This window comes from Streptomyces sp. YPW6 (genome assembly GCF_018866325.1).
Taxonomy (GTDB): domain Bacteria; phylum Actinomycetota; class Actinomycetes; order Streptomycetales; family Streptomycetaceae; genus Streptomyces.
The window spans coordinates 3,243,576-4,157,988 of the sequence record NZ_CP076457.1 but is presented as its reverse complement, the minus strand read 5'-3'; the positions used below and the strand labels follow the sequence as shown (position 1 = coordinate 4,157,988).

Genomic DNA, 914,413 nt, shown 5'->3' with positions numbered 1-914,413 from the left:
AGTACGCGATCCTGCGCGACCGGGTCGCGGCGAGGCTCGGGCGGGGCTGAGCCCGAAGTACCGGACCGTTCCTGATCCGTGGCCGATCCGTGCCCGGCCGGGGCGGTCCGAGCACCCCTCGTACGCACTACGGTGAGCCCATGCCGTCACACCGTCCGCGGCGGTATCCCCCGGGGCAAGGAGATCGAGGAGAGCGATCATGGGTGAGTCTCTGAAGACCTTCGTCGGCGGTACCGAGGTCGAGGTGCCCAACAGCATCCCGGACATCCGGGCGACGCTCCCCGAGGAGAGACGCGAGGAGTTCGACCTCGCGATCAACGAAGCGGGGGTGCACGAGATCCAGGCCGTCATGCGGCACTGGATGCTGGAGGCCGTCCCCGATCCCGAGGCCGAGAAGATCCTGGACCGGCTGGCGCGGGACGAGGCCGAGAGGCGGAGCGTAGCTTGAGCTTCCGCATCTCCTACGCACCGCCCGCCGACGACACCCTGGCCAAGATGCGCGGCGGCGAGTCCTTCCGCGACGCGATGGTCCACACCCTCGGCGAGGAGCCGTACGGACACGCCTCCTCCGCCGTCAAGAGCGAACGGGACCGGCGTGAGGCGACCGTCGCCGGGGCCATCGTCCTCTACTACGTCTCCCGGTCCGTCCTGACCGTGACCGTCGTCCGGCTCGTCCCTCTGCCCTGATCCCCCACGCACGCGGCGCCCCTGCCCCGTGGCGGACCGGGACAGGGGCGCCGCAAGCGCACGTCAGGCGAGCTTCTTGTCCTGCGCCGCCACGACCTCCGCGGGCACCTCGAACGTCACGTCGCTGCCGCCCGCCGCCGCCAGGTTGAAGGCGAAGAACGTCGCGACGGAGCCTTCCTTGCGCAGCGCCACCAGCTTGAAGGGCGCGGTGGTGCCGTCGTCCTCGGACGTGACCGTCCAGGCCATGGCCTCGTCGCCGCCGGTGATCTTCTCCTCGGTCATCGAGACGACCTTCGTGGGCGTCCCCGCGACCGTGGCGGTGAAGCCGCCCGCGCAGTCCGCCGCCGCCTTCTTCAGCGCGGCCATCGCGTCCGGGCCGGCCGTCCCGTCGTAGGAGTGCAGCGCGACGAAGGTGGACGTCAGGTTGAAGGCGTCCTTGAAGGCGTCGGCGCCCTCCCCCTTCGCCGCGTCCTCCAGGGACTTCTTGCCGTCGGCCTTCGGCTCGTCGATGACCTTGCGCTTCGCGGTGGCCACCACGCCCTCCTGGGCCACGCCGAACATGGCGTGCGCGACCGGCAGGCAGGCTTCCTTGTCGACCTTGACGCCGTCCGCCGGGACCTCGTCGTCCGGGCCGGCCTTGGTGACCTTGGCGCCCTCGACGTCGCCCTGGGCGAGGGCGGCCTTCTCCAGCTCGGCGGCGGTGAGCGCCTTGGCCGGGGCCTTGGGTGCCGAACTGCTCCCGCTCGCGGCGCCCTTCTCGTCCTTGCCGTCCTTGCCGTCGGCGTCGGACGAACCGCCGCAGGCGGTGGCCAGGAGGGTGAGGGCGGCCGCGGAGGCGGCGAGGGCGGTACGTCGTACGGCAGTGGCGCGCATGGTTCTTCTCTCCGGTTCGGTGAGCAACCGGCCTGCTTCCACACGACACTTCGAGGCCGCCTGGGACGGGCCGTCGCAGAGATCCACACTCTACGATCGAACCCGCGAGCGAAGGACGGTCGGGCAGCACCCGTCCGTGATCGTGATTCCGCTGTGATCATCCTGTGAACGCACGGTGCGGAACGGCTGTGCAACCTCTCCGGGACGCGGGCAGGAGGCTCCAGGCCCCGGAGGCTCCCGCCGCGGACGAAGGGACGTCACGGGAGTCGGTCGCTCCTCGCCCCGTCGCCGCCCCGGACGCCGTACGCCCCGGGTCGGGCGTCAGCTCTCGGACGCGCCCCGGGTCAGATGGCGGAACGCGTCCAGGTTCCGGGTGGACTCACCGCGCGCCACCCGCCACGCGTACTCCTTGCGGATGGAGCTCGCGAAGCCCAGCTCCAGAAGGGTGTTGAACGCCCCGTCGGCCGCTTCGAGGACCACACCGAACAGCCGGTCCAGTTCATCGGCGGTGACCACCGACAGGGGGAGCTTGCCGACCAGGTAGACGTCGCCGAGCGAGTCGATCGCGTAACTCACGCCGAACAGGCGGAGGTTGCGCTCCAGCAGCCAGCGGTGCACCTCGGCGTCGTTCTCGTCCGGGTGCCGGACGACGAACGCGTTGAGGGAGAGGGAGTGCTTGCCGACGATCAGCGAACAGGTCGTCGACAGCTTGCGGGTGCCCGGCAGGGTCACGACGTAGTTGCCGCGTTCCGGGCTCTCCCATGCGAGCCCGGCATCGTTCAGCGTCGCCTCGATGACCTGGGCCGCTGCTGTCTCGTCGGGTGCGTCAGCCATGCAGCGAGCGTACGGCAGCCTGGCGCGGGCGGCAGGAGGGGCCCGGGTGTGCATGGTGGCCCCGGGCGGTCGGGCGTGGCGCGCCCACGGAGGTCGGGCCCGGTGCGCCCCAGGGCGGTCGGGCGCGGTGCACCCCAGGGCGGTCAGCCGTGGTGCGCCCTCGCGCGGCGGCGGTGGTCGCAGAGCGCCGCCGTGTAGACGTCGGCGGTCGCCGAAGCGGCCGTGTCCCAGCCGAAGGACTGGGCGTGCGCCGCGGCGGCCGCCCCCATGCGGTCGACCAGCTCCGGCGCGTCCGCGAACCGCCCGAGCGCGCGGGCGTACGCCTCCGGCTCGTGCCCGGGTATCAGGAAGCCGCTGACCTCGTCGCGCACCGCGACGGGCAGCCCGCCCACGGCCGCCGCGACCACCGGCGTACCGGTCGCCTGCGCCTCGATGGCGACCAGGCCGAAGGACTCGCTGTACGACGGCATGACCAGCACCGACGCGGCCCGGAACCAGTCCGCCAGCAGATCCTGGCCCACCGGCGGACAGAACCGTACGACGTCGGCGATACCGAGGCGCGCGGCCAGCTTCTGGAGCCCCTCGGGCTTGGCGAGCCCGCTGCCGCTCGGCCCGCCGACCACCGGCACCACGATGCGCGAGCGCAGCGACGGGTCCCTCTCCAGCAGCACGGCCACCGCGCGCAGCAGCACGTCCGGGGCCTTCAGCGGCTGGATGCGGCCCGCGAAGAGCGGGATCAGCGCGTCCTGCGGCAGACCGAGCCGGGCGCGCGCGGCGGCGCGGCCGTCGGCGGCGCGGAAGCGGTCCAGGTTGACGCCGGGGTGGACGACGGCGACGGCGGCCGGGTCGGCGTCGTAGAAGCGGACGAGTTCGTCGGCCTCCTCGGCGGTGTTGGCGATCAGCCGGTCGGAGGCGTTCACGATCTGGGTCTCACCGATGACCCGGGCGGGCGGCTCGGGGGTGTCGCCCGCGGCGAGCGCGGCGTTCTTGACCTTGGCCATGGTGTGCATGGCGTGCACGAGCGGGACGCCCCAGCGCTGCGCGGCGAGCCAGCCGACCTGGCCGGAGAGCCAGTAGTGGGAGTGCACCAGGTCGTAGTAGCCGGGGCGCTGGCCGGCCCAGGCCTGCATCACACCGTGGGTGAAGGCGCAGAGCTGGGCGGGCAGGTCCTCCTTGGCGAGGCCCTCGTACGGTCCGGCGTCGACGTGCCGGACCAGAACGCCGGGGGCCAGCTCGACCGCGGGGGCCAGGGAGCCGGTGGTCGCCCGGGTGAAGATCTCGACCTCGATGTTGATCGCGGCGAGGCGCTTGGCCAGTTCGACGATGTAGACGTTCATCCCGCCCGCGTCGCCGGTGCCGGGCTGGTGGAGCGGGGAGGTGTGCACGGAGAGCATCGCGATGCGGCGCGGCTTGCGGGAGGCCCCGGGGAAGCCTCCGGGGAACCTCAGGCGCGCGGCCGTCCGGGTGGAGCCGAGCCGGGAGACGTACTGGCTCACCTCGTCGGTCCTCCTCGATAGGGGCATGCTGCGGGGAAGGGCGTGAGGTCCCTCCGAAGGCCGCAACAGTGGAATGCCGTCTTTCATTTCCGCTTTGCCAAATCATTACGCGACCCGCGCGGCGCGTCGCACCGCGTGCCCGCCCGGCCGGCGGGGCCCAGGTGGGAGCGGGTGTCCCCGCCGCGTCGCCTACGCTCGACCCATGCGCCAGCGCCCCATCGGCACCACCACCCGCGGGACCACCAACCCGAACCGGCTGCGCCGCATGGACCGCTGGATCGCCGACGCGCACGGACCCTCCCTGCGCCGCGCCGGGACGCCCGTGGCCGTCGATCTCGGGTACGGGGCCGCCCCGTGGACCGCGGTCGAGCTGCTGGACCGGCTGCGCACCGCCGAGCCGCGCACCGCCGTGGTGGGGATCGAGATCGACCCGGACCGGGTCGCGGCGGCGAAGCCGTACGAGCGTGCGGGGCTCACCTTCGCGCACGGGGGCTTCGAGGTGCCTCTGGCGGTGCGGCCCCTGCTCATCCGGGCGGCGAACGTGCTGCGCCAGTACGACGAGGACCAGGTCGCCGAGGTCTGGGGGCGGCTGTGTGCCCGGCTCGACGCGGACGGGCTCCTGGTGGAGGGGACCTGCGACGAGATCGGCCGCCGGCACGTCTGGGTGGCCCTGGGGCCCGAGGGGCCGCGCACGGTCACCTTCGCGACCCGGCTCGGCTCGCTGGAGCGCCCCTCCGACCTGGCGGAACGCCTGCCGAAGGCGCTGATCCACCGCAATGTGCCGGGCGAGCCGGTGCACGCGTTCCTGCGGGACTTCGACCGGGCGTGGGCCACCGCCTCCCCGTACGCGTCGCTGGGCGCGCGGCAGCGGTGGATCGCGGCGGTGCGGGCGGTGGCGGCCGACTGGCCGGTGACGGACGGCGTGCGGCGCTGGCGGCAGGGCGAGATCACCGTGGAGTGGGACGCGCTGCGCCCCGGCAGCCGCTGAGCGCCGGCCCCCGAACGCGCACCTGAACACGTATCCGGACTTCGCGCACGCGAACGGCACGTACCTCAACTTCTCGTGACTGAACTGCACGTACCCGAACGTCTCGTGACCGATCCACACAGAGCCGTACTGCGCGTGGCCGGACTTCTCGTCGGCCGGGCGGAGATTGCCCGCACCGGGAACGCCGCGGGGGCATCGCTCGTCCCTGTGAGGGGGATGGCGGGGTAGTCCTGTGCAAGCGCTGTGTGACGTGCCCGGTGCCGCCGGCCTCTGTTGCTTTGGAGGACGACGTGGCACGATCGCGACGTCGTTGAAAAGTTACTGACGGTAAGTCAGATGTGCGCCCGGAGGGGGAGCCCGTGAACCGACGCCACTGCGCCACGGCCGCCATCACGCTGGTCTGCGCGCTGGCCCTGCTGACGTCCACGGGCCAGGCCTCGGCAGCCCCGGTTCCGGAGCCCTCGCCCTCCTCGTCCTCCGCCGCCCCGGGCGGCCCGCCGCAGCGCTACTCCAACGCGGAGCTGGAGAAGGTCCGCGCGCAGATCGAGACGCTGTACCGGAAAGCGGGCGCCGCGACCGACGCGTACAACCTCGCCGAGGAGCAGACGAAGAAGCAGTCCGGCGAGATCGTGAAGCTGGCCAAGGCGATCGTCGACGGTCAGGCCCGCATCGCCGAGCTGAAGGACCGGGCCGGCGCCCAGGCCCGCGAGCAGTACCGCAACGGCGGCCTGCCGCCCGGCGCGCAACTGGCCCTGAGCAACGACCCGAAGCTCTTCCTGGACGGGATCAACCAGGTCCGCCAGGGCCAGCAGGCCTCCAAGTCGCTGCTGGCCGAGCTGAACCAGACGCAGCAGGACCTGGAGACCTACACCCAGGACGCCAGCGCCAACTGGGAGAAGCTGGAAGCGAACCGGGTCAAGCAGGCCAAGGCGAAGAAGAAGATCAACGCCCAGATCAAGGCGGCGGAGAAGCTCGAGTCGCAGCTGGAGAAGAAGGAGCGCGACCGGCTGCGCCAGTTGGAGCAGGACGCGGCCGACGCGGCGCAGACGGCCTGGCTCTCCTCCGGCGCGATCAAGGACGTGAGCGGCGAGGCGAGCGAGGCCGGAGCGGCGGCGGTGGCCTTCGCGACGGCGCAGATCGGCAAGCCGTACGTCTGGGGGGCCGAGGGCCCCGGTTCGTACGACTGCTCCGGTCTGACCTCCCAGGCCTGGCTGGCGGCGAAGCGGCCGATCCCGCGCACCTCGCAGGAGCAGTGGCGGCTGCTGCCCCGCATCGACATCCAGGACATGCGCCCCGGCGACCTGATCATCTACCACGCCGACGCCAGCCACGTCGGGATGTACGTCGGCGACGGCACGATCGTGCACGCCCCGCGTCCCGGCCGCAACGTCACGCTGGCGGGCGCGGGCTCGATGAAGATCCTCGGCGTGGTCCGCCCGGACAAGTAGCGGCCCGCCCGGTCAAGGTAGCGGCCCACCCGGACGAGCGCGGGCCAGCCGGGGTGCCCCGGGGCCGTTCGGAAGAGAAGGCGCCCACCCACCCAGACATGCGGGAGGCCCGCCCGGACAAGCGGGGGCGCCCGCCCGGACGAGAAGGCGCCCACCCGGGCGAGCGCGGGCCCGCCGGGGTGCCCCGGGCCGCGGGAACGGGCCCGTGCCGTCGGCCGTCCGGGCGTCTGTGAGCGGGGCCACGCCGCCGTCCGCGGGCGCGTGATGTTTGTCATGGGCCCTTCCGCCCCCGTACCGCAGCCCATCGCGCCGGATCCGTGCCGGGACGCGGCTTATGGCGGCGTACACGACCGGCGCCGGTCCCCGTGTGCCATTCCGTTCTCCCACCGCGGACCGCTATCGTCCCCGACTGGCGGATCGTCGATCGTCGACCCGCCGCGCCCTCGGGGGGAGGGAAGGAAACCAGAACCGATGCCCGTACCCGTACCGCAGCAGCGCTCCGTGCCCGCTGCGGAGACCTCCCACGGCGACCTCACCCTGCTGGTGATCGAGGACGACCCGGCGGGCACCACCATCACCGTCCCCGAACTCTCGGCGGCGGCCGGGACCCGGGTCCGTATCCGGACCGCCCGCAACCTCACCGAGGCGGCGCGGCTGCTCACCGACGACGTGGACTGCATCCTGCTGGACCTGGGCCTGCCGGTCACCGGTTCCGACGGCGGCCCCGGCGACGTCCCCGGCGCCGGGCGGGCCGACGAACTGGCGGCCCTCACCCACGTCCTGCGCATCGCCCCGCTGCACGCGGTCCTCGCGCTGACCGCCGAGGACGACACGGAGCTGGCGGCCGAGGCGGTACGCGTCGGGGCGCAGGACTACCTCTGCCGGGGCGAGCTGGACGCCCGGGTGCTGAGCCGGGCCATCCGGTACGCCGTGGAGCGCAAGCGCGCCGACATGGCGCAGCACCAGCTGACCGAGTCCCGGCTGCGCGCCCAGGAGAACGCCCGTCTGGAACGCGGCCTGCTCCCCACCCCGCTGCTGGACGGCTCCGGCCTGAGCTTCGCCGCCCGCTACCGCCCCGGCCGCAGCCGCGCCCTGCTCGGCGGCGACTTCTACGACGTCGTCCGCACCCCGGACGGCACGGTGCACGCGATGATCGGCGATGTCTGCGGCCACGGCCCGGACGAGGCGGCGCTCGGCGTCGAGCTGCGGATCGCCTGGCGGGCGCTGACCCTGGCCGGGCTGTGCGGGGACGAGCTGCTCTCCACGCTCCAGCAGGTCCTGGAGCACGAGCGGCAGAGCGAGGAGATCTTCGCGACGCTCTGCACCGTCGACATCGCGTCCGACGGGCGGCGGGCCGGGCTCTGCCTGGCCGGACACCCCGCGCCGCTGCTCGCCCGCCACGGCCGGCCGGCCCGGCTGCTCCCGTACGAGGACGGCGGCCCGGCGCTGGGGCTGCTGCCGCGGGCCCGGTGGCCGCGCCGCCAGGTCGAGCTGGGCGGCGCCTGGAGCCTGATGATGTACACCGACGGGCTCATCGAGGGGCGGGTGGGTACCGGCGGCAGCGAGCGGCTCGGCCAGGACGGCATGGTCGCGATGGTCAACGGCCGGCTGGACCAGGGCCTGGCGGGCGAGGAACTGCTGGAGGCGGCGGTCGCCGAGGTACGGAAGCTGAACGGCGGCGAGCTGACCGACGACGTGGCGGTCCTGCTGCTGGGCCGCGATCCGGAGCGGACACGACGAGGGGGCGGCAGCGCACCGCGCTCCCGCCCCGCGTCATCCCTCGTCGCACGCCCCCTGGGCGTTCAGCGCCCGCCGTTGTAGGGACCGTACGGGCCGTCGCTGCTGGAGCCGCCCCGGCGACCGCCGCCACCCGAGACCTCCTTGAGCGCGGGGCGCACGTCGACCATGAACACGATCGACGCGACGACGCCCGCGAGCTGCAGGAAGAGCAGCGGGATGAGGAGGTTCACCGCGACGGCGACACCGAGAATGATCAGCCAGAAGGACTTCTTCTTCTTGTCGGCGGCACGGTAGGCGTCCTCACGGGCGGTCGCCGCGAAGACGAACGCGACCACGGCCAGCACCAGCATCGCCAGATAGAGCAGCTGGAGGAGTGAGCCGAATGCTGAGAGCAACATGCTGTGTACCGCCTAGTGAGTGGATGAGCGCCCTGCGGCCGGAAGGGCCAAGGTACCGGGACAACGAACCGGCCCCCCGTAAAGGTGCCCGCCCCGCGTCCCGGTCACGCGTACCGCCTCGGTCAAGGACCCGTGAGAGTCACTTGCCGTCGGCCGGCGGGGTCTTCTTCGCCGCGGGCTTGCGGGGCGCGGGCGTCTTCTTGGCGGGCGCGGCCTTGGCCTCGGCGGGCTTGGCCGGGGCGGCGGGCGCGGCCTTCGTCGCGGCGGGCTTGGCCGGGGCGGTCTTCGCGGAGCCACCGGCGGCCGGGGTGCTCCTGGCCCCGCCCTTGGGAGCGGCCTTGGGCGTGGCCTCGGAGGCGGGCCCGGGAGCGGCCTTCGGCTCGGCCTCGACGACGGCGGCGATCTCGACGATCTCCTCGGCCGTCTCGCCGCGCCAGGTCCGGACGGTCTGCTCGCCGTGCTCGGCGACCTTCTCGTACGTCTCACGGGCCTTGATCGCGTACTCGGCGGCCACGCCCACGCTGCGCAGCGCCAGGTCCTGAGCGCTCTCGCCGAGCTTCTTCAGGTCGGCCGCGTCGAACGAACCGAACACCTCGGTGACCTTCGCCTGCACGGTGGCCTGGGCCTCCTTGGCCTGCGTGGTCACCTTCTCCTGCACGGCCTTGGGGTCGGTGTTGCGCACGGCGTCGATCCGCTCGGGCGCCTCGGCCCGCAACTGCTCGATCAGCGCCGGAACCTTGCGGGCCTGCTGGACGGCCAGGTCGGCCGTACCGGCGGCGAAGTAGAGGGGGGTGGGGTCGGTGAGGGTCTTGCGCAGGTCATCGGTGATGGCCATGACTGTGGTCCTCCCGGATCATCAGAACCAGCTGTTAGCTGTGAGGGTCTTGGTCTGTGGTGGTCCGCGTACCGGCGTCGTCGCCGTCACGGGACCGGGCATCGCCGCCCGCGTCGCTCCCGGTGCCGGGGTGCGCGTCCGCACCGGCGTCGGCGTTCGCACCGGAGTCCGCCGTCATCCCGGCGTCCGTTTCCGCGTCCGCGCTCACGTCGGCGTCGGGCCCGGGCGCGAATCCGTTCTCGTGGCGGAAGGAGTCGTAGATCTGCAGCAGCACGTTCTTCTGCCGCTCGTTGATCGACGGATCGGCCAGAATGACCGCCCGCGTCTCCAGCTCCTCCCGCTCCCGCTCGTCGAGGATCCCCGCACGGACGTACAGGGTCTCGGCCGAGATCCGCAGCGCCTTGGCGACCTGCTGGAGCACGTCCGCGCTGGGCTTGCGCAGACCGCGCTCGATCTGGCTGAGATACGGGTTCGACACCCCGGTGGCATCGGCGAGCTGCCGCAGCGAGAGCTGCGCTGCACGGCGCTGCTCCCGCAGGTACTCGCCGAGATTGCCGACGTTGAGTGATGCCATGACCCGATGGTGCACCACCTCTGCTAACTTTTGCAAGCAGGCGCTTGCAAAAGTGTCACGTGTCGCGGGCGGGGGCGGGTGTGGGGGTGCGGTGCCCCCGGGAAGGTGCTCCGGATGTGAGCAGGGGACTCAGAGCCCGCGCGAACGCCGCCGGCTCGGCGCCCGCGCCGAGGTGGTTGCCGGGCATGTCGATCAGCGGCAGGCCGAGGAGTCCGGCGAGTGCCTCGGTCGCCCGGCGCGCCATCTGGTGGTGGCTCAGCGCCCCGGCGCACAGCGTCACCGGTACGCGGCGGACGGCCTCGATGTCGGGGAGATAGAAGACCGAGGGGCCGGCCATCCGCCCCAGGAAGTAGCGGTTCTTGGCGAGTTCCTCCGCCGGTAGCGGGGGGAGCGCCATGGCGGCGGGGGGTGTCTGATCCGGCCCTGTGCGGTGGGCGGCGCCGCTCAGGTCGAAGAACTCCTGCACGGCCCGCTGAGGGTCGGCCTCCGCCACGCCGAACGCCGCCGCGGCCCGGGCGGCCATCTCCGCGTCGTCCAGCAGCGACACCAGGGGCGGCTCGTGCAGGACGGCCCGGCCGACCATGCCGGGGTGCCGCCTGCCCAGCTCCAGCAGCGTCACCGCACCGCCACTGGTACCGACGAACAGGGCGGGCCCTCCGGTGAACCTGTCGACCAGTGCGGCGAGGTCCTCCGCCAGGACCTCGGGCGTGGGCGCGGCCATCCCCGGGACCGCACGGCTGGCGCCGATACCGCGCGGATCGTGGGTGACGACGGTGAACCGGGCGGAGAGCTCCTGCGCCAGCGCCGCGAAACCGGCCCGCCCGACGGGCGCGCCGACCAGGAACAGCAGCGGGCCCTCGCCCTGGACGCCGAACGCGATCGTGCAGTCGGGTCGTTCGAGCAGGTCCACGGGGCTCGGGATCCGGTCGCTGAAGTCCGCGATCTTCCGGGTGATGACGTCGAGCGCACGGTCCAGCTCAGCGCGCCTGTCGTGGATGCGACGGCGATGCGCCGTCAGCAACTCCACCCGGAGCCGCGCCGGATCAGCAGCCTCCCCGTCGGCCCCGGTGAACTGCGCGATGTCGGCCAGGGGCATCCCCGTCTCACGGAGATGGACCAGCATGCGGATCAGCTCGATGTCGGCCGTCGTGTAGCGGCGGCGTCCCGCAGCGTCGCGCTGTGGGGACGGTACGACCCCCTGGCGTTCGAAGTACCGCAACGTGTCGGGCTCCAGACCGATCGCGGCCGAGACCTCCGCGATGCCGGACAGCTCATCTGCCTCACTCATGCCGCAAGCCTGTCCCCTGGACCTCGGTCCAGGTCAAGCAGGACGGAAGGCCCCCTGTGCGCCTCCCCATGCACCCCTCCTCGCGCTCCCCCATGCACCTCCCCTTGCGGCCCTTGTCCCGAAGATCGTTCTGTTGGAGGCTGAAGCATGCAGAATCCACCGACCTTCGTCCTCGTCCACGGCGCCTTCGCCAACTCGTTCTCCTTCGCGCCGCTCCAGGCCGAACTCGCCCTGCTCGGGCACCGATCGGCCGCCGTCGACCTTCCGGGGCACGGCTTCGCCGCCACCTACCCCGCCGCCTACCAGGCGCCCCAGGATCTCGGTGCGCTGGCCGCGGAACCGGGGACCATCAAGGGCGTCACCCTCGCGGACAACGCGGCCCACGTGATCGAGGTCCTCGAACGCGCCAAGCGGAACGGCCCCGTGATCCTCGTCTGCCACAGCCGGGGCGGGGCCACGGCCACCGCCGTCGCCAACGCCCGGCCGGACCTCATCGACCGGATCGTCTACGTCTCCGCCTGGTGCCCCGTCGATCTGGACGTGAACGACTACTACGCCGAGCCGGAGATGGCCGACGTCGACGCGGGAGCACTGGCCCTCGCACTCGTCGGGAATCCTGCCGAACTCGGGCTACTAAGGGTCAACTTCCGTACGGCCGATCCGGCGGCACTCGCCGCGTTCAAGCAGGCCTTCGCTGCCGATCTCACCGATGACGAGTTCCGGACCTTCCTCAACTCCTTCCAGCCCGACGAGAACCTCGACGCCGGTACGTCGGCCGACCGGGCGCAGGCCGCGACCTGGGGCCGGATCCCCCGGACCTATGTGCGCCTGGACGCCGACACCAGCCTCCCACCCGCCCTGCAGGACCGCATGATCCGCGAGGCCGACGCACTCACCCCCGACAACCCCTTCGACGTCAGGCCCTCGAAGGCAGCCATCTGCGCTGGCTCGTCCGCCCGAAGCCGGCGGCCGAACTGCTCGCCGGACTCGCCGGGCTGTGAGACCCGCACCCGCCGGCCGTGCCTTCGACGCCGTGCTCTGCGACCTCGACAACGTCATCCGCTTCTACGACACCGCCCCTCTCGCCGCCCTGGAGCGGGCCGCCGGACTGCCGGAAGGCACCACGACGGACATCGCCTACGCGCCCGAGACCGACCTCCCGCTGCTGCTCGGCCGGATCACCCCGGACGCGTGGGTGGAGTCCATCGCCGCCGTTCTCACCGAGCGGGTCGGCGCGGAGCGGGCCCATGAGCTGGGCCGGGCGCTCGCGGACGCGCCGTTCCGGGCCGACGAAGAGGTGGTGACGCTGCTTCGCCGGGCCAGGACCCACGTCCCGCTGGTCCTCGTCACCAACGCCACTCTCCAACTGGACGCGGACCTGGCGCTGTTGGGCCTGACCGATCTCGCGGACGCGGTCGTGAGCAGCGCGGTGGAGCAGGTGGCCAAGCCCGACCCGGCCATCTACCGCATCGCGGCCGGGCGGGCGGGCGTACCGGTGGAGCGGTGCCTGTTCGTGGACGACCGCCGGGAGAACACCGACGCGGCGGCCGACCTCGGTATGGCCACCGTCCTCTACCGCGAACCGGCCGATCTGCGGGAGGCGTTGGGACCCTGCGCGGAGGTGGCGACCGGGGGTGCTGCGGTGGGAGCGCAGCGCGCCGGGCGGGAGCCGTGAGCCCCGCGAGCCGCGAACCGGAAGAGCACCAGGTTCCGGAAGCGGAACGGCATACGGAGGCGGACGGCGAGCCAGAAGTGCTGTCCGGCGGACTGGCCAACGCCGGGGCCGTCCTGCGCCACGGCGATACCGTCGAGCGTCCCGCCCCACCGCACGTCGCCCTCCTGCACCCCCACCTCCGGGCCCTCCGGGAGCGAGGGTTCCCCGGCGTGCCCGTGCCCCTGGGAGCCTCCGGGCACCGCGAGCGGCTCTCGTACGTTCCCGGCGAGGTCGCCGTCACTCCGTATCCGGAATGGGCCTGGACGAACGGCACCCTGCGCTCCGTGGGGGCGCTGATCCGGCTCATGCACGATGCGGCGGCGGACGTACCGTTCGATCGCACGGCCGGCTGGCCCGACGACCTGGCCGATCCGGAGGGGGCGACGGCTTCCGGCACGGTGATCTGCCACAACGACGTGTGCCTGGAGAACGTGGTGTTCCGGGACGGTCGTGCGGCCGCTCTCATCGACTTCGACCTGGCCGCGCCCGGCCGTCCGGTGTGGGACGTGGCGATGGCGGCGCGTTACTGGGCGCCGATGCGCGGCCGCCCCGGCCTCGACCCGGCGCACCGCCTGCGTGTCCTGGCCGACGGCTACGGACTGGGGCGCGTGGACCGGGCCGCCCTGCCCCAGGTGATCGAGCAGGCGACCGCTACGTGCCGGGCGTTCGTCGAGCGGCGGGTGGAGCGAGGGGACGTGGCGTACACGACGGCGTACGAGCGGAGCGGGCGTGCGGCGTGGGACCGGCACCAGGACTGGCTGGCGGATCACCGCTCCGCCCTCACCGCCGCCCTGCTCACCGGCTGACCACCGCCCCGCGCACACCGCGGCCCCGGTCGCCGACTGAGCAGCGTCGCGGCCGCGCGCCGCCGCCCCGCCCGCCGGCCGATCCAGCCTCACTTCCCACGTTCAGGGGCGCCGGTTCCGCCGTGGCTCCGGCCGCCCGCGCCCCTCAGCCGCGCCGCTGCGACAGAGGCTCCAGGCCCGTCCGGAGCTGGACGAACGCCTCCTCGGCCGCCTGGACCGCTCCCGCGTAGACCCGGTCCGCACTCTCCCCCGCGTCGATCCGCCGCCAGTTCTCCAGGGCCAGGATGCGCAGCACCGCGATGATCTGCCCGGCCGCGAGCCGGTCGGCCGGTCCGCCGCCGAGCGCGCGGGCGAGGGCCGCCTCGGAGCGGCCCTGGTAGGCGTGCAGGCGGGCGACCAGGGACGGCGTTCCGTACAGCAGGCGGAGGAACGCCAGCACGTGGGGTACGTCGCAGAGGCCGGTCACCGGGTCGCGGCGGTCGAGGCCGTCGAGGAAGTGGTGGCGCAGCGCGTCCAGCGGGGTCTCGCCCGGGGAACGCCCCGTGACCACCCGGGCCGCCTCGTCCTCGTGGTCGGCGAACCGGTGCAGGACCAGGTCCTCCTTGGCGGGGAAGTACCGGAACAGCGTCGGCTTGGAGATGTCCGCCGCGGCGGCCACCTCCGCCACCGACACCTTGTCGAAGCCCCGCTCCAGGAACATCGTGATCGCCGCGTCGGAGACCGCCTGATAGGTCAGCCGCTTCTTGCGCTCCCGCAGACCGACCGGGGCCTGCCCTTCGCCGGAACCAGAACCGGAACTGAAACTGGAACTGGAACCAGAAACGGAACTGAAACCGGACCCGGACCCGGAACTGGAATCGGAACGGTTGGCGTTCACGGGGTTCTCTCCGTTCATGACCATGAAGCGTACGCTCCCGGCCTCAAGCGGACTCGACGCCGTCGGCCGGGCCGCCGGAGCCACCGTCCGTCTGCCTGATCAACGCCTCCACCCCGTCCAGCAGACGCTCCAGCCCGAAGGTGAACTCGTAGTCCGGGTCGCCCGGTTCACTCATCACCCCGGACTCCAACAGCCGGGAGATCCCGGGGTGGCGGGCGGGGTCGACCAGGCGCTTGAGGGTGCGCTCGTAGGACGCCGTCACCTCCTCGGGCGACACCCCCCGCGCGGCCACGGCGGCGGCCAGGTCGGCCATCAGGCCCGCCTCGCTGCGGACGAAGCCGGACACCAGCAGGACCACCGAGATCTTGTCGCCCTCCCCGAGCCCGCTGCCTTCCAGCGCCTGTAGCCCCTGCTCCCACCAGGCCAGCGAGTTCGGGGTCGCCGGCGGGCCCCCGACGGGGATCCGGAGCAGCCAGAGGTGGGCGTGGAACCGGTCCCGCTGCGCGGACGCCCATTCGGCGAGCGCCTCCCGCCAGCCCGCGCCCGACTCCAGGGCGGACAGCGGTTCCGGGGGGCCGAAGGCGGCCTCCTGCATCAGGACGTACAGCTCGTCCTTGGCGGATACGTACCGGTACAGGGACATGGTGGAGGCGCCGATCTCCTGGGCGACCCGGCCCATCGACACGGCGGCGAGCCCGTCGGCCGACGCGACGTCCACCGCCGCGGCCACGATCCGCTCCAGGCTCAGGCCGGGCCTCGGGCCCTTCGCCGGGCGGTCCCGCAAGCCCCAGGCCGCTTCCAGGCTGGGCGGCAGATCGCCGTCGCCCGAGCTGCTCCTCCGCGCCACCGCATCCCCTTCCGCCCGGCTCCCGGCCGGGCCGGCGCCCTGCGCCGCACCCGCGTCCGCCTTGACCCCATCCTAAAGATGCGTAAGGCTTACGCAGTAACGCGTATGGCATACGCAGAAGGAGGTCCGGGCCATGACCGACCCGATCCGGCCGAGCGGACACGCCACCGCCGCCATCGAGGCACACTGCCTCACCAAGTCCTACGGAAAGCCCGCCGTCCGGGTTCTCGACGGCCTCGATCTCCAGGTCGGGCGCGGCACCGTCTTCGCCCTGCTCGGGCCGAACGGCGCGGGCAAGACCACCACCGTGCGGATCCTCGCGACGCTGACCGCTGCCGACTTCGGAACCGCCCGGGTCGCGGGCTACGACGTCGTGGCCGAGCGGCGCGCGGTGCGCCGCTCCATCAGCCTCACCGGCCAGTTCGCCGCCGTCGACGAGACCCAGACCGGCGAGGAGAACCTGCGGATGATGGCCCGGCTCACCGGGCAGACCCGGGGCGCCGCCCGACGCCGGGCGGCGGAGCTGCTGGAACGCTTCGGCCTCACCGCGGCCGCCCGCCGCCCGGTCCGGACGTACTCCGGGGGGATGCGCCGCCGGCTCGACCTGGCCGCCGGACTCGTCGGATCGCCGGAGCCCGGGGTGTTCTTCCTGGACGAGCCGACCACCGGCCTCGACCCGCGCAGCCGCCGGGAGCTCTGGGAGGTCGTCCGCGGGCTCGCCGCACGCGGGGCGACCGTCCTGCTCACCACCCAGTATCTGGAGGAGGCCGACCACCTCGCCGGCCGGATCGCCCTGCTGGACCGGGGCCGGATCGCCGCCGAGGGCACGCCTGCCGGCCTCAAGTCCCGCGTCGGCGGACACCGTCTCGACGCCGTCCTCAGCAGTAAGGAGGCCTACCTACGCCTCGCCGGCCGGGCCGTCCACCACTCCCCCGAGACCCTGACGCTCGGCATCCCCACCGACGGCTCGGCGGCCCGGGTGCGCGCCCTGCTCGACGAGATCGACCCGGCGGGCCGGGACATCGAACGCTTCAGCCTGCACAGCGTGACCCTCGACGACGTCTTCCTGGCCCTCACGTCGAACGCGCCCGCGACGGACGGGACCGGGACGGACAGGACCGCGAGGGACGGGACCGCGACGGACAGGACCGGCACGGACACTCCCTCGGCGCATGTGCCCTCCCCGAGCGGGCCCACGCCGAACGCGACGACGAGCGCGACGGACACGACCACCCCGGACACGACCACTCCCCCGGAGGCATCCGCCCATGTCTGACACCGCCGTTCCGCGAAGCAGCCCCAGCCGGCTTCCTGAGCGAGCCCGCACCCCCGGGCACGGGCCCGGCCCCTTCACCCGTACCGCCGTCCTGGCCGCCCGCGCCCTGCGCATCAGCAGCCGCCATACCGATGCGCTGATCACGTCCCTGGCCCTGCCGATCCTGCTGATGCTGATCTTCGTCCACTTCTTCGGCGGCGCGATCGACACCGGCACGGACCACGCCTCGTACGTCATGTACGTCGTCCCGGGTGTCCTGCTCCTGTCCGCCGGCTTCGGCGCCGCGACCACCGCCACCGCCGTCAGCGAGGACATGAAGGGCGGCATCATCGACCGTTTCCGCACCCTGGACGTCAGCGGTACGCCGGTGCTCGCCGGACATGTGGCGGCCAGCACCGTCCGCAATCTCTGCTCCACCGCCCTCGTCTTCGGCGTCGCGCTGCTGATCGGCTTCCGCCCCGCCGCCACCGGGAGCGGCTGGCTCCTGGTGGCCGTCGTGCTGATCGCCTACATCGTGGCCCTGTCCTGGATCTCGGCGGCGATCGGGCTGCTGGCCCGGACCCCGGAGGCGGCGAGCGGCTTCACGTTCTTCATGTCGTTCCTGCCCTACCCGAGCAGCGCGTTCGTCCCGACCGACACCATGCCGGACTGGCTGCACGGCTTCGCCGACCACCAGCCGATCACTCCGGCCATCGAGTCGCTGCGCGGGCTGCTGCTCGGCCAGGACGTGGGCAACACCCCCTGGGTCGCGCTCGCCTGGGCGGCGGGGCTGCTCGCCGTGGCGGCCGGCGCCTCGGGGACGCTGTTCCGGATCCGGACGCGCTGACCTCGGGGCGCGAGGGCGGCGCGGTCACGGCTCCGGACGCGCCGGCTCCGGGCGCCGGACATCAGAACACGTCCGGGCACCACGGCCGGCGGCCCGTACGGAACACCGCGTCCGCCGTCGTCGCCGCCCCCGGCCGCAGCTCCTCCACCCGGCCCAGGTCCACCAGCCGACGCACCGACTCGTCGCCGAGGTACAGCGTGGACAGCTCCGCCACGTCCAGGGCGAGATCGGCGCTCCGGGTGGTGGGGGTGCACCGTGCGCCGGAGTCCGAGACGTCCAGCAGGAAGCGGCCCCCGGCAAGGCCCGCCACGTCCCGGACGTCGAGGACGAGCGAGGCCCCGACGGCGTACGTCCGGGCCTCCAGGGCGCGCGGCACGTCCAGCATCCGCAGCCACAGCCAGTCCGCGTGGGTGACGATGCGGGCCGCACGCGGGTCGGGGAGCAGCAGCGGGAGCAGGTCGTCGGGGGCGCGGTAGCCGGAGCGGACCGTGGTGATCCAGTCGACCGAGCAGAGGTAGTGCCACAGGGCCCGTTCCGCCGCCGGGTTCAGCGCGATCATGTCCCGTACGGATGCGGTGTTCAGCGGCTGCTTGGAGTCGCCCCACTTGTCGTCCACGCCGTACACCAGCAGGCCGTCGGCCTCGCCGTTCGCGGCGCGGTGCACGACGTAGAAGGGCTCGGTCCACGTCTCGTGCGGCGCGCGGGGCGCGACGCCCGTACGCATCCGCCACCAGCGCTCCCCGCGGCCGACGATGCCGGGCTGCCGGGCCGCCAGCGCGGCGTGCACCTCGGGACCGGTCTTGCGGACGTCGGCCCCGTCCACCAGCTCGATCCGGCCGCCGTCCGCGGGCTGCCCGGAGCGGCGCGGGTCGAGCCCGGCCCGGTGCACCGCGATCTCCCACTCGGCGGCCCAGGCGGCGGGGCCGAAGCCGTACCGGCCGTAGATCGGGTATTCCGCGGCGATCAGCGAGGCGACCACCTCGCCGCGCTCCTTGGCCGCCGCCAGGTCCGTGGCCATCATCCGGCTGAGCAGTCCGCGGCGGCGGTGCGTGGCCGACACGGTCACCCCGGTGACCGCGTCGGCCGTCACGGTGGCCCCGCCGACCACGGTCAGCTCCTGGGCGAACGAGCGGAACGTCGCCACGCACCGGCCGTCGTCGAAAGCGGCCTGCATCCGGGAGAGGTCGGCGTCCCCGAACCGGTCGGCGACGAGCTCCTCACCCGGCTTCTCCGCGGTGGGAGTCAGGAAGCCGGTGCCCACCGCCTTCATCCAGTCGGCGATCTCGGAGCGGGTGACGGGGCGGACATCGAGGCTCATTCCCCCACGCTAGGCAGGCACGGTTCAGAATGTCGCGCGAATTTCCCCGACCTCGGCAGCCCCGCCGAGCAGCGGCGACCGTCCGATCCTGGCGACCACGGGGGCGTCCACGCCCAGCAGTTCCAGGGCGCGGGCCAGCACCGGGCCGAGCGCCCGCGCCGACCCGTCGTCGATCTTGAAGGCGAGGGCCCGCCCGTCGGCCAGCGCGACCGCCTGGACGGCCTCGGCGCCCATCTTGGAGAGCGTCCCGGGCACCTCGCGCATCAGCCAGGTGTCGGGGCGCCGGGTGCCCGCGACGTACTGCGGGTGGGCGCGCATCGCGTCGGCGACCCGGCGCTCGGCGCTGTCGGGCTCCGCCAGCACGAAGGAGCGGAACGCGCGGGCCAGGCCGGTCAGCCCGATCGCCATCAGGGGCGCCCCGCAGCCGTCCGTGCCGACCGACGCGACCGGCTCGCCCGCCGCGTCGGCGACGACCTGGCCGACGAGCTGCTGGAGCGGGTGGGCGGGGTCGAGGTAGGTGGCGGTGTCCCAGCCGTTGCGGACGCAGACGGCGAGCATCGCGGCGTGCTTGCCGGAGCAGTTCATGGTGATCCGCTCGCGTACGTTCCCGGCCGCCAGGTACGTCTCCGCCTCGACCGGGTCCAGCGGCAGGTCGGGCGGGGTCCGGAGGTCGGCGGTGCTCAATCCGTGCTCGGCGAGCATCTTCCGTACGAGGTCGAGGTGGAAGGGCTCCCCGGAATGGCTCGCGGCGGCCAGCGCCAGCCGTTCGCCCGACAGGTCGAGGCCGGCCCGCAGGATCGCGGCGGCCTGCATCGGCTTGTTGGAGGACCGGGGGAAGACCGGAGCCGCCGGATCGCCGATCGCGCGCTCCACACTGCCGTCGGCGGCCAGCAGGACCAGCGCCCCCCGGTGGTGGCCCTCGGTGAACCCGGAGCGCACGACCTCGGCCAGGACGGGCGGGGCGGGTGCCGGGGCGGAGGATATGGCGGACGGGGCGTCGCTCGACGTCATGGGTGACCTTCCGGGGACGGGGGTGCGGGACCCGCGCCCGGAAGGGTCGCTTCAGGCGAGCAGGTCGTCCACTTGTGCTTCCCCGTCACGGTACCTGCGGGCGATCTCCGCGCCGCAATCGTCGGCCGTGCGCTGCAGCTCGTGACGGCGCCGGGAGACCTGCTGCTCGTAGCGGACGAGCCGGCCCATCGCCGTGTGCAGCTCCTCGTCCGTCCGGGCCTCCAGGTCGGACAGTTCGACCTCGGCGAGGTTCTCGGCGGCGAGCTGCCGGAACTCGTCGCCGCGCGGCGTCGTCAGCGTGACGTGCCGGGCGGAGGAGCGGTGCCGGGACGGGGTGTCGGCCAGGATCTCCGAGAGCCGGCTCACCACCGCGGCGTCCTCCACCGGGGCCTCCGGGTCCCGGCGGCGGGCCAGTTCGGCGCGGAGGATGTCGATCCGGCCCTGCACGAGCCGGCGTACGTAACTGAGATCGGCCTCGTCGCGCTGGGCGTCCCGGCGCAGCGTCCGCAGCTCCGGCAGCCGCAGCCCGCCGAACCCCGCGTCACCGCCGGCCTGCTCCGGCACGGTGGTGGTGGGCGTGGCGGGTGGCAGTACGGGAACATGTCCCGGCAGACTGCGCTGTACGGGTGACCTCAGGGTGCTGGTACGGGCCCCCGGTACGGCACCGGGAGATTGTCCGGCTCCAAATGTGCTCATGCTGTTTTGTCCCCTCGACCGGTGCGTCGGCACACCGACATCGTGCATCGTGCCACCCATCGCCGTGCCCCCGCTGGCACCTTGTACCCGTTCAGCCCAAGATAGGTTGGTCTGTATGCGTGCAGTGGTACAGAGAGTGGACGGGGCGAGCGTCGCCGTCGCCGGGGCGACGGACGACCCGGCGGCCCCGGGCACCGTCGGGGAGATCATCGGCGAGGGCCTGTGTGTGCTGGTCGGCGTCACCCATGACGACACCCCCGAGAAGGCGGCCCAGCTGGCCCGCAAGCTCTGGTCGGTCCGCATCCTGGAGGGCGAGAAGTCGTGCTCCGATGTGAACGCGCCTCTCCTGGTGATTTCCCAGTTCACCCTCTACGGGGACGCCCGCAAGGGTCGCCGCCCCACCTGGAACGCCGCCGCGCCGGGCGAGGTCGCCGAGCCGCTGGTGGACGAGGTGGTGGCGCGGCTGCGGGCCCTGGGGGCGCACGTGGAGACGGGCCGCTTCGGAGCGGACATGCGCGTCTCGCTCACGAACCACGGCCCGTTCACGGTGATCATCGAGGTGTAGCCGCACGCCGCCGGAACACGACTCCCGGCGCACGCTGTCGGCACACAGCCCTCGGCGTACACCGCCGGAGCGGGGCCCCTGCCGTACGCCGCCGGAGCGGGGCTCCGGGCGCGTGCCGTCGCCGCGACGGAGTCCCTACGGCTCGACGACCGTCTCCTGGGCGGCCGCCGTGTCCCCGGCGATCAGCTCCGCGTCGACGGCCACGTTCCGCTTGACCAGGGCCAGGGCGATCGGGCCCAGTTCGTGGTGGCGGGCCGAGGTGGTGACGAAGCCGAGCTGGCGGCCCTCCTGCCCGTCGGCGGCCAGCCGTACCGGCGTGCCGTGGCCGGGCAGGTGCACCTCGCTGCCGTCCAGGTGCAGGAAGACGAGCCGGCGCGGCGGCTTCCCCAGGTTGTGGACGCGGGCGACGGTCTCCTGACCCCGGTAGCAGCCCTTCTGGAGGTGGACGGCGGTGCCGATCCAGCCCAGCTCGTGCGGGATGGTGCGGTGGTCGGTCTCGAAGCCGACGCGCGGCCGGTGCCCCTCGACGCGCAGCGCCTCGTACGCCAGGATCCCGGCGGCGGGCCCGTGGGCCCCGGCGAACGCCTCCAGCCCCTCGCGCGGCAGGAACACGTCCCGGCCCTGCGGGGTCTCCCGTACGGTCACGCCGTCCGGGACCTCCGCGATGGAACCGGCCGGGAGGTGGACGACGGCGATGTCCGGGGTGCGGTCGGCGACCTCGACCCGGTAGAAGAACTTCATCGACTCCAGGTAGGCGATCAGATCGGCCTGGGTGTCGGGTTCGACGTGCATCCACACCGTCGTGCCGTCGTCGACCAGGTACATCGCGTGCTCGATGTGCCCGTTGGCGGAGAGGATGAGGGCCTCGGTGGCCTGGTGCGGGGCGAGATCGCTGACGTGCTGGGTCAGCAGCAGGTGCAGCCAGCTCAGCCGGTCGTCGCCGGTGACGGTGACGACGCCCCGGTGGGAGAGGTCGACGAAGCCGTTGCCGTCGGCGAGGGCGCGTTGCTCGCGGAACAGGTCGCCGTAGTGCGCGGCGACACCTTCGTCGCGGCCTTCGGCGGGGACGGCGCCGGGCAGGGACAGCAGGGGGCTCTTCATGCGCCCAGCCTACGACTTGGCGGAGATGTCCTTCACGGCGTCCTGCGCCGTCGCCTGCGCCATCGCTTGTGCGGTCGTCCGCGCCTGGGCCGCCGTGCAGTCCGCACAGCGGCCGAAGATCGCGAAGTGCTTCATGTCGGTGTCGAAGCCGAAGTCGGCACGCAGCTTCCGCGTGAACTCGGCGACGACGGAGAGGTCCGCCTCGATGACGTCCTTGCAGTCCCGGCAGACCAGGTGGATGTGGTGGTGCCGGTCGGCCAGGTGGTACGACGGGGCGCCGTGGCCGAGATGCGTGTGGCTGACGAGCCCGAGCTCCTCCAGGAGCTCCAGGGTCCGGTACACCGTGGAGATGTTCACGCCGGACGCCGTCTTGCGCACCTCGCACAGGATGTCGTCCGGAGTGCCGTGCTCCAGGGCGTCGACCGCCTCCAGGACAAGCTGCCGCTGGGGCGTCAGCCGGTAGCCGCGCTGCCGGAGGTCGGTCTTCCAGTCGGTGGTCACCACACGCCCAGTCTAGGGCGTGCGGTCAAACCCCGGCCGGGTCCGGCCTGCGGGCGCTTGTCGGACCTACTTGAAGAAGGCGATGCCGTCGTCCGGCATGTCGTCGAGGTTCCGCGCCATCTCGGCGACCTCCTCGGGGGTGACGACCTTCTTCAGGTGCGCCGACATGTAGGGGCGCAGCTCGACCTCGGGGGTGGCCTTCTCGCCGACCCACATCAGGTCGCTGTTGACGTACCCGTAGAGCCGCTTGCCACCGCTGTACGGGCCGGAGGCCGCGGTGCGGGCGACCGCGTCGGTGACCAGGTCGATCTGCGGCTTCTGGTCGGCCAGCTCGCCGTACCAGATCTCGATGACGCCCTGGTCGCGGGACATGACGACCTCGACCTTGCGGTCCTTGTCGATGCGCCAGTAGCCGCTCTCGGTCTCCAGCGGCCTAACCTTCCTGCCCTCCGCGTCCAGGACCCAGGAGTGGGAGACGTACTCCAGGAAGTCCCGGCCGTCGTGGCTGAAGGTGACCTCCTGGCCGAAGTTGCACTTCTCCGCGCCGGGGAAGTCGGACACGCCCGCGCCCGCCCAGTTGCCGAGGAGGAAGGCCAGCGGGACGAGGTCCGGGTGGAGGTCGGACGGAATCTCGATCATGAGCGGCTCAGACGATCTGTGAGGGTGCGGGGTGGGCGGGGAGTCCGTTGCGCGACGAGGGTCAGCGCTGGCCCTGGTACAGCTTCTTCACGGTGATCGCGGCGAAGGCGGTGACGCCCACGCAGACCAGGACCAGCAGGGCGGTGAAGAATGCCTCAAGCACAGGGGGCTCCTCGTGACGAGCGGTTGGCGGCGGCCACGCGGCCGGGCCCCCAGCCTAATGGGTGGGGGCCCGGTCCTCTCGTTCAGGTGCCGGTCGCGGGCCGCGCCCGCGCGGCTCAGGCGAGCAGCTGGTTCTGCAGGATCAGCGTCTGCTGGAACGGGATGCGGGCCGTCTCGCGCTTTCCGGGACGCTCGTGCACGACGAGGGCCAGGGTGTCCCCCGCCAGGGTGTACGCCTGCCGGACGTGCTCGGCCCCGAAGGGCGCCTGCTCGGTGAAGACGAACGAGGACAGGTTCTCGATGTCGTTGGCCGAGCCCCAGGTGGGGTCGAGGTCGGTGGTGTCCGTACGGGCCAGGGGCGTACCGGCCGACGACCCCACGTTCAGGTCGTCGACCATGCGGCTCGCGAACGCCGTCGAGTTGAACCGCACCAGGTAGACCCGGGAGGTCGTGCCGTCCGGCATGGTCCAGCCGCGGGCCGCGATGTGGCGCGGGGCGGTGTCCTTCAGGAGCTGGGCCACCGACCGCCGGTTCTGCTCCCGGTAGGCGTCGAGGAAGGTCTCCGTGGAGATCCAGCCGCCGGTCAGCTTCTTGTCGGGCTTCGCTCCGGCGGGGGCCGGAAGGAGCAGTTCACGCAGGTCGGCGTGGTGGATCTCGCCCGGGTTGCCGGGCGAGAACGGCCGCGGCGAGCCGGCCGGGAGCGCGGGCAGGGACAGTTCCGGGTAGTCCCAGCGGCCGTCGCCCTCGGTGGCGAGCCCGGGGACGTCGGTGCGCTCCAGCGAGGCGATCCCGAAGGCCGTACCGGTGCCGAGCACCCCGAACGCCAGCGCGGCGGCCGTCCACCGCGCCACGGCCCGCAGGACCCGCCGGGGCGGCGCGGACGCCGCGCCGACCGCACCGGCCACCACGGGCGGGGTCCCGGGCAGCGGGGGCGCCTTCGGGCAGCGGGTGCGGGACGGGCGGCACGGCCGCCCCGGGCACGCCGGGCGCCTGGGGCACGTCGGCCGCCCGGGACGCCTCGGCACCCTGGGGTGTCACGGCCGCCTCAGACGTCACGGCCGCCCCGGGCATCACGGCACCCTCCGGCGTCACGGCACCCTCGGGCGTCCCGGGCGTCTCCGGCGCCACGGCACCCTCCGGCGCGGCGGGCGGCTCGGCACCCTGAGGCGTCACGGTCGCCTCAGGCGGCACGGCACCCTCCGGCGTCACGGCACCCTCGGGCGTCCCGGGCGTCTCCGGCGGCACGACACCCGCCGGCGCGACGGGCGTGACGGCCGGCTCGGTCTCCCCCGGCTCCTCGGGGGGCACTCCCGCCCCCGGGGTCACCGTCTGCTCGCTCATATGTACTCCCCCGGGGACGCGATGTGGTCGAGCTGGTCCTTCACCAGGTCCCCGACCTCGGACGGGCTGAACGGCTTGCTGCCGCTCGCCGAGACGGAGACCGAGACCTCACCCTCGTACGCGAGGCAGAGGACGCCGTCGATGGTGTCCTCGTCACCCTTGGGCAGCCGGTAGCAGGCAGCCTTCTTGTGGCCCTCGACCGACGGCCCCTTGCGGAACGCGTCGATGCCGTCCAGCAGCTTCTTGCGGTCCGTGTAGTTCCGGTGGACGGCCCGCTTGTCCCGCATCTTCACGACCTCGACGTTCACGAGGAGGTCGTTGGAGTCCGCGAGGTACGAACGCTTCGCGATGCCCTGGATGCGCAGCTTCTCGACGAACGTGTCCAGCTCCCGGCGTTCCTTCCCCGCCAGGCCGCGCCCCAACTCCTTCATCGCGGCCGTGGCCTTGGCGCCGCTCGTCTCGCTGTCGTTGCCGAGGTCGCCGATGTCCGGGCCGAGCCGGTAGCCCTCCGGCACGGGGAGCAGCAGCTTGGCCAGCTCGGTGTCGTGGCGGCCCCGGGACGGATCACCCGCCGGGTCCTTGCCCTTCGGTACGTGGTCCTCGTCCCAGATCGTCGTCGTGACCGTCCGGTCGGCGGAGTCCACGGTGTTCTTGGTGTAACCGGCCGCGCCGCCGATCGCGCCGAGCACCAGGACGACGGGCAGCGCGGTCAGCACCACCCGGCGTACCCGGCGCCCCCGGTGTTCCCCGTCGGAGGCGGGCCCGGTCACGGCGTCGGAGGCGGGCCGGGGAACGGCGTCGGCCACCGGCCCGGTGACGGGGTTCGTGTTGCTGTCGTCGTCGGTCACAGCCGCTCCAACTGTCGCTCGGCCAGCGCCCGGATGTCCTTCTTGCTGATCGGGGAGGTGTCGAAGATGGTGATGTCGAGCGCGATGTCGCCGCGTACGGCGAGGGCCCTGGCCTGGTAGGACGGGAGGTATCCGGCCTTCCGCTCGACCGGGTAGAGGAAGTAGCGGCCCTCGCGGCTGCCCTTGATCGCGTCGCCCGTGTTGCCCGCGGCGTCATCCCAGGGCATGTACATGATCTGGTTGTCGAAGTGCGCCGACGCGCCGTGCTGCTCCCCGGACCGGAACTGGAGCAGCCAGACCTCGGTGTGCCGGTTCTCGCCCTGCTCCCAGGCGGCCGAGGCGACCCGGCGCAGGTCGAGCCCGGCCAGCGTCTCGAACATGAAGTGCGGATCCTCGTAGTGCCCGGCGTACGCGTCGAGGGGCTTCCAGCCGTCCCCGATGCCCAGTGCGTCGGTGGCCGCCTTCCGCGCGCCCTTGGGCCGGTCGACGAGCAGCGTGCGCAGGTCGCCGTCCGTCCTGACCCGGCGGTCCTGGGCGGCGGGCAGGGGGGCGGGGACCCGGTCGGCGGAGAGCGGCTTCGCGGGGTAGCCGAGGCCGGGCTGCGACAGAGCGGTCAGCGGCGTCGGCTCCCGCTCCGCCTGGACGCCGTAGCCCACGGCGACCCCGCCCGCGATCCCGAGCAGCGCCGCCGCCGCGATGATCAGCGTCGTACGGCCACGGGGCCGACGGCGTACGGGCGTTACGGACGGTGAGGGTGGTGCGGTCAGTACGGGTGGTGCGGGTATGTCCGGCGTTGCGAATGCTGCCGGCACGACGGGTGTTGCCGGCGGTACGGGCGTCGCGGGCGGCCCAGCCGGCCCGTCGGCGCCCGGTGGTACGGCAGGACTGGTGTGGTCCGGTTGCAAAAGTTTCCCCCCAGGAGGCCTGACACACGGGTTCTCGTTACCCGCGCGCACAGGTGACCCTCAGCGCGGCGAAGAGGTTGCCTCCTGGACGATTACAGTTCGGCATATGCCGAAGAAGCTTGTGATCAAGGTGACCGCCGGGCCGGAGGCCGCCGAGCGCTGTTCGCAGGCCTTCACCGTGGCGGCCGTGGGCGTCGCCAGCGGGGTGGGGGTCTCGCTCTGGCTGACCGGGGAGTCCTCGTGGTTCGCGCTGCCGGGCCGGGCCGCCGCGTTCGAACTGCCGCACGCCGCCCCGCTGCCCGACCTGCTGGACTCGATCCTGGCGGGCGGCCGGATCACCCTGTGCACCCAGTGCGCGGCCCGGCGCGACATCGCGGAGAAGGACGTGCTGGAGGGCGTACGGATCGCCGGTGCGCAGGTGTTCGTGCAGGAGGCCCTGGCGGACGACACTCAGGCGCTCGTCTACTGACGGCGGGAGGCGGGCCGCGCACCGAGCAGGGCCGGCCTCAGCGGCGCTTCTTGCCGTCCAGCTCGTCCCACCAGGCGTCGGACTCGGGGTCGCCGGAGGGGTCGTCCCACCAACGGTCCTCCGGGCCCCGCCGGTTGGCGACCATCGCGGCGATCGGCGGGATGACCATGGCGACGACGCACATGGCGATGGCGGCGGGCATGGACCACAGGCGCACCACGGCCCAGGCGGACACGAAGAGCACGATGCATCCGCCCATCATCAGGAAGTAGTTCCTCCTGCGTCGGGCGTACATGCTTCCAGCGTAGGGCTCCGGCCGCCGGACGGCACGAAGGGCCGCACCCCGCGTCAGGTGGCGTCCAACCCCCTGGGGTGCGGCCCTCCGGCCGTTCGGTGTGCCGTGGGAAACGGCGTGGCGTGCGCGACCGGTGCGCGGTGCGCGACGGCGCGTCGCCCGTACGGCGTGCCGCTCCCGGACCGTGGTCCGTCCGGAGCGGCGGTCGTCGGTCCCGGAGGATCAGACGGCGATGGCGACCTCGGAGAGTCCGCCGGTCTGCGCGACGACCGTGCGGTCGGCGCTGCCGCCCGGAACCAGGGCGCGGAGCGTCCAGGTGCCCTCGGCGGCGTAGAAGCGGAACTGTCCGGTCGCGGAGGTCGGGACCTCGGCGGTGAACTCGCCGGTCGAGTCCAGGAGGCGCACGTAACCGGTGACGGGCTCGCCGTCGCGGGTCACACTGCCCTGGATGGTCGTCTCACCGGGCTTGATCGTCGAAGCGTCGGGGCCACCGGCCTGTGCTCCACACATGTCGTGTCCTTCGGGTCGTCGTGGTGCTGGTCGATGGGGTTACTTGTTGGCGCCGAGCTCGATCGGCACGCCGACGAGGGAGCCGTACTCGGTCCAGGAACCGTCGTAGTTCTTGACGTTCTCCTGGCCGAGCAGCTCGTGGAGCACGAACCAGGTGAGCGCGGAGCGCTCGCCGATGCGGCAGTAGGCGATGGTGTCCTTCGACAGGTCGACCTGCTCGGCCTCGTAGAGGGCCTTCAGCTCGTCGTCCGACTTGAAGGTGCCGTCGTCGTTGGCGTTCTTCGACCACGGGATGTTGCGGGCGCTCGGCACGTGGCCGGGTCGCTGCGACTGCTCCTGCGGGAGGTGGGCCGGGGCGAGCAGCTTGCCGCTGAACTCGTCGGGCGAGCGCACGTCGACCAGGTTCTGGTTGCCGATGGCCTTGACGACGTCGTCGCGGTAGGCGCGGATCGACTCGTCCTGCGGCTTGGCCGTGTACTGGGTGGCCGGGCGCGTGGGGACGACGTCGGTCAGGTCGCGGGAGTCCAGCTCCCACTTCTTGCGGCCGCCGTCGAGGAGCTTGACGGGTCCGTGGCCGTACAGCTTGAAGTACCAGTAGGCGTAGCTGGCGAACCAGTTGTTGTTGCCGCCGTAGAGGACGACCAGCGTGTCGTTGGCGATGCCCTTCTCGCTGAGCAGCTTCTCGAAGCCGGCCTGGTCGACGAAGTCACGGCGGACCGGGTCCTGGAGGTCCTTGGTCCAGTCGATCCGGATCGCGTTCCTGATGTGGTTCTTCTCGTACGCCGAGGTGTCCTCGTCCACCTCGACGATCGCGACCTGCGGGTCGTCGATGTGGGCCTCGACCCAGTCGGCGTCTACCAGGACGTCGCTGCGGCTCATGCTGTTCTCCTCCGGGGCAGTCTGCGGCGGGGTGGTGCGAGATGCGGAGTTGCTGGGTGCGGCTGTACGCGCGGAGGCACGGAACGCGGCGCGTACGGGCACGGGGTCGGCCCTGGCCGACGGCCGAGGGGCGACGGTCGGAGGGCCGGGGAAAGCGGGGGCTGCGACGGTGCGAGCGGTCCCGCTCAGACGGTGCGACAGAGCATGGCGGCGACGCGGCACAGGTCTACTGCCCGCCGCTTCGTGAGATCCGCCTGTCGCTTCATGGGTCCGATCGTAGGGAGGTACGGACGGAGATGTCACCGTTGTGTCGCATGGTGAGACACGATCATCCGTGATGCGAGACGCGGAAGCGGTGATTCGGCCCGGGATCCGCTGCCGGGCTCCCTGGGACCTTCCCCGCATCTGCGGACCGGACACGGGTGTCTCACCATCCGGATCGGCCGGTTGGATCGGCCGATCCGGCCGACTGCCCGACCACCGCTCCGTCCGGCTGACGACCCGGCGGCCCGACCCGCTGACGACCCGGCCGGCCGATCGGCTCGTCAGCCGGTCAGGGAGACGTCCGAGCCGGTCACCGAGATCTCCAGGCCCTTCTCGGTCACCTCGACCTGCTGGAGCTCCAGGCCCCGGGGCAGCCCGTCGATGTCGCCCTCGAAGTCGGTCCTGCTGCGGACGAGCTCCTCGACGCCGGGGATGCCCGAACCCGGCACCTCGTCCGCGCGCACCTTGATCGTGTGGCCGTCGACGCGGGTCACGGTGGACAGGACGCTGCGCGAGATGGGCCGGCCGAGGACCTCGACCGTGCCGGTGACCTTCGCCTTGCCCTTGCCGCCGTACTCCACGGCGACGCCGTCGCTGGCCGCCGCCGTGAGGTCCTCGTAGGTGACGAGCGCGGTGCCGGTGGCGCGGGCGGCGGTCGCGCTGCGGTAGCCGGAGCCGAGCTTCACGTCGTACAGCCGGGCCCGGACCTCGCTGACCCGGATCGCGCGGCCCGCCGCGCTGGTCTGCATGCCGGTGAGGCTGACGTCGACCTGGTCCAGCTGTGATCCGGCGAGCTGGGTGAGGAAGGGGAAGCCCTTGATCGAGATCTCCGTCGTGGCGGGGCCGCCCCCGCTGATCGTCACCCGGTCCTCGGCCTCGGACTCGGCGTACCAGAGGGCCGCGCGGTCGACGGCGATGAAGAGGCCGCCGAGCACCACCACCAGGACCAGCAGTATTCGCAGTGCGCGCATGTCTCGATTCCCCACCCTGAGCCGATCGGTCCCCCTGGCGCCCGTGAGCCCACTGCGGCAGGAGTGGACGCCCCGGATGATCGACGAGCGACGGCCCCCCGGTGGTTCCCGGGGGGCCGTCGGCGGCCGTGCGGACCACGGGCCGGCGCGAGCCGGCCAGCCGGCGGTCCGGCCGTGCCGAGCGGGGGCCGCGCAAGCCGGTGGGCCGGCCGTGCGGAGCAGCGGTCGGCGGTCAGAGGAGGGCGCGGCCGACCAGGTGGACGGCCGGGGCCGCCAGGGTCAGCGGCAGCGCCACCCCGGCGGTCATGTGGACGAACCGGGACGGGTAGTCGTAGCTCGCCACGCGCAGCCCGATGAGCGCGCAGCCGCCCGCCGCGAGACCGAGCAGCGCGCCCTGCGCGCCGAGGTCCGTCAGCGCGCCCGCCACCGCGCCCACGCCCGCACCCGCGAGCAGGGCAACCGCGAGGGAGGCCGCACCGGGCAGCGGAAGAGCACGGACGAGCGTGGCCGCCGCGACGGCTGCCCCGCCGACGACCACCGCGTCCGGGGCCGCCGCGAGGTGCCCGCCCGCGAGCACCGCGAGGGACGCGGAGACGACGGTGGCCATCAGGCCGTACATCCGCTCGTCGGCTCCCGCGTGGCTGCGGAGCTGGAGGACCACGGTGAGCAGCACCCAGACGCCCAGGGTGCCCAGCAGCGCGGCGGGGCCGTGCTCCCGGCCCGCCGCGAGCAGGGCGACATCGGCGACCACGCCCCCGGCGAAGGCGAGCGCGATGCCCTGACGGGCGGGCCACATGCCGTTGAGGCGGAACCAGCCGGCGGCCGTCACCGCCTGGAGGAGCACCACCGGGACGAGCAGGCCGTACGTTCCGATCGCCGCGCCGCCCGCCAGCAGCAGGCCGAGCGCGGCGGTGAGCGCCGCGGGCTGGATGCCCGGCGCGATGATCGGCGAGCGCCCCTCGGCGCGGGCCCGCTGGGCGTCGGTGATCCGGGCGTTGCCCAGCGTCGTGGGCGCGCTGTAGCCGGTGTCACCCGGGCCCGGCCCCGCAGTGGCGGGCGCGGTGACCGGCTCGGACACGGCGGCGGCCGGAGCGGGAGCGGAAGCGGCCGGCGGGACGGAAGTGACCGGGACTTCGGGCGGCAGCGGGTAGGAGCCCGAGGCCCCCTGCGGCGGCAGGTAGGCGGTGTCGGCGGCCGAGGAGGGGGACGCCTGCTGCGGCTGCTGCCCCTGGTACTGCTGGTGCCTCTGGTGCCCCTGGTGCCCCTGTTCCCCCTGGTGCTGCTGGTGCTGCTGGTGCTGCTGCCCCTGGTACTGCTGTTCTCCTTGGTGCTGCTGCCCTTGGTGCTGCTGGTGCTGGTGCTGCTGCTGGTGCTGGTACGGAGGGTCCGGCTGGGGCTGAGGCGTCCCGTACGGATCGGGCGCGGGCTGCTGCTGTACGTACGACGGGGACTGCCCGTACGACGGAGGCTGCTGCTGTGCGTACGGCTGCTGCCGTGCGTACGGATCCGGCTGCTGCTGCTGCCCGTACGACGCGGGCTGCGGCTCACCGTGGCCGTGGCCCTGCCCGTACCCCTGTGTCTGCCCCGGGTCCCCCTCCGGCCGGATCGCCGGCTGGTACTGGGTGTCCCAGGTCGGCGCCTGCCACGTCTGCGTGCCGCCCTGGTCGAAGGCGGCCGGGTCCTGGGGCGGGGCGCCGACGGGGTGCCCGGCCGTCCCGTCGGGCCAGTGCGGCGGCGCGGGCCGCTGCGGGTGCTCGGGGTCGTGCGGATACGGGTACTGCTGATCGCTGCTGCTCATGGCCTGCGGTTCACCCTCCTGCGAACGGCGGGAGCACCTCGACCGTGCCGCCCTCGGCAAGGCGTACGGTCTCATGCTCGCGGGTCCCCACGGGGTCCCCGTCGATGAGGAACGAGCACCGCCGGAGCACCTGGCTCAGCTCGCCGGGGTGCCGCTCGCGCACCGCGTCCAGCGCCTCGGCGAGGGTCGCCGCCGCGTACGGCTCCTCCGCGGTGCCCGCGGCGGCCTTCGCCGCGGCCCAGTAGCGGATCGTGCCCGCTGCCATGGCGCCACTCCTTCGGTCGGTCGGTTCGTCGGACGCCTCGTGCGTCAGCTCTCCATGATGGGTCACGCGGGCGGCGTGTCCGTCGCCCAGTCGGCGATGCGGGCCAGGAGGGCGTCGCCGGCCGCGTTCTCCGCGTGGCCCATCCCCCGCTCCACCCACAGCTCAGCGCCGCCGGGTCCGGCCGCCTCCGCCAGCATCCTCGGGTGGTCCAGCGGGAAGTACGGGTCCCGGTCGCCGTGCACGAGCAGCAGCGGGGCCGGGGCGATGAGCGGGACCGAGGCGACCGGGGAGAGCGGGACGGGGTCCCAGTCCTCGGTCGCGATACGGGTACGGAATCCGCAACGGCCGACGAGGCGGCCCGAGGGGCGGGTGACCACCCAGTGCAGCCGGCGCATCGGGGCCGTCCCCCGGTAGTACCAACGGGCGGGCGCACTGACGGAGACCACAGCGTCCGAGTGCGCCCCCGTGCCTCTTGTGCGCCCCTCGCGCTCCGGGACGCGGCCGGGGGCGTCCCCGATCCCGGATTCCGGCCCTCCGGCGACGGCCTGAGCCGTATACAGAGCGCCGTGCCGCAGCACCACCGAGCCGCCCATCGAGAACCCGACCGTCACCACGCGGGTGTGCCCGAGCCGCCGCGCCCAGGCGACCGCCGCCGCCAGGTCCAGCACCTCGCGGTCGCCCACCGTGGAGCGCCCGCCGGACCGCCCGTGCCCCCGGAACGAGAACGTGATCACGGCCGCACGCTGCGCGAACACCCGCGCGGCACGGCGCACGGCGGGCCGGTCGGCCGACCCGGTGAACCCGTGCGCGACGACGATCACGGGGGTCGCCGCCGGGGGCGCGGGAAGGCCTCCGGCCGCCTCGCCGCCCGGGGCTCCGGAGCCCGCCGTACACGGTTCGTACACCGCTTCGACCGGCACGCCGTCATCCGTCAGCAATGTGGCGAATCGTGGAGGTGGCGTGAGCAAGGGAACAGAGGAAGCCCGGAATCGACCCTCGGACACGGAACTCATGTGGGCTATTCTGCTGCGAAGAGGATCCGGGCAGTGCAGCCCCCGGGTCCTTTTGTGCTTTACGGGCGTTGTTACGACGACGTTTCCACAAGCTCAGCGGTCCCCGGGGCGCGGGACCGCACGCAACACCCGCTTGACGTACGAAGCAGTGCCGCATACTCCCCCGGGTCCGGCCCGGGAGTGCCCCTCTCGCAGGGAACGAGGAGGACCGACGTAATGGGCGAGCGAACCGTGCAACACGATCGACCGAACCAGGCAGGTGGGCGGCGATGAGTTCTCTGCTGCTCCTCACGAACGCACTCCAGCCGTCGACGGAGGTGCTCCCCGCTCTGGGGCTGCTGCTCCACAGCGTGCGGGTGGCGCCCGCCGAGGGCCCGGCCCTCGTGGACACCCCGGGCGCCGACGTGATCCTCGTCGACGGGCGGCGCGACCTTCCGCAGGTCCGCTCGCTCTGCCAGCTGCTGCGGTCCACGGGCCCCGGCTGCCCGCTGATCCTCGTCGTCACCGAGGGCGGTCTCGCGGCCGTCACCGCCGACTGGGGCGTGGACGACGTCCTGCTGGACACGGCGGGACCGGCGGAGGTCGAGGCGCGGCTGCGCCTGGCCATGGGCCGCCAGCAGATCACCTCGGACGACTCCCCGATGGAGATCCGCAACGGCGACCTCTCGGTCGACGAGGCGACGTACAGCGCGAAGCTCAAGGGCCGGGTCCTGGACCTGACCTTCAAGGAATTCGAACTGCTGAAGTACCTCGCCCAGCACCCGGGCCGGGTGTTCACCCGCGCCCAGCTCCTCCAGGAGGTCTGGGGGTACGACTACTTCGGCGGTACGCGGACGGTCGACGTCCACGTGCGGAGGCTGCGCGCCAAGCTCGGCCCCGAGCACGAGTCGCTGATCGGAACCGTCCGCAACGTCGGCTACCGCTTCGTCGTGCCGGAGAAGGTGGAGCGCGCGGCGGAGGAGGCGAAGGAGCGGGCGGGCGGACGGCCGAAGGCGGACGGCGCCGGCGCCCGGGACGTCGCCCGGTCGGAGCAGTCCTCTTCGGCCACGGCGGAGGAGGAAGCCCCGGTCCGGGCTGCCAAGGGATAGGTCCATCCGCGTAGACTGCCGCGCGTGGCCAAGGTGACGCGGGACGATGTGGCGAGACTGGCGGGGACGTCGACCGCGGTCGTCAGCTACGTCATCAACAACGGACCCCGGCCGGTCGCCCCGGCCACGCGCGAGCGGGTGCTCGCCGCGATCAAGCAGCTGGGCTACCGGCCCGACCGGGTCGCCCAGGCCATGGCCTCGCGCCGCACGGACCTCATAGGCATGATCGTGCCGGACGCCCGGCAGCCGTTCTTCGCGGAGATGGCGCACGCGGTCGAACAGGCCGCCGCCGAGCGCGGGAAGATGGTGCTCGTCGGCAACTCCGACTACCGCGACGAGCGCGAGGTCCACTATCTGCGGGCCTTCCTCGGCATGCGGGTCTCCGGGCTGATCCTGGTCAGCCAGGGCCCCAGCGAGCGCGCCGCGGCCGAGATCGAGGCCTGGGACGCCCGGGTCGTCCTGCTGCACGAGCGCCCCGAGGCGATCGACGACGTCGCCGTCGTCACCGACGACGTGGGCGGCGCCCAGCTCGCCACCCGGCATCTGCTGGAGCACGGCCATCCGTACGTGGCCTGCCTCGGCGGTACGGAGGAGACCCCGTCGGTCGGCGACCCGGTCGCCGACCACGTCGAGGGCTGGCGGCGGGCGATGCAGGAGTCGGGCCGCTCCACGGAGGGCCGGCTGTTTCAGGCCCCGTACAACCGCTACGACGCCTATCAGGTCGCCCTCGGCCTGCTGTCCGGCCCCGACCGGCCGCCGGCGATCTTCTGCGCCACGGACGACCAGGCCTTCGGTGTGCTGCGGGCCGCCCGTGAGCTGCGCATCGACGTGCCGGGCGGGCTGGCGGTGGCCGGCTTCGACGACGTGAAGGAGGCGGGCCTCACGGACCCGCCGCTGACCACGGTGTACTCCGACCGCCCGGCGATGGCGCGGGCGGCCGTGGACCTGGTGCTGGACGACGCGCTGCGGGTCTCGGGATCGCGGCGGGAGCGGCTGAAGCAGTTCCCCTCGGCGCTGGTGGTCCGGCGCTCGTGCGGCTGCGGGGAACCCTCCGCGTCCGCCTGACCGCCCACCGCCCCGGCCCGCTCGACACCGTCTCCGGCCCGCTCGACACCCTCTCCGGCCCGGCCGCCTCCGAACCGGCTCCGCACGCCCCGGCGCATCCGGCCCGTCCAGCCCCCGTCCGGCCCGCGCTCCGGACCGCTCCGGCCCGCCCGCCTCCAACCCGCTCAGCACGCCCTCCGGCACGCTCGGCACCGCCTCCGAGCCGCCTCCGCCCGCCCCGGCCCGCTCGACACCGCCCCGGCCCGCTCGACACCCTCTCCGGCCCGGCCGCCTCCGAACCGGCTCGCGCACGCCCGCCTCCGGCCCTGCGCCTTTACAGCGGGCATACGCGGTTCTTCCGGGCTTCTCAGGACGCACTCAGGCCGCTCTCATCTTCGCCGATCAGCCTGATGGACATGACGGAGAACCTTCGCCCGAGCGGCGCGCACTCGACGGACCAGGACCCGACCTCGTACCCGTACACCTCCCCGTCGTACCCGCACTACGGAACGGCGCACAGCGGAACGGCTCACGACGGCACCGCGCACACCGGCACCGCGTACACCGGTGCCGCCGGGGGCTACCCTCCGCCGCCCCCGTACGCCCCCACCACCGGCAGGCGCAAGGCGAAGCGGCCGGTGGCCCTGCTGGCGGCGGTGGCGATCGCGGCGGGGGTGATCGGCGGCGGCACCGCCACCCTCGTCGGGCAGCTGAACGGCCAGAACACCGCCGCCACCGGATCGGGCGGCGCGGTCAACGGCACCAGCGTCTCGCAGAGCAGCAAGGGCACCGTGGCGGGCGTCGCGGAGGCCGTGTCGCCCGCGATCGTGGAGATCGGCGCGGCCTCCTCGGCGGGCAGGTCCACCGGATCGGGTGTGGTGATCACCGAGGACGGCGAGATCGTCACCAACAACCACGTGATCTCCGGCGCGCAGGAGATCCAGGTCACCCTCTCCACTGGCAAGACGTACACCGCCGACGTCGTGGGCACCGACCCCGACAAGGACCTGGCGCTCATCAAGCTCCGGGGCGCGAGCGGGCTGAAGACGGCGACGCTGGGCGACTCCTCGAAGGTCAAGGTCGGCGAGGAGGTCGTGGCGATCGGTTCGCCCGAGGGCCTGACCGGCACCGTCACCAGCGGGATCGTCTCCGCGCTCGACCGGGACGTCACGGTCGCCAAGGACGACTCGGGCAGTTCGGGGCAGGATCAGGGGCGGCAGGGCGGCGGCCGGGAGTGGCCGTTCGAGTTCGGCGGGCAGCAGTTCAACGGCGACACGGGCGAGGAGACCACCACGTACAAGGCGCTCCAGACCGACGCCTCGCTCAACCCCGGCAACTCCGGCGGCGCGCTGATCAACATGAACGGGGAGATCATCGGCATCAACTCCGCGATGTACGCTCCCAGTTCCTCGGCGGCGGGCAGCGGCTCCTCGGCGGGCAGCGTGGGGCTCGGCTTCGCGATCCCGGTGAACACGCTCAAGGCCGACCTGGACACCCTGCGCGCGGGGAACGGCTCCTGATCCCGCGCGGCGCCCCCGCCGTGCAAGGCTGAGAGCGCGCCCGCGCAGGGCGGCCGGACCCGGTCGACACGAGATGAGGACGAGACAGCGATGAGCCCCGCCGAAGACGATCCCCAGCGCATCCTGATCGTCGACGACGAGCCGGCCGTGCGCGAGGCGCTGCGGCGCAGCCTCGCCTTCGAGGGGTACGGGACCGAGGTCGCGGTCGACGGGTACGACGCCCTGGCGACGGCCGAGGCGTACGCCCCCGACCTCATCGTCCTGGACATCCAGATGCCCCGGATGGACGGGCTCACCGCCGCCCGCCGCATCCGCGCCACCGGCTCCACCACTCCCATCCTCATGCTCACCGCCCGCGACACCGTCGGGGACCGGGTCACCGGTCTCGACGCGGGGGCGGACGACTACCTGGTCAAGCCGTTCGAGCTGGACGAGCTGTTCGCCCGGATCCGCGCCCTGCTGCGCCGCAGCTCGTACGCGTCGGCAGCGGCGGCGGGCGCCGAGGCCCCCGACGACGACATCCTGTCCTTCGCGGACCTGCGGATGGACCTGGCCACCCGCGAGGTCACCCGGGGCGAGCGGCGGGTGGAGCTGACCCGCACCGAGTTCACGCTGCTGGAGATGTTCCTGTCGCACCCGCGCCAGGTGCTGACCCGGGAGCAGATCCTCAAGTCCGTCTGGGGCTTCGACTTCGAGCCGAGCTCCAACTCCCTGGACGTGTACGTGATGTACCTGCGCCGCAAGACGGAGGCGGGCGGCGAGCCGCGCCTCGTCCACACCGTGCGCGGGGTGGGCTACGCGCTGCGTACGGGCGGGAGCGGAGAGGCGTGAGCGGGCCGGCGCCCGTCGCGGGCGGGCGGGAGCAGGCCGGCGCCGGCGGGTCGACGGCCGTCGCGGGCGGGCGGGGCCGGAACCCGCTGCGCCGGTTCCGGGCGCTGCCCCTGCGCTCGCGGCTGGCGCTGCTGGTGGCCACGGCGGTCGCGGTGGCGGTCGCGGCGGTGGCTGCGGCGTGCTGGTTCGTGACCCGGGAGCAGCTGGAGGACCAGCTCGACGACTCGCTGCGCAACGCGAAGATGGACAACGCGCCGATGCGCGATCTGCTGACCTCGTGCCTGAGCGGCGGGCAGCTGCCCGCCCAGGAGTTCCCCGGCCAGTACACCGTGCAGATCGTCGCGGCGAACGGCGACTACTGCACCGCCCCGAACACCACGCCCGTCCCCGCCCAGCCCAGCGACGTCGCCGTGGCCGCGGGGCGGAGGACCGACGCGCTGCACACGACGGAGAACGACGCCGGGAGGGAGATGCGGGTCTACACCCGCAAGCTGCCGCCGGTGGTCAGCTCCGGCCAGGCCAACAACGAGCTCGCCGTGTCGGTGGCCCGCCCGCTCAGCGAGATCGACGCGCCGCTGTCCACGCTCGCCTGGGTGCTGGCCCTCGTCGGCGGCATCGGCGTCGTCGGCGCGGGCGCGGCCGGGCTGTGGGTGGCGCGGGCGGGGCTGCGCCCGGTGGACGAACTCACCGAGGCGGTCGAGCACGTGGCGCGCACGGAGGACCTGACCGTGCGCATCCCGGTCGACGGCGAGGACGAGATCGCCCGGCTGTCGAACTCCTTCAACTCGATGGCCGCCCGGCTGGCCTCCTCCCGCGACCGCCAGTCGCAGCTGATCGCGGACGCGGGCCACGAGCTGCGCACCCCGCTGACCTCGCTGCGGACGAACGTGGAGCTGCTGGCCCGCAGCGACGAGACGGGCCGGGTGATCCCGCCGGAGGACCGCAGGGCCCTGATGTCCTCGGTCAAGGCGCAGATGACGGAGCTGGCCGCGCTGATCGGCGACCTCCAGGAGCTGGCCCGCCCGGACGCGGCCGGGCCGGGCCCGCTCCAGGTGGTGGCGCTGCACGAGATCACCCGCACCGCCCTGCGCCGCGCCCGCCTGCGCGGCCCGGAGCTGACGATCACGGAGGACCTGGCCCCCTGGTACGTACGGGGGGAGCCGGCTGCGCTGGAGCGGGCGATCGTCAACGTCCTGGACAACGCGGTGAAGTTCAGCCCGCCGCGCGCCACGATCGACGTGCGGCTGCACCGGGGCGAGCTGACCGTACGGGACCGGGGCCCCGGCGTCTCCGCCGAGGAACTCCCCCACGTCTTCGAGCGCTTCTGGCGCTCCCCGACCGCCCGCCAGCTCCCCGGCTCGGGCCTGGGCCTGTCCATCGTGGCCCGTACGGTGCACCAGGCGGGCGGCACGATCGGCCTGCGCCCGGCCCCGGACGGGGGGCCCGGCACGGTGGCGGCGCTGACGCTGCCGGGGGCGCCTACGCCGCCGCCGGAGATGTGAGGGGCCGAAGACCGCGGGCTCACCCCGTCGGGTTGTGCCGGATCAGCGACTCGACGAGCCCGGACCGGCGGGGCGGCCCGGGCTCTCAGGGACGGCGGCGGAACTCGGCAGCGAACTGGGGCGCTCCGCCGACGCTGATCCGGTCGAGCAGGCCATGCAGATCGCGGGGCTCACGCCGGTAGCTGTTCACCTGCGCACGCAGGACGATGCCGACCTCGACGGGAGCAAGGTCGAGCATGTCCAGCAGGAACTCGTCGGGGTGCAGCACCTCGATCCCGTACGGATCAGCCGCCGCCGGGGGAAAGTCCCGCAGGTTCAGCGTGACGACAGCATGGGCGTGCCCACCGATCGCCGCTGCCAGGACATGCCGGTCCTTGGGGTCGTTCGTCATGGCGGGTATGAGCGCCGCGTAACCGGAAACCAGGCTCTCGGGGAACGCACCCGCCATGACATCGACGAGTCCCTTCGCCCTCTGATCCCCGATCCGCTCAGCGACATTCCTGGTCGGCTCGTCCAGGATGTCGGCCGACCAGAGCGGCTCGTAGAGCTCGGCCTCGGCGAGCCGGAGCAGAGTGTCCCTGAGGTAGTTCGGGTACAGGACACAGGTGTCCAGGAGGACGCGCTGCACATCGCTCCAGTCAGCTCGGTGGATTCGGGCGGTCAGTCGCCATAGAGGCCGGACTCCTCGGTCAGTCCGGCCAGCTCGTCCAGCCCTCGGCGACGTTGTGTGCGCCGCTTCTCCTTGTAGTCCAGGACATCTGCCAGGAGGACCCTGCGGTGCCGTCCCGGACGGTTGAACGGCAGGCCCCCCTCGTCCAGGATCTTGACGAAGGTCGGTCTGCTGACGCCGAGCAGGTCTGCGGCCTCTTGCGTCGTCAGCGTGGTGTTCACAGGCGCGACGGTCACCGCCTTGCCTTCCGCCAGGGCGCGCACCACGACCATGAGCGCCTCGTAGACCTCCGGGGGGAGGCTGTGCGTCGCGCCGTCGGGGCCCCGGAGCAGAGCAGGCTCGGCAGCCGCCGGCGTCCGGTCGAGGAAGGCTCGGAGTTCGGCGACTTCCTCACGGTGCTCAGGCAGAAGCGTGCGGTCTTCCGCAGTGCTGTGCATAGCTCTGTCTCCTTTGAGAGTGAACCCAGCATCGCAGAATTCGAAAGAAACGCAAGCCGCCGGCCGGGGATGAAGGGCCCCGGGCCGACAGCCCCCGGCTCTCCACCCCCGCGGGATCACCCCGTCGGGTTGTGCCGGATCAGCGACTCGACGAGCCCGGACCGCTGGTTCGGGTAGTCCATCGGGACGATGCCGAGCCCCGTCCACCCGGCGGTCTCCGCGCGCTCCAGGAAGGAGTGCACCTGCGGGTTGAGCCGGTCGGCGTTCCAGCGGGGCGGCATCAGGGCGGCGGTGGAGACGTAGTTCATGTAGAAGGCGCCGAGCTGCGCGGCCGCCTTGCGGAACTGGGCTTCGATCTTCGGGTACTTGGCGAACGGCTCGGCCATGTAGTCGTCCTGGATGTCGAAGAGCGCCGGGTCCGCGTACCGCACCCCGGGCAGCCCGCCGTTGTCCGCGAGCAGCACCACCCTGCCGCGGGCCCCGCCGAGGTCGGGGAGGGTGGAGTCGAGGCGGAACAGGGAACGCCAGCCCCGCCGGTCCAGGTAGTCGTCGAAGACCGCCCGGAACGCGGTGTCGCTCTCGGAGGAGTACTCCTGCTTGACCCGCATCAGCACGGTCTCGGTCGGGCGCGCGGCGAGGAAGTCCCGGCAGGCGATGAGGACATCGCCGAACATCATGCGCTGGAACGACGCGCCGTGGTGGATCGCGAACGAGCCGTCGATGAGTCGGCACCGTACGTCGAGGAAGCGGATGCCACTGGTCAACTGCTGGGCGATCGTGGTGTTCTGGCACTCCGACCAGGGTCCTCCGAACCGGGCCCCCGAGTCGTGCGTCCCCGGGATCGTCAGCCGCCGCAGCGCGGTGCCGTCGGGCAGGGCGGCCATCCAGTCCTGCGTCCCCCGGACCGCCCGCGCCTGCTTCCGGGTGGCGGCGACGGCGGGTGCCGTGCCCACGACCGCGGTGGCGGACACGGCGAGGGCACCGGCCAGAAAGCCTCTGCGGGAGGGCCGGGACGGGGACGCGGGCATGCGCGCGGGAGTGGACATGCGGGGTGCCTCCAGGAGCCGTGGGGAGTGGCGGACGCCCGGTCGGACCGGGCCGTACCCGACCGGGCGGGAACGCCTTGATTCTGTCGGGTACACGTCATGCAGAGAAGAGGACGTACACCCTCCCGACCCGACGGCGCGTCGCGTCGCGTCGCGTCGCGTCAAGATGAACGGAATGCAGCGGAACGGGATATCCACTGCGCTGCGGACCAGAATGAGCGAAGTCGCATGAAATGAACTGCCAGGAATGGCGAAACGCCTTTACTCCGGGCCCACTTGCCCGGTCGGTTCGGCCGCCGGCGCCGCAGGGGAAAGGCCCTTCGGGCAGGCCCGATGCGCGCTGAACGGCCGCTTCGTCGCCATGGAGAACAACTACACGGGCCCGCTCCGGTACGCACTGCGCGCGCGGTCCCCGGAGGTCAGCGGATCCTGGGAGCAGTTCGAGCTCTTCGAGATCGGCGGCCGACCCCGCAGCGGCCGTAACGGCCGGGCCGCCGCGGACAGCGGCGCCTGCCCCTGCCCCTGCCCCTGCCCCTGCCCCTGCCCCGGACGGTGACGGCCGCCCGTTCTCAGCCGGCGGCCACCGCGAGCGCCCCGGCCCCCGGCCCCTCCAGATCGTCGAGCGCCACCCGTCGGCCGGACACGGCCAGGAGCAGGGACAGGGCGGGGCCCGCCGCCTCCGGTCCCTCCCCGATCGACAGGCCGGCGTCCGTCGCCGTCAGCCGGACGGACGCCACCGCCTCCTTCGCTCCGCCGAACGACGCCGGAGTCCGTACCTGGAGGCGCAGCGCCCGGACCACCGCCTCCTGCGGATAGGAACGGACCAGACCCACCGCCCGCCGGATGTCCTCGCCGTGCACGACCTCCTCGACCAGCCGGGTGTCGAGCGGGGCCGGAGGCGTCGTCGTGCGCGGCACCACCCGGCGCAGCCGCTCCAGCGTCTCGGCGGGCGACGCACCGCGCCGGAGATCCACCCCACGCGCGTTCTGCCGGTCGAAGTCGAACCGCGCCCGTACGAGCCCGGCGACGAAGCCGATACGGGTCGTGAGCGCGGTGTCCACGAGATGGGCGGCCACATCGTGCACGGTCCACCCCGCACAGAGCGACGGCGTCGCCCACCGGCCGTCCTCCAGCCCCGCGAGGTCGTCGACCAGCGCCGCACGCTCGGCATGCACCAGGTGCCAGATCCCGCGCTTCTCGTCTCTCTTCACGACTGCCTCCACCCGAACCCCGAATCGGTGACCACGTCTGCCGTAGGAGACTCCGGAGGCGGCCGGAACTCATCGCCGCCGCCCGCACACCCGTCACGCCCGCACCGGCCGCCGTCGGGCACGGGTGGCGGTCCGGCACCGGGCGACAGCGGCCCGCCGGAGGCGTGCGCGCGCACGCCTCCGGCGGGCTGCGGCGGATCACTCCCGGGGCCGGGGCGGGGGGCACGGGGACGACGGCCGGCGCCGCGACTGCGGTGCGTCCTGGGGCCTCGTGGGCGTCGCCGTCGGGACGCATGCTCCGGGCAGGTCCGGCGTGACGTACCGGGGCGGAAGGTCAGGGGTGAGCAGTTGGCGTGCGGTCATGGGTCCCACCTGCCGTACGAGGGGAGCCGGTCGGTCTCTCACCAGTGATTCGTAGCCGCACGGCAGACGGATGGGGCCCGCCCCGGCCGTCCGGTCCCCTGTTCCGGGCGGGCGGGGCGGGCCCCCGGCTCCGGCAACCGGCCCGGGGCTCAGGCACTCAGACACCTCAGGCACTTCAGGCACTTCAGACACACAGGCACTCAGGCGCTCAGGCGCTCAGGCGCTCAGGCGCTCAGCAGCGAGATGCCCAGCATCCGCGCCCCCGTCTCCGTACGGGGGCGGTGTTCGCTGCCCGGCGCGAACACGACGTACGCCCCCGTCCCATGGCGCTCGCCGCCGTCGATGACCTCGCCGCTCAGGACGAAGTACCGCTCCTCCGTGTCGTGTTCGTCGGTCTCGGGCCACTCCGTGCCCGGGGCGAAGTCGATCAGCCAGCCCCGGGCGTACGCCGTGCCGGGCAGCCGTCGGCGCCAGATGCCCGGGGCCACCTCGTGCGGCTCGACGTCGTCGACCTGCACGACGGTCTTCAGGGCGCTGGCCCTCCGAAGGTCCGCCCTCGGAGGGCCGGGCCTCGGGGTGTTCACCGCGTTCGTTCGCGTGTCCTCACTCATGGCTCCACCGTCGCCCGGGGCGATCCCCCGGGGCGAGTGTCCGTCCTGACATCCTCGGGTACTTTCCTGCCATGTCCACACCGCTGCCCGCATCCCGGCGCCACCACGTGGTGGCGCTCCTCAACGACCCGCAGACGCCGTTCGAACTCGCCTGCGCGGCCGAGGTGTTCGGCGTCCACCCGGAGGTGCCCGCGCGCTACGCCTTCGAGATCTGCGCGCGGCGGCCCGGCCCTCTGCCGACCACCACCGGGTATCCGCTGCTCGTCGAGAGCGGGCTCGACGCCCTGCGGAGGGCGGACACCGTCGTCGTACCGGGCTGGCAGCCGCCCGGCGGGCCGGTGCCGGACGACGTCCTCGACGCCCTGCGGGCGGCCCACCGGCGCGGGGCTCGTGTCGTGTCGATCTGCACGGGCGCCTTCGTCCTCGCCCGGGCCGGCCTGCTGGACGGGCGGCGCGCGACCACCCACTGGCGGCGGACCGGACAACTGGCCGCCGCCTTCCCCGAGGTGAGCGTCGCCGAGGACGTCCTGTACGTCGACCACGGCGATGTGGCGACCAGTGCGGGAAGCGGCGCGGGCATCGACCTCTGCCTCCACCTCGTACGGTCCGACCTGGGCTCCTCCTACGCCGCCCAAGTGGCCCGGAGCATGGTGCTGCCGCCGCACCGGGACGGCAGCCAGTTGCCGTACGCGCCCCCGCCCGCCGCCACGGGCCCGGGCACGCACACGGCCACGGGCGGGGGCGCGTCCCTGGCCCCCGTCCTGGAGTGGGCCCTGACCCGGCTGGCGGCAGACCTCTCCGTCGGCCGGCTGGCCGCGTACGCCGGTCTCTCCCCCCGCACCTTCGCCCGCCGCTTCGTCCGCCAGGTCGGCGTGAGCCCGGGTCAGTGGCTGCTCCAGCAGCGCATCGACGCGGCCCGGTCCCTGCTGGAGCGGACCGATCTGCCCGTCGAGACGGTCGCGGCGCGGGTGGGCCTGTCGTCGGCGGTCAACCTGCGGCGGCGGTTCCGTACCGCTGTGGGCACGACGCCCGGCGCGTACCGCCGCCTCTTCGGCGAGGCGGCAACGACGGCGAACGGCCCGGCGGGCCACTGAGCCGACCGCGCTCCCGTCGGCCCGTCGGGTGGCCCGCGGGGCGTCGCACGGCATCGCGCATGGCCTTCGTCACAGCGAAAACACAGAAAACGAGGGCAACTGCGCACTTTGGCGAAGTCTGTCCGCTCCGCGGGACGCCGGCCCGCCCCCGGGCTGCCGGATATTCACCCGGCATCGTCACGGAATCCCCTTACGATCGGCGCAGGCCGCCCGCGTGATCCACACCGCCGAGGCAGCCGTCTCTCTCGGTGCCCGCGCACTGACCGCCGGCCACCGCCGCTCCACCTCCTTCCGGAGCCGACCCAAGGGACCCTGTGAAGATTCGCCGCGTACTCGCCACCGCTGTCGCCCTCGCCGTGACCACCCCCGCCGCGCTGCTCTCCGTGAGCCCCGCGTACGCCGACGCCAAGCCGGCGGCGCAGACGCAGGACCGGCAGAGCAAGCAGACCGTCGAGGAACTGGAGAAGGCGGCCGCCGAGGCGCAGAAGGCGTACGACGAGGCCACCCGGGCGAAGGCCGCCGGGTACGCCGAGCTGGAGAAGACGCTCAAGGCTCTCGAGGACGGCGGCACCCACCCCCTCGCGGTGGCCTCCGCCGCCGCCCAGCAGGCCGCCAAGGACGCCGCCGCCGCGAAGACCGCCGCCGACCAGGCCGTCACCGACGCGAAGGCCGCCCTCGACGCCCTGTCCGAGACCGCCACGAAGGAGGAGAGGGCCGCGGCCGAGACCGCACTCTCCGAGGCCGAGGCGACCGCGGCGACGGCCGCCACCACCAAGACCGCCGCCGACACCGCCGCCACCGAGGCCAGGGACAAGGTCCACGACGCACGGATCGCGGCGCTCCGCGCCCAGAACGTGCTCGCCAAGGCGGCGGACGACGCGCTCGCCGTGAAGGTCGCGGCCGACGCAGCGCTGGCCAAGGCCATCAAGGAGGCCGAAGAGGGCGAGGAGGGCGGGGACTGCGAGCCCGAGCTCGACCTCACCTCCGAGGTGACCGGCCTGCCGGACAAGCTCGTCGCGGGGACGACCACCGACTTCTCCCTCCGGGTGACCAACGGTTCCGACCGGCACATGGACGAGGTCTTCGCATTCGCCTCGGTCCACGCGACCGACAGGACCGGCCTCAAGGACACGGGCAAGTTCTTCCGCCTCCAGTGGTCCACCAAGTCCGCCCCGAAGTGGCAGAACGTCGACGCGGACGACTACATCGACGGCGTGGGCGCGCTGAAGCCCGGCGCGCACGCCGATGTGAAGATGCGCCTCACCCTCGACAAGGCAACGCCGGCCGGCAACGGCGTCGCGTTCATCGCCGCCGACTTCTTCAACGAGGACGGCACCTGCGGCGGATCGCCCGACCTGGACATGTACGAGTTCGACGTCAAGGCCGCCGGCAGCAAGCCCGGTAAGACGGAGGACGCCAAGCCCTCCACGACCACGAAGCCCAGCACCGGCAACACCGGCACCACCCCGCAGGGCTCGTCCTCCGGCACCCCGGCGACCACCGGTAGCAACGGCAGCCTCGCCGCCACGGGTTCGTCCTCCGCCACCACGTCGATCGCTCTCGCGGGCGGTGCGGCCGTGCTGCTCGGCGCGGCGGCGGTCTTCGTCGTCCGCCGCCGGAAGACGGGCTCGGACGCCTGATCGCGAACACCGCACGAGGGCGGTGAGGGGGCGGGGTCCTGCGCGGGCCCCGCCCCCTCCCCCTTGGTCAGAAGGTGGGCTGCCGCTCTCATGGTTCTCAGGTCAGCCCCTCCTCTGCACCGCCGTGGTTCCGCAGGACGTTCACGGCCCGGTCGAACGCCGAGTCCTTCTTCCCGTCGAACTCGTCCTTCGTGAAGACCGGTTCGGTCAGGTGCGGCAGAAGGCCGGTCCCGTCGAAGGTCCGGCCCGAGTTCGTCAGGTACTCCTCGTTCGGCAGGAAGGCCGTTCGGCCGCCGGGTCCAGGTGGGCGGCCACGTCCCCGACCGTGTCCTCAGGACGCCGCCCGAAGGTCAGCTCCCACACCTTCTCCGGGTCCAGGCCCCGCGCCACCGACCACGCGTCCCAGACCCTGCGGTGCGCGCCCGCCGAGTCCAGCAGGACCCCGTCCACATCGAAGAGCACCGCGGAGATCTTCATACCCGCATGCTCGCAGAGGCCCGGCCCGGACCGGCACCGGGTCGCGTCGGCGCACGATCCGGGGCGGGCCACGAAAAGCCCGCGGAAGCCCCGAAAGACCCTGGGAAGCCCCGGGAAGCCCCCGGCCGGGTCGCGCGCGGGCGCGATCCGGGACGGCCCCACCGGGTCGTGCGCCGGCGCGACCCACGGCGGCGCGACGTCAACTACCCAAAGAACCAAAGAAAGAACCCAACCCCACCCCACCCGACCCGGTGGGAACCTGACGCGTCCCAGGGCTCCCGGGCGGGTCCGGCAGCCTGCGCGGGCTTCGTCACTCGCACGGGTGACATTTCCCAACTCAGCTCGCTTTTCAGCAGGTTGCCCGGCATATGCTCACGCCAGACCGCAACCGACACACTTCGGCCCCCGGCCGGGACTGCAATCCCGATCGAGGGCCTGGCCAACAAGGAAGAACGGACTTCCCCGATGGATACCCAGCAGAATACTGCCCTGACCCGCGCCCTGGCAGAGGTTCCCGGACCTCTCCCCACCCGTGGCGTCATCCACGTCGTCATCCCGCACACCGACCGCTTCACCGTCGTCGGCAACCACCTCGCCCAGCACCCCGACCTCAGCTGCACCGCCATCGGGATCGCCGTACTCATCCAGTCCCTGCCCCAGGGAACCGAAGTCAGCATCAAGGCACTCGCCGCCCGCTGCCGCGAAGGCGAGAAACGCATCGCCGCCGCCCTCCGCGAACTCGAAGCCCACGGCTACCTCCAACGCATCCGACACCGGCTCACCGACAGGAAAGTCATCACCCGCACCGTCTTCTGCAACCAACCCACCGCTCTCCCACACCCCCACCACCCGGCAGCACAGCCACACCCACACCCCTGCCCCCGACCCGCATCGACGGCACCCGAACCCGCATCGGCAACGGCATACGCACCAGCACCCGCGCCAACGCCCGCACCCGCACCCGCACCCGCACCCGCACCCGCACCCGAGCAGATCTCGGCACCCGCACCCGGGCAGATGCCCGCGCCCGCGCCCGTACCGCCCGCTGCTCCGCTTCCGCCCCGGGCCCCCCTCGCCCTGCCCGTGCAACCGCCGCCGCCCGCCCCGCCCTCCGTGCCCCTCGTCCCGCCCCCGACCGCCCCCAAGCCGCCGCGTCGCCCTCTCCCCCGGCCCGGCACCCCCACCACTGAGCTCGACCGCGCCGCCACCGCGCTCCTGAGCGATCTACGCAGTCACGCACCCCGGTTCACCCTCTCCGAGGGCGACATCCGTCAGCTCGCCCCCGCGGTCGCCGCCTGGCTCGAACGCGAAGCTCACCCGGACGCCATCCGCCGCACGCTCACCGACGACCTGCCCCGGCCCCTGCGTCATCCCGTCAAACTTCTCCGGCACCGGCTGACCGCTCTGCTGCCCCCGCCGCTCCCCGGGGCGTGCGACCTCGTCGTCCCCGCCCGGCCCCGCGTCGTCGTCACACCCTTCCAGACCTGCGACGACTGCGACCGCGCCTTCCGCTCCCCCGCCCCCGGCCACTGCCGCGACTGCCGCGAAACCCGCGAGCACCGGGGCGCGGACGTCCACACCGCGGCCTGATCCGCCGGGCAGGCACTCCGGAAAGCAGGCACTCCGGCACTCCGGCACTGCGCCGTGCGCCCACAGGAAAGGGGCGACCGGCCCGCAGGCCCGCCGCCCCTCCCGTACCTCGGACTCCTGCTACTGGACGACCGTGATCCGGCCCGTCGCCGGCGGGGCCAGCGGGGCGTCGGCCGTCGAGTGGGCCGCCAGGTAGGCGTTGAACAGGTCCAGGTCGGACGGGCCGACCAGCTTGTTCGTGCCCTGGCCGAGGACCGAGAAGCCGTCGCCGCCGCCCGCGAGGAACTCGTTCATCGCGACACGGTAGGAACGCGCCGGGTCGATCGCCTCGCCGTTCAGCTCGATGGTGTCGGCGACCACGCGGTCCGCGCCGGTCTTCGTCAGGTCGAGGGTGTACGTGAGGCCCTCGGAGACCTGGAGGATCTTCGGGCTGGCCTCGTTGCTGCCGCTGACCTGCTGCTGGAGGGCGGTGATCAGCTGCGCGCCGGTCAGGTCGACGACGTTCATCATGTTGGTGAACGGCTGCACGGTGAACGCCTCGCCGTAGGTGACGACCCCGTCGCCCTCACCGCCGGACGCCTTGTACACCAGGTCCGCGCGGATACCGCCCGGGTTCATGAACGCGACTTCCGCGCCGCCCTTGTCGGCCGGGGCGAGTCCTTCGAGCTGGGCGTCGGCGATGACGTTGCCGAGGGGCTTCTCGGGGGCCGTGGAGCCGCGGCCGTTGATGTCGGCGCTGATGTAGCCCTGGGGCGCGTTCGCGACCGGGGCCGCCAGCTTGTTCCAGCGGTCGATCAGTCGGGTCATGTCGGGGGCCTTGGGCTGGTCCCGGGTCACCACGTGGTTCGCGGACTTCACCGACGTACGGACGATGTCCTTGGTGCGGCGGTCGTAGGTGAGCGTGGTGTCCGTGTAGAGCTTGCCGAAGGACGAGGCCGACGTGACCATGCGCGGCTTGCCGGACGGGTCCGGGATCGTGCAGACGTACGCCTGGTGGGTGTGGCCGGTGACCAGGGCGTCGACCTTCGGCGTGATGCCCTTGGCGATGTCCACGATCGGGCCGGAGATACCGTCGCCCGCGCCGGGGCTGTCGCAGTCGTAGTTGTACGCGGTGGAGGCCGGGGCCCCGCCCTCGTGGATCAGGGCCACGATGGACTTGACGCCCTTGCGGTCCAGCTCGCGCGCGTACTTGTTGATCGTCTCGACCTCGTCGTGGAACTTCAGGCCCTTGACGCCCTCGGCGGTGACGATGTCCGGCGTCCCCTCCAGGGTCACACCGATGAAGCCGATCTTGACGCCGTTCTTCTTCCAGACGGTGTACGGCTTCAGCAGCGGCTTGCCGGTCTTCTCCTTGGTCACGTTGGCCGCGAGGTAGGGGAAGTCCGCTCCCCGGAACTTCTTGCCCTTCTCGTAGCAGCCTTCGACCGGGTGGCAGCCGCCGTTCTGGAGGCGGGCCAGTTCCTTGGCGCCCTCGTCGAACTCGTGGTTGCCGACCGCCGTGACGTCCAGGTCGAGCTTGTTCAGCGCCTCGATCGTCGGCTCGTCGTGGAAGAGGCCCGACAGCAGCGGACTCGCGCCGACCATGTCACCGCCGGCCGCCGTGACGGAGTACGGGTTGCCCTTGCGCGCGGTGCGCAGCGAGGTCGCCAGGTACTCGACGCCACCGGCCGGAATGGCCTTCACCGTGCCGTCGGGCTGCTTCTCGGAGACGTTGCCCGCCGAACCGGCCGGCGGCTCCAGGTTGCCGTGCAGGTCGTTGAACGACAGCAACTGCACGTCGACGGTACGGGGCTTGTGGCCGTGCCCCTGTCCGTGCCCGTGCCCGTGGCCCCGGTCCTGGGCCCCGGCCGGCATCGCGGCGACGAGCGCGCCCACGGTGGCCAGACCGGCCGCGGCGGCGAGCATCCGCCGGGACGCGCGCTTCTTCTGTGGAGTCGCTGACATCGGTCCCCTTGTGGTGTCAGTGGTCATCAGCCGGTCGTGTCACTGGTTTCACACGACTGCATCCTGCGTGCCGCAGCCTAGAGTCAACGCGCGTAGCGCAACAGGTGTTCGGGGTTACGGACTGGTTGCCATCCGGCCACATGGCTCCATACGGCCCTTCCGCGACGGCTCTTCGGCGATGACTCTTCCGCGACGGCTGCTGTGCGACGGCTCCCGCGCGCCCCGGTGGCGCTCGGCGGGCCGAACTCCCCGCCGCGGAGGCCCCCGGCCGCGCACCCGCCCCGCCGCAGACGCCCCCGGCCGTGCACCCGCCCCGCCGCGCCGTCACCGGGCGCGCCCTCGCCGTACGCTCTCAGGCATGACGACTGACGCACCCCTCCCCGCTCCCGGACGCGAGATTCAGGCCCTCGACGCGCTCGACCCCGCACAGGCCGAGGCCGTCCTCACGCTGCTCGCCGACGCGGCCGCGTCCGACGGCCGGCAGGCGGTCTCCGAGCAGGGAAGGCTCCGGATCCGGGGCGGACACCGCGACGGCGTACGGCACTTCCTGCTCACCGTCGACGGCACGCTCGCCGGATACGCCCAGCTGGAGGACACCGACCCGGTCGAGGCCCCGGCCGCCGAGCTGGTCGTCCACCCCGACCGGCGCGGCAGCGGACACGGCCGGGCGCTCGGCGCCGCCCTCCTCGCCGCGACCGGCAAGCGGCTGCGGGTCTGGGCGCACGGCGGCACCTCCGCGGCCCGCCACCTCGCCCAGGTGCTCGGCCTCTCCCTCTTCCGCGAACTGCGCCAGCTGCGGCGGAGCCTGATCCCGCTCGACCTGGCCGAGCCGGTCCTGCCCGAGGGCGTCACCGTACGGACCTTCGAGCCGGGGCGGGACGACGCCGCCTGGCTGGCCGTGAACCGCGCGGCGTTCGCCCATCACCCGGAGCAGGGGTCGCTGACCCAGCAGGACCTGGACGACCGCAAGGCGGAGCCCTGGTTCGACCCGAAGGGCTTCTTCCTGGCCGAGCGGGACGGGGAGATCGTCGGCTTCCACTGGACGAAGGTGCACGCCGAGGAACAGGTCGGCGAGGTGTACGTCGTCGGGGTCCTGCCCGAGGCCCAGGGCGGCGGCCTCGGCAAGGCGCTGACCTCGATCGGCCTGCACCACCTGGCCGCCGAGGCGCTGCCCACCGCGATGCTCTACGTGGACGCGGACAACACGGCGGCCGTGACGGTGTACGAGCGCATCGGTTTCACCACGCACGAGGTGGACCTGATGTACCGCACGGAGTCCTGAACACTCCGTCAGTCAGGGCAGGGGCGGCGCCACTTGACGCCGCCCCTTCTTTGCACCACCCTTTCACTACTCAATTAGTGAAAGGGTGGTTCTGCGCATGGCAGCCGAGCCCGCAGCGGTCGAGTTCCGTATCGACCGGCGCAGCGGTGTCGCCACCTACCTCCAGATCGTCCAGCAGACGAAGCAGGCCCTGCGCCTGGGCGTACTCGAACCGGGCGACCGGCTGCCGACCGCCCGCGAGGTCGTGGAAGCCACCGCGATCAACCCGAACACCGTCCTCAAGGCCTACCGGGAGCTGGAGCGCGAAGGGCTCGTCGAGGCCCGCCGGGGGCTCGGCACCTTCGTCCGCCGGACACTGGGCGGCGCGCCCGACGCGACCGCCGCCGACGCCCCCCTGCGCACCGAACTCGCCGACTGGGCCCGCCGGGCGCGGGCGGCCGGGCTGGAGAGGGACGACGTCGGCGCACTCTTCACCGCCGTAGTGGACAGCACGTACAGCACGAACGGCGCGGACACCGTGGACCGTTCGCACAAGGGGGACCAAGAACGATGACCGGCGTCGCGATCGAGGCACACGGCCTCGGAAAGACCTACGGGCGCAGGGGCGGCGGCCACCGCGCCCTGCACGACTGCTCGTTCCGGCTGCCCGAGGGGCGCGTCTGCGCCCTCGTCGGTCCCAACGGTGCCGGGAAGTCGACCCTGCTGAACCTGGCGGCCGGCCTGGACCGCCCCGGCGCCGGGTCCCTCGCCGTGCTCGGCTCCACCGATCCCGCCGCCGTACGCGACCGGATCGCCTTCGTCGCCCAGGACAAGCCGCTGTACCCGCAGCTCACCGTCGCGGACACGCTGTGGGCCGGCGCGGAGCTGAACCCCGGGCGCTGGGACCGCGCCACCGCCGACCGGATCGCGGGGGCGCTGCCGGCCCGCGCCCGCGTCCGTACGCTCTCCGGCGGGCAGCGCACGCGGCTCGCGCTGGCCCTCGCACTCGGCAAGCGGCCCGAACTGATGCTGCTGGACGAGCCGATGGCCGACCTCGACCCCCTGGCCCGGCACGACCTGATGGGCGTGCTGATGGCGGAGACCGCCGAACGCGGCACCACGATCGTGATGTCCTCGCACATCCTCACCGAGCTGGAGGGCGCCTGCGACTACCTCCTGTTCGTCGACGGCGGCCGCGTCCGGCTCGGCGGCGAGGCCGAGGACATCGTCGACGCCCACGCCCTGCTCACCGGCCGGGCCCGCGACCTGGCCCCGCACACCGTCATCGAATCCCGTACGACGGGGCGTCAGCTCACCGCGCTCGTCAGGAAGGAGGGCCCCGTGGACACCGCCGCCTGGGCCGTCACCCAGCCTTCCCTGGAGGAGCTGCTGCTCGCCCACCTGCGCTCCCCGGACGCGCCGCCGCTGCTGACGCCGAGCGCGTCGGCCGGGGTGCGGGGGGAGGTGGCTTCGGCGTGAGCACGCTCGCGAACGTCCGCACACTGCGGGGGCCGTCCCGCGTGCTGCTGCGCGTACACCGGCGGACCCTGTGGGTCGCCGGGGCCGTCGCAGCCGCCGCGGTCATCGGCATGATCGCCGTGGCGCTCCGGGCGGACCAGGTGTCCGGGGACTTCGCCGGCACCGGATGCACCCTGAGCAGCACCGTCGATGCCTGCTTCCAGCCGGCGCGCGACTACTCCGACCGGATGCTCGACCTCAGCCGGCTGCTGACGGACACGGGGCTGGCCCTCATCGCGCTGCCCGCCGTCGTCGGGGCCTTCGCCGCGGGCCCGATGGTTGCCAGGGAGTGGGAGAGCAACCACGTCAAGCTGTCCTGGACCCAATCGTCCCCGCCCGCCGCGTGGCTGACGGCGCGGCTCGCCGTGCCCGCCGTGCTGGTGGTCTGCGGGATCACCGTGCTGTCCGCCGTCCTCAGCTGGTCCCGAGGCAGGCTGGGGAACCCGTACCCGGCCATCTGGCACGACATATCGGTCTTCGGGGCCTCGGGAACGGTTCCGGCCGCCGGTGCTCTGATGAGCCTCGCGCTCGGTGTCCTCGCCGGCCTGACACTGCGGCGCACGGTTCCCGCGATGGCGGCAGGCCTTCTCGTCTCCGGACTGGTGACGGTGTTCCTGGGCGTGCTGCGCGACCGCTTGTGGCCGACCGCGAGGGACACCTTCACCCTGGGTGACGACTACGTCTGGCCCGACGGGGCCGCCATCGTCGAGTGGGGCTGGGTGACGAACCGAGGCACGGTGCTGCCCGCCGACATCTGCGCCCACACCTCCGCCGACCCGGAAGTCTGCCTGCCGGAGCACGGCGTGGACCACGGCTACCTCGACCACCACCCCGCCTCCCACTACTGGCCCCTCCAGCTCGTCGAGACCGGCATCCTCCTCGCCCTCGCCGCCCTCGCCGTGTTCGCCGCCTTCCGGGTGCTGCGCCGCCTGCACGGCTGAGCGCACACCTGCCGGAAACCCGCCGTCCGGGCCCCGCGAGGGGTGGGCCCGGACGGCGTACGCCTCCATCGGCCCACCGCCCGGCCGGCCGCGCCGAACACGTACAGTGACCGCGAGGCCCACCCGCAGGCACACCGCTTCCTGGACGTCATGTCGCCGTTACCGGCCATTCAGACGCTCTTGCGACCCTCGCGGGATGCAGCCAGCTGTGCCCGCCCCCCGCCGCAACGGAAGAGCCCGTGACCCGGGGTTCCCCGGGCCTTCCGCGATCTTTCAGGGCTCCGACGCGCCTGAGGGGCGCTCCGCGCGGAACAATAGGTCCATGAGCCAGCAGCCCAGCTCCGAGGTCCCCGTCCAGCCCGCCGCCCAGCCGTCCGTCGGCTCGCTCGCCGCGCACCGGCCGCACGCCACCGCCGCGTCCCACGGGGCCGGCTTCTCCACCGCCGTCGGCCTGGATCCCGACCTCGACGCCGACGCGGACGCCTACGAGCCCGACCGGGACGGCGACGAACTGCCCCAGGGGCGCTTCCTGGACCGCGAACGCAGCTGGCTCGCGTTCAACGAACGGGTCCTGGAGCTGGCCGAGGACCCGTCCACGCCCATCCTGGAGCGGGCCAACTTCCTCGCCATCTTCGCCTCGAACCTGGACGAGTTCTTCATGGTCCGGGTGGCCGGCCTCAAGCGCCGCATCGCCACCGGCGTCGCCACCCGCTCCGCCTCCGGTCTCCAGCCCCGCGAGGTCCTGGACCTCATCTGGACCCGCTCGCGCGAGCTCATGGCCCGGCACGCCGCCTGCTTCCAGCAGGACATCGCCCCCGACCTGTCCGACGAGGGCATCCAGCTGATCCGCTGGCCGGACCTCACCGAGAAGGAGCAGGCCCGCCTGTTCACCTTCTTCCGGCAGCGCGTCTTCCCGGTGCTGACCCCGCTGGCCGTCGACCCCGCGCACCCCTTCCCGTACATCTCCGGGCTCTCCCTCAACCTCGCCGTCGTCGTCCGCAACCCGGTCAGCGGCCACCGGCACTTCGCCCGGGTCAAGGTCCCGCCGCTGCTGACCCGCTTCCTGGAGGCCTCGCCCCAGCGGTACGTGCCCATCGAGGACATCATCGCGGCGCACCTGGAAGAGCTGTTCCCGGGGATGGAGGTGCTGGGGCACCACATGTTCCGCGTGACCAGGAACGAGGACCTGGAGGTCGAGGAGGACGACGCGGAGAACCTGCTCCAGGCGCTGGAGAAGGAGCTCATGCGCCGCCGCTTCGGCCCGCCGGTCCGGCTGGAGGTCGAGGAGTCCATCGACCCGTACGTGCTCGATCTGCTGGTCCGCGAGCTGAAGGTGTCCGACGCGGAGGTCTACCCGCTGCCCGGCCCGCTCGACCTGACCGGGCTGTTCGCGATCGCCTCGCTGGACCGGCCGGAGCTGAAGTACCCGAAGTTCGTCGCGGGCACCCACCGGGACCTCGCGGAGGTGGAGTCCGCGTCCGCGCCCGACATCTTCGCCGCCCTGCGCGAGCGGGACGTGCTGCTCCACCACCCGTACGACTCGTTCTCCACCTCCGTCCAGGCGTTCCTGGAGCAGGCGGCGGGCGACCCGGACGTGCTGGCCATCAAGCAGACGCTGTACCGCACCTCGGGCGACTCCCCGATAGTGGACGCCCTCATCGACGCCGCCGAGTCCGGCAAGCAGGTCCTCGTCCTCGTCGAGATCAAGGCCCGCTTCGACGAACAGGCCAACATCAAGTGGGCCCGCAAGCTGGAGGAGGCGGGCTGCCACGTCGTCTACGGGCTCGTCGGGCTGAAGACCCACTGCAAGCTCTCGCTCGTCGTCCGCCAGGAGGGCGACACGCTGCGCCGCTACTCCCACGTGGGCACCGGCAACTACCACCCCAAGACGGCCCGGCTGTACGAGGACCTCGGCCTGCTCACGGCGGACCCGCAGGTCGGGGCTGACCTCTCCGACCTGTTCAACCGGCTCTCCGGCTACTCCCGCCGCGAGACCTACCGCCGCCTCCTGGTCGCGCCGAAGTCCCTGCGCGACGGGCTGATCGCCCGGATCAACAAGGAGATCGCCCACCACCGGGCCGGCCGCCCCGCCCATGTCCGGTTCAAGGTCAACTCGATGGTCGACGAAGCGATCATCGACGCCTGCTACCGGGCGGCCCAGGCGGGCGTCCCCGTCGACATCTGGGTGCGCGGGATCTGCGCGATCCGCCCCGGCGTCACCGGGCTCTCCGAGAACATCCGGGTCCGCTCCATACTCGGCCGCTTCCTCGAACACTCCCGCGTCTTCGCCTTCGGCAACGGCGGCGAGCCCGAGGTGTGGTTCGGCAGCGCCGACATGATGCACCGCAACCTCGACCGCCGGATCGAAGCCCTGGTCCGGGTCACCGACCCCGCCCACCGCGCCGCACTCAGCCGACTCCTGGAGACCGGTATGGCCGACACGACGTCCTCCTGGCACCTGGGCCCCGACGGGGACTGGACCCGGCACGCGACGGACGCGGACGGCCAGCCGCTGCGGCACGTCCAGGAAATGCTCATCGACGCCCGGAGGCGCAGGCGTGCGACGCCCTGACCAGCAGACGACGACCCGGCCCGCGGCGGATCACGCCCCGGGGACCGGTACGGACGCCACCGGCGCCCCGGTGGGCACCCCGCCGGACGGGGCAGCGCCGGGCACGTCGCGGGACGGGGCCGCAGAGCGGGGCAGCACCGCCAGAACCGGCCCCTCCACAGCCCGCACCGCTCCGGTGCACCCAGCCGGGGACCCGACCACGGAAGCGGCCCTCGCGCCCTACCTGCGCGGGCAGGCCGCCGACTTCCTGCGCAGCCTGCGCCTGCACCACGAGCACAGCGCGCCCGCCGAATCCGGCGGCCACGACGCCGCGGCCGCCACCCGGGCCCTGCGCCGCGCGGCCCGCCGGATCAGCGGCTCGCTGCACACCTTCCGGGTCGCCCTCGACCCGCACTGGGCCGACCAGCTCCGCGCCGAGCTGTCCTGGCTCTCCGGCGTACTCGCCCGGGAACACGCCTACGCGGGCCGCCTCGCCCGGCTCGTCGAGGCCCTGCACCAGCTCTCCGGCCCCGCCCTCCCCGCCGCCCGGGGCGCGAGGGCCACCGGGGACAGTGCCGCGTCCGACGCCCAGGGCCGCGCCGCCCTCGGGGTCGGGGCCGCGCGCGCCGGGGCACTGCTGGAACGCCGCCTCACCCTCGCCCGGACCCGGTCGCACTCCGCGGCCCTCCAGGCGCTCGGCTCCTCCCGGTTCCACGCGGTCGCCGACGCCGTCGCGCTCCTGGCCTCCGACGTACCGCTGGCCCCCGGCACCTCGGCCCGGACCGCCGAGGCCCTCCTGGAACCCGCCGAACACGCCGAGCAACGCCTCCTCGCCGCGGTGGCGGCCCTCCCGCCCGCCGACTCGGAGCCGTACAACGAGGCGCAGGACGCGGCGTGGCACCAGGCCCGTCTGCTGCTGCGGCTCCACCGGTACGCCCACGAGGTCGTCCTCGGCGCGGCCGCCCCGGCCCTCGCCGCCTGCGGGCACGCCCTCGACCTGCACCGGGACGCGGTGGAGGCGGCCGCGGCGGCGGCAGCGGCGGCCCGCACCCCGCGGATCGCCCCGGCCACGGCGTACGCGCTGGGCGTGCTCCACGCGGACCAGCGCCACGAGGTGGAGGCGGCGCGGTCGCGTTTCCGCGAGACCTGGCCGTACGCCACGGCCCTGACGGCCTCGTGAGCGGCGACCCCCGGGAGCCCGTGATCCGCGCCGCGGGCTGCGTGCTGTGGCGGCGCGGACCGGGCGGCGGCGTGGAGGTGTGCCTGGTGCACCGCCCGAAGTACGGCGATCTCTCCTTCCCGAAGGGCAAGCTCAAGCGCCACGAGGAGCCGCTGGCCGCCGCCGTACGGGAGGTGCTGGAGGAGACCGGGCACCACTGCGCCCCGGGCGCCCGCCTGCCCAGCGCGCACTACGTGGTGGACGGCCGCCCCAAGATCGTCGACTACTGGGCGGCCGAGGCCACGGGCGGCTCGTTCTCCGCCAACGACGAGGTCGACCGGATTCTGTGGCTGACTCCCGATGCCGCCCGCGCCCGGCTCACCCAGCCCCGTGACGTGCGGCAGCTGACCGCGCTGCTGGACGTTCTGCCCGCGTCCTGACCAGCGCCGCGGACCCGCCCGCACCCGCCTGCCGGACACGGTTCACCTGCCGTTCACTCTCCCCCGTCGACGGCTTCACCTGTTCTGCCTAATTTCGGACGTACAAGGTGCACGGCGGCAAGCCGCAGCACGCCTCCCCATCGCACGCCGTCGTAGAACGAGATGACCACGGCGGCTCCTGGAAGGAACACCCGAAAGTGAAGCTTCAGCGCAAGAACCGGCTTCGTGCCACCGCGCTCGGTGCCCTCGCCGTCTCCGGCGCCCTGGTCCTCACGGCGTGCGGTTCGGACGACAACACGGGCGGCAGCGCGTCCGGCACCGGCGAGAAGACGACCGCCGCGTCGAACGTCGACTGCGGCAAGGCCGAGGGCCAGCTGCGCGCGTCCGGCTCCAGCGCGCAGAAGAACGCCATGGACCTCTGGGTCAAGAACTACATGGCCGCCTGTTCCGGCGTGGAGATCAACTACAACTCGTCCTCCTCCGGCGAGGGCATCGTCGCCTTCAACCAGGGCACCGTCGGCTTCGCCGGCTCCGACTCCGCGCTGAAGCCGGAAGAGGTCGCCGAGTCGAAGAAGATGTGCAAGTCCGGCCAGGGCATCAACCTGCCGATGGTCGGCGGCCCGGTCGCGGTCGGCTACCACCTGGAGGGCGTCGACAAGCTGGTGCTGGACGCCCCGACCCTCGCCAAGATCTTCGACACGAAGATCAAGAAGTGGAACGACCCGGCGATCGCCAAGCTGAACGAGGGCGTCGACCTGCCGGACAAGGCCATCCAGGCCTTCCACCGCTCCGAGGACTCCGGCACCACGCAGAACCTCGGCAAGTACCTCGGCGCCGCCGCTCCGAGCGAGTGGAAGTACGAGGCCGAGAAGAAGTGGCCCGCCCCAGGCGGCCAGGCCGCCTCCGGTTCGTCCGGCATCGCCGCCCAGGTGAAGCAGGTCGACGGCGCGATCGGCTACTTCGAGCTCTCCTACGCCAAGTCCCAGGGCATCTCCACCGTGGACATCAACACCGGTGGCTCCGCCCCGGTCCAGGCCACCTCGGAGAACGCCTCCAAGGCCATCGCCGCCGCGAAGATCAAGGGCACCGGCAAGGACCTGGCCCTGGAGCTGGACTACACCACCAAGGCCGAGGGCGCCTACCCGCTGGTCCTGGTGACGTACGAGGTCGTCTGCGACACCGGCAACAAGCCCGAGACGCTCGACACCGTCAAGTCCTTCCTCTCCTACACCGCCTCCGACGACGGCCAGAAGATCCTGACCGACGCCGGCTACGCCCCGATCCCGGCCGAGATCAACGCGAAGGTCCGCGAGACCATCGGCTCCCTCTCGTAACACCCCGGGGCGGCCGGGCACCCACCCGGACCCGGCCGCCCCGACCATCCGGTGCACCGCCGCCAGGGGAGCCACGGCTCCCCCACACAGACCGGAAAGACCATGGCTTCCACCACACCCATAGACATGCCGCCGGCCTCGCCGGCCCCGCCCGAACCAACCGGACTCCCCAAGTCCACCGGGCGCATGGGCGACAAGATCTTCCTGGGCCTCTCCCGCGGCTCGGGCATCCTGCTGCTCGTGATCATGGCGTCGATCGCCGCGTTCCTCACCTACCGCTCAGTGATCGCCATCTCGAAGAACGAGGGCAACTTCCTCACCACCTTCGACTGGAACCCGGCCGGCGACCCCCCGGTCTTCGGCATCGCCGTCCTGCTCTTCGGCACGATCGTCAGCTCGATCATCGCGATGGTCATCGCGGTTCCGATCGCTGTCGGCATCGCCCTGTTCATCTCGCACTACGCGCCGCGCAAGCTGGCCGCCCCGATCGCGTACGTGGTCGACCTGCTGGCCGCCGTGCCCAGCATCGTCTACGGCATCTGGGGCGCCCTCGTCCTGGTGCCGTACCTGGAGGGCCTCAACCTCTGGCTCGACCAGTTCTTCGGCTGGACGTACATCTTCGACAAGACCGAGGTCGGCGTCGCCCGCTCGCTCTTCACCGTCGGCATCCTGCTCGCGATCATGATCCTGCCGATCGTGACCAGCGTCAGCCGCGAGGTCTTCCTCCAGGTCCCGAGGATGAACGAGGAGGCCGCGCTCGCGCTCGGCGCCACCCGCTGGGAGGTCATCCGCCTCTCCGTGCTGCCCTTCGGCCGCTCCGGCATCATCTCCGCCTCGATGCTGGGCCTCGGCCGCGCGCTCGGCGAGACGATGGCCGTCGCCACGGTCCTCTCCCCGAACTTCCTCATCTCGCTGCACCTGCTCAACCCGGGCGGCGGCACCTTCGCCCAGAACATCGCGGCCAAGTTCGGCGAGGCCGACTCGTTCGGGCGGGACGCCCTGATCGCCTCGGGTCTCGTCCTCTTCGTCCTCACCCTGCTGGTCAACGGCGCGGCCCGGCTCATCATCGCCCGCCGCAAGGAGTACTCGGGGGCCAACGCATGAGCCACGCACCCACCGGCGTCATGGAACGCCCGTCGCCCGCCTCGCCCTCCCCGAAGACCAGCCTCGGCAGCCGTTCCCTGCCCCGCTTCGCGCCGCTCGGCTTCGCCGCCGTCGCCACCGTGCTCGGCATCGGCCTCTCCCTGGCCGCCGGCTGGGAGAGCCGCATCCAGTGGGGCCTGATCTCGGCCCTGTTCTTCCTGGCCATCTCCTACGTCGCCACGACCGTCGTCGAGAACCAGCGCCAGGCCCGGGACCGGCTCGCCACCAGCGTGATGTGGGTCTGCTTCCTGCTGGCCGTCGTCCCGCTCGCCTCGCTGCTCTGGACGACGATCGTCCGCGGCGCGGAGCGCCTGGACGGCTACTTCCTCACCCACTCGATGGCCGGCGTGCTCGGCTCCGAGGCCAGCGGCGGCGTCTACCACGCGCTGATCGGCACCCTGGAGCAGGTCGGCATCGCCACGGTGATCTCCGCCCCGCTCGGCCTGCTGACCGCCGTCTACCTGGTGGAGTACGGCAAGGGCTCGCTGGCCAGGGCCGTGACCTTCTTCGTCGACGTGATGACGGGCATCCCGTCCATCGTCGCCGGTCTCTTCATCCTGTCGATCATGCTGATCGCCAACCTGGAGCCCTCCGGCCTGATGGGCGCCCTCGCCCTGACGATCCTGATGATCCCCGTCGTGGTCCGCTCCACCGAGGAGATGCTCAAGCTCGTCCCCAACGAGCTGCGCGAGGCGTCGCTCGCCCTCGGCATCCCGAAGTGGCGCACCATCCTGAAGGTGGTCCTGCCGACCGCGATCGGCGGCATCACCACGGGCGTCATGCTCGCCATCGCCCGTATCGCCGGTGAGACCGCCCCGATCATCCTGCTGGTCTTCGGCAGCCAGCTGATCAACGCGAACCCCTTCGACGGCGCCCAGTCCTCGCTGCCGTTCTACATCTACGAGCAGTACAAGATCGGCGAGGCCGCGTCCTACGACCGCGCCTGGGCAGCGGCCCTGGTGCTGATCGCCTTCGTCATGATCCTCAACCTCGTGGCCCGCGGCATCGCCCGCTGGAAGGCCCCGAAGACCGGTCGCTGACGCGGCCATCAGCGACCCCCCGAAAGAAGCAGTGATTCCCATGGCCAAGCGCATCGACATCAGCGGCCTCACCGCCTACTACGGCAGCCACAAGGCCATCGAGGACATCTCGATGACCGTGGAACCCCGCTCGGTGACGGCCTTCATCGGCCCGTCCGGCTGCGGCAAGTCCACCTTCCTGCGCACCCTGAACCGGATGCACGAGGTCACCCCCGGCGGCCGCGTCGAGGGCAAGGTGCTGCTGGACGACGAGAACCTCTACGCCTCCAACGTCGACCCGGTCGCCGTGCGCCGCACGGTCGGCATGGTCTTCCAGCGCCCGAACCCCTTCCCCACCATGTCGATCTTCGACAACGTGGCGGCGGGCCTGCGGCTGAACGGCAGCTACCGCAAGAGCGAGCTGAACGACATCGTCGAGAAGTCCCTGCGCGGCGCGAACCTCTGGAACGAGGTCAAGGACCGGCTGAACAAGCCCGGCTCCGGACTCTCCGGCGGCCAGCAGCAGCGTCTGTGCATCGCCCGCGCCATCGCGGTCGAACCGCAGGTCCTCCTGATGGACGAGCCGTGCTCGGCGCTCGACCCGATCTCGACCCTCGCCATCGAGGACCTGATCGGCGAGCTGAAGGAGCGGTTCACGATCGTCATCGTGACGCACAACATGCAGCAGGCGGCCCGCGTCTCGGACCGCACCGCGTTCTTCAACCTCGCGGCGGTCGGCAAGCCCGGCCGGCTCATCGAGATAGACGAGACGGAGCGGATCTTCTCCAACCCGTCGGTCCAGGCCACGGAGGACTACATCTCCGGCCGCTTCGGCTGAGCCGCCCGGCGCCTCGCCCCCCGATACGGCCTTGCGGTGCTGCATGGCGGTGCCACCACAAGGCGAAAGGGTCCGCCCCCGTACTCGTACGAGTACGGGGGCGGACCCACACGTGTCAGCAGCCGGTTTCCGCCATCCGGCCGGAAACGGCGGCCGGGAGCGTCAGCCGAAGAGCAGCAGGATCGCCCCGTAGCTGAGGGCCGCGACCAGCGCCGCGGCGGGCATGGTGATGAACCAGCCCAGGATGATGTTCTTCGCGACGCCCCAGCGCACGGCGTTGACCCGCTTCGTGGCGCCGACACCCATGATCGCGGAGGTGATGACGTGCGTGGTCGAGATCGGCGCGTGGAAGAGGAACGCCGAGCCGAACATGATCGAGGCGCCGGTGGTCTCCGCCGCGAAGCCCTGCGGCGGGTCCAGCTCGATGATCTTGCGGCCGAGCGTCCGCATGATGCGCCAGCCACCCGCGTACGTACCGAGCGAGAGCATCACGGCACAGGCGATCTTGACCCAGACCGGGATCTCGTCGTTCGGGCCCTCGATGTCGGCGATGACCAGGGCCATCACCACGATGCCCATCGTCTTCTGCGCGTCCTGCAGGCCGTGGCCGAGCGCCATGCCCGCCGCCGAGACCGTCTGCGCGATCCGGAAGCCGCGCTTGGCCTTGTGCGGGTTGGCCTTCCGGAATATCCACATGATGCCGACCATCACCAGATAGCCGAAGATCAGGCCGATGAACGGGGAGAGGAACATCGGAATGACGATCTTCTCCAGCACCCCGGTCCAGATGACGTCCGTCCCGCCGGCCAGCGCCGCCCCGACCATGCCGCCGAACAGGGCGTGCGAGGACGAGGAGGGGAGACCGTAGTACCAGGTGATCAGGTTCCAGATGATCGCGCCGACCAGCGCCGCGAACAGGATGCCCATCCCCTTCTGCCCGACGGGCGTGGCGATGAGGCCCTCGCTGACCGTCTTGGCGACCCCCTGGCCCAGGAAGGCGCCGGCCAGGTTCATCACCGCCGCCATGGCCAGGGCCGCACGCGGGGTCAGCGCCCGGGTGGAGACCGAGGTGGCGATGGCGTTCGCGGAGTCGTGGAAGCCGTTCGTATACGTGAAGCCGAGCGCGACACCGATGGTCACGACCAGCGCAAAGGTGTCCACGAGGTTCAGGACTCCTTGACCGCGATGGTCTCCACGGTGTTCGCGACGTGCTCGAACGCGTCAGCCGCCTCCTCCAGCACATCCACGATCTGCTTGAGCTTCAGCACCTCCATGGCGTCGTACTTGCCGTTGAAGAGGTGGGCCAGCAGCTTGCGGTGGATCTGGTCGGCCTGGTTCTCCAGACGGTTGACCTCGATCCAGTACTCGGTGAGGTTGTCCATGGTCCGCAGCCCCGGCATGGCCTCGGCGGTCAGCTCCGCCGCCCGGGCCAGCACCTCGATCTGCTGCTCGACGCCCTTGGGGAGTTCCTGGACCTGGTAGAGGACGACCAGGTCGACGGCCTCCTCCATGAAGTCCATGATGTCGTCGAGCGAGGACGCCAGGTTGTAGATGTCCTCGCGGTCGAAGGGCGTGATGAAGGAGGAGTTCAGCTGGTGGAAGATCGCGTGGGTCGCGTCGTCCCCCGCGTGCTCCGCTGCCCGCATACGCTCCGCGATCTCGACTCGGGAGGCAGAATCCGCCCCGAGCAGTTCCATCAGGAGTTTCGAGCCCGTGACAATGTTGTCCGCGGAGGCGGAGAACATGTCGTAGAAGCTCGTCTCCCTGGGGGTCAGACGAAAGCGCACGTGGGGTCCTCGGGATGCTTTGGATTCGGTCAGGCTGATGCTAGGCGCATCATCCGGCCACGGCTAACCGGCGTTCTTCAGTGTCGCCCATAGGACAAGGCGATCAGCACGGACCCCCGGTCACGTTTCGACAGGATTCGTTACGATATACCCGGCAGGGGTATATCAGGACAACGGGAGGACGCAGATGACCACGACCGGAGCCGGGGCCGGGGCCGGAATCACGGGGACGGAAACGGCGGGCGCCGCCGCACCGGACCCGCAGGCGAGCGCACCTGTGGACATCGTCACGGACCACGACCGCGGCATCCACGGCTACCACCACCAGAAGGACGAGCACCTCAAACGCCTGCGCCGGATCGAGGGCCAGATCCGCGGTCTGCAGCGCATGGTCGACGAGGACGTCTACTGCATCGACATACTCACCCAGGTATCGGCGTCCACGAAGGCCCTGCAGTCCTTCGCCCTCCAGCTCCTGGAGGAGCACCTGCGCCACTGCGTCGCCGACGCGGCCGTCAAGGGCGGCGAGGAGATCGACGCGAAGGTCGAGGAGGCCACGAAGGCGATCGCCCGCCTGCTCCGCACGTGACACGCGGCCGCGCGGGCGTCACCCCCGGCGGGCGGCCTGCCGGGGGACCGCCGCCCACGACTGCGCACCCCGGACGTCGAGCACCTCGTCGATACGGTCGGGGCTGAGGCGCTCCTCGCCCGCGGCCGACGCGGCGATCATCAGCTCGCCGCACAGCTCGATCTCGGCGAGGGCCACACAGTCCTGAGCGTTCGGAGCGCTGAGCGTCACCACGTGCGTCACCTCTCTCTGCCGTCCTCCCGGCCGTCACCGGCCTCTGGCACACCGACTCCCCAGCGTAAGGAGAGCGACGGGTGCCGCGCATGGCACGGACGGACCATTTTGGGCTCCTCCCAACCGGCCCCACCCCCGGCCCGTCCCGGTGGCCGCCCCTCCCCCGCCGGGTCGCGGACCGGTCGAAGGCGGACGCCCCGGAGACACCGGCGGCGCGGGCGGCCGGAGATCCGTCGCCCGCGCCCCCTCCCGCGACCCCGGCGGCCCCGCCTCCGCTCGGCCGAATCTGCCTCAGCCTCGCCGCATCTGCCTCAGCCCCGCCGGATCACGCCTCAGCCCTGCCGGATCTCGCCGGTGTAGATGGCGTCCTCGTCCGGGAGCGTCACCGTGACCGGCAGCCCGAACCCGTACAGCAGCAGCGTCGAGACCACCGACACCTCCGGCCCCCGGGCGTCGGAGGAGAAGGTGAAGCGGTGCCGGACCTTCCGCAGCAGGCCGTCCTCGTCGAGGTAGGCGTCGAAGGGCACGGTGTCCTTGCTGAACCCTTTCGCCGCCGCGCTCAGCGCCCCGCGCGACTGCGGCGAGGCGGCGCGGGCGGCCCGGCCCAGATCGGCGACGCCCCGGTAGTGGTGCACGGTCACCCCGGCCAGTTCGCTCGTGCCCGCGTAGGTCACATCGGCCGCGCCGCGCAGCAGTTCGGCCGCCGCCATCGGGTCGGTGACCCCGCCGCTGACGAGGTTGCCGTCCTTCAGCCCGGTCGTGTCGATCCTGACCCACTTGTCGTCGGGCACCCCGGCGCCGCGGTTCTTCATGTACAGCGCCCCGGGGGCCAGCAGCTCGGTGATCGGCCGGTGCCCCTGCGCGCCCGCGGCGTCCTTGCCCGCGGCGTCCTTGGGCAGCACCACCCGGAGCTGCCCCATCTGCTTGCGGAAGTCGTACGCGCCCTGCCCCCGGATCGTCACCCGGGTACCGCCGGCCGCCGTCTCCATCGACGTACGGGTCTCCGCGCCGCCCGCCTCGACGAGGGCGTCCGCCGCCCGCCCGAGCAGGTCGAGCGGCCGGTCGGCGGCCACGGAACGCCGCCCGGATCCGTCGCCCGCGCCGCCGTCCGCGCCGAGACACCCGGCGGTGACCGCGATCACCCCGGCCACGGCGAGGGCACCGACAGCGCGGGCCCCGCCTCCGTCCCTGTACTGCTGCACCACCATCGCCTGCCAACCCCCAACGACTGCCGCCCGGCCGAGCCCTGACCCGCTCCGCATAACGACTGCCGCCGTCCACCGTCACGCCACGGGGGGGGGCCGCGGCCAGTACCGTGGACGCGTGCATGAGGACTCCCCCGCAGCGGCCCGCACCACCGCCGCGCCGCGCACCGCCGTCCGGCCCTCCCCCGCCCTCGCGGAACCGCTGCCGGAGGCTCCCGCTCCGGGCCCGCGGGCCGAACACAGCACCACCACCGTCGAACGGGGCTCGTTCTGCCTGGCCCGCTGCAGCTGCGGCTGGTCGGGCCCCGCGCGCAGGTCCCGGGACCGGGCCCGTACCGACGCCGCCGAACACCTCGCCGCCCCCTGACCCACCCCGCGGATCCGCCCCCGTACAGCACGAACCCCCAGGCGCCGGGGGCACCTGGGGGGAGAGAGGGCGGAGCGGGCGGGAGGGGGAGGAGACCCCGGGGCCGTCAGGCGGCCAGGTCCTTCTCCCCCGGGTCGCCCCGCCGGGAGCCGGGCCGCGGCTCGGGGATGCCGGCCGCCTCGCCGCGCTCGTCCGCGTACACCACGGCCGCGCTCTTCGACCGGACGAACCAGCCCACGCGCGGCGAGCGGGCGACCGCCGCCATCAGCGGGGTGAGCAGCGCCATGGCCGGCGGGGCCAGCAGGAGGGTGACGGCCGTACCGAGGGCGAATCCGCCGATCACGTCGGTCGGGTAGTGGACGCCCATGTAGACCCGGCTGAATCCGGCGAAGAGCGCGAGGCCGATCGCATAGAGGCCGAACTTCCGGTTCGCCACGAAGATGCCGACGGCGATGCCCATGGCCAGGGTCGAGTGGTCGCTGACGAACGAGAAGTCCGTCTTGCCGTGGATCAGGACTTCCAGGCCCTCGTGGTCGTTGAAGGGGCGTGGCCGTTCGACGAAACCGCGGATCGGGATGTTGATGAGGATGGCGATGGCGGCGGAGAGCGGCGCCCAGACGATGGCGGCGGCAGCCGTCACGGCGTCGTCGGCCGTCCCGCGCCCTCGCATGCTCCACCAGCACCACAGGCCCACCAGAACGAGACCGACCATGATCCCGTACTCGCCGACGTACTCCATGACCCGGTCGAACCAGGTCGGAGCGGCCTTCGCGAGGCCGTTGATGTCGTAGAGCAGACTGACGTCCGGGTTCGACCCGTCGAGTTCGAGTCCAGCCATCTGCTGCGGCCCCTTGCCTTGTCTGCTTCTCTGCCGCGACGCGCGTCCTTGCGCGCCGCCCTGGTCGAACCCCCGTGTCCGATGCGATCCGTTACCGCACTGCACCGCACCGCCGCACCGCATCGGTGCCGCGTCGCCGTGCCGGCACCCCGCGGTGCCACTGCCCCACGGGGACGCACGGCCGGTGCGCGCGGTGTTCCCGTTCCCGTCCAGGGAACGGCCTGGGCGGCGCGTGCGTTCCGCTCTCCACCGAATGATCACTATGACGTTATCGAAGAGTGACTCGTCGTCGCAGCTCAGGGCCCAGGCTTCACAGAGAGTTCCCGCCAGGGCCGACTGCCCGTCAGCACCCTTCGCCGCTCCGGAAGCCCGCGCGAGACGTACGTCACCCCGCGGGCAGATCGGTCGGAAGGGCGGCGGCCCCGTCCTTGGTCACCCGCGTCGCACCGAAGTAGTCCGGCGTATCGATCTTGTCGAACCGGATGACCGCCCCGGTGAACGGCGCATTGATCATATAGCCGCCCCCGACGTACAGCCCGACGTGCCGGATGGCCCGCGAATTGGTGAGGTCGTCGGAGAAGAACACCAGATCCCCCGGGAGCAACTCGTCCCGCGAGGGGTGCGGCCCCGCGTTGTACTGGTCGTTGGCGACCCGCGGCAGCTCGATGCCCACCGTCCGGTACGCGGCCTGCGTCAGCCCGGAACAGTCGAACCGCCCCTGCTGCTCGGGCGTACCGTTGCCACCCCACAGATAGGGCGTGCCGAGCTTCTTCTGCGCGAAGTAGATGGCCCCGGCGGCCTGCTGGGAGGGCGCGACCCGGCCGACGGGCCGGGCGAAGCTCTTCTCCAGGGACCGAATGATCTTGACGTAGTTCTGCGTCTCCTTGTAGGGAGGCACACCGCCGTACTTGATCACCGCGTAGGCGCCGGCGTTGTACGCGGCGAGCATGTTGTTCGTCGGGTCGCCCGGCACCTTCTTCACGTACCCGGCGATCTCGCAGTCGTACGAAGCGGCCGAGGGGATGGCGTCGGCCGGGTCCCACACGTCCCGCTTGCCGTCGCCGTTGCCATCGATCCCGTGCGTGGCCCAGGTGCCGGGGATGAACTGGGCGATGCCCTGCGCGGCGGCGGGACTCTGCGCCCGCGGGTTCCAGCCGCTCTCCTGGTACAACTGCGCGGCCAGCAGCGCCGGGTTGATGGCGGGACAGAGGTTGCCCCACTTCTGCACCAGCGACTGGAAGCGCGCGGGCACCGCCCCCTTGGCCAGCGCGACGGCACCGCCGCCCCCCGCCCCGGCGAGCCCGGCGGCGGCCGAGTACGTACCGACGACGAGCAGCGCCAGGAAGCACATGACCATGCCGACGCCGATGCCACCGAACACCCAGAATTTCCGCACCCCTCAACCATCCCCCATCGGGACGCGCTTCAGGAGTGTTTTCGAGGGTGTGTACGAGTCATCCGCGGCACACCACCGGCGCACCCGAAGCACACGGGGGCGTCGACGGCTCACCGGCACCAGGGCTGACGTCCGGTCAGTCCTCTCCTCCGGACCAGAAGTCGGACCGGACGTTGGGCCGGGGCAGCGGATAGACGTCCTCGTAGGCGGGACCGTTCGGCTCGGCGGTGGGGGCGGCGACCTTCGACTCCTGCACACAGGGACTGTCGGCCTCCAGGAAGGCCTGCCCCTTCCCCCGGAAGGAGACGCTGACACCGAATCCGCTTCTGGTGACCGCGTAGACCGCCGGGAACGTCTCGTCCTTGTTGACCGCCTTGATCCGGTAGCCGTTCTTCCGCCAGAACGTCTCGGCGCGGTCCAGGAACGTCTGCCGGCGTTCGGGGGAGACGATGGTCATGACGGTACGCCGACGGGTCACCCCGCAGGCCCGGGTGGTGGTGGGACCATGAGCCCACCGCACATCCGGATCGATGCCCTCCAGCACGGCGTCGAGCATGGCGTCGGACTGCTCGGCAGCCTCCTGCATGTCCATCGTCGTCCCGCTCTCCTTCCCGGCGCTCACCTCGTCCCCCCGCGAGCCGCTCGCGCCCCCGCACCCGGCCAGCGGAACCCCGAGGACCAGCACCAGAACCACCGCGACGGGGGGCAGGGCCCGCTTCGCACGCCTCACTTCGGTTCCTCCATCTTGATCCGGTCGGCGTTGCCCGACACGATCAGGGCGATGCTGTCCGCGGACACGGCGTCGCGTTCCGGGCTGAAGTAGTTCGAGTGCGCGTCCAGACTGATGCCGCTCCCGCTGACGAGCGGCGGCCCGTCGGCCACCGGGAAGCGCCGGGCCCCGAACGCCTTGCTCGCGGGATCCTTCCCGAACCAGAGGTCGTCGTCACCCGGATCGGCCAGATCGCCGGCGACGTACGCCCCGCCGGGTCCGCCCAGGGCCAGCCCGAGCCCGCCCACCACGACCTGGGTCTTCGAGGGCAGCTGGGTCACCGGGTCGTTGGCGGCGGCCCCCACGAAGACGTGCTCGCTGCCGACGCCGAGGTCCACGGCGTGATCGACGCCGACCCCCGGACTGCCGACGAGGATGATGTCGTCGACGCCGGGAATCCCCCCGGGCCGGGCCGCGGCCGCACCCACCGTCCGGGACCCGTAGGAGTGACCGATGGCGGTCAGGTGCGGGTCCTCGTTCCGGTTGGTCACCCGGATCCCTTCCATGAAGTCGCGGTAGGCCGCGCCGCCCTTCTCGGCACGCCCGGTGCCCATGACGGCGAAGTAACCCGCCACCCCGTCCCGGTCCGGCAGCTGCGGGGCGTCGTACCCGAGCCAGACGATCGACGCCGTCGACGTGTCGTACCCCTGCGCCCCGATCGCGGTGTCCCGGGCGCGCCCGAGGTCGTTCTTGGCGAACTCCTCGTCGAGGGAGGTGTTGAGCCCCGGCACATAGGCGGACACGTGCTGCGAGGCATCAGGATTCCCGAACGACACGATCGCCCGCCCGTTCCCCTCGTCCCCGATCCCGATGAGATACATCGGCGGCTTGCTGTCGCCGTTCAGCTGCCGTTCGATCTCGCGCAGCCCGGCCAGCTGCTCACGGGCCTTGTCGGTGTCGACGCCCTCCAGCTCGTCGATCAGCGCCGGAAGGTTGCGGCGGTTGGCGGCGTCCCGGGCGAGGACCGGAATGCCGTCGAGATTGCCGATCAGCTCCGGGACGAGCTCGACGTACCGCTCCCGCTCCTCGGGCGAGAGCCCGTCCCACCACGCCTTGCGCTGGGCGGGGGCGGCGTTCCGCGGGATCCGCTCGCTCAGGTGCGCGCGCTCGGCGTCCCGCACCTCGGCGTCGACCCGCGCCCCGGACCCGGGGATCGCCAGCCCGGCGCCGGCCCCGCCGACGGCCTTGTTCCAGTCCCAGGCCGCGCCGATGTAGTCGCCCCGCGCCCACTTCCCCTCCGCGCCACGGGTGTCCCGCCTCCACTGCTCGGCGATGCGCCGCCCGGCCTCCCCCGGCCGCAGAACGGCGTCGACGACCCCGCGGACATCGCCCCCCAGCCCGTCCCCGAGAAACCCACCGAGGAAGCCGCCGCCGTCGGGGCCTGCGGGTCTACTCGCGTCGACCGTGGTGATGGGGTCGCGCTGGAGGAAGGGCGTGCGGGCTTGGGGGGTGGTGGGGGTGGTGGGGGCTCCGGTGGTGCCTGCGGGGCCTGCGGGGCCTGCGGAGTTGGGGGCTCCGGTGGTGCCGGTGGTGGCGGTGGTGGCGGTGTCACCGGGGCGACCGGTGGTGCCACTGGTTCCGGTGGCACCACTGGTCCCGCCGGTGTCACTGGTTCCGTTCCCACCCCCGGTGCCGGTGCTGCCGACACCACCGGTAAGGCTGGAATCGCCCTCACCCTCACCCTCGCCCCCGCCTCCGTCGGCACCAGCGCCCGCAGGGTCATGGGGCCCGCCGGCGGTACCGTCGGCGCCCCCGTCACCGATCCCTTCACCGGCCAGGGCATCGCGGCCAGGAGCCGGGCACGAACTACCGGTCAGTTCACAGATCGCGCTGCGGATCTCCGCGGTGAGCTGCTGACCGGTGCCCGTGGCCATGAGCCCACCGACGAGCGCGACGACGACCAGGACGAGGCCGAGGTACTCCAGCGCGGTCTGCCCGCCGTCGCGCCGGAACTTCATCATCCGGGCGAAGCTGAACACCCGTTGTCCGGCCCGCTGCTCCGGGCCGCTGCGGAACCAGCGACGGCTCTCCGGGCGGCACAGCAGGACGATGCCGGCCAGCGGTACGGCCAACCGCGCGACGCCCAAGCCCTCGGCCCCGCCGCCCAGCTCGGTGAGGGCGCCGAGGGCGACCCAGGCCAGCACGCCGAGGAGCGCGTACCGGACGCGAACCCCGCCCCGACGGACGTAGAGCGACAGCACGAAGACGGCGACCCCGGGTAAGGACGCGTACAGCAGCAACCCGAGGAGATACCCGTCGACCGCGTCCACCGAGGCAGCCGTCGACAGGGCCCGGAGAGCGCCCACCAGGGTGGCCACGAAGAGAACGTGCAGCAGGATCAGGGCCGCCTGCAACGGCCGGGGCATGAGCCGGCCGCCCGCATCCACGTCGGCAGCGCTTACATCGACGCCAACAGGGACCGCGCTTCTTCGTATGCCGGACAAGAGCAGTCCCCTACCTCGTGAGTGGGCGGAACGGGCGACGGTTCAGTCACTCCGCGCATGCGACCACATGGACGAGGGAGGCGACATGGGCCCCAGGGCCCAATGCGGGGCTCAAAGCCCCTGGTTGGCAGTGAAGTTGAGCCATCGTGGCCAGATCAGGACCCGGTTGCCGACCAGAACTCGGAGTGGATGTTGGGGCGGGGGATGAACTCCGCGTCGGGGGCGAGATGCGCGGTGGCCGGGCTGGTGGAATCGGCCACCTCGGAGTGGCGGACGCAGGGGCTGTCGACGTCGAAGTGCACTTGGCCCTTGTCGGCGACAGTCAGGCTTACCTGAAATCCATCGCGAGTCCGCACGAAGATCGCGGGGGCGTCGACATGACTGTTGACGGCTGTCACGCGGTAGCCGCTCTTCCGCCAGAACCTGTCCACCACGCCTAGCAAGCTACCTCGCCGTTGGGGCGACACCACTGTCATGACTGTTCGCCTGCGAGTGACGACGCAACCCCCCGTCGTGGTCGGGCCATGCACCCAACGCACACCTGGCTCGATTTCGCCCAGAACACGGTCGAGCATCTCATCCGCGCGCTCAGCGGCATCCTGCATATCCATACCTTCACTCCGCCCCTCGGCGCACCCCGCCAGCAGAAAGCTCACCAGAAGAAGCGAAACCATCGATTGAAATCGGGCCATCAACGCGGCACTTCCCTCTTGATTCTTTCCGCATGCCCCACAGCGATCAGTGCCATATTTTCGACCGACGCCCTGTCGATTTCAGGATCGAAGTACTCCGAATGCGCATCGACATTAAGCTTTCCCTGTCCGATCAAAGGTGGCCCATCCCCCACCTCGAAACGCCTTGCCCCGAACGCTTCACTGGCCGGGTCCTTGCCGAACCAGATGTCATCGTCCCCTCTGTCGGCCAGGTCGCCGAAGACATAGGAAGCCGCAGGGCCGCCGTATAACGTCCCCACCGCCCCGACCGCAAACTCCTCCCGGGATGGCATTTTCGTCACGATGTCGTTGGCAGCCGCTCCAACGAACACATGCTCCCTCCCGACACCCAGATCGTCGGCACTATTCACGCCCACGCCGGGGCTTCCGACGAAAACAATATCGTCTACACCTGGAATACCACCTTCTCCCTGGGCAGCAGCACCCACCGTCCGAGATCCATAAGAGTGACCAATGGCCGTCATATGCGGATCCGCGTTTTGATTGGCCACTTGCATACCGTTCATGAACTCACGGAAAGCCAAGCCACCTTCGTTCGCCCTGCCCCCTCCAGCAACAGCTAGGCTCCCACGCCCGTCCGGCGACTGCGGTGCGTCATATCCGAGCCAAGTGATCACAGCAGTCGGTGCTCCGTGTCGATTCGCCGTAATGGAAAGATCACGCGCTCGCTTCAGATCCCCGTCGGCAAAATCCTCGTCCAACGAAGTATTCAACCCCGGCACATAAGCTGCCACATTCCGCGCCGTATCCGGATTCCCGTACGACACGATCGCCCGGCCGTTCCCCTGATCCCCGATCCCGAGCAAGTACATCGGCGGCTCCCCCGCCTTCGGCCCCGCCCGCAGCTGCCGGTCGATCTCCCGCAGCGCCGCGAGCTTGGTCGCCGCATCGTCGTCGTCCCGCCCCGACAGCTTCCCCATCAGCAGCTGAAGGTTGTCCCGGTTCGCCGCGTCCCTGACCAGGGCCGGAATCCCGTCCAGGTTGCCGATCCGGTCCGGGTACACCGCGAGGTACTCCTCGCGCTGTTCGTCCGTCAGGCCGGCCCACCATGCCTTGCGTTCCGCCGGACTCGCATCGTGCGGGATCGCGTCTCTCAGGTAGCCGCGCGCCGCAGCCCGCACCGCCGCGGCATCGGCCGCCGCGTCGGTCCACGTCGCCACCGGAACACCCAGCCCCTCGTGCGCCTTCAGCGACCGCAGGATCCTGGTGTACCGCCAGTCCGCATCGGCCGCCGCCCGCACCGCCTGGGCCACCCGGTCCGCGATGTCCTGAGCCTTGCCCGCGTTCGGGTTGGGCGCGACGAGCCCCGAAGACGGGACCATGCCCGGGTTCGGGACCCCCGACACCGTCCCACCCGCCAACGGCTTCCCGTCGACCACCCCCTCGCCCGCCGCCGGATACGTCACCGAACCATCCGCGTGCACCGTGAACCTCGACGCCGCCGCATCGTCCAGCGCCCCCTGCAACACCCGCTGCTGGGTCTTGATCTCATGGGCGAGACTGTTCAGCGTGGTCCGCAGCAGTCCGCACTCGGTGTAGATGTACTGGAAGTTCTTCCCCAGCCTCCGCAGTCCTCTCACGGCCGCGTCCGGCGCCTCCCCCTTCTGCGTATCGCGAAGCCCCGGCAGGAGCTGCCCCTCGATACGGTCGCGGGCCGCGTCCGCCCGGTTGCTGACCCGTCCCCAGCCGTCCGCCGCCTGCTCCAGTTCGGCACACTTCACCTCACGTAACGCCGACCAGGTCAGAACGGAAATCCCCCCACCGCTCCGCCCGCTCACCGCACACCACCGACGCCGGGCGTCCTCACTCCGTCGAAGCCGCTCCTCACCGCCTCGTTCGCCTGCGCCTGGACCTGGACGACCGCACGCATCTTCCCGCCGAGGCTCCCGCATTCCCGACGCGCGTCCTGAATCCGGCGCTCCCACGAGGCCCGCACAGCGGCCAGTTCCGCCAGCGCGGACAGCGCTCCGGCCCCGGCGGTCACGCCTTGGTGCGCCACCTCCAGTTCACCCTTCACCGGGCCGAGGAGCGTGACCAGCTGGTCGGCCCCACCGGCGGCCCGCAGCCACGGACCACGACTGTGCCGGAGATCCCCTGTCCTGACCTCGCCCCCCGATCCTGCGGAAACCCGCGGTTCGGCCGACATACCCACCGCCCCTTCGACACCCCGCGGTCCGGCCGACGCACCCGCAGACCCTTCGGCACCCGCCGGTCCGGCCCCGGCCCCCGCCCGCTCCAGGGCATCATCCGGCTGCCCGGCCACGGTCACTCCGCCCACACCGCTCACCCCGTTCTCCTGATCGTGGAGCGGCACTGTGCCAAATCCGCCGTACGCGACATGCCGGATACCAGCACGCGTGGCCCCGGCGCCCGACCCATCCGGTCCCCGGGATTCCCGGCCGGGGCAACGAGAGGTCCCGTTCCGGCGAAGCCGACCCGGTTCACCCGAACGAAGGGGGAGGCGGACACGGGCACACACCCCGGCGCACCGCGGCGCCCCCGACCCCGACCCCAGGCCGGGCCCCGGCTCCACGCCCCAGCCCCGCGCCCGGTCCCGGCTCCCGGCCCCACCGGACCGACCGGACCTACCGGGCGGCACCCGGCGCACCGTTCCCCCGCACACGACGGGCGATGCATCGAACGGGATGCCGACCGGCGCACCAACGGCTCTCGAACGGCGCATACGAACACGCCGTGCCCCGCGAACGCTGCGACCGCATCAGAACCCATGGCCACCGTCGTTGCTCCTGGTCACAGCCCGTGATACACAGAGTAACCAGTCATACACACGAGGAGTGGACGAGCCGCAGGTCAGGGCGGCCGCCCCGGTCAAGCGTGCGAGATCCGGGTAAAGAGACCCGGGAAGGCGTCGTGCGAGCACGGTTTCATCAGCGAAGATAGAAGGCGACCCATGCCGGACGGCACGGGCGGCGAACTACCCAACAGGGGCGGTGACTTACATGATCCTGGCAGCAGAGAAGGGCGACATCACCACCATCATCGGCGGAATCGCCCCGGACTGGGGGCCGTTCGGGACGCTGGGAAACGAGGCGCGCATCATGATCGAGGTGGTGATGGCCATCGCCATCCTGCTCTGCCTCGGCATCGCGATCTGGGGTGCCGCGAAGCAGCGCATCGGAGCGACGGCACTGCGCGACACCTTCAGCGCGGAGCAGGGCAAGGGCCTGATCGTGGCAGGCCTGACAGGGGTCTTCATCATCGGCTCCCTCGGAACCCTGTTCACCATCGTGTACGGAATGGCCGTCTGACCCACCGTCGGCCGACTCCCACCGGGCCGTCCCCGCCCGCTCCCCACCATCCGTCCGTCGTGCCCACCGGCTGAGGTTGCGTTTCCCTGATGTCAAGTCACCACACCGCGTTCGAGCGGCACCCAGCACAGCTACCGTCGGCCTGCGCGGATCCGCACACGACCGAGGGGGCGAGCGCGGCATGAGTCCCGGTGACGAGCACGACTACCGCGGCAGGGATCAGGGGGGCCGCGGTGACGACCCGTACAGCACGCTCGGCGGCACCCGTCAGACCCGTACCCGTCTCCCCGACGGAGACCCGGGCGACCCTCACGCGCGCCGCCCTGTCCGCAACTCCCGCTCGCTCGTGATGGTCACGGGCGTCGTCGTCCTGCTCGTCGCCGCCATCGCCTTCGCCAACCGGGGCGGTGGCAGCGACGACGACGCGTCCCCGGGCGGCAAGAGTTCGAGGGCGGCGGGAAGCGCCCCCACCGCGGCCACCGGCACCAAGCCCGTCGAAGGCAAGAACGGAACGATCCCCTCCGGCTTCGCCCGCGACGAGCAGGGGGCCCAGAGCGCGGCGGCGAACTACGCGGTGGCGCTGGGTTCGGCGGAGATGTTCACGAAGGAGAGCCGCCACCGCATTCTCGACACCGTCTACTCCCCCGCGGCGGCGGAGGAACTGCGGTCGCCCCAGGACCGGGCCTACTCGGCCGAGTTCCTCTCACTCCTCGGTCTCGACCCCGACGGCAAGGCCCCGCAGGGCAGCACCTTCATCTCACGGACCGTTCCGGTGGGCACGAAGGTGCTGGCATTCGAGAACGACACCGCCAAGGTAGCCGTCTGGTACACCGGGCTCCTCGGCATGTCCGGCGAGGACTCCACCAAGCCCGTGAGCACCACCTGGAAGACATGGACCGCTGACCTGTCATGGTCGGACGGTGACTGGAAGGTGACCAGCGCCTCCGAGAGCGACGGCCCGGCGCCCGTCCCCGGCGATGTCGCGGCTTCGAAGTCCGACACGATCAGCAAGGCCGTAGAAGAGTACGGAGGCTTCACTTATGCCAGGTGACCCCAAGTACCGCTTCCGTTCGGTGGCGACCTCGCTGATCGGACTGCAGGCAGCCGCGCTGGCGTTCGCCGGACGTGCCGCCGCGGACCCGACCCCGACCCCGAGCCCGACCCCGACCCCTTCACCGAGCGCCAACGAAGACTGCAGCCTGCTGTTCGGCGAGGTCAAGAAGTTCTGCGAGGAAGGGGACGGCGCGAGCAGTCCCGGCAGCGTCCCCGGATCTCCCGACCCCGCGGAGTCCCTCGACCCCCTCTCCTCCCTGGCCCGAGGCTGCGCCGACGCCGCCTCCTGGATCGTCGGCAAGCTCAGCGAGGCCGTCGACTCCACCGCCAACGTGGACTTCACGAACCCGAAGTTCCTCCAGCAGTACGCCGTCATCTTCGCGGCCTCCACCATCCTCACCCTCGTCCTCTGGCTCCTCGCGGTCGCCAAGCGGGCCATCCGCGGCGTCCCCCTCACCACCGCGATCTCCGAGGCCGTCGGCTTCCTCTGGCTCACCGTCCTCGCCTCCGCCTTCACCCCGCTGATCCTCTACACGATCGTCTCCGCCACCGACGGCGTCACCGAGATCATCTCCTCCGCCACCGGCGGCCAGACCGACGTCTTCTTCGGCTCGTTCGCCGAAGCGCTCAAGAAGGGCGAGGACATCGGCGGCGGCCCCATCATGCTGATCGTCGTCTCGCTCGTCTCGATCCTCGCCGCCGGCATCCTGTGGCTGGAGCTCGTCATCCGCGCCGCGCTGCTCTACGTCGGCGCGCTCCTCGGGATCGTCGTCTACGCCGGACTCGTCGACAAGAACATGTGGGGCCACGTCCGCCGCTGGGCCGGCATCATGATCGCGGTGATCATGGTCAAGCCGGTCATCGTCATCGTCCTCGGCCTCGCCGGCGCACTCTCCTCGGGCGACGGCCCCGACGCCTTCTCCGCCGTCGTCTCCGGCCTCTCCATCATCCTCCTGGCCATCTTCGCCTCCGCCATGATCTACCGCTTCGTCCCCGGCTTCGGCGACGAGATCCAGGGCGCCCGCACCAACCGCAAGCAGGCCACCGACGGCTCCCAGGCCGCCGCCCTCATCAGCTCCCCCGCCGCCCTCGTCTCCCAGGGCATCAAGACCCACAGCGGCCGCAACGACCAGAACAGCGGCGGAGGCGGCGCCCGCCCCGCCAACCCGGCCAGCGGCGGCGTCGCCGCGCACAGCTCCCGGACCTCCGGCGGAAGCGGAGGCGGCGGCGGGGCCGGCGGCGGATCTGTCCCCTCCGCCGCCCCCTCGCCCCGCAGCGGCTCCGCACCCACCTCCGCCACCCCCCACAGCAGCCGCTCCCCCCGAGGCGGAGGCGGCTTCGGCACCACAGGTAACTCGAGCACAGGAGGTGGAGGGCGTTGACGACCCAGTCCCACACGATGACGCCCCGCCGCACGTATCTCATCGGCCGCGCCCGGCCGAACGCGATCGTCGGCAAGAACCGCGAGACCGGCGAGATCGCCCTGATCATCGTCGGCGCGTTCCTCGGCATGATGAGCGGACTCCTCGTCCCCCTCCTCTCCCTCCGCATCGTCTGCCTCGTCGGCTTCCCGATGCTGGCCCTCGCCATCGTGTACGTCCCCTACAAGGGCCGCACCTTCTACAAGTGGTTCGAGATCAACCGCACCTTCAAGCGCTCCCTGCGCCGCGGCACCGCCTACCGCTCCGGCGCCATGGAGGCCGGTGTCCACGCCGACGGCCGCGAGGTGGAAATCGGCCCGCCCCCCGGCATCGGCCGGATCAGCTGGCTCGCCGCTCCCTTCGGCCCCGACGAGATCGCCGTACTCCTCCACGCCGACCGACGCACCGTCACCGCCGCCATCGAGATCGAGGGCCCCGGCGTCGGCCTCCGCGACAGCGAGGACCAGGAAGCCCTCGTCGACCGCTTCGGCACCCTCCTCAAGCACGTGGCCAACGGCGACGGCTTCGTCACCCGCCTCCAGATGCTCGCCCGCACCCTCCCCGCCGACCCCGACGCCCACGCCAAGGACGTCGCCCAGCGCGGCGACAAGGGCGCCCCCCACTGGCTGCAGGACTCCTACGATCAGCTCCAGTCCATGGTCTCCACCTCCAGCGAGCAGCACCGCGCGTACCTCGTCGCCTGCATGCACTACAGCCGCGAGCTCGCCGCCGAGGCCAACGCCATGGCCCGCGCCGCCCGCCCGCACGGCGGCCGGAAGCTCGACCGCGACGCCGGCCTCGCCGTCGTCATGGCCCGCGAGCTCACCGACATCTGCGCCCGCCTCGCCGAGGCCGACATCCGGGTCCGCCAGCCGCTCGGCCAGAGCCGGGTCGCCTCCCTCGTCCATTCCATGTACGACCCCGACCACCCCATCGACCACATCCAGGCCATGACCAAGCGCAACGCCTGGCCCGCCGAACTGGACGCGGTCGAGCCCACGTTCCTCCAGGCCAAGACCCGCGAGTCCACCACCCGTGCCCCCTGGTGCCACGCCACGGCCTGGGTGAAGGAGTGGCCGATGACCCCCGTCGGCGTCAACTTCCTCGCCCCGCTGCTCGTCCACACCCCCGACGTCATCCGCACCGTCGCCGTCTGCATGGACCTCGAACCCACCGAGATCGCCATCGAGCGCATGCTCACCGAGAAGACCAACGACGACGCCGAGGCCAGCCGCCAGGCCAAGATGAACCGCACGGTCGACCCCCGCGACATCGCCGCCCACGGCCGGCTCGACCAGCGGGGTGAAGATCTCGCCAGCGGTGCGGCCGGAGTGAACCTCGTGGGGTACATCACGGTGTCGTCCCGCTCACCCGAGGCCCTCGCCCGCGACAAGCGCACGATCCGCGCCTCGGCCGGCAAGTCGTATCTCAAGCTGGAGTGGTGCGACCGCGAACACCACCGCGCCTTCGTGAACACGCTCCCGTTCGCCACCGGCATCCGCCGCTGACACCACCCCCGCGTCCCGCCCGGCCACCACGTCCTTCGCCGCGTCACCACCGTCCACCCGCAGGAAGCACCCCAACCAGAGAGGGCACCCCACCATGCGTGACCCCCTGTCCGCATTGTCGGATGCCTTCACCTCCTTCCTCTTCGGCAAGGTGGAGACGACCCGCCTCCCCGTCCGTACGTCCACGGGCCAGGCCCAGGCCGTCTACCTCCCCACCGCCGCGCCGGGCCTCGGCGACTCCGGCGTGATCATCGGCCGCGAGGTCTACAGCGGCAAGGGCTACATCTACGACCCCTTCCAGCTGTACGGTCAGCAGCTCCCCGCCCCGCACTGGCTGGTCCTCGGCGAGTCCGGCAACGGCAAGTCGGCACTGGAGAAGACCTACGTCCTGCGCCAGCTCCGCTTCCGCGACCGCCAGGTCGTCGTCCTCGACGCCCAGGGCGAGGACGGCGTCGGCGAGTGGAACCTCATCGCCCAGGAGCTGGGGATAACTCCCATCCGCCTGGACCCGACCGCCGCCCTCAACGGCGGCATCCGCCTCAACCCCCTCGACCCCTCCATCACCACCACCGGCCAGCTCGCCCTGCTCCGCACGATCATCGAAGTCGCGATGGGCCACGGCCTCGACGAGCGTTCCGGCTTCGCGCTCAAAGTCGCCCACGCCTACGTCACCGCGACCATCACCGACCGCCAGCCGGTCCTGATGGACATCGTCGAGCAGCTCCGCCACCCCAAGCCCGAATCGGCAGAGGCGATGAACGTCGACATAGACGATGTACGGGCCTGGGGCCTGGACGTCGCCCTCGTCCTGGACCGGCTCGTCGACGGCGACCTGCGCGGCATGTTCGACGGGCCCACCACGGTCGGCATCGATCTCGACGCGCCCCTCATCGTCTTCGACCTCTCGCACATCGACCGCAACTCGATCGCGATGCCCATCCTGATGGCGATCGTCGGCGTCTGGCTGGAGCACACCTGGATCCGGCCCGACCGCAAGAAGCGCATCTTCCTGGTCGAGGAGGCGTGGCACATCATCAACTCCCCCTTCGTCGCGCAGCTCTTCCAGCGCCTGCTGAAGTTCGGCCGCCGCCTCGGACTCTCGTTCGTCGCCGTCGTCCACCACCTCAGCGACGTGGTGGACGGGGCAGCGGCGAAGGAAGCGGCGGCCATCCTCAAGATGGCCTCCACCCGCACGATCTACGCGCAGAAGACGGACGAGGCCAGAGCGACGGGCCGGGTGATCGGCCTGCCCCGGTGGGCCGTCGAGATCATCCCGACGCTCACCCCGGGCATCGCCGTCTGGGACGTCAACGGCAACGTGCAGGTCGTCAAGCACCTGATCACCGAGGCCGAACGCCCCCTGGTCTTCACGGACCGCGCCATGACCGAGGGATCGGCCGCCGACCCGGACGACCTGCTGCCCGATGACATCCGCGCCGCCGAGTGGGAGACGGAGCAGCGGGCGGCCCGGATCGAGCAACAGCAACGGACGAACGAGTCGTCAGAGTCCACGGTGGCCTGACATGGCACGGCAGCCGGCGCCGGGCCGGGGCAACGGTCCCGCCCGACACGACAACGGGTACGACAGCCGGTCCCGGGGCGGCGGGGGCATCCCGGACGGCCTACTGATCGGCCTCCTGGCCCTCCTCCTCGCGGCCACCCTGGTCACGTGGACGGCCACAGGCCTGGCCGGTCTCCTCTCCCACGGGGCCTGGCCGGACGGCGTGACGTTCATCCGCTCCCCGCTTGCCCTGCGCGAACTGGCCGCCACCCCCCAGGACCTCACCGCGGCCTGGCCGGAGACACCTCCGGCCCAGCTCTCGGGGTACGGCCTGTTCTGGGGCCTGTTCATCGGCGAACTGCTGGTGCTGCTGGTCCTCACGGTGTTCACGCTCGGGGTGGTGTCCCGTGGTCGTGCCGTACGGGAACGGCGCCGCGAGGAACGGGCCGTCGAGGCCCACCAGCCACCGCTCGCCCAGGACAAGCCGGCACAGACGACCCCCCGTCAAGAACAAGCACGGCTCCAGGCCCCCGCACAAACACAGGCCCACGCACAACCACAGGCACAACCACCGAAACAGGCCGAGGCACCCACACCCCCAGCACACCCAGCGCCCCCAGCACTCCCCGGAACCCCAACGGCACCACCCCCACCAGCAGTCCCCCACCCCCCATCCATCCCCCCTCACCCGGCCCAGGGAACGCCCCCTCCCCCCGAGCCGAACACGGCGCTTCTCCCCTCCCCCCGCACCCCTCTCCTCGTCTACGCCCCGGCCCCCACCCGGCGCCCCACCGTCGTGCAGGCGATCAAGGACGCCGAAGGCCCCGCCCTGGTCGTCACATCGGACCCCACGGTCTGGGCCGAGACGAAGGACGCCCGGGCCAAACTCGGCCCGGTCCTCGTCTACGACCCGGGCCACCTCTGCGACACCCCCGCCCGCCTCCACTGGTCGCCCACCGCAGGCTGCGAGCACCCCGACGCCGCCGCCGTCCGCGCCGCCGCACTGCTCGCCCCGGTCCGCCCGCAGGCCAGGATCGACGCGGCGATGGCGGACACGGCGCAGACGCTCCTCCAGTGCTGGCTGCACGCAGCCGCGGTGGACGGCCGCCCGTTCCGCCAGGTGGTCCGCTGGGCCTCCGGTTCCGCAGCCCACGAAGCGGTACGCCTCCTGCGGACGCACCCCGGGGCAGCGTCGGGACTCGCCGGACTCCTGGAGTCCGCACTCACGGCGTACCCGGAACGGCGCGAAGTGGCACAGGAGTTGACCGTACGGGCTTTCTCGGCGCTCTCCTCGGTGCACATCCGGGAGGCCTGCACGCCCAACCGGTCCGATGCGGCCGCGCTGGAATCTTTTGCCCGCGAAGGGGGAACGCTCTACCTGGTGGGCGATCCCATCGAGGATCCCCGCTCACAGCCGGGCGCGATGCCCCTCCTCACCGCGCTCGCCGCAGACGTGGTCGAGCACGGCCGCCGCATGGCCGCACGGTCAACCGACGGTCGGCTCGACCCACCAATGACGCTCGTCCTGGACGACGTCGCGGCCGTGGCGCCCCTTCCCCAGCTCCCGGAACTGCTGGCGACCGGCGAAATCCGGGGCATGCCGACCCTGGTGCTGCTCCGCTCCCGGGAACAGGGGCGCGCCCGCTGGCGGGAACCCCTGCACGCCCCGGCCCCGGGCATCGGCTGACCCAGCGGGAATCAGACCGGACAGGCTGGCCAGACCAGGAGGACGGACACACGGCGGACAAACCAGGAGGACGGACACACGGCGGGTAGACCCCAGCGGGAGAAAGACCGAGACCCCCAGCCCGCCGGCCACCCGCCACACCCCCGGCCAGGGCAGCGCCTACCCCTCCCGCCCAAGGACGTACTCCACCTCCTGCTCACCCCGGTCACCCGGAGCCGGAATCCGCTGCCCTGACGGGACGAAGCCGAACTTCCGGTAGAACGCGGCGGCCCGCGGGTTCTTCTCGTTCACATAGAGGCGCACCCGCTCCATCCGGGGCGCTGACAGCGACCAGGCCCACGCGACGGCCTCGCGGAACAACGCCTCGGTCACCCCGGTCCCCCGCACCTCGGGCCGGACGAACACACCGACCAGGTGCGCCTGGTCCACCGATGGAGCCTCCCCGAAGCGCACCTCGTCGTCCCGGCTGTCGACGAGCTCGACGAGTACGGTGACCGACCCCACCCACTCCCCCTCGGGCGACTCCGCGACGAACTGGCGGACCTGGCCGGGTCCGTCATCGGCGGCGTCGGCGGCGCGCTGCTGCCAGAACACGTCCGGCTTCGCCACCGCGTCCTCGTACGACTCCAGAAACGCCACCGGGGCCGCCGGATCCTGCAGAGCGTCCAACCGCAACTGCCTGACCTGCGGCCATTCGTCGGCCCGCACCACACGCGTCACATAGTCCATACCGCGATCCTCACCCGCACGCGTCCCACGCTCAACCGAGTAATCCACAGCACCGACACGAACCACCAGACACCGAACACCCACCCGGCTCCCAGCTCCCGGCTCCCAGCTCCCGGCTCCCGGCTCCCGGCTCCCGGCTCCCGGCTCCCGGCTCCCGGCTCCCGGCTCCCGGCTCCCGGCTCCCGGCTCCCGGCTCCCGGCAAAGCACTGCCACACCCCCACGCCCCGTCGTACCCGGGTACTACGCCCGCCCCCACATCCCGCCCCCGGTCGGACGACCGGCTGCGGCCGGCTCCGTAGCGTCCTCGGCATGATCACAGCACACGGCCTCACCAAGCGGTACGGCGACAGAACCGTCGTCCGGGATCTCGACTTCACCGTCCGCCCCGGAACAGTCACCGGCTTCCTCGGCCCCAACGGCGCGGGCAAGTCCACCACGATGCGCATGCTCCTCGGCCTGGACAGCCCGACGCGGGGCCGCTCCACCGTCAACGGCCGCTCCTACGTCATCCACCCCGCGCCCCTCACCCAGGTCGGCGCCCTGCTGGAGGCCCGCTCCGTCCACCCCGGCCGGTCCGCCTTCCACCACCTGATGGCCCTCGCGCACACCCACGGCATCCCACGCCGCCGCGTCGAGGAGGTCATCGACCTCGCCGGGCTGACCGACGCCGCCCACCGCAGGGTGAAAGGCTTCTCCCTCGGCATGGGCCAACGACTGGGCGTCGCCGCCGCGCTGCTCGGCGACCCCGCCACCGTCATCCTGGACGAACCGGTCAACGGCCTGGACCCCGAGGGAGTCCTGTGGATCCGTACCCTCCTGACCTCCCTCGCCGCCGAAGGCCGTACGGTCCTCGTCTCCTCCCACCTGATGAGCGAGATGGCCCTCACCGCAGACCATCTGATCGTCATCGGGCGCGGCAGACTCCTCGCCGACACCACGGTGGCCGAGCTGATCCGTTCGGCGGGCGGGGCGTCCGTCAGGGTCGTCACCCCGCAGCCGGAGGAACTGGAAGCCCGCCTCTCGGCCCCGAACGTGACCGTCACCGCGGCCCCCGGCCCCACCCCGGAAGCCCACGAACTCCTGATCCGAGGCGTGGACGCGGCACACATCGGACGGGTGGCCGCCACGCACGCGCTCACCCTGCACGAACTCACGCCACAGACCGTGTCGCTGGAGCAGGCGTTCATGGACCTCACACAGGAATCCGTCGAGCACCGGCCGCACCGACAACAACAGCAACAGCAACAGCAACGACTGCAACAACGACTGCACCGAACGACACCGACCACCGGAGAAGCAGCATGACGACCACTCACCCCACCGCCCCTTCGGCATACCGCATCACCCCGCGCCGCGTCATGCACGCGGAGTGGCACAAACTCCGTTCTCTGCGCTCCTCCTGGATCACCGTCATCGCGGCCGTCGTCATGGTGCTCGGCGTCGGCCTGATCATGGGCGCGACCTACACCTCCGGCGGCGGTGACTCCGACGTCGACACGGTCGTCCTGTCTCTGTACGGGAGCGTGCTCGCCCAGATCTTCCTGGTCGTCCTGGGCATCCTCATGACCGCCGGCGAGTACACGACCGGCATGATCCGCTCCTCCCTCACCGCCGTACCCGCCCGGCTCCCCGTCCTGTGGGCCAAGGCCGCCGTCTTCACCGGCACGGTCTTCTCGGTCATGCTCGTCACGGCGGTGGTCACGTTCGCCGCGGCGCAGGCGTTCCTCCAGGACACCGACCAGGCCGCCTCGTTCACCGACCCGGGCGTCCTACGCGCCCTGACGGGCAACGCCGGAGCGCTCACCCTGCTGGGCCTGCTCGCTCTCGGCCTCGGCGCACTGCTGCGCTCCGTGCCAGGCGCGATCGGCGCGTTCATCGGCGGGATCATGATCCTGCCGGAGATCCTCGGGATGCTCCCGTACGGCATCGTCGAGCGCGCGATCATGTACTTCCCCACCCAGGCCGCCGGAGCCCTCGGCTCCGCCACCCCCATCCCCGGCACCATCTCCCCCGGCCCCGCCCTGCTCGCCCTCTCCCTGTGGACGGGTACGACACTGGCCGCGGCGGCGCTGACACTCAAGCGCCGCGATGTCTGACCCCGAGGAGCGACCAGGTGAGCACCGAGCCGAGGCCCCAGAACCAGCACAGGTACCGGGACTGGGACAGGGACCGGGACCGGGACACGGACAGCGAAACGGCTGAGGACAGCGGTCAGGACAGGGCCGGGGACAGAGCCAGGGCCAGCGGCCACGGTCGGCGGCGGGACCGCGGTCAGGACCGGCGCACCGAAGGCACGGTTCCTCCCCCCACCCGGATCGTCCGCGACGGCCTGGACCGGCTCCGCGCCTTCGACCGCCGCCGGCCACGAGTCTGGGACGCGGCGGTGACCGGGTGCTGGACCGTGGCCGCGGTGCTCGACTACACCTCCGGCGGCTGGCGGACCACCGCGCACGACGACGTCACGGCCTCCGAGTCCCTGGTGCTCCTGATGAGCCTGGGGTTCTCCCTGCCGCTGCTCTGGCGCCGCACGCACCCCCTGGCCGTACTCCTGCTCATGACACCGGTATCCGTGGTCAACATCTGGACGGGGGCCGTGGTGCAGGCCTCCCTCCTCCAGCTGATCCCGGTCTTCCAGATCGTCCTGCGCTCCTCGTTCCGTACGGTCGCGGCATCGGCCCTCCTGTTCGTCGTCCCGGTCCTGTCGGGCGGCGTCCGCATCCCCTCCACCTGGGGTCAGGAAGTGGTCTCGTCCATCTGGGGCCTGGTCCTCGTCATCCTGCTGGGGATCGCGGTCCGCACACGGCGCGAGTACACCGAGGCCCTCGTCGAACGCGCCCACCGGCTGGAGCGTGAACGCGACCAGCAGGCGCGGCTCGCGGCCGCCGCCGAACGCACCCGTATCGCCCGGGAGATGCACGACATCATCGGCCACAACCTGTCCGTCATCACGGGGCTCGCGGACGGCGGAGCGTACGCGGCCCGGACGAGCCCGGAACGCGCGAGCCAGGCCCTCGAGGCCATCGGTACGACCAGCAGGCAGGCCCTGTCCGAACTCCGCCGCCTCCTCGGCGTCCTGCGCGACGACCACCCCGACGCCGAGCGCACCCCGCAGCCGACGCTCGATGATCTGGCTCCCCTCGTCGAACGCGTACGCAGGGCGGGGCTGCCCGTCCATCTGGAGCTGAACGGCGAACCCGGCCCGCGGCCCCTCACTCCGGGCCGCCAACTCACCGTGTACCGGGTGATCCAGGAGGCCCTGACCAACACCCTCAAGCACGCCACCGGCCCCACGTCCGCGACGGTGACCCTCACCCACTCATCCACGCATCTGGACGCCCGCGTCACCGACACCGGCACCGGAGCCGGCAGAACCGCGCCCGCGGATACGGAGGAAGCACCGTCGGCAGCCCAGGGCATCATGGGCATGCGGGAACGCGCCGCACTCTACGACGGCTGCCTGGAAGCGGGCCCACTGCCCGAGCACGCCGGATGGCAGGTAAAGCTCCGCCTTCCTCTGGAGGACACACACCCGTGACGACCGTACTCATCGCCGACGACCAGCCGATGCAACGCTTCGGGTTCCGCATGCTGTTGGAGAGCCAGGACGACATGACGGTGGTCGGCGAAGCGGGCAACGGCACCGAGGCCGTGCATCTGGTCGCCCGTCACCACCCGGACGTCGTGCTGATGGACATCCGCATGCCCGGTCTCGACGGCATCGAGGCCACCCGGCGCATCATCGCCTCGGGCGCCCGCACCCGCATTCTGATCGTCACGACGTTCGACCTCGACGCGTACGCGTACGACGGCCTGCGCGCCGGCGCCAGCGGCTTCCTGGTCAAGGACGCCCTGCCCGAGGAACTCCTCTCCGGTATCCGTGCCGTGGCCGTCGGCGACGCGGTGGTGGCCCCGACGCTGACCCGCCGACTCCTCGACGCGTACGTCCACCACCTCCCGGCCGTACCCGGCGCCCGGGTTGCCTCGGACCCGCGTATCACCGCCCTCACGGAACGGGAACGCGAGATCCTCACCGTGATGGGGCAGGGCTGGTCCAACACGGAGATCGCCGCCCGCCTCCACCTCGCCGAGTCCACCGTGAAGACACACGTCACCCGCATCCTCGCGAAGACCGGGGCAAGGGACCGCGTCCAGGCCGTCATCCTGGCCTACGACACCCGCCTGGTCACCCCGGCGTAGGCGGGGCCGGCGGTGCCGTGCCGGTCTGCGGGACCGGGACCGGGCCCGGAACGCAGAAAAGCCCCGCACCATCACGGTGCGGGGCTCTCCCACAATAATTGTTCGGCGGCGTCCTACTCTCCCACAGGGTCCCCCCTGCAGTACCATCGGCGCTGAAAGGCTTAGCTTCCGGGTTCGGAATGTAACCGGGCGTTTCCCTAACGCAATGACCACCGAAACACTATGAAACAATCAAACCAACCGGACAACAACACAGCCGTTCGTTATTTCAGAACTAACACAGTGGACGCGAGCAACTGAGGACAAGCCCTCGGCCTATTAGTACCAGTCAGCTCCACCCGTTACCGGGCTTCCACATCTGGCCTATCAACCCAGTCGTCTACTGGGAGCCTTAACCCCTCAAAGGAGGTGGGAACACTCATCTCGAAGCAGGCTTCCCGCTTAGATGCTTTCAGCGGTTATCCTTTCCGAACGTAGCCAACCAGCCATGCCCTTGGCAGAACAACTGGCACACCAGAGGTTCGTCCGTCCCGGTCCTCTCGTACTAGGACAGCCCTTCTCAATATTCCTACGCGCACAGCGGATAGGGACCGAACTGTCTCACGACGTTCTAAACCCAGCTCGCGTACCGCTTTAATGGGCGAACAGCCCAACCCTTGGGACCGACTCCAGCCCCAGGATGCGACGAGCCGACATCGAGGTGCCAAACCATCCCGTCGATATGGACTCTTGGGGAAGATCAGCCTGTTATCCCCGGGGTACCTTTTATCCGTTGAGCGACAGCGCTTCCACAAGCCACTGCCGGATCACTAGTCCCGACTTTCGTCCCTGCTCGACCCGTCGGTCTCACAGTCAAGCTCCCTTGTGCACTTACACTCAACACCTGATTACCAACCAGGCTGAGGGAACCTTTGGGCGCCTCCGTTACTCTTTAGGAGGCAACCGCCCCAGTTAAACTACCCATCAGACACTGTCCCTGATCCGGATCACGGACCCAGGTTAGACATCCAGCACGACCAGAGTGGTATTTCAACGACGACTCCACAACCACTGGCGTGGCCGCTTCACAGTCTCCCACCTATCCTACACAAGCCGAACCGAACACCAATATCAAACTGTAGTAAAGGTCCCGGGGTCTTTCCGTCCTGCTGCGCGAAACGAGCATCTTTACTCGTAGTGCAATTTCACCGGGCCTATGGTTGAGACAGTCGAGAAGTCGTTACGCCATTCGTGCAGGTCGGAACTTACCCGACAAGGAATTTCGCTACCTTAGGATGGTTATAGTTACCACCGCCGTTTACTGGCGCTTAAGTTCTCAGCTTCGCCACCCCGAAGAGCAGCTAACCGGTCCCCTTAACGTTCCAGCACCGGGCAGGCGTCAGTCCGTATACATCGCCTTACGGCTTCGCACGGACCTGTGTTTTTAGTAAACAGTCGCTTCTCGCTGGTCTCTGCGGCCACCCCCAGCTCAAGCAGCACGTGCTATCACCAGAAATGGCCCCCCTTCTCCCGAAGTTACGGGGGCATTTTGCCGAGTTCCTTAACCATAGTTCACCCGAACGCCTCGGTATTCTCTACCTGACCACCTGAGTCGGTTTAGGGTACGGGCCGCCATGAAACTCGCTAGAGGCTTTTCTCGACAGCATAGGATCATCCACTTCACCACAATCGGCTCGGCATCAGGTCTCAGACTCCATGCACGACGGATTTACCTACCGTGCGTCCTACACCCTTACCCCGGGACAACCACCACCCGGGCTGGACTACCTTCCTGCGTCACCCCATCGCTTACCTACTACAAGTCTGGTTCATCGGCTCCACCACTACCCTCAACTCCGAAGAGATCGGGCCGGCTTCACGGACTTAGCATCGCCTGATTCAGTACTGGGCGTTTCAAAGCGGGTACCGGAATATCAACCGGTTGTCCATCGACTACGCCTGTCGGCCTCGCCTTAGGTCCCGACTTACCCTGGGCAGATCAGCTTGACCCAGGAACCCTTAGTCAATCGGCGCACACGTTTCTCACGTGTGTATCGCTACTCATGCCTGCATTCTCACTCGTGAACCGTCCACAACTCGCTTCCGCGGCTGCTTCACCCGGCACACGACGCCCCTACCCAACCCAACGGGCGTTGGCCCTCATGCTGGATTGACACGACTTCGGCGGTACGCTTGAGCCCCGCTACATTGTCGGCGCGGAATCACTTGACCAGTGAGCTATTACGCACTCTTTCAAGGATGGCTGCTTCTAAGCCAACCTCCTGGTTGTCTCTGCGACTCCACATCCTTTCCCACTTAGCGTACGCTTAGGGGCCTTAGTCGATGCTCTGGGCTGTTTCCCTCTCGACCATGGAGCTTATCCCCCACAGTCTCACTGCCGCGCTCTCACTTACCGGCATTCGGAGTTTGGCTAAGGTCAGTAACCCGGTAGGGCCCATCGCCTATCCAGTGCTCTACCTCCGGCAAGAAACACACGACGCTGCACCTAAATGCATTTCGGGGAGAACCAGCTATCACGGAGTTTGATTGGCCTTTCACCCCTAACCACAGGTCATCCCCCAGGTTTTCAACCCTGGTGGGTTCGGTCCTCCACGAAGTCTTACCTCCGCTTCAACCTGCCCATGGCTAGATCACTCCGCTTCGGGTCTAGAGCGTGCAACTCAAACGCCCTGTTCGGACTCGCTTTCGCTACGGCTTCCCCACACGGGTTAACCTCGCTACACACCGCTAACTCGCAGGCTCATTCTTCAAAAGGCACGCAGTCACGACTGACAGCACAAGTGCTGCCAGCGACGCTCCCACGGCTTGTAGGCACACGGTTTCAGGTACTATTTCACTCCGCTCCGCGGTACTTTTCACCATTCCCTCACGGTACTATCCGCTATCGGTCACCAGGGAATATTTAGGCTTAGCGGGTGGTCCCGCCAGATTCACACGGGATTCTCGGGCCCCGTGCTACTTGGGTGTCTCTCAAACAAGCCGCTGATGTTTCAGCTACGGGGGTCTTACCCTCTACGCCGGACCTTTCGCATGTCCTTCGCCTACACCAACGGTTTCTGACTCGTCTCACAGCCGGCAGACCATGACAGAGAGATCCCACAACCCCGCATACGCAACCCCTGCCGGGTATCACACGCATACGGTTTGGCCTCATCCAGTTTCGCTCGCCACTACTCCCGGAATCACGGTTGTTTTCTCTTCCTGAGGGTACTGAGATGTTTCACTTCCCCTCGTTCCCTCCACACTGCCTATGTGTTCAGCAGCGGGTGACAGCCCATGACGACTGCCGGGTTTCCCCATTCGGAAACCCCCGGATCACAGCTCGGTTGACAGCTCCCCGGGGACTATCGTGGCCTCCCACGTCCTTCATCGGTTCCTGGTGCCAAGGCATCCACCGTGCGCCCTTAAAAACTTGGCCACAGATGCTCGCGTCCACTGTGCAGTTCTCAAACAACGACCAGCCACCCACCACCCCGCCCTTGCAGACGAGTTCACTGGGACCGGATCAGAAGGCTGCCTTACGGCCGTACCCTCAGACACCCAACAACGTGCCCGACACAACCGATCCCTCACCACGTTCCACGCCGAAGCAGTACTAGTGACAACCAGATCATCGTGCCGAATAGTCAACGTTCCACCCATGAGCTGACCACCGTCGGACATCTGCCGACGTAGTGGCTCTGGATTCCTTGCGGAATCTAGATGCTCCTTAGAAAGGAGGTGATCCAGCCGCACCTTCCGGTACGGCTACCTTGTTACGACTTCGTCCCAATCGCCAGTCCCACCTTCGACAGCTCCCTCCCACAAGGGGTTGGGCCACCGGCTTCGGGTGTTACCGACTTTCGTGACGTGACGGGCGGTGTGTACAAGGCCCGGGAACGTATTCACCGCAGCAATGCTGATCTGCGATTACTAGCAACTCCGACTTCATGGGGTCGAGTTGCAGACCCCAATCCGAACTGAGACCGGCTTTTGAGATTCGCTCCGCCTCGCGGCATCGCAGCTCATTGTACCGGCCATTGTAGCACGTGTGCAGCCCAAGACATAAGGGGCATGATGACTTGACGTCGTCCCCACCTTCCTCCGAGTTGACCCCGGCAGTCTCCTGTGAGTCCCCATCACCCCGAAGGGCATGCTGGCAACACAGAACAAGGGTTGCGCTCGTTGCGGGACTTAACCCAACATCTCACGACACGAGCTGACGACAGCCATGCACCACCTGTATACCGACCACAAGGGGGGCACCATCTCTGATGCTTTCCGGTATATGTCAAGCCTTGGTAAGGTTCTTCGCGTTGCGTCGAATTAAGCCACATGCTCCGCTGCTTGTGCGGGCCCCCGTCAATTCCTTTGAGTTTTAGCCTTGCGGCCGTACTCCCCAGGCGGGGAACTTAATGCGTTAGCTGCGGCACCGACGACGTGGAATGTCGCCAACACCTAGTTCCCAACGTTTACGGCGTGGACTACCAGGGTATCTAATCCTGTTCGCTCCCCACGCTTTCGCTCCTCAGCGTCAGTAATGGCCCAGAGATCCGCCTTCGCCACCGGTGTTCCTCCTGATATCTGCGCATTTCACCGCTACACCAGGAATTCCGATCTCCCCTACCACACTCTAGCTAGCCCGTATCGAATGCAGACCCGGGGTTAAGCCCCGGGCTTTCACATCCGACGTGACAAGCCGCCTACGAGCTCTTTACGCCCAATAATTCCGGACAACGCTTGCGCCCTACGTATTACCGCGGCTGCTGGCACGTAGTTAGCCGGCGCTTCTTCTGCAGGTACCGTCACTTGCGCTTCTTCCCTGCTGAAAGAGGTTTACAACCCGAAGGCCGTCATCCTCACGCGGCGTCGCTGCATCAGGCTTTCGCCCATTGTGCAATATTCCCACTGCTGCCTCCCGTAGGAGTCTGGGCCGTGTCTCAGTCCCAGTGTGGCCGGTCGCCCTCTCAGGCCGGCTACCCGTCGTCGCCTTGGTAGGCCATTACCCCACCAACAAGCTGATAGGCCGCGGGCTCATCCTTCACCGCCGGAGCTTTCAACCCCGTCCCATGCGGGACAGGGTGGTATCCGGTATTAGACCCCGTTTCCAGGGCTTGTCCCAGAGTGAAGGGCAGATTGCCCACGTGTTACTCACCCGTTCGCCACTAATCCACCACCGAAGTGATTTCATCGTTCGACTTGCATGTGTTAAGCACGCCGCCAGCGTTCGTCCTGAGCCAGGATCAAACTCTCCGTGAATGTTTACCCGTGATCGGGTGCACACACACGAGAGCGGAACAACCGGTCGGAATAAGACCCGTTGTTCACAGCGTCCTCGCTGTGTATTTCAAAAGGAACCGCGTCCCGACCAAAACGGCCGGAGACGGGGTATCAACATATCTGGCGTTGACTTTTGGCACGCTGTTGAGTTCTCAAGGAACGGACGCTTCCTTCGGTCCCGTATCACCGGGGCCCTCCGGGCGCTTCCCTTCGTTTTCTTCTTTGTCCTGCTGTCTTGCGTTTCCGACTCTATCAGACTCTTTCGTGTCCGATTCCCGGTCGAAGCGGGCCGTGCAGTTTCGCTTTCCAGGTCCACCGCTTTCGCGCTTTCCCTTTCCGGCGAGTCCGACTCTATCAGATCCTTTCGGGCCTGATTCCCAGTCAGCGGGGTTCGTCTTCCCGGCTGTTGGGCCGTTCCGACGCTCAAACTCTAGCGGATTGTCCCGGCGGCTCATAATCGAGCCATCGTCATGAATTCCGGCATGCCGAAATCATCCCGAGTGGGAGATCGTGCTGAAGTTTGGTTGCCGCGTTCGCGGCGGGATTGGCTGCCCCGGAACCATCCGGCTCCGTGACAACTCGGAGAAGTTTACGGATCCACCAGGGGTGTGTCAACCCTCCCCCGGTGACCTCGTCGACCCCCGGCGAACTCCGCGCCGCCGCTGCCTGAGCCCTCAGTCAGTCCAGGTCCGAGAGCCGGCCGCCGGCGTCCGGCTGGGCGTGCTCCACGCGGCGCAGGAGCCGGACCAGCAGCTCGCCGAGCACACCGCGCTCGTCGCCGGACAGGTCCTGGAGGAGGTCCTCCTCGAAGTCGGTCGCCATGCGCATCGCCTCGAGCCACTTGGCACGCCCCTCGTCGGTCAGCTCGACGATGACACGGACCCGGTTGTTCTCGTCGCGGTCGCGGGTGACCAGGCCCTCCCCGGCCATCCGGTCGATGCGGTGGGTCATGGCGGCCGGGGTGAGGCCGAGGCGCTTGGCGAGCTCACCGGGTCCCAGCCGATAGGGGGCGCCGGAGAGGACCAGGGTCTTGAGGACCTCCCACTCGGCGTTGCTGATGCCGAGCGCCGCGACCTGCCTCCCGTACGCGACGTTCATCCTGCGGTTCAGGCGGCCCAGCGCGGAGACGACCTGCTCGACCTGGGGGTCGAGGTCGCGGAACTCGCGCTGGTAGGCGGCGATCTGTTCGTCGAGGCTCGGCTCGCTGGGGCCGGGCTCCTCGGTGCTCTCGGACATGGCGGGCAGTATGGCACGCCCCACCACCCTTGAAGTCCTTCAGATTGAAGTTTTCACCTTCGAAGTTTAGTGCTAAAGTCTTCGAGTCTGATTCCTTCAAGATCTTGAGGTAGGTGAGTGTGACCAGGGAGATGGGCGCAGCGCTGCGGCGGATCCAGCTGGGCAGCGCGCTGAGCGCGTTCGGGCTCGGGTTCACCGTTCCGTATCTGTACGTCTACGTGGCGCAGGTACGGGATCTGGGCGCCGGGACGGCGGGAGTCGTCCTGGCGGTCTTCGCGATGGCAGCGCTGGCCGTTCTGCCGTTCACCGGGCGGGCCATCGACCGGCGGGGGCCCCTGCCCGTGCTGTTGGCGGCGTCCGCCCTCGCTTCCGTGGGTGCGGCTGCTCTGGGGTTCGCCGGCAGTGTTCCGGCCGCCGTCATGGCCGCCGCGGTTCTGGGTGCTGGCACCGCTGTCATGCAGCCCGCCCTCGCCACGATGCTCGTGTGGTGTTCCAGCACCGCGACCCGTACGCGCGCCTTCGCCATGCAGTTCTTCCTCCAGAACCTGGGGCTCGGCCTCGGCGGGCTCGTCGGCGGACAGCTCGTGGACGTGGACCGTCCGGCGAGCTTCACGATGCTCTTCCTGATCGAGGCCGCGATGTTCGTGGTGCTCGGCGTCGTCGTCGCCACGGTGCGGATGCCCCGTACGGCTTCCCTCGGCGGTGACCGGCCCTCGGGCGACGCCGCTGCCCCGGGCGGCGGGCTGCGGGCGCTGCTCTCGCACCGGGCCATGGTGCAGCTGTGCGTGCTGGGTTTCGTGCTGTTCTTCGCCTGCTACGGGCAGTTCGAGTCCGGGCTCGCCGCGTACGGCACGGAGGCCGCCGGGATCGAGCCGTCGACCCTCGGCTTCGCGCTGGCCGCCAACACCGCGGTCATCGTCGTCGCGCAGTTCGTCGTGCTGCGGCTCGTGGAGCGGCGGCGGCGCACCCGCGTCATCGCCGCCGTCGGGCTCATCTGGGCGTTCGCCTGGGTCGTGGCGGGGTACGCGGGGCTGGGCCACGGCAGCCAGGCCATGGCGACGGCCGCGTTCATCTCGACGTACGCGCTGTTCGGGCTGGGTGAGGCGATGCTGTCGCCCACCGTCGCCCCGCTGGTCGCCGATCTGGCGCCGGAGTCGATGGTCGGGCAGTACAACTCGGCGTTCGCCCTGTGCAAGCAGCTCGCGCTGGCGGTCGGTCCGGCCGTCGGCGGGCCGATGGGGGCTTCGCTGCACGGCCCGTACATCGTGACGTTCGTGCTGTTCTCGCTGGGCATCACGGTGCTCGCGCTGCGGCTGGGGCGCCGGCTCACCCCCGTACAGGATCAGCCGTCGCTGGCAGTTGTTCCCTCGCGGGTCGTGGCGGTGTCCCTGCCCGCGGGGCCGGATGCCGCGGTGGCCACCGGGAGCACCTCGTCCTCAGACGCTCCCGCTCCCACCCCCGCTTCCGCCGGTCGCTGACCTGACCTGCTGAGGGTTCGCCCTGTCGTCCTGTTCCGTGCGCCCTGCCGCCCGGTTCAGCGCGGCAGGGCGAACTCGCACCAGACCGCCTTGCCGCCGCCGGGTGTGCGCCGGCTGCCCCACGAGGTGGCGATCGTGGCGATGATCGAGATGCCGCGTCCCGCCTCGTCGGCCGGTTCTGCCTGACGGCGGCGCGGCAGGTGGTCGTCGCCGTCGGTGACCTCGATGATCAGCCGCCGGTCCGTACGGCGCAGCCCCAGGCGCATCGGCGGGGTGCCGTGCTGGAGGGAGTTCGCGACGAGCTCACTGGTGGCGAGGACGCCGAGATCGCGGAGTTCGACCGGGAAGCGCCAGGAGGTCAGGACTCCGGTGGCGAAGGCGCGGGCGCGCGGGGCGGCTTCGATGCCGCCGAGGAGTTCGAGCGCGGCGTTGTGGAACAGCTCCGCGTTCGTCCCCGTACGGGCGGGGTGCTGGACGACCAGGACCGCCACGTCGTCGTCGTGCTCGGCGGTCACGCCGAGGGAGCGGATCAGCCGGTCGCAGACCACCTGGGGTGACCCCTTGGCGCCCGCGAGGGCCCGGGACAGGGAGTCGACGCCCTCGTCGATGTCCTCGCTGCGGCGTTCGACCAGGCCGTCCGTGTAGAGGACAGCGGTGGAGCCGGGTGGCAGCGCGATGGTGCCCGAGGTGTGGACCCAGCCGCCGGTGCCGAGGGGTGGGCCGGTGGGGTCGGCGGCGCGGTGGACGGTGCCGTCCTCGTCGCGGACGAGGATCGGGAGGTGTCCGGCGGAGGCGTAGACGAGCTGCCCCTCGTTCGGATCGTGGACGGCGTAGACGCAGGTCGCGATCTGGGTGGCGTCGATCTCGGCGGCGAGGCCGTCGAGCAGCTGGATCACCTCGTGCGGCGGGAGGTCGAGGCGGGCGTAGGCGCGGACGGCGGTGCGGAGCTGGCCCATCACGGCGGCGGCCCGGACCCCTCGGCCCATCACGTCGCCGATGACGAGGGCGGTGCGGCCCGCGCCGAGGGTGATGACGTCGTACCAGTCGCCGCCGACCGCGGCGTCGGTGCCGCCGGGCTGGTAGGTGGCGGCGATGCGCAGGTCGTCGGGCTGTTCCAGCTCCTGGGGGAGCAGGGAGCGCTGGAGGGTGACGGCCGTTTCGCGCTGGCGGCGCTCGCTGGTGCGCAGCCGCTCGGCGGCTTCGGCGTGGTCGGTGACGTCGGCGGCGTAGACGAGGACGCCGTCATCTCCGGCGATCGGGGTGCAGGTCACCGTGTACGAGCCGCCCTCGGTGGTCCTGCGGGACTTGACCGTACGGGGGGTGCCGCTGCGCAGGACCTGGTCGAGCAGCGGGAGGACGCTGAGCCGGTCGAGCTCGGGCAAGGCCTCCGCGGCGGGGACACCGGAGGGGCGGGGGCCGAACGCGGCCTCGTAGGCGTCGTTGACGTACGCGACACGGTGGTCCGGGCCGTGCAGCAGGGCGACGGGGGCGGGCAGCCGGCCGAGGATCTCGCGGGCGGAGAGGTCGTCGAGGGCGGGCCCGGGGAGGCCCTCCGTCGTGGCGGTGCCGGAAGGCGCCGGGGCGGTGTCGTCCGGCTGGGCGGGCGTGCCCTCCGGCCGGGCGTGCTCGGCTCGGGCGGCCGGCACGGGACTGCGGTCGTCCCGCGCGGCGGCTCTGCGCTGCGTTCCGGGGAGGCGGGCGCTCCAACGCGTGAAGTTCACGGTATTTCTGGCCTCGTGTGTCGGTCTGGTCCGCTCGGGCGGGCTGCTTCTTCTGCCGTTTCCTCGGCCGTGTTCGGGGCTCCGGGGGCCGTGCCCCCGGGAAGGCGCAGCCGGGCCTCGTCGTGCTGTTGGTGCGTCGCTGCTGGTCACTGATGGTTACTGCCGACCGGGTCACTCTGTGCAGGTGTGGGCCCACCTATGGTCACACGTCCAGTGTGACCGACCGTACTGACAGTTGCCGCCGGGCCGCTCGGTGAACGGTCCGTCAGCTGTCGTTCCGGCAGGGCGGTCAGCCGTCGGTCCGGCCGTCTCCCGGGGGTTCTCCGGCGTCACTCGACGGTTGTCCGGGGCCTTTCGGCGGTCCGCCAGGGCCGTTCGGCGGTTCTCCGGGGCCTTTCGGGCGGCTGGGGCCGGGCAGTCCGGGGGTGCCGGAGAGGCCGCCGCCCGCCGCGAGTTCGAATTCGGCGCGGGGGTGCTCCAGCGAGCCGAGGGAGACGATCTCGCGTTTGAAGAGTCCGGACAGGGTCCATTCGGCAAGGACGCGCGCCTTCCGGTTGAACGTCGGTACCCGGCTGAGGTGGTACGTACGGTGCATCAGCCAGGCGGGGTAGCCCTTGAGCTTGCGGCCGTAAACGTGGGCGACGCCCTTGTGCAGGCCGAGGGAGGCGACCGAACCGGCGTACGCGTGGCGGTACTCCGTGAGCGGCCTGCCGTCGACGGAGGCGAGGACGTTGTCGGCGAGGACCTTCGCCTGGCGCACGGCGTGCTGGGCGTTGGGGGCGGTCTCGCGGCCGGGTTCGGATGCGGTCAGGTCGGGTACGGCCGCGGCGTCGCCGGCGGCCCACGCGTGCGGCATGTCCTGGACGCCGAGGGTGGCCGTGCAGTGGAGCCGGCCGCGTCCGGTGAGAGGCAGGTCGGTGGCGGCGAGCAGGGGCGCCGGTTTGACGCCCGCGGTCCAGACGAGGGTGCGGGTGGGGAAGCGGGAGCCGTCGCTGAGGACGGCGACGCGGTCCTCGCAGGTGTCGAGGCGGGTCTCCAGGCGTACGTCGATGTTCCGGCTCCGCAGCTCGCCGATGGCGTAGGTGCCCATGGCCTCGCCGACCTCGGGGAGGATGCGCCCGGAGGCCTCGACGAGGATCCATTTCAGGTCGGCCGGCTTGATGTTGTGGTAGTAGCGGGCCGTGTAGCGGGCCATGTCCTCCAGTTCGGCCAGCGCCTCGACGCCCGCGTAGCCGCCGCCGACGAAGACGAAGGTGAGCGCGGCGTCGCGGATCGCGGGGTCGCGGGTGGCGGAGGCGATGTCCATCTGCTCGATGACGTGGTTGCGCAGCCCGATGGCCTCCTCGACGGTCTTGAAACCGATGCCGAAGTCGGCGAGACCGGGGACCGGCAGGGTGCGCGACACGGACCCGGGGGCGATGACGATCTCGTCGTAGCCGATCTCCAGGGCCCCGGTGCCGTCCTCGCCGGTGGCGAGGGTGGTGACGGTCGCGGTCCGTTTGGCGTGGTCGACGCGCTGGGCCTCACCGATGACGATCGTGCAGTCCTTCAGGACCCGGCGCAGGGGCACGACGACGTGGCGCGGGGAGATCGAGCCGGCCGCCGCTTCGGGGAGGAAGGGCTGGTACGTCATGTAGGGCTCGGGCGTGACGACCACGATCTCGGCGTCGCCGCTCCTCAGTCTCTGCTTCAGCTTCCGCTGGAGACGCAGCGCTGTGTACATCCCGACGTAGCCGCCGCCGACGACGAGAATGCGCACACCTGGCCGGGTGCCGGGGGTCGTCCCCCGGGAATCTGGAGCCATCACCACCCCATGACGCAACGGAGTCCTTGGTTTGTCCACAGGCCCGGCAAATTGTGTGACCGGAGGTCCGGCCCCGGAGCTCGGGGTCAGCCGGTGGTGGGGGGTGGCAGCCGTGCAGGTCAGGCGCTACGCACGGGGTGGGTGACGGGGCGATGGCCCGGCGCCGACCGGATCGTGGTCCGATCGGGGGGTGTCCCCTGCGGAACAACCCCCTTCTGAATTGACGCGGGCTCAACTATGTTCGTAACCCGTCGGGTGCCGGGTGCGGATTTCGTTGTGCTCAGCTCCCCGGCTGAAACGGCGGGAAGTCTCCCGGGGGGGAGACGTCATAACCGGGGGAATTTATGCATATTCAGGATACTCATGGCCAGACCGCCCTCTCGCGCGCTTCCGAGGACAGAGGACGCCTCGGCTCGGTGGGCGCGCTGGGCGTCATGAGCTCGGCCGACGCTGTTCGTTCCGCGGCCGCGGTGAGTGCGGCGACGCTGGGCTCGGCCCCTGCCGAGCCGGGCCCCAGCGGGGCGACGACCACGGGAACGGCGACGACGGGAGCCGCGGGCGCTCCGCGCTCGGCTCCGCTGCGGGTCGACGCACAGCGCAATCTGGAGCATGTGCTGCGGGCGGCCCGCGAGGTGTTCGGGGAGCTGGGTTACGGCGCCCCGATGGAGGACGTGGCCCGTCGCGCACGCGTCGGCGTGGGCACCGTCTACCGGCGGTTCCCGAGCAAGGACGTGCTGGTGCGCCGGATAGCCGAGGAGGAGACGGCCCGGCTGACCGAGCAGGCGCGTACGGCGCTGGGCCAGGAGGAGAAGCCCTGGGCGGCGCTGTCCCGCTTCCTGCGTACGTCGGTGGCGTCGGGCGCGGGCAGACTGCTGCCGCCGCAGGTGCTGCGGGTCGGGGTCGATGGTGAGGAGCAGCCGGGTGTGCCGGCGGCTCCGGTGCCGGACTCGGTGGACGAGACCCGGGTTCCGCAGCAGCGGCAGGGCGTGGGTCAGGGCGACATACGTGTCGCCGACCGCCGCCCGGCCGGGGGCGGTGACGGGCTGGACGGCCTCGGCGAGGAGACCGGCGCGGTCGAGCTGCTGGAGGTCGTCGGCCGGCTGGTGGACCGGGCGCGGGAGTCGGGTGAGCTGCGCCGGGATGTGACGGTGGCCGATGTGCTGCTGGTCATCGCCACGGCGGCGCCTTCGCTGCCGGACGCCGCTCAGCAGGCCGCGGCTTCGGCCCGGTTGCTGGACATCCTGCTGGAGGGCCTGCGGTCGCGGCCGGCGTGACGGCCGGGGCCTGAGGCCCGCTCGTACCGGCGGCCCCTCTGTCCCGGCGGTCCGGTTGCTCCAGCCCGGTGGCCCGGTGGCCCAAGTTCGCTCGTCCCGGGCCCGCTCGTCCCGGGCCCGCTCGTCCCGGGCGGCCGGGTTGTCCCGGTCCGTTCGTCCCGGTCCCGGCCCGGCCGGTCCCTGCCCGGCTGGTCCCCGCCCGGCCGGGGTCCGTCACCGGTGGCCGGTGCGAGCGGGGGCGAGCGGCGGCTGTGCCGCCCACTGCTCGCCCCGGTCCGTGCTCCTCCCTGCCGCTCGGAGGAATCAACGGGCAGTGATTCCCCGAAAGAGGGGTCTCCCGTACTCACATTCGGGGAATCTCCCCGGATGAGTGGTTGGCGGGACGGAAAGGCCAACACGATTGAGCCATGTGGCAGTCTTGGCCGGTATTCGGGTCCGAGGGTGTATACGGGGGCTTCCGCGATGAGCGGTAACGAGCAGCAGGAAGAGCCGCTCGGCGAGATCGCTGCGGCCGACGGGGACACGAAGGCGGACGGACTGTCCGCCGGGCAGGTGCCGGTCCAGTCCGGGCGCGGCCCGTCGGGTGGTGAGGCCGAGGGCGGCACCGTCCTGCCCGGTCCGTGGCCCCCCGTCGCCGAGGAGGACCCGTCCGGCGAGGCGGGTGCGGGCGTCGGCGCGCACGCGGTTCCGCAGCAGCGCGCCGGTCGCAGCGGGGCACCCGAGGCCGGGCTCTCCGACGCCCGGCTGATCGAGGACATGCGGGCGGGCGACGACCAGGCCTACGAGGAGCTGTTCCGGCGGCATGCGGGCGCCGTGCTCCGCTACGCCCGCAGTTGCTGCCGGGACGCGCACACCGCCGACGACCTGACGGCCGAGGTGTTCGCCCGCACGCTCCAGGCCGTACGGGGCGGGAAGGGGCCGACGGAAGCGGTCCGGGCCTATCTGATGACCGCCGTCCGCCATGTCGCCGCAGCCTGGACCAGGAGTGCCAGGCGGGAGCATCTGGTCGACGACTTCGCGGTGTTCGCCACGCAGGCGACCCGCTCCTCCGAACTCTCCGACGACGACACCCTCGAACTCGGCGCCGACGTCCTGGCGATGCACGAAGCCGAGCAGACGATGGCGATGCAGGCGTTCCGGAGCCTCCCGGAGCGCTGGCAGGCGGTCCTGTGGCACACCACGGTGGAGGAGGAGTCGCCGAGCGAGATCGCCCCGCTGTTCGGCCTCACCGCCAACGCCACCGCCGTGCTGGCCAGCCGGGCCCGCGAAGGGCTCAAACAGGCGTATCTCCAGGCCCACGTCAGCCAGGCGCTCACCACGGGCGGGGACTGCGCGCAGTATGCCGACCGGCTCGGTGCCCATGCCCGGGGCGGACTGCGGACCCGGGCCGAACGCGGGCTGCGCAAACACCTCGACGCGTGCGCCCGGTGCCGGGTGGCCGCAGGCGAGCTGGACCATGTGAACGCGGGCATTCCGGCGCTGCTGCCTGTCGCCGTCATCGGCTGGTTCGCCGCCGGGTATTCGCTCAAGGCCGCGGGCATCGCGGCCGGCGGTGCTGCCGGGGCCGCCGGGGCGGGAGCCGCCGCTGCGGCCACCGGGTCCGCCTCCACCGGCGGGGCCGCCGGCGGAGCCGCCGCCTCCGAGGGCTCGGCGCGCCCGCCAAGGCGGGGATCGCCGCCGCCGTGGCGGTGGCCGCCGCGGCCGGTCTGGTCTGGGCGCTCGTCGGCGATGACCGGCCCGAGCCGGAGCCCAAACCGGTCGCGAAACCCCGGCCGCGGCACCCGCGGTGCCAGCTCCGGAGCCACCGCCGCCGTCCCCGGTGCCTGCTCCGGAGCCTCCGGCCGCCCCGCGCCGTCCTCCTCCGGCCGCGGCCGCGCCTGCCCCGAAGCCGACGCCCACGCCGAGCCCCCCGTCCTCGCCGGAGCCGCCGCCGAAGCCCGCACCCCCGGCGCCGACCCCGCCGCCGTCCCCGAAGCCGACGCCCGAGCCGCCGGAGCCGAAACCGAAGCCGCCGCCACCCGCTCCGCGGGTGTACCAGGTCAGCGAGTTGGCGTACTCCGTGTTCGGCGACCGAAGCGAGCCGGAAGTCGTGATGGGGCGGAGCAGCTGGATCTGGCAGCGTTCGAACGTGTCGATCGCTTCCACGCGTTACGCGCACGGGGTGACCGTGCACGCCCGCTCCTCGGTGACCATCCGGCTGAACCGGCCGTGCACCCGCTACGAGGCCATGGTCGGGGTGGACGACCTGACGCTCGGCCTCGGCGCGGTGCGCTTCTCCGTCTTCAACGGGGACGGAGCGCGGCTGTGGCGCTCACCGGTGATGAAGGGCGGCGAGCCGGCCGTCCCGGTGAGCGTGGGCATCGCGGGCCAGTCCTCGATCCGCCTCGTGGTGGAGCCGCAGGGGCCGATGGGCGGCGTGGCCCTGGCCGACTGGGCGGAGTCCCGGATCAGCTGCGCCTGAGCCGTACGCACGCCACGGGGCGGCCGTACGGGTCCACCGGCGGCGCGCCCGGTCAGCGCGCCCGGTCAGCCCGGTCAGCGCGGCCGGTCAGCGCGGCCGGGTGCCGGGTTTCTCCGGTGGCCCCTCCGGGCGCCGGGCCCTCTTCGGGCGCGCAGCGCGGCGACTCCGATACGGACCCGGCGGGCGTCGGCCTCCTCTGCGCGTGCGCCGGGCATCGCCCCTCCCTCGCGGGCTCACCGGGCATCAGCCTCCTCGCAGGCCTACCGGGCGACTGTCGTCAGGCGGTCCCGAGCAGCCGTTCCCGGCCTGGGCCCACCGAACATCAGCCTCCCCGCAGGTCCACCAAGCGACTGCCGTCAGGCGCTCCCGAGCAGCCGTTCCCGGCCTGAGCTCCCGGGCATCAGCCTCCCCGCAGGCCCACCAAGCGACTGCCGTCAGGCGCTCCCGGGCAGCCGTTCCCGGCCTGGGCCCACCGAACATCAGCCTCCCCGCAGGCCCACCAGGCGACTGCCGTCAGGCGCTCCCGAGCAGCCGTTCCCGGCCTGGGCTCCCGGGCAGCCGTTCGCGACCCGGGGTCTGGATGACGGGTTCCGGCTCGGGTTCCGGGTGGCGGGTTCCGGTCAGGGCTGGAGCGTCCGCCGGGCGGGGATCACTCCGCCCGCGACCGCGCGCTGGCGCGGGGCTGCCGTGCCCGTCCAGCAGGTGCCGCGGCGGGTCACCAGGCGGCGCAGCCACAGTTCGGTGGAGGCCAGGTCCGCCAGGCCGTCCAGGGGCAGCGGCTCGCCCTCCGAGGCGGCGCGCAGGGCCTTGCGGACCACCCGGGCCTCGACCAGGCCCGCGTCGGCGAGCAGCGGGGCGTCGAAGAGGGCCATCAGCTCGGGCAGCGCGGTGCGCAGGCCGGTCCGGGTGACGGCGGTGGAGATGCCCGGGGAGGGAGTGCCCCAGCCGGGCGGCAGATCGTGGATGCCCGCCCCGCCGAGCACCCGGCGCAGGATCGCGGCCCGTGCGCCGGGCTGGACGCGCAGGGACTCGGGCAGGGCGCGGGCCGCCCGGACGACCTGGTTGTCGAGGAACGGGGCGTGCAGCCGCTGGCTGCGGATCTCGGCGGCCTGTTCCAGGATCCGGTGGTCGGCGGCTCCCCGGGCCAGAGCGGCGCGGGCGCGGGCCTCCCCCGGGCGCTGAACGGAGGTGGGCCGGATCGCCGCCTCCTGGAGCCGAACCGATACTTCGGCCAGCGCCTCGCCCGTCAGCCAGCGCGCCGCCGGCCCCGGGCGCGACCAGGCGAGGGCGGCGAGCGAGGCGTCGGCGGGGGTGGCGAGGTCGGGGGCGTGGCGGTTGGCGTCGGGGAGGAGCCCGGCGGCGGACTCCAGGCCGGTGCGGTACGACGTCCGGGCCAGGCGGCGGGCGGCGCGGTAGACCGTCAGCGGGACGAACAGCGAGTGCGCCGTGGGGCCTTCGGCCTTGGTCAGGGCGGCGACCGGACGCAGGAGGTGGCGTCTGCGCCGGTCCATCAGGAGGTCGGCGAGGCGGGCCGGGTGGGCGTCCAGGACCTGCCGGGCCCCGGTCCCGACGAGGTGGTCGGCGCTGCCCGCGGAGAGCCGGCGGCGGTGGCGTTCGGCGAGGACGAGGGAGGGAGCCGGTTCGTCGGTGAGCGCGCCGGTCTCCAACGATGCGTAGGGCAGGGCCTCTTCGCCCGCCGCGACCACGACGTGGTGCAGGCGCGGATTGGCGGCGATGGAGCGGGCCCGCTCCATCTCGCCCTCGTTGCCACGGGTGGTGAGGTCGTTGAAGGTGACGGCGAGCAGCCGCTCCCCCGCGCCGGTGCCGTGGCCGAGGAGGGTGCCGGGCAGTCCGGGCAGCCCGGAGGCGAGCAGGGCGAGGGTGGCGGACGCGCTGCCTCCGGAGAGGTCGGCGCCGATGCCCGCCACCGGCCCGCCCCGGGCGGCGCGCCGGTCGGCGGGGCCCATCCCGGGGACGGGCCCCGGGTCCTGCGGCATGCTCTCCGGCGCGTGGCGCGGGGCCGTGAGCCGGGCGCGTACGGCTTCGACGAGCGCGTCCCGTACGCCCTCCACCGCGTGCACCGGGTCGGCCTGGGGTGCGGCGACGGCGAGCGAGGCGACGGCCTCGTACCCCGTGATCTCCCGCGAGCCCTCGCGCAGGATCAGCGCGTGGCCCGGCGGGACCCGCCGGACGCCCTCGTAGGGGGTGCCGTCGCCGAGGGCTTCGGGGGTCTCGGGGCAGGCGAGCAGGGCGGCGAGGTGCCCGATGTCGAGCTGGGCCTCGATGAGGTCGGCGAGCGGCAGGGCGGCGGTGGCGTAGGCGGTGCCGCCGGCCCAGGGGGTGTGGAAGACGGGCCGGGCTCCGGCGAGGTCGCCCGCGACGGTGATGCGGCGGCCGATCTGGACGACGGCGGTGTAACTGCCGGGCCAGGCGGTGAGATGGCGCATCGCGCCGCCACGGGCCGAGAGCAGACCGACGCGCAGTTGTTCGTCGGTGGCGCCGCAGCAGCCCAGGACCGCGAGGCGGGCGGTGGGGGCGCCTTCGGGGGTCGCGACGCCGATGACGCGGATCTCGTCGGGGCGCCAGTCGCCGACCGCCCACAGCGGATCCGGGTCGCCCCACAGGAGTTGGGAGCCCACGGGGTGGACCGTGCGCCCCTCTCCGCTGTTTCCGACGGCGCCGACGGTGCCGAAGCTCGCGGCGATACTGCTCCATCCCACCAACCAACGCATCGCCGCCTCCACAGGCTGTGGACAAACGGCGCACGAGATGAGCGAGAACGCCGCTGCGGGACATGCTGCCACGACAACGCCGCAGGAGAGGGTGTACAGGCAGCGCACGCCGGAAGAGCATGCGCCCCTGGCAAAGGCCCGACGCGGTCTTCACCGCGGCGACAGCAACGGAAGTGCCCGTTCCGGGAGTTGCGCGGGCCTATCCGTGCGGCCCCCGCGCCGCCCCGGCCCGCCCCCCGAGGAGGGGGAGGGGCCGGCGCCGCCCGGAAACAGCGTCGATATCCAGCCATAGTCGGACCGTTGGCCAGACCCTCACCGGACCGTCGCTATTCGGCCATTCTCTCGAAGTGCCGCCCCGCACGCATACCGTGCCGCGCCCCCCTGGCGACCCCTCCACGCACAGTCCGGGAGGTGGGCCTCACCTCCCGGACCGGTCCGCCGCCCGCGGGGAATGGAGCGGCGGTTTCCCCCAGCCCACTGAGTCCAGTGCAGCGGGCCGACCCACGCAGGACTCAGCCAAGCGCCACGCGACGGGGCGGGCCAGAGCGCACGGCCGGGCGCACGGCCACACGCCGGGAGCACACCCCGCCCCGGCCCACCCCCGTCGCCCCGGCCCCCCGGACCGGCCGCACCGACAACAATCCCGCCATCCGGACGTCCGCCCCTTAACGGTAGGGATAGGGAGAACTACGCTGGGTTTACTGGTGTTCTCGACAGGGGGGCATATTCCTCGGGGCTCGGCCACATGCGTGTGCAGGCGGAGTACGAGGGTTCGAACCTGGGGAGGCATCGGTACGAATGCCGCGCGCCGTCCTCGGTGACGCGGCGGCCGTCTGTGTGTCGAGGGGTGGCGCATGTCCAGGGAGCAACGCGGGCCGAACGAGAAGCTCGGCACGGTTCTCGCCCTCGCGGGAATCAGCAACGCCGGGCTCGCCCGGCGGGTCAACGACCTCGGAGCACAGCGCGGTCTGACACTTCGCTACGACAAGACCTCGGTGGCCCGGTGGGTCGCCAAGGGGATGGTGCCGCAGGGCGCGGCTCCGCATCTCATCGCGGCGGCGATCGGGGCCAAGCTCGGCCGCCCGGTCCCGCTGCACGAGATCGGGCTCGCCGACGCGGACCCGGCCCCCGAGGTCGGCCTCGCCTTCCCCCGGGACGTGGGCGAGGCGGTCCGGTCGGCGACCGAGCTGTACCGGCTGGATCTGGCCGGGCGGCGGGGCGGCGGCGGGATCTGGCAGTCCCTGGCGGGATCCTTCTCGGTGAGCGCCTACGCGACGCCCGCTTCCCGCTGGCTGATAACCCCCGCCGATCCGTCGGTGGCCCGGGATCCGACGGCGGCGCAGGCGGCGATCCTCGGGGCGCGCGACGGCGGCCCCCACGGCCGCGGAACGGCCGGTTCCCCAGGACCGGGGACCGCACCGCACACCCGGGGCGCACAGATCCTCCACACCCCCGGCGCGGCCGGCTCCGTTCCCGTACAGCCGGGTCCGGAGGCGGTGGCGGACGCCTCGCCGCTGCGGGTCGGCCACAGTGACGTGTCGAAGCTGCGCGAGGCGGCCCAGGACGCGAGGCGCTGGGACTCCAAGTACGGCGGCGGCGACTGGCGTTCCTCCATGGTTCCCGAGTGCTTACGCGTCGATGCCGCGCCCCTGCTGCTCGGCTCGTACACCGACGAGGTCGGACGGGCGCTGTTCGGCGCCTCCGCCGAGCTGACCCGGCTGGCCGGCTGGATGGCCTTCGACACCGGCCAGCAGGAGGCCGCCCAGCGCTACTACATCCAGGCCCTGCGCCTGGCCCGGGCCGCCGCCGACGTCCCGCTCGGCGGCTATGTCCTCGCCTCGATGTCCCTCCAGGCGACCTACCGCGGTTTCGCCGACGAGGGCGTCGACCTCGCCCAGGCCGCCGTCGAGCGCAACCGGGGTCTCGCCACCGCCCGCACCATGAGCTTCTTCCGGCTGGTGGAGGCCCGCGCCCATGCGAAGGCCGGCGACGCACCGGCCGCGGGGGCCGCCCTCAAGGGCGCCGAGAGCTGGCTGGAGCGGTCCCGGGCGGGCGACGCCGACCCGTCGTGGCTCGGCTTCTACGGCTACGACCGCTTCGCCGCAGACGCCGCCGAGTGCTACCGGGACCTGAAGGCCCCCCGCCAGGTGCGCCGCTTCACCGAACAGGCGCTGTCCCGGCCGACCGAGGAGTTCGTCCGGAGCCACGGACTGCGGCTCGTCGTCTCCGCCGTCGCCGAGCTGGAGTCGGGCAACCTGGACGCGGCCTGCGCCGCGGGCACCCGGGCGGTGGAGGTCGCCGGCCGGATCTCCTCGGCCCGCACCACGGAGTACGTACGCGACCTGCTGCACCGCCTGGAGCCGTACGGGGACGAGCCCCGCGTCGCGGAGCTGCGGGAACGGGCCCGCCCGCTGCTGGTCGCCCAGGGCTGAGCCACGGGACGGCGGGTACGTTCCATGCGCCCGCCCGCCGCCGGTCCCCAGGGCTGAACCACGGGACGGCGGGTACGTTCCGTGCGCCCGCCCCGCCGCCGGTCTCCCGGGTTCCGGGCCTGACCGGGACGGCGGGGCCGCCCTGGGGGTCCCGCGGGGCCGTCGGCTGACGGGCGGGCTGTGCGCCACGCCCCGCCCGTCCCGGGTTTGAGCCGGTTGTCAGTGGGTCAGTGCACTATCGGGGTGGGAGGTGGCGTGATGATGACGCACGCGGCGTACGACTGCGATGTGCTGGTGATCGGCGGCGGGATCGTCGGTCTGTCGACCGCGTATGCGCTGACCCGGGCGGCTCCGGGCACCCGGGTCACGGTCCTGGAGAAGGAGCGCGGCCCCGCCCGCCACCAGACCGGCCGCAACAGCGGTGTGATCCACAGCGGCATCTACTACCGCCCCGGCTCCCTCAAGGCGCGGTACGCGCTGCGCGGCTCGGCGGAGCTCGCGGACTTCTGCGCGGAGCACTCCGTCGCGCACGCCACCACCGGCAAGCTGATCGTCGCCACCGACCGCTCCGAGCTGCCCCGGCTGCACGCCCTGGTGCAGCGCGGTCGCGAGCACGGGCTGCCCGTGCGGGAGCTGGGCCCCGCCCAGATCGCCGAACACGAACCGGAGGTCCGGGGCCTGGCGGCGATCCGGGTCGGCACGACGGGCGTCTGCGACTTCACCGCCGTGGCCGCCCGCTTCGCGTCCGAGGTCACGGCGGCGGGCGGCATCGTGCGGTACGGCGCGGAGGTCACCGCGGTGGACCGGCGCCCCTGGGGCGTCGCGGTGCGCACGGCGGACGGCCTCGTCGTCCGGGCCAGGGTCCTGGTCAACTGCGCGGGGCTCCACTGCGACCGGGTGGCCCGGCTGGCCGGGGACGACCCGGGGGTGCGGATCGTGCCGTTCCGGGGTGAGTACTACGCACTGGCCCGCCCCGAGCTGGTGCGCGGTCTGGTCTACCCGGTACCGGACCCGGCGTTCCCCTTCCTCGGCGTCCACCTCACCCGGGGCTTCGACGGCTCCGTCCACGTCGGGCCGAACGCGGTCCCCGCCCTGGCCCGCGAGGGGTACTCCTGGCCCCGGGTCCGGCCCGCCGACCTGCTGTCCACGCTGAGCTGGCCGGGCACCTGGAGCATCGCCCGCCGCCACTGGCGGTACGGGGCCGGTGAGGTGCACCGCTCGCTGTCCCGGGCCGCCTTCACCCGGGCCGTCCAGCGGATGCTGCCCGCCGTCACCGAGGACGACCTGCGCCCGTCGCCCGCCGGGGTGCGGGCCCAGGCGGTGCTGAAGGACGGCACGCTGGTCGACGACTTCCTGATCCGCGAGGCCCCGCACACCGTGCACGTGCTCAACGCCCCGTCGCCCGCCGCGACGGCGTGCCTGCCCATCGGACGGGAGGTGGCGCGGCTCGCGCTGCGCCGGGCTCGCGGGACGGGGTGGAAGCCGCCGGCCGTAGAATCCGGTCATTGTGTCTGAGCAGCCCCTGAACCCCACCCCCGCCGGATCCGACGACGCCGACGCGACGCCGGCCGGCCCCGCGCGGACCGGCTCCACGGCGGCCGACGCGCTCGCCCGCACCGCGGCCGACGACGCCGCCGCGGGCGTCACGGCCGCCGCCGGCCCGACCCGCGAGACGACGCCCGGCGAGGCCACGCCCGACGGCACCGCGCCCCCCGGTGACGTCACGGCCGACGGCTCCACGCCCGGCAGCTCGATGCCCGGCGACGTCACGGCCGACGGCTCCACGCCCGGCAGCTCGATGCCCGGCGACGTCGCGGCCGACGACGACGCGCTGCGGGCCGCCTCCTTCGAGCGTGCCCGGAGGCTGCGCATGGAGCCGCGCTTCCCCGGCGGCCCGGCCGCCGACCCGGCCGGTTCGCACCACGAACGGCGGATCCGCAGCTTCCAGCCGCGCCGCAGCCGGGTCACCACCGGCCAGCAGGAATCCCTGGAGCGGCTGTGGCCGCAGTGGGGCCTGGACATCGACGGCAAGCGCGTCCTCGATCTCACCGAGCTGTTCGACGGGCTGCCCGTGGTCCTGGAGATCGGCTTCGGCATGGGCGAGGCCACCGCGCAGATGGCGGCCGACGACCCCGGCACCGGCATCCTCGCGGTCGACGTCCACACCCCCGGCCAGGGCAATCTGCTGGGCCTCGCGGACAAGGCCGGCTCGACGAACGTCCGGGTGGCCAACGGCGACGCCGTCATCCTGCTCCGCGAGATGCTGGCCCCCGAGTCCCTCGACGGTCTGCGGGTCTACTTCCCCGACCCGTGGCCCAAGGCCCGCCACCACAAGCGGCGCCTCATCCAGCCCGCGTTCCTGGACCTGGTGGCCCCGGTGCTGAAGCCCGGCGCGATCGTCCACTGCGCCACCGACTGGGAGCCGTACGCCGAGCAGATGCTGGAGGTGCTCACCGCGCACCCCCGCTTCGAGAACACCGCGGCCGACGGCGGATACGCCCCGCGTCCCGCCTTCCGGCCGCTCACCCGCTTCGAGGGGCAGGGCCTGGACAAGGGGCACGTCGTCCACGACCTGCTGTTCGCCCGCGTCTGACACACCCGTCGGACGCGCGGGGCTCCCGCCTCCGACGCACGGGGGCGCACGACGGCGTACGGCCATGTCCTGGCCGGATGCGCCGTCGCCGGGTGTCGGTGCTCCTCGTTAGGGTCGAGAGGTGTCCGACCCCTCCGTGCAGCAACAGCAGGCGCACCCGGCCGTCCCGGTCCTCCACGAGCAGCGGCTCGACGAGGTCCTGGGCGCCGTGCCGGAGCGCGGCCGGGCACGCTACCGGCCGCACCGCGTCGGCATGGTGTGGCGCAGCAAGGTGTTCCGCGCCGGGGCCGTGATCGTGGCGCTCCTGCTGTGCGGTCTGGTGATCCTCGCGCTCGTCCGGGAACAGACCGGGCCCGAGGGGTTCCTCGTCGGCCTGGGCCTGGCGGTGCTGCCGGTACCGCTGCTGATGGCCGCCTTCCGCTGGCTGGACCGGGTCGAGCCGGGACCCTGGCGGAATCTGATCTTCTCCTTCGCCTGGGGGGCGTGCGCCGCAGCGCTCGTCGCGATCATCGCCAACTCCTTCGCGACGCGCTGGATAGCCACCGCGACGGCCGACCCGGCGAGCGCCGACACCCTGGGAGCGACGGTGATCGCCCCCGTGGTCGAGGAGAGCGCGAAGGCGGCGGCCGTGCTGCTGATCTTCCTGTTCCGCCGACGGGAGTTCAGCGGAGTGGTGGACGGCATCGTCGTCGCCGGGTTCACCGCGACGGGCTTCGCGTTCACCGAGAACATCCTCTATCTGGGCAACGCCTTCGGCGAGGACCAGCAGCTCGGCAGCTCCGGGTTCGCCTCGGTGACGGCGGGGACGTTCTTCGTGCGGATCGTCATGTCCCCGTTCGCGCACCCCCTGTTCACGGTCCTCACCGGCCTCGGCTTCGGCTTCGCGGCCGTCAGCGCCCGCCGCCACCGGACCCGCCGGATCGCCCTGCCGATGCTGGGTCTGCTGCTCGCGATGGGACTGCACGCCCTGTGGAACGGCTCGTCGGCCTTCGGCCCGTACGGCTTCTACGCGGTGTACGGGATCGTCATGGTCCCGGCGTTCGGCCTGGTGACCTGGCTGGCGATCTGGTCGCGCCAGCGGGAGCTGCGGACGCTCGCCGCCGAGCTGCCCGCGTATGCGGCGGCCGGCTGGCTCACCCCCGCCGAGCCGTCGGCACTCTCCTCCATGCGGGCCCGGGGTATGGCCCGCGACCTGGCCCGCCACTGGCAGCAGGACCGGGCCCGGGGCCGGGCGGCGGCCCGCGCGGTCGCGGAGTACGAGTCGTTCGCGACCTCGCTCGCGGGCCTGCGCCGCCGGGCCCGCCACGGCGCGGTGGGCCCGGACTTCGGCGCCCGCGAGCGGGAGTTGCTGCACCACCTGTGGCAGCGCCGGGGCGTCGCGGCCCCGGCCCTGACCCACGCGGCCCGTCTCACGTCCCACCGGGGACCGCACCACGGCCACCACGGCCACCACGCGCCGACGCCGTACGGCCGGCCCCCCTCCCAGCCGTACGCCCCCGGGTACGGAAGCGGTCCGGGGCAGGGCCACGGCGCCGCACCCGGATACGGTCCCGGCTACGGCGCGCAGTACGGGCAGCCCCAGGCCCATCCCTACGGATACGGGCACGGGCACGGCGACCCCGGCTCCGTCAGGCCGACGCCTCGGTGAGCAGGGCGATCTCCCGGTCCGTCAGCCGCAGGTCGGCGACCGCCATGAGGGCGGGGAGCTGTTCGACGGTCCGCGCGGAGGCGATCGGGGCGGCGACGGTCGGCTGCGCGGCGAGCCAGGCGAGGGCGACGGTCGCGATCTCGGCGTTCCGTTCCCCGGCCACCTGGTCGAGGGCGGCCAGCACCTTGCGTCCCCGCTCCGACTCCAGGTGGCCGCCCGCCTTCGCGGAGCGCGCGCTCTCCACCGTGGTACCGGCGCGGTACTTGCCGGTGAGGAAGCCGGAGGCGAGCGCGAAGTACGGGAGGGCGGCGAGGCCCGCGGCGGCCGCGGTGTCCTGGAGGGCCCCCTCGTACGTGTCGCGGGAGACCAGGTTGTAGTGCGGCTGGAGCGCGACGTACCGGGCGAGGCCCTCGCGCTCGGAGAAGTCGAGGGAGGCGGCGAGGCGCTCGGGGCTGATGTTGGAGGCGGCGATGTGGCGCACCTTGCCGTCCTTCACCAGCTGGTCGAGGGCGGTGATGATCTCCTCGACCGGAACGGTCTCGTCGTCGAAGTGCGTGTAGAAGAGGTCGATGTGGTCGGTGCCGAGCCGGCGCAGCGATGCCTCGGCCGCGCCCTTGATGGTGCCGGCCGACAGGCCCCGGAACGCGGGGTGGGCACCGGCCTTGGTGGCGACGACGATGTCGGACCGGTGGGAGCGGGAGGCGAGCCACTTGCCGATGACGGTCTCCGACTCACCGCCCCGGTTGCCCTCGACCCAGGCGGAGTACGCGTCGGCGGTGTCGATGATGTTGCCGCCGGCCGCGACGTAGGCGTCCAGGACGGCGAAGGACTGTTTCTCGTCCGCCGTCCAGCCGAAGACGTTGCCGCCGAGGGCGAGGGGGAAGACCTGGAGGCCGGAGGTGCCGAGAGGGATGCGCGCTGACGTCATGTGAGGGTTCAACGGGCCGGGCGGGAGACGGTATTCCGTCGCCTGCTCCATCCGGGCGCGTAGCCTCTCGTTCCCCGACGCCAGGGCTTCCGCTCCGTCCGGGGCCGTAGCTCCACGCCCGGATGCCACCGCTCGGTCGGGCCCGTGGCCCCTCGCCCGGATGCGACCGGCTCGGTCGGGCCCGGCGTGCCCTCGCGCCCATGCCACCGGCTCCTTCCGTCCTCGGCGCCGCCTCCCCCGGACGGACCGGCAGCCCTGACGTCGGGGGGTGTGCGTCAGGGCTGCCGGGGTTTCGGGGCGGGGGCCGCACAGGACGGCCCCCGGGGGGCCGGCGAGGGATGCCGGCCCGGGAGGGGGCGGGCCGGCGACGGGCGCCGGCCCGAGGGGCTCAGACCTGCAGGCCCTTGCTGTTCAGCCAGGCCATCGGGTCCATCGCGGAGCCGCCCGCGGTGCGGACCTCCAGGTGGAGGTGGACGCCGGTCACGTTGCCGGTCGCGCCCATGCGGCCGATGGTCTCGCCGGTCGTGACCTTCTGGCCGACCGAGACGTCGATCGAGGACTGGTGCGCGTACCAGATCTCCGTGCCGTCGTCGAGCTGGAGCACCGTGCGGTAGCCGTACGAACCGGACCAGCCGGCCGACGTGATCGTGCCACTGTGCACGGCCTTGAGCGGCGATCCGGCCGCGCCGGCGAAGTCGAGGCCGGTGTGCTGGCCCGAGGACCACATCGCGCCGGACTGACCGTAGGTGGAAGTGATCGTGTACGAGGCGGCCGGCAGGGAGAAGCTGGCGGCGAGCTTGGCGAGACGCTCCTCCTCCGCCTTCTTCTTCGCCGCTTCCTCTGCCGCCTTCTTCTTCGCGGCGGCTTCGGCCTCGGCCTCGTCCTGCTGCTTCTTGGCCTCTTCCGCCGCCTTCTCGGCAGCCGCCTTCTCGGCCGCCGCCTTGGCCTCGGCGTCGGCGCTCGCCTGCTGCTGCTCGGCCTGCTGGAGGATCCGGGCGCGCAGTGCCTCGCCGGCGTCGGCGCCCTGCTCGGCCTCGGCGCTGGTGAGCCCGGCGGTGGTGAGCGGCGCGGCCGCGGCGACCGGGGCGGCCTCCGCCTCGTCGGACATGAAGGTCCCGACGCCGGGTAGGGACTTGGCGTCGGGGAGATTGTCCGCGATGGAATCGGGAAGAGAGATGGAGACGGGCGCCTTGTCCTGAGCGGTGGCCATGCCACCGGCTCCGACGGCCGCTATGACGCCGACCCCGAGGACGGTGGAGCTACGGGCCAGACCACGCTGCTTGGCGACGCGGTGCCTGCCGCGCACGGGACGGATGGAGTCCTCGGTGGGATTCCACTCCCCCACGGACCGCTCGGCGCCACCGTAGCTGTCGGTGCTGAAGGGTGACGGGGCCTCAGGGGCAGGCTGGTTGGACGCCACGTGGGCGCACTCCTTTCCTTCCTTCTCGCCTACCGGGTTAGCTGACGGGTTCGGAGCAGGAAGGTCTCCTACGGGCCCCTCCGCCTCTCACGAGACGCAGGCGTCCGATTCACCCCATGTAGGTGGTTCCCCGGTTCCCTTGCGGAATTCGGCGCTCGCGCGCGGCGCCGTCCCTGACGACGGCTGTGACGACCGCGCTGCGTTATCGAACGTTAATAGACGCACGGGCCCGATTCCAAGCCGTTCCTGTTGATCATTAACGAACAGGAGTGGGAGGTACGGTGCACAACCGGGCGGAATCGGGCTACTTGACCGGGGCTCAGTCACACGCCTTTTTCTGACGGTGTGTCATCTGTTATGCGGAGCGGTTTCCTTCGATTACGCACCGTGTCATCGCCCGTGGTCCACCCGGCTCCAGGTAACGGCACGGACCCCCGCGGGCGCGTCACATCAGCGGGCCGCGTCCTCGCCGCCCCGGCCCACGATCTTCACCGTCGTCCGCCGCGCGGGCTGCCCCTCCGCCGGCCGGCCGACCGCGATCAGCGCCATGTCGTCCGTCGCGTGCCCGCCGGTGTGCAGCCGTACGTCATCGGTCAGCGCCGACAGCAGCTCCTCCGGCCCCGGGAAGATCCGGCCGCGCAGCCGGGCCGCCGGATCGTAGAAGACCCCGTTCGCGTCCCGGGCCTCGGACAGGCCGTCCGTGAAGGCGAGGAGCGTCGCCCCGGGAGGCATCGCCCACTCGTCGGCGCGGTCGGGCCAGACCCCGAGGTCCATGCCCAGCGGCAGGGCGGGCACCGAGGGCGCCAGCACCTCCAGGGCGCCGTCCGCGTGCAGCAGGATCGGCTCGGGGTGGCCGCGGTTGACCAGGCGGACCGTGGCCGCCCCGGGCGGGATCTCGGCCAGCACGGCGGTGATGAACCCCTCCATGGCGTCCAGCCCGTACCGCCGCGTCTCCTCCCGTGCCAGCGCCCGCTCCAGCCGCTGGGCGACACCCTCCAGCGAACGCTCCTGCTCGGCGGCCTCCCGGAACGCCCCGATGATCACCGCCACCGCCTCGACGGCGCCCAGCCCCTTGCCGCGGACGTCGCCGACCACCACCCGCACGCCGTAGGGGGTGTCCGCGACGGCGTACAGGTCGCCGCCCACGAACTCGTCCGCCTGCGCCGCCTCGTACCGTGCGGCCACCTGGAGCCCGCCGATCCGCTCGACCGGCGTGGGCAGTACGGCCCGCATGGCGGTCTCCGCGACGGCGCGGGCCGAGGCCAGCTGCTCGTTGCCGCGCCGCACGACGCCGTTGATGACGATGGCCAGCACCGAGCCCGTGAGCACGGTGACCGTCTCGATGACCGGGACCACCTGGGTGGACGTCCCGTCGGAGATCCGCATCACGATGACCGAGATGATCGCGGCGATCCCGGTGCGGACGGTCCGGGACAGCGAGAAGAACGGGGCGGCGATCAGCGGGGCCGCGACGAACAGGGGGACGGCGGTGAAGTTGGGCGGGGCCAGCGAGTCGAACAGCAGCCCGCCGAGGATCAGCAGGGCGGGCAGCATCCGGACGAACCGGCCGGTGCCCCGTCCGCCGCCGGACGCCAGCTCCCCCTCCCGGGACCCGAACACCGCGCGGCCCACGGCGTCCATGCCCCCCGCCGCTCCGCTGCGCCGCCTCTCGGCCATCCCCACCTGTGCACTCCTGCCCGGTCCACCCACGGCTGCGGACGGTACCGCGCCCCGTCCATGCTTCCCGGAGCCGCGCCGGACGGCGAGCGGGCATCGGCCGAATAGGGGGAAAAGGCGGTGGCGGCCCGGCCGGTCGCGGTCAGTCGGAGAGCCGGTGCCGCGCGTAGGCCGTCAGGGCGTCCCGGACGAAGGCGGCGGTGCCGTCCCCGTGGCGATCGTAGTTCTCGCCGAAGCGCGGATCGGCGACGTACATCTCCCCGAGCCCGATCACATACGAACGGCTGGGCTCCTTGATCGAGGAGAGCCAGGCGCAGTGCCGCCGGGCGAGGTTCTGGGCCTCGGGCCCGTCGGGGGCGAGCCCGGCCTCCCTGGCGCGGCCCCAGTCGCGCGCGATGGCCTCGTGCTCGTCCCTGAAGGCCTTCCTCTCCCCGTCCCCGAGCGAACGCCACCAGCGGTCGCCCTCCTCGTACGCGCCCCGGCCCCAGCGCTCGGTGACCTCCTGCTCGTGTGCGGTGTGGTCGAAGCCGTCGAACACCTCAGCGGCCATGAGTTCCATCCCCTCCCGGGTCTTGTGGAGCGTGGTCCGCACCGAGGCGATCTGCCGTCCGATGCGCGCCTGCTCCTGTTCGAGCAGCCGCAGATGCGCCCGCAGCGCCACCGCCGTGTCCCGCTGCCCCTCCAGCACGTCCTTGATGGCGGGCAGCGACAGCCCGAGCTCCCGCAGCAGCAGGATCCGCTGCAGCCGGACGAGGGCGTCCTGGTCGTAGTAGCGGTAACCGTTGCTCCCGGTCCGGCTCGGCGCGAGGAGGCCGATGTCCCCGTAGTGCCGGAGCGTGCGGCTCGTGGTGCCGGCCTGCCGGGCGATTTCCTGAATGGACCACTCCATGCCGGAAACGCTAGATCTTTACGCTGCGTCAAGGTCAAGCGTCGCCGGGCGCCGCCCCGGGTAACGACCCGGACTCCGGAAACGACTCGGGCCCGGCACGCTGTCTGCGTGCCGGGCCCGGATCTTCAGTAGCGGGGACAGGATTTGAACCTGCGACCTCTGGGTTATGAGCCCAGCGAGCTACCGAGCTGCTCCACCCCGCGTCGGTGAATACAACTGTACGGCATTCCAGAGCGTGCTCTTGACCAGGAGGCGTCCCGACCACCGGCTCCCGCTTTGCCGGCGCCGAAGGAGGCCCCGTACGCGGTCTCCTTCTCCGGGCTGGAGTACGCCGCGCCGCACCCGGCGGCCGACCCGGCGCGAGCGGTACGTACGTCGGCGGGCGCGGCCGGCCCGCGCGTCGAGGACCGGCCGCCCCTACCCGGGCGCCGCGTCCACCTGGACGGCAAGTCCCCCTGCCGACCGGCCAGATGGTCCGGGGCAGTCCTGGCGACCGGGCCCGGGGCGAAGGAGGCGGCCCCCGGCCCCGCGTCAGTTCCCGGGCGGCAGCGCGGCGTCGCCGGAGGGGTCGATGACGTTCCCGTTGGAGCAGTTGTTGCGGTGGTCGCCGCTCCAGTCGCCGGTGACGGGGACCACGGCGACTTCCTGGAGGCACACAGCGGCGGCGGTGAAGTTCCAGTTGTTCGCCGCGTCGACCCCGCTGCCGAAGTTGCTGTCGCTGTCGGCGAAGGCGGGCGTGGAGGCGGAGAGAGCCGCGGCGGCCAGCAGGCCGCAGGTGATGATCTTTCGCATACGTTCGTGAACGCGCCCCGCTCGCACAAGTCACGCGGCGATCGGCCGAAAGGGAGAGACCTGGCCCCGCACCTGCCCGGGTACGACGAAGTGCCCCGACCGGCCGAGACCTGTCGAGGCACTGAGGAGCAGCTCGGAGCGGATTCCCCGCCCTGCTGTCGGTAGGCCGTGTGGGACTCGAACCCACAACCAACGGATTAAAAGTCCGCTGCTCTGACCAATTGAGCTAACGGCCCCTGCAACATCACCCCCCGAGCATAGCCCGCCCGGTCCCGGCAGCCGATCCGGTATCGGTCTTGGGCCCGTCGCGGCTGTTGCGGAAGTGCGGAGCGCGGCCCGTACGAGCACGCCAGGGGGTGTCCGGAACGGCAACAGGGCCCGTACGTCACCGAGTCGGTTCGGTGGCGTACGGGCCCAGCCGGTCTGTCAGGCGGACCTGCTCGGCCGGGGGCCGGCCGGGCCGGGGTCAGCCGTTGCGCTTCCAGCGCGGCTTGTCGTCGCGGCGGCCGAACGAGGAGCCGGAGCCGGCGCCGCGGTGGTCGTCACGGCGGCCGCTCGGGCGGTCGCCGCCGCCGGAGCGGAAGCCGCCCGAGGGACGGTCGTCGCGGCGGTCGCGGTTGAACGGGCGGTCGCCGCCGCCGGAGCGGTAGCCGCCGGAGTGGCGGTCGTCGCGGCGGTCGCGGTTGAACGGGCGGTCGTCACGGCGCTCGAAGGAGCGGCCGCCACGGTCGTCACGGCGGTCACCACCGGAGCGGAAACCACCCGACGGGCGGTCGTCACGGCGGTCACGGAACGACGGACGGTCGTTGTCACGACGCTCGAAGGAACGGCCGCCACGGTCGTCACGACGGTCACCACCCGAGCGGAAACCACCCGACGGGCGGTCGTCACGGCGGTCACGGAACGACGGACGGTCATTGTCACGACGCTCGAAGGAACGGCCGCCACGGTCGTCACGACGGTCACCACCGGAGCGGAAACCACCCGAGGAGCGGTCGTCACGACGGTCGTTGCCCCGGTAGCCGCCACGGTGGTCGCGGCGCTCGTAGTTGCCCCGCTCGTCGCGGCGCTGCTCGTCGCGCGCGGCCGGCTGCTCCGGGACGGAGACGGCGGCCACGAGGGCGGCCTCCGCCTCGGCGGTGACCTCGGCCACCGCGGCCTCCGGGTCGTCGCCCCGCTCGCGGGCGGCACGGGCGACCAGGCGGTCGGCCTCCTCGCGGAGTTCGACGGCGCGGCGCTGGACGCGCTCCAGCTGCTTCGTCAGGTCGGCGGCCTCGCGCTCGGCCTGCTTGGCGGCGTTGTTCGCGGAGTCGGCCTGGACCTCGGTGAGCGAGCGAGCGCCGGTGATCTCGGCGACCTCGGGGTCGAAGACGCCCGCGCCCTGGACGATGTGGCGCGAGGCGTCGACGCCCGCGTCCTCCATCAGCCGGAAGATCTGGCGGCGCTGGTGCGGGAGCGCCAGCGAGACGACGACACCGGACCGGCCGGCGCGGGCGGTGCGGCCCGAGCGGTGCAGGTAGTCCTTGTGGTCGCCGGCCGGGTCCACGTTCAGGACCAGGTCGATGCCGTCCACGTGGATACCGCGGGCGGCGACGTCGGTCGCGACGAGCGCGTTGACGTAGCCCTTCTTGAAGTCCTCCAGGACCCGCGTACGGGCGCCCTGGGTCATGCCGCCGTGCAGCGCGTCGGCCTTCACGCCGGACTCGATGAGCTGCTCGGCGATGCGGTCGGCGCCCAGCTGGGTGCGGACGAAGATGATGGTGCGGCCCTTGCGGGCGGCGATGGCGGCCGTCACCGGCGCCTTGTCCTTGGGCTTCACGACGAGGACGTGGTGCGACATGGTCGTGACGTTGCCCTGGGCGCTGTCGACCTCGTGCGTGACCGGGTCGGTGAGGTAGCGCTTGACCAGCGTGCTGATCTCGTTCTCCATGGTGGCGGAGAAGAGCATCCGCTGACCGCCGGCCGGGACCTGGTCGAGCAGTTCGGTGACCTCGGGCAGGAAGCCCAGGTCCGACATCTGGTCGGCCTCGTCGAGGACGGCGACCCGGACGTCCTCCAGGGAGCAGGCGCCACGGTTGATGATGTCGCGCAGCCGGCCCGGGGTGGCGACGAGGATGTCCACGCCGCGCTCCAGGGCGTAGATCTGGTTGCCCATCGACGTACCGCCGCAGACGACCTTCATCTTCAGGTTGAGCACGTCGCCGTACGGCTGGAGCGCGTCCGCGACCTGCATCGCGAGCTCACGGGTCGGGGTGAGGATGACGGCGCGGGGCTTCTTCTTCTCGGTGCGGCCACCGGCCAGGGCGGCCAGGGTCGGCAGACCGAAGGAGAGGGTCTTGCCGGAGCCCGTGCGGCCGCGGCCGAGGATGTCCTTGCCGGCCAGGGCGTCCGGGATGGTCGCCGCCTGGATCGGGAAGGGGGTGGTCACCCCGTTCTGCGCGAGCTTGCGGACGATGCCCTCGGGCAGGCCCAGGTCGCCGAAGGTGACGGTCGGCTCGGCGGCGGCCTCGGACGCCTCGGCCTCGGGGGCCTCGTCGGTCTTGTCGGCGGCCGGGGCGGTCGCACCGGCGGGGGCCTCGGTCACGGCGGACTCGACCAGCTCGGCGAGCTCGGCGTTGTCGACGTTCTCGGGCATGACGGTGCGGTCAGAACTGGAAACAGACATGCGAAATGCGAAACCTTCCGGAGTCTCGGCACGCGCCCATAACTCCGTGATTCGCAATTTCGACCGCCTCAATGCGGTCCAGCCACGGCAAGGGAGAGTACGCGCCACACGGCGCTCTTCTGTGTCGGCGCCGGGCAAGAGGATCAAACGATCTACCACCATACGCACTCTCACCCGTCTTGCGCAAACCCCCCGCGCTGTGACCCGGGCTACACCGGCCCCGTCTGCGGCGATGCCTCCGGCGTCCGCTGCGGCCCGCCCGCCTCCGGTCCGCCCATCGCCTGGGCCCGGAACTGCGCGGCGGGCGAGGCCGAGGGGGGCGGCTCCGGCGGATCGGTGGGCTCCGGCTCGGGGTCCGGGTCCGGGGCGGGCGTCGGCGGGGCCGGCGGCTCCGGGGTGACCGGCGGCGGCTCCCCCGGCCCCGGCGTCGAGGGCGTCGGCGTGGGCCGCGGCACGGAGCCGCTGCGGGTCGGCTGGCCGGGGGCGGCCGGTTCCGGGCGGGCCTCCTCGGGGGTGGCCGACGGTGTGGTCCCGGAGGCTTCCGGGCTCGGCGTGCTTCCGGGAACGCCCCGGTCCGAGTGGGGGTGGGCGCCCCCTGAGCCGCGCCTCCAGGACTGCCCGGAGCCGGGCACCGTGTCCCCGGCCGGATCGGCCTCGGAGCCCTTCGGGCCCGCGGACCGCGAGGGCCCCGGCGCTCCGGCTCCGTCCTCGCCGACGCTCATGCAGCCGGTGGACGCGGCGATCGTCAGCGCGGTGACGGCCGCCCAGCGGACAGGGGCGGGGAACTGGCGCACGAGGGGCACCTCCGGGGCGAGGGAGCGGGAGCGTGGCGAGGGGCGGAGCCCGCGACGCCGGAGCGAGGCTTCGCACCGTGCCCAACTCCCCCGACCCCGCCGGAGACACGCCCGAAACCACAACGCCCCGCCGCACCCCGCGCGGCACCCGCCGGAGCCGGCCCGCCCGGCCCCGCCGCACGACGCCCCGCTACACCCCGAACCCGCCCGCCAGCTCCGCCCCCAGGAACACCGCGCCCAGCCCCGCCAGCAGGGACGCCAGCACATTGGCGGCGGCCAGGAAGGCGCGGCCCGTCTCGGCCAGGCGGAGGGTCTCGTACGAGAACGTCGAGTACGTCGTCAGCGCCCCGCACAGGCCCGTCGCCAGCAGGGCGTGCACCGGCGAGGAGACCGCCGCGCCGGTCAGGACGCCGAGCAGCAGGCTGCCCGCGATGTTCGCCGTGAAGGTGCCCCACGGGAAGACGTACGGGACGCCCGGCCCCTGGTACGTCTGCACCGCACGGTCCGTCAGATAGCGCAGGGGCGCGCCCACCGCGCCGCCGATCGCCACCAGCAGCCAGGTCATACCGCCCGCCCCTCGCTCCGCGTGTCCCGGGAGCCCCGTGTGCCCCGCGGACCGGGCCGCGTGCCCCGGTCGAGCCAGGTCCGCGTGGCCACGGCCGCCGCCCACACCGATCCGAGCGCGGCCACCGCCGTCCCCGCCGCGTACGCCATCGCCACCGCGGCCTCCTGACGGGCCAGCAGGCCCGAGACGTCCACCGCGTACGTCGAGAAGGTCGTGTAGCCGCCGAGCACCCCGACGCCGAGGAAGGGCCGCACCAGCATGTGGGTGATCCGGCCCCGCTCCACGGTCAGCACCATCAGGACGCCGATGAGGGCGCAGCCGGTCACGTTGGCGACGAACACCGTCCAGGGGAAGCCGTGGCCGGGCGCCGGCCACAGCACCATCGCCCCGTGCCGGACGAGGGCTCCGAGCGCGCCGCCCGCCGCGACCGCCGCCAGCACCCGGCCCTGCGGTGCGGACGGCGGGCCGGGCTCCGGGAGTTCCCGCGGTTCCTGCTCGCTCATCCGTACCCCAGGGCGTGCAGCCGCTCGTCGTCGATGCCGAAGTGGTGGGCGATCTCGTGGACCACGGTGATCTCGGTCTCCGCGACGACGTCCTCCCGCGTCTCGCACATCCGCAGCGTCGGGCCCCGGTAGATGGTGATCCGGTCCGGCAGCACTCCGGCGTACCACTCGCCGCGGTCGGTGAGCGGGGTGCCCTCGTAGAGCCCGAGCAGGTCGGGGTCGCCGGGGTCAGGTTCGTCCTCGACGAACACCGCCACGTTGTCCATCAGCCGCGTCAGCTCCGGCGGAATCCGGTCCAGAGCCTGGCTCACCAGCTCCTCGAACTGTTCGCGCGTCATCTCCAGCACCCGGCCATTGTCCCGTACGGGGCCCGGTGCGGGCAGGCGGCGGGGGTCCGGGCCCGTCACCGGGCGCGGCCGTTCCGGGCTCCGGGGCCGGGGACCGGCAGGTGGCGGGCGCGCGGCATCGCGGCGACCCGGCCCGTACGGACTCATGACCGGTGGTGCTCCCCGGCATGGCCGGGGCCGTGGCGGGGCATACGCGCCCAATGGTCAGCGCCCCGTTCCGTGCAGCAGCCGCCCGCGTCCGGCACCGTCTCAGCCGGCCCGTCCGCCCGTCGTCCCGGCGCCGCACCGCGCCGAAGGCTCCTCGCGCGACGGCCCCCGGCGACCTGACGGCCCCCGCCCGCAGCCCCTGGCTCCGTGCCCTGGGCATGCTCGCCGTCGTCGTCCTGGGGGCCTGGCTGGGACTGCTCGCCGTGGGCTCCATCCGTACGCCGGTCGGCCCCATGGACACCAACATGACGCTCCGCCCCTCCCTCACCGGCGGCAGCAGGATCAACGTGGCCCCGCTCGGCGCGCTGGAGCTGGACTCGCACATCGCGCCGCTGAGGCTCGACGTGGAGGTGGACCGGCTGGACCCGGAGCGCTCCCAGATCCTGGTCGACCAGCCGGAACGGTTCTCCGGCCTTGAGGACGAGGTGACCCGGGACGTCGCCGCCGGGACCGAGGAACTGGCCATACGCTCCTGCGTCGCCGTGATCTCCGGCGCCACCGCCCTCGGCCTCGTCGTCTACCGCCGCCCCCGCCGCGCCCTGGCCGCCGGCGGTCTCGCCCTCACCCTGCTGGCCGCGTCCGGTGTCAGCGCGTACGCCACCTGGAACCCGAAGTCCGTCCTGGAGCCGAGGTTCTCCGGGCTGCTCACCAGCGCGCCGTCCCTGGTCGGCGACGCCCGCTCGATCGTCACCGAGTTCGACATCTACCAGCAGGAACTGGCCCGCCTGGTCACCAATGTCACCAAGCTGTACGACGCGACCTCCACGCTCCCCGTCTACCGGCCCGACCCCGGCACCATCCGGGCCCTGCACGTCTCCGACATCCACCTCAACCCGGCGGCCTGGCACATCATCGCCTCGCTCGTGAAGCAGTACGAGATCGACGTGATCATCGACTCCGGCGACACGATGGACCACGGCTCCGCCGCAGAGAACGGCTTCCTCGACCCGATCCGCGACCTCGGCGCGCCCTACGTCTGGGTGCGCGGCAACCACGACTCGACCGTCACCCAGGACTACCTGAAGAAGTTCAAGAACGTCCGGGTCCTCGACGACGGCAAGGCGGTCGACGTCGGCGGACTGCGGATCGCGGGCACCGGTGACGCCTCCTTCACCCCGGACCGGACCGCCCCGGTCGGCGGCAAGGCGGCCGCGCAGCTCGAAGGCGCCCGGCTGGCCTCCGCGCTGCGCGACCAGGAGCGCGCGGGCACCCCGGTCGACATCGCCGTCGCCCACGACCCGAACACCGCCCGGGAGACCGACGGCACGGTGCCGCTGGTGCTCTCCGGCCACCTCCACCGCCGGATCAACGAGCAGCTGAAGCTCGGCACCCGGCTGAAGGTCGAGGGCTCCACGGGTGGCGGCGGGCTGCGCGCCGTCCAGAACGAGAAGCCGGAGAGGGTGCACGCCTCGGTGCTCTACCTGGACCGCCCCACCCGCCGGCTCCAGGCCTGGGACGAGATCACGCTCGGCGGTCTCGGACTGACGACCGCCGAGGTCAGCCGCCATCTGCCGGAGGAGAACCTGGAGAAGGACTCCCCCGCCTCGCCCACCCCGTCACCGTCGTCCGCGTCCCCGTCGCCCTCCGCGACCCGCTCCCCGGGCCGCCCGACCCCGTCGCCGTAAACCGTTTTGGCGATAGCTCCACCCATCCCATATGCTTCTCACGTCCCCGACGCGCTGCAAAGCGAACCGGCGGGCCAATAGCCCTCATCGTCTAGTGGCCCAGGACGCCGCCCTTTCAAGGCGGTAGCACGGGTTCGAATCCCGTTGGGGGCACGTTTCACCGTGTGCGAGACTTGTTTCGCACATTGCTTGGTCCTGTGGAGCAGTTTGGAGTGCTCGCCACCCTGTCAAGGTGGAGGCCGCGGGTTCAAATCCCGTCAGGACCGCTTGCAGCCCCAGCGGCTGCGTGGCTGGGTAGCTCAGTTGGTACGAGCGATCGCCTGAAAAGCGATAGGTCGCCGGTTCGATCCCGGCCCCAGCCACCAGAGGTGGGAACGTCCCGGACGGCATGCCGTCCGGGACGTTCTCGTATGCGGACCCGGCGAGCTCTGCCCCGGACACGCTCTAGAACGCCAGGTCCTCCCAGGTGACACTCAGGGTGAAGGGCTCGGGGAACTCGATACCGAGGCCGTCCGGCTCCCACTCTCCGACGGCGACGTACACCGAGGGGCGCAGCGGCTTCACGGCGAGCCCGGACCGGTCGATCGTGACCCGTTCGTACGCGCGCACGGAGGTGACGTCCCAGGTCGCACCCGAGTCGAGCTCGATCTCCCAGTACCAGGGGATGGCCGCCTCCGCGTAGCGGTCCATCTTCCACTGCCTGCGCCGGGGGGTGTCCGAGCCGGAGAGCACCTCACCCACGAGGACGGTGTCCGTGGCGAAGGTGTCGGCTCCGCGGGGAAGGCAGCGGCGGACCAGGAAGTCGGGGGTGAGGAAGCTCGACCTGTCGGGGGTGAAGAAGACGTTGGTCTCTACACCGACCTGCCAGCAACGCTGGTCGCCTCCGCCGGTCTCCTCCCGCATGGCGCGGCGGGCCGCTGCCTCGAGCGCGTTGCGCATGCGTACGGCGAACTGCTGGTGCTCCAGCGGGCCGCGCCTGTTCCACACCACCTTGCCCTGCCAGAGCTCGACCCCCTCGGCGATGCTGTCCGGAAGCTGCTCGAGCTCCTCCCAGCTCAGCGTCTCCGGCAGGTGCAACTCGGACCCCCCGGCCGCGCTCGCTGACATGCCGCCTCCACTGATCGCGCTGCCCGCCAAAAGCCAACGTAGCGGACCGTATACCCGCCGGAAACCCGCTCCGTGCAGTTCGGGCGGCATGCCGGGGGTTCACCCGATCCCCTTGTGCCGACGCGTGACGAACACGGGGGCCGCGCCGTGTCACCTCTTCCCGGTCTCGGTCCGCTCCGTCTCGGTCCGCTCCTTCTCCTCCGCCGGTACGCCGGTGTCGCGCCGCCGCCAGGCCCGTGCGCCCAGGACCAGCAGCGCCACGAGCACCACCGCGACCAGTGCCGCCCCGTCCGGCACCCGTTGGCCGAGCCGCTGCGCCCACTGCTCGACCGCGAACGAGTCGTCGACGCCGAGCAGGCCGGGCAGCGCGGTCGTGCCGTCGTAGACGAGGAACAGCGCGCCGAGGCCGATGAAGAACAGCCCCGACAGCAGGGACGTGGTGTGCAGCTCGAACCGGCCGAGCCGGACGGCCCGGCCGCGCAGCCAGGTCCGGCGGCCGAGGTCGAAGCGTTCCCAGAGCAGGGCGAGGACGAGGAGCGGGACGGCCATACCGAGCGCGTAGACCGCCAGCAGCAGCCCGCCGTAGACCGGGCTGCCGCTGACCGCGGCGACGGTCAGGACGCTGCCGAGGATCGGGCCCGCGCAGAACCCGGCCAGACCGTAGACCGCACCCAGCGCGTAGACGGAGAACACGGTGGTGGGGCGGATCCGGCCGCTGAGCGCGGCCAGCCGCCGGGAGGCGAAACCGAGGCCGACGATCTGCGCGAGCCCGAGCACGATGATCAGCCAGCCCGCGCCGGTGACGAGGGCGTCGCGGTGGCCGTAGAACAGCCGTCCGGCGTACGAACCGGCCGCGCCGAGCGGGACGAGGGTGGTGGCGAGTCCGGCGTAGAAGATGCCGGTACGGGCCAGCAGCCGGGACGTGGAGTCGATGGAGTACGCGAAGAACGCCGGCAGCAGCAGCGCGCTGCACGGGCTGACCAGGGCGAGCAGCCCGCCGAGGAAGGCCGCGAAGTAGCCGATGTCCGCCGTCACTTGGCGGACTCCCCGCCCTGGCCCGCCGTAACCGTGCCCTTCGCCTGCTCGGCGGCGGCCTCGATGGCCCGGGTGAACGTCTCCTCCGGCTGGGCGCCCGCGATCGGGCGGCCGTTGATCAGGAACGACGGGGTGGAGGTGGCGCCGATCCCGTACGCCTGCTCCTGGTCCTTCTTGACCGCCGCGCGGGCCGCGTCGCCGTCGAGATCCTCCATGAACCGGTCCAGGTCCTTCACCCCGGCCTCCTGCGCGAGCGCCTTCACCCGGTCCTTGCCGAAGCCCTTCTCCTTCGCCCCCTCGGCGTAGGCGGCGCGGTGGAACTCCCAGAAGCGGTCCTGCTGCCCGGCGGCCCAGGCACCGCGCGCGGCGTTCTCGGACTCCTCGCCGAAGATCGGGAAGTTGCGCCACTCGATGCGGAGCGTGCCGTCCTTCACGTACTTCTCGACGAGTTCCGGCTCGGTGTCCCGGGCGAACTTGCCGCAGTAGCCGCACTTGAAGTCGGCGTACTCGATCAGGACGACGGGGGCGTCCGCGGGGCCGATGGCCAGCTTGTCGTCGGCGTCCCGGCGGGCGAGCTTCTCGAGTTCCGGGTGGACGCCCGCGTCCGGTTCGACGGAGACCTCGGCGGCGGGGCCGGTGGCGGCGGTGTCCTGGGAGGTGGGGTCGGGGGCGGTGGCCCTGTACGAGGCGAAGCCGAGGAGACCGGCCGCGACGACGACCACCGCGCCGTAGACGAGGGGCTTGCGCGCGTTCGCGGACTTCGAGGACGTGGGGTTCTTGGGCGTGGGCATGGGGCGCTCCGTGCTGGATGCGGAAGGGAAGGGGTGGACGGCGCGGGCGGACGGGTGCCCGCCGGACAGGCCCTACACCCGCAGCACGGAGAGTTCGACCGGGGTCGGGGTGTACGGGACGGGGGCGCGGGCCCGTATTCCCGGCGTCGGCTCGGCCGACGGCGCGCCCGTCGCGGCGGGCAGCCCCCAGGACGCGAGGCCCGGCACGTGGTCGTGGGAGGACCGGGCGCGGGAGGGCACGGCGGGCTCACCGTCGTGATCACGGAGCTTTCCGCAGCCGGGGACCGGGGCGCGCTCGCCTGCGGCCTCGGCCACGGCGGGCCCGGTGACGGCCTCGGGTGCGGCCCGAGTCGCGGCCTCGGATACGGCGGCCTTGGTCGCGGCCGGGATCACGGTTCCAGTCACGGCGGACCCGTTCACGGCCTCGGGTACGGCGGACCCGGCCACGGCGGCACCGGTCATGGCCCAGGTCGCAGCCTCGGGTACGGCCCGGGTCGCGGCCTCGGATGCGGCGGCCTTGGTCACGGCGCCAGTCACGGCGGCCCCGGTGACGGCCTCGGGTACGGCACCGGTCACGGCGGGCCCGGCCACGGCGGCACCGATCATGACCCGGGTCACGGCCTCGGGTACGGCACCGGTCACGACCCGGGGGTGGCCCCGGTGCCGCGTCCGGTCCGGGGCGGTGCCCTCGGCCTCCGCCCGGCCCGGAGCCTCCGCCCCGGTCGCGGCCCGGCCTCGGGCCCCGGCGTCCTGCGCCTGGGCTGGGCCCCGCGCCACCTGCGTCACCGGCGCGGACGTCCCCGGGCCGGCGGCGGACGCCCCCGGCCCGCACAGCAGCCCCAGCACCACCGCGAGCAGCGCCGTCAGGCTCCACCAGTGCGTACGGGACACGGGGCCGGGCCTTTCTCGCGTGAGCGGCGATCGCGGGGTGTTCGACTGCCGGAAATGGTACGTGCCGCGTGACGCAGCCCGCGCGAAATGAGGTCGCCACCGGCCGGGCCCGGGTGAGATCCTGGGATCCGTATGTCTACTTCCTTCGCCGATCTCCAGTCCCAGCTCGGTCAGCTCTCGCTCCGCGATGCGAACCGGCTCGGCCGGCGCCTCGAAGGAGCGCGCCGCATCCGCAAGCCCGAGGCCCGCCAGTCCGTGCTGGACGAGATCGCGGCCGAGGCGGGCAAGGCGGCCGACCGGCTCGCGACGCGAGCGGCCCGGCTGCCGGCCCTGTCGTACCCCGAAGAGCTGCCGGTCAGCCAGAAGAAGGACGAGATCCTGGAGGCGATACGCGACCACCAGGTCGTGATCGTCGCCGGCGAGACCGGGTCCGGCAAGACCACGCAGCTCCCGAAGATCTGCATGGAGCTGGGGCGCGGCGTCCGGGGCATGATCGGGCACACCCAGCCCCGGCGGATCGCCGCCCGTACGGTCGCGGAGCGTGTCGCGGACGAGCTGAAGACGCCCCTGGGCGAGACGGTCGGCTGGAAGGTCCGCTTCACCGACCAGGTGAATCCGGAGTCGACGTATCTGAAGCTGATGACGGACGGCATCCTGCTCGCCGAGATCCAGACGGACCGCGAGCTGCTGGCGTACGACACGATCATCATCGACGAGGCCCACGAGCGGTCCCTCAACATCGACTTCCTGCTCGGCTATCTGGCCCGGCTGCTGCCGCGGCGCCCGGACCTGAAGGTTGTCATCACCTCGGCGACGATCGACCCGGAGCGGTTCGCGCGCCACTTCGGGGACGCCCCGATCGTGGAGGTCAGCGGGCGGACGTATCCGGTGGAGGTCAGGTACCGCCCCCTCCTGGAGGAGGACAGCGATGACTCCGACCGGGACCAGATCACCGCGATCTGCGACGCCGTCGACGAGCTGGGCCACGAGGCACCCGGCGACGTGCTGGTCTTCCTCTCCGGCGAACGCGAGATCCGGGACACGGCCGACGCGCTGAACAAGCGCAACCTCAGACACACGGAAGTGCTCCCGCTCTACGCGCGCCTCTCGCACGCCGAGCAGCACCGTGTGTTCCAGCGCCACACCGGACGCCGCATCGTGCTGGCGACCAACGTCGCCGAGACCTCGCTGACCGTCCCCGGCATCAAGTACGTGATCGACCCGGGCAGCGCCCGGATCTCCCGCTACAGCCACCGCACCAAGGTCCAGCGGCTGCCGATCGAGCGGATCTCCCAGGCCAGCGCCAACCAGCGCAAGGGCCGCTGCGGCCGTACGTCGGACGGCATCTGCATCCGGCTCTACTCCGAGGACGACTTCCTCACCCGGCCGGAGTTCACCGACCCCGAGATCCTGCGGACCAACCTGGCCTCCGTCATCCTCCAGATGACCGCCGCCGGGCTCGGCGACATCGAGAAGTTCCCCTTCATCGACCCGCCGGACCACCGCAACATCCGCGACGGCATCCAGCTCCTCCAGGAGCTGGGGGCGCTCGATCCCGCCGAGAAGGATCCGAAGAAGCGGCTCACCCCGCTCGGCCGGAAGCTCTCCCAGCTGCCCGTCGACCCGCGCCTGGCCCGTATGGTCATCGAGGCCGACAGGAACGGCTGCGCCCGCGAGGTCATGGTCATCGCCGCCGCGCTCTCCATCCAGGACCCGAGGGAGCGGCCCGCGGAGAAGCAGACGCAGGCGGATCAGAACCACGCCCGGTTCAAGGACGAGACGTCCGACTTCCTGGCGTATCTGAACCTCTGGGCGTACATCCGCGAGCAGCAGAGGGAGCGCGGTTCGTCCTCGTTCCGCCGGATGTGCAAGCAGGAGTACCTGAACTTCCTGCGCATCCGCGAATGGCAGGACATCTACGCGCAGCTGCGGACGGTCGCCAAGCAGATGGGCATCACCGTCGAGGAGCCCAAGGCGGAGGCGTCCGTTCCCGAGCAGGCGGTGCACACCTCGCTGCTGGCCGGGCTGCTGTCGCACATCGGGCTCAAGGACACCGAGAAGAACGAGTACCTGGGCGCGCGCAGCGCCAAGTTCGCGATCTTCCCCGGCTCCGCGCTGTTCAAGAAGCAGCCCCGGTTCCTGATGTCGGCGGAGCTGGTGGAGACCTCCCGGCTCTGGGCGCGGGTCAACGCCAAGGTCGAGCCCGATTGGATCGAGCCGCTGGCCCAGCATCTGGTGAAGCGCACGTACAGCGAGCCGCACTGGGAGAAGGACCGGGCGGCGGTGATGGCGTACGAGCGGGTCACCCTCTACGGCGTGCCGATCGTCGCCCAGCGCAAGGTCAATTTCGGACGGATCGACCAGGAGGCCTCGCGGGACCTGTTCATCCGCAACGCCCTGGTCGAGGGCGACTGGCGGACCCACCACCAGTTCTTCCACGACAATCGCAAACTGCTGGGCGAGGTCGAGGAGTTGGAGCACCGGGCCCGTCGCCGCGACATCCTCGTGGACGACGAGACCCTGTTCGACTTCTACGACCAGCGGATTCCCGAACACATCGTGTCCGGGGCGCACTTCGACTCCTGGTGGAAGCACAAGCGGCGCGAGGAGCCCGACGCGCTGGACTTCGAGCGCTCCATGCTCATCAACGAGAAGGCCGGGGCCGTCACGAAGGACGACTACCCGGACTCCTGGCGGCAGGGGAAGCTCAAGTTCAGGGTGACGTACCAGTTCGAGCCCGGCGCGGACGCGGACGGTGTGACCGTGCACGTACCGCTCCAGGTGCTGAACCAGGTCACCGCCGAGGGCTTCGACTGGCAGATCCCGGGGCTGCGCGAGGAGGTCGTCACCGAGCTGATCCGCTCGCTGCCGAAGCCGGTCCGCCGGCACTACGTCCCCGCGCCGAACTACGCGGAGAAGTTCCTGGACCGGGCGGTCCCGCTCCAGGAGCCGCTGCCGGTGACCCTGGCGCGTGAGCTCCAGCGGATGGTCGGTGTGCCCGTCACGGCGGACGACTTCGACCTCTCGCGGGTCCCGGAGCACCTCAAGATCACGTTCCGGATCGTCGACGAGCGGCGGCGGAAGGTGGCCGAGGACAAGGACCTGGAGGCGCTGAGGCTCACGCTGCGCCCGAAGGCCCGCCAGGCGCTCTCCCAGGCCGCTGCGGCGACCGCGGGGCCCTCCGGCGAGTCCATCGAGCGCTCGGGCCTCACGGACTGGACGATCGGTTCGCTGAGCAAGGTCTTCGAGACCCGTCGTGCCGGGCAGCCGGTGAAGGCGTATCCGGCCCTCGTCGACCAGGGCGAGACCGTGGCCGTACGGCTCTTCGACACCGAGGCCGAGCAGCAGCAGGCGATGTGGCGCGGCACCCGGCGGCTGATCATGCTGAACATCCCGGTGAACCCGGCGAAGTTCGCGTCCGACCGGCTGGGCAACCAGCAGAAGCTGGCGCTGTCCCGCAATCCGCACGGTTCGGTGCAGGCCCTCTTCGAGGACTGCGCGACCGCCGCGGCCGACCGGCTCATCGCCGCGCACGGCGGGCCCGCGTGGGACGAGAAGGCGTTCCGGACGCTGTACGACAAGGTGCGCGCGGACCTGGTGGACCTGACCGTCCGCACCATCGACCAGGTGCAGCAGATCCTCGCCGCGTGGCAGGCCTGCGAGCGCCGGCTGAAGTCGACGAACAGCCTGGCGCTGGTGGCCAACGTCACGGACGTACGGGACCAGCTGGCCCGTCTCGTACCGCCCGGTTTCGTTACGGCCACCGGGCTGCGCCGGCTGCCGGACCTGATGCGCTACCTCGTGGCGGCCGACCGGCGGCTCCAGCAGATGCCGACGGCCGTCCAGCGGGACACCACGCGGATGGAGAAGGTCCACGAGATGCAGGACGAGTACGCCTGGCTGCTCGAACAGTTCCCGCAGGGCAGGCCGGTCCCGCAGGAGGCGCTGGACGTCCGCTGGATGATCGAGGAGCTGCGGGTCAGCTACTTCGCCCACGCGCTGGGCACCGCGTTCCCCGTCTCGGACAAGCGGATCGTGAAGGCGGTCGACGCCCTCGCGCCCTGACGCGGGGCCCTGCGGAGGGGGCCGGGAGGCGGGTGACGGAGTCACCACCAGGAGTGAAGTCGACCTGGGCCTCCCACCTCCTGTACAGTCTGGTTTCGCAGCAAGCCGCAAGGCAAGCGGCGAAAACCTGGTCCTGTGGAGCAGTTTGGAGTGCTCGCCACCCTGTCAAGGTGGAGGCCGCGGGTTCAAATCCCGTCAGGACCGCAGTAGGAGAAAGCCCGGATCGTTTCGATCCGGGCTTTCTCGCGTCTTGACGGGCCCCACCCGTCGCGGGTACCCCGAAGAAGCAGAGGCCGTGTCCGTACCCTCGGCGCTTCTCACGGCGGGGGACGGCCGGGCCCACCGGGAGGTGGCTCGTATGTCCGCGTCCGCAGCACGACACGAGACCCGCGCGCTGTTGCGCGCCCATCTGGCGGCCGCTTCCGCCTACGGCCATCTCACCCGGCACTGCGCGGTCTGCCATCGCCTCCTGCGCCTCGCCATGGAGCCCGGGGCGGCCGCGGAGTCCGGAGGGGCGTCCGAGCCCGCTCCGGACGCCACCGAAGCCGCCCCGGACGCCACCGAGCCCGCCCCGGACGCCACCGGGGCCGCTCCGGACCCCGCCGGCGCCTCCGCAGCCCGTGCGGGTGTCCGCGGGCGGCCGGGCGGGCACGAGGACCAAAGGCCCCCGGCGACACGACCATCGGCCGGGTGACTCCGCGTTCGGGCAGTGGCAGGCTCGTAGTTGGCAAGCTTCGGGCGATGTGACGGTAGTCACTGAAAGAGTTTTCAGACCGGGGGATTTTACGCCTCCCCTACAACTGGTGAATTTAATATGTGCAATTGCACGGAGCCCGTGGAGTCGCCCGGACCGTTCCGTCCGGGGCTGTCCCACCGCGTCCAGGACGCTCACCCACACTCCCGCACAGACCCGCGCACAGACCCACGAACGCCCCCGCCGGCCCCGTGAAGCCGACCGACCGCCCGGTTCTGACCGCGGGCCGGTCCGGGCGCGGGAGCGGCGCGGAGAGCGCCGTACAGGGATCACCACGGGCCCCGGGAGGCGGCCGGAGAGGCCCGTCCGGGCACAAAAAAGATCGCGCTGGACCCGGCGGAGTCCAGCGCGATCGATACGACGAAAACCCGTGAACACAGGTGTGACGCCCGTTGGGGCAGGCGTCCGTCGAGTGGAGCTATGGGCGGGCGACCGAGGTTGGGGGACCTGGCGGCTGCCCGGGTGTTGTGCTGTGCTGCGGTACTGCTGTGCTGCTGTTGTTGCTGGTCGGCAGGGGTGTGTCAGGCCTCGCTGCGCTGCTGCGGAATACCCGCGAGCAGTGCGCGGACCTCTGCCTCGCGGTACCGGCGATGTCCACCGAGCGTGCGGATGGACGTGAGCTTGCCAGCCTTGGCCCAGCGAGTGACCGTCTTCGGGTCCACGCGGAACATCGTGGCAACCTCAGCCGGGGTCAGCAGCGGCTCGGCATCAGGGGTGCGAGCGGTCATGAGCGGCCTCCTCGGGAGAACCGAACCTTCTCGGTTCTTTCCTCTAAATTCTGCACCTTGACCCGCGTTGCCCGAAATGGCGGACGCGGGCCGAGTCGGTTATAGGACGAACGGCTTGTCCTCGGCACTACAACTACACCATCCGTCCAGCCACGTCGGCCAAACCGATGGAATTGCCCTCCCAGGTGTTCATCAGCGACGGAAGCCGATGGACCATGCCATAGCGGACAGTCACGCCCCGGTGACGATCAGTCACAGAGCGATCAGGAGTCGTCAGACCCCCCATAGAGCGCAAGGTCGATCATTCTGCCCTTACGTGGACAGAAGGAGCCCTCCCCGGACTCCTTGTCCTATTTTGGCATGAGGGTTAGGGATAGGCGCAAGAGCCCCGTTAGTGCTGTCCATCACGCTTGGGGTAAAGGCCCGGTTCGGGACGTAGGTCCCGGACCCAGTGATGTACGCCCCTGCCCCGCACGCCCCATGAGACATCACGGGTCACACGGAACGCCGGTTCACAGAACCACGGTTCACGGTCCGTCCGCCGGTTCACGGTCCGTCCGCCCCGTCTCCTCCCTCCTCTTCGCGTCCCGGCCCTGCGTCCTGGATGAAGGATGCCCCGGTTCCGTCACCTTGATGCCGCTGTGGGCCTTTTCACGTCAATTGGTGAACTGGAGGTCCCGGACCGCCCGCCAGCGCTCCGCGAGCCGCGCGTACGCCTCCCCCGCGCCCTCGCTGTCACCGTCCCGCAGCGCGGCGAGCCCCTCCGCCACGTCCGCCGCCGACCGGTCCCCGGCGAGCCGTTCCGCCGGCAGCGCGTGGACCAGGCCCCCGTAGTCCAGCTCGACCAGCGAGCGCGGATGGAACTCCTCCAGCCAACGCCCCACGTCCACCAGCCCCTCGGTCAGCGGCCCCTCGGGAACGCTCTCCCGGAGCGTCCGCAGTGCCCGCGCCAGCCGGCGCCGGGCCTCGACCATCCGCGTGCGGTACCGCAGGACGGGCGCCGCCCCCTCGTCGTCCGCCGCCGCGTACTCACGCTCCTCGTCGTGGAAGAGGACGAACCAGCGCACCGGGACCTGCCACACCGTGGTGCGGATCCACGGCCGCGCGTCCGGGTGGAGCCGCCGCCAGCGCTCGTGGTCCGCCGCCGCCTGGCCGCGCACCACCGCGGGCAGCACGGCATCGAGCACGTTGGCCGGAAACATGTCCCCCAGTTCCTCCAGGGCCAGCCAGCCCCGCAGCCGGGTCCGCCACGGGCAGACGCACACCGCCCCGTCCAGCTCCGCCACGAACGCGTCGCCGCTCTCGTGCACGGGCACCCCGACCGGCGGCGTCGACACCAAGTCGGCCAGCGAGCGGCGCAGTTCGTCCTGGGCCGTGGGGAGCTCCCCGCGTTGCGCGTACCGCGCCCAGTGACTGCGCTCGGGCTCCGCGAAGGCGGCGAGCGGCTCGTAGATCCGGAGGTAGGACGTGTAAGGGACGCGCACCGAAGACACCACCGACATGGAGCGCATCGTGTCACGGCCGGTCACCCGCAGGGGGTGATCCTCCGCACGGGGGCAGATCCACGGCGCCGGAGGACTTACGCTCTTGCCCATCGGACCGGCCGTGCCGGTCGGTCCGGGGCTCTCCCCACCCCCAGGAGGGCCTCCCCGCCGCTTCGTACTTGGGAGTCACCACAGTGACCGATGTGACTAACGGCGTCCTGCACACCCTGTTCCACTCGGATCAGGGAGGCCACGAGCAAGTCGTGATCTGCCAGGACCGCGCCAGCGGCCTCAAGGCCGTCATCGCCCTCCACTCCACCGCCCTGGGCCCGGCCCTCGGCGGCACCCGCTTCTACCCGTACGCCTCCGAGGCGGACGCCGTCGCCGACGCGCTCAACCTGTCGCGCGGGATGTCGTACAAGAACGCGCTGGCCGGCCTCGACCACGGCGGCGGCAAGGCCGTCATCATCGGTGACCCGGAGAAGATCAAGAGCGAGGAACTCCTCCTCGCCTACGGCCGGTTCGTCGCCTCGCTCGGCGGCCGCTACGTCACCGCCTGCGACGTCGGCACCTATGTCGCCGACATGGACGTCGTCGCCCGGGAGTGCCGCTGGACGACGGGCCGCTCCCCCGAGAACGGCGGCGCGGGCGACTCCTCGGTGCTCACCGCGTTCGGCGTCTTCCAGGGCATGCGCGCCTCGGCCCAGCACCTCTGGGGCGACCCGACGCTGCGCGGCCGCAAGGTCGGCGTCGCCGGGGTCGGCAAGGTGGGCCGCCACCTCGTCGAGCACCTGCTCTCCGACGGGGCCGAGGTCGTGATCACCGACGTCCGTGCGGAGTCGCTGCGCGCGATCACCGACCTGCACCCCGAGGTCACCGTGGCGGCGGACACCGACGCCCTGATCCGTACCGAGGGCCTGGACGTCTACGCGCCGTGCGCGCTCGGCGGCGCGCTCGACGACGACACCGTCCCCCTGCTCACCGCGAAGGTGGTGTGCGGCGCGGCCAACAACCAGCTGGCGCACCCCGGTGTGGAGAAGGACCTGGCCGACCGGTCGGTTCTCTACGCACCCGACTACGTGGTCAACGCCGGCGGGGTGATCCAGGTGGCCGACGAACTGCACGGGTTCGACTTCGAGCGGTGCAAGGCGAAGGCCACGAAGATCTTCGACACCACGCTGGAAATATTCGCACGTGCGAAGGCGGACGGGATTCCGCCGGCCGCGGCGGCCGACCGGCTCGCCGAGCAGCGGATGGCGGAGGCGCGCTCCCGCTGACCGCCCGGCCGCCCACGACCGCCGGCCGGCGAGACAAGACTCACGCCGGTCGGCGGGTCGTACCTCCACAAGAGGTTAAAATCGCAGTTGACCAGCGAGGACGGGGCTCCTCACTGGCCCTGTGCCGGGGACCGGAATGCGGGCGGCGTACCGTATGGCCACGGAAGCAGGTACCGTTAAAGCTCTACGGGCGCGGTCTCTCTGCCGAGAGTCCGTCCTGAAACATGAACGCGTGTCAAGACTCTGGGGCCGTCGAGCCCCGTCACCGAGGGGGTCGAGCCATGGGGCGCGGCCGGGCAAAGGCCAAGCAGACCAAGGTCGCCCGCCAGCTGAAGTACAGCACCGGCGGGACGGACCTGTCGCGTCTGGCCAATGAGCTGGGCGCATCGCCTTCGAGTCAGCCACCGAACGCGGAGCCGTTCGAGGACGACGACGAGGAAGATGACCCGTACGCACAGTACGCGGATCGCTACAATCAGGACGATGACGACGATCAGGACGATCAGTCCGGTCCGTCGTCACAGCGCCGCGGCGCTTGACCTCGCGCTGACACTTCGACCCGGTCCGGGCTTGCCCCGGGCCGGGTTCTGTGTGTCCCGGTCCGGGCGCTCCCTGGGTACGGGCCGCGTTTCGCGGCCGACCCAGGCGAGCGGCCCGGCTTCCGTTCCTCCGCGGCCGACCCGGCGGGCGGCACGCTTTCCGTTCCGTGGCCGGTGCGCCGGACGGACCGCCCGGCGCACCCGCGTGCGACGTGACTACCGCGCGTAGGACCCGGTCAGCTCCGCGCCCGTCGTGCGGTCACCGCGGTCGGTGATCTCACCGGCGACCCAGGAGTCGACCCCGCGGTCGGCCAGCGTCGTCAGGGCGGCGTCCACGGAGTCGGCCGGGACGATCGCGATCATGCCGACGCCCATGTTCAGCGTCTTCTCCAGCTCCAGCTGCTCCACGTTCCCGGCCGTGCCGACCACGTCGAAGACCGCGCCGGGCGTCCACGTGGAGCGGTCCACGGTGGCGTGCAGACCGTCCGGGATGACCCGGGCCAGGTTGTTGGCGAGACCACCGCCGGTGACGTGGCTGAAGCCGTGCACCTCGGTCGTGCGGGTGAGGGCCAGGCAGTCCAGGGAGTAGATCCGGGTGGGCTCCAGGAGCTCCTCGCCGAGCGTGCGGCCGAACTCCTCGACCTCGCGGTCCAGGGACCAGCCGGCCCGGTCGAAGACCACGTGGCGGACGAGCGAGTACCCGTTGGAGTGAAGACCGGAGGAGGCCATGGCGATGACCGCGTCACCCGTGCGGATACGGTCCGGGCCGAGCAGGCGGTCGGCCTCGACCACGCCCGTACCGGCGCCGGCGACGTCGAAGTCGTCCGGGCCCAGCAGGCCCGGGTGCTCTGCCGTCTCGCCGCCGACCAGGGCGCAGCCGGCGAGGACGCAGCCTTCGGCGATGCCCTTCACGATGGCCGCGACACGCTCGGGGTGCACCTTGCCGACGCAGATGTAGTCGGTCATGAACAGCGGCTCGGCACCGCAGACGACGAGGTCGTCCACGACCATGCCGACGAGGTCGCGGCCGATGGTGTCGTACACGCCCATCTGGCGGGCCAGGTCCACCTTGGTGCCCACACCGTCGGTGGCGGAGGCCAGCAGCGGGCGCTCGTAGCGCTTCAGCGCCGAGGCGTCGAAGAGTCCGGCGAAACCGCCGAGTCCGCCGAGACCGGCGACCTCGGGGCGCTGGGTCTTCTTCACCCACTCCTTCATCAGCTCGACGGCGCGGTCACCGGCTTCGATGTCGACGCCGGCCGCCGCGTAGGAAGCACCTGTTGTCTCAGACATGGCCTGGGATCTTTCGTGTGGAGATACGGGGCTGGTGGGAGGGGGCGCGGCGCGTCCGGGTCACGGACGGCGCAGCGCGTCGGCCGCGGCGGTCGCCGCGGGGCCCGCCGCCAGCTCGGTCTCCAGCAGCTGCTTGCCGAGCAGCTCCGGGTCCGGGAGGTCCATGGGGTACTCACCGTCGAAGCAGGCGCGGCAGAGGTTCGGCTTGTCGATCGTCGTCGCCTCGATCATCGAGTCGATCGAGATGTACGCGAGCGAGTCCGCGCCCATGGAGGTGCAGATCTCGTCGACGGTCATGCCGTTGGCGATCAGCTCGGCGCGGGTGGCGAAGTCGATCCCGAAGAAGCAGGGCCACTTCACCGGAGGCGAGGAGATCCGGATGTGGATCTCGGCCGCACCGGCCTCGCGGAGCATCCGGACCAGGGCGCGCTGGGTGTTGCCGCGGACGATCGAGTCGTCGACGACCACCAGGCGCTTGCCCTTGATGACTTCCTTCAGCGGGTTCAGCTTGAGCCGGATACCGAGCTGGCGGATGGTCTGCGAGGGCTGGATGAAGGTCCGGCCGACGTAGGCGTTCTTGACCAGTCCGTTGCCGAAGGGGATGCCGCTGGCCTCCGCGTACCCGATCGCGGCGGGGGTGCCGGATTCCGGGGTCGCTATGACGAGATCCGCCTCGACGGGGGCCTCGGCGGCCAGTTTGCGGCCCATCTCCACCCGGGAGAGGTAGACGTTCCGGCCGGCGATGTCGGTGTCGGGGCGGGCCAGGTAGACGTACTCGAAGACGCAGCCCTTGGGCTTCGCTTCTGCGAATCGCGAGGAGCGCAGACCGTTCTCGTCGATGGCGACGAGCTCGCCCGGCTCGATCTCGCGTACGTAGCTGGCGCCGCAGATGTCGAGCGCGGCGGACTCCGACGCGACGACCCAGCCGCGCTCCAGGCGGCCCAGGACCAGCGGGCGGATGCCCTGCGGGTCGCGGGCGGCGTAGAGCGTGTGCTCGTCCATGAAGACGAGGGAGAACGCGCCCTTCACGTCGGGGAGCACCTGGGCGGCGGCTTCCTCGATGGTGAGCGGTTTGTCGTTCTCGTCGCGCTGCCCGGCGAGCAGCGCGGTCACCAGGTCGGTGTCGTTGGTCGCGGCGACCTGGGTGGCGCGGCCGTCCTTGCGCGGGAGGTCGGCGACCATCTCCGCGAGCTGGGCGGTGTTGACCAGGTTCCCGTTGTGGCCGAGGGCGATCGAGCCGTGCGCGGTGGCACGGAACGTCGGCTGCGCGTTCTCCCACACCGAGGCACCGGTGGTGGAGTAGCGGGCATGACCGACCGCGATATGGCCCTGGAGGGAACCCAGAGACGTTTCGTCGAAGACCTGCGAGACCAGTCCCATGTCCTTGAAGACCAGGATCTGGGACCCGTTGCTCACTGCGATGCCCGCGGATTCCTGTCCGCGGTGCTGCAGGGCATACAGTCCGAAATAGGTGAGCTTGGCGACCTCTTCGCCCGGAGCCCAGACACCGAAGACGCCGCAAGCGTCCTGGGGGCCTTTCTCTCCGGGGAGCAGGTCGTGGTTGAGTCGTCCATCACCACGGGGCACGGCACCGAGTGTAGGCGAGATCGACCACTGGTCCGAATTGGGGACCGGGAAGCAAACGCGCGGTGGAGCGCGGGAAACGGGCCCGCCCGCCGCCCGGGGCGGGCGATTCGCGGGACTTCGGCCGGTGACCCTGCGTGACGCCCGCCCGGCGGGCGCGGAGCGTCCGGGGCGGACGCGGCGCTCCCTTCCGGGCCGAGCGGCTGGTTACCGACGGGTAGCCACGCTGGGCGGCAGGCGGACGGCCGTGGCGCTCGGTGAACGCGGCCGATCTTCGCCGCAGCTGCTGGCCGAACGCTCGTTTCGTGGCGAGCCTCACACCGAGGGGCCGGGTTCAGCCGTGCTCCGAGCTGTTCTCGGCCCCGGCGGGTGCGGCGGTGGCGCCGATCCCCCTGCCGTCGTCGGCGCCGACGGTGAGCGTGCCGCCCTTGATCGTGTACGCCTTCGTGCCCTTGAGGGCGGCGAGCACGGCACGCTCGGTCCCCATCTCGGCCTCCGGGCACATCTTGCGGGTGCTCGCCATCGGTCCGAAGACGATCGTGGACCCCTCGACCGTGGCCTTGCCGCTGAAGGAGTTGCAGCCGGCGTTGCCGTTCACGGTGCCGTCCTCGGTGAAGGTCAGATGCGGTGTCCGCTCCTTCGGGAGATCGGCCGGCACGGTCGTGGCCGTCTCGCCGTCGAGCAGCGTGCCGACCGTCCACCGGGTGCCCACCAGATCGGCGGGCTTCTCCTCGCTGAGGGCCATGGTGTCCCCCTTCTCCGTGGTGAGGGTCAGCCGGTCCCCGGACAGCTTCGCGGTGTGCTCGCCGCCCATCGCGTCGATGGCGGCCTTCTCGAACTTCTCGATGTCCTCGTCGCACGCCATCTGGGTGGTGACGGGCTTGCCCAGGGTGATCCGGTCGCCCTCCACCCGGGCGTCTGCACTGATGTGGTTGCAGCCGAAGTGGGCCGTGGCCCGGCCGCTCGGGTCGATCTCCAGGCGGGCCCCCTCCGGGGCCTCGGTCCTCTTCCCGCCGACGGTCACCGAGTCGACGCTCCACGCCACGCCGGTGACGGGGACATCGCTCTGCACGGTGTCACCGCCGTCGCCGGATCCCCGGCCTGAGCCGGAACCCGACTCCGTACCGCAGGCGGCGAGGGCGAGGAGGGCCAGGGCACTGACGCTGAGGGTCATCCGTTGTGTGTGCATGGCGATGTGACGGGCCGAGGGCCCGATCCGGTTCCGCCCGCTCCGCTGCGGGGCGTACGGCAGCGGGTCATCCCGCCGCGCCGCCGGCCGTCCGGCTCAGCGCAGCAGCGGGAGCAGCGCGGCCAGGTCCGCGCGCTCGCCGCTGGCGACGGCCTCGGCCTCCTCCAGGGCGTGCGCCCACTCCGTACGCCCGGTGGCGAGCCGGATCCAGGTCAGCGGGGAGGTCTCCACGACGTTGGGCGGGGTGCCCCGGGTGTGCTTGGGGCCGCCGATGCACTGGACCACCGCGAACGGCGGGACGCGCACCTCGACCGAGCCGCCCGGCGCCCGGTCCGCGAGGGTGTCCGCCAGCAGCCGGGTGCAGGCGGCCAGGGCCTGCCGGTCGTAGGGGATCTCCAGTCCGAGCGCATCGTTCAGGTCGTCCGTGTGGACGACCAGCTCGACGGTCCGGGTGACCAGGTAGTCGGCCAGCCGCATGGAGCCGACCCGGGTGGGCAGCAGCCGGTCCCCCGTGCCGGAGGCGGGGACGTCCGCGCGGAAGGCCGCCTCCACCTCCCCGTAGAGCGCGAGGAGGTCGGGACGGTCGGCCGCCGGGGCCGGGGCCGCGGGGTCCCTCACGACTGCCGCGACGGCCGGCGGCCACTCCAGGAGGGTGGTCGCGGGCCCGGGGCCCGGCGGCTGCGGCAGGGCCAGGTCCCGGCTGACCGAGCCGAGCCCCAGAGCGATGTGCGCGGCCAGATCACGCACCGTCCAGTCGCCGAGCCGGGTCGGCCGGGCGAGCTGCTGCGGCGTCAGCGCGGCGACGGCGTCGCGCACATGGCCGTACTGGGCGAGGACCGCCGTCCGGGTCCTGAGGTGGTCGTAGGCGCGCGGGCGCTTCTTGGCCGGGGGCATGGGCCCGAGACTAACCGGCCCCACCGGCATTCCGCGGCCGGGCCGGTCCGGCCCTGTCCCCGGCGCCTCCGCCACCGTCCCCGGCCGCGGAGGCGTCGGAGGCGTCGGAAGCGGCGGAAGCGGCGGAAGCGGCGGAGGCGGCGGAAGCGGCGGAAGTGCCGGAAGCGCCGGCCACGGTGAACGTCTCGCCGTTCGCCGGGACCCCGACGCCCCGCCAGGTGAACGGGACGCCCCGGGCGTCGTCGGGGTCCGGGCCGTCCATCAGGTGGAGGTGGAGGTGCGGTTCGGTGCTGTTGCCGGAGTTGCCGCACTGCGCGATCCGCTGTCCGGCCCGCACGGTGTCCCCGGCCCTCACCCGGAGGGAGCCGCGCCGGACGTGGGCGTAGACGGCGTACGTGCCGTCGCCGATGTCGAGGATGACGTGGTTGCCGATGACCTGGTGCACCCCGGCGATCGAGCGGACGTTGCCCTCGACGAGCAGCAGGTAGACGAAACCCGCGAGCGAGTTGCGGCTCAGGTGGTCACGCCGGCCGTCGCTCGCGGCCACGACCGTGGCATCGGCCACCGCGAGCAGCGGGGCGCCGAAGGCCGGAAAGGAGCGGTTGCGGCGGAAGAGCGGCCAGAGCCACCGGAACTCCGGCCGGGCCGGGGGCTCGCCCTCTCCGGCCTCCGGGTCGGCCACGATGTCGATCGCGTACGTCTGCCCGTACACGTGCGTCCCGTGGCTCGGCACCTTGTCGGCCGGGCTGTTCAGCGCCGTCCAGCGACCGGTGACCGGCGGGTCGACCTCGACGGGGGGCCTCGGCTCGCCCCGGGGCGCGGCGGCGCGGGCCTGGAGCGTCGTCGTGGCCGCCATGAGGGCGAGCACGACCATGGCGGGCAGGACGGTGGTCGCCCAGCCGGGCCCCGGCAGATCCGTGACGAACTCCGCGATCATCAGCGCGAACAGGACCAGCCAGGACAGCCGCATGGCGACGGGCACGGCTCTGCGGACGGACATGGTCGACTCCCCCTGTGTGACTGCCCCTGTGTGGTTGCGGTGCTACGGCCGGGCCGCCGTCAGCATCACCAGCAGCGGTACGACCCGGGCGGGCGGCACCTCGTATCTGCCGCGCCCCGCCGCGTGCAGCCAGCCCGCGCCGGTCAGCTGGCGCAGGTGGTGGTAGATCTGGCCGGTGGTGCCCGCCCCGTCGAGCGCGGCCAGCTCGGCGGCCGTCCTGAGACCGCCGAGGATCTCGCGGAGCAGGCGCAGCCGCACCGGATGGCCCAGCGCGGCGAACGACTCGGCGGTATCCGCCCAGTCCCCGTCGAGCAGGGCCTCGGTGAGGGCGCCGTACTGCCACTCGTAACTCTCACCGGTGGGCGACCGCACGGCACCCGTGTAGAGCACGCCCCCGTCGGCGGCGGCCTCCCCGACACCGGCGAGCTGCTGCTTCAGCCCGTCCAGCGCCCAGAAGCCGCCGTCGCCCAGTCGGGGGGATTCGGGGTCCTGCCGTTCCAGCGCCGTGAGCCGCCGCTCCAGCTCGGCGACCCGCTGCTCCAGCTCCATGCCCCAAACTTACGTAAGGACGTAATTTCCATCAAGGGGCTGCGGGGCAAGGCCGAAGCCCCCGCCCGGACGACCCGGGCGGGGGCTTCTGCAACGCCGTTCGGCGCGCGGCTCAGGCGAGCAGCGCGGGGATCGTCGCCTCGTGCGCGGTTCGGAGCTCGCTCAGCGGAATGCTGAACTCGCCCTGGACCTCGATCTCCTCGCCGTCCACGACACCGATGCGGGTGACGGGCAGACCGCGCGCCCCGCACATGTCGGTGAAACGCAGCTCCTCGCTGCGCGGGACCGCGACGACCGCGCGGCCGGCGGACTCGGAGAAGAGGAACGTGAACGCGTCCAGGCCGTCCGGCACGACCAGCCGGGCGCCCCTCCCGCCGCGCAGGCAGGACTCGGTGACCGCCTGGACCAGACCGCCGTCGGACAGGTCGTGCGCGGCGTCGATCATGCCGTCGCGCGAGGCCGAGATGAGGATCTCCGCGAGCAGCTTCTCGCGCGCCAGGTCCACCTTGGGCGGCAGGCCGCCGAGGTGGTGGTGGACGACCTCGGACCAGGCCGAGCCGCCGAACTCCTCGGCCGTGTCCCCCAGCAGGTAGAGGAGCTGGCCCTCTTCCGCGAAGGCGACCGGCGTACGACGGTTCACATCGTCGATCACACCGAGCACGGCCACGACCGGCGTCGGGTGGATCGCCGTCTCACCGGTCTGGTTGTACAGCGAGACGTTGCCGCCGGTGACCGGGGTGCCCAGCTCCAGGCAGCCGTCCGCGAGACCGCGGGTGGCCTCGGCGAACTGCCACATGACGTCCGGGTCCTCGGGGGAGCCGAAGTTCAGGCAGTCCGAGATGGCCAGCGGCTTGGCGCCGGAGGCGGCGACGTTGCGGTACGACTCGGCCAGAGCGAGCTGCGCACCGGTGTACGGGTCGAGCTTGGCGTACCGGCCGTTGCCGTCGGTCGCCAGCGCCACGCCCAGGTTCGACTCGGCGTCGATGCGGACCATGCCCGCGTCCTCGGGCGTCGCGAGGACGGTGTTGCCCTGCACGAAGCGGTCGTACTGGTCGGTGATCCACGCCTTGGAGGCCTGGTTCGGGGACGCGACCAGCTGGAGGACCTGCTCGCGCAGCTCGGCCGCGTCGGCCGGGCGGGGAAGCTTGCCCGCGTCGTCCGCCTGGAGCGCGTCCTGCCAGGACGGGCGGGCGAACGGGCGCTGGTAGACCGGGCCGTCGTGGGCGACCGAACGCGGGGGGACGTCCACGATCTGCTCGCCGTGCCAGAAGATCTCCAGCTGGGAGCCGTCGGTCACCTCACCGATGACGGTGGCGATGACGTCCCACTTCTCGCAGATCTCCAGGAAGCGGTCCACGTGCTGCGGTTCGACGATCGCGCACATGCGCTCCTGCGACTCGCTCATGAGGATTTCCTCGGGCGAGAGGGAGGAGTCGCGCAGCGGCACGGTGTCCAGCTCGACGCGCATGCCGCCGGAGCCGGCCGAGGCCAGCTCGCTGGTGGCGCAGGACAGCCCGGCGCCGCCGAGGTCCTGGATGCCCGCGACGAGCTTCTCCTGGAAGATCTCCAGGGTGCACTCGATGAGGAGCTTCTCCTGGAAGGGGTCGCCGACCTGGACGGCGGGCCGCTTGGCGGGGCCGGTCGACTCGAAGGTCTCGCTCGCCAGCACGGAGACGCCGCCGATGCCGTCGCCGCCGGTGCGGGCGCCGTACAGGATGACCTTGTTGCCGGGGCCCGAGGCCTGCGCGAGGTGGATGTCCTCGTGCTTCATCACGCCGATGCATCCGGCGTTGACCAGCGGGTTGCCCTGGTAGCAGGCGTCGAAGACGACCTCGCCGCCGATGTTGGGCAGGCCCAGGCAGTTGCCGTAGCCGCCGATGCCCGCGACGACGCCCGGCAGGACGCGCTTGGTGTCGGGGTGGTCGGCGGCGCCGAAGCGCAGCGGGTCCACGACCGCGACCGGGCGGGCGCCCATCGCGAGGATGTCGCGGACGATGCCGCCGATGCCGGTGGCCGCGCCCTGGTAGGGCTCGATGTACGAGGGGTGGTTGTGCGACTCGACCTTGAAGGTGACCGCGTACCCCTGGCCGACGTCGACGACGCCGGCGTTCTCGCCGATGCCGACGAGCATCGCGTCGTTGACGGGGACCTTCTCGCCGAACTGCTTGAGGTGGACCTTGCTGCTCTTGTACGAGCAGTGCTCGGACCACATCACGGAGTACATGGCGAGCTCGGCGCCGGTGGGGCGACGGCCCAGGATCTCGCGGATCCGGGCGTACTCGTCCTCCTTGAGGCCGAGTTCCTTCCAGGGCTGCGCGGCGTCCGGGGTCTCGGCCGCGTGCTTGACCGTATCCAGGCTCATGCGTTGACCAGCTTCTTGATGATCGAGGTGAAGAAACCGAGGCCGTCGGTGCGGCCGGTGCCGATCAGCGGCTCCACGGCGTGCTCCGGGTGCGGCATCAGGCCGACGATGTTGCCCGCCGCGTTGGTGATGCCCGCGATGTCGCGGAGCGAGCCGTTGGGGTTGCCGTCGAGGTAGCGGAAGGCGACGCGGCCCTCGGCCTCCAGTGCGTCGAGCGTGCGCTCGTCGGCGGTGTAGCGGCCGTCCATGTTCTTGAGCGGGACGCTGATCTCCTGGCCGGCGCTGTAGTCCGAGGTCCAGGCGGTCTCCGCGTTCTCCACCCGCAGCTTCTGGTCGCGGCAGATGAAGTGGAGGTGGTTGTTGCGCAGCATCGCGCCGGGCAGCAGGTGCGCCTCGGTCAGGATCTGGAAACCGTTGCAGATGCCGAGGACCGGCATCCCGGCCTTCGCCTGCTCGATGAGGGTCTCCATCACCGGCGAGAAGCGGGAGATGGCACCGGCGCGGAGGTAGTCCCCGTAGGAGAAACCGCCGGCCAGGACGACCGCGTCGACCTGGTGGAGGTCCTTGTCGCGGTGCCACAGGGACACGGGCTCGGCGCCCGCGATACGGACGGCGCGCAGGGCGTCCTGATCGTCGAGGGTGCCGGGAAAAGTGACGACGCCGATACGGGTGGTCACTTCTCCTCCTCCACCTTCACGACGAAGTCCTCGATGACGGTGTTGGCGAGGAACGTCTCGGCCATCTCGTTAATGCGGGTGAGGGCGGCGTCGTCGACCGGCCCCTCGACCTCCAGCTCGAAACGCTTTCCCTGACGAACGTCCGCGATTCCCTCGAAGCCGAGACGGGGCAGTGCGCGCTGCACCGCCTGTCCCTGCGGGTCGAGGATCTCGGGCTTGAGCATGACGTCGACTACGACGCGTGCCACTGGCACTCCCGGTGTGGTGGTGTGGTGCGGCTGTCTCTCCGGGGGGCTCCCCAGACCCCCGCTGGTCCACTCAGCGTACCTGGCCAAAATTTCTACGCGGGTAGATATCGGACGGGGCGGGCCCGGCGGGGACGTCGCGCAGATCACGTCCGCATATCGGCCGCGACACCGAACGGAAAAGCTCCGGGAAAAACCCTCCCGGATTGCACACGGATTACACACGGACACGCGCACGTAATTGGACGGGCTTCACAATGGGGTGCCGACCGCTGTACAAATGATTACCGGGGAAAGCACCATTGCCCCGGAACAACGGAACACCGGGAACAACGGACCAGTCGACATACACGTCGACCCCCATCCGCCCGCCTGGCAGCCGGAAGGCAGGCATCCGCGCACGCATTATGCGCCGATGCCGTAGGAAAGGACCGATATCCGTGGCTCAGCGCGTAGTGGTGACACTCTCCGACGACATCGACGGGGGAGCGGCGGCGGAAACGGTGACCTTCGCCCTGGACGGGAAGACGTACGAGATCGACCTCAACCCCGCCAACGCGAAGAAACTGCGGAAGACCCTGGCGCCCTACGTGGCCGCCGGGCGAAAGCAGACACAGGCCGGCAGGCGCGGCAGGACGCCCGTGTCCTACCGCCACACCTCCCTGGCCCCGGACCCGGCGGCCGTGCGCGCCTGGGCACGCTCGCACCGGATGGACGTGCCGGCCCGCGGCCGCATCCCGAAGAAGGTCTACGAGGCGTTCGCGGCGGCGGGCTGAGCCGGGGCGGCGCACGGAGTCCGGCCGGGCCGGTCACGGAGGCGGGCGGACCGAGGGGGCGGACCGTGAGGGGCGGACCGCGAAGGCGGCCGGACCGGGTGCGCGGCTCCGACCGGGGGCGGCCGGACCGGGGTGGGGCGACTGACCGCCCCGTCCTCCCGGCCCGCCCGGCTCCCCGGCCCGTCCGGCGCCGCCCGTCCGACGGAGACCGCCCGGCCCGGCGGACACCGCCCGGCCACCCGGCGCGGACGGTCCGTCAGGCGGCCCCGGACGCCCCGCAGGACGCCCCACCGGGCGGGCTCGCGGGTCCGCCCGACGAGCTCCGCGGGGAGCCGACTTGCGCGACACCCCCGCAGGTCGGATAGAGTCTGGAACACGCCGAGGGGCGAGGCCGCAAAGCCGAATCCCACGCAGCGTGCGGGTGTAGTTCAGTAGTAGAACAGCCCCCTTCCAGGGGGAAGGCGCAGTGTGCAATTCCTGTCACCCGCTCTGCACGACTCTTCTGACCACTTCGTGGGATCAGGTAGAGTGGTGCTCGCTCCACCGGTGAAAGCCGAGTGGTCGCACTGCGGACGTAGCTCAGTTGGTAGAGCGCAACCTTGCCAAGGTTGAGGTCGCCAGTTCGAACCTGGTCGTCCGCTCAGAGGCAAAGGCCCCGATCGTTTTCGATCGGGGCCTTTGGCGTTCCCCCACCACCTCATGACGTTTGTCATGGGCACTGGTGACAGCGCGCACTGCCCGCGGGCCCGGTCCGGCGGAAGCCTGGAAGCATGACCAGCGACGACATGCTCAGCGACCGCGCGAACGGTCCCGTGATCGAGGCGAACGGGGTCCGGCGCCGCTACGCCGACGGCTTCGAGGCCGTGTCCGGGATCTCCTTCTCCGTGGCCCGCGGCGAACTGTTCGCCCTGCTCGGGACGAACGGCGCGGGCAAGACCTCCACCGTGGAACTCCTGGAGGGTCTGGCGGCGCCGTCCGACGGCACGGTACGGGTCCTCGGCCACGACCCGTACCGCGAGCGCGCCGCCGTCCGCCCCCGTACCGGCGTCATGCTCCAGGAAGGCGGCTTCCCCTCCGACCTCACCGTCCTGGAGACCGCCCGCATGTGGTCGGCGTGCACCACCGGCGCCCGCCCCGCCGCCGAGGCCCTGGAGACGGTCGGCCTCACCGGCCGGGCCACGGTGCGGGTCAAGCAGCTGTCCGGCGGCGAGAAGCGGCGCCTGGACCTGGCGCTGGCCCTCACCTCCCGGCCCGAGGTGCTCTTCCTGGACGAACCGACCACCGGACTGGACGCCGAGGGGCGGCGCGACACGTGGGACCTGATCCGGGCGCTGAGGGAGTCCGGCACGACCGTCCTGCTGACCACCCACTACCTGGAGGAGGCCGAGTCCCTCGCGGACCGGCTGGCGATCATGCACCAGGGACGGGTCGTGACGGCCGGGACGACCGCCGAGGTCACCGCCGCGCATCCGGCCCGGATCCGCTTCACCCTGCCCGACGGCGTACCGGCCGCACACCTTCCGCTCTCGCTCCAGGCCGGGGCGGAAGGGCAGCGGGTGGAGATCCGCACCCCCACGCTCCAGGAATCCCTGTACGAACTCATCGGCTGGGCACGGGAGTCGGGCGTGGAACTGCTCGGGCTCGACGCCCGCTCCGCCTCCCTGGAGGAGGCGTTCCTGCAGATCGCGAACACCCAGCTCCGCTCACGGGCCGACGATCCGCGCAGGGCAGGGCCCCGGCACGGATCCGCCGGGGTCGTGGACGGCGGCACCCCCAACGAGACGAAGAAGGTGACGGCATGACCACGCCCACCGCCCTCGCGGACGGCCGCACGTCCCCCGAGCGGCCCCCTTCCCCCTCCGGCCGGTCCGCCTCCTTCCGGCGGTTGAACGCCCTCGCCCGCGCCGAACTGATCCTGCTGATCCGCAACCGGTCCGCGATCTTCGTGGCCCTGGTGCTGCCGATCGTGATGATCTTCTCGATCCGGGCCTCGCTCGAACAGGTCGACCTCGCGGGCACCGGACTCTCCGTCGCGGGCGCCGCCCTCACCGGCGGTATCGGCATCGTGCTGGTCCAGGTCGTCTACATGAACCTCGTCACCGGCTACGTCACCCGGCGCGAGGAACTCGTCCTCAAGCGGCTGCGCACCGGCGAGGTCACCGACCAGGAGATCCTGGTCTCCACGGCGCTGCCCTCCGTGGCGCTGGCGGTCCTCCAGAGCGTGCTGCTCGTCGTGGCGGGCGCGATCGCCTTCGACCTGAGTACGCCGAAGCGGCCGGAGCTGTTCCTGCTGGGCCTGCTCGTCGGCTTCGTGATGATGTCCGCGCTCGCCGCCGCGACCTCCGCGGTGACCCGGACGGTCCAGACCTCGCAGCTCACCACACTGCCGCTGTTCTTCGTCTCGCTCTTCGCCTCCGGCATCTTCGTCCCGCTGGACGTCTTCCCGGACCGGCTCGCCGCCGTCTTCGAGCTGCTGCCGCTGACCGGCGTGATGACCCTCGTACGGCACGGCTGGCTCGGCGGGGTGGAGGGCGGCGACCTGGTCACGGCCGTCGTGGCGGCGCTGGCCTGGACCGGGTTCGCGGTGTTTGCTGTGCGACGGTGGTTCCGCTGGGACCCGCGCGGCTGAGATGAAGGGGCTGAGGGGCGTGATCGGTCGGGTACGGGGCTGGCGGCGCGGCTGGCACGAGCGCAGCAAGCTCCAGCGCATCGACCTCTACACCCGGGCGACGCTCTGCTCGTTGGTCTGGCTGTTCCTGCTGACCTGGGGATTCCTGCCGCTGGGCACGGCCCTCGACCGGGGCGCCTGGGCGGTGGCCATCGGTGCGGCCCTGTTCGCCGTGAACGTCGCCCAGTCCGTGCTGAGCACGGTCAACGTGCGGCCGGCGTTCGACCACTACCGGGGGGCCGAGCCCTTCCCCCGGCGGCGGCTGCGGCTCCCGGCGGTGCTGCTGGTGGCGCTGTCCGGGCTGCTGATCGCCCTCGTGGCGGTGGACGGCCTGGACGACCGGGCGCTGCCGGTGCTGGCGATGGACGTGCCGGTCGCGTTCGCGATCCCGTACGCCCTGCTCGTCCCCGCACGCCGGTTCCTGCTGCACGCGGCGGCCTACATCGCGGCCCTCGTGGCCCTGCTGGCCGCTTTCGGGCGAGCGGGGACCCCGCTGCTGGGCACCGCCCTGACCATGGCCCTCGCCGCCGTGCTGGTGCTCGGTTCGGTACGCCCCAGCGGCTGGAGCCTGTCGGTGATGTGGCAGGCGGAGGAGGCGCGCGACATGCAGGCCCGCCTCGCGGTGGCGGAGGAGCGGCTGCGGTTCGGCCGGGACATGCACGACGTGCTGGGCCGGAATCTGTCGGTGATCGCCCTGAAGAGCGAGCTGGCGGTGGAGCTGGCCCAGCGCGGGAACCCGGCGGCGGTGGACCAGATGGTCGAGGTGCAGCGGATCGCACGGGCCTCGCAGCAGGAGGTCCGCGATGTCGTACGCGGCTACCGGGAGGCCGATCTGCCCACCGAACTCATGGGAGCGCGGGGCGTGTTGCAGGCCGCCGGGATCTCCGTCACCGTCGAGGGCGCGGACGGCCCCGCCGGGATCGGAGCTCCGGCCGCCGTCCAGGCGGCGCTGGGCTGGGTGGTGCGCGAGACCGCGACGAACGTCCTGCGCCACGGAGACCCGCGCCACTGCTCGATCCGGCTCGCCCGGACGCGGGACGCGGTGGTCCTGGAGGTCGAGAACGACGGGGCCGGCACTGCGGACCCGCTCGACGGCGGGGGCGACAGCGGGGGCGACGGCGGCGGTTCGGGCCTGGCGGGGCTCCGCGAACGGCTCGGGGCGCTCGGCGGCACCCTCACCGCCGCACCCGCCGGGGACGACCTCTTCCGGGTGACGGCGACGGTGCCGCTCACGGCCTCGGGCCCGGCTCCGGGCGGGCCGACCACGCCGGCCGGCCCCACCGCCCCGGGCGAACACCCCGCCCCGGGCCGGAACGCGGCAGCGGGCGGGAACACCAACCCCGGCGGAAGCACCACCCCGAGCGAGAGCACCACCCCAGGCGGGAACACTGCCCCAGGCGGGACCACCACCCCGAGCGGGACCACCGCCCCAGGCGGAAGCACCACCCCAGGCGGGACCACCGCCCCAAGCGGAAGCACCGCCCCGGCCTCGGCCGGACGCGCGGCTCCCTCCGCCCCCTCCCCCGCCCCTTCCGACCTTCCGGAGGAACAACGATGACCGCCGCGCGGCCCCTGCGCGTCCTGCTGGCCGACGACGAGCACCTGATCCGGGGCGCGCTGGCCGCCCTGCTCGCCCTGGAGGAGGACCTCGTCGTGGTGGCGGAGGCGGCGAGCGGCCCCGAGGCCCTGGCGATGGCTCTGGCGCACCGGCCCGACGTCGCCGTCCTGGATCTCCAGATGCCGGGCGCGGACGGTGTGAAGGTCGCCACATCGCTGCGGGCCGAACTGCCCGCCTGCCGCACCATGATCGTGACCAGCCACGGCCGCCCCGGGCACCTCAAGCGGGCGCTGGCCGCCGGCGTGCGCGGCTTCGTGCCGAAGACCGTCAGCGCCCGGCGGCTCGCCGAGATCATCCGTACCGTCCACGCCGGAAACCGCTATGTGGACCCGGAGTTGGCCGCAGACGCAATCTCCGCCGGGGACTCCCCGCTGACCGCTCGGGAGGCCGAGGTGCTCGAACTCGCGGCGGACGGGGCGCCGGTCGCGGAGATCGCCGAGCGGGCCTCGCTCTCCCAGGGGACCGTGCGCAACTACCTCTCCTCGGCCGCCTCCAAGATCGGTGCGGAGAACCGGCACACGGCAGTGCGTCTCGCCCGCGAGCGAGGATGGGTATAGTAGGCATCGCGCTTCGGCGCACTGCGGACGTAGCTCAGTTGGTAGAGCGCAACCTTGCCAAGGTTGAGGTCGCCAGTTCGAACCTGGTCGTCCGCTCCACGAGATGAAGGCCCCGGACCTTTCGGTCCGGGGCCTTCTCCGTGTCAGCCGGTCGTCACGCCCAGCTGGTGCCGGTCAGCACCTCGAACGCCTCGATGTACTTGGCGCGGGTCGCGTCCACGATCTCCTGCGGCAGCGCCGGGGGCGGCTGCTCGCTGCCGCGGTCCCAGCCGGAGGCCGGCGAGGTCAGCCAGTCGCGCACGAACTGCTTGTCGTAACTGGGCTGCGCGCGGCCGGGCTCCCAGGTGGCGGCGGGCCAGAAGCGGGAGGAGTCCGGGGTCAGCACCTCGTCGGCGATGATCAGCCGCTCGGTCCCGTCCTCGGTGGTCTCGAAGCCGAACTCGAACTTGGTGTCGGCCAGGATGATCCCGCGCTCGTGGGCGATGTCCCGGGCCCGGCGGTAGACGTCGAGCGTGGTGCGCCGCAGCTCGGCGGCGGTCTCCACACCGACCTCGCGGGCGACGTCCTCGTAGCTGACGTTCTCGTCGTGGTCGCCGACGGCCGCCTTGGTGGCCGGGGTGAAGATCGCGCCGGGCAGCTCGGACCCGTTGACCAGGCCCTCGGGCAGGCCGATGCCACAGACCGTACGGGTGGCGTCGTACTCGACGAGCCCGGAGCCGGTCAGATAGCCGCGGGCCACGCACTCGACCTCGACCATCCGCAGGGACGTGCAGATGAGCGTGCGCCCCGCCCAGTCGGCCGGTGCGCCCGGCGGCAGCTCGGTGGAGATGACGTGGTTGGGGACGAGGTCGGCGAGCTGGTCGAACCACCAGAGCGAGAGCCGGGTGAGGACGCGGCCCTTGTCGGGGATCTCGGTCGGCAGCACCCAGTCGTACGCGGAGATGCGGTCGCTGGCGACCATCACGAGGTCGCCCGCCTCGTTCCGGTACAGGTCACGCACCTTGCCGGTGTGCAGGTGGGTGAGGCCCGGAACCTGTACGGGCTCGGGCTTTTCTACAAAACCGGACACGGTGCCTCCGCGTAGATTGATCCAGGAGCGGTTCCGATTGTCCCGTACGCGGGGCGCGGAGCGCGCGCCGGGCCCTCGCGCGCTGCGTGCCGCGCGTCGCACTCGCCCGTCGCGCCCGTCACAGGAACCCCGTCAGCCGCACCCGTCCGTCAGTTGCGCCCGTCAGTCGCGCCCGTCAGTCGCGCTTGCAGATCCGGTCGAGGAGGTTGGCGGTGGCCTGCTGGATCCGGGGGTCGGTGTGTCCGGGGCGGTCCAGGGCCGGGGACCAGGCGAAGGTGCCGGAGGCGAAGACGAGGGCGCCGGAGGGGGCCTGGTAGAGCGAGGTCTCCTGGTGACGGGTGGCGCCCTCGGAGTCCTCGTACGGAGAGTGGGCGAGCAGGATCCTGGTGTCGTGCTCGGGCAGGCTGGTGCGCGGGAAGTAGCGGTCGGCCTCCCCGGCGACCAGGCCCGGGACCTCGTCCCCCTCGACCGCGCCCGTGGCGTCCCAGAGCCAGTGCTCGGCGTTGCGCACGACGAGCGGGCGGGGGTCGGGGACCCGGCCCGCGTACTGGATGCCCAGGAGCTGCTGCTCGGGCCGGTCCACCTCGCGCCACAGGGCAGACTTCCCGGGCCCCCGGCGCTTGCGGCAGGTCAGCAGCCGGTCGGGCGCACCGGACGCGGAGGGGGCGAGGCCCACCTGCCAGTACATGGTGTTGGCGGAGAGGAAGACGAGCGAGGTGCCGGAGTCGCGGGCGCGCTCGGCGGCCCGGCGCATCGGCAGCGACCAGTACTCGTCGTGGCCGGGGAAGACCAGGCCCCGGTAGCGGCTGGGGTCGACGCGGCCCGCGTGCAGGTCGCGGGCGTCGGCGTAGGCGAGGTCGTAGCCGTACCGCTCGGCCCAGCGGATGAAGTCGTACGCGTGCCCCACGTGCAGCGGCAGACCCGATCCGGCGTACGGGCGGTCGAAGGAGATCGTGACCGCGGCGTCCTCCTCGCCGAGCAGCCGCCCCCGCTCGTCCCACGCGTGGTAGAGGCTCGCGCCGGTGCGGCCGTCCTCCGGGTAGAGGTTGTACGCCTGCCAGGTGATGTCGGGCAGCAGGAGCAGCAGATCGGCCGGGTGGTCGTGGCGGACCGTGAAGGGGATGTGGGAGCGGTAGCCGTCGGCGGTGGTCAGGACGGCCACGTACGCGCCGACCGACCAGTAGCTCGGGATCTGGAGCCGCCAGGACATCCACCAGTGGTGGCAGGAGACCGTCCGGTCGGCGGCGAGCGGCGGGGGCTGGACGATGCCGGAGAGCCGCGGACTCGTGGTGATCTTGGCCGCGCCGTCGCCGCCGTAATGCCCGATGCGGTAGACGTCGACGGAGAACTGCTGGGGCGGGTCGACCGTGATGTGGAAGTCGATGGCCTCGCCGGGGGCCGCCGCACCGGGCGAGACGAAGCCCTTGATCTGGCGGTGCACGTCGTCGGCGGTACGGGTGCCGCCGCCGGTGGAGCGGGCGAGGTCGGCGTACCAGGGGACGACCTGGCCGGTGTCGTCGAAGTAGTTCTCACTGCCGCGCAGCCAGGGCAGCGGGCCCTGGCCGAAGGGATCGCTCACCGCGTGCGCGAGAGCACCCGACTCCCACCGGCGAATCTGCTCCGCCCCCATGCCGCGCCCCTCCCTGGGATCTCCCGGACGACTCGGGTGACCCTCCGGACAACTCTGGTGCGCCGGATGTCAGCGCCGATCCCCAGCACATCACATAACGCACGCAGCCCGTCACCCTTCGTCGCGAATTGACGGGAACGGAACCACTCCTTCCGAACAGCGGGCTCCGCACTCCGGACAGGGCGGTACGAGCGGTGGCATCGGCCCTGTACGGCGGCTTCGGGGCTCCGCTCTCCGGCGCGGGGGTGCGAACGCCGGCGTCGGGTCCGTACGGCGCCGTCCGCGTGTTCGGGCGGGGTGCCGTGCGGCCGCGTACGGGGCGTAGCACCCGCGTACGGGGCGTACGGGGTAGCAGCACGCCCGTAGCGCTGTACCGGCAGGGGTGCCGCTGTGCCGTGCACCCGCACACAGGATCACAGCGGCCGGACCGGTGTACCGGGACCGCACGAACGGGACCGCACGAACCGGCCGGCGTACGGGGTCACACCAGCCGGACCGGTTTGTCGGATCGCACCCCCACCTCGGCGAGCCAGGCCAGCAGCGGGTCCGGATCGCCGTCCTCGACGAGGCTGAGGACGGGGTCCGCGAGGTCCGCCCGGCGCGTACCGCCGACGAGCAGCGCGGGACCGTCCAGCCAGTCCAGGCCGGGGGCCGCGCCCGCCGTGTCCACGGCCGCGCAGCACACCATGGCGGCGACGTGGTCGACGAGCAGTTCGGTGCCCGTACGCGGCGGCTGGAGCGGGAAGAGGGGCAGCGGGCCGGGCCCCCAGGCGTCGAGGGGGTCGTCGGCCGGGCCGCCGAACGCCTGGCCCTGACCACCGGCTCCCTGCCCGCCGCCGGGCGCCGGGGCCCCGGCCTCCTCGCGGGCGACCGCGGCGCCGATGCCCGCGGCGAGCGCCTCGCCCGGCCCCTCGGGTCCGCCCGGCCCCGACAGGTGCTCCATGACGCGGGCCAGCGTGGGGACGGCCGGGTCGGCGGCGGATGCGCGGGGAACGCCCAGGGTGTCCAGGACGCGGTGCAGCCGGGCCGCCTCGCTGCGCCACTTCCGGTCGACGACCTCGTCGGGATACTGCTGCCAGTCCACCGGCGCCCAGCCCGGACCGCTCTCGGCGGGGCCGCCGTGGAAGAGCCGGGCGGCGAGCAGGGACGCGGCCTCGTCGGCCGCCCCGGGCTGCTCCAGCAGGTCGCAGGCGGGCCGCTCGCCCAGGCGCAGGGCGAAGCCGTCCGCGAGCCGGTCCCGACGGGAGAGCTCGGTGAGCGCGGAGACGACCCCGGCGTCCAGCCGGGAGGGCCAGCGGCCCATCCGCCAGGCGGGCAGCGCCACCCGGGTGAGCAGCCGGTCCCAGCCGGCGTAGGCGAGACCGACCTGCTCCTGGGCGGCGATGCGCAGCCCGTAGTCGACCGTCTGGGCCCGCAGGGACGCGGCGGCCGCCACACAGCGCTCCATCTCGGCGGCATGGTCCCGGCAGGCCCGCAGCAGCAGCCGGGCGACCCAGCCGGCGAAGGCGAGCGGCGCCCCGCGCACCGGCCCGCGGCCGGGGGCGGCGGCGTCGGCGATCACGGCGTCCAGACCGCGGACGAAACGGCGGGCGGCGGCTATGTCGGGATGCGCGGACGGGCCCGTGCCCGCCACGACGGGGGCGAGGACCGCGCGGAGCTCGGCGACCCGCATCCACCACAGGAACGGCGAGCCGATGACGAGCACGGGAGCGGTGTCCGCGCCCTCCGACGAGGCTCCCAGGCCCTTCTCCGACGACGCTCCCGGCCCCTTCCGGAGCGCGGCTCCCGGGCCCTTCCGGAGCGCGCGGTGCGTCCGGTCCTCCAGCCAGCTATCGCAGTCCGGGGTGAGCGCTATGGCCGAGGGCGCGGGCACGTCGAGCCGGTCCGCCAGGTCGCGGACCAGGCGGTAGAGGTCGGGGGCGCCTTCCTCCGCCACGGGCACGGTCGGGCTCATGGCGGGCCGCGCGCGGGCCACGGCGACGGCGACCAGGACGGACACCAGCAGCACGAGGACCGCCACGCCGAGGACCGTCCACCGCACGGCGTCCCAGGCGGGACCGGCCAGATGCCCCTGCGCGTCCGCCGCGAACAGCACGACGGCGACGGCCGCGGGCAGGATCGCCACGGCCAGGGCCCTGCTGCGGATCCGCAGCAGGGCGAGCGCCCGGGCCTGCGCGGCCCGCGCACCCAGCTCCTCACCCACGTCGGTACCGGACACGGCCGGACGTCACCCCCTCTGCCCTCATCACGGCCCTCTGGGCCCTCGCGGCGGTGTTGCTCACTCCCCCACTGTGGCACCCGTCACCGACATCGCAATGCCGGTGGGCCAAGTGCCGGACCGCTTGCGCCGCACCCTAGTTGGGGGTCCGGCGGCCGTCATCCGGATAGCCCAGCCGTCACCCGATGGAATGGCTTTGGGCAAAGCTGCTGACGTGTTCGCACCCATGGGGCAGGCCAGGGAACGGGCTGGTGGTACGGGACAGCCCCTCGCGCCCGCCGCGTAAGCCGGTGGCGTACGGGGGCGGGCACGCCGGTGGCGTACCCGGGCGGGCGCGAGGGGCTGCGGAGGCGCGCGGACGCAGCTACAAGAGGCGAGGGGGTGCTGGTGAGGGCCGGGCGGGGTGCCGTGACCCGGGGCGGGGGTACCGGGGCGGGGGTAACGCCCCGGGGCCCGACCCAGGGCCCAGGGCCGCCCCGGGTGGGGGCCGCCCGGGGCACGGATCAGCCTGGGCGCCGGGCGAGGACGGCGTGGCCGAGGCGAAGGGGTGCCGCCCCGGGGCCCGGGGCGGCGTTCCCGGGCGCGGGTCAGCCCCGGGCGGCCTTCAGGGCGATGTCCGTACGGTGCTGGGAGCCGTCGAGGCGGATCCGGCCGAGCGCGGTGTAGGCGCGCTCCCGGGCCGCCGTGAGGTCCTTGCCGGTCGCGGTCACCGAGAGAACCCGGCCACCCGCGCTGAGCACCGCGTCGCCCTCGGCACGGGTCCCGGCGTGCAGGACGTACGCGTCGGGCGCATCCTGCGCCGCGACGTCCGCGAGCCCGTCGATCGGGTCGCCGGTCCGCGGGGTGTCGGGGTAGTTGTGCGAGGCGATGACCACGGTGACGGCGGCGTCGTCGCGCCAGTTCAGCGGCGGGAGGGCGTCGAGGGTGCCGTTGGCGGAGGCGAGCAGGACCCCGGCCAGCGGGGTCTTCAGCCGGGCCAGGACGACCTGGGTCTCGGGGTCGCCGAAGCGGGCGTTGAACTCGATGACCCGGACACCGCGCGAGGTGATCGCGAGGCCCGCGTAGAGCAGCCCGGAGAAGGGGGTGCCGCGGCGGCGCAGCTCGTCGACGGTGGGCTGCAGGACCGTTTCGAGGACCTCGTCGACCAGCTTGGGGTCGGCCCAGGGAAGCGGGGAGTAGGCGCCCATGCCGCCGGTGTTCGGGCCCTCGTCGCCGTCCAGGGCGCGCTTGAAGTCCTGGGCGGGCTGGAGCGGCACCACGGTGGTGCCGTCGGTGATCGCGAAGAGGCTGACCTCGGGGCCGTCGAGGAACTCCTCGATGACCACGCGGTCGCAGGAGAGGGCGTGGGCGCGGGCCACGTCCACGTCCTCGGTGACGACGACGCCCTTGCCGGCCGCGAGGCCGTCGTCCTTGACGACGTACGGGGCACCGAAGGCGTCGAGGGCCTCGTCGACCTCGGCGGGGGTCGTGCAGACGTAGCTGCGGGCGGTGGGGACCCCGGCGCCGGCCATGACGTCCTTGGCGAACGCCTTGGAGCCTTCCAGCCGCGCGGCTTCACCGGAGGGGCCGAAGCAGGGGATGCCGGCCGACCGCACGGCGTCGGCGACCCCGGCGACGAGCGGCGCCTCCGGGCCGACGACCACCAGCCCGGCGCCCAGCTCGGTCGCGAGGCGCGCGACGGCGTCACCGTCGAGCGCGTCGACCGGGTGCAGTTCGGCCACCTCTGCGATGCCGGCGTTACCGGGGGCGCAGTACAGAGCGGTGACATCGGGGTCGAGGGACAGAGAGCGGCACAGGGCGTGTTCGCGGGCGCCGCCGCCGATGACGAGGACCTTCACGGGATGCAGCCTAGCCCCCGGGCGCGGGGAGCCCCGACGGGCGCCGGTGGGTGGACGGCCCCGCCGGTACCCGTGGCTGGCCTGGCCGGTACGGGTGGGGGGACGGCCTGACGGGTGCGGGGTGGGCCGCAGGGCCGGTCCCGGGTGGGCCGCAGGGCCGGTACGGGGTGGGCCGCAGGGCAGGTACCGGGGCGCCTGGTAGCCGGGGCCCGTACCGGCCCGGCGGGGCGGAACGCGGTGGGTGGCCGGCGGGCGGGTACGGGGCGCCGGAGGCCGCTGTCCGGCGGGGCGGGCCGCGGTGGGTGGCGGACGGGTACGGGGCGCCCACGAGAGGTGGCGAGGCCGGGGCGCCGCTGGCGGCACGCGAGGGGGGCTCACCGGCCCGGGGACGCCCGGCAGCCGGGGCCGAGCAGCCGCTGTCCGGCGGGCGGGACGCGGTGGACGGCAGGACCGACACGAAGACGCCCGGTAGACGCCCGGTAACCGGGGGCCGGGCCGTCGCTACCCGGCCGGGCGCCTCACTGCTCGTTGGCGAACTCGTCGATCACCGTGGCGCCGAGCTCGCGGACGATCAGGTCGTGGCCGGAGAGCGCGGAGTCGACGAGATCCGGATCGTCGTCCTCCGGGACGTCGTCCTCCAGCGAGACGGAGCGCGGCGGCTCGGCCCCGTACGAGGAGGAGAGCGCCTCCGGTGCCGGCCCGGAGTCCCGGCCCTGCGGCGGCGCGGCGGGAGGCGGCTGCTGGGCCGACGGGCCGGACTGCCCCTGCGGCGTGGGCGCGGACTGCGGCGGCGGGGTGTGCTGGGGCCGGGGCTCGTACGCGACCGGGGCGGCGGGGGCCGCCGGGGCGGGCTGGTACTGCGGAGCGGGACGTCCGCCACCGCCACCGGACGGCCCGGGCATGCCGCCGCCACCGGAGGCGTCGACGACCGCTTCGATGCGCCACTGGGCGTTGAAACGCTCGGCGAGGGCCTGCTTGAGGACCTCCTCGCTGCCGCTGCTCGCGAAGTTGTCGCGGGCGCCCGCGTTGAGGAAGCCGAGCTGGAGCGTCGTCCCGTCGAATCCGGCGACCTGGGCGTTCTGGCTGAGCAGGATCCAGGTGAAACGGCGGCGGTTCTTGACCGCCTCCAGGATGTCGGGCCACATGTTCCGCACCTGGGCGGCGCCCTGGGCCATGTTCTGTCCGCCCTCGGGCGCGGCCGGTGCGGCGGGGGCGACAGGGGCTGCGGCGGGGGTGTGGGTGTGGGGGGGGGCCGGTCCGCTGCCGGGGGCCGACGCGGTGGGCCAGCCACCGGGACGACGGGCCTGCTCCCCGGGTGCGGACCCCGCCCGGATCCGGGGCCCGCGGCGGTCGGCCAGGAACCGGGCCGCTGGCCGGGCTCGGGTGCGGGCGCCGGAGGGCCTGCGGGGCGGGCTCGGCGACGGGCGGTGCGTAGGCGGCCGGGGCGGCGGGCGGTGCCTCGCCCCGTACGACGGCACGGGCGGCGTCCGGACCAGCGGGAGCCACCGGCGCGGGGCCCTGGGGTGCACGCGCCTGGGCCTGCGGCGCGTGGGCGTCCGGGCCCGGTACGTACCCCAGGGGGGCGGCACCGGCGGGCGGCGCGGCGAAGGCGGCGGCATTGGCGGCCGACGCCCCGCGCTCCAGCCGGTCGAGCCGGGCCTGCAGCGACCGCTCGTCGTCGTAGGCGGCGGGCAGCAGGACCCGGGCGCAGATCAGCTCCACCTGGAGGCGCGGCGAGGTCGCGCCGCGCATCTCCGTGAGCCCGTCGTTGACGAGGTCGGCGGCGCGGCTGAGCTCGGCGGCGCCGAAGACGGACGCCTGGGCCTGCATCCGCTCGACGACATCGGCGGGGGCGTCGATGAGCCCCTTGTCCCCGGCGTCCGGCACGGCGGCCAGGATCACCAGATCCCGCAGCCGCTCCAGGAGGTCGGCCACGAACCGGCGCGGATCGTTGCCGCCCTCGATGACCCGGTCCACGACCTCGAAGGCGGCTGCTCCGTCACCGGCGGCGAAGGCGTCGACGATCGAGTCGAGCAGCGAGCCGTCGGTGTACCCGAGAAGAGCGGTCGCCATGGCGTACGTCACACCGTCGTCGCCCGCACCGGCCAGCAGCTGGTCCATGACGGACATCGAGTCACGCACGGACCCGGCGCCGGCACGCACGACGAGCGGGAGGACGCCGTCCTCGACCGGGCTGTTCTCCCGTCCGCAGACATCGGCGAGATAGCTGCGCAGGGTCCCCGGGGGCACCAGCCGGAACGGATAGTGGTGCGTACGCGACCGGATCGTCCCGATGACCTTCTCGGGCTCGGTCGTCGCGAAGATGAACTTGAGGTGCTCCGGCGGCTCCTCGACCACCTTCAGCAGGGCGTTGAAGCCCGCCGGGGTGACCATGTGGGCCTCGTCGATGATGTAGATCTTGTAACGACTGGAGGCGGGCCCGAAGAACGCCTTCTCGCGCAGATCACGGGCGTCGTCCACACCACCGTGGGAGGCGGCGTCGATCTCGATGACGTCGATGGACCCCGGCCCGTTCCGCGCGAGGTCCCGACAGGACTGGCACTCCCCGCACGGGGTCGGCGTGGGCCCCTGCTCGCAGTTCAGACAACGCGCGAGGATGCGCGCGCTGGTCGTCTTTCCACAGCCGCGCGGCCCGCTGAACAGGTACGCGTGATTGACCCGGTTGTTCCGCAGGGCCTGCTGGAGCGGGTCAGTGACATGCTCCTGACCGATGACCTCGGCGAACGACTCGGGGCGGTAGCGGCGGTACAGCGCAAGGGACGACACACCTACGAGGTTATCGGGGCGGACCGACACCCGGCCCCCCACGGCTCACACGGAGGCTTCCACCACAGCTCGCGCCGCCGGAACCCCGGGCCACCGAGCGCTGCCCGGACCGACGCCCCGGAAACGCAAGGACCCCCCACGCACCCGCCAGAGCCAACCTACCCTTGCTGCCTTCCGGCCCTGGGGGAGTTCAGTCAGATAGCGCCACGTGAGGGGCTGACGCCCACCTTAGCGGATCCCCACCCCCTCCGGTCCACCCGCCCTCGACCGCCGCCCCACCTCGCGAGACCTCCGCGAGCCGCCCTCGGCACATCCGCGGACCCTCTCAGGACGATCTCCGGGGATCGTGTTCGCGAGCACCCTCCAACGTCTTGTATTGTTTGCGGCGGAGGATTCGCCTAGTGGCCTAGGGCGCACGCTTGGAAAGCGTGTTGGGGGCAACCCCTCACGAGTTCGAATCTCGTATCCTCCGCCAGTGCCTCACCGGGCACGATGTCGAAGGGCCCCACTGTTCACAGTGGGGCCCTTCGACATGCGTGGTCTCAGTTTTGGTCTCAGTTGCGCGGGGCGGAGCACCCTGGACCTCGACGGACAGACTTCGGCTGCTCTCTGCCAACGATCAGAGCAACCGAGGTCGTGATCGTCGATCGCATCGAGACCATCCTCCTGGGCGACCCGCATAGGGCTCCGCGGCAACGTGCATGGCTGCAGCAGCCCAGGCCCGCACCGCCCGCGAACACCTGCGCACCACGGTACGCACCGCCGTGGCTGCCGCCACCAGCACCGAGGATTTCCTGCACCTGCTGGAGCGCACCAACGGCATCCTCCTCGACGTCAAGCACTTCCCGTCCGGCGACGTACGCGGCTACACCGTCGCCCTCCAAGGCGACGCCAACGCCAAGCAGGAACCAATCTGGTACTCAGGCTCCGGGCTCTCGCCGGACCTGTCCTTCCCCAAGATCCGAACGCGTCTCGAAGCTACCGAACAGCAGCAAGACCCGCGCAAGACCAACCCGTGGCATCAAGCCACCGCCGCTGCGGAACGCATCCCTCACCGCCTTGAGCACGGTGATGACGCATCTGCTCAGGCCCATCTGGCCGCCTTCGGTGAGGCCCTCGACGCCCTGCCGCTCCTCGCACCCCGAGGTGTCCAGCCTGATCTTCATCAGGCTGCGGAGGCGTTCGAGCGCGCCACCCGCTCCCGTATCCAGGCCGAGCACCAGCACGCCCGCGCCCTGCGCGGCGCTGTAAGGGCCATGGTCCACGAGCCCGCCCCCAGGGACGGCGCTCTGCTGGCGATGTTCCTTGACGCAGCGATCCTCGCTGTCATCGCCGCCGCGCGCTGGCGCCAGCTCCGCCATCACAACCAACAGACGGCCGCAGCCCACCAGGCCCTCATCCATCTGCAAGCCGCCTACGAGCAGGCGGCCGTCACGCCTCTGACCGTGCTCGCCCAGCGCCGCCCACCCCAGCAGGTGGTGGAGCGACACGTCCTCCTCATCCAGCAGACCCTGCCCGAACACGCAGAACAGATCCTGAAGGATCCCGCCTTCGACGCATTCGCAGCCGTCCTCGCCGACGCCGAGAAAACCGGACACGACCCCAAACAGCTCCTGCTGCAGGCCGCCGACCAGCGGGCGCTGGACGATGCCCGGCGTCCCGCACGCGTCCTGACCTGGCGCCTCGAACGCATCAGCGCGAGGCCGGTGCCCAGTGCCCGCGCCCGTGCGGCACTGGCACGAAGCACAAGCCGGCGCCCGAGCACTCCAGGGCGGCCACCACTGGCCGCTCCACCCGCTCAGCCACAACCGTCCCGGACCCGACGGCGCTGATCACGACCGCATGGACGCGACGTCAAACGGACGCAGCTTCAGGGCTGGCATCGATGTGAGGGTCTGGCTGGATGAGGGGGCAGACGCGGAGGGCGCCTGAGGAGGACCCCAGATCACCAGGTGGCGGCGCCATCGTGCAGATACAGCGGCCGGCCTTGGTGCAGTGCTGTCATGGCGGCGTCCAGCCGCCGCCGCATACGGTCCCTGACCAGCTCAAGTGCCTTGTCCAGCGGCACGAACCGCGCTTCGGACAGTTCCTGGTCGTGAGGCCGCAGCACCTGGGAACCGTCGAGGGTGCCGCCGTCGAAGATGAAGGCAATCTGGTCGTCCCACGGACCGTGCGGGGCGATCCAGTCCACGACCAGGAGCCCGCGCAACGCAACGTCCTGGCCCAGTTCCTCCCGTAGTTCGCGCCGGGCGGCTTCTTCGGGGGGCTCATTCGCTTCGGCCATGCCACCCGGCAGGTCCCAGCCGGGCTTGTAGGTGGGGTTGACCAGGAGTACCCGCCCCGCGGGGTCCCGGAGGAGCACGTCCGCCGCCACGCGTTTTCGGGCCTGCTTGGCGTTGCCTTCCGCGAGGTACGCGTTCCAGGCGTCGGGGTCGGCAGGCGTCGGAGTCATGGGGCGTCTCCCCTGGGCGTGATGATGTCGGCCAGCAGCAGCATTCTTGCGCGCCGCGCCTCGCCGAATCGCGCCAGGTAGTCCCGTACGGGCCTGTATCCCTTGTGGGGCTCCAAGAGCTTTCGCAGATCGTCGAGTTGGCGGGCAACGCGAACGGAGCCAAGAGTAGGGCTTGTGCTGAGGAGGTCGTTGCCGACGCTGATCGCCGCGTCAAGGTCCGACCGGCGTATGTGAATGTCGGCGAGCGTGATGCGGCCCAGCGCGAGGGACCGTGCTCGGCCGTCCTCGCGGAGCCGGACGGCGTTCTCGGCGTGTGACAGCGCCTGGTCGTGCCGTTCCAGGTCACGCATGATGAGGGCGGACTCGCTGGCCAGCGCTGCATGGTCGAAGGGGCTCAGCCAGGGATGGTCGGTGTCGGCGGAGTCGCTGACTGCGCGGTGGGCCTGTTCCAGGGCGTGGGATGCCGGGGTGTGCTGGGAGGCCGCGGCGAGGGCTCGGGCGTGCATGGTGTGCAGTCGGGCTACGAGGGCCGGGATACGCGGGCCTCTCCAAGCAAGATCGAGGCCGGTCATGGCCCAGTGTGCGGCCTGCGAAGCTTCTCCGGCCTGCAGTGCGAGGTGGCTGCTGCTCGCGGCGACGTGCGCGGCCAGGGGCAGGTCACCGGAGGTACGGGCCAAGGGAAGCGCGCGCGTGAAATGCCGTGCGGCCAAGGCATCCTGGCCCGAGTCGTGCGCCATCCAGCCGGCCATTTCCGTCAGGGCCGCCGCTGCGGCAAAGATCTGCGGCCCGCTGTCAGCGTCGACCAGGCGCGGGGCCACGCGGTCACTGAGGTGCCGCACGACGGCCTGGTACAGCCGCCCGCCACCGGTCTGCCGATCGGCGGTACGGAAGGCATCCATGGCAGCCAAGTCATCGCCATCGGGCGGCACTTGAGCAGAGTGATGAACTTCTCTCGCCTCCGCCGGCTCCCACGCTCGTCGCGCCAGCCCAAGAAGCTGACCAGGAAATGTGGAAGGCATCAGCAATCTGCTCGAACAGGACGAGCTTCTCGACCCGGCTCTTGCCGTTCATGTAGTCGTAGAGCCGCCCCTGGGTGATGCCAACATCTGCGGCAAGGCGCCGGGTACTGACACCCCGGTGATTGAGCAGGCGGAACAGCGTCCCCATGTCGCGCTCGGCAAACGCGGCAAGCAGACGAGGGTCGTCGAGCATCCCTGCGACGACATCGCGCGGATCCGTTGCCTGGCGGTCCATCGCCCTCCCCCCTACTGCACGTTGGTCAGATGCTGCGTGCAGCAATCTCTCGGTGACTCCGTCTTGGAGTCATCTCTCGGAGTCCCTTTATGCCCCGCCGAGACCGTTGACTGAACATCGGCCGACGGGCGGATTCGCAACTTCCCAAGCTCGACGGCTCGGAGAGAGCCCGACCCTGCCACCTCCGTCAGGGCCGGGCGCCCCACCTCCCGAGGAGAGAGCTCCATGACGACGACCGGCGCCAGACCGAACGCGACGGGTGCACCTGGCTACAGCGAGACCCTGCCATGCGCATCCGAATCCGCCCGCCGCGCTCGCATGCTGACCCAAACAGCCATGCATACATGGGGACTTGCATCCCTGGCCGAGGATGGCAAGCTGATCGTTTCCGAGCTGGTCGCCAATGTCATCGTCCACACGCGATGCCACCTGACCCGCGTCGCCATCACACGTGTCGGCGACGACACTGTCCGGATTGCCGTCGCCGACACATCCCCGCTGGCCCCGGCGATCTCAACTTCAGAGGACGACTCCGGCAGCGGCCGAGGTCTGTTTCTCGTCGACGCGCTGAGTGACCGCTGGGGGTACGACCTGCACCCCGCCAGCAAGGTCGTCTGGGCAGAGCTGCGCGTCAGAGCCGACGGGTCCGGGCGGTGACCCGGTCGGTGAACGTCCGCAGGATCGCCTTACGTCTCCTGCCCGCAGCGGAGCTGGCCGATGCCCCCCACCCCGATGCATGTGTCGAGATCGACTTCGGGCCGTTGCGCCCGCCTGGCGATCCGGACCTGATTGTCCTCCCTGAGCCTTTGCGTATCACTCCAGCTGACCTTGCCCGCCTCCGCGTGGAAGCGGAGCTCGCGATGAGCGAGATCCGCGCCGAAGTCATGCAGGCGGAGATCACCTGGCAGAAGGCCCTTGGCCATTGGTACGAGGAGGGCCGGGCCGCTGTCGAGTCCCGGGAGCCCGACGTGGCGTTGCTCGCACGTGTCCTGGAGGGACTGCGGAATAAGGACCTCGCTCCCGTGTGACCACTAAGTCTCCGCACGGCCGGCGCGTACCGGTACGTGCGGATTGCCTCGGACTCTCGTACAGCGGGAGGCCGAGGGACCTCCGCCCGAGCCCGGGCGGAGGAGAACTCGATGAAGGAAGGAGCACGAAGTGGCAGAGAATGCAACGCCGCCTCCGGCACAGAGCGGCCTTCTGGTGGCGGTCGAGGAACTGACCGCCGTGCACGACCGGTACGACAGCCTCCGGTCGGACAACCAGGGGAGCTCCGGCGACTCACCGTGGCCGGGAGGCGACGGAAACCTGAACGACATCGAGTAGCACCCGAAGAAGGCGGGGCCGACGCGGCCTGCCGTGTCGGCCCCGCTGAGCGTCTGCATCACGAAGCCGAACTCATCTGGAGGTAGCGGTGGAACATCGACTGATCCAAGCCGTCGAGAAGGCGCTGGGGTGGAACGGAGCCGAGGCACTCGGTACCAAGTTTGTACGCGGACACGTGGACGATCCAGACCTCGCCTCCCGCATCTTGACCCCGAACCGCCTGCTCGACATCGCCATGCGCAGGAGCCTGTACCGACCCCAGTTCCGTTGCTTCCGCAAGGGCGAGGAAGTGCATCCCGCCGTCTACTACACCGACAGCGTCAGCCCGCGCGGCCAGAGCATCTCCATGGTCAACATGCGTAGCCTCGGATCGCTGTTGCGCGAGGGTGCGACACTCATCCTCGACCAGGCCAATGTCTTCGACCCGACGATGGAAGTCACCTGCCGGGCCCTGCAGTGGTGGTCGCACGAGCGAGTGCAGGTGAACGCATATCTCACCACGAACGACGCGGCGGGTTTCCCGCTCCACTGGGACGACCACGACGTCCTGATCGTCCAGCTCGCCGGCGAGAAGGACTGGGAGGTACGCGGTACCTCGCGCACGGCCCCGATGTACCGGGACGCGGATCCCAACACCACGCCGAGCGAGGATGTCGTCTGGTCCGGCACGATGACACCTGGCGACGTCATGCACATCCCCCGCGGCCACTGGCACCAGGCCACCCGCACCGGCAGCGGAACGGGCAAGAGCCTGCACGTCACGTTCGGGATCACCAAGCGCACCGGAGCGAGCTGGCTCGCGTGGCTGGCCGACTGGTCCCGCAAACACGAGATCTTCCGGCACGACCTCGACCGCACCGTCGCAGCCGATCACCAGGCCCTTACCGGGGCCGCGGCCCGACTCGCTGCCGAGCGTGCCCCCGCTGACTTCCTGAGGACGTACGAACACGAGACGACGCCCGCTCGGCAGGTGCCCTTCCTCGACATCTTCGGCGACCTCGAAGCCGTCGTCTGCACCACGCACTTCCCGCCCCGGATCGAGGAGAACGGAGCGACAGTCGACGTCGTGACGTCCGGCAGGAAGCTCACGCTCAGCGCCAAGGCCCTCCCCGCACTCCGCCTCCTGCTGAGCGGGAAGCCTGTCCATCTGGGCGAGGTGGCCCCTGCGGTGGGCACCGAGGTGACCGAAGTAGCAGCGATCCTGGTGGAGGAGGAGATTTGCGCACCACTCACCCCCGACTTGTCCTCGGGCTACACCGGTCTCGTCACGAACGCTCTCTCCTGACGGCTGCCGCGGACCTCGGCATCACCACGATCGACACCAGTACCAACTACCTGGACTTCCACTCGCACCAGGTCCTGGCCGAGGTAGCCGGCGATCTGCTGCCGAAGTTCACAGTGTCCACGAAGGTCGGCTACTTCCCGGCAGGAAGCACCTCGGAACACTCCCTTGACCCCGGCCGGCTCCACACTGCTTTGGAACAGGCCGCTCGGGACCTGGGCCGCGAGCCGGACCTGGTGTTCCTGCACAACCCCGAGCACAGCCTGGCCGACGGCTCCCGTACTCAGCGGCAGGACCGCTTGGAAGCCGCCTGCTCCGTGCTCGTGGACGCCACCGCAGCAGGGCTCTGCGGCTCCTGGGGGATCTCCTCCTGGGATCCCCGGCCGCTGACAGAACTGGCCAGACATCCGCTCCCACGCCCCGACGTGCTGATGGTCCGCGCCGGCCTCGTCGTCGGAGCCGAGATCCTGGACGCGAGCGAGACGCTCGTCTCCCGCTGGCAGCCATCAGCGCTGTGGGGCATGAGCCCTTTCGGCGGCAGCACAACGGAGCCCATCTGGAAGCGGTTCGATCCACGCATCTTCATGGGCACAGGTCAGGACTGCAGCCCAGGACAGGCGGCCTTCCGTGCCGCGTTCCACCTGCCCGAGGTCGACGCAGTGGCGGCAGGTACGAGCAAGACCGCACACCTGGAGGAGCTGATCAACTCACTCGCCCGCGAAGTGAACTTCGAGGCCATCACTCAGTACCGTCAGCTCCTGGCACGTAACGATCAGACGGGCTGAAGCCCGGCGACAAGATGAGCAGCCGCCTTCCGCGCAGGCTCCAGCCTCGGATCGGCGTCGTGAGCGTACGGACCCACAACCTTCGCGCAGAAGAACAGCGCCATCAGGCGGCCGGACCTACTCTCCAGGTCCGGCCGCCGCTCTGCCCAGACCCGATCCGCAAGGGCGGGCACAGCAAGCGCGTTGCCCCACAAGGTCGCCGCATCAAGCCCCCGAGGCGCCATCCCCCAGTCCTCCCAGTCGATGATGCAGAACTCCGGGCCCATGACATTCGCCCAAGTCAAGTCCGCATGCGCAGAAGCCCATTCATCAACCATGAGGTCCGGGATCCCAGGGAAGACCGGCCGGATGGTGGCCTCCACAAGGTCCTGCGTCATCGACTCAGTGTCCGAAGTCGCTACACGAGGGGTGGGCTGTGCAGCGAGGGCATCCAGCGAAGCGTTCAACCCGTCCCACCAGGTGTCAGGCAGCCGGGGATCCTCGATCACCAAGGCTGCCTCACCCACCGGCGGATCGTCCACCAGTCCCGTCTCATCAGCGCGCCACATGACAGGCTCAGCCTCATCGCGCCAGGTCACCGCTCCGCACCAGCGCGGCATGGCCACCCCACGCAGAACGGCCGCCGCCTCTGGCCCATTACCGCCCTGGGCTTCGATGCGCTTGAACGTCCGCCGCTCCACCCGCACCCATGTACCGCGGTTCGTACGGACGCCCACAGAGCGGCGCTTACGGATCACCGTGTCTCGATCAAAGCGGACCTGCAAAGACCGTTCCACCCGATCAAGCAGGTCATCAACCGACTCAACCCGCAGATCAACAGCACGCGCAGAAGGCACCGGCAACGTCATGGACGGACCGTAGCAAGCCTTGTCACATCAGCGACGCATGTTGGCCATCACCGGCAGCCCCGATAAGGGACCGCCTCGGCGACGAAATCAATCACCCGTGATGTCAGCTGCTTCCTGGTGTGCCCGCGCGCCCTGGACGATCTGCCGTTCCATCGTGAGCAGAGCCAAGGCTGCACCCTCCAGCGCGTGCTGTGCGCCTCGAAGAGCAGTGAGCCGGGATGCCTGCGCAGTCGTGGGGTCCGAGTCGTTGTAAGCGTCCTGCAGCAGATGGACGGCTCTCCTGACACTGGACTGGCCCGCAAGGTCGGCATCTGCAGTGGACGGGTCGGCGCCCGGGTCGAGTACTTGCCCCGTGGCCCGAGCCAACAGCACCGACAGCTGTCCGACGGCACTGCCTACAAGGCCCACGAGATGTCCCAGGTCATCCATGTCGGCCGCCTCATCGGCAGACACCCGTACGGCATCCCAGCCCGTGACGGGGGCAGCGGCCCCGACGCCGGAGGAAGCACTGCCAACAGGAGCAGGCACGACGCGCACAGGCGAGGTCGGCAGCAGCTCTTCCAGCGGCAGGAGATCGCCGTAGAGGCCCGCGTGCATGGCGGCAGCAACGGAGCGCGCCAGCACTTCATCCTTCAGGCCGGACACTGTGAAGTAGTCCGGGCCCGTGGTGCCAGTGCGCGCCGAATCCTGGGCCACAAGCCCCACGATGACCTTGTCCAGCAGATCCTGACGCTCTTGCGAGACAGGCCAGGCAGCAGCGCTCAGCACGTCGACTTTGGCCGTCCATGTGCCTCGGCTACCGGTTGATACGCACACGAACGGCACACGCTCTCTCTTGGCCTTCCGATATGCGGCGTTGAAGTCCTCCAACTCGGTACCATCAGGGATGAGTTCGGCAGACAAAGGTCCAGGCTTCGGCATACAACCAGTGTTGCCGATACGGTCCCCTCCTGTGCCGCTGTCGCGATTACTGAAGTTGAACTCGTGATGTCGTGGGGTTGCTCAGGCGGGCCTTATGGTCAGGCCGGTCTCGGCGAGGCAGCCGTCGATGAGGTGACTGCGGTACTGGATGTGCCGTAGGCCGCGTCGGATGCGCCGGGCGAGGTGTTCGGGGGTGGAGAAGGCGACGTTGGAGAGCCAGCCGCGTCGCAGGAGGGACCAGATCCCTTCGACGGGGTTGAGGTCGGGTGCGTAGGGCGGCAAGTAGTAGATGGTCAGCCAGTCACGTGATTCGGCGAACTTCCGCAGGTCGGCGGCCTTGTGGACGTTGAGGTTGTCCCAGATGAGCACGATCGGGCCGTCGAGCTGCTGGTGGGCGGCGATCAGCAGGTCCCGGTAGTCGCGCCAGGAGAAGCTCTTGCGTCCGTCGCGGTTGCCGTCGTCCCGGCGCGGCCGGTAGATCAGTCTTGAGCGGTGGCCGGCTTTGTAGCAGGTCAGCGCGGCGATGGATATCCGTCTGCGGGAGCGGCCGCGGACTCCCACCACCGGGGTTCGACCGCGCTGTGACCAGGTCTTCGCCTGCGGCGGCGTCATGGAGAATCCGGCTTCGTCCTCGAAGACGAGCCAGGCTCCACGGGCCGCCGCGAGTCTTCCGCGCACGGCCACACCTCCTTGACCCACCCGGCCACCGCCTCGTCGTCCCGCTCGATCGCACGTCGGGCCGGCACCTGGCACGACCAGCCATTACGGACCAGGAGCTTGCGCACACCCTGGATCGTGTAGGTCAGGTGGAAGCGTCGGCCGATCACCGTCTTCACACGGCTCAGGGTCCAGCGCTGGTCCTCCCAGCCGTGCGCGGCCGGTCCCTTGGCCAGCTCCGCCTCCAACTGGGCGAACTGCTTCTCGCTCAGCCTCGGCAGCGACGCCGGCCCCTGCGACCGCAGAGCCCGCGGACCGCCCTCGTCCCACAACTGCCGCCATCGCTGCACCGAACGAACGCTGCCCCGTAGGTCCTCGGCGATCACCGAGCTCGCCTCGCCCCGAGCGAACATCTCGGCCGCCTTGAGCCGTAACTCCTGGCGGAACTGCTGCCGTTCGGCGGTCAGCCCGCCTCCTTGTGGATACCGCATGTCCCGGTGATACCGCACAGGCGACGAGCCGTCAGCCCCTACGACACCACGAGTTCAAACTCAGTGCCCGTTTCAACAGACGAGTTGTGCTACCCAACGCCTGCCCAGACACCGAACGCGGACAGCTCCGCAGAGGGGTGCGCGTCCATCCGCACCAGCGAGCCGAGCGTTTCGCGTACGGATGGGTGGAATCGCGTGTGGTTCGGAGCGATCTTCCTCGCCCGCTTCAGCTCGGCGAACGCACCACTGCGGTCGCCTTCCGCCAGACGTGCCGAGGCGACATCGATGTGGTGGTGGCTGGATCGCTCACCGACCGTCGAGGCCGGCGGCATCCATCCGGCGCCGCCCTCGCCCCATTCGGCAAGCCGGACCAGGGCCTGCGCGTTGTCCCCGGTGTCAATCAGCGTGTGCACCGTATGGATCTTGATGTTCGTCGGCCCGAAGCTCATCTCGTAGGCGAGGCTGTCCCGGTTGCCTGCCATCCCCGCGAGCTGCTCGGCTTCCCGCAGCAGCTCTTCGGCTCCCTCGGGGTTGTTCTCCCGCGAATCCACCACCGCGAGCTTCAGGAGCAACGCCCCGTCCACGGACAGCGCGTCGTCGCTGTACGCCCCTTCCGGCTGGAGTCGCTCCAGCTCCGCGCGCAGTCCGGTGAGCTTGCGACGAGCCGTCTTGGTCGCCCCCTGGCGGAGCATCGACCCGGCCACCAGGAAGCCGGCCGTGACCTGCATGAGCGGATCGCCGGTACGGTCAGCGGCCCATCGCACCCGCTCCAGCGCTGTGTTGCCCAGGTCATGGTGCCCCATCTTGTGCGCCAGGCTGTTGACGGCCCGGTAGGCGCGGGCCAGGTGCCAGAACGCCTTCTGCTGTCCCTCACCGCGTGCGCCGAGCGCTACATGGGTCAGCTCGGTGATCACCGGGGGAGCAGCGGCCTCATCGGCACGTACCGGGCATCACGTCGCAGTGCAGCAATCTGGTCCACCTCGGAGGCCAGAACCGGCAGAGCACGTGGGCGGGTCTCCAGTTCGTCGGGGGTGTCGAAGCACAGCAGGATCCGCCGGAGCTCCGGAATGACGGTGTGGACCCCGTCCTCGGCCTCCGCTTCCCCGTAGTACGGCTGACCGGTCAACACCTCCGGTCCGAAATGCAGCGCTCGTGCCGGGGCCAATATGAGACTCGGCGTCGCCTTTCGAGCACCGGACTCCAGCTTCTGAAGCAGGCTGACGGAGATCGCGACCCGCTGGGCAAGCTGCGCAACGGACAACCCTCGCGTCTTGCGTGCCACCCGGAGGCGGTCTCCCAGCATCAAGCTCTCACCCATGTCGAGATCCCGGTCGCTGATCGGATCATTGTGGCCAGAGTACGGACTGCGAACGACGTCCAGAAGGGCCATCGCCAAGAGTTGACGCGACAGCCGTCCTGCTTACGCGCTGTACTTCTGTCCCGGCGTGAGGGCGAGCCCAACGGCGTTGTCACCAGCGACTGTCAGGCGGAACGGCCACTTCACACCATCTTCTGGAGGACTGCATGAACGGCAATCTCGGGCCACTGGCCGTCACGCGGCTCAGTGGCGCTGAGCCGATCCAGACCAACGGCGAAACGGTCGGCAGCCTCGGCGGATTCTGGAGCTGGGCCTACTCCGACGTGTCCAACAACGCCCTGCGCGGCGTCCTGGCTGAGTACATCGTGGCCATGGCTCTGGGTGCCGCCGCCGGAACGCGTATCGGGTGGGACGCGGTCGACATCCGTACGTCCGAGCAGTGGAGCGTCGAGGTGAAGTCGACGGCCTACCTGCAGTCGTGGACGCAGGCGCGACCGTCGGCGCCTTCATTCGACATCGAGCCAAAGGGCAGCTGGGACCCCGAGACAAACACGACCTCGACCGAGAAGCGGCGCCACGCAGACGTGTACGTCTTCTGCCTGCTGCACCACCAGAACAAGCTGACCCTCGACCCCCTGGACCTCGGCCAGTGGACCTTCTTCGTTCTGCCCACCCGCGTCCTGAACGATCGGCATCCGCATCAGAAGACCATCACGCCCTCCAGCCTCCAGCGCCTCGACCCGCTCCAGGTCGACTTCGCGGGGCTGGCGAAAGCGGTCGCCCTGTGCGCCGAAGACACGCGGTAGCCGCCGTGCGTCGGGCTCAGCCCGCGCGGTGCCCCTTGCCGACGGCATTCGCCGCGTCAGCGTCGACCAGAGCCGGACTGTCGGAGACGATCACCAACAGGACGCCGCCGCGGACCGCCGTCTGCTTGACGACGCTACGCCGCCCGCTGTCGGAGTAGGCGAGCAGGTGATTCCTTTGCTCATCCCCCAATCTCAGGGCCTTCGTCGCCTCGGCCGGCACGTCGATCACGGTGCTGCCCGATGCCACCTGGCAGGTGGGACAGGAGACCACCGGTCGGTGCGAAGTGGGCGGTCCGACTGGGCCGGCCACGCTGCGGCCAACCTCTGCTCGGGTGCCGGGCATCGGCTCTTTTAAGCGCCGACAGAACTTGCAACAGCTGATCACGCAGGCCAGTAGTGGGATCGGTTACGTGACGGTGCTCAAAGCCGGACACGACGGCGACTTCGACAGGCACGTCCGAGAGTGGCGGCCCGGCCTGTTCGAGGATTGGGCCGCAGATCGGCGGCCGGAACGAGAACACCTCCGTGGTCTCGTTCACCGGCGTCCAGCACCGTTCAGAAGCCCCGCCTGGACCAGCTGCTCCGCAGGTCAGGATGTTCCCGTACGCCCCGGCCGCTCCGGACGAAGAGGTGGAAAGCGTGTTGGGGGCATCCCCTCACGAGTTCGCATCTCGTGTCCCCCGCCATTGCCCTCACCGGGCAATACGAAGAAGGCCCTGAACCGTTTCGACGGGGCAGGGCCTTCTTCGCGTGTCGGCCCGAGAGTCGGACCGGTCTCGGTCAGGCGGGGACCTCCGCCGGCTTCGCGTGGGCGAAGCCACGGTGGTGCCAGACCAGGCCTCCGGCCGGGCGGCCCAGGCAGTCGGACGCCGTGACCCGGCCCACCAGGATCGAGTGGTCGCCCGCCTCAATGACCTCGTAGCGGGTGCAGGTCAAACGCAGTGCGCAGTCGGCCAGTTGGGGTGCGTGCAGCGAGGTCGGGCCGGAGGTCAGGGGGACGTTCTCGAAGCGCTGGTCGGTCGGGCCGGCGAAGCGTTTCGCCAGCGCCTCGTTCTCCGGGCCGAGCAGGTGGAGGGCGAAGGCGTCCGCCGAGACGAGCACGTCATGGGTGCGGGAGTTCCGGTCGAGGCAGACCAGCAGCAGCGGCGGGTCCAGGGAGAGCGAGGAGACGGCGCTGGCCGTCAGTCCTCGCGGAGTGCCCGTGGCGTCGTAGCAGGTCACCACCGTGACCGGGGCCGCGAGAGAGGCCATGGCGGAACGGAACTCGTCGGCCGCCAGGTCGCCGGACGTCAGCGGGGCCGGGGCCGCGGGTCCGGTCACCGGGGAGCCGGCTTCCGGCCCGGGGGCTGTCGGTGCGGAGGCTGTCGGTGCGGAGGCTGTTGGGGCGGAGGCTGTCGGGGCGGGCGCTGCCGGTGCGGAGCCTGACGGGGCGGGCGCTGTCGGGGTGGAGGGTCGTGGTGTGGGGGCGGGGCGGGTCCTCGGGGACGCGGTCAGCAGGGAGGTGGCGTTCATCGGGTCGCTCCTTCCAGTTCGCGGACCGGCTCGGGGGTCGGGGACTCCTCGGCCGAGGGGGCGGGGGCGGACGGGAGCGGGCCGGTCAGCCAGCGGCCCAGCGGCTCGCCCAGCGTGCCCCGCTCCAGGTCCCAGGCGATGTGCCCGCCGCGTACCACGGTGGTGAACCGGCCGGTGAACATCCAGCCCTCGTACGCGGACCAGCCGCACAGCGACTCGACGTGGGAGGCCGAGAGCTGCCAGCGGGCGGCCGGGTCCAGGAGGGACAGATCGGCGTCGGCGCCGACCGTCAGCCGGCCCTTCCCGGCCAGGTCGAACAGGTCCGCGGGGCCCGTCCCCATCAGCCGGGCCAGGTGCACGGCGGCGTCGTCGGGGGCGATGCCGCGGGCGAGCATGCCCGTCCAGACCGACACGGCCAGTTCCTGGACGCCGGGGAGGCCGGGAGGGGCCTCGGCCGGCGGCCGGTTCTTCTCCTCGACGGTGTGCGGGGCGTGATCGCTGCCGATGGTGGACGCCTCGCCGCCGAGCACCGCCTGCCAGAGCCGGTCCCGGTCGCGGGGGGCACGGATCGCCGGGGAGAGCCGGGTACGGGGGCCGCGCAGGGCGGTGTCGTGGTCGGTGAACGCGAGGTGGTGTCCGGTGACCTCGAAGCTGATCGGCAGCCCCTCGGCGGCGGCGGCCACGAGCAGGTCGGTCTCCTCGGCGGACGACACGTGCAGGATGTGCGTCTTCGTGCCGTACGTGCGGACCAGTTGGACGACCTTGGCGACCGCGACGATCGCCCCGGAGCGCGGCCGGTGGGGCTCGTAGGCGTCGTACGACTCGGGGTCGCCGGCGCGGGAGTCGAGCAGGTCGAAGACGTGCTGGTCCTCGGCGTGCAGCACGAGGCGCACCCCGCCGCGCGCGGCGGCGGCGAACGCCGCCTCCAGCTGGTGCGCCTCGCGGAACACCACGGGCGCCGTGTGGTGGCCCGCCATGAACGCCTTGGCGGAGGTCGCCACCTCCGGGGCGAGGTCGGCGAGCACCTCCGGGTGGTCGGGGTCCGCTCCCATGTGGAACCGGTGGTCCACGTGGGAGCGGCCCGCGATCAGCGCCGCCTTCGCCCGCAGGGTCGCCGCGTCGAGCGACGGGGGGCGGGTGTTGGGCATGTCCATCACGGTCGTGACGCCCCCGGCGAGCGCGGCCCGACTGCCGTTCTCCCAGGTCTCCTTGTGCTCCAGGCCCGGTGTGCGGAAGTGCACATGGGAGTCGATGAGGCCCGGCAGGACGTACCTGCCCGCGGCGCTCAGCCGGGGGCCGGCGGGCAGCGGGGCGCCGGGGGCGACGATCGCCGCGACGCGGCCGTCGCGGACGACGACGCTGCCCTCGGTCACTCCCTCGGGGGTGACGAGGCGGCCTCCTTCCACCACCAGGTCGGCCGGGGAGGAGGGTATGGAGGAGGCGGAGTTCATCGGTTCCACGGCAGGCTCACCAGTTCCTTGCAGAGGTCGTTGGTCGGTCCCATCAGGGCGACGGCGCGGGCGTCCCGCCCGAGCCGGTTGATCGGATGCGTCTCCACGTAGCCCGCCGATCCGAGGAAGCGGGCCACGTCCGCCACCACCCGCTCGGCCGCCGCGGAGGCGGCCAGCTTGGAGTGGAGCGTGGTCATCCCGGGGTCGGCGGCGGTGCGCCGGCCGGCCCGTTCCACCACCGCGCGGGCGGACTCCACCTCGGTGGCCAGGTCCACCAGGCGGTGCCGGACCGCCTGGTGGGCGTAGAGCCCCCGGCGCTCGGCGTGCGCGTGTGCGGCCTCCAGCGCGGCCTGCGCGAGGCCCACGGCGACCGCGCCGAGGGAGGCGCCGCTGTCGCGGACCCGGCTGATGATGGACGCCGCGACGCCCGTCGCGCCGAGCCGTGCGGAGTCCGGTACGACGCACTCGCGCACCGAGACGAATCCGGTGGCGGAGCCGCGCATCCCGGTCAGCCGCATCGAGGTGTCGGGGACCAGTCCCGGGTGGTCGCCCGGGACCAGGAAGAACGTCTGCCCGGCCGCTCCGTACCCGGTGTCCCGGGAGGAGGCGTCCGCCGGGGTCTCGTCCGGCGTCTGGGCCAGGACGAGGTAGACGTCCGCGAGGCCCGCGCTGGTGGTGAAGGACTTGGCGCCGTCCAGGAGCCACTCCCCCTCGGGCGTGCGGTCCGCCCGGGTGGCGAGGTTCTTCTTGTCGGCGCCGGCCCCGCTCTCCGACCAGGCGGAGGCGGCCAGCCAGCGGCCGTCGGCGAGCCGGGGCAGCACCTCCCGGTGCTGGGCGGGCGAACCGTTCTCGACGATGCGGCTGGTCACGGCGCAGTGCTGGAACAGCATGATCGCCGCGGACGCGTTCACCGAGGCCACCTGCTCCACACAGGTGTTGAGGGCCACCGCGTCGGCGCCCGCGCCGCCGTAGCACTTGGGTACGACCAGGGCCAGCAGGCCGCTCTCGCGGAGCACCGCGACGGCTTCGCGGTCCGGTTCGCCGCTGAGGTCGGCCGCCTCGGCGCAGGCCGCCAGCCGCTCCAGGACCGGCGGGGTGGGCAGGAGGGGTGCGGGGCGCGCGGAGAGGTCGCGGGCGGCCCTGCGGCGGCCTCCGGGGAACGGGTCGATGGCGAACGGGTCGGACAACGCCCCGGGGCCGATGTCGTCGCGTACGGCGGTCAGGCTGTCAGCGGAACCCACGGGTTCTCCTCGGATAGGGGGGCGGACGGGGTGAGGCGGGGGCCGGCGGAGAGGTGCTGGGCGTCGGCGGCCCGGGGGCGCGGCAGCAGTCCCCGGTACTCGACCTGCTTCTCGGCGACGGACACCCAGGCGAGCTCGCGCCGCCCGTCGGGGCCGGACGTCGAGTGAGCGGCCACCCGGACGCAGCCGCCCGGGGTACGGACCTGGAGCAGCGCGTCGGGGTCCCGGGCCGCGCTCCCCGCCAGCGACCAGGGCACGGTGCCGGTGATGCCGGCGGCGGCGCCCAGGCAGATGGCGCCGGTCAGCGCGACCGTGGGGTGCCAGGAGGGCACCGACACGGCCCGTACGTGGAGTCCGCCGCCGTCCTGCGGGAGCACGGCCGCGATCTTGGGGAAGGCCCCGAAGGTGTCCCAGCCCTGCGAGGCGCAGACCGCGATCCGCAGCCGGGTCATGGTGTCGAACAGAGCGGGGTCGTCGCCGAAGAGGGCGTTCGGCCCGTCGACGCCGAGCTGCGTCGCGTCGACGAAGGCGTACGGGTTGCCCATCGACACCAGGGAGACGGGCACGGTCCGGTCCTCGAAGGGGACGTACGTCACCGGCTCCCCGGTCATGAGGAGTTCGGGCAGCTCCAGCGGCGGTGAGCACAGGAAGTGCGCCGTGAACCGGGTGCCGTCGCCGAAGGTCTCCTCGGCCTCGCACACCACGTTGTCGCCGTTGTTGAGGACGTTGACCCGGACCCGGCACCCCGGCACCAGTGGCTGGATCATGCCGGTGCGGGCGGCTGCCTCGACGGCGGCCAGGATCGAGTGACCGCAGGAACCGCGCAGGTCGAAGCTGTCGTGGCTCTGCGGCAGGGACTGCACGAACCGGTAGTCCAGGTCGAAGAGCGGGTGCCGGGAGGGGCGCACGATGGCGTTCTTGAGGACGTCGGCCGAGCCCTGGCGGGTCAGGTCGGCCCGCAGGCCGGCCAGCGCGCTCAGCAGCTGGGGACCGGACTCGGGGAGGTCGCGGCCGTCCAGCACCGCGGTGGGGCAGGGTGCGCCGGTCGCCTTGACCAGGGAGACGATCATCCGGCCATCACCGCCAGTTCACGGGTCTGCCGGGTCGCACCGGCGGACGGGCCGAAGAACTCCTCGCGCCACATCTGGTGCGACATGAGGGCCCACAGCGCCAGCGAGGTGCCGTCGGACGGCCGGGCCTCCTGCTCGGCGAACAGGGCGTCGACCACCTCGTACCGCAGCCGCCCGTCGGCGCGCAGGGCCTGCGGGGACAGGACGTCGCGGGCCATCGCCCACAGCCGCTGCCCCGGGGCCAGCATGGCCGTGATCGGCAGGGTGAAGGGCTGCTTGGGCCGGTTCAGGACGCTGTCGGGCAGGAGCCCCTCGGCGGCCCGGTAGAGCGCGCGCTTGACGCCGACCCCGGGAACCGTGCGGTGCTGGTCGGGCAGGGACGCCGCGAAGCGCACCACGCTGGGCTGGCAGAACGGCAGCCGGGCCTCCACCGAGCTGGCCATCGACAGGTGGTCGACGCGGCGGAGGTGGTAGGCGGGCAGCCGGTAGCGCTGCTCGACGCGGGTGATCCGCTGGAGCCTGCTGCCCTCGCCGTGGGCGAGGATGTCGGTCAGGCCGGGCGGCAGCGGGGACGCGCCGGGCGCGAGGACCCGGGCGGCGTACTCGGGGGTGTACAGCTGCCGGCGCAGGGACTCCGGGACCGCGGCCAGGTGGTCGAGGTAGGGGCCGGCCCAGTCGGCCCCCGCGGGGGCGGCGAGCGCCTGGGTCATCCGGCTGTATCCGCCGAAGAGTTCGTCGGCGGCGTCCCCGGTGAGGGCCACCTTGAAGCCGGCGTCGCGGACCGCTCGGAACAGCGAGAAGGTGGAGAGGGTGATCGGGTCGGCGTTGGGCTGGCCGAGATGGCGCACTACGTCGCCCATCAGGTCCGGGAAGGTGGCCGGGTCGATCTCCACCTGGTGGTGCACCGTGCCGGTGTGCCGGGACACCTCCGAGGCGAACGCCCGCTCGTCACCGGGCCAGTTGCCCGTGTAGGCGATGTTGAACGTGTGCAGCGCCTCGCTGGAGCCGCGGTCGAACAGGATGCGGGCCGCGAGCGCGGTGACCAGGCTGGAGTCGAGACCGCCGGAGGTGATGGCGGCGACCGGGGCATCGGCTATGAGCAGCCGGGAGACCTCGCGGGACAGCAGCTCGCGCAGCGACTCGCCGGCCCGGGTCAGGCTCCGCTCCTCGTCGACGGGCGGAGCCGTCTCGTACCCCATGCGGCGGGAGGTGAGGCGCAGGCCGTCCTCGCGGGTGACGACGGCGGTGGTGGCGGGCGGCAGCACGTCGATGCCCTCGAACATGGTCCGCTGGCCGAAGGGCGTCTTGGCCGACAGGTAGGTGTGCAGGCCCAGTTCGTCCTCGTAGGGGCGTACGCCGTCGAAGCCGAGGAGGGCGGGCAGCTCGGAGGCGAAGTGGAACCGGCCGCTGCGCTCGTCCCAGTGGTAGTAGAGCGGCTTCATGCCGGAGGCGTCGGTGGCGACCACCAGGCGCGGTGCGCGCCGCAGGTCCATCACGGCGAGGGAGAACATGCCGTCGAGGTGCTCGGCGAACCGGTCCCCGTACGTCAGGTAGAGCGCGGGGAGAATCGATCCGTCGCAGCGGTCGTCGAAGTGGAAGCCCTGGCGCATGAGTTCGGTGCGCAACCGGTCGTGGTTGTAGATCTCACCGTTGAAGACGACGGTGATGTCGCCCAGGCGGTAGGGCTGGTCCCCGCCCTCCGGGTCCATGATCGAGAGCCGGTTGTTGCCGAGCGCCCAGCCGGACTGCCGGGCGAAGGACTGGGCGTCGGGGCCGCCGTGGTGCTGGAGCGCGGCGACCCGGCGCATCTCGTCGTCGGTGGTGCGGGCGTGGAAGGATCCGTGGATTCGGCACATGGCTCAGATCACCTGACGTCGGAGGAGAGGCCGGCGGCGGAATAGAGCGCCGGGTCGTAGGGGCTGGGGCCCCCGCAGGTCACGAAGCGCCGGGCGTCGGGCCCGGTGTGGGGGTTGCGGGCGCCGTGCAGGACGCCCGGCGCGGCGTACAGGACGTCCCCGGCGGCGACGTCGATCCAGCGGTCGCGCAGGTACATCTGGCCGATGCCCTCGAAGGCGATGAACGCCTCGTCGCTGTCGGGGTGCAGGTGGACGTTGAAGGTCTGGCCCGGCTGCTGGATGCCGCAGTGCAGGCAGAGCTGGCTGCTGCCGTTGCCGGGCCAGAAGACGAAGTTCATGGTGGCGCGGTCGGCGTCGGGGGCGATCTGGCCGGTGCCGCCGAACCCGCGCAGCTGGGTGGTCTCGTCCCAGAGCGTGGAGAACGGCTCGGGGTCGGTGCCGGGCCGGCGCCCCGGTGCGAGGGGGGTCCGCCAGATGTAGACGGTGAGTCCGTCCTGGCCGGCCGTGAGGCTCAGCGCCTGTCCGGTGGGGGCGTAGGCGGCGTGGGACCGTTCGACGGGCCGGCTGCGGGAGCCGACCGTGGCCGTGCCCGCGCCGTCGAAGACGACCGCGGTGTTCTCCTCCTCGACGCTCGACTCGGGGCTGAACGACTCGCCCGGGGCGATCCGGACGACGTGCAGCGTGACGTGCGTGGAGCCGGCGGCCGGGCTCACCGGGGTGGCGACCTCGGTGAGCCGGCCGGCCAGGGGGGCGAAGACGAAGTCTCCGGCGGAGATGATCCGCGCGTCCCCGAGGGAGGGAGCGGTGGGAGACGGCGAGGTGGTGGTGCGCGCCATGCGAGATGCTCCTTGAGGAGGGAGAGGGAGGGGAGACGCCAGGGGCGGTCGAGGCGGGTGGGCCTGATGGCGCCTTGTGCAGAAAGACTCGCGCCGGGCGGTCCCGTCGCCCTCCCGCCTCGCTACCGGGACCGGGGAGGTGGCCGGGAACCGATCCGTAATCCGGCCACCTCCCGGGCGGCACGCCGGCTCCGCGGCCGGACGGCCGGGGTGGGCTCCCCGGTCGGGGGCGGTGCCCCCACGGCAACGAGCCGGGGCCGGCGCGGCCCCTGGGAAGGGTGTCCGCGCCGGCCCCGGCTCGTTGAGACCTGGCTGCGCTGTGGTGCTGCCTGTGCGGTGGTGCCTCCTGTGCGGTGGTGCCTCCTGTGCTGTGGTGCCTCCTGTGCTGTGGTGCTGCCTGTGCTGTGGTGCTGCCTGTGCTGTGGGTGTTTCCCGTGCGGTGGGTGTTCTCTGTGCCGGTCCGTCGTACGGCGGTGCTACGAGCGGCTCTTCGCCGGTACGCGGTCGGGGGCGACCGGTGACGTCGGCCGGGGCTTCCCGGCCCGGGACAGGGACGAGATCCGGCCTTCCGCGAGGGCGAGCGCGGCGATGACGATGACCCCGCCCACCGGTACGTTCCAGGACAGCGGTTCGCTCAGGGCCAGCACGCCGACGACCACGGAGAACACCGGCACGAGGTAGTTCACGCCGGAGGCGGTGGTCGGACCGGCGTCCGCGATCAGGCGGTTGAGCAGCGCGAAGGCGATACCGGTGGAGGCCGCGCCGAGGACCAGGAGGGCGAACAGCGGCTTGGCGGTCAGGTCACCGTGCAGGCTCCAGCCCGTGACGAACGTGGTGAGCACCACGGTGATGACGGCGGCGGCACCCAGCTGGGCCGCGGTCACGGAGAGCGCGGGCAGCTTGTGGGGGCCGATGAAGCGGCGGATGTACACGAAGCTGACGGCGTAGCTCGCGGCGGCTCCCACGCAGGCGAGCTGGCCGCCGATCGAGCCGAAGCCGTCGGTGTTCCACGGCCCCACCACGATGATCAGCCCGACGAACCCGCCGACCAGGCCGGCCACCTTGCGGCGCGTCGGCTTCTCCTCGGAGAGGGCGAGAGCGGCGACGCCCAGGGTGATGAGCGGGGTGGCGCCCTGGATCACCCCCGCGATGGTCGCGGTGGTGTGCTGCTCGCCGATGGCGAAGAGCGTGAAGGGGATGACGTTGCCGAAGACGGAGGCCACGGCGATGTGCCCCCAGAGCGGGCGCCCCGGCAGGGGAAGACGCTTGACGGCGAGGATGGCGAGGACGACCAGCGCACCGACCACCAGCCGGCCGGAGGCGAGTTGGAGGGGCGCGAACGCCTCCAGCGACATCTTGATGAAGGCGAAACTGCAGCCCCACAGGGCGGCCAGCAGACCGAAGCGGCCCCAGTTGGCGAGGTTCATGCGGTGATCTCCTCTGAAGAGGTGGCGGAAGGAGGGAAGGGGAGGACGGGGCGGGCGGCCGGCGGGGCCGGGCGGACCCGCCGGTCAGTCGTGGTGGTGCGGGGCGGTGTGCGCGCCGTCGGGGCCGTGGTGATGGTGGTGGCCGGAACCGGGGTGGTGATGGTGGCCGGGGCCGTCGCCGTGCGGAGGCCCGTGCGGGTGGTCGTGATCGGTGTCGGGGGCGTCGACCTCGAACTGGTCGTACTTCTCCATCAGCGCGACCATCTCCTCGCGCGAGGGGCGGTTGCCGTCGGCGAGCAGGGCGGCCAGGCCCTCGAAGTAGCCCTCACGGTGTTCGGCCGGGGTGAAGATGATCAGCATCTCCACGAGCGAGTCGCTCTCGTTGCGGAAGCCGTGCACCGCGTTCTCCGGCACGTGCAGGAAGTCCCCGGCGCGGGCGGTGCGCCAGCCGGTGCCGTCGTGGAGCCGCACCTCGCCCGTCAGGACGTAGAAGGACTCGGAGATCCGGGAGTGGTAGTGCGGGTCCGCCCCGCCGGCCCCCGGCAGCATCGAGTGGTGGAAGAGCCCGAAGCGCCCGTCGGTGGTCTCCGCGAGAGCTATGAAGCGGGTGGTCGTGGCGGTCCCGATCTCGGCCTTCACCGCGTCCGCGTAGGCCCGGAACATCGCGTGGCTCATGCCTGGTCCTCCCACATGCTCAGATAGCGCTCACCGGTGTCCGGCAGGAGGGTCACCACGATGCCGTCGGAGAACTCCGGCCGGTGGGCGACGCACTCACTGGCGTACGCGGCGGCGCCGGACGAGACGCCGGCGAAGAGGCCCTGACCGGTCGCCAGCCGGCGCGCGGTCAGCAGGGCGTCCTCGTCCGAGACCGTCACGACCTCGTCGATGAGGGAGACGTCGGTCGTGTCGGCCACGAAGCCGCCGTTGAGCCCGGGGATGCGGTGCTGGCCCGCGTAACCCCGGGACAGGACGGGCGACTTCTCCGGCTCGACCGCTATCACCCGTACGTCCGGATCATGCTCCTTGAGGGCGCGGGCGACACCGGTGAGGGTGCCGCCGGTGCCCACCCCGCAGACGAAGGCCGCGACGCGGCGGCCGAGGGAGGACACGGCCGCCTGGATCTCCGGGCCCGTGGTCTCGTAGTGCGCCCGTACGTTGTCGAGGTTCTCGTGCTGGCAGGGGAACCAGGACCCCGGCGTCGCCGCGTGCAGCCGCTCGGCCTCGGCGATCGCCCCCGGGTAGCCCAGCGAGCTCGGCGTCTGGACGATCTCGGCCCCGAACGCCCGCAGCAGCCTGACCCGTTCGGCCGTGGCGTTGTCCGGAAGCACGATCACGCAGCGGTAGTCACGGGAGGCGGCGAACGCGGCCAGGGAGATCCCCGTGTTCCCGGAGGTCGCCTCGATGACGGTGCCGCCGGGCCGGAGCGCGCCGCGCTCCTCGGCCGCGCGCAGCATGTAGAGGGCCGCGCGGTCCTTGCTGGAGGACATCGGGTTGGCGGACTCCAGCTTCGCCAGCACCCGGGCGCCCGGTGCCAGATCGCGCAGCCGCAGCTCCAGCAGCGGCGTGCATCCGACGAGGTCCTCGATCCGTGAGGCGACGGCCGGGCGGGCGGGGGCGAGGGAGGTGAGCGGGGCGGGAACGGTGGTGGTCATGGCTGCATCACTCGCAATCGGGAAGGTCGGGGGCGGAAGGCCCTGGGGGTCACCGGGAACGGGCGGAGCGCTGCCGGCGGGAGCCGGCGGAGGGCTGGCACCGGGATCCGGCGGAGGGGTGTCACCAGGAACCGGCGGAGGCGATGACGGTGAAGACGTCCTCCAGGAGTTCCGGCCGACGGCCGGGCTCCTTGATGACGGCGGTGGGCGCGAGCACCCGGGCACCGCCCGGGACGTCCTTGTTGACCAGGGCCTGGGCGCCGATGACCGCCCGGTCCCCCACGGTCACCGGTCCGAGGACGGTGGCGTTGGCGCCGAGGATGACGCCGGCCCCGACGACGGGATGGCGGCGGTCGCCCTCGGGCCGCTTGTTGTCGCTCCACCAGCCGACGGCGCCCAGGGTGACCTGGTGGTACAGGGTCACGTCGTCACCGACGACGGCGGTCTCCCCGATCACGACCCCGGCGCCGTGGTCGATGAAGACCCTGCGGCCCAGCACCGCCCCGGGGTGGATCTCGACCGCCGTCACCCGGCGGGCCCAGCGGGCGAGCAGCCTGGCCGGGATGCGCAGGCCGCGACCGTGCATGCGGTGGGCGACACGGTGCGCCCACAGCGCGGTGAGCGCGGGGTGGAGGATCGCTTCCTTCCTGCCCCGTACGGAGGGGTCGCGGGCCACGACGACGGAGAGGTCCTCGCGCAGCGCGGCGAGCAGACGGAGGGTGGGTGACGCGGGGGTGGCCGTCGATGCTTCGGACTCACCGGCGGACGCGCGGGTGGCCGTCGGCGCCTCGGGCTCACCGGCGGACGCGGAGGAGGACGCGGAGGCGGTGCCGGGGGCGGGGCGCAGGGCCGGGTTCGATTCCGGTTTCGTCGCACTGAGCAGGCTCATCGTGGCTCCAGGGGCGGGGTGGGCCTCATGACAGGAACCGAGCGTGCCCGGGGGGCTTCCCGCTGCGGTCCCGCCGCGTTCCCACCCGGCGGGAGCGTCTCGGGCTGTGCGGAACGAGAGGGGAACGGAGCGGGAAACATTCAGGAACGCCCCGGCCCACACTCACCTGAGCGCCACGCGACCGTACGCCGGGCAGCCGGTCCGGTCCCGCGGTCGCGGACGCCGCAGTCGCGGACGCCGAGGTCGCCGACGCCGCGGTCCCGCGCCCCGCCCCGCCCCGCCCCGCCCCGCCCCGCCCCGCCCCGAGCAGAAGGAGCTTCCCGTGCCTGTGATCGCCGTTGACTGGTGGAAAGGGAACGATCGCGCCCAGCGCCAGGAACTGGTCGAGGAACTGACCGCCTGCGTGTCCCGGATAGCCGGATGCCCGGAGGAGGCCGTCACCGTCATCGTCCGGGACGTGGAGACCGACCACTGGGGGAAGGGCGGCGTGCTCGCCGACGCCCTCCTCGCGGGCGCCGCCTCGCGACCCGGCCAGCAGGACACCGGAGGACAGCAGCCATGACGGAATCGGCCGGATCCGGCACCGCCGATCCCCGGCGCCTCCTCCTCGTCGCGCCGTCGCCACGACTGGCGGCCGCGGCGACGGAGGCCGGCTTCCACGTCGTCACCGTCGCGGACACGGCCGGATTCACGGACGAGGAACTCCGCGCGCACCTGCGCAAGACCGTGCTCACCCATCGGGTGGGCAGGCTGGTCGCCTGCGGGGACGCGAGTACCCACCCCGTTGTCCTGGAGACCGCGGAGGAACTCGGCGTGTCCCCGAATCCCGCCTCCGCCGCCCGGCTGCTGGCGGATGCCGCCGAGGTCAGGAAGCTGCTGAACGTCAGTGGCCCGCAGTGGCAGGCGCTGGCCCTGCCGGACGAGCCGGAGCACCGGCCGCCGCTGTGCGATGTCGGGTACGGGGTGGAGACCCTCACGGTCGACGGGATGCACCGGGTCACGGGCATCGTGGAATTCCGCTCCGACGGCGGGGACTTCGGCGACCGGGGGGACCTGGACGCCGGGCTCGGACCGGACGGGGCGGCCGGCGCTGCCACGATGCCGTGGGGCTCCGGCCCCGCCGTCCACACCTTCCCCGCCCCGATCACCGGTGCCGAGGAGGCGGAGATCCGCGCCCTGGCCACGGGCCTCCTGGACCTGGTCGGTTACGAGTTCGGGTACGCGTTCACCCGCATCGCGCGCACCGGGCGAGGGCCGCGGGTGGTGGACGCGGTTCCCCGGGCCGCGAGTTGGCCCGTCTGCCGGCTGATCGAGCTCACCACGGGACTGGTCGCCGAACGGGAGCTGGTCCATGCCCTGTCGGGGAAGCCGCTGAAAGCGGCGGTGCCGGTGGGGTGTGCGGCCGCCCTCCCGGTGGCGGATCCGCCCGGAGCACCCGGACGGACCACCGCACCCGAGGACGTGCGGGAGGCGCGGGACGGGTATGCCGTCCTCACCGCCCTCACACCCGCCGAACTCGCCTCCCGTACGGCCGCCGTGCTCGGCTGCCCCATCTGACCCGCATCCGTTCGACGGAAGGGCCCACCGGTGTCGCCGGTGGGCCCTTTCGTGTACGTCTCCCCTCGGCCGCGACAGGCCCGGAAGGCGCTTCCCGCGTCCGTGGACAGGGGTTTCCTGTCGCGTTCCCGTCCGGCGCGCGGGGGGCGGTAGCGGAAGTGGAACGACCGGGGAGCAGCGCCCGCGAGAGTCATTCCCGTCAGCAGGAACGTCCCGGCAAGACCACTCCAGAAGGCGGTAGACCATGCGGAACTCGGTGTCGACAATGGTGGGAATTCTGACGGCCGCCGTGCTGACGGCCGGAGGTGCCGCCGCTACCGCGGTGGCGGCGGACGACGCTCCTTCCGCCCGGTCGGCCACCGTACGCTCCGCGGTCCTCGGCGGATCGGACACCGGCGAAGGCCCCAACCTCATGGCCGCCCGGCCCGACACCGGCGAGGGCCCGAACATCGTGACCGCATCCGCCGACACCGGCGAAGGCCCGAACATCGTGACCGCGCCCGCCGACACCGGCGAAGGCCCGAACATCGTGACCGCATCCGCCGACACCGGCGAAGGCCCCAACCTCATGGCCGCGCCCGCCGACACCGGCGAAGGCCCCAACACCGCGACCGCCCGCCCCGACACCGGCGAGGGCCCCAACCTCGCCCCCGCCTCCGGCGGCGAAGGCCCGAACGTGGCCTGAACGTGGCCGGAAGGACTCACCGCGCTCTCGTCGCCCCCCTGGCGTCGAGAGCGCTCTCATGTCTGCCGGAGAACTCCGCGTCGGCATCACGCGTACACGTCACACCGCCCGAGGCGTCGGGATTCCCATGGCGTCGAAGGCCGCACGGGCCGACTCCCGCAGCTCCGAGGCCTCTTCCTGCCCGCCCAGCCGCTCCAGCGCGTCGGCCATGCCGGCCAGCGCGCGGGCCTCCTCGACCCGGTAGCCGATGCGCGAGGCCGCGTCACGGGCCCGCGCGTGGAGTTCGAAGGCCGCTGCGTACCGGCCGTTGCGCGTGTGGAACCGGCCGATGATGTTGCCGACGGCGGCCTCGCGCATGGGGACACCGCTGAGGTCGCCCAGGCCCAGCGCCGACTCCCCCCACTCCTCGGCCTGGGCGCTCTCGCCGAGCCGGTCGGCGACTTCGGCGGACAGGGCGAGGACCAGCGACAGGTCGGCGGGCGACATGGTCTCCCCCGCCAGCTTGCGGGCGCGGGCCAGGAGCTCCGAGGCCGCGGCGATCTCTCCCAGACCGATCCTCGCCACGGCCAGATCGGTCAGCCCCTCGACCTCCTTGTCGACCGAGCCGATGGAGCGGGACAGGGCGACGGACCGGGTGGCCGCCTCCACCGCCTCCGGGTAGCGTCCCCATTCCGCGTACAGGCTGCTGAGGTTGGTCAGGGACTCGGCCTCGGCACGCTCCGCGCCCAGCTGCCGCTTGATCTCGATGGACTGCCGCAGCCGCGGCAGCGCCTCGTCGTACCGCCCCAGGGTGCTGAGCAGCAGCCCCAGGACACCGGTGTCCTTCGCCTCGCCGCGCCGGTCGTCGAGGCCGATGGCCAGGGCGAGGGCCTCTTCCGACATCGCGATGCCCTCGGTGAGGCGCCCGAGCTTCCAGCAGGCCACGGCGAGGTTGGAGAGGCTGAGCCGGAGCAGCGCGTCGTCGCCGAGCCGGCGGGAGGCGGCCACCGCGACGCGGGTCAGCTCCCTGAACTCCTCCAGGCGCCCGCGCAGATCGAGCGGGAAGACCACGTTGGCGGCCAGCAGCCCCACGTGCCGGTCCATCTCCCAGCGGTAGGCCAGGGACACGGCGGCGAGCAGCGAGTCCTGTTCGCGCTCCAGCCAGTCGCGGGCCTGCTCGACGGTCTCCAGCGGCGGCAGCTCGGCCGACCGCGTCGGGGGCCCGGCGCGGCCGACCCGGACCCGGCCGGGAAACAGCAGGTCGCAGGCCGCGTCGGTGGCGTCCAGGGCGAAGTCGAGCAGCCGGGCCACGGCGCGCTTGATCTCGTCGTCCCCGTCGGCCGTGGGGCGCGGCTCCGCACCGGCCTCCGGCGGCCGCAGGGCACCGCCGCGCGAGAGGTTCTGCGCGAAGCTGCGGACGAGGTCGTGGAAGGCGTAGCGACCGGTCTCGTGCTGCTGGAGCAGGTGCATGTCGAGGAGGTACTCCAGGACGTCCTCCGCCTCCCGGGAACCGGTCCCGAGCAGGGCTCCGGCGGCGTAGGTGTTGATCTCGGACCCCGGGTACTGGCCGAGGAGCCGGAACGCCTCGCGGGTCTCGGCGGCCAGGCCCTCGTAGGAGAGCCGCAGCGTCACCTCGACGCTGCGTTCCCCCGAGTTGAGTTCGGCCAGCCGGTGGGCGTCGTCCCGGAGCCGGTCGACCAGGTAACGGACGGTCCAGCGGGGCCGCTTGCGCAACCGGGCGGCCGCGATCCGCAGGGCGAGCGGAAGGTGGCCGCAGAGTTCCGTGAGCTGGGCGACGGCCTCCGGTTCGTTCTCCGCCCGCGTCCGGCCGAGTACACCCTCGACGAGCGCGACACTGTCGCCCGGCGGCATGACCCCCAGGGACACCGTGTGGGCCGCGTCCAGGTCCATGAGCGGCACACGGCTCGTGACCAGGACCAGTGTCTCGGTGGGGGAGGTGAGGAGCGGCCTGACCTGCGCATCGTCCAGGGCGTTGTCGAGCAGCAGGATCATCCGGTGGGTGCTCATCGTGCGCCGCCACAGGGCGATGCGGCCCTCGGCGTCGTCCGGGATGCGGTCGCCGGGCACACCGAGCATGCGCAGGAGGGACTCGGCCGCCGCACCGGGACTCAGCGGCCGGCCGTCGGGGGTGAAACCGCGGAGGTCGATGTAGAGCTGGGCGTCGGGGTAGTCCTCCGTGAGCCGGTGTGCCGCGCGCACGGCCAGTGAGGTCTTGCCGCTTCCGCCCATGCCGTCGATAGCGACGATCAGCGGTCCGGACCCCGGGGCCTCCTCCACGAACCCGAGCAGTTCGCTGACCTCCGCCTCCCGTCCGGTGAAGTCGCGCAGATCGTAGGGGAGGGTGGAGGGCTTGCCCTCCGGGGTGAACGTAGCTTCCGTGGCGGGCAGTTGAGGAGCAGCGAGTTCCGGGCTGTTGCGGAGCACCGCGTTGTGCAGCTCCGCGAGCGCGTCGCCGGGGCCGATGCCGAGTTCGTCGATCAAATAGTCGCGGACTTTCGCGAACTCCTCCAGCGCGTCGGCCTGTCGACCGGAACGGAAGAGCGCGAGCATGAGCTGGCCACGCAGTGTTTCCCGCAGCGGATGCGCATCGATGAATTCTCGTAATTCCCCGATGATCTCGCTGCTTTCACCGTTCGCGAGCCGCAGGTCGAAAAGCTGCTCAACGGCGGTGAGGCGGCGTTCTTCCAGGGCGGCGGAGGCGGCGGACAGAACCGATCCGCCGGTGCCCGCGAGCAAAGGCCCCCGCCACAGTGCCAGCGCCTCGCGAAGTGTCGTCATGGCGTGGGTGCTTTGCCCGGCGGCAGCGGCTTCTCTGGCCTGTTTTAATCCCTCGGTGAATCGGGAGAGATCGACCTGCTCCGGCGTGGTGAGGGCCCGATAGCCGGGCCCCTCGGTGACGATCAGATCCCGTCCGCCGGGAATGCGCTGGCGTAGCTCCGCGACGGCCTTGCGCACCTGATGGGCGGCGGTGGCGGGGGCGTTCTCGTCCCAGGCGGCTTCCACCAGCCGAAAGACCGGGAGGACGCGGTGGGGTTCCAGCAGGAGCGTGACCAGAACCTTTTCGTGGACCGGTCCGCCGACCCGGATTCGGTCGTTGCCGTCCCAGCATTCGAACGAGCCCAGGATCCGGAACTGCACTCTGCTGTTCTCCGCGATGTCATTCACGATGCTTCCTCCTCCGGCGGCCACGGATGGGGTTTCCGCCACCACCCACGCATAGCCGACGCTCCGCGTTCCTGCCGTCCAGATGAGTCTGTGACAGCCATCTCACCAGTGCTGCGTATCGGGCGGCAAGACGGCCCCGGAACGTATCGCTCCCTGGAACACCGCCCTGACAAGATTGATTAGCCGCCGCGCCGGGACCCGGTTCCGCCGCGCGCCCGAACGGGCCGTCGGACGGCCCGGAATGTGCCCGAGCGGTCGGTGGCCGCGGGCTCGCCTTTCGGACAACCCTGCGCCATTCGGGGGACCGCAGACAACCCGGGGCCGGGGGACCGGCTCTCACAGGCCGGACACAGCGTCGCCACAGGTGAGTTGCGCTGGGGCCGTGCTGCCCGTCCACGTTCCATCACGCACTCGGAAACCGGAAGTACGAGGAATGATGACCAGATCCCCGCAGGGCCGCCCCGGCCGTCTCGCCCGCCCCTCGCTCGCCGTTGCCGCGGCCGTCGCCCTGACGGCGGGTGTCGTGGCCGCCGCGCCCGACGCCAGGACGGCGGAGCCGTCGCCGAAGCTCAGCCTGATCGCCGCCACCACCTCGGTGACGCTCGACTCGTGGAAGGACGATCCCGGTGTCTACCTCGACCTCGGGACCTATCTGACCTCGGAGAACGGCGCCTTCGAGCTCAAGGTGACCCGTAAGTCGTACAAGGATCCGGTCGTCGCCACGCAGGTGCTCCGCAACGGCAGGAAGACCACGGCCAGGGCACTTCCCGCCGGGCTCGTGAAGGACTTCTCCGGGCTGCCGGGCTTCGCGCGGATCACCGTCACCGACGCCGCCGGCAGGACCGTGCTGAAGCGGACCGAGGACTTCTGCCCCAACAACGCCTCCGGGCGGATCCGGCCGGACGCACCCGCCAACTCGACGTATCCGCAGAGCTGCCCGGTGAACCCGTTCACCCTCGGCTCGGTGTGGGGCGTCGAGAACGGCTGGGCGTCCAACACCTACGCCGGGTACTACGCCAAGCCGGTCCAGCTCGCGGCCGGGACCTACACCGCCACGATCTCGGTGACGAAGACGTACCGCGACCTCTTCGGCATCGCGAACAAACCGCAGACCGTCAAGGTCACGGTGCGCGAACGCAGTTGGGAAGAGGACCAGGAGTCGGCACCCGCCGCCCGGAGCGCGGCTCCCCGGTCCGCCGCCGGGCGGCAGGGATACGACCGGCACGCGGTCCAGCACGGGCATGAGGGACACGGACAGGCCCCCGACGCGCCCGCCGCCCCCTCCGGGCACACACCGGCCGCCCCCTCCGGGCACACACCGTCCGCCCCCTCCGGGCACACCGCGGCCTCCGCCCATGCCGCGCACGGTGCTCCCGCCCGGCCCGAGGCCCCCGCCGCCCCGACCACCGGCGCCGCCCCCACCTTCAACATCGGGCACGGGCCCTACCCGCCGGCGCCGCCCGCACTGCCCTGGGCACTGAAGAAGGCGTCCCTCAAGCGGCAGGCCTTCTCCGCCGCCGAGGCCGGCGACCGGCCCGGACAGACGGACGGTTCGCGGCAGGCGCCCGCGGCCCGGCCCAACGCCGAGCGGCCCACCGGCAGGGCCACCGTGCCCGACGTGCCCAAGCCGGACCTGCGCTCGCTGCCCGCCTACGGCATCACCGTCAGCGACGGCTACGAGGACATCCCCGGCAAGGACTACCTCGCCTTCAGCGCCAACGTGTGGAACGCGGGCCCGGCCAAGCTCGTCGTGGACGGTTTCCGCACCCCGGGCAAGGAACTGATGGACGCCTACCAGTACTTCTACGACGCCCGGGGCAAGCAGGTCGGGTACACCCCGACCGGCACCATGGAGTGGGACCCGCGCCCCGGCCACGAGCACTGGCACTTCACGGACTTCGCCAGCTACCGGCTGCTGAAGGCCGACAAGAAGGAGTCGGTGCGCAGCGGCAAGGAGGCGTTCTGCCTGGCCAACACCGACGCCGTCGACTACACGGTGAAGAACGCCAACTGGCATCCGGACAACACCGACCTGTCCACCGCGTGCGGCCAGGAGAACTCGATCTCCGTCCGCGAGGTGCTCGACGTCGGCTCCGGTGACACCTACACCCAGGACCTGCCCGGCCAGTCCTTCGACATCACGGACCTGCCGAACGGCACGTACTACATCCAGGTCCTCGCCAACCCGGAGAACCGGCTCAAGGAGACCGACCACACGAACAACAGCGCCCTGCGCAAGGTCGTCCTGGGCGGCAAGAAGGGCGCCCGGACCGTGCAGGTCCCCGCCCACCACCTGGTGGACGCCAACTGACCCTCCCGGCACGAGCGCCGCTCCACGCGGCGGCGCACCTTCCGCCGGCCCCGGGGAGGCCTGTCGCCCGCCTCCCCGGGGCCGGTCGCATGCGGGGGGCCAAACCCGAGTTCTCGCCAAGTCGCCCGTGCACCCGTAACCCCGGCGCCGTATCGGCGTGACGGCGCGGCCGTGGCCCCTCCGCGCCGGGACTCCCCCGGTCAGCGGCCCGGCCGAGGGAGGAGACGGGGACGCCGCGCCGCGGAGGGCTTCCTTCCTCCATGCCCGTACGGGGATGGGGTGTACGGCCGCCACCGCCACGACCAGGCCATGCATCGGTTACCTATGCGTAGCGCACAGGTGGCGCGATCCACGCCCCTCCAGGGGCGGTTCTGGAACCATCTACGCCAACGAGATCGGGCCATACATACCGCCGCGGGGGGAGTGGCCATGGGGCTGCTCGGCGATGAGCTGGCGTTCGGGCGGGCGCTGACCGCCCCGGAGTACGAGAGCGTCATAGCCCTGGGACACCGCAAGCAGTACCCGGCCGACGCCCCGCTCCTGACCGAGGGCGACCGGACCGGCCATGTGGTCATCATGAACCGCGGCTGGGCGACCGTCTCCCGCACGACCGACCGGGGCACCACCCGGCTGATACTGGGGCTTCGCGGTCCGGGCGAACTGCTGGGGGAAATGGCCGCGTTGGACAACCATCCGCGCAGTGCCACGGTCCGGGCCCTGGGGACCGTCGAGGCGACCGTCATCGGCGGCGACGCGTTCCGCCGCTTCCTCGCCACCCACCCCCGGGTCAGCGGGCTGGTGATCCGCCAGCTGACCTTCCGGCTGCGCAGCGCCGACCAGGAGCGCTCCGCCCTCGCCTCGCTGACCGTCCTCCAGCGGCTGGCGAGCCGGCTCACCGAACTCTCCGGGGCCACGGCCCCGGGCCCCTACGCGCCGCCCGTACCGGGTACCGGGCACCACGGCGTCGTCGTCCACCTCGCCCAGGACGAACTGGCCGCCACCGTCGGCGCGACCCGGGAGGCGGTCGCCAAGGCACTGCGCCTGCTGCGCGCCCAGAACATCGTGCGCACCGGTACCCGCATGGTGGAGATCCTCGACCCCGAACTGCTCGCCCTCCTCGCGGAGGGACATCGGGAGTAGAAGCTCTGCCCCGCCGTGTGTAAACGGCTACAGACGGCCTACGTCCCGGGCCGGAAGCTGTACGGGACGGCAAGCGGAGAGAGAGCGGGGCACGGGGTGGAACACGGGGCGCAACACAGGGCGGCACACGAGGCGTTCGGTGCCGACGAGGCACGCTACGAGTTGGTCATCAGCGTGGACGCCAGGCGTTCCGGGCAGTACAACGACGCGGAGAAGCCGCGGATGCGGCAGCGGATCTACCGGGTCCTGGAGTCCGCGCTCGCCCAGTCCGGGGTGGCCCGGGACGCCGTCCACAGGGAGGACCGCGGGGACGGCGTGCTGATGTCGGTCCCGGGCCGGATCCCGGTGTCGCGGCTGCTCGGCCTCTGGACGGTGGAGGTCCACGAGAACCTCCGGGAGGAGAACGGCTCCCTGCTCGTACCGCTCGGGCTGCGGGTGGCGATGCACGTCGGCCCCGTACGGCACGACAGCCGGGGCATCAGCGGGCGCGCGGTCGACCTGACGTGCCGTCTCGCCGACTCCTCCGTCGCCCGGGAGCTCCTGGACCGCGAGCGGGCGGATCTGGTCCTCGCCGTCTCCGACTCCCTCTACGCCGATGTGGTGCAGGCCGGGGGCAAGTTCATCGATCCCGCCCGCTTCGCCCCGGCGCGGCTCGCCCTCAAGGAAGGCGCCGTCACCGCCTGGTTCCACCTGCCGGGACGGCCCGCGCCGGACACCGGGGCGCTCGGTCCGCGGGAGGCGGGGGGCGACGACGCGCCGGGGGCGGCCGGGGCCGGCGGTGCGGCGGAGGCGGCCGTGCCCTCGGCGCAGCGCCCGCGCGGGGACGTGGACGGCGGGGACTCGGACGGCGGTGACGTCGAGGACCGCGAGGACGGCGAGGACGGCGGCGGGTCCGTCCGGTACACCGCGCGGGGCGACCTCTCCGTGCACCGGCACAACGTCTACCAGCAGCCCGTGCACATCGGCCGCGTCACCGGCACCGACAAGGGGAAGGACTGAGCATGGCCGACGAAGCAGTGGCCGACGGCCCCGCCGAGCCCGTACGCGTCCAGGCCAGGGACGACCGCTCGCCCGACGCCCCGGCGCGCGGAGGGGCACGGAAGGACGACCGGTCCAAGGACGCCCCGGACGGTCCCGACGCACCCGACTCCGCCGACGACGAGGGCGCCGAGCGGGAGAAGGAGCGCGAGCGCGCCGCCGACCGCTTCAAGGAACTGACCCGCGACCCGCTCGCCGACGAGGAGGGCGAGAAGGAGCCGACCGACCTCGCCGCCGCCGCGCGCGCCCGACGGGCCGGGCAGAAACTCCTCACCAGCGGACGGGACTTCACCAGCTTCGACCGCTCGCGCATCGGACACGCCCACGTCGGGGACATCAACGTCACGCTCGACGCCCGGCGTTCCGGGCTCACGATGCGCGACGGCCCGGTTCCCGAGGAGGAGTTGCGGCGACTGCGGCGGGCCCACATCGAGCCGGCGGGGTACGTACGGCTGCGCCGGGCGCTGGAATCGCGGCGCCTGCTGGTGCTCGGCGGCGCCCCCGGCACGGGCCGGACCAGCACCGCCCTCGCGCTCCTGGAGGAGGTCACCCGGAACGGCGAGGGCGCGGGGAGCAGCGAGCGGGTGCGCCGCGCCGCCCCGGAGGAAGGGGTCCGCACCCTGGTCGGCGAGGTGTCCGCCGGGGAGGGCGGACACCGGCGCGGTACCGGGTATCTGCTGGAGCCCGCGCTCGACCGGCCGGGCACACTGCCGCCCGACGAGACGGACCTGGACCAGCTGGCCTCGGCGCTGGCCGCACGGGGCTCGTACGCGGTCGTCGTGGTGAGCGTCGGCTCGGCGGCGAACCCGCTGCTGGCCGGGCGGTACGGGGCGATCTGCCCGCCCGCCCCCACCCGTGATCTGGTCGCCGTCCGGCTGCGGGAGCGGCTGGAGGAGGAACACGGCGACACGGGACGGCACGGGGGCCACAGCGGCGGCGGGGACCGGGACGGGGCCCGGTTCCCGCACCGGGACGGGAGCCGGGACGAACGCGAGGGCCGGACCGGGGACGCGGGCCGGGACGAACGCGAGGGCGGGACCGGGGACGCGGGCCGGACCGGGGACGCGGGCGAGGACCGGGGCGGAGGCGCAGGCCGGACCGGGGGCGCAGGCCGGGACGGGGACCCCCGCGAGGACCGGGGCGGGGCGTTCTCGCGGCTTTCGGCGCGGGCTGCCGAGCTCCAGGAGGATCCCGAGGTCACCGAGGCGGTGGGGCTCGACGACCTGCGCCCCGCCGAGGCCGAGGTGTTCGCCTCGCTGCTGGCCGGGCACCTCCTGGGCACCGTCGACCGCGAGGAGTTGCTGTCCGGATGCCGCGGGCTCGCGGCCGTGCAGGCGTACGAGTGGTTCGCCGGGGTGGACCGGGCCCTGGCCGCCCCGCCCCCCGGCGACGGCCGGACGCCCGTGCGCTCCGGTGTCGCCGCGCTGTTCCACCCGGTCGCGTTCCGGATCGCGCTCGCGGTGCTCGGCGGGGCGTCGCACAGCGCGGTGTCCGCCGCCGCCCATCTGCTGACCTGGGAACTGTCCGTACAGAGCGATCCGGACAACACCCCGGCGCGTCCTCTGTTCTGCGACGACCCGGAATCCGACCTGGCGCTCTCGCGCGCCCGGCAGGTCGACGGCACCGTCGACGTGGCGGGCACCGAGGTGAAGGGGCGGCTGGTCTACTACCGGGGAGCCGCACTGCCCGCCGCCGTGCTGGCCGAGGTCTGGGACCGGCACTTCCCGGTCCGGCTTCCGGTCGTCCGCTGGCTGCGGCTGCTCGCCGACGATCCCCGGCCGGATGTGTCGATGCGGGCCGCGGTGGCCGCCGGAGAGCTGTCCGTACGGGACTTCGAGCACGGGTACGGCGAGCTGGTCCGGCCGCTCGCCGAGGCGCCCACACAGCGCCGCAGGGTGTTCGCAGCCGCCGCGCTGGACCAGGCAGCCGGGCACGCCTCGCACCGCAAGGCGGTGCGCAAGGTGGTCGACGACTGGTCGCGGTACGGCTCGGTCCCGCTGCGCTGGACGGCGGCGATGGCGCTCGGCTACGGGCGGTCCGCCGACTCGACGGACGAGACCCTGGACACGCTGGCCCGGATCGGGATCCACGACGACGGCGAGCTGCTGGCCGTGGCCTCGCTGAACGTGGTCCGGCTGCTGCTGCTCCCGGAGTGCCCCGTCGTCCTGGGGCGGCTGGCCGACTGGACCGGGCATCGCGGCGAGGAGTACCAGGACCTCGCCCTGGCGACCATCGTCCGGCTGGCACTGATCGACGTGGACGACGTCCTCGACGAGGACCCCGGCACCCCGCTGGCCGACCGGGGCGACTGGCCGCTGCTGCTCGCCCTGGCCGCGACCCGGCCCGAACTGATCGGGCGGCTGGCCGACCTGTTCTGGACCGCGCTGAACACCGCACGGTCCCAGGGCGTGGCGCTCGACGCCCTGGAGCACATGCTGCGCTCCGCGACACGCAGGGACGGCCGCGCCTGGACGCGGCCGGGACTGGCCGCGCTGCTGCCCGCACTGATCGCCGAGGAACGCGACCAGCGGCGGCTGGACTGGCTGCTGCGCCGAATGATGAGAGATCAGGACCGCCCGCTCTCCGCCGGAACGGCCCGCGACCTGTGGCGGCTCGCGGTGCCCGGACGGCAGCGGCGGCCCGACGAGGAGGAGAGTCATGGCTGAGGAGTACGGTCCGGGCGCAGGCGGCACGGCCGGGGACGACCCGTCGGCGGGACCGAGGCCCGCGGGCCCGTTCCTGCGGGAGTACCAGCCGACGGGCCCGTTCCGGCAGGGCGGCGCGCGCACCACGTCGGTGCTGTTCTACCGGCGGGGCCACAGCGTGGCGGGCGTCTCCGGGATCACCCATCACGACAAACCGCCGCTGGCCCGGCCGCACACCATCTGCGAGATCGCCGCCGGCACCTACGTCACCACGCTGCGGATGGAACTGCCGGCCGCCGGCGGGGCGACGTTCTTCAAGGCGGAGGTGGACATCCACTGGACCGTCGAGGACCCGCACCTGGTGGCGGTGGAGGTGGTCACCGACATCGCCGAGCGGCTCACCGCGCCGACCCTGGAGCGGCTCCGGGACATCTCCGCGCAGTACCCGGTGCACCAGGCGGAGCAGGCCAACACCGCCATCACCCGGACCTGCGTCTCCGGCCGGTGGAACGACCTCGGCGCGGACCTCGGGCTGCGGGTGCGGCTGTACGTACGGCTGCGGGTGGACGACCGGACGATCGGCCACACGGAGGCCGTCCGGGAGGAGGCGTCCGGGGCCGAGCTGAACATGATCCGCCAGCAGCGCTACCTGACGATGCTGCGCGGCGGTGAGCTGGAGCAGCTCAGCCACATGCTGGCCGCGGACCCCGAGGCCGCCAACAGCTTCCTGGAGCAGATCCGCCAGGAGGGCCGGCAGGACGAGAAGGACCGCGTCGACCGGCTCTTCGACCTGGTCGCCAGCGGCCAGATCCCCTCCAGCGAGATGGACGCGCAGGCGCTCGCCTATCTCAACCGCGAACGCCTCAGCATCCAGGGCCCCGTGGGCGGGCGGCCCGCCCGCAGGACGCCGCGGGAGCTGGAGCCCGCCCGCGACGAGCCGTTCAGCCCCGACTGGGTGTCGGACGAGCCTCCGGTGCGGCGGCCCCGGCCCGACCGGGACCGGCGCCGGGACCAGGACCGGGACCAGGACTGGGACCGGGACTGGGACCGGGACCGGGACGAGAGCCGCGACCGGGACTGGGACCGGCGCCGGGACCGGGACTCCGGCCCCGCGCCACGCGCCCGCGCCCGTGACGACGGCTGGGGCTGGGCGGAGGACGAGGGGTGAGCGCCGACGGCGGTACACAGACCTCCCCCGCCCCGACCGCGCCGGTGCCGGACGGGGGTCAGCACGGGCCGGACGGGGCGGGGGAACGCATCGCGGAACGGCTCCTGGTGACGGTCCGGGAGGACCTGGGCAGGGCCGACTCCAAGGCGGCGGTGCTGCTTTCGGGGGCGCTCGCCCTGCCCGCCTTCCTCATCGGGCGGCACGGCTCCCCGGGCTGGCAGGGCCCCGGCGACCTGGCGCTGGTGGCCGCCGGGCTGCTGTGGGTGATCGCCGTGGCCGCCCTGGTCCGCACGCTCATGCCGCGTACGGGCACGGTCCGCGACCGGGCGGGGGTGACGTATTTCGGGGACCTGCTGGGCCCGTACGACCACGACGTGCTGACCGCCCGGATCGACGAGGCGGGCCGCGATCCGGTCGGCTGGCTGCTCGTCCAGGCCGTGGACGTCAGCGCCATCCTGTCCGCGAAGTACCGGGCGATCCGCTGGGCGGTCGCCACGCTCGCCCCGTCGGCCGCGCTGGCTCTCGCCTGGAGCCTGGCCGCGCGCTGACCGGACCCGCGGAGGTGCTCCCCGTCCAGAGGCGCACCACCGGCGACCACGAAGAGTAATCGAACGCACACTCCATGCTTCACCCTCACGGCACCACGCAGACACACGACACACCAGACACGCGACACGCACACGCAGACACGCAGACACGCAGACACGCATCGACAGCAAAAGGGGACGGTCGTGCGAACTGACCGAAGAAGAGGCCCGGCCGGCACCGGCCGGGCCGGACGGGCGGCGCTGTCCGCCCTGGCCGCCGCGGCCGTGTTCATCTCCTTGACGGCACCCGCCGCCCCCGATCCGGAACCGGCGGCAGCCGCCGCGCCCGCCTTCGCCTCCGTCAACTACGCGGTGGCCGTCGACCAGTCGGCGAGCCTCGCGCCCGAGGACATCAAGGCGGAGAAGGCGGCCGCCGCCCGGATCGCGCTGGGCGACGTCTCGGCGGCCTCGTACATCACCGTGTTCGGCTTCGCCGCCGCCGAGTCCGCCGACCAGCGTGCGGTGGACCCCGCCTGCCCCCGTACGCGACTGGACGCGGCCGGGCGGGAGTCCATCGGGGGCTGCGTGGAGAAGCTGCGCGGCCGCAAGAAGAGCGAGGGCACCGGCACGGACTTCCCGAGCGCGATCCGCCAGGGCGTGCACGAGCTGAGCTCGGGCACCGACCCGTCGGTCCCCCGGGTGCTGTTCCTGCTCACGGACGGGGAGATGGACGTCACCGGCAGCCCCCAGTACGGGGATCCGGCGCACCGCGCGGCGGAGGGCAAGCGGCAGCTGGAGCTGGAGCTGAAGAACGCCGCCGCCGAGAACGTGCAGATCTGGCCGCTCGGCTTCGGTCCCGCGCCGGACAAGGAGCAGCTCGACAGGATCGCCGCGGGCGGCTACCAGAAGGGCTGCGTCGACCTGCCGTCCGCCCGCCCCAGCGCCCGTAAGGTCTCCGGGGCCAAGGACGTCGGGCCGGTGCTGGAGCGGATCTTCGCCGCCGCGCACTGCCTGCGCTACCAGCCGGGGCCGAGCAAGCGCCCGCCCGCCACCCTGCCCGTGACCATCTCGCCGCTGGCGACGGTCGGCTCGATCGTCGTCGACAAGGGCACCCCCGAGGTGACCGTCACCTACACCGACCCCCTCGGCAACAAGGTGCCCACCACGGGAACGTTCCGGGACTCCACCTTCGAACTCGCGGGCGGCGGCAACACCGTGGAGGCGCTGAAGATCATCGACCCGGTGCCCGGCCGCTGGAAGGTCGACGTGAAGGCCCCCGAGGGCCACCGCTCGCTGCCCGTCGGCGTCAGCGTCCTGTGGCAGGGCGAGCTGCGCGGCTCCATCACGATGGACCCGCCCTCCCCGCAGGCCGGGCAGAAGGCGACCGTCACCATGCGGCTCCAGACCCGCGAGGGCTACGAGATCAAGGACCCCGCCGACTACGCCGGTCTGAAGGTGAGCAGCGAACTCACCGGCGACGGCTTCGCACCGCTGCCCCTGCGCCTCGCCGACGACGGCAAGGGCCCCGACCCCAGGAAGAGCGACGGCTCCTTCAGCGGTACGGTCACCATCCCCGAGAGCGCCGACGGCGCCCTGAAGGTCAGCGGCACCCTCACCGCATCCGGGCTCAGCGCCGACACCCGCAGCGAGGGCGGCCAGGTCGCCCCCGGCACCCTGCCCGTCACCACGGCGCTCTCCCCGGTCCGGGGCGAGGGCCACCCCGGGGACACCGTCACCGCGCGCCTCTCCGTCACGAACAGCACCGACGCCCCGCACACGCTGCGGCTCTCCCTCGCGGACGTCCGGGCCGGACTCCTCGGTGTGAGCCCCGCCGAGATCGTGGTGAAGCCCGGCGCGTCCAGCACCCACGAGATCCGGGTGCGGATCGGCGAGGCGAAGTCCTTCGACGGGCGGCTCGACGACGGGCCGCTCGGCATCGGCGGCACCGTCACCGTCCAGGACGCCACCGACGGCGACCGCACCCTGGTGCGCACCCCGCTCTCCGTCCAGGTCACCGCCGAACCCAGCCTGCTGGACCGCTACTGGTGGGTGCTGGTCGGCGCCGTCGCGCTGATCGTCGTCGGCGTCCTGCTCGCGCTGGCCTGGCTCCGGCAGCGGCGCGGCCGCCGCGACCCGTACGGGCTGATGCTCCATCTGATCTCCGAGGACGGCGACGTACTCGGCGTCCACAAGGCCGGGCACGGCCAGAAGCAGTGGTACGCGTTCGACATCGCGGAGGCGCACAGCAACCCGCGGATCGAGCGCCGCGCCCACGGCCAGTACGCCGTGCAGCGCAGCCCCGAGGGCGGTGCGGTACTGCGCAGGCGGAGCGGCGGCCGCCCGGCCCGGCTCACCGCGAACGGCCGGGTGGAACTCACCGACCGGCTGAGTCTCGCCCTCGGCGAGGACTCCGTACGCCCCACCACCCCCGGCCGGCCCGATCCGGTGAGCACCGGCGGACACGACGACTACCTGTGACGCCCATCGACGTACCGGCCCCACCCCGGCCGGCAACGGGAGGAACCCCATGAAGATCTTCCAGCCGATGCTCTTCGTCGGCCTGGGCGGGACCGGCGGCCTCGTCGGCGCCGAGCTGGAACGCCGGCTGCGCGTGGACCTGTGCGGCCCCGACGGCACCGCCCTCCAGCACATCGGCGGCCTCGCCCCCTACCAACTGCCCGACTGCCTGCAGTTCGTGTACGCGGACTTCAGCGAGTCCGACCTCCAGCGACTGCCCCAGTTCAACGTGGACTCCTCGCTGCGCGCGGCGTACTCCCGCACCTCGCGGGCCACCCACAACCTCCTGCCGAACTTCGACAGTTCGCCCGAGGTGACCCAGATGCTGCGGGCCAGTCTGCGCGACGAGGTCGCGGGCTGGCTGCCCCCGCGCGACGGCGAACCGCGGGTCACCCCGCTGCACAACGGCGCGGGCCAGCTCCCCACGGTCGGCCGCGCCGCGCTCTTCGCCACACTGCGGCACTCCCTCCAGCCGGTCCTCGAACCCCTCCTCCAGGCGATCGACGCCATCGCCAAGTCGGCGGGCGAGCTGAGCGAACTGGGCGGCGGCCGGGTCACCGGCTGCGACGTCTTCGTGGCGTTCTCGGTCGCGGGCGGCACCGGGGCCGGGATCTTCCTGGACTACCTCCACCTGATCAACCAGGCGTTCAAGATGCGCCGCTTCAACGGCGTGAAGATCTACCCGCTGGTCGTCATGCCGTCCTCGTTCCCCGCCTCCACCGGTGGCGGCCGCGAGGCCGAACTCAACGCCGCACGTTCGCTCGTCGACCTGTTCCGCCTCGTGGACGGCCAGAACGCGCCCACCGCCGGGGCGGAGATCGGCGACCTCGATCAGGAGACCGGCCTCGGCATCCGCTACCCGGGCACCACCCCGGTCCGGCTGCGCACCGGGATCCTGCCGACCGCGTTCCTCTTCAGCCCGACCGCGGGCATCCGGCAGGAGGACCTGCGCCGCTCCATCGTCTCGCTGGTGATGTCGCTGATCGGCACCGAACTGGGCGACAGCCGCTCGCAGGGCCGGTCGATGGCCGGCGACGACGACTTCCAGACCTTCGCCGCCAGCTTCATCAACCGGGGTGTGCACCGCAGCGCCCTGTCCCCCACGGGCATCGGCCGCCAGGGCGTCTCCACCAGCCTGGTCGCCTCGATGACCGCGCCCATGGACCAGCTGGCCGATCTGGTGGCCGGGCGGCTCCTGCGGGTCGCGGTGACGGAACTGGTGGAACGCCCGCGCAACCCGGCGAAGGACGACGCGGTGCCGTTGATCCGCCGGCTGTTCGCCGACTCCCATCTCGAAGAGCTGTGGGAGCGCAAGCAGTTGCCCGTGGAGGACCCGCAGCCGCTGCCGCGCGGCGGCAAGGCGATCGAGGAGGCGCTCAACCACAGGATCGGGGACATGCAGCGGCTGCTGTCCGAACTCCAGGGCATCGCCGACCGCCAGGCCGCCGCGATGGCGGGCCGCTTCAGCCCGCGCCCGGCGATCGAGAAGCTGCTCCAGAGCATCGATCCGTTCCTCGCCGAACGCCTCGTCCGGGGCGTGCCCGACAGCGAGGACGAGATCACCCGGCTCGGGTTCCTCGGCATGCTCTCCGCCCGCGCCCGCTCCCCGAAGCGGCCGCCGGGCGTCAGCGACCAGCCGCCCAAGACCCCCCGGATCAAGGGCCGGATCGCGGGGATGTCCCCGGCCCGCTGGGGCGACGACGACGTACGGGCCGCCCTCCAGGCGCAGGACAGCTGGTACCGCTGGCGCAGCCGGGCCGTCTGGCACGAGGCCTGGCGCGAGCAGCAGCAGCGCTGGCAGTCCCAGGCGGAGACGGCGGGCACCGACCTCGGGCGGCTCGTCAACGCCTTCCGCAAGCAGGCCGACCAGGAGCGCAAGTCCGCCGAGCAGAAGGGCATGGAGCTGTACGCGGAGCGCACCGGCATCTCGTACCTCCTGCCGCCCCAGCGCAGCCTCAACCACTTCTACGAGGACGTCGTGACCCGCCTCGTCCGCCGCGAGGGCCTGCGCGAGGGCGACGACGAGGCGTCGCTGCTGCTGCGGCTCGTCGACGGGGACACCTGGCGGGACGTCCACGCGCGCAGCCACCGCAGCCCCGACGGGGCGGTCCAAACGGTCAAGGCCCGGCTGGAGGGGCGGATCACCCGGCTCTTCGCGGAGAGCGGGGCACAGGTGGAGGAGCGGCCCCTGCTGCCCTCGATGAGCACGCTGCTGGCGGCCGCCGCCGGTGACGCCGACGCCACCGACCAGGTCAGCAAGGAAGCGCTCGACCTGTTCAGCCGCAAGCTCACCGGGCTGCTGCCGGTCGGCTTCACCCCGGAGGGCACCGGACCGCTGCGGGTCCTGGTCACGCATCCGCGGGTCCATGCGGCGGAGGAGGTGCAGGAGTACCTCGCCAAGGCGCTGCGCCTGCCGTCCGACGCGAAGAACGCCGTCGAGTACCGGGGCGTGGAGAGCGACTCGATCACCGTGGTCCTGTTCCGCAGCGAGATGAGCCTCACCCAGGTGCCCGAGGCCCGCAAGGTGCTGCGCCAGTGGGCCAGGGCCAAGGACGACGAACAGGCCCACGACGTCCTGCGCTGGCGGCAGCGCCTCGGCTTCGAGGACGACTGGATGGTCAGCAGCGAGGAGGACCGGCGCACGATCCTGCACCGCCTGCTGTGCTGCCTGTGGAACGGCCAGGTGGACGTGCTGGAGGGCGACTCCTCCTCGCCCGCCCGGGTGCGGCTGCGGCTGTTCCCGGAGACGGGCGCGAGCGTCCCCGGCGTACGCCTGCGGCTCGGCGACTTCCCCGGCGGCATCTCCAGCTGGTCGGAACTGCTGCGCTCCTACGAACGCTGGACCGTCCTGGACGACGAACGGACCGTCGAGGACTACTGCCGCAGACTGATGGGCGCCCAGCCCCTCGGCCTCGCCCGCGCGGGCACCGAACCGCACCCGCTCTTCGTCGAACTGGTCGAACACATCGCCCCGCGCCAGCTGCGCCTCCTGGAGGAGCGCCGGGAGCACGGCGGAGAACGCGTGGACGGCTGGATCCGGCCGCTGTGGGAGTTCTGGGCGGAGACCCTGCCCGCCGCCCTGGACACGGAGTTCGGCGACCAGCACGCGATCCAGCCCACGCTGCGCACTCTGCTGGACCACGCACGCGGCGGCACCCCGGGCCCCCGTCTCTCCCGCCCCGCCCCGGAACGCCGACGCACCCCGGTGGACGACGAGGACTGGGGCACGGCAGCCCCGAGCACCGACGCACACCCGCCCGCCGGGGAGCGGCCCCGCGAGAGCGGCCTGCCCGCGCCTCGCTCGGCGCACGCCGCCGTCCCGAACGACACGTACGGGGCCTACGGGACGGAGGAGCGGCACGCGTCGGAGAAGCGGTACGGGACCGAGGAGCGGTACGGGACCGAGGAGCGGTACGGGACCGAGGAGCGGTACGGGACCGAGGAGCGGTACGGGGCCGAGGAGCGGTACGCGTCGGACACGCGGTACGCGCCGGAGGAGCGGTACGGGGAGCCTCGCAACGGACGGGAGCGCTACGGCTCCGGGGAGGAGCGCTACGGGGTCGGCGCCTCGCGGGACGAGCGGGCGCGGGACGCGGCGCGGCGGGTCGACGACCGGTTCACGGACGAGGAGTTCACCGACCCCCGGCCCTCCCGCGACCGCTTCTCGGACGAGGGCTTCAGCGAACCCCGGCCCACCGGCCCCCGGCCGGTCCGCGACGACCGGTTCACGGACGAGGAGTTCACCGACCCCCGGCCCTCCCGCGACCGCTTCTCGGACGAGGGCTTCAGCGAACCCCGGCCCTCCCGCGACGAGCTCTTCACGGACGACCGCCCGACCGGCCCCCGGCCGGTCCGCGACGACCGCTTCAGCGACGACCGGTTCGGCGACGACCGGGCGTGGGGCGAAGGCCGCCGGGACGACCGGTTCGGCGACAACCGGGCGTGGGGCGAAGGGCATCGGGACGAGGAACGCCCGGACGAAGGGCACCGGGGCGAGGACCGCCGGGACGAAGAGCGCCGGGGCGACCGGTTCGGCGACGGACCGGACGGGATCGGGGGACACGACCGGCCGCCGGTCCGTCGGCCGGCGGCGGACGGCTGGGACGGCGGCGGGTGGGACGCGGACGAGGACGCCGCCGGGCGCTCCAGCCGGAACGGGGGCGCGCTGTGACACCGCTCGACGACAGCACCGCCGTGGTCCGGCTGGACCTGCGCTCCGGGGCCGCGGCCCTGGCCACCGCGCAGGCCGTGCGCGACCGGGTGGCCGAACAGCTGGGCCGGGCCGGACTGCCGGAACCCGACTACCCGCTGTTCCTGGTCACCGACACCCCGGCCGGGCTGACCGACCACCAGCTCCAGTACGAACTGCTCTCCGGCTACCGGGCGGTGGGCGAGACCAGGATCCTGGTGCTGCTGGTCGGCAGCTCCCCCGGGTCGTACGCCGGCGGAGATGAGGCGTATCTCCCCGACCGCCGGCTGGTGCGGCCCACCACCCTGCGGGCCTCCTCGACCGGGCTGGTGTGGGCCGGTGATCTGCGTTCCGCCCGGACCGCCCTGGACCGGCCGGAGCCGGACGACCCTGCCTCGCTGGCCGTCCTGGTGGACCTCCTGTCGGTCCCGGACGTCTTCGTCCGGGTCCTGGAGGGCCTGCGGAAGCTGCCGGACTCCGTCGCCGCCCCCGGGGTCCGGCTGCTGGAACAGGACCTGCCGGCGGAGGTCAGGGACCGGGCCTGGCGGGACGCGCTGACCCGCTTCGCGGGGGAGGAGACCGGGTCCGGCGACCCGGTCGACATCACCCCGGACGCCCGGCTGCCCGAACCGCTGCGCGCACTCGTGGCGGGGCGGGACGCCCGGGGCCAGGGGCACCGGCGGCCGGACGGCCGGGTGAACCTCGCGCACCGGGCGTGCGCGGAGTCCCTGGACCGCGCGGACGAGGATCTCCTCGCGCTGCGGGCCTTCCCGGGCCTGCTGCACCCGGCCCGGCGCGAGGCCCTGGAGAGTGATCTGCGCCAGGCCCGCGAGGACCTGGACGCGTTCCGCACCCTGGTGGAGCAGGCTCTCCAGGGCGGCGGCGGTGCGGCGGCGCCCACCGCGGAGGCCACCGCCCGGCTCGGCGCGCTCGGACTGCGGGTGCCGTCGGCCGACAGCGCGGGGGAGCGCGTCGGCGAGGGGCTGCGCGAACTGGCGGGCACGCTCCTCGGCGACGGGCTCGCCCTGCGTTCGGTGGCGCAGCACTTCACCGCCCTGGCCGGCCGGGTCGAGCCGGTGCCGGGCACCGCGCTGCTGCACCGGCTCGCCGACCACTCCGAGGAGTCGGTGAACCGCGGTTCCGCCACCGAGTACGCCGCACCGCCCCGTACCCCGGGCGCCGTGCTGCTGATGGCGGGGGCTGCGGGGCTGCTCGGCGGCCTGTGGCAGTGGCCCGCCGTCCTGGCGGCCCTGGTGGTCCCGGTGGTGTTCGTGGTCGTCGCGGTGCTCGGCGCGGGCCGGCTGCGTTCCGGCCGGCGCACCGCCCGGTGGCCGGCGGGGCCCTGGGTCGCCGCCGTCGCCGGTGCGGTGGCCGGGGCGGCGGTCGCGTACGCCGCCGACCCGCCGCTCTGGCTCGGCGGGACCGGTCTGCTCGTCGGTCTCGGACTCACCGCCGAGGCGGTCCGCCGGCTCTGGCGGGACGCGGCGGACGCCTGGGCCGCCGGGCGCGGCACGACCGCGCTGCGGACCGCGCTGGACGGGCTCGACGCCCTGCTGGCGGAGCTGGTCCGCGAGCACTGGGCGGCCGAGGAGCGGCTCTACTGCGCCGACGCCGCACGCTCGGTGGCCGGGATGCTGCGGGCGACCGCGCAGGCGGCCGACGCCCAGGCCGCCCCGGAGACCGTCGCCCCGGCCGCGACGGGCGGCGCCGATCCGTACGCGGACGACGACTGGCTCTCCGCACCCTCCGCGCTGGAGACCCTGGACTCCGGCGCCGCCGACGGGGGCGCGGACGACGGCGACTGGGCCGCCGCCTACGCCTGGGACAACAGCCCCCTCCAGAACGGCGAACGGGCCGGCGACCGTACCGGCGACGGATACGACGATCCGTACGGGGACGGCGATCGCCACGGGGACGGCGAGGGCCCCGGCTCGTACGGCGCGCCCGCACCGGCCGCGTACCCCGCCGGTCCGGACGACGCCCCGTGGGCCGACGGCGGGAGCGACCGGGCGCCGCGCTGGCTCGACCGGGAGGTCGGCGAGGGCGGCCCGGACCTGGTCGCCACCCTCGCCGGGGATCTCCGCAACACCGCGATGGCCGCGATGGACCCCTACTGGGGCGCCGTCGAACGCGGTCAGGCCGGTGCACTCGCCGTCTCGCGGACCGAGCAACGCGTCCGTGAGCTGTTGTCGGCCGCCCGCCACCACCTGTGGCGCTACGGGGTGCTGGCCCCGCCGCCGTACCCGGCCGACCACCGGGCCCGCACCACGGCCGCCGGGCTGCTGGGCACCGACTCGCTGCGGGTCGCCGAGCTGGTGGGGCGGGAGGCGGACCGGGGGGCCGTCGTGCAGTTGTCGTCGCCGGAACAGGGGGCGCTCCTCAGCCGTGACCCGGAGGCCGCCCTGTGGATCCGGTTCGCCCCGGCGACCCTCCAGGGCGAGGTCGAGGCCGCCTGGCGCAAGAGCGGTACACCGCCGGTGGAGGACGCCCTGTGGACCTCCACCGGGCGGTACGCCGGGCTGATCCGGCTCACCCCGCTGCGGATGGGCGTGGTCGACACGGTCCTGCCCCGGCAGAACACCGGCACCCCCCGGGCCGACGGCGACGCCGGCCGCGCCGGGACCACCGTCCGCGCCGAGTTCCGGGAGGACGACCGGTGGTGAGCCCCACGCCGCTGGGCCGGCCCGTGTCACCGGGGGCGCCGCGCCCCCACCTCGCCTTCACCGACCCCGCCGGGCGGCGGCGCACCACCCCGGCCCGCTTCGGCCGGGCCTCCCGGCGCGATCCGGCGCTGCCGCAGCAGATCCGCAACGCGCTGCTCGACGACCAGGGGCAGCAGTGCGTCCAGGTGTTCCTGTCGGCGGCCGACGCCGCCCATCCGGCGGCCAGGGCCCTGCTGGACACCGAGGCGGGCACCGCGCTGCACCTCGGCCGGACTCTGGAGAACACCCCGTACGCCCCGCTGTTCCCGACCGTCATCGGCTACGAACTCGACACCACCGAGCCGTTCCTGCTGTACGCCGCCCCGCGGGGCACCGCCGCCGGGCGCACCCATGTGATGTCCGCGTCCGACCAGCGGGTGTTCGCCCGGGACCTGACACTGGCCCTGTGCCTGCTGGACGCCCGGGGCCTCGTGCCGCGCGGGATCTCCCCCGCGACCGTGCTCTGGGACGGTACGTCGGTCCAGTTCTGGGGGCTTGAGGGAGTCGCCCGCGCCGGGCGGCCCCGGACGCCGTGGGGCCGGGCTCCGTTCGCCTCGCCCGAACAGCGCCGGGGCGAGGGCCTCGTCGACTCCCGGGACGCGGTGTGGAGCGCCGCCCAGGTGCTCTACCAGCTGGTGACCGGCCACCCGGGCCCCGCCGACCGGGCCCCGGCCGACCTCGACCGGCACCGGGTGCTCGCCGGGACGCTGCCCCGCGCGTTCGCCCCCGCGGCCGCCGGCCGGCCCACCCCCGGGTCGCTGCTGGAGCTGCTGGCGCCCGAGGAGGCGCGACGGCTGCGGTCCGCGGCTCCGGGCGACGGAACAAGCCCGCACCAGGAGGCGTTCGCCCGCGCGCTGGAGGCCAAACGGCGGGCGCCGGCCCCCGCCGAGGACACGGCGGGCGGGGCGTCCGACGGCCGTGCGCCCGGCGAGGTGCTCTGCCCGTACTGCCTGGAGGGCATCCAGTTCGATCCGGGCAGGCTGTATGTGACGGACGACCAGATGCTGTACCGGTCGCTGGACCTCTCCCGGATCGGCAACCCGGTGCGGCGCGATGACATCATGCGGGGCGCGGTCCAGCAGTGCACGGCCGATCCGGACTTCCCCGAGCACCACATCCCGGTGCCCTACCTCACCCACGGCCGACCGCTGACGGTCGCCATGATCGGGCAGTCCAGCACCGGCAAGAGCCATCTGCTGACCCAGATGATCGCCGAGATCACCGACGGCGGCCTGGAGCGGTACGGGGTGGGCTGGCAGTCCGTCAACCCCGAACAGCACAGCCGCTTCGTCCGCGAACAGGTGCAGCCGCTGCGCAGCGGCAAGGTCCTCGACCACACGAGCGGGCTCGGCCGGGACGGGTTCGCCCGGTTCGTCGAATCGCTGCTGCTCACGGACGCGCGCGGGCGGGTACGCCCGGTCGCCTTCTTCGACCTCGGCGGCGAGGACCTGGTGCGCACCGACGGGGCGTTGCGCTTCCTGCTCGGCATCGACGCCCTGGTCTTCGTCGTCGACCCGGCGCTCGCCCTGCCGCTGCCCCAGCTCGACGAGGTGCGCGAACGCTGGGGCACCGAGGTGGACCGGGACGGCGACGCGGCGTTCGGCACCGTGCTCGACCGGCTGCCGCGCACGGGCCCCTATCTGGAGACCCCGGCGGCGATGGTGCTCGGCAAGTCCGACCTGCTCCGGTTCCAGCCGCCGGTCGACCGCTGGCTCGGCGAGGAGCCGCCCGCCGCGGTCGGTCCGGACCAGTTCCTGGAGGAGAGCGGGGACGTCTACGCACTGCTGCGGCAGCACGCCGGAGCGGCCTGGCTGCGCCCCTTCGACGCGTTCCGCCGCTGCACCCTGCACATCGCCTCGGCCACCGGTGGCCGGGAGAGCCAGGGCCGCTACCCGGCGGGCACGGGTCCGCGCCGGGTGCTGGAACCCCTGGTGTCGCTGCTGGCGATGCACGGGATCATCGAGGCGCCCGGGAGCGCCGCATCATTCGGCGTGGGAAGGGAAGCGCAGTGAACGACGACGCCCTCGATCGGCGCGCGGCGGGCGACCGCGAGGACCGGGCCGGCCGGTGCGAGCCCCCCGAACGTTCCGGTCGGCTCGACCAGGTGGTCTTCCGCTGGGACGGGAACCAGGGCCGCTCCAGTTCGGGGATGGCGGCGGTGGCGCACTCCTGCTCCGCCGAGCGCGCGGATGCGCTCCTGCGCGATCTGGGTTCACTGCTCTGGGTACCGAACACCGGCCCGGACCCCCGTCGGAGCAGCGTCCGCGTCCCGTCCCGCACCGGGGGGACCGTGCTCCTCCAGCGGTGGCCCACCCGGGACCGGGGCGGCCGGCCCAGCACGGCCTGCCACGCGGTGTTCGGCGACGCGGACACCCTGACGCCACTGAACTGCCTGGGCCTCGGCGGCAAAGCCTGGAGCGACCCCGACGTCGTCACGACCGCTTCGGGCCCCCTGCCGCCGCTGGACGGGGCCGAGCTGCGGGCAGCGGCGGCCGAACGGCTGCGCAGGATCGCCCACGACCTCCCCATGGTGAAGAAGCCGTTGACGGTGGTCACCGCCGCGTGGCTGCGCTCCCCCTCGCGGCGGCTCTCGCTGCTCGCCGAGGAGCCCGAACTGCCCGGCTGGCCGGACAGCAACACCGCTCCCCTGCTCTATTTCGGGCTGATCTCGTTGTTCGGCGACTGGTTCGGCACGGAGTGGAGCTACGCGACGTACGACACGGTGGACACCCACGCGTTGCGCCTCACCTGTGTGCCGCGGTGGACGTCCCAGGCGGCGGGGGCCGGGGCGCCGGCCCGGGTCCGGCTGCGGCTGCCCGCCGAGAGGGACATCGAGATGGCCGCGGCGAAGGAGATGGTCGAGTACGTGCTCGCCCGCCCGGACGCGGCTGCGGGCGTGCCCCATCTGACCGGCGAACTCCGCGCCGGGGCCCGCATGTCCGGACAGGACCGGCGCGATGCGCTGCGCCGGATGCTGAACACCCTGCACGGACCGGCACCCGCACCGGCGCCGGCGTACGAGGCGCGGTACGCGCGCGAGAACCGGACGGACCCCCGGGATGACGACCGCGGCCCCGGCCACCGCCAGGAACGCCCCTACCGGGAAAGCCACCACCAGGACCTCCCCCGCCAGGACCACCACGAACACCGCCGGCAGGAATCTCCCTACCAGGAACGTCACCAGCAGGAACGCCAGCAACAGGAAGTCCGGGTCCTGCGCGACGAACTGGCGGCCCACGACGGCGCCGACACCGCCCGGTCCGCCCGGCTGGCCGACCGGCTCCAGGACCTCCGGGACGCCCAGCTGCTCACCCTCCTGAGCTCCGAGCGGCTGCCGTGGGGCTCCCGCGATCTCGTCCTGGCCGAGCTGGGCCACCCCGGCCGGCTGCGGTCCCGGGACTCCGGGACCAGGCACGCGCTGTGCTCCGAAGTGCTGCGGCACAACCTGTACTTCAGATCCGCCCGGACCGAACCGGATGGTCCGTCCACCGCCGAGATGCGGGAGCGTGCGGCCGACCTCTTCGCCTGGGCCGTCGCCCCGCTCGTACGGGACCCCCACCAGGCCCCCGATCTCCGGCCGCTGTTCAACATCTTCCTCAAGGACGGCCGCGGCAGTGACATGGAGTGGCTGCGCCGCGTCCTGGTCACACCCCCGGGCGGCCGGGCGCCGGACCTGCCCCCGGAACTGTGGCAGCAGATCGTGACGGATCTCCTCGCCCACCCGGCCCCGGAGCCCGCACCCGCACCCGCACCCGCACCCGCACCCGCACCCACAATGGCGCCCGAACCAGCTCCCGGGCCCTCGCACGCCACCGGACCCGCGCAGCCCGCCGCCGCACCCGCTCCGACGAAGCCCCCGGTGCGGCTGCCGCCCTCGTACACGGCGGCGTCGGCCGCATCGGCCCCGGCGGCCCCCGCTGCCCCGGCGTCGGCGCAGCCGGCGCAGGGCGGCGGGCACGCCCGGCCGCCGTCCGGTCTCTCCGAGCTGCTCTACAAGACCTGGTTCGTGCCCACGTTCGCCGGGGTGGTCGGCATCGGGATCCTCGGCATCCTGCTGATGATCGCCCTCAACTGACCACCGCCGGGCGGCCGGTGGGGCGACGACGGCAGTCCGGCGGCCGGTCCTGGTACGACCGGTCCTGGTACGGCGGGGCCCGTCAGTCCTCGCCCTCCAGGTTGCCCTCCGTCTCCAGGTACACCTGGCGCAGCGCTTCCAGGACCGCCGGGTCCGGCTTGGCCCACATACCGCGGGACTCGGCCTCCAGCAGGCGTTCCGCGATGCCGTGCAGGGCCCAGGGGTTGGCCTCCCGGAGGAACTGCTGGTTCTCCGGGTCCAGGACGTAGGTCTGGGTGAGCTTGTCGTACATCCAGTCGGCGACGACGCCGGTCGTGGCGTCGTAGCCGAAGAGGTAGTCGACGGTGGCGGCCAGCTCGAACGCGCCCTTGTAGCCGTGGCGGCGCATCGCCTCGATCCACTTCGGGTTGACGACCCGGGCGCGGAAGACGCGCGACGTCTCCTCGACCAGGGTGCGCGTGCGGACGGTCTCGGGGCGGGTGGAGTCCCCGATGTACGCCTCCGGGGCCGTGCCCTTGAGCGCGCGCACGGTCGCCACCATGCCGCCGTGGTACTGGAAGTAGTCGTCGGAGTCCGCGATGTCGTGCTCGCGGGTGTCGGTGTTCTTCGCGGCGACCTCGATGCGCTGGTAGGCGCTCTCCATCTCGGCGCGGGCCGGGCGGCCGTCGAGCTCGCGGCCGTAGGCGTAACCGCCCCAGACCGTGTAGACCTCGGCGAGGTCGGCGTCGGTGCGCCAGTCCCGGGAGTCGATGAGCTGGAGGAGGCCCGCGCCGTACGTGCCGGGGCGGGAGCCGAAGATGCGGGTGGTGGCCCGCCGTTCGTCGCCGTGCTCGGCGAGATCGGCCTGCGTGTGCGCCCGTACGTAGTTGCGCTCGGCCGGTTCGTCCAGCGAGGCGGCCAGGCGTACGGCGTCGTCGAGGAGGCCCACCGTGTGCGGGAACGCGTCACGGAAGAAGCCCGAGATGCGGAGCGTGACGTCGATGCGGGGGCGGCCCAGCTCCTCGTACGGGATGGGCTCCAGGCCGGTCACCCGGCGCGAGGCGTCGTCCCAGACGGGGCGGATGCCGAGCAGCGCGAACGCCTCCGCGATGTCGTCGCCCGCCGTGCGCATCGCGCTGGTGCCCCACAGGGAGAGGCCGACCGAGGTGGGCCAGTCGCCGTTGTCGGTGCGGTAGCGGGTCAGGAGGGAGTCGGCCAGGGCCTGGCCCGTCTCCCACGCCAGCTTGGAGGGGACCGCCTTCGGGTCGACCGAGTAGAAGTTGCGGCCGGTGGGGAGGACGTTGACCAGGCCGCGGAGCGGGGAGCCGGACGGGCCCGCCGGGACGAACCCGCCGTTCAACGCGTGGACGGCGTGGCTGAGTTCGTCGGTCGTCGCCGCCATGCGCGGGACGACCTCGGTGGCCGCGAAGGTGAGGATGTCCGCCACGGCGTCGGGGAGGCCCGCCGCCACGGTCGCCACCGCCGCCGGGTCCCAGTCCGCGTCGTCCATCGCCTGGACCAGGGCGCGCGCCTGCTCCTCGATCGCGTCCGCGTCCGTGCGGGTGGCCGCCGACTCGTCGAGGCCCAGGGCCTCGCGGAGGCCGGGGAGGGAGGCCGTACCGCCCCAGATCTGGCGGGCGCGGAGCACGGCGAGGACCAGGTTGACCCGGTCGTTCCCGGCCGGGGGGTTGCCCAGGACGTGCAGGCCGTCGCGGATCTGGACGTCCTTGATCTCGCAGAGCCAGCCGTCCAGATGCATGATGAAGTCGTCGAAGCCCTCGTCCTCCGGGCGGTCCTCCACCCCGAGGTCGTGGTCGAGCTTCGCGGCCTGGATCAGCGTCCAGATCTGGGCGCGGATCGCGGGCAGCTTCGCCGGGTCCATCGCGGCGATCTGCGCGTGCTCGTCGAGGAGCTGCTCCAGGCGCGCGATGTCGCCGTAGCTGTCGGCGCGGGCCATCGGGGGCACCAGGTGGTCGATGAGCGTGGCGTGGACGCGGCGCTTGGCCTGCGTCCCCTCGCCCGGGTCGTTCACCAGGAACGGGTAGACGAGCGGGAGGTCGCCCAGGGCCGCGTCGGGGCCGCAGGCGGCGGAGAGGCCCGCGTTCTTGCCGGGCAGCCACTCCAGGTTGCCGTGCTTGCCCAGGTGGATCATCGCGTCCGCGCCGAACCCGTTGTCCTCGGCGGAGGCGGCGATCCAGCGGTACGCGGCCAGGTAGTGGTGGGACGGCGGGAGATCGGGGTCGTGGTAGATCGCGATCGGGTTCTCGCCGAAGCCGCGCGGCGGCTGGATGAGGATGAGCAGGTTCCCGCGCCGCAGGGCCGCGAGGACGATGTCGCCCTCCGGGTTGGCCGAGCGGTCCACGAACATCTCACCGGGGGCCGGGCCCCAGTGCTCCTCCACCGACTCCCGCAGCTCCTGCGGGAGTTCGGCGAACCAGCGGCGGTAGTCGGCGGCCGGGATCCGGACCGGGTTCTTCGCCAACTGCTCCTCGGTGAGCCACTCCTGGTCGTGGCCGCCCGCGTCGATCAGCGCGTAGATCAGCTCGTCTCCCTCGCCGGAGACCAGGCCCGGGATGTCCTCCTCGGGGCCGAAGTCGTAGCCCTCGGCGCGCAGTCGGCGCAGCAGGGCCACGGCGCTGGCGGGGGTGTCGAGGCCGACGGCGTTGCCGATGCGGGAATGCTTCGTCGGGTAGGCGGAGAGGACCAGCGCGATGCGCTTCTGGGCGTTGGGGATGTTGCGGAGCTTCGCGTGGCGTACGGCGATGCCGGCGACCCGGGCCGCGCGCTCGGCGTCGGGGACGTACGCCGGGAGCCCGTCCTCGTCGATCTCCTTGAAGGAGAAGGGGACGGTGATCAGCCGGCCGTCGAATTCCGGGACCGCGATCTGGGTGGCCGCGTCCAGCGGGGAGACGCCCTCGTCGTTCTCCTCCCAGGCGGTGCGCGGGCTGGTGAGGCAGAGCGCCTGGAGGATCGGCACGTCGAGCTGGGTCAGCGCGCCCGCGTCCCACGACTCGTCGTCGCCGCCGGCCGATGCCTCGGCCGGCTTGGTGCCACCCGCCGCGAGGACGGTGGTGACGATGGCGTCCGCGGCGCGGAGCTGGTCGATGAGGTCCGTCTCCGGCGTACGGAGAGACGCGACGTACAGCGGCAGCGGGCGGCCTCCGGCGTCCTCGACGGCCGTGCACAGCGCGTCCACGAACGCGGTGTTCCCGCTCATGTGGTGGGCTCGGTAGTAGAGGACGGCGACGGTCGGCGCGCCCTCGGGCACCGCGCGGGCCTCCCGTTCCAGCGGGCCCCACGCGGGGGCCGGGGCGGGCGGCTCGAAGCCGTGGCCGGTCAGCAGCACGGTGTCGGAGAGGAACCGGGCCAGCTGCTCCAGGTTGGCGGGGCCGCCGTGCGCGAGGTAGGCGTGCGCCTCGGCCGCGATGCCGATCGGCACGGTGGAGGCGGCCATCAGCTGGGCGTCGGGGGCCTGCTCACCGGTCAGCACGACGACCGGGCGGCCGGTGGCCAGCACCGCGTCGAGCCCCTCCTGCCAGGCCCGTACGCCGCCGAGCAGCCGGACGACGACGAGATCCACCCCGTCCAGCAGCCCCGGCAGTCCGTCGAGGTCGACGCGGGAGGGGTTGGCGTACCGGTAGCTGACGGGTCCCCCGGAAGCGCGGGCGCTCAGGAGGTCGGTGTCGGACGTCGACAGGAGCAGGATCATGCTGCGTCAGGCCTTCCTCGGGGTGTCCACGCCCCGGGCGGTGTCGGAGGGTCTCTCCGTCGGCCCGGCGGCTACCGGGCCCTCGGAGAAGGGAGTTCCTGACTCGCCCGGCAGCCGGTGGTGGCGGCGGCCGGACTCACAGTGGCGGGACCGCGCCGGAATCTCACCGGGCTTCCTCCCCTGTCGCCGTCTGGCGATGGCGGCCTGAACGGACCACCGCCTGCATCCTAAGCGGCGGAGGTGGGGGCGGGGCAGGGGGCGGGGGTGCGGTGGTGATCACTGTCCGGCGCGGTCGGGGACGTCCGTGGGCGCGGTCGCCACGTCCGTGGGCGGGGGCGGGCACTCCCGTGGGCGGGGGTGGCGGTCGCCGCCCGGGGGACGGGGTGGTGGCGGCACCTTCGTGGCACCACCGCCCTGTCCGCCATCCCACCGTCCTGCTGTCCCGCAGGTCACAGCGGCGGGCCCCTCGCCGGGAGCGGCCCGGTCGGTATGCTCGCCGCCATGCCCGATTCCGCCCCCTCGCCCCTTTCCGCGGGCGGCCCAGCCCTCCGCTACAGCGGCGACGCCTGCCCGGGGGCGCTGCGGCTGCACCGGGCCGACGACGGTGCGCTGGCCCGGATCCGGGTGCCCGGCGGCGTGCTGAACGCGGACCGGGCGGACGCTCTGCTCGCGGCGGCCGACCGGTTCGGGGACGGTGAACTGCATCTCACCTCGCGGGGCAACGTCCAGTTGCGCGGCCTCGACGCGGCGTGCGGCGGCGCTCTCGCCGAGCTGCTCACCGCGGCCGGGCTGCTGCCGTCCGCCGCACACGAGCGGGCCCGCAACATCGTGGCCTCGCCGCTCGCCGGGCTGGACGGCCGGCCCCCGGTCAACGGCTGGTCGTCCGAACTGGACGGCCTGGTCTGCGGATCGGCCGCCGCCGCCTCGCTCTCCGGCCGCTTCCTGTTCGCCCTGGACGACGGCCGCGGTGACGTGGACGCGCTGGGTGCGGACGTGACCCTGATCGCGGCGGGCGACGGCTGCCTCCTGCGGATCGGGGCCGAGGACGAGGTGTTCCGGCTGCCGGCCGGGGAAGGCCCGCGCGCCGCGCTCCTGGCCGCCGAGACGTTCCTGCGGGCCGCCCGGGACACCGGCGCGTGGCGCGTGAAGGACCTGCCCGACGACGCCCGGACCGCAGTACGCGGCGACGTACGGGCCGAGCTGGTCCGGACCGTCGGGCAAGCGGCCGGTCGCGCCCTCTCCCTCCCCCGCCCCCGTACGGCGACGCCGCCCGCGCCGGGCCCGCACGGCTCCGCGAACACGATCAGCGTCGACGTCCCCCTGGGGCGGCTCACCCCCGCACAGTGGCGGCTGCTCACCGGAACGGCCCGCCGGCACGGCGACGAGCTGCGGCTCACCCCGTGGCGCGGGGTCGTCGTGCCGGGGCCGTTCGGGCGCCCGCAGGACGCTGCGGAGGTGCTCGGCGACCTGGCGGCGACCGGACTGGTCACCGCCCCCGACTCCCCCTGGACCGGGGTCGGCGCGTGCATCGGCCGCCCGGGCTGCGCCAAGTCGCTGTCCGACGTCCGGGCCGAAGCGGGGGCCGCTGTCGGACCGCCCGGGCGGCTCCCTGTGTACTGGTCCGGGTGCGAACGCCGCTGCGGCCACCCCCACGGGGAGTGGATCGACGTGGTGGTCACCCCCGAAGGGCACCGGATCTCGCACGTACGCGGAGAGCGGCGGGACCCCCGGCAGACGGTCCGGGACGACCCGGCCGCGCTGGCGGCGGCGGTGGCCGCGGCCCGCGCCCGATCCCTCTGATCCACCTGATCCACCAGCTTCTGACCATCAGCTGAAGAAAGCGACAGCACTGTGCACCAGTACGAGAAGGACGGACCGGCGATCTACCGCCAGTCCTTCGCCACCATCCGCGCGGAGGCGGATCTCGCCGGGCTGCCCGCCGACGTCAGCCAGGTCGCCGTCCGGATGATCCACGCCTGCGGCATGGTCGACCTCGTATCGGACCTCGCCTTCTCGCCGAACGCCGTGGCCGACGCCCGTGCCGCTCTGCGCGCCGGCGCACCGATCCTCTGCGACGTGGCGATGGTCGCCAGCGGGGTCACCCGCAAGCGGCTGCCCGCGGACAACGACGTGGTGTGCACGCTGTCCGACCCGTCCGTGCCCGGACTGGCGGCGCGGATGGGGACGACGCGCAGCGCGGCGGCCCTGGAGCTGTGGCGGGACCGGATGGAGGGCGCGGTGGTCGCGGTCGGCAACGCCCCGACGGCGCTGTTCCGACTGCTGGAGATGATCGAGGAGGGCGCCCCGCGCCCCGCCGCCGTCATCGGGGTCCCGGTCGGCTTCGTCGGCGCCATGGAGTCCAAGGAGGCCCTGGCCGAGCACCCGTCGGGCCTGGAGCACCTGATCATCCGCGGGCGGCGCGGCGGCAGCGCGATAGCGGCGGCGGCGCTCAACGCCATCGCGAGCGAGGAAGAGTAGTGAGCGAGAACACCGCGAACGGCGGCGGCAGGCTCTACGGTGTCGGGCTCGGCCCCGGCGACCCGAACCTGATGACCCTGCGGGCCGTCCAGGCCATCGGCGAGGCGGACGTCATCGCCTACCACAGCGCCCGGCACGGCCGCTCGATCGCGCGGTCCATCGCCGCCGCGCACCTGCGGCCCGACCACATCGAGGAGGCCCTGGTCTACCCCGTCACGACGGAGACCACGGACCACCCGGGCGGCTACCGGGGCGCGTTGGAGGAGTTCTACGAGAAGGCCGCGGCCCGGCTCGCGGCCCATCTGGACGCGGGGCGCACGGTCGCGGTGCTCGCCGAGGGCGACCCGATGTTCTACGGCTCGTACATGCACATGCACAAGCGGCTGGCGGACCGGTACGCGACCGAGGTCGTCCCGGGTGTCACCTCCGTGAGTGCGGCCGCCGCCCGGCTCGGCACTCCCCTCGTCGAGGGGGAGGAGATCCTGACGATCCTGCCCGGCACGCTGCCGGAGGAGGAGCTGACGGCCCGTCTCGCCGCCACGGACACGGCGGTGGTGATGAAGCTGGGGCGGACGTTCCCGGCGGTGCGCGGGGCGTTCGAGGCGTCGGGCAGGCTGCCGGAGGCGCGGTACGTCGAGCGGGCCACGATGGCCGGGGAGCGCACGGGCGAACTGGCGGACATCGACCCGGAGTCGGTGCCGTACTTCTCGGTGGCGGTCCTGCCGAGCCGGGTCGACGCGCCGCGCCCCGCCCCCTCGGCCTCCGGAGAGGTGGTCGTGGTCGGCACCGGCCCGGCGGGCCCGCTGTGGCTGACGCCCGAGACGCGGGGCGCGCTGGCGGCGGCGGACGACGTCGTCGGCTACACCACCTACCTGGCGCGGGTGCCGGTCCGCCCCGGGCAGGCGCGGCACGGCTCGGACAACAAGGTGGAGTCGGAGCGGGCGGAGTTCGCACTGGACCTGGCCCGGCGCGGTCACCGGGTCGCGGTGGTCTCGGGCGGCGACCCCGGGGTCTTCGCGATGGCGACGGCGGTCCTGGAGGCCGCCTCGCAGGACGCCTACGCCGACATCCCCGTCCGCGTGCTGCCCGGCGTCACCGCCGCCAACGCCGCCGCCGCCCGCGCGGGTGCGCCGCTCGGCCACGACTACGCCACGATCTCCCTCTCGGACCGGCTCAAGCCGTGGGAGGTCATCGCGGAACGGCTGCGCGCGGCGGCCTCGGCGGACCTGGTGCTGGCGCTCTACAACCCGGGCTCCCGGTCCCGGACGTGGCAGGTCGGCCAGGCCCGCGACCTGCTCCTGGAACACCGCTCCCCGGACACCCCGGTCGTTCTGGCACGGGACGTGGGCGGGCCGGCGGAGTCCGTCCGCACGGTGCGGCTGGCCGACGTCGATCCGGCGGAGGTGGACATGCGGACGCTGCTGATCGTGGGCTCGTCGCAGACGCGGTGGGTGGAGCGGGGCGGGGCCGGCCGGGGCATCGTCTGGACACCGCGCCGCTACCCGGAGACGCAGAGCCCCCGGGACCGCTAGCCGGAGGCGCGGAGCCGTGCCACCCAGCGCACGGCCTCGTCGGGCGTAGCGGCCACCGGCACCCCGTCCGGTACCGGTGGCCGCCGGACGACCACGACCGGGATGCCGGCCTCGCGGGCGGCGGTGAGCTTGGGGGCGGTGGCGTCCCCGCCGCTGTCCTTGGTGACGAGGACGTCGATGCGGTGGCGCCGGATGATCTCCCGCTCCCCGTCGAGGGAGAACGGCCCCCGGTCGAGGAGCACCTCCATCCGGGCCGGGCCGGGCGGCTCTGGCGCGTCGACGGACCGTACGAGGAACCACAGCGCGTCGAGGCCCGCTCCCGCGAAGGCGGCGAGCCCCATCCGCCCGGTGGTGAGGAAGACCCGCTCGCCGAGGGCGGGCAGCAGTCCGGCGGCCTCGGCCAGCGATCCGGCGGAGTGCCAGCGGTCACCGTCCCGGGCGACCCAGCCGGGCCGGCGGAGGGCGAGGAGGGGAACATGGGCCAGGGCGGCGGCCTCGGCCGCGTTCCGGCTCATGGCGGCGGCGAAGGGGTGAGTGGCATCGATGAGCACGTGCACGTCGTGTTCCCGCATCCAGGCCGCGAGCCCCTCGGGGCCGCCGAACCCGCCGACGCGGACCGCGCCGGGCGGCAGCCGGGGTGCGGCGACGCGGCCGGCGAGCGAGGTGGTGACCCGGACGCCGCGGTCACCGGCCAGGCCCTCGGCGAGCCGGCGCGCCTCGGTCGTACCCCCCAGGAGCAGAACATGCACGGCAGCAGGCACAGGCATCGGAACGGACTCATCTCATGAACGCTGAGGCGCGGGGCGCGGGGGACGGCGGCCGGGGTGGCCGGGACGCCCAACTCAAGCACACCGGCCTGCGCCCCGGCTGGACGACCGGCGCCTGTGCGACGGCGGCGACGACGGCCGCGTACACGGCGCTGCTGACCGGCGACTTCCCGGACCCGGTGTCCATCACGCTGCCGAAGGGCCAGACGCCGGCGTTCGCGCTGGCGGTGGAGGAGCTGACGGCGCAGGCGGCGAGCGCCGGGGTGGTGAAGGACGCGGGCGACGACCCGGACGTGACGCACGGGGCGCTCGTGCGGGCGACCGTTCGGAAGCTGCCGCCGGGCTCCGGTGTGGTGTTCCGGGCGGGCCCGGGGGTGGGGACGGTGACGCTCCCCGGTCTGCCGCTGGACGTGGGGGAGCCCGCGGTGAACCCGGTGCCGCGCCGCCTGATGCGGGAGCACGTGGCGCGGGTGGCGGCGGAGCACGGTGCGGCGGGCGACGTGGAGATCACGGTGTCGGTCGACCACGGCGAGGAGATCGCCCGCTCCACGTGGAACGGCCGGCTCGGCATCCTCGGCGGCCTGTCGATCCTCGGCACCACGGGGGTGGTCGTCCCCTACTCCTGCTCGGCGTGGATCGACTCGATCCGCCGGGGCGTGGACGTGGCGCGGGCGGCGGGCCTGACGCATGTGGCGGGCTGCACGGGCTCGACGTCGGAGCGCACCGTGCGCGCGGAGTACGACCTGCCGGACATCGCGCTCCTGGACATGGGGGACTTCGCGGGCGCGGTGCTGAAGTACGTACGCCGGCACCCGGTCGACCGCCTCACGGTCTGCGGCGGCTTCGCCAAGCTCTCCAAACTCGCGGCGGGCCACCTGGACCTCCACTCGGCCCGCTCACAGGTGGACAAGCCCTTCCTGGCCGGCCTGGCCCGCCGGGGCGGCGCGGACGAGGAGCTGGCCTCCCGGATCGCCACCGCCAACACGGGCCTGGAGGCGCTGCGCCTGTGCGAGGCGGCCGGCGTCCCCCTGGGCGACCTGGTGGCGGCCCGCGCCCGCGACGAGGCCCTGGCGGTGCTGCGGGGGGCGCCGGTCGCGGTGGACGTGCTCTGCATCGACCGGGCGGGGGCGGTGGTGGGACGCGGGTAGCCCGCCCCAGCGCCGCTCCCGGCCGCCCGGCGCCGCCACCGCCCCCCGGGGGATGTCCGGGCGGGGGCGTGCGGAGCCCGTCGCCCCGCACGGCCGGGCGGATGGTCCGCCGCCTACTCCTCCCGCTCCCCCTGCTCCTCCTCCACCTGCGTCAGCGCCTCCGTGATCATGCGGGTCGCGAAGTCCTGGTCGTCCGTCATGCGGTTGATGTGTTCGGCGAGCAGGAACGCCGTCGCCTCCAGCGGGGTCAGTTCCGCCTTCGTCCAGTCGCCGTACTGCTTGCGCCAGAGGGTGGGACTCAGGCCCGTGGCCGCCGCGATGGCCAGGCCGGCCATCATGGGGACGGCCTCGGGCGGGACGCTCCTCGGCAGCATCTTCAGGGAGGTGACGAGGGTCGGCACCACGTATTCGACGACGTCCTTCTCGTGCGCCTCGTGGGCCTCCCGGAGCCACTTCATGAACAGGTAGATGAGCGTGCAGGTTCCGTCCAGCACGTCGTCGACGCCCTCCGGGCCGAGCGACGTGAGGAGTTGCTGGACCAGCTGTTCCTGTTCGGGGTCGGTCCCGCTGCTGTCCGCGTGGACGGCCTTCAGCCGGGAGTCGATCAGCATGATCGCCGCGCCCACATCGCCGGCGGGAGCGTATCGAGGTTCGAAGGGCGACAAGGCGGAGGTCCTTTTCGGGGTGGCTGCGGGTGAGCAGCGCGCGGTGTCCGCGTGCGCGCCGTACCTCTGCGCACGCGGACGACTACGCAACCGACTCTCCACGATCCCCGGCGGCGACGCCCGGCGTTTCACGGATCCGGCCGCCCGCCCGCATCACTTTCGCCAGAACAGGTGGTGTGTCATGCCGCTCGGGCTCGGGACGACGTCCAGGTGGTACCGGTCGCGCAGGTCGTCCGGCGAGTCCCACAGGCTCAGGCCCGTGCCCAGCGTCACCGGGGCGACCGCCACGTGCAGGGTGTCGATCAGGCCGGCGTCGAGGAACGCGCGGAGCGTGGTGACGCCGCCGCCGAGCCGGACGTCCTTGCCGTCCGCCGCCTCCCGCGCCCGCTCCAGCACCGTCGCCGGGTCGGCGTCGACGAAGTGGAACGTGGTGTCGGAGAGCGTGAAGGAGGGGCGTGTGTGGTGGGTCATCACGAACACCGGTGTGTGGAAGGGGGGTTCGTCGCCCCACCAGCCCTGCCACTCGTGGTTCTCCCACGGACCCCGCTGCGGACCGAACTTGTTGCGGCCCATGATCTCCGCCCCGATGCCGTGCGCGAAGTCCCGGGTGAAGTAGTCGTCCAGGCCCCGGCTTCCCCCTGGTTCCGTGCGGTTCGGCCAGCTCGCCGTGGCGCCCGCCCAGGAGAAGAGCCGGCCCGGGTCGACGTGACCGAACGGCCGCTCCAGCGTCTGGTCCTCACCGGCCGCGATGCCGTCACTCGACACCGTGAAGTTCTGCACGCGCAGCAGTTGAGCCATGTCGTCCTCCTGAGTTCGCGACGTTCTCCGTGGGTGGACCGGGATCGCCGCCCCGATTCATCGGTCCCGGCCGTGCCCATCGTGCTCTCCTCCACTATCACCGCCCGCCCCCCGTACGCTGCTGAGCCGCACCGCCTCAGCGATCAACAGGGGAGCCCATGAGTGATCAGCCGGACCGACCGGACCACCAGCCGTTCCTGTACGTCGTCGTCTGCGCGGCCGGCGTCGCCCGTGACGTGGACCGGCTCCTCGCCGCGGCGCAGGACGCCGGCTGGGACGTCGGCGTCGTCGCCACCCCGCAGGGGCTCGGTTTCCTCGACGCGGCGGCCGTCGAGGCGCGGACCGGCCATCCGATCCGCTCCGGCTGGCGCGCCCCGGGCGACTCCCGGCCGTTCCCGGACCCGGACGCCATCGCTGTCGCGCCCGCCACGTTCAACACCGTCAACAAGTGGGCGGCCGGCATCGCGGACACCCTGGCCCTCGGCATCCTCTGCGAGGCGTACGGGCTCGGCGTGCCCATCGCCGTGCTCCCGGCCGTGAACGCGCTCCTCGCCCAGCACCCCGCGTACGCCGAGAGCCTCGCCAGGCTGCGGGACATGGGGGTCCGGGTCGGCACCCGCGTACCGCACACCCCGCCGTCGGGTGAGACCGCGGCGTTCCCCTGGGAAGAGGCCCTGGAACTGCTGGCCCGGCAACCGGATTCGGCCCCTCGATAAGGTCATGACCGGATAAAGAGATCACCCAGTACGCGGCCACCGCCGCACGTCCCGGGAGGAAGCCATGGGAACCCGCCGTACGTCGTTGCCCGGAGTGGGTGCTCAGTACGACTTCACGACCGAGACGGGTCAGCACATCTCGGTCGTGATCCACCACGACGGACGCCGGTTCATCGGGTTCTACGAACAGGACGACCCTGATGCGTGCCGGCTCTCCGTCCCCCTGACGACGACCGAGGCCACCGCCCTGGCGCACCTCATCGATCCGGCGCCCATCGACGCCGTACGGACCGAGGGCATCGATCTCGTCACCGAGCACATCCCGCTCGGGGCCCGCTCCCCGTACGGCGGGCGGCTGCTGGGGGAGACCCGGGCGCGGACCCGGACCGGGGCGTCCATCGTGGCGGTGCTGCGCACCCACAGCGCGCACCCGTCGCCGGACCCGGATTTTCGCCTGGCCATCGGGGACACACTCGTCGCCGTCGGTACGCGTGAGGGCGTCGACGCGCTCTCCGAGATCATTGCGGAGGGCTGACCGTGCACGACACGACCGCGTTGCTGGTGGAGCTGGGGGCCGTCATCCTCGGGCTCGGTCTCGTGGGGCGGCTCGCCGGGCGGATAGGTCTCTCCCCCATCCCCCTGTACCTGCTCGCCGGGCTGGCCTTCGGACACGGTGGGCTGATCCCGCTCAAGGCCAGCGAGGAGTTCACCATGGTGGGCGCCGAGATCGGCGTCATCCTGCTGCTGTTGCTGCTGGGGCTCGAATACAGCGCATCGGAGCTGGTCACCAGCCTCAAGACGCAGTACCCGTCCGGCGCCGTGGACTTCGTCCTCAACGCGACGCCCGGGGCCGTCGCCGCCCTGGTCCTCGGCTGGGGACCCGTGGGCGCCGTCGCGCTCGCCGGTGTCACCTGGATCTCCTCGTCCGGGGTGATCGCCAAGGTCATGACCGACCTCGGCCGGCTCGGCAACCGCGAGACCCCCGTCGTCCTCGGCGTCCTGGTCATGGAGGACCTGGCGATGGCGGTGTACCTGCCGCTGCTCACCGCCATGCTCGCCGGGGTCGGCCTGGCCGGGGGCAGCCTCGCGCTCGTCATCGCCCTCGGGGCGGTCGGGCTCGTGCTCTACCTGGCGATCCGCCACGGCCGCCTGATCAGCCGCGCGGTCTCCTCCGACAACCCGGAGATGCTGCTCCTGGTCGTCCTCGGCCTCACCGTCCTGGTCGCAGGTGTCGCCCAGCAGCTCCAGGTGTCCGCCGCCGTCGGGGCGTTCCTCGTCGGCATCGCGCTCTCCGGGGAGGTGGCCGAGGGCGCCCGCAAGCTGCTCACCCCGCTGCGGGACCTGTTCGCCGCCGTGTTCTTCGTCTTCTTCGGGCTCTCCACGAACCCGGCGGACATCCCTCCGGTGCTGCTGCCCGCGGCCCTGCTCGCCCTCATCACGACCTTCACCAAGATCGGCACCGGTTACTACGCGGCCCGCCGTGCCGGAATCGGCTCGCGCGGACGCTGGCGTGCGGGCGGCACGCTCGTGGCGCGCGGTGAGTTCTCCATCGTCATCGCCGGTCTGGCCGTGGCCACCGAGCCGCGCATCGGCCCCGTCGCCACCGCGTACGTCCTGATCCTCGTCATCATCGGCCCGCTCACGGCCCGCTGGACGCAGCCCGTCGCGGCGCGGATCGAGGCCCGCCGCGGCGCGGGCGGCGGCGGCACGGCCGCGGGCGTCGACGTGGGCGTCGTCGGCACGGAGGCCGAGCCCGTCGCCAAGTCCGCCCCCGAGCGCCGGCTGGGCTCGCACGACGACCTCACCCCGGAACCGGCGGGCGAGAAGCACGAGTAGGCACCGCCCGCCTTCGGGGCGCCGGGACCACGGCCGGGCCCCGGACCCGTGGTGCGGGTCCGGGGGCCCGGCCGTGGTCCGGGGCGTCACAGCTCCTTGGCCGGCCAGTCCAGCAGCCGGGCGCCGATGACCGCCGTCTGCAGGGTGTAGCGGTGCACCGGGTCCGAGGGGTCCGACCCGGTCAGCTGGTGGATGCGCTCCAGACGGTACGTCAGCGCCCGTACGCTCAACGCCAGCCTGCGGGCGGTCTCGGCGGCCACGCAGCCCGCGTCGAAGTAGGCCGCCAGCGTGTTCAGCAACGGTTCCGCGCCGCCCCTGGCCTGCTGGAGCGGTCCCAGCTCGCTGCGCACCAGATCGGCCATCGCCTGCCGGTCCCGGGTCAGCACCGGGTAGACCAGCAGGTCCGAGGCGTACAGCACGGGGTCGTCCATCCCCATCCGGTCCGCCAGATCGAGGGCTTCGAGCGCCTCGTCGTAGGAGTGGACCACCCCGCCGGGGCCCTTGTGCGGGCGGCCGATCGCCACCTGCCCGCCGTCCGTCGCCGCGTGCGCCTGCTTCGCGAAGTACCGCAGGACGTCGGGCTGGCTGCCCGGCGCGATGCAGACGATCCGGCCGTCCTTCGTCGTGAGCAGGATCTTGCGCCCGCTGAACCGCGTCAGCAGCGCCGTCTCCACGCTGCGCGGCACCGCGTCCGTCTCCGTGTACGCCTCCGGGCCCGACGCCACCGCGACCGCGTGCGCCCGGGAGAGCCGCAGACCGAAGCGGGTCGCCCGCTCGGCGAGCCGGACCAGGTCGCTGCGCCCGTAGAGCAGATCGTCGATGAACTCCCGGCGTGCCGCCTCCTCCCGCCGCACGGTGAGGCGTTGGGCCCGCTCGAACCCTTCGGCGAACGCGTCGACCGCCTGCTCCACCGCGGCCAGGACGGCATCGGTGGCGGAAGGGGAGTTTCCGGCAGCGGCCAGGGGCCAGGCTTTCCGGGTCAGCGCCAGATGCATCGTCACCAGAGCCCGCAGCTGATGGCCCGCGTCCGCCGCCGCACGGCCCAGAGCGCGGCGCTCCTCCAGTTCGTTACGGGTCAGCCGTCGGCCGGTGAGGGCGACTTCACCCAGAATATGGGCATAATCGCCCAGTATTTCCTCGGGAATCCTCAGCTCGGCCATGCGCTCCCCTTCAGCCCCGCAACAGTCCTGTCATTCCCCCGGCACATCCGGGGTGATGCCGGTGCCCGGCATGAGCACAGCGTAAAGATTGCCGGGATCCGGCAATGCGTCGGGCCGGTCCCGGATGACAGGATCAGGTCAGCAACAACACGGGGGAAACACACGGGGGAAGTACCCGGGGGAACACGGGGGAACAGGGGAACAACCCGGTCACCGCGGCAGATCACGACCACGCCGCGGTCGCCGGGCCCCGTCGCCCGCGGACCCGGCCTCACCGGTGGGCAACCCGTCGGACGGCCGCCCGCCGACCGGCGCCCGCCTTCCCCGTACCGGAACACGCAAGCGCACGCCTCAGGGCCCGCGCGCCGAATCGCAGGGGGTGGGATCGATGGACGAGTTCGTGAGTGCGGCAATCGGATTCCCCGCCGTCATCTTCGGCGCCGCTCTGGTGGTCATCGTCTGCTTCTGGCTGCTGGTGCTCGTCGGGGCCGCCGGACACGACTCCTTCGACGCCGACCTCGACACCGGTCCGGCCGGCCTCGGCGGTGTCCCGGTCTCCGTCTCGGTCTCCCTGCTGATCGTCTTCGCCTGGTTCGGGAGCCTGACCGGCACGGTCCTGCTCCGCCACAGCGACACCGGCAGCACCACCCGCGCGGTGCTCGCGGTCGCCGTGTTCGCCGGATCGCTGCTGCTCGCCTGGGGGGCCGTCCGCCTCCTCGTGCGCCGCTTCCGCAGCTGGTTCCCGGCACAACCTCCGCCGTCCCGGCTGGACTTCGTCGGCAGCGTCTGCACGATCCGCACCGGCTCCGTGACCGCGACGTTCGGCCAGGCCGAAGTCCTCTCGCGCGACGGGTCGACAGCCATCGTGCAGGTCCGCCAGGCGGAATCCCTCCCGCCGCCCTCCCGGGCCCCGCGGCCGGGCGCCGAGGACGCACCGCTCGTCATGGGCGGCACCGGGCTCCTCTACGCGTACGACGCGGACGGCGAGTTCTTCTGGGTCTCGTCCTACGACACCGCGCTCGATCCCGGCCCGAACGGCTGACGCCCGTCCGGCCGTCCCCGTGACCGCCGCCGCTCAGCCGCGCCACTTCCGTACCAACCAGCCGCCAAGGACTCTTCTATGGATGCCATCTCCCTGGGCATCGGCGTGCTCGTCGCCGTTGTCCTGCTCATCGTCATCGCCATCGCCTTCGTCGTCACCCGGCTGTTCCGCAAGGTCGAGCAGGGCAAGGCGCTGATCATCTCCAAGACCAAGAAGGTGGACGTCACCTTCACCGGAGCCGTGGTCCTGCCCGTGCTGCACAGGGCCGAGACGATGGACATCTCGGTGAAGACGATCGAGATCCACCGCGCCGGGCGCGAGGGGCTCATCTGCCAGGACAACATCCGCGCCGACATCCAGATCACCTTCTTCGTCCGGGTCAACAAGACCGTCGAGGACGTCATCAAGGTCGCCCAGGCCATCGGCACGGAACGGGCCAGCGACAAGGACGCCATCCAGCAGTTCTTCGCCGCGAAGTTCTCCGAGGCGCTCAAGACCGTCGGCAAGCAGCTCGACTTCGTCGACCTGTACACCAAGCGCGAGGAGTTCCGGGACCGGATCATCCAGGTCATCGGCACCGACCTGAACGGCTACCACCTCGACGACGCCGCGATCGACTTCCTGGAGCAGACCCCGATGGCCCAGCTCGACGGGGCCAACATCCTCGACGCGCAGGGCATCCGGAAGATCACCGAACTGACCGCGATCGAGCACGTGCGGACCAACGAGTTCCAGCGCACCGAGCAGAAGGAGATCACCCGGCAGGACGTCGACGCCCGCGAGACGATCCTGGAGCTGGAGCGCCGGCAGTCCGAGGCGGAGATCAAGCAGCGTCGCGAGGTCGAGACCCTGCGCGCCCGTGAGGAGGCGGCCACCGCCCAGGTGCAGGAGGAGGAGCGGCTCGGCGCGCAGACCGCGTTCATCAGGACCGAGGAGCAGCTCGGCATCCAGCGCGAGAACCAGGCCCGCGAGATCGCGGTCGCGCAGAAGAACCGCGAGCGGGTCATCGCCGTCGAGAGCGAGCGCATCGAGAAGGACCGGATGCTGGAGGTCATCGGGCGCGAGCGCGAGACCGAGCTGAACCGGATCGCCGCCACGAAGGAGGTCGAGGCCGAGCGCCGCGAGGTCGCCGACGTCATCCGCGAGCGGATCGCGGTGGACCGCACGGTCGCCGAGCAGGAGGAGTCGATCCTCACCCTGCGCGCCGTCGAGGACGCCGAGCGGGCCCGCAGGTCGGTCATCATCGCGGCCGAGGCGGAGGCCCAGGAGAAGCTGGTCAAGGACATCAAGGCGGCCGAGGCGGCCGAGGCGGCGTCCTCGCACCTGGCGGCCGAGCAGCTCACGCTCGCCGAGGCGCGCCTCAAGACCGCGGACCTCGACGCGCAGGCCAAGCTGCGGCTCGCGGAGGGCATCCAGGCCGAGACGGCCGCGCCCGGTCTCGCCGCCGTACAGGTGCGGGAGGCGGAGGCGGACGTCACCGAGAAGGCCGGTCTCGCGGAGGCCGAGGCGACGGCGGCCCGGCTCAAGGCCGAGGCGGAGGGCGCCCGGCTCAAGGCGCTCGCCGACGCGGAGGGCACCCAGGCGCAGGCGACCGCGGACGCCGCCGCCATCGGCGAGAAGCTGAAGGCGGAGGCCGCGGGGCTCACGGAGAAGGCGGCGGCGATGGCGGCGCTGGACGAGGCGTCCCGCACGCACGAGGAGTACCGCCTGCGGCTCGACGCGGAGAAGGAGATCCGGCTCGCGGGACTCGACGTGCAGCGGCAGGTCGCCGAGGCGCAGGCGTCGGTCCTGGCGACGGGCCTGGAGAACGCCGACATCGACATCGTCGGCGGGGAGTCCGTCTTCTTCGACCGGCTCGTGTCGTCGGTCTCGCTCGGCAAGGCGGTCGACGGGTTCGTCGACAACTCCCAGACGGCGCAGGCGCTGGCGGGGTCGTGGCTGGACGGTTCGTCGTCCTTCACGGACGACCTGAGCCGGGTGCTCGGGTCCGTCTCCACGGGCGATGTGCAGAACCTGACGGTGTCGGCGCTGCTGATGCGGCTGATGGGGGCGCCGGGTGCGGCCTCGGGCCAGGTGAAGCAGTTGCTGGCGGCGGCGAAGGAGCTGGGCCTGGCGGATCTGCCGGTGGCTTCGGCGGCCGGTGGGCAGGGGGCTCCCGCGGTGTCGCTGAACGGGGCCGGGGCGCAGGGGTAGCCCGGCCCGCACCACCACAGCCCCGTCCGGCGTTCGAGGACGGAACCCTTGGCCCGGGGGGCCGGAAGGTCCGCGTGTGCGTCCCACGGGGGTGGGCGCACCAGGACCCGGCCGCCCGGGTGCGTCCCACGGGGGTGGGCGCACCAGGACCCGGCCACCCGGGTGCGTCCCACGGGGGTGGGCGCATCAGGGCCCGGCCGCCCGTCAGGGCGGGCCCTCCGGGCCAGGGGTTTCGTCCTCGAACGCCGCCGGGCCGGAAGTCCCGGGCCTCGCCCCGCACGCCGGGAGCGGGCCCGCCGGGACGGGGGCCCGTTCCCGAGCGCCGGACGGTCCGGAACTCCGGGCCGGCGGGGCGGACCCGACAGCCCCGGGGCCGGGTCCCCGAACGCCGGGCCGGCCGGAACTCCCGGCCCACCCCGCACACCGGCCGGGCGGGGGCGGCCGGCACATGACGCAACACGTAGGGAGCCGTACGCATGGACAGCGACATCACCGCCACCGCCACCGAGCCCCAGGACGCCCACAGCGGCCGGGGCGAGGTGGACGCCGGTGCCTACGAGGTGCTGCGGCGGCGGCTCTCCGCGCAGGCCGGGGAGCTCGTGCGGCGGGCCGAGGCGCTCAACGCCCGGCGGACCGAGGAGTTCGGGTCCACCGGGCTGCGGCTGCTGGCCACCGAGCAGGTGCGCACCGAGCACGCCTCGGTGCCGCGCGACCTCGTCGCCGTCGGCGGGAAGCTCCTCTTCGGGTTCGAGCGGGGCCCGGGGGCGCGCGGAGAGGCCGCGGTCCGGGACGTCCTCCTCCTCCGGGACGCCGGACCCGGCGACGGTGCCTCCACGGCGGGAACGGGGGCCGGCGACGACGGCGCCGCGCCGGAGACCGGGGCCGGGGGCGGCGCCCCGGAGGCCGCCGGGACCACGACGGCCGCGGTCCCGGACGGCACCCTGCTCGACGACGAAGGGTTCCGCCGCGAGTTCGGCTCCCTCCACCGCTACTTCCGCGACGCCCGCCTCCTGCGCCTGCGCCGGACGGGCGGCAAGCTCCTCGCCGTCTTCCGCACGGGCGAGCGGGCCGAGGACATCCGCGTACTGCGCTGGGCCCTGGGCGCGGACGGGTCGCCGGGGGCGTTCCTGGACGCGCAGGGCGAGCGGGACCACGTCTTCCCGGCCTCGCACGACTTCGAGTGGACCGTCGCCGGGCGGGAGGACCATGTCCCGGGGCGGCACCCGCACATCGCCATCGGCAAGGGCGGCGGTCTCTTCGTCGACACGCTCGGCGGGACCCTCACCGTCAAGGTCACCGACGACACCGAGTCGCCGGACGGGATCTACGAGGAGCCCGTCGACGAGCCGTTGCAGTCGCTGGCCGACGCCGACGTGGCCCACGCCGAGGTCGGACCGCTGGTGCTGCTGCGCGTGCGGCCGTACAAGGAGACGGACTGGCGGTACCTCGTCTTCAACTCGCTGCTGGGCAGCGTCCAGCGCCTCGACTCCATCGGGCCCGCCTGCCACCGCCTCCCCGAGGACCAGGGGATCATCTTCCCCGGCGGCTACTACCTCACCACCGGCACCGCGAAGACCTTCGACACCGCCGAGGAGCTGACCGAGCCGGTCTTCGAGGGCGCCGTCCGCTCGCCCAACGGGGAGGACGTGCTCTACGTCTTCCGCTCGCGCGACGGCCTCCGCAGCCTCCTCCTCCCCTACAACCTGATCCGCCAGGAGGTGGCCACCCCGCTCACCGGGCGCGGGCACGCGCTGCTGGACGACGGGACGCTGATCCTGCTCCGGGACACCCCGGACGGGCCGGCCCGCGTGCACCCGTTGCAGCGCTGGCAGACCCCGTACGTCTCCGAGACCTACGCCGCCGCCCGGCCGGCCGGGTCCGGGCCGCTCGCCCGGACCGGCAACGCCGATCTGGTGCGCGGGATCTCGGACTGCCTCGCGCTCGCGCACGGCGTTCAGGACATGACGCCCACGACCGCGGTGTACGGGCAGCTCGCCGCCGACTGCGCGCGTGCCCAGGACCGCTACCACTGGCTGTCCGACCCGGAACTGGGTTCGCTCGGTGAGCCGTTGGCCGAGCTGCGGGCGACCGCGCAGCAGGTGCTGGCCGAGTTCACGGCCGTACAGGATCTGACCCGGCGGGCCGCCGACGCGCTGGAGGAGACCGCCGGGCGCATCACCGCGCTGGTGCGGCGGGTGCGCGGCGAGGTGCCCGGTTCGGCGTCCGTGTGGGTCGAGCGGCTGACCGAACTGCGGCAGGCCCACGGTCACTTGGCGACGGTCGGCGAGATGCGGTACGCCGACGTCGAGCGGATCGCCGAGCTGTCGGCCCGGACCGAGGGCGACATCGCCTCGGCCGCCCAGCGGGCCGTCTCCTTCCTCGCCCGCGAGGACGCGTTCGACGGGTACCACGAGGACATCGCGAAGCTCGTGGCCGAGGCGGGGGCGCTGGAGACCGTGCGGGACGCCTCCGCCGTGACGGACCGGCTGGCCGCCATGACGGACGGGCTGGCCACCGTCACGGACGTCGTGGCCGGGCTCGACATCGGCGACGCCACCGTGCGCACCTCGATCCTGGAGCGGATCGCGGAGGTGCTGGGCGGGGCGAACCGGGCCCGTGCCACGCTGGACGCGCGCCGCAGGGAGCTGCTGTCGAAGGAGGGGCGGGCCGAGTTCGCCGCCGAGTTCGCGCTGCTCGGGCAGGCGGTCACGGGCGCACTGGCCGCCGCGGACGCACCGGAGGCGTGCGACGACCAACTGGCCCGACTGCTACTTCAGTTGGAGAACCTGGAGTCGCGGTTCGCGGAGTTCGACGACTTCCTCGCCGAGCTGGCCGAGCGGCGCACCGAGGTGTACGAGGCGTTCTCCGCCCGCAAGCAGACCCTCCAGGACGAGCGGGCGCGGCGCGCGGAGCGGCTGGCCGGGTCGGCGGACCGGGTGCTGGAGACCATCGCCCGGCGGGTGGCCGCCCTGGACGATCTCGACGCCGTCCACACCTACTTCGCCTCCGACCCGATGGTCGCCAAGATCCGGCGGACCGCGGACGAGCTGCGCGAACTCGGTGACCCGGTACGGGCCGAGGAGCTGGACGGGCGGCTGAAGGCGGCCCGGCAGGAGGCGGGCCGGGCCCTGCGCGACCGCAGCGAGCTGTACGCGGACGGCGGGTCCGTGATCCGGCTGGGCCGCCACCGGTTCGCGGTGAACACCCAGCCGTTCGACCTGACGCTCGTCCCCTCCGGGGAGAGCCTGGTCTTCGCGCTGACCGGGACGGACTACCGGTCCCCGGTCAGCGACCCGGCGTTCACGGCGGCCCGGCCGTACTGGGAGCAGCTGCTCCCCTCGGAGAACGCCGCCGTCTACCGCGCCGAGCACCTCGCCGCCCGGCTCCTCGACGAGCACGGGGCGAGCCGTCTGGCCGCCCTGTCCGATGGAGAACGGGTGCGGCTGGTACGGGAGTCCGCCGCCGAGGCGTACGACGAGGGGTACACGCGGGGCGTCCACGACGAGGACGCCGCCGCGATCCTGGCCGCCCTGCTGCGCCTGCACGCGGACGCCGGGCTGCTGCGCCACGAGCCCGGGGTGCGGGCGGCCGCCCAGCTGTTCTGGACGTACGGCGTGGACGCGGGCCTTCGCACGTCCTGGGCACGGCGGGCGGTGTCGCTGGCCCGCGCCCGCGACACCTTCGGGCTGGCCCCGGCCATCGCCGTGCTCCAGGAGGAGTGGGCGGCGGCGATCGCGTCCGGCCCGGCGGCAGCGGACGGGGTACGGCCCAAGGCCGTCGCCGCGTACCTCTTCGAGGAGCTGACGAGCGGTCCGGCCGGGTTCGTGCGGTCCGCCGCGGCCCGGACGTTCCTCGACGGGTTCCACCGGGCCGCCGGGCCCGACGGGTACGCGGAGGACCTGGCGGCCCTGGGCGACGACCTGGCCGCCCGCAAGCAGCTCGTGGAGGGCTGGCTCGTCCCGTACGCCGAGTCCGTCGGGGCCGCCGGGACCACGGGTTCCGCCGGGACCACAGGTTCCTCCGGGACCGGGGCGGGAATCGGTGGCGGCGATCTGGCGGAGGCCGTCGCGGTGGAGCTCTGCCCCCAGCTGGAGCGGTACGCGTGCGACGCGCCGCTCACCGAACGTCTTGAGGGTCTCCTCGGCGATCACCCGCGCATCGCGGACGGCGGGGCCCTCACCGTACGGATCGACGAACTCCTGTCCCGTACCGCCGAGTTCCGTGACACCACCGTGCCCGGGTTCCGCGCCTACCAGCGGCTGCGCACCTCCCTGGTGACCGCCGAGCGCGGCCGGCTCCGGCTGGACGACCACCGGCCGCGCGTGATGTCGGCGTTCGTCCGCAACCGGCTGCTCGACGAGGTGTACCTGCCGCTGATCGGCGACAGCCTGGCCAAGCAGCTCGGCACCGCCGACGCCGACCGGCGCACCGACTCGCAGGGGCTGCTGCTGCTCGTCTCGCCGCCCGGCTACGGCAAGACGACGCTGATGGAGTACGTCGCGGACCGGCTCGGCATGGTCCTGGTCAAGGTCAGCGGGCCGAACCTCGGCCACGACGTGACCTCCCTCGACCCGGACCGGGCCCCGAGCGCCACCGCCCGGCAGGAGGTCGAGAAGATCAACTTCGCGCTGGAGGCGGGCAACAACACCCTCCTCTACCTCGACGACATCCAGCACACCTCGCCCGAACTGCTCCAGAAGTTCATTCCGCTGTGCGACGCCACGCGCCGGATCGAGGGTGTCCGGGACGGCGAGCCGCGCAGCTACGACCTGCGGGGCAAGCGGTTCGCGGTGTGCATGGCGGGCAACCCGTACACCGAGTCCGGCGAGCAGTTCCGCATCCCCGACATGCTCGCCAACCGGGCCGACGTGTGGAACCTCGGCGAGGTGCTGAGCGGCCGGGAGGACGTCTTCGCGCTGAGCTTCGTGGAGAACGCGCTGACCGCCAACCCGGTCCTCGCCCCGCTGGCCGGCCGTTCCCGGGACGATCTGGCGCTGCTGGTGCGGCTGGCGGGCGGCAGCGACCCGGCGGCACGTGCCGAGCACCTGGAACACCCGTACTCCGCAGCGGAACTGGACCGCGTCCTGGCGGTGCTGCGGCACCTCCTCACGGCCCGGGACACCGTGCTCGCGGTGAACGCCGCGTACATCGCGTCGGCCGCGCAGACGGACGCCACCCGTACCGAACCGCCGTTCCGGCTCCAGGGTTCGTACCGCAACATGAACAAGATCGCCGAGCGGATCGTGCCCGTCATGAACGACGACGAGCTCTCCGCCGTGATCGACGACCACTACGCGGGCGAGGCCCAGACGCTCACCACCGGGGCCGAGGCGAATCTGCTGAAGCTGGCCGCCCTGCGCTCCGCGCTCACCGCCGAACAGGCCGAGCGGTGGGCGGCGATCTGCGGCGGCTACGTCCGTACGCAGGCACTCGGCGGTCCGGAGGGCGATCCGATGACCCGTGCCGTGGCCGCGCTGGGACTGCTCGCGGACCGGATCGCCGCCATCGAGACGGCGATCCAGCGGGCGGCGGACCCCCGGTATCCGCTCGCGGGATCTGCGGGGGGCGTCAACGGCGGCGGGGGCGACGGCCGGCCCGCTCCCGGCCGCCATGCGAAGATCGTCGACGCCCCGTACCGATCGACGCCCCCGCACTGATCAACGCCCCACGCCGATCGGGAAGACCGAGCCGGAAGGATCACGGCATGCTGGGTTTCGTGCCTCCACTTCCTCAGCAGCCGGGACGGCCGCCGTCCGCCGGCCACATGATCGTCTGCGGGGACGACGCCCTCGCGCGCCGGCTCGCCGTGGAACTGCGCTACATCTACGGAGAACGGGTCACGCTGCTCCTGCCGCCGGGCCGCGACGCGAACAGCCCGGAGACCCCGCTGACCCAACGGGGCCGGGCGGCAGCCCTGTTCGGCCGGATGTCGGCGGCGATGAACCGCGCGGGCAACGGCGGCGGCGCCACCGGCGACAGCGGCGACAGCGGCGACACCAACGCCGGGGTCGAGGCCGTCCGCATCATGGAGGCGCCCGAGCCCTCCGACGACGTCCTGGAGGAGGCGGGCATCGACCGGGCCGCCGCCCTCGCCCTCGTCTACGACGACGACGAGCGCAACATCCGCGCGGCTCTGACCGCCCGCCGCCTCAACCCCCGGCTGCGGCTGGTGATCCGGCTCTACAACCGCAAGCTCGGCCAGCATCTGGAGGAGCTGCTCGACCAGGCGGCGGCCGTCGCCATGCCCGGGATCGACCGGGCGCTGCTGGACGCCTCCACCACGGTCCTGTCCGACGCCGACACCGCCGCCCCGGCCCTCGCCGCCACCGCCCTGACCGGCAGCAGCAAGGTCATCCAGGCCGAGGGGCTGCTGCTGCGCGCCGCCGAGCGCCCGCCGCCGGCCTCCGGGGAGAGCGCCGACCCCGGACTGTGCACCCTCGCCCTGCTCTCCTCCACCACCAACGACCCGGCGGGCGCGGAGGGTTCGGACAGCAGCGGCGACGAGGCCCCGCGGCTCCTGCCCGACGAACGCGCCGTCGCCGGGGCGACCGGCCGGGGCACGGTGGTCCTCGAAGCGATCAGCCGCGCCGACCCGGACCGGCCCGCGACCCGGATGGGAGGCAGGGGCGCACCGCTCGCCCAGATCTTCTCGCGCCGGCTGCGCTGGTCGGCCCTGGGCTTCGCGCTCGCCGCGGTGGCGCTGGTGGTCGCCTCGCTGCTGACGACCGAGGACACCGCGCTCCACTCCGCCTACCTGACCCTCCTGGACCTGCTGGGCATGAACGACCCGGCCGAGGACGCGTCGGCGGCCCGGCAGATCATCCAGATCCTCTCCGGCATCGCCGGTCTGCTCCTGCTGCCGCTGCTGATCGCCGCCGTCCTGGAGGCGTTCGGCACCCTGCGCACGGCCTCGTCGCTGCGCCGCCCGCCGCGCGGTCTTTCGGGGCACGTGGTGCTGCTGGGGCTCGGCAAGATCGGTACGCGTGTCCTCGTACGCCTGCGGGAACTCGGCATCCCCGTGGTCGTCGTGGAGGAGGACTCCGACGCGCGCGGCATCCCGCTGGCCCGCGCCCTGCACGTGCCGACCGTGATCGGCGACGTCACGCAGGAGGGCGTTCTGGAGTCGGCCAAGGTCTACCGCGCCCGCGCCCTGCTCGCGCTGACCAGCAGCGACACGACGAACCTGGAGGCGACGCTGTACGCGCGCTCGGTGAAGCCGGACCTGAGGGTCGCGCTGCGGCTGTACGACGACGAGTTCGCCACCGCCGTCTACCGCACCCTGCGCACCGCGCACCCCCAGGCCCTGACCCGCTCCCGCTCGGTCTCCCATCTGGCCGCCCCGGCGTTCGCGGGCGCCATGATGGGCCGCCAGGTCCTCGGCGCGATCCCGGTCGAGCGCAAGGTGATGCTGTTCGCCGCCCTGGAGGTGGCGGGGCACCCGCAGTTGGAGGACCGCACGGTCGAGCAGGCGTTCCGGGCGGGCGCCTGGCGGGTCCTGGCCATCGACGCCACCCCGCCCGCCGACCGCACCCCGGACCTGGCCGCCCTGCCCCCGTTCGACCCGGAGGGCGACGCGACCCCGCCGCCCTCCAGCCTGGTCTGGGACCTGCACCCCGGGTACGTCCTGCGCGCCCAGGACCGGGTGGTGATCGCCGCCACCCGCCGGGGCCTGGCGGAACTGCTGCGGCGACAGCGGTCGGCGGCGCCGAGGCAGTAGCTGCCACGGCGGTGGTCGGCGGCGCGGGGACGGTGCCGAGGCAGTGGCTGCGGCAACAGCGGTCGCAGCGCGGGGACGGCACCGAGGCAGTGTCCGCGACGGCAACGGTCGGCGGGCGGGGCGGCCCCGGGGGGGGCGGGCTGCCCCGTTGCTCGGCCGGTCGCTAGCGGACCGCGCCCATCGCCTCCCGCACCTCGTCCAGCGTGGCCTCCGCCAGGGCGTTCGCCCGCTCGTTGCCCGCGCGGAGCACCGACCGTACACCGGTCAGGTCCTTCGCGTACTCCGCCCGCCGGGCCCGGAAGGGGGCCAGGTGGCTGTTGACCGCGTCCGTCACCGTCCGCTTCAGCGCGGCAGCCCCGCCGCCCCCGATCTCCGCCGCGACCTCGTGCGGGTCCCGGTCGAGGCAGAGAGCGGCCAGCAGCACCAGGGAGGAGACGTTGGGGCGGGCCACGGGGTCGTAGGTGATGTGCCGGTCGGCGTCCGTGGTCGCGCCCCTGAGGAGGCGGACGGTCTCGTCGGCGGTGGCGGAGAGCGGGACGGAATTGCCCCGGCTCTTGCTCATCTTCGTACCGTCCGTGCCGAGCAGCAGGGGCGCGGCGGAGAGCAGCATGTCCGGTTCCGGGAAGACGGGGCCGTACCGCTCGTTGAAGCGGCGGGCGATGGTCCGGGTGACTTCCAGGTGGGGCGCCTGGTCCCGGCCGACCGGGACCAGGTTGCCCTTGCAGGACAGGATGTCGGCGGCCTGGTGGACCGGGTAGGTGAGCATCAGCCCGCTCACCGTGGACTGCCGGGAGTGCGCGATCTCGTCCTTGACCGTGGGGTTGCGGTTCAGCTCCGCCACGGAGACCAGGCTCAGGAAGGGCAGCATGAGCTGGTTCAGCGCGGGGACGGCGCTGTGGCAGAAGACGGTGGACCGGGCGGGGTCGATACCGAGGGCCAGGTAGTCCAGGAGCAGCCCGTCGGTGTACTCCCCCAGCCGCTCCGCCGTGTCCCGGTCGGTGATGACCTGGTAGTCGGGGATGAGGACGATGACGTCCACACCGAGATCCTGGAGGCGGACCCGGTTGCGCAGGGAGCCGAAGTAGTGGCCGAGGTGAAGGGCGCCGGTGGGTCGGTCCCCGGTGAGGACCCGGAAGCCGCCGGGGTCCTGGGCGATGCGGCGCTCCAGCTCGGCGGTGCGGCTCTCGGAGCCGGGGTGCTCGGTGCGGGGGTGCTCGGTGCGGGCGGGTCCGGTGCTGCGGGGTCCGGCGGTGGTCGCGGTCATGGTGGGTGCTTCTCCTCGCGTGAGTGATCCGTGAGGGACGGCCCCGCCGGTGAGCACCGCTGCGCTCTCCGTCTTCCCTGTCCACGCCGTACGAGGGCAGCGAAAAGGGCCGTCCATGTCGAACGGCCCTGGTTCCGTGCAGATGCTGTGGCCGCTCCTAGGAGGAGCGCCACCAGTTCCGGCACGGAAGGGAGGTCATGGGCCGAGTGTACGCACCGGCCGGAAGACACGCCGGGACAGGTGACCGGAAGCCCGTGGAATAGGCGGGAGGGGGGTGCCGTTGTAGGGTGTAGTTCAACATTCAACCAAATCGGCGAGGGGCGTCATCCCCGGCCGGGACTCAGGAAGGCGGACGCCATGCAGTTCGGGATCTTCACCGTCGGGGACGTCACGACCGACCCGACCACCGGCCGGACCCCCACCGAGAACGAGCGGATCAAGGCGACCCTGGCCATCGCGCAGAAGGCCGAGGAAGTCGGGCTGGACGTCTTCGCGACCGGCGAGCACCACAACCCGCCGTTCGTCCCGTCGTCCCCGACAACGACGCTCGGCCACATCGCCGCCCGCACCGAGAACCTGATCCTGTCCACGTCCACCACGCTGATCACCACCAACGACCCGGTGAAGATCGCCGAGGACTACGCCACCCTCCAGCACCTCGCGGACGGCCGCGTCGACCTGATGATGGGCCGGGGCAACACCGGACCGGTCTACCCCTGGTTCGGCAAGGACATCCGCCAGGGCATCCCGATGGCCATCGAGAACTACGCCCTGCTGCACCGGCTGTGGCGCGAGGACGTCGTGGACTGGGAGGGCAGGTTCCGTACGCCGCTCCAGTCCTTCACCGCCACGCCGCGCCCGCTGGACGGCGTCCCGCCATTCGTCTGGCACGGCTCCATCCGCTCCCCGGAGATCGCCGAGCAGGCCGCGTACTACGGCGACGGCTTCTTCCACAACAACATCTTCTGGCCCATGGAGCACACGAAGAAGATGGTCGGCCTCTACCGGCGCCGGTACGCCCACTACGGGCACGGCACCGCCGAACAGGCCATCGTCGGGCTCGGCGGCCAGGTGTTCATGCGGAAGAACTCGCAGGACGCGGTACGGGAGTTCCGCCCCTACTTCGACAACGCACCGGTCTACGGCCACGGCCCCTCCCTGGAGGACTTCACCCGTGAGACCCCGCTGACCGTGGGTTCCCCGCAGGAGGTCATCGAGCGGACGCTGACCTTCCGGGACGCGGTCGGGGACTACCAGCGCCAGCTGTTCCTGATGGACCACGCGGGGCTCCCGCTGAAGACGGTCCTGGAGCAGCTCGACCTCCTCGGCGAAGAGGTCGTACCCGTCCTGCGCAAGGAGTTCGCCAACCTGCGGCCGGCCGGAGTGCCGGAGTCCGCGCCCGTCCACCCGGCGGTGACCGCGGCCCGCGCCCCTGAGCAGAAGAAGGAGGTCTGACCTCGATGACCGCCACCGCACCGCAGCGCATCGTCGCCGTATCGGCCGGGCTGAGCCGGCCGTCCTCCACCCGGCTGCTGGCCGACCGGCTGGCCGCCGCCACCCGTGAGCGCCTCGCGGCCGGGCAGGACGGAGACGTCGAGATCCGCGTCATCGAGCTGCGCGATCTCGCCGTGGACATCGCGAACCACCTGGTCACCGGGTTCCCGCCGGCCGGGCTGCGCGAGGCGATCGACGCGGTCACGGAGGCCGACGGGCTGATCGCCGTGACCCCCGTGTTCACCGCCTCGTACAGCGGTCTGTTCAAGTCGTTCTTCGACCTGATCGACCCCGCCGCGCTGACCGGCACGCCCGTCCTGATCGCCGCGACCGGCGGCACGGCCCGGCACTCGCTGGTCCTGGAGCACGCCCTGCGCCCGCTCTTCGCCTACCTGCGGGCCGTCACCGTGCCCACCTCCGTCTACGCGGCCTCCGAGGACTGGGGCTCCTCGGGCGACGAGCACACCGAGGGCCTGCCGTCCCGGATCCGGCGCGCGGGCGGGGAACTGGCCTCCGCGGTCCTCGGCCCTGCGGTCTCCGGGGCCTCGCGGACCGTGGGCCAGGACGACGGGGAGGACGCGGTCGTCCCCTTCGAGCAGCAGCTCGCGGACCTGCGGCTGGGCTGACCACCCTGGCGGTCCGCCCCGGGCGACCGTCCGCCCCGGGCAGACCGCTGTCGGGGCGCGCTGACCGGAGCCGGGCTGACGGGGCGAGCGAGCCGGGGGCGAGCGAGGGGGCGAGCCGGGGTGGGAGGAGGGCGAGCGAAGGGGCAATCCGGGGCCGCGCGGGGCGAGCGAGGGGGGCGAGCCGGGGCGAACCCCGGTGGCACACCGCCCCACCCCGATTGCCCTATTTGATTACAGTGAGACCGGATGCTGTACCGAGCGCGACCGAGCTGGAGGCAGATATGGGCAGGATCGTTGTGGGCGTCGACGGATCCGACTCCTCGATCAAGGCACTGCACTGGGCCGTACGCCAGGCCGAGCTGACCGGAGCCACGGTGGAGGCCGTGAACAGCTGGGAGTACCCCGCCACCAGCTGGGCTTCGATGATGCCGGGCATGCCGGAGGACTTCGACCCGCAGGCCCTGGCCACCGTCTCCCTCAACGAGGCGCTGGAGGAGGCTCTCGGCGCCGCGGGGGCCGCCGCGGTCAGCAAGATCGTGGTCATCGGCAATCCGGCCCAGGCCCTGCTCGACCGCGCCCAGGGCGCCGACCTTCTCGTCGTGGGGGCCCGGGGCCACACCGGCTTCAAGGCCACCCTGCTCGGCTCCGTCAGCCTCCACGTCACCCAGCACGCGCCGTGCCCGGTGACGGTGGTCCGCGACTGAGGCAGGGGCGAGGCGGTACGGAGCCGTCGCACCGCCGAGCGGCAGCCGGGACGAGGCTGACGCAGAGCAGGACGACGGGCCGGGACCGGGCAGACAGGGGGAGGTGGACAGGCCGGGGCGGGACCGCCAGTGGCGGGGCGACAGGCCGGGGCGGCACCGACGGAGGCGGGGCGGGGCGACAGGCGGGAGCAGGGCGACAGGCCGGGGCGGAGGGGGCTGACACGGGCAAGGCGACGGGCCGGCCCGCTTCATGGCCCCCCGCCCCTGCAGCCCCACCCCCGCTCCGCGAAGAAACAAGGGGCCGTTGTCAGTGGGTGCTCCTATCGTGTGGTCATGACCCCTGCTCTCTTCGGGCGCGACCACCCGGCAGGCGTTCTCCGCTCGGAGATCGCCAGGGCCACGGACAGCCACGGCGGTCTCGTGCTGGTCACCGGAGAGGCCGGGATCGGCAAGAGCACCCTCGTCACCGACGCCGCGCACGAGGCGCGGCGGCGCGGGGCGCTGGTGGTCGGGGGTTCCTGCTGGGACTCGGACAACACCCCTGGCTACTGGCCCTGGGTCCAGATCCTGCGCGGCCTGCGCCGGTCCGCCACGGCGACGGAATGGGCGGCCGCCCAGGAGGCGGCGGACGGCCGGCTCGCCGTGCTCCTCGGTGACCCGTCCGGTGCCGCCACGGCCGGTGCTCACGGGGCCGGGCCCGGCGCGGAATCCGGTGCGCCGGGCGGGGAGCCGCCCGGCGGTGACCGGCCGGGCGGGGGGCCGCCGGGCTGGGGATCCCCGGAGGGCGCCGAGGCGTTCGGACTCTTCGACGCGGTGACCACGGCCCTCGTCACGGTCTCCCAGAGCAGGCCGCTGGTGGTCGTGCTCGACGATCTGCACAGCGCCGACCCGGCCTCGCTGCGGCTGCTCGAATTCGCCGCGCAGCACGCCTGGTTCGAGCGGCTGCTGCTCATCGGCACCTACCGGGACGTCGAAGTGGAGGCTCCCGGGCACCCGCTCCAGCCGCTGATCCTGCCGCTGGTCTCCCGCGCCGCCACGACCCTCACCCTGACCGGCCTCGGCCGGGACGAGGTGGGCGCGCTGATGACGGTGACGGCGGGCCACGAGCCCGCGCCGGAGCTCGTCGACGAGGTGCACCGGCGTACGGGCGGCAACCCCTTCTTCGTCGAGCAGACCGCCCGCCTCTGGCACAGCGGATCCCCGGTCTCCACGATTCCGCCCGGCGTACGGGAAGCGGTCCGTCAGCGGCTCGCGCTGCTGCCCGAGCCGGTCGTCTCGCTGCTGACCAGTGCCGCCCTGCTCGGCCGGGAGTTCCGCCGGCAGGTGCTGGCCGTCGTGCACGGGGCGCCGGTCCCCCACGTGGACCGGCTGCTGGAGTCGGCCGTCGTCGCCCGGGTCGTCGTTCCCCGCCCCTCCGGCCGGTACGCCTTCGCCCACGACCTCCTGCGCGAAACGCTGTACGCCTCGCTGGACGACGCCGAGGCCCGCGCACGCCATGCCGCCGCCGTACGGGCCCTGGACGCGCACGGCGGCCTCGGCAACGCGGTGCCGACCGGTGCTCTGGCCCGCCACGCCCATCTCGCCGGGCACGCACTGGAGCGCGACCGCCGGATCGACCTGCTGCTGGCGGCCGCCCGGGACGCCTCGGGGCGCCTGGCCGACGAGGAGGCCGTCGGCCACTACCGGCGCGCCCTCGCGGTGGCCTCCGGCGAGGATCCCGACCTCCGGCGCGCCGTGCTGATCGGCCTCGACCTCGCCGGACAGCTCCGGCACGCGGGCGAGACCGCGGAGGCGCAGCGCCTGCTGGACGGGTCGGTCGCCCGGGCCCGGGAGCTGGACGACCCCGAGCTGCTGAGCCGGGTGGCGATCACTCTCCACCGCGACGGGTTCCCGGGCGACGGCGGCGCTTCCATGAGGAGCCTCCTCACCGAGGCACACCGCAGGGTCACCGGCAAGGAGGGCCAGGCGAGCCTCTCCGACGACCGGCTCGCCCAGGAGCTGGCCATCAACTTCATGGCACTGGCCCGGAACGGCTCGGACGACGAAGCGCTCGCCTTCTCCCTCTGGGCGCGCCACGACTCCGTGTGGGGCCTCGGATCGGCGGCGGAACGGCTCGGGCTGACCGACGAGATGACCGTCGTCGGCCGGCGCACCCAGCACCACGACATGGAGCTGCACGCGGCGTCGATGCGCTGGGTGGCGCTGCTGGAGCTGGGCGACCCGGCCTTCCTCGACCAGTTCCGTACGTTCGCCGGGCTCGCCGAGCTGACCGCGCTGCCCCGGTTCGCCCTGGGGGTCGCCGTCGACACCAGCCTGATCGCCGCCCTCCAGGGCCGGTTCGCCGAGGCCACCACCGCGCTGGCGGACGACGCGCTCGACCCGGAGAACAACGACCACCCGGCCTTCGGCTTCATGGGTCACCATCTGCGCTGGGCGCTCCATCTGCTCCAAGGCGACTTCGCCGAGGCCGAGGAGGTTCTCGCCGAGCTTCCCGCCTCCGGGTATCCCTGTCCCGGGCTGCTGGAGGCGGTCACCGCGGTGGAGCAGGGAGACGCCACGCCCGCGTTGCGCCTGATCGCCGAGCACGCGGACCGCGCCGCCCCCTACCCTCGGGCGTTCATGCCGCTCTGGCTCAGGCTGCTGGCCCAGACGGCCGCGGTGACGGGCGACCCGCGCCTCATCGCCCGCGCGGAGGACGAACTGACGCCCTACACGGGCCAGTGGGTCGTCTCGCTGTACGGGTGCGACATCAGCGGCCCCGTCGACCTCTGGCTCGGGATGCTCGCCGCCGCACGTGGCGACCAGGACGCGGCGGAGGCGGCGCTCACCGAGGCCGCCGCCTCCTCGGACCGCCTCGGCGCCCGCCCCTGGGCCGTACGCGCCCGGCTGAGCCTGGCCCGTTCCCTGCTCGCCCGCTCCGGCGCGGGCCAGGGCTCCGGGGCGAGAGGAGACTACGGCCCGGACGAGAGTTACAGCGCGGGCGAGGACTTCGGGGCGGGCGAGGACTGCAACGCGCGCCAGGGCTCCCGTGCGGGCGAGGAGTCCGGGGCGAGCGACGCCGGACAGGCCCGGCGGCTGCTCGGTGAAGTGATCCGGGAAGCGGGCGAGTTGGCCCTGGGCCACCTGGAGACCGAGGCCGCAGCCCTCCGTGCGGCCCCACCCCTGACCGCCTCCGCCCCCGCGACTGTCACCCTGGCCCCGGCCACCGCGGCGGCCGACGCCTCCGCAGCCACCTCCGTCTCACGGTCGCGGGGCCCGGTCCCGGCGGCGGCCCGGAGCGAAGCCGAGGACAGGAGCCGGGCCGGGAACGAAACCGGGGCCAGGAGCGAGACCGGGAGCACGAGCGAGACCGGGAGCAAGAGCGAGGCCGGGAGCACGAGCGAGACCGGGAGCAAGAGCGAGGCCGGGAGCAGCAGCCGGGCCGGAGTGGCGGCCGGCCGGGACACGGCAGCAACGGCCCCGGGGCGGGGCGAGGCCGCCGCGCCACACGAGCCGCCCGCGGAATTCCGGCGGAACGGACCGGTGTGGCAGCTGCGGTGGGACGGGGTGACCGTGCACGTCCCGGACGCCAAGGGCCTGCGGGACCTGCACAGCCTGTTGGGGCTCCCCGGCGCCGACGTCCCGGCCGTCCGGCTCCTCGCCCCCGAGGGCGGGGACCTCGTCGCCGCCGCCGGGCAACTCGGCGGCGATCCAGTGCTGGACGAGGAGGCCAAGCGCCGCTACAAGGAGCACCTGGAACGGCTGGACGCCGAGATAGACCGAGCAGCCGCCCGGGACGACACCGAGCAGGTGGAGAAGTACGGCCGGGAGCGGCAGGCCCTCCTCGACGAGCTGCGCACCGCGGCCGGACTCGGCGGCCGGACCCGTCGACTGGGCGACCAGACCGAGCGGGCCCGCAAGACGGTCACCGCCCGGATCCGCGACACCCTGCGCAAGCTGGACCCCCTGCATCCCGCGCTGGCCGCCCACCTCAAGGCCTCCGTCACCACCGGCACCACCTGCGCCTACCGCCCGGAGCGCTCCCCCGACTGGCGGCTCTGACCCCACCACCTCCGCCCTCCGCAACACCGGGGTCCGCCGCAGCACCGCAGCCTCCGCAACACCCCGGGGCTCCGGGGCACCCCGGCTTCCGCAGCACCGCGGCCTTTACAGCGCCCGGGTCTCCAGAGCACGGCGGGCCTCTCCGCCGGGGCACGGCCGACTTCTCCGCGCCGCAGGCCTCCGGAGCACAGCGGGCCTCCGCAGGCAGCGCCTCAGCCCCCGCAGCACCTCAGTCCTCCGCAGCACCAGCGTCCGCCGGGGCGCCGCGGCCCCCCAGAGCCCGGGGCCGGCCGTTCGCCCCGCGCCCCGTGGCGTCCGGCCCCGGGCCCACCGACCGCTCGGCGGCTCCGCTTCTCACTCCTCGACGACCACGTCGGCCACGGCACAGGCCACGTTGTCCGGCCCGCCCGCCTCGCGGGCCAGGTCGACCAACCGGCGGACCGCCTCCTGCGGGTCCTCTGCCGCGACCACCGCCGCCCGCAGATCCGCCGCGTCCACCACCGCCGTCAGGCCGTCCGAGCACAGCAAGTAGCGGTCCCCCGCCAGCACCTCCTGCAAGCGGACGTCCGGGCGGCACGCGACGGCCACCGCTGCCGGTCGCTCCTCGCCGACCAGCGCCTTCAGCAACAGAGCGGGCTCCGGATGGGAAGCGGCCTCCTCCGGGCTCAGCGAACCGTCATCGATCATCGACTGGACCAGGCTGTGGTCGTGCGTGATCCGGAACAGCTCACCGCCCCGCAGCAGATAGGCCCGCGAGTCCCCGATGTGCACGAGCCCGAGCCGCGAACCGGTCCAGAGCATCGCGGTGAGCGTGGTCCCCGAACCGTCCGGAGCCGCACAGGATGCGACCGCGTCCCGCACCGCCCCCGCAGCCGAATCCGCCGTGTCCTCCAGGGCGTTGAGCAGGTCGGCGGCGGACAGCGCACCGTCCCGGCCCCACGTGGAGGGCTTGAGCGCCTCGATCGCCGCCGCACTCGCCTCGGCCCCGCCCTCCCCGAAGCCGTCGGCGACCGCAAGCAGCCGGGGCCCCGCGAACGCCGCGTCCTGGTTCGTCGTACGCACCACTCCGATATCGGTCAGCGCGGCGCACCGGATCGCGAGGGCCACCGCCCCCGCACCCGCACCCGCACCACCCAGCTCCCCGGGCCCGACCGACGCCCCGGGCCCCACCGATGCTCCGGGCCCGCCCAAGACGCCGGGCCCACCCGCCACGCCCGCACTCCCCGAACGTCCCGCACCCTCCACGTTGGCCGCATGACCCGCGTTGCCCGCGTTGCCCGCGCTGCCCGCGCTGTTCGCCACCCGTGACATCGTCCTGCCCTCCGCTGACAGATGGTCGACGAGGTACATCGCCAGATCGCGCCGGGCCGCCGTCTCGGCCTCCACCCGTGCCCAGTAGGCCCGGATCTCCACAGCCGCAGCACCAGCGTCGAGCGCCACGACCCGGCCGATCCGGTTCAGCGGCATCCCGATCCTGCGCAGCCACGCCACGAGCCGGGCCCCCTCCACCTGCGCCGGGTCGTAGTACCGGTAGCCGTTCAACGGGTCGACCAAGGCGGGCCGCAGCAGGCCCAGTTCGTCGTAGCGCCTCAGCGCCTTGGCGGAGAGCCGGGACAGCCGGGCGAACTCCCCGATCGTCACCAGCTCCCCGCTCCCGGCACCCGCCGAGCGGCCTTCGCGTCCCACCCCGTACCTCCTCGTACCGGGCGCCTTCCGCCCGGCCCCACCGATGCTGGGGCTTCCCCCGCGGGGAAGGTCAAGGATGCCCGGACGAACCCGGCCGGGACCCCACCGGTGGGGGGCTCGGGGCCACCGGCAGGCGCGGCGGGGAGTCACGGTGGATGCGCGCGCGGGTCCCACCGGCAGGCGCCCCGGACCCGTCGATGGGCCCCGGGGTACGCGGCGGTCACTTGCGGTTGTACAGCCGCATCGTCACCGGACCGAAGACCGCCGCGAGGATCCCGGCCCACCCCAGCGACCAGGCGACGTCGGCGGCCGGCCAGTTGCCCGCCATCAACTCGCGCACCGCCGTGGCGAGGTGGGTGACCGGGCTGTTGTTCACGAAGGCCTGGAGCCAGCCCGGCATCGTCCTCGGGTCGACGAAGACATTGCTGAGGAAGGTCAGCGGGAAGATCACCATCATGCTGACGCCCATCACCGACTTCTCGGAGCGCAGCAGCAGCCCGAACATGGTCCAGATCCACGAGAACGCGAACGCGAACACCATGAGCAGGGCGACGCCCGCCAGCACGCCGAGCACGCCGCCGCCGGGGCGGAACCCGATGAGCATGCCGACGGCGAGCATGACCGCCGACGCCAGGAGATAGCGCAGGACGTCGCCGAGCAGATAGCCGACCATCGGGGCGGGCCGCCAGATCGGCAGGGTGCGGAAACGGTCGAAGACGCCCTTGGCGATGTCCGTGTTCACCGCGACACCCGTGTACATCGTGATCATCACGACGCTCATCACCATGATGCCGGGCAGCAGGAACTGGATGTACTCCTCCGTGGAGCCGGCCAACGCCCCTCCGAAGAGGTACGCGTACATCAGGACCAGCATGATCGGGAAAGCCGTCACGTCGAAGAGCTGCTCGGGCACATGCTTGATCTTCAGCATGGCCCGCCAGCCGAAGGTCAGCGATGCCGACAGGGCACTGGGCCTCGGCGGGCGGTCCCGGCCCACCAGGAGCGCCGAGAGGCGTTCCTGGTCGGGCGCGGCGAGTACGACGTCCTCGGGCTCCGTCCTGGCGGTCGCGGTGCTCATGCCGCCACTCCCTTCTTGTCCGTGAGTGCGAGGAAGACCTCGTCGAGGCTGGGCTGTCCCAGCGAGAAGTTGTCGACCGTGATGCCGCACCGGGCCAGCTCGGCCAGGGCCCGCCCGGCGTGCTCCGCCGCTCCCTGCTCGGTGCTCTGCCCGTCGACCCGGGCGGTCAGCGCCACCGGGTCCGCGTCCGGCTGGACGTCCGCGTTCAGTGCGCGTGCCAGCACGTGCTGCGCCTCGGCCCGCTGGTCGGCGTTCCGCAGGCGCAGATGCACGGTGCCGGCGCCGACGGACGCCTTGAGCTCGCCCTTGGTGCCCTCGGCGATGACCTTGCCGTGGTCGATCACCGCGATCCGGGAGGCCAGTTGGTCGGCCTCGTCCAGATACTGGGTGGTCAGCAGGACCGTGGTGCCGTGGGCGACGACCGCTCGCACGATGTCCCACACCTGGTTGCGGCTGCGGGGGTCGAGACCGGTGGTCGGCTCGTCCAGGAACAGCACGTCCGGGGTGTTCAGGATGGACGCGGCGATGTCGATGCGCCGCCGCATGCCTCCGGAGTAGTTCTTCACCTGCTTTGACGCCGCCTCGCTCAGCCCGAACCCGTCGAGCAGTTGCTCCGCCCGGTGCCGGGCCGCCGGCTTGGAGTGGCCCAGCAGCCGGGCGAGCAGGACGAGGTTCTCCGTACCGGTCAGGTCCTCGTCCACCGAGGCGTACTGGCCGGTCAGGCTGACCCGGCTGCGAACCGCGTCGGCGTCCTTCACGACGTCCTTGCCGAAGATCCGGGCCGAGCCGCCGTCGGGGCGCAGCAGGGTCGCGAGCATGCGGACGGCGGTGGTCTTGCCGGCGCCGTTGGGTCCGAGGACGCCGTAGACGGTGCCCGTGGGGACCGCGAGGTCGATGCCGTCCACCGCGCGGTTGTCGCCGAAGACCTTCACCAGCCCCGTGGTCTCGATGGCCAGTTCAGTACTCATGATCCATTCCTTGGTGGTCGTCGGTGGAAGTCCCGTGATCCGCGCCGGAGCCCCACGCCCTGCTCCAGCTGCTCGTGCGGCGTGGCCACTCGTGGGCTGTGGCTGCTCGTGAAGCGTGGCCGCTCACCAGCTGTGGTTCCTCGTTGGTCGTGGCCGCTCGTGGTTCCTCGTGAGTCGTGGCCGCTCATGAGACGTAGGGGCGGGCGGCGCGCGCCTCGCGCAGGGCCCAGCCCCACCAGCTGAGCTGGTCGAGCATGAGCGCCACGGACCGGTCCCTTCCGGTGTCGCCGGGATGTCTCTCCAGCGGCTGCCGGAGGACGTCGAGCGCGATCCCGTTCCGCAGGGTCACCGTGTGCAGCTCGGTGAAGACCGAGCGCAGCTGCTCCACGGCGTACAGCCCGGCGGAGCCGTGTCCGTAGCTCACGAAGGCGACCGGTTTGGTCTGCCACTCGTCGTAGGCGAAGTCGATGGCCTGCTTCAGGGAGGCGGGGAACGAGCGGTTGTACTCGGGTGTGACCACGACGAAGGCCTCCGCCCTCTCGATCTCCTCGGTGAACGCCGTCATCTGGCCGGTCGCCCGCCCCGGGTAATGCACGGGGAAGTCGAAATCGGCCAGGTCGAGCACGGCGAGCTCCAGCTCGCTCCGGTGCCGGGCACGCTCCACGAACCAGCGGGCGACCGCATCCCCGATGCGGCCCTCGCGGGTACTGCCGATGATCACCGCCACCCGCAGCGGAGCGCTGTCCGTCGTCATCGCCCGTTCCTCCTCCCGCTCTCACTTCTTGGGCGCGAGACGGAGAGGCGCGGCCGCCAGATTGAATCTGGCGGCCGCGCAACAGCCGGAGAAGCCCCGGACGCCCGACGGGCCTCAGGTCTCCCGCGAGTAGAGGTAGTAGTACGACACGACGAGGACGCCCGCCCCGACGGCCAGCCCCAGTCCGGTGGACCGCAGCACACTGGTGTCGGTGAGGCTCACCAGGAAGCCGATCGCGCACGCGGTCAGCGCGCCGTAGGCGGCGGCCCGCAGTTCGCGGGGCAGCGAGTGCTGGATCCGGCCCAGCGCGAAGCAGAGGGCTGCCAGAGCGACCCCGGAGACGAGACCGAGCAGGACCTGTCCGCCGGTGCTGGGGCCGCCGTCGCGGCGGATGAACGCCGCGTAGAACCCGTAGATCACGCCGAGCACCAGAGGAAGTGCCCAGGCGAGCGAGGTGTGATGCGGGGTCCGCGCATGGGCGCGGGGCCCCCTTCGGCCGGGCATGGCTGCGTGTGTGGCCATCGCGGACAGCTCCTTCCGTCGCCCCCGTCGCACGCCCCCGTTTCTCCAGAGCACACCCGGCCGCGCGTCCCGGCAACTCGAATGGCGTACGGTCCGCAGCGGCCCGGCTCCGGACGGGATTGTCTGGAGGGGTGCGGACCTCTTCCTCGGCCACCTCCCCGGCCCCGTCGCCCGCCCCGGCCTCGACGATCTCGGCGGTCTCGGTGGCCCTCTCGGCGGTCCTGCTCGTCCTGCTCACCGTCCTCGTGCCGCTGAGCGCGCTCTCCGCCTGGGTCGACCTGGAGATCGACGACACCGACCGGTATGTGGCCGCCGTGTCCCCGCTCTCCTCCGACCCTGCGGTTCAGGCCACCGTCGCGGACCTGGTCACCGACGAGGCGATGGAGCGGATCGATCTCGGTCCGCTCCAGGACACGGTCCGGGAGTTCCTGCACGAGACCGTGCGGTCGTTCACCACCACCGAGGCCTTTCGCGCCGCCTGGGACACCGCGAACCGCGCCGCCCACGAGGCAGTGAAGGCCGCCCTGGACGGCGACAGCGGTCAAGCCGTCACGATCGACCTGGCACCGGTGATCGACCAGGTCAAACAGAACCTGGTGCGCGACGGGGTGCCGTTCGCGGACCAGATCCCCGTGGAGCGGACGGAGATCACCCTGCTGGGCCCCGGTCAGGCCGACGAACTGCGGGACTCGTTCCACTGGCTCCGCTACTGCAGCATCTGGCCGGCCGTCGCCACGCTGGTACTCCTCGTCCTGGTCGTGGGCATCGCCACCGTACGGGGCGGGCTGCGGGCCGGGCTGTGGGCCACCGCGGTGGTGGGCGCGGGGTTCGTGCTCGGTGCGATTCTGCTCCGGGTCGTGGTCGCGGTCGGCCGCGGCCGGGTGCTGGACGAGGTGCCGAGCAGCGACCGGGACGCGGCCGCGGCGGTCGTCGACGCCCTGACCGCCTCACTGCGGACCACCGTGTGGTGGGTGCTGGCGGTCGGTGCGGTCCTGCTCGTGGGAGCGGTGCTGGCCCGGGTGCTGCGGCGGCGCGGGAAGACCTCCGCCGTAGCGCGCTGAGACGTCCGCCGACGTGTGACGAGGGCCCGGCCGACGTGCGACGGGGCGGCGCCCGGGTGAGAGTGGGATCCGTGATCGCCACCGCGCGACGACCACCGCCGAACGAACCCGAAAGAGGCGTCATGGCCGACAGCGACATCCTGGAGCACATCGACGAACTGGTCTCCGAGGAGCGCGACCTGCGCGACCGCTCCGTGGCGCAGATGGGCCTGTCCACGGGCGAGAAGGCCCGGCTGCGGGCGGTGGAGGTCCAGCTCGACCAGTGCTGGGACCTGCTGCGCAGACGTCGGGCGCTCAGCGAGTACGGCGAGGACCCCTCGACGGCGAAGGTCCGCCCCGCCGACGAGGTGGAGGGGTATCAGGGCTGACCCGGGTTTCAGCCGACCGGGTCTTTCGGCCCGCTCGCGTCTCAGCCGACCTGGTGTTCCGGCCGGGCCGGTCCTTCAGCTGACCGGGTGTTTCACGTGAAACACCGGACCGGAGTCCGCCCTGGCCTCAGTTCTCCGGTGCGCGGCCCTGAAGTCGCTCCATCTCCCGGCGGTCGCGCTTGGTCGGGCGGCCCGCGCCCCGGTCCCGTACGGGCACCTGGATCGCGATCTCGCGGGGCGGCGGGGGCGGACTGTTGTCGACGAAGCACTCCACAGCCACCGGCGGACCGACCCGCTTCTTCACGATCTTCGAGACGACGACCACCCGGTCCCGCCCCGCGTGCCGGAGCCGCACCTCATCGCCGACGCGTACGGCCTGTGCGGGCTTGGCCCGGTCGCCGCCGACCTTCACATGCCCCGCCCGGCAGGCAGCGGCCGCCTGGGCACGGGTCTTCGTCAGCCGGACCGACCAGATCCACACGTCGACCCGGACGCTGCCTTCCGCCTGCGGCGCGTTACCGGAAACCATGCCGTCGACTCTAATGCGGACCGGGCGGCTAGCGAGAGGCAATAAATCCCCGCAAGCCGCCCGGCCTCCTGCTACCTGCTACCTGCTACCTGCCGGACCTCACACGCCGATGTCGCGCCCGTCCTTGCGCCAGACGGCGACGACGGAGGGACGGACGATCTTGCCGGGCCCATCAGGCCAGACGCTCGCCGGATTCTCCACGGAGGCCCCGTCGATCTCGCCCGGGTGCTGGACCGCCACCAGGACCCGGCGGTCCTGGATGACCGGGCCGCAGGTCTCGGCCCCGGCCGGAACGGTCAGGAACTGCTTCAGCTCGCCACGCCGGTCACCATGGGTCGCCACGCCGAACAGCCCGTCGTGGGAGCCGAGCGCGTTGCCGTCCGTCGAGATCCAGAGGTTGCCGTGGGCGTCGAACGCCACGTTGTCCGGGCAGGAGATGGGGCTGACGCTCTCCTTGGGGAAACCGGCGAAGTACGTCGCCGGGTCGTCCGGGTCGCCCGCCACGAGGAACAGCCGCCAGGCGAAGCCGTCGCTCGTCGGGTCGTCCCAGTTCTCCGCCAGCTCCAGGATCTGCCCGTGCTTGTTGGCGTTGCGCGGGTTCGCCTCGTCCGCGGCGGGCTTGCCCGCCTTGCCGCGGTCCGAGTTGTTGGTGAGCGCGACGTAGACCCGGCCGGTGCGCGGCGAGGGCTCGACGTCCTCGGGGCGGTCCATCTTGGTCGCGCCGACCTTGTCGCCGGCGAGCCGGGTGTAGACGTACACCTCCTCGGCGGTCATGCCCGGGACGTGCGAGGTGGTGCCGGTGGCCAGCGGGATCCAGACGCCGCTGCCGTCGAACTCCCCGTCGTTGGGGAGCTTTCCGGTGCCGTCGATCTCGTCGACCGGCGAGTCGCCGGTCAGCTTGGCCACGTACAGCGTGCCCTCGTCCAGCAGCGTCAGGTTGTGCTCGCGGGCGGCACGCGAGTTCCCCTTCTTCATGCGCTTGCTGGAGACGAACTTGTAGAGGTAGTCGAACTTCTCGTCGTCGCCCATGTAGACGACCGGGCGGCCGTCGGAGGTGAGCCGGGGCTGCGCGGCCTCGTGCTTGAACCGGCCCAGCGCGGTCCGCTTGCGCGGGGTGGAGTCCGGGTCGTACGGGTCGAGTTCGACGACCCAGCCGAAGCGGTTGGCCTCGTTGGGCTCCTTCGCGAGGTCGAACCGCCGGTCGAACCTCTCCCACTTGCGTCCCGTGGCGCCCGTGCCGATCCCGTACCGCTTGTGCTCGGCGGTGGTGCCGTTGGCGAAGTACTGGTTGAAGTTCTCCTCGCCGTGCAGCGTGGTGCCCCACGGAGTGGTGCCGCCCGCACAGTTGTTGAGGGTGCCGAGCACCTTGCGGCCGGTGCGGTCGGCGGACGTGCGCAGGAGGGCGCTTCCCGCGGCCGGACCCGTCATGCGGAACTCGCTGGTCGCGGTGAGCCGGCGGTTCAGCGGGTGCCGGTGGACCGGGCCCAGCTTGCCGGTGCGGTGCTCCTCCTGGACGACGACCACGGAGAGTCCGTGCGCCGCCCAGGCGATCTCGACCTGCTCGCGGGTCGGGTTGGCCGGATCGTAGCCGCGGAACATGAGGATCTCGTCCGTGTACTCATGGTTCGCGACCATCACCTGTCGGCCGCGCTCGCCGCGCAGCGGGAGCAGGGACAGGAAGTCGTTGTTGTAACCGAACTGGCCCGCCTGCGCCTTCGCCGTCTGCTTGTCCGGGTCGAAGGCGGGGGCGCCGCGCAGGATCGGCTCGCCCCAGCGGATCACCACGTTCTGGGCGTATCCGTCGGCGACGGTGACCTTGTCGTCCCTGTTGGGCGCGACCGGCGAGAACCTCAGGCCCCGCGCGCCCGACGCCCCCGGTTTCTGCGGACGGCCCGGTTTGCCGCCGTGCCCGGCGAGCGCGGCGGCCTCGGCCTGCGGGGCGTTCGGGCCGGTCAGCGCGGCGGTTCCGGCGGCGGTGGCGACGGTGACCACGGCGGCGGCGCGCATCATCGAGCGGCGCGACACGGCACCGGCGATGATGTCGCCGGCGTACTCGTTGTCGCTGGTGTTGGGCGTCTCCTTGAAGCAGGCGTCCCCACAGCGGAAGCGGCAGGTCAGCGCGGAACGCCCACCGGGATGCGAGCTGATGAACGGCAGCAGATTACGCACGTGGATTCCCTCCGTCTGGTGTCGTGCGTGACGGTAGGGGCGCCTCCACCCGGTCCGAGGGACTCCCGGTGAACGCCGGGTGAAGTCCGGGCCACCGCTGTTCCCTTGAAGGCCGGCGACGGATCCCGCCGAAGGACCGTGGTACATGCCGCGATGAACTCGGTCCGGGAACGGTTTCGGCTCGGTTGACGCAGGGGTGGGCCGCACCGGCGAACGGCCGGATCCGGCCGCTAACCTTACGTATCCGTCCTGGCCAGGGAGGAATTCACCCCAGGTCGGACATTCACCGCACCCAACTCATGCGAAAGGCCTCGCCCATGGGCATTCGGAGCTTGCTGCGTAAGGTGTTCGGCCGCACGGAGCAGGACGAGCCGGCCACGGCCACCGTCCCGCCCCAGGCCGAGCGCACTCAGCCCAAGGAGACGGAGCCGGAGACCACTTCGGCGGCGGAGCCCGCGGCGGAGCCGAAGGCATCGATCCCGGCCCCGGCCTCGCCCTCTTCTCCGGCCGCGGAATCCACGGACCGTGACGGGTCGCTCGCCGCCGACCTGGTGGCGGACGCCTTCGACAAGGCGGCCACGCCGGCGTCCCCGAGCGTCCCCGCGCAGGGGTCGGCTCCGCAGGACGCTCTCGACGACACTCCGGCAGACGCCCCCGAGCAGTCCCCGAAGGCGGAGCAGCCCGAGGAGCCGGTGGCCGCCGAGAAGACCGAGGCGCCCGCCGCGGCCGAGGAGCCGGTGGCCGCCGAGGAGCGCGCCGAGAAGACCGAGGCGCCCGCGTCGGCGCCGGAGCCGATCACGATCGACCTCGACCTCGACGAGGCCCCGACGACCGCGCCGGCTCAGGAGGTCACGCCCGAACCGGCACCGGCGGAAGCGGAAGCACCGGCGGAGAGCCCGAAGAGCGCCCCCGAGGCACCCCAGGCCGCCGCCGAGACCCCGAAGGCGCCCGAGCCCCCCACGGGCTCCGAAGCCTCGACGGCGCCGGAGGCCGCAGAGACTCCTGCCGTCCCGGAGACCCCGGAGCCCATGGGGACACCGGTGGTCGCGGAGACCCCGGAACCCGAGGACACCGCGGCAGTCGCAGAAAGCCCGGCGGCCCCCGAGATCCCGGCCGTCGTGGAAGCCCCCGCCGTCGCGGAGACCCCGGCAGCCCCCGCCGCACCGGAGCCGACCGTTCCCGCCGCAGCGCAGGTGCCGGTCCCGGCCGCGTCGGAGCCCGCCCCCGGCAAGCCCGCCACCACGCTCGCGCGCGTCAAGTCGCGTGCTCCGCAGCTCGCCGCCCCGTACAAGGCGGCGCAGGCGGCGCTCAAGGCGCACGGGCTGACCGGGCTCCGCGCCCGCGTCTACCTGGTGCTCGACCGCTCCGGCTCGATGCGGCCCTTCTACAAGGACGGCAGCGCGCAGCACCTGGGCGACCGGACGCTCGCGCTCGCCGCGCACCTGGACGAGGACGCCACCGTGCAGGTCGTCTTCTTCTCGACGGACATCGACGGCACCGGCTCCCTGGAACTCTCCGGCCACGAGGGCCGCGTCGACGAGCTGCACGCGGGGCTCGGACGGCTCGGCCGGACGCACTACCACCGCGCGGTCGAGGAGGTCGTCGCGCACTACGAGAAGACGGAGGCCACCGGTCCGGCTCTCGTGATCTTCCAGACGGACGGTCCGCCGGACGCCAAGCAGGCCGCCCGGCAGGCTCTGGCGGACGCGGCGCGGCTGCCCCTGTTCTTCCGGTTCGTCGCCTTCGGCGAGCAGGACGCGAAGGGCTTCGACTTCCTGCGGAAGCTCGACGTCCCGAACGCCGGGTTCTTCCACGCCGGACCGGCCCCCCGCGAGATCGCGGACGCCGAGCTCTACCGGGAGATCCTCGCCGGTCTGCCGGACTGGACCGCCGCCCGCGAGGCCGGCTCCGAAGCCTGATCGACCGGCAGCCGTACGGTCACGGCGAGACCGCCGCCCTCCGGGCCCGGTACCGCCGTGACCGTACCGCCGTGAGCCACCGCGATCGACCGGACGATCGACAGGCCGAGGCCCGACCCCGGGCCCATCCGGTCGCGGCCCTCGCCCCGCCGGAACGGCTCGAAGAACCCCGCGACATCGGCCTCGGAGACCCTCGGTCCGGTGTTGCGCACCAGCAGGGCCCCCTCCCCGCTCAGCGCGACCTCCACCGAGCCGCCCGGCACGTTGTACGTGACGGCGTTGGCCAGCAGATTCGCCACCAGCTGGGCGAGCAGCAGCCGGTTGCCGCGCACGGAACAGGCGGCCACCTCGACGTTCACCACCGGGCCGGCGCCGCCCGCTCCCCGGCCTTCCGGGCCTGCGCCGCCCGGCTCCCGGTGCTCCGGGCCGTCGCCGCCCCCTCCCGCCGGATACCGCGCCGCCTCCTCCCGGACCACATGGTCGAGTCGGAGCACCTCACGTTCGTCCGTGGCCAGGCCCCGTTCGCTGCGGGCCAGCACGAGCAGCCCCTCGATGAGCCGCTCACTGCGCCGGTTGGTGTCCAGCAGGGTCTGCCGCGTGCGGGCGAGTTCCTCGGGCGACGGCTCCTCCAGGCCGATCTGGATCGCGGCGCGCTGGGTAGCCAGCGGGGTCCGCAGCTCGTGCGAGGCGTTCGCGATGAATCTGCGCTGGCTGTCGAACGCCCTCTCCAGGCGGCCCAGCAGCGCGTCCAGCGTGTCGCCCAGCTCCTTCAGCTCGTCGTCCGGGCCACTGGACGCGATCCGCTCGTGCAGCGTCTTCTCCGAGAGCCGGCGGGCCTTCGCGGTCATCGCGTGAACGGGCCGCAGGACCCGGCCCGCTATCCACCAGCCCACCCCGACCGCGCCCGCCGTCATCACGAGCAGCGCGGCGAACGACCAGTTCAGGAGCTGCTCGCCCGCTGCCTCGCTGACATGGTCGGTGAGCTCGTAGGCGGTGGGCGAACCGGTGAAGCCACGGGCGACGAAGGGGCCGTCCACGGTGTACCCGGGCGGGACGACGACCACAGCCGTGGAGGCGATGGCCCGCGCCTCGGTCTCCGTACCGGCGCGGGAGGCCAGGTTGACGGTGGCCAGCAGGGCCGTGCCGAGCACCAGGAAGACACCGCCGTACACGAGGGCGATGCGAGTGCGGATCGTCGAATGCGGCAGCTTCGAGGCGTCCAGCAACCGCCGCGGCCAGGACGGCCGCTTCACAGCGCGTACCCGACGCCCGGCACGGTGCGGATCAGCGCGGGCTCGCCGAGCTTCGCGCGGAGCTCGCCCATGCAGACACGCACGGCATCGGGGTGGGGTCTCCCCTGCTCGAACGAGGGCTGAGAGCTCGGGGAAGGAGCGGCGTTGGCGTCCCAGGCCCGCTCCAGCAGCTCTTGCGCGCCGACCGTGCCGCCGTCGGCCTCCAGGAGCAGTTGCAGCACGGTGAACTCCTTCGGGGAGAGATCCAGGTCCCGGCCGTCGCGGAGCGCCGAGCGCCGTACGGTGTCGAGCCGGATGCCGTGGCGCTCCAGCTGGGGCGGTACGGGGCGGGCGGTGCGTCGGCGCAGGGCGCGTACCCGGGAGACCAGCTCGGGGAACTCGAACGGCTTGGCCACGTAGTCGTCGGCCCCCAGGTCGAGCCCGGCGACCCGGTCCTCCATGGCTCCGGAGGCGGTGAGCATCAGGATCCGGGTGCGGGATCCGGCGGCGACCAGGCGGCGGGCCACGTCATCGCCGTGGACCCGGGGGAGGTCGCGGTCGAGGACGACGACGTCGTAGTCGTGGAGGCCGAGGTAGGCGAGGGCCGCGTCCCCGCTGTAGACGGTGTCGACCGCGAAGCCCGCCCGGCGCAGTCCGGTGGCGACCAGCTCCGCGAGGACCTCCTCGTCCTCGGCGACCAGTACCCGCATGGTGATGTCCCCTGCCTCGTGCCCGCTTGTCCGCTCCCCCCAAGGATGCGACTTTCCCGCCGGAACCATGACGCGGGGGGCTGTTTCGCGAAACCCCCCGTCGGAGGACCGCCCTCCGTCCGCGCACGGGCCGCCGCTCATCGATGTGAGTGGATCTTGATCGGGCCGTTAGGATTTCGACCATGGCGGCCACTGGATCCGAGAAGCAGGGGGCGACGGCGTACTACGTCTCGACCCCCATTTACTACGTCAACGACGCTCCTCACCTGGGCCACGCCTACACGACCGTCGCAGGCGACGTGCTCACGCGCTGGCACCGCCAGCGCGGCGAGAAGGTGTGGTACCTCACCGGCACGGACGAGCACGGTCAGAAGATCATGCGCACGGCCGAGGCGAACGACGTGACTCCGCAGGCCTGGGCGGACAAGCTCGTCGAGGAGGCGTGGAAGCCCCTCTGGGAGCACCTCAACATCGCGAACGACGACTTCATCCGGACGACGGAGAAGCGGCACACCGACCGGGTGCAGGAGTTCGTGCAGGACCTGTACGACAAGGGCGAGATCTACAAGGGCGGGTACGAGGGCCCGTACTGCGTGGGCTGCGAGGAGTACAAGCTCCCCGGCGATCTGGTCGACGGCGAGGGCGAGTTCGCCGGTCAGAAGCTCTGCCCGATCCACAAGAAGCCGGTGGAACTCCTCCAGGAGGAGAACTACTTCTTCAAGCTCAGCGCGTACGGCCCGAAGCTGCTGGAGTTCTACGCGGCGAACCCGGACTTCATCCAGCCCGAGTCGGCGCGCAACGAGGTCGTGAACTTCGTCGAGCAGGGTCTGCAGGACCTGTCGATCTCGCGCTCGACGTTCGACTGGGGCGTCCCGGTGCCGTGGGACGACAAGCACGTCATCTACGTGTGGGTCGACGCGCTGCTCAACTACGCGACGGCGGTCGGCTACGGCGCCAACCAGGAGAAGTTCGACGGTACGTTCCCGGCGAACGTGCACCTGATCGGCAAGGACATCCTCCGCTTCCACTCGGTGATCTGGCCCGCGATGCTGATGGCGCAGGGGCTGCCGCTGCCGGGCAAGGTCGTCGCCAACGGCTGGCTGATGGTCGGCGGCGAGAAGATGTCCAAGTCGAACCTGACCGGCATCAAGCCGCAGGACCTGACCTCGCACTTCGGTGTGGACGCCTACCGCTGGTACTTCCTGCGGGCCATCTCCTACGGCAGCGACGGATCGTTCTCCTGGGAGGACTTCTCCGCCCGCTACACCTCCGAGCTGGCCAACGACTACGGCAACCTGGCCTCGCGGGTGGCGGCGATGGTCGGCAAGTACTTCGGCGGGGCCCTGCCGGAGGACAAGGCCGCCGGTGCCGCCGAGCAGGCCGTGCGGGACGGTCTGGCGAAGGCCGTGGCGACGGCCGACCGGAAGATCGGCGAGGAGCTGGACTTCCAGGGCGGCATCCTGGCGATCTTCGACTTCGTGAAGCAGGTCAACGGCTACATCACGGAGCAGGAGCCGTGGAAGGTGGCCAAGGACACCACCCTGGAGGGCCAGGCCCGCCTGGCGACCGTCCTCTACACGGCCGCCGAGTCGCTGCGCGGGGTCGCGGTGCTGCTCAACGCGGTGATGCCGGAGACCTCGCAGAAGCTCTGGGAGTCCCTGGGCGCCGAGGAGTCCCTGGGCGCGCTGGCCGGCCAGAGGGTCCAGGACGCGGGCGCGTGGGGCATCCTGCCCGCGGGCGCGACGGTCACGAAGGGCGCGGTGCTGTTCCCGCGTCTGGAGGAGAAGCCGGCGTAACGCCCCCGTACGTACGCCGGGAGCCCGGGACCGCTGCTCGCGGTCCCGGGCTCCTCACGCTGCGGCGCGGGCATGCGCCTTGGCCGACGAAGGCGTCGGCAGGAGCGAGACCGGCATCGGGGCGAGCATGGCCCGTACGCCCGGTCACCACCTCACCGCCTCAGCGTCTCCCCGTCGCCCATCACGATCACCGGGTTCATCTCGGGGTCCAGGGTGCGCAGGAGTTCCTCCATGCGCTCCTCGGGGACGGAGACACAGCCCTGGGTCGGGCCGCCGTGGTCGACGTGGATCCAGATGCCGCCGCCGCGTTCGAGGCCGAGTGGACGGGTGCGGTCTAGGGGGCTGACGCCCTCGGTGCGGTTGTAGTTGATCGCCACGACGTAGTCGAAGGAGCCCTCCAGCGGCTCACCGAAGAAGCCCTCGCCGTCGACGGCGAACCGGGGGTGCTCGTCGTACGGCAGCAGCGCGCCGGGGTCGGGTAGCCGGCCGCCCGCGTCGGTGAGGGGGTAGACGCCCGTGGGCGATCTGCGGTCGCCCGCCACGTGGTAGTCCGTCCAGCCGTCCATGCCGTTGTGGGCCGGCCAGGGTCCCGCGACCGGCTCCCAGCCCTGTGCCGGGTCCGCGCGGCTGTACAGGACCGCGCGGGAGCGGTACGAGTCGGTCTCCTCGCCGGTCACGACGAAGGCCTGCCGGGCCTCGGCGGGGATCTGGGCCAGGGTCTGCGGTCCCAGGTCCGGGATCTCGGCGGGGCCCGGCGCGAGCGTCGGGCCGGGGGAGGACCGAAGGGCGGACGCGGCGTCGGACTGTGGGCCGGCGGCACCCTGCCCCGGAACGCCGGCCGGGGTCTTCTCCGGAGCGGCGCCGGAGGAGCAGCCGGTGAGCAGCAGGGCCAGGGCGAGGAGGGGCGCGACGAGCAGGGCGGGGGGACGGCGGGGGAGGGACACGGCGGTGGGGCTCCTCGGATGGCGGCGGGCGGCGCGCGGGGCGGGCTGCGAGAGGGGGGTCTCGGTGCCAGTCTTTGCCGGGTCCGCCCCGGCCGAACCCGAACCGGGGCCATCCGGCTGTACCACGTCGCCCGGCCGTCACCGGCACTCGCGGGCAGGCAACGAAACAGCCCCCGATCAGGTGATCGGGGGCTGTTTCACGTGAAACATCCGGAGAGCGGCACGACGCTCTCCGGGCGCCTACTGGTCGGCGGCGGGCTTCTCCGACGCGCCCTTCGCCGCGACCGGCTTGCGCAGCTGGATGTTCAGCTCGCGCAGACGGGTCTCGTCCAGCTCGGTCGGGGCGCCCATCATCAGGTCCTGGGCGTTGCCGTTGAGCGGGAAGGCGATGGTCTCGCGGATGTTCGGCTCGTCCGCGAGCAGCATGACGATGCGGTCGACGCCGGGGGCGATGCCACCGTGCGGCGGGGCGCCGAGGCGGAACGCGCGGAGCATGCCCGCGAACTCGTGCTCGACGGTCTCGCGGTCGTAGCCGGCGATCTCGAAGGCCTTCAGCATCAGCTCGGGCTCGTGGTTGCGGATGGCGCCCGAGGACAGCTCGATGCCGTTGCAGACGATGTCGTACTGCCAGGCGAGGATGTCCAGCGGGTCCTTCTCCTCCAGGTCGGCGAGGCCGCCCTGGGGCATCGAGAAGGGGTTGTGCGAGAAGTCGATCTTCCCGGTCTCCTCGTCCCGCTCGTACATCGGGAAGTCGACGATCCAGCAGAACCGGAAGACGCCCTCCTCGAAGTGACCGGCGCGCTTGGCGGCCTCGACCCGGACCGCCGACATGATCTTGGAGACCTCGTCGAATTCGCCCGCACCGAAGAAGACGGCGTGGCCCGGGACCAGCGAGAGGCGCTCGGTGAGCGTCTTGACGTCGGTCTCGGTGAGGAACTTGGCGATCGGTCCGGCCAGCGTGCCGTCCTCGCCCACACGCACCCAGGCCAGGCCCTTGGCGCCGTGCTCGACGGCGTACTCACCGAGGCCGTCGAAGAACTTCCGGGACTGGCCCGCGGTGTCCGGGACCGGCAGCGCGCGGACGTGCTTGCCGGCGAACGCCTTGAAGCCGGAGTCGGCGAAGACGTCCGAGATGTCGACGAGCTCCAGCTTGGCGCGCAGGTCCGGCTTGTCGTTGCCGTACTTCAGCATCGACTCGCGGAACGGGATGCGCGGGAACGGCGAGGTGACCTCGCGGCCGTTGCCGAACTCGGTGAAGAGCTCGGTCATCAGCTTCTCGATCGGCTGGAAGACGTCTTCCTGCTCGACGAACGACATCTCGACATCGAGCTGGTAGAACTCGCCCGGCGAGCGGTCCGCGCGGGCGTCCTCGTCGCGGAAGCAGGGCGCGATCTGGAAGTAGCGGTCGAAGCCCGAGATCATCAGCAGCTGCTTGAACTGCTGCGGGGCCTGCGGCAGCGCGTAGAACTTGCCGGGGTTCAGCCGGGACGGGACGACGAAGTCACGGGCGCCCTCGGGGGAGGTCGCGGTGAGGATCGGGGTGGCCATCTCGTTGAAGCCGAGCGCGACCATCTTCGAGCGGATGGCGGCGATCACGGACGAGCGCAGCATGATGTTGCGGTGCATGCGCTCGCGCCGCAGGTCCAGGAAGCGGTACTCCAGGCGCCGCTCCTCGTTGACGCCGTCCTCGGCGTTGATCGTGAACGGCAGCGGGGCGGCCTCGCCGAGCACCTCGACCTCGGAGACCTCGATCTCGATCTCGCCGGTCGGCAGCTCCGGGTTGACGTTGTCGGCGCCGCGCGCGGAGACCTTGCCGTCGATCCGGACGACGGTCTCCTTGGTGAGCTTCGCCAGGGCCTCGTTGCCGGGGGTGCCGGGGCGGGCGACGAGCTGCACCAGACCGTAGTGGTCGCGCAGATCGATGAAGAGGATGCCGCCCAGGTCTCGGCGATTGTGCAGCCAGCCGCTCAGCCGGACGTCGGTGCCGACGTCAGAGGCGCGGAGCTCGCCGCAGGTGTGGGACCTGTACCGATGCATCGTCGTTCATCCAGTCTTCGCGGTTAGGGGTGGATTGAGCCTCCCCAGGCTACCGCCCAGGGGCGGGAGCCTTCATTTCCCTTTGCGCGGCCGCACTCGTCGCCCCCGGGCAGGTGGCGGGCTCTCGGTGGCGTCCATCGAGCAGATCTTCCTAAAGTGGGGCAATGCGCACCGAGGAAGTCCTGGCCGCGATCGCGACGGGCCTGTGGCGCTGGGACAACGCAGCCGGCACGGTCACGCTCGACGCGGAGGCGGCCCGGCTGCTCGGCCTGCCTCCCGAGCCCGGCAGCTACCGGGAGGCGGCGGTGCGCTCCCGTTTCCACCCGGTCGACTGGAACGAGATCTACGGGGTGGTGAACCTCGCGGTCGCCGAGGGCAGCCTGGCCGAGGCGCGGCTGCGGATCGTGGACGAGCGCGGGCAGGTCCTGCGTACCGTGCGCAGCCGCTCCAAGCCGGTCCTCCCGGCCGGCGAGGACGTCGACACGGGCGCCTATGTCCTCTACGGCACGCTCCAGGAGGTCGCCGAGCCGCAGCCCGGCTCCACCGCTGCCGCCCACACGCCGATCACCGGGGACTGGCGGCGGTCCCGGGAGGCGTTCCTGCTGGACGCCGGGCGGGCGCTGGCCGAGGCCCGGTCCACCGCGGAGGTGCTGCGGGTGGCCGGGTCGCTGTCCATGCCGGGGTTCTCCCCGGACGGCCTCGCGGTCTTCGGCTCCGCCGGGGAGCGGCTGACGATCATCGGGCACCACGGGCACAGCCTGGGCGACGAGGAACCCTTCACCGACATGCCCCTGGACACCGACTATCCGGCCGCCGAGGTGGTCCGGACCGGCCGCGCGATCTACCTCCCCTCCCCCGACGAGTACCGCCGCCGCTATCCGGCCACCTGGCCGCTCGCCCGGCGCTTCGGGCGGCAGTCCTGGGCCTTCCTGCCGCTGGTGTCGTCCGGCCGCACGATGGGCGCCTGGATGGCGGGGTTCCAGCATCCGGTGAGGTTCTCCCCGGACGAGCGCGCGGTGCTCTCGACGGTCGCCCGGATGCTCGCGCAGGCCCTGGCCCGCGCCGGGGTCGCCGAGACGGAACGCGAGCTGTCGCTGGGGCTCCAACGGTCGATGATGCCGACGCTGGGTCCGGAGATCCCCGGGATGACGGTGGCCGCGCGGTATGTGCCGACCGGCGGCGGGCTCCAGGTGGGCGGCGACTGGTACGACATGATCCCGCTGCCCAACGGCCGTATCGCCCTGGTCATCGGCGACGTCCAGGGCCATGACGTACGGGCCGCCGGACTGATGGGCCAGCTCCGCATCGCCCTGCGCGCCTACGCCTCCGAGGGGCACCGCCCGGACGCCGTGCTCGCCCGGGCCTCGCGCTTCCTGTCCGGGCTGACCGACGCGTACGAGAACGTCGAGGGCGACGAGGAGCCCGCGGCACCCCGCTTCGCGACCTGCCTGTACGCGGAGGTCGACCCGGAGGCCGGGACCCTGGACATCGCCCGCGCCGGCCACCCCGACCCGGTGGTGATCAGCACGGACGGGACCGCGGTGATCCGGCAGACGGCCGGTGGGCTGCCGCTCGGTATCGAGACGGACACCGATTACCCCACCACCCGGGTGGTCCTGGAACCCGGCGAAACGATCATGCTGTGCACGGACGGCCTCATCGAGACCGGCGGGCACGACATGGCGACCGGCTGGACCCGGCTGCGCCCGGTCCTGGAGAAGCCCGTCGAAGACCTGGAACAGCTCGCCGACGCCTTGGTCCAGGCCGTGCACGGGCCGACCTCCCACTACACGACGGGACCGCTCGCGGACCGGCGGGAGGACGACATCGCGGTCCTGGTGCTGCGGCGCGAAAGCGCCCCGGCCCCGGAGGCGCCGCCGCGTCGCAGCGTCCTGACCATCGCGCAGGCCGAGCCCGAGCGGATCTCGGTGGGACGGCAGCTCGTGCGGGAGCTGCTGCACGACTGGCGCGATCCCGAGCAGGTCGACTCGGCGGTCCTGATGGTCTCCGAGATGGCCACCAACGTGCTCGTCCACACGGACGGGGACGCGCTGATGGTGGCGGAGATCTCCGGTGAGCAGGGAGAACGGCGGCTGCGCGTCGAGGTCGCCGACGCCAGCGACGAGCTCCCGCACAAGCGCCGTCCGGGCGAGATGGCGTCCAGCGGGCGCGGGCTGGTGCTGATGGAGATGCTGGCGGACGCGTGGGGGGTGGATCCGCGGGGGGAGGGGAAGTCCATCTGGTTCGAGCTGTACGAGTCGGATGAGCCGGGGGAGTTCGCCGGGCTGGCGGCGACCTAGGCGGGAGAGCGAGCGCACCAGGCCCCGGCGCCCTGAGCAGACGGGCGAACCCACCAGGCCCCGGCGCCCTGAGCAGACGGGCGAGCCCACCAGGCCGCGGCGTACTGAGCAGACGGGCGAGCTCACCGGGGCGGCGGTGACCTGAGCGGATGGAGGGGGAGACCCCGGGCCCCGGTCTGCCCGCGTGCGCCGGCCCGCGACCGCCGCGGTTGCGTCCTCAGACCCCGGACGGGCCGGGAGGGGCGTCCGTCGGGCCGGAGCGGCTGCCCGGCGGGGTGGAGCCCTGAGGGCCACCGGGTCTCCCGCGCAGTTCGCCCAGGACGCCGAAAGCCGCCGCGCAGAGCGGGACCGCCAGCAGCATGCCCAGGAGTCCGGCCACGCTCGCTCCCGCCGTCAGGGCGATCATGATCATCGCGGGGTGCATCTGGACCGTACGGCTCTGGATCATCGGCTGGAGCACATGGCCCTCCAGCACCTGGACCGCGAGCACCACGCCCAGCGCCCACAGGGCGATCACGAACCCCCGGTCGGCCAGCGCGACCAGCACCGCCACCGCACCGGAGAGGAACGCCCCGAGGTAGGGGATGTACGCGCCGACGAAGACGAGCGCGCCGAGCCCCACCGCCCCCGGCACGTCCAGGATGAGCAGGCCGACCGTGATGCAGACGGCGTCGATCAAGGCGATGAACGTGGTGCCGCGCATGAAGCCCTCGACGGCCTCGAACGCCCGCCGCCCCATGGCCTCCACCAGGTCCCCCGTGCCGCGCGGGGCCACCGCGTGGGCCAGGTCGACCGCCCGGTCCGAGTCGCGCAGGAAGAAGAAGGTCAGGAGCAGGGCCAGCACGCTGGTCGCCACCAGTGAGCCGATCAGGCTGATGCCGCTGAGCAGCCCGCCCGCCGCGCTCGCCCCGAACCTGTCGACCAGGCTCTTCGCGTTGTCGGCCAGGTCGTCGACGTCGGTGGTCCCGGCGATCTCCAGGTGGTCGACGATCCACTGGCCCGCGTCCTTCAGCGAGGCGACGATCTGGTCGCCGGAGTCGACGAGGGCGGTGACGACGATGTACCCGGCGCCGCCGACCACCGCGACGAGGGCGGCGCAGGTCAGCCCCGCGGCCAGCGAACGGTTGAGGCGGCGCGCGATCAGCAGACGGTGGACGGGTCCGAGCAGCGCGGTGCCGAGCAGGGCCAGCAGCACCGGGGTGACCGCGGTCTTGAGGGCGACGACCAGCCAGATCGCCACGGCGGCCACGCCCACGACGAGCAGGACCACACCGCACCAGGCGGCGGCGCGGCGGGCGCTGTCGGGCAGGAGGGGCTCGGGTGCGGGCACCCTCCCAGCCGATCACGGGGTGCGTCGGCGGGCCCGCCGACGCACCCCGTACGGGTGACGAGGCGTCACATGCCGTGGACCGCGGGGACCGTACCCAGGCGGCCGGCCTGGAAGTCCTCGAAGGCCTGCTTCAGTTCGGCCTGACTGTTCATCACGAACGGCCCGTAGTGCGCCATCGGCTCCCGGATCGGGCGGCCGCCGAGAAGGACGACCTCCAGATCCGGGGTGTTGCCGTCCTGCCGCTCGTCCGAGCGGACGGTCAGCGAACCGCCGGCCCCGAACACCGCGGTCTGGCCCATCGCGACCGGACGGCGCTCCGCGCCGACCGTGCCGCGCCCGGCCAGGACGTACGCGAGGCCGTTGAAGTCCTCGCGCCACGGCAGGGTCACCTCGGCGCCGGGCCGGACGGTGGCGTGGATCATCGTGATCGGGGTGTGGGTGATCCCCGGGCCCTGGTGGCCGTCGAGCTCACCGGCGATGACACGGAGCAGCGCGCCGCCGTCCGGGGAGGCGAGGAGCTGGACCTCGCCGCCGCGGATGTCCTGGTAGCGCGGGTCCATCATCTTGTGGGCCTTCGGCAGGTTCACCCAGAGCTGGAGGCCGTGGAAGAGGCCGCCGGACAGGACGAGGGACTCCGGCGGGGCCTCGATGTGCAGCAGGCCCGAGCCGGCGGTCATCCACTGGGTGTCGCCGTTCTCTATGGTGCCGCCGCCACCGTTGGAGTCCTGGTGGACGAAGGTTCCGTCGATCAGGTACGTCACGGTCTCGAAGCCGCGGTGCGGGTGCCAGGGGGTGCCCTTGGGCTCCCCGGCGGCGTACTCCACCTCACCCATCTGGTCCATCATGATGAACGGGTCGAGGTGCCGGTAGTTGATCCCCGCGAACGCGCGGCGGACGGGGAAGCCCTCGCCCTCGAAGCCGCTGGGCGCGGTCGTGACGGCGAGCACGGGACGGGCCGCGGCGTCACCCGAAGCGGCCACCTTGGGCAGGGTCAGCGGGTTGTCGACAGTCACTGCGGGCATGGGAGCCACCTCCGGGCGAGTGTTCTGGAATCAATTTAGTTGAATGATGAACATCCAGCAAGGCGTCCCGCATTCCCGCCGGACCGACCACGGCGCGCACCCCGCACCTCCAGCCCCCGCAGCAACGGCACGAGGGCCCGCGCCATCCCGGCGCGGACCCTCATCCGACAGAAGAAACCGCAGGTCAAAGACGTGCGGACAGAGACTCCCTACCCGTACATACGACGCATCGCGAAGTCGACCATCTGCTCCACGGCCTTGGCGTCGAAGACCATCCGGTGCTCACCCTCCATGTCCAGGACGAAGCCGTACCCCGTCGGCAGCAGATCGATCACCTCGGCCCCGGTGATCACGAAGTACTTCGACTCCTTGCCCGCGTACCGCCGCAGCTCCTTGAGCGTGGTGAACATCGGGATCACCGGCTGCTGCGTGTTGTGCAGCGCCAGGAAGCCGGGGTTGTCGCCACGCGGGCAGTAGACCTTCGACGTCGCGAAGATCTGCTGGAAGTCCTCGGCGGAGAGGGAGCCGGTGGTGAAGGCCCGGACCGCGTCGGCCAGGGAGGGCGGCGACGGTTCGGGATACAGCGGCTGCTCCCCGTAGCCGCCGCCCATCTGACCCATCTGGCCCATCTGCCCCATCTGCTGCTGAGCACCAGGGTTCTGGTCGTAGCCGTACATGCCGCAAAGAGTAATCGGACACATCTACGGCTTGAGGGGTTGCGCCTTATTACTGACGGGTAGCATCATCGGAGAGGTCAGCTGATAGAGCTGCGCCTGCCTGTCGCCCGACCCGCATCACTCCCCGGGGCGCTGTGGCGCCACTGCTATGGATTACGGAGCCTTCCCATGGGGCACTACAAGTCGAATCTCCGCGACATCGAGTTCAACCTGTTCGAGGTTCTCGGGCGCGACAAGGTGTACGGCACCGGTCCGTTCGGTGAGATGGACGTCGACACCGCGAAGAGCATCCTGGAAGAGATCGCCCGCCTCGCGGAGAACGAGCTCGCCGACTCCTTCGCCGACGCCGACCGCAACCCGCCGGTCTTCGACCCGGAGACCAAGACCGCTCCGGTCCCGGCGAGCTTCAAGAAGTCGTACCAGGCCTTCATGGACTCGGAGTACTGGCGTCTGGGCCTGCCCGAGGAGATCGGCGGCACCACCTCTCCCCGCTCCCTGATCTGGGGCTACGCGGAGCTGCTGCTCGGCTCGAACCCGGCCGTGTGGATGTACTCCTCCGGCCCGGCCTTCGCCGGCATCCTCTTCGAGGAGGGCAACGAGGAGCAGAAGAAGATCGCGGAGATCGCCGTCGAGAAGCAGTGGGGCTCGACGATGGTGCTGACCGAGCCGGACGCCGGCTCGGACGTCGGCGCCGGCCGGACGAAGGCCGTGCAGCAGGAGGACGGCTCCTGGCACATCGAGGGTGTGAAGCGCTTCATCACCTCGGGCGAGCACGACATGTCCGAGAACATCATCCACTACGTGCTGGCCCGCCCCGAGGGCGCCGGACCCGGCACCAAGGGCCTCTCGCTCTTCATGGTCCCGAAGTTCCACTTCGACTGGACGACCGGCGAGCTGGGCGAGCGCAACGGCGTGTACGCGACGAACGTCGAGCACAAGATGGGCCTCAAGGCGTCCAACACCTGCGAGATGACGTTCGGCGACCAGCACCCCGCCAAGGGCTGGCTGATCGGCGACAAGCACGACGGCATCCGCCAGATGTTCCGCATCATCGAGTTCGCCCGCATGATGGTCGGCACGAAGGCCATCGCCACCCTCTCCACGGGCTACCTGAACGCCCTGGAGTACGCCAAGGAGCGCGTCCAGGGTCCGGACCTGGCGAACTTCATGGACAAGACGGCGCCCAAGGTCACCATCACGCACCACCCCGACGTGCGCCGCTCGCTCATGACGCAGAAGGCGTACGCCGAGGGCATGCGCTCCCTCGTGCTGTACACCGCCACCGTCCAGGACGCGATCCAGGAGCAGGAGGCCGCGGGCGAGGACGCCAAGGCGCTGAACGGCCTCAACGACCTGCTGCTGCCGATCGTGAAGGGCTACGGCTCCGAGAAGTCCTACGAGCAGCTCGCGCAGTCGCTCCAGACCTTCGGCGGCTCCGGCTACCTCCAGGAGTACCCGGTCGAGCAGTACATCCGGGACGCCAAGATCGACACGCTGTACGAGGGCACCACCGCGATCCAGGGCCAGGACTTCTTCTTCCGGAAGATCGTCCGCGACCAGGGCGCCTCGCTCAACACGCTCTCCGAGGAGATCAAGAAGTTCCTCGCGGGCGCCCAGGGCAACGAGGAGCTGGCCCCCGCGCTGGACTCGCTCGCCAAGGCCGCCGTGGACCTGGAGGCGATCGTCGGCACGATGATCACCGACCTCACCGCGACCGGCGAGGACGTCAAGAACATCTACAAGGTCGGCCTCAACACGACCCGCCTGCTGATGGCCTCCGGCGATGTCGTCGTCGGCTACCTGCTGCTCAAGGGCGCGGCCGTGGCGGCCGAGAAGCTGCCGACCGCCTCCGCCAAGGACACCGCGTTCTACCAGGGCAAGATCGCCGCCGCGAAGTTCTTCGCCGCGAACGTCCTGCCGGGCGTCTCGACCGAGCGCGCGCTCGCCGAGTCCATCGACAACTCGCTGATGGAGCTGGACGAGGCCGCGTTCTAGGAACTCGCTCGCCCGGCCCGTGGGTCAGCCAGCGCCGCCACCCGGAATTCTTTCGGGTGGCGGCGCTGTCGTATCAGCTGGGTACGCTGAGTGCACGGCCCAGAATCCCGTCCATGGGAGGAACCATGACCGCCGAGGCACTGCCCGAATCGCTGCACCGTCAGTCGGACGGCTCCAAGTGGCCGGTCCCGCCTGCGGACGGCTACACCGTGGACGCATTCTTCACGCTTGACCTCCCGCCGCACACCGAGCTGATCGACGGGAGCCTGGTTTTCGTAACTCCGCAGCAAGAGTTTCACACGCTGGCGATGTATCTGCTGGAGCAGGGCCTGCGCGTCCATGTGCCCGGCCATCTGCGCGTACGCCGGGAGATGGCGGTCGTCCTCGGCAAGCGCAACGCCCCGGAGCCCGATCTGCTCGTGGTGACCGCCACCGCGGACGGAGACCAGCGCACCACCCGCTACCAGGCATCGGACGTCCTCCTCGCCGTAGAGGTCGTCTCCCCCGACTCCGAGGACCGCGACCGGGACACCAAGCCGCACAAGTACGCGGCGGCGGGCATCCAGCACTTCTGGCTGGTCGAGATGACCGGCGAGAACGACCGCCCCATGGTCATCACCTACGAGCTCGACCCGGTCAACAAGACCTACGTCTCCACCGGCGTCCACCACGACCGGCTCAAGCTCTCCGCCCCGTACGACATCGACATCGACCTGACCGCGATCGACGAGCTGTAGGCGACGGCCGCACCGGTCCACGGATCGCGCGGTCACCGGATACCGGACCCCGGGTCCTCGTTACAGTGAAGAACATGAGTTCCCCTCTCCGGTTCGACCGTGCGCACACCGATGACCTGATGACCTTCCTGGCGGCCAGCCCGTCCCCGTACCACGCCGTGGCCAACGCCGCCGCCCGGCTGGAGGAGGCCGGCTTCCGGCAGGTCGAGGAGACCGCGGCCTGGGACGGCTCGGCGGGCGGGAAGTACGTGCTGCGCGGCGGAGCGATCGTCGCCTGGTACGTGCCGGAGGGCGCGCAGGCGCACACCCCGTTCCGCATCGCGGGCGCGCACACCGACTCCCCGAACCTCCGGGTGAAGCCGCTGCCCGACACCGGGGCGCACGGCTGGCGCCAGATCGCCGTCGAGGTCTACGGCGGCACCCTGCTCAACACCTGGCTCGACCGGGACCTCGGCCTGGCCGGGCGGATCTCGCTGCGCGACGGCACCCACCGGCTGGTCAACATCGACCGGGCGCTGCTGCGGGTGCCGCAGCTGGCCGTCCACCTGGACCGGTCGGCCAACACCGAGGGGCTCAAGCTCGACCGCCAGAAGCACATGCAGCCGATCTGGGGACTCGGCGATGTGGAGGAAGGCGACCTGATCCGCTTCGTCGCGGAGGAGGCGGGGGTCGACGCGGCGGACGTCACCGGCTGGGACCTGATGCCGCACGCCATCGAACCGCCGTCCTACCTGGGCCGGGACCGGGAGCTGGTGGCCGGGCCCCGGATGGACAACCTCCTCTCGGTGCACGCCGCGACCGCCGCCCTGGCAGCGGTCTCCGGGCAGAGCGACGCCGACATCCCGTACATCCCGGTGCTCGCCGCCTTCGACCACGAGGAGAACGGCTCGCAGTCCGACACCGGTGCCGACGGGCCGCTGCTGGGCTCGGTGCTGGAGCGCTCGGTCTTCGCGCGCGGCGGCACGTACGAGGACCGCGCCCGTGCCTTCGCCGGGACCGTCTGCCTGTCCTCCGACACCGGTCACGCCGTGCACCCCAACTACGCGGAGCGGCACGACCCGACGCACCACCCGGTCGCCAACGGCGGGCCGATCCTCAAGGTCAACGTCAACATGCGGTACGCCACCGACGGCAGCGGCCGCGCGGTGTTCGCCGCGGCCTGCGAGAAGGCGGGCGTGCCGTGGCAGAGCTTCGTGTCCAACAACGCGATGCCCTGCGGCACCACCATCGGCCCGATCACCGCGGCCCGGCACGGCATCCAGACCGTGGACATCGGCGTGGCGATCCTCTCGATGCACAGCGCCCGTGAACTGTGCGGCGCGGACGACCCGTATCTGCTGGCCAACGCGCTGGCGGCGTTCCTGGCGGGCTGACGGTCACCGCCACAACCGACCTCGCACACATGCTTGTTGCCGGGCCGGGTACGCGCCTCGTACACCGGCCCGGACTCACCGGGCAGTCGAGGAGGCGGAATTCATGGGACTCGGAGGATGCATTCTCCTGATCGGGGCGGGCGCGATCCTGGCGTTCGCCACCGACTGGAAGGTGGACACCGTCAATCTCGACCTGGTCGGCTGGATCATGATGCTCGTCGGCCTCGTCGGGGTCTTCGTCTACATGAGCATCGCGCGGCGCCGCCGGATGGTCGTACCGCCCAGCACGACCGTCGTCCAGGACGACCAGCAGCACTACCACTGACAGCTCGCGCTGCGGGTCGCCCCTCGCTCGGGGCGACCCGTCCGGCGTGTCAGGCCTGTTCGTCCATCCCGGCGAGCACCAGTGCCAGCCGGGCTGTGCCTTCCGCCGTGACGCGGACCGGCACCCCCCAGTCCTGCTGGTGCACATGGCAGGCCGGGTACTCGTTGGCCGGGTCGTCGTCGCAGGACGCCGCCATGGCGGAGACGTGCAGGACGCCCTCGGTGGCCCCGTCCGCGAGGACCAGGTCGCGCCCGAGGTCCGATCCCGCGCCGGAGCCGTCCGCCAGCAGCTCGGGCGGGGTGGCGGAGACCAGGAGCCGGGTCGAGGGCCCGTAGCGGGTGTCCAGCTTCTGCCCCGCGGGCGCCTGGAAGACCACGTCGAGGCGGAGGGTGCCCGGGGCGATCTCGGTGGCGGCCCGCTGGGTGCGGTGCGCCTGATCCGCGACCCGGACGGCCTCCTCGGGCAGCCGGAGGCGGGTCAGCCGGTGGCGGGCGGACTCGACGACGACGAGGTCGCCGTCGGCCAGCACCGCGTCGCTGGGCTCGCGGACATCGGTGGCCAGCGTGGTGACCTCGCCGGACGCCGGGTCGTACCGGCGCAGGGCATGGTTGTACGTGTCGCTGATGGCGACGGACCCGTCGGGCAGCGCGGTCACGCCGATCGGGTGCTGGAGGAGCGCCTGGCCGGCCGCCCCGTCCCGGTGGCCGAAGTCGAAGAGGCCGGTGCCGACGGCGGTGTGGACGTGCTCGTCGCGGTCGACCCAGCGCAGCGCGGAGGTCTCCGAGTCGGCGACCCAGAGCCGCTCCCCGTCGGCGGACACGGCGAGCCCGGACGGCTGGGCGAACCAGGCCTCGGCGGCCGGCCCGTCGACCAGGCCCTCGTTGGTGGTCCCGGCGGCCACGCCCACGGTCCCGCCCTCCGGGTCGTACGTCCACAGCTGGTGCACGCCCGCCATGGCGATCCACAGCCGGTCGCCGAACCAGGCGAGGTCCCACGGCGAGGAGAGGTCCACCTCGCGCGCCGGGCCGCTGGTCGGGGTGCCCTGCCACCACTGGCGGCCGGTCCCGGCGAGGGTGCTGGTCGCCCCGGTCGTGAGGTCCAGGGCGCGGATCGCGTGGTTGACGGTGTCCGCGACGGCGATGCGGCCGTCCGGGAGCACGGCGAGCCCCTGCGGTTCGCTGAACCGGGCCTCGTCCGGGCCGCCGTCGCTCAACCCGCGTTCGCCCGTGCCGAAGTGGCGTCGCACGGTCTCACCGTCGGCGTCCAGCTCGACCAGGCGGTGCCGGGTGGTGTCGGAGACCAGGAAGCCGCCGTCCGGCAGGAGCAGCGCCTTGCCGGGGAAGCGCAGATGCGTGGCGACGGGCTCGGGCGCGACGTAGGGGCCGTCGCCGCGGCGCAGCGTGCCCTTGGCCCCGTGCTCGGCCTCCAGCTCCTCGACGAGCTTCTCGATGGCGTGCGCGTGGCCCTCGCCGGCGTGCTGGGCGACGACATAGCCCTCGGGGTCGATCACGACGAGTGTCGGCCAGGCGCGGACCGCGTACTGCTTCCAGGTGGCCAGCTCGGGGTCGTCGAGGACGGGGTGGTGGACCTCGTAGCGCTCGACGGCGTCGACGACGGCCTGGTGCTCGGCCTCGTGGACGAACTTGGGCGAGTGGACGCCGATGATCACCACGGTGTCGCGGTGCTTCTCCTCCAGCTCGCGCAGCTCGTCCAGGACATGCAGACAGTTCACACAGCAGAACGTCCAGAAGTCGAGAATGACGATACGTCCTCGCAGGTCAGCGAGGGTGTACTGCTGGTCGCCTGTATTGAGCCAGCCGCCCTTGCCGATGAGTTCGGGGGCGCGGACGCGTGCACGTGTTGCCATGTCACCAGTCAACACCGTCCCGGCCTGCGCGCATTCCGCCGGGCCCCGGGGGAACCTGTGCTCCATGAGACTTCTCGTGCGTGAGCGGATGTTCGCCATCGGCGACGACTACTGGATCGAGGACGACGGGGGCCGGAAGGTCTTCCTGGTCGACGGCAAAGCGATGCGGCTGCGCGACACCTTCGAGCTGAAGGACGCCGACGGCCGGGTCCTGGTCGAGCTGCGGCAGAAGCTGGTCAGCCTGCGGGACACGATGCTCATCGAGCGCGGCGGCGAGGAGCTGGCCAAGGTCAAGCGCAAGCGGCTGTCGCTGCTCCGCAACCACTACCGGGTGACGCTGGTCGACGGTACGGAGCTGGACGTCAGCGGCAAGATCCTGGACCGCGAGTTCGCCATCGAGTACGACGGCGAACTGCTGGCCCAGATCTCACGCCGCTGGCTCACCCTGCGGGACACGTACGGCATCGACATCGTCCGGGACGACGCCGACACCGCGCTGCTCATCGCCGTGGCGATGTGCGTGATCGTCCTGGCGGACAAGGAGAACGGGGACTGACCGCGCTCCCGGACACGACGGTCCGCTGTTTCACGTGAAACGTGGGGCCCGCCGGGCGGGGACGGTCAGGGCGCGACGCGGCCCGCCTGTCGCGCGGCCGCCCGCCGGTCCGCCTGGACGAAGGCCGCCGCCGTGAGGGCGACGGTGGCCGCGAAGGAGACAGCGAGGGCCGGGTTGAGCCAGGACGGGACGACCCCGCTGGTGAACAGCCGGCCGTCGGCGGTGCGGCACAGAACGTTCACCGGGATGAACCGCACCTCGTGCGTCTCCACCCGGGCCCCCTCCGGCAGGCCGGACGCGTACCGGCACTGGTGCATGGGCGTCGAGTCCGCCCCCGACCCGACCTCGCTGACCGCGAAACCGGCCAGGAGCAGGCCGAGAAGGTAGAGGAGCACCGTGGTCGAGGCGGCGAAGACCGCCGTGCCACGGAGCAACGTCGATTCGGCACTGCCCTGTTCAGCCATGGCGGTCACGGTACACAGGGCGCCTTGCGGCCCCGATCCGCACGGGTGCCCCCGGAACGCCGTCGCACGGCCCTCAGAGCGGGGACGTGAGCCCCAGTCGGCGGTCCTTCAGGGCCGGGAACTGCTCCCGGGTCGCGCGCACCTTCTCCGGGTCCAGCTCGACGGTCAGGACCTCCTCGTCCGCGCCCGCCTGGGCCAGCATCTCGCCCCAGGGGTCGACGACGCTGCTGTGCCCGGCCTGCTGCACGCCTGCGTGCGTGCCCGCCGTTCCGACGGCGAGCACATACGCCTGGTTCTCGACGGCGCGGGCCTGCGCCAGGAGCGTCCAGTGGGACCGGCGGCGCTCGGGCCAGCCCGCCGCGACGACGAGCGTCTCGGCACCCGCGTCGACGAGCCCCCGGAACTGCTCGGGGAAGCGGAGGTCGTAACAGGTGGCGAGGCCCAGGGTGGTGTCCGGCAGGGCAACGGTCACCAGTTCCTCGCCCGCGCCCATCATCACCGCCTCGCCCTGGTCGAAGCCGAAGCGGTGGATCTTGCGGTAGGCGGCCGTACGCTCGCCCGCGGGCGAGAAGACCAGGCTGGTGTTGTAGAGGGTGCCGTCGTCCGCGCGTTCGACGAAGGAGCCCGCGTGCAGCCAGACACCTGCCTCGGCCGCCGCCTTCGCCATCGCCTCGTGCGTGGGCCCCTCCAGCGGCTCGGCCTCCGCCTCGAAGACGGTGTAGGCGAACGCCCCGACCGGCCAGAGTTCGGGGAGGACCACCAGGTCAGCACCGCGCTGGGCGACCACCAGGGAGGCGGCTCGCGCCCTGCGGGCCTCGACGGATTCGTCCGGGTCTACTGCGATCTGGATGAGGGAGGCGCGCACACTACCACCGTCCTGGCATTCAAGCCGTCAACACGGGCCTACGATCGTCACACGAAAGCACTGCCGGGGTGCCTGCTCGCAGCGTAACTTGGACCCACCGTAGATCGGGGGGTGGAGGAAGGAGCGGGGCTGGGTGCGTGCAGCTGCAAGGCGGAGGATCGAGGCATGGCGGAGCCATGGTGACTGACGACAACGCCGCAGACGCACGTGCCCGGCCCCGCGACGCCGCCCCCCGGTCGCCGGTGGGTCCCAGCGGACGAACCTCCCACGCAGCTCGCCGACAGCGCCGTCAGAGCCGGTCCACCCGCCGGTCCTCCCTGCTCTCCCCAGCCCATGCACCGCAGAACCGCACGAGGGGTCCCGTGACCGTCCATCCCAGTCTCCAGCCCTACACCGATGCCGCGACCCAGTGCATCGAGGCGATAGCCGAGCTGGTGAAGCCTCTCGCCGAGAGCGAGTGGAACCGCCGTACGCCCTGCCCGGGGTGGTCGGTGCGCGACATCGTGTCGCACGTCATCGGCATGGAGTGCGAGATGCTCGGCGATCCCCGGCCGATCCACACCCTGCCGCGCGATCTCTACCACGTGCAGAGCGACTTCGCCCGCTACATGGAGATGCAGGTCGACGTCCGGCGGCACCACACCTCCCCGGAGATCCTGGCGGAGCTGGAGTACGTCCTCATCCGCCGGGCCCGCCAGATCCGCAACGAGTCGCGCAGCCCCGAGACCACGGTCCGCGCCCCCCTGGGCGCCGAGCAGACCCTCGAAACGGCGCTGAACCTGCGGGCCTTCGACGTGTGGGTGCACGAACAGGATCTGCGCGCCACGCTGGGGCAGCCCGGCAACCTGGACTCCCCCGGCGCCCTCATCGCCCGGGACATGCTGCTCGCGGGGCTCCCGAAGGTGGTCGCCAGGAGCGCGGGCGCCCCGGCCGGCTCGGCGGTCGTCCTCGACGTGCACGGCCCGGTCGAGTTCCTGCGGACGGTCCGGGTCGACGCGGAGGGCCGCGGTTCGATAGACGGTGCTCCGTCGCTGGGCCCCGCCGCGACGCTGTCGCTGGACTGGGAGACGTACGTCCGCCTGGCCTGCGGCCGGGTCCGTCACGCGGCTGTCGCCGACCGGATCAAGGTGGAGGGCGACCAGGAGCTGGCCACGGCCATCCTGGACAACTTCGCCGTGACCCCGTGACCCCCGCGGCTCCGTTACCGCTCCACGGGCACGTGCCCGCGCCCCGGGGTGGGGGTCACGCGGGCACGTGGACGGCCTCGACACGGCTGAGCACGTGGTGGTCGCGCTCCCGGAGGGCGGCTCGGCGGCGCAGCCGCAGGATCTGGGCGACGCCGAGCGCCTCCAGGACGAAGACCGAGGCGAACGCGACCCGGTAGTTGTCGCCGGTGGCGTCCAGCAGGACCCCGACGGCCAGCAGGGTGGTCATCGAGGCGACGAATCCGCCCATGTTGACGATGCCGGAGGCGGTGCCCTGGCGCTCGGGCGGGTTGGCCGGGCGGGCGAAGTCGAAGCCGACCATCGAGGCCGGTCCGCAGGCGCCCAGCACCAGGCACAGGACGACCAGCAGCCACATCGGCGTGTGATCAGCCGGGTAGAAGACCGCGGACGCCCAGAGCAGCGCCGTCGTCGCCACCGTGCCGAGCGCGATCGGGATACGGGCCCCGTGATGGCGGGCGATGATCTGCCCGTAGACGAGCCCCACCACCATGTTGGACAGCACCACCAGGGTGAGCAGCGTGCCCGCCGTGCCCCGGCTCAGCTCCTGCGCCTCGACCAGGAACGGCATCCCCCACAGCAGCAGGAACACCATCGCCGGGAACTGGGTGGTGAAGTGCACCCACATCCCGAGCCGGGTCCCCGGCTCCCGCCAGGCGGCAGCGATCTGCCGGCGGACGTACGCGGCCCCGGCGTGCTCGGCGGGCGGCGGCTCGTGGCCCTCCGGGTGGTCCTTCAGGAACAGCAGGAGCAGCACCAGCACCACCACGCCCGCCAGCGAACTGCCCACGAACGTCGTGGTCCAGCCGTAGCTGTGCAGCGCCCGTGCGATGAACAGGGTCGAGACGAGGTTGCCCGCCATGCCGAACAGCGCGGCGACCTGCCCGATCAGCGGCCCGCGCCGGGCCGGGAACCAGCGGCTGCCGAGCCGCAGCACGCTGATGAACGTCATCGCGTCGCCGCAGCCGAGCAGGGCGCGTGCGGCCAGTGCCATCCCGTACGAGGGGGAGAGCGCGAAGCCGAGCTGCCCGACGGTGAACAGCACGACCCCGATGGTGAGGACCCTCTTGGTGCCGAGCCGGTCGACCATCAGGCCCACGGGTATCTGCATGCCCGCGTAGACCAGGAGCTGGAGGATGGAGAACGTGGAGAGCGCCGAGGCGTTGACGTCGAAGCGGTCCGCGGCGTCGAGTCCGGCGACGCCCAGGCTCGTCCGGAAGATGATCGCGACGAAGTAGACGGCGACGCCGATGCCCCAGACCCAGGCGGCGCGCCGGCCGCCGGGCGGGTCACCGGGCAAGGAGAGCGTGGGGGCGGCCGAACTCACCGGTCCTCACCCCGCACCAGCTCCCGCACCCGGCCGACGTGGCGGCGCACGACCCGGGCCGCCCCGTCGGCGTCCCCGGCCGAGATCGCCCCCAGCAGCTCAGCGTGCTCGGTGATGTTGGCCTCGATCCTGCCCGGGTGGGCCTCCATCACCGCGACGCCCATGCGCAGCTGACGGTCGCGCAGCTGGTCGTAGAGGCGCGAGAGGATCTCGTTGCCGGCGTGTCTGACGATCTCGGCGTGGAAGCAGCGGTCCGTGACGGCCACCGCCGCCAGATCGCCGGCCTCCGCCAGCTGCCGCTGTTCCTCCAGGAGCTGCTCCAGCCGCTCGATCAGCCGCGGGGAGGCGGGGACGGCTTTGCGCGCCGCGAACTCCTCGACCAGCAGCCGGGTCTCCACCACGTCCTTGATCTCCTGCGCGGAGACGGCGAGGACGAGCGCGCCCTTCTTCGGGTAGAGCTTGATCAGCCCCTCGACCTCCAGCCGCAGCAGCGCCTCGCGCACGGGCGTCCGCGAGACCCCGACCGCGTCCGCCAGATCGCCTTCGGTGAGCAGCGTCCCGCCCTCGTAACGCCGGTCCAGGACGGCTTCCTTGATGTGCGTGTAGACCCGCTCGGCGGCGGGCGGGCGCTTGAGGGAGGCGGACGTGGACCGAACGGGGGCGGAGGAGGACGCGGCAGGCATGCGCACAGCATAGATACAACATGCACGCATGGGTGCGGGCGTCCGGATTCTGGACCTCCGGGAGCGCATCGACGTCAACTCGAACGCTTGTGAATTCACCCGTCGGGGAGCGCATCCCTTTCCCCCGCTCGACCGTCTCACTTGGCGAGCGGCCCCCTTATGCGGCCGCGTATCAGGGGCATTGGGGAGCGTTCAGTTGAAAATCGGCATCCAGCGCGTCCATCGCGTCTCCGTCACGGCCACCGTGACGCTCACCGCCGGTGCGGTGCTCGCAGGCGGCGCCTTCGCCTCCACGGCACACGCCGCCGCACCGCCGGCTCCGAAGATCGTCGCCAAGGGCGGCTTCCTGATGGACGCCGGCACGGGGAAGACCCTCTTCACCAAGTCCGCGGACACCCGCCGGGCCACCGGGTCGACCACGAAGGTCATGACGGCGCTGGTCGTCCTGTCCCAGAAGAACGTGAACCTGAATTCCAAGGTCACGATCCAGAAGTCGTACAGCGACTACATCGTCTCGAAGAACGCCTCGTCCGCCCGGCTCATCGTCGGCGACAAGGTGACCGTGGGCCAGCTCCTCTACGGCCTGATGCTCCCCTCCGGCTGCGACGCCGCGTACGCCCTGGCCGACAAGTTCGGCTCCGGCAAGACCCGCGGGGACCGGGTGAAGTCGTTCGTGGGCAAGATGAACTCCACGGCGAAGGGCCTCGGGCTGAAGAACACCCGCTTCGACTCCTTCGACGGCATCGGGAACGGCAGCAACTACTCCACCCCCCGCGACCTGACGAAGATCGCCGCCAAGGCGATGAAGAACTCCACGTTCCGCTCGATCGTCAAGACCAAGTCGACGAAGCAGAAGGTGACCACGAAGAACGGCGGCTACCGCTACATGTCGTGGACGAACACCAACAAGCTGCTGGGCAGCTACAGCGGCGCGACCGGCGTCAAGACCGGCTCCGGCCCGACCGCCAAGTACTGCCTGGTCTTCTCGGCGACCCGCAAGGGCAGGACGGTCATCGGCACGGTCCTCACGTCGTCCTCGGAGGCCAACCGCACCGCCGACGCGAAGAAGCTGATGGACTACGGGTTCAAGAAGTAGCCCGCGCGCGGCCTGCTTCCGCCAGGCGGCCGACTGCTTCTCGTCCTCGCCGGTCCGCTTCCCGCGCGGACCGCGCGGGAAGCGGCTTCCCCGCCGTCCGGTGAACAGCCCCGGACACAGCAGTGGGCCCGTACGTCACCCAGACGTACGGGCCCACCAGGAAGAACGCGTTACGCCCAGGTGATCAGGCGCTTCGGCTGCTCCAGGATCGCCGCCACATCGGCCAGCACCTTGGAGCCCAGTTCGCCGTCGACCAGGCGGTGGTCGAACGACAGGGCCAGCGTGGTGACCTGACGCGGCTTCACCTTGCCCTTGTGGACCCACGGCTGGAGCTTGATGGCACCGACCGCCAGGATCGCGGACTCGCCCGGGTTGAGGATCGGCGTACCGGTGTCCACGCCGAAGACGCCGACGTTGGTGATGGTCACCGTGCCGCCCGCCATCGCCGCCGGGGACGTCTTGCCGTCCCGGGCCGTGGTGACCAGCTCGCCCAGCGCCTCCGCGAGCTGCGGCAGCGTCTTGTCGTGCGCGTCCTTGATGTTCGGCACGATCAGACCGCGCGGGGTGGCCGCCGCGATGCCCAGGTTGACGTAGTGCTTCTGCACGATCTCCTGGTTGGCCTCGTCCCAGGCGGCGTTGACCTCGGGATTCCGCTTGATCGCGACGAGGAGGGCCTTGGCGATGACGAGGAGCGGGTTGACCCGCACCCCCGCCATGTCCTTGTCCTCCTTGAGCTCGGCCACGAGCTTCATCGTGCGCGTCACGTCGACCGTGACGAACTCGGTGACGTGCGGCGCGGTGAAGGCCGAACCCACCATCGCCTGCGCGATGGCCTTGCGGACGCCCTTGACGGGGATACGGGTCTCGCGAGCGGAGTCGGAGACCACCGCCGGGGCCTCGGCGTCCGTCACTGCGGGGGCCGCAGGAGCCGCGGCGGGAGCCTCGGCCGGAGCGGCTGCCGCGTGGACGTCCTCGCGCGTGATGATGCCGTCCTTGCCGGTCGGCACCACCGTCGCCAGATCGATGCCCAGGTCCTTGGCCAGCTTGCGGACCGGGGGCTTGGCCAGCGGACGCGCCGACGGAGCCTCGGGCTCGGCAGCCGGCGCCCCGTGCCCGTTCAGCTCGGCCTGCACCGCCGCGGCGGCGGCCGCGGCCTCCGGGGCGGGAGCCGCCCCCTTGCGCGGGCGGCGCTTGGTGGAGGTCTCGGCGACCCCGTAGCCGACCAGGACCGGCGTACGGCCCTTCGGCTCGGCCTCGGCCTCCGGCGCCTCCACCGGCTCCTGGGCCGGAGCGGCGGCGGCCGGGGCGGGCGCGTCACCACTGCCCGGGGCCACGTCGACCGTGATGATCACCTGGCCGACGTCGACGGTCGTGCCCTCGGGGAAGCGCAGCTCGTGCACCACCCCGTCGAACGGGATCGGCAGCTCGACGGCCGCCTTCGCGGTCTCGACCTCGCACACGACCTGGCCGTCGGTGACGGTGTCGCCGGGCTGGACGAACCACGTGAGGATCTCGGCCTCGGTCAGTCCTTCGCCCACGTCGGGCATCTTGAACTCACGGAAGCGAGCAGACGTTTCGGTCATCGTCGTCACGAACCCTCTCCTCAGAACGCCAGCGAGCGGTCGACGGCGTCGAGCACCCGGTCCAGGCCGGGCAGGTACTCGTCCTCCAGCCGGGCCGGCGGGTAGGGGACGTGGTATCCGCCGACCCGCAGCACGGGGGCTTCGAGGTGGTAGAAGCAGCGCTCGGTGATCCGGGCGGCGATCTCCGCGCCGGAGCCGTAGAAGACGGGCGCCTCGTGGACGACCACGACCCGGCCGGTCTTCTCCGCCGACTTCTGGATGGCGTCGAAGTCGATCGGGGCCATCGAGCGCAGGTCCAGGACCTCGATCGACTTGCCCTCCTCCTGGGCGGCCGCGGCCGCCTCCAGGCAGACCTTGACCATCGGCCCGTACGCGACGAGCGTCAGGTCGCCGCCCTCGCGGACGGTCGCGGCCCCGTGCAGCGGACCGGGAATGGCCTCGGTGTCGACCTCGCCCTTGTCCCAGTAGCGCCGCTTGGGCTCGAAGAAGATGACCGGGTCGTCGCTCTGGACGGCCTGCTGCATCATCCAGTAGGCGTCGCTCGCGTTGGACGGCGAGACCACCTTCAGGCCCGCGACATGCGCGAAGAGCGCCTCGGGGGACTCGCTGTGGTGCTCGACCGCGCCGATGCCGCCGCCGTACGGAATGCGCACGACGACCGGCAGCTTGACCTTGCCGAGCGCGCGGGCGTGCATCTTGGCGAGCTGCGTGACGATCTGGTCGTACGCGGGGAAGACGAAGCCGTCGAACTGGATCTCGACGACGGGGCGGTAGCCGCGCAGGGCGAGACCGATCGCCGTGCCGACGATGCCGGACTCGGCGAGCGGGGTGTCGATCACCCGGTCCTCGCCGAAGTCCTTCTGGAGCCCGTCGGTGATCCGGAAGACACCGCCGAGCTTGCCGACGTCCTCACCCATGATGAGGACCTTGGGGTCGGTGTCGAGGGCGAGGCGGAGCGACTCGTTGAGCGCTTTCGCGATGGACATCTTTTCCACGGCCATGGCTACTTGCCCTCCTCGGCAGAGTCGGCGAACGATGCCTGGTAGGCGGCGAACTGGGCGCGCTCCTCGTCCACGAGGGAGTTGCCGTCGGCGTAGGCGTGCTCGAACAGGGCCATCGGCTCCGGGTCGGGCATCGCGCGCACCGCTTCGCGGACCCGCTTGCCGAGGGTCTCGCTCTCCTCGTCCAGGGCGGTGAAGAAGGCGTCGTCGGCGTGGCCGGACTTCTCCAGGTACGTCCGCAGCCGCAGGATCGGGTCCTTGGCCTCCCAGGCGGCCCGCTCCTCGTCGGCCCGGTACTTCGTCGGGTCGTCGGAGGTGGTGTGGGCGCCCATGCGGTAGGTGAACGCCTCGACGAGGGTCGGGCCCTCGCCGCGGCGGGCGCGCTCCAGTGCGGAGCGGGTGACGGCGAGACAGGCGAGGACGTCGTTGCCGTCGACGCGGACGCCGGGGAAGCCGAAGCCCTGGGCGCGCTGGTAGAGCGGCACCCGGGTCTGGCGCTCGGTGGGCTCGGAGATGGCCCACTGGTTGTTCTGGCAGAAGAAGACGACCGGGGCGTTGTAGACCGCGGAGAAGGTGAACGACTCCGCGACGTCGCCCTGGCTGGAGGCGCCGTCGCCGAAGTACGCGATCACGGCGGAGTCCGCGCCGTCCTTGGCGACGCCCATGGCGTAACCGGTGGCGTGCAGGGTCTGCGAGCCGATGACGATCGTGTACAGGTGGAAGTTGTTGCTGTTGGGGTCCCAGCCGCCGTGGTTCACGCCGCGGAACATGCCGAGCAGATTGGTCGGATCGACACCGCGGCACCAGGCGACGCCGTGCTCCCGATAGGTCGGGAAGACGTAGTCGTCGTCGCGCAGGGCGCGGCCACTGCCGATCTGGGCGGCCTCCTGGCCGAGCAGCGAGGCCCACAGGCCCAGCTCGCCCTGGCGCTGGAGGGCGGTCGCCTCGGCGTCGAAACGGCGGGTGAGCACCATGTCCCGGTACAGGCCGCGCAGCTCTTCCGCGCTCAGGTCGATGCTGTAGTCCGGGTGCTCGACGCGCTCGCCCTCGGGCGTCAGCAGCTGTACGAGCTGGGGCTCGGCGCTCTGCGCCTTCTTAGCGGCGCTGGTCCGCTTGCTGGCGCGTCGCGGTTTACGCGCGGCGGCACTGCTCTCCACGGTCACGTGCGTGCTCCTCCGTCGGTCCGGCCCCCGGGGTCTGCCGGGGACCAGTGCGGCTCGCCTGAGTCCGGAGCCGTGCACGGGGTGGGTGCCGGTCGGGCCGGGATCAGGCGTGACAGGTGCCCCGGCGAGTGCCCTGTCCTAGGCACGTTACCCAGTGCTTCGCATAACTGCGAAACCCTATCTGACCTGCGATTTTGCTTGGATTTCCAAGTAAATCGAAGAAACTGCGAAGCACTGCTGGTCAGGGCACTGGAAACAGCCTTGCAGGCCGCCGGAACAACGGCACGTTATCCCGCGGATCAGCGCCAGGGAAGAGCGGAGAGGAGGCGAGTATGTGAGACTGCGATCGTGCGCGAAGATGGAAAAATCACGGTATTTCTGCTTGACGATCACGAGGTCGTCCGGCGCGGCGTCCATGAGCTGCTCGCCTCCGAGCCGGACATCGAGGTGGTCGGCGAGGCCGGCACTGCCGCGGACGCCCTGGCGCGGATCCCGGCGACGCGCCCCGACGTGGCGGTGCTGGATGTGCGGCTGCCGGACGGCAGCGGGGTGGAGGTGTGCCGCGAGGTCCGCTCCCAGGACGAGGACATCGCCTGCCTGATGCTCACCTCGTACGCCGATGACGAGGCGCTCTTCGACGCGATCATGGCGGGCGCCTCGGGTTATGTGCTGAAGGCGATCCGCGGCAACGAACTGCTGAGTGCCGTACGGGACGTGGCGGCCGGAAAGTCCCTGCTCGACCCGGTGGCGACCGCCCGGGTGCTGGAGCGGCTGCGCGACGGCGGGAGCGCCAGGGGCGACGACCGGCTGGCGGGCCTCACCGAGCAGGAGCGCAAGATCCTGGACCTGATCGGGGAGGGACTGACCAACCGCGTCATCGGGGAGCGGCTGCACCTCGCCGAGAAGACCATCAAGAACTACGTCTCCAGCCTGCTGTCCAAGCTGGGCATGGAGCGCCGCTCGCAGGCCGCCGCGTACGTCGCACGGCTCCAGGCCGAGCGCCGCTGAGCCGCGCCCGGCCCACCGGGCACACTGCCGCCTGCCCCGGGCGGCACGGGACTTAGGTCCCGTGCCGCCCGGGGCAGGCGACTCTTACGCGGTCCCTACGTCCGGGGGACAGTGGAAGCCATGTCCTTCGACTCCCACGGCTCCCCCCGCGAGCGCCGCGCGGTCGGCACGATCGAGCGGACCGCGGCGGCCGGGCCGCTCGATCTGCTCGGCCGGGTCCCGTACGGCCGCCTCGCGACCAGCATGCGGGCCCTGCCGTTCCTGACGGTGGCCCGGCACATCGTGAGCGACGGCCGCATCCTGCTGCGGATGCACCGCGGCTTCGGCCACCACGAGGCGTGCGACGGGAGCGTCGTCGCGTACGGGGCGGACAACTACAACGACGCGGCCTCGGGCGACGGCGGCAACCTGTGGTCGGTGCAGTTCACCGGGCCCGCCGAGGTCGTGCGCCTCCGCCCCGAGCAGGAGGAGCTGTTCGGCGCGGCCCCCGTCAGCGTCAACGGGGAGCCGTACGCGCCGGCGTACCTGCGGGTCGACCCGCACTTCGTCACCGAGCACCGGCTGGACTTCTGAGGCGCGGATGAGGCACCGGGGCGGACACCGCAGCTCTCCTTAGCGCAGTCACGGGTGTCACCGCAAGTCCGCAGAGCGACCACGCAGAGTGATCTAACATCTGGTAAGTGCCGCGCTCATATGTCACCCACCCGCCCGTTCCCCCGGTCGGCGAGGTGCTGCGCCGATACCCGGGCGTGGGCGAGCCGCTCGCCTGCGAGCCGATCACCAAAGGCCTGCTGAACCACGGATACCGCGTCTCCACGACGAGCGGTTCCTACTTCCTCAAGCACCACCTCGACAAGAAGCACCTGGACGACACGAGCGGCGAACGCGCCGCGATCGTGCGCCAGCACCGGGCCACCCAGCGCCTGCAGTCGCTCGGCGTGCCCGTCGTCCCGCCGCTGGCCGACACCCGGGGCGACACCGTCACCGTGATCGGCGAGCGCTGCTACGCCCTGCATCCCTGGGTCGACGGCCTCCACCGGGTGGGCGCCCAGCTGACCCTCGCCCAGTCGCGCCGGCTCGGCACCCTCCTCGGCACCGTGCACACCGGCCTGGAGCAGGTGATGGCGCCGCGCGACGGCCCGCCGTCCCGGACGGGGCACCGCAGCGCGGACGCCGCCGACACCTTCGCCCTGATCGACGATCTGCTGGCCGCCGCGCGCGGAGAGGACGGCCGGAACACCCCGCGCGACGCCTTCGACGAACTCGCCGTGCACCGGCTCGTGGAGCGCCGCGCCCTGCTCGAACAGCACGCCCACCGTCGCCCGCCCACCCCGGAGGGGCCCGCCACCGGCTGGGTGCACGGGGACTTCCACCCGCTGAACCTGCTCTACCGGGGCGCCGACCCGGTCGCGATCGTGGACTGGGACCGGCTGGACGTGCAGCCGCGCGCCGAGGAGGCGGTACGGGCCGCGGCGATCTTCTTCGTCCGGCCGGCCGGGGAGCTGGACCTCGCGAAGGTACGCGCCTACGCCCGTGCGTACCGGCGGGCGGCCGGGGCGGGGGCCGGGGAGCTGGCGGCCGCGGTGCACCGGGTGTGGTGGGAGCGGCTCAACGACTTCTGGATACTGCGCTGGCGCTACCGCCTGGACGACCGCAGGGCCGACCCGCAGTTTCCCGCGGTGTCGGCCCTGGCGGTGTGGTGGACGCGCGCGTACGAGGCGGTGTGCGCGGCCTTCACGGAGTGAGGCGCGGCACGGAAACGGGTGAGCCCGGCGCACGCCACGTGGGGGCGCGCCGGGCTCGTGCGTGTGGTGCGGTGGTGGCCGCCTACGGCGTGGCAGCGCCGCCCGACGCCTCGCCGGGCGTCGTGCCCGAGCCGCCGTCATCGCCGCCGGCTCCGCCGTCGTCACCGGATCCGCCCGGGGTTCCGGGGGCGGTCGTCGGGTCCGTGGGATCGCCCGTGGGCTCGCCGCTGCCGCCCTCGCTGGTGGCGCCGTCCGACGTGCCGGCGTCCGTGTCGGTCGGCGTCGGGGACGGGCTGAACGTGGGCTCGCTCGGGGTGGGGTCCGGGGTCCACGGCGGAGGGTTCGGCTGGGTCTGGCCGCCGTTGGAGGTGTCCGGCTCCTCCGGCTCATCGCTCTCGTCCTCGGACGGCTCGTCCGAGGGCTCCTCCTCGGACTGGCTGACCGAGGTCGACGGCGTGACCGGGTCCTTGTCCTTGTCGCCGTCACCCTGTGCCGCGTTGAGGGCGAAGGCGACGCCCGCGCCGATCGCGACCAGGGCCAGCAGCACGAAGAGCCACATCTTGCCGCGCCCGCCGGGACGCCCCTGGCCTCCGTCGTACCCCCCGTCGTCCGGGTTGTACGGGGGCAGGATCGGGCCCTGCGAGGTGTCGCCGTGCACCGGGTGCCCCGAACCCATCACCTGGGTGGAGCCGGCCATCCCGTGCGGCGGGGTCCGGCCCCCGTCGTGCAGCGCGACCGGGCCGGTGTTCCAGGTACCCGTGTGGCCGCCCTGCACCTGGAGCATCTGGAGGCTGTACTGGACGAGCCCGCGCATCTCCTCGGCGCTCTGGAACCGGTCGTCCGGCTCCTTCGCCAGCGAACGCATCACCATCCCGTCCAGCTCCGGCGGCACCACGTCCGAGACCTCGGACGGCGGCACCGGGATGTCCTGGACGTGCTGGTAGACCACCGAGAGCGGGGTCTCGCCGGTGAACGGGGGCCGCAGCGCCAGCAGCTCGTAGAGCAGGCAGCCGGTGGCGTACAGGTCGGACCGGTGGTCGACGGCCTTGCCGAGCGCCTGCTCGGGGGAGAGGTACTGCGGCGTGCCCATGACCATGCCGGTCTGGGTCATCGTCGACTGCGCGCCGTGCAGCGCGCGGGCGATGCCGAAGTCCATGACCTTGACCGCGCCGGAGTCCGTGATGATCACGTTGGCCGGCTTGATGTCGCGGTGCACGATGCCGTGCTGGTGGGAGTAGGCGAGGGCCTCCAGCACTCCCGAGACGATGATCAGCGCCTGCTCCGGGGGCGGGGCCTCGGCCGTCAGGAGCAGATCGCGGATGGTACGGCCCTCGACCAGCTCCATCACGATGTACGGCACGGTCTGGCCGCCCACGACGTCCTCGCCGGAGTCGTACACGGCGACGATCGCGTGGTGGTTCAGGCCCGCGACGGACTGTGCCTCGCGGGTGAAGCGGGCCTTGGACACCGGGTCCTCGGCGAGATCGGAGCGCAGCAGCTTCACCGCGACCGTGCGTCCGAGCCGGACGTCCTCCGCCGCGTAGACCTCTGCCATGCCGCCCCGGCCGAGCCGGTGGGTCATCCGATAACGGCCGTCGCCCACGACGCCGCCGACGCCCCAGGAGTCGGTGCCATCCGAGACTCCGCCGCCGTTTGCTTCGGAATCGGGTGCCATCAGTCCTCGCCGTCGTATCTGTCCGCGCGTCCGCGGGTTCTCACGGTGCCTTGCTGCGTTGCGACGTCACGCTACAGCCTCCGGCGGACACCACGGTTCCGCTCCGGCAGGATCATCTGACCGCTCGGCGCGCCCTCCTCAGGGATTCGATGCGTTTCCTGTAACGCTTCCGAGACGCTTCTTGTGCGTAGGGTCACGGAACGGGCACCCGGCTTGACGTGTCGGACCCCTACGGCAGACTTGGCGCGTAATCGCGTTGTACGGGAACCGCGTCGCACGCCATCACGTCAGACAAAGACACGTCGGACAGAAAAGCCGTGTGCGACCGCGCGCCGCCGAGGGGGATGCAAGTCATGAGCCAGGACGGCGCACAGGGCCGCTATGCGGGCGGAGCGGTCGCGGGCGGCCGCTACCAGCTGCGCGACCTGCTCGGCGAGGGTGGCATGGCTTCCGTCTACCTGGCCTACGACTCCGCCCTGGACCGGCAGGTCGCGATCAAGACCCTGCACACCGAGCTCGGCCGCGAGCAGTCCTTCCGCGAGCGCTTCCGCCGCGAGGCGCAGGCCGTCGCCAAGCTCCAGCACACCAACATCGTGTCCGTCTTCGACACCGGCGAGGACGAGCTCGGCGGTGCGCTGATGCCCTACATCGTCATGGAGTACGTCGAGGGGCAGCCGCTCGGCTCGGTGCTGGCCGCCGACATCCGGCAGCACGGCGCGATGCCCGCCGACAAGGCCCTCAAGGTGACGGCGGACGTGCTGGCCGCCCTGGAGACCAGCCACGAGATGGGCCTGGTCCACCGGGACATCAAGCCGGGCAACGTGATGATGACCAAGCGCGGCGTCGTCAAGGTCATGGACTTCGGCATCGCCCGCGCCATGCAGTCCGGCGTCACCTCGATGACCCAGACCGGCATGGTCGTCGGCACCCCGCAGTACCTCTCCCCCGAGCAGGCCCTCGGCCGCGGCGTCGACGCCCGGTCCGACCTGTACTCGGTCGGGATCATGCTCTTCCAGCTGCTCACCGGGCGGCTCCCGTTCGACGCGGACTCGCCGCTGGCCATCGCGTACGCGCACGTCCAGGAGGAGCCGGTCGCGCCCTCCGGCGTCAACCGGTCGGTCACCCCGGCGATGGACGCCCTCGTCGCCCGCGCGCTCAAGAAGAACCCGAACGAGCGCTTCCCCGACGCCGCCGCGATGCGCGACGAGATCGCCCGCGTGCTGAACGCCTCGGCCGGCCAGACCGGCGCCCCGATGATCGTGTCCGGCGGCGGGCCCGCCAACAGCGGTTCCGGCGTCGGCTCGGCGGTGTTCCCGCCGGTCGACCAGAGCACCCCCGCGCCGCACGGCGTCCAGATGCCGTACCAGCCGCAGCCGCAGACCCACCAGCCCGGCCCGTACGGCGCGCCCACGCCGGGCTACGGCTACCCGCAGTCCGGCCAGGTCCAGGGCTACCCGACGCCGGGCCCGCTGTCCCACCAGACCCCGCCGCCGTACGCGGTCAGCCCGCAGCACGCGACGGCCGTGGGCACCACCGGTGGTGGCGGCTCGAAGCGGAACATGCCGGTCGTCGTCGGCTCGATCGTCGTGGCGCTGCTGGCCGTCGGCGGTCTGATCACCGCCATCGCCCTCCAGGGCGGCGGCGAGAACAACGACGAGGCGGGCAAGGGCGGCGGGACGGGCACCGAGCAGGTGGAGGGCTACCGCCCGCCGGAGCGCAACCGGACGATGAAGGAGACGGAGTGCTCGAACGCCTCCGAGGACTCCAACGACCCGAAGAAGGTCCGCGCGCCGAACTTCATCTACAAGGACATCCTGTCGGCGAAATCGTGCGCGGCCGCCGCGGGCTGGACGATCAAGGTGATCGAGGAGCCGGGCAACACCTACGCCGAGGACCAGGTCGTCGGCCAGTTCCCGTCCTCGGGTGCGGCGGTGGACGAGCGCGGCGCCCACTTCGAGCTGAAGGTCTCCACCGGCAAGCCGGCCTGAGCCGCCGGGCAGCCGTCCCGAGCCCCCGGTATGCGGGCCCGGACGCCGCCGTGCCGCCCCGCAGCCCCGGTACGGCGTCCTCGGAGGCCGGTGCACCGTGCTGAAACGCCGGTGTCCGAAGGTGATCGATACGGTTCACGGATCTCGCCGGATCTTCGCCGTGGACCGGTACACGGACCGCTGACCGGCCCCTGCCTTTCGGATACCGCGTCCGGGATGCCGGATGCGGGGGCCCGTGTGACGCTGATCTCATGGCTCCAGGACTTCCGGCCGGGTGGTCGTCGCGGTGTGCGGTCTGTCTGCTGGCGGCGGCCGGAGCGGCGCTGGGGCCGTCGGCCGCCTCCGCCCACGCCTCGGCGGCGCCGGGCGGTCCGCCGTCCGTGACGACCGCGGCCCCGCAGGCGTCGAGCCCCGCGGCCACCGCGTCCGGCGCCCCGTCCTCTCCGGCCGCTCCGCCGCCCGTCCCGCCGGCCTCCGCATCGCGCTCGGCATCCCCTTCCGTGCTGCCCCTGCCCCTGCCCCTGCCGTCCGGCGTCCCGGTTCCCGGGGCGTCGGCGGCCGACCCGGCACCGTCCACCCCGACCGCGACCGGGATGGACGCGCGGCCCCCCGCCGGAGCCGGTTCCGGGCCCGGGGCCGACGCACCGGAGCCCTCTTCCCCGCCCTCCGCTTCCCCCGACGTGTCCGGGTCGACCGCTCCCCTGGCCGGGCGCGAGGCCGGGGCGGGCAAGGCGCGTCCCGGGCGGTCGCTGTCGCCGGTGGAGCAGGCGCGGGCCGGGGATCCCGTCGAGGAGGACCCGCGGGAGGAGACCGCCGAGGGCCGCGCGGACCCCGTCGGCCTGCCTGCCTCCTCGCCGCCGCCCGAGGCCTTCAGCGATCCGGGACAGCGGTCCGGGCAGGCACTGGACGCGGCGGCCGTCCGGCGGGTGCAGGAGGTCTCGCTCGGTGCGGGCATCGCCCTGGTCGGGCTGGGACTCGGCTTCCTCGCGTTCCGTATGCGCCGCGCGAACTGACCGTAGTGCCCGCGCGAACCGACCGTCACGCTCACACGAACCGACCGTAACGCCCCGCGCGACCGGAGGGCCGCACCCTCCGGTTCCGGCTCCGGCGAGACTTGCCAGAACGAACATACTCGGTATACATACTCGGTATGTCCATTCGCCACGGCCTGCTGGCCCTGCTGGAACGGGGCCCTCGTTACGGGTCCCGGCTCCGCACCGAGTTCGAGTCGCGCACCGGCTCCACCTGGCCCCTGAACGTCGGCCAGGTCTACACGACGCTCAGCCGTCTGGAGCGCGACGGCCTGATCGTCCAGGACGGCTCGGACGACGCCGGGCACGACCTCTACGCGATCACCGACGAGGGACGCACCGAGCTGCGCACCTGGTTCGAGACCCCGGTGGACCGCACCAGTCCGCCCCGCGACGAACTGGCCATCAAGCTCGCCATGGCCGTGGGCGCCCCGGGCGTCGACATCCGGGACGTGATCCAGTCCCAGCGCCACCACACGCTCAAGGCGATGCAGGACTACACCCGGCTCAAGGCCCAGGCCCTGGCCGACGTCCCCGCCAACCGGGACGAGGTCGCCTGGCTCCTCGTCGTGGAGCAACTGATCTTCCAGGCGGAGGCCGAGGCCCGCTGGCTCGACCACTGCGAGTCGCGGCTCGTCCGCCTCAAAGAGGCCGCCGCGACCGAGCCCTCCACCGAGCCCGGCCCCGCGGCCACCCGCGGTCCTGCCCGTGCCCTGGCCGGCCGGACCCGCTCCCAGCGCTGAGACCGGCGCCTGACGACCCGGGCGGCGGCGGGACCGTCGTCGCCGTCCGGATGAGACCCAGTACGTTCCGAGGGGGAACCACCCGCCATGCCCACGTCCGCCACCCAGCCGCCCCCGTCGTCCTCCGGGACGCCCGGCGGCAGCCCCGTACTCGAACTGCGGGCGCTGACCCGTACCCACGGCTCCGGCGTCGCCGAGGTGCACGCCCTGCGCGGGATCCACCTCGCGGTGTACCCGGGCGAGCTGGTCGCCGTGATGGGCCCCTCCGGTTCCGGCAAGTCCACCCTGCTGACCCTGGCCGGGGGGCTCGACACCGCCACGAGCGGCCAGGTCGTCATCGAGGGCCAGGACCTCGCCGCCCTCGGCCCCAAGGGCATGGCCGCCCTGCGCCGCCGCAGCGTCGGCTACGTCTTCCAGGACTACAACCTCATCCCGGCCCTGACCGCCGCCGAGAACATCGCGCTGCCCCGGGAACTCGACGGCGTCTCCGTGCGCAAAGCCCGCAAGGAGGCCCTCGCCGCACTGGCCGAGATGAAGCTCGAAGCGATCGCCGACCGCTTCCCCGACGAGATGTCCGGCGGCCAGCAGCAGCGCGTCGCCATCGCCCGCGCCCTCGTCGGCGACCGGCGCCTCGTGCTCGCCGACGAGCCGACCGGAGCGCTCGACTCCGAGACCGGCGAGGCGATCCTCGCCCTGCTGCGCACCCGCTGCGACCAGGGCGCGGCCGGGGTCATGGTGACCCATGAGCCCCGGTACGCGGCCTGGGCCGACCGGGTCGTGTTCCTCCGGGACGGCTCGATCGTCGACCAGACGGCGACCGCGGGAGCCGACTCCCTGCTCGCCGGAACGACCGAGGCCACCGCGTGAGCCCGCTCCCCGGCCGGCGCGCGGCCTTCCGTATAGCCCGGCGCGACGCGGCACGGGCCAAGGGCCGCAGCGCCCTGGTCGTGGCGATGATCGCCCTTCCGGTCCTCGGCGTGACCGCCGCCGACCTCACCTACCGCAGCGCCCTGCCCACGAAGGCCGAGGAACTGACGGCGGAACTGGGGTCGGCCGACGCCCGGTTCATGCCCACGAGCGTCGGCCCGGTGAAGCTCCAGCAGATGCCCGACGGCGTCAACTGGGGCATGCCCGAGGGCGCCCCCGACCCGACCCCCGAGGAACAGGCGAAGCCGGTCGACGTGCCGGCCGCCTTTCCCGAGGGCTCGCGCCATCTGACCGAGCGGAGCGTGCCCGCGTCGGTGACCACCCGGCACGGCATCGCCGACACCGAGATCAGCGAGCTGCGCGTCGCCGATCCGATGCTCCGCGGCCGGATCGAGCTGACGGACGGCGCCTTCCCCCGCAAGCCGGACGAGGTCGCCGGAACCGCCGACTTCGTCAGGGCGGCGGGGCTGTCAGTCGGCGACCGCGTGACCGTGCGCGGACCCGAGCAGACCTACACGCTCACCGGCACGGTCGAACTCCCCGCCGACCTGCGGGCGGACCACCTCTACGCGCTGCCCGGCGCGGTCATCGACCCGTGGCAGAAGACCGCCGACGGCGACCGGACGATCCTGCCGCCTCAGCCGAGCGACCCGAAGTGGCTGGTGAAGGGCCCGGCCGGCGCGGGTGTGACCTGGCAGGACGTCCTCGCCGCCAACGAGAGGGGGGTGGTGGTCAAGTCCCGCCAGGTCGCCCTGGACCCGCCGCCGGACTCCGAGGTCCCGATGGCCTCGGAGTCCGGCGGCGGGTACTCCACCGAGCCGGAGACCACCGCGGCCGTTCTCACGGTGGCCGCCATGGCCGTCCTGGAGATCGTGCTGCTGGCCGGTCCGGCGTTCGCCGTGGGCGCGCGGCGTTCGCGCCGCCAGCTGGGCCTGGTCGGCTCGTGCGGCGGCAACCGGGGCCAGGTCAGAGCCGTGGTACTCGCGGGCGGTGCGGTGCTCGGCGGGGTCGGCGCGGTGGCCGGGGTAGGGGCCGGATTCGCTCTGACCGCCCTGTTCCGCCCGATGATCGAGGACTACACGGGCAGCCGTTTCGGCGAACTGACCGTACGGCCCTGGGAGATCCTCGCCATCGCCGCGCTCGGCCTGGTCACCGGCGTCCTCGCCGCGCTCGCCCCGGCGATCGTCGCGGGCCGCCAGTCGGTCCTGGAGTCGCTCACCGGGCGGCGCGGCACCCGTCGCAGCTCCCGCCTGCTGCCCGTGATCGGCGTCATCACGCTCACGGCGGGTGTCGGCGTCGCCGTCTACGGCGGGGTGGCAGGCGACACGGTCCTCGTCGCCGGCGGTTCCGTCCTGGCCGAACTGGGCGTGCTCGGCTGTATCCCGGTGATCGTCGGCTTCCTCGGCCGGCTGGGCCGACGGCTCCCGCTGGCCCCCCGGATGGCACTGCGCGACGCGGCCCGCAACCGCGGCCGTACCGCTCCCGCCGTCGCCGCCGTGATGGCGGCCGTCGCGGGCAGCGTCGCCATCGCCACGTACACCAGCAGCAGCGCCGTCGAGGCCGCGTACGACTTCGAGCCCAACATGACCCCGGGCACCGTGGCGGTGGCCGCGTCCGACGTCGGCGCGGACGCCGAACTCCCCCGCTCCCGGGCGGCCGTCGAGCAGAACTACCCGGTCAGCGGCAAGCCCGCCGACTTCGGGCGGGTCTGGGCCGGCAGCGACTGCTCGGTCTACTACGAGGAGGAGAACGGCTGCGGCACCCTCGAACTCGTCAAGCCCACCGGCAAGGGCCACAGCTGCGCGCTCAAGGGTGCGGGCGCCAGGGAGCTCGCCCTGCGGCTCTCCGCCGACGAGCACAAGCGGATGATGAACTCCCCGGCCTGCGTCGACGAGAGCTCCACGATGGTCGCGTTCGGCACCGGCGAACACAAGATCGTCATCGGCGGCGCGGACGTCCTCGCCACCTATGTGAAGCTCGACGACCCGGCGGCGGCGAAGGCCCTAGAGGACGGCACCCCCGTCCTGCTGAACTCGGCCTACGCGAAGAACGGCGAGGTCACCCTCAAGGCCACCCACCTCTACAACGACCGGGACGAGAAGATGCGGGCCCGGCATCCCGGCAAGGCCCGCACCACCACCGACCGGCTGAAGGTGTACGTCGCGCCGGACCGGTTCGCGGCGACCCCCGGCATCCGCATGGTCATGCCGCGGGAGACCGCCGAACGGCTCGGCCTGCACGTCGAGGACTACGGCAGCTTCTACGCGCTGGGCCGCGACGCCACGGACGCCGAGGCCCAGGCCACCTACGCGGCGATCGACCAGGCCGGGAACCGCGCGTACCTGATGAGCTCGAACGAGAGGTTCCGGACCCAGGACGACACGATCCTGCTGATCCTCGCCCTCTTCGCCGGTGTGGTGACCCTGGGCGCGGCGGCCATCACGACCGGTCTGTCCAAGGCCGACGCGGAGGCCGACCTCACCACGCTCAGCGCGGTGGGCGCGCCCCCGGGAGTACGGCGTTCGCTGTCCGGCTTCCAGTGCCTGGTCGTCGCGCTGACCGGGGTCCTGCTGGGGACGGCGGCGGGACTCGTTCCCGCGGTCGCCCTGCGCCTGACCGACCTGCGCGCGGCGCTGGCGGAGATGCGCGCGGATCCGATGCAGTCGGCGTACACGCCGATCGTGATGCCGTGGGAGACCATCGGGCTGCTGGCCCTGGTCGTCCCGGTGCTCGCCGGTCTGCTGGCCGCCGCTCTCACCAGCTCCCGGCTGACCCTGGCCCGGCGCGCGGGCTGAACGGCCCGTCCGGGCCTCACGGAAGGGTTCCGGTGCCTCCGAAGACGGTGGATCTTCCGTTTTCGGGGGCACCACCGTGGTGTACGGCATGTGTGCGAGACAATGGCGGCATGGAAATGCCGAGGAATGACCGGTCGCAGGAGCACCCGCAGGTCCTTGTCGTGGGCCAGGACGGAATGGCTATCGGCGGCGGTGCCAGTGACGACGAGTCGCGCGAGGTCCCGGTGACGGAGATGGTGGAACAGCCCGCGAAGGTCATGCGCATCGGCAGCATGATCAAGCAGCTTCTGGAGGAGGTCAGGGCGGCGCCTCTCGACGAGGCGAGCCGGGTCAGGCTGAAGGAGATCCACGCCGGCTCCGTGAAGGAGCTGGAGGACGGCCTGGCGCCCGAGCTGGTCGAGGAGCTGGAACGGCTCTCCCTGCCGTTCACCGAGGACTCGGTGCCGTCCGAGGCCGAGCTGCGGATCGCCCAGGCTCAGCTCGTGGGCTGGCTGGAGGGGCTCTTCCACGGCATCCAGACGGCTCTGTTCGCCCAGCAGATGGCGGCCCGCGCCCAGCTGGAGCAGATGCGCCGCGCCCTGCCGCCCGGTATGGCCCACGAGGACGAGGAAGGCGGCCCGGACCCGCACGGCCCGATCCGTTCGGGCCCGTATCTGTAGATCCGCGTCCGTTCCCGGTCCGGGCCACGCCCGGACCGGGAACGTGCCTGATCAGCCCGCCGACGGAACGGTCAGCAGCACCTTGCCGATGTGCGCGCTGGACTCCAGCACCCGGTGCGCCTCGGCGGCGTCCGCCATCGGCACCACCCGGTCCACCACCGGCTTGACCACCCCGTCGCCGATCAGCGGCCACACGTGCTCGCGTACGGCGGCGACGATGGCGGCCTTCTCCTGGAGCGGACGGCCCCGCAGGGAGGTCGCGGTGACGGCCCCCCGCTTGGCGAGCAGGGCGCCGAGGTTCAGCTCGCCCTTGGCGCCGCCCTGCAGGCCGATGATCGCGAGACGGCCGTTGACGGCGAGCGCCTGAACGTTCCGATCCAGGTACTTGGCTCCGATCAGGTCCAGGATGACGTCGGCCCCCGCTCCGGCGGTGTTCTCCCGGACCTCCTCGACGAAGTCCTGCTCGCGGTAGTTGATGAGGATGTCCGCCCCCAGCTCCGCGCACCGGGCCAGCTTCTGCGGGCTGCCCGCCGTCACGGCGACCCGGGCCCCCACCGCCTTCGCCAGCTGGATCGCCATCGTGCCGATACCGCTGGAGCCTCCGTGGACCAGGAACGTCTCGCCGGGGCGGAGATGGGACACCATGAAGACGTTGGACCACACCGTCGCGGTGACCTCGGGCAGTGCCGCGGCTTCCACCAGGTCCACGCCGTCCGGTACGGGAAGGAGCTGCCCGGCCGGAACGGCGACCTTCTCCGCGTAACCGCCACCCGCCAGCAGCGCGCACACGGCGTCGCCGACCGCCCATCCGGTCACCCCGGGACCGAGCGCGGCGACCCGGCCCGCGCACTCCAGGCCGGGGTAGGGGGACGCGCCGGGCGGCGGATCGTAGAAGCCCTGCCGCTGGAGGACGTCGGCACGGTTCACGGCTCCGGCGACGACCTCGACGAGGACCTCGCCTTCACCGGGTACGGGATCGGGCACCTCGGCCCATACGAGCGCCTCGGGGCCACCGGGTTCGGGAATCGTGATCGCATGCATGGCGGCGAGGCTACTCCCGTGGCGCTCGCCCGCGCGGACGCCTCGTCGGTCAGGGTCGCGGACGCGGGGGCATCGGGTTCTCCGGGCGCCTCGTGGGTCAGGGTCGCCGACGCGGGGGCATCGGCTTCCGCGGACACCTCGCCAGTCAGGTGGCTGACGCCGAGGCATCGGGCCTCCCGGACGCCTCGTCGGTCAGGTCGCTGCCCCGGAGGCACCGGGTCTCCCGGACGCCTCGTCGGTCAGGTGGCTGACGCGGAGGCATCAGCTTCCGCGGACACCTCGTGGGTCAGGGTCGCTGGTGCGGAGGCATCGGATTCTTCGGCGCCGCGCCCGAGCCGGAGCTCGCCCGCACGATGGTGATGACCCGGTCCGTCAACTGCAGCGGGCTGGCCGCCGGATCGTCGTAACCGAGCAGCCGGTGTCCGCGCAGCACACTGACGACCAGGTCCTCGGTCTCCCGGACGTTCTTGCCCACCTCGGCCTTTATGACCGGCCGTTCGACGAGATCGAGCCCGCTGCCCTGCTGGATCAGGTCCTCCATCACCGTGCCCGCGCTCGGGCTGAGGACGGAGAGGCCGAGGAGTCGCCCCGCGGCACTGGCACTGGTGATGACCGCGTCCGCGCCGGACTGCCGCAGCAGGGGCGCGTTCTCCTCCTCGCGGACCGCCGCCACGATCTTCGCACCGCGGTTCAGCTGACGTGCGGTCAGGGCGACCAGCACGGCGGTGTCGTCGCGCTGGGTCGCGATGATGACCTGACGCGCCTTCTGGAGTTCGGCACGCAGCAGCACATCGCTGCGGGTCGCGTCGCCGAGCACGCCGGTGAAGCCCTCGGCGTTGGCGGCCTCGACCACCTTCGATGCCGGGTCGACGACGACGATCTGCTCCTTCGACAGGCCGGTGGCACAGAGGGTCAGAATGGCCGAGCGGCCCTTCGTACCGAAGCCGACGACGACGGTGTGGTCACGCAAGTTGGCTCTCCAACGCTTCAGCCGGAAGTCCTCCCGGGTCCGCTCCGTGAGGACTTCGAGGGTGGTACCGACCAGGATGATCAGGAACATCACGCGCAGCGGTGTCACGAGCACCACATTGATCAGCCGCGCCCCGTCGCTGGACGGGGTGATGTCCCCGTACCCGGTGGTGGAGAGGGTGACCGTCGCGTAGTAGACCGCGTCCAGCAGGTCGACCTTGCCGTCCGCGTTGTCGCTGTAACCGCTGCGGTCGAGCCAGACGATCAGCACGGTCGCGGCCAGCACGAGCAACGCCATCAACAGGCGCTTGGCGACCTGGCGCGCCGGACCGACGGCCACCCGACGGGGGAGCATCACCCGCGTCGGTACGACCAGTTCGTCCGCTCGCCTGGCCATCGCATCGTGGCCGGGAAGTTTCACGTGAAACACCCTTCCGTCCACGGCGTCGCCGGGGCCCATGGGAGATCAAGAATCTCCACCTCGGTGCCGGACCGTACCCCGCCCGGTGGCACCACGGCCAGTCCGTCCGCCGCGGCGATGCCCCGGAGCATCGCGGGCCCGTTGTAGCGGAGCGGCGCGACATGGTCCCGGCCGCCCGCCAGGCCCGGTCGGTGGACCACGGGGACGAGGCGGGTGTCCTGCGGATGGCCGGGCACCTCGGCATGGACGAGCGCCCGGTACGGATCCTGTGCGGGGCGGCCCGCGATGCCCGCGAGCAGCGGCTCAGCGAGCGTCAGCAGACCCGATACGGCCGCGAGCGGATTGCCGGGCAGCCCGACGAGATACGGCCCGTCGGACGACAGCCGGGCCAGCAGCATCGGGTGGCCGGGGCGGACCGCGACCCCGTCCACGAGCAGTTCGGCCCCGAGGGCGTCGAGGACCGGGTGCACATGGTCGACCGGACCGGCGGCGGTGCCCCCGGTGGTGACGATCAGATCGGCGTCGGAGGAGGCGAGGGCGGAACGCAGCGCCCCGGCGTCGTCACCAAGCCGGCGGGGACTGGAGACCTCGGCTCCGTGGGCCCGGAGCCAGGGGCCGAGCATCGGGCCGAGGGCGTCCCGGATCAGCCCGTCGTGCGGCAGACCGGCGTTGAGCAGTTCGTCGCCGAGCACGAGGATGTCGACGCGCGGACGGGGCACGACGGGCAGCGCGTCGTACCCGGCGGCCGCGGCGAGGCCGAGCACCGCCGGGGTGACGAGCGTGCCGGCCGGGACGAGCTGCTCGCCCGAGCGGCATTCCTGCCCCCGGGGCCGGATGTCCTGCCCGGTGACCACGGGTCGCCGGGCGTGCAGCAGCCCCCTGGCCTCGTCGGCGTGGGCGTGCTCGCTGCGGATGACCGCCGTGGTGTCGGGCGGTACACGGGCGCCGGTGGCGATCCGTACGGCGGTGCCGTCGGGCAGCACGGCGGTCGCGCCGCGTCCGGCGAGAAGGCCCGCCCCGGCCTCGAACGCCCAGGGGCCCGGACCGGCGACCGCCCAGCCGTCCATGGCCGAGGTGTCGAAGGACGGCAGATCGGTGAGCGCACCGAGCGCCTCGGCCAGCACATGACCCAGCGCACGGTCGAGCGGCAACCGGATCGTCGCGGGCGGACCGCCCCGCCCCGCCCTGGCCGCAACCGAGCGCGCCCGGTCCCAGGAGGGGGGCGCGGGCAGGCGCTTCGCGGGGTCGCCGGGGGCGGCCTGATCGAGGAGGGGCGACCACCCGCTGCCGGGCGCCGCGCCGGCGGCCGGGGCGGGAGGAGCGGGAGAACCGTCGTACGGGTCGTCACCGCGGCCGTTGTACGAGTCGTCATCGCGGGCGTCGCGCGGGGCGCCACCGGGGCCGTCGTAGGGGGTGCCGGCGCTGCTCCGGCTCTCGCCCGGGTCGCTGCGGCCGTCCCGGCCGTCGCGTGGGGCGCTGTGGCTGTCGTGTGGGGCGCTGTCGGCACTGCAACCGTCGTACGGGGCACGGTCGGCGCTGCGCCCGTCGTACGGGGCGTTGCTGCCGCTGCCGCCGTCGTACGGGGAACTGCCACCGCTGTGGTCGGCTCTCCCGTCCTCGGCCCGGGTGCCTCGGTGGCCCCGGGAGTCCTGGCCGCGGTTCGGACGCCCGCCCGCCCCTCCGGACCGGTCGAGGCGGCCCGACCCGCCGACCAGGGCGAGTGCCTGCTCGACGGCCCGTTCCTCGTCCTCGCGTGCACGTTCGCTCGCGGACCCGACGGCACGGGCGTCGCCGCCGGGTTCCCGGTGCGGTCCCTCGGAGCCGGTCACGGTGTCCCGGTCCCCTCGCGGCCCACGTCGGGCTTCGCCCCGCCCGTCGCATCGCCGCCCTGACCCGCCGCCTCCGCTTCCCAGCGCAGGGCGAGGGCGGTCGCCTTCCGCGCGGCTTCCGCGACCGCCGCAGCGGCCTCGTCGGGGCCCGCACCGGCGCTCGCCCTGGCTGCCGCGTACCCGACCAGGAAGGTCGTGAGCGGGGCCGCGGGCCGGGCGACCCCGTGCGCGGCGTCACGGGCGAGGTCGAGCAGGACATCGGTGTCGACGTCGAGTTCGATTCCCAGTTCGTTCTTGACCGAGGTGATCCATTCGTCCAGCACGGCCCCATGCTCCCTGATCCGGGCTCGGGCGGCAGCGATGTCGTCCCAAGTGTCGCAGTCGAACGCGGCGTCAGGACCTGCCTCGATCCGGGCGAGATCCAGCTCGGCCGTCAGAATCCGGAGCGGCAGACCGGCGAGGCTCCCGTACTCGGTGGCGATCAGCGCCAGCTCCCTGCGGAGCGGTTCGGCGCGGTACACGGCCACGAGCGGCTGGTCGCGCCCGTCGGGGTCGATGCACAGGGCGCCTTCGCGGCCGGGCTGTCCGGCGGCGGCGAGCAGCGTGTCGACCGTGGCCCGGCCGAGGAAAGGCAGGTCGGCGGAGAGCACGAGGACACGGTCCGCCGTCGTCAGCCGCAGCCCTGCGCCCAGGGCCGCCAACGGGCCTCCGCCCTGCGGCACTTCCCGGGTCCAGGCAACCGGTCGGACGGTCGCGCGGCGGTCGCCCACCACGACGCTGCGAGCCGCTCCGTCGCATGCTGCGAGGACCCGGTCGAGCAGCGACCGGCCGCCTACCCGGACTCCTGGCTTGTCAGCGCCGCCGAGCCGCTTCGCGGCCCCTCCGGCAAGGACGATCACGTCGTAGGCGGTCATACGTCGAGTATGGGTGGCGTCCCCGAGCGAGGACGCCGCCGGGGTGGCCGGTGGACCAGCCACCCCGGCGGCGGCGTGGCAGGCGCTGCGCAGGAGACCGCAGGCGCCACTGCCCCACGCCCTGCCCCCAGGCCCCGCACCCGCGAGCCCGCGCCTCCGCGAGCCCAGGCCGCGCCTCCGCGCCTCCGCGCCTACAGCGTGCGCAGGAGGACCGCCGGCTGCTCCACGCAGTCCGCCACATATCTCAGGAAGCCGCCCGCCGTTCCGCCGTCGCACACGCGGTGGTCGAAGGTGAGCGACAGCTGGACCACCTGACGTACGGCCAGTTCTCCCTGGTGCACCCAGGGTTTGGGCATGATCCGGCCCACACCGAGCATCGCCGCCTCCGGGTGGTTGATGATCGGCGTGGAACCGTCGACCCCGAACACCCCGTAGTTGTTCAGCGTGAACGTGCCCCCGGTCAGCTGCGCCGGGCTGAGCTTCCCGGTGCGCGCCAGCTCGGTCAGCCGGGCGATCTCGGCCCCGACCGACTCGGCGTTCCGGGTGTGCGCGTCCCGGACGACCGGGACGACGAGGCCCCGCTCGGTCTGGGCGGCGAACCCGAGGTGCACGCCGGGCAGCCGGACGATCTCCCGGGCCTCCGTGTCCACGGTGGCGTTGAGCTCGGGGAACCGGGCCAGCGCCGCCGTGCAGATCCTCGCCAGCAGGGCCAGGACCGACACCTTGGGCCCGGCGGACGGGCCCGTGGCGGCGTTCATCGCGGCCCTGACCGCCATCAGCTCGGTGGCGTCGGCGTCGACCCAGCACGTGGCGTCGGGGATCTCGGTCCGGCTGCGCGACAGCTTGTCGGCGACCGCTCCACGCACCCCGCGCAGCGGAATCCGCTCGGCGTCCGCAGCGGCGGCCACGCCGTTCGGAGCCGCGGCCACGGCTGCCGCCGGCGCCTGGGCCTGCGGCTGGGCAGCGGGTGCCGCCGTCGTGGTCTCCTCCGCCGCCCGGATCGCACGGTCGACATCGGCGCGCAGGATCAGCCCGTGGGGGCCCGAACCCGCCAGCCGTCGCAGATCGATGTCGTTCTGCCGGGCCAACCGCCGTACCAGCGGAGAGACCACCGGCACGGGCCCCTCGGACACCGGGGCTTCGGCGACCAGGACCTCGGCCACCGGCGTCCCGGCCACCGGAGCGCCGGAGACCGGGGGATCGGCCACCACCCGGTCGGGCCGGACCGGGCGAACGCGCCGGCGGCGGGCGGCCGGTGCGCCGGTCCCGTACCCCACGAGCACGTTCCCCGAGCCGCCCGAGGACTCCGTGCCCGAACCGGGGTCCGTGTCGGAGCCGGAGGACGAGGAGGCCGACGGGGCGGCGGAAGAGGAGGACGGGGAGGAGACCTCTCCGTCCGGTGCTCCGACGGCGACCGTCAGCAGCGGCGCGCCGACGGGCAGTTCCGTGCCCTCGTCGCCGAACCGTGCGGTCACCACGCCCCCGTAGGGGCAGGGCACCTCCACCATGGCCTTGGCCGTCTCGACCTCGACGACGGGCTGGTCGATGGCGACGACATCGCCGACCTCCACCAGCCAGCGGACGATCTCGGCCTCGGTCAGCCCCTCGCCGAGGTCGGGCAGCTTGAATTCGAGCACCTGGGCCATCAGCTGTCCGCCTCCCACTGCAACCGGGCCACCGCGTCGAGCACCCGGTCCACTCCCGGCAGATGGTGCCGCTCCAGCATGGGCGGCGGGTAGGGGATGTCGAACCCGGCGACCCGCAGCACCGGAGCCTCCAGATGGTGGAAGCACCGCTCGGTGATCCGGGCCGCGATCTCGCCGCCGGGCCCGCCGAAGGCGGGGGACTCGTGCACGACGACCGCCCGCCCGGTGCGGCGCACCGACGCGGCCACCGTCTCGTCGTCGAACGGCACCAGCGAGCGCAGGTCCAGCACTTCGAGATCCCAGCCCTCGGCGAGCGCCGCTTCGGCGGCCTCCATGCAGACCGGCAGGGAGGGCCCGTACGTGATCAGGGTGGCGCTGCGTCCGGGTCGGCGCACCACGGCCTTGCCGATCGGCTCGACCGCGGCGGGGGCATCGGGCGACCAGTCGGCCTTGGACCAGTACAGCCGCTTCGGCTCCAGGAAGACCACCGGGTCGTCCGAGGCGATCGACTCCCTCAGCAGCCCGTACGCGTCGTCGACCGTGGCGGGCGTGACGACGTGCAGGCCGGGGGTGGCCATGTAGTACGCCTCGGAGGAGTCGCTGTGGTGCTCCACCCCGCCGATCCCGCCGCCGTACGGCACCCGCACGGTGATCGGGAGCGGCATGGCCCCGCCGGTGCGGTTGCGCATCTTGGCGACATGGCTCAGCAGCTGCTCGAACGCCGGGTAGGCGAACGCGTCGAACTGCATCTCCACCACGGGCCGCAGCCCGTACATCGCCATGCCGACGGCCGCTCCGAGGATGCCCGCCTCGGCCAGCGGGGTGTCGGTGCAGCGGTCGTCACCGAACTCCTTCGCCAGCCCGTCGGTGATCCGGAAGACCCCGCCGAGCGTGCCCACGTCCTCACCGAGCACATGGACGGTGGGGTCCTCGGCCATCGAGTCACGGAGCGCGCGCCCCAGCGCCTGCGCCATCGTGGCCGGTTTCGCCTTCACGGGGCGGCCGTCGGCCGTCACTGCCACGGTGGTCATCGTCCTGCCTCCGGGCCGTGCTCGTCGTGGTCCTGCTCGGCGTCCAGCTCGGCGCGCAGGGCGGCCGCCTGCTCCCGGAGCTGACTCGTCTGCTGGGCGTACACATGGGTGAAGAGGTCCATCGGGGCCAGCTCCGGATCCGCGTTCATCCGGTCGCGCAGGGCGGCCGCCATGTGTTCGGCGGCCTGCTTCGCCTGCTCGACGCCCGCGTCGTCCAGCAGCCCGCGCTCCGTCAGCTCACGCTCCAGCAGCCGCACGGGGTCGTGCGCCTTCCACGCCTCGACCTCGCTGTCGACCCGGTAGCGCGTGGCGTCGTCGGCGTTGGTGTGGGCCTCCATGCGATAGGTGACCGCCTCGACCAGCGTGGGCCCCTCGCCGCGGCGGGCCCGCGCCACGGCCTCGCTCAGCACCTGGTGCACCGCGGCCGCGTCGTTGCCGTCGACCAGACGGCCCGGCATCCCGTACCCGACGGCCTTGTGCGCCAGGGAGGGGGCGGCGGTCTGCTTGGCCAGCGGCACGGAGATCGCGAAGCCGTTGTTCTGGACGAAGAAGACGACCGGGGCCTTCCAGACGGCCGCGAAGTTCAGCGCCTCGTGGAAGTCGCCCTCGCTGGTGCCGCCGTCCCCGACCATGGCGAGCGCCACCACGTCGTCGCCCTTGAGCCGGGCGGCGTGCGCCAGCCCGACAGCGTGCGGCAGCTGTGTGGCGAGCGGGGTGCACAGCGGGGCGATGCGGTGCTCGCGCGGGTCGTAACCGGTGTGCCGGTCGCCGCGCAGCAGGGTCAGCGCCTCGACCGGGTCCAGGCCGCGCGCGACGGCCGCGAGCGTGTCGCGGTAGCTGGGGAACAGCCAGTCGCGCTCCTCCAGCACCAGGGCGGCGGCGATCTCGCATGCCTCCTGGCCGGTGCTCGACGGGTAGACGGCCAGCCGTCCCTGCTTCGTCAGCGCGGTGGCCTGGGCGTTGTAGCGACGGCCGCGCACCAGCTCCGTGTGGAGCCGGAGCAGCAGCTCGGGGTCGACGTCGGCGACCGCGTCCGTACCGAGCACCCGGTAGGGCTCCGGGTCCGGGAGCAGCGGGGCGGGGTCGGTGATCGGCTTCCAGGCCGGGGGCGGCGTGGGCCGGTAGGCGGCCGCGCCGGGCAGCTCTTGGACCGTCATGAGAAGCACCTCCTGGCATCGAGGGAGATCGAAGGGTGTCGATCGGCGGTATCGGGGGTGTCGATCGCGGTGTCGAGGGGTGTCGACGGGTACCGATCGGCGGTGTCGAGGGTGTCGATGGGTGTCGATCGGGCGCGGGACGTCGAGGGCTGGACGAGGCACGGGTGTGGCGTGCCTCACCTACCGATTGTTCGGTCGCAAGCGCATTTTGGCTACAGGTGCCACCAGCCTGTGGACAAACGGTTCTCCACAGCCTGGGATGGGTACAGGTCGTCCACGACAGGGAGGCGCGGGCCGATGGCAGCTGAACAAATGGCCGACAGGGCCGAGGAGCAGGACCGGACCCCGCCCACCGCGCCACCGTCGGCCGCCGCCCCCGCGGGCTCGGCACCGGAGCCTCCCCCGGCAGCCCCCGCGCGGCCGCTGGACGCCATCGACCGCGACATCCTGCGGATCCTCCAGACGGACGGCCGCGCCTCGATACGGTCCGTGGCCGAGCGGGTCCACGTCTCACGGGCCAATGCCTACGCCCGGATCAACCGGCTCGTCGAGGACGGCGTGATCCGCGGCTTCGGCGCCCGCGTCGACCACGAGCGGGCCGGCCAGGGGGCGTCCGCGTACATCACGCTGAAGATCGTGCAGAACTCCTGGCGGACCGTGCGCGAGCAGCTCCAGGCGCTCCCCGGGGCCACGCACATCGCCCTGGTCAGCGGTGACTTCGACGTACTGCTGCTGGTGCACACGCCGGACAACCGGGCGCTGCGCGAGCTGGTGCTCACCCGGATCCAGTCCATCCCCGAGGTGCTCTCGACGCGCACGCTGCTGGTGTTCGAGGAGACGGACCTGGGACCGCTCCCGGACCGGTCGGCCGAACTCACCTGACCGGGGCCGGCCCGGTCAAGGCCACCGGGCCGGGCACGGAAGCCGGACGGCACCCGCACGGAAGCCGGACAGCCCCTGCAGTGAAGCCGGACGGCCCGACGGGCTCAGCGGGCGCCGCCGGCCCGCAATCCCTCGAAAGCCAGCTGGACGACCGTGTCCGCGAGCTGTTCCTCCCCGGGGAAGCCGCCGGGCTGCGGCCGGTACCACTCGACCAGCGAGTTCACCATGCCGAACAGCAGCCGGGTCGCCAGCCGTATGTCCACGTCCGCCCGGAGGTCGCCCTCGGCCACCGCGGCCTGGAGCAGCTCCGCCACCCGCTGGTCGAACTCCCGGCGCCGCTCCAGCGCCCAGCGTTCCGTCTTCGTGTTTCCGCGCACCCGCAGCAGCAGAGTGACGTAGGGGACCTCCGCCATCAGCACGTCGACGGTCCGGCGCGTGACGTACTCGACCCGCTCGACCGCGCGCCCGCGCTGCGCCCCCGGCTCGTCGAGGACCGCGAAGAGCCCGTCGAGCGCCCGGCTCACGGCCCGGCGCAACAGCTCCTCCTTGCCCGCCACATGGTGGTAGATCGAGGATTTCGAGATACCCGCCGCCCGGGAGAGGTGCTCCATGGACGTGCCGTCGTAGCCGCGCTCGTTGAAGACACGGACGGCGACGGTGAGCAGGGTCTCCGGTGTGTACGTGTCCCGCTTGGCCGTGGTCATGTCCGCGATCCTCCCCCATGAGGGATCAGCCCCGCACAGGCGGGGACCATCGAAGTTGTCCACAGGTTTCCCGGTGCCCCTTGTCCCGACCGATCGTTCGGTTACTCTAACTCCGTCCGCACGTCCCCGCCCGGCTCGATGAGGAGTTGGTCCGCCATGGCCTCCGCGCTCACCCCCCAGCAGCTGTCCGAGACCCACCGGCCCACGCTCGACCAGGCCCTGGACGTGATCCGTACCCGCGCCTACTGGTCCCCGCACCCCGAGCACCCGAAGGCGTACGGCGAGGGCGGCGCCCCGGGCAGCCTCGGTGCGGCCGAGGGCAAGGCCGCCTTCGACGCGCTGCTGGGCACCCGGCTCGACCTGGGCCAGCCGGGCGCCGACGGCTGGGTCGGCGGCGAGATCTCGCCGTACGGTCCGGAGCTCGGCATCGAGTATCCGCACGTCGACCCGGACGTCCTGCTGCCCGCGATGAAGGCCGGTACGGCCGCCTGGCGGGCGGCGGGACCGGAGGTCCGGGCCCTGGTCTGCCTGGAGATTCTCGCGCGGATCAGCGCCCGCACCCACGAGCTGGCCCACGCCGTGATGCACACGAGCGGTCAGGCCTTCATGATGGCGTTCCAGGCGGGCGGCCCGCACGCCCAGGACCGCGGCCTGGAGGCCGTGGCGTACGCCTACCAGGAGCAGGTACGCACCCCTGAGAGCGCCGACTGGTCGAAGCCGCAGGGCAAGCGCGACCCGCTGAAGCTGCACAAGTCGTTCATCACGTCCGGCCGCGGCGTCGCACTGGTCATCGGCTGCAACACGTTCCCCACGTGGAACGGCTATCCCGGCCTCTTCGCCTCGCTCGCCACGGGCAACCCGGTGCTGGTCAAGCCGCACCCGCGCGCGGTGCTGCCGCTGGCGCTCACGGTCTCGATCGCCCGCGAGGTCCTGGGAGAGGCGGGCTTCGACCCGAATCTGGTGGCGCTGGCCGCCGAGCGGCCCGGCGAGGGCATCGCCAAGGCTCTGGCGGTCCGCCCCGAGATCCGGATCATCGACTACACGGGCTCGTCCGCGTTCGGCGACTGGCTGGAGGAGAACGCCCGCCAGGCACAGGTCTACACGGAGAAGGCCGGCGTCAACACGATCGTCGTCGACTCCACCGACGACTACCGGGGCATGCTGGCCAACCTGGCGTTCTCCCTCTCGCTGTACAGCGGCCAGATGTGCACCACCCCGCAGAATCTGCTGATCCCCCGGGACGGCATCACCACCGACGACGGCGCCAAGTCCTACGACGACGTGGTCGCCGACCTCTCGGCCGCCGTCACGGGACTGCTCGGCGACGACGCCCGCGCGTCCGCCCTGCTGGGCGCCCTGGTGAACCCCGACGTCAAGGGCCGGGTGGAGGCGGCGGGAGAGCTGGGGGAGGTCGCCCTGCCCTCGCGTACGGTCGCCAACGCCGAGTTCCCCGACGCGGTCGTCCGTACGCCGGTCGTCGTGAAGCTCGACGGCACCAAGCCCGACGACGGCGCGGCCTACTTCTCGGAGTGCTTCGGACCGGTGTCCTTCGCCGTCGCCGTCGAGTCGACGTCCGCCGCACTGGACCTCCTCCGCCGCACGATCCGCGAGAAGGGCGCCATGACGGTCGGTGCGTACACCACCTCCCCCGAGGTGGAGCGCGCGGTCGAGGACGTCTGCCTGGACGAGTCCGCCCAGCTCTCGCTGAACCTGACCGGCGGGGTGTACGTCAACCAGACCGCCGCCTTCTCCGACTTCCACGGCTCCGGCGGCAACCCGGCGGCCAACGCGGCCCTGTGCGACGCGGCCTTCGTCGCCAACCGCTTCCGCGTGGTGGAGGTCCGCCGCCAGGCGTGACTAGCGGGTCTCCCGCGGGTCCGGGATGTCGGCGTAGCGCTGGATCCACGCGTGCATCGCGATGGCCGCGGCGGCTCCGGCGTTGATGGACCGGGTCGAGCCGAACTGCGCGATGGAGCACACCGCCGTGGCGTGCTCCCGCGCCTCCTCGGTGAGGCCGGGCCCTTCCTGCCCGAACAGCAGGACGCAGCGGCGCGGCAGCTCGGTGCGCTCCAGCGGTACGGCGCCGGGGAGGTTGTCGATCCCGATGACCGGCAGCCCCTCGGCCGCCGCCCAGGCGGTCAGGTCCGCCGTGTCGGGGTGGTGGCGCACATGCTGGTAGCGGTCGGTGACCATGGCGCCGCGCCGGTTCCAGCGCCGCCGGCCCACGATGTGGATCTCCTTGGCCAGGAAGGCGTTGGCGGTCCGGACCACCGAGCCGATGTTGAAGTCGTGGGTCCAGTTCTCCACGGCCACGTGGAAGTCGTGCCGCCGCAGGTCGAGATCGGCGACGATCGCCTCCCGCTTCCAGTAGCGGTACGCGTCACCGACGTTGCGCCGGTCGCCCTGGGCCAGCAGCTCGGGGTCGTACCGCTCGTCCTCGGGCCAGGGCAGCGGGTGCGGTCCGACACCGATCGGCTGGGCGTAGCCGTCGTCGTACTGGACGGGTTCAGCGGGGGTTTCTTGGGTTCTGCCGGTCTCACTGCTCACCCGACGAGCGTATGGCCCCCGCCGCCGCCCTGGAGCCGGGGCTCGTCCGTACCGCCGTGACCGCCCCGGGCCGGGCCGTCCGCCGGCCCGTCGTCCGGACCGTCCGCGCGGGCGGGCGCCCCAGGGCTCCCCGGCGTACGGGACCGGCTGGGCAGCCGGGAGAGCAGCAGCCGCCTGCCGATCGTGGCCCGGCCGCCCAGCCACACGAGGAAGGCCGTCGGCAGGAACACCGCGTCGGCCGCGATCATCGCCATGGAGAAGAAGGGCAGTCCGAGCAGCAGGGCGATCCCCGCATGCTCGCAGATCATCACGACCAGCAGGACGTTCTTCACCCGCCGGTTGAACAGCGTGAACGGGAAGGCGACCTGGACGATGACCGTGCCGTACGTCAGCACCATCACCATCAGCCCGCTCGCGCCCAGGATGTCCGACAGGGCCGGCCACGGAGTGAAGTAGTCGAGGTTGAGCGGGTAGTAGAGCGCGGTGCCGTCCTGCCAGCGCGAGCCCTGGATCTTGTACCAGCCGGCCGTCGCGTAGATCAGGCAGACCTCGGCCATGATCACGGCGAGCGCGGCGTTGTGCGTGAGATTGGCCAGCACGTCGAGCAGGGTGCGGGGCTCGCTCCGCGGCGCGTACCGGTTCACCGCCCACCAGGCGGCGGCGGAGAGCCAGAGGACCCACAGCAGCGTCCGCAGCCACCAGGTGCCGCCGAGCCCGCCCATCAGGGTGGCCGTCGCGAGAACGGGGCCGAGGACTGCCCAGAGCGCCGGGCCCGCGATGTCCCGGAGGGGCGGCAGACCTTCGGCGGCACGCTGGGCGTTGCGCGCCGCACGCCGGGCATCCAGCGACCAGACCTGGGCGCAGCGCGTCAGCACCAGGTAGATCGCCATGAGGTGGACGACGTTGTCGCCGCCGTCGCCCATGAAGATGCTGCGGTTCTGCAGCGAGAGCACGCCGACCATGAAGAGGACGGACATGGTCCGGGTCCGCCAGCCGACCATCAGCGCCGCCGCGGACAGCAGCGTGAGGACGTAGACCGACTCGAACCAGAGCGTGCTGTCGGTCCACATCAGGACCGAGAAGGCCTCGTTGCCGTCCGTGAGCCGGCGTGCCAGGTCCCAGTGCCAGGGGCTGTCCGGACCGTACAGCTCATGGCGGTGCGGCAGCTCGCGCAGCAGGAAGAAGAGGTAGGTGGCGGCGAAACCGATCCGGACGACAGCGCTCTGGTACGGGCCGAGGGCTGAGGCGGTGACACGCTGAAGGCCGCGGGCCGGACCACCGGCGGGGCCGCCGGAACCCGGGGTCCGTGGCCCGCTCGGCTGGGGCCCGGCCGGCGGCGGCCCGCTCGGCTGCGGGGCCAAGTCCTGCGGGGCCGGGTTCTGCGGGGCCGGGTTCTGCGGGGCCGGGTTCTGTGGCGTCAGGTTCTGTGGCGTCCGGGGCGAGGGGGTGGTCACTGGTTCGCCTCCGCACGCGCCGCGTCGCGGCGCTCTTCCGCCGCGTGCTCGGGAAGATCGTCGGAGGTCACGGTCCACCACGGGAGTACGCGGTAGGCGGGGCGGGTGCTGATCTTCTCGGTGCTCCACGGGGGCGGGGCGACCGAACTGGTGGCGGAGCGCAGCTGGATGCGCTCGATCGTGCCGCCGTAGTCCCGCTCGCTCAGCCTCAGCATCGCGATGCGCCGCACGTACCGCTCGGAGAGCTCCCCGCGCAGGCCGTTGGGGCGGTTCTCGCTGTCGTGGGAGTTGACGTAGAAGTCCCAGCCCCGCCGGAGCTCGTTCTGGTGCACATGGCTGGGGAAGAGGTTGCCGCGTATCCCCTTGGCATCCTCATGGGTCAGGTTCATCCACCGGGTGGTGCGGCGGCCGTCGGCGGCGTCGACCACTTCGGCCCGCACATGGACGGCGACGTTCTGCTGGAGCGGATTGGGCGCGAAGAGCTTCCAGTTCTGCTCGAACTCCGGGTAGATCCAGCGGTCGACCGTCTTCCCGTGCTCCTTGGTCAGGGTGTTGGACGGGGCGACGTGCAGGAACACCATGGCCACGTGCGTGCAGGCGAGCAGCCCGATGAGGGACAGCGCGAGGGCCGCGACCACCTGGTAGGGGAGCGACAGCCCGGCCATGCCCCGGCCGGTGGCCGAGGAATCCCGCGACGGCACCGGCCACGGGGGCGTGGCGGCCGCGTGGTCCGGCGCTGGGGCTTCGGAGGTGCCGGGCGCCTCCGCCGGCCGGTTCGACGCCTGCGGCCAGGCGTCCTTCCCCCCGCCCGCAGAGCTCCTGTCGTGGTCCGAATCCATCCCGCCCCGATCACCGTCGATCACCACTCAGTTATCCACAGGGTTGACACCCTACGGGCCTCCGACTCACCATTGAAGTCAAGGAACCGAACGATCGGTCGGTAGGGAGCCCGGGATGGCGGCAGTGACTGCGGACCAGACGACGCAGAAGACGCTCGGCACGGCGAGCACGGCGGGCGGAACGGGCTCGACGGGTGCGACGGACGTAACGGACGCCGCGGCTGCGGGGCATCTCGCGGCCTTCGACGCGGCTGTGGCGGCGGACGAGCGGATCGAGCCGCGTGACTGGATGCCGGACGCCTACCGGGCGACGCTCATCCGCCAGATGGCCCAGCACGCCCACTCGGAGATCATCGGCATGCAGCCCGAGGCCAACTGGATCACCCGCGCGCCGTCGCTGCGCCGCAAGGCGATCCTCATGGCCAAGGTGCAGGACGAGGCAGGGCACGGCCTGTATCTCTACAGCGCCGCCGAGACCCTGGGCACCAGCCGCGAGGAGCTGCTCGACAAGCTCCACGCGGGCCGCCAGCGCTATTCGTCGATCTTCAACTACCCCACGCTGACCTGGGCCGACGTCGGCGCGATCGGCTGGCTGGTGGACGGCGCGGCGATCACCAACCAGGTGCCGCTCTGCCGCTGCTCCTACGGCCCCTACGCCCGCGCGATGGTCCGCATCTGCAAGGAGGAGTCCTTCCACCAGCGCCAGGGGTACGAGCTGCTGCTCGCCCTCAGCCGTGGCACCGAGGCCCAGCACGCGATGGCCCAGGACGCGGTGAACCGCTGGTGGTGGCCCTCCTTGATGATGTTCGGCCCGCCCGACGACGCCTCGTCGCACTCCGAGCAGTCCATGGCGTGGAAGATCAAGCGGCACTCCAACGACGAGCTGCGCCGGCGCTTCGTCGACATCTGCGTGCCCCAGGCCGAGGCGCTGGGCCTGGAGCTCCCGGACCCCGACATCCGGTGGAACGAGGAGCTGGGCGGCCACGACTTCGGCGCGATCGACTGGTCGGAGTTCCAGGAGGTCCTCAAGGGCAACGGCCCCTGCAACGAACAGCGGATCGCCCAACGGCGCCGGGCCCACGAGGAGGGCGCCTGGGTACGGGACGCGGCGGCCGCGTACGCCACCAAGCACGCCCCGGCCCGGACATCGCCCCGGACACCGGCATCGGCACAGACCAGCGCGTCCGCGCAGCATGTGGAGGAGACGGGATGAGCAACTCGACCGACTGGCCCCTGTGGGAGGTGTTCGTGCGCTCACGGCGCGGACTGTCCCACACCCACGCGGGCAGCCTGCACGCGCCGGACGCCGAGATGGCCCTGCGCAACGCCCGCGACCTCTACACCCGCCGCTCGGAGGGCGTCTCGATCTGGGTGATCCCGTCCACCGCGATCACCGCCTCCTCCCCCGACGAGAAGGACTCCTTCTTCGAGCCGGCCGGCGACAAGCCCTACCGCCACCCGACGTTCTACGAGATCCCGGACGGGGTGAAGCACCTGTGAGCGCCGCACTCGCCCTCGGCGACGACGCGCTGGTGCTCTCGCACCGGCTGGGGGAGTGGGCCGGTCACGCCCCTGTCCTGGAGGAGGAGGTGGCGCTCGCCAACATCGCCCTGGACCTGCTGGGGCAGGCACGGGTGCTGCTCTCGCTCGTCGGCGACGAGGACGAGCTGGCCTACCTCCGCGAGGAGCGCGCCTTCCGCAACCTCCAGCTGGTCGAGCAGCCGAACGGGGACTTCGCCCACACCATCGCCCGGCAGCTCTACTTCTCGGTGTATCAGCACCTGCTGTACGAGCGACTGGCTGCCGGTGAGAGCGAGTTCGCCGGTCTGGCGGCCAAGGCCGTGAAGGAGGTGGCCTACCACCGTGACCACGCCGAGCAGTGGGTCCTGAGGCTCGGGGACGGCACGGAGGAGAGCCACCGCCGGATGCAGAGCGGGCTGGACGCGCTGTGGCGGTTCACCGGTGAGATGTTCCAGCCGGTCGAAGGGCTCGATTCCCCGGAGTCCGGTGTCGACCGGCAGGCACTCCAGAGCAGCTGGCTCGCCGCCGTCACCGACGTCGTCGAGCGCGCCACGCTGGATCTCCCCTCGGGCCCGCAGACCGGGGGCTGGGCGGCGGGCGCGGGCCGGCAGGGCCTGCACACCGAACCGTTCGGCCGCATGATCGCCGAGATGCAGCACCTGCACCGCAGTCACCCGGGGGCGTCATGGTGACCGGCACCCTGCTGGAGGCAGAGCTGCGCGAGCTGGCCGGCGCGGTGCCCGACCCCGAGCTCCCGGTGCTGACCCTGGCCGAGCTGGGCGTCCTGCGGGATGTTCACGTGGAGGGGCCGGGCCGGGTGACCGTGCGGCTCACCCCGACGTACACCGGCTGCCCGGCAATCGAGGCGATGTCCGCCGACATCGAGCGGGTGCTGCACGATCACGGCGTGCCGGAGGTCTCCGTGGTGACGGTCCTGGCACCGGCCTGGTCGACGGACGACATCAGCGCCGAAGGACGCCGCAAGCTCGCGGAGTTCGGCATAGCGCCGCCGCGTGCCCACAGCACCGACGGCGGTCCCGTGCCCCTGACGCTCTCGGTGCGCTGCCCGCACTGCGGGTCCACGGAGACGGAGCTGCTCAGCCGGTTCTCCTCCACGGCGTGCAAGGCCCTGCGCCGCTGCGTCGCCTGCCGTGAACCGTTCGACCACTTCAAGGAGTTGTAGATGTTCCATCCGCTCCGGGTCAGCGCGATCGAACGGATCACGGACGACGCGGTGGCCGTGACCCTCTCCGTGCCGACCGAGCTGCGCGAGACTTTCCGCCACATCCCCGGCCAGCATCTGAACGTGCGCTACACGGTGGACGGCCAGGAGGTCCGCCGGTCGTACTCGATCTGCGCACCGGCCACCGAGCAGCCCGGCGAACCGGTGCTGCGGGTGGGCATCCGCATGGTCGAGGGCGGGGCGTTCTCCACGTACGCCCTGAAGGAACTGGCCGTGGGGGACCAGGTGGAGGCCATGCCTCCGATGGGGCGGTTCGTCCTGCAGCCGCGTCCGGGCCTGTTCGCGGCAGTGGTGGGCGGCAGCGGCATCACCCCGGTGCTGTCGATGGCGGCCACCCTGCTCGACCGGGAGCCGACGGCCGCCTTCTGCCTGATCCGCAGCGACCGCACGGCGGCCTCGACGATGTTCCTCGACGAGGTGGCCGACCTCAAGGACCGCTATCCGGACCGCTTCCAGCTGGTCACCGCGCTCTCCCGGGAGGAGCAGTCGGCCGGACTCCCCTCCGGACGGCTGGACGCCGAACGCCTCACGGGTCTGCTGCCGGCCGTGCTCCCCGTCGACGAGGTCGACGGCTGGTTCCTGTGCGGCCCGCTCGGCCTCGTACGGGGCGCGGAGCAGGCTCTGAAGGCGCTCGGCGTCGACCGCTCCCGGGTCCACCAGGAGATCTTCCACGTCGACGAGGGACCTGCCGATGTGACGGTGGCCAAGGTCGCCGCCCCCTCCGACTCCGTGCTGACCGCCACCCTCCACGGCCGCTCGGGCAGCTGGCCCGTGGAGAACGCGGAATCCCTGCTGGAGGCGGTGCTGCGGAGCCGCTCGGACGCTCCCTACGCGTGCAAGGGCGGGGTCTGCGGGACCTGCCGGGCGTTCCTCGTCTCGGGCGAGGTCCGGATGGACCGCAACTTCGCCCTGGAACCGGAGGAGACGGAGGCGGGATTCGTGTTGGCCTGCCAGTCGCATCCGCTCACACAGGAGGTGGAGCTGGACTTCGACCGCTGAGGAGGGAGTCTGCCGCTGCCTCCGCCGCACTGTTCCCTTCCCGTGGAACCTGCCCTATCTTGACGACCCGTCAGCTAGCTGAGGGTCAACGGGAGGCTCGGACAGTGGACTTCACCTTCACCGAGGAACAGCAGGCTGCTGTGGAGGCGGCCAGGGCTGTCTTCTCAGATGTCACACCCGACCGCGCACCCAGCCCGTCCCTGACCCGGGGTGCCGTGGCGGAGGACATCGACCGGCGGCTGTGGCACGAGCTGGCGCGCACGGATCTGCTCGGGCTCACACTCTCGCCGGACCACGGGGGCGCGGGACTGGACCCGATCGCGCTCTGCCTGGTCCTGCGGGAGTCGGCCAGGGTGCTGGCCAGAGTTCCCTTGCTGGAGAGCTGTGCGGTGGCGACGGCCCTCCAGCGGTACGGCGATCGCGCCCTCGCGGCGGAACTGCTGCCCCGGGCGGGCCGGGGTGAGCTGATCCTGACCGTCGGCGCCAACGGACGCACCGGCCACGACCCGGCCGAACTCGCCGTCTCCGCACGGCCTTACGGAGACGAAGACGGCGACGGCGACGGAAGGGACGACGGTCCGGACGGCGGGGCCTCCGGCTGGGTGCTCGACGGGGTGCAGACCGCGGTCCCGTGGGCCCAGGTGGCCGACTGGATCGCCGTGCCCGCACACACCGCGGGGGGCCGCCCGGTCCTGGCCCTCGTGCCCCGCACCCGCGACGGCGTCACCCTGGCGGATCAGGTCTCCACGAACGGTGAGCGCCTGGCCGAGGTACGGCTGGAGGCGGTGCGCGTGGAATCACGCGAGCTGATCGCGGCTGCGGGCTGCTGGGACTGGCTGCGGTCCCTGCTCACCACGGGGACGTGCGCCCTGGCGCTCGGGCTGGGCGAGCGGGTGCTGGCGATGACCGCCGATTACACCGGCAAGCGCGAGCAGTTCGGGTTTCCGGTAGCGACGTTCCAGGCGGTGGCGGTCCAGGCCGCCGACCGGTACATCGATCTACGGGCGATGGAGGCGACCCTCTGGCAGGCGGCCTGGCGGATCTCCACCGGCTCCGGGGGCCCGCTCCCGGCGGCGGGTGATGTCGCCGTGGCGAAGATCTGGGCCTCCGACGGGGTACGCCGCGTCGTGCAGACCGCACAGCACCTGCACGGCGGCTTCGGCGCGGACACCGATTACCCGCTGCACCGCTACCACGCCTGGGCGAAGCAGATCGAACTCTCCCTCGGCCCGGCAGCGGCCCACGAGGAGGCGCTGGGAGACCTGCTGGCCGCCCACCCACTCGGCTGACACCGGACCGGGCACCTCGGGTCCGGCAGACCGAGCCCCGGCCCCGAACCGAGGTCCGCACCCGAACCGGCCCGACCGCCCTCGCAGGACCGACCTCGACCCCGCAAGGCCCGACCCCCCGGCCCCAGCGAGGCATGCAGGGCTCCACAAGGCCCCGCAAGGCTCAGAGGACGAAGGCGGGCGTCCCGTTGTCCGTGACCATCGGACGGCCAGCGCCGTCCCAGGCATGCATGCCGCCGTCGATGTTGACCGCGTCGATGCCCTGCTGGACCAGGTACTGGGTGACCTGGGCCGACCGGCCGCCCACCCGGCACATCACATGCACGCGCCGACCGTCCTCGGCCGCCTCGGTCAGCTCGCCGAACCGGCCCGTGAAGTCGCTCATCGGAATGTGCAGAGCACCCTCGACGTGACCGGCCGCCCACTCGTCGTTCTCACGGACGTCCAGGACGAAGCCGTCCGACGGCACCGCCGCGGCGTCCACCGAGGGCAGCGGGGCGAAATTCATGGGTCATGCCTTCTCTCGTACATACGCGGAAGAGTCGTCCACTCGCGGAGGAGTCTTCCGGAACGCTACTGCACCCGCCCGGCGGCTACCGGACCATCTCCGCAAGCTCGGCCTCACGCCGGGACACCTCGCCCAGCAGCTGCTCCGCGATGTCCTCCAGCAGCTGGTCCGGGTCGTCCGGGGCCATCCGCAGCATCGAGCCGATCGCGCCGTCCTCCAGCTCCTTGGCGAGCACCGTCAGCAGCTCCTTGCGCCGGCTGAGCCACTCCAGCCGGGCGTAGAGCTCCTCGCTCTCGCTCAGCGGGGCCGGCGGCTGCACCGGGCCTGCGTCCCACTCCGCCACGAGTTCCTTGAGCAGCTCGACGTCGCCGCGGCCGTAGGCGCCGTTCACCCGGGCGATGAACTCGTCCCGGCGCTGCCGCTCCACCTCGTCCTGGGCGAGGTCCGGGTGTGCCCGGCGGGCCAGCTCCCGGTAGAGCCTGCGGGCCTCCTCGCTCGGCCTGACCCGCTTCGGCGGGCGGACCGGCTGGTCGGTGAGCATGGCCGCGGCCTCGGGGGACAGCCCGTCGGTGTCCATCCAGTCGTGGAACAGCTCGTCGACCCCGGGCATCGGCATGACGACCGCCCGCGCCTCACGCGCCTTGCGCTCGTCCTCCGGGTCCCCGGTCCTGGCCGCCCGCGCCTCCGCGATCAGCGCGTCCAGCTCGTCGAGACGCGCGTACATCGGACCGAGCTTCTGGTGGTGCAGCCGGGAGAAGTTCTCGACCTCCACCCGGAAGGTCTCCACCGCGATCTCGAACTCGATCAACGCCTGCTCGGCGACCTGCACGGCCCGTGCCAGCCGGGCCTCGGGGCGCTCGTCGGGGTCCTCGGGCCCGGCGGCGTCCCCGGCCTCGCCCTGCCGGACGTCGTGGACGTCCTGGACGTCGTCGCCGTCCTGAGGGACGTTGTCCTGCCGGTCTTCATCGTTCCGGGTGGTCGGCACCCCGGCGGCTTCGTGGCTCACCCGTCCAGCGTATGGCCACAGCACGGCGCCACGGCACACGCGGTGGGCCCGGACCGGACCCACCGCGACCCGGGCGCGCCGGACACAGCCCGTTCAGACACCGAACTCGGCGGCCAGTCTGCCCGCCTTGATCCCCCGCAGCAGCTCGGCGTGATCCGCTTCCGTACGGTCGGCGTACGTCACCGCGAAGGCGGCCACCGCCTCGTCGAGTTCGTCGTTCTTGCCGCAGTAGCCCGCGAGCAGGCGCGGGTCGGCGCTGTGGGCGTGCGCGCGGGCGAGCAGCGCGCCGGTCATCCGGCCGTAGTCGTCGACCTGGTCGGCGGCGAGCGCGGCGGGGTCCACGCTGCCCTTGCGGTTCCGGAACTGCCGGACCTGGAACTGCCGCCCGTCGACATCCGCCCAGCCGAGCAGGATGTCGCTGACGACCTGCATCCGCTTCTGCCCGAGCACCACCCTGCGGCCCTCGTGCGGCACCTCCGGTACGTCGAAACCGACCGCGGGCAGGTAGGGGGAGAGCACCGAGGGCCGGGCCTCCTTCACCTGGAGCACCAGGGGTTCGCCCCGGTGGTCGAGCAGCAGCACCACGTACGACCGGGTCCCCACGCTGCCGGTGCCGACCACCCGGAACGCCACGTCGTGGATCGTGTACCGGGCCAGCAGCGGCACCCGGTCCTCGGAGACGGTGGTGAGATAGCCGCCGAGACAGGCGGCCACGCGAGCGGCCTCGGCGTCGGGCACCCGGCGCAGTACCGGCCGGGCGTCGACGAAGCGCCGGCCGCCGTCGGGGCACTCCTCGGTAGACCGGGCCGCGAAACGGGCGCTGGTGTTCCTGCGGGCCTTCTCCGAGACCCGCTCCAGGGTGCCGACCAGGTCGCGCGCGTCGGTGTGCGAGACCAGTTCCTCGTCCGCGATCGCGTTCCAGGCGTCGAGCGCGGGCAGCCGGGCCAGCAGCCGCATCGTCCGGCGGTAGGCGCCGACGGCGTCGTACGCGCCCCGGCGGCAGGTGTCCTCGTCGGCACCGGCGGCCCGGCCCGCGAGCACCAAGGAGGTGGCGAGCCGCTTGAGGTCCCACTCCCACGGCCCGAAGACGGTCTCGTCGAAGTCGTTCAGGTCGATGACCAGGCTGCCCCGGGCATCGCCGTAGAGACCGAAGTTGGCCGCGTGCGCGTCGCCGCAGAGCTGGGCGCCCACACCGGTGACCGGGCTTCCCACCAGGTCGTGGGCCATCAGCCCGGCCGCCCCCCGGAGGAAGGCGAAGGGGGTGGCCGCCATCCGTCCCACCCGTATCGGCGTCAGACCCGGCACGCGGCCCCGGTTCGACTCCTCGACGGCCCGCACCGCGTCCGGTCGTCCCGGCGGAAGGACCAGCGAGGCGTGCGAGGACCGCGGCACCCGGTCACGGAGCGCCTTGCCCTCCGCCTTCGGTGAACGCGCGGCTCCCCGCCGGGCGAACCCGGGTACGACAGGAATACGCGGATCCGGCTTCTCGGCCTGCTGTTCAGGCATCGTGGTCCCCGTCACGCCCATGGAGCGTCGCCTCCCCCACCCTCGTACACGCTCGTCGACCGACCGGCTGTCCGCCCGGTCGGCGGCCCTGCCCAGCAGCGGCCGAGCACGACGGTACCGCCGATCCGGCAGCCGGCATCAGCAGCCGCTGCCGGTCTCCGGTGCCAGACAGGTGCCCGCCCCCTGCCCCAGTGCCTTGAGCGCGGGCTCCATCGCGGTCCCGGCCTCGGTGAGCCGGTACGCGACGCGCAGCGGTGGCCCCTCTCCGACCCCACTGATCACCCGTCCCGCCGCGCCGAGCCCGGTCAGCGGTCAGCGGTCAGCGGTCAGCGGTCAGCGGTCAGCGGTCAGCGGTCAGCGAGCATGCGCGCGCCGGCCCGAGCATCGTGGCGCCGGCCGCAGCGGTTCCTCCGCTCCGGGCACCCCGCGAGAGGGCTTCGAGTTTGTCCAGAATTACTTGGAGAACGTGTTCGCGGGCGTGGTTCCGCGGAGGTGGACCTCATGGTTCCGCGGGGCTGACACTCGCACTCGCAGCCGTCGATGGCCGAGCTGGTCCCGCTCGCCGACGCCTCCTGCGGCCAGGCGCTCGCCGACGCTCAGGCGAAAGCAGAAGCCCTCGCGGCCCGGCTCTACGGCTGAAAGAACCACAGACCGGAAAGGCCGGTGGGGCTGCGGAGCTCCGAAAAGCTCCGCAGCCCCACCGCATCACGATCAATCGGATGTTTCACGTGAAACATGGCACGTGGAGCACATGGCACGTGAAACAGATCGCGCGTGGAACACAAGGCACGTGACCCACACGTCCCGGTCGCGGATCAGGCAGCGCCTCCGCCCGCCGCCACCCCCGCGCCCGCGGGCTCCTCGTCACCCTCGTCGCCGGGCTGCCCGGTCCGCGCGGCACGATCGGACCCGCCTCGCAGCCCTGCACCGCCCGACCGGGCCCCCGTGTCCGCCGCAGGATCAGAGTCGGCGTCCTTGGCCTCCGCGGCCATTCTGGCCTCCTGCTCCTCCCGCTCCGCCTTCTCGCGCGCCTGAGCCGCGAGATCCACCCGGCCCTCGGGCTTGATGTGGGCGATGACACCGGGGTGGGCGATCGACGGCAGGATGTGGCGCCACATCTCCGCGACCTGCTCGCGCAGGTCGGCCCGCCCGGAGTCGGCCTCCGACACCAGCTGGATACCGGTGAACGAGGCGACGATGATTTTGGCCGACACCATGGGGTCGATCTGCGGGAACACCTCGCCGCGCTCCTGCCCCAGCTCCAGCATTCGGGCCGTCGCGTCGATCCAGTCGCCCCACGGATGCGGTCCGCCGAGGAAGACGCCCTCGATGGAGAGCCTGGTGCCCGCACGGGCCATCGAGTTGTGGCGCAGAGCGAACGCGAACTGCTGGCCGCCGTCCACCAGGGACTGCAGCGGCGATCCCTCCTGCTCGAACTCGACCGTGGAGGTCTGCTCGTCCATGATCGCCTGTGCGATGGCCTCCTTGGAGGCGAAGTGGAAGTACAAGGCCCCCTTGGTGACCTTGGCGCGGCGGAGAATCTCCGAGATGGCGGCACGCTCGTAGCCGTAGTCGTCGAAGACACTCGCTGCGGCGTCCACGATCGACCGCCACGTCTGGACCGCGCGAGCCTGCTTCGCCATGTCTGCCTCCGGGACGTTCTGTGCGCTCAGCCCTTCACCGCCGAGCCGCCGTCGATCCAACCTCTGCGGCCAGCGTATGCAAGTGCGCCGTTGCACGGGCCATCGGTCTGTCCGGAAACCGTGCCCACACACGGTGGATCACGGCCTGCGGACGGCCGCCGCACCCCTCTCCTCGGACCGTTCCCACGGCCTCCCCCGACCGCCTGTCCGTACCCGCTGTCCGTACCCCGCCCGCCCGCCGAAAACACGGACCGACTCCGCCGGGACCGCCATGACCGCCACAACCGACGAGACCGTCACAACCGACGAGTCCGACGAGTCCGACGAGAGCACGGAACGACCGAGAACAAGGAACAACGAAGAACCCCCGCTCCGGATCTCTCCTGAGCGGGGGTTCTCCCGATTCAACTTCAGCAGCTGCATGCATCTGCCGTTGTGCGCGAGGGGGGATTTGAACCCCCACGTCCCTAAGGACACTGGCACCTGAAGCCAGCGCGTCTGCCGTTCCGCCACTCGCGCATGAGTGGTGCTTTCAGACTCTCACCCTGGGGGGTGAGCGCCTGGCGACAAACGGAAGATTAGCACGCTGGACAGGGTGGATTCACATCCGTTGTTTCGTCGGCTCCGGGAGGGGAAGCGGGAACCCCGAACCATCGCCCCCGCTCCTCCGGAGTGCGTTCCGAGTGCGGGACACTGTGAGGAGGCCACCTCTACGATCCGTGTGAGGGGTGACACTCATCCACAGGCAGGACAAGGGGAACCAGCCGATTTCCCGGCGCGTGGATACGATCAGTAAGCAGTACAGGGACGATGACAACGGAGGAGGTGCCCCATGGGGGTCATGAAGCGTTTCGAGCAGCGCCTCGAGGGGCTGGTCAACGGCACCTTCGCCAAGGTCTTCAAGTCCGAGGTGCAGCCTGTCGAGATCGCCGGCGCTCTCCAGCGCGAGTGCGACAACAACGCGACGATCTGGAACCGCGAGCGGACCGTCGTCCCCAACGACTTCATCGTCGAGCTCTCCACCCCTGACTACGAGCGGCTCAGCCCGTACTCGGGTCAGCTGGGCGACGAGCTCTCCGGCCTGGTGCGCGACTACGCCAAGCAGCAGCGCTACACCTTCATGGGCCCGATCAAGGTCCACCTGGAGAAGGCCGACGACCTCGACACCGGTCTCTACCGGGTCCGCAGCCGCACCCTGGCGTCCAGTACGTCACAGCAGGACCCGCCGGCCCACTCCCACCAGACCCCGGCCGGACGGCCCGGCGCCCCGCAGGCTCCCGGCGGCTACGGCTACCCCCCGAGCGCCGCTCCGCCGATGCCCGCGGCCCCGCCGCCCGGCGCCGGACGGCCCTCGGCCCCCACGAGCGACCGGCGCCCGCCGGCGGCGTCCGGCCCCGGCCCGGACGCCCGGACGCGGCGCTGGATCGAGATCAACGGCACCCGCCATCAGATTTCCCGCCCGACGTTGGTGATGGGACGATCCACCGACGCCGACGTGCGGATCGACGACCCCGGCGTATCGCGCCGGCACTGTGAGATCCGGACCGGAACGCCCTCGACGATCCAGGATCTCGGATCTACCAACGGCATCGTGGTAGACGGGCAGCACACCACCCGCGCTACGCTCCGCGACGGCTCGCGGATCGTCGTGGGCAGCACCACCATCGTTTACCGGCAAGCCGAAGGGTGAAGCGGGGGCAATGTCAGAGCTGACCCTGACGGTCATGCGGCTAGGTTTCCTGGCTGTTCTGTGGCTGTTCGTCATCGTGGCCGTACAGGTCATCCGCAGCGACCTGTTCGGAACGCGCGTCACGCAGCGCGGCTCACGCCGCACTGCCGCCGACACGCGCCCCCAGCAGGGTCGCCAACAACAAGCGGCGCCGCCCCAGCAGCGTCAGCAGGCGAGCCGGCAGCGCCGCGGGGCGCCGACCAAGCTGGTCGTGTCCGAAGGCTCGCTCACGGGCACCACGGTCGCGCTCCAGGGCCAGACCATCACCCTGGGCCGGGCCCACGACTCAACGATCGTGCTGGACGACGACTACGCGTCCAGCAGGCATGCCAGGATCTACCCGGACCGTGACGGCCAGTGGATCGTCGAGGATCTCGGGTCCACCAACGGCACGTATCTGGAACGGACCCGGCTCACCACCCCGACACCAGTTCCGCTGGGCGCTCCGATCCGGATCGGCAAGACCGTCATCGAGCTGCGGAAGTAGTACGACAATGAGCGAGCGGAGCGAGCGAGCCGCGGCGGTCCCGACGGTGGACGCTGCCCGGCTCCCGACCGGAGGGTGGGCAGTGTGGCTCGAGACAGGCTGTACCCCGAGCCGACGGGCGAGGTGCGCATGAGTCTGTCGCTGCGCTTCGCCGCCGGGTCGCACAAGGGCATGATCCGGGAGGGCAACGAGGACTCCGGCTACGCCGGTCCCCGGCTCCTCGCCATCGCCGACGGCATGGGCGGTCAGGCGGCCGGCGAGGTGGCCAGCTCCGAGGTGATCTCCACCCTCGTCCCGCTCGACGACGACGTACCGGGATCCGACCTCCTGACCTCGCTCGGCTCCGCCGTGCAGCAGGCCAACGACCAGCTGCGCGTCATGGTCGAGGAGGACCCCCAGCTGGAGGGCATGGGCACCACGCTCACCGCCCTGCTCTGGACCGGTCAGCGCCTCGGCCTCGTGCACGTCGGCGACTCCCGCGCGTATCTGCTGCGCGACGGCGTCCTGACCCAGATCACCCAGGACCACACCTGGGTGCAGCGCCTCGTCGACGAGGGCCGCATCACCGAGGAAGAGGCCACCACCCACCCGCAGCGCTCCCTGCTGATGCGCGCGCTGGGCAGCGGCGACCATGTCGAGCCGGACCTCTCCATCCGCGAAGTCCGGGCCGGCGACCGCTATCTGATCTGCTCCGACGGCCTGTCCGGCGTGGTCTCGCACCAGACGATGGAAGAGACCCTCGCCAGCTACCAGGGCCCGCAGGAGACCATCCAGGAGCTGATCCAGCTCGCCCTGCGCGGCGGCGGCCCCGACAACATCACCTGCATCGTCGCCGACGTCCTGGACGTCGACAACAACGACACCCTGGCCGGGCAGCTCAACGACACCCCGGTCGTCGTCGGCGCGGTCGCGGAGAACCAGGCCCAGCTGGGCGACGGCGGGGCCATGCAGACGCCCGCCGGACGCGCCGCGGGCCTCGGCCGCCCCGTGCCCCCGCCCTCCGGCGGCTTCGGCCCGCCCGGCAGCGGCGACACCGGCTACGACGGCATGCCGGACGGCTCGTACGACTCCTACGCGGACGACGACTTCGTCAAACCGCGTGGCGGCCGTAGATGGCTGAAGCGTTCCGTCTACATCGTGCTGGCGCTGGCCGTGATCGGCGGCGGTCTGTACGGCGGCTACCGCTGGACGCAGACGCAGTACTACGTCGGGGCGAAGGACGAACACGTCGCGCTGTTCCAGGGCATCAGCCAGGACCTCGCGTGGATCTCGCTCTCGAAGGTCGAGAAGAACCACCCCGAGATCGAGCTCAAGTACCTGCCGCCGTACCAGCGCAAGCAGGTCGAGTCGACGATCGCCGAGGGCAACATCACCGACGCCCGCGACAAGATCGCCGAGCTGGCCGCCCAGGCATCGGCCTGCAAGAAGGACGCGCAGCGCCGCGCGGCCGAGGCCGAGACCCGGGCCCGTACGGGCGAGGGCGAGGCCGGCGGCACCGCCGGGGCCCCCGCCAACACGACTTCCGCCACGTCCTCCGTCCAGGAGACCAAGCCGACCACCGCTCCCACTCCCGGCCCCAGCCTCTCGGAGGAAGAGAAGAAGCTGGTCCCGCAGTGCGGTAAGCAGTAAGCCGTAGGGGGCCTTCAGCACCATGAGCGTTGTCACCAACACGACCACGATCGGCGCGATCGACGCACCGAGCCGCCGCAACACCGAGCTGGTGCTCGTCGTCTTCGCCGTCGCCATCTCGGTGTTCGCCTACGCCAACGTGGGCCTCGCGCTCAACGGCGAACTGCCCTCGGGCATGCTCGGCTACGGAGCGGGGCTCGCGCTCCTCGGCGGTGTCGCCCACCTCGCGGTGCGGAGGTTCGCCAAGTACGCCGATCCGCTGCTGCTGCCGCTGGCGACCCTGCTCAACGGCCTCGGCCTGGCGCTGATCTGGCGCCTGGACCAGTCGGAGCGCTTCCAGGCTCTGTCCACCTTCGCCCCGGCCGCCTCGAAGCAGCTGCTGTTCTCCGCCATCGGCGTGGGCACGCTGGTCGCGGTCCTGGCCATCCTGAAGGACCACCGCATCCTGCAGCGCTACACGTACATCTCCATGGTCGTGGCGCTGTTCCTGCTGATCCTGCCGATGTTCTTCCCCGCCGTGAACGGCGCCAAGATCTGGATCAAGATCCCGGGCTTCGGAACGCTCCAGCCCGGCGAGTTCGCCAAGATCATCATCACCGTGTTCTTCTCGGGCTACCTGATGGTCAAGCGGGACGCGCTGGCCCTGGCCAGCCGCCGCTTCATGGGCCTGTACCTGCCCCGCGGCCGGGACCTCGGCCCGATCCTCGCCATCTGGGCGATGTCGATCCTGATCCTCGTCTTCGAGACCGACCTCGGCACCTCGCTGCTCTTCTTCGGCATGTTCGTCGTCATGCTCTACGTGGCGACCGAGCGCACCAGCTGGATCGTCTTCGGCCTCCTGATGTCGGCGGTCGGCGCGGTCAGCGTCGCCACGTTCGAACCGCACGTCCAGCAGCGCGTGACCGCCTGGCTCGACCCCTTCGCGGGCTGGGGCGAGGTGGCCGCGAGCGAGCAGATGGCGAAGTCCCTGATGGCCTTCGGCTCCGGGGGCACGCTCGGGACCGGGCTCGGACAGGGCAACTCCGACCTGATCGGCTTCGCGGCCAACTCCGACTTCATCCTCGCCACGGTCGGCGAGGAACTCGGTCTCGCCGGGATGATGGCCGTGCTCCTCGTCTACGGACTGATCGTCGAGCGGGGCGTACGCACCGCCCTGGCGGCCCGCGACCCGTTCGGCAAGCTGCTCGCGATCGGCCTGTCCGGCTCGTTCGCCATCCAGGTCTTCGTCGTCGCCGGCGGGGTGATGGGCCTCATCCCGCTCACCGGTATGACGATGCCGTTCCTGGCCGCAGGTGGTTCCTCCGTGCTCGCGAACTGGGCGCTGATCGCCATTCTGATCAGAATCAGTGATACGGCCCGCCGCCCGGCTCCGGCCCCCTCCCCCTCGACGGACGCCGAGATGACCCAGGTGGTCCGACCGTGAACAAGCCCCTCCGCCGGATCGCGATCTTCTGCGGGATCCTCGTCCTCGCTCTCCTCATCCGGGACAACTGGCTCCAGTACGTCCGTGCCGACGAGCTGAACAGCCACAAGTACAACCGCCGTGTCGAGATCGAGCGGTACGCCCACGAGCGCGGCGACATCATCGTCGACGGCAAGGCGATCACCGGTTCCGTCGAGACCGAGGACAGCGACTTCAGGTACAAGCGGGTCTGGAAGAACGGCCCCCTGTGGGCCCCGGTGACCGGCTACTCGTCCCAGGCCTTCGACTCGTCGCAGCTGGAGAACCTGGAGGACGGCATCCTCACGGGCAACGACGACCAGCTGTTCTTCGACCGGACGCTGTCGATGTTCACCGGCGAGGAGAAGCGCGGCGGCAACGTCGTCACCACCCTCAACGGCGACGCCCAGAAGGCCGCCTTCGAGGGCCTCGGCGACAAGAAGGGCGCGGTGGTCGCCCTCGACCCGCGGAGCGGTGCCATCCTCGCCCTCGCCAGCACCCCGTCGTACGACCCCTCGGTCTTCGCCGGGAACTCCATGAAGGACTCGGACAACCGGCAGAAGCTCCTCCAGGACAAGGACAAGCCGATGCTCAACCGGGCATTGCGCGAGACCTACCCCCCGGGCTCCACCTTCAAGGTCGTCACCGCCGCCGCCGCCCTGGAGAACGGGCTCTACGACGACATCGACGCCAAGACGGACTCGCCGCTTCCGTGGACGCTGCCGCAGACCTCGGTGCCGCTGCAGAACGAGGGCGACATCCCCTGCGAGGACGCCTCACTGCGGGAGGCCCTGCGCTGGTCGTGCAACACCGTCTTCGGGAAGATGAGCGACGACCTCGGCAACCAGAAGATGATCGAGCAGACGGACAAGTTCGGCTTCAACGAGGAAGTCTTCACGCCCGTCCGCGCCGACGCGAGCATCTACCCCGAGGACAACAAGCCGCAGAACGCCATGGCCGGCATCGGCCAGGCGTCGAACCGGGCCACCCCGCTCCAGATGGCCATGGTGGCCTCCGCGATCGCCAACGACGGCAAGCTGATGCAGCCGTACATGGTCGCCGAGCGCCAGGCTCCCAACCTCGACCCGGTCTACACGGCCGAGCCCGAGGAACTCAGCCGCGCGCTCTCCGGTGAGAACGCCCAGAAGGTCCAGCAGATGATGGAGACCGTGGTCGAGGACGGCACGGGAACCAACGCGCAGATCCCCGGCGTCACAGTGGGCGGCAAGACCGGTACGGCCCAGCACGGTCTGAACAACAGCGAGAAGCCGTACGCCTGGTTCATCTCGTACGCGAAGACCGACAACGGCTCCCCGGTCGCGGTCGCCGTCGTGGTCGAGGACGGCAACGCCAACCGGGACGACATCTCCGGTGGCGGCCTGGCCGCCCCCATCGCGCGCGATGTGATGAAGGCGGTCATCGACAGCAAGAAGTGAGACCTGTCACGGCCGTCGCACGTCATACCGGACATCGCATACCGGTCGGATATCGGCTGCCGGGTGCGGGCTGATCACTTCGGCCGTGCCCGGTAGCGTATGCGCGAACAGCGCACCGCCGCGGACCACACACGGGTGCGGTCGGGACTGACGGAGAGGGCTGGAACAGTTATGGAAGAGCCGCGTCGCCTCGGCGGCCGGTACGAGCTGGGCTCGGTGCTCGGCCGTGGTGGCATGGCCGAGGTCTACCTCGCCCACGACACCCGGCTCGGCCGCACCGTAGCGGTGAAGACGCTCCGGGCCGATCTCGCCCGTGACCCGTCGTTCCAGGCCCGGTTCCGCCGAGAGGCCCAGTCGGCCGCCTCGCTCAACCACCCCGCGATCGTCGCCGTGTACGACACCGGCGAGGACTACGTCGACGGGGTCTCCATCCCGTACATCGTGATGGAGTACGTCGACGGGTCGACGCTGCGGGAACTGCTGCACTCCGGCCGCAGACTCCTCCCCGAGCGCACGCTGGAGATGACGGTCGGCATCCTCCAGGCCCTGGAGTACTCGCACCGCGCCCAGATCGTCCACCGCGACATCAAACCGGCGAACGTCATGCTGACGCGCACCGGCCAGGTCAAGGTCATGGACTTCGGCATCGCCCGCGCCATGGGCGACTCCGGAATGACGATGACGCAGACCGCCGCGGTCATCGGCACCGCCCAGTACCTCTCCCCGGAGCAGGCCAAGGGCGAGCAGGTCGACGCCCGCTCCGACCTCTACTCCACCGGCTGCCTGCTCTACGAGCTGCTCGCCGTGCGGCCCCCGTTCGTCGGGGACTCGCCCGTCGCGGTGGCCTACCAGCACGTCCGCGAGGAGCCGCAGCCGCCGAGCAACTTCGACCCCGAGATCACGCCCGAGATGGACGCGATCGTGTTGAAGGCGCTCACCAAGGACCCGGACTACCGCTACCAGTCCGCCGACGAGATGCGCGCCGACATCGAGGCCTGCCTCGACGGCCAGCCGGTCGCGGCCACGGCGGCGATGGGCGCCGCGGGGTACGGGGGCTACGACGGCTACAACGCCGACCAGCCCACCACCGCCCTGCACCAGGCCGACGCGAACAACGCGCAGACCTCGATGCTGCCCCCGGTCAACCCGGACGACGGCGGCTACGGCTACGACGACCGCCAGGGCCGCCGCCGCCAGCAGAAGAAGAACAACACCTCGACGATCCTGCTGGTCGTCGCGGCCATCCTGGTGCTCATCGGCGCGATCCTCATCGGCCGGGTGGTCTTCTCCGACAACGGGGGCGGCGACCAGGTCAAGGCGCCGAACCTGGTGGGCTCCACGCTGGAGGAAGCGCAGACACTCGCGTCCAGATCCGGCGTCTCCGTGACCAAGGGCGCCGAAGAGCCGTGCGAGCAGCAGGAGAAGGGCCAGATCTGCTCCCAGGACCCCTCGGCCGACGCGATGATGGACAAGGACGGCACCGTCACGGTCGTCGTCTCCTCCGGAGCGCCGAAGGTCGAGGTCCCCAACGTCCTGGAGAAGTCCGAGGACGGCGCCCGCGAGGTCCTGGAAGGCGACGGCTTCTCGGTCAACGTCACCACGGAGGAGTCCGACAAGCCCGAGGGCACGGTGATCAAGCAGGACCCCAAGGGCGGCGCGAAGGCCGACGAGGAGTCCGAGGTCACCATCACCGTGGCCGTCCAGGAAACACTCGACCTGCCCGACATGCGGACCCGCACGTTCGAGGCGGCGGAGCAGCAGCTGCTCGGCATCGGGTTCACCAATGTCTCGCGGACCGACGTGGAGTCGGACAAGCCGGCCGGTGAGGTCATCGAGCAGACCCCGGCGGGCCCGAGCAAGCAGGGCAAGGACGTGCAGATCGTCCTCAAGGTCTCCAAGGGCCCGGCCCAGCCGGAGCAGGTCCAGATCCCCGGTGACATCGGCGGCAAGCCGTACAAGGACGTGAAGGGCCAGCTCGAAGGTCTCGGCTTCGTGGTCAAGCTCGCCCCGAACTCGGTCGACAAGCCGAACGCCCAGGTGATCACCAGCAGCCCGGCGCCGACGACCCAGGCGGACAAGGGAAGCACCGTCACCCTCATCACCATCGAGGGCGGCGGGGGCGACAGGGGCGGCGGCGACGGCTTCATCGGAGGTCTGGGCGGCTGATCCGCCGCCCGCCCCGCAGTGCACGGCGAAGGGCCCCGGCCACCATCACGGTGACCGGGGCCCTTCCCGTCGGCGGGGGCCGCGACGAGGACTCAGCCGAGCAGTTCGACCGGCTTCGTGCGGTCCTTGTCGACCTTCTCCGTGCGCTCCAGCTCGCCCCACACGATGTACCGGTACTTCGAGGTGTAGACCGGGGTGCAGGTCGTCAGCGTGATGTAGCGGCCGGGCTTCTTGACGCCCGACTCCTCGGGGACCGGCTGGATGACGTCGACGTTGAACTTCGAGGTCTCGGGGAGCGTCCTGTAGACCTTGTAGACGTACCAGGTGTCCTTGGTCTCGAAGACGACCGGATCGCCGTTCTTCAGCTTGTCGATGTTGTGGAACTTCGCACCGTGCCCGTCGCGGTGCGCGGCCAGCGTGAAGTTGCCCTCGTCGTCCCAGGGGAGGGCCGACTCGACGGGGTCGGTGTAGTAGCCCGCGATGCCGTTGTTGAGGGTCTTGGGGTCGGTGCCCTTCTTGACCAGGACCTCGCCGTTCTTCATGGCGGGCACGTGCAGGAAGCCGATGCCGTCCTTGGTGTCCAGGGCGCCGGGGCCGTCGTCGGCCCACTTGCTGCGGACCGTGTCGCCCTGCCGGCCGGCCTCGCGGTCGGCGAGGACGTTGGTCCACCACAGGGAGTAGACGACGAACAGCGCGAGCACCAGGCCCGCGGTGATGAGCAGTTCGCCGAAGACGCTGACGGCCGTCGCCACGGGATGGCGGCCGCGGCGGCGTGCGGGGGGCGGGGACGCGGCCGTGTCGGTCCGCTCGTCGTGCTCGGTCCTCGCTGCCACCGCACCGTCCCTGTCGTGAGGATGTTCAGCCGACGAGCGCGTCGGGCTTTCCCTCGCTGCGTGGCCGTTCGTCGACCATCTTGCCCCAGACGATCAGCCGGTAGGTACTCGTGAATTCCGGTGTACAGGTCGTCAGCGTGAGGTACCTGCCCGGCTTCGTGAACCCGGAACCGACCGGGATCGGCTCGATCACCGAGACGTTCGACGGCGAGGTCTGCGGGAGGATGCCGGTCATCTCGTACGTGTAGTACGCGTCCCGGGTCTCGACCACGATCGGGTCGCCGGGCTTCAGCTTGTTGATGTAGCGGAAGGGTTCGCCGTGGGTGTTGCGGTGGCCGGCGACGGAGAAGTTGCCCTGCTTGTCGGAGGGCATCGCCGTCTTCAGACTGCCCTCGCCGTAGTGGCCGATCATCCCCCGGTCGAGGACCTTCTCCTTGTCGATGCCCTCGGCGATCGGGGCGACGACGTCCAGCTGGGGGATGTGCATGATCGCGAAGCCCTCGCCGGGCGCGAACACCCCCGGCTTCCGGTCGTCGTTGGCCCAGGAGTCCTGGATCCGGTTCGTCTCCTTGCCGGCGATCTGGTCGGCCCGGATGTTGGTCCACCACAGCTGGTAGGCGACGAACAGCAGCATCAGGACGCCCAGCGAGATGAACACCTCGCCGACCGCCCGGCTGGCGATGACCGCCGGGCTGTCCTTCGCCGCCCGCGCCGCGCGGCGGGCCTCCACCCGGGACATCGGCGCGGCGGCGGCCGGGGCGGCCTTCTGGTCAGGGGCCCCGGGCGGCGGCGGCCGCGCCCTTCGCCGCCCGCCGCCGCTCGGCACGCCCGCCGGGCGCCGGGGCGGGCGGAGCGACGGGGCGGGCACCGGATCCGGCTCGGGCACCGCACCCGGACCGGGCTCCGGCTCCGCCGGGATGCGGGGCATGACCTCGGTACGCGCTTCGGGGTGGAGGCCGGGTGCGGCCGGGGCGGAGGCCGACGCCGGGGCCGGCTCCTCGGCCGGAGCGATCGGGTCCACCGGGGGCACCGGGCCCGCCGGGGGCACCGGGCCCGCCGGGGGCACCGGGCCCGCCGAGGCCCCGCGCCCAGGGGGCTCCTGAGGCCCGTACCAGTCGCGTTGGTACCCGGCGGGGTCGTACCACTCGTTCGGGGCTCCCTGGGGCTGCTGGGGCCCTTGGGGAGGGGCTTGGTGAAGCTCCTGACGCGGCGCGTACCCGGTCTCGTACGAGGAGGGCGCCGCCGACCGCGTGGCGGGCTCCGCCGCCGGGACGGTGTCCGACCGGAACCACGGCGACGTGTGCCCGCCGGGCAGCGGATCGTTCAGCGGGTCCGCGAGCCCGTCCACCGCCGCCACGAACGCTCCGTCGGTCCCGTACGCCCCGTGCGCGTCGGGGCCTTCCGGTCCGGCCGCGTGCCCGGGGCGGCCTGCGGTCACGCGGCGGCCTTGCCCACCACCGGCGCGAGCCCCGCCGAGCGTGCGACGGCCCCCTGGTCTCCGCACCGCTCCAGCCAGTTGGCGAGCATCAGGTGGCCGTGTTCGGTGAGCACCGACTCGGGGTGGAACTGCACGCCCTCCACCGCCCGGTCACGGTGGCGCAGCCCCATGATGATGCCGTCCGCCGTGCGGGCGGTGACCTCCAGCTCGGCGGGCAGCTCGCCGGGTTCGGCGGCGAGCGAGTGGTAGCGCGTCGCGGTGAAAGGGGACGGCAGTCCGGCGAAGACGCCCTTGCCCTCGTGGGTCACCGGGGAGGTCTTGCCGTGCAGCAGTTCGGGGGCCCGGTCGACGACACCGCCGTACGCCACCGCCATCGACTGCATCCCCAGGCAGACGCCGAAGACCGGAACGCCGGTGTCCGCGCAGTGGCGCACCATCTCGACGCAGACGCCCGCCTGTTCGGGCGTCCCGGGCCCCGGCGAGAGCAGGACGCCGTCGAAGCCGTCCTGGGCGTGGGCGGGGGTCACCTCGTCGTTGCGCAGCACCTCGCACTCGGCGCCGAGCTGGTACAGGTACTGGACGAGGTTGAAGACGAAGCTGTCGTAGTTGTCCACGACGAGGATGCGTGCGCTCACTGGCCGGCTCCTGCTCCACCGGCGCTCGCGCCGTCGACGGTCACATCACCGAACGGGAGCAGCGGCTCCGCCCACGGGAACACGTACTGGAACAGTGCGTAGACGACCGCCAGAACCAGCACGAGCGCGATGATGCTCCGCACCCATGCGTTGCCCGGCAGATGCCGCCAGATCCAGCCGTACATGCTGACCCTCCCTATCGGTACCCGCACCAGACTAGAGGGCCGCGGCAAAGGCGTGGGTCCGCTGGGGAAAACCCCGGGTCGTGCGCCGCCGCGGACCGGACGCGGGTCAGCCCGCGAGCTCCGGCGGCTTCCCCGCGCTCACCGGCCGTGTCGCGTCCAGGTGGGCCCAGGCGATCAGCCGGTGGCTGCTGCCCCATTCCGGTTCGCACGTGGTGAGGGTCAGATAGCGGCCCGCGCCCTCGAAGCCGGAGCCGCGGGGCACCGGGTCGACGACGGCGGTGTCGGTGGGGACGGTCCGGTAGGGCTTCTTCACGATGCGGTAGGTGAACCATCTCGTGCCGTCGTTGACGACGACCGCGTCCCCGGGGCGCAGCTGCGGGAAGTCCTTGAAGGGGTCGCCGTACGTCCTCCGGTGGCCGGCCACCGCGAAGTTGCCCGTATCACCGGGGCGGGCGGTTCCGCGGTAGTGCCCGAGCCCCTTCTGCAGGGTGGTGACCTCGGTGTTCTCCAGGACGGGCCACTCCCAGCCGGAGCCGAAACGGGGGATGTGCAGCGTCGCGAAGGGCTTCCCGTCGCGGTACGGGGCCGGAGGGGAGGGCTTCGCGGAAGCGGAGGCGTGCGGCGGGGCGGCCGCCGCGGGTTCGCGTGCCCACCGGCTCCGGAGGGCGTCGATCTCGCCCTCGGCCGCGTCGGCCGCCTTCACACCCGTCCAGAACAGCAGGTGGACGACGAAGAGGATGATCAGCGTGCCCGCGGTGATGCAGAGTTCGCTGAAGGTCCTGACGACGAGTCGCACGGACACCGGACCGGCCTCCCCCGGGGCTCAGCTGGCGCTCGGCCAGGGCTCACTCCACAGGCTGTGCGTAGTGGAGGTCCACTGTGCCCGAGTACCCGGGGAGAGTCACCGCGTCGTCCTGGTCGACTTTCCAGCCGAGGCCGTACGCCTTCACGTAGAGCAGGTAGTTCTGGATGGCGGTGGAGTCGTCGAGCGCCTGCTTGAGCTTCTTGGGGTCGCCCACCGCGGTGACCTTGTACGGCGGGGAGTAGACGCGGCCCTGGAGGATCAGGGTGTTGCCGACGCAGCGGACCGCGCTGGTGGAGATCAGCCGCTGGTCCATCACCTGGATCCCGCGTGCCCCGCCCTGCCACAGCGCGTTCACCACGGCCTGGAGGTCCTGCTGGTGGATGACCAGGTCGTTGGGCTGGGGCTCGGGGTAGCCGGGGTTGGCGGTGGCGTCGGGAGGCGCGTCATCGAGGGTCACGCTGACGGAGTCGCCGGTGATCTCCGTCGTGCCGGCGGCCTTCTCCAGGGCCTTCAGCTTGGCGTCCTCGGCCTCGGTGGAGCCGTCGTCGCGCTGGGCGAGGGCGTCGATCTCCGCGCGCAGGGACGCGGCCGCGTCGTTCAGCTCGCCGTTGTTCTCGCTGCGCTCCCTGATCAGGTCGGAGAGCTTGAGGAGCGAGGAGTCGCTGCGCAGATTGGTGCCCTTGGCCGTGTTGGCGCTGGTGACGAAGATGAGTCCGGCCAGGGCGAAAACCGCAGCGGTGAGCCCCCGGACCGCCCACACGGAGGTGCGCCGGGCCGGGCCTTCGGGGGAGTCGGCAGAATTGCTCAACGTACCCTTATCTCATCAGGCGCCAGGGAAGCACTACGCTAACGGACGCTCGGGGGAGGCAGCATTCCCCCTGGCACCGCCCCCGGCGCCCGCCACAGATCCCTGCGCGGTCACGCAGCGCATCGACAGGAGAGTCCCTCGTGCCGAAGTCACGTATCCGCAAGAAGGCCGACTTCACGCCGCCCCCGGCGAAGCAGACGGCGGCCATCAAGCTGACCAACCGCAGCTGGGTCGCTCCGGTGATGCTGGCCCTGTTCCTCATCGGGCTGGCCTGGATCGTGGTGTTCTACGTGACCGAGGGCGATCTGCCGGTCGACGCCCTCGGCAACTGGAACATCGTGGTCGGCTTCGGCTTCATCGCCGGCGGCTTCGCCGTGTCGACCCAGTGGAAGTAGCGGAGCCTTTCCGCTCCGCCGTTCCCGGGCCGGTGCGCGCCCGTAGCTGATCGACGTCTTCTGACGCAAGCCTTGCCCTGAGTTACCCACAGAGTTATCCACAGCCGGGGGAAAAGGTCAGACGATCTGTGGATAACCTCCACTCAAGTTGACGCCGGTGTGACCGCAGCCTCCCTCGCCGAGGGAGGCTGCGCCCGGTTGTGCGGGCGGAAAAACCCAGCTCAGCGACAAGGGGCACACCTGTGCCCCTTGCCATGCACAACAATGCGCTCAGACTGTGGACAACTTCGGTCAGGCTGGGGGTGGCGACCCTCTGCTCGCCACCCCTTCCGCTCAGGTGAGCGCGATCGTCCGGGCGACGACGATCCCGAGGGACGCCAGCAGAACGAGGGCACAGGTCCCGGCCTGCACCGCCGTACGGCGCTCGCGCGGGGCGTGGACCATGCCGACGGCGATGGCGACGCCCGCGATCAGACCGCCGACGTGCGCCTCCCAGGCGATCCCGCCCCAGGTGAAGGTGAAGACCAGGTTCAGCGCCAGCAGCACGAGCACCGGGCGCATGTCGTAGTTCATCCGGCGCATCAGCACGGCGGTCGCTCCGAAGAGGCCGTAGACCGCACCGGAGGCGCCCAGCGACGGCTGGTTCTGGGCGGCGATCAGATAGGTCAGCGCACTGCCGGCGAACCCGGACAGCAGATAGAGGGCGAGATAGCGGGACCGGCCGAGCGCCGCCTCCAGCTGTCCGCCGAGCCACCAGAGCCCCAGCATGTTGAACCCGATGTGCATGACTTCCTGGTGCAGGAACATCGAGGTCACCAGGCGATACCACTGGCCTTCGGCGACACCTTCGATGGACCCCGGCGGCGGGCTCGGGTCCCACGCCCGCCCGAGCAGCGTCAGGTCGTTCACCAGCCCGGGGCGGACGGTGACCAGGAGGAAGACGGCCAGATTGATGCCGAGCAGGATCTTGGTGACCAGGCGAGGATCGGCGGCCACCGAGCCACCCGCCAGGGTGCGCGGCCGACTGGCCGCCGGGTGGTGTCCGGTACCCGAGCCCTGCCGTACGCAGTCGGGGCACTGGAAGCCGACCGAGGCGCTGACCATGCACTCGGGGCAGACCGGCCGCCCGCAGCGCGTGCAGCTGATGCCGGTCTCACGGTCGGGATGGCGGTAGCAGGTCGGCGTCGGGACGCCGCTTCCCGCGGCGGCACGGTCTCCGGGCGGCTGCTGGTCCATCGGTCCTGGCCTGCCTCTCGGTCCTGATCCCTCGTCGCTCGGGCGGCGGCACGGACGGGGCCGCCCCGCTCGTCCGCTATGTATCCCTACGGACGGGCAGGCCGGTTGGTTCCCGCAGGGGGCCGATAGACGCCCCGGGCACCCGCGGGTGCCCGGCCCCCGCGGGTGCCCGGGGCCCGGGTACCCGCGGGGCCGTCGGGCGGCGCGCGGGACGTCAGCGCGTCTCGACGACCACGGACTCGATGACCACGTCCTGGAGCGGGCGATCCGTGCGGGGGTTCGTCGGCGTGACCGCGATCGCGTCGACGACCTTGCGGCCCGCGTCGTCGGCCACCTCGCCGAAGATGGTGTGCTTGCCGGTCAGCCAGGCGGTCGGCGAGACGGTCAGGAAGAACTGCGAGCCGTTGGTGCCCGGCCCCGCGTTGGCCATGGCCAGCAGATACGGCTTGGTGAAGGCCAGCTCCGGGTGGAACTCGTCGGCGAACTGGTAGCCGGGACCGCCGGTCCCGTTGCCCAGCGGGTCGCCGCCCTGAATCATGAACCCGCTGATGACACGGTGGAAGACGGTCCCGTCGTACAGCGGATCCGTGGTGGTCTCGCCGGTCTCCGGGTTGACCCACTCGCGCTGCCCGGTGGCCAGTTCCACGAAGTTCTTCACCGTCTTGGGGGCGTGGTTCGGCAGCAGCCGGATCTCGATGTCGCCCCGGTTGGTCTTCACAGTGGCGTAAAGCTGCTCGGCCACGATCTGTCTTCCTCTTCCCTCGCCCGCCGTCACATCCTTCTGACGTCCGGCGATCCTCCCACGGACCGGGAAACGTACGGCCGGATGCCGGGCGAACCGGCGCGTTCACCGCCGAACCATGGCATTGTCGTCGGCACACTTCACTTGAACCGTTTTGACACCAAATGACGATCATGACCCGGATGCCCGTCCCGCATGCCGGGCCGGGACCCAACAGGCATGATTCTGGACTGGGCGGACAGGCGGAGTACCTACCCGCCACCAAGGAGGAGGATCCCGTGACCCGCATCGACAGCGTGCGCGCCGCAACCGACTCGGCGAAGGACAGCGCGCAGCACGCCGCGGACGTGGTGGCGCCCTACGCCGACACGGCCAAGGAGCAGGCGGCGCACCTCGCGCACGAGGCGCGCGTACGGCTCGCGCCCAAGGTGACGAAGGCGGCCCAGCAGGCCCGTGTCCAGTACGCGTCCCATCTCGCACCGCGCATCGAACAGGCTCGTACACACGTGCCGCCCCGGGTCGACGAGGCCGCGCACCGCGCCGCGGTCTCGACCCGGAAGGCCGCGCGGAGCGCCGCCGACTACACGGCGCCGCGCGTCGAGCACGCCCGCGCGGTGGCCGTGCCCGTCGCCGAGCAGGCGTCCGCCCGCAGCGCGGCCGCCCTGGCGGCGCTGCGCACCCAGGTGACGGCCAAGGAAATCCAGAAGCTGGCCCGGAAGCACCAGCGGCGGGCCAAGGCCGGCCGCGCCGCGAAAGGCTTCCTGGTGCTGGGCGTCCTGGCGGGCGGCGCCTACGCCGCCTGGCGCTGGTGGGACAAGCAGGCCAACCCGGACTGGCTGGTCGAGCCGCCCGTCGCCACCGAGGTGGGCGACGAGCGCTCGCCGCTCAGCTCGGTCGACGGCAGCCCGCGGGCCGGCCTCGACCCGGAGGTCGAGGCCAAGCAGGCCGAGGCCGAGTCGGGCGAGGGGGGCACCCCGGGCCTCGACGACCGGCCCTGACGGACGGCCGGCTGCCGGGCCGGAAAAGAACGGCGGGCCGGCGGGGCAGCGGGTCCACGAAACGAACGCGGCCGCGGAAACCGCTCAGGCGGTTCCCGCGGCCGCGTTCGCGTGCCCGTCCATGGGCCGTCCTCACGCCCTCACGGACGCGCGCTCCGGTGACGCCGACCGGCTGACAGCCACCGGCCGACGACCACCGGCCGACGACCACGGGCCGACGTCCGCCGGCCGACGCCTACCGGCTGACGGCGAACCGCATCAGGGCGTGCTCGTCGCCCTGCTTGATCTTCCCGGTCTCGTTGATCACCTGGAGCTTCCAGCCCGCGCCCTCGCGGATCGCCTTGGCGACGGCGACGCCGTTGTCCTGGGTGAGCATGCTCGGCCAGATGTCGGCGACCTGCTGCGAGCTGCCGCCCGTCGCGTCGTACACCTTGAAGCTGATGTTGCGCGCGTTGCTGAACGAGCTGCGCTTCTTGTAGGCCGCCGCGATGAAGACGATCGACGTGATGTTCGAGGGGATCCTGGCGAACTCGACGGTCACCGTCTCGTCGTCGCCGTCGCCGTGCCCGGTCTGGTTGTCCCCGCTGTGCACCAGCGAGCCGTTGCCCAGCGGGTCCAGGGAGTCCAGACCGGCCAGCCGCACCGGGTCGCCGCCCTGCATGGCGATGGCGATCAGGTCCAGGTCCGTGCCGGCCTTCTGCCGGATCTTCCCCATCAGACCGCCGCTGCTGCCGACGGTCGGGTCCCAGGACGCTCCGATGGAGAGGTGGGTCACCCCGCCCAGGTCCGCCGGGCCGTCTTCCTTCGTCAACGTGATCATGCCTGAGTCCTTTGTGGCTCGACTGTTTATGGATGAAGTGTGCCTGGTCCGGCGCAGGCGCAACGAAAAGAACCCCTCCGACCCACGTTTCCGCAGGTTGGAGGGGTTCCATCACGTGGAGCCTAGGAGATTCGAACTCCTGACATCTGCCTTGCAAAGGCAGCGCTCTACCAACTGAGCTAAGGCCCCAGGTCACCGTCGGGAACCACAGTACCGGGTACCCCCCGGGTTCTTCCAAAAGGATGGGGACTCCCCCGGAACGACCACGCTCCGTAAGATGCTCGCAAGGTTCGCAGCAGCGAAGCGGCAGCGATGGGGAGACGCCATGGACGCAGCGCAACAAGAGGCGACGGCAAGAGCCAGAGAGCTTCAACGCAGTTGGTACGGAGAGCCGTTGGGGGCCCTCTTCCGCCGGCTGATCGATGATCTCGGGCTGAACCAGGCCCGGCTGGCGGCCGTTCTGGGGCTCTCCGCACCGATGCTCTCGCAGCTGATGAGCGGCCAGCGCGCCAAGATCGGGAACCCCGCGGTGGTCCAGCGTGTCCAGGCCCTCCAGGAGTTGTCGGGACAGGTGGCCGACGGCAGCGTCAGCGCGGGGGAGGCCACCGAGCGCATGGAGGAGATCAAGAAGTCGCAGGGCGGCTCGGTCCTCACCGCCACCGGCCAGACCACCTCCACCGGCGGCGCTCCCACCGTCCGCCGTGTGGTGCGCGAGATCCAGTCCCTGCTGCGGTCGGTCGCGGCCGCCGGCGACATCATCGATGCCGCGGACGCCCTCGCCCCGACCCACCCGGAGCTGGCAGAGTTCCTCAAGGTGTACGGCGCGGGACGCACCTCGGACGCGGTCGCCCACTACGAGGGGCACCAGAGCTGACGAGCGGCTCCGGACCCGCCGGACGGACGACGCAGCGGCGACGGAACCACGACGAACGACGACGGAGCCAGGGCACGCGCACCGCGCAGCGCCCTGGTGCCGACAGGACACGGGCCGGACACCGGGACCGGACACGGGCCGCGACGGACACAGCGGCACCACACGAACGGGGAGCGGGCGCAGCGCAATGGGTGAGGTCTTCGCCGGTCGGTACGAGCTGATCGATCCGATCGGACGCGGTGGCGTCGGCGCCGTCTGGCGGGCCTGGGACCACCGCCGCCGCCGGTACGTCGCGGCCAAGGTGCTCCAGCAGAGCGACGCGCACACGCTGTTGCGCTTCGTCCGCGAGCAGGCGCTGCGCATCGAGCACCCGCACGTGCTGGCCCCGGCCAGCTGGGCCGCCGACGACGACAAGGTGCTGTTCACCATGGACCTGGTGACCGGCGGTTCGCTCGCCCATGTCATCGGCGACTACGGCCCGTTGCCGCCGCGCTTCGTCTGCCTGCTGCTGGACCAGCTGCTCTCCGGCCTGTCCACGGTGCACGCCGAAGGGGTGGTGCACCGCGACATCAAGCCCGCCAACATCCTGATGGAGGCGACCGGTACGGGCCGGCCGCATCTGCGCCTGTCCGACTTCGGCATCTCGATGCGCAAGGGCGAACCCCGGCTCACCGAGACCAACTACGTGGTCGGTACGCCCGGTTACTTCGCCCCCGAGCAGATGCTGGGGGCCGAGCCCGACTTCCCCGCGGACCTCTTCGCGGTCGGCCTGGTCGCGCTCTACCTCCTCCAGGGCCGGAAGCCGGACGCGCAGGCGCTGGTGGAGCACTTCGCCGCCCACGGCACTCCGGACGCGCCCGAAGGCATTCCCGAGCCGCTGTGGCAGGTGCTCGCCGGTCTGCTCCAGCCCGACCCGCACGCCCGGTTCCGTACGGCCACGGGCGCGCGCAAGGCCCTGACCGCGGCGGTCGAGATGCTGCCCGAAACCGGCCCGGACGACGAGCCGGTGGAGGTGTTCGACCAGATCGGACCGCTGCCCCGGGGATTCGGCCCCGACGGCCCCGTCACCGCCCCGCAGAAGGCGCCTCAGGAGGCACCGCAGGAGGCGCCTCAGGAGGCACCGCAGCAGCCGTCCGGACCACTGGAGTCCGCCACCCCGCCGCCCGTGTCGATGTCGGAGACGGGCAGCTTCCACCTCGCGCCGCCCCCTGCGGCCGCACAGCCTCCTGCGGCCTCACCGCCCTCCGCGGCCTCACCGCCCTCCGCGGCCCCACAGCCCTCCGCCGCGCCTCCCGGTGTCGTGCCTCCGCAGCAACAGCCCTCCCCACAAACGGCCTTGCATCAGGGAGTACAGGAGCCGGGATGGCGACAGCCAGGCCCCCAGCAGCCGCCGGACGCCGCGGACGCGCCACCCGCCTACGCCGTCGGCGCGCCGGACCCCTCCCGGCAAGCGGCCTCCGGCGTACCGAACGATCCCTCGGCCACCCGCCCCTACACCGCCCAACAGCACCCTCAGCAGCAGCAGTTCCCGCCGGTACCTGCCCCGCCGGTGCAGCACGCCGCGCCCCAGCCGGCCGTACGCCGGACGCGCCCGGGACCGCCCCCGAAGGTGGCCGTCCCGGTCCTGGTGGTGGCGCTGATCTGCTTCGCGGTCGGGTTCTGGGCCCTCACCCAGGTCTGACGGCCCCGCGCCCCCGGCTCCGCTGACGGAGGCCCCGTCGGCGTACGGCTACCAACTGCCCTGGGCCGGCGGCCGGTGCCCCCCACCGCCCGGGTGACCGGCGGCCGAAGCGCGGCGGCGGGCCAGCAGGGTCCAGACGCCCAGACCGAGCACCAGCACGGAACCCGTGCCGATCCCGGCCGCGGCGACCACGGTCATCGGGCCGCTCTTCGCGGCCTGTTCGGCGTTCTGCCCCTTCCGGGCCACTTCCCGGTCCTGGTCGGTGACGCCGAAGACCCCGGCGCCACCCTCGTACGGCGATTCCTCGGGCTGGTTCTTCACCTGGACCGACAGCTCGAACGGGATCGGCTCGGCGCCGTAGGACTCCTTCAGCTTCGGGCTGAGGGAGACCGACAGGTAGTACCAGCCCGCGAAGCGCATGGCGCTGACCTGGGACGAGGAGTCGAACCGGTTGCGGTAGGCCACCGGCGGCAGTGGCCGCAGGGACGCGGAAGCGGGGCTTCCGGAGTACGAGAGGGTGGCGTCGGAGACCGGCCCCTGGGCGGGGTTGGCCAGCGACAGCGTGAGCGCGCTGCTGACGAGGTCCGTGCTGTCGCTGGTGCTGTTGGAGAGCCCGGCGGTGGCGTAGATCTGCTGTCCCCAGTCCACCGGCACCCGGAAGAAGCGGGTCTGCCCCGGGGCGACCCTGTCCTGCCAGCGGCCGTTCTCCAGGCTGGTGGCCTCGGAGTACCCGGATCCGCCGGACCGCTTCTGCTGCTGCCCCGTCAGCGGCTGCGCCGAGGCGGAGGGCCAGCTCTCGGGGGCCTCGGTCGGCAGGGACGTGCCGTTTCGGAGCTTCGGCTCCTGGAGGAAGCGCAGCTCCAGGTCCCAGGCCTCCGGGCTGGAGGCGTCCTTGCTCTCGCGCTCGACGAGGACGTCGTACGGGCCGCCCTCCTGGCAGCTGCCGGCGCCCTCCTTCACGGTCCGGAAGGCGTACGCGGTGATGGGACGGGCGTACGCGCCGGAGCCGAAGTTCGCCCGCCCCGAGTCGCACCGGGTGTCGTCGGTCTCCCGGAGGCTGATGCTGATGCCGTCGCCGTAGGCGACCGCGCCGCTGCCGCCGGGCACCGCGACCGCCGAGACATAGGCGGCGGAGGCGTCGTCCAGCGTGACCCGGTAGTAGAGCTTCTCGCCCGGCTTGATCGAACTGCGGTACGAAACGCCCTCGTCCAGCGTGGACGCCTCGACGTTGGTCGCCGCGCCCTGCACCTTCTTCGCTTCGGGGTCGAAGGCGTACGCCCCGGGGCCCGCCGCGTGCGCCTGCCCCGGCAGGACCGCCACCGCGCACATCGCCGCGAGTGCCGCGGCCGTCACCCGGCCCCTGTTGCGCTGCCTGTTCACGCGCTTCCCCTCGTCGTCCTCACCCGCCGGCACCCTCGGCCACTCAGCCGCCCGGCTGCCCAGCCACTCAGCCGCCCGGCCGTTCAGCGACGCGCACCCGCCCCGGCGGCGGCCGCGATGCCGGTCCATCCTGCCCCGCGCGCACCGCCGCTGTCTGCGGCCACAGCCGGAATACCCCTCTTGTCCGCGCTCGTTCCCGGACTCCACGCGGCTCTTCGCTCCATCCGGCCGGCGATTCGCTGGAGTGAACTCACGGTCGGTGCGTCACGGTCCCGCACCGGCGGAAGGGGCCGGCGCATCGGCGCCGGCCCGGACAGCACGAAGCCCCGGCCGCTGAGCGGCCGGGGCCCGTAACAGACTGTGTCGTCTCACACACCCGAACCTGCGGGCACGGAGTCGGTCGCCTCCGTCCACAGATCCTGCTCGGCGCGATCCGCCTGGATCTGGCGGTACACGAGGAGCCCGCCGATGGCGGCCAGTGCGACCAGGAGAAGCTTCTTCACCGCGCGACCTCGTCTTTCCTTGGCGTAAGGGCCTTATGTCGCCGACTATACACACCGGCCGATACCGATCGGTGACCTGCCCGGGCCCCCGTGACAGCCCCTCCGTGGCGTCCGGAACGCCCCCCCGGCACCCCCTCCTCGCCGCCCGCGAGGGCCTGTCCAGCCCGGTTGCACCATACGAGTGGTGTTAATCCGAAGATCGGCGCACAGCGGGCGTCGCTCCCCGGAATCGCGGCCGGGATCCACATGATCGGAGAAGTCAGCAACCGGACCGTCCGAAAGCGAGGGGCCATGAGCACCTTCCAGCCCAAGAACCTCTGGACCGCCTTCATCACCGCCTTCTTCGCCCTCCTGGCGTCGCTGGGCCTCGCCACCGCCGCCGCGAGCACCGCGAACGCCACCGCGCAGCCGAGCGCCACGACGCACGAGCACACGGGTGCCACCGCGGCAACCCCGGCCGCTCCCTCGGTCCGGTGGACCCTTCCGCGTGACCGGGCCCTGCCGCCCACGATGAAGCAGCGCATCCGGGCCGAGGCCCACGGCTCCTCCCCGGCCACCCGCCACCGGTCGCTCGACCCCGCGGAGACCGCCCGCACGAGTGGCCCGAGCGGCTCCCACTCCTCAGCCCCGGAAGGCGACACCCCGGCTCCGCCCCCCTGATCCCGGCGGCCCACCGCACTCCGGGGCCCCTGGTCCGGTTCACACCGGCCGGGGGCCTTTTCCGTGTGTCCGGGTCTCTCCCGTACCCCTCCGACACGTCTCCGGTCCCCGGTGAGGACGGCCGACGGGCGGGCCACCGCCGACCGGACGACCATGGAAGGGTCCGGCGTACCGCCGAAAGGACCGTCCGATGAGCTCTCGTGGCACCACCTTCGCGGCCCTCGGCGCCGCCTCCGCGCTCCTCGCCCTCACCGCCTGCGGGGCAGCCACCTCGGCCGGCACGTCGTCCGGCCCCGCCGGCGCCGTCCCTGCGGCGGCGACCGGCGGGCCGGACGTGGGCGCCCCACCGGGCGCGGAGATCCTGGGCCGGCCCGCCGTCGGAGAGCCGTTCACCCTGACCATCGGCTCATCGGACGAGGCACGGCCCGACGAGTTCGAGATCACCGTCGAGGACGTCACCTGCGGCGAACCGCTGGATCCGAAGGTCCTCGCGCACGCGGCCGAGTCCGTGGGCGAACCGACCGAGAACCCGGCACCCGAGAGCGGGAAGCAGTTCTGCGTGGTCGCCCTGGAGGTGCAGAACGTCGGCAGGAGCGAGGCGAACTGGTCGGTCGACGACACGGTGACCCTCAACGTCGACGACACCGCGTACAGCCAGAGCCAGACCGACGGCTCGTACGCGTCCGACTACGCCGCCTACTGGAGCGACCAGGGCGAGCCGGGGCCGGCCTACGGCCTGAACCCCGGGAGCAAGGGCCCCGAGCACGGCATCTTCCAGATCCCGTCGGACGACGAGCCCACCACCCTCTGGGTCGCGTCCAGCGACTGGCTGGAGAGCTTCGACGGCCCCGAACCCGGCTACCTCGTCCAGCTCCGCGCCACTGGCCCGAGCTGAGCGATCCGCCCACGCGAAAGGCCCCCCACCGTCTCCGGTGAGGGGCCTTCAGTCTGGTGGGGCTAACAGGATTTGAACCTGTGGCCTCATCCTTATCAGGGATGCGCTCTAACCAACTGAGCTATAGCCCCGCCGCGCTGTGCTGCTCCGCGCTGACCTCTGAAGATTAGCGCACGTCGGGGCCAGTCCCAAAATCGATACCCGCGGCCCTACTCGTCCTCGGCCAGCGTGAGCTCCACGCCGCCCACGAAGCCCGCCGACAGGTTGTAGATGAAGGCGCCCAGCGTCGCCAGCGCGGTGGCCAGCACCACGTCGATCACGGCGATGACCGAGGTGAAGATGAGCACGCGCGGCAGCGACAGGAACGACTGCAGATCGAAGCCGTTGCTCTCGTTCGAACCGGTCGCCTCGCTGATCGTGCCGCCGACGGTCTCGAAGACGCCCATCGCGTCCATGACCATCCACAGCACCGCCGACGCCACCACCGTGCAGATGCCCAGGGCGATCGACAGCAGGAAGCTGACCTTCATCACCGACCACGGATCGGCCTTGGCCACCCGCAGGCGGGCCTTGCGGGTGCGGGGCGTGGTCCGCGCCCCCGTGCGCGGCTTGCGCATCGCCTGGGCGCCGCCCGCACCCTGCGCACCGCCCAGCGTGCCGCCGCCCTGTCCGGGGCGCTGCTGACCGCCCTGGGTGCCGTCGCCGGGCGCCTGGTACGCCTGGGGCGGGTGGTACGGCCCCGACGGCCCCGGTGCGGGCTCACGCTCGCCGGGCAGGGGCCCGGTCGCGTAACCCTCGTACTGGGGCTGAGGCCCTCGTGTGTCCGTCACAGTGCCCCCTTGGGAGTCCGTGGCAGGGCCACGGGCACCGTTCGCTCCAGCTCCGGAAGCGGCCGAACCGGCGCCCGTGGCTCCACTCACGCTCTTACTCCTCGTGCTCCCCGGTCGAAGGCTCCGTGCCCTCGACAGTGCCCTCTGCCGTGCCTACGGCCTGCGCCTCGGCCGTCTCGCCCTCGGCGTCATCGGTCCCGTCGACCTCTTCCGCCTCACGGCCGGCCTCGGCGTTGCGCGCGATGCCGACGACGGCGTCACGCTTGCCCAGATTGATCAGTTGGACGCCCATGGTGTCACGGCCCGTCTCCCTGACTTCATTGACTCGCGTACGAATCACACCACCGCCGAGCGTGATGGCGAGAATCTCATCGGTCTCCTCGACCACCAGCGCACCGACGAGCGATCCGCGGTCCTCCACGATCTTGGCGGCCTTGATACCGAGGCCGCCGCGGCCCTGGACGCGGTACTCGTCGACGGGGGTCCGCTTCGCGTACCCGCCGTCGGTAGCGGTGAAGACGAACGTACCGGGCCGGACGACATTCATCGAGAGCAGTTCGTCTCCCTCACGGAAACTCATGCCCTTGACGCCCGAGGTGGCACGGCCCATGGGGCGCAGCGCGTCGTCCGTCGCGGTGAACCGGATCGACTGCGCCTTCTTGCTGATGAGCAGCAGGTCGTCCTCGGCCGACACGAGCTCGGCGCCGATCAGCTCGTCGTCGCCGCCCTCCGGCATCTCGCGCAGGTTGATCGCGATGACGCCGCCCGAGCGAGGGGAGTCGTAGTCCTTGAGCGCGGTCTTCTTCACAAGACCGCCCTTCGTCGCCAGGATCAGGTACGGCACGGCCTCGTAGTCCCGGATCGCGAGGATCTGGGCGATCTTCTCGTCCGGCTGGAAGGCCAGCAGGTTGGCGACGTGCTGGCCGCGCGCGTCCCGGCCGGCGTCGGGGAGCTCGTACGCCTTGGCCCGGTAGACCCGGCCCTTGTTCGTGAAGAACAGCAGCCAGTGGTGGGTGGTGGAGACGAAGAAGTGGTCGACGATGTCGTCCTCCCTCAGCTTCGTCCCGCGCACGCCCTTGCCGCCGCGCTTCTGCGAGCGGTAGTCGTCCGTCTTCGTGCGCTTCACATAACCGCTGCGGGAGATCGTGACGACGATGTCCTCCTCGGCGATCAGGTCCTCGATGGACATGTCGCCTTCGAAGGGCACCAGCTTGGTGCGCCGGTCGTCGCCGAACTTCTCGACGATGGCCGCCAGCTCCTCGCTGACGATGGCGCGCTGCTTGGCCGGCGAGGCCAGGATCTCGTTGTACTCGTTGATCTTCGCCTGGAGCTCGTCGTGCTCGGCGGTGATCTTCTGGCGCTCCAGCGCGGCCAGCCGGCGCAGCTGCATCTCCAGGATCGCGTTGGCCTGGAGCTCGTCGATCTCCAGCAGGCCCATCAGGCCCTCGCGCGCGATCTCCACCGTGTTCGAGCGGCGGATGAGGGCGATGACCTCGTCGATGGCGTCCAGGGCCTTGAGGAGGCCGCGCAGGATGTGTGCCCGCTCCTCTGCCTTGCGCAGCCGGAACTTCGTCCGCCGGACGATGACCTCGATCTGGTGCGTCACCCAGTGGCGGATGAACGCGTCGATCGAGAGCGTGCGCGGCACCCCGTCGACGAGCGCCAGCATGTTGGCGCCGAAGTTCGTCTGGAGGTCGGTGTGCTTGTACAGGTTGTTCAGGACGACCTTGGCGACCGCGTCCCGCTTGAGGACGACGACCAGGCGCTGTCCCGTACGCGAAGAGGTCTCGTCGCGGACGTCGGCGATGCCGCCGACCTTGCCGTCCTTGACCAGGTCGGCGATCTTCTGCGCGAGGTTGTCGGGGTTGGTCTGGTACGGAAGCTCCGTGACGACCAGGCACTGGCGGCCCTGGATCTCCTCGACCGCGACGACCGCGCGCATCGTGATCGAGCCACGGCCGGTGCGGTACGCCTCCTCGATGCCCTTGCGGCCCACCACCAGCGCGCCGGTGGGGAAGTCGGGGCCCTTGATGCGCTCGATCAGCGCTTCCAGCAGCTCCTCGTGCGACGCCTCGGGGTGCTCCAGGTACCACTGGGCACCGGCGGCGACCTCGCGGAGGTTGTGCGGCGGGATGTTGGTCGCCATACCGACCGCGATCCCGGCGGAACCGTTGACCAGCAGGTTCGGGATGCGCGCCGGCAGGACGGTCGGCTCCTGGTTGCGGCCGTCGTAGTTGTCCTGGAAGTCGACGGTCTCCTCGTCGATGTCCCGGACCATCTCCATGGACAGCGGCATCATCTTGCACTCGGTGTACCGCATGGCGGCGGCCGGGTCGTTGCCCGGGGAACCGAAGTTGCCGTTGGAGTCCACCAGCGGCATCCGCATCGACCACGGCTGCGCGAGGCGCACCAGGGCGTCGTAGATGGAGGAGTCGCCGTGCGGGTGGTACGTACCCATGACGTCGCCGACGACGCGGGCGCACTTGTAGAAGCCCTTCTCGGGGCGGTACCCGCCGTCGTACATCGCGTACAGCACCCGGCGGTGGACGGGCTTGAGGCCGTCCCGCACGTCGGGCAGCGCACGCGAGACGATGACGGACATCGCGTAGTCGAGGTAGGAGCGCTGCATCTCCGTCTCGAGCTGGACGGGCTCGACACGCATCCCCACACCGGGGATGGTGACCTCGTCGTCGGGCGTCGCGGATTCGGGTGTCACAGGGGTGTTCTCGTCGGCCATTGCTGGTCAAAGTCCTTTCGAGCTGCGGCGTGGCGGATGCGGCCGACTCAGATGTCGAGGAAGCGGACGTCCTTGGCGTTGCGCTGGATGAACGAGCGCCGCGCCTCGACGTCCTCACCCATGAGCACCGAGAACAGGTCGTCGGCCTGCGCCGCGTCGTCCAGCGTGACCTGGCCCAGGACCCGGTGGTCGACGTCCATGGTCGTGACGCGCAGCTCCTCGGCGTTCATCTCGCCGAGGCCCTTGAAGCGCTGGATCGAGTCTTCCTTGATCCGCTTGCCGTTCTGCTTGCCGAGCGCCACCAGGGCATCGCGCTCCCGGTCGGAGTACGCGTACTCGAAGTCGTCCCGGCCCCACTTGATCTTGTAGAGCGGCGGGCGCGAGAGGTAGACGTGCCCGGCCTCGACCAGCGGCTTCATGAAGCGGAAGAGGAAGGTCAGCAGCAGGGTGTTGATGTGCTGGCCGTCGACGTCGGCGTCCGCCATCAGGATGATCTTGTGATAGCGGAGCTTCTCGATGTCGAAGTCCTCGTGGACCCCGGTGCCGAACGCCGAGATCAGCGCCTGGACCTCGGTGTTCTGGAGGATCTTGTCGACCCGGGCCTTCTCGACGTTCAGGATCTTGCCCCGGATGGGGAGGATCGCCTGGTACATCGGGTTGCGGCCGGACTTCGCCGAACCACCGGCGGAGTCACCCTCGACGATGAAGATCTCGCACTTGGTGGGGTCGTTCGACTGGCAGTCGCTGAGCTTGCCCGGCAGGGATGCGCTCTCCAGGAGCCCCTTGCGCCGCGTCAGGTCACGCGCCTTGCGGGCCGCCACGCGGGCGGTCGAGGCGGCGATGCCCTTGCGGATGATGTCGGCGGCCTCGTTGGGATTCCGGTCGAACCAGTCCGTCAGCTGCTCGTGGACGACCTTCTGCACGAAGGTCTTGGCCTCCGTGTTGCCCAGCTTGGTCTTCGTCTGGCCCTCGAACTGCGGCTCGCCCAGCTTCACCGAGATGATCGCGGTCAGACCCTCGCGGACGTCCTCACCGGTGAGGTTGTCGTCCTTGTCGCGCAGCAGCTTCTTGTCACGCGCGTACCGGTTGACCAGGGAGGTCAGCGCCGCGCGGAAGCCCTCCTCGTGCGTGCCGCCCTCGTGGGTGTGGATCGCGTTGGCGAAGGAGTAGACGCCCTCGGTGTACTGCGTGTTCCACTGCATGGCGATCTCGACCGACAGGAGCCGGTCCTTGTCCTCGGCCTCGATGTCGATCACCGACTGGTGAATCACATCGCCCTTGCGGGAGTTGAGGTACGTGACGAAGTCGACGATGCCGTTCTCGTAGTGGTACGTGACCGAGCGGGCGGTCTCCTCCGCCGAGGGCTCGGCCGCCTCCAGGCTGTCCGCGCCCGCCGTCGCCTTCGCCGACTCGCGCTCGTCGGTCAGCTTGAGGGTGAGGCCCTTGTTGAGGAACGCCATCTCCTGGAAGCGGCGCGAGAGGGTCTCGAAGCTGTACTCGGTGGTCTCGAAGATGTCCCCGTCGGCCCAGAAGGTGACCGTGGTACCGGTCTCCTCGGTGGCCTCGTGCTGGGCGAGCGGCGCGGTCGGGACACCGAGCTTGTAGTCCTGGGTCCAGCGGTACCCGTCGGTCTTCACCTCGACGGAGACCCGGGTGGACAGGGCGTTGACGACGGAGACGCCGACGCCGTGCAGACCGCCGGAGACGGCGTAGCCGCCGCCGCCGAACTTGCCGCCCGCGTGCAGCACGGTCAGCACGACCTCGACGGCCGGCTTCCCTTCGGACGGCACGATGCCGACCGGGATGCCACGGCCGTTGTCGATGACCCGCACCCCGCCGTCGGGGAGGATCGTGACGTCGATGGTGTCCGCATGGCCCGCCATCGCCTCGTCGACGGAGTTGTCGACGACCTCCTGCACGAGGTGGTGCAGGCCACGCTCACCGGTCGAGCCGATGTACATGCCAGGCCGCTTGCGGACCGCGTCCAGCCCTTCCAGCACGGTGATCGCGCTGGCGTCGTACGAGGCCTCGGGGACCTCGCCCGGCTCACCGGCCGTGGACGGAATGTTCTCGTTGGGGTTGCCGGAATCGGCCACGAAGCGCCCTTTCTGGCACAGCACAGGCCGTTCTCCGGACAGGCGGGAGCGGCTGCGTCGTTCGGCTTGTATCGACGACTCCCGCCTCAGCGGCGGGATTACTCACCAGTCTACCGGTAGCGCTGACATGAGTGGGGGTTTGCCGGTACCTGAGTACGCATGTGCCGCCCTGAATGAGCGGCTGACGACTCCCCATATTCAGGAAGGGGCTCCAAGAGGCCCTGAAGGGCTTTGAGCGCTTCGGCCTGTCAACCCACCGCTACGGTGAGGGACACTCCGGCCGTACCGTCCGGTTTCCTGCCGCGCGAACCGTGGCGAACCCACCCGCAAGCTCGCCCAGTACACGACAATTTTACGCCGAAAGTGCAGCTCAGGCTTGCGTCGCGGTGATCCGTACCGCAGGAGGGGAAGCAGCCGGAATCCGACCGCGGCAGCACTGCGGCCGCGGAGCCCGCCGACCTCGCCGGCCCCGGTCCGGCGGCACGACCCGCGCCCGGTCCCGGCCCGTCGGCACGACCGTCCCCGGCCGGCGCCCCGGGGCTCATCCGTAGGTGTCGCCCGGCCCTCTGCTGCCGGGCGCCCGCAGCGGTCCGTACCGGCGCTCCGGGCCACCCGGCCCGACCACCTTGATCATCCGTACGGTGCCCTGCCCGAGATCCGCGTTCAGCCGGGCCACCAGCTGCGGGGCCAGCAGCCGCAGCTGGGTCGCCCACGCCGTCGAGTCGCAGCTCACGGTCAGCACCCGGGCGGCCGGATCGTCGTCGTACCGCAGGGGCACGCAGTGCTTCGCCAGATCGTCGCCGACGATCTGCGGCCACCGGCCCATCACCCCGCCGACCGCCGCGGGCGTCTCCCAGCCCCGCTCGGTGATCAGCCGGTTGATCGCGGAGCCCAGCTTCTGCGGGTCCCGGCCGTCCGACCGGGCTCCCGAGCGCAGCCCGCCGCCCCGCCGCGCCTGCTTCCGCTGCTGCGCGGCCGCGCCCCGCGCCCTGGCCTGCTCCTTCGCCGCGCGCAAGGCCACCCGCGCGAGATCGACCCCGGACACCTCGGGCGGCTTCGGGCTCCCGGCCTCCGGCACACGGCCGACCGCGCGCGCCTCGCCCTGCCGCTCGTCCCGGCCGGTCATACGCGCTCCACCTCGCCCGCGGTCACCGCGTACCGCGTCCCCGCCAGCACGCCCGGCACGTCCTCCGCCACCGCGGCCGTCACCAGCACCTGCTCGCCGGGGGCCACCAGCTCCGCCAGCCGCTCCCGGCGGCGGGCGTCCAGCTCGGCGAAGACGTCGTCCAGCACCAGCACCGGCTCGTTGCCCTCGGAGCGCAGCAGTTCGTAACTGGCCAGACGCAGGGCCAGCGCGTAACTCCAGGACTCGCCATGGCTCGCGTACCCCTTGGCCGGCATCCCCCGCAGGCCCAGCAGCAGATCGTCGCGGTGCGGGCCGACCAGCGTCACGCCCCGCTCGATCTCCTGCTTCCGGACCCCGGCGAGTGCCCCGAGCAGCTGCTCGTACAACTCGTCACGGGTCCGCTCGGGACCCACGTCCTCGCCGACCGAGCTGCGGTACTCCAGCGCCACCGGACCACCGCCCGGCGCGACGTCCCCGTACGCCTTGTCCGCCAGCGGCTGGAGCGTGGCGATCAGATCGAGGCGCTGCGCGAGCAGCTCGGCGCCCACCCGGCCCAGGTGCTGGTCCCAGACGTCCAGGGTGGACAGGTCCATCGAGCGGCCGCCGTGCCGCCGGGCCATCGCCGCGGACTTCAGCAGGGTGTTGCGCTGCTTGAGGACGCGCTCGTAGTCGGAGCGGATCCCGGCCATCCGGGGCGAGCGCGCGGTGACCAGCTCGTCCAGGAACCGCCGCCGCTCGCCGGGATCGCCCTTGACCAGCGCCAGGTCCTCCGGGGCGAACAGCACGGTCCGCACGATGCCGAGCACATCACGCGGCCTGACCTGGGAGGACCTGTTGATACGGGCCCGGTTGGCACGGCCCGGGTTCAGCTCCAGCTCGACCAGCTGGGAGCGCTCGCCCTGGGTCACCGCCGCCCGGATCACCGCCCGCTCCGCGCCCATGCGCACCAGCGGGGCGTCCGAGGAGACCCGGTGGCTGCCGAGGGTGGCGAGATAGCCGACGGCCTCGACGAGATTCGTCTTGCCCTGCCCGTTGGGTCCCACGAACGCGGTGATGCCCGGGTCGAGAGGGACCTCGACCCGGGCGTACGAGCGGAAGTCGGCCAGCGAGAGATGCGTGACGTGCATGGTGGCCACCCTCTCCCGTCGCTGTCGTTGCTTCCGCCGCGCAGGCTGCTACGCCTTCACGCGTTGTCACGTCCGGCCGCACCGCCGGCCCTGAGCCGGCGGGACGGTCAGTTCTCGGTCTTGGACTCGACCGCGTGACCGCCGAACTGGTTGCGCAGCGCGGCGATCATCTTCATCTGCGGGGAGTCGTCCTGGCGCGAGGCGAACCGCGCGAACAGCGACGCCGTGATCGCGGGCAGCGGCACCGCGTTGTCGATGGCGGCCTCCACCGTCCAGCGGCCCTCGCCCGAGTCGGCGGCGAAGCCGCGGAGCTTGTCCAGGTGCTCGTCGTCGTCCAGCGCGTTGACCGCGAGGTCGAGCAGCCAGGAACGGATGACCGTACCCTGCTGCCAGGAGCGGAAGACCTCGCGCACGTCGGTGACGGAGTCGACCTTCTCCAGCAGCTCCCAGCCCTCGGCGTAGGCCTGCATCATGGCGTACTCGATGCCGTTGTGGACCATCTTCGCGAAGTGGCCGGCGCCGACCTTGCCCGCGTGGACGGATCCGAAGTCGCCCTCGGGCTTCAGCGCGTCGAAGATCGGCTGGACCTTCGCCACGTTCTCCTTGCTGCCGCCGTACATCAGGGCGTAGCCGTTCTCCAGGCCCCAGACACCGCCGGAGACGCCGCAGTCGACGAAGCCGATCTCCTTGACGCCCAGCTCGGCGGCGTGCTTCTCGTCGTCGGTCCAGCGCGAGTTCCCGCCGTCGACGACGACGTCGCCGGGCGAGAGCAGCGAGGCCAGCTCGTCGATCGTGGACTGGGTCGCGGCACCGGCCGGGACCATGACCCAGACGACCCGGGGCCCCTTCAGCTTGCCCACAAGCTCTTCGAGACTGTGGACATCGGCGACGTCCGGGTTGCGGTCGTAACCGATGACGGTGTGGCCTGCGCGGCGGATGCGCTCGCGCATGTTGCCGCCCATCTTGCCGAGGCCGACGAGACCGAGCTCCATCAGAGATTCCTTTAGCGTCGTGGCGATAAGCGTCGGGGCGTTTGCACCCACGACCGAGCCTACGCCCGGCCGGGGACAGCGCGGCGGGCCCGCTCCGCGCCGAGCGGGCCCGCCGGAAACTGCCGCGGAAAACGTCCCCCGATCGGACGGGGGAGGCGGGATCAGCCGGAGAGGCGCACCGGCATGATCAGGTACTTGTACGCGTCGTCCGCCTCGGCGTCGACGGCCGGGCGGCCGCTGAGCAGGGCGGGCTTGGTGGACGTGGTGAACGAGAGCTGGGCGACCGGGGAGTCGATCGCGCTGAGCCCGTCCAGCAGGAACGTCGGGTTGAAGGCGATCGAGATGTCGTCGCCCTCCAGCACCGCGTCGACCCGCTCCACAGCCTGTGCGTCGTCGCTGGAGCCGGCCTCCAGGATGAGGACGCCCTGCTCGAAGCTGAGCCGTACGGGGGTGTTGCGCTCGGCGACCAGGGCCACGCGCTTGACGGCCTCGACGAAGGGGGCCGTCTCGATCACCGCGACGGAGTTGAACTCGGTCGGGAACAGCGTGCGGTACTTCGGCAGGTCGCCCTCGAGCAGCCGCGTGGTCGTACGGCGCCCGGCGCCCTCGAAACCGATCAGGCCCTCGCCGGCACCGGAGCCGGAGAGCGCCAGGGTGACCGTGTCACCGCTGGTGAGCGCCTTGGCGGTGTCCAGGAGCGTCTTGGCGGGCACCAGGGCGACCGCGGAGGCGTCGGCGTTCTCCGGCTTCCACAGGAACTCGCGGACCGCGAAGCGGTAGCGGTCGGTGGAGGCGAGGGTGACCGTGTCGCCCTCGATCTCGATCCGCACACCGGTGAGCACGGGCAGCGTGTCGTCGCGGCCCGCGGCGATGGCGACCTGGGCGGCGGCCGAGGCGAAGACCTCACCGGGGACGGTGCCCGTGGCCGTCGGCATCTGCGGGAGCGCGGGGTACTCCTCCACAGGCAGTGTGTGGAGGGTGAAGCGGGAGGAGCCGCAGACGACCGTGGCCCGCACGCCGTCGGTGGAGATCTCCACCGGGCGGTTGGGAAGGGCGCGGCAGATGTCGGCCAGCAGCCGGCCGGACACGAGCACCGTGCCGTCCTCGTCGATCTCCGCGTCGACGGAGACCCGCGCCGAGACCTCGTAGTCGAAGCTGGAGAAGCTGAGAGCCCCGTCCTCGGCCTTCAGCAGAAGACCCGCGAGAACGGGCGCCGGCGGACGGGCCGGGAGGCTGCGGGCCACCCAGGCCACCGCCTCCGCGAGTACATCGCGCTCCACCCGGATCTTCACCGGAACCGCCTCCTGCTGTTGCTCGCTCGCCCTGCTGGCCTTCGTCGTCTGGACCGGAGCCGGCTGCCGAGTCGGCAAAGGCTCCGGGGTCCAGTCTGACGTACGGCACCGACAGCCGTTGCTGCTCGGGGTCAAGTCGGGCCGACACGGTCGCGGCGGTCGACGGTCGAGTTGTGCACAGGCCCCACTTCGAAGCGGATTCCTGGCTAACTCTGGGTGGTAGTAGTAGTAGGCCTTGTGGATACCGTGGATAACGTCGTTTGCGCAGGTCAACGACTGTTTTTTGTCCACCGGCCCTGTGGGTGGCGCCCGTGGACAACCCGGGCCTTCTGTGGACGGACGAAAGTTCTGCACACCCGATGCACAGGAGGGGGCCACTTCTCCCCAGACCTGTCCCCAGCTTTACCCCTGTTCCCCACAGCCCAACCCAGCACCTTGGTGTGATGCCTTTCACTCCGGGCGGTGAGAGCGTGTGTTGCGTTGCCGAACAGTGGACAGGGGTGTGGAGAAGCGGGGCCGGCTTGGGGACAACACCGCTCATCCTGTGGGCCGCCGGTGGACAACTCTGACACCCTCCTGTGGACGAGGTTTCTGTCCACAGGCTGTGGATCATCGTTGGCCACAAATCCCCAACCACGTGACCTGGCCTGATGGAGTATCGGCAGCACACCCTGTGGACGCAATATGGACAACTTCCCAGTCCCCAGGGTGTGGACGGAAGATTCCTCGCACATCTGTGGAGAAGGGCCTCTGAGCTGCCCGTATTCGAACAGCAGCGGCGTGCCGGGCCGCCCGTCGAGGGCTCCGGCATCCGTGCGGAGCACGTCGGAAGACCGGTCCCGGGCCCCTGGAGACGCGAAAAGCGCCCGCCGCGGACCGTGAGGGGCCCGCGGCGGGCGCGTCGGAGAACTGCTTCAGGAGAAGCAGGAGAAGCAGGAGAAGCCGGAGGAACCGCCGGGGCAGCCGGGCAGCCGATCGGCGGGGGGTCGGCGGGGGGTCGGCCGACGTGTCCGTGCCGACCGGGCGGAAGCGGGGGTCAGCCGTTCTTGATGCGGTTGGTCAGCTCGGTGACCTGGTTGTAGATGGAGCGGCGCTCCGCCATCAGGGCCCGGATCTTGCGGTCCGCGTGCATCACCGTCGTGTGGTCGCGGCCGCCGAACTGCGCGCCGATCTTCGGCAGCGAGAGATCGGTGAGCTCGCGGCACAGGTACATGGCGATCTGGCGTGCCGTCACCAGCACCCGGCTGCGCGAGGATCCGCAGAGGTCGTCCACGGTGAGCCCGAAGTAGTCCGCGGTGGCCGCCATGATGGCCGGCGCGGTGATCTCCGGGGCGGCTTCCTCGCCGCCCGGGATCAGGTCCTTGAGGACGATCTCGGTCAGCCCGAGGTCGACCGGCTGCCGGTTCAGCGAGGCGAAGGCGGTCACCCGGATCAGGGCGCCCTCCAGCTCACGGATGTTGCGCGAGATCCGCGAGGCGATGAACTCCAGCACCTCCGGCGGGGCGTTGAGCTGCTCCTGCACCGCCTTCTTGCGGAGGATCGCGATCCGGGTCTCCAGCTCCGGCGGCTGGACGTCGGTCGTCAGACCCCACTCGAAGCGGTTGCGCAGCCGGTCCTCCAGCGTCACCAGTTGCTTCGGCGGCCGGTCAGAGGAGAGCACGATCTGCTTGTTCGCGTTGTGCAGCGTATTGAAGGTGTGGAAGAACTCCTCCTGCGTCGACTCCTTGCTCGCGAGGAACTGGATGTCGTCGACCAGCAGGATGTCCACGTCGCGGTAGCGCTTGCGGAAGGTGTCGCCCTTCCCGTCGCGGATCGAGTTGATGAACTCGTTGGTGAACTCCTCCGAGCTCACGTACCGCACCCGGGTCCCCGGATAGAGGCTCCGTGCGTAGTGCCCGATGGCGTGCAGCAGGTGGGTCTTGCCGAGGCCCGACTCCCCATAGATGAAGAGCGGGTTGTACGCCTTCGCGGGCGCCTCGGCGACGGCGACGGCCGCGGCGTGCGCGAACCGGTTGGACGCACCGATGACGAAGGTGTCGAAGAGGTACTTCGGGTTCAGCCGCGCGTGCGGTTCACCGGGGCCCGGCGCGGGGGCCGGCTGGGCCCCCATCGGACCGGGGACCGAACCGCCGGTCCGCCCGGGGCCGTGGCCCGGACCGGTCTGGCGGTGCTGTTGCTGGTCCTGCCGGTCGGGGCGCTGCTGCTCGTACCCCTGGTGCTCGGGCGGCTGCGGCCGGTAGTCGTGGCTCGGCTGCTGCGGGCGCCCGGTGCCGTAGGGCTCGCGCCACTGCTCGGCGGGCTGCTCGCGGTACTGCTCGTTCTCCCGGTACTGCTCGGCGGGCTGCTCCCGGTACTGCTCGTTCTCCCGGTAGGCCTCGCTCTCGCGATACGGCCCGCCCGCGGGCTGCTCGCGGTCCTGGTACCCGCTGTGCCGCGGCTGCTGCCAGGAGAGGTCCTCCTGCGTACGCGGCCAGGCGCCGGGCTCCGGGCGCTGCTGCTGGTAGTCGGGGTAGGCCGGCCGGGCCGTCGGCATGCCGTCGTCGGACGGCCGGTGCCCGTATCCGTCGTACGCGTCGCCCCGAGGAGCGTCGTCGCGCGACTGCGCCGGGTAGCGGTGGTCCTGCTGGTTCCCGTGCGACTGGTGCGGCTGGTGCATCGGGGGCGCCGACGGGGCCGGCGGTTCGCCGGCGGAGTCGTCGACGGTGATGGCGATCCGGATGGGGCGGCCGCACTCCCGGGTCAGCGTCTCGCTGATGAGCGGCGCGAGCCGGCCCTCCAGAACGCGTTTGCCCCATTCATTGGGGACGGCCAGCAGCGCGGTGTCGGCGACGAGTGCCAGCGGCTGACAGCGCTCGATCCACTGCTTGTCCTTCGGCTCGATGCCCTGCTGGCCCTCCCCGAGCAGTTGCTCCAGCACGCGTGGCCACACTGCGGCAAGATCGGCAGGTACGTCAGCCACAAGGCACGCTCTCTCGCATGTCCCACGAATGTGTGGTTCTCGGGACGGGATGGGTCGGGTCGGGTGAGCCCGGCAGTCGGGAAGGAAAAGAACCGGAGTTCCGTCACGGTAGTCAGGCCGACCCGCGCGGTTCAAGTTGTTGTCCACAGGCTGTGCACAATGGGGGGTCACGCGAAGCCGGTTTGACCGGATGGCGTAGCCGCGCGTACCGTGACCAGGTCGAGTTGTCGATGGCTGCTGCCGCCTGCCTCCGATGGGCAAAGATCACGATCTGTGATTGTGAAGCGGTGCACTTAGGCGTTTACGCGAGTTCCTCGTGGGCGCACGGTGACAGCCAGGCGATGTCCCGCCAAGACACGAATCATTACTGGAGCCCCCGAGTGAGCAAGCGCACCTTCCAGCCGAACAACCGCCGTCGCGCCAAGACCCACGGCTTCCGTCTGCGCATGCGTACCCGTGCCGGCCGTGCGATCCTCGCGAACCGCCGCGGCAAGGGCCGCAGCAGCCTGTCCGCCTGATCGCTCACAGGTCCATGCCGTGCTGCCTACCGAGAATCGGCTGAGGCGGCGCGAGGACTTCGCGACCGCGGTACGACGAGGACGTCGAGCCGGACGTCCACTGCTCGTCGTCCATCTACGCAGCGGTGAAACGGACCCGCACGTGACAGGGGAGACTGCTCCCCCGCCGCGTGCGGGTTTCGTTGTCAGCAAGGCCGTGGGGGGTGCCGTCGTCCGCACCGCGGTGAAGCGGAAGCTTCGCCACCTGGTCCGCGACCGGCTGGCACAGCTGCCCCCCGGTAGCCTTGTTGTCGTACGGGCGCTGCCCGGTGCGGGCGACGCCGACCATGCACAGCTGGCCCGAGACCTGGATGCCGCTCTTCGGCGGCTGCTGGGAGGGGGCGCGCGATGAAGTACCCGCTGCTTGCTCTCATCAAGCTGTACCAGTGGACGATCAGTCCACTCCTCGGGCCTGTCTGCCGTTATTACCCGTCGTGTTCCCACTATGGATATACGTCGATCGACAGGCACGGTGCCATCAAGGGAACAGCGCTGACCGCTTGGCGCATCCTGCGGTGCAATCCGTGGTCACCCGGCGGTGTGGATCATGTTCCGCCTCGTAAGCGTCCGCGGTGGCACGAGCTGCTGCGCAACGCCCTGCGCGGCGAAAAGGGCGGGGAGTCCGCCGCTGATGTGCCGTCCGGGGGGTCGGTCTCCGAACCTCCGAGCCCGGCCGCAGAGACCTCGCCCAATGCTCAAGGAGCCTGATTAGTGGACACGATTGCCAGTCTGTTCAGCTTTATCACCACGCCTGTCTCATGGGTCATCGTCCAGTTCCACAAGGTCTACGGAGCGCTCTTCGGCGATGACTCCGGATGGGCCTGGGGTCTGTCGATCGTGTCCCTGGTGGTGCTGATCCGGATCTGCCTGATCCCGCTCTTCGTGAAGCAGATCAAGTCGACCCGCAACATGCAGGTGCTCCAGCCGAAGATGAAGGCGATCCAGGAGCGCTACAAGAACGACAAGCAGCGTCAGTCCGAAGAGATGATGAAGCTGTACAAGGAGACGGGCACCAACCCGCTCTCCTCGTGCCTTCCCATCCTGGCGCAGTCCCCGTTCTTCTTCGCCCTGTACCACGTGCTCTCGTCCATCGCCTCGGGCAAGAAGATCGGCGCGATCAACCAGGACCTGCTGGACAGCGCGCGCCAGGCGCACATCTTCGGCGCCCCGCTCGCCGCGAAGTTCACGGACAGCGTCGAGAAGGTCACCTCGCTGGACGCCTCCCTGACCGACGTCCGGATCGTCACCGCGATCATGATCGTGCTGATGTCCGCGTCGCAGTTCTTCACCCAGCGCCAGCTGATGACGAAGAACGTCGACCTGACGGTGAAGACCCCGTACATGCAGCAGCAGAAGATGCTGATGTACATCTTCCCGGTCATCTTCGCCGTGATGGGTATCAACTTCCCCGTCGGTGTCCTCGTCTACTGGCTGACCACCAACGTCTGGACCATGGGTCAGCAGATGTACGTGATCAACCAGAACCCGACGCCGGGCAGCAAGGCGCAGGACGCCTATCTCCAGCGGGTGCTCAAGAGCGTGACCTCCCACGGCGAGGTGCGTGGCCGTACCCGCCGCAAGATGGTCAAGGCGATCGTCGCCAAGGGCTCCGACCGCAACGACATCGAGCGCAAGTTCATCACCGGTCTCGGCAAGCTGGGTCTCGCGGCCCAGGAGGACGGCACGGTGGCGAAGAGCGAGACCGCCGCGGCCGACGCAGAGGGTGGCCAGGCGCACAAGCGCCAGCAGCCCAAGCGCCAGACCAAGGCGAAGCGCCAGACGACCGGTCACGCGACGGCCGGGGCCAAGGGCACGGAGTCCGAGGAAGCCGGCTCCAAGACCTCGCTCGAGAAGCAGGACGCACCGCAGGACAGCAAGCCGAAGTCGGCGGGCAAGCCCGCCTCCGGCTCCTCACGCCAAGCCAAGTCCGGGCAGCGCAAGGGCCCGCAGCGGCCCAAGCACCCGTCCAAGAAGTAAGAAGGAGTCCATCCGTGACGGAAGGCACCACCTCCACGGCCGCCGCTGAGGCGGGCAGCGACACCCTGACCCGCCTGGAGCAGGAGGGCGAGATCGCGGCCGACTACCTCGAGGGACTGCTCGACATCGCCGACCTCGACGGCGACATCGACATGGACGTCGAGGCGGACCGGGCCGCGGTGTCGATCATCAGCGAATCGGCACGTGACCTCCAGAAGCTCGTGGGCCGCGACGGTGAGGTCCTGGAGGCGCTCCAGGAACTGACGCGGCTGGCCGTCCACCGGGAGACCGGCGACCGCAGCCGGCTGATGCTGGACATCGGCGGCTTCCGGGCCAAGAAGCGCGCGGTCCTCGCGGAGCTGGGTGCCAAGGCCGCGAACGAGGTCAAGAGCACGGGCGAGCCGGTGAAGCTGGACCCGATGACGCCGTTCGAGCGCAAGGTCGTCCACGACGCGATCGCCGCGGCCGGTCTCCGGAGCGAGTCGGAGGGCGAGGAGCCGCAGCGCTTCGTCGTCGTTCTCCCGGCCTGACCGGATCCTTGTACTGTCGGCCCCGTCTGTACGCAGGCGGGGCCGAACTTTGTCAGCCTGATAGTCAGCCACCCACAGTGCGCGAGTGCGGTATGGAAGGACGGTCCCCGTGACGGAGGCAGCAGAGCTCCCTCAGGCACCTGCGGAGGCGCGGGCGGTATTCGGAGAGCTCTTCCCGGAGGCCGTCCGGTACGCGGAGCTTCTCGCGGACGCCGGCGTCAAGCGCGGCCTGATCGGCCCGCGTGAGGTCCCCCGGCTGTGGGAGCGGCACCTGCTGAACTGCGCGGTGCTCTCCGAGGTCGTGCCCGAGGGCGTCACCGTCTGCGATGTGGGCTCAGGTGCGGGGCTGCCCGGTATTCCGCTGGCCCTGGTGCGCCCCGACCTCAAGATCACCCTGCTGGAGCCGCTGCTGAGGCGGACGAACTTCCTCCAGGAGGTCGTCGAGCTCCTCGGCCTGGACCATGTGACCGTCGTACGCGGCCGCGCCGAGGAGGTTCTCGGCACGCTGCCGCCGGTTCAGGTGGTGACCGCCCGCGCCGTGGCGCCGCTGGACCGGCTGGCGGGCTGGGGTGTTCCCCTGCTGAAGCCGTACGGGGAGATGCTCGCGCTCAAGGGCGATACCGCGGAGGAGGAGATCGCCGGGGCCAGGGCCGCGCTCAGCAAGCTCGGTGTCGTGGAGACCGAGGTGCTCCAGGTCGGCGAGGGAGTGGTCGATCCGCTTTCCACGGTGGTCCGTGTCGTCGTGGGTGAGAGCCCGGGCGGTGTGAGGTTCGCCGCAAAGAGGGCCAAGGCCGCTCGCACGGGGCGCACGCGCAGGCGTCGCTGAGGCGGCGGCATCGTCCGGCCGGAAGAGCCTGACGGGGGTGCGTTATGCGCATTTTGCTGATGATCGCCCGCGCTTAGCAGTGTTTCATCCGGAAAGTAGTGATAGCTCACTGCTGCGGAGTGTCGTGGCCTGGCAATTGCTCCACAGAGGCATCGTGTTTCACGTGAAACGTCGCTCTCTGCTGCAGGGAATCATCAGCCGCGGTCGTGCGGCTGCCGCGCCGCGCGACCGCAAGCCCGGACGGGTGGCCGAGTTGTCCACACGCACGGATTCATCCACAGAACAGCGGGCCTCGCTGGTTCATGACCCCGAAAGCATGGCAGGCTCTGTTCATTGCGAGCCTGAAGCCGAGGAGAGTGAATCCTTGCGGTCCGACGCCAACATCGCGGGGCCGATGACCGAACCGGTCCCCGGTCCCCGAACCGAGTCCGTGGGTGAGGGTGTTTCACGTGAAACACCGCCGCCGATGGACGACACACCCATCGGCCGTGCCGCTCAGCTGGCGGTCGAGGCCCTTGGCCGCGCCGGTGAAGGGCTGCCTCGTCCTGACCGCACCCGCGTCATGGTCGTGGCCAACCAGAAGGGCGGGGTCGGTAAGACGACCACGACGGTCAACCTTGCCGCTTCCCTGGCCTTGCACGGTGCGCGCGTTCTGGTGGTCGACCTCGACCCGCAGGGCAACGCCTCCACGGCTCTGGGCATCGACCATCATGCCGATGTCCCCTCAATCTACGACGTCCTGGTGGACAGCCGCCCGCTCTCCGAGGTGGTCCAGCCCGTACCGGACGTCGAGGGTCTCTTCTGTGCCCCCGCGACCATCGATCTCGCCGGTGCGGAGATCGAGCTGGTGTCGCTGGTGGCACGGGAGAGCCGCCTTCAGCGGGCGATCCAGGCGTACGAGCAGCCGCTGGACTACATCCTCATCGACTGCCCGCCCTCGCTGGGGCTGCTGACGGTGAACGCGCTGGTGGCCGGTGCCGAGGTGCTGATCCCCATCCAGTGCGAGTACTACGCGCTGGAGGGCCTCGGCCAGCTCCTGCGGAACGTCGATCTGGTGCGGGGCCATCTGAACCCGGATCTGCATGTCTCGACGATCCTGCTGACGATGTACGACGGCCGGACCAGGCTCGCCTCCCAGGTTGCCGAGGAGGTCCGTACCCACTTCGGCAAGGAAGTGCTGAGGACGAGCATTCCGCGGTCGGTGCGTATCTCGGAGGCGCCGAGTTACGGGCAGACCGTGCTGACGTACGACCCGGGCTCCAGCGGCTCGCTCTCGTACCTCGAAGCCGCCCGGGAGATCGCCCTGCGCGGTGTCGGTGTGCACTACGAGGCTCAGCACGCCCACACGGGCATTCAGAACAGCCAGCAACACGTTTCGGAGGGCCAGCAGTGAGTGAGCGTCGTAGAGGACTGGGACGTGGGCTCGGTGCGCTGATCCCCGCCGCCCCTCAGGAGAAGCAGGTGCCGGCGTCCGGAAGCGGTGCGGCGTCCGGCACGGGGCCGGTGCTGACGGCGGAGCGCGGGGTGGCTGCCGCGAAGGTGACCGCGCTGCCGTCCTCCCCGGTGGTGCCGGAGCCGGCGCCCGCCCCGGAGGACCGGTCCGAGCAGAGCCTCGGCACGTCCGGTGCGTACTTCGCCGAGCTGCCGATCGGGACCATCACCCCGAACCCGCGTCAGCCCCGTGAGGTCTTCGACGAGGACGCGCTGGCCGAGCTGGTCGTCTCCATCAAGGAGGTCGGCCTTCTCCAGCCGGTCGTCGTCCGCAAGGTGGGCCCGGACAGCTATGAGCTGATCATGGGTGAGCGTCGGTGGAGGGCCTGCCGTGAAGCGGGTCTGGAGCGGATTCCCACGATCGTCCGCGCCACGGACGACGAGAAGCTGCTGCTGGACGCGCTGCTGGAGAACCTTCACCGGGCTCAGCTGAACCCCTTGGAGGAGGCGGCTGCGTATGACCAGTTGCTCAAGGACTTCCAGTGCACCCATGACCAGCTGGCCGACCGGATCGGCCGCTCCCGCCCGCAGGTGTCGAACACGCTGAGGCTGTTGAGGCTGTCCCCGCCGGTACAGCGCCGGGTGGCCGCGGGCGTTCTCTCCGCCGGTCATGCCCGGGCCCTGCTGTCCGTGGACGACTCCGAGGAGCAGGACCGGCTGGCTCACCGCATCGTGGCCGAGGGGCTGTCGGTGCGGGCCGTCGAGGAGATCGTGACACTGATGGGCTCGCACCCCACGAGCGCTCCGAAGTCCAAGGGGCCCAGGGCCGGCGGGCGGGTGTCACCCGCACTGACCGATCTGGCGACGCGTCTGTCCGACCGATTCGAGACTCGGGTGAAGGTCGACCTGGGGCAGAAGAAGGGCAAGATCGTCGTCGAGTTCGCCTCGATGGAGGATCTGGACCGGATTCTCGGCAGCCTGGCCCCGGGCGAGGGCCGGGTGCTGGAGCGCCGACTCGCCGAGACGTCCGAGGAGGACGACGAGGGCTGAGCCGCAGAGGGTTCGTCGAAGGGCGGGCTGTGCACCGGTACCTACCGGAACACGGCCCGCCCTTTGCCCTCTCTCGGTATCCGCATCACCTCTGGGTGGATACGATGCGTTCTGGGACGGCGCGTCCACAGTGAACGACCTCAGAGGAGGGCGGAGGCCTTGCGAAGAGTGAGCCGCAGTCGGCTCGTCACGGTCGGTCTCGGTCTGGGCGTCGTCGGGGGATTCGTCGGCAGCCTGTTCCGCGAACGGAGCGCGCTGGCGGCCGCACGTGGTGCGGCGGGCGAAGGAAGTGAGGAATCGCCGTCATGGGGCGTCGGCTCGTACCACTCACCCTGGACAACCTTCCGGATCTCCCCGAGCGTTGCCGCTCGTGCGTCTTCTGGGAGCTTGACCCGGTCAGTGGGGAAGCCGCGGTAAAGGCGGGCAAGACGGATCTGGAGAAGGAAGCCTGGATCTCCGCGGTTCTCCTGGAGTGGGGTTCCTGCGGCCGGGTGGTCTATGTGGACGACGTCCCGGTCGGCTTCGTGCTCTATGCCCCGCCCGCGTACGTCCCCCGCTCGATGGCGTTTCCGACCAGCCCGGTCTCCCCCGATGCCGTTCAGCTCATCACCGGGCTGATCATCCCCGAGTACCAGGGCCAGGGCCTCGGCCGTGTCATGGTGCAGGCGGTGGCCAAGGATGTTCTGCGCCGGGGCTTCAAGGCGATCGAGGCGTTCGGAGACGCGCGGCCCCAGCAGTCCACCTGCGTTCTTCCCGCAGATCATCTGCTGGCCGTCGGCTTCAAGACCGTGCGCCCGCATCCTGTGCACCCGCGGCTGAGGCTGGAGCTGCGGACGACGCTCTCCTGGAAGGAAGACGTGGAGATGGCGCTCGACCGGCTTCTGGGGGCGGTCCAGAAGGAACCGGTGCTGCGGCCGCTGTGAGGCTGGGCCGCTTGCGGCTGCGCTGTGAAACGGGCCCGCCCCTTGGAGGGGGCGGGCCCGTTTCACGTGAAACATCGCGCCTGGGCGCGCCTGCGGTCAGGCGCTGATGAAGCCTTCGAGGTCGCGGAGGATCGCGGCCTTCGGCTTGGCACCGACGATGGTCTTGGCGACCTCGCCGCCCTGGTACACGTTCAGGGTGGGAATGGACATCACGCCGTACTTGGCGGCGGTGGCCGGGTTCTCGTCGATGTTCAGCTTGACGATCTGGATCTGGTCGCCGTGCTCTGCCGCGATGGCCTCCAGCGAGGGGGCGATCTGGCGGCACGGGCCGCACCAGGCAGCCCAGAAGTCCACCAGAACAGGCTTGTCGCTCTTGAGGACGACGTCGTCGAAGGTGTCATCCGTAACGTGCTTCAGGTCGCCGGCCACGGCGGCCTCCTTAGTTTCTCGGGGTGATGGGGTGTGGTGCGGACGTTCAGGCGGCCGGGGTCTTCTCCGGCTCGGCGGGCTCGGCGTCGGCCAGGGCCGCGAGGAATCGCTCGGCGTCCAGGGCGGCGGAGCAGCCGGTGCCCGCTGCCGTGATGGCCTGACGGTAGGTGTGGTCGACGACGTCGCCCGCGCCGAAGACGCCGGTGAGGTTGGTGCGCGTGGAGGGCGCCTCGACCTTCAGGTAACCCTCGTCGTCGAGCTCCAGCTGGCCCTTGAAGAGCTCGGTACGCGGGTCGTGGCCGACGGCGATGAAGAGTCCGGTCACGGGGAGGTCGGAGGTCTCGCCGGTCTTGGTGTTGCGCAGGGTCAGGCTGGAGAGCTTCTGGTCGCCCTTGATCTCGGCGACTTCGCTGTCCCAGGCGAACTTGATCTTCGGGTCGGCGAAGGCGCGGTCCTGCATGGCCTTGGAGGCACGCAGGGTGTCACGGCGGTGGACGATCGTGACGGACTTGGCGAAGCGGGAGAGGAAGGTCGCCTCTTCCATCGCGGTGTCGCCGCCGCCGATCACGGCGATGTCGTGGTCCTTGAAGAAGAAGCCGTCGCAGGTGGCGCACCAGGAGACGCCGCGTCCGGAGAGGGCGTCCTCGTTGGGCAGTCCGAGCTTGCGGTGCTGGGAACCGGTGGTCACGATGACCGACTTGGCCCGGTGGACGGTGCCCGCGGTGTCGGTGACGGTCTTGATCTCACCGGTGAGGTCGACCGCGACGACATCGTCCGGGACCAGCTCGGCACCGAAGCGCTCGGCCTGGGCGCGCATGTTGTCCATGAGCTCGGGGCCCATGATGCCGTCCTGGAAGCCGGGGAAGTTCTCCACGTCGGTGGTGTTCATCAGCGCACCGCCGGCCGTGACGGCGCCCTCGAAGACCAACGGGTTCAGCGAGGCACGGGCGGTGTACAGCGCGGCGGTGTACCCGGCCGGTCCGGAGCCGATGATGATCACATTACGGACGTCGCTCACGGGTTCTTTCCTCGTTTCTGCAGACTGCCTAACTGCCTACGGGGTCGGTCAACGACTCACACCCCACCCAACGGATCCTACGGCTGATGCATTCCCGAACATGCCGCGGCGGCTGCGGAGCGTCCTCAGGGGCGGTTGTAGGAGCGGGTGAGCAGCAGTTGACCGGAGGACTCCGGGGCGGCGTCCACGCAGGAGGAGGCCACGACGTAGGCCTGCACGCGTGAGGGGTCGCTCCTGTGCGGCAGGACGACGAGATACGCGTCCGTTCCCCGGTACGTTCCCTCCTCCAGGGCGAGGGCCGGTGTGGTGCGGCCGGTTGCCTTCTGGACGCATGGAGGCACGGCGACCGCCGGAGCCTTCATGGGGCTCCTGGACAGCTCGGCTTCGGGTGTGAGGGCTTGGCCCGACGACTTGATGTCGCCCTCCGGCGGCACCTTCTTGGCGCCTGGGCTCTCCTGGCTCTCCTGGGTTGCCTCGTCGCCGAGGAGGTCCCGGACCTGGTTCTCGAGTGTGGCGTCCGCGTAGGCGGGCGCACTGCTGTCCGCGGCACTGAATCCGCGGTCGGCGACCGACGTGGACGCGTCGTCGGAAGGGGTGAGGGACTGGAGGAAGAAGACGCTCATCCCGATGACCGCGGCGCCGAAGGCGGTGCCGAGGACCACGGTGCGCCGGCGGCGGCGTGAGTGCCGACGGCCCGGTCCGGTCGTGGCCGAGGGACGGCCCGCCGGTCGGTCCGGGGCCGTGGCGCTGCCGGTCCCGGAAGCGGACCGGGCTGCCGGCCTGCTGGCTTCCGCGCCATCGCCGGTCGTTGTTTCACGTGAAACAACGACCGGGTCGTTGTCGGTGGAAAGAGTGGGGCGGGCTTCCGCCGCGAGAGCCGCGTCGATACGGGCGGCGATGTCCTCGGGCATCGGCTCGGGGTCGGGCACCGTCCCGAGGAGTTCGCGGATCTCTTCCAGGGAGTCCCGGACCTCTGCACAGAGGTCGCACTCCGCGAGGTGCTGCTGGACTTCCGCGCTCCGGGAAGGGGCGAGCAGCCCCTCGGTGAGATCGGAGATCTCGGAGACCTCCGGGTGCTGAGACGTGTCGGCCGTGGGGGTCACGGGCGCCCACCTCCTCCCTTCGTGGCGGCAGGATCGCTTGCTCCTGCGTCTCTGGGGCCTGACGCAGGTGGGACGGATTGTCCGTGTGCCTGGTTCCGTCCGCCCGCGCCGTTCTCCTGGCCCGAGGTCTGTCCCCCGGATTCCGTGCGCAGGTGGCGGACCAGGGGGGCCAGTCTCGCCCGGCCCCGGGCGCAGCGGCTCTTCACGGTGCCGGCCGGCACGTCCAGGATGCTCGCCGCCTCCGCCACGGGATAACCCTGCATGTCGACGAGGACCAGGGCCGCCCGCTGTTCGGCGGGCAGTATGTCCAGGGCTTTCTGGAGCTGGCGGTGGAGGTCCTGCCGCACGGCGGGGGCCTCTGCGGACTCGTGGGGCTCCAGGAGCTGATCGAGCCGTTCGGCGTCGTCCACGGGGGATGTCCTGCGGGAGGCGGCTTTGCGGACCCGGTCGAGGCAGGCGTTGACGGTGATCCGGTGGAGCCAGGTGGTGACGGCGGACTGGCCGCGGAAGGTGTGGGCGGCGCGGAAGGCCTTGACCAGGGCGTCCTGGACGGCGTCGGCCGCTTCCTCCCTGTCTCCCAGGGTCCGGAGCGCCACGGCCCAGAGCCGGTCGCGGTGTCGCCGTACGAGTTCACCGAAGGCGTCGGGGTCACCCGCCACATGCTGGGCGAGCAGGTCCGAGTCGCTCGGTGCCTCTGGTGGAACGGAATCCACCGTGCTCCCCCTCCGAACCGGATCCGATGTCACGTAGGGCCGCGCCGGGTGAAGCGGTGCGACGGGAGAAGCCTGCCGTCACGGACGTGACGGCCGCAACCCTTGCCGCCGCGGCTGCGCGGCGGGGCGGGGCGGCCCGCCCCACAGTAGCGGGCGGGTGGGGTCGATGATCACGGGCCGGGTGCGCCTGATCCCGGTCTCCGGCCTGTGCTCAGCCGAGGACGGAGATGTCGGTGATGCCGCCGCGGTATCCGCCGGTGCCGTCCGCCGGGAGTTCGGTGATGTGGATGAGCACGTAGCGCGTGCGGACGGGCTTGTCGAGCGTCTCCTTGAGCGTCGACCCGGCGACCGTCCGCTTGACGATCTGCTGGTCGAAGTCAGCCGTCGCGGAGGGGGACGTGGCGTCCGGGGAAGCGGCGGAGACGGTCGTCGTCTGCCCGCTGCGGTACATGGAGACATCGACTCCGGAGACGTCCCGCACCTTGCCCAGGTCGACGATGATGCCGCTGCCCTGCTTGCGCTGGGGGAGGTTGCCGAAGTTGGCGAAGCCCTGGTAGCGCGGGGTGACCCAGTGGGTTCCCTTGTTGCCGTCCACGGTGTTCGCCACTTCCCGCTGCTTGATTCCGGAGCCGTCGGGCATGAACTCCGAGGCCCCCGCGATGTCCAGGGGTTCGGCGGACGGTGCGGGCTTGTCGTCCTTGTTCTTGTCGTCCTCGTCCGGCGCGGTGACGCCGGTGTCGTCGGAGCCCTTGGTGCGGTCGAGCAGTGCTTCCGCGAGCTGCCAGCTGCCGAGGCCCAGGGCGGCGATGAGGAGAGCGGACACCGCCCACTTCAGGACGCGGCCGGCACGGCTCTGCAGGGGTGCGGGAGGGACCGGCAGCACGGGCTGCGTGGCGGCGGACGGGTGGGAGGACGGACGTCCGTAGGTGCCCTGCTGATAGGTCGTTCGCTGGTAGGCGGGTGGTGCGGTGAACGTGGGCTCGGGCGGAAGGATGCGCGGCATCGCCGCGACGGCCTTGGCCAGTTCGTCCGGGGTGGTGCAGGGCGGTTCCTGGCGGGAGGCGGTGGCGCCGTCGTTGGCGAGCGCCCGCATGGCGAGCTCGGAGAGGCCGCGGTGGACGCCGGCCCGTACCTGGTCGGGGGCGATGAGGCCCAGGCCCTTGGGCAGCCCGGCGAGTCCGTGGGCGTCGTCCTCGTACGGCCAGCGGTGGGTCAGGGCGGCGTACAGGAGGGCGCCGATGGCCTCGGTGTCCGTACGGAGGGGGTGCTCCGCGGTGATGCCCCGCAGGGCGGCGTTCACGGCAAGGCCGCGGATCCGGTACTGGCCGGTGGAGCTGCGCAGGACCGCGCCCGGGGTGAGGCGCAGATGGGAGAGGCCCTCGCGGTGGGCGGCGGCCATCGCTTGGGAGAGCTGACTGACGAGCTGGTAGGCGTCGTGGGCCTCCATCGGCCCGGCGGCCAGCAGAGCGGTCAGCTCGGTGGCGTCCGGCAGCCATTCGTGGACCACGTAGACGAGGTCGTTCTCCTCGACAGCGTCCAGGACCTGGACGAAGCGCGGGTCCCCGAGCAGGGCCGAGGAGCGGGCGGCGGCCAGTACCGAACGGGCCCGCGGGTGGTCGGCGGTCAGCAGATGGACGCCCACCGCCCGGCGGAGCTTCTCGTCGACCGCGCGCCAGCTGCTGAAGCCGTCCAGACGGGTGACGCATTCCTCCAGGCGGTAGCGCCCGGCGAGCTTGTGGCCGCTGTGCAGGTCGGGTGACGCGGGAACCGCCTCGGAACGCTTCCGCCCGCCGTCCGCGTTCTCGGCGTCCTGGGGGCTCGCGCCATGGGTGTCCTCGGCTTCCGCCGTTCCGTCGGTCGTGGCCTCGTCCGCCTTGGCGGTCAGCGGCTCGTCGCCGCTGTTGTCGGCCACGTCGACGGCAGCCGTGCTACGTTCCGCCACCGTCGTTCCTGCCTCCCCATCCGTTGCGCGATGCCAGCCAGCTCTGCACAGTCACGCCAATTGTGCCCACACTCCGGCGCTATGCACGACACGCGGAGTGCGGCGATGGTTGTGCGGGCGGGTGCTCATTCAGCGTCCGAGCCGTCCACGCACCATGCCGACCAGGCCGTTGACCTCTTCGATACGCATCTTCTTGGCCGCGACGAAGAAGATGCCCAGGAGGAGGAGACCACCGCAGATCAGTGCGGCCAGGGAGCCCAGGGCGCCGGTTCCGACCAGTTCCAGGATGCCGAATCCGACGGCGCCGCCGACCAGGGCGGCAGGCAGCGCGGCCATGCAGAGGCGGGCGTAGGTCCGCACGATGTGCGCGCCGTCCAGGTCGCCGCCGAGCCGGTTGCGCAGGCGGTGCCAGGCGACGCCCACGCCGACGGCGTAGGCCAGTCCGTAGGAGAAGGCCATGCCGACGACCGCCCAGCGGGCGGGCAGGACGACGTAACAGAGAGCGGAGGCCGCGGCGTTCACGGCGGCCACGATGACCGTGTTGTAGAAGGGGGTGCGGGTGTCCTCGTAGGCGTAGAACCCGCGCAGCACGACGTACTGCACGGAGTACGGGATCAGGCCGAGCGCGAAGGCCATGAGGATGAAGCCCATGGAGCGGGCGGCCTCGGTACCGCTGGAGGCGTACAGCAGGGTGCACATCGGCAGGCCGAGCGCGAGGAAGGTGAAGGCCACCGGCACGATCGCGACGGCCGAGTTGCGCAGTCCCTGCGAGATGTCGTCGCGGACCGCTCCGGGGTCGTTGTCATGGGCGGCCCGGGAGATGCGGGGCAGCAGCGCGGCCATGACCGAGACGGTGATGATGGCCTGCGGCATGCCCCAGATCAGCTGGGCGTTGGAGTAGGCGAGGAAACCGGTGCCGTCCTGGCCCGAGGCCGCGCCGGCCGCCGTGGACAGCTGGGTGACGACCAGGACGCCGGCCTGGTTGGCGAGAACGAAGAGCACGGTCCACTTGGCCAGCTTGATGGTCTTGCCGAGCCCCTGGCCCTTCCAGTCGAAGCGGGGGCGGAAGCGGAAGCCCGTCTCGCGCAGGTAGGGAATCATCGCCAGGGACTGGACGACGAGTCCGAGCAGGGTGCCCATGCCCAGCAGGCGGACGCCCTCCGGCGGAATGGTGTCGACGCCCATCTGCGATTCGGCGGAGGTGCCGTAGACCCAGATGAACAGCCCGAAGGTGATGATCATGACGATGTTGTTGAGGACCGGGGTCCACATCATCGCGCCGAACTTGCCGCGGGCGTTGAGGATCTGACCCATCACCACGTGCACGCCCATGAAGAAGATGGTCGGCAGGCAGTAGCGGGCGAAGGTGACGGCGACGCTGTTGGCGGCGACGTCGTTCGCGATCGTGGGGGAAAGCATGTGGATCAGCGCCGGCGCGGCGAAGACCGCGATGGCGACGATGGCGGCGAGCGCGACCATCACCAGGGTGAGGAGCCTGTTGGCGAAGGCCTCGCCGCCGTCCTTGTCGTCCTTCATGGCACGGACGAGCTGGGGGACGAAGACCGAGTTCAGGCCGCCGCCGACGGTGAGGATGTAGATCATCGTCGGCAGGGTGTAGGCGATGGTGAAGCTGTCGCCGAGCATCGCGGCGCCGAGCGCGGCGGTGATCACCAGTGACCGGACGAATCCGGTGAGCCGCGAGACCAGAGTGCCGGCGGCCATGACCGCGCTGGACTTGAGGAGCCCGGAGACCTTGCCGCCGCCCTTGGCCGGCGCCGGCGCCGGAGCGGGTTCGGGCTGGGGCGGTACCGGAGGCTTCCCCGACCCTTCCTGGTCCCGGAAGAGGTGCGCGAAGGCGTCCGGCTCCTGCCGGTCATCCGAGGCGCGGGTCACCAGGTCGTCGACGCCGACGAACTGCGTCGTCGCCGGGCGGTCCCCGTACGGCAGGTGGCGGGAGGGCCCGGCGGGCTCGGGGGGCGGGGTCTGGGCCCAGATGCGCGGGTCCGGGGCGTGCGGAGCGGGGGGCGGCTGCTGGTAGAGCGGTGCCGGCTCCTGGTAGGTGCCGGGAGGGGGCGGCGGATGGGCGGCGCGGTCGTAGAGCGCCTCGTCCACCGGATCCTGGGCGGTCAGGTCCTGCGCCCGGTAGGGATCGTCGTCGTAGGCGTGCTGGAGGTACGGGTCCGGCGGCACGGAGCCGTACCGGCCCGCCCCCGGAGGAACCGGAGGCCCGCCCGGAGACGCTGCTCCGCCCGCGCCCTGCCCGCGGTCACCGTCGTACGGCGCGTTCATCGAAACCCCTACCTCATCGTCCCCGGCCGACCGGCCACGACAGACATCGCTCAACGGTCCACTTTCTCACCCGTTCCCGACGGGGCCCCGCTTTCCGGTCCGGTGTCCGGAGCCGGGTCACTCGGCTGCTCGGGTCCGTCACCGTTGCCGTTCGCCGTGTCGCTTGCCACGGCCCGCTTGCGGTGGTTGTACATCCTGATGCCGGCCAGCACCAGGAGCAGCAGCCCGCCGGCGATCACGAGCAGCACGGTGGGTGTCACCTCGGAGACCTTCACGGTGAAGGTCATCTCCTCGCCGTACGGCGTGCCGTTCTCCGTGAACAGCCGGGCGGTCACCTGGGCCCGGCCGTTGGCGCTGGTCGCCGTGTCGAACTTCACGGACTGGCTGTGCCCGCCCGCGATGCTGACCGGCAGTTCGGCCGTGCTCCCGTCGTCGTTGAACTTGAGCCGGATGTTGTCCGAGGTCAGCTGGAGAACCAGCCGGTCCACGCCCTGTACCAGCTTGTTCTGCACGGTGACCGGGATGGTGGCGCTGCGCCCGGAGAGGGTGACGTCGGACTTCTCGATGAGCTGCACCTCGGAGGTGAGACTCTGCAAGTAGTCGCGGACCGCGTCCCGGTACTGCTGCGCCTCCAGGGTCCTCCCGCGCCAGGACGTCGACATCGAGCGGTTGACGGCGTTGCCGAAGGGCGTCACCACGCGCTCGGGCTGCGTCAGGATCGTCTCGAAGCTGTCGAGTGACCCCTGGGTCGTGCGGATGTCCTGGAACGCCTGTGTGGGCAGTTCCTGGGAGCGGAGCTTCTTCGGGTACGCGGAGGCGCGGGGAACCTTGGTGGTGGCCCTCGGGTCGGGCTTGACCTCGGAGGCGGCCACGAGGTCGAGAGGCTGTGTCCACCGGTTGCCGGACAGCCCCTCCAGGGCGCGGGCCATGGTCTGGGCCTGCGCGACGGTGGGCATGCGCGGCGGGGCCACGACGATGCTGCGCTCGTTGTCCGGGGTCTGCTCGGTCAGCGCGAGGGTCTGGGCGAGGAACTTCTGGACCGCGAGGGTGGAGGCGCTCGCCCTCGCCATGTCGCCGTCGAACAGGGTCGACAGCCGGGCGTCCGCGACGACGGCGGTGGTTCCCCCGCCGATCGGCCGTGCGGCGCTCGGTGTGTACGGAAGCGAGGCGGTCTCCCGGAAGCTGTCGCTGCGGGCGATCACGTTGTGGGCTCCCGCCGACGTCGCCACATCGACGATGGCGGAGTCCACTGCGCCGTTCACGGGCCAGGCGAAGTCGGTGGAGGGCTTCACGTGGAGGATGGTCTCCACGGTGGTCGCGGCCACCGTGGAGGCGTTCTGCAGATGGCTGAGCGTTCCTGAGACGGCTTTGCCCCGGTGGGCGATGGAGGCCAGATCGGGGTCCGCGAACGGCAGCGCGATCACCTTGCCGTCCTCGACCACCTTCTCCAGAGCGGTGAGCCACCGCCTGGCGAGGGCCTGGTTCTTGCCCGGGACGGTCGTGTCGCCCGACTCGACCTCGTACTTCCCGGCCATCGCCGCGACGCTCGCCAGGAGATCCGGGTCGATGACCCAGGTCACGGGCAGCCGGCTGCCCAGGGCCACCATCTGCTCCAGCCGGCCGCCGGGCGCCAGCTCCTCGGCCAGGTCGTCGTCGGTGAACACGGGGGTCTGCTGTTCGTCCGAGCGGGTCTCCGCCGTGACATGGGGAGACGCGATCAACGGCCAGAGGAACGTGAGCTTCGTCCTCTTCTTCGCCGCCTCGGGCTGCCAGGGCAGGAACGAGCGCTCGATGCCCAGCACCCGCTCGTAGGGGGCCGTGGTCGTTCGGCCGGAGACGGAGACGCCGAGCTGGTAGACGCCCGGGTCGTCCAGGCCCAGCTTGTCGACGGGGACGGTGAGGGTGAAGTCCTGGCTGATGCCCCTGGCGAGCTTGGGGAGCTTCACCGTGTACTTGTCCCCGACAGCGATCGGGTCGGCGCCGGGAACGTAGGTGGTGCGTTTCGCGGCGTCGTCGACCTCTCCGCGCCCGGAGAGGCGTGGGCCGACCCGGAGATCGACCTCGGCGCTGCTGATCGTCTCCTTGCCCTGGTTGGTGAGCGTTCCGGAGACGGTCAGGGTGTCGTCCTCCGAGGGAACGCTCGGAGTGAGCGTGTCGAGGGACACATCGACCGTGCGGGAGCCTGTGGGGGCCTTGACGGGCTCGGCGGCCTGGGCGGTACCGGCGGCCGGAACGGCCAGGAGACCGGCCAGCAGCGGCGCTCCGAGCACCGCCGAGGCCGTGCGCCGGAGCCACCGGCGGGCAGGAGAGGGACGAGTCCCCTGGAAATCTGCCGCCTCGGCCACGCGCCTACCCGTCCCTCGTCGTCGTCAGCTGCTGTCGATCGTTCGGTCCTGCGTCCCCGCATGGTAACGAGATGCGGCGGGCCGAAGTGCTGGGGTCCATCGCACATGATCGCGGGTATCCCGCAGGGCGGCCGTAAACGATGACGTCGCGTCCGGCCCGTGCACGTACCCTTTTCTGTTGTGCCGAACGCCAACGAAGAGAACGCCAGTGCACTGAGCCAGGTGCAGCACCGTGCGGTGAGTGAGCTGCTGCGGGTGTCCCCGGTCGCCGACGACCTCGCCCGCCGATTCCAGGAGGCCGGATTCGGCCTCGCGCTGGTCGGCGGATCGGTCCGCGACGCTCTGCTGGGCCGCCTCGGGAACGACCTGGACTTCACCACCGATGCCCGCCCCGAGGACGTGCTCAAGATCGTCCGCCCCTGGGCCGACTCGGTCTGGGAGGTCGGGATCGCCTTCGGCACCGTCGGTTCCCAGAAGGACGGCTACCAGATCGAGGTCACGACCTACCGGTCCGAGGCCTACGACCGGACTTCCCGCAAGCCCGAGGTCTCTTACGGCGACTCCATCGAGGACGACCTGGTGCGCCGCGACTTCACGGTCAACGCGATGGCCGTGGCCCTGCCGGAGAAGGAGTTCGTCGATCCGTACGGAGGGCTGAAGGACCTTGCCGACCGGGTGCTGCGCACTCCGGGGACGCCCGAGGCGTCCTTCTCCGACGACCCGCTCCGCATGCTGCGCGCGGCCCGCTTCGCCGCGCAGCTCGACTTCGAGGTCGCCCCCGACGTCGTCACCGCGATGACGGAGATGGCCGCGCGGATCGACATCGTCTCCGCCGAGCGGGTCCGCGACGAGCTCAACAAGCTCCTGCTCTCCCAGAACCCGCGCAAGGGTCTGGGGCTCCTGGTCGACACCGGGCTGGCCGCCCATGTGCTGCCCGAGCTTCCCGCCCTGCGCCTGGAGAGTGACGAGCATCACCGCCACAAGGACGTCTACGAGCACTCGCTGACCGTCCTGGAGCAGGCCATCGATCTGGAAGAGGGGGGTCCCGACCTCGTCCTGCGGCTGGCCGCGCTCCTCCATGACATCGGCAAGCCGCGCACCCGCCGCTTCGAGAAGGACGGCCGGGTCTCGTTCCACCACCACGAGGTGGTGGGCGCGAAGATGACGAAGAAGCGCATGACCGCGCTCAAGTACTCCAATGAGCTGGTCAAGGACGTGTCGAAACTGGTGGAGCTGCACCTGCGCTTCCACGGGTACGGCGACGGCGAGTGGACCGACTCCGCGGTGCGCCGCTACGTCCGTGACGCAGGGCCGCTGCTGGAGCGGCTCCACAAGCTGACCCGGTCGGACTGCACGACCCGGAACAAGCGGAAGGCCAACGCGCTCTCCCGCACCTACGACGGGCTGGAGGAGCGCATCGCTCTGCTGCAGGAGCAGGAGGAGCTGGACGCGATCCGCCCCGACCTGGACGGCAACGAGATCATGCAGATCCTCGGGGTCGGGCCGGGGCCGGTGATCGGTAAGGCGTACGGCTTCCTGCTGGAGCAGCGCCTGGAGAACGGGCCCATGGAGCGGGACGCCGCGGTGGCGGCGCTCAAGGAGTGGTGGGCGCGGCAGGGCTGAGCCGGGCAGGGTGATGTTTCACGTGAAACATCGACGACCGGATGTGCCCAGGGGCGTTGTTTCACGTGAAACAACGCCCCTGGGCACATCCATGACCCGCTACGGGCGGGCATCGCTGCGTCGGCAGCGGAACATCGTCACCGCCACGACCGCGTACAGCACCGAAACGACGGCCACGACGGTGACCGATCTGCCGTCCGGCGGGAGCATCAGTGCCGCCACCCCTGCGGCACTCACGAACGCGACGTTGAAGAGCACGTCGTAGAGCGAGAAGACCCGGCCGCGGAAGGAATCGTCGACCGAGGTCTGGACGACGGTGTCGGTCGCGATCTTCGACCCCTGTGTCACGACGCCGAGCACGAACGCGGCGACGAGCATCGGGGCGGGTGCGAAGGAGAGGCCGAGGGCGGGCACCAGGACCGCTGCCGCTCCGGCGCAGCCCACGATCCACCCGTACCGGCCGAGCCGGCCCACCGCCCAGGGGGTGACAACGGCGGCGATGAAGAATCCGGCGCCGGACACTCCGACCGCCAGGCCGAGCAGGGCCAGTCCGTCCGACTCGGTGTCGGACCAGGCGTAGCGGCACAGCATGAGCACCATCACGGTGAGCGCGCCGTAGCAGAACCTGATCACGGTCATGGCGGCCAGAGCCCTGGCCGCGTGGCTTCGACGTGCCAGATGGCGTAGCCCGGCGACGAGCCCGCGGGCGGTGACGGCGAGAGCGGCCCGCAGCCGCATCGGGCTCTCGTCGGTGTCCGGACCCAGCAGGGTGCGGGGGAGGCTCAGGGAGGCCAGCGCGGAGAGCAGGTAGAGCATCGCTCCCAGGAGCACGACCGCCGCGTCGGACTCGTCGGCGAGCAGCCGTACGGCGAAGGCGAGGCCGCCTCCCGCGGTGGCCGCCAGGGTGCCCGCGGTCGGAGAGAGGGAGTTGGCGACGACGAGGCGGTCGGTGTCGACGACCCGGGGCAGGGCGGCGGAGAGGCCGGCCAGCACGAAGCGGTTGACGGCGGTGACGCAGAGGGCCGAGGCGTAGAAGAGCCAGTCGGGCGCCGAGGCGAGCATCAACAGGGCCGTGGAGCTGGCCAGGGCTGCCCGCAGGAGATTCCCGTAGAGGAAGACCTGGCGTCGGGGCCAGCGGTCCAGCAGCACCCCGGCGAAGGGCCCGATGAGGGAGTAGGGCAGGAGGAGCACGGCCATGGCGGAGGCGATGGCGGCGGCCGACGTCTGCTTCTCCGGGGAGAAGACGACGTACGCGGCGAGGGCGACCTGGTAGACGCCGTCGGCGGACTGGGACAGGAGCCGCACGGTGAGCAGGCGGCGGAAGTTCCGCAGGCGCAGCAGGGTGCGCAGATCACGCGCGACAGACATGGGAGCAAGCGTCACACACGTCGGGGGTCCGCGGGCGGATTACCCGGGGACCCCCGACGTGCGGCAGTGGGAGATGAGCGTCTCCGCTCAGTGCTCCCGGTGAAGCGGTCGGCGCTTCGATGAAGCTGTCAGTGCTTCGGTGGAGCGGTCAGTCGAACGGACTGGTTCAGCGCTCCGTCTCGCCCTTGATGAACTTCTCGACGTTCTCGCGGGCCTCGTCGTCGAAGTACTGCACCGGCGGGCTCTTCATGAAGTAGCTGCTCGCGGAGAGGATGGGGCCGCCGATGCCGCGGTCCTTGGCGATCTTCGCCGCACGGACGGCGTCGATGATGACACCGGCCGAGTTCGGGGAGTCCCACACTTCGAGCTTGTACTCAAGGTTCAGCGGAACGTCGCCGAACGCGCGGCCCTCGAGGCGCACGTACGCCCACTTGCGGTCGTCCAGCCAGGCCACGTAGTCCGAGGGGCCGATGTGGACGTTGTCGTCGCCGAGCTCGCGGTCACGGATCTGCGAGGTGACGGCCTGCGTCTTCGAGATCTTCTTGGACTCCAGGCGCTCACGCTCGAGCATGTTCTTGAAGTCCATGTTGCCGCCGACGTTCAGCTGCATGGTGCGGTCGAGGATGACGCCGCGGTCCTCGAAGAGCTTCGCCATCACGCGGTGCGTGATGGTGGCGCCCACCTGGGACTTGATGTCGTCGCCGACGATCGGGACACCGGCCTCGGTGAACTTGTCCGCCCACTCCTTGGTGCCGGCGATGAAGACCGGGAGAGCGTTGACGAAGGCGACCTTGGCGTCGATGGCGCACTGCGCGTAGAACTTCGCGGCGTTCTCGGAACCGACGGGCAGGTAGCAGACGAGGACGTCGACCTGCTTGTCCTTGAGGACCTGGACGACGTCGACCGGGGCGTCCGTGGACTCCTCGATCGTCTCGCGGTAGTACTTGCCGAGTCCGTCGTGGGTGTGGCCGCGCTGGACGGTCACGCCCGTGTTCGGCACGTCCGCGATCTTGATGGTGTTGTTCTCGCTGGCGCCGATGGCGTCCGCGAGGTCGAGGCCGACCTTCTTCGCGTCGACGTCGAAGGCGGCGACGAACTCGACGTCGCCGACGTGGTAGTCGCCGAACTGGACGTGCATCAGACCGGGCACCTTGCCGGCCGGATCGGCGTCCTTGTAGTACTCGACGCCCTGCACCAGCGAGGCGGCGCAGTTGCCCACGCCTACGATGGCTACGCGAACCGAACCCATTCCGGTTGCTCCCTGTGTAATCGGTGTTTCCGATGAAGTCGCCGCGGAGTGCGATGACTTCACTTGGCGGTGTCGTCGGACGGATCCGGCGGGGTGTTGTCCCGGTGCCGGGGCAGGCCGCCCGTCTCTCCAGGTGTGTCCTGCTGAGCGGAGCCCTCGGACGAGGATCGTCGCCGATCCCGTCCCGACCGCTCGCTCTCGATGAGCTCGTTCAGCCAGCGCACTTCGCGCTCCACGGACTCCATGCCGTGCCGCTGCAGCTCAAGTGTGTAGTCGTCGAGTCGTTCACGGGTGCGGGCGAGAGAGGCGCGCATCTTCTCCAGGCGCTCCTCCAGCCGGCTGCGCCGGCCTTCGAGCACCCGCATCCGTACATCGCGTTCGGTCTGGCCGAAGAAGGCGAAGCGCGCTGCGAAGTGCTCGTCCTCCCAGGCGTCGGGACCGGTGTGCGACAGCAGTTCCTCGAAGTGCTCCTTACCTTCTGCCGTCAGCCGGTAGACGATCTTCGCTCGGCGTCCGGTCAGGGAGGAGGAGGAAGCAGCCGAGCGTCCGGTGACCGGTGCGGTGTCCGCCGGGTCCCCGGCGGGCTCCTCGATCAACCAGCCGCTGGCGACCAGCGTCTTGAGGCAGGGGTAGAGGGTCCCGTAACTGAACGCACGGAAGATCCCCAGCGAGGTGTTGAGGCGTTTGCGCAGCTCGTAGCCGTGCATCGGCGATTCGCGGAGCAGGCCGAGAACGGCGAACTCCAGGATGCCGGAGCGTCGGCTCACCGGTGCCTCCTCCTTCTCCCGCTGGTTCGACCGGCTCGGTCCACCGGGATCATCGGTGAACTTATGCCGTGCTGATGTATCGACTCGATACATCAGCACGATAGATCGATCGCTTCTGTTCGACAAGGGTGACCTTCGTGAGCGGCGTCACATCGATGATTCCCAGGGTTCGACTTGCGTTGTTTGGGGTGAAGTTCGGCCCTAGGCGGGTTTTGACCGTGCGTAGTCTGTGCGGCATGCAGACCACCGGGAACCGCGGAGCGCTCACGCGCGTCAGTCATCGCGGACTGCTGGATGTACCGCGGATGAGCCTTCCGCAGTGGCTTGTCCGTAATTCGGGGGGACCGGATCTCAACTGCCGCTTCCAGGCGCTCTCGCCTGCCCGAGGAGTAGTCGTTCCATGAGCGAGCACCGTCGCAAATCGCCGCAGCCACAGAGTGGTGGGCGTGCCGCGGCCAGACGAGCCGCCCAGCAGTCGACCGGGCGCCGAGCCGCTCCGTCACGCAGAGCCACTTCGGCATCACCTTCCGAACCGCCGTCCGATTCGTACGGCGAGGAGCGCCCGTACGGCAGCCGCGCCGAGGCCCGTCGTGCGGCGCAGCGTGGCGGGCGACGCCGGGGCGCCGACGCCGGGGGCCACGGCGCGGGCGGCGGTGGCGGCCGACGGCGCGGGGGCGGCGGGGGTTCCGAGGGTCCGGGCGGCCGCGGGCGCGACAACGGCGGTCCCGGCAAGAAGCGGATGATCGACTACCCGCGCCACGGCAAGTACGGGTTCCGTCGCTGGGTGCCCTCCTGGAAGCTGGTCTCGGGGCTCTGCCTGGGATTCCTCGGGCTGCTGATGGGCGTGGCGGGCGTCTCGTACGCCTTGGTGTCCAAGCCGGACATCAACGAAGCGGCGGAGGCTCAGAACAACGTCTACTACTGGGCCGACGGTACGCCGATGGTCGCGACGGGCGGTGCGGTCAACCGCCAGATCCTCAAGTACGAGCAGATCCCGGAGGCCATGCGCAACGCCGTGATCTCCGCCGAGAACAAGAGCTTCGAGACGGACCGCGGCATCGACCCGATGGGCATAGGGCGTGCGGTGTTCAACATGGCCACGGGTGGCGAGACCCAGGGCGGGTCGACCATCACTCAGCAGTACGTCAAGAACTCCAGGCTCTCCCAGGACCAGACGTTCACCCGAAAGTTCAAGGAACTCTTCATCACACTCAAGGTCGCCGGTGAGGAGTCCAAGGAAGACGTGATGGCCGGGTATCTCAACGTCTCGTACTACGGACGCGGGGCCTCCGGTCTGCAGGCGGCCGCCCGCACGTACTACAACAAGGACGCCGAAGACCTGGACGCGAGCGAGTGCGCCTTCCTGGCCACGCTGCTCAAGGGCGCCAGCTACTACGACCCCGCCGGCGCGATCGACATCGACAAAGTCAACGCGACCCCGGAGAAGAACACCGCGCGGGCCAAGGACCGCTGGAAGTGGATCCTTGACGAGCAGGTCAAGGACGGGCGGATGACGGCGGCGGAGCGCGCCAAATACGTCGACTTCCCGGACCCGCAGCCGAAGAAGAAGGACGCCAAGCTGGGCGGTCAGACCGGCTACCTGGTGGATCTGGCCAAGAAGTACTTCCTCGCCAACAACGACAAAGGCTACGACGCCAAGGCCCTGGAACTGGGCGGCTTCGAGATCCACACCACCTTCCAGAAGAAGCGGGTGCAGGAGCTCGAAGCGGCGGTGAAGAAGGTGTACAAGGCCAAGATCCGGCCCGAGGAGCGCCCCGAGACGGACACGCACGTCGAATTCGGCGGGGCGTCCGTGGACGCGAAGACCGGTGCCATCATCGCCACGTACGGCGGTCAGGACGCCACCACGCACTTCACGAACAACGCCGACGCCACCGGCGCCCAGGTCGGTTCGACGTGGAAGCCCTTCGTCCTGGCGGCGGCCATGCAGTACGGCGTGCGCGATCCGTCGGGCCCTCCGGAGCAGGGCGAGTCCCAGCGCACCCAGGTCTCGCCGAAGAGCATCTACAACGGCGACGACGGCCTGAGGATCAGGGACTACACGGGCAAGATCTGGCTCAACGAGAACGACGAGGAATGGCGTCAGACCAACGACGGCCACTACGACTACGGGGAGATCGACCTGCGGACGGCCATGGAGAAGTCCGCCAACTCCCCGTTCGTGCAGCTCGGCATGGACGTCGGGACGAACAAGGTCAAGGACGTCGCCGTCGCCGCCGGTCTGAAGGACGACACCTTCATGGCGGACGCGACCGTTCCGTCGTTCTCCATCGGCACGTCCTCCCCCAGCACCATTCGCATGGCGGGGGCCTACGCCACGTTCGCCACGAGTGGGAAGCAGAACGACACCTACTCGGTGACCGAGGTGAAGCGCGAGGGCGTGGTCGTCTTCCAGCACAAGAAGAAGACCAAGCGCGCCTTCAGCCCGATGATCGCCGACAACGTCACCGACGTTCTGAAGAACGTCGTGGAGAACGGGACGGGCACGCCCGCCCGCCTCGAGGGCCGTGAGGCCGCGGGCAAGACCGGTACGACGGACGGCAACCGGTCCGCCTGGTTCGTCGGGTACACCCCGCAGATCTCGACCGCCATCAGCATGTTCCGGCTCGACGACGACGAGAAGAACAAGGACCGGGAGTTCGAGGAGATGTTCGGGACGGGGGGCGAGAAGAAGATCCACGGAGCTTCGTTCCCGGCCTCCATCTGGCACGACTACATGACCGGGGCCATGAAGGGGAAGAAGGCCATCGCCTTCCCGGAGCCGCAGGACCCGGGCGAGGTCGTGTGGGGTGGCGGCGCGGTCAGCCCCAGCCCGACTCCCAGCCCCACGCCCTCGAAGACGCCTTCCGAGGAGCCGAGCCCGACGCCGACGCCGACGCCGACCACTCCGAGCCCGAGCCCGACGCCGACCAAGAGCTGCGGCTTCTTCGACCCGGACTGCCAGGCGGCCGACGGCGGGGCGAACGCCGGAGCTGACGGCGGGGGCCAGAACGGCGGCGCGGACGGCGGCGGTGACAGCACCGGGGCGGACGGCGGCGGAGACACCACCGGAACGACCGACGGTGGTGACAACGGCGGAGCCCAGGGGTCCGGTGGCAAACCTGGCGGATCCGGAACGATCTGGGGCAACTCCGGATAGCCGGACCGCCGGCCGATCCCCCGGGGCCGGCTCAGCACAGCGGCGAGGGCCGCCGTACCCGCCCGGGTACGGCGGCCCTCGCCGCTTTCCCGCCGGCGCAGTGCATCCTCCGCACTCCTCCCGTGTCCCCCGGGCGGTCCTTGCCCCGGACACAGTCCCGTACGGCAGGATGTGCGGCATGCCAAGCCCCAGCGCAGAAGACACGAGCACGCACCGGGAACCGCCCGTCGTGCGGCCCACCGACCAGGACGAGGTCGCGGCGGCCGGCAGCGAGCTGTTCGGCGGCCGGGTGGGGCGCTGGGCACGGCTGGGCGACGGTCCGCTCACGCCCGTACGGGTCGTCGCGCTGGTCATGATCGGGATGTTCGCCCTCGGCATGGTGCAGAAGATCCCCTGCTACGAGTGGGCCTGGTTCCGCGGCGCCACCTCCCAGTACACGCACGCCTGCTACTCCGACATTCCGCACCTCTTCCTGGGGCGCGGTTTCGCCGACGGCCTCGTGCCGTACTTCGACCGGCTGAGCGGCGACATGCAGTACCTGGAGTACCCCGTGCTGACCGGGGTGTTCATGCAGGTCGCCGCCTGGCTGACGCTGACGCCCGACAGCGACCCCATCCAGCAGCGCGAGCAGATGTACTGGATGGTCAACGCGGGCATGCTGATGATCTGCGCGGTGGTCGTCGCCGTGTGCACCGTCCGCACGCACCGGCGTCGGCCGTGGGACGGTCTGCTCGTCGCGCTGGCACCCGCGTTCGTCCTCACCGCGACCATCAACTGGGACCTGCTGGCCGTCGCCCTGACGGCCGCGGCGATGCTCATGTGGTCCCGGGGCCGGGTGCTCGCCTTCGGGATCCTCATCGGCCTGGCCACGGCCGCCAAGCTCTATCCCGTCCTCCTGCTGGGCCCGCTCCTGGTGCTCTGCTGGCGGGCGGGCCGATGGCGTGAGTTCGGGACGGCCCTGCTGGGCGCGGGCGCGGCCTGGCTGGTGGTGAACCTGCCGGTGATGGTCTTCGCCCCCGAGGGGTGGCGGAAGTTCTACACCTTCAGCCAGGAGAGGCCGATCGATTTCGGTTCGTTCTGGCTGATCATCACGCAGCGCACCGGCAAGCCCATCGACGTGGAGACGGTCAACACCGCCTCGGTCGTCCTCATGGCCGTCCTCTGCGCGGGCATCGCCGGCCTGGCGCTCTCCGCGGCCCGCAGGCCGCGCTTCGCCCAGCTGGCGTTCCTGGTGGTGGCCGCGTTCATCCTGACGAACAAGGTCTACTCACCGCAGTACGTGCTCTGGCTGATCCCGCTGGCCGTCCTGGCCCGGCCGCGCTGGCGCGACTTCCTCATCTGGCAGGCCTGCGAGGTCATGTACTTCCTCGGGATCTGGCTCTACCTCGCTTACACCAGCGGCGGGGACGCGCACCAGGGGCTGCCGCCGGAGGGCTACCAGGTCGCGATCGCCCTGCACCTGCTGGGCACGCTGTACCTGTGCGCCCTGGTCGTCCGGGACATCCTGCTGCCGGAGAAGGACCCGGTGCGCGGGGACGGCTCGGACGACCCGTCGGGCGGTGTGCTCGACGGGGCTCCGGACGCGTTCGTGCTCGCTCCCGAGACCCGTCCGTCCGGGCGCCCGGCACAGGCCGTCGAGGGGCCTGTGGTGGAGTGGGGCGCCGAGCCCACCCGGAACGGCTGAGCAGGGCGCTTCCCGGAACGGGCGGCTCAGCGGTCGACGAGCCGGTCGTACTGGGTGGTCGTGTGGCGCAGATGGGCGACCAGTTCGTCGCCGACCCGCGGCTCCTGGGCGTCCGAGGGGACGAACAGGATCGACACCTGCATGTGCGGCGGCTCGGCGAACCACCGCTGCTTGCCCGCCCAGACGAACGGCGACAGGTTCCGGTTGACCGTGGCCAGGCCCGCGCGGGCGACGCCCTTGGCCCGGGGCATCACTCCGTGCAGCGCCTTGGGCGCCTCCAGGCCGACCCCGTGGGACGTACCGCCCGCCACGACGACCAGCCAGCCGTCGGAGGCGGCCTTCTGCTGGCGGTAGCCGAACCGGTCGCCCTTGACGACGGGGGTGACGTCCAGGACGGCCCCCCGGTACTCGGTGGCCTCGTGGTCGCCGAGCCACAGCCGGGTGCCGATCCGGGCGCGGAAGCGGGTCTGCGGGAACTGCTGCTGGAGCCGGGCCAGCTCCTCGGCGCCCAGATGGCTGACGAACATGGTGTGCAGCGGCAGCCGGGCCGCGCGCAGCCGGTCCATCCAGCCGATGACCTCCTCGACGGCGTCGGAGCCGTCGGCGCGGTCCAGCGGCAGGTGCAGCGCGAAGCCTTCGAGCCGTACGTCCTCGATCGCCGCGTGCAGCTGCCCCAGCTCCTCCTCCTTGACGCCGTGGCGCCTCATCGAGCTCATGCACTCGATGACGACCCGGGCGCCCACCAGGGCGTGCACCCCGTCGACGGAGGAGACGGACCGGATGACCCGGTCCGGCAGCGGTACGGGCTCCTCACCCCGCCGGAACGGGGTCAGGACGAGCAGGTCCCCGCTGAACCAGTCCTTGATCCGGGCCGCCTCGTAGGTCGTCCCGACGGCGAGGGTGTCGGCCCCGAAGCGGATCGTCTCGTCGGCGAGGCGCTCATGTCCGAAGCCGTAGCCGTTGCCCTTGCAGACGGGGACGAGACCCGGGAACTGGTCGATCACGGACTTCTGGTGCGCCCGCCAGCGCGCGGTGTCGACGTAGAGGGAGAGCGCCATGGCCGGCCCGGAACCTTTCTGGTGGCTGCGATGAATCAGGGAGTGAACGGGTGGTGCCGCGAGGGGAAAGCCGGTCAGCGGCGCGACATATACATGTCCAGCGCCTTGTGGAGCAGCTTGTTGAGCGGGAAGTCCCACTCGCCGACGTACTCGACGGCCTCGCCGCCGGTGCCGACCTTGAACTGGATCAGGCCGAAGAGGTGGTCGGTCTCGTCCAGCGAGTCGCTGATGCCGCGCAGGTCGTAGACGGTCGCGCCCATCGCGTAGCTGTCGCGCAGCATGCGCCACTGCATCGCGTTCGACGGCCGGACCTCGCGCCCGATGTTGTCGGAGGCGCCGTAGGAGTACCAGACGTGGCCGCCGACGACGAGCATCGTGGCCGCGGAGAGGTTCACGCCGTTGTGCCGGGCGAAGTAGAGCCGCATCCGGTTGGGGTCCTCGGAGTTGAGGACGGTCCACATGCGCTGGAAGTAGGAGAGGGGGCGCGGCCGGAAGTGGTCGCGCACGGCGGTGATCTCGTAGAGCCGCTGCCACTCGGCCAGGTCCTCGTAGCCGCCCTGGACGACCTCGACGCCGGCCTTGTCGGCCTTCTTGATGTTGCGGCGCCACAGCTGGTTGAAGCCCTTGAGGACGTCTTCCAGGGAGCGGTTGGCCAGCGGCACCTGGAAGACGTAGCGGGGCTGTACGTCGCCGAATCCGGCGCCGCCGTCCTCGCCCTGCTGCCAGCCCATCTTCCGGAGCCGGTCGGCGACCTCGAAGGCGCGGGGCTCGATGTGCGTGGCCTCGACGTCGCGCAGGCGCTTCACGTCCGGGTCCTGGATGCCGGACTTGATGGCCGCGGAGTCCCAGCGGCGGATGACCACCGGCGGGCCCATCTTCACCGAGAAGGCGCCCTGCTGCTTGAGGTGGGCGAGCATCGGCTGGAGCCAGTCCTCCAGGTTCGGCGCGTACCAGTTGATGACCGGGCCCTCGGGGAGGTACGCCAGGTAGCGCTTGATCTTGGGCAGCTGGCGGTACAGGACGAGGCCGGCGCCGACGATCTGGCCGTCCCGGTCGAACCAGCCCAGGCTCTCGGCGCGCCATTCCGTCTTCACATCAGCCCACGCCGGGACCTGGCAGTGACTGGCCGAAGGCAGGCTCTGGATGTACGCCAGATGCTGCTCTCGGCTGATGGTCCTCAGGGTCAGGCTCATGCGGGGCGCTCCTCGGCAGGTGTGTCCCCATCGGTCAGGGGCTCCGGCTCTCGCGCCGAAGCCTACTGTGACCGAGGGGCGACCGGCCTGGCCCCGGGGGGACCGAAAGCTGCGCGGGCCGGTGCGGATGCCCGGGCACCCGCACCGGCCCGCGTTCCGGCCGGTGCTCCGGTCAGGTGATCACGCCGCCGAAGAGGCCTCCGTGGGCCATGCCGAGGAAGAAGCCGACGGCGGACGCGCCGAGCCCGATGATCAGGCCGAACCGTTCGCCGGTGGTCCTGGAGACGTACATCCCGTACCCGCCGGTCAGGATGCCGACCAGCCCGGCCCACGAGCTGATCAGGTGGAGGTGGTGGAACATCGCCGTCACGAAGGCGAGGGCGCCCAGCACGAGGGTCACGGCGAGCAGGGTGTCCTGGAGCGGGTGCGGCTTGCCGTCCGTCGCGAAGAGCGAACCGGTTGCGGGGCGGATGGTCTGTGCCATGGAGTACCTCCTGGCCGGACAGGTGGGGCGGGTGGATACGCGCCTCTGCCGCTGCGGCGGGTGTAGCGCCTCTCACACCGCATCTGTCTCGATTGTGCCCTCTGAGCTCCTGATTTCAACCGGAAGCCGGTCTGCGGGTAGTCTGTACGGTCTGCACCGGTGTCTGCCCAGGCCAGCACGGCGAGCCTCTCCCCGGACCTCCTCACACGGGATCGTTCGGGAGCGGGTTGTCAGTGCCGGGTGTTCTCCTCGGGGACGCCGTTGCATCACGCATCACGACCCTCCTGCCACGGAACGACCGTGGCCGCTGAGTCCAAAGGAGGTGGGTTCCACATGCGTCACTACGAGGTGATGGTCATCCTCGACCCCGATCTCGAGGAGCGAGCAGTCTCCCCGCTGATCGAGAACTTCCTTTCCGTCGTCCGTGAGGGCAACGGAAAGGTGGAGAAGGTCGACACCTGGGGCCGTCGTCGGCTCGCCTACGAGATCAAGAAGAAGCCCGAGGGCATCTACTCGGTCATCGACCTGCAGGCCGAGCCTGCGGTCGTCAAGGAGCTCGACCGCCAGATGAACCTGAACGAGTCGGTCCTCCGGACCAAGGTCCTCCGTCCCGAAGTCCACTGAGCATCTAGCTCAGCGGTTCTCGGGTCCGAGTAGCAGCAAGCAGCCAGAAGCAATCCCCGCCGAGAGGTTCACCCATGGCAGGCGAGACCGTCATCACGGTCGTCGGCAATCTCGTCGACGACCCCGAGCTGCGCTTCACCCCGTCCGGTGCGGCGGTCGCGAAGTTCCGTGTCGCGTCCACTCCCCGCATCTTCGACCGTCAGACCAATGAGTGGAAGGACGGCGAAGGCCTGTTCCTGACCTGCTCGGTCTGGCGTCAGGCGGCGGAGAACGTCGCGGAATCGCTCCAGCGAGGCATGCGCGTCGTCGTGCAGGGCCGGCTGAAGCAGCGGTCCTACGAGGACCGCGAGGGCGTCAAGCGCACGGTCTACGAGCTGGACGTCGAGGAAGTCGGCCCCAGCCTCAAGAACGCCACGGCCAAGGTCACCAAGACCACCGGTCGCGGTGGTCAGGGCGGCCAGGGTGGATACGGCGGCGGCCAGCAGGGCGGCGGCAACTGGGGCGGCGGTCCCGGTGGCGGCGGCCAGCAGGGCGGCGGCGGGGCTCCCGCCGACGACCCGTGGGCGACCGGCGGCCAGGGCGGGGGACAGCAGGGCGGCGGAGGCGGCTGGGGCGGAAGTTCCGGCGGTTCCGGCGGCTCCTCCTCCGGCGGCGGCTACTCGGACGAGCCTCCCTTCTAGGGCTGCTCGTACCCCACTTCTTGATCACACAGGAGAAACACCATGGCGAAGCCGCCTGTGCGCAAGCCTAAGAAGAAGGTCTGCGCGTTCTGCAAGGACAAGACCCAGTACGTGGACTACAAGGACACGAACATGCTGCGGAAGTTCATTTCCGACCGTGGCAAGATCCGTGCCCGCCGCGTCACCGGCAACTGCACGCAGCACCAGCGTGACGTCGCCACGGCAGTCAAGAACAGCCGTGAGATGGCGCTGCTGCCCTACACGTCCACCGCGCGATAAGGGAAGGGTGACAACAGCATGAAGATCATCCTCACCCACGAGGTCTCCGGCCTCGGCGCCGCCGGCGACGTCGTCGACGTCAAGGACGGGTTCGCCCGCAACTACCTGGTTCCGCGTGGCTTCGCCATTCGCTGGACCAAGGGCGGCGAGAAGGACGTGGCGCAGATCCGCCGCGCCCGCAAGATCCACGAGATCGCGACGATCGAGCAGGCCAACGAGATCAAGGCCAAGCTCGAGGCCGTGAAGGTCCGTCTGGCTGTTCGCTCCGGCGACGCCGGCCGCCTCTTCGGCTCCGTGACCCCGGCTGACATCGCCTCGGCGATCAAGGCTGCCGGTGGTCCCGACGTCGACAAGCGTCGCGTCGAGCTCGGCTCGCCGATCAAGACGCTCGGCGGACACCAGGTGTCCGTCCGTCTGCACCCCGAGGTCGCAGCGAAGCTCGGCGTCGAGGTCGTTGCTGCCTAAGGGCAGAGCTCAGCAGAGCCACTGAAGGGCCGCACCCGCTGGGTGCGGCCCTTCGCTGTGTCTGGACGCACCGTGTCCGGATGCCCTGGCCTGGACGTATGGCCCTCCGATGCGCCGTGGTTCACGTGAAACCGTGCGCGGTGACTCAGGTGAAGCCCTACGCGGTGTTTCACGTGAAACCGAGGGGGCTGTTTCACGTGAAACAGCCCCCTCGGAACGGAGCACCTGGCGGACCGGGCCGATCAGCGCGTGGCTCCCGTCACGATCCAGCGGCCCGACCGGGCGCGCACCCAGAGGGTGATCAGGCGGACGGTCATCATCAGGGTCATCGCCCACCAGAGCGCGGTGAGCCCGCCTCCCAGCGAGGGCACGAGAAGGGCGACGGGGGCGAAGACGATGAGCGTCACCAGCATCGCCCAGGCGAGATAGCGTCCGTCGCCGGCGCCCATCAGAACGCCGTCCAGCACGAAGACCACGCCGGCGATCGGCTGCGAAACCGCCACGACCAGGAGCGCGGGAAGCAGGGCGTCCTTCACCGACGGATCGCTCGTGAAGAGCGGGATGAACAGCGGCCGGGCGAGCACGATGAGAGCGCCGAGCACGATGCCGCAGCCGATACCCCACTCGACCATGCGGCGGCAGGCATCGCGTGCACCTTTCTCGTCGCCCGCGCCGAGATACCGGCCGATGATCGCCTGGCCCGCGATGGCGATGGCGTCGAGCGCGAAGGCGGTCAGGCTCCAGAGGGAGAGGATGATCTGGTGCGCGGCGATGTCGACATCTCCGAGCCGGGCGGCGACCGCGGTGGCGATCATCAGGACGGCGCGCAGGGAGAGGGTCCGGATCAGCAGGGGCACGCCGGCCCGTGCGCTCGCCCTGATCCCGGTCGCGTCGGGGCGCAGGGACGCGCCGTGCTTTCGCGCGCTGCGGATCACCACGACGAGATAGACGGTGGCCATGCCTGCCTGGGCGATGACCGTTCCCCACGCGGATCCGGCGATGCCGAGCCCGGCGCCGTAGACGAGGGTCACGTTGAGGGCGGCGTTCGCCGTGAAACCGCCGATGGCGACGTACAGCGGCGTGCGGGTGTCCTGAAGACCGCGCAGGACACCGGTGGCGGCGAGCACGACGAGCATGGCTGGGATGCCGAGGATGGAGATCCTCAGATAGGTGATGGCGTACGGGGTCGCGGTGTCGGACGCACCGAAGACGTCGACGAGCCAGGGAGCCGTCGGGATCGCGAGGGCGACGGCGGCCGCTCCGAGCAGCAGGGCGAGCCAGATGCCGTCCATGCCCTGGCGGATGGCGGCGGGCAGATCGCCCGCCCCCACGCGGCGGGCGACGGCTGCCGTGGTCGCGTAGGCCAGGAAGACGAAGATGCTCACGGCCGTCATCAGGAGGGCTGCGGCGATGCCGAGGCCGGCCAGTTGCGGGGTGCCGAGGTGGCCGACGACGGCGCTGTCGACCATCACGAACAGGGGCTCGGCGACGAGTGCGCCGAAGGCCGGAACGGCAAGGGCGATGATCTCGCGGTCGTGTCGTCGGCGGCCGTTCTTCGGGGTCGCGGAGGCCTGGGTCATGGGGTCAATCTAATCTTCCACAGGTAAGAGACGCAATTGAACTGTGGTCCTTACTCCTGGGTGGCTGGGTCCCACCTGCCCGAACCGTTTGCGATGATCTTGACATGAGGGCGGAAGTTTTTCTCCCCCACAGTCGGTGGATGGAGAACATGCAGGTCAGGCTGGTGATGGTAGTGGTGCTATGAGTTTGTCCACAGTACTGTCCCCTGGTCCGTGCACAGGTTCGGCAGGGTTCTCCACAGCATCTGGTCCGTCGTCCACATGCCCTGTGGATAACCAGATTGGCTGACGGTGTCGAGGGGCCTACCGTGGTGCGGCGCCCGCACTCCGTTCCGGCACCGGAATCCACCGAACCAGACGCGCCGGAAGTGGAGTCGGGCGCCCTGTTTGTCGGTGCCGTGCCGTAAGAAAGGTGGCACGGCTAGGTCCGCGATGCGGACGGGAGGAGGCGGCCCGGTGAGCATTCCCGAGCCATTGGACGACCCCTGGACCGAGACCGGTCCCGGGGACCGTCTGCCTGTCTCCCGTCAGCGTCGCGGGGACCGCAAGGGGCGCGAGGACCGCCACGACCGCGGCTCGGACGAGGCCTGGGACGGCGGCGCTCCCGGCTTCGAGCGGGTCCCGCCCCAGGACGTCGACGCCGAGCAGTCGGTCCTGGGCGGCATGCTGCTGTCCAAGGACGCGATCGCCGAGGTCGTCGAGGTCATCAAGGGGCACGACTTCTACCGCCCCGCCCACGAGACCGTCTTCACGGCGATCCTGGACCTCTACGCCAAGGGCGAGCCGGCCGACCCGATCACGGTCGCCGCCGAGCTCGTGAAGCGCGGTGAGATCACCAAGGTCGGCGGAGCGCCGTATCTGCACACTCTCGTGCAGTCCGTGCCCACCGCGGCCAACGCCTCGTACTACGCCGAGATCGTCCACGAGCGTGCGGTGCTGCGGCGGCTGGTCGAGGCGGGCACGAAGATCACGCAGATGGGATACGCGGCGGACGGGGACGTCGACGAGATCGTCAACTCCGCGCAGGCCGAGATCTACGCGGTCACCGAGCAGCGCACCAGCGAGGACTACCTCCCCCTCGGCGACATCATGGAGGGCGCGCTCGACGAGATCGAGGCCATCGGCTCGCGCAGCGGCGAGATGACCGGCGTGCCGACGGGCTTCACGGACCTCGACTCCCTGACGAACGGCATGCACCCGGGGCAGATGATCGTCATCGCGGCCCGCCCCGCGATGGGCAAGTCCACGCTCGCACTGGACTTCGCGCGCGCCGCGTCGATCAAGAACAACCTGCCCAGCGTCATCTTCTCCCTCGAAATGGGGCGCAACGAGATCGCGATGCGCCTGCTGTCGGCCGAGGCACGGGTGGCCCTGCACCACATGCGGTCCGGCACGATGACGGACGAGGACTGGACGCGGCTCGCGCGCCGGATGCCCGAGGTCTCGGCCGCTCCGCTCTACATCGACGACTCCCCCAACCTGTCGATGATGGAGATCCGCGCGAAATGCCGTCGGCTGAAGCAGCGCAACGACATCAAGCTCGTGATCATCGACTACCTGCAGCTGATGCAGGCCGGTGGGTCGAAGCGGTCCGAGAGCCGCCAGCAGGAGGTTTCGGATATGTCCCGAAACCTGAAGCTGCTGGCCAAGGAGTTGGAGGTCCCGGTGATCGCGCTGTCGCAGCTGAACCGTGGGCCCGAGCAGCGTACGGACAAGAAGCCGATGGTGTCCGACCTGCGTGAGTCCGGCTCCATCGAGCAGGACGCCGACATGGTCATCCTGCTGCACCGGGAGGACGCCTACGAGAAGGAGTCACCGCGCGCCGGTGAGGCCGACATCATCGTCGGCAAGCACCGAAACGGCCCGACGGCCACCATCACCGTGGCCTTCCAGGGCCACTACTCCCGTTTCGTGGACATGGCGCAGACCTGACGGGGTCAGCCCTTCGCCAGGGCGCGGCCGAGGAGCGGGAGCAGGCGGTTCCAGTGGTGCCGCAGGGCGGCCGGGGCGAAGGCGTCGGTGTCGGACATGGTGAAGCCGTGGACGGTGCCCGGGTAGATCTCCGAGGTGTGGTCGATCCCGGTGGTTTCCAGGGACCGGTTCAGCTCGCCGAGCGCCTCGGGGCTGATGTCCGTCGCGGCATGCCCGAAGTGGACGTCGGCGGTGAGCCGGAGCAGGCTCTCGGGTCCGTCGGCGGCGACGGGGGCGTGGAACGCGGCGAGGGCGGCTACCTGACCGGGGTGGGCCGCGGCGGTGCGGGTCGCCAGGAGGCCGCCGATGCAGTAGCCGGTCACCGCGACCGGTCCCGGGCCGGCCTCGGACTGGGCGGTGAGAATGCCGAGCTAGGCGTCGGCATCGCTCAGGACGCGTTCGGGGGTCAGGCCGTCGATCAGGGGCATCAGCCGGGCAATGAGCGCCGGGGTAAAAGGGCTCGTCAAGAAGCGGCTGGTCGGATAAGGGTGGGATCATGACTTCTCGCGGTGAAGACCTGCTTCCCAGTACCCGGCGTGCCCTGCTGCACCGCATCGCTGTCGCGCAGCGGGACGGGCGTGCGCCGTCCCTCGTGGCCGCGGTGGGGCGCGAGGGGACCACGGCTTGGAGCGGGGTGCGTACGTGTCTCGACAGGCACGCTCCCGATGCCGGGACGCAGTACCGGATCGGCTCGATCACCAAGACGTTCACGGCCGTTCTGGTGCTGCGTCTGCGGGACGAGGGCCTGATCGACCTGGACGACCCTTTGGAGAAGCACCTTCCGGGCACGGGCGTGGGCGGGGCGACCGTCTTTCAGCTGCTCTGCCACAGTGCGGGGTTGGGAGCCGAGACGCCGGCCCCCTGGTGGGAGCGGACGCCCGGCAGCCTGCGGCCGGAGATCGCCGATGTCCTGGGTGACCGGCCCCAGATGCATCCGGCAGGGCATCGGCATCACTACTCCAACCCCGGTTACACCCTGCTCGGTTCGCTGGTGGAAGCGGTTCGCGGTGTCCCCTGGGAAGAGGCGTTGCGCCGCGAGATCCTGGAGCCGCTGGGCATGCACCGGACGACGAGCTCCCCCGTGGCACCGCACGCGGGCGGCTGGGCCGTGCACCCCTGGGCCGATGTCATGCTGAGCGAGCCCGCCGAGGACCTCGGGATCATGGCGCCTGCCGGTCAGCTCTGGTCCACCGCGGAGGACCTGCTGCGATTCGCCGCCTTCCTGGCCGAAGGCGACGACCGGGTCCTCTCGGCGCCCTCCGTACGGGAGATGCGGACACCGGCCGCGCCGGTCGAGACGGGCGGCAGCGGTTACGGTCTCGGGCTCCAGATCGTCGGGGGCGAAGGCCGCGTCCTCTTCGGGCACTCGGGATCCCTTCCCGGATTCGTCGCCGGACTCTGGGTGTGCGCGGAGGAGGACGTGGCGGCGGTCGCCCTCGCCAACGTCACCTCCGGGCTGCCCGCCGCGACGCTGGCCGCCGAACTCCTGGGCATCGTCGTCGAGGCCGAGCCGCGGATTCCGGAGCCCTGGCGCCCGCTGCCCGAGGTGGACGACGACCTGCTCGCGCTGACGGGTGTCTGGCACTGGGGCACCAGTACGTTCACGCTGAGCCTCACGGGGGACCGGGGACTTCAGCTCACACCGCTCGGCGGCATGGGGCGCGGCGCGGCCTTCACGTACCGGCCGGACGGCACCTGGACCGGCCAGAACGACTACTACGCGGGGGAGACCCTGCGCGTCGTGCGCAAGGACGACGGCTCGGTGGACCACCTCGACCTCGGCTCGTTCGTCTTCACCCGTGAGCCGTACGACGCGGGGGCGGCCGTGCCCGGCGGCGTCAACGCGGAGGGCTGGCGCGGGCTCGGCGGCTGAGCCCCGGAACGATGAAGGGGTGGGTGTTTCACGTGAAACACCCACCCGGTCAGAGCGCCAGCTTGAAGCCCACGTGGCTCGCGGTGAAGCCGAGCCGCTCGTAGAAGCGGTGCGCGTCCTTGCGGGTGGCATCCGAGGTCAGCTGCACCAACTGGCAGTTCTGGCGACGGGATTCGTCCACCGCCCACTGGATGAGCTGGGTACCGAGGCCGCTGCCCCGCTCGTCGCCGTGGATGCGGACGCCTTCGATGATCGAGCGGGTCGAGCCCCGGCGGGACAGCCCCGGGACGATGGTCAGCTGCAGCGTGCCGACGACCCGGTCCCGGCGGACGGCGACGACCACGTGCTGGTTCGGGTCGTCGGCCAGCCGCTGGAGCGCCTTCTGGTATGGGGCGAGGTCGTCCGGTGACTCGCGCTGCGCGCCCAGAGGGTCGTCGGCGAGCATCGCGACCACCGCGGGCAGGTCGTCCGGGGTGGCGGGGCGTATGTCGAAATCACTCATGATCGGCATCCTAGGGCGGGGTGCCGGGGGACGCTTCGTTGCTCGAAGGCGTCGGCTCGAAGGCGTTGATCCGGGGACGTCTGCCCGACGGTGCGATCGGAGGTGGGCCGGAGTGCTGGACCCGAGCCCGTGAGCAGAGTCGGTGAGCAGAGCCCGTGAGCAGAGCCGGTGAGCAGAGCCGGTGAGCAGAGCGGGTCAGGCCGGAGCCTTCAGCTCCTCGACCGCTCTCACCAGGGGGGCGAGCTCCGGGTTCTCCGCCGCCTCGTCCAGCGCCGCCCGCAGCGCGCTGTCGTTCGTCGGCCGGGCGGCCTCCAGGAGGGCGATCCCGGCTTCGGTGACGTCGGTGTAGATGCCCCGGCGGTCGGTGTCGCACAGATACCGGGTCAGCAGCCCGCGGTCCTCGAGGCGGGTGACGAGCCGGGTGGTGGCGCTCTGGCTGAGGACGACGGCGTCGGCGACCTGTTTCATCTGGAGATGCCCGCCGACGCCGTTGTGCTGCCGGCTCAACACGTCGAGCAGGGAGTACTCACGTGCGCTGAGCCCGTGTCCGGCCTGGAGGGCCCGTTCGATGCGGGCCTCGATCTTCCCGTGGAGCAGGGAGAGCGTGCACCAGCTCTGGGCGATGGCGGTCAGGGCGGGGTCGGCCGCTGTCATGTCTCTCCTCCGTACGGGAGCGGTGTGACTCCAGGATAGAGGGCATCTGCAATAGCCCGCGTTTGCAATTAATCGGCGTCTGCAATTATTGTTGACGCCTGTAAGGCGCAGATGCAATCTTCAGGGAAGGTCAGACCCATGCCGCTAGCGCTCCTCGCTCTCGCCATCGGGGCATTCGGGATCGGCACGACCGAGTTCGTGATCATGGGGTTGCTCCCCGAGGTCGCCGGTGATTTCCAGGTCTCGATCCCGACCGCGGGCTTCCTGGTGACCGGCTACGCGCTCGGTGTGGTCCTCGGCGCCCCGCTGATGACGCTGCTGGGCACCCGTGTCACCCGTAAGCGCATGCTGATGCTGCTGATGGGACTGTTCGTCGTGGGCAACGTGGTGTCCGCGCTCGCTCCGGTCTTCGGCGTCATGCTCGCCGGACGCGTGATCGCCTCCCTCGCGCACGGTGCCTTCTTCGGCATCGGCTCCGTGGTCGCGGCCGGTCTGGTCCCGCCGCGGAAGAAGGCCGGGGCCATCGCCATGATGTTCACCGGACTCACCGTGGCCAACGTCGTCGGCGTCCCCCTGGGCACGTTCATCGGGCAGACCGCGGGCTGGCGGACCACGTTCCTCGTCGTCGCCGCCCTCGGCGTCGTGGGCCTGCTCGGCGTCGCGAAGCTCGTGCCCGAGCAGCCCAAGGCGGAAGGCGTACGCATCCGCCACGAGCTGGCCGCGTTCCGCAACGTCCAGGTCCTGCTGGCGATGGCCATGACCGTCCTGGGATTCGGCGGAGTCTTCGCCGCGATCACCTACATCACCCCGATGATGACCGAGATCGCCGGCTACTCGGCCTCGTCCGTCACCTGGCTGCTGGTCCTCTTCGGCCTCGGCATGGTGGGCGGCAACCTGATCGGCGGGAAGTTCGCCGACCGCCGTCCGATGCCCCTGCTGTACGTCTCGCTCGGCGCGCTCGCCGTGGTCCTCGGCCTGTTCACCGTGACCGCCCACGACAAGACCGCCGCGGCCGTCACCCTCGTCCTGATCGGCGCCCTGGGCTTCGCGACCGTGCCGCCGCTGCAGAAGCGGGTCCTCGACCAGGCGGCGGCCGCCCCGACGCTGGCCTCCGCGGTCAACATCGGGGCCTTCAACCTCGGCAACGCGCTGTCCGCCTGGCTCGGCGGTCTCGTCATCGCGGCCGGCCTCGGCTACACGGCCCCCAACGGGGTCGGCGCCGCGCTCGCCGCCTCGGCGCTGGTCCTGGCGGTGCTCTCCAGCATCCTGGAGCGCCGGGAGACGGGGAGGGGCCGCATCGTCGCCGGGAGCGGCCCGGAACCGGCCCCCGTGGCGGCTGCCCGGCACTGAGCCCAGGCGCCGCCTGCCCCGAGCCCCGGCCCGCACACCGCGCATCGGCTGCACCGCGGCTCGGACCTCCCGCGGACCGGCCACCCCGCCCACGATTCCCCGGGCGCGATGGCTTCGAGCGCGACGCGGCCGTACCGTCTCCGCGACGGTGCGGCCGCGTCAGCCCGTCGCGACGGTGAGCGGGGCGAACCTGCGGGTGGCGTCACCGGGCAGGTCCGGGATGCCGTACGTCATCACGGTCGTCCGGGACAACGGCTCCAGGCCGCGCTCCGCCAGCCAGCCGAGCAGTTCCTGGTGCCGGGCGTCGACATCGGCCCGCAGCGGCCGGTCCGTCGTGGCGGCCAGGGCCGTGACCAGGGCCTGTGCGGTGGCCGTGTCCCGAGCGATCAGCGGCCCCACCACCTCGGCCGGCCCGCTCGGCCAGAGCGCCGCGTAGCCCACCAGCTCGCCGTGCTCCTCGGCGACCTGGAGCCGGTCGGAGAAGGCGGGCAGCCGGGCTAGGAGATGCGTGCGGTCCGTACCGAACACGGGGAGGTCGAGCCGTACCATCGCCTGCAGATCGTCGGCAGCGGCCGGCCGGGTGGTCACGGTCGAGGCCGACGGCGGGGAGTACGCGGCAGAGCCGGGGGAGGCATGGGCGGCCGAGGGCGCGGGGAAGCCGCCGGAGCCGGTCGCTGCGAAACGCCCGCCGACGCGTTCGGCGCGGCCCACGGGGGAGAAGCCGAGGTCTTCGTAGAGCGGCTGCCCCTGCTCCGTGGCGTACAGGGCGAGCGGAGTGCCCCCCGCCGTCTCCATCACCTGCCGCATGAGCCGGCGGGCGATCCCCTGACGTGCGTAGCGTCCGGCGACGAGCATCATGCCGACCGCGGTGAAATCGGGGCCGTAGGGCATGGTCAGGCAGGTCGCCGCAAGGCCCTTGCCGTCCGGGGCGTCGATCCCGTACCCGGTGCCGGCCGAGAGGAGCAGCCCCCACCGGTGTTCGTCGCGCGGCCAGCCGCGGTCCTCGCAGAGATCGGCGCAGGGGACCAGGTCTCCCCGGTTCAGGCGTCGGATCGGCAGGTCGACGAGGGAGCGGGGTGAAGGGCTGCGCATGAGGTCAGGCTGTCCGACGGGGTGATCGCGCGTCCACCGATTTGGCGGAACTGGCCGAGAACCGCAGCCGCCTGCCGGGCCCGTGTGCCTCCCCGGACCGAGGACCGGGACCGCGGTGGTGCGGGGTCGGCCGGCGGCGGGCACGGTGCCGGTGCCCATCGCCCCGGAGTCCCGCAGCGGGAGTGCCCGCGGGCTCCGGCACGGGAGCGGGTGTCTGTTCTCCCGGGGGTGTCAGCCCAGGTCGGGGGCGTGCATCGCCCGTACGCCCTCGATGTTGCCGTCCAGGTAGTGCCGCAGGGACAGCGGGACGAGGTGTACGGCCGCGATCCCGACCCGGCTGAACGGCACCCGGACGATCTCGTACTCCCCGGTGGGCTCGTCGACCTCCGGGCCGTGCCGCAGGGAGACGTCCATCGACGCCAGCCGGCAGACGAAGAAGTGCTGGACCTTCACCCCCGTCACACCGCCGTCCGCGATGTGCTCCACGGTGTCGACGAAGCACGGGACCACGTCGACGATCTTCGCGCCGAGCTCCTCGTCGACCTCGCGGTGCAGCGCGTCGACGACGGTGGCGTCCTCCGGCTCGACCCCGCCGCCGGGCGTGAGCCAGTACGGATCGACGCCCGGCTTCGTGCGCTTGATCAGGATGAGGTCGTCGCCGTCGAGCAGGACGGCGCGTGCGGTGCGCTTGACCACAGGACGTTCGGTCATGGCAAGAGCGTGGCCCGCGAGGAGCCGTCTGAAACTCCCCCGGCCCCACAGGCCCTACCGGACCGCCGCGTCCAGTGCCTGTTCGACGTCGGCCAGCAGGTCCTCGGGGTCTTCCGCGCCGACCGAGAAGCGGATGAAGCCCTCCGCGACGGCGTCGCCGCCCCAGCGGCCCCGGCGCTCCGCGGTGGACCGCAGGCCGCCGAAGCTCGTGGCGTCGTCGACCAGGCGCAGTGCGGTCAGGAAGCGTTCCGCGGTGCCCCGGTCGGCCAGCTCGAAGGAGACGACGGACCCGAAGCGCCGCATCTGGCGTGCGGCGACGGCGTACGACGGGTCGGCGGGCAGCCCCGGATACCGCAGGCCCGTCACCTCCGTCCGCTTGGCCAGGACCTCGGCGAGGGCGAGGGCGGTGGAGCACTGCCGGTCGATGCGCAGGTCGAGCGTGGCCAGCGAGCGGTGGGCGAGCCACGCCTCCATCGGCCCGGGGATCGCTCCGACGACCTTGCGCCAGCGCCCTACGTCCGCCGCCAGCCGTGGGTCGCGGCAGGTCACATGGCCGAGCAGGAGGTCACCGTGGCCGGTCATGCCCTTGGTGTCACTGGCCACCGAGAAGTCGGCGCCCAGCTCCAGCGGGCGCTGGCCGATCGGGGTCGCCAGGGTGTTGTCGACGGCGACCAGGACGCCCGCCGCGTGCGCGGTCTCCACCAGCCGTCGGATGTCGCAGACGTCCAGGCCCGGGTTGGACGGGCTCTCGATCCACAGGAGCTTCGCCCCGCTCAGCAGGGACGCCTGGGCGTCGCCGCCGGTCGGCGCGGTCCGGACCTCGACCCCGTACGCCGCCAGCTGCTCCCGTACGAGGGGGAGCGCCTGGTAGCCGTCGTCGGGGAGGACCACGGCGTCGCCCGCGCGGACCTGGGAGAGCAGCACGGCGGTGATCGCCGCCATGCCCGAGGCGAACACCGTGGTGCCCACGTCCTCGCCGGGAGCCTCCAGCTCACCGATGGCCCGCTCCAGACGGGTCCACGTCGGGTTGGTGTCCCGGCCGTAGGTGTACGGGCCCACCGGTTCGCCGGCGAGGTGGAAGTGTGCGGCGAAGACGGGTCCGGGCAACGGGGGTTCGAACTGCTCCGGTTCCGGAAGCCCGGCGCGTACCGCACGTGTTCCGTCGCCCATGGTGCTCATGCCTGCTCCTTCGCTGTGCGCCTCGGTGGAGACCGGTGTCCCCTGCACTCTTCCAGAGAGGTCCGGGAGCGGCCGTCCGCCGGGTCCAGGCATCCCGCATGCTGGGACGCCGGACGCCGGACGCCGGACGCCGGACGCCGGACGCCGGACGCCGGAGCCCTGGAGGCCCCGCGTCAGTTCTCGTCCGGCAGCACGACATTGAGCGCCCAGGACACGACCGAGATGATCAGTCCGCCGAGCACCGCCGTCCAGAACCCCTCGACGTGGAAGCTGAGATCGACCACGCCGGCCAGCCAGGAGGTCAGCAACAGCATCAGGGCGTTGACCACCAGGGTGATCAACCCCAGCGTCAGGATGAACAACGGGAAGGTCAGGAGCTGGACCACCGGCTTCACCAGAGAGTTCACCAGCCCGAAGATCAGTGCCACCAGGATCAGGGTGAGGGCCTTGCGGCCCGTGCTGCCGCCCTCCAGCGTGATGTTGCCGATCAGCCAGATGGCAACGGCCAGCGCACCCGCGTTGGCGATCGTCTTGACTACGAAATTCTTCATGTGTCTGATCGTGGCAGACACGATCGGCGCTGGACACCGGCGGCAACAGGCACAGCCGACAGCACGGGCACAAGGGGCGGGACGGGCCATGAAGGCATTCAGACTGGACGAGCTGGAGGCGGAGCGGGCCGCCAACGACGGCGCGTACCTGCAGTTCGTGCGGGAGCGCAACATGTCCGTCGGTCTGTACGCCCTGGACGCCGGAGAGCTCGATCCGCAGCAGCCCCACCAGCAGGACGAGGTCTACTTCGTCGTCAGCGGACGTGCGTCGATCACGGTGGGCACGGAAACCACCCAGGTCGGCAGGGGAAGCGTCGTCTATGTGCCCGCGGGTGTGGCTCACAAGTTCCACCACATCACCGAGGACCTCAGGGTGATGGTCGTCTTCTCGCCGCCGGAGGGCTGAGCAGCCCGGGGTCGGGACCCTGCCCGGCGCGCGGCCACGTCAGGGATCCCTAGGGGCTCGATCAGGGGTCTTCAAGGGCTGCGCGCGCCCGCCGGGGGTCTTCGCGCCTTTAGCATCGAGGCAAGGACTCAGAGAGACGAGGTAGGAGCGATGGCCGTGCGGGAGATATTCGCGGGAATGCCCTGGTGGGTGAAGTGGATCGCGGTGCCCGTCATTGCGATCTTCGTGTTCGGTGGTCTGATCGCCAGTGTGGTCGGCTTCGTGATCGGCCTGCTCTTCAAGGCGCTCATCTTCGTCGTGCTGGTCGGCGGGCTGATCTTCGTCGTCCGCAAGTTCATGTCGTCGTCGTCCTCGCGCGGCGACTGGTAGCCCACGGGACGACCGGCAGGACACGGGACGACCGGCAGGACACGGGCGACCCGTAATCCACGGGCCGACCGGCAGGACGCGGACCACGGGCCGGCGCGGGGGCCGGCCCGTTCCGTCCGGCCCCCGGGTGGGATTAGCCCAGCAGAGCTAAGTCCCGGAGGAAACCACCCGTCTGCCGGAGGCGGCCGATACAGTGACGAACTGCTGCCGCCATCCGGAATGTGACCTTCCGTCACCTTGTCGATCACCTGATCGCTCCTGGGTACGACAGTCCGGTCGTCGGCCTCCGCTCGCCGGCGCCCGGACCGGTCCACGCCGGTCACGGTCACCGGATCTCCGGTCCCTCCGGCCCTCGGGATCGCGGCAGGCCCGCGGGGGCGGCCCCCACGGGAGGGCCGACGGCCCGTCACCATGCCTGGGGGTGACCTTTGACCACGGCGTCGAGCACCGCTGTCCCGACGTTGATCGGTTCGGTTCAGCGGGCGTTGAGGCTGCTGGAGGCTGTGGGTGCTCATCGGGACGGGGCGCCCGCCAAGCAGCTGGCGCGGGAAGCGGGGCTACCGCTTCCGACCGCGTACCACCTGCTGCGCACCCTCACCCATGAGGGTTATCTCCGCCGCGAGAACGGTGTCTTCCGCATCGGCGCGGCAGCCGAGAACCTGACCGCGGCGCCCGGCGTCCGGAGTCGCCCGCGCCCCGCGTCGGTCGCCGACTCCCTCGGCCACTGGCGGGACGCCCTCGGGGCCCCGGTGTACTGCGCCGTCTACTGCGACGGCGAGATCGACCTGATCGCGGTCGCGGACACCCCCGGCACCCCGGCGGTGGAGGAGTGGGCCTCGTTCCGGGAAACCGGCCACGCGCACGCCATCGGCCAGTGCCTGCTCGCCCAGCTCGACGAGCGGGCCCGCGAGGACCATCTCGACCGGCACCCCGTTCGGCCCCTCACTCGTTACTCAGTGCGAGATCGAGCCACGCTGCTGGAACGGCTGCGCACCCTCCGACGAGGTGAACCGGTCATCGAACGCCAGGAGTACGCACTGGGCACCGTGTGCGCCGCGATTCCGGTCACGGCCGGTGCCACCATTGCGGCGATGGCCATTTCTGTACCCCTGGACCGGGAGGATCGGTTGCTGCCCGCAGTCGAACAGCTACGTGGCGAAGTCGCCAGCCTCTTGCGTTCGTTCGTGTTCTCTATCAGTATCTGAAAAATCACTCCTTGTGATCTGCTATCGCGTGCACCACGATGGCGTCAATAGGGCCATGGGGGATCATTCCTGGCCAGATTCATCTACTGCGGGGTTGAACGATGCGCGAGTCGGTTCAAGCAGAGGTCATGATGAGCTTCCTCGTCTCCGAGGAGCTCTCGTTCCGTATTCCGGTGGAGCTCCGGTACGAGGTCGGGGATCCGTACGCCATCCGGATGACGTTCCACTTGCCCGGCGATGCCCCGGTGACCTGGGCGTTCGGCCGCGAGCTGCTGCTGGACGGGATCAACAGCCCCAGCGGCGACGGAGATGTGCACATCGGCCCGACCGAGCCCGAAGGGCTGGGAGATGTGCACATCCGGCTTCAGGTCGGCGCGGACCGCGCGCTGTTCCGGGCGGGGACGGCTCCGCTGGTGGCGTTTCTCGACCGGACGGACAAGCTCGTGCCGCTCGGCCAGGAGCACACGCTGGGTGACTTCGACGGGAACCTGGAGGATGCGCTCGGCCGCATCCTCGCCGAGGAGCAGAACGCCGGCTGACCGGGCGCACGCCGCCTTACCGCCCGCACGTTTGCGCGGCTCGTGCTGCGTCCCTGCGGCTGGCTCCGCGTCCTTGCGGCTCACCCGCCCGTCCTCGCGGCTCACCCTGCGTCCCTGCGGCCCGCCGTGTGTTCCTGCGGCTCGCGGGCTCGTCCCCGGGCCTCGCCCCGCGTTCCGACGGCCCGTCACCCCGTCTTACGGCGACGGCCCCGGCCGGTCCGCGCGGGTGCGGCCGTTGCCGCCTGCGCGCCGTGTGGCCCCGTGCGGTCCGCGGAGACGACCAGCGCGGCGAGCCCCGTGGTCACCGGCACCGAGGCGACCAGCCCGATCGACCCGACCAGCGTGCGGACGATCTCCTCGGCCACCAGCTCGCTGTTGGCCACCGTCCCCACACTGCTCTGCGCGATGGAGAAGAGCAGCAGCAGCGGCAGCGCCGCACCCGCGTACGCCAGGACGAGGGTGTTGACCACCGAGGCGATGTGGTCCCTCCCGATTCTGATACCTGCCCGGTACAGCCCCTTCCAACCCATCTCCGGGTCGGCCTGGTGCAGTTCCCAGACCGCGGAGGTCTGGGTGACCGTCACATCGTCGAGCACGCCCAGCGAACCGATGATGACGCCCGCCAGCAGCAGACCGCTCATGTCGATGTCCGGGTAGAGGCCGTGGATGAGGCCGGTGTTGTCGTCGGTGTTGCCGCTCAGGCTGGCCCAGCCGATGAACAGCGAGCCCAGCAGCCCGATCAGCAGCAGCGAGATCAGCGTGCCGATGACCGCGACCGACGTACGGGCCGTCACGCCGTGGCAGAGATAGAGGGCCGCCAGCATGATCGCGCTGGCCCCGATCACCGCCACCACCAGCGGATTCGATCCCTGGAGGATCGCCGGCAGGATGAACAGCGTCAGGATGGCGAACGACACGGCCAGGGCCACCAGCGCCATCACCCCGCGCATCCGGCCCACCAGGACCACCGCAAGGGCGAAGATCCCGCCCAGCAGCGCCATCGGGACCTTCCGGTTCACATCGGTCACCGAGTACTGGAGGTCGCGCGGCGCGTCGGGGGCGTACGCGACGACGACGCCCTGCCCCTCCTTCAGCTGGCGCGGGGCGTCCGGCTGGACCACCTCGACGAACCGGCGGCCCTTGTCGTCGCCGCTGGTCACCTCGATGGTGGCCTTCGCGCATTCCCCCTCCTGCTCGTTGACGGCCTCCCGCCCCGAAGGGGTGGAGGTGTCACCGGTCGGCGGCACCTGCGCGGCGTTGACGTCCGCGCAGTCGACCTGGACGACCTGGACGACCTTGCCGTCCTGGGTCTGGCGGTCGAAACCGACACCGGTGCGCTCGTGATCGGGCGCGCCACCGGGCCAGAACGCGATCAGGCCGACGACGACCGCCGTCGCGAACGGGATCAGGACGGCGGCGATGACCTTGCGCAGATGCCGGGAGACCGGGGCGGCCGGCCCGTGGCTGTGGGCGTGGGAGTGGGTGTGGGTGTGGCCCTGGGACGGCTGGGGTGCGGGGTCGTTTCGAGGGGAGGTCACGGGGCGATCATCGCAAGAACGGGAGGGCCCTCTGGTCAGCTCGCCGGAAAGGACGCTAGCGTGGAGGCACCTTTGCACACGCGGGAGCTCGGAGCACCGGGCTGAGAGGGCGCTGGGATCGCCGTACATCCGTACGGGACACGCTGCGCCGACCGCCGAACCTGTTACCGGGTAATGCCGGCGTAGGGAGTAGGTCTCATGACCACATCGGACGCACGCACGCCTGCCTCGAAACAGAACGCCGCGAACCAGGGCGACGAGGCCGGGAAGTCCATCGGCTGGCACAAGGGGTACGTCCAGGGCTCGCGCCCGGACCTCCGGGTGCCGGTCCGACAGGTGCACCTCACCAACGGCAAGGACGTGACGCTGTACGACACGTCCGGGCCGTACACCGATCCTTCGGTCGACACCGATGTCCGCCGGGGTCTCGCGCCCCTGCGGGAGAACTGGATCATCGCCCGCGGTGACACCGAGGAGTACGCGGGCCGCCCCGTGCGCCCGGAGGACGACGGGGTGAAGCACACCTCGCCGCGCGGTGGCCTGCGCAACCTCGACGCGGTCTTCCCCGGCCGGCCGCGCCAGCCGCGCCGCAGCCGCGACGGACGTCCCGTCACCCAGCTCGCGTACGCCCGGCGGGGGGAGATCACCCCGGAGATGGAGTACGTGGCGATCCGGGAGAACGTCGAGGCCGAGGTCGTACGGGAGGAGATCGCGGCGGGCCGGGCGGTGCTGCCGGCCAACGTCAACCACCCCGAGATCGAGCCGATGATCATCGGCAAGCGGTTCCTGGTGAAGGTCAACGCCAACATCGGCAACTCGGCCGTCACCTCCTCCATCGAGGAGGAGGTGGACAAGATGACCTGGGCGACCCAGTGGGGCGCCGACACGGTCATGGACCTGTCCACCGGCCGCAACATCCACACCACCCGTGAATGGGTGCTGCGCAACTCCCCCGTGCCGATCGGCACCGTCCCGCTGTACCAGGCCCTGGAGAAGGTCGACGGCCGGGCCGAGGAGCTGACCTGGGAGATCTACAAGGACACCGTCATCGAGCAGGCCGAGCAGGGCGTGGACTACATGACGGTGCACGCCGGAGTGCGCCTGCCGTACGTCCCGCTGACGGCCCGTCGCAAGACCGGGATCGTCTCGCGCGGCGGCTCGATCATGGCGGCCTGGTGCCTGGCGCACCACAAGGAGTCGTTCCTCTACGAGCACTTCGAGGAGCTCTGCGAGATCCTCGCGACGTACGACGTCACGTACTCGCTCGGCGACGGGCTGCGTCCCGGTTCGATCGCGGACGCCAACGACGAGGCGCAGTTCGCGGAGCTGCGCACGCTGGGCGAGCTGAACACGATCGCCAAGCGGTTCGGCGTACAGACCATGATCGAGGGCCCCGGGCATGTCCCGATGCACAAGATCAAGGAGAACATCGACCTTCAGCAGGAGATCTGCGAGGAGGCGCCGTTCTACACGCTCGGCCCGCTGACCACGGATGTCGCGCCCGCCTACGACCACATCACCTCGGGTATCGGCGCCGCGATGATCGCCTGGTGGGGCACGGCGATGCTCTGTTACGTCACTCCCAAGGAGCACCTGGGGCTGCCGAACCGGGACGACGTGAAGACGGGCGTGATCACCTACAAGATCGCCGCCCATGCGGCCGACCTGGCCAAGGGGCACCCGGGCGCGCAGGAGTGGGACGACGCGCTCTCGGACGCGCGGTTCGAGTTCCGCTGGGAGGACCAGTTCAACCTGGCCCTCGATCCGGACACGGCACGGGAGTTCCACGACGAGACGCTGCCCGCCGAACCGGCGAAGACGGCGCACTTCTGCTCGATGTGCGGGCCGAAGTTCTGCTCGATGAAGATCTCCCAGGACATCCGCCGCGAGCACGGTGGTTCGCAGGAGGAGATCGAGGAGGGCATGGCCGCGAAGTCGAAGGAGTTCGCGGCCGCCGGGAACCGCGTCTACCTGCCGATCGCGGACTGACCGCCCCGGGAGTCCGGGGTGGGCCCGGCGGCCGAGTCCGCCGGGCCCCACCGGGCCCGCCTCCGCCGGGCGGCCGAGCGCTCCGGCCGCGGCTGGACGAGCTCTGCGCCACGGGCGATCCCCGGGGCGCGGCCGGCTCGTCCCGGGGCGTGGTCACGGGGTGTCGGCGACCGTCGCCAGGCGTGGGCACCGGCCGTCCACGACAGGCTCCCGGCCTGATCCGGGTGGGGAAGACTCGGGGTGATGCGTACCTTGCGCGTAACTACTGCTCATTCAGGGTGATTTGTCATGTTTGATCACCTTGTTAAGCGACAGTATGGACACGGTCATGTGGCAGCTGTATGTACGTTGGCCCACCGCGTCAATATGACTTGACCCGTTCCTTATCTGTGGCTTACTTTCCGGCTTGCTTGGCTGAAAGTTGGCGGCCCTTGAAACAAGGGCCCGGGGAGGGGAATCACCATGAACTGGTACCTGGCCGTACTCAAGAACTACGCAGGCTTCAGCGGACGCGCGCGCCGCAAGGAGTACTGGATGTTCACGCTCATCAGCTTCGTCATCAGCCTGGTGCTCACGATCATCGGTAACGCGATCGGCGCGGAGTTCATCTCGTACATCTACTCCGTCGCGATTCTCGTCCCGTCGCTCGCCGTCGCCGTGCGCCGTCTGCACGACACCGGCCGCTCCGGCTGGTGGCTGCTGATCGCGATCGTCCCCCTGATCGGCGCCATCGTCCTGATCGTCTTCCTCGCCACCGAGGGCAAGCCGGAGACGAACCAGCACGGCGCCAACCCGAAGCTGTCTCCGCAGGCAGCCTGATCCACCGCTCCGGTCCGTCCGGAGCTTCCCCCGGGCCGGGTGCGGCACTCGCCGCCCCGGCCCGCGGTGTGTCCGGGGCCGCGCGCCGGTCTCAGTCGGGCTGGTGCTCCGGGCCGCCGAAGTCCGGGCTCGAGAAGTCCGGGCTGGTGAAGGTCGGCCGGGGGCCGGCCGCCGGGCCGTCGTCCGGCCCCGAGAAGTCCGGCCTGCTGTACCCGACCCGCGGGATGCGGTGGGGCGAACGGTGCGGGGTCCGTGCGGCGGGCCCCGCCGTGGGGTCGGCCAGGGCGTCCCGGAAGAACGGCAGGATGCCGCGCTCCAGCAGGGCGTGGCGCCACGCCTCCCTGGCCCGTGCGACATCCTCCGGAAGCTCCTGTTCCTCCTCCTCGGCGGCCAGGGACGTCGCGCCGTTGCGGAGGGCGGTGACGAGCAGTCCGACGGCGGCGACGAGGATCGCCGCGGCGGCGACGCAGGCGAAGAACCACCCGGCCGTGACCATGGAGCGGCCGAACGTCAGCGACGGGCTGACCGCCTTCAGCAGATAGCCGACGAGCAGGAAGATGAGCGCCGCGGTGCCGGCCAGCAGCGGGGTCAGGACCGCGATGACCGCGCCTATGCCGGCGCCCGGTCCGGCCGAGGTGCTCCGGGGGCCGTCCAGGTCCGGAAGTCCGTCGGCGCCCGCGGCGGCGTCCGGCGCGCGGCGCAGTTCGCCGCGGGCCTTGACGTAGTGCTCGTACTCGGTGGCCGCGGCAGCGGTGATCAGCGCCGTCGCGCTGAGCGCCATGGTGCGCAGCTGTTCGGTGTTGAGCCGGTCCCCGACGCCGTCCAGGTCCGGGCGTTCGTGAGCGTGGCGCAGTGCGTCGCCCAGGATCCGCTCGTACTCGGGTCCGTCCTCGGCCAGCAGGTGCGGAGCGCTTGTCATCTGCATCCCCCGATGCTCCGTCGATGCCCGGCTTGCCCGGCCGGGACCGGGCGATCGGGCGGAAACGGAGGAGAGCCTGCCACTGTTAGGCCGATGGTAGAGCGCTCACGGCAGGCGGTGACAGGGTGTTTCCAGAATTGGGCCCCGTGACGGGCCCGGCGATCGGTCAGGTCGGCGCGGGCTGAACCTGAAGCGCCTTCCCCGCCGACGTTCAGTCATGCAGCGGGAGTTGGACCACCAGCAGCTTTCCGGCCATGGTCACTCCGCCGTCCATGGCGATGGCGAGGCCGTCCGCGTAGACGTGCGGACCGTTGACCACGGGACCCGAGCTGTCGTCGCCCTCCTCCGTTCCGACCTCGCCCAGGAGGTACGGAATGGGGCTGTGACCATGGACGACGCGCTGTCCGCCGTACGTCGCGAGCAACTCGCGCACCGCCTGGGAGCCGCCCTCGTCCCGGAAGGCGAACCGCTTGGTGAGCTTGCGGAAGAGGTCCCAGCACTCGTCGGCGTCGTTACGCGTGAGAATGGCCGTGATCGTGTCGTTGACGTCCTCGATGCTGGATCCGTAGTCGAGGTAGGCCGTCGTGTCGGAGTGCATCAGCAGATGCCCGTCCTCCTCGACGACCGCGTCGAGCCGGGACATCCACTGGAGGTGGACGTCCTGGAGACGGTCCATGTCGGCCTTCTGGCCGCCGTTGAGCAGCCAGGCCGCCTGGAAGGTGGCGGTGCCCGCTCCGGAGTTGACGGGGGTGTCGGCGAACCGCTTGGCACCGATCAGCAGCAGCTCGTGGTTGCCCATCAGGGCCTTGCAGTAGCCGCCGGCCGCCGCCGCCTCGGCGGAAAGCCGCATGACGAGGTCGATGACGCCGATGCCGTCGGGGCCGCGGTCGGTGAAGTCGCCGAGGAACCACAGCCGGGCGTTGCCCGCGGCCCAGTTGCCTTCCGCGTCGATGAGGCCCTGCTCGCCGAGGGCGGCCAGCAGTTCGTCCAGGTAGCCGTGGACGTCGCCGACGACGAAGAGCGGGCCGCGGCCTTCGTCGGAGCGGGGCTCGGCGACCGTCTGCACCTGGACCGTGTCGCCGCGCCGGATGACCGGCAGGTCCCGCTCGGTCGGGGTGTAGCCCTCCGGCTGCTCGTCGCCCACGACGGCGTTGCCGGGGTGCGGGGCGCGGGGCGGCGCGGCGGTGTGCGGCGGGGCGGACGCGGCGGTCGGCGGGACGGGCGCGCCGGGTGCCGGGGGGTGCGGGTCCGTCGTGTGCGGCGGCACCGAGGAGGGGGGCGCCCCCTGCGCCTGCGGTGGCACGGGTGTCTGCGCGTACGGCGGAACCCGGAAGTCACGCAACGTCGCCGTCCGCACCACGGGTTCCTGACCGGCCCCCTGAGTCATCGACCCCTCCACCACCGTCGCGCCGCCGTACACCTGACGGGCCTTGCCTGGTAGAGGTGGTCCGCGGTGTCGTGCGCCCATCATAGGAATGCGGATCGATCTGTGTGACGCACCAGGGGTGGTGAATCCGGGCGCACGCACGGTTCACCGGCCGATTGGTCCGAAAAGAGGCGATCAATCCCCGCTGGGGGAGCGTGGCGCGCTGACCGTGGTGCGCGGTGGGCGGCGTTGCGAGGAGGTCCGGACGATGAGCTCCGTCGGTATGACCTGCTCCACCGGCCCGTCGTGCTCGACCCCTTCGATGGCGTCGATGAGGAGCTGGACGACGGCCGTGCCGATCCGGCGGGGCTTCAGCGAGAGCGTGGTGATCGGCGGCTCGGTGGCCGCGTACACGGTGGACTCGCTGCAGCAGACGAGCAGCAGGTCGTCGGGGACGCGCAGCCCGTAGCGGCGGGCCGCCGCGAGGAGGTCGGTTCCGTTGGGGTCGAAGAGCCCGTAGACCGCGTCGGGGCGGTCCGGGCGGGCGAGCAGCCGGTCGGCGGCGACCGCCCCCGCGCAGGGGTCGTGGGCCGGGTAGGACTCGTAGACGGGATCCTGGCCGACCCGCTCGCACCAGTGGAGGTAGGCGGTGGTGGAGAGCTGGGTGTAGGTGTCGGTGGTGTTGCCGGTCAGCAGGCCGATGCGGCGGGCCCCGGCGGCGGCGAGATGGTCGAGGAGGTCGAGTACGGCGGCCCGGTGGTCGTTGTCGACCCAGGCGGTGACGGGGAGTGTGCCGGCCGGGCGGCCGTCGGAGACGACGGGCAGTCCCTGGCGGACGAGTTCGGTGACGACCGGGTCCTGGTCGGAGGGGTCGATGACGACGGTTCCGTCGAGGGCGACGTTCGACCAGACGTCGTGCCGGGAGGTGGCGGGCAGGATGACGAGGGCGTAGCCGCGGGCCAGTGCCGCGGAGGTCGCGGCTCTCGCCATCTCCGCGAAGTACGCGAATTCGGTGAAGGTGAAAGGTTCATTCCCGTACGTGGTCACGGTCAGGCCGATCAGCCCCGACTTGCCCGTACGGAGGGTTCGGGCCGCGGCGGACGGGCGGTAGCCCAGGCGCTCGGCGACCTCGCGGACATGGCGGCGGGTGGCGTCCGGGAGCCTGCCCTTGCCGTTGAGCGCGTCGGAGACGGTCGTGATCGAGACTCCGGCCGCGGCGGCCACGTCACGGATCCCCGCCCGTCCTGGCCGGCCGCTGCGCCGGGGGGTCTCCGTCCGGCTCACCTGGTGCTTCCCTGCTGCTGTCATGGCGAGCCGATAGTAGGGCTCCGAGGGGTGGTCGGTCCGGTCGCATATGCGCACGTTGACAGGCACGTTTCTGCAAGGTCACATGCCATCAAATTCCTCTCAATGCAAGGCAGTTGAAGCTTACTGCATGCAGGTGTCAGGTGCGGGAGGGTGGCAGCCTGCTGAATGTGCGATGTCTCGAAGAGGTCTCAACTCACCACTTCGGGGGACGCGCGCCACGGCGCGAGCCACCGGCGCGCGCCGGAACGCGAAACACTCCCCCCGGGCAGGGGCCCGGGGGGACCGGGACGAGGTCCCATTCCCGGGCACTGCGGTCGATTTCCCGCTCGGCCATTCGCAGCGGAGGGCAATCCTCATAAGGTGTGCAGTATTGCTGTGAACGGACGGTCGAGGAGGACCTGCGGTGAGCGAGACGAGCCCCAAGCTGCGCGCCGAGCTGGACGGCGTTCCCGCCTATGTGCCGGGCAGGCCCGCGGCGGCCGGCGGACCGGTCGCGTACAAGCTGTCCTCCAACGAGAACCCCTATCCTCCGCTGCCGGGCGTCCTGGATTCGGCGCTCGCCGCCGCGGGGAACTTCAACCGCTACCCGGACATGGCGTGCACCGGCCTGATGAACGAGCTGGCCGGGCGTTTCGGTGTGCCCCTCGCGCACCTCGCCACCGGAACGGGGTCGGTGGGAGTGGCCCAGCAGCTGCTCCAGGCCACCTCGGGCCCCGGCGACGAGGTCATCTACGCCTGGCGGTCCTTCGAGGCGTACCCGATCATCACCCAGGTCAGCGGCGCGACCTCGGTCAAGGTGCCGTTGACCGAGGGGGATGTGCACGACCTCGACGCGATGGCGGAGGCGATCACCGACCGGACCCGGCTGATCTTCGTCTGCAACCCCAACAACCCCACCGGCACGGTGGTGCGCCGGGCCGAGCTGGAACGGTTCCTCGACCGGGTGCCGGGCGACGTGCTGGTGGTGCTGGACGAGGCGTACAAGGAGTTCATCCGCGACGCCGAGGTGCCCGACGGCATCGAGATCTACCGTGACCGGCCCAACGTGGCCGTGCTGCGGACCTTCTCCAAGGCGTACGGCCTGGCCGGGCTGCGGGTCGGCTTCGCGGTGGCGCACGAGCCGGTGGCCGCGGCGCTGCGCAAGACCGCCGTCCCCTTCGGCGTGAGCCAGCTCGCCCAGGATGCGGCGGTGGCCTCGCTCCGCGCGGAGGACGAGCTGCTGGGCCGGGTCGGGTCGCTGGTCGCCGAGCGGGCCCGGGTGAGCGCGGAGCTGGCGCGCCAGGGCTGGACGGTGCCGGAGTCGCAGGCCAACTTCGTCTGGCTCCGGCTCGGCGAGCGCACCGTCGACTTCGCGGGCGCCTGTGAGCGGGCCGGGGTCGTCGTCCGCCCGTTCGCGGGCGAGGGCGTACGGGTGACGATCGGCGAGACCGAGGGCAACGACCTGTTCCTCAAGACGGCGGAGGCGTTCCGCGCGGAGCTGTAGGGCCGCTCGGCGCACCGCCGCGCCCGGGTGGGGCCCCGGACCTCGAACGACGAGGTCCGGGGCCCTTCTGCATGGCGGAAGCCCGACGGCCCGAGTGCGGCGGGGCCGGCCGCGAGAGGCCGGTAGTACGGGGGTGGTGGCCGAAAGGGGTACCCCGGCGAAGGCTCCGAAAGTGTGTGCGCCATAATTGCTTGTGAATGTGAACGCGTTCACAAGCGTGCCCTGCTTCCTCCCGTAATCGGGCGGATCAAAGGGGCATAGTGCCGGTGTGACCACGGCGATGTAAGGAGACTGACGACGTGGACCTAGCTCTGGCGCCGGAAACACTGGCGCGATGGCAGTTCGGCATCACCACCGTCTACCACTTCCTCTTCGTCCCGCTGACGATCTCGCTCGCCGCGCTCACCGCCGGCCTGCAGACCGCCTGGGTGCGGACGGAGAAGGAGAAGTACCTCAGGGCGACCAAGTTCTGGGGCAAGCTGTTCCTGATCAACATCGCCATGGGCGTCGTCACGGGCATCGTCCAGGAGTTCCAGTTCGGTATGAACTGGTCCGACTACTCGCGCTTCGTCGGCGACATCTTCGGCGCTCCGCTCGCCTTCGAGGCGCTGATCGCCTTCTTCTTCGAGTCCACGTTCATCGGTCTGTGGATCTTCGGCTGGGACAAGCTGCCCAAGAAGGTCCACCTGGCCTGCATGTGGATGGTCTCGATCGGCACGATCCTCTCCGCCTACTTCATCCTGGCCGCCAACTCCTGGATGCAGCACCCGGTCGGCTACCGGATCAACGAGGAGCGCGGCCGCGCCGAGCTCACGGACTTCTGGCGGGTGCTCACCCAGGACACCGCGGTCACCCAGTTCTTCCACACCATCACGGCGGCGTTCCTGGTCGGCGGGGCCTTCATGGTCGGTATCGCCGCGTTCCACCTGGCGCGCAAGAAGCACATCCCCGTGATGCGGACCTCGCTGCGCCTGGGGCTGGTCACCGTCGTCATCGCCGGACTGCTCACCGCCGTCAGCGGCGACAGCCTCGCCAAGGTCATGTTCCGGCAGCAGCCGATGAAGATGGCCGCCGCCGAGGCCCTGTGGGACGGCCAGGAGCGGGCGCCCTTCTCGATATTCGCGTACGGGGACGTCAGCAAGGGCCACAACTCCGTGGAGATCTCGCTGCCCGGGGTGCTGTCCTTCCTCGCCAACAACGACCCGAACTCCTACGTCCCGGGCATCAACGACATCAACAAGGAGTCGCAGGAGAAGTACGGGCCCGGCGACTACCGGCCCAACATTCCGGTCGCGTTCTGGAGCTTCCGGTGGATGATCGGCTTCGGCATGGCCTCCTTCGGCCTCGGTCTCCTGGGCCTCTGGCTGACCCGGAAGAAGTTCCTGCTGCCACCGGCGCTGCGGACCGGTGAGGACGAGGTGCCGCATCTGGTCCTGTTCCGGAACAAGGCGCTGAGCCCGAAGCTCACCAAGCTCTACTGGCTCGTCGCGCTCTGGACCCTCCTCTTCCCGCTGATCGCCAACTCCTGGGGCTGGATCTTCACCGAGATGGGCCGCCAGCCGTGGGTGGTCTACGGAGTGCTGGAGACGCGCGCCGGGGTCTCCCCCGGTGTCTCGCAGGGCGAGGTCATCACCTCGATGATCGTCTTCACCCTGCTTTACGCGGTGCTCGCCGTGATCGAGGTGAAGCTGCTCGTGAAGTACATCAAGGCCGGGCCGCCGGAACTCTCCGACGACGACCTCAACCCGCCCACGAAGATCGGCGGCCACGACGAAGAAGACGCCGACCGGCCGATGGCCTTCTCGTACTGAGCACAGGAGCTGAGAGATGGAACTCCACGACGTCTGGTTCGTGCTCATCGCCGTCCTCTGGACCGGCTACTTCTTCCTGGAGGGGTTCGACTTCGGTATCGGGGTCCTCACCAAACTGCTGGCCCGCGACCGCAAGGAGAAGCGGGTCCTGATCAACACGATCGGGCCCGTCTGGGACGGCAACGAGGTCTGGCTGCTCACTGCGGGCGGTGCGACCTTCGCCGCCTTCCCCGAGTGGTACGCCACCCTCTTCTCCGGCTTCTACCTGCCGCTGCTGATCATCCTGTTCTGCCTGATCGTGCGGGGCGTCGCCTTCGAGTACCGCGCCAAGCGGCCCGAGGAGCGCTGGCAGACCAACTGGGAGACCGCGATCTTCTGGACCTCCCTGATCCCCGCCGTGCTGTGGGGCGTGGCGTTCGGGAACATCGTGCGGGGCGTGAAGATCGACGCCGACATGGAGTACGTCGGCAGCTTCTGGGATCTCCTCAACCCGTACGCGATCCTCGGCGGCCTCGTCACGCTCACCCTCTTCACCTTCCACGGAACGGTGTTCGCCGGCCTCAAGACGGCGGGCGACATCCGGGTCCGGGCCCGTGCCCTGGCACTGAAGCTGGGACCCGTCACCGCGCTCCTCGCGCTGGGCTTCCTGCTCTGGACCCAGGCCGACAACGGGGACGGCTGGAGCCTGGGGGCCCTGATCGTGGCGGCGGTGTCGCTGCTGGCGGCGATCGGAGCCGTCGCCAAGGGGCGTGAGGGCTGGTCGTTCGCGTTCTCGGGCGTGACGATCGCGGCAGCGGTCGCGATGCTCTTCCTGACGCTCTTCCCGAACGTCATGCCGTCCTCGCTGAACGACGCCTGGAGCCTCACGGTCACCAACGCCTCGTCCAGCCCGTACACGCTCACGATCATGACCTGGTGTGCGGGCATCGCCACGCCCATCGTGCTGCTCTACCAGAGCTGGACCTACTGGGTCTTCCGTAAGCGCATCGGCACCCAGCACATCGCCGACGCGCACTGATTCCGGTGGCTGCCGCGGGCTCCGCAGAGCCCGCGGCAGCTCCCGGCCCCGCAGAGCTCACCGACCCCGCCGGGGGGATGTTTCACGTGAAACCGATCGATCCGCGTCTGCTCCGCCACGCACGGGCCACCCGCCTCTTCCTGGCGGCCGTGGTGGCTCTCGGCCTGGTCGGCGCCCTGCTGGTGATCGCCCAGGCGATGCTCATCGCCGAGATCGTGGTGGGCGGTTTCGAGAACGGGCTCACGGTCACCGAACTGCGTACCCCTCTGCTTCTCCTCGCGGCGGTGGCGCTCGGCCGGGCCCTGGTCGCCTGGCTCACCGAGCTCGCCGCCCATCGCGCCAGCGCGGCCGTCAAGTCCGAACTGCGCGGCCGGCTCCTGCAACGGGCCGCACGGCTGGGCCCGGACTGGCTGAGCGGTCAGCGCACCGGTTCGCTGGTCGCGCTGGCGACCCGGGGGATCGACGCGCTCGACGACTACTTCGCCCGCTATCTCCCGCAGCTCGGTCTCGCGGTCGTCGTGCCGGTGGCGGTGCTCGCCCGGATCGTCACGGAGGACTGGGTCTCGGCGGCGATCATCGTCGTCACCCTGCCGCTCATCCCGCTCTTCATGATCCTGATCGGCTGGGCCACCCAGTCCCGCATGGACCGGCAGTGGCGGCTGCTGTCGCGGCTCTCCGGGCACTTCCTGGACGTCGTCGCGGGGCTGCCGACCCTGAAGGTCTTCGGGCGGGCCAAGGCCCAGGCCGAGTCGATCCGCACGATCACGTCCGACTACCGCCGGGCGACCCTGCGTACCCTGCGGATCGCCTTCCTCTCCTCCTTCGCGCTGGAACTGCTGGCGACTCTCTCGGTGGCCCTCGTCGCCGTCACCATCGGCATGCGGCTCGTCCACGGCGAACTCGACCTCTACACCGGCCTGGTGGTCCTGATCCTGGCCCCGGAGGCGTATCTGCCGATCCGCCAGGTCGGGGCGCAGTACCACGCGGCGGCCGAGGGGCTCTCGGCCGCCGAGGAGATCTTCGCGGTCCTGGAGACCGAACCCCGGACCTCGGGCACCGAGGACGTCCCGGACACGCTGCGCCTGGAACTGGCGGATGTGACCGTACGCCACGAGGGCCGCGCCGAGCCGTCCCTGGACGCCGCGTCGCTCACCGTGGAGCCGGGGGAGACCGTCGCCCTGGTCGGCCCGAGCGGCGTCGGCAAGTCCACCCTGCTGAACGTGATCCTCGGGTTCGCCCGGCCCGACGAGGGGCACGTGCGGATCGGGGGGCGGGACCTCGCGGACCTGGACCCCGAACGCTGGCGGAGCCGCATCGCCTGGGTCCCCCAGCGCCCCCACCTCTTCGCGGGCACGATCGCCGAGAACGTCCGCCTCGCCCGGCCCGACGCCGACGACGAGGCGGTCGTCGCGGCGCTGCGGGACGCGGGCGCGTACGACTTCACGGCCGCGCTGCCCGACGGCGTGCTCACCGTGCTCGGGGAGGACGGGGCCGGGCTCTCCGCGGGCCAGCGCCAGCGCATCGCCCTCGCCCGCGCGTTCCTCGCCGACCGGCCGCTCCTGCTGCTGGACGAGCCGACCGCGAGCCTGGACGGCGAGAGCGAGGCGGGCATCGTCGACGCCGTACGGAGGCTGGCCGCCGGGCGCACCGTGCTGCTGGTCGTCCACCGGCCGGCGCTGCTGGCGGTCGCCGACCGGGTGGTGGCGCTGGAGCCGCGCACCGACGCCGGTACGGAGGCGTCCGGGGAGCCGGTCGCGGGTCCGGTGGCCCCGGGCCCCGCCGTCCCGGAGCCTCTCGCCGGCGGTGAAACGCCGACCGCCCGACCCCTGGATTCCCTCGGCTCCCCCGCGCCGGCCGGGACCCGCCCGGGACGGGTGCTCGCGCGGGTCCGCGCGTCGGCCGGGGACCGGCGCGGACAGCTGGCCCTGGCCCTGCTGCTGGGCAGTCTGGCGGTCGGGTCGGCCGTGGGGCTCATGGCCGTCTCCGGCTGGCTGATCTCCCGCGCCTCCGAACAGCCGCCGGTCATGTACTTGATGATGGCGGTCACCGCGACCCGGGCGTTCGGCATCGGGCGGGCCGTCTTCCGCTACGCCGAGCGGCTCGTCTCGCACGACGCCGTGCTGAAGCTCCTCGCCCAGCTGCGCGTCGCCGTCTACCGGGGCCTCGAACGCGTCGCCCCCGCAGGTCTGCGCACCACCCGGCGCGGGGACCTGCTGTCGCGCCTCGTCGCGGATGTGGACGCGCTCCAGGACTACTGGCTGCGCTGGCTGCTGCCCGCCGCCACCGCCGTCGTGGTGGGAACCGCCGCCGCCGGGTTCACCGGCTGGCTGCTCCCCGAGGCGGGCGTGATCCTCGCGGCCGGCCTGCTGCTCGCCGGGGTCGGCGTCCCGCTCCTCAGTGGCGTCTGCGCCCGCCGTACGGAGCGTCAGCTCGCACCCGCCCGCGCCACCCTGGCCACCCGGGTCACCGACCTGCTCGGCGGCACCGCCGAACTGACCGTCGCGGGTGCCCTGCCCGCCCGGCAGGAGCAACTGCGCGCGGCCGACACCCTCCTGACCCGGATCGCCTCGCGGGCGGCCGCCGCGACGGCGCTGGGCGGCGGGCTGTCCGCCCTGGTCTGCGGGCTCACCGTGGTGGCCGCCGCGGCCGTCGCGGTCCCGGCCGTCCACGACGGACGGCTCTCCGGGGTCGCGCTCGCCGTGGTGGTGCTGACCCCGCTCGCCGCGTTCGAAGCCGTCGCCGGGCTGCCGCTCGCCGTGCAGTACCGCCAGCGCGTCGCCCGCAGCGCGGAGCGGGTGTTCGAGGTGCTGGACGCCCCCGTACCCGTACAGGAGCCCCGGACCCCGGCCGAGGAGCCCGGCTCGCCCTTCCCCCTGGAGGTGCGGGGGCTGAGCGCCCGCTACCCGGGGGCCGGGCACGACGCGCTGGCCTCCCTCGACCTGACGTTGACGCGAGGGCGGCGCATCGCGGTCGTGGGACCCTCCGGCTCGGGCAAAACGACGCTCGCCCAGGTCCTGCTGCGCTTCCTGGACGCCTCCTCGGGAACGTACCGGCTCGGCGGCGTCGAGGCGTCCGCCCTGGACTCGGACACGGTCCGGCGCTCGGTCGGGCTGTGCGCCCAGGACGCCCACGTCTTCGACAGCACGATCCGTGAGAACCTGCGCCTGGCCCGGCCCGGAGCGACCGACGCCGAACTGCGCGACGCGCTCTCCCGGGCCCGGCTGCTGGACTGGGTGCGGGCCCTGCCGGAGGGCCTCGACACGGCCGTCGGCGAGCACGGGGCCCGGCTCTCCGGCGGACAGCGCCAGCGCCTCTCCCTGGCCCGCGCGCTGCTCGCCGACTTCCCCGTACTCGTCCTGGACGAGCCCGCCGAGCACCTCGACCTGCCGACCGCCGACGCCCTCACCGCCGACCTGCTGGCGGCGACCCGGGGCCGCGCGACGGTCCTGATCACCCACCGGCTGACCGGCCTGGAGACGGTCGACGAGGTGCTGGTGCTGGATGCGGGCCGGGTCGTGCAGCGCGGACCGTACGCCGGACTCGCCGCCGAGGACGGGCCGCTGCGCCGCATGCTGGAGCGCGAACGGGAAACGGCGGGGGCCGGGGTGTAGGGCGGGAGGGACACAACGGCACCGGGGGACGGGAGTGGCGGCGCCGACACTCCCGTCCCCCGGCACATTTCCAACTTTCGCCCTGTATCAGCACTTATTAGGCTCAGGTCATGGCAGAGCCCGACCCGAAGGACTCCCTCGACGCCGCCACCCGGGCGACCCGCGGCCTCCAGGGGCTGTCCGCCGAGCTGACCGCGCGGGTGCCGCAGCTCCTGGAGGCGATGCGGTCCGTCGGCGCGGGGCTGGAACTGCACTCCACCCTGGACCGGATCTGCGAGACGGCCGCCGAGCTGACCCACGCCCGGTACGCGGCCATCGGCGTCGTCGACGAACTGGGCGAGGGGCTGTCGGACTTCGTCACCCACGGTGTTCCGCAGGACGTCGCCGAGCGGATCGGGCGGCGGCCCGACGGCCACCGGGGCCTGCTCGGCGCGCTGATCCACGATCCCGCCCCGGTCCGGCTGGCCGATCTGTCCACCGACCCGAGGTCCGCCGGGTTCCCGCCGGGGCATCCCCGGATGCGCTCCTTCCTCGGGGTGCCCATCAGGGTCCAGGGGGAGATCTTCGGCAACCTGTACCTCACCGAGAAGCACGGCGGCGCGGAGTTCGGCGACTACGACCTCCACATGGTCCGGGTGCTCGCCGCGGAGGCCGGCATCGCCATCGGCAACGCCCGGCTGTACGAGGCGGCGCGGCAGCGGGAGCACTGGATCGACGGATCGGTCGCGGTCACGACGGCGCTCCTGTCGGGCGGGGACGCGGACGAGGCCCTGTCCGTCGTCGCCGAACACGCCCGTCGGCTCGCCGATGCCGCGGCCGGGATCGTGCTGCTGCCCGCCGAGGAGGGCGGTCTGGAGATCGCCGCCGTGTCGTCCGGCGAGTCCTCGGCCCTGCTCGGTGTGATCGTCCCGGCCCGGAGCGCGGTGGTGGCGAAACTCCTCGCGGGTGAGGCGGTGTTCATCGACGACTCTGCCTCCGACGGCCGGATGGTGACGCGGCTGGCCGACCGGTTCGGCCCCAGCATGCTGCTGCCTCTCCAGAGCGGCGGCCGGGTGCTCGGTGCGCTGGCCACTCCCCGTTCCCGGGGCGCGCGTGCCTTCACGGAGGCCGAGCGGACGCTCGCCACGCAGTTCGCCTCCCAGGCGGCGCTCGCGCTGATGATGGCCGAGGCGCAGCGGGACCGGGAGCGGCTCGCGGTGTACGAGGACCGCGACCGGATCGCCCGCGACCTCCACGACCTGGTCATCCAGCGGCTGTTCGCCACGGGGATGATGCTCGAGAGCGCTCAGCGCGGACCGGTGGGGCCCGACGTGCGGACCGGTGTCGGCCGGGCGGTCGACGAGCTGGACGTGACGATCCAGGAGATCCGTACGGCCATCTTCGCGCTCCAGCAGGAGCCGGCCGAAGCCCCGGCGGGCCTGCGCACCCGCGTCCTGCGGGAGATCAACATGGCGGCCGTCCCGCTCGGCTTCAAGCCCTCGCACCGCTTCCTGGGCCCGGTCGACTCGCTCGTCGGAGAGCTGACCGGCAAGAACCTGGTGGCCGCGTTGCGCGAGGCCCTTTCCAACGCGTTCCGGCACGCGGAGGGCGCGCTGATCGACGTGGTCGTCGACGCGACGGTGACGCTGCCGGACGGGCGGGCCGCGGTGCGGCTCTCGGTCGCCGACGACGGGGTGGGGATTCCGGAGGGCGGCCGCCGCAGCGGACTGCGCAATCTGGCCCGCCGGGCCGAGTCCCTGGGCGGGTCGAGCCGGATCGAGCCGGGCATCGGGGAGGGCGGCGGCGGTACGACGGTGGTGTGGGAGGCGCCGCTGTGAGGGGCGCCTCCCGGTGGCGAGCGTCTCCCGGTGTGAGGGGAGTCTTCCGGCGTGAGGGGCGCCTCCGGGTGGGGAGCGTCCTTCGGTGGGGGAGGAGCCTTCCGGCGGGGAGCCTCCCCGCTGTGCCGAAAGGTTTCAGCAGGGCTCGGTGCGACCCTGGGCGCGGGCGGCGAGGATCCGCTCGATGACGAGCGCCACCCCGTCCTCCTCGTTGGTCGCCGTCCGGCCCGTGGCGGCGGCCAGCGCGTCCGGGTGGGCGTTGCCCATGGCGAAGGAGGCGCCGGCCCAGCCGAGCATCTCGATGTCGTTGGGCATGTCGCCGAAGGCGACCACCTCGGCGGGCGCGATGCCGCGCTCGGCACAGCAGGCGGCGAGCGTCGTGGCCTTGGAGACGCCGAGACCGCTGACCTCCAGCAGCGCGGACGGGCTGGAGCGGGTGATGGACGCCCGGTCGCCGGCCGTCGTACGGGCCAGGTCGAGGAAGGCGTCGGGCGCCAGCTCGGTGTGGTGGGCCAGCAGCTTGAGTACGGGCGCGCCGACGCCCGGGGCGTCCTCGTGCAGCAGCTTCTCGGCGACGGCCACCGAGGCTCCCGGGTCCAGGTGGAACGGCGGGTAGGCCGGTTCGTAGTTGATCCCGGTGGTCATCTCGACGGCGAAGGAAGTGCCGGGGGCCGCCTCGCGCAGGGTGCGCACGACGTGTAGGGCGGCGTCGCGCTCCAGCGCCCGTACGGAGAGGAGGCCGCCCTCCGTCCGCAGATCGGTGACCACGGCGCCGTTGGCGCAGATGGCCGTGCCGTGGCTCTGGACGTGGGTCCGTACGACGTCCATCCACCGGGCCGGCCGGCCGGTGACGAAGAAGACCTCGATCCCGGCCTCCTCCGCCGCCGCGAGGGCCGCGACGGTGCGCGCGGACAGCGTCTTGTCGTCGCGCAGCAGGGTGCCGTCGAGGTCGGTGGCGATCAGCCGGGTCACGGCGGGAAGAGGCGTATCGGTCACTGGGGTCACCGGGCCATTCTCGCCCACGAGGGTGCACGGGCGTGCGAAGGGGCGCACATCTGAGTGGGCGGTGGCCTCGATCTGCGAAAAAGCCCTCGGGCATATGCCACTGCCACGGGTGTTCGTGGAGGAGCCGGATCTCCACACGGCGTGCCCGTGCGACCACGCCGGTTCCGGCGCACCGGCCGCCGGCCCGCGGCGGTACGCGAGATCGCCCGGGACCTTCCGGTCCCGGGCGATCGGCACTGCGGGCAGCGCACGGTCAGGGACGCCGCGGCGGCCCGAGGAGGGGAGTGCGGACGGGGGCGGCGAGTCCGACGAAGACCACCATCTCGTGGCCGCCGGGGTTGGTCTGCACCGGGACGTCACGCCAGTTGTTGGCCAGCCAGACGTTCCCGGAGGGGTCGATCTGGACGGCGGTGTTCCGCTCCAGCCCGTCGCTGGTGTAGCCGGTGTCCGCCGGCGAGATCGGATCGCCCGTACGCAGGCCGGGCGGGCACGCCGATACGCGGGCGCCGCACAGGTTGGCCACGCGGTGGCCGCCGAAGTTGGCCACCCAGACGGTGTCGTCGCCGTCGACGGCGATCCCCCAGGGCAGGAACAGGCCGTCGTTGACGAACGGCTTCGCGGGGGTGGAGCCGTCGGGACGGACCAGGGTGACGGAGGCGTCGACATGGCGGGTGACGATGTCCTCGACCGCCTCGGCGACCATGGCGGGGGTGGTGCCTTCGCAGGGCGTGACCACCGCTCCCCCGTTGGCCACCCACACGTTGCCCAGAGTGTCCGAGGCGATGCCCATGGGCCGCTTGATGCCGCCGCCGGTGACCGAGCGCAGGGGCTCTCCCTGCGGGGACATCAGCATCACGCTGTCGCTGCCGTTCCCGGTCACCCAGGCCCGTCCCCGCGTGTCCACCGTGATGCCGAAGGGCTTGACGAGACTGTCGCCGCCCGGCGCGATGTTCCGGGCCCGTGCGGCGTTCCCGTGCGGGATCCTGGTGACGCTCCGGCCGCCGCAGTTGGCGATCCAGACGTTCCCCTCGCGGTCCGAGACGGTTCCCTGGGGCTGGACGATGTCGCCGAAGCGCCAGCCCCCGGGCGGCGAGAGGGGCCGGCCCTCGGCGGTGAACTGCGAGACGCTGCGGTAGAGGAGGCTCGCGTCGAGAGGGCAGCCGGTGCCCTGGAACCCGAAGTTGGCCGCCCATACCCGGCCCTCGGGGTCGATGGCGGCGCCGAAGCCCGCTCCGTACAGCCCGCCGCCCCGGTAGGGGGCGCCGGGGATGTCCCGGCCCGTCGGAGTGAGCCGGGACAGGATGCGGGAGCCGCAGGCGGGCTGCAGGGGATCGGGGTTGAACGCGTAGTTGTTGACGATCCAGGCCGTGCCCTCCGCGTCGAACGCGACGTTCCCCGGGCCGTCCAGCTCGTGGCCGTTGCCCACGTAGCGCAGCGCGATGGTCCAGGCGTCGGGCGCCTCGGTCAGCCGGGGCCGGTAGGTGTTCCGGCCCTGTCCCAGGGCGAACAGCTCGGCGGGGCGGCTGCCGGGGAGCCGGGCGATGTCCGCGACCGCCTGGAAGGTCTCCTTCGGCGCCTGCGCCCCGGGGCGCGCGGCCAGGGCGAAGAGGCTCTCGCAGGTCTGTCCCGCGGTACAGCCGGACAGGATGTCGGCCAGCGTGTTGAAGGCGCGCAGGCTGGAGGTCCGGTCGCCGTTCGGGGCGGTGGAGAGCACCTCGGCCGCCGAGCCGTCGCCGATGTCCGCGAGGTTGTGCGAGACGGCGGCGGCGTTCTGCAGTCCGGGCCGGCTGCCCGCCACCTCACCGCGCCGGGTGAACTGCGCCATCGCGAAGCCCGCCGCGACCGTGGTGCGCTCGTTGAGCACGACCTTGCCGTGGCGCTTTCCCCTGTCGAGCATCGCGACCAGCCGGACCGGCCGCACGCGGTGCCCGGTCCGGTGGTGCGGATGGCCGGCGGGGCCCGCGTCGGCGGTCAGGTACAGCACGGCGTCCGGGCTGTCGGGTGCGCGGTACGACAGGGTGAAGCGGCCCTGGGCGTCGCTGCGGGTACGGGCCAGCGGGCGGGCGCCGGCCCCGGGGCGGTCGCCGGCCCGGAGCAGCGTCACCTCGGCGGCGGCGATGGGCCGGTCACCGCTGCGGACGACGCCCCGCTCCTTCACCACGCGGTGTCCGGCCGGTTGCACCACTCCGTGTCCGGCCGGTGGTCCGCCGGGGGGTCCTCCTGGGCCGGAGGCCCCGACCGTGAGGCCGGCCAGAACGGCGGTGAGCAGGGCGGCTCTACGAAGACGCACGGTAGGTGCCTTCCGGGGCGGGGACGGGGGGCCGCCGGTTGCCCGCGGTCGGGTCGCAGCGACCGGGCGGCGACGCACACGGTGGCAGAGGAGGGGGACGCATCCGGGCCAGGCGTCCCCGCTCGACGTCGGTGCTACCCGTTCAGGTGACCGGAGGGGGCCAGACGGCGTCGAGGCGGCCCGTCCTCCCTGTGGACGCCCACCACCGCCGCTTCCTCTCCTCCATGGCCGGGTGGTCCACATGGCTCGGTGGTCCGCGTGGCCGGGTGGTCCGCATGGCTCGGTGGTCCGCCCGCCTCTTCCCTTCCCGGGCCGGGCGCTCAGCCCGGTTCGGTATGCCCAGGACTCCACGGCGGCGGCCTCCGGAGGGCGGCCGGAGCTGCCGCCCGGCGCTCCTCCGGCGGCGTCTCCCCGGCCGCGAGGGCCCGCGTATCGTCGGGGTCATGCGTCTGAGTACCGTGATCCTCCCCATCCACCGGTGGGCCGAAGGACAGAAGACCTGGCGGCAGGCCGAAGACCTCGGCTTCCACACCGCGTACACCTACGACCACCTGTCCTGGCGCACCTTCCGGGACGGTCCGTGGTTCGGCGCGATCCCGACGCTCACGGCCGCGGCGACGGTGACGCGGAGCATGCGTCTGGGCACCCTCGTCACGTCGCCCAACTTCCGCCATCCGGTCACGCTGGCCAAGGAGCTGATCTCCCTGGACGACATCTCGGGCGGCCGGATCACCCTCGGCATCGGCGCCGGCGGCAACGGCTTCGACGCGACCGCGCTGGGCCAGGAGGCCTGGACCCCGCGCGAACGCGCCGACCGGTTCGCCGAGTTCGTACCGCTCCTGGACCGCCTGCTCACCGAGGACGCGGTGACCGAGCGCGGGACCCACTACACCGCGGACGAGGCCCGCAACATCCCCGGCTGTGTCCAGCGGCCCCGGCTGCCCTTCGCGGTCGCCGCGACCGGGCCGCGCGGGCTGAAGCTCGCCGCCCGCCACGGACAGGCGTGGGTCACCACCGGCGACCCGAAACTGTACGAGAACGGCACCCCGGAGGAGTCGCGGGCCGCGCTGCGCGCGCAGAGCGAGAAGTTCACGGCGGCCTGCGCGGAGATCGGCCGGGACGCCTCCGAGCCGGACCGCGTCCTGCTGACCGGCTTCACCCCGGACCGCACCGCCCCGCTGGCGTCCGTGGACGCGTTCGTCGACTTCGCGGGCCGCCACGCGGAGCTGGGCTTCACGGAGATCGTCGTCCACGCCCCGATCCCGGACTCGGTCTTCGACGTCGACCCGAAGGTCTTCGAGCGCATCGCCACCGAGGCGCCCGCGCAACTGGCGTAGGTCCGGCGTTCCGCCCAGGAGCGCGGTGGCCGGCGCGGGTCCGGCGGCTCCCGCTGCCCGGCTCCTCAGCCGCGCAGGAGCAGGAACGCGGGCGGTACGGCGTCGGCGAGCCAGACGCCGTTGGCGCTGACGCGGAAGACATGCCCGGCACGGTGCATCCCGCCCGCGTCCACGGTGAGGACGAGGGGGCGCCCGCGGCGGGCGCCGACCCGGGTGGCCGTCTCCCGGTCGGGGGACAGGTGCACGTGGTGGCGGGCCATGGGGCGCAGGCCCTCGGCCCGGATCGCGTCCATCACCCGGGCGACCGTGCCGTGGTAGAGGTGCGCGGGCGGTTCGGCCGGCGGCAGGTCCAGGTCCACGGCGACGGTGTGGCCCTGATGGGCACGGATGCGATCGCCGTCCACGCCGCCCGCGCCACCGCTCTCGACGGCGAAGCGGCGCTTGTCGTTGGTGGCGACCGCGTGGTCGAGCTCGGCGCGGGTGAGGGGGAAGCCGTGCCGGGCCGCGGCCCGCAGCAGATCGTCGACCGGAACCCAGCCGTTCTCGTCGAGGGTGAGGCCGATGCGCTCCGGCTGGTGCCGCAGATGTTTCGAGAGGTACTTGGACACCGTGACGGTGCGACGTTCGTCCATCGCGCCAGAGTGCCCGTGCGCGGTTCATCGGTGCATCCGGATTTCTTACAGGCTTCTTTTCGTCTTTCTTCGTACCGATGTTTGATCCACAACCAACTCGACTTATCCACAGGCTATTTGACGAAACTGTGGACAACAGGCAGGCGATTCAACCCGTTTCGTCAACTTTCGTGACTCTTGTGTGAGATGAGGCGAGCGCATCCAAGGTGCGTGCCTGCACCTCGCGTTCGGCGGCCGCCGCGATGAACGCCGCCACCTGGTCGGGGCCGACCAGCGCCTGCACGGCCTGGGTTGTCCGGCGTGGCAGGAGCACCGGACGCGTCTCGCTCCCCTCGATGACGCTCTCCTCGGCGCCGAGGTGGTGGTGCAGGTGCCGGGTCGCGAACATCTGCATGGCGCGGGCCAGTTCGGCGTCCACCGTCTGCTGGGCGAGCGGCCGCAGCCGTCGGACCAGCGATGCTGCCTCGGCCGCGTCCGCGTCGGTGGGCGGGCGATGACCGAGGTAGCGGGCGAAGACGTGCTCGGTGGTGAACTCCAGGAAACGGGAGGCTATGTGCTCCACCTGTCCGCGAAGCTCCCGCAGATGACCGGAGATTGCCGTCAGCGGGACCCCAGCGGCATGCAACTCAACTGCTACCGACAGCTCTTGGGGACTGGGCACGAGGAACTCGTCGTCCCGGCCGGGGACGCGTTCCAGCACGCCGAGCGCCACGGCCTCCGCTATCGCCTCGTCGTCCTGTGCGCCGCCGAACTTCGCGTCCAGCTCCGTTCGGGTGATCCGGTCCGCCTCCTCGTCCGTCCACGGCCCCTGCACCTCCGCGACGAGGCCGAGCACCCCGCCGAGCCCCCGCCCCGCGTCCCACGCCTCCAGCAGCTCCTTGATGCTGGCGAGGGTGTAGCCCCGGTCGAGGAGGTCCGCGATCTGCCGCAGCCTGGCCAGATGGGCCTCCCGGTACACGTTGGCCCGTCCGCGCCGCTCGGGCGTCGGGAGCAGCCCCCGGTCCTGATAGGCGCGGATCGTGCGCACCGTGGCGCCGCTGGCGTGCGCCAGGTCCTCGATCCGGTACTCGGCGGCCGCTGCCCCGGCCCCGGTCACAGCGGCGGCTTCATCCGGGCGAGGGCACGCAGCGCCCCCGGACTCAGCCGGGACAGCAGCCGGGCGCCGCGCGCCTCCGGGGTCACCGGGACCACGGCCTGGTTGCGCACGACGGCCCGCAGGACGGCGTCGGCGACCTTCTCCGGCGGGTAGTTGCGCCGTCCGTAGAGCCGGCTCGTCCGCTTCTGCAGCCGCTCCTCCTCCGCCGCGTCGGTCCCCGCGAACCGGGCGGTGGCGGTGATGTTGGTGTTGACGATGCCGGGGCATATCGCGCTCACGCCGATCGACTTCTCCGCCAACTCGGCCCGCAGGCACTCGCTGAGCATCAGCACGGCCGCCTTCGACGTGCTGTACGCGGGCAGTGCCCGGGAGGGCTGGAAGGCCGCTGCCGAAGCGGTGTTGACGATATGGCCGCCCTGGCCGCGGTCCGCCATCTGCCGGCCGAAGAACCGGCAGCCGTGGATGACCCCCCACAGATTGACGTCGAGGACCTTCTTCCACTCCTCGCTGGTGGTGTCCAGGAAGGAGCCGGAGAGCCCGATCCCGGCGTTGTTGACCAGGACGTCGACGATTCCGTACGTGGCGGCGACCCGGGCGGCGAGCTTCTCCATCGCGGCCTCGTCGCTGACGTCCACGGCTTCGCCCCAGGCCGCGGGGGCCCCGATCAGCCGTGCCATCTCCGCGGTGCGGGCGGCGCCCTCCGCATCGCGGTCCACGGCCACGATCCGGGCGCCGGCCTCGGCGAAGGCGAACGCCGTGGCCCGCCCGATCCCGGAGGCCGCGCCCGTCACCAGGACCAGCTGACCGCCGAACCGCTCCGCGTAGGGTCCCTGGGCCACCGTCTGCTGCACGGGCCCGCCGTCCCGCGCCGCGGACTCGTTCGCGGTGACGAACTCGTCGATCCAGGAGGCGAGCTGGTCCGGCCGGGTGCGGGGCACCCAGTGCTTGGCCGGCAGTGAGCGGCGTACCAGCGCGGGAACCCAGTCCTCCAGGCCGTCGTAGAGCCGTTCGGAGAGGAAGGAGTCACCGGTCGGGGTGATCAGCTGGACCGGTGCGTGGGCGTAGGCGTCCGGGCGGGGCCTGCTCAGCCGGGCGCGGACGTTGTCGCGGTAGAGCCAGGCGCCGTGCGCCGCGTCGTCGGGGAGGGAGGCGGTGGGGTAGTCGCCCGCGGGCACCTTCTCCAGCCGCTCCAGGATCCCCGGCCAGCGTTTGCCGAGCGGTCCGCGCCAGGCGAGCTCCGGCAGGACGGGGGTGTGGAGCATGTACACGTACCAGGACTTCGCGCCCTGGCCGAGCAGCTGGCCCACCTTGCGCGGGGTGGGGCGGGCCATCCGGCGCTTGATCCAGTGCCCGAAGTGGTCGAGGGACGGCCCGGACATCGAGGTGAAGGAGGCGATCCTGCCCTCGGTCCGGCCGACCGTGACGAACTCCCAGGACTGGACGGAACCCCAGTCGTGACCGACCACGTGCACCGGCCGGTCCGGGCTGACGGTGTCGATCACGGCGAGGAAGTCGTCGGTCAGCTTCTCCAGGGTGAAGCCGCCGCGCAGCGGCTTCGGGGCGGTGGACCGGCCGTGGCCCCGTACGTCGTACAGCACCACGTGCCAGTGCTCGGCCAGCCGCACGGCGACGTCCGACCAGACCTCCTTGCTGTCCGGATAGCCGTGGACCAGCACCACGGTCGGCCGTTCCGCGTCGCCCAGCTCGGCGACGCACAGCTCGACGCCTCCCGTACGCACGGTCCGCTCACGCGCCTGAGACAGATTCACGCCGCCACCTTCTCCTCGGCCCAGCGCCGCACATGCGGCAGATCGTCGTCCAGCCAGAAGGCGCTCTGCTCGGGGTCCTTGGAGTCGGTGACGACCAGGATCTCCTCAAACTTCGCGCCCGTACCCCGGAATCCGAGGTGGGGTTCGACCGCCCACAGGCCCGGCTGCGGCGGGTGGTCGGAGAAGCGGTAGGGGCTCCACAGTGGTGACCAGCCGTCCCGGTGGCCGTGCAGCGCGTCGCTCACCAGTCCTTTGAGCGCCTGGGTGCCGAAGCCGAACACCTGCGGGGACCAGCGGCGTTCGGTGACGCGGTCGATCTTGTGGGCGATCACGCCGAAGGGATAGGCCCGGTGCCGGTTCGCGTATCCCTGCGCGGTCATGAGGCGTTCGACGTCCTCGTAGATCTCGCGCAGCGGACGGCGCTCGCGCACCTCCCGCAGGATGAGCTCGCGATGGGCCTCCAGGTCGGCCAGCAGCCGGTCGTGCAGCGGACTGAGGCCGAGGCACCCGGAATACCCCACATCGGCGGTGAACCCCTTGTACACCGGGGCCATGTCGAGGATGAACGGCATGCCCGGCTCCAGCTTCCGGTTGGTCGGGAAGAACTGCAGCGGCACCTTGAAACCGGCGAACGCCGTACGGTCCCCGAACCAGGCGAACGGGAGATGGAACCAGTCGCGCACACCGCGCTCGCGCAGCCACACACGCTGCATCCGGGCCGCCTCGCGCTCGGTCATCCCCGAGCGCAACTGGCCGGCGACCGCCTCCGCGCAGGCGTAGGCGAGGCGCTGGACCTCTCTGAACCCCCGCAGCTCCGGGGTGTTCACATCGTGCACTGCCTTGGCCAAGCCGGTCATGCCACCGTCCGTTCCCTGCCGTGTGCGGTACGTGCCCGTAACGTGACACTGATGAATGTGACAATGTCCGGCGGCTGCGTCAAGAGGTGTGCACGGCCTGGGGAAAACCCCGGCTCCGCGGTGGATCCCCGGCGCCTCCCCTACGGGCGTGTACGCCTGGAGTCTGACGCCGATCCAGCCGTCAGGGCTGACGACCGCTGTGGTTCGCGCCACTAACGTCGGTCCCGTGACAGCCGTAATCGCCACCGAAGCCCTGAGCATGCGGTTCCCCCGGGTGACCGCGCTTGACCGGCTCACGTTGGACATCGGACCGGGTGTGACCGGTCTGGTGGGTTCCAACGGAGCCGGCAAGTCCACACTGATCAAGATCCTGCTGGGTCTGTCCCCCGCCACCGAAGGCCGGGCCGCGGTGCTCGGGCTCGACGTCGCGACCAGCGGCGCCGCCATCCGGGAACGGGTGGGGTACATGCCCGAGCACGACTGCCTGCCGCCCGACGTCTCCGCGACCGAGTTCGTCGTGCACATGGCGCGCATGTCGGGGCTGCCGCCCACGGCGGCCCGCGAGCGCACGGCCGACACCCTGCGCCACGTCGGTCTCTACGAGGAGCGCTACCGCCCCATCGGCGGCTACTCGACCGGCATGAAGCAGCGGGTCAAGCTGGCCCAGGCCCTCGTCCACGACCCCCAGCTGGTCCTGCTCGACGAGCCGACCAACGGCCTCGACCCGGTCGGCCGGGACGAGATGCTCGGTCTGATCCGCCGGATCCACACCGACTTCGGCATCTCCGTCCTGGTGACCTCGCACCTCCTCGGCGAGCTGGAACGCACCTGCGACCACGTCGTCGTCATCGACGGCGGAACGCTTCTGCGCTCCAGCTCCACCAGTGACTTCACCCAGACCACCGCGACCCTCGCGGTCGAGGTGACCGACAGCGACACCCACCCCGACGGCACCGGTGCGCTGCGCAAGGTCCTCACCGACGCGGGCGTCACGCTCATCGGCCACGACGGGATCGACACGGAGGGGCTGCCGGGCGCGGGCCACATCCTGCTGGTCGAGGCGACGGGCGAGGAGACGTACGACGTGGTCCGCGACAGCGTCGCCGGGCTCGGGCTCGGCCTGGTCCGCATGGAACAGCGCCGCCACCAGATCGCCGAGGTCTTCCGAACCGAACAGGACGCGGCGCGGGCAGCCGCCGTCCCGGCCGCGGCCGGCTCCGCCCCGGTCGTCCAGCAGAAGGGAAGCGGTCGCGATGAGCACTGAGACCAAGGCCGCGGCCGGGCGCGACGCCTCCCGGATCCACAACATCGGCTACCGCTCCTACGACGGACCGCGGCTCGGCCGGGCCTACGCCCGCCGCTCCCTGTTCTCGCAGACCCTGCGGGGCTCCTTCGGACTGGGCCGTTCCGCCAAGTCCAAGGTGCTGCCCATGTTGCTGTTCGGCGTGATGGCGCTGGTCGCGGCGATCCTGGTGGCGGTCTCCATGGCCGTTCCGGACGCCGACAAGCTGGTGCTCAAGTACACCTCGTACGCGATCTACCTCCAGGCCGTCATCGGCCTGTTCATCGCCGCCCAGGCCCCGCAGGCGGTCTCCAGGGACCTCCGCTTCAAGAGCGTCCCCCTGTACTTCTCGCGGCCGATCGAGCACGCCGACTACGTGATCGCGAAGTTCGCCGCCACCGCGTCGGCGCTCTTCATCCTCACCGGTGCGCCGCTGCTCATCCTGTATGTGGGCGCTCTGCTCGCGAAGTTCGACTTCGCCGATCAGACCAAGTGGTTCGGCCAGGGGCTGGTGTCGGTGGCGCTGCTGTCCGTGCTGTTCGCCGGGCTGGGCCTGGTGATGGCCGCCCTGACCCCGCGGCGCGGCTTCGGCGTCGCCGCGGTGATCGCCCTCCTGACCATCACCTACGGCGCCGTCTCCACGGTCCAGGCCATCGCCTGGGAGACCGGGTCGGCAGGGGCCGTGCAGTGGCTCGGCCTCTTCTCGCCGATCACGCTGATCGACGGTGTCCAGACCGCCTTCCTCGGTGCGACCTCCGCCTTCCCCGGAGGGGAAGGACCCGGCGCCGGAACCGGCGTGGTCTACCTGATCGTTGTTCTCGCGCTCGTCGCCGGCTCGTACGCCGTCCTGATGCGCCGCTACCGGAGGGCCGGGCTGTGACCACCATCGAGATCGACCACACCTCCCGCTGGTTCGGCAACGTGGTCGCCGTCAACGACGTCTCCATGACCGTGGGCCCCGGCGTCACCGGACTCCTCGGCCCGAACGGCGCGGGAAAGTCCACCCTCATCAACATGATGGGCGGATTCCTCGCCCCCTCGACGGGGAAGGTCACGCTCGACGGCCGGACGATCTGGCGCAACGAGGCCGTCTACCAGGAGATCGGCATCGTCCCGGAGCGGGAAGGGATGTACGACTTCCTCACCGGCAGGGAGTTCGTCGTCGCCAACGCCGAACTCCAGGGTCTGGGCGGGGCCGAGGCGCAGAGGGCGCTCGCCACGGTCCAGATGGAGTACGCCCAGGACCGCAAGATCGCCACGTACAGCAAGGGCATGCGCCAGCGCGTCAAGATGGCCTCCGCGCTGGTCCACGAGCCCTCGGTGCTGCTCCTGGACGAACCGTTCAACGGAATGGACCCGCGTCAGCGGATGCAGCTCATGGAGCTGCTGCGGCGGATGGGAGCCGAGGGCCGTACGGTCCTGTTCTCCTCGCACATCCTCGAAGAGGTCGAGCAGCTGGCCTCGCACATCGAGGTGATCGTGGCGGGGCGGCACGCCGCCTCCGGCGACTTCCGGAAGATCCGTCGGCTGATGAAGGACCGGCCGCACCGCTATCTGGTGCGCTCCAGCGACGACCGGGCCCTCGCGGCCGCGCTCATCGCCGATCCGTCCACGGCGGGCATCGAGGTCGACCTGACCGAGAAGGCCCTGCGCATCCAGGCCGTCGACTTCGGCCGGTTCACCGAACTGCTGCCGAAGGTCGCCCGCGAGCAGGGCATCCGGCTGCTCACGGTCTCGCCGTCCGACGAGTCCCTCGAATCGGTCTTTTCCTATCTCGTAGCGGCCTGAGTAGTGGCCTGAAAGGAGCTGTGCACCGTCATGTACGACCCCACAGTCGCCCGGCTCACCTACCGGGCCCTGCTCGGCCGGCGCCGGGCCGCCATCCTGTTCGTCCTGCCCGCCCTGCTGCTGCTCATCGCCGCGGCCGTACGGATGTTCGCCGGGGCCGACGACCAGATCGCCTCGAACGTCCTCGGCGGCTTCGCCATCGCCACGATGGTGCCGCTGATCGGTGTGATCGCGGGAACCGGGGCGATCGGCCCGGAGATCGACGACGGCTCGATCGTCTATCTGCTGGCCAAGCCGGTGAAGCGGCCCACGATCATCTTCACCAAACTGATCGTGGCCATCGCGGTGACCATGGTGTTCTCGGCGCTGCCGACCCTGCTCGCGGGGCTGATCCTCAACGGCAACGGCCGGCAGATCGCCGTGGCCTACACGATCGCGGCGCTGGTCGCCTCGATCGCCTACAGCGCCCTGTTCCTGCTGCTCGGCACGGTCAGCCGGCACGCGGTCGTCCTCGGCCTGGTCTACGCCCTGGTCTGGGAGGCGCTCTTCGGCAGTCTGGTGGCCGGTGCGCGGACGCTCAGCGTGCAGCAGTGGTCCCTGGCGGTCGCCCAGAAGGTGTCGGGCGACGGCGTGGTGACCTCGGAGGTCGGCCTGCCGCTCGCCACGGTCCTGCTGGTCGCGGTCACGGTCGCCGCCACCTGGTACGCGGGCCAGAAGCTGCGGGCGCTGAAGCTGGCGGGTGAGGAGTGAGGCCTCTGGCTTGAGCCCCCTGCTCCGTCCCGACGGCCCCCGCGCTTGCCCCGGCAAGCGCGGGGGCCGTCGTACGACCGGACCGACGTGCGCGTGACGTTGTGTTTATCGGTTCGTTGGGCAGGGCGCGTGGAGGCAACTGGAATCCGTGGCGTCGTAGCGATCGTGACATTGGGGAATGCCGGCACCGGGTGAGGCGCAGCCCACCGGACCGGTCATCGAGTGAGTGGCAACCGTGAGCGTCCTCCACCCCTGAAGCCCGGGGTGTGGGCCGTCCTCGTCATTCCCTCGTACGAAAGGCACACCCATGCCCACGGAAGTCGCCCTGCTCGAATCGCGCGCGCTGCGCGGGGAGCAGATGGGGCGCGTCGACGTCCTCGACAAGGTGAAGAGCCTGGTCATGCTCCCGGACGGAATTCACGTTCGCACAGAGGACGTGGCGCAGTACTTCGAAGTATCCACAGGGGCGGTCAGGAGGCTGACCGACCGGCATCAGAAGGAGCTCATCGAAAACGGCCTGCGCGTGTTGCGCGGCGCTGAGCTGCAGTCCTTCCATCGCGACATGGTGTCGCTATGGGGTGGTGACGGGGTGGACAGTTATCCACAGGCGGCTACGCAGCTGCGGCTTTACACCCGCCGCACCGTCCTCAACATCGCGATGCTTCTTCGCGACAGCGACATCGCGCGCTGCGTGCGCACGTACCTCCTCGACGCCGAGGAGTCGCTCCGCACGCAGTACGCCTCCCTCGACCAGCGCGTCACGCGCATCGAGAGCTGCCTCACCGGGGTCGGCCGTGCGCTGCAGGAGCTCGGGCCGGTGCTGGTGCGGATGTCGGAGCGGCTCGACGGCCTCGACCGGAAGGCGGAGATGACGCACCAGGTGGTCGGCGCGATGAGTCTGCGGCTGACGGATGTGCAGCAGGACGTCGTACGGCTGGACGGGCGGCTGGACGCTTTCGCCGGGCAGCTGAAGGATCTGCGACGCCGTGACGGGCGGCGCGGACAGCGCTGAGCGCGGCGGCCCGGCACCGTGGGAACGGTGCCGGGCCGCTGTCACGCTTTCCGGGGTGCGGGCGGTGCCGCGTCCTACCGCGCGGGCTGTACGGGCGCCGAGCGGAGCAGCTCCTCCAGCACCACCGCGATGCCGTCGTCCTCGTTGGACGCCGTGATCTCGTGGGCGACGGCCTTCAGGTCGTCGTGGGCGTTGGCCATGGCCACGCCGTGCTGGGCCCAGCCGAACATCGGGATGTCGTTCGGCATGTCACCGAAGGCGACCGTGTCGGCCGCCTTCACCCCGAGCCGGCGGGCGGCCAGCGAGAGGCCGGTCGCCTTGCTCAGGCCCAGCGGCAGGATCTCGACCACACCGGCCCCGGCCATGACCACGTCGACCAGGCTGCCGACGGCCGCCCGCGCGGCGAAGGCCAGCGCGTCGTCGTCCAGCTCCGGGTGCTGTATGTAGACCTTGTTGAGCGGGGCCGTCCACATCTCGGCGGCGTCGTCCACGAAGAGATACGGAAGGGGCCCCTCCTGCACCTGGTAGCCGGGGCCGACCAGGACTTCGCCCTCCAGGCCGTCGCGGCTGGCCGCCAGGTGCAGCGGGCCGACCTCCGCCTCGATCTTGGACAGGGCGAGACCGGCGAGCTGGCGGTCCAGGGTCAGCGAGGTCAGCAGCTTGTGCTCGCCCGCGTGGTAGACCTGCGCGCCCTGACCGCAGACGGCGAGCCCCTCGTAACCGAGGTCGTCCAGAATGTGCCGGGTCCAGGGGACCGCCCGTCCGGTGACGATGATGTGCGCGGCACCGGCCGCCGTGACGGCGGCCAGCGCCTCGCGGGTGCGCTCGGAGACCGTGTCGTCGCCGCGCAGCAGCGTGCCGTCGAGGTCGGTCGCGACGAGCTTGTAGGGGAAGGTCACTTGGCGACCGGTTCCAGGACCGCGCGCCCGCCGAGGTAGGGACGGAGCATCTCGGGGACGCGGACCGAGCCGTCGGGGAGCTGGTGGTTCTCCAGGAGCGCCACGATCGTGCGCGGTACGGCGCAGAGCGTGCCGTTCAGCGTGGCCAGCGGCTGGACCTTCTTGCCGTCGCGCATCCGGACGGACAGGCGGCGGGCCTGGAAGCCGTCGCAGTTCGACGCGGAGGTCAGCTCGCGGTACTTGCCCTGGGTCGGGATCCACGCCTCGCAGTCGAACTTCCGGGAGGCCGAGGCGCCGAGGTCACCGGTGGCGACGTCGATGACCTGGAAGGGCAGTTCGAGACCGGTGAGCCACTGCTTCTCCCACTCCAGGAGCCTGCGGTGCTCGGCCTCGGCGTCCGCCGGGTCGACGTACGAGAACATCTCGACCTTGTCGAACTGGTGGACGCGGAAGATGCCGCGGGTGTCCTTGCCGTACGTGCCGGCCTCGCGGCGGAAGCACGGGGAGAACCCGGCGTACCGCAGGGGCAGCTTGCCGGCGTCGATGATCTCGTCCATGTGGTACGCGGCGAGGGGGACCTCGGAGGTGCCGACCAGGTAGTAGTCGTCCTTCTCCAGGTGGTAGACGTTCTCCGCGGCCTGGCCGAGGAAGCCGGTGCCCTCCATGGCGCGGGGGCGGACCAGCGCCGGGGTGAGCATCGGGGTGAAGCCGGCCTCGGTGGCCTGGGCGATCGCCGCGTTGACGAGGGCGAGCTCCAGGAGCGCGCCGACGCCCGTGAGGTAGTAGAACCGCGAGCCGGAGACCTTCGCCCCGCGCTCCATGTCGATGGCGCCGAGCGCCTCGCCGAGCTCCAGGTGGTCCTTGGGCTCGAAGCCCTCGGCGCCGAAGTCGCGGATGGTGCCGTGCGTCTCCAGGACGACGAAGTCCTCCTCGCCGCCGACCGGCACGTCCTCGTGGACGATGTTGCCGAGCTGGAGCAGCAGCCGCTTGGCGTCGGCGTCGGCCTCGTCCTGGGCGGCGTCGGCCGCCTTGACGTCGGTCTTGAGCTGCTCGGCCTTCTTGAGGAGCTCGGTGCGCTCCTCGGGAGTGGCCTTGGGGATCAGCTTGCCGAGCGACTTCTGTTCGGCGCGGAGTTCGTCGAAGCGGACGCCGGACGACCTGCGCAGCTCGTCGGCGGAGAGCAGGGCGTCGACGAGGCCGACGTCCTCTCCACGGGCGCGCTGGGAGGCGCGAACACGGTCGGGGTCCTCACGGAGCAGGCGAAGGTCAATCACCCCTCCAGGCTACCGGTGCGCGGTTCTGGCACTCGAACCGATATCGCCGAGCGTGTCTCTATGACCGAATTGCCGGAATTGATATTTCTGTGGGGGAATCGCGTACGGCTGCGGCAGTGGAGCGGGAGGGGGTGTCAATAACGGCGGTTAACTCCCCTGAACAGGGCAGAAGGTGCGGCTCGCTTGACACACCGGCCGTGGGGGGAGCGGGAGTTGGGGGTGCTCCTGCCGCTGTTGTCCACAGGGGAGTCGACGTCGGAATAGTTATCCACAGGCTGTGTGGAAGTTCTGTGGATGCCGGAGGGCATTGTTCCGGAAGCCGGACGAAGTCCCCTGGAATCTCCGCTCAAACCTTCCCTGCGTGCTCATTCGGAGGGGATTCCTCGCCCCAAAGAGTTGATCAAGGGAATTGGGGTGACACACGATGGCTCATGGCGCCTCGCGCTCTGTGGACCGCCCTGAGGTGACTGGGTCGATTTGTCGATGATGTCGCCTTGCGGTGTCGACTTGTCCCCAGGTCGAGGACCCCGCCTGTGGATAACTCTCCGGAGTGCGTGACTATCTGTAGATCGCACCGCTGCGGAGCGCACGAGAAGGCTCCCGGCCGCCGTTCCGCCGGGCTTCTCCCCGCCCTCCCGTCAGATCCGCCCTTCCGTCAGATCCGGCCGTCCTGGCTGCGCGCCAGCCAGTCGGACGCCTCCGTGAACGCCGCGTCCGACGTGCCCGCCCGCAGCGGACGCACCTCGTCCGGCGAGACGCCCGCCCGCGGGTACGAGCCGAGGAACCGCACCTTCGGGCTGATCCGCCTCAGCCCCATCAGGGCCTCCCCGACCCGCCGGTCCGCGATGTGCCCCTCCGCGTCCACGGCGAAGCAGTAGTTGCCGATGCCCTCGCCGGTCGGGCGGGACTGGATCAGCATCAGGTTGACGCCTCGCACCGCGAACTCCTGGAGCAGCTCCAGCAGGGCTCCGGGATGGTCGTCGTCCAGCCAGATCACCACGGAGGTCTTGTCCGCGCCGGTCGGCGCCGACGGCCGGGCGGGCCGGCCCACCAGGACGAAGCGGGTCTGCGCGTTCGCCGCGTCGTGGATCTCCGTCACCAGCGGCTCCAGGCCGTAGGTGGCGGCCGCGAACTCCCCGGCGAACGCGGCGTCGTACCGCCCCTCCTGGACCAGTCGGGCCCCGTCCGCGTTGGACGCCGCCGACTCCCACAGGGCTCCGGGGAGGTGCTCCGCCATCCACTTGCGCACCTGCGGCTGGGCCGCGGGGTGCGCGGTGACCGTCTTGACGTCCGACAGCTTGGTCCCGGGCCGCACCAGCAGCGCGAAGGTGATGGAGAGCAGCACCTCCCGGTAGATCATCAGCGGCTCCCCGCCGGCCAGCTCGTCCAGCGTCGCGGTGATACCGCCCTCGACGGAGTTCTCGATCGGTACGAGTGCTGCCGCCGCCTCCCCGTTGCGTACGGCGTCCAGCGCGGCCGGTACGGACAGCATCGGGACGAGTTCCCGGGTGGCGGCCTCCGGGAGCGTACGGAGGGCGACCTCGGTGAAGGTGCCTTCGGGGCCGAGATAGGCGTAGCGCGTGGCTGACATACGGTCACCCTAGTGCGCCCCGCGAGGCCCGCCGCGCTGTCTCGGAATGCGGTCGATCGCGCTGCCCGGACCCCGGCGCCGTGGTCGCCCTCCCGTTCGCCGGGCGACGACGGGAGGGCGACCACCGGCCCCGCGCGTACCTACGACTCCAGGAGCCGCTGTCCCACGTACTCGCCCTCCGCCGCCCCGCCCGGCACCGCGAAGACCCCGCTCGCCTCGTGCCGCAGGAACGGCGACAGCGCGTCGCCCCGGTCGAGCTTGCGCTGCACCGGCACGAAGCCCCGGAACGGATCGGCCTGCCAGCAGATGAACAGCAGCCCGGCGTCCGCGGTGCCGTCCTCCGCGATGCCGTCGTGGTACGAGAACGGGCGGCGCAGCATGGCGGCCCCGCCGTTCTCCTCGGGCGAGGAGATCCGGGCGTGGGCGTTGCCGGGGATCACGAGCCCGCCGTCCGGGCCCGCCTTGTCGAGGTCCATCTCCGTGGTCTCGGTTCCCCCGCTCAGGGGCGCCCCGTCCGCCTTGCGCCGCCCGATGACCCGCTCCTGGCGCTCCACCGCGAGCTTCTCCCAGTCGTCCAGGAGCATCCGGATCCGGCGGACGACGGCGTACGAACCGCCCTCCATCCACTCCTGCGGCGTGCCGGGGGAGGCGGGGACGAACACGCGCCGGCCGAAGTCCTCGTCCGAGGGCTTCGGGTTGCCGGTTCCGTCGATCTGGCCCATCAGGTTGCGGGCGGTCATCGGCCGGGCGGTGGCGCCGGGGGTGCGGTTGAAGCCGTTCATCTGCCACCGCACCCGCGCCGTGCCGGCGGCCTCCTTCTGGAGCGCCCGCAGCGCGTGGAAGGCGACCAGGGCGTCGTCCGCGCCGATCTGCACCCACAGGTCGCCGTTGGACCGCTGGGCGTCGAGGGCGTCGGCGGAGAACGCGGGCAGCGGGTCGAGCGCGGTGGGCAGGCGGTCGGCCAGACCCGTGCGCGCGAAGAACGTTCGGCCGAAGCCGAACGTGACGGTCAGGGACGACGGCCCCGCGTCCAGGGCGATCCCGGTGTCGTGCCCGGGGCCGTCCGCCGCGCCCGCCGCGGGGCGGCCCGCCATCAACTCCTTCGCCACCGCGGACCAGCGCCGCAGCAGCGCCGCCGCTTCCTTGCGCGCCGCGCCCGCCGTCAGGTCGAAGGCGACGAGATGGCCCCGGGCCTGAAGCGGAGTGGTGATCCCCGGTTGATGTTTCCCGTGAAACATCGCCTCGGTCGCACCCACCGTCGTCAGCGCCGCCGGCTCTTCGGGGCGGGTGGCGGCGTATCCGGCCGCCCCGCCCCCGGCGCCCAGCACCAGCCCCGTGGCACCCGCGGCGCCCGCCGTGCCCAGCAGCCGTCGCCGCGAGACGCCGGTGGCCGTGGCACCGTCGCCGATGCCGTCGCCCGGGTCGGCGGCCGTTGTGGCGCGGGCCGGGTCCTGCTTCCTGGTCTTGCTCACGTGCTCAGCCGATCTTCGTGTTCTTGTCGATGGTGACCTGGTCGATGTCCGACGTCCGGACCGTCACGTCGATCGTCCAGTCCCCGGCCATCGGAATCTGTACACCACTCGCCGACCAGTGCCCCTCGGCCAGCCGGTCGGGGACGACCGGCAGCGGGCCGATGTCCTTCGACTCCAGGGTGAGGGCCAGCTTCAGCTCGGGGACGTCCATGGGCTCGCCGTCGCTGCCGTCGATCCACACGTGCAGATCGTTGGAGCCGGTGCGGCCGGGCTCGATCCCGATACGGACGGTGCCCTTGCCGTTCCTGCCGCCGGTGTCGAACGGCATGCTCAGGTTGACCGGGCCGCCGGCCGCCGGGGCGGACGCCGCGGAGGAGCCGGCGGCCTCCTCCTGCGTACGGCCCGGCTCGGTGGACGTCAGCATGGTGGTGACGACCAGCAGGACGACGGCGACGGCGGCTTCGGCCAGCACCGAGCGGCGCAGTCCGGAGCGCTCCGGGTCGGCGTCCCGTATCCGCTTCTTCTTCGTCGCGGTCAGGGCGGCCCGCTGCCGGGCCAGTTGCGCGGCCCGCTCGGGGGCGACGTCGTCCGGCACGTCGTCCGCCTCCTCGGCCTCTTCGCCGGCCGCGTCACTTCCGGCCGCGTCACCGCGGGCCTCTGCGGCGGCCGCCGGGTCCGTCAGCCGTCCCGTCCAGCGCCGGGAGAACCAGGCGACCCCGAGCAGGAGGGCGATGAGCGCCACTTTGAGGATGAGCAGCTGCCCGTAGCGCGTACCGGTCAGCGCCGTCCAGGAGCCGACCTGCCGCCAGGACTGGTAGACCCCGGTCGCCGCCAGGACCGCGACACTGCCGAACGCCACGGCGGAGAACCGCCGGACCGCGGCGCTGCCGATGTCCGGCGTGCGGTACAGCGCGACGAGGAGGGAGGCGAGTCCGCCGAGCCAGGCGGCGACGGCCAGCAGGTGGAGGATGTCCACCGGCATGGCGATGTTCGTCTGGATGCCGGTCGAGGCGTGCTCGGACATCGACCAGGTGGCGGCGATGCCCGTCGCGACGACCCCGCCCCCGACGGCGAGCCCGAAGGCGAGGTCCTTCCTCTCCCGCTCGTCCTCCCGCCGCGCGTACGTACCGAACAGCACGGCGGTGAACAGGGCGGCGGCCCCGAGCAGCAGCAGCCGGGAGACGAGGGCCGCGCCGGGCTTGGTGTCCAGGACGGACTGGAGCCCGGCGAGGTCGAAGGCGTCGGCGAACTTCCCGCTGCCGGTGTAGGGGTAGCGCAGCAGCAGCATCACCAGGGTCGCCCCGGTCAGGGCGAGCCAGCCGCGCACCACGAGGCGTTGCATGGGCAGGGAGGCCGCGCCGCCCCGCCAGCAGACGAGGACGAACGCGCTGCCGCCGACGAGCACCGCGAATCCGCCGTACGCCGTGTAGCGCGCGATGTCGTAGAGGAAGCCGACCGGACCGCCGCCCGCCCCCTCGGAGGGCAGGGCCACGGTGGTCTCGGAGGGGGCGCCGATGGAGAACGTGAACGCGCCGGAGATCGGGTGGCTGTCGGCGGAGATCGCCTGCCAGGCCACCGTGTAGGTGCCGTCCGGCAGTCCGGAGTGGAGCGATACGCCGTAGCGGACGGTGGAACCCTCGGACAGCTCCTCCGGCCCGGCCTCGGTGTCGGCGCGCTTGCCGCTCGGGTCGAGGACCCGGATGGAGTCGTCGCCCACGGCGATCGCCTCGGAGAAGCTGAGGGTGACCTGCTGCGGCGCGGTGTCCACCACCGCCCCGTCCGCCGGGTCGCTCCCGGTGAGCGCGGCGTGCGCGGACGCCGGCCCCGCGCCGGCCAACAGCAGCCCGAACACCAGGCAGGCCAGCGTGGCGAGGAGCGCGGCGGCGGCGAGCGGCCGTCGTATCGGGGAGGGCCCGGCGCAAGGGGCGGTGGCAGACATCTGGGTTCAGTCCCTCACTGCTTCTTCGGGTTGTAGGTGGTTTCCTTCACCGGCAGGTCGACCGTGATCGGGCCGGCCTTCTCGAAGTGCAGCTCGACGGAGACCTTCTCGCCCTGTTCGGGCTTCTGCTTGAGCCTCATGAACATGATGTGGCTGCCACCGCGTTCGAGATCGAGTTCGCCGTTCGCGGGCACCTCGAACGAGGAGACCTCGCGCATCTTCTGGTTCTTCGTCTCGTGGATCGTGACGTCGTCGGAGAGCGGGCTGGTCACCGAGGTGAGCCGGTCCGCGGTCCCCCCGCTGTTCTGGACGACGAGGAATCCGGCGGCCATGTCGCTGACCGGCTGCGGCATGAAGGCGTCGACGACCGTGAGCTCGGGCTCGCTGTCCGACGAGCACCCGGCCAGCGTCAGCCCCGCGGTGAGGGCGAGGACGCCGGCGAGAGCCGTGCGGCGGCGGTTCACGGCGTCTCTCCCTTGATCAGCGCGGGGAGGTCCTCGGCGTACTCCTCGGCGGAGGTGTCCTCGCCGTAGAGCACGTACCCCTGGTCCGTCTTCGGGGAGAAGGCGATGACCTGGGCGCCGTGCATCGAGACCACGGTTCCGTCCTTCTCCTTCTTCGGGGCGTCGATGCCGATGCCGATCTGCCGCGCCCCGGCCTGGATGGTCGGGAAGTCGCCGGTGAGACCGGTGAAGGTGGGGTCCTGGGCGGCGAGCCACTTGCCGAGCGAGGCGGGGGTGTCGCGCTCGGGGTCGGTGGTGACGAAGACGACCTGGAGCTTGTCCTGGTCGGCCTGGGGCAGCTCCCGCTTGGCGAGGGAGATGTTGCTCATGGTCAGCGGGCAGACGTCGGGGCAGTTGGTGTAGCCGAAGTAGATGAGCGTCGGCTTGCCCTTGGTCGCCTCGCGGAGGTCGTACTCCTTGCCCTCGGTGTCGGTGAGGACGAGGTTCGGCTTGGTGAACGGCTGGTCGAGGACGGTCGCGGCCTTGTCCTTCGGCGCGACGCTGACGTCGGCGACGGCCGGGGAGCCCGCCTGGTCGTCACCGGTGCCGCAGGCGGAGAGGGCCAGTGCGGCCGCGGCGGCGAACGCCACGGCCGTCACTGCTTTTGTGTTGCGCATGAAAGGGATGTCCTGAACGTGGTGCGGGTGAGGGAGCCGGCCGGTCAGGCCGAGCGGCGGCGTCCGGCGAGCACGCCGAACGCGATGCCGGCGGCACCGATGACGATGCCGATGATGCCCAGGGTGCGGGCGGTGGTGTCGCTGGAGGAGGAGGACGCGGCCGCTTCGGTCTTCTCGGTCGACGCGGCGGCGGTGTCGGCGGCCTTGTGGTCGTCGCCCTCCTCGGCGTCGTCGGCCGCGCCGCCACCGTGGTGGTCGTCGGAGGCGGCGGACAGCTTCAGGACCGGGGCGGGGCTGTCGGGCTCCTCGCCGCCCTCGGTGGGCTCCTCGATCCAGCGGACGACTTCCTTGTTGTCGTACGTCTGGATCGCCTTGAAGACGAGCTGGTCGGCGTCCTCGGGGAGCGCGCCGACGGAGACCGGGAACTGCTGGAAGTAGCCGGGGGCGATCTCGCTGCCGTCCGCGGTCCAGGTCACCTTGGAGACGGCCTCGGTGATCTTCTTGCCGTGCACGTCGAGAGGCTTGTCGAGCTTGCTCTTGTCGATCTTGATGTCCCAGCCCGGGACCGCCTGCGGGGTGACGGAGGAGAGCGGGTGGTCGGCGGGGAAGTTCACTTCGAGCTTCACCGTCGAGGCCTGGTCGCGCTCGTTGGGGACCTTGAAGTTGAGCGTGGCGTACCCGCCCTTGGCGGCCTCGCCCACCGGCTGGACGCTGACGTGGGCGGCGGCCGGGCCGGCGACCAGCAGGACGGTGGACGCGGCGGCGGCGCCGGCGAGGGCGATACGGGAAAGCTTCATGGCAGGAATCTCCACAGGTAAGCGGAACGCGGTGGTCCGGCGCGCGGATGCGCGTCGGCATCGCGACACCTCGGGGTGCGGTTCCGTGCGGACGCTCACGCGCACAGGGGTGTGGGTGAGCCGCCGCGGGGTCCGGTGGAGGCGTCGCGTCAGGCTGCGAGGGCGTACGGGGCCGGCGGAGGCCCGCGCCTGATCACCAGGTGCTGCAGAGGATCCCCGGCGCTCGGCACGGGGACGTCGTCACCGTGGCGCGGGGCGTACGGTCCGGCCACGGGCTGCTCCCGCTCCCCGGCCCGCAGCGCGCGGACGAGGGCGAGCGCGGCGCGCAGGGACCGGAGCCTGGCCCCCGCCGCCAGCGCCTGGGCGCTGTGGGCGGAGAGCCGGGCCAGGGCGAAGAGGGCGATCTCGCCGCGGCGCAGCAGCCAGCCGGTGGTGAACGCGACCAGGACGTGCGCCAGGAACATCGGCAGGCTCGGCAGCATCGCGGAGACCGCGGCGCACACCTGGGCGATGCCCGAGACCCCGTCCGGACCCGTCGACGCGGCGATCTGGGCCGCTCCGGACGCCCCGCCCGCCGCGGCATGGCCGTGTCCCCCCGGCAGGGTCGACGGGTCGATGCCGGCGGAGGAGACGATGCGGTGGGCCTCGGCGGCGTTCAGCCCGGCCGGTCCTTCGCCGCACACCAGCCCGGAGGCGAACCGGATGAGCGGACTGTCGCCGCCCGCGGTCCTGGCGGCGCCGGCCGGGGCGCTGGCGTGGCTGCCGTACGCGAAGAGCATGTGCAGGAGGACCTGCCCGCCGGCCAGCGCGCCCACGATGCCCGGCAGGGAACGTTCCCGTCCGGCGAGGACCGTGGCGACGGCGAAGACGCCGAGGAATCCGGCGAGCAGCGTCCACGCGGGGACCGCCGTACCGGCGGCGAGCGTGTGTCCGGCCGCGGACAGCACGACGCAGACCGCGGTGAACACCGCGGCCCTCATGAGCCGCAGACCGGCTCCGGCGTGTGCGCGAGGCGTGGACATGGCGGGGACATCATCGCACTGCACCCCTGCGCGCCGTACGGCAGGTCCGGAAGATCAGCCTCCGTCCCCAACCGTGCTTGTTGCGCCTGTTCGCGGGGGATGTACGGACCGGGGCGCGCACCCGCGGTGACGGGGCGGGCCGCCGGTGACCGGGAAGGGAGTCCGGTGACCGGGAAGGTAGGCCGGTGAGCAGGACGGGAGGCCGGTGACCGGGAAGAAGGGCCGGCGACCGGACAGGGAAGCCGGTGAGCGGGGGCGGGGTGCGGTGACCGGCGGCCGGGCCGGTTTCCTACACCGGGCGCCGCAGGGTCCACATCCGCCGAACGAGGGCTCTCCCGCCCGAACCGTGCTTACGAAGTGCCGAGTGCGGCAATACGTATCGATACGTCGAGCCGCAGCCAGGAGGCTGAAAGATGAGCATCTGGTGGTCTCTCCATTTGCGGCGCGAAGCTGCGAGCGTTCCGCTCGCCCGTCGTTTTCTGCTCGGCACCATGGAAACCGCGGGGGTGGATCCGGACATCTCCTTCGACCTGTCGGTCGCGCTCAGCGAGGCCTGTGCGAACGCCGTCGAGCACGGCGGCGACCGGACGGTGCTCGGGGAGCCCGGGGATTTCGGGACCGGCCGCCCCGCCGCGGACTCCGGGCAGTACCGGGTCACGGCCTATCTGGACGGCGAGACATGCCGTATCGAGGTCACCGACTCGGGGCCGGGATTCCCGTCCCGCCGCGCGCTTCGCCCAGCCGCGCATTCCCACCGGGCCGAGACCGACGCCGAGAGCGGCCGGGGTCTCGACCTGATCGAGCAGCTCTCCGACCACGTCCAGTTCGGCAACCGGCCGGGCCGCGGCGCGGTGGTGAGCTTCGACAAGGCCCTGAAATGGCGCGAGGGCGCGCTGCTCACGGTGTAGTGAGCGGCGCGCCCCGGCGCGTTCCGTGCGGGAGGGGTCAGCCCTTCAGCCGGGCCATCCACGCCTCGACCTCGTCCGCCCGGCGCGGCAGCGAGTCGGAGAGGTTCCGGTTGCCGTCCTCCGTGACGAGGATGTCGTCCTCGATCCGGACGCCGATGCCCCGGTACTCCTCGGGCACGGTCAGGTCGTCGGCCTGGAAGTACAGACCGGGCTCGACCGTCAGGCAGACGCCCGGCTCCAGCGTGCCGTTGACGTACGTCTCGGTGCGCGCGGCGGCGCAGTCGTGGACGTCCATGCCGAGCATGTGGCCGGTGCCGTGCAGGGTCCAGCGGCGCTGGAGACCCAGCTCCAGGACCTTGTCCACGGACAGGTCGCCGAGCAGACCCCACTCGACGAGCTTCTCGGCGAGCACGCGCTGCGCGGCGTCGTGGAAGTCGCGGTAGTCGGCACCGGGCTTCACGGCGGCGATGCCCGCCTCCTGGGCCTCGTACACCGCGTCGTAGATCTTGCGCTGAAGCGGCGAGAACGTGCCGTTGATCGGCAGGGTGCGGGTCACGTCGGCGGTGTAGAGGTCGTTGGTCTCGACCCCGGCGTCCAGGAGCAGCAGCTCGCCCGCGCGGACCGCGCCGTCGTTGCGGACCCAGTGCAGGGTGGTGGCGTGCGGTCCGGCGGCGCAGATCGAGCCGTAGCCGATGTCGTTGCCCTCGATGCGGGCGCGCAGGAAGAACGTGCCCTCGATGAAGCGCTCGCTGGTCGCCTCGGCCTTGTCGAGGCTCTTCACGACGTCCTCGAAACCGCGCGCTGTGGCGTCGCAGGCCTTCTGCAGCTCGGCGATCTCGAAGGCGTCCTTCACCAGGCGTGCCTCGGAGAGGTGGACGCGCAGCTCCTCGTCGCGCTCCGCGGTGACCTTGTCGGTGAGGGCGGCTTCGACGGCGGCGTCGTGGCCGCGGACGTTGCGGACGGGGCCGGTGGCCTCGGCCAGCGCGGCGGGCAGCTCGCGGACGTCCTTCGCGGGGATGCCGAGCAGCTGCTCGGCCTCGGCGAGGGAGTTGCGGCGGCCGACCCACAGTTCGCCCTGGCCGTCGAGCCAGAACTCGCCGTTCTCGCGGTTGGAGCGCGGCAGCAGGTAGACGGTGGCCTCGTGGCCGGTGTCGCCCGTCGGCTCCAGGACGAGGACGCCGTCCTGCGTCTGGTCACCGGTGAGGTACGCGTACTCGGTGGAGGCGCGGAAGGCGTACTCGGTGTCGTTGGAGCGGGTCTTCAGGTTGCCCGCGGGGATGACCAGGCGCTCGCCGGGGAAGCGGGCGGAGAGCGCGGCGCGCCGGTTCGCGGTGTGCTCGGCCTGGGGGATCGGCTGGAGGCCCTGCAGCTCGGTGTCGGCCCAGCCCGACTTCATGTTCTCGGCGAGCTCGTCGGAGACGGCCGGGTAGAGGCCGTTCTTCCGCTGCTTGATCGCCTCCGCCGCTTCGTTCTCCTCGGTCTCCTGCTCCGGGTTCTCCGGGATGAGCTCCTCAGACACGATTTGTCTCTCCTTGATACGACACTGGACCATCACCCATCGTACGGGCGTACGGAAGGGGGCCCAGGGCCGAAGGGCCTCTTACCGGAGAGAGCCGCCGGGCATGACCGGAGACAGCCGCCGTACGTCAGTCGAAGCGGGCGGCGAGGATCACGACGTCCTCGGTGGAGTCGCTCCGGTCGAGGCCGTCGGGGAGCATCGTGCGCAGGACGTGGTCGGCCACGGCCGCCGGGTCGTGCCGGGCCGCCTTCGGTACGGAAGCGGCGGCGGAGTGCAGCCGGGCGAAGGCGCGGTCCATCGCGTCCCCGGTGCGGCGCAGCAGCCCGTCCGTGCAGAGCAGCACCGTTTCTCCGGGCGCGGGGCTGAACTCCACGCTCGGCGCCTCCCAGCAGGCGAGCATCCCGAGCGGGGCCGAGAGCGTCGTCTCGACGTACTCGCAGCGCCGGTCGCCGAGGACCAGCGGCGGGGTGTGCCCGGCCCCGGCCAGCACGACCTTGCGGGCGGCAGGCTCGCAGTAGGCGAACAGGGCGGTCGCGGTCCGCGCGGGTTCGGTGAGCCGCAGCAGGAGTTCCAGGTCGGAGAGTACGGCGACGGGGTCCTCGCCCTCCATCACCGCGTACGCCCGCAGGCCGGCGCGGAGCCGCCCCGCCGCGGCCATCGCGCTCGGACCGGACCCGCCGACGGAGCCGACGGCGAGGCCGAGGGCGCGGTCGGGCAGCGGCAGCGCGTCGTACCAGTCGCCGCCGCCGCGGGGTCCGGTGCGGTGGCGGGCGGCGAGCTGGACGCCGGGGATCCGGGGGAGCCGGCTGGGCAGCAGCTCCTCGGCGACGGCGGCGACGTCCGACCGGGCGCGCTCCAGCTCGGTCAGGCGGGACAGGTGCTCGGTGGCGTAGCGCGCGTAGAGGCCGGCGAGATGGCGCTGCTTCTGCGCGGGCGCGGCCGGTTCGTCGTAGAGCCAGAGCACCGCTCCGAGCCGTCCGGCCGCCTCGGAGGCGAGGGGGAGGGCGTAGCTCGCGGCGTAGCCGAGCCGGGTGGCGACCTCGCGGTGCCGGGGATCGAGGTCCTGCTCGCCGAGCAGGTCGGGCACGGCGATCCCGTCGGCCGTGCCGGGCAGCCCGTCGAGGACGCGGCCCAGCGCGGTGGCCGCACGCGGAACGGTCTCGATGTACCCGAGCTCGGCGTGGGAGAGTCCGAGCCCGCGCGTGGCACAGGGGCCTTCGCCGTTCGCCGGTTCCAGAACGAGAAGTCCGCGGCGGGCTCCGACGAGGGCGGCTCCGGCCTGCAACAGCTCGTTCAGGGCGGTGTCGAGGGTGCTCGTCCCGGCGAGCCGCTCGGTGAGTTCGTGCAGGGTCGTGAGATCCGAGACCCACCCCGCCAGACGGTCCTGGATGAAGGCTCCGGGCGGCCCCGGGATCTCCGTCAGGGGTGCGGAAGTGTGTGCTGAAACCGGAACCTCTGGATCGATTCCGGCCACTTTCGGCAGATGTGGGGCGCTCATGGCAGCCAGCCTTCCGACCGGTGCGATTCGTCGAATAGCATCGCAAACCCCCATGTGATTCTGCGCCACTATCAATGCATCCACATGTACACGCACAAGTAACCCGATGTCCAGCATTGTCCCTTCGGGGACCGGGCGATTCGTCTCCTCCCAGTGTCGGTTGACTTGGCCGAAAAATGCACCCCGTGGACGCTATTTGCGATCGACTGATGCCGCTCGACAGGGATACCTCCGGGGTCAGCTCGCCGGAGGAGCGTCATCCCGGGCATGCTGGGTACGTAAACGGTGATGCGCGGGCGCAGTTGTGATCGCCCAGGAACCCGGCAGCGGGTTCGGGCGTCCTAACCCGTGAACGTGACGCCCCCGCCCCGGACGGTGGGGTTCGCACCAGGGACGGCAGGTGAGGCGCGGGCCATCCTCGCCCGACGACCGCCGGCCCGGCTCGACCCGCTCGGTTCGACCCGCACGACTCCGCCGGAGCAGCACGACTCCGCTCGGTCGGTGAGACCTTGTCCGGTTCGACTCCGCTCGACTCCGCTCGGTTCGGCTCTGCTCCACCCGGCTCGCTGTTCCACCCCGGTTCTCCGCTCCACCCCGGCTCCCTGTTCCACCCCCGGACCGGTTCTCATCGGACCGATTCCACTCGGCTCGGCTCACGCTCGGTACCGACAGCACGCCCGTACCGCGGAACTGACGAGCACGTACGCACAGCGAAGAGATGCACACGTGATGTCACGCGAGCGTGGTGTCACGTGGACTCGGCGTTCAACGGAAAGGAACGAGCGCTCATGCGCGAGATCCTCGGAAGGCGACGCAGGCTCCGGCTCCGGCGCAAGGAGGCGACCGCCCGGCTCGACGCGGCCCTGACCTGCGCCACCGTATGGCGATGGCCCGTGCTCCCCGGAGTGGGCGCGGCGCAGGACGCCGCCCCGTACGGCGAGAGCGCCGGCCTCGGCTGCGCCTGCCCCGAACCCGACTGCGCCGTACCGGGCGCACACCCCTTCGACCCCGGCCTGCTGGCGGCCACCACGGACGAGCGCATGGTGCGCTGGTGGTGGGCCTGCCGCCCCGCCGCCCCCGTGCTGCTGGCGACCGGCGGCCGTGCGCCCTGCGCGGTGAGCCTGCCCGCCGTGGCCGGCGCCCGGGCGCTGAGCTCCCTCGACGCGCTGGGCATGCGGCTCGGCCCCGTCGTGGCGACGCCCACCCGGTGGTCGCTGCTGGTGGCCCCGTACACCCTGGAGCGGCTCGGCGAGCTGCTGTACGCGAAGGACTGGGTGCCCAGCTCGCTCCGGTTCCACGGCGAGGGCGGCTACCTCCTCCTGCCGCCGTCCCGGACCGGCGCGGGCCAGGTCCGCTGGGAGCGTACCCCCGCACCGCTCGCCGCATCCGCCACCGCGGCAGCGGCGCCTCCCGGGCGGGCGAAGGGCGGTGCTCCGGCGGTCGCGGCCCCCTGGCTGCCGGACGTCGAAGCGGTCCTGGACGCCCTGGTCGAGGCGAGCAGCGGCGCGCCGGGCGGGGGCAGCAGGCTCGCCTACTGACCTCTTGGGGTGCGGGTGCGGGGTGCATGGGGTGCGCGAGGTGCGGGGTGGTCCTTCCACGCATCCCGCCGTCGCTCCGGAGGCCGCAGCGGCCGGTCCTGGCCGGTCCTGGCCGGTTCGGTGACCGGTCCGGTGGCTGGTTCGGTGACCGGTCCGGTGGCCGGGAGATGATCTGGCGGGTCGCCAGGAAGCCGCAGGCCAAGGGCTTCTGGCCGGTTTGCGGAAGTCATCCCGCCGCCGTCGAGGAGGCGCCGCTGCGCGCCGGAACGGACCGGATACCGACGTCCGGGGGCTGAGGGGCGAAGGCCGAAGTCCGCCGGGGTGGACCCGAGAAGGGGTGCCGTAAGCGGAAGGGAGCGGCGGGAGAGCGGCGTACGGCCGCCGCGCCCGGGGGGCGTCACAGGGCGGGCCGCAGCCGGAAACGAGGACGCCCGATCGCTGGCGACGGGGGATGCACCAGCGACCGGGCTTTTAGAACCGTAACAAGAGATCTGCTGTTCGCAAATTCGATCTCGCCTGTAGGGACGCCGATTTACCTACGAGTACGGCGAGTTGTGACGCGGGTCACCGTCTGCGGCGCCCTGGTGTCACTGTCAGCTGAGGGTCACCTGACGGTTGGTGAGACCGCCCCGGGCGCGGCGTTCCTCGGCGGTGAGCGGGGCGTCGGACGCGAGTGCCGCGGCCAGCCGCTCGGCGAACTCGACGGCGGGCTTCTCGCACGCCTCGGCCCCCATCGAGCTCGGCAGATCCCAGACGGGGACCACGAGACCGTGTGCCCGGAACGAACCCACCAGGCGGGTGTCGTCGCCGAGCGAGGAGGTGCCCGCGGCGTGCAGCCGGGCGAGCGCGTCGAGGAGCTGCTCCTCGGGGTGCGGCATGACCCAGCGCAGGTGGTTCTTCTCCGGTGTCTCGCACCAGTACGCGGCGTCGACGCCGGACAGCAGCGTCGTCGGGATCGCGGCGGCGTTCGCGCGCTCCAGCGACGCCGACACCTCGGAGGTGGCGTTCTCCGCGTCCGGTACCCAGAACTCGAACCCGGAGTGCACCTCCGGCTCGAAGGCGGCGTCCGGGGCGAGCAGGTCCTGGAGGCGCGGGCCGTCGGCCGGTACGCGGCGGGCGGCGACCGGGGAGCCCGGCTCGGCCTCCAGGGCGCGCTGGAGGGTGTCCGCGAGGTCGCGGCTGAGGTCACCGGAGGAGGTGTCGTTCTGCAGGGCGAGCAGGACGGAACCGTCGTCTCGGCGCAGTGCCGGCCAGGCCATCGGCAGGACCGTCGCGAGCTTCACCGACGGAACCCCTTCGGGGAGCCCGTCCTTGAGGGTCAGCTCGACCGTTGCGGCGGGCACCAGCTCGCGCAGCGCGACCCAGTCGCACTCGCCCGCGAGTCCCTCGAAGGGGCGATGCACCAGCTCGGTCACGGCCTGGGCGGCGGCGCGTCCGTGACATGCCTTGTATCGACGGCCCGATCCGCACGGGCAGGGCTCACGGGCCCCGACGACCGGGATCTCACCGTCCTTGAGCTGCTGCTTCCCGGCCTTGGACTGAGGGCGCTTCTTGGCCATGGTGGGCATTCTCCCGATTGCGACAACGCGGACTCGGCGCGAGCCTAGCCGCCCGGGGAGCCCTGCCCCGCTCACGTACGCGCTCGGACCTTGTCGTCCGCCGCGCCGGGGGAGCTTCGCGGGGGACCGCTCAGGGCCGCTCCGGCGCGGCCTGCCTCGCGGGCCCCCTGTTCGGGGGCCCTGCTCCGGGCCTTGTGCTCGGGTGCCCGGTGCGCTCGGGCCGTGCTCCGGCGCTCAGCCCACGTCGTCGAGGACGTCGGAGAAGTCCAGGCCCTCGAACCCGGGGAGTCCGCCGATGCCGTTCGCGGCGACGGCGCTCGTACCGCGGCCGTTCCGGTCGGAGCCGTTCCTGCCGGAGCCGTTCCTGCCCGGTCCGTGCGCGGCGGATCCGTCCGGGCCGAAGCCATCGGCGACGCCGGGCGGCTTCTCCGAGGAGACCAGGGCCCAGACGGTGACCTCGCCGGGTGCGTCGTCCCGTACGCCCCACTCCTGGGCCAGGGCGCTGATGATGTTGAGGCCCCGGCCGCCGCGGGCCGTCACCGAAGGGGTGGCCGGAACCGGGCGGGTCGGGCCGCCGCCGTCCGTGACCTCCACCGTGAGCCCACCGCCGGTGTCCACCCGCCAGGCGGCGCGGACGTCCCCGTCGCCGACGTCGGTGTGCTGTCCGAGCGGCCTGCCGTGCCGGCAGGCGTTGCTGAGAAGTTCGGAAAGGATCAGAACAGCGTCGTCGACGACCGCGTCCGACACCCCGTTGCCACGCAACTGCTCACGCATCCGGTGTCGTGCCTGCCCCACGCCGGCAGGGCCGTGAGGAACGGCCATGCTCGACGACGCGGGCACCTCTTGTGCCACCACCAACGCCACCCCCGAGACCTCCTTTGCCCCACGCCACGGGTTGGATGCCCCACTGAGCTGGACCGGAAACCGGCCGATGCGCCGCAGGTGACGCACTCGTAACGATCGAACGCGCAGCGAATGCGCCGGAGCACACCCCGTAACGGTCGAGGTCGGGGGCGTTGCGTGCCCCCTTCCGTACTCATTTCTGACTACATGCGACCGAGTTGGGAGAGAACCTGCTTGGGCCGGTTGGTGATGATGGCCTCGACGCCGAGTTCGGCGCACAGTTCGACGTCGGCCGGCTCGTTCACGGTCCACACGTGCACCCGGTGCCCCGCGCGGTGCAGCCGCTCGATGTATCCGGGGTGGCTGCGCACGATCCGCATCCCGGGCCCCGCGATCCGGGCCCCGGCGGGCAGCCGCCCGTCGCGCATGCGAGGGGAGAGGAACTGCATCAGGTAGACCGTGGGAAGGGTGGGGGCGGCCGCCTGGACGCGGTGGAGGGAGCGGGCGGAGAAGCTCATGACGCGGACGGGTGAGGGCCCCTCGGCGGGCGGTTCGGCCAGCCCGAAGCGGTTCAGCAGCCGCAGGAGCCGCTCCTCGACCTGTCCGGCCCAGCGGGTGGGGTGCTTCGTCTCGATGGCCAGCCGCAGGTCCCGCCCGGTGGCCCGTACCTCGGTGAAGAGCTCCAGGAGGCGTTCCAGGGTGAGTACGGAGGTGAGCTCGCCCGGCACCGGATCCCAGTCGGGCGACTCCTCGCGGTCCTTCCAGGAGCCGAAGTCGAGGGCGGCGAGGTCGGCGAGCTCCAGGGCCGACACGGCGCCGCGCCCGTTGGAGGTGCGGTTCACCCGCCGGTCGTGGACGCAGACGAGATGACCGTCGGCGGTGAGCCGGACATCGCACTCCAAGGCGTCGGCACCGTCCTCGATCGCCTTGCGATACGCGGCGAGGGTGTGCTCGGGGGCGTCTTCGGAGGCCCCGCGGTGGGCGATGACCTGGATGGAGGTGTGGGCGCTGCGCTGCCGTGCGTGGGTCACCCGGGCCATGGTGTCACCGCCGCGGGGGTGGCTGAGCACATGTCACCCTGGAGGTCTGTTTTGTCGGATGTAAAGATTGGTGTGCGGATGCACAGGTCCTGTTTACAGTGGCCCGACGTGTTGTGGGAAAGGCTGACCGCAGACACGTGCACAGCGGATTTCTTGCCGAATGCCGACTGGATGCCGAGTGGAACCGAGGAGTAAAGAGCTGTGAGCACCGAGAACGAGGGCAACGAGGACCGCGCGGTACCGGCCGTGCCGTCCGTTCCGTCCGCACCTCCCGTGCCGGCCGACACTCCCGAACCGGCCGCCGACCCGGCGGAGGGCGTTTCGGGTGCGCCCGGCGCTGCGGACTCCGGAAGCACCGGCGCATCCGACGCGGGGACGGCTCCCGCCGCTCCGGCGCACGCGGAGGCGCCGCGCCACACCCCCACGCACCAGGGCGCTCCGGCGCACCCCGGGTCGGCGGGCGCTCCCGCGTACGGCCAGGGTGCCGCCCACCCCGCCCCGAACCAGCCGCCGCAGCCCTCCCCGTACGGATCGGCCCCCGGCAGCCAGGGCGCGGGCCCCGGCTACGGAGCGGAGCCCGAACTTCCGCAGGGCGCCGCTTCCTGGCCGCCGCCCCCGCCCGCCGTCCCGCCGTACGTCGGCGGGGACGCCGGTCACCCGCACGGTCACGCATCCGGCGGGGTCGGCGACGGCAGCGGCCACGGCCCGGTCTGGGGCGCTTCGGTCCCGCCCGGCCCGGGCCCCGCGGGTGGCAAGACCGGCAGGAACCGGGCCGGCGGTCTGGTGGCGGCCGTGGCCGTGGCGGCCCTCGTCGCGGGCGGCATCGGCGGAGCCCTCGGTTTCTGGGCGGCCGACCGCAACGACAGCGGCTCGTCCGGCAACTCGACCACGGTCTCGGCATCGGACGGCCCGAAGGACCTGAAGCGCCCGGCGGGGACGGTGGCGGGGGTCGCGGCGAAGGCGCTCCCCAGTGTGGTCACGATCGACGCCCAGGGCGGCGACGGCGGGGGCGGCACGGGCACCGGCTTCGTGTACGACAAGGAAGGCCACATCCTCACCAACAACCACGTGGTGGCTTCCGCCGCGGAGTCCGGCGAACTGTCGGCGACCTTCTCCGACGGCAAGAAGTACGCCGCCGAGGTGGTCGGCCGGGCGCAGGGCTACGACGTGGCGGTCCTGAAGCTGAAGAACCCGCCGCAGGGCTTGACGCCCCTCCCCCTGGGCAACTCGGAGAGCGTCGCGGTGGGCGACTCGACGATCGCGATCGGCGCGCCCTTCGGCCTCTCGAACACCGTCACCACGGGCATCATCAGCGCGAAGAACCGCCCGGTGGCGTCCGGGGACGGGCAGAGCAACAAGAACTCCTACATGAGCGCCCTCCAGACCGACGCGTCGATCAACCCGGGCAACTCCGGCGGCCCGCTGCTGGACGCGTCGGGCGCCGTGATCGGCATCAACTCGGCGATCCAGTCGACCGGCGGCGGCCTCGGCCAGTCCCAGGCCGGCTCCATCGGCCTGGGCTTCGCGATCCCGATCAACCAGGCCAAGAACGTCGCCGAGCAGCTGATCAAGACCGGCAAGCCGGTGTACCCGGTGATCGGCGCGACGGTGACGATGGAGGAGAACACGGGCGGAGCGGCGATCTCCGCCGAGGGCGCGGGCGGCACCCCCGCCGTCACCCCGAACGGCCCGGCGGCCAAGGCGGGCCTGAAGGCGGGCGACGTGATCACGAAGTTCAACGACACCGTGATCGACAGCGGCCCGACCCTGATCGGCGAGATCTGGACCCGCAAGCCGGGCGAGAAGGTGACCCTGACGTACGAGCGCGACGGCAAGGAGGCCACGGCGGAAGTCACCCTGGGCCAGCGCGAGGGCGACAGCTGACCGGCTAGGCTGTCCCACGCGTCGCCCCGGCCCCTCACGGGCCTGACGGCCCATCGGCTTGCACAGCGACCGGGCGGCCGACGCGGGGTGGGTTGCCCGAGCGGCCTAAGGGAACGGTCTTGAAAACCGTCGTGGCAGCGATGTCACCGTGGGTTCAAATCCCACACCCACCGCAGGCGAGAGGCCCCTGACCAGTACGTATGGTCGGGGGCCTTTGCCATGCCCGTTCCCTGCCAGGTACCGCTGTTCCCCTTGGTTTCCCGCTCTGTCGGGCACGGAAGGGGCACGCGGGGGGCACGGCTGGGGCACGACTTTGGAGCTGCCGGGGTCGGATCGTCAGCGGTTGATCGGGATCTCGTAGACGATCTCGCAGTGCGCTGCGGGCACCACGATGTCCGCTGTCTCCACGGGGCGGCCCTGGTCGCTGTAGTACGTCCGCCGGATGTGCGTCACGAGTGCGGCTTTCTGGATGCCGAGTAGCGATGCTTCCTCGGCGGTCGCGTGCCTGGGTTCGGGCTGCTCCACCGCGTGGCTGATGGTGACTCCGATCTCGGCCATGCGGTTCACGACCCCGGCTCCTGCGTGGGGCCCTCCCTCGGGGAGAACGACGAGGGTGCCGCCAGTGACGGCGTACGGCTCCCAACTCGTCGACAACTGGACTGGCTTCCCGTCCGCAAGGAATTCGTACGTCGTCCGGACGCACGGCTCGCCTTCGCCGATCCCGAGCCGCGTCGCGATCTCCGCCGGGGCCGGCACCTTCGCGTCGGTCCGGCTCTCCCAGTCGCTCTGTAGCCGAAGGGCCTTCATGTCCTGTTGGAACGGGGACCCGCTGGGCTGCTCACGTGCCGACGACCGGACGACTCTCACGCGCTCCCGGGGCTCGGCGACGTAAGTCCCCGATCCGGCCCGGCCTTCCAGCACGCCTTGGGAGATCAGCAACTCCTGTGCCCTGCGCACCACGTTCTCACCCACGCCGCACTCCTGGCCGATCTGGGCGCGGGACGGGAGGCGGTCACCCGGTTCCCAGACGTGCTCCGCGATGCGCTGCCGGAGTTCGTCGGCGATGCGGAGGTACGGCGGTTGCTCAGACATATGGAAAATCTAGTCCACTAGCTCTAATCTAGTTAACTAGCTTCACTGAAAGTGATTTCGGGCAACGGAGGGTGCGCTGTGTCCGCTTCGGAAGTCACCGCAGCGGCCATCGCCGCCCGCTTGTCTGCCGCCGGCCTCCGCCCGCGCGTGGAGGAACACACCCAGTTCACGACGGTCGAGGCAGAAGTACCGGACACGCTCTCCGCCGACTCATGGCGGGAGGTCCTGGACGCGGTGGCCGATGCCGATCGATTCGGGCTCGTGGCCACCAGCTTGAACGGCCGCACCTTATGGGCGGTCGTACGTAAAACGGTTCCCACGACAGGCGACGTCGGGGGACCGGGCTATCAGCGATAGGAGCTGAACAGCATGCTCAACCGTATCCGCCAGGCCATCTCGCGCACCAGAGCGCGGTGCTTCCCCAACGGCCGGCATCGCCGTCCCTTAGCGCCCTTCCGGCCGCTGACCTCTCCCATCTGCCCCTTGCCCGCTGACGCTTCAACCGTCGCCCTGGGACGGACTCCGGCCGGCACAGTCCACCGTTCCCCGCTGAGGGGAGAGGACGTCGCGCTTGTCCGCCCGTACCTGCTGGCGTGGGAAGAGCAGCGTGCACGGACGCGCACGGTACTCGTCGCCCCGCACCTGCCGGCCGATGCCTGGTCGGCCCTCGCGGGGGCCCACTGATGACTCCTCGCCGACAACCGCACCCAATGGGCACAGCTTCCGCCCCCTACCGCTCGATCGCCTGCTGGATTGGCACGCACCACTCCTGCATCGAGCCGTCTCCGCCTGCGACGACGGACGACGTGCCTGTGATCTACGAGGTGTGCGTCTGCCCGTGCCACCCGGCCCCCGACCCGTTCGTGCCCGTGGAGGCGACGGCATGAGGACCCCAGCCCCCGGCGGCGCGCTGGTCTCCACCGTCGAGGTCACTGCGGCCTCCGTGCAGCGCGGCGACATCATCCAACTCGGTGGTCAGGCCTGCCGAGTGAGCGACCTCTTCCAGCTCCCCCAAGGGGCCAAGCAACTGGTCTTCGAGTCAGGCGAACTGCTGGCCATACACGCCCGTACCCGGCTCACCGCCCTACGACTGCTGAGACGGCGGTGACCGGCCTCGTGCCCCGACGCCATCACGACATCGCCGACGACCTACGCCACCAGATCACGACGGGCAGCATCAAGCCTGGCGAACGCCTCCCGGCCGAAGCCGGCCTGGCCGCTCAGTACAGGGTCAGCACGGTGACCCTGCGACGCGCTCTCGCAGTGCTCCAGGGCGAAGGGCTCGTCGAGAAGATCCACGGCAAGGGGAACTACGTCCGTCACCCCCGCCGCAAGATCATGTACGTCGGAGGCTGGGGCACGCTGGACCCCTGGACCGCCGCTGAGCCAACGTTGCGCATCACGGTTCGCAGCACCACGGTTCCGGCCTCCGTGCACCTGACGACGTTGCTGAAGGTGCCAACGGGCAGCCCCCTCGCGGAGTACACCTGCCTCAGCCTCGAACAAGGCTCGCCGCACGGCCTGGCCCGCATCTACATCCCGCGCGACCTGGCCCCGGCCGGAGTCCTCGACGACGACTCCGTGTGCCAGGAGGCAGCCACGCGATTCGCTGTCCTCGGCCCGTCGCCAGCCACCATCCGAGAGACGGTCTGCGCCCGATCTCCCACCCCAGACGAAGCCTCAGCCCTCCGGATCGGATCCACCACGGCCGTCCTCGCAATCACTCGCATCGCCACTGACCCGACCGGCCGCGTCATCGAAGCCGCACTCCTCGCCTTCCCCGGAGATCGCGTCGACGCCGTCTTCACCACCCACCACGTGCTCGACGAGAGGCAGACCCAAAGATGACGGCACCGAACGAACTGCGGCTTCTCCCGTGGCCAGGCCCGGAGGGCAAGCCCTGTTACCTGAGCACTGACGACCCGGGCGGCTACATGTCCCGCCTGGCGGAAGACGTCGAAGCGATCCAACTCGGCACAGCGGCCGACCTGCTGGAAGAGGCCTCGGAAGTCCTCGACGACCAAGACGCGGACCCGAACGACCTGCGCCGCCTGGGCCACGACCTGACAGGCGCCCTGAGGAACGTGCTCCGCGTTGCGGCCAGCCGCGGCCATCGCCTGGCGGCGAGCGAGCCCCGCCGAATCTGAAGGAGCGGCGGCACAACAGCGACCGCCGAAGACAACCTTCCTTCAGCGACGGGGAGGGGATCCCGAGCATAGATCTGGGGTTCTCCTCCCCGTTGCACTGTGCCAGCGCGGCTCCGACCACGCTGGGCTGCTGGCTCAGTCTGTTCCAGAGAAGATGGCCGACACCGGCAAGTAGCAGTGACCAGTCTGGCTGGCGTGCTGCCGCTTCCGGGCGATCAGGTCGTCCAAGCGGATGCGCTGCTCCAGTACCGCCATGAAGTCGCTGCCGTCCATCGTGATGAAGGGCGTGCTGTAGCTGTAGACGGCCAAGGCATCGGAGGTGAAGCCACTCATACTGACGTACAGGCCCAGCGTGTTCTTGCCCTTACGCTCGATGTTGTTCTTAAAGATGTCCAGCATGGAGCGGCCGATGGGCTCCTTCCACCACTTGGCTTCAATGACGTAGTGGTCGGTGGCGTAGGTGAAGGCCCCGTCGATTTGCTCATGATCAAGGCTGTAGGACGCCCGGGGCTCGAGGTCGTAGAGACCAAACAGTTCGTTAATGAAGCGCTCAAGGTCGGTACCACGTTTGTGCGGGTCTGCGGCAGCATGCATCTCGAGGAAGCACAGTTGAAGGGCCTCGTGATCGGCATTGAACAGCCGGGCTTGCTCAGCCTGCCTGGCGCTGTCTGCGATGGTGGCGACGTGCTCCCTGTGCTCCTGAACGACTGAACGGTGGTGCTCCGTCCACTCGCGCAGATCGACCACGGCCGCTTCGGCACGCGTCACCATCTCATCCCGATCTACCTGCTGTTCTAGGTTCGGGAATCGCTTCATCTCTGCGACGTCGAGCATGAGCTTGATGGTTAGATCGCGGTACCTGGCTTCATTGGCCCCGAGGAGGTCGACGAGGTGGCCGGATGTCTCCCGCTTGGTACTGCTGAAGTCGAGCCGCGCCAACAACTCGCTGTGGTCTTGCAGCATCCCCCGCAGGTACCGTTCAAAGGGCGGTTTGTTCCAGAAGATCACTGTTAGTGCGTCGGCCAGTGCGATGTAGGCACGCGGGTTGATCTTCTTGCTACCTGCGCTCTGCGCCATGCTCCCCCTCTTTCCCAGCCCAACCCAGGCATACAGCCATATCAACACGGTAGCGCGGGGACAGCCGTTGAGCTGCACCACAGTGAAGGCAGCACTGGATGTCATCGGAACAGGCCGTGGACCGGGGACTCCAACGGTTCCGGTGGCCGCTGCCCACGTCCACCAGGGGTGCCGTTCGGCTCGGTTCCACGGCGACTGGCAGGTCCGCCGGCCGTCGTGCGGCTTGTAGAGCACCGGGTCATCGGACTGTAGGCGCTGGCACTCTGGAACCCATGAACTGACTTGTCTGGAGCGGCCCACGATCGATCGCGTCAGTCAAAGCAGTACACGTCGGCCTTAGTTGTGTAGTAGAAACACGCTATGAGCGCCGGAGACCCCATCGAAGAACAACGTCGACAGCTGGAAAGTTGGCTCGGCTCGGATAGCTACGGCGCCTTGCGTGCTGTCGTACCCAGCGTTATGCCTGCGCAGTCCTTGGCTCTCTACGCCCGGTGGTGGCAGTTGGAAGCGTGGCTGCGGGAACTCATCTATGTAGAGCTACGTGCTCTGTATGGCGCGAATTGGCTTGATAAATTGCGAGCTGCGTCAGGACGACAGGCACAAGATGCGGCGTACAAACACATGTCAACTTCCGATAGCGAAAACCCGCTTGCCTATCTTGACTATAGTCAACTTTTGCAGGTTATCGAAAATCACTGGGGACAGTTTGAGTATGCACTGTTGGAAAGTGGCTCTTGGAATGGGCGCCAAGAGGAGTTGAAGAGGGTACGCCATCGTATTGGCCATATCCGCAAACCGCATAGGGATGACATGGGTCGCATTGAGCAGACTCTTCGCGATCTTGAGCGGGGTGCCTTTATCGCTTGCGCTGCATACAATAAGCGCATACTGCCGAGTCCGCAAAAGTTCAGAGATGCCATGACGGCCGGATGGGTTGCAGGAGAGCATCCCACTGCGCAGCGCCTAATTCGACACGCAGATATCCAGTATGGAGTAGGTCTGGAAGTAAGAGTTAGCCGGCGTCCGTGGGCATCGTGGCCGGAAGACCTTGAGAAAGCCGAGGGACTGTTCTGGCATGCAAACTTCTACTCGCGAGACCGCGCGGTTGATGTTCGGCACCTGTGGAATGAACTTCGAGGAATCCGTCCTCTAATTGTTCACATGCTCGCAAGTCACCCTCATCATGTTGAATTCACCTTTAGCTCCGTCGATGATTCTGCGGGTACAGCCGATGTTATTGGGGCCTGTTTCGACGCTCTTCTGTATTCCCGGCGGCATGGCAGTAGAGGAATAGAGGGCACAGGCTTCGACGACGAAGGCTTGGCAGAATGGAGGAGTCGAACAGACTCTATCGATTACCGAATCATGAGCAGTAGCGGATGGACGATCGTGAGCGAGGACACTATTCCCATTAGCATGTTCGGCGCGGGTGGAGGGGTGGAGCTTATTCCGGAATGGTAATCTGCTTCGTTGATTGCGGCGAATTCTTATAAGGCGTCAGGACGCGGGAACCGCGATAGCCGGAAACTTGGTCAACAATACTTTGTCGAAATGTAGGACGAAATCTCGCGACACAATAGCAGACCTAACCGCCACTTCGGAAGAGAAGGCGATCATCCTTCCGTTTGCCTGGGCGGCGAGAACACGCGCGTACTGCTCTTTCAAGCGAAAGAGATCCTTATACTTACTTACCTGTAGATCGGTAAGTTGGCCGTCACCATGCACGATGCTGTTTCGTAGGTCGATGACCGCATCAAAATCCTGAGAGGCTTTATCTCCGGATACGTTGATGTTGAAAGCGGCGCTTAGCCACTTGCGTCTGGAATCCCACGTTCGGAAGATCGAGTCCTCTACTTCTCGGTGCAGCGTGCGCGCCAAGGGAAAAGACATGGCGGCGTCATCTGAAAACAGGCTCTTGATCGCCTTATCTACGTGAGCTTCGACCAGCGTGGCACAGGAGACCACCGCTGCCCGAATGCCCTCCTCATCAGTGTTGGCGTACGGCCTAGTCCCTAGAATGCTCACCCTTCGCAGCACACCTTCACCGCTCTCTGTAAGCCGCCAAACGGTCAATTCTGCTCTCCCCAGGAGAAGGCTTCGCGATTCAGTGAACCTGCATTGGCAACAGATTTCCTGAGGGAAGCATTTAGATTCCCTTGACGGCCCATGGCTGCCGCAATCGCATGTTCTGATATTTTGGTCGACGTCTTCAGTAGTTCCACGGTCACGTCATCGGTCAACGTCCCGAATTTAGCCGACACCCATGCGGCTTCCGCCCTTACCATTTCATGCCGGTCGATGCACTGCTCTCCAGCCCAGTTAAGTACCCAATCGCAATCTGCAGAGCTGCCCTTATGGAGCTTCCCTGCAACGTGGAGCAGCCAAAGTCGTCCTGACGGTCCAATCCGCCCCGCTTCAATTATATTTCGGACTAGAGACCAGTTATCTTCAGTCTCAGAAAAAGACTCCATGCGACTGAGGATGTATTTGCAAACTCGTTCCAGGCGTACCGGTTCCCGAAATATGAGGCTCGTAAAGACTTCAGCTTCAATCCGAAGATCGTCCTTTTGGAGAACTGTAATGGCCAGGGGGAGCATGCGTCGGAGCTCTTTTGCCTTGTAGGTCTCCATGTCGGGCTGGCGCCCTGCAATCATGGCCTTCCAGTCGACAATGATGCGCCGCATTGACTCCTTCAACGCTTTTTCATCGTCGGGCGGAATTTCTACGACTTCTTCCTCGTCGTAGTCCCGCTGCACCAGTTGAACGAGGGTGAGGCGGGATTTTGCGCTGTCGAAGTACTTTTTCTGCAGGATCTCTCTGTTCTTGGCTCGTGCCCTGTGAGCCTCGGTTCGCATGATGCCTGTCTTGTCGGACGACAAAATGAGCCCCAATTCGCGTGCATACTCTGCCGCGTACTCGATTACTCCGTTCGCCATCTCCCAGTTCTTGACCTGGATGCGGAAATCGTCTGCATAGCGAATTACAGGCAGCTTGCGGCGCAATAGTTGGCGTTCCAAGACGCTAAGGTAAAGGTCGGCCAATCGGTCGCTTGGCGTCGAGAGTTGGGGTAGGCCTCGTCCGTTGAAAGAACACCTCTTAAGGAATGAGCGGATTGCATTAGCCTTGTCGTGATCCAAAGTCCGCATTAGGAGTTCACGATGCAAAATCTCATGGTCAATAAACTCGTAGCAGGCCGCAATGTCAATGTCGACGATGTACTCGCTCGGGGAATCATTGGCGAACTTCTCGAAGAGTTCCCAGTTCCCCTCACTGCGACTGTCAGGTTCTAGTTGCTTGTCAATGGAATCCACAAGAGCTGCGTAGAGGCACCTGGACGCCACGTCTGGAATTACGATTGGCCTATGTCCAAATTTTTTCTTTGGCATAGTGATGGTCTCAACAGAGATGGCGACGCTCGGCGTCAACGCAATCTTTGCAAGGCCCGCCAAAGTTTCATGCGAATTGGCCAGCGAGCGATCGGTAATCAGTGAAGGCAATCGGTCAAGTGGTTTTCCCAGAACGGTATTGACCGCTTTGGGAAGGTTCAAATTCTCCAAATTACTGTTCGCCATCTTCTCCGCCGCCTGCCGTTCAAAGGGTGAGGCAAACATGATGGCAGCGAGGCTCGGGCTCGTCACGGGTTTTGATCGGATCGACGAGGTCGGCGGAGCGGGTTTGGTCGGTGTCCTGCCCGGTTTGGGGTCGAGCATGATCAGGGGGCCGTACGCTGGCCGGCAACTCGGGCAGGCTGTGATCCTGCCCGGAATTTGAACGAGTGGCCCCCTGGTCTTGCTCGACGCGGGACCCGAACCGGGGAGGTGGCTAAAGCCGTGGAGCCGACCGCCCCAGCCACAGCGGGTTTCTCCCCACCATGGTGCTCGCTCCAGCCGCGCGACCGGCGTAGCCGGGGCCAGAGCGGGCCGGAGGCAGGAGCGTCAGGCCCCGGCGGTGAGCCGGGGAGCGCGCGGCGAGCGGAGCGAGCCGCCTTGATGAAGTAGAGAAAGTCTTATCCCGCTGCGATGAGCTGCTTGCCGTCGTGGCTCCGCACGTGAGGGCCGTTGCCGTCCAGGGCATCCAGGAGGCGGACCGCGTAGACCTCGGCCATGCGCTCGCTGACCTCGTCGGGTGTGAGCCAGGAGACGGCTGTCGACTCGCTTGATGTGCGTTCGGTGCCGCCGGAGGGCTTGCAGCGGAAGACCAGGGCGACGATGCCTCGGGTCGTGTTCTTGTAGACGCCGGTGAGCTGGTCCACCTCGACGTGGATGCCTGTCTCTTCCCAGACCTCGCGGGCAACGCCGGCCTCGGGTGTCTCGTTGAGTTCGAGGATGCCGCCGGGGAGCTCCCAGGTGCCGTTGTCGGCTCGGCGGATTGCCAGGAGGCGGCCGTCCTCGCGTACCACTACTCCGGCTACGGACACGGAGTGCATGGGAGCGGGTGTCGCTTCCTGTGATTGACTCATGTAGAGGAGCATAGGAGGCAGGGAAGGACTATGGGAACTGCGGCGGGAGGGGCCGGTTCCGGTCCTCGGTATGTGCAGATCGCTGATGACCTCGTGCAGCAGATCCGGGCGGGGGTTCTCAAGGCCGGCGACATGGTGCCGAGCGAATCCGAGCTGGTGGACCGCTACGGCGTCTCCGGCGGGACGATCCGTAAGGCCATGGTCGAGGTACGGGCGAGTGGGCTCGTCGAGACCAGGCACGGCAAGGGCTCGATCGTGAAGAATCGGCCCCCTGTGCGGCACCGCTCCTCCGATCGCTTCCGGCGCTCGCTCCGGCAAGGTGGCCAGGCGGCCTACCTCGCGGAGTCCACACAGTCCGGTGCCACCGCGAAAGTCAGTGTCCTCTACATCGGTCCCATGGACGCGCCCGAGGATGCGGCCGAGCGCCTGGGAGTGCCCGCCGGTACGCAGGTGTTGGCCCGCCGTCGCCTCTACTTCCGCAACGGCACCCCGGTGGAAACCGCCTCGTCGTACCTGCCCTGGGACGTGGTGAAGGAGATCCCGGAGCTGTTCGCCGAGAACCCCGGAGGCGGCGGCATCTACGCCCGACTTGAAGACCACGGGCATGAGTTCGCGGAGTTCGTCGAGACGCTGCAAGCACGCCCGGCCTCGAAGTCAGAGGCGTCGGAACTGGCGCTCAGCCCTGGTGCGCCCGTGGTTCACCTGATCCGGGAGGCCCGTACGACTGCGGGTCGGGTGGTCGAGGTGTGTGACACGCTCATGGCCGCTGACCAGTTCGTTTTCGAGTATCGGATCCCTGCCGACGACTGACGTCCGCTCAACTTCCCGCAACCCGTCGTGAGTTCTTCTTCGCGGCGGGTTGACTCATGTACAGGAGTCGGGCACTCTTCTTCATGTCACTCATGTACATGAGTGACGGAGTTCAGCATCTATAGAGGAGTGATCTGCTGTGCGTCAGATTCCTGTCGACACCTCCAGCGCTGTCGTGATGGTCGCCAAGATTCCGCAGGTCAAGGTCCGTGACCGCCGCACCGGGGAGATCGCCACCGACATGGAGACCGGTGCTCAGCTCATGACCGTGGACGTGATGTTCGCGGCGAACGAGGAGGTGGAGATCCTGTCCGTCACCGTTCCGGAGCCCGGGATCACCGGAGAGCTGGCCATGGGTACGCCGGTCGCGCTCACCGGCCTGGTCGCCCGTCCGTGGGAGAACGACTTCAACGGCCAGCGGCGGCACGGCATCGCGTTCCGCGCGGTCGCGGTCACCTCGCTTGCCGACGTCGCCGCAGGGTCGAAGGCGGCCTGATCATGACCGCCTTCACGGTCGCTCTGGTGCTGGTCGTCGCCGCTGCGGGTCTCCTGCGGTGGCGGCGGCCCGCCTGGTACTGGTTGGCCTTCGGGGTCACCCTGGCCGCGCTGCGGGTCTTGGTCCGGTACCGCTCGGTCATGGACGCGTGCGGGTTGACCGTTCCGCCGGCGCGGTGGCGGTTATCTCTGGCTCGGGCCACCAACCGGCCGATACCTGAGCCCCGCCCACCGCGCATCCGGCGACTGCGGCCGACTCGAACCGGCCTGGTCCTCCGACTCAAGCTCCGTCCCGGGCAGGACGTCTTCGACATCGCCGCGGCCTCGGACCGGCTTCGGCACTCGTTCTCGATGTTCGGCGTGACCGCGCGTGAGGTGCGGTCCGGCGTCGTCGAGGTGCGGATGACCGGATACGACGTGCTCAAGCGGGTGCAGATGCCCGCTGAGACGGAGACCCGGGCGATGCGGGTACCGGTCGCCCTTCGGGAGGACGGGTCGGTGCACTACCGCGACTACCGCGCGATACCTCACGCCCTCACGCTCGGTGCCACGGAGTCCGGCAAGTCGGTCTACCAACGCAACCTGGTCGCCGGCCTTGCTCCTCTGGACGTGGCCCTCGTCGGCATCGACTGCAAGCAGGGGGTCGAACTCTTCCCGCTGGCGCGGCGGTTCTCAGCGCTGGCCGACAGCCCGGACACCGCTGCCGAACTCCTCGATGGACTCGTGGCGCGTATGGCGGACGTCTACCGCCTCATCCGTACCCATCAGCGCATCACGGTCGATGTGCCGGACGCGGAGATCGCCGCCGACATCTGGGACCTGCCTGACGAGCTCCGCCCGACCCCGGTCGTCGTCTTGGTCGACGAGGTGGCCGAACTCGCCCTGTACGCAACGAAGGAGGAGGAGAAGCGGCGGGACCGCATCATCACCGCCCTGGTCCGTCTCGCGCAGCTCGGCCGCGCCGCCGGTATCTACCTCGAAATCTGCGGACAGCGCTTCGGCTCCGAACTCGGCAAGGGCATCACCATGCTCCGCGCCCAACTCACCGGCCGCACCGCCCACCGTCTCAACGACGAGACCTCCGCCAACATGGCCTTCGGCGACATCGCCCCGGACGCGGTCCTCGCCGCCATCCAGATTCCCGCCGAACTGCGAGGCCTCGCCATCGCGGGGGACGCGTCCGGCGGTTGGCACCGTATCCGCGCTCCGCACACCTCGCTCCGCCAAGCCGTGAACCTCTGCAACCGGTACGCCGACAGGACCCCGGACCTGCCCGAGCTGGCCCCTTTCCGGCCCACCACCGGCACCGCCACCGAGCTTGTGCCATCGGCGAAGGCCTCTCCGGCCACTGCCTGATCTCTCCCCCCGCCCGGTAGGCGTGACCGTCTTCGCGCCGAGTCCCTACCACTGCCATGCCCAGAGAAGGGAGAACCGCCATGTGCCCCGACTGCGAGGACTTCGCCCGGACCGTGCTCCTGCTCGGCCAACTCGCCCTGTACGCCGACATGGACGGTGCCGACCTCGACTTCGTGGACGTTGTCAGCCTGTCCCTCGCCGTGTCGCTGCCGGAGCCGCCGCCGGGCACGTTCCCGGATGACTCCGACCCCGCTGAGGACTTCTGATGGGCGCCCGGCACGGTCTCCGGATCGACGCGGTGTTGATCCAGGCGGTCATCGCCGGAGCTCTGTCCTTCGCCCACCTGCACGACCTCGCCGCCGCGGCCGGACAGGACGGCTGGAAGGCATGGGCCTACCCGGTCAGCGTCGACCTGCTCCTTGTCGCCGCCTGGCGTCGGCTGCGCAGCGAGGGTCCGTCTCGGTTGGCCTGGTGCTGGTTCCTGATCGCCCTGTTCGCGTCGCTCGGCGCCAACGTCGCCACCGCCGGGTTCCTCGACCTGGCCAACCCGCCGGCCCCGCTCCGGCTCGGCATCGCCGGATGGCCCGCACTCGCCTTCCTCGGCGGCACTCTCCTCGCCCACTCGTCGGGGAGGCCGGATCCAGCTCCGTCAGCCGCCGTCACGGAGACAAAGGACGTCGGGCCGACGCGTGCGCCTGGCGCCGCCCCGGCCTCATCCCCGGCCGATGAACCCCCTGCGACAACGGCCCTGTCCTCGCCCCCGGCTCCGTCCCCGGAGCCGCCCGTTCCCGCCGTGCTGATCGACCACGCCCGCAAGGTCGCCGACGAGTACCGCACCCGCACCGGATCACCGATCGACACCGACACCCTCCGCTCCCGCCTCGGCGTTCCGCCCCACCTCGCCGACGCCATCGCCGCCCGCCTCAGCTGACCGCAAAGGAGAACTGAGATGACCCACGATCCCGCCGACCTGACCGCGGCCGACTACCTCGACGGAGCGCGTGAGATGGCCGCAGCCGGACGCCCCTTCCTGGCCCACCTGCTCGCCGAGGAAGCCGCACGACGCGCCGACGACCCGGCCACCGCCCGCAGCATCCGCACCCAGTACACCGACCCGACAACCGACAGGGGCTGACCGGCATGCCCGCCCGCGACAGCTTTCACTCCGTGATGCGTATCGGCCCCGTGCAGATCGGCACCCACCGCGACCGCACCGGCCGCACCGCCCACGCCGCCGTCTGCACTGCCGACCGCTGCGGCTGGTCCGCCGACTACTCCAGCCGGACCGCCGCCCAACTCGCCGCCCGTACCCACCGCTGCACCGTCCGATAGGAGACAGCGTCCATGGACGTCCCCCTTTGGATCGCCCTGCTGGTCGTCGGCTACCTCGGCATCAAGCTCTTCCGTCCGCCGGTGTGGCTGATCTGCGTACTCCTCCTCGGCGGCTACCTCCTCGCCGACAGCCTCTTCGCCTCCGTCATCGACACCGCCGTCAGGTAACCCGCGCCCGGGAGAGGAGAACCACCCATGTTCCAGCCCAAGATCCCGACCATGCCGCAGCCCTCGGGCCTGGTCACCCCGCCCGCCGTCGTCCAGCCGACCACCATCACGCCGGGCACGCCTGCCCCGGCACCCGCCGCCGCCCCTGAGCCGTCCCGTCCAGTCGTACAGCTCACCCCCGGCACCGCGGTCGCGCTCGTCGGTGCCGGTACCGCCGTCGTCCTGGTCGTCGGCACCGTCCTGGTCTCGCTGCTCCTGGCGGTCGCCGTCACCAGCGCATCGGTCGCCGTCTGCGCGGTCGTCCTGCGCTCCCTGATCGCGTCCAACGCCAAACGCCGCTGACCGGCCCCCGGGCGGCCTCGATACCGCCAAGCATCCGCCGCCCGGGAGCCGTGCCCACCGATCGATCTCGCAACCGGAAGGAACCCCCAGCATGGCCCACCGGCCCTCACCCTCGAAACAAAAGCGGTCCACGCCCGCCCCACGGCTCGACCCGACCGTCCTCGGGGACGTCCTCCGGGTGGCCTCGGCCTCCGACTACACCCGCTGGGAGGACCAGATCCGCCGCACCGGCGGCTGTGCCGACCCCGTCCATCTGAGCGGCTGGGTAACCCACAAGGACAAGACCACCGGCGAGACCCTGCACCGCTACTCGACCGCGTACGAGCCGGGCGGACGCCTCCGCATCGCCTGCGGCAACCGCCGCGCCTCCCGCTGCCCCTCGTGCGCCTGGACCTACGCGGGCGACACCTACCACCTGATCCGCGCCGGCCTCGCCGGAGACGACCGCCGCGACATCACCGCCGCCGTCCGCGACCACCCGCGCGTCTTCGCCACCCTCACCGCACCCTCGTTCGGCCCCGTCCACAACCGCCCCGACCGGGGCACCTGCCGGTGCGGCACGGCGCACGCCTCGGACTCCGGGGACCTGGGCTCCGCCCTTGACCCGGAGACCTACGACTACGCGGGCGCTGCGCTCTTCAACAACCATGCCGGGGAGCTCTGGCAGCGTTTCACCACCCGGCTCCGCCGCGAACTCGCCATCCACGCAGGAATCCCACGCCGTGAGCTGGGCGACCATCTCCGCGTCTCCTTCGGCAAGGTCGCCGAATTTCAGAAGCGCGGAGCCCTCCACTTCCATGCCGTCGTACGTCTCGACGGCCCGCAGGGACCTCGTACGCCGCCGCCCTCTTGGGCCACGGTCGATCTCCTCACCGACGCGGTACGCGCCGCAGCCGCGCACTCGTATACGTCGGTCTCCGTCCCGGCTGCCGGTGAACAGTCGTCCCGGACCTTTCGATGGGGTCGACAGCTCGACGTCCGCCCGGTCAAGGCCTTCGGCGACGGGGCAGATGTCACCGAACAGGCAGTTGCCTCGTACGTGGCCAAGTACGCCACCAAAGCCGCCGAGACCACCGGCACCCTGGACCGCCGCATCGGCGAGCTCGCCGAACTCGACCGCCACCGCGTCCCCGATCACACCCGCCGACTCATCACCGCATGCCGTGAGCTCGACAGCCTCTATCCGGACCGACGTCTCTGGGCCTGGGCCCACATGCTCGGCTTCCGCGGCCACTTCTCGTCCAAGTCCCGCACCTACTCGACCACCCTCGGTGCCCTCCGCCAGGAACGCGCCGACTACCGCGCCGCCCAGGAAGCGCCTGCTCTCGGCCTAGCCGACCGCGAACCGGACACCGTCCTCGTCCTGACCGACTGGCAGTACGTCGGCCACGGTCACACCCCCGGCGAAGGCGCCCTCGCCGCCACCATCGCCCGTGACCTCCAGACCAACCGCGAGACCGCCCGCGACGCACTGAAGGAGCGGACTGCCAACGAGGGGGAGTGGTGACCGTGGCGGACCGACTGCTCACCGTGAACCAGGTCGCCGAACGCCTCGGCACCGGTCTTCGCTTCCCCCGCCGGCTCATCGAGGAACGCCGCATCACGTTCGTCAAGGTCGGCCGACATGTCCGTATCTCCGAGAGCGCCTTGGAGGAGTACGTCAGTGCCCATACGGTGACGCCGATCGTCCTGCGGCCCGCCTCGGCGTACTCGTACCGGAGGGCTGCCTGATGCCCGCCAAGCGCAAGTCCCGACGTGCCTTCGGCCGGATCCGGAAGCTGCCGTCCGGCCGGTTCCAGGCTCGGTATCCGGGGCCCGATGGTGTGCTGCGTGCCGCTGATCAGACGTTCCCGACAACGACGGACGCCGATCGCTGGCTGGCACGGAAGCGCATCGAGATGGAGGAGGGCCGCTGGCTCGACCCCGCCGAGGGACGGACCACCGTCCGCGACTGGTCGGCACGATGGCTAACCGCGGTCTCCCCGCAGCTCAAGCACAAGACACAGGCGTCGTACCGATCCCTGATCAACTCGCTGATCGTTCCGGCGCTGGGTGATCGTGAGCTTTCCAGCCTCCGGCCGATCACCATCGTCGAATGGGTCGGTGCGATGAGGACCCGTGGTCTCAGCGCCTCGCGGATCAGGCAGGCCTACCGGGTGCTCTCGCAGATCATGCGGGCCGCCGTCGACAACGAGATGATCGGGCAGACCCCGTGCAGGGGCGTGAAACTGCCTCGCATGCCGCAGAGCGAGCCGCACATCCTCACCCCGCTGGAAGCCTCACGGATCGTGCGGAGCGCGACGAAACCGCATGACCTGCTGATCTCCTTGCTCGCCTACGCGGGTCTGCGGGTCGGGGAGGCGTTCGCGTTGCGGCGAGCGGACATCGATGTGTCCGGCGGCCTGGTCCTCGTCGATGAGAACCTGGCCGAAGCGAACGGCACCCTCGTCTTCGACACTCCCAAGTCCCATCAGAAGCGGGTTTTGCGGATCGGGCCGTCACTCGCGGCGCGGATCGGCCGGCACCTGGAGACGCTGCCCGGTGGGGAGGACGCTCTCCTGTTCGTCACGCCTGGCGGCAAGCCCCTGCGCTACAACCAGTGGCGCAAGGCGTACTTCGATCCCGCCGTGGCGACTGCCGGGCTCACTGACGTCACGCCGCACGATCTTCGTGCCTCGCACGGGACATGGGTGGCCGACCGGTATGGCGTGATGACCGCCGCGCACCGGCTCGGGCACTCGAACGCGAGCGTGACCACTCGGCACTACGCCCGGCCTGTCGCTGGTCGCGACGACCAGGTGGCGGAAGCGGCGGACAGCTGGCTCAGTGGGTCGGACACCGAAAACGGCGGATCCGCGGAAGCCACTTCGGACTGAAGGCTCCGCCATCCTCACTTGGTCCAGTGGCCCCTGACCATGAACGTGGTCGGGGGCCGCGGCGTGTCCCGGCGCGCGCAGACTTCACCGGATGGGGACGCTGCTCGATATCGTCAGATCGGATCGCGCTGCCTCGTGGAGCACGTTGAGGGCCTCCACCAACGAATTCGTGCGGAGTTCGGCTATCCCGCTTGAGGGGATCCGGGCAAGCCTCAGCAGCTCCCATGTCCGCTGGTTGACCGTGTGAGCGGCGGTGGCAGCCTGCTCGTTGCTCAGCAGAATGAAGGTCTCGAAGAGGACCGACCTTCTTTTCTCGCTGGCCTCCATCTCATTCAAAGCGTCGGACGCGTCCGTTCCCTGGTCACGGACCCGCCCGGCTTCCATGGCGGCCCTCTGGATTTCCTTGATGCACGTCAGGTACTCGATGTACGTGTCAAGCTTCCGCTCGTCCCAACGCGTGGCCATCTCCCGCCGGAACTTGGCCCGTTCAGCGATGGTCGTTGCGAAGTAGGACGTCAAGGCGCCGATCAGGACGCCGACCAAGGTGAAGATCTGGGTGGCCATGATTGTCAACGTACCTTCGCGGGACGCCGCGGTTCGGGGCATTGAAGAGGTGGATCCCTGACTCAACGGGCACGAGCACGCCTGTGGGGCACGTAGCGGGCACGACAACGATGACTATGGCTCTACTGGGACGCTCATATCCCTCTGACCTGCGGCGGAGACCGGAAGCCTTCTACCCGCCGAAAGGTCTTGAAAACCGTCGTGGCAGCGATGTCACCGTGGGTTCAAATCCCACACCCACCGCAGGCGAGAGGCTCCTGACCAGTACGTATGGTCGGGGGCCTCTGCCATGCCCGCTTCCCGCCGGACACCACTGTTCCCCCTGGTTTCCCGCTCTGTCGGGTACGGAAGGGCACGCGGGGCTCGGTCGGAGCTCGGCCTGGGTGTGGGTCTCGGGGCTGTGGCCATGCGGTTCATGACTTCCGGACCCGCTGCCGCCCCGACGCCGCCCCGCCCTGTCTCGTCCGGTCGGGTCTCCGGGCGTCGCGCAGCAGACAGGCGATCTTGGGTGCCCGCGCAGACCGTGCGGGCGACCGTCGATGACGAGTTGATTCGGCGGACCGCGTGCAGGGGCGTTCAGCTGCCTCGCATGCCGCAGACCGGGCCGCCCGTCCTCACCTCGGAGGAAGCCTCGGAAGCCTCTACCGAGTGGGTTGCACACCAAGGGATGCTGGAGGCATGACCAGGGGGAGTAAACGCGCCATCGCCGCCTACTGCACGCTCACGCTGATGGCTGCGGCAGCCACAGCCTGGGTTCTGATGAGGGGGCTCGCACGGTTGGACTTGGTGGGTGACGCGGTTCAGGTCCGCATCATGGAGTGTCACAGCGAGGGCGGAGGACGTGGAGGCAGTTACTCCGTGTGCAGCGGACCGCAGGTGGGCAACGAGACGTACACGCTCAAGATCCGGTACGACGGTCGCGAAGGACAGATCGTCAAGGCTGTCCGGACCCCCTGGGGCGGCTACGAGCCGGTGGATCGCAGCTTCGTCTCCTGGGGCATCCATGTGCTGATGCCCGTGCTTCCCATCCTGGGAGGATCCGTGACGGGGGCCTTCGCTGTCAGAGAGGTACGCCGAGTGCGACGAGAGACCCGATCGGGCGCCGGGGTCGCGTAGCAGGCGCGACGTCGAGCGTGACGGTCCCCGACCAGGAGTGCCGTCCCGCGGCCGTACACGTCGTGGGCGTGAAGAGGTGTCATCGACGGCACGAGGGCGAAGGGTGACCGGCGCGACTGCCTCTGCGTGAACGAGTCGTGCGCCGTACTCCCGAACCCGGTATACCACCAGAGCCCGTCAGGTTGGTCGCGTGGGGGCCGGTGGGCCCGGGATCAGTGCAGGTCCACCTGGAAGGCGTGGCGGTGGTCGGCGGGGCAGGTGAAGATGCGCAGGTCTCCCCATCGGCCGACGACCACTCCTGTCTCGTCGCAGCTGGCCACGGTGAACAACAGCGTCATGGCCGTGCCGCAGTCCTCGCAGGGGATGACGGTCGGCTGGGTCAGGTGCCAGGTCGGCCAGCCGCCGAGTTTCCAGCCGGCGAGGCGGGTGATGACGTCGCCTCCGTCGCCGGTCTCGCGGACCAGGTCCTCGCATCGCGCACGAAGTCCGGCGGGCAGTTCCTCGCGGAACGGGAAGTCGGTCACGTGCTCGGCGGTGATGGCGCATGTCCGGGGCAGGTAGCAGTCTTCGTCGTACCGAGAGGGGGACGGCGGGTTCACCGTCCGGCCGGTCACGTCAGCGACTCGACGCCATCGAAGCTCGATCACCGGGCTGACGTCGGCCTGCTGGTTCGGAGGATCCACGTGTTCGTTCGGGCACCAGAGGATCTGCAAGAGGTCGATGTCGGCAGGCCACCAGGGCCCCGGGGCGTCGTGTCGGAAGATCTGAGCGATCGGCACCATGGCCGTGGGAGGCATGCCGTCAGGGCTGTTCTCGTCCGGCGACGAGCATGCGGGCCACGGTTCATCACCCGGCCACAGGAGGGGGCCGCCGATCGAGCTGCTGCGGCAGTCGGGCTCCGCCCGCTCGAGGTGGAGTACGACGGCGTCGCGCGCGTAGGGGGCGAGTTCGGGAAGCACAGCGAAGATCGAATCGACCGACGGTCGGGGAGTGCGTGTCATGGTGCCTTCCGGTCAGCTGGTCGTGGACCGGTCGCAGCGTATAGGCCGGCCCTGACAGCGGTTTCCCTGCGCGGATCATGAGCGGTGCCCGGGTGCCGGACGCCCTCGCCACCGGCCTGGGATTCCCGCGGCGGTGCACGTGCGTGGTGAGGCATGGACCCGTTTTCGGCCATCCGGAGCGTGTTCGGCGCACGGTCGATGGTGTCGACGTGGTCGGGCTGCTTGGCGGGGCGGCACCGGGGCATCAGCCCGGTGACGCGACCGGCAAGGCGTCGTAAGGCGCTCGGCTGTGACAGCTGGGTGGGAGTGAGGAGACGTACGTGGCTGTGGGCGATGTGTGGGCGTTCGGACGGGACAGCGGCTTCGCCGCGGGGCAGGTGGTGGTGGGGTTCAGCGTGGAGTCCGACGGCGGGGTGATCGGGCATGTCGAGCGTCAGGAGAACGAGCCCGGGAAGCAGCACCTGGTGGTCGACACCGGGGTGTGGAAGTTCGGCAGGAGCGTGCTGATTCCCGCCGGGGCGGTGGCCGTCGTGGACAGTGAGGGGCGGACGGTCAAGGTCGCGGCGTCCCGGGACGAGATCAAGGCGGCTCCCCGGTTCACCACCGACAGCGAGACGACCGACCAGAACTACCTGGCGGAGGTCGGCGCGTACTACGCGTCCCTGCGTTCCTGAGTCCCCGGTGGCCCTGGGGCCTGAACCCCGGGGCCGATCCTGGGGCCTTAACCCCCGGGCCGATCGGGGAGGCAGCCGCCCGGGTGCCGTGTCGCCGGGGGTGGGGTGGACAGCGCCGTTCCTCTCCGGTGAGGCGTCCGGGCCGTCTTCGTGGAGCTGAGCGCTCCGGGTTCCGGCACCGGGCGGTTCACTTTTCCGGGGCCTCGCCGAGCGCGCTCAGGACTGCGGGGGCGTCCTTTCCGCGTGTCACGATCAGGACGCGCTCGCCGTCGTCCGCGCATTCCAGGACCACCGCCCGGCCGTCGTAGGTGGGGCGGTCCGCCGGGTCCGTCAGGTAGGGAGGGCGGACCCGGAGCAGGGTGAGGGTGCCGGCGGCGGCCTTGCGGTGGAAGACGCCTGTGGGGTCGGGGGTCGTGGCCAGGAGGCCGGGGGCGGCGATCAGATAGCCTCCGGTGCTCGCGTACGGGACATCGCCGAGGATGACGCCGAGGACGCAGACCTCTCCGGTGAGTACGGACGGCTTCAGCGTGATCGTGTCGTCGTTGTGGCGGGCGCGGCGGCGCAGGAACGGTACGGCGAGGGCGCAGCCCGCCAGGATCACCAGGCTTCCGACGGCGGTCAGTCGCAGCGCCCCGCTGATGTCGTCGGTCGGCCAGGGGGCCACCGCACCCAGCCCGGTGAGCAGCAGGCCGCCGATGACGGCAAGCCTCGTCCGCCAGGTGTACACCCGGGGCGAGTGCCTCGCGCTCCGGACCGTCGCGGCCGCGCCCGCCAGGAACATCGCGCCGTAGAAGCCCAGGCCCAGGCCCGCGGAGAGGGGGGCGCGGTAGTCGCCGCGGGGATCCGCGTTGGTCGGCCGGCGGGCGGAACCGAAGTCGACGGAGCGGATCTCGCCCCGCCAGTACGTGACCTCCACCCTCGCACCCGGCCGCGCGACGGGGGACTGCTGCGGTGTGCCGTTCAGGCCGGTGCGCGTGGACGTCCCGTCCGACTCGGTGAGGTACAGCCAGTACAGGGCGGTCTTGCCGGTTTCCTTCTCGGTGCGGTCGATCACCGCCTTGACCGTGCGCAGGCAGTCGACGGCGGTGGCGCCGGCCGAGGCCGGGCATGCCTCCGCCGCCGCGAACGCGCGTTCCTCGTCGTGGGCCGCCGGTGTCGCCACGAGCAGCAGCCAGGCCGACACCAGCGCCAGTAACGGGCCGATCACCAGGGCGGGGCGTGTCACACGGCGAAGCCCCGGGGCGGTCTCGGTGTTCTCACGTGTCGTCACCCGCGCATTCTGCGGCCACTGGGGCGGAAGCAGCAGTGGCCGGTGTCGGCACTTCGCGGGGGCTGCCTGCTGCGGGGGTTCGGCAACGTGGCGGGCCTTCTCCCGTCCGCCGAGGAGTTGTCTCCCTCCGTCCGCTCCTTCTGTTCGCCGGGGACGTTCTCCCGTCCACTGCGGCCCCTCACCTCTGTCCGCTGCGAGGCCGCCTCCCCCTTGCCCGCTGCCTTGCCCGCTGCCGGGTCTCCTTCCGGCCGCTACGAGGGATCGCTCTGCCGCCTCGACGTCAGCCGGGCCGCCGAGGCGATCGCGGCACGGGCCTCGTGTTCCGGCAGGCCGGTGCGGACGGCGGCCTCGGTGAGCGCGTCGGCCAGGGTGTCGCCGAAGCCGTGCTCGTACGCCCGGCAGGCCGCCCAGAACAGCCGGGTGTTGCGCTGGCCCTCGTGGGCGGCCAGGACGAACTGGATCAGGCCTTCACCCCGGCGGTCCGGGGTGGGGGTGCGGCCCGCGCCGCTGGGGCCCCGGGGCGGGCGGCGATGCTGGGTGAGGAGGCGGAGCAGGGCGCGGGGGCAGGGGGCCGGGGTGAGGTGGGCGGTGCCGGGGGCCAGGCGATAGCGGCCGTGGGCGGTGACCGAGCCGGGGCCGACCAGGTAGCCCCCGCTGCCGCGGATGTCGATGCCGGGGGCGAGGCGGCCCGCGGAGTTGGGGACCGTCGCGTCGGCGGGGCCGGTCAGCCAGAGGTGCCGGCCGCCGCTCGGGGTGAGCACCGTGACCGTCGGCGGGATCGTGAACAGGTGCTGGAGGGCCAGCTGCCGCAGTGCGCCCGCCGCGTCGCTGCCGTACGCCGGGTCGACGTCCAGGTCGATGCCGATGAGGCGGTGCGGGGTGCGTCCGCAGGCGATGCCGTAGCCGGTGGCCCGGGGTGCGGCGGCGAAGAGGGCGCGGACGGCCGCGGGGTCGGTGGTGGCGTCGTGCACCCCGTGCCCCGGCAGCCCGCACTCGCCCCGGCAGCGCGCGGGCGCCTGCTCGCCGCGGTGGGGGGAGCGCAGGGCGGGGAGCTTGGTGGCGGAGAGGGGGAAGACGGGGAGGCCGCGCCCGGCGGCGGCGAGGGCATGGGCGAGGGCCAGCGTGGGGGTCTGCCGGTCGATGGTGGCCATGCCCTCATTTTCGTACATGCGTTCGAAGAAGGGAAGAGGGGTGGTGGGGAGGGCAGGGTGGGGCGGCGCGGGACGGTTCGGTGTGGGCAGCAGGCGGAACGCTTCTTCCCCGGCGTGCCAACGGTCGCCGGGGTTGCTTCGCTGACCTGGACTTTCCCGCTGCTCGGGAGGTTTATCCGCTCTCCGTCATACGGGAGAGGGAATCGGTGGGTGGCGAGGGATTCGCCGGGGATGTGCTGGGCAACTCTGGTCTCGCGACGTTGTGAACAGCACCGGGGTGGTCGGCCAACTCCCCCGGAACCGGACGAAGATGTAGCCGCAATTCCGTTTTCTGGAGGAAATGACATGGCAAGTATCCGTACCGCTCGCGTCCTCGCCGCCGTCGCCGCTCTGCCCCTGACTGTCGCGCTCTGCGGTGGGGTGGCCGTGGCGGACAACGGCTCCTTCGCGAACGACGGATCGAACGCGGCCGTGGCGACGGTCGGCGGCAGCGGTGTCGGCGGCGACAACTCCGGCAACTCGTCCACGACCCAGCAGCAGGCCGTCGGCGCCGGTGCGTCGAACCAGAACACGTCCGCCCAGGTGAGCAACTCGGCCTTCGTGCCGATCGACCAGTCGGACCACAGTGTCGCGGTGAACTTCACGCCCTTCTTCTGGTGATCGTCCGGTGACGGTCGCCGTCCGGTGGCGGTGGCCGTCCCGGGGTGACGCGTTCGTCGGGACCTCCCGGGGGGTGGGTCCCGGCGGACCGGACGGCAGCCCGCACGGCGGCACTTCGGTGCCCTCGTGCGGGCTGCTCGCGTCTTGACAGAGGTTCAATATCTGACGGACAGTCAGATGCGGGAGTGCGGTTCGCCGGGCGTCGCCGGAGCGTCGTCGTGATGTCGGACGGCTGCGCTCCGGCCGGTGACCTGTCCGCAGCCCTGGAGGCCCCTCCGTGCATCTCGCTCCTACGGAACGCCAGCGGCGACTAAGCGTCGAACTGCGCTCCTACTTCCGTACGTTGATGTCCGAAGGGGAGGAGGCGGCGGAGGGCGGGGAAGGGCCCGGGAGTGAGTCGCGGCAGCGTCGCCTGCTCCGCCGGATCGGTGCCGACGGGCTGCTCGGGCTGGGCTGGCCCGAGGAGTACGGTGGCCAGGGCCGCGGCCCCGACGAGCAGTTCGTCTTCTTCGACGAGGCGTACCGGGCCGGCGCCCCCGTCTCCATGGTCACGCTCAACACCGTCGGCCCGACCCTGATGGCGTACGGCACCGAGGAACAGAAGGCGTACTTCCTGCCCCGCATCCTCGGCGGCGACCTGGTCTTCGCGATCGGCTACAGCGAGCCCGAGGCCGGTACGGACCTGGCGGCCCTGCGGACCCGTGCCGTGCGGGACGGCGACGACTGGGTCATCGACGGCCAGAAGATCTTCACCAGCAACGCCCAGCAGGCGGACTGGATCTGGCTTGCCTGCCGTACGGACCCCGAGGCCCCCAAGCACCGGGGCATCTCGATCATCCTGGTGCCCACGGACTCCCCCGGCTTCTCCTGGACGCCGATCCCCACCGTGGGCGGGATCACCACCACCGCCACCTACTACGACGGCATACGCGTCCCGGCCACGCATCTCGTCGGGGAGGAGAACGGCGGCTGGAAGCTCATCACCAGCCAGCTCAACCATGAACGTGTCGCCCTGGCCGCGATCGGCATGCAGGCCGAGGACTTCCACGAGGAGGCACTCGCCCACGCCCGCACTCCCGACTCCGCGACCGGTCGCCGCCGGATCGACGAGCCGTGGGTGCGCGCCCGGCTCGCGGAGGCGTACGCCCGGCTCGCGGCGACGCGCCTGCTGAACTGGCGACTGGTCGGCGCCGTGGGTGCCGGCGCACCCGCCCCGGGCGAGGCCGGCGGGGTGAAGTTCGCCGGTACCGAGAGCGCGGTCGAGGTCTACCGGATGTGCCAGGAGGCGGTCGGCGAGACCGCTCTGCTCCGCGGTGGGTCCCCCGGCTGCTTCGGGCCGGGCGGCGAGCTGGAGCGGATGAACCGCGCGGCCCAGATCAACACCTTCGGGGGCGGTGTCGGCGAGGTGCAGCGCGAGATCGTCGCGACGACCCGGCTCGGAATGATCCGGAGCAAGCGATGAGCGGGGCGGGCGCCGACGACCGACGGCCGAGCGCTGACGCCCCACGGCCGGGTGCCGAGTTCCGAGGGCCGGGTGCCGCTGACCGATGGCTGGGTGCCGCTGCCCGATGGCTGGGTGCCGACGCCCCAGGGCTGAGCGCTGACGCCCCACGGCCGGCCACCGACGCCCGACGGCGGGGTCTCGACGACCGACGGCTGAGCGCCGAGGCTCCCCGGCCGGGTGCCGAGGGCCCCCGGCCGGAGACGGAAGTCCCACCGCCGGGGGCCGAAGCCCGCCGGCCGGCCGCCGAAGGCTCCCGGGCGGGTGCCGCAGCCGTACAGCCCGGCGTCGAGGGCCCCCGGCCGGAGGCGGCAGCTCCACGGTCCGGCCCCGAAGCGTCCGGGACGCCCGGCAGCGATGAGCTGTACGCGCGGCTCCGCAGCTACGAGGGCCGTGCCGCCGCCACCGCCGGGCGCGGCAAGGACCCGGTCAACGAGCCGATGATCCGGCACTGGTGCGAGGCGATGGGCGACACCTCGCCCGCCTACCGGGGCCCTGACGCCGTCGCCCCGCCGACGATGCTCCAGGCGTGGACCATGGGCGGGCTGACCGGCCATGCGGACCACCGCTCCGCCGCGTACGACGCGATGTTCGCGCTGCTCGACGGCGCCGGGTACACCTCCGTCGTCGCGACCGACTGCGAGCAGGAGTACCTGCGACCGCTCCGCCCCGGCGACCGGATCACCTTCGACACGGTCATCGAGTCCGTCTCCCCGCGCAAGACGACCAAGCTCGGCACCGGCTACTTCGTCACCACCCGCACGGACGTGCGCGCCGACGGCGAACCCGCCGGGACGCACCGCTTCCGCATCCTCAAGTACCGTCCCGCACGCCGGAAGGAGGACTCCGGGCCGGAGCTCCGCCCCCGCCCCGTGATCAACCGCGACAACGCCGGGTTCTGGGCCGGTGTCGCCGAGCACCGCCTCCTCATCCAGCGCTGCACCGACTGCGCGACCCTCCGCCTGCCTTGGCTGCCCGGCTGCAACGCCTGCGGCGGCGCGGAGTGGGACACGGTCGAGGCGGGCGGGGAGGGCACGGTCTTCAGCCATGTCGTGATGCACCACCCCTCCTTCCCCGCCTTCGCCCCGGGCGGTGGGGGCGGGCCGTACGTCGTCGCGCTGGTCGAACTGGCCGAGGGCGTCCGCATCGTCAGCAACGTGACCGGTGTGCCGTACGACAAGGTCCGCGTCGGCATGCCCGTGCACCTGGAGTTCCTCGTGACGGACCCCGGCCTCGAACTGCCCGTCTTCCGGGCGAGCGAAGGCGGTTGAGATGGACTTCACCCCGAGCGAGGAGCAGTCCGCCGCGCAGGGACTGGCCGCGCGGATCTTCGGCGACCTGTCCACGCACGAGCGGTTGACGGCGGCCGGTACGGGTACGGACGCCGAGCTGTGGAAGGAACTGTGCGCGGCGGGGCTGCCCGCCGCCGTCGAGGACGTCGGGCTGCTCGGGCTCGTCCTCCTCCTGGAGGAACAGGGCCGGACCACCGCCCAGGTGCCGTTCGCGGTGACCTGCGTGTACGGGCTGCTCGCCGTGGCCGGGCACGGTACGGCGGAGCAGCGCGAGCGGTTGCTGCCGGGGCTGCGGGACGGTACGGCGGTGGCGACGGGTGCGTTCCCGGCGCGGGGCGACGTACACCTGTCGGACGGTGCGCTGTACGGGGTCGTGCCCTGGGTCCCCTGGCTGCGCGACGCCACCCATGTGCTGGTGGCGGACGCGGACCTGGCGCTGTGGATCGTGGAGGCGGGCGCGCCGGGCGCCGGGGCGCGCGCGGCGGGCGTGAGCGTGGACCCCGTCGAGACGACCGCGCCCTGGTCCGCGGGGCGGCTGGTTCTCGACGGCGTACGCGGGGAGCGGCTGGGGAACGGCCGGCCGGAGGCGTACGAGGACGTCCTCGCCACCGCCCGTACCGCCTTCGCCGGGCTTCAGGCCGGGGTGTGCGCGGGCTCGCTCGCCCGCGCGGTCCAGCACACCGTCACCCGCGAGCAGTTCGGGCGTCCGCTCTCCACCCACCAGGGGGTCCTGCTCCGTGCCGCCGACGCCCACATGGACACCGAGGCGATCCGGGTCACCGCGTACGAGGCGGCCTGGCGTCACGATGAGCAACGGTCCTGCGAGGCCGAGGCGTTGACGGCGGCCTGGTGGGCTTCGGAGGCGGGCAAGCGGGTCGTGCACACGGGCCAGCACCTGCACGGCGGCACCGGGGCCGATCTCGACCATCCGGTCCACCGGCACTTCCTCTGGGGCCGTCAGCTCGACGCGTACCTCGGCTCCGGCAGTGAAGTCCTCCAGGAGCTGGGGCTGTTGCTTGCGGACGGCTGTGGGGAGGGCACGTCATGACGCCCCCGTACCGCGTCGGTGACGAGCTGCCGCCCCTGGAGATCCCGGTGACCCGGACCCTGATCGTCGCCGGGGCCGTCGCCTCGCGGGACTTCCAGGACGTCCATCACGACGCGGAGCTGGCCCGGGAGAAGGGCTCCCCGGACATCTTCATGAACATCCTCACCACCAACGGGCTCGTCGGCCGCTACCTCACCGATCACTTCGGCCCCACCGCCGTCCTCCGGAAGGTCGCGATCCGGCTCGGTGCACCCAACTACCCGGGCGATGTGCTGCGGTTGACCGGACGAATCACGGAGCTGGCCGAGGGGGTGCCGGGAGAGGTGGTCGGCGGGGTGCTGGGTGAGGCTGCCGCAGGGGCACCGGCCGAGGCGGCTGACCGGGCACCGGCCGGGGCGGCTGACCGGGTGCCGGGCGAGGTGGTCTGTGGAGGGCCGGGTGAGGCGGTCGGCCGGGTGCCGGGCGGACCGGCCGGGGGCGGACCGGTCGACGTCGTCGTCCAGGTCACGGGCGACAACGGCATCGGCCGCCACGTCACCGGCACGGTCACCGTCGCCCTCCCGGGGCCAACCGCGCTCCCGGACGGAACCGCCCTCCCGGGGGCAACCGCGCTCCCGGACGGAACCGCCCTCCCGGGGGCAACCGCGCTCCCGGACAGAGCCGTCCACCCGGGGGAAACCGACCTCCCCGGCCCGAGCCCGGAAGGGGCCGGAGCATGAGCCTCCGTAAAGCCGACGCGCTCGGCGGGAAGGCTGCGATCGTCGGCATCGGGGCCACCGAGTTCTCCAAGGACTCCGGCCGCAGCGAACTGAAACTGGCCGTCGAAGCCGTCCGCGCCGCCCTCGACGACGCCGGTCTCACCCCCGCCGACGTGGACGGGCTCGTCACCTTCACCATGGACACCAGTCCCGAGATCACCGTCGCCCAGGCGGCCGGGATCGGCGAGCTGTCGTTCTTCTCCCGGATCCACTACGGCGGCGGCGCGGCCTGCGCCACCGTGCAGCAGGCCGCGCTCGCGGTGGCGAGCGGCATCGCGGACGTCGTCGTCTGCTACCGCGCCTTCAACGAACGCTCCGGCCGCCGCTTCGGCTCCGGCGTCCAGCGGCGCGAGCCGAGCGCCGAGGGCGCGGCGCTCGGCTGGAACCTCCCCTTCGGGCTGCTCACCCCCGCGTCCTGGGTGGCGATGGCGGCCCAGCGCTATCTGCACACGTACGGCCTCGACCCGGAAGTCTTCGGACATGTGGCGGTGGTCGACCGGCGGCACGCGGCGCGGAACCCGGCGGCGTACTTCCACGGGAAGCCCATCACGCTCGCCGAGCACGCCGCGTCCCGCTGGATCGTGGAGCCGCTGCGGCTGCTCGACTGCTGCCAGGAGACGGACGGCGGTCAGGCCCTCGTCGTCACCAGTGTGGAGCGGGCCCGCGATCTGCCCCGCCCGCCCGCCGTGGTCGTCGCGGCGGCGCAGGGGGCGGGCCGGTCGCAGGAGCAGATGACGAGCTTCTACCGGGACGGGTTGACCGGTCTGCCGGAGACCGCCGTCGTCGCCCGGCAGCTCTGGCGTACCTCCGGGCTGTCCCCGGCCGACATCGATGTGGGCATCCTCTACGACCATTTCACCCCGTTCGTCCTGATGCAGCTGGAGGAGTTCGGCTTCTGCGGGCCGGGGGAGGCGGGCGATTTCGTCGCGGCGGACACTCTGCCGCTGAACACCCACGGGGGGCAGCTGGGGGAGGCGTACCTCCATGGGATGAACGGCATCGCGGAGGCCGTCCGGCAGATCCGGGGCACGTCGGTGAACCAGGTGGCGGGCGCGGCGAGGTCCCTGGTCACGGCCGGTACGGGCGTTCCGACGTCGGGCCTGGTGCTCGGCGCGGACGACTGAGCGGCAGCGCCCGCCCGTTCCGCGAGCTCCCGCCGCCCCAGGGGGTCTGGAGGCTGTTGCCGCCCCGCGAGCTCCCGCCCCCTCCGGGGCCTGGAGGCTCTTCCCGCTCGGGCCCGGGGGCTCCGGCTGCCCCCGGGCCCGGAGGATTCCCGCCGCCCGGTCCCGGGAGGCCCCCGGCGGGTCCCGGGGCTCTCGGGGACGGACCCTGACAGGGGTGCGCGGGCCCGTCCACCTTCAGGAGGTTCAGGGGGGACGCCCCCTACAACCTGAGGCGGACAGCGCTTCGGGACCTGGGGCCGATCCCTTCGGCGGTCCCCGCTCCTAGCGTTGGGTACATGACCACGCCAGTCTGCGAGGGCGCCTCCCGGGCGGCCTCCGCCACCGCCGGACACCACCCCCACGCGCCCTACACGTCGTTCTCCTCGTACGTACGGGCCCGGGGGCCGGTCCTGCTGCGCACCGCGCGCTCGCTCACCGCGAACCCGTGCGACGCGGAGGATCTGTTGCAGACCGCGCTCGCCAAGACGTACGTGGCGTGGGAGCGGATCGAGGACCACCGGGCGCTGGACGGCTACGTCCGCCGGGCCCTGCTGAACACCCGCACCTCGCAGTGGCGCAAGCGCAAGGTCGACGAGTTCGCCTGCGAGGAGCTGCCCGAGCGCGAGAGTCCTCCGACTCCGGACCCGGCCGAGCAGCAGTCGCTGCACGACGCGATGTGGCGTGCGGTGCTCAAGCTCCCGGACCGCCAGCGTGCGATGGTCGTCCTGCGCTACTACGAGGACCTGAGCGAAGCCCAGACGGCGGAGGTCCTCGGCGTGTCGATCGGTACGGTGAAGAGCGCCGTCTCCCGCGCCCTCGGCAAGCTCCGCGAGGACCCGGAGCTGACGCCGGTCCGCTGACGCGGGGCGGCGCCGGCGGGTCGAGCCCGCCGGCACCGACGCGTCGACGAGGTCGGCTGTCGCGAGGGTGCTGCCCGGGGCCCCGGCGAGGTCCGCTGTGTCCCGGCCTGCTGTCTCCCGGTCCGCCCTCTCTGGTCCGCTGTCTCGGGTCTGCGGTCTCCGGCCGGGTGTCTCCCGTTCCACTCCCTCGGGGCTGTCGCCTTCGTCCCGCTGCCGGCGTCCCGCCGGTCGGGCGATCACGGAACGGGGAAGTCTCCCGCAAGGCCCCGGTCAGGAATTTTCTCCCGCGAGTAGTGACATACCGCTTGGTATGTGAGCAGAATCAGCGGAACCCTACTGCCGCGTAGCGCCCACCGGGAGGACGCCGTGCTGAGCACCATGCAGGACGTACCGCTGACTGTCACCCGCATCCTGCACCACGGGATGACGATTCACGGGAAGTCGCAGGTCACGACCTGGACCGGCGAACCCGAGCCGCACCGCCGTACCTTCGCCGAGATCGGCGCCCGCGCCACCCGGCTGGCCAACGCGCTCCGCGACGAGCTGGGCGTCGACGGCGACCAGCGGGTCGCCACACTCATGTGGAACAACGCGGAGCACGTCGAGGCCTACCTCGCCATTCCCTCCATGGGGGCCGTGCTCCACACCCTCAACCTCCGGCTGCCGCCCGAGCAGCTCGCCTGGATCGTCAACCACGCGGACGACAAGGTCGTGATCGTCAACGGGTCGCTGCTGCCGCTCCTCGTGCCGCTGCTGCCCCGCCTGCCGAGCATCGAGCACGTCGTCGTGGCCGGTCCCGGCGACCGTTCCGCCCTCGCCGGAATCACGCCCCGCGTGCACGAGTACGAGGAACTGATCGCGGGTCGCTCCACCACGTTCGACTGGCCCGAGCTGGACGAACGCCAGGCCGCGGCCATGTGTTACACCTCCGGCACCACGGGCGACCCCAAGGGCGTCGTCTACTCGCACCGGTCGATCTACCTGCACTCGATGCAGGTCAACATGACCGAGTCGATGGGGCTGACCGACAAGGACACCACTCTCGTGGTCGTGCCCCAGTTCCATGTGAACGCCTGGGGTCTGCCGCACTCCACGTTCATGAGCGGCGTCAACATGCTGATGCCGGACCGCTTCCTCCAGCCCGCCCCGCTCGCCGACATGATCGAGCGCGAGCGCCCCACGCACGCGGCCGCGGTCCCCACGATCTGGCAGGGCCTGCTCGCCGAGGTCACCGCCAACCCGCGTGACCTCACCTCCATGGCCAACGTGACCATCGGCGGCGCGGCCTGTCCGCCCTCGCTGATGGAGGCGTACGACAAACTCGGCGTCCGGCTCTGCCACGCCTGGGGCATGACGGAGACCTCGCCGCTGGGCACCATGGCCCACCCGCCCGCCGGGCTGAGCGACGAGGAGCAGTGGCCGTACCGGGTCACCCAGGGACGCTTCCCCGCCGGGGTCGAGGCGCGGCTGGTCGGCCCCGGCGGCGAGCACCTCCCGTGGGACGGCGCGTCGGCCGGTGAGCTGGAGGTCCGGGGCCCCTGGATCGCCGCGGCCTACTACGGCGGGTCCGACGGCGAGCACCTGCGCCCCGAGGACAAGTTCAGCGAGGACGGCTGGCTGAAGACCGGTGACGTCGGTGTGATCAGCGCCGACGGCTTCCTCACCCTTACCGACCGGGCCAAGGACGTCATCAAGTCGGGCGGCGAATGGATCTCCAGCGTCGAGCTGGAGAACGCGCTGATGGCCCACCCGGACGTCGCGGAGGCGGCCGTCGTCGCCGTGCCGGACGAGAAGTGGGGCGAGCGGCCGCTCGCCACCGTCGTCCTCAAGGAGGGCGCCGCCGATGTCGACTACGAGGCGCTGAAGGCGTTCCTCGCCGAGTCGGGCATCGCCAAGTGGCAGCTGCCGGAGCGCTGGTCGGTGATCCCCGCCGTGCCGAAGACGAGCGTGGGCAAGTTCGACAAGAAGGTGATCCGCAAGCAGTACGCGGAGGGCGAGTTGGACGTCACCCAGCTCTGAGCCCCAGCTCTGAGGCACAGCACTGACAGCCCTGAGGCTCAGCACTGACCTTTCACTCCGCACGTTTCACGTGAAACAGGGCGGGGGCGGTACGGAATCCCGTACCGCCCCGCCCTGTTCTGCTGTTCGCGTGCGCTCAGTTGGTGCCGATCTTCGCCAGCAGGTCGACGATCCGCGACTGCACCTCGTCGCTGGTCGACCGTTCCGCCAGGAAGAGAACGGTTTCGCCCGATCCGAGCCGCGGCAGTTCCGCCTGGTCCATCCCGGCCGAGGTGTAGACGACCAGCGGGGTGCGGTTCAGCTGGCCGTTGGCCCGCAGCCAGTCGACGATTCCGGCGCGCCGACGACGTACCTGCATCAGGTCCATCACCACGAGGTTCGGCCGCATCCGGCCCGCCAGGTCGACGGCCTCGCTGTCCGCCGCGGCGCGTGCCACCTGCATCCCGCGCCGCTCCAGGGTCTGCGTCAGCGCCACCGCGATCTCCTCGTGCTCCTCGATCAGGAGGACCCGCGAGGGATGCTGTTCGCTGTCGCGCGGGGCCAGCGCCTTGAGGAGAACGGCCGGGTCCGCCCCGTACGCCGCTTCCCGGGTCGCCTGCCCGAGACCGGCGGTGACCAGCACGGGGACCTCGGCCGCGACGGCGGCCTGGCGCAGCGACTGCAAGGCGGTACGGGTGATGGGACCGGTCAGCGGGTCGACGAAGAGCGCCGCGGGGAACGCGGCGATCTGGGCGTCGACCTCCTCACGGGAGTTCACGATCACGGGACGGTAGCCCCGGTCGCTCAGCGCCTGCTGGGTCGGTACGTCGGGGGCGGGCCAGACCAGCAGCCTGCGCGGGTTGTCCAGCGGCTCGGGCGGCAGTTCGTCGTCGACCGGGTGCGGGTGCGGCCGGTTGGCGACCTCGACCGCGCCCCCGGGTCCGTCCAGTGGCTCGGGGCCCTCGGCGCCCTCGTCGGGCGCCCCTATGGCGTACGCGCGCCCCTCGGCGACCGACGGAGCGAGCAGCTGCCCCTCGCCGTAGGCGCCGCCGGGCCCGCCACCTGCGTGACCGGATTGACCCGGCTGTGCGGGCTGTCCCGGCTGGGCGGGGTCGTGCGCGGGACCGTAGGGCTGGGCCGGTGGCTGATTCTGCTGCGGTCCGGACGTCGGTGTGGGTGCGTTCGTGGTCGCGGGAGCGGGAGCCGAGTCCGACGGGCCCGTCGGCTGCGCGGCCCGGCGGTCGTGCTGCGGCGCGGCCTGCTGGCTGCCGGAGGTCCGGGCCGGGGCGCGGTCGTCCTCCGGCGGGGCGGCCAGCTTGCGACGCCGGCCGGCCCCACCGAGACTCTGCTGCGCCTGGTTCTGCTGATGCGCGAGGTGCTGGGCGAACGGCACACCCTGGCCCAGCGTCCGCACGCTGAAGGCCCTCCCCTGCGTCGAGTCGGGGTTGGTGCCCTCCGGCATCGGCTCCTCGGCGGGAAGCGGCTGCCGCAGCACGTCCGGGCCCGGAACGGCGGACTCACCGTCGGCCGGATGCGCCCCGGGACCGGTGACGGCGGCGACGCCGGTGGTGTGCGCGGTCTGTCCGGTGTCGCCCCAGGCGCCGTTCTCCGGACCCGGCCCCGCTGCAGGCTCCGGACCCTGCGGAAGGCCGTTCCCGGACGGGTCGGCCCCGGACGTATCCACCGCGGAGGCGCCGTGCCGGGGCACGCCCCGCCCGGGAGTGCCCGGCCCGGGGACGTTCTGTCCGGAAGCCGGGTCCATCTGCGGGAGGTGGTGCGCGGGGGCGACGGGGTGAGCCTGCGGAGGTGTGTGGCCGGCCTCCGGCGCGGTACGCGCGTGATGGGCGCTCGCGTCGTCGCCGGGGCCCCCCGGGGCGTCGGGAGCCAGCGGTGCCCGGTCCGCGTCGGCGGGCGGCAGGGCGAAGGCGGTACGCGGGCCGGCGTCCGCCGCGGTGCGCTCCTGGGCGGCGGCCAGCGCGCGCCGGGCCCGCCGGCCACCCGGCTGCCGGGCCGGTTCGGGGTGTCCGTCGGCAGTGCTGTCGCCACCGTTGCCGGAGGCCAGGGCGGGGAGGGCGGCGGCGGGCTCGCCCTCCCGGCGTGCGCGTCGTCCGGTGGGCGGAACGGGCTGCTGCGGGTCCACCGGGACACCCTGGGGCGGCACGGTCTGCCCGAGCTGCGGACGGCCGCCGCCCTGGGCATTCTCGGCCGCGGTGACGACCGCCCCCTCCGAGGGCGCGGCGGGGGCCGCGGCCGGGGCGGAGGTCAGGGCCAAGGCCTGGCGCTGCGGCTCCCGTACGGCGTTCTGGGGGCCACCGGTGCCCTCGGCGCCCCCGGGGACGCCGCCCAGGGCCGCCTCGGCGGGGCTGGGACGGCCGCGCCGACGCCCGGAGCCCTCGCCCTGCTGCGCGGGGATCAGCTCGGGTGCCTGCTGCTCCTCGGGCGCGGCCGGTCCACGGCGCGCCCGGCGCCGCCCGGTCGGCTCGGCGATGGGCCGCTCGTCGGCAGCAGGAACGGGCGTGGGAGGGGTGCCGGGAGCGGGAGTGCCGGGGACAGGAGCCCCGGGAGCGGGAGGGGCGTCGGGCGCGGGAGCACCGGAAGGGGCGGCGGGAGCGGCGGCCTCGGCCGTGGCGTCGGCCGCGCTCTCCGGCGTACCGCTCGGCGTACCGCCCGGGCTGTCCAGGAAAGCGTCGGTGGAGGCCCTGCGCGCCCGGCGCCGGCCGCCGCTGGTGACGCCCGGCGCTCCGAGCCCTTCGGGCGACGACGAGGCCATCGGAGCGGCGGCCTCCGGGGACACGTCGTGCCCGTCCGGTTCCGGGGGCGCGATCGTGCCGGACGCCGCGCCGATGGGCACGTCGAGGACGTACGCGCTGCCGCTCATGCCGGGCATCTCGTGGGTCTGGAGCACCCCGCCGTGGGCCCGGACGATGCCGCGCACGATCGGCTCGTGCACCGGGTCGCCCCCGGCGAAGGGCCCACGCACCTCGATGCGTACGACGTCACCGCGCTGTGCGGCGGCCACGACCACGGTGGAGTCGACATAGCCGCCGCCGGGGACGGCCCGGGTCTTGCCGGTCGAGTCGACACCGCAGACGTCCGCGACGAGGTGGGCGATGGCGGTCGCGAGCCGGCGCGCGTCGACCTCGGCCTCGATCGGAGGGGTGTGCACGGCGAACTGGGCGCGCCCGGGTCCGATCAGCTCGACCGCCCCGTCGATCCCGCCCTTCACGATCCCCTCGATCAGGGTGGGGGCCTTGTGTAGCCCTTCCACCCCCGCGTCGAGGCGCTGGTAGCCCAGGACGTTGTCGACGAGCGTGGTCATCCGGGCGTACCCGGCGGCGAGGTGGTGCAGGATCTGGTTGGCCTCGGGCCACAGCTGACCGGCCGGGTCGGAGGCGAGCGTGGACAGCTCGCCGCGCAGCTCCTCCAGGGGCCCGCGCAGCGAACCGCCGAGGACGGCGGTGAGCTGGGCGTGCTGGGCGTTCAGGGAGGCGAGCAGCTCGGCCTGCCCTTCGAGTTCGGCGGCGTACCGCTCGCTGCGGTCGGCGAGCTCGGTCGCGTGCGCCTCCTTCAGAGCCTCCAGCTCCTTGGCGTGCGCCTCCTTCAGCGCGGTGACCTCGGCGGAGTGGCTCGTGGTCAGCTCGGCGACGACGTTCTTGTGCTGCGCGGACAGCTCCTCGTACGGCCGGCGGTCGGTGAACGTCATCACCGCCCCGACGAGCTGGTCCCCGTCGCGTACCGGCGCGGTCGTCAGGTCCACCGGCACCCGGTCGCCGCTCTTGGACCACAGCACCTGCCCGCGCACCCGGTGCTTGCGCCCGGATTTGAGGGTGTCGGCGAGCGGGGAGTCCTCGTACGGGAACGGATCGCCCTCCGCCCGCGAGTGCAGGATCAGCGGGTGCAGCTCCTGGCCGCCGAGGTCGCTGGCCCGGAAACCGAGGATCTGCGCGGCGGCGGGGTTGACGAGGACGACGCGCCCGTCGGTGTCCGTACCGACGACGCCCTCGGACGCGGCCCGCAGGATCATCTCGGTCTGCCGCTGCGAACGGGCCAGCTCGGCCTCGGTGTCGACGGTGCCGGAGAGATCCCGCACGACGATCATGAGGAGCTCGTCGCCGGTGTAGCTGGAGTGGATGTCGTTGTACGCGGCCTGTCGGCTGTCGAGGCTCGCGCTGGTGACCTCGACCGGATACTCGCGGCCGTCGGTGCGCCGCGCGGTCATCCGCGTGGGCTTGGTCCGGCCCTGATCGTCCGCGGTCTCGGGCCGTCGCATCGATCCCGGGATCAGCTTGGAGTCGAACTCCGGCAGGAGATCGAGCAGTCCGCGACCGACCAGCGCGGTGCCCGGGGTCTCGAACATTTCGAGGGCGATGGCATTGGCGTTGACGACCGTGCCATTGCAATTGACGAGCAGAAGCCCGTCAGGAAGGGCATCGAGTATGGCTGCGAGGCGAGCAGTGCCTCGGGATGGCCTGCTGCTCACGACGACGCTTCCTCCCTGATTACCGCACCTTGCCGACAGCGGGCCCCATCTTGCCCCTCGGGCCGCAGACTGTCACTGGAGGAGTCTAAGGCCAGGGGAGGCCCCGGGGGCGGCGGATGAGGGGGAGCTCTCACCAAGGTTCTGTGCGCGCGGTGCACGCCACGAGCCCGTCCCGTGAGCGTCCGCACCCCCGGTGACGTGCGCGGACGCGCGGCGAGGGCGCTGCTCCGGGCCGCGGAAGGCCTCACGTCCCTTCGCCGGTGCGAACGCCTTTACGCCGCCGTCGTCCGCAGGACCAGCCCGCCGCCTGCGGGCGGACCGGCGACGGGCCGCGCCACCGTCCGCCTCCTGCGGGCCGGCTGCCTACGGCCCGGTCGGTGACGGGCCGATCGGTGACGGGCTGCGACGCACGGCCGGTCCGCCCGCTGCCGACGACGGGCCGGCCGGACACCGGGCCATCGAACGTCGGCGCACCGGAGGCCGGGTCACCGAAGTCATGGGCGCACTGGACATCGGGCCGCTCGGCGGCCGGACCACCGGACACCGGGCTGCCGGAGATCGGACCAGCGGAGATCGAACCACCGGAGATCGAACCACCGGACAGCGGATCAGATACCGGAGGCCTGATCCGCTGCCGGACGTCGGCCCAGCCGCAGGCCGGGCTTCCGGACGCCGGACTGCCGGCGACCTCCGGACCACCGGCGACTTCTGGACGCCGGACTACCGGACATCCGGGAGCACCGGCACGAGGCTGTTCCAGCGCGCGATCTCGCATCCGTCGCGGCGGCTGGCGGTGGTGTCCACGGCCCGGCCCTCCCAGGTGCCCACGATGCGCGCGAAGGCGTCGCCGCCGTGGATCATCGTGCACATCGTGCCCTCGGGGGTCTCCCGGAACATCTCCTGGCGCCCGGCCCGGGTGGAACCGGCCTCCGCCAGCCGCTCACAGGCGGCCTGCCCGTCGGGGTGGGTGCCCCCGGTGGGCCCGCACTCCAACTCGAACGTGCCGTCGGCCCCGGGGACCCCCGTGTTCTCGACGCTCACGGTGAGCCGCGTCGGCGCCTCGTCGGCCTCCGTCCCTTCGCCCCCGTCCAGGAAACCCGGCAGCGGAATCGTCATGGGCCGCGGGCCGAGGGCGGGCCGGGCGGCGGCGAACGGACCGGAGGTCGGCGCGGCCGAGGGCACCGGCCCGGAGGACGCGGCCCCGGAGGCGGTGGCGGTGGACACCGGCAGGGCGGCGGCGAGTACGGCGAGAGGGACGACGGCGGTGAGGGCGAGACGGCGCAGCATGCGAAAGCTCCAGGATCTCTGCAGCGGGGTCGGCCGCGGGCGGCGGCCACGGACGATCCCGGACCGCCCCGGCGCCACGCTGACGGACGAAGAACGGGCGACGACGACTGGACGACTGGACGGAGACCCGAGGCCCCCACTCCTCTCTAACGCCCACCGCGCCCGGACGTTGCGCCACCACGCCGAACTGCTTTGCCCTGGCCCCCGGAGGGCTAGTAACGTTGGCCGCGATTGGTGGCACGACGCTCGACTGTGTCATCATCTGCACGCACCACTCGCGTCCGCGCGAGGTGTGTGGAGGAGGCGTCGCCTAGTCCGGTCTATGGCGCCGCACTGCTAATGCGGTTTGGGGTTTACCCCCCATCGAGGGTTCAAATCCCTCCGCCTCCGCTCCACCCCGAAGCCCCGTGCCCCCGGCACGGGGCTTCGGCCGTTCCGGGGTGCGGGAGCACGGCGTGGCTGGAACGGGAGGGCGCCGGGGTGGGGCACTGGAGGCTGTTTCCGCAGCTCAGCGGCGGTGCGGCTAATGGATTTCGCGTCACGGCGCAGGTCATGTAATGTTGTTCTCGCAACGCCGACCGGGAAGAAAAAAAGCCCGGAACGCCAAGCACTCGTAGCTTAACGGATAGAGCATCTGACTACGGATCAGAAGGTTGCAGGTTCGAATCCTGCCGAGTGCACAGCAGGCAAGAGGCCCCGGAGAAATCCGGGGCCTCTTGCGTTTCCCTGCCGTACAGCAGCGAAGTACAGCAACCGTGTCAGCCCTAGGGGGAGCCGTGGCCGAGAGTGCCGAGCCGGTGGAACTGATCCGCTTGGACGACGGCGTGCAGAGCGTCTCCGTCCGAGTGCTCTCCCATGAGCAGGACTACTACGACGCTGAGATCGTCATCGAGAGCGGCTTCGTCAACGCCACCGTCCGGACGGGATTCGACGCCGATGCCATCCGGGCGTGGGGCTCGCTGCTGGAGGCCGTCGAGGAAGACGATCACGACGGCGATGACGACTCTGTGTTTGCCGGAGACTGGCCGCAGGAAGGCCGTACCGCGTACCTCACCTTCGTGGCCGATGACCCGTACGTGGTCGAGGTCCGGGATGCGCCCAGCACTCAGATCTGCGTGCGGGTGCCCTTGGACCTCAAAGGCGACTGGATCACCGGGGCGCGAGAGCGTCACGCGGCCGTCCGGCAGGTACTCGGCGTGTAGGAGAGCTTCCACAGGTGGCCCATCAACGTCTGCTTCACTGCCCGCGCGGTCGGCGGCCGACTCGCGGTCTCGGAGGACCGAGCCTGCGGCTTGAGGTGCCATCGCCCGGATTCGAACCGGGGTTTCCGCATCGGGGCGAACCCGAGTGCCGTGTCCTTGGCCGCTGGACGACGCATGGCCAGACGGAGTCTATCCGTAGCTGCCTGCCACTGCCCTTCCGGACAGGATCTGCCAAGTGGTCCCCGGCCTCTTACGTCAGCAGTTACGACATGAACCCCTGTCTCCGCGGCGAGTTCGCATCTGGTGGAGTTAGTACGCGTCTGTCAGGATCAAGCTGTGAGCCAGCCTTCGATACCCGACAGGTTGAACAGGGCCCTCGACTGGGCAGGGCTGCCCCTGTCCGTTCTCCTTCTCACCATGGGCATCAGCGACTATCGCGATGGTGCCTCCCTGGGTTGGCCCATCGGTGGGGCGGTGCTTGTTCTGGTCAGCCTCTGGGTGATCTACCGTGGGAGGCATCGCCGGAGTGCCAAGACCACCGAATCGGCTTAGGGGTACAGCAGCGTTGTACCGCGGTAACAGGCAACCGCCCCTGCTCGCCCATGACTTCCCAGGATTTCTTGGATCGTGCGGCAGCGAAGTGCGGTGCCTGAGCAGCGCGGCCGGACCGGTGGGCCGTCGGCTTCTGTCCGGAGGGGTGGGGAGGTGGTTTCGCGGTGGCGAAGGGCCGGGGGCTGTGGGCGTCCGGTGGCCCCGGCTGGGGTGCACGCGTGGATGACTCCTCTCCCGGCGGCGGACCGCTGTCAGATGGCGAAGTCGGTCAGCTTCTCGATCTGCTGCGTCGTTACTGCGCCCACGATCTGGATCAGTGGGAAGCCCTGCGGACCGACACGCCGTACGGGCCTGTCTACGTCCAGATGAGCCGGTCGCTGCCACCCGGTGAAGAGTCGGACGCGATGTTCCGGCCGTTCTAGAAGCCATGGCCTTGGCCTGGCCGGTCGAGGGGAGTGACCCACAGGGGCGGCGCGCCCGTAGGGCGGTGGAGCTGGGAGGCCCCGGGGGAGCTCCGGGGCCCCGCGTGTCCGGCCGGTCGGCCCGTCCCGGCCGGCCGGAAGCTCAGGCCGGTGTCACGCTCACCCGCGCCCGGTCCGCCGTCACCCGGCGCCGGCGAGTCGGCAGGCCCAGGGTGGGGTTCGCCACGCCCCAGGCCGCGGCCTTGCAGACCAACTCCTTGTAGAGGGCGGCCGGGCGGCCGGTCAGGGCCGCGCTGACGGCTCGGTCGTCGGCGGTCACGTACTGGATCAGGCCCTCCTTGCGGCCCAGCGAGATGCACTGGTTGTAGTAGCGGGCCGATACGGTCGGGAGCTTGGCGCCGGTCAGGCGGGCCGCGATGGCGTCGGCGGCCTGCCAGGCTGTCGGGACGCCCGAGGCGCAGGACATGCGCAGCGGCTTGTCGCCGGGGCCGGCCACCAGGGCCGCGTCGCCGATGGCGTACACGTCCGGGTGGGAGACCGAGCGCATGGTGGCGTCGACCACGATCTGGCCCGTGTCGCCGGTCTCCAGCGTCGTGGCCCGGGCGATCGGGTGGACCGCGAAGCCCGTCGTCCAGAGGGTGACCGCTGCGGGGATGTCGCCTCGGGTGGTGGTGACGCGGTCGGCGTGCACGGCGGTGACAGTGGTGTGTTCGTGGGCGGTGATCCGCAGGTCGGCGAAGACCTTCCGCAGGTGCCGGGCGCCCCTGGCCGAGAGCCAGTCGCCCAGTCCGCCCCGGGCCACCAGGGAGACGGCGAGGTCGGGGCGGGTCTCGGCGAGTTCCGTCGCGGCCTCGACGCCGGTGAGTCCGCCGCCGACGACGGTCACGGGGCTGCCGGGGGCGAGGGCGGCCAGGCGGTCGCGCAGGCGCAGCGCCCCCTCGCGGCCGGCGATCTCGTACGCGTGCTCCGTGGTGCCGGGGACGCCCTGGGTGTTCCAGGCGCTGCCGAGGGCGTGGACGAGGGTGTCGTACGCCAGGTCCTGCGGGCCCTCGGTGCCGCTCGCGCCGGTGACGGTCACCGTCCTGCGGTCGACGTCGATGCCCGTCACCCGCCCGAGGCGCAGGGTGACGCCCGTACCGGCGAACATGGCGTCGAGGGGGCGGGGGCGGAGGGGCTGGCCCACCGCCAGCTGGTGCAACCGGACGCGCTCGACGAAGTCCGGTTCGGCGTTGACGAGGGTGATGGAGACGTCCTCGTCGCGCAGGCGCCGGGCGAGGCGTCCGGCGGCGGTCGCTCCGGTGTATCCGGCTCCGATGACGACGACGCGGTGCTGCCGGCTGGTCTGCCGCATGTTCTGCATGTCTCTGCACTCCTGTCTCGCGCGGTTTCGCCCCTTGAACCGGGCAGGCCGTCGATTGCTGACAGGAGGAAGGTGTGACGTGGGTCACGCTTCTTGGTCGATGCGGAGGAGTGGGGCCCCGTGGTCCGTGGACGCCCAGTGCCGCGTCGCGCGTTCGAGCTTGTCGGGGTTGACCTGGCTGCGGAACGCGGCGATGCCGTCCGGCGTGATCTCCGGGCAGATCACGCCGATGACCCGGCCGCCGACCAGGACCACCAGGGCGGGCCGCCCGTTCGCGGAGGAGAGGTGGACCTCCGCGGTGCCGCCGATGAGGCGGCGGGCGGCCTGGTTGGGGGTGAACAGGCTCCGCATGAACGTGGCGACCGCCGCGGCCCCCTCGAACGCCTTCGCGCGGGCCGGCGCCTTCCCGCCGCCGTCGCCGACCGCGATGACGTCCGCGGTGAGCAGTTCGACCAGCGGTTCGGTCCGGCCGCTGGTGGCCGCCGTGAGGAACTCCTCGACGATCCGGCGGGCGGCCGCCTCGTCGATCTCGGTACGGGCCCGGCCCGCCGCGATGTGCTTCCGGGCGCGGTGGAGGATCTGCTGGGCGGACGCCTCCGTGATGTCCAGGATCTCCGCGATCCTCCGGTGCGGATAGCCGAAGGCCTCCCGCAGGACGTACACCACCCGCTCGTTGGGCGACAGCCGCTCCATCAGCGCGAGGACCGCGAACGACACCGACTCGCGCTGCTCGGCTGTGTCGGCCGGGCCGAGCATCGGGTCCCCGGCGAGCAGCGGCTCCGGCAGCCACTGGCCCACGTACGTCTCGCGGCGGGCGCGCGCCGAGGTGAGCTCGTTGAGGCAGAGGTTGGTGAGGACCTTGGTCAGCCAGGCCTCGGGGACCTGGATGCGGTCGATGTCGGCGGCCTGCCAGCGCAGGAACGTGTCCTGTACGGCGTCCTCGGCATCGCTCGCCGAGCCGAGGAGGCGGTACGCGATGGCCTTGAGGCGGGGCATGGCGGCCTCGAACTGGTCCACCTGGTTCCCGGTCAGCGCCATGGTGCGGATCCTAACGGGGCGGGAGCGGGGACGGGAGCGGGAGTGGCGGCGGGAGCGGGCAGGGGGCGGGCGCCGGCCGTTCGCCGTGGCGACGGCGGGGTAGCCGAGCAGGTACGGGGCGTGCTGGGCGCCCCTCCCGTTCGGAGGTGGGCGATGGGAGCGAAGGGGCAGGCGGCGCAGGGGCGTTGGCGTGATCAGTGGTGGGCGATCGGGCTGCTGGTGCTGGTGATCGGCGTGGCCGTCCGGCTGGCGTTCCGCGGCTGGTCCGCGTGGCCGGAGGCGCTGGTCGGCGGTGTCTTCTACGCCGGTCTCCTGACGTGGGTCCTGATGCGGCGCAGGGGACGGGACGCGAAGGCCGTGGGGACCGACCCGGCCAGGGTTCCGGAGCTGGAGCGCCGCATCGCGAAGAACGGTGAGTTGCCCGAGGATCCGGCCGAGCAGGCGGCCATGGTCCGGCTGATCCGGCGGCGGGAGGAGAAGCTGCGGCGCAGCCGGTGGTGGGCCCTCCCCATGCTCGGGGTGATCTCCCTCGGGACCCCGTTGCTCTGGTTCGCCTCCGGCAACGTGCCGGCGGGGCTGTGGACGCTCGGGTTCGGCGTGGCGTTCCTGGGGTGGATGGTCTGGTTCAACCGGCGCTTCGTGCGGCGCATGGCCGCGATGCGACAGCGGATCGAGGGCGTCCGTGGCGGCGGTGGCGTCCGGGGGATCGAGGGTGTCGGAGGGCACGCGTAGCATCCCCGGATGACGTGTGGGGTCCGGGAATCCGGTGGCGGGTGGCGGTGTGCCGGGCTGCGGTGGCCCGGGGAGGCGCCCGAGCTGGAGTGGCGCAGGGGCGGGCGGCGGCGGGTGAGTGTGCTCGCGTACGGGGCCGGCCTCGGGTTCCGGGCCGTCGGGGAGCGGCACTGTGCGGGGGCCCGGGGGCACGTGTGCCCGCTGGGCGCCGTGGTGCCGGGGCGCTCGACCGGGGGGCGGTGCGCCGAGTGTGCGCGGCTGGACCGGGCGCATTCGGTGGCCGCCGACACGATGGCGGACGACCCCCGGACGTACCGCGTGTATCTCGCCTGGTTCGGCCCCGGCCTGGTCAAGGTCGGGATCACCGGGGAGGAGCGCGGGGCCGCCCGGCTGCGTGACCAGGGGGCCGTGGCCTTCAGCTGGCTGGGGCGCGGGCCCCTCATGGCCGCCCGGCGGACCGAGGAGGTGCTGCGGGCGGCCCTCGGGGTGCCCGACCGGATCCCGTACGCCGGGAAGCGGGCCGTGCGGGGGCGGTTGCCGGGGCCGGAGGAGCGGGCCGGGGCGGTGGCCGAGCTGTACGAGCGGGCGGCCGGGCTCGAAGGGCGCGGCTGGCCGGAGTCGTTGCGGCGGCTGCCTCTCGACGTCGTCGATCAGGTCGGCGTGTTCGGGCTCGACCGTGCGCCCGAGGCCGCCCCCGGGGGACCGGTGCGGGAAGGTGCGCCCGTGCCCGTCAGGGCTGTGCGGGAGCTGGTCGACGGGGGCGTGGTGACGGGGCGGCTCGTCGCGGCGGCCGGGCCCGATCTGCACCTCGCGGTGGCGGGCGGGGGCGTGGTCGTGCTGGACACGCGGCTGCTCACGGGGTGGGATCTGACGGCGGTGGCCCGCCCGGCCGGGCTGACCGGGAGCGATATGGGTGTCCCCCTCATCGACATCGGCGGCGGTGGTGTGCAGGGTGGGTTGTTCTGACGACCTGCGAAAGGGCTGCGCATGGAGACGGGGACCGTGGAGACGGGAATCGATGACGTGGTGCGGTTCCGGGAGCGGCTCGGGCTGCCCGGGATCATCGACGTGCACACCCACTTCATGCCCGAGCAGGTCCTGCGCAAGGTGTGGGCCTACTTCGACGCGGCCGGGCCGCTCACCGGGCTGGAATGGCCGATCACCTACCGGTACGAGGAGGAGCGGCGGCTCGGCCTGCTGCGGGCGTTCGGGGTGGTCCGGTTCACCGCCATGCTCTACCCGCACAAGCCCGGCATGGCCCGCTGGCTGAACGGCTGGGCCGCCGACTTCGCGGACCGGACCCCCGACTGCCTGCACACCGCGACCCTCTTCCCGGAGGAGGGCGTGGAGGTGTACGTGAAGGAGGCCGTCGAGGCGGGGGCCCGGGTGTTCAAGTCGCACCTTCAGGTGGGCGCGTACGACGCCAACGATCCCTTGCTGGACGCCGTGTGGGGGCTGCTCGCGGAGGCCGGGATCCCGGTGGTCATGCACTGCGGGTCCGGGCCCGCTCCGGGGAGGTTCACCGGGCCGGAGCCGATCGGGCGGCTACTGGCCCGGCACCCGCGGCTGCGGCTGATCGTCGCGCACATGGGGATGCCGGAGTACGCGGAGTTCCTGGCGCTGGCGGAGGCGTACCCGGAGGTCCGGCTGGACACGACCATGGCGTTCACCGACTTCAGCGAGCGGCTCAGCCCCTTCCCGGCGGCCGAGCGCGGGCGGCTCGCGGACCTCGGGGACCGCATCCTGCTGGGGACGGACTTCCCGAACATCCCCTACCCGTACGTCCATCAGCTGGAGGCGCTGGAGCGGCTCGGTCTGGGCGATGCGTGGTTGCGGGCTGTCTGCCGGGGGAACGCCGCCGCGTTGTTCGGGCTGCCGGAGGCCTGAGCGAGGGGGTGCCAGGCACCGCTTGAGCGAGGGGGTGCCGGGGCACCGCTTCAGCGAGGGGGTGCCGGGGCACCGCTTCAGCGAGGGGGTGCCGGGGCATCGCCTGAGCGAGGGGCGCCAGGGGCAGGCCATCCGTTGTGGGGCGCCCCAGGAGAGTGGCGCCCCACAACATTCGCTCTCCACGGGCCTTTCTCCGCGGGGAGCGAGGTGAGGCTCCACGCAGCCGACGGGGAGCCTCGTCGTGTGCGGGGCCTCCTCCTGACGCCCGCTCACATCCGGTGTTCGCTGCTGCTGGGACCTCGGATTGGTCGGTTCCCGATCGACACCCGAACGGGCTAGCGTGCGGCGGGGGCGCGGGTGGTCGGCCCGTCGCGGCCGCGCTGCTGCCGCTGCCGCCGCCCCAGGTCGCGGGGTCGCGGGGTCGCAGGGGCACCGGGCCACGGGGGCACGGGGGGCACGGGGTCACCGGGCGGCCGGAGCGTGGCGGAGAAAGTTTTTCCGTCTCCCGACCAATCCGTTCTCGTGGCGGCTCCGGATAGCTGACATGAGGATCAGAGCCGCACAACCCATCCGCCTCGCAGCGGCCTTCGCCCCCGAACCGCTCCACGGACGATCGCTCTGACCCGAGCCGCCCCGTACCGGAGCGGCACCTGACCTGACGTCAGCACTGCGGAACACCACCCCCCGTCACCGAGCTCCACCCACCGACGGACACGCAGCGCTACCAACCGAACACGCAGGAGAATCCCGTGACTGCCTTTCGCTACCGCCGCGCGGCCCTGGCCCTCACCGCCGCCGCCGTCCTCCCCCTCACGCTGACCGCCTGCGGCGGGGACGACAGCTCCTCCGACGCCGCCGCCGACAAGGCCGCCTCCTCCGCCCCCGCGGAGGACACGTCGAGCGCGCCGGCCGAAGGCGCGGCCCCCGCGGACGGCCCGTTCGGCCCGGCCTGCGCTTCCGTACCGAAGGACGGCGCGGGATCCTTCGACGGCATGGCCCAGGACCCGGTCGCCACCGCCGCCTCGAACAACCCGGCCCTGTCCACCCTGGTCACCGCGGTGAAGAAGGCCGGCCTCGTCGACACCCTCAACAACGCCGAGAACATCACCGTGTTCGCGCCGACCAACGACGCCTTCGCGAAGATCCCGAAGGCCGACCTGGACAAGGTCCTGGCCGACAAGGACATGCTCACCAACATCCTCACCTACCACGTGGTCGGCGAGAAGCTCTCCCCGACGCAGCTGGAGAGCGGCACCTACGACACCCTCCAGAAGTCCACCCTCACCACCAAGGGCTCCGGCGAGGACTACACCGTCAACGACACCTCCAAGGTCGTCTGCGGCAACGTGCCCACCGCCAACGCCACCGTCTACATCGTCGACACCGTCCTCATGCCCAAGAGCTGAGACCCGCACCGGGCTGTGCGACCGCCGTCCTTGAGCGCGGGCGGCGTGCGCACAGACCGTACGGCCGCGGCCCCGAGTCACCCCCGCCGACTCGGGGCCGCCCCCGTGTGCGGCGGCCCGTCCGGGCCGCTGACTCCCCGGCCGCGGCGATTTCTCAGGGAATTCACAGGAACGGGTCAGGCTTCTCTCACGGGCGCCTCACAGAGTGAGGCCCATGACGACGACGACCTCGCCCCAGGGGCGTACCGAACTGCTCAGGCCGGACCGTACCCCTGTCCGGGTCCTGGTCGTGGACGACGAGGCGCCGCTCACCGAGCTGCTCTCGATGGCCCTGCGTTACGAGGGGTGGGAGGTGCGCAGCGCCGGGGACGGGGCCGCGGCGGTGCGGGCGGCACGCGACTTCCGGCCGGACGCGGTGGTCCTGGACGTGATGCTGCCGGACATGGACGGGCTGGCCGTGCTGGGCCGGCTGCGCCGTGACCACGCCGATGTGCCCGTGCTCTTCCTCACCGCCCGGGACGCCGTGGAGGACCGCATCGCCGGGCTCACCGCGGGCGGCGACGACTACGTCACCAAGCCGTTCAGCCTGGAGGAGGTCGTGGCCCGGCTGCGCGGGCTCATCCGCCGCTCGGGCTCGGCCGTCGCCGCCGGGCGCGGCGAGTCCACGCTGACCGTCGGGGACCTGGTGCTCGACGAGGACAGCCACGAGGTGAGCCGCGGCGGGCAGGCGATCCACGTCACCGCGACCGAATTCGAGCTGCTGCGCTTCCTGATGCGCAACCCGCGCCGCGTGCTCAGCAAGGCGCAGATCCTCGACCGGGTCTGGAACTACGACTTCGGCGGCCAGGCCAACGTCGTCGAGCTCTACATCTCCTACCTCCGCAAGAAGATCGACGCCGGGCGCTCTCCGATGATCCACACCCGGCGCGGCGCCGGTTATCTGATCAAGCCCGGTGAGTAGGGGCACCCGCATGGTGATGGCGCGCAGGCCCTGGACGCTGCGGACCCGGCTCGTGGTGTCGGCCGTGTCCCTGATCGCCGTCGTCGCTGCGGTCATCGGGTCCGTCACCGCGATCGCCTTCCACAGCTACATGTACGGCAAGCTCGACGACCAGCTGCACTCCGTCGCCGAGCGGGCCGGGCGGCCGCCCGGCCCGGGCCCGTTGCCCGGGACGCTGCGCGAGGCGGGCCCGCTCGGCTTCGTCGGCGGCGGCGGGCAGCCGCTCGGCACGTTCGGGGCGCTCGTCGACGCCGACGGGGAGGTCACCGCGTCGAAGGTCGTCGAGGACAGCGGGCTCCGCGCCCAGGAGAGCGCCGAGCCGCTGACCGCCGAGCAGCGGGCCGCGCTGGAGAAGGCCGCCCCGGGAGCCGGTGACGGTACCCGGAGCGTCGATCTGCCCGGCCTCGGCGGCTACCGGGTCGAGGCCACGACCACCGCCGAGGGGGACACCGTTCTCGTCGGCATCCCCAGCGCCGAGGTGAGCGGGGCGCTGACCACCCTGATCGTCGTCGAGGTCTGTGTCACCGCCGCCGGGCTCATCGCCGCCTCGATCGCGGGCACCGTGCTCGTCGGGGTCGCCCTGCGTCCCTTGCGCCGGGTCGCCGCCACGGCCACCCGGGTCTCCGAACTCCCCCTGCACCGAGGCGAGGTGGCGCTCCTCGAACGCGTCCCGGACGCCGAGGCCGATCCCCGTACCGAGGTCGGGCAGGTGGGAGCCGCCCTCAACCGGATGCTGGGGCACGTCGGTTCCGCCCTCGCCGCCCGCCAGGAGAGCGAGACGCGCGTCCGGCAGTTCGTCGCCGACGCCAGCCATGAACTGCGCACGCCGCTCGCCTCGATCCGGGGGTACGCCGAGCTGACCCGCCGCGCCGGCGGGGGAGGCGCACACCCGGAGCCGGGGATGGCCGACCGGGGCGCGGGGGCGGGTACGGGGCGTGCCCCGGCTGCCCGGGGCACGGGGGCGGGTTCACGGCCTGATCCGGCTGTCCTGGGTACGGGAGCGGGGCCGGGGCCCGGCTTCGTCGCCCGGCACGCGGGGGCCGGTCCGGAGTCCGAGGCCGTCATCCGGCACGCGCTGGGGCGGATCGAGTCGGAGGCGGACCGGATGACGGGCCTGGTCGAGGATCTGCTGCTGCTGGCCCGGCTGGACGCCGGGCGTCCGCTCTCGTACGGCAGCATCGATCTGCTGCCGCTGGTCGTGGACGCGGTGAGTGACGCACGGGCGGCGGACGGCACGGGGGGCGAGGGAGCGGGCGTCGAGGCGACGGACTTCGTGGGGACGGGCGTCGAGGGGACAGGCGTCGAGGGACCGAGCTGTGAGGGGAGGGGCGTTGCCGGCCCAGGGCTCGTCGGTCCGGGGCCCGTCGGTCCGGGCTCTGAGGAAACGGGCTCTGAGGGACCGCGCTTTGAGGGAGCCGGCGTTGTCGGTCCGGGGCCTGTCGGTCCGGGGCCTGTCGGCCCGGGAGCCGAGGCGGGCGCCCGGCACCGCTGGCGGCTCGAACTGCCCGGGGCCGCCGAGCCCGTGACCGTACGCGCGGACCCCGAGCGGATCCAGCAGGTGCTCGTCAACCTCCTCGCCAACGCCCGTACGCACACCCCGCCGGGGACCACCGTGACGGTCTCCGTGCAGCCGCCCGCGCGCGGTGCGGGGCCGGTGCTGCTGGAGGTACGGGACGACGGGCCCGGCATCCCCCGCGAACTGCTGCCGCACGTCTTCGAACGGTTCGCGCGGGGGGACGCCTCCCGGACACGGGGTGCGGACGGCGGCGGAGCGACCGGTTCGACCGGTCTCGGACTCGCCATCGTTCAGGCCGTCGTCGCCGCGCACGACGGCCGCGTACGGGTGGAGTCGGCGCCGGGACGGACGGTCTTCACGGTCGAGCTGCCGGCCGCGGCCGACGTCGACCGCGTGGACTCACAGCCCGGGGACAGGCTCACCACATCGGTGTGACAGCGCGGTTGGCGAACGTCGGAGCATGACCACCGACAGCAGCCTCCGGAGCGGTCCCGGAACGACCGGCCGCCGCAACAGCAGCAGGGACGCCGGGGACGGCACGGCCCACGGCCGGCTGCCGGGCCGGGAACACCTTCCGGCCCGGCAGTACGGACCCGCGGCCTCCCCCGCCCCCGTGCTCGACGTCGTCGTCCCCGTGTACAACGAGGAGAAGGACCTCCGCCCCTGCGTCGTCCGCCTCCACGGCCATCTGGCGCGGACCTTCCCGTACCCCTTCCGTATCACCGTGGCCGACAACGCCAGCACCGACGCCACCCCGGCCGTGGCCGCCGCGCTCGCCGCCGAGCTGCCCGGGGTGCGGTCCGTACGGCTGGAGGAGAAGGGACGCGGGCGGGCCCTGCGGACCGTGTGGACGGCCTCCGACGCCCCGGTCCTCGCCTATATGGACGTCGACCTCTCCACCGATCTCAACGCGCTCCTCCCGCTGGTCGCCCCGCTGATCTCCGGCCACTCCGACCTGGCCATCGGCTCGCGGCTGACCCGGAGTTCGCGGGTGGTGCGGGGGCCCAAGCGGGAGTTCGTCTCGCGCGCCTACAACCTCATCCTGCGCTCGTCCCTCGCCGCCGGCTTCAGCGACGCCCAGTGCGGGTTCAAGGCGGTCCGGCGCGAGGTCGCCGAGCGGCTGCTGCCGATGGTGGAGGACAGCGGCTGGTTCTTCGACACCGAACTGCTCGTCCTCGCCGAGCGGGCCGGGCTGCGCATCCACGAGGTGCCCGTCGACTGGATCGACGACCCCGACTCGACCGTCCACATCGTGCGGACGGCCGCCGAGGACCTGAAGGGCGTGTGGCGGGTCGGGCGGGCGCTGGCCGTGGGCGCGCTGCCGCTGGACCGGCTGGCCCGGCCCTTCGGGGACGACCCGCGCGACCGGGCGCTGACCGGGGTGGAGCGCGGACTGGCCCGTCAGCTCGTCGGGTTCTGCGCCGTGGGCGTCCTGTCCACCCTCTTCTACCTCGCCCTCTACTCCCTCTTCCGGCTCGGCGTCGGCCCGCAGTTCGCCAACGGCGGCGCGCTGCTCGTCTCCGCCGTCGCCAACACCGCAGCCAACCGCCGGCTCACCTTCGGGGTACGCGGGCGGCGCGGAGCGGCCCGCCATCAGGCCCAGGGCCTCGTCGTCTTCGCGATCGGCCTCGCGCTGACCAGCGGCTCCCTCGCGGCGCTCGGCGCGGCCACCGCCTCGCCCTCGCACTCCACCGAGCTGGCCGTCCTGATCACCGCCAACCTCGCCGCCACCGTGCTGCGCTTCCTGCTCCTGCGCGCCTGGGTCTTCCCGGCCGGCTCCCACCGCGCCCCCGACTTCGAGGACGTCCGATGACGACGATCACCGCTGCCGCTGCCGCTGCCGCTGCCGCTGCCGCTGCCGCTCCGGCTCCGGCTCCGGCTCTCCTTCCCCTTTCCGTTCCTCTTCCCTTGCCCGCTTCCGCCTCCGTCTCCGCTTCCGTTTCCGCCTCCGCCGACTCCGAGGATCTGCGATGACCACGATCACCGCTCCCGCGCCTCCGGCCGCCGTGCCGCCCGCGCCCGTCAGCGGGCCCCGCTGGGCGCGCCCCGCCCTGTACGGGCTGCTGCTCGCCGTGGGCCTCGCGTACTTCTTCAACCTCAGTGCTTCCGGTTACGCCAACTCCTTCTACTCCGCCGCCGTTCAGGCGGGCAGCCAGAGCTGGAAGGCGTTCTTCTTCGGCTCGCTGGACTCCGCAGGCGCCATCACCGTCGACAAGCCCCCGGCCGCCCTCTGGCCGATGGCCCTCTCCGTACGGCTCTTCGGGCTCAACTCCTGGGCGATCCTGGCCCCCCAGGTGCTGATGGCGCTCGCCACGGCGGCGGTGCTCAACTCCGCCGTACGCCGCCGCTTCGGTCCGGTCGCCGGACTGATCGCGGTCGGGGTCTTCGCCCTGACGCCGGTCGCCGCGCTGATGTTCCGCTTCAACAACCCGGACGCGCTCCTCGCCCTGCTGATGACCGTGACCGTGTGGTGCGTGCTGCGGGCGCTGGAGCAGGGGCGCACGAAGTGGCTGCTGTGGGCGGGGGCGGCGGTGGGGCTCGCGTTCCTGACGAAGACCCTCCAGGCGTTCCTGATCCTGCCGCCGCTGGCCGTGCTGTACGCGGTGTGCGCCCCGGTCCCCGTACGGAGGCGGATCGGCCAGCTCGCCCTCTCCGGACTGACGATGGTGGTCGCCGGTGGCTGGTGGGTCGCGATCGTCGAGCTGATGCCGGCCTCCTCGCGGCCGTACGTCGGTGGCTCGCAGAACAACTCGTTCCTGGAGCTGACCTTCGGCTACAACGGGCTCGGCCGCATCAACGGCGAGGAGACCGGAAGCGTGGGCGGCGGCGGTGGCCGCGGGGGCGGTGGCTGGGGCGAGACCGGCATCGGCCGGATGTTCAATTCCGAGATCGGCGGCCAGATCGCGTGGCTGCTACCGGCCGCGCTGATCCTGCTGGTGGCCGGTCTCTGGCTGACCCGGAAGGCGGGGCGGACGGACTCCGCCCGGGCCGCGTTCATCGCCTGGGGCGGGGCGTTGGTGATGACCGCCGCGGTGTTCAGCTTCATGGCCGGGATCTTCCACCAGTACTACACGGTGGCCCTCGCCCCGTACATCGCCGCACTCGTGGCCATGGGGGTGGCGGTGCTCTGGGAGGAGCGGTCGTCCTGGTGGCCGCGTGCGGTGCTCGCCGGCACGGTCCTCGTGACGGTGCTCTGGGCGTACGTCCTGCTGGGCCGCACCCCGGACTACCTGCCGTGGCTGCGCTGGGCGGTGTTCGCGGGCGGGGTCGCCGGTGCGCTGGGACTGCTGGTCGCGGGCCGGTTCGGCGGGCGGGGTCTGAGCCTGGCCGCGGTGGGGCTGAGCTGCGTGGCGTCGCTGGCGGGGCCGGCCGCGTACACCGTCTCCACCCTGAACAGCGGCCACCAGGGGTCGATCGTGACCGCCGGTCCTTCGGCCGGGTTCGGCATGGGCGGGCCCGGTGGCGGCCGGGGCGGCCCCGGGGGGCCCGGGGGTGGTGACGGCGGGCAGCGCGGCGGCCTGCAGCAGCCTCCCGGCCAGGGCCAGGGCCAGGGCCAGGGACAAGGCCAGGGACAGGGACAAGGCCAGGGGTGGGCTCCGGGGCAGGCCCAGGGGCAGGGGAACCGGCCGGGTAGCGCGACGGGCGGCATGCCCACGCCGCCGGGTGGTGCCGGTACGGCCGCCGGCGACGGCACGAGGGGCGGCGGCGCGGGCGGAGGCATGGGCGGCCTCCTGAACGGCGCGACCGTCGACGCCGAGGCGAAGGCGCTCCTGGCGAAGGACGCGGACGACTACACCTGGGTCGCCGCGGCCGTCGGCGCCCAGAACGCGGCCAGCTACCAACTCTCGACCGGGGAACCGGTGATGGCGGTCGGCGGGTTCAACGGGAGCGACCCGTCGCCGACGCTCGCCCAGTTCAAGGAGTACGTGGCGGACGGCAGGATCCACTACTTCGTCTCGGGCGGCGGAATGGGCGGCGGCAGGGGCGGCGGGCCCGGAGGCATGGGTTCCTCCGGCACCTCCTCGCAGATCTCCTCCTGGGTGACGGAGAACTTCACCGAGGTCACCGTCGGCAGCGCCACGTTCTACGACCTGACACAGCCCACGAGCTGAGGGACCCGGAGGCGTACGCGGCCGCGCTCAGAAGCCGGCCGCGTACGTCCAGAAGTCCCGCATCACCTCGGGTGCGGCCGGTCCGCCCATCTCCATCTGGGTGAGGAGGACGGCGACCGTGCCCGTGGCGGGGATGACGTGGGCCGTGGTGCCGGTGCCGCCGACCCAGCCGTAGCGGCCGGGCACGTTCCAGGGGGCGGCGATCTCGACGTCCACCGCGCCGCCGAACCCCCAGCCCTGGCCCTCCGTGAACAGCCCGCTCGCGGCGCGCTGCTCCGGGGTCAGGTGGTCGGTGATCATCTGGCGGACGGACTCGCCGGCCAGCACCCGGTCACCGGCGTCGTTCAGGCCCTCGGCGAGCAGCATCCGGCCGAAGGCGTACCAGTCGTCGACGGTCGAGACGAGGCCTCCGGCGCCGGACGGGAACGGCGGCGGGCTGCTCCACTGTCCGTCCGGGGCGTCGACCAGCTCGGGCTCGTCCCCGTCCCCGCCCGCCCCGGCCCGGTAGAGGCTGGTGAACCGGTCCAGCGCGGCGGGCTCCACCCAGAACCCGGTGTCCTTCATGCCGAGGGGCTCGAAGATCCGCTCCGACAGATACCCGGGCAGCGGGCGGTCGGCGACGCGGGCGACGAGGACGCCGAGGATGTCGGAGCACGTGTTGTAGAGCCAGCCGTCGCCCGGCTGGTGCAGCAGGGGGAGGCGGGACAGCTCGGCCGTCCAGGCGTCCGGTGCGAGACCGGCCTGCGGCTGCGGCGGCCCCTGCTTCAGCTCCGCGAACAGCGGCGCGACGGCCGGGAGCGAGAAGTCGGACGGGAAGCCGTAGCCGGCCCGGAACGTCAGCAGGTCCAGGAGGGTGATCGGGCGGACCGCCGACACCACGTCGTCGACCGGGCTCTGCGGGGTCCGGACGACCAGGGGCGAGGCCAGCTCGGGCAGCCACGCCGCGACCGGGTCGGCGGGCGCGATCAGACCGTCCTCGACGAGCGTCATGGCGGCCGCCGCCACGATCGGTTTGGTGATCGAGGCGATGCGGAACAGCGAGTCCCGCCGCATCGGCGCCGACCCGGCGAGGCCGGCCGTACCCGCCGACACGGCCTCGACCCGCCCGCCCCGGGCGACCAGCGCCACCGCGCCCGGCATCGAGCCCCTGGCGATGTGGGTGTCCAGCAGTGTGTGCAGGGTGGTGGTGGTCATGACCATCCTTCGTCCCGTCCGGTCGTCCGGTACCGCCGCCGGTCGTCCGGCACCGCATGTTCTGTCCCGGGGCTCCTGGCTCCTGGCTCCGACCCGGGGTTCCTTGGGCCGTGGCCCCCGTCCCAGTTCCCAGGTCCCTGGCTCCTGGCTCCGGGGTTCCTTGGGCCGTGGCCCCAGGTCTCCGGCTCCTGGCCCCGGTCCCGGTTCCCCGGGCTTCCGCTCCTCGGTCCTGGAGCCCGGCGCTCTGGCCCTGGGCCCGTTCCAGGTGCAGGCCCCGGTCCCGGTCTCGGCCCTGGCCCCGGTCCCGGTCCAAGTCCCGGTCCAAGTCCCGGTCCAAGTCCCGGCCCTATCCTCGCCCTCTCCCGCCCCCGTGCGCTTGTCGTGGGGCGCGTGTCGTCGGGCGCTCGCCTCAGTGTGCCTGCCTGCGGGGGCTCGGCTCTGCCTCCGGGTGGCCTGCCCTGCCCGGCCTGCCTCCGAGCGCCCGCCGTCACCTCCGTAACAGCAGATCCGCCACCACCGCCCGGTGGTCGGAGGCGAGGCTGTCCGGCACCCAGGCCCGCCGCACAGCGGTCCGCTCCTTCGACACCGCCACGAAGTCGATCCGCTTGACCGGATTCCGCGCCGGGAACGTGGGCGCCCCGGGGTCCGCGTCCGCCAGTTCCCGCCACAGCGGGGCCAGTTCGGGGGCGTCGGGCTCCGCGTTGAAGTCGCCGAGCAGGATCTTCGGCCCCCGGTCCTCGGCCATGATCCGCCGGGTGTCGGCGACCTGGGCTACGCGGACGGCGGGGTCCGGGCGGTAGTCGAGGTGCGTGACGTACACGTGCACCGGCAGTCCCCGTACCCGTACGACGACCTCGCCGAACCCCGGGGCGGGCGCGGGCACCGGGTTCGGGTCCTGCGTCGAGAGGCGGGTGATCTCGTGGTTCTCGGCGCCCACGATCCGGTGCCGCGACAGCACGGCCACCCCGTACTCGGCCCGGGGACCGCCCGGTTGGGCCGGGTCGAGGCTGTAGATCGGTGCGAAGGAGACGTGCATCCGGAGCCGCCGGGCCACATCGCCCGCGAGATCCCGCCACTCACTGCGGGAGCCCCAGTGCCGGTCGACCTCCTGAAGACAAATCACATCGGCGTCCAGCGCACGGAGTTCGGCGGTCTGTCGGTCCAGGTCGAAGACGCCGTCCATGCCCGCACCGGCATGGATGTTGTACGTGGCGACCCGCAGCGGCAGGCCTCCGGACGTTTCGCCCACAGGGGAGCGGTGGGCCGGTGCCGCCACGGCGGGCGGGGTGAAGAGCGCTCCCAGGAGGGAAGCGGCGAGGAGGAGTTGGGGGACGCGGGAAGCGGGGTGACGCAGCGACATGGCTCTCCAAACGGCCGAACATCGCGCACTTTGTCAGGTCAGCGTCGAGAACCGTACCGCCGCGCCACCCCTCGGGTCCCGGCGGCGTGACCGGTCCGGCTCGACGAAATCGGCTTGTACGTCGTACAGGGCTGCCTTACGGTGTACAAGACCGAGTCCCGTACGCCGTACGACCGACCGGCCGCACGACCACCGACCACCACCACCACCGACGCCCGGAGAACGAGGAGCCCGCATGACGGCGCCCGCCGCAGAGCCGCCCGACACCTCCCACCAGAGGCATCCGCAACGCTGGCTGATCCTCGGCGTCATCTGCCTGGCCCAGCTCACCGTGCTGCTCGACAACACCGTCCTCAACGTCGCGATCCCCTCCCTCACCTCGGAGCTGCACGCCTCCACCGCCGACGTGCAGTGGATGATCAACGCCTACGCGCTGGTCCAGGCCGGCCTGCTGCTCACCGCGGGCAACTCGGCGGACCGCTACGGGCGGAAGAAGATGCTGGTCGTGGGCCTCGCCCTGTTCGGCGTCGGTTCGCTCGCGGCCGGGCTCGCCCAGTCCTCCGGCCAGCTCATCGCGGCTCGCGCCGGGATGGGCGTCGGCGGTGCGCTGCTGCTCACCACGACGCTCGCCGTCGTCGTCCAGATCTTCGACGAGACCGAGCGGGTGAAGGCGATCGGCATCTGGTCGACCGTCTCCTCCCTCGGCTTCGCGGCGGGCCCGCTGTTCGGCGGGTTCGTCCTGGACCACTTCTGGTGGGGCGCGATCTTCCTCATCAACCTCCCGGTCGCCCTGATCGCCCTGGTCGCCGTCGTGCGGCTCGTACCGGAGTCGAAGTCCGGCCGGGGGCAGCGGCCCGATCTGCTGGGCGCGCTGCTCTCCACGATCGGTATGACCGCCGCCGTCTTCGCGATCATCTCCGGGCCCGAGCACGGCTGGACGTCCGGTCGGGTGCTGCTGACGGCGTTCCTCGGCGCGGCCGTGCTGGCCGGGTTCGTGCTGTGGGAGCTGCACATCCCCAACCCGATGCTCGACATGCACTTCTTCCGGAACCAGAAGTTCGTCGGCGCGGTGGCGGGCGTGATCCTGGTCGCCTTCGGGATGACCGGCTCGCTCTTCCTGCTCACCCAGCACCTGCAGTTCGTCCTCGGGTACGGGCCGTTGGAGGCGGGTCTGCGGACGGCCCCGATGGCGCTCACCGTGGTCGCCCTCAACCTCACCGGGCTGGGCGCGCGGATGGTCCGGACGTTCGGCACGCCCCTCGTCATCGCGGCGGGGATGAGCTGCCTGGCGGCGGGGCTGGTCGCCATCGCGGTGCTCGGCGGGGGCGACGGCGGGTACGGCGGCATGCTGTTCGGCCTGATCGTGATGGGTGCGGGCGTCGCCCTCGCCATGCCCGCGATGGCCAACGCCATCATGAGCGCCATCCCGCCGGAGAAGGCCGGGGTCGGCGCGGGCGTCAACGGCACGCTCGCGGAGTTCGGCAACGGTCTCGGGGTGGCGGTGCTCGGCGCGGTCCTCAACGCCCGGTTCGCCGCGCTCGTACCGGCCGCCGTCGGCGCCGCCTCGCTGCCCGCGGCCCTGTCCGCCGCCGACGGGCCCGCCGCCCGGGAGCAGATCAAGGACGCGTTCGCCGCGGGCCTGGAGACCAGCCAGCTCGTCGGCGCGGTGGCGGTGCTGGCGGGCGGTCTGCTCGCCGCACTGCTGCTGCGCCGGGCCGAGCGGGTGGAGGCGGCGACGAAGCAGCCGGAGGCCGGGGGGCCCGGGGAGCCGGGGGCCGAGACTGCGCGGGCGGGGGACCGGGCAGACGTCACGGGACCGGCGGCATAGCATCGGAGACGACGCGCATACCGGACCGTCAGCGTCCGGTACGCCGTCTTCCGGCGGGCCCGAACGGCCCGGCGTTCGGCAGGACCGCTCGGTGGCCGATCCGAGCACGACGAGGAGAGTGCGCCATGGTGTCCGGGCCCGGTTCCGAACCCGATTCCGCGTCCGAGCCGGTGTCCGGGCCGAAGCCAGAGGGCGTGTCCGCACCCGGAACGGCTCCCGCGCCCGGAACGGCCCCCGCGCCCGCATCGGAGTCCGTGTCCCCTCCCTCTCCCCCTCCTCCTTCCACTTCCACTCCCGCGTCCGCGTCCTCCGGCAGCTCGGACGCGGCCGCCGTGCGGACCAGTGTGTGGCTGGGCGGCACGGCTCCCTCGCGCTCGCGCCGGACCGAGTCCCCCGCGGGGCTGGACCGTCGACGGATCACCGAGGCGTCGGTGCGGCTGCTGGACGCCGACGGACTCGCCAAGTTCTCCATGCGCCGGCTCGCCGCCGAGCTGGACGTCACCGCGATGTCCCTCTACTGGTACGTCGACACCAAGGACGACCTGCTGGAACTGGCGCTCGACTCGGTCTACGCGGAGATCGACCGGCCCCGCGAGGACGCCGACTGGCGGGACCGGCTGCGCGATCTGGCCCGCAGCTACCGGGAACTCCTCGTCCGCCACGTCTGGATCTCGCCCCTGGCCGGGACGTTCCTCAACATCGGCCCGAACTCCATGCTGTTCTCGTACGCGGTCCAGGACGTGATCCGGGACACCGGCCTCCCCCTGGAACGGCAGACGGGCGCGCTCTCCGCGGTCTTCCAGTTCGTGTACGGATTCGGCACCGTCGAGGGCAACTTCAAGGCGCGGTGCGACGCGACCGGGCTCACCCAGGACGAGTACCACCAGCAGGCGATGGGCACCATCCGCGCGGAGCCGCACCTGCGGGAGATCTCCGACTACTCCGACGAGATCATGGCGGCCCGGGGCGGCGAGACGGTCGAGGAGATGCGCGAGCGGGACTTCGGCTTCGCGCTGGACCTGGTCATCGCGGGCATCGAGGCGGTACGCGACCGGACGGGCTCCCCGTCCCGGTAGCCGACTGCCGGGTTCCGTGGTCCCGTCCGGGGCCTCGTGGGGTGTGCGCCCTGGTTCGTGGCCGTGTGTGTCCCGGCTTCGGTGGGTGCGTGCCGGGCTCAGGGTCGATACGTGCCGGGCTTCGCCGGGTGCCCGGCGTTCCGGCGGCCGCTCCCTCCCGGCGGCCGCCCAAGTCCCGGTGGCCGCCCCCGCCCCCGTGGCCGCCCCCAGTCCCGGTGGCCGCGTCCCCGGCTCAGTAGCCGCGTGCCGTGTCCACTGTCAGTCCGGGGCGGCGGCCCGCCGTCACGTCCTGCCAGCAGGCGGCGAAGTCCACGGCGATGTCCTCGTCGGTGGTGATCCCCGAGGAGTGCGAGGTGATGACCGTACGGGGCAGCTTCCACACGGGGTCCTCCGGCGCGGCCGGTTCCGCGGGCAGCACGTCCAGCACCGCCCGCCGCACCCGGCCGTTCCGCAGCGCGGTCTCCAGCGCCCCCATGTCCACGGTCGCGCCGCGTCCCACGTTGACGAACGTCGCCCCGCGCACCGCCGCGAACCGGTCGGCCCCGAAGAAGCCCCGCGTGGCCGCCGTCAGCGGGAGTGCGGAGATCACCCAGCGGGCCTCACCCAGCACCCCGGTGTCGTCGGCGGCCCCGGTCATCCGGTCGAATCCCGGCGGCACCGTGCGCTCGGTGCCCGGCCCCGGTCCGTACCGCGTGGTGCGGGCGACGCCCACGGTGCGGACCCCGCAGGCCTGCAACAGCCGTCCCACCGTCGCGCCGATGCGGCCGGTGCCGTAGACCAGCGCTGTCTGTCCGGCGACGAGCTCCGTGGGGAGACGCGCCCAGTGCGCGCGGGCGTGCTGCTCGGTGAACTCCGGTACGGCCTGGCATTCGGCGAGCATCCAGCCCAGGACGTACTGGGCCATCCGCTCGCCCATCCGGCCCACGGTCCGGGTCAGCAGCGCCGGGCCGGGCCACGGAGCCCCGGAGAGCAGCCGGTCCGTCCCCGCGGTGGTGCTGTGGAACCAGAGCAGCCGGTCCGTCCGCAGGGTGTCGGGCAGCGCGTCGCCCACGCACAGGAGGGGCGCGTCGGACGGCGGTGGAACGTCCGTCAGGGGCTCTGCGGCGCGCCCGGTGATCCGCTCCAACTCCCGTACCAGAACGGAGTCCAGCGAGGGGGAGACGAGCAGCAGGGCCCGTGCGAGGGCGTCGGGGCCGGGCGGCGGCGGGGGTGGCACGGGAAGCCCGCACGCGAGGGGCGAAGGGTGCTGCCCGGCGCTCGTGCTCATCGGGCGATCAGCTCCCCGGGGCCAGGTGGGCCGGGAAGCCGCCGGTGGCGACGGGGCTCCAGCGCTCGGGGGTGACCCGGATGATGGACTTGCCCTGCTTCAGCATCGCCGCCCGGTACTCGTCCCAGTCGGGATGCTCCCCCGAGATGTTCCGGAAGTACTCCACCAGCGGCTCCACCGACTCCGGGGCGTCGATGACCTCCGCCGCACCGTCGACCTGCACCCAGGGCCCGTCCCACGCGTCCGACAGCACGATCACGCTGACCCGCTCGTCGCGCCGCGCGTTGCGGGTCTTGGCGCGTTCGGGGTACGTCGACATGACGAGCCGCCCCGCGTCGTCCACGCCGCAGGTCAGCGGGGACCCCTGGGGGCGGCCGTCGGCCCGGGTGGTGAGCAGGACCGCCCGGTGCCGGGGGCGTACGAACGCCAGCAACTCATCAAGGTCCACCGTGGTGTTGGTCGCGATGTTCGGTGCCATGCCCACCACCCTACGGCCGGGCCGGACCGCCGGCCTGTCAGCGCCCCGCCCGTGCCCGGTCGGGGCCGCGGGGGTCTGTCAGCGCCCCGCCCGTGCCCGGTCCGGGCCGAGGGGCCCGCTGGAGTCCCGCCCGTGCCCGGTCGGCGGTCAGCCGGGCAGTGCCTCGCCCTGTACCGCCTGGATGTCCAGCTCCACGCGCAGGGTCGTGCCGATCGCCGAGATGCCCGCCTGGACGACCTGGTTGTAGTTCATCGCGAAGTCGTCCCGGCGCAGTTCGGCGGTGGCGTGGAAGGCGGCGCGCACCCCGCCCCACGGGTCGGGTCCGGTACCGAGGTAGGTCAGGTCCAGGTCGACGGGGCGGGAGACGCCGTGCATGGTCAGCTCACCGTGCACGGTCCAGCGGTCGGGGCCCGCCGGGGCGAGGCCGGTGGAGCTGTAGGCGATCTCCGGGTACCGGTCCACGTCCAGGAAGTCCGGCGAGCGCAGGTGCTTGTCCCGCATGGCGTTTCCGGTGTCGATGCTGGCCGCCCTGATCACCGCGTCGACCCGGCAGGCGCCGACCTCCTCGGCGATCTCGATCCGGCCGCCGAAGTCGGTGAACCGGCCGTGCACGCTGGAGATGCCCAGGTGCCGGGCGACCGCGCCGACCGAGGAGTGCGCGGGGTCCAGCGACCACGCGCCCGGCGGCGGCAGCTCCACCCCGCCCTGCCGGGCCAGCACGATCTGCCCGGCCTCGATCCTGCCGCTCGCGGTCACGAGGGCGGTGGAGGCCGCGGGGGCGTACCCGACCGCCGTGACGATCACCGTGTACGCGCCGGCCGTCAGGGAACCGTCCGTGCGGACGGCCCCGTCCTCGTCGGCCGCGGCCCGCAGCACCTGGGCGCCGGTCATGTCGGTGACCGTCACGACGGCGTGCTGGACCGCCCAGCCGTCCCGCGTCCGTACCTGTGCGCGAAGTCCCATCCGTATCTCTCCCAGCAGCCCTAGCTCGATGACTCGGTGACTTGATGACTCAATGACTCGATGGCTCGATGGCTCGACGACCCGCATGCGATGCCCCGCCGACCGCCGACCGCCGACCGCCGACCGCCGACCGCCGACCGCCGCCTGACGTACGAGACCTCGGCCCTCGACACTTCGGCGCACGACGCCTCGACGCCCGGCGCCCTGTCGGAGCGACGCACCGACGACCCACCGGAGCGGGTACCCCGACGACCCGCCGGAGCGACGGGACAGGGTGCACATGAGTCGGGCCCCGGGGCGGTCACGGCCGGCCGTCCCCTGCCTGCCGTACCCGCCACCGGGGCCCCTTCCACCCGGTCGCGACAGCCTCTCCGCTGGAAGTGCCGCCCGACCAGGGGTCTTCGCGATCCCTTCACGTGCTCACGCGCTCTTCACGTGAGCGCGTGAGCGCATGAGCACGTGAGGGGACGTCACTCGCCCGGGTGGGCGAGCTCGATGTCGTACCCGTCGACCCCCGTACCGCTGACGGTGAGGGGGCCCGCCACCGGCGGGTAGCCGGTCGCGATGACCGAGTACTCGCCCGCGTCCAGGTCGGTGAAGGCGTACGCCCCGTCCTCACCGGTCGTCGCGGTGGCGACCACGTTGCCCGCCGCGTCGACCAGGGTCACCCGGGCGTCGGCCAGCGGAGCTCGGGCGGACCCGGCCCGCACGACGCCCCGGACCAGCGCACCGGACCGCAGTGCGGCCTCGACGCGGGTGACTCCCTGGCCGCCGATCTCCACCGGCAGCGCCAGCGGACGGAAGCCGGGCGCGTTCACGGCGACGGTCACGGAACCCGGGATCAGCTCGCCGAAGGCGAACTCACCGGTCGGACCGGACGCGCCGGTGGCCAGCACGTCGCCCCGGACGTCGGTCACGATGACCATCGCACCGTCGACGGGTGCGCCGGACTCGGCGGCCCTGACGGTCCCGGCCAGTCCGCTCGTACCGGACAGCAGGATGTCGAAGGCCAGCGGCTCCTCGCCGACGACCACCGTGGACGCCTGCGGCTGGAAGCCGTCGGCGGAGGCGATCAGGACGTAGCTGCCGGAGCCGGGAGCGTCCAGGGTGTAGCCGCCGTCGGACCGGGCCACGGAGCGGCCGAGCTGCCGGCCGCCCAGCGAGATCAGGGTGACGGCCGCCTGGGCGACCGGGGCGCTCTCCGCCCCGCGCACCACCCCGTGGACGGGAATGCCGGAGGTGTCGTGCGGGGCCTTCGCGGTGTCGACCGCGGTGACCCCGGCCGCGCCCTCGGCGACCAGCCCGGCCGCGCCGACCGCGGCGGGTACGGGAGCCTCGGCCGTCTCGACGGCGGCCGGGACCGGAGCCTGCTCCGGCTCCTGCTCGGACGCCTCGGCGGGGGCGTCGTTCCCCGCGCTGGTCTTCAGGGCGACCTCCTTGATGAAGAGCGTCACGATGAAGGCGAGGAGCGCGGCCGGAGCGGCGTACAGGAAGACGTCGCCGACGCCGTGCCCGTACGCGGCCTCCATGACCAGCCGGAACGGCTCGGGCAGCTTGTCCAGGTCGGGGATGCCCCCGCCACCGGTGCCACCGTGGCCGAACTTGGCGGCCTCGGGGCCGAGCGCGGCGAGGCCGTCCTTGACGTAGTGGGTGACCCGGTTGCCGAGGACCGCGCCGAGCGCCGAGACACCGATCGCACCGCCGAGGGAGCGGAAGAAGGTGACGACGGAGCTGGCGGAACCGAGGTCCTCGGGAGCGACCTGGTTCTGCGTGGCGAGCACCAGGTTCTGCATCATCATGCCGATGCCCAGGCCCATGACGAACATGAAGACCGCGACGTGCCAGTACGGGGTGTCGTACCGGATCGTGCCCAGCAGCCCGAGCCCGGCCGTGACCAGGAAGCCGCCGGTGACCAGCCACGCCTTCCAGCGCCCGGTCCTGGTGATGACCTGGCCGGAGATCGTCGAGGAGAGGAAGAGCCCCCCGATCATCGGGATGGTCATGACGCCGGACATCGTCGGCGACTTGCCGCGCGCCAGCTGGAAGTACTGGCTGAAGAAGACCGTGCCCGCGAACATCGCGATGCCCACGAACAGCGAGGCGATCGAGGCCAGGGTGATGGTGCGGTTGCGGAAGAGGCGCAGCGGGATGATCGGCTCGGCGGCCCGCGACTCGATGAACACGAAGACCAGGCCGAGCAGGACGGAGCCCGCGACCATCACGTACGTCTGCCACGACAGCCAGTCGTACTTGTCGCCCGCGAAGGTCACCCAGACCAGCAGCAGGGAGACGGCGGCGCTGATGAAGAAGGCGCCGGCCCAGTCGACCTTGACGCCCTCGCGCTTCACGACCGGGAGCTTCAGGGTCTTCTGGAGCACGATGAGCGCGATCACCGCGAAGGGCACACCGACGTAGAAGCACCAGCGCCAGCCCATCCAGCTGGTGTCGGTGATGACACCGCCGAGCAGCGGACCGCCGACGGTGGCGACGGCGAAGACCGCGCCCAGGTAGCCGCTGTAGCGGCCGCGCTCGCGCGGGGCGATCATCGCGGCCATGACGATCTGCGCGAGGGCGGAGAGACCGCCGACGCCGATGCCCTGGACGACGCGGCAGGCGATGAGCATGCCGCTGCTGGTCGACAGACCGGCGACGACCGAGCCCAGGACGTAGATCACCAGGGCTATCTGGACCAGCAGCTTCTTGCTGAAGAGGTCGGCGAGCTTGCCCCAGAGCGGGGTGGTGGCGGTCATGGCCAGCAGCGAGGCCGTCACGACCCAGGTGTAGGCGCTCTGACCACCGCCGAGGTCGGAGATGATCTCGGGCAGGGCGTTGGAGACGACGGTCGACGACAGGATCGCGACGAACATGCCGAGCAGCAGCCCGGTGAGCGCCTCCATGATCTGCCGGTGTGTCATCGGCGTGCCGTCGGAGGCCTCGGGGGCGGTGCCGCCGCCGTGCCCTCCGTGCTTGGCGTGGCCGCCCCGCACACCGGTGGGTGTGGTCGTAGCCATTGAGTTCCTTATCCGTGCGTATGTTCTTCTGTTACACAGGTGTACGGGCGTGAGCCTCGTTGCCGAGGCCGTTCCTGCACTCGCCGGTGTGGCGTCCGGGGGCGCAGCCGCCGGATCCGCGACAGGCGAAGCTGTCGCGCAGCCGGGACAGCAGCGCGATGAGCAGGCCGACGTCGTCGTCGGACCAGTCCTGGAGGTTGTGGGCGAACACCTCGGTGGTCCGCCGGGTCAGTTCGTCGAGCTGCGCGTGCCCGCCGGGGGTCAGCCGCAGGATGCGGGACCGCTTGTCCGCCGGGTCCGCGGACCGCTCGATCCAGCCGTGATCGGCCACATGGGCCACGTGGCGACTGGTCACCGACATGTCCACGGACAGCAGCTCGGCGAGCCGGCTGATCCGCATCTCGCCGTGCCGGTCCAGGAGGGTCAGTACGGCGGCGGATCCTGCGGGGCACTCGGAGGGCAGTGCTCGGGCGAGCCCCCTCTTGACGGCCCCGACGGCGCTGAGCTGTCGGGCCAGTTCCTCGTAACTACTCCGTGCGGCCACGGGGACCCCCAACACGCTCACGACTATGTTGTTGCTTAGGGCAACGATAAAAGCTGTTGGTTGCTACAGGCAAACGAAAACGGCCTTGCAGAAGTAAAGGAACGCCAAAGCCTCCGTAGGGTCGGGGTCAAGCACGGCGTCACCGCGTCCGAGGCCCGCTCGACAGAGGATCTCCCCGCTCTCCTCCGCATGCTCCCCGTGGTCCTCTTCCCCGTGGCCCTTTTCCCCGTGGTGCCCTTACCTGCGGGCCCCCGCGCCCTCCGCGCTACCCCTCTGCACCTCGCGTGCGACCCTCTGCGGCGTCCGTGTGGTTCCCGACTCCGATCGCCCGGGGCGATCCCGGAGTGGTCCCGGGTGCGCCGCCGCAGGTAGGGCGGGGTCCCCCGGCGGCCCCGGGGGTTGGGCCGGGAGCCCGAGTTCGCTAGGGTCCTGCCCCATGGCACACAACCCCCACGCCCCTCAGCCGGGCCCCGAGGGCAACCACGACCCGGCGGGCAGCACGCAGATGTTCCGCGCCTTCGTCGACGAGGGCGAGCCGCAGCGCCGGCAGCAGCCCGCGGCGACCTCGTCCGGGCCGAGAGCCGGGGTGATCGCGGCCGTGATCGCGGTCGTCGTCGTCCTCGGCGCGGTGGCCTGGCTCGCCCTGGGCTGACGGGCGACCGTACGACGGCGGTGCCACACACGGCGGTGCCGCCGTCGCACTGGGGCGACACCCGTCGCGGCGGTCATTCCCATACGGCGGAGACGTCCTGCGCCTCGACGTGCATCCCCAGCGGGACCCGCCAGGACTCCACACAGACGGTGTACGTCTTCGAGCGCGTGGAGCGCGCGTCGACCGGGGCGGGCAGGGGCTGGGACGTGGTGATGGTCGCCCAGTCGATGCCGAGGGCGCCGATGATGTGCGTGGCGAAGGTGACGGTCCCCGAGCGCGCCGGGGAGCCTCCGGTGTTGCGGAACTCCACGGTCACCTTCTCGCACCACCGCTTGTCCGCCGCCGCCCGCTGGGGGGCGCTCAGCGTCAGCGCGGCCGGGGTCGCGGGCGGAGCGGGAGGCTTCGGGCTGCTGGGCGTGCCGGGACCCGGAGACGACGGGGTGCCGGAGCCCCCTCCCGGCGAGGGCCCGGGGCCGTCGCCGCCCGGCTTCGGGGGTACGGAGGGGGCTGCGGGCCGTGCTGGGGGCTTCTTCCCCGGCCGATCGGACGAACCGGCTGCCTGACGCCCGCCCGGTGCCTCCGTACGCGCCCCGCCGGATCTGCCCCGGGCGTTGCCGGGCGTGCCGGTGCCCGCGGGCGGCGGGGAGGCGGCACGCGGCGACGTGCCGCCGCCACGGCGCCCGTCCTCTGGGCTCCCTGCGCCCCCGCTCCCACGTCCGTTCCCGTTTCTGCTTCCGCTCCCGCCGTCGCGCTCGTCGAGGGGGGTGAGCGTCACGTCGCCCGAGGGGGCCCGGTCCGAGGGGGACTTCGAGCTGCCGGCGGCCGCGCCCACGGCCGTGTATCCGTCGCCGGGCCCGCTGCCGCAGCCGGACAGCAGGCCGGTGCCCACCAGGCACAGCGCGGCCGCCGAGGCGGCGATGGCGGTACCTCGGCGGCCGGTGGAGCCGCATGTCTGACGTCGCATCGCGTCAGTGTGTCTGACGTACCGTCAGATATGAACCCTCGTGAACCGCTTTTCCGTTCGTGGAACCCACTCGGCCCGCCGGCCACCGACCCGGGCGGCCCGCCGGCCACCGACCCGGGCGGCTCTCCGGGCATCGGGGCCGTCCGGCTGTCCGGCCATCCGCAGGTCGCCGGGATGGCCGGATGACCGCCTGTCCCATGGACCGGCTCCCCGGCCCTCCGGCCCTCCGGACGGGCGGTTGCCCGGCTCCCCGGCTCCCCGGCCCTCCGGACGGGCGGCTGCCCGGCTCTCCGATCGGCCGGCGCTCCCATCCTCCGGGCGGCCGGCCATCGGGCATTCCGGCTCAGTCGGCGATGAGCCCTTCCCTGAGCTGCGCCAGCGTGCGGGTCAGCAGCCGAGAGACATGCATCTGGGAGATGCCGACCTCCTCGCCGATCTGCGACTGGGTCATGTTCGCGAAGAAGCGGAGCATGATGATCTGGCGTTCGCGCGGGGCGAGTTTGGCCAGCAGCGGCTTCAGCGACTCGCGGTACTCGACACCCTCCAGCGCCGAGTCCTCGTACCCGAGGCGGTCCGCGAGCGATCCCTCGCCGCCGTCGTCCTCGGGGGAGGGGGAGTCGAGCGAGGAGGCGGTGTAGGCGTTGCCGACGGCGAGGCCGTCGACCACGTCCTCCTCGGAGACCCCGAGTGCGCGGGCCAGCTCCGGGACGGTCGGCGAGCGGTCGAGCTTCTGCGCGAGCTCGTCGCTGGTCTTGGTCAGGGCGAGCCGGAGCTCCTGGAGGCGGCGGGGGACCCGCACGGACCAGGAGGTGTCGCGGAAGAAGCGTTTGATCTCGCCGACGACGGTGGGCATCGCGAACGTCGGGAACTCGACGCCGCGTTCGCAGTCGAACCGGTCGATCGCCTTGATCAGGCCGATCGTGCCGACCTGGACGATGTCCTCCATCGGTTCGTTGCGGCTGCGGAACCGCGCCGCGGCGTACCGCACCAGCGGGAGGTTCAGTTCGATCAGTGTGTCCCGCACATAGGTCCGCTCCGGACTGTCCGTTCCCTCGGGGCCCGAGGCGGGGCCGAGCGCGGCGAGCCGCAGGAACAGGGAGCGGGACAGCGTGCGGGTGTCGATGGCTTCCGGCGAGCTGGTGAGCACGGCGGGTGCCGGCACGCTCTTCGTGAGCGTGAGCACCTTCGAGCTGCCCTGTTCTTCGGACATGCCACCCCCTTGAGGTCGCGGACGGTCGCGGTGGCCGCGACCATCGGAGGAACGCAGCCTCCACCTGAATACCGGAGGCGGGGCTGCGGCAAACGCGCTTCGAGCAGAATGTCACATGTCGGCAACACGCTGTAGTGACTTGTCGACAAGTCAGCGCCGAATCCGCCCTGGAAACAGGGGGTGTAGCCCGTTTGCGCCGCCGGAACCGCCCTGTGGACGGTCTACCCGTTCCGGTTACGCCTCGATCCTGTTTGCGGATCTCAGTCGGGCGAAACTTCGCGCGAGGAGCCTTGACACGTGCATCTGGGAGACGCCCAGTTCCGCGCTGATCTGAGACTGAGTCAAGTTGCTGTAGTAGCGCAGCAGGAGGATGCGCTGTTCGCGCTCGGGAAGCTGGACGAGGAGGTGCCGGACGAGGTCGCGGTGTTCGACGCCCGCGAGCGCGGGGTCCTCGTAGCCGAGCCGGTCGAGGAGGCCGGGCAGTCCGTCGCCCTCCTGGGCGGCCTCCAGTGAGGTCGCGTGGTACGAACGCCCCGCTTCGATGCAGGCCAGCACCTCGTCCTCGGAGATCTTCAGCCGCTCGGCGATCTCGGCGGTGGTCGGGGACCGCCCGTGAGCGGTCGTCAGGTCCTCGGTGGCGCCGGTGACCTGGACCCAGAGTTCGTGCAGCCGGCGGGGAACGTGGACGGTGCGGACGTTGTCGCGAAAGTAACGTTTGATCTCGCCGACGACGGTGGGCATCGCGAACGTGGGGAACTGGACGCCGCGCTCCGGGTCGAACCGGTCGATGGCGTTGATCAGCCCGATCGTGCCGACCTGGACGACGTCCTCCATCGGCTCGTTGCGGCTGCGGAACCGCGCGGCGGCGTACCGGACGAGGGGGAGGTTCGCTTCGATGAGGGCGGCCCGGACCCGGCGGTGCTCCGGAGTGCCCGGCTCCAGGTTCTTGAGCTGACCGAAGAGGACCTGCGTGAGTGCCCTGGTGTCGGCGCCGCGAGCCCGGGTGGGGCGCGCCGAGGGGTCCGGGGTCTCGGTCTGGATGTCCTCGGCCGGGGTGGCCGGGACGGCTTGAACGGCCTGGGGAGGCACTTGAGGCGCTGTACTGGCCGGCACGGTGACGCCACCCCTTTGCGGTCAACTTTGCGGTCAACTACGGTCAACTCATCCTTCAAAAGCGGTCATAGCATCACAAGACATGTCCACTGTGTGCAAGCACCCCATAGCACCGTGTTGACGGCATAAGTGCTTAAAAGGGGTGAAGGGTGTACGAAGAAACCCCCCGCCGGGACGGCGAGGGGTCGGGGGGAGCGGGGGCGGGGACCGGTCGGCAGGGCCCCGTGAGCGAGGTCAGAAGGGATAGTCCGCGATCACCCAAGTGGCGAATTCGCGCCACTGTCCGGCGGCGGCCTGGTGGGCCGGGTGCTCGACGTACCGCTTGAGCGCGTCCTCGTCGGCGACGGCGGAGTTGATGGCGTAGTCGTACGCGATCGGCCGGTCGGTGATGTTCCAGGCGCACTCCCAGAACTCCAGCTCCGGAATCTTCCCGGCCAGCTCCCGGAAGGCCCGGTCCCCGGCGACGACCCGCGGGTCGTCCCGCTCGACGCCGTCGTTCAGCTTGAAGAGGACCAGGTGGCGGATCATCGGGCGGCTCCTACTTCACCAGTTCTGACATGAAGTCACCGACGCTCTGCGCGGCGGTGGAAATGCCTTCGAACCCTACCTGGACCAGCTCGGCGGCCCGCTCGGGAGACATGATGATCGTGTACAGCACGAAGACCACCAGCATGTAGATGATGATCGTCTTTGCCTTCGCCACAACCGTGCCTCCCCGTCGACCTCACGTGCGATCGGGCGATTCTATCCGCACGCATGGCCGTATCCGGTGGCCGTTTTTGATCACTGATGCGGCTTTTAAGGACTTAGGACCCCGCCATCAAGGCCTTTCGCCGAACCCCGCGAGCCTCGCCGCCCGGCACGATGGATCACGAGCCCGACGGGACCAGGCAGGACCCGGAAGGCCGGAACAGGGCCTCTCTGTGGGGTCGGCCGCCGCGCGATTTCCCCCCTGACCGCGACGGACGACCAGCAGGCCCTGTTCCCACCGGGGGAAGCGGCTTGTCCCCCCGATGCCGCTTCCCCCGACCGGACCGTTGGCCCGGAGCGCCCGGCCGCCCGTATCTGCGCGGGCGGGCCGGGCGCTCCGCTGTCCGCCCACCGCTGTTCGCGACGTGCTGCCGATTCAGGAGGCGGGGTCTGCCGGCCCCACGATCGCGCGCAGTGCCGCGAGGTGCCCCCGATAGGCGTCGCGGCCCGGCCGGGTCAGGCGAAGCCATACCCGCTGCCGGGTCTCCCGGACGGCCTTGCGCTGCTCGACGTATCCGGCGTCCATCAGCACGCCGGCGTGCTTGCTGAGCACGGAAGCGGAGAGTCCCAGCTGTTTCTGTACGAGCCCGAACTCCGCCTCGCCCGCAGTGTCCAGCAGGGCGCAGATGCGCAACCGGTTCGGGGCGTGGATGGTGGCGTCGAAGCCGGTGGGCATCTCGTGGGCTTCGGGGCTCACGCGGACGCCCGGTGCAGTCGTACGAAGGCGAGGTGGAAGCCGACGGATGTCGCGGCCCCGATGAGCGAGGCCGCGATGAGCCACACCGCCGATCCGGTGGCACGGAAGGCGAACGCCGCCCCCACCAGCACCACGGGCAGTCCGGCCATGAGCGGCACGGTCGCTCGCTTGGGTAGTACGTCGAGCCGCAACGCGACCCCGGTCTTCTCCCGCCAGGTCCTGGCCGCGACGGAGAAGAGCACCCCGTACACCGCGGTGATCGCCACCATGATGCCCATCCAGGCCGGGCTCGGCAGCAGCCACGCCTCGTCGGCCATGACGCCCCCGGAGACGATCGGGAGCGCGGCGATGTAGAGCGTGAGTGCGGCAAAGAACCAGCTCGGCCAGGGCGTCGCCGAGAGCGCTGCGGCGGATGCCCGGATGCGCTCGGTGTCGGCCAGGGCGGAGTGGGCTTGCTCGGGCGTCGGTCGTCCCCCGTTGGTTTCCATGGTGGAAAGAGTAGCGGAGTGTTTCCATCATGGAAAGGGGAGTGTTTCCAGAAAGGAAAGCAAAGTCTGGGTGGTCCTCAGACGGGTTTGAGGAGGTGGCGGAGGTTGGCCATGTGGGCTTTGACGGCGGCGATCTGGGTGGGGTCGGGTGGGGAGTCGCCGGCAGTGGTGTGAGCCTGGTGGCAGGGGCGGCAGAGTCCGTCGGGGAGGGCTTGGGGTGGGCCGGGGCGGCCGCAGTCGGTGCATTCGACGAGGATCCGGCGGGCGGGGGTGGGGGTGTCGGCCGGGGTGCTTGCGCCGGTCGGCAGCCGGGGTGGGACCTTGTCGATGAGGCGGCGGCGGATCAGGCCGACGGGGGACTCGATCTGGGCGGGGAGTCCTGCGGTGAGGGCGTTGGTGAGGTAGTCGGTGGTGACGCCGCGGTTGAACCATGGCGCCACGAGGGGTTCGAGGGCGGCGCAGTCGTGGGCGGAGAGCGCGAGGCGGTGGTCGGCGCGGCCGAGGCGGGCGAGGGCGAGGTAGGCGGGGGAGGGCACCGCCCCCCTGGTGGGCGGTGCGGGTTCGGCATCCGAGCCCCGGGGTGGAGTGCGCTGGTGCGGTACGGCGGTGGGGGCGAGGCCCTGCTCAGCAGCAGCGCTCCCCGGCTGAGCGGGCGGTGGCGGTTCCTCGGACGGGGCCCACGGGGGCGGCGGAGTCGCGTCGGTGGCAGGGGCCTCTGCTGCGGTGGTGGGGGCCGGGGGCTGTGCGGGTGCTGCGGGTGCCGGGGAGGTGGGGGCTTCCGGTGCGGTGGTGGGGGCTGTGGGTTGCGCGGGTGTCGCGGTCCGAGCGGCGGTTTCGGTGGCGAGGTAGGTGGTCCACCATGTGTTGTCGCGGGCGGTGCGGGACCAGAAGGTGCGGAAGGCCCAGCGGGTTTCGTCGCCCGTGCCGACAGGGCACCGAACACGCCGCAGATGTCCGGCGACGGAGAGGGCGTTGAGGGAGGTGCCGATGGCCTGCTGGCCGTAAAGGGGGAGCTGCTTGGTGAGCTGTTTCACGCTCATCGCGGCCCCGTCGGGCAGGTGGTCCACGAACCCGGCGATGTACCGCTCACGGGCCGGGAGCAGGGCGAAGTCATGGGGCGTGCGGGGTTGTTGGTCCGGTGCGGAGCGTTTGCCGTAGCCGGGCTTGGCCATCGGGTACGCGGCGGAGACTGCGGGGACGGGCAGGGCGGAGCTAAGGTGCTGGATAGCCACGGGATCGTCCTTCTAGGTGCTCGATCTTGCGGTGAGACCCCGGCTGGTGCTCCAACACCGTGTCGGGGTCGTTCAGTTCTCGCACCGTAAGCGGCCGTTACGCTCCGCCGCAACTCGTCACGATTAGTCATACTGTCGGTCCGTGACGGGGTGGGGAGGGAGGGCGGGTTTTCCCAACCCCCTCTTCTCCATCCCGGTTAAAAGAAGGCGCTCGAACCCCGGGTCTCGCATCCCGACGCCCGGATCCCGGCACCCGAGCTTCGGGCCGGAGCCCCGTTCACGTACCCCCGGAAGAGTGACCCGACCGTCCCCGAAGCTCGACTCCTGCGGCCCGGGACCCGAGCTTCGGGACGGGCAACGTCAACCTCCGCTTGGTCTGTTGGAGGCTTCCCCGGTGGGAGTGACCGGGCTCCGTGGGGCAGGTGAAGCTGTTCAGCAGGCAGTCTCGGCCGACGTCGGGCTTCGCGGGACGGCGGTCCCGCGCCGGACCTTGCTCAGGATCCGTCCCTGAGGGCCAAGCGTCTGAGTCTGCGCTGCCGGAGCCGTTCCGCGACGGCCGTGAGACAGAAGATCACTGCCATGGACAACCCTGCGGACACGGCGAACAGCAGGTCTTCGGGCTCCTTCTCGCGCGACAGCGTCAAGAAGAGGAGCGTCAAGGGCGCCGCCGCGCAGAGCCCGGCACGGAGGGGGCGCCGTGCCACCCACTTCTGGACCCGTGTCGGACGCCGTTGCCCGCCCAGGGCCTGATCCCAGGTCCAGAAGGCATCAACAAAGGACCGCTTCCAGTTCGCCACAGCCGTTTCTCTACTTGTTCTGGAGCCTACTGATCGCGAGGACCGTGATCAGGCCGCAGGCCAGGCCTGCGAGGCCCCAGGGGCCACTCGGGCTGTAGTCGTTGAGGCAGTAGCCGATGGCGCAGAAGGCAACAGTGACGGACAGGACGATGATTCCCCAGTAGCGTCTTCCGGGCATCCGTCTCCTCCTCTTTCTCGTGATGGAGGATCGACAGATCATCCTGCGGTCCAGGTGAAGTACGGCGCACAGGGGAACGACCGTGATCGCGAGGCACGGCGCCGCTGCGGCAGAATATGGCAACTCGTGGTCCGGCCTTCGGCCGGGTCGACGCCCACCAGCCGTCATCGGGCCGGCACCGGTGTCGTTCGGGTACGTCCGCGAGCGCCGCGACCACCGGATGCTGCCGCGCATTTAGGACAAGGCTGTTCGAAGGACCCGAGACGGAGCCGTCGTCACACACCATGCATGCCGAGTGGCGGGAAGCGGCGGGGCGGGCCGTCTGCTGTGGCGGGGGCGGTTGGTCATTGCCATCGCACTCTGTTGTCATGCGGCCTTCGGGCTGATCACCATCGGCTTCGCCCCCGGCAGTGGGGGCCCCGACCGGCGGCGTGCCGATGGTGGCCGGCGTTCTCGTGATCGCGATGAACCGGCCCGTGGCCGGTCGTCGCCAGCGGCGCAGCGCGCAGTGATCAGGGCAAAGCGAAGGGCCCGGCTCATCGAGCCGGGCCCTTCGTCCACAAGCGGTAGCGGTGGGATTTGAACCCACGGTGACGGGTTACGCCACACTCGCTTTCGAGGCGAGCTCCTTCGGCCGCTCGGACACGCTACCGAGAGAGAGCTTAGACCATCCCGGGCCGTGGACAGAAATCGGTTCTCCGGGGCGGGCCCGTGCGCGGCCGGGCTGTGGAGTCGTGCCTGGTCAGAGGGTGCGGAAGAACGTCGTCAGGTGTTCGGCGCACTCCCGCTCCAGGACGCCCGCGACGACCTCCGGGCGGTGGTTCAGGCGGCGGTCGCGGATGACGTCCCAGAGGGAGCCCGCCGCGCCGGCCTTCTCGTCGCGGGCGCCGTAGACGACGCGGGCGACGCGGGACTGGACCAGGGCGCCCGCGCACATCGTGCAGGGCTCCAGCGTGACCACCAGGGTGCAGTCGGTCAGGCGCCACTCGCCCACCGCCTCGGCCGCCCGGCGCAGGGCCAGGATCTCGGCGTGCGCGGTCGGGTCGCCGGTGGCCTCGCGCTCGTTGTGGCCGGTCGCCAGCTCGGTGCCGTCCGGGCCGAGCACGACGGCGCCGACCGGCACGTCGCCGGCCGACGCCGCCCGCGCGGCCTCGGCCAGCGCGCGGTGCATCGGGGCCTGCCAGGGATCGCGTACGGGGTCGGGTTCCGGTACGCGTACGGGATCCGGGGCGGGCTCGGGTGAGGGGTCCGGCGGTCGTGCGGTCACTCGCGGACCCTAGCGGACGGGGTGGTGGCGCAGCTTGCGGGGAGGGAGGCGGGTGGGGGTACGGGGGCCCGGCAGCGGCCCGCGCGGCCCCCTCAGCGGACGGACTCCAGGACCTCCGCCGCTCCCACGGCCTCCGCGATCTCGGAGAGCGCGTCGGTCTGCAGGGTCAGCAGCTCCTTCTCGGACATCCCGAGGTCGGCCAGGACCCCGAGCTCGCCGATCGGGCCCGCCGGAACGGCGTCCGGGTCGGGGGCGTCGTCGTCCGTGCCGGCCGCGGGGGCGGTCCGCTCCGGTTCGCCGTCCTCGGTGCCGTCGAGGTCGACGAGTTCCTCCAGGGCGGCGATCTCGTCCTCGGCCCCTGGTTCGCGGCCGAGCATTTCGTCGGTGAGCAGGATCTCCCCGTAGGAGGAGCGGGCGGCGGCGGACGCGTCCGAGACGTAGATTCGGGGGTCCTCCTCACCGTCCACCCGGACGACGCCGAACCAGGCGTCCTCCTGCTCGATGTAGACCAGGACCGTGTCCTCGTCCACCGAGGCCTCCCGGGCCAGGTCCGTCAGATCGGACAGGGTCTCCACATCGTCGAGCTCTGTATCGCTCGCTTCCCACCCGTCTTCGGTGCGCGCGAGCAGTGCGGCGAAGTACACCGTGACTCTCCCACTGGTCATAGGCGAATCGGTCCGACGGGAGGGCGAACGGTGATCCGTCCGTCCTGGGCCCCGCCCAATCGGCATCGTGGCAGAAACAAGCGCCGTGCGAGACCTCTTCGACCGTTGCGTCGGCCATCAGTTCCAGGAGTGCCTGGTCGGCCCTCACCCTGACGCGCCGATCGGCGGGGGAGTGCGCCGGTGGTACTCGGAGGGCTCGTCAGAGGCTCATCAGCGGGCTCATCAGGGGGTTCGCCAGGGATTGAGTGGGTGATGCGCCCGCCGCCACCCCGGCGGTCACCAGCGGAACGTGCGCATCCGCATCTGTTGGCGCATCCGGGCGGCCCGCGCCCGGCGCGGCTGGACCCGGTCCCGCAGCTGCTTGGCCTCGTGCAGCTCACGGAGGAACTGGGCGCGTCGGCGCCGGCGGGCCGCGTCACTCTCCTGCGCGTCCTCGACGTCGCCCGCCGCGCTCGCCGCGTTCTCGGCCTCGCGCTCCTCGCGCGGTCCGCGCGGGGCCGGGTTGTCCCGCAGATCCCCGTCAGCCATCGCCACACCACCCCAGTGCCGGGTCCGTATGCCCCCACCTTCCCCCCGAACAGGTGGTTGATGCCAGCGCAGAGTGCCGGGCGGCGCGGTTACTGTTGACGCATGCGGATCCACGTCGTCGACCACCCGCTGGTGGCGCACAAACTCACCACGCTGCGCGACAAGCGCACCGACTCCCCGACCTTCCGGCGGCTCGCCGACGAGCTGGTCACCCTCCTCGCCTACGAGGCCACCAGGGATGTGCGTACCGAGCAGGTCGACATCGACACCCCGGTGACGCCCACGACCGGCGTGAAGCTCTCGCACCCCCGGCCCCTGGTCGTCCCGATCCTGCGGGCCGGTCTGGGCATGCTGGACGGCATGGTCCGGCTGCTGCCGACCGCCGAGGTGGGCTTCCTCGGCATGATCCGCAACGAGGAGACGCTCCAGGCGGAGACGTACGCGACGCGGATGCCCGAGGACCTCTCCGGGCGCCAGGTCTACGTCCTCGACCCGATGCTGGCCACCGGCGGGACCCTGGTCGCGGCCATCCAGGAGCTGATCAAGCGCGGCGCCGACGATGTCACCGCCGTCGTGCTGCTCGCCGCGCCCGAGGGCGTCGAGGTGATGGAGCGGGAGCTGGCCGGGACCCCGGTCACCGTCGTCACCGCCTCCGTCGACGAGCGGCTCAACGAGCACGGCTACATCGTGCCGGGCCTCGGCGACGCGGGCGACCGGATGTACGGGACGGCCGAGTAGGGCCGGGACCCGAACTCCTCTCCTCCGACTCGGCGCCCCGTTCCGGCGCGTACGTCAGGCACGGTCTCGTGCCCGTTCGTACGGTGCCGGGGCGGGGCGCTCTCGTCTGCACCGCTTGCCGCGTGTGCCCCATTCCGTGTGCGCGGACGATCGGCGATCGGCCTCCTCCGGCAGCGGGATCGGTCAGGGCCGTCAGGGCCGTCAGAGCCGTCAGGGCTGTCGGATCAGTCGGATGGGCGGGGGACGGTACGGCGGGATCAGCAGGAGGGGGACGGGGCCGGGGCCGGCTTCGTCAGGGCCGTCATCGCCGCCGTGGCCTCCTTCGGCGTGCTGAACGCCTTGAACTTCGCCCCGAGGATCAGATCGACCTCGCCCGTCTTCCGGGTGTCCGTCTTCTGCACGGTCCCCACCAGCTGGGTGCCGAGCACGGTGAAGCTGGTGTTCTTCGCGGCCGGGGCCCCGAGCAGCACGCCCGTTCCCGGCACCTTCTTGTCGTACTCCTTCGTCGCGTTGCCCACCTCGCCGATGGTGAAACCGCGCTGCTTCAGCTCCTCGGCGGCCGCCTTGGCCAGCCCGGTGCGCGTCGTCGCGTTGTAGACGTTCACCTTGATCGCGGCCGGTTTGGGCAGCGCCTTGGCGGGGGCCACGGACGGCTTCGCGGTGGGACAGTTCCTGCGGTCGGCCGCGCTCGCGCTCTTGTCGCCGCCGGTGAACACGTCGATGAGCTGCAGCGTGCCCCAGCCGACGAGACCGAGGACGACGACGGCTCCGATGCCCGCGAGGACCAGCCTGCGGCGGTGCCGGGGGCGGCGCATGCGGGGGTAGGTGTCGCCCGTGATGCGGTACTTTCCGCCCATGCCGGGGGGAGTGAGCATGCTCATGGAAGCAGCGTAATGGGACCCGGTGATGATGCGTACTAAACGATCAACGTATGGCACCCGGATGGGTGTGAAAGCACCCAAAAGCCCGAATCCTGGTCCCGGAAGGAAGCGTCAGGACGCGGAAAGCCCGTGGGGTGTGGGGCGGGCGGGAGGGCGGCGCCGACGGGGGTGTCAGCCCAGGTCGAGGACGCGTGCGTGCAGTACCTGGCGCTGCTGCAGCGCGGCGCGGACCGCCCGGTGCAGCCCGTCCTCCAGGTAGAGGTCGCCCTGCCACTTCACGACATGCGCGAACAGGTCCCCGTAGAACGTGGAGTCCTCGGCGAGGAGGGTCTCCAGGTCCAGCTGCCCCTTGGTGGTCACGAGCTGGTCCAGGCGGACCGGACGCGGCGCGACATCCGCCCACTGGCGGGTGCTTTCCCGGCCGTGGTCGGGGTACGGCTTCCCATTTCCGATGCGCTTGAAGATCACACGGAAAGCCTACCGGTCAAGAGCCACCGGGCGCAGCCACGGAAGCCCATCGCTGCTGCGGGCAAAGGGCGTATAGCGCTGGATAGGGCGGGAAATGGGGGCGGTGGACCGGGGGCATCCCTGAGCGTCCCCGGGTGTCCCCGGGTGTGCCCGGGGCTCCCCCGCGCTGCTGCCGTCCGGTTCGCCGGTGACGTTCCTGTGGTCTCCGGCACCGGCTCCGGTGTCGGGGCCGGCGCCGGAGACCGCCAGCCGGTCGCTACTCCGTCACGTGGCCGTGGCCCTCGCGCAGGCCGCCGCCGCTGCCGCCGCTGCCCGGCGTCCCGGTGCCGGTGTCGGGGTCGACCGGGCGGGTCAGCGAGCGCAGGTCGTGCGCGTACGTCCCGACGGCGTTGGCGATCACGTCGATGTTGGTGTCGAAGTGACCCATGTCGATGTTGTCCAGGTCGTCACAGGCCGCGTGGTAGCAGGGGTCGTACGCGATCCCCGCCCCGCCGCCGAACACCTCGGCCTGGGCCGCCGTCTTGATGCCCTCCGCCCCGGTGTCCGTACCGCCGGAGGGGATGCCGACCTCGATGAACGGGCCGTAGTCCGAGCGGCCGGTGAAGTCCGTGCCCTCGTGCGGCTTGCCCTTGCCGTCGAGGAACGCGTTGATGTCACGCTCCAGTTGGGCCGAACCCTCCGGGCCCGGACCCGCGCCGACCTGGTCGGAGTCGTCGCCGTCGAAGACGAACTGGACACCGTTCGGCGAGGCGATCATGTCGAAGTTCAGGTAGAGCTTGATCTGCTCACGCTGCTCCTCGGAGAGGGCCGCGACGTACTTCTCCGAGCCGATCAGACCGTTCTCCTCGGCCGACCACCAGGCGAACCGCACCTTGTTGGCCGGCTTGCTCTTCGACTTGGCCAGCTTCAGGGCGACGTCCAGCAGACCGGCGGAGCCCGAGCCGTTGTCGTTGATGCCGGGGCCCTCGGTCACCGAGTCGAGGTGGGCGCCGAGCATCACGGTCCGTGCCGCGCTGCCGCCGGGCGTCTCGGCGATGACGTTGCGGGTGGGGCGGTCCTGCTGGAGCTCGCGGATCTCGAAGGAGACCGTGACCTCGCCGCCCGCGAGGTCGGCGAGGAGCTTCTCGCCCTCCTCCAGGGTGAGCCCGCCGGTCGGGATCTTCCCGGCGGAGACGTCGCCGAGCGTGCCGGACAGGGTGCCCTCGACGTTGTTGTAGACGGCCGCTCCGGCCGCGCCCGCCGCTGCCGCGGTCTCCTGCTTCTGGGCGAAGGAGCAGCCTCCGCGCTTGATCAGCGCGATAGCGCCGGTGAAGTCCGCGGCGGCGTAGTCGGCGGCCTCGCAACCGGTCGTCTCGTCGGCGGGTACGGCGACGAGCCGGGCCGTCAGGCCGCCTTCCTTCGTCGACGGCGTGTACGTCATGGCCTTAATCGTCACGTCGCGGGGCGTCGGCGTCACCACGGCGAGCTTCTCGGCCAGGGTCTCCGTGTAGGTGAAGCGGAAGCTCTCGTACGAGACCTTGTACCCGGCACGCTGCAACTGGCGGTAGACGTACGCGGCCGAGGCGTCGTGCCCCAGCGAGCCGGCGGCGCGGTGGCCGTCGGTGGAGTCGGCTATCGCCTGGAACTGCTTGAGGTGGGTGAAGGCGTCGCGCGCGGACGAGGTCCTCACCAACTCCCGCGCCAGCTTGGCCGCTTCCTTCCCGGGGTCGTGCGGCGAGGGGCGTCCGGGGTGCGGGGACGCGGCCAGGAGGAGCGGTGTGGCCAGGGCGGTGGCGGCCACGACAGCCATGGCTCTGCGACGTGTTGCGTGCACAGGAGTCCTTCCGGTCTGAACGGCTGGTCCCCGAGCCGCTGGTCCTTCGAACGGCTCGGTGACGGAACGGCTGAACGAATGTGCTGCGAAAGCTAGCGAGTGGGGTGACGCCTGGGAACCGGTGTGGCTGAATCTGATCGGTCGAATCGGGGTGTCGGCCTGTTCCAGTGCATGGGCATGTCACTTTTGTCCCGGGGGCGTCTGCTTCCGAGTCCCTTTCCGTGCCCCTTGTGCTCGGTGACGCCCTCCTTCATCAGTGACGTCACTTCGTCCGTGACGTCACTTCTTCCGTGACGTCCCGGGCTTCTGCGCCGCCTTGGCCGCCTTCGCCGCCGCCTTGGCCTCCTGCTTGTACGCACGCACCTCGACCAGCGACTCCGGGCCCGTGATGTCGGCGACCGACCGACGGGAACCGGCCTCCCCGTACGGGCCTGCCGCCTCGCGCCACCCCGGTGGACGCACGCCCAGCTGCTTGCCGAGCAGCGCCAGGAAGATCTGGGCCTTCTGGACGCCGAAGCCGGGCAGGGCCTTGAGGCGCTCCAGCAGGTCGTCGCCGGTCGAGGCGTCCCGCCACACCGCGTCCGCGTCGCCGCCGTACTCCGCGACCAGGTACTCGCAGAGCTGCTGCACCCGCTTCGCCATCGAACCGGGGTAGCGGTGCAGGGCCGGTTTGGTGACGAACAGTTCGGTGAAGGCGTCCGGGTCGTAGGCGGCGATCCGGCCCGCGTCCAGGTCGTCGGAGCCCATCCGTTCCGCGAGGGTGTACGGGCCCGTGAACGCCCACTCCATCGGCACCTGTTGGTCCAGCAGCATGCCGACCAGGGCGGCCAGCGGGCTGCGGCCCAGGAGCTCGTCCGCCTCGGGGTTCTGGGCGATGTGGAGGGTGACGGCCTCGCTCCTGCCCGTGCCTGTGCCCGCGCCCCTGCCCGCCGCCTTGCCTCTGCCGCCGGTGCTGCCGTTGCCGCTCGTGGTCATGCTGCCGATCATCGCGAGCGCGGCGGGCGGCGGCGAGCGGGGCTGCGCCGATGGCCTCTTCCCTGTCGGCCGAAGGGAGTAACCCCTATCCGTCCGGCCGGTCCAGCCGGTCCGCGCGGCGGCGCAGGTAGCGGGCCTCGGGCTCGCTGAGGGTGGCGTCGGCGGCCGCCCGGTAGGCGGTACGGGCGGCGTCGGGCTCCCCGGCGCGCTCCAGGAGGTGACCGCGTACGGCGTCGAGCCGGTGCCCGCCCGCACCGCCCGCACCGGCTGCACCGCCCGCACCTGCCGTTCCCGCTGCTGCCCCTGCTGTTCCCGGCGCCGCACCCGCCCCTCCTGCCGCACCTGACCCTCCCGCCGCACCCGCCAGCGCGTCGACCTCCGCCAGTCCCGCCCGGGGACCGTGCACCATCGCGACGGCGACGGCCCGGCCCAGTGCGGCCGCAGGGTCGGGGGAACGCCGTACGAGGACGTCGTACAGGGCGAGGATCTGCGGCCAGTCGGTGTCCTCCGCGCGCTCCGCCTCGTCGTGCAGGGCGGCGATCGCGGCCTGGAGCTGGTAGTCCCCGGCCGGTCCCTGGGTGAGCGCCTCCTCGGCCAGGGCGGTGCCCTCGGCGACGGCCGTACGGTCCCAGCGGGCCCGGTCCTGTTCGTCGAGGGGGATCAGCTCACCGTCCGGGCCGGTGCGCGCCGGGGTGCGCGCCTCGGTGAGGACCATCAGCGCGAGCAGTCCGGTGACCCGCCCCTCGCGGGGGAGCAGCCGGCGGACGGCACGGGTCAGCCGGATCGCCTCGCGGGCCAGGTCCGTGCGGTGGAGGTCGGGGCCCGCGGTGGCGGTGTAGCCCTCGTTGAAGATCAGGTAGAGGACCTGGAGCACGGCGGCGAGCCGCTGGTCGCGGTCCCGGGCGTCCGGCTGCCGGAAGTGCGTCCCGCGCACCGCCCGCTTGGCCCGGCTGATGCGCTGCGCCATCGTCGCCTCCGGCACCAGGTGGGCGCGGGCGATCTCGGCCGTGGTGAGGCCGCCGACCGCCCGGAGCGTCAGCGCGATCTGGGCGGCGGGGGAGAGCGCGGGGTGGCAGCAGAGGAAGAGCAGGGTGAGCGTGTCGTCCTCGGAGGGGGCCCGGCCCGGTCCGGAGGGGCCCGCACCCGCGGTCCCCTCCCCGGGCGGCGGGGCGACGAACGCGTCGGCCGGGGTGAGGGCCGCCGCCGTCTCCTCGCGGCGCCGCCGGGCCTCGTCGCTGCGCAGCCGGTCGGTGAGGCGGCGGGAGGCGACCTTGATGAGCCAGCCGCGCGGGTTGTCGGGGATCCCGTCCCGGGGCCACTGCTCGGCGGCCGCGATCAGGGCCTCCTGGACGGAGTCCTCGGCCGGGTCGAAGTGCCCGTACCGGCGTACGAGTGCGCCGAGGACCTGCGGCGCGTGGCGGCGCAGCAGGTCCTCGATGTCGTTCGTCGCTCGGTCCATCCGGACCTTCCGGGTCGGTCAGTCGTCGATCCCGCCGCCTACCGGGCGGATGAGGACCGGGTACGCGGGCGCCCCGGCCGGCTGCGGACAGCGTGCCACGCGGGCGGCGATCTCGGTCACCCTTTCCAGGTTCTCGCAGTCGAGGATCCAGAACCCGGCGAGCAGTTCCTTGGCCTCGCCGTACGGACCGTCCGAGACGACCGGGCGGCCCTCGGCGTCGACGCTGACGGCCCGGCCCGAAGCGGGCTCCAGCAGCCCGTAGGCGCTCACCAGCTCGCCCGACTCGGCCAGGTCGTCGTTGATGCTCCCCATGTGGGCGAACATCTCCTGCACGGCCTTCTCGTCCCAGGCCGGGCTGCCGGCGCTGCCCTTGCCGCTCTGCGCGTCGTAGTCCGCCTGGCTGCCCTGGACCATCACCAGATACTTCATGACCGTCGCCTCCTGGTCGCTCGTGGTCGTTCTTTCTCCTGCACAGGGGACGTCGGGGCCGATGGGGGTTTCTCGACACCACGCACGAAGTTTTTCCGGATTCACCCGGCGGGGTGGGCGGAGCGGGGCGTTCAGTAAAGTGCGGCTGCGCCTCGTTTCCGCTCGTCGCGCCCGCTTTCCACCGCCCTGAACCCCGAACGACGAACGACGAGGTCCCGGCCCGTGCCCCCATCCCCAGCCCCGCTTCCGCACCCCGTCGCCGTCGTGGGGATCGGCGCGGACGGCTGGTCCGGGCTGTCCGGCACGGCGCGGGAGGCGCTGCGCGGGGCGGAGGTGCTGATCGGCGGGGCGCGCCAGCTGGATCTGCTGCCGCCGGAGTGCGCCGGGGAGCGGGTGGCCTGGCCGGCCCCGCTGCGGCCGGCCGTCCCCCGGTTGCTCGCCGAGCACGGGGAGCGGCGGATCGCGGTCCTGGCGAGCGGGGACCCGATGTTCTACGGGATCGGGCGGGCGCTCGCGGAGGAGCTGGGGCCCGAGGGGCTGCGGGTGGAGCCGCACCCGTCCTCCGTCTCGTACGCCTGCGCGCGGCTGGGCTGGCCGCTGGAGGACACGGAGGTCGTCACGCTGGTGGGCCGCCCGGCGGCGCGTCTGGCCGCCTCCCTGTACGCGGGGCGACGGCTGCTCGTCCTGAGCGCGGACGCGAGCACTCCGGCCACGGTCGCGGCGCTGCTGACGGACCGGGGGTTCGGCCCGAGCCGGCTGCGGGTGCTGGAGCAGCTGGGCGGTGAGGACGAGGATCTCGTCGAGGGCATCGCGGAGGCCTGGGCGCACGAGCCCGGCGACCGGCTGAACGTCATCGCGGTCGAGTGCCGGGCGTCGGCAGAGGCGCTGCGGCTCGGCGCGGTGCCCGGTCTGCCGGACGAGGCGTACGAGCACGACGGGCAGCTCACCAAGCGCCACGTCCGGGCCGCCACGCTGGGCACGCTGGCGCCCGCGCCGGGGGAACTGCTCTGGGACGTGGGCGGCGGATCGGGCTCGATCGCGATCGAGTGGCTGCGGGCCCACCGGTCCTGCCGGGCGGTGAGCGTGGAGCGTGACCCGGTGCGGGCCGAGCGCATCACCCGTAACGCCGCGCGCCTGGGCGTCCCCGGCCTCCGGGTCGTCACGGGCCCGGCGCCCGCGGCCCTGGCCGGACTGGACACCCCGGACGCGGTGTTCATCGGCGGCGGGCTGACCGCGCCGGGCCTGCTGGACGCCTGCTGGGAGGCGCTGCGGCCGGGGGGTCGGCTGGTCGCGAACACGGTGACGCTGGAGTCGGAGGCGCTGCTGGCCGGGCGGCACACGGCGTACGGCGGCGAGCTGGTGCGGCTGTCGGTCGCGCACGCCGTTCCGGTCGGCGGGTTCACCGGGTGGCGGCAGGCGATGCCGGTGACGCAGTGGTCGGTGACCAAACCCTCATCCTCAGAAGTGAGTTCGCACATGGGAGACAGACGATGACCGTGTACTTCATCGGCGCGGGCCCCGGCGCCGCCGACCTGATCACGGTGCGCGGCGCCCGGATCCTCGCCGCCAGCCCGGTCTGCCTGTACGCGGGCAGCCTGGTCCCGGTGGAACTGCTGGCCGAGTGCCCGGAGGGCGCCCGCCTGATCGACACGGCGAACCTGGACATCGACCAGATCGCCGAGGAGTTGGTCCGGGCCCACGCGGACGGCCACGACGTGGCGCGGCTGCATTCGGGGGACCCGTCGGTCTTCAGCGCGGTGAACGAGCAGATGAAGCGTCTGGACGAGGCGGGCGTGCCGTACGAAGTGGTCCCCGGCGTCCCCGCGTTCGCCGCTGCCGCCGCCGCCCTGAAGCGCGAGCTGACGGTGCCGACGGTCGGCCAGACGGTGATCCTGACCCGCGTCGCCCACCGTGCCACGGCGATGCCGGAGGGCGAGGACCTGGCGACCCTGGGCCGCAGCGGCGCGCTGATCGTGCTGCACCTGGCGGCCCGGTACGTGGACCGCGTGGTCGACGAACTGCTCCCGCACTACGGTGCGGACTGCCCCGCGGCGGTGGTGGCGATGGCGTCCCGCCCGGACGAGATCGTCCTGCGCGGCACCCTGGACTCGATCGCCGGACAGGTGAAGGCGGCGGGGGTGATCCGGACGGCCGTCATCATGGTGGGGCGGACGCTGGGCGCGGAGCAGTTCCGGGACAGCCACCTGTACTCACCGGAGCGGGACCGGCACGTGTGCTGAGGGCGGTTGGAGAGGGCGGCGTGCGAGGCGACGCGAGCGCGGGCGGGATGAGCCGGGACGAGGCGCTGTCGTTGGTGAGGCGCCTGCTGAACGAGTCCGGCGAGACCGGCGAGGCGGAGGCGGACGAGATCCTCGACGCCTTGGAACGCGGCCTGGCCTGCCCGCACATCGGCGACTACGTCTACTGGCCCCTCCCGGACTCCGACCCCACGCCGGAAGAGATCGTCGACCGGGCACTGGCCTATCGGCCGATAGCGCTCTGACCCCGAGGCGGGCCCCGGCGACGGGGCGTAGCCCGGGTGCTTCGGCGGACGGGCCCGGCGGACATGGGTGTGCCCGGGACCCCTGCTGCGGGTCCCGGGCACCGGTGCGCGCGTGCTGCGCGTCAGCCCTTGATCTCGATCTCGCCGTTCGCCGCGGAGTCGTCCGGGGTCGTGGCCGGAGCCGGGACCGTCGTCGTGCGGTTCTTCAGGTTCTCCAGGAGGGACGCGAGGTCCACGCCCGTCGTCGAGCTGAGCAGTTCCATGCCCTGCGAGACGTTGTCGGTGACCGTGCGGGCCAGCTGGCTCGCGCCGTCCGTGGAGATGACCGTCATCTTGTCGATGGCGCTCAGCGGCTCCGAGGCCTTCGCGACGACGCTCGGGAGGACCTCGACCAGCATCTGGAGGACGGCCGCGTCACCGTACTGGGCGAACGCGTCGGCCTTCTTCTGCATGGCCTCGGCCTCGGCCGCACCCTTGGCGGCGATGGACGCGGCCTCCGCCTCACCCTCGATGCGGACCGCGTCGGCCAGTGCCGAGCGGTGCAGCTTCTCGCCCTCACCGGTCAGGCGCGAGCGCTGCGCGTCGGCCTCGGCCTCCTTGACCAGCGCGATGCGGCGGGCCTCCGCCTCCTGCTCGGCCTGGTAGCGGGCGGCGTCGGCGGGCTTACGGACCTTCGTGTCCAGCTCGCGGTCGGTCAGGGCCGCCTGGCGCTCGGCGACCTTCTCCTGCTCGGAGAGGACCTCCTGCTGGCGGGCCGCCTCGGCGAGCGGGCCGGCGGCGTTGGCCTTGGCGGCCGCAGCTTCCGTCTCGGCCTTGATCTCGGCCTGCTTCAGGTAGTACGTCCGCTCGGCGATGGCGATCTCCTCGGCCGCCTTCAGCCGGGCCTGCTCCGAGGCGCGCTTCGCGATGGCCTCGGCGATGTCCGCCTCCTGCTTGGCGCGGGCGGCCTCCGGGCGGCCGAGGTCCTCCAGGTAGGAGCCCTCGGTGGTGATGTCCTGGATCTGGAAGGCGTCCAGGATCAGGCCCTGGCCGGAGAGGCTGGCCTCGGCCTCCTCCGCGACCTGGCCGGCGAACGCGGCCCGGTCCCGGATGATGTCCTCGACCGACATCCGGCCGACGATCGCGCGCAGCGCCCCGGAGAGCACTTCCTGGGTGAAGCCGACGATGCCGTCCTGCTGCTGGAGGAAGCGCTGGGCCGCGGCTCGGATCGCGTCCTCGCTGCCGCCGACCTTGACGATCGCGACGCCTTCGAGGTTCGACTTGACGCCGCGCAGCGTCACCGCGCCGCGTACGGCGATCGGGATGTGCCGGCTGGACAGGTCCAGGGTGAACTTCTGCTGGACGAACGGCACCACGAAGACGCCGCCGCCCACGACGACCTTCTGGCCGCTGTTGTCGATGCTGGTCAGACCGGTGACCGGGTCCGTCGACTTCTTGCCGCGGCGGCCGGTGATGATGAACGCCTCGCTGGGCCCGGCCACCTTGTAGCGCGTGATGACGACGAGGCCGAGCAGGACGAGGAGTACGACGATGCCGATGACGGCGATGACTACTGGACTCATGAGGTTTGTCCCCCCTGCCTCCCTTGGGGGACGGCAGATCGTTGTGGAGCGGGCCGTGCTGTGGAGTTGACCGATGTGCGGTGGGCGTGGACGGGTGGGCGGAGCCGGCGGGCGTGGAACGGTGCGTGGAGCCGGTGGTGCGTGGTCAGCGCTCCACCGGGCGTACCGCGACCGAGGTGGTCGACAGCGCCTCTTCCACCCAGATCTCCGTCCCGCGCGCGACGGGCACGGCCGATCTGGCCGCGTACTTCACCGGCTGGCCGCCCAGGCTCAGCAGCACCTCGCCGTAGCCCTCGGCCGGGATGGCCGTCACCACGGAACCCGAGGTGCCGACCAGGTCGGAGTCGCGCGGGGTGGCGTGCGTCTGGTCGCGCATGAGGGCCTTGCTGAGTTTCCAGGTCAGCCAGCCCGCGGCCAGGCCGGCGGCGACGCCGACGACGGTGGCCACAAGCGTCCCCGCGCTGGTCGCGCCGAGCACGATCGCACCGCCGAAGCCCAGCATCGAGAGGAATCCGGCGATCACCGGAAGGGAGAGCAGCCCGTCGAAGAGGCCGTCCACCACGCCGCCGAAAAGTCCTTCGAGGACCCCGTCGAAGATCAGGGAGAGGGCCAGCAGGACGATTCCCGCAATGCCGAGACCGAGAAAGAAGGTCACGCGATCACTCCCCTGTCTGCCGACTTCCCCCGAGTGTTATTCGTCGATCTGGCTGGATGATCCCATACGGCACCGTCGTCGGTCACTGCCGGGATCCGGCAACCTTTACGCCCCTTTGATGCCGGACAGATGGTGCGTGAGGGTGTCGAGTGACTGGAAGGTCGCTCCGAGCAACGCCACGTGCTTCCAGCGCAGGGTCCCGTCCGGGCCGACGAGGAAGACCGCCCGCCGCACTCCGATGCCGGGCGCGGAGACCCCGTACGCCTTGGCGATCTCCCGGCCCTCGTCGGCCAGCAGCGGCATACGCAGGCCGAAGGCGCGGGCGAACGACTCGTGGCTGTCCACACCCTGTGGACTGATGCCCCAGACGTCGGCGTCCAGGCCCTCGAAGGCCTCCATGCCCGAGGAGTACGAGCACAGCTGCTTCGTGCAGACCGAGGTGTTGTCCCCCGGGTAGAACGCCAGGACCACGGACCGGCCGCGGGCGGCGGACAGGCGGTAGTCGGCGCGGTCGAAGGTCCCGTCCGACAGGGCTCCGCCGGGCAGGGTGAAGTCGGGTGCCGTGCTGCCGAGTTGGGGTCCTGATGCCATGAGGAAGGCTCCGTTTCGTGGTGGGTGCGCGGACGATCCGTGGTCGTGACCGTACCGGGGGCGGCACTTTCCGGATCCGGCGAGTCGTTGATCCGGCGGGCCGCCTCCCCATCCGGGGCGGCCTCGGCGCCGAATACGGGGAGAGGGGGCCGCCGCGCCCCGCACCCGGATCTGGAGGTACGCGTGGCCCAACGACCGCCGTCGGCAGCGGTTCTCGTCCTGCACGGAGGCCGCGAGACCGGTACGGAGGCCCCGCCGCCGGGGCTCCTCAACCTGCCCGGCACGCGCATGCGCCCCTTCGTCCGGGCTGTCGGCCGGGCCGCCCGCGCCTCCGGTGGCAACGTGCTCGTGAGACAGGTGCGGTACGGCCACCGGGGCTGGAACGGCGACCGTGCGCACCCCTTCCACGACGCCGTGGCCGCCCTCGACGCGCTGCGGGAGGAAGCGGGCGACGACCTGCCGGTGGTGCTCCTGGGCCACTCCATGGGGGCGCGCGCCGCCCTCCGCGCCGCCGGGCACCCTCTTGTGCGGGGTGTCGTCGGGCTCGCCCCCTGGTGCCCGCCGGGGGACCCGGTCACCCAGCTCGCCGACCGTGACGTCGTCCTCGTCCACAGCAACCGGGACCGGCTCACCAGCCCCCAGGCCACCCAGTCCCTCACCGCCCGGGCCCGTCGCGCCGGGGCCCGTACGTGCATGGTCACCATCCGCGGCGGCGACCACGCCATGATCCGGCGGGCCTCCGACTGGCACCGGCTCACCACGGGGCTGGTCACCGGACTGCTGGGTTCCGGCAGTCTGCCGGGCCCGGTCGGCGAGGCACTCGCGCTCCCGCCCACCGCCGGGGCCTCCGAAGGCACCCTCGATCTGGACGTCGACCTCGGCCTCGGCCTGGGGCCGGATCCCGGGCGGTTCCGGGCCCGGACGCGCGCTTAGGGGGTGTCGCCCGGTCGAAGGGAGCCCCTCGGGTGCGCGTTCGGGGCTGTTCGCCTGCCGGAGGGAGCCTCCCGGACGGGGCGCGCCCAGGCCCGGACGAGGGGGCCCGGGCGCGCCCAGGCCCCTCGTCCGGTCCGGGCGAGGTGGGCCCCGGGGCCCACCTGCCGTGCTGCGGATGCGTGACGCCGGGCCGCAACCGACGATGGAGGCTCGGGAGCCGACGAGCGGCGGGAGGCATGCTCTTGCAGGCCGACACGTGCGACGACGGCATGCCGTCGTTCTTCGATCCGAAGACCGTCGCGGCCCTGTTCGACGGCAATCCCGCCGCCGTCGCGGTGCTCGACCACGAGCTGCGCTACACCTACGTCAACCCTGCTCTCGAACGGCTCAACGGCCTCCCCGCCGCCTCCCACATCGGGCGGACCTTCGCGCAGGTGCTGCCCGGGCTGCACGGCCAGGCCGCCGCCCTGCGCGACGTGCTGGCCGACGGCAGGCCCCGGGAGATGACGATCAGCGGGCGGACCTGGGCGCCGACCGAGGACGAGCAGCAGCTCTGGCGGGCCACCTACCACCGGCTCGACGCGGGCGGGGAGGGCTGCGGGCTGATGGCGATCGTCGTCGAGATCACCGACATCGCCCGGCAGCGCGAGGAGCTGGAGCAGGCCCGCGGCCACGTCACGCTGCTCTCCACCGCCGCCCTCCGGATCGGCACCACGCTCGACATGGACACCACCTGCCGGGAGCTGGCCGACTTCGTGGTGCCCGACCTCGCCGATGTCGCCGCGGTCGACGTGTTCCCGGCCGAGGTGGGGCACTCCGTACGCCGTCCGGCCCCCGGCGTCGTACGGCTGCGGCGGGCGGCGCTGCGGGGTGAGGGCGACCTCGACGAGCAGGTGCAGCGGTTCGGCTACCCCGGGGAGTACGTCGACTTCGCCCCGGACTCCGCGGTGACCCGCTGCCTGCTGGAGAACGAGCCGGTCGTCGACGACTGGGAGAACCACGAGCGCGGGCGCAGCGCCTTCACCTCCGAGCGGATCACCGCCTCCCTGGCGCTCGGGCTGCGCCAGGCGCTCGTCGTTCCGCTGACCGCCCGCAGCCGGCCGCTCGGCACGCTCACCCTCATCCGGGCCGAGGGCTCCCCCCTCTTCGACGACCAGGACGTGGCCGTGGCCCGCGAACTGGCCGTCCGGGCGGGCGTCGACCTCGACCACGCCCGCCGCTACCACCACGAGCACAGCATCGCCCGCGAACTCCAGCGCTCCCTGCTCTCCGAGCCCTGGGGCCCCCACTCCCACGTCGAGGTCGCCACCCGCTACCGCCCCGCGGACCAGGGCGTCCTGGTCGGCGGCGACTGGTTCGACGTCGTACCGCTCCAGGACGGCCGGCACCTCAAGGCGATGGGTGACGTGATGGGGCACGGGGTGGAGGCGGCCGTCGCCATGAGCCAGTACCGCTCGCTGCTGCGGCTGCTGGCGCAGGAGGACCTGCCGCCGCACCGGATCCTGGAGCAGCTCGACGGGATGGTGGAGCGGTCCGGCCTGGACCGGGCGGCGACCTGCCTGCTCGCCGTCGTCGACCGGTTCGGCGGGGTGTGCGAGGTGGCGAGCGCGGGCCATCTGCCGCCCGTCTTCATCGACCCGGGGGCCGACGGGGCGCGGGTCGTGCAGGTGCCGGTGGGGCCGCCGCTCGGCACCGGGTTCGGCGGCTACCGGACCGTGTCCGTGCCCTGCGGGCCGGGGACCGTGCTGTTCATGTACACCGACGGCCTGGTCGAGCGGCGGGGCGAGGACATCGACGTGTCGGTGGGGCGGCTGGCCTCGCTGACCCTGCCGCCCGGCGGCCGTCTGGACGACCTGCTGGACCAGGTGCTGGACCGCTTCGGAGAGGACGCGGAGGACGACATCGCCGTCCTCGCCTCCCGGATCCGCGAGGGCCCGCCGGTGGTGCGGCCGGCTCCGGCGAACGACTCGGGCCAACGACTCCGCGGGGTGACCTCGCCGAGTGACCTCGCGGGGTGACCTCGCCGAGTGACCTCGCCGAGTGCCTCCGGCTGAGCCACCGGGGCCAGGGCGTTCCTGGGGCCGTGATCGGGTGTGAGGGCTCCGCCGGTGAGCCCCGTCATCGGGATCCGCCTCGTGGTGCCGTACGGGCCCGGTCGGCCCGGCGTCGGTTCCGGGCCTGCGCGTCCGGCCGTCACAGCGTCGTCGTACCCCGTCCGGGCGACGTCGAACGGCCGGAAAGCGGGGCGCTCGCACCTTCCGGGTGTGCCGGGAAGGACGTGCTCAGGCCGTCTCCGGGGTGTCCGGCTTTCGGCTGCGCAGCTCACGCAGGACGAGGGCGGCCGAGGTGATCAGCGGCAGCAGACCCGCCACCGCGTCGGCGGTGCTCAGCTTGTCGTGCGTGTTCCTGGCCCGGCGGACCTGCTTGGACGCCCTGATGACCGCGAGCGCGCTGCTGCCCAGGCTCAGGACGAGCCCGGCCTTGCTGCCGCGCAGGCCCCTGGCGCGCTTCGCGGAACGGTTCTTCGCCATCAGGGACACCTCCAGCCGGTGGGGCCCGCCCGGTCGCGGGCGCGCCCTCCCCGTCCACGTAACCGGGTGTCCGCCGCCCCCGCAAACGCGGGGCCGGTCCCGGACGGGGCGCCCCCGCGTCCGCCGGCCGGGAGGACGCGGACGTGTCCCCGCGCGCACGGAGGTCCCGTGAACCGTCGCGACGACCGCTGCCGCGACGACGACGCGTCCCCGGGCACAAGGAGATCCCGGCGCGGCACCCCGGCGCCATCCCTCGTTCACATCACGTCCGTGCGGGGGTCGTCGGGCCTTGCGAAGGTCCCCCGCGGAAGGCCATCTCGCGGAGGGGACGTTCATGAACGGATCGAGGGCACGGCTGCCGAGGCGCGGGGCGCTGCTGCTGGCCGGGGTGCTGGCGGCGGGCACGGTCGTGGCCGGGGCGGGGAGCGGGGCGGCGGCCGCGGACCCGTGTGCCGGGAGCGGGCCGCTGCCGCGGACCTGCGCGCAGCCGGGGGACCTGATCGACGTCACGCTCGGCGAACTGCACCCCACCCAGGCCGTACTCGGCTTCGACCAGGTCTTCTACAAGCTCGGCCGGTACGGCAGCGACCGCGACGAGGCGGCGGGCGACGTCAACAAGCGCTTCGACGACTGGTGCGAGGCCAACGGCCAGGGGGAGGCGGCCTCGGCCGGCCCCGGCGCCCGGCTGGACGACCCGTCGAGCTTCTCCTGCACCGTGCCCGTCGGGCAGGAGACCGCCGAGACGCTCGCGCCCATGAAGACCGCCGTGATCGGGCCCGGCGGCAAGCTGTACCTCACCGACGGGCACCACACGCTGACGTCCTTTCTGGAAGGTCCTGACGGCTCCCCCCGGATGCACGTCCGGCTGCGCGTCACCGACAACCTCAGCGCGCTGTCCCCGGCCGCCTTCTGGCAGCGGATGACCGCCGGGAAGAAGGTGTGGCTGCGCGACGAGAACAACCGCCCGCTGGGCGTGGAGCAGCTTCCGGACCGGCTCGGCATCACGCACTTCCGCGACGACCCGTACCGCAGTCTCGTCTACTTCACCCGGGACATCGGCTACGAAGTACCGGACAGCGCCACGGAGTTCCTGGAGTTCTCCTGGGGGGCGTGGCTGCGCGGGGAGCACGACACGGGCGCGTACGACCTGACCGCCCCGGGCCCGTATCTCGACCTGGTGAAGCGGGCCTCGCAGTCGATGGCGGCGCTCGCCCCCGACGCGGTCGTCGACGACGGGAAGACCGCCGCCGAGCTCGGCCGGATCGATGAGTGGAACGGCGGGAAGAAGGAGACGGGCGGCGAGTTCGCCAAGCTGGGCAGGCCGTTGAGCGACGCCAAACCGGGCAAGCTCGCCCAGGCCCTGGACTACAAGGCCCGCGTCCTTCCGCTGCCCGCCTGCACCACCACCGTCACCGGGCCCCGCAACGGGCCCCTGGTCGTGACGGCCGGCGTCACCTGCCTGGACCGGGCCGCCCAGCGCGGGCCCGTCGTCGTCCGCCCGGGGGCCGGCCTCGTGGTCACCGGCTCCACCGTGGACGGCCCGCTCCATGCCGATCGGGCGGCGGCGGTCCACCTGTGCGGTTCGCACGTCAGCGGGCCCGTCGTGGTGAGCCGCAGCTCCGGCCCCGTACAGATCGGGGGCCCCGGCTGCACTGCGAACACCGTCGAAGGGCCCGTCGTGCTCACGGGCAACGCCGCACACTGAGCGGCTCCGCCCGGCCTGGGGGCAGCCTTGCCCGGCTGCGGGTGTTCCCGCGCCCGGTTCCGGGTGCTGTCTCGCCCGGTCCGGGGGTCGGCCGCCCCGTCCGGCCCCGGGGTTCCCGCGCCCGGGGTTCCCGCGCCCGGGGCTCCCGCGCCCGGTCCCGGTCGCCCTTCACCCCCGGCCGGTCGTCCTCAGACGCAGACGTACGCCACCGTCGTCGCCGCCCCCAGGCCCGCGCCCGCCAGGGTCTGGGCGACCGTGTGGTAGCCGAGGGCGACCCGGGACCAGCAGACCGCCGCGGTGAGCGCGTAGGCGGCTGTCCACCAGGGGGAGTGGACGACGGCGAGCAGGGAGACGGCCGCTGAGGCCACCGCCGAGTCGACCGAGATCTTCCACACCGTGTTGACGGCCAGCAGCCCGATCGTCATCACCCACAGCGCGAGCATCGCGACGAGGATCCCGGTCGGCGCGTTCCCCAGCACCATCACCATCGAACCGGCGCCGATCGAGCCCAGGATCACGAAGAAGATCGGCGCCCGTTTCGTACGGTCCACCACGTGCCGGTCGCCCCAGGTGCCGCGTCCGCGCTCCCACTCGATGTACCCGGCCGGGATCAGCCCGGCACAGAGCGCCCCGAGGAAGCCCCAGAGCAGCCCGCTCACCTCGCCGCCCGCCGCCGCGAGGCCGATGCCGAGCATGCCCGCCAGCAGCACGTTGCGCGGTTGGAGGACGTCGGTGACGGTCCGGGCCACGGAGGTGGCGCGGGCGGAGGCGGTGGGGATGCCCTCGCCGGTCGTGGTCCGCGTGCCGCCGGTCATGCGCTCGTCTCCGTCGTGCGGGTGGTGGTGCCGCGGCCGGTTCCGGCCGTCGCGGCGGCGAGGACGGCGCGGGCGCGCTCCTCGTCGACCGTCCGGTACGCGGCGGCGACCCGGACCAGCCGGGCCACCTCGCCGTCCTGGTCCGCGGCGTGCTGGGAGGCGACCGTCGCGGCGCCCCCGGCCGGCGCGCCGGACTCCTTGGCGAGCAGGGCGGCCCGCATCCAGTAGGCGTCGGTGAGGGGCGCGGCGCGGCGCGGATCGTCCGTGTCGCGGGCGGCGGCCCGCCCGGCGGCGTCGAGCAGTCCGTCGGGCACGTAGTGGCGCAGCTTCTCGGCGGCGTCCGCGATGTCGGCGGCCCAGCGGTCCACCCGCAGGTCGGCGGGGACGTTGAAGCGGGTCAGCTCGCGGGGCAGCGACGCCGGCGGGTCGAACGGCTGCTCCGGGAACGCGGTCATCAACTCGTACCAGAGGGAGTGCAGTCGGACCTGGGCCCGCCACAGCCTGGCCCGGCGTGCCCCGGCCGCGAACGCCGGGACGGAGGCCCCGAGGGCGAAGAAGGCGAACAGCACGAGCTGCGCCGCCTCGGTGATCCGGTCGAAGCGCAGGGCGAACGCCTCGGTCGGCTCGTCGGCCACGCTGATCCAGAGGAAGAGCGTGCGGCTGACGGTGTATCCGACGCCGATGAACATCGCGAAGGTCATCATCCCGAGCCCGACGCGCAGGTGGCGGCGGCGGGCGTCGAGGGTGGCCAGCGCCCACTGGAAGGCGCAGACGGCGGACGCGGCCCCCAGGTAGAGGTAGAAGACGCTCATGTAGAGCGTGGCGCCCCACTCCCCGGCGTGGTCGGAGACGAAGCGGTCCGAGGGCTCGGAGCGGTCGACGACGGTGAAGAACAGGACCGTCAGCAGGATCAGCGTGGCGACGGAGGCCTTGGCCGCCAGCTTCTGGACGAGCCGCGCGAACCGTACGTGACGGGGGACCGCGCCCTCTTCGGGGTAGCTGCCGTAGATGGCCACGATGTAGCTGAGGATGGCCAGAATTGCCGCCGTGGCGGTGTAGTGCTTGATGAGGACGGCGAGGTCGGTGACGGCGCTGTTGTTGAGGCCGATGCGCACCGCCTCGGTCTTCGTCCACAGGGCGACGGCGAATCCCGCGTAGCAGCCCCACAGGGCCCGGCGTCTGCGGTCCTCCTCGTCGCCCCACAGGGCAGCGGGCATACGCCACAGGGCAACGGCCGTCATCAGGCCCGCTATGAGGTAGCCGGCGAGATCGAGGGGGGTCACGGCGGTGTTCGTCCTCGGGGGTCGGGCGCGGGGGTGGGGCCGCGTACGGGGGCTGATGGCACGTGTCAGTCGCCGCTGGGTCGTCTTCCGGGGAAGAGGCCGCGCCGCCGGTGTGCCACCGGGCGGGACAGGGAGTTGTCCAGCCGCCCCACCATGTCATCGGTGGTGAGGTCCCGTGCCATCCGGGGGATCAGAGAGGCACCGAATTCGGCCATGCGTTCGTCATGGGTGTCGTACTGGGCGCGGGCCTGGACGGTGCCGCCGCCGGAGGCGAAGGACTCGGCGGCGGCCGGCGAGATCATCCGGGCGATCAGCGAGGTGTCGAAGACCGGCAGGAGCGTGCGCAGTTGGTCCGCGTCGAGCGTCGTGCCGTGGTCGAACCACTCGTGGCACAGCTCGTGCAGGATCACGTGCTGGGTCTGGTACGCGGTCGGTCTGCGGCGGTAGAGGACGAGGCTGGTGGGGCCGGCCTTCAGGCGCAGCCCGCAGGCGGCGTTGACACGGGCGAGGCGGTCCGGCATCTCGTGCAGCCGGATCGTGCGCCCGCCGGCCGCCTCCATTTTCGCGACGAGCCCGTCCAGGGTGAAGGGAACCGGGAGGGGCAGGTCGGCGAGCCCGGCCTCGCACTCTTTCCGCAGTTTCCGCAGGGACATGCCGAAGACGCTACGCTGCCGGGCCCCCGGCGGCGTGCTTCACCGTGGAATCTCTCCCGCCGCTCCACCCGTTCCCCCGCTTCCGGGGCCGTCCTTCTCGCGGGCGGCGTCCTCCAGCAGGGACAGGGCGAACCGCAGCAGTTCCGGCGGGAGCCCGTCGTCGTCCAGACCCCGGCCGGCCAGGCCGCTGATCTCGCCGGTGCGCCGCTTGGCCAGGAACTGGAGCCCGGCGACGACGTCGTCGACGACCTCGGACTCCTCCTTGAAGAAGCGCCAGTCCACGCCGAACCCGAGCCCGAGGGCCTTGAGGATGTCCTCGGACGGCTGGGTGACCTTGCCGGCCAGGATGTTGGAGAAGTAGCTGTGCGACAGCGAGCCGCCGCGGTCGCGGACCAGTTCGGCGAAGACCCGGCCCGAGATCTTCTGGCCGGGGAAGGTCTTCTCGACCATGTACTCGACCTTCTCCCGCAGCGAGCCGAGGCGGGGCAGCTCGTCCGGGCCGGGGGCGCCGACGGGCTCCGGACCGCGTGCGTCGCCGTCGTCCTTGGCCATCCGGGCCTCCACGATCACCTCGGAGTCGGAACTGAGCTTGCGTAAACACTCTACGTCACTGTTAACTCGAAAAAACACGGGCAGGGGACCACGAGGGGAGTCCCTTGCCCGTGAATGACCCGCTGCCCCGCCGCGCCCGGAACAGGCCTCGTGCGGACCCGGGGTCGGCTGTCCGTCCTGTCCGTCCTGCTCGGTCCCGGCTCCGGACAGGGGTGTAGCCCTTCACGACGGGGGATGCGTGAAGGGCTACGCGTGCATTATGGCCCCGCGGTACTCCCGACGACAACTGACCAGTCGGTCAGTGATCCGTGGAAGGGCCGTAAGGGCAGCTCCGGGCTGCCCTTCGCGTGCGCCCGAATCTGTTCCGGTCGCGATAGACATGCCCTTGCCGGGCGATTAGGGTTTCTTGTGCAGTCACGGGAATCAGTGGTACGCAGCAGAGGTGCACCCCGCAGGCGTACGGCGCCCGGCTCCTCCGGTCCGCGCGTGACGGAAGAGGTGCAGATGCCCCCGGAGACCCCTTCGGATGCCGCCGGCCGGCTCGACGACGACGACTACCCCGCCTACACGATGGGGCGCGCCGCGGAGATGATCGGTGCGACGCCGGGGTTCCTCCGCGCGATCGGCGAAGCCCGCCTGATCACCCCGCTGCGGTCCGCGGGCGGCCACCGCCGCTACTCCCGCTACCAGTTGCGCATCGCCGCCCGTGCCCGCGAGCTGGTCGACGCCGGCACGCCCGTCGAGGCCGCCTGCCGCATCGTCATCCTGGAGGACCAGCTGGAGGAGGCGCTGCGCCTCAACGAGGAACTGCGCGGCCGGTCCGGCTGAATATCTGTTTTCGGCAGCACAGAATTTCACACAATCCGCGATGAGGCTTTTTCGTGCCGACCCGTCCGGTGATTTCGAGTGCTGCCTCTTCCGGCGCTTCGTGCTAATCTTGATCTCAGTTGCAGTTGTGGTTCCCAAGAAACTTCAAGTGCTCCTGCCGACCGGATGTCGGCGGGCGCACTTTTGTCTTTCCGGTGCTCTTTTTTTCCGGACAGGGAAATCATCGCGGCGACGTGGGGCCCGCACAGTGTGGGCCCACGGGCTCTGCGCCCTCAAGGAGATATGACATGGCTACTGGCATCGTGAAGTGGTTCAACTCGGAAAAGGGCTTCGGCTTCATCGAGCAGGACGGCGGCGGCGCCGACGTCTTCGCCCACTACAGCAACATCGCCTCCAGCGGCTTCCGTGAGCTGCAGGAAGGCCAGAAGGTGAGCTTCGACGTCACGCAGGGCCAGAAGGGCCCGCAGGCCGAGAACATCGTCCCCGCCTGATCACTCGGGCAGTACGACGCAGCTGGGGCCCGCACCATGGGTGCGGGCCCCGGCTCGTTGTCGTTTCCGGGGCCGGGGCCCCGTTTTCTTCTGTCATTTCATCGGCTCGTTCTTGCGATTCCGGGCGCCGTTCACGGCCGTCTCCCGAAAAAGAATCCCTCGATACGCGCCCATCGAGGAAAGGTTCTGCATGAATCGCGAACGCACCCCCCGCTCGACCGGCCGTTTCTCCCGAACGGGTTCCGGCGGCGCCCCCCGCTACTCCGGAGGTGGCGGCGAACGCCGGGCCGCGGGCTTCGGTGGCGGTCCCCGACGGTCCGGTGGCTCGGGCGCCTCCGGCCGGTCCGGTGGTCACGGCCGCCGTTCCGCCTCCGGCGTCAAGGGAGAATTCGCCCTGCCGGTGACGCTCACCCCGGCCCTCCCCGCCGTCGAGACCTTCGGCGAACTGGAGATGCCCGCACCGCTGACGAAGGCGCTGGCCGCAGAGGGCATGACCGTGCCCTTCCCGATCCAGGCGGCCACCCTGCCGAACTCGCTGGCCGGCCGGGATGTCCTGGGCCGCGGCCGCACCGGCTCCGGCAAGACCCTCGCCTTCGGCCTCGCGCTGCTGGCCCGCACGGCCGGCCGCCGCGCCGACGCGAAGCGCCCGCTGGCCCTGGTCCTCGTTCCGACCCGGGAGCTGGCCCAGCAGGTCACCGACGCGCTCACCCCGTACGCCCGGTCGCTGAAGCTGCGCATCGCCACCGTGGTCGGCGGCATGTCCATCGGCCGTCAGGCGAGCGCGCTGCGCGGCGGTGCCGAGGTCGTCGTCGCCACGCCGGGGCGCCTCAAGGACCTCATCGAGCGCCGTGACTGCATGCTGGACCGGGTCACCGTCACGGTCCTCGACGAGGCCGACCAGATGGCCGACATGGGCTTCATGCCGCAGGTCACCGAGCTGCTCGACCAGGTGAACCCGGACGGGCAGCGGATGCTCTTCTCGGCCACCCTGGACCGCAACGTCGACCTGCTGGTGCGGACGTACCTGAAGGACCCGGTCGTGCACTCCGTCGATCCCGCCGCCGGCGCGGTCACGACGATGGAACACCATGTCCTCTACGTCCAGGGCGCCGACAAGTACGCCACCACGACGGAGATCGCGGCCCGCGACGGCCGCGTGATCATGTTCCTGGACACCAAGCACGCCGTGGACAGGCTCACCGACCACCTGCTGCAGAGCGGGGTCCGGGCGGCGGCGCTGCACGGCGGCAAGTCCCAGCCGCAGCGCACCCGCACCCTGGAGCGGTTCAAGACCGGGCACGTCACGGTCCTGGTCGCCACCAACGTCGCGGCGCGCGGCATCCACGTCGACAACCTCGACCTGGTGGTCAACGTGGACCCGCCGACCGACCACAAGGACTACCTGCACCGCGGCGGCCGTACCGCCCGCGCCGGGGAGTCCGGCAGCGTCGTCACGCTGGTGCTGCCGAACCAGCGCCGGGAGATGACCCGGCTGATGGCGGACGCCGGGATCAGGCCGCAGGTCACTCAGGTCCGGTCGGGCGAGGCCGAGCTCAGCCGGATCACGGGTGCGCAGGCGCCCTCCGGTGTCCCGGTCGTCGTCACCGCCCCGCCCAAGGAGCGCTCCGGCCGCGGCGGGGGCGCGTTCATGGGGCGGGGCACCCGGCGTGGCGGCGGGGCCCCGGCCCGGCGCGGTCGCCCCGGAGTGCCGACGCCCGAGGAGCGCGCCGCCGCCGCACAGCGCCGGAAGAACCGCGCGGCCTGACCTGCGTGGCCACACGGCGCACGGTCAGGTGACGGTCTGTCACAAGGTGCCCGGGGCGGGCGTCGTTCGCTTCCCGGGCCTGCGGCCCGGCCGTCCGGTGTCCTCTCAGGACGCCCGGGCGGCCGGCGGTTTCTGCCGGGCCCACGCCATGCGCGGTTCCAGCAGCGGGCGCAGCAGCCGCCGGACCGGGGGCGTGCAGAGCAGGGTCATGCCGGCGATCGCGCCCAGGGTGACGGCGACCGTGCCCAGCATGGTGTCGAAGAACGGGCCGTCATAGAAGCCGCCGTACTTCAGGCCCCGGACGACGAAGCCGTGGAGCAGGTACCCGTACAGCGTGCAGGTGCCGAGCGTGGTCATCCAGCTCCTGCCCCGGGGCACCCAGGCGAGGAAGCAGGCGCCCAGCACCAGCGCGGCCACGAACAGCAGGAGCGTGGCCATGGGGCCCGTCCACTCGGCGATGCTCATCCCCTGAGCGCTGTTCTTGCGGAAGAAGAGGGAGGTCGAGGTCCGGGGCACCAGCCAGTACGCCAGCAGCATCCCGGCCACGAACACCGGCACCGAGACGATCCGCATCCAGGTGGACCTGACGAACGCGAAGTGCTCCGGGCGCAGCCGCAGGCCGAGCACGTAGAACGGCAGGAACTGGAGCATGCGCTGGATCTGCAGGCTCCCGTCGGCGGCGGGTGACACCGACGCGAGGGCGGCGACGGCGAGCGAGACCAGCACCGGGAAGCGCACGGCCTGCCAGACCGGGGTGGACAGCCGCCAGAAGAACAGGGCGGGCAGGAACCACAGGAGCCAGTAGGGCTCCAGCACCGACAGGGGGAAGTCCGGCTTGTCGGCGACCCGCTCGAACAGCGTGTAGAGGGCCTCGAAGAGGAGGTAGGGCACCAGCAGGCTGGTGACCAGCTTCCACACCCGGTCCGGGCGCAGCTCGAAGTTCCGCGAGAAGTACCCGGCGATCAGGATGAACACCGGCATGTGGAAGGTGTAGATGAAGGTGTAGGCGGCCTCCACGAGGCGCCCGGGGGGCAGGGGCTCCCAGGCGTGCCCGACGGCCACCAGCACGATCGCCAGGTACTTCACGTTGTCGAAGAAGGGATCCCGGCCGTCGGCCGGCGGCTTCCCGGTCTCCGGGGTGTCGGCAGCGGCGGTGGGGCGCGGCTGCTCGGAGATGAGGGGAGACGACATCCTGACACCCTAGAACGCGGAGGCGTTCCTTCCGCCCTCTGTGTCATGCATCACTGACGGGTGGACGGGCGGGCGCCTCCTCGCTCCCCTCGGCGTCCAGGTGCGGCAGGATCCGGTCCAGCGGGCCGGGGATCCACCAGGCGGCCCGGCCCAGCAGGGTCATCACCGCCGGGACCAGCAGCAGCCGTACGACGGTGGCGTCGATGAGCACACTGGCGGCGAGTCCGAGGCCCAGCATCTTCACCACGATGTTGTCGCTGATGATGAACGCGGCGAAGACGCTCACCATGATCAGTGCCGCGCAGGTGATGACCCGGGCGGTGATCTCCAGCGCGTGCGCGACGCTCGCGCGCGGGTCGCCGGTGCGCACCCAGGCCTCGTGGATGCGGGAGAGCAGGAAGATCTCGTAGTCCATGCTCAGCCCGAAGACGATCGCGAACATCATCATGGGGACGTAGCTCTCGATCGGCACCTCGCCCGACACCCCCAGCGCCGGGCCGCCCCAGCCCCACTGGAAGACCGCCACCACGACCCCGTACGAGGCGGCGATCGACAGCACGTTGAGCACGGCGGCCTTCACCGCGACGAGCAGCCCCCGGAAGACGGCCAGGATCACCAGGAACGCCAGGCCCACGACGACCGCGATGATGAGCGGCAGTCTGCTGGAGACGATGTCCAGGAAGTCGACCTGGGCGGCGGTGGTGCCGGTGACGTAGGTGCTCGCGTCGTAGCCGGAGACCGCCCCGGGCAGGACGTCGTCGACGAGCCGGTTCGTCAGGGAGGTCGTCCGCTCGTCCTGCGGGGCGGCCACCGAGTAGGCGGTGGCGGTCAGCACGTCGCCGTCCTGGGTGGCGGTCAGCGGGGTGATCACCTCGGCGTCGGGCACCCCGGTCAGCGCCTTCTGCGCCTGGTCGGCGAGGGCGGCACGGTCGCCGGAGGGCACCTTGCTCTGGTCGATGACCACGGTCAGCGGGCCGTTGGAGCCCGGCCCGAAGGCGCTCGACATCAGGTCGTAGGCGCGCCGGTCCGTGAACGACTTCGGGTCGGCGCCGTCGCCGATGTGGCCGAGCTGGATGAAGAGCAGCGGGAAGGACAGCACGGCCAGCAGCACCACCCCGCCGGCCAGGAACCACCAGGGCCGCTGCTCCACGCGCTGCGCGTACCGGTGCCAGCCGCCGGGCTCCGCGCCCTCGGGGGCCGGTACGGTCTCGGCCACCGGTTTCCGCACCCGTACGCGGTCGATGCGGCGGCCGATCAGACCGAGGACCGCCGGGACGAGGGTGAGGGCGCCCGCCACCGCGGTGACGACGGTGACCGCCGCGGCCAGGCCCAGCTTGCCGATGAACCCGATGCCGGACACCCACAGGCCCGACAGCGCGATGATCACCGTGCAGCCGGAGAGCAGCACCGCGTGCCCGCTGGTGGCGGTGGCGTTCCCGGCGGCGGTCACCGGGTCCCGGCCGTCGACGAGGTTCTGCCGGTGACGGGTGACCAGGAAGAGGGCGTAGTCGATGCCGACGCCGATGCCGATCATCGTGGCGAGCGTCGGGGAGACGGTCGCGAAGGTCGCGGTGGCGGCGAAGAGGCCGAGCAGCGCCAGCCCGCACAGGGCGCAGATCAGGGCGGTGACCAGCGGCAGCACGGCGGCGAGCAGACTGCCGAAGCCGATCAGCAGGACCACGATCGCCACCCCGAAGCCGATCGCCTCGCTGGTGCGGTCGCTCGGCTCGGGCCGGGCCAGCTCGCCGAGCGACCCGCCGTACTCCACCGTCACCCCGGCCGACCGCAGCGGCCGCACCGCGTCGTCGACCCCGTCGAGGTAGGACGGGTCGAGCGTGGAGGGCTGCACGCTGAACCGGACCGTGATGTAGGCGGTCTTGCCGTCCGTGGAGAGCGGGCCGGTGTTCGGGTCGGGCGGCGGGGGCGGGGTGGAACCGGACGGCGGCAGCGGGTTCTGCGCCGACAGCACGTCCGGGAGCTTCTGGAGGTCGGTGACGGCGGTGGAGACCTGGTCGGAGACGGAGGTGAGCGGCTGGTCCGGGTCGTGCAGGACCACCTGCGCGTTGTAGCCGCCCGCCTGCGGGGCATGCGCCTTCAGAACGTCCAGGCCGTTCTGGGACTGGGTGCCGGGGAGCGAGAAGTCGTCGGAGTAGTCCCCGCCGTACGCGTGCTGGAGGACCTGGAGCCCGGCGAGCGCGGCCACCCACAGGACGAGGACGGTCACGAAGTGCCGGGCGCACCATTCGCCGGTGCGGCGCAGCACACCCAGGCGGCGCGGGGCGGCTTTCCGCCCGGTGGGGGCCTGTGACGACGGCATGCGGTCCTCTCCTGCCTTCCGGCCCCGTTCGCGGCCGTGGCCCCGGCGGGCCGCGGGGAGGCGGGGACGCCTTGAGGGGGCGCTGACTTCGCATTCAACGGCCCCGAGCGCCACCCGGCACGCCGGTGGGGGAGAACGGGTGACGGGGACGGGCCGCTGCGGATACCGGACGAAGAGCTACGAAGAGTGTCATAGCGGGCCGAAGCTGTGTTCTCCTTGCTATACACGAGCGATGGAGCACCCGGGCACCCTCGTTCTGATCATGGCCCTGGCGGTTCTCGCCCCGTTGCTCGGTTATGCGACCGGGCGGTGGCTGCCGGTCCCCGTCGTCATCTTCGAGATCGTGCTCGGGGTCCTGGTCGGGCCCGACGTGCTCGGCTGGGCCCATCACGACCAGGTCATCGACACCCTGTCCGACCTGGGGCTCTCGATGCTGATCTTCCTGGCGGGGTACGAGATCCGGTTCGCCGAGGTCCGCGGCGACACGCTGCGCCGGGCCGGTGGGGCCTGGGTGCTGTCGTTCGCCGCCGGGCTCGGGGTCGCCCTGCTGCTGAGCGGGGCGGACCTGGCGAAGAGCCTGGTCATCGGCACCGCGCTGACCAGCACCGCGCTGGGCGCCGTGCTGCCGATCCTGCGGGACTCCGGGCGGCTGGAGGGGCGGTTCGGGTCGGTGGTGATGGCGTTCGGGTCGGTGGGGGAGTTCGGCCCGATCATCGCGATGGCGCTGCTGTTCAGCGGGCGCAGCCCGGGGGCGGCGAGCGTGGTGCTGGCCGTGTTCGCCCTCGTCACGGCGGGCGCGGTGTTCTGGGCGATGCGGCCGAGGCCCCCGTGGTTCGCCCGGATCATCGCCGTGACCCTGCACTCCAGCGGCCAGTTCGCGGTGCGCTTCGTCATGCTGCTGCTGGCCGGGATGCTGGGGCTCGCCCATGTCTTCGGCCTGGACACCCTGCTCGGCGCGTTCGCGGCGGGCATGCTGACCCGGCTCGTCCTCCAGGGGTCGGTGCCCGAGCGGAGCGACGCGATCCTGGAGCGGGTGGAGGCGATCGGCTTCGGCTTCCTCGTACCGTTCTTCTACGTCGTCACCGGTATCGACTTCGACCTCGCGGCGCTGCTCGACGGCGGCCGCCCGCTGCTGCTCCTGCCGGTCTTCCTGCTGCTGTTCCTGCTGGTGCGCGGGGTTCCGGCGTATCTGCTGGCCCCGCGCGACCTGGCCGGACCCGCCCCGCGGGCCGCACTCGGACTCTTCTCGTCCACGTGTCTGCCGCTGGTGGTCGCGATCACCGCGATCGGCCTGGACGACCGGGTGATCGGGGCGGAGGAGGCCGCCGCCCTGGTCGCCGCCGCGATGGTGTCGGTCCTGGTGTTCCCGCTGCTGGCGTTCCGGCTGCTGCGCGGGGAGGAGGGCGAGGGCGCCGGCAGAGCCGTTCCGGGGCGGGCGGCGGAGAGCGGCGAGGCGTGGTGAGGCGCGGCGGACCGCGCGGCACGGTGGGGTGAGGCGCGGCGGACCGGACCGTACGGGGTGGTGGAGCGGCTCGTACGGCGGGGTGGGCCGGACCGTGCGGGGCGGTGGGCTGGACCCTACGGGGTGGTGGAGCGGCTCGTACGGCGGGGTGGGCCGGACCGTACGGAGTGGTGCGTCGGGGTGGACCCGCTTCTGCGGCCCGCTACGGCTGCGGCTGCTCCGGGCCCTCCTCCGACGGTACGCACAGCACCGGGACCGACGACATGTGCAGCAGCTTGTGCGGGGTCGAGCCCAGCAGGGCCCCGCGCATCGGGCTCTCGCCCCAGGTGCCGACCACGATGACCCGGGCCCCGTGCCGTTCGGCGGCGTCGAGCAGGGCCTGTGCGGGCTTCTCGTCCAGCACCTCGACCGACGCCGGGACCCCCGCCTCCTCGGCGGAGCTGAGCGCGTGCTCCAGGCCGGTGCGGCCGGCCTGCCGGATCGCGTCGTAGTGGCTGCGGTACTCCGCGCCGTCGCGCAGGCCGGGGGCGGCCGCCCCGTAGACCATCACCAGCTCCTCCCCGTACGCGGCCGCCACCTCGATGGCGATGCGCAGGGCGCGGGCGGCGCCGGGGGATTCGTCGTAACCGAGGACGACCGACATCTCAAGGCTCCTTTCCGGCACCCGGGTCACCAGGTCCGCCGGGGCCGCCCGCGTCACCGGGGCCGCCGCGTTCACCCGGTCCGCCCGCGTCACCGGGGCCGCGTCCACCGGGGCCGCCCGCGTCCCCCGGTCCGCCGGTGCCGGTGATCGTGCCGCGTACCAGGTCCGGGTCCGCGACTCCCGGCCGCTCCTGCCAGAACACCGCGTCGCGCAGCCGCCACACCACCATGAGGACCACACCGGCCAGGGCGATCGCGATGCCGATGACGAGCGGCGGTCCGAGCCCGAACCAGGAGGTGCCGCTGTAGGAGTTGGCAGGGTCGGACATGTCGATGACCGAGCGCACCAGCAGCCAGGTCAGCAGTCCGGCGCCGGCCACCGGGCCGAGCCCGATGAGCAGGAAGTTCCGCAGGCTCTCGGTGAGATGGCGACGGTAGTAGACGGCGCAGGCCACTCCGGTGAGCGCGTAGTAGAAGGCGATCAGCAGGGACAGCGCGGTCAGCGAGTCGAAGAGGGCGTTGGCGGAGATCTGGTTGACGACCAGGTACCAGGCGATGGCGATCGCGGCGACCCACCACGTACTCACGTCCGGGGTACGGAACCGGGGGCTGATGTGCCCGAAGTGCTGCGGCAGCGCCTGGCGGCGGGCCATGGACAGGGCGGTCCGGGACGCCGGGATGATCGTCGTCTGGGTGGAGGCGATCGCGGAGGTGGCGACCGCCAGCAGCAGGATCCAGTCCCAGCCGCCCAGGACGTCTCCGGCGAGCTGGGCGAAGATGAACTCCTCCTCGCCCGCGTTCTCCGCCAGGAACGCCGTCCCCGCGAAGGCGACGACCGCGATGGCGACCGACAGGTAGGTCACCAGGAGCACGACGGTGGACCACAGGCCCGCCCTGCCGGGGGCGCTGGCGGAGTCCTCGGTCTCCTCGGTGAGGTTCACCGCGGACTCCCAGCCCCAGTAGATGAAGACGCCGAGCAGCAGCCCGCCGGTCAGCGCGGCGCCGCCCGCGCCGAACGGGTCGAGCCAGCCGACGGCCGGCTCGATCGAGTCGAAGCCGGTCGTGCCCGCGTACACCCGGTAGAGCGCCACCGCGACGAACACCAGCAGGAACGCGATCTGGAGGAGGATCAGGACGTTCTGCACCTTGGCCGACAGCTCGGTGCCGATCACGCAGAGCCCGGTCATCACGATGATCAGCAGCACGGTGAGGAGCTGGCGCGCGAAGTCGTTGTCCACCCAGCCGTCCAGACCCACCGCCAGCAGGGTGAAGCTCACCGCCACGTCGGCCAGCGAGCCCACCACCAGGACCCCGGTCATGGTGATCGCCCAGCCGCCCAGCCAGCCCGCCCACGGGCCCATCGCCCGGGTCACCCAGGAGAACGTCGTCCCGCAGTCCTGGTCGACCTTGTTCAGGTAGTAGAAGGCGGAGGCGATCAGCAGCATCGGCACGAACGAGGCGAACATGACGCCCGGGGCGTAGATCCCCACCAGGGCCACGATCGGCCCGATGACGGCGGCCAGCGAGTACGCCGGGGAGGTCGCGTTCAGACCGATGACCAGGGCGTCGACGAACCCGATCGCGTTCGGCTTGAGGCCGGCATCCGGTTCGTCCCGCACACGGTCGTGGGCCATGGTTCCTCGCTCCGCCGGGCACCCCCGCCGGGAGCGGGCGATGATCCGGATCTCATCGTAGGAAGACCCGGTGGAACCCGCATTCCGGAGACAGCGCGCGTGCTGCGGGGAGGACCCGCGGAGCCCGGCACAGCGTCACCCGAACGGCCCGCTCCTCTGCGAACCCCGAGGCCAGGGCGCAGGGTGGAGTCCATGTGGTCCCGCCGACTCGTCCTGGGCGTTCTGGTCCTGCCCCTGGCCCTCCTGGTGTTCGGGGACGGGCCGGCGTCGCGCGCGCCGGAGACGGAACTGGCCACCGGGCCCCGCCCGCCGCGCGGCCTCCCACAGCCGGCCATGGTCAGCCGCCGGGACTGGCACGCGGACGAGAAGCTGGTGCGGGAAGGACCGCACTACACGGGCGCGGCGCGGGCGGTGTTCGTCCACCACACCGGCAACCCCAACGACTACGACTGCGCGGACGCCCCCGAACTGATCCGGGCCGTGCAGCGCGACCACATCCGGCAGGACGGCTGGGACGACATCGGCTACAACTTCCTCGTCGACCGCTGCGGCACCATCTACGAGGGCCGTGCCGGCGGCGTCGGCCGCGCGGTGCTCGGCGCGCACACCAAGGGGTTCAACGTCGACACCGTCGGCATCGCGGCCATCGGGAACTTCGGCGAGGGCGTGGCGGTGCCGAAGCCGATGCTGGACGCGCTGGTGGAGCTCGCCGCCTGGAAGCTGCGGCCCGGAGCGGACCCGCTGGGCAGCGTCGACCTGATCTCGACGAACGACGAGAGCCGTTTCGACGAGGGGCAGGTGGCCAGCCTGCACGTCATCTCCGGCCACCGCGACAGCTTCGAGACCCGCTGCCCCGGCGACGCGCTCTACGCACTGCTGCCCGAACTGCGTGAGCGCGCCGCGAAGCTGCGCGCCACCGTCCCCGGCCACTCGGCGGCGGCCCGCCTGCGACCGTCCCTGTGAGCGCGAGCGGCCCCGGGACGGCGACCTGCGAGAACCCCGTGCGTGCGCGAGCCGCCCCGGGACGGACTGGCGGACGAGGAGCCCCGTGCGTGCGTGACCGGCCCCCGGACCGACGGGCGGACGACGAACCGCGTGCGTGCGCGACCGGTCCCGGGGCCGGCTACCGGGCGACGAACTGCGTGAGTATCGCCTGCACCTCGTAGATGTCGACGCCCTTGGTGAACGTCTTCTGGAGCGGGGTCGGGCTGCCCGAGATCCAGATCTTCAGCTCGGCGTCCAGGTCGAACGTGCCGGCCGTCTCGACCGCGAAGTGCGTGATGCTGCGGTACGGAACGGAGTGGTACTCGGTCTTCTTGCCGGTGATGCCCTGCTTGTCGACGAGGATCAGGCGCCGGTCCGTGAACAGGATGGTGTCGCGGATCAGCAGGAACGCGGCGTGCACCTGCTCGCCCTGCCCGAGCAGCCTCGCGTAGTCCTGCTGGGCGGTGGCCGGGTTGATCGTGTGGGCGTTGCCGAACAGTGCCATGGGTCCCCGTTTCTCCGATGGGCGTCGGGCGTCGTAAGGAGTACGTCCGTGCGGGTGTTCTGGTTCCCGTCCCCGGCCGGCCGACACCTTCCCGCAGCCCTTCCCGCTACAGCGGTACGACCGTCGCCTCCGTCGCCTTCACACTGGTCCAGACGGCGCTCCCGTCGGCGATCCCCAGCTCGGCCGCGGCCCCCGGGGTGATCTCCGCGACCAGGTCCGGGGCCTTCGCCGAGGTGATCAGCAGCCGCAGCCTGCTGCCGCTCGAAGTGATCTCGCGGACCGTGCCCGGCCAGACGTTGCGCGGGGACCCGGTGGGCCGCTCCCGGTGGACGGAGACGGCTTCCGGCGCGATGACCGCGAGGGCGTCCGTGCCCGCCGGGAGGGGCTCGGCGACCACGAGGTGGCCGCCGCCCGCCGGCGCGAGCCCGTCGGCGGTGGCGGTTCCGGGCCAGGCGTTGCGCCCCAGCATCCGGGCCACCCAGGGCGAGCGCGGATGCCGGGTGACCCCCGCGGGCGGCTCGTCCTGGAGGACCCGCCCGTCCTCCAGCACCAGGACCCGGTCGGCCAGGGAGAGCGCCTCGACCGGGTCGTGGGTGACGATCAGGCAGACCCCGCCGAAGTCCGCGAGGTGCCCGCGCAGGGTGTGCCGCACCCGGGCCCGGGTGGTCTGGTCGAGGGCGGCGAGCGGTTCGTCCAGCAGCAGGAGGCGCGGGCGGGCCGCCAGGGCGCGGGCCAGGGCGACCCGCTGGGCCTGGCCGCCGGAGAGCTGGGCGGGCCTGCGGTGGGCGAGGTGGCCCACCCCGAGCCGGTCCAGCCAGCCCTGCGCCTCGCGGCGCGCCTCGGTGCGCGGCACGCCATGGGCGCGGAGCCCGTACGCCGTGTTCGTCAGGGCGCTCAGGTGCGGGAAGAGGGCGCCGTCCTGGGGGACCCAGGCCACGCCCCGGCGGTGCGGGGGGAGGCCGGTGACGTCGTCGTCGCCGAGGCGGAGTTCGGCGTGGGCGCGGGGGGTGAGGCCGAGGAGGGCCCGCAGGAGCGTCGTCTTGCCCGCGCCGTTGGGGCCGACCACCGCGATGGTGGTGCCGGGGCCCGCGTCCAGGGTGAGGCGGGTGAAGCCGGTGACGTCGGCGTGCAGCGGCCAGGGCTCGGGCGGGGACTTCAGCGGGAGCCCCGGGGGCGGTTCGGGGAGAGGCGCCGCGGCGGCCGGGTCCTCGGGGCGGTCCGCCGCCGCACGGCTCGCCGGGTCCCGCTCGCCCCCCGGGGTGCCGGTCCAGCGGCCCCGCAGCGCGATGAGGACGATCATCGCGATGGCCAGGAGCAGCAGGGACACGGACGTGGCGGCCTCCGGCGAGTCCTGGAGCAGCAGATAGACCTGGAGCGGCAGGGTCTGCGTGGTGCCGGGGAGGTTCCCGGCGAAGGTGATGGTCGCCCCGAACTCGCCGAGGGCCCGCGCCCAGGTCAGGGCGGCCCCGGCGATCAGCCCGGGGGCGACCATCGGCAGGGTCACGGTGAGGAACACCCGGATCGGGGAGGCCCCGAGCGAGGCGGCGGTCTCCTCGTACCGGGGGCTGAGCCCGCCGAGCGCGCCCTCCAGTGAGATGACCAGGAACGGCATCGCGACGAACGTCGCCGCGAGCACGGCCCCCGAGGTGTGGAAGGGGAGCGTGACGCCGAAGGTGTCCTCCAGCCAGGGGCCGAGCAGACCGCGCCGCCCGAACGCCAGCAGCAGGGCGACGCCGCCGACCGTGGGCGGCAGCACCATCGGCAGCAGGACCAGCGAGCGGAGAGACGCCTTGCCGGGGAACCGCACCCGGGCCAGCAGCCAGGCCAGCGGCACGCCGAACAGCAGGGAGAGCCCGAGGGCCCACCCGGAGACCAGCAGCGACAGCCGCAGTGCCTCGGTCGTGGCCCCGGCGGTGAGGTGGTCGCCCAGCTCGCCCCAGGAGGTGCGGACCAGGATCCCGGCGAGCGGCAGCATCAGGAACGCCACGGCCAGCACGGCGGGCACCGTCAGCAGCAGGGGCGCGCGGGCTCCGGCCGTACGGCGGAGTGCCGGTCGTTTCATGGTGACCTCGTCGGGCGGCGGCGGGGGGACGGGCGGGTGCCCGGCGGGCCCGTAGGACGGTACGGGCCCGCCGGACGTATCGGGGTGCCGGGCCGCGTGCGGGGTGTCGGCCGCGTGCGGGCGGGCGGTCGGGAGGCACGGGGCCGTCGGCCGGGGTGCGGCTACGGCTGCTGGAAGCCCGCACCCTGGAGGATCTTCTGCGCCTCGGGTGTGGAGAGCCAGGCGACGAACGCGGCGGCGGCCTCGCTGTGCTTCGACGTCTTCAGCGTGGCGGCCGGGTAGGAGGCGATGGCGTTCTGCGTGTCCGGGATCTCGATCGCGTCGACCTTGTCGGTGGCGGTCGCGGCGTCGGTCCGGTAGACGAGCCCGGCGTCCGCCTCGCCCAGCGCGACCTTGCTGAGGACCGCACGGACGTTGGGTTCCTGGGAGACCGGCTTCACCTCGATCCTCTGCGCGTCGAGGATCTGCCGGCTGTAGCGGCCCACCGGCACCTCGGGGGCGGCCAGGACGACCTTCAGCTCCGGGTCGGCGAGGTCGTCCAGGCCCTCGACCTTCTCCGGGTTGCCCTCGCCGGTGGCGATGACGAGGCGGTTCTCGGCGATGACGACCGGCTCGCCGGTGTCGCCGGAGAGGCCGTCCATCGTCCGGGTGTCGGCGGTGACCAGGGCGTCGGCGGGGGCGCCCTGCCTGACCTGGGCGGCCAGCTCCTGGGAGCCGGCGAAGGAGAACGTCACCTCGGTGCCGGGGTTCGCCTTCTCGTACGCGGCCCCCGCCTCCTTGAAGACGTCCGTCAGGGAGGACGCGGCCAGCACGGTCAGGTCGGCCCGCGGGGCGCCCGACGCGGCCCCCGAGCCGTCGGCCCGGTCCTTCGCGGTGCCGGAGCCGTCGTCACCGCAGGCGGCGAGCGGGACGAGGAGGGCGGCGGTCAGGACGGCGGCTGCCGTGCGGCGGCGGGTGAGCGGGAGAGACATGAGGGTGAGCTCCTCGGACGCAGGGGCGGGAGGCGGGGACGGTGGCGTACGCCCGGGTGCGGTACGGGAGTACGGGGCGGGCGGCGGTGCGATGCGGGTGCGGGGCTGGGTGGGCTACGGCGTGCGGCGTGTGCGGGGTGGGGCGGGACGGCAGCGGTGCGAGGCGGGTGCGGGCCGGGGCGGGCGGCGATGCGGGGGACGCCGCCGGGGCGGGCCGTTGTCGTTCCGGCCCCGGGCGGACTCAGGTGCGGTCGATGTGCACGCTGGTCGACTTCACGCGGGCGGTCGCCTGCATGCCGACCTCCAGGCCCAGCTCCTCCACCGCTTCCCGGGTCAGGAGCGAGACGAGCCGGTGCGGCCCGGCCTGGATCTCGACCTGGGCCGCGACGTCCCCGAGTTTCACCGCGGTGACGATGCCGGGGAACGCGTTGCGGGCCGAGGTGTAGGGGGCCTCGTCCTCGCCGCCCGCACTCTGGCCGACCTCGATCGAGAAGGCGGCCAGTGCGCGGCCGTCGATGAGACGGCGGCCGGCCTCGTCGCGATGGGTCGCGACCCGGCCGGCGTCCGCCCAGCGGCGGGCGGTGTCGGGGCTGACCCCGAGAAGTCGTGCTGCCTGACCGATTGTGTAGGACTGCATGTGCGACACGCTAGGCCAATGGGGGTGGCATCTGCCATTCTCTGGAGGATGTTCCACCGCAGATGCGGTGAGCGTCGGAGGAATCCACAGGTGCCCGGGGAGCCCTCGGAGGGGTGCGCGCTGCGGGCAGGCGGACGGGCCGCGCCGGTCTCCCGGTCGCGGCCCGTCGGCGGCCGGCGTCGCGGACCGGGTCAGGTGACCGGGCTCATCCCCGGCATCTCGCCCTGGGTGGTGGTCACGTCGATCACGGAGAACGCGGCGCCCTGCGGGTCGCCGAGCACCGCGAACCGGCCGAACGGGCTGTCCATCGGCCCGAAGTGCAGCACCCCGCCGCGTTCGGTCGTCCCCGCCACCGCCGCGTCGCAGTCGGGGACGGCGAAGTACACGTTGAGGTGGGAGGGCACCTCGGACGGGAAGCTGCTGTCCATCACCATCCGGCCGAGGACCGGCTGCCCCTGGGCCTCGAAGACGGCGAAGTCCATCGACGCCTCGTCCATCGTCCGTTCCGTGTACGGGAAGACCGCCGCGTAGAACGCGTCCACCGCCCGGGCGTCCCGGGTGAAGACCTCGGCCCAGCAGTACCCGCCGGGTGCGCCCGCCTCCGTCTCGAACCCCTCGTGCGTGTTCGCCTGCCAGATGCCGAACACGGCCCCGCCGGGGTCGCGGGCCAGCGCCATCGTGCCGAACGCGCCGACCTCCATCGGCTCCACCACGACCTCGCCGCCGTTCTCGCGGACCCTCGCGACGGTCGCCGCGGTGTCCCGCGAGGCGAGGTACAGGCACCAGGACGAGGGGCTCGCCTCCTCGCCCGGCATGGGCGGGGAGACGGCGGCGGCCGCCCTGCCGTCCGCGTACGCCTGCGTGTAGTGGCCGAACTCCGGCTGGCTCTCGCCGAACGTCCAGCCGAGCACGTCCGCGTAGAAGCGCTTCGCACCCTCGACGTCGGCGAACATGGCGTCCGCCCAGCACGGGGTGCCCTCGGGTTGTGCAGCCATGGCGTGCCGGTCCTTCCCTGAGTCCCCGAGCTCTGCCTTCGGCCCCCGCCCGTCACGGCCAACGCTAGTCAGCCGGGACCCGGTCCGCGCGCCGGGCGGGCTTGCTCCGGCCGTCGGGGTCAGGGACGTGAGCGGTGCCGGGAGGGCCGCTCCCGAGCCGCGTACTCCGGGCAGTCGGGGTTGTCGCAGGGGCCCGCACGCCATACCGGGACGAAGATCCCGAGGGATTTGTGGCGGTGGATCTCTGAGGGGACGGACTGTTTGCAGGTGGGGCACTGGAAAGCGGCCCGCTGGTGGAGGTCACGCTTTTCGCTGTCCATTGACTCACGATAGATCCGGCCGAGGTTTTGGGAAAGTCTTTCCCTTTGCTTTACTTATGCCCTACTTGTCCGTATCGGTGCTGGAAGCGTCCGCGCCGCTCTCTTCGCGCGGCGGGCGGCGCAGGCTCAGGGTCACCGACACCGCCAGAATGACGACGATCACCGCGAGGCTGACCGGCGACGGGATCTCCGGGATCGAGGTGCTGATCATCTTGTGGGCCGCCTGGAGGATGAGCTTGACCGCGATGAAGGCGAGGATGACCGCCAGCCCGTGGCTCAGGTAGTGGAACCGGTCCAGCAGCCCCGCCAGCAGGAAGTACAGGGCCCGCAGCCCCAGGATCGCGAAGGCGTTGCTGGTGTAGACGATGAACAGGTCGTCGCTGACCGCGAGCACCGCGGGCACGCTGTCGACCGCGAAGATGAGGTCGGCCGCCTCGATCGCGGCGACCACCGCGAGCAGCGGCGTGGCGATGCGCCGCCCCTCCTTGTGGACGACGAAATGCGTGCCGGAGTACTCGTCCTGGACCGGCATGATCTTCCGCAGCAGCCGCACCGCGAAGCTCTTGCCCGGGTCGAAGTTCTCCTCCTGGCCGCTGAGGATCTTGTAGCTGCTGTAGAAGAGGATCGCGGCGAAGAGGAACAGGACGACGGTGAAGCGGTTCACCACCGCGACACCCGCGGTCAGGAAGAGCGCCCGGAACACCAGGGCGCCGATGACCCCGTAGAAGAGCACCCGGTGCTGGTACTCCCGGGGCACCTTGAAATACGCGAAGATCAGCGCGAAGACGAAGAGGTTGTCGACCGAAAGGCTCTTCTCCAGCAGCCACGCGGTCGTGTACTCCGTTCCGGCGGTCGTCCCGAGCGTCACGAAGACGACCCCGCCGAAGACCAGCGCCAGGCCCACCCACAGGGCGCTCCACAGCCCGGCCTCCTTGAAGCCGATGACATGCGCGTTGCGGTGCGCCAGCAGGTCGACCGTCAGGGACACGATGACGGTCACGGCGAACACGATCCACAGCCACACTGGTACGTCCACGCCGGAGACCTCCCCATCGGGTTTTTACGAGTGTGACCCGCCCGCCCCGTCGCCGCCCGCCGGGGAACGCCGGGTGGCGGCCGCGACCGAGGCCATCAGCTCCGCGTCGAGGAACGCGGGGTCGGCCAGCCGGGTGGCGGCGGCGTAGGAGTTCAGCAGCGCCTTGGTGACCCGCAGCGCGGCCTCCGGGCGGCGGACCACCGGCTTCGCCCAGGCGGCGACCGCGTCGTCCAGCTCCGCGTCGGGCACCACCCGCTGGAGCACGGACAGCTCGCAGGCCTCGGCGGCGCCGAAGGCCCGGCCGGTCAGGATCAGCTCGCGGACCCGGGCCGCGCCCACCTCGTGGATCAGCCGGGGCAGCAGCCCGCCCCAGGCGGTCGGCAGCCCGAGCGCCAGCTCCGGCAGCCGGAAGGAGGCGCTCTCCGCGCCGACCCGCAGATCGCAGGCGAGGGCCAGGGCGAACCCCGCGCCGACCGCCCTGCCCCGCACCCGGGCGATGGTCACCAGTCGGCCGCCGGAGAGCGCCTCGCAGACCCGGCGGGCCTTCTCCCCGGCGACCCGGATGCCCCGGCCCGTCGGGTCCTCCTCCAGCCACTGGCCGAACTCGGTGCGGTCCCCGCCCAGGCAGAAATCGTCCCCCGCCGCGCCGAGCACCAGCACCCGCACCTCCGGGTCCGGGGCGACGACGACGTCCAGCAGCTCGTCGAGCATCGCCTCGGTCACCGCGTTCCCGCTCGCGGGCGCGTTCAGCTCCACGTGCAGGACGGCGCCCTCGCGCCGGGCGCGTACCGTCGCGGAGCGGTCGTTCGAGGTCAGGAAGCCGGGCCAGGGTGGTGGTCATCTCCCGGGTCGCGATCGCGTCCCACTGCCTGGCGTCGTCCTGTCTCTCCTGCCAGGCGAGGTCCGGGGCGAGCCAGTTGCGGCCCCGCAGCACGGTGCTGCAGGTGTCGAATCCGGTGACGAAATAGCCGTTCCACGGAGCGCGCACGACGTCACCCATCGCCCGCAGCTCCGCGAGTATTCCGTACGGTTCGGCCTGCCCTTCCGGTGAATTGAGTCTGCGGAGCAGACCGATGACCGCGCGTCGGCCGTCCGGGTCCTGCTTGTACCACCAGTGATGCTCACGCAGAGTTCCTTGACCTAAGGGCTGTCCCGTGGTTACCGCCCTGAACCTGCCCCTCCGGATATCTGCACCAAGCGTCGATCTCGGTTGCCCCCGTCACATGCAATCGTGACAAATGCCGGTTCTCGCGGGCGAATTGTCGGATCGTGAGTCATACGCGAAACACGTCGAGGAACGAACTCCACCAGCCCTTGTGCTTCTTGGCCGGCTCCGGCGCGTGACGGGGTGTCACCGGGGCTGCCGAGGGGGCGTTCCGGAACGGGTCGGGCAACTGGGCCGAGGTCGGGGCGGGCGGCTGTGCGCCGGCCGTCGCACGCCGCGCGGCCGTCGGCGTGAACCGTACGGGCAGGGCGACCAGCGCCCGGTGGAACGGGCCCGGACGCCAGGCCACCCCCGAGGCGGGCACGGCCAGCGAGAGGTCCGGCACGGTGTTGAGGATCTTCTCGATCGCGGTCAGCGCGATCAGCGTCGCGGGCGACTTGGCCGGGCACACGTGCGGGCCCGCGCCCCAGGCCAGATGGGCGCCCTTGCTGAGGGTCTGGCGGGCGTCGGTGAGGCCCGGGTCGCTGTTCGCGGCGGCGAAGCTGATCAGCACGGGCGTCTGGGCCTTCAGCGTCACCCCGTCCAGCTCGATGTCCCGGACCGGGTAGTGCGTGGCGTAGTTCGCGATCGGCGGGTTGTTCCACAGGACGTCGTCCAGCGCGTCCTCGACGAGCATCCCGGAACCGCGCCGCTCGGCGGCGCCCGGCTGCTCCCCGTCGAGCATCAGCAGCAGCGCGTTGGCGATGAGGTTGCGCTCCGGCTCCACGCCCGCGCCCATCAGCATCACCAACTGGTCCTTCAGCTCCTCGTCCCGCAGCCCCGCGGGGTGCTGGATGAGCCAGGAGGTGATGTCGTCACCGGGCTGGCGGCGCTTGATCGAGACCAGCTCCATCAGGCACTCGGTCAGCTCGGCGTTGGCGCGCAGCACGTCCTCGCCGTCGAAGATCGCGGACATCGAGCGGGTCAGCCGGTCGCCGATGTCGCCGGGGCAGCCGAAGAGCTGGTTGAACAGCAGGAGCGGCAGCAGCTTGGCGTACTCGTTGAGCAGGTCTGCGGTGCCGCGCTCGATGAACTGGTCGATCAGGTAGTCGGCGATCCGCTCGACGTCCCGGCTCAGCCGGCTGCTGTTGAGCCGGGCCAGCGACTCGGTGACCGCCTTGCGCAGCCGCAGGTGCTCCGCGCCGTCGGTGAACAGGCAGTTGGGCCGGTAGATCATCATCGGCAGCACCGGGCTGTCCATCGGCACCGCGCCCTCGCGCAGGGCGGCCCAGCGCCGCGAGTCCCGCGCGAACAGCGCCGGGTTCTGGAGCACCCGCAGCGCCGCCTCGTGCTGCACGATCAGGGTGGCTTCCACCCCGGGGGCCAGCTCGATGGGCGCGGCGGGGCCGTGCGCCCGCGCCGCCTCGTAGAAGCGGTGCGGATCGGCGGCGAACTCCGGTCCGTACAGCGACGTCTGCTGCTGGTGCATGGGGCACCCGGCGGGGGCGCTGTACGGGGTGGCTCCCGGCTGCGGATCCATGGCGGCTTCCTCGGTGTGATCGCGGGGCCGTCGGGGCCCCGGCTTCGTATACGTCTACGTCGCGCGTGTGCGCGTCGGGCCGTGCGCGCGTCAGTTCGCGTGCGCCAGCAGGTGGCGGACCAGGGTGATCAGGGCCTGCGCGGACGACTTCTGGTCCCGGGCGTCGCAGAAGACGACCGGGGTGTCCGGCAGCAGGTCGAGCGCCTCGCGCAGTTCGTCCTCCGCGTGCCGGGAGTACGGGTCGAAGCTGTTGACGGCGACCGCGTACTCCAGCCCGTACGTCTCGACGAGGTCGATGACGGGGAACGTGTCGGCGAGCCGCGCCGGGTCGACCAGGAGCAGCGCGCCCAGCGAACCGCGCGCCATGTCCTCCCACAGCTCCACGAACCGCTGCTGCCCCGGCGTACCGAACAGGTAGAGCACCAGTTCGTCGCTGAGGGTGAGCCGCCCGAAGTCCAGGGCGACCGTCGTCGTCGTCTTGTCGGGCGCCCCGCGCAGATCGTCGACCTGGGCGGCGGCCTGGGTCATCCGCTCCTCGGTGCGCAGCGGCGTGATCTCGGACAGGGTACCGATCAGCGTCGTCTTGCCCACCGCGAAGTGCCCGACGACGAGGATCTTCGCCGCGCGCTGGACAGCTTCCGGCACATAGATGCTCTCAGCCGAACCGGACTTGGAGTCCATGCAACACCTCTTCGAGGATCTTCCTGTCGACGAGCTGGGCCGGGGGCGGCGCCTTCCGGCGCAGCAGGTGTCCCTGCTGGTGTAAATCCTGGAGCAGGAGACGGGCCACGCCGACCGGCAGGCCCAGGTGCCCGGCGACCTCGGCCACCGAGAGGTAGCCGCCGGAGCACAGCTCCCAGATCGCCTTGACCTCGGGGCTCGGGTTCGGCGGCGGCTGACGGTCGGGAGCCAGCGTGACGAGCGTGACGAGGGAGAGATCCTCCGCGTCCGGCAGCCCCCGCCCGCCGGTGATGACATAGGACCGGACGAACCCGCTGCTGACCTGCTGCTCCTCGCCCGGCGCCGTCATATCTCGCTGTCCGCGGTTCGGCGGGGCGGCGTGGTCATCGCCTTGCCCAGGGCGGTGACCTGCTGCTGCATCCGGAAGGACATCGCTTCCATGTCCACGTCGGCGGCGGCGGTGGCGGCGAGGTAGGCGCCGCTGCCCGCGGCGATCAGGAAGATCCAGCCGTCCTCGTACTCCAGGAGCGTCTGCCGCCACCTGCCCGGGTCGCGGGTCCCGATGAAGGGGGCGACGGCCCGGCTGAGGGACTGCATGGAGCTCATGGCCGCGGCGACGGTCTCCGCGTCGTCCCGGCCGATCTCGCTGGAGTTGGCGAGCAGCAGGCCGTCGGCGGACACCAGGATCGCGTGCCGGGCGCCGGGTACCTGGAGCAGGTCGTTGAGCACCCAGGACAGATCGGGGTTCACTGGAACTCGGGTCCTTCCGTCGTCGTCGTGTCGCGTCCCGACCGGGTGCCGCGCTGGAACGCGCCGAGCCGTGACGCGGTCTCCTCGTTGCTGCGCACGGGCGCCGGTTCGGCCGACGGAACCGCGGAGACCGGGCTCTTGCGACGACGCTTCGGCAGCCCGCCGGCGGTGGTGGTGACCTGGGTGAGCGGCTGGGTGGCGGTGTCCGGCCGGGGGGTGGGCGGGAAGAGCGGGGTGGGCGCGGGGCCGGGCCCGGCGCCTGGGACCGGTCCGGGGACTGCGCCCGGGCCTGCCACTGGTCCGGCTGCCGGCCCTGCGGCGCCGGGGTGAACGCCGCCTCGGGCGTCTCGGCCGGGGCGGCGGCGGGCGGCGCCTCGGTGGTGAGCAGTTCGTCGGGGATGAGGACCACCGCGCGTACGCCTCCATAGGGGGAAACGGAGTCCACCGAGACCCGGAAGCCGTAGCGGGCGGCGAGCATCCCGGAGACGGCGAACCCGAACTGCGGCGGAATACCGAGGCTGGAGACACTGATCGCGGCCTGGGGCGAGAGGAGGGCCGCGGCGCGGTCCTTCTCCTCCTGGCCCATGCCGAGACCAGCGTCGTCGACGATGAGGCAGACACCCGTCGGCACGGCCTGGATGTTGATCTCGACCGGGGTGCCGGGGGCGGAGTAGTTCGTGGCGTTGGCGAGCAGCTCGGCGAGGACCACGGCGACCGGCTCGACCGCGCGGCTCACGACGGAGAAGTTCACCTGGCCGTTGACCCGGACCCGGTCGAAGTGCCGGATACGGCCCTGGGCGCTGCGGGCCACGTCGAAGACGGAGGCCACGGTCTCGCGCCGGCCGAGCCAGCCGCCGCAGAGCACGGCGATGCCCTGGGCGCGCCGGCCGAACTGGCTGTTGGCGTGGTCCACGGCCATCAGGTCGGCGAGGATCCCGGGGTCGTCGCCGTACTTGCGCTGAGCCTTCTCGATCACGACCTGCTGCTCGTCGGCGAGGCCCTGGAGGGTACGGACGGCTGCCTTGAGGACCGCCTTGGTCTCCTCCTCGGCGTCCTTGCGGACCTCCGCGAGTTCGGCGGACTGACGCTGGAGCAGCGTGTTGTGGACGACGTGGAGTTCGTCTCGCTGGAGGACGAGGGCGTCGCGCTCCTGACGCAGCTCGGCGTGGTTCCTGCGGAGCTTGACGTTGATCGCGCGAGCACGCAGAACGGCACCCACGGCGACCAGGGCTACGACAACCAGCGCCCAGACGAGAGGGCCCTGTGCAAATGTCATGAGACTCACTTCAAGTGCCATGGCGGAAACGGCTTGACACCCCGTCAGGCGGCACGCGGTCAGGGCTCTTTCGCCGCGACCGTGCGCCGCTTCGGGAGGTGCCCCTCCGAAGGTGGGGCCGAGGAATCCATCCCTCCCGGAATGCCCCCACACGCCATCAGCCCACTGGAAGTAAGATGATCTTACCATCGGCCGCACGACGAAAAGTCAAGGCCGCCACGCCCGTTGCCACTTGACGCAGAATGTTCACGTTGCGGAGATGTGGCGGAGGGGCGCCCGAAGCCGCCAGTACGGCTGCCGGGGCGAGGCCGGGAGTTGGGGGTGGCACCGGAGGTCGGGTCCTGGAGTTGGGGCGGGGCCCCCGGGGCGTGGCCGCCCGCTTTCCGAACGGACGCGGGGTGGCGTGCCGCTCAGGCGGGCCCGGTCGAGGCGCGGGTCTCCAGGGACCAGGCGTGGCGGCGGACGGTGTCGGGGGCGGCCCGGTCCGCGAGGATGTCGCAGAGCAGTTCGGCGCAGGCGCGGCCGTACGCGGCGGGGCGCAGGTCGACCGCGGTGACGGGCGGTTCGGCGTTGCGCGTGGCGGGGCCGTCGACGCAGGACGCGACGAGCAGGCCGGTGCCGGCCGCCCTGCCGGGCGCAGGGCTTCCGGCAGGACCGCCGACTCCGTCGACGCTGCCGGTCTCCCGGCCGAGGGCGGCCGCCGCGCGCAGGACGCCCGGGGCGGACCCGTCGGGGGCGCAGATCACGGCGTCGACCGCGGGGTCGGCGTTGAGCAGGGCCCGGGTGGCCTCCTCGGCCTCCGCCGGGGTCGCCGCGAACGGGACGGTGCGCAGCGCGACCTCCACCCCGTGGGCCCGCCCCCAGGACCGGGCCGTCGCACGCAGGGCCGTCGCCCAGGCGGAGGAGCCGGACGGGGCGAGGACGGCAGGGAGGCGGGCGCCGCGCTCGGTGACGTGGTCGAGGAGTGCGGTCAGCGAGGCGGCGTTGTCGCAGACCACCGCGGCGCTGGGGCCGGTGGCCGGGCCGAGGTAGCGCTCGCCGGTGACCACCGGGACGCCCGCGTCGAGCAGCCCCGGCACCGCACTGTCGCCCGCCTCGGGGTCGATCACCAGCAGCCCGTCCACGCGCGAGGCGATCCGCCCGCCCGCCGCCCCCGACGGCGCGAGCAGCACCACGTCCAGCCCGTCCTCCTGGGCCCGCTCGACGGCCCCGAAGGCGAGGTTCATGTAGTAGTCCAGCCGGGTCGCGGTGGCCGGCAGATGCAGGCCGACGGCCCCGGTGCTGGCGCGGCGCAGCCGCCGGGCGGCGCTGTTGGGGCGGTAACCGAGCTCCTCCGCCACCGCGCGGACCCGGTCCCGGGTGGCCGCGGCGACCCGCCCCGAGCCCTGGAGCGCGTCGGACACGGTGCTCTTGGAGACCCCGGCGGCGCGGGCCACGTCGAGCAGGGTCACGGTCCGGGAGGTCACGGGGGTGAAGTCTAGACGCCGGCCACGGGGCAGGCCGAAGGGTTGCCGGAACGTTCCGGCGGCGTTAGATTCGATCCCGTTGCCGGAACGTTCCGGCAGGTGCCGTGCCCCGCGCTCCCCGTCCCCCTCGCCCCTGGAACTGGTCATGCGTCTGATCACCGCGTACAACCCTCCCGCGTCCCCGACCCGGACCCGCCCCGCCGACCGCGCCCCGCTGCGCGTCGCGGCCGTCCAGCAGCGCTGGCACCGCGATCCGGCCGAGCACCGCGCCGCCCTGCTGGAGGGCGTCCGGCTCGCGGCCGCGGAGGGCGCCCGGGTGGTCTGCCTCCAGGAGCTGACGCTCTCGCCGTACTTCGCGGTCGTCCGCCGCGCCGACCACCCCGAGCCGGCCGCCCCCGAGGACCTGCTGACCGGCCCCACCTTCACGTTCGCCGCCGGGGCCGCCCGTGAGCACGGGGTGTACGTCCACGCCTCGCTGTACGAGAAGGCCCCGGCGCCCGGCGGCGAGGACGACGGCCTCGGCTACAACACCGCGATCCTGGTCGCCCCCGACGGCACGCTCGCCCAGCGCACCCGCAAGACGCACATCCCGGTCACCGAGGGCTACTACGAGGACGACTGGTTCCGGGCCGGCCCCGCGGGCGACGACGCCTTCCCGCTGGTCGAGGTCGACGAGGCCCGCTTCGGCCTGCCGACCTGCTGGGACCAGTGGTTCCCCGAGCTGGCCCGCGCCTACTCGCTGGCCGGCGCCGACGTCCTCGTCTACCCGACCGCCATCGGCTCCGAGCCCGGCTTCCCCGGCTTCGACTCCCAGCCGCTCTGGCAGAAGGTGATCACCGGCAACGCCATCGCCAACGCCACCTTCATGGTCGTGCCGAACCGCATCGGCGCCGAGAACGGCCTCACCTTCTACGGCAGCTCGTTCATCGTGGACCCGTACGGCCGCGTCCTGGCCCAGGCCCCCCGCGACGAGCCCGCCGTCCTCGTCGCCGACCTGGACCTGGACGCCCGCCGCGACTGGCTGGAGCTGTTCCCGTTCCTCACCACCCGCCGCCCCGACGCGTACGGCCCGCTCACCGAGACCCGCTGATCCGGTGCGGGGCGCCGAGGACGACCGGAGCCCCGCACCCCGGTGGGCCGACCGCCCGGTCACGCCCCGGGCGTCGGTGAGGCGTGGGACGGGCGGCGAAGGCCGTCGTCGGTCAGACCGTCACGCCCCGGAGGTCGGGGAGGCGCCGGCCGTGCTCCGCCGGGGCGGGAATCCCGCGTCGCGGGCGTACAGCACCACCGCGATCACCGGTAGCAGGAGCAGCAGGACGCTCCAGGGGAACGAGCTGCTGCCGAAGGCGTCGAGGAGGAGGCCGCCGACGACCCCGCCGGCGGCCATGGCGGCGTTCCAGACCGTGACGAGCATGGCCTGCGCCGCGTCGGCGGACGTCCCGCCCGCGTCGCCCACGGCGGTCTGGAGGAGCGTGGGAATCCCGCCCCAGCCCAGGCCCCACAGCGCGGTGGCGGCGTAGACGAGCGCGGTGGTGTCGGAGAGGACGGCCAGGACCGCAGCGGCGACGGCGACCAGCAGGGCGCCCGCGACGGTGAGGCCGCGCAGCCGGTCGTGGACCAGCACTCCGGTGATCCAGATGCTCGCCAGCGAGGCCGCGCCGAAGACGAGCAGGATCAGCCCGGTGGAGCCGCCCAGGCCCAGATCGTCGAGGTAGGCGGCGATGTACGCGTACAGGATGGTGTGGGCCAGGACGAAGACCAGCGTCACGAACAGCACCGGGCCCACCCCCGGGACGCGCAGCGTCCGCAGCATCCTCGGCCGCTCGCCGTGCTCCTGCCCGGGGAAGTCCGGCACGGCCGCGACGATCCACAGCAGGAGCAGCACGGTCAGTCCGGTCATGGCGAGGAACGCCACGCGCCAGCCGAGAGCGTCGCCGAGGAAGGTCCCGGCGGGCACGCCGAGCGACAGGGCCACCGGGATCCCCGCCATGGCGACGGCGATGGCCCTGCCCTGGAGGTGCTCGGGGGCCATCCGCCGGGCGTACCCGGCGAGCAGGGCCCAGGCCAGCCCGGCCGCGACCCCGGCGACGAAGCGTGCCGCCATCGTCAGTGCGTACGTGGACGACAGCGCGGTGACCGTGTTGGCGAGGGCGAAGCCGCCCATGGCGGCGAGCAGCAGCCGCTTGCGCCGCCAGGCAGCGGTGGCCGCCGTCAGCGGGATGGCGGTGAGGGCGGTGCCGATCGCGTAGACCGTGACCGTCTGCCCGGTCGCGGACTCGCTCACCCCGAGATCCGCGCTCATCGCGGGCAGCAGGCCCGCCGGGAGGGTCTCCGTGAGGCTGGTGATGAAGACGGCGGTCGCGAGGGCCAGCAGGGCGAACAGCGGGAGCTTCTGCTGCGCCGGTCCGCCGCGTGGATCGGGTCGCGCGGCGGTGGTGTCGGTGGTGTCGGGCGCGGTGCTCATGGGTCTGCTCCTGGTCTCCCGGTACGAGGTCGGCTTCTCCGGGTGAGCACGACGGTGCACCGGAGCCCTTCGGGAAACCTTCGGGACTTCTTCGCCGGCCTTCGGGAATCCTTTCGCGACTCCTCTCGGGAAACCTTGGGGACGTCGGCGGCTGCCTGTCGCAAGTCCTCTCCTGAGTCCTGCGGAAACGCTCGCGACCAGCCCTTTCCTCGCATGTACGGTGGCGCGTATGCGGTTTGGGGTGCTCGGGCCACTGGTGGTCGAGGAGGGCGAGGGGAACGGCGTCACCGTCCCCGAACGCAAGGTCCGGGCGCTGCTGGCCGACCTCCTCGCCCACGACGGCGGGCCGGTCTCCACCGACCGCCTCATCCACGACCTGTGGGGCGACGCGCCGCCCGGGAACCCCGCCGGTGCGCTCCAGGCCAAGGTCTCCCAGCTGCGCCGGGCGCTCGGCCGTGAGCGTGTGGTGCGGCAGCCCCCGGGCTACCGGCTGCGGCTGGACCGCGGTACGGACGAGGTGGACGCCGACCGTTTTCGGGCCCTGGTGACCGAAGCCCGCTCCGTACGGGACCCCGGCACCCGGGCCGAACTGCTCACCCGGGCACTCGGGTTGTGGCGGGGTCCCGCCTACGCCGACTTCGCCGACGCCCCGTTCGCCCGGGAGGCCGCCCAACGCCTCGACGAGCAGCGGCTGTCCGTGCTGGAGGAGCAGGCGGAGGCGCGGTGGGAGGCGGGGGACCATCTGCTGCTCGCCGGGGAGCTGGCCGATCTTGTGGCCCGGCACCCGCTGCGGGAGCGGTTGCGCGCCGTCCAGATACGGACGCTGTACTCGGCGGGGCGCCTGAGCGAGGCCCTCGCGTCGTACGGCGACCTCCGGGGCCGGCTCGTCGAGGAGCTGGGCGTCGATCCCGGCCCCGAAATCGCCGCTCTGCACGGGGCGTTGCTCCGGCAGGATCCGATCCTGACGCCTTCCGTCCCGCCCGTTGTTCCCGTGCCCCGGGCTCCTCTGGGGAATCTTCCGCTGCCTCTCACGCCTCTCGTAGGGCGTCGCGACGCGCTCGCCCGGATCGCCGGCCTCCTGGCCGACGAGAGGCTGGTGACTCTCACGGGGCCCGGCGGGGTCGGCAAGACCCGGCTGGCGGTCGCCGCCGCCACCGCGGAGAGGGACCGGCCCGCGACGGGAGCCCGGAAGGAGGGCGGGCCGAGGCGCGGCGGGCCGGGGGACGGCGGGCCGGGCGGCGAAGGTGTCTGGATCGTGGAGTTCGCGGGTGTCCGTACGGGGACGCCCGCCGACCTCGCCCAGCTCGTCGCCGCCACCCTCGGCATCCGGGACGACGCCCCGAGCGCCGCGCCGGGCGCGGGAGCCGGAGCCGGAGCGAGGGCCGGAGCCGGGGGTGGGGCCGCAGCCGCAGGCCGGGGCGGTACCGGCGGCGGTTCCGGGGGCCTTTCGCTGCCGGATCGGCTGGCCGCCGTCCTGCGCGATCGCCGGACCCTGCTGGTCCTGGACAACTGCGAGCACGTCGTGGACGCCGCGGCCCGACTCGCCGAACTGCTGCTGCGCACGGCCCCCGGGCTGCGCGTCCTCGCCACCGGCCAGGAGCCCCTCGGCCTGCCGGGCGAGGCGGTGTTCCTCGTCGACCCGCTGCCGCCCGCCGAGGCCGCACGGCTCTTCGTGGAACGGGCCGTGGCCGCGGCCCCCGGGTTCCCCCGCGACCCGGACGGGCCCGAGCGCGAGGCCGTCGCCGAGATCTGCCGCCGCCTCGACGGCATCCCGCTGGCCCTGGAGCTGGCCGCCACCCGCGTACGCGTGCTGGGGGTACGGGAGTTGGCGGCACGTCTGGGAGACCGCTTCCGGGTCCTGACCACCGGACGGCGGGGCGCACCGGCCCGTCAGCAGACCCTGCGGGCGATGATCGCATGGAGCTGGGAGCTGCTCGGTGAACCGGAGCGCGTCGTCCTGAGCCGTCTCGCCGTCCATCGCGACGGCTGCGACCTCGCGGCGGCCGAGGCGGTGTGCGCGGGTGGCGGCGTCGCGCGGGAGGACGTCCTCGACCTCCTCGGGCGGCTCGTCGACCGCTCCCTCGTGGTCGTGGCGAACGGAGCCGGCGAGCCCCGCTACCGGCTTCTGGAGTCCGTCGCCGCCTACGCGGCGGAGCACCTCCGGGCGACGGAGGACCTCACGGCCGTACGCGAACGCCACCTGCGCCACCACCTCGCCCTCGCGGAACGTGCCGAGCCTCATCTGCGGGGCGCGGAACAACGCCGCTGGCTGGACCGGCTGGACGCCGATTCCGGCAATCTGCGGGCCGCCTTGGACGAGGCGGTGCGCCGCGCACAGGACTCCCCGGGAGCCGTGGACGAGGCCGTGCGGACGGCGACGGCGCTCGCCTGGTGGTGGCTGCTGCGCGGCCGCCTCACCGAGGCCCGCCGCAGCCTGCACGGGGTCTTGGCGGCCGTCCCCGGGGAGTCTGCCGCCACGGCCGAACTCACGCTGCTGCACCGCGCGTTCGCTCTGCTGACAGGCGAGACAGGCGATCCGGACAGGACGGGCGAGACGGGCGATCCGGATAGGACGGGCGAGACAGGCGAGTTGCGCGATCAGGCGGACGAGGTCGGCAAGGCGGGTGAGGCGGTCAAAGCGGATGAGGCGGGCGAGGCGGGCAGTCCCACGGGGGCGTCGGCTGCCGGCACGGCCGGTTCCGGCACCGACGCGGGGACCGGGATCGCGGCCGTCGCCGAGGACGTCCCCGACCCCGTGCGGCGCGCCCGTGCGCTGTGGCTGTGCGCGTACGGCCTGTTCAGCGCCGGAGACACGGCCGGGGCCGAGGCGCTGAACGCCCGCGCGCTCGCCCTCGTCACCGCCGAGGACGACCCGTGGGGCACCGCGGCCGCCCTCGGACTGCGGTCGGCGCTCGCCCTGACCGGCGGGGACCTCGACGGGCTCGGCCGTGACGGACGGCGCAGCGCGGCGCTGTTCCGCGAACTGGGCGACCGCTGGGGCGAGGTGCAGACGGTCTCCCCGCTCGCCGCGCTCGCCGAGATCAAGGGCGCGTACGAGGAGGCCGAGCAACGCCAGCTCGAAGGCCTGCGGATGGCCCGGGAACTGGGACTTGAGGCGGAGGTTTCGGCGCGGCTCTCCGGACTCGGCCGGCTGGCGCTGCTCGCCCGGGACTGGGACCGGGCCCGCGATCTGCACGAGCGGGCCCGGCGGATCGCCGCCGAGCAGGGCTACACGTACGGCGAGATCCACTCCGGGATGGGCCTCGCCCTCGGGGCCCGCCGCTCCGGTGACCTCGATGCCGCAGAGGCGCATCTCCTGCGCATCCGCGCCGGGTTCGCCGCCGTGTCGTCCCGGGCCGGGGACCACCTGCTCTGCGCGGAACTCGGCTTCATCGCCGAACTCCGGGGCGAGACGGGCCCCGCCGCCGCGCACCATCTGCGCGGCCTGGACATCGCCCGTGTCCTCGCCGATCCGCGCGCCCTGGCCCTGTCCCTGGAGGGCCTGGCCGGGGCGGTGGCCCTGACGGGGAACCGGCCTGCCGCCCTCTGCGCCGCCCGTCTCCTCGGCGCCGCCGCTGCCGCCCGCCGTCGGGCCGGGGCCCCGCTGCCGCCCGCCGAGCGCGGCGACGTCGACCGCGTCGCGGCGGCGGCACGGGCGGTCCTGGGCGCACCGACGTTCACCGAGGTGCTGGAGCGGGGGGAGCGGGGCGGCCGGGAGAGCGCCGAGGACGCGGTGCGCGAGGCCCGGACGCTGCTGGACCTCCCGGCGCCGCCGCTCACGATGCGAGCCGCGCCTGACCGCTTCGATCCGGGCGGGCCTCCCGCCGCCGCCACCCACCACGCGAGGCGCGCGCTGACCGCTGCGGTCCGGGCGGCCTCCCGGCGCCGCCGCCCATCACGCGAGGTGCGCGCTGACCGCCGCGGTTCGGGCTGACCCTCGGCGGCGGACAGGGCGTACGCCCCCCGGCGCCGCCGCCCGGGACGCGAGGTGCGCGCTGACCGCCGCGGTTCGGGCTGATCCTCGGCGGCGGACACGGCGTACGCCCCCGGCGCCCGCTCAGCGCAGGGTCTTCAGCATCTCCGCGGCGAACGGGGTGATGTCGGCGGTGCGGCCGCGCAGGGTCTTCGCCGCCCACTCGGGGTCGGCGATCAGCGCCCGCCCTACGGCGACCATGTCGAACTCGTCGCGCTCCATCCGGTCCAGCAGCTGTTCGATGCCGGTGACGCTGGAGTCGTTGCCCTGGAACGCGCTGAAGAAGTCGCCGTCCAGGCCGACCGAGCCGACGGTGAGGGTCGGCCGGCCGCTGATCTTCTTCACCCACCCGGCGAGGTTCAGGTCGGAGTCCTCGAACTCCGGCAGCCAGTAGCGGCGGGTGGACGCGTGGAAGACGTCCACACCGGCCTCGGCCAGCGGCGTGAGCAGGTCGTCCAGCTCCTGCGGGGTCTCGGCGAGCTTCGCCTCGTAGTTGTCCGACTTCCACTGGGACATCCGGAAGAAGAGGGGGAAGGCGTCGGACACGGCGGCGCGGCAGGCGGCGACGATCTCGGCCGCGAACCGGGTGCGGGCGACCAGGTTCCCGCCGTAGGCGTCGGTACGCCGGTTGCTGCCGGACCACAGGAACTGGTCGATCAAGTAGCCATGGGCGCCGTGCAGTTCGACGCCGTCGAAGCCGAGGCGCTCGGCGGCGGCCGCCGCGTCGGCGAAGGCGGCGATGACGTCGTCGAGGTCCTGCTGTGTCATGGCGCGCCCCTTGGGCTCGCCGCTCAGGGACAGCCCCGAGGGCCCGACCGGCTCGGCCTCCGGGACGGGCCCGGCGCCCTCGGTGCGGGTGGCGCCCACGTGCCACAGCTGCGGGATGATCGCGCCGCCCGCCCGGTGCACGGATTCCGCCACGTGCCCCCAGCCCGCGAGCGCCGCCTCGCCGTGGAAGCGCGGGACCCGGTCGCTGGTGCCGGCGGACGCGTGGTCGACGTAGGTGCCCTCGGTGATGATCAGCCCGACGTCGGCGGCGGCGCGGCGGGTGTAGTAGTCCGCGACGTCCTGCCCCGGAACGCCGTCCGGGGAGAACTGCCGGGTCATGGGCGCCATGGCGATCCGGTTGCGGGCGGTGAGCCCGCGCACCGAGAACGGCCGGGAGAGGGCGCTCGCCGCGCGGTCGGCGGCGCTCACGGCGTCCGCCGTGCCCGCCGGGTCAGCCGTCGTCGCGTCTGCTGTCGTCGTGTCTGTCACGTCGGTGTCCTGTCCGTAGCCGGGGGTGTCCACCCGGGGCCAACACGTCCGAGCCGCGTGGGCATCCCGGCTTCGGCCGCGACGGCGGTAAAGAGTGGGCAAAGAACGGAGTTACCCTCCGGTGGCCTGCCCGGACCGGTTCACCCGGGTTCGCCCGCGAACGTCGGGGCCAGTGCCGCCCGCAGCCGCCCGGCGAACTCCTCCTCACGGCCCTCGAACCGCGGGTACTCGCCGGCGAAGTGATGCCACTCGACGTAGCCCAGTGCCCCGTCCAGGTCCTCCCGCCCCACCCGTGTCCGTCCGGGCTCCGGCCACTCCCCGCTCAGCCGGAAGACCTCCTGGAGCAGGGCGAGCGGGAGCGGGTGCCGCTCCGCGAGCAGGGTGGCGTCGTAGAGATCCTTGCCCTGGGCGTAGCTGTCGTTGATCAGCCACATCACCTTCCAGGCCAGGGACAGCGCGGGCGTGGCTCCGTACAGGAGCGCGCCGGACGGCAGGGCGATCCGTTCGGGCGGCTCGGGCAGCCGCTCGCCGAACACGAAGTCCAGCTGCACCCAGCCGCCCGGGGTGCCGGGGGCCTCCCAGGGCAGCATCATGCGGCGGCCCGGCACCCGCTCGTACGTCCAGATGTCCTCGCACACGGCCCCGGCGGCGCGGATCAGCACGCCGCCCTCGCCCTGCGCGGCCTGCGCCTCGGCGGCGGCCGCGACCCCGGCCAGCAGGTCCGAGGTCCGCTGCTCCTCCATCCGCCACGAGGCGGGGGCGACCACGAAGTCCAGGTCACCGGGCTCGCGCGCCTCCTCGCCGAACCACAGGGCCATCAGGACGCTCCCGCGCACCACCAGCGCCTCGGCCCACGGGGACGCGGCCACGCCGTCCCGTACGGCGGTGAGTGCCGCGGCCCGCGCCGCCTGCCAGGCCCGGGTGGCCGCTGGGGAGGGGAAGGCGGGATCGGCGTTGCGGAAGGCGTTGGGGAACTGCTTGAGGGCGGGGTCGAAGACGGTGCGCTGCACGGCGTCGTCGTCCAGCACCCGCAGCATCGTCCTCGGTACCGGGCCCAGGAAGCGGCGGCGCGCGTCGAGACCCGCGGCGGGGTGTACGGGGTCGGCCGCCGGCACCACCGTGGGAAAGGGCGGGCGCTGTTCGCTGCTCATGTCGCTTCCAGCCATCCATCGTCCAGCTCCGGACCGCTGTCCAGGAGCACGTACTCCCGCTCCACGTCGACCACTTCACGGCCCTCCGCGGCCAGCTCCGTGAGGAGCGCGTCCAGCGCCCGTGCCGCACGCCGGTCGCCCGTCCGGTGGCAGCGCTGGGTGACGAAGCGCTCCTCCCGGCCGTCCGCCCGCACGCGGCGCGCGTTCCACGAGACGTGCGCCCCGTGCCGGACGGCCACGGTGACGAGGGCGGCCCGGTCCCCGTCCGCCGACTCCCCGTCCGCCGGGCCGAGCAGGAGCTTCACGTGGTGCTCGAAGTGCCGTCGGCCGTCCGGGTGTTCCGCTCCTCCTCCCACGGCGTCGGCGTCTTCGCGCGGCACCTCCGCCGCCCACGGCGCGCACTCGACCTTCACGCGGGCCACGGCGAACCCGTCCCCGGCCAGTGCCGCTGCGGCCGCGCGGACGGCGGCGAGCTCGTCCTCGTAGGACGGCCGGCTCCCGCGCAGCGTCAGCATCGGCTGGGAGGCGGTGCGCCCCCGCGCCAGCGCGATGTGGGTGAACTTCACATCGGGCCGGAGAGCGGCCCACCGCTCCAGCCTGCGCAGTTCGGCGCCCTCGCACAGCACGGTCACATGGCTCTCGTACACCGGGACAGCATGCCGCAGCCGATGCGAAGGGGCACGTGCCTACCTCGGGCCGAGGGCATCACGTGCGAGGCGTCGGCTGCCCGGCATCACGTGTCGGCCATCGGGTGGCGGGGGGCGAGCGCGAGGGCCAGGTGTTCTGCCCCGTGAGGTCGGGGACGGGCCTGGCGGTGCTCAAGAACCGGACGACTGCCCGCTGGACCACCGATGAGTTCGGCGGCCCCCGCCGGTCATAGTCTCGACATCGACCGGCCGGCGGCAGGAGTCCGCCGGCCCGCCCCACCCAGCAGACGGGACACGTCATGACCGAGAACACCGTGAAGGGCCCTGCCAGTTACTTCCCCTCGATCGAGAAGAAGTACGGCCGCCCGGTCGCCGAGTGGAAGCACCTCATCCGCACCTCCCCGCTGACCAAGCACATGGAACTGGTCGGCTGGCTCAAGTCCGAACACGGCCTGGGTCACGGACACGCCAACGCCCTGGTGGCGCACACGCTTGCAGAGGACAGCGCCGCCTGACGCCCTGCCACCGCCCTGACGCCTGGAGCGCCTGATGCCCGGCCCTGGTCCTGATGCCCGGCCCTGGCCGCCCGCCCCTCGGCTCCCCCTCACGGACGGCCGGCGTCCGCCGCCGCATGCCCGCATCCCCCGGACGAACACGGAACCCGCGCACGCCAGTAGAGTGCGATGCTTGTTCGATTCGCCGAGAGGCGGAGGGGGAGGGGTTGTGGGGGCACAACTGCGGGAAACCGCGACGGAATTGGCGGGTGTGCTGTGGCGCGAGCACACCGTGTACCGGGAACGGTCCGGGGGGATGGTCATCCGGGGCGAGCACGTGCGGCGCTGGATCAGCCTCGCTCCGGCGGGCGGCCGGGACGAGATCCTCGTACGCGCAGGCCGCATCCTGGACGGCGGCACCACCGCCCCGGCGCGCTCGGAGGCCGTGGTGCCCCTCGCCGCCGGTACGGACGTACTCGCCGCCGCCTGCCGCCGCCTGCTGGCCGAGGCGGCGTCCGACGCGGCGCGGGACCGGCACGGCGGGGCTGCGCCCGGAGCCGGCCGGGGCCGCCGGGCGGGAAGGGCCGCGCGCCGCACGGGCAGGGGCCGGCACACCGGGCTCGGCTCCTGGGTGATCGTGCTCTGCGTCGTGAGCGTGATCGGCCTGTACGTCTACAGCAACGCGACGCTGCACGGCTGACGGGAAGAGCACGGGGCGCCCGGGCCGGCGGAAGGGCGGGAGCGTCGGCATGCGAGCGTTGCTTCGCCGCTACGGCGCCCCCTGCGAGAACGGGTCGGCCGTCCCGCCCCACGAGAAGGCGAACCCACCCAGGGAAGCGTCGTACGTGACGGCGGCACCCGAGCTCTCCAGGTCGAACCGCTCATGGAGCCATCCGTCCATGGCCAACGCCGCCGCCTCGGACCGATAGTCACTCAACGGACAGTCGAGCGAGGACGTGCGAACCAGGACGCCGCCGGGTACGAGCTCACTCAGGGCGCGAGCGTTGAGGGATACGCCGAACGCCAGCCAGGCGGCGTCCTTCCAGTGCAGCCCGGCCGGCGGCAGACCGAGCCAGATCTTCTGGTGGATCTGCATGCTGTGCGGCGGGATCCCGCCTTCGAGCGTTGCGGCTTCAGCCCGCAGATTCACTGCCAGCCCACCCGCCGGGCCTCGGAAGCGGAACGCGAATGTGTGGACCACGGGTCCTTCAGCCGCCGGCCGGGTCCGTCTGCCCGGCGCCCTCGGGCCGGCCCGACTTCTCCTTCATCTTGCGTACCAGCTCCGCCTTCTGCTCGGCCGCGTTCCTGCGGTCGAGGTTGCGGTGAGGCCCGTTGTTCTGCCGCTCGGAGCGGGACAGCCGCTTGCGCTGTCCGCCACCCATGCCCACGGGATTGTTGATGTTCTTGCTGTCGGTCATGAGTTCTCCCGGAATGAGGTGAGGACGAGGTGGCGCGCTCCACGGAATGCAGCGGTCAGCATGCGGCGTCCCGCTGCGCGGACCAGGCGGCGGCCTTCTGGGCCGTGGGTCCCTCGACGCGCAGGGCACCCGCCGTGAAAACGGCCCAGAGCAGATCCTGGCATCCGAAGAAGGACTCCCCCCAACTGTCCACCCAGACATGGACGCGGGACGGGCCCGCCACCGTGGCGTCCCACCACTCCCAGCCCCGGGAATCCTCGTCCGGGTCGAAGCGGTACAGCCAGTCCTGGAGATCCCACGGCCGGCCGCCCCCGGTGTGCACGGCGTACGCCTCGCGGCCCGCCCGGGCGAACTGCGGTGTCCGCTCCTCGTCCCCGGAATCGGACCCGGAAGCGACTGCGGCGAACCACCCCGGAATCCCGTCGACCGGAAGGCTCTCCTGCTCGAAGTCCGCCGTGCAGCCCAGCCGTACGGCGGGCGCGAGCACCGAGCGCAGGCGCTCCACGTACGCCCCGGCGTCTCCTTCGACATCGACGACGAAGAGGGAGAGAACAGGGGGCGCGGCATCCGTGTCCGGGCCCTCCCGGACATGCCGGTGCTCGGCGGCCAGGCTGTCGCTGGTGTGCATCATCTGAGGTGGGTCACCCTTCCTGGACCACGCGTCCCGAACCGGGGACGATAGCATCCCGCAATCCGTCGAGCAGTTTATCGGGAATGCCGTAGAAGCGGCCCCTTGGTCGGGTCGGATATCTCCGGGTATTCCTTCAGGAGTGCTTTCCATTCCTGTCGGGTAAATGCGTCACCGTCAGGGTGGTCGGCCTTGTTCTGCGGAAGGGCGTTTTCGTGAATGGAATCGCGATATGACTTCGGGATTTCGTACGACACGATCTGGCCGCCGTCCGAACGGAATTCGACGGTGTGCTTCATGTCTCCGCTCATATTGAGGTAGAGCTTCCCGTGCCCGGTGATCGTCACCTCGCCGTTCTCGCCGATGTGGACGCGCTGGCTCAGCGGGTGATCCGTCTGCTTGCGGTAGACCGTCACCGTCTCGTCCGGGCAGTCGATGGGCGCGAGCCCGAGCGGGTCGGCCGCCGTGTGGGGGTTGGCGACGTACGTCGAGGGGTCGGCCGGCAGTGCGACGGCGGAGCCAAGTCCGTTCTCTCCTGGCTGGTTACCCGGCCGACGGGTCCACGGAGGAGGATGTGCCGGCCCATATCGAACACGTGGCGGGCTGGTTCCCCGACAACACCCAGGGGTGGCCCGCCGATGTCCCCGGAGGTACCGCATGAGCGCGACGACACCCCCCGATGCCGCTGCCACCGGACTCACCGGCCCGCTCGTCGGGGCGGACCGGCTGGCGGCCCTGCGCGAGGAGGGCGTGATCCTCCTCGACGCCTCGGTCGGCGCCCACCGGGGCGCGGCCGTGCGCATCCCCGGGGCCCGTCCCTTCGATCTCGACGGGGATCTGTCCGACCACACCTCCACCGTGCCGCACACCATGCCCGGCGCCCAGCAGTTCACCGAAGCCCTGCGCGCGCTCGGCGTGCACGACTCGGACACGGTGGTCGTCTACGACGCCCAGGGCATCTACTCCAGCGCCCGCGCCTGGTGGATGCTGCGTGCCATGGGGTTCGACAGGGTCGCCGTCCTCGACGGCGGCCTGCCCGCCTGGGTCGCGGCCGGCCATCCGGTCGAGCAGGCGCCCGCCACCTACGACGGGCCGCGCGGCACCTTCACCGCCCGGCCCCGGCCGGGGCTGATCGTGGATGCCGATGCCGTCACCGCCGCCCTCGCCGACCCGGCAGCCGCCGTGCTCGACGCACGCACCGCGAAGCGGTACGCCGGGACCGCGCCGGAGCCGCGCCCGGGCCTGCGCGGCGGCCACATGCCGGGCGCGGTCAGCCTCCCCTTCGGGGAGATCCAACGGGACGGCGGTGTGATGCTTCCGGCGCACGAGCTGCGGACGGCGTTCGAAGCGGCGGCCGGGAGCCGTGAGCAGCTGTACTTCAGCTGCGGCTCCGGGGTCACCGCCTGCGTCCTCGCCTTGGGGGCCACCTTGGCCGGCTACGGCGACCTCGCCGTGTACGACGGCTCGTGGAGCGAGTGGGGCTTGCCCTCCGACCGGCCGGTGGTCACCGGCGATGCCCTCGACGGGAGCAGCCCGCGGTGACCGAAGGACGTCGCGGCGTACGGCTCACCGCGACCTGCGGTCGCCGTCCTCGTAGTGGGTGCCGCTGCTGGGCGCGCTGACGGTCGCGTACGGGAAACGTCGCTCCGCAGCCGAGACCCGCGCCGCACCGGCTCTTCGACGGCCGCACCGCAGATCCGGGGGACCGACGCCCGAAGGGGGAACGGCGACCACCGACCCACCGCCTCGTCCCGGGACGCCCGGCAGGTCACGAGTGCCCTGGGCGCTCCACGACGACGGAAGAGCGGCTCTCCCGGCTCATGGCGGCATGGCACCGGGAACGAGCACGATCCCTCGACGCTCGCGGGCGCTCGTGCACGTGGCGTGGACGTGGCCTGGACGGGTGACGCGTCAGCTGACCCGGAGGCCGACCGCCAGCGTCAGTTCAAGGACCCGGCGGGGCGATGCGAGATCGGGAAACAGCTCCCGCAGCTGCGACATCCGGTAGCGCACCGTCTGGGGATGGACGAACAGGGCCGCCGCGGCCTCGTCCCGCCTGCCCTGGTGCAGCAGCCACGCCCGAAGGGTCTCCTCCAGCCGTCGGGCGGTCGCGGCGGGCAGGGTCAGCAACGGGGCGAGGGCTCGGGCGCGCAGGTCCGCGAACGCGTCCGCGTCGGCGCTGAGCACCAGGTCGGGCAGGTGGTCCTCGGTGTCGCGGATGTCAGGGGACAGGGAGCGCGCGCGGAGGGCTCGTGCGTACGAGGCGGACGCGTGCGTCCACGGCCGGGCCGGGCCGACCACGGCGGCGCGGTCGGTCAGCTGCCGCAGGAGACGTGACCGGTCGGCATCGGGGACGAGGAGCACACCGGTGGCATCCGGCAGATCGTCGAGGACGAGGGTGCTCGGGTCGAGTGTCCGGTAGGCGGGCCGTGCCTGGGCGGCGGGCAGCAGGACGGCGGTCAGCGAAACAGGGGGCTGCCACCTGGCCCGTTGCCCGGAGGCCAGCAGCACGTCCGGACTCGCGCCGGCGAGGAGGTCGCGGGCCAGGTGTTCCAGGTGGCGCTCGTGGGCTCTGCCCCGGGCGGCCAGTTCGTCGGCATGGCCCGCGGCGCTCGCGGCGGAGAGCTCGTCGATGTAGGCGAAGGTCAGCTCGGCGAACTTCGCGACCTCGGCGGCGGGCAGACCCGCGGGTACGGCACCCGCTGCCAGGCATCGCCAGGCGACCCGGGCGCCGACGCGGTAGGCGCTGAGCAGGGCGTCCATCGAACGGCCGTCGCGCACCTCGCCGCGGCCCAGTTCGTAGGCGGCGTCCCCGGCGTCGCCGCCCGTGGCGTTCCCGCTCGCGAGGTCCAGGTAGTGCCCCAGGGCGGTGCGGACGGCTCTGCGGATGGTGGCCCCCATGCGGCCCGACAAGGCATGGGCGTAGGGAGGAACCTCGTCGATGATCGCCTGGACGACTTCGTCGGCGGTGGTCTTCAGCGCGGCCCGAAGGGCGGTGACCGTCGTCGCGTCCAGGGTCAGTTCGCTGGCCCTCCGGACTGCATAGCTCATTTTTGTTCCCTGCGAACAATTCAGTCGACCAGATTTACGTCCTGTGGTCAGGACTTTACGCCTGGCGGCACAGCAAGCTGGGGTCATGACGAGTGGAGCCCTCCGCACCGGGGCGTGGAAACTGCTGGAGATGGTCACGACGCCGCTGATGCCGTCGGACTATCTCGACCTGGTCAGTCCGCTCCGTACGGGCGCCGACCTGCGCGGGCGCATCGAGGAGGTGCACCCCGAGACGAGTGACGCCGCGACGGTCGTGATCAGGCCGGGGCGGGCGTGGCGCGGTCACACGGCCGGTCAGTACGTGAGGATCGGGGTCGACGTCGACGGGGTGCGCTTGTGGCGTGCCTACTCCATCACCTCCCCGGCCGACCGCCGGGACGGCCGCATCACGATCACCGTGAAGGCGATCCCGGACGGCAAGGTCAGCAACCACCTGGTCCGCCGGGCGAAACCGGGCACGCTCATCCAGCTCGACCAGCCGACCGGTGACTTCGTCCTGCCGCGGGCCAAGCCCGCCAAGGTGCTCTACCTGACGGCCGGCAGCGGCATCACGCCCGTGATGGGCATGCTGCGCTCGATCGAGCTCGACGACGTCGTCATGGTCCACTGCGCACCTCGGCCCGGGGACGTGATCTTCCGCAGGGAACTGCACCGCCTGGTCGTGGACGAGGGGCTCCGGCTCACCGAGGTGCACACCGACACCGACGGCAAGCTCGACATCGCCCGTCTCCAGGAACTCGTGCCCGACTGGGCCGAGCGCGAGACCTGGGCCTGCGGGCCCGCAGGCCTGCTCGACGCCGCCGAAGAGCACTGGGCCGGACACGACGCCCTGGAACGTCTGCACACCGAACGGTTCCGTCCCGGCATCGTCGTCGCCGGTGACGGGGGCGAGGTCACGTTCAGCACCACCGGCAGGACCGTCGGCGCGGACGGCGCCACGCCGTTGCTCGACATCGGCGAGGAGGCCGGCGTCCTCATGCCCTCCGGGTGCCGCATGGGCATCTGCTTCGGCTGCGTCACGCCGCTCAAGGCCGGCGCCGTCCGCGACCTGCGCACCGGCGAGATCACCGAGGCCGGTCCCGGCGTCCTCATCCAGACCTGCGTGTCCGCCGCTGCGGGCCCCTGCGACATCGAACGGTAGGAGCACCTTGACCGCCATCGACCCCACCGCCCACCTGACCGCGGAGCAGATCGAGGAGCTCGGCCGCGAGCTGGACGCCATCCGCGACGAGGTGATCGCCGGCCGCGGCGAGAGGGACGCCGCCTACATCCGTAAGGTCATCTCGGCGCAGCGCACGCTGGAGCTGGTCAGCAGGGGGGTGCTGCTGTTCTCGATCTTCCCGCCCGCGTGGCTGCTCGGCACCGCCGGGCTGTCCGTGGCGAAGATCATGGACAACATGGAGATCGGCCACAACATCCTGCACGGGCAGTGGGACTGGATGCGTGATCCGAAGATCCACTCCACCACCTGGGAGTGGGATCACGTCTCGCCGTCCGACCAGTGGAAGCATTCGCACAACGAGCTGCACCACACGTACACCAACGTGATCGGCAAGGACAACGACCTCGGCTACGGCATCATGCGCGTCGACGAGGACCAGAAGTGGCACCCCTTCCACCTCGGCCAGCCGCTGTGGAACTTCCTCAACGCCTGCTTCTTCGAGTACGGCATCGCGGCGTACGACCTGGAGCTCGGCAAGAACCTCACCAAGCGCCGCCGGAAGAACCCGGAGTTCCGTGCGCGGGCCAAGGCCGTGGGCCGCAAGATCCGCAAGCAGGTGCTGAAGGACTACGTGATCCACCCGCTGCTGTCGGGCCCCTCCTTCCTCACCACACTTGCCGCCACGTTCACCGCGAACCTGGTCCGCAACCTCTGGACCCACTCGGTGATCATGTGCGGGCACTTCCCCGAGGGCGTACAGGTCTTCGAACGCCGGTCGATCACGGGCGAGACGCGCGGCCAGTGGTACCTGCGCCAGATGATGGGCTCGGCGAACATCAGCGGCGGCAAGGCCATGCACTTCATGACCGGCAACCTGTCGCACCAGATCGAGCACCACCTGTTCCCGGACCTGCCGAGCAACCGGTACGCCGAGGTCGCGGTGAAGGTGCGCGCGCTGTTCGAGAAGTACGAGCTGGAGTACGTCACCGGCCCGCTGCCCCAGCAGGTGTTCTCCGCGTGGCACAAGGTCTTCCGGCTCGCACTGCCGAACAAGCGGCCCAGGGCCGCGACGCCGGACCGCGAGCACGACCTCATCGCCGCCTGACTCCCCGTCCGCACCTCAAGCCCCCGGGCGACGTCACTGCTGACTTCCGAGCGTCACGAGCATTTACAACGCTCGTGATCAATACACCTAGGGCACCACGCACACCGGCAACCACGCGGTTCCGGTCGTCCCCGGCGCCTCCACACCACGGCTCGGCCCCGAACACGAAGAACGTCCGGGGATGACCCGGGCCTCAGTCGTGGAGCGGGTGACGGAAGTCGAGTTCGCGCTCCGAGCCGGGTAGTCAGCGGCGGCTGAGTTGCTGCCGGGAATCCGACCTGCGATTTCTGGTTGGCCAGGTCCACGGTTCCCGGTCTGGGAGCCATATCCGACCGCTCTTGTCCGCTGTCGGGCACGGATGGGGCACGAGTGTTGGCGGTGCGACGGGTTCTGCGGGTGCCTCCTCGGGGTGGGCGTGCCGTCAGAGGGAGATGACGCGGATCTTGTTGCCGCAGAGCCCTTCCGAGCCCAGGACCGAGGAGTCTGGTCAAGTCGTCGCGAGCCACTGGACGATGCCTCGGGTCAGCCCAGCCGCTCAGGTACGTCCATTCCCATGTGCCGTGCGGACGCCGGTCACCCCTACGGCTTGATGTTCTGGTTCACGTGGAACAGGTTGCTGGGGTCGTAGGCCCTCTTGACCTCTACGAGGCGTTCGTAGTTGCCCCGGTAGTTGGCTCTGATCCGGTCCTGGTCGTCCTCGGCCATGAAGTTGATGTACCCGCCTTCCTCCGAGTGCGGAGCGGTGGCCTGGTAGTAGTCACGCACCCAGGCGGTGTTCGCCTCGTTGTCGGCAGGGTCCGGCCACATTCCGGCGATGACGGTGGCGAACGTGGCATCCCGGTAGGCGAAGGCCGTGTCCTGCGGTGCCACGCGGTGGCAGGCACCGTTGATCGGGTAGATGTGCACCGTCGAATTCATGACGGGTAGCCGAGGTCCGTGTTCGAGGTGTGCTGCGATCGCCTCATCACTGAGTTCTGTCACGAAGTTGGCCTTCCAGTAATGCTGCAGCCCAGGCGGCACCAGCGCGTCGAACGCGCTGTTGAGCGCGGAGTAAGGCATCGGGCCTACGTGCTCGGCAACCACCGGCGCGATATCGCGGAACCGCTGGACGGCGCGCTCTCCCTCGTCCATGGGGCCGGCCCAGCAGGCGACGATCAGAATGAAGGTGTCGCCGTGCCGGTTCTCAGGTATGAACGGCAGAGGCGGGGCGATCTGGAAGGCGGGGAAGCCGCCGAGTTCCTCCGGGGCGTCAGCGATGAGTTCGCGGAACGAACGCAGAACCGTCCCGGCATCTTCCAACTCGTACAGGAGGGGCCCGCCATAGATGTCCTTGACCGGACTGAGCCGGAACTCGAACGATGTCACCGCGCCGAAGTTGCCGCCGCCGCCGCGGATGGCCCAGAAGAGGTCGTCGTGCTCTTGCTCGCTTGCGACGAGTAGCTTGCCCTCCGCAGTCACCACGTCGGCCGAGAGCAGGTTGTCGCAGCTCAGGCCCAGGCTACGGGCGAGGTATCCGATGCCGCCACCGAGGGTGAGTCCCGCGACGCCGGTGGTGGAGACGATCCCCCCTGTGGTCGCCAGACCGAACGCGTGCGTCGCCGCGTCGAAGTCGCCCCAGGTCGCTCCGCCGTCCACACGCGCGGTCCGCCGATCCGGATCGACGCGGACGCCTCGCATGCCGGACAGGTCGGCCACCACGCCGTCGTCGCAGGTCCCGAAGCCGGGCACACTGTGCCCACCCCCACGCACCGCGAGGTCAAGCCCGTTGTCACGTGCGACATCGACCGCAGCCATGACATCGCCCGCGTGGGCGCACTGCACGACGGCAGCCGGCCGCCTGTCGATCATGGCGTTGTAAACCGTGCGCGCCTCGTCGTAGCCGTCGCTGTCAGGAGTGACTACCGGCCCCCGTACGCGTTCCCGCAACCGTTCGATCGATGAGTTGTTCATCAACCTCACTCCTTGCGCGTCGTTGCCGCGAGCTCTTGAGACACCCAGCGCTCAGCACCGATATCGGCCCATGCTCTCCCAGCCACTCTCCGACACGGCTGCGCCTGGCCTGGACCTTTTCCACGCTACGCCCGTGAGTCGGATGCTCAACTCGACAACCTCGGGAACATCCACGCGGCAGCACCAACGGAAGGGACCAGGCCGACGGTACGGGCGACTCGGAGGGTCTCGCCGCTGGGCACCCCCGGTGGTCGGTCCTGTGGGTCCAGGATCAGAGGTCAGTGAGCGATCCGCCCCGGCTTCGCAGTTGTCGACGGTGCCGTTTTCGGTCAGCCGCCGGGCGAGGGGCGTGCCGCACGGCTCTATCTCGCAGGGGCCGACTCTGCCGTCGAGCTGGTGGCGTCGCTGTTCACGGACTCTGCGCTGCACGTGTGCCGGGTCGGGGACACAGTCGGTTCCGCTTCCGCGCTGAAGATGGCCTTCTCCAGCTACCAGAAGGCCGCTCGTACCCTCGCCGGCGTGGCTCACGCGCTCGCCGACGCCCATGGAGTCGGTGATCAGCTCACGGCCGAAGCCGAGGTCATGATCTCCGCGATCCTCTCCGATCCGGAGCATCTGCCGAGTGTTGCAGCCCGTGACTGGCGCTGGGCGCCCGAGATGGAAGAGGTCGCCGATACTCTCCGCGCGGCTGATCTGCCCCGAGCATGGCCGAGGCCACGGCTCGGGTACTCGCTTTCTGGGAACAGGACAAGGATCGGTGCGACTTGCCGGTCGAGCATGTCTTCGCTCAGCTCCGGTCACGGAGGAGCACGTAGACAGGTCGAGACAACAAACAAGGCCCGGGTCGATGACCTGGGCCTCAGTCGTGGAGCGGGTAACGAGAATCGAACTTGCGCTCTGAGCTTGGGAATCAGCGGTGCTTGAGGCTCGGGAAGGGCTCCGACCCGCGCTTTCCTGCGAGGAAGCTGGGGTCGCCATGGTCTCTTGAGGCTGTATCTGGCCGCTGTTGAACGCTCTGCTGGGCACGGATGCGGCACGGCCGCTGAGGTCTGCACAGCCCGATGCACAACTTGCCTGCTCGTCGAGTCCGTAGGCGGCGCATTTCGTGTCGCCGATCCAGCCGGCTCCCCCTGTCGCGTCTGCAAGTCGCTCAGGCCGAAGGAGTCACCGGCATGGCGCCGTCCGAACTCTTCGGGTTGGGCTGGTTCCAGCGGTTCTCGGCGGCCCGTACGCCGAGAGTCGGGGCGAGCAGCGAGTGAGGTAGACCCACGTCCTGCCCCATTCACCAGTTCTCGTAATCCTCGATCAAGCGAGTCACAAGCCGGTGGAGCGCTGCTGCCCTGTTCAGGTCCTCCTTCTGTTCGCGCAGGGCCTGCTCAGTCGCCCGGAGTCGGTGCCAGGCGTCCGGTTCCTTGTCCATCACGTCGTCGACCAACGGGCGGGTGATCAGTGCGAGGCACTCGGCCAGTCGCCGCCTGGTGGATGGCGCCGGCGGCGCCAGGTCGGCGACGGCGTACCCGGTCGTCAGGTATCGGACAGGGTCGGCCAGGCTCCAGCCGACGACTGCCTCGGCCTGGACCAGGAGCGCCAAGCCGGGGGCGATACCGATCCGGGCATCCAGCGGGGTGTCGAGGACCGCGAGATTCCGCAGGCAGGCCAGTTCCGTCGCTTCGAGGTCGCAGCACAGCACCGTCGTCTGCGCGAGGGCGAAGTCGTTAGCCTCCTCCGCGCGGAGCCCGCCCCGGACGGCCCGGGGCTCGGTGGGAAGGCGGACGCCGGCCTTTGCCGGGGCGGATACGGCGGGCAGGTGGAGGCCCACGCCGACCAGCTCGCGGCTGCCGTTGTCGAACAGAAGGTCGTCGTTCTCCGAACCCAGCCACTCTTGGCTTCCGAAGGCGCCGGGCAGCAGCCGCTCGAATTCCGCCCGGTCGGTGAACTCACCGACGACCAACTGGGGGATGTCGAGGGCGAGGCGCGGGGTCGACGTGAGCGGAGTGTCCGTCACCACGGCGCGAAGGGTGTTCAGGGCGATTTCCACAGGTGTCCCACCTCACCGGATCTGAGGGGCGGGCGCCAGCGTGCCGCCTCGGCTGTCCGGAATGTCGCCGTTCACGATATCGTCATGGGTCACCGGCAGGCCGGGGCCGTCAGGCGATCCGCCGAATGCCTTGGCGCCGCTTTCCCCTCGGGGCCCCGAAGGACCGTAAGCGGTGATGGCATCGCCCGCGCCGGGGCCCGGCCCCTTGGTGATCACGACGTCTTCTCCTTGCCGGAAGGAGAGGTTTCCCCGCTCTCCCTGTGAGTGGTAGACCGCGTCGGGGTTCTTGAGGATCTCCGGAACGGTCGCCGCTGAACTGGTGCCGTGTGTCGGCGTGGTAGTTGCCGGACTTCTTCATGTTCCCTTCCCGGGCCCGCTCGATCACCTGGTCGGCAACCTTCCGGGCCCTCTCCTTGGGATATTTGGGCATGAGGCCCAGCGGGTCGCACCAGGGGAGGGGGTTGTCGACGTAGGCGACCGGGTTCGGCCCTGGCGCCAGACCGAGTGGGTCGGGAGAGACATAGCGGCCTGCTGCCGGATCTGTTCCGCGCCGACGAGCGGTTCACGGTCTCGGGCATGCCCGAGACCGTGCTGCGTAAGACCGACGGCATCGAGACGACCCGCGTCGGCGGGCAGCTCAGCCTGATTCACGGGTGCGCCGACGCGGTCGTCGCTGCCCAGGTGGCCAGCAGTTGCAGACGCTCGGCAGTGGGGGAGGCGGGCTCGGCGATGTACGCGGACAAGGTGATGGAGGGAGAGGAGTCGAGGGTCAGTTCCTCGAAGCCCAGGACGAGCTCTCCGACCTCGTGGTGGTGGAGGGTCTTCCTGCCCGCGCGGTGGACGCCGACATCGTGAGCGGCCCAGCGGGACCTGAAGTCGGTGCTTCGCGTGGACAGCTCGCCGACGAGCTGTATCAGCTGCTTGTCGTGCGGTGTCGCGCCGGCCTGAGCACGGAGGATGCGCACGCACGCGGCTGCCGCGTCGTCGAGGTCGTCGTAGAACCTGGCCGCGGCGGGGTCGAGGAAGACGACGGAGGCCAGGTTCGGCGGGGAGGCCGATGAGCGCCGGGTCGGGCTGGTGAAGGCCATGTCGAACAGGGCCCGGCCGAGAGCGTTCGACGCGAGGACATCGAGCCTCCTGCTCAGGGCGATGACGGGGGTGGCGCTCATCGCGTCCATGAGCAGCTGCACCTGCTGCGGCACGCCCGCCGCGGCCTTCGGTTGTCTCCTCGCCCGCGAGGGCCGGCGCGCGGTGCGGGCGAGGTCGTAGAGGTAGGCGCTCTCGTCCTCGGTCAGCTGCAGGGCGCGGGCCAGGGCGTCGAGGACCTCGTCGGAGACTCCTGTCAGGTCGCCTTTCTCGATCCGGGTGTAGTAGTCGGCGGAGACTCCGGAGAGCATGGCGACCTCCTCCCGGCGCAGGCCGGGGACGCGGCGCGCTCCGCCGCCCTTCGGGATGCCGGCCATGTCGGGGGTGATCTTCGCGCGGCGGGTGGTCAGGAAGTCCCGTACGCGCTCGTCCTTCGGTGCCATGACCTCACGCTATGGGCGATCGGGGCCAGGAGCCAGGTTCCGCCAGACCCCCCTTCGAGGGGGGTTCTATCGCAACCTTCCACCCTCGATCGAGGGCGCCCACAGTTGTCGTCGTAAGCGCCGACGGGCGCCGTCCCGCGGCCCGGACGACGATGAGTGGGACAGCCAGGAGGAATCATGACTGAAGGGACCGAGCGTGTGAGCTTCCGTTCCCGGGGGATGGCCTGGGATCTGGCGGGCGTCCTTCACCTCCCTGTGGATTTCGACGAGAACGGCTCCCGTCCGGCGATCGTGAGCGTTCACCCGATCGGCAGCTGCAAGGAACAGACTGCCGGCAACGTGTACGCGAAGGCGCTGGCGGAGGCCGGCTACGTGGTGCTGGTCTTCGACGTCGGCTACCAGGGTGAGAGCGGCGGACAGCCGCGTCTGATCGAGGATCCCGCGCAGCGCGTGGAGGACGTCCGCGTCGCCGTCGACCACCTCGTGACCCTGCCGTACGTCGATGCGGACCGCATCGGTGGGATCGGCGTCTGCGGGGGTGGCGGCTACGTCATCAACGCGACCATGACCGACCGCCGGATCAAGGCCGTCACCAGCATCACCCGCGTGAACTTCGGGCGTCTCAGCCGCGAGTCGTTCAGCGGCTACGACCCGATCGGCGCTCTGGAGCAGATGGCGGTGCAGCGCACCGCCGAGGCACGCGGCGCGGATCCGCGGACCGATGACCTCCTGCCTGCCTCGGTCGAGGCCGGACGGGAGGCGGGTCTGAGCGACATCGACGTGCTGGAGGCCACGGACTACTACAAGACCGGCCGGGGACAGAGCGCGGGCGGTGCCACGAGCGCGGTGCTGTCGCGTCGCGCGGCGGCGATCGGCTGGGACGCGTTCTTCGGCGCCGAGCAGTTGCTCACCCGGCCGCTGCTGGTCGTGATCGGCGACAAGCCCGGCGGGTTCGGCGCCTACCGAGACGGCCAGGAGATCTACGGCCGCGCAGCCTCGAAGGACAAGCGGCTCCTCGTCGTGGAGGACACCTCGCACTACGACCTCTACGACCGGCCGGAGCCGACGCGCCAGGCCATCGAGGCCGCGACGGAGTTCTTCGGCGCCCACCTGTGAGCCCGGCTGACCCAGAAACCCATTCGACAGCAAACCCAAGGAAGATCATGAGCGAGAACATCAGCGTCAAGACCCTCAACGGCTACGGCACCACCCTCGCGGCGGTGATCAACTTTCCGGAAGGCTTCGACGCGTCGAAGACCTACCCCGCGATCGTCGTCTCCCATCCGGGCGGCGGCGTGAAGGAGCAGGCCGCGGGCCTGTACGCGGGCAAGCTCGCCGAGCACGGCTTCGTGACCGTCGCCTACGACGCCTCGTTCCAGGGCGCGAGCACCGGGGAGCCGCGACAGCTGGAGAACCCGCACATCCGCACCGAGGACGTCAGCGCCGTGGTCGACCACCTGACCACGCTCGACTACGTGGACAGTAGCCGCATCGGCGCGATGGGCATCTGTGCCGGGGCCGGCTACACCGCGAACGCCGCGATCGACGACCCCCGCATCAAGGCCGTGGGCACCGTGAGCCTCGTCAACATCGGCCAGATGTTCCGCAACGGCTGGACGAACGACGTCGCCGACGCCGACGCCGCCCCCCTGCTCGCGATGGGCGCGGAGGCCCGCACCACCGATGCCCAGGGCAAGGACAACCCCTTCCCGCTCGCACCGATGCGCGAGGAAGACGCGCCGAACGAGGAGCTGCGCCAGGCGTGGGAGTACTACCACACGCCGCGTTGCGAGCACCCCAACGCACCCGGCTTCATGACCGCACGCAGCCTGAGCCAGATCATCACCTACGACGCCTTCCACAAGGCCGAGGCGTTCCTCACGCAGCCACTGCTCGTGATCGCGGGCAGCGAGGCCGGATCGAAGTGGATGAGCGATGACCTGTTCGCGCGCGCCGCGAGCAAGGACAAGTCCTTCCACGTCGTCGAGGGATCGAACCACATGGAGCTCTACGACGGCGAGAAGGAGGTCGCCGAGGCCGTCAGCAAGCTCGGCCCCTTCTTCGCCGACAAGCTCTGACCCGGGCAGTCGTCGCTGCCTTGCACCGATCATGCGGGGCAGCGTGACCGCAGACGCGAAAGGAAGACCGGCCATGACCGCTTGGACCCCGGATGAGCTCGACCGCATCAACGCCGAGACCTACTTCACCGTCGGGGCGACCCTGCCCGACGGAACCACCCCCAAGACCGTCGACATCTGGTCCGTGCCCGTCGGGGACCGGATCTTCATCCGCTCCTACAACGGCACGCAGGGGAAGTGGTACGGGCCGGCCCTGAAGACCGGCCGGGGCCGGATCTCGGCCGGCGGGGTCGACAAGCCGGTGCGCTTCGTGCCCGTCGACCCCGACGACGAGGAGACCAACCAGGCGGTCGACGCCTCCTACCGGGAGAAGTACGCCGACAGCGAGTACGCGGTGACGATGTCGACCGAGCCCGTACGCCGCAACACCCTGGAGGTGGTCCCCGAGGAGTGACGCCCGGATGCGTGCAGCGGTCCGGGGCGGGTGACGCCCCGGACCGCACGGCCTGTTCTCGCCCCTGGCCGCGAACCTCCCATGACCAGGACACGGAGGCATCCCCGTCATGACCGTCGAATCCCGATTCCGGCTCGTCCCGATGCGGCCGCGCGACCCCGACGAGGAGGGCCGCACCGCCTCCACCCTCGAACTCTTCTTCGACCTCGTCTTCGTCGTCGCCGTCAGCATCGCCGCAGTGTCGCTCCACCACGCCCTTGCGGACGGGCACGTCCTCGAAGGGATCCTCAACTACGGAATCGTGTTCTTCGGGATCTGGTGGGCGTGAATCAACGCAACAACACCTTATCGCGGGGACGTTGACCAGCGGGAACGAACGCGAGGAAGCCCCGCCCATGCGCCACGGGGGAAGCGCACAGACGGGGCCGCACAGGGGTTGTCAGGGCCGCCCGATGACCGGCACGGGGTTGTCTGGCCGGTCGAGCCACACCCGCTCGCCGTCGCTGTCCACGGTGAGCCCGAACCGCTCGAACCCCGGTCGCTCTTGCTCCTCCCACCAGAGGTAGGCCGCGACCACCTCATTCCAGAGATCGCGGGGCCCGGACTGGTAGACCTCGAATTCGTCCCGGCCGGGCACGAAATCGACGGTTGCCCACGACGTGACAGCGGTGTCCCGGAGCCACAGCGTGTACGAGCCGTCGCCGTACGACTCCATCCACGGGAATGCGCCCGGCACCTGCACGCCGATGGCGAACATGACCGGCCAGTCCCCCACCGAATCCGGGGAAATGCTGGTCATGCTCCGCCGTCCGTCCGCTGGCCACTGCCGACCCTTGAGGTATTCACGGACGTGCTTCCGCTCCGTGCGCTGAGCACGCAGCCGCATGAATGCCGACGACCCGAGGAACCACCCGGTAGCCGTTCCGTCCTCGGCCACAGCGAGACGAACGACCGCTTCCCCGCCGTACGTCGGTCCCCACGGCGCAACGATGAGCCCGCCGGGTTTCGTCTGCGCGATCCATTGCCGGGGCAGGCTGCCGATTGAGCACGTGGCGATGACGCGGTGATACGGGCCCGCATCGGCGTATCCCTCGGCCCCGTCCCCGACGACGGTAAGCGGTTCGAATCCAGCCGCTTTCAGACGGCCCCGCGCATCCCTCGCGCTGGCCTCGTCCACTTCCACCGTGACGACGTTCTCAGCGCCGACCCGATGGGAGAGCAGCGCGGCATTCCATCCGGTGCCGGTCCCGATCTCCAACACCTTGTGTCCCGGTTCGACGTTCAACGCGTCGAGCATCGAGAAAACCATGGTCGGCATCGAGTTGGAGGACGACGGGACCTTGCCCTTTCCGGGGCCGGTGTACGCGCCGTCATCCCATTGGGTCGTGATCGGCGCATCGCGGTAAACCGCCGACCACCAGACCTCAGGTTCCTCAGTCCGGATTACGCGGTCGTCCTGGCGATTCATGCCGGCTCGGCCGGGCCAGATCATGTCAGGCAGAAAAAGATGCCGGGGCACCGCATTGAATGCGGGCAACCAATCGCTTTTCAGCGCTCCCTTTTCCATGAGCGCAGAGGCGAGCCCCGTAGGACCCGCCTCCTTTTCGCGGTCGATCATCGGCGCGGACTCACTTACCGTCCGCCGGGCCCTGGCCGTCGTTCGTGTTGCCGCCCTCGTCGGAGCCGCCGCCCCCGTGCTTGTTCCCGCTGTCGCTGTCGTCCTGCGGGTTGCCGTCCGCCATGGTCAGCCACCAAGCGCGCATGTCGTTACCTCCGTTGTAGGACTTGCATGGATACCCACCCGGTGCGGGCGGGAGTCTTCTACGCCACGGGCGGGGGCGGGAACTGATCTCCGCCGTCCCGTCCGTCGCCGGTCTTTTCCTTCGGATCGAACTTCACGGGCACAGCCTTTCCGCTGGAATTCGAGAGGGACAGCGGAGCTAGACCGGCCTTAGGTCTTGGGGGTCCACCAGCCATTCGCGGCCCCCGCTTTCCGGCCAGATGAAAGCCGTGGGCTTCTTTCGTCGCTCGCTCGGCAAAACCGCCGGGTCCTCGTAATCCCTGATCACGTCACGCAGAATTCCGACGCGTCCCGCGCTGTCCTCGACCAGCTTCCCCACGTCCTCACTGGTGATCATCTCGGGCACCTCCCGGAAGCGTGCCGATAGACCACAGCGGGCGGAGCGCCGACCCGAGCCACGATGTCCCGGTGAACTCGCTCCAGACCACCAATCGGCCTGTCGCAGTTCGAGCACTTCTCACCCTTCGGGGCGTAGGTCAGGTACTCCGTTTTCGTGTCCGCGCCCGGTTCGGTCTGGCTCGCCATCGTCCGCCGTCCCCTCGTCTCGGTCCGGAAGATCGTCGCCCCGAGCCAATGTCTGCACTAGCGGCCACGTGTAGGCCAACTGTCGGCCAGACTGGCCACCATGGGGAGCAACGTCGGGGCCAACATCAGGCGAGAGCGTGAACGTCTCGGGTGGAGCCAAGCGCGCCTAGCGCGGGAGGTCTGCCGGGTCGCTGGCGTCCAGGGTGATCCGGTCGGTCGTCAGGAGATCAGCCGATGGGAGATCGGGAAGCGCACGCCGCGCGAATGGCTGCCCTTCCTCGCTGCCGCCCTCGGGGTGTCGCCGGAAGTGCTCACGGGGCCACAGGCGCCCACTGAGCCGCCTTTGCCGACGCTGGCCGACTACTTGCCCGAGGGTGACCCGCTGGCCCCTCTCAGCGCCCGTGAGGGCCGCCGGATCGGCATGGGTCAGGTGGGCGACCTACAGCAGCGCGTGCACGGCCTACGGCTGGCCGACGACGTGTTAGCCGGAGGTGACCTGATCCGGCCCGCACTGCGGGAACTGCGGTCAGCCGTCCGCCTGTATCGCGAGGGTGCCCACACGGGGGAAGTCGGCCGGGAACTCCTGCGTCAGATTGGAGAGTTGGCACAGATCGCCGGGTGGATTGCCAGCGATGCCGGGCAGCACGCCGAAGCGGAGCGGATCTACCGGCTAGGACTCAGTGCAGCGAGACAGGCCGAGGACCACACCTTGGCCGGGAATCTTGCCGGGTCGCTCGCCTACCAACTGAGCAATGTCGGCAGGGAAGTTGAGGGCCTAGACCTTGCTCGGGCAGCGCTGCACGGGGCCGGGTCGGACGCACCCCCGAAGGCTCGCGCGCTGTACCTCGATCGGGTGGCGTGGGCCCACACGAAAGCCGGGGGAATCGAGAACGCACAGCAAGCAATGCGGGCCCTCGGGGAGGCGGGGGAAGCGCTGGCCGAGGACAGCGAGGGAACCGAGTCACCGGCGTGGCTGTACTGGGTGGACGCTGGCGAACTCAAGGTCATGGAATCCCGCGTCTACGCCGAGCTGCGCCGACCGCTCCGCGCCGTGCCTCTCCTCCGCGACGTGCTCAGCCGGTACGACGCGACGCACACGCGGGAAATGGCGCTCTACCTGTCGTGGCTCGCTGTGGCCTACGCCGACGCGAACGAACCCGAGGAAGCGGCGGCGACTGCGGAACGGGTCATCGACCTGTCTCGGGACGTGGCCAGCGAGAGGACAGCGGAGCGGGTTCGGGTCGTGCTGGCGAGGCTCGCCGAGTACGCCGAGGTGCCAGAGGTGCGGGCCGTCCTCGACAGCGCGGCATGACGCAGAAAGCCCCCGCAGCCACCCCAACGGGAGCGGCCACGGGGGCTCGGGTTTCAGATCGAAGGCAGCGGAGCCCTTGGGGGCGCTGGGGCGACCTGCTCGCCGGCCGGGAAACCGCCTGAAATCCGAAGGTGGCCCGGCAAGGCGGCATCACGGTGTGTGTTCAACTGCGGTCCAAGGGGGTTTCGGCGACCCCATTAGCCGTACAGCCAGCGGAGTGCCACCACCTTGCGGTTGGGAAAGGAACCTTTTCCGGGTCCTCCCCCTCCCCATTCGCCACTGAATGTCACCATCGAAAGCAAGGCTGCGGCTAGCTGCGCTCCTTTCGTTCCGCCTTCCACTTGTGGAACTCGTCCCAAGTCATGGTCGTCACCATGCGGCAGGCACCCTCACGTATTCCACGGAGAGGGCATCGAGGGTTTATCTCCAGGACTCCGCAGTACCCACAATGGGCCTCCCGCTCACTGTCCATCTCTCCGCGCCTTTCGCTCTGCATTGAACTCCCGCTGAAAGTTCCTCAGTTGGTCGGCTCCACTGCCTTCGGTCGCCTTCCAGCGGGCCAGGTACTCATCTCGCTTGGCTGCATCCTCGGCGGGCATCTCGACACCCCGGAACAGCGGGAGGGTCTGACAGTGGCAACCAGGGTGGAATTGGTCGGGCTCCATGTAGTCGGAGTAGGCCGCTCCTCGGCTGGCAATCACGGCGCAGAATCCGCACGGGTCGGCGTCCGTCTTGCGATACCAGCCGATCACCTCAGCGTCATTCTCTCGGGCCTCGGCCAGAGCATCACGGCCGCCCGATTCAGCGAGTCGGCCAGCGTCTAGAGCAAGGTTTCGCCCGGCGCTTTGCATCACGTCGTCAAGGGACTTAATGAATTCCGGGTCATCCAACCGGCCCCGCTGGAACTCCTTCCGGAGCGGCGCAGTGTGGACGTAGTACGACGCCTTGGCCTTGCCAGCCTCGGCGTCCAAGTCTCGACCATCCCACACGGATTCGGGGGCCGGTTTGCCGGTCGCAGCTTCCCGCGCCGCGTTGTGGTATTTCACGCCCTCGGCGTATGACCGGCTGCGTGAGGTATTCACGAGAGCCTGATATTCACGCACCACAGCGGATGAGCCCTCGGCCGCTCGCTGCGGAGACAGGCCACGCCACCAGGACATGACCCGCTCCACCAGCGATTCGGAGATATCCACCTGTGCCGAGTAGTAAGCCTGTGCAGCCGCGTTGAAATCAGACTGCCGACTCACTAGAACTCCCGAGCGCTGCGGAGGATCTTTTCAATTCCGCCGGAACGAGGTTCGGTCGGGTCAAGGCCACCGGTTCCGAGTCCCGAGCGGCCCACAGCCGCGTACTTTGCCAGGGTCTTAGCTTCCGCCTCTAGTTCCTCGGCGGACTCACCGCGAAGAAATCCCATTAGCTCATCGGGCAACCCATGACGACGGCCGACCCGCTCACGCTCTAGCGCAACCTCGGCGGCCTTCACACGGGCCTCGGCGTCATCCAATTGGGAATGGAGGTTCTGGCGCAGATCCTCGGATGTGCGAAGCGCCGTAGCGGCTTGCTGCAATTCGGCCTGTAGGTCATCCAACGAGGGACCCTCGGAAATCGCCTCAGCGCCATTCTGAGAGGCCGAGCCGGCCGCCGGGTCGAATTCTGCCTCGGAAACGCCTACAGGGCTTGCAGCGGGCTCCTGTGGCGTCTCCGGCGCGTTCTCTACCTCAGCCACAATTCACCCCCCTTATGCCGGAGGCGTGAACTTGAGGCCGACCGCGCGCTGTGCATCAAGAACCGTCGCACCCACGAACGCCTCAACGACGCTCATTTCCGTACGGGTCTCGCCGTTGAACGACACGAACCAAGTCATTGCGTAGCCCTGCTGGTCATCGTCCGTTGCCGACGCGCCGGAAACCGACTCGGGCTTGGCCGGTGCCTTGATAGCAGCGGCGAAAGCCTCTCGCGTCATTGCAACAGCGCCATTGGTGATGAATGGCGACATGTAGACGTCGAAACCGTGCAGACGGCCCACGATTGCGTCACGGAGAGCGGACGGAGAACCGGCCGAATCGACATTGGAAAGGTTCGGGTCCATGAGTAGCGCGCGCTTAACGTTCGGGCTCACCACCAGGACGCGCGACTTAGCGCCCACCTTGCGGGTGTCGAGAATTTCGCCAGCCGCGGTAATCGCGTCACGGGGGTTGGCAGGATCAATCGTCAGCGTGGCAGCAGTAATGACCGGCTGCATAACGGTCCCGATCTCTGCCTCGATCATCTCGGCGACACCGGCAACCTGCGGCATAAGGACCTGTGCGCTGAAGTTCTCTACCTCAAGCGTCATGTCCTTCGCGGTCAGCTCTAGCGGCTGCATCGCGTGAGTATTGAGCTTGACGGAAACAGTCTGCTCATTTAGCGGGGTGCTGATAGCAGAGGTGGAACCGGTGAACTTCGACGCCTGAAGAATGCGCGGAATACGGACACGGACCGTGTCACCCCGCCCGCCAATGAAATCAGACTCGGCCTCACGGAACACGAGGCGACCTAGAACTAGCTCGGCCTTGAGTAGCGAAGCGGCGTTCTTGGCAACGACGTTGCTTACGGCAAAGATGTTGGCCATTGTTAGACCTCCTCGGAGTCAGCAGCCTGCGCCTTGCGGTAATCGGTCGCGATGTTGAGCACGGCGATTAGACCCGTCACCGATTCCTTTACCTCGTCGCCCGTCACGAGGTCATCGCAAAGCAGCTCCACGGCGAATAGTGCGTGCCAGTTGAGCGCCGTATATGGGTCGGCAATAGCGCCCGTGCGGTACTGATGGAAAGCGTATTGGGCATCTGCCTGCAAGTCAGGGGACATGCGCGGCTCCAATCAAATAGGGATCGTTTTAGGGCAGTGCAGATAAGCGCGATACCCTGGGACGCCAGGACAACGAATCACGCGTACGCGCCCCTACCTATAGAGAGGTGTTTGGTGAAGCGCATACGCGGGCGGAACGGACATAGGCGGCAACAGTGTTACCGTTTCGTTATATGTGCCAGAAAGGCCGCCTATTCCGGCTCGGCGGTTTCGGCACCACAGCGGAGAGGATCAGCACGGCCGAGGGAGAATCAACACGCCCCCAAATCCCTCCTGAGCTGGGGTTACAGTTCCTTGAGGTGTGTTGAGTGTTGATTCTGAGTAGAGAAGTAGGTCCCTAATGGAGTTTCCACGAGGGAACCAAAAATGACCCCCAGGAACAGCACTCGACACACTCGACCCCTGCCCGCCGTGTTACGGGGAATTCCGCTCGCTGGCCCTCAAAGGCTCTGTGCGCCTCTCTGGCGGCCTTGCAGGCACGTCCCGACACACTTGGGGGTCCCACCTCGGGTCCGTAAGGCGCTCACGGGGCCGCCTGTGGCTTCCTGGGGGCATAGCAAAGGGCCCCGCCCGGATCACTCCGAACGGGGCCCTCTCCTACACACTGTTACGCGGTGGCTTCCGCCTTACGGCGCTGCCGGGTCATCAACGCGAACTCCGCCCCCTTTTCGAAACCAGCGGCGGCAGGGTCCTTCGCGTCTCGCCACTCGACCACGAGCCGGTCATGAATCGGGGTTCGGTCCCCCCGGTACTTGGCCGGTGTGATGGTGACCGACTTGACGGCCGCAGCGAGGAGAGCGCGCCGCCCCTCGATTCCCTCGCTGTTCCAAATGGCCGTCAGTGCCACGGGGTCCATGAGCGGGGAGAGGTCCGCTTCCTTGCTGAGTTCCGCCAACTCGACTTTGAGTTCAGCGATTTGCACGGCCACTTGTTCGCGCAGACTCTCGAACTTTTCCTCGCTCATCTTGCCCAGAACGAAGAACTCCTTTTCGAGTTTCATTTCCCGCCCCACCGCGCTTTCAAGCAGGGCCGACACCTGGCGCTTTCGCGCCTCCTTGCCCGGGTCCTGATAGCTGAGCCAGCGGCGGGCAATGTTCTGAATGGTTTCCGAGTCGGGGGCGAGGTGGAGAATGTGCCCCCTCCACAATTCCGTTATCGCGTCGTCTACCCGCTGCCGTGCTGTTGCCGCCCCCTGACAGACAGACGGTCCCTGCATGGCCCGGTTGCGGCAGTTGTAGTTTCGTCCGCCGTTTCCGAGAGGGCCGCCGCAATGCGGGCACTTGAATAGGCCCGTCATGATGGTGACCGGCTGACGGACACCACGCCGCGTGTTTCCGATCGCGGAGCCAGAGGCAGCGCGGGACCGGCCAGTCATGAGCGCGTTGATTTTCAGGAACTCGTCATAGGTGACGACACCCTCACCGCAGGGAATCGGAATCCCCTTGGCGTCCCTCAACGGCTCAATGCTCTTGAAGTACTTGTCGATGGGGTTTCCGTTCTCGTCCGTCGCGCGCTCACGGTTCGGGATGAGACCAGCCCAACTCACTGAGTGGGCGAGGTGAATGATCGTCTGCGCGCGCCACTTCTTCCCGTGCCGGGTGAGCGTCCTCTCTTTGTTCAGTTCCTCGGCAATGGCAGCGGGAGTGATGGCGTCCAGCAGGCGGAGCGCAATCCGGCGCGCAGTCGGGTATTCCGCTGTCTTGTGCCGCAGCTTGCCGGTTCCCTTGGGGCATTCGAGACCGTACGGCGTGACTCCTCCCGGCCAGCGCCCCTCTGCCTTGTGAGCGTCGATTCCCAACTTGGTGAATTCGGCGATGTCTTTTGCCTGGTCTCGCGCTTGCTCGGAGAGGAACCCGAGGACCGTTCGGGAGTAGCGCGAATCCAAGTGCTCAGAGACCAGGTAAATGCGCGCCTGCCGCTCCTCGAATGTGTCGAGCAACAGACCAACCTGCCCCATTCCCCGCCGAGACAGCCGAGAGGTCTTGAACACGTACAGCGTCTTGGACAGGCCGTCCACGATTGCCGCTGTGGACTTCTCGAATTCCTCGCGCCGGACATACGCCTTACTGGCCGACTTCTGTTCAAACCACACGTGCCGGACCTTGATCTTGTCTCGGTCGGCCTGAGCACACATCTGCCGGACCATGGCCTTAAGCGCTGCCAACGTGTCCTTTTTCTTGGACCGCCGGACGTACATCTCTGCCAGCGCCGCCGGGTCGCCCGTGTAGACGTCCCAGAGTCCGAGTTCCTTGAGTTCGTCATCCTCGAACCCGAGGGCCTTGAGGGCGGGGTAGTCGTCCCGATCCATCTGTCATCCGTTCGCCGAAGTCGTACCGCCCTCGGCCGGGGTGCTCCCCGCTGCCCGCCGTGCGGCCCTACGGGCTACACAGAGGGTGTTGGTGAAGAACCCCAGGTCAGAGCGGTGTTGCTCCGTTGACTCACGGGTGGGCCTGGATGAACTTCACCTGGTTCGCCACCTCCTTCGACACCGACGACTGGCTCTACCGGGTGCTCACCATCGTGCAGATGGGCGGCGTGCTCGTCCTCGCCTCAGGGATCAAACCGGCCTTCGAGGACCACGACTACTCGGTGCTGATCCTCGCCTACGTCGTCATGCGCCTGGCCCTGGTCGCCCAGTGGCTGCGCGCCTCCCGCTCCGCCGGAAAGGCCCGGCGCGCCACGCTCATCTACGCCGGCGGCATCACCGGCGTCCAACTACTCTGGCTTGCCTCCCTGCTGCTGCCGGAATCGACGTTCTTCATCGCCCTCGTCGCCCTGGTGGGCGCCGAACTCGCCGTGCCGATCGTCGCCGAGCGCACCGGCTCCACCCCGTGGCACCCGCACCACATCACCGAGCGCTACGGCCTGTTCACCCTCATCCTGCTCGGCGAGAGCCTGCTCGCGTCGGCCAACGCGATCATCGAGGCTCTCCACGAGACCGACCACCTCACGCCTTTGATCGGCGTCTCCGCACTGACGCTGGTCTCCACCGCCGCCCTGTGGTGGATCTACTTCTGGCCACCGCACCATCACGCCATCTCAAGCTTTTCCCGATCCCTGGCCTATGGGTACGGCCACTTCTTCATCTTCGCCGCCGCCGGTGCGTTCTCCGCGGGCATCGAGGTCGAGATCGACGTGCTCACCGGGCACAGCGACCTCCACCAGCCCTGGGCATCGCTCTCTTACACGATCCCTCTGGCAGTGTTCGTCCTCGGCATCTGGGCCCTGGCGATCAGGCCGCGCGCCGACCGCGTCGTCAACACCGTCCTGCCCCTGGCCGGCCTCCTGATCCTGATCGACCCCCTGACCCCCGTCCCCTTCGCTCTCACCGCGGTCATCCTCGCGGGCACCGTCGCCGTGCTCGTCTGGAGACAGCCGATCGACACCGCCACCGCCTAACCCTCCTCCCTGTAGCCCCCCATCGGTCGCGGAGATCCGCCATACGACCGAGGCGGCTGTGCGGCGCCCGGAGTGCCCTGCGGTGGGGCAGGCGACGACAGGATGAGCCGGGCTGCCCGCGGCATATGGCTCCAGGAGCTGGAGCATCTGCTCGTCGGTGCCGACCAGGGTCGGCCGGCCGCGTGGTTGTGCCCCCACACGCAGGGAGCGAGCAGCATCACGCCGGCCACAAGCGGAGCGAAGACCCACAAGCCAGTTCGAGCAGGCCCTGGTGAAGATCCGCACGTCGTCCGTAGCGGATGCGGAGCCGGCCAGCGCCTCGGCATGGCACACGAATGGCACGCCAGCCCCAAGGGGTCTAGAGAACGAGAAAGGCCCCGGTCGCTGACCAGGGCCTCAATCAAAGAGCGGGTGACGAGAATCGAACTCGCGCTCTGAGCTTGGGAATCAGCGGTGTTTGAGTTCCCGGAAGGGCTCTGACCTGTGCTTTCCTGCGCGGAAGCTGGGGTTGCCATGGTCTCTGGGTGCTGTACCTGACTGCTGTTGTCCGTGCTGCTGGGCACGGATGGGGTACGGCCGTGCGTGAGCCGAGTGACCTGGCGTGCACCGTGCTGAGCGCATCTGGCCTCCATGCGCCCATCAGTCTTCGTGCGGACTCTCCAGCTCTTGGAGCCGTTCGCCGATGTCGGTGGCCCATGCCTGTGCCCACTGGCGCAGCCCGGTGATCGCTTGTTCGTCGAGTCCGTAGGCGGCGAATTCCGTGTCGTCGATCCAGTCAACTCCCGTCAACCGCGCTTGGAGCTCGCTCAGCTCGAAGGAGTCGCGGGCGTGGCGTCGACCGAGCTCTTCGAGTTCGACATGGCTCCAGCGGTTCGCGGCAGCCTGTACGTCGATCAGGTCCCTGGCGAGTCCGCGGTCGAAGAGTGCGCGGACTTTGGTCCCGACGACATCTTCGAGGGACAGCACCAGTCCGTGGTCGGTGTGTACGGGCGGTCGCCAGAGCGCTTCCTTGAGGATGTCGACCTCGCACTCTTCGTGACTGATGGGATCGGTGACGATCAGGCGTGCGGAGAGCGGGTCTGTTTCCAGAGCGCTGACCTGCCACCCGTGTTGTTCCAGGCCGGCGCGCACGGCAGCGGCAATGTCCTCCATGCGATCGGGGTTCTCGGTCGCAACGTCGAGGTCCTGGCTGAGGCGGTCGACCAGGCCGTGTGCCTGGACTGCGTAGCCGCCGGTAAGCGCCAGAGGGTAGGCACCGCCCACGGCGAGTACATCAGCCAGCAGGCGACGGTGCAGATCGGTGAGGTTCACGCAGCAGCCTGGGCGCTGTGAGCCAGCTCGTCGAAGGCGTGCTCCCAGACTTCACGGACATCACGGCTGATCAGTGTGCGCAGCGTGGGCCACAAGCTGACGAGGAGGCCGCGGTTGAGGTACTGGATCAGGTCGTCGTGCTGGCCCTCGGCCAACACGATGCGGTAGTAGCTCATCCGTAGCCGTGGCTGGTCGAGGTCGAACGTGGTCAGCCCCGACCATGCCAGGTGAAGTGGCAGGCGCACCGTGCCGTGCTCGGGGCCGACAAGCTCGGAGAGTGCTGCGGGCGTCCGGCGGGCGAACTTGGCACGGCGGAGATCGGAAAGACTGGGCTGTGATGCCATACGTCGATTATCCAGGGAGAGGCCACCGAAGCCGACCGGACGCATCCAAGGTGCCCCGAACGAAGAAGCCCCCGGCCGCTGGCCTGGGGCTTTCATGTGGAGCGGGTGACGAGAATCGAACTCGCGCTCTTAGCTTGGGAATCAACGGTTCTTACGCTGTTGGAGGGGCTTTGACCTGCGATTTCGGATTGGGTAGGTGGATGGCTCCCGGTCTCTGGGAGCCGTATCTGACCGCTGATGTCCGCTCTGCTGGGCACGGATGGGGCACGCGAGCTGGCAGTGCGACGCGCGCTCCGGGCGGGTGCACTGGTCACAGGGGGATGATGCGGACTTGGCTGCCGCAGAGTTTGGTCATGTCATCGCTGTCGGACGTCAGCAGGGCGACGGGTTTCGGCTGGCGGAGCGCGACCTCGGCGACCGTGGCGTCGATGGCGTACTTGTGCCCGTGCAGTCCGGCGACTTTGAGGAGCTCCGCTGCCGCTTTCGCCGCCTGTTCGGTGACGGGCTCCACCTTGATGCGGGACAGGGCCCAGTTCAGGCGGGGCATGTTGGTGCGGGAGTGGGTTACTTCCACGATGGTGTTCGCCCCGATCACCAGGTCGGCTCCCATGTCGTGGAAGATCTGAAGCATCGCGAGGAGCTTGCGGTCCTGTGCGATCCAGGCGGAGAGTCCTTCCGAGTCCAGGACGACGGTTTCGATGCGCTCGCTCACGCGGCGTCCGCGTCCTGGGAGGATCTGGCGGAGCCGAAGATCTTCGCGTGAGCCGCAGCGAGCTCCTCGTCACTGAAGGAGCCGTGTTCTTCCTCATGGCGGCGGAGGTCGTCGCCCAGGAGCTGGTGCCGGATCTGGCGGGCCACGGCCTCCGCCACATAGCCGGAGACGTTGTCCGTGAGCTTGCGAAGCTCCGCCACCTGGTCGCTGGGAAGCGTGACGGTGATGCGAGTCGTTGAGGACATAGATCCAAGCATACTGGAGTATGCGCACGGAGGGGTGCACGCCTCCGCGAAACTCAGATCAGGAGGAGCTTCAAGGGCAAGCGCCGTGCGGGCCGGTTGGCCGGTGCTCACTTCCCTGCCAAAGCGAGGCGAGGCGGGTGCGGCAGTCAGAAAAGGAGGATCGAGATCAGCCGTCCCGGGATCAGGTACAGGGTGATAGCAGTGCTACCAAGCAGGAACGGCAGTCCGACGAGAATGCGGAGAGGAAGCCAGAGGGGGGACCAGGCGCTCAATGCCTTGCCTCTGCCATCCGCCTTCGGTAGGTACCAGACGGTCCGGGAGGGTGAGGGGTTTGCGGCTCCGCTGTACGCCCGCTGTATGGATTCACGCCGTCGGCCGGAGGCGTCGGTGAGCACGTAGACGTGTTCATGAGCCCTGTGTCGACCGTGTGTCGACCGAGCGAACGTCGCCTGTGTCCGATGGCCCCGATGTATCAGCGCCCACAGGTCGATCGAGGCGCTGCAGACGAAAAGTGCCGAGAGGAGGACCACTCCGCCGACAGTCCCGCCCACAGTGACGGCCAGGATCGCTCCTGTCATGTCACCCATGACTAGGAGGGCGGTCGCGTAGCCGAAGAGCAGCACGAACAGCCCGATCAGCCAAGGGTTGGAGAGATCACCCCCGGGGCGCGGGGGTGGTTCACCGGACTCTCCTGCCGTTGTGACATGCCCGCTGGGCAGAAGAGGCGAACCCTCGCGGAGCCGTACCGCGTCGGCCGCGCACACGGCTATGAGGCGCTTCGCGCCGCCATGTGGAGCCCAACTGGCCTCCGTGGTCGACTGCCCGTGACGCGGGTCGAAGAAGCAGGGCGGAAACCGCCGAGGTATCGGTGAGCCGGCGACACGGGCCTCCAGGTCGACCAGTGCGGTCAGGCCCTCCTGTAGGAGATGCGGAACGACCTTCTTCTGTCTGCGGCGGTGCAGGGCACGAGAAGCGGCGTCGTACGCGTCGAGGGCGCGCTCCCAGTCATCCAGCGCCTTCGGCGGTGTTCCGGGGTCACCCGGAACGAAGGTGTGCTCGGCCAACATCTCGCCCAAGGACGTCACTTCGGCCTCGAGCTCCCGCTGCCGGTCTCGTCGCCCTGGTCCAAGCATCTCCACCCCACCACGCGATGTTCCTGGAAGTTTAGGTGCCTTGTGCGTCCGGGCGCGCTGCCTTCTGCGCCCTCTCCATAGAGGCAGTCAGGGGTTTCCCGGCACGACGGACTGAAGGTGGCGCGCACCTGGGCGGCTTTCCGGGAAAACGTGAAGGCCCCGGTCGCTGACCGGGGCCTTCATCAAAGAGCGGGTGACGAGAATCGAACTTGCGCTCTGAGCTTGGGAATCAGCGGTGCTTGGCCTAGTAGAAGGGCCCTCACCTGCACCTTTGCATGTTGCAGGTGGGTGGGCCCCGGTCCCTGGGAGCCGTATCTAACCGCTGTTGTCCGCTCTGATGGGCACAGAAGGGGCACGAAGGTCGGCAGTGCAACGGACCCCACCAAGGTGTGTGTTCTGGGTGAGCCGACGGGGTGGAGGGGGATGATGCGGGTTCCTCGGAGCTTGGGCATGTCGTTGCTAGGCCAGTAGGCGGCCGGTCTCGGCTGGCCCAGCGCAGTCTCGGGGGACCGTACAATCCGGCGCCTTCAGCAGTTCTGCCGAGATTTGCCGCCGCCGTGGCCGTCTGCCCGGTGACCGGTCCCGTATCGCGCTAAAGAGCCCAGCAGCTGTTGCCGGATCTGGCGGGCTGCCGCTTACGCGGTATAGCCGGAGACGTTGTCTGTAAGCTTGCGGAGCTTCGCCAATTGGGAGCTAGGAAGCGTGACAGTGGTGCGAGTCGTTGAGGTTATAAGCCAGGCATCCTGAACTATTCGCCTGTTGGCTCCGTTTCAAGGTTCCCCATTTCCCATCTGTCGAGATGAGGTAATTTTCATCCGGAGGCTACTTCGATGTCATTATCCATGGATCTATCTGGAATTCCGCGCCTTGCGAGGAGTTCACGCCACTCTTCTTCTGGTCCCATCATGGAGTAATTGACCCCCACGATGCTCCACCCGGGACGCAGGGGCGCTTCGATTCGACGCTTCTCCCATAGTTCTGCGACGTAGTCTGCAGCCTCGGTGGTGAGGATTTCGAGACCTGTCATGATCATCGAGTACGGGTCTAGCTCGAGGAGCTGTTCAAAATTTTCTTTGGGGGAGTAGTGGGTCGGGCAAAAGACGCCTGCTTCACACTGAGGCTCATCATGATGGCGCCTGCGATCCTGTTCGCATCGGTCTCGAATCTCCCCAAAAACGGCCAGGTCAAAAATATTTTCGAATGCTGCGATCTTTCGATGGTCTGGCTGGACTGTCCATTTCACGAGACAGAGATCTGGGTATTGCACAAACCTGACCGCTACGAGATCTCGCCGAAGCCATCGGCGCATGCGATCTTCGAGCGCTGGGAGAGCGTCTATCTCGACTGCTTCCCGCGCTTCGTTAACCTTATACTGATCGCAAATTTGCTGCACGTGGCGAATCGCTTCACGGATTGAAATTTTGAAGAACTCCCGGCGCGGGTTTACGCGACTCGATCGTAGTAGCGAGTGAAGCTCCTTCTCTGCGGCTTTAGCATCGCTAACAACCTGGTCGTATATAACTTCATACTCTGCTGGCACGCCGGTTGCGTTTGAGATTTCTTTAGCACGTTCACTTGACTCTCTTGCGGTGCGGCCGATTTTCAGAACTCCAGGAATAAGGGAATTCGCAAGGACATAGATTACGCCGCGGCTGCTCTCGCTCAAGATGCCTCCTGCTGATGTGGGGTCCGCTGTCGGCGCCTACTCGGGCAGGCTACCCGGCACCTATGACACAGATTGGGGCACAGGATCGGTCTGGTAGAGCCCACAGTCTGACGCTGTACGAGCGTGGATCGCGCGGTCCTGGCGATCTGAACGGCTGACCGCATGGGGGCCGAGACCACCGTCGCCAAGAGATATCGGCTCCTCAAGGCCATCCTGGAGACGGCCGTCGAGGACGAGTTGATCCGGCGCAACCCCTGCCGTATCCGGGGCGCCGGAGAGGAAACCGCGGCGGAACGCCCCGTCGCCACCGTCGACCAGGGCGACGCGCTCGCCGACGTGCTCGGGCCCCGCTGGCGGCTGATGGTCTTCCTCGGTGCGTACGGGCCTCTCCGCCCGGAGGAACAGGTAGAGCTTCGACGCAAGGATGTCGACCTGGACGACCTCACCGTGCGCGTCAGGAAGGCCGCTCCGGAGCTGACCACCGGCAAGCGTGCGGAAAGCCCGACCAAGTCGAAAGCGGGAAGAGGCTCGTCGTTCTGCCGGCCTCTCTGCGAAACGACCTCCGGCGGCATCTCGACTGGTACGCGGAGAAGGGTCCGGACGGACTGCTGTTCGTGGGGGAGAAGGGGAAGCCGTTCCGCCGCTCCACCTTCGGGCGAAAGTGGAGCAAGGCGCGGGCCAAGGTCGGCCTGCCGGAGAACTTCCGCCTCTACGACCTCCGGCACACCGGGAACGCGCTTACAACTCGTTCCGGGGCCACCCCCAAGGACACGACGGTCCGAGCGGGGCAGTCGACCGAGCGGGCCGCGCTGATCTACCAGAACTCCGACACAGACCGGCAGCGGGAGGTGGCCGCCGGCCTCGACCAGCTTGTACGGGCACGGCGCACGGCGGCGGAATCGCAGGCATCTGGCACGCGACACCTAGACAGGTCCAGACAACAATCAAGGCCCGGGTCGACGACCGGGGCCTGAGTCATGGAGGGGGTGACGAGGATCGAACTCGGGTTCTGAGCTTGGGAACCACATGTAGTGAAGGAGCGCAAGCACTCCTATCAGGTGGAACGTTACCTGCAGCTCCCGCCCTCCCTTCGATGGGAACCGGGAGTGACCCCTGTCGTCCCTTGGTCCTGGTGCCACTTGGGTGCGCCAGTGGATGGCAGGGCTGGCTGTGCGTGTTGTGCACCGGAGAGTGTCCTCGCCCCTGGAGGACCGGGTATGCCTGCTTGCGCAAAGACCCCAAAGGCTGAAGGACTCACAAAAGCGACACTTGGGCCCAGTGTCGCTGCACCGGGTGCGTCCGCTAGCACTGTGAAGTAGAGTGTGAAGTATGGGAGACGGACTGTTCGGTGACTTGCCCGCGATCGAGGTGCCGCTGACCCGGGCGCCCTTGACACGTGTGCTGGCGCAGGTGCGGTTCCCTTCAGTGTCTGAGTTGGCGCTATCAGATGGGCAGCACCGCTTTAGTCGGCTACTGAAGGCCACGTACCCAGTTGCTCGACAGCAGTCCGGCATCAACTTGGTCATTACGCCTCAAGGTGTAATGCAGCAACCTGGTCGCGATATGATCTGGCAGCTACAGGATAAGAGCCGAGAGTGGCAGGTTTCATTCTCCGATGGGTTTGTGTCTCTGGAGACTTCCAAGTACGTCTCTCGGGATGACTTTTGCGCAAGGCTCCACTCTGTTCTTAATGCGCTAGTCGATGTGGCAGAGCCTGTTCTCTGTGATCGAATCGGAATTCGCTACATCAATCAGATCTCGGGTGAATCCCTCTTGAGGGTTAACAAATTCTTCAGGCCCGAAATGCTTGGCGGATGGGCGGTTTCGCAAAGAAGCGAATCAGCTAACCTAGTTCAATCCCTCAGTGAGTCACTTTTCGAACTTGGGGTGGACAGAATGCTGATTCGCTCAGGCTGGATTCCCGCGAGGGGAACCGTCGAGCCGAGTGTCCCTGCACTACCGTCTGACAGCTGGGTCCTTGATTTGGATTCATTTACTGACAATTCGGAAGATTTTTCACCTGCTGGTGTGAGCGCACGAGTTAGAGAACTGGCTGACGGGGCTTACAGGGCCTTTAGGAATCTCGTGACTGATGATTTCCTGGAGCACTACGCGTAGGAGTTGCAATGACAGCTCTTTCAACTGCAAGTAGGAGCGAAGGAACAAGCGCACGCGTGGCTGTTGTTGCAGCAGCTAACATTCGAGTTATTTCCGTCGCTGCCCTCAGCTTCTGGGGATTTGCTGGCACGACGAGCGTGGTTAACGCCGCTCCCGCCCGGCACGATGAGATCGCCTACGTCAGTTTCCAGACAGGAAACGGCGAGGCGGTTAGAGCACAGGCAGTTACAGAAGACGCTGCCCCTGCAATAAAGATCCGTCAACTACACGCGCGCTCAGGGCTCAGCTGGGAGCAAGTTTCACGCCTCTTCGGCGTAAGCCGTCGCGCTGTCCATCTCTGGTCGGCTGGCGGACGCATGACGGAATACCATGCACGGCTCCTGGAACGGCACGCTGCGGTTGTAGCTCAGCACGACTGCGGCGACCCCGAAGAGACGAAGCGTCACTTGCTGGCCGCCGGGGCTGAGGCAAGATCACCGTACGAGTTGATGGTTAATTATCAGCTACGTTTGCGCGAGAAGCCGCTACGTGCCGAGCTGCCGGCAGCTACTCTGTTGGAGGCAACTGAACCCACCCCTCAGCCAAGTTCTGAAGTCGTCCGTAGCGGTCGTCGGCTTGGTGGAGCTGTCACTCGGAGCGTGGATGAAAGACGAGGCAGCGCGTGAAGATCCGCGGGTTCTGATCGCGCGGAGCGTTGATAGTGAAGTCCTTCGGTGGCGGCAGGGTGACGTCGTTGACGACATATATGCTCTACGTCTCGTTGATCTGAAGAGGCCCCTCACGCCCGCCTCGGAAGCGCTGAGAATAACCGAAGGATTGCAGCTTGCGGACTCTTCCAAAGAAAATCCAGAACTGGCTGTACTGGATACTGTAGAATCACTTGGTTATGTTATCATTTCGCAAACTTGTGATGTTGTAAGATCTGTGTCGGATCAGCCGCACTTTCAAGCTTGCCCTATCGTAGAGATTCCGGACGGCCTGATAAGTCAGGTTCGTAAAAGCGAGTCTACGAGAATTGTTTGGTTGCCTGCGCTTAACAGAAACGTAGGGGCTGACCTAACGCGAACATTTTCTGCTGAAAAGAGTGTTCTTGTGGGGCGAAACCTCAGGCATGGGGTGGAGACGGACGAGGAAATTCGCAATTTCGCCATGGTCGTGGCCCGCAGGTTTGGTCGTTTTGCCTTTCCCGACGACTTGCACACATCGTTGCATGCAATGCGAACGAGACTGATTAGTAAGCACAAGAAAAATAGTGACGAAGGCGCAGCCCTGCGCAACATTCATCAGATCCGCGCCGAAGCTCTGCCAGGTTGGAATGCGACCTCGGTAGAGATTGTGCTTCATTTCATTCTTGAGCCTCATGTGCTGCCTGAGGTTGATGATTGGTCGACCTTTGTGCCGGTTTCATCTGTGAGCCCGTCGCAAGCGGCGATGGATATTTCTAGTTCCTCTGGAAATTTGGCTGCACAGAAATGGGTCGAGTTGGCGCAAGCGTGGGTATCTCTATGCCGGCCTGCAGGTGTAATTAAATCGATTTCGGCACAAGTTAGTGGCACTAGCTCTTTCACTCTGGAGCAGATGAGAAATTCAGAGCAGCTCGATCTTGATTATCTGTCTATTTCGACATTCGAATAGTTGCGATTCCTCAAGCTAGATCAGTCGAGCGGGTGGGTGGCTAAACCGTGGAGCCGACCGCCCCAACCACAGCGGGTCTTCCCCATCGTGGTGCTTGCTCCAACCGCGCGACCGGCGTAGCCGGGGAGCGCGCGGCGAGCGGAGCGAGTCGCCTTGGCGAAGTAGGGAAAGTTCTACCGCGCTGGGAGCAGGTGCCCGGCGCAGCTTGTGTGCCAGACATGGCCGCCGCCCGTGTCCAACGGAGCGGTCGACGGCCATATCCGGAGGCTGTCAGGCCGTAGCAGCGGCCTCCCGGCCCCTTCGTGTCCGCCGGTGGAGGATCTCGTCGAAGGTGGCGCGGGCGCCCGTGGGGTCGATGTAGTGCATGGCCAGGAGGGCGGCGATGACGGAGCCGACCAGGTCGTTCTGGACCTCGGACCAGGTGTGGTCGTCGCCGCAGGTGGTGAGGCCCTTCAGGCCGTGGAGGGCGTGCATCGCCTCGCCGGCCTCCTCGGCGACCTTGCCGACCTGGAGGGCCTTGAGCTCCTCGTCGGGGAGGTGGGCGCCAGCCGCTCGGCAGACGGCGGAGAGCTTCTCGATGTTGTCCCACAGGGTGTCCACGTCGGACCTCCGGTCGATGGGTTCGGCTATTCCTGTGCGGGTCGTCCGAGCTGGCGTACAGTCCAACCGGCCATACGCCAGGCGTCGGCGTCGATGAGGTTGCGGAGGTCGACAAGGACCTGGTCCGCGACCAGTGGGGCGAGGGCCTTGGGATCGGCCTCGCGGAAGTGGGGCCATTCGGTGGCCAGGACGATCAACTCGGCTGCAGCGAGGGAGCCTTCGAGGGTTTCGCAATAGTCGAGTTCGGGGTGGCGGCGCAGTGCCGTGGGCACGGCGTGCGGGTCGTGGACGGTGACGGTCGCGCCGCGCTGGTGCATGAGCGCGGCGATCGCCAGGGCCGGGGATTCGCGGACGTCGTCGGTACCGGCCTTGAAGGAGGCGCCCCAGACGGTGATGCGTACGCCGTCGACGGGGCGGCCGAGCGTCTGCTCGATGAGACTCAGCGCGGCGGTGGGGCGGGATTCGTTGACCTCCTCCGCCGCCCGCAGCATGGTCGCTGCCTCGTTGGCACCCAAGGTGCGGGCGGAGGCGGTGAAGGCGCGGACGTCCTTCGGGAGGCAGCCGCCGCCGTAGCCGGGGCCGGCGTTCAGGCCGCCGCGGCCGATGCGGGGGTCCAGGCCGATGGCCTCGGTGAGCTGCTGGACATCGGCTCCGGCGGCGGTGCACATGTCGGCGACGCCGTTGATGAAGGAGATCTTCATGCCGAGGTAGGCGTTGGCGGCGCCCTTGATGAGTTCGGCTGTGGCGGGGTCGGTCACGAACAGCGGGATGCCGTTCGCCAGGAGGGGTGCGTAGACCTGGCGTACCGCGTCCTCGGCGCGAGCCGACGGCACGCCCACGACGATGCGGTCGGGGCGCAGGGTGTCGTCGATGGCGTGGCCCTCGCGTAGGAACTCGGGGTTCCAGACCACCTCCACGTCCTCACCGGCCGGGGAGAGCCGGGTGAGAAGCGCACCGAGGTCGCGGGAGGTGCCGACGGTGACCGTGGACTTCCCGACGATGACGGTCGGGCGGGTCAGGTGCGGGGCGAGGGCGCGGGCGGCGCCGAAGACCTGTCCGGTGTCGTAGCTCCGTCCGTCGGCGTCGATCGGCGTGCCCACGGCCAGGAAGTGGATGTCGGCGAACTCGGCTGCCTCGGCGAGGCTGGTGGTGAACCGCAGGCGTCCTGTGGCGGTGTGGGTGCTGAGGAGTTCGGGCAGGCCGTCCTCGTAGATGGGGCACTCGCCGGCGTTGAGGCGGTCGATCTTCGCCTGGTCCAGGTCCACGCCGATGACCTTGTGGCCGATCTCGGCCATGGCAGCGGCGTGGGGGATGCCCAGGTGACCACAGCCGATGACGGATACGCGCATGGGGTCGACGCTCCTTTCCTTGCCTCTCGCCCGCCCAGGGGAGTCCGGGCCGGCCGGGTGCGTCACGCTAGCGCCAACACCCGGCGCGGCCCTCTTCGTGCAGGTGGCTCAACCAGCCTGCTGCTTGAGCAGGTTGACGAGGGCTGGCAGTGCCTCGGCGGCGGTCGCCCGGCACACCAGGTCGCCGTCCTGAGGGCCTTCCAGCGGGTACGGCATGAACTGGCCGTCGCGCCAGAAGCCCTCCGGGTCCAGGTAGACGACCTGCATGCCGCGGGCGCGGGCGCGGGCCTGGACCTTGCGGCGGTCGGCGTGCAGGCCGACGACGAGGAGGGCCTTGGCGCCGTCCACCCACTCGACGTCGGGTACGGCCTGGTCGTAGCGGCGCATGAAGCACTCGTCGAGCCCGGCGCGCGCCGCGAGCACGTCGAAGTTGTTGGTGATGACCGGGCCGACGAGGTGACCGGCGTCCTTCAGTTCCTTCAGCGCCCACATTGCCGGAGTCGGTTCGGCCAGGAAGCAGGCGCGGAACATCTCCACGAACTCCGCAGTCTTCTCCTCCGGCTCCGTAAGAACCTCGTGGAGGAGCGTGTCCGCTGTCGGGGAGAGGGTGAAGCGGTGTTCCCGAGGCTCGTGGCCCTGGCGGTCGGTCACCCGGTAGATCTCGTGGAGCCGGTGCAGGGGCGGGATACCCGCCTCGACCGACGTACCGCAGCCGACCTCCACCTGGAACGGCAGCAGGTCCGCGAGGACGGACAGGTCTGGTACGCGGGTCGGCGTACCGGGTCGGTCCTTGCACCTGATCCCGGTGGAGAGGACGTTCCACGGCAGCTGCCGTACAGCGGGCGGCGGTGCGTAGGACACCGAGGCGATCTGCACGTCCAGGCTCCGGTAGCCGACGGGGAGGGTACGGCCCGCCGCCACGTCCTGGGGGTGGGCGTCGTGCTCGGTGATCCGGCACTTCAGATCCCGGCGTGTCCATAAGAATCCGCCAGGAGCCTCCTTCCAGCCGCCGGTGGCGAGCGAGTCCCACAGGGCGTCGTGGTGCGCGTCGATCTCATCCGCTGGAGCGGTAGCGGAGTGGTAGAGGTACAGGTCGGTCAGGCCGATGGCCGGCGCGGCGGTGGTGGGGACCAGGCCGTACCGGTAGCGGTAGTGGATGATCCGCCGCCGGGCGTCGTCGGCGGCCGTCCAGCCGCTCTGTTCGGCCGTGGCCTTCTCCTGCGTACGGCGCCAGATGCCTTCCTCGATGTAGCGGGGTCGGTCGGCGTCGCCGAAGTAGGTCTTCCAGACCTGCTGTTGGTCGGGGGTGAGCTGGTCGATGACGATGTACGGGATGTCCATGATCTCTCCCTGGAGAATCACGCCTGGATGTTCCGGGTGCATGGCAGGCTCCGTTGGCCGGGAAGGTGGCGTGAACGACCCGGACAGCGGAGCGGAGTCAGCGGTCGGAGGGCGGGCTCGCGTCCGTTGAGACGGCGGCGGGCTGGTGACCGAGGCCGTTGAGGAGCGGGACGGCCTGCTCACGCAGTGCCCAGGCCGGTCCCACCAGGCCGGCGACGGCCAGAAGCGTGAGCGCGATGCCTCCGCCTTCGGGGCGTACGGAGCGCGGCGCGGCTTTTCGGGCATGGCGTCGCCGAGGCCCGGTCACGGGGTGCCGCCGAGGGCCCGTCCGTGTGCGTCGACGAGGCGGCTGGTCTGCTGGTGCAGCCACTCCAGCTCGACAGAGGTGAGGATGAGCGCGCCATCGAGGGTCGAGCCGTCATCCAAGTGGAACTCGATGGGAACCGATCCCTGCCTGGCCCGCGCGTCGTAGACCGCGTCCCGTCCGGCCGAGAGCGTGGCGTGGGTGGCCCTCACCGGCACGGGACGGAGCGTCGTTCCGTCGGCGGGCGCGGACCAGGGGGCCCCGCCACCAGGCGGACGCAGGTGGAACGTCGTCGCAGAGCCCTCACCAGGGAGAGCGACTACGACACCCACACGGCCATCGCGAGCGCTGTCCGTGGCGAGGTCGCCAAGCAGTGGACGGAAAGGTGCCGCCGTGCCTAACTCGGTTTCCTGCGAAGGAAGATGAGAAGAACGTCGTCGCGTCATGCCCCGAAGTTAGGGACAGGACGGGCCTCGAATATGAGCCGGAGGAATACGACCCCTATCCGTCCAGGTGAAAGCGGTCGGACATGTGCCGCAGCTTCTCCCTCGTGGCTGCTCGTTCCGCGTAGACGATGCTGCGAAGCGTTGAACGGGCGATGGGATGGTTCCGTACGAGCTGCGGCGCGATCCGCTCAGCCGTCTCCAGCTCGGTGAGGGCCTTTGCCCGGTTTCCGTCCCACAGCCAGGCCCGCGCCACGTCCATGTGGTGGTGGCCCTGACGTGAGTTGGGCAGTGCCCCGACCAGGCTCGGGCTGGTGCGGCGGTTTATCTCCAGCGCCTTGCCCTGCTTGCCCATTTCCAGGGCCACGCTGATCGCGTGGATCTGCACGTTCCCGGCGGAGAACGTCAGCGAATGCCGGTCGTACACCGGTGCCCCTACGTACGCGTCCATGCGTTCCGCCGCGTCCTTCGCGTGCCCGATCCGGTCCTCCGCTTCCGACGGGCGGTTGGCCCGAGCAGCGGAGATGGCCGCCCGAAGCTGAAGCGTGCCCCAAGCCCGTACGGCCAGCGGATCACCCTGCTCGTACGGCTGTTGCACCGAGGCGATCGCCTTGTCCGAGAGGGTCAGAGCGTCGGCCCAGTCAGCCGTCGCCCACATGTCCCAGACGCGCATCCAGTCGGCGACGGCAGGCAGCACCGGATCTCCCGACAACCTGGCAGACCACGCGGCCCGTTCGCACGCCATGGCCACAAGCTCCGGGTGCCCGAGGGCGTGCGCGGCGGTGTGCGCGAACTTGCAGCACACGGCGTAAATGGCGTACGCCTCTTCCCGCTCGTGCCCGTCCGAGTCCTCCGCCAGGGCGCGCGCTTCCCGGAACAGGTCCGGGAGAACTCGGAGAATCGCGACGTTGGAGGCGGTGTCCCGCAGGCGGTGCAGCCGGGTCACCTCACGCCATAGCTGTGACGCCGGTCGGGGATCCCCGTCGAAGACGGGAACGAGGTCGTAGCGACGCAGCTCGCGCAGAATCGACGAGGCGGCGATCTGCCACTGGCTGTCGTCGGGGGAGCTGCTGTACGGGCGTCCGATCAGGTCGTTCGGATGGACGTGCAGCTCTGCGGCCACCTGGTTGAGCAGGCCGACCCGGTCCAGCTCGATCAGGCCACGCTCCATCTTCGACACCCAGCCCTGGGACTTCCCGAGGGCCGTCGCCAGGTCGGCCTGCGGCATGCCCAGTCGCAGCCGCGCCCTGCGAGCGCGCTTGCCGATCTCCTCGGCTTCCTCCAGCATCAGGACACCTCCCGGCCGCCGGACGATCCGGCGCGGCCGCCGGTCTGTCCGTACAGAGTTCGTCTCCTGCACGGTACCCATGACGCGGCTTCAGCGTGAGACGAGCTGCAAGGACCGTCGGGGCCGCGGCCCATGTACCGCTGTCCCGTCTTGAACGGCGAGTCCGAGACCGGAGGCACTTCTGTCCGCCATCAGTGCCCAGACGGCCATCAGGCATTGATCCCGAAGCCGCCGGTGCCGAACGACAGCGGATCATGGGGATGAGGAACATTCCACGTCGCGCACCGCCGGAGGCAGCCAGTGATCACCGTGACCGTCCTCCACCCTGGAGCCATGGGCGCGGCGATCACCGCCGAGCTCGTGGCCGGCGGCCATGAGGCGCTGTCGGTGACCAAGGGCCGCAGTGAGAACACCTGGGTCCGCGGGAGAGAGGCCGGTGCGACGGCGTACGACTCGCTCGCGGAAGCGCTGTCCCGAAGCGCGGTCGTTCTCTCGGTCTGCCCACCACAGGCGGCGGAGGACGTTGCGGCGGCGGTGGCCGCGCACGGCTTCGCGGGAGTGTACGCCGACGTCAACGCCATCAGCCCGCAACGCGTACGGCGCATCGCTGACGAGATCCGCCCCGGCTCCGCAGTTGTCGACGGTGCCGTTTTCGGTCAGCCGCCAGGCGCGGGGCGTGCCACACGGCTCTACCTCGCAGGGGCCGACTCTGCCGTCGAGCTGGTTGCGTCGCTGTTCACGGACTCTGCGCTGCACGTGTGCCGCGTCGGGGACACACTCGGTTCCGCTTCCGCGCTGAAGATGGCCTTCTCCAGCTACCAGAAGGCCGCCCGCACCCTCGCCGGAGTCGCTCACGCGCTCGCCGACGCCCATGGAGTCGGTGATCAGCTCACAGCCGAAGCCGAGGTCATGATCTCCGCGATCCTCTCCGATCCGGAGTATCTACCGAGCGTGGCAGCCCGAGCCTGGCGCTGGGCGCCGGAGATGGACGAGATCGCCGATACGCTCCGCGCGGCTGACCTGCCCCCGGACATGGCCGAGGCCACGGCTCGGGTACTCGCTTTCTGGGAGCAGGACAAGGATCGGTGCGACTTGCCGGTCGAGCATGTCCTCGCTCAGCTCCGGTCACGGAGGAGCACGTAGACAGGTCGAGACAACAAACAAGGCCCGGGTCGATGACCTGGGCCTCAGTCGTGGAGCGGGTGACGAGAATCGAACTCGCGCTCTGAGCTTGGGAAGCTCATGTTCTACCATTAAACTACACCCGCGAAGCATGCCGATCACCGGCTCTGCATCGTTCCACACTGTACCCCATGCCAGGCCCCCGGCGGATGCGCCGTGGGGCCTTCGTGTTGTGTGCCCCTGGGTGGGTGCTGGGTGGACGAGGTTGTGATGGGCGGGAGTTGGGGGCGTAGCGTGGGTGGTCGGAGTGCCGCGTGGAGTGGCGTCCTGTTCATCCCCTAATGTGGCGGTCTCGTCCAGATGTGGTTGGGGAAGGGACTTGATGGATTCGATGCAGCGCACCGTCGTCCGCTGTGCCGAGGGGCACGTTTTCACTACCTCGTCGTTTCCGATGCAGCAGCTCGGGGCCGACAGGATCGGGCCGGGGCGGTTGATCCGGTGTCCCCGGTGCGCCCGGTTGCGGCAGGCCGTCCCCGTGGCGTTCGAGAAGCGGTAGCCCGAGCGGAGCGAATCGGTAGCCGGAGCGAAATCGGTAGCCGGAGCGGAGCGATCGCCGTAGCGGGGCGGTCGGCGTGATCAGGCGGCTGGAGCGGCGTGGCGATCCGGTCGCCGCGGCCGCGGCCGCAGCGGCAGCGGCAGTGGCCGACGAACGAATCGGCGTCCGCACGATGCGGTCGTCGTAATGACGCCGTGGTCGTCACGACGCCGTGGTCGCAACAGCACAGTGGTCGATACGACGCGGCAGTCGTGGCCGAGCGGTGGTCGTCGGCCGGTGGCAGCCGTACTCGGTCGCGGGGCAGTCGTCGTCCGCCCGTGGAGGGACGTGGCCGGGCGGTGGCAGCCGTCGGGAGAGGTGGTGGCGCAGGGGCGCGCGGGTGGTCCGGTTGGGGCGGGCTCGCGCGTTCTGCGTATCCTCGGGGCGTGCTTCTCTCAGACAAGGACATCCGGGCCGAGATCGACGCCGGGCGAGTCCGTATCGACCCGTACGACCCTTCGATGGTGCAGCCGTCGAGCATCGACGTGCGGCTGGACCGCTTCTTCCGGGTGTTCGAGAACCACCGGTACCCGCACATCGACCCGGCGGTGGAGCAGCCCGATCTGACGCGGACCGTCGAGCCGGAGGGGGACGAGGCCTTCATCCTCCACCCGGGGGAGTTCGTGCTGGCGTCCACGTACGAGGTGATCTCGCTCCCCGACGACCTGGCCTCGCGGCTGGAGGGCAAGAGTTCGCTCGGGCGGCTCGGTCTGGTGACGCACTCGACGGCCGGGTTCATCGACCCCGGGTTCTCCGGGCACGTGACCCTGGAGCTGTCGAACCTCGCCACGCTGCCGATAAAGCTGTGGCCGGGGATGAAGATCGGGCAGCTGTGCCTGTTCAAGCTGACCTCGTCCGCCGAGTTCCCGTACGGCTCCGAGCGGTACGGGTCGCGCTATCAGGGGCAGCGCGGGCCGACGGCCTCGCGGTCCTTCCAGAACTTCCATCGGACCCAGGTGTGATCGACCATGGCTAGTGACGTGCGGGAAAACCTTACCTACGAGGGCTTCGGGCGCGCCGTGCGCGAGCTCGCCCAGGCCGTCGCCGATGACGGGTACGAGCCCGACGTGGTGCTGAGCATCGCCCGTGGCGGGGTGTTCGTCGCCGGCGGGCTCGCCTACGCCCTCGACTGCAAGAACATCCACCTCGTCAACGTGGAGTTCTACACCGGGGTCGGGACCACCCTGGAAATGCCCGTCATGCTGGCGCCCGTCCCCAACGCGATCGACTTCTCCGACAAGAAGGTCCTGATCGCCGACGATGTCGCGGACACCGGCAAGACGCTGAAGCTCGTCCACGACTTCTGCGTCGACCATGTCGCCGAGGTGCGCAGCGCCGTCATCTACGAGAAGTCCCACTCCCTCGTGAAGTGCGAGTACGTGTGGAAGAAGACCGATCAGTGGATCAACTTCCCGTGGTCGGTCGAGAAGCCCGTCGTCCGGCGGGACGGGCAGGTCCTCGACGCCTAGGCCGCCCTGACTGTCGGCAGGGGCGTGGCCCGTAGGGCCGCACCCCGTGGGCCTGTGACCCGCCCCGTGGACCTGTGACCCGTGGGACCTGACGTGCGTGGGCCCCGGAACGCGGAAGCGTTCCGGGGCCCACGCACGTCACCCGCTCAGATGGTGCCCAGCTTGATGATCGACAGCAGTGCGATCAGCTGGATCGCCGACGCTCCCAGCGCCTTCGGCCACGGCAGGTCGTGCGACTTGCTCACCATCGATGTGAACAGCGCGCCCGCCGCCAGCCAGGTCAGCCAGCCCACGATCTGGACCAGCGAGTTCTCGCCGCCCAGGAAGACGGCGAACAGCAGGCGCGGGGCGTCCGTCATCGACATGATCAGCATCGACAGGCCCACCGTCGGCTGCCACGAGCCCGTGCCGCCGAGCTGGCGGGCCAGGGTGTGGGTCACCGCGCCGAGGACCAGGCCGCCGATGACGAAGCCGACGCCGGTGAACAGGACGTACGGGATGGCCGTCGAGATCGTCGCGTTGATCGCTTCGTCGCGTGCCTGGTCGAAGCCGAAGAGCGCGAGCAGGCCGTAGAGGAACGTGACGACCAGCGCCGGGCCCCAGACCGGGTAGTCCCGCATCTGCCAGAACGTCGGCCCCGGGCGCGTCACGATGCCGCTCAGCAGCTCCTTCCAGCGCAGCCGCGGGCCCGCCGGCTGGGCGGGGGCGGAACCGGCGCGGTAGGTGTTGCCCTCGCCGTACGGGTCCTCGTCGACGCGGAACGCCTGCGTGTGGCCCGGATTGTTGGCGTACGGGTCGTGGGGCGCGGGCTCCGCGTACGGGTCGCCGAAGTACTCCGGTTCGCCGTGGCCCCCGTGCCCGCCGCCGTGGCCTGGTCCGCCCTGCTGCCCGTGGCCCGCGTAGCCGCCGTTGCCGTACGGGGCGCCCTGCGGGGCTCCGTACGGCGGTGGTGCCGTGCCGTTGCCGGGGCCTCCTGCCGTCGGCCAGGGCTGAGCACCGTACGGCGGCTGTGGTGCCTGCCCTCCGTACGGCTGCTGCCGCTGCTGCTGCGGTTGTTGCGGGGTGCGGTTGTCCCGGCCGCGTCCGATCCTGAATCCAGCCACCCGTCGAACGTACCTGGTCCCCGGGGGCGGGGAGCGGGGGCCGGGCGGACCCGGGCGCCTTTGCGGCCGAGCTGTGACATCCCCTAAGGGCCGCACCCCGGGCCCGCGGAGGGGGAGTTCAGGGGAGGAAGAGCGTCGTGGAGAAGGTGACGAGGGGCTCGTCCGTGGTACCCGCCCGGTAGAGCGCGATCAGGTCCCGCAGCTCGCCCCGGTATGTGCGCACCACCGTGTCCGGCTTCCTGTCGCCGTCGTAGTCGCCGTGGTTCAGGAGGGTGGTGCGGGTGGCGCCCGCCGTCCCCAGCGGTGCGGTGGGGACGTCCTCCGCCGCGAACGCGTACGTGCCGCCCGGCCGCGCCGGGCCCTCGGGGGAGCCGAGGAGCAGGGTGCCCCGGCCCGCCTGTCCGGGGGCGTGCGGGAGGGTGGCGGCGACGAGGTCGTCGTAACCGTCGCCGTCGGTGTCGGACCGGGGCTCGGGGGCGTAGAGGTACGGGCCGCCGTCGGGCAGCAGTTCCGCGCTGCGCGGGGCCCCGGTGCGGGCGAAGGGGCCGTGCAGGAAGGTGACCCGGCCGGCGCTGGCGGTGACCGCGAGGTCGGCCTTCCCGTCGCCGTCGAAGTCGCCGCAGACCGGTTGCTCGGGCCACTCGTTGCCGGACCGGGCCTGCTGGGGGATGCGTACGGTGACGGCCTTCCCCGTCAGGCCCTGCGGGGAGCCGAAGAGGATCTGGAGCGGTACGGGCGGGGCTCCGATGCCGTTGTACGGGGGGTCGGTCGAGACGATCAGGTCGGTGAAGCCGTCCCGGTCCAGGTCGCAGGCTGCCTCGGCGTCGAACGCGGCGGGCAGGGTGTCGCCGGACTTCGCGGCGTTCGCGCGGGCGCTCAGGAGCTGCCGGGTGGCCGGGTCCAGCGGGCGGCCGGGGTCGGCGGTGCCGTAGACGATGCCGATGCCCGCGTCGTCGCCGTGGCTGTTCCCGGGGGCCTTCACCAGGTCGTCGATGACCAGGTCGCGGTGGCCGTCCCCGTTGAAGTCGTACGGGACGCGGCTGCCGGTGCCGCGGGGGACGGGCGTGCTCACCGTCTGTGCCTGGGGCCGTGCCTGCGCCGGGGGCGGGGTGTCGCCGTTCTTGCCGTCGGAGGCTGAGGAGGGGCCCGTACAGGCCGTGAGCGCCAGCAGCAGGGCCGTACCGCCGGCGGTGAGGGAGGCCGTCACCCTGCGGGTGACCGCTGCCTGCGGGTGCTCGGTGCGGGTACGGGGGCGTGGGCGCACGGGGGCCTCGTTCGGTGTTCGTCGACCTGTGCCTCCCCGCCGGTGCCGGGGAGGTGTCCGGGAGGTGTCCCCGGGTGTGCCGCGGGACGGGTCCCGGGAGCCCTGGCGGGCTTCTCCGGGGCTCATGATGCTCCCGTTACGTCGTCGCGTACATGTCCGATTTCACAGTCGGCCTGCGGCGGTCGTCACGTCGCTTCCGGCCATCGCGGCCCCTGGCACGACGAAGCGGCCGGTCCTGCCCCCGAGGCAGGTCCGGCCGCTTCGTCGCACGGATGCGTTACGTCACTTTGCCGGTTCCGGCTCCGGCGCGTCCACCTGCTCCGCGTCACCGGTCGGGTCGATGGGCGTCTTCACGGACTCCAGGAGGAGCTGCGAGACGTCCACGACCTGGACGGACTCCTTGGCCTGGCCGTCGTTCTTCTTGCCGTTGACCGAGTCGGTCAGCATGACGAGGCAGAACGGGCAGGCGGTGGAGACGATGTCCGGGTTGAGGGCGAGGGCCTCGTCGACGCGCTCGGTGTTGATGCGCTTGCCGATCCGCTCCTCCATCCACATCCGGGCGCCGCCGGCGCCGCAGCAGAAGCCGCGCTCCTTGTGGCGGTGCATCTCCTCGTTCCGCAGGCCCGGGACCTTCGCGATGATCTCGCGCGGCGGGGTGTAGATCTTGTTGTGGCGGCCCAGGTAGCAGGGGTCGTGGTACGTGATCAGGCCCTCGACCGGGGTCACCGGGATCAGCTTGCCCTCGTCGACGAGGTGCTGGAGCAGCTGCGTGTGGTGGATGACCTCGTACTCGCCGCCGAGCTGCGGGTACTCGTTGGCGATGGTGTTGAAGCAGTGCGGGCAGGTCGCGACGATCTTCTTCGACGCCTTGGGCTTCTTCGTCTCCGGGTCGTCCTCGTCCTCGCCGTACGCCATGTTCAGCATGGCCACGTTCTCCTGGCCGAGCTGCTGGAACAGCGGCTCGTTGCCCAGGCGGCGGGCGGAGTCACCGGTGCACTTCTCGTCGCCGCCCATGATCGCGAACTTGACGCCCGCCATGTGCAGGAGCTCCGCGAAGGCCTTGGTGGTCTTCTTGGCCCGGTCCTCCAGGGCGCCCGCGCAGCCGACCCAGTACAGGTAGTCGACCTCGGTGAGGTCCTCGACGTCCTTGCCGACGATCGGGACCTCGAAGTCGACCTCCTTGGTCCACTCGACGCGCGCCTTCTTGGCGAGCCCCCAGGGGTTGCCCTTCTTCTCCAGGTTCTTGAGCATCGTGCCCGCCTCGGACGGGAACGCGGACTCGATCATCACCTGGTAGCGGCGCATGTCGACGATGTGGTCGATGTGCTCGATGTCCACCGGGCACTGCTCGACGCAGGCGCCGCAGGTGGTGCAGGACCACAGGACGTCCGGGTCGATGACCCCGTTCTCCTCGGCCGTGCCGATCAGCGGGCGCTCGGCCTCGGCGAGAGCGGCCGCGGGAACGTCCTTGAGCTGCTCCTCGGTGGCCTTCTCCTCGCCCTCCATGGTCTTGCCGCCGCCCGCGAGGAGGTACGGCGCCTTGGCGTGCGCGTGGTCGCGCAGCGACATGATCAGGAGCTTCGGCGACAGCGGCTTGCCGGTGTTCCAGGCGGGGCACTGCGACTGGCAGCGGCCGCACTCGGTGCAGGTGGAGAAGTCGAGGATGCCCTTCCAGGAGAACTGCTCGACCTGGGAGACGCCGAAGACGGCGTCCTCGGCCGGGTCCTCCCAGTCGATCTCCTTGCCGCCCGTCGTCATCGGCTGGAGCGCGCCGAGCGCGACCTCGCCGTCGGCGTTCCGCTTGAACCAGATGTTCGGGAAGCCGAGGAAGCGGTGCCAGGCGACGCCCATGTTGGTGTTGAGCGAGACCGTGATCATCCAGATCAGCGAGGTGCCGATCTTGACCATCGCGGTGAAGTAGATGAGCGTCTGGAGGGTGGGGAGCGACAGGCCCTTGAAGGCCAGGACCAGCGGGTACGACACGAAGTACGCGGCGTCGTAGCTCTCCACGTGGTGGATCGCGCCCTCAAGGCCGCGGAGCACCAGGATGGCGAGGCCGATGGTGAGGATGACGTACTCGACGAAGTACGCCTGCCAGGCCTTCGAGCCGGCGAACCGCGACTTGCGGCCGGCCCGGGAGGGCAGGTTCAGCAGCCGGATCGCCATCAGCGCCAGGATGCCCACGACCGTCATCAGGCCGATGAACTCGATGTACATCTCGAACGGCAGGAACGTGCCGATGACCGGCAGCACCCAGTCGGCCTGGAAGAGCTGGCCGTACGCCTGGAGCAGCGTGGGCGGCAGTGTCAGGAAGCCGATCGCGACGAACCAGTGGGCGAAGCCGACGATGCCCCACCGGTTCATCCGGGTGTGGCCCAGGAATTCCTTGACCAGCGTGATCGTGCGGGCCTTGGGGTCGTCGGTGCGGCTGCCTGCTGGTACCGGCTGTCCCAGACGGACGAAGCGGTAGATCTGCGCGACGGCTCGGCAGATGAGCGCAACGCCGACGACCGTCAGCACCAGCGACACGATGATCGCGGCGAGTTGCATGAGTGGGGCTCCTCGGGCCTGCGAGAGCGGGATCCGGTCGGGTTCGTGATACTGCCTGCTACTACTAAGCAGTAACTTAATTAGTCTGTGCTGACACTATCCACTTAGTCCACCCTCCCGCAGGCGGGCGGGCGGTGATCTGCGTCGCTCAGGTGTGCCTTGGTTCGGCGGGCCTTCCGGAGCCGGTCCCGCAGCGGGGCGCGGGCGGCTTCGGCGAGGATCGCCAGGTCGAGCACCACTCCATGGTGCTCTGCGTAGTGCTGGTCCAGCAGGGCGGGGTCGTCCCAGGGCATGCCCGAACGGGCGCGGACCTGCGCCAGGCCGGTCAGGCCGGGCCGCAGTTCCCGCCGCCACCGCCGGGCGCCGGGGCCGGTGATCCGGGGGTCCCCGGGGGGAAGGGGCGCGGGGCCGACCAGGGCGAGGTCGCCGCGTACGACGTGCGGGAGCCGGGAGAACAGGTCCAGGTGGAACCGCCGGGTGCGCAGGGTGCGCAGTTCGAAGACCCGGCCGTCCAGGCCGCTCCGGGGCCGGGTGTCCCAGGCGCCGCCCGGGGTGCGCCGCGCGGTCAGGGCGAGCGCGGCCGCGGCGACGGCGGGGTAGGTCAGGGCGAGCAGCGCGGTGCCGAGCACCAGGTCCAGGGTGCGTTCGGCCGTCGAGCGGGGGAGCGTCCGGTCCGCGAGCCGTCGGGCCCGGTCGGTGAGGCCCGCCAGGCGTGCGGCGGGGCGGGAGGGGAAGTCGCCCCGTGCGGTGCCGGACACGGTCGCGTACGCCCGTGAGGGCGGCTGTCCGGGGCTCCCCGCCCTCCGGCCCTCCCGTCTCATCTGCCGTACGTGCCGCTTCCTCGCGTTCTGCATCGCGCCCGCCCGGGGTTCGAGGTTCGATGGGACACCATGGGTGACGATCCACTCTGAAACCTGCCGGTCGGTGACGGTTGTGGCCGTCTCGCGGCAATTTGTGACAGAACGATCCCACGGGGGGACGGTGGGCCGGGTGGTGCGCGAGGGGGTGTCGCGTGCGCCGGTGCGGTGGTGTGGCGGGGGTGCGGGCGTGAATAAGCTCTGCGTAAGCATGTAAGTTGAGCGAGGTCGACTCAGGTCTGTTGACTCATGGACGGGCGTCGTGCATTCTTGAGTCAGATCCGCTCAAGTAATCCGTTGGAGGAATCGAAATGGCACGTGCGGTCGGCATCGACCTGGGCACGACTAACTCCGTCGTCAGCGTTCTCGAAGGCGGCGAGCCCACCGTCATCACCAACGCCGAAGGCGCCAGGACCACGCCGTCCGTCGTCGCCTTCGCCAAGAACGGCGAGGTGCTCGTCGGCGAGGTCGCCAAGCGCCAGGCGGTCACCAACGTCGACAGGACCATCCGCTCCGTCAAGCGCCACATGGGCACTGACTGGAAGATCGACCTGGACGGCAAGAGCTTCAACCCGCAGCAGATGAGCGCCTTCATCCTGCAGAAGCTGAAGCGCGACGCCGAGTCCTACCTGGGCGAGAAGGTCACCGACGCGGTCATCACCGTCCCGGCGTACTTCAACGACTCCGAGCGTCAGGCGACGAAGGAGGCCGGCGAGATCGCGGGCCTGAACGTCCTGCGCATCGTCAACGAGCCGACCGCCGCCGCCCTGGCGTACGGCCTGGACAAGGACGACCAGACGATCCTCGTCTTCGACCTCGGTGGCGGCACCTTCGACGTGTCCCTCCTGGAGATCGGCGACGGCGTCGTCGAGGTGAAGGCCACCAACGGTGACAACCACCTCGGTGGTGACGACTGGGACCAGCGCGTCGTCGACTACCTGGTGAAGCAGTTCGCCAACGGGCACGGCGTGGACCTGTCCAAGGACAAGATGGCTCTCCAGCGTCTCCGCGAGGCCGCGGAGAAGGCGAAGATCGAGCTCTCGTCCTCGACCGAGACCACGATCAACCTGCCCTACATCACGGCGTCCGCCGAGGGCCCGCTGCACCTGGACGAGAAGCTCACGCGCTCGCAGTTCCAGCAGCTGACCTCGGACCTCCTGGACCGCTGCAAGACCCCGTTCCACAACGTCATCAAGGACGCGGGCATCCAGCTCTCCGAGATCGACCACGTCGTTCTCGTCGGTGGCTCCACCCGTATGCCCGCCGTCGCCGAGCTCGTGAAGGAGCTGACCGGCGGCCAGGAGGCCAACAAGGGCGTGAACCCGGACGAGGTCGTCGCCATCGGCGCCTCGCTCCAGGCCGGTGTCCTCAAGGGCGAGGTCAAGGACGTCCTGCTCCTCGACGTCACCCCGCTGTCCCTCGGTATCGAGACCAAGGGCGGCATCATGACCAAGCTCATCGAGCGCAACACCACGATCCCGACCAAGCGCTCCGAGATCTTCACGACTGCCGAGGACAACCAGCCGTCCGTGCAGATCCAGGTCTACCAGGGCGAGCGCGAGATCGCGGCGTACAACAAGAAGCTCGGGATGTTCGAGCTGACCGGTCTGCCGCCGGCCCCGCGCGGCGTGCCGCAGATCGAGGTCGCCTTCGACATCGACGCCAACGGCATCATGCACGTCGCCGCCAAGGACCTCGGCACGGGCAAGGAGCAGAAGATGACCGTCACCGGCGGCTCCTCGCTGCCGAAGGACGAGGTCAACCGGATGCGCGAAGAGGCCGAGAAGTACGCGGAGGAGGACCACGCCCGCCGCGAGGCCGCCGAGTCGCGCAACCAGGGCGAGCAGCTCGTCTACCAGACGGAGAAGTTCCTCAAGGACAACGAGGACAAGGTCCCCGCCGACGTCAAGACGGAGGTGGAGACCGCGGTCGACGAGCTGAAGGAGAAGCTCAAGGGCGAGGACACCGCCGAGATCCGTACGGCCACCGAGAAGGTCGCCGCCGTCTCCCAGAAGCTGGGCCAGGCGATGTACGCCAACGCCCAGGCCGAGGGTGCGGCCCCGGGCGCCGAGGCCCCGGGCGACGGCCAGGCCAAGGCCGACGACGACGTCGTCGACGCCGAGATCGTGGACGACGAGAAGGACACCAAGGGCGGTGCGGCGTGACCGAGGAGACTCCGGGCTTCGAGGAGAAGCCCGACGTCCCCTCCGGCGCCACCCCTGATGACGCCGAGCCGAAGGCCGCCGACTCCTCCGAGGAGGAGGCGGCGGCCCCGGCCGGGGACTCCGATGCGACCGTCGGTCTGACGGCGCAGCTGGACCAGGTCCGTACGGCGCTGAACGAGCGCACGGCAGACCTCCAGCGGCTCCAGGCCGAGTACCAGAACTACCGCCGCCGGGTCGAGCGGGACCGGGTCACGGTCAAGGAGATCGCTGTCGCGAACCTCCTGTCCGAGCTCCTGCCCGTGCTCGACGACGTCGGCCGCGCGCGGGAACACGGCGAGCTGGTCGGCGGCTTCAAGTCGGTGGCCGAATCGATGGAGACCGTCGTCGCGAAGCTGGGCCTCCAGCAGTTCGGCAAGGAGGGCGAGCCCTTCGACCCGACGATCCACGAGGCCCTGATGCACAGCTACGCGCCGGACGTCACCGAGACGACCTGCGTGGCGATCCTTCAGCCGGGGTATCGCATCGGCGAGCGCACCATCCGCCCCGCGCGGGTGGCCGTCGCCGAGCCGCAGCCGGGCGCCACGCCCGCCGCGGCGAAGGAAGAGAAGAAGGCAGACGACGAGGAGAGCGGTGGCACCGAGGAGGTCTGACGGGAACACGTCTGATCACCGCGGTGCACACCGACCGGCCCGGCGGCCGGCCCACGGGCCGGCCGCTCGGCCGATCGTCCGGAAGGAGGGACGTCGATGAGCACGAAGGACTTCGTCGAGAAGGACTACTACAAGGTTCTCGGCGTCCCCAAGGACGCCACCGACGCCGAGGTCAAGAAGGCGTACCGGAAGCTCGCCCGCGAGTACCACCCGGACGCCAACAAGAACGACGCCAAGGCGGAGGAGCGCTTCAAGGAGATCTCCGAGGCGAACGACGTCCTCGGTGACCCCAAGAAGCGCAAGGAGTACGACGAGGCGCGCGCCCTCTTCGGCAACGGCGGCTTCCGGCCCGGCCCCGGCGGTGCGGGCGGCAACTTCAACTTCGACCTGGGCGACCTCTTCGGCGGCGGGGCCCCGGGCGGCGGACAGGGCGGCGCGGGCGGCGGTTTCGGCGGCGGGGGCGGTCTCGGCGACGTCTTCGGCGGCCTGTTCAACCGCGGCGGCACGGGCACCCGGGTCCAGCCCAGGCGCGGCCAGGACATCGAGTCCGAGGTGACGCTCAGCTTCACCGAGGCGGTCGACGGGGCCACGGTCCCGCTGCGGATGTCCAGCCAGGCGCCCTGCAAGGCGTGTTCGGGCACCGGCGACAAGAACGGCACCCCCCGGGTCTGCCCGACCTGTGTCGGCACCGGCCAGGTCTCGCGCGGCAGCGGCGGCGGTTTCTCGCTCACCGACCCCTGTGTGGACTGCAAGGGCCGGGGCCTCATCGCCCAGGACCCCTGCGACGTCTGCAAGGGCAGCGGCCGGGCGAAGTCGGCGCGCACCATGCAGGTGCGCATCCCGGCGGGCGTCTCCGACGGCCAGCGGATCCGGCTGCGCGGCAAGGGCGGCGCGGGCGAGCGCGGCGGACCGGCCGGCGATCTGTACGTCGTCGTCCACGTCGACGCCCACCCGGTCTTCGGCCGCAAGGGCGACAACCTCACGGTCACCGTGCCCGTCACCTACCCGGAGGCGACGCTCGGCGGCGACGTCAAGGTCCCCACGCTCGGCGGGCCCCCGGTCACGCTGAAGCTTCCCGCAGGCACCCCCAACGGGCGTACGATGCGCGCCCGGGGCAAGGGCGCGGTGCGCAAGGACGGCACCCGCGGTGACCTGCTGGTCACCGTGGAGGTCGCGGTCCCCAGGGACCTGGGCCAGGAGGCCCGGGACGCCCTGGAGGCCTACCGGAAGGCGACCGCGGACGAGGACCCGCGGGCGGAACTGTTCCAGGCCGCGAAGGGAGCTTGAGATGGACGGCCGTCGACGCAATCCGTACCAGCTGACCGATGAGACCCCGGTGTACGTGATCTCGATCGCGGCCCAGCTCTCGGGTCTCCACCCTCAGACGCTGCGCCAGTACGACCGTCTCGGCCTGGTCTCCCCGGACCGTACGGCGGGGCGCGGCCGGCGCTACTCGGCCCGTGACATCGAGCTGCTGCGCACCGTGCAGCAGCTGTCGCAGGACGAGGGCATCAACCTCGCGGGCATCAAGCGGATCATCGAGCTGGAGAACCAGGTGACCGCGCTCCAGCAGCGCGTCGCCGAGCTCTCGGCGGCGGTGGACGGCGCGGCGGTCGCCATGCAGCAGCGTGAGGCCCAGGTGCACGCCTCCTACCGCCGGGACCTGGTGCCGTACCAGGACGTGCAGCAGACGGGTGCGCTGGTGGTGTGGCGGCCGAAGCCCAAGCCGAAGCCCTGAGTTCCGCGACGGACTGTCCGTCGGACGACGGTCGGGGCGGACGGACACACCTGTGTTCGTCCGCCCCGGCCGTCGTCGTGTGCCCGGTGCGCTCGCGCTGCGGCGAGGCCGAGGTGGCCGAAGGCCGGCACCAAGTGGCCGGATCGGTGCGGCAAGTTGGCAGTGATCGCCGCCCGGAGCGGCTCGGTCCGCTGACAAGGTGGTGGGTGTCGGCGGGAGTGAGCAGACGAGGGCGGCCGCGCCGTTGACGGCCGGGACGGGTCCGGCGGCCGGGCCGCGCCACGGGGAGGTCCCCTGCCGGAAGGGTGCCTTCCGGCAGGGGACTTCGGGCGTGGACGGGCGTACCGCCTACGGAAGGGCCGTGCTGACCGCGTCCACCAGCATCATCCACATCGGCTGTCCGCCCGTGCCGAACGCCGCCGAGAGCGCGTAGCCGATGGCCGCGTCCAGCGGTTCGGGCATCCCGGCCTCCTCCTGCCACTCCGCTATCACCCGGCGGTCGCCGTCCGAGGAGAAGTCCCCGAGGTGCCTGCCGTCGCGGGTCAGCTTGCTGAACGGGATCGAGTTGGGGACGAGCCGGTAGTGCGTGCCCGCGTGGCGGACGTCGACCCGGTAGGTCTGCCGCCGGAGCTTGCCCTTGCCCGGTGTGATCGTCGCGCCTTCGCCGTCCACCGTGATCGTCAGGTGCCGGGGGTCGCGGGTGCCGATGACGATGTGGTCGTCCACCTCCGCCTCCGGGGCGCGGACGATGGTGACGGTCGGGATCCGCTCGCCGCTGACGACGAGCTTCTCCCTTTTCTCGCCGAGGAGTTCGACGGAGATCTCCCCGTAGTGGTCGTCCTCGGTGGAGGCGGGCAGGGGGAGGGAGGCGGTGTCGGTCATCTGGATCCTTGAACCCTTCGGTGGTGCTGGGGGGTGTTCGCGGAGCATCACTGCCGTACGGAGTCACTGCCGTACGGAGTCATGGGCGCGCGGCTCGCCGGCTCCCCGAGCTGGGCCGGTTCCTGCCCGAGCGCGCCGAGTTCGCCGTGCTCGGCGGCGCCTCCGGATTCCCGGACGCGCTGGCGGCGCCGTACGGTCTGCTGCTGCTCGTGTGCTGGACGGCGGCGATGTCCCTGTCCGGCACCCGTCTCTTCACCCGCCGGGACGTCTGAGAACGGCCGTCAGCCGGGGCCCGGCCGCGCGCTCTGCTCGCGTTCGGTCATGCCCCGGTGCCAGGGGAGACGGCATGGTCGGGGTCTGATTCCAGGATTCCTGATCGTGCGATGAGGTAGCCGAGTTGGGCCCGGCTGTTGCTCCCCAGCGCGACGCTGAGTTTGGCGATGTGCGAACGGCAGGTCCGTACGTTCATGCCGAGGCGGCGGGCGATCGCCTCATCGACGTGGCCTTCGACGAGGAGCTTCGCGATGGAATGCCGTACGCCGGAAATCCCGTCCGACTTGGAGTCGTACGGAATCTGTTCCTGAAGGGGCACCGCCCGGTGCCAGAGCTGCTCGAAGACTTTGGCCAGGTACTCCACGATGCCGGGGTGCCGCAGTTCCAGGGCGACGGTTCGGTCGTCCGTGGCCGGGATGAAGGCGACGGTGTTGTCGAAGATCATGAGCCGCTCTATGAGTTCTTCGAGCGTTCGGATCTCGACCTTGCTCTCGGCCATCTGAGCGGCGTAGCTGAGCGTTCCGTGGCTGTGGCGAACGGTGTGCTGATAGAGCGTGCGCATGCCGACGCCGCGTGCCGTGAGCATCCTGCCGCGCTCCATGGCGATGGTCAGCGCGTTCTCGCTGCGTCCGCCCCCGGGTTGAATCGTCAGGACTTCCGAGTGGCACTCGGCGAGCGCGAGCTCTATCGACGCGTTGATGCGGTCGATGCCTTCGAGGACCGTGATGGCGTGCGTCGTCGGCGGCGCCTGCGCGCTGATGGCCATGAAGGGTTCGAAAGCCTCGGTGAGCTCGACCGAGAGCCGCCTGCGCTCCTGGATCTCTCGCTCGATCGGGTGGAGTCGCTGCGTCAGCGCCGCTGACGGTGGCACCGGCCGAAGCCAGGTGGCATCGTCGGGATCCGGGTGCAGCAGGGCGAACTCCAGCAGGCAGGGAGCGTCCTCTGTCTCGACACGAGCGATCTTGCCCACGCTCAGCGCGCTGGCGTAAAGCCGCGCCCCCTCGTCGCACATGGCGCTTACCGCGTGGGGATGTGTCGCTTTAGTTCTTTCTGTGGTCAATTCTCCACCCCCCAGGAACATGAATCAGCAGGAACATGATGCATCGGTTCTGTGGCATTGACGTGCCTGGATGGGCCATCGTCTTGTTTGCGGGGGAGAGGAAACCTTGGAAGTGAGGACGAAGCCCACCATGAGTTACAAAACGCTTCGCTCGGTGCTTGCTGTTGCCCTCTCTGTCGGGGTGACGACCGGGGCGCTGAGTGTTCTTGACCTCGTTGAGGGCGGCGTGACCAACGGTGCGGTCGGCGCACACGCGCTGGCAGCTCCGCCTCCAGACCTGGCTTGGGACCTGATGCCCGCGAAGGCGACGGGAACGGAAGCGGTGACCGGTTCGCCGTCCGGCGCCGCTTTGTCGGACGGAGCCCAGGCATGAGCACCCCGCCGGACGACCGCACCTTCCGGCGCGAGATGGCAACCGCCTATCGCTCAGGGTGGCATTTCATCGATCTGCTCACGGCCCTCCCCCGCCGTGGCGACTCGTTGATGGTCACCCTGTTCGGAGAGCCGATCGTCGTGGTGATGGAAGAGGACGAGGACGTCCGCGCCTATCGCTGCCTCCGTCGGCCCCGCGGCGCCCCGCAGCCGGTTCGCTGTGCCGTCAGGTACGGCATGATCTTCGTCAACCTCGATCAGCGCGACCACGAGCTGTTCGACGCAGAACCCCTTTCCGCCACCCCCCGCAGTGCCTGAGCGATTCCCCCGTCGTCACCTGTCGCTCCAGGCGCTTCCCCCACACAGCGGCGCCACCGTGACCTGAACACGGTGGCGCCGTTGTGCTGCCCAGGGCGTGTCGTCACACTGCCGCCTGCCGCCTGCCGCCTGCCGCCTGCCGCCTGCCGCCTGCCGCCTGCCGCCTGCCGCGCTCCGGGCGGCGACGGCAGTGTGACGGCAGGCTTCCGGGTCCGGGGCCAGGCCGGCCGGTCGTGGCGCGGCGGTCTCAGGCCTTGCCGAGCGCCCGGTCGAGGGTGATCTCGATGACGACCCGGGTCGGGTTGATCCGCGGCGGACGGCCGTAGCGCTCCTCGTGGCGGGCCTCCGCGTCCTTGACGGCCTCCGGCTCGGTGCGGATGACCGCGCGGCCCTCCAGGGTCGCCCAGCGGGCCCGGTCGATCTGGCAGACGGCCACGCGTGCCCCGTCGGGGCCGGCCGCGCGGATGTGGGCGACCTTGCGGCTGCCCCCGTCGGTGATCACGCGTGCGACCCCGGCCTCCGGGTCGTACGTCACACAGACCGGCACCACGTGCGGTGTGCCGTCCGGGCGGGGGGTCGTCAGCGTGGACAGGTGGCTCTCGCGCCAGAACGCCACGTATGCGGGGGAGGGGTTGCGTACGTCTGCCATGAGGGCAGCGTACGAGGGCCGTGGCCGGAGGCTCGCGGCGCGTGCGGGCGAGGCCGTGTCCGAGGGTCCGGCGCGTGCGGTGCGGGGGCGTGTCCGGAGGGCCCCGGTGAGCGCGCGAGGCCGTTTCGGCTGCTGTGGCGGGTGCGGGCGAGGCCGTCTCCCAAGGGCCCCGGTGAGTGCGCGAGGCCGCCTCGGCTGCTGCTGCGTGTGCGGGCGAGGTGTCTTTGAGGTCCGGTGCGCGCCGGTGAAGCCGCCTCCGCCGCTGATTTCGCTGCCGTGGCCGCGTGCGATCACTGCCTTGAGTGGAATAGACTCAACTTTGTGCACGTTGATGAAGTCAATGTGAGACGCGTGCACGCACGCCCCCAGCTGCGAGGAGGAGTAACCACACGTGGACGCCGAGCTGACCAACAAGAGCCGCGACGCCATCAACGCGGCCACCAACCGGGCCGTGAAGGACGGACACCCCGACCTGACCCCGGGGCACCTGCTGCTCGCGCTGCTGGAGGGGCAGGACAACGAGAACGTGACCGACCTCCTCGCCGCCGTCGACGCCGACCAGGCGCTGGTGCGCGGCGAGACCGAGCGGCTGCTCGGGGGGCTGCCCAGTGTCACCGGGTCCACCGTCGCCCCGCCGCAGCCCAACCGCGAGATGCTCGCCGTCATCCAGGACGCGGCCCAGCGGGCCAAGGAGCTGGGCGACGACTACATCTCCACCGAGCACCTGCTCATCGGCGTCGCCGCGAAGGGCGGGCGCGCCGGTGAGATCCTCGACGGACAAGGGGCCGGCGCCAAGAAGCTGCTGGCCGCGTTCGAGACGAGCAGGGGAGGGCGCCGGGTGACCACACCCGACCCGGAGGGCCAGTACAAGGCGCTGGAGAAGTTCGGCACCGACTTCACGGCCGCCGCGCGCGAGGGCAAGCTGGATCCGGTCATCGGCCGCGACCAGGAGATCCGCCGCGTCGTGCAGGTGCTGTCGCGCCGGACGAAGAACAACCCCGTGCTCATCGGTGAGCCCGGCGTCGGCAAGACCGCCGTCGTCGAGGGGCTCGCCCAGCGCATCGTCAAGGGCGACGTGCCCGAGAGCCTCAAGGACAAGCGGCTCGTCTCGCTGGACCTCGGCGCGATGGTCGCGGGAGCGAAGTACCGCGGCGAGTTCGAGGAGCGGCTGAAGACCGTCCTCTCCGAGATCAAGGAGAGCGACGGCCGGATCATCACGTTCATCGACGAGCTGCACACCGTCGTCGGCGCCGGCGCGGGCGGCGACTCCGCCATGGACGCGGGCAACATGCTCAAGCCGATGCTGGCCCGGGGCGAGCTGCGCATGGTCGGCGCGACCACGCTCGACGAGTACCGCGAGCGCATCGAGAAGGACCCCGCCCTGGAGCGCCGCTTCCAGCAGGTGCTGGTCGCCGAGCCGTCCGTCGAGGACACCATCGCGATCCTGCGCGGGCTCAAGGGCCGCTACGAGGCCCACCACAAGGTGCAGATCGCGGACTCGGCGCTGGTGGCCTCCGCCACCCTCTCCGACCGTTACATCACCTCCCGCTTCCTCCCCGACAAGGCCATCGACCTGGTCGACGAGGCCGCCTCCCGGCTGCGGATGGAGATCGACTCCTCGCCGCTGGAGATCGACGAACTCCAGCGCTCCGTCGACCGGTTGCGCATGGAGGAGCTGGCCCTCAAGAACGAGTCCGACCCCGCCTCCAAGGAGCGCCTGGCGAAGCTGCGCCGCGACCTCGCCGACCGTGAGGAGGAGCTGCGCGGCCTCAACGCCCGCTGGGAGAAGGAGAAGCAGGGCCTCAACCGGGTCGGTGAGCTCAAGGAGCGTCTCGACGAGCTGCGCGGCCAGGCCGAACGCGCCCAGCGCGACGGCGACTTCGATGCCGCGTCCAAGCTGCTGTACGGGGAGATCCCGGGGCTTGAGCGGGAGTTGGAGGAGGCCGCCGAGGCGGAGCAGGAGGCGAAGGACAAGGACACCATGGTCAAGGAGGAGGTCGGGCCGGACGACATCGCGGACGTCGTCGGCGCCTGGACCGGCATCCCGGCCGGGCGGCTGCTGGAGGGCGAGACGCAGAAGCTGCTGCGCATGGAGTCCGAGCTCGGCAAGCGGCTGATCGGGCAGACCGAGGCCGTGCAGGCCGTCTCCGACGCCGTACGCCGGACCCGGGCCGGGATCGCCGACCCCGACCGGCCCACCGGGTCGTTCCTCTTCCTCGGCCCCACCGGCGTCGGCAAGACCGAGCTGGCCAAGGCGCTCGCGGACTTCCTGTTCGACGACGAGCGGGCCATGGTCCGCATCGACATGAGCGAGTACGGCGAGAAGCACAGCGTCGCGCGGCTTGTCGGCGCCCCGCCCGGTTACGTCGGGTACGAGGAGGGCGGCCAGCTCACCGAGGCCGTCCGCCGCCGCCCCTACAGCGTCGTGCTCCTGGACGAGGTCGAGAAGGCCCACCCCGAGGTCTTCGACGTCCTGCTCCAGGTCCTCGACGACGGCCGGCTCACCGACGGCCAGGGCCGCACGGTCGACTTCCGCAACACCATCCTGATCCTCACCTCCAACCTCGGCTCCCAGTTCCTCATGGACCCCCTGGTCAAGCCCGAGGTGAAGAAGCAGCAGGTGCTGGACGTGGTGCGGGCGTCCTTCAAGCCGGAGTTCATCAACCGGCTCGACGACCTCGTGGTCTTCTCCGCCCTGTCCGGCGACGAGCTCGCGCACATCGCCGGGCTCCAGATCGACCGGCTGGCCGCCCGGCTGGCCGACCGGCGGCTCACCCTCGACGTCACACCCGAGGCGCTGGCCTGGCTCGCCCAGGAGGGCAACGACCCGGCCTACGGGGCGCGTCCGCTGCGCCGGCTCATCCAGAGCGCGATCGGCGACCGGCTCGCCAAGGAGATCCTGTCCGGCGAGGTCCGCGACGGTGACACCGTACGGGTGGACCGGGCCGAGGACGGTCTGATCGTCGGCCCCGCCTCGTAACCGCTGGTCATGGCGCGTCGCACGCTGTGATCGAACGCCCGGCGAGCCCCGCCGGCCCACGCTGTCTGTCAGCTTGTGGCTGATCGGGGCCGCCGGGGCTTGCCATGCCCCGCCCGCCATGGGAGAGGATGGCCGCAACCGCACGAAGGGAAATAACGGTGAGCATCGATCCGTCCTCGATTCCTAATTTCGGGGGCCAGCCCGAACCGCAGGCGGCAGGACCGGAGGGCCCCGTCGTCCCTGACCAGGACCTCGTCAAGCAGCTCCTCGACCAGATGGAGCTGAAGTACGTCGTCGACGACGAGGGCGACCTCGCGGCGCCGTGGGAGGAGTTCCGGACGTACTTCATGTTCCGCGGCGAGGCGGAGCAGCAGGTCTTCTCGGTCCGTACGTTCTACGACCGGCCGCACGACCTGGACCAGCGTCCCGTCCTGCTGGACGCCATCGACGACTGGAACCGCCGCACCCTGTGGCCCAAGGTCTACACCCACGCCCACGAGGGCGAGGAGGGCGAGACGGGTTCCGTCCGGCTGATCGGTGAGGCGCAGATGCTCATCGGCACCGGCGTCAGCCTGGAGCACTTCGTCTCCTCGACGGTGAGCTGGGTGCGCGCCTCGATCGAGTTCGACAAGTGGCTCGTCGACCGCCTCGGCATCCAGCCCGCCGAGGGCAAGACGGACGGCGAGGAGCCCGCGGGCGCCTAGTCCTCCGAAGCACCGGTTACGGCCCGGGGCAGTGGTCATCGCGACCGCCGCCCCGGGCCGTTCCCGTGGCCCCGGGCCTCAGCCCAGCCGGGCCAGCCGCTCCACGGCCGACTCCAGCACGTCGTCCTTCTTGCAGGTCGTTCCTCTCGCGGAGGGTCCAGGCGGGCGCGGCAGAGCCTGGCAGCCCCTTGAAATCAGATCGTGATCTGAGTAAGCTCTGATCATGTCGACCGCACGTCTGGAAGCAGAAACGGAATCCGTCTCCTTCACCGACCTCTCCCGCAATCCCAAGGGCGTCGCGGCCAGAGCTGCTGCCTTGGGGCGGCTTCGGGTCACGCACCGGGACGCGCCGGACATGATCCTGACCACGGCCGTGCGTGCGGAGGATGCGGAGGAGAACCTGACCACCGCCTCGCGGCTCTTCCTCGCGCTGATGAAGCAGGACGACGGTGCCAGGGCACTCCTCCTCGCACTGCCCGAGGTGTTCCCCTGGGCGCGGCATCTGGACGCGGAAGAGGTTCGGGCCTTCACCGTCGAGCTTCTTGAAGCGCTTTCGGACGCCGCCGAATTGGGGGCGGGAGAGGCCGTGCATCGCGCGATCGTCTCCTGGCGCGCCACGGCTCGCATCAACGCCGATCCCGAGCAGCTCCAGGAATCGCTGCGTCCGCTCGACGGTGATGAGCACGGCAGCGTCGAGGTGCGTGGGTGAGTCCGAAGAAGGGGGACCGGGTCAGTGTTCCGCCCCTCAGCGGGTGGAACGTCGTCTTCGGGACCACCGAGGCGGTGACGGGCTGGGAGGAGCTGTGCCGTGTGGCGTTGCCGAGCACCCATCGCTGCCTGGACGCATTGCGCGCCGACCCGTTGTGCCGGTCCAACTGGAACCGCCAGCACCAGCTGCGAGGGAGGCACGCGAGCAAGGCGTGGAAGGGCTCCGACCTGGAGCAGTGGGAGTACGAGGTCACCAGTGGCGGCCGGGTGCGCTACCTGGTCAGTGTGGAGACTTCCACCGTGATCCTCGTGTACGCCTCTCCACGGCACCCGAAGGACACCGAATGAGCTCCGGCCGGTCGCAGGGTGCACGGTCTTCACCGAAGCCGGTGCACCCTGCGATCTCTCAGCCCAGCCGGGCCAGCCGCTCCACGGCCGACTCCAGCACGTCGTCCTTCTTGCAGAACGTGAAGCGGACCTGGCTGCGGCCCGCCTCCGGGTCGTCGTAGAAGACCGAGACCGGCACCGCCGCCACCCCGCAGCGCTCCGGCAGCGCGCGGCAGAAGGCGTAGGCGTCCTCGTCGCCGAACGGGGAGATGTCGGTGGTGATGAAGTACGTCCCCTCCGGCTCGTACACCCGGAAGCCCGCGGCGCGCAGGCCCTTCGCCAGCAGGTCCCGCTTGCGGTGCATGTCGGCCCGGAAGCCGGTGAAGAACGTGTCCGGCAGGGCCAGCGCCTCGGCGATCGCGTACTGGAACGGGCCCCCGCTGACGAAGGTCAGATACTGCTTCGCCGTGCGCACCGCCGCCACCAGCGGCGCGTCGCCGGTCACCCAGCCGATCTTCCACCCGGTGTACGAGAACGTCTTCCCCGACGACGAGACGGACACCGTGCGCTCGCGCATCCCGGGGAGCGCGGCGATCGGGTGGTGCGCCCCGGTGAAGACGAGGTGCTCGTATACCTCGTCGGTGACGACCAGGAGGTCGTGCTCGACCGCGAGGGCCGCGATCCCGGTCAGTTCGTCCGGGGTGAGCACGGTGCCGGTCGGGTTGTGCGGGGTGTTCAGCAGCAGCAGGCGGGTGCGCGGGGTGATCAGGGTGCGGAGTTCGTCGAGGTCCGGACGGAAGTGCGGGGCGCGCAGGGTGAGCGGTACGCGCTGGGCGCCCGCCATGGCGATGCAGGCGGCGTACGAGTCGTAGTACGGCTCGAACGCGATGACCTCGTCGTCCGGTTCGAGGAGACCGAGCAGGGAGGCGGCGATCGCCTCCGTGGCCCCGGTCGTCACCAGGACCTCCGTCTCCGGGGACCAGGTCAGGCCGTAGAAGCGCTCCTGGTGGGCGGCGACGGCGTTGCGCAGTTCCGGGACGCCGGGGCCGGGCGGGTACTGGTTGCCGTGCCCCGCGCGCAGGGCCCGGACCGCCGCCTCCCGGATCTCCTCGGGTCCGTCGGTGTCGGGGAAGCCCTGGCCGAGGTTGATGGAGCCGGTCTGCTGGGCCAGCGCGGACATCTCGGCGAAGATCGTCGTGCCGAATCCGGCGAGGCGGCGGTTGAGCGGCCCTCGTCCCGGTGCCGGGCGCTCCTCGGTCGGTCGTCCCTGGGTCGGTCGTCCCTGTGTCATGGGCGTCATCCTGGGCCGAAGCTCTGGAGTTGCTCAAGTCCGCATTGGCGCGCGGCGGCGTGGGGAATGCCCCTGTCACACAGCAACGGGGAAGCGACGGGGGACCTCGCTTCGGGGGAAGGAAAGGCGGGTGGGGGCCATGGGCTTCTTCATCGGGACAGTGATCGCCGCGGTCGTCGTCGGGGGACTGCTGACCGTTCTGCGGGCCACCGGGGGGAGCAGGGCGTCGAGCAAGCGCAAGGGAAGCCGGCGTTCCCCGAGCGTGATATCGGGCGGCGGCGACAGCTTCGACGGTGGCGGCTCCGGCGGTGGCTGGTGGTCGTGGGGCGACTCCAGCTCCGGCGGCGACTCCGGTTCCGGCGGGCACTCCGGCGGACACTCCTGCGGGGGCGGCTCCTCGTGCGGGGGCGGCGGCGGTGGCTGCGGCGGGGGCAGCAGCTGACCGGCCGCCCCGAGCACGGTCACTCACCGTGACCCGGCGGTGGGCGCCCGGGGGGTGAACTCCCTCCGGGCGCCTTTTCGTTGAGCGACGCGGACGTTTTTGGTTGAACAGGTGAACCGTGGGGCCCCCGAGGGGATGGAAACCACGGCAAGTTGGGCGAAAACGCTGTGAGTGCGGCGTACTTCATGATTCCCTCGTCGAAGAGAACATTCAGCCCTCGGACCCCAGTTGGACCAGATCGGGCGCCCCTCACCTCCCACACGCAGTCATGCAGGGGGCGTTCTGCTGTCCCGGTGTCCATGTGTGTTTGCGGAGCCCACCCATGCTCACCACCCTCCAGACGGCCTACTCCGATACCCGCGCCGCCGACCTGGCCTGGATGCTGGGGCGGGAGCCGCTGCCCGCCCTGGCGGTCCTCGACCTCCGGTTCGACGGCGCCGAACTCCAGTTGAGGCTGCTCGGCGCCTCCCACCAGGTGCTTCTCCAGGAGGAGCACGGGGTCTGCTCCGAGACCGTGGCCTGCATGCCCGGCAGCAGCACCCCCCTTCCCCTCGGCGTCTCGAAGCGCCTGGGGGACCGGGAGTACGAATTCGCGGCGCGGGTGGAGACCCTGACCCAGGGGCAGTTCGCCGGGCGCGCGCAGGAACTGCTCGCCCTGGTCAGCGACCACCCGCACGGTCTGGTGGGCACGTTCCCCGGCAGCCCGTACGCCTTCACCGCGATGCTCGCCCAGCGCACCGAGGGGCAGGTGCGGTGGCGCACCTGGCACGCGTACCCGCAGGAGGGGCAGTTGGTGGTGACCCGGACCCGGGTGGGGGCCCGGATTCCCGCACCCGCGGGCTGAGCGGGAGGGGCACTTGCACCCGTGTGGGTGACAAGGCGCGACGGTGTCGTAACGTAGCGTTCGCGTCATGATCGACCAGCAGATGTCGCTGCGAGGGGGCGCGGCGCGGCTTCCCGTACGGCCGAGGACCGGCCGGTTCCTCGTGCTGGCCGCGGTCTTCGTCTGTGCCGCCTGCGGTCTCGTCTACGAGCTCGAACTGGTCGCGCTCGCCTCGTATCTCGTCGGCGATTCGGTCACCCAGGCGTCCGTCGTGCTCTCCGTGATGGTGTTCGCGATGGGCATCGGATCGCTCCTCGCGAAACGTTTGCGCTGCCGTGCCGCCGTCGGCTTCGGGATGATCGAGGCGGCCCTCGCCCTGATCGGCGGCTCGTCGGCACTGGTCCTCTACGCCTCGTTCGCCTGGCTCGGCGACTCGCAGTACGCCCTGGTCGGGTTCTCGCTGGCGATCGGGGTGCTGATCGGCGCGGAGATCCCCTTGCTGATGACGCTGATCCAGCGCGTCGACCGGCAGGACGCGGGCGGGGCCGTCGCCGATCTCTTCGCCGCCGACTACGTGGGCGCCCTGGTCGGCGGGCTGGCGTTCCCCTTTCTGCTGCTGCCGATGCTGGGGCAGTTGACCGGTGCGCTGTTCACCGGCGCGGTCAACGCGGCGGCGGGCGGGGCTCTGGTCCTGTGGGTGTTCCGGCGCGATCTGAGCCCCCGTTCCCGCTGGCTCCTCGTCCTGGCCAACGTCTCGGTGATCGCGGTCCTGGCCACCGCCACGGCGCTGGCCGACGACTTCGAGCGGGCGGCGCGGCGGGCGGTGTACGGGGACCAGGTGCGGGTCGCCGTGCAGACCGGGGTGCAGGAGGTGGTGGTGACCGGCGCCGACCGGGACTCCCTCGGCCTGTACCTGGACGGCCGGCTCCGGGTCAGCGCCCGCGACGAGTACCGCTACCACGAGGCGCTGGTGCACCCCGCGATGAACGGGCCCCGCGCCCGGGTGCTCATCCTGGGCGGCGGCGACGGGCTCGCCGCCCGGGAGGTGCTGCGCTACCGGGACGTCCGCGCGGTCACCGTCGTCGAGCTGGACCCCGCCGTCACCCGACTGGCCCGGACGGACCCCGCTCTCTCCGAGCTGAACGGCCACGCCTTCCAGGACCCCCGCCTCACCGTGGTCGGGTCGGACGCGTTCCCCTGGCTCCGGGCCGACCACGGCCGGTACGACGTGGTGATCTCCGACCTCCCGGACCCGGGCATCACCGCCAGTACGAAGCTGTACTCGGCCGAGTTCTACGGGCTGATCGCGGAGGCGCTGGCCCCGGACGGGCGGCTCGTGGTGCACGCCGGACCGCTGGGGGCCCGGCCGCATACCTTCTGGACGGTGGAGGCCTCGGTGCGCGCGGGCGGCCTCGCGACCCGCCCCTACCGCGTCACCGGCCGGTACGCGGGCCTCACCGCGAGCCCGGACCGGGGCGGCGGGGAGGACCGGGAGCGGGAGGACTGGGGCTTCCTCCTCGCCGCGGCGGGCGAGGCCCCGCAGGCCGCGCTGGCCGCCGGAGGACCCGAACCGCGCTCACTGCGGGGCCGGGACCTGCGCGAGGGGGCGCGGGCCGCGGCCCGGTCCCGGCTGCCGGGGCTGCTCCCCTCGACGCTGATCCACCCGCGGTACTGGGAGGACGCGTGAACCCGGCCGTGTGCGGCCCTCGGCCTGCGGCGGCCCTGAGAAGCCCCTGCGGAGGGGCCTTGGGCGGTCCTCGGCGGTCCTGCGGAGGGCCCGTCGGGGGCTCCTCAGCCGGTTCTGGGTGGTCCCCGGTGGTCCCGCAGTGATCCATCGGGGCCCTTCGGGGCTCTTCGGGGCCCTCGGCGGTTCGAAGCGCTGACGTTCGGGGCCGTGGCCGATTAGGCTCGGTTTCCATGGAGCATGAGGTGTTCGTTCCGGTTCCCGTCCCGACGTTGCTGCGCACCCTGGACGATCCCGCCCGGGTCGCCCGCTGCGTCCCCGGTCTCCAGCAGGACGCCGACGCGTCGGCGTCGCCCCTGGCGGGCCGGCTGAAGCTGCGGGCGGGCGGCCACACCATCACCTACCGGGGCGAGCTGCGGCTCACCGGGCCGGAGGGAGACCGCTTCTCCGTCACCGGCAAGGGGGTGGAGGCCCGGGGCACCGGTGCGGTCGAGCTGGCCCTGACCATCGGCCTCACGGCGGCGGACGGCGGGACGACGGTCGCCTACAGCGGTACGGCCGACGGCGACGGGCGGCTGGTCGAGCTGGCGGAGGGCGCGGCGCTCGCGGCCGCCCACCGGCTCCTGGACCGCTTCACCCAGCAGCTGGTGACGGAGTCCCTGGCGGCGCCCGACGACGAGGACGCCGGTCCCGCTCCCGATGCCGACTCCGGCCCTGACGCCGGTCCCGCTTCCCACGCGGCCGCCGTCGCGGATGCCGATGCCGATGCCGGTCCCGCTCCCGACACGGACGCCGACGCCGTGGCCGCGGAGGGGCTTGCGGGCGACGAGGACGGCGGAGACGGCGGGGACGCCGAGGGCGGCGCCGATGCCGTTCCGGGCGAAGTCCCGGGGGACGACGCCGACCCCGATACCGACGCGGGCTCCGACGGCTCCCGGTCCGTCTTCGACTCGCCCGTGCCGCCGCCCTCGCTCGATCCCGTCGCCGGGGTGGAGTTCACCGTCCCGGACGAGCCGCCCGCCGAGGCCGCGCACGCCCGCCGCACCATGATCGGGCGCAGCGCCGAGGAGGTCGACCACGCGCCGCCGCGCGGCCGCTACGCCCCCGTGCCCTCCCCGGAGGCGGGCGGTGCGAGCACCACCCTGCGGTGGGTCGCCCCCGCCGCCGCCCTCGCGGTCGCCTCCGCCGTGGTGCTGGGCCGGGCGTTGCGGCGCCGCAGGCCGTGAGCCGCCAGTAGGGTCGTCGGGTGAGCAGGAGCGAAGAGAACATCAGGTTGTCCGTCGGCGCGGCCGAGTTGACCGTCGACCCCGTGCACGGCTGCCGGATCAGCAGCCTGCGGATCGGGTCCACCGAACTGCTGCGCCAGGGCGATCGGTACGGCTGCTTCCCGATGGTCCCCTGGTGCGGGCGCACGGGGTACGGGACGTTCCGCAACGGCGACGAGCCCCACGAGCTGCCGCTCAACTCCCCGCCGCACGCCATCCACGGCACCGGCCGGGACACCTCCTGGCGCCCCGCCCACACGGCCGCCGAGGTGGCCGAGGGCCGGGCCGCCTTCTACTACGACCTCGCCGAACCCTGGCCGTACGAGGGCCGGGTGACGCAGACCTTCGAGCTGACCGAGGACACGCTCACGCTGGGCCTCGCCGTCGAGACGTACGGCACCTCCTTCCCGGCCCAGGCCGGCTGGCACCCCTGGTTCCACCGCACCCTCGACGGCCGGGACGCCGAGCTGTCCTTCGACGCCGCCTGGCAGGAGGAGCGCGGCGCGGACCATCTGCCGACGGGGCGGCGCATCGACCCGCGTCCCGGCCCCTGGGACGACTGCTTCGGGATGCCGGACGGTGTGGACGTGAAGCTCACCTGGCCGGAGCGGCTGGAGCTGACGGTGAAGAGCCGCAGCGAGTGGGTGGTGATCTACGACGAGCAGGACGAGGCCGTCTGCGTGGAGCCGCAGTCCGGTCCGCCGAACGGGCTGAACACCGCGCCCCGCCTGGTGACCCCGATCGACCCGTTGGAGATGACCACGACCTGGAGCTGGACCCGGCTCTGAGCCGGGTGCCGCCCGAGGGTCCGGCCGTGGGGCCGTGCGGCACCGCTTACCCTCGTGGACATGACTGACGTACGCGCTGACCTGCTCCAGCAGATCAAGGACAAGGCCGTGGTGCACGGCAAGGTGACCCTCTCCTCGGGGCTGGAAGCCGACTGGTACATCGACCTGCGCCGGATCACGCTGGACGGCAGGGCCGCGCCGCTGGTCGGGCAGGTCATGCTCGACGCCACCGCCGAGCTGGACTACGACTGCGTCGGCGGGCTGACGCTCGGGGCCGACCCGGTCGCCACCTCGATGCTGCACGCCTCCGCCGCCCGGGGGGAGACACTCGACGCGTTCGTCGTCCGCAAGGCGCAGAAGGCGCACGGGATGCAGCGCCGGATCGAGGGCACGGACGTGAAGGGCCGTCGCTGCCTGGTCGTCGAGGACACCTCGACCACGGGCGGCTCGCCGCTGACCGCCGTCGAGGCCGTCCGTGAGGCGGGTGGCGAGGTCGTCGCCGTCGCCGTGATCGTCGAGCGCGGGGCCGCCCCGGCCATCGCCGAGGCCGGCCTGCCGTACGTCGCCGTCTACTCGGTGGCCGATCTCGACCTGAGCTGAACCCGCGACGGACCCGGTTTCACGGGAAACCGGGTCCACCGGGTGGAGCCCGGGGGCAAGTCTGGGAAGATGGGGGCGACGATGACGTCGCCCCCAGGTCAGGGACTCACAGCCTGCACACCCGCACATCCCAAGGAGCGGTCAGATGCCCATCGCAACCCCCGAGGCTTACGCCGAGATGCTCGACCGGGCAAAGGCGGGCAAGTTCGCCTACCCGGCCATCAACGTGACCTCGTCCCAGACCCTGCACGCCGCCCTGCGCGGCTTCGCGGAGGCCGAGAGCGACGGCATCGTCCAGATCTCCACCGGTGGTGCGGAGTTCCTGGGCGGCCAGCACAACAAGGACATGGTCACGGGCGCGGTCGCCCTGGCCGAGTTCGCGCACATCGTCGCGGCGAAGTACGACGTCACCATCGCGCTGCACACGGACCACTGCCCCAAGGACAAGCTGGACGGGTACGTACGTCCGCTGCTCGACGTCTCCGCCGAGCGCGTCGCCAAGGGTCTGAACCCGCTGTTCCAGTCCCACATGTGGGACGGTTCGGCCGAGACCCTCGCCGACAACCTGGCCATCGGCCAGGAGCTGCTGGCCAAGGCCGCCGCCGCCAAGATCATTCTTGAGGTCGAGATCACCCCGACCGGCGGTGAGGAGGACGGCGTCACGCACGAGATCAACGACGAGCTGTACACGACCGTCGACGACGCGCTGCGCACCGCCGAGGCGCTCGGCCTGGGCGAGAAGGGCCGCTACCTGCTGGCCGCCTCCTTCGGCAACGTCCACGGTGTCTACAAGCCGGGCAACGTCGTGCTCCGCCCCGAGCTGCTGAAGGACCTCCAGGCGGGCGTCTCCGAGAAGTACGGCAAGCCGGCCGGCAGCCAGCCGTTCGACTTCGTCTTCCACGGCGGCTCGGGCTCCACCGCCGAGGAGATCGTCACCGCGCTGGAGAACGGCGTCGTGAAGATGAACCTGGACACCGACACCCAGTACGCCTTCACCCGCCCGGTCGCGGACCACATGTTCCGCAACTACGACGGTGTCCTGAAGGTCGACGGCGAGGTCGGCAACAAGAAGACCTACGACCCCCGCACCTGGGGCAAGCTCGCCGAGGCGGGCATGGCCACGCGCGTCACCGAGGCCTGCGCGAACCTGCGCTCCACGGGCACGAAGCTGAAGTAGTCACCCGTCCGCACGGACGTACGGCGTCGGGCCCGGTCCTCCCTCGGAGGGCCGGGCCCGCTGCTGTACGGACGTGGCCGGAGTGCCGGAGTGCCGGAGCGCCGGAGTTCGAAGCCGAGAGAAGAGGATCTGTTCATGGGTGCGCCCTACGATTTCGACACCGCCGTCGACCGCCGGGGCACCTGGTGCGTCCAGTGGGACGGGGTCGCCGACCGGTTCGGGGTCGACGGCCTGCTGCCGTTCACCATCTCCGACATGGACTTCGCCACGGCCCCCGAGGTCCTGGCCGCGCTCCGGGCCCGCCTGGACCACGGCGTGTTCGGCTACACCACCTGGCAGCAGGACGACTTCCGCTCGGCGATAGCCCACTGGTACGCCACCCGGTACGGCACCGGGATCGACACCGGACAGCTCGTCTACGGGCCGTCCGTGCTCAACCAGCTCTCCCAGCTGCTCCAGATGTGGACGGGCGAGGGGGACGGTGTCGTCGTCCACACCCCGGTGTACGACGGTTTCCGCAAGGCCGTCACCGGGCTCGGGCGGGAGCTGCGCGGGGTGCCGGTGGGCGACGAGGAGGCGTTGGAGCGGGAGCTGGCCCGTCCGGACGCGAAGGTGCTGGTGCTGTGCTCGCCGCACAATCCGACCGGCCGGGTGTGGACGGCCGGTGAGCTGGCGCGGACGGCGGCGCTCGCCGAGCGGTACGGGGTCGCGGTGATCAGCGACGAGATCCACGCGGACTTCGTGCACGACGACGGTGCCGGGCGGGTCCACGTGCCGTGGACGCGGGTGGCGGGCGAGGGCCGGTGGGCGCTGATCACCTCCGGGTCGAAGGCGTTCAACTTTCCCGCGCTGACCGGGTCGTACGGGTTCATCGGGGACCCGGGTGACCGGGCGGAGTTCCTGCGGCGGATGGAGACGGCGGAGGGGCTGGCGTCGCCGGCCGTCCTGTCGCTGACCGCGCATATCGCGGCGTACCGGGAGGGTGCGGCCTGGCTCGACGCGGTGCGGACGTACGTGGCGGGGAACCTGGAACTCGTCGCGGAGCGGCTGGGGGCCGCCTTCCCCGAGCTGGGCTGGCGACCGCCGCAGGCCGGGTACCTGGCCTGGATCGACCTGCGGCCGCTGGGGGTGGCCGAGGACGCGTTGCAGCGGGTGCTGGTGGAACGGGAGAAGGTGGCGATCATGGGCGGCTCCGTCTACGGGGCGCCGGGGTTCGTCCGGCTGAACGTGGGGTGCCCCCGGGAGAAGGCGGTGCGGGGCGTGGAGGCGCTGATCCGCGCGGCGGGGAGCCTGAGAACGAGCCCCTGCGGCGATTGAGGAGCGGGGGCGGCGGCCCGGGGGCCCGGGCAGCGCCCCGTGACGCGCGGGGGCCCGGGGGCCGACGGCAACGCCCCCTGACGCGCAGGGGCCTGGGGGCCCGAGGCAACGCCCCTGACGCGCAGGAATCCCGGGGCAGTGCCCCGTGACGCGGGCAGCGCGCCCCGTGACGCGCGGGAATGCGGGGGTCGGCGGCCCGGGAGCCCGGGGGCAGCGCCCCGTAAGGCGCAGGGGCCTGGGGCCCGAGGCAGCGCCCCCTGACGCGCGGGGCCCCGGTGGCAGCGCCCCTGACGCCCGGGAGCCCGGGGCCAGCGCCCCCTGACACGCCGGAACGCGGGCGCCCGGCGCCCCGTAACGCGGGCAGTGCCCCGAGCACGCGCAGGGGCCCCGGCCTGCGCGGTGCCGTCGCTGGATCCCGACACCTGCGCCCCGTGCACGCGCAGGGGTGCGGGGAAGGGCATACCGGGGCACGCTGGCCCCATGGCTGCTGCTGCCTCCGCCCCCGGAGAGATCCGGGTCGCCTCGCCCGTCGGGCGCTGGGTCGTGCTGACCACCGTGCTCGGGTCCGGCATGGCGATGCTCGACTCCACGGTCATCAACGTCGCCCTGCCCCGCATCGGGGAGGACCTCGGCACCGGTCTGGCCGCCCTCCAGTGGACCGTCAACGCCTACATGCTCACGCTCGCCGGGCTGATCCTGCTCGGCGGGGCGCTGGGGGACCGGTACGGGCGGCGGCGGGTCTTCGTCGTCGGCGTCGTGTGGTTCGCGACGGCCTCCCTGCTCTGCGGGATCGCGCCGAACTCGGGCGTCCTCATCGCCGCCCGAGCACTTCAGGGCGTCGGCGGGGCGCTGCTCACGCCCGGGTCCCTCGCGCTCATCCAGGCCAGCTTCCATCCGGACGACCGGGCGCGGGCCGTGGGCCTCTGGTCCGGGTTCGGCGGGGTCGGGGCGGCCGTGGGGCCGTTCGTCGGCGGGTGGCTCGTGGACGGGCCCGGCTGGCGGTGGGTGTTCCTGCTGAACCTGCCGCTCGCCGCGATCTGCGTACCCGTCGCGCTCCGCCACGTACCGGAGTCGCGTGATCCGGCGGCGCACGGCCGGTTCGACGTGCTGGGGGCCGTCCTCGGGGCGCTGGCCCTCGCCGGGGTGACGTACGCGCTGATCGAGGCGCCGGAGCAGGGCGCTTCGCCGCGCGTGATCGGGTCGGCCCTCGGCGGACTGCTGCTGGGGGCCGCGTTCGTGCGGGTCGAGCGGCGGCGGGCCGACCCCATGCTGCCGCCGTCGATCTTCCGCTCCCGGCTGTTCACCTCGGTCAATCTGGTGACCTTCTGCGTCTACGCGGCCCTCGGCGGGTTCTTCTTCCTCTCCGCGATCCAGCTCCAGGTCGTCGCCGGGTACTCGGCGCTGGGGGCCGGGACCGCGCTGCTGCCCACCACCGTGCTGATGCTGCTCTTCTCCGCCACGTCCGGTGAGCTGGGGCGGCGCATCGGGCCCCGCATCCCGCTCACCGTCGGCCCCCTGCTGGCCGCCGCCGGGATGCTCCTGATGCTGCGGGTGGGGCCGGGCAGCGCCTCCGTCGGCGGGTACGTCACCGAGGTGCTGCCCGCCGTCCTGGTGCTCGGCACCGGCCTCGTCGTGGTCGTCGCGCCGCTCACCGCGACCGTCCTGGCCGCCGTGGACGAAGGGCGCGCCGGTCTCGCCAGCGGCATCAACAACGCCGCCGCCCGTGCCGCCGGGCTCATCGCCGTGGCCTCCCTGCCGCTGCTCGCCGGAATGGGGCCCGAGGCGTACCGGGACGCGGGAGAGTTCGCCGCGGCGTTCCGGCGGGCGATGCCGATGTGCGCGGGGCTGCTGGCCGTCGGCGCGGTCCTCGCCTGGTGGACGGTGCGCACCCCGGCCGCCACCGCCGCCGTCCGCGACGAGCGGCCCGAGTGCGCGGTGCACTGCGGGGTCACCGCCCCGCCGCTGGAGCCGGAGCACCGGGAGGGCCGGGGCCGCGCGCAGAGCCGGGGCGAGGTCCCGCCCGGACGTGACGGCAGGCACACTTGAACCATGTCCATCCACGAGAACCTGCTCGGGGGCCCCGCCCCGACCCACCTCCCCGACGACCCCGAGCCGCGCGAGCTGCTCGCCGCCGGCACCCCGCCCGCCGAGGTCGCCGCGAAGTACCCGACCTCCTCGCTCGCCTGGGCGCAGCTCGCCGACGAGGCGTTCGAGGCCGGCCGGGTCGTCGAGTCGTACGCGTACGCCCGTACCGGCTACCACCGCGGCCTCGACTCCCTGCGCCGGGCCGGCTGGAAGGGCCACGGGCCCGTCCCGTTCGAGCACGAGCCGAACCGCGGCTTCCTGCGCGCCCTGCACGCCCTGGCCAGGGCCGCGGGCGCGATCGGGGAGACCGCGGAGCACGAGCGCTGCACGACGTTCCTGCGCGACTCCTCGCCGACCGCCGCCGACATCCTGGGCTGAGTCCCCCGGCGTCCTCCCGAGCCGGACCCGCTGCCCATGCCGCGCGGGTCCGGCTTAGTATGCGAGCAGGGGACCGGAGCTCCACCACCTCACGGAAGGGGCGGACCGCTACCCGGAAGCTCGTGTCGAGGAGACAGAAATGTCGACCAACCACCCCGACCCCGAAGCCACCGGTGCGGACACCCCGTACCTGGACTTCGCGGGCACGACTCCGTACGAGGACTATGTCCAGGCGGATGTCCTGACCCACCTCCAGCACCTGCGCTCGGACGATCCCGGCGAGATGGTCTTCCTGGTCACCACCCAGGTCATGGAGCTGTGGTTCACCGTCATCGTCCACGAGTGGGAGACCGCCACCCGCGCCCTGCGCGAGGACCGCATACCCGTCGCGCGCGACGCCCTGAAGCGTTCGCTGCGCGAGCTGGAGGCGCTCAACGAGTCCTGGCGGCCGCTCGCCGGGCTCACCCCCGCCCAGTTCAACTCCTACCGGGGCTCCCTCGGCGAGGGGTCGGGCTTCCAGTCCGCGATGTACCGGCGGATGGAGTTCCTGCTCGGCGACAAGTCCGCCTCCATGCTGGTGCCGCACCGGGGCGCACCCCGGGTGTACGCCGAGCTGGAGAAGGCGCTCGGTGAGCCCAGCCTGTACGACGAGACCCTCGCCCTGCTGGCCCGGCGCGGATACGCCGTCCCCGAGAGCGTCACCACCCGGGACCTGACCCAGCGGTACGAGCCCTCGCCCGAGGTCGAGGCCGTGTGGGCGCAGATCTACGCCTCCGACGACCAGAACGACGAGCTGGTCCGCCTCGGTGAGCTGCTCACCGACGTGGGCGAGCTGGTGTGGCGATGGCGCAACGACCACCTCGTCGCCACCCGCCGCGCGATGGGCTCCAAGACCGGCACCGGCGGTTCCGCCGGGGTCGCCTGGCTGGAGAAGCGCGCCACGAAGAACGTCTTCCCCGAGCTGTGGACGGCGCGCAGCCATGTCTGAGACCACGACCACCACGACCGCGGCGGACGGCCTCCGCGCGCGGGCCGCGCGGCTCGACGCCGCCGATCCGCTCGCCGCCCGGCGCGACCTCTTCGCGCTCGACGACGGCGTCTACCTCGACGGCAACTCGCTGGGCGCGCTGCCCGTGCACGTCCCCGCCCGCGTGCAGGACGTCCTCACCCGCCAGTGGGGCGAGCTGCGCATCCGGTCCTGGGACGAGAGCGGCTGGTGGACCGCGCCCGAGCGGATCGGCGACCGGATCGCCCCGCTCGTCGGGGCCGCCGCCGGGCGGATCGTCGTCGGAGACTCGACCAGCGTCAACGTCTTCAAGGCCGTCGTCGCCGCAGCCCGGATCGCGGGCGAGGGACGCGACGAGATCCTGGTTGACGCGACGACCTTTCCCACGGACGGGTACATCGCGGCGTCCGCCGCCCGGCTCACCGGCCACCGGATCGTGCCCGTCGCCCCCGCCGACGTACCGTCCGCGCTCGGTCCCCGTACCGCCGTGGCCCTGCTCAACCACGTCGACTACCGCTCCGGCCGGCTGCACGACCTGCCCGGCCTGACCGCAGCCGTCCACGCGGCGGGCGCGCTCGCGGTGTGGGACCTGTGCCACAGCGCCGGCGCGCTGCCCGTCGGGCTCGACGAGCACGGGGTGGACCTGGCGGTCGGCTGCACGTACAAGTACCTCAACGGCGGCCCCGGTGCGCCCGCCTACCTGTACGTCGCCGAGCGCCACCAGGCGGCCTTCGACTCGCCGCTGCCGGGCTGGAACTCGCACGCCGACCCGTTCGGCATGACCCCCGGCTACGCCCCCGCCGACGGTTCCGTACGGGGCCGGGTCGGCACCCCCGACATCGTCTCCATGCTGACGCTGGAAGCGGCGCTCGACGTGTGGGACGGGGTGGAGGTGGCCGCCGTACGGGCCAAGTCCCTGGCGCTGACGGACTTCTTCCTGGAGTGCGTCGAGGCGTACGTTCCGGCGGGCCGGGTCACCTCCGTCACCCCGGCCGCGCACGCCGAGCGCGGCAGCCAGGTCGCCCTGCGCTGCGACGCCGCCGAGCCCGTGATGCGGCGCCTGATCGAGCGGGGCGTGGTCGGCGACCTGCGGCGGCCGGACGTGCTGCGCTTCGGCTTCACCCCGCTGTACGTCGGATTCGCCGACGCGGAGCGGGCGGCGCGGGTGCTGGCCGAGGTGCTGGGGGAGATCCCGTCGCCCGGCCCGGCCGCCTGACGGAGCGTCAAGACCGTCTCGACCGGGCGGGGACGGTGCCGAGTGCTGGTACCGTCCCCGCAGGTCAACCCGGTTGGCCGGCTGACGCACGAACAGAACGCAGGCACGGAGCACAGGCACGGGCGCGGAGCACAGGCGCGGGCCACGGGCGGAGGACGGTTGAGCAGCATGGCGGACACCCCGGGTTCCCCGGACTCTGCGGCGCGTGATCGGGACGAGGCGGAGAGCGCGTCGGCGTTCGCCCATCCTCCCGTCGCCCCCGACGCCACCGCCGCCTACGGGGACCATCCCGACCAGGTCGTCGACTTCTACGCCCCGCGCGACGGCCGCACCGGCGTCCCGCTCGTCGTCCTGCTGCACGGCGGCGCCTGGCGGGCCCCGTACGACCGGGCCCACGCCTCCCCGCTCGCGGACTTCCTGGCCCGCCGGGGCTTCGCCGTGGCCAGCGTGGAGTACCGGCGCGGCGGCGACGACATCCCGCGGCAGCGCGGCGGGAGCGGGCCGGCGACCGCCGGTGCGGACCCGGTCGCGGGGCGCTGGCCGGAGACCTTCGACGACGTGGCCGCGGCCCTGGACGCGCTGCCCGTGCTGGCCGGCCGCGCGCTGCCGGGCGCCGATGTTCGGCGGATCGTGGTCACCGGTCACTCCGCGGGCGGCCACCTCGCCCTGTGGGCGGCGGCGCGCCACGTCCTGCCCGAGGGGTCGCCGTGGCGGCTGCCGGCCCCGCCGCCGCTGCGCGGGGTCGTCGCCCTGGCCCCGATCGCGGACTTCGCCACGGCGGTCCGGCTGGGGGTGTGCGGCGGTGCGGTCACCCAGCTGCTGGGCGGGGAGGCCGGCTTCGCGGATCGCGCGGCGCACGCCGACCCCGGGATGCTGCTGCCGACCGGGATCGCCACCGCGATCGTCCAGGGAGTCGAGGACATCGTCGTCCCGCAGGCCGTCTCGGAGGCGTACGTCGACGCGGCGGCCCAGGCCGGCGAGACGGTCGGGCTGACGCTGCTCGGCGGCGTCGGGCACTTCCCGCTGATCGACCCCGCCGCCGACGCCTGCGCCGTCGTCGCCGAGGAGATCACCCAGCTCGCCTGGTGAACGCTGCGCCCTGCGGCGCGGGGGCGGAGTGGGTCGAGGCGCGGCGAACGCCCGGGAGCGGTGGCCGGGCGGACCGTCGCCCGGTGGGCCGAGGAGCAGCGCACTGCGTCCGCGCGCAGGCCCGGTCGGCGGCCCGACCGGGCTTCGGGACGGTGGGGCGGAGACGGGTAGTCCTTGAGACGGACGCTCCGGAATCCGTAGCGATGCTGACGACCCGCCATCCGCCCCCGCCTACCGTGGAAACGTGACCGAGACCCAGACGAAGACCAGTAGCCCGGAGTTCCGGGCAGCCGCAGGGGCGATAGACGGCCTGCGGGACGACCTCCTGCGCAACGTGTTCGCCTACCGGCCGCTGCCGCCGCTGAGCCCGGACGGACGGCTGGTCCGGCGACTGCCCGAGGGGCTGCGCAAGGGCGTCGTCTGGGCCCCCCACGCCGTGGTGCTGTTCGCCGGCTTCCTCGTGATGATGGCCGGGTTCTCCGAGTGGGAGTACCGCTTCCTGATGGGGGTGGTGCCCGCGATCCCGGTGGCGATGACGCTCGTCCGGCCGGTCGCCGCGTTCTGGGCGTCGCTGGTGGCCACCGTCTTCTGCGCCGTCCTCGGCAGCCAGGGGCTGTGGGGGCCGAGCGCCTTCATGGCCCAGGTGACGGTCCTGGTGGTCGTGGCCGCGCGGACCCGTCCCCGTACGGCCGCCTGGATGTGGCTGGTGACCCTGCTGTTCGGGGTGCTGCTGGAGGCCGGCGACCCGTCGATCACCGCGCCCGTGGTCACCCTCTCCGCCTTCGCACTGCTCGTCGTCGCCGTGGTCCAGATCCGGCGCGACGCCGAACGCGAGGTCACCGTGCAGCGCACCGTCACCGCCGTCGAGCGCGACCGGCGCACACTGCTGGAGGAGCGCACCACCATCGCCCGGGAGCTGCACGACGTCGTCGCCCACCACATGTCGGTCGTCGCGATCCAGGCCGAGGCCGCCCCCTACCGGGTCGAGAACCCGCCGCCCGAGCTGGAGCAGGCCTTCGCCACCATCCGGGAGAACGCGGTGGCCGCCCTCACCGAGCTGCGCCGCGTCCTCGGGGTCGTCCGGGCGGAGGACTACGAGGCCCCGGACGCCCCGCAGCCCACCCTCGCCGCCCTCGACGGGCTCCTGGACAACGTCCGCGAGACGGGCCTGGAGACGGAGAAGGTGATCACCGGGGCCGTCCGCGAGCTGCCGCAGGGCGTCGAGCTGTCGGCGTACCGGATCGTCCAGGAGGCCCTGAGCAACAGCCTCCGGCACGCGCCGGGAGCCTCGGCGAGGGTCGAGCTCGGCTACGTCCTCGGCGGGCTCGGGCTGCGCGTGGTCAACGGGCCCGCGCGGGGCCTGGTCAAGCCCTCGCCCGGGGCCGGGCACGGGATCACCGGGATGCGGGAGCGGGTCGCGATGCTGAACGGCGAGATGACGGCCGGGCCGACGGCCGACGGCGGGTACGAGGTCGCCGTGTTCCTTCCCGTACCGCTGTCCGAGCAGCCGGAGCAGCCGGAGCAGCCGGAGCGGCGCGGGCCCCGCGAGGCGGCGGCGAGGACGGACGGGGCGGGTGACGGTGGCGGTGACGCCGGGACCACCGTCGTCATCGACCGGGACGGCCGGGCATGAGCGACACCGACATCCGGGTCCTGATCGTCGACGACCAGATGATGGTCCGCGAGGGCTTCTCGGTCCTGCTCAACGCGATGCCGGGGATCACCGTCGTGGGCGAGGCGCTGGACGGCCGGCAGGCCCTCGACCAGGTCGCCGCCCTGCGCCCGGACGTCGTCCTGATGGACATCCGCATGCCGGAGATGAACGGCATCGAGGCGACCCGCGAGATCGTCGCGCGGGACGCCGACGCGAAGGTCCTGGTGCTGACCACCTTCGATCTCGACGAGTACGTCTACCAGGCGCTGCGGGCCGGGGCCTCGGGCTTCCTCCTCAAGGACGCCTCGGCCCGGCAGCTCGCCGACGGGGTACGGGTGGTCGCCTCGGGTGAGGCGCTGCTCGCCCCGACGGTGACCCGGCGGCTGATCACGGAGTTCTCCAAGCTCGCGGAGGCCCCCAGGCCGCCCGCCCTGGCCCGGATCGGGGACCTCACCGAGCGCGAGACGGAGGTGCTGGTCCTCATCGCGCAGGGGCTGTCCAACGCGGAGATCGCCTCGCACCTGATCGTCGCCGAGTCCACGATCAAGACGCACGTCAGCCGCATCCTGGTGAAGCTGGGGCTGCGCGACCGGACCCAGGCGGCGGTGTTCGCGTACGAGGCGCGGCTGGTCACCCCGGGGTAGCCGGACCTGCGCCGGACCTCTTGCGGCGGGCGCGGGCGCGGGTAGCGTCGGGTCATGCACGTGTCCTTCGACCCCTGGTCGCCCGCGTTCGTCGCCGATCCCTACCCCGCCTACAGCGCGCTGCGCGCCGCCGGCCGGGCGCACTGGTTCGAGCCGACGGGGCAGTGGCTGATCCCGCACCACTCCGACGTGTCGGCCCTGCTGCGCGACCGGCGCCTCGGGCGTACGTATCTGCACCGCTTCAGCCACGAGGAGTTCGGGCGGACCCCGCCGCCGCCCGAGCACGAGCCGTTCACCACGCTCAACGGGCAGGGCATCCTCGACCTGGAGGCCCCCGACCATCCCCGGATCCGGCGGCTGATCTCCAAGGCGTTCACCCCGCGCACGGTCGAGAACCTCGCCCCGACCGTACGGCGGCTGGCGGCCGAGCTGGTCGACGCGTTCGTCGCCGAGGGCGGCGGGGACCTGCTGGCGGAGGTCGCGGAGCCGCTGCCGGTCGCCGTCATCGCGGAGATGCTGGGCGTTCCGGAGGCGGACCGGGGTCTGCTGCGGCCCTGGTCGGCGGCGATCTGCGGGATGTTCGAGCTGAACCCCTCGGCGGAGACGGCGGCCGCCGCCGTCTCCGCCTCCGTGGACTTCTCCGCGTATCTGCGCGGGCTGATCGCCGAGCGGCGCACCGCCCCCGGCGACGACCTGATCTCGGCGCTCATCGCCGCCCACGACGAGGGCGAGCGGCTGACCGAGCAGGAGATGATCTCGACCTGTGTGCTGCTGCTGAACGCGGGCCACGAGGCGACGGTGAACACCACCGTCAACGGCTGGCGGACCCTCTTCCACCACCCGGAGCAGCTGGCGGCCCTGCGCGCCGACCCCGCGCTGCTGCCGACCGCGATCGAGGAGCTGCTGCGCTACGACACCCCGTTGCAGATGTTCGAACGCTGGGTGCTGGACGACATCGAGATCGACGGCCAGGTGATCCGGCGGGGCGCGGAGGTGGCGCTGCTGTTCGGCTCGGCCAACCGGGACCCGGAGCGGTTCGCGCGCCCGGACGCGCTGGATCTGTCGCGTACGGACAATCCGCACATCACCTTCGGCGCGGGCATCCACTTCTGCCTGGGTGCGCCGCTGGCCCGGCTGGAGCTGGCCGCGTCCTTCGGGGAACTGCTGCGGAAGGCGCCCGCGCTGCGGATGACGGCGGAGCCGGAGTGGCAGCCCGGGTACGTGATCCGGGGGCTGAGGGAGCTGCGGGCGGAGGTGTAGGCCCCCGGCCGGGGCGCGGGCTCAGCAGGGGTCGTAGCACTCCGGCCTGGGCGCCCCGGCCAGCGCGTCGACGCCGATGCCGACCGCGACGAGGACGCCGATCGCCGCGACGAGGCCCAGGGCCCGCTTCCAGTCGCGCCGGACCAGGAAGAACAGGGCCAGGGCCGCCGCGATCCCGCCGAGGATCATGAGGGGCAGTCCGACCCAGAGCACGTTCCAGTTGGAGGCGCCCTCGAAGCCGTCGAGGAGGCCGCCCTTGCCGTGCGGCGCCCAGAGCACGATGCCCGCGAGCGCTCCGGCGAAGGCGGTCACGCAGCCGGCGGTTCCTGTGACGGCTTCGCGTCGCGGGTTCTCGGTCTCCATGATCCGGAGGACGCGGCGGGGCGCGGGCGCGGTTCCGCTCCCGCGCGGACGTGTTCGGGCCCCGCCCATGCGGGCCGGCCATGAGGCGGACGCCTCTGCTCCCGCGCGGACGTGTTCGGGCCCCGCCCATGCGGGGCGGCCACGGGGCGGACGCCTCCGCTCCCGCGCGGGCCCGGTCGGGTCCCATCGGCGGTCGAGGAGCGGTGACACGGGCCGGAGCCCTCGAAACAGCGCCTCGGATCAGGTCAGCGGGTACGACGTCCTGCCCGACGCCTCGTCGATCTCGTCGTGCGCCTTGGTCAGCAGTTTCATCGCCAGTTCGTTGAGCGCCCTGGCCCCCGCGATCTCCTCGCCGACCCGCTGCTGGTCGGCATCCGAGGGATGGCGGCTGGCATAGCCGTGGGCGCGTACCTCTGTTCCGTCGGAGAGGCGGACGAGCGCCGCCGCGCGCGTGCGGTGCGTGTCCTCCTCGAATTCGAGGTCGATGTGCCATCCGACAGCGATCCTGGTCATGACGGTCACCTCCGGGACCGGGCGGGTAACGGGACGGCTCCGGGGCCGTCTCCTACCAGCCTGCGCCCGCCGCCGCGTCGGCGCTCGCCGGGCCGGGCAGCATCAGCCCCCAGGCGCCCGCCCGGACCGTCCAGGTCCGGGTCCGCACCGGCCCCCCGGTCTGTATGTCCGCCCGGTAGCGGAAGTCCGCGCCGGAGACCGTGACGGCCTGGGCCTCCGCCGTCACGTCCTCGCCGGAACCGGTGCGGACGACGACGTCGGCGAGGCCCCCGCCGCCCTGGGAGGTCACCGAGAGGTCCCGGACCGGGGTGTCCAGGTCGTTCAGCAGCACCCCGTCCGCCTCGATGCGCAGGCGGTGCGTGCCCGGGTGCGTCGAGGCGGCGACCGGGGCCGGGCGGACCAGGGAGGTCACCAGCGAGCGGCAGGTGTCCCAGACGGCCGTGACGCCCGCGTGCGGGGTCCCGGAGCCGGGCGGCGGGGGCGGCGGGGCCGGGATGCGCAGGCGGCCCAGGACCACGCCGTCGCTGTCGTCGACCAGCAGGTCCCGGCGGCGCACCGCCCCGTCCAGCGCGGTACGGGCGGCCGCCACCGCGCCCCGGGGGACGCCGAGGGCGTGGGCGACCTCCAGGGCGTGCGCCGCGCCGACGGGGACCAGGGAGAGGGCGCCTGCGGCCAGCTCCCGCTCGCGGTGCAGCAGGGCGACGGCGCGCAGCAGCGCGTGGTCGTCACCGACGACGACGGGTCTGCGCGCACCCCGCCGGGACAGGGCCCGCGCGAACTCCTCGGGGGTGTCCGGAAGGCAGATCTTGGCGTGCGCGCCGGCGCTCAGCACGTCCTTGGCGATCCGGACGGACTCGCCGTCGGTCCGGCGGGCGACCGGGTCGATGACCACCAGGAGCTGGTCGTCGCCGTCGCCGGGGGGCTCTGCAGCCGACACCTCGGTCCTTCCTCGGGTAGCATCTTGGTGCAAGAGCCCCTTGCGCTATTGCGCCAGGGGCTTCGTCTATTCCGGGGCACCCGGTTCGACGGCTCAGGCTGTGCCGTACATCGTCGTGCGGCAGGTACGACCTTGACGTACGCCCCCTGACCTTGGACATGCCCCGCCCGGAAGGGGTGTACGCCTGTGCCCGCACTTGTGCTGCTCGGTGCTCAGTGGGGTGACGAGGGCAAGGGGAAGGCCACCGATCTCCTCGGTGGATCCGTGGACTATGTCGTGCGATACCAGGGCGGTAACAACGCCGGTCACACGGTCGTCGTGGGCGACCAGAAGTACGCACTGCATCTCCTCCCCTCCGGAATCCTGTCGCCGGGCTGTACCCCGGTCATCGGGAACGGTGTCGTGGTCGACCCGGCGGTCCTGCTCTCCGAGCTGAGCGGTCTGAACGAGCGAGGCGTCGACACGTCCAAGCTTCTGATCAGCGGCAACGCTCATTTGATCACTCCGTACAATGTCACGCTCGACAAGGTGACCGAGCGCTTCCTCGGGAAGCGCAAGATCGGTACGACGGGCCGGGGCATCGGCCCGACCTACGCCGACAAGATCAACCGGGTGGGGATCCGCGTCCAGGACCTCTACGACGAGTCGATCCTGGAGCAGAAGGTCGAGGCCGCGCTGGAGCAGAAGAACCAGCTCCTGGCCAAGGTCTTCAACCGCCGGGCGATCGAGGCCGGCAAGGTCGTCGAGGACATGCTCCAGTACGCGGAGCGGATCAAGCCGTTCGTCGCCGACACGACCCTGATCCTGAACGAAGCCATCGACGACGGCAAGGTCGTGCTCTTCGAGGGCGGCCAGGGCACCCTGCTCGACGTCGACCACGGCACGTACCCCTTCGTCACCTCGTCGAACCCGACCGCGGGCGGCGCCTGCACCGGTGCCGGTGTCGGCCCGACGAAGATCAGCCGCGTGATCGGCATCCTCAAGGCCTATACGACGCGTGTGGGCGCCGGTCCGTTCCCGACCGAGCTGTTCGACGAGGACGGCGAGGCGCTGCGGCGCATCGGCGGCGAGCGCGGTGTCACCACCGGCCGTGACCGCCGCTGCGGCTGGTTCGACGCCCCGATCGCGCGGTACGCGACCCGGGTCAACGGCCTGACCGACTTCTTCCTCACCAAGCTGGACGTCCTCACCGGCTGGGAGCGGATCCCGGTCTGCGTGGCGTACGAGATCGACGGCAAGCGCGTCGAGGAGCTCCCGTACAACCAGACCGACTTCCACCACGCGAAGCCGATCTACGAGACCCTGCCGGGCTGGTCCGAGGACATCACCAAGGCCAAGACCTTCTCCGACCTGCCGAAGAACGCGCAGGGGTACGTGAAGGCCCTGGAGGAGATGTCGGGCGCGCCGATCTCCGCGATCGGCGTCGGCCCCGGCCGGACCGAGACGATCGAGATCAACTCGTTCCTGTAGCGGTACCCGGGCAGCACCGCGGCGGTGGCCCCAGCCTTCCGAGGCCGGGGGCCACCGCCGTTCGCGTGTCCGGCTCGCGCGGTCGGGACGGCAGGCTTGACACTAAAGTGCATGATCGTGCAACCTTCTCGGGACCCCTCGCATCTCTCGGTCATCCGTCGAGAGATGTTGTTGTTTGCGCGATCAATTAGATGGAGCCTGCGCATGGCTGATCCCGTGAAGATCAAGATCTGGTCCGACTACGTCTGCCCCTTCTGCATGCTGGCCGAGGGCCCCGTCGAAGAGGCGATCAAGGACGTCGGCGTCGAGGTGGAAGTCGAGTGGCTGCCCTTCGAGCTGCGCGCCCACCCCCAGCCCACGCTGCGGCCGGAGGACGAGTACCTGCCCGCCATCTGGGAGCGGGCCGTCTACCCCATGGCCCGCCGGCTGGGTGTCGACATCACGCTCCCCACCGTCTCGCCCCAGCCCTACACCGCCCTCGCCTTCGAGGGGTACCAGTACGCGGCCGAGCACGGCCTGGGCGACGCCTACAACCAGCGGATGTTCCGCGCCTTCTTCCAGGAGGACCGGGATCTGGGGAAGGTCGACGTCCTCGCCGCCCTGGCCGCGGAGGTCGGCCTGGACGAGGCCGGGTTCCGGGCCGCGCTGACGGACGGCGCCTACCGCGCCCGGCACCAGGAGGCCCTGCGGGAGGCGGCCGCGAACCAGGTGCGGTCGGTCCCCACCCTGCTCGTCGGGGACATCCGGATCGAGGGCGTCCCGCGCCCGGCCCAGCTGCGCAAGGCGATCCTGGACGCGCAGGCCCGCCAGGCGGAGGAGGCCGGCTACGGCGCGGCCTGCGGCATCGACGGGACGTGCTGAGGTGAGCGGCGCCCGCACCAGCGCGTTACGTCCCCATCCTGCCCTCGCCGCCTGCCGGTTCGCGGGTCTCGACCTGCGCAACAGATTCGCGGTCGCCCCCATGACCCGGGTCTCCGCCACCCGGGACGGCCGGGCCACCGAGCAGATGGCCGCGTACTACGAAGCCTTCGCCCGGGGCGGTTTCGGACTCCTGATCACCGAGGGGACCTACACCGACACCGCCTTCGGCCAGGGCTATCTGCACCAGCCCGGCATCACGGACGAGGCGCAGGCCACCGCCTGGCGGGCCGTCGTCGACCGGGCGCACGCCGCCGGCGCGCGCATCGTCCTCCAGCTGATGCACGCCGGCGCCCTGGCCCAGGGGAACCGGTTCCGCGACCGGACCGCCGGCCCGTCGGCGGTCCGGCCGATGGGCGAGCAGCTGGCCAAGTACCGGGGCGGCGGCCCCTGGCCCGTGCCGCTGGAGATGACCCACGGGCAGATCGACGAGGCCGTGGCGGGTTTCGCCGCCGCCGCGGTCCGCGCCCGTGACACCGGCTTCGACGGCGTGGAGATCCACGCCGCCAACGGCTATCTGCTCGACCAGTTCCTCACCCCGTACACCAATCTGCGCACCGACGGGTACGGCGGGGAGATCGAGGGGCGCTCACGGCTCCTCCGGGAGGTGACGGCCGCGGTCAGAGACGCGGCCGGGCCCGGCTTCACGGTCGGCGTCCGGCTCTCCCAGGGAAAGATCAACAACTTCGGGTGGCGGTGGCAGGGGGGCGATGCCGAGGCGGCGGCCCTCTTCGCTGCGGCGGCCGGGGCCGGGGCCGGCTACCTGCACCTCGCGGGCAGCGGACGGGACTGGCTGCCGGACGGGCCGACGCTCCCCGGGCTCGCCCGGAAGGTCACCGGACTGCCCGTGATCGCCAACGGCGGGCTGCACGAGGACGCGGTGGCACGGCGCGTGCTGGACGAGGGGCACGCGGACGTCCTGGCGGTCGGGACGGGGGCGCTGGCCAACCCCGACCTGCCGCACAAGGTGGCCGCGAGGGCCCTCCCCGTGCCGTTCGATCCGCGCGTGCTGGAGCCGCTGGCCACGCTGGACAACGCCCTTGCGCACGCTTCCACTTGACACTCGTTATATGCACATGCAAGATAAAGGCATCGGGTCACGCCTTCGGCGGAGATCTGCGGCCATCATTTGCTTGCATGTGCAGGCAATGGAGATGCAGGGAATTCGGGAGACGAACTGCTCATGGGTACACACGACAGCGAACTGATGGGCTTCGCCCACGAAGCGATCCGGCTCAGCCGCGAGCACGTCGCCCAGGGCGGCATCCCCTTCTCCGGTGTCGTCGTGGGCGGTGGACGCATCCTGGGGACCGGCTTCAACCGGGTCCGCGAGGACAACGACCCGACCGCGCACGCCGAGGTCGTCGCCCTCCGGGAGGCCGCCGCCCGGCACGGCATGCGCGCCGTGGTGGGAGCCACCCTGATCGCCTCCGGCGAGCCCTGCGCCCTGTGCTACATGGCGGCGCGGTTCGCCGGCGTCGGCCACATCGTGCACACCGCCGACCGCCGGACCGCCGCCCGGTACGGCTTCGACTACACCGGCTCGTACTCCCTGTTCGCCGAGGACCCCGAGCGCTGGCCCGTCAAGGTCACGGCACTCCAGCTCCCCGAAGCGGAAGCGCCGTTCCAGGACTTCCTCACCATGAGCCGGCCCCGGCACTGACCCGGGCCCGCATCCGCTCCATCGCCGCACGCCGTTCTTCGCACCGCCTGCCCCACGCCCACTCCGCTTCCCACCCACCGCACGGAAGGACCTCCCATGCACTGGCTCTACCTCGCCATCGCCGTCGCCTTCGAGATCGCTGTCGCCATCGCCGCCGGAAAGGCGGAGGGCTTCAAGAACCGCAAGTGGACCGCCATCACCCTGATCAGCGGCGCCCTGGCCACCTTCTTCCTCAGCAAGTCGCTGCTGACCTTCGACGTCGGCGTCGGCTACGCCCTGTGGACCTCCGTGGCGGGCGTCGGCATCACCATCCTCGGCGCGCTCTTCTTCGGTCAGCGCCTGAACTGGAACAAGGCGATCGGCATCATCCTCGTCATCGGTGGCGTCGTCGGCCTCCAGCTGAGCGGTTCCGCCTGAGCCCGGGTGCACCACGCCCGGCCGCGCACGCGCAGCCTCCCGCCCACCACCTGACGCCACCCCAGAGAGGATCCACCTCCCATGTCCAACACAGCCAAGACCTCCACCAACGCCTGGCTCTCGCTCCTGCTCGCCGGAGGCTTCGAGATCGGCTACGCGCTCGCCGTCGGCGGCAGCGAAGGCTTCACCGTCCTGACCTGGTCCCTGGTCGCCGTGGTGTTCTTCCTGCTGACGCTCTACGCGCTCAGCCTCGCGCTCCGCACGATCGAGGTCAGCATCGGTTACGCGGTCTGGGCCGGTATCGGCGCGGTCGGCGCCGCCGTCCTGGGCCCCGTCTTCTTCGACGAGACCCTGACCCTGGCCAAGGGCATCTGGCTGACGGTCATCATCGTCGGTGTCATCTGGCTGAAGCTCGCCGACCGCACCAAGCCCGAGGCGGTCGCCCCGGCGGCGACGGCCCAGCAGGTCGCGGACCGGCCGGGCGCGCTCCAGGTCTGACGCCCCGCGACCGCACGCCCCCGGCGGCTGCCTCCCATCAGGAATGGGCGGCAGCCGCCGGGGGCGTCGTGTCCCGCCGTGCGCCGCCGCCCTCGCGCGGCGGTCCCGGACGGCGCGGCCGTGGCTGGGCTCCGCCGTCATTTCGCGGTCCGGCCGCCGTCCACCGCGAGGGCGGTGCCGGTGGTGAAGGAGGAGGCGTCCGAGCAGAGCCAGGCGGCGGCGCGGGCGATCTCGACCGGATCGGCCAGCCGCCGCTGGATGCCCCGGGAGCCGAAGGACGCGCCCGCGGCGAGGCCGGTGGAGCGGAAGGAGTCCATCATCTCCGTGTCGGTGCCGCCCACCACGAGGGCGTTGACCCGGATGCCGTGCTCGCCGTACTCGGCGGCCGCCGCCCTGGTGAGGCCGATGACCGCGTGCTTCGCGGCCACATAGGGCGCCGACGCGGCGGTGGCCCGTACGCCCGCGACGCTGGACGTGTTGACGACCGCCCCGGCACCGGTCTCCAGCATGGCGGGGATCTCGGCGCGCAGGCAGTTCCACACCCCGCGCAGGTTGACGTCCAGGGTGCGGTCGAAGACGTCGTCGGGGAGTTCGTGCAGGACCGTTCCGGCGGTGGCGTGCCCGGCGTTGTTGAACGCGCAGTCGAGGCTGCCGAACCGGTCGACCGCCGTGGCGACGGCCCGTTCCATGTCCGCGGGGCGGGTGACGTCGCCCGGTACGGCCACGGCCCGGCCGCCGTCCTTCCGGATGCGCTCGGCGACCTCCTCCACCCGGGCGGCCCGGCGGGCGACGAGCACGACGGCGGCTCCCTCGTCGGCGAAGTGGCGGCCGGCCGCGGCGCCTATGCCGCTGGAGGCGCCGGTGATCAGCGCCACCTTGCCGGACAGCAGCGGTCCGCCCGGCGTCATGCCTGTCTCTCCCGGCCGGCCGCCACGAGGGCGGGGCTCCAGAACGTGTCCGTGCTCATCTCCCGGTCGATCCGGTGCAGCAGACCGTCGTCGAGCGCGTCCAGGCGGTCGATCACGTGACGCACGCCCGCCTCCCGCATGAGAGCGCGCTGGTGGCTGTGGGCGAAGGCGGAGGGGTGGCCGACGAAGGCGGTGCCCAGCGCGCGGGCCGCCTCGGCGACCCGGGCGACGTCGTCGACGAAGAGGGCCTGGGCGGGACGGAGCCCGAAGACGTCCTCGGTGATCTCCCGGAGGCCGGGGCGGATGTCGTTGGTGCTGACGTAGCCGGGGCCGTCGAACAGGTGGGCGTAGCGGCCCAGATGGCGGTCGAAGTGCTCCTTGCCCAGGCCCCCGTAGCAGACCGTGCGCAGGCCCGCGCTCCGCAGCCGGTGGAGCAGGCGGTGCGTGCCCGGGGTGATCGTGACCGGGTGCCGGTCGACGTGGGCGGCGCGCTCCTCGAAGTAGGCGGCGAGCGCCGCCTCGCCCGTCATGCCGCCGCCCACGGCGGCCGCGAGCCGTTGCCCGGCGATGTGCTGCGGCTGGGAGAAGACCGATCGCTCCAGCGCGGCCGAGTAGGTCCCGCCCCGGCTGACGACGAACTGGTGGATGACCGGGCTGAAGGTGTCGTCGAGCAGGACACCGTCGATGTTCAGGGCGGCCAGGCGTAAGGAAGGCATGGGGCTCCTTGAGGCTCGTTCGAGGCGGGAGGAACGGTCGGCGGGCGGAGTGGTCAGGGCATCATCGCGGCGCCCCGGGCGGGGGTCGCGTCGGCGCGGGTGATCACGGACGGCACCGCGATGCCCGGAAGGATCAGGTTCCACATCTGCTGGGTGCGCTCGGGAAGGTCCTGGCGGCCGCTGACGACGTTGGAGTACATCTGCATCCCGGTGCAGGCCGCGACCACGAACTCCGCGACCACGACCGGGTCGACGCCGGGCTGGAGCTCGCCGTCGTCCTGGGCGTCCTGGAGGCACCCGGTCATGATCGCGCGGAACTTCTCGTACGGGTCGGCGTTGGCGGGACCGCCCACCGACGTTTGCTCGTTGGTCAGCCGGACGCCGGCCCGCAGCAGCGGATCGCGCTGGAGCTGCCACGACCAGACGAGCGTGATGTCGATGAGCCGTTGCAGGCCCCCGGCGGCCACCAGCGGGACCAGGGTCTCCGGCTGGCTGTTCATCACCGCCTTGGCCAGGTCCTCCTTGGAGCCGAAGTGGAAGTAGAGCGCTCCGGCCGTCACGCCGGCGCGCTTGAGGATGCGCGTGATGCTTGCACCCGCGTAGCCGAACTCGTCGAACACCTCTGCCGCAGCGTGGAGGAGAGCGCGGCGGGTCTGCTCCGCTCGCTCCTGTTTCGGTTGTGCCATGCCCTGTCACCTTCCCAAAAAGAATGACCCTTATGTTATCCGGCCCGACCGCCGCCAGGGCAAGTCCCGTTTGTTCCAGTTAAGTTGCTTACGCACACTCCTGGACTCCAAAAAAAGTCAGACGCGCGTTGCTCTTGACCCGGCAAAACAAAAGAAACATTATTTTTGAGTCGGCACGGGGGGTGCTCATGGCGCTCCTCTGCGCAGTCATCCGTGAGCAACGACCGATCGTGGGGGGTCCACGTTGTCTGTTTCCGTACTGAGCCGTGACGCACAGCAGGTCCAGCCGTCTCAGGTGCACCAGTGGCAGGTGCACAAGCTCCAGGGGGAGGAAGTGCTGCTCAGCACGTGGACCGAGGCGGACGCGGGACGCTTCGTGATCACGGCGCGCTGGCCGAAGGGCCACGCGTTCTACCAGCCGTCGCAGGGCGCGTACGATCCGCTGCTGCTCGCGGAGACCGTGCGCCAGACGGTGCCGCTGCTCTCCCACGCCGTCCACGGCGTCCCGCGGGAGCACAAGCAGGCGTGGGAGTGCTTGAACTTCGCGGTCGAGCCGCTGGCCTCGCTGGTCACCACCGCCGATGACGAGGTGCGTCTGGTGGTGTCCTGCTCGGACGTGGTCCGGCGCGGCAACAGGTTCGCGGGCATGACGATGGACATCGACGTCCACCTCGGGAAGCGGCTCATGGGGATCGCGCACACCCGCTTCAACGACCAGCCCGCGGCCGTCTACCGGAGAATGCGCCGGGGCTACGCGGACATCGACGCCGCGCTGGAGAACCGCCTCCCGGCGGGCCCGCCGGTGGAGCCGCACCGGGTGGGCCGCAGCTCTGCGGCCGACGTGGTCCTCTCGCCGGCCCTGGGGGGCGAGAGACCCGACCGGTGGCTGCTGCGGGTGGACACCGCCCACCCCGTGCTCTTCGACCACCCGGTCGACCACGCGCCCGGAATGCTCCTGCTGGAGGCCGCCCGGCAGGCGGCACGCGCCGTCGGCGGGGCCACCGCGGCCGTCATCGGAATGCGGACGAACTTCGTCCGGTACGTCGAACTCGACGCTCCCGCCGTCGTCGTGGCCGGGTCCCCGGTATCCGTCGGCACCGGCAGGAGCCGGGTGCCCGTCTCGATCGAGCAGGACGGCGTCCAGGTCTTCACCTCCGAGGTGACCATCGCGTGAGCCCCTGCCCGGCGGGGCCAACGGCAGGACCATCGCGTGAGCCCCTGCCCGGCCGGGCGTACGGCAGGACGCGGCGGGCGGTCCGTACCTCCCCTCCACGGAGGTACGGACCGCCCGCCGCCGGTCACACCCGCTCCAGCTCCGGCATCGGATACGGGAGGTCCTCGTGCATGATGACGTCCACGTGCACCGACGCCGGAACGGCGAAGCTGGCCTCGTAGCCGGGTGGGGCGATCAGCTGCCGCACCCGCCAGCCGAGCGGCTGGCCGGTGAGGTCCAGCCGGTTCATGACGGAGGCCATGCCCTGGCCGGTCGCCTTGGCCATGGCTTCCTTGCGGGTCCACAGCCGGGCGAAGTCCCGGACCAGTTCGCCGGCCGGACGTCCGCCCAGCCACTGCTGCTCCCTCGGGTGGAGGAAGGGCAGATAGCCCGCGACCGACTCCGGGGTCGGATGGGACTCGATGTCGATGCCGATGGTGGCCTCGGCGACCGCGATGGCGACGTGGTCCCCGCTGTGCGACATCGAGAACTCCGGGGGTTCGCCGTCCCGGTCCGGGTCGCGGATGGCCGGCCTGCCGTGCGCCCCGCCGCAGCCGGGACACGGCTGGCGCAGGAAGCCGACGCTCCGGGGCGGGCAGCCGAGCGAGGAGCCGAGGACGCTCCGCAGCGCCCAGTGGGCGAAGGCGTAGGCCTCCTTGCCGGAGTGCTGGGGTATCGCGGCCAGCCTGCTCCGTTCCTTCTCGTCGAGCCAGCCGGGCGGGGACCCGTCGGGCGGCAGCCGCTGCCCGGCCGGAGCCCGGACGATCCAGACGCCCACCTGGTCGCGGACCTCCCCCGGAGGCGCGTCGGACCACTTGAGGTCGTGTGTCATGTCGATACGGCTCCTGATGTGGCGGGGACCCGGCCGGTCCCCGCCACGGGTCGGATCAGGCGGTTGCTGCGAGCAGGGGCCACGGGCCGGTCGTGGCGTACTGCTCCAGACCCTCGGCGGCGAGATAGCGCCGGAACCCCGGTACCTGCTCCGCGGGGCGCAGCGCCCCGCGGTACAGCACCAGGCCACGCACGCCGTTGTCGTCGTCGTGCCAGCACACCAGGGGCATGTGGTACTCCGGTGTGTCACAGGTCTCCTGCACGGCGGCCTGGTAGCCGTACGCGGGCAGCAGGCTCATCCGGTCACGCCCGCGGGTTCCGGACGGACGCCGAACAGGGCGCCGTAGTCGGTGATCCGCGCGGCCGCCTCGGTGCCGCCGGCCAGGTGCAGCGCGTGCCAGAAGAGCACCTGGTTGGCGGTGAGGACGGGGAAGCCGATCCGCTCCTCCAGGCCCGCGACGGTGCCCACGGCGCGGATGCCGTTGCCGGCGACCAGGACCGCCTGCGGCTGCTGCGGGGCGACGGTGGACTCGATCCACTGCACCAGGGCCTCCGGGGTGATGAGCTTCTGGTTGCTGGGGAGGCCGCAGGGGGCGTGGTGGACGACGTCGAACCCCCGCTCGTCGAAGTACGAGGCGCCCAGGGCGGAGAGCTCGTCGTCGAACCACGGCGGGTTGACCAGCGCGATCCGCTCGGCGCCGAGCGCGCGGAACCCGGCCGCGGCCGCGTGGGTGGTGCCGGTGAGCGGGATGCCCCGGGTCCGCTCGGCGAGCCGCTCGAAGAGCTTCTGCTCGCCGTCGGCGCCCAGGACGTAGGCGGAGCTGGTGAACCCCAGGGCGATGGAGTCCAGCGGGGAGGCCGCGAGCAGTTCGACCGCGTCGTCGATGAACGGCGGGTCGATGAAGGCACGCACCGGGTCGTGCGGGATCTTGGGGTCCATCTCGCCGCCGGGCCGCATCGCCCCGAAGTGGACACGGGAGCCGTGGATGTAGACATCGCGCGGGGCCATCGCCTGGAGCTCGGACTCCGGCCCGACGTCCGCGTGCGGAACGACGACACCGACGCGGGCGACGGCGCCCCAGCCGTCCTCTCGGGCCTGGAACTGCGTCATGGGGTGCTTCTCCTCTTCTGCCGTTCTTCTGCTCTGACGTGACGTGACGTGAGGTTCCGGTGCAGGGGTGGGCGGTGCCGCTGTACGGGGCGGCGTGCCCCTCCCCCGGGGGAGGGGAGGGCTCAGCCCGCCTCGTCGGCCAGCGAGCCGCCGCTCACCGTGCCGGTGCCGTCCGCGTCCAGGAACTTCGGGTGCTTGCGGCGCATGGTGCTCATGACGAACGTGTACGGGACGTCGTCGAAGTCGCCGTGGTCGGTGAGGAACTCCATGCTCTGCCGCCCCTGCGCGTCGAAGGGGTGGTAGAGGCTGTCGGAGCGTCCGTCGAATTCCAGCGGGGTCATGCCGTACAGCCGGCACAGCAGTTTGTTGAAGACCGGGGTCACCTTCAGCCACTGCCCGTTCAGGTACACGGTGGCCAGGCCGTGGAAGAAGACGTCGCCGCCGATGTAGGAGCGCAGCCGGTCGGAGGCGAGGTGGTTGCGGACGTCGCTGTAGTGCAGCCGGGCCGGGATACCGACGGAGCGGCAGGCGGCGGCGTAGAGCACCGACTTGTGCAGGCAGAAGCCCTTGCCGCCGGTGATGATGCTGGACGCCTTCAGCCCCTGCGGCGACAGGTCGGCGCCGTAGACCTCGTAGTGGATGCCGTCGCGCACCGCGTAGTAGAGGGCGACGGCGAGGTCGACGGGGTCGGCGGTGGCGCGGTCGATGCCCTGGAGGGCCTTGTCGACGAAGGCGCGTACGGTCTTGTGCTCGTGGTCGAGGAAGTCGGTGGCCGCGGTGAGGCGGTCGAGGTCCTCGGCGGTCGGGGGTGCGGAGACGGTGTCGGTCAGGGTCTCGGTCATGGCGGATACCTCTCGTCACAGGCCCATCAGGGCGGCGATGCAGTTGCGCTGGATCTCGTTGGTGCCGGAGTAGATGGAGCCGGAGGTGGCGTTGCGCAGCTCGCGCTCGATGCCGGTGTCGGTCAGATAGCCGCGGGCGCCGAAGATCTGGATGGCGTGCTGGGCGGTGAGCTGGTTGGCCTCGCTGACCACGATCTTGGTGGCGGCCACGTCCAGCGAGGCGTCCGTGCCTTGCTCGACCTTGCGCCCGGTGTCGTACAGCCACTTACGGGCCGTCTCCACCGCGATCTTCATGTCCGCGATCTTGTGGGAGACCGCCTGGTTCTTGCCGATGGAGCTGCCGAACTGCTGGCGCGTGGTGGCGTGTTCGACGACGCGCTTGAGGCGGTGGGTCATCTCGCCGAGGTTGACGGCGAAGGAGAAGAGGACCTCCCGCTTCATCACGTAGTCCATGATCAGGAAGCCGGCGCCCTCGCTGCCCAGCCGGTTCGCGGCGGGCAGCCGGACGTTCTCCAGCGTGACCTCGCTGATCGGGGAGGTGCGCAGCCCCATCGTCTCCAGCGGCTCGCCGATCTTCAGGCCGGGCGTGGAGCGCTCGGCGAGGAAGGTGCTGAGTCCGAAGGCGCCCGGCTTGCCGGTGCGGACGTAGAGCAGGAAGAGGTCGGCGACGGGGGCGTTGGTGATGAACATCTTGCCGCCGTCGATCACGTACGTGTCGCCTTCGCGGACCGCGGTGGTCCGGATGTTCATGACGTCGGAGCCGTGGCTGGGCTCGGTGATCGCGTGCGCGGTGATGGCCTCGCCGGAGGTGACCCGCGGCAGATAGCGCGAGCGCAGCTCCTCGGAGCCGAACGCCTGGAGCGGGATGCCGACGCTGACGATCTGGGTGGACGCCGAGAAGTTGAGGCCGGCGTCCCGGCTGGTGTGGCCGAGGCCCTCCAGCGCGGCCATGGTCTCGGTGAGCGTCCGGCCGGCGCCGCCGTGCTCCGGGGCGAAGGGGAGGGTGAAGAGGCCGGAGCGCTGGAGCGGCTTCCACTTCTCGTGCGGGAACTCGCCGGCCCGGTCCCACCGGGCGACGTCGTCGTTCAGCTCGTCGCCGTACGGCGCGGTGATGCCGTAGGTGTCTGTGTCCTTCTCTACTGCCATGAGGGCTCTGCCCTGCCTTTCGCCGGTCGCGGGGTGAGCCGGGTGCGGGGCCGCGCCGTCGCGGCCCCGCACCCGGCGGCGGTGATCAGTAGCGGGAGAAGCCGTCCTCGGAGAGCGAGTGCTTCTCGTCGCCCCGCAGCGCCGGGCTGAAGACGGAGACGAGGAGGAGGTCCTCGTCGTCGGAGGCGAGCAGGTGGTGGGCGTCGTGCTGGTCCAGGGCGTAGATGGTGCCGGTCTTGATCTTGTGCCGGACCCCCTCGGTGGTGACGACCTCGCCCGAGCCGCCTATGCAGTAACAGGCCTCCAGGTGGCCGAGGTACTGCAGTCCGCTGGAGGTGCCCTTGCGGACCAGCGTCTCGCAGACGGTGAAGCCCATTCCGTCTGCTTCGGTGAGCAGGCGGTGGCTGGTGCCGCTGCCCCACTCGACCGCGGGGACGTCGGAGAGAGAACGGACGATCATGGGAGTACTCCTGTCATCGTTGTGTTCTGGACGTGTGCTGGTGCGTCTGGAGCGTGGGGGGCGTGCGGTGCGGTGGTGGAGCTGTGGGGTCAGACGGAGGCCGGGGCGGCCTGCTCGACGAAGCGGCGGATGTCCGCGAGCGTGCGGTAGGCGGCCGGCTCCAGCGGGATGTCGTCGACGGGGATCCGGTACGTCTCGGATATCCAGGAGATGAGGCGGACCAGGCCGAGGCTGTTGACGACGGTGCTCTCGATGAGGTCGAAGTCGTCGGTCAGGTCCTCGGCGTCCTCGCCCGCGAGGAACTCGCTGACGATGTAGGCGCGGATCGGGTCGTTGGCGGCGGTGCTCATGAGGGTTCTCCGTTCAGTCGGCTCTTCTTGATCGAGTTGCGGTCGGGCTTGCCGGTCGGGGTCTTCGGCAGCGGGGTGCCGGCGAGCCCGACCGAGCTGGGCACGGCGTGCCGCGGCAGGAGCTTCGCCGCGTACGCCCGCAGTCCCAGCGAGCTGAGGGAGGCCCCGTCCCGGCGCACCACTTCGGCGTGCAGCCGGTTGCCGGCCTCGGGGCAGGGCAGGGCGACGACACAGGCCTCGACGACGTCCGGGTGGGCGCCGAGGACCGTCTCGACCTCCAGCGTGTTGGTGCGCACGCCGCGCACCTTGACCTGGAAGTCGGTGCGTCCCTGCAGGAAGTGGCGGCCGTCGGCGTCGCGGTGGACGAGGTCGCCGGTGCGGTAGAACACGGCGTCGCCGCCGCGCGGGTCGGGCATGAACGCGTGCGCGTTGCGGGCCTGTTCGAGATAGCCGCGGGTCTGGAAGGGGGTGTGCACCAGCAGTTCACCGGTGCCGGGCCCCTGGAGGACCTCGCTGCCCTCGGGTCCGTCGATCAGCAGGACCGCGTCGGTGCCCTCGATCGGTGCGCCGATGGGCAGCGGATGGACGTACGCGTCCGGGTCGATGTCCTCGATGAAGCTGTCGTTGGTCTCGGTGCAGCCGAAGACGTTGTGGAAGCGGGCGCCGGGGCAGGAGGCGAACGCGTCCCGCAGGCCCTGCTCGGAGACCGCCTCCCCGGTGAAGACGACCGTGCGGACCGCCGGGTAGCGGGCGCCGTCCGCGGCCAGGAGCCGGTGCAGCAGGGGCACGCCCTGGACCAGGGTCACCTCGTTGTCGAGGGCCAGCTCGCGCAGGTAGCCGGCGTCCCCGCTCGCCCCGGCGTCGGCCAGCACGACCGTGCCGCCGGCCTCCAGGACCGTCCAGACGTCGAGGAGTGCCAGGTCGAAGTTGAGCGGTGAGAAGCTCAGGGCCCGGGTGGAGGCGTCGATCCCGAACTTCCCGGTGGCCCAGTCGGCGAACCGGTCGAAGGCCACGGTGCGGATCGGGACGAGCTTGGGTACGCCGGTGGACCCGGAGGTGGTGAGGGTCAGCAGCGAGTCGGCGGGGTCGGGGAGGCTGAAGCCCTCCGCCGTCGCGGGGTCGGTCTCCTCCCGCGCCAGACTCACGCCGCCGCCGGGGACCGCCGCGGCCGTCAGCGGGCCGTGGGCCTGCGCGGTGAGCGTGGCCAGGGCGGCGGCGCCCAGACTCGGGGAGGGGACCAGGGTGTTGATCCCCAGACGCCAGGCCGCCAGCAGCAGCGCCACGGTCTCCGGCGACTTGTGGGCCGGGACGCACAGGGCGCGGACGGATCCGAAGCCGGCGCCGTCCAGGTCGGCGGCGGCGCGGCGGGTCAGCCGCTCCAGGTCCGCGTAGCTGACCCGCTCGCCGGCGGCGACGAGCGCGGTGCTGTCGGGCTGGTCCTGTACATGTCTGCTGAAGGCCTGTAACAGGCGAGGCGATGGCAACGGTCCCCCTCGGTGGATGGGTGGTCTCGCGGCGGGATCCGGCCGTGCGATCGAGCTGCGCGGTCCGACTGCGAGATCCGGCTGCGAGGCCGCGAACTCTGGCTACGAGAGAGAACCTACGGGGTATCATTTGCATGGTCAAGCAAATAGATCGAGCGTTCGTGTGATCCAGGCCACATGCCTGTCGGCCGCACGGGAAGCCCGAACATGCAAAAGACGGCGGGAGGCGGCCGGGTTGCCCCGGCCGCCTCCCGCCGTCGTCGTGGTCGCGTCAGGCGGCGCTGCGCAGCGCCTGCACCGCCCGGGCGAGCTGGGCGTCGGCGCTCGCGGTGTTGAGGGCCGAGCTGAGGACGTCGGCGTACGTGGCGCGGGCTTCCTGGTAGCGCTTGCGCCCTTCCTCGGTGATGACGGCGAAGACGCCGCGCTTGTCGTCGGCGCAGCTGTCCTTGTAGGCGTAGCCGGCGCTGTCGAGCCGTCCCACCAGGCGTGTGACCGAACTCTGGCCCAGGCCGATGTGGTCCGCCAGCTCCTGCATGCGGCACTCGCCCTTCTCGGCCTGGTGGAGCGTCTCCAGGGCCCGGTACTCGGACAGGCCGACCCCGTAGCGGCGCTGGAGGGTGTGTGCGAGCTGGCGTTCCACGAAGGCGTGCAGGCCGAGGACGGCCTCCCACATGGTCTGATCGGAGGCGGCGCGTGGCTGCTGGTTGATCGTCATGGAACAGCTCCCCTTCTCGACTGCGATAACAACAAGATACATGCCCATGCAATCATCTGGGGAGGGCCGGTGCCTGCGGGAGGCGGCTCTGGCCGATATTTATTTGTATGTGCAATTAGGCTACAGGGGGGTCATCCCTCCAGGATGCCGCACGTGTAAGCGGCCGAGACGAGCGTCATGTGCCGGTGCCAGCCGGGGAAGGAGCGGCCCTCGAAGTCCAGCAGGCCGAAGTCCTCGCCCATGCGCCGGACCGCGGCCTGCGCGCCCCGGGGCGAGCGGGCCAGCTCCAGCAGTTCGGCCGGATGGCGGTCGGTGATGTTCGTCAGCCAGATCCGGCCCGGACGCCCCGTGTCCGCGTCCCACTCGGCCAGCAGCCGGCCGGGCCCCTGGGTCTTCTCGCCGCTCGGGCGGAGCCCGTGCACGGGGGCCTCGTGCGAGATGATCTGGCGGCCCGCGCCCGCCGGGTGCCGCACCCCGCGGCGCAGCAGCAGCGCACGCGCCGACGGCCGCTCGGCCGGGGGCAGTTCGGCTCCGCCGACGGCCGTCTGGCCCGGGACGGCGAGCACGAAGGCGTGCCCGCTGCCCTGGAGCCGCCGGATCAGCGGTGCGATGTCGCACAGGGCGGTCAGGTCGGCCACCACGGGTGCGGTCTCCCCGTCCGTCCAGGACGTCATCTCCTGGACCAGGTGCAAAGCCTGCTCCTCCAGCGACTGCGGCCGGGCCCCCGCCGGGATCTTCGCCCGCTCCCGTACGGCGGGGTCCTGGGTGAACCGCGGCGGCAGGAAGAGCTGCCAGTCGACCGGGAGGTGCGCCCGCCCGGCGTCCAGGAAGAGACCCAGTCCGAGCTGGCAGTTGACGGTGCGCCCCGAATCGGGCAGGAAGCGCTGGTGCACGCCGGGCGAGTGGTCGCCCCGCTTGGGCAGCACCGTCGGCGCCAGGGTCCAGCTCCGCACCGGCAGTGACCGGGTGACCCACCGGGCCAGCCGGCCGCGGACCGGGGCCCAGTCCCAGGGGCTGGCGTTCACGAACTGGTGCAGCGAGGGCGACGTCGCCTCGGAGCCGGTCACGGCGGCCGCCATGCGGCGCACGGTCTTCTTGCCGTGCGTGCGCAGCAGGCCCTGTAAGTAGACGTGCCCCCAACGCTGCTGGTCGGAGCGGTGCAAATGGCCGAAGAGGAGGCGGGACAGGTCGTCCAGCGCTCCGCCCGTCGCCGTCTCGGGCGTTTCGTGCATCGTCGTCACTGCAAGTCCCTCCCAGGTGAGCGTCGGTGAGCAGACTAACAAACATAGAGAATGTTCGTTATATTTCTGAGCGAGAAGAGCGACGACTTGCCGAGGTTCAAGGAGAAGGCGCATGCAGGAACGGGCGGCCAGGACGCGCCAGGCCGTGCTGGAGGCGGCGGCCGACGAGTTCGCCGAGCGCGGTTACGAGGGCGCCTCCCTCCAGCGGGTGGCCGGGCGGGCCGAGACCTCGATCGGCGCTCTGACCTTCCACTTCCGGAACAAGACCGCCCTGGCCGAGGAGGTGCGTCTCACCGGACGCGCGCGCTTCGGCCGCTGTCTGGCCGGACTCGCCCCGGCCGCCGACCCGTTACGGGAGCTGCGGGCCCTGATCGACACCCTGGCCCGGCTGGCGCACGAGGACCGCTTCGTCCGCGCCGTACGCCGCCTGGAAGCCGGTCCGCCCGGCAGCGCACCGCCGTTGGCCGAGACCTGGCTGCCCGTCCTGCGGGGCCTGCTCGACCGGGCCCACGGTGCCCGGTGGCTCCGGCCGGGCGTCGCGCCCGAGGAGGCGGAGGCCATGCTCGCGCACCTGGCGGAGGGCGCGATGGCCGCCCACGGCACACCCCGGGGCGCAGCGTGGGGCGCGGTCTGGGACTCCATCTGGGACGTCGTCCTGCACGGCCTCGCCGCGGACCGGCAGGAGGCCGTGCAGGACGGCCGGGAGCCCTCGCGGGCGGAGAGCGGACGCACCCCGGCCTGACGGCGGCCGGGGCCCGCCCCGCACCGCCGGCGGCCCGGCCGTGCGCTCAGCCCGCCCGCAGCGCCCGGTCCACCGCGTCGGCCACCTCGTCCAGGAGCCGGGCCCCCGGCCCGGCCGTCAGCCGGCCGCGGACCCAGGCGGCGCCGGTCCGGGCCTGGGGCCAGGCCTGGCAGGCGATCCCGCCGGGGCCCTGGTGGCCGAAGGCTCCGGCGCGGACGGCCGGGTGCAGCCCGTCGTCGAGAAGCTGGAGACCGCCCTCGCCGTAGGCGCTGACCCCGCCGAGCAGCGGGTCCAGACCCTCGACCCAGAAGCTCCGCGCCTGGTCGAGCGTGCGCCGCGACAGCAGCAGCGGCTCCTCGCCCGGAGCCCGTACGGCGTCGGCGGCCAGGACGCCCTGGAGCCGGGCGAGACCGCGGGCCGACGCGTACGCCCCCAGGGAGGGGATGAGCGCGTAGCGCCGCCGGCTCTCGCTCCACACCCCGGTGTCCGCCGGGAACGGGCACGGGTTGTTCCACACCCGCTCGCACAGATCCGCCGCGCCGCTGTCCGCCACCCCGTCCGGCGCCGGGAAGCGGGAGCGGAAGTCCGCCCCGTACGAGATGCGGGCGGCGTGGGGCAGTTGGTCGGGTACGAGGCCGAAGTGGACGTCCAGGCCCAGCGGACCGGCGATCTCCTCCAGGAAGAACAGGTCGAGATCGCGCCCGTCGACCCGGCGGACCACCTCCGCGACGATCCATCCCGCGGTCCACGGGCCGTGCAGCACACCCCCGGCCCGGGGGTCGTCCTCCGGGCTGTGCAGTTCGAGGAGCGCGGCCATCATGCGCGGGTTCTCCACGTCCCGCTGGTCGAGGCCCGCCTCCATGGCCGGGAGCCGGGCGGTGAAGGTCAGCACGTCCCGCAGCGTCACCGCGCTCTTGCCGCGCGCCGCGAACTCCGGCCAGTACTCCGCGACCGGCCGGTCCAGCGCGAGCGCGCCCATGTCGGCGAGGAGCAGGACAGCCGTCGCCAGAACGGAGTGGGAGCCCGTCAGCAGCGGGACGAGGGTGTCGCCGGTCCACGGGGTCCCGGTGGCCGGGTCGGCGGTGCCCTGCCACAGGTCGACCACCAGTTCACCGTCCTGGACGACCGCGAGCGCGGCTCCCTGGGATCTGGGTGGGCCCGCTTCCCGGCAGGCCCGTTCGAAGAAGTGGCGCACCGAGGCGAACCCGGACGCCGTGGTGCCGTGGACGTCGGCCGTCGCCGCCCGCGGCCGTGGCCGCGGAAGGACCTGCCGTACCAGTGAGGTCGTCATGTCAGGAACTCCAGAAGTGGTGGCGAGTCAGGGGCAGCGGTGCACGGGTGGTCCGGGTCCGGCTCACACCTCGGCGGAGCCCGCCGGATAGGGCAGGAACTCCAGGTCGGTCAGGTCCTGTTCGGTCAGCCGGACGCGGGCTCCGCCGAGGTTCTCCGCGAGGTGGTACGGCGCCCGGGTGCCGGGCACCGGCACCACGTGGTCGCCGAGCCGGAGCAGCCATGCCAGGGCGATCTGGGCCGGGGTGGCCTCGTGCCGGGCCGCCACCTGGGCGACGGCCTGCGCGAGGGCGTGGTTGTGGCGGATGGCCCGGGGGGCGAAGCGCGGCTGGGTGTGCCGCCAGTCGCCCGGGGGCAGGTCGTCGGGGCGGGAGAACGCGCCGGTCAGCAGCCCGCGCCCGAGCGGCGCGCCGGCCAGCAGGGCGATCCGGCGCTCCACCGCGTACGGGACGACGTCGTCGAGGCCGCAGCGGGTGAACAGGGACACCTCGGCGCCGATCGCCGCCGCCTCGTGGACGGCCTCGGCCTCCCGGGCCTGCTCCACGGTCACGACGGGCAGCCCGAGCATGCGGATCTTGCCCGCCAGGACCTGCTCGGCCAGCGCCCCCCAGCTCTCCGTCAGCGGGACGGCGGGGTCGATGCGGCGCAGGAGGTAGAGGTCGATGTGGTCCACGTCCAGCCTGCGCAGGCTCTCGTCGACGGCGTCCCGCAGCGCCTGCGGGCCGCCCGCGGGCCGGAGCACCCCGTCCGGGTTGCCGAGCAGGCCGCCGCCGGTGCAGAGCACCACCTCGTCCCGCCGCCCGCGGATGGCCTCACCGATCAGCCGCTCGTTCTCGCCGTCGGCGTAGGCGTCGGCCGTCTCGACCAGGTTGACCCCGAGGTCGACCGCCTCCTGGACCAGTGACACCGCCTTGGTCCGGTCTCTCAGGCCGGGGGCGTAGCGGTACGAGAGGCCCATCGCCCCCAGTCCCAGCCGGCCGACGACCGGTCCGTCCCTGCCCATCGTTGTGGTCCGCATGGCGGGCGAACCCCCTTCTCCGCAGAGGAATGTGACCCCTTCATGGCAGCAGCCCACGAAGCCGGAGCACAGCATTCCGCTCCTACTTGCCGACCTTCGACGACTTCGGGAAGTCGGGTGGGCCCTCGCCGGGAGGAGAGGTCCGGGGGAGGCCCTGGGGGATGCCCCGGGGGAGTCTTCGCCGGAGGGCCCGGGGTGCGGTGGCGCACGAGCGGAAGTGTCACGAAATCTGGTCTAGACCTTGACAGGTTCAGACCATTCTCGCTTGAGTGTCGGCACCCCCACAGCGGCGCACGGCCGGACGTCGCGCCGCGTCAAGGAGTGTGATCACGTGTTCCGACGTGTCATGAGCCTGCTGGTCGCGCTCGGCGCGGTCGTCGCGGCGCTCGTCGTGCTTCCCGCCGCGACCGCGCAGGCGGCCACCTGCGCCACCCCCTGGAGCTCCTCCGCCGTCTACACGAACGGCGGCACGGTCTCGTACAACGGCCGTAACTACACGGCCAAGTGGTGGACCCAGAACGAGCGTCCGGGTGCGTCGGACGTGTGGGCCGACAAGGGCGCCTGCGGCACCGGCGGGGGCGGCGAGGACCCGGGCCAGGGCAGCGGATTCGTCGTCAGCGAGGCCCAGTTCAACCAGATGTTCCCGAACCGGAACCCCTTCTACACCTACCAGGGCCTGACCGACGCCCTCAGCGCCTACCCGGCCTTCGCCAACACCGGCAGTGACGCGATCAAGAAGCGTGAGGCCGCTGCCTTCCTCGCCAACGTCAGCCACGAGACCGGCGGGCTGTACTACATCAAGGAAGTCAACGAGGCGAACTACCCGCACTACTGCGACACGAGCCAGCCCTACGGCTGCCCGGCCGGCCAGTCCGCGTACTACGGCAAGGGCCCCATCCAGCTGAGCTGGAACTTCAACTACAAGGCGGCCGGTGACGCGCTCGGCATCGATCTGCTGAACAACCCCTACCTGGTCGAGCAGAACGCGGCCGTCGCCTGGAAGACCGCCCTCTGGTACTGGAACACCCAGTCCGGTCCCGGCACGATGACCGGCCACAACGCCATCGTGAACGGCGCGGGCTTCGGCGAGACCATCCGCTCCATCAACGGCGCGATCGAGTGCAACGGCGGCAACCCGGCCCAGGTCCAGAGCCGGATCAACAAGTTCACGCAGTTCACCCAGCTCCTGGGCACCACCACCGGATCGAACCTGAGCTGCTGACCCCGGCCCGGGAGGGCGGCTGAGGAACCCCGACCGAGCGGGGGGTGCGTCCGGCGCGAGCCGGAGCACCCCCCGTCTCCGCGTCGGGGCCGCAGCCGAAGCCCGCCGCGCCCCAGGTCCGCTGCGGCCGACGGGACGCGGGCGACCGGAGACGCGGCCCACGGGAGACGCGGCCCACCGGAGACGCGGCCGAGGTCCGCTGCGGGCGACCGGAGATGCGGCCGACCGGAGACGCGGCCGAAGTCCGCCGCGGGCGACCGGAGACGCGGCCCGGACCCGGTCACGCCAACTGCGCCCGCACCGACATCAGCAGGTGCCGGTGGCTGCCCGTGTCCGCCTCGTCCGTGATCATCGCGCGCTGGCCGGCCCCCATCAGCCTCAGCCGCAGGGACGGTCCCGTGAAGGTGGCCAGGGCGTCCGCCAGATACCCGGGGTTGAAGGCGACCGTCAGCTCCTCGGCCCCCTCCAGGGCGGCCGGCAGCCACTGGGACGCCACGTCGTCCTCGTAGCCCGCCCGGAGCGTCACCGAGGCGTCGGCGCGGGAGAACGTCATCTGCACCGGGCTGTCCCCGTCGGCGACGACGGAGACCCGCTTGACCGCCTCCGTCAGCCGGGCCCGGTCCACCAACGCCTCGGCCGGGTCCTCCATCGCGAACAGCTTCTCGTGGCGCGGCAGTCGGCCCTCCAGGAGCCGCACGGTGGTCCGCATGCCCGCGTGCTCGAAGCCCGCCGAACCGGCGTCCAGGGCGACACTCACCAGCCCGGAGCGGCCCAGCGAGCGGGCGATCTCGGTGAGCCGGCGGGCGGAGACGAGGACGTCGGCGCTCTCGCCGGGAGCGGTCGCCTTCCAGGGGACGGTCCGTACGGCGAAGCGGTAGCGGTCGGTCGCGGCGAGCGTCATCGTGTCGCCGTCGAGCTCCAGCCGGATCCCGGTGAGCGCGGGCAGCGTGTCGTCACGCCCCGCCGCCACCGCCACATCGGCCACCGCCGCCGCGAACAGCTCCGCGTCCACCGCGCCCCGCACCTGCGGGAGCGGGGGCAGCGCCGGGTAGTCGTCGAGCGGCAGTACGGAGAGGCCGAACCGGGCCCCGTCGCCGGAGACCGTGAACCGTGACCCCTCCACCGCGCACTCCACGGGACCGTCCGGCAGCACCTTGCAGATGTCCAGCAGACGCCGTCCCATGACGAGCACCTTCCCGGGGCTCAGGGCCTCGGCCGCCACGTCGATGCGCGCGGACGCCTCGTAGTCCAGCCCCGATATCCGCAGCCGCCCGGCCCCGGTCCCGCCTCCGGTCCCGTCCCCGCCCCCGCTTTCCATGTCCAGCAGCAGTCCGCCCAGGACGGGGACGGGCGAACGCACGGGCAGGACGCGAGCGGCCCAGGCCACGGCCTCGGCCAGTGCACCGCGCTCGATACGGAACTCCATGGGGGCGCCTCTCCTCGGACGTCGAAGCCGCAAGCCGACTGCCGGAGCCGACTGCCGGAGCCGACTGCCGGAGTCGGCTTCCGGAGCCGACTGTCGAAGTCGACTCCTGCGTACGACGTTACGAGGCACCACTGACAATCAGCTGCGGCCGAAGCGCCGCCCGTGCGAGGGCTAGGCGCGGGCGCAGCGCGGCGGCGGCGCTCCGTGCGCGGTCCCGACGTGCGGGAGCGCGGCAACCGACGACAGCGACCACCCCCGTGAGCCGCTGCCGACGCGTTCCCGCGCTCCCGTGTTCCGGCCTCCCCCGTCGTCCCCCGACGTGCCGGAACACGTTCGGACGATAAACCGGCGGGTAGGCGGACCGGGAGGTTCAATACGCCCAGTGGGACGGTCGCCGGGGTATCGGTCCGCACAGTCACAATGGCCGGATCACGGCGGCACAGCCGTGCTGAGGGCTGAACGGGGGGACTGATGCGCGCACAGGAGCGTACGGACGATCTGCTGCGGATGCACCGGCTGGCCCGCACCGGCGGAACGGCCGGCCTGCTGCGCTGGCTGGCCGGGCGGTCCGAGGGGTGGGCCGGGATCGTGGGGCCGGACGGAACGGTCCTGCACGCCGCGGCCCGTACGGAAGGGGCGATGGTCCCCGATGTCGCGGCGCTCGTGGCCGCAAGTGCGAGTGCCCTCGCCGAGCGCGGTGTCCAGGCGTATTCCGTGGACACCGGCGAGCACACCGCCCTGCTCCTCCCCGTGAGCGTCGTCCCGCAGGGAGCCGGCGGGCCGACCGCTCCCGTGCTGGCCGTCGTCACCCCCCGGCCCGTGGCCGCCGGGCTCGCCGTGCTGCTGGCCGATGTCGTCCTGCCGCTCTCCCTCTGCCTTCGGGCCGAGACGCTGGAGCGCAAGCGCCGCCGGGTGGACCTCGCCGAGTCCCGTGGCCGCGAGGCGGTGCTGCACCTGCTGATGACGGGACAGCTCTCCATCGCCCAGCAGGTCGCCGGGGCGCTGCGTCCCCGGCTCCCCGATCCGGTGCGGGTGTGCGTCGTGGAGTGTTCCGGCGACGACCGCGACGAGGTGGCGCGGGTCTGCGTGGACGCGGACGGCGGCCGTTCCTGGATCGTGCGGTGCCCCGTCTACGCCCGTCACCTCATCCTGGTCATGCCCGCGGAGGAGGAGGTTCCGCAGCCGGGGGCCGCCGCCGTGGAAGAGACCGTCGCCGCCCGGGTCGGCGACTGCGTGGTGGGCGTCAGCGAGCCCGTGCCGCTGGCCGACACCGCGACCGGCTACCGGCAGGCCTTCCACGCCCTGGCAGTCGCCCGTGAACTGCCCACCCGACACGCCCGGTTCGGGGCCTCGCCCGATCCCGCGCTCGCCGTCGGAGGGATCGGCCGCCGGTGGGCGGACGAGCTGCTGAACCCGCTCCTGACGCACGTCCCGCGCCGCGCGCAGGACCCCGGCAGTCAGGAACTGCTGGCCACGGCCACCTCCTGGCTGGCGTTCTCGTCGCACGCGACGGACCACCTCAAGGTCCACCGCAACACCCTCACCGCCCGGCTGCGGCTCATCGGCGAGCTGCTCGGCCTCGACCTGCACCGGCTGGCCGATCAGTCCGCCCTCGACCTGGCACTCCGCGTCCGTGCCACCCCCGCCCCGGCGTGCACCCCCGACCCCGCCCCGGGGTGCGCCCCCGAGAGCGCGCAGCCCGCGGCGGCGCCTCTGTCGGCCCCGTACGGCCCCGCCCCCGTATCCGGTACGTCACAGGCGGCGGGCGGCCTCGACGAGATCCTGCGCCGCCCCGCCGTCCGCGACTGGGCCGACACGCAACTGGCGCCCGTCCTCGGAGCGGAGGAGACCCTGCGCACCTGGTTGCGGTGCGAGGCCCGCCTCGGCCCGGCAGCCGCCGAACTGGGCATCTCCGTACCCGGGGCCCGCAAGCGCCTCACCCGGCTCGAAACGCTGCTCCAGCGCTCACTGCTGCGCCCCCCGAGCGCCCGCTACGACCTGTGGCTGGCGCTGAGGTCCCGCGACCTGGAGGCTTCCTCGCCCGGCAACGGCTGATCCTGCCCAGGTCAGATCGACCCTGTCTCCGGGCCGTGCAGGGCCGATGGACTGTGCAGGGCCGTTGGACTGCGCGGGCCGATGGACGGTGCAGGGCCGTTGGCTGGTGCAGGGCCGTGGGGCCACGCACGGTTCTCGGGCGCACGATGGAGGTCGATGAACCGCACCGGGCGGAGGTGAGTACGCGCGTTCATGCGCCCCACCGCCCGCCCCGGCATCCTGCGGACATGACGAACCCCTTGACGCCCCCGGAGCATCGCCGCCCCTGGTCGCGCCCGGCGCCCCGGGGCGTGGACCTGGCCTTCGCCATCTCGCTGTTCCTGCTGGGGACCGCGTGGTTCGTGCTGGACTGGATGTTCGGTCTCGGCATGGAAGTCTGGGCAGCGCAGGGCGAGCAGAGCCGCATCGACGCGGCCGGCCTCGCGCACATCTGGCGTACGCGGGTGCTGCTGATCGTCGTCCTCGCGCTGGCGGTTGTGGCGGGAGTCCACCGTGCCTGGCGGACGGTGGTCGCACTGTTGCTGGTGGCCCTCCTGGCGGGCGGGGTGCTGATGGCAGTCCAGCACCAGTGGGACACCAGCCACCCGTCCTCACCGGGGTGCGCCCGCTACGCGGCCCACTGCTGAGAGAACCGCGACCCCGGGCTGCGCCTGCCGTCCGAACAGTCGTCCCGGTCGACAACCGAGGCCACTGCGGGACCCGTCGGCATCCACGCCGCGCCCGCCATGCGGCTGCTGCTTCGGACAACAGAGCAGCGATCTCGTACAACAGGGCAGCGATGTTCCCGAGCAGGGTTGATGAGATGCAGGGACGCACGGGCCGACCGGACCAGCGGTCGTGCGGCGTGGCTCTTTACGTGCCGCAGCACCACGAGACACCCCTCCGCCCCTGTGCCAGTTCGCGCCCGAGCGGGGTCAGGGCGTGCACCACCTCGCCGCCCCTGCGCGTGCTGGTGATGAGTCTCGCCTTGCGCAGCACTGACGCGTGCTTGCTCGCCGTGCCGATCGATACGCCGATCCGCCGGGCCAGTTCGCCCGTCGCGCACGGCGAGACCAGCGCGCACAGAGCCATGGCCCGGGTCCGCCCCAGCAGTTCGGGCAGGCCGTCGAGAGGGGCGGCGAATCCGGAGCGGCGGCTCGCGGGGTAGACGAGCACGGGTGGGAGGCCGGGGTCGATGAGCGTGATGGGACGTCCGGTGCAGAAGAAGGACGGGACCAGCGAGATGCCGCGCCCGCCCAGATGGAGGTCCCCGTCCCGCGGATAGTCGGCGACCAGCGTCGGCGGCTCCCAGCGGATCGACGGCGACAGCGCGTTCAGCAAGCGCTCGGCTCCGCCCTCCAGCACGTCCCGGCCGTGGTGCGCGCGGTCGGCCTGCACCACGGCGTCGATCAGGTGGATCTGCGGGGCGAGGAGTTCGCGGAAGTAGGTGAGGACGGCGCCGTCCAGCTCCTGCCGGGCGGCGCGGTCGCCTTCCGCGAGCCGCCGGAGCCAGGTGGACGGAGTGGCCTTCCGGCGCCCGGCGAACGAGGCGATCTCGGAACGCAGGCGGGCGGCCGGGGTCGCGCGAATGAGGTCGCGGGCGGTCTCCAGCCCACCCCCGTGGGGCGGCGGGGTGAGGAAGTCCGGTAAGTCCCCCGCGGGTGGGACCAGTGTCGTGAGGAGCTGGATCGGGCTCCTGAGGTCACTCCTGGCCAGCCGCTTCCGTACGTGCCGCAGCCACGGCGCGTGTTCGGGGACGGCCTGCCGGGCCTGGAGGGCGTGCAGGCTGTTGACCAGCTCCCACATCGGGTCAGGGCGGGGAGCGACGGTGATGCGCGCCAGGTCGTCTGCTGTGAAATGGATACGGAGTGACATGAATCCCCCGAAATGATCGCAGCCGTTTTCTGTGTACCGAAAACCCTTCGACCCGTTTGCGCGGGTTTCCCCATCATCGAGGGAGCTCGTAAACGAGCGATGAACGAACGCCAGAACGACCTGAAGGGGATGAAAGCACATGCGTCTGACGCGGGGGACCATGACCAGGACCGCGATGGCGGCCACCGCGCTCGCCACCGGAGCCGTGCTCACGCTGGGCGGAACGGCCCACGCGGCGCAGGCTGCCGCCACGAGCCACGGCTGCCCGTCCGGCTACGTCTGCCTGTACCCGAACGCGAGCTGGAACGGCGACCAGCCGAGCCTGAAGTTCTACACGTACGGCACCCACAAGATCTACAACCAGTTCGGCATGAAGCGGCTCTTCAACAACCAGACCGGCGGCGCCAAGGCGTACGCCTGCAAGGGCAGCGACGGCACCAACTGCCTGGGGAACCAGGCCGCCGGCACGTACTGGGACTACGACATCACGCCGATTAACTCCATCAAGCTCGCGCCGTGACACGGGCCGAGTGACGGGGGCTTTGTGACGCGAGCCCAGTGACACGGGCCGGGTGACGCCGGCCGGGTGGCACGGCGGCGCGGGGTCTCACCGAGACCCCGCGTCGCCTTCCCCGTGTGTCGACCACGCCCGTTGAATGCCGTCCGGAGCCACTTGGGCGAAGTGCTGTCGGCTCACTCCGCCCAGGTGACGAACGCCGACCAGGCGTCGGGCGCGACGGCGAAGACGGGCCCGTCGGTGACCTTGGAGTCACGGACGTGGACGGAGTGGGGGCAGGCGGCGACCTCGACGCAGTCGCCGCCGCTGCCGCTGCTGTAGGAGGACGTACGCCAGTCGAAGGCGACCTCGATGCAGTCGCCGCCGCTGGGGTTGCTGTAGCTCGACTTGAACCACCGGAGGGTGCTGCTCATTCCGTCACTCCTGCCAACCGCTTGATGAGGTCCAGCGATTCACGAGGACCCAGGGCCTGTGACCGGATCTTCGCATAGCGCTGGGCGTACGTGCTCACCTTTGCCGGGTCACTGATCAGCAGACTCTCGTCCTGTGGCTCCAGATAGACGAGGTGTTCGTGCTCCGAAGTCTCCAGCAGATTCATCTCGCCGTGAGCGCCCGCGTACTCCCCGTACTTCCCGGCGTCCAGGGGCAGCACGAGCAGCGTGACGTTACGCCGCTGGGCGCACTCCACGAGATACAGCAACTGCTCCCGGATGATCTCCTCGCTGCCGATGACACGCCGCAGAACGGACTCGTCGATGATGATCTCGATCATCGGCAGCGGGTCGCGGTCGAAGAGGGCTTTGCGCGCCATCCGGAGCTGGACCAGCTCCTCCACGCGCGGGTCGGGGAGCGGCGGGTGTCCGCCCCCGATGAGCGCCCGCGCGTACGCCTCCGTCTGGAACAGCCCGTGGACGATGTTCGTGACGAACAACTGGAGGCTGAGTGCGGCCTCCTCCAGCAGGGCGTAGTCCTTGAACTGCTCGGGCAGCCGCTCCATCCGCATGTACTTCCGTGCCGTCTCGAAGATGCGTGAGCCGTTGCCGTGCACCCGTTGCAGCTCGACCAGCATGGCGTCGCTGGCGGGCTGCGCGCACGTCTCCATCGCACTGATCGCCGCCGCCGAGTAGCCGATCTCCTTGCCCTGCTGTTCCTGCGTCCACCCGCGCTGGATGCGTAGCGTTCGGGCCATTTCGGCCACCATCCGGGCCATCGGGCTCGCCGTTTCCTTGTTCTCAGCACTCGCCATTACGCGATCTCTTTTCGACTCAACCGAACTCAACCGGTCACTACTCGATGCCGTCGAACTCAACGCATCTCCAGCCAAGTTCGCGCAGGTCAACGGCTTTGCGACGCACCTCGGCAGACATGGATAACGCTAGGTGATCAGGGTCACAATCGTCCCGTGAATGCGACTCATGGCGGTATGACGGCGGACTGGATTCCGGAGTACGGATTCCACCTCCGCAAGGCGGGCGTCCAATTCGACGCGATCCGCGTGGACGGGGGCGCGGGGCGGCGGCTGGCCGATCTGATGGAGGAGTTGGTCGGCGGTGAACCGGGGCCCGTCGTCAGCGAGTCGAACGGCCGGCGCGGGGTGTACTTCCTCGTGCCGCCCGGGTCGACGGCGGGGCGGCCGTGGCCGCGCGAGGTGACGACGTTCAACTCCTCCACCGGCCGCATCAGTTACGTACCCGTTCCGGCGCTCGGGGGTGACACCTGGCCGCTGATGTGGCGGTACCCGCCCACGCGGGCGGGGCGGTTCGTGCACACCTTGATTCTGTTCAACGCGGCTTATGCGTTACTGAGTTGAGGGGATGGCCTGGGCCGTGTCCCCGGCCCAGGCCCCCGAGCACACGAAGGAACCGACCGGCGCCGGGGCGGTCCGTGACCTCGGCGTGTGTCACGGGACCGGCAGCCGTGGCCGCAGTCACCGCGTGTCCGCCCGGGGCCACGCTCCCCGGCCCGCTGACGGCTTCGGCAGCGCCCACTGTTGAGGGCCCTGGTCCGCCCCTCAGGGTGCTTTGAGGAGGTCGCGGAGGTTGGCCATGTGGGCTTTGACGGCGGCGATCTGGGTGGGGTCGGCCGGTGGGTGGTGGTTTGTTGGGTGGGTGGTGCGGCAGGGGCGGCAGAGGCCGTCGGGGAGGGCTTGGGGTGGGCCGGGTCGGCCGCAGTCGGTGCATTCGACGAGGAGGTGGCGGGTGGGTGGTGGGGTGTTGGTGTGTGGTGGGGTGTGTGGGGTGGGTTGGTGGGGTGGGATTTTGTCGGTGAGGCGGTGGCGGATGAAGCGGGGTGGGCAGTCGACGTGGGTGGGGAGTCCTGCGGTGAGGGCGGTGATGAGGTAGTCGGTGGTGACGCCTCGGGCGAGCCATTCTGCGGCTTGGGGTTCGAGGGTGGTGCAGTCGTGGGCGGAGAGGGTCAGGCGGGTGTCCTTGCGGCCGAGTTCGGCGAGGGCGAGGTAGGCGGGGGAGAAGCGGGAGGCGGGTGAGAAGGCCGCCGGCAGGGCCTTCTGCGCTGTCCCGGCCATTCCGGCTGTCCCGGCTGACCGGGCCATCCCGGCTGCTCCAGCCGACCCGGCTGTCTCGGCCGCCCCGACTGCCCCGACTGCCCCGACGGTGGGGGCTGTGGAGGCTGTGGGGGCTGAAGAGGCCGTGGGTGCTGCCGGGGCCGCCGGAGTCGTCGCCGGTGTCGGTGCTTCTGGTGCCGGGCTCGTGGGCTCGGGCGCGGTGCGCTGCTGCGGAACGGCGGCGGGGGCCGCCGTCCGAACGGCGGTTTCGGTGGCGAGGTAGGTGGTCCACCATGCGTTGTCGCGGGCGGTGCGGGACCAGAAGGTGCGGAAGGCCCAGCGGGTTTCGTCGCCCGTGCCGACAGGGCACCGTACGCGTCGCAGGTGTCCGGCGACGGAGAGGGCGTTGAGGGAGGTGCCGATGGCCTGCTGGCCGTAGAGCGGGAGTTGTTTGGTGAGCTGTTTCACGCTCATCGCGGCCCCGTCGGGCAGGTGGTCCACGAACCCGGCGATGTACCGCTCACGGGCCGGGAGCAGGGCGAAGTCATGAGGCGTGCGGGGTTGTTGGTCCGGTACGGAGCGTTTGCCGTAGCCGGGCTTGGCCATCGGGTACGCGGCGGAGACTGCGGGGACGGGCAGGGCGGAGCTAAGGTGCTGGATAGCCACGGGATCGTCTTTCTAGGTGCTCGATCTTGCGGTGAGACCCCGGCCTGGTGCTGTTACACCGCGTCGGGGTCGTTTGGTTCTCGCACCGTAAGTGGCGGTTACGCTCCGCCGCAACTCGTCACGATTAGTCATACTGTCGGTCCGTGACGGGGTAGGGAGGGAGGGTGGGTTTTCCCAACCCCCTTCTTCTCCCTCCCGGTTAAAAGAAGGCGCTCGAACCCCGGGTCTCGCATCCCGACGCCCGGATCCCGGCACCCGAGCCTCGGGCCCGGGAGCCACCCACGTACCCCCGCACGAGTGAACGCCGCACTCCGACGCTCGTGTCCGGGGTGCCGAGCTTCGGGCGTCAGCGGACGTGCGGCGCCGCGTGGCGCTGCGCACTGACGCGCGTGCGCGTACGCAGCCCCCGGGGGCGGAGGGCCTGCTCAACGGTCGTCGACAGCGTGCCGAGGGCGTCGAGGACGTCCGCCGGGGCACAGCCGGGCCGGGTCCAGACCCGGAGGGTCAGGTGTGCGGACGTGCGGCGCAGGACGATTCGGCAGCGGGCCCGTGCGATTCCCTCGACGCGGCGCGCGTCCTCGCAGACCGTGGCTTCCAGTGCGGTGAGCCTGAGTTCGGCGCGGGCGGTGGACAGCGACCCGGTCGGGCGGAGGCCGCGCACAGGGGTCCGGGTCACGGCCCAGGCCAGGCACAGGAGGGCGATGACCGTCCCGGTGGCCAGGACCGCGGGTGCCCACCAGCCTGTCTCGCGCAGCGAGGCGAGCCCTTCCCGGTCGAGGAGGACGCCGTCGGCAGGGGGAGCGGGCCACCCGGCGGGCAGGTGGTCCGCGACCGCGCGGGTCGCGCCGAGCAGCCAGAGCCCCGTGCCCAGCAGCGCGATGCCGGCCAGGGCGATGAACGTCCTGTTCACTCCGCTCCCGGATTTCACGGGCTCTCCTTACGCTCTGATCCCTGAGCGGGCAGGCAAACGTCCGCTCCTCGGGCAGGGACGGGTCCCTCGGCTCCCCGGGCAGGGGCGGAACTCTCCGCTCCTTCTGCGGCGATGGCGACGGGTGGTTCGGTCCACACCGGCTCGGAACCGGAGCCGGAGCCGGAACCGGAGCCGGCACCAGCACCGGAGTCCGAGTCGGAGCCGGAGTCCGAGCCGGACCCGGCGGGTGCGGGGGCCCAGATGCCGGTGGTCCGCAGGCGGAGCCCGATACGTGGCGGCCGGTTCAGTCGGCAGTCCGCGACGGCTTCCCGCGCGGCGGTGAGGGCTTGTTCGCGGGCGGCGGTGCGGTCACCGAAGGCGAGGGCGGCGCGGACACGGATTCGCCGTCGGCCGACCCTGACGCGTACGGAGTCGACGCCGTCCGTGTCGAGGACGCGATCGCGGACCACGGAGGCGATGGCCGCCCGGTCGAGCGCGATGGACCGCCCGGCGCCGAAGCCCGCGACCACATGGCGTCCGCGCAGCCCCGGCGTGCAGGCCAGCAGGAGCAGCCAGAGACCGCCCACGACCATGGCGGCCGCCGCGACCGTCACCGTCCCGGCGGCCGGACTCGTCTCGGACAGCCGGTCGACGAGGTCGGTACGCCACGCGGCCGGGGCGCGGCCGAAGAGGTGGACCGAGGCCATGTCGGCGGTCAGGAGCCCCGCGGCCGCCGCGCCCAGGAGAGCCGACAGCACGATGGGCACGGGACGCGCCGACCACCAGCGCCGGGGAGTACGGCCTCCGGCGGCCGGCACGGTGGTCTCGGACGCGGTGCTTTCGGCTGCGGTGGGCTCGGACGCGGTGGTGGGCCCGAACACGGCCGTGGTACCGGAGGGGCGTTGCAACCGGTGGACCCGGAGACGCGGGACCCGCACGGACAGCCCGGTCAGCTCGCCGGTGCGGGACGCCACGTGCCGCTGTACGTCCCGGGCCCGGCGGCCGAGATCGGCCGGCCAGGGCAGGGCGAGCCGTACGGAGACCTCGGCACGCTGCCCCCGTACGGTCGCCGTGCCGCGTACGGTGCCGACCGCGTGCGGTGTCTCGGTGGCGGCCTGCTGGGCGATCCTGGCGACGGCCCGCGCGGAGACGGTGGTGGTGCCCCGCGCGGCTGCGGGGATCACCGGCGTTCCCGGTCGAACAGGTCACGCAGGTGCGCGGGCCCCTCCCGCTCTAGCCAGGCACCCACCCCCCACCCCACCGCTCCCAGCGAACCGACGAGCAGGAACGCGGCGAACCCGCCGAAGTAGGCGGCGAATCCGAGTGCGATTCCTGCCAGCAGACCCATGGACCGGCCGTTCACAGGCCGCCTCCTTCTTCGTCTCGGGGTGTACGGGTGCGCCCGTACTGCGGTGGTGCCGCGTGCGGCCGGGCCGTGGCGGTGCCGCGTGTGCCCGTACCGCAGTGCCGCCGTGCTGCCGCGCGGTCCTTCGGCGGTGATGACGCGTGCTGCCGCGCGCGGTCGTCTGCGGCGGCGCCGCATGCGGCCGGGCCGTCCCCGGCCCGGAACCGTGCCGCGGGCCGGGGACGGCGCTCAGGGGTTACGCGACCCGGCTCTGGTCGGCGCCGGTCGCGGAGGCGTCCTCGTCGTCGGGGAGGCGGACGTCGTCGATGGCGATGTTGACCTCGACGACCTCCAGGCCGGTGATCCGTTCCACGGCGAGGATGACGTTCTCGCGGACCGCGGAGGCCAGCTCCTTGATGGACACGCCGTACTCCACGACGAGTTCCAGGTCGATCGCGGTCTGCCGCTCACCGACCTCGACCTTCACGCCGCGGCCCACGTTCGGACGGCCGCCGGGCACCCGGTCGCGGACCGCGCCGATGGTGCGCGACAGGCCGCCGCCCATGTCGTGGACGCCGGGGATCTCACGCGCCGCCATGCCGGCGATCTTGACGACCACGACGTCCGCGATGGAGGTGCGCCCGCGGTCGCCGGCGGGAGCATCCGCCCCGGTCGCCCCGGTCGACAGACTCGTCCCGGCCGACCGGCCCGGTGCGGCCGGCTGCTCGAAGCGGGCCGCCTTGCCGCTGTTGTTCACGCTGTCGGTGGAGGGGGTCGTCTTCGTGTCGGTAGCCACCATGTGCTCCTTCGATGTCGTCAGCGCTGGGCGTACGTCGCTGTGTTGCCGTGGTGTTGCCGTTGCGGTCGTTCACTGGGTTCGACTCGGCTCCCCGCCATCTGTGACGCACCAGGACGCGTGAATTTCCTCCGATCCCGGCGAGCCGCCTGCACCTACCCCCGAACATCGTTCTCCTACCGCCCGAAAAAGACCGTGCGCTTCCGGTTCATCCCGGGGGTACGCGTCACAGCGCACCGGCTCCCGTGTCCAAACCTGACGGGGGCGGTCCGGGGCCGCGCACCGGACCGACAGGCCCCCTCCCTCCGCCAGGGACGGGGCGGACCACCACGACCAGCGGGCGAGTACCGCATGAGGAGGAGCGACACCGTGACGGGGTATCCCGCGCCGAGCGAGCCGCCCGACGTCGAGGGCGGACGCTCCGACGACATCCTGATGACGGATCGGGCGGCCGAGGGCGACGAGGACGCCTTCGCCGTACTGGTACGTCGGCACGCCCCCTCCCTCCTGCGCCTGGCCACCCGCCTGCTCGGCGACCGGTCCGAGGCGGAGGACGCCGTTCAGGAGGCCTTCGTCGGCGCCTGGCGGAGCCTGCCGGAATTCCAGGGCAGATCCTCCTTCGGCACCTGGATGTACCGCATCGTCACCAACCGGTGCCTCAACATCCTGCGCGCCCGGCGGCCGCAGGCACCGCTCAACGAACTGCCCGACCTGCCCGCCCCGGCGCACGCAACCGCCCCGGACCGCATCACCGAGGGGCGCGCGGCCCTCCACGACCTCCAGGAGGCGCTGTCGACGCTCTCACCCGAACAACGCACCTGCTGGACGCTGCGCACACTCGACGGCAGGTCCTACGCCTTCATCGCGAAGACCGTCGGCATCAGTGAACAAGCCGTACGCGCCCGAGTTTTCAGAGCTCGCCGCCAACTGACTCACTCCCTGGGGGCCTGGCAATGAACAACCTGCCACCCGAGACCAGCACCGATCCCGACGACGAGACGCTCCCCTGCGGCCGACTGCTCTCCCAGGTCTGGGCCGACTGGGAGGAGGGCGCCGGCGACGACCACACCGCGCACTGCGCCGACTGCCGGCTCGCGGTCGCCGACCTGGAACGCCTGGAGTCGCAGGTGCGCGCCCTGGACGCCGACCCCGCGCAGCAGCCCGAAGACGCGGCCTCCTTCATCGACCGGGTGATGGACGTGGTCCGCCTCGAACTGCGCCCCGGCCGGCCCCTGCCGCTGGGCGAGCCGGAGGAGGACCTGCGGATCATGGAGAACGTGGCGGCCCGCAGCCTGCGCGAGGCCGCCGAAGAGGTCCCCGGGGTCAGGGCGGGGTCGTGCCGCCTCACCCTCCTGGACTCCTCCGGCGGCACGCCCGTGAACGTCGGCCTGTCCGTGCACGTCCCCCTCACGACCCCCGACGTGCAGGCGCTGGCACAGGAGATCCGCGACCGGGTCGCCGCTGCCGCTCACGAGCGGCTCGGACTCCGGCTCGGCGAGATCAACGTCCGTGTCACCGACCTCGTAGCGCATGACGACGACCCGTACCAGCGATCACCGCTGTCACCGAGAACACCGCGATCACCTCAGGAAGGCAGTGCCCCCGAATGAGTGCCTCTGCCGACACCCTGCGCAGCGAACTGGCCCACGTGGTCCAGGAAGTACCCGGCGTGGCGTTCCTCGCGCCGGGCCTCCGCAGCCGCCTGCGGGCCCTGCGCGGCACCTCGCCCCTGGCCCGTCAGGGCGACGACACCCCCGGCATCACCGTCTCCGCCCCTCGCGGGGACACCCGCACCACCGTGGACATCCGCGTGATCTGCCGGTCCGGCAGACGGACCCTCGACACCACCCGAGCCGTCCGCGAGGCGGTGGGCCACCACCTCGCCACGGGGTACCCGGGCAAGGAGTTCCGGATCATCGTCACCGTGACGGGCGTGACGTGAGGGGGCGCGACCTCCCGTGAGGGGTGCGATCTCCCACTGAGGGGTGCGGTCTCCCGCGGAGGGGCGTACGTGACGGGCGTGACGTGACGGGCGTGACGTGTGTGCCGGGGGCGTGACGCGACGGCGGGACCGGCCTCGCCGCCACCGGCGCGAGGTGGCGGGCGGGCCGCCGGAGGGTGGGGAGCGCGCCTGAGCGGAGACCGTCAGGAACGCGGCGCGGTGATGCGGGCGATCGCCTCGACGGTGAGGGCGCGCTCGTGTGGCTCGGTCTCCAGGGCGCGGTGGATGGACAGCCCCTCGATCAGGGCGTCGAGCTGGCGGGCGGTGGCCGGGTCGAAGTGCCATTCCAGGGCGCGGCGGCTGCGGCCCATCCAGGTGCGGGTCAGCTCGCGGTAGGCGGGGCGGCGGGCGGCGAGGGTGTAGAGCTCGTGGGTGAGGACCAGCTCGCGCTGGTTGCCGCCGGAGAGGTGGTGGACCAGGTCGGCGACGGCCTCGCGGGCCTCGTCGGGGGTGGTCGCCGCTCCGAGGCGCTCCTCGAAGACGGCGACGATCGTCCCGGAGAACCGGGTGAACGCCTCGTGCAGCAGCTCGTCCATGCCGGAGAAGTGGTACGTCATCGAGCCCAGCGGCACGCCCGCGCGGGCGGCGACCTTCCGGTGCGAGACGCCCGCGACGCCTTCGTCGACGATGAGGTCGAGCACCGCGTCGATGATGCGGTCCCGCCGCTCGGGATCGGTGCGCCCGGTCGCCACGCGGTGCCTCCTCGGGGTCGGGTCGGCCTGGGGTCCGGCTCGGCCTGGGATCGGTCTCGGTCTCGGTATCGGCCTGTGCCTCGGCCTGCTCGGTTCTTCGCGCAGCATAGAACGCCGCAAAGGGGGTGCACGGCCTGGGCTCGTGGCCTCTGGACAACCCGTCGGGGGCACTACGGAGGCGCCCGGGTGATCCGGTGACCGAAGTACGTTCCGCTCAGCCCGACTTGGTGTAGATCAGGCTCTTGCCCGTGTCGGTCGTGGTGCGGCGCAGGGTGCCGTCCGGGAGCAGGGTCAGTTCGGTGGGCTTCCCGGGCGAGCAGGAGGAGGCGGGGCTCCCGGAGGACACCGTGGAGGGGCCGATGCGGACCGGGCCGTCCCCGGCGGGGCTGTCGGCGAGCGGGGCGCTGAACTCGCAGTGGTACGTGGAACCGGGGGAGAGGGGCCCCTCGGCGGTGAGGGCGAGGACCTGGTCGCCGACGCCGCCCTGCCGGATCGTCAACGTCCGGGTGGAGACGCCCTGGTCGCCGGGCAGCGAGCCGGACCAGGTGCCGAGGAACCTCTCGGGTACGGCCCCTTGGCCGCTTCCCCGCCGCCCTTCGCCGCTGCCGGCCGCGTCGGCGGAGCCCGAGGGGCCGGGGGAGGCGGTCGTGCCCGGACCATCCCCCTTCATGAACGCGTACACCGATCCGCCGGCGCCTGTCGCCACGACCACGGCGACGGCGATGAGCGCGACGGTGGCCCCGACGGAGCGGCGGTGCCGGGCGGGCGGGGGAGGCGTGGGCGCGAAGTGGGACGGGGGTATGGGGGCGAGAGGTTGGGCCGGATGCATGGGCTGCGCGGGATGCATCGGCTGTGCGGGCGGGTGGGGCGGCGCGGGCCACGGGGGACCCGCGAGAGTGCGCGGGTCCTCGGAAAGCCCCTGCGGGCCTGTCGGCGTCCCAGGGCTCTGAAGGCTCTCCGTGCTCCGAGGGCTCTGAAGGTTCTGCGTGCTCTGCCGGCCCTGAGTGCCCTGAGGGCCCGGTGGCCTCGCCAGCTCCTCCGACTGCGTCGGCCTCTCCGGACCCGCCGGACTCCGTGCCCCCTCCGGTCTCCCCGCCACCGACCATGTCCCCGCCGCGTCCGACGTCCCCGCCTCGTCCGGCTTTCCCGGCTCCTCCGGGTGCTTCGGCTCCTCCGGGTCCTCCGCGTCCAGCAACCCCACTGCCTGGCGGCCGAGTTGGGCCAGTAGCGTGGCGGGCAGCCAGGGTTCGTCCGTGTCCGGCTCGCCCAGGCGGGCCAGGATCTCGTCGGTACCGGGGCGGTCCGCCGGGTCCTTCGCCAGGCAGTCCCGGACGACGTCGGCCAGCTCTTCCGGAACCCCGGTCAGGTCCGGGTCCTCCTGGGCGATCCGGAACATCAGGGCGTGGACCCCGCCGCTCTCCGCCGTGCCGAACGGCAGCCGGCCCGATGCGGCGTAGGCGAGGACGGAACCGAGGCAGAACACGTCGCACGCGGTGGTCACGCGTTCGCCGCGTACCTGCTCCGGGGCCATGAAACCGGGCGAGCCGACCAGAGCCCCGGTGCGGGTCAGACCGGCGTCGGTCACGGTCTCCAGGGCGCGGGCGATGCCGAAGTCGATGACCCGGGGGCCGTCGATGGTCATCAGGACGTTGGAGGGCTTCAGATCCCGGTGGACGAGCCCGGCCCCGTGGATGTGCTGGAGGGCCTGGGCGAGCCCGGACCCCAGGAGCCGTACGGAGCGGGGCGGTAGTGGCCCGTACGCCCCCGATGCCGTGACCGGGGCGCCCGGACGGCCCGAGACGACGTGCTGGAGGGAGGGCCCGGCGACGTAACCGGTGGCGACCCAGGGGACAGGGGCCTCGGTGTCGGCGTCCAGCACCGGGGCGGTCCCCACGCCGCCGACCCGGCGCGCGGCGTGGACCTCCTGGCGGAAGCGGGCGCGGAACTCGGGCCGCTCGGCGAGCTCGCGGCGGACGAGCTTGAGGGCGACGGTACGACCGCGGTCGGAGCGGGCGAGGAAGACCTGGCCCATGCCGCCTTCGCCGAGGCGGCCGAGGAGCCGGTACGCGCCGATGCGGTGCGGGTCGTCGGGCCCGAGCTTGTCCATGGTGCGGTTCCTCCCCCTGCGGCCCGCACGAGGATAGCGCCGCGCCCCGCACCCTCCCCAGCCCGCCTCCGCAGCCCGTCCGGCGTTCGGGGACGGAACGGTCGGGGTGTCGGGCCTCGGCCGGATCGTCCGGGCGCTCCGGGGGTCCCGCCCCTGAAGGCGCACCGCCCTCGCGAAGGCGCACCGCCCTCGCGCGATCAGGGGTTCCGCCCTCGAACGCCGGACGGGCGCGACTGCCCGGTCCGCGGCTGTAGGGCCGGGCGGGCCTGCGGTACCCCGGTCCGCGGCTCAAGCGTCGGGCGGGCTCGTGGTACCCCGGTCCGCGGCCGCCAGGGCGTCCAGGGCCTGCGACAGGCGTTCCAGCGCGCCCAGCGTCTCCGCCAGGTTCTCCGCCCCCAGCTCCGCCCCCAGCCGTGCGGCGAACTCCGCGTGGGGCGGGCCGATCCGGGCCACCGCTTCGCGCCCGGCCGCCGTCGCCATCACCAGCTTGGCGCGGCGGTGGGCCGGGTTCTCCGCGTACTCCGCGAGCCCCCGCTCGACCAGCAGGTCCGCGATCCGCTGCACGCTCTGCCGGGTGACCCCCATCGTCCGGGCGATGCCCGCCACCGGCAAGGGCTCCACCAGCACCGCCCCCAGCACCTGCCACCACGCGGCGGTGAGTCCGCCCGGCCGCGCCAACTCGTCCGCCACCGACAGGAACTGACCGTTCAGCCGGAACACCGTCAGCGCGGCCCGGCTCAGGAACTCCTGCTCGGAGGGGACGTGTTCCGCGCTCTCGCTACTCACCCTGCAACACCTCGTACGCGCTCGCGTCGGAGTCGTGGAACAGCCGGTACCACGCGTCCAGCTTCTTCGGGTCGTAGATCCCGAGCAGTCCGAAGACCTCCCGCGCGAACGCCACCGGCTCCGTCGGCCCGGCCGTGATCAGCCGCCCGCCTCCGTCGGCCCCGGGGTCCGTGACCGCGTCGGCCTCCACGTACCGCTCGCCGCCCGCGTATCCCGTCGCCGCGAGGTAGAAGGAGACCGCGCTCGTGTGCGCCCGGTCGTCCAGCAGCCCCTCCCGGGCCAGCCCGGCCGTCGCCCCGCAGATCGCCGCGACCGGCACCCCCGTGTCCAGGAAGCCCCGGGCCGCCCGCGCGAAGGGCGCCAGCGTGTCGCCCGTGTCCCAGCCGGACGCGCCCGTCAGGATCAGCAACGCGCTGTCCTGCGGCCGGAGTTCGTCCAGCGCCAGGTCGGGCTGGACGCGCAGCCCGCCCATGGTCGTCACCGGCTCCCGGGAGAGTCCCACGGTGCGCACGGTGCGGCCGTGCTGGGTGAGATGGGCGGTCGTGTACCCCGTCTCCCAGTCGGCGAAGGTGTCGTAGACGGCGAGATGCACGGTCGTGGCGCTGCTGCTGGTCATGGTGACCTCCTCGGCTCGATGACAGAATGCTGTCATGTCGACAGTGTGCTGTCAACGGAATCGGGGGTGGAGGCGGGGCGACACCTTGCCGAACCATCCGCTGCAAGCCGTACAAGGTGGCCATGGAGGCCACCCCCCACCAGCGCTTACGCTCGGCCGCATGACCCCTCATGCCCCTCATGCCCCGTACGCCGACCCCGCGGCCGGTGCGGCCGTGAAGGCCGCGGACCGCGCGCACGTGTTCCACTCCTGGTCCGCCCAGGGCCTCATCGACCCGCTCGCCGTCGCCGGCGCCGAGGGGTCCTACTTCTGGGACTACGACGGCAACCGCTACCTCGACTTCACCAGCGGGCTCGTCTACACCAACATCGGCTATCAGCACCCCACCGTGATCGCCGCGATCCAGGAGCAGGCGGGCAGGCTCGCCACGTTCGCGCCCGCCTTCGCGATCGAGTCGCGCTCCGAGGCCGCACGCCTCATCGCCGAGCGCACCCCGGGCGACCTGGACAAGATCTTCTTCACCAACGGCGGTGCCGAGGCCGTCGAGAACGCCGTCCGCATGGCCCGGCTGCACACCGGCCGCCCGAAGGTGCTCTCCGCCTACCGCTCGTACCACGGCGCCACCTCCACCGCGATCAACCTCACCGGGGACCCGCGCCGCTGGCCCTCCGACAACGGTTCGGCGGGCGTCGTCCGCTTCTGGGCGCCGTTCCTCTACCGCTCGCCGTTCTACGCGCAGACCGAGGCCGAGGAGTGCGCCCGCGCGCTCCAGCACCTGGAGGACACCCTCGCCTACGAGGGTCCGTCGACCGTCGCCGCGATCATCCTGGAGACCGTCCCGGGCACGGCGGGCATCATGACCCCGCCGCCGGGCTACCTGGCGGGCGTCCGCGAGATCTGCGACCGGTACGGGATCGTCTTCGTGCTCGACGAGGTGATGGCCGGATTCGGCCGCACCGGCGCCTGGTTCGCCGCCGACCACTTCGACGTGGTGCCGGACCTGCTGACCTTCGCCAAGGGCGTCAACTCCGGTTACGTCCCGCTCGGCGGCGTCGCCATCAGTGCCGAGATCGCCGCGACCTTCGAGACCCGCCCCTACCCCGGCGGCCTCACCTACTCCGGGCACCCGCTGGCCTGCGCCGCCGCCGTCGCCACCATCGGCGTGATGGAGGACGAGAAGGTCGTCGAGCACGCCGCCCGGATCGGCGAGACCGTGCTCGGCCCCGGGCTGCGCGAACTCGCCGAACGCCACCCCTCGGTCGGCGAGGTGCGCGGCCTCGGCGCGTTCTGGGCGCTGGACCTGGTCCGGGACCGCGAGACCCGCGAGCCGCTCGTCCCGTACAACGCCTCGGGCGAGGCCAACGCCCCGATGGCGGCCTTCGGGGCGGCGGCGAAGAAGCAGGGGCTGTGGCCGTTCATCAACATGAACCGGACCCATGCCGTCCCGGCCTGCAACGTCTCCGAGGCCGAGGCCAAGGAAGGCCTCGCGGCCCTGGACGTGGCGCTCTCGGTGGCCGACACGTACACGGTGCAGGGCGCGTAGGGCGGCCCCCGGTCCGTCTCCGCCCGTACGCGGAGTAACCGGACGGGCCCATTCCGTACGCGGTGGGCCCCCGTACGCCGTCCCGCCGTGCCCGGAATCGGGCACGGCGGGGCCCCTGGCTTAAGGTGACCCGAACCAGAGATGACCCCCACCGGACGTGTCCGGCGAGGACCGGGCGTGTCCGGCGAGCACCGGAAACCTCCGGCGAGCGGGGCGGTCATGGACGGACGGTACGGACGGGTACGCACAGGGACGGACGGGAGGGGCCGGCATGAGCCCGAGCGCGGGTGTGACGCGCAGTACCCTGCGCCAGCAGATCGCCGACGCGCTGCGTGACGAGGTGCTCGCGGGGCGTCTGCCGCCGGGCCGCGCGTTCACCGTCAAACAGATCGCCGAGCAGTACGGGGTCTCCGCGACGCCCGTCCGCGAGGCGCTCTTCGACCTCTCGGCCCAGGGTCTCCTCGCCTCCGACCAGCACCGGGGCTTCCAGGTGCGGGAGTTCACCGTCGCCGACTACCGCGCGATGGCCGAGGCGCGGGCCCTCGTCATCGAGGGCCTCTTCCGCGACCCCGACGAACGGGTGGCCGTGCGGCCCGAGGGGCTGGCCTCGATCCGCCGACGGGCCGCGGAGGCGGTCCGCGCGGCGAAGGGCGGCGACCTCGACGTCCTGATCGGGTACGACCTGCGGTTCTGGCGGGAGCTGGGGCAGTTCGTCCTCAACCCGTACGTCGCCGATTTCCTCACCCGGCTGCGCGTCCAGGCCTGGGTGTTCGCCGTGCACCGGCTGCGCCGCGACGGCATGGACGAGAACGTGCTGTGGTTCGGCCACGAGGAACTGGTCGAGGCCATCGCCCGCGGCGACCGCGATCAGGTCCACGTCGAGATGCGCTCCTACTACGGTCACGCGCTCGCCTGGGCGGACCGCCTGGACGCGCGGGCGGCGGAGGGAAGCGCCGGCGGGCCGCCAGGGCCGCATTCCGCTGTGCCCCCTGGTCCCGCCTCGGCAGTGCCGCCCGGCCCTGGCCCCGGCTCCCCGGCGACGCCCGGTCCCGGCTCCGCGGTGCCGCCCGGCCCTGGTCCCGGCTCCCCGGCGGCGTCCGGTCCCGGCTCCGCGGTGCCGCCCGGTCCGCGATCCGCGAAGCCGCCGGGGCCGGGTTCCGCGATACCTCCGGAGTCCCCGGGGCACTGTGCGTGAGGTTCGCCCCGCACTACGCTGTCCCGACGATCGCCCGAACCGTTGGAGAGCGAGACTTCGTGGCCTGTGACCTGTGGCTGGTCCCCCTCGTCGACGTGCTGTGCCACAGCGCCGACAATCCCTTCGCCGAAGAGATCGCCGTCTACGACAAGGCGCTGAACGACGCCGGGCTGCCGCCCGTCCCCGTCTACGCCTACATGCCGGGCCTCACCGGGGACGTCGCCCCCGTGGCCGGCTTCGACTACGACGCCCTGCACTTCCTGCGCCGCGCCTACCTGCTCCAGCTGAGTGGGCTGCCCGTCACCCCGGTCGCCGGTCTGGACGGCGAGTACGAGCAGCTCCTGGAGATGTTCGAGCAGGGCGCGCAGCAGTCGCACCTGGTCTGGCACTACGACCACGCCGGGGCGTACGTCCCGGTGGACTTCCCGGCCCCGCTCTCCGACGACGCCCTCCTGGCGGGCGGCGGCCCCCTCGGCTCCGCGCACGGGCTGCTGCGGGAGCTGGAGTTCGTCGCCCCGGCCATCGGCATCGACCCGGCCAACCCGCCGGCCGCCCCGCAACCCCCCGCGGGCCCCACCGCCCTGGAGGAGCCGGCGCACCCGATCCCCTACGACGACAGCCCGTTCGCCCGCGAGCGCCACGTCTGGCTGGGCCTGCACGCGGCGGCGACCCGCAGCCTGGCCCAGGGCTCAATGATCATCTTCAGCTGAGCCGGAGCCGGAGCCGGAGCCGGAGCCGGAGCCGGAGCCGGAGCCCGAGCCGGAGCCGGAGCCCGAGCCGGAGCCGGAGCCCGTCCGCCCACGACCCGCGGACCGGGACACCGTGTCCGTCCCGCCCGAAACCGCACGGGCCGGGGCGCCGCTTCGCAGCCCGTCCGGCGCCTGCGGACCGGGGGCCGCGCGCGTAGGACGGGGCCCGCATGCGCAGGACCGGGGCCCGCGTGCGTTCGTCCCACCCCGCGCCGCACGGGCCGGGGCGCCGTTCTTCAGCCCGTCCGGCGCTTGAGGACCGGGGTACGGGGCAGCGCCCCCGCAGCGCCACCCGCGCGGGCAGCGTCGCCCGGGCCTGGCCGCGCCCCGCAACGTCACCGGGGCCGGGCCGCGCTCCGCAGCGTCACCCGGGCGGGCCTCATGCCCGCAGCGTCACCCCGGGGCCGGGCCGCGCCCCGCAGCGTGCCCCGGGCCGGGCGTCGTGCCCGCAACGTCCCCGGGGCGCCGGGCAGCGCCCCGAGGCACCTCACCGCGGCGGTGACTCCGGCGGCCGCTGCCGCGGCATGTTCGGCCGCGCCGCCACCGACGGCATCGCGAACCGCCCCGGCACCGCCCCCGGCTCGCCCCGTCCGCCCGCGGTCCCCGCCGCCAGCGCCTGCATCCCCATCGGCGCGGGGCCCGCCCGGAACTCCACCATCCAGTCCGCCGTCTCCGACCGCACCAGCTCCGTGACGTCCTCGGAGAACCTCCGCAGCACCCCCAGGCACCGCTCGGTCGCCTCGCTCGCCGTGCCCTCCGTCGGGCCGAGCGTCTCCCGTACGCACTCCGATGCCCAGTCGAACTGGAGCACCTGGAGCCGCCGCTGCACGGCCTGCGCCGTCGCCAGGTTCCTTATCCAGCCGGAGGTCAGGCCGAAGTACCGGTCGCCGGCCATGCAGGCGGCCCCCACCAGCAGCGACAGATAGCCCCAGCCCGCCGAGCCGCTCAGCGCGCCGGTCAGGTCCAGCAGCGGCAGGGCGGCCCCGGCGACCACCCCGGCGCCCGTGCCCATCCGCAGGGCGCGGGCGGCCCGGCGCTTCCAGACCCGGTCGTTCAGATACCAGTCCGCGGTGTCCAGGGCGCCGGTCTCGACCCAGCGGTAGAGCTCGTCGAGCCGCTCGGACGGCTCGCCCCAGTCGCCGGGCGGGAACGGGCGCCCGGTCAGATCGCGCCCGTCGGCCCGCCCCCCGGCACGGTCGCCGGAGCGTCCGTCAGCCCGCCCCCCGGCCGGGACCCCCGTAGCGGAATGCTCAGCTCCGTTCTCACCGGATCCCGCGTCGGACTCCTTGCGGGGCGGCCCCTCGGGCTGCCTCTCCGGCTGACTCACCGGGGCACTCCTCTGCACTCTGACGCCCGGTACGGACGCGTAGAAGGTAACTCTGCGTCACTGCACATGCACGCTCGTGTGCCGATGCGCATGCCCTTCCTACCGCCGAATGGTGGGCGGTGGGGTCGAAATCGCGGGATTCCCGCCTGGACAGGGCCCCTGGTCAGGTATAGGAGCGCTCACGCCGGTCCCGGGATCTCACTCGAAAGAGTTGGTCCCCGGTGGGTGGAGCGCGGTGACCGGGGAGCACGTAGGCTCGGCTTACCGAAACATTTGTCGTCGAAATGCCAGGAGTGACCGTGATTCCCGGTGGTGGCCAGCCCAACATGCAGCAGTTGCTCCAGCAGGCCCAGAAGATGCAGCAGGATCTCGCCGCGGCCCAGGAGGAACTGGCCGGGACCGAGGTCGAGGGACAGGCGGGCGGCGGTCTCGTCAGGGCCACGGTGACCGGCTCGGGCGAGCTGCGCGCCCTGGTGATCGACCCGAAGGCCGTGGACCCGGAGGACACCGAGACGCTCGCCGACCTCGTCGTCGCGGCCGTCCAGGCGGCCAACGAGAACGCGCAGGCGCTCCAGCAGGAGAAGCTCGGCCCGCTGGCGCAGGGGCTGGGCGGCGGGGGCGGCATCCCGGGTCTGCCGTTCTGACCCGGCCGGCCGCGGGCCCGTAGGTTCCGCGGCCGTCAGGTCCCGCGGGCCCTCCGGGGCCTACTGGTACCGACCCGTACCCACTACGGTACGGAGCAGGAAGCGAAGAGAGGCGTTCCGTTGTACGAAGGCGTGGTTCAGGACCTCATCGACGAACTGGGCAGGCTGCCCGGCGTCGGTCCCAAGAGCGCGCAGCGGATCGCCTTCCACGTGCTGCAGGCCGAGCCCACCGACGTGCGCCGGCTCGCCCACGCCCTCCTGGAGGTCAAGGACAAGGTCCGGTTCTGCGAGGTGTGCGGCAATGTCGCGCAGCAGGAGCAGTGCGGGATCTGCCGGGACGCGCGCCGCGATCCGAGCGTCATCTGCGTGGTCGAGGAGCCCAAGGACGTCGTGGCGATCGAGCGGACGCGTGAGTTCCGCGGCCGCTACCACGTGCTGGGCGGGGCGATCAGCCCCATCGAGGGCGTCGGCCCGGACGACCTGCGCATCCGCGAGCTGCTGGCGCGGCTCGCGGACGGCTCCATCACGGAGCTGATCCTCGCGACCGACCCCAACCTGGAGGGCGAGGCCACCGCGACGTATCTGGCGCGGATGGTCAAGCCGATGGGCCTGAAGGTGACCCGGCTGGCCAGTGGCCTGCCGGTCGGCGGCGACCTGGAGTACGCCGACGAGGTCACCCTGGGCCGCGCCTTCGAGGGGAGGCGGCTGCTGGATGTCTGACACCGAGACCGACACCGGCGCCGAGGCCGCCGCCGCACGCCCCCGGTGCGGGCCCGGGCCCCTGCACGTACCGCCGCCCGCTTCACCGTCTGTGACCGCGCCCACGGGAGGTCCCCTCGATGTCTGACGCCACGCTGAACTCCGTCACGCAGGACCCGGGCGACTTCGCCGTCCAGATCGCGGACCAGATCAAGACGTTCATCGTCGCGGTCGCCGAGGTGTCCAAGGTCGACGAACCGGAGGAGGCCGTCCCGGTCCTGCTCCTCCAGGTCTCGCAGCTCCTGCTGGCGGGCGGCCGACTCGGCGCGTACGAGGACGTCCTGCCCGACGAGCGGTACGAGCCGGACCTCGGCGCGGAGCCGGACGCGGACGGCCTGCGCGAGCGGTTCGCGGCGCTGCTGGAGCCGATCGACGTCTACTCCGAGGTCTTCGACCCGTACGAGCCCCGCAAGGCCCCCGTCCCGCACCGCATCTCCGACGACCTGGCCGACCTGGTCACCGACCTCGGCCACGGCCTCGCGCACTACGAGGCGGACCGCACCGCCGAGGCGCTGTGGTGGTGGCAGTTCTCGTACTTCTCCAACTGGGGCTCCACCGCCTCCGCCACCCTCCGCGCCCTCCAGTCCCTGGTCGCCCACATCCGCCTCGGCCAGCCCCTGGCGGAGCTGGACGGCCTGGACACCGACCAGGACCCGGGCGAGGAGGACCTCGCCGAGGAGGCGGGCCGCGTGATGCTCCAGGAGATCGCGGGCCCGCTGGGTCTGCGCCCGGTGAAGTAGCCGCCCGCCTGCCGTGCCCCGGCGCGCCAGGGCACGGATCGCGCCGGTCACCGGCGGCATCGCTGGGCGTCCCTCTGCCCGGTCGCGGCGTGCCGGCCGCCGCCTGGTCCGCACCGGAACGCTGGAACCTCAACCGTCCTTCAGGGCAGCCTGCTTGAGGAACGTGAAGAGGCGGGCCGACGCCGCCGGCCCGCCCCGCGCCGCCGACTTCGTCGGCCTGGAGCGCGACCGCGTCGAGAAGCCCGACGGCTACGCGGTCGCCGGCATTCCGGTCTACCTGCTCGTGGACCGTGAGGCGTGCTCGGTGACCGCCTTCACCGAGCCGGAGAAGGGAACGTACCGCTCCGCCACCACTCGGCCCTTCGGCGCGGTCGTCGAACTGCCCGAACCGGCCGGCTTCGCGCTCGACACCGAGAAGCTCAAGGAGTACGCCGACTGAGGGTGACCACCCGGGCGTGCCGCCCGCCGCGGGGGCGGATATCCACGGGCGGTCGATGCATGCGCTTGCTAGTCTCCCCAGCTCTTGATCTTCGATCTTCGAGGACGGACAGGGGAGGGGAACGCGCATGACAGAGCGCAGAGGGCAGGGACGCGCCAGACGGGCGGCTGCCGCTGCGGTGATCGCCGCCGGGACGGTGCTGGCGACGCCGGGCGCCGTACTCGCGGCGGTGGGCGAGGAGCTCGTGCCGAAGCAGCCGTTGACCGCTGATCTGGAGACGGGCGGCGCGGCATGCGCCACCGGCGACGAGCGGCCGTACGTGGGGGCCGTTCCGCAGGTGACGGCGCGGCTGTACGGGCCCGGTGGCGGGCAGCCCGGTGAAGCGAGCCGCGTGCGGGGCGAGTTCGAGGCGTGGTGGCAGGGCGAGGACGGCGCCGAGGAGCGCGTGTCCATGACCACCTCCACGAAGCTGGACACCGCCCCGTTCACGTGGCAGCTGCCGAGCACCGTCCCGGACGAGACCGTCGTGTCCTGGCGGGTGCGGGCCGTCAACGACGCGGGGGCCTCCGCCTGGAGCAGCGAAGGGGCGGGCGCGCCCTGCGAGTTCGTGTACGACCGGACGCTGCCCGACGCGCCGGTCGTCACCTCGTCCGACTACCCGGACGACGGCACCTGGACCCCCGGCGCCGGAGTCCGGGGCACCTTCCGTTTCACGGCGCGGGCCGAGGACGTCGTCGCCTTCGTCTACACCTTCACCGGTGGGCAGCCGCGCAGGACCGACGTCCGGCCCGACGGTTCGGCCGAGGTCGGCTTCGTGCCCGAGGACTCCGGCGTCCAGGTCCTCTCCGTCCAGGCGCAGGACCGGGCGGGCAACCGCGGCCCGCGCACCGACTACACGTTCCGGATCGGGCAAGGGCCCGCTCCGGTGGCCCGGTGGAAGCTCGCCGACGCGGCGGGCTCCCGTTCGGCCGCCGCCGAGAACGGCACCGCGGCCCGAGCGGGTGCGGGGGTCACGTTCGGCACGCCCGCCCCCTCCGGCACCCCGCTCACCACCACCGCCTCGCTCGACGGAACGGGCCACGGCTTCCTGACCCCGGGAGCCCCCGTCGTCGTCGACACCGCGAAGGACTTCGCCGTCGGCGGCTGGGTCCGGCCGGCCCGCGTGGACGGCACCCGCACGGTCCTCTCGCAGGACGCGGGCACGGGCCGCGCCTTCACCCTGGGGCTGAGGCAGGCCGGTTCCGCCCCCGCCTGGTCGTTCGCCGTCGGCGGGGCCCGGGTCACGGGCGGACTGCCCGAGGCCGGAGACTGGGCGTACGTGCTCGGCCAGTACGACGCGGGGACCGGCACGGTCCGGCTGTACGTGAACGGCCGCGCGGCCGGCGAGGAGACGGCCGCCGTCCCCGTGGCGGGCGAGGGTGACTTCCAGATCGGCCGGGCGCGCGGGGCGCGGGGCTACCGCGACCGCTGGCAGGGCGAGATCGGTGACGTACGGGCGTACGACCGGATCGTCGTCCCGGACGAGCTGACGGACCTCGCCACCCGCGCCGCGCAGCGGACCGGCCACTGGGCGCTCGACAGCGCGCCCGACGGCCTCGCCCCGGAGTCGGACGGCGGAGCGCCGCTCAAGCTGGGCGCCGGGGCCTCGGTCTTCCGCCTCGACGCCCCCTGCGACCCACTGGACCCGGGCTGCGGCCAGGACTGGCCGCTGGAGGGTGACGGACACCTCCGCCTCGACGGCGTCTCCGGCCACGCGGCCACGGACGCCCCGGTGGTCGACACCACGCAGAGCTTCACCGTCAGCGCCCGCGTCCGGCTCACCGACGACGCCCCGGCGGCGCCGATGACGGCGATCTCCCAGGGCGGGGAGCACGGCGACGCCTTCAAGGTGCGCTTCGACCCGGAGAACTCCAGCTGGGACCTGGTGCTGGCGCACGCCGACGAGCCGGGGGCGCCGGAGACCGTGCTCCGCCGGATCGAGTGGCCGGACGGGGACTTCGGGGCGGGCCACCGGGTCACCGTCGTGTACGACGCCTCGGCCGGTCAGGTGTCCTTCTACGTCGACGGGTGGAAGGAGTCCGTGGGCGGCACCGCGGACTTCGACGCCGCCTGGAAGAGCACCGGCGGCCTCCAGCTCGGCCGGGGCCGTACCGCCGACGGCTGGGGCGAGCACCTCAAGGGAGTGGTGGACAGCGTGTACGCCTATGCGGGTGTGCTGTCCGAGGAGAAGATCCAGCAGCTGCCGTAACGGAGAGTGTCCCGGCTCGCGCTTTCCGCCCCGATCGTGTGGGCTGGGACACAAACGGGAGTGTGCTCGGTCCGGCTGGGCAACAGCCACGTACGAGCGGTTCGGAGCGACACGCCGTTCCGGGTGATGAGCGGGACATCTCATCATCTGGTAATGGACGGGTCGATTCCGGACTGCTCGTTAAACTGAGCCGACCGCAGTAATGACTGAGCGAGGAGCGCACGTGGGCCTTGTCGTGCAGAAGTACGGAGGCTCCTCCGTAGCCGATGCCGAGGGCATCAAGCGGGTCGCCAAGCGAATCGTGGACGCCAAGAGGAACGGCAACCAGGTGGTTGTCGTGGTGTCCGCGATGGGCGACACGACGGACGAGTTGATAGATCTCGCCGAGCAGGTGTCACCGATGCCTACCGGCCGGGAATTCGACATGCTGCTGACCGCGGGTGAGCGGATCTCCATGGCCCTGCTGGCGATGGCGATCAAAAACCTGGGCCACGAGGCCCAGTCGTTCACGGGCAGCCAGGCCGGTGTCATCACCGACTCGGTCCACAACAAAGCGCGCATCATCGACGTCACGCCGGGCCGCATCCAGACCTCGATCGACGAGGGCAACATCGCCATCGTCGCCGGGTTCCAGGGCGTGAGCCAGGAGGGCAAGAACATCACCACCCTCGGCCGCGGCGGGTCGGACACGACCGCCGTCGCGCTGGCTGCCGCCCTGGACGCCGAGGTCTGTGAGATCTACACCGACGTCGACGGCGTCTTCACCGCGGACCCCCGGGTCGTGAAGAAGGCGAAGAAGATCGACTGGATCTCCTTCGAGGACATGCTGGAGCTGGCCGCGTCCGGTTCCAAGGTGCTGCTGCACCGCTGCGTCGAGTACGCACGCCGTTACAACATCCCGATCCACGTCCGCTCGTCCTTCTCCGGACTGCGCGGCACCTGGGTCAGCAACGAACCGCAAGGGGACCAGAAGGTGGAGCACGCGATCATCTCCGGAGTCGCCCATGACGTCTCGGAGGCCAAGGTCACCGTCGTCGGCGTCCCGGACAAGCCGGGCGAGGCGGCCGCGATCTTCCGCGCCATCGCGAACGCCGAGGTCAACATCGACATGGTGGTGCAGAACGTCTCCGCCGCGTCGACCGGCCTGACGGACATCTCCTTCACCCTGCCCAAGACCGAGGGCCGCAAGGCCATCGACGCCCTGGAGCGGACGAAGAGCTCCATCGGCTTCGAGTCGCTGCGCTACGACGACCAGATCGCCAAGATCTCCCTGGTCGGCGCGGGCATGAAGACCAACCCGGGCGTCACCGCCGGATTCTTCGAGGCGCTGTCCGACGCGGGCGTCAACATCGAGCTGATCTCGACATCCGAGATCCGCATCTCGGTGGTCACCCGCGCCGACGACGTCAACGAGGCCGTGCGCGCCGTGCACACCGCCTTCGGGCTCGACAGCGACTCCGACGAGGCCGTGGTCTACGGAGGCACCGGCCGATGACGGAACACCGCCCTTCGCTCGCGGTCGTCGGTGCGACCGGGGCGATCGGCGGTGTCATGCTCCGGATCCTCTCGCAGCACGCGGACGTCTGGGGCGAGGTCAGACTCGTCGCCTCACCGCGCTCGGCCGGCCGGAAGCTGGTCGTGCGCGGTGAGGAGAGCGAGGTCCTCGCGCTCGCCGAGGACGTGTTCGACGGCATCGACGTGGCCCTCTTCCTGGTGCCGGACGAGGTGTCCGCCCGCTGGGCCCCCATCGCCGCCGCCAAGGGCGTCGTCGTCATCGACGACTCCGCCGCCTTCCGGCTCGACGACGACGTGCCCCTGGTCGTCCCGGAGATCAACCCCCATGCCGCACGGCTCAGGCCGCGCGGCATCGTCGCGTCCCCGAACTGCACCACGCTGTCGCTGATCGTCGCGGTCGGCGCCCTGCACGCCGAGTTCGGGCTGCGTGAGCTCATCGTCTCCTCGTACCAGGCCGTCAGCGGCGTGGGCCGCGACGGAGTCGCCGCCCTCCGCGAACAGCTCGCCCTGGTCGCCGGTACGGAACTGGGCACCCAGCCCGGAGACGTCCGCCGGGCCCTGGGCGACGAGGCCGCCACGGCGGACAGCCCGTTCGCCGCGCCCGTCGCCCTGAACATCGTGCCCTGGGCCGGTACGGACGCCGGGGACGGCTGGTCCTCCGAGGAGATCGCGCTGCGCGAGGAGTGCCGCAAGGTGCTCGGCATGCCGGACCTGAAGGCCACCGCGACCTGTGTGTACGTCCCCGTCGTCACCACCCACTCGATGTCCGTCCACGCCCGCTTCGAGAACGAGGTCGAGGTCGGCAAGGCGCACGAGATCCTGGCGACCGCACCCGGCGTGGTCCTGTTCGACAACCCGGCCTCCGGGGACTTCCCCACTCCGTCCGACGTGGTCGGCACCGACCCGACCTGGGTGGGCCGCGTGCGGCGGTCCATGGACGATCCGCATGCCCTGGAAATGTTCCTTTGCGGGGACAATCTCCGAAAAGGGGCGGCTTTGAACGTGGCGCAGATCGCCGAATCGGTCGCCGCCGAATTCCCTCGATGAGCGTCGAACCTCTTTTGTAGGATCTGTGAACGCCCTATGAGGAATTCGCTGGTCTGAACCTCTTGAGCTGGGGCGTTGTCGTGTCCGACGATGATCTCCCGGCCATGCGCAACCGCACCTCGGCCGGGTTGCGTCTATGCCGTCACTTTGTGCGTGGCCGGGCGCTGCAACGGGGTAATTGGGGAAGAGCAGGTACGTATGAGGGCATATCGCACGGCGTCGAACATGGTGCGGTCCGCGTACAACCCTGACGGGGGGAAGCGTGTCCAACTGGCGTGGCAGAGGTTCTCGACATCACAGTGGTGGGCCCGTTGCGGGGTGCTTCGGTGCGCCCGTTCCGGCGGCCCCGTGCGCCCGGCGGTATGCCGGTGATCGCGCCCATGCCCGCCGCGCACCCGACGTCGTTGCCCTCGCAGCGCGGGGGTGCTGACGAGACGGTGGCAGCAGGAACGACGGTCGACCATCTCACCGAGACCTATCGCGCCCACTACCGCTCCCTGCTCGGCCTCGCCGCCCTGCTGCTGGACGACACCGCGTCCTGCGAGGACGTGGTGCAGGAGGCGTTCATCCGGGTGCACTCCGCGCGCAACCGGGTCCGTGAGCCCGAGAAGACCCTCGCCTACCTCCGGCAGACCGTCGTCAACCTCTCGCGCTCCGCGCTGCGCCGCCGCATCCTCGGGCTGAAGCTGCTCTCCAAGCCGATGCCGGACATGGCGAGCGCGGAGGAGGGCGCCTACGACCAGCTGGAGCGGGACGCGCTGATCAAGGCCATGAAGGGGCTCCAGCGACGCCAGCGCGAGGTGCTGGTGCTGCGGTACTTCGCGGACATGACGGAGGCCCAGGTCGCCGAGACGCTCGGGGTCTCGCTGGGCTCCGTGAAGGCGTACGGTTCGCGGGGTATCGCGGCGCTGCGTGTGGTGATGGAGGCCCAGGCATGAGCGGGTCCGAGCAGTCCCCCGGGCAGTGTCCCGACGTCCCTGAGCACAGGCACGAGAACGACCCGACGGGAATCGGCATGGTGAACGACGGGCCGGAGAAGACCCCGCACACCGATCCGTGCCGGCCGGACGGCGAAGGCGCGGGCCCCGGGGGGAACGCGTCCGCGAAGCCCACGCCGCCCGCGCACGGGGACAGCGAGTCCGCCGGCGACCCCGGAGCCCCCGGCGACGTCCCCGGAGCCTTTGACGACGACGTCCTCGCCACGCTGACCGACCTCTTCGCCGACGGCAGACGCGCCCCCGACCGGTCCGGCGAACTGGACGAGGTGGCCCTGCGCCGCATGCTGCACGGCGCGGTCGGTGACCTCACCCCCTCCGAGGGGACCCTCGACCGCCTCCAGCGCGCCGTCCCCGCCCGCCGGGCCCGGCGGCGGCAGGCCGTCGTCGGGACGGCCGCGGCCGCCCTGCTGATCGGCACCGCCGTCCCCGCCTTCGTCCACGTCGCCGCCTCGGACGGCCCGCCCACCGCCCGGCCGGCCATCGCCGGGCACGGCGAGCAGGCCCAGGGCGGCAACGGGGAGGAGCCCGGCCCCGAGGAGCAGCCGGGCCTGCGGACCGTGGCGCCCACCCAGCGCGAGAGCGAGGGCAGCCTGGGCGAGGCCGCCCCGGACCCCAGCCCCTCCCGGGGCGAGGGACGCGACCCCGACGCGTCGGTGGCGGGCCAGGAATCCGACTCCCCGAGCCCGGACTACGCCTCCCTGCCCGTCTGCGACCCGGGCCAGCTCGGCGTCGCGTCCGCGAGCACGGGTGCGCCGGGGGCCGACGGCACGGTCTACGGCAGCTTCCGGATCGCCAACGTGTCCGGTTCGGACTGCAGGGTCACCAGCAACGGCACCGTGGGCTTCACCGCCCGCGGCGCCGCCGACTCCCACAAGATCGTCGTGGTCCAGCACGCCGAGGGCGACGCGGCCCCCGGCCTGCCCGACCCGTCCGAGGAGCCGGGCACGGTGCTGCTGAAGCCCGCCATGGCGTACGAGGTGCAGTTCGCCTGGGTCCCGACGGACACCTGTCCGACCGTGCGCCCCTCACCGACCCCGACCCCGTCGGCGGACGGCGCGGGAGGCGCGGTCGGCGAGGGCTCCGAGGAACAGACCGGCGTCGACCCCCAGTCGCTGTCCGTGGACGGCGGGACCACGGCCGAGGGCAGCGTCGCCGTGACGCACACTCCGGAGACGGGAGCGCCCACCGCGCAGACGGAGATCCCCGACGCCTGCTCGGGCACGATCTACCGGACGGGTGTCCTCGCCACGTCGCCGTAGTCCGGCGCGGAAGGGTCCTCGGGGGCGTCCTGCGGGGTGCCCTCCGGGGACGCCGGGGCCGTGGCGTCCTGCTGGGCCGGACCGGTGCCCTCCGGGGCCGTGGCGTCCTGCTGGGCCGGACCGGTGCCCTCCGGGGCCGTGGAGACCTGCTGGGCCGGACCGGCGTCGTCCGAGTCCGGGCCGGCGCCCTTCGCGGCCGGAGCGGCCGCCGCAGGGGCCCCCTCCGGTACGAGACCGAGCGCGATGTCCCGCTCGGCCTCCGCCTCGCGCCGCACCAGCCGGAACCACATGAAGAGCACGAAGGCGGCGAACACGAACCACTCGCCCGTGTAGCCGAGGTTCTGGAAGGCCTTCAGATCGAGGCCGCTGCCCTCCGGGGCCGCCGCGGGGACGGGCTCCATCCCACCGCCCGTACCGCCCGCCTCGGCCTCGGGAAGCGTCACCCAGGCGTCGTACACGTCGTAGGGGACGAGGTTGACCAGGGTCGCCGCGCTGATCATGCCGATCTGGCCCGAGGGGAGCCCGCCCCGGACGTTCACGCCGTCGCTGTGGGTGTTCTCGGAGGCCTGGAGGTCGCCGGTGACCGTGACCTCGCCCTCGGGCGCGGCGGGGACCCGGGCGCCGGTCGCGGACCCGGGCAGCCAGCCCCGTACCACCGGCAGGGCCTTGCCGCTGTCGGTCCGCAGCAGGTTCAGGACGTAGAAGCCCTGCCGGTCCTCCAGCTCACGGCCGGGCACCAGGAACTGGTCCGCGTAGGTCCCGGTGGCGGTGGCCGGACGGCCGGACGTCACCTTGTCGACGGGCAGCAGCTCGTCCAGGGGTTTCGCGTCCCGGGTACGCGGATCGGGGGCCTTCTCCGCCTGTTCGTGCGACTGCACACGGTCCTCGAAGCGGCCGAGCTGCCAGGTGCCCATGAACACGCAGAACGGGATGGCCAGCACGACGAAGAGGTTGATCCCCCACCACCGTGGGGTCAGCAGGAACCGGTACACCCCTCAAAGGTACGGTTCCCCGCCCCGGGTACCCGGGGCGGGGTCCGCAATTTATCCGGCCCTTACGCCCCGTGGACCGGACCGCCGCCCAGGTGCTTCAGGGCGAACTCCAGCTCCAGCCGCACCTGCTTGATCCGCTCCTCCACCACGAGTGAGCCGTGCCCGGCGTCGTAGCGGTACACCTCGTGGACGGCACCGCGCGCCGCGAGCCGGTCCACGTAGTTCTCCACCTGACGGATGGGGCAGCGCGGATCGTTGACGCCCGCCGAGATGTAGACGGGGGCGCGCACCGCGTCGACGTACGTCAGCGGGGACGAGGCCGTGAACCGCTCGGGAACCTCCTCCGGCGTGCCGCCCAGCAGCGTGCGGTCCATCGCCTTCAGGGCCTCCATCTCGTCGTGGTACGCCGTGACGTAGTCCGCGACGGGGACGGCGGCCAGGCCCAGCGCCCAGGAGCCGGGCTGGGTGCCCAGGCCGAGCAGGGTCAGATAGCCGCCCCAGGATCCGCCGGCCAGGACGAGGCGCTCCGGGTCCGCGAGCCCGGACTGCACCGACCACTCCCGTACGGCGGCGATGTCCTCCAGCTCGATCAGCCCGACCCGGTGTTTCAGCGCGTCCGTCCAGGCGCGGCCGTATCCGGTGGAGCCCCGGTAGTTGACCCGGACGACCGCGAAGCCGTGGTCGAGCCAGGCGGCGGGGCCGGAGGCGAAGGCGTCGCTGTCGTGCCAGGTCGGCCCGCCGTGGATCTCGAAGACGGTGGGGAAGGGGCCCTCGCCGGTGGCGGGCCTCTGCACGAGGGCGTGGATCCGGCCGCCGGGTCCCTCCACCCACGCGTCCTCGACGGGCACCGAGGGCGGGGCCTTCGCACCGGGAGGATCCAGGACCACGGCACCGCTCGTCGACCGCACCACGGGCGGCTGCGCGGCCGATGACCACAGGTACTCCACCGTTCCGTCCGGCCGGGCCGTGGCGCCCGAGACCGTGCCGGCGGGGGTCTCCACCCGTACGGGCGCCGCCGCCCCCGGCTCGTACCGCCACAGCTCGCTGCGGGCCTCGAACTCGTGCTCGACGAGCAGCGCGGAGCCGTCCGGATACCACTCGGCGCCCACGTCGCCCGGCAGGCCGATCGGCAGCGGGGTCTCGGTGCCCGCGACCGGGTCCCAGATCATCGGCTCCCAGCGGCCCTGCCGCTGGTGCCCGACGAGGAGCCGGGTGTCCCCGGCGACCGGTGCGAAGCCCAGCACGCTGAGCCCCAGCTCCTTCGTGCCGCCCTCGGTGTCGTCCAGCTCGGCGACGGTCGAGCCGTCCCGGCGGACCACGCGCAGCGCGGAGTGCATCGCGTCGCCGTGCTCGGTGTGCTCCAGCGCGATCAGCGTCCCGTCGTGGGAGAGGTCCCCGACGCCCGCGGACTCCCGGTGCCGGTAGATCTCCACGGGCTCGGCGCCCGGGGCCCGCACCAGGTGGACCGTCGTGCCGTCCTCGTCGGTCGAGCGGCCGATCACCGCCGAACCGTCCCGCCCGATGGCCAGGCCCGCCGGGTAGGAGGGCGCGAGGCCCGGGGCGGCCGGTTCGTCCTCGCCGCCGCCGAACGGCTGGCGCATCCACACCCCGAACTCGTCGCCGTCGGTGTCGCTGAACCACCAGACGGCCTCCCCGTCCGGCGTGAGCACGCCGTCGGTGGTCCCGTTGGGCCGGTCGGTCACCTGGCGCTGCCGCCCGCTCGCCCGGTCCCACGCGTACAGCTCGTAGGTGCCGGTGGCGTTGGAAACGAACAGCGAACGGTCGGGGGCGTCCTCGGCCCAGTCGGGCAGCGAGACGCGGGGCGCACGGAACCGCTTCTCCCAGTCGGGCGCGGCTGCAGCATCAGTCGTCATGCCCCCATCCAACCCGATGGGCCAGGGGCCCTTGAGCGCGCCGGTCAGCCGCGGATATCCGCTCGCGCCCCGCCCGGCCCGTCGGTAGCTTCCCGGACATGTACTCCCCGACTCCGGACGACTGGCACGAGACCAACCGCGCGCGCTGGGACGAGCGCGTGCCGATCCACGTGGCGAGCGCCTTCTACGAGCTGGACGCGTTCCGGGCGGGCAAGGACGTGCTGCGCGCCTTCGAGCTGGCCGAGGTCGGCGACGTCAGGGGCAGGACCCTGCTGCACCTCCAGTGCCATTTCGGCATGGACACCCTGTCCTGGGTGCGGCACGGCGCCGCACAGGTGGTGGGCCTCGACTTCTCCGAGCCCGCCGTCGAGACCGCCCGGGGCCTGGCCAGGTCGCTGGGCCTCGGCCCGGACCGGGCGGCGTTCGTCGCGGCCGACGTGTACGACGCCCCGTCCGCCGTTCCCGACTCCGCCTACGACATCGTCTACACGGGCATCGGAGCCCTGGGCTGGCTGCCCGACATCGACCGCTGGGCCGAGACCGCCGCGTCGCTCGTCGCGCCCGGCGGATTCCTCTACCTGGCGGAGTTCCATCCGCTGACCGACTCGATGGACGCGACCGGCTCGGTGGTCACCGACGACTACTTCAGCCGCGACGCCTGGGTGGACGAGACGCCGGGCACGTACGCGGACCTCGACGCGCCCACGGTGCACAACCGCAGCGTCGAGTGGCAGCACCCGGTGGGCCGGGTGGTGACGGCGCTCGCCACGGCCGGTCTGCGGATCGACTTCCTCCACGAACACGACGTCTCGCTCGTCCAGCGGTTCGACACGCTGGAGCGCCATGCGGACGGCCAGTACCGCTTCCCGGCGGGCCGGCCGAGGATTCCGCTGATGTATTCCATCAAGGCGTCGCGGCCGGTGCAGGGGCGGGGATAACCGCAGCTCGGAGGCGCCCCGCGGGCTCTGTCCGGCCGATTGTCAGTGGTGGGGGCCACACTCGTCCCCATGACCGACATGACAGGAAGCAGCGCCCCGGGGGGCGACGACGGCGGCGCTGCGCGGGGCGGTGGAGACGTACTGGTCGGCGGCCGAGGAGCGCGACTGGAGCGCGTTCGCGCAGACCCTCGCCGAGGACGTGGTGTACGAACTGCCGCAGACGCGCGAGCGGATCCTCGGCAAGGAGCGGTATCTCCGGTTCAACCAGGAGTATCCGGGCGACTGGCACGTCCGGGTCGAGCGGATCGTCGCCGACGCGGAGGGCCGGCAGGCCGCGGCCCGGACCGGGTTCACGGTGACGGGGGAGCAGGAGGGCGAGGCGGACCAGGAGTTGGACGCCATCCACTTCTTCACCTTCGACGAGAAGGGGCTGATCACCGGCGTGACGGACTTCTGGCCCGAGTCGTACGAGCCTCCGGCGGGCCGGGAGCATCTGGTCGAGCGGTACTGAGAACGGACAGGCGTTACGGGGAGGGTGAGGAAGCGTCACGGGGGAGGCCGGCCGGGGAGACCGACGCGGCGGGCGAGGGGCGGAGAGTGATGGCGAGAGACGGTGAGAGCCGGTGAGGGGCGGAGAGCGGTGGCGAGAGACGGAGAGGGGCCGCCAGAGGCCGAGCGTGGCGGAGAGCGGCGACGAGGGGCGGAGCGTGGCGGCTCACCGGTCGCCCGGTGAGCCGCAGCCCGGTCGCTTCGGCTTCCGCTACACCGCCGAGCGGAGGGCGGGCAGGTAGCCGCCCGACTGCCCCGCTGCCTTGGGGTGGTAGGAGTTCTCGATCGGGACGGTGACGCTGTGCAGCCAGGCGTCGCCCGAGCACAGCTCGTGTCCGGTGAACTCGTCCACCACGCTGGAGAAGGTGAACCCGGCGTCGGCGGAGCGCTTGGCGATGACGTCGTTCAGCGCGTCCGACGCGTTGTTGATCGCGGCCCGTTCGGTCTCGCTGAGCCCGGCGACGCAGCTGCCGGACAGCTGGTAGAAGCGGGGGTAGCCGAGGACCACGACCCGGGCCTGCGGGGCGCGGGCCCGGATGCCGTCGTACAGCGCATCCAGGCTGCCGGGCAGGGTGTCGTTCATCTGCCCGACGGCCGCGTCCACGCTGCTGAGGCAGGTGGCCTCGCTGCCGAGGACGCAGTCCTGCATGACGTCGGCGAACCCGACGTCATTGCCTCCCGCGGTGACGCTGACCAGCGAGGTGGACGTGCCGAGCGCGCCGAGCTGGCCGCTCGCCACGGACGAGGTCGTCGCTCCCGAGCAGGCGACGAAGGCGAACGAGGCGGGGGAATGGGCCGCCTGCCACAGGTAGGGGTAGGCGGCGGTGCTGCGCCGGCAGCCGCCGCTGTCGGGGAGATAGCTTCCGGCGCCGACGCCCGAGGAGTAGGAATCGCCGAGCGCGACGTAGCCGCCCGCGGCGGCCGGGTCGGCGGCGGACGCCGGCGCGGCGAGACCGATCGCCGCCACGGCGGCGATCGCGAGAGTGGAGAGAGCGGCTCGAATTCTCCGTACTGACATGGCTGCCGGCCCTTCAAAGCGTGGGGGGATGAGGGGATGCAGTTTCTAGCAGCTCCCGGTACCCGCCGGTCATAGGCGTGCGAGAAGTCGTCTGATATGCCCGAAGGATCGTTCGGTTGGGTGTGCTCCGCGCGTAGACACACCTCAACTCGGTGCTGAAACAGCCACGTTCAAGGGGATCCTGTGCTCCCCTGCGGCCCCTCGTATGCCCGCGGGTTCACCCGGACGGATCACCGTCTGCTGGGTGAAGGGGCTCGGTGGAGCACGGAAGTTCAGCCTCCGGTGTCTGGGCGGCTTTCCGGCGGCGCGTCGCGCGGTCGTACTGTCGCGCCATGCCCCTGGTTGATGACATCACCTACGACATCCGCGCGGCCGGCCCCGAGGACGCGGGGCGGATCGACGCGCTGGACGGCTCCTTCACCACGGCCACGGTCTTCCGCGTGGAGTCCGCCGAGAACGGGTTCACGCTGCGGGAGGTGCCGGTGGATCCGCCGCTGACCAAGGTGTTCCCGGAGGATGACGCCGACGGCCCCGACGGCCCCGACGGCCCCGACGGCCCCGACGGCCCCGACGGCCCAGGTGGCGCGGACGGCCCCGACGAGGGGCGCGGCGCTGACGTGGATGACGGGCACTCAGGAGTCGGGGTGGGGACGGCCGATGGGCGGGAGTCCACCTTCCTCGCCCTGACCCCCGACGGCACCCTGGCCGGCTTCGTCTCCGTCTCGTACGCGCGCTGGAACCGCCGCCTCACCATCGAGGACATCGAGGTCGCTCCCGCTCACCGGGGCCGGGGCGTCGGCAGGGCGCTGATGTCCCGGGCGGAGGAGTTCGCCCGGGAGTGCGGCGCGGGTCATGTCTGGCTGGAGGTCAGCAACATCAACGCCCCCGCCATCCACGCGTATCGGCGGATGGGCTTCTCGCTCTGCGGTCTGGACACCTCGCTCTACGCGTTCACCGCTTCGGCGGGGGAGTACGCCCTCTACCTGAGCAAGCCCTGTCCGCCGGGCGTGGCCGGGTGATGACGTACCCTCGGAGCCCGCCCGGCGCCCTCACCCTCATGCGCAGGTGGTAGCAGGGCGACCCGGGGAGGGGACCTCACATGGCCTACGCGCTGTTCGCCTCGCGCGCGCCGGGCGCGGCCGTCAGGAGCTGGACGTTCACGTTCGTCGTGCCGCCCCACATACGGGCGGACGCGGGTGTCCTGAACCGCCGCCGCGTCGAGAGCGACTGATCGGCATGGCGAAGCAGCAGAAGCACCCGGCGGTGGACGCGGCTCTCGGCCGTCGTCGCACGCGCCTCGGCACCGCCTGGGTCGTCGGCCTCCTGGCCCTGCCCTTCGCCGGCCTCGCGGTGTCGGCGGCGGCCGGACTGCATCCCGGGGTGCCGCTCGTCGTCACCGGGCCGGCCGCTCTGGTCGGGTTCGTGCTGATCAGCGAGATGCCCACGGGCCGGGACCGGGGACGGGCCACCGGCAGCCTGCTCACGGCACGGACCGTCACGGGCCTCCGCACCGTCGACCTGTCCCGGATCGAGCGCGTCCGGCTGCTGACGAGCTTTTCCCGCGGCGGAGTCTCGGACCGGGTCGTTCTGGTGCGCGACGGCGACGGCGTGCTGCTGGGACTGAGGGAGCAGACCGACGTGCGGCGCGTACGTCGCGCACTGGACCCAGGCGCACGGAGCGACGTACCGCCCCGCGTCAGCGGCGCCGCGGCCGCCCACCTGGGCATGAGTTCCGGCGGAACGGCCCGGCACACGGTGCTGAGCTGGTTGGCGACGGTGCTGGGCGTCTGCTGCTACCTCAGCGTCATCGTGCTGGTGGCCCGCGCGGTCTAGGCGGATCCGGGACCGGTCCTCGAACCGCCGTCCGCCGCGCGGGGCCAGGGGCGCTCCAGGCGGATCTAGCGAGGCGAGATCTCGGCGATCAGGGCCTCGACGCGCCGTCTGATCTCGTCCCGGATCGGGCGGACGGCATCGACCCCCTTGCCCGCCGGATCGTCCAGCTGCCAGTCGAGGTACGTCCTGCCGGGGAAGACCGGGCACGCGTCGCCGCAGCCCATGGTGATTACGTAGTCGGACGTCCGGACCGCCTCGGGGGTGAGGACCTTGGGGGCGGCGGCGGTGATGTCGATGCCGACCTCGGCCATGGCCGCGACGGCGGCCGGGTTCACCTGGTCGGCGGGCAGGGATCCGGCGGAGCGGACCAGGACCCGGTCGCCGCCGAGGTGGGCGAGGAATCCGGCGGCCATCTGGGAGCGTCCGGCGTTGTGGACGCAGACGAACAGGACCGAGGGCTTGGCGGTGTCAGACACGGTTGGCGCCTTCCGGGGCGACGGCGGGTGACGCGGGGGAGGCGTCGGGACCGGGGAAGAGACGGCGGGCGGCGAGCGCCACGTACACGAGGCCGATGAGGACGGGCACCTCGATGAGCGGGCCGACCACTCCGGCGAGGGCCTGTCCGCTGGTGGCGCCGAAGGTGGCGATGGACACGGCGATGGCCAGCTCGAAGTTGTTGCCCGCGGCCGTGAACGCGAGCGTCGTGGCCTTCGGGTAGTCCAGTCCGACGGCCTTGCCCAGGGCCATGGATCCGGCCCACATGAGCGCGAAGTACACCAGGAGCGGCAGCGCGATCCGGGCGACGTCGAAGGGCTGGGAGGTGATGGCGTCACCCTGGAGGGCGAAGAGCACGACGATGGTGAAAAGTAGTCCGTACAGGGCGAACGGCCCGATGCGCGGGATCAGCCTCGTCTCGTACCAGGTGCGGCCCTTGGCCTTCTCACCGAGACGGCGGGTCAGGAACCCTGCGGCCAGCGGGATGCCGAGGAAGATCAGCACGCTGCGGGCGATCTCCCAGACCGACACGTCCAGGACCGTCTGCTCCAGGCCGAGCCAGCCGGGCAGGACCGAGAGGTAGAACCAGCCGAGCAGGCTGAAGGCGAAGACCTGGAAGACGGAGTTGAGGGCGACCAGGACGGCCGCGGCCTCGCGGTCCCCGCAGGCGAGGTCGTTCCAGATGATGACCATGGCGATGCAGCGGGCGAGCCCGACGATGATCAGGCCGGTACGGAACTCCGGCAGGTCCGGCAGGAAGATCCAGGCGAGGGCGAACATCAGCGCCGGTCCGAGCACCCAGTTCAGCACCAGCGAGGGGATGAGGAGCCGGCGGTCGCCGGTGACGGTGCCCAGCCGGTCGTAGCGGACCTTGGCCAGCACCGGGTACATCATCACGAGCAGCCCGAGAGCGATCGGCAGCGACATCCCGGTGACGGTGACCCGCGCCAGCACGTCGCCGAGCCCGGGAACGAGACGGCCCAGACCGAGACCGGCCGCCATCGCGACCAGGATCCACACCGCCAGGTAGCGGTCCACGAAGGACAGCCGCGCGGCGACGGGTGCGGTGGCAGGAGCGCTCACGAGGAGACCTCCGTACCCGCGGCCTGCCCGGCGCGTCCGGCCTGTTCCGAGCGGGTGAGAACCCCGGCGAGCTTGTCGATCGTCCCCGGCAGCAGCCAGTAGTACACCCAGGTGCCGCGCCGCTCGCAGTCGATGAGTCCGGCCTGCCGCAGCAGCTTGAGGTGGTGGGAGATCGTCGGCTGGGAGAGGTCGAACGCGGGGGTCAGATCGCAGACGCAGATCTCGCCGCCCTGGCGCGAGGCGATCATCGACAGCAGGCGGAGCCGCACGGGGTCGCCGAGCGCCTTGAACACCTTGGCCAGCTCGACGGCCTGCTCCTCGTCGAGCGGTGCGGTCAGCAGGGTGGGGCAGCAGCCGCTCTCGTCCTGGCCGAGCACGACCAGCTCTTGTTTTGACATGTTTCTATGTTGACGAACTTCAATTCAAGAAGCAAGCTTGCATAGAGAAACTTCGAAACAGCGTCTGTTCGTCCCCTCTTCCGGAGGCCTGCCATGAGCGATCACTCCAACGACCTGCGCGAAACCGTCCGCGAGCGCTACGCCGCCGCTGCCGTCCAGGTCACCGAAGGCGGCGCCGCCTGTTGCGGCCCGCAGCCCGTCGAGGTCGACGACAACTTCGGTTCGACCCTCTACGCCGCCGACGAACGCGACACCCTCCCCGCCGAGGCCGTCGCCGCCTCCCTCGGCTGCGGCAACCCCACCGCCGTCGCCGACCTCCACGCGGGCGAGCGGGTCCTCGACCTCGGCTCCGGGGGCGGCATCGACGTCCTCCTCTCCGCCCGCCGCGTCGGTCCGACCGGCAAGGCGTACGGCCTGGACATGACCGAGGAGATGCTCGCCCTGGCCCTGGCCAACCGGGAGAAGGCGGGCGCCACGAACGTGGAGTTCCTCAAGGGCGCCATCGAGGCGATCCCCCTCCCGGCGAACACCATCGACGTCGTCATCTCCAACTGCGTCATCAACCTGTCCACCGACAAGCCCGCGGTCTTCGCCGAGATGTTCCGCGTACTGGCCCCCGGCGGCCGCATCGGCATCTCCGACGTCGTGGCCGACGACCGGCTGACGCCCGGCCAGCGGGCCGAGCGGGGCGACTACGTGGGCTGCATCGCCGGCGCGCTCTCCTTCACGGAGTACCGGGAGGGGCTGGCGGCCGCGGGCTTCACGGACGTCGAACTGATCCCCACCCACGCGGTGGCCGACGGCATGCACTCGGCCACGGTCCGAGCCGCGAAGCCGGCCACCACCCCGGAGGCCGCCGCCCGGCCGCCCGCCCCGGCGGCGAACTCCGGCTCCTGCTGCGGCGGAAGCGGCTGCTAGACGCATGAGTCCGGTGCCTGTGCCGGCCGCGACCGTGGCGAAGGGCGTCCGCCGGCCCGGGGGTGACTCCTGGCCTGGACGCCCTTCCGGCGGGGCCGTACGTGGTCATCGGCGGCCACCGGCCCCTCGCCACCGGGTCGGGCGAACCCCGGAACTGACGGGCGGCACCGGACTGCTGTGCCCGGTCGCTTCCCAGGCGGCGTGCTGCCGGTGACAGGTGCTCAGTGCTGCCAGCTGTGCGGGGCCGGGAACTCGTGCCGCCGTTCCCGGTGCCCCCATCCGGCCCTGACGGTCGCGGGAACCGGCGCCGCGGCGGCTGTGGGGCGCATCGCGGCGCGGGCGAGGAGCACCGCGGTGATGGCGGCGAGTTCCTCGGGGTCGGCGTGGCCCTTCTCGACGCGCAGGAGGCGGGCGGGAGTGCTCACGTGGGTCGGCTCCTCTGGATGAGACCGGTCGGGGGAGGCTCACTGCGGCGGGTTGCCGTGCTTGCGGGACGGCAGGTCGGCGTGCTTGGTGCGGAGCATGGCGAGGGACCGGATGAGCACCTGGCGGGTGTCGGCGGGGTCGATGACGTCGTCGACGAGGCCGCGCTCGGCCGCGTAGTAGGGGTGCATGAGTTCGGCCTTGTACTCCTTGACCATGCGGGTCCGCATGGCCTCGGGGTCCTCGGCCTCCGCGATCTGCCTGCGGAAGATGACGTTGGCGGCGCCCTCGGCGCCCATCACGGCGATCTCGTTGGTGGGCCAGGCGTAGGTGAGGTCGGCGCCGATGGACTGGGAGTCCATGACGATGTACGCGCCTCCGTAGGCCTTGCGCAGGATCAGGCTGATCCGCGGCACGGTGGCGTTGCAGTAGGCGTACAGGAGCTTGGCGCCGTGGCGGATGATCCCACCGTGCTCCTGGTCGACGCCGGGCAGGAAGCCGGGGACGTCCAGCAGGGTGATGATCGGGATGTTGAAGGCGTCGCACATCTGGACGAAGCGGGCGGCCTTCTCCGACGCCTCGATATCGAGGACACCCGCGAGGGACTGCGGCTGGTTGGCGACGATGCCGACGACCTGTCCGTCGAGACGGGCCAGGGCGCAGATGATGTTGCGGGCCCAGCGTTCGTGGATCTCCAGGTAGTCGCCGTCGTCGACGAGTTCCTCGATGACCTGGTGCATGTCGTACGGGCGGTTGCCGTCCGTCGGCACCAGATCCAGCAGAACCTCCGACCGGCGGTCGGCCCGGTCGTCGGAGGCGACGGGCGGCGGGCAGGAGCGATTGTTCTGCGGGAGCATCGACAGGAGGTAGCGGACCTCGGCGATGCAGGTCTCCTCGTCGTCGTACGCGAAGTGCGCCACGCCCGAGGTTTCCGCGTGCACGTCCGCGCCGCCCAGGCCGTTCTGGGTGATCTCCTCACCGGTGACGGCCTTGACGACGTCCGGGCCGGTGATGAACATCTGCGAGGTATCCCGGACCATGAACACGAAGTCCGTCAGCGCCGGACTGTAGGCGGCGCCGCCGGCGCACGGGCCGAGCATCACGCTGATCTGCGGGATCACACCCGAAGCACGCGTGTTGCGCTGGAAGATGCCGCCGTACCCGGCCAGAGCGGAGACGCCCTCCTGGATACGGGCGCCGGCGCCGTCGTTCAGCGACACCAGCGGAGCGCCCGCCGAGATGGCCATGTCCATGATCTTGTGGATCTTCGTCGCGTGCGCCTCGCCCAGCGCCCCGCCGAAGATCCGGAAGTCGTGCGCGTACACGAAGACCGTCCGGCCCTCGACCGTGCCCCAGCCCGTGATCACACCATCGGTGTAGGGCTTCTTCGCCTCCAGACCGAACCCGGTCGCCCGGTGCCGGCGCAACTGCTCGACCTCCTTGAACGAACCCTCGTCCAGCAGCAGCCCGATCCGCTCCCGCGCGGTCAGCTTCCCCTTGGCATGCTGCGCCTCGGTCGCCTTCTCGCTCGGTCCGCGCCGCGCCTGCTCGCGCAGGGCCAGCAGTTCGGCCACCCGGCCACGGGCGTCGCAGGCCGTCCGGATGCCGGCCACTTTGGTGTCCATGGCGCCGGGCTCAGTCTTCCAGCCGCAGTTCGGAGGCGTCGAACCTCGCCATGGTGCCGCTGTAGCCGCCTGTGAGGGCGGAGAACCAGACGGCATCGCGTGCGCCGACGCGTGCGCGCTCCAGGACGAGCGGTCCCGGCTCGCAGGAGACGCGCACGTAGTCGCCGACGGTCCGCGTCGTCGCGGTGTCGCTCGCCACGGCGTCCAGCAGGGTGCGGAACTCGGGCACGTCGAGGACGTAGAGGGTGGCCATCAGATGTTGCCCCTTTCGAAACGGTCGGCGATGAGCTCGCCCTTGCGTTGCCAGGTGGCCTTCAGGGACGGGTCGCCCTTGCGGACCACGTCCGTCAGCGCGGCCACGGTCAGCGCGGCGTCACGGGCGTCTACGTCGCCGAACTCCCGCAGCGGACGGGTGATCTCCAGCTGGATGCCGTTCGGGTCGTCGAAGTAGATGGACTCGATCATCTCGTGGGCGAGCGGAGGGGTGACCCGGATCCCCGCGGCCTTCAGCTTGCGCCGCCACGCCAGAAGCTCTTCCTCGGTCTCGACGCGCAGGGCCAGGTGCCGCGACCTGTGCATGAGGTCGTCGGGGGCCTGGTCCCGGGGGAGGCCGAAGAAGTAGAAGAAGGCCAGGTGGTTCCCCTTGCCCAGCCCGAAGAAGAAGTGGACGAAGTCCGGGAAGCTCTCCGACAGCCAGCCGGTCCCGGTCACCGCGTGGACGAGCGGCAGACCGAGGGCGTCGCGGTAGAAGAGCACCGTCGCGTCGGGGTCCCAGGTGACGTGGGCCAAGTGGTCGACTCCCTGAAGGGAGAGCTGTTCGTGGGAAGCGGGACCGGCCGCGGATTCCATGCGTGTTCCTTTCGTGCTGTGAGCGGGTGACTTCCGTTAGGGGTGGCGCAGCGCCGCAACCGGTGCCGGCGGGGTTCTGTCCCCGGCCGGCTGGACGGGAATGTGCGCTGCGTCGACGAGCTTCCGGAGCGCCTTCTTGTCGGTCTTTCCGACCGCTGTCCGGGGCAGGGCGGGAAGCAGCACGAGCAGTTCCGGTGCCTTGAAGGCCGCGACGCCGCGGTCGAGGAAGGACTGCCGGATCTCGGGCAGATCGAGCGTCTCGCCCGCCCGGAGGGCGACGCAGGCGCACACCGTCTCGCCCAGCTCCCGGTGCGGCGAGGGTATGACCGCGACGTCGGCGACCTGCGGCAGGCGGCGTACGAGGTCCTCGACCTCGTCGGCCGAGACCTTCTCCCCGCCCCGGTTGATGAGGTCCTTGGTCCGGCCCTCCACGACGAGGTTGCCGGCCGCGTCCTGGCGGACGACGTCCCCGGTGCGGTACCAGCCGTCGGCGGTGAAGGCGCGCGCGTTGTGCTCGGGTGCGGCGAAATAGCCCCGGGGCGTGTAGGGGCCGCGGGTGAGGAGCCGACCGGGCCGGCCGTGCGGCACCGGGACGTCGTCCTCGTCCACGACGAGGACTTCGTCGTCGGGGCAGATGGGGCGCCCCTGAGTGGTGACCACCAGGTCGTCGGGGTCGTCCAGACGTGTGTAGTTGAGCAGCCCCTCGGCCATGCCGAAGACCTGCTGGAGACGGCCGCCCAGGCCGGCCATGAGGCTCCGGGCTTCTGTGGGGGAGAGCACGGAGCCGCCGACCTGGAGCACCTTCAGACTGGACAGGTCGTGCCGGGCCGGCTCGAAGGTCTCCAGCCAGCGGCGTGCCACCGCCGGGACGAGCGAGGTGACCGTCGCCCGCTCGCGCTCGACGGCGGCGAACGCCGCTTCGGGCTGCGGGGACGGCAGCAGGACGGCACGGCCCCCGGACATCAGGGCCGCGAGGACACCGGGGCTCGCGAGGGCGAAGTTGTGCGCGACGGGCAGGACGGCCAGGTAGACCGTGTCGGCGCCGTAGCCGCACACCTCGCCGCTGCGGCGGGCGTTGTACTCGTAGTCGTTGTGCGTCCTGGCGATGATCTTCGGGAGCCCCGTGGTGCCACCGGACAGCAGGAACAGCAGCACCTCGTCCGCGGTGGGAGCCACGGAGTCCAGCCGCCGTCGGCGCTCGTCCGGGTCGCCGGCCGGGGCCATGAGGGCGCGCACGTCGACGTGGCCCGGACGGACCGTGTCCCCGACGATCAATACCCGGCACCCGTCGCCCCGGTCGCGTGCGACGTCTTCGGCGAGGGACTGGTGATCGAAGCCCCGCCACAGCCCGGAGGTCACCACGGCCGAGACCTCGGCGAGCCGGGCCATGTACGTCAGCTCGTGCTCGCGGTGCGGCGGCAGGGCGAGGACCGGCGCCACGCCCAGACGTGCGCAGGCGAGGACCAGCGCGAAGAACTCCCAGCAGTTGGGCAGCTGGACCAGGATGGTGTCGCCGCGCTCCAGGCCGGTACGGGACAGTCCTTCGGCCAGGCGGTCCGAGGTTTCCGCGAGTTCCCGGTAGGTGATCCTCCGATCTCCGTCGACCAGGGCCACGCGCGTTCCGAACGCGTCCGCCCACTCCCACATCAGCGCGCCGAGAGGACGCCGCCGCCAGTAGCCCTTCGCGACGTACTCCTTGGCCAGGTCGTCCGGCCACGGGACGACACCTGCACGTGCCACGGGTCTCTCCTGCCTCTGTCGATGCTGTACGACCGTTCACCCGGCCGGCGCCGGCGGAGGGCCGGCGCCGGCCCTCCGCCGGGTCAGCCGACGAGCAGCCCGGAACGGGCGGGCTGCTCGGGCACGGCGACGGAGCCGTCCTGGTCCGTCGCGGCCTCTTCGGTACTCGCCGTGAGCGCGCCGAAGAGGAAGTCGGCCACGGCCTCCACCGAGGGGCGCTCCCACAGCAGCGTGGCCGGGAGCGCGAGCCGGAACTGCTTCTCCAGACGGCGCCGGACGACCACGGTCATCACCGAGTCGAGGCCCAGCTCGGTCAGCGCGGCCCGGACGTTGAGGTCCGCGGCGTTCATCTTCATGACGTCGGCGACCCTGTCCCGCACGGCGTCGACGAGGCAGCCGCGCAGTTCGTCCGGGGACAGCGACTCCCACTCCGCGCCCTCCGACGCCTCCGGCGCCTCGGCGTCCTCGTAGGTCAGCTCACCCAGCAGCCGGGGACGCACGGCACCCGGCTCGGGCGGCAGGGTCCGCAGCACGGCGAAGTAGCCGTTGTCATGCCGGTCGGCCAGCTCCCAGCAGCGGAAGGCCTCGGCCACGGTGATGTCGGCCGTGCCACGCGCCTCCAGCTCGGCGTCGATGACCTCGGATGAGGTGGACATGCCCAGCCCCCGCCAGGAGGTCCAGCCGAAGCTGACCGCGGCGCCGTCGCCGGCCGCCCGCCGATGCGCGGCCAGGGCGTCGAGGAAGGCGTTGCCCGCCGCGTAGCTGGCCTGGCCGGGCAGTCCCAGCAGCAGGCCGCAGGACGAGAACAGCGTGAAGAAGTCGACGCTGCCTGGCGGGAAGATCTCGTGCAGGGTCAGGGCCCCATCCACCTTCGGCCGCAGCACGGTGCGCAGCGAGTCCTCGGTCAGGTCCGCGAGTGTGCGGTTGTCGAGGACGCCCGCCGCGTGCACCACGCCCCGGATCGGAGGGAGCTGCAGTTCGGAGGGGGCCAGCAGCTTGGCCGCCTGGTCCCGGTCGGCCACGTCGAGCGCGAGGGTCCGCACCGTGACGCCGAGCGCTTCGAGGGACCGTACGGCCGCGATCTGCCGCTGGACGGCCGGGTCCTCGACCGCATCCCAGGTCTCTCGGGGAGGGAGCCCCGAGCGTCCGGCCAGCACCAGACGACGGGCGCCGCGGCCGGCCATCCAGTGGGCGATCTCCAGGCCGAGCGCGCCCAGGCCGCCGGTGACGAGGTAGGTGCCGTCCGGCCGGAACTCCGTCCCCGCCCGGGTCGCCTCCTTCTCCATCCGCGCCAGTCGGCCGACGGTCCAGTCCCCGTCACGTACGACGACGACGTCCTCGCCGGAGACCGAGCCGAGCACGGTCAGCAGAGTGTCGGCCGCCGGAGCCTGTCCGTTCGCCGGGAGGTCGACGAGACCTCCCCAGAAGTCCGGGTGCTCGCCGCCCACCACGCGGCCGAGTCCCCAGAGGCTGCCGTGGCCCAGGCCACCGGCGCTCGCGCTCTCGTGTACGCCCCGCGTGAGGCACCACAGCTTCGGGCGGGCCGCGAGCGGCGCGCCCGCGATCCACTGGGCGGTTTCGGCCAGCAGCCAGCTCGCCCGGAAGGCGGCGTCGCCCACGTTCTCCTCGGAGGTGGTGGCGGCGGGCGCGACCAGCACGGTGGCGGCGCCGAGCCGATCGCGGACCGAGTCCAGCTCCTGGGGCGTCGTCAGTCTCACGCACGGCGTCCCGGCGGTGGCGAGCAGGTCGGCGAGGCGGTCCGTCAGTGCCGTGTCGTCGCCGACCAGCACGACCAGCTCCGGGCGTGAGGCGGGGGCGGCCGGCGTGATTTCCAGAGGCCGCCACACCAACTCGTGGACCAGGCGCCGCGGACTGGCCGTCGCTCCGGGGTCCCCGTCCAGCACTCCGTACCGCAGCCCGTGCAGGGTGGCGACGACGTGGCCCGCCTCGTCCGCGATGTCGACGTGCACGGTGTCCGCGGCGGCGGCTCCCTCGGCGACGCGCACGCTGATCAGGACTCGGGCGGGGCAGTCCCCGCACAGCGCGACCTCTCTGATGTGGGCGGGCATGCGCAGGGTCGGGGGCCCGTCGAAGGCGACCGAGGCGATCGAGAGCGCGGCGTCGAGGACGGACGCCCAGGACGTCGGGGGAGTGTCGTCGTCCTCGGCCGCCCGGACACGCGCCAGCAGCTCGCCGGGGCCGCGCAGCAGCTCCTCGACGGCCCAGGGGAAGCCCATCGCGGCCACGCCGATCGAGGCCAGCCGTTCGACGGGGAAGTCCGGCGGGAGTGTCTCGTGGCATCGCCCGCGCACGTCGTCGAGCGGGAGCGTCCGGTCGTCCGCGACGGTCACCCCGTGGGCGACCGAGGCCGTCGTGTGAGTCAGCCACACCTGGCTGTCCTCGTCTGTGCCGCCCTGGTCGACGAGGCGTGACGCCAGGCGCACCGTGCCGTCCTGCAGGGTGATCTGCACCTGTCGTGCGGAGGTGACGGAGACGGGCTGGCGCAGTGTCACGTCACTGAGCGCGGGGCGCCGTCCCGAGCCGGTCGCCGCGGTGAAGAACGTGTTCAACAGGACGGTGGCCGGGATGATCTCGACGCCCTGGACGGGGTGGTCGCCCGGGTAGGGGCGGCAGGTCCCGTCGAGATAGGTCTGCCACACCTGGAGGGGGGTCGTGCCGGTCACCACCGTCCGCGAGCCGAGCAGGGTGTGGCTGTCCACGTCGTGGCCGCCACCGCCCGTCAGCCTCGGGCCGGACTCGGCCCAGTACGGGCGGTGCTGCCAGGCGGGCGGCGGAAGCTCGGCGAGGACGGCCCTCGGCCACACCGAGGCCCAGTCGACATCACCACCGTGGCAGTGCAGGGCACCCAGGTTGGTCAGCAGTGTCTCGCGCTCGGGCTTGTCGCGGCGCAGGGTGTGGGCGACCAGGGCGCCGGTGACGCGGAGGCTGTCGAGGGTCTCGTCGATCGAGTGGGCGACGACCGGGTGTGCGGACACCTCGACGAAGCGCCGGTAGCCGTCCTCGACGGCGGCGGTGACGGACTCGGCGAAGCGGACCGGGTTGCGCAGGTTGGCCGCCCAGTAGGAGCCGTCCCGTGGGCGATCGGACCGGGGGTCGTCGAGGGCGGTCGTGTACACGGGGATCGTGGGCGGCCGGGTATCCAGGTCCGCGGCCGCTGCGGCCAGTTCGGTGAGCAGCGGGTCCATGTGGCTGCTGTGGAAGGCCACGTCGGAATCCACGCGGCGGACGACGAGCCCCTCGTCCTTCCACCGGGCGCTCACCGACTCGACGGCGGCGGCATCACCGGCGATCACCGTGGAGGACGGCGAGGCCGAGATGGCCGCGACGACGTTGTTCCGCCCGGTCAGCCGGCGGCCGGCCTCCTCGAACGGGAGGTTCACCATCGCCATGCCGCCCAGACCGGCGACCCGGCGCAGCAGGAGGGAGCGCCGGCAGATCAGCCGGGCGCCGTCCGTGAGGCCGAGCACGCCTGCGGTCACCGCGGCCGCGATCTCGCCCACCGAGTGGCCGATCACCGCGTCGGGCGCGACCCCCTGAGCGCGCCACACGGCGGCGAGGCCCACCTGCATCGCGAAGATCATCGGCTGGATCCGGGACACGTCGCCCAACTCGCCGTCACGGATGACCTGACGTGGGGAGAAGCCGATCTCCTCCATGAAGACGGGGGTGATGGTGTCGATGGCGGCTGTGAACTCCGGGTCGGAGTCGAGGAGTTCACGCCCCATTCCGGCCCACTGGGCACCGTGTCCGGAGAACACCCAGACGAGCCCGGCCCCGGCGGCTTCCTCGTGCGCGGCCCGCCCGGAGGCGATGCCCACGGCGGACTCGTCCGAGGCGAGGGACCGCAGTCGCGCGATCAGTTCCCTCCGGTCGCCCGCGACGACCGCCGCGCGCTGCGCGAGGTGGGAGCGTCGCCGGGAGAGGGTGTGGCCGAGCGCTTCGGTTCCGGGGGCGGGGGAGCTCTCCAGGGCGTCCGCCAGTTTCCCGGCGTACGCGCGGACCCCGTCCTCGGAGGCCGCGGAGAGCGGGAAGACGTTCGCCTCGGTCCGCGCGTCGCCGGGGGCGTCCGCCGCGTCCGGCTCCGTACCGTCCGGGGCCTGTTCGAGGATGACGTGGCTGATGGTGCCGCCGTATCCGTAGCCGGACACACCTGCCCGGCGGGGGTGGTCGGTCCGGGGCCAGGCGGTCGGTTCGGCGACCACGCTCAGACCGGACTCGGCCCAGGGGATGTGGGGGTTGGGCCGGGCGAAGTTGGCGGTCGGCGGGATCTGGGCGTGCCGCAGGGCGAGCACCGCCTTGATGACGCCCGCCACACCGGCGCCGGCCTCCAGGTGGCCGATGCCGGGCTTCACCGAGCCGATGAGGCACGGCTGGTCCTTCGGATGCTCCGCGCCGAACACGGCGGCCATGGCTCCCGCCTCGATGGGATCGCCCATGCGGGTGCCGGTGCCGTGCGCTTCCACGTAGTCGACGGAGCCCGGGGCGATTCGCGCCTGCTCGTACGTGCGTCGCAGCAGGTGCTCCTGTGCCTCCTGGCTGGGCGCCATGATGCCGGGGGTCCTGCCGTCCTGGTGGATGCCGCTGCCCCGGATCACGGCGAGGACGCGGTCCCCGTCGCGCTGGGCGTCGCTCAGCCGCTTGAGGACGATGACGCCCGCACCCTCGCCGCGCCCGTACCCGTCGGCGGAGGCGTCGAACGACTTCGAGCGGCCGTCCGGCGAGGTGGCGCCCGCGGTGTCCAGGACCACCGACAGGCCCGGTCCAGCCATGATCATGACGCCGCCGGCCAGGGCCAGCGGCACTTCGCCGAGGCGCAGGCTCTGACACGCCTGGTGGATGGCGACCAGCGAGGAGGAGCACGCGGTGTCCACGGCGACGCTGGAGCCGCGCAGGTCGAGCGTGTAGGAGATCCGGTTCGCGACCGCGCAGTAGGCGCCGCCGATGCCGGTCCACGCTTCGATGCGCGGCAGGTCCTCGAGCAGCCGGCGCCCGTAGTCGTCGGAGCCGACGCCGATGAAGACCCCGGTGTCGCTGCCCGCGAGACCGCGCGGCGCGACGCCGGCGTGTTCCAGCGCCTCCCAGGCGACTTCGAGGACGATCCGCTGCTGCGGGTCCATCAGCTCCGCTTCGCGCGGGGTGATTCCGAAGAACTCCGCGTCGAAGCCCTCGATGTCCGACAGGAATCCGCCGAACCGCGTCGTGCGGCGCAGCAGCGCCGCGTTCTCGGCGCTGGAGGAGGCGTACGACTCCCAGCGCTCGGGCGGGATCTCACCGATGGCGTCCTTGCCGTCCATCAGGAAGTCCCAGAACCGGTCGGGTGAGTCGATGCCGCCGGCGAAGCGGCAACCCATCCCGATCACCGCGATCGGTTCGTTCGCCGTCTCTCGCCGGCTCGCTTCCGGAGTCTGACTGACCACTGGAGAATGCCCCCTCGTCACAGCCGTCGGGCCGCTCTTTCGACCGCTCGGGGAAAGAGGGCCCTCGTTGGGCGTACGAGGAGATCCTGGACAACGCGACATGCCGTCCGCTTGCGTCGCACATGGAGGAGCGACGGCGGACGGGAAGCGCCGCCCCTGAAGATTGGTGCGGCTAAACATTAGCCAACTAACCATTGCTCCGGCAAGAAGCTCCGGAGAGGACGGGACGCGAACTTGTAACCTCTGTAGGAACATCGAGGTCGGAGGCAGGGAGCGCGCAGGATGAATCCCGCAGGTGACGACACCTCGCTCAACCATCTGCTGGCGAGCATCGCCCGCTCCCACCGGAACCTCGCCGGCGGCCTCCTGCGTCAGGTAGGGCTCTTCCCCGGCCAGGAACTCCTCCTGATGCGCCTGTGGAACCGCGACCACCAGCCGCAGGCGGACCTGGTGACCGCCCTGCGGATCGAGGCTCCCACGGTGACGAAGATGCTCAAGCGCCTGGAGGCCCAGGGGTTCGTCACGCGGCACCGCCCGCCCGACAACCAGCGGATCGTGATCGTCTCGCTCAGCGACAAGGGGCGCGGCCTCCGGCGTGAGGTCGAGAGCCTCTGGGGCGAGTTGGAAGAGGCGGCCGTCGGCGGTCTCACCGAGGCCGAGCGCCGGCAGACGCTGGAGGTCCTGCACTGCCTGGAGCGCCGCCTCTCGGCAGCGCAGGCCTCCCGCGAGCCCCGGCCCTCACCAGCCGGAGCGGAGTAGCGCCGAGCCCGCGTCAGGGCCGGGCGAACGGCCGGGCCACCACCATGTCGAGCCGGCCGGACAGCAGAGCCGTGTGCAACCGGGTCGCCCAGCTCTCCCCCCGGTGCGAGTCCGGTGCCGACCAGGCCCATCCGCCGGGGACGTCGAGGAGAACGGCCAGGCGCGACCGCTCGCGCACGCGGTCCGCGTACTCCAGGGCCCGTTCCCATCTCTCGGGCGCAGGATCGCTCTCGTCCAGCATGAGATGGAGCCCCTCGACGCCCGAGGAGGCGAGACCGGAGCACCGCCGGAGGAAGCTCTCCCCCTCGGCGGTCCAGACGGACACCGGCGGACAGGCCACGCCCACGACGGTGGTGTCACCGGTGAGGGCGTCCGCCGGCGCCGTCGCACCCACGGTGGTCGCGGGCAGCACCCGTTCGACCAGGCGCATTCCCGCCTCGCGCGCGAACTCCGCTCCCTCCCCGTCGTCCGTCCGCAGGCGGGCCATCGGCTCCGCACCATGCCCCCGGATCCGGTCGACGGTGGTCCGCCAGTCGGCCAGGCCGTCGCCGCCGTCGCTCGAACGCCGCGGTCCGCTGACCGACCAGTCCACGATGACGAGGCCGCCGTGTGCCCGTGCGGACGATTCGGCGTCCCTGCGCTGATCCTCCCGGCCGCCGGGTGCGGCCGTGGTGGCGACACGGTTCGCCAGTACGGTGCCTCCCAGGGCGAGAGGCAGGGAGACGGCCGACCGGGCCGCCGGCCGGGCCGGGCCGTCCGGCTCCGCCCGGCGTGCGAACCAGGACTCGACCTCGTCGACGCGTGCCGCGTGGCGGCGCTTGAGTCCGGCGTAGGAGATGGCCCCGGTCCGGGTGAGGAAATGGAACCCGAACTGCTCCGGCTCGCGGTGCATGCGCTGCCCGAAGGTGGCCCACCAGCGCATGCTGGGCGCCGCCCAGTCCTGGGTGCGCAGGACCTCCGGGCGCCGCTCGGCCTCGTACGCGCGAAACGCGTCGTCCGCCGTCTCTTCGGTGTCCAGGGCCCCGGCCAGCGCGATCGCGTCCTCCATGGCCATCTTGGTGCCGGAGCCGACCGAGAAGTGGGCCGTGTGCGCGGCGTCCCCGAGCAGCACCATGTTCCGGTGCGACCAGGTTCGGTTGCGCACCACCTGGAACCTGGCCCACTTGCTGTTGTTCACCAACAGGGGGTGGCCGTCGAGATGCTCCTTGAAGATCCCTTCGAGCAGCTCCTTGGAGTGCGTGTCGCTCACGCCCGGAGCCTGCGCCTCGCCCGTGGAGACGTCCATGCCGGCCGCACGCCACGTGGCCGTGTCCGTCTCGACGATGAAGGTGCTCGTCCCCGTCTCGTAGGGATAGGCGTGTGCGGCGAACGGGCCGAACCTCGTCTCCACGAACGGGAAGGTCACCCGGTCGAAGCGCGCCGGGGTGCCGAACCAGATGTACTGGGGACCGGAGGCGTCCACGGTCGTGCCGAAGCCGTCCGCGTAGATCGCCCGGGTCGCCGAGTTGGCCCCGTCCGCCACCGCGACCACGTCGGCGTCACCGAGTCGGCCCGCGTGCGGTACCTCGTGGTGGAAGCGCAGCTCCGCACCGACCTCGGCGGCCTGTTCCTGGAGGATGCGCAGGAGCGTTCTGCGGGAGATCGCCGTGAATCCGTACCCGCCGTAGCGGATGCGCCGCGCCTGGTGCCGCAACTCCATGTCGGTCCAGTGGACGCTCGCCTCGCGCAGACGGCGGCAGGTCTCCGGGTCCGCCCTCTCGAAGGCGGCCATCGTCCGGTCGGAGAAGACGACGCCGAAGCCGAACGTCGCGTCGGGGGCGTTGCGTTCGTGGACGGTGACCGAGGCTCCGGGCGCGCGCAGCTTGAGGAGCCGGGCGAGGAAGAGGCCGGCGGGTCCGCCGCCGGCCACGGCGAAGGTCTGAGGTCTCATGGGGTTGCTCTCCTGTGAGCGGAAGAGGGGGCAGGGGGCGGACGAAAGCCGAGCCCCGGTCAACGGCACACAACGCCGTTCACCGGGGCTCGGGCCCGGGAGCCGTGACGCGTCAGGCGACGGTGACGGATCTTGCGCCCGGTTCCGTGGCGGCCTGCTCGGCCTCGTCCTCCGCGACGTTCAGGTCCTCGTAGAAGGGGCAGCCCCAGTGGGGCTCGAACGGGGCGAAGGTGTTCCACCGCGGCTGGTCCCGGAGGTGGCGCAGCAGGATGTTGCGCGGGTTCCAGAAGTCACCGCTGACGAGCCGCGCGACCCACTTGTTGGTGCCGAGCTGGTCGCCGGAGATGTCGAGCCCCGCGGACTGGAGGAACCCCCGCAGGCTGTACCCGGCCTCGTAGTAGGCGTGGATGAGGCGGCCGTAGACGTCGTAGCCCGTCTTGTAGAAGTCGGAGTACGCGAGCTGCACGTTCGCGGTGCGCTCCGGCTCGCCCAGGATGGTGTCGACGGACTGGGCGGCCCGCAGTCCGGTGGCCATGGCGAGGAAGACGCCGCCGGAGAAGATGGGGTCGAAGAAGCAGGCGGAGTCGCCGGCCATGAACCACCCGTCTCCGGTGATGGTGTCGGAGTAGTAGCAGTAGTCGGTCTCCACCTTGAGCTCGCCGACGGGCTCCGTGCCCGTGAGCCGCTCGGTGATCCGCGATATGCGGGACACGTGATCGCGGAACACGGCCTCGCGGTCCGCCACTCCGTGCAGCAGCTCGCGCGGCATCACCGCGCCGACGCTGACCGTGTCCGGCCAGATCGGGATGGCCCACACCCAGCCCTCGGCGTGGCCGCCGATCTGCAGGTCGCCCTCGACTCCCGGGTTGTACTTCTCGTCCAGCCCCTTGAAGTGCTGGTAGGCCGCCACCATGCGCAGGCTGTCGATGCTCCGGCGCAGGCCGAAGGTGTGGGCCACCTTGCTGGCCCGCCCGCCGGCGTCGATGACGTACGACGCGTGGGCGGTGTGGGTCCGGCCGCCGTGCTCGTAGCGGACGCCCACGACCCGGTCGCCGTCGCGCAGGAGTTCGTGCACGGTCGCCTCCTGGAGCACGGTGGCGCCGGACTCCTGCGCCACGTCGGCCATCGTCTTGTCGAAGTGCGCCCGTTCGACCTGGAAGGTGACGTGGTGGCGGCCGGGCCCCTGCCCGGCGAAGGGGATGCGGCCGAAGCGCCCCTTGCGGCCTCCGCTGAACTCCGCCCCGTGCTTGAGGACGTACCCCTGCTCCAGGACGCGGTCGTACGCGCCGAGTTCTTCGAGAATGGCCGTGATCGGCGGCAGCAACGACTCGCCGATATGAAATCGAGGAAGAGACCGGCGCTCCAGGACGAGAACCGACCGTCCCGACTGTGCGAGCTTGGCGGCCGCCGTGGTTCCGGCCGGACCGGCGCCGATGACAATGACGTCCACCTGCGCGGGAGGATTCTCGGCGGAATTCACTTCAATTTTCTCCTTCTGTGAAAGGGGGATTTTCGTCCGTCAGGCCGCGAAGCAGTCGAGAAGGGTTCCCCCTTGGGACGGGAGATTCTCAAGGGTGGGATCGCCGCTGAGAATCGCGCCGTGCAGCCGGTTCAGCCGGCGTGACGGGTCGATGCCCAGGTCCGCGACGAGGGTGCCGCGCAGGCGGGCGAAGACCTCCAGGGCCTGGGAGCGCCGGCCGGCCCGGTACAGGGCGATCATCAGTTGGGCGTGCAGGTTCTCGTCGAAGGGGTTCTCCGCCGCCAGATCTGTCAGGTCGCCGAGGACGTCGAGATGGCGGCCCTGGCGGATCTCGGCTTCCATGAGCTGCTCGACGGTGATGGTCCTGGAGTTGTTCATCCTGGTCACATGGGCCTGGAGGAGGGATCCCGTGCATACGTCGACCAGGGCGGGCCCTCGCCACAGGTCGAGGGCCGACCGCAGAAGCAGCGAGGCCGTGGCGCTGTCCCCCGACAGGAGCGCGTGCCTGCCCCGGGCCGAGAACTCCTCGAAGCGCCGGTGTTCCAGGACGCCGGGATCGACCGTGAGGCGGTATCCCCCGTGGAACGTCTGGAGGAGGTCCTTCGAGTCGATCGGGGTGCCGCCCTCGGTGAGGTGGTTCGAGAGCTTTTGCCTGAGCCGGACGATATAGGTCTGCAGGGTTATCTTCGTGCTTTGCGGGGGAGCCTCGCCCCATAGTTCCCGCACAAGGTCCTGCAGCAGTACCACCTGATTGCTGCGGACCGCGAAGAGGGCGAGCATTTGCCGGATCTTCGGCGCCCCGGGAGTCGCGTCTTCTTCATTGATTCGGAATCTGAATGGGCCAAGGGTGCCTATTTCCATCTGCCCTCCGCACACAGTCCTTCGCCGGTCGGCTTTGCGTGACTTCAGGTGTGGAATTTAGGCAGCGCCTCAAGCGGTACACAAGCGCGTGACACGAAGGTGTGTTCGATGGGTATCGGAGGGCGTATGCACCGTGATCCCCAGGGGTGCACTCAAGGGCGTCGACCGGCGGCGGCCCGGTGTCGATCAGAGGTGCCGAACCGTCAGGCGACCCGCTCGGGCGCCAGGTTCTCGAAGGCGGAGCGCGCGGTGGCGAGGAAGGCCGGCACGCTCGGGCGCAGCTCTGACCTGCGCAGCCAGGTCATCGTGACCTCGGTCTGGGAGACGCCGTCGCCCGTCACGGGCACCGCGGCCACCTCTCCGCGTGCCGCGGGCCCGGCCACCGCGATCTCGGGGAGCAGCGCGCAGCCCATGCCCGCCGCCGCGCACTGGCACAGCGCCGCCATGCTCGCGACCTGGGTGTCGACGACCGGCGCGTCCGGCCCCAGGGAGCGGATCAGGTTGTCCAGCATCTCCCGGAACCCGCAGCCCTCGGGGGTGGCGAGGAAGGGTTCCCCGCGCAGTTCGGACCCGCCGATCCGCGAGTACGAGGCGAGCCGGTGCCCGACGGGCGTGACCACCATGAGCCGGTCCGTGGTGAGGCTCTCGCTGGCCAGGAGCTTGTCCTCGGGCGCCTTCCCGAAGGTGAGCGCCACATCGACCTCGCCGCGCCGCGCCCACTCGTAGAGCTCGCCGCGGCCACCCTCGCGCAGGGTCACCTGGACCCGGGGGAAGAGCTGCCGGTAGCGGGCGAGCACCATGGGCAGCCGGTGCGCGCACAGGGTCTCCAGTCCGCCGACGACCAGTCGGCCGCCCGGCTCCTGGGCGTCGCCCTCCACCGCGGTCAGCGCCTCCCTTTCCAGGAGGAGCATCTGGTCGGCGTACTCGACCAGGCGCTCGCCGGCGGGAGTGAGGGACAGCTTGCGATGGGCGCGGTCGAAGAGCTTGGTGGAGAGGCTGGCCTCCAGGGCCTGGATCTGCTCGGTGACGCTCGACTGGGCGTAGTTCAGCTCTGCGGCGGCCCGGGTGAAGTTGAGCGTGCGTGCCACCGTGCTGAACGTCCGGAGGTGACGCAGTTCCACGGCTTCCGCCCTTCTGATCGGCCCCGCCGATGGTCGTCATCGGAAGAGCCCGCTTCTGCAGGCGCCTTCCCCCTGCAAGGATTCCAGCTATCGCCCTTCGCCCACAACCGGTCTCGGCGATATCTCATGCTGCCGTTTTGCGGCCTTCGTTCACAAAGAACCCGTACCTCCTTGGGAGGACAGCCATGTCCAGCCAGTCAGTCCACCCGACGAACTCCGCCCGGCCGTCTCCCGGAGACCCACCCGGAAGTACGGAACCCGCCTCCGGCCGCTCGAACGGCCTGCTGCTTCTGGGACTGTCCCTCGGCTACTTCATGGTGATGCTGGACACCACCGTCGTCACGGTGGCCCTGCCCGCCATCGGCGAGGACCTGTCGGGTTCGCTCAGCGGACTGCAGTGGGTGTCCAACGGGTACACGCTCACCTTCGCCGCCCTGCTCCTCACCGCCGGGGCGCTCTCCGACCGCTACGGCGGCCGGAAGGTCTTCCTGACCGGCCTGTGGCTTTTCGCCGCCTTCTCCGGCGTGTCGGCGGTGGCCGGCTCCATGGGCGCGCTGATCGCCCTGCGGGCCCTGCTCGGAGTGGCCGGAGCCCTGCTCCTGCCCACGTCACTCGCGATCATCGCGCACGCCTACACCGATCCGCCGGCTCGCGCGCGTGCCATGGGCACGTGGGCCGCGATCAGCGGTACCGCGCTCGCGGCGGGTCCGCTGGTCGGCGGCGTGCTCACCGACGTGCTCGGCTGGCAGTCCATCTTCCTGCTCAACGTCCCGGTCGCGCTCGTCAGCATCGCCATCACCATGAAGCACGCGCCTGCCAGCCCGCCCAAGCCGTCCAAGGGAGTCGATCTGCCAGGGCAGGTCGCCGCGGTTCTGGCCCTCGCCGGCCTGACGTACGCGCTCATCGAGAGCCAGCCCGAGGGCTGGGGATCACCCCAGGTTCTCGGCGGCTTCGCGGTGTTCGTGGTGGCGGGGGCGCTGTTCCTGTTCGCCGAGCGCCGCGAGGAGACAGAGACCCACGCCCCGATGCTGCCGATGTCCATGTTCCTCAACCGGACGCTCTCCGCGGGACTGTTCGCCGGTCTCCTGGTGAACTTCGGACTCTCCGGCGTGCTCTTCATCCTGTCCCTGTTCTTCCAGGAGGCGCACGGCTACTCGGCCTTCACCGCGGGTCTCGCCTTCCTGCCGCTCACACTGCCGACGGCCTTCAACCCGATCTTCACCGGTCGCCTCGTGGGCAGGATCGGCGCCCGCAAGCCCGCCATCGCCGGATTCCTGCTGATGGGCGCCGGCGTGCTGATCCAGTCGACGGCCACCTCGGACTCCACCCTCTCGCTCGTGGTGATGTGCGTCGGCCTGGCGATCCTGGGGTTCGGCGTCTCCTTCGCGATCCCGCCGCTGATGACCGCGGTCGTGGGCTCGGTCGCCAAGGAGCAGTCCGGCATCGCCTCCGGTGCGCTGAACTCGGCGCGCCAGACCGGCGCCGTCCTGGGCGTCGCCGTTCTGGGAGCGGTGATCGGCGGCGCGACGTCGGTCGCCTCCGGCACCCGCGTCGCGCTGGTGGTGGCGGGTGTCGTCCTGCTCGCCGGCGCGGGAGTGGTCGCCGCCTGCATCGGCCGTGCCGCACGGACGGACGTGTGACCGGCGGCGCGCGAGGGGCTTCAGAAGAACTCGGCGGGTCTTCGGACGGAGATCAGGGAGGCCGCTCTGGCCTTGTTGACCGCGTCGATGCGTGAGACGGCGCCGAGCTTGCCGAAGATGTTGCGCAGGTGCCGCTTCACCGTGGGCTCCGACAGTCCGAGTGAAGCGGCGATCTGCGCGTTGCTCATCGCGCAGGCGGTCAGGTCGAGCACCTCCCGTTCCCGCTCGGTCAGCCGGACGCCGCTGCTCTGCCCCGTGGTGTCGATCAGCGCCTCGGGCGGAACGGAGAGGAAGACCCGGCTGTGGCTGTCACGGCAGGCGCGCACGGTGGCGATCACTTCCTGTCCCGATGCGGTCCGCAGGAGATAACCGCGCACTCCGACGCCGAGCAGCTCCTGTACGAGACCGAACGGGGCGTGAGCGCCCAGCACCACCACGGCGGCCTGGGGCGCCGCCTGCCGGAGGCGTCGCACCGCCGTCGCCACGCCGTCGGCGTCCCGGATTCCGAGCAGGACGACGTGCGGGCTGCAGCCGGTGACCAGGGAGAGCGCCTCTGTCATGCCACCGGTGTCGCCCACGACCGAGATCTCCGGGGCGTCGGCCAACAGCCTGCAGAGTCCTTCCCGGAAGAGGGCCTCGCCGTCGATCACCAGGACCCTGGTAACCAGGCGTTCAACAGCGGTCGGCGGCGGAGTGCCGGCATCCGAGCGCACCGGATCCTGAACTGAGCGAACCTTGTCCATACTCTCCTCGGATCTTCCGGACAGCGCGAGGACGTGGACGTGTACGGCCCAGCCTCGTCGGGGTGGATCGGGTGCGCAGCCGGCGACGTATGAGCGACAGACGTCACTGTCTGTTTCGCCTGGGAAGTCGGAGCAGGTGATAAAGGCGGCGCCTCAGTGCGCCGACACACGGGGCACACGGGGACCGGTCCGGTTATCCGGAATCACGTCGCCAGTTGCCGACCTGCATAATCCCCCGATTCATCTGGCCAAGGTCCTCTGGAGACGCAACTCGCCCTGGCCTCCGTGACGCTATCAGCCGCATGTGTGACACAGGTAATACGTAAGCAAAAAAACTGATGGTACGCCGCTGAGCTGCACCTTTGCCCGGTCTGGGAGGTAACGCCGCGTGCGTGCCATTCCGGTGGAAGCTGTTGGATCGATGGCTTGTTTTCTCCTTGTATCTCCGTGGCCCGGGTGAAATAGCCGATCCGATCAAGTGGCGCAAGTGACTCGCATGCGATCCGCAGTGGCGGCCGTTCATCCTCGGGAAGCGAATCTGAAGTCGTCGAAGCGGGGGGATCCGTGCCGCACGAAATCTATTTGGCGGCTGTCGCCGACAAGAACCTGGCGCTGGTGCTGAAAGTTCTGCCTGCGATCGTCGTCATCATGCTGGCGTCGGCGGTGTGCGGTCGTCTCGCCCTGCTGGTGAAGCAGCCCCGTGTGCTGGGGGAGATGATCGCAGGCGTTCTGCTCGGCCCCACGTTCTTCGGCGCGCTCTTCCCGGATGCCCAGAAAGCCGTCTTCCCGGTCGAAGTGAAGCCGGTCCTCTACGTATTGAGCACGATCGGGCTGACCGTCTTCATGTTCCTCGTCGGAGCGGGCATGGACCACGGATCGGCCTCCGGGGCGAAGCAGGGAAGACAGGCGGCGATACTCGCGACCTCGGGCGTGGTGCCCTCGCTCCTCCTGGGGGCCGGAGCCGGCTACCTGCTCTACGACCGCCTGTCGCGTTCCGACGTGAGTGAGCTCGAGTTCGCCTTCTTCATCGGCGGGGCCCTCTCGATCACGGCCTTCCCCATGCTGGCCCGGATCCTCTACGAACGCCGTCTGCAGAACACGGTGCTCGGTCGGATGACGCTGCTCGGCGCTTCGGTCGACGACGCCGCGGCGTGGTGCTTCCTGGCCGTACTGAGCGCGGTGCACGCCAAGGCCGGCGTGTGGCACGCGTTCCGGACCATCGGGCTCGCGGCCCTGTTCGCGGCGTTCATGCTCCTGGTCGTGTCCAAGTGGCTCCGTCCGCTGGGCAACTCCGTCGAGAGGACCGGAAACTTCGGATTCGACCAGATGTACCTGGTGATGGGCATCGTGGTCCTGGCGGGCTACTTCACCGACTACATCGGGATCTACTCGGTCTTCGGCGGCTTCGTCGCGGGTCTGGCGATGCCGCGGAACCCGGCGTTCCGTGAGGCGCTGCTCAGCCGGATGATGGATTTCGTCTGTGTGCTCCTCCTGCCCATCTTCTTCGCCTTCTCCGGGCTGAACACGCGGCTGAACGGTCTGGTGGGGTGGGGGATGGCGCTCCCGTTCCTGTTGATCCTGGCAGCCGGCTTCGCGGGGAAGTACTTCGGCTGCGCGTTCGCGATGAAGGCGGCCGGGTTCTCCTGGCGCGAGTCCTACGCCGTCGGCGGCCTCATGAACGCGCGCGGCCTGATGATCCTCATCTTCATCAACGTCGGACTGGCGCAGGAAATGATCACGCAGGACGTCTTCTCGCTCCTGGTGCTCGTCGCGGTACTCACCACGGCCGCGGCGATGCCGCTGTACCGGTGGGCGCTGCCCGAGCGGATCGAGAAGCAGCTGGGCGCCGCGGACGGAACGCAGACCGGGCCGTCGTCCGTCACCGCCGCAGGGCCGGACCAGGACATCCCGGTGCCCGGACACCGGTCCCCGGCCGGGTTCCCCGCCGGCTGATCCACCACCCCGAAACCCGAGTTCCCGTCACGCACCACCACCGAACCGAGGAGCAGCACCATGAGGGAAACCGTCATCCGCACCGACGACGGGACCGTCGCCATGATCAACGTGTTCGACGTCGAGCCCGAACGCCAGCAGGAGCTCGCCGAGGTGCTGAGCGAGGGCGCGGAGAAGCACATCCGGCACCGGCCGGGGTGCGTCTCGGTGAACATCCTCTGCAGCAACGACGGCAAGCGGCTCATCTACTTCGCCCAGTGGCGGAGCAAGGCGGACATCAAAGCGACCATGTCGGACCCCGACTGCCAGGTCTACCGGGACAAGGCGGCGGAACTCGCCAGGCCCGACGCACACGCGTACTCGGTTTTCGCCGTGCACCACCCGGAGCCGGACACCCTGGGCTGACGTCCGCCGGTGGCGTACCGCCGCGGCGTGCGAGACCGCGCCGCGGCGGTGCCGTGAGGCCGCGAGGCCCGCCGGCGCTCACGGCCCGCCTGCGGCGACGGTCATCGCTGCCGTGACGGTCCCCTGGAACTGCCGGTATCCGCCTCCGCGCGGGAGCCCGGGTCCACCCCGTGGGCCGTGAGGGCCGGGACGTCGGCCGCAGAGCCCGGGGCGAGGGCCTCGGCGCGTTCCCGCCGACGACAACTCCTGGCGGAGCGCTTCACGCAGCCGCTGGTACCGGGCGGTCGAGGAGGGCGTACACCTGGAGGCCGTCGTTCTCGTCGTCGAGGTGCGCGTTGGGACCGTGCAACTCCGCCACGCGTACACCCCGGTGCGGCGCATCTCGACCTGTCGGCCGACGCCTCGTCGTACGCGACGTGTTGTGCCGAGAGCCGCCCTCCCCGGGGGCCGGGGCTGCTCGTAAGCCCGATCCGAAGCGGGCCCTGGACCTGATCAGGAACCTGCGGTGGGCCGTCGACTTCGACATGCCGAAGCCCGGCGGCAGCGCCCGCCAGGCGCAGCCGCTGGATCAGGCTCCACTCGCCCGTCAACGGCCGACCACGCACAAGGGCGTTGTCAGTGCGGGCACTTAGAGTCTCCAGTGCGCGGTCGGCTTCCGGGGGTTCCAGCTCTGAAAGGAATGGTTGCATCCCCGGCCTGTCTGGGGGCGGCCCGGAGAACGGCCGGGACCCAACCGACGGTCGGGCTTTGTCGATGGCCAGCAGATGACCTGCCAGAGCCGACCGCGCATCATCTCCTCCTGGGGACACCACCTGATCCGTAGCGCTACAGAGATCGGTCAACAGAGGCAAGAGAGAACGCCGTTCGGCCTCTCGGTTCGCCGCCGTGCGAACGACCTCGACGCGCCTTGTGCCGCGACTGCTCGGCGGCTCGCACCGCCAACGGGAGCCCGACGCACCCCTGCCCCACGACGACGAGCGGAGCCCGCGGGGCGTGTGCTTCCTGGTCATGCGGTCCACCTCGCCGAAAGGGAGAGCTGGCCGAAAGGGAGAGTTGAGGGAGCGGGGACGTATACGTGGCGCGGGACCCGCGATGGGCGGTAGCCGTAAAGTGGGGCGCGCCTCGGCCGTACGGGACTCGCTTGGCCGCCTGTCCCGGACGGCCGAGTGCAGGTCGGGTGCGGCACGGAGGCCGGGGAAACCCGCAGGCCGGCCCAACCCCCGATTCGATACGATGACGGCGGCCTGCAGCCTTGTTCCGTCACCGTGTGTGACGCGTGCGATCGGAAAGATCGCATCGACTGCGGCCTCCCTACCTGGGCCCGCCGTGGCAGTGGCACCGGCGCCGCAATGCGTACGAAATGGAGCATCCAAGGATGGCTCGACACCTGGTAACCAGCGCGCTTCCCTACATCAACGGGATCAAGCACCTGGGCAACATGGTCGGGTCGATGCTTCCGGCGGACGTGTACTCCCGGTACCTCCGCCAGCGTGGTCACGACGTCCTCTACATCTGCGCCACGGACGAGCACGGCACGCCGGCCGAGCTGGCCGCCAAGGAGGCCGGACTCTCGGTCGCGGAGTTCTGCGCGCAGGCCCACGACGCGCAGAAGGCCGTGTACGACGGCTTCGAGCTGGCCTTCGACCACTTCGGCCGCAGCTCCTCGCAGCAGAACGTCGAGATCACCCAGCACTTCGCGCGCAAGCTGCACGAGAACGGCTTCATCGAGGAGCGCGCGATCCGGCAGGTGTACTCGCCGGTCGACGGCCGGTTCCTCCCCGACCGGTACGTCGAGGGGACCTGCCCGCACTGCGGTTACGACAAGGCGCGTGGCGACCAGTGCGAGAACTGCACGCGCGTCCTGGACCCGACCGACCTGCTGGACCCGCGCTCGGCGATCAGCGGCTCCACGGAGCTGGAGGTCCGCGAGACCAAGCACCTCTTCCTGCTCCAGTCGAAGCTGCAGCACGAGGTCGAGGCGTGGGTGGCGCGGCACGAGGCCGACTGGCCGCAGCTGTCCTCCTCCATCGCCCGCAAGTGGCTGACCGAGGGCCTGCACGACCGGGCGATCACCCGCGACCTGGACTGGGGCGTGCCCGTCCCGGCGGACACCTGGCCGGAGCTGGCGGCCGAGGGCAAGGTCTTCTACGTCTGGTTCGACGCCCCGATCGAGTACATCGGCGCGACGAAGGAGTGGGCGGACGCCGCCCCGGACAGCGAGAGGCGCGACTGGAAGTCCTGGTGGTACGAGGCCGACGACACCGTCCGCTACACCCAGTTCATGGCGAAGGACAACGTCCCGTTCCACACGGTGATGTTCCCCGCCACCGAGCTCGGCGTGCGCGAGCCGTGGAAGAAGGTCGACGTCGTCAAGGGCTTCAACTGGCTGACGTACTACGGCGGGAAGTTCTCCACCTCCCAGAAGCGCGGCATCTTCACCGACGCCGCCCTGGAGACGCTCCCGGCCGACTACTGGCGCTACTTCCTGATCGCCAACGCCCCCGAGTCGGACGACTCCTCCTTCACCTGGGAGCACTTCACCGCCACCGTCAACAAGGACTTGGCCGACACCCTCGGCAACTTGGTCAACCGCGTCCTGTCCTTCTCCCGCAAGCGCTTCGGCGACGAGGTCCCGGGCGGGCACACCGCCGGCGAGGCGGAGGCGAAGCTGGGCGAGGAGATCGCACGACTGCTCGGCGAGTACGAGGAGCAGATGGAGGCGCTCCAGTTCCGCAAGGCCGCCGCCGCACTGCGTGCCCTGTGGTCCGCGGGCAACTCCTACCTGGAGGAGAAGGCACCCTGGCTGGAGATCAAGACCGACGCCGACGGCGCCGCACTGACGCTGCGCACGGCGATGAACCTGATCCACTTGTACGCGGTCGTCTCCGAACCCTTCATCCCGGCCTCGGCGGCCGCCATGCGGGGCGCCTTCGCCCTGACCGCCGACACCGCGACCTGGGTGACGGCCGAAGAGGCGAAGTCCCTGGCCTCGATCCCGGCCGGCACCCCGTTCACGGTCCCGCCGGTGCTCTTCGCGAAGATCACGGAGGAGGACCTGGAGTCCTACCGGGAGCGCTTCGGCGGATCCGAGGCCTGAGCAAGGGACGGTCACGATGGGCTGAGGGCTTCGAAGGGCTCTCAGCCGTCGAGGACGTGTCGGAGCTCGTCCTGGCGCAGGCGCTGGTCCGGATCGGCGGTGTCCCCATCGAAGCGCACGCCTTCCCTGATCAGGAGGGATGCGGCGGTGTCCGTACGCGAGGGGTCGGGCCACTGGAAGCCGGGGCTGACCTTCCCGGCGGCCGTGAGGACACGCCAGGGGTTGGGGCATCGACCGCAGGTGCCGAGGTGCTGACCTATGGGGACGGCATGGCTCCCGACCGCCGCCGCCAGGTCGCCGTAGGTGGTCCATCGCCCAGCCGGGACACCGCTCAGCAGAGTGTGCAGCCCGGTCCAGTCCTTGCGAGTGCCGCTGAGCTGCCTGGCCAGCCCGGTGAGGTCGGCCCCTGCCAGCGTGGCCCATGCGTCGGGGTCGACGTCGGCGGGCACATGGGCGGTGTCCACGTCCCACCACGTCGTTCCCTGTATGCCGTCGGCGGTGCGTCCGGTCACGCTCGTGAAGATGTGGTTGGCCAGCCCGGTAGGGGAGTAGGAGGCTCCGTCAGCGTCCCAGACCAGTGGCTTGGCGGTGTCATTGGTCCAGGTGGCGGCTGCCCGGCCGGTGTCCTGCGCCACCCACGCCCGGATCTCGGCGCGGATCGCTTCCGTCACACCGTGGCGCGGTGTCATTAGCAGCCTAGTCCCATCAGGCAACAGGCCCGCACCGACAAGCACGTGGACGGCGTTGCGTGAACGCGAGCGTTCCTGCAGCTTCTTGGCCGCCGCCTCGCCTTCGACCCGGGTCGGGGTGAGCGTGAACTCCTCGACCTCCGGGGTCGGATAGACCTTGGTGAACCCGGCGACGATATGCCCTTCCACCCGCCACAGGCCGACCTGGACGAGGTCGATGTCGATGCCCATCTCCGAAAGCCAGACGACGGAGTGGGTGACCTGCTTGGGGAAGTCGGCGGCGATGATCACCTGCCGGGGCCGCTGGAGCAACGCCGGGCTCCACTCCCCGTCCACGTGGTCGAGCAGCCGCTGCCTGCACGCGCCGATGTCGAGGGTCTGCCCCCTGCGCGACAGGAAGTCGCGGTGTGCCTGAGTGAGGGTGTCGAGGTCGAAGCGGGACACCAGGGCGGCGTAGGTGATCGCCTGGAGGTGCACGTCCCGGTCGGCCGTCCCCCGCTTCAGCTCGACGACGACGAGGCGCCCGGTCGCGTCCAGCCCGAGCACGTCCAGCCGGTCGCGGGCCGGCACTCCGTCGGTGTCGGCCCACCGGTCGTACTCCGCGGTGACCACGAGCACCGACTCTCCGGGCACCTGGGGATGGGCGATCACCCATTCCTGGAGGTGCTGACGCTCCAGCAGGCTCTCGGCGGCGAGCCCGGTGCGCGATATCGGCGTGGCCGTCCGGCCGTCCACGGTGAAGAGATGATCCACGATGCCCCCTCGTGCGCCCGGCGCGGTGCGTCGGACGACCAGAGCGTACGCGGGCGGGGTCCCTCTACGAGGGCTATCTCGCCGAATGATCGAAACGCCGAACCGCTGCGGGAGCCAACGCGAAGCCGGATCCGAAGGTGGGCTACCGAACGGTCCCAGGCCCCCCGAAACCACTCAGGGGCCCGACCCGCGATGCGGATCAGGCCCCTGACCTGGTGTTTCAGCTGTCGGGGTGGCGGGATTTGAACCCACGACCTCTTCGTCCCGAACGCTATTCAGGGGGCTGCCAGGCTGGTCAGCTTGGTCCCGTGCTGGGCAGATGCGGCGTCGGCCTGTCCGTGGGCGTCCATGCTCGTCCGCCCTTGATTGAGTGCGTTGGCCCCCCGTTTGGCCCCCCGAGCGAGGGGGTCAACGCGCAAGGGGCGGCGTCAGAAGGGCCTCAGCGACGGTAGCCATGGCCGTGACGATCGTCCTAGCCCCCGCGGCGGCGAGGCTTGCCTCTTTGCCTGGCTTGTTGGCGAAGCCGATCGCCATGGAGCCCGCCCGCGCGGCGGCCTCGATGTCGGTAGTGGAATCACCGATCAGCGTGCAGGCGCTCGCTTTGACGCCAAGGTCCTTGGCAGCTCTTTCGAGAGAGAACGGCGAGGGTTTCATGAGGTCAGGGCGGTTCGGGGAACGGCCGATCACTTGGTGAACGAATCGATCGAGGCTGTGAAGTGCTAGGAATTCCCTCACGCACGCCGCCGAGTTGTTGCTCACGATCGCGACTCTTCGGCCGGACGCGTGGGCCGCACGAAGGGAGTCCATTGCGCCCGTGACGGGGGCACCCGCAGCCTTCACCGCCGAAACTTCCGCCGACGTGAGTGCTTCTTCGATTCGGCGCACGGCAGCCTCGCCGACGCGGGGTGCCAATCGCAGCACCTCCATCGGGTCGTCCGTTTCGAGGGCCCGTTTGCCAACCGTCGCGTCGATCTCGGCGAGCATGGCGGCCAGTTCTCGTGCAACACCAGGTGCGGGGTGCCCAGCGAACACATCGCAGACAGGCCCGTCGAAGTCGAAAAGCACGCCGCTGGTAGCGGCGACGGTCGCGGCGAGGCTCTCAGACGCCATAGGGGTCGAAGTCCCTTCCAATGGTGCTCCAGACGCTCTCGAACCAGAGGCGCGCCTGTTCGACTTGCTGTGCGCCGCTGGTCCCGTCTCCCTCGTTGGTCGAGTAGTGGAACAGCGCGGCGTCTGCGCCCACCAGGTCGTAGATGTCGATCGCTTCCCCTCCTGCGGACACCTTGTTCGGGCGGATGGGGTAGTACCCGAAGAACGCGTCTCCCTGGTTGATGACGTAGAGCTTGAAGAACTGCGTTCCGCTGTGAATCCGCACGCTGACAGCGGCCTCTTGGACCAGACCGAGGTGCTGAAGTTCCCCCACGGCGTTGGAGATGCTTCGGGTGAAGCCGACCATCATGTCGTGCATGCGGGCTCGGAGACGGGGGTCGTCAGCGCCGTCACTCCGACGTACCGGGGCAGCCTGAGGCACGGCCATGTCCGGCACCAGGATTCGGATGTTGATGCTGGTCGGCGTCAGGCGGCCGACCCGGATCTTGTCGATCGGTTCCTGTAGGGCTCCATGCAGCGTCTCGCTGGAGAAACCCGCGAAGTCGATTGAGACGTTCGGGCTAGCGAAAGCCTGCTCGACGTAGGGCCGCAAACCGGCCGGCCGCTCGGTCCGGTTACGGACGTACACACCGCTTCCCTTGCGGGAGACGACCAGCCCCTCATCCTCCAGGTCCCGCAGTGCGCGCTGAATCGTCGCCCTGGCGAACCCATACAGATCGGTGAGGTTCTTATGCGACGGCAGCTTGTCGCCAGGGGCGAGCCTCCTCGTCCGAATGGCTGCGGCAAGGCTGCTCGCGACCTGCTCGTAGGGCGGACGGTTGTCGTCCGGGTCCAGCGGTTCGGGCGTGAAAGTCATGCCTCGATGCTACGCCCAAAACTCATGATCAGGGCAGCCAGGCTAGCCAGATGTTGACATGGCTAGTCATGCTGGCTACGTTAAGGGCAGCTCAACCGGGCTAGCCAAGTTGATGGTCCGGTGAGCTGAGCCCTTCTTTGGGCTGCTTCGACCTGTACGACCGGGCGTCACCTCTTCGGATGTGACGCCAAGGGGCCCGGGAAAGATCGGGCCGAGGGTCCCGGATCCCTGGTCAACCGGAGGGCTTAGACCGAAAGGTCACGTCTCCATACGCCTGCACGGGAGCTCGTGTTCCCGAAGGAGACACCCGTACGTTCACGACCATCCGCAGTGCCCATGACCGCTGCGGCCGGTTGCCTCCTCCGCCCGTCCAGTCCGCTTCACGCGGTGCTGCACGGGCGGGGCTGAGGGGAGCCGGATTGCTGGTTCCAACGGCGAGAACCCCCGGAGCTGGAACTCCGGGGGTTCGTGTTGAGCCGTTCCTGGCTGAGAGGAACAGACCCAATGAAGAGCATCGCAGCACTTCAGGCGGCCGTTACCGCCGCCGCCCCGTTCGACGGTGAGCCGTCGGACGCGGAGCTGGACGCGATCGAGACGGAGATGCCGCTGATCCTGGCGGACGTCGACCTGCTGGACGCGCAGATCATGACCATCGACCGGGCGCCGACGGAGCTGGATGAGCGACGTATCCGGCGGGCCCGCCGGCGGGTGCTGGCCGCTCGCCGCGACCTGGCCAACACCGCCGCCGCCGGGGAGGTGGCGTGATGACGCTGCTGCCCGAGGCCCGCATGGTCCTGGACGCGTCCGGGACCTGGAAGCTGTTCGTCCTGACCGGCTACGAGCCGCGAGAGTGGCCGGTCCACGGCTTCCACCGCGCCGAGCCCGTCCCGACCGTCCCCGAGCGCGACGCGGTCCTGGCCGCTCTCGGCTACGCGGCCCGGGACGGGGCGGAGTGGAAGTGGGACGCCACCCCCGCACCCCGGCGGCGGCTGTTCGCCAAGATCCCCGTGTGCCCGGTGGCCGACCGTTCCGCGGTGACGTCGTCGGGCGGTGCGGCATGAGCGCACCGACGATGAGCGGGCTGTCCGCTGCGGTCACCGTCCTGGCCTCACTGATGGACCGGTTCCCGGACCTGCCGGCCGTCGACGTCCACGTCTCCACCGTCTTCCCCGACCAGGTGGAGCTGTCGGCGCACAGCGGCCTGGCCGCGTTCGAGGCGTGGCGGGAGGCCCTGGGTATCGAACCCGGGGCTGTTGTTCACCGCGTTCAGAGCGGGGGCACCACCCGCGTCCTGGACGCTCAGACCGTGTTCACGGGAATCCGGTTGCGCCTGGTCGGCTACGCCGAGATCCCGGCGCACGTGGCGGGTGTGGGGGTGGCGTCGTGAACGCTGTTCAGATCCGTTCAGCGGAACGCGCCCTGTCGGTCGGCACGTGGCTGATCGTGGGCGGGGCGATGCTGTTCTCCATCCTCACGGTGACCCCGCTGATGGAGCGGCACAGCCCGCAGGGGTGGGAGTGGACGGCCCCGATCCTGCCGCTCGTCGTGGACGCGGCGGTGGTCATCGTGGTCCGCCTGGACTCGGTGCTGGCAGCGTTGGGCGGGCACGGGGGCCGGTGGCCTATCGCTCTGCGGTGGATGACCGGGGCCATGACCCTGGCCCTGAACGTCGCGGATTCCGCGTTGAAGAAGGACCTGGTCGGGGCCGCTGTCCACGCGGTCGCACCGCTCCTTCTGATCGTCACCGCAGAGACCGGGCTCGCCTACCGGCGGGCCATCACCACCGCCCAGAGCACCCGCGAAGCACAGCTCAAGGCCGAGCGGGCCGAGCGCGAGCAGGCCGCCACCGAGCGCCGCGAAGCACAGGAGCGGCGGGTCCGTGAGGAGCGGGAGCACGCGGCCCAGTTGGCGCGTGAACAGCGTGAGCACGAGGCGCTGATCGCCCGTGAACAGACCGCCCGCGAGGACGCGGTACGGCGTGAGGAGCGCGAGCGGGCGGAGGCGCGGGAGCGGGCCGAGCGTGAGGCCCGTGAACGCCGTGAGCAGATGCGTGAACAGCAGCAGGCCGAGCGTGAACGCCTTGAACGCGAGGCCGCCCAGCGCCGCGAGCTGGAGGCACGGGAGCGGGAAGCCCGTGAGCGCCGTGAGCGGGAGCGTGAACAGCAGCAGGCCGAGCGTGAACGCCAGGCGCTGCTGGCCGCCGGCCCCGCCGTGGAGAAGCAGGACGAGGTCCGGGCGCGGGCCACGGTCCGGGCCGCGTTCGACGCCGGGCTGCCCATCCGGCAGGCCGCCGAGCTGTGTGGCTGGTCTGTCGGCTGGGCGACTGCCCGCTACCAGGAACACCGCGACACCACCACCGCCGCCATCCCGGACCTTGAGGGAGCCACCGCATGATCACCCTGATCCGCACCCGCACCCTGAGCATGCTTCGCGACAGCCTCACCAAGGCTGAGGCGGAGGCCCAGACCGCCCGCACTGAGGCGGAAAAGTGCCTGGAGCAGAGCGGGGACATGCTCGACTTCCTCACCCGGGCGGACGACGTGGCGGAGGAGCTGCGGGCCGCACTCGACCAGGCGAAAGCCGACGCTGCCCGTCTTGAGGGTGAGCTGGAAACCTTCCGGTCCCAGTCGCTACTGGACACCGAGGACCGCCAGGCCCTGCGCACGCTGCTGCGCACCACCCGCAAGCAGAGCAACCGGGCGGACCGGGTCTACGTCCTGTTCCACTACGGACGCCTGCACAGCATCCACCCCACCGTCGAAGCGGCAGAGATCGCCGCTGAGGCCGAAGGAGCCCCGCGCTCCAACTGGACCACCCACGCCCCCGGGGCAGCCCTGCCTTCGGCCTCTGAGGTGACCTGGCGCGTCCAGCCCTTGCCCTTCGGCACCACGACGTCGTGAGCACGCTGCCGTGCTACCGGTGGCGGCTTGCCCCGGACGGGTTGGCCACCCGCCGTCAGCTCCGCGCGCTGGGGTTGCGGCCGGGTGGTCAGGACGTCGTCGCGGAAGTCCACCGGCCCCGGCGACGCCGGGGGCCGCTGGTCGCCTACCTCTACCGGGTTGACCGGGCCAAGCCCGTACGCCCCATGACCCCGGCCCGCACCGCCGCGCTCGCTGCGGCGATGCGGGCCCGCCGCACCTGCCCCAACTGCCGCCGTGACGTCGGGTACTGCATCCCGCGTTCGCTCGGCATGTGCGTCACCTGCCACGACACCCCGCCGACCAGGAAGGACACGCCCCCATGACCCCCGCCGAACACGTCCTGCCGACCTGGCCCACCGCCCCGGCCGCCCCCACCACCGGCACGGTGCAGCTCCACGCCGAGCGGGCCGGGACGGTCGTCTACGTCCCCGGCCCGGACGGGAGCATGGTGGCCGTGCTCCGCGAGCACCTGCCCACCACCCCCGTCATCCACCAGCCGCGTGACCTGACCCCGCAGCCGTTGTTCGATCCGCGCGCCCAGCGCATCGCCGCCGGCGGACTGCTGGCCGGTGGTGCCGGGTGGGGTGCCGGTCAGGTCCTCCTCGGTGCCGGTCAGCTCGTGAGCGCTGCCGCCGGTCTCGGGTCGCTCGTGATGTGGGCCGCCATCGCCGTCGTCGCCTCCCGCATCGCCCCCACCGTCCTCGGTGCCGGGCGGCCCGCGACGGTGCACCACACCACCGTCCACAACCGGTGGTTCGGCCGCTCCACCCACTGAAATCGTCCAGCGCCCCGCAGAGCGATCGGGGCCCCTTCCGGGTGGGTCGAGACCCCCCGGCCCCTGTTCGGCCGCCAGGACCCCCGTAGCGACGCAGGGTGACGGAAGTTTCCCGTCTCGCGCGCACACGCGTAGGGGCCCTGTCGGAAACCAGGAAACCGGAAACTCCACTACTGCGCGTACACACACCCGCGTGTGAGGGCGGGCCATGCCGGGCCCGCCCCCACCGACTCATAGCCCTTGGAAAGGAACCCGTGAGTCACCCATCAGCCTGGCAGACACACCGCCAGTACGCAGCAACCGCCGCCCGCTGGACCGCCGACCGCTGGTCCAAGGAATCCGACCGCCGCCGCACCCTGCGAGCCACCCGCAAGCCCCTGGTCCGCGACGCCCGCGCCGCTCTCGCACAGGCGCAGGCCACCGATCCCCAGAAGGTCACCTCCCTCGTCCACCGCGCGGAGCGTGAACTCGCCACCGCCAAGCGGCGCGTGCCCGACCCGATGTGGCTGTTCGCCTCCAAGGCTGCACTCGTCACCGCCGCCGCCGGGTACGTCGGGCTGCCGCTAGTCCCGGGGCGGGTGTGGATGTGGGCGGCCGTCGCCGTGAGCGTCGCCGTCACCGGAGCAGTCCTGTGGGCGCTGCTCCACCGCCCCGCGGCTTCCCCGAACGAGCCGACCGCCGAGGAACGCGACCTGCTCAAGCGGCTCCAGCCCGAGCACTGGCGCGAGCACGCCGAACAGCGCGGCCTGGCCGGGACGCTGACCGGCCGGCCGCGCCTGACCGAGTCCGGGATCGTCGTCGCGGTCCGCCTCGACGGCCAATGGACCACCACCAAACTGCGCGGCTCCGAGGACCACATCCGCGCCCTGCTCGGTGCCCGCACCGGGCTGCGGTTCCAGATCAAGGCCGGGAAGCAGGGCGGCTGGGCCGAACTGACCCTGCGCACCCGCAGCGCCGCCGACGGCGACGACCTCCTGTGGGCGCCCAAGCGGCGCTCGCTCGGCATCGACACCGTCACCGGCGAACACGTCACCGTCCCCCTGGGCGAACGGCTGCTGATCGCGGGCCGGTCCGGGGCGGGCAAGAGCGTCGCGTCCCGCCCGCTCCTGTTCGACGCCTCCGAGGGCGACACGAACGCGCTCGTCATCATCGACCTCAAGCGCGTCGAAGGCCGGTTGTGGGACCACCGGGCCCGCGTCGCCTCCACCCCCGAAGACGTCATCGCCGTGGTGGACGAACTGGAAGCCGAGATGCACGACCGGCTCAACGTCCTGCCCAAGGGACAGGACACCTGGGGCCCCACCCCCGACCGGCCCCGCATCACCGTCGTCGTCGACGAGGGCGCGGAAGTCGTCACCGCCGCCGACAAGGTCCCCTTCCCCGAGGAGGACGGCGACGGCAAGACGAAGGTCCGCACCCGCAGCGCCCTGCCCGGGCTGGAGTCGATCGCCCGCATGGGCCGGGCGGCGTGCATCGACCTGTGGTGGATGACGCAGAAGCCCACCATCGGCGACGGCGTCCCCAAACAGATCGCCCCGCAGATCAGCACCTCGATCTGCCTCGCCGTCCGCACCCCCGCCGAAGCCCGCGTCGTCCTCGGAGAGGACGCACAGGCCAAGGGCTGGAACGCGGACGAACTCCCCGCCCCCGGCGTCGCGCTCATCCGCGACGGCAAGCGCGGCCCCGACCCGGTCAAGGTCCGCTACATGGACAAGACCGTCGTCATCAACCTCCCCGACCAGCCCATCTGGTCCCGCACCACCACACCCACCGCCACCGGGACGACCCCGACGCTCACCCTCGTGAAGCCCACCACCGCCTCCCCGGTCGTGGCGGCCGTGGACGGGACGGACGCCCGGATCCTCGACGCGATCGAGACCGCCGCAACACCGGTACGGCAGAAGGACCTGGCCGAGACGACCGGGCTGTCCAAGGGCACGGTGTCCAAGGCCGTCAAGCGCCTCACCGACACCGGCCACATCACCCGCCAGCCGGACGGCGGACTCACCGCCGACAAGGCCGCCTGACCGGAGGAACCGACCATGCCCCGACTGCGTATCCAGCTCACCGGGTGGGACCGCCGGACCCTGATCCTGACCGACACCCCCGACCCCGACTGCCCCCGCTGTGACGGCGACGGCGGGTTCGCATACGACTACGGCGACCACGAAGGTGAGTACGCCGGCACCGACTGGGACCCCTGCACCTGCTGGGACGAAACCCGCCGCTGGACCCTGCTCCGCTTCCCCCGCATCCGTCGCCGCAGCCGGGGCGTACGCGACCCGTGGAACGTCGAACCGCCCTTCTGACATGCACAAGGGCGGCCCCCGCCTCGCCAAAGTCTGGGGCCGCCCTCGTCTGCCAGCACTTCTCACAGAACTGGAGACACCAGCATGACCCAACCCACCCCTATCGGGCGAGTGCCCGACCTCCTCTCCGCCGCGCTGGGTGCGGCCGAGCGCGGGTGGCACGTCTTCCCCCTCCGCCCCGGAGACAAGCGCCCCGCCCTCCACGGCGAGACCGCCTGCACCCGTACCGGCGACTGCGCGACCGGGCACCGGAAGTGGGAGCAGCGGGCCACCACCAACCCCGACCGCATCCGCAAGGCGTGGTCGGTCGGCGCGTTCAACGTCGGCCTGGCCACGGGCCCGTCCGGGCTGGTCGTGGTGGACCTGGACCCGGTCAAGGCCAAGGACCCGAAAGGAACGCCTGACGGCGTCACTTCCCTGCAAGCGCTCTGCGAGCGCGCCGGGCAGACCGTCCCCGCCACCTACCGGACCCGGACCGCGAGCGGCGGACACCACCTGTACTTCACCGCCCCGCCCGGGGTGAGGCTCGGCAACAGCGCGGGCAGGCTCGGCACCCACATCGACACCCGCGCCCACGGCGGCTACGTCGTCGCCGCCGGGAGCACCCTCCCGAACGGTACGTACGACGTGGTCGACCCCACCGACACCGCCCCGCTCCCGGATTGGCTGTACACCCTTCTGATGCCCCGTCAGCCCTCTCGGGCATTGATGGCCGCGCCTGTGCCGGTTCGGGCCTCTCGGTACGCCGCAGCGGCTCTCAGGGCCGAAACGGCGGCCGTCGCCGGGGCCGGGGAGGGGGCGCGGAACTGGACGCTGGTTCGGGCCGCCCGCGCTCTGGGGCGGTTCATCCCGTCCGGCGACCTCGCCCGCCATGAGGTCGAGCAGGCTCTTAATTCGGCGGGATTGGCGGCCGGCCTCCGGGAGAACGAGTGCCGCGCCGCCGTGACCAGCGCTCTCAACTGGTCCATCGCCAACAACCCCGGGCGGCCGGCATGACCACCACCCCCAGGAATCCCCGCCTTAAGAGCCTGCCTGCCACCCCGAACCGCCCGCAGGCCGCCAACGTCGCCGCAGCACTGGTGACCGGTGGCGAGCCGAAAGGCGTCGCCGGAGGCGTCCGCGTTGCTGTTCTCCCTGACCCGCACACGGTCACGGTGACCGGCATCCGGCCCGGCCTCACGGTGCGCGGGCTGGGACGCAACCAGATCCCCACGGCTGACTGGCTCTGTGCCTGCGGCCATCACGAGCGCGCCCGGGGCCGCGACCGTGTCACCGAACTGACCACCCGCGCCCGCGTCGACCACTGCCCGCACACCGAGCAGCACCGGAGGAACGCCGCATGAACACCACCGCCCAGCAGACCAAGGCACCCATCGACGGCGCCGCCCTGCTCGACCAGGTGGAAGCCTTCCACCGCCGGTTCAACGTCTTCCCCACCGAGTCCGCCTACGTCGCGGTCGCCCTGTGGGACGCGCACGCCCACCTGATCGACTGCTTCGAGACCACCCCCCGCATCGCGTTCCTCTCCCCGGAACCCGGGTCGGGGAAGTCCCGGGCGCTGGAGATCGTGGAACTGCTCACCCCCCGCCCCATGAGCACGGTGTCCGCGTCCGCGAACGCCCTCTACCGGCTGGTCGACTCCGCCGAGGGACTGCCCACCGTCCTGTTCGACGAGGTGGACACCATCTTCGGCCCCAAGGCCGGGGCGGACGAGGCGCTGCGCGGCTTCCTGAACGCCGGATACCGCAGGATCGGAGGGGCCCTGCGGTGCGTCGGGGACGGCTCCAACCAGAACGCCCAGGTGTTCGGCTCCTACTGCGCCGTCGCCATGGCCGGGCTCGGCTCCCTCCCCGACACCGTCCTGACCCGCTCCGTCATCATCCGCATGCGGAAGCGGGCCCCCAACGAGAAGGTCGAGCCCTACCGTCAGCGCATCCACGAGAAGCAGGGCCACGCCCTGCGCGACCAGGTCGCGAAGTGGGCCGACACCGTCCGCGACCAGGTCGCCAACGCCTGGCCCGACATGCCCGAAGGGGTCACCGACCGGCCCGCCGACGTGTGGGAGCCCCTGCTCGCCGTCGCGGACGCGGCCGGCGGAACCTGGCCCGCACGGGCCCGGGCCGCCTGCCTGGATCTGATCAACGCCGGTCAGGACAACGACGAAGCATCGTTGGGTGTCCGGCTGCTGACCGACCTGCGCGACACCGTGTTCTGCGGCGCGGACCGGGTGCCCACCGCCGTCATCCTCGAAATCCTGCTCCGCATGGACGACGCGCCGTGGGGCGACCTGGACGACAAGCCGCTGAACTCCCGGACGCTCGCCAAGCTCCTCGGGCAGTACGTCACCCCGGCCATCAAGCCCATTAAGCCGCGCGGCATCCGCACCGCCTCCGGTACCCCCAAGGGCTACTACGCGGAAGACCTCACGGACGCCTGGACGCGGTACTGCCCACCGCCCCCCGAGGAGTCCGCAACATCCGCCACATCCGCCACACCGCAGGTCAGCGGGGGTGAATCCGTGGCGGATACCGCCACACCCATCCGCCACACGCCTGCGGAAGCCGCCACACCGCTCTTCCCCGTCGCGGGCTGACCCCCAGCGCCACCAGGTGCCGCCACACCCCCGGATGTGGCGGCACCTATCCGCCACACGACCGCCATCCGCCACAAACGCAGGCCCCTGACCTGCGGTGTGGCGGCGTGGCGGACGTTGCGGATCTGCCAGGACAGAGAAAGCACCCGCCCGCCACACCTAGAGGAGAATCCCGTGGCCACGCCAACCACCTCGCCGCCCGCCCGCCTCCTCCGCGTCGATGTCGCCGCCGAAATCCTGGGGGTCAAACGCTCCACCGCGTACGAGGAGATCCGACTCGGACGGTTGCGCACTGTCCAGATTGGCCGCAGTCGGCGCATCCCGACGGAGTACGTCGAGGAGTACATCGACCTCCTTAAGCGCGAATCCAACTAACCAACCAGACCAGCGGGCCCGTCCACTCTCGTGGGCGGGCCCGCTGCATGAAAGGAACTGCCGACGTGGCAACCAGCAAGCCCAACCGCAGAGCCGGGCACGGGGAAGACACCATCTACTGGGACCAGGCAAAGAACCGCTACGTGGGGGCGGTCTCCCTGGGCTATGCACCGAACGGCAAGCGTCTGCGACCCAAGGTCTACGGCAAGACCAAGACGGAGGTCCGCGAGAAGATCCGCGATCTCAAGAAGGAGGTCGCAGCAGGTGTTCGTACCCCCGCCAACTACACCGTTGAGAACGCCGTGAACGACTGGCTGGAGCGCGGGCTGAAGGGGCGAGATGCCCAGACCGTGGCCAAGAACCGCACGCTCGCCGACAAGCATCTGATCCCCTTCGTGGGCAAGGCCAAGCTCAAGGACCTCAGCGCCGACGACGTGGACGACTGGCTCAACAGCCGCGTCGAGGCGCTTTCCACACGAAGTCTCCGGGATGTGCTGGCGATCCTCCGCCGGTCAATCGAGCACGCCCAGCGGCGAGACAAGGCAGTGCGCAACGTCGCGCTGCTGGTCACCGTCCCGGAGGGACGTGTCGGCCGACCGAGCAAGGCACTCAACCTGGAGCAGGCGAAAGCCGTGCTCGGGGCCGCGCGGGGGAGCCGCCTCTACGCCTACCTGGTGCTGTCGCTCCTCGGAGGGGTGCGGACCGAGGAGGCCCGGCCGCTTACCTGGGATCACGTCTACCTGAACCCTGAGGACGGCATCCCGCCGCACGTCGCCGTGTGGCGGTCCGTGCGCCGGCACGGGGAGACCAAGACGCGTAAGAGCCGCCGGACGATCGCCCTACCGAAGCAGGTCGTGGACGTGCTGGTCGAGCACCTGCGGTGGCAGAAGCAGGAGCGCGCTTCGCACGGGATCGAGTGGCGTCCCGACGGTCGGGTGTTCACCACACGGAGCGGGGAGCCGCTGGACGCCGCGAACGTGCGGCGCGACTTCCGCGCCATCGTGAAAAAGGCGGGGCTCGATCCCGAATGGACGCCCCGGGAACTTCGCCACAGCTTTGTGTCCCTGCTCTCCGATCACGGCATCCCGCTGGAGCGCATCGCCATGCTGGTCGGCCACAGCAGTCAGGCGACCACTGAGGCCGTGTACAGGAAGCAGCTCCGGCCGGTGATCACGCAGGGAGCGGAGGCTATGGACGAGATCTTTGCCGAGCGGCGTAAGGCACCTATGCCGAAGGCTTGATCAAATCCCTTTGGCCCCCTGTTTGGCCCCCCAGACACGTCAGAGGCCACATACGAAAATCCGTATGTGGCCTCTGACCAGCGTCGGGGTGGCGGGATTTGAACCCACGACCTCTTCGTCCCGAACGAAGCGCGCTGCCAAGCTGCGCTACACCCCGATGTCCACCGGACTCCCGGCGACATCGATTACTTTAGCCCACCGGCGGCCGGAGGCGAAATCCGGTTTCTTCGGTGCTCGATCCGCCCCGCCACGTCCGGCCTCAGATGGTCCGCGGCGGTGATCAGCGTGGCCAGGGCGGTGAAGAGCAGGCCGAGGGCCAGGGCCTGGGTCAGGGTGCCCGCGTAGCCGTACGTGTCGACGTCGAGGAACGGGTACGGGTAGCGGTCCGGGGAGCCGGGGGCGAGCAGGGCTCCGCGGGTCAGGGTCAGGGCCAGGTAGGCCGCGGGAGCGGTCAGCCAGAGCGGGATGTGGGCCGGGCGCAGGGTCCGGGGAGCGGCCAGCAGGAGCCAGTCCGCGGCGACCGCCGAGGGGGTCACCGTGTGGAGCAGGACCGTCGCTGCCAGGGGCCAGCCGGACGTGGGGGCCGACATCTCCGCGTAGTTCGCCAGCACCAGGTGGTGCATCAGGCCGGTGATCGCCGCGAGCAGGAGGACCCCGCCCGTCAGGCGCGGCGGGAGCGGCGGAGCGCCTCGCCAGGAACGTACCGCCGACCAGCCGAAGGCCACCGCTACCAGCAGGTTCGCCAGGACCGTGAAGTGCACCAGGGGCGGTGGGGTGGACCCCGTCGCCAGGGTGATGGCCGGGCCCGCGGCCGCCGCCCCGCACGCCAGGGTGCGCAGGGCCGTGACCCAAGGGCGGCGGGTGCCCGTGAGGGCCGGGGGCGCCCCTGCCGCCCGGGGGCGGGGGAGCAGAGCGGTCCGGGACGCGGTCATGATGCGTACCGTATGGGGGTGGGAAGACCCCCGCGATTCGTCTGCCGCCGTCCGCAGCCTGTTACGTACGCAGTCCGAGGCGTACGCAGTCCGAGGCGTACGCAGTCCGAGGCCGATCCGAGGCGTACGCGATCCGAGGCGTACGCGGCCCGTCGCATCCGCCTGCGTGCGCCGTCCGGGCAGGCCCGCGTCCTCAGGCCTTTGCCACCAGCGTCAGCAGCGTCGCCTCCGGTGGGCAGGCGAAGCGGACCGGGGTGTAGCGGTTGGTGCCGCAGCCCGCGGAGACGTGGAGGTAGGCGCGCTTGTCGCCGATCGTGTGGCTCGACAGGCCCTTGACCCGGTCCGTGTCCAGGTCGCAGTTGGTGACCAGCGCCCCGTAGAACGGGATGCACAGCTGGCCGCCGTGCGTGTGGCCGGCCAGGATCAGGGGGTAGCCGTCGGCCGTGAAGGCGTCGAGGGAGCGCAGGTAGGGGGCGTGGACCACGCCGATCGAGAGGTCGGCGCCGGACTCCGGGCCGCCCTGGACCTCGGCGTAGCGGTCCCGCTTGATGTGCGGGTCGTCCAGACCGGTGAACGCCAGTTCCATGCCCTCCAGCTTGAGCCGGCCCCGGGTGTTCGACAGGTCCAGCCAGCCCGCCTCGTCGAAGGCGTCGCGCATCGGCTCCCACGGGTTGTGGACGACGCCGACCGCGGGGGCGTTGCCGTTGAGGCCGTGCTTGCCCTGGGCCTTCTCCAGGAGGTAGCGGGCCGGGTTGCGGAGCCTCGGGCCGTAGTAGTCGTTGGAGCCGAAGACGTACACGCCCGGGAACTCCATCAGCGGGCCCAGCGCGTCCAGCACCTCGGGCACCGCGTCCGGGTCCGAGAGGTTGTCGCCGGTGTTCACCACGAAGTCGGGGCGCAGGCCCGCCAGCGACTGGAGCCAGGCGCGCTTCTTGCGCTGACCGCACACCATGTGGATGTCGGAGACCTGGAGCACGCGCAACGGGCGCGCCCCGTGCGGGAGTACGGGAACGGTGACCCGCCGCAGACGGAACGAGCGGGCCTCGAACCCGGCGGCGTAGGCCAGTCCTGCGGCGCCGACCGCCGCGCCGACTGCCGTGACTTTCAGGGGTACTCCGTAGCGTGCGCGCATGCGCCCATCGTCGCAGAAGCGGAACGGTGAGCGGAAAACCGGTGGGCGGCCCGGGCCCCGCACCTGTCACAATCACGGCATGACCACGCTCAAGTCCAAGCTCAAGGAAGACCTCCACACCGCCATGAAGGCGCGTGACGAGCTGACCTCGTCCACCCTTCGGCTCACCCTCACCGCGATCAGCAAGGAAGAGGTCAGCGGCACGTCGGCGCGCGAACTCTCCGACGACGAGGTGCAGAAGGTGATCGCCAAGGAGGCGAAGAAGCGCCGGGAGGCGGCCGAGGCATTCGCCCAGGGCGGCCGGACCGAGCAGGCCGAGCGGGAGAAGGCGGAGGGCGAGGTGCTCGACGGCTATCTGCCCAAGCAGCTCACCGACGACGAGCTGAACACGATCGTGGCGTCCGCGGTCGAGGAGGCCAAGGCCGCCGGGGCCGAGGGGCCCCGCGCGATGGGCGCCGTCATGAAGATCGTCAATCCGAAGGTCGCCGGGCTCGCGGAGGGCGGCCGGGTCGCCGCCGCGGTGAAGAAGCTCCTCGCCGGCTGAGGCGCCGCGGTGAAGACGGTCCTCGTCGGCTGAGGCGCCGCGGTGAGGAAGCTCCTCGCCGGCTGAGGCGTCGCCGAGGGGGGCGGCGGGACGACAGAAAGGGGTGGGCGCCCGGTACTCGACCGGGCGCCCACCCCTCTTCACGGCCTGTGGCCCGGTACGGTCACGGGCCGTTCTGGCCGCCGTCCTGGCCGCCCCGGCCGCCGCCCGGTCCGCCGATCACGCCCTCCGGGAGCTCGATGCCCGGGAACCGGTTGCCGTCGTCGCCGGGCTTGTCGTCGTCACCGCGGTCACGGTTGCGGCCCCGGTCGCGGTCGCCCCTCTCCTCGTCCTCGTTCTCCTTGTCCTTGCCGCGAGGCACGGAGACGGTGTTGAACCCGGGGGTCTCGGACGCGTCCAGCGCTCCGGTCATCGCGATGCGCCAGATCGGGCCGGGCAGACAGCCGCCGCAGACCTTGGGGTAGTACTGGCCGCCGATGGTGACGTCGAACATCGAGCTCTTCTCGCCGACGTCGTCACCGACCCACACCGCGGTGGCGAGGTTCGGCGTGTACCCGACGAACCAGGCGTCCTTGCGGTCGTTGGTCGTTCCGGTCTTGCCCGCGTTGTCCCGGTCGCTGAGCCCGGCCTGCGTACCGGTGCCGTCCTCGACGACGCCCTTGAGCATCTGGTTGATCGTGTCCGCGGTCCGCTCGCTCATCGCCCGTGAGCAGGACGTCTTCGGCACCGTGAGCTTCTTGCCCTGCGGGTCCTTGATCGACTCGATGGCGATCGGCGTGCAGTACGTGCCGCGGTTGGCGAACGCGGCGTAGGCGCCGGCCATGGAGAGCGGGGTGCTCACCTCACCGCCGAGGGTGATCGAGGGGTACTCGTCGATCTTCTTGCCGTCGCCGCGCTCGTAGCCGAGCTTCTTGGCCATCTCGACGGTCTCGCAGAGGCCGGCCTTCTGCTCCAGCATCGCGAAGTAGGTGTTGATGGACTTGCCGAGCGCGCTCGTCATGTCCCAGGTGCCCTTCTCGGACTCCAGCTCGTTCTGGAGCTGCCAGGGCGCGTAGCCGGCCGGGGAGCCGGAGCAGTTGCGGAAGTCCCGCTCCTGGAGCGTCATCTTCCAGTCGGAGGTGAACGTCGTCGCCGGGCTGATGCCCTTCTCCAGCGCCGCGGCCGCGGTGAACGGCTTGAACGTGGAGCCGACCTGGAAGCCGTAGGTGCTGCCGCCCATCCTGTTGCTGACGGCGAGGTTCAGGACGGTCTCGTGCTGCTTCTGGTCGAGGCCGTACGGGCGGGACTGGCCCATCGAGAGGATCTTGCCGGTGCCCGGCTGGACCTGCACCACGGACGCCGCGAACTTGTCGTCCTTGTTGACCTTCGCGGTGGCGGCCTCGTTGGCGGCCTTCTGGGCGCGCGGGTCGAGCGTGGTCCGGATGGTCAGACCGCCGAGGTTCCAGAGCTTGGCCCGCTCCTCGTCCGTCTTGCCGAAGGCGGGGTCGGTGAGGATCGTCTTGCGTACGTAGTCGCAGAAGAAGCCGGAACCGCTGACGGCGGTGATGCAGCCGTTCTTCGGCCGGGACACCTTCAGCTCGATGGGCGTCTCCATCGCCTTGTCGGCCTCGGCGCGCGAGATGCTCTTGACCGCGGCCATCCGCGCCAGCACGGTGTTGCGGCGCTTGGTCGCCTCCTCCGTGTCGTTGACCGGGTCGTAACGGCTCGGGGACTGGACGATGCCGGCCAGCAGCGCGGCCTCTTCCAGCTTGAGGTCCTTGGCGTGCTTGGAGAAGTAGCGCTGGGACGCGGCCTCGATGCCGTACGCCTGCTGCCCGAAGAACGTGATGTTGAGGTAGTTCTCCAGGATCTTCTTCTTGCCGAGCTCTTCCTCGACCTGGATCGCGTACTTCAGCTCGCGGACCTTGCGGCCCAGTGTCTGCTGCGTGGCCTGGGCGACCTTCTCCGGGTCGTCGCCCGCCTCCTCGACGAAGACGTTCTTCACGTACTGCTGGGTGAGGGTCGACGCGCCCTGCGCGGTCCCGCCCGCCTGTACGTTGCGGTTCATCGCGCGCAGGATGCCCTTGAGGTCGACCGCGCCGTGCTCGTAGAAGCGGGAGTCCTCGATCGCGATGATCGCGTCCTGCATGTACGGCGAGATGTCCTTGAGCGGGACGACCGTGCGGTCGCGGGAGTACACCGTGGCGATGGTGCCGCCGTCGCGGTCCTGGATGGTGGTCCGCTGGCTGAGCGGAGGTGTCTTGAGGTTGGAGGGGATCTCGTCGAACCCTTCGACCGTCCCCTTGGCGGCGAGCCCCAGCGCTCCGGCTGCGGGCAGCGCGATGCCTGCCAGGACAGCACCGGAGAGCGCGGCGACACCGACGAACTTGGCGGCCTGCTGAGTCGTGGTGAGACCGCCGCCCGAGCGCTTCTTTGGCATAGGGGGCAGCCTAATCCGTAGTGGTGAACGTGTCGTAGGAGCAGGGGGCTCTCGGAGCGTTCCCGTACCAGACCGTGACATGCGGGGGCCGCGGACCGCTGCATGCGGGGCTGCGGTTTCCGGGCCTGTGGCATCCGGGAACCACGGCTTCCGGGGACCGCGGCTTCCGAGGGGGCGTGACAGCCGGGGGCCGTGACGTCCGGGGGCCGGGGCCTGCGGCGGTCCTGCTTCCGGGGCCGTGGCATCCGGAGACACGGCTTCCGAGGGGGGCGTGACAGCCGGGGGCGTGACGCCCGGGGGCCGGGGCGTGGCGGTCCTGGCTTCCGGGCCGGGTGAGGGCACGGCACACCGTCTCGGAGGCGCGACGGGGCGCGGCGTCGCTGCGCGGACGCGCGCGCAGGCATGCATGAGGGCGCGCTCGGCACGCGGACGTGGGCGCAGAGTGCCTACGTTGTCATTCGCCGGACAGGCGGGCAGGCGTTGGCCTAAGCTGCTCTCAACTGTCACAGCAGTCAGGTTCCGTATCAAGCCCCCTGCCGCCCCATGCGCATCTTCTGGTCATTCTTCCCCCGGTCGATGTGCCGATGCACTGCCCTTCCCGCACCCATCGAGGCGCTCCCGAATCCGCCCCGTATGTCGCGAGACGTCCGTTGCGACTTGAGTGCACTGTCCCGTTTTCGCGGCGATGGTCGCGTATGTCCTCCGCTCACTCCCCTGGGTGATCTGCCGCATACGCATAGTCCGTTCGGACCATTCAAGATTGGGCCCGAAGGGGGTGTTGTGCTGTCCCCACCTTCCGTAACGTCCTCAACTGGCAGCGGTGAATATGCCGCTTCCGCCGTGGGGGAGCCTCGATTCGGGAGAGGACGGCGCCGGCATGGGCTGGGTAACCGACTGGAGTGCGCAGGCAGCCTGCCGCACTACCGATCCGGATGAACTGTTCGTACAAGGGGCAGCGCAGAACAGAGCCAAGGCGGTGTGCACCGGATGCCCGGTGCGGACCGAGTGCCTGGCCGATGCCCTGGACAATCGCGTCGAGTTCGGCGTGTGGGGTGGAATGACGGAGCGGGAGCGCCGCGCACTGCTGCGCCGCCGGCCGACCGTCACGTCCTGGCGCCGACTGCTGGAGACCGCACGCAGTGAGTACGAGCGGTCCACCGGCATCCTGCCCGGAGTCATCGGGCTGGAGAACGAGGAACTGCACGAGACGTACGCCGCGGTGGGATAGCGAGCCCGCCACGCGACCCGGCCGCCACTCGGTGTGTCGGCCGCAGGCCGTGCCGACTCAGGCCGTGTCCGGCAGGGCGTGCTGGTTCCGGACGGTGTCGGCTCCAGGCCGTGCCGGTCGTCCGCCGTGCGGGCTCCCGGCCGTGCGGGCTCCAGACTGTGCCGGTTGCCGACCGTCTCGGCCCCAAGGCGGTGGGGGCTCCCGGCCATGCCGGTCGTCCTCCAGGCCGGCTCCAGGCCGTGCCGGTCGTCCGCAGTGCGGGCTCCCGGCCGTGCGGGCTCCACGCCCACGCCCACTTCAGGCCGTGCCGGCTCTACGCGGCTCCGGCAGGCGCCGGGGCGGAGCCGTCCGCCAGCCGGTCGCCGATGGCCCGGAGGCCGTCCAGGTCGTGTACGTCGCCGGGCAGCGCCTCCACGGCCATCACCGGCACCTCCGGGTGGAGCACGGTGAAGCGGTCGCGGGTGCGCTTCTCGCGGGAGACGACCTGCATGCGCTCGGCGTGCAGGCGCAGCAGACCCGCCGTCAGCTCTTCGATGCTGATGGGGTCGGCCTCGTCCACCACGCGCGCGGCGTCGGTGGTTCCGGCGGTGTCGCCCTCGGGGGCGGTCGCGGCGTGCGCGATGTTCTCGTGGGGCGGCTCGTTCTCCGTCGTTTCCTGGTGCTCGGCTGAGGTCTGCGGACCGGACGCCTGCCCGGCCTCGGGGGAGAGGGGCGGCTCGGCCGTTCCGGAAGCGGTGACCGCCGGGTCGGGGGCTACCCGGTCACCAAAGCCAGCTTTCCCGGCCCGCTGATCCACAATGCGGGCGTCGTCAAGATTTTCTGCGGCGGTCAACGCCTGCTCCGCGGAGAGCCGTGCAGCCTCGCTGCCGTGCACGCGGTTGAGGACCAGGCCGGCCAGCGGCATCTGCTCGGCGGCCAGCCGTTCCACGAAGTAGGCGGCCTCGCGCAGTGCGTCCTGCTCCGGCGTCGCGACCACCAGAAAGGCCGTGCCGGGCGCCTGGAGCAGCTTGTACGTGGCGTCCGCGCGGCTGCGGAAGCCGCCGAACATGGTGTCCATCGCCGCGACGAACGTCTGGACGTCCCGCAGGAACTGCCCCCCGAGCAGCTTGCCCAGCGTGCCGCTCATCATCGACATGCCGACGTTGAGGAACTTCATCCCGGCCCGGCCGCCCACCTTCGCGGGCGCCATCAGCAGCCGGATGAACTTCCCGTCGAGGAACGACCCCAGCCGCTTCGGCGCGTCCAGGAAGTCCAGCGCGGAGCGCGAAGGCGGGGTGTCGACGATGATCAGGTCCCACTCGTCGCGCGCCCGCAGCTGCCCGAGCTTCTCCATCGCCATGTACTCCTGCGTACCGGCGAACCCGGCCGACAGGGACTGGTAGAAGGGGTTCTCCAGGATCGCCCTGGCCCGTTCGGCGTCGGCGTGCGCTTCGACGGTCTCGTCGAAGGTCCGCTTCATGTCGAGCATCATGGCGTGCAGTTCGCCGTCGCCGTCGATGCCGTCGACCCGGCGGGGCACGTTGTCCAGCTGGTCGATGCCCATGGACTGGGCGAGCCGGCGGGCCGGGTCGATGGTGAGGACGACGACCTTCCGGCCGCGCTCGGCGGCCCGTACGCCGAGGGCCGCGGCGGTCGTGGTCTTGCCGACGCCGCCGGAGCCGCAGCAGACGACGATCCGGATGCCCGGGTCGTCCAGCAGCGCGTCGGTGTCCAGCCCGGCCCCGGTGACCGCGTCCGAGCCCGTGCCGCCCTCGGCCACCGTGTCCGTGTCCGCGCTCATGCGTCCCCCCCTTCCCCCGCACCCTGCTTGCGGAGCTCCGTGGCCAGGTCGTGCAGCGCGGCGAGGTCCACCCCGTCGCCCATCAGCGGCAGCTCCACCGTCGGCAGGCCGAGACCGGCCAGCACCGCACGCTGCTCCCGCTCCAGGCCGACCCGCTCCGCGTGCTCGGCCGCCTGCGCGACCAGAGGACGTACGAGGGCGGCGGAACCTGTCACTCCGGCCCGGGTCAGCGTCTTGGCGATCTCCTTGCGCCGGCCGCCCGCGGCGGTGCGCAGGGCGTCCTCGTCCAGCAGATGCGGGCGGACCATGTTCACGAAGACGCTGCCCACGGGCAGGTCGGCGGCGCGCAGCTCGGCGATGCCGTCCGCGGTCTCCTGGACCGGCATCTCCTCCAGGAGGGTCACCAGGTGGACCGCGGTCTGCGGGGACTTCAGCACCCGCATCACCGCCTGGGCCTGGTGGTGTATCGGGCCGATCTTCGCCAGCCCGGCCACCTCGTCGTTGACGTTCAGGAAGCGGGTGACCCGGCCGGTCGGCGGGGCGTCCATGATCACGTGGTCGTAGACGAACCGGCCCTGCTTGTCCTTGCGGCGTACGGCTTCGCACGCCTTGCCGGTCAGCAGGACGTCCCGCACGCCGGGCGCGATGGTGGTGGCGAAGTCGATCGCGCCGAGCTTCTTCAGGGCCCGGCCCGCGCTGCCCAGCTTGTAGAACATCTGGAGGTAGTCGAGGAGCGCGCGCTCGGCGTCGATCGCCAGCGCGTACACCTCGCCGCCGCCCGGTGCGACGGCGATCTTGCGCTCCTCGTAGGGGAGCGCTCCGGAACCGAAGAGCTGGGCGATGCCCTGCCTGCCCTCGACCTCGACGAGGAGGGTGCGCCTGCCCTCGGTCGCGAGGGCGAGCGCGAGGGCGGCGGCGACCGTGGTCTTACCGGTACCGCCCTTGCCACTGACGACCTGGAACCTGCTCACGTATTCGAGCCTAACCAGTCCTGCCCCGGCCTACGCACGGGACCGTACGTGCCAGGCGTTACAGTCGGGCCCATGACCAAGTGGGAATACGCGACCGTGCCCCTTCTCGTGCACGCGACCAAGCAGATTCTGGACACCTGGGGCGAGGACGGCTGGGAGCTGGTCCAGGTCGTTCCCGGCCCGAACAACCCCGAGCAGCTCGTGGCCTACCTGAAGCGGGAGAAGGCGTAGTGGCGGGCGCCGTCGAGTCGCGCCTCGCCGAACTGGGCCTGACCCTGCCCGCCGTCGTGCCGCCGCTGGCCTCGTACCAGCCGGCCGTGCAGTCCGGGGTGTACGTGTACACCTCGGGCCAGCTGCCGATGGTGGACGGCAAACTGGCCGTCACCGGCAAGGTCGGCGCCGAGGTCACGCCGGACGAGGCGAAGGAGCTCGCCAAGACCTGCGCGCTCAACGCCCTGGCCGCCGTGAAGTCGGTCGCCGGTGACCTGGACCGGATCAAGCGCGTCGTGAAGGTCGTCGGCTTCGTCGCCTCGGCCTCCGACTTCACCGGCCAGCCCGCCGTGGTCAACGGCGCCAGCGAGCTGCTGGGCGAGGTCCTGGGCGACAAGGGCGTGCACGCGCGCAGCGCCGTGGGCGTGGCCGTGCTCCCGCTGGACGCGCCGGTCGAGGTCGAGGTCCAAGTGGAGCTCGTCGAAGCCTGAGGGGCTCTTCCCGTCCGTTTCTCGTACGTCGCGTACTTTCTCGTACGTCTTCGATCCCGCCCGGTCCCCGTGACCGGGCGGGATCGCGTGTACCGGGGCTCCGCGGCCGGGCGGGGCGCGGGTGCCCGGTGCCGGATGCCTGGACGGGGCGGATCACGGGTGTACGGCTGTCGCGTCGGGGGTCCGTGCCCCGGCTTACCGCCGGTGTGCGAGGGGTCGCGACGCGGCGGATCGCCTGGGTACGGGGCGTGTCGGGTGGGTACGGGGCTCGTCGGGCCGCCGTGATGACCAGGGAGCCTCTCGAACATCGGCGCGGTTCCGGATAGCCTCCGGCCATGTCCCAAGGTCAGTGGTACCCCCCGGAATGGCCCGACCGGATCCGGGCCCTCGCCGCCGGTGAGCTGACGGCCGTGACGCCCCGGCGGGCGGCCACGGTGATGCTGCTCCGCGACCGCGGGCCCCGGGCGGCGTCGCCGGGCCCCGTCGTGCACATGCTGCGCCGCCGTACGTCGATGGCGTTCGCCGGAGGCGCGTACGCCTATCCGGGGGGTGGCGTGGATCCGCGCGACGACGACCGGCTGATCGGGTGGGCCGGGCCCCCGTTGGAGCAGTGGGCCGACCGGCTCGGCGTGGCGACGGTCACCGAGGCGCAGGCCGTCGTCTGCGCGGCGGTGCGCGAGACGTTCGAGGAGGCGGGCGTCCTGCTCGCCGGGCCGACCGCCACGACCGTGGTCGGCGACACGACCGGGGACGACTGGGAGGCAGACCGGGAGGCGCTGGTCGCCCGGGACCTGTCCTTCGCGGAGTTCCTGGACCGGCGCGGCCTGGTGCTGCGCTCGGACCTGCTGGGCGCCTGGGCGCGCTGGATCACGCCGGAGTTCGAACCGCGCCGCTACGACACCTGGTTCTTCGTCGCCGCGCTCCCCGAGGGGCAGCGCACCCGGGACGTCTCCACCGAGGCCGACCGCACGGTGTGGATCGCCCCGGCGGAGGCCACCCGACGCTACGACGCGGGCGAGCTGCTGATGATGCCGCCCACCGTGACCACACTGCGGGCCCTCACGCCGTACGGCACGGCCGCCGAAGCTCTGGAGGCCGCCGATGTGCAGGACATGGCCCCGGTCCTCGCGCAGGCCCGGCTGGAGGGCGACGAGCTGGTGCTGACCTGGCCGGGACACGACGAGTTCACCAAGCACGTGCCCGCGGCGGGCGGGGGAGGCGGTGCCGCATGACCGACGCAGCCGCCCTGCCCGGACAGCCGCGCGGAGCCGTCGTCTCCGGGCCGGCGACCGCCCGTACGGTCAACGTCCTGGCGCCCAACCCGTCCGCGATGACGCTCGACGGGACGAACACCTGGATCGTGGCCGAGCCGGACTCGGACCTCGCCGTCGTCATCGATCCCGGGCCGCTCGACGACGTACATCTGCGGGCCGTGATGGAGGCGGTGGAGCGGTCCGGGCGGCGGGTCGGCCTCACGCTGCTCACGCATGGTCATCCCGACCACGCGGAGGGCGCGGGCCGGTTCGCGGAGCTGACGGGGACGAAGGTACGGGCCCTGGACCCGGCGCTCCGGCTGGGCGACGAAGGGATCGCGGCGGGCGACGTGATCACCACCGGCGGCCTGGAGCTGCGCGTGGTGCCGACGCCGGGGCACACCGCTGATTCGCTCTCGTTCCATCTGCCCGCCGACCGGGCGGTGCTGACGGGTGACACGGTCCTCGGCCGCGGTACGACGGTGGTCGCGCATCCGGACGGGCGGCTCGGCGACTACCTGGACTCGCTGCGGCGGCTGCGGTCGCTGACGGTCGACGACGGCGTCCACACGGTGCTCCCGGGCCACGGGCCGGTGCTGGAGGACGCGCAGGGGGCGGTGGAGTTCTACCTGGCCCACCGCGCTCACCGGCTCGCCCAGGTGGAGACGGCGGTGGAGGCAGGGCACCGTACGCCGGCGGACGTGGTGGCGGCGGTGTACGCCGACGTGGACCGCTCCCTGTGGCCGGCCGCCGAGCTGTCGGTACGGGCGCAGCTGGAATACCTGACCGAACACGGGCTGATCCAACAGGACTGAGCCCCCGGACGGACCGTGGCCCTGGGCCGGCACCGAGAGCCCTGGGTCGGCACCGGGGCCGTGGGGCCGGGCCCGGGACCCCGGTCAGCGCCGGGGCCGTCGGGCAGCGCCACCGTCCCCGGGACGGGCCGGGGGCGCGGGGCGGCGCCGGAGCCCCGGAACGGTCCGGGGCCCCGAGCGGGCGTTCGGGAGGGAGGGTCGCCGCGTCTCAGCGCGAGCGCTTCGCCAGCCGCTCGACGTCCAGCAGGATGACCGCGCGGGCCTCCAGACGCAGCCAGCCGCGGCCCGCGAAGTCCGCGAGCGCCTTGTTGACCGTCTCGCGGGAGGCGCCGACCAGCTGGGCCAGCTCCTCCTGCGTGAGGTCGTGCACGACGTGGATGCCTTCCTCCGACTGGACGCCGAAGCGGCGCGACAGGTCCAGGAGGGCGCGGGCGACCCGGCCCGGCACATCGGAGAAGACCAGGTCGGACATCTGGTCGTTGGTCTTGCGCAGCCGCCGGGCGACCGCGCGCAGCAGCGCGGTGGCGACCTCGGGCCGGGCGTTCAGCCACGGCTGCAGGTCGCCGTGGCCGAGGCCGAGGAGCTTGACCTCGGTCAGAGCGGAGGCGGTCGCCGTACGCGGGCCCGGGTCGAAGAGCGACAGCTCCCCGATCAGCTCGCCGGGGCCGAGCACGGCCAGCATGTTCTCGCGCCCGTCGGGCGAGGTGCGGTGGAGCTTCACCTTGCCCTCGGTGACCACGTACAGGCGGTCACCCTGGTCGCCCTCGTGGAACAGCGCGTCTCCGCGCGCGAGGGTCACCTCACTCATCGAGGCGCGGAGCTCCGCGGCCTGCTCGTCATCGAGCGCCGCGAAAAGCGGGGCGCGCCGCAGAACGTCGTCCACGAGTTCTCTCCTTGTCGGCCTGTCCAGGGAACCGTGGTCCCCATCATGCCGGACGGTAAAACAGTGCGATCAATCACAAACCAGTTTGACGCACGGGCGTGCCGGACCCTACGGCAGGGGGGCCGATCGGGGGCGGATACGCCGTGGCAAGGGTGGTTGTCGGTGCCTGGGCCTAGGCTGGCCGGGTGCCCGGATGGCCGGGGAGCGTGCAGGCCGAAGGGGCTGACGGGGTGACAAGGGGTGACGATTCCGCTCTGGGCGAACAGCCTCGGCCGCGCCCGGAGTGTGCCGCGAATGGCTCCCTCCGACCCCTCCGGGGCGCGCACGGATCCCCCGGAAGGCCGGGGAGATCGCTCGGGAAGTCGGCCAGGAGGTCCGCAGTGTCATCGTCAACGCCCGGTAAGTCCAGCACAGCGGATCAAACCGGGGCGTCCGGCGCAACGGGAGGGACCGGGAAGGCGGTCCCGGAGCGCACGACGGCGACCGAGGCGGGGGCGAAGGCAGGGGGCAAGCCTGCGACCAAGTCCGCGACCAAGACGCCGACCGAATCCGCAACCAAGGCGGCGGCCAAGCCTGCGGCCAAGTCGGCCCCGGCGCGCAAGGCGTCAGCGACGGCGGCCGCGGCCAAGGCGGCGGCCCCGCGCAAGGCGCCGAAGGCCGAATCCCATCTCGCGATGGTCCGCCGGGCACGCCGGATCAACCGCGAGCTCGCCGAGGTCTATCCGTACGCCCATCCCGAGCTGGACTTCCGCAACCCCTTCGAGCTCCTCGTGGCCACGGTCCTCTCGGCCCAGACCACCGACCTGAGGGTCAACCAGACGACGCCCGCGCTCTTCGCCGCGTACCCCACCCCCGAGGACATGGCGGCGGCGGTGCCGGAGGAGATGGAGGAGATCATCCGGCCGACCGGGTTCTTCCGGGCGAAGACGAAGTCGCTGCTGGGCCTCTCGGCGGCCCTCCGGGACGAGTTCGGCGGCGAGGTCCCGGGGCGTCTGGAGGACCTCGTCAAGCTGCCCGGCGTCGGCCGCAAGACCGCCAACGTCGTCCTCGGCAACGCTTTCGGAGTCCCGGGAATCACGGTCGACACGCACTTCGGGCGTCTGGTGCGGCGCTGGAAGTGGACGGACGAGGAGGACCCGGTGAAGGTCGAGGCGGTCGTCGCCGGGATCTTCCCCAAGAGCGAGTGGACGATGCTCTCGCACCGCGTCGTGTTCCACGGCCGCCGGATCTGCCACGCCCGCAAACCCGCCTGCGGGGCCTGCCCCATCGCCCCGCTCTGTCCGTCGTACGGGGAGGGCGAGACCGATCCGGACAAGGCCCGCAAGCTCCTGAAGTACGAGATGGGCGGCCGGCCGGGGCAGCGGCTCAGCCCGCCCGCCGACTACCCGGGCAAGCCCGCTCCCGCACTGGGGGAGGGGTGAGGAGTCTCGGCACGGATCGCCCCGGGAGCGGTTGAACAGCGCCCCGGGAGCAGATCCGTCCCGGGACGGATCCGTTGCCCAGGTTCACCCGCAGGGCGGAATCCCTCCCCAGGACGGAGGCGTCCGGAACGAAATGGCCGACGACGCGCGTTGTGAATCGACGGGGGTGCCTATGACGCACACGCATACACACAGCACGGCGCCGACCGGGAAGGGTCCCGCCGACAGGCCGCCGGGCCGCGGTCCCGTCAGCCGTGTTCCCGGCATGGCCGTCGACGTCACCACCGACGGCCTGCCCGCCTGGCTCGACCCCGTTGCCGGCGCCGCGCGCAGCGTCCGGCCGCAGCAGCTCAGCCGCTTTCTGCCGCCCGAGAACGGGTCGGGCCGGCAGTCCGCCGTCCTGATCCTGTTCGGTGAGGGGGAGCGCGGGCCCGAGCTGCTGCTCATGGAGCGGGCCGGGACCCTGCGCTCCCACGCCGGGCAGCCGTCCTTCCCCGGGGGCGCGCTGGATCCCGAGGACGGCGACCAGGCCACCACCGGGCCCCTGCGGGCGGCGCTGCGCGAGGCCGAGGAGGAGACCGGGCTCGACCCCCGGGGCGTCCAGCTCTTCGGCGTGCTCCCCCGGCTCTACATCCCGGTCAGCAGCTTCGTCGTGACGCCCGTGCTCGGCTGGTGGCGGGCGCCCAGCCCGGTCGGGGCGGTCGACCCGGCCGAGACGGCCCGGGTCTTCACGGTCCCCGTGGCGGATCTCACGGATCCCGCGAACCGGGCGACGGCCGTCCATCCGAGCGGACACAGCGGCCCGGCATTCCTGGTCGAATCGGCCCTGGTCTGGGGTTTCACGGCCGGAGTGATCGACCGGATCGTCCACTACGCGGGATGGGAACGCCCCTGGGACAGGACCAGACAGGTGCCGCTCGACTGGCGCTCATGACACGCTGGCTGTCCTGCTGCGCTGTTCCGGGCCTGGCCCGGACCCCGTCACCACCGACGGGCCAGGTGACGAAACTGCGAGGCTACAGACGGTGAACGTGCTGGACATCCTGCTGCTGGTGGCTGCCGTGTGGTTCGCGGTCATCGGCTACCGACAGGGTTTCGTCGTCGGCATCCTGTCGGTGATCGGCTTCCTCGGGGGCGGCCTCGTCGCCGTCTACCTGCTGCCGGTCATCTGGGACCGGGTGACCGAGGACGCCGAGGTCTCCACGGCGGTCGCCATCGGCGCGGTCGTCGTCGTGATCATCTGCGCCTCGATCGGTCAGGCCTTCACCACCCACCTGGGCAACAGACTCCGCCGGTACATCACGTGGTCGCCCGCCCGCGCCCTGGACGCCACCGGCGGCGCGCTGGTCAACGTGGTGGCCATGCTCCTGGTGGCCTGGATGATCGGCCTGCTCCTGGCGGGCACCTCGCTGCCGACCCTCGGCAAGGAGGTCCGCACCTCCTCGGTGCTGCTCGGGGTCGACCGGGTGATGCCGGAGCAGGCGCCCAGCTGGTTCCAGGACTTCTCGTCCGTCCTCGCGCAGAACGGCTTCCCCCAGGTCTTCAGCCCGTTCGCCAACGAGCCGATCACCGAGGTGAAGGCCCCGGACCCGGCCCTCGTGGGCAGCCCGGTGGCCGCCCGCGCCAAGAAGTCGATCGTGAAGGTCGTGGGGACGGCCCCGAGCTGCGGCAAGGTCCTCGAAGGGACCGGCTTCGTCTTCTCCGAGCGCCGGGTGATGACCAACGCCCACGTGGTCGGCGGCGTGGACGAGCCCACCGTCCAGATCGGCGGCGAGGGCCGGCTGTACGACGCGACGGTCGTCCTCTACGACTGGCAGCGCGACATCGCCGTCCTGGACGTCCCCGACCTGCGGGCCAGGCCGCTGCAGTTCACCGCCCCGGACGACGACGCGGAGACCGGCGACAGCGCGATCGTCGCGGGCTTCCCCGAGAACGGCGCGTACGACGTGCGCTCGGCCCGCGTCCGCGCCCGGATCAACGCCGACGGCCCGGACATCTACCACCGGGGCACGGTGCGCCGCGACGTGTACTCGCTCTTCGCGACGGTGCGCCAGGGCAACTCGGGCGGCCCGCTGCTCACTCCGGACGGAAAGGTGTACGGAGTGGTGTTCGCCAAGTCGCTCGACGACCCGGACACCGGCTACGCGCTGACGGCGGACGAGATCCGCGAGGACATCGAGATCGGCCGCACCGCCAACCAGCAGGTCGACAGTCAGGGGTGCGCCCTCTAAGGCCTGTCGGGGCCGTGTCGACTCCAGGGGCCCCCTCGGAGGCGGCCCGGTCGCGTCAGGCCCTCCTGAGGCGGCTCCCCGGGCTGCACCCTCAGGGCGCGCTCGTGGCCCCGGGGAGCTCTTCAGGCCGCGGGACGATCCTGGAGGCGGAGGCGGGGTCAGTTACGGGGGTGGCGGAGCCGTGCCGAGACCCAGCGGGCCCGGCGGCGGAGGATGCGGGAAATCCCGAGACGGGAACGGCGAAGGTCATGCACGTGGTGCACCCGGCCCCGGGGGCCGCTCCCCTCGTGAGTGCTCACACCGGCTGAGGCGGCGGAGCGGCGGTTGCGTGCTTCGTCAGTGAAGTCGTGCGTCCAGCCCATACCCCGACGTCTGCCCGTGACCCAAGGTCGGTAATCGTGCGCGAGTCAGCCAATTGGCCTATGCGGCAGGCAAGTGGCTGTTCGTCGGACACCTGTGCCCGGGAGGGGCCGGGTACTACCGGTCCGGCTCGGGATCCTTGAGCCAGTTGATGAGTTCGGTGGAGAAGCCGATCGGGTCCTCCTCGTGCGGGAAGTGCCCGACACCGTCGAAAAGTCGCCACCGGTAGGGCGCCTCGACGTACTGGCCGGACCCGGCCGAACTGCGCGTGCGGACCGCCGGATCGAGCGACCCGTGCAGGTGCAGCGTGGGCACCCGGACCGGGCGCTTCATCCGCCGGTTGAACTGGATACCGTCCGGACGCGCCATCGACCGCACCATCCAGCGGTACGGCTCGATCGAGCAATGCGCGGTCGAGGGAATGCACATGGCCCGCCGGTAGACGTCCAGGGTCTCCTCGTCGGGGAACTCCGGGGTGCGGGGACCCGCCCAGTCCTGGATGAGGTTCCCCACCAGGGCGGCGTCGTCCGCGACGAGCTGACGCTCCGGCAGCCACGGGCGCTGGAAGCCCCAGACGTACGATCCGGCCCGCGACTGGGCGAAGTCGGACAGCATCGAGGAGCGCCAGCGGCGCGGGTGCGGCATCGAGGAGACGACGAGCCGACGGACCAGCTTGGGCCGCATCACGGCGGCCGTCCAGGCGAGGTAACCGCCGAGGTCGTGGCCGACCAGGGCCGCGTCGGGCTCGCCGAGGGAGCGGATCACACCGGTGACGTCGAGGGCGAGGTTGGCGGGATCGTAACCCCGCGGCGTGCGGTCGCTGCCGCCCACCCCGCGCAGGTCCATCGCGACCGCCCGGAAGCCCGCGTCGGCGAGCGCGGCCATCTGGTGGCGCCAGGTCCACCAGAACTGCGGAAAGCCGTGCAGCAGGAGCACCAGCGGCCCCTCACCCAGCTCGGCGATGTGGAAGCGCGCACCGTTGGCCGCCACGTCGCGGTGGGTCCAGGGGCCGTCGAGCCGCACCGGCCCCCCGGCCGCGGCCCGGCCCGCGGGGGCCGGTGCCGGTGCGGCCGGGTCGGACGGGGTACCCGGAGCGGTCCGGTCCGGGCCCGTCGGGCCGAGTGCGCTGGAATCGGGAGCGGTCATGTGGACGAGCGTGCCACAGCGGCGGCCTCGTCCCGCCCCGAGCCGCTGCCCGCGTCCTTCTTCACCAGTGAACTGCCGGAGGCGGCGGAGCGCTCGATGATCGCGGCGGCCTCGATCGACGGGCGCGGATGCGGCTTGGCCTTCTGCAGGACGGCGGCGGTCTGCTTGGCGGAGGCGATGGACTTCTCCGGCGGCTTGACCTTCTTGAACTTCCGGACGCCCAGGAACGCCAGGAGCAGGCCCAGCGCGATGAACGCCCCGCCCACGATCAGGAACGACCAGGCGAGCCCGAGGCCCAGGTTGTGGATACCGTACGCCGCGGCGAAGCTCAGCACCGGAATCGAGAAGAGCGCGAACACGCCGGCGGCGACGAACGCGATGCTGCCGATCGCCCCGCGCTTGACGTCCTGCCGCACCTCTGCCTTGGCCAGGGCGATCTCGTCGTGCACCAGCGCGGACATCTCGGCCGTCGCCGAGGCGACCAGCTGCCCGATGCTGCGGTCCGTGCTGCCCGCGTAGTTGCCGGGGTCGCTCATCCCTGACTTCCTCTCCGTCCTTGACACATCCGATGTCAGATCATGCCGGACTGTTCGGCTTGTCGCTCGCTGCCCCCGCCCGCTCTTCGGCGAGCCGGCGGTGTTCGGCCGCCTTGCGCTCGAGAATGGCGGCCATGCGCAGGTGATACTGCGGATCATCCTGCTCGTAGATGTCCGGTACCCCGGATTCGTCCTCGTCCAGCTCCTCGGCGTCCAGAAGCTCCTTGTACTTGCGTACCCGCATCTTGAGCAGCACACAGGCGAGCAGGGCGGCGATCAGCGAACCGAGCAGCACGGCGGCCTTGATCTCGTTCACCATCTCCGTGTCGCCCTCGAAGGCGAGCTCGCCGATGAGCAGGGAGACGGTGAACCCGATGCCGGCGAGGGAGGCGAGGGCCAGCACGTCGGCCCAGGCCAGGTCCTTGTTCAGCTCGGCCTTGGTGAAGCGGGCGGCCAGATACGTGCCGCCGAAGATGCCCACGGTCTTGCCGACGACGAGGCCGAGGACGACACCGAGCGTCTCGGGCCGGGTGAAGACGCCCGCCAGCGCCTCGCCGTTCAGCGCGACCCCGGCCGAGAACAGGGCGAACAGCGGAACGGCGATCCCGGCCGACAGCGGGCGGACCAGGTGCTCGATGTGCTCGCCGGGGGAGTGCTTCTCGCCCTCGCGGCGGCTGCAGCGCAGCATCAGGCCCATGGCGACGCCGGCGATGGTGGCGTGGATGCCGCTGTTGTACATCAGGCCCCAGATCACCAGGGCGAGCGGGATGTAGACGTACCAGCCCCGGACCTCGAAGCGGAGGAGGAGGTAGAAGACGGCCAGGCCGAGCACGGCCCCGCCGAGCGCCAGGAAGTTCAGGTCCGAGGTGAAGAACACCGCGATGATCAGGATCGCGAAGAGGTCGTCGACGACGGCGAGGGTGAGCAGGAAGGCGCGCAGCGCGGACGGCAGGGAGGTGCCGATCACCGCGAGGACGGCGAGGGCGAAGGCGATGTCGGTGGCGGTCGGGACCGCCCAGCCGTCCATCGAGCCGCCCCCGGCGAGCGTGGTGACGGCGTAGACGAGGGCGGGTACGGCCATTCCGCACAGAGCGGCGACCACCGGGAGGGCCGCGGCCTTCGGGTCGCGGAGTTCGCCCGCGACCAGTTCGCGCTTCAGCTCGACACCGGCGACGAAGAAGAAGACGGCGAGCAGCCCGTCCGCCGCCCAGTGCGCCACCGAGAGGTCCAGGCCGAGGAAGCCGGGGCCGAAGTGGAAGTCGCTGACGGCGTCGTAGGAGCCGCCGAAGGCGTTGGCCCATACGAGGGCGGCGACGGCCGCGACCAGCAGCAGCATCCCGCCGACCGTCTCGGTCCGGAGGGCCTCCGCGACGTAGTTGCGCTCCGGGAGCGAGAGCCTGCCGAGCAGCGGACGCTGAGGCGGTGTGGGAGTGGGCGGGGTGGGCTGGGCCACGAGGGAGTCCTCCAGGTCGGAGCGGCGTGTGGGTACGACTGGGCAGCGTGCCGACCAGACTTCCCGGCGCCCCTGTGGAGATGTTCTCTGGAGTTGTCGATGAATCGCCTACTCTACCGGGGGCCTACCGAGCAAAGTCGTACTAGGTGATCGTCATCTTCATGCCGACGGGCACCCGGCGCGTCGCCGGGTGCCCGTCGGAGCTGCACTCATGTGGCCGTACGTGCACGGCCCTGTTCGTACAGTGGTGCGTTTGTGCGCTGGCGCGTTCGCGTGGTGGTGCGCTCGCGCGGTGATTCCGTGCCGTCAGTCCTCGTCGGACGAGGAGGACGGCAGCTGCGTGGTGATCAGGTCCATCACGGAGGAGTCGGTGAACTCCGTGCGCCCACGTCACCAAGCTCTCCGTTCTTGGAACCCACGCCCTGACCTGCGGAAACACCGCTCGCACCCGAGTCGATCGCGCCCGTCACCCGCATGGGGGGCAAGCTGAACTGCGGTGCAGCCGACACCGACCGATGCGAGGACAGGACCTTCAGTGCCTGCCGGTACTCGCCGCTCTCGTCCCAGTGCCGGACCCGGCGCATCAGCGTGGCGTAGGCCCGGCCGCCAAGGCGCTCGTCCTTGCCGTACTCCGCCCAGTTCCGCCCCGTGGCGACCTTCTCCAGGACCACCTCGAACGCACCGCGCACGTCCTTCCACTTCTGAGTATTCGAGATGATCGACGAGACCTTGTCCCACATCTCGTCAGTCAGCTCGGCCGGCACCGGCGTGCCGGTATCCCAGTGCCACTTCGAGATGGGGTCGAAGTTCCCCGAGCGGTGCACCTTCGCGGTGCCCTCGACCTGAACCCGGATGTCGAGCATCTCGATCAAGTCGGCCTGCTCGCGCTTGGTCAGCTTCCCGATCTTGGTGCGCAGCTTGTCCGCAGCCGCCAGGACCTGAAGGGCTCGCTCCTCTTCACTCTCGACGTCGGCGATCCAGGACTCGACCCGCTCCCGCTCCTGGAGCAAGTCGCCCTCCTCCTCCTTGTACCGCTCCTTCAGCTCGGCGATCTCCTGCCGCATCTCCTCGGCGAAGTCGTCGTCCTCGTCGTCATCGTCGATCTCGACGGCTGCGACCAGTCGGGCGATGGCCTTCTTCCGGGTCTTGCGCTTCTTCTCCATCGTCTCGTCGATCTCGGCGAGCCTGCGACGGTAGGACTCCAGGCGGGCCGGGGTCGTGCCGAGCGCCTCCTTGATCAGCTCGTGCAGCCGGTCCCGGTCGGCGACAAGGCTGGACACCTCCGCCATCACCGCCGCCTCCACGTCGTCCGCGTACAGCGACTGGCACTCGTGCTCGTACTCGCCGTCGCGCACCTTCTGGCACCGGTACTTACGGGTGCCGCTGCGGTTGTCGATGCCGCCGACCATGCCCGCGCCGCACAGGCTGATCAGGCGTGTAGAGAGGGGGTAGTCGTTCGAGGCGCTCTTGGTCTTCGCGGACCGTGCGAACGCTTCCATGGTGGCCAGGGCGCGATCGGCCGGGATGATCTCGGGGAGCGTCAGGATGTGAACCTGCTCGTCCTCGGTGCCGGCGGCGAAGGTGAACTCGACGAACCCGGTCAGCGCCTTCTTCACGCGCTGGGCGAGGTTGCTGCCGTCCCACAGGTGACCCTTGCGGGTCCGGTACCCGAGGGCGTTCAGCTTCTTGGCCACGTCGCCACGGGTCAGGTACTCGGTGGAATCGACGAGGAACTCGACGGCCTTCTCGATGACCACTGCTTCGAGCGGGTTGACCACGATGTCCCCGGTCTCGGGGTCGATCATGTAGCCGTACGGGATGCCGCCGTGCGGCCAGCCGCCGGCCATCACCTTCTGAATCCGGCCGCTCATCGTGCGCTCAAGGATCAGGGCGTGTTCCATCTCCGCCATGTAGGCCAGGAGCGCCAGCGTCACCCCGAACATGTCCGACTCGGAGTCGATCCGGCTATCCGCGGTGACGACGCGGACCTTGCGGCCCTCCTCGACCTCGATGTCGGTCGTGTCGTACACCCAGCGGTGGATGTTCTTCATCGTGCGGCCGATGCGGTCCAGCTTGCCGAAGATGACGAGGTCGATCTTCCCGGCAGCGATGGCCGCGTTCATCCGGTCCAGATCCTCGCGCTCGGCGAGCTTCCCGGATATGCCGCCGTCTGTGTAGACGTCCACGATCACGTAGTTGCCGACGCCCAGCATCAGGTTGAGCCATGTTCGGCAAAGGTTGTCCTGCGCATCAAGGCCGAAACCGTCGACCTGTTTCGTCGTACTAACACGCCGATACAGGGCGACGCGCCAGCGCCTACGCATCTTCTGACCAGGCAGAAGGGCCTTACTCACGCTGTCTCCTTAATGCACGACGGAGGCACCCCGTGCTGGGATGCCCCCGTGGGAACGTGTGTAAATCTAACTGAACTGTGTAAGTGTGTCTAACTCTTCTCGTCTTCGTCGTCGTCCGCCATGAGGCGGAGCATCATCGTCGCGAAGCGCGTGCGCTTCTCTCTGCTCCACTCGACCTCGCGCCACTCGGCCGTGACCTGCGGATACGGGCTGGTTAGCACGTCTATCACGGTGCCACCCGGCCGTGCTTCTCGAAAGCGGCGTGGGTTACCGGCATCTGCTCGGCGAAGTGGGCCTCCATCTGCTCGGCCACCATCTCGATTTCCCGGAGCGGGAAGCTCGGGACCTTCGAGTTCTCCTTGCTGGTCCGCAGGCTCAGGAAGTGCATGAGCGAGCGGGCGTTGCAGGTGGCGAAGAAGGAGGTGTAGACGCCGACCGGCAGGACGTTGCGCGCTACCTCGCGGGCGATGCCGGCGCGAAGTTGGACCTGGTACGAGGACCAGGCGTGACGATAGGACTCCTTCGCCACACCCGAGGCGACCATCCACTGAAGGTCAGTGCCGACCGTGAAGGTGTAGGCGCCGGGTTTGCCCGTCTGAACCAGTTTCCGTTCGGGCGGCGGCAGGTAGAACACGGGGTTCAGCTCTTTGTAGCGCCCGGACTCCTCGTTGTAGCTCCAGCCCGCTCGGTGGCGGAAGAACTCTCTCGCGACGAAGATCGGCGCCTCGATGTAGAAGCTGAACGAGTTGTGCTCGAAGGGACTCCCGTGCCGGTCCCGCATCAGGAAGTTGATCAGGCCCTTGGTCGAGCCTTGCGCGTCTACGGCCTCCGCTCCGAGCGTGCTCACTCTCGCGGCCTGGGTGACGTCGTAGTCCATGGCGCTGGTGCGTACGGCCTTGACGGTGACATCTGAGCGGGTGGTGATCACGGGGTGACGTCCTTCGTGTGGTGTGCGGCGGGAGTCTTGAGGGCCGGCGCCTGGGCGGGCGAGGCGAGCAGCAGAACGAGCAGCAGGGCAAGGGCAAGGACCGTGGAGACCCAACAGGCGCTCCGTCCGACTATCACACTCATGCCGCGAGCGCCCCTTCGTAGGCGCGGCGGGACATGCTCGTCATGTGCCACGCGCTGAAGTCGCACTCGTAGACGCGGCCCTCGACCTTCAGCCCGCGACGCGTGCCCCTGACGTCAGCCCGGCGGGTTCGCTTCGCCTGCGCCCGGCCCATGGCCTTCTCGGCATCTCCGCGGGAGTCGAATCCCCGCTTCTGGCCGCAGTCGCAGTGCGTCCAGTCGACGGTCTTGAAGCTCATCTCGATCGTGCTCCTTACTTCTTGCTCTTGGTCTTTGGTGCGTCCTTCACGAACTTGCCGCAGGCGCATCCGCCGAGGTGGCACTGGCCACGGCTCGCGCCAACCGATGAGTGCATGAACGGGGGGTGGCCGCACTGTGGGTTGTAGCAGTAGCCGGGCCAGCCGGCCTTTCCGTCGTGGTTGGCGAGTGCGATGCCCGAGGACGTCAGGGGGATGACTCGCCCCGTACCGCCGAAGCTCATCTTCTTCGCGAAGGCTTCCGCTTCAGCGGTGGAACCGAAGGGCCCGTAGTTCAGGCCCTTCGATCCGTCCGCCCATCGGTGCGTGAGGACCCAGAGGTCTCGCATCTGGAGGATCGCCCCCATCTCCTTCAGCAGGGCCTTGGCCATCTGGTCGGGAGACTCGAAGGTCGGGTCCACCAGGATGTCGACGACCGCCTGGTACTCGTGCTTCCGAGGAGTGATCCTCATGCAGCGCACTCGGGGCAGGAGTGGCGCGGCCGGTTCGGGTGGCTCTGGCAGATCACCGTCACCTCGTACGTGTGACCCTCGCCTTCGGGGTCGTCGCGCATCTCGCGTGCGATCCCCTCCCCGATCCGCCGGCCGGCCTCGCCGTACAGCCGGTCATAGAAGCACTCGCCATCTTCGAAGACGCCGTACTCGACGCCTCCCCCGCTCACCGCTGCCCCTCGCTCGACGGCTCCAGCTCGGGGAAGGCGTTGCCCACCTGTTCTATCGCCCAGTCCCACATCGACTCGGTCTCAGCCTCGGTCAGGTGGTCCGACCACCCCTCCAGGAAATCCGTACCCCTGTCGTGCAGCACCTCCTTCACCGTGGCGAGCACCTTCGCCCTGCTCAGGTTCGACAGGGGGCCATCCTCGAAGATGTCGTGGTCGCGGTAAGCGCTGGCGAGTGCCGTCGCCATCGTCGCCCGCCCCACCCGATGCGTCACCCGCAGGTCGAACCGGTACAGCCCATCCTTGCTCAACGTGGCTTTCACTGGCACCCTCTCGCTAGTACGTCTATCACACTCAGGCCGGCAGGAGCGCGATCAGCTTGCCGAGCAGCTCCACCAGATCTTCGCGGCCGGCGTGCCCGTAGTTGTCCACGGTTTCGTCGTACGCAGGAAGGGCCGAGTCGAGGACGCCACCTTCCTCGTCCTCGAACGAGGCGATCACGCGCTCGCGCTCGTCCTCGCGGGCCTGGTACGCGGCCACCAGGGCGGCGAGCTGCTCGGTCAGGCTGGGGGTGGTCTCGACGGTGCTCACTTCGGTATTCCTCTCGATGACGCGCGCTCCGTATCGGCGCGTGTTTACGTAGGTCCAGGTGTTCCAGGTGGTACCGGCCGGCTTGGCGGCGTCGGTCCAGTCGCCGGCCGCGTCTTTCCGGCGGACGCTCCCGCGCTTGTCGAGGATCTCGATGGCCGAGCCGGCGGGGAGGGCGTCGAGGTCTGCGATCCGCTCGACGTGAGTCACTCTATCACACTCAGGCCGCAGCATAGTAGCGATCGGCCAGCGTGGTGACGCCGAGCAGCCGGTCCCGCAGGTCTTCCAGCGTGCCGTCGTTCATCAGGGTGGCGTCGAACTTCCAGTTCCGGAGACCGATCTCCGAGACGTACGGAAGGCCGTGCTGATCCTTCGCGGGGCCGACTCCGGGGCGGTCGATCCAGATGACCACGCCACCGCGGCTTTGGATGGCTCGCGCCTCGTTGGGGAAGCGGACGTCACTCACGACCAGGGCCTCACGCTCGGGCTCGTGATCGTTGAAGAGGGCGTTCACCCAGACGTCTTCGCCCAGCGTCACGCGGCCGGCGTCGGACCCGGTGGTGTGCAGCAGGCGCCGCACCTCGGGGAACTTCTCCTTCGCTCCCTCCCACCCATACGCGGCGATCAGGTTCACCAGGCGGTAGGGCGGGGCGTCGGGGTAGGCCGGGACGAGGGGGTTCTGGCGGAGCAGGAAGTCCTTCAGTCGGTCGGCGAAGGCGTCCCGCCGCCAGCCTCCCTCGACGAGGGCCTGGGCCGCCGAGTCCTTGCCGGACCGGGCGAAGCCCGCGAGTCCTACGAGTAGCGCATCGGTCATCGTTCACACACCTGCCAGTTCTTCAAGCTCGATCGGGGACAGGTCCACGTACGGCTCACCGTTGAGGTACGCCACCTGAAGGTGGGAGATCCGGACGCAGAGCTTCTCTCCACAGGTTGAGGAAACTCGCGTGCCCTTCGGCAGCTCGCCGAACGCTATGAGCCACGCGACGCGGCCGGCAGTCTGGTTGTAGCCGTCGTAACTGAGCTGGCCCAGGCCACTGCTCTTGCAGATGCCGCCGGTCCAGAGCCAGTGATCGTTGGTCCGGCTGACCCCGGACCAGAACTTCTCTTCGTCGGTCGAGCCCTCCAGGAACCTCGGGGCTGCGATCTCCGCCACCCGGACGTACTCCCGGATCGGGATGTCCTTACCCACGTGGCCCCATCGGGCGATGCGGCTCTTGTGTGCCGTGCACAGCCCTAGCTTGGTCCGAGCGTCGTTCTTGCACTGCACACCCTGGCTGCTGGTCACGTAGCACTTCACTGGCTTGATCCTCTCGGCGATGGGGGTAGGTCAGGCGAGGGACTTGCGGGGCAGTCCGTACCCCTGGACAAGGCCGTCTGCGAAGTGGACGTACGCCTCGGGGCCGTCATAGATCCACTTGTCGGGCTCGAAGTCGTAGTCCTGGATCGGATCGCCGTAGACGCTCGGGACGAGGTCGCCGTCCCTGTCGTCCCACTGCTCGGACCAGCGGTCGCCGCAGCATCGGCAGTCGCCTGCGCCGCCGAAGTACAGGCCGAGCTTCTCGGCCCTGCGGTTCGCGTGGTCGGCGTCGTCCGCCTCGACGATGACGTTCACGCTGATGCCTGCGTCGGGGTTGTTGTGGAACGAGCCGCCCGAGTTGTTCTGTCGGAAGTGGAAGAACACGGAGCACACCTCTCGGTGGGGATCATGGGGAGTGGGCGCCGGGGACTCGAACCGCCGGTGTCTGCCTGTCACCCTTCGGACTCACGTCCGACTATCACACTGAGGCCGGATCAAGAGGACGTCTTGTATCCGTCGAAGCACTGGATGTACGAGGTGTCGCCGACCTTCGCCCAGCAGAATCGGTGCCCGTCGACCGTGCCCCAGTGCTCCTTGCCGGCACGGCTCTGGGCGGCGTTGAACTTCAGCCGGGCGCTCTGCTTGTTCAGCTTCGGGTTCAGGTAGATCACGTTCCCCCGCCCGTCCACGATGTACGAGTAGCCCTTGCCGTTGCCCATCTTGGCGGCGTCCCAGTAGCAGCTACGCGTGACGGTGTTGTCGTCCGAGCAGGGCTTGGTGGGGAGCTTCAGAAGGGGCGTCGAGGTGGAGGCCGGGAGGAACGAGGCACTCCGCGCTGAGACGGTGGTGGTGGACTCGGGGGACTCGGGGGACTCGGGCAGCGTGCTCGCGAGCGGGCCCACGACCAGAGCGGTGGCGGCGGCGATGATGACGGCGATCTTCATGGTTCGGTCCTTCGTGAGGTTCAGGCGGGGAGCTTGACGGAGCCGGTACGCGGCGGCTGCCAGCGGGGCGGCAACTTGTACTGGTAGGCGGTCAGGACGGGAACCTCGTGCGGTTCGGCCACCTTGTTGTCGACCGCTACGCGGTAGACCTCGGCGAACTGGGCGACTGCCCGCTTGACGATCTCGCTGTAGGTCAGACCCGTGGGGGCGAGGGTCTCGATGGCTCGGGCCAGGTCGGCATCGACCCGCGCGGCGAGCTGCTTGGGCGCGGTCACAGCCAGTCCACCTCAAGCACGAGGGGGGTGATGTCGCCGCTCTCCTCGTCGATCAGGCCCCGGTCGATCAGGGCCTTCGCCGTACGCCCCCAGTGGCCTTGCAGCTTCCAGGCCATACCGCTCTTGATCAGGTCCGAGAACAGGTCCAGCGAGTCGTCACTGTCCAGCTCGCCCGCCTCGTAGCTCATCATGTCGACGACCAGGCTTCCCATGGCGCTCATCTCTACTTCCTTGCGTATCGTGGGTGGGGCGGGACGGGGCCGACTTCACTTCGGCCCCGCCCCGTACTGCGGGTGTCAGGTCAGGCGTTCAGGTCGTCAATGCGCTTCTGCCACTCCCGCGCCTCACGATCCGCGTTACTCGCCTGCTGGCGCAGGTTCTTCGCGTCGCCTGTTTTGTTGTCCCGGTTCCGCGCGAAGAGACGGCGATAGCTCTCCCGCGCCCAGTCCGGGTAGTCCTTCTCGAAGCGGTCCAGAACCTCGAACTCGATCTTCCAAATCGCGTCGTACGCCTTCTGTTCGTACGGGACGGTCCGCCCCAGCTCGTTGCGGGTGCCGCCGCCATAGGTGGGAGCCCGGTCCCAGGTCTGAGGCTGACCGAGGTAGCCCTCCGGTCCGAGGCGGATCACGGTGTGTTCGGCGGCATACTTCCGTCCGCGCACCTTCACGAAGCCGTGGGTGACTCGGCCCTCAAATTCGGGGTCGGTGGCTATCTGCACGCGGGCCCGGAGTTCCTCGACCCTCTCCGTCGTCCAGCCGTTGTGGTGGGAGCGCATCTTCCGCTGGGCCGCCAGGATCTTGATGTGGAATTCGCCGTCCGCGATCTCGTACTTGTAGGGCTCGCGCTGGTCGTCGGTCACGGTTCTCTCTTCTCTGTGGGTGGTTGCTGCCTGCGTCGGATGGGTGGGTGCCCAGGACTCGAACCTGTGGTGTGTGCCGCTCACCCTGCCTGTCGTCACACTATCACAATGCACGACTTACACACCCTGGTCAGCCGAAGCGGACCTCTCCGAAGATGGCCACCTGGACGATGACGTCCGCCGTGCCCGCGTCGATGTGTCCGGCGTCGATGCCCTGCCAGTCCCGCTCAAGCCAGGACTGCACGATGTAGCCGTGGTACTCACGGTTCACCAGCTCCTGATTCAGGTCGAGGAGCAGGCCGTACGCCCTGCGTATGTCGTCCTTGCTCAGGTAGTGCGCCTCGCGGTCCGCCTCGAACCCCTCGGCGGCATCGACGATCGTGTACTCCTTGTCGAAGGGCAGGCCGGCAAACTCCGCGGGGGTCGGCTCGTCAGCCCAGTACGTGATCCCTCCGTACGAGGCGATGTCGATGATGGACTGGACGTTGTCGTCGGTCACGGCCTCGATCACGCGGCCGGTCAGGGTGTCGGTCATGCGGCTACCTTCGTGCGGAGTCGAACGGTGTCGGTCGTGGTGCGGTCGACGGTGTCGGTGTAGTACTCGTTCGGGTCCTCGCAGACCAGCTCGACGGCGGCCTCCTCCGCCTCGTCGCGGTCCTCGGCCTCGACCTCGACCTCGTACTTGATCTCTTCGAGGACTGTCACTCGGTACATGGGCACAGCTCCGCTCTCCTTCAGTGGTGGGTGTGGGTGCGGGGAAGGCGGATCATGTCGTGAGCGGTGGTGTAGTCCTTGATCCGCCCGCCGTTCGTGCTGAATCCGAAGCGGCGATAGAAGCCGCGCAGGCGACGAAGGTCAGAGCCGAACTCGCGGGTCGGGGAGAGAGTCGTCGTGACGGCCTGCTTGTCGGCCTCCGCGATCAGCAGCTCCATGACGCGGGTGCCGATCCCCTGCAACCGCAGCTCGCGCGGTACGACGATCTTCGAGAGGACGAGGTGGCCGACCGAGTCCACGTAGACCCACGTGGTGGCGTCGGGCACCTCGGCGGCTATGCGCTCCCGCAGGGGAGCCAGCCAGTCGGGGTCAAGGTTGGTGTATCCGGGCTTGAGCATGGTGGTGCACCTTCGGGCCGGGCGGGGCGGGGCCGACTTCACTTCGGCCCCGCCCCTGTGAGGGGTGACTAGGCGATGGCTGCGAGGTGGCCCCGGATGTCGGCCTCGTTGAAGGAGCGCGGGGAGCGGCGCTCGGCGTCGCCCTTCTCCTGGTCGTACTCGTGGGCGTGGGTGTCGTCCCAGTCCTCGCCCTCGGCGTGGCCGAGCAGCCACGTGACAGCCGCCTCTTCCTGGCCGGTGAGGTACAGGACGCGGGCGATGATGTCGGCCTCGGTGCACGTGAACTTCGAGCCGGTGTCGCTGGCGGTCATGCCGTCGCCGAACACGCTGGACAGCTCGGCGATGGCTGCGGGGGCGCTTTCATGCAGGGTGATGCTCATGGTGGATATCTCCTGGGTTTCACTGCTCGCGGAGAGTCCGCGATGGTGGGCGCCGGGGACTCGAACCCCTGGTGTCTGCCGGTCGCCCGAGCTGCACGACTATCACGCAGCGACAAGCAAGAGCTGTCCTTCGATCTGTGCGTTCAGGTGGAGGTTCCCCAACTCGGAGAAGTGCGCGTCCCGCGCCTCTCCCCAGATCTCGGCGACGCTCTCCCAGGACACCTCGGCGTTCGCCTGCTGTCCGTACAGCTCACCGAGATCGGGCCATGCCCGCTCCAGGATCGCCTCGCGGTCGGCGTCGGTGTCCTCCCAGTTGAGCTTGTGCGCCTGGTCGACGGCCTCATCCAGGTTCGCCTCGAACCGCTGGGACTCGCGGTCGGAGTAGTCGGACTCGTCCACGAAGGGGTAGTCCAGGAGGGCCGTGACGATCCCGGCCGCCTCCAGGAAGGCATCGGTGAACGGAGGGATGAGCGGCTCGTACGGCAGGCCCTCGGCGTCGTATTCGGCGCGGTGGTCCTCGCAGAACTGGGTGTGGGTCTCGACGCCCTCACGCCACCAGTGGGATTCTTCGTCGCACCCCTGGAAGTCGCAGGGCTCGGCCGTCTCACGGATCTGGACGTAGATGGTGCGCAGGCTGCCGAAGGCCCAGTGGCTCGACGTCCCGTCGATGACATGGTCCTCCGCGGATTCGCCGGCTGCGCCCTGGATCAACGCCAGTGCCGAGCGGTAGTTGGACTCTTCGAGCAGGTCATCCCCGCGCTCGGCCCAGCTCACGAACGCGCCGTGCGTCTCGTACAGGCGGTCGTCCCAGAAGTAGGCGTTGGACGGCGCGGTCAGGCTCTTGACCGCGATCTCGTACAGGGTGTCGTTGTCGAGGTCGTAGCTGATCATGGGTATCCCCTTGCCGGTGGTACGGATGGGTGATGGGGACTGGCGGCCTCGCCTGCCGTCCCGGTGGGAGCCGGGGACTCGAACCCCCGGCGTCTGCCCGTCTCCCTATTGCACTACTTACACACTCTGGCCGGTCACTGAAGCTCAAGCTCGACGTCGGTGTTCTCCGCGTCGAAGTAGTCCAGCTCGAAGCCGCCACCACCAGCCCTGATACTGGACTCCAGGTAGAGCTTCACGTCGTCCTCGTCGAAGTCGGAGCCGTCCGTCTTGCGCAGGCCCTCCAGCTCGAAGGTCACGGTGACCGTGGCGTTGTACTCGTACCGGAGGGCGTCGAGCCCGATCTCCTGGGCGTGCTCGGAGATGGTGCCCCTGTGCGAGTCCAGGTCGTAGTCGTCGATGACCTCGATGAGGAGGTTGCGCGCCTCGACGCGCAGCTTCCCGTACTTCTCCCGAGCGTGCCGGGTCTCTTCCTTCTGCTCCTCGACGGCGGACCGGAGGTTGGATACCTGGGCCTGGAGCTGGCCTATCTGGCGCTCCAGTGCGTTGACGGCGTCGGAGGCGGTGAAGGGCTTCTCAAGCGATACGGTCATGTTCTTGCCTTCCTGAGTCACTCTATCACACTCTGTGTAGAGCTAAGCGGGAGTCGAGGGCTCGAACCCCTGATGCCTGCCGGTCTCCCTCGGTGACGTTGTCACTCTATCACACACTGGCCAACTTCATGAAGACGACGTCCGGAGCGCCGGGCGTCCAGTTGGGCACACGTTCGGTCTCGATGAATCCGAACTGCTCGTAGTACGACGGCAGGAAGCCGTCAAAGCAGTCGAGGAGGTGAGCCCCTTCACGGATGGCTGCCGCCACCATCTCGGGGCCACGCCCCTTGACCTGAGAGAACAGGCCGATGGCCCAGCCGTCCGGGGTCACGCCGAACCCCGACATCAGGTCGTCGGAGAGGTAGTACATCGCATCGTCGGGCATCTCCGCAGGCTTGGATGTGGCGTCGGCGATCCGAGGGGATGCAGCGCGAGCCGAGCGGAGAGCGGCCTTGTAGCGGGCAGAGCTGGTGAGCTGGATCACTGGGGGTTCCTCCGGCTGGTAGTAGTCACTCTATCACACTATGAGTGGGCGACCCGGACTCGCACTCGGGTTGTGGCTGCTCTCGCCCGACGTTGTCACTCTATCACACTCACTCCGCAGTGAGCGCCCGACGCAGCTCACGGTTCAAGCGCAGAAGGGCAGACTCGTGCTTCGCTATCAGTCCGCGAATCTGGTCCACGTCAGTACGTACGCGCGGCTTGCGCTCAACGGCGAGCGCCTGGCGCTTCCGGATCGTCTCCCAGCGGTTGCCGTGGTCGAGCCAGGCGTACAGTTCGGCACGCTTCAGGTAGGACATACCGCCGAGCGACTGCACCTCGGGGAAGTCGGCATGACGTTGGTGCCAGTTGGTGACCGTGGCACGGGAGACGCCCAGCTCGCGGGCTGCTTCGGACAGGCAAAGGTAGTCCGTTGCCTTGTCGAGGGAAACGGGCATGGTTCCTCCCAGGAACGTAGGGGAGGGATGCGTAACGGCACCCCATCGGGCCGGCCGGACCCATGACGGTCCGGCCGGCCTGAAGGCAGGCCGGTACGGGGGCGGAGGCAGCAACGCTCATGCGTCCTGGTCTCTCCGCCCCGTCCGGGGTGCACTCGGTAGGCGACATCAGCCGGTGTGTGAACGTATCCCCAAGTCCTAGGCACGGCGGTACCTCCCCGATGGGGAGTGACGACGCTCGTGTCTACGTCGGGCAGTGGTCAAGGATTCGGTGTGCGCCTACCGGGCGCGGTACTTCGGTCTGTTCGTTTGGTACTGCGGTACTGCGGTCCGTTCTTCGGAACGGGGTGGACTAGGCCCCGTGCCCGCCCCCTAGGGAGTGCCTTACCGCCATGGGGCCGACTGTCGGCCCTTGCGCTACCTCCCTTTGATCGGGGCGGTAAGGCACTCCCTGGGGAGCGGGAAACGACCGTTCCTAGTTGGCTGCATGGGTGAAGCTAGGCATCCGGGGAGTCGACCCCATCGCGACGGCCCTAAAGGGCAGACCGCCGCTTTGCTTCGCTTGCCATACGTATCCCGCCGCCATGACGCGCACGGGTGCCGCAAGGCTCCGTTTCCTGGTGAAACTGGCTGGTCCGTTCGCCTACTGCACACGGGGTGGTCGTCCACCCCTCCTAGGGCTCTCTCCCTAGGCGGTGCCTCTCGGTTCCCATCCGGCCCGGCTTCACTCCGGTACGGAGTGCGTTTACGGGCCGGGCCCGTATGTGTTGTGCGGGTGATTCGCGTTCATGTCCTGCCTCCTTCGCTGCGGTCCGTCGTGCTGTTGATAGGAGTACTCAACCACACAGCACGACTATCACACAGCAGATAGGCCGATCCGGGGTCAAATTTCCATGATCAACAGGGCCCTGACCTGCGGTTATAGAAAGTCATGTGACGTGGGTCACGGGGGCCCTAGATGTCCGAGTTGACCTGTTGTGCACCCTGTCCCGTTACCTAAAAGTGACCTCCCTTGTGCCCCACCTTGTCCGTATTTCCGGGCCAGTCCCGGCACGACTTACACACTGGCCCGATTCCGGGGCCTGGATAGCTACATAAGCGCTGGTCAGAAGGGGTCTGAGTGGCCGTCTCGCGGCCGTCCTCTCCCTGCCTGTCTCTCTGTCCGTCCGTGCCGGGCCAGGCCAGCAGGCCCCTGCCTGCGGGCTTTAGGTCTAAAGACTTCAGCGCGTGACAGTGCGTCGGCGCGACAGTCGACGGGCGCAAGGGTGCAGATCCGAAGGCTTTAGGTCTGAAGGTAAGGGGCGGGGTGGGGTAGGGCCCCTTGCGCGTGATTTTCCGGATCGCCTCGTAATAGCAGCTGAGATCGTGCCACGGTTTCAGGGTCGATCAGGAGTGCCGACCCGGCGTCCCACCTGCGGGAACGGATGCCGGATGCCCGCCGAAACCGCCGCGATCCTGCGCGCGCCGACGAGCGTCAGGGCCGAGCTGCCGGCCCGCCCTGGTTCGACTTCGAGACGACGTGGACAAGGTGGGCAACCGACTGCTTCTCGTAGTGCCCGAGCGGATGCTGGACCTTGCCCTGACTGTCCAGCTCCAGGAGCTGCGCGCCGATCTGCGCGAGTTCCTCGGCCTGCCGGCCCGCGATCCGTACGTCCTGGTCGATGAAGCCCGCGGCCGTGATGATCTGCGCGAGTACGTCCTGGTCGTACCCATCAGGAAGCGTCAGGGCTTCGGGAGGGACGCGGCGGACGGCGCAGGAGGCGATGACGTACGGGGGAGACGAGATGGAACCGCCGGGACTCCGTGACACGAAGCCGTCTGCATCTGCGCGGAACGTCGCCGCGACCTCACGGTCAACCGCCGGCCGCGCGCACCTGTCCTCGTACACGTCTGCCTCAGATCTCATGCTTGGTGATCCAGGCCCGGTGTTCCTGCCTGGCGTAGCCTCGTTCGTTCCCGCTCCAGCATGGAGCATCCGCCGGCAAAGGCCCAAGGGTGCCCCCGTTCAGGAAGTCGTACGTAAGCAGCTCCTGTGCGTAGTGGATGGCGTCCATCAACGTGGCCGCTGCCTCGCCGGGATGACCACCGTCTACGTCGGCGAGCCTGTCCGATGCGCCAGCGCGGCGTACGAGGAACTCCCGAGCGAGGTGGCCGCCATCGGAGTCCCCCATCAGGATGCCTAGTCGCTGCACCGCGATCAGCTCAGCCAGAAGTGAATCCATGAGCTGAGCTTAGGCAAGGGGAAACGTCCATCGGGCGGCTTCGCCGCCCCTGCTCGTCAGGTGGCTGAATCTGTGGTGCCCGGTAGGGCATCCCTCTCACTGACACCTTCGCCGCTGGGTTTAGAGCTGGCCCGCCGCCGCGAGGCGGCGTGTGACTGGCGTCACTGGAAGAGTCAGGACACAAACCAAGATCATCTTCCGTATATATAGATGTAAGGCGTTAGGCGCCAGGACAGACCGCCAGTCGGTAAGGCCCTCCGGGCCTTCCAGTCGCTTCCTACTGACGTAGTTGAGGCTTGGTAGTTGGGGCGCGGAGCGCCCACTGGCGTAGCCACGTACTTCTCAGACTTCCCCTCGGGTCGACAGCTTCGAGCAGCTACCTGTTCAGGTAGGACGTCGTCGAGGGGGCAGCTTCCGCGTCCGGCCAGGGGGTGATCGATGCCCCAGTGGCTCGACTCTGACCGAAAAGGCCGGCTCCCGAAGGACTGGGACCGGATCAGGAACCGAGTTCTTCGGCGTGACGGCCACCAGTGCACTGCGCGAGACCAGTACGGCAAGCGGTGCGACGAGCTGGCCACGGACGTGGACCACATCATCGCTGGTGACGATCATCGAGAAGCCAACCTAAGAGCACTCTGCGGATGGCATCACCAGCGCAAGTCATCACGAGAGGGAGCCGCAGCCAGCGTGAAGAAGCGCCGGCAGATCGGGAAGCGGTTCCAGCGCAACGAGGCCCATCCGGGCCTCCTGTAGACCTGACAGCTCCGAGTTCCTCCCCCACTCGTTGAGCGTCAGCCGGCACTCCAGGGCCCTCTCTCCCTCGGGCGGTGCCTCGCCCCCTGGCTCGCTACCCCAGGGGGCTCGACTTCGACGGAAGGAATCCGCGGTGACCACCTGGTCCTGGTTGTGGGTCGGGTGGCTCGCGACCTTCCTGGTTATCGAGGGCAAGGCCCTCTTCAACAAGACATCCGGCGACACCCTGAGCGAGCACGTCTGGAAGTGGTTCTCCACGGCCCGGACCGGCGCGCAGGGTCAGCCGACCGGCTGGGTCCGGCTGCGGCGCTTCGCCTTGCTGGCTTTCATGACCTGGCTGTCCGTGCACTTCCTCACGGGCGGCCTCTTCTGACCTGAAGGAGGTGTGACCGATGGGCAACCGTGGCCCCGTCCCGAATCGCGAAGACGACCTCGCGCGCCCTCGGTCGCGAAAGGGCACCGACCAGCAGTCGGTGACCAAGGGCGAGATGAAGCCGGTCAAGGTCCCGAACGCGGATCGTGAGTGGCACCCGATCGCGCGCCGGCTGTGGGACTCGCTGAAGTCCTCGGGCCAGGCGGACTTCTACCAGAACAGTGACTGGGCCTTCGCCTACTCGCTGTGCGAAGACCTGTCCCACTACAAGAAGTCGGGCAAGCGGAGCGGTCAGATGCTCCAGACCATCTACTCAGCCTTCGAGCGGCTCCTTGTCGCCGAGGGCGATCGGCGCCGTGTGCGCATCGAACTTTCTGAGCCCGAGGACGAGCAGGACTCTGCCGCTGTGGTCGCTATCGCCGACTACAAGAAGGAGCTGGGGCTCGCGCAGTGATTCCGGGGGAGGTGAGCCATGGCTACCGCGATGCTCACCCCGGAGGAGATCGACCTCCTGGACCCGACCTTCATCGGCCCGACGTGGCAGAAGGACGCCTTCGGGCGTTGGGTCCTGCCGGACAAGACGCTCGGCTGGCAGATCGCCGGCTGGGCTGCCGAGTACCTGCGCTCCGAGGACGGCGGTCCCTGGAAGTTCACGCGCGAGCAGCTCCGGTTCGTCCTCCACTGGTACGCCGTGGACGAGAACGGTCGATTCACCGCCCGCAAGGGCGTGTTGCAGCGGATGAAGGGGTGGGGGAAAGACCCGCTCCTCGCCGTGCTCTGCCTCGTCGAGCTGTGCGGGCCGTCGCGCTTCTCTCACTGGGATGAGGCCGGCGAACCTGTCGGCGTTCCCCACCCTCGCGCGTGGGTCCAGGTCACGGCCGTCAACCAGTCACAGACCACGAACACGATGGCGCTCATCCCGTCGCTGATGTCCGACGCCTTCAAGGCGAAGTACGGCATCAAGGACGGGGCGGTCCTCATCCGAGCCAACGGCGGCAAGTGCCGGCTTGAGGCGGTGACGTCGTCGTTCCGTGCCCTTGAGGGCAAGAGGACGACGTTTTTACCTTGCTCAACGAGACGCACCACTGGGTGCTCGGCAACAACGGGCACAAGATGTACGAGACGATCGACGGTAACGCGACCAAGCAGGACAGTCGTTACCTCGCGATCACGAACGCTTACCTGCCCGGCGAAGACTCCGTGGCCGAGCGGATGCGCGAGTCCTTCAACAAGATCGTCGAGGGCCGCGCGGTCGGCATCGGCTACCTGTACGACTCGATCGAGGCTCACCCGAAGACGCCCCTGACGCCCGAGGCGTTGGAGATCGTCCTCCCGAAGATCCGCGGTGACGCGGTCTGGCTGGTGCCAGCCACGATCATCCAGTCCGTCCTCGACACGACGATCTCAGCCAGCCGGTCACGGCGCATGTGGCTCAACCAGATCGTTGCCGAGGAAGACGCCCTGTACGGGCCCGAGCAGCTCGCCGACATCCTCCACGAGGGTGCCGTCCTGGCTCCTGGCGACGAGATCGTCATGGGCTTCGACGGCGGCAAGACCGATGACGCGACTTGCCTGATAGCTCTCCGTGTACGCGACATGTGCGCGTTCACCCTCGGAGTGTGGGAGAAGCCTGACGGCCCGCGCGGTGACGGCTGGTCCGTCCCTCGGGCCGAGGTCGACTCCTCCGTCCACGACGCGTTCCGCACCTTCAAGGTGCAGGGCATGTACGCGGATGTCGCCCTGTGGGAGTCGTACATCTCCGAGTGGGATGAGACGTACGGCGAGGGCCTGGCCGTGAAGTCACCGGCCGGCAAGGACCGGATCGGCTGGGACATGCGTTCCAGCCTGAAGGCTTCGACGATGGCGCACGAGCGCCTCATGCGGTCGATCTTCGACCGGAAGCTGAAGTACGACGGCGACCTGACGCTGAAGCGGCACACGCTCAACGCCCGGCGCCGCACGAACAACTACGGCTTGTCGTTCGGCAAGGAATCCCGCGAATCCCCCCGCAAGGTCGACGCGTACGCGGCGCTGATGCTCGCGCACGAGTGCCTGTACGACCTGCGCGCCCGTGGCAAGAAGGTCCGTCAGCGGACGGGGCGCGGTTACTTCATCTAACGCTGTGATAGTAGTGCAGAAAGGTGGTGAGTGCATGGCCGACACCAGCCCGGTTTCGCTGGCGCGGGAACTCCTCGCCATCCTTGATCGTGACGAGGGCCGGCTGGCCCGGATCGATCGCTTCGTCCAGGGCAAGCACGACGACCCGTACATGCCGGCCCAGGCCGATGACGAGTACCGGATGCTGGCCAAGAGGGCGGTGTCCAACTGGATGCCCTTGCTCGTCGGCACCCCGGCGCAGGCTTTGTACGTCGATGGTTTCCGCCCCGGCTCGGACGGTGCGAGTCTGCCCGAGGCGCCGGCCTCCCGCTCCGTGGAGTGGTCGCACTGGCAGCGCTCACGGCTCGACGCCCGCCAGGCCGCGATCTATCGCGGCGCTCTGGCGTTCGGTCACAGCTTCGTCCTGACGGAGAAGACCAAGAAGGGCGTCGTGTCGAAGGGCCTGTCCGCACAACGGACGGCCGCCCTGTACGAGGACCCCGCTAACGATGAGACCCCCCATGCGGCGCTCACCATCGTGGCTTGGCCGAAGGGCGAGCAGCTCGGCAAGGCCCGGCTGTGGGACAGCAAGCGCGAGTACGCGGTGACGTTCCGGACGAAGACCGATGCCGAGGGCATCCGCGTCGGGGCCAGCAAGGTGCACGGCGCTTCGGAGTGCCCCGTCACCCGCTTCGCGGCGTCGGTCGACCTGGAGGGCCGAACGGTCGGCGTGGTCGAGCCGATGATCCCGCTCCAGAACCGCATCAACCAAACCGTTTTCGACTTGCTGGTCGCGCAGACCTACGCCTCGGTGAAGGTGCGCACGGTGACCGGCATGGCTCCGCCCATGCAGACGGAGCCGATCGTCGAGAACGGCGAAGTCGTCGGCAGCCAGGTCAAGCTCGACGCGAACGGCAACCCGATGCCGGCGCCCGTCTACCACAACGCCCGTCGCTTCTTGTTCGCCGAGGACCCTGACGTCAAGTTCGGCAGCCTGGACGAGACCCCGCTGGGCGGGTTCATCGAGTCGATCGACATGTCCATCCGGCACTGGGCGGCCGTCTCGCAGACGCCTCCGCACCACATGCTGGGGCAGATCGCGAACCTCTCAGCCGAGGCGCTCCTGGCCGCCGAGCAGGCCCTTGCCCGCAAGGTCGCCGAGTTCCAGTCCGTATTCGGCGAGTCCTGGGAGCGGGTCTTCCGACTGGCCGCCGAGATGGAGGGCAACACCACCGCGGCCGACGACTTCCACGGGGAGGTCAACTGGCGTGACATGGAGTCCCGTTCGCTGGCGCAGGCCGCTGACGCCCTGGGCAAGCTCGCCGAGACGCTTGGCATCCCGAAGCGCGCGCTCTGGAAGCGCGTGCCAGGCGTGACCCAGCAGGAGTACGAGGACTGGGTCGACACGGCCGAGGACGACGACTCGGTTGGTCAGCTCGCGTCCGCACTGACGCGGGCCACTCCGTCCGTCACCTCGATCGGGTCATCCACCCGTAGCGAGGTGCTCGCCGCGTGACGTCCGCAGCCAAACAGGCTGAGGCTGATCGGACGTCCGCCGCCTTCCAGGCGGCCCTCACCCAGATCGGGGCGGGGACCGTCGAGGAGGCGTTGAAGCTGTGGCAGGCAGTCCCCGCGACCGCGAGGGCTGCCCAGTCATCGGCATGGTTGAAGCGGGCCATCACGATGGTGATGACCCGGCGCCGCATGAGCCGTGATCTGGCTCGTGCGTACTACCGCCTGGTGCGCGCTCTGCGTACCGGTACGACAGTGGCCGATCCGTACCACCCGGAGCCCACGTACGTGACTCTGGATACCTTGCGTCGCGAGTTCGCCGCGCTGGTCGGAGATGCAGCGGACGGCTCCCTGGAGGAGCGTCCCGCTTCGGCCGGCTCGACGCTCCCAGATCGCAGACCGTCCGACGAGGACTCGGCCCCGGAGGTCGAGGACGACGTCAACGACGATCAGATCCTGGTCGAGGAGCTGCCCGAACTTCGCGAGGACGAGGAGCGGATCGAGCGCGAGGCCGAAGAGGAAGCGAGGGTCATCCTCGATCTTCTCGGCCCGTCCAACCTGGACCGCAAGACCTCGGTCATCGACGAGAACAAGCCCGCCAAGGACGTCGACAAGGCGCGCGGGGAGGCCCATCAGCAGGCCGGCACCCGCCAGGCCGCAGCCGCCGAGCGCATCGTGAACAACGGTGGACGCTCCGCGGTCTGGAACCACATGAGCAAGGACCGGCGGGTCCTGGGCTACGTCCGGCTGTCACGTACCGGCACCCCGTGCGGGTGGTGCGCGATGCTCATCTCGCGCGGCTTCGTCCGCAGCGACGGCTACCGCACCCAGAAGGGCGCTGGCCCGACGCTCGCGCAACTGGAGTCCGGCGAGTACGCCGATGGCGACAAGTACCACGACAACTGCCACTGCTACGCCGAGCCCGTGTTCGCGCCCGAGCAGTACGACAGCCCCGCTTACGCCCTGAACCGCTCCTACGCGGAGCTGTGGCCGAAGGTGACGCGGGGCCTGTCCGGCAAGGCGGCTGTGTCCGCCTGGAGGCGGTTCATCCGCCAACAGCAGAAGTCCGCAGCCCAGGAGGCGCGGCAGTCCACCACAGACGTCCAGGAGGCGTGAGCGTGCCCGAGCAGGAAACCCCCAGCACCGACACCGAGACCGTTGAGACGCCCCCGGAAGGGGAGCAGTCGACGGAGCAGGAGACCCAGGAGCCGGCCGAAGAGTCGGTCCCTGCGGACGTGCTGCGCAAGAAGCTGACCGACGCGAACGCGGAGGCGGCGAACTACCGCACCAAGCTCCGGGAGGTCGAGGCCCGGTTCGCTGGCGCCAAGACGCCCGAGGAGTTCGAGACTGCGGTCGCCGAGCTGAAGGCGCAGAACGAGGCGCTGGAGCGGAAGATCCTGCTCTCCTCCGTGGCAGCGAAGTACGAGCTGCCCGAGGCCCTGGCCAAGCGTCTTGCCGGCGCGACCCCGGCGGAGCTGGAGGCCGACGCGAAGGAGCTTCAGAAGCTCGTCTCGCCGCAGGCCCCGGAGTCCCTCGGCGGAGGTCTGACCCCGGCTGAGGGGGACGACACCTTCGACCCGGTCAAGGCCGCCCGCGCTGCGCGCAGGCGCGGTTACTGAGCCTTCCTTCTGGTGTCGGTGTGATAGTCGTGCACGCCCCCAGTCTCCCCCTTCCCAACTGACAGGAGAACCACCCCGTGGCTTACACCGAACACGATGTAGTCAAGCCGGACAAGATCGCCGCGACTGCGGCAGTCGCTCTCGAAGAGTCCCTGGTCGTCCCGGCCGTCTTCCAGCGCGAGGGCATCGACCAGTTCAAGGGCGCCAAGGATGACGCCATCAACGTGAAGGTCGAGGGAGTCCTTCCCTACCGCACGTACGGATGGCGCAACGACCGCACCACCGAGATCCAGTTCGACACCTACGCCGAGCGGACCGTCCAGGTCAACTTCGGCGGGGACGTCTACTCGGGTGTGCAGCTCACCGACGAGCAGAACGAGATGGACCTCCAGGGCTGGGCCAAGCTCATGACCAAGCAGACCGAAGCGGTCGGCAAGGGACTGGAGTACCAGGCCGTCGACTACCTCCTGAACGCCCCGTACGAGGTCACCCTCGGCGGCGCGGTCTCCGGTCGCAGCCTGCGCAAGACCCTGATCCGGGCGCGCGAGGTCATGAACAAGCTCCGCGTCCCGAAGGAGGGCCGCACCCTCCTGATCGGTTCCGGCTGGGAGAACGAGCTTCTGTCCGACGCGGACCTGAACCTCGCGGTCAACGTCGGCGAGGCCGAGGCCGTGTCCGCGCTGCGTGAGGCCACTCTCGGCCGCCGGTACGGCTTCAACATCGTCACCTCCGACGAGCTGCCGGCCGACTTCGCCGTGGCGATGGTCTCCAGTGCGTTCATCTTCGCGACGGGAGCCCCCTCCGTCCCGCAGAGCGTTCCCTTCGGCGCCTCGGCCAGCTACAACGGCGTGGCCCTGCGCTGGATTCGCGACTACGACTCGACACGTCTCATGGACCGCTCGATCGTCAACACCTACAAGGGCTTCCGCACCGTGTCCGACTTCCTGATCGGCCGCGACAACGCGAACCCGAGCCAGGGCTTCGTCTCCGAGCACGAGCACTTCGTGCGCGCGATCAAGCTGGACCTGGACGCCGAAGCTGACGTCCTGCCGGACCCGGACGGTCCGGACCCGAAGCAGAAGGAGCTGTTCGAGATCACCGGCATCGGTGGCACCGCGGACGGCGCCTCGGCCTAGGACCAGTCGATGAGTCGGGGCAGAGTGTGATAGTCGTGCGCTCTGCCCCTTCTCGCCCCACCGAGTAAGGAGACTCCCGTGGCTTTCGCCACCCTCGAAGACCTGAAGGGGCGACTGGACTGGATGCTGGACGCGGACGAGGAGCGGATCGCAGAGAACGCCCTGGAGGACGCCTCGGACCTCGCCACGCACTACGGCCGCGACTGGCCTGAGGACACCGCCCCCCGCATGGTGCGCACGCTCGTGCTGAAGGCGTGCAAGCGATACATGTCCAACCCGGACGGCTACACCCAGTCGCGAGCAGGCGACGAGACCCTGGCCTGGAACGACAGCGCGGGGGAGAACGCGGGGACCGTGTACTTCACGGACGAGGAGATCAAGCTCCTCGCCGGCCTGGCCGGCCGAAGGTCCGGCCTCTACACCGCAGGCGTCACCGCCTGGCAGTCGGTACGTCGCCCCGTGACCGTGGGCCTGGTGCCCGTCGAGAACGGCTGGAAGGGCTTCCCGCTCTACGCCGACGAGACGGAGCCCTGGTGAGCAGCCTCCAGCGCAGGCGCGGAGTGCCGGCCAAGATCTTCCGGACCGTCGAGCGCATCGACGGCCGAGGCAACAAGATCCTGGTCGCCGACATGGAGCACCCCATCGAGGTGCGCTGCGCCCTGATCCCTCAGCGCTCCTCGAAAGCGGAGGTGCCCGGTCAGCAGCAGATCAACATCACCCGCATGATCGTGGACGCCGAGCTGCCGGACGTGACCCTCTGGTCGCGCGTTGACTGCCTCGGTCGCCACTGGGACGTCGTCACGCCCCCGGCCTACCACCACGGCACCCGTAAGACCCGGCACTGGTCCATCGACATCCGGGAGCGGCCGTGAGCATCGAGTGGGAGAGGTCCGTCGATGGCAAGAAGCTCGAACAGTTCCTCGCCCTGATGGACGGCGTCCAGGGCGAACTCGAAGTGAAGCAGTTCGAGATCCAGGTCCGCGCGGAGGAGAACCTCCAGCGGGTCAAGGCGAGCCCGAAGACGCGGGGCTCGGTCAGCCAGTCGAGCATCGAGACCGATCGTGGTCGGGTCGACCGGTACGTGATCCTCCAGGACATCACCACGAGCGACTCGGCCAGCGTGAACTCGGCGCTCTCGATCGAGGTAGGCCGCGGTGCCTACGACGTGACCCTCCAGAGCCCTGACGGCGAAACGATCAGCGAGTACACGGTCGCCGGTTTCGAGGGCCTCTACATCCTCACCAACGCGGCCAACCTCCCGAGGAAGAACAAGGGCGGATCGAGGACCAGGCGTCACGTCACGATCCGCCGCAAGAAGGGGGTGAAGTATGGCCGGCCTTCCCGCAGGAATTAAGGCGCTCGCCGAACTCAGCCCCGTTGAAGACCTGCTCCTCGCCGTGCTCCGCGAGGGCCTGCCGGGCATCGCTGTCCGCTCGCTCATCGCGAAGGACCAGGACTTCCCCCTCGTCCTGGTCCGCCGAGACCCGAGCTTCGGCGCGTGGACCGGAGACGCCCGCTTCACGGACTACGCCCGCGTATCCGTACAGACCTTCTGCGAGGACCCGGACGGCGACGCCGACGCGGCCATCCTCGCCGAGGCCGTGCGCGTGGTCATGCGCGACGCCTGGCTGAACCAGAAGGTCTACCCCGCCGGCCACATCACCCGCGTGGACATGGCCTCGGCCCCGCGCCGGGCTACCGACTGGGCGACGGCCACGGGCCCGGTCCAGTACGCGGACCTCCCGACAGGCGTCTGGCGCTACGAGACCCAGTACGACGTCGAGATCCGCAAGCCGCGCTCTCGCCCCTTCCCCATCCCGAACACCCAGCCCTCGGTGTGATAGTCGTGCACGCCTGGGGCGAGTAAGGAGACCCCTCGTGGCTATGAACGATGCCGCAACCCTCGTCATCGGCAGCGGTAACTACCTCACCGCGCCCACCGGTACCGAGATGCCCGACGACCTTCTGACCCCGCTCTCGCCCTGGGAGGCCGTGGGCCACACCAGCCTGGAGGAGATCTTCTCGATCACCTCCGAGGGTGGCGAGGCAACCACCATCGGCTCGCTCCAGAACAAGAGCCTGCGCACCAAGTACAGCGCGCGGACGGAGTCGATGACCTTCACCCTCCAGCAGTTCGACGTGCCGGGCCTCAAGTTGTACTACGGCTCCAACGCGCCCGTCCTGCCTGACGGTTCGGTCGGCGTCCCCTCCGACCCGATCCCGACCACCGCGGCCTTCCTTGCGGTCTTCGTGGACGGCGAGAACCACTTCGCCTTCTACGCCCCCAAGGCCGAGATCTACCGAGGCGATGACCTCTCCTTCGGTGACACCGAGTCCCTCGCCGGCCTCCCGCTCAGCGTGAAGCCCATGCCGCACGGCGCCAACAAGTGGTCGTACGCGATCACCCCGCTCGGCGGCGTGGTTGCGACCGGCGCCACGGCTGGCACCCCCGGCACCTTCACCCCGGCCGGCTCGAACGTCCCCTACGGGCTGACCGACCTGTCCGGCGTCACCGCGTCCCCGGCCACCGCGTGGACCTCCGGTCGGTACGTGGTCCTCGGCGACGCGACCCGCGCGTTCTGGGACGGCGATTCCTTCGAGGCCGGTGAAGCCGCCTAAGCCTCCCCAACTCCCTCGGTGTGTAAGTGGTGCGGACCTCCTTGCACGCCGAGGGCCCCTCTCCTGGGGCCCCCTCTCGACGGTCCGCTCTCCCGCCTTTCTCCCCGACCCTTGGAGGTCCGCACCTCATGGCCACGTTCTCTCTCGACGACATCCGCTCCGCCGCCGACGCGAAGTACGGCTCGACCGACATCCAGATCGACGACAGGACCACGGTCGTCCTGCGCAACCCGCTGCGCCTGAGCAAGGCCGAGCGCGACGAGCTGGGCTCCCTCCAGGACAAGCTCGACGGTGACGAGGCCCTCGACCAGGCCGACGTCCTGGCCGACGCGATCCGCCTGGTGGCCAAGGACAAGAAGATCGCCGAGCAGCTCATCGAACAGATCGACGGCGACCTCGCCCTCCTGGCCCAGGTCTTCAGCACCTACAGCAAGGGCACTCAGGCGGGGGAAGCCTAAGCCTCGCGCACCTCATAGACGAGTACGGCGAGGGCCTGTTCCCCGACCTCCTTCACTACTACGGGACCAACCTCGTGGACGTGATCGAAGGTCGGGGCCCTTCGCCGGCCCTCGTCCTCCTCATGGTGCAGAGGCTGCCCGACACCTCCCTGACCTACGCCCTCGCGTCGGGCGGCAGGGAGCACTTCGGATGGGGCGTAGACCGCCACATGCGAGCCGACATCTTCGACGCGATCAACCAGAACACCCGAGCCACCGGCAACTGGGGCAAGAAGGCCCCCAAGTTCCCCGAGTGGCCCCGCCCCAAGGTCAAGAAGAAGGCCACGAAGGGCGAGAAGAAGCGCCGCTCCGTGGCGGAGATCTACAAGCAGTTCAGCGCCCGGAGGTAGGTCTATGTCAGATGCCCAGATAGTCGGCCGCGTAGCGGTCAAGATCCTCCCGGACACCTCCCGGTTCAAGGAAGAGGCCCGCAAGGAACTGGCCGAAGCCGAGAAGGGCCTGGAGGTCAAGGCCAAGGTCGTCCTCGACGGCGACGGCGTCAAGGAGGAGGCCAAGAAGGTCCGGGCCGAGGCCCAGCAGGCACTCAGCGACATCTCGATCAAGGTCAACCTCGACAACGAGAACTCCGTCAAGTCGGCCATCGCCCGCATCGAGAACGAGCTGAACAAGCTCGGTCAGGTCGACATCCCGGTCGACCTCAACGAGGACGATCTCAACGCCGCCCTGGACATGTTCCGTGACCGGCTCGGCGAGATTCAGACCGTCACGATCCGGGTCGACGAGTCCAGCCAGGAGTCCATCAAGCAGGCCATCGCGAAGATCGACGCCGAGCTGGCGAAGATGCGCGAGATCGAGCTGAACGTCCACCTGGACGAGGCTTCTCTCCAGGCCGCCCGCGACATGCTGGCCGACGACCTGCGCCTGGACCTGAAGGTCGACTGGGACGACGATGCTTCCCTCCGCTCGGCCATCGCGAAGATCGAAGCCGAGCTGGCCAAGATCCGTGAAGTCGATCTCGAAGTCGGGCTAGACGAAACGTCACTGCGCGCGGCGCGCGAGGAACTCCAGAAGCGGCTCGACCTCCAGGCCGAGGTGGAACTGAACTGGAGCATGGCCGAAGCCCAGGCCATCCACGACGAGATCCAGAAGACGCTCGACGACATCTCGATCAACCCCAAGCTGGACGAGAAGGAAGTCGCCAAGCTCAAGCGGCAGCTCGAAGCGGCCTTCACTCAGATGCAGGCCCTGAAGGCGACGATCACCCCCGAGATGGACGCCCTGGCCAAGGCCAAGGTGGAACGGGAGATCGACGACCTCCAGGACAAGATCGATCACCTCAAGTCCGAGATCGAGCCCGAGACCAGCAAGGGCGCGGTCGCCGCGGTGATGGCTGCGATGGCCAGGCTGACGCGTGACCGCGTGGTCAACCTGTTCCCGAAGGTCTCCCTCTCTGCCGCCGCCACGGCTACGGCGATGCTGAAGGCCCTGTCCGGCGCCCGCGTGCTGGGCAACATGTTCGAGCGGCTCGGCAACACGCTGAAGAACCTCGACAAGTCAACGCCGATCATCGGCACGCTGGCCACGGCGATAGCGGGCCTGGCTGGCTGGGGCATCTCGGCCGCGTCCAACCTCTTCACGCTGTCGGCCTCGCTCGCCCAGATCGGTGCAACGTCCCTCGCTCTCCCCGGAATTCTCGGCGGCATGGCGATCGGCCTTGGCGCCACGATCGCGGCGTTCAAGGACTTCAACAAGGTCTTGCCCGAGGTCAAGGGGCAGCTCTCGCAGCTCCAGGACCTGATCAGCGAGCGCTTCTGGGCCGAGGCCAAGACGCCGATCCGGGAGCTGATCGACACCCTCCTCCCCGAGCTGACGTCCGGCTTCAAGCAGACGTCCACCCAGCTCGGCCAGTTCTTCGGCGGCTTCGCCGATTCGCTCAAGTCCTCCCTCGCCCCCGCGCTGGGCGGCATGTTCGACGACCTCTCCAAGTCGATCGACATCGCGACCACCGGCACCGGAGCCTTCGCCAACATCATCAAGGTGCTCGGCGAGGTCGGCGCCGGCTACCTCCCCCAGCTCGCCCAGTGGTTCGTGGACGTCGCCACCAAGGCGTCGAACTGGCTGAACCAGAAGGGCGAGTCCGGTCTCCGCGAGGAGATCGACGCGGGCATCCAGTCCCTGAAGGATCTCGGCGGAGTCCTCTTCGAGACCGGCGGCATCCTGGCCGGCATCTCCCGCGCGGCTCAAGAGGCCGGCGGGTCCACGCTCGGGATGCTCCGCGAGACGCTCGCAGGCGTACACGAGGCGATCGACAGCAGCGCCGTACAGGCCAAGCTCGTCGGCCTCTTCACCGCAGCCCACGAGGCGATGTCCAACATGGCATCGCAGGGCGGGGAAGAGGTGAAACGTTTCCTCGGCCAGTTCGTCGGACTGCTGACCCAGATCCTGCCGCAGGTCGGCACGATCATCGGCACTGCGCTCGGCGGGATCGCCGAGGCGCTCAACCAGGACGCGGTCTTCGCGGGCGTCTACGCCCTCTTCGACGGCATCCAGGCGGGCGTCAACGGGCTCCTGCCCGTACTGGCCCCGCTCGGCGCTGCGCTCGGTGCGGTCATGACCATCGTCGGTGCGCTCGCCGCCCAGCTCGGCCCGCTCGTCTCGGCCGCCCTGACCCCGCTGGCCACCGCCTTCACCGCGCTGACTCCGTCGATTCTGCCGATCATCGATCTGCTCGGCGGTGCGCTGACCAGCGCCTTTACGATGCTTTCGCCCGTGATCATGCAGCTCGTCCCGATCGTCCAGGACGCGCTCGGCATGGCCTTCCAGGCGCTAAGCATCATCCTGCCGGTAATCGCTCAACTGTTCGGTCAGATCCTTGCTGCCGTACTCCCGATTATTTCGGCACTCCTGAGTGGGCTTGCCCCTATTTTGCCGGTTGTTGCCGAATTCCTGTCCGGCATCGTCCAGGCGGCGATGCCCCTGGTCGACGTGCTCCTCCAGATCCTCTCGGCCGTCCTCCTCCCGCTGATCCCGGTGGTCCAGGAGATCGCCGCGAACATGCTGCCCCTGCTGAAGGACGCCTTCGATCGCCTGGTCCAGGCGCTCATGCCGTTCCTGGATGCACTCAAGGCAGTGATCGACTTCCTGATGCCGGTCCTCGCCCCCATCATCCAGTTCATCGCCGAGCTGCTGATCGGAACTCTGGTCGCCGCGATCAACGGCGTCGCCCTCGTCCTCGAAGGCTTCGTCGAGATCTTCAAGGGCGTCTGGAACATGGTCAAGGGCTACTTCGAGATCTGGATCGGCCTGTTCAAGGGCATCTTCACCGGCAACTGGGACCTTCTCCAGAAGGGCTTCAAGGATCTCTGGAACGGCATCTGGCAGTTCCTGAAGGGCCTCTGGGACGTCATCCTCGGCGCCCTGATCACGTGGCTTTCTGTCGGCGTTCTCGGTGCTGCGAAGAAGGGCCTCACCGCCATCGGCGAGGGCTTCAAGGCTGGCTGGAAGGCCGTGCAGAAGTTCGGCACGGACGCATGGAAGGCGATCAGCGAGGGCTTCACCGGGTTCTTCTCAAGCCTCGGCTCGAAGGCGCTGAGCGGACTCCAGAGCATCAAGAACTTCTTCACGTCGGGATGGTCCAGCGTCGTCTCGACGACCCGCGAGAAGTTCGCCTCGATGGTCTCAACGGTCTCCACATGGCTCGGCAAGGCCGTCGCCAAGGTCAGGGAGCTGCCCGGCAAGGCCAAGGACGCGCTGAGCAACCTCGGCTCGACCCTGAAGAACGCCGGCATCCAGTTGATCAAGGGGTTCATCACCGGCATCACCGGCATGTTCGGCGACGTCAAGGACACCCTCGGCAACCTGACCGACAAGCTCACGAGCTGGAAGGGCCCCGAGTCCCTCGACCGGGTCCTCCTCGTCGGTGCCGGACAGCTGGTCATCAACGGCTTCATCCACGGCCTGGAGTCCCGGTACGACGCGGTGAAGCAGTCCCTCCGAGGACTGACCGACGACGTGGCCGGCACGGAGTTCGGTGCCCCCACCGTCAGCGCGTTCGGCGCATCCCGTGGCGTCACGGCCGCGGTGACCTCCGCTCTCGCGAACGCCGGCCAGGGCGGCTCAACCAAAACCCTCAACTACTACGCGGCACCCGGCAACTCCCTCGACTCCGAGGAAGACCTGTTCGCCGCAGCCAACCGAGCCCGGATGGGATGGTGATTCGGGATGCCCAAGCTCCTCCTGAGCAGCGGCGCAGACACTCTTGATCTCGACGAGATCGCGACCAAGGGCCTTGGCTACCAGGCCAAGACGGGGACGACCGGCTTCGGCCTCCCCGCCGTGAACATCCAGTGGCTCGAAGGGGCCGGCGACGGCGCCACCTACCGGCGCAGGCGCGTCCTCGCGCGGGACATCGACATACCCATCGAGATCCTGGCGAGGAACCGCAACGACCTCAGTGCACGTGTCTCCCGGCTGGCCCTCGCGCTGGCCGGGAGGTGCACCCTCACCGTCCTCAACGACGACGGAACGAGCTGGTTCACCGACGTCTACCGCTCGGGCGGGGGTGAGTACACGTACGGAGTGGAGACCATCGGCGAGCGCGAGTTCGAGACGGTGATCTCCTTCCGTGCACCTGACCCGTACTGGACTTCCTCGGTCGCCGAGGCCCGGACGATCACCGGAGCCACCTCGGCACCGTTCCTGAAGTCCCTGTCCAAGCTGAACGTCGCGGCCTCGCAGGCGATCGGCGAGATCGAACTCAACAACTCGGGTGACGCCGAGGCGTATCCGATCTGGAAGGTCTACGGCCCCGGCAAGACCTTCACGGCCGTCTCCCCCACGGGCGAGCGGCTGCGCTGGACCGGCACCCTCACCGCCGGCCAGGTGCTCACCATCGACACCAAGCGAGGCACGGTCACCGACCAGACGGGCGCCAACCGATACAACCTGCTCGACACGGCGCCCCGCTTCTGGACCGTGAAGCCCGGCCTGTCCACGGCGGAAGCCTCCCTCCTGGACATCACGAGCGCCTCGCGCATCGTCTGCTCCTGGCAGCCACGCAAGTGGATGGTGGTGTGAGTGCGACTGCAAGACATCACCGTCGAGGTACGGAACAAGGCGCTGACTCGGGTGGGCATCGTCCGCCCCGAGGAGCTGATCTTCGAGATGCAGGACACGTTCAACAACGTCGGCTCCTGGAAGCTCACCCTCGGGGCGGAACACCCGCTCACCCCGCACCTGCGCACCCCCGGCTCGGGCCTGGTCGTCACCGGCCCGAGCTACACCATGCTGTCGGGCCCGACCACGAAGTTCGAGTACGCGGCCACCCCGGAAGACCCGGGCGGCTCGGTCGTCTTCGAGGGCGTGTCCGACGACATCGTCCTCTCCGACATGCTGGCCTTCCCTGAGCCGACCAACCCCAACGGGGCGACGCAGGCCCTGGCGCACGACGTCAGACAAGGCCCCGCAGAAAGCGTCATGCACTCGTTCGTCAAGGCGAACATCGGTCCAACAGCCCCCGTTGGACGGCGCAAGACAGCCCTCACCATGGGGACCGACCTCGGCCGGGGCCCGAACGTCGTGAAGTCCGCGCGCTTCCCCGTACTGGGAAACCTGCTCACCGAGCTAGCCCTTCTGGGCAACCTCGGCTTCCGTGTCATACAGCGTGGAGCGAACCTCGTCTTCGAGACGTACGAGGTGACGGACCGCTCCGACTTCATCCGGCTGGACGTCCTGAACGGAACACTGTCCGGCCAGCGCGCGACGATCTCCGCCCCCGGCGTGACCCGCGCCATCGTGGCCGGGCAAGGAGAGCTGACCAAGAGGCAGCTCCTCCAGGTCTCCTCGCCCACCAGCGTCATAGCCGAGGGCGACTGGGGCCGGCGCATCGAGCAGTGGATCGACCAGCGCAACACCGACGACTGGAAGGAACTCCAGCAGTCCGGGGACGAGGCCATCGCGGACGCCGGTTTCACGGCGGTGGACGTCCAGCTCGTGCCGATGGAAGACACGACCATGACCCTCGGCAAGGACTGGGGCCTCGGTGACCGTGTCGCCGTCGTCGTGGACAACCAAGAGCTGCTGTCCAACGTGACCGGTATAGCGATGAAGGCAGGGTCCACCGGGTTCCAGGTCGGCGCTGTCCTCGGTGACGCGACCGGGTTCAACCTCGATATCGCGTTGAACAAGCGCCTGTCCAACGCCGAGAAACGCGTCTCACACCTGGAGCGCTCGGACGCCGGGGCTGGCGGTTCATCAGAAATCATGTCGATCATGGGGGTGTGGTGATGGCTACGCCCATCAGCTTCTTCCGGGGCACAGCCCCGACAACCCTGACGACCGCGTACACCGTTCCCGAGGCGGGCACGGCGATCGTCACGAACATCGTCGCGACGAACCCCGGCACGGCCGTGGGCTCGGTCGTCGTGAAGCTCGACGGAGTCGAGATCCTCCCGGCGGTCGGCATCGCAGCGAAGGGCGTCCTCACGCTGGAGATCAACCAAGTCATCTCCGAGGCGGAAACGATCCAGGTACAAGGCAGCGGCTCGGCGTGCACCCTGCACGTCTGCGGAGTGGAGGTTGTGTAGGTGGGACTGAGCGTATGGCCGGCCCCAGAGGATTCCGGCGTCGTCGGTCCCACTGGAGCGACCGGCCCGAAGGGAGACACCGGAGCGACCGGCGCTAAGGGCGCGACCGGATCGACCGGAGCAAAGGGCGACACCGGCCCGATCGGCAAGTCCGTCCTCCAGGGCGCGGCGGTCCCCGCGGCCTCGCTCGGCGTGGACGGTGACGTCTACCTCCAGAAGACCGAGAACACCTTCCTCGGCGTGACCAGCGCGACCGTGGCCGTCTACACCAAGGCGTCCGGCGTCTGGACCAAGATCGGCACCGACCTGCGCGGCGCGGCCTGGTACGTCAACACGACGTCCACCGGCAGTGCCGACACGAAGCCCGGCGACATGCTTCTCCGCACGGACACGGGCGACCTCTGGCAGCGGTCCGCCTCCGGATGGGGTACCGCGATCGGGAACCTGAAGGGTGCGACCGGCGCCCCCGGCCCGGCCGGGCCGCAGGGCCCGAAGGGCTCACCCGGCAGCGTCGACACCGTGAACGGGAAGGCCGGTCCTGCCGTCACCCTCACGGCCTCCGACGTTGGCGCTATGCCGACAGGTGGAGGCACCTTCACCGCCGATGTCGCCTTCAACGGTGCGTCCGGGGCGTACCGCCAGTGGAGTCTCGACGTGGGCAGCGTGAAGCGGTGGACCTTCCAGAAGGACGACGTCGCCGAACCCGGCGACGGGTCCGGCTCGAACTTCCGTCTGTCCTCGCGCAACGATGACGGCAGCTTCAAGTCCACGGTCATCTACGGCGACCGAGGGACCGGCCAGATCTCGTTCGGCTCGACGCTCCCGCTCGCCGACGCGAAGGCCACGGTCGCGGGCGGTCTGGGACTGCGCAACACCAGTAACCCCACCGCTAATACGGGGGGAGCCACCTTGTTCTCCAACGGCGGCAAGCTGAAGGTGATGGAGGGCGGCGGGCAGGTTGTCACGATCGGCGCCCAGCCGGACTTGCCCAGTGTGTGGGAGCCCGAAGATCTCGGACTGAAGGCATGGGCCTACGACCCGGCCATCTCGCACTCGGTGCCGATGTACTGCGGCACCACACCGCGCCTGGCTGCGGTCAAGCTGAACAAGCGCTCGTCGATCACGAAGATCGTGTGGCACTTCGGTGGGTACGCGGGCGGCCTGATCTCCGGGTCCTGGGCCGCGATCTACAACGCGTCGACCATGGCCCGCGTCGGCAACGCGACCACGATCGAGGCGGGCAACGAGCCGGCCGAACAGCATGGCTCAGGCGGCAACGCCTCGGCGACCACGCTGGACGCGGCCGTGACGCTGGACCCCGGCGTCTATTACGTGGTCTGGCGGTTCAACTACAACACCACCACGGGCGACGGGCCGATGATCCTCGGCATCGAGAACTCGTACGGAGGGCCGGCGAACACCTTCGGCCTGAACAACCTCTGGCGCTACGGCCGGCTGACCACGTCGCCGACGACTTCGCCCTCTCCGCTCTCTGGCATCGCCAACGAGAGCAACCGATTCTGGGTCGCCCTCGCGTGACCTCTCTTCCTTAAGGAGCCTCCCCCTTGGCCATCACTGGCGGACTCGTACGCGCTTACTACGGCACCGACGAGATGAAGCTCCAGGACTACGTCCACATCTCGATCGACCCGGACATCCCGGAATACCTCCAGGGCTCGCTCAGCCATATCGAGCGAGCAGCGGTCGTTGATGCCGCGCTCGCTGCGGCCGTGTCCGCACTGCCGGCCTCCTTCGGTCTCGCCACAGCGAGCCGAATCGACGAGGTGCCCACCGAGGTAGCCCGGCGCGGCTGACGCCGCTCCTCTCCGCCCCGCAGGCCCCCGAGTGACTTGGTCACTGGGGGCCTTTCCTATTCCCAGGAAGGACCCCCAGTGGCCATCACGTCCTACCCCTTCGATGAGCAGCCGGTCAGCGAAGGCCAGTTCTCGTACCTCTTCCGAGAGCTTCAGTCCACGGGAGTCGCCGATCAGGTGGGCGGCTCCGGATTCAACACCTATGGCGACAGCTCGGGTATGCAGGTCAAGGTTGCCCCCGGCTTCGCGCTGGTGCGTGGGCACGCGGTGCAGTCGACGGGCACCGAGACCGTCACCATCGCTGCGGCCTCGACGAGCGCCCGCGTTGACCGCGTGGTCCTGCGTCTGGACCCGGCCGCGAACTCCATCGTGCTGGCCGTCGTGCAGGGGTCGCCCGGCGGTGGGGTGCCGGCCCTGACCCAGACGGACACCGGCGTCTACGAGTTTCCGCTGGCTCAGGTCTCCGTCGCCGTGGGCGCTGCCACGATCTCGGCTTCGGCCGTGACGAGCGAGCGCCGGTTCACCGGCAACACCGTGGGCGGCTGGACGAGCACGACTCGACCCCAGTCACCGCGGATCGGCCGTCTCGGGCTGAACACCTCGACGAACACGTGGGAGTACTGGACCGGCTCGGCCTGGTCCGCGCTCGCCCCGACCGTCACGTGGGCCTCGATCTCTGGTCGGCCCAACGAGTTCGCCCCCGGCCATCACACGCACGACTGGGGTGACGTCATCAACAAGCCGACCTCGTTCAACCCCAGTACCCACACGCACGACTGGGCGCAGGTCACGGGCAAGCCGTCCACGTACGCGCCCAGCTCGCACGGTCACGCCTGGGGTGAGATCAGCGGGAAGCCGTCCACGTTCGCGCCGGCCAGCCACTCGCACTCGTGGGCCTCGATCACCTCGAAGCCTTCGACGTTCCCGCCGTCGTCTCACTCTCACTCTGGCTACCTCACGTCGGGTTCGACGATCGCGTGGGCCAACGGCTCGAAGAAGCCTCACTCGAACTCGGCGAGCGGCTCGGGCACTTGGTACGCGGTCTGGGTCGAGGGTGACGGGACTTTCTGCCGGAACACCTCCTCGATCAAGTTCAAGGAGAACGTCCGGGACTTCGACGTGAACGCCGAAGGTGTCCTCGCCCTGCGCCCTGTGGTCTACGACCGCAAGGACCAGATCAAGGAGGACGGCTCGGTCAAGGAGGGCCGCAAGGACGAGGTCGGCCTGATCGCGGAAGAGGTCGAGGCGGCTGGCCTTCCCTGGCTGGTCAACTACCTCGACGGTGAGGTGGACGGCCTGCGGTACGACCTCCTGGGCGTGGCCCTGCTTCCGGTCGTCCAGCGCCAGGCCGCCCACCTCGCGGACCTGGAGTCGCGTCTCGCCGTCTTGGAGTCCGAGGCCGCCTGATGATGATGCTCGCTCTCGAACCCACTGTTCAGGTTGCCGCCGTCACCGCAGGCGGCACGGTCCTGGTCACCCTGATCGGCATCGGGGCCGAGTTCCTGCGGCGCCAGACTCGCGCGATCAACGAGGTGCGCGAGCACACCCAGGAAGCGCGCGACCAGGTCGCCAACACGCACTCGACGAACCTGCGAGATGACCTCGACTCCGTGATGTTCCGGATCGATCGTGTCCTCGCCGGCCAGGAGCGCCACGACACCGCCTTGCGTCAGCAGGGCGCGGAGATCGCCGGCCTCCGCTCGGACATCGCCCACGAGCGCCGCGAGCGCCTGGCGGTGGCCGAGCGCCTCGACGACCACATGTCGTCCACCAACGCCTAACCCATCCCCTTCCGAAGGCCCTGTCTCCCAGCGAGGCGGGGCCTTCGGCGTTCCCCTGGAGGCACACCCCTTGACTGCTCACATCTACCCGAAGGCCGACGCGAAGACGCAGTGGTTCCACGCTGCGTACAAGGGCGACACGATGCCCCATCCGAACGTGATCGTCCTGCACACCACGGAGGGCAGCTCGTTCCCCTCGTACGGGGGCGGCGGCTCCGCGCCCACGTTCACGATCAAGGGCGGCACCGTCCGCCAGCACTTCTACGCCAACGAGTCCGCGCGGGCTCTGGTGAACGCGGCCGGCGGGGTGCAGACCAACACGCTCAACGCGATCCAGATCGAACTCGTGGGCACGTGCGACAAGGGCGGCCCCGGCCTGTACTGGCCGGACGCTGACGACGCGGACCTTGCGGCCCTGGCCGAGCTGGTGAAGTGGCTGACGGACACCTACCCGATCCCGGTCGTCTCGACGTCGAAGCCGTGGCTGTCCTACCCGTCGAGCTACGGGTCCGCCCGTGGTCAGCGGATGTCCTTCTCCGAGTGGGAGAACTTCAACGGGATCTGTGGACATCAGCATGTCCCGGAAAACGATCATGGTGATCCGGGGAACTTCCCGGTCAAGCGCCTGATCGAGCTGGTCAAGGGGGCCAAGCCGTCGACCAGCGGCACCGTTCCCTCGAAGCCTGCGGGCTGGGACGGCAAGAGCTTCCCCGGTGCCGGCGCCTTCGTCCTGGGCAAGTCCCACCCGGCCGTCACGCTCCTCGGTCAGCGCCTCGTCGCCCACGGGTACGGCCGGTTCTACAAGGTCGGCCCCGGCTCGACGTTCGGCCAGGCCGACAAGGACGCGACGCGGGCGTTCCAGAAGGCCCAGGGCTGGAGCGGCACGGACGCTGACGGGTACCCCGGCTCGTCGACCTGGTCCCGCCTGATGGCCGCCCCGAAGTCGGCCGCCAAGAAGTACCTGTCCCTGTCCTCTAGCGTGAAGCCGGGTGCGAAGAACGCCCAGGTGAAGAAGCTCCAGACGTTCCTCATCAAGGCCGGGTACGGCCCGATCAAGGGCGCGGTCACCGACTTCTACGGCGCGGAGACGCAGGCCGCGGTGGCTCGCTTCCACAAGAAGAACCCGGCACTGGCCTCGAAGTCGTACGACCCGGCGATCGGGGCGAAGGGCTTCGTCGAGCTTCAGAAGGAGGCCGAGTGAGCCGACACGCGAAGCCCGTGGGGTTGATCCTTCCTCTCCTGCCGAAGCGGGTCCAGCCTTACGCCAAGGCGGCGGTCGCGCTGCTCGGCGCGCTGGCCGGCCTCGCGGTGATGTACGGCATCGACGAGCCGAGGATCGCGGCGGCCGTCCAGGTGCTCACCGTGCTCGGTGTGTACGTCCAGCCCAACGGAGAGTCCGAGTAACACAGAAGCCCCCACCGACCGCGAGGTCAGTGGGGGCTCTCTTCTCGTCTCAGCCGTTCTGCTTCCGCTCCTGCTTCTGGGCCTCGATCTCTGCCATGGTCATGATCTTCGGCCCCTTGGCGGTCTTCGCCGCCGTGGTCTTCCCTGCCGTGGTCTTCCCCGCCGGGGTCTTCTTTTCCGGGGTCTTCTTCGCCGGCGCACTCCTCGTCACCCGCTCGGCCGTAGGTGCCGGGGCCTTCCGGGCTGCCTTCGGAGCTGCGACCTGCCCACCCCTGACTTTCCGAATCAGCTCCTCGATGGGTGCGGCGTCCGCCTCGCACAGGTCCAGGTCGACGGGCTCCTCACCCTCGGGCGTGATGGTGTAGGTCTTCGCCGGGGTCTGCCTGTCGAGGTCGCAAGCGGTGATCTTCATCGGGGCTCCGGTGTGATTCTGTAGCGAGCGCTACGGTCGCGGGTGTGCAGTGTTGACAAGGGCGCGGCATAATGGGAGTGTAAGTAGTGCAAGATCAAGACCGCCGGTAACACGCCAGCGGTAGCGCGCTGAGGGAAGGACGGGCCGTGGCGGCACGCAAGATCCAGGACAAGGCCGAGGTCATCAGATGGTTCGAGGAGGGCTGGACGTACCAGGAGATGATCGACGAGTACAAGCGTAAGTACGGCATCAACACGGTCTCCTCGATGTGGGGGAACTTCCGGTACCGCGAGGGCCTGGATCGCCGCATCGCACGGGACGACGACCTTATCCCCTGGGCCGTGAAGAAGGAGCACCGTCAGCCGTACCCGATCATCATGCTGCGCGTCGAGGCGCGCAGGCGTGCCGGTCTTCCGCTCGACGACGACAAGACGAAGCGCCTCGCGAGCTGGAAGAAGATGCTCGAAGACAACAACTGCGTTGTGCACTACGACCCGGAGACCGAGGAAGGGTGGTTCTATGTGCCCCGCGAGGAGGGCGACGACGACATCATCCGCCGCCCGGAGCGCAAGACGACCAAGCGCAAGAACGCTGACGAGCACACCGACTACAGCGAGACGGACTACAGCAAGTAGTCGGTTCCACCGCCCTGACCTGCGAGGCCCCCTTCTCTGAAGGGGGTCTTTTCGTTATCTGCGGGGGCTGATCGTTTACTCCTCACCTACTTGGCTTGGGTTAGATTTTCCTTCATCTTCTGGAGCTTTCGTTGACACCTCCGATCAGGTGTGCGACACTCCGGTCCGTGGTTAGTCATACTTACACACCTGGAGGAGCCAGCAGTGATAGGAGTCCTGGAGAGGGCCGCACTGGTTGCCGACGCCGGCAACATCAGCGTTCACATCGACGCTGACGCGGAGGACTACCACATCCTGGTAAACCCGCTGGCCTACCGGCCCAGCGAGATGAAGAAGCTCCTGAACTTCCTCGGGCAGATCGGCTTGGAGCTGATCGACGAGGACGAGTACGAGCAAGACTTCGACGAGGACGGGAACGTCCGCTACTACCTCGCCATGTGCGACCCGAAGGTGGCCGAGTGACACTGAATCTGATCGAGATCCCGCAGAAGTCCGCGCACCCCAACCACGCCGTACCGCGCGACGGTTGGGGTCGCCCTCTGGTGGTGCCGAAGGCGGGCGGGAAGCCGAAGGGCCACACCAGGACCACGACGTTCATCGACTGCATCGAGGACAAGTCCAGCCTGGTCGACTGGGGTAAGCGCATGGTCCTGTACGGCGCCTCGCGCCGGCCGGACCTGGCGGACAGGGCCCGCGGCCTCGACCCCGAGAACGCGGACGACAAGAAGAAGCTCAACGCCCTTGCCGAGCAGGCAACTGACGCGTCGGGAGCCAACGACAAGCGCGAGCGGGGCACCTACCTGCACACGCTCTCAGAGCTGGTCGACGCAGGTCAGCCCCTGCCGGCCTCGGCGTCCGAGCAGGACATCGAAGACATGGGCGCCTACCTCATGGAGACGTCGGCTCTGAAGGTGCGCGCCGTCGAGACGTTCGTCGTCGTGAACGAGCTGGGCGTGGCCGGCACCTTCGACCGCATGGTCCACTACGCCGGACCCGACCCTGACGGGCGGTGGATCGAGGGCGACTTCATCGCGGACCTGAAGACGGGCAGCGTGAAGTACGGCGGCCTGAAGATGGCGGCCCAGCTCGCGGTCTACTCGCGCGGCGAGGTCTACGACCACACCCGCTTCCCGGTGAACGTCGACAGCAAAGCCGAGCTTGCTTCCTTCAAGAAGCATGTGATAGAAGTACGGGATGCGGTCGAGGCGTACACGCCTCTGCCGCCGGTCAACCAGGACTGGGGCATCATCATCCACCTGCCTGCGGGGCAGGGGGAGTGCACGCTGTACTGGGTCGACCTGAACATCGGTTGGCGCGCGGCCCAGTTGGCGCTCACCATCCGCGAGATGCGGTCGTTGAGCCGCAAGGCGATGAAGCCCTTCGTCGTGCAGGTCGCACGGGGCCGGGTTGCTTCGGCCGCGTGAAAGTGTGATAGAGTGACTAAGTTGGCGGGGCGAGAGAGAGGAACTACCACTCAGTGAGTGAATCGAGCGGGGCCCTTACGGTCACGATCAAGTACGGCAAGTCGCATGACGATAGCTGGGCGGTCTTCAGGGGTCGGCCGCGAGAGGTCCGCGACGACATCCTGGACTTCTTCGGGATGGAACGTGATAGTGTGACTGGCTTGACGCTGAGCGACATCGTCACGAACGCCACGAACCTCGCGCACGGCAAGGGCCTGATCGCCACACAGCTCGGCGGCACGGTCATCGCAGAGGACGCGCCCCCGGCCAAGCCGGCAGGCGGAGACCCGTGGGCCAGCCTCGGCAGCACTTCGCAGGCCGCGAGCGCGCCGGCCGCCGGTCCCGAGCAGGACAAGAACGCCTGGATTCTCGGGGAGATCGAGAAGCAGACCAACCGAGCTGACCTGAAGAAGATCTGGGCAGCGAACCAGTCCTTCTTCTCCGAGGCGGCCGTGATGGACGCCTACAAGGCCAAGGGCAAGGCGTTGCCCGCATGAGCAAGGTGACCATCGTCAGCACGGTGACGTACGCGATCGAAGTAGACGTACCCCTCTTCTTCCTGGTCGACGAGAAGCAGTTCGCCGCCTCTCACGCCCAGGAACACGAGCGGTCCTTTCGCGCGGGACTGCCCGCCGGAACCGAGTTGCTGGACGTGAAGGCGACAGCCGTCGTCGTCGCCGGCCGCCCGAAGTAGCAACCACCGCAACACCGAACACCGACACCTGTCACCGAACATAGGAGAACCCCAACAGTGGCACTCAACCTCATCGACATCCCCGTTCAGGCCGGCGGCTGGTTCAAGCCCGCAGACGTCCAGGGCTCCGCGGCCTTCCTCGTCGAAGTCCACTCCTTCGAACGCCAGCGCCCCACCGCGAACGGCCCGAAGGACTCGGCCCTGTGTGACGTGACTATCTTCCGTACGCCGGACCAGCTCGACGCCGGCACCCCTGAGATCACCAAGGGCGTGCGCATCGAGCAGACGATCCTTGCCCGCGACCTTCAGACCGTGGTCGGCGGCGCGACGATCGTGACCCTCGATCAGATCCCGCCCTCCAAGCCGGGTCAGCGTCCGGCGTGGGTGTGGCGCCAGCTCAACGACGCGCAGGCCCGGAACAAGGTCATCGCGTACGCCAACGAGCGAGAGGCCAAGGCGGAGGCGGCTGTCGACGACGCCCCCGACTTCGACTAATCATAGTGTGTTAGTCGTGCATAAACAAGATCGCGAGCCCGAAAGGAGGGCGATGGCAGGCGGTAGCGCCTGCTGGAAGGAGGTCTCCAGTGAGACCCAGCCGAGATGAGTGGGCCCTGACCGTCGCCCAGGCGGTAGCCACAGGAGCCGACTGCACGCGCGCCCAGGTGGGCGCCGTCATCTTGAACAAGCGCAAGCGGGTGATCGGGCTCGGCTACAACGGCCTGCCCTCCGGATTCCCCGGCTGTGCGACCGCAGGAAACTGCCCTCGCGGTCAGCTCTCCGTCGAGGAGTGCGCTCGAAACAGCGACTACGCCAACTGTGCGGCCACGCACGCCGAGCGGAACGCGATCGAGGACGCCATCGACAAGGGCATCGACGCGGCCCAGTTCGAGGCCGCCGCTCTCTACGTCACCCGCAAGCCGTGTCCGGCCTGCTCCACGCTCATCGCTTCCGCCGGCATCCGGCGGGTCGTCGTCCTCGGAGAGGAGAACACCCCGTGCTCACCCCTGGCAGGTCTCTGGCGCTCCATGCAGAGTCGGGCAAAGAACTCCCTCGCGTAGAGGCGTTCGAGGATCTCTACGCCGCCGGGGTCCGCCCTCGTCACGGCGAAGTCGTCATGGTCGCCGGACGATCCGGTACCCAGAAGTCGGGGTTCGCCCTCTTCTGGGTCGCGCAGATGAACTTGCCGACGCTGTACTTCAGCGCCGACATGTCCGCCTTCACCGCGTCCTCCCGGCTCGCTTCGATGGCGACCCGCGACACCACGGAGATGGTCGAGGCGGGGATGGCCGAGGGCGGGAAGTACCGCCAGGCGTACCTTGACGCGCTGTCCAGCTCGAACATCACGTTCTCCTTCGGCAGTCCGATCACGTGGAAGCAGGTCGACGAGGAGATCGAGGCGTACATCGAGCTGTGGGACGCGTACCCGCAGGTCATCGTGTTCGACAACTTGATGGACTTCGAAGGCGCCGAGTCGGACTACACCGAGCAGATGGCGGTAATGCAGGGCTCCACCGAGTTGGCCCGCGACACCGGGGCCACGGTCATCCTGCTGCATCACGCGAGTGACAAGGCGTGGGAGGCGAAGTCGTCCCCCTGGTCCCCACCGAGCCGTGACCAGATCAAGGGCGGACTGAGCGAGAAGCCGGAACTGAGCCTCTCCGTGGCGCTCGACCCTACGTCGCTGGCGTACCACGTGGCGTGCGTGAAGCAGCGCATGGGCCCTTGCGACCCGACAGCCCAGCGCTACACCACGATGATCTGCGAGCCCGAGTACACCCGCTTCAAGCGGGCGGAGAAGCACACGATCATCAGGGCCCCGCAGTCCGCAGACGACTGGAGTCCGACGAAGGTCTTGCTCGGTTCATAAAGAAGGAGTGTGATAAAGTGACCGACCTTTCTGCGAGGAACCGCCGCAACAAACGCAAGGGTTCGCAGTGGGAGACAGACCTCCGCGAGGGGCTGCGCGGGCTCGGCTTCGACGTTGAGTCCCTGCGCTTGGCCGGCACCGAGGACGAGGGCGACATGGTCGCCCGGATCGATGGCCGCTTTCTGCTGATCGAGGCGAAGAACGCGAAGTTCGAGCCCGCCACCTTCGTCCGGGAGGCCAAGGCCGAGCGGCTGAACTTCGCCAAGCACCGCGGCCTCGACCCCGAGCTGGTCACCTCGCTCGCCGTCGTGAAGGCGCGGGGCAAGAACTGGAGACAGGCGTACGTCCTGACCACGCTTGAGGACTATCTCGGCCTGGACGTCCAGTGATCGGCTTCATCGGGACTGACCCCGAGACCGCAGAGAGAGCCTTCGACGAGGCCGAGGCGTTCTTCGCGTACATCGAGGACCCGGACGCCGACCTCACCACGACCCTCGCCGTAGAGGAGATGTACGGGGTGCGGCCGTGAGGTACGGGCGGGTCGGAGACCGCGACGAACAGGGCGAGGAGGCCAAGCCCACGCTCGAAGCCGTGATGGACCACTTCGAGGTCGACTTCAACTCGGAGCGCAACACAGGGATGGCCAAGTGCCCCCTCCACGACGACAACACCCCATCGATGTCCTACAAGCTCGACGAGGGCCTGTGGAAGTGCCACTCCTGCGGAGAAGGCGGTGACAGCTACTCGATGATCATGCTGAAGGAGGAGACAGATTTCCCAGGAGCACGAGCCCTTGCGACCTCTCTCGGTCTCCCAGAGGGAGACCCTGGAAGAGGCAACCAGGGCGTACGAAGGAGCGCTTACGGCGGAGGCCGCTCAGTACCTGCACGCAAGGGGGCTGGGCAGGGAGGAAGCAACTTCCGCCCGACTTGGCGTCGTCGCTGACCCCTTCCCCGGACATGCGAAGTACAGAGGGATGCTCGCCATCCCGTACCTGGACCGCCACGGTAAACCGCTGACCATCCGGTTCCGATGCCTCCAGGAGCACAACCACCGTGACTTCTTCCACGGGAAGTACAACACGATCAAGGACGACATCCCGCGCATGTACGGGATCGACTCCATCCACCAGGCCGACGACGAGATCCACATAACCGAAGGCGAACTGGACCGGGCCATCCTGCGCAAGCTCGGCCTGTACGCCGTGGCCGCGCCCGGCGCGAACATGTGGGCCGGGCGGCACCGCCGGATGCTCGCCGGGTTCTCGAAGGTCTGGGTCTGGGGCGATCCGGACGAGGCCGGCGCGGAGTTCTCCGCGAAGATCTGCCGCCAGCTCCGTACCGCGAAGGCCGTTCGGATGCGCGACGGCGACGTGACGGAGACCTACCTCCAGGGCGGAGCGGACTCCGTCTTCAGCCTCTACCGAAAGGACTTCGAGACCGCAGCATGAGCGAGACCACCACGAAGAAGACCACCCGCAAGCCCGACCCGATGACCCGCGTCTTCAACGACGTACGGGCAGCCGTGAAGAACCTCGGCGAGTACTCCGCCGGGCCCGGCACGGACGAGCGGCGCCGCCAGCACGACGGCCGAGCCTCGGCCTGGGGCAAGGAGTACGGGCGACAGGGCACCTTCGAGGCCCTGCTCCTCTCGTACGCCTTTGAGTCGCTGGCCGCCTACGAGCACGAGCAGCGCGAGGCCCTGGTGCAGCTCGCCGCTATCGCCCTGGCGCAGGTCGAGAAGCTGGACGGTGCGATCTAGTGCCGCTTCCTGGAAGCGCCGGCCCGGCGCTGGCCAAGATCTGGACCGACCTCGGGGAGCGCGAGCGTGAGCTGTTCTTCGAGCATCTCTTCGGGGGCACGAGCGCCGACTGGCTGGCCACCACGCTCCGCAGGTGGGGGCACGACGTGTCCGCCACGACGATACGAACCTATCGGCGATCCCTTCGCCAGACCGGAGTGTGATAGTAGTGCCTGCATCGCTGAAGGATGAGCTTCTCGCGAAGCCGGTGGGCCCGAGCATCCCGCCCCGTCAGACCGTGCCCGAGAAGGACTTCACCCGGCAGATCGAGGTGAACGGGGACGAGGCGGCCGTCACAGTCCGCGGTGAGACCTTCGAGGAGAACGAGAGCGCGGCCAGCGTCGTACTCCAGGGCCAGGGCCTCAACCCGACCGAGTGGACGGTGACCGGGCTCCGCAGCTCGGAGTGGACGATGGCCAACGGAGAGACCGGCCTGTCGACCCGCTTCACCTTCGCCCGAGCCGGCACCTCCCCGACCGGCGAGCGGCCCCCGATCGACGACCTTCTGGCCGCGATCAAGAAGCACGGCACGGAGCCGGCCTTCACGGAGATCGAGGGGGACCACACCTTCATCGTGGCACTCGGCGACACCCAGTTCGGCAAGATCGACGGCGACGGGATCGAAGGCACCATCGCCCGGACGATCGCCTGCCTCAACGCGGCGGCCGACCGGCTGAGCTGGTACCGCGAGCGGTTCAACATCGAGCACGTCCACATCGCATGGCTCGGTGACCACATCGAAGGGTTCGTCTCGCAGGGCGGTGCGAACTCGTGGCGCACCCAGCTCACCCTCACCGAGCAGATCCGCCTTACCCGCCGGGTCATGCTCCACGCGGTCCTCACCTTCGCGCCGATGGTCAACCGCCTGACTGTGGCCGCCGTACCGGGCAACCACGGCGAAGCCATCCGGATCAACGGCAAGGGCACGACCCGGTACGACGACTCCCACGACACCGAGTCCCTGATCGCAGTGCAGGACGCGGCAAAGCTGAACCCGGAACTTTTCGGGCACGTCGAGTTCTTCGTCCCCGACACGGACGAGCTGACGGTCGTAGTCGAGTGCTCGGGCACAGTCGTCGCCCACGCCCACGGCCATCAGTGGCGGCCAGGCAAGCACTTCACGTGGTGGCAGGGCCAAGCCTTCAACCGCGAGTCGGCGATGCACCAGGCCGATCTTCTGCTGGCCGGTCACCTGCACCACGAACACGTGGACAGCGACGGCCCGCGCACGTTCATCCAGCCGCCGGCCATGGAGAGCGAGTCGACGTGGTGGCGCCACGCCAAGGGGGCGACCGGGGCCCCCGGACTGATCGTCGCAGTGACCAAGGACGGGGCTGTCCCCGTCAAGGAGGTAGTGAGTTGAGCTTCGCGATCACGGAGATCGGGACGCAGGCGTACGGGTCCGCCGAGGCCGCGTACACCGACTGGACGGTTCTCGACGAGGAGGGCGTTCAGAGCGTTGCCCGAGCCGTGGCCCGCCAGTTCGGCCGGGACTACGCGCTGACCCTCGAAGAGGACGACGCCCACCAGGAGGCCCTCGTCATCCTGGCGACGCGGGCCCGGCAGGCTCGGCAGGCCCTCACGCAGGGGACGGGCGTACTGCACCGCTGGCTACACCAGAGGCTTCGGGACCAGTTCCTCACCGAGGCGGGGCGCCGTACCGCGCTCACCTCCTTCGACGTCCTGGCCGGCGCCTGATGTACCAGCGCGCCGAGGTCGAGCGGGTCCTTCCCTACCTGTTCGATCCGATCGCGGCGTACGGGATCAAGTCCGAGGTCTACGTCGAGGACGGGATGCCGAAGGGGTACTCAGACCCTTCTCACGGCAACTCGGTCTTCGCTTCGCTCTCGGACGTCCGGCGGGCCTGGAAGGAAGCGGACCTCTCGCTCGTCGAGCGCCAGGCCGTGTTCATGCGGTTCGTCCTCGACGACACGTACGAGGACGCGGGCAAGCAGACCGGGAAACAGAAGTCCGGCGCGAGGAAGGCCGCCGAGCGGGGCGTCGGCAAGGTGACGGCCTGGCTCAACAGTGAGCCCTACGTGGACGGCTACGACTCGATACCCGAGCGGGCCGCCGCGTGACGTAACGAGGGACCGGGCGGGCCCTGATGTGGCCCGCCCCCTCGTTGACCAGTGTGTGATAGACGTTCAAAGGAGCCTTACTCAGTGACCGACCTCTTCGACGTTCCGTTCGGACCCTCCGGCCAGATCGTTTACGACCGCACGTACAGCCGGACCCTGGCGGACGGCTCGAAGGAGCAGTGGCCCGACACGGTGCGCCGCGTCGCCAAGGGCAACCTCGCCCTGGTCCACGGCGCAGACACGAGCGCCTGGAGCGCGCCCGTGAAGGCCGAATACGACGAGCTGGTCTCCCACATGGACCGGTTCGCGATCATCCCCGCAGGACGCCACCTGTGGGCGACAGGCGTGAAGGCCCGGCAGTACCTGTTCAACTGCCACGTTGCGCCGTGGGGCGAGAAGCTCAGCCGGCACTTCGAGTTCCAGTTCATGCGCCTGATGGAGGGCGGCGGAGTCGGGGCGAACTACAGCTCGCGCTTCCTTGCGCCGTACGGTGCCCCGCGCCGAGAGCTGAAGGTGCACATCGTGTGCGACCCCATGCACCAGGACTACGAGGAGATGAAGGCCGCGGGGGTCCTCTCCGAGGAGTACAACTCGGACTGGGCCGGGGCGTTCGAGATCGAGGACTCCCGCGAGGGCTGGTCCGACGCCCTGGTGGACCTGCTCGACACCTTCATGGACGACCGCCATGTCCAGCACGCCGACCGGGTGTACGACGTTTCGCGCGTCCGCTGTAAGGGCTCCCGGCTGAAGACGTTCGGCGGCACGGCCAGCGGTCCGGGCCCGTTCGCCCGCATGATGCTGGAGATCGCGGCCGTCATGAACAAGGCGGTCGATCCGTTCTTCTTCGGCCACGGCCCGCACCTCTCCCCCACCGACGCCATGGAGATAGCGCACGCCATCGCCGAGTGCGTGGTCTCGGGCGGCGTCCGGCGCTCGGCCCGCATGGCGATCTGCCACTGGAACGACGCGGCCATCGACGACTTCCTGGAGTGCAAGGCAGACGGCTCGAAGCACTGGACGACGAACATCAGCGTCGAGATCGACGACCTGTTCCTGACCGCCCTCCGGGACGAGGACCACCCCGAGCACGAGAACGCCCGCTTCGTTCACCAGCAGGTCGTTACCGGGATGCTCAAGAACGGGGAGCCGGGCTACTGGAACAGCTCCGCCTCGAACGAGGGTGAGACCGGCACGGTCATCGCGACCAACCCGTGCGGAGAGATCGCGCTGGAGCCGGCCGAGAACTGCAACCTCGGCCACGTGAACCTGGACTACTTCGCCCCCACGGCGAGCGGGGCCAGGGTGGACCGCGTCGGCCTGCAAAGGGCGCACAAGCTGATGACCCGGTTCCTGATCCGGGCGACGTACGGCGACGTGAACGACGACCAGCAGGCCGGCCTTCTCCTGCGGAACCGACGCATCGGCGTGGGTCACCTCGGGGTCCAGGGCTTCCTCGCCAAGCAGGGCATCCGGTACTCCAAGGCCCCGTACAACGAGATCTTCCGGGCCCATCTGGCAGACCTGTACGAGGCGGTCCGCGAAGAGGCCCGCGAGTACGCCTTCGAGCTGCGGATACCCGAGCCGGTCAAGGTCACCACCGTCGCGCCGACCGGGTCCATCGCCAAGCTGCCGGGCGTGACCGAGGGCATCCACCCGATCTACGCCCGCCACTTCATCCGCCGCGTACGGTTCTCGATGCCGGACCCGGCGCAGGCCAAGACGGTCCGAGATTTCGAGGCCCAGGGATACGCGGTCGAACCGTGCGTGTACGACCAGTCGGGCAACACCTACGTCGTAGCCTTCCCGACGAAGGAGAAGCTCGTCGCCGAGGTCGAGGAGCTGGGCTTCGACCCGAAGATCGTCGAGTCCGCCGACGAGCTGTCCCTTCACGAGATGCTCGCCTTCCAGGCGATGTATCAGGAGTGTTGGGCGGACAACGCGGTGAGCTTCACAGTGAACTTCCCCGAGGGCAAGCACAAGGTCCACGAGGCGATGGACATCATCGAGTCGTGGCTTCCGGCCTTGAAGGGCACAACCCTGATGCCGGACGGTACTCGCGTGCAGAGCCCGTACGAGCGGATCACCGAGGACGACTTTGACTCCTACGAGCTGACCGCGATCGAGGACTCCACGGACGAGGACTGCGCATCGGGCTCTTGCCCGATCCGGTAACGGCAAAGCGAAGACCCCCGACACGTCGGCCAGGGGTCTTCGCCGTTTGCGGGATGGCCCGCTACGGGCGGTCGGTCAGCCGATGCTGCCATCGAAGGGCCGACCCGTCGCCGATCCAGTACGTGTGACACCGGTCGGTGATGCGGAGCTGAACAGCGGTGATGTCCGGACTGCCGGCTCCCTGCCAGGCTGTGATGGCTTCCTCGATGTCGTCCCAGATGGTGACGGGGCCACCCTGGCGGACTCGCCAGTCGTCGCCATCGGGGGTGAACTCGGCGAACGACTCGCGTTCAGGGTCGAAGAGGTAGAGGACTTGCGCGCCCTCGTTCGTGGTCGCACGGACGGACTGAGCGCCAGGGGCCGCGACCTGGGCGAGGAAGGCGGGCATCCACTCGTCAAGCATGAGCGGCGATACCTTCGTCTGCCGCTCGCTGTCGGCATAGGCCGTGCGCGCGGAGAGGTCGCCAGCGACCGGGGCCGCTGCCTGCGATCGAGCTTGCATGAACGAGGCCCGCCCGATGATCCGGCCCTCGGCCGTCCCGTCCTCGTTGACGGTCACCTTCGCGAGGCCGGCACCGTTTGCCCACGAGCCGACCGTGGCCAGGATGACCCCGCCGGGCTTGGTCTGTCGGACCCAGGCGTAAGGGATGCGGCGGACTGCACAGGTGGCGATGACACGGTCATAAGGCGCACGGCGCGGGTGGCCATGGAGACCATCGCCGGTCACGGTCCACGTGGAGAAGCCTGCGGCTTCCAGGGCGGCATCCGCGCGCGCAGCGACTTCGGGGTCGACTTCCACGGTGGTCACGTTGTCCTCGCCGAGGCGGTGACACATCAGGGCCGCCGAGTAGCCGGTACCGGTGCCGATCTCCAGGACCTGGTGCCCGTCCTGCACGTCCAGGCTTTCGATCATGCTGACCACGAGGGCCGGGGTCGTCGAGGAGGAGGTCGGCAGGCCCGCCACGGGCTCGCCCACCTGGTCCGCGGTGAGGTACCCGTCGAGCTGCGTGGTCAGCGTGTCGGGGGTGTACGCGACGCGCAGCCACTCCGCAGGGTCGGACCCGATAGCCGTTACGGGCCGCCACCGACCGGCCTCGTACAGGAATACCCCCGGGTTAAGGAACAGCTCGCGCGGCACTGACTCCACGGCCGCCCGCCAGACAGGCGTCGTCAGGTCGCCGTCCTGCACCAGTCGGCCAGCAAGGGCTCGCCTCTCGGTAGCACCGTCGCTCATGTGGTCACTCCTGCCAGTAGGGCCGCGAAGGCGGCGGACATCTGTAATCCGGTGTGCGGCTCAAGCCAGCCCCACTGACCGTTCGGGTTCAGCTCCAGCCACCACAGCCCGCCCGCATGATCCACGGCGAAGTCGAAGCTGCCAGTAACCAGCCCGTAGTGATCCAGGTAGGCAAGGAGCGCCTTCTCCACGACTGCGGGTAGGTCTACCACGCTGTATGACAGGGCCGAGTAGTCCTTGCGCCAGTCCAAGAGGCCGGACTCGATCCGCACGGCGAAGACCTGTCGACCGACGATCAAGATGCGCAGATCGGCCGCCTTGTCGACGACGGCCTGGAAGAGGTGAGGTGCCACCCGCAAGCTGTCGTCGATCTCCGAGGCCGTGACGGGGTCGGCCCACCCGGTCACGGCAATGCCGTCGCGCTGATAGGGCGTCCACCGCAGCGTTTTGTAGATCACCCGATCGTGTGCGGAGATGAACTCTCGCGCCTCGTCCGGGTCGTTGGTCACCAGCGTGCGCGGCACGGTGAGGCCGAGCCGCTGGGCCGTAGCGAGCTGTGCGGGCTTGTAGTCGGCCGCCGCGACGCGCAGGGGATGGTTGACCCAGAGAGGCCCCTCCATCGCGTACAGGCTGCCGCCGAGCCCGTACCGAACCTGCGCCGCAGCGAACTGGGCGTCGTCGGGCTCCAGGCTCGGGAACGTCGGCCAGATGGGGCGACGCCAGTACACCGCGCGAACGTCGGCGAGGTCGGCGGTTCTCGACGGGGTACGCACGTGCCCGACCACAGGGGTCGGGCACGTGCCAAACCGAGCCGAGACCGTCAGGTCTGCCCCGATGTCAGCCGGGTTGAATCTGACCACCGGCACATCGAGCCGGTTGAGTTCCGTGATCACCATGTCGGCGGTGATGTCGTCCGCCTCGGTGGCCACGAGTACCGGCCTCTTCTCGGTCGCGGTCATCAGTCCGTGTCGCTGCCCTGGTCGGACCCCTGGTCGTTACCCGACTGGCCGTCCGAACTCGTCGACGTGGTCGTCTCGGTGCCCGTTCCGGTGCCGTGCTTGCCCATCTCGACGACGTGGCCGGCGTGGTCCAGGAAGGTGCCGAGCTGTGTGTCAGGGTCGATGGAGACCGACGCGTGAGGGCGGGCGATGGTGGTCGGATATGGCGCGAGTCGGGCGGTACCCCAGGGACGGACGGTGCTCAGTTCTACAGCGGTGGTCACAGTGCTCCTCAAAGTGCGTCTCGGGGCCAACCTCGGGTGAGGTCGGCCGGTAGCCGTTACGAGGGTGGAGCAACCCGCCCCGGTCGCCACTCGACCTGTCCATGGGTTTCGATACGACCGGAGCGGGGGCCTGGTGGGCCCGCCCTGCGCGGGCACGGGGGAGCTGGCCAAAGGGCCTGCGCACAGGACGGGCCGGTCTAAGGGGCGGTGCCGGCGAGAGCGGGGCTCCGAGTCAGTACTGGTATCCGCGCCCGCCCGAGCCCTCGGGCGGAGGGTCGCCGCTCTTGTCGTCGTCCTCGTCGCCTCTGTCGATGCGGAGCGCTGCGAGCAGTTCGGGGTTCATCGTTGGCCCTTCGGTTCGTTCATTAGTGACGACCCATCCGGCCGCCGACCGCCGATTTTTAGGGACGGCCGGATGGGCGTGGACTGGTCCGTCCCGCGCGGGACGGGGGCGCCAGGGCGGTTGGCCTCCGCGCGGGACGGACCGGCTCAGGGGTTCGCGGTCAAGTAGGCCGCGAGGAGGACGAAGCCGACCGAGGCCCCGATGGTGAAGGCGAAGAGAGCGCCGGCATACCGACCGATGGTGCGCTTCACGAACTCGACCCAGGGCCGTCAGTCATGAAGGTCCGCCACGGGCGGGCGATCAACTCGCGGTAGGTGTGGTGGCTCGGGTTCTGTCCGGAGTGCGTGAGCGCCCACTCCTGCGGCTCGCCCCAAGAGGTCGAGCGATCTGATTCCTCGGAGCACACCACGCACTGAAACTGATGGGTCACCGGCTCGGCATCCGGCTCGCGGTCCGGGAGGATGGTCCACTTGATGTGGCGGACCAGCGCGCGGATGCTCATGACGGCATCCTGTTCCTGGACCAGTAGTTGCGCACGGCGACCCGCGTGCCAAGCTCCTCGCTCGTGGTGAGGTCAGCCAGGAGGTCGGGGTCGACCTCCCAGTAGTCCTCACCGTGCAGGGCGTGCAAGCGGTACGGGCCTTCCGGCCCTCGCTTCACGATGCCGACTCGGCCGGTCTCTGTATCCCTCATAACCGAGCCGATCTCGATACGGGGCTCGGCTTGCTGGTTGCTCGCCATGACTACGAAGCTACGAGGGGTAGCCGCAGTGGGCCAGACGCGTAACGATGCACTTCCGGCGATGATCCGTCAGAAGTGCATCGTCATCGTGTAGTTATGCGAGAACGCCCAGGTGGGCGCCCACCTCGCGCATCTCCGTTGTGAGCGTCCGGCGCTTCTTGGTGATCTCCTCGAAGGTGATCGCGGCGGACGACTGGTGGCGGAACCACTCCGGCGCGAGGCCGGCGAGACGCGAGAGTTCCTCCATGGCGGCTGTCGGATCGCCCGAGCGAACCTGTGCTCGCGCGAGGTCGAGGTGGTAGCGGTTCCCGTCGTTGGTGCTCGGGCCGCCTAGCTTCTTCCATGTTGCTTCCTGGAGGTACGGCTCGTCACGGGACTTCCGGACCACAGACCGGGCGTCGCCGCCGATCATGTAGTCCTCAAGCTCCTTCATGCTGGCCGTCACGGGACCGAACATCGACCAGTGGCACAGGATGTTCTTGTGCGTCTTCCCGATGGCCTTTGCCGCGGTGCCGGCCGCCTTCCGGAGGGCCTTGGCCTCCTTCGGACGGTTGTTTCGCACGGCCGCAGCCGCCGCCTCCATCGCGAGGCCGCCCCACGTGGCGTACTGGTCCGGAGTGGCGCCCATGATCTTCGGCTCGACCAGGTCCATGGTCGTGATGGCGATGTCTTCAGCCTCATCGAAGCGCTCGGTACGGATGAGCGTCCAGCACATCCCGCCGACCCCGGAGGCGGCAGCGAGTTGGTTTCCCGCCGCCCTGGCGTCTGCGATGGCCTCCCTGGCGGCCCCATAGGCAAGGTCGTACTGCCTGATCTGCGTCAGGTACTGACTGGCCAGTCGGAGAGCTTGAGAGCGGATCACGAGGGCCTCAGAGTGTTCGTCCCCCGAGCCGTAGTAGGTTACGGCGTCGTTGACAGCCCTGATGAGGTTCGGAAGGTCGGCGGCAACGCTCGCGTACCTGTCTCCGTAGTACAGGACTGCGCTGTCGTGGGTCATGCGTTGCAGGTTGCGAAGGTCGGGCTCGTCGCCAGTGGGCGCGACGGTGTCGGCCAGGCTGACGGCCGGCGAAAGCGCGATGCGCAGCTCGCGCAGGTTCTGACCGTTCGGGTCGTCGAGCGCGACCGGTTCCGGCGCCCCGGCGGCCATCAGGTCCGAGGTCCTCACCCCGAGCGCTCGGGCGAGCGCGTGAAGAGTCTCCATCCTGACCCCATCGCCGCCCTGCTCGATCCTTCGGACCGGTCCGACCGAGAGTCCAGCACGGTGCGCGAGCTGCTCCTGACTGAGTCCCGCCGCGCGGCGGTATTTCCGTAGGTTGTCTGCGAGTTCATCGGACATGCGACACCACCTCTCTCCGTCAGAGTAAGCCCTTCGGGGAAGGCGCAAGCCCCCTTCAGGGCTGGCCTGTCGGGGGCTTGGACGCTCAGACGGGGATGCTCGGGCTCTCCTCGGTTAGGGAGGTTGAGATAGGTGGCAGCACGGTGGGCTTGAGCTGCTCGTGCCGGTCAGGCTGCGGGGTGTCGCCGATCGAATCAGTCAGCAAGGGCAAGACTTCCTCCAACTGCTCGACGATGCCCTCGCGCTCCGGAGGCGTAGAGTCCACGTACTGCTCGATGACGTCCTCCTTCCACTCCTGCAACCTAGGCGGCAGCGCTGAGAGCGAGGTCATGAACGGGTTGAACGCGCCCCAGAAGTCGCCCCAGGCGTCCCATGCGTCGGGCTCGTCCTTCGGCGCGGAGACCTCGAAGCCCTCGGCGTTCTGGACGATGAAAGTCTTGGGCACGGGGCTGGTGCCCGGAGCCTCGGGGGAGGCTCTCTTCGCTGCCCTCGGGGTCTTCTCGGTCGGGGCCTTCCTGGTTTCAGTCGTGGGCGCTGCCGAGGCTCCGGAGACCGGGCTGACTGCTTCTGCGGCGGCCTGACTGGGCTGCTCTGCCGGGACCGGGATCTCAGTCGCTGACATGACGTCCTGAGCCACCAGAGGGCGCAGAGTCGGCGGCTGGGCTGGCTGCTCGGCCGTTCTCCTGGTGTCCGGCTTGTCCGTAGCAGGGGCGCGCTGTGCGTAGCCGTCCGAGACGTCGACATCCCTCCGAAGCTCGGCAGGGGATTCGTCATCTTCGGCGCGGACGCTGGGCGCTTGTACGTGGTCGTGCTGCGGCCCGCGGATGCCCACTACGGCCATCCAGGACATCGCTGCGGCCATCGTCGCGGCTCCCGCGACCGTCCCAGTTCGGCCGGACTTCCTTCGGCGGTGTTCGGGCATGAGGCCCCCCAAGAGCGCGGTGCAGGTTTCGGTACACAGGTATAGGAACACAGGTTCGACCATGATCGGAATCCGGAATTCCGGTTTGTTTTCCGGGCAAGCGGTCGGTATAAGCCTGATGCGCCTCTGACCTGCGGAAACACAGAAGCCCCCGCGTGTGAGCGGGGGCTTCTGTCGTGTCTGTTCGCGTGTCGACCGCCGGAAACTGGACGAGCGGACCGTTTAGGTTCTGCTTACTCGGGCGACTCAGTGGGCTTCAAACTGTCAGCGATGCGACGCACGCTATCTGAATCCGTGAGCGTGGTGACGTCGCCCAGCTCGCGGTTCTCGGCGACATCACGCAGCAGCCGGCGCATGATCTTGCCGGACCGGGTCTTCGGCAGCTCGGCGACCGGCAGCACCCGCTTGGGCTTGGCGATCGGGCCGAGCGTCGCCCCGACATGGTTGCGCAGGTCCGCGACCAGCTCGTCGGACGCGCTCGCCGTACCGCGCAGGATCACGAACGCCACGATGGCCTGGCCGGTCGTCTCGTCGGCCGCTCCGACCACGGCGGCCTCGGCGACCGACGGGTGGGAGACGAGCGCCGACTCGACCTCGGTGGTCGAGATGTTGTGCCCGGAGACGAGCATGACGTCGTCGACCCGGCCGAGCAGCCAGACGTCGCCGTCCTCGTCCTTCTTCGCGCCGTCGCCCGCGAAGTACTTGCCCTCGAACCGCGACCAGTAGGTGTCGATGAACCGCTGGTCGTCGCCCCAGATGGTGCGGAGCATGGAGGGCCACGGCTCGGTGAGGACGAGGTAGCCGCCCCCGCCGTTCGGTACTTCGTTGGCCTCGTCGTCCACGACGGTGGCGGAGATGCCCGGCAGTGCGCGCTGGGCGCTTCCCGGCTTCGTCTCCGTCACACCGGGCAGCGGCGAGATCATCATCGCGCCGGTCTCGGTCTGCCACCAGGTGTCCACGATGGGGCACGTGTCGGCGCCGATGTTCTTCCGGTACCACATCCACGCCTCGGGGTTGATCGGCTCACCGACCGAACCGAGCACGCGGAGCGAGGACAGGTCGAACTTCGCGGGGATGTCGTCGCCCCACTTCATGAACGTACGGATCGCGGTCGGCGCGGTGTAGAGGATCGTGACGCCGTACTTCTGCACGATCTCCCAGAACCGGCCCTGGTGCGGGGTGTCCGGGGTGCCCTCGTACATGACCTGGGTCGCGCCGTTGGCCAGCGGTCCGTAGACGATGTAGGAGTGGCCGGTCACCCAGCCGATGTCGGCGGTGCACCAGTAGACGTCGCTCGAAGGCTTGAGGTCGAAGACCGCGTGGTGCGTGTACGAGGCCTGGGTGAGGTAGCCGCCGGAGGTGTGCAGGATGCCCTTCGGCTTACCCGTGGTGCCCGAGGTGTAGAGGATGAAGAGCGGCTGCTCCGCGTCGAAGGCCTCGGGGGTGTGCTCGGCCGACTGCCGCGCGGTGATCTCGTGCCACCAGACGTCGCGGCCCTCGGTCCAGGCGGTGTCCTGACCGGTGCGGCGGACGACGAGGACGTGCTCGACGGTGTCGAACCGGGAGACGGCGTCGTCGACGGCGGGCTTCAGCGCGGAGGGCTTGCCGCGGCGGTAGCCGCCGTCGGCCGTGATGACGACCTTGGCGTCCGCGTCCTTGATGCGGGCTGCGATGGCATCGGCCGAGAAGCCGCCGAAGACCACGGAGTGCGCGGCGCCGATGCGGGCGCAGGCCAGCATCGCCACGGCGGCCTCGGGGATCATCGGCAGATAGACGGCGACCCGGTCGCCCTTGCCGACTCCCAGCTCGGTGAGCGCGTTGGCGGCCCGCGAAACCTCGTCCTTCAGCTCCGCGTAGGTGATGGCCCGGCTGTCGCCCGGCTCGCCCTCGAAGTGGATGGCGACCCGGTCGCCGTTGCCGGCCTCGACATGGCGGTCCACGCAGTTGTACGCGACGTTCAGCTTGCCGTCCGCGAACCACTTGGCGAAGGGCGGGTTGCTCCAGTCGAGGGTCTCGGTCGGCTCGGTGGCCCACGTCAGGCGGCGGGCCTGCTCGGCCCAGAAGCCCAGCCGGTCCGCCGCGGCCTGCTCGTACGCCTCTGCGGTGACGTTGGCGTTGGCGGCCAGCTCGGCAGGCGGAGCGAACTTCCGCTCTTCCCGAAGCAGGTTGGCCAGGCTCTCGTTGCTCACGACTTCTCCCAGTCCCAGGGTGTCCGTTGTGTCCCGGGGCATAGCTCATCAGGCGCGAGGCCGGGTGACAAGGGCCTGCCGGGAATTGGTTTAGACCTGTGTTCTCGTGTATGGAGCCATGATCCCGCTCCGCGCTCCAGGGTCGCCGAACGACGCGTGACGTGGGGCATTTCCGGCCGCGCGGGGTGTGCGGGGCTGAGGTGCGGAGCGGGTCGTGCGAACGGGGTCATCCGATGGCACGGGCCCGGGGCTCGTGCGGTTCAGGCCGGGGGCGTTCGGGCTAGTTCATAACTCGTATCAGCGAATAAGAAGCTTTTCATTCGGTATGTCGCTCTTGCCTGAGCGGGAGCGCGTGCGAACTTTGCCGCGCCGTTGCCGGTGCTTCGAGGCGCTTCATCGCACTTCGGTGTGTTCGGCCTACTCCGGCAGCTTTCTACGTAATTGACCTGCAAGGAAGAGGGTGGGCGGATGATGGCCGCCACGAAGAGGATCGCCCTGGGCGTCATGTCCACGGCCCTGATCGCCGTTCTCGCGGGCTGTTCCGGGGCCGGGTCAGGCTCGTCCGGGGGGTCGGGAGCCGACACGGAGAAGGGTGCCCACGGCGCGAAGGAGAACCCGCCGGCCAACGCCCCGAAGAACGCGGTCAAGCTCATCGGGGACGGGTCCACCGCCTTCACCGGCATTCAGCCGAACATGCCGGCCGTCGAGCGCCTCGCCCCCGGCCAGAAGCCTCCGCAGTTCGTGGTGTTCTCCTGGGACGGCGCCGGGGAGGACAGCCAGAAGCTCTTCTCGCACTTCCGCGGTGTGGCCAAGAAGTACAACGCGAAGATGACGTACTTCCTGAGTGGCGTGTACCTGCTGCCGGAGGAGAAGAAGGACCTCTACAACCCGCCCCAGCACGCGCCGGGCCGTTCCGACATCGGGTTCAACGACACCGAGGGCATCCGCGACACCCTCACCGAGGTCCGAGCCGCCTGGAAGGACGGCAACGAGATCGGCACCCACTTCAACGGTCACTTCTGCGGCAAGGACGGCGGCGTCGGGACCTGGTCCGTCGATGAGTGGAAGAGCGAGATCAGCCAGGCGAAAGCCTTCGTCAAGGGCTGGAAGACCAACACCCCCGAGCTGAAGGGTGAGGCGCCGCTTCCCTTCGACTACGACAAGGAACTGATCGGCGCCCGTACTCCGTGCCTCGAAGGCCAGGAGAACATGATCGCCGCCGCTCGGACCATGGGCTTCCGGTACGACTCCAGCGGCGTCGGCAACCAGGTCTGGCCGCAGAAGAAGGGCGGGGTCTGGGACATTCCGCTCCAGCTCGTCCCGATGCCCGGCCGCGCCTTCGAGACCCTCTCGATGGACTACAACTTCATGGTCAACCAGTCCGGCACGAGAACCCAGGGTGACCCCTCTCAGCACGAGTACTGGGGGAACCAGATGCGGGACGGGCTGCTCCAGGCCTTCGACCGCTCGTACCAGGGCAACCGGGCTCCCCTGATCATCGGCAACCACTTCGAGTCCTGGAACGGCGGCACCTACATGCGCGCGGTCGAAGAGACCATCGCGACCGTGTGCACCAAGGAAGACGTGCGCTGCGTGTCCTTCCGGCAGCTGGTCGACTGGCTGGACGCGCAGGACCCGAAGACGCTGGCCAAGCTCACGAAGCTCGGCGTCGGCGAGGCTCCCAAGACCGGCTGGTCGTCCTTCCTCGGCAACCGGCCGGGTGACGCACAGCCCGCGGAGAAGCCTGCCGAGAAGTCCGCCGAGAAGTCTGTGGAGAAGTCCGCCGAGGAGTCCGCGGAGAAGCCGGCCTAGACGCCGACCTAGACGCCGACCGAGAAGCCGCGGACGCCGAGAAGCCGGGGAACCCTGCGGACGACGCCTGTGGACGCCGAGAAGCCGCGGGCGCAGAGAGGAGCTTTCGGATGCAGAGGCGCTTGCGGACGCCTCGTCGCTGGTGTGCCTCGCGCCCGGGCGACCGGCAGGAACCCGGCTGACCGCACCGCGCGACCATCACTCGCACTACTGCACTACTGCACTACTGCGCTAACGCGTCACCGTGTCGTTCGCCGGTCACCCCGGGGTGACCGGCGAACGACGTCCGGGGCCGGAGTTCCGCGCCAGCTCCCGGGGCGTAGCGCGTCAGGCAGGTGCGGCGATGCCTGCCCCGGCGTGCCGCTCATCGAGTACGAAGGCCGGGTCGACCTGGGACGCCAGGTCGGCGCCGGTCTTCTCGTTGCCCCAGCTCTCGGCGTTCTTCAGGTGGAAGTGGACCATCTGGCGTGTGTAACGCTCCCAGTCGCGCAGCCCGTACGAGTCCTCGGCGGTGTCCTGCAGCGTCTGCAGGGCCATCCGGTTGTCGGCCTCCAGCAGCTCGAACCTGGACGGCCGTCCCTTCTCCATCGACCGCACCCAGTCGGAGTGGCCGACCCCGATCAGCAGGTCGTCGCCGACCTCCGCCCGCAGGAACTCCAGGTCGTCGGGACCCTGGACCTTGTTTCCGACGACCTTCAGGGCGACGCCGAAGTCGCGTGCGTACTCCTTGTACTGGCGGTACACCGACACCCCCTTGCGGGTCGGCTCCGCGACCAGGAACGTCATGTCGAAGCGGGTGAACATGCCGGAGGCGAACGAGTCCGAGCCCGCCGTCATGTCGACCACGACGTATTCGTCCGGACCGTCCACCAGGTGGTTGAGGCAGAGCTCCACGGCCCCGACCTTGGAGTGGTAACAGGCGACTCCCAGGTCGGACTCCGTGAAGGGGCCCGTCGCCATCAGCCGGATGTCTCCGTCGTCGAGCCGCACCGTACGCGCGCAGGCATCGAAGATCGGGTTGTCCTCCCTGACCCGCAGCAGCCGGGAGCCCTCGCCGGGCGGAGTCGTCTTGATCATCGTCTCGGCGGAAGCGATACGGGGGTTGGCGCCCCGCAGGTAGTCCTTGATGAGGGGGAGGTGGGCGCCCATGGCGGGCAGCGCGGCGGCCTCCGCGTCGTCCAGTCCGAGGGCTGCCCCCAGGTGCTGGTTGATGTCGGCGTCCACGGCGATGACATGGGCTTCGTTGGCGGCGAGGTGGCGGATGAAGAGCGAGGACAGCGTGGTCTTGCCGCTGCCGCCCTTCCCGACGAAAGCGATCTTCATGTTCACCTAGGGTAGTGGGTTCATTGCTGTGTGCTGCCATCGTTCGTGAAGATGGCCACTTGAGGGTGGTCCGGGTGGGGCAGGCGCGTAGCCTCGCTACTTATGAGTACGACTGCCTCAGACCCGCTTGCCGCGCTCGGTTCCCTGCCCGGCGTGCCCGATGCCGTGGACTCCGTGCGCAAGGCCGTCGACCGGGTCTACGGCCACCGCGTCATGCGGCGCCGCAGCAACGAGGTCACTGCCGAAGCCGCACTGCGGGGTTCCCGTGGTTCGGCCGCGCTGGCCGGCGCCGACTGGAGTCTCGAAGAGGTCCGTCGGCGTACCGACTTCAGCGGGGAGGGCGAGGCGCGCACCGTCGGTGCGGCGCTGCGGCTCACCGCGGAAGCGGGGCAACTCCTTTCCATCTGGCGGCAGTCACCGCTGCGGGTGCTGGCGCGGTTGCATCTGGTGGCGGCCGGCGGGGCGACCCCCGGCGACGCGGTGGGGCGCCCTCGGCTGGCGGGCGAAATCGTGGACGAGCCGCTGATCGAGGCGCCGCTGCCCGGGGCGGAGGAGGTGGCCGGGCGACTCGAAGGGCTCTCGCGTCTGATCATCGCGGGTGGCAGCGCCCCCGCCCTGGTCACGGCTGCCGTGGTGCACGGTGAACTGCTGGCGCTGCGTCCTTTCGTCTCGCACAACGGGCTGGTGGCCCGGACGGCCGAGCGCATCGTGCTGATCGGCAGCGGGCTGGACCCGAAGTCGATCTGCCCGGCCGAGGTGGGGCACGCGGAACAGGGCCGGGCGGCCTATGTCGCGGCCTTCGAGGGCTACACGGCCGGAACCCCCGAGGGTATGGCCGCCTGGATCACTCACTGTGGGCGCTCGATCGAGCTGGGTGTGCGTGAGTCGACCGCGGTGTGCGAGGCACTCCAGCGAGGCGCCGCCTGAGGGCCGGTCTCAGGCCCGCCCGAGGGTCCGGCAGTCGCTCGGCTCTCGCGGCTGACTCGGCCCGGCGTGGTGGGCCGGTCCGGGGTGCAACTCGGCGCGGGGTGGTGAGCGGTCGTGGGCGATGTCCCGATGCGAGGCGGGCGACCCCGTCCGAGGTGATGGGGCGCGTTCGGGGGCAACCTGAGGTGCTGGCGCGAGTTCGGGGCAACCCGAGGCGATGGTGCGAGTTCGGGGCGGGGCGGCCCGAGGTGTTAGCGCGTCTTCGGCGGCCCTGGGAGTGACCGTGCGGTGCAAGGGTTGCGGCGGTACCGGAATGCGGTACCGCCGCTGGCACGTCCGCCCAGTTACCAAGCGTCCTCGTAAGTTGCCCATCAGGTCGGGTGCTTTGCCCGTCACCTGGTGCGGCTGGCCCGTATTCGACGGGTCGACGTCGCGTGGGTGCTCGGCTTTCGTGCGCGGTCCGTGGGGCCGTTCTGCGTACGAACAGGTCATCCTCGCGGATGTCCTTGGTCTCGCGGGCCGTTATGTCCTTTGTACTCCAGGACCAGGGGAACGGAAACCCCTGGCCCCGCTTCTTTACTTTTATGCTCAATCAAGGGCGAATCGGGCGAGAATCGCCCTGCCCGATTGCCGCTCCACCCGAGCAGGGGTGGACCGGGTGACCCAGGCGCGTCGGCCGACGGTCGGCCGCTGGTGCGGACCGGATCGCCTGGGCACGGCGCACGACAATCAGCTGGCGGTGCGGCGCCGACTCACCCGGGCGCGGGGGCTTCGCCCCGGTCGGTGCGGCCCAGGCTCACCCGGGCGCGGCGGCGTCGGTTCGCCCCGGTGGGTGCGGCACCGGCTCACCCGGGCACGGCTGCCCCGGCGGTACGGCGGCGGCTGGCGTACCAGACCAGTCCAGCAGTGACGGCCGCCGCGCCGACTGCGGCCGCTGCCACGAGAGCGGGGCGCGGCGGCATCGAGAAGGCGGGCAGACGCTGCTTGAGGCGGACCGGGCGGTTGAAGACGAGAATCGGCCAGTCGCGAAGGGTTGCTTCGCGGCGCAGCGCGCGGTCGGGGTTGACCGCGTGCGGGTGGCCGACCGACTCCAGCATCGGCACATCGGTCGCCGAGTCGCTGTAGGCGAAGCAGCGCGAAAGGTCGTACCCCTCCGAGTCCGCGAGCGCCCTTACGGCCTCGGCCTTGGTGGGGCCGTAGGCGTAGTACTCGATCTCTCCGGTGAAGCAGCCGTCGTCGCCGACGACCATGCGGGTGGCGACGACGCGGTCGGCGCCGAGCAACTCGCCGATGGGTTCGACGACTTCGGCGCCCGAGGTCGAGACGATGACCACGTCGCGCCCCGCCGTGTGGTGTTCCTCGATGAGGGTGGCGGCCTCGTCGTAGATGATCGGGTCGATCAGGTCATGCAGGGTCTCGGCGACGATCTCCTTGACCTGCTGGACGTTCCACCCCTTGCAGAGGGCGGAGAGGTATTCACGCATCCGCTCCATCTGGTCGTGATCGGCGCCCCCGGCGAGGAACACGAACTGTGTGTACGCGGTGCGCAGTACAGCGCGGCGGTTGATCAGTCCGCCTTGGTAGAAGGACTTGCTGAAGGTCAGCGTCGAAGACTTCGCAATGACCGTCTTGTCCAGGTCAAAGAAGGCTGCTGTGCGCGGCGAGAAGCAGTTTTCCACAACGCTGAGCATAGGGGCCCACCATTCGGCGTAAACTCCGGCGCGTGGGTTTGCCTGAGAAGGGCCTCGGGTACACCATGGAAGTCACGGATCGTTCGCGACCGTGCTAACCCGGTCCGACTCCTCCCCCCCGAGTCGACCGTGGGGACGACCCCCGCTCTCCCCCCCGGCGGGGGTCGTCGCATGTCCGGACGCGTTTTAGGGGCGGAAACCATCTTATGTCTCCCGTCTGGCCGTGATCGGCCTGATCGTGCGAGCCGACGTCCCGCGACTCATCTCGTCACAGTGTGTAGCCAAGGGGCTGCACTCCGGAAGTCGCTGGTATGGGTGACGAAGTTATTCACAACCCCGGGGTTGTCCACAGTTTTTCATCAAGATCCACATGTTTTTCCGTGGTGTTGCACGTTGATTCCACCCGTGAAGTCCGCGGGAGCCGGAATCGCGGATCTCGGAAACGCTCCGAGAACACCGCGAACCGCACTGAAGGGACAGGAGAAGGGGGCGGAGATCGTGGCTGGATCCCTCGCGGGAGAAGAGGCGGCGGTCGGTGGCGGGCGGCGCGGAGGCCCGCTGATCGTGACGGAGGACGTGGAGTTGCTCGATGACCTGCTGCGACTGTGCGCGGCGGCCGGTGCCGAGCCGGAGGTCCACCACGGGCCGCCGGGGCGTCGTGGCAGCTGGGAGCGGGCCCCGATGGTGCTGGTGGGCGATGACGCCGCCGCGCGATGCCGGGGCGCCGGCCGGAGGAAGGGGGTGATGCTGGTCGGCCGGGACCAGGACGACCCGGATGTATGGCGGCGGGCTGTTGAGATCGGGGCCGAGTATGTGCTGCGGCTGCCCGATTCCGAGGGCTGGCTCGTCGATCAGATCGCCAACGCCGCAGAGGGGGTGGGGCGGCCCGCGCTCACCGTCGGCGTGATGGGCGGCCGGGGCGGCTCCGGCGCGTCGACGCTGGCCTGCGCCCTGGCCGTGAGTGCGGCCAGGTCCGGTCGGCGGACGATGCTGATCGACGCCGACCCGCTGGGAGGCGGCATCGACGTCCTGCTCGGCGGCGAACGGGCCGAGGGCATGCGGTGGCCGGATTTCGCGCAGTCGAAGGGGCGGGTCGGTGGCGGAGCCCTTGAGGACTCGCTGCCCGCACTCCATGGGCTGCGGGTGCTGAGCTGGGGGCGCGACGACGAGGTGGTGATCCCGCCGCAGGCGATGCGGGCGGTGCTTGCCGCTGCGCGCCGACTCGGCGGCGTGGTGGTCGTCGATCTCCCGCGCAGGGTCGACGAGGGAGTGGCCGAAGCCTTGGCCCAACTGGATCTGGGGCTGCTGGTGGTGCCGGGCGAACTGCGTGCGGCGGCAGCGGCCAAGCGCGTGGCGTCCACGGCCGGAATGGTGCTGGACGACCTGCGGGTGGTGCCCCGGGGCCCGTATGCGTCGGGACTGGACGGGCGGTGGGTCGCGCGGGCCGTCGGTCTGCCGCTCGTCGGCGAGCTTCCCTGGGAACCGGGCCTTCTGGACTCCCAGGACGACGGCATTCCGCCCGGCGGCAACCGCCGGGGCCCGGTGGCCCGGTTCTGCGCGGCCTTCTGGGACCAGGTGGCGACGGCTGGAGGCACGAGCCCCGTGACCGGCCCGCCGGGGGGAGGGGCGGCATGACGGACGAACTGCTCGACGCCGTACGTCAACGGCTGGCACGCAGCGGTGTCGCTCCCACGCCGGCCGGGGTGGCTGCTGCCCTGCGGGCTCAAGGGCGGCTGCTGGGGGATGCCGAGGTGCTCGGAGCGGCAGAGGAACTGCGCGGTGAACTCGTCGGCACGGGTGTGCTGGAGCCGTTGCTCGCGGATCCGGAGGTGACCGACGTGCTGGTGTCCGCGCCGGACCGGGTGTGGGTGGACCGCGGCGGCGGGCTTCAGCTGACGGGCGTCACCTTCTCGGACGCGGCGGCGGTCCGGAGGCTGGCCCAGCGTCTTGCGGCGGTGGCCGGCAGGAGGCTGGACGACGCACGTCCGTGGGTGGACGCCCGGCTCCCCGACGGCACTCGGATGCACGCGGTGCTGCCGCCGGTGGCCGTCGCCTCGACTTGCCTCTCTCTGCGCGTGGTGCGGCCGCGGGCCTTCTCGCTCGCGGAGTTGGTGGACGCGGGCACGGTGCCGCCCGGCGGCGACCGGATCCTACGGGCCCTCGTGGAAGCCCGGGTCTCCTATGTGATCAGCGGGGGCACTGGAGCAGGCAAGACGACGCTTCTCTCCAGTCTGCTGGGGGCCGTCGGTGGCAACGAGCGGATCGTGCTGGCCGAGGACTCCGCCGAACTGCGACCGGACCATCCGCATGTCGTCCGTCTGGAGTCCCGCCCGGCCAATCAGGAGGGCGCCGGCCGCGTGACCTTGCGCGATCTGGTCCGGCAGGCATTGCGCATGAGGCCCGACCGGCTGGTGGTCGGCGAGGTGCGCGGCGCTGAAGTCACGCAATTACTGGCCGCTTTGAACACCGGGCACGAGGGTGGGTGCGGCACCGTCCACGCGAATGCCGCCGAGCACGTCCCCGCCCGGCTGGAGGCACTGGGCACCGCGGCCGGCCTCGACCGGGTGGCCCTGCACAGTCAGTTGGCGGCCGCGCTCTCGGTGGTCGTCCATCTCGTACGGGACCGCGCTGGGCGACGGCGGGTCGCTGAGGTGCACGTCCTGGAGCGGGACGCCGCAGGCCTCGTCTTCACGGTCCCGGCCCTCAGCTGGGGGGGCGGGGGCTTCGTTCCGGAGCGGGGATGGGAACGGCTGCGGTCGCTGATCGGCGGTGCGCTGTGACAGCGACAGTGACAGCAATGGCGACGGCGACGACGACGGCGGGATCGGTGACATCGGTGTACGGAGCCCACGCGGTGGCTCTCTGCGCGGGGTCGGCGGTATGGCTCGCGATGATGCGCGAACCGGGTGTGCGGCGAGCGCGGGTGCTGTTCGAGGACGCTTGGCCCGAGCCCCGCCGGTTGTGGGGGCGTTGGTTACGCCTGGTCGAGGTCTGGAGGCGCGTCACACAAGCGGCCCGCAGGCGTCGGGAGTGGTGGTGTGTTCCGGGCGCGGTCGTGCTCGCGGTGCTGGGAAGTTCGGTGCTGCCGCTGGTGGTGGGGGCCATGGCGGTTCCGTTGATGCGCCGATGGCTGCGGAGGCGGGCCGGAGCCCGGGAGGCGGAGCGGGGTGCGGTCGCGGTCGCGGCGTTATGCGGAGCCGTGGTCGGGGAGCTGCGGGCCGGGCGCGAGCCGGGACAGGCGCTGCTGGTCGCGCTGCGAGAAGGCCTGGCAGAGGACGGATCTGAAGCGCAGGCCGAATCCGGCAGCAGGCTGGGGGAGGCGGAGGCCGCGGTGCTGGCGGCGGCACGGTTCAGCGGCGATGTGCCGACCGCATTGCGGCAGGCGGCGGAGGGCCCGGGGATGGGCGGCCTGTCCGGTATGGCCGCGTGCTGGCGGGTGGCCGTCGACGGTGGGACGGGGCTGGCGGCCGGGTTGGAGCGCCTGGAGGCCACGCTGCGGGAGGACCGGCGCAGACGGGACGAGCTGCGTGCCCAGATGGCGGGAGCGTGGTCGACGGTCGTGGTCCTGGCGCTGCTGCCCGTCGCGGGTCTGGGTCTGGGCGCGGCTCTCGGCGGTGACCCCTTGCGCGTACTCCTGCACACCCCGGGCGGCCTGGCCTGCCTGGCGGTCGGTTCGTTCCTGGAAGCGGCCGGGCTGTACTGGGCCGGCCGCATCGTGCGGGGAGGGGAGCTGCCGTGAGCGGAGAAGTTCTCCACAGCCTGGGGATGTCGGCGGCGGTGATGGGGGTGGTGGCGCAGGTGGCAGCCGTGATCGCTGCCGGATTTCGGAAGCGAGCGGTTCGGGGGCGGGGCGCGAAGTTGTTGGGGACGGACGCGGCTCCACGGCCCGGCAGGCGGGGCCGACTGGCCGTGGGGCTCGGGTCGGGCGGTGTCCCACGTCTGTCCGAGGCCGCTCGGCGGTGGGTGCCTCCGGGCGGGGCCTGGCTGACGGGATGGATCCTGGTCGGCGGCGTGCTCGGCTGCGCGGTCGGGGCGGCCGCGGCGTACGGGACGTGGCGGTGGCAGCGGACCCGGCCCCGGGGCAGGACCGGCCACAGCCCCCCGGAGCAGGCTGTGATCGCCGGGCAGCTCCCGTTGGCAGCGGATCTGCTGGCCGCTTGTATCGCGGTCGGGGCCGGTCCTCGGGCGGCGGCAGAGGAGGTGGGTCGGTCCATCGGCGGACCGGTCGGAGACCAGCTCGTCCGGACCGCCCTAGAAATCCGGCTCGGCGGCGAACCGGCCGACGCGTGGGGCCGACTCGGGGAGATACCGGGTGCCGGACCGCTGGCCCGCTGTCTGCACCGGGCAGGTGCGACGGGGGCCCCGGCGGCGGAACCCGTTGCCAGGCTGGCCGCGTCGATGCGCGCCGAGCGAGCCGCCGCGGCAGTGGCACGGGCGCAACGGGCCGGGGTGCTGGTCACCGCGCCGGTCGGCCTCTGCTTCCTGCCCGCCTTCCTGGCGGTCGGGGTGGCGCCAGTGATCATCGGCCTGGCCGGCGGCCTGCTCGCGACCAGCGGTCCGGGCCGCTGAGGCTGCGCACGGTCAGCGGGCGGCGGCTGTCCGTCGGCCGTTCTGGCAGCCATTCATTTTGCTGTCACTCACGGGTGGTCCGATCGGACGCCCGCTCGTCATCGACGTTCATCGGGGGACGAAATGGAAACGAAGTTCTGGGACCGGGCCGTCGGCGCTCTGCGCGGGGGACGGCTGCTCACGGGGTGGCCGGACCGGCGGCCGCAGTGGTCCGTCCATTGGGCGGGTCGGCTCGGCCGGTCCGATCGGGGGATGACCACGTCCGAGTACGCGGTGGGAACGATCGCGGCGTGCGCCTTCGCGGCCGTGCTCTACAAGGTGGTGAACAGCGGGCCGGTGCTGTCGGCGCTCCAGTCACTGGTCGAGGACGCGCTCGATGCGAAGTTCTGAGACGTGGTCGGGGCCAGGCCCGGGGGCCCGGTTCGGTGAATCATGCGGGTGCTTTTTCCGGCGCCGCTTCCGCTGCCTCAGCCAGGAGCTGTCGCGGGGTACTGCCCAGAGGCGGTACCGGAGCCGGATCCCGAGCGGCGACGGGAGCAGCGCCCGGGGCGCAGATCGGGGCGCGGTGACCGCGGAGGCGGCTGTGGTGCTTCCGGTGCTGGCGGTGTTCGCCTTGGCCCTGCTCTGGGTGCTGGTGGCCGCCGCGGACCATATCCGGTGCTTGGACGCGGCGCGGGCGGGGGCCCGGGCCGCGGCCCGTTCGGAGCCGGAGGCAGCGGTGCTGGCTGCCGCGCGTGACGCGGCACCCCAGGGCGCCCGGGTCGAGATGGGGAGGGCGGGAGAGCTGTGGCGCATCCGGGTGGAGGCGCCGACCCGGGGCCCGGGGCGGCTGACCCTGACGTTGAGCGCCGAGGCGGCTGCCCTGGCGGAGGACGTGGTGGGAGGTGCCGCGCCATGAGGGCGAGGGGGACTGCGGGCCGGGGGAGGGGTGCCCCTGATCGGGGCAAGGGGCGGGTCGTGTTCCGGTGGTGGGGCAGTGGTCGGGGCCAGGTCCGGGGACGGAGCCGGTGCCACGGCGAGGGCCAGCGGGTGGGCCGGGGCGCGTTCCCGCGGTGGGCCCTGGGGCGGGGCCGGGGGACGGGCCATGGTGCGGACCGGGGCGTGGCGACCGTGTGGGCGGCTGTCACTGCAACCGGTCTGTGCACCGTGTTCGCTGTGGTGCTCGCTCTGGGACAGGCTGTGGCTGCCCGTCACCGGGCGGGCGGGGCGGCGGACATGGCGGCTCTTGCGGCTGCGGACCGGGCGTTGGAGGGGGTGGAGGTCGCGTGTGGGGCGGCCCGGAGAGTGGCTCTGGCGCAGGACGCCGAGGTCGTTCGCTGCGCGGTGGAGGGGGAGGTCGCCGATGTGACCACCCGCGCGGGGTTCGGGCCGTACCTACCCCCCGTCAGGGCTCGGGCCGGGCCTGCGGCGGGTCCCTCGGCAGGGGCTGCGATTGATCCCCTGGCAGGTAACTCGGCCGGGCCAGCGGGGAGCCCCTCGGCTGCGGCTGTGACCGATCGCCTGGCAGGTACCTCCGCCGACGTTGTGACCGATCGCCTGCCAGGTTCCTTGGCCGGGGCTTCGACCAGACTCCCGGCCCGGCCTCCGGCCGATTCCTCCGGTGGTGCTCCGGCTGATTCCTCGGGCGGGCCTTCTGTAGGTCTCCCGGTCCGGCCCTTGGCGGACCCCTCGGCCGGGGCTCCGGGTGAGGAGGGTGCCGGGCCCTGACGTCTCGTCGGTGTGGCGGTCGGGGTGTCCGGCGGCTGCTGTGTCGTCGAGTCAGCCCTTCGGGCCGGTCGGCTCGTCCGGTTCCACGGGGGCGGCCCTGAGGAGTTCGGTGAGCAGGCGCACGGCACCGCGTTTGTGCAGGGGCTCGTTGCCGTTGCCGCACTTGGGGGACTGGACACAGGAGGGGCAGCCCGCCTCGCATTCGCAGGACGCGATGGCTTCGCGCGTCGCCGTCAGCCAGGCATGGGCGGTGTGGAAGGCCCGTTCGGCGAATCCTGCTCCTCCGGGGTGGCCGTCGTACACGAAGACCGTCGGCAGGAGGGTGTCCGGGTGCAGGGGTACGGAGACGCCGCCGATGTCCCATCGGTCGCAGGTGGCGAAGAGGGGAAGGAGGCCGATCGAGGCGTGTTCGGCGGCGTGGAGCGCGCCGCCGAGAATCTCCGGGTTGATGCGGGCGGCGTCGAGCTGGTCCTCGGTGACCGTCCACCACACGGCGCGGGTGCGCAGTGTGCGGGGTGGCAGGTCGAGCTTGGTCTCGCCCAGGACCTCCCCCGTGATGAGTTTGCGGCGGAGGAAGGAGACGACCTGATGGGTGACCTCGACGGAGCCGTAGCAGAGCCGCCCCTGACCCCAGGGGATCTCGGTGTCGGTCTCCAGGACGGTGATGGCGGTGGTATCGCGGGCGACCGTCGAATACGGAGGTTCGGCCTGTTCGACCAGGGCCACGGAGTCCTCCAGGTCCAGCTTCCGGACCAGGTGGGTGCGGCCCTGGTGGAGGTGGACGGCTCCCTCGTGGACGGACGTGTGCGCGGCGGCCGCGTCGACGGTGCCCAGCAGCCGGCCGGTGCCCTCCTCGACGATCTGGACGGGGCGGCCGCCCCCGCCCCGGATATCGGCGAGGTCGGCGGCCCGTTCGCGACGGGTCCAGTGCCAGCCGGACGCTCGTCTGCGCAGCAGCTTCGCCGCCTCCAGCTGCGGCAGCAGTTCCGGTACAGCGGGGCCGAAGAGTGCGATGTCCGCTTCGGTGAGGGGGAGCTCGGCGGCCGCGGCGCAGAGGTGGGGAGCCAGGACGTAGGGGTTGTCCGGGTCCAGCACCGTCGACTCGACGGGCTGCCGGAACAGCGCCTCCGGGTGGTGCACCAGGTAGGTGTCCAGCGGATCGTCCCGGGCCACGAGGACGGCCAGGGCGCCCTGCCTCGAGCGGCCGGCACGGCCTGCCTGCTGCCAGAGGGAGGCCCGCGTGCCCGGATAGCCGCAGATGACCACCGAGTCGAGGCCGGAGACGTCGATGCCGAGTTCCAGGGCGGTGGTGGCCGCCAGACCCAGCAGCTCGCCGGAGTGCAACGCCCGCTCCAGGGCCCTGCGCTCCTCGGGAAGGTAGCCCCCGCGATAGGCGGCGACCCGCTGCGGCAGTGAGCGGTCGACCTCCGCGAGGCGTTCCTTGGCGATCACCGAGATCAGTTCCGCGCCGCGCCGGGAACGTACGAACGCGACCGAGCGGACACCCTGGAGGGTCAGGTCGGTCAGCAGCTCGGCGGTCTCGGCCGTCGCGGTACGGCGTACGGGGGCGCCTTTTTCGCCGTGCAGGTCGGTCAGCGGGGGCTCCCACAGGGCGAAGACCAGCTCGCCGCGCGGGGAGGCGTCGTCGGACACCTCGACGACCGGCAGGCCTGTCAGACGCCCGGCTGCGACCGCGGGGTCCGCTGCCGTGGCCGAGGCGAGCAGGAAGACCGGATCGGCTCCGTAACGGGCACAGAGGCGGCGCAGACGGCGCAGCACTTGGGCGACATGGGAACCGAAGACGCCCCGGTAGGTGTGGCACTCGTCGATCACGACGAACCGCAGGGCACGCAGGAACGAGGACCAGCGGGGATGGGAGGGCAGGATGCCGCGGTGCAGCATGTCGGGGTTGGTCAGGACGTAGTTGGCGTACTGACGTACCCATTCGCGTTCCTCGACCGGGGTGTCTCCGTCGTAGACCGCGGGCCTGACGGCGTTGCCGAGCGGGGTTGCGAGCGCTTTCACCGAGCGCCGCTGGTCGGCTGCCAGGGCCTTGGTGGGGGCGAGGTACAGGGCGGTGGCACCGCGGCCGTTCGGGGCCTCCGAGCCGCCCAGGAGGGTGCTGAGGACCGGTGCCAGGTACGCGAGGGACTTCCCGGAGGCCGTGCCGGTGGCGATCACGACCGATTCGCCGTCCAGCGCGTGCTCGGCAGCGGCCGCCTGATGCGCCCACGGATGGCCGATCCCGGCTTTCTCGATCGCCGAGATCACTTCTGGCCGCACGCGATCCGGCCAGATGGCATGGGTTCCCGATCTCGGGGGCAGGTGCTCCGTATGAGTGATGCGCGCGGCCCGGCCCGCCCCTGTGGCGAGCCGGTCGAGGATCATGGCGGGAGAGGGGCGCGAGCCCCTGCTCTCGGCTGGTCGTCCGGGACGGTGATTCTTGGCCATCGGCACCGAGTGTGTCACTGGCGTGACGGACAATGGTCCCAAGGCGTCGTGCATGGCTGCTGGTAAGTGATTGAATGCCATCGCGGCTGGCGATTCGTCCCCTGGCCTCCGTCGGGGAGACTGAGGGGCGACCGCTCGATAGCAAGGTGCTGGAGGATCCGTGGACCTGTCCCTGTCGACTCGCAATGTGTCCGGCCCTGGTGGCGACCGTACGGTCGTCGAGGTCGGTGGCGAGATTGATGTGTATACCGCGCCCAAGCTGCGCGAGCAGTTGGTCGAGTTGGTGAATGACGGCAGCTACCACTTGGTTGTCGACATGGAAGGCGTCGACTTCCTCGACTCCACCGGCCTCGGCGTGCTCGTGGGCGGCTTGAAGCGTGTCCGGGCCCATGAGGGCTCGCTGCGCCTGGTCTGCAACCAGGAGCGCATTCTCAAGATCTTCCGGATCACGGGTCTGACCAAGGTGTTCCCGATTCACACCACGGTCGACGAGGCTGTCGCTGCCACCGACTGAGGTCGGGGCGGACCGGCCTCCGGGCCGGTCGGCAGGCAGTGAACGGGCCGGCAGCGGCAGCGCATGGGCCGCGACGGGCAGGCGGTCGACCTTCGGGTCGGCTGTCGGCTTTGTCGGCTTCCGGAGGAGGAGAGCAGGGGTGCCGGGCGACACGCCCGGGGCCCCTGAGGCGTACGCCCGAACGTTCGAGGGGGATGGCATGGCCACCGTTGAACTCCGCTTCAGCGCCCAGCCTGAACATGTCAGGACGGCCCGCCTGGTGGCGGCCGCCGTGGCGCGCCGGGCCGGCGTGAACGAGGCGGTGCTCGACGAGGTACGGCTCGCCGTCGGAGAGGCGTGCAGCCGCGCGGTCGGGCTGCACCGCAGTCACGGCATCACCGCGCCGGTCAGCGTCGCGCTGACCGAGGAGGAGAAGGCGTTCTCCATCGAGGTCGGGGACAGCGTTCCCGGCCCCGGTGCCGATCCTGCCGAGTCCGGGGCGCGCAACGCCTCCGGCGCCTCCGGAGAGGGCGCGCCACGGCCCGATTCCGAGGCCGACGGTGAGGGCGAGGACGAGATGGGTCTCGCGGTCATCAGCGGACTCGTCGACGACGTGGAGGTCCGTTCCGGTGCGGGCGGCGGAGTGATCCGTATGAGCTGGCCGACGGCCGACGCCGGGGTGCGGGCCTGAGGCTGCGGCCTGCGCGGTACGACCCCGAGGCCGCGGTCCGGTCGTGAGGGTGCGGCCAACGGCAGCTGTGATGGTGCAGATCCTGCCCCCATGCTGCAGCTCTTCCGGCTCTGGCGGTGTATACCCCGGCCGTAATGGTGCTGGCTCCGGCCCTGACGGTGCAGACCTCGGCCGTAATGGTGGTGGTCCCGGCCTTGTCGGTGCGCGCCCCGGCCGTAACGCTGCAGTTCCGCACGTCCGGTGCATGCACTGCTGGTGGAGGCGCTAGCGGCGTGGGCCCGGACCCTGAAGGCGCAGGTCCGGGCCTGATGGCGCAGGTCCGGTCTCTGGCAGTGTGGTGCAGTGCAGTCCTCGGGTCGTCGGGTGTGGTCGTGCCGTCGCAACGCTGCCCCCCCCGGGGGGGCCTCCGTATGACCCTGAGGACCCCGCTCTCGTGCCGGTGCCGGGGTCTTCGCCTGTGGCCTTCCTGGAACCCGCATTCGCGCGGGTGACGTGATGTTTCGTTCTTGCCGGGCCCTGCTGAGCAGGGCCTTTTGCGTTGAGGATCCGCCGAGGGTTTCCGAGTAATGCGTCTGCGTCATTACTGCATTCGGGCGGAATCGCTCCGCTGATCATTCGGCGTTGGAGGGAGAGCGATCAATTCTCTCCCCGCCCACTGTTTTGATCAGGTTCCGCTCCCTACAATCCGTCCACGACTTGAGCGCTGAGCGTCAAGGAGGACGTATGGCGGAGTTCTTCACCACCCCGATGGCAGTACTGACGCAAGAATCCGCACTTTCCGATCGGCCTGCCTCCCTCGCGGCGGCGGCACTCACCGACGGCAACCGGCTGATCGTCATCGTGGTGGCGGTCGTCGCCGCCGCCGCGCTGATCGTCGCCCAGCTGCTCGTACGCCAGGTCCTGGCGGCCGGCGAGGGCACCGAACGGATGAAGGAGATCGCCGCGGCGGTCCAGGAGGGTGCGAACGCCTATCTGGCCCGGCAACTGCGCACCGTCGGTGTCTTCTCCGTCATCGTGTTCTTCCTGTTGTTCCTGCTGCCGGCCGACAACTGGTCACAGCGTGCGGGGCGTTCCCTCTTCTTCCTGGTGGGTGCGCTTTTCTCGGCGGCGACCGGATACATCGGCATGCGGCTCGCCGTACGGAGCAATGTGCGGGTGGCCGCAGCCGCGCGGGAGGCGACTCCGGCGGAAGGCGAACCGGAAAAGGATCTCACCTCCGTCTCGCACAAAGCGATGAAGATCGCTTTTCGTACCGGTGGCGTGGTCGGAATGATCACGGTGGGACTCGGTCTCCTCGGGGCCTCCTGTGTCGTGCTCGTCTATGCCGCCGACGCGCCCAAGGTGCTGGAGGGGTTCGGCCTCGGTGCGGCGCTCATCGCCATGTTCATGAGGGTCGGCGGCGGGATCTTCACCAAGGCCGCGGACGTGGGCGCCGACCTGGTCGGCAAGGTGGAGCAGGGCATCCCGGAGGACGATCCGCGTAACGCCGCCACCATCGCCGACAACGTGGGGGACAACGTCGGTGACTGCGCGGGCATGGCCGCCGACCTCTTCGAGTCGTACGCCGTGACGCTCGTCGCCGCGCTCATCCTCGGCACGGCCGCGTTCGGCGACTCCGGTCTCGCCTTTCCTCTGATGGTTCCGGCGATCGGTGTCGTCACCGCGATGATCGGCATCTTCGCGGTCGCGCCGCGCCGTGCCGACCGCAGCGGGATGACCGCGATCAACCGCGGCTTCTTCATCTCCGCTGTGATCTCCCTCGGCCTCGTGGCCGTGGCCGCCTTCACCTATCTGCCGTCCTCGTACGCCGAGCTGGACGGGGTCACGGACGAGGCGATCACCGCGCACGGCGGCGACCCGCGGGTCTTCGCCCTGGTGGCGGTGGCCATCGGGATCGTCCTGGCGGCGCTCATCCAGCAGCTCACCGGCTACTTCACCGAGACCAACCGCCGCCCCGTCCGCGACATCGGGAAGTCCTCGCTCACGGGTCCGGCCACCGTGGTGCTCGCGGGCATCTCCATCGGTCTGGAGTCGGCCGTCTACACCGCGCTGCTGATCGGCCTCGGCGTCTACGGGGCGTTCCTGCTGGGCGGTACGTCGATCATGCTGGCGCTCTTCGCGGTCGCGCTCGCCGGGACGGGGCTCCTCACCACCGTCGGCGTCATCGTCGCCATGGACACCTTCGGTCCGGTGTCCGACAACGCCCAGGGCATCGCGGAGATGTCCGGAGACGTCACGGGAGCCGGTGCCCAGGTGCTCACCGACCTGGACGCGGTCGGCAACACGACCAAGGCCATCACCAAGGGCATCGCCATCGCCACCGCCGTCCTGGCGGCGGCCGCGCTCTTCGGGTCCTACCGCGATGCCATCGCCACGGCGGTCGACGACGTCGGCGCGGGGGTGGGCGAGCTCGGACTGAGCCTGGACATCTCGCAGCCCAACAACCTCGTCGGCCTGATCCTGGGGGCAGCGGTCGTCTTCCTGTTCTCCGGGCTCGCCATCAACGCGGTGTCCCGGTCGGCCGGATCGGTGGTCTACGAGGTCCGGCGGCAGTTCCGCGAACGTCCCGGGATCATGGACTACACGGAGAAGCCGCAGTACGGACGCGTCGTCGACATCTGCACCCGCGACGCCCTGCGGGAACTGGCCACGCCCGGACTCCTGGCGGTGCTGGCGCCGATCGCGGTCGGCTTCACGCTCGGCGTCGGCGCGCTCGGCTCGTACCTCGCGGGCGCGATCGGCACCGGAACGCTGATGGCGGTGTTCCTCGCCAACTCCGGTGGCGCCTGGGACAACGCCAAGAAGCTCGTCGAGGACGGCCACCACGGTGGCAAGGGCAGCGAGGCCCACGCCGCGACCGTCATCGGCGACACGGTCGGCGACCCGTTCAAGGACACGGCGGGCCCGGCGATCAACCCGCTCCTGAAGGTGATGAACCTGGTCGCCCTGCTCATCGCCCCGGCGATCGTGCAGTTCAGTTACGGCGCGGACGCCAACCCGTGGGTGCGGGCGCTGGTGGCCGCCGTCGCCATCGGGATCATCGTCGCCGCGGTGTACGTCTCCAAGCGGCGGGGTATCGCCGTGGGCGACGACGACGCCCCGGGGGACGGCGGCACATCCCTTCCCGCGCCGGATCCGGCAGCGGCTCCGTGACCCGTACCCAGAGGAGCGCGGAGGACCTCAGGCCGGCATCGGTCGCGTCGTGAGGTGATGTGTCATCAAGAGGTGGGCGGGCGAGCCGGTCTGACGGTTCGTCCGCCTGCTTCTTCGTCTTCTGTGTCGCCCCGCATCCCTCCGGGCTGATCTCGTTCGGCCCTTTCGATGTGCGGATCCCCTTCCGCTGGACACCGCCCGAGCAGAACGCGTCGTGCGGATGAGATGCCGCTCATGAGTACGGTTCTGGCACTGAGTGGCATCTCCCTCATTTCCCTTGGTGCAAATGGCTTCAAAAGGGTGCATAAAGGATGACTGTCACCCGGATGTCGTCCCCTCGCCGTGTAAGTTCCGGGCCGAGAGCCTTGGAAGGGACCGATCCGGTGAACAAGAAGCTTGCAGCCGCACTGTCCGGCGGTGCGGTACTCGTACTGACGCTGTCGGGCTGCAGCGACGACAGCGACAACAAGGTCAACGACTGGGCCAAGAAGGTCTGCGACCAGGTTCAGCCGCAACTCCAGAAGATCAACAACGCCAACGCCTCGATCCTGGAGAAGACCGGCGACAACAACACGCCGGCCGATGTCCAGAAGGCCGACTCGGTCGCCTTCGAGGAGATGTCCGAGGCGTACAAGGCGCTGGGCACGGCGGTGGACTCCGCCGGGCCGCCGCCGGTCGACGGCGGCGAGGCCACCCAGAAGGCGGCAGTGAAGGAGCTCAACGCGTCCTCCAAGGCATACGCCGACCTCAAGACCCAGGTCGACGCGCTCGACACCAAGGAACAGAGCAAGTTCGCCGACGGGCTGAAGTCCATCGCCGACGAGCTGAACAAGATCAGCACCGGTGGTGACCAGGCGCTGAAGAAGCTCCAGTCCGGAGAGGTCGGTGCCGCGATGTCGAAGCAGGAGGGCTGCCAGAGGCAGACCGCTTCCACCGGCCCCTCCGGTTCCGGGGCCGACGCCGACGCGTCGCCGGACAGCTCGGCCCCCGACAAGAAGGAATCCGGGGACAAGGAGTCCACCGACAAGGACTCCGGGGACAAGGAGTCTGCGGACAAGGAATCGTCGGAGAAGAAGTCCTGAGCGCTGCCCTCCGCGCGGCGGCCCGGACACCCGGTGGGTGTCCGGGCCGCTGCCGTTGTCGGTGCGACCGGACACAATGGGAGGGTGAGTAAGAGCAGCCTTCCCGCACCCGACCACGCCGCCGCCCTCCGTGAGGCCCTGCTCGCCGCGGACTTCACCGCGGACGGGCTCCTCGACCGCCTCGGCGCGTCCGCCTACGCCGCCCTCGCGCGCAGCGAGACCGTCCCCGCCCTGCGGGCCACCCGGGGCGATGGTCCGCTCGACACGCTGGTGCGGCTGTTCCTTCTGCAGCGCCCCGTCGCCGAGGCACGGGCCCGTGCGGCTCTGCCGCTGGACGAGTGCGTCGCGGACGGCTGGGTGACCCGCGAGGGCGGTGCGGACGGGGAGGTCCGCGCGTGCGTCGACGTACGGCCGTACGGGGGACCGGACGGCGAGGACTGGTTCATCGTGTCCGACCTCGGATGCGCGGTCGGCGGTGCGGGAGGGATCGGCTCGCGTGAGGAGGGCGTCGTCCTCGGCGTCGGCGGTGCCTCCACCACCCTCGCCGGGATCACCGTGCGGACGCCGGTGGCCTCGGCGCTCGACCTCGGTACGGGCTCCGGCATCCAGGCGCTGCACGCCGCCCAGCACGCCACCCGGGTCACCGCCACCGACCTCAACCCCCGGGCCCTGGAGTTCACCCGGCTCACTCTCGCCCTGTCCGGCGCCGCCCCCGCCGACCTGCGCGAAGGCTCCCTCTTCGAGCCGGTGGGATCCGACACGTTCGACCTGATCGTCTCCAACCCGCCCTTCGTCATCTCGCCCGGCGCCCGCCTCACCTACCGGGACGGCGGCATGGGCGGCGACGACCTGTGCCGCACGCTGGTGCAGCAGGCGGGCGACCATCTGAACGAAGGCGGTTACGCCCACTTCCTCGCCAACTGGCAGCACGTGGAGGGCGAGGAGTGGCAGGACCGGCTGCGCTCCTGGGTGCCGTACGGCTGCGACGCCTGGATCGTCCAGCGCGAGGTCCAGGACGTCACGCAGTACGCCGAGCTGTGGCTGCGGGACAGCGGCGACCACCGCAGCGACCCCGCGGAGTACGCCCAGCGGTACGAGGCGTGGCTCGACGAGTTCGAGGCCCGGGGCACCACGTCCGTCGGATTCGGCTGGATCACCCTGCGCAAGTCCTCCGCCGCGGCGGAGGGGAACCCCTCGATCGTCGTCGAGGAGTGGCCGCACGCGGTGCAGCAGCCACTCGGGCAGGCCGTCCAGGAGCACTTCGCCCGCCAGGACTATCTCCGCGACCAGGACGACGCGGCGCTGCTCGCCGGGCACTTCTCGCTCGCCGCCGAGGTCGTGCAGGAGCAGGTCGGCCTGCCGGGCGCGGAGGACCCCGAGCATGTGGTGCTGCGTCAGCACCGGGGGATGATGCGGGCGACCAAGGTGGATGCGGTGGCCGCCGGGTTCGCCGGCGTGTGCGACGGATCGCTGCCCGCCGGGCGGATTCTGGACGCCATCGCGCAGTTGATGGCGGAGGACCCGGTGCTCCTGCGCGACCGGACACCGCAGGCGATCCGGCTCCTGGTCGAGGAGGGCTTCCTGGAACCGACGTCCGGCGGCGCGGCGCGGGGGGAGTAGGCGGACGTCCCGGCCGCCTATGGAGTTCGGGTGCCGGTCGCCTCGGACCCCCGGACCCACGGCCGCCTCTGACGTTCGGGTGCCGGTCGCCGTGGGCCCCCGGGCCCCCGGACGCCCCGGATACCCGGATGCCTGAGTCCGGGACACCGGGGCACCGGGACACCCAAGCTTCCCGGATGTCAGGGTCGTCGGCGTCTTCCGGTACCGGCCGGTGGCGGTCGTCGTTCCGGGTGCGTTGTCCTTAATAAGCAGCGCGTTTCGTGTGTGCTGCTCCCCGCGGCGCGCCCGACTCGCGCATTCCGGTCACCGGGGCCCCGCCTCTTCCCGCCCCGCCCACCCCGCTCCGGCTTCTTCCCGCCCCCGCCCACCCCGCTCCGGCCCCCTTCCCGCCCCGGTCCGGCCGAGCCCCGGCTCGTCCCTTCTCGCCCCTGCTCGCCCCGGCCCGTCCCGTCCTCCCCGCTCCGGGCCCCCGCTCCGCCCCCGGGCGCGTACCGCCGAAGGAGTTCCGCCCGTCGGCGGGCGGGTGCTGTTCACCCGGGGTTCGTGTGGGCGATGCCCCCGGGTGACAGCCTCCCCGTGCCGGGCCGCCGAGGTCCGGCTCCGACGGGCCGCGCCGGCCCGCTCCGCGCGGCTCACCGACGAGTGGTGCGCCGGGGCATACGACGGTCTAGGGGTACGACATGGAGAGCGCCACCGCAGTCTTCGCCGGTACGGCCCTGACCGTGTTCGGCGCCGCCCTCCTGGTCTGGACAGGGGCGCGAGCCCTGCACCGCGCGCCGGTGGCGCACGGTGTGAGCCCTGTCGCCTCCACCGCACTCACGACGCTCTTCGGCGTAGTCTTCCTCGGCCTCGGTGTGTGGGTCTTCACGCACGTCTGACCCCTGCTCCGGGCCGGGCGGCGCCCCGGTCGACGGGCTCCCCGGCAGGACACCACGACCGCCCTGGGAAAGCCGCAGCCCGAGGCCCCGCGTGACGCCGACCCGGCGGTCCGGGCGGCAGGAATGGCGGAAGTCGGGTTACCGTTCGAGTGGCCGTTGCGGGCTTTTGCCGTTTGACACGGGGGCGGGTTGTACCGTCACACTCCGCAGCGACAGCACCGCGTGCGGCGTCACGACGCCGTCCGGATGCCCACCGAGTGTCGACCGGAGAGAAGAGCGAAGTTGTCCCCGACCAGCGAGACCGCACAGGGCGGCCGCCGACTCGTCATCGTCGAGTCGCCTGCCAAGGCGAAGACGATCAAGGGCTATCTCGGCCCCGGATACGTCGTCGAGGCGAGCGTCGGGCACATCCGCGACCTCCCGAACGGCGCGGCCGAGGTCCCGGACGAGTACACCGGCGAGGTGCGCCGCCTCGGCGTGGACGTCGAGCACGACTTCCAGCCCATCTACGTCGTCAACTCGGACAAGAAGGCCCAGGTCAGGAAGCTCAAGCAGCTGCTGGCCGAGTCCGACGAACTCTTCCTCGCCACCGATGAGGACCGCGAGGGCGAAGCCATCGCGTGGCACCTCCAGGAAGTCCTGCGGCCCAAGGTCCCGGTCCACCGGATGGTCTTCCACGAGATCACCAAGGACGCGATCCGGGCCGCCGTCGCCAACCCGCGCGAACTCAACCAGCGCATGGTCGACGCCCAGGAGACCCGCCGTATCCTCGACCGCCTCTACGGCTACGAGGTCTCGCCGGTCCTGTGGAAGAAGGTCATGCCGAAGCTCTCGGCGGGCCGCGTCCAGTCCGTCGCCACCCGCCTCGTCGTCGAGCGGGAGCGCGAGCGCATCGCCTTCCGCTCCGCCGAGTACTGGGACCTCACCGGAAAGTTCGCCACCGGCCGCACCGGCGACGCCTCGGACCCCTCGAACCTCACCGCCCGCCTCAGCTCGGTCGACGGCCGCCGCATCGCCCAGGGCCGCGACTTCGGCCCCGACGGGCAGCTCAAGGCGGGCTCCACCCAGACCCTGCACCTGGACGAGGCGAACGCCCGCGCGCTTGCCGCCGCGCTCGCCGACTCCGCCTTCGCGGTCCGGTCCGTCGAGTCGAAGCCGTACCGCCGCTCCCCGTACGCCCCCTTCCGGACCACCACCCTCCAGCAGGAGGCAAGCCGCAAGCTGGGCTTCGGGGCGAAGGCGACCATGCAGGTGGCGCAGAAGCTGTACGAGAACGGCTTCATCACCTATATGCGTACGGACTCCACGACCCTCTCGGACACCGCGGTCGCCGCGGCCCGGGCGCAGGTCACGCAGCTGTACGGCTCGGGCTACCTCCCCGACAAGCCGCGCACGTACGCCGGGAAGGTCAAGAACGCCCAGGAGGCGCACGAGGCGATCCGCCCCTCCGGCGATCGCTTCCGCACCCCCGCCGAGACCGGGCTCACCGGCGACCAGTTCCGGCTGTACGAGCTGATCTGGAAGCGGACCGTCGCCTCCCAGATGAAGGACGCGACCGGGAACTCGGTCACCGTCAAGATCGGCGGCCGGGCGAGCGACGGCCGGGACGCCGAGTTCTCCGCCTCCGGTAAGACGATCACCTTCCACGGCTTCATGAAGGCGTACGTCGAGGGCGCCGACGACCCGAACGCCGAGCTGGACGACCGCGAGCGCCGGCTGCCGCAGGTCGCCGAGGGCGACGCGCTGACCGCCGACGAGATCACGGTCGACGGCCACGCCACCAAGCCCCCGGCCCGCTACACCGAGGCGTCGCTGGTCAAGGAGCTGGAGGAGCGCGAGATCGGCCGCCCCTCCACGTACGCCTCGATCATCGGGACGATCCTGGACCGCGGTTACGTCTTCAAGAAGGGCACCGCGCTCGTCCCGTCCTTCCTGTCCTTCGCCGTGGTCAACCTGCTGGAGAAGCACTTCGGCCGGCTCGTCGACTACGACTTCACCGCCCGGATGGAGGACGACCTCGACCGGATCGCGCGGGGCGAGGCCAAGTCCGTACCGTGGCTGAAGCGGTTCTACTTCGGAACGACCGGTACCGGTGACGACCCGGCCGGCGCGGGCGCCGCGTCCGACGCGGGCAACGGCGACGGCGACCACCTCGGCGGTCTGAAGGAGCTGGTCACCGACCTCGGCGCGATCGACGCCCGGGAGATCTCCTCCTTCCCCGTCGGCAACGACATCAAGCTCCGCGTCGGCCGCTACGGCCCGTACATCGAGCGGGGCGAGAAGGACGCCGAGGGCCACCAGCGCGCCGACGTGCCCGATGACCTGGCCCCCGACGAGCTGACCGTCGAGCTGGCCGAGGAGCTGCTGGCCAAGCCCAGCGGGGACTTCGAGCTGGGCGCCGACCCGGTGACCGGGAACCAGATCATCGCCAAGGACGGGCGCTACGGCCCGTACGTCACCGAGGTGCTCCCCGAGGGGACGCCGAAGACCGGCAAGAACGCGGTGAAGCCGCGGACGGCCTCGCTCTTCAAGTCCATGTCCCTGGACACGGTCACCCTCGCCGACGCCCTCAAGCTGATGTCGCTGCCGCGCGTCGTGGGCGAGGACGCCGAGGGCGTCGAGATCACCGCGCAGAACGGCCGGTACGGCCCGTATCTGAAGAAGGGCACCGACTCCCGGTCGCTGACCTCCGAGGAACAGCTCTTCGACATCACCCTCGAAGAGGCTCTCGCGATCTACGCCCAGCCCAAGCAGCGCGGGCGGGCGGCCGCCAAGCCCCCGCTGAAGGAGCTGGGGACCGACCCGGTCAGCGAGCGGCCCGTGGTGGTCAAGGACGGCCGCTTCGGCCCGTACGTCACCGACGGCGAGACCAACGCCACGCTGCGGACCGGTGACAGCGTCGAGGAGATCACGCCCGAGCGCGGCTACGAGCTGCTCGCCGAGAAGCGCGCCAAGGGGCCCGCCAAGAAGAAGACGGCCAAGAAGGCCCCCGCGAAGAAGACGACGGCCAAGAAGGCGACGGCCAAGAAGACGGCCGCGAAGAAGACCGCCGCGAAGAAGACGACGGCCACCAAGACCGCGGCCGCCAAGAAGACCGCGGCGAAGAAGACGACGACGGCGAAGAAGGCGACGGCCACCAAGGCCGCCGGGAAGACGGCCTCGTCCTCCGCCCCGTCGGACGACTGACCCGTCCCGTCCCGTCGCGGCACGTCCGCACCGCACACCGCCGCCCGGCGCCGAGGTCTCCGTGATCCCGGCACCGGGCGGCGGTGCGTCAGGGGGCGGTGGGAGACGTGGCCGGAAGGTGCCGGCGTCCGTATGTTCGGACGGGCCGACAGTGACCGCACCGCTGCCGATAGGCTGGGCGGATGACGCGAGCCGAGCAGCCAACGGTCGTGAGCCCCACCTCCGACACACTTGCCGCAGACTCACGCGAGCGCGCCGTACGGGCCCTGTTGCGCATTCCTCCGCTGAAGCGGTTGTGGAGTGCCCAGCTCGTCGGCGGTATCGGCGATGCACTCGCCCTTCTCGTGCTGGTGCTGCTGTCGCTGCAAGCGGCGGTCCTGGAGGGCTCATTCGGCACCGGATACCGCGGGGCGGCCTTCGCCGTCGCCGCCGTCCTCGGTGCCCGGATCCTGTCCACCCTGTTCTTCGGAGCCGTGCTCCTGGGACCCCTGACGTCCCTCACGGAGCCCGGCGGAAAGCTGGACCGGCGATGGCTGATGATCGGGGTGGACGGGCTGCGCCTGGCGCTGCTGGTCGTCGCCCCGCTGTGGATCGACTGGATGCCCGACAAGGCGCTCATGATGATCCTCATCACCGTCTTCGTGACCGGTGCCGGTGAGCGCCTGTGGGCGGTGGCCAAGGACAGCGCCGCCCCGGCGCTGCTGCCCGGACCGCCCCTCGAAGGCGCGGCCGTACGCCCCCTGCCCGACCACCTCGACGCCCTGCGCCGCCTGTCGCTGCGGACGAACTTCCTCGCCGTGCCCGCCGCCGCGGTGGTCCTGCTGGCCGCCACGCTGATCGGCAACCTCCTCGGCTCGGGCCTGGAGTGGTTCTCCTTCCACCAGGCGGCCCTGGGGTCCTACGTCGCGGCGGGCCTCTTCTCCGCCTCCATCTCCACCCTGTACTTCCTCGACTTCCCGGCCGGCCGTACGCCCCGGCCGCGCTCCCCGCTGGAGGGCCTGCGCCGCCCCGCCACCGGCTCCGGCCCCGACAAGGGGCGCACCGGCGCCGTCCCCCTGCTGGTCGCGGTCTGCGCCTGCGTCGCCGGAGCCATCGCCGCCGCGGCGGCCGTCTCCGTCCTGCACGCCTACGACCTGGGCGGCGGTCCTGCCACCTTCGCGCTGCTGATCCTCGGACTGACCGGCGGCACCGCCCTCGGCATCCGTACGGCCCGCCATGTGCTGCCCACCCTGTCGCGCCGCCGTCTGCTGGCGCTGGCCACCGCCGTCACCGGCCTCGCGCTCCTCGCGCTCGGCCTGGTGCCGGACACCGCGACCGGGATCGCCATCTCCCTGCTCGCCGGTTACGCCGCCGGGGTCGTCGCGAACACCGGGCACACCCTGGTCGACCAGGAGACCGAGGCGTTCCGGCAGGCCCGGACCACCGAGCACCTCCAGGCCGTCGTCCGGGTGCTCGTCGCGCTCGGCGCGGTCGCCGGTCCGCTGCTGGCCGCCGCGATCGGGCGGCACCGGCTGGTCGCCGTCGACTTCGTCTTCGCCCACGGCGGGGCCGCCTTCACCCTGATGCTGCTGGGCGCGCTGCTGCTGCCCGTGGCCGCTTTCGTCCTCGCCAGGACGGACGACCGGGCGGGCGTGCCGCTGCGCCGGGACCTGCGTGAGGCGCTGCGCGGTGACGAGCCGGCCGTCGCGCCTGCGGCCACCGGGTTCTTCCTCGCTCTGGAAGGCGGTGACGGCGCGGGCAAGTCCACCCAGGTCGAGGCGCTCGCCGACTGGATCCGGTCCAAGGGCCACGAGGTCGTCGTCACCCGCGAGCCCGGGGCCACCCCCATCGGCAAGCGGCTGCGCTCGATCCTGCTCGACGTGTCCTCCGCGGGTCTCTCCAACCGTGCCGAAGCCCTGCTGTACGCCGCCGACCGCGCCGAGCACGTCGACTCCGTCGTCCGCCCGGCGCTGGAGCGCGGCGCGATCGTCATCTCCGACCGCTACATCGACTCGTCCGTCGCCTACCAGGGCGCGGGCCGCGACCTGGCCCCGACCGAGATCGCCCGGATCTCGCGGTGGGCGACGAGCGGCCTCGTACCGCATCTGACGGTGCTGCTGGACGTCGACCCGGCGACCGCGCGGGAGCGGTTCACGGAGGCGCCGGACCGGCTGGAGTCGGAGCCGGCGGAGTTCCACGAGCGGGTGCGGTCCGGTTTCCTGACCCTGGCCGCGGCCGACCCGGCCCGCTATCTGGTGGTGGACGCCGGCCAGGAGCCGGAGTCGATCACCCAGGTCGTACGCCATCGGCTCGACCAGCTGCTTCCGCTCTCCGAGGCCGAGATCGAGGCCATCGAGGAAGCCCGGCGCAAGGCCGAGGAGGAGGCCCGGCGCAAGGCGGAGGAGGAAGCCGCCCGCAAGGCCGAGGAGGAGCGCCTGGAGAAGGAGCGCCAGGAACAGCTCGCCCGGCTGCGCGCCGAGGAGGAGGAGCGCAAGCAGCGAGAGCTGGAGGAGGCCCGCCGCCGCGAGGCCGAACGCCAGGCGGAGGAGGCACGGCAGCGCGCCGAGGAGGCCCGCCGCCGCGCCGAGGAGGACCGGCTCCGGCTCGAAGCCGAGGAGCGGGCCCGGGAGGCCGAGCAGGAGCGGCTGCGGCAGAAGGCCGAGGAGGAGGCCCGGCAGCGCCAGGAGGCCGAGGCGCAGCGGCTGGAGAAGCAGCGCAAGGCCGAGGAGGCCCTGCTGCGCGCCGAGGAGGCCCGCCGCCGGGCGGAGGCCGACGCGGCCGCCCGCACGGAAGCGGCGCGGGCCGAGGCCGAGCGCGCGGAGGCGGAGCGGGCGGCCCGTTCCCGTTCGGATTCCCTTACGGATTCCCGTACGGAGACGTCCTCGCGCTCCGAGGGCGCGTCGGGGCCGACGGTGCCGGAGAACGAGATCACGGTCCCCACGCCGATCGTGAACCTGAACGAGATCACGCAGCCGGTTCCGACGGCGCGACCGGAGGGTGACGGTTCTTCCGGCTCCGCATCCGGTACCGGGTCCGGTACGGGCGCGGAGGCGGGGTCCCGTTCCGGCGCGGAGCCTGGTTCGGGGATGGGTTCCGGGTCCGGTACGGGTTTCGGTGCAGATTCTGCTTCCGGTTCCGGTTCCGGTACGAGGCCGGGCTCGGGTTCCGCCTCGGCTTCCGGGGACGACGAGACGGCGATGCTGCCGCGCTACACCGACGAGCGGTCGACGGGACAGGCCGGACCGGCAGGTCCCTCGGGGTCCCGGCAGGCCCGGGACGCCGACGAGACGGCCGTGCTGCCACCGGTACGGGACGACCGGCCCTCCGACCGGGTGCCCCGGGGCTTCTTCCGGGACGAGAGCCCGGCACCGTCGCCCGCGGAGAGCGAGAACGAGCGCACCCGGGAGCTGCCGCAGGTCGAGGACCCGAACGCCCCGGCGCCGGACCGGCGGCAGCGGGCCCGCAAGCGCCCCCGCCCGGACTGGGCGGAGGAGACTCCGCTGGACGATCTGCCGACCCTGGCGGACGAGCTGCTCGGCGGCCATGACGACGACGACCGCGGAGGCCGGGGACGCCGCCCGCGCGGCTGACGCGCCCGCCGCGGCGCGGAGGCTCCGAAGTGAAGTACCGGCCCGTCCGTCCCTCCGGGGGCGGGCGGGCCGGACTGTCAGTGGCGTCCTCCACAATGGAGGGCGACGACGCACCGCGGTTCGCGGGGAGTGCACGACACCACCGGAAGGGCGGTGACTCATGACGGTATGGGACGACCTGGTCGGACAGGACCGAGTGCGGGAACAGCTCGCCGCTGCCGCCCGGGACGCCGAGGCGCTGGTCACCGCCGTGTCCGACGGCAAGCCGCTGGACCAGGGCTCGAAGATGACGCACGCCTGGCTGTTCACCGGGCCGCCCGGTTCCGGCCGGTCCACGGCGGCGCGGGCGTTCGCCGCCGCGCTCCAGTGCACGAGCCCGGACCGGGCGCTGGGCGGGGCCCCCGGCTGCGGCTTCTGCGACGGCTGCCACACGAGCCTCGTCGGTACGCACGCCGACGTCGAGGTCATTCGCACGGACCTGCTCTCCATCGGTGTGAAGGAGACCCGGGACCTGGTCAGGCGCGCCCAGCTCTCCCCGGCGGTCGGGCGCTGGCAGGTCATCGTCATGGAGGACGCCGACCGCCTCACCGAGGGCGCGGGCAACGTGCTGCTCAAGGCCGTCGAGGAGCCCGCGCCGCGCACGGTCTGGATGCTCTGTGCCCCCTCGCTCGAAGACGTCCTGCCCACGATCCGCTCCCGCTGCCGGCACCTCACCCTCAGCACCCCGCCGGTGGAAGCCGTGGCCGACGTCCTGATCCGCCGCGACGGCGTCGACCCCGAGCGGGCGCACAACGCGGCGCGCGCCACCCAGGGGCACATCGGGCGGGCCCGCCGTCTCGCCACGGACGAGCGGGCGCGGGCGCGGCGGGCGGCGGTGCTGAAGGTCCCGCTGCGGGTCGCCGACGTGGGCGGCTGCCTCAAGGCGGCCCAGGAGCTGATCGACACGGCGGCCGACGATGCCAAGCAGCTGGCGGAGGAGGTCGACGCCAAGGAGACCGAGGACCTCAAGGCTGCGCTCGGCGGGGTGGCCGGTGGCCGGATGCCCCGGGGCACGGCGGGGGCGATGAAGGAGCTGGAGGACAAGCAGAAGCGCCGCAAGACGCGTACGCAGCGCGACAGCCTGGACCTGGCGCTGACCGAGCTGACCGGCTTCTACCGCGATGTGCTGGCGCTCCAGATGGGTTCGAGGCTGGCCATCGCCAATGCCGACGTGCAGGACTCCCTCGACCGGATCGCGGAGTCCTCGACGCCCGCGCAGACCCTGCGCAGGATCGAGTCGGTGATCGCCTGCCGGGAGGCGATGGACCGGAATGTGGCGCCCCTGCTCGCGGTGGAGGCGATGACGATGGCGCTGCGGGCGGGCTGAGGCCGTCCGGCGTTGGTCGTCGCGGACCCCTGTTCACCCGAATGAGCAGGGAATCGTACGACTCGACACCCGGCGGATAGGCTCCCTGAATGGATACCAGGCGCCTGCTCCGCACCTTCGCCATCGGGATCGGCACTGCCGGCCTGCTCATCTCCGGCTGCAGCAGCAGCGGCTCCTCGCCGAACCCCTCGGCCACCGGCACCGCGGCCCCCGAGGGGCTGTCGTCGTACTACACGCAGAAGCTGAGCTGGCGCGACTGCGGCGTGGAGGGGTTCGAGTGCACGACGATGAAGGCGCCGAGGGACTACGGCAGGCCGGACGGCGGGGACGTCGAGCTCGCCGTCTCGCGTAAGAAGGCCACCGGCCCCGGCTCACGGATCGGCTCCCTCCTGGTGAACCCGGGCGGCCCCGGCGGCTCCGCGATCGGCTATCTCCAGGGGTACGCGGCACTCGGCTATCCGGCCCAGGTGCGGGCCCGCTACGACATGGTGGCCATCGACCCGCGCGGCGTGGCCCGCAGCGAGCCCGTCGAGTGCCTCACGGGCCAGGAGATGGACACCTACACCCAGGTCGACCAGACACCGGACGACGACGCCGAGGTCCAGGAGCTCACCGCCGCCTTCGAGAAGTTCGCGGCGGGATGCGAGAAGCGGTCCGGCGAGATCCTCCCGTACGTCTCCACCGTCGACACGGCCCGCGACATGGACGTCCTGCGCGCACTGCTCGGCGACGAGAAGCTGCACTACGTCGGAGCGTCGTACGGCACCTTCCTGGGCGCCACGTACGCGGACCTCTTCCCGCAGCAGGCCGGGCGCCTCGTCCTGGACGGCGCGATGGACCCTTCCCTGAAGGCCATCGACCTGAACCGGGACCAGACGGCGGGCTTCGAGGGAGCGTTCCAGTCCTTCGCCGCCGACTGTGTGAAGCAGCCGGACTGCCCGCTCGGCACCACGAACACCGCGGATGCGGCGACCGCGCTCAAGCAGCTCTTCAAGGACCTGGACGCGAACCCGATCCCGACCGGCGACGACCGCGAGCTGACCGAGTCCCTGGCGACCACCGGGGTGATCGCCGCGATGTACGACGAGGCGGCCTGGCCGCAGCTCCGCGAGGCGCTGGAGGGCGCGCAGCGCAGCGACGGCTCCGGCCTCCTCTCCTTGGCCGACAGCTACTACGAACGCGGGCCGGACGGAAAGTACGCGAACCTGATGTTCGCCAACGCCGCCGTGAACTGCCTCGACCTGCCGCCCGCCTTCGACGGCCCCGACGCGGTCGAGAAGGCGGTTCCGGACTTCGAGAAGGCCTCCCCGGTCTTCGGGCGCGGCTTCGCCTGGGCCTCCCTGAACTGCGCGTACTGGCCGACGAAGGCCACGGGCACCCCGCACCGCACCGAGGCGAAGGGCGCCGCCCCGATCGTCGTCGTCGGCACCACCCGCGACCCGGCCACCCCGTACAAGTGGTCCGAGGCCCTCGCGGAGCAACTCTCCTCCGGCACCCTGCTCACCTACGAGGGCGACGGCCACACCGCGTACGGCCGGGGCAGCGACTGCATCGACACGGCGATCAACACGTACCTCTTGGAGGGCACCGCGCCCACCAACGGCAAGAAGTGCACCTGACCCACTCTGACCAGGGCAAACGCCTTGGAGGGCGCCGTGTGCGGAGCACCCCCGAAAACTGTGTAGACTTGGCTCCGCTGCTGATCGCACCATAGTGCGACAGGGCGCGCCGCCTTAGCTCAGTTGGCCAGAGCAACGCACTCGTAATGCGTAGGTCTCGGGTTCGAATCCCGAAGGCGGCTCAGAAGAACCCCAGGTCACATAGCCCGTGACCTGGGGTTTTCTGTTGCTTGGGGCGTTGCCGGTCACACGGCCGGGGTGCCGTGACGTTGCGACTCTGGCGGGGCCGAATCACAGGACGCGCGTCCACCGCTGTCCGCAGTAGAGCCAGCAGGCTCCGTCGCCTCACTCGTTGCCGTCGTTGGTGGCCGCCGGTGTGGGCAGTCCTCCTCGGGCGGACTCGGCGATCCCGGGGATCACCCTGTGCTGTAGGGCGACTTCCGTCAGCATCGCTCGTCTCCCTCCGCGATCAACGGTCCTGGGCCGCGGGAGATGCGTCCTTCTGCTTCTCGGCTTCGGAGAACAGGAGCGTGGGTTCGGCGAGGATGTCGCGGCCGGACTCGCTCTTGTAGATCTCGTCGACGCTGCCGAACCGGGCCTCGGAGTAGTCGAGGTCCAGCAGCGCGGCGGCCTGGCGTACCGATGCCTCGTCGGGGCCTTCGATCTCCAGGAAGGTGGGGAGGTCGGGCCAGGTGTCGAAGTCGAAGGCGACCTCGCCCAGGCGCCATTCCTCGCGGTAGTTCTCCTGGTACCGGACCTCGGTGAGGCCGGCCCGGCGCAGGATGTCGGCCATGGCGTGCAGGTCGGTGACCTCGGTTTCGATCTCCTTGGTGCCGTCGATCGTGGTTGCGTCGGTGACCTGCTTGAGCGTGAGCGTCGAGCGGGTGCCCTCGTCCCGCAGGCGGATCCAGGCTCCGCCGTCGAGGGAGTCGTTCTCGAAGATCTTGCGGGTGAGGAGCGTGCGGGGGAATGCCTGGACGGCATTGAGGGCGCTCAGTTTGTTCTGGAGGTCGGCGACGTCGACGGCCAGGAACTTCGCCTCGTATTCGTGCTTCATGGGGTCTTCTCTCAGAAGTGGTCGGTGAGGGTGAACGTCCGGGCCGCGAGCAGCAGGCCCATGCGGTGGGTGGGTGTGGTCGTGCAGCTGGCCGACGTGGGGCTGCTCGGTGAATTCGGTGGTGCGCAGGGTGAGCAGGACTTCCCAGTCGCCGATGAAGTGGGGGTGGAGGCGTTCCGGGGGGGGTGTAGTGCTCGATCATGTGGTGGCGTCTTTCGACGGGCATCATGAATTCCGCGCCGAACAGGCCGCCTGGGCGGACCAGGCGCTGCATGCGGTCGACGAACTCGCCGAGCGGGCGGTGGTGGTTGGCACTGTAGTGCCACGAGCAGCTCGTCCAGACCGCGTCGCACTGCAGGCCCAGAGGTTGACCGTCCAGGACATCGTCCTCAACGACCTCTACGCGTTCGTGGAGCTCTTCGAGCTTCAGGCGATCGATCAGTCCCAGTGCGTGGGCCTGGCTGTCACCCGGGAGGTGGACGTCGCCCCCGTGGAGGGCGACCGCGTCGCGTTAGATGGCGACGACGCGGTATCCGGCGGCGGCGAGGGGCAGGACGAACTTGCCGTCGCTCGCGCCGACCACCGCGACGGTGGCGTCAGGCGCGACACGTTCCCGCAGCGTGGCGAGGAACTGCGGGAAGAACGTGAGGGTGTGCTCCCACAGGCTCTGAGTCTGCAGGGGGGTGCGCTCCTTGCGTATCGGTATCCGTGATCACTCGGAGGACCTCGTCGGGGCTGCGCCCTGTGGTGTCGACGCGATGCATCGGGAAGGATGCGTAGGCGTCCGTCACCCGGTCCGTAGCGGTCTCGATCAGTGAGTCCCACCGCGCCACCGGCTCCCGAGTACGCCCACGGCACGTCCGGAGTGCTGAAGAACGCGCTGGAATGGATGGTCGGGGGAGGTGAGATCGCCGCCAAGCCGGTGGCTCTGGTCAGCGCGTCCACCTCGACCACCGGCGGTGGCAACGCCCGGGCCTGGCTGGCGCAGACGCTCACCGTGATGGGAGCTCAGGTGATCCCGCAGGATCTGCGTATTTCGCAGGCCACGCGGAAGATCGAGGACGGCCGGCTCACGGACGGGCCGACCGTGGCCGCTCTGCGCGACCTCCTGGACGGCCTCGCCGACGCCGCGGCCACGGCACGAGAGGGGGCAGCCCCTTCGCCCGAGTGGACGGAGCCCTCCTGCCCTGAGCGGGTGTGAACCACCGCGGGGCGTTCCCGGACCGCGTCCGCCGGGTGACCGAGGCGGCCCGCCGGTCCGGTGCCTCGATCGGTCAGTCCGGCGTCTCGCCCGGGTACGCGCTCTCGAACGCCGCGTGGAACAGGGCCGTGACGTCCTGACCGGTGAGGCCCTCGGCGCGGGCCCGGTCCAGCCAGTCCGTGAGGGCGGTGCGCAGCGGTGAGTCGGGGCCGGACTGGGGCTGGGCGAGGGTGCGGGTGATGAACGTGCCCGCCCCCTGGCGTACCTCGGCCAGGCCCATGCGCTCCAGTTCGCGGTAGGCCTTGAGGGTCGTGTTGGGGTTGACCTTCGTGGTCGCGGCGACCTGGGCGGCGGTGGGGAGCCGGTCGCCCTCCTCCAGCGCGCCCATGCGCAGCGCCTGCTCGACCTGCCGGACGATCTGGAGGTAGGTCGCCACTCCACTGCGCCGGTCGATGCGGAACACGACCACGGACTTCACCTTCCGCTCGATTGCCGACACTTTACGTAGAGGACGGGGCGGGTGGTCACAGCGGGCGGCGCGTGGTCCACCAGAGGGTGAACGCGGTGAGCAGGATCGTTCCGGCGAGGAGGATGCCCGCCGCGGTCCACTGCATCGTCGCCATCTGGCCGTGGTCGAGGTACTTGATCACGTCGTTGACGATGCCGTGCTCCTCGATGCACGCGTTCTGCGCCTTCTCGGTCGCCTTGGCGCAGGTGCCCCAGCCGTACAGGGTGCCGTCCGCGCTGCCGACCCAGCGGTCCAGTTCGTACGCGTCGTTGAAGCGTGCGGGGAGCTCGGTGTCCATCGGGTACGTGAACATCTTCGGGGAGCCGAGCCGTACGCGGATCTCGTCCCAGACGAACAGGGTGGTGACCGCCGTGAAGAAGAACGCGCCCACCATCGCCGGGAGCATCCGGCGGACCAGGGCGCCGATGGTGATGCCCGCGGCGGTGAGGAAGAGCAGGAAGGCGGGGAGGACGGGGCCGGTGTTGTCGAAGATGACGCCGTCGATCCACTCGCTGAGAAAGAGGGAGCGGTGCGGCTTCCACCACCAGGTGAACAGGGCCGAGAGCACCACGCCGGAGACCAGCGCGAGGGTGTAGGCCAGGCCCAGCTTGGCGGTCAGCCACTGGCGGCGGGTCACGGACTGGGTGGTGACGAGCTGTGCGGTACCGCTCTCCTGGTCACCCGCGATCAGCGGGGCGCCGACGAAGACGGCGAGGATCAGCGGCAGGCCGTTGATGATGCTGGTGATGTAGTTGTAGCTGCGGTTGTCGTCCATCGGCCGGCCGGGGTCGTTCTCCGGCCAGCCCTTCGCGTCGAGCAACTGCACCAGCTCGTGGCGCTCGTACACGATCCAGAGCGCGGTGAGCAGAGTGAGGCCGAGGACGCAGGCGAGCGCGACCCGGTGCTGGCGGACGACGAGCCAGGGGAGACCGCGCAACAGGCGTCGTCCCGAGCCGAGCCCGGAGCGGCCCGCGGGCTTTCCGGGCTTCTCGGTGAGGGTGGTGCCGCTCATGCTGCCTGGGTCCCTTCGGTGTCGATGCGGGCGCCCTGGGTGTAGAGCGGGGGCGCGTCCGGTGAGCGGAGATGGGCGAGGAGGACTTCCTCCAGCGAGGGTTCGGCCCTCTCCCAGTCGGCCGGGAGCGGGCCCGCCGGCCGGATCATCGCCTGGAACTGCCGTCCCTGTACGCGCGATTCGACGACGGTGTGGGCGGCCAGTTCGGGCGGCAGTGAGCCGTTCCGGGACACCCCGGTGACCAGGGTGTGGGCCGGTACGAGCGCGTCGGCGTCACCGGCCATGCGGATCCGGCCCTCGGAGACGACCAGCAGGTAGTCGCACATGTCCTCCAGCTCGGTCAGCAGGTGCGAGGACATCACCACCGTGGTGCCGCGCTCGACGGCCTCCGCCATCAGCAGGGTGCTCATCTCGTCCCGGGCCAGCGGGTCGAGGTCCGCCATCGGCTCGTCCAGGAGCAGCAGGTCGGGCCGCTTGCCGAAGGCGAGCGCGAAGGCCACCCGGGTGCGCTGGCCGCCGGAGAGCGTGCCGACCTTCGCCTCCGGCGGGACGTTGCCCGCGCGGACGATCCGCTCGGCCGCGGCCGCGTCCCAGCCGGGGTTCAGCTCGGCGCCCATCCGCAGCGTCTCCGCCACGGTGAACCGCTTGAACAGCGGCTTGTCCTGGCCGAGGAACGCGACCCGGGGCAGCACGGCGGGGTCGTCGACCGGTACGCCGAAGACGCGCAGGTCGCCGGTGGTCGGCTGCACCTGCCGCGTGGCCAGCCCGAGCAGGGTGCTCTTGCCGGCTCCGTTCGGGCCGACCAGACCGCAGATGCGGCCGGCCGGGATGCGGAAGGAGCAGTCGCGCAGCGCCCAGCCGCGCCGGTAGCGCCTGCCCAGGCCGCGGGCTTCCAGCGCCCAGTTGCCGGACGTCGCGTTCGGGGTGTTCGTGTCTGCCACGCGCCTCACCTCGGTTCCGTGATCCGTGATCCGTCATCGTGATTCAATGAATCAATTAATGGAATCATGGAGTTGTGAGGGAATGGCTGTCAAGCTCGGGTGGAGGGGGAGGCGTGGGGGCGATGTGAGGTGTGGGGAGAGCGCGGGGGTCAGCCGCGCAGGAAGGCCAGGACCGCCAGCACCCGTCGGTTGGTGGCGTCCGAGACGTGGAGGCCGAGCTTGGTGAGGATCGAGCCGAAGTGCTTGCTGACCGTGCCCTCGCCGACGTGCAGGGCCTCGGCGACGGACGCGTTGGACCGGCCCTCCGCCATCAGGGCGAGCACCTCCAGCTCGCGGGCGGTGAGCCGGGCGAGCGGATCACGGCGGTGCCGGATCAACTGCCGTACGACCTCGGGGTCCACCACCGTGCCGCCCTCGGCCACCCGGCGCAGCGCGTCGGCGAACTCCTCGACATGGCCGATGCGTTCCTTGAGCAGATAGCCCACCCCCGTACCGTCCGAGGTGGCCAGCAGGTCCTCCGCGTAGGTGCGCTGGACGTACTGGCTCAGCACCAGGACCGGCAGCCCGGGCAGCTTCGCGCGCAGCGCGACGGCGGCCCGCAGGCCCTCGTCCCTGAAACCGGGTGGCATCCGGACGTCGGTCACCACGATGTCCGGGCGGTGCTCCAGGGTGGCGGCGTCGAGTTCCTCGGCGGTCCCCACCGCCGCCAGGACCCGGTGTCCGAAGCGTTCCAGGAGGCCGGCCAGGCCCTCGCGCAGGAGCACGCTGTCCTCGGCCATTACGACGCGGAGCATCAGGTCCTCGAATCCGAGGGCGGGCAGGGGACCTCCAGCCGAAACACCGTCGGCCCCGCGGGCGGACTGGAGAGTAGCAGGGTGCCGCCCAGCACCGAGAGCCGATCGGCCACGCCCTGGAGCCCCGTCCCGCCGCCGCTGCCGTCATGGGCTGCGGTCCCGCCGCCGCCCAGTCGCGCGCCGCCGTGCCCGTCGTCCTCGACCGTCACCGTCAGCCGCCCGTGCGAGGTCCCGCCGGTCACCGTCACCCGGGTCGCCCCGCTGTGCTTCGCCACGTTTACCAGCGCCTCGCTCACCGCGAAGTACACGGCGGTCTCGACGGCTTCGAGCAGTCGCCCCGGTACGGTCAGCCGCACGTCGACCGGGACCGGTGAGCGGTCCGCCAGGTCCTCGACGGCGGCCACCAGGCCCCGGTCGGTGAGGACGTGGGGATGGATGCCGTGGATCAGCTCCCGGATCTCCACCAGTGCGGCCGACGCCTCCTCGTGCGCCCGCTCCAGAAGCCCGCCCAAGGGCTCGGCGGGCTTCTCCAGCCGGGCGAGGCCCAGCGTCATGGAGAGCGCCACCAGCCGCTGCTGCGCGCCGTCGTGCAGATCGCGCTCGATACGGCGGCGCTCCGCCTCGAACGCGTCCACGAGCCGCGTCCGCGACCGGTCCAGCTCCGCGATCCGGGAGCCGAGCGCGGCGTCCGGCGGGGAGAGCAGGGCCCGTGTCAGTACGCCGCGGCCCCGGGCGACGAACCTCAGCGGCCAGGTCAGCAGTGGCAGCAGCACCACCCCCGCCACCAGCGCCGCGAACGCCTCCGGCCAGGACTCGGCGAGCCAGAGCTTCAGGACCCTGGCCTCCCCGTCCCCGCCCGCGGCCATCATCACCGGCGTCCCGATCAGCCCGCCGCAGACCAAGAGGACCGTGCCGACCGCCATCGCCTCCAACGGCCACAGAACGAACGCGAACAGCAGTGCGTACGCCAACTCCCGCCAGGTACAACGTTCCTGGAGCCTGGTCCGCAGCCAGGCGGTCAGGCCCGGCGCGGGCGGATCGCCGTGCGGATCCGCGAGCGGCACCGGGTCGATCAGCCGGAGCCTGCGCCGCTCCAGCGCGGCCAGCGGGATACCGGACAGGACGAGCGTCAGCAGCAGCGGCACCCCGATGACGAGCACCGCCAGCGCGCTGCCCGCACCGGCCAGCAGGAGCAGCGCGACCAGCGTCACGGCACCGAGGGGCACGCTGGTGAGGAGGTAGAGCGCGGCCCTGAGAGGCGGGGGAGCGGAGCCCGGTGATGGCAGGGCCGATGGGCTGGGGGTGAGCATGCCCGGCACGTTACGAGACGGTTCTCGCGGGCGGCCACCCTGCTCTCTGCCCCCTGAGGGTGGAGCTGGCTCCACCCTCAGGACTCCGCCTCGCTGCGATGTGCGCTGCCGGAGCCACCGGTTGAGTGGAGGCCATGAATCCAGCAGCTCCTGCCGGCACGGGTGTGACGGCGGCCCTTCGGCTTCGGTCCGTGACCCGTTCCTACGGTGGAGGCACCAGGGACGGCAGCGTCGTGAAGGCGCTCGACGACGTCAGCCTCACCATCCGCCGGGGTACGTTCACCGCCGTCATGGGCCCCTCCGGCTCCGGCAAGTCCACGCTCCTGCACTGCGCCGCGGGCCTGGACCGGCCGACCGCCGGCCGGGTGCTGCTCGGCGACACCGATCTGACCGGGCTGAGCGAGGGCCGGCTGACCCGGCTGCGCCGGGAACGGATCGGCTTCGTCTTCCAGGCGTTCAACCTGTTGCCCTCCCTGACCGCAGCGCAGAACGTGGCCCTGCCGCTGAGACTCGCCGGACGCCGGTCGCGCAGGTCGGAGGTGCTCGACGCGCTGGACCGGGTCGGGCTGCGCGACCGGGCCCGCCATCGGCCCGGGGAGCTCTCCGGCGGCCAGCAGCAGCGGGTGGCCATCGCCCGCGCCCTGGTCGCCCGGCCCGACGTCCTCTTCGGCGACGAGCCGACCGGCGCCCTGGACTCCACCGCCGGGCGGGGGGTACTCGGCCTCCTGCGGGCGATGACCGACGACGGGCGCACCGTGATCATGGTGACCCACGACCCGGTCGCCGCCTCCTTCGCCGACCGCGTCCTCTTCCTCGCCGACGGCCGGATCAGGGACGAACTGGAGGCGCCCTCGGCGGAGCGGGTCGCCGCGCGGATGACGGCGCTCTCGGGTGTTGAGGACGTTGAGGGCGTTGAGGGCGCGGGGGTCGATGCGGCTGCCACGGCTGCCGCGGCAGCCGGAACCGCGGGAGTGGCCCCGTGCTGATGCTCGCGCTCCACGGAATCCGGTTGCGCTGGGTCACCTTCGCCGGGTCGCTCGTCGCCCTGGTTCTGGGCGTGGGGCTCATCGCCGCCACCGGTCTCGCCCTCGCCGCGACGTTCGACGCCCCGGAGCGGGGCCCCGAACGGTTCGCCGCCGCTCCCGTCGTCGTCCGGGCCGACGGCCTCCTCCGGGTCGACACCCCGACCGGTACCAGGACCGCGCCCCTGGCCCGGCCGGGCCCGGTACCGCCCGGCCTCGCCGCTCAGCTGTCCACTCTCGGGGGGACGGTGGAGGACCGGTCGTTCCCGGTGGACGTCATGCCCCCTCGTCCTGCTGGTTCCGGTGGCACCGCCGAGGACGGCGGTGCCCGCGTCGGACATCCGTGGTCCGTCGCCGCTGCCGCCCCGTACCGCCTGACCACCGGCCGAGCCCCCGCCGCCCCCGGCGAGGTCGTCGTCACCACCGGGTCCGGCGGCACCCGGTTCCGTACCGGGGACCGCCTCCGGGTCCGCACCCCGGCCGGGAGTGAGGCCCGGACCGTCGTCGGCACCGTCGCCGGCCGGGGCTTCGAGAACGCCGTCTTCTTCACCGACGACGAGGCCGCCCGGATCTCCCCGGACATCGACGCCCTGGTCGTGCACGCCGACGCCACCGCCGTACGCGACGCACTGGGGCCGGGCAGCGGCATGGACGTCCTCACCGGCCACGACCGCCGCCGCGCCGATCCCGACCCCGACCGCGATGCCAGGGACCTGGTCTCCCTCAACGCGCTGCTCGGCACGGCCGCGGGAATCACCCTGTTCGTCTCCGCCGCCGTCGTGGCCTCGACGTTCTCGTACGCCGTGGCCCAACGGCGGCGGGAGTTCGGGCTGTTGCGCACCGCCGGTGCGACGCCCGGCCAGATCCGCCGCACGGTCCTCGCCGAATCCGTCCTCATCGGGGTGGCGGCCTCGGCGGCGGGCGTCCTGCTGGGGTCCGGAGGAGCGCCCCTGCTGGTACGCCGGATGACGGATGCGGGCCTCGCCCCACCCTGGTTCGCGCTCGGGGAGCCGTCCTGGCCGCTCCACACGGCCTTCTGGACCGGCGTGCTCGTGGCCACCGCTGCCGCGCTCGTCTCCTGCCACCGGGCCGGGCGGACCGCCCCGACCGAGGCGCTGCGCGAGGCGGCCGTCGACAGCCGCGTGATGCCGGTGAGCCGCTGGGTGGCCGCCGTCCTCGCCCTGCTCCTCGGACTGGGGCTGCCCGCCCTGGCGTTGGCGACCGACCCCGGTGACCTGCTGGGCCGCAAGTCCTACGTCACCCGGCCCATGCTCCTCATCGTCGGCTGCGCCCTCCTCGCTCCGGTCCTGGTGCGCCCGGTCGGCCGGCTGCTGACCTGGCTGCCCGCGCGGCTCACCGGTGCCACTGGCGTTCTCGTCAGGGAGAACACCGCGGCGGGGGTCCGCAGGACCGCCGCCGTCGCCGCGCCCGTCCTCATCACCGTCGCCCTCGCCGCCTCCCTGGCGGGAACGGTCGCCACGCTGGAGGAGGCCAGGGCCACCGAGGCGCGTACGGCCACGACCGCCGACTTCGTGGTGACCCCGGGGCAGGAGGACAGGCCCCTCGCACCCGCCTTGCTGGAGCGGGTGGGGGACATCGAGGGGGCCGTGGTCAGCGCCTCGCGGTCCACGGCCGTCACGGTCCTCGAAGAGAACACGGCCCTCGTCTCCTCCGAGGCACGCGCGGTCGACCCCGTCCGGCTGGCAGCCGTGGCGAGGCCGCCCGTGACGGCCGGCCGGCTCGCCGATCTCGACGACGGCTCGATCGTCGTCAACGAGGAGTGGCTGACCACCCGGGTCGGTGACCGGGTCACCGTCTGGCTCGGCGACGGGAGCGAGAGGTCGCTGAGGATCGCCGCCGTCCTGGCCACGGGCACCGGTGGCAACGGCGTCTACGTCACCCCGCGCAACGCCGGGGGCGCGGACGTCGACCGGATCGACGTCAAGGTCGCCGGAGGTGGCGACCGGCGCTCCGTCGCCGCCGCGCTGCGCACCGCCGCTGTCGACTCCGGTGCGCGGGTGGCGACCCGCGCCGCGTGGTCGGCCCCGACCGCCCCCGGACCGGACGACCACACCCGCACGGGCCTGCGCATGATCCTCGGCATCGCTCTGCTCTCCACCGGGACCGCCCTGGCCAACACTCTGGTCATGGCCACCTCCGGCCGGGCGCGCGACCTCGCCGTGCTCCGGCTCGCCGGGGCCACCGTCCCGCAGGTCCTGCGGCTCGTCATGGCCGAAGCGGTGACGGCGGTCGGGGTGGGCGCGGTGCTCGGGGGTCTGGTCGCCGCGGTGAACCTCCTGGTGGTCCGGGGCGCGCTGGCGTTGCTGGGTGTCACGTCCGCCGTCGTGGTGCCGTGGGCGATGCTCGGCCTCGTCGTCGCGGCCGCCGCAGTCCTGGCCGCGGGTTCCGCCGTTCTGCCGGCTCTGTCCGCTCTGCGGACCCGGCCGGTCGAACTCGTTCGCTCCCATGAGTAGCAGGCCCAGCGGTGCCCGGCCGCCGGGGCGAGCACGCTCGTGCTCCCTTCCGCCAGGGCTTAGGCTCGCCCCATGGGCAGTCACCCGGAACGTCTTCCGAACCCGACCACCCCGGCCGGCCGCGAGGGGCTCGACGCCGTTCTCGCGCGGCCCGACCGCGCGGTCGTCGCCCTCGACTTCGACGGCACGCTCGCCGACATCGTCCCGGACCCCGAGCAGGCCCGCGCCCACCCCGGCACCGTCGAGGCGCTCACCGCGCTCGCGCCGAAGGTCGCCGCGATCGCGGTCATCACCGGGCGCCCGGCGGGCGTCGCCGTGCGCTACGGCGGCTTCGCGGGCGTCCCCGGTCTGGAGCACCTCGTCGTGCTCGGGCATTACGGGGCCGAGCGCTGGGACGCCGTGACCGGCACGGTGCACGCCCCTGCCGCACATCCGGGCGTCACGGCGGTGCGTGCCGAACTCCCCGGCGTGCTGCACGAGTTCGGGGCCTGGAACGGCACCTGGATCGAGGAGAAGGGACAGGCCGTCGCCGTCCACACGCGGCGGGCCGAGGACCCGCAGGCGGCCTTCGAGTCGCTGCGCGGCCCCCTCGGCGAGCTGGCCGCCGAGCACGGGCTGATCGTCGAACCGGGTCGGCTGGTGCTGGAGTTGCGGCCGCCCGGCATGGACAAGGGCGTCGCGCTCGCCGGGTTCGTCGCGGAGCTGGACGCCGAGTCCGTCCTCTACGCGGGCGACGACCTCGGGGACCTCGCCGCCTTCGCCGCGGTGGAGAAGCTGCGCAGCGAGGGCCCGGACGGCATCCCCGGCCTCCTGGTGTGCAGCGGCAGCACCGAGGTGCCCGAACTGGCCGAGCGCGCCGACCTGTCGGTGCCGGGCCCGGCCGCGGTGGTGGACTTCCTGGCGGCCCTGGCGGAGCGGTTGTAGGTGGCCGCCGGGGCGGCGGCCCCGGGAGCGGCCGTGGGAGGAATGGGCGGAGCGGCTGCAGGTGACCGGGGAGGCGGCGGCCCCGTCGGATCTGCTGGAGCCGACCAGTGCGGAGCCCGGCGGATCTGCTGGAGCCGGCCGGTGCGGGGCCCGGCGGATCTGCTGGAGCCGGCCGGTGCGGGGCCCGGCGGATCTGCTGGAGCCGGCCGGTGCGGGGCCCGGCGGATCAGTTGGAGCCGAATGGTGTGCGGCCCGGCGGATCAGTTGGAGCCGAATGGTGTGCGGCCCGGCGGATCTGTTGGAGGTTCCGGAGCAAGGGTCGGCGGGCCGCCCGGAGCCCGGGGGCCGCGTATGTCCGGGTCAGCCCCTCACTCCTGCCGCAGCGCCTCCAACTGGTCCAGGAACCACTGCTGCGGCGGGAGCGCGGTCGCCGCCTCCGCCAGCCGCTTCGTGCGCCCCGAGCGCTCGTCGCCGCTCATCGTCAGCGCCTCGTGCAGGGCCTCGGCCGTACCCGTCACGTCGTACGGGTTCACGACGATCGCGTCCTCGCCCAACTCCTCGTACGCCCCCGCCTCCCGTGACAGCACCAGCGCGCAGCCGTGGTCCGAGACGACGGGGACCTCCTTGGCGACCAGGTTCATGCCGTCGCGGATCGGGTTGACCAGTGCCACGTCCGCCAGCCGGTACGCGGCCAGCGAGCGGGCGAAGTCGTCCTTGACGTGGAGCACGACCGGCGTCCAAATCTCCGTGCCGTACGCCCCGTTGATCTCCGTGGCCAGCGACTGGACCGCCGCCGTGTAGTCCCGGTAGACGGCGAGGTCCTGGCGGGAGGGGTAGGCGAAGGCGATGTGGACGACGCGCTCGCGCCACTCGGGGCGGGTCTCCAGCAGCGTCCGGTACGCGTGCAGGCCGCGCACGATGTTCTTGGACAGCTCGGTTCGGTCGACCCGGACGATCGTCTTCCGGTCCTCGCCCACCTGCTCGCGCAGCGCCGCCATCCGCTCGTCCACGTCCGCCTCGTGCGAGCGGCGGCGCAGGAAGTCCGCGTCGGCGCCGAGGCCGTGCACCCCGATTCTGGTCCGGCCCGTGCCGCCGAGGATCTCCGTGCAGCAGCCGATGAACGCGTCCGCCCACCGCCGGGTCAGGAACGCGGCCCGGTCCGCGCCGAGGATGCCGTGCAGCAGCTGCTCGGCGATGTCGTCGGGCAGCAGCCGGAAGTAGTCGACGGGGGCCCACGGGGTGTGCGAGAAGTGGCCGATCCTCAGGTCCGGGCGCAGTGCGCGGAGCATGCCGGGGACCAGGGCCAGGTGGTAGTCCTGGACCAGGACCGACGCCCCTTCCGCCGCCTCCTGGGCGAGTGCCTCGGCGAAGGCCCGGTTGTACGTCTCGTAGGAGGCCCACTGGCGCCGGAACTCCGCGTCGAAGACCGGCTCGACGGGGGTCTGGTAGAGCAGGTGGTGGACGAACCACAGCACGGAGTTCGCGATGCCGTTGTACGCGTCGGCGTGCACCTCGGGGTCGATGTCGAGCATCCGCACACCCGGCTCGCCGACCCCGCGCCGCACCGCTTCGCGGTCCCCGTCGCCGAGGGCCGCGCAGACCCACAGCTTGTCGTCGACGGCGCTCAGCCCGGAGACGAGACCGCCGCCGCCGCGTCTGGCGTCGAGCGTCCCGTCCTCGCCGAGCGTGTACGTGATCGGGCCGCGGTTGGACGCGACGAGGACCTGGGCAGGCGAGGAAGACGTGTGCTCGGTGACCATGTAGCGGAACCTAGCCCGTTAGGGAAGCCGCCAAACGCCTCGGAGGGGCACGCGCCTCCCGCCACGCCCTCCCCGGCGCCCGTCCGTGCCCCGGCCCGCGCCTCGGGCCCGGCGTCCGCCAGCGCCTCGGGCCGCGCGTCCGTCCCGGCCTCGGGCACGCCTCCCGCCACGCCCTCTCCGGCGTCCGCCCGCGCCCCGGCCCGTCACGCGCCGCCCCGCCCCCTCACGCCGCGTGGCGCTCCGCGTACTCCGCGATCTCCCGCATCGGCGGCCGCTCCTCCGTGTCCACCGCGTGGGTGCGCGGTACGAAGCCGTCCCCGCCGCGTTCGAACTGGGTCAGCGCCGGCCGTACCAGATGGCCCCGGGAGAGCCTCAGCTGTGCCGTGCGGTAGATCGCCGCCGCCATCCGGCCCAGTGCCTGTCCGTCCTGGTGGCGGTGGACGCGAACGCCGACGTCGACCTGGCCCAGCGCGTCCAGGCCCACCGTGTGCAGCGCGTCCACGAGCAGCCCCAGCTCCACTCCGTAACCGACGGGGAACGGCAGCCGCTCCAGCAGCGACCGGCGCACCGCGTACTCGCCGCCCAGCGGCTGCACGAACCCGGCCAGCTGCGGCCAGTGCAGATTGAGCAGCGGGCGGGCCACCAGTTCCGTGACCCGGCCGCCCTGACCCGCTCGGTCGCCGAGCGGGCGGTCGTACATCGCCTTGACGAAGTGGACGGAGGGGTCGGTGAGCAGCGGGCCGACCGTCCCCGAGACGAAGTCCGCCGAGAAGTCCCTGAGGTCGGCGTCGACGAAGCAGACGATCTCGCCGCTGGTCACCAGGAGTGAGCGCCACAGCACCTCGCCCTTGCCGGGCAGGGCCGGGATCCGGGGCAGGATCGCGTCCCGGTGGACCACGCGCGCGCCCGCCGCCCGGGCCACGGCCGCGGTGGCGTCGGTGGAGCCGGAGTCGATCACCACGAGTTCGTCGACGAGCCGGATCTTCTCCATCAGCTCGCGGCGGATCACCGCCACGATCGCGCCGACCGTGGCCTCCTCGTTCAGTGCGGGCAGGACCACGCTCACGGACGTACGGAGCGGGTCGGCGGCCCGGACGTCGGCGAGCTGGTGCGGCGGGCGGTCGCCGGACGACCAGGAACGCCTGGTCAGCCAGCGTTCCACCTCTTCGAGCACGGTCGGCACTCCCTGTCTGTGTGATCCATCTCGCGGTTCGGACGACTATCTCAACGGTCCGGTGCTTCGGTTACAGTCTTGAACAACGCGGATGACCGTCGCATGTCGGGGTCGGAGCGCGCACAAACGCCTGGATCGAAGATCCAGCGCCATAGAGCTCATCCAGAGGGACTGAGGGAACGGCCCGTTGAAGTCCCGGCAACCCTCCTGCCGACCGCGAGGTCACGGTGGGGAAGGTGCCAATTCCGTCTTGCGGCGAAATGCGTCGCGAGGAAGATGAGGAGAAAGGACCTCCGCCATCATGGCTGTTCAGACCGTCGCAGGTAATGCCACCACCGCCTCCCCGGACCTCGGTCCCGCCGCGGCGCTTTCCTGCCGCGAGTGCGGCGAGCGTTTCGAGCTCGGCCCCCTTTTCGCCTGTGCGTCCTGTTTCGGGCCGCTCGAAGTGGCCTACGACCTGCCCACCGGCTCGCCGGAGGAACTGCGCAAGCGCATCGAGGCCGGTCCGGACAACATCTGGCGCTACGCCCCGCTGCTGCCGGTGCCCGCCGACGTCGCGGACAAGCCCAACCTGAACCCCGGCTTCACCAAGCTGGTCAAGGCCGACAACCTCGCCCGTGAGCTGGGCGTCACCGGCGGCCTGTACGTCAAGGACGACTCCGGCAACCCGACGCACTCCTTCAAGGACCGCGTCGTCGCGATCGCCGTCGAGGCCGCCCGCGCCTTCGGTTTCACCACCCTCTCCTGCTCCTCCACGGGCAACCTGGCCGGAGCCGTCGGCGCCGCCGCCGCCCGCGCCGGACTGCGCTCCTGCGTCTTCATCCCGCACGACCTGGAGCAGGGCAAGGTCGTCATGGCCGCGGTGTACGGCGGTGAGCTGGTCGGTATCGAGGGCAATTACGACGACGTCAACCGCTTCTGCTCCGAGCTCATCGGCGACCCGCTCGGCGAGGGCTGGGGCTTCGTCAACGTCAACCTCCGCCCGTACTACGGCGAGGGCTCCAAGACGCTGGCGTACGAGATCTGCGAGCAGCTCGGCTGGCGGCTGCCCGACCAGATCGTCATCCCGATCGCGTCCGGCTCCCAGCTCACCAAGATCGACAAGGGGCTCCAGGAGCTGATCAAGCTCGGCCTGGTCGAGGACAAGCCGTACAAGATCTTCGGCGCCCAGGCGGAGGGCTGCTCCCCGGTCTCCGCCGCCTTCAAGGGCGGGCACGACGTCGTCCGGCCCCAGAAGCCGAACACCATCGCCAAGTCGCTGGCCATCGGCAACCCGGCCGACGGCCCCTACGTCCTGGACATCGCCCGGCGGACGGGCGGCGCGGTGGAGGACGTCACCGACGAGCAGGTCGTCGAGGCGATCAAGCTGCTGGCCCGCACGGAGGGCATCTTCGGCGAGACGGCGGGCGGGGTGACGCTCGGCGTGACGAAGAAGCTCATCGAGGCCGGTGTCATCGACCCGGCGCTCACCACCGTCGTCGTCAACACCGGTGACGGCCTCAAGACGCTCGACGCGGTCTCCGCCACCTCGCAGGCCACGGCCACCATCAAGCCGAGCCTGGACGCGTTCCGCGCCGCGGGCCTCGGCACCGCCTGACGACCACCCCGTAACGCAGGAAGAAGGGCACCACCATGAGCGTCAAGGTCCGCATCCCCACCATCCTCCGTACGTACACGGGCGGCCAGGCCGAGGTCCCGGCGGAGGGCACGAAGCTCTCCGAGGTCATCGAGTCCCTGGAGAAGGACCACCCGGGCATCGCGGCCCGCGTCCTGGACGACCAGGGCAAGCTGCGCCGCTTCGTGAACGTGTACGTCAACGACGACGACGTGCGCTTCGAGGGCGGCCTGGACGCGGCGACCCCGGACGGGGCAGGCGTCTCGATCATTCCCGCGGTGGCCGGCGGCTGCTGAGCCGTCCGGGGCCGCTCCCGGCGGCCCCGCCGCGCCTCTGTGTGACGGCAGTTGCCCCCTCCGCGAGAGAAGCGGAGGGGGCAATTCTGCATGGTTGAGCGCGGTACAGTTGGGGAAGCCCCATCCGCTGCCCGTGCCGCCCGCATATGAGAATGCGCCCGGCCCCGATAAGAAGCAGCCAAAGTACCTGAACCTCTTGCGGCATAAGTGGCCTTTGCCTGGCCCGACTTGCCCGTAAATCTCAGCAAACCCGCATATTCGCGTGTTCCTCGTGGCCCAGAATTCTCGTCCGATTGACCTGTTGCAGAGGGCAGTTGGGCGGATACATTCGGCCGCGGTCGACGCGCTGCGGCGCCGCGCACCCTCTCCTGTCGGAGGGTGAGTTCCGACCCGGGCCCGCGAAGTGCGGTCCCGTGCAAGGGCCAGTAATAGGGGAGTTGGGCATGGCTCAGGGCACCGTCAAGTGGTTCAACGCGGAGAAGGGGTACGGCTTCATCGCGGTCGACGGTGGTGCGGATGTTTTCGTCCACTACAGCGCGATCCAGATGGACGGGTACCGCACCCTCGAAGAGGGTCAGCGAGTTGAATTCGAGATCTCGCAGGGCCAGAAGGGGCCCCAGGCCGACATGGTCAAGCTCGCCGTCGGCTGAGCTCGGCGCGGTCGTCCGACGACACCACTCACGCACGCAGGGCCCGACCCCGGGAAGAGGGGATCGGGTCCTGCGCGCGTTCCGGGGCAGGGGGTCGCGCCTCGCGCGGGTCCCGGGCCGGCGGTGGCCGCGTACGGGGCGGGCCGCGGCCAGGAACCGCAGGTGACCGCGGCCCGGTGCGGGGGAGGGTGCGCGCCTCGGCACCCCTTATGTCGGCAGGGCTCCGTGGTTCTGTGCTCCTGTGCCGACAGGGTTCCGCGCTCCTGCGCCGGCAGGGCTCCGCGCCCCTGCGCCCCTGATGCTGGTGGGGCTCCGTGCCTCCGTGCGGGCAGGGCTCCGGGGTCCGGCGCCGGGCGGGCTCCGGGGGCCTCGTCCGCATGGCGGGTACTGGCCGAAGGCGCTTGCACTCACGGGGGTCGAGTGCTAATCATTGGCGTTAGCACTCTCCAGGTGAGAGTGACAGAACTTGGACCGGGCCGGTGAGGCCCGCAGGTGCGATGGGGCAAGGAACCATCACACGCGCAGGCCGTCCGTCGCGGGCGCCTCCCGGTCCGGAGAAATCCACCCCTGTCCGGGAGGACCACTTCACATGGCCAAGATCATCGCGTTCGACGAGGAGGCACGGCGCGGTCTCGAGCGCGGGATGAACCAGCTCGCCGACGCCGTCAAGGTCACCCTCGGCCCCAAGGGCCGTAACGTCGTCCTCGAGAAGAAGTGGGGCGCGCCCACGATCACCAACGATGGTGTGTCCATCGCCAAGGAGATCGAGCTCGAGGACCCGTACGAGAAGATCGGTGCGGAGCTGGTCAAGGAGGTCGCCAAGAAGACGGACGACGTCGCCGGCGACGGTACGACCACCGCCACCGTTCTCGCCCAGGCGCTCGTCCGCGAGGGTCTGCGCAACGTCGCCGCGGGCGCCAACCCGATGGCCCTCAAGCGCGGTATCGAGAAGGCCGTCGAGGCCGTCTCCGCCGCTCTGCTGGAGCAGGCCAAGGACGTGGAGACCAAGGAGCAGATCGCTTCGACCGCCTCCATCTCCGCCGCCGACACCGAGATCGGCGCCAAGATCGCCGAGGCGATGGACAAGGTCGGCAAGGAAGGCGTCATCACCGTCGAGGAGTCCCAGACCTTCGGTCTGGAGCTGGAGCTCACCGAGGGTATGCGCTTCGACAAGGGCTACATCTCGGCGTACTTCGCCACCGACATGGAGCGTATGGAGGCGTCGCTCGACGACCCGTACATCCTGATCGTCAACTCGAAGATCGGCAGCGTCAAGGACCTGATCCCGCTGCTGGAGAAGGTCATGCAGTCGGGCAAGCCCCTGCTGATCATCGCCGAGGACGTCGAGGGCGAGGCGCTCTCCACCCTGGTCGTCAACAAGATCAAGGGCACCTTCAAGTCCGTCGCCGTCAAGGCCCCGGGCTTCGGCGACCGCCGCAAGGCCATGCTCGCGGACATCGCCATCCTCACCGGCGGCACCGTGATCTCCGAGGAGGTCGGTCTCAAGCTGGAGAACGCCGGCCTGGACCTGCTCGGCCGCGCCCGCAAGGTCGTCATCACCAAGGACGAGACGACGATCGTCGACGGCGCCGGTGACAGCGACCAGGTTCAGGGTCGCGTCAACCAGATCCGTGCCGAGATCGAGAACTCCGACTCGGACTACGACCGCGAGAAGCTCCAGGAGCGCCTCGCGAAGCTGGCCGGCGGCGTGGCCGTCATCAAGGCCGGCGCCGCCACCGAGGTGGAGCTCAAGGAGCGCAAGCACCGCATCGAGGACGCGGTGCGCAACGCCAAGGCCGCCGTCGAGGAGGGCATCGTCGCCGGTGGTGGCGTGGCTCTGCTCCAGGCCTCGGCCGTCTTCGAGAAGCTCGACCTCACGGGCGACGAGGCGACCGGCGCCAACGCCGTGAAGCTCGCGCTGGAGGCCCCGCTCAAGCAGATCGCCGTCAACGGTGGTCTCGAGGGCGGCGTCGTCGTGGAGAAGGTCCGCAACCTGGCGGTCGGCCACGGCCTCAACGCCGCGACCGGCGAGTACGTCGACATGATCGCCGAGGGCATCCTCGACCCGGCGAAGGTCACGCGTTCCGCCCTGCAGAACGCCGCGTCCATCGCCGCGCTGTTCCTCACCACCGAGGCCGTCATCGCCGACAAGCCCGAGAAGGCCGCTGCGGCCGCTCCGGGTGGCATGCCGGGCGGTGACATGGACTTCTGATCGGTTCCGGCTCACGCCGGTCGATCGAAGCTCCGCGTACGTCCCACAGGGGCGGTATCTCCTTCACGGGAGGTGCCGCCCCTGTGGCGTGTCCGGGGCAGGGGAGCCCGGGGGCCGGCACCCGGGGGCTGGCACCCGGGGCCGCGGGGCCGTGGGGCCGTGGGGCTCGGAGCCTGGCCCTTGGACCCGGGCCACGGCCTCCTGCCTCCGGGACGCGGGGAGCCTGGCCCGTGGACCCGGGGCACAGCCTCCCGACCCCGGGCCCGGGCCGGGGCCCCGGGCCCCAGCCTTCTGCCCCTGCCTCCGGGGCACAGTCTCCGGCACCCCCGGGCGCAGCCCCCGCCTTTCTCTCCCCGGGCCACGCCCCCTGCCTCGGGCCACCTCCCCCTGCCCCAGGGCCGGGGTGGCCGTGGGAAGTGGGGGGGGGCGGGGTGGCCGAATGGCTACTTGCCGTAGCCACTCCCGTACGGCAAAACGTTTCGGCGCGACGGTGCCGAGGGCGGTGGCGCGCCCGTGATCTCTGAGGTAGAGGGGTCCTGGGGCCCGGCCCGGGGGCCGTTCCGGCCGGTTCGCCGGGTCCGGCGGCGGCCGTCATCCGTCGTGCCAGCTCACTGCCCGGTTCGATCACCGCGTTCGGTCCCGGGGCCGGTCCGCCGGGGGTGCGTGCCCAGGGGGTGTGCGACTGCACAGGGTCGCCGGAAGATCGTCTCGGCCCGGAGTCGAGAAACCGGGAGAGGGGCCGCCCCAGGCTCCGGTGCTCGCGCTATCCGGCCAACTTCGCACGGTAAGTCGGAATCATGCGTACCGGTTCATCGGCCGGACATGATGGCTCTGGTGTTCGCATGATGAACACCAGTCGCACGAACAACTCCCGTTATGCAGGAGCCAGATGGGCATAGCGGTCGCCAACCACACAGAAGGGAAAGTCTCATGAAGCAGCAGAAGCAGCAGCAGAAGAAGGCTTACGTGAAGCCGGCGATGTTCCAGCAGGGCGACTTCTCGAAGAAGACCGCCGGCTACTTCGTCGGCTCGTACAAGGAGTACTGGACCCGGCGCATCGTCTGATCCGCCGATCCGTCTCCTGCGCACCGCGTGAGAACTTCCGAAAGGTGAAGATGCCCGGCCAGTTGCGTGACTACTTCGTCGTCCTGCCGGACAGCGCGGCGGGAGCGGCAGCGGCCGGGCAGCTTCCCGCGCCGGAAGCGGCTGCCGGGCGGTCCTCCGCGCCGGACGCCGCCGGGCCCGCCCGGGAGGCGGGCGACACGCTGACCGTCGCCCATCCCTCGGGCCGGCCCTGGGTCGTCGCCCGCCCGCTGGTCCGCCGGGTCAGCCATCTCGCCCGGGGCGAGGACGCCCTCGTCCTCATCGGCCCGGACCGCGTCCCCGACGCCGTGCTCGCCGGCATCCTGGAGGGCGCCCGCGACCGCATCGGCCTGGAGCGCCGACTCGCCCGGCTGCCCGGCCTCCACCACGTGGTCGCCAGGCTGTCCGGGCAGAGCTGGATCCGGGGCACCGCCACCGGACTCCGCCGCGTCTACCACGCCCGGCACCCGGCGGCCGGAACCATCGCCTCGGACCGCCCCGCCGTCCTGGCCCGGCTGATCGACGCACCCCTGGACGACAGCGCGCTGGCGCTCCGGCTGCTGGACTTCCTGCCGCATCCCCTGAGCCGACGGCCCGTGTGGCGCGGTGTCCACGAGACCGGCGCCGGGTACGGCCTGGCCCTGCCCGCCGCAGCCCCGGGCACGGCCGCCGCCCCCGGCCCCGCCGAGTACCGCTGGTGGGAGCCGCCGCCCGGGGAACTGCCCCTGGCGGAGGGCGCCCACAGGCTCGGGGAAGCCGTCGAGGCCTCCGTACGGGCCCATGTCGGCGGCCTGGACCGGATCAGCTGCGAACTCTCCGGCGGGCTGGACTCCACCGCCCTCGCCTTCGCCGCCCGCGAGACCGGCCCCGCGTCGCTGTCCCTGCTGACCGTCGCCGCCCGGGACCGGTACAGCGAGGACGAGACCTGGGCGCGCAGAGCCGTCGAGGCGGCACGCGGCACGGCGGCGACCGCGTCGAACGGCCACCCCGCCCCTGCCCCGGACGGCCACGCCGGCCTTACCGGAGGCCGCCACCCCGCCACCGCCCCGGACCACCACGCCGTCCCCGCGCGTGGCCGCCACCCCGCCCTGGACCATCACGTCGTCCCCGCCGCCGACGCCCCCTACTTCTACGCCGATCTGGCCTCCACCGCCGCCGAGCTGAACGACGAACCGCTCCCCGTCGCCCCCGGCCGGGCCCGCGCGGCACTGCTCCTCGGCCGCGCCCGAGCCACCGGCTCCCGCTACCACCTCACCGGCTACGGCGGCGACGAGATCTTCCTCGGCCTGCCCCACGCCTACCAGGACCTCTTCCACGGCAACCCGTTCACCGCCTGGAGCCACCTCGGCGGCCTGCGCCACCAGCTCGGCTGGCCGCTGCTGCCGACGCTCAAGGCCCTGTCCGACCGTTCGCCGTTCCCCCGCTGGCTCGCCGGGGCGGTCACCGCCGCACCCCAGCCCGTCGCCCGCACCCCGCTGCTCTCCTGGGGCGTACGGCAGTCCCCGCACCCCTGGCTCACCGAGCACGCGAAGGCCCTGATCGCCGAGGAGTTCCGGGCCGCCGCCGAGCACGCCGAACCGATCGACCCGTGGCGCGGACGGCACGTCGACATCGACGGCGTACGGATGGGAGCCCGGCACTTCCAGGCGATGGAGGACATCGGCATGACGATCGGGCTGCCGGTCGCCGCGCCCTTCTACGACGACCGGATCCTGGAGGCGACCCTCGCCGTGCGCCTGCCGGAGCGCATCAGCCCCTGGCGTTACAAGCCGCTGCTCGTCGAGGCGATGCGCGGAGTCGTGCCGGACGCGCTGCTGGCCCGGACCACGAAGGACCACATGTCCTCCGACGAACACCAGGGACTGGCCGAGCACGCGCCGGAGCTGGCCGAGTTGTGGACCGGCTCGCGCCTCGCCGACCACGGCCTGGTCGACGCCCGCCAGCTGCTCCGCCTGGCGGCCGAACCCTTCTCGCCGGTCCTGGTCGAACACTCCATCAGCTCCACCGTGGCCGGGGAGACCTGGCTCCGCACCGCCGAGAACGCCTGGCCCACCTCCCGGTCGACGCCCACGACCTCCACGACCACCACCAGCGAGGCAGCCCTGTGAAGCTCAGAAAAGGCATCGCCGTCACGACCACCGAGTACGGCGGGGTCCTGCTCGACGAGAAGACCGGCAGCTACTGGCAGTTGAACGACACCAGCGTCATCGTCGTCGAGGCCCTCGCGGCCGGCCGCGCCCCCGAGGCCGCCGTCGACCGGATCGTCGCCGAGTTCGACGTGGAGCGGGCCGAGGCCGAGTCGGACGTCGCGGAGCTGACCCGGCGGCTCGTCGAGGCAAGGATCCTGCGCCCATGACCACGGAGATGACGATGCCCCGCCGGGGCGCGGGAGCGGGCGGGACGAGGCTGCGGGCCGCCATCGCCGCCGCGCTCGTCATGGCCCGGCTCAAGCCCGGCCGGCTGCGCCGGATGCTGGCCCGGTGCTCCCGGGGCGCGCGCCCGGCCTCGTACGCCGAGACGCTGGAAGTCCTGGAGGCGGTCGTCGCCACCAGCCGCCGCTGCGCGAGCCGTTACGGCTGCCTGCCCCGATCGGTGGCCGTCGCCCTGGCGTGCCGGATGGCCGGTGTCTGGCCCGACTGGTGCGCGGGGGTGTGGGCGACCCCGCCGTTCTCTCCGCACGCCTGGGTGCAGGCGGAGGGGCGTACGGTCGGGGAGCAGGCGGAGGCCGCCGATCTGCGTCCTTTGATGGTGGTGACGGTGGGCGAGGAGGTCCGGGGTGAGCACGGTGGCGGGGACCACGGCGGGGGCGGGACAGACGGGGCCGGGCCCGGGGCCGGGCAGACCGCCTGAGAGCGTGGAGCGGCCCGGACCGGACCGCGTGGAGCGGCCCGGACCGGACCCATCCCCGGGCCCGGACCGCCCCGGCCCGGCCGCCCCCGCACCTCCGCCCACGCCGGGGCTTTCCCCCCTCCGCCTGCTCCTGGCCCGGGTCCGTCCGCACCGGGGTGTCCTGATCCGGGCGGGCCTGCTCTCGCTCGCCGGGTCCGGGGCGGGGCTCGCGATGCCGCTGATGGCGAAGCACGCGGTGGACACGTTCGCCGAGGGCCGCTCACCCGCGGCCCCGCTCGTCGCGCTGACCGCGCTCGTGCTGGCCGGGGCCTGCCTCTCCGCGTACGGGAGCTATCTCATGGCCCGCACAGGAGAGGGCGTGGTCCTCCGCGCCCGCGATCAACTGGTGGGCCGCATCATGCGGTTGAAGGTTCCGGCGGTGGACCGGCTGACACCCGGCGACCTCCAGTCACGGGTCACGAGCGACACGACCCTGCTCCGTACGGTGCTGTCCAGCGGGCTCGTCGAGTCGTTCAACAGCGTCCTGATGCTGCTGGGCACGACCGCCCTCATGGCGTACATGGACCCGACGCTGCTCGGTGTGACGCTGGTGGTGGTCGTCGGCATCGGCGCCGTGACGTCCCTGCTGATGCCGCGCATCCAGCGGGCCCAGCTCAGGGCGCAGGAGTCCGTGGGCGCGATGGGCGCGGCCCTGGACCGGGTGCTCCAGGCGTTCCGTACGGTCAAGGCGAGCGGGGCGGAGGAGCGGGAGACGGCGGCGGTCGCGGCGGCGGCGCGGCACGCGCACGACCGGGGCGTGTCGGTGGCGAAGTGGTCCTCGGTCACCGACGTCACGATGACGATGTCGATCCAGCTGGCGTTCCTGGCGGTGCTGGGCGTTGGCGGCGCGCGGGTCGCCTCGGGCTCGCTGGAGATCTCCTCCCTGATCGCGTTCCTGCTGTACCTCTTCTACCTGATGGGCCCGATCGGTGGTCTGGTCGAGGGCTGGACGGGCCTGCAGAGCGGGCTGGCGGCGGTGCGCCGGATCGACGAGGTGGAGTCTCTGCCGGGCGAACCGACGGACGAGCGCAGCGGGTTGACGCAGGAGGACGGCGGCCCGCTCGGAGTGACCTTCCAGGACGTGACCTTCGGCTACGGAGACGAGCGCGCCCCCGCCCACCGGGGGGTGACGTTCGACGTGCCGGCCGGCGGGATGGTGGCGCTGGTGGGCCCGTCCGGGGCCGGCAAGTCGACGGTGTTCAGCCTGCTGGAACGCTTCTACGACCATGAGGCCGGCACCATCACCGTGGACGGCCGGGACATCCGCGACTGGCCGCTGTCCGAGCTGCGGGGCTCGCTGGCGTACGTGGAACAGGACGCGCCGGTGCTCGCCGGGACGCTGCGGGAGAACCTCCTGTTCGCCGCCCCGGCCGCCGACGAGAGCGAGCTGACGGCCGCGGTCGCCCGTACCCGGCTGGACGCCCTCGTCGAGCGGCTGCCCGAGGGCCTGGCCACGGCGGTCGGCCACCGGGGCGTCACCCTCTCCGGCGGCGAACGCCAGCGCGTCGCCATCGCCCGTGCCCTGCTGCGCCACCCCCGGCTGCTCCTCCTCGACGAGGTGACCTCGCAGCTGGACGCGGTCAACGAGCAGGCGCTGCGCGACGTGATCCTCGAACTGGCCGAGCGGACCACGGTGCTGGTGATCGCGCACCGCCTGTCCACCGTCCGGCACGCGGACCGCATCGTGGTCCTGGAGGAGGGCCGGGTGCGTACGGCGGGCACGCACGAGGATCTGATGGCCGGGGACGAGCTGTACCGCGAGCTGGCGACGACCCAGCTGGCGGCGGAGGGGCGGTGAGGGACGAGAGCGCCGTCGGGACGAGCGCGGCCCCGGCGGTAGACCTCCACCATCAGTCCCTGTCCGGTCTGTGGGTGAGCTGCACAGGCATCGGTATGTCCTTCCGGATCGGAGGATCAGGCCCGCCCCGACGGCGTTCGCCCGGTCCCGTGCGCTCGCCGGCTGTACGGGATGCGAGGGCGGGAGGCGGGCTGACCAGGGCGGCGTGGGCGTCGTACCTGCCGGCTGTTCCGTACCGCGAAACTTGTTGAGGGAGGATCGCGGCATGACGCACACAAGCCCCACCTCCTCGAAGTCGGCGTCCGGGATGCCGCCCGAGTTGTCGTTCCGGCGGGCCGGGGAGGGCGACCTGGCCGAGCTCGTACGCCTCCGGGACGACGCCGCTCGCTGGCAGATCGCGCGCGGTATCGACCAGTGGAAGCCCGGAGAGCTGGGCCCGGAGCACTTTGGGGCGCGGTTGCGCGCGGGCGAGGTGTGGATCGCCACGGCGGGCCCCGGCGGGCCGAGCGCCGGGGCGTGGGAGCTGTGGTGGGACGACGAACCCGCCTGGGGCGTCCAGCCGCCGGTCGCGGGATACGTCCACCGCCTGATGACCGACCGGCGCACCGCCCCGTCCGGAGCCGGGCGGGCCCTGCTGGCGGAAGCCGAGCGTCGGATCGCCGCGTCGGGCCGCCCGTTGTGCCGACTCGACTGCCTGACCTCGAACCCCCGGCTCCGCCGCTACTACGAGGAGGCGGGGTACGAGGTGGTCGGCGAGCAGACGGGGAAGAACGGCGACGGCGGCCGGACGTACGGGGTCACGTTGCTGGAGAAGCGGGTGGGGGCGGGCTGAGACCCGGCTGAACGGGGGCCGAGAAGCGGCTGCGGGAGGGCTGAGACCCGGCTGAACGGAGGCCCGGAAGGGGCCGAGCAGGGGCTGTGACGACCGTCACCTGCGATTCTTCGTCGGTGGTGTCGACCGGATCCCCGACGACGGGCGTATACCCGGTGAAGCGAAAGATCCGGGAGCAGCTTTTGACCGTCGAGGAGTTCGAAGAGTTCTACGCCCAGGCGGTGGCACGTCTCACCGGCCAGTTGTACGTGATGACCGGCGACCTCCAGGAGGCGCAGGACGTCGTGCAGGAAGCGTTCGTCAAGGCGTGGGTGCGGCGGGGGCGGCTGGAGCGGGACGGGCAGCCCGAGGCGTGGATCCGTACGGTCGCCTGGCGGCTGGCGGTGAGCCGTTGGCGTTTCCGGCGGCGCTCGGCGGATGCCTGGGGCCGGGGGAGCGGTGGCGCGGAGCACGTCGCGCCGCCGGATCCCGGCCATGTGGTCCTGGTCGACGCGCTGCGGGAGCTGCCCGCCCAGCAGCGGCGGACGCTGACCCTGCACTACCTGTGCGACCTCACGGTCGAGCAGATCGCCGGGGAGACCGGGCTTTCCACCAGCACGATCAAGACGCACCTGGTCCGTGGACGGGCGGCGCTCGCCCACCGTCTGCACGACCCCCGCATCGAGGAGGCTCCTGATGTCTGAACCGCGGGATCCGAAGGAGTCGCAGGATCCGTTGCGGTCCCTGTTCCGGGAGGCCGGTGAGTTCGGGCAGGCGCTGACCGCCCCGGAGCCCGCGTCGAGCGTCACCCGGCGCGGCATGCGCGCGCAGCGACGCCGGATGGCCGGGGTCGCCGTGGGGGTCTGCCTGGTGGTCGGCGGGGGCGGCGCGGTCGCGGTGGGGCTCCTGCCGGTACGGCCGGAGCCGGTGGCCCCGGCCACGAGCCCGTCGCCCAGCTACCCGTCACCCGTACCGTCGGAGGGGCTGCCCACGGAGCCGCCGTCACCGCCGCCGTCGCCGAGCACCACGATGCCGGGGAGCGCGGGCACGGAGGGGACGTGGGGCCGGACCACCGAGCCGGGCGGACCGCCCACACCCACGCGTACCAGCACACGTACGAGTACGACGCCTCCGACTGCTCCGGCCACGACGACGGCTGACGGGGGCGCGTCGACGCCCTGATCCGCCCAGACCGCGACGCGCGGTCCCGACCTCCTCCCTGATCCCTGTCCTCTGCCCCCTGCCCCTCCCGTGCCCCGGCGGCTCTCCGGGCGATCCGGCATGCCTCGGTCCATCCGCGAGGCGAGCCCGAAAGGTGCCCGCGTTGTCCACGCTCTCCCCCGGGCTGCGGCCTCCGCCGGTCCGACCCGTAGCCGAGGCCGCGCCCGCGCCCCGGGCGGTGAGGTTCCGGCTGACGCCCGACGATCGCGGCGTCCTGTGGCTCTACCTCCTGACCCGCGTGTCCCTGTGGATCACCGCCCACTTCGCCCGGTGGCTGTTCCCCGCGCAGCCCGGCGTACGGGAGGCGGCCCCGGTCCTGGCGCCGTTCCAGCAGTGGGACGCGAACCACTACCTCCACATAGCGCGCGACGGCTACTTCCCCGCGGGCACGGGACCGTGGACGAGCGGCTGGGACAACCGGGAGGCCTTCTTCCCCGGTTACCCCCTCCTGCTCCGCGCCGTGCACACGGTGGTGCCGGACTGGACGGCGGCGGGGCTGCTGATCTCGTTCGCCGCGGGGGCGGTTGCCGTGCTGGCCCTGGCCCGTATCGCGCGGGCGCATCTGCCGGGAGAGGAGGCGGCGGGCCGGCGTACGGCGGTGCTCTTCCTGCTCTCGCCCTGCGCGGTGTTCCTGGCGGTGGGCTACACGGAGGCGCTGTTCCTCGCGTTCGCCCTGCCCGCCTGGCTCGCGGCGCTGAAGCACCGGTGGGCGCTCGCCGCCGTCCTGACCACGCTGGGGACGGCGGTGCGGGTCAGCGGCCTGTTCCTCGCGGCGGCGGTCGGGCTGCTGTTCCTGCTGTCCGTACGAGCGGGCGCGGGGCGGTCGACGTGGCCGGCCCGGCGGGCGTGGCGGTCGGCGGGCTGGACGCTGCTGCCCGTGCTGCCTCCGGCCGCGTACAGCTGGTATCTGCACGCGCACACGGGTGACTGGATGGCCTGGAAGCACGCGCAGGAACGCGGTTGGTACCGCACGTTCCACGCCCCGTGGGAGGCGTGGGCGAACACCTGGACCGGGGCGTTCGGCGGTACGCAGGCGACCGGCTACGCGTCCGTGTTCCAGGCGGAGTTGGCGGCCATGGTGGTGGGTTCGGCCCTGGTGGTGCTGCTCGTCCGCCGCGGCCGGTGGCCGGAAGCGGGGTACGTGGCTCTCAGCCTGTGGGCGCTGGGAACCTCGTACTGGTACACGTCCGTCCCGCGCGCGACGCTGCTGTGGTGGCCGCTGTGGATCGGTCTGGCGGCGCTGAGCCTGCGCCGGCCGTGGTTCCGTACGGCGTACCTGTGCGTGGCGGCCCCGGTGTCGACGCTCGTCGCGCTGACGTTCCTGACGGGGAGATGGGCGGGGTGAGGGGGCGGGGTGCGGTGGCGGGGTGAGGCTGCCCCGGTGCCGGCGCGGCTGCCGGAGCCCCGTTCGTACCGGACGTCCTACTCCGTTTCGCCCGCGGGCTGATCGCCCGGCAGCTCAGCCTGCGCGGAAGCACTCACACATGGGGGATGTCCGCCTTCGCTGCGATGAGCATCCTTCGCGGGATGACCACGAGGCGCTCATCGGGACTGATGGAAACCCCGTCGGGCAGGCGGGTCCCCAGGGAATCGGTGAGGTCGCGTCCGATCACGGCGATGTCGCCGTTCTCCAACTCCCATAGGTCCGGGCACTCGGGTCCGGTGCTGGTGGCGCCCAGCTCCAGCGCCGACTTTCCGAGGCGTCTCCTGAACCCGGTTTCGGGGTCAGCTTCCCAGGGTCTGCCCATGCTGGTGCCCTTCTGCTGGCTGAACGGGCCAACCTACCAGTGACATGCTGCTCAAAGTCGTTGTCAAGTAAGGGATTTGGCCTGTTGGGGTGAGGCCCATGGGGGCTGGTGTTCTGCCTGGGGAAAGGTGTTCACCCGGCGCTGCCGGAGTCGTGGCCGGTCTCAGCGCAGCGTGGCCCTCGCGCGCCGTGAGGGCGGTGGCGGGAGGGAGGAGCCGGTCGCCCGTCGGACTGTGCTGCTGAGAAGGCGACGACTCGTGTCCAGGAGTTCCCGCGGCGTGCGAGGAGGGGGTGGCTCGGGGGCGAGCAGGCGCAGACGTGCTCAGTGTCCGGATCTGCTCCTGCACAGGTGGACCACGGGTGGCATCAGAGCGCGGCGAGCCGCCCCACCAGGAGATCCAGTCGCTCCTCGGCGCCCTCCGGCAGGATTCGCCCCGCCCGGGTCAGGGTGGCCAGCCCGTGCAGGGTGGACCAGAAGAGCTCGGTGAACAGGGCCGGGTGCACGCCTTCCCCGGCGACCTCGCCGAGCGTCTCCAGCAGTGCGGCGAAGGCGTCCTTGAGCGGTTCCGGGGTGTCCTCGCGTGCGAAGGCCAGCCCGCCGTCGAGCTGGAACAGGGCGTCGTAGACCGCCGGGTTCCGCTCGGCGAACTCCAGGTAGGTGTGGGCGAGGGCGGCGACCCGGGCGCGGCGGCCGTCCGCGTCGGAGGCGGCGGCCCGCAGCGCCGCGGCCATCTCGGTGGCACCCTCCAGGGCGACGGCGCCGATGATCTCGCGCTTGCCGCGGAAGTGGCTGTAGAGGACGGGCTGGCTGTATTCGATGCGCTCGGCGAGCCGGCGCGTGGTGACCGCGTCCCAGCCCTGCTGCTCGGCGAGTTCGCGAGCCGTCGCGACGATGAGGCGCTCGCGGTTCGCCCGTTCCCGTTCCTTGCGTTCCTGTACCGACATACCTCGATTCTAGCATCGCTAGACAATCGAGCGGTGGCAAGGCTAGCGTTGAACCATCTGCTAGCGCCGCTAGATTCAGAGGGAGTCATCATGCTCGACGCACTTGAGATCGTCACCACCGTGATCGTCGGACTGCTGGTGGGGGTGGAGTTCTCCGTCGCCTTCGTGATCAACCGGATTCTCGACGCGCTGCCCGACGACAGCTCTCAGCTCGGGCGGAGCCACGGGGGCCGGATGCTGGGGGCGCTGATGCCGTTCTGGTACATCGGCTCACTCGTCCTGAGCGCGATCTGGGCCATAGCCGCATGGGGGGAGGGAGGCGTCGGCCTGGTCGTCACGGCGGGCGCACTGCTGCTCCTCAGCGTGATCATGTCGCTCCTGCTGCTCGTCCCGATCAACAACCAGGGCAAGACGTGGACCCCGGAGAACCGGCCCGACGACTGGAAGGAGCAGATGAACCGCTGGGACCGCTACCACTACGTCCGCGTGGCCGTCCTCATCGCCGCTTTCGCTTCGCTGGTCACGGCCCTTGCCTGAGCCTGGCCGTGGCTCACCGGCCGCCGCCGAGCCCCCACGCGACCCGGTCCGGTGCCGAGTCTCCGCGCGCCTCGGTCCGGTGCCGCGGGCCCGTCGCGTGTCAGCCCGTCGGCGACGTGCCCGCGGGCGGAGGCGACATGATCCGTCGAGCCTCGGCGACCAGTTCGGGTGGAAGCTGCGGCCCACCGCACGCGTAGTCGATCAGCAGGTTCCGGTAGGTGGGGTGGGCGAGTTCGGGTGCCAGAGTGATCAGGGCCTCCAGGTCGTCGGCCGAGCCGGCCAGGCGTGTCCGGTGGGCGGCACTCGCCCAGTCTGTTCGGTCTCGTCGCGGCAGGGATCAGACGGGTTTGAGGAGGTGGCGGAGGTTGGCCATGTGGGCTTTGACGGCGGCGATCTGGGTGGGGTCGGGTGGGGAGTCGCCGGCAGTGGTGTGAGCCCGGTGGCAGGGGCGGCAGAGGCCGTCGGGGAGGGCTTGGGGTGGGCCGGGGCGGCCGCAGTCGGTGCATTCGACGAGGATGCGGCGGGCGGGGGCGGGGACGGGGGCGGGGGTGTCGGTGCCGGTGCCCGGTGGAGTGTTCGTGGCGGGGAGTTGGGGTGGCATCTTGTCGGTGAGGCGGCGGCGGAGGAGTCCGGCGGGGGAGTCGATCTGGGTGGGGAGTCCTGCGGTGAGGGCGTTGGTGAGGTAGTCGGTGGTGACGCCGCGGTCGAGCCATCGTGTTGCGAGGGGTTCGAGGGCGGCGCAGTCGTGGGCGGAGAGGGCGAGGCGGTGGTCGGCGCGGCCTAGGCGGGCGAGGGCGAGGTAGGCGGGGGAGAGCTCGGTGGCCGCTGTGGCCGCGGTGTGCCTTGTGGGGGCCGAGTCCCGGGTGGGCGTCGCGGGTTCGGCTTCCCGCGCCTGGGGCGGGGTGCGCTGGGGTGGTACGGCGGCGGAGACCGGGGGTTGCGCGGCGGGCGGCGAGTCCTCCGGCTGTCCGGGCGGTGGCGGTTCCTCGGACGGGGGCCACGGGGGCGGCGGAGTCGCGTCGGTGGCAGGGGCCTCTGCTGCGGTGGTGGGGGCTGGGGGGTGTGCGGGTGCTGTGGCCTGGGGGGCGGTTTCGGTGGCGAGGTAGGTGGTCCACCATGTGTTGTCGCGGGCGGTGCGGGACCAGAAGGTGCGGAAGGCCCAGCGGGTTTCGTCGCCCGTGCCGACAGGGCACCGTACGCGTCGCAGGTGTCCGGCGACGGAGAGGGCGTTGAGGGAGGTGCCGATGGCCTGCTGGCCGTAGAGGGGGAGCTGCTTGGTGAGCTGTTTCACGCTCATCGCGGCCCCGTCGGGCAGGTGGTCCACGAACCCGGCGATGTACCGCTCACGGGCCGGGAGCAGCGCGAAGTCATGGGGCGTGCGGGGTTGTTGGTCCGGGGCGGAGCGTTTGCCGTAGCCGGGCTTGGCCATCGGGTACGCGGCGGAGACTGCGGGGACGGGCAGGGCGGAGCTAAGGTGCTGGATAGCCACGGGATCGTCTTTCTGGGTAGTGATCTTGTGGTCAGACCCCGGCCTGGTGCGCTAACACCGTGTCGGGGTCGTTTGGTTCTCGCACCGTAAGCGGCCGTCACGCTCCGCCGCAAGCCGTCACGATTAGTCATACTGTCGGTCCGTGACGGGGTAGGGAGGTGGGGGAGGTTTTCCCTAACCCCCTATGTTTTCCCGCTGGTTAAAAGAAGGCGCTCGAACCCCGGGTCTCGCATCCCGACGCCCGGATCCCGGCACCCGAGCTTCGGGCCGGAGTCCCGTTTACGTACCCCCGGAAGAGTGACCCGACCGTCCCCGGAGCCCGAGTCTTGAGCCTCGGAACCCGAGCCCCGCCCCTCGTTCCTGACCCAACCGTCGCGAATCCAGGTGCTCGGCACCGAGCACCGAGCACCGAGGGCGGGCTACTGCTTGCCCTCGCCCAAGGCGGTCCGCAGCCAGTCGAGGCTTCCTTGGTCCAGGAGTTCATCGGCGAGGCGGTTGGCGGTTTCGGTGACGAGTCGGCCTCGGCTGTTGTCGATCCACCGTTGAGCGTTCTCGTAGCCCTGGGTCTTGTACTCGATGCCCTGGAGCAGGCACTCCAGCTTGTCCGCGTCCCGGGCGCAGACAGCCTCCGGCGATTCCTTCGCCTCGTACTCCGCGATCAGCTCGCGGACCGCCGAGGCCAGCATCTCCGGCATTCCCGCCGTTTGGTCGACGGTGACTTCCTGGGGGTCGCCGGCCGGCGCGTACTTCTTCCCGAGGTGGTTCACGTCCCCGGTCCGGGTCTCCTGCGTGTCGTGCCAGACAGCCAGGTACGCGGCGCGGGCGGGGTCCGCGCCCTCCAGCTTCGCGATGATCGTGGCGATCAACGCGGTACGCCACGCATGCTCGGCCACACTCTCCGGATCACGTACTCCGGCCATCCACCAGCCGGTGCGCCGCGTCTGCTTGAGCGTGCCCGCCTCGTACAGAAAGCGGCCCACGGCGGCCAGGTCGTCCGTCACGACCCCCTCCTCTCACGCCTCGCTGAGGCGGATCGCATACCGGATGCCTTCCAGCTCTCGGCGTGTCGGCGCTGACAGCTCCCGACTATCCAACATCACGGGAAGGGATGCGCGTAGCTCGTTCCTGACTGCGGATCCGGGACGCAGCAGGTGCGGTCGTGCGGTGAGGAGAGTCCAGATGGTGTGAACGTTCAAGTCGAAGAATCCGTGGTCCGGGGTCAGGCCTCGCACCAGATGGCGCATCAGGTTGTTGCCCGGCCACGAGCCCGGGCTTGAAGTAGCGATGAAGTCGTCGGAGAGCTTGAAGTGTGAGGTCTCGCCGATCCAGTACGCCCAATAGTTGAGGTTTGCTGTTTCGCCTGCATCGTCATCGCCGAGTGTCACGGCGATGAAGTGCCGCATCCGGTCGCGGTCACCCTGCCTGGCGGCGACGGCCGCGACCGATCGGGCGTTGAGCCAGCCTGCCAGCCAACCGTCCGGGTGCCCGATCCGTTGCTGCTGAGCCAAC

833 protein-coding genes, 21 tRNA genes, 3 rRNA genes, 1 other RNA gene, 15 pseudogenes and 4 riboswitches (2 of these 877 only partly in view) are annotated in these 914,413 nt (G+C 71.2%); of the genes and pseudogenes, 431 read left to right on the top strand and 442 right to left on the bottom strand.

Annotation, left to right across the window (positions count from 1 at the left end; all coding sequences use genetic code 11):
- The 3 genes from KME66_RS18450 to KME66_RS18440 all read left to right on the top strand — a co-directional run.
- Positions 1-50, top strand: partial view of a hypothetical protein gene (locus tag KME66_RS18450; RefSeq protein ID WP_216323859.1) — the 3' end only. It extends 337 nt beyond the left edge of the window; the window shows 50 of its 387 coding nt (coding positions 338-387); its start codon lies off the left edge, out of view; its stop codon occupies positions 48-50.
- A gap of 149 nt (positions 51-199) precedes the next feature.
- On the top strand, positions 200-448 hold the full coding sequence (locus KME66_RS18445) for a hypothetical protein (RefSeq protein WP_010063563.1): 249 nt from the start codon (positions 200-202) through the stop codon (positions 446-448).
- The gene (locus tag KME66_RS18440; protein WP_073226085.1) at positions 445-687 is read left to right on the top strand and encodes a hypothetical protein; all 243 of its coding nucleotides are present in this window, start codon (positions 445-447) and stop codon (positions 685-687) included. The genes KME66_RS18445 and KME66_RS18440 overlap by 4 nt, the downstream gene beginning before the upstream one ends.
- A gap of 63 nt (positions 688-750) precedes the next feature.
- Here the strand turns inward: KME66_RS18440 and KME66_RS18435 are convergent, their stop codons facing one another.
- From KME66_RS18435 to mshA, 3 genes are all read right to left on the bottom strand, one after another.
- The gene (locus KME66_RS18435) at positions 751-1,560 is read right to left on the bottom strand and encodes a hypothetical protein (protein WP_216323856.1); all 810 of its coding nucleotides are present in this window, start codon (positions 1,558-1,560) and stop codon (positions 751-753) included.
- 321 nt (positions 1,561-1,881) lie between these two features.
- On the bottom strand, positions 1,882-2,394 hold the full coding sequence (locus tag KME66_RS18430) for a YbjN domain-containing protein (RefSeq protein ID WP_216323851.1): 513 nt from the start codon (positions 2,392-2,394) through the stop codon (positions 1,882-1,884).
- A 143-nt stretch (positions 2,395-2,537) separates the two neighbouring features.
- Positions 2,538-3,890, bottom strand: a complete 1,353-nt coding sequence (mshA, locus tag KME66_RS18425; protein ID WP_073226095.1) for a D-inositol-3-phosphate glycosyltransferase — start codon at positions 3,888-3,890, stop codon at positions 2,538-2,540.
- 202 nt (positions 3,891-4,092) lie between these two features.
- Here mshA and KME66_RS18420 point away from each other — a divergent pair, with 202 nt between their 5' ends.
- The 3 genes from KME66_RS18420 (at position 4,093) to KME66_RS18410 (ending at position 8,147) form a co-directional block, all read left to right on the top strand.
- On the top strand, positions 4,093-4,878 hold the full coding sequence (locus KME66_RS18420) for a class I SAM-dependent methyltransferase (RefSeq protein ID WP_216323848.1): 786 nt from the start codon (positions 4,093-4,095) through the stop codon (positions 4,876-4,878).
- A 359-nt stretch (positions 4,879-5,237) separates the two neighbouring features.
- Positions 5,238-6,326 (top strand): C40 family peptidase, encoded by a 1,089-nt coding sequence (locus KME66_RS18415; protein ID WP_216323845.1) that lies wholly within the window; start codon positions 5,238-5,240, stop codon positions 6,324-6,326.
- Positions 6,327-6,797: 471 nt separating this feature from the next.
- The gene (locus KME66_RS18410; protein WP_216323842.1) at positions 6,798-8,147 is read left to right on the top strand and encodes a PP2C family protein-serine/threonine phosphatase; all 1,350 of its coding nucleotides are present in this window, start codon (positions 6,798-6,800) and stop codon (positions 8,145-8,147) included.
- Here the strand turns inward: KME66_RS18410 and KME66_RS18405 are convergent.
- The 4 genes from KME66_RS18405 to KME66_RS18390 all read right to left on the bottom strand — a co-directional run bounded on the left by KME66_RS18405 (position 8,129) and on the right by KME66_RS18390 (position 11,161).
- A complete protein-coding gene (locus tag KME66_RS18405; RefSeq protein ID WP_073226108.1) occupies positions 8,129-8,464 on the bottom strand; it encodes a DUF2516 family protein in 336 nt (111 codons plus the stop codon). The two genes, KME66_RS18410 and KME66_RS18405, sit on opposite strands and share 19 nt — an antisense overlap.
- 139 nt (positions 8,465-8,603) lie before the next feature.
- On the bottom strand, positions 8,604-9,299 hold the full coding sequence (locus KME66_RS18400) for a hypothetical protein (protein WP_216323840.1): 696 nt from the start codon (positions 9,297-9,299) through the stop codon (positions 8,604-8,606).
- Positions 9,300-9,333: 34 nt separating this feature from the next.
- A complete protein-coding gene (locus KME66_RS18395; protein WP_073226114.1) occupies positions 9,334-9,873 on the bottom strand; it encodes a helix-turn-helix domain-containing protein in 540 nt (179 codons plus the stop codon).
- 55 nt (positions 9,874-9,928) lie between these two features.
- Entirely contained in the window at positions 9,929-11,161 is a 1,233-nt protein-coding gene (locus KME66_RS18390) for an alpha/beta fold hydrolase (protein ID WP_253208396.1), read from the bottom strand.
- Positions 11,162-11,308: 147 nt separating this feature from the next.
- Between KME66_RS18390 and KME66_RS18385 the strand changes: the two are divergent.
- From KME66_RS18385 to KME66_RS18375, 3 genes and pseudogenes are all read left to right on the top strand, one after another.
- Positions 11,309-12,162 (top strand): annotated as a pseudogene (locus KME66_RS18385) (alpha/beta fold hydrolase).
- The gene (locus tag KME66_RS18380; protein WP_216323838.1) at positions 12,159-12,836 is read left to right on the top strand and encodes an HAD-IA family hydrolase; all 678 of its coding nucleotides are present in this window, start codon (positions 12,159-12,161) and stop codon (positions 12,834-12,836) included. The pseudogene KME66_RS18385 and the gene KME66_RS18380 overlap by 4 nt, the downstream one beginning before the upstream one ends.
- 77 nt (positions 12,837-12,913) lie before the next feature.
- Entirely contained in the window at positions 12,914-13,681 is a 768-nt protein-coding gene (locus KME66_RS18375; protein ID WP_253208598.1) for a phosphotransferase, read from the top strand.
- Between the two features lie 145 nt (positions 13,682-13,826).
- Here KME66_RS18375 and KME66_RS18370 read toward each other — a convergent pair whose 3' ends face one another.
- Entirely contained in the window at positions 13,827-14,582 is a 756-nt protein-coding gene (locus tag KME66_RS18370) for a TetR family transcriptional regulator (protein WP_216323832.1), read from the bottom strand.
- Between the two features lie 19 nt (positions 14,583-14,601).
- Positions 14,602-15,405 carry a TetR/AcrR family transcriptional regulator gene (locus tag KME66_RS18365; RefSeq protein ID WP_216323829.1) on the bottom strand — a complete coding sequence of 268 codons (804 nt, stop codon included), beginning with the start codon at positions 15,403-15,405 and terminating at the stop codon, positions 14,602-14,604.
- A gap of 133 nt (positions 15,406-15,538) precedes the next feature.
- Between KME66_RS18365 and KME66_RS18360 the strand changes: the two genes are divergently transcribed.
- Positions 15,539-16,681: an ATP-binding cassette domain-containing protein gene (locus tag KME66_RS18360; protein ID WP_253208395.1), complete on the top strand. Its 1,143-nt coding sequence runs from the start codon at positions 15,539-15,541 to the stop codon at positions 16,679-16,681.
- The gene (locus KME66_RS18355) at positions 16,674-17,507 is read left to right on the top strand and encodes an ABC transporter permease (protein ID WP_216323825.1); all 834 of its coding nucleotides are present in this window, start codon (positions 16,674-16,676) and stop codon (positions 17,505-17,507) included. The genes KME66_RS18360 and KME66_RS18355 overlap by 8 nt, the downstream gene beginning before the upstream one ends.
- 61 nt (positions 17,508-17,568) lie before the next feature.
- Here the strand turns inward: KME66_RS18355 and KME66_RS18350 are convergent, their stop codons facing one another.
- From KME66_RS18350 to KME66_RS18340, 3 genes are read right to left on the bottom strand one after another with little or no spacing between them, the layout of a single operon-like run.
- Positions 17,569-18,825, bottom strand: a complete 1,257-nt coding sequence (locus KME66_RS18350) for a GNAT family N-acetyltransferase (RefSeq protein ID WP_216323822.1) — start codon at positions 18,823-18,825, stop codon at positions 17,569-17,571.
- Between the two features lie 24 nt (positions 18,826-18,849).
- Positions 18,850-19,836 carry an asparaginase gene (locus KME66_RS18345; RefSeq protein ID WP_216323819.1) on the bottom strand — a complete coding sequence of 329 codons (987 nt, stop codon included), beginning with the start codon at positions 19,834-19,836 and terminating at the stop codon, positions 18,850-18,852.
- A 51-nt stretch (positions 19,837-19,887) separates the two neighbouring features.
- Positions 19,888-20,532, bottom strand: a complete 645-nt coding sequence (locus KME66_RS18340) for an ABC transporter substrate-binding protein (RefSeq protein ID WP_236726473.1) — start codon at positions 20,530-20,532, stop codon at positions 19,888-19,890.
- Positions 20,533-20,647: 115 nt separating this feature from the next.
- Here KME66_RS18340 and dtd point away from each other — a divergent pair, with 115 nt between their 5' ends.
- Positions 20,648-21,097: a D-aminoacyl-tRNA deacylase gene (dtd, locus tag KME66_RS18335; protein ID WP_073226144.1), complete on the top strand. Its 450-nt coding sequence runs from the start codon at positions 20,648-20,650 to the stop codon at positions 21,095-21,097.
- A 135-nt stretch (positions 21,098-21,232) separates the two neighbouring features.
- On the opposite strand, the gene KME66_RS18330 is transcribed toward dtd, so the two are convergent.
- The 6 genes from KME66_RS18330 to KME66_RS18305 form a co-directional block, all read right to left on the bottom strand.
- The gene (locus tag KME66_RS18330; protein WP_216323816.1) at positions 21,233-22,198 is read right to left on the bottom strand and encodes a folate-binding protein YgfZ; all 966 of its coding nucleotides are present in this window, start codon (positions 22,196-22,198) and stop codon (positions 21,233-21,235) included.
- Positions 22,199-22,207: 9 nt separating this feature from the next.
- Positions 22,208-22,702, bottom strand: a complete 495-nt coding sequence (locus KME66_RS18325) for a Fur family transcriptional regulator (RefSeq protein WP_216323813.1) — start codon at positions 22,700-22,702, stop codon at positions 22,208-22,210.
- A gap of 63 nt (positions 22,703-22,765) precedes the next feature.
- Positions 22,766-23,338 carry an FABP family protein gene (locus tag KME66_RS18320; protein WP_073226154.1) on the bottom strand — a complete coding sequence of 191 codons (573 nt, stop codon included), beginning with the start codon at positions 23,336-23,338 and terminating at the stop codon, positions 22,766-22,768.
- A 278-nt stretch (positions 23,339-23,616) separates the two neighbouring features.
- A complete protein-coding gene (locus tag KME66_RS18315) occupies positions 23,617-24,408 on the bottom strand; it encodes a hypothetical protein (RefSeq protein WP_253208394.1) in 792 nt (263 codons plus the stop codon).
- 429 nt (positions 24,409-24,837) lie between these two features.
- Positions 24,838-25,689, bottom strand: coding sequence for a hypothetical protein (locus tag KME66_RS18310; RefSeq protein ID WP_253208393.1), 852 nt, complete (start codon positions 25,687-25,689; stop codon positions 24,838-24,840).
- Entirely contained in the window at positions 25,686-26,501 is an 816-nt protein-coding gene (locus KME66_RS18305; RefSeq protein ID WP_253208392.1) for a hypothetical protein, read from the bottom strand. The genes KME66_RS18310 and KME66_RS18305 overlap by 4 nt, the downstream gene beginning before the upstream one ends.
- A gap of 199 nt (positions 26,502-26,700) precedes the next feature.
- Between KME66_RS18305 and KME66_RS18300 the strand changes: the two genes are divergently transcribed.
- Positions 26,701-27,063, top strand: coding sequence for a DsrE family protein (locus KME66_RS18300; protein WP_216323810.1), 363 nt, complete (start codon positions 26,701-26,703; stop codon positions 27,061-27,063).
- Between the two features lie 37 nt (positions 27,064-27,100).
- Here KME66_RS18300 and KME66_RS18295 read toward each other — a convergent pair whose 3' ends face one another.
- The 8 genes from KME66_RS18295 to KME66_RS18265 form a co-directional block, all read right to left on the bottom strand.
- On the bottom strand, positions 27,101-27,358 hold the full coding sequence (locus KME66_RS18295) for a DUF3099 domain-containing protein (RefSeq protein WP_073226165.1): 258 nt from the start codon (positions 27,356-27,358) through the stop codon (positions 27,101-27,103).
- A 222-nt stretch (positions 27,359-27,580) separates the two neighbouring features.
- Complete coding sequence (locus KME66_RS18290) at positions 27,581-27,868, bottom strand: DUF1416 domain-containing protein (protein ID WP_003968135.1); 288 nt, start codon at positions 27,866-27,868, stop codon at positions 27,581-27,583.
- A 39-nt stretch (positions 27,869-27,907) separates the two neighbouring features.
- The gene (locus tag KME66_RS18285) at positions 27,908-28,747 is read right to left on the bottom strand and encodes a sulfurtransferase (protein ID WP_073226168.1); all 840 of its coding nucleotides are present in this window, start codon (positions 28,745-28,747) and stop codon (positions 27,908-27,910) included.
- 185 nt (positions 28,748-28,932) lie between these two features.
- Complete coding sequence (locus tag KME66_RS34570; protein WP_350203226.1) at positions 28,933-29,013, bottom strand: putative leader peptide; 81 nt, start codon at positions 29,011-29,013, stop codon at positions 28,933-28,935.
- Between the two features lie 279 nt (positions 29,014-29,292).
- Positions 29,293-29,982 (bottom strand): DUF2993 domain-containing protein, encoded by a 690-nt coding sequence (locus KME66_RS18280; protein WP_216323807.1) that lies wholly within the window; start codon positions 29,980-29,982, stop codon positions 29,293-29,295.
- 232 nt (positions 29,983-30,214) lie between these two features.
- Positions 30,215-31,780, bottom strand: a complete 1,566-nt coding sequence (locus tag KME66_RS18275) for a hypothetical protein (RefSeq protein WP_216323803.1) — start codon at positions 31,778-31,780, stop codon at positions 30,215-30,217.
- A gap of 10 nt (positions 31,781-31,790) precedes the next feature.
- On the bottom strand, positions 31,791-32,045 hold the full coding sequence (locus KME66_RS18270; protein ID WP_030808526.1) for a MoaD/ThiS family protein: 255 nt from the start codon (positions 32,043-32,045) through the stop codon (positions 31,791-31,793).
- Between the two features lie 62 nt (positions 32,046-32,107).
- The gene (locus tag KME66_RS18265; RefSeq protein ID WP_253208391.1) at positions 32,108-33,058 is read right to left on the bottom strand and encodes an alpha/beta hydrolase; all 951 of its coding nucleotides are present in this window, start codon (positions 33,056-33,058) and stop codon (positions 32,108-32,110) included.
- A gap of 269 nt (positions 33,059-33,327) precedes the next feature.
- On the opposite strand from KME66_RS18265, the gene KME66_RS18260 reads away from it, so the two are divergent.
- The 5 genes from KME66_RS18260 to KME66_RS18240 all read left to right on the top strand — a co-directional run bounded on the left by KME66_RS18260 (position 33,328) and on the right by KME66_RS18240 (position 39,043).
- Complete coding sequence (locus KME66_RS18260; RefSeq protein WP_073226184.1) at positions 33,328-34,146, top strand: response regulator transcription factor; 819 nt, start codon at positions 33,328-33,330, stop codon at positions 34,144-34,146.
- 24 nt (positions 34,147-34,170) lie between these two features.
- A complete protein-coding gene (locus KME66_RS18255) occupies positions 34,171-35,211 on the top strand; it encodes a LacI family DNA-binding transcriptional regulator (RefSeq protein ID WP_073226187.1) in 1,041 nt (346 codons plus the stop codon).
- Between the two features lie 389 nt (positions 35,212-35,600).
- Positions 35,601-36,710 carry a trypsin-like peptidase domain-containing protein gene (locus tag KME66_RS18250; protein WP_216323798.1) on the top strand — a complete coding sequence of 370 codons (1,110 nt, stop codon included), beginning with the start codon at positions 35,601-35,603 and terminating at the stop codon, positions 36,708-36,710.
- A gap of 90 nt (positions 36,711-36,800) precedes the next feature.
- Positions 36,801-37,541, top strand: a complete 741-nt coding sequence (locus KME66_RS18245; RefSeq protein WP_216323795.1) for a response regulator transcription factor — start codon at positions 36,801-36,803, stop codon at positions 37,539-37,541.
- 86 nt (positions 37,542-37,627) lie between these two features.
- Positions 37,628-39,043: a HAMP domain-containing sensor histidine kinase gene (locus tag KME66_RS18240; protein WP_216329442.1), complete on the top strand. Its 1,416-nt coding sequence runs from the start codon at positions 37,628-37,630 to the stop codon at positions 39,041-39,043.
- Positions 39,044-39,128: 85 nt separating this feature from the next.
- Here KME66_RS18240 and KME66_RS18235 read toward each other — a convergent pair whose 3' ends face one another.
- The 3 genes from KME66_RS18235 to KME66_RS18225 all read right to left on the bottom strand — a co-directional run bounded on the left by KME66_RS18235 (position 39,129) and on the right by KME66_RS18225 (position 41,196).
- On the bottom strand, positions 39,129-39,671 hold the full coding sequence (locus KME66_RS18235; RefSeq protein WP_216323791.1) for a PIN domain-containing protein: 543 nt from the start codon (positions 39,669-39,671) through the stop codon (positions 39,129-39,131).
- Positions 39,672-39,703: 32 nt separating this feature from the next.
- Complete coding sequence (locus tag KME66_RS18230) at positions 39,704-40,150, bottom strand: helix-turn-helix domain-containing protein (RefSeq protein ID WP_065482751.1); 447 nt, start codon at positions 40,148-40,150, stop codon at positions 39,704-39,706.
- Between the two features lie 116 nt (positions 40,151-40,266).
- The gene (locus KME66_RS18225; RefSeq protein WP_216323789.1) at positions 40,267-41,196 is read right to left on the bottom strand and encodes a phosphatidylinositol-specific phospholipase C; all 930 of its coding nucleotides are present in this window, start codon (positions 41,194-41,196) and stop codon (positions 40,267-40,269) included.
- Positions 41,197-41,443: 247 nt separating this feature from the next.
- Between KME66_RS18225 and KME66_RS18220 the strand changes: the two genes are divergently transcribed.
- A complete protein-coding gene (locus KME66_RS18220; RefSeq protein ID WP_216329823.1) occupies positions 41,444-41,752 on the top strand; it encodes a hypothetical protein in 309 nt (102 codons plus the stop codon).
- A gap of 13 nt (positions 41,753-41,765) precedes the next feature.
- Here KME66_RS18220 and KME66_RS18215 read toward each other — a convergent pair whose 3' ends face one another.
- Positions 41,766-42,407, bottom strand: coding sequence for a maleylpyruvate isomerase family mycothiol-dependent enzyme (locus tag KME66_RS18215; RefSeq protein WP_216323786.1), 642 nt, complete (start codon positions 42,405-42,407; stop codon positions 41,766-41,768).
- A gap of 587 nt (positions 42,408-42,994) precedes the next feature.
- Positions 42,995-43,381: a cupin domain-containing protein gene (locus KME66_RS18210; RefSeq protein ID WP_216323782.1), complete on the bottom strand. Its 387-nt coding sequence runs from the start codon at positions 43,379-43,381 to the stop codon at positions 42,995-42,997.
- Between the two features lie 71 nt (positions 43,382-43,452).
- On the opposite strand from KME66_RS18210, the gene KME66_RS18205 reads away from it, so the two are divergent.
- Together KME66_RS18205 and KME66_RS18200 are read left to right on the top strand one after the other, a co-directional pair.
- The gene (locus KME66_RS18205) at positions 43,453-44,475 is read left to right on the top strand and encodes a GlxA family transcriptional regulator (protein ID WP_216323779.1); all 1,023 of its coding nucleotides are present in this window, start codon (positions 43,453-43,455) and stop codon (positions 44,473-44,475) included.
- Positions 44,476-44,789: 314 nt separating this feature from the next.
- On the top strand, positions 44,790-46,115 hold the full coding sequence (locus KME66_RS18200; protein WP_216323776.1) for an LAETG motif-containing sortase-dependent surface protein: 1,326 nt from the start codon (positions 44,790-44,792) through the stop codon (positions 46,113-46,115).
- 97 nt (positions 46,116-46,212) lie between these two features.
- Here KME66_RS18200 and KME66_RS33990 read toward each other — a convergent pair.
- Positions 46,213-46,398, bottom strand: a pseudogene (locus KME66_RS33990) (protease); the annotation flags it as partial.
- A complete protein-coding gene (locus KME66_RS18195; protein WP_236726476.1) occupies positions 46,371-46,592 on the bottom strand; it encodes a hypothetical protein in 222 nt (73 codons plus the stop codon). The gene KME66_RS18195 and the pseudogene KME66_RS33990, both read right to left, overlap by 28 nt.
- A 465-nt stretch (positions 46,593-47,057) precedes the next feature.
- Here KME66_RS18195 and KME66_RS18190 point away from each other — a divergent pair, with 465 nt between their 5' ends.
- The gene (locus KME66_RS18190) at positions 47,058-48,182 is read left to right on the top strand and encodes a helix-turn-helix domain-containing protein (RefSeq protein WP_216323773.1); all 1,125 of its coding nucleotides are present in this window, start codon (positions 47,058-47,060) and stop codon (positions 48,180-48,182) included.
- A 120-nt stretch (positions 48,183-48,302) separates the two neighbouring features.
- On the opposite strand, the gene KME66_RS18185 is transcribed toward KME66_RS18190, so the two are convergent.
- On the bottom strand, positions 48,303-50,126 hold the full coding sequence (locus KME66_RS18185) for a bifunctional UDP-sugar hydrolase/5'-nucleotidase (protein WP_216323769.1): 1,824 nt from the start codon (positions 50,124-50,126) through the stop codon (positions 48,303-48,305).
- A gap of 358 nt (positions 50,127-50,484) precedes the next feature.
- Here KME66_RS18185 and mshD point away from each other — a divergent pair, with 358 nt between their 5' ends.
- The 11 genes from mshD to pstB all read left to right on the top strand — a co-directional run bounded on the left by mshD (position 50,485) and on the right by pstB (position 62,330).
- Positions 50,485-51,408 (top strand): mycothiol synthase, encoded by a 924-nt coding sequence (gene mshD, locus KME66_RS18180; RefSeq protein ID WP_073226223.1) that lies wholly within the window; start codon positions 50,485-50,487, stop codon positions 51,406-51,408.
- A 97-nt stretch (positions 51,409-51,505) separates the two neighbouring features.
- Positions 51,506-51,961 carry a GntR family transcriptional regulator gene (locus tag KME66_RS18175; protein WP_216323766.1) on the top strand — a complete coding sequence of 152 codons (456 nt, stop codon included), beginning with the start codon at positions 51,506-51,508 and terminating at the stop codon, positions 51,959-51,961.
- Positions 51,958-52,866, top strand: a complete 909-nt coding sequence (locus KME66_RS18170; protein ID WP_216323763.1) for an ABC transporter ATP-binding protein — start codon at positions 51,958-51,960, stop codon at positions 52,864-52,866. Before KME66_RS18175 ends, KME66_RS18170 begins: the two co-directional genes overlap by 4 nt.
- Positions 52,863-53,846, top strand: coding sequence for a hypothetical protein (locus tag KME66_RS18165; protein WP_253208390.1), 984 nt, complete (start codon positions 52,863-52,865; stop codon positions 53,844-53,846). The genes KME66_RS18170 and KME66_RS18165 overlap by 4 nt, the downstream gene beginning before the upstream one ends.
- Positions 53,847-54,168: 322 nt before the next feature.
- The gene (locus tag KME66_RS18160; protein WP_216323761.1) at positions 54,169-56,418 is read left to right on the top strand and encodes an RNA degradosome polyphosphate kinase; all 2,250 of its coding nucleotides are present in this window, start codon (positions 54,169-54,171) and stop codon (positions 56,416-56,418) included.
- On the top strand, positions 56,405-57,577 hold the full coding sequence (locus tag KME66_RS18155) for a CHAD domain-containing protein (RefSeq protein ID WP_216323758.1): 1,173 nt from the start codon (positions 56,405-56,407) through the stop codon (positions 57,575-57,577). Before KME66_RS18160 ends, KME66_RS18155 begins: the two co-directional genes overlap by 14 nt.
- Positions 57,574-57,996, top strand: a complete 423-nt coding sequence (locus tag KME66_RS18150) for an NUDIX hydrolase (RefSeq protein ID WP_216323755.1) — start codon at positions 57,574-57,576, stop codon at positions 57,994-57,996. The genes KME66_RS18155 and KME66_RS18150 overlap by 4 nt, the downstream gene beginning before the upstream one ends.
- Positions 57,997-58,193: 197 nt before the next feature.
- A complete protein-coding gene (gene pstS, locus KME66_RS18145; RefSeq protein WP_073226247.1) occupies positions 58,194-59,330 on the top strand; it encodes a phosphate ABC transporter substrate-binding protein PstS in 1,137 nt (378 codons plus the stop codon).
- Positions 59,331-59,432: 102 nt separating this feature from the next.
- The gene (gene pstC, locus KME66_RS18140; protein ID WP_216323752.1) at positions 59,433-60,434 is read left to right on the top strand and encodes a phosphate ABC transporter permease subunit PstC; all 1,002 of its coding nucleotides are present in this window, start codon (positions 59,433-59,435) and stop codon (positions 60,432-60,434) included.
- Positions 60,431-61,513 (top strand): phosphate ABC transporter permease PstA, encoded by a 1,083-nt coding sequence (gene pstA / locus KME66_RS18135; RefSeq protein WP_073226254.1) that lies wholly within the window; start codon positions 60,431-60,433, stop codon positions 61,511-61,513. The genes pstC and pstA overlap by 4 nt, the downstream gene beginning before the upstream one ends.
- A 40-nt stretch (positions 61,514-61,553) precedes the next feature.
- Positions 61,554-62,330, top strand: coding sequence for a phosphate ABC transporter ATP-binding protein PstB (gene pstB, locus KME66_RS18130; RefSeq protein ID WP_073226258.1), 777 nt, complete (start codon positions 61,554-61,556; stop codon positions 62,328-62,330).
- Positions 62,331-62,492: 162 nt separating this feature from the next.
- Here the strand turns inward: pstB and KME66_RS18125 are convergent, their stop codons facing one another.
- Together KME66_RS18125 and KME66_RS18120 are read right to left on the bottom strand one after the other, a co-directional pair.
- The gene (locus tag KME66_RS18125; protein ID WP_073226262.1) at positions 62,493-63,491 is read right to left on the bottom strand and encodes an inorganic phosphate transporter; all 999 of its coding nucleotides are present in this window, start codon (positions 63,489-63,491) and stop codon (positions 62,493-62,495) included.
- Positions 63,492-63,496: 5 nt separating this feature from the next.
- Positions 63,497-64,117, bottom strand: a complete 621-nt coding sequence (locus tag KME66_RS18120) for a DUF47 domain-containing protein (RefSeq protein ID WP_003968094.1) — start codon at positions 64,115-64,117, stop codon at positions 63,497-63,499.
- Between the two features lie 187 nt (positions 64,118-64,304).
- On the opposite strand from KME66_RS18120, the gene KME66_RS18115 reads away from it, so the two are divergent.
- On the top strand, positions 64,305-64,706 hold the full coding sequence (locus KME66_RS18115) for a metal-sensitive transcriptional regulator (RefSeq protein WP_253208389.1): 402 nt from the start codon (positions 64,305-64,307) through the stop codon (positions 64,704-64,706).
- A gap of 18 nt (positions 64,707-64,724) precedes the next feature.
- Here KME66_RS18115 and KME66_RS18110 read toward each other — a convergent pair whose 3' ends face one another.
- Together KME66_RS18110 and KME66_RS18105 are read right to left on the bottom strand one after the other, a co-directional pair.
- The gene (locus KME66_RS18110) at positions 64,725-64,928 is read right to left on the bottom strand and encodes a hypothetical protein (RefSeq protein ID WP_073226270.1); all 204 of its coding nucleotides are present in this window, start codon (positions 64,926-64,928) and stop codon (positions 64,725-64,727) included.
- Positions 64,929-65,251: 323 nt separating this feature from the next.
- Positions 65,252-66,127, bottom strand: a complete 876-nt coding sequence (locus tag KME66_RS18105; protein ID WP_073226274.1) for a hypothetical protein — start codon at positions 66,125-66,127, stop codon at positions 65,252-65,254.
- Positions 66,128-66,242: 115 nt separating this feature from the next.
- Here KME66_RS18105 and KME66_RS18100 point away from each other — a divergent pair, with 115 nt between their 5' ends.
- On the top strand, positions 66,243-66,491 hold the full coding sequence (locus KME66_RS18100; RefSeq protein ID WP_216329821.1) for a hypothetical protein: 249 nt from the start codon (positions 66,243-66,245) through the stop codon (positions 66,489-66,491).
- A gap of 106 nt (positions 66,492-66,597) precedes the next feature.
- On the opposite strand, the gene KME66_RS18095 is transcribed toward KME66_RS18100, so the two are convergent.
- The 7 genes from KME66_RS18095 to KME66_RS18065 all read right to left on the bottom strand — a co-directional run bounded on the left by KME66_RS18095 (position 66,598) and on the right by KME66_RS18065 (position 74,818).
- Positions 66,598-67,329 (bottom strand): phosphatase PAP2 family protein, encoded by a 732-nt coding sequence (locus KME66_RS18095; protein WP_073226282.1) that lies wholly within the window; start codon positions 67,327-67,329, stop codon positions 66,598-66,600.
- A gap of 385 nt (positions 67,330-67,714) precedes the next feature.
- Complete coding sequence (locus tag KME66_RS18090) at positions 67,715-68,710, bottom strand: bifunctional lytic transglycosylase/C40 family peptidase (protein ID WP_073226286.1); 996 nt, start codon at positions 68,708-68,710, stop codon at positions 67,715-67,717.
- A gap of 151 nt (positions 68,711-68,861) precedes the next feature.
- Entirely contained in the window at positions 68,862-69,455 is a 594-nt protein-coding gene (locus tag KME66_RS18085) for a hypothetical protein (protein ID WP_216323749.1), read from the bottom strand.
- Complete coding sequence (locus tag KME66_RS18080) at positions 69,452-71,860, bottom strand: alpha/beta hydrolase (protein ID WP_216323746.1); 2,409 nt, start codon at positions 71,858-71,860, stop codon at positions 69,452-69,454. Before KME66_RS18080 ends, KME66_RS18085 begins: the two co-directional genes overlap by 4 nt.
- Before the next feature lie 233 nt (positions 71,861-72,093).
- A complete protein-coding gene (locus tag KME66_RS34565) occupies positions 72,094-72,372 on the bottom strand; it encodes a hypothetical protein (RefSeq protein ID WP_367303630.1) in 279 nt (92 codons plus the stop codon).
- 257 nt (positions 72,373-72,629) lie between these two features.
- Positions 72,630-74,450 (bottom strand): alpha/beta hydrolase, encoded by a 1,821-nt coding sequence (locus KME66_RS18070; protein WP_253208388.1) that lies wholly within the window; start codon positions 74,448-74,450, stop codon positions 72,630-72,632.
- Positions 74,447-74,818 carry a hypothetical protein gene (locus tag KME66_RS18065; RefSeq protein WP_253208387.1) on the bottom strand — a complete coding sequence of 124 codons (372 nt, stop codon included), beginning with the start codon at positions 74,816-74,818 and terminating at the stop codon, positions 74,447-74,449. The genes KME66_RS18070 and KME66_RS18065 overlap by 4 nt, the downstream gene beginning before the upstream one ends.
- An 814-nt stretch (positions 74,819-75,632) precedes the next feature.
- On the opposite strand from KME66_RS18065, the gene KME66_RS18060 reads away from it, so the two are divergent.
- The 6 genes from KME66_RS18060 to KME66_RS18035 all read left to right on the top strand — a co-directional run bounded on the left by KME66_RS18060 (position 75,633) and on the right by KME66_RS18035 (position 83,111).
- On the top strand, positions 75,633-75,941 hold the full coding sequence (locus KME66_RS18060; RefSeq protein ID WP_003968086.1) for a hypothetical protein: 309 nt from the start codon (positions 75,633-75,635) through the stop codon (positions 75,939-75,941).
- A 181-nt stretch (positions 75,942-76,122) separates the two neighbouring features.
- On the top strand, positions 76,123-76,992 hold the full coding sequence (locus tag KME66_RS18055) for a hypothetical protein (protein ID WP_216323737.1): 870 nt from the start codon (positions 76,123-76,125) through the stop codon (positions 76,990-76,992).
- On the top strand, positions 76,982-78,376 hold the full coding sequence (locus KME66_RS18050) for a hypothetical protein (RefSeq protein ID WP_216323734.1): 1,395 nt from the start codon (positions 76,982-76,984) through the stop codon (positions 78,374-78,376). The genes KME66_RS18055 and KME66_RS18050 overlap by 11 nt, the downstream gene beginning before the upstream one ends.
- Positions 78,373-79,923, top strand: coding sequence for an SCO6880 family protein (locus tag KME66_RS18045; RefSeq protein WP_216323731.1), 1,551 nt, complete (start codon positions 78,373-78,375; stop codon positions 79,921-79,923). The genes KME66_RS18050 and KME66_RS18045 overlap by 4 nt, the downstream gene beginning before the upstream one ends.
- A 94-nt stretch (positions 79,924-80,017) precedes the next feature.
- The gene (locus KME66_RS18040) at positions 80,018-81,445 is read left to right on the top strand and encodes an ATP-binding protein (protein WP_073226312.1); all 1,428 of its coding nucleotides are present in this window, start codon (positions 80,018-80,020) and stop codon (positions 81,443-81,445) included.
- Position 81,446: 1 nt separating this feature from the next.
- Positions 81,447-83,111 carry a type IV secretory system conjugative DNA transfer family protein gene (locus tag KME66_RS18035; protein WP_216323728.1) on the top strand — a complete coding sequence of 555 codons (1,665 nt, stop codon included), beginning with the start codon at positions 81,447-81,449 and terminating at the stop codon, positions 83,109-83,111.
- A gap of 159 nt (positions 83,112-83,270) precedes the next feature.
- Here the strand turns inward: KME66_RS18035 and KME66_RS18030 are convergent, their stop codons facing one another.
- Positions 83,271-83,840 carry a GNAT family N-acetyltransferase gene (locus KME66_RS18030; protein ID WP_216323725.1) on the bottom strand — a complete coding sequence of 190 codons (570 nt, stop codon included), beginning with the start codon at positions 83,838-83,840 and terminating at the stop codon, positions 83,271-83,273.
- A 310-nt stretch (positions 83,841-84,150) separates the two neighbouring features.
- Between KME66_RS18030 and KME66_RS18025 the strand changes: the two genes are divergently transcribed.
- From KME66_RS18025 to KME66_RS18010, 4 genes are all read left to right on the top strand, one after another.
- Positions 84,151-85,146, top strand: a complete 996-nt coding sequence (locus KME66_RS18025) for an ABC transporter ATP-binding protein (protein WP_253208386.1) — start codon at positions 84,151-84,153, stop codon at positions 85,144-85,146.
- Positions 85,143-85,937: an ABC transporter permease gene (locus KME66_RS18020; protein ID WP_216323722.1), complete on the top strand. Its 795-nt coding sequence runs from the start codon at positions 85,143-85,145 to the stop codon at positions 85,935-85,937. The genes KME66_RS18025 and KME66_RS18020 overlap by 4 nt, the downstream gene beginning before the upstream one ends.
- Positions 85,938-86,155: 218 nt before the next feature.
- Positions 86,156-87,376 carry a sensor histidine kinase gene (locus KME66_RS18015; protein WP_216329437.1) on the top strand — a complete coding sequence of 407 codons (1,221 nt, stop codon included), beginning with the start codon at positions 86,156-86,158 and terminating at the stop codon, positions 87,374-87,376.
- A complete protein-coding gene (locus tag KME66_RS18010) occupies positions 87,373-88,038 on the top strand; it encodes a response regulator transcription factor (protein WP_216323719.1) in 666 nt (221 codons plus the stop codon). The genes KME66_RS18015 and KME66_RS18010 overlap by 4 nt, the downstream gene beginning before the upstream one ends.
- A gap of 100 nt (positions 88,039-88,138) precedes the next feature.
- Here the strand turns inward: KME66_RS18010 and rrf are convergent.
- From rrf to KME66_RS17990, 4 genes are all read right to left on the bottom strand, one after another.
- Positions 88,139-88,255, bottom strand: a 5S ribosomal RNA gene (rrf, locus tag KME66_RS18005).
- Between the two features lie 81 nt (positions 88,256-88,336).
- Positions 88,337-91,456 (bottom strand): 23S ribosomal RNA (locus KME66_RS18000).
- A gap of 295 nt (positions 91,457-91,751) precedes the next feature.
- A 16S ribosomal RNA gene (locus KME66_RS17995) occupies positions 91,752-93,276 on the bottom strand.
- Together the 16S, 23S and 5S rRNA genes form the textbook arrangement of a ribosomal RNA operon.
- Positions 93,277-93,975: 699 nt before the next feature.
- Positions 93,976-94,533 (bottom strand): MarR family winged helix-turn-helix transcriptional regulator, encoded by a 558-nt coding sequence (locus KME66_RS17990; RefSeq protein ID WP_073228512.1) that lies wholly within the window; start codon positions 94,531-94,533, stop codon positions 93,976-93,978.
- 131 nt (positions 94,534-94,664) lie between these two features.
- Here KME66_RS17990 and KME66_RS17985 point away from each other — a divergent pair, with 131 nt between their 5' ends.
- Positions 94,665-96,011, top strand: coding sequence for an MFS transporter (locus tag KME66_RS17985; protein ID WP_216329435.1), 1,347 nt, complete (start codon positions 94,665-94,667; stop codon positions 96,009-96,011).
- A gap of 56 nt (positions 96,012-96,067) precedes the next feature.
- Here the strand turns inward: KME66_RS17985 and KME66_RS17980 are convergent, their stop codons facing one another.
- Positions 96,068-97,732 carry a SpoIIE family protein phosphatase gene (locus KME66_RS17980; RefSeq protein WP_216323716.1) on the bottom strand — a complete coding sequence of 555 codons (1,665 nt, stop codon included), beginning with the start codon at positions 97,730-97,732 and terminating at the stop codon, positions 96,068-96,070.
- 289 nt (positions 97,733-98,021) lie between these two features.
- Complete coding sequence (locus KME66_RS17975) at positions 98,022-99,536, bottom strand: FAD-dependent oxidoreductase (RefSeq protein WP_253208385.1); 1,515 nt, start codon at positions 99,534-99,536, stop codon at positions 98,022-98,024.
- 434 nt (positions 99,537-99,970) lie between these two features.
- Between KME66_RS17975 and KME66_RS17970 the strand changes: the two genes are divergently transcribed.
- On the top strand, positions 99,971-100,810 hold the full coding sequence (locus KME66_RS17970) for a TetR/AcrR family transcriptional regulator (RefSeq protein ID WP_216329433.1): 840 nt from the start codon (positions 99,971-99,973) through the stop codon (positions 100,808-100,810).
- 462 nt (positions 100,811-101,272) lie between these two features.
- Positions 101,273-103,271 (top strand): annotated as a pseudogene (locus tag KME66_RS17965) (sigma-70 family RNA polymerase sigma factor).
- 620 nt (positions 103,272-103,891) lie between these two features.
- On the opposite strand, the gene KME66_RS17960 reads toward KME66_RS17965, so the two are convergent.
- On the bottom strand, positions 103,892-106,003 hold the full coding sequence (locus KME66_RS17960; protein ID WP_216323713.1) for an asparagine synthase-related protein: 2,112 nt from the start codon (positions 106,001-106,003) through the stop codon (positions 103,892-103,894).
- Between the two features lie 854 nt (positions 106,004-106,857).
- On the opposite strand from KME66_RS17960, the gene KME66_RS17955 reads away from it, so the two are divergent.
- The 4 genes from KME66_RS17955 (at position 106,858) to KME66_RS17940 (ending at position 112,676) form a co-directional block, all read left to right on the top strand.
- Entirely contained in the window at positions 106,858-108,435 is a 1,578-nt protein-coding gene (locus KME66_RS17955) for a sporulation protein (RefSeq protein ID WP_073228492.1), read from the top strand.
- Positions 108,436-108,693: 258 nt separating this feature from the next.
- Positions 108,694-109,950 (top strand): L-2-hydroxyglutarate oxidase, encoded by a 1,257-nt coding sequence (lhgO, locus tag KME66_RS17950; protein WP_216323710.1) that lies wholly within the window; start codon positions 108,694-108,696, stop codon positions 109,948-109,950.
- Entirely contained in the window at positions 109,943-111,028 is a 1,086-nt protein-coding gene (gene trmB, locus KME66_RS17945; RefSeq protein WP_216323707.1) for a tRNA (guanosine(46)-N7)-methyltransferase TrmB, read from the top strand. Before lhgO ends, trmB begins: the two co-directional genes overlap by 8 nt.
- A gap of 121 nt (positions 111,029-111,149) precedes the next feature.
- Entirely contained in the window at positions 111,150-112,676 is a 1,527-nt protein-coding gene (locus KME66_RS17940; protein ID WP_216323704.1) for a PrsW family glutamic-type intramembrane protease, read from the top strand.
- On the opposite strand, the gene KME66_RS17935 is transcribed toward KME66_RS17940, so the two are convergent.
- The 12 genes from KME66_RS17935 to KME66_RS17880 all read right to left on the bottom strand — a co-directional run bounded on the left by KME66_RS17935 (position 112,657) and on the right by KME66_RS17880 (position 123,256).
- The gene (locus KME66_RS17935) at positions 112,657-113,604 is read right to left on the bottom strand and encodes an aldo/keto reductase (protein ID WP_216323701.1); all 948 of its coding nucleotides are present in this window, start codon (positions 113,602-113,604) and stop codon (positions 112,657-112,659) included. The genes KME66_RS17940 and KME66_RS17935 overlap by 20 nt on opposite strands.
- A 388-nt stretch (positions 113,605-113,992) precedes the next feature.
- Positions 113,993-115,024 (bottom strand): M23 family metallopeptidase, encoded by a 1,032-nt coding sequence (locus KME66_RS17930; RefSeq protein WP_216323698.1) that lies wholly within the window; start codon positions 115,022-115,024, stop codon positions 113,993-113,995.
- A gap of 11 nt (positions 115,025-115,035) precedes the next feature.
- A riboswitch (cyclic di-AMP (ydaO/yuaA leader) is annotated at positions 115,036-115,188 on the bottom strand.
- 286 nt (positions 115,189-115,474) lie between these two features.
- Positions 115,475-116,701: a PP2C family protein-serine/threonine phosphatase gene (locus KME66_RS17925; protein WP_216323695.1), complete on the bottom strand. Its 1,227-nt coding sequence runs from the start codon at positions 116,699-116,701 to the stop codon at positions 115,475-115,477.
- Positions 116,702-116,843: 142 nt separating this feature from the next.
- Positions 116,844-117,590 (bottom strand): MerR family transcriptional regulator, encoded by a 747-nt coding sequence (locus tag KME66_RS17920; protein WP_216323692.1) that lies wholly within the window; start codon positions 117,588-117,590, stop codon positions 116,844-116,846.
- A gap of 129 nt (positions 117,591-117,719) precedes the next feature.
- Positions 117,720-117,793, bottom strand: a tRNA-Met gene (locus KME66_RS17915).
- 328 nt (positions 117,794-118,121) lie between these two features.
- Positions 118,122-118,382, bottom strand: a complete 261-nt coding sequence (locus KME66_RS17910; RefSeq protein WP_216323689.1) for a hypothetical protein — start codon at positions 118,380-118,382, stop codon at positions 118,122-118,124.
- 162 nt (positions 118,383-118,544) lie between these two features.
- A tRNA-Lys gene (locus KME66_RS17905) sits at positions 118,545-118,618 on the bottom strand.
- Between the two features lie 230 nt (positions 118,619-118,848).
- Entirely contained in the window at positions 118,849-121,017 is a 2,169-nt protein-coding gene (locus tag KME66_RS17900; RefSeq protein WP_073228460.1) for a DEAD/DEAH box helicase, read from the bottom strand.
- Positions 121,018-121,256: 239 nt separating this feature from the next.
- Positions 121,257-121,841: a hypothetical protein gene (locus KME66_RS17895; RefSeq protein ID WP_073228457.1), complete on the bottom strand. Its 585-nt coding sequence runs from the start codon at positions 121,839-121,841 to the stop codon at positions 121,257-121,259.
- 190 nt (positions 121,842-122,031) lie between these two features.
- Positions 122,032-122,406, bottom strand: coding sequence for a fluoride efflux transporter CrcB (gene crcB, locus KME66_RS17890; RefSeq protein ID WP_073228453.1), 375 nt, complete (start codon positions 122,404-122,406; stop codon positions 122,032-122,034).
- A complete protein-coding gene (locus KME66_RS17885; RefSeq protein WP_216323687.1) occupies positions 122,403-122,909 on the bottom strand; it encodes a CrcB family protein in 507 nt (168 codons plus the stop codon). The genes crcB and KME66_RS17885 overlap by 4 nt, the downstream gene beginning before the upstream one ends.
- The gene (locus KME66_RS17880) at positions 122,906-123,256 is read right to left on the bottom strand and encodes a metallopeptidase family protein (RefSeq protein WP_030298144.1); all 351 of its coding nucleotides are present in this window, start codon (positions 123,254-123,256) and stop codon (positions 122,906-122,908) included. The genes KME66_RS17885 and KME66_RS17880 overlap by 4 nt, the downstream gene beginning before the upstream one ends.
- 200 nt (positions 123,257-123,456) lie before the next feature.
- Here KME66_RS17880 and KME66_RS17875 point away from each other — a divergent pair, with 200 nt between their 5' ends.
- The 4 genes from KME66_RS17875 (at position 123,457) to KME66_RS17860 (ending at position 125,453) form a co-directional block, all read left to right on the top strand.
- A complete protein-coding gene (locus KME66_RS17875; RefSeq protein WP_216323684.1) occupies positions 123,457-125,088 on the top strand; it encodes a metallophosphoesterase in 1,632 nt (543 codons plus the stop codon).
- An 80-nt stretch (positions 125,089-125,168) separates the two neighbouring features.
- A tRNA-Glu gene (locus KME66_RS17870) sits at positions 125,169-125,241 on the top strand.
- A gap of 38 nt (positions 125,242-125,279) precedes the next feature.
- Positions 125,280-125,354, top strand: a tRNA-Asp gene (locus KME66_RS17865).
- Positions 125,355-125,376: 22 nt separating this feature from the next.
- Positions 125,377-125,453: transfer RNA gene (locus KME66_RS17860), tRNA-Phe, on the top strand.
- Positions 125,454-125,532: 79 nt separating this feature from the next.
- Here the strand turns inward: KME66_RS17860 and KME66_RS17855 are convergent.
- The 4 genes from KME66_RS17855 to KME66_RS33980 all read right to left on the bottom strand — a co-directional run bounded on the left by KME66_RS17855 (position 125,533) and on the right by KME66_RS33980 (position 128,483).
- Complete coding sequence (locus KME66_RS17855; RefSeq protein WP_216323681.1) at positions 125,533-126,195, bottom strand: Uma2 family endonuclease; 663 nt, start codon at positions 126,193-126,195, stop codon at positions 125,533-125,535.
- 150 nt (positions 126,196-126,345) lie between these two features.
- Positions 126,346-127,230, bottom strand: coding sequence for a cytochrome c biogenesis CcdA family protein (locus tag KME66_RS17850; RefSeq protein WP_216323678.1), 885 nt, complete (start codon positions 127,228-127,230; stop codon positions 126,346-126,348).
- Positions 127,227-128,021 carry a thioredoxin domain-containing protein gene (locus KME66_RS17845; protein ID WP_073228424.1) on the bottom strand — a complete coding sequence of 265 codons (795 nt, stop codon included), beginning with the start codon at positions 128,019-128,021 and terminating at the stop codon, positions 127,227-127,229. The genes KME66_RS17850 and KME66_RS17845 overlap by 4 nt, the downstream gene beginning before the upstream one ends.
- Before the next feature lie 72 nt (positions 128,022-128,093).
- A complete protein-coding gene (locus KME66_RS33980) occupies positions 128,094-128,483 on the bottom strand; it encodes a hypothetical protein (protein ID WP_253208597.1) in 390 nt (129 codons plus the stop codon).
- A gap of 561 nt (positions 128,484-129,044) precedes the next feature.
- Here KME66_RS33980 and hrpA point away from each other — a divergent pair.
- The 3 genes from hrpA to KME66_RS17825 all read left to right on the top strand — a co-directional run bounded on the left by hrpA (position 129,045) and on the right by KME66_RS17825 (position 133,671).
- Positions 129,045-132,977 (top strand): ATP-dependent RNA helicase HrpA, encoded by a 3,933-nt coding sequence (gene hrpA / locus KME66_RS17835; protein ID WP_216323675.1) that lies wholly within the window; start codon positions 129,045-129,047, stop codon positions 132,975-132,977.
- 129 nt (positions 132,978-133,106) lie between these two features.
- Positions 133,107-133,181 (top strand) — tRNA-Asp (locus tag KME66_RS17830).
- Positions 133,182-133,335: 154 nt separating this feature from the next.
- Positions 133,336-133,671: a DUF6274 family protein gene (locus tag KME66_RS17825; RefSeq protein WP_216323672.1), complete on the top strand. Its 336-nt coding sequence runs from the start codon at positions 133,336-133,338 to the stop codon at positions 133,669-133,671.
- A 581-nt stretch (positions 133,672-134,252) separates the two neighbouring features.
- Here the strand turns inward: KME66_RS17825 and bldC are convergent.
- Both bldC and KME66_RS17815 read right to left on the bottom strand, forming a co-directional pair.
- Complete coding sequence (bldC, locus tag KME66_RS17820) at positions 134,253-134,459, bottom strand: developmental transcriptional regulator BldC (RefSeq protein WP_003949541.1); 207 nt, start codon at positions 134,457-134,459, stop codon at positions 134,253-134,255.
- 656 nt (positions 134,460-135,115) lie between these two features.
- Entirely contained in the window at positions 135,116-135,961 is an 846-nt protein-coding gene (locus KME66_RS17815; RefSeq protein ID WP_073228528.1) for a hypothetical protein, read from the bottom strand.
- A 176-nt stretch (positions 135,962-136,137) separates the two neighbouring features.
- Between KME66_RS17815 and KME66_RS17810 the strand changes: the two genes are divergently transcribed.
- Positions 136,138-137,220: a Glu/Leu/Phe/Val dehydrogenase dimerization domain-containing protein gene (locus KME66_RS17810; RefSeq protein ID WP_073228414.1), complete on the top strand. Its 1,083-nt coding sequence runs from the start codon at positions 136,138-136,140 to the stop codon at positions 137,218-137,220.
- Between the two features lie 281 nt (positions 137,221-137,501).
- A complete protein-coding gene (locus KME66_RS17805; protein WP_073228411.1) occupies positions 137,502-137,759 on the top strand; it encodes a DUF3073 domain-containing protein in 258 nt (85 codons plus the stop codon).
- Between the two features lie 216 nt (positions 137,760-137,975).
- On the opposite strand, the gene purM is transcribed toward KME66_RS17805, so the two are convergent.
- The 9 genes from purM to purS form a co-directional block, all read right to left on the bottom strand.
- Positions 137,976-139,049, bottom strand: coding sequence for a phosphoribosylformylglycinamidine cyclo-ligase (gene purM / locus KME66_RS17800; protein WP_073228408.1), 1,074 nt, complete (start codon positions 139,047-139,049; stop codon positions 137,976-137,978).
- 60 nt (positions 139,050-139,109) lie between these two features.
- Complete coding sequence (gene purF / locus KME66_RS17795; RefSeq protein WP_073228406.1) at positions 139,110-140,636, bottom strand: amidophosphoribosyltransferase; 1,527 nt, start codon at positions 140,634-140,636, stop codon at positions 139,110-139,112.
- A 331-nt stretch (positions 140,637-140,967) separates the two neighbouring features.
- Positions 140,968-141,807: an META domain-containing protein gene (locus KME66_RS17790; protein ID WP_253208384.1), complete on the bottom strand. Its 840-nt coding sequence runs from the start codon at positions 141,805-141,807 to the stop codon at positions 140,968-140,970.
- Positions 141,808-141,918: 111 nt separating this feature from the next.
- A complete protein-coding gene (locus KME66_RS17785; protein WP_073228400.1) occupies positions 141,919-142,716 on the bottom strand; it encodes a maleylpyruvate isomerase family mycothiol-dependent enzyme in 798 nt (265 codons plus the stop codon).
- A 10-nt stretch (positions 142,717-142,726) separates the two neighbouring features.
- Positions 142,727-143,716 (bottom strand): M23 family metallopeptidase, encoded by a 990-nt coding sequence (locus KME66_RS17780; RefSeq protein WP_216323666.1) that lies wholly within the window; start codon positions 143,714-143,716, stop codon positions 142,727-142,729.
- A gap of 42 nt (positions 143,717-143,758) precedes the next feature.
- Entirely contained in the window at positions 143,759-144,265 is a 507-nt protein-coding gene (locus tag KME66_RS17775; protein WP_216323664.1) for a helix-turn-helix transcriptional regulator, read from the bottom strand.
- Between the two features lie 112 nt (positions 144,266-144,377).
- Complete coding sequence (gene purL, locus KME66_RS17770; RefSeq protein ID WP_073228391.1) at positions 144,378-146,627, bottom strand: phosphoribosylformylglycinamidine synthase subunit PurL; 2,250 nt, start codon at positions 146,625-146,627, stop codon at positions 144,378-144,380.
- The gene (gene purQ / locus KME66_RS17765; RefSeq protein WP_073228388.1) at positions 146,624-147,304 is read right to left on the bottom strand and encodes a phosphoribosylformylglycinamidine synthase subunit PurQ; all 681 of its coding nucleotides are present in this window, start codon (positions 147,302-147,304) and stop codon (positions 146,624-146,626) included. Before purQ ends, purL begins: the two co-directional genes overlap by 4 nt.
- A complete protein-coding gene (purS, locus tag KME66_RS17760) occupies positions 147,301-147,552 on the bottom strand; it encodes a phosphoribosylformylglycinamidine synthase subunit PurS (RefSeq protein WP_216323661.1) in 252 nt (83 codons plus the stop codon). Before purS ends, purQ begins: the two co-directional genes overlap by 4 nt.
- Before the next feature lie 437 nt (positions 147,553-147,989).
- On the opposite strand from purS, the gene KME66_RS17755 reads away from it, so the two are divergent.
- The 8 genes and pseudogenes from KME66_RS17755 to KME66_RS17720 all read left to right on the top strand — a co-directional run bounded on the left by KME66_RS17755 (position 147,990) and on the right by KME66_RS17720 (position 153,267).
- Positions 147,990-148,325, top strand: coding sequence for an Lsr2 family protein (locus KME66_RS17755; protein WP_216323658.1), 336 nt, complete (start codon positions 147,990-147,992; stop codon positions 148,323-148,325).
- A 417-nt stretch (positions 148,326-148,742) separates the two neighbouring features.
- Positions 148,743-148,814: transfer RNA gene (locus KME66_RS17750), tRNA-Gly, on the top strand.
- Between the two features lie 79 nt (positions 148,815-148,893).
- Positions 148,894-148,966 (top strand) — tRNA-Gly (locus tag KME66_RS17745).
- 129 nt (positions 148,967-149,095) lie between these two features.
- Entirely contained in the window at positions 149,096-150,127 is a 1,032-nt protein-coding gene (locus tag KME66_RS17740; RefSeq protein ID WP_216323656.1) for an ABC transporter ATP-binding protein, read from the top strand.
- Entirely contained in the window at positions 150,124-150,954 is an 831-nt protein-coding gene (locus KME66_RS17735) for an ABC transporter permease (protein ID WP_073228380.1), read from the top strand. Before KME66_RS17740 ends, KME66_RS17735 begins: the two co-directional genes overlap by 4 nt.
- Position 150,955: 1 nt before the next feature.
- Positions 150,956-152,257 (top strand): annotated as a pseudogene (locus KME66_RS17730) (sensor histidine kinase); the annotation flags it as partial.
- Between the two features lie 290 nt (positions 152,258-152,547).
- Positions 152,548-153,168: a response regulator transcription factor gene (locus KME66_RS17725; RefSeq protein ID WP_073228378.1), complete on the top strand. Its 621-nt coding sequence runs from the start codon at positions 152,548-152,550 to the stop codon at positions 153,166-153,168.
- 23 nt (positions 153,169-153,191) lie between these two features.
- Positions 153,192-153,267: transfer RNA gene (locus KME66_RS17720), tRNA-Gly, on the top strand.
- Positions 153,268-153,322: 55 nt separating this feature from the next.
- Here KME66_RS17720 and KME66_RS17715 read toward each other — a convergent pair.
- The 7 genes and pseudogenes from KME66_RS17715 to ffs form a co-directional block, all read right to left on the bottom strand.
- Complete coding sequence (locus KME66_RS17715; RefSeq protein WP_073228376.1) at positions 153,323-154,237, bottom strand: phosphoribosylaminoimidazolesuccinocarboxamide synthase; 915 nt, start codon at positions 154,235-154,237, stop codon at positions 153,323-153,325.
- 175 nt (positions 154,238-154,412) lie between these two features.
- The gene (locus KME66_RS17710) at positions 154,413-155,867 is read right to left on the bottom strand and encodes a N,N-dimethylformamidase beta subunit family domain-containing protein (protein ID WP_073228372.1); all 1,455 of its coding nucleotides are present in this window, start codon (positions 155,865-155,867) and stop codon (positions 154,413-154,415) included.
- Between the two features lie 481 nt (positions 155,868-156,348).
- Positions 156,349-158,085 (bottom strand): hypothetical protein, encoded by a 1,737-nt coding sequence (locus tag KME66_RS17705; protein WP_216323653.1) that lies wholly within the window; start codon positions 158,083-158,085, stop codon positions 156,349-156,351.
- Between the two features lie 587 nt (positions 158,086-158,672).
- Positions 158,673-159,923, bottom strand: coding sequence for a phosphoribosylamine--glycine ligase (purD, locus tag KME66_RS17700; protein WP_216323650.1), 1,251 nt, complete (start codon positions 159,921-159,923; stop codon positions 158,673-158,675).
- A gap of 518 nt (positions 159,924-160,441) precedes the next feature.
- Entirely contained in the window at positions 160,442-161,098 is a 657-nt protein-coding gene (locus KME66_RS34560) for a hypothetical protein (RefSeq protein WP_367303647.1), read from the bottom strand.
- A 103-nt stretch (positions 161,099-161,201) separates the two neighbouring features.
- A pseudogene (locus KME66_RS17695) lies at positions 161,202-162,710 on the bottom strand (DNA polymerase III subunit gamma and tau); the annotation flags it as partial.
- A gap of 127 nt (positions 162,711-162,837) precedes the next feature.
- Positions 162,838-162,928, bottom strand: an RNA gene (gene ffs / locus KME66_RS17690) — signal recognition particle sRNA small type.
- A 169-nt stretch (positions 162,929-163,097) separates the two neighbouring features.
- Here ffs and KME66_RS17685 point away from each other — a divergent pair.
- Positions 163,098-163,185, top strand: a tRNA-Ser gene (locus KME66_RS17685).
- 247 nt (positions 163,186-163,432) lie between these two features.
- A pseudogene (locus KME66_RS17680) lies at positions 163,433-164,542 on the top strand (mobilization protein); the annotation flags it as partial.
- 113 nt (positions 164,543-164,655) lie between these two features.
- Here KME66_RS17680 and KME66_RS17675 read toward each other — a convergent pair.
- The 3 genes from KME66_RS17675 to KME66_RS33975 are packed head-to-tail and all read right to left on the bottom strand — an operon-like array spanning position 164,656 to position 166,416.
- Complete coding sequence (locus KME66_RS17675) at positions 164,656-165,162, bottom strand: NUDIX hydrolase (RefSeq protein ID WP_216323645.1); 507 nt, start codon at positions 165,160-165,162, stop codon at positions 164,656-164,658.
- Positions 165,159-166,061: an XRE family transcriptional regulator gene (locus KME66_RS17670; protein ID WP_253208383.1), complete on the bottom strand. Its 903-nt coding sequence runs from the start codon at positions 166,059-166,061 to the stop codon at positions 165,159-165,161. The genes KME66_RS17675 and KME66_RS17670 overlap by 4 nt, the downstream gene beginning before the upstream one ends.
- 10 nt (positions 166,062-166,071) lie before the next feature.
- Positions 166,072-166,416: a helix-turn-helix transcriptional regulator gene (locus KME66_RS33975; RefSeq protein WP_253208382.1), complete on the bottom strand. Its 345-nt coding sequence runs from the start codon at positions 166,414-166,416 to the stop codon at positions 166,072-166,074.
- A gap of 225 nt (positions 166,417-166,641) precedes the next feature.
- Between KME66_RS33975 and KME66_RS17665 the strand changes: the two genes are divergently transcribed.
- From KME66_RS17665 to KME66_RS17645, 5 genes are all read left to right on the top strand, one after another.
- A complete protein-coding gene (locus KME66_RS17665) occupies positions 166,642-167,073 on the top strand; it encodes an ATP-binding protein (RefSeq protein ID WP_216323643.1) in 432 nt (143 codons plus the stop codon).
- A 203-nt stretch (positions 167,074-167,276) separates the two neighbouring features.
- Entirely contained in the window at positions 167,277-167,444 is a 168-nt protein-coding gene (locus tag KME66_RS33970) for a hypothetical protein (protein ID WP_253208381.1), read from the top strand.
- Positions 167,445-167,574: 130 nt separating this feature from the next.
- Entirely contained in the window at positions 167,575-167,742 is a 168-nt protein-coding gene (locus KME66_RS17655) for a hypothetical protein (RefSeq protein ID WP_216323639.1), read from the top strand.
- A gap of 88 nt (positions 167,743-167,830) precedes the next feature.
- The gene (locus KME66_RS17650; protein ID WP_216323636.1) at positions 167,831-169,027 is read left to right on the top strand and encodes a cupin domain-containing protein; all 1,197 of its coding nucleotides are present in this window, start codon (positions 167,831-167,833) and stop codon (positions 169,025-169,027) included.
- Positions 168,961-169,809: an aldo/keto reductase gene (locus KME66_RS17645; RefSeq protein ID WP_216323633.1), complete on the top strand. Its 849-nt coding sequence runs from the start codon at positions 168,961-168,963 to the stop codon at positions 169,807-169,809. The genes KME66_RS17650 and KME66_RS17645 overlap by 67 nt, the downstream gene beginning before the upstream one ends.
- Here KME66_RS17645 and KME66_RS17640 read toward each other — a convergent pair.
- From KME66_RS17640 to KME66_RS33965, 6 genes are all read right to left on the bottom strand, one after another.
- Positions 169,797-170,657, bottom strand: a complete 861-nt coding sequence (locus KME66_RS17640; protein WP_216323631.1) for a hypothetical protein — start codon at positions 170,655-170,657, stop codon at positions 169,797-169,799. The genes KME66_RS17645 and KME66_RS17640 overlap by 13 nt on opposite strands.
- Positions 170,658-170,744: 87 nt before the next feature.
- A complete protein-coding gene (locus tag KME66_RS17635; RefSeq protein ID WP_216323628.1) occupies positions 170,745-171,560 on the bottom strand; it encodes a hypothetical protein in 816 nt (271 codons plus the stop codon).
- A 99-nt stretch (positions 171,561-171,659) separates the two neighbouring features.
- Positions 171,660-172,190 carry a transposase gene (locus KME66_RS17630; protein ID WP_253208596.1) on the bottom strand — a complete coding sequence of 177 codons (531 nt, stop codon included), beginning with the start codon at positions 172,188-172,190 and terminating at the stop codon, positions 171,660-171,662.
- A complete protein-coding gene (locus tag KME66_RS17625; RefSeq protein ID WP_216323622.1) occupies positions 172,187-172,726 on the bottom strand; it encodes a winged helix-turn-helix domain-containing protein in 540 nt (179 codons plus the stop codon). Before KME66_RS17625 ends, KME66_RS17630 begins: the two co-directional genes overlap by 4 nt.
- 89 nt (positions 172,727-172,815) lie before the next feature.
- Positions 172,816-173,640 carry a hypothetical protein gene (locus KME66_RS17620; protein WP_253208380.1) on the bottom strand — a complete coding sequence of 275 codons (825 nt, stop codon included), beginning with the start codon at positions 173,638-173,640 and terminating at the stop codon, positions 172,816-172,818.
- On the bottom strand, positions 173,637-174,116 hold the full coding sequence (locus tag KME66_RS33965) for a helix-turn-helix domain-containing protein (RefSeq protein ID WP_253208379.1): 480 nt from the start codon (positions 174,114-174,116) through the stop codon (positions 173,637-173,639). Before KME66_RS33965 ends, KME66_RS17620 begins: the two co-directional genes overlap by 4 nt.
- 134 nt (positions 174,117-174,250) lie before the next feature.
- Here KME66_RS33965 and KME66_RS17615 point away from each other — a divergent pair, with 134 nt between their 5' ends.
- Positions 174,251-174,850, top strand: coding sequence for a hypothetical protein (locus KME66_RS17615; RefSeq protein WP_216323619.1), 600 nt, complete (start codon positions 174,251-174,253; stop codon positions 174,848-174,850).
- 16 nt (positions 174,851-174,866) lie between these two features.
- Here the strand turns inward: KME66_RS17615 and KME66_RS17610 are convergent, their stop codons facing one another.
- The 11 genes from KME66_RS17610 to epsC all read right to left on the bottom strand — a co-directional run bounded on the left by KME66_RS17610 (position 174,867) and on the right by epsC (position 186,784).
- On the bottom strand, positions 174,867-175,097 hold the full coding sequence (locus KME66_RS17610; protein ID WP_253208378.1) for a hypothetical protein: 231 nt from the start codon (positions 175,095-175,097) through the stop codon (positions 174,867-174,869).
- A 533-nt stretch (positions 175,098-175,630) separates the two neighbouring features.
- Positions 175,631-176,170 (bottom strand): flavin reductase family protein, encoded by a 540-nt coding sequence (locus KME66_RS17605; protein ID WP_253208377.1) that lies wholly within the window; start codon positions 176,168-176,170, stop codon positions 175,631-175,633.
- Between the two features lie 188 nt (positions 176,171-176,358).
- On the bottom strand, positions 176,359-177,813 hold the full coding sequence (locus KME66_RS17600; protein WP_253208595.1) for a dihydroorotase family protein: 1,455 nt from the start codon (positions 177,811-177,813) through the stop codon (positions 176,359-176,361).
- Positions 177,810-179,054, bottom strand: a complete 1,245-nt coding sequence (locus KME66_RS17595) for an acyl-CoA dehydrogenase family protein (RefSeq protein ID WP_216323616.1) — start codon at positions 179,052-179,054, stop codon at positions 177,810-177,812. The genes KME66_RS17600 and KME66_RS17595 overlap by 4 nt, the downstream gene beginning before the upstream one ends.
- Positions 179,033-180,124 carry a PrpF domain-containing protein gene (locus KME66_RS17590; RefSeq protein WP_073228353.1) on the bottom strand — a complete coding sequence of 364 codons (1,092 nt, stop codon included), beginning with the start codon at positions 180,122-180,124 and terminating at the stop codon, positions 179,033-179,035. The genes KME66_RS17595 and KME66_RS17590 overlap by 22 nt, the downstream gene beginning before the upstream one ends.
- Positions 180,121-181,980 (bottom strand): asparagine synthase (glutamine-hydrolyzing), encoded by a 1,860-nt coding sequence (gene asnB / locus KME66_RS17585; protein ID WP_073228349.1) that lies wholly within the window; start codon positions 181,978-181,980, stop codon positions 180,121-180,123. The genes KME66_RS17590 and asnB overlap by 4 nt, the downstream gene beginning before the upstream one ends.
- Before the next feature lie 8 nt (positions 181,981-181,988).
- The gene (locus tag KME66_RS17580) at positions 181,989-182,816 is read right to left on the bottom strand and encodes a cupin domain-containing protein (protein WP_216323613.1); all 828 of its coding nucleotides are present in this window, start codon (positions 182,814-182,816) and stop codon (positions 181,989-181,991) included.
- A gap of 476 nt (positions 182,817-183,292) precedes the next feature.
- Positions 183,293-184,243, bottom strand: coding sequence for a DMT family transporter (locus KME66_RS17575; protein ID WP_073222664.1), 951 nt, complete (start codon positions 184,241-184,243; stop codon positions 183,293-183,295).
- An 84-nt stretch (positions 184,244-184,327) separates the two neighbouring features.
- Positions 184,328-184,918 carry a cupin domain-containing protein gene (locus tag KME66_RS17570; RefSeq protein ID WP_216323610.1) on the bottom strand — a complete coding sequence of 197 codons (591 nt, stop codon included), beginning with the start codon at positions 184,916-184,918 and terminating at the stop codon, positions 184,328-184,330.
- Positions 184,915-185,895: a PLP-dependent cysteine synthase family protein gene (locus tag KME66_RS17565; RefSeq protein WP_073222668.1), complete on the bottom strand. Its 981-nt coding sequence runs from the start codon at positions 185,893-185,895 to the stop codon at positions 184,915-184,917. Before KME66_RS17565 ends, KME66_RS17570 begins: the two co-directional genes overlap by 4 nt.
- A gap of 121 nt (positions 185,896-186,016) precedes the next feature.
- On the bottom strand, positions 186,017-186,784 hold the full coding sequence (gene epsC, locus KME66_RS17560) for a serine O-acetyltransferase EpsC (protein WP_216323606.1): 768 nt from the start codon (positions 186,782-186,784) through the stop codon (positions 186,017-186,019).
- Between the two features lie 322 nt (positions 186,785-187,106).
- Here epsC and KME66_RS17555 point away from each other — a divergent pair, with 322 nt between their 5' ends.
- The 3 genes from KME66_RS17555 to KME66_RS17545 all read left to right on the top strand — a co-directional run bounded on the left by KME66_RS17555 (position 187,107) and on the right by KME66_RS17545 (position 189,026).
- Positions 187,107-187,346: a 4-oxalocrotonate tautomerase family protein gene (locus KME66_RS17555; RefSeq protein WP_216323603.1), complete on the top strand. Its 240-nt coding sequence runs from the start codon at positions 187,107-187,109 to the stop codon at positions 187,344-187,346.
- Positions 187,343-188,341, top strand: coding sequence for a hypothetical protein (locus tag KME66_RS17550; protein WP_216323600.1), 999 nt, complete (start codon positions 187,343-187,345; stop codon positions 188,339-188,341). Before KME66_RS17555 ends, KME66_RS17550 begins: the two co-directional genes overlap by 4 nt.
- A gap of 265 nt (positions 188,342-188,606) precedes the next feature.
- Positions 188,607-189,026, top strand: a complete 420-nt coding sequence (locus tag KME66_RS17545; RefSeq protein ID WP_253208376.1) for a hypothetical protein — start codon at positions 188,607-188,609, stop codon at positions 189,024-189,026.
- A gap of 99 nt (positions 189,027-189,125) precedes the next feature.
- On the opposite strand, the gene KME66_RS17540 is transcribed toward KME66_RS17545, so the two are convergent.
- Positions 189,126-192,191, bottom strand: coding sequence for a BTAD domain-containing putative transcriptional regulator (locus tag KME66_RS17540; RefSeq protein ID WP_253208375.1), 3,066 nt, complete (start codon positions 192,189-192,191; stop codon positions 189,126-189,128).
- Between the two features lie 433 nt (positions 192,192-192,624).
- Here KME66_RS17540 and KME66_RS17535 point away from each other — a divergent pair, with 433 nt between their 5' ends.
- The 11 genes from KME66_RS17535 to KME66_RS17485 all read left to right on the top strand — a co-directional run bounded on the left by KME66_RS17535 (position 192,625) and on the right by KME66_RS17485 (position 214,503).
- Positions 192,625-194,502: a lysyl oxidase family protein gene (locus KME66_RS17535; protein WP_216323593.1), complete on the top strand. Its 1,878-nt coding sequence runs from the start codon at positions 192,625-192,627 to the stop codon at positions 194,500-194,502.
- 429 nt (positions 194,503-194,931) lie between these two features.
- Positions 194,932-195,642 carry a Crp/Fnr family transcriptional regulator gene (locus KME66_RS17530; RefSeq protein WP_216323590.1) on the top strand — a complete coding sequence of 237 codons (711 nt, stop codon included), beginning with the start codon at positions 194,932-194,934 and terminating at the stop codon, positions 195,640-195,642.
- Positions 195,643-195,816: 174 nt separating this feature from the next.
- Entirely contained in the window at positions 195,817-196,641 is an 825-nt protein-coding gene (locus KME66_RS17525) for a hypothetical protein (protein WP_253208374.1), read from the top strand.
- Positions 196,642-196,643: 2 nt separating this feature from the next.
- On the top strand, positions 196,644-199,346 hold the full coding sequence (locus tag KME66_RS17520; protein WP_216323584.1) for a hypothetical protein: 2,703 nt from the start codon (positions 196,644-196,646) through the stop codon (positions 199,344-199,346).
- Entirely contained in the window at positions 199,339-200,493 is a 1,155-nt protein-coding gene (locus KME66_RS17515) for a hypothetical protein (protein ID WP_216323581.1), read from the top strand. Before KME66_RS17520 ends, KME66_RS17515 begins: the two co-directional genes overlap by 8 nt.
- Positions 200,490-201,041, top strand: a complete 552-nt coding sequence (locus KME66_RS17510; protein ID WP_073222687.1) for a Pycsar system effector family protein — start codon at positions 200,490-200,492, stop codon at positions 201,039-201,041. The genes KME66_RS17515 and KME66_RS17510 overlap by 4 nt, the downstream gene beginning before the upstream one ends.
- Positions 201,042-201,224: 183 nt before the next feature.
- A complete protein-coding gene (locus KME66_RS17505; RefSeq protein WP_216323579.1) occupies positions 201,225-203,498 on the top strand; it encodes a vWA domain-containing protein in 2,274 nt (757 codons plus the stop codon).
- 49 nt (positions 203,499-203,547) lie between these two features.
- Positions 203,548-207,708 carry a tubulin-like doman-containing protein gene (locus KME66_RS17500; RefSeq protein ID WP_216323575.1) on the top strand — a complete coding sequence of 1,387 codons (4,161 nt, stop codon included), beginning with the start codon at positions 203,548-203,550 and terminating at the stop codon, positions 207,706-207,708.
- Positions 207,705-210,389 (top strand): hypothetical protein, encoded by a 2,685-nt coding sequence (locus KME66_RS17495; RefSeq protein ID WP_216323573.1) that lies wholly within the window; start codon positions 207,705-207,707, stop codon positions 210,387-210,389. Before KME66_RS17500 ends, KME66_RS17495 begins: the two co-directional genes overlap by 4 nt.
- Complete coding sequence (locus KME66_RS17490) at positions 210,386-212,440, top strand: hypothetical protein (RefSeq protein WP_253208373.1); 2,055 nt, start codon at positions 210,386-210,388, stop codon at positions 212,438-212,440. The genes KME66_RS17495 and KME66_RS17490 overlap by 4 nt, the downstream gene beginning before the upstream one ends.
- Entirely contained in the window at positions 212,437-214,503 is a 2,067-nt protein-coding gene (locus KME66_RS17485; protein ID WP_301184498.1) for a hypothetical protein, read from the top strand. The genes KME66_RS17490 and KME66_RS17485 overlap by 4 nt, the downstream gene beginning before the upstream one ends.
- Before the next feature lie 82 nt (positions 214,504-214,585).
- Here the strand turns inward: KME66_RS17485 and cobN are convergent, their stop codons facing one another.
- Complete coding sequence (cobN, locus tag KME66_RS17480) at positions 214,586-218,191, bottom strand: cobaltochelatase subunit CobN (protein WP_073222698.1); 3,606 nt, start codon at positions 218,189-218,191, stop codon at positions 214,586-214,588.
- Between the two features lie 92 nt (positions 218,192-218,283).
- A riboswitch (cobalamin riboswitch) is annotated at positions 218,284-218,369 on the bottom strand.
- Positions 218,370-218,680: 311 nt separating this feature from the next.
- Here cobN and KME66_RS17475 point away from each other — a divergent pair.
- From KME66_RS17475 to KME66_RS17465, 3 genes are read left to right on the top strand one after another with little or no spacing between them, the layout of a single operon-like run.
- The gene (locus KME66_RS17475; RefSeq protein ID WP_216323567.1) at positions 218,681-219,991 is read left to right on the top strand and encodes a cobalamin biosynthesis protein CobG; all 1,311 of its coding nucleotides are present in this window, start codon (positions 218,681-218,683) and stop codon (positions 219,989-219,991) included.
- Between the two features lie 51 nt (positions 219,992-220,042).
- A complete protein-coding gene (locus tag KME66_RS17470) occupies positions 220,043-220,669 on the top strand; it encodes a precorrin-8X methylmutase (protein WP_073222703.1) in 627 nt (208 codons plus the stop codon).
- The gene (locus KME66_RS17465) at positions 220,669-222,201 is read left to right on the top strand and encodes a precorrin-2 C(20)-methyltransferase (protein ID WP_216323564.1); all 1,533 of its coding nucleotides are present in this window, start codon (positions 220,669-220,671) and stop codon (positions 222,199-222,201) included. The genes KME66_RS17470 and KME66_RS17465 overlap by 1 nt, the downstream gene beginning before the upstream one ends.
- On the opposite strand, the gene KME66_RS17460 is transcribed toward KME66_RS17465, so the two are convergent.
- On the bottom strand, positions 222,198-222,968 hold the full coding sequence (locus tag KME66_RS17460; RefSeq protein WP_216323561.1) for a cobalt-precorrin-6A reductase: 771 nt from the start codon (positions 222,966-222,968) through the stop codon (positions 222,198-222,200). The two genes, KME66_RS17465 and KME66_RS17460, sit on opposite strands and share 4 nt — an antisense overlap.
- A 17-nt stretch (positions 222,969-222,985) precedes the next feature.
- Between KME66_RS17460 and KME66_RS17455 the strand changes: the two genes are divergently transcribed.
- Complete coding sequence (locus KME66_RS17455) at positions 222,986-224,116, top strand: cobalt-precorrin-5B (C(1))-methyltransferase (protein ID WP_073222710.1); 1,131 nt, start codon at positions 222,986-222,988, stop codon at positions 224,114-224,116.
- A 113-nt stretch (positions 224,117-224,229) separates the two neighbouring features.
- Here KME66_RS17455 and KME66_RS17450 read toward each other — a convergent pair whose 3' ends face one another.
- On the bottom strand, positions 224,230-224,727 hold the full coding sequence (locus KME66_RS17450) for a hypothetical protein (protein ID WP_216329422.1): 498 nt from the start codon (positions 224,725-224,727) through the stop codon (positions 224,230-224,232).
- Between the two features lie 207 nt (positions 224,728-224,934).
- Entirely contained in the window at positions 224,935-225,579 is a 645-nt protein-coding gene (locus KME66_RS17445) for a dihydrofolate reductase family protein (RefSeq protein WP_073222712.1), read from the bottom strand.
- A 158-nt stretch (positions 225,580-225,737) separates the two neighbouring features.
- Between KME66_RS17445 and KME66_RS17440 the strand changes: the two genes are divergently transcribed.
- The 3 genes from KME66_RS17440 (at position 225,738) to KME66_RS17430 (ending at position 228,131) form a co-directional block, all read left to right on the top strand.
- Positions 225,738-226,295, top strand: a complete 558-nt coding sequence (locus KME66_RS17440; RefSeq protein ID WP_216323558.1) for a flavoprotein — start codon at positions 225,738-225,740, stop codon at positions 226,293-226,295.
- 64 nt (positions 226,296-226,359) lie between these two features.
- Positions 226,360-226,830 (top strand): cation:proton antiporter regulatory subunit, encoded by a 471-nt coding sequence (locus KME66_RS17435; RefSeq protein WP_073222717.1) that lies wholly within the window; start codon positions 226,360-226,362, stop codon positions 226,828-226,830.
- Positions 226,831-226,832: 2 nt separating this feature from the next.
- Positions 226,833-228,131, top strand: coding sequence for a cation:proton antiporter (locus KME66_RS17430; protein ID WP_216323556.1), 1,299 nt, complete (start codon positions 226,833-226,835; stop codon positions 228,129-228,131).
- 86 nt (positions 228,132-228,217) lie between these two features.
- Here KME66_RS17430 and KME66_RS17425 read toward each other — a convergent pair whose 3' ends face one another.
- A complete protein-coding gene (locus tag KME66_RS17425) occupies positions 228,218-229,291 on the bottom strand; it encodes a CdaR family transcriptional regulator (protein ID WP_073222722.1) in 1,074 nt (357 codons plus the stop codon).
- A gap of 388 nt (positions 229,292-229,679) precedes the next feature.
- Here KME66_RS17425 and KME66_RS17420 point away from each other — a divergent pair, with 388 nt between their 5' ends.
- The 4 genes from KME66_RS17420 (at position 229,680) to KME66_RS17405 (ending at position 240,243) form a co-directional block, all read left to right on the top strand.
- Positions 229,680-230,333, top strand: coding sequence for a hypothetical protein (locus KME66_RS17420; RefSeq protein WP_216323554.1), 654 nt, complete (start codon positions 229,680-229,682; stop codon positions 230,331-230,333).
- Between the two features lie 78 nt (positions 230,334-230,411).
- Positions 230,412-232,526 (top strand): flotillin family protein, encoded by a 2,115-nt coding sequence (locus tag KME66_RS17415; protein WP_216323551.1) that lies wholly within the window; start codon positions 230,412-230,414, stop codon positions 232,524-232,526.
- A gap of 476 nt (positions 232,527-233,002) precedes the next feature.
- Positions 233,003-238,183: a DNA repair ATPase gene (locus KME66_RS17410; protein ID WP_216323548.1), complete on the top strand. Its 5,181-nt coding sequence runs from the start codon at positions 233,003-233,005 to the stop codon at positions 238,181-238,183.
- Between the two features lie 47 nt (positions 238,184-238,230).
- On the top strand, positions 238,231-240,243 hold the full coding sequence (locus KME66_RS17405) for an NAD(P)-binding protein (protein ID WP_216323545.1): 2,013 nt from the start codon (positions 238,231-238,233) through the stop codon (positions 240,241-240,243).
- 163 nt (positions 240,244-240,406) lie between these two features.
- Here KME66_RS17405 and trpS read toward each other — a convergent pair whose 3' ends face one another.
- Complete coding sequence (gene trpS, locus KME66_RS17400) at positions 240,407-241,507, bottom strand: tryptophan--tRNA ligase (protein WP_216323542.1); 1,101 nt, start codon at positions 241,505-241,507, stop codon at positions 240,407-240,409.
- 357 nt (positions 241,508-241,864) lie between these two features.
- Between trpS and KME66_RS17395 the strand changes: the two genes are divergently transcribed.
- The 4 genes from KME66_RS17395 to KME66_RS17380 all read left to right on the top strand — a co-directional run bounded on the left by KME66_RS17395 (position 241,865) and on the right by KME66_RS17380 (position 248,372).
- Positions 241,865-242,962: an LLM class flavin-dependent oxidoreductase gene (locus KME66_RS17395; protein ID WP_073222733.1), complete on the top strand. Its 1,098-nt coding sequence runs from the start codon at positions 241,865-241,867 to the stop codon at positions 242,960-242,962.
- 5 nt (positions 242,963-242,967) lie between these two features.
- Complete coding sequence (locus KME66_RS17390; RefSeq protein WP_216323539.1) at positions 242,968-243,627, top strand: FMN reductase; 660 nt, start codon at positions 242,968-242,970, stop codon at positions 243,625-243,627.
- 281 nt (positions 243,628-243,908) lie between these two features.
- Positions 243,909-244,331: a universal stress protein gene (locus tag KME66_RS17385; protein WP_073222736.1), complete on the top strand. Its 423-nt coding sequence runs from the start codon at positions 243,909-243,911 to the stop codon at positions 244,329-244,331.
- Between the two features lie 333 nt (positions 244,332-244,664).
- Positions 244,665-248,372: an AAA family ATPase gene (locus KME66_RS17380; RefSeq protein ID WP_216323536.1), complete on the top strand. Its 3,708-nt coding sequence runs from the start codon at positions 244,665-244,667 to the stop codon at positions 248,370-248,372.
- A 354-nt stretch (positions 248,373-248,726) separates the two neighbouring features.
- Here the strand turns inward: KME66_RS17380 and KME66_RS17375 are convergent, their stop codons facing one another.
- The 5 genes from KME66_RS17375 to KME66_RS17355 all read right to left on the bottom strand — a co-directional run bounded on the left by KME66_RS17375 (position 248,727) and on the right by KME66_RS17355 (position 253,380).
- Positions 248,727-250,058, bottom strand: a complete 1,332-nt coding sequence (locus KME66_RS17375) for a MerR family transcriptional regulator (protein ID WP_216323533.1) — start codon at positions 250,056-250,058, stop codon at positions 248,727-248,729.
- Positions 250,059-250,278: 220 nt separating this feature from the next.
- Positions 250,279-251,136, bottom strand: a complete 858-nt coding sequence (locus KME66_RS17370) for an ABC transporter permease (RefSeq protein ID WP_073222741.1) — start codon at positions 251,134-251,136, stop codon at positions 250,279-250,281.
- On the bottom strand, positions 251,133-252,104 hold the full coding sequence (locus KME66_RS17365) for an ATP-binding cassette domain-containing protein (protein ID WP_216323530.1): 972 nt from the start codon (positions 252,102-252,104) through the stop codon (positions 251,133-251,135). Before KME66_RS17365 ends, KME66_RS17370 begins: the two co-directional genes overlap by 4 nt.
- Positions 252,105-252,288: 184 nt before the next feature.
- Positions 252,289-252,858, bottom strand: a complete 570-nt coding sequence (locus KME66_RS17360) for an NADPH-dependent FMN reductase (protein WP_216323527.1) — start codon at positions 252,856-252,858, stop codon at positions 252,289-252,291.
- A 114-nt stretch (positions 252,859-252,972) separates the two neighbouring features.
- Positions 252,973-253,380 carry a hypothetical protein gene (locus KME66_RS17355; protein ID WP_073222747.1) on the bottom strand — a complete coding sequence of 136 codons (408 nt, stop codon included), beginning with the start codon at positions 253,378-253,380 and terminating at the stop codon, positions 252,973-252,975.
- Positions 253,381-253,511: 131 nt separating this feature from the next.
- Here KME66_RS17355 and KME66_RS17350 point away from each other — a divergent pair, with 131 nt between their 5' ends.
- Positions 253,512-254,441, top strand: coding sequence for a hypothetical protein (locus KME66_RS17350; RefSeq protein WP_216323524.1), 930 nt, complete (start codon positions 253,512-253,514; stop codon positions 254,439-254,441).
- A 122-nt stretch (positions 254,442-254,563) separates the two neighbouring features.
- Entirely contained in the window at positions 254,564-254,809 is a 246-nt protein-coding gene (locus tag KME66_RS17345; protein ID WP_216323521.1) for a DUF2630 family protein, read from the top strand.
- A gap of 127 nt (positions 254,810-254,936) precedes the next feature.
- Here the strand turns inward: KME66_RS17345 and KME66_RS17340 are convergent, their stop codons facing one another.
- Together KME66_RS17340 and KME66_RS17335 are read right to left on the bottom strand one after the other, a co-directional pair.
- Positions 254,937-255,338, bottom strand: a complete 402-nt coding sequence (locus tag KME66_RS17340; protein ID WP_216323518.1) for a S4 domain-containing protein — start codon at positions 255,336-255,338, stop codon at positions 254,937-254,939.
- Positions 255,339-255,437: 99 nt separating this feature from the next.
- Positions 255,438-257,507, bottom strand: coding sequence for a PhoX family phosphatase (locus KME66_RS17335; RefSeq protein ID WP_073222754.1), 2,070 nt, complete (start codon positions 257,505-257,507; stop codon positions 255,438-255,440).
- Positions 257,508-257,824: 317 nt separating this feature from the next.
- Between KME66_RS17335 and KME66_RS17330 the strand changes: the two genes are divergently transcribed.
- Positions 257,825-259,426, top strand: a complete 1,602-nt coding sequence (locus tag KME66_RS17330; protein WP_216323516.1) for a VWA domain-containing protein — start codon at positions 257,825-257,827, stop codon at positions 259,424-259,426.
- On the opposite strand, the gene KME66_RS17325 is transcribed toward KME66_RS17330, so the two are convergent.
- Both KME66_RS17325 and KME66_RS17320 read right to left on the bottom strand, forming a co-directional pair.
- A complete protein-coding gene (locus tag KME66_RS17325; RefSeq protein WP_216323512.1) occupies positions 259,360-260,679 on the bottom strand; it encodes a HAMP domain-containing sensor histidine kinase in 1,320 nt (439 codons plus the stop codon). The genes KME66_RS17330 and KME66_RS17325 overlap by 67 nt on opposite strands.
- Positions 260,676-261,368 (bottom strand): response regulator transcription factor, encoded by a 693-nt coding sequence (locus KME66_RS17320; RefSeq protein ID WP_216323510.1) that lies wholly within the window; start codon positions 261,366-261,368, stop codon positions 260,676-260,678. Before KME66_RS17320 ends, KME66_RS17325 begins: the two co-directional genes overlap by 4 nt.
- Positions 261,369-261,550: 182 nt before the next feature.
- On the opposite strand from KME66_RS17320, the gene metG (KME66_RS17315) reads away from it, so the two are divergent.
- On the top strand, positions 261,551-263,164 hold the full coding sequence (gene metG, locus KME66_RS17315; protein ID WP_216323507.1) for a methionine--tRNA ligase: 1,614 nt from the start codon (positions 261,551-261,553) through the stop codon (positions 263,162-263,164).
- A 152-nt stretch (positions 263,165-263,316) separates the two neighbouring features.
- Here metG (KME66_RS17315) and KME66_RS17310 read toward each other — a convergent pair whose 3' ends face one another.
- The gene (locus tag KME66_RS17310; RefSeq protein WP_216323504.1) at positions 263,317-264,108 is read right to left on the bottom strand and encodes a L,D-transpeptidase family protein; all 792 of its coding nucleotides are present in this window, start codon (positions 264,106-264,108) and stop codon (positions 263,317-263,319) included.
- Between the two features lie 240 nt (positions 264,109-264,348).
- On the bottom strand, positions 264,349-266,145 hold the full coding sequence (aspS, locus tag KME66_RS17305) for an aspartate--tRNA ligase (protein ID WP_073222766.1): 1,797 nt from the start codon (positions 266,143-266,145) through the stop codon (positions 264,349-264,351).
- A 164-nt stretch (positions 266,146-266,309) separates the two neighbouring features.
- Between aspS and KME66_RS17300 the strand changes: the two genes are divergently transcribed.
- Positions 266,310-268,445: a SpoIIE family protein phosphatase gene (locus KME66_RS17300; protein WP_216323501.1), complete on the top strand. Its 2,136-nt coding sequence runs from the start codon at positions 266,310-266,312 to the stop codon at positions 268,443-268,445.
- Between the two features lie 217 nt (positions 268,446-268,662).
- Here the strand turns inward: KME66_RS17300 and KME66_RS17295 are convergent, their stop codons facing one another.
- The 3 genes from KME66_RS17295 to KME66_RS17285 form a co-directional block, all read right to left on the bottom strand.
- A complete protein-coding gene (locus KME66_RS17295) occupies positions 268,663-269,775 on the bottom strand; it encodes an AI-2E family transporter (RefSeq protein WP_216323499.1) in 1,113 nt (370 codons plus the stop codon).
- 65 nt (positions 269,776-269,840) lie between these two features.
- Entirely contained in the window at positions 269,841-270,797 is a 957-nt protein-coding gene (locus KME66_RS17290; RefSeq protein WP_216323496.1) for a pirin family protein, read from the bottom strand.
- Between the two features lie 209 nt (positions 270,798-271,006).
- Complete coding sequence (locus KME66_RS17285; RefSeq protein WP_073222774.1) at positions 271,007-271,474, bottom strand: SseB family protein; 468 nt, start codon at positions 271,472-271,474, stop codon at positions 271,007-271,009.
- A 168-nt stretch (positions 271,475-271,642) separates the two neighbouring features.
- On the opposite strand from KME66_RS17285, the gene KME66_RS17280 reads away from it, so the two are divergent.
- The 4 genes from KME66_RS17280 (at position 271,643) to KME66_RS17265 (ending at position 275,904) form a co-directional block, all read left to right on the top strand.
- On the top strand, positions 271,643-273,469 hold the full coding sequence (locus tag KME66_RS17280; RefSeq protein WP_216323494.1) for an acyl-CoA dehydrogenase: 1,827 nt from the start codon (positions 271,643-271,645) through the stop codon (positions 273,467-273,469).
- A gap of 113 nt (positions 273,470-273,582) precedes the next feature.
- On the top strand, positions 273,583-274,206 hold the full coding sequence (locus tag KME66_RS17275; RefSeq protein ID WP_216323493.1) for a Uma2 family endonuclease: 624 nt from the start codon (positions 273,583-273,585) through the stop codon (positions 274,204-274,206).
- A 74-nt stretch (positions 274,207-274,280) separates the two neighbouring features.
- Positions 274,281-275,579, top strand: coding sequence for a M18 family aminopeptidase (locus KME66_RS17270; protein WP_216323490.1), 1,299 nt, complete (start codon positions 274,281-274,283; stop codon positions 275,577-275,579).
- A 103-nt stretch (positions 275,580-275,682) separates the two neighbouring features.
- On the top strand, positions 275,683-275,904 hold the full coding sequence (locus KME66_RS17265; protein WP_073222778.1) for a DUF6458 family protein: 222 nt from the start codon (positions 275,683-275,685) through the stop codon (positions 275,902-275,904).
- 49 nt (positions 275,905-275,953) lie between these two features.
- On the opposite strand, the gene KME66_RS17260 is transcribed toward KME66_RS17265, so the two are convergent.
- Positions 275,954-277,771: an NHL domain-containing thioredoxin family protein gene (locus tag KME66_RS17260; RefSeq protein WP_216323487.1), complete on the bottom strand. Its 1,818-nt coding sequence runs from the start codon at positions 277,769-277,771 to the stop codon at positions 275,954-275,956.
- A gap of 64 nt (positions 277,772-277,835) precedes the next feature.
- On the opposite strand from KME66_RS17260, the gene KME66_RS17255 reads away from it, so the two are divergent.
- Positions 277,836-278,327, top strand: a complete 492-nt coding sequence (locus KME66_RS17255) for an LURP-one-related family protein (RefSeq protein WP_216323484.1) — start codon at positions 277,836-277,838, stop codon at positions 278,325-278,327.
- Between the two features lie 65 nt (positions 278,328-278,392).
- On the opposite strand, the gene KME66_RS17250 is transcribed toward KME66_RS17255, so the two are convergent.
- Complete coding sequence (locus KME66_RS17250; RefSeq protein WP_216323481.1) at positions 278,393-278,791, bottom strand: hypothetical protein; 399 nt, start codon at positions 278,789-278,791, stop codon at positions 278,393-278,395.
- Between the two features lie 73 nt (positions 278,792-278,864).
- The gene (locus tag KME66_RS17245) at positions 278,865-279,656 is read right to left on the bottom strand and encodes a carbon-nitrogen family hydrolase (protein WP_216323478.1); all 792 of its coding nucleotides are present in this window, start codon (positions 279,654-279,656) and stop codon (positions 278,865-278,867) included.
- Between the two features lie 362 nt (positions 279,657-280,018).
- On the opposite strand from KME66_RS17245, the gene KME66_RS17240 reads away from it, so the two are divergent.
- Complete coding sequence (locus KME66_RS17240; RefSeq protein ID WP_216323475.1) at positions 280,019-280,843, top strand: maleylpyruvate isomerase family mycothiol-dependent enzyme; 825 nt, start codon at positions 280,019-280,021, stop codon at positions 280,841-280,843.
- A gap of 55 nt (positions 280,844-280,898) precedes the next feature.
- Here the strand turns inward: KME66_RS17240 and KME66_RS17235 are convergent, their stop codons facing one another.
- Both KME66_RS17235 and KME66_RS17230 read right to left on the bottom strand, forming a co-directional pair.
- A complete protein-coding gene (locus KME66_RS17235; protein ID WP_073222789.1) occupies positions 280,899-282,206 on the bottom strand; it encodes a nitrate/nitrite transporter in 1,308 nt (435 codons plus the stop codon).
- Positions 282,203-282,889 (bottom strand): GntR family transcriptional regulator, encoded by a 687-nt coding sequence (locus KME66_RS17230; protein WP_216323472.1) that lies wholly within the window; start codon positions 282,887-282,889, stop codon positions 282,203-282,205. Before KME66_RS17230 ends, KME66_RS17235 begins: the two co-directional genes overlap by 4 nt.
- Positions 282,890-283,085: 196 nt before the next feature.
- Here KME66_RS17230 and KME66_RS17225 point away from each other — a divergent pair, with 196 nt between their 5' ends.
- On the top strand, positions 283,086-283,985 hold the full coding sequence (locus KME66_RS17225; protein WP_216323469.1) for a D-alanyl-D-alanine carboxypeptidase family protein: 900 nt from the start codon (positions 283,086-283,088) through the stop codon (positions 283,983-283,985).
- 170 nt (positions 283,986-284,155) lie between these two features.
- Here KME66_RS17225 and KME66_RS17220 read toward each other — a convergent pair whose 3' ends face one another.
- Genes KME66_RS17220 through pdhA (KME66_RS17210) form a run of 3 tightly spaced genes read right to left on the bottom strand, consistent with a single transcriptional unit; the run spans position 284,156 to position 287,732 of the window.
- A complete protein-coding gene (locus tag KME66_RS17220; protein WP_216323466.1) occupies positions 284,156-285,577 on the bottom strand; it encodes a dihydrolipoamide acetyltransferase family protein in 1,422 nt (473 codons plus the stop codon).
- An 11-nt stretch (positions 285,578-285,588) separates the two neighbouring features.
- The gene (locus tag KME66_RS17215) at positions 285,589-286,569 is read right to left on the bottom strand and encodes an alpha-ketoacid dehydrogenase subunit beta (RefSeq protein ID WP_073222795.1); all 981 of its coding nucleotides are present in this window, start codon (positions 286,567-286,569) and stop codon (positions 285,589-285,591) included.
- Positions 286,570-286,571: 2 nt separating this feature from the next.
- Entirely contained in the window at positions 286,572-287,732 is a 1,161-nt protein-coding gene (pdhA, locus tag KME66_RS17210) for a pyruvate dehydrogenase (acetyl-transferring) E1 component subunit alpha (protein WP_216323463.1), read from the bottom strand.
- Positions 287,733-288,080: 348 nt separating this feature from the next.
- Between pdhA (KME66_RS17210) and KME66_RS17205 the strand changes: the two genes are divergently transcribed.
- The 3 genes from KME66_RS17205 to KME66_RS17195 all read left to right on the top strand — a co-directional run bounded on the left by KME66_RS17205 (position 288,081) and on the right by KME66_RS17195 (position 290,485).
- Complete coding sequence (locus KME66_RS17205) at positions 288,081-288,740, top strand: response regulator transcription factor (RefSeq protein WP_216323461.1); 660 nt, start codon at positions 288,081-288,083, stop codon at positions 288,738-288,740.
- Between the two features lie 120 nt (positions 288,741-288,860).
- Positions 288,861-289,313 carry a pyridoxamine 5'-phosphate oxidase family protein gene (locus tag KME66_RS17200; RefSeq protein ID WP_073222801.1) on the top strand — a complete coding sequence of 151 codons (453 nt, stop codon included), beginning with the start codon at positions 288,861-288,863 and terminating at the stop codon, positions 289,311-289,313.
- A 155-nt stretch (positions 289,314-289,468) separates the two neighbouring features.
- Positions 289,469-290,485 (top strand): phosphotransferase, encoded by a 1,017-nt coding sequence (locus tag KME66_RS17195; protein ID WP_073222803.1) that lies wholly within the window; start codon positions 289,469-289,471, stop codon positions 290,483-290,485.
- 82 nt (positions 290,486-290,567) lie between these two features.
- Here the strand turns inward: KME66_RS17195 and KME66_RS17190 are convergent, their stop codons facing one another.
- Complete coding sequence (locus KME66_RS17190; RefSeq protein ID WP_216323457.1) at positions 290,568-292,160, bottom strand: protein kinase; 1,593 nt, start codon at positions 292,158-292,160, stop codon at positions 290,568-290,570.
- A 353-nt stretch (positions 292,161-292,513) separates the two neighbouring features.
- On the opposite strand from KME66_RS17190, the gene KME66_RS17185 reads away from it, so the two are divergent.
- From KME66_RS17185 to KME66_RS17160, 6 genes are all read left to right on the top strand, one after another.
- On the top strand, positions 292,514-294,148 hold the full coding sequence (locus tag KME66_RS17185) for a protein kinase (RefSeq protein ID WP_216323454.1): 1,635 nt from the start codon (positions 292,514-292,516) through the stop codon (positions 294,146-294,148).
- A gap of 251 nt (positions 294,149-294,399) precedes the next feature.
- Positions 294,400-295,161: a hypothetical protein gene (locus KME66_RS17180; RefSeq protein WP_216323451.1), complete on the top strand. Its 762-nt coding sequence runs from the start codon at positions 294,400-294,402 to the stop codon at positions 295,159-295,161.
- 137 nt (positions 295,162-295,298) lie between these two features.
- A complete protein-coding gene (locus KME66_RS17175; RefSeq protein ID WP_216323448.1) occupies positions 295,299-295,922 on the top strand; it encodes a PadR family transcriptional regulator in 624 nt (207 codons plus the stop codon).
- 87 nt (positions 295,923-296,009) lie between these two features.
- Positions 296,010-296,789 carry an ABC transporter ATP-binding protein gene (locus tag KME66_RS17170; RefSeq protein WP_073222814.1) on the top strand — a complete coding sequence of 260 codons (780 nt, stop codon included), beginning with the start codon at positions 296,010-296,012 and terminating at the stop codon, positions 296,787-296,789.
- Entirely contained in the window at positions 296,786-299,644 is a 2,859-nt protein-coding gene (locus KME66_RS17165) for an FtsX-like permease family protein (RefSeq protein ID WP_216323446.1), read from the top strand. Before KME66_RS17170 ends, KME66_RS17165 begins: the two co-directional genes overlap by 4 nt.
- Positions 299,645-299,754: 110 nt before the next feature.
- Positions 299,755-300,303 carry a bacterial proteasome activator family protein gene (locus KME66_RS17160; RefSeq protein WP_073222819.1) on the top strand — a complete coding sequence of 183 codons (549 nt, stop codon included), beginning with the start codon at positions 299,755-299,757 and terminating at the stop codon, positions 300,301-300,303.
- Between the two features lie 51 nt (positions 300,304-300,354).
- Here the strand turns inward: KME66_RS17160 and KME66_RS17155 are convergent, their stop codons facing one another.
- The 7 genes from KME66_RS17155 to pdhA (KME66_RS17125) all read right to left on the bottom strand — a co-directional run bounded on the left by KME66_RS17155 (position 300,355) and on the right by pdhA (KME66_RS17125) (position 309,311).
- Positions 300,355-301,344, bottom strand: a complete 990-nt coding sequence (locus KME66_RS17155) for an NAD(P)H-quinone oxidoreductase (RefSeq protein WP_216323443.1) — start codon at positions 301,342-301,344, stop codon at positions 300,355-300,357.
- Positions 301,345-301,630: 286 nt separating this feature from the next.
- Positions 301,631-302,773 carry a TrkA family potassium uptake protein gene (locus KME66_RS17150; RefSeq protein ID WP_073222824.1) on the bottom strand — a complete coding sequence of 381 codons (1,143 nt, stop codon included), beginning with the start codon at positions 302,771-302,773 and terminating at the stop codon, positions 301,631-301,633.
- On the bottom strand, positions 302,731-304,563 hold the full coding sequence (locus KME66_RS17145; protein ID WP_216323440.1) for a molybdopterin molybdotransferase MoeA: 1,833 nt from the start codon (positions 304,561-304,563) through the stop codon (positions 302,731-302,733). Before KME66_RS17145 ends, KME66_RS17150 begins: the two co-directional genes overlap by 43 nt.
- Positions 304,560-305,477 (bottom strand): DUF6457 domain-containing protein, encoded by a 918-nt coding sequence (locus tag KME66_RS17140; RefSeq protein WP_216323437.1) that lies wholly within the window; start codon positions 305,475-305,477, stop codon positions 304,560-304,562. Before KME66_RS17140 ends, KME66_RS17145 begins: the two co-directional genes overlap by 4 nt.
- A gap of 191 nt (positions 305,478-305,668) precedes the next feature.
- A complete protein-coding gene (locus tag KME66_RS17135; protein WP_216323434.1) occupies positions 305,669-307,123 on the bottom strand; it encodes a dihydrolipoamide acetyltransferase family protein in 1,455 nt (484 codons plus the stop codon).
- Positions 307,123-308,154, bottom strand: coding sequence for an alpha-ketoacid dehydrogenase subunit beta (locus KME66_RS17130; RefSeq protein WP_216323420.1), 1,032 nt, complete (start codon positions 308,152-308,154; stop codon positions 307,123-307,125). Before KME66_RS17130 ends, KME66_RS17135 begins: the two co-directional genes overlap by 1 nt.
- A complete protein-coding gene (gene pdhA, locus KME66_RS17125) occupies positions 308,151-309,311 on the bottom strand; it encodes a pyruvate dehydrogenase (acetyl-transferring) E1 component subunit alpha (RefSeq protein ID WP_216323417.1) in 1,161 nt (386 codons plus the stop codon). The genes KME66_RS17130 and pdhA (KME66_RS17125) overlap by 4 nt, the downstream gene beginning before the upstream one ends.
- A 312-nt stretch (positions 309,312-309,623) precedes the next feature.
- Here pdhA (KME66_RS17125) and KME66_RS17120 point away from each other — a divergent pair, with 312 nt between their 5' ends.
- Complete coding sequence (locus tag KME66_RS17120; RefSeq protein WP_073222837.1) at positions 309,624-310,193, top strand: Lrp/AsnC family transcriptional regulator; 570 nt, start codon at positions 309,624-309,626, stop codon at positions 310,191-310,193.
- A gap of 104 nt (positions 310,194-310,297) precedes the next feature.
- Here the strand turns inward: KME66_RS17120 and KME66_RS17115 are convergent, their stop codons facing one another.
- Positions 310,298-310,897, bottom strand: coding sequence for a TetR/AcrR family transcriptional regulator (locus KME66_RS17115; RefSeq protein ID WP_073222838.1), 600 nt, complete (start codon positions 310,895-310,897; stop codon positions 310,298-310,300).
- 156 nt (positions 310,898-311,053) lie between these two features.
- Here KME66_RS17115 and paaN point away from each other — a divergent pair, with 156 nt between their 5' ends.
- Entirely contained in the window at positions 311,054-312,754 is a 1,701-nt protein-coding gene (paaN, locus tag KME66_RS17110; RefSeq protein ID WP_073222840.1) for a phenylacetic acid degradation protein PaaN, read from the top strand.
- On the opposite strand, the gene KME66_RS17105 is transcribed toward paaN, so the two are convergent.
- From KME66_RS17105 to KME66_RS17095, 3 genes are read right to left on the bottom strand one after another with little or no spacing between them, the layout of a single operon-like run.
- Positions 312,755-313,444 carry a TrmH family RNA methyltransferase gene (locus KME66_RS17105; RefSeq protein WP_216323414.1) on the bottom strand — a complete coding sequence of 230 codons (690 nt, stop codon included), beginning with the start codon at positions 313,442-313,444 and terminating at the stop codon, positions 312,755-312,757. It lies immediately after the preceding gene.
- Positions 313,441-314,898, bottom strand: coding sequence for an HTTM domain-containing protein (locus tag KME66_RS17100; protein WP_216323411.1), 1,458 nt, complete (start codon positions 314,896-314,898; stop codon positions 313,441-313,443). Before KME66_RS17100 ends, KME66_RS17105 begins: the two co-directional genes overlap by 4 nt.
- Complete coding sequence (locus tag KME66_RS17095; RefSeq protein ID WP_216323408.1) at positions 314,895-315,764, bottom strand: DUF5819 family protein; 870 nt, start codon at positions 315,762-315,764, stop codon at positions 314,895-314,897. The genes KME66_RS17100 and KME66_RS17095 overlap by 4 nt, the downstream gene beginning before the upstream one ends.
- Before the next feature lie 88 nt (positions 315,765-315,852).
- Here KME66_RS17095 and paaA point away from each other — a divergent pair, with 88 nt between their 5' ends.
- The 6 genes from paaA to KME66_RS17065 all read left to right on the top strand — a co-directional run bounded on the left by paaA (position 315,853) and on the right by KME66_RS17065 (position 320,789).
- On the top strand, positions 315,853-316,950 hold the full coding sequence (gene paaA / locus KME66_RS17090) for a 1,2-phenylacetyl-CoA epoxidase subunit PaaA (RefSeq protein WP_216323405.1): 1,098 nt from the start codon (positions 315,853-315,855) through the stop codon (positions 316,948-316,950).
- The gene (paaB, locus tag KME66_RS17085) at positions 316,947-317,237 is read left to right on the top strand and encodes a 1,2-phenylacetyl-CoA epoxidase subunit PaaB (RefSeq protein ID WP_069735737.1); all 291 of its coding nucleotides are present in this window, start codon (positions 316,947-316,949) and stop codon (positions 317,235-317,237) included. The genes paaA and paaB overlap by 4 nt, the downstream gene beginning before the upstream one ends.
- Positions 317,234-317,950 (top strand): 1,2-phenylacetyl-CoA epoxidase subunit PaaC, encoded by a 717-nt coding sequence (paaC, locus tag KME66_RS17080; RefSeq protein WP_216323402.1) that lies wholly within the window; start codon positions 317,234-317,236, stop codon positions 317,948-317,950. The genes paaB and paaC overlap by 4 nt, the downstream gene beginning before the upstream one ends.
- Positions 317,944-318,441, top strand: a complete 498-nt coding sequence (paaD, locus tag KME66_RS17075; protein WP_073222853.1) for a 1,2-phenylacetyl-CoA epoxidase subunit PaaD — start codon at positions 317,944-317,946, stop codon at positions 318,439-318,441. Before paaC ends, paaD begins: the two co-directional genes overlap by 7 nt.
- A complete protein-coding gene (locus tag KME66_RS17070; protein WP_216323400.1) occupies positions 318,442-319,500 on the top strand; it encodes a 2Fe-2S iron-sulfur cluster-binding protein in 1,059 nt (352 codons plus the stop codon). It begins immediately after the preceding gene.
- A 104-nt stretch (positions 319,501-319,604) separates the two neighbouring features.
- Positions 319,605-320,789, top strand: coding sequence for an acyl-CoA dehydrogenase family protein (locus KME66_RS17065; RefSeq protein ID WP_216323397.1), 1,185 nt, complete (start codon positions 319,605-319,607; stop codon positions 320,787-320,789).
- 163 nt (positions 320,790-320,952) lie between these two features.
- Here KME66_RS17065 and KME66_RS17060 read toward each other — a convergent pair whose 3' ends face one another.
- The 6 genes and pseudogenes from KME66_RS17060 to KME66_RS17030 form a co-directional block, all read right to left on the bottom strand.
- Positions 320,953-321,297, bottom strand: coding sequence for a rhodanese-like domain-containing protein (locus KME66_RS17060; RefSeq protein WP_073222859.1), 345 nt, complete (start codon positions 321,295-321,297; stop codon positions 320,953-320,955).
- A gap of 85 nt (positions 321,298-321,382) precedes the next feature.
- Positions 321,383-322,303 carry a hypothetical protein gene (locus tag KME66_RS17055; protein ID WP_216323393.1) on the bottom strand — a complete coding sequence of 307 codons (921 nt, stop codon included), beginning with the start codon at positions 322,301-322,303 and terminating at the stop codon, positions 321,383-321,385.
- 93 nt (positions 322,304-322,396) lie between these two features.
- On the bottom strand, positions 322,397-323,830 hold the full coding sequence (locus KME66_RS17050; protein WP_073222863.1) for a DUF2252 domain-containing protein: 1,434 nt from the start codon (positions 323,828-323,830) through the stop codon (positions 322,397-322,399).
- Positions 323,831-323,947: 117 nt separating this feature from the next.
- A pseudogene (locus tag KME66_RS17045) lies at positions 323,948-324,154 on the bottom strand (hypothetical protein); the annotation flags it as partial.
- A gap of 470 nt (positions 324,155-324,624) precedes the next feature.
- Complete coding sequence (locus KME66_RS17035) at positions 324,625-325,452, bottom strand: ScbR family autoregulator-binding transcription factor (protein WP_216323389.1); 828 nt, start codon at positions 325,450-325,452, stop codon at positions 324,625-324,627.
- Between the two features lie 436 nt (positions 325,453-325,888).
- A tRNA-Leu gene (locus tag KME66_RS17030) sits at positions 325,889-325,971 on the bottom strand.
- 313 nt (positions 325,972-326,284) lie between these two features.
- Here KME66_RS17030 and KME66_RS17025 point away from each other — a divergent pair.
- The 6 genes from KME66_RS17025 to pknB all read left to right on the top strand — a co-directional run bounded on the left by KME66_RS17025 (position 326,285) and on the right by pknB (position 334,340).
- Positions 326,285-327,142, top strand: coding sequence for a DUF3662 and FHA domain-containing protein (locus KME66_RS17025; protein ID WP_216323386.1), 858 nt, complete (start codon positions 326,285-326,287; stop codon positions 327,140-327,142).
- A 10-nt stretch (positions 327,143-327,152) separates the two neighbouring features.
- Positions 327,153-327,668, top strand: coding sequence for an FHA domain-containing protein (locus tag KME66_RS17020; RefSeq protein ID WP_073222869.1), 516 nt, complete (start codon positions 327,153-327,155; stop codon positions 327,666-327,668).
- A 129-nt stretch (positions 327,669-327,797) separates the two neighbouring features.
- Positions 327,798-329,297 carry a PP2C family serine/threonine-protein phosphatase gene (locus KME66_RS17015; protein ID WP_216329420.1) on the top strand — a complete coding sequence of 500 codons (1,500 nt, stop codon included), beginning with the start codon at positions 327,798-327,800 and terminating at the stop codon, positions 329,295-329,297.
- A gap of 22 nt (positions 329,298-329,319) precedes the next feature.
- Entirely contained in the window at positions 329,320-330,720 is a 1,401-nt protein-coding gene (locus tag KME66_RS17010; RefSeq protein WP_073222874.1) for an FtsW/RodA/SpoVE family cell cycle protein, read from the top strand.
- On the top strand, positions 330,717-332,174 hold the full coding sequence (locus KME66_RS17005; protein ID WP_216323383.1) for a penicillin-binding protein 2: 1,458 nt from the start codon (positions 330,717-330,719) through the stop codon (positions 332,172-332,174). The genes KME66_RS17010 and KME66_RS17005 overlap by 4 nt, the downstream gene beginning before the upstream one ends.
- Positions 332,175-332,345: 171 nt before the next feature.
- Positions 332,346-334,340, top strand: coding sequence for a Stk1 family PASTA domain-containing Ser/Thr kinase (gene pknB, locus KME66_RS17000; protein WP_073222879.1), 1,995 nt, complete (start codon positions 332,346-332,348; stop codon positions 334,338-334,340).
- A 92-nt stretch (positions 334,341-334,432) separates the two neighbouring features.
- Here pknB and KME66_RS16995 read toward each other — a convergent pair whose 3' ends face one another.
- From KME66_RS16995 to KME66_RS16970, 6 genes are all read right to left on the bottom strand, one after another.
- A complete protein-coding gene (locus tag KME66_RS16995) occupies positions 334,433-335,173 on the bottom strand; it encodes a class E sortase (RefSeq protein WP_073222881.1) in 741 nt (246 codons plus the stop codon).
- Between the two features lie 25 nt (positions 335,174-335,198).
- Complete coding sequence (locus KME66_RS16990; protein WP_216323380.1) at positions 335,199-336,611, bottom strand: class E sortase; 1,413 nt, start codon at positions 336,609-336,611, stop codon at positions 335,199-335,201.
- The gene (locus KME66_RS16985) at positions 336,608-337,246 is read right to left on the bottom strand and encodes an aminodeoxychorismate/anthranilate synthase component II (RefSeq protein ID WP_073222886.1); all 639 of its coding nucleotides are present in this window, start codon (positions 337,244-337,246) and stop codon (positions 336,608-336,610) included. The genes KME66_RS16990 and KME66_RS16985 overlap by 4 nt, the downstream gene beginning before the upstream one ends.
- Positions 337,243-337,431, bottom strand: coding sequence for a hypothetical protein (locus KME66_RS16980; protein ID WP_073222888.1), 189 nt, complete (start codon positions 337,429-337,431; stop codon positions 337,243-337,245). Before KME66_RS16980 ends, KME66_RS16985 begins: the two co-directional genes overlap by 4 nt.
- A 106-nt stretch (positions 337,432-337,537) precedes the next feature.
- Positions 337,538-338,233 carry a class E sortase gene (locus tag KME66_RS16975; RefSeq protein WP_216323377.1) on the bottom strand — a complete coding sequence of 232 codons (696 nt, stop codon included), beginning with the start codon at positions 338,231-338,233 and terminating at the stop codon, positions 337,538-337,540.
- A gap of 43 nt (positions 338,234-338,276) precedes the next feature.
- Complete coding sequence (locus KME66_RS16970; RefSeq protein WP_178379029.1) at positions 338,277-339,044, bottom strand: DUF881 domain-containing protein; 768 nt, start codon at positions 339,042-339,044, stop codon at positions 338,277-338,279.
- Positions 339,045-339,184: 140 nt separating this feature from the next.
- On the opposite strand from KME66_RS16970, the gene crgA reads away from it, so the two are divergent.
- Entirely contained in the window at positions 339,185-339,439 is a 255-nt protein-coding gene (gene crgA, locus KME66_RS16965) for a cell division protein CrgA (protein ID WP_073222895.1), read from the top strand.
- A 333-nt stretch (positions 339,440-339,772) separates the two neighbouring features.
- Here the strand turns inward: crgA and KME66_RS16960 are convergent, their stop codons facing one another.
- Positions 339,773-340,675, bottom strand: a complete 903-nt coding sequence (locus KME66_RS16960) for a rhomboid family intramembrane serine protease (protein ID WP_073222898.1) — start codon at positions 340,673-340,675, stop codon at positions 339,773-339,775.
- Positions 340,676-340,889: 214 nt separating this feature from the next.
- Complete coding sequence (locus KME66_RS16955; protein WP_216323374.1) at positions 340,890-341,417, bottom strand: peptidylprolyl isomerase; 528 nt, start codon at positions 341,415-341,417, stop codon at positions 340,890-340,892.
- A 278-nt stretch (positions 341,418-341,695) separates the two neighbouring features.
- Between KME66_RS16955 and KME66_RS16950 the strand changes: the two genes are divergently transcribed.
- Positions 341,696-342,415, top strand: coding sequence for a DUF5324 family protein (locus tag KME66_RS16950; protein ID WP_073222902.1), 720 nt, complete (start codon positions 341,696-341,698; stop codon positions 342,413-342,415).
- 235 nt (positions 342,416-342,650) lie between these two features.
- On the opposite strand, the gene KME66_RS16945 is transcribed toward KME66_RS16950, so the two are convergent.
- Both KME66_RS16945 and KME66_RS16940 read right to left on the bottom strand, forming a co-directional pair.
- A complete protein-coding gene (locus tag KME66_RS16945) occupies positions 342,651-343,235 on the bottom strand; it encodes a TerD family protein (RefSeq protein ID WP_073222904.1) in 585 nt (194 codons plus the stop codon).
- Between the two features lie 116 nt (positions 343,236-343,351).
- Positions 343,352-343,424, bottom strand: a tRNA-Ala gene (locus tag KME66_RS16940).
- A 136-nt stretch (positions 343,425-343,560) separates the two neighbouring features.
- On the opposite strand from KME66_RS16940, the gene KME66_RS16935 reads away from it, so the two are divergent.
- Together KME66_RS16935 and KME66_RS16930 are read left to right on the top strand one after the other, a co-directional pair.
- The gene (locus KME66_RS16935) at positions 343,561-344,109 is read left to right on the top strand and encodes a DNA-binding protein (RefSeq protein WP_073222906.1); all 549 of its coding nucleotides are present in this window, start codon (positions 343,561-343,563) and stop codon (positions 344,107-344,109) included.
- 187 nt (positions 344,110-344,296) lie between these two features.
- Positions 344,297-345,790 carry a serine/threonine-protein kinase gene (locus KME66_RS16930; RefSeq protein ID WP_216323371.1) on the top strand — a complete coding sequence of 498 codons (1,494 nt, stop codon included), beginning with the start codon at positions 344,297-344,299 and terminating at the stop codon, positions 345,788-345,790.
- Between the two features lie 48 nt (positions 345,791-345,838).
- Here KME66_RS16930 and KME66_RS16925 read toward each other — a convergent pair whose 3' ends face one another.
- Positions 345,839-347,170 carry a hypothetical protein gene (locus KME66_RS16925; protein WP_216323368.1) on the bottom strand — a complete coding sequence of 444 codons (1,332 nt, stop codon included), beginning with the start codon at positions 347,168-347,170 and terminating at the stop codon, positions 345,839-345,841.
- Positions 347,171-347,538: 368 nt separating this feature from the next.
- Entirely contained in the window at positions 347,539-347,673 is a 135-nt protein-coding gene (locus tag KME66_RS16920) for a DLW-39 family protein (protein WP_003958712.1), read from the bottom strand.
- Between the two features lie 291 nt (positions 347,674-347,964).
- Here KME66_RS16920 and KME66_RS16915 point away from each other — a divergent pair, with 291 nt between their 5' ends.
- Both KME66_RS16915 and KME66_RS16910 read left to right on the top strand, forming a co-directional pair.
- Positions 347,965-348,333 carry a DUF6344 domain-containing protein gene (locus KME66_RS16915; protein WP_073222910.1) on the top strand — a complete coding sequence of 123 codons (369 nt, stop codon included), beginning with the start codon at positions 347,965-347,967 and terminating at the stop codon, positions 348,331-348,333.
- A gap of 190 nt (positions 348,334-348,523) precedes the next feature.
- Positions 348,524-349,228: a DUF4352 domain-containing protein gene (locus KME66_RS16910; protein ID WP_216323365.1), complete on the top strand. Its 705-nt coding sequence runs from the start codon at positions 348,524-348,526 to the stop codon at positions 349,226-349,228.
- A gap of 54 nt (positions 349,229-349,282) precedes the next feature.
- On the opposite strand, the gene KME66_RS16905 is transcribed toward KME66_RS16910, so the two are convergent.
- From KME66_RS16905 to dnaA, 9 genes are all read right to left on the bottom strand, one after another.
- A tRNA-Ile gene (locus KME66_RS16905) sits at positions 349,283-349,359 on the bottom strand.
- 78 nt (positions 349,360-349,437) lie between these two features.
- Positions 349,438-350,058, bottom strand: a complete 621-nt coding sequence (locus KME66_RS16900; RefSeq protein WP_216323363.1) for a DUF3566 domain-containing protein — start codon at positions 350,056-350,058, stop codon at positions 349,438-349,440.
- A 94-nt stretch (positions 350,059-350,152) separates the two neighbouring features.
- Positions 350,153-352,795, bottom strand: coding sequence for a DNA gyrase subunit A (gene gyrA / locus KME66_RS16895; protein ID WP_216323359.1), 2,643 nt, complete (start codon positions 352,793-352,795; stop codon positions 350,153-350,155).
- Between the two features lie 47 nt (positions 352,796-352,842).
- Positions 352,843-354,915 (bottom strand): DNA topoisomerase (ATP-hydrolyzing) subunit B, encoded by a 2,073-nt coding sequence (gene gyrB / locus KME66_RS16890; protein WP_073222920.1) that lies wholly within the window; start codon positions 354,913-354,915, stop codon positions 352,843-352,845.
- 517 nt (positions 354,916-355,432) lie between these two features.
- Positions 355,433-355,936: a DUF721 domain-containing protein gene (locus KME66_RS16885; protein ID WP_101928010.1), complete on the bottom strand. Its 504-nt coding sequence runs from the start codon at positions 355,934-355,936 to the stop codon at positions 355,433-355,435.
- Positions 355,937-356,013: 77 nt separating this feature from the next.
- Complete coding sequence (recF, locus tag KME66_RS16880; RefSeq protein WP_073223331.1) at positions 356,014-357,144, bottom strand: DNA replication/repair protein RecF; 1,131 nt, start codon at positions 357,142-357,144, stop codon at positions 356,014-356,016.
- 107 nt (positions 357,145-357,251) lie between these two features.
- Entirely contained in the window at positions 357,252-358,136 is an 885-nt protein-coding gene (gene gnd / locus KME66_RS16875) for a phosphogluconate dehydrogenase (NAD(+)-dependent, decarboxylating) (RefSeq protein ID WP_073222924.1), read from the bottom strand.
- Between the two features lie 161 nt (positions 358,137-358,297).
- The gene (gene dnaN / locus KME66_RS16870) at positions 358,298-359,428 is read right to left on the bottom strand and encodes a DNA polymerase III subunit beta (RefSeq protein WP_003967886.1); all 1,131 of its coding nucleotides are present in this window, start codon (positions 359,426-359,428) and stop codon (positions 358,298-358,300) included.
- Between the two features lie 1,036 nt (positions 359,429-360,464).
- On the bottom strand, positions 360,465-362,387 hold the full coding sequence (gene dnaA / locus KME66_RS16865) for a chromosomal replication initiator protein DnaA (RefSeq protein ID WP_216323356.1): 1,923 nt from the start codon (positions 362,385-362,387) through the stop codon (positions 360,465-360,467).
- Between the two features lie 380 nt (positions 362,388-362,767).
- On the opposite strand from dnaA, the gene rpmH reads away from it, so the two are divergent.
- The 9 genes from rpmH to KME66_RS16820 all read left to right on the top strand — a co-directional run bounded on the left by rpmH (position 362,768) and on the right by KME66_RS16820 (position 369,681).
- The gene (rpmH, locus tag KME66_RS16860; RefSeq protein ID WP_003967884.1) at positions 362,768-362,905 is read left to right on the top strand and encodes a 50S ribosomal protein L34; all 138 of its coding nucleotides are present in this window, start codon (positions 362,768-362,770) and stop codon (positions 362,903-362,905) included.
- A 19-nt stretch (positions 362,906-362,924) separates the two neighbouring features.
- Positions 362,925-363,296: a ribonuclease P protein component gene (gene rnpA, locus KME66_RS16855; protein WP_073222928.1), complete on the top strand. Its 372-nt coding sequence runs from the start codon at positions 362,925-362,927 to the stop codon at positions 363,294-363,296.
- A complete protein-coding gene (yidD, locus tag KME66_RS16850) occupies positions 363,293-363,652 on the top strand; it encodes a membrane protein insertion efficiency factor YidD (protein WP_006125986.1) in 360 nt (119 codons plus the stop codon). The genes rnpA and yidD overlap by 4 nt, the downstream gene beginning before the upstream one ends.
- A gap of 3 nt (positions 363,653-363,655) precedes the next feature.
- The gene (gene yidC / locus KME66_RS16845) at positions 363,656-364,921 is read left to right on the top strand and encodes a membrane protein insertase YidC (RefSeq protein WP_216323353.1); all 1,266 of its coding nucleotides are present in this window, start codon (positions 363,656-363,658) and stop codon (positions 364,919-364,921) included.
- 14 nt (positions 364,922-364,935) lie between these two features.
- Positions 364,936-365,451 carry a R3H domain-containing nucleic acid-binding protein gene (locus tag KME66_RS16840; RefSeq protein WP_010060419.1) on the top strand — a complete coding sequence of 172 codons (516 nt, stop codon included), beginning with the start codon at positions 364,936-364,938 and terminating at the stop codon, positions 365,449-365,451.
- Between the two features lie 109 nt (positions 365,452-365,560).
- Entirely contained in the window at positions 365,561-366,277 is a 717-nt protein-coding gene (gene rsmG / locus KME66_RS16835) for a 16S rRNA (guanine(527)-N(7))-methyltransferase RsmG (RefSeq protein ID WP_073222933.1), read from the top strand.
- A 316-nt stretch (positions 366,278-366,593) separates the two neighbouring features.
- A complete protein-coding gene (locus KME66_RS16830; RefSeq protein WP_216329417.1) occupies positions 366,594-367,670 on the top strand; it encodes a ParA family protein in 1,077 nt (358 codons plus the stop codon).
- Entirely contained in the window at positions 367,667-368,758 is a 1,092-nt protein-coding gene (locus KME66_RS16825) for a ParB/RepB/Spo0J family partition protein (RefSeq protein ID WP_216323350.1), read from the top strand. The genes KME66_RS16830 and KME66_RS16825 overlap by 4 nt, the downstream gene beginning before the upstream one ends.
- A gap of 305 nt (positions 368,759-369,063) precedes the next feature.
- Positions 369,064-369,681 (top strand): GNAT family N-acetyltransferase, encoded by a 618-nt coding sequence (locus KME66_RS16820; protein WP_216323347.1) that lies wholly within the window; start codon positions 369,064-369,066, stop codon positions 369,679-369,681.
- A gap of 96 nt (positions 369,682-369,777) precedes the next feature.
- Here KME66_RS16820 and trxA read toward each other — a convergent pair whose 3' ends face one another.
- From trxA to KME66_RS16785, 7 genes are all read right to left on the bottom strand, one after another.
- A complete protein-coding gene (gene trxA, locus KME66_RS16815; protein ID WP_073222941.1) occupies positions 369,778-370,110 on the bottom strand; it encodes a thioredoxin in 333 nt (110 codons plus the stop codon).
- Between the two features lie 46 nt (positions 370,111-370,156).
- Complete coding sequence (trxB, locus tag KME66_RS16810) at positions 370,157-371,128, bottom strand: thioredoxin-disulfide reductase (protein WP_073222943.1); 972 nt, start codon at positions 371,126-371,128, stop codon at positions 370,157-370,159.
- Positions 371,129-371,253: 125 nt separating this feature from the next.
- Positions 371,254-372,231, bottom strand: a complete 978-nt coding sequence (locus KME66_RS16805; protein ID WP_216323344.1) for an anti-sigma factor — start codon at positions 372,229-372,231, stop codon at positions 371,254-371,256.
- A complete protein-coding gene (sigM, locus tag KME66_RS16800) occupies positions 372,228-372,944 on the bottom strand; it encodes an RNA polymerase sigma factor SigM (RefSeq protein WP_073222946.1) in 717 nt (238 codons plus the stop codon). Before sigM ends, KME66_RS16805 begins: the two co-directional genes overlap by 4 nt.
- A 211-nt stretch (positions 372,945-373,155) precedes the next feature.
- Positions 373,156-374,886 carry a protein kinase family protein gene (locus tag KME66_RS16795; RefSeq protein WP_216323341.1) on the bottom strand — a complete coding sequence of 577 codons (1,731 nt, stop codon included), beginning with the start codon at positions 374,884-374,886 and terminating at the stop codon, positions 373,156-373,158.
- Positions 374,887-375,015: 129 nt separating this feature from the next.
- On the bottom strand, positions 375,016-377,175 hold the full coding sequence (gene murJ / locus KME66_RS16790; RefSeq protein ID WP_216323338.1) for a murein biosynthesis integral membrane protein MurJ: 2,160 nt from the start codon (positions 377,173-377,175) through the stop codon (positions 375,016-375,018).
- A 50-nt stretch (positions 377,176-377,225) separates the two neighbouring features.
- A complete protein-coding gene (locus tag KME66_RS16785) occupies positions 377,226-379,520 on the bottom strand; it encodes a DUF6049 family protein (protein WP_216323335.1) in 2,295 nt (764 codons plus the stop codon).
- A 180-nt stretch (positions 379,521-379,700) separates the two neighbouring features.
- Here KME66_RS16785 and KME66_RS16780 point away from each other — a divergent pair, with 180 nt between their 5' ends.
- Complete coding sequence (locus KME66_RS16780; protein ID WP_216323332.1) at positions 379,701-381,143, top strand: CCA tRNA nucleotidyltransferase; 1,443 nt, start codon at positions 379,701-379,703, stop codon at positions 381,141-381,143.
- Between the two features lie 99 nt (positions 381,144-381,242).
- Here the strand turns inward: KME66_RS16780 and KME66_RS16775 are convergent, their stop codons facing one another.
- From KME66_RS16775 to KME66_RS16765, 3 genes are all read right to left on the bottom strand, one after another.
- Positions 381,243-382,511 (bottom strand): MFS transporter, encoded by a 1,269-nt coding sequence (locus KME66_RS16775; protein WP_216323329.1) that lies wholly within the window; start codon positions 382,509-382,511, stop codon positions 381,243-381,245.
- Between the two features lie 166 nt (positions 382,512-382,677).
- Complete coding sequence (locus KME66_RS16770; protein ID WP_216323326.1) at positions 382,678-383,760, bottom strand: inositol-3-phosphate synthase; 1,083 nt, start codon at positions 383,758-383,760, stop codon at positions 382,678-382,680.
- A gap of 59 nt (positions 383,761-383,819) precedes the next feature.
- Positions 383,820-384,527 (bottom strand): PadR family transcriptional regulator, encoded by a 708-nt coding sequence (locus tag KME66_RS16765; RefSeq protein WP_073222962.1) that lies wholly within the window; start codon positions 384,525-384,527, stop codon positions 383,820-383,822.
- Positions 384,528-385,266: 739 nt separating this feature from the next.
- On the opposite strand from KME66_RS16765, the gene KME66_RS16760 reads away from it, so the two are divergent.
- Both KME66_RS16760 and KME66_RS16755 read left to right on the top strand, forming a co-directional pair.
- Entirely contained in the window at positions 385,267-387,687 is a 2,421-nt protein-coding gene (locus tag KME66_RS16760; protein WP_216323323.1) for a transglycosylase domain-containing protein, read from the top strand.
- Positions 387,688-387,856: 169 nt separating this feature from the next.
- Complete coding sequence (locus KME66_RS16755) at positions 387,857-389,371, top strand: glycosyltransferase 87 family protein (RefSeq protein ID WP_216323320.1); 1,515 nt, start codon at positions 387,857-387,859, stop codon at positions 389,369-389,371.
- A 26-nt stretch (positions 389,372-389,397) separates the two neighbouring features.
- Here KME66_RS16755 and KME66_RS16750 read toward each other — a convergent pair whose 3' ends face one another.
- From KME66_RS16750 to KME66_RS16740, 3 genes are all read right to left on the bottom strand, one after another.
- Complete coding sequence (locus KME66_RS16750; RefSeq protein WP_073222971.1) at positions 389,398-390,429, bottom strand: alanine racemase; 1,032 nt, start codon at positions 390,427-390,429, stop codon at positions 389,398-389,400.
- A gap of 74 nt (positions 390,430-390,503) precedes the next feature.
- Complete coding sequence (locus KME66_RS16745; RefSeq protein ID WP_073222974.1) at positions 390,504-391,622, bottom strand: peptidoglycan bridge formation glycyltransferase FemA/FemB family protein; 1,119 nt, start codon at positions 391,620-391,622, stop codon at positions 390,504-390,506.
- Positions 391,623-391,794: 172 nt separating this feature from the next.
- A complete protein-coding gene (locus tag KME66_RS16740) occupies positions 391,795-392,106 on the bottom strand; it encodes a hypothetical protein (protein WP_006126010.1) in 312 nt (103 codons plus the stop codon).
- Positions 392,107-392,439: 333 nt separating this feature from the next.
- Between KME66_RS16740 and rpsF the strand changes: the two genes are divergently transcribed.
- The 4 genes from rpsF to rplI all read left to right on the top strand — a co-directional run bounded on the left by rpsF (position 392,440) and on the right by rplI (position 394,154).
- Positions 392,440-392,730: a 30S ribosomal protein S6 gene (gene rpsF, locus KME66_RS16735; RefSeq protein WP_006126011.1), complete on the top strand. Its 291-nt coding sequence runs from the start codon at positions 392,440-392,442 to the stop codon at positions 392,728-392,730.
- A 74-nt stretch (positions 392,731-392,804) separates the two neighbouring features.
- Complete coding sequence (locus KME66_RS16730) at positions 392,805-393,410, top strand: single-stranded DNA-binding protein (RefSeq protein WP_073222976.1); 606 nt, start codon at positions 392,805-392,807, stop codon at positions 393,408-393,410.
- Positions 393,411-393,452: 42 nt separating this feature from the next.
- Positions 393,453-393,689, top strand: a complete 237-nt coding sequence (gene rpsR, locus KME66_RS16725; protein ID WP_003967857.1) for a 30S ribosomal protein S18 — start codon at positions 393,453-393,455, stop codon at positions 393,687-393,689.
- A gap of 18 nt (positions 393,690-393,707) precedes the next feature.
- Positions 393,708-394,154 carry a 50S ribosomal protein L9 gene (gene rplI, locus KME66_RS16720; RefSeq protein WP_073222978.1) on the top strand — a complete coding sequence of 149 codons (447 nt, stop codon included), beginning with the start codon at positions 393,708-393,710 and terminating at the stop codon, positions 394,152-394,154.
- Positions 394,155-394,396: 242 nt separating this feature from the next.
- On the opposite strand, the gene KME66_RS16715 is transcribed toward rplI, so the two are convergent.
- Complete coding sequence (locus KME66_RS16715) at positions 394,397-395,734, bottom strand: MATE family efflux transporter (protein ID WP_216323317.1); 1,338 nt, start codon at positions 395,732-395,734, stop codon at positions 394,397-394,399.
- 456 nt (positions 395,735-396,190) lie between these two features.
- Here KME66_RS16715 and dnaB point away from each other — a divergent pair, with 456 nt between their 5' ends.
- Positions 396,191-397,666: a replicative DNA helicase gene (gene dnaB, locus KME66_RS16710; RefSeq protein ID WP_073222983.1), complete on the top strand. Its 1,476-nt coding sequence runs from the start codon at positions 396,191-396,193 to the stop codon at positions 397,664-397,666.
- A gap of 5 nt (positions 397,667-397,671) precedes the next feature.
- Here the strand turns inward: dnaB and KME66_RS16705 are convergent.
- Positions 397,672-398,154 (bottom strand): annotated as a pseudogene (locus KME66_RS16705) (dienelactone hydrolase family protein); the annotation flags it as partial.
- Positions 398,155-398,201: 47 nt separating this feature from the next.
- Here KME66_RS16705 and KME66_RS16700 point away from each other — a divergent pair.
- A complete protein-coding gene (locus KME66_RS16700) occupies positions 398,202-399,578 on the top strand; it encodes a serine hydrolase (protein WP_216323314.1) in 1,377 nt (458 codons plus the stop codon).
- Positions 399,579-399,627: 49 nt separating this feature from the next.
- Here KME66_RS16700 and KME66_RS16695 read toward each other — a convergent pair whose 3' ends face one another.
- A complete protein-coding gene (locus tag KME66_RS16695) occupies positions 399,628-400,080 on the bottom strand; it encodes a GNAT family N-acetyltransferase (RefSeq protein WP_216323311.1) in 453 nt (150 codons plus the stop codon).
- Between the two features lie 195 nt (positions 400,081-400,275).
- On the bottom strand, positions 400,276-400,734 hold the full coding sequence (locus KME66_RS16690; protein ID WP_216323308.1) for a MarR family transcriptional regulator: 459 nt from the start codon (positions 400,732-400,734) through the stop codon (positions 400,276-400,278).
- 138 nt (positions 400,735-400,872) lie between these two features.
- On the opposite strand from KME66_RS16690, the gene KME66_RS16685 reads away from it, so the two are divergent.
- Complete coding sequence (locus KME66_RS16685) at positions 400,873-402,084, top strand: MFS transporter (RefSeq protein WP_216323306.1); 1,212 nt, start codon at positions 400,873-400,875, stop codon at positions 402,082-402,084.
- Positions 402,085-402,243: 159 nt separating this feature from the next.
- Here KME66_RS16685 and KME66_RS16680 read toward each other — a convergent pair whose 3' ends face one another.
- The 4 genes from KME66_RS16680 to KME66_RS16665 form a co-directional block, all read right to left on the bottom strand.
- Positions 402,244-403,176, bottom strand: a complete 933-nt coding sequence (locus KME66_RS16680; RefSeq protein ID WP_216323303.1) for a GNAT family N-acetyltransferase — start codon at positions 403,174-403,176, stop codon at positions 402,244-402,246.
- A gap of 231 nt (positions 403,177-403,407) precedes the next feature.
- The gene (locus KME66_RS16675) at positions 403,408-403,887 is read right to left on the bottom strand and encodes an NUDIX domain-containing protein (protein ID WP_073222993.1); all 480 of its coding nucleotides are present in this window, start codon (positions 403,885-403,887) and stop codon (positions 403,408-403,410) included.
- 54 nt (positions 403,888-403,941) lie between these two features.
- Complete coding sequence (locus KME66_RS16670; protein ID WP_216323300.1) at positions 403,942-405,066, bottom strand: cystathionine gamma-lyase; 1,125 nt, start codon at positions 405,064-405,066, stop codon at positions 403,942-403,944.
- Between the two features lie 173 nt (positions 405,067-405,239).
- Positions 405,240-405,617, bottom strand: a complete 378-nt coding sequence (locus KME66_RS16665) for a phage holin family protein (RefSeq protein ID WP_030707384.1) — start codon at positions 405,615-405,617, stop codon at positions 405,240-405,242.
- Between the two features lie 88 nt (positions 405,618-405,705).
- Between KME66_RS16665 and KME66_RS16660 the strand changes: the two genes are divergently transcribed.
- From KME66_RS16660 to KME66_RS16645, 4 genes are all read left to right on the top strand, one after another.
- Entirely contained in the window at positions 405,706-406,023 is a 318-nt protein-coding gene (locus KME66_RS16660) for a cupin domain-containing protein (RefSeq protein WP_069743704.1), read from the top strand.
- Between the two features lie 156 nt (positions 406,024-406,179).
- Complete coding sequence (locus tag KME66_RS16655) at positions 406,180-406,392, top strand: DUF5326 family protein (protein WP_029182270.1); 213 nt, start codon at positions 406,180-406,182, stop codon at positions 406,390-406,392.
- A 428-nt stretch (positions 406,393-406,820) separates the two neighbouring features.
- Positions 406,821-407,597, top strand: coding sequence for an IclR family transcriptional regulator (locus KME66_RS16650; protein ID WP_301184497.1), 777 nt, complete (start codon positions 406,821-406,823; stop codon positions 407,595-407,597).
- Positions 407,598-407,698: 101 nt separating this feature from the next.
- The gene (locus KME66_RS16645; protein WP_069735679.1) at positions 407,699-408,136 is read left to right on the top strand and encodes an SsgA family sporulation/cell division regulator; all 438 of its coding nucleotides are present in this window, start codon (positions 407,699-407,701) and stop codon (positions 408,134-408,136) included.
- Positions 408,137-408,321: 185 nt separating this feature from the next.
- Here the strand turns inward: KME66_RS16645 and KME66_RS16640 are convergent, their stop codons facing one another.
- A complete protein-coding gene (locus tag KME66_RS16640; RefSeq protein WP_073223002.1) occupies positions 408,322-409,674 on the bottom strand; it encodes a YibE/F family protein in 1,353 nt (450 codons plus the stop codon).
- A gap of 70 nt (positions 409,675-409,744) precedes the next feature.
- Positions 409,745-409,880, top strand: a riboswitch (TPP riboswitch).
- Between KME66_RS16640 and thiC the strand changes: the two genes are divergently transcribed.
- Positions 409,873-411,663, top strand: a complete 1,791-nt coding sequence (gene thiC, locus KME66_RS16635) for a phosphomethylpyrimidine synthase ThiC (protein ID WP_216323285.1) — start codon at positions 409,873-409,875, stop codon at positions 411,661-411,663. Its footprint overlaps the riboswitch before it by 8 nt.
- Before the next feature lie 462 nt (positions 411,664-412,125).
- Positions 412,126-412,482, top strand: a complete 357-nt coding sequence (locus KME66_RS16630; protein WP_216323283.1) for a DUF805 domain-containing protein — start codon at positions 412,126-412,128, stop codon at positions 412,480-412,482.
- Between the two features lie 91 nt (positions 412,483-412,573).
- Here KME66_RS16630 and KME66_RS16625 read toward each other — a convergent pair whose 3' ends face one another.
- The 3 genes from KME66_RS16625 to KME66_RS16615 form a co-directional block, all read right to left on the bottom strand.
- Positions 412,574-413,407 carry a hypothetical protein gene (locus tag KME66_RS16625; protein WP_216323281.1) on the bottom strand — a complete coding sequence of 278 codons (834 nt, stop codon included), beginning with the start codon at positions 413,405-413,407 and terminating at the stop codon, positions 412,574-412,576.
- Between the two features lie 205 nt (positions 413,408-413,612).
- The gene (locus KME66_RS16620; RefSeq protein ID WP_301184496.1) at positions 413,613-414,788 is read right to left on the bottom strand and encodes a metallophosphoesterase; all 1,176 of its coding nucleotides are present in this window, start codon (positions 414,786-414,788) and stop codon (positions 413,613-413,615) included.
- Positions 414,789-414,962: 174 nt separating this feature from the next.
- On the bottom strand, positions 414,963-416,075 hold the full coding sequence (locus KME66_RS16615) for a LacI family DNA-binding transcriptional regulator (protein WP_073223339.1): 1,113 nt from the start codon (positions 416,073-416,075) through the stop codon (positions 414,963-414,965).
- 403 nt (positions 416,076-416,478) lie between these two features.
- Here KME66_RS16615 and hisC point away from each other — a divergent pair, with 403 nt between their 5' ends.
- From hisC to KME66_RS16590, 5 genes are all read left to right on the top strand, one after another.
- Positions 416,479-417,558, top strand: a complete 1,080-nt coding sequence (gene hisC, locus KME66_RS16610) for a histidinol-phosphate transaminase (RefSeq protein ID WP_073223013.1) — start codon at positions 416,479-416,481, stop codon at positions 417,556-417,558.
- A 299-nt stretch (positions 417,559-417,857) separates the two neighbouring features.
- Positions 417,858-419,369, top strand: a complete 1,512-nt coding sequence (locus KME66_RS16605) for a cytochrome ubiquinol oxidase subunit I (protein ID WP_073223017.1) — start codon at positions 417,858-417,860, stop codon at positions 419,367-419,369.
- A gap of 16 nt (positions 419,370-419,385) precedes the next feature.
- The gene (gene cydB / locus KME66_RS16600; RefSeq protein ID WP_073223020.1) at positions 419,386-420,387 is read left to right on the top strand and encodes a cytochrome d ubiquinol oxidase subunit II; all 1,002 of its coding nucleotides are present in this window, start codon (positions 419,386-419,388) and stop codon (positions 420,385-420,387) included.
- Positions 420,388-420,473: 86 nt separating this feature from the next.
- Positions 420,474-423,998 (top strand): thiol reductant ABC exporter subunit CydD, encoded by a 3,525-nt coding sequence (cydD, locus tag KME66_RS16595; protein ID WP_216323279.1) that lies wholly within the window; start codon positions 420,474-420,476, stop codon positions 423,996-423,998.
- 110 nt (positions 423,999-424,108) lie between these two features.
- Entirely contained in the window at positions 424,109-425,815 is a 1,707-nt protein-coding gene (locus tag KME66_RS16590) for a GAF domain-containing sensor histidine kinase (protein WP_216323260.1), read from the top strand.
- A 135-nt stretch (positions 425,816-425,950) separates the two neighbouring features.
- Here KME66_RS16590 and KME66_RS16585 read toward each other — a convergent pair whose 3' ends face one another.
- Both KME66_RS16585 and KME66_RS16580 read right to left on the bottom strand, forming a co-directional pair.
- Entirely contained in the window at positions 425,951-426,820 is an 870-nt protein-coding gene (locus tag KME66_RS16585; RefSeq protein WP_073223026.1) for a Cof-type HAD-IIB family hydrolase, read from the bottom strand.
- A gap of 253 nt (positions 426,821-427,073) precedes the next feature.
- Entirely contained in the window at positions 427,074-429,110 is a 2,037-nt protein-coding gene (locus KME66_RS16580) for a hypothetical protein (RefSeq protein ID WP_216323257.1), read from the bottom strand.
- 443 nt (positions 429,111-429,553) lie between these two features.
- On the opposite strand from KME66_RS16580, the gene KME66_RS16575 reads away from it, so the two are divergent.
- Entirely contained in the window at positions 429,554-430,447 is an 894-nt protein-coding gene (locus tag KME66_RS16575) for an LLM class flavin-dependent oxidoreductase (protein ID WP_216323254.1), read from the top strand.
- Between the two features lie 65 nt (positions 430,448-430,512).
- Here the strand turns inward: KME66_RS16575 and KME66_RS16570 are convergent, their stop codons facing one another.
- The 4 genes from KME66_RS16570 to KME66_RS16555 form a co-directional block, all read right to left on the bottom strand.
- Complete coding sequence (locus KME66_RS16570; RefSeq protein WP_216323251.1) at positions 430,513-431,079, bottom strand: RNA 2'-phosphotransferase; 567 nt, start codon at positions 431,077-431,079, stop codon at positions 430,513-430,515.
- Between the two features lie 148 nt (positions 431,080-431,227).
- The gene (locus tag KME66_RS16565; RefSeq protein WP_216323248.1) at positions 431,228-432,175 is read right to left on the bottom strand and encodes a MerR family transcriptional regulator; all 948 of its coding nucleotides are present in this window, start codon (positions 432,173-432,175) and stop codon (positions 431,228-431,230) included.
- The gene (locus KME66_RS16560) at positions 432,172-433,944 is read right to left on the bottom strand and encodes an SDR family oxidoreductase (RefSeq protein ID WP_216323246.1); all 1,773 of its coding nucleotides are present in this window, start codon (positions 433,942-433,944) and stop codon (positions 432,172-432,174) included. Before KME66_RS16560 ends, KME66_RS16565 begins: the two co-directional genes overlap by 4 nt.
- Positions 433,941-434,801, bottom strand: coding sequence for a M24 family metallopeptidase (locus KME66_RS16555; protein WP_073223041.1), 861 nt, complete (start codon positions 434,799-434,801; stop codon positions 433,941-433,943). Before KME66_RS16555 ends, KME66_RS16560 begins: the two co-directional genes overlap by 4 nt.
- A gap of 259 nt (positions 434,802-435,060) precedes the next feature.
- Here KME66_RS16555 and KME66_RS16550 point away from each other — a divergent pair, with 259 nt between their 5' ends.
- From KME66_RS16550 to KME66_RS16530, 5 genes are all read left to right on the top strand, one after another.
- Positions 435,061-436,065, top strand: a complete 1,005-nt coding sequence (locus KME66_RS16550) for an ABC transporter ATP-binding protein (RefSeq protein WP_073223043.1) — start codon at positions 435,061-435,063, stop codon at positions 436,063-436,065.
- Positions 436,055-436,963, top strand: coding sequence for an ABC transporter permease (locus tag KME66_RS16545; protein WP_073223045.1), 909 nt, complete (start codon positions 436,055-436,057; stop codon positions 436,961-436,963). The genes KME66_RS16550 and KME66_RS16545 overlap by 11 nt, the downstream gene beginning before the upstream one ends.
- Positions 436,960-437,871 (top strand): ABC transporter ATP-binding protein, encoded by a 912-nt coding sequence (locus KME66_RS16540; protein ID WP_073223047.1) that lies wholly within the window; start codon positions 436,960-436,962, stop codon positions 437,869-437,871. Before KME66_RS16545 ends, KME66_RS16540 begins: the two co-directional genes overlap by 4 nt.
- Positions 437,872-437,901: 30 nt before the next feature.
- Positions 437,902-438,621, top strand: a complete 720-nt coding sequence (locus KME66_RS16535; protein ID WP_073223049.1) for an ABC transporter permease subunit — start codon at positions 437,902-437,904, stop codon at positions 438,619-438,621.
- A gap of 307 nt (positions 438,622-438,928) precedes the next feature.
- Complete coding sequence (locus tag KME66_RS16530; RefSeq protein ID WP_216323243.1) at positions 438,929-439,633, top strand: hypothetical protein; 705 nt, start codon at positions 438,929-438,931, stop codon at positions 439,631-439,633.
- Between the two features lie 74 nt (positions 439,634-439,707).
- Here the strand turns inward: KME66_RS16530 and KME66_RS16525 are convergent, their stop codons facing one another.
- The 9 genes from KME66_RS16525 to KME66_RS16485 form a co-directional block, all read right to left on the bottom strand.
- Positions 439,708-440,532, bottom strand: a complete 825-nt coding sequence (locus tag KME66_RS16525) for an HAD family hydrolase (protein WP_073223053.1) — start codon at positions 440,530-440,532, stop codon at positions 439,708-439,710.
- Positions 440,529-441,806 (bottom strand): serine--tRNA ligase, encoded by a 1,278-nt coding sequence (gene serS, locus KME66_RS16520; RefSeq protein WP_216323240.1) that lies wholly within the window; start codon positions 441,804-441,806, stop codon positions 440,529-440,531. The genes KME66_RS16525 and serS overlap by 4 nt, the downstream gene beginning before the upstream one ends.
- 655 nt (positions 441,807-442,461) lie before the next feature.
- Positions 442,462-443,397: a prephenate dehydratase gene (gene pheA / locus KME66_RS16515; protein WP_073223057.1), complete on the bottom strand. Its 936-nt coding sequence runs from the start codon at positions 443,395-443,397 to the stop codon at positions 442,462-442,464.
- A 140-nt stretch (positions 443,398-443,537) separates the two neighbouring features.
- The gene (gene efeB, locus KME66_RS16510) at positions 443,538-444,806 is read right to left on the bottom strand and encodes an iron uptake transporter deferrochelatase/peroxidase subunit (protein ID WP_101928012.1); all 1,269 of its coding nucleotides are present in this window, start codon (positions 444,804-444,806) and stop codon (positions 443,538-443,540) included.
- Positions 444,807-444,873: 67 nt separating this feature from the next.
- Entirely contained in the window at positions 444,874-446,808 is a 1,935-nt protein-coding gene (locus KME66_RS16505) for a copper resistance CopC/CopD family protein (protein ID WP_216323238.1), read from the bottom strand.
- 14 nt (positions 446,809-446,822) lie between these two features.
- A complete protein-coding gene (locus KME66_RS16500; protein WP_216323236.1) occupies positions 446,823-447,272 on the bottom strand; it encodes a copper chaperone PCu(A)C in 450 nt (149 codons plus the stop codon).
- Positions 447,269-447,928: an SCO family protein gene (locus tag KME66_RS16495; RefSeq protein WP_073223065.1), complete on the bottom strand. Its 660-nt coding sequence runs from the start codon at positions 447,926-447,928 to the stop codon at positions 447,269-447,271. Before KME66_RS16495 ends, KME66_RS16500 begins: the two co-directional genes overlap by 4 nt.
- A gap of 44 nt (positions 447,929-447,972) precedes the next feature.
- Positions 447,973-448,725 carry a YcnI family protein gene (locus KME66_RS16490; protein WP_073223067.1) on the bottom strand — a complete coding sequence of 251 codons (753 nt, stop codon included), beginning with the start codon at positions 448,723-448,725 and terminating at the stop codon, positions 447,973-447,975.
- A gap of 149 nt (positions 448,726-448,874) precedes the next feature.
- Positions 448,875-449,747, bottom strand: a complete 873-nt coding sequence (locus KME66_RS16485) for a hypothetical protein (RefSeq protein ID WP_216323234.1) — start codon at positions 449,745-449,747, stop codon at positions 448,875-448,877.
- Positions 449,748-450,160: 413 nt separating this feature from the next.
- Between KME66_RS16485 and KME66_RS16480 the strand changes: the two genes are divergently transcribed.
- Entirely contained in the window at positions 450,161-450,655 is a 495-nt protein-coding gene (locus tag KME66_RS16480; protein ID WP_073223071.1) for an ATP-binding protein, read from the top strand.
- Between the two features lie 37 nt (positions 450,656-450,692).
- Here KME66_RS16480 and KME66_RS16475 read toward each other — a convergent pair whose 3' ends face one another.
- Positions 450,693-452,174: an aminopeptidase P family protein gene (locus KME66_RS16475; RefSeq protein WP_216323232.1), complete on the bottom strand. Its 1,482-nt coding sequence runs from the start codon at positions 452,172-452,174 to the stop codon at positions 450,693-450,695.
- Positions 452,175-452,301: 127 nt separating this feature from the next.
- On the bottom strand, positions 452,302-453,789 hold the full coding sequence (locus tag KME66_RS16470) for a PP2C family protein-serine/threonine phosphatase (protein ID WP_216323230.1): 1,488 nt from the start codon (positions 453,787-453,789) through the stop codon (positions 452,302-452,304).
- A 671-nt stretch (positions 453,790-454,460) separates the two neighbouring features.
- On the opposite strand from KME66_RS16470, the gene KME66_RS16465 reads away from it, so the two are divergent.
- Positions 454,461-455,210 (top strand): bifunctional DNA primase/polymerase, encoded by a 750-nt coding sequence (locus KME66_RS16465; protein ID WP_216323227.1) that lies wholly within the window; start codon positions 454,461-454,463, stop codon positions 455,208-455,210.
- Between the two features lie 593 nt (positions 455,211-455,803).
- Here the strand turns inward: KME66_RS16465 and KME66_RS16460 are convergent.
- The 3 genes from KME66_RS16460 to KME66_RS16450 all read right to left on the bottom strand — a co-directional run bounded on the left by KME66_RS16460 (position 455,804) and on the right by KME66_RS16450 (position 458,652).
- Positions 455,804-456,769, bottom strand: a complete 966-nt coding sequence (locus tag KME66_RS16460) for a DUF5926 family protein (RefSeq protein ID WP_073223082.1) — start codon at positions 456,767-456,769, stop codon at positions 455,804-455,806.
- 234 nt (positions 456,770-457,003) lie between these two features.
- On the bottom strand, positions 457,004-457,720 hold the full coding sequence (locus KME66_RS16455) for an ATP-binding protein (RefSeq protein ID WP_216323224.1): 717 nt from the start codon (positions 457,718-457,720) through the stop codon (positions 457,004-457,006).
- A 95-nt stretch (positions 457,721-457,815) separates the two neighbouring features.
- Positions 457,816-458,652 carry a glycerophosphodiester phosphodiesterase gene (locus tag KME66_RS16450; RefSeq protein ID WP_101928013.1) on the bottom strand — a complete coding sequence of 279 codons (837 nt, stop codon included), beginning with the start codon at positions 458,650-458,652 and terminating at the stop codon, positions 457,816-457,818.
- Positions 458,653-458,853: 201 nt separating this feature from the next.
- Between KME66_RS16450 and KME66_RS16445 the strand changes: the two genes are divergently transcribed.
- Together KME66_RS16445 and KME66_RS16440 are read left to right on the top strand one after the other, a co-directional pair.
- Positions 458,854-460,536, top strand: a complete 1,683-nt coding sequence (locus tag KME66_RS16445; RefSeq protein ID WP_216323221.1) for a trypsin-like peptidase domain-containing protein — start codon at positions 458,854-458,856, stop codon at positions 460,534-460,536.
- Positions 460,537-460,622: 86 nt separating this feature from the next.
- A tRNA-Ser gene (locus KME66_RS16440) sits at positions 460,623-460,709 on the top strand.
- Positions 460,710-460,872: 163 nt separating this feature from the next.
- On the opposite strand, the gene KME66_RS16435 is transcribed toward KME66_RS16440, so the two are convergent.
- Positions 460,873-461,628: a GntR family transcriptional regulator gene (locus KME66_RS16435; protein ID WP_216323218.1), complete on the bottom strand. Its 756-nt coding sequence runs from the start codon at positions 461,626-461,628 to the stop codon at positions 460,873-460,875.
- A 78-nt stretch (positions 461,629-461,706) separates the two neighbouring features.
- Here KME66_RS16435 and KME66_RS16430 point away from each other — a divergent pair, with 78 nt between their 5' ends.
- The 4 genes from KME66_RS16430 to KME66_RS16415 all read left to right on the top strand — a co-directional run bounded on the left by KME66_RS16430 (position 461,707) and on the right by KME66_RS16415 (position 463,775).
- On the top strand, positions 461,707-461,985 hold the full coding sequence (locus KME66_RS16430) for a hypothetical protein (protein ID WP_024491522.1): 279 nt from the start codon (positions 461,707-461,709) through the stop codon (positions 461,983-461,985).
- Positions 461,986-462,511: 526 nt separating this feature from the next.
- Complete coding sequence (locus KME66_RS16425; protein WP_216323215.1) at positions 462,512-462,736, top strand: hypothetical protein; 225 nt, start codon at positions 462,512-462,514, stop codon at positions 462,734-462,736.
- Entirely contained in the window at positions 462,733-463,476 is a 744-nt protein-coding gene (locus tag KME66_RS16420) for a GntR family transcriptional regulator (RefSeq protein ID WP_216323212.1), read from the top strand. Before KME66_RS16425 ends, KME66_RS16420 begins: the two co-directional genes overlap by 4 nt.
- Positions 463,473-463,775 carry a hypothetical protein gene (locus tag KME66_RS16415; protein ID WP_216323209.1) on the top strand — a complete coding sequence of 101 codons (303 nt, stop codon included), beginning with the start codon at positions 463,473-463,475 and terminating at the stop codon, positions 463,773-463,775. The genes KME66_RS16420 and KME66_RS16415 overlap by 4 nt, the downstream gene beginning before the upstream one ends.
- A gap of 135 nt (positions 463,776-463,910) precedes the next feature.
- Here the strand turns inward: KME66_RS16415 and KME66_RS16410 are convergent, their stop codons facing one another.
- On the bottom strand, positions 463,911-464,852 hold the full coding sequence (locus KME66_RS16410) for a restriction endonuclease (RefSeq protein WP_215039859.1): 942 nt from the start codon (positions 464,850-464,852) through the stop codon (positions 463,911-463,913).
- Positions 464,853-465,212: 360 nt separating this feature from the next.
- On the opposite strand from KME66_RS16410, the gene KME66_RS16405 reads away from it, so the two are divergent.
- A complete protein-coding gene (locus tag KME66_RS16405; protein WP_216323206.1) occupies positions 465,213-466,313 on the top strand; it encodes a Swt1 family HEPN domain-containing protein in 1,101 nt (366 codons plus the stop codon).
- A gap of 36 nt (positions 466,314-466,349) precedes the next feature.
- Here KME66_RS16405 and KME66_RS16400 read toward each other — a convergent pair whose 3' ends face one another.
- From KME66_RS16400 to KME66_RS16390, 3 genes are all read right to left on the bottom strand, one after another.
- Positions 466,350-466,877 (bottom strand): hypothetical protein, encoded by a 528-nt coding sequence (locus KME66_RS16400; protein WP_216323203.1) that lies wholly within the window; start codon positions 466,875-466,877, stop codon positions 466,350-466,352.
- 44 nt (positions 466,878-466,921) lie between these two features.
- On the bottom strand, positions 466,922-468,562 hold the full coding sequence (locus tag KME66_RS16395) for a reverse transcriptase domain-containing protein (RefSeq protein ID WP_216323199.1): 1,641 nt from the start codon (positions 468,560-468,562) through the stop codon (positions 466,922-466,924).
- Between the two features lie 296 nt (positions 468,563-468,858).
- A complete protein-coding gene (locus KME66_RS16390) occupies positions 468,859-469,323 on the bottom strand; it encodes an NUDIX domain-containing protein (RefSeq protein ID WP_216323196.1) in 465 nt (154 codons plus the stop codon).
- 18 nt (positions 469,324-469,341) lie between these two features.
- Here KME66_RS16390 and KME66_RS16385 point away from each other — a divergent pair, with 18 nt between their 5' ends.
- From KME66_RS16385 to KME66_RS16330, 12 genes are all read left to right on the top strand, one after another.
- Entirely contained in the window at positions 469,342-470,121 is a 780-nt protein-coding gene (locus KME66_RS16385; protein ID WP_030579276.1) for a GntR family transcriptional regulator, read from the top strand.
- A gap of 139 nt (positions 470,122-470,260) precedes the next feature.
- Entirely contained in the window at positions 470,261-470,617 is a 357-nt protein-coding gene (locus tag KME66_RS16380; RefSeq protein ID WP_216323193.1) for a hypothetical protein, read from the top strand.
- Between the two features lie 2 nt (positions 470,618-470,619).
- Entirely contained in the window at positions 470,620-471,972 is a 1,353-nt protein-coding gene (locus KME66_RS16375; protein ID WP_216323190.1) for an FtsK/SpoIIIE domain-containing protein, read from the top strand.
- Between the two features lie 80 nt (positions 471,973-472,052).
- Complete coding sequence (locus tag KME66_RS16370; protein WP_216323187.1) at positions 472,053-472,238, top strand: hypothetical protein; 186 nt, start codon at positions 472,053-472,055, stop codon at positions 472,236-472,238.
- Positions 472,238-472,903, top strand: a complete 666-nt coding sequence (locus KME66_RS16365) for a DUF2637 domain-containing protein (RefSeq protein WP_216323184.1) — start codon at positions 472,238-472,240, stop codon at positions 472,901-472,903. The genes KME66_RS16370 and KME66_RS16365 overlap by 1 nt, the downstream gene beginning before the upstream one ends.
- Positions 472,904-472,921: 18 nt before the next feature.
- Positions 472,922-473,107 carry a hypothetical protein gene (locus tag KME66_RS16360; protein ID WP_216323182.1) on the top strand — a complete coding sequence of 62 codons (186 nt, stop codon included), beginning with the start codon at positions 472,922-472,924 and terminating at the stop codon, positions 473,105-473,107.
- A gap of 5 nt (positions 473,108-473,112) precedes the next feature.
- Complete coding sequence (locus tag KME66_RS16355; RefSeq protein WP_003967784.1) at positions 473,113-473,304, top strand: mobile element transfer protein; 192 nt, start codon at positions 473,113-473,115, stop codon at positions 473,302-473,304.
- A gap of 12 nt (positions 473,305-473,316) precedes the next feature.
- Positions 473,317-473,472, top strand: a complete 156-nt coding sequence (locus KME66_RS16350; RefSeq protein ID WP_216323180.1) for a hypothetical protein — start codon at positions 473,317-473,319, stop codon at positions 473,470-473,472.
- Positions 473,473-473,499: 27 nt separating this feature from the next.
- Complete coding sequence (locus KME66_RS16345) at positions 473,500-473,814, top strand: hypothetical protein (protein ID WP_030579256.1); 315 nt, start codon at positions 473,500-473,502, stop codon at positions 473,812-473,814.
- A 91-nt stretch (positions 473,815-473,905) separates the two neighbouring features.
- The gene (gene repSA, locus KME66_RS16340; RefSeq protein ID WP_216323178.1) at positions 473,906-475,321 is read left to right on the top strand and encodes a replication initiator protein RepSA; all 1,416 of its coding nucleotides are present in this window, start codon (positions 473,906-473,908) and stop codon (positions 475,319-475,321) included.
- Positions 475,322-475,323: 2 nt separating this feature from the next.
- Positions 475,324-475,545, top strand: a complete 222-nt coding sequence (locus tag KME66_RS16335; protein ID WP_216323176.1) for an excisionase family DNA-binding protein — start codon at positions 475,324-475,326, stop codon at positions 475,543-475,545.
- Entirely contained in the window at positions 475,545-476,690 is a 1,146-nt protein-coding gene (locus KME66_RS16330) for a site-specific integrase (RefSeq protein ID WP_216323174.1), read from the top strand. The genes KME66_RS16335 and KME66_RS16330 overlap by 1 nt, the downstream gene beginning before the upstream one ends.
- 84 nt (positions 476,691-476,774) lie before the next feature.
- Here KME66_RS16330 and KME66_RS16325 read toward each other — a convergent pair whose 3' ends face one another.
- Positions 476,775-477,254 (bottom strand): hypothetical protein, encoded by a 480-nt coding sequence (locus KME66_RS16325; RefSeq protein ID WP_216323171.1) that lies wholly within the window; start codon positions 477,252-477,254, stop codon positions 476,775-476,777.
- Positions 477,255-477,932: 678 nt separating this feature from the next.
- Here KME66_RS16325 and KME66_RS16320 point away from each other — a divergent pair.
- Positions 477,933-478,370, top strand: coding sequence for a hypothetical protein (locus KME66_RS16320; RefSeq protein WP_253208370.1), 438 nt, complete (start codon positions 477,933-477,935; stop codon positions 478,368-478,370).
- A gap of 212 nt (positions 478,371-478,582) precedes the next feature.
- On the opposite strand, the gene KME66_RS16315 is transcribed toward KME66_RS16320, so the two are convergent.
- The gene (locus tag KME66_RS16315; RefSeq protein WP_253208369.1) at positions 478,583-479,329 is read right to left on the bottom strand and encodes a hypothetical protein; all 747 of its coding nucleotides are present in this window, start codon (positions 479,327-479,329) and stop codon (positions 478,583-478,585) included.
- A gap of 368 nt (positions 479,330-479,697) precedes the next feature.
- On the opposite strand from KME66_RS16315, the gene KME66_RS16310 reads away from it, so the two are divergent.
- Positions 479,698-480,045, top strand: a complete 348-nt coding sequence (locus KME66_RS16310) for a hypothetical protein (protein WP_073223109.1) — start codon at positions 479,698-479,700, stop codon at positions 480,043-480,045.
- A 187-nt stretch (positions 480,046-480,232) separates the two neighbouring features.
- On the opposite strand, the gene KME66_RS16305 is transcribed toward KME66_RS16310, so the two are convergent.
- Positions 480,233-481,315, bottom strand: coding sequence for a hypothetical protein (locus tag KME66_RS16305; RefSeq protein WP_216323169.1), 1,083 nt, complete (start codon positions 481,313-481,315; stop codon positions 480,233-480,235).
- Positions 481,316-481,566: 251 nt separating this feature from the next.
- Positions 481,567-482,466 carry a bifunctional DNA primase/polymerase gene (locus KME66_RS16300; RefSeq protein WP_216323167.1) on the bottom strand — a complete coding sequence of 300 codons (900 nt, stop codon included), beginning with the start codon at positions 482,464-482,466 and terminating at the stop codon, positions 481,567-481,569.
- 345 nt (positions 482,467-482,811) lie between these two features.
- On the opposite strand from KME66_RS16300, the gene KME66_RS16295 reads away from it, so the two are divergent.
- The 8 genes and pseudogenes from KME66_RS16295 to KME66_RS16255 all read left to right on the top strand — a co-directional run bounded on the left by KME66_RS16295 (position 482,812) and on the right by KME66_RS16255 (position 491,767).
- Positions 482,812-483,126 (top strand): hypothetical protein, encoded by a 315-nt coding sequence (locus tag KME66_RS16295; RefSeq protein WP_073223113.1) that lies wholly within the window; start codon positions 482,812-482,814, stop codon positions 483,124-483,126.
- A 277-nt stretch (positions 483,127-483,403) separates the two neighbouring features.
- On the top strand, positions 483,404-484,588 hold the full coding sequence (locus KME66_RS16290) for an acyl-CoA dehydrogenase family protein (RefSeq protein WP_216323165.1): 1,185 nt from the start codon (positions 483,404-483,406) through the stop codon (positions 484,586-484,588).
- A 401-nt stretch (positions 484,589-484,989) separates the two neighbouring features.
- Positions 484,990-485,898, top strand: a complete 909-nt coding sequence (locus tag KME66_RS16285; RefSeq protein WP_216329409.1) for a bifunctional MaoC family dehydratase N-terminal/OB-fold nucleic acid binding domain-containing protein — start codon at positions 484,990-484,992, stop codon at positions 485,896-485,898.
- 1 nt (position 485,899) lies between these two features.
- Entirely contained in the window at positions 485,900-486,967 is a 1,068-nt protein-coding gene (locus KME66_RS16280; RefSeq protein WP_216323153.1) for an acyl-CoA dehydrogenase family protein, read from the top strand.
- Positions 486,964-487,269: pseudogene (locus KME66_RS16275) on the top strand (MaoC/PaaZ C-terminal domain-containing protein); the annotation flags it as partial. The gene KME66_RS16280 and the pseudogene KME66_RS16275, both read left to right, overlap by 4 nt.
- Before the next feature lie 413 nt (positions 487,270-487,682).
- Positions 487,683-488,849 (top strand): lipid-transfer protein, encoded by a 1,167-nt coding sequence (locus KME66_RS16265; protein ID WP_216323150.1) that lies wholly within the window; start codon positions 487,683-487,685, stop codon positions 488,847-488,849.
- A 335-nt stretch (positions 488,850-489,184) separates the two neighbouring features.
- Positions 489,185-489,748, top strand: a complete 564-nt coding sequence (locus tag KME66_RS16260; RefSeq protein ID WP_216323147.1) for a SigE family RNA polymerase sigma factor — start codon at positions 489,185-489,187, stop codon at positions 489,746-489,748.
- A 366-nt stretch (positions 489,749-490,114) separates the two neighbouring features.
- On the top strand, positions 490,115-491,767 hold the full coding sequence (locus KME66_RS16255) for a long-chain fatty acid--CoA ligase (protein ID WP_073223126.1): 1,653 nt from the start codon (positions 490,115-490,117) through the stop codon (positions 491,765-491,767).
- A gap of 136 nt (positions 491,768-491,903) precedes the next feature.
- Here KME66_RS16255 and KME66_RS16250 read toward each other — a convergent pair whose 3' ends face one another.
- Both KME66_RS16250 and KME66_RS16245 read right to left on the bottom strand, forming a co-directional pair.
- Complete coding sequence (locus KME66_RS16250) at positions 491,904-496,226, bottom strand: PAS domain-containing protein (protein WP_216323144.1); 4,323 nt, start codon at positions 496,224-496,226, stop codon at positions 491,904-491,906.
- Between the two features lie 720 nt (positions 496,227-496,946).
- Complete coding sequence (locus tag KME66_RS16245) at positions 496,947-497,513, bottom strand: SSI family serine proteinase inhibitor (protein ID WP_216323141.1); 567 nt, start codon at positions 497,511-497,513, stop codon at positions 496,947-496,949.
- A gap of 299 nt (positions 497,514-497,812) precedes the next feature.
- Between KME66_RS16245 and KME66_RS16240 the strand changes: the two genes are divergently transcribed.
- From KME66_RS16240 to KME66_RS16230, 3 genes are all read left to right on the top strand, one after another.
- Positions 497,813-497,903, top strand: a tRNA-Ser gene (locus KME66_RS16240).
- Between the two features lie 217 nt (positions 497,904-498,120).
- Positions 498,121-498,193, top strand: a tRNA-Arg gene (locus KME66_RS16235).
- 96 nt (positions 498,194-498,289) lie between these two features.
- A complete protein-coding gene (locus tag KME66_RS16230; protein WP_216323137.1) occupies positions 498,290-498,715 on the top strand; it encodes a DUF5959 family protein in 426 nt (141 codons plus the stop codon).
- 96 nt (positions 498,716-498,811) lie between these two features.
- On the opposite strand, the gene KME66_RS16225 is transcribed toward KME66_RS16230, so the two are convergent.
- Positions 498,812-498,894 (bottom strand) — tRNA-OTHER (locus KME66_RS16225).
- Between the two features lie 591 nt (positions 498,895-499,485).
- Here KME66_RS16225 and KME66_RS16220 point away from each other — a divergent pair.
- Positions 499,486-499,689, top strand: coding sequence for a hypothetical protein (locus tag KME66_RS16220; RefSeq protein ID WP_073223134.1), 204 nt, complete (start codon positions 499,486-499,488; stop codon positions 499,687-499,689).
- A gap of 142 nt (positions 499,690-499,831) precedes the next feature.
- Here the strand turns inward: KME66_RS16220 and KME66_RS16215 are convergent, their stop codons facing one another.
- Together KME66_RS16215 and sigJ are read right to left on the bottom strand one after the other, a co-directional pair.
- Positions 499,832-501,040, bottom strand: a complete 1,209-nt coding sequence (locus KME66_RS16215) for an FAD-dependent oxidoreductase (RefSeq protein WP_216329407.1) — start codon at positions 501,038-501,040, stop codon at positions 499,832-499,834.
- 93 nt (positions 501,041-501,133) lie between these two features.
- Positions 501,134-502,087, bottom strand: coding sequence for an RNA polymerase sigma factor SigJ (gene sigJ, locus KME66_RS16210; protein ID WP_216323134.1), 954 nt, complete (start codon positions 502,085-502,087; stop codon positions 501,134-501,136).
- A gap of 153 nt (positions 502,088-502,240) precedes the next feature.
- On the opposite strand from sigJ, the gene KME66_RS16205 reads away from it, so the two are divergent.
- From KME66_RS16205 to KME66_RS16170, 8 genes are all read left to right on the top strand, one after another.
- A complete protein-coding gene (locus KME66_RS16205; protein ID WP_073223138.1) occupies positions 502,241-502,819 on the top strand; it encodes a hypothetical protein in 579 nt (192 codons plus the stop codon).
- A gap of 9 nt (positions 502,820-502,828) precedes the next feature.
- Complete coding sequence (locus KME66_RS16200) at positions 502,829-503,785, top strand: DUF2797 domain-containing protein (protein WP_216323132.1); 957 nt, start codon at positions 502,829-502,831, stop codon at positions 503,783-503,785.
- A 21-nt stretch (positions 503,786-503,806) separates the two neighbouring features.
- Complete coding sequence (locus KME66_RS16195; RefSeq protein ID WP_216323129.1) at positions 503,807-504,706, top strand: amidohydrolase family protein; 900 nt, start codon at positions 503,807-503,809, stop codon at positions 504,704-504,706.
- Positions 504,707-505,455: 749 nt separating this feature from the next.
- The gene (locus tag KME66_RS16190; RefSeq protein WP_073223144.1) at positions 505,456-506,112 is read left to right on the top strand and encodes a fasciclin domain-containing protein; all 657 of its coding nucleotides are present in this window, start codon (positions 505,456-505,458) and stop codon (positions 506,110-506,112) included.
- A 214-nt stretch (positions 506,113-506,326) separates the two neighbouring features.
- Positions 506,327-507,073, top strand: coding sequence for a response regulator transcription factor (locus tag KME66_RS16185; protein WP_216323127.1), 747 nt, complete (start codon positions 506,327-506,329; stop codon positions 507,071-507,073).
- 16 nt (positions 507,074-507,089) lie between these two features.
- Entirely contained in the window at positions 507,090-509,063 is a 1,974-nt protein-coding gene (locus tag KME66_RS16180; RefSeq protein WP_216329405.1) for a cell wall metabolism sensor histidine kinase WalK, read from the top strand.
- Between the two features lie 25 nt (positions 509,064-509,088).
- A complete protein-coding gene (locus tag KME66_RS16175) occupies positions 509,089-510,441 on the top strand; it encodes a bifunctional glycosyltransferase family 2/GtrA family protein (RefSeq protein ID WP_216323125.1) in 1,353 nt (450 codons plus the stop codon).
- Between the two features lie 157 nt (positions 510,442-510,598).
- On the top strand, positions 510,599-512,740 hold the full coding sequence (locus tag KME66_RS16170; protein WP_216323123.1) for a glycosyltransferase family 39 protein: 2,142 nt from the start codon (positions 510,599-510,601) through the stop codon (positions 512,738-512,740).
- Positions 512,741-512,767: 27 nt separating this feature from the next.
- Here the strand turns inward: KME66_RS16170 and KME66_RS16165 are convergent, their stop codons facing one another.
- Positions 512,768-513,934, bottom strand: coding sequence for a serine hydrolase (locus KME66_RS16165; RefSeq protein ID WP_216323121.1), 1,167 nt, complete (start codon positions 513,932-513,934; stop codon positions 512,768-512,770).
- A gap of 487 nt (positions 513,935-514,421) precedes the next feature.
- Entirely contained in the window at positions 514,422-515,294 is an 873-nt protein-coding gene (locus KME66_RS16160) for an endonuclease/exonuclease/phosphatase family protein (RefSeq protein ID WP_216323119.1), read from the bottom strand.
- A 235-nt stretch (positions 515,295-515,529) separates the two neighbouring features.
- Between KME66_RS16160 and KME66_RS16155 the strand changes: the two genes are divergently transcribed.
- Together KME66_RS16155 and KME66_RS16150 are read left to right on the top strand one after the other, a co-directional pair.
- On the top strand, positions 515,530-517,122 hold the full coding sequence (locus tag KME66_RS16155; protein WP_216323117.1) for an MFS transporter: 1,593 nt from the start codon (positions 515,530-515,532) through the stop codon (positions 517,120-517,122).
- Between the two features lie 332 nt (positions 517,123-517,454).
- Positions 517,455-518,198, top strand: a complete 744-nt coding sequence (locus tag KME66_RS16150; RefSeq protein WP_216323115.1) for a TetR/AcrR family transcriptional regulator — start codon at positions 517,455-517,457, stop codon at positions 518,196-518,198.
- A gap of 232 nt (positions 518,199-518,430) precedes the next feature.
- Here KME66_RS16150 and KME66_RS16145 read toward each other — a convergent pair whose 3' ends face one another.
- The 5 genes from KME66_RS16145 to KME66_RS16125 all read right to left on the bottom strand — a co-directional run bounded on the left by KME66_RS16145 (position 518,431) and on the right by KME66_RS16125 (position 524,461).
- Positions 518,431-519,465, bottom strand: coding sequence for an NAD(P)-dependent oxidoreductase (locus KME66_RS16145; protein ID WP_216323113.1), 1,035 nt, complete (start codon positions 519,463-519,465; stop codon positions 518,431-518,433).
- Positions 519,466-519,472: 7 nt separating this feature from the next.
- Entirely contained in the window at positions 519,473-519,943 is a 471-nt protein-coding gene (locus tag KME66_RS16140; protein ID WP_073223159.1) for a PPOX class F420-dependent oxidoreductase, read from the bottom strand.
- 147 nt (positions 519,944-520,090) lie between these two features.
- Complete coding sequence (locus KME66_RS16135; protein ID WP_073223161.1) at positions 520,091-520,906, bottom strand: YceI family protein; 816 nt, start codon at positions 520,904-520,906, stop codon at positions 520,091-520,093.
- A gap of 470 nt (positions 520,907-521,376) precedes the next feature.
- Positions 521,377-523,917 (bottom strand): MDR family MFS transporter, encoded by a 2,541-nt coding sequence (locus tag KME66_RS16130; protein WP_216323111.1) that lies wholly within the window; start codon positions 523,915-523,917, stop codon positions 521,377-521,379.
- A 31-nt stretch (positions 523,918-523,948) separates the two neighbouring features.
- Positions 523,949-524,461, bottom strand: a complete 513-nt coding sequence (locus KME66_RS16125) for a MarR family winged helix-turn-helix transcriptional regulator (protein WP_073223165.1) — start codon at positions 524,459-524,461, stop codon at positions 523,949-523,951.
- Between the two features lie 436 nt (positions 524,462-524,897).
- On the opposite strand from KME66_RS16125, the gene KME66_RS16120 reads away from it, so the two are divergent.
- Positions 524,898-525,113 carry a hypothetical protein gene (locus tag KME66_RS16120; RefSeq protein ID WP_073223167.1) on the top strand — a complete coding sequence of 72 codons (216 nt, stop codon included), beginning with the start codon at positions 524,898-524,900 and terminating at the stop codon, positions 525,111-525,113.
- A gap of 73 nt (positions 525,114-525,186) precedes the next feature.
- On the opposite strand, the gene KME66_RS16115 is transcribed toward KME66_RS16120, so the two are convergent.
- The 13 genes from KME66_RS16115 to KME66_RS16055 all read right to left on the bottom strand — a co-directional run bounded on the left by KME66_RS16115 (position 525,187) and on the right by KME66_RS16055 (position 535,002).
- Positions 525,187-526,077, bottom strand: a complete 891-nt coding sequence (locus KME66_RS16115) for a hypothetical protein (RefSeq protein WP_216323108.1) — start codon at positions 526,075-526,077, stop codon at positions 525,187-525,189.
- Between the two features lie 343 nt (positions 526,078-526,420).
- On the bottom strand, positions 526,421-527,287 hold the full coding sequence (locus KME66_RS16110) for an RNA polymerase sigma factor SigF (RefSeq protein ID WP_018958648.1): 867 nt from the start codon (positions 527,285-527,287) through the stop codon (positions 526,421-526,423).
- A 234-nt stretch (positions 527,288-527,521) separates the two neighbouring features.
- Positions 527,522-528,376 (bottom strand): RNA polymerase sigma factor SigF, encoded by an 855-nt coding sequence (locus tag KME66_RS16105; protein ID WP_236726351.1) that lies wholly within the window; start codon positions 528,374-528,376, stop codon positions 527,522-527,524.
- A 258-nt stretch (positions 528,377-528,634) separates the two neighbouring features.
- A complete protein-coding gene (locus KME66_RS16100; RefSeq protein ID WP_216323105.1) occupies positions 528,635-528,928 on the bottom strand; it encodes a Dabb family protein in 294 nt (97 codons plus the stop codon).
- A gap of 10 nt (positions 528,929-528,938) precedes the next feature.
- Entirely contained in the window at positions 528,939-529,103 is a 165-nt protein-coding gene (locus KME66_RS16095) for a hypothetical protein (protein WP_006126123.1), read from the bottom strand.
- A gap of 423 nt (positions 529,104-529,526) precedes the next feature.
- The gene (locus KME66_RS16090; protein WP_236726352.1) at positions 529,527-529,847 is read right to left on the bottom strand and encodes a transcriptional regulator; all 321 of its coding nucleotides are present in this window, start codon (positions 529,845-529,847) and stop codon (positions 529,527-529,529) included.
- Entirely contained in the window at positions 529,844-530,335 is a 492-nt protein-coding gene (locus tag KME66_RS16085; protein WP_216323103.1) for a hypothetical protein, read from the bottom strand. Before KME66_RS16085 ends, KME66_RS16090 begins: the two co-directional genes overlap by 4 nt.
- Positions 530,336-530,412: 77 nt before the next feature.
- Positions 530,413-531,567 (bottom strand): MarR family transcriptional regulator, encoded by a 1,155-nt coding sequence (locus KME66_RS16080; RefSeq protein WP_216323100.1) that lies wholly within the window; start codon positions 531,565-531,567, stop codon positions 530,413-530,415.
- 807 nt (positions 531,568-532,374) lie between these two features.
- Positions 532,375-532,542: a hypothetical protein gene (locus KME66_RS16075; protein ID WP_178379035.1), complete on the bottom strand. Its 168-nt coding sequence runs from the start codon at positions 532,540-532,542 to the stop codon at positions 532,375-532,377.
- A gap of 564 nt (positions 532,543-533,106) precedes the next feature.
- Positions 533,107-533,194, bottom strand: a tRNA-Ser gene (locus KME66_RS16070).
- Positions 533,195-533,284: 90 nt separating this feature from the next.
- Positions 533,285-533,713, bottom strand: a complete 429-nt coding sequence (tadA, locus tag KME66_RS16065) for a tRNA adenosine(34) deaminase TadA (protein WP_216329397.1) — start codon at positions 533,711-533,713, stop codon at positions 533,285-533,287.
- A gap of 188 nt (positions 533,714-533,901) precedes the next feature.
- A complete protein-coding gene (locus KME66_RS16060) occupies positions 533,902-534,453 on the bottom strand; it encodes a hypothetical protein (RefSeq protein ID WP_073223185.1) in 552 nt (183 codons plus the stop codon).
- Between the two features lie 297 nt (positions 534,454-534,750).
- Complete coding sequence (locus KME66_RS16055; protein ID WP_216323097.1) at positions 534,751-535,002, bottom strand: hypothetical protein; 252 nt, start codon at positions 535,000-535,002, stop codon at positions 534,751-534,753.
- Positions 535,003-535,104: 102 nt separating this feature from the next.
- Between KME66_RS16055 and upp the strand changes: the two genes are divergently transcribed.
- A complete protein-coding gene (gene upp / locus KME66_RS16050; protein ID WP_053560244.1) occupies positions 535,105-535,740 on the top strand; it encodes a uracil phosphoribosyltransferase in 636 nt (211 codons plus the stop codon).
- A gap of 257 nt (positions 535,741-535,997) precedes the next feature.
- On the opposite strand, the gene KME66_RS16045 is transcribed toward upp, so the two are convergent.
- The 6 genes from KME66_RS16045 to KME66_RS16020 form a co-directional block, all read right to left on the bottom strand.
- Entirely contained in the window at positions 535,998-536,597 is a 600-nt protein-coding gene (locus KME66_RS16045; protein WP_216329395.1) for a LytR C-terminal domain-containing protein, read from the bottom strand.
- 195 nt (positions 536,598-536,792) lie between these two features.
- Positions 536,793-537,089, bottom strand: coding sequence for a type II toxin-antitoxin system VapB family antitoxin (locus tag KME66_RS16040; RefSeq protein ID WP_003967677.1), 297 nt, complete (start codon positions 537,087-537,089; stop codon positions 536,793-536,795).
- Positions 537,090-537,345: 256 nt separating this feature from the next.
- Positions 537,346-538,878, bottom strand: a complete 1,533-nt coding sequence (locus KME66_RS16035; protein ID WP_216323095.1) for a M28 family metallopeptidase — start codon at positions 538,876-538,878, stop codon at positions 537,346-537,348.
- Positions 538,879-539,181: 303 nt separating this feature from the next.
- Positions 539,182-539,877 (bottom strand): HhH-GPD-type base excision DNA repair protein, encoded by a 696-nt coding sequence (locus KME66_RS16030; RefSeq protein ID WP_301184495.1) that lies wholly within the window; start codon positions 539,875-539,877, stop codon positions 539,182-539,184.
- A gap of 85 nt (positions 539,878-539,962) precedes the next feature.
- Positions 539,963-541,336: a DUF6596 domain-containing protein gene (locus KME66_RS16025; protein WP_216323091.1), complete on the bottom strand. Its 1,374-nt coding sequence runs from the start codon at positions 541,334-541,336 to the stop codon at positions 539,963-539,965.
- A gap of 18 nt (positions 541,337-541,354) precedes the next feature.
- Entirely contained in the window at positions 541,355-541,765 is a 411-nt protein-coding gene (locus tag KME66_RS16020; RefSeq protein ID WP_216323088.1) for a YciI family protein, read from the bottom strand.
- Between the two features lie 222 nt (positions 541,766-541,987).
- On the opposite strand from KME66_RS16020, the gene cbiE reads away from it, so the two are divergent.
- The 3 genes from cbiE to KME66_RS16005 are packed head-to-tail and all read left to right on the top strand — an operon-like array spanning position 541,988 to position 544,268.
- Positions 541,988-543,259 (top strand): precorrin-6y C5,15-methyltransferase (decarboxylating) subunit CbiE, encoded by a 1,272-nt coding sequence (gene cbiE, locus KME66_RS16015; RefSeq protein WP_216323085.1) that lies wholly within the window; start codon positions 541,988-541,990, stop codon positions 543,257-543,259.
- The gene (cobM, locus tag KME66_RS16010) at positions 543,256-544,005 is read left to right on the top strand and encodes a precorrin-4 C(11)-methyltransferase (protein ID WP_216323082.1); all 750 of its coding nucleotides are present in this window, start codon (positions 543,256-543,258) and stop codon (positions 544,003-544,005) included. Before cbiE ends, cobM begins: the two co-directional genes overlap by 4 nt.
- Positions 544,006-544,025: 20 nt before the next feature.
- Positions 544,026-544,268 (top strand): e9imm peptide, encoded by a 243-nt coding sequence (locus tag KME66_RS16005; RefSeq protein WP_143169115.1) that lies wholly within the window; start codon positions 544,026-544,028, stop codon positions 544,266-544,268.
- Between the two features lie 122 nt (positions 544,269-544,390).
- Here the strand turns inward: KME66_RS16005 and KME66_RS16000 are convergent, their stop codons facing one another.
- The 3 genes from KME66_RS16000 to KME66_RS15990 form a co-directional block, all read right to left on the bottom strand.
- Entirely contained in the window at positions 544,391-545,830 is a 1,440-nt protein-coding gene (locus KME66_RS16000; RefSeq protein ID WP_073223206.1) for a flotillin family protein, read from the bottom strand.
- Positions 545,831-545,975: 145 nt separating this feature from the next.
- Entirely contained in the window at positions 545,976-546,485 is a 510-nt protein-coding gene (locus KME66_RS15995; RefSeq protein ID WP_073223208.1) for a hypothetical protein, read from the bottom strand.
- Positions 546,486-546,590: 105 nt separating this feature from the next.
- Positions 546,591-547,076, bottom strand: coding sequence for a peroxiredoxin (locus tag KME66_RS15990; protein ID WP_073223210.1), 486 nt, complete (start codon positions 547,074-547,076; stop codon positions 546,591-546,593).
- A 183-nt stretch (positions 547,077-547,259) separates the two neighbouring features.
- Here KME66_RS15990 and KME66_RS15985 point away from each other — a divergent pair, with 183 nt between their 5' ends.
- Positions 547,260-548,009, top strand: a complete 750-nt coding sequence (locus KME66_RS15985) for an alpha/beta family hydrolase (protein WP_073223212.1) — start codon at positions 547,260-547,262, stop codon at positions 548,007-548,009.
- A gap of 236 nt (positions 548,010-548,245) precedes the next feature.
- On the top strand, positions 548,246-550,027 hold the full coding sequence (locus KME66_RS15980; RefSeq protein WP_216323080.1) for a SpoIIE family protein phosphatase: 1,782 nt from the start codon (positions 548,246-548,248) through the stop codon (positions 550,025-550,027).
- Positions 550,028-550,291: 264 nt separating this feature from the next.
- On the opposite strand, the gene KME66_RS15975 is transcribed toward KME66_RS15980, so the two are convergent.
- Positions 550,292-550,540 (bottom strand): hypothetical protein, encoded by a 249-nt coding sequence (locus KME66_RS15975; protein ID WP_073223216.1) that lies wholly within the window; start codon positions 550,538-550,540, stop codon positions 550,292-550,294.
- A 334-nt stretch (positions 550,541-550,874) separates the two neighbouring features.
- Here KME66_RS15975 and KME66_RS15970 point away from each other — a divergent pair, with 334 nt between their 5' ends.
- Positions 550,875-552,245, top strand: coding sequence for a ParB/Srx family N-terminal domain-containing protein (locus tag KME66_RS15970; protein ID WP_216323077.1), 1,371 nt, complete (start codon positions 550,875-550,877; stop codon positions 552,243-552,245).
- Positions 552,246-552,433: 188 nt separating this feature from the next.
- Here the strand turns inward: KME66_RS15970 and KME66_RS15965 are convergent, their stop codons facing one another.
- The 4 genes from KME66_RS15965 to KME66_RS15950 form a co-directional block, all read right to left on the bottom strand.
- On the bottom strand, positions 552,434-553,060 hold the full coding sequence (locus tag KME66_RS15965) for a hypothetical protein (RefSeq protein WP_073223220.1): 627 nt from the start codon (positions 553,058-553,060) through the stop codon (positions 552,434-552,436).
- Positions 553,057-554,343 (bottom strand): MAB_1171c family putative transporter, encoded by a 1,287-nt coding sequence (locus KME66_RS15960; RefSeq protein ID WP_073223222.1) that lies wholly within the window; start codon positions 554,341-554,343, stop codon positions 553,057-553,059. The genes KME66_RS15965 and KME66_RS15960 overlap by 4 nt, the downstream gene beginning before the upstream one ends.
- 65 nt (positions 554,344-554,408) lie before the next feature.
- Complete coding sequence (locus KME66_RS15955) at positions 554,409-554,996, bottom strand: toxin (protein ID WP_216323074.1); 588 nt, start codon at positions 554,994-554,996, stop codon at positions 554,409-554,411.
- Between the two features lie 39 nt (positions 554,997-555,035).
- Positions 555,036-555,548, bottom strand: a complete 513-nt coding sequence (locus KME66_RS15950) for a hypothetical protein (protein WP_073223351.1) — start codon at positions 555,546-555,548, stop codon at positions 555,036-555,038.
- Positions 555,549-556,052: 504 nt separating this feature from the next.
- On the opposite strand from KME66_RS15950, the gene KME66_RS15945 reads away from it, so the two are divergent.
- From KME66_RS15945 to KME66_RS15935, 3 genes are all read left to right on the top strand, one after another.
- Complete coding sequence (locus tag KME66_RS15945; RefSeq protein ID WP_216329391.1) at positions 556,053-556,376, top strand: MerR family transcriptional regulator; 324 nt, start codon at positions 556,053-556,055, stop codon at positions 556,374-556,376.
- 287 nt (positions 556,377-556,663) lie between these two features.
- Positions 556,664-556,867: a cold-shock protein gene (locus KME66_RS15940; protein WP_216323071.1), complete on the top strand. Its 204-nt coding sequence runs from the start codon at positions 556,664-556,666 to the stop codon at positions 556,865-556,867.
- A 190-nt stretch (positions 556,868-557,057) separates the two neighbouring features.
- Positions 557,058-558,632, top strand: a complete 1,575-nt coding sequence (locus KME66_RS15935) for a DEAD/DEAH box helicase (RefSeq protein ID WP_216323068.1) — start codon at positions 557,058-557,060, stop codon at positions 558,630-558,632.
- A gap of 105 nt (positions 558,633-558,737) precedes the next feature.
- On the opposite strand, the gene KME66_RS15930 is transcribed toward KME66_RS15935, so the two are convergent.
- The gene (locus KME66_RS15930) at positions 558,738-559,823 is read right to left on the bottom strand and encodes an acyltransferase family protein (protein ID WP_073223226.1); all 1,086 of its coding nucleotides are present in this window, start codon (positions 559,821-559,823) and stop codon (positions 558,738-558,740) included.
- Between the two features lie 43 nt (positions 559,824-559,866).
- Positions 559,867-562,140, bottom strand: a complete 2,274-nt coding sequence (locus KME66_RS15925) for an MMPL family transporter (protein ID WP_216323066.1) — start codon at positions 562,138-562,140, stop codon at positions 559,867-559,869.
- 232 nt (positions 562,141-562,372) lie between these two features.
- On the opposite strand from KME66_RS15925, the gene KME66_RS15920 reads away from it, so the two are divergent.
- Positions 562,373-563,602: a cation:proton antiporter gene (locus tag KME66_RS15920; protein ID WP_073223230.1), complete on the top strand. Its 1,230-nt coding sequence runs from the start codon at positions 562,373-562,375 to the stop codon at positions 563,600-563,602.
- Positions 563,603-563,804: 202 nt separating this feature from the next.
- Here KME66_RS15920 and KME66_RS15915 read toward each other — a convergent pair whose 3' ends face one another.
- Both KME66_RS15915 and KME66_RS15910 read right to left on the bottom strand, forming a co-directional pair.
- Entirely contained in the window at positions 563,805-564,245 is a 441-nt protein-coding gene (locus KME66_RS15915; protein WP_073223354.1) for a universal stress protein, read from the bottom strand.
- 1 nt (position 564,246) lies between these two features.
- Positions 564,247-565,878 carry an APC family permease gene (locus tag KME66_RS15910; RefSeq protein WP_253208367.1) on the bottom strand — a complete coding sequence of 544 codons (1,632 nt, stop codon included), beginning with the start codon at positions 565,876-565,878 and terminating at the stop codon, positions 564,247-564,249.
- A 192-nt stretch (positions 565,879-566,070) separates the two neighbouring features.
- On the opposite strand from KME66_RS15910, the gene KME66_RS15905 reads away from it, so the two are divergent.
- Positions 566,071-566,841, top strand: a complete 771-nt coding sequence (locus tag KME66_RS15905; RefSeq protein ID WP_073223232.1) for a peptidoglycan recognition protein — start codon at positions 566,071-566,073, stop codon at positions 566,839-566,841.
- Positions 566,842-567,001: 160 nt separating this feature from the next.
- Here KME66_RS15905 and KME66_RS15900 read toward each other — a convergent pair whose 3' ends face one another.
- The 14 genes and pseudogenes from KME66_RS15900 to KME66_RS15840 form a co-directional block, all read right to left on the bottom strand.
- On the bottom strand, positions 567,002-567,367 hold the full coding sequence (locus KME66_RS15900; protein ID WP_073223234.1) for a PH domain-containing protein: 366 nt from the start codon (positions 567,365-567,367) through the stop codon (positions 567,002-567,004).
- A gap of 106 nt (positions 567,368-567,473) precedes the next feature.
- Complete coding sequence (locus KME66_RS15895) at positions 567,474-569,429, bottom strand: ABC transporter permease (RefSeq protein WP_216323061.1); 1,956 nt, start codon at positions 569,427-569,429, stop codon at positions 567,474-567,476.
- A 161-nt stretch (positions 569,430-569,590) separates the two neighbouring features.
- A complete protein-coding gene (gene modA, locus KME66_RS15890; RefSeq protein ID WP_216323058.1) occupies positions 569,591-570,400 on the bottom strand; it encodes a molybdate ABC transporter substrate-binding protein in 810 nt (269 codons plus the stop codon).
- 241 nt (positions 570,401-570,641) lie between these two features.
- Positions 570,642-571,037: a molybdopterin-binding protein gene (locus tag KME66_RS15885; protein WP_030075662.1), complete on the bottom strand. Its 396-nt coding sequence runs from the start codon at positions 571,035-571,037 to the stop codon at positions 570,642-570,644.
- 191 nt (positions 571,038-571,228) lie between these two features.
- Entirely contained in the window at positions 571,229-572,032 is an 804-nt protein-coding gene (locus KME66_RS15880; RefSeq protein ID WP_216323056.1) for a VOC family protein, read from the bottom strand.
- A gap of 381 nt (positions 572,033-572,413) precedes the next feature.
- Complete coding sequence (locus KME66_RS15875) at positions 572,414-573,388, bottom strand: TerC family protein (RefSeq protein WP_216323053.1); 975 nt, start codon at positions 573,386-573,388, stop codon at positions 572,414-572,416.
- A gap of 24 nt (positions 573,389-573,412) precedes the next feature.
- Positions 573,413-574,204: an enoyl-CoA hydratase/isomerase family protein gene (locus KME66_RS15870; RefSeq protein WP_216329389.1), complete on the bottom strand. Its 792-nt coding sequence runs from the start codon at positions 574,202-574,204 to the stop codon at positions 573,413-573,415.
- Positions 574,205-574,208: 4 nt separating this feature from the next.
- Positions 574,209-574,388 (bottom strand): annotated as a pseudogene (locus KME66_RS33960) (cytochrome P450); the annotation flags it as partial.
- A 274-nt stretch (positions 574,389-574,662) separates the two neighbouring features.
- Positions 574,663-576,072, bottom strand: a complete 1,410-nt coding sequence (locus KME66_RS15865) for a cytochrome P450 (protein ID WP_216323050.1) — start codon at positions 576,070-576,072, stop codon at positions 574,663-574,665.
- 90 nt (positions 576,073-576,162) lie between these two features.
- Entirely contained in the window at positions 576,163-576,753 is a 591-nt protein-coding gene (locus KME66_RS15860; protein ID WP_216323047.1) for an ATP/GTP-binding protein, read from the bottom strand.
- On the bottom strand, positions 576,728-577,102 hold the full coding sequence (locus tag KME66_RS15855; protein ID WP_030578906.1) for a DUF742 domain-containing protein: 375 nt from the start codon (positions 577,100-577,102) through the stop codon (positions 576,728-576,730). The genes KME66_RS15860 and KME66_RS15855 overlap by 26 nt, the downstream gene beginning before the upstream one ends.
- The gene (locus KME66_RS15850; protein WP_032767103.1) at positions 577,099-577,503 is read right to left on the bottom strand and encodes a roadblock/LC7 domain-containing protein; all 405 of its coding nucleotides are present in this window, start codon (positions 577,501-577,503) and stop codon (positions 577,099-577,101) included. The genes KME66_RS15855 and KME66_RS15850 overlap by 4 nt, the downstream gene beginning before the upstream one ends.
- Positions 577,500-578,779 (bottom strand): annotated as a pseudogene (locus tag KME66_RS15845) (ATP-binding protein). The gene KME66_RS15850 and the pseudogene KME66_RS15845 overlap by 4 nt, the downstream one beginning before the upstream one ends.
- 410 nt (positions 578,780-579,189) lie before the next feature.
- Positions 579,190-580,245 (bottom strand): LacI family DNA-binding transcriptional regulator, encoded by a 1,056-nt coding sequence (locus KME66_RS15840; protein ID WP_216323044.1) that lies wholly within the window; start codon positions 580,243-580,245, stop codon positions 579,190-579,192.
- Positions 580,246-580,390: 145 nt separating this feature from the next.
- Between KME66_RS15840 and KME66_RS15835 the strand changes: the two genes are divergently transcribed.
- Positions 580,391-581,335, top strand: coding sequence for a carbon-nitrogen hydrolase (locus tag KME66_RS15835; protein WP_073223257.1), 945 nt, complete (start codon positions 580,391-580,393; stop codon positions 581,333-581,335).
- A gap of 120 nt (positions 581,336-581,455) precedes the next feature.
- Here KME66_RS15835 and KME66_RS15830 read toward each other — a convergent pair whose 3' ends face one another.
- Entirely contained in the window at positions 581,456-582,709 is a 1,254-nt protein-coding gene (locus KME66_RS15830; RefSeq protein WP_216323042.1) for an MFS transporter, read from the bottom strand.
- A 229-nt stretch (positions 582,710-582,938) separates the two neighbouring features.
- Here KME66_RS15830 and KME66_RS15825 point away from each other — a divergent pair, with 229 nt between their 5' ends.
- Complete coding sequence (locus KME66_RS15825; RefSeq protein ID WP_216323039.1) at positions 582,939-586,643, top strand: BTAD domain-containing putative transcriptional regulator; 3,705 nt, start codon at positions 582,939-582,941, stop codon at positions 586,641-586,643.
- 123 nt (positions 586,644-586,766) lie between these two features.
- On the opposite strand, the gene KME66_RS15820 is transcribed toward KME66_RS15825, so the two are convergent.
- The 3 genes from KME66_RS15820 to KME66_RS15810 all read right to left on the bottom strand — a co-directional run bounded on the left by KME66_RS15820 (position 586,767) and on the right by KME66_RS15810 (position 589,722).
- Positions 586,767-587,879, bottom strand: coding sequence for an NADH:flavin oxidoreductase (locus tag KME66_RS15820; RefSeq protein ID WP_216329387.1), 1,113 nt, complete (start codon positions 587,877-587,879; stop codon positions 586,767-586,769).
- Positions 587,880-588,079: 200 nt separating this feature from the next.
- Positions 588,080-589,090 carry a nucleotidyl transferase AbiEii/AbiGii toxin family protein gene (locus KME66_RS15815; RefSeq protein ID WP_216323036.1) on the bottom strand — a complete coding sequence of 337 codons (1,011 nt, stop codon included), beginning with the start codon at positions 589,088-589,090 and terminating at the stop codon, positions 588,080-588,082.
- On the bottom strand, positions 589,087-589,722 hold the full coding sequence (locus KME66_RS15810; protein ID WP_216329385.1) for a hypothetical protein: 636 nt from the start codon (positions 589,720-589,722) through the stop codon (positions 589,087-589,089). Before KME66_RS15810 ends, KME66_RS15815 begins: the two co-directional genes overlap by 4 nt.
- 314 nt (positions 589,723-590,036) lie before the next feature.
- Here KME66_RS15810 and KME66_RS15805 point away from each other — a divergent pair, with 314 nt between their 5' ends.
- On the top strand, positions 590,037-590,252 hold the full coding sequence (locus KME66_RS15805) for a DUF4287 domain-containing protein (protein ID WP_073223265.1): 216 nt from the start codon (positions 590,037-590,039) through the stop codon (positions 590,250-590,252).
- Between the two features lie 250 nt (positions 590,253-590,502).
- Positions 590,503-590,931, top strand: coding sequence for a hypothetical protein (locus tag KME66_RS15800; RefSeq protein WP_073223267.1), 429 nt, complete (start codon positions 590,503-590,505; stop codon positions 590,929-590,931).
- A gap of 69 nt (positions 590,932-591,000) precedes the next feature.
- On the opposite strand, the gene KME66_RS15795 is transcribed toward KME66_RS15800, so the two are convergent.
- From KME66_RS15795 to KME66_RS15780, 4 genes are all read right to left on the bottom strand, one after another.
- Positions 591,001-591,327 carry a hypothetical protein gene (locus KME66_RS15795; protein WP_216323033.1) on the bottom strand — a complete coding sequence of 109 codons (327 nt, stop codon included), beginning with the start codon at positions 591,325-591,327 and terminating at the stop codon, positions 591,001-591,003.
- A 112-nt stretch (positions 591,328-591,439) separates the two neighbouring features.
- A complete protein-coding gene (locus KME66_RS15790) occupies positions 591,440-591,649 on the bottom strand; it encodes a DUF6243 family protein (protein ID WP_216323030.1) in 210 nt (69 codons plus the stop codon).
- Between the two features lie 55 nt (positions 591,650-591,704).
- On the bottom strand, positions 591,705-592,280 hold the full coding sequence (locus KME66_RS15785) for a hypothetical protein (RefSeq protein ID WP_216323027.1): 576 nt from the start codon (positions 592,278-592,280) through the stop codon (positions 591,705-591,707).
- A 74-nt stretch (positions 592,281-592,354) separates the two neighbouring features.
- The gene (locus KME66_RS15780) at positions 592,355-592,693 is read right to left on the bottom strand and encodes a hypothetical protein (protein WP_253208366.1); all 339 of its coding nucleotides are present in this window, start codon (positions 592,691-592,693) and stop codon (positions 592,355-592,357) included.
- Between the two features lie 241 nt (positions 592,694-592,934).
- On the opposite strand from KME66_RS15780, the gene KME66_RS15775 reads away from it, so the two are divergent.
- The gene (locus KME66_RS15775; protein ID WP_216323025.1) at positions 592,935-593,819 is read left to right on the top strand and encodes a sulfurtransferase; all 885 of its coding nucleotides are present in this window, start codon (positions 592,935-592,937) and stop codon (positions 593,817-593,819) included.
- A 369-nt stretch (positions 593,820-594,188) separates the two neighbouring features.
- Here the strand turns inward: KME66_RS15775 and KME66_RS15770 are convergent, their stop codons facing one another.
- Entirely contained in the window at positions 594,189-595,328 is a 1,140-nt protein-coding gene (locus tag KME66_RS15770; protein WP_216323023.1) for a CdaR family transcriptional regulator, read from the bottom strand.
- 85 nt (positions 595,329-595,413) lie between these two features.
- Here KME66_RS15770 and KME66_RS15765 point away from each other — a divergent pair, with 85 nt between their 5' ends.
- Both KME66_RS15765 and KME66_RS15760 read left to right on the top strand, forming a co-directional pair.
- Positions 595,414-596,469, top strand: coding sequence for a ferredoxin reductase (locus KME66_RS15765; protein ID WP_253208365.1), 1,056 nt, complete (start codon positions 595,414-595,416; stop codon positions 596,467-596,469).
- A 7-nt stretch (positions 596,470-596,476) separates the two neighbouring features.
- Positions 596,477-597,595 (top strand): acyl-CoA desaturase, encoded by a 1,119-nt coding sequence (locus KME66_RS15760; protein ID WP_073223286.1) that lies wholly within the window; start codon positions 596,477-596,479, stop codon positions 597,593-597,595.
- Positions 597,596-598,174: 579 nt separating this feature from the next.
- Here the strand turns inward: KME66_RS15760 and KME66_RS15755 are convergent.
- Entirely contained in the window at positions 598,175-599,545 is a 1,371-nt protein-coding gene (locus KME66_RS15755) for an FAD-binding oxidoreductase (RefSeq protein ID WP_216323021.1), read from the bottom strand.
- A 288-nt stretch (positions 599,546-599,833) separates the two neighbouring features.
- Here KME66_RS15755 and KME66_RS15750 point away from each other — a divergent pair.
- Positions 599,834-600,360: pseudogene (locus KME66_RS15750) on the top strand (DUF1932 domain-containing protein); the annotation flags it as partial.
- A 467-nt stretch (positions 600,361-600,827) separates the two neighbouring features.
- Here KME66_RS15750 and KME66_RS15745 read toward each other — a convergent pair.
- From KME66_RS15745 to KME66_RS15735, 3 genes are all read right to left on the bottom strand, one after another.
- A complete protein-coding gene (locus KME66_RS15745) occupies positions 600,828-601,583 on the bottom strand; it encodes a hypothetical protein (protein ID WP_253208364.1) in 756 nt (251 codons plus the stop codon).
- A 12-nt stretch (positions 601,584-601,595) separates the two neighbouring features.
- Positions 601,596-601,799 carry a hypothetical protein gene (locus tag KME66_RS33955; protein ID WP_253208363.1) on the bottom strand — a complete coding sequence of 68 codons (204 nt, stop codon included), beginning with the start codon at positions 601,797-601,799 and terminating at the stop codon, positions 601,596-601,598.
- A gap of 431 nt (positions 601,800-602,230) precedes the next feature.
- Complete coding sequence (locus tag KME66_RS15735; protein ID WP_216323019.1) at positions 602,231-603,112, bottom strand: helix-turn-helix transcriptional regulator; 882 nt, start codon at positions 603,110-603,112, stop codon at positions 602,231-602,233.
- Positions 603,113-603,289: 177 nt separating this feature from the next.
- Here KME66_RS15735 and KME66_RS15730 point away from each other — a divergent pair, with 177 nt between their 5' ends.
- The 4 genes from KME66_RS15730 (at position 603,290) to KME66_RS15715 (ending at position 605,972) form a co-directional block, all read left to right on the top strand.
- The gene (locus KME66_RS15730; protein WP_216323017.1) at positions 603,290-604,228 is read left to right on the top strand and encodes an alpha/beta hydrolase; all 939 of its coding nucleotides are present in this window, start codon (positions 603,290-603,292) and stop codon (positions 604,226-604,228) included.
- Between the two features lie 47 nt (positions 604,229-604,275).
- Complete coding sequence (locus tag KME66_RS15725) at positions 604,276-605,190, top strand: alpha/beta hydrolase (protein WP_216323015.1); 915 nt, start codon at positions 604,276-604,278, stop codon at positions 605,188-605,190.
- A gap of 73 nt (positions 605,191-605,263) precedes the next feature.
- Positions 605,264-605,644, top strand: coding sequence for a DUF2255 family protein (locus tag KME66_RS15720; RefSeq protein WP_216323012.1), 381 nt, complete (start codon positions 605,264-605,266; stop codon positions 605,642-605,644).
- Between the two features lie 109 nt (positions 605,645-605,753).
- On the top strand, positions 605,754-605,972 hold the full coding sequence (locus KME66_RS15715; RefSeq protein ID WP_253208362.1) for a low temperature requirement protein A: 219 nt from the start codon (positions 605,754-605,756) through the stop codon (positions 605,970-605,972).
- A gap of 111 nt (positions 605,973-606,083) precedes the next feature.
- On the opposite strand, the gene KME66_RS15710 is transcribed toward KME66_RS15715, so the two are convergent.
- The 3 genes from KME66_RS15710 to KME66_RS15705 form a co-directional block, all read right to left on the bottom strand.
- On the bottom strand, positions 606,084-607,262 hold the full coding sequence (locus KME66_RS15710) for a methyltransferase domain-containing protein (protein WP_216323009.1): 1,179 nt from the start codon (positions 607,260-607,262) through the stop codon (positions 606,084-606,086).
- A 10-nt stretch (positions 607,263-607,272) separates the two neighbouring features.
- Entirely contained in the window at positions 607,273-607,407 is a 135-nt protein-coding gene (locus tag KME66_RS34420) for a hypothetical protein (protein ID WP_301184494.1), read from the bottom strand.
- 177 nt (positions 607,408-607,584) lie between these two features.
- A complete protein-coding gene (locus tag KME66_RS15705) occupies positions 607,585-607,782 on the bottom strand; it encodes a hypothetical protein (RefSeq protein WP_216323006.1) in 198 nt (65 codons plus the stop codon).
- Positions 607,783-608,070: 288 nt separating this feature from the next.
- Between KME66_RS15705 and KME66_RS15700 the strand changes: the two genes are divergently transcribed.
- The gene (locus KME66_RS15700) at positions 608,071-609,282 is read left to right on the top strand and encodes a helix-turn-helix domain-containing protein (protein ID WP_216323003.1); all 1,212 of its coding nucleotides are present in this window, start codon (positions 608,071-608,073) and stop codon (positions 609,280-609,282) included.
- A gap of 461 nt (positions 609,283-609,743) precedes the next feature.
- On the opposite strand, the gene KME66_RS15695 is transcribed toward KME66_RS15700, so the two are convergent.
- The 5 genes from KME66_RS15695 to KME66_RS15675 all read right to left on the bottom strand — a co-directional run bounded on the left by KME66_RS15695 (position 609,744) and on the right by KME66_RS15675 (position 614,437).
- Positions 609,744-610,529, bottom strand: coding sequence for a hypothetical protein (locus KME66_RS15695; protein ID WP_216323001.1), 786 nt, complete (start codon positions 610,527-610,529; stop codon positions 609,744-609,746).
- Positions 610,529-611,008: a hypothetical protein gene (locus tag KME66_RS15690; RefSeq protein ID WP_216322998.1), complete on the bottom strand. Its 480-nt coding sequence runs from the start codon at positions 611,006-611,008 to the stop codon at positions 610,529-610,531. The genes KME66_RS15695 and KME66_RS15690 overlap by 1 nt, the downstream gene beginning before the upstream one ends.
- Before the next feature lie 12 nt (positions 611,009-611,020).
- Positions 611,021-611,893, bottom strand: a complete 873-nt coding sequence (locus KME66_RS15685) for a P22 phage major capsid protein family protein (protein WP_216322995.1) — start codon at positions 611,891-611,893, stop codon at positions 611,021-611,023.
- Positions 611,894-611,895: 2 nt separating this feature from the next.
- Positions 611,896-612,129, bottom strand: a complete 234-nt coding sequence (locus KME66_RS15680; RefSeq protein ID WP_216322993.1) for a hypothetical protein — start codon at positions 612,127-612,129, stop codon at positions 611,896-611,898.
- Positions 612,130-612,736: 607 nt separating this feature from the next.
- Positions 612,737-614,437, bottom strand: coding sequence for a recombinase family protein (locus KME66_RS15675; protein ID WP_216322990.1), 1,701 nt, complete (start codon positions 614,435-614,437; stop codon positions 612,737-612,739).
- A gap of 146 nt (positions 614,438-614,583) precedes the next feature.
- Here KME66_RS15675 and KME66_RS15670 point away from each other — a divergent pair, with 146 nt between their 5' ends.
- Positions 614,584-615,528 (top strand): low temperature requirement protein A, encoded by a 945-nt coding sequence (locus KME66_RS15670; protein WP_253208361.1) that lies wholly within the window; start codon positions 614,584-614,586, stop codon positions 615,526-615,528.
- Positions 615,529-616,167: 639 nt separating this feature from the next.
- On the opposite strand, the gene KME66_RS15665 is transcribed toward KME66_RS15670, so the two are convergent.
- From KME66_RS15665 to KME66_RS15640, 6 genes are all read right to left on the bottom strand, one after another.
- A complete protein-coding gene (locus KME66_RS15665) occupies positions 616,168-616,839 on the bottom strand; it encodes a nucleotidyl transferase AbiEii/AbiGii toxin family protein (protein ID WP_216322987.1) in 672 nt (223 codons plus the stop codon).
- On the bottom strand, positions 616,836-617,183 hold the full coding sequence (locus KME66_RS15660; RefSeq protein ID WP_216322986.1) for a transcriptional regulator: 348 nt from the start codon (positions 617,181-617,183) through the stop codon (positions 616,836-616,838). The genes KME66_RS15665 and KME66_RS15660 overlap by 4 nt, the downstream gene beginning before the upstream one ends.
- Positions 617,184-617,493: 310 nt before the next feature.
- Positions 617,494-617,895 (bottom strand): DNA-binding protein, encoded by a 402-nt coding sequence (locus tag KME66_RS15655; RefSeq protein ID WP_216322983.1) that lies wholly within the window; start codon positions 617,893-617,895, stop codon positions 617,494-617,496.
- A complete protein-coding gene (locus tag KME66_RS15650) occupies positions 617,892-618,140 on the bottom strand; it encodes a type II toxin-antitoxin system CcdA family antitoxin (RefSeq protein ID WP_216322980.1) in 249 nt (82 codons plus the stop codon). The genes KME66_RS15655 and KME66_RS15650 overlap by 4 nt, the downstream gene beginning before the upstream one ends.
- A gap of 146 nt (positions 618,141-618,286) precedes the next feature.
- The gene (locus KME66_RS15645) at positions 618,287-619,216 is read right to left on the bottom strand and encodes a hypothetical protein (RefSeq protein WP_216322977.1); all 930 of its coding nucleotides are present in this window, start codon (positions 619,214-619,216) and stop codon (positions 618,287-618,289) included.
- A gap of 868 nt (positions 619,217-620,084) precedes the next feature.
- Positions 620,085-620,939, bottom strand: coding sequence for a GIY-YIG nuclease family protein (locus tag KME66_RS15640; protein WP_216322972.1), 855 nt, complete (start codon positions 620,937-620,939; stop codon positions 620,085-620,087).
- A gap of 133 nt (positions 620,940-621,072) precedes the next feature.
- Here KME66_RS15640 and KME66_RS15635 point away from each other — a divergent pair.
- The 3 genes and pseudogenes from KME66_RS15635 to KME66_RS15625 all read left to right on the top strand — a co-directional run.
- Positions 621,073-621,913 (top strand): annotated as a pseudogene (locus KME66_RS15635) (tyrosine-type recombinase/integrase); the annotation flags it as partial.
- Positions 621,914-622,268: 355 nt separating this feature from the next.
- A complete protein-coding gene (locus tag KME66_RS15630) occupies positions 622,269-623,057 on the top strand; it encodes a TIGR04255 family protein (RefSeq protein ID WP_216322969.1) in 789 nt (262 codons plus the stop codon).
- A 642-nt stretch (positions 623,058-623,699) separates the two neighbouring features.
- Positions 623,700-624,692 carry a hypothetical protein gene (locus tag KME66_RS15625; protein ID WP_216322966.1) on the top strand — a complete coding sequence of 331 codons (993 nt, stop codon included), beginning with the start codon at positions 623,700-623,702 and terminating at the stop codon, positions 624,690-624,692.
- Positions 624,693-624,962: 270 nt separating this feature from the next.
- On the opposite strand, the gene KME66_RS15620 is transcribed toward KME66_RS15625, so the two are convergent.
- From KME66_RS15620 to KME66_RS15600, 5 genes are all read right to left on the bottom strand, one after another.
- Positions 624,963-625,292, bottom strand: coding sequence for a MazG-like family protein (locus tag KME66_RS15620; protein ID WP_216322963.1), 330 nt, complete (start codon positions 625,290-625,292; stop codon positions 624,963-624,965).
- 26 nt (positions 625,293-625,318) lie between these two features.
- Entirely contained in the window at positions 625,319-626,641 is a 1,323-nt protein-coding gene (locus KME66_RS15615) for a UDP-glucose/GDP-mannose dehydrogenase family protein (RefSeq protein WP_216322961.1), read from the bottom strand.
- Positions 626,642-626,749: 108 nt separating this feature from the next.
- Positions 626,750-627,982: a hypothetical protein gene (locus KME66_RS15610; RefSeq protein WP_216329379.1), complete on the bottom strand. Its 1,233-nt coding sequence runs from the start codon at positions 627,980-627,982 to the stop codon at positions 626,750-626,752.
- 303 nt (positions 627,983-628,285) lie between these two features.
- Positions 628,286-628,504 (bottom strand): hypothetical protein, encoded by a 219-nt coding sequence (locus tag KME66_RS15605; RefSeq protein ID WP_031125441.1) that lies wholly within the window; start codon positions 628,502-628,504, stop codon positions 628,286-628,288.
- Positions 628,505-628,787: 283 nt separating this feature from the next.
- On the bottom strand, positions 628,788-630,017 hold the full coding sequence (locus KME66_RS15600) for a helix-turn-helix domain-containing protein (RefSeq protein ID WP_216322958.1): 1,230 nt from the start codon (positions 630,015-630,017) through the stop codon (positions 628,788-628,790).
- 300 nt (positions 630,018-630,317) lie between these two features.
- On the opposite strand from KME66_RS15600, the gene KME66_RS15595 reads away from it, so the two are divergent.
- Positions 630,318-631,160: an NAD(P)-dependent oxidoreductase gene (locus tag KME66_RS15595; protein WP_216322954.1), complete on the top strand. Its 843-nt coding sequence runs from the start codon at positions 630,318-630,320 to the stop codon at positions 631,158-631,160.
- A gap of 51 nt (positions 631,161-631,211) precedes the next feature.
- Here the strand turns inward: KME66_RS15595 and KME66_RS15590 are convergent.
- Positions 631,212-631,285 (bottom strand) — tRNA-Gly (locus KME66_RS15590).
- A gap of 835 nt (positions 631,286-632,120) precedes the next feature.
- Between KME66_RS15590 and dcd the strand changes: the two genes are divergently transcribed.
- Positions 632,121-632,696 carry a dCTP deaminase gene (dcd, locus tag KME66_RS15585; protein WP_030723081.1) on the top strand — a complete coding sequence of 192 codons (576 nt, stop codon included), beginning with the start codon at positions 632,121-632,123 and terminating at the stop codon, positions 632,694-632,696.
- A gap of 6 nt (positions 632,697-632,702) precedes the next feature.
- Complete coding sequence (locus KME66_RS15580) at positions 632,703-633,203, top strand: phosphoribosyltransferase (RefSeq protein WP_018514097.1); 501 nt, start codon at positions 632,703-632,705, stop codon at positions 633,201-633,203.
- A 146-nt stretch (positions 633,204-633,349) separates the two neighbouring features.
- On the opposite strand, the gene KME66_RS15575 is transcribed toward KME66_RS15580, so the two are convergent.
- The 4 genes from KME66_RS15575 to KME66_RS15560 form a co-directional block, all read right to left on the bottom strand.
- Positions 633,350-634,306, bottom strand: coding sequence for a Yip1 family protein (locus KME66_RS15575; RefSeq protein ID WP_216322951.1), 957 nt, complete (start codon positions 634,304-634,306; stop codon positions 633,350-633,352).
- A 118-nt stretch (positions 634,307-634,424) separates the two neighbouring features.
- Positions 634,425-635,570 (bottom strand): VCBS repeat-containing protein, encoded by a 1,146-nt coding sequence (locus tag KME66_RS15570; RefSeq protein WP_253208360.1) that lies wholly within the window; start codon positions 635,568-635,570, stop codon positions 634,425-634,427.
- A 282-nt stretch (positions 635,571-635,852) separates the two neighbouring features.
- Positions 635,853-638,120 carry a (Fe-S)-binding protein gene (locus tag KME66_RS15565; RefSeq protein WP_216322946.1) on the bottom strand — a complete coding sequence of 756 codons (2,268 nt, stop codon included), beginning with the start codon at positions 638,118-638,120 and terminating at the stop codon, positions 635,853-635,855.
- Between the two features lie 104 nt (positions 638,121-638,224).
- Positions 638,225-638,878 (bottom strand): sugar transferase, encoded by a 654-nt coding sequence (locus KME66_RS15560; RefSeq protein ID WP_216322943.1) that lies wholly within the window; start codon positions 638,876-638,878, stop codon positions 638,225-638,227.
- Positions 638,879-639,288: 410 nt separating this feature from the next.
- On the opposite strand from KME66_RS15560, the gene dnaK reads away from it, so the two are divergent.
- The 4 genes from dnaK to KME66_RS15540 all read left to right on the top strand — a co-directional run bounded on the left by dnaK (position 639,289) and on the right by KME66_RS15540 (position 643,530).
- Positions 639,289-641,142: a molecular chaperone DnaK gene (dnaK, locus tag KME66_RS15555; protein WP_073218932.1), complete on the top strand. Its 1,854-nt coding sequence runs from the start codon at positions 639,289-639,291 to the stop codon at positions 641,140-641,142.
- A complete protein-coding gene (gene grpE, locus KME66_RS15550; RefSeq protein WP_073218937.1) occupies positions 641,139-641,792 on the top strand; it encodes a nucleotide exchange factor GrpE in 654 nt (217 codons plus the stop codon). The genes dnaK and grpE overlap by 4 nt, the downstream gene beginning before the upstream one ends.
- A 96-nt stretch (positions 641,793-641,888) precedes the next feature.
- The gene (gene dnaJ, locus KME66_RS15545) at positions 641,889-643,079 is read left to right on the top strand and encodes a molecular chaperone DnaJ (RefSeq protein WP_073218940.1); all 1,191 of its coding nucleotides are present in this window, start codon (positions 641,889-641,891) and stop codon (positions 643,077-643,079) included.
- Position 643,080: 1 nt separating this feature from the next.
- Positions 643,081-643,530 (top strand): helix-turn-helix domain-containing protein, encoded by a 450-nt coding sequence (locus tag KME66_RS15540; protein ID WP_010063167.1) that lies wholly within the window; start codon positions 643,081-643,083, stop codon positions 643,528-643,530.
- A 348-nt stretch (positions 643,531-643,878) separates the two neighbouring features.
- Here the strand turns inward: KME66_RS15540 and KME66_RS15535 are convergent, their stop codons facing one another.
- Positions 643,879-644,412, bottom strand: coding sequence for a hypothetical protein (locus KME66_RS15535; RefSeq protein ID WP_216322940.1), 534 nt, complete (start codon positions 644,410-644,412; stop codon positions 643,879-643,881).
- Between the two features lie 23 nt (positions 644,413-644,435).
- On the opposite strand from KME66_RS15535, the gene KME66_RS15530 reads away from it, so the two are divergent.
- Positions 644,436-644,684, top strand: a complete 249-nt coding sequence (locus tag KME66_RS15530; protein ID WP_253208359.1) for a hypothetical protein — start codon at positions 644,436-644,438, stop codon at positions 644,682-644,684.
- A gap of 47 nt (positions 644,685-644,731) precedes the next feature.
- Here KME66_RS15530 and KME66_RS15525 read toward each other — a convergent pair whose 3' ends face one another.
- Positions 644,732-645,766 carry a helix-turn-helix transcriptional regulator gene (locus KME66_RS15525; protein ID WP_216322937.1) on the bottom strand — a complete coding sequence of 345 codons (1,035 nt, stop codon included), beginning with the start codon at positions 645,764-645,766 and terminating at the stop codon, positions 644,732-644,734.
- Positions 645,767-645,875: 109 nt separating this feature from the next.
- Between KME66_RS15525 and KME66_RS15520 the strand changes: the two genes are divergently transcribed.
- Both KME66_RS15520 and KME66_RS15515 read left to right on the top strand, forming a co-directional pair.
- Positions 645,876-646,118, top strand: coding sequence for a hypothetical protein (locus KME66_RS15520; RefSeq protein WP_236726286.1), 243 nt, complete (start codon positions 645,876-645,878; stop codon positions 646,116-646,118).
- A complete protein-coding gene (locus tag KME66_RS15515) occupies positions 646,115-646,435 on the top strand; it encodes a hypothetical protein (RefSeq protein ID WP_003967571.1) in 321 nt (106 codons plus the stop codon). The genes KME66_RS15520 and KME66_RS15515 overlap by 4 nt, the downstream gene beginning before the upstream one ends.
- Before the next feature lie 247 nt (positions 646,436-646,682).
- Here the strand turns inward: KME66_RS15515 and KME66_RS15510 are convergent, their stop codons facing one another.
- Positions 646,683-647,084 (bottom strand): pyridoxamine 5'-phosphate oxidase family protein, encoded by a 402-nt coding sequence (locus tag KME66_RS15510; protein WP_216322934.1) that lies wholly within the window; start codon positions 647,082-647,084, stop codon positions 646,683-646,685.
- 391 nt (positions 647,085-647,475) lie between these two features.
- On the opposite strand from KME66_RS15510, the gene clpB reads away from it, so the two are divergent.
- From clpB to KME66_RS15490, 4 genes are all read left to right on the top strand, one after another.
- Entirely contained in the window at positions 647,476-650,064 is a 2,589-nt protein-coding gene (gene clpB / locus KME66_RS15505) for an ATP-dependent chaperone ClpB (protein ID WP_073218953.1), read from the top strand.
- A gap of 158 nt (positions 650,065-650,222) precedes the next feature.
- Positions 650,223-650,768 (top strand): YbjN domain-containing protein, encoded by a 546-nt coding sequence (locus KME66_RS15500; protein ID WP_073218955.1) that lies wholly within the window; start codon positions 650,223-650,225, stop codon positions 650,766-650,768.
- A gap of 223 nt (positions 650,769-650,991) precedes the next feature.
- A complete protein-coding gene (locus KME66_RS15495; protein WP_253208358.1) occupies positions 650,992-651,477 on the top strand; it encodes a prevent-host-death family protein in 486 nt (161 codons plus the stop codon).
- Positions 651,474-651,824: a hypothetical protein gene (locus tag KME66_RS15490; RefSeq protein ID WP_216322931.1), complete on the top strand. Its 351-nt coding sequence runs from the start codon at positions 651,474-651,476 to the stop codon at positions 651,822-651,824. The genes KME66_RS15495 and KME66_RS15490 overlap by 4 nt, the downstream gene beginning before the upstream one ends.
- 58 nt (positions 651,825-651,882) lie before the next feature.
- On the opposite strand, the gene KME66_RS15485 is transcribed toward KME66_RS15490, so the two are convergent.
- On the bottom strand, positions 651,883-653,094 hold the full coding sequence (locus KME66_RS15485; RefSeq protein ID WP_073218958.1) for a pyridoxal phosphate-dependent aminotransferase: 1,212 nt from the start codon (positions 653,092-653,094) through the stop codon (positions 651,883-651,885).
- Between the two features lie 139 nt (positions 653,095-653,233).
- Between KME66_RS15485 and KME66_RS15480 the strand changes: the two genes are divergently transcribed.
- The 16 genes from KME66_RS15480 (at position 653,234) to KME66_RS15405 (ending at position 670,522) form a co-directional block, all read left to right on the top strand.
- Positions 653,234-653,536 carry a hypothetical protein gene (locus KME66_RS15480; protein ID WP_216329375.1) on the top strand — a complete coding sequence of 101 codons (303 nt, stop codon included), beginning with the start codon at positions 653,234-653,236 and terminating at the stop codon, positions 653,534-653,536.
- 322 nt (positions 653,537-653,858) lie between these two features.
- The gene (locus KME66_RS15475; RefSeq protein WP_073218964.1) at positions 653,859-654,380 is read left to right on the top strand and encodes a DUF2617 family protein; all 522 of its coding nucleotides are present in this window, start codon (positions 653,859-653,861) and stop codon (positions 654,378-654,380) included.
- A 67-nt stretch (positions 654,381-654,447) separates the two neighbouring features.
- Complete coding sequence (locus KME66_RS15470; protein ID WP_216322928.1) at positions 654,448-656,046, top strand: polyamine aminopropyltransferase; 1,599 nt, start codon at positions 654,448-654,450, stop codon at positions 656,044-656,046.
- A gap of 230 nt (positions 656,047-656,276) precedes the next feature.
- Positions 656,277-657,269, top strand: a complete 993-nt coding sequence (locus KME66_RS15465) for an SRPBCC domain-containing protein (protein WP_216322926.1) — start codon at positions 656,277-656,279, stop codon at positions 657,267-657,269.
- A gap of 20 nt (positions 657,270-657,289) precedes the next feature.
- Positions 657,290-658,096 carry an aldose 1-epimerase gene (locus tag KME66_RS15460; RefSeq protein WP_216322925.1) on the top strand — a complete coding sequence of 269 codons (807 nt, stop codon included), beginning with the start codon at positions 657,290-657,292 and terminating at the stop codon, positions 658,094-658,096.
- Between the two features lie 60 nt (positions 658,097-658,156).
- The gene (gene pyrE / locus KME66_RS15455) at positions 658,157-658,696 is read left to right on the top strand and encodes an orotate phosphoribosyltransferase (RefSeq protein WP_073218975.1); all 540 of its coding nucleotides are present in this window, start codon (positions 658,157-658,159) and stop codon (positions 658,694-658,696) included.
- A 145-nt stretch (positions 658,697-658,841) separates the two neighbouring features.
- The gene (gene fbaA, locus KME66_RS15450; RefSeq protein WP_073218979.1) at positions 658,842-659,873 is read left to right on the top strand and encodes a class II fructose-bisphosphate aldolase; all 1,032 of its coding nucleotides are present in this window, start codon (positions 658,842-658,844) and stop codon (positions 659,871-659,873) included.
- 135 nt (positions 659,874-660,008) lie between these two features.
- Complete coding sequence (locus KME66_RS15445) at positions 660,009-661,190, top strand: MalY/PatB family protein (RefSeq protein ID WP_216322922.1); 1,182 nt, start codon at positions 660,009-660,011, stop codon at positions 661,188-661,190.
- Between the two features lie 480 nt (positions 661,191-661,670).
- Positions 661,671-663,236, top strand: coding sequence for a DHA2 family efflux MFS transporter permease subunit (locus tag KME66_RS15440; RefSeq protein ID WP_073218986.1), 1,566 nt, complete (start codon positions 661,671-661,673; stop codon positions 663,234-663,236).
- 3 nt (positions 663,237-663,239) lie between these two features.
- Complete coding sequence (locus tag KME66_RS15435) at positions 663,240-663,653, top strand: DUF3151 domain-containing protein (protein WP_073218990.1); 414 nt, start codon at positions 663,240-663,242, stop codon at positions 663,651-663,653.
- Positions 663,654-663,792: 139 nt separating this feature from the next.
- Entirely contained in the window at positions 663,793-664,641 is an 849-nt protein-coding gene (locus KME66_RS15430) for a tryptophan 2,3-dioxygenase family protein (protein WP_032767052.1), read from the top strand.
- Positions 664,634-665,875 (top strand): kynureninase, encoded by a 1,242-nt coding sequence (gene kynU / locus KME66_RS15425; protein ID WP_073218993.1) that lies wholly within the window; start codon positions 664,634-664,636, stop codon positions 665,873-665,875. The genes KME66_RS15430 and kynU overlap by 8 nt, the downstream gene beginning before the upstream one ends.
- A 168-nt stretch (positions 665,876-666,043) precedes the next feature.
- Complete coding sequence (locus KME66_RS15420; protein ID WP_073218996.1) at positions 666,044-666,964, top strand: S9 family peptidase; 921 nt, start codon at positions 666,044-666,046, stop codon at positions 666,962-666,964.
- A gap of 244 nt (positions 666,965-667,208) precedes the next feature.
- Positions 667,209-668,597, top strand: coding sequence for a sensor histidine kinase (locus KME66_RS15415; protein WP_216322920.1), 1,389 nt, complete (start codon positions 667,209-667,211; stop codon positions 668,595-668,597).
- Positions 668,594-669,262: a response regulator transcription factor gene (locus KME66_RS15410; RefSeq protein WP_065490500.1), complete on the top strand. Its 669-nt coding sequence runs from the start codon at positions 668,594-668,596 to the stop codon at positions 669,260-669,262. Before KME66_RS15415 ends, KME66_RS15410 begins: the two co-directional genes overlap by 4 nt.
- 54 nt (positions 669,263-669,316) lie before the next feature.
- Positions 669,317-670,522, top strand: a complete 1,206-nt coding sequence (locus KME66_RS15405) for a cytochrome P450 (RefSeq protein WP_216322918.1) — start codon at positions 669,317-669,319, stop codon at positions 670,520-670,522.
- 21 nt (positions 670,523-670,543) lie between these two features.
- On the opposite strand, the gene KME66_RS15400 is transcribed toward KME66_RS15405, so the two are convergent.
- The 3 genes from KME66_RS15400 to KME66_RS15390 all read right to left on the bottom strand — a co-directional run bounded on the left by KME66_RS15400 (position 670,544) and on the right by KME66_RS15390 (position 672,335).
- The gene (locus tag KME66_RS15400) at positions 670,544-670,885 is read right to left on the bottom strand and encodes a hypothetical protein (protein ID WP_216322916.1); all 342 of its coding nucleotides are present in this window, start codon (positions 670,883-670,885) and stop codon (positions 670,544-670,546) included.
- Positions 670,886-671,125: 240 nt separating this feature from the next.
- On the bottom strand, positions 671,126-671,398 hold the full coding sequence (locus tag KME66_RS15395) for a DUF1876 domain-containing protein (protein ID WP_069735586.1): 273 nt from the start codon (positions 671,396-671,398) through the stop codon (positions 671,126-671,128).
- Positions 671,399-671,450: 52 nt separating this feature from the next.
- Positions 671,451-672,335 carry a diacylglycerol kinase gene (locus tag KME66_RS15390; RefSeq protein WP_073219008.1) on the bottom strand — a complete coding sequence of 295 codons (885 nt, stop codon included), beginning with the start codon at positions 672,333-672,335 and terminating at the stop codon, positions 671,451-671,453.
- 186 nt (positions 672,336-672,521) lie between these two features.
- Here KME66_RS15390 and KME66_RS15385 point away from each other — a divergent pair, with 186 nt between their 5' ends.
- From KME66_RS15385 to KME66_RS15360, 6 genes are all read left to right on the top strand, one after another.
- A complete protein-coding gene (locus tag KME66_RS15385) occupies positions 672,522-673,805 on the top strand; it encodes an adenylosuccinate synthase (protein WP_073219011.1) in 1,284 nt (427 codons plus the stop codon).
- Positions 673,806-674,009: 204 nt separating this feature from the next.
- Positions 674,010-674,666: a DsbA family protein gene (locus tag KME66_RS15380; RefSeq protein ID WP_073219014.1), complete on the top strand. Its 657-nt coding sequence runs from the start codon at positions 674,010-674,012 to the stop codon at positions 674,664-674,666.
- Position 674,667: 1 nt separating this feature from the next.
- A complete protein-coding gene (locus KME66_RS15375; protein WP_216322913.1) occupies positions 674,668-675,783 on the top strand; it encodes an NADH:flavin oxidoreductase in 1,116 nt (371 codons plus the stop codon).
- 123 nt (positions 675,784-675,906) lie between these two features.
- Entirely contained in the window at positions 675,907-676,386 is a 480-nt protein-coding gene (locus tag KME66_RS15370; protein ID WP_073219020.1) for a nucleoside deaminase, read from the top strand.
- Positions 676,387-676,482: 96 nt separating this feature from the next.
- Positions 676,483-676,803: a multidrug efflux SMR transporter gene (locus KME66_RS15365; protein ID WP_073219025.1), complete on the top strand. Its 321-nt coding sequence runs from the start codon at positions 676,483-676,485 to the stop codon at positions 676,801-676,803.
- Positions 676,804-676,884: 81 nt separating this feature from the next.
- Positions 676,885-677,301 (top strand): multidrug efflux SMR transporter, encoded by a 417-nt coding sequence (locus KME66_RS15360; RefSeq protein WP_073219028.1) that lies wholly within the window; start codon positions 676,885-676,887, stop codon positions 677,299-677,301.
- 137 nt (positions 677,302-677,438) lie between these two features.
- Here the strand turns inward: KME66_RS15360 and KME66_RS15355 are convergent, their stop codons facing one another.
- Genes KME66_RS15355 through KME66_RS15345 form a run of 3 tightly spaced genes read right to left on the bottom strand, consistent with a single transcriptional unit; the run spans position 677,439 to position 679,611 of the window.
- Entirely contained in the window at positions 677,439-678,209 is a 771-nt protein-coding gene (locus KME66_RS15355; protein WP_073219031.1) for an SDR family NAD(P)-dependent oxidoreductase, read from the bottom strand.
- Complete coding sequence (locus KME66_RS15350) at positions 678,206-678,925, bottom strand: HAD family phosphatase (protein ID WP_216322910.1); 720 nt, start codon at positions 678,923-678,925, stop codon at positions 678,206-678,208. Before KME66_RS15350 ends, KME66_RS15355 begins: the two co-directional genes overlap by 4 nt.
- Before the next feature lie 53 nt (positions 678,926-678,978).
- Positions 678,979-679,611: a ScbR family autoregulator-binding transcription factor gene (locus KME66_RS15345; protein WP_073219037.1), complete on the bottom strand. Its 633-nt coding sequence runs from the start codon at positions 679,609-679,611 to the stop codon at positions 678,979-678,981.
- 244 nt (positions 679,612-679,855) lie between these two features.
- Between KME66_RS15345 and KME66_RS15340 the strand changes: the two genes are divergently transcribed.
- Positions 679,856-680,785 carry a ScbA/BarX family gamma-butyrolactone biosynthesis protein gene (locus tag KME66_RS15340; RefSeq protein ID WP_253208356.1) on the top strand — a complete coding sequence of 310 codons (930 nt, stop codon included), beginning with the start codon at positions 679,856-679,858 and terminating at the stop codon, positions 680,783-680,785.
- A 124-nt stretch (positions 680,786-680,909) separates the two neighbouring features.
- On the opposite strand, the gene KME66_RS15335 is transcribed toward KME66_RS15340, so the two are convergent.
- The 10 genes from KME66_RS15335 to KME66_RS15290 all read right to left on the bottom strand — a co-directional run bounded on the left by KME66_RS15335 (position 680,910) and on the right by KME66_RS15290 (position 688,995).
- Positions 680,910-681,656 carry a 4'-phosphopantetheinyl transferase superfamily protein gene (locus KME66_RS15335; RefSeq protein WP_073219040.1) on the bottom strand — a complete coding sequence of 249 codons (747 nt, stop codon included), beginning with the start codon at positions 681,654-681,656 and terminating at the stop codon, positions 680,910-680,912.
- A gap of 55 nt (positions 681,657-681,711) precedes the next feature.
- Positions 681,712-681,954, bottom strand: a complete 243-nt coding sequence (locus KME66_RS15330) for a DUF6253 family protein (protein WP_019763170.1) — start codon at positions 681,952-681,954, stop codon at positions 681,712-681,714.
- Positions 681,951-682,766, bottom strand: a complete 816-nt coding sequence (locus KME66_RS15325) for a maleate cis-trans isomerase (RefSeq protein WP_073219044.1) — start codon at positions 682,764-682,766, stop codon at positions 681,951-681,953. The genes KME66_RS15330 and KME66_RS15325 overlap by 4 nt, the downstream gene beginning before the upstream one ends.
- Before the next feature lie 122 nt (positions 682,767-682,888).
- Complete coding sequence (locus tag KME66_RS15320) at positions 682,889-683,608, bottom strand: transglutaminase family protein (RefSeq protein WP_216322907.1); 720 nt, start codon at positions 683,606-683,608, stop codon at positions 682,889-682,891.
- Positions 683,609-683,623: 15 nt separating this feature from the next.
- Entirely contained in the window at positions 683,624-684,754 is a 1,131-nt protein-coding gene (locus KME66_RS15315; RefSeq protein WP_073219050.1) for an acyl-CoA dehydrogenase family protein, read from the bottom strand.
- 85 nt (positions 684,755-684,839) lie between these two features.
- Positions 684,840-685,214 (bottom strand): ectoine synthase, encoded by a 375-nt coding sequence (locus tag KME66_RS15310; RefSeq protein WP_069735574.1) that lies wholly within the window; start codon positions 685,212-685,214, stop codon positions 684,840-684,842.
- 89 nt (positions 685,215-685,303) lie between these two features.
- Positions 685,304-685,564: an acyl carrier protein gene (locus KME66_RS15305; protein ID WP_073219052.1), complete on the bottom strand. Its 261-nt coding sequence runs from the start codon at positions 685,562-685,564 to the stop codon at positions 685,304-685,306.
- Positions 685,561-687,048 carry an AMP-binding protein gene (locus KME66_RS15300; RefSeq protein ID WP_073219056.1) on the bottom strand — a complete coding sequence of 496 codons (1,488 nt, stop codon included), beginning with the start codon at positions 687,046-687,048 and terminating at the stop codon, positions 685,561-685,563. Before KME66_RS15300 ends, KME66_RS15305 begins: the two co-directional genes overlap by 4 nt.
- A gap of 271 nt (positions 687,049-687,319) precedes the next feature.
- The gene (locus tag KME66_RS15295) at positions 687,320-687,763 is read right to left on the bottom strand and encodes a MarR family transcriptional regulator (protein WP_073219059.1); all 444 of its coding nucleotides are present in this window, start codon (positions 687,761-687,763) and stop codon (positions 687,320-687,322) included.
- 131 nt (positions 687,764-687,894) lie between these two features.
- Positions 687,895-688,995 (bottom strand): transposase, encoded by a 1,101-nt coding sequence (locus tag KME66_RS15290; protein ID WP_253208355.1) that lies wholly within the window; start codon positions 688,993-688,995, stop codon positions 687,895-687,897.
- Between the two features lie 121 nt (positions 688,996-689,116).
- Between KME66_RS15290 and KME66_RS15285 the strand changes: the two genes are divergently transcribed.
- Positions 689,117-689,746 carry a TetR family transcriptional regulator gene (locus KME66_RS15285; protein WP_079185564.1) on the top strand — a complete coding sequence of 210 codons (630 nt, stop codon included), beginning with the start codon at positions 689,117-689,119 and terminating at the stop codon, positions 689,744-689,746.
- A gap of 46 nt (positions 689,747-689,792) precedes the next feature.
- On the opposite strand, the gene KME66_RS15280 is transcribed toward KME66_RS15285, so the two are convergent.
- Both KME66_RS15280 and KME66_RS15275 read right to left on the bottom strand, forming a co-directional pair.
- Positions 689,793-691,037: a serine hydrolase domain-containing protein gene (locus KME66_RS15280; protein ID WP_216322902.1), complete on the bottom strand. Its 1,245-nt coding sequence runs from the start codon at positions 691,035-691,037 to the stop codon at positions 689,793-689,795.
- 63 nt (positions 691,038-691,100) lie between these two features.
- Positions 691,101-692,054: an aldo/keto reductase gene (locus KME66_RS15275; RefSeq protein WP_073219065.1), complete on the bottom strand. Its 954-nt coding sequence runs from the start codon at positions 692,052-692,054 to the stop codon at positions 691,101-691,103.
- A gap of 331 nt (positions 692,055-692,385) precedes the next feature.
- On the opposite strand from KME66_RS15275, the gene KME66_RS15270 reads away from it, so the two are divergent.
- On the top strand, positions 692,386-693,276 hold the full coding sequence (locus KME66_RS15270; RefSeq protein ID WP_073219068.1) for a glycoside hydrolase family 19 protein: 891 nt from the start codon (positions 692,386-692,388) through the stop codon (positions 693,274-693,276).
- A gap of 280 nt (positions 693,277-693,556) precedes the next feature.
- Here the strand turns inward: KME66_RS15270 and dnaN (KME66_RS15265) are convergent, their stop codons facing one another.
- Positions 693,557-694,702, bottom strand: a complete 1,146-nt coding sequence (dnaN, locus tag KME66_RS15265) for a DNA polymerase III subunit beta (protein ID WP_216322899.1) — start codon at positions 694,700-694,702, stop codon at positions 693,557-693,559.
- A gap of 507 nt (positions 694,703-695,209) precedes the next feature.
- Between dnaN (KME66_RS15265) and KME66_RS15260 the strand changes: the two genes are divergently transcribed.
- Positions 695,210-696,757, top strand: a complete 1,548-nt coding sequence (locus KME66_RS15260) for a helix-turn-helix domain-containing protein (protein ID WP_216329371.1) — start codon at positions 695,210-695,212, stop codon at positions 696,755-696,757.
- Between the two features lie 227 nt (positions 696,758-696,984).
- Positions 696,985-697,383, top strand: coding sequence for a DUF6234 family protein (locus KME66_RS15255; protein WP_253208354.1), 399 nt, complete (start codon positions 696,985-696,987; stop codon positions 697,381-697,383).
- A 226-nt stretch (positions 697,384-697,609) separates the two neighbouring features.
- Here KME66_RS15255 and KME66_RS15250 read toward each other — a convergent pair whose 3' ends face one another.
- On the bottom strand, positions 697,610-698,611 hold the full coding sequence (locus tag KME66_RS15250) for a winged helix-turn-helix domain-containing protein (RefSeq protein ID WP_216322896.1): 1,002 nt from the start codon (positions 698,609-698,611) through the stop codon (positions 697,610-697,612).
- Between the two features lie 160 nt (positions 698,612-698,771).
- Here KME66_RS15250 and KME66_RS15245 point away from each other — a divergent pair, with 160 nt between their 5' ends.
- On the top strand, positions 698,772-699,131 hold the full coding sequence (locus tag KME66_RS15245; RefSeq protein ID WP_253208353.1) for a hypothetical protein: 360 nt from the start codon (positions 698,772-698,774) through the stop codon (positions 699,129-699,131).
- 173 nt (positions 699,132-699,304) lie between these two features.
- Here KME66_RS15245 and KME66_RS15240 read toward each other — a convergent pair whose 3' ends face one another.
- Positions 699,305-699,541 (bottom strand): DUF397 domain-containing protein, encoded by a 237-nt coding sequence (locus KME66_RS15240; RefSeq protein WP_216322893.1) that lies wholly within the window; start codon positions 699,539-699,541, stop codon positions 699,305-699,307.
- The gene (locus KME66_RS15235) at positions 699,538-700,374 is read right to left on the bottom strand and encodes a helix-turn-helix transcriptional regulator (RefSeq protein WP_073219086.1); all 837 of its coding nucleotides are present in this window, start codon (positions 700,372-700,374) and stop codon (positions 699,538-699,540) included. The genes KME66_RS15240 and KME66_RS15235 overlap by 4 nt, the downstream gene beginning before the upstream one ends.
- Before the next feature lie 177 nt (positions 700,375-700,551).
- On the opposite strand from KME66_RS15235, the gene KME66_RS15230 reads away from it, so the two are divergent.
- Entirely contained in the window at positions 700,552-700,938 is a 387-nt protein-coding gene (locus KME66_RS15230) for a hypothetical protein (RefSeq protein WP_216329367.1), read from the top strand.
- Positions 700,939-701,139: 201 nt separating this feature from the next.
- Here KME66_RS15230 and KME66_RS15225 read toward each other — a convergent pair whose 3' ends face one another.
- The 5 genes from KME66_RS15225 to KME66_RS15205 all read right to left on the bottom strand — a co-directional run bounded on the left by KME66_RS15225 (position 701,140) and on the right by KME66_RS15205 (position 705,351).
- Positions 701,140-702,297 (bottom strand): MarR family transcriptional regulator, encoded by a 1,158-nt coding sequence (locus KME66_RS15225; RefSeq protein ID WP_253208352.1) that lies wholly within the window; start codon positions 702,295-702,297, stop codon positions 701,140-701,142.
- A 346-nt stretch (positions 702,298-702,643) separates the two neighbouring features.
- Positions 702,644-703,225: a hypothetical protein gene (locus KME66_RS15220; RefSeq protein ID WP_216329819.1), complete on the bottom strand. Its 582-nt coding sequence runs from the start codon at positions 703,223-703,225 to the stop codon at positions 702,644-702,646.
- Complete coding sequence (locus KME66_RS15215; RefSeq protein ID WP_216322891.1) at positions 703,222-704,391, bottom strand: DUF6286 domain-containing protein; 1,170 nt, start codon at positions 704,389-704,391, stop codon at positions 703,222-703,224. Before KME66_RS15215 ends, KME66_RS15220 begins: the two co-directional genes overlap by 4 nt.
- Positions 704,388-704,570 carry a hypothetical protein gene (locus KME66_RS15210; protein ID WP_073219099.1) on the bottom strand — a complete coding sequence of 61 codons (183 nt, stop codon included), beginning with the start codon at positions 704,568-704,570 and terminating at the stop codon, positions 704,388-704,390. Before KME66_RS15210 ends, KME66_RS15215 begins: the two co-directional genes overlap by 4 nt.
- A gap of 238 nt (positions 704,571-704,808) precedes the next feature.
- Entirely contained in the window at positions 704,809-705,351 is a 543-nt protein-coding gene (locus KME66_RS15205) for an Asp23/Gls24 family envelope stress response protein (protein WP_101927970.1), read from the bottom strand.
- A gap of 432 nt (positions 705,352-705,783) precedes the next feature.
- Between KME66_RS15205 and KME66_RS15200 the strand changes: the two genes are divergently transcribed.
- Genes KME66_RS15200 through KME66_RS15190 form a run of 3 tightly spaced genes read left to right on the top strand, consistent with a single transcriptional unit; the run spans position 705,784 to position 707,290 of the window.
- Positions 705,784-706,305, top strand: coding sequence for a sigma-70 family RNA polymerase sigma factor (locus tag KME66_RS15200; protein ID WP_253208591.1), 522 nt, complete (start codon positions 705,784-705,786; stop codon positions 706,303-706,305).
- Entirely contained in the window at positions 706,302-706,958 is a 657-nt protein-coding gene (locus tag KME66_RS15195; protein ID WP_216322886.1) for an Asp23/Gls24 family envelope stress response protein, read from the top strand. Before KME66_RS15200 ends, KME66_RS15195 begins: the two co-directional genes overlap by 4 nt.
- Positions 706,955-707,290 (top strand): hypothetical protein, encoded by a 336-nt coding sequence (locus KME66_RS15190; protein WP_073219108.1) that lies wholly within the window; start codon positions 706,955-706,957, stop codon positions 707,288-707,290. The genes KME66_RS15195 and KME66_RS15190 overlap by 4 nt, the downstream gene beginning before the upstream one ends.
- 203 nt (positions 707,291-707,493) lie before the next feature.
- Here KME66_RS15190 and KME66_RS15185 read toward each other — a convergent pair whose 3' ends face one another.
- The 4 genes from KME66_RS15185 to KME66_RS15170 all read right to left on the bottom strand — a co-directional run bounded on the left by KME66_RS15185 (position 707,494) and on the right by KME66_RS15170 (position 711,551).
- Positions 707,494-708,042 (bottom strand): TetR/AcrR family transcriptional regulator, encoded by a 549-nt coding sequence (locus KME66_RS15185; protein WP_073219111.1) that lies wholly within the window; start codon positions 708,040-708,042, stop codon positions 707,494-707,496.
- 214 nt (positions 708,043-708,256) lie between these two features.
- Positions 708,257-710,149 (bottom strand): serine/threonine-protein kinase, encoded by a 1,893-nt coding sequence (locus KME66_RS15180; RefSeq protein ID WP_216322883.1) that lies wholly within the window; start codon positions 710,147-710,149, stop codon positions 708,257-708,259.
- Between the two features lie 288 nt (positions 710,150-710,437).
- Positions 710,438-710,935 (bottom strand): MarR family winged helix-turn-helix transcriptional regulator, encoded by a 498-nt coding sequence (locus KME66_RS15175; RefSeq protein ID WP_216322881.1) that lies wholly within the window; start codon positions 710,933-710,935, stop codon positions 710,438-710,440.
- Positions 710,928-711,551: a DJ-1/PfpI family protein gene (locus KME66_RS15170; protein ID WP_216322878.1), complete on the bottom strand. Its 624-nt coding sequence runs from the start codon at positions 711,549-711,551 to the stop codon at positions 710,928-710,930. Before KME66_RS15170 ends, KME66_RS15175 begins: the two co-directional genes overlap by 8 nt.
- 160 nt (positions 711,552-711,711) lie before the next feature.
- Here KME66_RS15170 and KME66_RS15165 point away from each other — a divergent pair, with 160 nt between their 5' ends.
- From KME66_RS15165 to KME66_RS15155, 3 genes and pseudogenes are all read left to right on the top strand, one after another.
- Positions 711,712-713,094 carry an aspartate aminotransferase family protein gene (locus tag KME66_RS15165; protein ID WP_073219128.1) on the top strand — a complete coding sequence of 461 codons (1,383 nt, stop codon included), beginning with the start codon at positions 711,712-711,714 and terminating at the stop codon, positions 713,092-713,094.
- Positions 713,095-713,365: 271 nt separating this feature from the next.
- Positions 713,366-714,037: pseudogene (locus KME66_RS15160) on the top strand (GntR family transcriptional regulator); the annotation flags it as partial.
- A gap of 311 nt (positions 714,038-714,348) precedes the next feature.
- Positions 714,349-714,999, top strand: a complete 651-nt coding sequence (locus KME66_RS15155; protein ID WP_216322875.1) for a hypothetical protein — start codon at positions 714,349-714,351, stop codon at positions 714,997-714,999.
- 526 nt (positions 715,000-715,525) lie between these two features.
- On the opposite strand, the gene KME66_RS15150 is transcribed toward KME66_RS15155, so the two are convergent.
- Positions 715,526-716,365, bottom strand: a complete 840-nt coding sequence (locus tag KME66_RS15150) for an SLATT domain-containing protein (RefSeq protein WP_216322872.1) — start codon at positions 716,363-716,365, stop codon at positions 715,526-715,528.
- 299 nt (positions 716,366-716,664) lie between these two features.
- On the opposite strand from KME66_RS15150, the gene KME66_RS15145 reads away from it, so the two are divergent.
- The 9 genes from KME66_RS15145 to KME66_RS15105 all read left to right on the top strand — a co-directional run bounded on the left by KME66_RS15145 (position 716,665) and on the right by KME66_RS15105 (position 726,014).
- Complete coding sequence (locus tag KME66_RS15145; RefSeq protein WP_073220357.1) at positions 716,665-717,009, top strand: YbaB/EbfC family nucleoid-associated protein; 345 nt, start codon at positions 716,665-716,667, stop codon at positions 717,007-717,009.
- Positions 717,010-717,129: 120 nt separating this feature from the next.
- Entirely contained in the window at positions 717,130-717,729 is a 600-nt protein-coding gene (gene recR / locus KME66_RS15140; protein WP_073219137.1) for a recombination mediator RecR, read from the top strand.
- A gap of 119 nt (positions 717,730-717,848) precedes the next feature.
- The gene (locus KME66_RS15135) at positions 717,849-718,508 is read left to right on the top strand and encodes a DUF5063 domain-containing protein (protein WP_073219141.1); all 660 of its coding nucleotides are present in this window, start codon (positions 717,849-717,851) and stop codon (positions 718,506-718,508) included.
- A 163-nt stretch (positions 718,509-718,671) separates the two neighbouring features.
- Complete coding sequence (locus KME66_RS33950; protein WP_253208351.1) at positions 718,672-718,947, top strand: Uma2 family endonuclease; 276 nt, start codon at positions 718,672-718,674, stop codon at positions 718,945-718,947.
- A 127-nt stretch (positions 718,948-719,074) separates the two neighbouring features.
- A complete protein-coding gene (locus KME66_RS15125) occupies positions 719,075-721,195 on the top strand; it encodes a LamG domain-containing protein (protein WP_216322866.1) in 2,121 nt (706 codons plus the stop codon).
- 223 nt (positions 721,196-721,418) lie between these two features.
- Positions 721,419-722,690, top strand: coding sequence for an aspartate kinase (locus KME66_RS15120; RefSeq protein ID WP_073219150.1), 1,272 nt, complete (start codon positions 721,419-721,421; stop codon positions 722,688-722,690).
- On the top strand, positions 722,687-723,757 hold the full coding sequence (locus KME66_RS15115; protein ID WP_073219153.1) for an aspartate-semialdehyde dehydrogenase: 1,071 nt from the start codon (positions 722,687-722,689) through the stop codon (positions 723,755-723,757). Before KME66_RS15120 ends, KME66_RS15115 begins: the two co-directional genes overlap by 4 nt.
- 362 nt (positions 723,758-724,119) lie before the next feature.
- A complete protein-coding gene (locus tag KME66_RS15110; RefSeq protein ID WP_073219156.1) occupies positions 724,120-724,695 on the top strand; it encodes a SigE family RNA polymerase sigma factor in 576 nt (191 codons plus the stop codon).
- A gap of 80 nt (positions 724,696-724,775) precedes the next feature.
- Positions 724,776-726,014 carry a hypothetical protein gene (locus KME66_RS15105; RefSeq protein WP_216329362.1) on the top strand — a complete coding sequence of 413 codons (1,239 nt, stop codon included), beginning with the start codon at positions 724,776-724,778 and terminating at the stop codon, positions 726,012-726,014.
- On the opposite strand, the gene KME66_RS15100 is transcribed toward KME66_RS15105, so the two are convergent.
- Together KME66_RS15100 and KME66_RS15095 are read right to left on the bottom strand one after the other, a co-directional pair.
- Positions 725,981-727,006, bottom strand: a complete 1,026-nt coding sequence (locus tag KME66_RS15100) for an SURF1 family protein (protein WP_216322863.1) — start codon at positions 727,004-727,006, stop codon at positions 725,981-725,983. The genes KME66_RS15105 and KME66_RS15100 overlap by 34 nt on opposite strands.
- Before the next feature lie 62 nt (positions 727,007-727,068).
- The gene (locus KME66_RS15095; protein WP_216322860.1) at positions 727,069-728,880 is read right to left on the bottom strand and encodes a prolyl oligopeptidase family serine peptidase; all 1,812 of its coding nucleotides are present in this window, start codon (positions 728,878-728,880) and stop codon (positions 727,069-727,071) included.
- A gap of 98 nt (positions 728,881-728,978) precedes the next feature.
- Between KME66_RS15095 and KME66_RS15090 the strand changes: the two genes are divergently transcribed.
- The gene (locus KME66_RS15090; RefSeq protein ID WP_216322857.1) at positions 728,979-729,818 is read left to right on the top strand and encodes a bifunctional 2-polyprenyl-6-hydroxyphenol methylase/3-demethylubiquinol 3-O-methyltransferase UbiG; all 840 of its coding nucleotides are present in this window, start codon (positions 728,979-728,981) and stop codon (positions 729,816-729,818) included.
- A 130-nt stretch (positions 729,819-729,948) separates the two neighbouring features.
- Positions 729,949-730,329 (top strand): nuclear transport factor 2 family protein, encoded by a 381-nt coding sequence (locus tag KME66_RS15085; protein ID WP_216322853.1) that lies wholly within the window; start codon positions 729,949-729,951, stop codon positions 730,327-730,329.
- 249 nt (positions 730,330-730,578) lie between these two features.
- On the opposite strand, the gene KME66_RS15080 is transcribed toward KME66_RS15085, so the two are convergent.
- Positions 730,579-731,385, bottom strand: coding sequence for an SGNH/GDSL hydrolase family protein (locus KME66_RS15080; protein WP_216322851.1), 807 nt, complete (start codon positions 731,383-731,385; stop codon positions 730,579-730,581).
- A 332-nt stretch (positions 731,386-731,717) separates the two neighbouring features.
- Between KME66_RS15080 and KME66_RS15075 the strand changes: the two genes are divergently transcribed.
- The 3 genes from KME66_RS15075 (at position 731,718) to KME66_RS15070 (ending at position 733,218) form a co-directional block, all read left to right on the top strand.
- Positions 731,718-732,404: an N-acetyltransferase gene (locus tag KME66_RS15075; protein WP_216322847.1), complete on the top strand. Its 687-nt coding sequence runs from the start codon at positions 731,718-731,720 to the stop codon at positions 732,402-732,404.
- Positions 732,405-732,484: 80 nt separating this feature from the next.
- Complete coding sequence (locus KME66_RS34415) at positions 732,485-732,616, top strand: hypothetical protein (RefSeq protein WP_269086416.1); 132 nt, start codon at positions 732,485-732,487, stop codon at positions 732,614-732,616.
- Between the two features lie 5 nt (positions 732,617-732,621).
- Positions 732,622-733,218, top strand: coding sequence for a hypothetical protein (locus KME66_RS15070; RefSeq protein ID WP_216322844.1), 597 nt, complete (start codon positions 732,622-732,624; stop codon positions 733,216-733,218).
- Positions 733,219-733,283: 65 nt separating this feature from the next.
- Here the strand turns inward: KME66_RS15070 and KME66_RS15065 are convergent, their stop codons facing one another.
- Genes KME66_RS15065 through KME66_RS15055 form a run of 3 tightly spaced genes read right to left on the bottom strand, consistent with a single transcriptional unit; the run spans position 733,284 to position 735,194 of the window.
- Complete coding sequence (locus tag KME66_RS15065; RefSeq protein WP_073219178.1) at positions 733,284-733,694, bottom strand: arsenate reductase ArsC; 411 nt, start codon at positions 733,692-733,694, stop codon at positions 733,284-733,286.
- Positions 733,687-734,796: an ACR3 family arsenite efflux transporter gene (gene arsB, locus KME66_RS15060; RefSeq protein ID WP_216322841.1), complete on the bottom strand. Its 1,110-nt coding sequence runs from the start codon at positions 734,794-734,796 to the stop codon at positions 733,687-733,689. The genes KME66_RS15065 and arsB overlap by 8 nt, the downstream gene beginning before the upstream one ends.
- Positions 734,793-735,194 carry a helix-turn-helix transcriptional regulator gene (locus KME66_RS15055; protein WP_216322838.1) on the bottom strand — a complete coding sequence of 134 codons (402 nt, stop codon included), beginning with the start codon at positions 735,192-735,194 and terminating at the stop codon, positions 734,793-734,795. Before KME66_RS15055 ends, arsB begins: the two co-directional genes overlap by 4 nt.
- A gap of 93 nt (positions 735,195-735,287) precedes the next feature.
- Between KME66_RS15055 and arsM the strand changes: the two genes are divergently transcribed.
- Positions 735,288-736,112 (top strand): arsenite methyltransferase, encoded by an 825-nt coding sequence (gene arsM / locus KME66_RS15050; protein WP_253208350.1) that lies wholly within the window; start codon positions 735,288-735,290, stop codon positions 736,110-736,112.
- Positions 736,113-736,333: 221 nt separating this feature from the next.
- Here the strand turns inward: arsM and KME66_RS15045 are convergent, their stop codons facing one another.
- The 6 genes from KME66_RS15045 to KME66_RS15020 form a co-directional block, all read right to left on the bottom strand.
- Positions 736,334-736,537, bottom strand: a complete 204-nt coding sequence (locus KME66_RS15045) for an acyl-CoA carboxylase subunit epsilon (RefSeq protein ID WP_216322835.1) — start codon at positions 736,535-736,537, stop codon at positions 736,334-736,336.
- Positions 736,538-736,576: 39 nt separating this feature from the next.
- Positions 736,577-738,160 (bottom strand): acyl-CoA carboxylase subunit beta, encoded by a 1,584-nt coding sequence (locus KME66_RS15040; RefSeq protein ID WP_216322832.1) that lies wholly within the window; start codon positions 738,158-738,160, stop codon positions 736,577-736,579.
- A gap of 10 nt (positions 738,161-738,170) precedes the next feature.
- The gene (locus tag KME66_RS15035; protein WP_216322830.1) at positions 738,171-738,413 is read right to left on the bottom strand and encodes a hypothetical protein; all 243 of its coding nucleotides are present in this window, start codon (positions 738,411-738,413) and stop codon (positions 738,171-738,173) included.
- The gene (locus KME66_RS15030; protein WP_216322828.1) at positions 738,413-739,009 is read right to left on the bottom strand and encodes a VOC family protein; all 597 of its coding nucleotides are present in this window, start codon (positions 739,007-739,009) and stop codon (positions 738,413-738,415) included. The genes KME66_RS15035 and KME66_RS15030 overlap by 1 nt, the downstream gene beginning before the upstream one ends.
- Positions 739,010-739,045: 36 nt before the next feature.
- The gene (locus KME66_RS15025) at positions 739,046-740,749 is read right to left on the bottom strand and encodes a (2,3-dihydroxybenzoyl)adenylate synthase (protein WP_253208349.1); all 1,704 of its coding nucleotides are present in this window, start codon (positions 740,747-740,749) and stop codon (positions 739,046-739,048) included.
- 83 nt (positions 740,750-740,832) lie between these two features.
- On the bottom strand, positions 740,833-746,187 hold the full coding sequence (locus tag KME66_RS15020) for a type I polyketide synthase (protein WP_301184493.1): 5,355 nt from the start codon (positions 746,185-746,187) through the stop codon (positions 740,833-740,835).
- 282 nt (positions 746,188-746,469) lie between these two features.
- Here KME66_RS15020 and KME66_RS15015 point away from each other — a divergent pair, with 282 nt between their 5' ends.
- A complete protein-coding gene (locus KME66_RS15015) occupies positions 746,470-746,946 on the top strand; it encodes a MarR family winged helix-turn-helix transcriptional regulator (protein ID WP_216322818.1) in 477 nt (158 codons plus the stop codon).
- 13 nt (positions 746,947-746,959) lie between these two features.
- Here KME66_RS15015 and KME66_RS15010 read toward each other — a convergent pair whose 3' ends face one another.
- The 4 genes from KME66_RS15010 to KME66_RS14995 form a co-directional block, all read right to left on the bottom strand.
- Positions 746,960-748,876, bottom strand: a complete 1,917-nt coding sequence (locus KME66_RS15010; protein ID WP_216322816.1) for an FAD-dependent monooxygenase — start codon at positions 748,874-748,876, stop codon at positions 746,960-746,962.
- 112 nt (positions 748,877-748,988) lie between these two features.
- Positions 748,989-750,356: an NAD(P)/FAD-dependent oxidoreductase gene (locus KME66_RS15005; protein WP_216322814.1), complete on the bottom strand. Its 1,368-nt coding sequence runs from the start codon at positions 750,354-750,356 to the stop codon at positions 748,989-748,991.
- A 39-nt stretch (positions 750,357-750,395) separates the two neighbouring features.
- Positions 750,396-751,217: an AfsR/SARP family transcriptional regulator gene (locus KME66_RS15000; protein ID WP_216322810.1), complete on the bottom strand. Its 822-nt coding sequence runs from the start codon at positions 751,215-751,217 to the stop codon at positions 750,396-750,398.
- A gap of 203 nt (positions 751,218-751,420) precedes the next feature.
- Complete coding sequence (locus KME66_RS14995; protein ID WP_216322808.1) at positions 751,421-752,338, bottom strand: LysR family transcriptional regulator; 918 nt, start codon at positions 752,336-752,338, stop codon at positions 751,421-751,423.
- A gap of 185 nt (positions 752,339-752,523) precedes the next feature.
- Here KME66_RS14995 and KME66_RS14990 point away from each other — a divergent pair, with 185 nt between their 5' ends.
- Positions 752,524-753,978 carry an MFS transporter gene (locus tag KME66_RS14990; RefSeq protein ID WP_216322805.1) on the top strand — a complete coding sequence of 485 codons (1,455 nt, stop codon included), beginning with the start codon at positions 752,524-752,526 and terminating at the stop codon, positions 753,976-753,978.
- A 20-nt stretch (positions 753,979-753,998) separates the two neighbouring features.
- On the opposite strand, the gene KME66_RS14985 is transcribed toward KME66_RS14990, so the two are convergent.
- Positions 753,999-754,628 carry a response regulator transcription factor gene (locus KME66_RS14985; protein WP_216322803.1) on the bottom strand — a complete coding sequence of 210 codons (630 nt, stop codon included), beginning with the start codon at positions 754,626-754,628 and terminating at the stop codon, positions 753,999-754,001.
- A 657-nt stretch (positions 754,629-755,285) separates the two neighbouring features.
- Here KME66_RS14985 and KME66_RS14980 point away from each other — a divergent pair.
- On the top strand, positions 755,286-756,674 hold the full coding sequence (locus KME66_RS14980) for a cation:proton antiporter (RefSeq protein WP_216322799.1): 1,389 nt from the start codon (positions 755,286-755,288) through the stop codon (positions 756,672-756,674).
- 60 nt (positions 756,675-756,734) lie between these two features.
- Positions 756,735-757,079, top strand: a complete 345-nt coding sequence (locus KME66_RS14975; protein WP_216322795.1) for a putative quinol monooxygenase — start codon at positions 756,735-756,737, stop codon at positions 757,077-757,079.
- Between the two features lie 478 nt (positions 757,080-757,557).
- Here KME66_RS14975 and KME66_RS14970 read toward each other — a convergent pair.
- Positions 757,558-757,644: pseudogene (locus tag KME66_RS14970) on the bottom strand (IS5/IS1182 family transposase); the annotation flags it as partial.
- Between the two features lie 810 nt (positions 757,645-758,454).
- On the opposite strand from KME66_RS14970, the gene metG (KME66_RS14965) reads away from it, so the two are divergent.
- Positions 758,455-760,176: a methionine--tRNA ligase gene (metG, locus tag KME66_RS14965; protein WP_216322792.1), complete on the top strand. Its 1,722-nt coding sequence runs from the start codon at positions 758,455-758,457 to the stop codon at positions 760,174-760,176.
- Between the two features lie 41 nt (positions 760,177-760,217).
- On the opposite strand, the gene KME66_RS14960 is transcribed toward metG (KME66_RS14965), so the two are convergent.
- The 3 genes from KME66_RS14960 to KME66_RS14950 form a co-directional block, all read right to left on the bottom strand.
- Positions 760,218-761,618, bottom strand: coding sequence for an MGMT family protein (locus KME66_RS14960; RefSeq protein WP_216322789.1), 1,401 nt, complete (start codon positions 761,616-761,618; stop codon positions 760,218-760,220).
- Between the two features lie 408 nt (positions 761,619-762,026).
- Entirely contained in the window at positions 762,027-762,728 is a 702-nt protein-coding gene (locus KME66_RS14955) for an HAD family hydrolase (protein ID WP_216322786.1), read from the bottom strand.
- The gene (locus KME66_RS14950) at positions 762,718-763,584 is read right to left on the bottom strand and encodes a GntR family transcriptional regulator (RefSeq protein ID WP_216322783.1); all 867 of its coding nucleotides are present in this window, start codon (positions 763,582-763,584) and stop codon (positions 762,718-762,720) included. Before KME66_RS14950 ends, KME66_RS14955 begins: the two co-directional genes overlap by 11 nt.
- 504 nt (positions 763,585-764,088) lie before the next feature.
- On the opposite strand from KME66_RS14950, the gene KME66_RS14945 reads away from it, so the two are divergent.
- The 14 genes from KME66_RS14945 to KME66_RS14880 all read left to right on the top strand — a co-directional run bounded on the left by KME66_RS14945 (position 764,089) and on the right by KME66_RS14880 (position 773,798).
- Positions 764,089-764,349 carry a DUF6284 family protein gene (locus KME66_RS14945; protein ID WP_216322780.1) on the top strand — a complete coding sequence of 87 codons (261 nt, stop codon included), beginning with the start codon at positions 764,089-764,091 and terminating at the stop codon, positions 764,347-764,349.
- Positions 764,349-764,645 (top strand): DUF6303 family protein, encoded by a 297-nt coding sequence (locus tag KME66_RS14940; protein WP_216322777.1) that lies wholly within the window; start codon positions 764,349-764,351, stop codon positions 764,643-764,645. Before KME66_RS14945 ends, KME66_RS14940 begins: the two co-directional genes overlap by 1 nt.
- Positions 764,642-764,971, top strand: coding sequence for a hypothetical protein (locus KME66_RS14935; protein WP_216322772.1), 330 nt, complete (start codon positions 764,642-764,644; stop codon positions 764,969-764,971). Before KME66_RS14940 ends, KME66_RS14935 begins: the two co-directional genes overlap by 4 nt.
- Positions 764,968-765,978 carry a DUF2637 domain-containing protein gene (locus KME66_RS14930; protein ID WP_216322771.1) on the top strand — a complete coding sequence of 337 codons (1,011 nt, stop codon included), beginning with the start codon at positions 764,968-764,970 and terminating at the stop codon, positions 765,976-765,978. Before KME66_RS14935 ends, KME66_RS14930 begins: the two co-directional genes overlap by 4 nt.
- Positions 765,975-766,484 (top strand): hypothetical protein, encoded by a 510-nt coding sequence (locus tag KME66_RS14925; RefSeq protein ID WP_216322769.1) that lies wholly within the window; start codon positions 765,975-765,977, stop codon positions 766,482-766,484. Before KME66_RS14930 ends, KME66_RS14925 begins: the two co-directional genes overlap by 4 nt.
- Positions 766,481-766,828 (top strand): RRQRL motif-containing zinc-binding protein, encoded by a 348-nt coding sequence (locus KME66_RS14920; protein WP_216322767.1) that lies wholly within the window; start codon positions 766,481-766,483, stop codon positions 766,826-766,828. The genes KME66_RS14925 and KME66_RS14920 overlap by 4 nt, the downstream gene beginning before the upstream one ends.
- The gene (locus tag KME66_RS14915; protein ID WP_216322766.1) at positions 766,825-767,280 is read left to right on the top strand and encodes a hypothetical protein; all 456 of its coding nucleotides are present in this window, start codon (positions 766,825-766,827) and stop codon (positions 767,278-767,280) included. The genes KME66_RS14920 and KME66_RS14915 overlap by 4 nt, the downstream gene beginning before the upstream one ends.
- A 254-nt stretch (positions 767,281-767,534) precedes the next feature.
- The gene (locus KME66_RS14910) at positions 767,535-769,307 is read left to right on the top strand and encodes a helix-turn-helix domain-containing protein (protein WP_216322764.1); all 1,773 of its coding nucleotides are present in this window, start codon (positions 767,535-767,537) and stop codon (positions 769,305-769,307) included.
- 15 nt (positions 769,308-769,322) lie between these two features.
- Complete coding sequence (locus tag KME66_RS14905) at positions 769,323-769,589, top strand: hypothetical protein (protein WP_216322761.1); 267 nt, start codon at positions 769,323-769,325, stop codon at positions 769,587-769,589.
- Between the two features lie 84 nt (positions 769,590-769,673).
- Positions 769,674-770,585, top strand: a complete 912-nt coding sequence (locus KME66_RS14900; protein WP_216322759.1) for a bifunctional DNA primase/polymerase — start codon at positions 769,674-769,676, stop codon at positions 770,583-770,585.
- Positions 770,582-770,932, top strand: a complete 351-nt coding sequence (locus KME66_RS14895) for a hypothetical protein (protein ID WP_253208345.1) — start codon at positions 770,582-770,584, stop codon at positions 770,930-770,932. The genes KME66_RS14900 and KME66_RS14895 overlap by 4 nt, the downstream gene beginning before the upstream one ends.
- Positions 770,929-772,182, top strand: coding sequence for a DUF3631 domain-containing protein (locus KME66_RS14890; protein ID WP_216322757.1), 1,254 nt, complete (start codon positions 770,929-770,931; stop codon positions 772,180-772,182). The genes KME66_RS14895 and KME66_RS14890 overlap by 4 nt, the downstream gene beginning before the upstream one ends.
- 174 nt (positions 772,183-772,356) lie before the next feature.
- Positions 772,357-772,557, top strand: a complete 201-nt coding sequence (locus KME66_RS14885) for a helix-turn-helix domain-containing protein (RefSeq protein ID WP_216322753.1) — start codon at positions 772,357-772,359, stop codon at positions 772,555-772,557.
- A gap of 65 nt (positions 772,558-772,622) precedes the next feature.
- A complete protein-coding gene (locus KME66_RS14880; protein ID WP_253208344.1) occupies positions 772,623-773,798 on the top strand; it encodes a tyrosine-type recombinase/integrase in 1,176 nt (391 codons plus the stop codon).
- A gap of 83 nt (positions 773,799-773,881) precedes the next feature.
- Here KME66_RS14880 and KME66_RS14875 read toward each other — a convergent pair.
- The 3 genes from KME66_RS14875 to KME66_RS14865 all read right to left on the bottom strand — a co-directional run bounded on the left by KME66_RS14875 (position 773,882) and on the right by KME66_RS14865 (position 775,862).
- Positions 773,882-773,955: transfer RNA gene (locus KME66_RS14875), tRNA-Pro, on the bottom strand.
- A gap of 28 nt (positions 773,956-773,983) precedes the next feature.
- On the bottom strand, positions 773,984-774,730 hold the full coding sequence (locus tag KME66_RS14870) for a Pr6Pr family membrane protein (RefSeq protein WP_216322749.1): 747 nt from the start codon (positions 774,728-774,730) through the stop codon (positions 773,984-773,986).
- 193 nt (positions 774,731-774,923) lie between these two features.
- Positions 774,924-775,862 carry a metallophosphoesterase gene (locus KME66_RS14865; protein WP_216322747.1) on the bottom strand — a complete coding sequence of 313 codons (939 nt, stop codon included), beginning with the start codon at positions 775,860-775,862 and terminating at the stop codon, positions 774,924-774,926.
- A gap of 79 nt (positions 775,863-775,941) precedes the next feature.
- Here KME66_RS14865 and KME66_RS14860 point away from each other — a divergent pair, with 79 nt between their 5' ends.
- Complete coding sequence (locus tag KME66_RS14860) at positions 775,942-776,406, top strand: GatB/YqeY domain-containing protein (RefSeq protein ID WP_216322745.1); 465 nt, start codon at positions 775,942-775,944, stop codon at positions 776,404-776,406.
- 163 nt (positions 776,407-776,569) lie between these two features.
- Here the strand turns inward: KME66_RS14860 and KME66_RS14855 are convergent, their stop codons facing one another.
- Positions 776,570-778,825 (bottom strand): transglycosylase domain-containing protein, encoded by a 2,256-nt coding sequence (locus KME66_RS14855; protein WP_216322743.1) that lies wholly within the window; start codon positions 778,823-778,825, stop codon positions 776,570-776,572.
- Between the two features lie 877 nt (positions 778,826-779,702).
- Here KME66_RS14855 and KME66_RS14850 point away from each other — a divergent pair.
- Entirely contained in the window at positions 779,703-780,053 is a 351-nt protein-coding gene (locus KME66_RS14850) for a WhiB family transcriptional regulator (protein WP_178378963.1), read from the top strand.
- A gap of 313 nt (positions 780,054-780,366) precedes the next feature.
- On the opposite strand, the gene KME66_RS14845 is transcribed toward KME66_RS14850, so the two are convergent.
- Together KME66_RS14845 and KME66_RS14840 are read right to left on the bottom strand one after the other, a co-directional pair.
- Positions 780,367-781,833 (bottom strand): ArsA family ATPase, encoded by a 1,467-nt coding sequence (locus KME66_RS14845; protein ID WP_216322740.1) that lies wholly within the window; start codon positions 781,831-781,833, stop codon positions 780,367-780,369.
- Positions 781,830-782,804, bottom strand: a complete 975-nt coding sequence (locus KME66_RS14840) for an ArsA-related P-loop ATPase (protein ID WP_216322738.1) — start codon at positions 782,802-782,804, stop codon at positions 781,830-781,832. The genes KME66_RS14845 and KME66_RS14840 overlap by 4 nt, the downstream gene beginning before the upstream one ends.
- 72 nt (positions 782,805-782,876) lie before the next feature.
- Here KME66_RS14840 and KME66_RS14835 point away from each other — a divergent pair, with 72 nt between their 5' ends.
- The 4 genes from KME66_RS14835 (at position 782,877) to KME66_RS14820 (ending at position 785,573) form a co-directional block, all read left to right on the top strand.
- A complete protein-coding gene (locus KME66_RS14835) occupies positions 782,877-783,035 on the top strand; it encodes a DUF4177 domain-containing protein (RefSeq protein WP_003967454.1) in 159 nt (52 codons plus the stop codon).
- Entirely contained in the window at positions 783,035-783,505 is a 471-nt protein-coding gene (locus KME66_RS14830; protein ID WP_216322736.1) for a RidA family protein, read from the top strand. The genes KME66_RS14835 and KME66_RS14830 overlap by 1 nt, the downstream gene beginning before the upstream one ends.
- 335 nt (positions 783,506-783,840) lie before the next feature.
- A complete protein-coding gene (locus KME66_RS14825) occupies positions 783,841-784,737 on the top strand; it encodes an NUDIX hydrolase (protein ID WP_073219221.1) in 897 nt (298 codons plus the stop codon).
- On the top strand, positions 784,734-785,573 hold the full coding sequence (locus KME66_RS14820; protein ID WP_216322733.1) for an MBL fold metallo-hydrolase: 840 nt from the start codon (positions 784,734-784,736) through the stop codon (positions 785,571-785,573). The genes KME66_RS14825 and KME66_RS14820 overlap by 4 nt, the downstream gene beginning before the upstream one ends.
- 208 nt (positions 785,574-785,781) lie before the next feature.
- On the opposite strand, the gene KME66_RS14815 is transcribed toward KME66_RS14820, so the two are convergent.
- Complete coding sequence (locus KME66_RS14815) at positions 785,782-786,456, bottom strand: Crp/Fnr family transcriptional regulator (RefSeq protein WP_003967450.1); 675 nt, start codon at positions 786,454-786,456, stop codon at positions 785,782-785,784.
- 380 nt (positions 786,457-786,836) lie between these two features.
- On the opposite strand from KME66_RS14815, the gene nth reads away from it, so the two are divergent.
- The 3 genes from nth to KME66_RS14800 all read left to right on the top strand — a co-directional run bounded on the left by nth (position 786,837) and on the right by KME66_RS14800 (position 790,108).
- A complete protein-coding gene (nth, locus tag KME66_RS14810; RefSeq protein WP_253208343.1) occupies positions 786,837-787,877 on the top strand; it encodes an endonuclease III in 1,041 nt (346 codons plus the stop codon).
- Positions 787,878-788,049: 172 nt separating this feature from the next.
- Positions 788,050-788,811, top strand: a complete 762-nt coding sequence (locus tag KME66_RS14805; protein WP_073219232.1) for a CoA pyrophosphatase — start codon at positions 788,050-788,052, stop codon at positions 788,809-788,811.
- Positions 788,812-788,902: 91 nt separating this feature from the next.
- Positions 788,903-790,108, top strand: coding sequence for a MarP family serine protease (locus KME66_RS14800; RefSeq protein ID WP_216322731.1), 1,206 nt, complete (start codon positions 788,903-788,905; stop codon positions 790,106-790,108).
- Positions 790,109-790,266: 158 nt separating this feature from the next.
- On the opposite strand, the gene KME66_RS33945 is transcribed toward KME66_RS14800, so the two are convergent.
- From KME66_RS33945 to KME66_RS14655, 30 genes are all read right to left on the bottom strand, one after another.
- Entirely contained in the window at positions 790,267-790,470 is a 204-nt protein-coding gene (locus KME66_RS33945) for a hypothetical protein (RefSeq protein ID WP_073219238.1), read from the bottom strand.
- A 115-nt stretch (positions 790,471-790,585) separates the two neighbouring features.
- A complete protein-coding gene (locus KME66_RS14795) occupies positions 790,586-791,614 on the bottom strand; it encodes an alpha/beta hydrolase (protein ID WP_216322728.1) in 1,029 nt (342 codons plus the stop codon).
- Positions 791,611-792,150: a phage holin family protein gene (locus tag KME66_RS14790; RefSeq protein WP_073219244.1), complete on the bottom strand. Its 540-nt coding sequence runs from the start codon at positions 792,148-792,150 to the stop codon at positions 791,611-791,613. Before KME66_RS14790 ends, KME66_RS14795 begins: the two co-directional genes overlap by 4 nt.
- A gap of 40 nt (positions 792,151-792,190) precedes the next feature.
- The gene (gene nhaA, locus KME66_RS14785; RefSeq protein WP_073219247.1) at positions 792,191-793,603 is read right to left on the bottom strand and encodes a Na+/H+ antiporter NhaA; all 1,413 of its coding nucleotides are present in this window, start codon (positions 793,601-793,603) and stop codon (positions 792,191-792,193) included.
- Positions 793,604-793,959: 356 nt separating this feature from the next.
- The gene (locus tag KME66_RS14780) at positions 793,960-795,957 is read right to left on the bottom strand and encodes a recombinase family protein (RefSeq protein WP_216322725.1); all 1,998 of its coding nucleotides are present in this window, start codon (positions 795,955-795,957) and stop codon (positions 793,960-793,962) included.
- An 89-nt stretch (positions 795,958-796,046) separates the two neighbouring features.
- Positions 796,047-796,187 carry a hypothetical protein gene (locus tag KME66_RS14775; protein WP_216322721.1) on the bottom strand — a complete coding sequence of 47 codons (141 nt, stop codon included), beginning with the start codon at positions 796,185-796,187 and terminating at the stop codon, positions 796,047-796,049.
- Positions 796,184-796,885 (bottom strand): FAD-dependent thymidylate synthase, encoded by a 702-nt coding sequence (thyX, locus tag KME66_RS14770; protein ID WP_253208342.1) that lies wholly within the window; start codon positions 796,883-796,885, stop codon positions 796,184-796,186. Before thyX ends, KME66_RS14775 begins: the two co-directional genes overlap by 4 nt.
- The gene (locus KME66_RS14765; RefSeq protein ID WP_216322719.1) at positions 796,882-797,028 is read right to left on the bottom strand and encodes a hypothetical protein; all 147 of its coding nucleotides are present in this window, start codon (positions 797,026-797,028) and stop codon (positions 796,882-796,884) included. The genes thyX and KME66_RS14765 overlap by 4 nt, the downstream gene beginning before the upstream one ends.
- Positions 797,025-797,264 (bottom strand): hypothetical protein, encoded by a 240-nt coding sequence (locus KME66_RS14760; RefSeq protein ID WP_216322715.1) that lies wholly within the window; start codon positions 797,262-797,264, stop codon positions 797,025-797,027. The genes KME66_RS14765 and KME66_RS14760 overlap by 4 nt, the downstream gene beginning before the upstream one ends.
- A 14-nt stretch (positions 797,265-797,278) precedes the next feature.
- Positions 797,279-797,734: a hypothetical protein gene (locus KME66_RS14755; RefSeq protein WP_216322712.1), complete on the bottom strand. Its 456-nt coding sequence runs from the start codon at positions 797,732-797,734 to the stop codon at positions 797,279-797,281.
- Positions 797,731-797,943 (bottom strand): hypothetical protein, encoded by a 213-nt coding sequence (locus tag KME66_RS14750; protein WP_216322709.1) that lies wholly within the window; start codon positions 797,941-797,943, stop codon positions 797,731-797,733. Before KME66_RS14750 ends, KME66_RS14755 begins: the two co-directional genes overlap by 4 nt.
- On the bottom strand, positions 797,940-798,251 hold the full coding sequence (locus KME66_RS14745) for a hypothetical protein (RefSeq protein ID WP_216322706.1): 312 nt from the start codon (positions 798,249-798,251) through the stop codon (positions 797,940-797,942). Before KME66_RS14745 ends, KME66_RS14750 begins: the two co-directional genes overlap by 4 nt.
- 43 nt (positions 798,252-798,294) lie before the next feature.
- Entirely contained in the window at positions 798,295-798,738 is a 444-nt protein-coding gene (locus tag KME66_RS14740) for a hypothetical protein (protein ID WP_216322703.1), read from the bottom strand.
- Between the two features lie 10 nt (positions 798,739-798,748).
- Positions 798,749-799,342 (bottom strand): hypothetical protein, encoded by a 594-nt coding sequence (locus tag KME66_RS14735; RefSeq protein ID WP_216322700.1) that lies wholly within the window; start codon positions 799,340-799,342, stop codon positions 798,749-798,751.
- A gap of 3 nt (positions 799,343-799,345) precedes the next feature.
- On the bottom strand, positions 799,346-799,813 hold the full coding sequence (locus KME66_RS14730) for an HNH endonuclease (RefSeq protein ID WP_216322697.1): 468 nt from the start codon (positions 799,811-799,813) through the stop codon (positions 799,346-799,348).
- Between the two features lie 42 nt (positions 799,814-799,855).
- Positions 799,856-800,209: a hypothetical protein gene (locus KME66_RS14725; protein WP_216322693.1), complete on the bottom strand. Its 354-nt coding sequence runs from the start codon at positions 800,207-800,209 to the stop codon at positions 799,856-799,858.
- Positions 800,210-800,319: 110 nt separating this feature from the next.
- Complete coding sequence (locus KME66_RS14720; RefSeq protein WP_216322689.1) at positions 800,320-800,769, bottom strand: hypothetical protein; 450 nt, start codon at positions 800,767-800,769, stop codon at positions 800,320-800,322.
- A 20-nt stretch (positions 800,770-800,789) separates the two neighbouring features.
- Positions 800,790-801,044, bottom strand: coding sequence for a hypothetical protein (locus tag KME66_RS14715; RefSeq protein ID WP_216322686.1), 255 nt, complete (start codon positions 801,042-801,044; stop codon positions 800,790-800,792).
- On the bottom strand, positions 801,041-801,265 hold the full coding sequence (locus tag KME66_RS14710; protein WP_216322684.1) for a hypothetical protein: 225 nt from the start codon (positions 801,263-801,265) through the stop codon (positions 801,041-801,043). The genes KME66_RS14715 and KME66_RS14710 overlap by 4 nt, the downstream gene beginning before the upstream one ends.
- Positions 801,266-801,345: 80 nt before the next feature.
- On the bottom strand, positions 801,346-801,903 hold the full coding sequence (locus KME66_RS14705) for a hypothetical protein (RefSeq protein ID WP_216322666.1): 558 nt from the start codon (positions 801,901-801,903) through the stop codon (positions 801,346-801,348).
- A 130-nt stretch (positions 801,904-802,033) separates the two neighbouring features.
- Positions 802,034-802,438, bottom strand: a complete 405-nt coding sequence (locus KME66_RS14700) for a hypothetical protein (RefSeq protein ID WP_216322664.1) — start codon at positions 802,436-802,438, stop codon at positions 802,034-802,036.
- On the bottom strand, positions 802,435-802,617 hold the full coding sequence (locus tag KME66_RS14695) for a hypothetical protein (protein WP_216322661.1): 183 nt from the start codon (positions 802,615-802,617) through the stop codon (positions 802,435-802,437). The genes KME66_RS14700 and KME66_RS14695 overlap by 4 nt, the downstream gene beginning before the upstream one ends.
- Before the next feature lie 20 nt (positions 802,618-802,637).
- Complete coding sequence (locus tag KME66_RS14690; RefSeq protein WP_216322659.1) at positions 802,638-803,015, bottom strand: GNAT family N-acetyltransferase; 378 nt, start codon at positions 803,013-803,015, stop codon at positions 802,638-802,640.
- Positions 803,016-803,083: 68 nt separating this feature from the next.
- Entirely contained in the window at positions 803,084-803,395 is a 312-nt protein-coding gene (locus KME66_RS14685; protein WP_216322656.1) for a hypothetical protein, read from the bottom strand.
- Between the two features lie 102 nt (positions 803,396-803,497).
- Positions 803,498-804,286, bottom strand: a complete 789-nt coding sequence (locus KME66_RS14680) for a hypothetical protein (protein WP_216322653.1) — start codon at positions 804,284-804,286, stop codon at positions 803,498-803,500.
- A 134-nt stretch (positions 804,287-804,420) separates the two neighbouring features.
- Positions 804,421-804,876, bottom strand: coding sequence for a hypothetical protein (locus tag KME66_RS14675; RefSeq protein ID WP_216322651.1), 456 nt, complete (start codon positions 804,874-804,876; stop codon positions 804,421-804,423).
- A gap of 109 nt (positions 804,877-804,985) precedes the next feature.
- The gene (locus KME66_RS14670; RefSeq protein WP_216322648.1) at positions 804,986-805,360 is read right to left on the bottom strand and encodes a hypothetical protein; all 375 of its coding nucleotides are present in this window, start codon (positions 805,358-805,360) and stop codon (positions 804,986-804,988) included.
- A gap of 109 nt (positions 805,361-805,469) precedes the next feature.
- A complete protein-coding gene (locus KME66_RS14665) occupies positions 805,470-805,814 on the bottom strand; it encodes a helix-turn-helix domain-containing protein (RefSeq protein ID WP_216322646.1) in 345 nt (114 codons plus the stop codon).
- Positions 805,815-807,288: 1,474 nt separating this feature from the next.
- On the bottom strand, positions 807,289-807,624 hold the full coding sequence (locus KME66_RS14660; RefSeq protein WP_216322644.1) for a hypothetical protein: 336 nt from the start codon (positions 807,622-807,624) through the stop codon (positions 807,289-807,291).
- An 85-nt stretch (positions 807,625-807,709) separates the two neighbouring features.
- Complete coding sequence (locus KME66_RS14655; protein WP_216322642.1) at positions 807,710-808,036, bottom strand: hypothetical protein; 327 nt, start codon at positions 808,034-808,036, stop codon at positions 807,710-807,712.
- Positions 808,037-808,922: 886 nt separating this feature from the next.
- On the opposite strand from KME66_RS14655, the gene KME66_RS14650 reads away from it, so the two are divergent.
- The 24 genes from KME66_RS14650 to KME66_RS14535 all read left to right on the top strand — a co-directional run bounded on the left by KME66_RS14650 (position 808,923) and on the right by KME66_RS14535 (position 830,186).
- Entirely contained in the window at positions 808,923-809,162 is a 240-nt protein-coding gene (locus tag KME66_RS14650; RefSeq protein ID WP_216322640.1) for a hypothetical protein, read from the top strand.
- Between the two features lie 19 nt (positions 809,163-809,181).
- Complete coding sequence (locus KME66_RS14645; RefSeq protein WP_185298846.1) at positions 809,182-809,616, top strand: hypothetical protein; 435 nt, start codon at positions 809,182-809,184, stop codon at positions 809,614-809,616.
- A gap of 611 nt (positions 809,617-810,227) precedes the next feature.
- On the top strand, positions 810,228-811,280 hold the full coding sequence (locus KME66_RS14640) for a terminase (protein WP_216322638.1): 1,053 nt from the start codon (positions 810,228-810,230) through the stop codon (positions 811,278-811,280).
- A gap of 34 nt (positions 811,281-811,314) precedes the next feature.
- On the top strand, positions 811,315-812,775 hold the full coding sequence (locus KME66_RS14635; RefSeq protein WP_216322636.1) for a phage portal protein: 1,461 nt from the start codon (positions 811,315-811,317) through the stop codon (positions 812,773-812,775).
- Positions 812,772-813,887, top strand: coding sequence for a hypothetical protein (locus KME66_RS14630; protein WP_216322634.1), 1,116 nt, complete (start codon positions 812,772-812,774; stop codon positions 813,885-813,887). Before KME66_RS14635 ends, KME66_RS14630 begins: the two co-directional genes overlap by 4 nt.
- Positions 813,888-813,889: 2 nt before the next feature.
- The gene (locus KME66_RS14625; RefSeq protein WP_216322632.1) at positions 813,890-814,390 is read left to right on the top strand and encodes a hypothetical protein; all 501 of its coding nucleotides are present in this window, start codon (positions 813,890-813,892) and stop codon (positions 814,388-814,390) included.
- Between the two features lie 77 nt (positions 814,391-814,467).
- Positions 814,468-815,526 carry a hypothetical protein gene (locus KME66_RS14620; protein ID WP_216322630.1) on the top strand — a complete coding sequence of 353 codons (1,059 nt, stop codon included), beginning with the start codon at positions 814,468-814,470 and terminating at the stop codon, positions 815,524-815,526.
- Positions 815,527-815,604: 78 nt separating this feature from the next.
- On the top strand, positions 815,605-816,063 hold the full coding sequence (locus KME66_RS14615) for a hypothetical protein (RefSeq protein WP_216322628.1): 459 nt from the start codon (positions 815,605-815,607) through the stop codon (positions 816,061-816,063).
- Complete coding sequence (locus KME66_RS14610) at positions 816,060-816,398, top strand: phage head-tail adapter protein (protein ID WP_216322626.1); 339 nt, start codon at positions 816,060-816,062, stop codon at positions 816,396-816,398. The genes KME66_RS14615 and KME66_RS14610 overlap by 4 nt, the downstream gene beginning before the upstream one ends.
- On the top strand, positions 816,395-816,880 hold the full coding sequence (locus tag KME66_RS14605) for a DUF5403 family protein (RefSeq protein ID WP_216322624.1): 486 nt from the start codon (positions 816,395-816,397) through the stop codon (positions 816,878-816,880). Before KME66_RS14610 ends, KME66_RS14605 begins: the two co-directional genes overlap by 4 nt.
- On the top strand, positions 816,855-817,367 hold the full coding sequence (locus KME66_RS14600; protein ID WP_216322622.1) for a hypothetical protein: 513 nt from the start codon (positions 816,855-816,857) through the stop codon (positions 817,365-817,367). The genes KME66_RS14605 and KME66_RS14600 overlap by 26 nt, the downstream gene beginning before the upstream one ends.
- A 43-nt stretch (positions 817,368-817,410) precedes the next feature.
- The gene (locus KME66_RS14595; protein ID WP_253208589.1) at positions 817,411-818,145 is read left to right on the top strand and encodes a hypothetical protein; all 735 of its coding nucleotides are present in this window, start codon (positions 817,411-817,413) and stop codon (positions 818,143-818,145) included.
- A gap of 128 nt (positions 818,146-818,273) precedes the next feature.
- Positions 818,274-818,603, top strand: coding sequence for a phage tail assembly protein (locus tag KME66_RS14590; protein ID WP_216322616.1), 330 nt, complete (start codon positions 818,274-818,276; stop codon positions 818,601-818,603).
- An 80-nt stretch (positions 818,604-818,683) separates the two neighbouring features.
- Entirely contained in the window at positions 818,684-818,992 is a 309-nt protein-coding gene (locus KME66_RS14585; protein ID WP_198544815.1) for a hypothetical protein, read from the top strand.
- Positions 818,993-818,996: 4 nt separating this feature from the next.
- Complete coding sequence (locus KME66_RS14580) at positions 818,997-822,818, top strand: hypothetical protein (RefSeq protein ID WP_216322612.1); 3,822 nt, start codon at positions 818,997-818,999, stop codon at positions 822,816-822,818.
- Positions 822,819-822,824: 6 nt separating this feature from the next.
- A complete protein-coding gene (locus KME66_RS14575) occupies positions 822,825-823,679 on the top strand; it encodes a phage tail domain-containing protein (RefSeq protein WP_216322609.1) in 855 nt (284 codons plus the stop codon).
- Positions 823,680-824,888, top strand: a complete 1,209-nt coding sequence (locus tag KME66_RS14570) for a siphovirus ReqiPepy6 Gp37-like family protein (RefSeq protein ID WP_253208340.1) — start codon at positions 823,680-823,682, stop codon at positions 824,886-824,888.
- A complete protein-coding gene (locus KME66_RS14565) occupies positions 824,888-825,187 on the top strand; it encodes a hypothetical protein (protein WP_216322606.1) in 300 nt (99 codons plus the stop codon). The genes KME66_RS14570 and KME66_RS14565 overlap by 1 nt, the downstream gene beginning before the upstream one ends.
- A complete protein-coding gene (locus tag KME66_RS14560; protein ID WP_216322603.1) occupies positions 825,188-826,726 on the top strand; it encodes a collagen-like protein in 1,539 nt (512 codons plus the stop codon).
- Between the two features lie 26 nt (positions 826,727-826,752).
- Entirely contained in the window at positions 826,753-827,001 is a 249-nt protein-coding gene (locus KME66_RS14555) for a hypothetical protein (RefSeq protein WP_216322600.1), read from the top strand.
- A 78-nt stretch (positions 827,002-827,079) separates the two neighbouring features.
- A complete protein-coding gene (locus KME66_RS14550; RefSeq protein ID WP_216322596.1) occupies positions 827,080-828,408 on the top strand; it encodes a tail fiber domain-containing protein in 1,329 nt (442 codons plus the stop codon).
- Complete coding sequence (locus KME66_RS14545; protein ID WP_253208339.1) at positions 828,408-828,782, top strand: DUF2746 domain-containing protein; 375 nt, start codon at positions 828,408-828,410, stop codon at positions 828,780-828,782. Before KME66_RS14550 ends, KME66_RS14545 begins: the two co-directional genes overlap by 1 nt.
- 70 nt (positions 828,783-828,852) lie before the next feature.
- Entirely contained in the window at positions 828,853-829,983 is a 1,131-nt protein-coding gene (locus tag KME66_RS14540; RefSeq protein WP_216322593.1) for a peptidoglycan-binding protein, read from the top strand.
- On the top strand, positions 829,980-830,186 hold the full coding sequence (locus KME66_RS14535; RefSeq protein ID WP_216322590.1) for a hypothetical protein: 207 nt from the start codon (positions 829,980-829,982) through the stop codon (positions 830,184-830,186). The genes KME66_RS14540 and KME66_RS14535 overlap by 4 nt, the downstream gene beginning before the upstream one ends.
- Before the next feature lie 49 nt (positions 830,187-830,235).
- Here the strand turns inward: KME66_RS14535 and KME66_RS14530 are convergent, their stop codons facing one another.
- Positions 830,236-830,598 (bottom strand): hypothetical protein, encoded by a 363-nt coding sequence (locus tag KME66_RS14530; RefSeq protein ID WP_216322588.1) that lies wholly within the window; start codon positions 830,596-830,598, stop codon positions 830,236-830,238.
- 146 nt (positions 830,599-830,744) lie between these two features.
- On the opposite strand from KME66_RS14530, the gene KME66_RS14525 reads away from it, so the two are divergent.
- The 18 genes from KME66_RS14525 to nrdJ all read left to right on the top strand — a co-directional run bounded on the left by KME66_RS14525 (position 830,745) and on the right by nrdJ (position 841,310).
- Positions 830,745-831,233, top strand: a complete 489-nt coding sequence (locus tag KME66_RS14525) for a hypothetical protein (RefSeq protein ID WP_253208338.1) — start codon at positions 830,745-830,747, stop codon at positions 831,231-831,233.
- A gap of 204 nt (positions 831,234-831,437) precedes the next feature.
- Positions 831,438-831,695, top strand: a complete 258-nt coding sequence (locus KME66_RS14520; protein ID WP_216322585.1) for a hypothetical protein — start codon at positions 831,438-831,440, stop codon at positions 831,693-831,695.
- Complete coding sequence (locus KME66_RS14515) at positions 831,692-832,657, top strand: hypothetical protein (protein WP_253208337.1); 966 nt, start codon at positions 831,692-831,694, stop codon at positions 832,655-832,657. Before KME66_RS14520 ends, KME66_RS14515 begins: the two co-directional genes overlap by 4 nt.
- A gap of 53 nt (positions 832,658-832,710) precedes the next feature.
- Complete coding sequence (locus KME66_RS14510; RefSeq protein WP_216322582.1) at positions 832,711-833,193, top strand: hypothetical protein; 483 nt, start codon at positions 832,711-832,713, stop codon at positions 833,191-833,193.
- Positions 833,190-833,390, top strand: a complete 201-nt coding sequence (locus tag KME66_RS14505; RefSeq protein ID WP_216322579.1) for a hypothetical protein — start codon at positions 833,190-833,192, stop codon at positions 833,388-833,390. Before KME66_RS14510 ends, KME66_RS14505 begins: the two co-directional genes overlap by 4 nt.
- A 57-nt stretch (positions 833,391-833,447) precedes the next feature.
- A complete protein-coding gene (locus tag KME66_RS14500) occupies positions 833,448-833,885 on the top strand; it encodes a hypothetical protein (RefSeq protein ID WP_216322577.1) in 438 nt (145 codons plus the stop codon).
- An 89-nt stretch (positions 833,886-833,974) separates the two neighbouring features.
- The gene (locus KME66_RS14495) at positions 833,975-834,448 is read left to right on the top strand and encodes a deaminase (RefSeq protein WP_253208336.1); all 474 of its coding nucleotides are present in this window, start codon (positions 833,975-833,977) and stop codon (positions 834,446-834,448) included.
- Positions 834,385-835,257: an AAA family ATPase gene (locus tag KME66_RS14490; RefSeq protein ID WP_216322574.1), complete on the top strand. Its 873-nt coding sequence runs from the start codon at positions 834,385-834,387 to the stop codon at positions 835,255-835,257. The genes KME66_RS14495 and KME66_RS14490 overlap by 64 nt, the downstream gene beginning before the upstream one ends.
- Positions 835,258-835,274: 17 nt before the next feature.
- Positions 835,275-835,646: a hypothetical protein gene (locus tag KME66_RS14485; protein ID WP_216322572.1), complete on the top strand. Its 372-nt coding sequence runs from the start codon at positions 835,275-835,277 to the stop codon at positions 835,644-835,646.
- Positions 835,643-835,786 carry a hypothetical protein gene (locus KME66_RS14480; protein ID WP_216322569.1) on the top strand — a complete coding sequence of 48 codons (144 nt, stop codon included), beginning with the start codon at positions 835,643-835,645 and terminating at the stop codon, positions 835,784-835,786. Before KME66_RS14485 ends, KME66_RS14480 begins: the two co-directional genes overlap by 4 nt.
- On the top strand, positions 835,783-836,202 hold the full coding sequence (locus KME66_RS14475) for a CHC2 zinc finger domain-containing protein (protein ID WP_253208334.1): 420 nt from the start codon (positions 835,783-835,785) through the stop codon (positions 836,200-836,202). The genes KME66_RS14480 and KME66_RS14475 overlap by 4 nt, the downstream gene beginning before the upstream one ends.
- 31 nt (positions 836,203-836,233) lie before the next feature.
- On the top strand, positions 836,234-836,707 hold the full coding sequence (locus KME66_RS14470) for a toprim domain-containing protein (RefSeq protein ID WP_216322566.1): 474 nt from the start codon (positions 836,234-836,236) through the stop codon (positions 836,705-836,707).
- On the top strand, positions 836,704-837,018 hold the full coding sequence (locus KME66_RS14465) for a hypothetical protein (protein WP_216322563.1): 315 nt from the start codon (positions 836,704-836,706) through the stop codon (positions 837,016-837,018). The genes KME66_RS14470 and KME66_RS14465 overlap by 4 nt, the downstream gene beginning before the upstream one ends.
- The gene (locus tag KME66_RS14460) at positions 837,018-837,221 is read left to right on the top strand and encodes a hypothetical protein (protein ID WP_216322560.1); all 204 of its coding nucleotides are present in this window, start codon (positions 837,018-837,020) and stop codon (positions 837,219-837,221) included. Before KME66_RS14465 ends, KME66_RS14460 begins: the two co-directional genes overlap by 1 nt.
- A 5-nt stretch (positions 837,222-837,226) precedes the next feature.
- Positions 837,227-838,420: a hypothetical protein gene (locus tag KME66_RS14455; RefSeq protein WP_216322557.1), complete on the top strand. Its 1,194-nt coding sequence runs from the start codon at positions 837,227-837,229 to the stop codon at positions 838,418-838,420.
- Positions 838,417-838,755 carry a hypothetical protein gene (locus KME66_RS14450; RefSeq protein WP_216322554.1) on the top strand — a complete coding sequence of 113 codons (339 nt, stop codon included), beginning with the start codon at positions 838,417-838,419 and terminating at the stop codon, positions 838,753-838,755. The genes KME66_RS14455 and KME66_RS14450 overlap by 4 nt, the downstream gene beginning before the upstream one ends.
- Complete coding sequence (locus KME66_RS14445; RefSeq protein WP_216322552.1) at positions 838,755-839,138, top strand: hypothetical protein; 384 nt, start codon at positions 838,755-838,757, stop codon at positions 839,136-839,138. Before KME66_RS14450 ends, KME66_RS14445 begins: the two co-directional genes overlap by 1 nt.
- Before the next feature lie 84 nt (positions 839,139-839,222).
- Positions 839,223-841,310 carry a ribonucleoside-triphosphate reductase, adenosylcobalamin-dependent gene (gene nrdJ / locus KME66_RS14440; protein ID WP_216322549.1) on the top strand — a complete coding sequence of 696 codons (2,088 nt, stop codon included), beginning with the start codon at positions 839,223-839,225 and terminating at the stop codon, positions 841,308-841,310.
- Between the two features lie 61 nt (positions 841,311-841,371).
- On the opposite strand, the gene tgmC is transcribed toward nrdJ, so the two are convergent.
- From tgmC to acs, 8 genes are all read right to left on the bottom strand, one after another.
- Entirely contained in the window at positions 841,372-842,544 is a 1,173-nt protein-coding gene (tgmC, locus tag KME66_RS14435; RefSeq protein ID WP_216322546.1) for an ATP-grasp peptide maturase system methyltransferase, read from the bottom strand.
- On the bottom strand, positions 842,541-843,503 hold the full coding sequence (gene tgmB / locus KME66_RS14430) for an ATP-grasp ribosomal peptide maturase (protein WP_216322543.1): 963 nt from the start codon (positions 843,501-843,503) through the stop codon (positions 842,541-842,543). The genes tgmC and tgmB overlap by 4 nt, the downstream gene beginning before the upstream one ends.
- Complete coding sequence (gene tgmA, locus KME66_RS14425; protein ID WP_216322542.1) at positions 843,503-843,766, bottom strand: putative ATP-grasp-modified RiPP; 264 nt, start codon at positions 843,764-843,766, stop codon at positions 843,503-843,505. Before tgmA ends, tgmB begins: the two co-directional genes overlap by 1 nt.
- A gap of 590 nt (positions 843,767-844,356) precedes the next feature.
- The gene (locus KME66_RS14420; protein ID WP_216322539.1) at positions 844,357-844,611 is read right to left on the bottom strand and encodes a hypothetical protein; all 255 of its coding nucleotides are present in this window, start codon (positions 844,609-844,611) and stop codon (positions 844,357-844,359) included.
- On the bottom strand, positions 844,608-844,850 hold the full coding sequence (locus tag KME66_RS14415) for a hypothetical protein (protein ID WP_216322536.1): 243 nt from the start codon (positions 844,848-844,850) through the stop codon (positions 844,608-844,610). Before KME66_RS14415 ends, KME66_RS14420 begins: the two co-directional genes overlap by 4 nt.
- A gap of 94 nt (positions 844,851-844,944) precedes the next feature.
- Complete coding sequence (locus KME66_RS14410) at positions 844,945-846,186, bottom strand: helix-turn-helix domain-containing protein (RefSeq protein WP_216322533.1); 1,242 nt, start codon at positions 846,184-846,186, stop codon at positions 844,945-844,947.
- Positions 846,187-846,271: 85 nt separating this feature from the next.
- Complete coding sequence (locus KME66_RS14405; protein ID WP_216322530.1) at positions 846,272-847,171, bottom strand: hypothetical protein; 900 nt, start codon at positions 847,169-847,171, stop codon at positions 846,272-846,274.
- Between the two features lie 170 nt (positions 847,172-847,341).
- Positions 847,342-849,339 carry an acetate--CoA ligase gene (gene acs / locus KME66_RS14400; protein WP_216322527.1) on the bottom strand — a complete coding sequence of 666 codons (1,998 nt, stop codon included), beginning with the start codon at positions 849,337-849,339 and terminating at the stop codon, positions 847,342-847,344.
- 426 nt (positions 849,340-849,765) lie between these two features.
- Here acs and KME66_RS14395 point away from each other — a divergent pair, with 426 nt between their 5' ends.
- Positions 849,766-851,109: a hypothetical protein gene (locus tag KME66_RS14395; protein ID WP_216322524.1), complete on the top strand. Its 1,344-nt coding sequence runs from the start codon at positions 849,766-849,768 to the stop codon at positions 851,107-851,109.
- A gap of 327 nt (positions 851,110-851,436) precedes the next feature.
- Here KME66_RS14395 and KME66_RS14390 read toward each other — a convergent pair whose 3' ends face one another.
- On the bottom strand, positions 851,437-852,432 hold the full coding sequence (locus KME66_RS14390) for an ATP-binding protein (RefSeq protein WP_216322521.1): 996 nt from the start codon (positions 852,430-852,432) through the stop codon (positions 851,437-851,439).
- A gap of 102 nt (positions 852,433-852,534) precedes the next feature.
- Between KME66_RS14390 and KME66_RS14385 the strand changes: the two genes are divergently transcribed.
- Positions 852,535-853,359 (top strand): oxidoreductase, encoded by an 825-nt coding sequence (locus tag KME66_RS14385; RefSeq protein WP_216322517.1) that lies wholly within the window; start codon positions 852,535-852,537, stop codon positions 853,357-853,359.
- A gap of 845 nt (positions 853,360-854,204) precedes the next feature.
- Here the strand turns inward: KME66_RS14385 and KME66_RS14380 are convergent.
- Complete coding sequence (locus tag KME66_RS14380) at positions 854,205-855,050, bottom strand: HAD family phosphatase (RefSeq protein WP_216322514.1); 846 nt, start codon at positions 855,048-855,050, stop codon at positions 854,205-854,207.
- 498 nt (positions 855,051-855,548) lie between these two features.
- On the opposite strand from KME66_RS14380, the gene ssd reads away from it, so the two are divergent.
- The 7 genes from ssd (at position 855,549) to KME66_RS34555 (ending at position 861,326) form a co-directional block, all read left to right on the top strand.
- Positions 855,549-856,685 carry a septum site-determining protein Ssd gene (gene ssd / locus KME66_RS14375; protein ID WP_216322511.1) on the top strand — a complete coding sequence of 379 codons (1,137 nt, stop codon included), beginning with the start codon at positions 855,549-855,551 and terminating at the stop codon, positions 856,683-856,685.
- Positions 856,682-857,830, top strand: coding sequence for a TadA family conjugal transfer-associated ATPase (locus KME66_RS14370; protein WP_216322508.1), 1,149 nt, complete (start codon positions 856,682-856,684; stop codon positions 857,828-857,830). The genes ssd and KME66_RS14370 overlap by 4 nt, the downstream gene beginning before the upstream one ends.
- A 17-nt stretch (positions 857,831-857,847) precedes the next feature.
- Positions 857,848-858,789 carry a type II secretion system F family protein gene (locus tag KME66_RS14365; protein WP_253208333.1) on the top strand — a complete coding sequence of 314 codons (942 nt, stop codon included), beginning with the start codon at positions 857,848-857,850 and terminating at the stop codon, positions 858,787-858,789.
- Between the two features lie 26 nt (positions 858,790-858,815).
- Positions 858,816-859,619, top strand: coding sequence for a type II secretion system F family protein (locus KME66_RS14360; protein ID WP_216329342.1), 804 nt, complete (start codon positions 858,816-858,818; stop codon positions 859,617-859,619).
- Positions 859,620-859,742: 123 nt separating this feature from the next.
- Positions 859,743-860,009 (top strand): DUF4244 domain-containing protein, encoded by a 267-nt coding sequence (locus KME66_RS14355; protein ID WP_216322502.1) that lies wholly within the window; start codon positions 859,743-859,745, stop codon positions 860,007-860,009.
- A gap of 127 nt (positions 860,010-860,136) precedes the next feature.
- Entirely contained in the window at positions 860,137-860,517 is a 381-nt protein-coding gene (locus KME66_RS14350; protein ID WP_253208588.1) for a TadE family type IV pilus minor pilin, read from the top strand.
- Positions 860,514-861,326, top strand: coding sequence for an Rv3654c family TadE-like protein (locus KME66_RS34555; RefSeq protein WP_367303626.1), 813 nt, complete (start codon positions 860,514-860,516; stop codon positions 861,324-861,326). The genes KME66_RS14350 and KME66_RS34555 overlap by 4 nt, the downstream gene beginning before the upstream one ends.
- A gap of 51 nt (positions 861,327-861,377) precedes the next feature.
- Here the strand turns inward: KME66_RS34555 and KME66_RS14340 are convergent, their stop codons facing one another.
- Positions 861,378-863,858 (bottom strand): DEAD/DEAH box helicase, encoded by a 2,481-nt coding sequence (locus KME66_RS14340; protein ID WP_216322496.1) that lies wholly within the window; start codon positions 863,856-863,858, stop codon positions 861,378-861,380.
- 79 nt (positions 863,859-863,937) lie between these two features.
- Here KME66_RS14340 and KME66_RS14335 point away from each other — a divergent pair, with 79 nt between their 5' ends.
- The 11 genes from KME66_RS14335 (at position 863,938) to KME66_RS14285 (ending at position 881,616) form a co-directional block, all read left to right on the top strand.
- The gene (locus KME66_RS14335) at positions 863,938-864,291 is read left to right on the top strand and encodes an STAS domain-containing protein (RefSeq protein WP_003967428.1); all 354 of its coding nucleotides are present in this window, start codon (positions 863,938-863,940) and stop codon (positions 864,289-864,291) included.
- A gap of 199 nt (positions 864,292-864,490) precedes the next feature.
- Positions 864,491-864,961 (top strand): ATP-binding protein, encoded by a 471-nt coding sequence (locus KME66_RS14330; protein ID WP_216322494.1) that lies wholly within the window; start codon positions 864,491-864,493, stop codon positions 864,959-864,961.
- Positions 864,962-865,684: 723 nt separating this feature from the next.
- Complete coding sequence (locus KME66_RS14325; protein ID WP_073219286.1) at positions 865,685-868,114, top strand: sodium-translocating pyrophosphatase; 2,430 nt, start codon at positions 865,685-865,687, stop codon at positions 868,112-868,114.
- 383 nt (positions 868,115-868,497) lie between these two features.
- Positions 868,498-869,196, top strand: a complete 699-nt coding sequence (locus KME66_RS14320) for a small secreted protein (RefSeq protein WP_216322492.1) — start codon at positions 868,498-868,500, stop codon at positions 869,194-869,196.
- An 84-nt stretch (positions 869,197-869,280) separates the two neighbouring features.
- A complete protein-coding gene (locus KME66_RS14315) occupies positions 869,281-870,816 on the top strand; it encodes a class I SAM-dependent methyltransferase (RefSeq protein WP_216322489.1) in 1,536 nt (511 codons plus the stop codon).
- A 680-nt stretch (positions 870,817-871,496) separates the two neighbouring features.
- Positions 871,497-871,694, top strand: a complete 198-nt coding sequence (locus KME66_RS14310; RefSeq protein ID WP_073219294.1) for a hypothetical protein — start codon at positions 871,497-871,499, stop codon at positions 871,692-871,694.
- A gap of 282 nt (positions 871,695-871,976) precedes the next feature.
- A complete protein-coding gene (gene topA / locus KME66_RS14305) occupies positions 871,977-874,880 on the top strand; it encodes a type I DNA topoisomerase (protein ID WP_216322486.1) in 2,904 nt (967 codons plus the stop codon).
- A gap of 182 nt (positions 874,881-875,062) precedes the next feature.
- Positions 875,063-878,449, top strand: a complete 3,387-nt coding sequence (gene tmk / locus KME66_RS14300; RefSeq protein WP_216322483.1) for a dTMP kinase — start codon at positions 875,063-875,065, stop codon at positions 878,447-878,449.
- A gap of 160 nt (positions 878,450-878,609) precedes the next feature.
- On the top strand, positions 878,610-879,815 hold the full coding sequence (locus tag KME66_RS14295) for a DNA polymerase III subunit delta' (RefSeq protein ID WP_216322481.1): 1,206 nt from the start codon (positions 878,610-878,612) through the stop codon (positions 879,813-879,815).
- 89 nt (positions 879,816-879,904) lie between these two features.
- A complete protein-coding gene (locus KME66_RS14290; protein WP_216322479.1) occupies positions 879,905-881,434 on the top strand; it encodes an alpha/beta hydrolase in 1,530 nt (509 codons plus the stop codon).
- A 108-nt stretch (positions 881,435-881,542) separates the two neighbouring features.
- Positions 881,543-881,616, top strand: a tRNA-Thr gene (locus tag KME66_RS14285).
- A gap of 287 nt (positions 881,617-881,903) precedes the next feature.
- Here the strand turns inward: KME66_RS14285 and KME66_RS14280 are convergent.
- Positions 881,904-882,491: a class IV adenylate cyclase gene (locus tag KME66_RS14280; RefSeq protein WP_216322476.1), complete on the bottom strand. Its 588-nt coding sequence runs from the start codon at positions 882,489-882,491 to the stop codon at positions 881,904-881,906.
- A gap of 190 nt (positions 882,492-882,681) precedes the next feature.
- Between KME66_RS14280 and KME66_RS14275 the strand changes: the two genes are divergently transcribed.
- A complete protein-coding gene (locus tag KME66_RS14275; protein ID WP_216322474.1) occupies positions 882,682-883,203 on the top strand; it encodes a hypothetical protein in 522 nt (173 codons plus the stop codon).
- Positions 883,204-883,305: 102 nt separating this feature from the next.
- On the top strand, positions 883,306-883,692 hold the full coding sequence (locus tag KME66_RS14270; RefSeq protein ID WP_216322472.1) for an NADPH-dependent FMN reductase: 387 nt from the start codon (positions 883,306-883,308) through the stop codon (positions 883,690-883,692).
- A 73-nt stretch (positions 883,693-883,765) separates the two neighbouring features.
- Here the strand turns inward: KME66_RS14270 and KME66_RS14265 are convergent, their stop codons facing one another.
- The 5 genes from KME66_RS14265 to KME66_RS14245 form a co-directional block, all read right to left on the bottom strand.
- Positions 883,766-884,170 carry a GntR family transcriptional regulator gene (locus tag KME66_RS14265; RefSeq protein WP_079185574.1) on the bottom strand — a complete coding sequence of 135 codons (405 nt, stop codon included), beginning with the start codon at positions 884,168-884,170 and terminating at the stop codon, positions 883,766-883,768.
- Between the two features lie 46 nt (positions 884,171-884,216).
- Entirely contained in the window at positions 884,217-885,212 is a 996-nt protein-coding gene (locus KME66_RS14260) for an ABC transporter permease (protein WP_216322470.1), read from the bottom strand.
- Positions 885,209-886,153: an ABC transporter ATP-binding protein gene (locus tag KME66_RS14255; RefSeq protein ID WP_216322468.1), complete on the bottom strand. Its 945-nt coding sequence runs from the start codon at positions 886,151-886,153 to the stop codon at positions 885,209-885,211. Before KME66_RS14255 ends, KME66_RS14260 begins: the two co-directional genes overlap by 4 nt.
- Before the next feature lie 149 nt (positions 886,154-886,302).
- Complete coding sequence (locus KME66_RS14250) at positions 886,303-886,947, bottom strand: LuxR C-terminal-related transcriptional regulator (RefSeq protein ID WP_216322466.1); 645 nt, start codon at positions 886,945-886,947, stop codon at positions 886,303-886,305.
- On the bottom strand, positions 886,947-888,257 hold the full coding sequence (locus KME66_RS14245) for a sensor histidine kinase (protein ID WP_216322465.1): 1,311 nt from the start codon (positions 888,255-888,257) through the stop codon (positions 886,947-886,949). The genes KME66_RS14250 and KME66_RS14245 overlap by 1 nt, the downstream gene beginning before the upstream one ends.
- 134 nt (positions 888,258-888,391) lie before the next feature.
- On the opposite strand from KME66_RS14245, the gene KME66_RS14240 reads away from it, so the two are divergent.
- The 3 genes from KME66_RS14240 (at position 888,392) to otsB (ending at position 892,677) form a co-directional block, all read left to right on the top strand.
- Complete coding sequence (locus tag KME66_RS14240) at positions 888,392-889,243, top strand: ABC transporter ATP-binding protein (protein WP_216322463.1); 852 nt, start codon at positions 888,392-888,394, stop codon at positions 889,241-889,243.
- Positions 889,237-891,753, top strand: coding sequence for an ABC transporter permease (locus KME66_RS14235; RefSeq protein ID WP_216322462.1), 2,517 nt, complete (start codon positions 889,237-889,239; stop codon positions 891,751-891,753). The genes KME66_RS14240 and KME66_RS14235 overlap by 7 nt, the downstream gene beginning before the upstream one ends.
- 72 nt (positions 891,754-891,825) lie before the next feature.
- Positions 891,826-892,677 carry a trehalose-phosphatase gene (gene otsB, locus KME66_RS14230; protein WP_073219383.1) on the top strand — a complete coding sequence of 284 codons (852 nt, stop codon included), beginning with the start codon at positions 891,826-891,828 and terminating at the stop codon, positions 892,675-892,677.
- Between the two features lie 368 nt (positions 892,678-893,045).
- Here otsB and KME66_RS14225 read toward each other — a convergent pair whose 3' ends face one another.
- Both KME66_RS14225 and KME66_RS14220 read right to left on the bottom strand, forming a co-directional pair.
- Positions 893,046-894,437, bottom strand: a complete 1,392-nt coding sequence (locus KME66_RS14225; protein WP_216322460.1) for a trehalose-6-phosphate synthase — start codon at positions 894,435-894,437, stop codon at positions 893,046-893,048.
- Positions 894,438-894,660: 223 nt separating this feature from the next.
- Entirely contained in the window at positions 894,661-895,611 is a 951-nt protein-coding gene (locus tag KME66_RS14220; protein ID WP_216322458.1) for a glucosyl-3-phosphoglycerate synthase, read from the bottom strand.
- Between the two features lie 155 nt (positions 895,612-895,766).
- Positions 895,767-895,894, top strand: a riboswitch (SAM riboswitch).
- Positions 895,895-895,912: 18 nt separating this feature from the next.
- Between KME66_RS14220 and thrC the strand changes: the two genes are divergently transcribed.
- The 13 genes from thrC to KME66_RS14155 all read left to right on the top strand — a co-directional run bounded on the left by thrC (position 895,913) and on the right by KME66_RS14155 (position 909,531).
- A complete protein-coding gene (gene thrC, locus KME66_RS14215) occupies positions 895,913-897,208 on the top strand; it encodes a threonine synthase (RefSeq protein WP_216322456.1) in 1,296 nt (431 codons plus the stop codon).
- Between the two features lie 35 nt (positions 897,209-897,243).
- The gene (locus KME66_RS14210) at positions 897,244-897,522 is read left to right on the top strand and encodes a MoaD/ThiS family protein (protein ID WP_006126483.1); all 279 of its coding nucleotides are present in this window, start codon (positions 897,244-897,246) and stop codon (positions 897,520-897,522) included.
- Between the two features lie 443 nt (positions 897,523-897,965).
- Positions 897,966-898,172 carry a cold-shock protein gene (locus tag KME66_RS14205; RefSeq protein ID WP_003967346.1) on the top strand — a complete coding sequence of 69 codons (207 nt, stop codon included), beginning with the start codon at positions 897,966-897,968 and terminating at the stop codon, positions 898,170-898,172.
- Between the two features lie 589 nt (positions 898,173-898,761).
- Positions 898,762-900,384, top strand: a complete 1,623-nt coding sequence (gene groL / locus KME66_RS14200) for a chaperonin GroEL (protein ID WP_073219391.1) — start codon at positions 898,762-898,764, stop codon at positions 900,382-900,384.
- Positions 900,385-901,314: 930 nt separating this feature from the next.
- A complete protein-coding gene (locus tag KME66_RS14195) occupies positions 901,315-901,449 on the top strand; it encodes a keywimysin-related RiPP (protein ID WP_107470342.1) in 135 nt (44 codons plus the stop codon).
- Between the two features lie 50 nt (positions 901,450-901,499).
- Positions 901,500-903,575 carry an asparagine synthase-related protein gene (locus KME66_RS14190; protein WP_216322453.1) on the top strand — a complete coding sequence of 692 codons (2,076 nt, stop codon included), beginning with the start codon at positions 901,500-901,502 and terminating at the stop codon, positions 903,573-903,575.
- A complete protein-coding gene (locus KME66_RS14185) occupies positions 903,572-903,823 on the top strand; it encodes a lasso peptide biosynthesis PqqD family chaperone (protein WP_216322449.1) in 252 nt (83 codons plus the stop codon). Before KME66_RS14190 ends, KME66_RS14185 begins: the two co-directional genes overlap by 4 nt.
- The gene (locus tag KME66_RS14180) at positions 903,820-904,317 is read left to right on the top strand and encodes a lasso peptide biosynthesis B2 protein (RefSeq protein ID WP_216322446.1); all 498 of its coding nucleotides are present in this window, start codon (positions 903,820-903,822) and stop codon (positions 904,315-904,317) included. The genes KME66_RS14185 and KME66_RS14180 overlap by 4 nt, the downstream gene beginning before the upstream one ends.
- Positions 904,318-904,441: 124 nt before the next feature.
- On the top strand, positions 904,442-906,154 hold the full coding sequence (locus KME66_RS14175) for an ABC transporter ATP-binding protein (protein WP_301184513.1): 1,713 nt from the start codon (positions 904,442-904,444) through the stop codon (positions 906,152-906,154).
- 265 nt (positions 906,155-906,419) lie between these two features.
- Positions 906,420-906,986, top strand: coding sequence for a GNAT family N-acetyltransferase (locus tag KME66_RS14170; RefSeq protein ID WP_216322440.1), 567 nt, complete (start codon positions 906,420-906,422; stop codon positions 906,984-906,986).
- 182 nt (positions 906,987-907,168) lie between these two features.
- Entirely contained in the window at positions 907,169-907,669 is a 501-nt protein-coding gene (locus KME66_RS14165; RefSeq protein WP_073219406.1) for a SigE family RNA polymerase sigma factor, read from the top strand.
- On the top strand, positions 907,662-908,147 hold the full coding sequence (locus KME66_RS14160) for a hypothetical protein (protein ID WP_216322437.1): 486 nt from the start codon (positions 907,662-907,664) through the stop codon (positions 908,145-908,147). The genes KME66_RS14165 and KME66_RS14160 overlap by 8 nt, the downstream gene beginning before the upstream one ends.
- A gap of 142 nt (positions 908,148-908,289) precedes the next feature.
- Entirely contained in the window at positions 908,290-909,531 is a 1,242-nt protein-coding gene (locus tag KME66_RS14155; RefSeq protein ID WP_216322434.1) for a mannosyltransferase family protein, read from the top strand.
- A gap of 133 nt (positions 909,532-909,664) precedes the next feature.
- Here the strand turns inward: KME66_RS14155 and KME66_RS14150 are convergent, their stop codons facing one another.
- Complete coding sequence (locus KME66_RS14150) at positions 909,665-909,934, bottom strand: hypothetical protein (RefSeq protein ID WP_073219421.1); 270 nt, start codon at positions 909,932-909,934, stop codon at positions 909,665-909,667.
- A 365-nt stretch (positions 909,935-910,299) separates the two neighbouring features.
- Entirely contained in the window at positions 910,300-910,878 is a 579-nt protein-coding gene (locus tag KME66_RS14145) for a TetR/AcrR family transcriptional regulator (protein ID WP_216322432.1), read from the bottom strand.
- A 90-nt stretch (positions 910,879-910,968) separates the two neighbouring features.
- Here KME66_RS14145 and KME66_RS14140 point away from each other — a divergent pair, with 90 nt between their 5' ends.
- Positions 910,969-911,415: a DUF1772 domain-containing protein gene (locus KME66_RS14140; RefSeq protein ID WP_216322430.1), complete on the top strand. Its 447-nt coding sequence runs from the start codon at positions 910,969-910,971 to the stop codon at positions 911,413-911,415.
- Between the two features lie 337 nt (positions 911,416-911,752).
- Here KME66_RS14140 and KME66_RS14135 read toward each other — a convergent pair whose 3' ends face one another.
- The 3 genes from KME66_RS14135 to KME66_RS14125 form a co-directional block, all read right to left on the bottom strand.
- Positions 911,753-912,904 (bottom strand): MarR family transcriptional regulator, encoded by a 1,152-nt coding sequence (locus tag KME66_RS14135; protein WP_253208331.1) that lies wholly within the window; start codon positions 912,902-912,904, stop codon positions 911,753-911,755.
- Positions 912,905-913,323: 419 nt separating this feature from the next.
- Positions 913,324-913,905 carry an HD domain-containing protein gene (locus tag KME66_RS14130; protein WP_216322428.1) on the bottom strand — a complete coding sequence of 194 codons (582 nt, stop codon included), beginning with the start codon at positions 913,903-913,905 and terminating at the stop codon, positions 913,324-913,326.
- 12 nt (positions 913,906-913,917) lie between these two features.
- On the bottom strand, positions 913,918-914,413 hold the end of the coding sequence (locus KME66_RS14125) for a DNA-binding transcriptional regulator (RefSeq protein WP_253208587.1). It continues 581 nt past the right edge of the window; 496 of the gene's 1,077 nt are visible here — the last part of the coding sequence; its start codon lies beyond the right edge, outside the window; its stop codon occupies positions 913,918-913,920.

What these genes read in the sequence shown, in the direction of transcription:
- KME66_RS18445 (WP_010063563.1), top strand. Translation starts at nt 200, where the DNA reads ATGGGTGAGTCTCTGAAGACCTTCGTCGGCGGTACCGAGGTCGAGGTG.
- KME66_RS18435 (WP_216323856.1), bottom strand. Translation starts at nt 1,560, where the DNA reads ATGCGCGCCACTGCCGTACGACGTACCGCCCTCGCCGCCTCCGCGGCC.
- KME66_RS18430 (WP_216323851.1), bottom strand. Translation starts at nt 2,394, where the DNA reads ATGGCTGACGCACCCGACGAGACAGCAGCGGCCCAGGTCATCGAGGCG.
- KME66_RS18420 (WP_216323848.1), top strand. Translation starts at nt 4,093, where the DNA reads ATGCGCCAGCGCCCCATCGGCACCACCACCCGCGGGACCACCAACCCG.
- KME66_RS18410 (WP_216323842.1), top strand. Translation starts at nt 6,798, where the DNA reads ATGCCCGTACCCGTACCGCAGCAGCGCTCCGTGCCCGCTGCGGAGACC.
- KME66_RS18405 (WP_073226108.1), bottom strand. Translation starts at nt 8,464, where the DNA reads ATGTTGCTCTCAGCATTCGGCTCACTCCTCCAGCTGCTCTATCTGGCG.
- KME66_RS18400 (WP_216323840.1), bottom strand. Translation starts at nt 9,299, where the DNA reads ATGGCCATCACCGATGACCTGCGCAAGACCCTCACCGACCCCACCCCC.
- KME66_RS18395 (WP_073226114.1), bottom strand. Translation starts at nt 9,873, where the DNA reads ATGGCATCACTCAACGTCGGCAATCTCGGCGAGTACCTGCGGGAGCAG.
- KME66_RS18390 (WP_253208396.1), bottom strand. Translation starts at nt 11,161, where the DNA reads ATGAGTGAGGCAGATGAGCTGTCCGGCATCGCGGAGGTCTCGGCCGCG.
- KME66_RS18370 (WP_216323832.1), bottom strand. Translation starts at nt 14,582, where the DNA reads ATGGTCATGAACGGAGAGAACCCCGTGAACGCCAACCGTTCCGATTCC.
- KME66_RS18360 (WP_253208395.1), top strand. Translation starts at nt 15,539, where the DNA reads ATGACCGACCCGATCCGGCCGAGCGGACACGCCACCGCCGCCATCGAG.
- KME66_RS18355 (WP_216323825.1), top strand. Translation starts at nt 16,674, where the DNA reads ATGTCTGACACCGCCGTTCCGCGAAGCAGCCCCAGCCGGCTTCCTGAG.
- KME66_RS18350 (WP_216323822.1), bottom strand. Translation starts at nt 18,825, where the DNA reads ATGAGCCTCGATGTCCGCCCCGTCACCCGCTCCGAGATCGCCGACTGG.
- KME66_RS18345 (WP_216323819.1), bottom strand. Translation starts at nt 19,836, where the DNA reads ATGACGTCGAGCGACGCCCCGTCCGCCATATCCTCCGCCCCGGCACCC.
- KME66_RS18340 (WP_236726473.1), bottom strand. Translation starts at nt 20,532, where the DNA reads ATGAGCACATTTGGAGCCGGACAATCTCCCGGTGCCGTACCGGGGGCC.
- dtd (WP_073226144.1), top strand. Translation starts at nt 20,648, where the DNA reads ATGCGTGCAGTGGTACAGAGAGTGGACGGGGCGAGCGTCGCCGTCGCC.
- KME66_RS18330 (WP_216323816.1), bottom strand. Translation starts at nt 22,198, where the DNA reads ATGAAGAGCCCCCTGCTGTCCCTGCCCGGCGCCGTCCCCGCCGAAGGC.
- KME66_RS18320 (WP_073226154.1), bottom strand. Translation starts at nt 23,338, where the DNA reads ATGATCGAGATTCCGTCCGACCTCCACCCGGACCTCGTCCCGCTGGCC.
- KME66_RS18300 (WP_216323810.1), top strand. Translation starts at nt 26,701, where the DNA reads ATGCCGAAGAAGCTTGTGATCAAGGTGACCGCCGGGCCGGAGGCCGCC.
- KME66_RS18295 (WP_073226165.1), bottom strand. Translation starts at nt 27,358, where the DNA reads ATGTACGCCCGACGCAGGAGGAACTACTTCCTGATGATGGGCGGATGC.
- KME66_RS18290 (WP_003968135.1), bottom strand. Translation starts at nt 27,868, where the DNA reads ATGTGTGGAGCACAGGCCGGTGGCCCCGACGCTTCGACGATCAAGCCC.
- KME66_RS18285 (WP_073226168.1), bottom strand. Translation starts at nt 28,747, where the DNA reads ATGAGCCGCAGCGACGTCCTGGTAGACGCCGACTGGGTCGAGGCCCAC.
- KME66_RS34570 (WP_350203226.1), bottom strand. Translation starts at nt 29,013, where the DNA reads ATGAAGCGACAGGCGGATCTCACGAAGCGGCGGGCAGTAGACCTGTGC.
- KME66_RS18280 (WP_216323807.1), bottom strand. Translation starts at nt 29,982, where the DNA reads ATGCGCGCACTGCGAATACTGCTGGTCCTGGTGGTGGTGCTCGGCGGC.
- KME66_RS18275 (WP_216323803.1), bottom strand. Translation starts at nt 31,780, where the DNA reads ATGAGCAGCAGCGATCAGCAGTACCCGTATCCGCACGACCCCGAGCAC.
- KME66_RS18270 (WP_030808526.1), bottom strand. Translation starts at nt 32,045, where the DNA reads ATGGCAGCGGGCACGATCCGCTACTGGGCCGCGGCGAAGGCCGCCGCG.
- KME66_RS18265 (WP_253208391.1), bottom strand. Translation starts at nt 33,058, where the DNA reads ATGAGTTCCGTGTCCGAGGGTCGATTCCGGGCTTCCTCTGTTCCCTTG.
- KME66_RS18260 (WP_073226184.1), top strand. Translation starts at nt 33,328, where the DNA reads ATGAGTTCTCTGCTGCTCCTCACGAACGCACTCCAGCCGTCGACGGAG.
- KME66_RS18250 (WP_216323798.1), top strand. Translation starts at nt 35,601, where the DNA reads ATGGACATGACGGAGAACCTTCGCCCGAGCGGCGCGCACTCGACGGAC.
- KME66_RS18245 (WP_216323795.1), top strand. Translation starts at nt 36,801, where the DNA reads ATGAGCCCCGCCGAAGACGATCCCCAGCGCATCCTGATCGTCGACGAC.
- KME66_RS18230 (WP_065482751.1), bottom strand. Translation starts at nt 40,150, where the DNA reads ATGCACAGCACTGCGGAAGACCGCACGCTTCTGCCTGAGCACCGTGAG.
- KME66_RS18225 (WP_216323789.1), bottom strand. Translation starts at nt 41,196, where the DNA reads ATGTCCACTCCCGCGCGCATGCCCGCGTCCCCGTCCCGGCCCTCCCGC.
- KME66_RS18220 (WP_216329823.1), top strand. Translation starts at nt 41,444, where the DNA reads ATGGCGAAACGCCTTTACTCCGGGCCCACTTGCCCGGTCGGTTCGGCC.
- KME66_RS18210 (WP_216323782.1), bottom strand. Translation starts at nt 43,381, where the DNA reads ATGAGTGAGGACACGCGAACGAACGCGGTGAACACCCCGAGGCCCGGC.
- KME66_RS18205 (WP_216323779.1), top strand. Translation starts at nt 43,453, where the DNA reads ATGTCCACACCGCTGCCCGCATCCCGGCGCCACCACGTGGTGGCGCTC.
- KME66_RS18195 (WP_236726476.1), bottom strand. Translation starts at nt 46,592, where the DNA reads ATGAAGATCTCCGCGGTGCTCTTCGATGTGGACGGGGTCCTGCTGGAC.
- KME66_RS18190 (WP_216323773.1), top strand. Translation starts at nt 47,058, where the DNA reads ATGGATACCCAGCAGAATACTGCCCTGACCCGCGCCCTGGCAGAGGTT.
- KME66_RS18185 (WP_216323769.1), bottom strand. Translation starts at nt 50,126, where the DNA reads ATGTCAGCGACTCCACAGAAGAAGCGCGCGTCCCGGCGGATGCTCGCC.
- mshD (WP_073226223.1), top strand. Translation starts at nt 50,485, where the DNA reads ATGACGACTGACGCACCCCTCCCCGCTCCCGGACGCGAGATTCAGGCC.
- KME66_RS18175 (WP_216323766.1), top strand. Translation starts at nt 51,506, where the DNA reads ATGGCAGCCGAGCCCGCAGCGGTCGAGTTCCGTATCGACCGGCGCAGC.
- KME66_RS18170 (WP_216323763.1), top strand. Translation starts at nt 51,958, where the DNA reads ATGACCGGCGTCGCGATCGAGGCACACGGCCTCGGAAAGACCTACGGG.
- KME66_RS18160 (WP_216323761.1), top strand. Translation starts at nt 54,169, where the DNA reads ATGAGCCAGCAGCCCAGCTCCGAGGTCCCCGTCCAGCCCGCCGCCCAG.
- pstC (WP_216323752.1), top strand. Translation starts at nt 59,433, where the DNA reads ATGGCTTCCACCACACCCATAGACATGCCGCCGGCCTCGCCGGCCCCG.
- pstA (WP_073226254.1), top strand. Translation starts at nt 60,431, where the DNA reads ATGAGCCACGCACCCACCGGCGTCATGGAACGCCCGTCGCCCGCCTCG.
- pstB (WP_073226258.1), top strand. Translation starts at nt 61,554, where the DNA reads ATGGCCAAGCGCATCGACATCAGCGGCCTCACCGCCTACTACGGCAGC.
- KME66_RS18115 (WP_253208389.1), top strand. Translation starts at nt 64,305, where the DNA reads ATGACCACGACCGGAGCCGGGGCCGGGGCCGGAATCACGGGGACGGAA.
- KME66_RS18105 (WP_073226274.1), bottom strand. Translation starts at nt 66,127, where the DNA reads ATGGTGGTGCAGCAGTACAGGGACGGAGGCGGGGCCCGCGCTGTCGGT.
- KME66_RS18095 (WP_073226282.1), bottom strand. Translation starts at nt 67,329, where the DNA reads ATGGCTGGACTCGAACTCGACGGGTCGAACCCGGACGTCAGTCTGCTC.
- KME66_RS18080 (WP_216323746.1), bottom strand. Translation starts at nt 71,860, where the DNA reads ATGCCCCGGCCGTTGCAGGCGGCCCTGATCCTGCTGCACGTTCTCTTC.
- KME66_RS18065 (WP_253208387.1), bottom strand. Translation starts at nt 74,818, where the DNA reads ATGTCGGCCGAACCGCGGGTTTCCGCAGGATCGGGGGGCGAGGTCAGG.
- KME66_RS18060 (WP_003968086.1), top strand. Translation starts at nt 75,633, where the DNA reads ATGATCCTGGCAGCAGAGAAGGGCGACATCACCACCATCATCGGCGGA.
- KME66_RS18055 (WP_216323737.1), top strand. Translation starts at nt 76,123, where the DNA reads ATGAGTCCCGGTGACGAGCACGACTACCGCGGCAGGGATCAGGGGGGC.
- KME66_RS18050 (WP_216323734.1), top strand. Translation starts at nt 76,982, where the DNA reads ATGCCAGGTGACCCCAAGTACCGCTTCCGTTCGGTGGCGACCTCGCTG.
- KME66_RS18040 (WP_073226312.1), top strand. Translation starts at nt 80,018, where the DNA reads ATGCGTGACCCCCTGTCCGCATTGTCGGATGCCTTCACCTCCTTCCTC.
- KME66_RS18035 (WP_216323728.1), top strand. Translation starts at nt 81,447, where the DNA reads ATGGCACGGCAGCCGGCGCCGGGCCGGGGCAACGGTCCCGCCCGACAC.
- KME66_RS18030 (WP_216323725.1), bottom strand. Translation starts at nt 83,840, where the DNA reads ATGGACTATGTGACGCGTGTGGTGCGGGCCGACGAATGGCCGCAGGTC.
- KME66_RS18025 (WP_253208386.1), top strand. Translation starts at nt 84,151, where the DNA reads ATGATCACAGCACACGGCCTCACCAAGCGGTACGGCGACAGAACCGTC.
- KME66_RS18020 (WP_216323722.1), top strand. Translation starts at nt 85,143, where the DNA reads ATGACGACCACTCACCCCACCGCCCCTTCGGCATACCGCATCACCCCG.
- KME66_RS17990 (WP_073228512.1), bottom strand. Translation starts at nt 94,533, where the DNA reads ATGTCCGAGAGCACCGAGGAGCCCGGCCCCAGCGAGCCGAGCCTCGAC.
- KME66_RS17985 (WP_216329435.1), top strand. Translation starts at nt 94,665, where the DNA reads ATGGGCGCAGCGCTGCGGCGGATCCAGCTGGGCAGCGCGCTGAGCGCG.
- KME66_RS17975 (WP_253208385.1), bottom strand. Translation starts at nt 99,536, where the DNA reads ATGGCTCCAGATTCCCGGGGGACGACCCCCGGCACCCGGCCAGGTGTG.
- KME66_RS17970 (WP_216329433.1), top strand. Translation starts at nt 99,971, where the DNA reads ATGAGCTCGGCCGACGCTGTTCGTTCCGCGGCCGCGGTGAGTGCGGCG.
- KME66_RS17960 (WP_216323713.1), bottom strand. Translation starts at nt 106,003, where the DNA reads ATGCGTTGGTTGGTGGGATGGAGCAGTATCGCCGCGAGCTTCGGCACC.
- KME66_RS17955 (WP_073228492.1), top strand. Translation starts at nt 106,858, where the DNA reads ATGTCCAGGGAGCAACGCGGGCCGAACGAGAAGCTCGGCACGGTTCTC.
- lhgO (WP_216323710.1), top strand. Translation starts at nt 108,694, where the DNA reads ATGATGACGCACGCGGCGTACGACTGCGATGTGCTGGTGATCGGCGGC.
- KME66_RS17935 (WP_216323701.1), bottom strand. Translation starts at nt 113,604, where the DNA reads ATGACGTCAGCGCGCATCCCTCTCGGCACCTCCGGCCTCCAGGTCTTC.
- KME66_RS17925 (WP_216323695.1), bottom strand. Translation starts at nt 116,701, where the DNA reads ATGGCCGAGAGGCGGCGCAGCGGAGCGGCGGGGGGCATGGACGCCGTG.
- KME66_RS17920 (WP_216323692.1), bottom strand. Translation starts at nt 117,590, where the DNA reads ATGGAGTGGTCCATTCAGGAAATCGCCCGGCAGGCCGGCACCACGAGC.
- KME66_RS17910 (WP_216323689.1), bottom strand. Translation starts at nt 118,382, where the DNA reads ATGCGAAAGATCATCACCTGCGGCCTGCTGGCCGCCGCGGCTCTCTCC.
- KME66_RS17900 (WP_073228460.1), bottom strand. Translation starts at nt 121,017, where the DNA reads ATGCCCGAGAACGTCGACAACGCCGAGCTCGCCGAGCTGGTCGAGTCC.
- crcB (WP_073228453.1), bottom strand. Translation starts at nt 122,406, where the DNA reads ATGACCTGGCTGCTGGTGGCGATCGGCGGCGCGGTGGGCGCGCCCCTG.
- KME66_RS17885 (WP_216323687.1), bottom strand. Translation starts at nt 122,909, where the DNA reads ATGAGCGAGCAGGAACCGCGGGAACTCCCGGAGCCCGGCCCGCCGTCC.
- KME66_RS17875 (WP_216323684.1), top strand. Translation starts at nt 123,457, where the DNA reads ATGGTCAGCGCCCCGTTCCGTGCAGCAGCCGCCCGCGTCCGGCACCGT.
- KME66_RS17855 (WP_216323681.1), bottom strand. Translation starts at nt 126,195, where the DNA reads ATGTCAGCGAGCGCGGCCGGGGGGTCCGAGTTGCACCTGCCGGAGACG.
- KME66_RS17845 (WP_073228424.1), bottom strand. Translation starts at nt 128,021, where the DNA reads ATGCCCACGCCCAAGAACCCCACGTCCTCGAAGTCCGCGAACGCGCGC.
- KME66_RS33980 (WP_253208597.1), bottom strand. Translation starts at nt 128,483, where the DNA reads ATGACCGGTGCCGCCGTGGCCGGGTCCGCCGTACCCGAGGCCGTGAAC.
- hrpA (WP_216323675.1), top strand. Translation starts at nt 129,045, where the DNA reads ATGTCTACTTCCTTCGCCGATCTCCAGTCCCAGCTCGGTCAGCTCTCG.
- KME66_RS17825 (WP_216323672.1), top strand. Translation starts at nt 133,336, where the DNA reads ATGTCCGCGTCCGCAGCACGACACGAGACCCGCGCGCTGTTGCGCGCC.
- bldC (WP_003949541.1), bottom strand. Translation starts at nt 134,459, where the DNA reads ATGACCGCTCGCACCCCTGATGCCGAGCCGCTGCTGACCCCGGCTGAG.
- KME66_RS17815 (WP_073228528.1), bottom strand. Translation starts at nt 135,961, where the DNA reads ATGTCGGTGGTGTCTTCGGTGCGCGTCCCTTACACGTCCTACCTCCGG.
- KME66_RS17805 (WP_073228411.1), top strand. Translation starts at nt 137,502, where the DNA reads ATGGGGCGCGGCCGGGCAAAGGCCAAGCAGACCAAGGTCGCCCGCCAG.
- purM (WP_073228408.1), bottom strand. Translation starts at nt 139,049, where the DNA reads ATGTCTGAGACAACAGGTGCTTCCTACGCGGCGGCCGGCGTCGACATC.
- KME66_RS17790 (WP_253208384.1), bottom strand. Translation starts at nt 141,807, where the DNA reads ATGACCCTCAGCGTCAGTGCCCTGGCCCTCCTCGCCCTCGCCGCCTGC.
- KME66_RS17785 (WP_073228400.1), bottom strand. Translation starts at nt 142,716, where the DNA reads ATGCCCCCGGCCAAGAAGCGCCCGCGCGCCTACGACCACCTCAGGACC.
- KME66_RS17780 (WP_216323666.1), bottom strand. Translation starts at nt 143,716, where the DNA reads ATGTCCGTCCGCAGAGCCGTGCCCGTCGCCATGCGGCTGTCCTGGCTG.
- KME66_RS17775 (WP_216323664.1), bottom strand. Translation starts at nt 144,265, where the DNA reads ATGGAGCTGGAGCAGCGGGTCGCCGAGCTGGAGCGGCGGCTCACGGCG.
- purL (WP_073228391.1), bottom strand. Translation starts at nt 146,627, where the DNA reads ATGAGCCTGGATACGGTCAAGCACGCGGCCGAGACCCCGGACGCCGCG.
- KME66_RS17740 (WP_216323656.1), top strand. Translation starts at nt 149,096, where the DNA reads ATGACCAGCGACGACATGCTCAGCGACCGCGCGAACGGTCCCGTGATC.
- KME66_RS17735 (WP_073228380.1), top strand. Translation starts at nt 150,124, where the DNA reads ATGACCACGCCCACCGCCCTCGCGGACGGCCGCACGTCCCCCGAGCGG.
- KME66_RS17725 (WP_073228378.1), top strand. Translation starts at nt 152,548, where the DNA reads ATGACCGCCGCGCGGCCCCTGCGCGTCCTGCTGGCCGACGACGAGCAC.
- KME66_RS17710 (WP_073228372.1), bottom strand. Translation starts at nt 155,867, where the DNA reads ATGGGGGCGGAGCAGATTCGCCGGTGGGAGTCGGGTGCTCTCGCGCAC.
- KME66_RS34560 (WP_367303647.1), bottom strand. Translation starts at nt 161,098, where the DNA reads ATGGCCCAGGGCGCCGCCCAGGTGCGGAACATGTGGCCCGACATCCTG.
- KME66_RS17675 (WP_216323645.1), bottom strand. Translation starts at nt 165,162, where the DNA reads ATGACTCCGACGCCTGCCGACCCCGACGCCTGGAACGCGTACCTCGCG.
- KME66_RS17670 (WP_253208383.1), bottom strand. Translation starts at nt 166,061, where the DNA reads ATGGATGCCTTCCGTACCGCCGATCGGCAGACCGGTGGCGGGCGGCTG.
- KME66_RS33975 (WP_253208382.1), bottom strand. Translation starts at nt 166,416, where the DNA reads ATGGACCGCCAGGCAACGGATCCGCGCGATGTCGTCGCAGGGATGCTC.
- KME66_RS17665 (WP_216323643.1), top strand. Translation starts at nt 166,642, where the DNA reads ATGACGACGACCGGCGCCAGACCGAACGCGACGGGTGCACCTGGCTAC.
- KME66_RS33970 (WP_253208381.1), top strand. Translation starts at nt 167,277, where the DNA reads ATGAGCGAGATCCGCGCCGAAGTCATGCAGGCGGAGATCACCTGGCAG.
- KME66_RS17640 (WP_216323631.1), bottom strand. Translation starts at nt 170,657, where the DNA reads ATGACGTTGCCGGTGCCTTCTGCGCGTGCTGTTGATCTGCGGGTTGAG.
- KME66_RS17630 (WP_253208596.1), bottom strand. Translation starts at nt 172,190, where the DNA reads ATGACGCCGCCGCAGGCGAAGACCTGGTCACAGCGCGGTCGAACCCCG.
- KME66_RS17625 (WP_216323622.1), bottom strand. Translation starts at nt 172,726, where the DNA reads ATGCGGTATCCACAAGGAGGCGGGCTGACCGCCGAACGGCAGCAGTTC.
- KME66_RS33965 (WP_253208379.1), bottom strand. Translation starts at nt 174,116, where the DNA reads ATGGCCCTTCTGGACGTCGTTCGCAGTCCGTACTCTGGCCACAATGAT.
- KME66_RS17615 (WP_216323619.1), top strand. Translation starts at nt 174,251, where the DNA reads ATGAACGGCAATCTCGGGCCACTGGCCGTCACGCGGCTCAGTGGCGCT.
- KME66_RS17600 (WP_253208595.1), bottom strand. Translation starts at nt 177,813, where the DNA reads ATGAACTCCGCCTCCTCCATACCCTCCTCCCCGGCCGACCTGGTGGTG.
- KME66_RS17590 (WP_073228353.1), bottom strand. Translation starts at nt 180,124, where the DNA reads ATGATCGTCTCCCTGGTCAAGGCGACCGGCGCACCCTGCCCCACCGCG.
- asnB (WP_073228349.1), bottom strand. Translation starts at nt 181,980, where the DNA reads ATGTGCCGAATCCACGGATCCTTCCACGCCCGCACCACCGACGACGAG.
- KME66_RS17580 (WP_216323613.1), bottom strand. Translation starts at nt 182,816, where the DNA reads ATGGCGCGCACCACCACCTCGCCGTCTCCCACCGCTCCCTCCCTCGGG.
- KME66_RS17575 (WP_073222664.1), bottom strand. Translation starts at nt 184,243, where the DNA reads ATGAACCTCGCCAACTGGGGCCGCTTCGGTCTGCTGGCCGCCCTGTGG.
- KME66_RS17570 (WP_216323610.1), bottom strand. Translation starts at nt 184,918, where the DNA reads ATGAGCCACGCGATGTTCCGGGCCTACGCGGACGCGGTGAAGGCCGAG.
- KME66_RS17565 (WP_073222668.1), bottom strand. Translation starts at nt 185,895, where the DNA reads ATGACCACCACCGTTCCCGCCCCGCTCACCTCCCTCGCCCCCGCCCGC.
- epsC (WP_216323606.1), bottom strand. Translation starts at nt 186,784, where the DNA reads ATGAGCCTGCTCAGTGCGACGAAACCGGAATCGAACCCGGCCCTGCGC.
- KME66_RS17550 (WP_216323600.1), top strand. Translation starts at nt 187,343, where the DNA reads ATGACGGAATCGGCCGGATCCGGCACCGCCGATCCCCGGCGCCTCCTC.
- KME66_RS17545 (WP_253208376.1), top strand. Translation starts at nt 188,607, where the DNA reads ATGGTGGGAATTCTGACGGCCGCCGTGCTGACGGCCGGAGGTGCCGCC.
- KME66_RS17535 (WP_216323593.1), top strand. Translation starts at nt 192,625, where the DNA reads ATGATGACCAGATCCCCGCAGGGCCGCCCCGGCCGTCTCGCCCGCCCC.
- KME66_RS17530 (WP_216323590.1), top strand. Translation starts at nt 194,932, where the DNA reads ATGGGGCTGCTCGGCGATGAGCTGGCGTTCGGGCGGGCGCTGACCGCC.
- KME66_RS17520 (WP_216323584.1), top strand. Translation starts at nt 196,644, where the DNA reads ATGGCCGACGAAGCAGTGGCCGACGGCCCCGCCGAGCCCGTACGCGTC.
- KME66_RS17515 (WP_216323581.1), top strand. Translation starts at nt 199,339, where the DNA reads ATGGCTGAGGAGTACGGTCCGGGCGCAGGCGGCACGGCCGGGGACGAC.
- KME66_RS17500 (WP_216323575.1), top strand. Translation starts at nt 203,548, where the DNA reads ATGAAGATCTTCCAGCCGATGCTCTTCGTCGGCCTGGGCGGGACCGGC.
- cobN (WP_073222698.1), bottom strand. Translation starts at nt 218,191, where the DNA reads ATGATCCTGCTCCTGTCGACGTCCGACACCGACCTCCTGAGCGCCCGC.
- KME66_RS17475 (WP_216323567.1), top strand. Translation starts at nt 218,681, where the DNA reads ATGCTCGCCGCCATGCCCGATTCCGCCCCCTCGCCCCTTTCCGCGGGC.
- KME66_RS17460 (WP_216323561.1), bottom strand. Translation starts at nt 222,968, where the DNA reads ATGCCTGTGCCTGCTGCCGTGCATGTTCTGCTCCTGGGGGGTACGACC.
- KME66_RS17455 (WP_073222710.1), top strand. Translation starts at nt 222,986, where the DNA reads ATGAACGCTGAGGCGCGGGGCGCGGGGGACGGCGGCCGGGGTGGCCGG.
- KME66_RS17450 (WP_216329422.1), bottom strand. Translation starts at nt 224,727, where the DNA reads ATGCTGATCGACTCCCGGCTGAAGGCCGTCCACGCGGACAGCAGCGGG.
- KME66_RS17445 (WP_073222712.1), bottom strand. Translation starts at nt 225,579, where the DNA reads ATGGCTCAACTGCTGCGCGTGCAGAACTTCACGGTGTCGAGTGACGGC.
- KME66_RS17440 (WP_216323558.1), top strand. Translation starts at nt 225,738, where the DNA reads ATGAGTGATCAGCCGGACCGACCGGACCACCAGCCGTTCCTGTACGTC.
- KME66_RS17435 (WP_073222717.1), top strand. Translation starts at nt 226,360, where the DNA reads ATGGGAACCCGCCGTACGTCGTTGCCCGGAGTGGGTGCTCAGTACGAC.
- KME66_RS17425 (WP_073222722.1), bottom strand. Translation starts at nt 229,291, where the DNA reads ATGGCCGAGCTGAGGATTCCCGAGGAAATACTGGGCGATTATGCCCAT.
- KME66_RS17420 (WP_216323554.1), top strand. Translation starts at nt 229,680, where the DNA reads ATGGACGAGTTCGTGAGTGCGGCAATCGGATTCCCCGCCGTCATCTTC.
- KME66_RS17415 (WP_216323551.1), top strand. Translation starts at nt 230,412, where the DNA reads ATGGATGCCATCTCCCTGGGCATCGGCGTGCTCGTCGCCGTTGTCCTG.
- KME66_RS17410 (WP_216323548.1), top strand. Translation starts at nt 233,003, where the DNA reads ATGGACAGCGACATCACCGCCACCGCCACCGAGCCCCAGGACGCCCAC.
- KME66_RS17405 (WP_216323545.1), top strand. Translation starts at nt 238,231, where the DNA reads ATGCTGGGTTTCGTGCCTCCACTTCCTCAGCAGCCGGGACGGCCGCCG.
- trpS (WP_216323542.1), bottom strand. Translation starts at nt 241,507, where the DNA reads ATGACCGCGACCACCGCCGGACCCCGCAGCACCGGACCCGCCCGCACC.
- KME66_RS17395 (WP_073222733.1), top strand. Translation starts at nt 241,865, where the DNA reads ATGCAGTTCGGGATCTTCACCGTCGGGGACGTCACGACCGACCCGACC.
- KME66_RS17390 (WP_216323539.1), top strand. Translation starts at nt 242,968, where the DNA reads ATGACCGCCACCGCACCGCAGCGCATCGTCGCCGTATCGGCCGGGCTG.
- KME66_RS17385 (WP_073222736.1), top strand. Translation starts at nt 243,909, where the DNA reads ATGGGCAGGATCGTTGTGGGCGTCGACGGATCCGACTCCTCGATCAAG.
- KME66_RS17380 (WP_216323536.1), top strand. Translation starts at nt 244,665, where the DNA reads ATGACCCCTGCTCTCTTCGGGCGCGACCACCCGGCAGGCGTTCTCCGC.
- KME66_RS17370 (WP_073222741.1), bottom strand. Translation starts at nt 251,136, where the DNA reads ATGAGCACCGCGACCGCCAGGACGGAGCCCGAGGACGTCGTACTCGCC.
- KME66_RS17365 (WP_216323530.1), bottom strand. Translation starts at nt 252,104, where the DNA reads ATGAGTACTGAACTGGCCATCGAGACCACGGGGCTGGTGAAGGTCTTC.
- KME66_RS17360 (WP_216323527.1), bottom strand. Translation starts at nt 252,858, where the DNA reads ATGACGACGGACAGCGCTCCGCTGCGGGTGGCGGTGATCATCGGCAGT.
- KME66_RS17355 (WP_073222747.1), bottom strand. Translation starts at nt 253,380, where the DNA reads ATGGCCACACACGCAGCCATGCCCGGCCGAAGGGGGCCCCGCGCCCAT.
- KME66_RS17345 (WP_216323521.1), top strand. Translation starts at nt 254,564, where the DNA reads ATGGCCGACAGCGACATCCTGGAGCACATCGACGAACTGGTCTCCGAG.
- KME66_RS17340 (WP_216323518.1), bottom strand. Translation starts at nt 255,338, where the DNA reads ATGGTTTCCGGTAACGCGCCGCAGGCGGAAGGCAGCGTCCGGGTCGAC.
- KME66_RS17330 (WP_216323516.1), top strand. Translation starts at nt 257,825, where the DNA reads ATGGGCATTCGGAGCTTGCTGCGTAAGGTGTTCGGCCGCACGGAGCAG.
- KME66_RS17320 (WP_216323510.1), bottom strand. Translation starts at nt 261,368, where the DNA reads ATGCGGGTACTGGTCGCCGAGGACGAGGAGGTCCTCGCGGAGCTGGTC.
- metG (WP_216323507.1), top strand. Translation starts at nt 261,551, where the DNA reads ATGGCGGCCACTGGATCCGAGAAGCAGGGGGCGACGGCGTACTACGTC.
- aspS (WP_073222766.1), bottom strand. Translation starts at nt 266,145, where the DNA reads ATGCATCGGTACAGGTCCCACACCTGCGGCGAGCTCCGCGCCTCTGAC.
- KME66_RS17300 (WP_216323501.1), top strand. Translation starts at nt 266,310, where the DNA reads ATGCGCACCGAGGAAGTCCTGGCCGCGATCGCGACGGGCCTGTGGCGC.
- KME66_RS17290 (WP_216323496.1), bottom strand. Translation starts at nt 270,797, where the DNA reads ATGCCCGCAGTGACTGTCGACAACCCGCTGACCCTGCCCAAGGTGGCC.
- KME66_RS17285 (WP_073222774.1), bottom strand. Translation starts at nt 271,474, where the DNA reads ATGTACGGCTACGACCAGAACCCTGGTGCTCAGCAGCAGATGGGGCAG.
- KME66_RS17280 (WP_216323494.1), top strand. Translation starts at nt 271,643, where the DNA reads ATGGGGCACTACAAGTCGAATCTCCGCGACATCGAGTTCAACCTGTTC.
- KME66_RS17275 (WP_216323493.1), top strand. Translation starts at nt 273,583, where the DNA reads ATGGGAGGAACCATGACCGCCGAGGCACTGCCCGAATCGCTGCACCGT.
- KME66_RS17270 (WP_216323490.1), top strand. Translation starts at nt 274,281, where the DNA reads ATGAGTTCCCCTCTCCGGTTCGACCGTGCGCACACCGATGACCTGATG.
- KME66_RS17265 (WP_073222778.1), top strand. Translation starts at nt 275,683, where the DNA reads ATGGGACTCGGAGGATGCATTCTCCTGATCGGGGCGGGCGCGATCCTG.
- KME66_RS17260 (WP_216323487.1), bottom strand. Translation starts at nt 277,771, where the DNA reads ATGGCAACACGTGCACGCGTCCGCGCCCCCGAACTCATCGGCAAGGGC.
- KME66_RS17255 (WP_216323484.1), top strand. Translation starts at nt 277,836, where the DNA reads ATGAGACTTCTCGTGCGTGAGCGGATGTTCGCCATCGGCGACGACTAC.
- KME66_RS17250 (WP_216323481.1), bottom strand. Translation starts at nt 278,791, where the DNA reads ATGGCTGAACAGGGCAGTGCCGAATCGACGTTGCTCCGTGGCACGGCG.
- KME66_RS17230 (WP_216323472.1), bottom strand. Translation starts at nt 282,889, where the DNA reads ATGCCTGCCGCGTCCTCCTCCGCCCCCGTTCGGTCCACGTCCGCCTCC.
- KME66_RS17215 (WP_073222795.1), bottom strand. Translation starts at nt 286,569, where the DNA reads ATGGCCGTGGAAAAGATGTCCATCGCGAAAGCGCTCAACGAGTCGCTC.
- KME66_RS17200 (WP_073222801.1), top strand. Translation starts at nt 288,861, where the DNA reads ATGTCCTTCGACTCCCACGGCTCCCCCCGCGAGCGCCGCGCGGTCGGC.
- KME66_RS17190 (WP_216323457.1), bottom strand. Translation starts at nt 292,160, where the DNA reads ATGGCACCCGATTCCGAAGCAAACGGCGGCGGAGTCTCGGATGGCACC.
- KME66_RS17185 (WP_216323454.1), top strand. Translation starts at nt 292,514, where the DNA reads ATGAGCCAGGACGGCGCACAGGGCCGCTATGCGGGCGGAGCGGTCGCG.
- KME66_RS17180 (WP_216323451.1), top strand. Translation starts at nt 294,400, where the DNA reads ATGGCTCCAGGACTTCCGGCCGGGTGGTCGTCGCGGTGTGCGGTCTGT.
- KME66_RS17175 (WP_216323448.1), top strand. Translation starts at nt 295,299, where the DNA reads ATGTCCATTCGCCACGGCCTGCTGGCCCTGCTGGAACGGGGCCCTCGT.
- KME66_RS17170 (WP_073222814.1), top strand. Translation starts at nt 296,010, where the DNA reads ATGCCCACGTCCGCCACCCAGCCGCCCCCGTCGTCCTCCGGGACGCCC.
- KME66_RS17160 (WP_073222819.1), top strand. Translation starts at nt 299,755, where the DNA reads ATGGAAATGCCGAGGAATGACCGGTCGCAGGAGCACCCGCAGGTCCTT.
- KME66_RS17155 (WP_216323443.1), bottom strand. Translation starts at nt 301,344, where the DNA reads ATGCATGCGATCACGATTCCCGAACCCGGTGGCCCCGAGGCGCTCGTA.
- KME66_RS17150 (WP_073222824.1), bottom strand. Translation starts at nt 302,773, where the DNA reads ATGGGCCCCGGCGACGCCGTGGACGGAAGGGTGTTTCACGTGAAACTT.
- KME66_RS17140 (WP_216323437.1), bottom strand. Translation starts at nt 305,477, where the DNA reads ATGACCGCCTACGACGTGATCGTCCTTGCCGGAGGGGCCGCGAAGCGG.
- KME66_RS17135 (WP_216323434.1), bottom strand. Translation starts at nt 307,123, where the DNA reads ATGGCCCAGGTGCTCGAATTCAAGCTGCCCGACCTCGGCGAGGGGCTG.
- KME66_RS17130 (WP_216323420.1), bottom strand. Translation starts at nt 308,154, where the DNA reads ATGACCACCGTGGCAGTGACGGCCGACGGCCGCCCCGTGAAGGCGAAA.
- pdhA (WP_216323417.1), bottom strand. Translation starts at nt 309,311, where the DNA reads ATGACGGTCCAAGAGCTGCCCGGCGCGGCCGCCTACCGGCCCACGCCG.
- KME66_RS17120 (WP_073222837.1), top strand. Translation starts at nt 309,624, where the DNA reads ATGGCCGACAGGGCCGAGGAGCAGGACCGGACCCCGCCCACCGCGCCA.
- KME66_RS17115 (WP_073222838.1), bottom strand. Translation starts at nt 310,897, where the DNA reads ATGACCACGGCCAAGCGGGACACGTACACACCGGAGACCCTGCTCACC.
- paaN (WP_073222840.1), top strand. Translation starts at nt 311,054, where the DNA reads ATGGCCTCCGCGCTCACCCCCCAGCAGCTGTCCGAGACCCACCGGCCC.
- paaA (WP_216323405.1), top strand. Translation starts at nt 315,853, where the DNA reads ATGGCGGCAGTGACTGCGGACCAGACGACGCAGAAGACGCTCGGCACG.
- paaB (WP_069735737.1), top strand. Translation starts at nt 316,947, where the DNA reads ATGAGCAACTCGACCGACTGGCCCCTGTGGGAGGTGTTCGTGCGCTCA.
- paaD (WP_073222853.1), top strand. Translation starts at nt 317,944, where the DNA reads ATGGTGACCGGCACCCTGCTGGAGGCAGAGCTGCGCGAGCTGGCCGGC.
- KME66_RS17070 (WP_216323400.1), top strand. Translation starts at nt 318,442, where the DNA reads ATGTTCCATCCGCTCCGGGTCAGCGCGATCGAACGGATCACGGACGAC.
- KME66_RS17060 (WP_073222859.1), bottom strand. Translation starts at nt 321,297, where the DNA reads ATGAATTTCGCCCCGCTGCCCTCGGTGGACGCCGCGGCGGTGCCGTCG.
- KME66_RS17050 (WP_073222863.1), bottom strand. Translation starts at nt 323,830, where the DNA reads ATGGGCGTGACGGGGACCACGATGCCTGAACAGCAGGCCGAGAAGCCG.
- KME66_RS17035 (WP_216323389.1), bottom strand. Translation starts at nt 325,452, where the DNA reads ATGGCGAAGCAGGCTCGCGCGGTCCAGACGTGGCGGTCGATCGTGGAC.
- KME66_RS17025 (WP_216323386.1), top strand. Translation starts at nt 326,285, where the DNA reads ATGGGGGTCATGAAGCGTTTCGAGCAGCGCCTCGAGGGGCTGGTCAAC.
- KME66_RS17020 (WP_073222869.1), top strand. Translation starts at nt 327,153, where the DNA reads ATGTCAGAGCTGACCCTGACGGTCATGCGGCTAGGTTTCCTGGCTGTT.
- KME66_RS17015 (WP_216329420.1), top strand. Translation starts at nt 327,798, where the DNA reads ATGAGTCTGTCGCTGCGCTTCGCCGCCGGGTCGCACAAGGGCATGATC.
- KME66_RS17010 (WP_073222874.1), top strand. Translation starts at nt 329,320, where the DNA reads ATGAGCGTTGTCACCAACACGACCACGATCGGCGCGATCGACGCACCG.
- pknB (WP_073222879.1), top strand. Translation starts at nt 332,346, where the DNA reads ATGGAAGAGCCGCGTCGCCTCGGCGGCCGGTACGAGCTGGGCTCGGTG.
- KME66_RS16980 (WP_073222888.1), bottom strand. Translation starts at nt 337,431, where the DNA reads ATGTACGGCTGGATCTGGCGGCATCTGCCGGGCAACGCATGGGTGCGG.
- KME66_RS16960 (WP_073222898.1), bottom strand. Translation starts at nt 340,675, where the DNA reads ATGGACCAGCAGCCGCCCGGAGACCGTGCCGCCGCGGGAAGCGGCGTC.
- KME66_RS16945 (WP_073222904.1), bottom strand. Translation starts at nt 343,235, where the DNA reads ATGATCACGTTGACGAAGGAAGACGGCCCGGCGGACCTGGGCGGGGTG.
- KME66_RS16935 (WP_073222906.1), top strand. Translation starts at nt 343,561, where the DNA reads ATGGACGCAGCGCAACAAGAGGCGACGGCAAGAGCCAGAGAGCTTCAA.
- KME66_RS16930 (WP_216323371.1), top strand. Translation starts at nt 344,297, where the DNA reads ATGGGTGAGGTCTTCGCCGGTCGGTACGAGCTGATCGATCCGATCGGA.
- KME66_RS16915 (WP_073222910.1), top strand. Translation starts at nt 347,965, where the DNA reads ATGAGCACCTTCCAGCCCAAGAACCTCTGGACCGCCTTCATCACCGCC.
- KME66_RS16910 (WP_216323365.1), top strand. Translation starts at nt 348,524, where the DNA reads ATGAGCTCTCGTGGCACCACCTTCGCGGCCCTCGGCGCCGCCTCCGCG.
- gyrA (WP_216323359.1), bottom strand. Translation starts at nt 352,795, where the DNA reads ATGGCCGACGAGAACACCCCTGTGACACCCGAATCCGCGACGCCCGAC.
- recF (WP_073223331.1), bottom strand. Translation starts at nt 357,144, where the DNA reads ATGCACGTCACGCATCTCTCGCTGGCCGACTTCCGCTCGTACGCCCGG.
- gnd (WP_073222924.1), bottom strand. Translation starts at nt 358,136, where the DNA reads ATGGAGCTCGGTCTCGTCGGCCTCGGCAAGATGGGCGGCAACATGCGC.
- yidD (WP_006125986.1), top strand. Translation starts at nt 363,293, where the DNA reads ATGAAGTACCCGCTGCTTGCTCTCATCAAGCTGTACCAGTGGACGATC.
- KME66_RS16830 (WP_216329417.1), top strand. Translation starts at nt 366,594, where the DNA reads ATGGCAGGCTCTGTTCATTGCGAGCCTGAAGCCGAGGAGAGTGAATCC.
- KME66_RS16820 (WP_216323347.1), top strand. Translation starts at nt 369,064, where the DNA reads ATGGGGCGTCGGCTCGTACCACTCACCCTGGACAACCTTCCGGATCTC.
- murJ (WP_216323338.1), bottom strand. Translation starts at nt 377,175, where the DNA reads ATGAACGCGCCGTACGACGGTGACCGCGGGCAGGGCGCGGGCGGAGCA.
- KME66_RS16775 (WP_216323329.1), bottom strand. Translation starts at nt 382,511, where the DNA reads ATGTCTGTCGCGCGTGATCTGCGCACCCTGCTGCGCCTGCGGAACTTC.
- KME66_RS16770 (WP_216323326.1), bottom strand. Translation starts at nt 383,760, where the DNA reads ATGGGTTCGGTTCGCGTAGCCATCGTAGGCGTGGGCAACTGCGCCGCC.
- KME66_RS16760 (WP_216323323.1), top strand. Translation starts at nt 385,267, where the DNA reads ATGATCGACTACCCGCGCCACGGCAAGTACGGGTTCCGTCGCTGGGTG.
- KME66_RS16755 (WP_216323320.1), top strand. Translation starts at nt 387,857, where the DNA reads ATGTGCGGCATGCCAAGCCCCAGCGCAGAAGACACGAGCACGCACCGG.
- KME66_RS16750 (WP_073222971.1), bottom strand. Translation starts at nt 390,429, where the DNA reads ATGGCGCTCTCCCTCTACGTCGACACCGCGCGCTGGCGGGCGCACCAG.
- KME66_RS16745 (WP_073222974.1), bottom strand. Translation starts at nt 391,622, where the DNA reads ATGAGCCTGACCCTGAGGACCATCAGCCGAGAGCAGCATCTGGCGTAC.
- KME66_RS16740 (WP_006126010.1), bottom strand. Translation starts at nt 392,106, where the DNA reads ATGGCACAGACCATCCGCCCCGCAACCGGTTCGCTCTTCGCGACGGAC.
- rpsF (WP_006126011.1), top strand. Translation starts at nt 392,440, where the DNA reads ATGCGTCACTACGAGGTGATGGTCATCCTCGACCCCGATCTCGAGGAG.
- KME66_RS16730 (WP_073222976.1), top strand. Translation starts at nt 392,805, where the DNA reads ATGGCAGGCGAGACCGTCATCACGGTCGTCGGCAATCTCGTCGACGAC.
- rpsR (WP_003967857.1), top strand. Translation starts at nt 393,453, where the DNA reads ATGGCGAAGCCGCCTGTGCGCAAGCCTAAGAAGAAGGTCTGCGCGTTC.
- rplI (WP_073222978.1), top strand. Translation starts at nt 393,708, where the DNA reads ATGAAGATCATCCTCACCCACGAGGTCTCCGGCCTCGGCGCCGCCGGC.
- KME66_RS16715 (WP_216323317.1), bottom strand. Translation starts at nt 395,734, where the DNA reads ATGACCCAGGCCTCCGCGACCCCGAAGAACGGCCGCCGACGACACGAC.
- KME66_RS16700 (WP_216323314.1), top strand. Translation starts at nt 398,202, where the DNA reads ATGACTTCTCGCGGTGAAGACCTGCTTCCCAGTACCCGGCGTGCCCTG.
- KME66_RS16695 (WP_216323311.1), bottom strand. Translation starts at nt 400,080, where the DNA reads ATGAGTGATTTCGACATACGCCCCGCCACCCCGGACGACCTGCCCGCG.
- KME66_RS16690 (WP_216323308.1), bottom strand. Translation starts at nt 400,734, where the DNA reads ATGACAGCGGCCGACCCCGCCCTGACCGCCATCGCCCAGAGCTGGTGC.
- KME66_RS16685 (WP_216323306.1), top strand. Translation starts at nt 400,873, where the DNA reads ATGCCGCTAGCGCTCCTCGCTCTCGCCATCGGGGCATTCGGGATCGGC.
- KME66_RS16680 (WP_216323303.1), bottom strand. Translation starts at nt 403,176, where the DNA reads ATGCGCAGCCCTTCACCCCGCTCCCTCGTCGACCTGCCGATCCGACGC.
- KME66_RS16675 (WP_073222993.1), bottom strand. Translation starts at nt 403,887, where the DNA reads ATGACCGAACGTCCTGTGGTCAAGCGCACCGCACGCGCCGTCCTGCTC.
- KME66_RS16670 (WP_216323300.1), bottom strand. Translation starts at nt 405,066, where the DNA reads ATGAGCACCATGGGCGACGGAACACGTGCGGTACGCGCCGGGCTTCCG.
- KME66_RS16665 (WP_030707384.1), bottom strand. Translation starts at nt 405,617, where the DNA reads ATGAAGAATTTCGTAGTCAAGACGATCGCCAACGCGGGTGCGCTGGCC.
- KME66_RS16660 (WP_069743704.1), top strand. Translation starts at nt 405,706, where the DNA reads ATGAAGGCATTCAGACTGGACGAGCTGGAGGCGGAGCGGGCCGCCAAC.
- KME66_RS16645 (WP_069735679.1), top strand. Translation starts at nt 407,699, where the DNA reads ATGCGCGAGTCGGTTCAAGCAGAGGTCATGATGAGCTTCCTCGTCTCC.
- thiC (WP_216323285.1), top strand. Translation starts at nt 409,873, where the DNA reads ATGACCACATCGGACGCACGCACGCCTGCCTCGAAACAGAACGCCGCG.
- KME66_RS16630 (WP_216323283.1), top strand. Translation starts at nt 412,126, where the DNA reads ATGAACTGGTACCTGGCCGTACTCAAGAACTACGCAGGCTTCAGCGGA.
- KME66_RS16625 (WP_216323281.1), bottom strand. Translation starts at nt 413,407, where the DNA reads ATGCAGATGACAAGCGCTCCGCACCTGCTGGCCGAGGACGGACCCGAG.
- KME66_RS16620 (WP_301184496.1), bottom strand. Translation starts at nt 414,788, where the DNA reads ATGACTCAGGGGGCCGGTCAGGAACCCGTGGTGCGGACGGCGACGTTG.
- KME66_RS16615 (WP_073223339.1), bottom strand. Translation starts at nt 416,075, where the DNA reads ATGACAGCAGCAGGGAAGCACCAGGTGAGCCGGACGGAGACCCCCCGG.
- cydB (WP_073223020.1), top strand. Translation starts at nt 419,386, where the DNA reads ATGGAACTCCACGACGTCTGGTTCGTGCTCATCGCCGTCCTCTGGACC.
- KME66_RS16590 (WP_216323260.1), top strand. Translation starts at nt 424,109, where the DNA reads ATGGCAGAGCCCGACCCGAAGGACTCCCTCGACGCCGCCACCCGGGCG.
- KME66_RS16575 (WP_216323254.1), top strand. Translation starts at nt 429,554, where the DNA reads ATGCGTCTGAGTACCGTGATCCTCCCCATCCACCGGTGGGCCGAAGGA.
- KME66_RS16570 (WP_216323251.1), bottom strand. Translation starts at nt 431,079, where the DNA reads ATGGACGAACGTCGCACCGTCACGGTGTCCAAGTACCTCTCGAAACAT.
- KME66_RS16555 (WP_073223041.1), bottom strand. Translation starts at nt 434,801, where the DNA reads ATGACCGGCTTGGCCAAGGCAGTGCACGATGTGAACACCCCGGAGCTG.
- KME66_RS16550 (WP_073223043.1), top strand. Translation starts at nt 435,061, where the DNA reads ATGCGGTTCCCCCGGGTGACCGCGCTTGACCGGCTCACGTTGGACATC.
- KME66_RS16545 (WP_073223045.1), top strand. Translation starts at nt 436,055, where the DNA reads ATGAGCACTGAGACCAAGGCCGCGGCCGGGCGCGACGCCTCCCGGATC.
- KME66_RS16535 (WP_073223049.1), top strand. Translation starts at nt 437,902, where the DNA reads ATGTACGACCCCACAGTCGCCCGGCTCACCTACCGGGCCCTGCTCGGC.
- KME66_RS16530 (WP_216323243.1), top strand. Translation starts at nt 438,929, where the DNA reads ATGCCCACGGAAGTCGCCCTGCTCGAATCGCGCGCGCTGCGCGGGGAG.
- pheA (WP_073223057.1), bottom strand. Translation starts at nt 443,397, where the DNA reads ATGTCAGCCACGCGCTACGCCTATCTCGGCCCCGAAGGCACCTTCACC.
- KME66_RS16505 (WP_216323238.1), bottom strand. Translation starts at nt 446,808, where the DNA reads ATGTCTGCCACCGCCCCTTGCGCCGGGCCCTCCCCGATACGACGGCCG.
- KME66_RS16495 (WP_073223065.1), bottom strand. Translation starts at nt 447,928, where the DNA reads ATGCGCAACACAAAAGCAGTGACGGCCGTGGCGTTCGCCGCCGCGGCC.
- KME66_RS16490 (WP_073223067.1), bottom strand. Translation starts at nt 448,725, where the DNA reads ATGAAGCTTTCCCGTATCGCCCTCGCCGGCGCCGCCGCCGCGTCCACC.
- KME66_RS16485 (WP_216323234.1), bottom strand. Translation starts at nt 449,747, where the DNA reads ATGTCCACGCCTCGCGCACACGCCGGAGCCGGTCTGCGGCTCATGAGG.
- KME66_RS16480 (WP_073223071.1), top strand. Translation starts at nt 450,161, where the DNA reads ATGAGCATCTGGTGGTCTCTCCATTTGCGGCGCGAAGCTGCGAGCGTT.
- KME66_RS16470 (WP_216323230.1), bottom strand. Translation starts at nt 453,789, where the DNA reads ATGCTGGACATCGGGTTACTTGTGCGTGTACATGTGGATGCATTGATA.
- KME66_RS16465 (WP_216323227.1), top strand. Translation starts at nt 454,461, where the DNA reads ATGCGCGAGATCCTCGGAAGGCGACGCAGGCTCCGGCTCCGGCGCAAG.
- KME66_RS16460 (WP_073223082.1), bottom strand. Translation starts at nt 456,769, where the DNA reads ATGGCCAAGAAGCGCCCTCAGTCCAAGGCCGGGAAGCAGCAGCTCAAG.
- KME66_RS16450 (WP_101928013.1), bottom strand. Translation starts at nt 458,652, where the DNA reads ATGGCCCGGGTGACCCACGCACGGCAGCGCAGCGCCCACACCTCCATC.
- KME66_RS16435 (WP_216323218.1), bottom strand. Translation starts at nt 461,628, where the DNA reads ATGTCTGAGCAACCGCCGTACCTCCGCATCGCCGACGAACTCCGGCAG.
- KME66_RS16425 (WP_216323215.1), top strand. Translation starts at nt 462,512, where the DNA reads ATGAGGACCCCAGCCCCCGGCGGCGCGCTGGTCTCCACCGTCGAGGTC.
- KME66_RS16415 (WP_216323209.1), top strand. Translation starts at nt 463,473, where the DNA reads ATGACGGCACCGAACGAACTGCGGCTTCTCCCGTGGCCAGGCCCGGAG.
- KME66_RS16410 (WP_215039859.1), bottom strand. Translation starts at nt 464,852, where the DNA reads ATGGCGCAGAGCGCAGGTAGCAAGAAGATCAACCCGCGTGCCTACATC.
- KME66_RS16405 (WP_216323206.1), top strand. Translation starts at nt 465,213, where the DNA reads ATGAGCGCCGGAGACCCCATCGAAGAACAACGTCGACAGCTGGAAAGT.
- KME66_RS16395 (WP_216323199.1), bottom strand. Translation starts at nt 468,562, where the DNA reads ATGCTCGACCCCAAACCGGGCAGGACACCGACCAAACCCGCTCCGCCG.
- KME66_RS16390 (WP_216323196.1), bottom strand. Translation starts at nt 469,323, where the DNA reads ATGCTCCTCTACATGAGTCAATCACAGGAAGCGACACCCGCTCCCATG.
- KME66_RS16385 (WP_030579276.1), top strand. Translation starts at nt 469,342, where the DNA reads ATGGGAACTGCGGCGGGAGGGGCCGGTTCCGGTCCTCGGTATGTGCAG.
- KME66_RS16375 (WP_216323190.1), top strand. Translation starts at nt 470,620, where the DNA reads ATGACCGCCTTCACGGTCGCTCTGGTGCTGGTCGTCGCCGCTGCGGGT.
- KME66_RS16370 (WP_216323187.1), top strand. Translation starts at nt 472,053, where the DNA reads ATGTGCCCCGACTGCGAGGACTTCGCCCGGACCGTGCTCCTGCTCGGC.
- KME66_RS16365 (WP_216323184.1), top strand. Translation starts at nt 472,238, where the DNA reads ATGGGCGCCCGGCACGGTCTCCGGATCGACGCGGTGTTGATCCAGGCG.
- KME66_RS16360 (WP_216323182.1), top strand. Translation starts at nt 472,922, where the DNA reads ATGACCCACGATCCCGCCGACCTGACCGCGGCCGACTACCTCGACGGA.
- KME66_RS16355 (WP_003967784.1), top strand. Translation starts at nt 473,113, where the DNA reads ATGCCCGCCCGCGACAGCTTTCACTCCGTGATGCGTATCGGCCCCGTG.
- KME66_RS16350 (WP_216323180.1), top strand. Translation starts at nt 473,317, where the DNA reads ATGGACGTCCCCCTTTGGATCGCCCTGCTGGTCGTCGGCTACCTCGGC.
- KME66_RS16345 (WP_030579256.1), top strand. Translation starts at nt 473,500, where the DNA reads ATGTTCCAGCCCAAGATCCCGACCATGCCGCAGCCCTCGGGCCTGGTC.
- repSA (WP_216323178.1), top strand. Translation starts at nt 473,906, where the DNA reads ATGGCCCACCGGCCCTCACCCTCGAAACAAAAGCGGTCCACGCCCGCC.
- KME66_RS16330 (WP_216323174.1), top strand. Translation starts at nt 475,545, where the DNA reads ATGCCCGCCAAGCGCAAGTCCCGACGTGCCTTCGGCCGGATCCGGAAG.
- KME66_RS16325 (WP_216323171.1), bottom strand. Translation starts at nt 477,254, where the DNA reads ATGGCCACCCAGATCTTCACCTTGGTCGGCGTCCTGATCGGCGCCTTG.
- KME66_RS16320 (WP_253208370.1), top strand. Translation starts at nt 477,933, where the DNA reads ATGACCAGGGGGAGTAAACGCGCCATCGCCGCCTACTGCACGCTCACG.
- KME66_RS16300 (WP_216323167.1), bottom strand. Translation starts at nt 482,466, where the DNA reads ATGGCCACCATCGACCGGCAGACCCCCACGCTGGCCCTCGCCCATGCC.
- KME66_RS16295 (WP_073223113.1), top strand. Translation starts at nt 482,812, where the DNA reads ATGGCAAGTATCCGTACCGCTCGCGTCCTCGCCGCCGTCGCCGCTCTG.
- KME66_RS16280 (WP_216323153.1), top strand. Translation starts at nt 485,900, where the DNA reads ATGGACTTCACCCCGAGCGAGGAGCAGTCCGCCGCGCAGGGACTGGCC.
- KME66_RS16265 (WP_216323150.1), top strand. Translation starts at nt 487,683, where the DNA reads ATGAGCCTCCGTAAAGCCGACGCGCTCGGCGGGAAGGCTGCGATCGTC.
- KME66_RS16260 (WP_216323147.1), top strand. Translation starts at nt 489,185, where the DNA reads ATGACCACGCCAGTCTGCGAGGGCGCCTCCCGGGCGGCCTCCGCCACC.
- KME66_RS16245 (WP_216323141.1), bottom strand. Translation starts at nt 497,513, where the DNA reads ATGCTGCGCCGTCTCGCCCTCACCGCCGTCGTCCCTCTCGCCGTACTC.
- KME66_RS16215 (WP_216329407.1), bottom strand. Translation starts at nt 501,040, where the DNA reads ATGCGGCAGACCAGCCGGCAGCACCGCGTCGTCGTCATCGGAGCCGGA.
- sigJ (WP_216323134.1), bottom strand. Translation starts at nt 502,087, where the DNA reads ATGGCGCTGACCGGGAACCAGGTGGACCAGTTCGAGGCCGCCATGCCC.
- KME66_RS16205 (WP_073223138.1), top strand. Translation starts at nt 502,241, where the DNA reads ATGGGAGCGAAGGGGCAGGCGGCGCAGGGGCGTTGGCGTGATCAGTGG.
- KME66_RS16200 (WP_216323132.1), top strand. Translation starts at nt 502,829, where the DNA reads ATGACGTGTGGGGTCCGGGAATCCGGTGGCGGGTGGCGGTGTGCCGGG.
- KME66_RS16195 (WP_216323129.1), top strand. Translation starts at nt 503,807, where the DNA reads ATGGAGACGGGGACCGTGGAGACGGGAATCGATGACGTGGTGCGGTTC.
- KME66_RS16185 (WP_216323127.1), top strand. Translation starts at nt 506,327, where the DNA reads ATGACGACGACGACCTCGCCCCAGGGGCGTACCGAACTGCTCAGGCCG.
- KME66_RS16180 (WP_216329405.1), top strand. Translation starts at nt 507,090, where the DNA reads ATGGCGCGCAGGCCCTGGACGCTGCGGACCCGGCTCGTGGTGTCGGCC.
- KME66_RS16175 (WP_216323125.1), top strand. Translation starts at nt 509,089, where the DNA reads ATGACCACCGACAGCAGCCTCCGGAGCGGTCCCGGAACGACCGGCCGC.
- KME66_RS16170 (WP_216323123.1), top strand. Translation starts at nt 510,599, where the DNA reads ATGACCACGATCACCGCTCCCGCGCCTCCGGCCGCCGTGCCGCCCGCG.
- KME66_RS16165 (WP_216323121.1), bottom strand. Translation starts at nt 513,934, where the DNA reads ATGACCACCACCACCCTGCACACACTGCTGGACACCCACATCGCCAGG.
- KME66_RS16160 (WP_216323119.1), bottom strand. Translation starts at nt 515,294, where the DNA reads ATGTCGCTGCGTCACCCCGCTTCCCGCGTCCCCCAACTCCTCCTCGCC.
- KME66_RS16155 (WP_216323117.1), top strand. Translation starts at nt 515,530, where the DNA reads ATGACGGCGCCCGCCGCAGAGCCGCCCGACACCTCCCACCAGAGGCAT.
- KME66_RS16145 (WP_216323113.1), bottom strand. Translation starts at nt 519,465, where the DNA reads ATGAGCACGAGCGCCGGGCAGCACCCTTCGCCCCTCGCGTGCGGGCTT.
- KME66_RS16140 (WP_073223159.1), bottom strand. Translation starts at nt 519,943, where the DNA reads ATGGCACCGAACATCGCGACCAACACCACGGTGGACCTTGATGAGTTG.
- KME66_RS16135 (WP_073223161.1), bottom strand. Translation starts at nt 520,906, where the DNA reads ATGGGACTTCGCGCACAGGTACGGACGCGGGACGGCTGGGCGGTCCAG.
- KME66_RS16130 (WP_216323111.1), bottom strand. Translation starts at nt 523,917, where the DNA reads ATGGCTACGACCACACCCACCGGTGTGCGGGGCGGCCACGCCAAGCAC.
- KME66_RS16120 (WP_073223167.1), top strand. Translation starts at nt 524,898, where the DNA reads ATGGCACACAACCCCCACGCCCCTCAGCCGGGCCCCGAGGGCAACCAC.
- KME66_RS16115 (WP_216323108.1), bottom strand. Translation starts at nt 526,077, where the DNA reads ATGCGACGTCAGACATGCGGCTCCACCGGCCGCCGAGGTACCGCCATC.
- KME66_RS16110 (WP_018958648.1), bottom strand. Translation starts at nt 527,287, where the DNA reads ATGTCCGAAGAACAGGGCAGCTCGAAGGTGCTCACGCTCACGAAGAGC.
- KME66_RS16100 (WP_216323105.1), bottom strand. Translation starts at nt 528,928, where the DNA reads ATGATCCGCCACCTGGTCCTCTTCAAGCTGAACGACGGCGTCGAGCGG.
- KME66_RS16085 (WP_216323103.1), bottom strand. Translation starts at nt 530,335, where the DNA reads ATGGAAACCAACGGGGGACGACCGACGCCCGAGCAAGCCCACTCCGCC.
- KME66_RS16075 (WP_178379035.1), bottom strand. Translation starts at nt 532,542, where the DNA reads ATGCCCGGAAGACGCTACTGGGGAATCATCGTCCTGTCCGTCACTGTT.
- tadA (WP_216329397.1), bottom strand. Translation starts at nt 533,713, where the DNA reads ATGCACCGCGCGCTGGCCGAGGCCGCGCGGGCGGCGTCGGCCGGCGAC.
- KME66_RS16055 (WP_216323097.1), bottom strand. Translation starts at nt 535,002, where the DNA reads ATGGCTGACGGGGATCTGCGGGACAACCCGGCCCCGCGCGGACCGCGC.
- upp (WP_053560244.1), top strand. Translation starts at nt 535,105, where the DNA reads ATGCGGATCCACGTCGTCGACCACCCGCTGGTGGCGCACAAACTCACC.
- KME66_RS16045 (WP_216329395.1), bottom strand. Translation starts at nt 536,597, where the DNA reads ATGGGCGGAAAGTACCGCATCACGGGCGACACCTACCCCCGCATGCGC.
- KME66_RS16035 (WP_216323095.1), bottom strand. Translation starts at nt 538,878, where the DNA reads ATGGCTGTCGTGGCCGCCACCGCCCTGGCCACACCGCTCCTCCTGGCC.
- KME66_RS16030 (WP_301184495.1), bottom strand. Translation starts at nt 539,877, where the DNA reads ATGACCACGAGCGGCAACGGCAGCACCGGCGGCAGAGGCAAGGCGGCG.
- KME66_RS16025 (WP_216323091.1), bottom strand. Translation starts at nt 541,336, where the DNA reads ATGGACCGAGCGACGAACGACATCGAGGACCTGCTGCGCCGCCACGCG.
- KME66_RS16020 (WP_216323088.1), bottom strand. Translation starts at nt 541,765, where the DNA reads ATGAAGTATCTGGTGATGGTCCAGGGCAGCCAGGCGGACTACGACGCG.
- cobM (WP_216323082.1), top strand. Translation starts at nt 543,256, where the DNA reads ATGACCGTGTACTTCATCGGCGCGGGCCCCGGCGCCGCCGACCTGATC.
- KME66_RS16000 (WP_073223206.1), bottom strand. Translation starts at nt 545,830, where the DNA reads ATGAGTCCAGTAGTCATCGCCGTCATCGGCATCGTCGTACTCCTCGTC.
- KME66_RS15990 (WP_073223210.1), bottom strand. Translation starts at nt 547,076, where the DNA reads ATGGCATCAGGACCCCAACTCGGCAGCACGGCACCCGACTTCACCCTG.
- KME66_RS15980 (WP_216323080.1), top strand. Translation starts at nt 548,246, where the DNA reads ATGCTCTTGCAGGCCGACACGTGCGACGACGGCATGCCGTCGTTCTTC.
- KME66_RS15975 (WP_073223216.1), bottom strand. Translation starts at nt 550,540, where the DNA reads ATGGCGAAGAACCGTTCCGCGAAGCGCGCCAGGGGCCTGCGCGGCAGC.
- KME66_RS15970 (WP_216323077.1), top strand. Translation starts at nt 550,875, where the DNA reads ATGAACGGATCGAGGGCACGGCTGCCGAGGCGCGGGGCGCTGCTGCTG.
- KME66_RS15965 (WP_073223220.1), bottom strand. Translation starts at nt 553,060, where the DNA reads ATGACCGGCGGCACGCGGACCACGACCGGCGAGGGCATCCCCACCGCC.
- KME66_RS15955 (WP_216323074.1), bottom strand. Translation starts at nt 554,996, where the DNA reads ATGTCCCTGCGGAAACTGCGGAAAGAGTGCGAGGCCGGGCTCGCCGAC.
- KME66_RS15950 (WP_073223351.1), bottom strand. Translation starts at nt 555,548, where the DNA reads ATGGCCAAGGACGACGGCGACGCACGCGGTCCGGAGCCCGTCGGCGCC.
- KME66_RS15945 (WP_216329391.1), top strand. Translation starts at nt 556,053, where the DNA reads ATGCCCCCGGAGACCCCTTCGGATGCCGCCGGCCGGCTCGACGACGAC.
- KME66_RS15940 (WP_216323071.1), top strand. Translation starts at nt 556,664, where the DNA reads ATGGCTACTGGCATCGTGAAGTGGTTCAACTCGGAAAAGGGCTTCGGC.
- KME66_RS15935 (WP_216323068.1), top strand. Translation starts at nt 557,058, where the DNA reads ATGAATCGCGAACGCACCCCCCGCTCGACCGGCCGTTTCTCCCGAACG.
- KME66_RS15930 (WP_073223226.1), bottom strand. Translation starts at nt 559,823, where the DNA reads ATGTCGTCTCCCCTCATCTCCGAGCAGCCGCGCCCCACCGCCGCTGCC.
- KME66_RS15925 (WP_216323066.1), bottom strand. Translation starts at nt 562,140, where the DNA reads ATGCCGTCGTCACAGGCCCCCACCGGGCGGAAAGCCGCCCCGCGCCGC.
- KME66_RS15920 (WP_073223230.1), top strand. Translation starts at nt 562,373, where the DNA reads ATGGAGCACCCGGGCACCCTCGTTCTGATCATGGCCCTGGCGGTTCTC.
- KME66_RS15915 (WP_073223354.1), bottom strand. Translation starts at nt 564,245, where the DNA reads ATGTCGGTCGTCCTCGGTTACGACGAATCCCCCGGCGCCGCCCGCGCC.
- KME66_RS15910 (WP_253208367.1), bottom strand. Translation starts at nt 565,878, where the DNA reads ATGGCCCACGACCGTGTGCGGGACGAACCGGATGCCGGCCTCAAGCCG.
- KME66_RS15905 (WP_073223232.1), top strand. Translation starts at nt 566,071, where the DNA reads ATGTGGTCCCGCCGACTCGTCCTGGGCGTTCTGGTCCTGCCCCTGGCC.
- KME66_RS15900 (WP_073223234.1), bottom strand. Translation starts at nt 567,367, where the DNA reads ATGGCACTGTTCGGCAACGCCCACACGATCAACCCGGCCACCGCCCAG.
- KME66_RS15895 (WP_216323061.1), bottom strand. Translation starts at nt 569,429, where the DNA reads ATGAAACGACCGGCACTCCGCCGTACGGCCGGAGCCCGCGCGCCCCTG.
- modA (WP_216323058.1), bottom strand. Translation starts at nt 570,400, where the DNA reads ATGTCTCTCCCGCTCACCCGCCGCCGCACGGCAGCCGCCGTCCTGACC.
- KME66_RS15885 (WP_030075662.1), bottom strand. Translation starts at nt 571,037, where the DNA reads ATGCAGTCCTACACAATCGGTCAGGCAGCACGACTTCTCGGGGTCAGC.
- KME66_RS15880 (WP_216323056.1), bottom strand. Translation starts at nt 572,032, where the DNA reads ATGGCTGCACAACCCGAGGGCACCCCGTGCTGGGCGGACGCCATGTTC.
- KME66_RS15865 (WP_216323050.1), bottom strand. Translation starts at nt 576,072, where the DNA reads ATGGATCCGCAGCCGGGAGCCACCCCGTACAGCGCCCCCGCCGGGTGC.
- KME66_RS15860 (WP_216323047.1), bottom strand. Translation starts at nt 576,753, where the DNA reads ATGGACTCCAAGTCCGGTTCGGCTGAGAGCATCTATGTGCCGGAAGCT.
- KME66_RS15855 (WP_030578906.1), bottom strand. Translation starts at nt 577,102, where the DNA reads ATGACGGCGCCGGGCGAGGAGCAGCAGGTCAGCAGCGGGTTCGTCCGG.
- KME66_RS15835 (WP_073223257.1), top strand. Translation starts at nt 580,391, where the DNA reads ATGCGTCTGATCACCGCGTACAACCCTCCCGCGTCCCCGACCCGGACC.
- KME66_RS15830 (WP_216323042.1), bottom strand. Translation starts at nt 582,709, where the DNA reads ATGAGCACCGCGCCCGACACCACCGACACCACCGCCGCGCGACCCGAT.
- KME66_RS15825 (WP_216323039.1), top strand. Translation starts at nt 582,939, where the DNA reads ATGCGGTTTGGGGTGCTCGGGCCACTGGTGGTCGAGGAGGGCGAGGGG.
- KME66_RS15815 (WP_216323036.1), bottom strand. Translation starts at nt 589,090, where the DNA reads ATGAGCAGCGAACAGCGCCCGCCCTTTCCCACGGTGGTGCCGGCGGCC.
- KME66_RS15805 (WP_073223265.1), top strand. Translation starts at nt 590,037, where the DNA reads ATGACCGAGAACACCGTGAAGGGCCCTGCCAGTTACTTCCCCTCGATC.
- KME66_RS15795 (WP_216323033.1), bottom strand. Translation starts at nt 591,327, where the DNA reads ATGCAGATCCACCAGAAGATCTGGCTCGGTCTGCCGCCGGCCGGGCTG.
- KME66_RS15790 (WP_216323030.1), bottom strand. Translation starts at nt 591,649, where the DNA reads ATGACCGACAGCAAGAACATCAACAATCCCGTGGGCATGGGTGGCGGA.
- KME66_RS15785 (WP_216323027.1), bottom strand. Translation starts at nt 592,280, where the DNA reads ATGATGCACACCAGCGACAGCCTGGCCGCCGAGCACCGGCATGTCCGG.
- KME66_RS15775 (WP_216323025.1), top strand. Translation starts at nt 592,935, where the DNA reads ATGAGCGCGACGACACCCCCCGATGCCGCTGCCACCGGACTCACCGGC.
- KME66_RS15770 (WP_216323023.1), bottom strand. Translation starts at nt 595,328, where the DNA reads ATGAGCTATGCAGTCCGGAGGGCCAGCGAACTGACCCTGGACGCGACG.
- KME66_RS15765 (WP_253208365.1), top strand. Translation starts at nt 595,414, where the DNA reads ATGACGAGTGGAGCCCTCCGCACCGGGGCGTGGAAACTGCTGGAGATG.
- KME66_RS15755 (WP_216323021.1), bottom strand. Translation starts at nt 599,545, where the DNA reads ATGAACAACTCATCGATCGAACGGTTGCGGGAACGCGTACGGGGGCCG.
- KME66_RS15735 (WP_216323019.1), bottom strand. Translation starts at nt 603,112, where the DNA reads ATGGCACCGAAGGACGAGCGCGTACGGGACTTCCTGACCACCCGCCGC.
- KME66_RS15730 (WP_216323017.1), top strand. Translation starts at nt 603,290, where the DNA reads ATGACTGAAGGGACCGAGCGTGTGAGCTTCCGTTCCCGGGGGATGGCC.
- KME66_RS15725 (WP_216323015.1), top strand. Translation starts at nt 604,276, where the DNA reads ATGAGCGAGAACATCAGCGTCAAGACCCTCAACGGCTACGGCACCACC.
- KME66_RS15720 (WP_216323012.1), top strand. Translation starts at nt 605,264, where the DNA reads ATGACCGCTTGGACCCCGGATGAGCTCGACCGCATCAACGCCGAGACC.
- KME66_RS15715 (WP_253208362.1), top strand. Translation starts at nt 605,754, where the DNA reads ATGACCGTCGAATCCCGATTCCGGCTCGTCCCGATGCGGCCGCGCGAC.
- KME66_RS15710 (WP_216323009.1), bottom strand. Translation starts at nt 607,262, where the DNA reads ATGATCGACCGCGAAAAGGAGGCGGGTCCTACGGGGCTCGCCTCTGCG.
- KME66_RS34420 (WP_301184494.1), bottom strand. Translation starts at nt 607,407, where the DNA reads ATGCGCGCTTGGTGGCTGACCATGGCGGACGGCAACCCGCAGGACGAC.
- KME66_RS15705 (WP_216323006.1), bottom strand. Translation starts at nt 607,782, where the DNA reads ATGATCACCAGTGAGGACGTGGGGAAGCTGGTCGAGGACAGCGCGGGA.
- KME66_RS15700 (WP_216323003.1), top strand. Translation starts at nt 608,071, where the DNA reads ATGGGGAGCAACGTCGGGGCCAACATCAGGCGAGAGCGTGAACGTCTC.
- KME66_RS15685 (WP_216322995.1), bottom strand. Translation starts at nt 611,893, where the DNA reads ATGGCCAACATCTTTGCCGTAAGCAACGTCGTTGCCAAGAACGCCGCT.
- KME66_RS15680 (WP_216322993.1), bottom strand. Translation starts at nt 612,129, where the DNA reads ATGTCCCCTGACTTGCAGGCAGATGCCCAATACGCTTTCCATCAGTAC.
- KME66_RS15675 (WP_216322990.1), bottom strand. Translation starts at nt 614,437, where the DNA reads ATGGATCGGGACGACTACCCCGCCCTCAAGGCCCTCGGGTTCGAGGAT.
- KME66_RS15670 (WP_253208361.1), top strand. Translation starts at nt 614,584, where the DNA reads ATGAACTTCACCTGGTTCGCCACCTCCTTCGACACCGACGACTGGCTC.
- KME66_RS15660 (WP_216322986.1), bottom strand. Translation starts at nt 617,183, where the DNA reads ATGGCATCACAGCCCAGTCTTTCCGATCTCCGCCGTGCCAAGTTCGCC.
- KME66_RS15650 (WP_216322980.1), bottom strand. Translation starts at nt 618,140, where the DNA reads ATGTCCTCAACGACTCGCATCACCGTCACGCTTCCCAGCGACCAGGTG.
- KME66_RS15630 (WP_216322969.1), top strand. Translation starts at nt 622,269, where the DNA reads ATGGGAGACGGACTGTTCGGTGACTTGCCCGCGATCGAGGTGCCGCTG.
- KME66_RS15625 (WP_216322966.1), top strand. Translation starts at nt 623,700, where the DNA reads ATGAAAGACGAGGCAGCGCGTGAAGATCCGCGGGTTCTGATCGCGCGG.
- KME66_RS15615 (WP_216322961.1), bottom strand. Translation starts at nt 626,641, where the DNA reads ATGCGCGTATCCGTCATCGGCTGTGGTCACCTGGGCATCCCCCACGCC.
- KME66_RS15610 (WP_216329379.1), bottom strand. Translation starts at nt 627,982, where the DNA reads ATGGACATCCCGTACATCGTCATCGACCAGCTCACCCCCGACCAACAG.
- KME66_RS15600 (WP_216322958.1), bottom strand. Translation starts at nt 630,017, where the DNA reads ATGCTGGAGGAAGCCGAGGAGATCGGCAAGCGCGCTCGCAGGGCGCGG.
- KME66_RS15580 (WP_018514097.1), top strand. Translation starts at nt 632,703, where the DNA reads ATGGCTAGTGACGTGCGGGAAAACCTTACCTACGAGGGCTTCGGGCGC.
- KME66_RS15565 (WP_216322946.1), bottom strand. Translation starts at nt 638,120, where the DNA reads ATGCAACTCGCCGCGATCATCGTGTCGCTGGTGCTGACGGTCGTCGGC.
- dnaK (WP_073218932.1), top strand. Translation starts at nt 639,289, where the DNA reads ATGGCACGTGCGGTCGGCATCGACCTGGGCACGACTAACTCCGTCGTC.
- dnaJ (WP_073218940.1), top strand. Translation starts at nt 641,889, where the DNA reads ATGAGCACGAAGGACTTCGTCGAGAAGGACTACTACAAGGTTCTCGGC.
- KME66_RS15540 (WP_010063167.1), top strand. Translation starts at nt 643,081, where the DNA reads ATGGACGGCCGTCGACGCAATCCGTACCAGCTGACCGATGAGACCCCG.
- KME66_RS15535 (WP_216322940.1), bottom strand. Translation starts at nt 644,412, where the DNA reads ATGACCGACACCGCCTCCCTCCCCCTGCCCGCCTCCACCGAGGACGAC.
- KME66_RS15525 (WP_216322937.1), bottom strand. Translation starts at nt 645,766, where the DNA reads ATGTTCCTGGGGGGTGGAGAATTGACCACAGAAAGAACTAAAGCGACA.
- KME66_RS15520 (WP_236726286.1), top strand. Translation starts at nt 645,876, where the DNA reads ATGAGTTACAAAACGCTTCGCTCGGTGCTTGCTGTTGCCCTCTCTGTC.
- KME66_RS15515 (WP_003967571.1), top strand. Translation starts at nt 646,115, where the DNA reads ATGAGCACCCCGCCGGACGACCGCACCTTCCGGCGCGAGATGGCAACC.
- KME66_RS15510 (WP_216322934.1), bottom strand. Translation starts at nt 647,084, where the DNA reads ATGGCAGACGTACGCAACCCCTCCCCCGCATACGTGGCGTTCTGGCGC.
- KME66_RS15495 (WP_253208358.1), top strand. Translation starts at nt 650,992, where the DNA reads ATGTCGACCGCACGTCTGGAAGCAGAAACGGAATCCGTCTCCTTCACC.
- KME66_RS15485 (WP_073218958.1), bottom strand. Translation starts at nt 653,094, where the DNA reads ATGACACAGGGACGACCGACCCAGGGACGACCGACCGAGGAGCGCCCG.
- KME66_RS15480 (WP_216329375.1), top strand. Translation starts at nt 653,234, where the DNA reads ATGGGCTTCTTCATCGGGACAGTGATCGCCGCGGTCGTCGTCGGGGGA.
- KME66_RS15475 (WP_073218964.1), top strand. Translation starts at nt 653,859, where the DNA reads ATGCTCACCACCCTCCAGACGGCCTACTCCGATACCCGCGCCGCCGAC.
- KME66_RS15470 (WP_216322928.1), top strand. Translation starts at nt 654,448, where the DNA reads ATGATCGACCAGCAGATGTCGCTGCGAGGGGGCGCGGCGCGGCTTCCC.
- KME66_RS15465 (WP_216322926.1), top strand. Translation starts at nt 656,277, where the DNA reads ATGGAGCATGAGGTGTTCGTTCCGGTTCCCGTCCCGACGTTGCTGCGC.
- pyrE (WP_073218975.1), top strand. Translation starts at nt 658,157, where the DNA reads ATGACTGACGTACGCGCTGACCTGCTCCAGCAGATCAAGGACAAGGCC.
- fbaA (WP_073218979.1), top strand. Translation starts at nt 658,842, where the DNA reads ATGCCCATCGCAACCCCCGAGGCTTACGCCGAGATGCTCGACCGGGCA.
- KME66_RS15445 (WP_216322922.1), top strand. Translation starts at nt 660,009, where the DNA reads ATGGGTGCGCCCTACGATTTCGACACCGCCGTCGACCGCCGGGGCACC.
- KME66_RS15440 (WP_073218986.1), top strand. Translation starts at nt 661,671, where the DNA reads ATGGCTGCTGCTGCCTCCGCCCCCGGAGAGATCCGGGTCGCCTCGCCC.
- KME66_RS15435 (WP_073218990.1), top strand. Translation starts at nt 663,240, where the DNA reads ATGTCCATCCACGAGAACCTGCTCGGGGGCCCCGCCCCGACCCACCTC.
- KME66_RS15430 (WP_032767052.1), top strand. Translation starts at nt 663,793, where the DNA reads ATGTCGACCAACCACCCCGACCCCGAAGCCACCGGTGCGGACACCCCG.
- kynU (WP_073218993.1), top strand. Translation starts at nt 664,634, where the DNA reads ATGTCTGAGACCACGACCACCACGACCGCGGCGGACGGCCTCCGCGCG.
- KME66_RS15420 (WP_073218996.1), top strand. Translation starts at nt 666,044, where the DNA reads ATGGCGGACACCCCGGGTTCCCCGGACTCTGCGGCGCGTGATCGGGAC.
- KME66_RS15410 (WP_065490500.1), top strand. Translation starts at nt 668,594, where the DNA reads ATGAGCGACACCGACATCCGGGTCCTGATCGTCGACGACCAGATGATG.
- KME66_RS15405 (WP_216322918.1), top strand. Translation starts at nt 669,317, where the DNA reads ATGCACGTGTCCTTCGACCCCTGGTCGCCCGCGTTCGTCGCCGATCCC.
- KME66_RS15400 (WP_216322916.1), bottom strand. Translation starts at nt 670,885, where the DNA reads ATGGAGACCGAGAACCCGCGACGCGAAGCCGTCACAGGAACCGCCGGC.
- KME66_RS15395 (WP_069735586.1), bottom strand. Translation starts at nt 671,398, where the DNA reads ATGACCAGGATCGCTGTCGGATGGCACATCGACCTCGAATTCGAGGAG.
- KME66_RS15380 (WP_073219014.1), top strand. Translation starts at nt 674,010, where the DNA reads ATGGCTGATCCCGTGAAGATCAAGATCTGGTCCGACTACGTCTGCCCC.
- KME66_RS15370 (WP_073219020.1), top strand. Translation starts at nt 675,907, where the DNA reads ATGGGTACACACGACAGCGAACTGATGGGCTTCGCCCACGAAGCGATC.
- KME66_RS15365 (WP_073219025.1), top strand. Translation starts at nt 676,483, where the DNA reads ATGCACTGGCTCTACCTCGCCATCGCCGTCGCCTTCGAGATCGCTGTC.
- KME66_RS15360 (WP_073219028.1), top strand. Translation starts at nt 676,885, where the DNA reads ATGTCCAACACAGCCAAGACCTCCACCAACGCCTGGCTCTCGCTCCTG.
- KME66_RS15355 (WP_073219031.1), bottom strand. Translation starts at nt 678,209, where the DNA reads ATGACGCCGGGCGGACCGCTGCTGTCCGGCAAGGTGGCGCTGATCACC.
- KME66_RS15350 (WP_216322910.1), bottom strand. Translation starts at nt 678,925, where the DNA reads ATGCCTTCCTTACGCCTGGCCGCCCTGAACATCGACGGTGTCCTGCTC.
- KME66_RS15345 (WP_073219037.1), bottom strand. Translation starts at nt 679,611, where the DNA reads ATGGCACAACCGAAACAGGAGCGAGCGGAGCAGACCCGCCGCGCTCTC.
- KME66_RS15335 (WP_073219040.1), bottom strand. Translation starts at nt 681,656, where the DNA reads ATGACACACGACCTCAAGTGGTCCGACGCGCCTCCGGGGGAGGTCCGC.
- KME66_RS15330 (WP_019763170.1), bottom strand. Translation starts at nt 681,954, where the DNA reads ATGAGCCTGCTGCCCGCGTACGGCTACCAGGCCGCCGTGCAGGAGACC.
- KME66_RS15325 (WP_073219044.1), bottom strand. Translation starts at nt 682,766, where the DNA reads ATGACGCAGTTCCAGGCCCGAGAGGACGGCTGGGGCGCCGTCGCCCGC.
- KME66_RS15320 (WP_216322907.1), bottom strand. Translation starts at nt 683,608, where the DNA reads ATGACCGAGACCCTGACCGACACCGTCTCCGCACCCCCGACCGCCGAG.
- KME66_RS15315 (WP_073219050.1), bottom strand. Translation starts at nt 684,754, where the DNA reads ATGGCAGTAGAGAAGGACACAGACACCTACGGCATCACCGCGCCGTAC.
- KME66_RS15310 (WP_069735574.1), bottom strand. Translation starts at nt 685,214, where the DNA reads ATGATCGTCCGTTCTCTCTCCGACGTCCCCGCGGTCGAGTGGGGCAGC.
- KME66_RS15305 (WP_073219052.1), bottom strand. Translation starts at nt 685,564, where the DNA reads ATGAGCACCGCCGCCAACGACCCGATCCGCGCCTACATCGTCAGCGAG.
- KME66_RS15295 (WP_073219059.1), bottom strand. Translation starts at nt 687,763, where the DNA reads ATGACGATCAACCAGCAGCCACGCGCCGCCTCCGATCAGACCATGTGG.
- KME66_RS15290 (WP_253208355.1), bottom strand. Translation starts at nt 688,995, where the DNA reads ATGCACGAAACGCCCGAGACGGCGACGGGCGGAGCGCTGGACGACCTG.
- KME66_RS15285 (WP_079185564.1), top strand. Translation starts at nt 689,117, where the DNA reads ATGCAGGAACGGGCGGCCAGGACGCGCCAGGCCGTGCTGGAGGCGGCG.
- KME66_RS15280 (WP_216322902.1), bottom strand. Translation starts at nt 691,037, where the DNA reads ATGACGACCTCACTGGTACGGCAGGTCCTTCCGCGGCCACGGCCGCGG.
- KME66_RS15275 (WP_073219065.1), bottom strand. Translation starts at nt 692,054, where the DNA reads ATGCGGACCACAACGATGGGCAGGGACGGACCGGTCGTCGGCCGGCTG.
- dnaN (WP_216322899.1), bottom strand. Translation starts at nt 694,702, where the DNA reads ATGGAGTTCCGTATCGAGCGCGGTGCACTGGCCGAGGCCGTGGCCTGG.
- KME66_RS15260 (WP_216329371.1), top strand. Translation starts at nt 695,210, where the DNA reads ATGCACCGGCTGGCCCGCACCGGCGGAACGGCCGGCCTGCTGCGCTGG.
- KME66_RS15255 (WP_253208354.1), top strand. Translation starts at nt 696,985, where the DNA reads ATGACGAACCCCTTGACGCCCCCGGAGCATCGCCGCCCCTGGTCGCGC.
- KME66_RS15250 (WP_216322896.1), bottom strand. Translation starts at nt 698,611, where the DNA reads ATGTCACTCCGTATCCATTTCACAGCAGACGACCTGGCGCGCATCACC.
- KME66_RS15245 (WP_253208353.1), top strand. Translation starts at nt 698,772, where the DNA reads ATGACCAGGACCGCGATGGCGGCCACCGCGCTCGCCACCGGAGCCGTG.
- KME66_RS15240 (WP_216322893.1), bottom strand. Translation starts at nt 699,541, where the DNA reads ATGAGCAGCACCCTCCGGTGGTTCAAGTCGAGCTACAGCAACCCCAGC.
- KME66_RS15235 (WP_073219086.1), bottom strand. Translation starts at nt 700,374, where the DNA reads ATGGCGAGTGCTGAGAACAAGGAAACGGCGAGCCCGATGGCCCGGATG.
- KME66_RS15230 (WP_216329367.1), top strand. Translation starts at nt 700,552, where the DNA reads ATGACGGCGGACTGGATTCCGGAGTACGGATTCCACCTCCGCAAGGCG.
- KME66_RS15205 (WP_101927970.1), bottom strand. Translation starts at nt 705,351, where the DNA reads ATGGTGGCTACCGACACGAAGACGACCCCCTCCACCGACAGCGTGAAC.
- KME66_RS15200 (WP_253208591.1), top strand. Translation starts at nt 705,784, where the DNA reads ATGACGGATCGGGCGGCCGAGGGCGACGAGGACGCCTTCGCCGTACTG.
- KME66_RS15195 (WP_216322886.1), top strand. Translation starts at nt 706,302, where the DNA reads ATGAACAACCTGCCACCCGAGACCAGCACCGATCCCGACGACGAGACG.
- KME66_RS15190 (WP_073219108.1), top strand. Translation starts at nt 706,955, where the DNA reads ATGAGTGCCTCTGCCGACACCCTGCGCAGCGAACTGGCCCACGTGGTC.
- KME66_RS15180 (WP_216322883.1), bottom strand. Translation starts at nt 710,149, where the DNA reads ATGGACAAGCTCGGGCCCGACGACCCGCACCGCATCGGCGCGTACCGG.
- KME66_RS15170 (WP_216322878.1), bottom strand. Translation starts at nt 711,551, where the DNA reads ATGACCAGCAGCAGCGCCACGACCGTGCATCTCGCCGTCTACGACACC.
- KME66_RS15165 (WP_073219128.1), top strand. Translation starts at nt 711,712, where the DNA reads ATGACCCCTCATGCCCCTCATGCCCCGTACGCCGACCCCGCGGCCGGT.
- KME66_RS15135 (WP_073219141.1), top strand. Translation starts at nt 717,849, where the DNA reads ATGTCTGACGCCACGCTGAACTCCGTCACGCAGGACCCGGGCGACTTC.
- KME66_RS15125 (WP_216322866.1), top strand. Translation starts at nt 719,075, where the DNA reads ATGACAGAGCGCAGAGGGCAGGGACGCGCCAGACGGGCGGCTGCCGCT.
- KME66_RS15115 (WP_073219153.1), top strand. Translation starts at nt 722,687, where the DNA reads ATGACGGAACACCGCCCTTCGCTCGCGGTCGTCGGTGCGACCGGGGCG.
- KME66_RS15110 (WP_073219156.1), top strand. Translation starts at nt 724,120, where the DNA reads ATGCCGGTGATCGCGCCCATGCCCGCCGCGCACCCGACGTCGTTGCCC.
- KME66_RS15095 (WP_216322860.1), bottom strand. Translation starts at nt 728,880, where the DNA reads ATGACGACTGATGCTGCAGCCGCGCCCGACTGGGAGAAGCGGTTCCGT.
- KME66_RS15090 (WP_216322857.1), top strand. Translation starts at nt 728,979, where the DNA reads ATGTACTCCCCGACTCCGGACGACTGGCACGAGACCAACCGCGCGCGC.
- KME66_RS15080 (WP_216322851.1), bottom strand. Translation starts at nt 731,385, where the DNA reads ATGTCAGTACGGAGAATTCGAGCCGCTCTCTCCACTCTCGCGATCGCC.
- KME66_RS15075 (WP_216322847.1), top strand. Translation starts at nt 731,718, where the DNA reads ATGCCCCTGGTTGATGACATCACCTACGACATCCGCGCGGCCGGCCCC.
- KME66_RS34415 (WP_269086416.1), top strand. Translation starts at nt 732,485, where the DNA reads ATGGCCTACGCGCTGTTCGCCTCGCGCGCGCCGGGCGCGGCCGTCAGG.
- KME66_RS15070 (WP_216322844.1), top strand. Translation starts at nt 732,622, where the DNA reads ATGGCGAAGCAGCAGAAGCACCCGGCGGTGGACGCGGCTCTCGGCCGT.
- KME66_RS15055 (WP_216322838.1), bottom strand. Translation starts at nt 735,194, where the DNA reads ATGTCAAAACAAGAGCTGGTCGTGCTCGGCCAGGACGAGAGCGGCTGC.
- arsM (WP_253208350.1), top strand. Translation starts at nt 735,288, where the DNA reads ATGAGCGATCACTCCAACGACCTGCGCGAAACCGTCCGCGAGCGCTAC.
- KME66_RS15040 (WP_216322832.1), bottom strand. Translation starts at nt 738,160, where the DNA reads ATGGACACCAAAGTGGCCGGCATCCGGACGGCCTGCGACGCCCGTGGC.
- KME66_RS15035 (WP_216322830.1), bottom strand. Translation starts at nt 738,413, where the DNA reads ATGGCCACCCTCTACGTCCTCGACGTGCCCGAGTTCCGCACCCTGCTG.
- KME66_RS15030 (WP_216322828.1), bottom strand. Translation starts at nt 739,009, where the DNA reads ATGGAATCCGCGGCCGGTCCCGCTTCCCACGAACAGCTCTCCCTTCAG.
- KME66_RS15015 (WP_216322818.1), top strand. Translation starts at nt 746,470, where the DNA reads ATGAATCCCGCAGGTGACGACACCTCGCTCAACCATCTGCTGGCGAGC.
- KME66_RS15010 (WP_216322816.1), bottom strand. Translation starts at nt 748,876, where the DNA reads ATGAGACCTCAGACCTTCGCCGTGGCCGGCGGCGGACCCGCCGGCCTC.
- KME66_RS15000 (WP_216322810.1), bottom strand. Translation starts at nt 751,217, where the DNA reads ATGGAAATAGGCACCCTTGGCCCATTCAGATTCCGAATCAATGAAGAA.
- KME66_RS14990 (WP_216322805.1), top strand. Translation starts at nt 752,524, where the DNA reads ATGTCCAGCCAGTCAGTCCACCCGACGAACTCCGCCCGGCCGTCTCCC.
- KME66_RS14975 (WP_216322795.1), top strand. Translation starts at nt 756,735, where the DNA reads ATGAGGGAAACCGTCATCCGCACCGACGACGGGACCGTCGCCATGATC.
- metG (WP_216322792.1), top strand. Translation starts at nt 758,455, where the DNA reads ATGGCTCGACACCTGGTAACCAGCGCGCTTCCCTACATCAACGGGATC.
- KME66_RS14955 (WP_216322786.1), bottom strand. Translation starts at nt 762,728, where the DNA reads ATGGCGTCTGAGAGCCTCGCCGCGACCGTCGCCGCTACCAGCGGCGTG.
- KME66_RS14950 (WP_216322783.1), bottom strand. Translation starts at nt 763,584, where the DNA reads ATGACTTTCACGCCCGAACCGCTGGACCCGGACGACAACCGTCCGCCC.
- KME66_RS14945 (WP_216322780.1), top strand. Translation starts at nt 764,089, where the DNA reads ATGAAGAGCATCGCAGCACTTCAGGCGGCCGTTACCGCCGCCGCCCCG.
- KME66_RS14940 (WP_216322777.1), top strand. Translation starts at nt 764,349, where the DNA reads ATGACGCTGCTGCCCGAGGCCCGCATGGTCCTGGACGCGTCCGGGACC.
- KME66_RS14935 (WP_216322772.1), top strand. Translation starts at nt 764,642, where the DNA reads ATGAGCGCACCGACGATGAGCGGGCTGTCCGCTGCGGTCACCGTCCTG.
- KME66_RS14925 (WP_216322769.1), top strand. Translation starts at nt 765,975, where the DNA reads ATGATCACCCTGATCCGCACCCGCACCCTGAGCATGCTTCGCGACAGC.
- KME66_RS14915 (WP_216322766.1), top strand. Translation starts at nt 766,825, where the DNA reads ATGACCCCCGCCGAACACGTCCTGCCGACCTGGCCCACCGCCCCGGCC.
- KME66_RS14905 (WP_216322761.1), top strand. Translation starts at nt 769,323, where the DNA reads ATGCCCCGACTGCGTATCCAGCTCACCGGGTGGGACCGCCGGACCCTG.
- KME66_RS14900 (WP_216322759.1), top strand. Translation starts at nt 769,674, where the DNA reads ATGACCCAACCCACCCCTATCGGGCGAGTGCCCGACCTCCTCTCCGCC.
- KME66_RS14895 (WP_253208345.1), top strand. Translation starts at nt 770,582, where the DNA reads ATGACCACCACCCCCAGGAATCCCCGCCTTAAGAGCCTGCCTGCCACC.
- KME66_RS14890 (WP_216322757.1), top strand. Translation starts at nt 770,929, where the DNA reads ATGAACACCACCGCCCAGCAGACCAAGGCACCCATCGACGGCGCCGCC.
- KME66_RS14870 (WP_216322749.1), bottom strand. Translation starts at nt 774,730, where the DNA reads ATGACCGCGTCCCGGACCGCTCTGCTCCCCCGCCCCCGGGCGGCAGGG.
- KME66_RS14865 (WP_216322747.1), bottom strand. Translation starts at nt 775,862, where the DNA reads ATGCGCGCACGCTACGGAGTACCCCTGAAAGTCACGGCAGTCGGCGCG.
- KME66_RS14860 (WP_216322745.1), top strand. Translation starts at nt 775,942, where the DNA reads ATGACCACGCTCAAGTCCAAGCTCAAGGAAGACCTCCACACCGCCATG.
- KME66_RS14855 (WP_216322743.1), bottom strand. Translation starts at nt 778,825, where the DNA reads ATGCCAAAGAAGCGCTCGGGCGGCGGTCTCACCACGACTCAGCAGGCC.
- KME66_RS14850 (WP_178378963.1), top strand. Translation starts at nt 779,703, where the DNA reads ATGGGCTGGGTAACCGACTGGAGTGCGCAGGCAGCCTGCCGCACTACC.
- KME66_RS14845 (WP_216322740.1), bottom strand. Translation starts at nt 781,833, where the DNA reads ATGAGCGCGGACACGGACACGGTGGCCGAGGGCGGCACGGGCTCGGAC.
- KME66_RS14835 (WP_003967454.1), top strand. Translation starts at nt 782,877, where the DNA reads ATGACCAAGTGGGAATACGCGACCGTGCCCCTTCTCGTGCACGCGACC.
- KME66_RS14825 (WP_073219221.1), top strand. Translation starts at nt 783,841, where the DNA reads ATGTCCCAAGGTCAGTGGTACCCCCCGGAATGGCCCGACCGGATCCGG.
- KME66_RS14820 (WP_216322733.1), top strand. Translation starts at nt 784,734, where the DNA reads ATGACCGACGCAGCCGCCCTGCCCGGACAGCCGCGCGGAGCCGTCGTC.
- KME66_RS14805 (WP_073219232.1), top strand. Translation starts at nt 788,050, where the DNA reads ATGACGCACACGCATACACACAGCACGGCGCCGACCGGGAAGGGTCCC.
- KME66_RS33945 (WP_073219238.1), bottom strand. Translation starts at nt 790,470, where the DNA reads ATGGGCTGGACGCACGACTTCACTGACGAAGCACGCAACCGCCGCTCC.
- KME66_RS14795 (WP_216322728.1), bottom strand. Translation starts at nt 791,614, where the DNA reads ATGACCGCTCCCGATTCCAGCGCACTCGGCCCGACGGGCCCGGACCGG.
- KME66_RS14790 (WP_073219244.1), bottom strand. Translation starts at nt 792,150, where the DNA reads ATGAGCGACCCCGGCAACTACGCGGGCAGCACGGACCGCAGCATCGGG.
- KME66_RS14765 (WP_216322719.1), bottom strand. Translation starts at nt 797,028, where the DNA reads ATGAGTGTGATAGTCGGACGGAGCGCCTGTTGGGTCTCCACGGTCCTT.
- KME66_RS14760 (WP_216322715.1), bottom strand. Translation starts at nt 797,264, where the DNA reads ATGAGCTTCAAGACCGTCGACTGGACGCACTGCGACTGCGGCCAGAAG.
- KME66_RS14755 (WP_216322712.1), bottom strand. Translation starts at nt 797,734, where the DNA reads ATGAGGATCACTCCTCGGAAGCACGAGTACCAGGCGGTCGTCGACATC.
- KME66_RS14735 (WP_216322700.1), bottom strand. Translation starts at nt 799,342, where the DNA reads ATGACCGATGCGCTACTCGTAGGACTCGCGGGCTTCGCCCGGTCCGGC.
- KME66_RS14720 (WP_216322689.1), bottom strand. Translation starts at nt 800,769, where the DNA reads ATGAAGATCGCCGTCATCATCGCCGCCGCCACCGCTCTGGTCGTGGGC.
- KME66_RS14710 (WP_216322684.1), bottom strand. Translation starts at nt 801,265, where the DNA reads ATGAGCGCCATGGGAAGCCTGGTCGTCGACATGATGAGCTACGAGGCG.
- KME66_RS14700 (WP_216322664.1), bottom strand. Translation starts at nt 802,438, where the DNA reads ATGACCGACACCCTGACCGGCCGCGTGATCGAGGCCGTGACCGACGAC.
- KME66_RS14695 (WP_216322661.1), bottom strand. Translation starts at nt 802,617, where the DNA reads ATGTACCGAGTGACAGTCCTCGAAGAGATCAAGTACGAGGTCGAGGTC.
- KME66_RS14690 (WP_216322659.1), bottom strand. Translation starts at nt 803,015, where the DNA reads ATGCTCAAGCCCGGATACACCAACCTTGACCCCGACTGGCTGGCTCCC.
- KME66_RS14685 (WP_216322656.1), bottom strand. Translation starts at nt 803,395, where the DNA reads ATGAGCATCACCCTGCATGAAAGCGCCCCCGCAGCCATCGCCGAGCTG.
- KME66_RS14680 (WP_216322653.1), bottom strand. Translation starts at nt 804,286, where the DNA reads ATGATCAGCTACGACCTCGACAACGACACCCTGTACGAGATCGCGGTC.
- KME66_RS14675 (WP_216322651.1), bottom strand. Translation starts at nt 804,876, where the DNA reads ATGACCGTATCGCTTGAGAAGCCCTTCACCGCCTCCGACGCCGTCAAC.
- KME66_RS14665 (WP_216322646.1), bottom strand. Translation starts at nt 805,814, where the DNA reads ATGCCCGTTTCCCTCGACAAGGCAACGGACTACCTTTGCCTGTCCGAA.
- KME66_RS14655 (WP_216322642.1), bottom strand. Translation starts at nt 808,036, where the DNA reads ATGGATTCACTTCTGGCTGAGCTGATCGCGGTGCAGCGACTAGGCATC.
- KME66_RS14645 (WP_185298846.1), top strand. Translation starts at nt 809,182, where the DNA reads ATGGGCAACCGTGGCCCCGTCCCGAATCGCGAAGACGACCTCGCGCGC.
- KME66_RS14635 (WP_216322636.1), top strand. Translation starts at nt 811,315, where the DNA reads ATGGCCGACACCAGCCCGGTTTCGCTGGCGCGGGAACTCCTCGCCATC.
- KME66_RS14600 (WP_216322622.1), top strand. Translation starts at nt 816,855, where the DNA reads ATGGCCGGCCTTCCCGCAGGAATTAAGGCGCTCGCCGAACTCAGCCCC.
- KME66_RS14595 (WP_253208589.1), top strand. Translation starts at nt 817,411, where the DNA reads ATGAACGATGCCGCAACCCTCGTCATCGGCAGCGGTAACTACCTCACC.
- KME66_RS14590 (WP_216322616.1), top strand. Translation starts at nt 818,274, where the DNA reads ATGGCCACGTTCTCTCTCGACGACATCCGCTCCGCCGCCGACGCGAAG.
- KME66_RS14580 (WP_216322612.1), top strand. Translation starts at nt 818,997, where the DNA reads ATGTCAGATGCCCAGATAGTCGGCCGCGTAGCGGTCAAGATCCTCCCG.
- KME66_RS14575 (WP_216322609.1), top strand. Translation starts at nt 822,825, where the DNA reads ATGCCCAAGCTCCTCCTGAGCAGCGGCGCAGACACTCTTGATCTCGAC.
- KME66_RS14565 (WP_216322606.1), top strand. Translation starts at nt 824,888, where the DNA reads ATGGCTACGCCCATCAGCTTCTTCCGGGGCACAGCCCCGACAACCCTG.
- KME66_RS14545 (WP_253208339.1), top strand. Translation starts at nt 828,408, where the DNA reads ATGATGATGCTCGCTCTCGAACCCACTGTTCAGGTTGCCGCCGTCACC.
- KME66_RS14530 (WP_216322588.1), bottom strand. Translation starts at nt 830,598, where the DNA reads ATGAAGATCACCGCTTGCGACCTCGACAGGCAGACCCCGGCGAAGACC.
- KME66_RS14505 (WP_216322579.1), top strand. Translation starts at nt 833,190, where the DNA reads ATGAGCAAGGTGACCATCGTCAGCACGGTGACGTACGCGATCGAAGTA.
- KME66_RS14470 (WP_216322566.1), top strand. Translation starts at nt 836,234, where the DNA reads ATGCTCGCCATCCCGTACCTGGACCGCCACGGTAAACCGCTGACCATC.
- KME66_RS14465 (WP_216322563.1), top strand. Translation starts at nt 836,704, where the DNA reads ATGAGCGAGACCACCACGAAGAAGACCACCCGCAAGCCCGACCCGATG.
- KME66_RS14445 (WP_216322552.1), top strand. Translation starts at nt 838,755, where the DNA reads ATGTACCAGCGCGCCGAGGTCGAGCGGGTCCTTCCCTACCTGTTCGAT.
- tgmC (WP_216322546.1), bottom strand. Translation starts at nt 842,544, where the DNA reads ATGAGCGACGGTGCTACCGAGAGGCGAGCCCTTGCTGGCCGACTGGTG.
- tgmB (WP_216322543.1), bottom strand. Translation starts at nt 843,503, where the DNA reads ATGACCGCGACCGAGAAGAGGCCGGTACTCGTGGCCACCGAGGCGGAC.
- KME66_RS14420 (WP_216322539.1), bottom strand. Translation starts at nt 844,611, where the DNA reads ATGAGCATCCGCGCGCTGGTCCGCCACATCAAGTGGACCATCCTCCCG.
- KME66_RS14415 (WP_216322536.1), bottom strand. Translation starts at nt 844,850, where the DNA reads ATGGCGAGCAACCAGCAAGCCGAGCCCCGTATCGAGATCGGCTCGGTT.
- KME66_RS14410 (WP_216322533.1), bottom strand. Translation starts at nt 846,186, where the DNA reads ATGTCCGATGAACTCGCAGACAACCTACGGAAATACCGCCGCGCGGCG.
- KME66_RS14405 (WP_216322530.1), bottom strand. Translation starts at nt 847,171, where the DNA reads ATGGTCGAACCTGTGTTCCTATACCTGTGTACCGAAACCTGCACCGCG.
- acs (WP_216322527.1), bottom strand. Translation starts at nt 849,339, where the DNA reads ATGCCCCGGGACACAACGGACACCCTGGGACTGGGAGAAGTCGTGAGC.
- KME66_RS14395 (WP_216322524.1), top strand. Translation starts at nt 849,766, where the DNA reads ATGATGGCCGCCACGAAGAGGATCGCCCTGGGCGTCATGTCCACGGCC.
- KME66_RS14390 (WP_216322521.1), bottom strand. Translation starts at nt 852,432, where the DNA reads ATGAAGATCGCTTTCGTCGGGAAGGGCGGCAGCGGCAAGACCACGCTG.
- KME66_RS14385 (WP_216322517.1), top strand. Translation starts at nt 852,535, where the DNA reads ATGAGTACGACTGCCTCAGACCCGCTTGCCGCGCTCGGTTCCCTGCCC.
- KME66_RS14380 (WP_216322514.1), bottom strand. Translation starts at nt 855,050, where the DNA reads ATGCTCAGCGTTGTGGAAAACTGCTTCTCGCCGCGCACAGCAGCCTTC.
- KME66_RS14370 (WP_216322508.1), top strand. Translation starts at nt 856,682, where the DNA reads ATGACGGACGAACTGCTCGACGCCGTACGTCAACGGCTGGCACGCAGC.
- KME66_RS14365 (WP_253208333.1), top strand. Translation starts at nt 857,848, where the DNA reads ATGGCGACGGCGACGACGACGGCGGGATCGGTGACATCGGTGTACGGA.
- KME66_RS14360 (WP_216329342.1), top strand. Translation starts at nt 858,816, where the DNA reads ATGTCGGCGGCGGTGATGGGGGTGGTGGCGCAGGTGGCAGCCGTGATC.
- KME66_RS14355 (WP_216322502.1), top strand. Translation starts at nt 859,743, where the DNA reads ATGGAAACGAAGTTCTGGGACCGGGCCGTCGGCGCTCTGCGCGGGGGA.
- KME66_RS34555 (WP_367303626.1), top strand. Translation starts at nt 860,514, where the DNA reads ATGAGGGCGAGGGGGACTGCGGGCCGGGGGAGGGGTGCCCCTGATCGG.
- KME66_RS14340 (WP_216322496.1), bottom strand. Translation starts at nt 863,858, where the DNA reads ATGGCATTCAATCACTTACCAGCAGCCATGCACGACGCCTTGGGACCA.
- KME66_RS14330 (WP_216322494.1), top strand. Translation starts at nt 864,491, where the DNA reads ATGGCCACCGTTGAACTCCGCTTCAGCGCCCAGCCTGAACATGTCAGG.
- KME66_RS14325 (WP_073219286.1), top strand. Translation starts at nt 865,685, where the DNA reads ATGGCGGAGTTCTTCACCACCCCGATGGCAGTACTGACGCAAGAATCC.
- KME66_RS14310 (WP_073219294.1), top strand. Translation starts at nt 871,497, where the DNA reads ATGGAGAGCGCCACCGCAGTCTTCGCCGGTACGGCCCTGACCGTGTTC.
- tmk (WP_216322483.1), top strand. Translation starts at nt 875,063, where the DNA reads ATGACGCGAGCCGAGCAGCCAACGGTCGTGAGCCCCACCTCCGACACA.
- KME66_RS14295 (WP_216322481.1), top strand. Translation starts at nt 878,610, where the DNA reads ATGACGGTATGGGACGACCTGGTCGGACAGGACCGAGTGCGGGAACAG.
- KME66_RS14290 (WP_216322479.1), top strand. Translation starts at nt 879,905, where the DNA reads ATGGATACCAGGCGCCTGCTCCGCACCTTCGCCATCGGGATCGGCACT.
- KME66_RS14280 (WP_216322476.1), bottom strand. Translation starts at nt 882,491, where the DNA reads ATGAAGCACGAATACGAGGCGAAGTTCCTGGCCGTCGACGTCGCCGAC.
- KME66_RS14260 (WP_216322470.1), bottom strand. Translation starts at nt 885,212, where the DNA reads ATGAGCGGCACCACCCTCACCGAGAAGCCCGGAAAGCCCGCGGGCCGC.
- KME66_RS14250 (WP_216322466.1), bottom strand. Translation starts at nt 886,947, where the DNA reads ATGCTCCGCGTCGTAATGGCCGAGGACAGCGTGCTCCTGCGCGAGGGC.
- KME66_RS14245 (WP_216322465.1), bottom strand. Translation starts at nt 888,257, where the DNA reads ATGCTCACCCCCAGCCCATCGGCCCTGCCATCACCGGGCTCCGCTCCC.
- KME66_RS14240 (WP_216322463.1), top strand. Translation starts at nt 888,392, where the DNA reads ATGAATCCAGCAGCTCCTGCCGGCACGGGTGTGACGGCGGCCCTTCGG.
- otsB (WP_073219383.1), top strand. Translation starts at nt 891,826, where the DNA reads ATGGGCAGTCACCCGGAACGTCTTCCGAACCCGACCACCCCGGCCGGC.
- KME66_RS14225 (WP_216322460.1), bottom strand. Translation starts at nt 894,437, where the DNA reads ATGGTCACCGAGCACACGTCTTCCTCGCCTGCCCAGGTCCTCGTCGCG.
- thrC (WP_216322456.1), top strand. Translation starts at nt 895,913, where the DNA reads ATGGCTGTTCAGACCGTCGCAGGTAATGCCACCACCGCCTCCCCGGAC.
- KME66_RS14210 (WP_006126483.1), top strand. Translation starts at nt 897,244, where the DNA reads ATGAGCGTCAAGGTCCGCATCCCCACCATCCTCCGTACGTACACGGGC.
- KME66_RS14205 (WP_003967346.1), top strand. Translation starts at nt 897,966, where the DNA reads ATGGCTCAGGGCACCGTCAAGTGGTTCAACGCGGAGAAGGGGTACGGC.
- groL (WP_073219391.1), top strand. Translation starts at nt 898,762, where the DNA reads ATGGCCAAGATCATCGCGTTCGACGAGGAGGCACGGCGCGGTCTCGAG.
- KME66_RS14195 (WP_107470342.1), top strand. Translation starts at nt 901,315, where the DNA reads ATGAAGCAGCAGAAGCAGCAGCAGAAGAAGGCTTACGTGAAGCCGGCG.
- KME66_RS14190 (WP_216322453.1), top strand. Translation starts at nt 901,500, where the DNA reads ATGCCCGGCCAGTTGCGTGACTACTTCGTCGTCCTGCCGGACAGCGCG.
- KME66_RS14180 (WP_216322446.1), top strand. Translation starts at nt 903,820, where the DNA reads ATGACCACGGAGATGACGATGCCCCGCCGGGGCGCGGGAGCGGGCGGG.
- KME66_RS14170 (WP_216322440.1), top strand. Translation starts at nt 906,420, where the DNA reads ATGACGCACACAAGCCCCACCTCCTCGAAGTCGGCGTCCGGGATGCCG.
- KME66_RS14160 (WP_216322437.1), top strand. Translation starts at nt 907,662, where the DNA reads ATGTCTGAACCGCGGGATCCGAAGGAGTCGCAGGATCCGTTGCGGTCC.
- KME66_RS14150 (WP_073219421.1), bottom strand. Translation starts at nt 909,934, where the DNA reads ATGGGCAGACCCTGGGAAGCTGACCCCGAAACCGGGTTCAGGAGACGC.
- KME66_RS14145 (WP_216322432.1), bottom strand. Translation starts at nt 910,878, where the DNA reads ATGTCGGTACAGGAACGCAAGGAACGGGAACGGGCGAACCGCGAGCGC.
- KME66_RS14140 (WP_216322430.1), top strand. Translation starts at nt 910,969, where the DNA reads ATGCTCGACGCACTTGAGATCGTCACCACCGTGATCGTCGGACTGCTG.